Genomic DNA, 922746 nt, shown 5'->3' with positions numbered 1-922746 from the left:
AGCCATTGTCACGATTGAACTGGAAGGTGGTTTTGATCGGGTAAATGCGTTCTTTGAAGCCCTGACGATTCCGACGCTTTCCTCCAACCTAGGTGATTCCCGCACGATTGTTACCAACCCGAATACAACCACGCACGCCAAGCTGAAACCCGACGAAAAAGCTGCTCTGGGCATTACACCGGGCCTGATTCGGATTTCGGTTGGTTTGGAAGACATTGACGATTTAATCGAAGATTTTACCCAGGCAGTAGAAAAGTCAGCCGAAGTAGTTAAGGAGAAGGTATAATCAAGCCTAAACGTATCCTTTATGCTACGCATATCTGTCCTTTTTGCCCTCTTTCTGATGACCCAGTTGGTTCATGCCCAAACACCCAAAAAACCTCTTCGAGTGGGTATAGCGGGTATGGCGCATGACCATGTGCACGGCATTCTGAACAAAGCCTTTGGAAAATCAGGGCAGACCGACATTGAAATTGTCGGGATGGCTGAACCCAATCGGGAGTTAGCCGAAAAGCTCGCCAAACGACATGGGTTCAGCATGAGTCTGGTTTATCCTACGGTGGCCGAAATGCTCGACAAAACGAAGCCGGAAGCCGTGACAGACTTTGGACCAATTGTCGATCATAAAAAAACGGTTGCCATATGTGCTCCTCGTGGTATTCATGTGATGGTTGAAAAACCACTGGCGACAACCTTTGCCGATGCCAAACAGATGGAAGCACTGGCAAAAAAACATACTATTCAACTTCTGACGAATTACGAAACAACCTGGTACGGCAGCAACCACAAAGCCTATGCCCTTGCCAATACCGACAAGTCGATTGGTGATGTACGGAAAATTGTTGTTCACGATGGCCACCAGGGGCCCAAAGAGATTGGCGTCAGTAAAGAATTTCTGGATTGGCTAACCGATCCCGTTACAAACGGCGCTGGTGCACTGTTCGATTTTGGCTGTTACGGCGCTAATCTGTCAACCTGGCTCATGCATAACCAGCGGCCGTTGTCCGTTTTAGCCGTGACGCAGCAGATCAAACCGGATATCTACCCAAAAGTAGACGATGAAGGAACAATCATTCTGACGTATCCCAAAACCCAGACGATCATTCAGGGTTCATGGAACTGGCCTTTCGGACGAAAAGATATGGAAGTTTACGGCCAGACCGGCTACGTCTTCACCGTTGATGGCACCAAAATGCGCATCCGCCTGAAAGACGATAAAAGCGAACAACCCGCCGAAGCCACTCAGGCCGATGCCCCTGCTGCTGACCCCTTTGCCTACTTTGCCCACCTGCTTCATGGCGAAACTAAACCCGACGAATTAACGTCATTAGAAAATAATATGATTGTCATGGAAATTCTGGACGCTGCCCGACAATCAGCAAAAACGGGTAAAGTAGTGAAGCTAAACTAAACAAACCTATGGGTAGAACCGGGCGGTTCAACTGGTAGGTTTAGCGAATGATTATGATTGCAGAACCAACTCACACACTCGAAGGCCTGACCGAACAACTACACGGTCTGAGCAACGTTGACGCGCTGCGGACACTGGCTGAGTTATTTCCCGGCGAAGTCGTTTTTTCGACCAGCCTGGGCTACGAAGATCAGGTTATTACCGACCTGATTCTGGCGAATGACATTTCCATTAAAATTTTCACGCTCGATACGGGCCGGATGTTTGCCGAAACGTATTCGGTCTGGAAGAAAACCAATGATCGGTACGCCACCAAAATAGAAGCGTACTTTCCGGACCGAGCGGCCGAAGAAGCCCTGATGACCACGAAAGGACCCTACAGCTTCTACGATTCGGTGGAGAACCGGAAAGAGTGCTGCGGCATTCGTAAAGTGGAGCCGCTGAACCGGGCGCTGAAAGGGCAGAAAATATGGATTACCGGTATCCGCGCCGAGCAGTCGGCCAACCGCCAGAGCATGCCCCAGCTCGAATGGGACGCAGCGCATAACCTCTTCAAATTCCACCCGCTCATGGATTGGACCTTCGACGAGGTGAAGCAGTACATCAAAGAGCACAATGTACCTTACAACCCGCTTCATGATCGTGGGTTTGTCAGTATCGGCTGTCAGCCCTGCACCCGGGCTATTCAGCCAGGCGAAGATTTCCGGGCTGGTCGCTGGTGGTGGGAAGATAACTCCAAGAAAGAGTGTGGACTCCATACGCATGAGGAAGCATTTAAACCATAAAGAGTAAATGAGTGCTGGTAGCTAATTACTCTTTCGCTCATTCACTAATTCACTAAGTAAAAAATGAAGTTAGATTATCTAGATCAGCTCGAATCAGAAGCCATCCACATTATGCGGGAGGTAGCCGGTCAGTTTGAGCGGCCTGCACTCCTGTTTTCGGGCGGCAAGGATTCCATTACGCTGGTCCATCTGGCCTTAAAAGCGTTTCGACCCGGCAAGTTTCCGTTTCCGCTGGTACATATCGATACAGGCCACAATTTTCAGGAAGCCCTTGATTACCGGGACAATCTGGCAGAACGAATCGGTGAGAAACTGATTGTCCGCTATGTGGAAGATACCATTCGCGAAAAGAAATTGAAGGAACCGACAGGCCGGAATGCGACCCGCAATGGCCTGCAAACCTTTACGTTGCTGGACGCCATTGAAGAGTTCGAGTTCGATGCCTGCATTGGTGGTGCCCGGCGGGATGAAGAAAAAGCACGCGCCAAAGAGCGGGTCTTTTCGGTACGCGATGAGTTCGGCTCCTGGGACCCCAAACGCCAGCGACCCGAACTATGGAATCTCTATAACGGCCGGATTCACAAAGGAGAAAACGTGCGTGTTTTCCCCATTTCGAACTGGACCGAACTCGATGTTTGGAATTATATCCGTCGCGAGAAAATTCAGCTACCCAGTATTTACTTTGCTCACGACCGCGAATTGCTGATCCGCGACGGCAAGCTCATGGCTACCGCCGGTGGAGTTATCAAAGTGGAAGCGGACGATCAGTTGGTGACACGCCGGGTGCGTTTCCGTACGGTTGGCGACATTTCCTGCACGGCAGCCTCCGAATCGACCGCCGAAACCCTCGATGCGGTCATTGACGAAATTCAGGCCACGCGCATCTCCGAACGGGGAGAAACCCGTATGGACGATCAGCTTTCCGAAGCCGCCATGGAAGACCGGAAGAAGGGCGGGTATTTTTGAAAAATGATCAGTTATGAAGGCTGCAGCATCTCTTTGATGGCTTATTCATAATTTATCATTATTAATTCATCATTCAAAGAATGGATCTTTTACGATTTATAACGGCCGGTTCGGTTGACGACGGCAAAAGCACGCTCATCGGGCGACTTCTTTACGACTCCAAATCCATTCTGGCTGACCAGTTGGAAGCCATTGAACGCGCCAGCAAAAGCCGCGACGATGGCGAAATTGATCTGGCTCTTTTGACCGATGGGCTCCGCTCGGAACGCGAACAGGGAATCACGATTGATGTAGCTTATCGTTATTTCCAAACACCCGCCCGTAAGTTCATCATCGTCGATGCCCCGGGCCATACGCAATACACGCGCAACATGGTAACCGGCGCATCGAACTGCCAGCTAGCCATTGTGCTGGTCGATGCGCGTCATGGCGTGGCGGAGCAAACGCGCCGGCATTCGCTGATTGCGTCGCTTCTAGGCATTCCACACATTGTGGTGGCGGTCAACAAAATGGACCTTGTCGGGTATTCACAGGATGTGTTCTCGGACATTTGCATTCATTATGCCGAACTGGCCCAGAAGCTGAATGTGAAACACGTTACCTATATTCCGATGAGTGCGCTCAACGGCGACAACGTAGTTGACCGCTCTGAATCAATGCCGTGGTATGACGGGCAAACGTTGCTGGAGCATCTGGAAACGGTAGAAATTGATGATGATGCCAATCTGGAGCAGGGTCGTTTTCCAGTGCAGTACGTCATTCGGCCGCAAACGCCTGAATTACACGATTACCGGGGCTACGCGGGTAAAATCACGAGTGGTCAGTTTCGCAAAGGCGATTCCATAACGGTCTTTCCTTCGGGCGAAACCTCGACCATCGACGCAATCGAAATTGCCGAGACCCATCTGGACGAAGCCTTTACACCGATGTCGGTCGTGTTGCATCTGGCCACGGATGTGGACATAAGCCGGGGCGACCTGATCGTTCGCTCGGATAACCAGCCATTGAGTAGCCAAACCGTCAAAGCCATGCTCTGCTGGATGGATTCCAAAGAATTCAAAGTGGGCAATAAGTACGTGCTACAAGTGGGCACGTTCCGTACCCGCTGTTCAGTTCGTGAGATCGCCTATCAACTGAATGTCAATACGTACGAACAGATTGAAGGCGTTGAACAACTGCGGCTGAATGATCTGGCGAAAGTCGTTTTGCGTACGGCCCAACCCATTAGCTTTGACCCTTACACGACAAACCGGGCGTCGGGAGGTGCCATCCTGATCGACGAAACCTCGAACGTAACCGTAGGTGCGTTGATGCTGGTAGGCGAAGCGTAAGAAAGTATTAGACTTTCCCTACTAATAAAAAAAGCCACGAAGATTGCTCTCCGTGGCTTTTCTATGCCTAAATTCCTAAATCTACATCTTCTCTAAGACACGCTCCATGGACACTTCCTGACCAATCATGGCTTTTAACTCGCTGATTGGAATACGGATTTGTTCGGTCGTATCGCGGTAACGAACCGTTACGGTATTGTCTTCGAGTGTTTGATAATCGACAGCAATACAGAACGGCGTACCGATCAAATCCTGTCGGGTATACCGCTTCCCGATGGCATCGCGTTCTTCATAAATTACCCGAAACTCCGACCGCAGGCTCTTCACAATCTCTTCCGCTTTTTCGGGCAGACCGTCTTTCCGAACGAGCGGGAACACAGCCGCTTTGATCGGTGCCAGCGCCGGGTGTAACTTTAAATACGTCCGTTCTTTTTGCTGGTCGCCTTCACCAACGGTTTCTTTTGTAAATGCATTGCAGAATACCGCTAAAAATAAGCGGTCTGCCCCCACCGACGTTTCCACCACATACGGGATGTAATTACCATACGGCTTGCCCGTAGCAGGATCAACCTCATTGTCGAAGTACTGCTGCTTTTTGCGGCTCAGTTCCTGGTGCGCTTTCAGGTCGAAATCAGTACGGGAGTGAATCCCTTCCATTTCGCGAAAACCAAACGGAAATTTATATTCGATATCGACGGCTGCGTTGGCGTAGTGCGCCAGTTTTTCGTGAATATGAAATTTGAGTTTATCGGCGGGCAAGCCAACGGCCTGGTGGAACTTCATCCGCGTATCACGCCAGCTTTCATACCACTGCATTTCGGTGCCGGGACGCACGAAAAACTGCATTTCCATTTGTTCGAACTCGCGCATCCGGAAGGTAAATTGCCGGGCGACGATCTCGTTCCGAAACGCCTTCCCGATCTGAGCGATGCCAAACGGAATTTTCATCCGGCCCGTTTTCTGCACGTTCAGAAAGTTGACAAATATACCCTGCGCCGTTTCGGGGCGGAGGTAAATCAAACTGGCGTCTTCGGCCAGGGAACCGACTTGCGTCGAGAACATCAGATTGAATTGCCGGACTTCGGTCCAGTTATCGGTGCCCGACACAGGATCTTTAATACCTTCGGCGATGATGAGGTTACGAACGCCTTCAAGGTCGTTGTCGCCCAGTAAACGACCCATTTCCTGCAACAGCGCTGTGCTTTTTTCCTCATCACCAGCATTGGCGTAGGCCTCGGCTTTGAGTTCCAGCAGTTGGTCGGCGCGGTAGCGTTTTTTAGAATCGCGGTTGTCGATCATGGGGTCGTTGAACGAATCCACGTGACCCGACGCCTTCCACGTCAGCGGGTGCATGAAGATCGACGCGTCAATGCCGACAACGTTGTCGTGCAGTTGTGTCATGGCCTTCCACCACAGCGTTTTGAGGTTATTCTTTAATTCGACGCCATTCTGGCCGTAGTCATACACGGCTTGCAACCCATCATAAATTTCAGACGATGGGAACACGAAGCCATATTCTTTGGCGTGGGCGATAATGTCTTGCAGCGATGTGGCGGGTGAGCCGGCGGCTGGCGTTTGCGGAGTATTCATACGTGGGCGCAAAAATACGTTTTTATGCGCAAGTGTACACGGGCATTCCGTTAATTGGTCGTCTATCAGCCTTAATTCAACGTAAAGGCAACTTACACGCGCTCCATGAACGTTCCGCATCTCACTAAAAAGAACCGATACAAAGCGAGTGGATACAGGCCACCTTATCCTTCATTCCCCACTATCGATTTCCCGTCAAAACACAAACTGCAGCTGATTGTAAACCAGATAGCTAATTTATAGCCTAAAGTAGCACGTTTAATATACCGATAAATCCAATACATAAATATTAGCGTATCTATCCGCATATTTCATCAATAATTATCATAAAATCTTTACGTAGATAGCTGCTTAATCTAACTGGCACCACTTGCGTTCTGGTTACCATAAAAACGCGCGGAGGGGCTGATAAACATAACTTTATGGCCAACTGTATACGGTTTTTCTTCTTCTTACTTAGCATCGCATCCGTATCTGATTTGTTCGGTCAAGCCCTACCGGATACGATAACCACACGGCAACGGTTCATGACCGAGGTAGGCGGGTTCGGTTCATCAGCCTCCCAGACCCCTTTCTGGTTTCGCTCGCGTCAGTATGGTACGATTCCCTTGACCGGACCGGCCGGCCTGGTGCGTATGGGCTTCACGAGGCAGTTTGGTAATTTCCAAAACCCGCACAACGTTCACGTTAAAGTATCCGTCGAAGGCGTAGCTAATATCGGAACAACCTCGCGGGTTATTTTGCCGGTAGCTTTTGCCAGCCTGTTGTTTAAAAATTTCGAACTCTATGCCGGGCGACGCCGGGAAGTATTCGGCCTGGTCGATACGCTGCTGTCTTCCGGCTCCTATGCCTGGTCAGGCAATGCGCTTCCGCTTTACAAAGTGCAGCTCGGCACGCGCGGTTATGCGCCGATAGGCTTCACCAAAGGCGTGCTGGCCATCAACGCTTTATATGCACATGGATGGTTTTCCAATACGGATTCTGTTCAGAATTCTTTTCTTCACCAAAAGGCTTTATTTGCCCGAATTTCCATAGCCAAAGGCCGGATAAAACTTTACGGCGGATTGACTCATTTAACGCAGTGGGGCGGCCGTTCTGAGGCAATCGGTTATCTGGCTCCCCATGGCCAGATTCCCAGTTCGTTTAAGGATTACCTAAACGTTGTTTTTGTAAGACAGCCACCCGCCGATACAACGAAATATAGCCAGTTTGACTCGGACAACCAGGTGGGGAATCATTTAGGTTCAATTGATTTCGCACTGGAAATCAATACGAGTGAGTCAAACTGGTTTCTCTATTATCAACATCCTTACGAAGATAAATCCGGGGTTGCTTTTCAAAATATGCCAGATGGTTTGTATGGCATCCGTTGGAAAAATCAGCGCAATAATCAACGCTTTCAGCTTAAGCAGCTGACACTCGAGTTTTTAACCACACTGAATCAAAGTGGATTCACAAAAGAGATCGGAAACCGTCTGTATAATGGTGCAGACGATTATTTTAACAACGGTCAGTTTGTTGACGGCTGGACTCACAAACAACGTGTAATAGGTACGCCATTCATGACACGCTGGCTGGATTCCAGAGAGGATTTACACGATCTGAAAGGTGGTAATCCATGGGATGGCCGCTACATGATCAGCAACAATCGGGTTCAGGTTGGGCATCTTGGCCTACTGGGCCAATGGCCTTCCGGCACCCAGTTATGGGCCATGTTGTCCTTCAGCAAAAACTTTGGGCGGCCTATTTCGACTGATCCAAGGATGCCTCTATCCCAGTTTTCGGGGCTAGCAAGATTGCAAATACCGGTGCAATGGTTTGGGAGATCCCAGTTATGTTTGGCTATAGCCAGCGATCAGGGAGCCTGGCTGACTAATAACGTGGGCGGATGGGTAAGCCTAAAAAAAGTAATTCAACGATGATTGAAACGAAGCCTGCCTGAACGCGGGTTTAATGCAGCCGAAAACGTATACCAACAAAAAAATGTATAAATAATACGTCTGATCTACTCACTTTTTAATTGATCCGGAACCTGTGAAGCTCTAAAGAAAAATGGTTTACTGCCAGCGGGAGAAATCGTCATTTTGGGAAGAAGACTCAGTACATTCTGTTTCTGCAAAACGTTTAGAAACAATTCTTCGTATTGCTTCAGTACAAGTGGCCAATGATAAACTGTATTGATTTTTTTTCGATTAGCGTCCAAAATCGCCTGATGATCACACTTCTGCTGTGTATCCGCCACCGTTGTAATATCTGCTTCGTCGGTAAAATAAAAACCATCTGTACCTAAAATTGCCTTATTAAAAATATTGTCGTAGGCGCATATTAAGGCGTTGGAACCCATTGCCTCCAGAAGCGATGGATTTGTTCCACCTACCGTATGGCCATGGAAATACATGTTTGAAAAGTAACGTAAATTATTCAGTACCTCAATGTCAAATATGGCCCCCACAAAGCGTATGTTATCGTGATTTTTGTATTTAGCCACAAGAAAGCGGCCGTACTTCGTATTATGGTTACCAACCACGATAAAAGGCATTTTAGACTTAGCTTTCGCAATTCCCGATAAAATAACATCAATACTATTATCCGATTGAAGTCGGGCCATCAGCATGTTGTACTTGTATGGCATTAATGAAAATGAGTCGAGCACTTGGGGATCAGGCTGCTCGAAAACATACGAACCATAGGGTATATACGTTGACGACTTCTGGTACAGCTCAGTAATATGGCTTTTGATTCCTACCGAATCAGCAACCAGGTAATCGCTGGATTGAACGGCAAATCGTTCTGCGTGGCGCAAAAACCAGCGCACTAACGGAGGATACTTACTTCGCTTCCATTCAACACCATCCATGTTAGTCACAATGACTGGTTTCCGGGGAAGAAGAAATCCCCATACCGAGTTTGTCGTGTAGCCAAGCTGAACGATTATATCGAAATTCCGACTATGGGTGTTTACGATACAATTGAAATCATAGATAAATTGACCAGCCAGTCCCAAGTAAGACTCAGGGTCATAACAATGTACAATATCAACACCATGGTAATCGCTTTTTTGGTAGGTATGATAATGAGAATTATACACAACAACCTGGTGGCCTTTCTTCACCAAATCAACGGCCAGGTATTCGGCAAACTGCTCAAAGCCACCATAATTGTTAGGAATACCCCGCGTACCAATAATTGCAATTTTCATGTTGAGCTTTAAGTAAATCGTAAAAAGTCAAGCTGTTGACGTATAAAAAAAACTGTGATCACTAAATTTCTTGGACGTGACTTCTGGTTTTTACGAGCCGTGCTGGCACACCTGCAAGAATAGAATTATCGGGAAACGATTTAGTAACCACAGCACCAGCGGCAATTACGCAACCAGATCCAATGCTCACTCCATCCAGAATAGTTACGTTTGAACCAAGCCAGCAGTTATCCATTATTCGAACGCCCTTCCTAGAAACACCCTGCTTTTTTATTGGTGTAGACAGATCCGTGAACGTGTGATTTTCTGAAAATATTTTTACACCCGGGCCTATAATTACGTTATCACCAATATCAATTCCACCTTGCCCACTTAAATAAGCATTAGAATTTATACCCGTTCCATTACCAATTTTTATACCCATCCCAAGGTTTGATACAACACCCGTACAGATCAAAATAGAATTTCGCCCGATTGACACATTATCACCAATGCAAATCCCATTCAAGGAAAGTGCATTCATTAAGCTATTATCATCAATTATAAAATTCCGGCCAAGACTAATTTTTCCAGCACGAACAATCTTGACTGACTTTCCAATAAATACCAATCCTTTCGTTTCTTTAAAAAATGGTTTATGGACAAGCCCTCTTACGGCCTGCCAAAACCTACCCCACAAAATAATCAGTGCTTCGTCTGTCGATAAAGCATTAACCAGATTATAATCAGGATCCTGCTTGATGAAGCGAATTAGTTTTCCCAGGTCCATAAGCAAGCATTATAGTTAAAAGTTGATCAACAGCATTTTTCCAGGTGAAAGCGGCACTATGTTCAATAGCTTTAGCCTTCATCATCGCGTAAAATAGTTCGTTAGCCAGAAGTTTATCGATACTGTCGGCTAAACCCTGGCTATCATCCGGATCTATATAAAGAGCAGCAGTGCCACATACTTCAGGCAGAGAAGTCCGGTTTGAAACAATAACAGGAACACCGCATTTCATGGCTTCCAGTGGCGGTAACCCAAAGCCTTCAGCAAAGGAAGGAAAGCAGAAAATATAAGAGCAGGCATACAGTTTATACAGATCATTATCAGGAACAAACCCTAGGAAAATAACCCGATCATCCAAACCGTTTCGGGTAATTAACGCATTTACACGTTTATCATCGGTTCTTTTGCCACCAGCAATAATCAGTTTAACCGACTTGTCCTGCATTAAGTGGACGCTGTTGACCAGATTTAGTATGTTCTTCCTCACATTCAAGCGACCGACATACAAAATGAATTTATCAGGTAATGTATATTTGGCATAAATGTGTAAGATATCGTGAGCATTGTAACTACTTAACTCCTTGAAATTTTCGCTAATGCCATGATGAACCACGAATATATTTTTTCTGTCAAAAATATTGTGTCTAATCAATCTACCTCTCTCCGTATCAGATATGGTAATGATTGCATCGGCCCACTTAGCCAACCAGATCATTGGCTTAAAATAAATATACTCCTTTAATGAATAATATTCGGGATATTCTACAAATAGTATATCATGAATGTAAACTAATTTCTTGTAACTACCGGGTAGAAACGTAGTATAATTTTGGAACAAAACAACATCTACTTTATAATACAAAGCATAAAAATGTAGTAATAATACATTCGACAATAAAGTGATTAACTTTGGCACAAAAATTAAATGCACATACGGCATATCACCCCATACATTTACCGCTTCTTTTCTATGCTTACTCTGAACAAACAAGTAAAGCTCATAATCATTTTTTTGCACAAGCAACTGATCAACAATATTTCTTAGAACCATCCTGCCGCTTGGTGGCCCTTCAAAATACCATTTAGCATCTAACGCAAGTTTTGCCTTTTGTGTATTGTCCATCAAACAAGTTGCTTGCCAGTTAACCAATTAGTTTCTGCCTCTTCATACCAGTGATTCAGTAATTTCAGCCTGTTAGGCCAGCTGTGTTTGTGACTGCATTCAACGGTACTTTTCGAAAGCTGATTTAAAAAAGCAGGGTTGTCTAATAAAAAGTTGATTCTGGAAACTATTTCTTTCAGCATTAGAGGCTGTTTATTGACTGAAATCTTTATTGAGCAACGTTCACATAAGGTATCTCGCATACCTGAGTGATCTAATGTTAATGTAGGAACGCCATAACTTAACGCTTCAAACATTACAGATGGATTTCCCTCTGTAATGCTGGTTATAATATGCAAATGCGCATTCGCCATAATGCGCAACGCTTCCTGCCGCTCCACAAGTCCATGCCATTCGATTTGATCGTTGATCTGTAAAGCAATAGCCAAGTCGTTTAGCGATTGTAGCAATGGCCCCGCCCCAACGACATGTAATTTCCATTTTCTCCTTTTTACAAATGCTAATGCCTGTAACAGCAAAGACAAATTTTTACGATCAATGAGCGTGCCACACCAAATAATTTCCAGACAATCAAGAGTGTTTAAATATCTATTATCATCAAGTTCCAAAGTGGCTATTGGACCTTGCTCAGATAATAGATAGCTAGGTAATCCATAGTATTTTTTTATATTTTGCTGATCAGCACTGGTAGCAGCAATCAGAATATTGGCTCTGTTCATCGCTTGCCTTACACGGGAAGAATACTGTAGCTGATACCAATTAATTATATTTTTACTGTTAAATAAAAATTTACTTTTGGTAGACCTTCCAACTAATAGCCGATCATCAATTTTTACAGTACCACCAATAGGCCCCCACACAAAAGGTTTGTTCAGTTTCCAAAGGAAACCTGGTTCTCTAAATCCAATGGGGCCTAGTTGATGCACAAGTTGGATATCCTGTTCATCAACGATACGCTTAGCTGTATCAAAAGCACTCTTTTGCCATAGGTAATAAGCTAAATAAAACATCCAGCCAAAACCTATTTTATTAAGCAGATTTATCGACAAGGCTAACTTATTGGCTCTGACTTCTATAAAATCAACATTAGCAATATGATTATACTTGAGATAATTTTTTAAACTGTCGGTGTCACCCATATGCTCATCGGAGATGCCATACAATACCCACAACTTATGCTCTTTAGCTAAGTTGAGGATTGTATTCCAGGCAGCACCATATTCCGATCCCCTATAAGGAGAAATTGCATAGGCAGATACTAAAATCCTTTTCATTCTTTCACTATAGCTAATTGTCGTGTATCAATGCTGGTATTGCACTTACGCTTAACCAATAGTCTGCGTTCAGCCGTTTGCCCAAACGAGATATAATAACCAATAAAAATTGAAAATATTACCATGTTGACGTTGTAAAAAGAGGCTATGGAATAGTTCGTAACAAGTAATCCAAAAACAGACCCGGCAACGATCAAAAAAATATTTTTTGCGAATTGGTTGGTAATAGAAGAGAATCTCCAGCTGTCTCTAAACAAAGAGAGGTAAAAAAAGAGCGTCATCAGCAGACCGAAAGCACCCATCTTTACCAATGTGTAAACATAGCCATTGTGAAGTATGGGAATTTTTTTAAAATCGCTCCCGCCAAGATCTATAAATAAACCAAGGTCAATGGTTTGACCTAACCCCCTACCAATCAATAAGTTATGAAACTGTCCATTGTAGTAGGTTGCCATACCTTTATAGGATTCAAAACCACGATAACTCATGTTTACGTCTTCATCGGACTTGTAATCTTTAATGTCAATTTCTCGAAACGAATGCATGAATTTATTTACAAAACTATTATCCGATTTTGCCAAAAAATCTCCTGTCTGTATTGACGCCACAGAGACCAGCATACAAAATAGGATGGCAAAGAGAGCAGACCCTCTCATAGCATTCAATTTTCTTATATATAGAACAAGTAACACGCAGAAAAGAAAAATCCAGTAGGTTCTTGATGCGGCCATGTAAATACCGAGCAGATTAAAAAGCAGGAAAAATAGGGCGTAGCTCCGCTTAAAAACTTTAGCTGGACCTGAATTACAATATAATAGAATTAGCGAACCTAATATAGGTGCGGGTGATCCTTCTGCCCTGCCTATTATCCGTGCTGAGTAGGGATCCAGTAAAGCACCGAATCCAACTTTTGAAATAGAAATTAATACTGACATTACCGATGTAAAAAAACCCACAAGGACTATTATTTTCAAAAAATGCATGGAAGAAATTTTTGTACTTAATGCAAAGCCTAACGCAATAAATAAAATAGGCATCAAAAAGTAATAACAATCCTTGATGGACAAGTAAGCATCGTTGTTTATACCAGCAAACGACGAAAATAATATTGGTATTAATATCAAAAGGAACCGATTCGCTTTTTCTCGCTTCAAGGATACAACAGGATTTAAGATCACAATAAAAATCAATGATAGCACAAGCACTATGTTCTGCATACTGAAATATGCACTAATGACGATAAGGAGTAGCAAAAAAAGTGACATTATATACATACCTCTTCCTTATCTTTTTTTACAAATAGACTTGAGATCAAGCGGTAAACGCTATTGACTTTTCTACTAACTTTCCAATAGTCTAGAAAAGGTTTATACTCATGTTTTTTGTAGTAATAAGCAAGAGAAGATTCTAACAGTTTACTTTTTGAATTATTAAATTTTTTCCCAATAGAAGACGATATATTATGAATAACATATCTGTTCTTAATAATTACAGCATTGTCATTATTCCTCAGACGGTAATAATAATCAGTTTCTTCACAATACAGAAAAAATTCTTCATCAAACAGACCATTTTGCTTGATAACTTCATTTCCGAATATCATAAATGCCCCAACGATATACACATATTTATGATTATACCAAGTAAATTTGTTTAATAACCGATGGATCTTCAATACTTCTGTAAATAGGCTTTTATACTGGGGATATAGATCAAAAGTAACAACTCTACCACCAGGATTTTTTTGAATTATGGTACCGTACTTAGTTCGATTAAAATTTTTCCTTATCTCGCTCACTATCTCGGAGGTAAAGACAACATCTGCATTAGACAAAACAAAAATGTCGTGATCACCGAAATAGTTTATACCCCTGTTACATGCGTAAGCGTATCCGTTATTTGGTATAAAATCTACCTGAAAACTTACCCCCGACTGGATGTAATCGCCTAAATCCTTCATCCGATCATTAGTTGACGTTTCAAGGATTAGGAAGTCAATACCCAAGGGTGAATTATAGTTTATGAATGAGCTAAAAAAGGCGAGCACATCCTCGTAGCTATCATGCGATATAATTGTGATTCCTATCGTTTTCATAAATGTAGATTTAGTACATCTGAATAAGGTACTTATATTACCAATCGGCATGTATTTTCCTAACGAAACAGATACTCAACTTTAATAACCAAACCTCTTGAGTTATCAATATAGTACTAATATAAATCTATTTTCTAATAATACTAGATTCTGCAACTATTTTATTTACCATTTTCTTATAAAGCAAACAAAATGGCGCTACTGTTTTGTATTTCTGTGTAGTTTTCTACGTCGATTCGATTACTTAAGCTGATTTGATTACAACTCGCCAGATAAAATCGCGCACATCGTTTGTCGACGGTGCCAATCTTCCTTATTTGCTTTTATCGATATCCACACGCGGCTGATAATTTTCATTACGTTTAATTTTCTTAACAGCATCGAAACTTTTTCTTTACGTGTCTTCGGTTTATGAGCCAATACATTGCCTGTACTACTTAGCACAGGTTTCCGTTCAGGCTCTTTGTACCTCGAAAATTTAGTTTTATCTAAATGATCTTTATTGAATGGTGAAAAGTCAACAAATCGACAGGTCAGTTTTAAATTACTGGCTATTGTTCTTATCGATTTTTCAGAAAACCAGTAATGATGCACTGGAGGTAACTCTGTATCCCAAGAAACTTGGGGCGGGTAAGCGCTTTTATTGGGCGTTGTGATAATAATTTTACCGCCAGGGTTAAGTAGCATCGACAAAGCCTCGATAAAATCAACGGGATCAGTTACATGTTCAATTACTTCGGTTAATAATATGATGTCAAACTGTTCGTTACCTTCTTCTACCATTTTGTAAATATCCATGCACTTGTAATAATCGCCATATTTCTGTCTAGCCTTACTGATCGCTTTTTCAGAAATATCTATACCCATGATATCGAACCCATCTTCGTGTAATGCATAGGATAAATAACCCAGGCCACAGCCAACCTCGATTAATTTCATATCTTTTGTAATGATTTTTTTCTCAATACAATCGGCTATTGCCCAGTACATATCTTCCGTATCAGCCAAGTAATGCAGTGGTTTATGTTCTTCTAAAACCTTGTCAGCGTAGGTATAGTATCTATTGTAGCCAGGAACCTGATTACCATGATTGTAGATTAAATCATAAATCAATTCCGTTTCGGCAGACGCATCATTCCTAATAAAAGATGTATCACATTGGCCGCAATGCAGGATATCATAAAATGAGTTCTCTTTGTAACCCTGTATAGTTTTTAAAACTTTCGCTGGCTCGAAGCAGACGTTACACAATGGCTGCGCTTGTGTCATAAGTCGTTTTATGTTTTTGTTTGAGAAAAATAGATAAACTTGTGGCGACTAGCGCTTCGGTTATAATCACCGAAAAAACCGTACCGGTGGCTAAAAAGTAATACGTTAATACACAATTCAACAGGACGCCTGTACCAGCTGCCAGTATCAATACTTTACTTACTACCCGGCTATAACCGCAGGCCAATAGACAGATATACGGCAGCAAATTGAAAGAAACGGAGAAGGGAAGTATTGCACTAATTTTTATCAGATTCTCGACGTACGCATTATCTTCTTTTAGAAAATAATACGTGATTCTGTTTGCCTGAGAAAATATAATTAGACTGAGTACAGCATTGAGTCCAACAAATGGCTTGGCTAATGTCCAGACGAAATGCTCGATTTCATCGAACCCTTTGGTTAGTAACGAACATGCCTTTGGATAAACAACTTGCGTAAATATGGCTATCGGTTGCTTACTGATTACAATCACTTTCTCAACGATCCCGTAGTATCCCACAGTTACAGAATCGGTAAAGAAACCAACCAACAAAATAGTAACACCGCCAAAATATAAATTCACCGATATATTGGCGACAAATATATCCCAGCTATCTCTCAGTGAATACAGGATATGTCTCCAGCTAGTTCGAACAAATTTTACGGTGTACTTTTTTCGTAAAATAATTATCAATACCAATGCGCTCAGTAGTACGGACAACCCCAGTAAAAAGTTGACCGCTATATAATCCTGCTTTTCATTTACCAGGTAGAGAATCGAAAACACGTAAGCTAGTTTTGACAAGGCATTTACGCTGGAGGCTATAAACAAAATTTCCATGCCCTGAAAAACCCAGAAAGGTAACAGTGCTTGTGCCAGTACATATACTGTGCTTAAAGCGTACAGTCGCACATTAATTGTATAGCCTTTATTATACCACGCAATCAGAAAATAACCAGCCAGCAGAATGATTATACCGAAACTAAAGAGCGTTAATTTGGCCAACAATGTGTTTGTGTATATCGCTGACATTTTTTTTGGATTATTCCTATGGATTGATATTTGCCGCGTTGCAGTCAAATTGAATCCATACTCTGTTAGTACAGTGAATACTGACATGAAGCCAAACACGTATGCGATTTCGCCAAAATTATTCAGGCCTACTGTTTTTATCAGATAGGGCGTCACTACCACAGGTACTGATAAGTTCACCAGTTGAAAAAAACCAGTCAGGCAAAAGTTTTTAATCACCGACGACGCAGCAAATGCTTTGACATACGTTTTTGCCTGTTGTAGACTTTTCATGTATCTGATCCTTTCTAACAGATTATAAGCTCTGACTTACATTCGTCTGTGCTCCTATTTTACTCTTCAGGTTTTTGGCTCTTACGGGCAGAGCTGCAATGACCTGATTAAGAATTGAAGTGCTTTTTAACATCGACATTACCGTTAACCAGCACAGCATCAGGTCAAACACCAGCGACTGCCGTTTTATGTAATAGAGGTCATACCGTAGCCGATGTTTCATCTTAATCAATTTGTCCGTTTCTCCGCGCGCCCCGCGCACCTGGGCTAGCCCCGTTATACCGGGCCGCACTGTATAGCGCTGGGCGTAATCAGTCAGGCTAAACCAATACTGGCTATCATCCTGAATCGCGTGGGGCCGGGGACCAACCAGGCTCATATCGCCTAGCAGGACATTCAGAAACTGGGGCATTTCGTCCAGATTCGTCCGGCGCAGGAAACTTCCCAATGGGGTAATCCGTGGATCATTTGTTGTTGCCTGTCTGAAAACCGGATTTTCCTGGTGGTACATCGTACGGAGTTTCATACAACGAAATACGCGTCCGTTGCGGCCGGTTCGGGTCTGTAAAAACAGGGCGGGGCCCGGCGAGGTAGCCCGAATAAGCAGTGCCAGCACCGGAATCAGCCAGATCAGGATCGATACTATGACCAGCAGCGAAATGCTCACATCGAAGATGCGCTTACCATACGGCACGTACCTTGTTCTGGCAATTGTAAGATTGGCCTGTTTGGCAGGGTTAGTCTCAATCTGAGAATATAAAAAGGAATCTACTGAAAGCATAGTAATTATACGTTAGTGTGACGATTACACTATCGAGACTATCCGGGGCTTCAACGCAGGGAACGTTGATTACGCCAGAAAGCCTTACGCTGTCATATGGCAACTTCTACAGTCTGTTCTACAGTCAGCCGCTGGGTTACAGAAACCCGCTTCGTTCACGCTATTGAGTAGCGTCTCACTCTATTCAGGAAAGGAACTCTACAGCTTGTGTCAGCTTACACCGAACCCTTTTCGCTCAGTAGAAAAGGGTTGTGTTTGGCGGTTTTGGGCAGATGCCTGCCATACACTGACAATGCTTCGGGAGCGTAAATTTTGCAGCATATACATTATGTTAATACTATTTTGACGGATACGCTAATAACAATAAGATACTTATAACTGTATACTAGAACCTACTATGCTAGAACCATCTCTTATCAAGACGGCTGATTTATAGGGTATTTACGAAAGGTTATATACAACAGATGTACTAAATTTTATATTATTAAAAAAATACTTTACTTAATTGATTAACCATTTACTTATTCTTTAAAATATTCAATTTATACACATATGTATTTTACCGAAAAACAAATGGTTCATATACACAGCATACATACAAAGGACAAACCGCATACATTTATCCGCCCTCTGACCGATCCGGTTACCCTACGTAAGGCTTGTTGCCATCAGGCGTTCTGGCCCGGTCGCTATTTCTATTCACAAACTATCTTTCTTATTTGCCAATGCATTTTTTCACTTATAAAACCTGGCATCGTCTTGTGCTTCTGGGAGCCGCCGGCCTGTATATAGCGGCATCTACACCTTCTGTTGTTAGAAACGCGGTGACTATTCGAGAGGGGTTATCCCTGAGCAATCCATTTTCATCGACCAAGTACCGCTTTGGCGATCTGTACGGGTTATCGTTTTTACCTGCCTTCCGGCTCCCCTACCACATTTATCCCACTCATTCACCCATCAAAAAATCAGGTCCAGGGCACGACTTGTGCATTTTAGGCGATTCCTACACACTGGTGGCTCAGCTTCAGCCCGAATCGTTCCACGGTATCGATCAGGTGCGCCTAGTTCCTCTTGATGATGTGCTGAAGAATACAGAAACTGAATTACCCGAACCCACCAAACCGTCGGCCTCTATTCTGGTCATTGAAACAACCGAACGGTTGGTTAGAGACCGCTTTGGCGTTACCCGATCCACAAACTCATCAGTGACCGGTTCTCCACGACCTGTGACCACCACAGTGGCGCAACGAATGGGTCATCTGTGCAGCGTCTTTCTTGACAATCTCTTCTCAGGGACAGACATCTCCTTCGGGCTGGAAACATTACTGTTTGATTATACGCTGTTCAGGCCGTTGAAGGAAGCAAAGGCAGCCTTTGTTTACGCCTGCTTTGGCCGCATATCAGAACGCGTTTTGCCCGCTCCCGACGGGCACCGGCTTTACCTTAAAGAAACCGTAACAGGCACGACGACCAGCTCGTTTTCTCCAATTGATTCAGTGCAACTCAGCCAGGTCGTATTGGGACTGAACCACCTGCACCAGTGTGCCAGGCAACGAGGTTACAGCGATGTTTTCCTGTCGATTATCCCCAATCCGGTCTCGGTTATCGAAACCAGTCGCCCCAACTACAATCACCTAATCGAGCAAATCGAACACCATCCGGGCCTGAGCCTGAAAGTCATCAGCCTGTATGATCAGTTCCGCACCAGAGGGCATGTCTACTACCACCCTTCTGATACACACTGGAACCAGAATGGGGTCAATGCGTGGGTATCTGCCATGAATCAGTCATTCACCAGTAGCAGCGGTCAGGATGCTTTTTAATTCACTCCAGTTCCTGGTTTATTTTATTATTGTCACGCTGGCTTATTATTACCTGGGCTGGAGCGGGCGATGGCGGCTATTACTGCTGGCGAGCGTTTACTTTTACATGGTTTTCAAGCCCGCCTATATCCTCATTCTGGGGCTAACCATCGGTATCGACTACCTGGCAGGTCTCTGGCTGGAAAAAACACAGGGTACCGCCCGCCGTAGGGTACTTTTGCTCTCGCTGATTACCAACATCGGCATTCTCGTCTTCTTTAAATACATCGGCTTTTTTACCGATAATGCGGCCACCCTGTTCGATCTGGCCGGGCTGCATGACGTAGCCCAAACGGTTACCTCCTTTTCGAGCCAAGTATTTGTGGCTGTGCTGAACCTGTTTGGTCAGAGTGGCATCACGTCCTTCAAAGACAACCTGAGCATCCTGCCGATCGGTCTGTCATTTCACACGTTTCAGGCCATGAGCTACACCATCGAAGTGTATCGTGGCCACCAAAAAGCCGAGCGGCATTTCGGCATTTACGCACTTTATGTCATGTTTTATCCGCAACTGGTGGCTGGTCCCATTGAGCGCCCCCAGAATGTACTCTGGCAATTTCACCGTTATTTTCGTTATGATTTTGAGAACGTTAAGGCAGGACTGATGCAGATGGCCTTTGGCTTTTTCAAGAAAACGGTCATTGCCGATCGACTGGCAATGACCGTCAATCAGGCGTATACGCAGCCCGATCAGCAAAACGGGCTAACGATGCTGGTGGCCACATTTTTCTTTACCTTCCAGATCTATTGCGACTTTTCGGGCTACTCGGATATTGCCATCGGGGCAGCCAGGGTAATGGGCTTCGACCTAATGGAGAACTTCCGGGCCCCTTACCTGGCGCAGTCGGTGTCCGAATTCTGGCGACGCTGGCATATTTCACTCTCGACCTGGTTTCGGGATTATGTTTACATTCCGCTGGGCGGTAGCCGTAAAGGCGAGTCTCGTCAGTACGTCAACCTGCTGATTGTGTTTCTGATCAGTGGTCTCTGGCATGGCCCTAACTGGACTTATGTGATCTGGGGAGGATTGAACGGGTTCTATCAGGTGCTGGCGGTTCTGCGCGAGAAAGCACTGGCCCGGTTCGGTTTTCCGGCTACCAGCTTCCAACGAATTCATTTACCCATCCCGGATCGGCCAACCCATTTGCCTGCATGGCGGGCTATCCTGAATACCGTCCTGACGTTTGGGCTCATCATGCTGACCTGGGTATTTTTCCGAGCGGCCAGTGTGAGCGACGCCTTGCTCATTCTTCATCGTATTGCCACCCTCTCCCTGCTGGAGCCCATTCGTAGCCCGCTCAATGCTGCGGAGATGTGGTTTAGCCTGGTGCTGATCGGCTTACTGCTCCTTAAAGAATATCACTATCTATCGATTCCGACACGCCATACAGGCCGGTTTTACCTACTTTTTACAACACTTATTTTCGTTATTTATTTTTTCGGCGTTTTTAATGCTAATCAGTTTATTTATTTTCAATTTTAGTAACTAACATCTTTCTGTTTGCCTGCTCACTTTATTCTGCACCAGTTGATGGAGCCTATTTCTACCAAACATCCGGTCCGGGTATATACGGTTGATTTACTGCGTTTTATAGCTGCGTTCTCGGTCGTGCTTTATCATTACACATTTCGCGGTTATTATGCTGATAACCTTAACCCGGTTGTGTATCCCGCCCTCGAATCAGTATGTAAGTATGGCTATTTGGGGGTGAATTTATTTTTTATAATCAGCGGCTACGTTATTTTGATGTCAGCGTATAAGAAGAGCCTGCCGCAATTTCTCGTATCGAGAATCTCCCGCCTTTACCCAGCTTATTGGGTTGCCTGTACCCTAACATTTCTGGTTGTGTGGTTTTTTGCCCCATCGAAAAACACGGCAGCCTGGTCCTACTATTACGACCTTTCTCTACCAAAATACCTCGTTAACTTAACCATGCTCCAACGCTTTGCCGGTGTAGTCAACGTAGACGGCGTATACTGGACGTTAGGGGTCGAGCTTAGTTTTTACGCATTGATTTCGGTACTTATTTTCCATAAACTTTTCGATCAGCTCATTCCCATTCTCATCGGCTGGCTGGCTATAACGGCCATTCTGGGTCCTGACTCAACGAGCCCTTTTAGTTTGTTGCTCTTCCCCAAATACAGCCCGTTTTTTATAGCGGGTATGTTATTTTATTTGCTGCAAACCAGATTCGCGACTCCCTGGAAACTCTATACTTTATTAGGCCTTTCTTTGCTACTCGCCATGCGCTCGATTGTCCGGGAAAGCGAGGAATACAGTCAGCATTTCGGGCAGGAGTTTTCCCCGCTGGTAGGCCTGACTCTGTTATTTTCCTTCTACATTGTCTTCTGGCTGATTGTCCATGGTCGGCTTGCTCTGACCTCCTATAGCTGGCTGGCCATGGCCGGTGCCCTTACGTATCCATTATACCTGCTTCATCACAACATCGGCTTTATCCTGTTTTACCGATTGAGCACCTCGGTCAACAAATACTTGTTGCTGGTCTTTCTAATCGGGATTATGCTTTTCGGCGCGTACCTCATCCATACGCTGGTTGAGAAGAAATTTGGCCCGATGCTGGGACAAACGTTGAGCAGGCGTTTACACTCCATTGCCCGCGTAAGACATATATAAATAAAAAAGGGGCTATTAGCCCCCTTTTTTACTCAGGGTAACAACAGCACAAGAGGAAGGCTAGCTTTAAGACTCACATAGCTACGTCCTCTGAATTCACCACTTCGCCCCCACCAGGTAACGTGGTCGCCGTTGGTTTGATTTTCGTTTAACATGTTTATTTCGGCGCTAACCATTAAATACGTTGAACTGACACCAGCCCTGACAGTGACCCCGGACGATACACCTAAGTCCACGGTCTGTGGTATAGGATCAGAAATCAGGTCACCCTTCCCCCGGAAATAGTTGCCGATACCGACACCCACAAAAGGCGTATAGGTTGCCGTGCTGGGCGCAAAGTTATAGTCAAGCATCAGGGCAACCGAGTACATTGCCGACGCTTTAACCAGATTATACTGGCGCTCACTGGTCTTGTAAGTAGCCCGGTACGTGGATGGCATGATGCCTTCCAGGCGTAGACCCAGATTCAAACGGGGCGACAAGCTATATTGTGGTTCAATGAACAGGACGGGTGCCGTTTTTTGCAACCAGATACCACCGTAGGTATAGGTAGCCCCACCGCCTGCACCGATCAGGAGAGACAGTTCATTTCGCTTGCGTAGCTTTGTCGGCGAAGCGGGGGGCGATGCAGCCTTTTTCTCATTAACTGTGGAGGTTGCCCCAATCACAGACGTATTTTTACTAACAAGAATCGGAGCAACAGCGGCTTGGCCTGTCTGCTGAGCGTATCCTGCTTCTAACCCAAGCAGGCATAAAAATAGTATGCTAATAACGTAGATTTTATTTTTCATAATAGTAGAATAGTTAATGTTACCATATACGAAAAATTTATACATTATGGTTTTACCTATAGGCTGGTTTTCATCATTTTATAGGCTCTTTCTATAAACTATTTAGCCTTGGCGGTTTGGCGGTAAATTAATCTCAGGCGTTACATTTGCGCGCCCCACCGTCCAAGGGGCATGTTCAGCCGCTTTCAAGCCCTCATCCGCGATTATTTTGGCTTTTCGCACAAGGAAACTAGAGGATTTCTCGTCCTGCTTTTCCTGACGATACTCTGCCTGCTTATTCCTTTTGCTTATCGACTCCTATCCGACAGCACGCCGGTTGATACTTCGGCCGCCGATCAGCGTAAACTGGACAGTCTGGTGGCGCTGATGCAAATAGAAGAGGCTAAACAACCCAAATTCGCTGATCGCGGAGAGAAAGAAAAAACCACAGCCGAACGGTTCAGCGACCCTAAACTTGTCCATTTCGACCCGAATACGATCAGTGTGGCCGGTTGGCAGCAGTTGGGCGTACCCCGCTGGATGGCCGAACGAATTGAAAAATATCGCAGCAAAGGCGGTCAGTTTCGCCGGAAAGAAGATTTGCTAAAAATCTATGATTTCCCGCCTGACCTGTATGATCAACTCGAACCCTACATTACCCTGAAGGAAACGCCCCAGTCAACCCAATTTAAAAACGACCGGTTTACGGCGAACAAACCCTTCCCGAATCAGCCTTATAAACCGAACGACCGCCCCGCCTATTCTGAACGACCTGCAAAGCCTGTTCTTCAACCGTTCGATATCAACACCGCCGATACCGCTCAATTGATTGCCCTGAAAGGGATTGGCGCCACGCTGGCGGGTCGTATCGTTAAGTTCCGGGATGCACTCGGCGGTTTTGTTTCAACCGATCAGTTTCGCGAAATCTACGGCCTTGACTCGCTGGCGTTAACCGAATTGCAGACGTTTGGCAAGATCCGCTCGTCGGTGCGCAAGATTCCCGTGAATACCGCTTCGGCTGAGGAGCTGGACAGGCATCCTTTTTTATCCCGTCGGCAAGCGCAGATTATCGTGAATTACCGCGAACAACATGGGGCATATACATCGGCAGAATCGCTGAAACCTATCCGCGTTCTGGATGCGAAAACCATTGAGAAGATAGCGCCCTATCTGGAATTCTAATCGGTTTTTTGCGGCAGTAACGGTAAAATCAGGGCAGCAATTGCTTACTTGCTCAAGCCCTTACTGGCAAAACTCATGATACATTTCGTACGCTACGCGCCTATTCTTCTGTTTGGTCTGTTGCTTTGTTTATCGGGTCATAGCTGGGCACAGCGCCTGACATGGCCCAATGGTGCCAAAGCAGCTATTTGCCTGACCTATGATGATGCCATGAGTAGCCAGCTCGAACAGGCCATTCCCGTTCTCAATTCACTGCAGTTAAAGGGCACGTTTTTTCTTAACTCGCTAGCCGATAACAACGCAAGTGAGCAATGGCGACAGGCGGCTCAGCAAGGTCACGAACTGGCAAACCATACGCTGTTTCACCCTTGTCTGGCAGCAAAAGGCTGGAAACCCGTCTGGGCACTGGATAATTACACCTTCGACCGAGTGCTGAAAGAAGTTCAATCCATGAATACGCAATTGTACTTACTGGATGGAAAGAAAACCAAACGCACGTTTGCCTTTCCCTGTGGCGACACGACGGCGGGTGGCGTTTCATACCTGGACACCCTGCGTCGGTCAGGTTTGGTCAGTTACGGTCGTATGGTTGGCGACGCCAACGCCGTGGTCACTGATTTCGAGAACCTTGATCTTCTGCAGGTACCTTCGCTGGCTGTGCAACCAGAACATACTGCTGCCGACCTGATTGCCTATGCCGAAAAAGCTGCTCAACAGGGTGGTCTGGGCGTTTATCTGTTTCATGGCGTAGGAAGTCAATGGATAGCGGTATCGGCTGCGGAGCATAAAAAACTGGCCGAATACCTGGCGAACCACAAACAGACCTACTGGATAACGACTTTTGATAATGCAATGAACTATGTGTCGCAATGGCAGAAAAGCCATCCGTCGTCAGTGCATTCGAAATAGAACCAACTCGTGGGGAGCTGTTCTAACCTTTGCTTAGTAGCTTTTTTGCATGGCGATGAAGGAGCAATCTTTATGCGCCGAAAACATTTCCTCATCCAAAGATTGCCCCTCCGTCGCCAGGACAAACGGGGGCTTATAATAGCTAGCGGATTTAACGTCTTGTCAACACCACAACATTTTCGACATGGTGCGTGTGGGGAAACATATCGACCGGTTGCACACCGGTAACGATATACCCTTCATCCAGAATACCCAGATCGCGGGCCTGGGTAGCGGTGTTGCAGCTCACATACACAATTCGTTCGGGGGCCGCCTTCAGTAGCTGACGCGTTACCGCTTCGTCCATACCAGCCCGGGGGGGATCGGTAATCACGACATCAGGGCGGCCGTGTTGGGCAAAAAAGTCATCCGTCAGAATGTCTTTCATATCCCCTGCCACGAAGGTGGTGTTGGTAATCCCATTTACTTCGGCATTGACGCGGGCATCGGCCACCGATGCCTCGACGTACTCGACACCCACCACATGTTTTGCCAGACGGGCCACGAAAAGGGCAATCGTGCCAGTACCGGTGTAGAGGTCGTATACCCGCTCCTGCCCTGTCAGGCCAGCAAATTCACGGGCAACCTTGTAGAGGTTATAGGCCTGCTGGGCGTTGGTTTGGTAGAACGATTTCGGTCCAACCCGGAAGGTCAGGGGAACCGTTCCCCCGGCATCCATCTGCTCTTCGATATAGGGTTTGCCTGCCCAGTTAATAACCTCCTGATCCTGATAACTGTCGTTTTTCTTGGTGTTCAGAATATAATTCAGCGACGTAATTTGCGGAAACAAAGCGGCCAGATGATTCATTAACCCGTTGAGCAACTCGGGGTTGTCCTGCGCTACCTGCAACGTTACCATAAGCTGCTGCGTAGTATCGGCAGTACGGATAATGAGCGTCCGCAGATAACCGGTATGCAATTTGAGATTATACAACGTCATCCCATTTTGGTACACATAGTCAGCCACGGCCAGCCGGATAGCGTTGGACGGGTCGGGCTGGAGGTAACAGTGCTGAATCGGCAGCACTTTGTCAAACCGGCCGGGCACATGAAAGCCAACCGCCCGCTGGTCAATGGGTTCGTCAGTTCGTACTTCGGTCGAGGTCAGCCAACGGCCTTCCGCACAGGTAAATTCGAGTTTATTTCGGTAATACTGGGTTGGATGAGCGGCCATAATGGGCAGAATAGTGGGCAAAGCCACTTTGCCAATACGCGTCAGGTGATCGACCACCTGCTGGTGCTTAAAGCTCAGTTGTTCAGGATATTGAATGTGTTGCCATTTGCAACCGCCACAGGTTCCAAAATGCTCGCAGAAAGGTTCTGCCCGCAATGACGACCATTCATGCACGCGCTCGGCAACCGCTTCGCGATACTGTTTTTTGGAGTTAGTTATACGAAGATCAACCACGTCGCCGGGCGCAACACCTGGTCCACCGGTTGGGTTTTCAACGAAAATTACACCTTCATCCGTACGCACTATACACTTCCCTTCGGCGGCTACGGTATCGATTCGAACGCCAGCCAACCGTTCGGGTGTTTTATGGATCTTCCTACGCATAAGTCCTAAAAAACCGCTAATTTAAGCAGTCGTTTTCGGACAGACCCTATATTCACTATTTCTGCTTATGCCGAATTTGTACCGTTCTTTTTTAGTACCTCTTTTGTTGACCTGTTCGCTGTTGGTTATGAGCCCGTTGGCCCAGGCAACGCATATTGTTGGTGGCGAACTTGAACTTCGCTACCTCGGCACTCAGGGCGCTTACACCCATCGCATTATCCTCAATTTGTACTTCGATAATGTAAATGGCAATCCGGGAGCTGATGATGGACTCGTATCGGTGGGTGTTTTCGCGAAACGAACCAACCAGTTGATTGGGTATGTACCCCTTAACCGGATTAGCAGTGAGTTTGTCGCCTACACCAAACCCGCCTGTACAAATGCCAGCGTATTAAGTACCCGCCTGATTCGGCATAGCCTGGATCTCACGCTCGACCCGAACGTATTCAACGATGCCGGTGGCTACTACATGACCTGGGAACGGTGCTGCCGCAATGGTACAATTACGAATATTGAAGATCCAGGCGGGGCTGGCTCAACTTTTTATCTGGAGTTCCCGGCCATTGTTTCAGGCCAAACCCGCGTTGTCAACTCATCGCCAACTTTCACAATTCCGAAAGGTGACTATGCCTGCATCGGTCAGCCATTTACCCTTGATTTTAGTGCAAAAGATAGCGACAACGACAGTTTAGTTTATTCGCTGGTAACTCCTTACAATGGCTTTAGCACAAAAGACGTCCCCAATCCTGGTGCGGGTTCTACGTTGGCAAACCCTTATTTTACCCCAGGCCCTTACCCCACCATTCGCTGGCGTAATGGCATATCAGTTGCCAACGAAATTCCCGGAACGGCCCCGCTACGCGTAAATCCGCAGTCGGGTTTGCTCAGCGTAACCCCAAGCCAGGCAGGCCTGTTTGTCTTCTCCGTCGAAGTTGTTGAATACCGGGCCGGAAAAGCCATCGGACGGGTACGCCGTGATTATCAGGTGCTGGTACTTGACTGCCCGAAGAACAATGCGCCCAAACTTCTTTTCCGTCCCGATGGTCAGAAAGAGTTCTACAGACAGGGAACGGTGTTGACCATTGCCGAAAAAGACACCAACTGCCTGACGTTATTTGTCACCGATATTGACCCGAGCCAGCACATTACGGTAACGAATATGAGTGGCTCGCTACCCGGCCTTACCCTCGCCCCCGGCGAACTGACTACCCGAACCAGTCATGATACCTTACAAGTCAAGTTTTGCTTTGGTCGATGCGTTGGCGGCAATGGCACACCGGTTACCTTACTCCTTCGAGCCACGGACGACGGGTGTCCACAAGGCTTGAGCGATACGCTCAGCGTTCGCCTGAATATCATTCCGTCGGCCAACAACAAACCGCTGGCAGGAACCGATTTACCAAACAACAAAGCCAGCATTAGCGTCGGAACATCTCTGACTTTCAATGCCTTTGGCACCGATATTGACAATGATAACGTTACGATTCAGGCCGTTGGTCGTGGCTTTACCCTGGCTCAGGCAGGCATGAGTTTCGGTTCGGCCTCGGGAGTGGGTAAAGTTTCGCAACCGTTCGTCTGGAAACCCACCTGTGCCCAGGCGACTCAGACAGCCTATCTGGTCGATTTCATCGTAACCGATACCCGCTGTAACCGAAACCTGCGCGATACGGTAACGGTGAACCTGGCCGCGATTGGCTTGCCCAGTCAACCACCCAGTGTGCGGACAACGCTCGCCCAGCAAACCGTTGAGCTAGTTGTTAGCCCCAGCGACTCCGCCGGTCGGACAGCGTTCGATGTGCTGGGCAATGACCCGGACCGCGACACGCTTCGGTTAACCGCTGTTGGCCGGGGATTTGATGTTAAAGCCGCGGGTATGGCATTTACAGACAAATCTGGCCTGCCAACGCTCCAATCGCCGTTTGCCTGGAAACCCACCTGCGAACTGATGGCGGGGAAAGCCGAAGCAACCTTCGTGGTGGATTTTATGGTCGATGACCGCTCCTGCCAGCCCAACCATCTGGCCGTTACAACGGTTACGTTTACCGTTAAAAATCCGTCGTTCAATGCTGATATAAAGATACCCAATGTATTTACACCAAATGGCGATGGCATAAATGACTACTTCGCCGTCAGTAACTTACCGGAAAATACCTGCGATGAACAGTTTAAATCTATTGAGGTAACGAATCGCTGGGGGCAAACGGTTTTCAAGTCGGCGGACCCAAAATTTCGCTGGTACGGTACAGACGCCCCATCGGGCACCTACTACTATCTGCTCACAACATCAAAGCGAAACTTTAAAGGAACGGTGACAATCATACGCTAACCAGGGCTATAAAGCGTGACGTTTATAGACGCCTTATTCCGCGATCCAGCTACGCAGTCAGCAGCCAGGTATTGTCTAATTCTCTATCTTCGTGGCTGCAATTATGAAAGATAAAGTAGTACTCATTACCGGTGCTTCGTCAGGCATCGGACGCGCCATGGCCTTTGCTTTTGGGCGCGAAGGCGCCAGCCTTGTCATCTGTGCCCGCAAAGCCGAAGCCCTGAAAACTGCCAGCGACGAATTACGTCAGGCCGGCATCAATGTCTTGGCCCTGACCGCTGATGTCAGCGTCGAAACCGACGTTAAAAACCTTATTGAACAGACTGTAGCCCATTTTGGCAGGCTTGATATCCTGATCAATAACGCAGGCATGTCGCATCGTTCCATGCTGATTGACACCGAACCCGCCGTTATTCAGACATTGATGGACATCAATTTCATGGGCACCGTGTATGCTACCCGTTACGCTCTCCCCTTTATTCAGGAAGCCAAAGGGTCTATTGTCGGCATTTCGTCGATTGCGGGTTACCGTGGGTTGCCTGTACGAAGTGGCTATTCGGCCTCGAAGTTTGCCATGAATGGTTTTCTGGAAGCGGTTCGGACCGAGTTGTTACATACGGGTGTGCATGTGCTAACCGCCTGTCCAGGCTTTACGGCCTCGAATATTCGTTTTTCAGCACTGGACGCACATGGGCAGGCTAAAGGCGAAACCATGCGGGATGAGGGCAATATGATGACTGCCGAGGAGTGTGCCGACCATATTTTACGGGCCGTGAAAAGTCGTAAACGCGAGTTGGTGCTGACCACCCAGGGAAAAGTCACCGTATTCCTGAACAAGTGGTTACCCAGCCTGATGGATAAACTGGTATACAACACCCTGGCGAAGGAAAAAGACTCGCCATTAAAATGAGTGAATGAGCGCAAGAGTGAAAGGCAAAGCTACCGCTCATTCATTCTTTCGTTCTTTAAATTATCCAAACGTTGTCTCGTCGGATAAAGTAGAGGTTATTGCGCCAGAGAATACGCAGGTAAATATCTTTAGTACCCAGGATGCTTACTTTATTACCCCGGCCAATGACTTCGACAATGGGGGCCGCGGCAGACGGGTCGGTTCGGAGCAGGACCCGGTCATGACTGACAATGCCTGATTGTACACCTTCGGGCAGGTTTGTGAAGACGAGCAACAGCAGCAAGTAAATGAAGACAACCCATTTCTGCTTCGTCAAAATTGGCTGCTTCCGAAACGATTTGAGCAGCAGCACCGTAAACACGTAGCCTGCTGGAATTAGAAGAAATAACAGCACGTACAGACCATATTTCCGGTAGAAAAGGTAAAAGTAATTCAGATCGTCTGTTTCGTAGCCACTCAGATTGTTAGCCCTGGCAATGTCATTCATTCGACGCAGTACCACGTCGTCGGGGTGCCGCTCAAAATAAACGTCTAAATAATAGAGGAGCCGGGGCACATCATTCTGTCTTTCGTAAGCACTGGCCAGCTTCAATAGCATCGGATCGGTGGCCGTGTGGCCTTCGGCCAGGGCCATTTCGTAAATCCGGGCCGCGTTCACTTGGTCACCAGCCAAAAAGAGTGAATCGGCGTGCCGGAGTGAGTCGGACGAAACTATCTGTGCCTCAACGAGTCCTGACAAAAAACAAAAAAATAGGCTTATTTTAAGAGGAATGGCTTGGAATGAATGAAATAAGGCCATAATTTTGCACCACAATAAAAAACAACGACCCAGTATAAGGGAAATTGTTCACCCGATTTGGTAGCTCAGCTGGTAGAGCAATACACTTTTAATGTATGGGTCCTGGGTTCGAATCCCAGCCGGATCACGTAAAAAAAGCCGCTTTTAGCGGCTTTTTTCATGTTGACCCTATCAGAAAGGCAGATCGTTACTTTCTTCTTCGAAGGCCGAATTAAACGACATGGCTGCGGGTTGACTTTGCTGAGCCGGACGTGCCTGCTGCGCGGGTGCCGACCGGGGCGCTGGCGCTGAGCCACCTTCGCCTTCCGTGAGTTCGATGCGGAAAGCGCGTAGTTCGGTATACCAGCGGTCGTTGTATTCGCGAGACTCGGCACTGAACGTCGCCTTAAGCGTATCGCCCGTAGCAAACTGTTTGAGGTCCGCTACCTTATCGCCCCAGGCGGTCAAGCATACTTTTTTAGGGTATGATGCATCCAGTGTTTCAAGGACGAATTCCTGCTTACTCCAGGGGCCTTTTTGGCTCTGTCCCGATACTTCGGGCAGAACTTTTATGAGTTTTCCGACTAATTCCAGTGCCATACTACTTGGACTTTTAAACGTGATTTAGAAAGATAAAAGTACGAAATTTTGCCCATTTTTGGGCCATCTTGCCCGAAAAAAGCAAAACTTTTCGGCTTGCATTTGGCATAATATAATGGGATTGCTACATTTGCACCCACATTAAAGAAATGGCCATGTGGTGAAATTGGTAGACACGCCATCTTGAGGGGGTGGTGCTGCAAGGCTTGGGAGTTCGAATCTCCCCATGGTCACATAAAACATTAAAAATCAAGCACTTACACATAACCGTAAGTGCTTTTTTGTTTTTCGGTTGAATCACTGGTTGAAACAATCATTTTATCTGCGTGGAACTCAGTAACACTCGAATTCCTGTATAACTAAGTATTGCAATATTTAAGTGATGAGAGTTCGAAGGCAAGTAGTTGTTTTAGTCTTCACTTTTTCTATCGTACGCTACAAAGTATACTGCATCTTACTCGGGTCCTTTTTGGCCTGCTTATAATTTTTTCGCTCCACTAGTGTAAGCAACCCAGCGTACTGTACCGGTCAACACAACGCCAACTCGCGATGACAACATGGCGATGGAAAATCCAGCTAGAGCCAAATCGTCAGAGTCCAGCCCCAACGCTTACCTGATCACCCGACCGACCTATTCGCTTTCCTACAATCAATTCACTGGCATTGCCAATTGGTGTAGCTGGCATCTCAGTACAGCTTGGTAGGGATCAACTGCCCGCTAAACTGGCAACTTCATTCCAGATCAGACTTTGCCTTCTACCTGGGATCAGGCTCGCCATGCGGATTACACGAACACTGGCTTCGACCGTGGCCACCTCTGCCCATCAGATGATCGGAATAGCACGTCCGATGAGAACAAGACGACGTTCATCCTGACTAATATTGTGCCACAGGCATCGCAACTTAACCGCCAATCGTGGCTAAGGCTGGAAGACTACTGCCGAACGTTGGTAGCTCAGGGTAATGAACTATACATCATCGCCGGAACATACGGTAAAGGGGGTGAGGAAGACAATGGTAGGGCTAATAGTATGCCCAGTGGCAAGTTGACTGTGCCCACTGCGCTCTGGAAAGTGATCGTAGTATTGCCTGTGGGTTCAGATGATATTAACCGGATTACTGCACAGACACGAGTTATTGCAGTCTGAATGCCAAACACTAATACAGCAGGCGAAAAGCCATGGGTAGGCTATCGAGTAAGCGTTGATGAGGTGGAGAAGCAGACGGGATATAATATACTGTCAAGTATACAGGAAAGTACGCAACGGTTGATTGAGTCTCGAATTGACAATGCAACTATCTAGATCAAGTTAATCATCCTCTTCGTTCTCACTCATCTTATCTTCAAAGCCATTGTCTTTATCAAAGGTTTTTTCTGTAAGATTTTTCATCTTCTTTTTATTCTTAAATTGTGGTGCAAAAGTTCCATACTGATTAATTACAAAACCGTAGTCAACAAAGGTTCCTGAAGTTGTCATCACACTTCTACCATCATGAGAAAAAGGAAATGGGTTCAGTCTTCCAGGACTCATATTCCCCAATTGCTGACTCATCGGGCTCATGCTTCCATCTGCGGCCACGTTGAGATGGGGCCGGTTTGACACCTGTAAGTTCACCCCATTATGCGGCCCAATGTCAGGCACATTAGCATGAAAACTGTTCAGAGTATTCAAGAACTTGTCCATTGCGTTTTGTCGATCCATAAGAGTCGATGAGTTGTCTTCTACCGCTTCGATCAGTGCATCACGGTGCTCTTTCAAGTCTTCGTTGTCTTTCTTATACGCTTTTATCAATCGTTCAATACGCTCTTTCCTTTCTTTATGCTTAGGCTTGATTTTAGGTTTTACTTTAGGATTAACTTTAGCTTTTCTTTTGGCTCTAGATTTGATTTTAGCATCGATTTTGTCAAGTGACGTCCTAAAAAGGTTAATTTTTTTCTTCGATGCAGTAAGAAAACGATCTGTCCAACGTAAAAAATCTTCTTCTTCTTCCTCCCCGTTCACATACTTCATGGTATTGTCACGTAAACTTGACCAGTCCATGCGGTGAGGTACTGCTGCATTAAAATCGGTAAGATTTTGACTATGGCTCACAGAATGCCCTGTTGCATGATTAAACCCATCAATCCCGATGGATTTAACTTTTCCTTTAAAATTAGGACGTTTAGGCTTTGATACCTTTTCACGTTCACTCTCAGATTCACTCTCAGAACTACTCTCCGTACTGCTATCAGAATCACTAACTACTTTCTTTTTCTTAGCTGCAAAGCTTGCCGCAGGGCCAGTTTTCAGCTTCTTTGTTACAATGACCTCTTCGCTTTCTTCAACACTTGAGTCATCGTCTGGTACCGAACCCTTAGGTGCATTTTTTGCGCTGAATGATGCCTTCTTACCAAAGATTTTAGACTTAGGAACAACCTTTATTGGCCTTTTAACTGTATAATTCATGCCTGACCTTCTCTTAATTTACTAATAGTCCGACTATCCATACATCGGCATATGACCAATTTATGTAAGGTAGCCTGAGGTTGCAAAATTTTATGGCAAATGGTTAGTTTCATTTCTATCCACACCCGCTAAAGAACAAAAGGAGTAGGGCGATTAAGGTAAAAGAAGCCTTTATTTTACGAGATATGCAGTCGCATATAAAGTCATAAAAGAGCCTTGCCCGATTATTCAACCACCAATATATCCTCCCAACGATTGGTATACCGGGGTGACAAGTACGATGGCTTCATTGGCCACTCAGGTTTGTGCATCTGTGACGCCATTCGTAGCTTATCCTGACCAAATCGTTTATTGACCTTGTCCACTACGGCCGAGAGTCGAATCAGCCGCTCATCCGGCACCAAGTCCGTCAGCATAATGCCCACCCGTTGATAGTTATAGCCAAATTTGAAAATCGCTTTCAGTGCCGATTCAGCATATTTGATGATCTCCAGTGTGAAGCTGGTTGGATGAGGGAGCCGCACCGTAACACTGTTGCTGTACTGTTTTGCAGGCAGGTAGTTATCAGGCGTTCTCCGATGCGGATTCGTCCGTAGCCACACGGTAACCGCCCTACAGAGCGACTCCTGTTTGCGTAGCTACTCACAGATTCTCGACAGGTGTACGGTCGGGGCATCGGTAATATTATCCAAATCATGAATGACTTTACCAAAACCGGGCTCGGTGCAGATCGCTTTTCTCAGCGGTGGGCTTACCTCCAATAGTTTGCAAGGTAGCCCGCGCAATTCGTGAACCAGCCGCAGTCCATTCAAGATCATCACCTGAGGTATCCAGTCGTCATTTACGTCACGAAGCTGATAGGCCGTCCGGATACCCTGCTTCTTAAGTTTGCTCACTGATTTACCACCGACGCCCCAAACATCCTCAATGGGAAAGCCTCAAAGAGCCTCGTCAATCGCTTCGGGTGTATCCAGTATACACACTCCATTTAATTCCGGTTTATTTTTGGCCAGACGGTTAGCTACCTTGGCCAGCGTTTTAGTTGGCCCGATGCCGACTCCCACCGGTAAGCGCAGCCACTGTTTATAGATTCCCGAATGGTCTGACCCAGGCCTCGGGCTGGTGATGCACAAATCATTAAGATTACAGACCTTATCCAGATAGCTTTCGGCTGGTGAAGGAAAGCCGCCCTGAACGAGTGAAGAAAAGAAAGGAATCAGGTATTTAGTAGAGGCTGTTACCTTCACCATCGCCCTTCGTCAAGGTGGTCAATCATAGCATCAAAAATATGCACAAGCCACTATACTATACTTTTGTTATATATATTACAAATTAAACATAGTGAAATGCTTTTTAAGCGATGGCTAACCTTGCCTACAATTTATAGTTTTATAAAGGACACCCCGTGAAATATCTATTTTTTTTCTTTTGATCTTTTCCAAGCATCGTCATTTCGTCTGTCAGATAATTCTTTTTGGATAGTTTTCCTTTCAGCTTCAATGACGACTGGTTTCCTTCTCTCGCGTGGGGGCGTGTGTGGTCTCACTATATATTCTCGATCTTCTGGAAAGCCAGCCCATACCTTTATTCCCATCTGTATGTTTTTGTCCCGCATACCGCTTCCAGATAAAAGTTCGGCATCACCCAAGCGTGTCCTTCTAACAGGAAATCCTCTTTCGTCTACTTGACGTTCGTTGCAATACAAGTCATTATCAACTATACCCGCGTCAATATCACTGTTTTCGGTGATATGTCCATCTGTATGAAAATCTCTACCAGTCTTGTAACTGCGACCGGTTACTGAACTTCCTGATATGATAACTACACCGTCTCTGGCCTGCTCGGCGATAATTCTAGTTCTATCCAGAAATTCTTGATAGCTATCAAATCCATATGGATAGTCAATACCCTGCACATATTCCCTCGTCACAACCGGCTCCGGCTCTCTTGCCACGACTTGTTCTCTGGCTACATCCGGCTTCTTTACTTCTGCCTTTTTAACGGCTCCAACAACAGCAGGCATTGAAGCGACTACTGGTACTATAATGGGAGGGGTGTCATTAGGAACAACTTCACTTCCCCAAGGAACAATACCTTTAGGTACATTAGAAATAATGCCGGTTGCTTTATTTCTAACACGCATCATTACCACTGTGGGTTCTTGCGTGACCGGTGGTGCCTTGCTCACCTTTGCACTAGATGAGCTCGCATTCGTAGATTTAGAAATTCTTTCTGCCCAAGACATGGCTATAAATTTAAATGCTTATACAATTTATTGAAGAGTTGTAATTAGATTTCATCTTTTTGACAGTCGGTAGCAGAATATTGATTGTTGGCGTTATCTCTTAGCTGATTCGGGATAAATATTGCTAACTTATAAATACAAGCTACTTGCTATGTATGCCAAGAAGTCCCTTCGAATCACTTATTGTATCGCTCATGCTGGTCAATGAAGCCTTTTCTCGGCTTGAGCCTACGGATGATGTAGCTGCAGCTTTTGAGAGAAAGTAGAGGAGTTAATCCTATACAGCATCCAGTTAGAGAAGGCCAGCCAGCAGGGCCGGATTGACGAATTGAAGCAGATGGTTAAGCAGCTGTTGGAAAAGAAGTAATCAAGCCAGCTTCATAGTTTGGCTAAGCCCGGATTTGTGTAATTAGGGCTTCCTTGTTTCTAAATAGGGCTATATTCATTTTTGATTTTGATGACTTACCTTTTGTCAGCTCAAACGATACAGACTCAGCTACCGATATAGCTGAATCACTAAACCAATTAAGAGCATGGCACAATCACTCCAAGTCAATTCAATCCATAACCAGCCTGACCCCACTTCAACTCGTAGACAAAAAACCGGACAATGGATAGGGCTACTATTTGCCTACAGTAGCAGAGCTCAGTTAATCCGTCATGGGCTAGTCTTTGCAGGGCTCAGCTTTCTGTTAGCCTCCTGTTTACAGGACCACCGCATCGTCGCTGCCGGGAAAAATTATCGCTTATCCACTTATGCGAGAGTAGGTGGTGGGTACCTGGCAACTACGTTTAAGTATGATGCCAATAACCGGTTGATAAGTTACGTATATAACGACTATGGCAATCCTATTACAACTACCCTAGACTACGATGTTCAAAATCGGGTGGTAAGTGTAGAAACGCCCAGAGTGGGTGTCTATGAGAGGTATGAGTATGACAACCAGAATAATGTTAGTGTCATCAAACAGTATAGTACCCCTCCCAATCCGTTAACGGATACGCCTGTTGCCATAAGTACGCTGTCTTACTCCTCCACTAAATTTCCTGACCAAATCACCACCGTAAGCTTTAGTACGACGAATGTCGTTTCTAACACGTACGTTGAGGGCAATATTGTTCAACAACAGACCAGTACTTACCAACCTGGCGCAGTGCCTACCACCTCGTCTGCAACGTTTCACTACGACAATCGGCCAAATCCGTTTTATGGTTTAGGTGTTCCCTTTTATACCTATGACACTTTTAGTCGCAACAACGTGATTGAGATAGCCGGTACCTCGTTTAGTTATAGTCATCAGTACGACAGCAACGGTCTTTTAATAAGAAGAGACTGGGTTGGCAATGCTGATCATTATTATGAAACCTTCGGCTATGAGTCGTATTAGAGACCTGAGGAGAAAAACAAAAAGCTGCAAGCTCGACATACCTAAGTCCGGCTACCTTGGCCGGACTTAGGTATGGATATGGGTTAGATAGCATGTTGTAGGGGTGCTTCTTAGACGTAGGAGCGACCAGGAATAGCAGGGGATTGCAGAAAAAATAAAAAGATTTGTTTTCGCCTGCATATTCTACACTTCCTACACGCATTTTCTGCTCTCATTCATTTAATTAGTGCCTCGATGAATAATCAAACCGACCAACATTCTGGTTTGACTACTTAAAGAGTGCAAACTACTTAACGCAATGAAAAAGATAATCTTAAGCAGCGCTTTACTGCTAAGCCTGATCAGCTTTCGTTTACAAGCTCAATCGACCGCATCAGGCAGTAGCAACACCGGTAACGCTACGGCGGGATCAACACCCGCCCAAAACGGCTCTACCGGACCAACTATATCCAGTGGATCAACTGGCAGCAAAACACAAAACGCGGAGCCAATGAAGCAAGGTAGCTCGAAAAGTAAAACCGGTAGTAGCCGCAAGATGAAAACCGGCAAGGCTAGTTACAAGGCTTCTACTACCTCATCCGGCCGCTAAGTCTTTTCATTGTGGAAGTGTATGCCTTGTATGCAAAGAAGCCCTTTTGAATCTCCTATCGTGTCACTCATGCTGGCCAGCGAGGCCTTCTCGCGGCTTACGCCCTCTGATGATGTTGTGGCTGCCTTTGAGGCTTTCGAGAGAAAGTCTGGCAGGTGATCGAAGGGGCGAACGACCCGGCGCCTTACGCATAAGCCTGGACTTTAATTAACAAGTATGCTTAAGCCAGTTTGATAGAATTTTCACAAGGTAACTTTGGTGCATTGGATCAATTGAAAGAACGGGGCAAGACCAGTATCGAATTAATGCCCTAGCCTGATCATTGCTTATGCAAGTAAGAGCGACTGCAGCAGTCCATATCTACTCAAATCTACCGAGTTACTTGTTATTCTAGTTGGCCAGAAAATAGTGGTTAACTAGGCATGAATCTGCAAGAGTTGGCAAACCTCGGCCGCTTTATGCTTAATCTGAGCTAGTACTTCTTCTTTATCTTCTTCGGTCAGGGCTTCGGCAAATGCCACGTACTCCGTTGTCAGGGCTGAGTTGATCAGCCTGGATGCGTTAGTCAATACATCCTTTTCTTCGAAAGTGGAGCGACCAAGCTGATCAATGTGCTCTCCGATCAGCTTGAGCTTGTCCTTAACTAATCCGGGACTATCGTGCTTGAGACCTAACAAAGTTGTGTAATCAGCCAGGATTTTCGTTTTAATCTGTTCGTTTTCCATTTGTAAAGTTGGTAGGGGTTGATCGCATCGCTTCACACTTAACAATAGGCCCTGACTCATTGTTAGATAAAGCCTATGCCTGGTCAAAGGCTTTATCTATCGAATGTATCCTGATGAGTGAATTAGGGGGTTGCCCAGCGTGTGGAGCGGATCAGGTTGTCGAGATTAGTAGTAGGCCACCTATGCCCATAGAAGATATACATCTCACCTCAGAACAGGAGGATGAGGTATTGTCAGATCTATTTGACAGCGATAACCGGGACCGGCAATGCCTAGTCTGTGGCAGTAAGTGGAATGCCGAAGAACGGCTACTCCAGCAGCAAGAAGATCAAAGCCAGCTCAATGCCCTCTCGTTTGGAGAGAGAAAGGAAAAGTTTTATGCAGACTACGAGTCGGGGCGAATCGATCACGCCAGGCAAAACGTGCCGGTAGAAGCTATTGGTGTCTACAAAAGAAAAGGAGTAAAAGCGGCCTATCGATTTCTTAAACTGCTGGACATAAAGGTAGACCGATTCAAAAAAAGGACTCTGTTTGTGGTTTTAGGGGTTGCCTTGGTCCTTTTACTTGTGCTGGCTTATGCTTTTATGTAGTCCTAAATTTGAATAAATGGCAGTAGGAATCATTAATGAAAGCCCGGCCGTAACGCGCTTTTGAGTGAAGAGGATAAAGTGTTTGTTTTAGCCTGCATACCCTACACTAGGTATGGCAACAGATGAAGATAAAGTTATCCTAAATGCGAATGAATTCCCTGACCACCACCGAATAGTGGTTCACTATATCCACTGATTACTTGTTAGCTGGAATTTTTCATATTTATTAGGTGCGGTCTTTTCGTTTATTCCTACAGGACGTAGTTGAGCCTAAGAACGTTATCAAATACGAAAGTCCTCGGCCCGCAACGCTCAGTCAAGCAAATTAAGATGGTTTATGGAACGGCGGTTCGTGTAATTGTCTATAATGCGTTGGGTTTTCTAAGCCGTTGGCAAAAGAGACATTCTATGCTTCAGTCTAACCTGAAGGAAAGGGGAATACCGTTTTTCATAGTAGATGCACCTGGTTTGGTCGTTTATACGTGAACGAATCCCTGAAAAGCCTACCCTCACGATCATGAAGCTCCTTTGTCTGCTTTGTCTGTTCTGTTTTCCTTCTGTTGCGTTAGTAGCCCAGACGCCTGATACTTACCCGGCTCATCCCGATTCACAGAGCAAGCCAGGCGTTCCCAAAGGGGAGGTACTCAAATTTACGTTTAATTCCTCCACCCTCTTTCCAGGTACCTGGCGGGAGTACTGGGTGTACGTACCCGCCCAATACCAGCCGGATCAACCCGCTTGTGTGTATGTCAATCAGGATGGAATTCAGTGGCAGGCGCCCGCCGTTTTCGACAATCTGATTCACCAAAAAGAAATGCCCGTTACAATTGGCATTTTCGTCATGCATGGACGTGTTAAAACGGCTAATCCTGACGCTGGTCTTGACCGATTCAATCGCAGTTTTGAGTATGATGGAGTAGGCGACAAGTATGTCCGCTTTTTATTAAATGAACTTCTCCCAGACGTGGAGACCAAAAAAACAACGGACGGCCGAGCGATTCATCTTTCTCACAAAGGTAACGATCGGGCAATCGGCGGGTCTAGCAGCGGAGCCGTTTGTGCGTTCACGGCGGCCTGGGAGCGGCCGGATGCGTTTAGCCGGGTCTTCAGTACGATTGGTACGTACGTCGGATTACGTGGGGCCGATCAATATCCGACCCTGATCCGTAAGATTGAACCCAAACCGCTACGCATCTTTCTGCAGGATGGCACCAACGACCTCAATATCTATGCGGGCGACTGGTGGATGGCCAATCAAACCATGGAACGAGCACTTACCTTTGCGGGCTATGATCTGCAACACATCTGGGGAGAAGGTGGTCATAACGGCAAGCAGGGTACGGCGATTTTCCCCGATGCGATGCGCTATTTGTGGAAAGGCTGGCCCGAGTTAATCAAGGCCGGAACGTCAAAGAACCAGACGCTCACTGAAATCTTGCTACCCAATGAAGGCTGGCAACTGGTTGGCGAACACTTTAAATTGTCCGAAGGCTCCAGTGTAAATGACAAAGGAGAGGTATTTTTTACGGATGGTCCAGCCGGGAAAATATGGAAGGTAGGCCTGGATGGTCAACTAAGTCTGTTTACCGGAAATGCCAGCCTGATTTATCGACAGGCGTTTAGTCCTGATGGGCGACTGTATGCCACGAATAAATCAACCAGCAACCTTATGGCCTACACCGCTTTGGGGAAAGCGACCCCCATTGCCGAAGGCTTGGCGGCCCATGATATAGTGGTGGCCAACAATGGAAATACGTACTTTACCAGTACACCCCCCAATGGCCAGGGTAATTCCGCAGTATGGCTGATTCGGCCCACGGGCAAAAAACTCGTGGTCGATACCGCTCTTTTTTCAGCGAACGGGATCGCTCTTTCGCCCGATCAAACCCTGCTTTATGTATCGGATAAGCGTTCTCACTGGATCTACAGTTACTCGATCAAGTCGGATGGCACCCTGGCTAACAAACAACAATACTACTGGCTTCACTCCCCGGATACGGCTGATGATGCAGGCGCCGAAGGTCTCAGCACCGATCGAGATGGGCGGCTCTATGTGGCTACCCATATGGGAATTCAGGTGTGTGATCAGGCCGGTCGGGTCAATGGAATTCTGCCGACTCCTAATGGGAAGGTAACCACCCTTTGTTTTGGGGGAGCCAACTTCGATATGCTCTACGCAACGTGTGACGATAAAGTGTATCGACGTAAACTGAACGTTAAGGGGGCCAACGCCTGGGACAAACCCAGCAAGCCAGCCGCGCCAAAGTTATAAATACTGGCTCTCTTCTGTTTAAGTAAGACCCTCGATGCGTTTGATGTCCAATCCGCTTCCGTTTCAGACGCTGCCAACCATCGGAGGGCGTTTGAAGTTCTCTGGAGTCAGTTTCATTCGGTCCGCACGGGAGCATCGTTCCTAACCATTCTCCTGGTTATAGCCGCTTGTCTTCGTCCAGATACGCATTAAATCATGTCCAGGTCTATGACTTTGCTGGCTGGCCTCGCGTGGTCGTTGAGGTTATTCGGTACTCTCCCACAACTCAATACTATTGCCCTCAGGATCAAGAATATGAACAAACTTCCCGTAATCATAAACAGCTATTTCATCCAGTACGGTTACGCCATCGCTCTTTAGCTGCTTCACCAGTTCCTCAAGCTGCTCAACACGGTAGTTGATCATGAAGTCCTTTTTTGAGGGCTCAAAGTAGCTGGTATTCTTGTCAAAAGCGCCCCAAACGGTTGCCCCTTCTTTGCTTGGGTCATCGGCATCGCGCCATTTGAATGTGGTACCATACTCATCCATGGGTAATCCCAGATTTTGAGCGTACCAGTCTTTCATTTTTTGCGGGTCGTCACACTTAAAGAAAATCCCGCCTATTCCAGTTACTTTTTTCATATCGTCAATTTAAGTAATATAACCCTATAAATTACTCGCCAGCCAAAATCCAGTTATCAGACGGTCAATTATTCTGGCTGGCTCCGGCATCTCCAGCCCCTTCAATCGATCCCTCCAATAATTCCTCACTATTTTTTCAAAATAGTTGAATACGTCACGACACCACCATTATCTTTGCAACTAAGATACTTAGCAAACAAGCTAAATGAAAAACGACGTAGTAAGAAAACTGAGCCAGCAGTATGCCTATACCTCCATTCAGATGCATGAAGCCGTTGCTCGAAAAGCAGGGTTTTCCGGGACTGACCATAAATACTTAGGGTTTTTTATCCAGAAAGGAGCAATGACAGCCGGCGAACTGGCAACTTTAAGCGGTCTAACGACCGGTGCCGTTACTGGTTTGATCGATCGATTTGAAAAGAAAAAATTGGTAAAAAGACGATTGGCGGAAGACGACAGACGGAAGGTTATCATCGAACCCGACACGTCAGCCATAATGGCGCTATTAGCACCGCTTTACAAAGAATTCCGGAATAAGTCAGACGAACTCATTGCTTCATTTTCAAACGAGGAAGTTAAAATCATTGAAGCCTATTTTTTAAAAGCGATTGAATTAATGAGTGAAACAACCAATAAACTCAACGACAAATAATCGTAAACGTAAAAAATATGAGTTTGTACATAGTTGATTTGAAGGATGTTGACAAAACAAAACGTCAACTTGTTGGGGGTAAAGGCGCTAATCTGGGAGAACTGACCAGAATTGACGGCATCCACGTACCGGATGGCTTTTGCCTTACTACAGAAGCCTTTAAACGGATCATTGCGGAAACACCGTCGGTTAACGAATTACTGGATCAGTTATCGCAGCTGAAGGTAGAAAACCGAAGTAAAATCAATGAACTAAGCGGAGAAATCCGTAGGGTTATCGAAGGAATAACCATTCCTGAAGACATTCAATCAGCCATCATTCAACAACTTTCCAGACTTGGGGAAAACAATGCCTATGCCGTTCGATCCAGTGCCACGGCAGAGGATTTACCAACAGCCTCCTTTGCAGGCCAGCAGGATACCTATCTGAACATCATTGGAACGGAGGCCATTTTAACCCATATCAGTAAGTGCTGGGCATCGCTCTTTACCGAGCGGGCCGTTATTTACCGCCTTCAAACAGCCGCATCAGCAGACCAATTCGACCACCGTAAAGTCTACCTATCCGTGGTCGTTCAGAAAATGGTTTTTCCGGATGCAGCAGGCATTATGTTTACGGCCGATCCGGTCACGTCTAATCGAAACGTGGTATCTATTGATGCCAGCTTCGGATTAGGAGAAGCTCTGGTCTCTGGCCTGGTGAATGTCGATAACTTTAAAGTAGTAAACGGTAGGATCGTCGCCAGAAAAATATCAGCCAAAAAGTTGGGCATTTATGCAGTAAACGAGGGCGGTACTAACCAACAGGAGATTGAGCCTGACCGGCAGAACAGGCCAGCGCTGGCGGATGCCCGGATTTTACAGCTTGAACATATTGGCAGAAAGATCGAGACACATTTCGGTAGCCCGCAAGACATTGAATGGTGTTTGGTCGACGATGCCCGCCTGCCAGACGGGCAAGGGTTCTATATCGTCCAAAGTCGGCCCATCACTACGCTATATCCGATTCCCGCCCGTCAGGCAGGTGGTCCTGTAGCGAATGATCAGAGTAATGCCGAAGCAGGCTTACACATTTATATATCTGTCGGGCATCAGCAAATGATGACCGACGCCATGAAGCCGCTGGGATTGTCTTTTTGGTTGTTAACGACGCCTGCACACATGCGTATAGCTGGCGGGAGGTTGTTTGCTGATGTTACACAGATGCTGGCTTCACCCGGCAGCAGGCATACGATAATCGCCACGCTGGGAAAATTCGATCCGCTTGTAAAAGATGCATTGACAACCATCCTGGAGCGGGGAGATTTTATCAAGTCGTTACCGGATGAGAAAAAAGAATCAGGCTCTGATACAAGCAACAAACCGGTACCCCTTCCGAATTACCAAGCATTAAACGACTATGATCCAGCCATTGTTTCTGATTTGGTCAGGCGTAGTCAGACATCGATAGACGCCTTAAAGCAAAACATCCAGTCGAAGTCAGGATCAGCTCTGTTTGATTTTATTCTGGACGATATCCAGCAATTAAAAAAGAGCATTTCTGATCCACAAAACATGGGTGTAATCATGACGGCCATGAATGCGGCATCCTGGATCAATGAAAAAATAGAGTTGTGGTTAGGCGAAAAGAACGTAGCCGATACGCTTTCTCAATCTGTATCGAACAATATCACCTCGGAGATGGGGCTGGCGTTATTGGATGTTGCCGATGTAATTCGCCCTTATCCAGACGTAATTGACTATTTGCAAAAGGCAAAAGAGGATAACTTTTTGGATGAGCTGCTTCAATTTGATGGCGGACAGGAAACCAAAGACGCTTTCGATGCTTATCTGGACAAATACGGGATGCGCTGTACCGGAGAAATCGACATTACGAGATCTCGCTGGAGCGAAAAGCCAGCTACTCTTATCCCTATCATTCTCAGTCATATCAAAAACGTTGAGCCTGGCGCCAGCAAGCGAAAGTTTGAGCAAGGGCAACAGGAAGCGCAAAAAAAAGAACAGGAATTGGTAGCTCGGTTGGCCCAGCTACCGGATGGTGCCCAAAAAGTCCAAGATACAAAACGAATGAATAGCCTGGTTCGGAACCTCAGCGGTTACCGTGAATACCCGAAATACAGCATCGTTAGTCATTACTTCGTGTATAAGCAGGCATTGCTGAAAGAAGCCGAACAGCTCGTACAAGCGGGCATTCTTCAGTCAGCAGAGGACAGCTACTACCTCACATTTGACGAATTCCGCGAACTGGTGCGCACCCATCAACTGGATTACCAGCTTATCGGCCAACGAAAAGAGGAGTTCAAACGCTATGAAAAACTGATGCCACCACGCGTAATCACCTCTGACGGTGAGATCTTTACGGGTAAGTATAAACTGGCAAATCTCCCGGCAGGAGCCATGGCAGGTCTGGCTGTTTCTTCCGGCGTAATTGAGGGCCGAGCACGAGTTATTGTAAACCTGGAAGATGCCGCCATTTCCATGGCGGTTCTGGAAGAGGGTGATATCTTAGTTACCGTTTTTACAGACCCGAGCTGGACACCCGTATTTGTATCCATAAAAGGCCTGATCACCGAAGTTGGCGGCCTAATGACCCACGGCGCCGTTATCGCCCGGGAATACGGCTTGCCAGCCGTTGTCGGCGTGGAGAATGCGACCAAACGGATCAAAGATGGGCAACGGATTCGCGTGAATGGAACAGAAGGGTATGTAGAAATCCTGTAAACCGGGCAGGCAGTATTGACAAACCGCCTGCCCTACCCCGTATTCAGGATTGATAGGTTATCGTTTTCAGGTGAATTTAAGAACAGACCAGCGAACTACGTTTTATTCTTTTTCCGCTCATGAGATAGCCCGAAAAGCGGATGATTGATCGTTATTCCTCGCTCAGGATTTCGGCAGCCAGAACGTTAACTGTTTCCCAGGCAAACGGATACCACTGATCCCGGTGAGCATCGAACACTTCAGTAGCTGCTTCGCAGGCGAATAGTTTATAATTGAACTTCGTGTACTTGCTGGCTAGATAACCAGGATAGTAATAGGTTTTTTGTTGATGCCGGGCATGGTTGATTTTCAACAACATAAGGTATTTTCCCAGGCTGTGCCGGCGATAAGTGGGGTGGTAAAAATTCATAATACCGGCAATACTTTGCGCCCCATTGTCAAAAATACCAACCGCAATCAGCGTCTTTTCATCCCGAATTTCAACAGCATACGTGTCGAACACATTATAGGCCGCCCCATCCAGCAGGCAAGCCTCGACCGATTCGGGCGCATCAAAATTTATTCCCCCTTTATAGGTGGCATAGAGGGCTTCCATCTCATCCGTAATCAACAACGGTTTAATGGTTACTGAGAAATTTTCGTTGATGCGAAAGAGCCTGAGTTGTTCCTTTCCATAGCGAACATCTGCCAACACAATACGCAACCAGTGCACAGGGCAAACGGTCTCCTCAAAGAGCACGGCGTAACAGGTGAAGACTTCCTGATGCATTCTAAAATACCCTTTGCTTAGATATAAATCTAACTTGATTCCTCTCATGTTTCTGGGTCTTTTGGTAAGGCAAAATAGGCGGTGAGAGACCAACGGTTATGTAAATGATTAATAAATTCTCTTTCTCTACTACAGCCCGCTTTAGAAATCAATTCCACAATACGGATCTTTTTAAGACCACGACTGGCTATCGGTGTAAACCGTGCCCTCCTATTCCCTACTCCGGCGGGTACTGATTCCATTGTTCAAGCAGGAAATCAGCTAAGTCGGCTCCGGCCGCCCGTTCGGGTTCGGTGGCATTGTCCTCCAGATAGGTCGATACGGTTATGTTGAATCCCTGCGCCAGTAACTCCCCGGCAACCCGGTTCCAGCGGTCAAAGGCGCTGCCATCTTTCGAGAGATCGGGAAACAACTCTATTTTCCGATCCCGGACCGGAGCCAGCCGTTCCGCGTTCAGGTATGATAAGGCCCCTACGGCCAACCAGACAAACCCCGGAAAATAAGGGGTAGCCACAACCGCCGTTTTGGGGGCTTCAACAATTGCCACCGGCTTATCGGCCGGAACGGTCAGTAACTGGGGAAGCCCAAACAAACACGGTGACTTCTGTACGTCATTGCGCTCGTCCAGATAGGCCGTAAGCCAGGCAGGATACGGTATATTCTGCTCCGTACAACGCTGGGCGAACGACGAGTGAACCCACGTTGTCCGACTCCGTTTTTCCCCATCCTTGACCACATACGTGACGGTATGAAACGTTTCATCGAACAATTTAATTTGGCCACCCCGTACGCGCTGGTACTCATCAATGTACCAAAATATACACGCACCCGGCCAACGGCCTGAGGTACCAATGGCAAACCGTTCTAACAGTTCATCGGCAACGCTACGTCCAAAATGACGACGTAGTAACCAGGCAAACTGATTGCGTTCATAGTGCCCGAGCGACTGTTTAAGCACTTCGTCAGGAATGGCAAAAACTTCACCTAAGGAGCCAGTCGAAGTCCTGACAGGCTCAACACCTGGTTTATTGAACAGGAAAGCCGCTACCCATTCGGCTTGTTCGAGCGTAGCATTTTCAGTCTGTAAAAGGCCCGTAATGATTTCCTGTTTCGAGGCTCCCTTGTATTTTTGTTTGGCCGCTATGGTAAACCAGGTTCTGGGAATTGGCCCTGGATTGGTGCGGGCTTTTACTTCGTCGTGATACGATAACCCCGAGGGACCTTTCTTATATGGATTGAGGTGATAGCCACAGTTACTTTCCCGGTCACAACGCCCGTATTGTTCGGGCAATAATTCATTCGTGAACGTATCGACATAGCGGCTCAATGTCCGACGATGTTTTGGGCCACAATCGGGGCAGTCAGTTTTGATCGCTTTTTTGGGCAGCTGATATCGAAACGTTGACATGGACATATGGGTAAAAATAAGTAATTGTTTTTACCTCTCCCCTGTAATTAACCAGTATTCTTGACATCTTGCCCAATACAGATCTGGTTTCAGAATTTAACCGGTATTTATTGAATTCATCCATGACTATTAGCGACTTACCGATAACTAAAAAATTTGATTCATACTAACATTAATTATTTAGTGGGCATATCATCTTGTGACTATTCGGTATTTTCGAAAGTCAATAGGTTACTTACTTTACTGTCCACTATATGAAACGAGTGCTCTACCCCATTCCTGACTCCGTTACCTATTTATCTGGCGAAGGCAACTATACCTATTGCCATCTACTGGATGGCAAAAAGTTGCTTCTTTCCCGAACACTTTCTAACTGTCTGGAACATTACCCGGATTTCATTCGCATCCATCGGACATATGCCATCAATCCAAATTTTCTCGATGGAAGCCGCCGATTAAGTGCCGCTGCCGGAGAAGTGCATTTGGCAGGCCTGTGGCTCCCTGTTGGCCGACGGCGGCTGAGCCTGGTTTTTAAGCATGTAAAGCAACTGTCGGCCTTACCAGATAAGTAACTTGACGTATATAGTGCTTTTACTTTTTAACTTCTTTTGCTCAACGAATTTTGGTTGCCAAAGAACTATGGATTAAAAACGGCTTTTTGTGCTTTTTCACTCATGCTATGAATTCACGCCGGGCCAATATTGGCTTACTTTCCAGCATTGCCAGTGACACGGGCCATGAGTATACCGATGCATATGCGGTATGGGAGATGGTTCGTCAGCATGAGGATGCTTACCTCATTGTGGACACGGTGCTTTGGATTGCCAAGCGCCAACAAATTCATGTTCTCGACGCGCTGGAACTGTATAACGGAGTGGAAAATATTTTTGGGTAGCTCCATGACACTGCCCTATGGGCTCATACAACAGAAATCCTAAACGAAAAAAGCCCATACTACGGTCTCCGTAGACGGGCTCAATTCATCAATGGGTTAAGTCAGCTGATGATAGCTGAACTTAAGACATCAACACAATCATAGAGTAACGTGTCGATGTAACGCCAACCTAGTCAACAGGTTGCATGCAAAAGCACCCACTTTGTTTTATTCCTTTTTCTGCCGATAAAGTGCGATCTGAATGCCGACGGCTATGGCCGTCACGACGCCCTGCGTCACGGAAGAAATAAGGTGAAATTTGGCCAGTGCAAACGCCCCAATAACCAGAACGGCCGTAAAAATAGCCAGCACAACAGGACGTCGATAAAAAGGAGGCTTTGTATCCATTACACGGGCATTCTAGGAGATGCTTTATAGCGCAAAGATAGTGCCTTTAGGCGGCCGAAAAGAAAATGTATTCGGTGAGGAGAGCAGCCGAAAGCAATCTAAATTACTCTACCAATCGTATATACTTCTTTCCGCTCTCCACACCACAGGTCGCTTTATTCCAATGGGAGCGACCTGTTTTTTAATAACCGAGCAGATTATGTATGTTCACAGAGCAGTTTGGCTGATTTAGTGACGTCAGGTTCTTAAACCTGACGGACAAGGTTGCTTAAAACCTTTTGAGTAAGTACTAGATCAAACGGATCGTTCATCCCGAACAACGCCTACACTTCTCTGCTTAACTGGGCTTCGATCTGGTGCAGAACCTGGGTAAAGTCAGCTGGATTTTTGGCAAAGTCAATAGCATCCACTTCGATAATCAGCAACGGTCCTAATTGATAGGAAGCCACGAATTCTTCGTATAACCGATTCAGGTTGATCAGGTAATCGTCACTGATGGATTGTTCAAACGACCGGCCCCGCTTCTGAATTTGCTGACGGAGCTTCGGCAGACTGGCCCGAAGGTAGATCATCAGATCGGGAGGCCGAACGAGACTAGCCATGTTGGCAAACAACGCATGGTAGGTCGTAAAATCACGCTCCAGCATATCCCCGCTTTGATACAAATTCCGGGCAAAAATAGCGGCATCTTCGTAGATCGTCCGATCCTGAACGACAGTATGTGGCTGTTTCTGGCCGGTTTGGTTCGCCTGTTGGATGTCGATAATGCGTTTGACCTGCGCAAATCGACTGTTCAGAAAGTAGACCTGTAGGTTGAAGGCCCAGCGCGGCATATCACGATAAAAATCAGCCAGATACGGATTTCCTTCAACCGCTTCGTATAAAACTTCCCAACCATAATGCTCCGCTAACTGCTCGGCCAGGGTTGTTTTACCGGCCCCAATATTTCCTGTGATGGCAATGTGCATAAAACGAACGAAAGGAAACGACGACCAGAACGGATTTCTCTCTTCCAGTCGGCAACGAATGAACTTTCGCAAATTGGGTTTAATTTTGTAATAGAAAACGATTGAGTACCCTTTTTTCATGTTTGCTGCTGCGGCAGCCCGGTCTATTGCCTGTACTGTACTTATGAAACCATACCGCGTCCTTCTCTATTACATTTATTCGCCCATCGAAAACCCAGAGCAATACCGGGAAGAGCATCATTTGCTTTGCCTGCAATTAAACCTGCTGGGGCGCGTTATTGTGGCTCCCGAGGGACTGAACGGCACAGTGTCTGGCTTAACTGCCGACTGCGAAGCGTATATGGATACGCTCCGCGCCGATCCACGCTTTGCCGGTATTGCCTTCAAAGTCGATGAAAGCGATGGGCATACGTTTCAAAAATTACACGTTCGGGTAAAGGCCGAAATCGTTCACTCCGATCTGCCTGTTGATCCACGTCGGCAAACGGGAATTCACCTGGAACCGGACGAATTTAAGAAGCTCAAAAATGACCCCAATGTCGTACTGGTCGATATGCGGTCAAATTATGAGCATGAGGTCGGTAAATTCAAAGGGGCTATTACGTTCGACATGGAGAACCTTCGCGAGCTCCCCGACCATGTCCACGAACTCGATCACCTGAGAGACAAGAAAATAATTACGTACTGCACCGGCGGTATCAAGTGCGAAAAAGCATCGGCATATCTGCTGGCTCAGGGCTTCGAGAACGTTTACCAGCTTCATGGTGGCATTATCCGGTATGGTCTGGAAACGGGTGGCGAAGATTTCGACGGGGAGTGTTATGTGTTCGATAACCGCGTTACGGTGCCGGTCAATCACATAAACCCCGTTACGGTATCGGTATGTTACCGCTGCGGCACGCCTACCAGCCGCATGATCAACTGCGCCAGCCCAGTCTGCAATAACCACGTGACCCTGTGCGAAAACTGCGGTACCGAACATGGTGGCACCTGCACCGATGCCTGCAAACAGGACCCGAATCTTCGCGCTTACGACGGAACCGGCTACTATGGCAAACAAACCCAAAGCTACTCGCCTATTCAGGGCTATAAAAGCCGTCAGGGCCAGCGCACTGAGGGAATCAAATACGCCGAATGAGATGAACGTTTAACCACAGAGAACACAGAGGTGTAAAAACATTGACTTTTGGCTAGCTAACGACTGTGGCTCTGTGGTTAATAAATTGGCTCGGTTCTTTAGGTTTGGAGGAGAAAACCGCCGGTCTTAGACCGATTAACGGCGCCACTGGCCCTTCACGTTGTCCAGGTATTTCTGGCCCGAACCAGTATTGAGCAACACAATGTGTTCGGTTGACTGAAGCCAGCCCTGGTGCAGTAGTTTTTTGGTAGCTGCCCAGATGGCTCCGCCTTCGGGAGCCGCAAAAATGCCCTCATAGCGGCACAGGTCGCTGACACCCGCCAGCATGTCTTCTTCAGAAACGGCAATGGCTGTCCCACCCGACTCACGGAGGACGTTCAGCATCAGCGGCTCGCCAATCGGCCTCGGCACAGCTAATCCGTTTGCCAGAGTCGGTTTTCCGATATATTGTTTGCTGTTGGGTTGTTTGCCAAGGTATGTATCCACAACGGGCGCGCAGTTTTCGGCCTGCACAGCCACCATGCGCGGAAGCCGCTGCTCCTTCGATAACCAGCCCAGCGCCTTCAGCTCGTGAAACGCTTTCCAGATGCCAATCAAGCCCGTTCCGCCACCCGTCGGGTACATGATTACATCCGGCAACTGCCAGTTTAACTGCTCAGCGATCTCATAGCCCATCGTTTTCTTGCCTTCCAGCCGGTACGGTTCCTTTAAAGTCGACACGTCGAAGTAGCGGCCATCCTGATTTAGTTCGTGAACTTTGGCCGCACAGTCGTTGATGAGGCCGTCTATTTGAATCAGGTTGGCGTTGTAGCCAATACACTCTTCTTTAAAGGCATCGGGCGTATGACGCGGCATTACCACAACGGCTTCGAGTCCGGCTCGGGCACAGTAGGCCGCCATGGCCACCCCGGCATTGCCGGCCGTTGGAATAATACAGGCCTGTTCTCCATTTTCCTTTGCTTTTGAGATGGCCATACACAGGCCCCGAGCCTTAAACGATCCAGTTGGATTGAGACCCTCATCTTTCAAACTCAGGTGGCTGAATCCAAACGTGTCAGCCAGTCGTTTGAGCGATAACAAGGGCGTGAACCCCTCTCCTAAAGTTATCTGATTATCGGGTTGAAGAACCGGCAATAGTTCCTCGTAGCGCCAAAGTGATTTGGTTCGTGTGGCCAAATCTGCTTTTTGCAGACCGCTATTATCAAGATTAAACGCAGCCAGAAGCGGGGCCTGGCAACAACTGGACAAGGTCTGACGAACGAATGCGTTATGCGTTGATCCACACTGGGAGCAGTGTAAATCGGTGAGTAGCGATGAAGTGGTGGTAGCGATCATGGTTGCAAAATTTCCCGAAAAGTCCCGGTTAACAACGCACGAAGCAAATACCGTTTTGGCATGAGTTATTCCCTGGAGGAATAATGGTGTTTCAAGAACTGAATAAATGTACTGACCAATCGATTGCCTTCGGTTCCCTTCCGCTGAATGAAATAGAACGTTCGCTGAAGGAGTAAACCCTGAATGGGGAGCACAACCAACTCGCCTAGAGCCAGTTCCTTGATGATGGCTCGCTTGGGCAAAAAAGCCAGGCAGGTATCTGCCAGCGCAAAATTTTTGAGCGCTTCCGTTCCGCCCAGGCGAATCAGGATGCGCAACGACGACAAGGGTATGCCTTTTTTGCTTAGCTCATCGTCAATAATGGCCAGCGTACCCGACCCATTCTCCCGCAGGGCTACGGGAATAGTGGGTAAATCGGTCAGGGTTAGCGTTCTGCCCCGCAACGGACTCCGGGCTGAACAAACGGCCAGTACATCGTCTGTCATAAAGGGCGTGTAGGTTACGGTATTTACCCGGGTCAACCCCTCTACAATCCCGACATCGATTTCATGAGCCAGCAGCGCATTCTGAATGGTCTCGGAGTTGCGGTTGAGCACATCGACCCGAATGTGGTCGTGTTGCTGCAGATAAGCGGATAAAGCTGATGGCAGGACGTATAAACTGATGGTTGTGCTGGACCCGATGGCTAATTTTGTTAAGGGGAGAAACGACTCGTTGATCTGTTGGAGCTCCTGGTGTAGCTCCTCCTGTAACTGGCCCGCCTGCAGCAATTTGTTGTACAGGGCCTGCCCCGCGTTGGTGAGGCTGATGTGATTTCCGTGCCGTTCGAATAAGCCTGTTTTGTAAAAATATTCCAGCGACTTTATATGCTTACTAATCGCCGACTGGCTCAGGAATAACGTTTGGCTGGCTTTGGTAAAACTTAATAAACGAGCCACTTCCATGAAAACCAGGTGGCGGGATGAGAGCATAAATGGATTATCGTTTCGGTTGCGTCACAACGTCAAAGATAACCCATTTTTTCGGACCGAATTACCGCCCTGTCTCTCCTGGCAAACGCTTACTCCCAACTGTCCAAACCCAGTAGTTTTCGGCCCAGGGGGGAGAGTTCGGCGGTTTGCTCGCGTTCTTTTTCCCAGTTACGGGGATCGCCCGGAAACGCGTAGCCTTCGGGGGCCTGCCGCTCGCGCCAAGACATAATCCGCCATTGCCGCAAGGCTTCGTTATCTTCTTCGGCGGGCATCATGGAAATATACTGCGCGATCCGCACCTTGTCCGCCGACAGGTTAGGACGTATGCCGTGGGGCTGTGTGCTATTGAAAATCAACAGGTCGCCTGCTTCCATCTTTACTTTCACAAACTCGAATCCGGTCGTATCAGGTTTAAAGTGGTCGCGGTCGGCGGGTTGGGTTAGTTTCCAGGTGTCGTAGGTGCGGTAGAGTTCGGGCAGGCACTGAAAACCACCCATGTTCTCGTCCGTCTGATCGGCCAGCGCCAGCACACCCTGTACATTCTGCGGGCGGGTTTCGGGATCGTAATCCCAGTGAATAAATCCCTTGAACTCGTGCCCCGGCCGAACCGGGAAATTCAGATTGGCCCGGTCGATGGTTACCCATAATTTTTCGGTGCCCCATATGTCGACAAACGCATCATATACCCGCTGGTATTGCCGGTTATCCCATTCGTACTGGTGGTTGTACAGTTCGACCATACCACTATTGGTCAGCTCTTTCATTTTCATTTCCGCACGGGGCGGGGCATACCAGGTAGTCGGATCGTTGGGGTCTTTCTCTTCAAACTTCCAGATAAAACTGGCCAGCCGTTCGGCATTTTCTTTGGGCACCGCCTGTTTGATCACGATATACCCGTTTTCTTTCCAGAAGGCCCAGTCGTCTTCGGATAATACACGAAGCGGCTCGCCATTGGGGCGGTCATTCAATTTAAGTTTGCTGCTAGTGGCTGTCGACGGATTTCCGGGAATGTCCTTGTGTGCATTATCGGGAATCCTTGTGGGTTGCATCGTCTCCATAAGGCAATAGGATGTTAAAGCGTTTTTATTGGATCAAAATTAGGCATTATGCGCATCGGCCAGTTAAGACGATACTAGCCACTTTTTGCACTATATTGCTCTTAGGTTTGTCAGTAGACAATATTTTTGTCATTTAGCAGCAAAATCGTCTGATTTATGAAAGTTGCTCTGGAGCAAATCAGCCCCGATACTGACAGTTCGTTCCATCTGTTGCTTACTCCTCACTTGAGCGATGTTTTTCTGTGGCACTACCACCCGGAATACGAAATCGTATACATCGAGGGGGCTAACGGCACGCGTCATGTCGGCGATCATATTTCGCGCTACGAAGGGAGTGATCTGGTTTTCATTGGCCCTAACATTCCGCACCTTAACTTCGATTACGGTGTCAAAACCGATCACAGAAAAGTTGTCGTGCAGTTGAAGGAAAACTTTCTGGGCGAGGTGTTGTGGCAGGCACCCGAATTTGCGGCTATTACGAAGCTGTTTGCGCGCGCCCGGTCGGGTATTTCCTTTTATGGACACACCAAACAGGTCGTTGGCGAACGGTTGAATCAACTGGCCAACCTGCCTCCATTTGAGCGACTTATGCTGCTGCTATCCATTTTCCAGCTTCTGGCAACCAGCACCGAATGCACACCGCTGCAGGGAGAAGCCGTTGCCAGCGCCTACAACCTGAAAGAACAGCAGCGACTCAAACGGGTGAACCAGTTTATTGCTGAGCACTATACCCGACAGCTATCCATCGCCGAAGTAGCCGCCTTGGCGAACTTGACGGAAGCGGCTTTCTGTCGGTATTTCAAACGCATGACCCGGCTCACGTTTACGCAGTTTTTGAATCAATACCGGATCAATCAGGCCCAGAAACTGTTACTACGGGATAACACGGTTTCGGAGGCTTGTTTTGCGTGCGGCTTTGACAGCCTGTCGTACTTCAACAAGATTTTCCGGCGGGTTACGGGCGAAAATCCGCTCCAGTTTAAAAAACGGCACCAGGCCTGACAACTGTGTCGAAACGGCCCTGAAATTAAGTTTCGTCCGTCCTTATGCCGTATTTGTGTAGTTTAGCGGCAACAAAAGTCATTTGTTGATGGCCGGAACGAGGTAAACAGCCGTAAGCAGTTGACCAGTACCCGGTATCGATGATTGACACATGACAACCCAGCGTTTATGTCCGAACAAAAACCTTTGATTCTTATTACGAACGACGACGGAATTACCGCCCACGGTATTCGCACGCTCGTTGACTTAATGAAACAAATCGGTTCGGTGGTTGTGGTCGCTCCGAACAGTCCTCAATCAGGCATGGGCCACGCAATCACCATCGCGAACCCAATTCGACTTTATCCATCCGATATTTTTGGCGATGTACCCGCCTATGAGTGCTCCGGCACGCCGGCCGATTGCGTTAAGCTGGCCAAAAATCACGTCCTGAAAGACCGGGCTCCGGACCTGGTTGTCAGCGGGATCAATCACGGCAGTAACTCGTCCATCAGCGTGCTGTATTCGGGCACCATGTCGGCGGCCATTGAGGCCGCCATCGAAGGCATTCCGGCAATTGGTTTCTCTCTTGGTGACTTCACGCGACAACCCGACTTTTCGCATACGCATGAGCACATCCTCACCATTGCCCGAAACGTACTGGCGCGGGGGTGGAGCGCGGCACGGCCTTAAACGTAAACTTTCCGGCCCGCACCGCCGAGCCACTGAAAGGCATTCGGATCTGTCGGCAGGCCAACGCCAAATGGCAGGAGGTTTTCGATGAGCGACGCGACCCGCACGGCCGCCGGTACTTCTGGCTGGCCGGTGATTTCGTCAACTTCGACACCCACGCCGAAGACACCGACGAGTATGCCCTATCGCAAAATTACACGTCCATTGTACCCTGTAAATATGATCTGACAGCGTACACGATGATGGACAAGTTGAACGAATGGAAATTATAAGGATGTATGATGTATGTTATAGGATGTAGGAGCAGAAACGATAACCCGCATTGTATACCATACATCTTATGTCATACATCCTATATCATCTACAAACATGGCTTTACTAGGTAGTATGCTCAAAAACGGGATTCGATTATCGAATGTCGTCCGACTGCGGAAGTTCAACGCCCTTCGTCAGCAGCGCAAAGTCTTCCGTAAGCTTATTCGAAAAGCGCAGTTCACCGCCTTTGGTGAAGCCTATCACTTTGATGACTTACTCCGGGCGGCCGAATTTGGCACCGAACGGGAGTTTTATCAGAAATACAAGCAGAACGTGCCCATCCACGACTACAACAAAATGTTCGATTCGTGGTGGAAGAAAACGCTGGCTGGCGAACCCAATGTGACCTGGCCCGGAAAAGTGAAATACTTTGCCCTCAGCTCGGGTACGTCCGAAGCAGCCACCAAGTACATCCCGGTCACCAAGGCGATGTCGAAAGCCATCCAACGAACCAGCATTCGCCAGATTTTGACCCTCGGAAAATACCAGAACCTCCCCTCCACGCTTTACGAAAAAGGGTGCCTGATGCTGGGCGGCAGTACGGATCTGAGCGTTCGGGAGGGCCATTATGAGGGCGATCTGAGCGGCATTACGGCCAGTAAAATCCCCCTCTGGTTCGAGCGATTCTATAAACCCGGCCGCGACATTGCTCAGGAGCGCGACTGGGCGCTCAAACTGGACGAAATTACGGAACAGGCTGCAGGTTGGGACATCGGCTACGTGGTAGGCGTACCCGCCTGGATTCAGTTGCTGATGGAGAAAATCATTGCCCGGTACAATGTCAAAACCATCCACGACATATGGCCCAACCTGATGGTGTTCTGCCACGGGGGGGTTTCCTTTGAACCGTATCGGCAGGGATTTGAAAAACTGCTGGCCCACCCGATCACCTACATCGAAACGTATCTGGCTTCGGAAGGCTTCATTGCGTACCAGACCCACCCCGATGCGGAGGGCATGCAGCTGGTGCTTAACAATGGGCTCTTTTTCGAATTTATTCCGTTCAACGAGCAGAATTTCTCGGCCGATGGCGAACTGATCGAGACCCCCGAAACGCTGATGATCGATGAGGTCGAAGAGGGAAAAGAGTATGCCCTGCTGATTTCGACCTGCTCCGGGGCGTGGCGCTACCTCATCGGCGACACGATCCGGTTCGTGAATAAAACTCGGGCTGAAATAGTGATTACCGGCCGGACCAAGCACTTCCTGAGTTTGTGTGGCGAACATTTGTCGGTCGATAACATGAACAAGGCCATCGAAATGGTCTCCGATGAGCTGGGCATCTCCATCCGGGAATTCACCGTAGCGGGCGTAACCTACGATACGCTGTTTGCCCACCACTGGTACATCGGCACCAATGACGCCGTCGATGCCAACGAACTCCGCGACCGACTGGATGCCAAACTGAAAGAACTCAACGACGATTACGCCGTTGAACGTCGGCACGCGTTGAAAGACATTAGTGTAACCGTCCTGCCAACGAAAACCTTCTACGACTGGATGGCCTCCCGAGGCAAAATGGGTGGCCAGAACAAATTTCCCCGCGTTCTGAAAAAAGGAATGATTGCAGAATGGGAAGCCTTTTTAAATAAATGATGAGTGATGAATTATAAATGATTAGTCTACTCCGAGGCCTGTGTCCCCACAGGCCTCTTGAGCGTCAGCAACGTTATAACCATCCGGCGGAGAGGCTGTGAGGACACAGGCCTGCTCCCGTGGTCCGTGCGGTCGGCGTTCCGATCTTCACGGACTACTCACGCGTCAGCCAGATTTACCTGCCGGAAAGGTGGTCCGTGTCCTCACGGACCACGGAAGCAGAATTCATTATTCTCTTACCCCTACCAGTTCAGCGCTTTTGAGAGCGGTTCAAGCAGCCGGGTGTAGGCAATGTTGGCGGCTCCGATCAAGAAAACAACGCCCGTTGTCCGGTTGAAAATCAAAACGACCCGGGGCGTAAAGAGCCGCTTGAGCCGGTTTGCGTAATAAGCCAGCGCCGATTCCGTAACGAACACGCCCACCAGAGCAGCGATCATAAAGGCGTATTGCTGGCTGGTTGAATAATGCAGATGTGAACGAATATAGGCCACAATGGCCACCCACGACACGAAATTGACGGGATTGAGTGCGTTCAGAAAAAAACCGGTCGTGAAGTAATAGACAAAATTACCGAAACTTGTTTTTGGGTACGCCAGCCGGGGTGTTCCTTTCAGGATATTGACCAGGCCCATCGCCACTAGGAACAGCACCCCGACAATGGCCATGAAGTTCTCGAAACCCTGCACTTTAGGAATGAATGCGGTGCCCAGCAGAGCCGCCAGCACAAATAATGTGTCGCCGGTGATAACGCCCAAAACGATCTTCATTCCCGAGCGAAATCCATTGTCGACGCTGTTCTGGATCAATGCAAAAAATACCGTTCCAAATGTCAGACAGAGCGCTACACCGACCAGGAAACCGAAAAGAATAGGTAAAAACACAAGCAGATTTTAGTTTGTTGGTTGTTTGTCGTTTGTCGTTTACGGTTTGTCGTTACCTATTGCACCAGCCCCGATCCCGATTTGATGGGGCAGCAATTACAAATTACAAACCACAGACCACAAACTAAGTTTAAATTCCCCGCAGTCGGGCCACAATTAACAGGCCACTTACGCTGAGCGAATCAGTAATCCGGCTCGTCATGGCCATCTCAACGGCTTCGGCAAGGGGCAACTTCCAGACGCGTAAATCTTCTGTTTCTTCGGGTGCATGATCGCCCTGTACCAGCTCTTCGGCGATGTACAGGAATCCCTCTTCATCGGTCGCGGAATTGGACGTATGGATACGGGCTACTTTAGTCCATGTTTGGGCGATCAGGCCCGTTTCTTCCTTCAGCTCACGCTTGGCCGACTCCAGCGGATCAGTACCTAGCGGGGAACCGCCTTCAGGAATTTCCCATGAGTACTCATTTAACGGGTAACGGTACTGCCCAACGAGGTAGGTGTTACCCTCGGCATCAATCGGAATGACGCCAACGGCCTTATTTTTGAAACTGACAACGCCATAAATGCCAGGTGTACCAGCGGGCGTAATGACCTCCTCATGCCGGATCGCCATCCAGGGATTTTCGTAAGTTACAGCAGAATTGAGCGTTTGCCAGGGATTTTCAGTCGAGTTCATACAGGAGCTAAAACGGTTCTCGATTTGGGTTACGGCCTTTGATCTACACCCATCCAGCGTGTCAGCATCAGGACAATTCCCCGATAAAGTCGCTAAGTTATCACGTTTCGCCCATACCCTGCGACAAGGTCTGTTGCCTTTTTTGTCTCTACCGATCATCAGTCCGGTTATACTATTCTCGCAGGCAACGCTTAAATTGGCCTAAATTTGCCCGGTTCTGCCACCTACTTATCAACACGAAACGCTCAATGAAATTACCAATATTACTCCTTCTTTCCACGCTGTTTATTCGTTCGGTTAATGCCCAGACAATCCGCTACGATGTTTCCTTCCCCAACGCCATTCACCACGAAGCGCAGATTAGTCTGACGGTTTCTCAATTGCCGAAGCAAACGGCCATTTTCCGAATGAGTCGCTCATCGCCAGGGCGTTATGCTACCCATGAGTTTGGCAAGAACGTTTATAATGTCCGGGCGTATGATGAGCAGAACCAGCCATTGTCCCTTGTTCGGACTGAGGGTGATGTCTATACCGTACCGACGCATAAGGGCACAATCCGGCTCAGCTACACGTTGTTCGGCAATTATCCAGATGGCACCTACATGGGCATCGATCCGCAGAGTATTCACCTGAATATGCCCGCTACGTTTATGTGGGTCAAGGGTTTCGACAAACAGCCCATTACCGTAAAATTTAACCTGCCGACCGGCAATATGGGCGTTGTGGCTACCCAGTTAGTCCCGACAACGGATCGATATACCTTCACGGCTCCAGGTTTACAGTACTTCATGGACTCGCCGGTAAAGATCGGGAAGCTGGCCATCAACGAATGGAAACGAACCAATACCGATGGCAAGCCGATCACCTTCCGGGTTGCGCTGGAAGCCGCCGTCGCCGATTCGACGGCGAACGGATTTACCCAAAAAATTGCCCGCATTGTGGATCAGGCAAAGGCTGTTTACGGGGAGTTTCCGAGTTATGATTATGGCAATTACACCTTTCTGGCAAGTCTGAACCCATATGTTCGGGGCGATGGCATGGAACACCGCAATTCGACCATGATTGCCGTGCCGCTTGCCTTCACAGGACCAGAGAAGGTATTGGGCGTGTTTGCGCATGAGTTTTTCCATTGCTGGAATGTGGAACGCATCCGGCCCAAAACGCTGGAGCCCTTTAATTTTGAGAAGAGCAACATGAGCTACGAGCTCTGGTTTGCCGAAGGTTTTACCCAGTATTACGGGGAGCTACTCCTCGTTCGGGCCGGTTTCACGCCGATTGATGAATACACCAATACGCTGGCGGGACTTGTATACACCAAACAGCAAACGCCCGGCGCCACCCGCTATTCGCCCATCGATGCCAGTTGCCATGCCGTCTTTGTCGATGCTGGGGTATCCATCGACCGAACGAATTACGGCAACATGTTCACTTCATATTACACCTATGGTGCAGCGGTTGCCCTGGCGCTGGACCTTGAATTACGCCAGCAAAACCAGTCGCTGGACACCTACATGCAGGCGGTCTGGAAGCGGTTTGGCAAACCCGAGCAGCCCTACACCGTCGATGGCTTGCAGACCGTGCTGGCCAGCCTGGCAACCCCCGAGTTTGCGCGTTCTTTCTTCGACAAATACATCCGTGGTCACGAAGCCATCGACTATGCTTCCTTACTGGCTAAAGCGGGGCTTGCCGTCAAAAAAGCACAGGCCGGAAAAGCGTGGATGGGATCCGTTCGCTATGGCGAAACCAACAATGGCCTGACGCTGCTTTCCAATACCGTCCTGGATTCGCCATTATACAAGGCGGGTCTCGATATTGACGATGTGATTACTGCCGTTGATGGACAAGCTGTTGCTAAAACTGAAGCACTCCAGGCCATGTTGGCACAACACAAACCCGGTGATGTCATTCAGCTAGCCTATAGCCATCGGGACGACGCAAAAACGGCTCCGGTTACACTGGCCGAAAATCCGTCGACATCGGTTGAGTTATACGAAAAAGCAGATCTTACGCTCACGCCCGAGATGAAGGCATTCCGGACGAACTGGCTGGGAGCGAAGACCGTAAAATAAACGAGAATGCTCTCGCCTGACTTAGTTCGTGGTAAAAGGCACGCAAACCGATTACCACGAACACCAACTTTCCCCTGTCGAATTATTACCTTTGTCGTTTACAAATCGTTTCCGACGATCCGAATTGAACGTATCCCCTATCCCACAGCTTCATGAGTGCCAGTCAACAAACGAAATACCGATGGATGGGCATCTCGCTGGGACTGAGCATAACGCTGCTGGTACTCAAATTCACGGCTTACTTCCTGACCTACTCGACCGCCATTCTGAGTGATGCGGTCGAATCTATCGTTAACGTCATTGCCAGCGGGTTTGCGTTTTATAGCATTTACCTGGCTGGCCAACCCCGCGATTTGAATCACCCGTATGGGCACGGAAAAATTGAGTTTCTGTCCTCGGGTTTCGAAGGGGCGATGATTCTTTCGGCGGGGCTGGTTATTATCTGGCAGGCGATACTCAGCATTTTCGAACCTAAAGTACTTGCCAACCTCGACTGGGGCTTTGCGCTGATTGGGCTGACCGCCGTGGCCAACGCCTTTGTTGGCTGGATGCTCATTCGGTCAGGAAAACAAACTGACTCGGCGGCTTTGACTGCCGATGGCAAACACCTGCTTACCGATACGTTTAGCAGTGTGGTGGTGATGATTGGCGTGGCACTGGTTGCCTATACCGGAAAACACTGGATTGACAGTGCACTTTCCCTGTTACTCGCCATCGTAATTATCTACAACGGGTTTCAGATCACCCGCCAGTCGGTGGCGCGCTTGATGGACGAAGCCGACGTGCCTACACTGCACCGGGTCGTAAACCTCTTGAATGTACACAAAGACCGAAACTGGATCGATGTGCATAACCTGCGCGTTCAGAAATACGGTGCCGATCTGCACATCGACTGCCACTTGACGCTGCCGTATTACTGGAAACTGAATCAGGTCCATGAGGAAGTACATCATTTCGAAGACACGCTCAAAGACGGTTTCCGGGGCGAAGTCGAGATTTTTGTCCACACCGATCCCTGCGAAAAAGAATGTTGCCACTACTGCCGCGTCGCTAATTGTCCCGTTCGGGCGTTCGCTTTCCTCAACGACGTAGACTGGACTCCCGATAATCTGCCACTCAACCAGAAGCACTTTGTTCCCTTAACTATGCCGGGCGTATAGTTATGTCGCCTTTTTAGGGTATATTTTCGGAGATAAGCCTTTGCTTTTATATGAGAAGCTATTCTCCCGTTTTACTCGCGTTTGCCCGTCTTTCCGGAATGCTGCTTGTCTGGGTTATCCTCGTAAGCATCTGCCTGTCAGGTTGCAAACCAGCGTCCACCCTAAATGTAGCTCCGCCCGTTACGCCACCCATTGCCGCGACCGTTACAACACCGCCCTCCGCCACGATCTCAGCCCCCGTTGTTTACGCAGCCAGTTTCGATAATAACCTGTACGCCCTTGATACCACAACCGGGCAGCCCCGCTGGGTTTTCAAAGCCGACACCTCCATTCAGTCAAGCCCGGCGGTTGCGTACGGGATGGTTTATGTCGGTAGCAATGACTACAACCTGTATGCCATTGACGGTGATACCGGCAAAAAGAGATGGGCATTTAAAACCGGCGGAATCGTGTATTCCAGCCCGACCATCGCGAACGGCATCGTGTACGTCGGTAGTCAGGATGGCAAGATATACGCCATCGATGCCACCATTGGTAGCCTGCTCTGGCTGTTTACGAATTCATTTGGGTTTTACTCCAGCCCGACTGTGGCGAATGGCCTTGTCTACATTGGTGGGCAGGATAACCGCGTTTACGCGCTGGATGCGGCTACGGGCCTCCTGCGCTGGGTATCCAGTGCCGACTATTTCATTCTCTCCAGCCCGATCGTGGCGAATGGACTGGTTTATGTAGGCAGCCAGGATGGTAAACTGTACGCCCTCGATGCGACCACGGGCAAGCAACGCTGGACATTTAAAACCGGGTCGGCCGTAGACTCCAGTCCGGTTGTTGCCAATGGGGTGGTGTATGTTGGTAGTGCAGATCAGCACCTCTATGCACTCGATGCGACTACTGGTCAGCAACGCTGGTCTTTTTCAACAAACGGCGTCGTCTATTCCAGTCCGGTCATTGCCAATGGAATCGTTTACATAGGCAGCCGCGACCACAATGTATACGCCGTAAATGCCAGCACAGGCCAACAGGTGTGGTCGTTCAGCACGAGCTTCGATATCTATTCCACCCCCGTTGTGGCCAGTGGCGTCGTTTATATTGGGAGCAACGACTACAGCCTGTACGCCCTTGATGCTGTTACGGGTCGTAAACGCTGGAGTTTCAGAACGGGCGGTATCGTCGTGTCCAGCCCGGTCGTGGCCCAGAAGAATAGAATAACCGGAACATACCCAACCGTTAGCGGGGGCGGCAAGTAATGTTGCCCATCATTGTAGACCTGTTTTAGTCTTGACTGACAAGACGCCTAAGTAACACTCAATTGGTATGCACAGGACTTTTTTCTTACAAATCTTTTACTGGAGTGGGCTCGTCTCGCTGGTGGTTTTGCTCTACAGTTGCATTGACGCCTACGACCCCGGCGTTCCGTTGAATAGTAACTTGCTGGTGGTGAGTGGCATTGTCACGAACCTGGACGAGACCCAGAGCATCAGCCTGAGTCGTTCCCGCTCTACTGCCGATAGCGGTACGGTAAGTACGCCCGTCAGGCGCGCATCGGTAACGGTCCTGATCAACGGAACAACACCCATCACCCTGCTCGAAAGCCAACCCGGCATGTATAGTTTTCCTGATGATTTTCGGGGACAGGTTGGCACGACTTACCAGCTCCGTTTTCAGACCGAAGAAGGTGTTCGATACGAATCGTCCGTTGAAACGATGGCGACTATTCCACCGATTCTGAAAGCATATGATCAGTTCAACCCACAGGGGCCAAAGACAACGGCCGATGGGTTGAATGTGCCCGCCAATGACGTGTATATTGATTTTCAGGACCCGGCCAATGAGCGCAATTTCTACCTCTGGCGATGGCGGCTGTATGAGCAGCAACTCTGGTGCGCCACCTGCCAGCAGGGCCGTTACATTGTCGTGGATGTTGGCCCTGTAGGCAGCGGACCGATTGATGTACTTGGGTGCGTACGAGATACGACCTTGAGTCTGTCCATCCAGTTTGATTACCCCTGCCGGGAGTTGTGCTGGGATATTTTCTATAACACGGACATTGACGTTTCCGCAGATGCTTACACAAACGGGCAATTGCAAACGGGACATAAAGTGGCGAGTGTCCCCATTTACCAGCGCAATCCAGCCCTGATTGTGGTTCAGCAACTGTCTTTATCGCCCAGTGCGTATCGGTATTACAAACTCTTCACCGATCAGGTGCAGAATACGGGAACCCTGGCCGATTCGCCCCCCGCGCCTATTTCGGGCAATATAAAAAATCTGGCCAACTCGTCGGAGAATGTTATTGGCTATTTTTCGGCTGCGGCCGTAACGGAAATCCGTCACAAGATCAAGCGTCAGGATGTCACGACGGGCACTTTTCAGGGGTTGTTCTATGCCATAAACGGCCGCACGCCACGCCTGGAATCCTCATTGCCCGGCAGCAGCACGTACGGGGGCAGTGTTGCTTCAGCGCTGTGCGTATCCAGCCGCACTCGAACCGATCAATTCCCCCCCGGCTGGAATGACTAACGAACCTATCTACTCGCTGAACGGATGAGCCGACACCTACCTGCCCTTATCATTTTTCTGCTTTTTAGCCCGGTCCTCCAGGCCCAGATGATGGTTAACCTGAACGGCATTGTCCGCGATTCGGCCACGGGTAAACCGCTGGCTGGCGCAGCCATTGTGGTCGATTATCGCAAAGCACTCACCGGCACCAGCACCAATGAGCAAGGCCGTTTTTCTATCGACCTGCCTGCTGGCGATCACATCGTGGTAGCCCGATTGGTTGGCTTTACGCCCGTCCGGAAAAATGTTCGTCTTTCCAGCGACCCCGTAACAATCCAGCTGAACTTGATTACCGTTGAAAGCCAGTTGGAAGAAGTCGTCGTGACGACCAAAGGATTCGACAAAACGGTTCGGCAACCTATTCTGGGTGTCAACCAGATCAATATGAGTGCCTTACGGAAGCTTCCAGCCGCCCTCGGCGAAGTTGATCTGTTACGCGGCTTACAGATGCTTCCGGGTGTGTCGAGCGTTGGGGAAGCCAGCAACGGCGTAAATATTCGGGGTGGCACCACCGACCAAAACCTGATTCTGCTGGACGATACGCCCATCTTTAATCCCACCCACATGTTTGGGCTGTTTTCTATTTTCCCCTCCGAGGTGATTAGTACGGCCGATTTATACAAAGGAAACGTACCGGCGCGCTTCGGCGGACGGGCGGCTTCGGTGCTGGATGTGTCCCTGCGAAATCCAAGTCTGGACCAGTTCAGTCTGTCAGGAGGTGTCAGTCTGGTTTCGAATAAATTCACCGCCGACATTCCCATTGTGAAGGGGAAATTCGGAATTCTGGTTTCCGGACGCGGGGCCTTCAACGATTTCCTGTTGCCGATCGTGTCTGACCGGCTGGCGAACATACGAGCCAAATTCGGGGATGCCGTTCTGAAGGCATTCTGGCGTATCGACAATCGCAACACGCTGACGGTAACGGCTTATGGCAGCAAAGATTTGTTCCGGACGGATCTGCTGGCCAACCTGCCTAATGTAAACGGAACCGCCACCCGCTACGACCACCAAACGGTTAACGTCATGGCGCGCTGGTTCCGAACGTTGTCGTCCCGGCTAAACCTCCAAACGACGGGTATTTATGTGCACTATGTTCCCAAAATCCTGTCTCCTGAATTAAGTGGCAACGTGGTCAGTTTGCGGTCGTCGGTATTGCAACGGCAGATAAAATCGAACTTGAATTTCCAACTAACTGATCAAAAGCTTGAGTTGGGCGTTAGCGGCACACATTACCGCATTGAGCCGGGTACATTATATCCCGGCCGGAGCGAAAGCGTCAATTATATAACCACGCCAACCGAGAACGCCCTTGAGTTAGCTATTCATGCCGATTATGAACGGAGCTTTAGCGACAGACTGGCTGTTTCGCTGGGCATTCGTTACTCCCAGTTTCTGTCGATGGGGCCATCGCTGGTCAGGCAGTATGCACCCGGCGAAACCCGCGATGACTTTTCAGTAATCGATTCGACCCGGTATGGCGCTGGTCAGATCTCGAAGCAGTATGGCGGTCCGGAGCCCCGGATTGGCATTCGGTATACGCTGGGGCCCAATTCATCACTCAAATTTGGGTACAACATGATGCGCCAGTATTTACAGGTCGTGACGAACACCACAACGCCCCTGCCCACCTCGCGCTGGAAAACCTCGGACCCCAACATAAAACCACAGATTAGTCAGTTGCTCACGGCCGGTTATTTCCTGAGCTTCAAGGAGAACATTTACGAACTCACGCTGGAGGGCTACTGGCGCGCCACGGAGCACATTATCGACTACCGGCCGGGAGCAGATTTTTTACTTCAACCTTACCCCGAAACGCAACTATTGCAGGGGCGTAGTAAAGCGTACGGCATTGAGACCATGATTTCCAAGAAGAAAGGCGAACTGACCGGCTGGTTAAACTATACCTATGCCCGCACCCTGAATCAGGTGTACGAAGGCGCTTCCATTGAACAAAATGTAAACGCAGGCAACTGGTACAAAGCCAGTTACGACCGCCCACACACAGTCAATGCCAACATGACCATTGATGTAGACCGGCACAATAGCTTTGGGTTTACGTTTGCCTACAGCACGGGACGACCCTATTCAGCCCCCACGGGATATGTTACCATCGATGGGGCGCAGTATCCCTACTACGGTGAACGCAACAATGAGCGATTACCGGCCTACCACCGGCTGGATTTCGCCTGGAACATATACAGTCCGGGCATGAGAAAACGGCGTTGGGAAGGGCGCTGGGCATTTACCGTCTATAATTTGTATGGCCACAAGAATGTGTATTCCGTGTTTTTCAAAACCGAGAATAACAAAACCAACGCCTATAAGCTCCAGATTTTTGCGGCACCCATTGCTTCCCTCTCCTACAACTTCGTGTTTAAGTAAGCTTTTTATAATGCCACTCAGCTTGCTAGGGTGGTACGAGTGATTTTGAACATACCCGTTGCTGACGTTATGCTTTACGTGAAGCAAAGAAAAAACCATTGCCTGGAAGCCAACATTCCCGTTGGGAAGAAATCAAATCATATTCTATCAGAATAGTTGTATTTATTCTTTTTATTTACCAATTTTGTTTCACTTGTTACGGAGGTAACAGACGAAATTGCTTTTTTTCAATTCAGGTTGTATTCAAAAACCAGCAAAAAACGGCCCTTTCCAGCGAATTGGGGCCGTTTTTTCTTTTTATTCAAGATATCTTCAGTGGATTACAGGCCCATTAGTAAGTAGCTCCCATTATATATTGACTCTTACCCTTCATTCTATTCCAAGTAGACACTTACAGCGATACAAATAGGTAGTTTACTGGTTACCAATGGTTCGTCAATTTTAGATGTATGAAAATGGGCGTGATTAGCTTTGGGTCTCTGACCACCCAACCCTAATCACGCCCTATGCAAGGATCAGCTTACTGAGAAGACACGCTATCGGATAGACTATAAAGGACTCTTTTGGGAGGTCGATGAATGTCAAGGAGAAAACCAGGACCTGGTGGTCGCCCAGGTCAAGCTAACGGATGAACAGCTGATGGTATTACTTCCTGACTACTGGCTCACAAGTTGCGTTTTAACCTTAGCCTGGTCGGCCAGATCATCGGTTGCTGTTTTAAAAATCAGATCACCGGGCTTCAGGTTACCAAAAACCTGCGTCTGCCCAGCCGACTCATCGCCTTTCTGCACCGTTACCCGAACGGCTTTTCCATCCACCACTTTCAACACAAACGTGCGGTCTATGGTACTGATAATAGCGGATTTGGGTACGTATAAACTACCCTCATTCGTAGTACTGACGGGCAATCGAACCGAGGCAAACATGCCCGGCTTTAATTGGCCACCTTTATTCTGGAAATCGATTTCGACCAGCTCAGAGCGGGTTTCGGGCCGAACGCTGTTGGCGATGCGATTGATGCGTCCCGTAAATGTTTGCCGGGGAAAGCTTCGTACTGAAAATTGAACCGGATTGCCCCGCCGAATATCGCCCAGATACGCTTCCGGGACGGCAATGCGCAAACGAAGTCGGTCGAGTTGTTTGATCTTCAGCATGGGTACGCCGTTCTGGCCGCCCGGTCCCACAAATGCGCCTGGCGACAGCCGCCGGTCAGTGATGACGCCCGTGAACGGAGCGGTTATTTTCAGATAACTCACCAGTTGCTGTACTGAATTGTAGTGGGCATTGGCTGCAACAATGGCCAGACTATCGGAAATAGCTTTGGTTCGGGATGCATCCAGATCGACGGGCGAAATTGCCCCCAGTGTCCGGCTGGTCCGTAAAACGCGCAGGAAAGTGCCTTTACTGGCACCATAAACGGCTTCGGCAGCTTTCACTTTCGAGTAGGCTTCGGTCAGGTTCGCCGTTAGTTCGGGCGCTTCCAGTTCGGCCAGTACCTGCCCCTTCTTTACCTGATCGCCAATATCGACGTGCAGCGCTTTAACGTAGCTGCTCACGCGGGGATAGAGATCGGTTTCGTAGTAGCTTTCCAGCTCGCCCGGCAGATTTAGTTCCGATGCCGGACGGGAAGCCGCTACCCGAATGGTTTCGTACCGAATGTCTTCCTCAACGGGTACTTCGTCCATCTGGCTTTTTTCGGCTGACGAGTTGCCGCACTGGCTGAACAGAAAGCCCAGGCCCGCTATAAGGGCCACTTGCAAACCGGGTCGGAGGAGATTGTATACATTCATGGTGTCGATTAGCTGGTTAGTAGGTTAAACTGGATTCAGACCGTTCGGCCAGAGCTTCGGGTGATCCATCGAACACGGTGCTGGTTGGGTCGTCCGGGTCGAGTGAAGGCGAGTCAAAGGCCGTTTTACGCTGAATGGCCGCAAAAACGACGGGCAAAATCAGCAGGGCGGCAATCGTTGAAAAAAATAGCCCACCAATAACCGCCCGGCCCAGCGGGGCGGTTTGTTCGCCCGACTCACCTAGCCCACTCGCCATCGGAACCATCCCGGCAATCATTGCCAGCGCCGTCATCAGAATAGGCCGAAGGCGGGCTGCACCGGCCACCCGGGCAGCGGCACGAGCGTCGCGGTAGCGCAGCCGTAGAGATTCGGCATTGGTAACCAGCAACAGGGCATTGGCCACCGACACCCCCACCGACATGATGATGCCCATGTAGGATTGCAGGTTGAGCGTTTGCCCGGTTACGAGCAGCAGCGTGAGGGAGCCAGCCAACACGGCGGGTATGCTCACCAGCACCACACTCGCTACTTTGAACGACTGGTAGTTGGCGGCCAGCAACAGGAAGATCACCACAATGGCCAGTCCCAGCCCAAACTGAAGACTGCTCAGCGTTTCCTGAAGCAGCTTGGCCAGTCCACGCAACTCCACCACCGACCCTTGGGGAGGTTGTCCGGCCGCCGTGATAGCGGCTTGCACATCGTGCGTGGCCGTACCCAAATCAATCTGGTTGATGTTGGCCGACACCGTGATGATCCGGCGGGGGCCAATGCGGTCGTACTGGCCCGGTACGGTAGTTGGCGTAATGGTTGCCACATCGCCCAGCGTGGGCCGCAACTGTCCTTTCACGAGCGGAATCGCCTGAATATCGGCCACTGACTTCATCTGATCCTGTTCCAGTTGAATCTGCACCTGGTAGGCAAACCCTTTCGACTGGTCGAGCCACAGGTTCTTGGCCGTAAATCGGCTGGACGAGGTTGCCGCCACCAGCGACTTGGAAATCTCGTCGATGCTAAGCCCTAATTGACCCGCCCGTTCGCGATCTACCTGGATCGACACCGTGGGGTAACTAAGCGGTTGATTGATCCGCAGATCACGTAGGTAGGGAATCTCACGCAAACGGGTCAACAAGCGGTTGGCGTAGTGCTGCCCTTCTTTGATGTCTTTGCCGCCCACTAAAATCTCGATGGGTGTTTGTGCGCCCTGGCTCATGATCTTATCGGTCAGGTCGATGGGTTCGAACGAAAGCTGGACGTTGGGCATTTTTCGGTGAACCCGCTGGCGAATCTGTTCTTTTAGCGCGTCCATAGACTTGACTTCATATTCGTCGGACAGATTGACTTGCAGCACCGCTTCGTGCGGACCGGCATTGAACACGTAAAGCGCGCTGGTGCCATAGCTGGAGGGCGTCATTCCCACAAAAGCCGACGAAATGGCCATGTTATCAGGGCCAACGATGTCGCCAATCTGCTTGATTACCCGCTTGGTGAGCTCTTCAGTCCGTTCGATCCGCAGGCCCTGCGGCCCAACGATCCGCACCTGAAACTGATGGGCGTGGTTTTGCCGGGGCATCATGTCCTGACCAATCTGGGCGAAGCCAATACCAATCAGGAGCGCACAAACCAGTACATATGCACTGATGACCAGCGTTCGATGGCCCATCAGGTTGTCCAGAACCCGGAGGTAACCCAGCTTAAAGCGTTCGAAACCCGTCACTTTTTCGGGGTGCTTTTCCTCATAGCTTTCCTGCCGACCCTCCGCCGGTTGATTCAGATCGGGCAAAATGCTTACGTCATGCGGGCTGGCATGGGGATGACTTTTTAGCCACCAGTTCGCCACCACGGGTACAAACACCTGCGATAGAATATAGGAAGCAATGATCGAGAAGCCAACCGATAACGACAAGGGCAGGAACATGCCGCGCGGAACACCGTTCATCAGGAAAGCGGGCGCAAATACGGCCAGAATACACAGGGTAATGAGCAGCAGCGGGAAGGACATCTCCTGGCAGGCATCCAGAATGGCGCGGGCTTTAGGTTTGCCCATCTCAAGGTGCTGGTGAATATTTTCAATCACGACCGTTGCCTGATCGACCAGAATACCGATGGCCAGCGCCAACCCCGACAGGGTCATGATATTAATGGTTTGGCCAGTCAGGTTGAGCAGCAAAATAGCGCTCATAATGGACACCGGAATCGTCAGGATTACAATCAGCGAACTCCGCCAGTCGCCCAGGAAAAGCAATACCATCAACCCGGTCAGAATGGCGCCCAAACCGCCTTCAACAGCCAGACTATGAACCGCCTGCGTGACGTAGACCGACTGGTCGAACTCGTAGGTAAGCTGTACATCATCCGGCAACAGCGCTTTCATTTCGGGGAGTTTGGCTTTCAGCGCACTCACAACGCTCATGGTCGAAGCATCGGCACTTTTGGTAACGGGAATGTAAACCGACCGTTTTCCATTGACCAGTGCATACCCAACCATTATATCGGTAGCATCTTCTACCGTGGCTACGTCACGAAGAAACACCGTTGGCCCTACGCCCTTCCGCAGCGGAATAGTCAAAAACTCGCTGACCTTGTCGAGTACCGTGTTGCTGGGCGTCATGATGGTATAGTCACCCATTTGAACGCTACCGGCCGGTGAAATCTGGTTGTTCTTCACAACGGCCTGTACAATTTCGTCGGGGGTCAGTTCATAACTACGCATCCGTTCGGGATCGACTTTCACGACCACCGTTCGTTCGTTGCCGCCAAACGGGGGCGGAGCCGAAGCGCCCGGAATCTGGGAAAACAAGGGCCGGATGCGGGTAGAAGCCAAATCCTGCATTTCCCCCAGCGATGCCCGGCGACTGCTGAACACCAACTGACCCACGGGTAAGCTCGACGCATCGAAGCGAACGACCGTGGGAGGCACAGTGCCCGGCGGCAAATAATTCATAACCCGGCTGACCTGGTTGGCTACTTCGCCCGATACCTGCGCCATGTTGACGTCTTCATAAAACGAACATTTCACCAGACACAGGCCCTGAATATTTTTCACCTCCACCGACTTGATACCCGACACATAAAGCAGCTGATTCTGGTAACGGGTGGCAATAAAGCCTTCCATCTGAGCGGGTGTCATCCCGCCATAGGGCTGGGCAATGTAAATTGTAGGCAGATTCAGCCGGGGGAAAATGTCCACCGGAATCTGCAAAAGGGCCAGAATCGCAAATAAAATAATCCCGGCTAAGGCAACGATGACCGTAATGGGTTTGGCTAAGGCAGCTTTGATCATGAGAATTAGCGGGGAAGTTGTTGGAAGAATGAATCCAGATCGCCAATGGTAGCGGCTCGGAGCAGCAGAGCGCGCCAGACGCTGCTGGTGACCAGTGCCTGATCGACTTCCGCCCGATTCAGTAGCGCACTGGTTTGGGTGAGCGCCTGAATGTTGTCCAGCCCCGATTCGTAGCGGGCCTGCGCCTGGATGTAGGCCTGCTGGGCCGCATCCAGTTGGAGCGGAGCCTGCTGGGCACGGGCCTGAGCCAACTGGAGCTGCAATGCCGCATTCTGGCCCGCAGCCTGAAGGCCGAGTGCCTGCTGGTCATACGCCTGCTGACTGGCATTGATCCGTTCGCGCTGGGCCGACAGGGCATATTTTGTTCGCCATAAATCAGTTGGGCGCCAGATGGCCGTAACGCCCGCGATGTAGTTGAACGAACGCAGCGGCAGGCCAGCGCCCAGCGACGGATCGATACGGAACGTACCATCGGACTGGGCCTGCTCGCTGATGCCCGAGCCGCGCCCCTGTACTGATCCAAGCAACGAAACAGACGGTAAGGCCGACGCTTTCAGCAACGTTTCGCCCGCTCTGCCTACCTCGATACTTTTTTGATAAACTCGTAACTGCGGATGCAGCGCGGGATTGCTGCCGGGGGAAAGCGGTAACTGAGGCAGCTGGTTATAAAAAACCATCGTGTCGAGCCGCACAGCCGGGTTCGGTTGGCCAATCAATTCGGTCAGTCGAAGTACTTGCTGTTGAGCCAGTTGCTGGCTTTCCAGTACCTGCAATTGAGCACGGGCCACTTCCGTATTGGCTACGGCACTATCAATACCCGGCCGGAGCCCACCTTCGGTGCTGGCGCGAATGATGCGCTGGAGTTGCTGCGCTCGCAGGAGATTCGTCCGTTGCAACGCTACCGATTTTTGCGCATTGAGCGCCAGCAAATACGCATCGCACACCCGCACCTGATGAGTAAATAGCTCTCCTTCGTAGTCGGCCTGCGCCTGCTCCACGGCCAGCCGGGCCTGATCGCGTCGAGCTTGCCGACGCCCAAACGTGACGGCTTCCCAATCGACGACCATCGACGCGGCACTGGTCCAGGCAGGGTTCATATTAAACCCGTCGGTGCGTACGCCGGAAACGGGCAGCAACAAGCCCCCGTTGGAAACATAAGCACCACGTACCTGATTAGAAGTTGCATTGAGCGTCTGCGCCTGAATACCCGCCTGAGGCAACAGCGACATGTTTAGGGCCTGCACATCGGCTTCAGTGGCTCGAATGGTGGCTAGTTTTCCCCGAAGGCCTGGGTAGTTGGTCCGGGCCAGTTCCAGCGCTTTGGGTAAAGTGAGTGAGTTTGTTGGCGTCACCGGCAGGTTTCCCGGTTGCGCCCAGCTCTGGCCGATCCAGCAACTGGCCAGAAAAGACAGAAGCCAATAATATCGTTTATTTCCGCTACGCATGAGCCTGTTTCGATGAATAGGCCAAAGCTACGGGATGGATATTAGAGCCAGATTAGAGCCAAATTAGTTCCTATTAGAACGGATCAATCCGCAGCTACTGTAGTGACAACAGCCGCGCCGATGGGCAGAGCATCAGGAGGTGATTTTCTACCCCTCACAAAGGCACATGCCCAGGCTAAACATAGCCCTATTTAAACGACTCTACCTCAGACAAGTCGGTTGGATAAAAGGCGTGCCTCACCGGTTGGGACTGGCGGGGCTGGCCAGCCTGCTGATAACTCAACTGAGAAAGCGTTTCGTAAATCTGTTGCCCTGGATCGGCCCTTTCATACTTGGTTTTAAAATAAGCCTCTTCCTTGGAGATATCAGTCTGTTTGGCTTGCTCTTGTTGGCCGATCATAGCCGCCAGCGAATCCGCTTGGTGGGTTCCTTTTAGCTGATCCTGTTGGCGCAACTGGCCATAGGTTTCATGGGTTAACAGCCTCATTTGAATGCGGAAGTCCACCTGGGTATCATAAAGCCGTTTCCACCAGTTTTTAAGGGGAATCAGGCTGTAGCGGAAGGAGACGAACTGAAGGTTGGTCACGGGTTGATTCGCTTGCCGGAGCTGATCGGCTTCCAACTGGCGTACCTTTGCTTTTAACCGCTCTTCGATGGATTGTCTATTGGCGGTTAGGCTGAACAGCAAGCAGATAAAGGCTAACACGGGCTTCATGGTCTTGGTCGAAAGGGTAGTTAATGTACATCGCTAACCGATGCGGGTAGCCATCCTTTTAGGGAAAGGTAATTTTAGTCGCAAGTTGCACGAGTTGGAGAAGGTATAAACTGTTCTTGCAGAACGAATTCTACTTTATACTTGGCTAACGACAGCCCTACTGGGGATGCCCCTTAGGAGCGGCTATTACAGATGGGTAAAGTTTTCCTACTAACAGTAGGAAAAACTAAGACAAGAAAATCCTAACGGTCGTTCTTTTACCCATGTCTCACCAAAGTAGCGTCTTTGCGAGAATGTTCTTCTGATCTGCCCACCAACTACTTTACATGCTGCTCAAGCAGAATAGACATACGTTAAATTAACTTAAACCGGTTAGCCACAAGCAACCCTATCCACCGGTTGGCTACTCCCTCAATGCTCAGTAGAGTACTTCCCTATTGATCAACCGTATGCATCTGATACCAACACTCGCTCTGTTCGGCTTTACTTTGCTTGGCTGCCAACCGAGGGATAAGGCCAATAACCAGCCGCCTGCCAATTCACCCCTTCAGGTAATGTATTCAAAAACCATCCATGATTCGCTATATGTGCAGACTCAACTCCCTTTAGAATACAGCGACAGCACAACCAAACATTTCCCAGTGGTCGTGGTCCTGGATGGCAATTTTCACTTCCCTATGCTGGCCGCGAGTATCCATCAGTATGAAAAAGCGGGATTACTACCTCCACTTGTCTTAGTGGGGGTTGGCTATAAATCGTTCGACGCGATGGATTCCCTTCGGGTACGGGACTATTTATATCCTTCGGCTTTACCCGCTGATGAGTTGAAAGCGCCCGGTGGCGGTGAGCAATTTCGCCAATTTCTGGGCCAAGAGTTATTGCCTTTGATTGACGCTACTTACCGAACGCTGGCTCAAAACAGAACACTACTTGGTCATTCATTTGGGGGCTACTTTGCCTTGTATACATTACTTAGCCAAGCCAAAAGCAGGACCCACGTTTTTCAAAACTTCGTAGCCGCCAGTCCGGCTGTATGGTATCATAATTTCTATTTGAACCAGTTACCTAGCCAGCTAGGCAGGGTCAATACGTCCGACTCAGTACGACTGGTTGTAACTGTCGGCGGCCAGGAAAATCGGCAGTGGGACGTTGAGCCCACTACAGCTTTGCTGGCCTCGCTTCGGCAGACCAATAAGGTTAGCCTACTTGGTGTGGTTTATAACCAGCTTGGGCACATGGATACCGGGCAACTAAGCTTTCTCAAGGGGTTAGAGTTATTTTATGGTTCACGCTGATCAGAATTCATTAGTTCATCAACTGCCATAAAAGGCTCGTGCATGAATATTAATTCGTTTCATGCACGAGCCTATTTTGAGAGTTAGTAACCAATTTATATAATGAGCCTGTAGCGCGTACAGATAACTGAGCAGCGTCATCTGTACGCGCTACAGGCTCATTAATTTTTCGTCATCCAAAAGCGCAGGATGTTGCCATCAGGATCCTTAAAACTGGCAATAGAAGCCCCATCCCCTAAATCCATAATCGGATGAATTAATGAAATGTTGTGAGTCCGCACAAAGCGCTCAATGTCATCTACCGCAAAGGACAGGACCGTATTAACGTTCGCTTGCGTAAGCACCTTTTGTTTGAGCACCGCATAATGAATTCCCTTGTAGTCACATTCCCAATGTTCAGGCGTATTGCCATGGCGATTCAACGCTAGCGGAATACCTAATATGTCCCGATAAAATGTTGCTAACCGCTCTGGTTCAGGTGAGGACATGATCACCCCTGTCAATCCGTTAACTTGTTGTGCTTGCATAATTACATCATTTATGATTTTTATTGTGCGAATATACATCATAAATGATTATTTAACACCTGGATGATGCTTTAGTTTTACATCAAAGATGATCTATATGAATAAAGCTGTTGAACTACTCAATCTTTGGGCGAGCTATGAACAAGAAAACCCTAAAGCGGATTTAGCGCAGTTTTGCCAAACTTACTTAGCGAGTCAGCAGCCCGAAAGCAGTTTAGCTTCCTTCTGGCAATCCCCTGCCCCTCCTGATAAGGCTAGCTTGCTGATTAAATTAATTGGCCGGGTTTCCAAATTGCATACACTTCATGCCCTGGCTGCTTTTAAAGAATGCGGCCTTAACAGCTTCGATGAGTTTTTGTATCTCAGTTCGGTAGCGTACATGACCAATCCCAAGAAGACCGATGTCATCTCGGCTCACTTCAATGAGTTATCATCCGGCTTACTGATTCTTGACCGGCTCAAGAAGTCGGGGCTAATCCTGGAACAAGGTGATGTGCATGATAAGCGGACCAAACGGCTAACGATCACTAGCCAAGGGCAAAGCCAACTAGAAGCTTGCTACCAGAAATTGAACGAGGTGAACCAGCTATGTTTTGGGGGACTAGCTGAAAATCAAATTGAGTTGGGTATTCATCTGTTACAACCGGTGGAGGCCACCTTGGCTAAGCATTGGTTAGCAGCTAAAATGAAATAATAGAAGGGAGGTTTATGGCTACTTTGCTGGGTGCTTAGCGCTAAAGTAACCAGTACTATTATCAACCAGGATCGGCACGATCTGACCAAGCCCTTATTCTAAGTTAGTCCTTAATGGACTTGATTTACCCAATCAGCGATTGATAGCCATCCCCTGGTCTCAATTTTAGGCGCGTTACAGGCGGATACATCAGTTAAATACTATAGAATGAGCACGGGCTGGCCACTCCCACTCTCAAATGAATCGGCGTCTGGTGCTGAACAACTACTTGTTTTTGTGAGGAGGGCAACCGCTTAACGATGAATCATCTCGGTGCGAAAGTGCCGGCCCCAAACCCGTAGCTCGACTAACAGACTCTTCAACGACAGGCCTAAGGGCGTCAGTGAGTATTCGACCGAAACAGGCATACTATCTGCCAACAGCTTACGTGTGATAAGCTGGTTGGCTTCCAGCGCTTTCAACTCTTGAGATAACATCTTCGGCGAGATGTCCCCAATATCACGCTGAATCTCCCCAAACCGTTTTGTTCCATAGGTTAAGGAAATGACAATGGGAATGCGCCATTTGCCCTGAATCACTTCCAGCGCATCGCGGGCCGCCAGCAGTTCATACTGGCAAGCCGGTTCTGAAGATTCCATCTGATTATCTTGATTACTGGTTACGCGCAGGTAACTAGTTACTTGTAGGTAACGGCTACCTTTTCGAAAGTGAAGTTGACGAAATTTGTTCAGTTGCTAACCATCAGCTAAATAATTATGAACAAACTAGTGTTGATTCTCGCCTTCATGGCTTCTATAACTTGCTTTGCCCAAACGCATCAGCCTAGAACGTTTCTGTTGGTACACGGAGCTTGGTCGGGTGGCTGGGATTATGCCCAAGTCGAAACTATTCTACGAGCCAAGGGCGATAAGGTATACCGGCCTACCTTGACCGGTCTGGGGGAGCGCGTGCATCTAGCGAACCCAACCATCAATTTGACTACCTTCATTAGCGACATTGTCAACGTGATTAAGTTTGAAGACTTACACAACGTCATTTTAGTCGGACACAGCTTTGGGGGCATGGTCATCTCTGGCGTGGCGGAGCAACTGCCCGATCGAATCAGTAAGCTGATTTATTTGGATGCCATGGTGCCCAATGATGGGGAGAGCGCTCAGATGGTTTGCGGTGATTTATGGAATAGCCTCATGGCATCTCACGTAAAGGATGGCTTTATGGAGTATCCATTTGGGCCGGTCAGATCGATTCCACCTATGGATGTAGCTCAGTCATTGAAAACATTTACCGAGCCGTTATCCCTTCGTAATCCGTTGGTTAAGACCATCCCTACCACGTTTATTGTGATGACTAAGAATGGGCAAAGCCAAGCCGCCAACGACCAAATGGGCTTAGTCAAAGCGCGCCAACGGCACTGGCAAATCGCATCGCTGGAAGGCGGACATTATGCCATGCGGGAACAGCCTGAACAATTGGTAAAGAAATTGGAAGAGGTCCTGAAATAAATCGCCGTTTATCGATCTGCACACGAAATGTGGTTAGTAGCTTTATATATAGTTCTACCTATGTATAAAGCTACGAGCGTTTTGTGGGAATAAGGGAACAAACGATTACTCAGGTCATCCGGCAGTGGCCTACCAATAGCGAATAGGATAGCTACTGTCTGGAATTGCCCGGCGGCTTCGCTACCACTCCACCACAATGACCAATAGCCGCCCACAGCCACTACATTGATTTTGCATACTGTTTTGGCTTTTGACCCAGATGCTGCTTAAAGACACGAGTAAAATGACTCAGGTTGGCAAAGCCCAACTGATAGCCCGTTTCCGACACGGATAGTTTAGCTTCCCGCAACAGTCGGGCCGCTTCGTGCATGCGTACCGTCTGGTAGTAATCATAGAGGCTCATGCCGAAAACCTGCCGAAATAACCGACGGAGTTTGCTTTCGCTCATCCCCGCTACCGAGGCCAGATGGGGCATGCTCGGAGCCCGACTTAGATCCTGTACCAACTGGTCCCGCACGACAAAGAGTGTCTTGCCATCATCGTCCCGTAGCGGATAGACCGCTTTAGTCTCGCGCTTCAGTAAATCGCTCATGAACTGATAGACCAACTCCTGCCCTTTCACGGTTAAGTAAAAGGATAACAGCGGGTCGGTCGAGTGGTGGGCCAACATGTCGGCCGCCACCTGCTGAACGACCAGTGACCCGATTTCTTCGTAGAGGTACGATTGACGACTACTCAGCAGGGTTTGAACCAGCGGCTTTTGGGTTTGTTGCCCCATGAGTTGCCCTAGCAGGGCTGCGTTGATGCCAACGATAATCGTGCGAATGAGCGTACCGGTGGGGAAAGAGACAGCTAAGTCCATATCACTCGAACTCACTTGCACCGCCGGGAGCATTCGGATGGACGACGGGTGGGCGGACGGGGTAGCCGGGCGTACCATATTGCGAAAACTAAATATAATCATCGACTGATCGCCAGGTTCGGCCCGACGGCGCAACTCAACGTCCCGGCTGAGGGTGTAGCGGTGCAACATAACAAATAGTAGCGGGCTAAGCGTAAACCGCTGGATGGTACCCGTCCCCAAAGAAGGGGGGAACGCCATCTCTATATAGTCGGCGCTGGTTGAGTGTCCATCTTCCGACAGCACATCAATCCGTCCGACCGGTCCTGAGGAATCAATTACTAACTGCATCTGACTGAATACGACTATTTATTGGCTAAACGTAGGTATTTTCTGTATATAATGAGCAGGATCTTTGCCATGTTTAAAACAGAACCAATGTTTGGACACACTATACAACCACTTACTGCAATGACACTTAAATTCTTCGAACTCTTCAATCTGGTCCTGTCAGCCTTAGTTGGCGGTATGTACTGGGGTCCTTGGCTGGCACTGAGCCGTTCTCTAAATACATTCGAGCCAGGCGTGTTTCTGGCCATTACCCACCGGCTAAATCAGAACATGGCGGGCTTGATGACATTCCTAACGCCCCTGGGGCTGCTTTCTACCCTGCCCACGCTGTACCTGTCCTTTGATAGCCAGCCGACAACGTTCTGGCTTACGCTGGCGGGCTTCGGCTGCTTCCTGACGGCGCTGATCGTCACGGTACGAATCGAAGTGCCCATCGTAATGCAGATTGTAAGCTGGGACCCATCGGCGCTACCTACCCATTGGGCGCAACTGCGCGACCGGTGGGTGAATTTTCACCGGATTCGGGTAGCGGGGGGCCTGATCGGACTGACACTCTTAGCCGCCGGAGCCATTTTTTAGTCCACTAATGTCTCATCGGACCCAATTAAATTACGCTCAGTCGACTCCATTAAAGTCTACAACCAAGTAAAACACGATGAAAACAATCCTGACCTGGGTGGTGCTGCAAGCTCTGTGGACCACGTCTATGTTCGCACAAGGCGCGCTAACGGTCAACGTAACCGGCTTTGAAACCGACAAGGGACATTGCAAAATCTGGCTCTTCAACTCAGCAGATGGGTTCCCCTCCGATGACAAAAAGGCCTTGCGCTGCGTGGAAGTCCCCATTGAAGAGCTAACCAGCCTATTCGTATTCGACCGATTGCCCGCCGGTAATTATGCCCTGGGAGTGGTGCACGACGAGAACGGCAACCATCGTCTCGATTACAACCTGTTTCGCATACCAAGAGAGGCATACGGTATCTCGAATGACGCCCGAGGGGGCGTGAGTGGCCCGCCGACGTTTGAGCAAGCTATCCTTCGGGTTCCCCCCACGGGCCTGACGGTAACAGTCAACGTCAGGTAGACGGACTGCCAAATCAGCACTTGGTAGTCCGTCATCTACCTTTCCATTTTTTTATTCATAGGTCAACAAGCATGTGGGCATCCGGTCAAGAACGATAAAACGTTTTACTGGATTGTGCTAGCCATCGGGTTTGTCCTAACCTCGCTAGGCATATCCATAGGCATTGAGTTACCCATTATGAACCAGATGAAAACGTGGAAGTTATTAAGCGGGTTGTAAGGGTAGGGTAATGTCGGTGATCGTTCCCCCTCCCGGGCGGGGACGCAGCCGTAGCTTCCCCTGATGGATGGTTATAATCCGATGTGCCAGCGTTAAGCCAATGCCGAAACCATCGATTGCCTGCACGTTAGACCCTCGAACCAGGGGCAGCAACACCCGTTCTTCTTCGCCAGGCGTCAGGCCGATACCCCGATCTTCGATTCGAATACGCGACCGTTCTTCGGTATCCATTTCCAGACAAAGCGTAACCGGCTGTCCACCCGAATATTTGGCCGCATTGTCCAGCAGATTCAACAACGCCGTTCGAAGCAGATAAGCATTGCCCCGGATCATGACTGGTATGCTTTGTTCGAGTATCCCGTCACTGAGTTGCAACGATAGCGATTGTCCGCTATGCTGTTTACTAAATGTATCGGCCGCATCGAGTACAACTTCAACCAATTCGAGTGGCTGCCGGTCAAGCTGGGCATCTACACCATCAATACGGGCCAGTTGCAACAGCCCATTGGACAGAGCGGTAAGTTTATCCAGTTCTTTGACCGCCTGGGCCATACCCCGTTTGAGGCTCTCGGCGTCGGCGTCGTACAGCATAGACGTTTCCAGCCAGCCTTTAATAGTAGTCAGGGGCGTGCGTAATTCGTGCGACGCCTGGGCAATAAACGAGCGTTGATTTTCGACCAGCCGCTCTTGCCGAGTAAGCAGGTCATTAAAGGCCTGCGCCAGCACACCCACCTCATCCTGTGGGTTGTTGGCCCGCAGTCGGAAGGTCAGCGAACTGGCTTCGGGCGTATTGATCTGGTCGATCAGACTGTTTAGTGGCTTGAGGGCCTGACGGGCAAACAGGTACCCCATCAGAATGACCAGTCCAATGGATACCGCATTCCCAATGATAAAAAGATCGCGTAGATCTTTTTGTCGCTGATAGCCGTCCTGATCGTAGGCAGTGGCGATGGCGACGTACTCCCGGCCATCGGGCGACGGTGAGACGCCCGCGTAGGTTAGGGCGACGCCATCTTTAGGATACAAATGACCGGGACTTTCGTATTGAAACCGGACAAGTCGCTCCCGCCGAACCCGACTTCGGAAAGCGGGTTCAGCCACAAAGTCGTTGGTTTGCTGGCTATTATAAATTAAACTGTCGGACGGCGAATAGACAAGCTCGACCTGCTCGGGCATGGATGTAATCACGCTGCCTGCCACCGCTCCTCTCAGTGTGAGCAGTTGCTCCGTAACCCGGGCTTTCCGGGCCAACCGGTCTTCGATGGAACGCTGTCGGAAACTGGCGTAGGTGCTGTACACATAAACCGAGAAAATAACCAGAATACTGGCCACCAACGACGAAAACCAGAGAATGAGTTTATGTTTAATCTGCATAATCAGCCCCGTAAGACGTAGCCCATCCCAATGATCGTATGCAATAGTTTCGGGCTGTAGTCTTTATCAATTTTTTTGCGCAGGTAATTGATATACACGTCAATCACATTTGTGCTCGTATCGAAATGCAGATCCCATACTTTTTCGGCAATGTCGACCCGGCTGACAGTTCGACCCTGATTGACCATTAGGTATTCGAGCAGGGCGTACTCCCGGGCGGTCAGATCAATCCGCTGCCCGGCCCGGAAAACCGAATGAGCCTCCGTATTAAGCTCCAGATCGGCCACACGCAGTACGGTTTTCAAGCCGCTAAAGTCACTATTTCGCCGGGCCAGGGCTTTGATTCGCAACATCAACTCCCGGAATTCAAAGGGCTTAACCAGGTAATCGTCGGCACCGGCTCCAAACCCGCTTTCTTTATCGGGAAGGCTGTCCAGCGCCGTAAGCAGCATAACCGACTGGCGGGGCGTCTCCCGTTTGATATGCCGACACAGGTCAAACCCATTTATATGGGGCAGGTTGACATCGAGCACAATAACGTCGTAGGTCTTGTTGTCGGCCAGGCTTTGGCCCACCAGCCCATCATAAGCCAGATCAATTTCATACCCTTCGCTCTCCACACCTTTGCGAATGAACGAGGCCAGACTTACTTCGTCTTCAACGAGTAGAATTTTCATAATACCTATAGTTTCCTGAGCATCCTGCCAAGCGACATGGTCTCTGGCTGACATATGTGAGCCTCCCTGCGGCATTCACCAAACGTCCCAATTCTATTGAATTACTCATCTTTTGCGCCATTTTTCCGTCCAGCTAAGCCGTTAAAGAACGACTTTAGTCGCTGTAACCAGCTCGAAAGTCGAATGTCGGTCGGTTTTCGGTCTGCTGACAGGCTTCCGATAGAAAGGCCTGGCCTGATGGCAATGGCTCCTGATTTAGGGATGATTAATCGCTGGGAAGCGTATAAACTTTGGTGACCCGACATCAGGTAACTAAGCACGCAGGATACGGCTGCATAAGGTGCTATTGACGCGCCAAACAGCTCGATGGCCAAAATACTGGTAGCAATGGGCGTGTTGGTTGTTCCCGCTAACAGGCTCACAAAGCCAATAGCCGCAAAGGTCGATTGATCTGCTCCAACCAGTTGGGCGAAGGAGCCCCCCGCCGTCGCGCCAATAAAGAGTATAGGCGTAATGACACTGCCGCTCCGACTGATGCTCAATGTGATGATTGTAAAAATGGCTTTCAGCAAAAAGGCGAATCTATTTACTGAATAGCCTTTGATACAGTCTTCCATCAGATTGAGGCCCAGCCCCAAATAATCCCGTGAAAACAAAAGGGTCAAAACAACCAGAATGACCCCACCCAGAAAACCTTTTAAAGGGCGCCAGAGCGGAATGGCGTTGGTTGCCAGGGTACTTTGTTGAATGGCCCGTACTAGGGCGAAGGCACATAAACCAAAGACTATGCCGCCCACTATCAACTGAATGAAGAACCCCTGACCAAAGGCTGGAATAAATTTCAGAGGATAATAAAAAAAAGTAACGCCAAGGGCTGACGAAACCTGATAGGCTGTCACAGAAGCAATAAAAGCGGGCAATAAAACATCATAGAAAATCACGCCAACGGCCAGCACCTCAATCCCAAATAATGCACCCGCAATAGGAGCCCCAAAGACGCAGGCAAATCCAGCACAAAAGCCGCAAAGGACCATCTTCCGGCGATCAATGTCATTCACCCGGAATAAACTGGCACACACACTGCCGATACCTGCCCCAATCTGGGCGCAGGGACTTTCTTTACCAGCCGAGCCTCCCGTAGCCAGAATCAGCACCACATTGACGACTTTCGTGGGAATGAAGCTCCCCTCCAGCTTACCATAGTTTTTATTGATGGCATCGATCAGGGTATCGGTTCCCAGGTGTCTCTTGAGCACAAACTGGCTAAGCAGATTAGCCAGAAAAAAACTGAGGGGTAGTAAGTAAAAAATATGCTGGTATTGATTACTCTGTTCAATGACATAATGCAGCGAACGAATAAATCCTGAAGCAACAAAACCAACCAGACAGCCGATGAGACTGGCAATAAATAGCCATTTCAAGACTGAAAAGAACAAGATTACTTCATCATTGACCCGCATCTGACTATAAACCGGGGAAATGGCATCTCAGTTTATTCCATCTCCCGACAAGACTCATCTTCCCATTGATCCTTCCCGATAAGTGGGCAGAAATAAGCCTGTTCGATTAATGAGCACTACGTTAAACTGGTTCCTATTACAGACTTAGCCGCGTATGGACCCTATTGTCTTTTTCATAAGTTTATCAGTGGTAAACAGAATAAAATAGCTGGTCAAAAGTAATTCGGTCCAGTAAATTATCAGATTACCAAGCCTTCCTTCTTCACCAGCACTTATCTTCCGCAAATGCCCTTGTAATCGCAGAACTGACAGGTTTCTATTTGGTCGGTTTTCTTGAACGGCTCGTTTAGGTCGAGCAAGCGCTCAATGAGTTGACGCAATAAATCCTCTGAATCTTTAATGTATTGGGCCGGGCTGTCATTGTCGCCAAACCGGACCGGGTTTGATTTGAAGCCACCGTTCACATCGCGGAATGAATAGAAACCCGCTTCAACCGGCAAGCCCTCCGCCTTAAAAATGTCCTTCTTGGCTCTGTCACGGGGCAGTCCGCCATAGTCGCTGATGTTTTTGAGGGCCAGGTATCGGTATAGCCACAACTGCCGCATTTTATCTTCCTTTCCGTCATTCAGTAGCTTGTCAATCAGGCCGATAGGTGTTTTGTCGGACAGATCAACCTTACCGGTTTTATAATCGACAATGCGAATCTGATCACCAAATTGCTCGATGCGGTCAATTTTACCCGCAATACGCACCCGGATCGGCGCACGGCCCTCCACAGAAACTGTCAGGTACGTTTCCAGGGTTTGCTCGGTACCGATGACGGTAAGACCCGTGAGGGCATTTTGCTGACGCTGGAAATCGAGCATCAGTTTCTGAGCCAGGTCATAGAGCAACAGGTTCATTCCCGATTCAATGACCCGCCCTTTCATGGAACTGGCAAATTCTTCTTCCAGCAGGTTCTTGATAATCGACTCGTCGATGGGTAACCCTTTCAGGCGATAGTCCAGATCCAGGCGCTCCATCACTTTGTGCAGCCAACTTCCGAATTCGGCAGCCCCCATTTTCTCCTCAATATCTTCCTCCTCACTGATGTTCACAATCCGGCTGAAATAGAAGCGCATCGAGCAACTCACAAACTGGTTCAGGTAGGACGGATATAAGCCTTTTGTGGTGAGCAATTTAATTAGATCGTCCCGTATGCGTTCCGTTTTTTGCACCCGCAGTTGGGCCAAATCGGCACCGGCCTGCTCGGTTGACCGCCCAAAGCGAACCGTCGGGCGGCTTATGCGAACAAGGCCTTTGGAACGGGGCACGAGTTCATGTTCCAGTTGTCGGATAAACCGGCTCGGCTCCCCTTTACTGCTTCCATATGCATCAGTTGAGGTGGTATACAACAACACCACGTCACTGGCTCGCTGCAGGAGCCGGTAAAAGTGGTAGGCCATAACGGCTTCCTGCTCCCGATACGTAGGCAGGAGCAGTTCCGAAGCTATATCGAACGGAATCAGCGAGTTAAGTTTCCGCGACTGGGGTAGAATCCCTTCGTTTACGGACAGGATAATAACCCGATCGAAATCCAGCGCCCTCGTTTCGAGCATCCCCATGATTTGCAACTGGCTTTTTCCTTCGCTGGTGAACGGGATGGATGTCTGCCGAATTAATTCATACAGAAATTGCCGAAAGCTTCGCACGGTAACCTCGGCCTGGCCCGTAGCCTGACGGCCGTTGCGTGCCCCTTTCCCCACGCTTCCCTGCCGCTCCAGGGTTGCTTCGAGTTGCTTGAGCAGGGTGAAAAACAGATATAGGTACTCAATTTCGATGGCATCCTGACTAGTCCGATACACATCGCGCAGGAGTTCGATCAGCTCGTAAAATGTCTGAATAGCCTTCATTGGCTCTTCATTGGGCCAACGTGTGAACAGTACCTGCACAAGCGGATCGTTCTGTCCTAGCTCTCTTATTTCCTGTTCGGTCAGGTAGACCCGCTGGTTCTTGACAATTTCTTTGGCAATCCACTGAAAGAGGGGTTCGGGCGGTAGCACGTCGCCATTGGGCAACACCTCCCCCGGCCACATGAGTCCGCGAATACGCTCATACTGCTTCAGGAACGGGTGATTCAGCAGCTTTACTATGTGGCGGTGATGAAATTTGGGAATCTTCAGATCACGCCCATCCCGTGTCCGGAATTCATGTACCGTTCGCTGCATCTCAAACAGCGTATCGACCAGGGTGAACATCAGCGACGAGCGCAACGACAGTCCCATCGTCACGTTTAAGTCCGTCACGTTTTCGTCGAGCGCATACAGCACCGGCACAAGCAGGGTTTCATCGGCCAGCACAATGGCCGTTCTGGGCGAACGGCTCGTGTTATTCCCCTGTCCTATAGGCCCGGCCTGTTGCCACTCGCTATAAATCTTACCGGCCACTTTCGTCTGCATGCTGGCATTGGCCACGCCGACTACGCGAATGTTTTTCTCCGTTCCGAGCAGATTGTTGGATTGCTGGACCAAATCGGCGTGGTTCTGTTTCGAAAAAAACCAGCCATTTTCTTTATATCGTCGCAGGAATTCGCCTGCTTCCTGACGGCGGTCGTCCATGTAATACTGGTCGGCGTCCCAGATGAGTTCGGCCTTTTGAGCATCGACTAGCACCCGAATGATGTGTTCCTCAGCCCGGCTGAGCGCATTGAACCCGACAAAATAAACCCGCTCATAGGCCAGATTATCCCGAATCAGCGACTCGACGTTCTGCGCCAGCAACCGATAGGCCATTCCCCGGTAAGCAAGTCCTTGTTCGTTCAGGCGTTCATGCAGGGCATGGTAAGCCGTTTGCAGGTTCTCAAACAGCTTGAAGTAGCGGGCCGTACCAGGCGTTTCTGCAATGGGTTTGGCCGTCGACGGCATATCGACCTGCCAGCGTTCGAGGGTTTTGGCTGCCGTGAGGTAACTAAAGAGTTCCGTTGGGCTAACGAGGTATTGATCGATCCGGTCGAAATCAGCTAACAACACCGATGCCCAACCGATAAACTGTTCAAACTCAACCAATGGGTCGATTTCTCTAAAAACGTCGTAAAGGTCAAATAGTAAACTAACCGAATCGATCAATTGGACACCCGCAGCCTGGGTAATAAAATCGTCGACAGCGAGGGCGTGGGGAGCCAGAAAAGGCCGGTCAGAAAGAGCCGCCAGTTCATCTAAAAAAACGGACACAGCCCGGCGCGTCGGCAAAATCACCCAAACGTCGCGTAAGCTAGGACCGTGGGTATCAAAAATTCGTTTAGCCGTTTGGCGAAGAAAAGTCATTCGTGCTTCGGTGAGTACGTGTTCAGCCGAACAGTAAAGATAACCCACGCTTTACTCAGTTCGGGACAAACGAGTCGATAAATTCCTTGATCTGCTCAGTGCATTCGATCACTACGGACGCCCAATTTTGCTATAATGTCAGCTTCTACTGCCAGAAACTCCTTCCACCGCTTCCGGACACGTTCGGCGGGCAGATAGGCTTCGGCCAAATCAATGAATGTGCGGTAATGACCGGCTTCTGAAATCATCAGTTCGCGGTAAAACTTTCGCAGGCTTTCATCGGCGATTTGCTCCGACAGGAGCTTAAAGCGTTCGCAACTTCGGGCTTCAATCAGGGCATTCATCAGCAGATTGTCCATCATCTGCTCTTTGTAATCGTTAATCGACCGACGCAACCGGGTTCGTACCTGATTAACGTATTCATCTTTTCGATGCCGTCCCAGCGGGATATCCCGTTTTTGAAGCTCTTTTAATACCCGGTGAAAGTGCCCCCACTCTTCGGATACGATGGGCGTTAACGTATCAACCAGCGTTGGCTGATCGAAATACTGGACAATCAGCGAAATACACGACGATGCGGCCTTTTGTTCGCACCAGGCATGATCAACCAAAATTTCGCCGATATTCATTTCGGCAATGTTGACCCAACGCGGGTCTGTGGGCAGTTCGAGCCCTAAAGTCGTTAGTGACATACAGATATAGCCGCAATACCCTGCGGTTCATAAGCAATAGGTTACAATTGGTAGCAGTGGGCCAACGAACAAAGTTAAGGCCTAAAGGGCGTTACTTTTACGCAACCCACTACCCCGCTTTTGTGTTAATCTACGTGTAAGGCTATCTCATGAAATTACTCGTTCACCTATTTATTCTGGCTGCCTTGTTTTTAGCGGGTTGCCAACAGCACCCAGCCGAGAAAACCGCGACCGTTATTGATACGAACCCAGCCAAACTCCCTGGTCTGCAACCCGGCGAGGCTGTAGCAACCGTGGCGGGTGGCTGTTTCTGGGCCGTTCAGGAGGAAATGAAATCGCTGAAGGGAGTACGGGTGGCCGTTTCAGGCTATGCCGGTGGTGATCTGGCCTACCCCACGTACGAACAGGTTGGCACCGACCAAACGGGACACGCCGAAGCGGTACAGGTTTATTACAGCCCCGACGTTATTTCGTATGACGTACTGCTGGATGCGTTTTTTGCCGGCCACGATGCCACTCAACTCAATCGGCAAGGTCCCGATATTGGGAAGCATTACCGCTCGGTGGTGTTTTACCGAACACCTCAGGAGAAAGCCCGCATCATAGCAGCCATTCAGCGGGAAAATGCGTCCGGACATCACCAGGGGCGAGTTGTTACGCAGGTGGTTCCCTATACGGCCTTCTACCCCGCCGAAGGGTATCACCAGGATTACTACCGCCAGAATCCCTACAACATGTATATCCAACTAGTTTCTAAAGCCAAAGTAGAAACGTTTAGAGAGCGGATGGAAACGTGGGTGAGGAAATAAGACTCGGTTTACGGTTTGTGGTTGGCTGGCGCGCCAACGGACCGGCGAAAGCAACTGATGCGTCAGCCAACCACAAACCGTAAACTACAAACCGTAAACCGTCCTTCCCTGCAACACATTGTCAACCCCCGCAACCGTTCGGCCAAATCTGATATTGTGGGATTGGCCGGAACCTCGTAACATTGCTTAGTCTTTTACAGAAGGGGTAAACCCGCCAATGAGTAGCTCCGAAACGATAGACAATTATGCCAGAACCTGACAAATCAATTGGTCGTAAAATCCTGAGTTTCTTCGTTAAAGACGAAGAGCCGGGTACGGCTACCGGCACACCGCCAGTGGCTTCATCGGCACCAGTCGTACCCCGCCCTTCGGCGAGCGTACCTACGCCCGGGGTCACCAGCCCTGGTTCGGTTACACCGGTAGGTGAGTCGCCGGTAAGTACGCCTGGCACTGTCGATTCCAAATTTGCTGAACATTTGGCCAACGTACTGGCGCAGAACAATCCGCCTGGCCCCGACTACTTCGAATTTCGGGAAACGCTGCGTAGCCTCAGCAACCTGGGTTTATCCGAAGAGAAGCAGTTTCAGGCGGCCTGGGCCAGTTTCAAAGCGTTGGCTGGCTCAGTAGACGTGACGGTGTTGACCAATACGGCAAATGGATATATTGCAGCCCTGAACAAAGACCGGGATGGGTTTGCCAAAAGCGTAGAAACCGCTCTGGCCGAACGCGTTGGCGGCTTACAGAATGAACAGAAACGGCTACAAACCGATAATGAGTCGCTGGCAAAGCAACTCGTGGAGATTCAGAAACAGATTGACGCCAATACAAACCGGTTGACGGCTATTACGGGCGAAATCACGGAACAGAGTGCGAAAATCACTCAGAACCGGCAAAATTATGAAACCACGTTTGCCCATTTTACCGACCAGATTAAAGATGATATCGCCAAAATGGCGCACTACTTAAAATAGGTTTTACTACTCGATGGACAGGCCTGTTGTAACGATGACCTCAGGCTCGCGAATACCAAAACCTCAAACCATAAACCCAAACAAATGGCAACTCCTGATTTTTCTAAACTTGGTGGCGGTGCGGACGTAGAAAAGCGTTCATTCTGGAGCCGTCCCGAAGGTGTTCTGGGCATGATCGTTCTGGCCGGCATGGCGGGATTAGGCCTGGTTTACTTTAACCGGATCATCGAATTTCTGATTCGCGCCACGTCGAACATCCTCGAACTATCGCTCCTGCTTGGCGCGCTGGGCGTTCTGATTTTCCTGTTCACCAGCAAAGATGTACGCACTGCCGTCTTCTTTCTGTTCAAATCGCTGATGCGTAGTATAACCGGTACGGTTATTCAATTGAATCCGATCGCTATCATGAAAATCTATATTGATGATTTGAAAGAGAAACGCGAAAAAATGCAGGGTCAGATTAATATTCTGGCAGGACAGCTCGTAAAGCTGAACAAAAAAATCAATGAGAACAACGAAGCGATCAAGCAGAAATTTGCCGAAGCCAATAAAGCCAATTCGCTGAGCGACAGGCCCGGTATGCGCGAAACGGCCCAACTGGCAACCATCGAAGGCGCCGGGCTTCAGGAAATGAATGAAAAGCTGCTCCCGCTCCAGCGTAACATGAAAAATGTGCTGGCGTTTATGGAAAAAGTAAACCAGAGCGCCGATTACATTATCAAGGAAACAGAGATCAAAGTTCGGCTCAAAGAGACAGAATATCAAATTGTTAAGGATAGCTCGAATGCCCTCAAAACGGCGGTCAGCATCTTTAAAGGTGATCCAGACAAGAAGTTTTACTTCGACCAGTCGATGGAATACATTCAGGACGACATGAGCATGAAACTCGGTGAAATGAAACGGGCGATGGATCTCTCGATGGATTTCATCAACGGCGTCGATATTCAGAATGGCGTTCTGTCCGACAAGGGTGAGGCTCTGCTGGAGGCTTACAACAAAGGCGAGTTCAAGATGGTCCAGCTAGATGCGCCGGCCCAGCCCCTCAACCTCGGCCCAAATCCTCAGAAGGACGCTGGCTATAAAAACCTGCTGGACTAATTTCAAATGAGTGATTGAATGATAAAATAGCCGACGCTGATCTTATTCAATCACTCTGACATTCAACAATTCAATCATTCAAAATTAATTTCTTATGCAACGATTAACTGTGGCCGGCCGGCTACTCATCACAGCCCTGATTCTGGCTGCCGCTTTCTTCGCGTTCCGTTACTTTGGTGGCAATGCGGCCTTGCGTAAACTGGCGCCCAAGGACGCTAAAGAAAAAGAATATTCCGAGTCGCAGACGATGCCCCGGGCTGACGACAAAACAGCCGAAGGAGCCGTCGAAGAATCATCGGCATCTTCGTCAGAGGCATCATCTGGCTCGTCGGAAAGCGAAGCGACGGATCAGCCGCGTCAGGCGTTTAATTACACCGCTCCGGAGCCTCAGAATGGCCAGTTGAAAGGTGTCGTTGAATTAGGCGCCAGTGGCTTCAACTCATTTATTGTCAGAATTGACGACCAGAAACGCTGGAAGCTCGAAAAAGCTGAATTCGGGAATAGCCTAGTTATGGAGAACATGGCAAGCGATAATGACATTCGGACAGGCTTAAAGAGTTACATCGGCAAAATGCTTGACTTTGGTGTGGGCGGACGCAACATTCACTTTGTGGTTAGTTCAGGAGCGCTCAAAGCCGAAGGAACCCAAAAGATCATCAAGGCCCTAAAGTCGCTGAATTATTTTGTCAACACGGTTACGCCCGAGCAGGAAGGTTCCCTGGGGCTGCGGTCGGTGCTACCCGCCGACTATGCGGACAATTCGTTTGTCACAGACATCGGTTCAGGCAACACCAAGATCTCCTGGAAGCAGGGCGAGTCCATCAAGTCGCTGGAAACGTACGGAGCCAAGTATTTTGAGAATGGAACCAGTGATGAAACCGTTTCAACAGAGGTCTCGGCGAAAGCGAAACAGGTGCCCAACGATCACCGTAAAACCTGCTTTATCATCGGTGGTGTACCATTTGAACTGGCCAAGTCGGTGCGGAAAGGCAAGGAACGCTACACCGTTCTCGATGCGCCATCGGCTTACAAACTGGAAAGTGCCAAATCGAAAGCGGGCCTGAATATTTACAAAGCCATTGCCGATGCAACGGGCTGCAATCAGTTCGTTTTCGACTGGGACGCCAACTTTACGATTGGCTACTTATTGACGCTTAAATAAAATGAGTAAAAGAACGAAAGAGTGAAAACTGCCGAAACGCTCTTTCACTCTTTCGTTCTTTTACTCATTCGCTCTTTTACTCCACCACCATGACACTGCGCGATGTATTTGCGGCCTTATCCGGCCAGCCAATTATGTTATTCCTGCTCCTGTCGGCCGTACCGACAGGAGCTTTTTTAGTTAATTTATGGTCGGGTGAAACGGCGGAGGCCATCTGGAAATGGCGCTACGTCTATGCGGTTCTGGTGTATCTGGCCTGCATTCCGGGCATTTTTGCCGTTACCCTCAACATCTACCTGTTTTTGTTCGAGCGCCAGAGCATCTGGGATATGAATCTCGGTCTGCAAGTGCTGCCGGTATTGACGATGGTAGCCACGCTGATGCTTATTCGGCGCAAAATCCCGTTCAGCTATATTCCGGGCTTCGGTAAATTATCCAGTTTTCTGACCCTGATCGGGGCAGTCATGGGCATCCTCTGGTTCATTGACCGCACCCGTATTTACGCAGTTACCTACGTTCCTTTCGCCTATATAGTCGTTGGGTTTGTCGCCCTGCTGCTGATAATCCGTTTCGCCTGGAGCCGGATTTTTTGATAGTCATCTCCCTTTCGTATGCCCTATTCTTTGTCTGCAAGTTTCCGGATAGTGGTCGCTCTGGCGTTATTATCAGGTTGCCAGCCAGCCATAACCGGGCTCGCCCCAGCAGACTCTGCTTATTTTCCGCTGGAGACGGGTCAGTTTTGTATCTACACGGTACAGGAAGATCAATACCGGCTTCAGGCCGAGCCGATACAGCGAAATTACCAAATCAAGGAAGTTGTGGGAGCGCCGTACACAGACGTAGCTGGCCAAACGGCCTACCGACTCATGCGTTACCGACGCGCTACCGACAGCCAGCCCTGGCAAGCCGATTCGGTATGGTCGGCCCGGTTAGTCACGAATGAAGCCGTCCGTACAGAAAATGGTCAGGATTTTGTTAGCTTACTATTCCCAATCCGTAACGGGTTGACCTGGAACGGCAACCGGCACAATGCATTCGGACCCGACGAGTACGAGGTACGCAACGCAGGCCAGCCTTTTCGCGTATTGGAGAAGTTGTTCAATGAAACCGTCACGGTGGTGGCTCAGGACGATTCGACGCTGGTTTCGCAGGAGAAACGAATAGCGGTGTATGCCCGGCAGGTTGGGCTGATTTATAAAGAGCGGACGTCTCGTCAATTTTGTACGACTAGTCCAGGTTGTATCGGGAAGAACCAGATTGATTATGGCATTCGACAAGTGTATCGTATTCAAACGTATGGAAAGGAATAAGTCGGGCTGGTTCCTGCTGGTCCTGTTAATTTTCCAGTTGACCAGCTTTGCTCAGACAACGCGCAAGTATCTGGTACTACTGGGCGATAAGGCAAACTCGCCCTACAGCGTCAGCCGCCCCGAACAATTCCTATCGCAGCGCTCCATATTGCGTCGGCAAAAACAGGCAATTTCCATACTCGAACGTGACTTACCGGTCAACCCCACTTACGTGACGCAACTACAGCAGGCCGGAGCCAGAATCTGGTTCACCTCACGCTGGCTCAATGCGGTGCTGGTCGAAACCAACGATATCACCATAGCTACGATACAGAAACTTCCTTTTGTAAAGGGGCTGGAATTTGGCCGGTCGCTGGCGGCTGCCCGTGTGAGTGCCGAAACCCAACCTAAAACCGTTAAAAAGCTGGAGTCTTTAACCAGTGTGGCCGACGCCCCGCTGGATTATGGTACTTCGCAGGCGCAGATTACCCAGCTCGGGGTGGACAAAATGCACCAGATGGGGTATCATGGCGAGGGGATGCTCATTGGCGTGCTGGATGCAGGGTTTCTGAATGGCGACAAAGTAGGTTTTCTTAAACCGCTCCTGGATGAAAAACGGGTGCTGGCAACGTATGATTTTGTAAAGAAAGAAACGAGCGTGTATGAAGACGATGCGCACGGGCTCTCGTGTTTGTCGGCCATTGCCGCTACCGCCGACAAACAATTGTATGGAACGGCTTACAAAGCGTCGTTTATTTTACTTCGTACCGAAGATGCCGATACCGAAAAGCAAATTGAAGAAGCCAACTGGCTGATCGGTGCTGAATATGCCGACAGTGCGGGAGTCGATGTGATTAGTTCATCCCTGGGTTATACGCAGTTCGATGATCCAAACACCAGCTACACCTACCAGAATATGGACGGAAAAACAGCACTCTCCAGCCGGGCGGCCCAGATTGCGACTGAAACGGGCATGGTTGTGGTGGTAGCGGCCGGGAATGAAGGCAGTGATGCCTGGCGTTATTTATCGGCACCGTCTGATGCGGCATCTGTGCTCGCGATTGGTGCCGTTACCCAAACCGGGCAGCGGGCTTCGTTCAGTTCGTTTGGCCCCTCCGCCGACCAACGCGTGAAACCCGATTTGGCGGCTCGGGGGCAGGGAACTACTATCGGAGATCCGGGCGGAAACATCGTTTTGGGCAATGGTACTTCCTTTGCCACTCCCCTTGTGGCTGGCCTGGCAGCTGGCTTCTGGCAGGCCCACCCCCGCTTAACGGCGGCCCAGGTTACGGAAGCCCTTCGCCGGTCGGGGAGTCAGTTTGGCAATCCCGATGACCAGTTGGGCTATGGTATTCCCAATTTTGAGCGGGCATCTGTTTTGGCTGATGCCTACGGCCAATTGCTGGTCTACCCAAATCCGTTCAGCGATGCCGAGCCCCTCGGGATTCAATGGGGAGAAATTCAGGCGAATACACCGCTGGATGCGACGTTGACGAATGCCGCCGGCCGGATCGTCTGGCAGAACCGCTACACCTCGGCAGGAATAAGCGCGTTTATATTACCCAATCTGAACCTGTCTGCGGGCATGTATTTCATGACTCTTGTTTCAGGAGATAAAAAACGGACGGTGAAGTTGATAAAACTGTAACACAGGAACAGGTTTGTGGTTTGTAATATACGGTTTGTGGTTGGCTGACGCGTCAGCGGACCGGCGAAAGCAATTCGTGCGTCAGCCAACCGTGCGACGGATCGCCGTTAACCACAAACCGTAAACTGAATACCATAAACCTGTTCCTATGGCAATCATTCGGGTTATTCAAGGCGACATTACGAAGCAACAGGTTGATGCCATTGTGAATGCGGCTAACACCAGTTTGTTGGGTGGCGGGGGCGTTGATGGAGCCATTCATCGGGCAGCCGGACCCGACTTACTGGCCGAATGCCGGACGCTCAAAGGATGCGATACCGGCGATGCCAAGATTACCAAGGGATACCGGCTTCCGGCAAAACACGTCATTCATGCCGTTGGGCCAGTCTGGCGGGGTGGTAACCACCGCGAAGCTGAGTTACTGGCGAGTTGTTACCAAAGAGCGCTGGAGATTGCCACGCAGAACGGCTTAGCGAGCATTGCCTTCCCCAATATCAGTACCGGCGTTTACGGCTACCCCAAAGACAAAGCGGCCGATACGGCTGTAGCGGCCGTGAACCACTTTCTTGATCGGCCGACGTCCATTCGGGACATTTTCTTCGTTTGCTTTGATGCTGAAAACCTGTCACTTTACGAACAGCGACTTAAACAGGTGTAGGCTTAAAAAGTGAAGAGATCAGGACGACTGTAATGACCAATCACATCGAAATCAAGCTTGCTTTTCAATACCTCGTCCAGGTCCAGATCAGCGATCAGGATACCCTCCTCATTCCATAAAGGCCCTGCGATAAATTCACCCTGTGGCGAAACAATGGCACTGCCTCCCTTACTCAGGACAAGCTCATCGTCCGTCAGCATCGACTGGTACTCTTCCGGATAATCATCTCGGGTAAAATACTGATTACACCCAAGCACAAAGCAACGGCCCTCGCAGGCAATGTGCTGGAGTGTGGCAGGCCACGTTTGGCGGGCATCGGCAGTTGGAGCCAGGTAGAGTTGCGGAGCCTGCTGGTAAATCCGCATTCGGGCCAATGGCATGTAGTTCTCCCAACAAATCAGGCCACCCATTCGGCCAACGGTCGTGTCGAAGGTTTGCAGAGAATCCTTCCCCGTTCCTTCGGCCCACACCAATCGCTCAACGCCGGTTGGCTTAATTTTCTGATGCTTTCCCAGATAGCCGTCCGTTGGGGATATATACATCAGGGTACAATACAAGCTTCCGTTCAGGCTGTCGCGTTCTGTTATGCCAATGGCCAGATAAACGCCGTTGTCGCGGGCAATCTGTTCCAGCCGACTCACTTCAGGGCTGGGAACCTGTACACTGTTTTGCCAGTACGTTTTGTAGAGTTCGCGACCGGCATCCGTTCGCAACCCAATGGTCGCACCAAACGTAAATTTTCGGGGATAACCGGGAATGAACGACTCCGGGAAAAGCAAAAACTGGCAGCCTTTTTTAGCCCCGTCGGCCACTAAAGTTTCTAATTTATCAATTGTCTTCGTGCTATCGAAGAACACCGGAGTTGCCTGAACTACCCCAACTTTTACCTGCATACGTTTATTCGGTCATGTCTACCCCTTAACATAGTCCGCAAAATAGCGCATTTTATCCGCGTTAACACGATAAAATGCGCTGGAACATATCAACGATCAATGCGGGTGTGGGGACCAGCTAAGACAACAAACTAACCAGCTACGGGTTTGGGGGCAATAAAGATCGACAACCAGGTACGGCGGGCGAGCCGGAAGAAGTAAGGCGTTAAGAGGATCAGCGTTGGCACTAATCCAACCAGATAGTAATCCAGATCTACGTCCAGCCATTTGACGAAAATGAAAAATGTAAGGAGGGTATAAATGGTATAAAACGCATAACTCACAAACATCGACGCCCAGTAGAAACCAGGTTCAGGCATGAAGTTTTCGCCACAATGCGGGCAGTGATCGTGCATTTTGTCAAAATTTCGGCTGAACGCGCTCTTCGAAACAAAGAAGTCGCCCTCCTGACAACGAGGACATTTATTGTTCACTATGCTGTATAAACGACTATGGTTGACTGACATGATGTTATCGATTTTAGGTTGATGCCTTTATCGGGCGTAGGTCTGGCTCTTTTTATAAGACAAAGGTAAGCCAGAGACAGCTGGTCCGGAAAGACAGATCAAGACGTGTATGGTACAAATCAATGATGCACTACCAACAACCCCTGCATCAATAAGGAGCCAAAAAGAAACGGGTCAACTGCACGTGCAGTTGACCCGTTGTGCTCAATTCAGTTCTGTTAATTACCAATCGTTGTGCTGTCCGTCCTGCGTTTTTTAACGTAATACTCATCCATCGGAACAGTCGGTTTAGGCTCACTAACCCGTTGCACTTTATAATTCCGGTCAGCCAGGCTTGCCGATGGCGTGTGGTCGATCTGAATACCACCCGTTGGCTGCTGGTTAGGCATTTGATTTTTGTAATTAGCCAGCCGTGGATCGCTTGAAGCCGGTTGCTGCACAACAACACCAGCCTTACTTTCCTGACGTCGGGCGGCCGCAGCCATATTAGGATGCTTGTAGTTATGGGTCGAATACATCGGATTATTCAAGGGCTTTCGCGCTCCATCATCCTGCGAAAAAGCTTGCCCTGACAGCGCCAGCAGGCTGATGCCAGTAAGCAAAAATACGACTGATTTCATGGCTATTTCTATGGTTTTGTTGTCCAGCAAAGCTACTACTTCATCAGATTAAAAAACAATTAAAATATCTACTATGTTTTTAGTTTACAACTTTTTTACGCAACATTCTTAAAATAGATTCAGAATCTGTTAGACTTTTGGCCTTTTCGACAGAAAACCACTGAATATTTGTAATTTCATTAGAATTACCAAACGCTTCCATAAAGTCGGCTTCAAACAAAAAACGAATGTCATAATGAAGGTGTGCCGGTACATTTTTTCGAAGCGGGATCTCGTGAACATCGACATCGAAAATACCAGCGCCAATACGCTTAAGAGAAGTTAATCCGGTTTCTTCCTGGGCTTCGCGCAAGGCCACCGCAGCCACATCAGGATCACCATCGGCATGACCACCGGGCTGTAGCCACCGGTCAAGCTTCCGGTGGTGAATAAGCAACACCTGCTCGCGATCCGGGCTAACAATCCAGGCCGACCCCGTTACGTGCCCAATCAACAAAGACCGATCAAAACAATTGGGATAAGTCCTGACAAACGCAATGGTTGCCTGTGTCATAGCCTGCTCGGTAGCGTCGGCCGGGGTGTGTTCCTGAAGCAGGGTGATCAATGGTTCGCGGTGCATACGTTGGCTTTTTGTCTAAAAAAGTCGCAATTTGGGGGAGATTTTTTAAATAGTCTATCGACAATCATGCGCAAACTTTCGCTTACAGCAGTTGCTATTTGTTTAGCAGCGCAATTAACCACCGCACAAATTAAGTTGCCATCACCCAGCCCCGGCGCATCGGTTATGCAAACCGTGGGGACGACTGACATTACCGTAACGTACTCGCGACCAAGCCTGAAAGGACGCGATCCTTTTGTTGGTTCGTTTGTTCCAGCGGGTAAAATCTGGCGCACCGGGGCCAATGGCGCTACGATTTTTACGACTACCACCGACTTGATGGTGAATGGCAAAACGCTGCCAGCAGGGAGTTACTCGATCATGTCGATTCCAAACGCCGACGCGTTTACCCTCATTTTCAACAAAGACAAAGCCGTCACGGAAGCGTCGTACAAGCAAGCCGACGACGTACTGCGGGTTGACCTGACACCGAAGGAAAATAACGAGAAGATTGAAACTTTTACCATTGGCTTTAGCGATTTGACCGACAGCACGGCCAAAATGAATTTCATGTGGGCTAACTCGAAAGCCAGCGCCGATTTGCGCGTCGATGTGAATGCCAACTCAGCCGCCAACGTGGACAAAGCCGTAGCCGACAAGCCTGAAGATGCGGCTGTGCTACAGGCAGCCGCCAACTACAACCTCTCGAAAGGTCGTAACCTGGAGCAGGCTTTAGGCTGGATCGACAAGTCGATTTCCCTGAAAGAAACCTACCGTAACCTGTACGTAAAATCGCAGATTCTGGCCAAGATGGGCAAATACACCGAAGCGGTTCCTCTGGCTAAAAAAGCCCTGTCTATGGGTCAATCGTCCAATGATTCGGCGTTCCCGTTTTTCAAGGAAGGTATCGAAAAAAGCATCGCTGAATACACCGCCCAAATCCCTGCCATGCCGGCTATGAAACCTGGCAAGGGCAAGAAAAAGGCGTAAATAAACCTCACTCTTCTCTTAATAAAAAAGCCCGGTTCGATCATTCGAACCGGGCTTTTTTATTAAGAGAAGAGCAATCTATTTTTTAATCTGCTTGGCAATTAACTCCACTTCTTCTTTTATCTCAGCAATTTTAGCGATTTGCATATGACGCCTATCTGACCTAAGCAATAGATTCCTGACAAGACCTTTTCTAACCTTTTGTGCACGTTCCAAACCGCGTTCCAGTCCACGTTTGAATAATGGATCACGCTCTTCTTTGAAAAAATCTGATGCTCTCAGCATAACAGTATCAAGTAGTACTTCTAAAGTACGGCGATGTCCTAACACACGCAACTGGTTCAGGGGCTGGGCGTAATTGGCTTTAAATGAGCAGTCAACACGCCTTATGAATTTTGGGGCATGATTCGCTGCAGCGCCCAGGCAATGCCTACAACCAGCAGACACCCAATGACATTGAGCCATAAGAAGGCCGTCAGATCGAGGTACCAACTCACTACCACGAGTATTTCCGCCAGTATCGACGCCCAGAACGTAGCCCGACCACCAATGGATTTGGCGTAAAACGCAACGACAAATACCCCAAGAATGACGCCGTAAAACAATGACCCCAGGATATTTACAGCCTCGATCATACTGCCTAGTCGGTTGGCAAACTGGGCGACAACAATACAAAACACCCCCCACCCTACGGTAGACCAGCGCGAAACAGCCAGGTAATGCGCATCGTCGGAATCGCTCTTCATCAGCCGTTTGTATATGTCGACAACCGTTGTCGAAGCCAGTGAATTATAGGCGGAGGCTATGCTCCCCATCGATGCGCTGAAAATAACGGCAATCAGCAAGCCAATCAGGCCGTGTGGCAGGTAGTCTAGGACAAACCGCAGGAAAACATAATTAACATCGTTGACGTCTGCCGATGGATTGTTTTGCTGAATAAGTTTGGTAACATCCGTTTTAACTGCTTTCAGAGCTACATCCGTTTGGCGTAGTATGGACCCTGCCGCATCCTGCGCAGCTTCGTTGTTCGTGGTCAGTGCTACCTGCATATCCTGCACCGCCCGCTGTCGCTGAGCCGTCAGGTTTTGGTGCTTGATCTCGGCCAGTTGGTAGGCAGATGCGTACTTGCTTTGCTTTAGTCGGTCGGTTTCCTGCTTGTTGAAGAAGGTCGGCGATGGATTGTATTGATAAAAAACAAACACCAGTACACCCACCAGCAGAATCAGAAACTGCATGGGTACTTTCAATAACCCATTCATCAGCAATCCCAACCGGCTTTGTCCAATCGACTGGCCAGTGAGGTAGCGTCCCACTTGCGACTGGTCGGTGCCGAAGTAGGAAAGTTGAAGAAAAAAGCCGCCAATCAGGCCCGACCAGAGGTTGTAGCGGCTGTTTGGGTCGAACTTCAGGTCAATGAGGTTCATTCGTCCCGCTTCCCCTGCTACGTGCAGGGCATCCACGAAACCGACACTTTCGGGTAGCATCTTAACGGTCAGGTAGCCCGCCAGCCCCATGGCGAAGGTGACAATGGCCATCTGCTGAAGGTGCGTGTAGGAAATGGCTTTTGTACCGCCCGTAACCGTATATACGAGTACAATACCACCCATGAGCAGGTTGGTCCAGTAGATGTTCCAGCCCAGAATTGTGGACAGAATAATGGCTGGGGCATAAATCGACAGTCCCGTCGACAACCCCCGTTGCAACAGAAATAAGCCTGCCGTAAGTGTCCGCACCCGCGCATCGAAACGGGTTTCCAGAAATTCATAAGCGGTGTAAATCCGCAGCTTATGAAAAATCGGAACGAACGTAACCGACAGTACCACCATGGCCAGGGGCAAGCCAAAATAAAACTGCACAAAGCGCATTCCATCACTAAAGCCCTGCCCCGGCGCCGACAAAAATGTGACGGCGCTGGCTTGGGTAGCCATCACCGAAAGCCCCACATGATACCAGGGCAGCGATTGCCCGGCTAGCAGGTAATCGTCCATACTCCGGCTACCCCGACTGCGCCACAACCCATAGGCGATGATGCCTATCAACGAAAGAGCCAGTACGCTCCAGTCAAGAATACTCATGACAACCAGCGCATTAACCCGTAAAAAAACAAGATTTCGACTACCAGGCTACCAATCACAATAGCATAAAGTTGTGTCCACGAACGAGCAAACGGGGGTAAATCAGAAGGATTTTCAGGCATACAGGAATGGCTTATCTGACAATAACGGCGAAAATAGCGGAAATCGGTGTATTACAGCCGCTATTCTCATGCAATCAGCTTATTTACCAATTTTCAGGTGGTAGCTCGCGTAAGGTGCAAACGTCACCAGACTGGAAACGCCGGGGCCAATAAAAAACGGAATATAAGCGGCCAGGTCAAACGCGTGGCGCCGACGATCGAACCGAATACCCGCCGACAACATACCGCCAAAATTGACCGACCCACGTCCTAATAAGACAAAGTTCTCAGTAATGAAGGAAAGTTTGGGGCTAACTTTCCGAACCAACCCGAATGAACCGACCACCGTGCGCGACAGTTCGCCATTGGATACGCCCCAACCCAGGCCGAATGTCGTGTTGTTTTGCCGATCGCCGGTCGTTACGATTCCCTGCAGGTAGCCAGCCCCCTGGATTGATCCCCGCCCCCCGCCAATCAGGAATCCATCTGATTGAATCCCTATATATTGCCCGCTGACGCCTAACCGCACCCGATCACCAACCGGGAAAGAAACTTTCGTTGATAGGCTAAAGACCGCGATGGGGACGAAGGTAAAAAATGTAGTTCCAACGCTCCAGTTATCCGTTATACCGTATTCGAACTGACTGAAATACAGCAGGTAATTTCGATAATAAAGTCTATTTCTTTCGGCAGAAAAAGCCGTTGGGGCTAACCGCATGGTTTGCGAAAACTGGTTTGGATAGCTCGCTCCTTCGGCCTGAGCACCCTGCTGCTCTATACGGACGATCTGATCCGATCGTAGCCGGACTTCACCGAGGTTTTTGGTGCGGATAATGGCCTCTGCACTATCCTGCCGTACCAGTTCACCCCGTAGCTGGGTACCGTCTTTCAACAGAATTGTGTACGTCGGCCTTGGCGGGGCGGGCAGTTTTTTGGGTTGGTAATAGTCATCCTGGGCCATAGCCAGACTGGCCACCAACAGAAATGAGAGAAGATACAGGTGTTTCATGAAGCAAACCATCCAGGCAGAGGGGTCAACGCTTACCAATTAACGAACAAATCCCGCCAATGCAAACAGAACCCTTCACCAACTCATCGGGCACAAACGGCACTTCAGCGGGTCATTCTACCGCTTGAACACAGTGGCTCTTCATCGTGCCAGGATGACCTGCCATTTTTGCCATGTCCTTCCGGAACACAAGCGCAATACCAACTAAAAACCTCTTTCCAAAAACAACAAATTCAAATGAAACAAACCGTTCACGTCCGCTTTGCGTGGCTTATCTTATTGATGAGCACGACCCTTTTTACGGCCTGTAAAAAGGGCAACGACGATTCCATCATGCCTGCCGATGCCGCCACTCAGGCCGCTGGTACTTACACCTATTCGGAGCTGTCGTATGATGGCAAAACGCTCCCCGCCAGCCAGACTAACCTACAGGGATCGATTCGGGTCACCCGACAAACGGGATCGACGGTTTCTTTGGCGTTAGACATCCGCCAGAAATCAGACAACAGTGAATTTATGGTGGTTTCAGCCAGTGACGTTACCGTGGCCGATGCGGGCAAAGGGACGCTGACGTTCAGCTACGAAGGAGATCAGATTGGCTCATTGAGCAACAACAAACTGATTATCAACGGCGAAGATGACAAGAATGTCCGATTCACGATTGGTGCTACCAAATAAACATTCAGACCTACTTTTTCCGAACACATAAGTCAAATCTACATGAAACCGCTCAAAAAATACGCTCTGTTAGCCCTGACGCTTCTCACTGTAGGCAGTTCATTAACCAGTTGCGCTACCGTTTTTGGTGGTCGTATCACAGACGGTCAAAAACGCAGACCGATGCCAGGAGAAACACAGCGCCAGGTGCGGGCGGGGGCGCTCATTGCCGACATCCTGCTCTTTCCCCTAATTAGTATCCCCGTTGATTTTGCCACAGGTGCCATATACAAACCCAGGCAGGCTGCCCCAGTTACGTCGGTGGCGACTCAACAACCGACGAAGAAATAAGTAAAGGTTAGGTTAGTTAAGCTTGAATTCCTGGTACGAATAACGCGCCAGGAATTTTTCATAAGTGAAACCGGGTTTAAGCAGCAAAAATCACAGGTGGGTGCTGACCTGATTTGCGGGTTTTCAAAGGCTAAAGCTAAAACTCATTATCTTGTGGCAAAATGGGGCGTTCATTAAGGCCAATGCAACAACTAAATGACAAGTGGATGCGACTGGGTGGCGTTGCCCTGCTGGCACTGGTGGGGCAATGGGTTATGTTCGGCTACACCAACGTGCCTTACCCCGCTGACTGGCGTATCCCCCTGTTCTTCATGACGGGCTCGGTTGTTGTGTGGGAATGCAACCGGCGAGGCATCATTGTTTCTCGCCAGCGGTATCCCGAGCTGGCCCAAACAGGGCACCGGGTATTGTTTCAATTGATCTGGTTTGTCCTGTTTGCCAGTGCTATCCGCATTTCGCAGACCTTCATTTACCACCAGATTGGCCTTTTCCCAGCCGAAGATTACTTCCTGTTCAAGCCTTATTTTTTCAATACGCTCGTATCGGTTGTCGGTACGATCCAGGTTGCGGCCGTTTTCGAAGGGATGTACCTCTATGAACGCTGGAAGGTTGCCTACATCGAAACGGAAGAACTAAAAAAAGTGAACCTGCAAAGCCAGCTCGATTCGTTGAAGATGCAGCTTAATCCGCACTTTCTGTTCAATAATTTGAATTCGCTTTCTTCCTTAATAACAACCGACACCGATCAGGCGGATAGTTTTCTGAACGAGCTATCGTCTGTTTACCGCTACCTGCTTCAGCAGAACAAGCGCGATCTCTGCCCACTTTCCGATGAACTGACGTTTATAAATGCCTACTTCCATTTGCTCAAAGCCCGCTATAGCGACGCCATCTTTATGGAGGTCGATGTTGAAAACAAGTACCTGTCGTATCAGATTCCAACGCTCACGCTCCAGCTCCTTTTCGAAAACGCGATCAAGCATAACATTATCCTGGCCGAGCAGCCGTTAAGGATTCGAGTATACACCCGGGACGGGCGATTGATCGTCGCCAACAATCGGCAGATCAAGAAAGTAACTGTCCCCTCTCCCCGCAATGGGCTTCAGAATTTTATCACCAAGTATAAGTTACTCGGCCAGTCACCCGTCATTGTTCAGGATGATGTCGAAGCAAAAACCTTCTCGGTCAGTATGCCGTTACTGCTACCTACTTACGCGGAGTAATGGGTTTGTACCCACGGGCTTCAGTCCGTGTTTCAATTCATGCATAGAGTAAACCAAAACAGGGGCTGAATACAAACCCATTAAACGCAACGCGCCTAACTGTGCATACAGTTAGGCGCGTTGACATTACGTTAAAAGGCGGTTTATAACGGATTTTGAACGATTGCTTTATTGGCATTTATTTCCCGCCGTGGAATCAGAAACTCCCATTGAACATCGCCGGGGGCTACATCGAACAGAACAGCTACAGCCGAGCTGATGTTCGCTCCGTTCCGGTTCAGCGGCAGGTTCATCCGTTTGAGGTCAGTAAACCGAAAACCTTCGCCCCATAATTCGATACGCCGGTTGAATAAAATCTCATCGATCAGTTGTGTACCGGTGCTTGTCGACAGTTTGTAGGAAGGATCCCGCTTACTGACCAGATCGAACAGCACGCTGGCCGCAGCCGTGGCGTTGCCCAGACGCGCCTGCGCTTCGGCTTCGATCAAATACATCTCCGCAGCCCGCATGTAGGGAATATCGCCCATTGCGCTGGTGGATGGCGTGCCCGGCAGCCGGAACTTCTGGTTCATGTAGGGAGCCCGTACGCCACCCGTTGGCACAATGGAGTTGGTTGTCGTTGGCGTCTTTACCCACATTTTCGACCGGACATCCGTAGCTGGAATCCGATCGTAGAGCAGGCTGTTGATGACTTTCGGCGTTACACGAATGTTGGTCGAGTTGTAGTTGCTGGACATATACGAGTGGAACGCGCCAAAAAACTCCGACTGATCTTCAACATGGTCAAAACCCCATATCCACTCAGGATTGCCGATATCCGAAAATCCTTCCTGATACTGGGCTGTGGTCATTAAAGAATACCCCTTGCGGGCTTCGGCGGCATATTTGGCCGCATCAGCCCAGTTCTGTTGGGTCAGTGCCACCCGAGCCTGGAAGCCTTTTATCACCTCCAGGTTTATGTGCGACTTAAAGCTACGAGCCGAGGTCAGCAGTGTGGCAGCATCAGCCAAGTCCTTATTGATCTGGGTGTATATCTCCTCGACCGTTGCCCGGGGGAGGCCCGCTGTGGTGGGTGTCAAGACAAGCGGGACACCAGGCTGACTATTGGGTTTGGCAGCGGCATCGTACCGCTTTCCATACAGCTGCACCAGATTGAAATACGAGAACGCCCGGATTCCCAAAGCCTCTCCTTTAACCTGATTCCGTTCTGCCTGGGTGCCTGCAGCGTTGTCTATATTGGCAATACCAATGTTTGCATTCCCAATTAGCCGGTAATACAACTCGTAAGGCAGTTGATCACCAACCGATGTTTCCGAGCGGTGGGCCTGCCACCGCTGTTCGGGCAGGTGCCAGGTATTGGATGTGTTGCTCAACACTAAGTCTTCGCCCAGCGCATCGATGATGATCATCATGGCTGGATGCCCAAAATGACCTTGTGAGCTGAGGTACCGCACGACCATTGCCCGGTAAATTCCATTGATGGCACTGGCTGCATTTTTCGTGGTGGCATACGCAGCCCCGGCATCGATGCTAGCGGTGGGCGACGTTTCCAGATAGTCTTTTTCGCAGGCTGTTGTCAGCAGACCCAGCGCTAATACTAGAGTTATATATCTTGCTTTCATGAATTGTCTGAAACTTAAAGCGTAAATGAAACACCCAGAATAATACTCTTGGCTGGGCTGAATACGTTGCTGGTTACTCCGGTGAAGGTCTGTTGAACGTTCATCCCTTTCCGATGCGACAGAATAAGGAAGTTTTCGCCCGTGATGTACACCTGGGCGTTCTCCAGAAATGCTTTACGGGCCAGTGTAGCTGGCAGTGCGTAGGAAAGCGTTACCGAACGCAGATTCAGGTAACTGGCATCCGTGAGCCAGCGGTCTGATTGCGCATCAAAGTCGGAGGTACGGCCAGCATCCATACGGGGCACATTGGTGATATCGCCGGGATTCTGCCACCGATTCAGGATATCGACCGATTTGGCACTGCCATACCCGCCCGAACTCATCAGCGCAGCATAGGCACCGTCGTAGGTTTTACCGCCCAGTTGATACACCGTCAGCGCCGACAGCGTAAGGCCTTTGTACCGGAAGGTGTTCGTAAATCCACCCGACAGGGCTGGAATAGACGAGCCATTATAATGATATCGGGCGTTGTTAACGCTGGTGGTGAGTGTGTCGCCAGTTTCGGCAACAATGCGGGAATTAGACGCCACGTAGTTGGCGGCCCGGTATTGGGCTTCGCCCGTAGCCGGGTTCACGCCCATGTATTCGCGGAGCCAGTAGTCGTAGATGGACCGGCCAACGGCCAGTTTTTTCGTTCCGTCGATAATTTCAGGGTTTTCGTCCGGCATTTTCGTGATCCGGTTTTTCACGCGGGTAGCGTTCAGGTCAAGGCGCCAGGTGAAATCCTTCGTGCGGATGGGTTCAATACCCAACTCAACTTCCATACCCCGGTTGTACATCGTGCCGATGTTTCGGGTAACGGTCGAGATACCATCCGACAAGGGCAAGGGTACGGCGAAGATCAAGTTGGCCGATCGGCGATCAAAGTACTCAACCGTACCCGAAACACGCCCCTTGAACAGACTGAATTCCAGGGCCGCATCAAACGAATTGCTGGACTCCCAGGCCAGGTTCTGGTTGCCAAGGCTGGTTTGCAGAATACCGGCTTCCGATGCATTATTCCAGCTACCTAAGCCAAAAAGAGGTTGCCAGGCGTAGTAGCTGATGGTGTTGTCCTGGGCAAATTGTGCGGTATTGCCGCCACCGTCATTCCCCGTCTGACCATACGAAGCCCGCAATTTCATAGAGCTGATGGTTGGAATCGACCGCAGGAAAGCCTCCTGATCTAAACGCCAGGCTCCACTGACGGAGTAGAACGTGCCCCAGCGTGAATCCTTGTAGAATTTACTCGACCCATCGCGCCGAACCGAAGCGGATAAGAAGTACTTCTGGTCGTAATCGTAATTGATCCGGGAGAAGTAACCCTCTACCCGACGCGTATTATACACCGACGCCAGGTTGGTTGTCGTCGTGAAGTTACCTAACTCATAGTTGCCATCCACAATTTGCTGTGAGCGTGACCCTTCCAGGTTATTATCGTTGATGCTGAAGTTTTCGTGTCCCAGCAATACATCAAACGTGTTTTTTCCGAACGATTTGTTGTAGTTCAGCAACTGATTGAGGTTATAGCTGGAAATGTTCTGGAATTGGTGCGTCGCACGGCCCGCCGGAGCGCCATCTCCTATTTCAGGATTACCATAGGTAACGAAATTTGTGTTGGTAATATCCGTACCTACGTTTACCGAAAATTTGAAATCCTTCAAAAACGAAACCTCGGCAAAACCCCGCGCGCCAAGTACATTACGGCGTAAATAGTTCTGGTTCAGCGTCGTCTCTGCCACCGAATGGCGACCGCCGAATTGAGGCCGAGCGGGTAAGCCAAGGGATGTCAGGTTACCGTAATCCCAGCGTCGCTGGCCGTTTGGCAGCGTCAGAAACTGGCCGGGGTTTGCCGGATCGTACGCGTAGACCGGATAGATTGGACCAATGTTCCGGGAGAAGAAGAACGGGTTTACAAAGTTAGTGCTGCCATCAGCATCCGCCTGGTTAGACTTTGAAATGGTCGTCGACAGGTTGGCCCCCACCCGAAACCAGGGTTTCATCTGAGAGTTGATATTGATACGGCCCGTAAACCGGTCAAAGTCAGAGCGTATTAGGTAGCCTTTATCGTTCAGGTACGACAGGGAAACAAAATAATCGGAGTTTTTCTGTCCACCGGCAAAGCTTACATTCAGCTCGCTCCGGTTTCCCTGACGTGTAATGGGCTTCTCCCAGTTCAAATCATCGGGCGAGTACAGGAGCGTAGCGTTTGGGTTCATCTGCCCATCGGTATTGACTAATTGGTTGTCCGGTACGTTGTATACGTTATAGCCTACCAAACTAACCAGCCGGTTTGTGGCATCGGCGTTTGCGGTAGCCAGAGGTACGGGGTTAGTGGCGCGGTAGGCAATGCTATTGCGGTACATTTCCCACATCAGCGGATAATATTGCCCGGTACCAACGCGATCGTATTCGGGCAAGCCCCGTTTGCTGAAGCCCTGAGTGTACCGTACATTAATGGTATTCCGGTCTTTCTGCCCTTTTTTGGTAGTTACGACCACGACACCATTAGCAGCCCGGGCGCCATACAGAGCGGTTGACGCGGCATCCTTCAGAACAGATACACTTTCAATGTCGCCTGGGTTGATATTGGCAATGTTTCCCGAATAGGGAATACCGTCTACCACATAAAGCGGATCGTTTCCAGACGAGATTGAGCCAAAGCCCCGGATACGAATTTCGGGAGCGGAGCCCGGCTGTCCGCTGCCAGCCGTTGTCTGAACACCCGATACCGCGCCGGAAAGCGCCTGCGCCACGTTACTAACACCTCGATTCTGAATCTGTGTAGGTGAAAGTGTTCCGGCTGAACCAGTAAAAGAGGCCCGCTTGGCTGTACCAAACGTTGTGACAATGACTTCATCCAGATTAGCGGCATCGGGCACCAGGCTTATGGCAATTGCCGACTTATTGCCTATAGCCACTTCCTGCGAGGCAAAGCCAATAAAGCTAAAGACCAAACGACCATTGGCAGGTACATTTAACCGGTAATTGCCTTCGGCATCGGTCGTTGTCCCACGTGTGGTTCCTTTAAGCTGAACACTCACGCCCGGCAAACCGGTCTTGTCTTCTGCTGACGTGACACGGCCCGTCACCAAAAAGTCCTGTGCTAGCGCTGGCATACTGAACAAGACAGTTAATAGCCAGAGGACTGATAAAGTTTTTTTCATGAAGTGTGACCTGATAAATGTTTTTAACCATTTTTTAATACTGGCCACGAAATTACAATATTCTGATTAAACACAAGATATTATGTTTTAAAATTTAGAAATACATATGTTTAATATGGTAATTTTATATTTATTCACAATTTGATGAATGTATATTATTTTTCCATTTTTCCTAGTCGTACAGCTTAGTTCAGTCATTCACTGCCATCAGAAACGTATAGGGTTCTTTTCTATTAATATGAATACTATTTCTACACTACAGCACATTATTTCACAGACAAGCGAATTTATATCACTGTTTTAACTCATATAGCTACTAAAATAGTCATAGCGAGAAAAAGTCCTGAATTCCTGCTTTTAGACAAAATCTTCCTTTAGCCTTCGCTCAAAATCTCAACAAAAAAATTGGCATGAATCTACTTTCTCCAATTCATCCATAGTAGTTGGAGCCATCAGTGGGTCGTAGGTCGATGAAAACGGTTGCCAGCAGAGCCGATTCGCTGGTGGCTTCCGAACAATGTCATTTGATCCGTTGATTTTTCCGTTTCAACCAGATCGCAACTGGTCATGGGCGTCGGGCGTGTCAACTTTGCCCCACATTAAACAACAACTACTCATGATCACACCCCAACGCATTTTGTTTGCTACCATGCCAATGGATGGCCATTTTAGTCCTCTCACCGGTCTTGCCGTTCACTTAAGTAACCTTGGCCACGATGTCCGCTGGTATGTGGGCGGTGAGTACGGCGAAAAAGTACGGAAGCTTAAGTTGCACCATTATCCATTCGTGAACGCCCGAACCATCAATCAGGAAAATCTGGAGCGTGAGTTTCCGGAACGGGCCGCCCTTAAGGGTTCGATTGCCCGGCTACGGTTCGATATTAAGCAGGTGTTTCTGCTTCGTGCTCCGGAATTCGTTGAGGATATGAAAGATATCTACCAGACGTGGCCGTTCACTCTGGTAGTACATGATGTAGCCTTCATTGGGGGCTCGTTCATTAAGCAACTATTGCCCGTTAAAACCGTGGCGGTAGGCGTAGTACCCCTCACGGAGTCGGACGATTACCTGCCGCCGTCTGGTCTGGGCAGGCAACCCATGCGCGGCATAGCTGGCCGCTGGATTCAGCATCTGATGCGCTACATGGTGCAGCAGGTTATGTTCAAACCCATCAATGTCCTGCACAATCAACTTCGACAGGTCTATGGTCTGCCGCCTGAGCCGGACTCCGTGTTCGATTCGATCGTACGTTCTGCCGATGTTTATCTCCAAAGTGGCGTACCCAGCTTTGAGTACCCTCGCAAACGGATAAGTGCCAATGTTCAGTTTGTGGGGCCGCTGCTCCCCTACGCCAAAGGTCAAAAGCACCCGTTTATACAGGCAAAAAAAGCGTTGCAGTACAAAAAAGTTATTTTAGTAACTCAGGGGACGATAGAGCGGGATGTCCAAAAAATCATTGTACCAACCCTGGAAGCTTTTAAAAATGAGCCTACTACGCTGGTGATCGTCACAACTGGTGGCTCCCAAACGAGTGAGTTGCGTGCGCGTTTTCCGCAGGAAAATTTCATTATTGATGACTTTATCGATTTTAATGCGGTTATGCCCTATGCCAGTGTGTATGTAACAAACGGGGGCTATGGCGGGGTAATGCTTGCGCTGCAACACAACCTGCCGATTGTCGTCGCGGGAATTCACGAGGGTAAAAACGAGATTGCAGCCCGCATTGATTACTGTAAGGTAGGCATAGACCTGAAGACTGAGACGCCCAGCCCCACCCGCATTCGCCATGCCGTCGAAACTGTATTGACCAATGACATGTACCGGCAGAATGTCCGTCAAATGGGGCAAGAGTTCAGTCAGTATCAACCAACTGAACTGGCGGAACAATACATCAATGCGCTTTTAATACAAGAGAAAAGCTCCCGGCTGGCCGTTGTGGCCTAGATCGATTACCTGCCGGGTGACTAATTGGTTTGAAGTGATTGATCGGTTTACCACCCCCAACCCCCTCCTAAAACAGGAGGGGGCTTTCGCCCAGAGCGTTTTTTTAGCCTCTTCCTGTTTTAGGAGGGGGTTGGGGGTGGTAAACCACTGATCAATCGTCAAAACGGCGCTTATTTCGTATAAGCCAATTAACCACCCACCAACAGAGCAAAATAAGGGGCGAATGCCCCTTATTTCCCCATCCATTTCTTAAAATCGGTAGCCCGTTCCCGGCTAACCAGTACTTCGTCATCAGGACTTGGCTTCAGAGTCAGTTTGAGCTTGTTGTTGAAGTAAGGATGAATTTGCTGAACCGATGTGATATCAACAATGAATTGCCGATTGGCCCGAAAAAACTGCGCCGGATCGAGCATAGCCTCCAGTTCATCGAGGGTGTAATCCACGGAGTATTTTTGATTGGCACGGGTACGAAATAGGCTTACCCCTTCTTCCGAGTTGAAATAAGCAATATCACTTACCTCGATAGGTACCCACTGTGAAAGGTGACGAACCAGAAAACGGCGACGGTAGTCGGTAGGAACCACTTGCTGGCGAAGTTGCTGCACCAGGGCATCAATCGAGACCAGAGAAGCTGTTTCAGGATTGGATTTGGCACTTAGTTGCCGGTGCTTCTCCAGGCTGGCCTCAAGTTCGTGGCGCTTGATGGGCTTCAGCAGGTAGTCGATGCTATTCACCTTAAAGGCCCGCAACGCATACTCATCGTAGGAGGTCGTGAAGATCACCGGTACAGGAACGGTTGTTTGCTCAAAAATCTCGAAACTTTGCCCATCGGCCAGTTCAATATCCATCAGGATCAAATCAGGCGCCGAAGGCTGGCCAGGTAAGTGGGTTTGTAGCCAGTTTACAGAAGCCTGCACACTAGCCGCAGTGCCTACGATGGTTAGGGTTGGGTCTACATCCTGTAGCAGTTTTGTCAGTTTGCGAACCGCTAATTCCTCATCTTCTATAATCAGTACGTTCATGACAGGCAAAGGTCTACACTCGCTCGATAGGCCATAAAACTACTAAATCATCTGCTATTCCACCAGCGTTGCCGGCCCCCAAACGGGTAAAGCAACCTATGAAACAGCAGGAAACGAGAATGAATCGTAGTCGCGGACACGTTGACTGGCTAACTGTGGCCAATGATTAAATTGTAAGCAATATAAGGAGAAACATACGTGCGGGTGTGGGGCTGATAGTAGGAAAACGAGTATGAATAATACGATTGCACAATTCCCAAGGCGCCAATATCGAACGCATGCCGATTCCGATTCAGGCGAAGTGCGACAGATAATTCAGCGTTGGTGCCTCCCTGATACAGATTCAGGTAAAAGGTATTATCACTGAGGAAGGTCAGATTAGGCGAAATCTTGTGCATGACCCCCGCTACTATATACGTCGTCTTTCCGTTTAAGGTGTTACCGGGATAAAACTGCAGGCCGTAGCCAAGCGTGGCATTTCGCTGGCTGTTGCCAAACGACATCAGTCCCCGGAAGGCCAATTGCTGGTCTATTTTATAGAAGTACCCCTTCTGACGTGGCTGGTAAATAGCATTGACGCCAACCCGAAACTGCTCGCCAACTGGAAAAGTTAGTTTGCCATTAAACCGGATCGTAGCGCCCAGTACCGTTTCCCTGGCGCTGTTATCGGGCTTGATCGTTCCGAAGAATGGATTGACGTTTACCCCGACACTCAGGTTGCGCGAAATGCCATACTGGAATTCATTCAGAAACAGAAATGTGTTTCGGTAATATAAACGTCCTTTCTCGGCATTATAGGCCGTTTGACCCGTTAATAGCCAGGGCGAAAACCGGTTTGGAAACGAGCGCCCTCCTGACACCAATAGCGGAGTTGGTTCGGTTTGGATTTGCACAGAATCGACTCGACTAAGCAATTCAGGTTCAAAGTAGGTCAGTTGCCCGTTGCTCTTCCGCACCGTTATCATGGTGCTATCCCGTCGGACAAATTTGCCCTTAAGCTGCGTACCATCTTTCAGGACAAATACGGTGTACGGCGCCTCTCCGGATGAAGCCGGTTCGGGCGCTTCAGTCGGACGATTGGCTAGAATAGAGATAACCTGATCAGCTTCGACAAAAGACATATCTCCGTTGCTCTTTCGAACGGTAATAATTGAACTATCCTGCCGAACAACATGCCCACGCATCGTTGTTCCATCGCGCATAATCAGGTATGACTGTTTGCGTTGCGTATCCGCTGGCGTAATTTTAATCAGTTGCGCCAACAAAATTGTTGGGCTCAGTAGCAAAGCAAGCAGAACTGTTTTCATGGTCAAGGGTGTTGACTTTTATAGAAGCAATATTGATAATTCTATTATGCATACGGTGACAAACCGGCAATTATTCTTCCAGCATATAGCCCAGACCTCCGATTTCCCTTTAGGGTTGGAAATTGATCGGGCCGAAGGCATTTATCTTTACGAAAAGGATGGTCAGACGGCCTTCATGGACCTAATTTCAGGCATTGGCGTGAGCAATGTCGGGCATCGGCACCCCCATGTACTGGCGGCTATCCACAACCAGTTAGACAAGTATCTTCACCTAATGGTCTATGGTGAATATGTCCAGACGCCCCAGACGGAACTGGCTCAGGCACTTGCCGCAACCTTACCGCCAGACCTGAATACCGTTTACTTCACAAACTCAGGTACCGAGGCCGTAGAAGGGGCGATGAAACTGGCCAAGCGCTATACGGGTCGCAGCGAGATTATCAGTTGCTTCAATGCCTATCATGGATCAACACAGGGTGCGTTATCGCTCTCTGGCGATGAGAATTTTAAACGAAATTACCGGCCGCTGCTGCCCGATATTCGTCATATTCAGCACGGGAACCAGACTGATCTTGCGCAGATTACGCACCAAACGGCTGCTGTTGTGATGGAAGTTATTTGTGGCGAAGCGGGTGTACGGGTTCCTGACATAGCCTACCTGCAGGCTGTCCGCCAACGATGTACGGAGGTAGGTGCCCTGCTGATTTTTGATGAGATTCAGACGGGTTTTGGCCGGACAGGTACCTTCTGGGCATTCGAAGCCTTTGCCACCATCCCGGATATCTTGCTATGTGCCAAAGGTATGGGGGGCGGTATGCCCATTGGCGCCTTTATCAGCTCGTCTCAGATCATGAGCGTATTTCGGAATAACCCGATTCTGGGGCATATCACCACCTTTGGCGGGCACCCGGTTTCGTGCGCGGCCTCGCTGGCGACGCTTCAGGTCATTCAGAACGAAAAACTCCACGAACAGGCCGAAGCGAAGGGTCAATTAATTAAGCAATTACTGACACATCGGGCCATTCGGGAGGTACGCGGCAAAGGGCTGATGCTCGCCGTTGAATTCGACTCGTTTGAGGTGTTGAAACCCGTCATTGACCGAGCGATTGAAAAGGGCGTCATTACCGACTGGTTCCTGTTCTGTAATAATTCGATGCGAATTGCGCCCCCGTTGATCATCACGGAAGATCAAATCCGAGAAGCCTGCGCCCTGATTCTGGCCGCTATTGACGGTTAATTATTTTCAGATAGGATGAACAGGATTACGGTTTTTGTTAAATCCTGTCGATACCATAGCGGGTATTACCTGACTGACTTGTTGTTCATTAAATCCTGTTCATCCTGTCGAAAAAAGTCAAGGAAACAGGACGGTAAGCGTTCCAACGAGAAGGGCAATACCGAAAATAATCAATAAGCCGATAATCACGGTTTTAAGTAAACTACCTGATTTTTTGGGGATTTGGTCGGCCATATAGTCAAGCTTGTTGTGAGATGTAATGGTATCTTTATCAAGTAATGAGTCAAAAAATGGTTCACGTCGTCATTCCGACGAAGCGGGGCGGCCCGTGCCGAGGAATGACAAAAACATGATTCAGCGAAAGCCTCTTTTAAAGGCTTAAACAGCAACTCCTCCATATCAATTTATAACGGGATATTGCCGTGTTTTTTCTTTGGTAAGGTGGCGACTTTGTTCTCCAGCATGGTGAACGCCCGGATAAGCTTCTGGCGGGTCTGATGGGGCATGATGACCTCGTCAATATACCCCCGGTTAGCGGCCCGATACGGATTTGCAAACTTCTCGGTGTATTCCAGTACTTTCTCCTGCAATTTGGTCTGTGGATCTTCGGCTTCGGCGATTTCGCGTTTGAAAATAATCTCGGCGGCTCCACTGGCCCCCATAACGGCAATCTCGGCCGACGGCCAGGCATAGTTCATGTCAGCGCCAATGTGTTTGGAATTCATCACGTCGTAAGCACCGCCATAAGCTTTACGGGTGATGACCGTAACGCGGGGCACGGTGGCTTCGCAGAAAGCGTACAACAACTTGGCTCCATTGGTAATGATGCCGTTCCACTCCTGATCGGTGCCGGGCAGAAAACCGGGTACATCTTCGAGCACTAACAAGGGCACGTTAAAGCAGTCGCAGAAACGAACAAACCGGGCCGCTTTGGTACTGGCGTGAATATCGAGCACACCTGCCAACACGGCGGGCTGATTGCCCACAACACCAATGCTCCGGCCGCCAATCCGGGCAAACCCCACGACGATGTTCTCCGCAAAATTCCGGTGAACTTCCATAAAGCTACCGGCATCAACCAGTTCCTCAATCACCTCCCGCATGTCGTAGGGCTGATTGGGGTTGGCCGGAATGATGTCGTTGAGACCCGGCCTCGACTCGTCGGCGGGTTCATAGGCCAGCATGGGCGGCTCATCTTCGCAGTTTTGCGGAATGTAGCTCAACACCTGTTTAATGTTTTGAATGCAGGTAAGTTCGTTTTCGCAGGAGAAATGCGTTACGCCCGATTTAGTACTGTGGGTGCTGGCCCCGCCGAGCTCTTCGGCCGTAACGGTTTCGTGCGTAACGGTTTTCACTACGTTGGGGCCCGTCACGAACATATAGCTGGTATTCTCGACCATAAAGATAAAGTCGGTGATGGCCGGGCTATAGACAGCCCCACCGGCGCAGGGTCCCATCACCGCCGACAGTTGGGGAATAACCCCCGAGGCCCGCGTGTTGCGATAAAAAATGTCGGCATACCCCGCCAGCGACAAGACCCCTTCCTGAATCCGGGCGCCCCCCGAATCATTCAGACCTACTAACGGAGCCCCGTTTTGTAGGGCCAGGTCCATTAGTTTGCAGATCTTCTCCGCATGGGTTTCGGACAAAGCTCCCCCGAAGACGGTGAAATCCTGGGCAAATACGTAAACTAACCGACCATTTACCGTACCATAGCCCGTTACGACGCCGTCGCCGAGGTAATGTTCCTTGTCGAGCCCGAAATCGCGGGTGCGGTGCATGACAAACTTGCCAATTTCTTCAAACGAGCCTTCATCGACCAATAAAGCGATCCGTTCGCGGGCGGTTAATTTCCCTTTGTTGTGTTGAGCGTCAATGCGTTTCTGCCCACCGCCGAGTTCGGCTTCGGCATTTTTCTGAGACAGAATATCGGCTTTGGACAATTTAGGCAGATTAGCTTGACTGGACTCTTGAAGGGCTGAAGTAGACATGCAGTTGATCTTAGGTAAACACGTATAGACAAAGTTAATTTTTCTTACGGATTCCAACGGTTGAAACCCTTTTTGTCGCCTACATTTATTCATTATCATTCCGGCATGAGTCGACGTTGCCTACTCTTTTCGCATTTCAGGCAATAGCCAATAAAGACAGCCTTTTCACCTGGTTTGATTTATCGTCATCCAATCCCTATCCCATCATCCGCTTTTTGTGTATCCTGAGAATCGGGTACCGGCGTTGAACGTCTTTTCAGCTAGATTCCTGGAATATGGAGTTGAAAACGCCGGGCAGGCTAAAAATTGGCTTTCTTTGTGAAAACTGCGACTAACTTACGTTTGAAAGCCCTTTACGTTACATTACTTTTTGTGTTGACCTGGCCGGTTTTTACGGTTGCCCAGCCGCTCGGCGGACAGCGCATCTTCTCCTTTCTGGATTTGCCGACGCATGCGCGTGTGGCCGCTTTGGGTGGACAGGTGGCATCGGCCATCGGCCCCGATGGGGCTTATCACCTGAATAACCCCGCCCTGGCGGATTCCGTCAGCCCGAATCTGGCCTCCATCAGCCTGATGCCTTACCTGGCGGCTGCTAAATACTACACCCTTCAGTACGGACTTCCGATTCGCGCCAAAGATCCGGATCGGCACGCAGGCTGGGCCATTGGCATGCAGTATTTAAGTTACGGTCAATTTACCTATACCGACCCGGCTGGTAATACGCTGGGTACCTTTTCGGCCAACGATTACGCCCTTAGCCTGACTCATTCCCGTACAGAAGGTAATTTTACGCTAGGGGCCACCATTAAAGCAGTTGGTTCATCCATCGAAACATATTCCGCCTTTGGTATTCTGGCTGATTTGGGTGGAATATGGCGGCACCCGAATCATAATTTAACCTTCGGGCTGGTTGCCAAAAATGTTGGTTACCTGATCAAAAATTATGGCCCCACAGATGCCAGCCTGCCCTTTGATTTACAGGCCGGTGTAACCCTGAAACCCCAGCATGCGCCCATTCGCCTAACCATAACGGCTCACCACCTGCAGCGATTCGACATCAGCTACAACGATCCCAACCTCAATGTTCGGTATGACCTGAGCGGCAATCCAATTCCAAAGGCCACCAGCGTAACGGAGAAACTAGCCCGCCACATGAGCGTTGGGGCCGAATTGTTGGTCAGCAAAAACGTGCATCTGTTGGTGGGTTATAACCACCAGAAGCGAGCGGAAGGCAGCCTGACAACAGGAGGTGGTAGCGCCGGTATATCGTTCGGGGCATCGGTGCAGGCGAAAGCGTTTCAACTCACCTACGGTCGGTTTACCTCGGTGCCCACGGCAGGCACCAGTCAGTTGTCGATACGAATCGATCTGGACCGGTTAATGAAGTAACTAATTCTGACTAAACGGATATCGCTCTTTGCCGAATTATGGCATCTTCCACAACTGTGATGTATCGATTAAACCGCCAGTTATCTGCCAGCACTCGAACTAACAAATGACCTGGATAGTCAGGCGAATGTTTACCGACGTCATGAAGCCTGTCGAACGGATGGCTGAATCTGAAATACATCGTCTTTAATGGTGTCTAACATAAATCCATAAACAGCTTTTAAAGCTTCTGCTGGAAGATTAGGATAGCTATCAAAAATCATTTGCTCAGTCCAGCCGTTCGCCAGCCGATCTAATAATAACTCAACCGAGAGCCGAGTACCTTTAATAATAGGCTTCCCCCCTAAAATAGCCGGGTCAGTATGAATATACGCTCGCCAGTTCATAAATAATTGTTCCATCAATCAAGTAAAAATAGCCTATTTTTCAGAATGAAGTCCGTTTCTATTTCATTTATTCGTGATTGTCACGGCTAAATACGCTACCCGTTGGCACATTTTCCTATTTCCTTTGTTTGTAAAGCAAGGAGCGCCCAAATCGCTCCATTTTTTCAATGACCCAATCACTCAAAGACCTTACCCCACGGCAAATTGTTGCCGAATTAGATCAGTACATTATCGGCCAGCACGACGCCAAGCGCAATGTTGCCATTGCCCTGCGCAACCGCTGGCGCCGGATGAACAGCGTCGCCGACATGCAACGCGAAATCACACCGAATAACATTCTGATGATCGGTGCCACCGGCGTTGGTAAAACAGAAATTGCCCGGCGGCTGGCCAAAATCGCCGACGCGCCCTTTATTAAGGTAGAAGCCTCGAAGTTTACCGAAGTTGGCTACGTTGGCCGCGATGTGGAAAGCATGGTGCGCGACCTGGTCGAGCAATCGGTCAACATGGTGCGGGCGGCCAAAAAAGAAGCCGTTCAGGCCAGAGCCCACCAGTTGGTTGAAGATGCGATTCTGGATATTCTGATTCCGCCCGTTAAGCCCGTCAATGGCCAGATGGGTTTTGAGAATGAAAAAAAGGATTCGGACGCCGAGTTGAACGAACGTACCCGCGAACGGTTCCGCGAAAAGATCCGCTCCGGTGAAATGGACGACCGGAAGATTGAAATTGATGTCCAGCAAAGCCAAACGCCCAATATCGGCATCATGGGTGGCGCTGTCGATGATCTTTCTATGATGAATATTCAGGAGATGATTGGCGGCATGATGCCCAAACGAGGTAAAAAACGGAAGGTGACCATCGCTGAAGCCCGTAAAATCCTGCTCGAAGAAGAAGCCGCCAAGCTGATCGACATGGACGAAGTAAAAGAAGAAGCCATCCGAAAAGCCGAAGACGCGGGGATTATTTTCATCGACGAAATCGACAAGGTGGCCTCTGCCCGTTCCGGAAATGGCGGTGGCGGCCCCGACGTCAGTCGTGAGGGCGTTCAGCGGGATTTGCTACCCATTGTGGAAGGCAGTGCGGTGAATACAAAGTACGGCGTTATTCATACCGATCACATTCTGTTCATTGCGGCCGGTGCCTTCCATGTGGCTAAGCCCAGCGATCTGATTCCTGAATTACAGGGTCGTTTCCCCATTCGGGTCGAGTTGCAAAGCCTGTCGGAAGATGACTTCTACCAGATTTTGAAAGAGCCCAAAAACGCGCTGACCAAACAGTACGAAGCCATGCTTCAGGCCGAAAACGTTGACCTGTCTTTCCAGGACGATGCCCTGCGTGAGTTGGCCCGGATCGCCTTTGAGGTCAACAGCGACGTTGAAAACATTGGTGCCCGCCGGTTGCAAACGGTGCTTAGTCACCTCATGAACGACTTTATGTTCGACATTCCCGACGTTATCGGGGCCAATGCGCACGTGGTTATCACGAAAGAGCTTGTGAACGACAAACTGAACGGTCTGGTGAAAAACCGGGACCTGAGCCAGTTCATCCTGTAGCCTTAGTAAGCTGACTATAAAAAAGAGTCCCGCCTGGCGGGACTCTTTTTTATACAAACCTATCTATTCATCATCCAGATCAACGCCCGACTCCATGGCTGCGGCTTCGTCATCTGTTGTTGCCGCGTCAAACTCATTGGAATCATAATCGGTCTGATCCAGGGTTGTCTCCTGAGGGTCTTGATTTTCCATACGTCACCTTGTGTTTCGAAATTAGAATAGAACTACACACTCGTTCGCTGACCCTCTACCCTGTTTCGTTTCGGACCAACCAGACCAACCAGACCCGCCAGGCCAAAGAAGCCAACCCAGTCGAAGTTTGTCTCATGATCTTCGGTGTCTCGCTGGCTGGTCTTCACCGTATTATCCCCGTCTAATCCTTTTTCGGAGCGCGGAGTTTGGCTGATGGCCGGTGTAACACTGAGCAGTAACGCACTGGTAGCCAGCACGCCCGTAATCAGTACAACAGTTGTCATCGCTGTGTTACCTCGATTTCGGTTACGTCTCAGTCCCAGCAGACCGGCCAGGCCAGCCAGGCCGATCCAGCCATAGCTGCTAAACTGGTTCTTGCTATCCCTTTGCGTTGCCTCTTCATAAGGGCTCGAATTTTCCTTGCTGCTGGTTTGGCTAAACGCCGGTGACCCACCCACGGAGAGGAAAACCAGTGCAACGAAGGAAACAAGTATTCGTAATTTTTTCATAACACTTGAGCTGTCTAACGGTATTTGGTTAAAACCCACCATTCTATCCCTACCCTATCCATCTGGTAACCAGTGTCTATTTTAGGGCGGAAGTGGTTGTATTGTGTGTGACTATCGTTTTCTGGTCGCCAAACTCCTGTTCAGGCACCACCGTTTACAGGCACCTGAACAGGAATTTGATCAAGACGACCCTCTAGTATTCGCTTATTTCTCCGGCGGTGTACCTGAGGTCGAGGATGAGCTGCCACTCTGGCTACCGCTGTTTCGTTTCGATTTCCGACTGTTACCGCCCGTTCCCTGGGTAGTACCCTGGCTTCCTGAACCTGACTGGGTAGACACCGAACCGCTGCTGGTACCCGTTGTACCTGTACCCATTGTCGAGCCGCTGCCCGACGTACCGCTACCCGTGGTGCCGGTGCCCATTGAGCCACTGCTACCGGTTGTACCCGTACCCATCGTGCTACCACTGCCCGACGTGCCGCTTCCTGTTGTTCCGCTACCCGTCGAGCCGCCAGTCGTTGATCCACTGCTGCCTGTACCGGTAGAACCGGATGTGCCACTGCCTGTTGTGCCCGACCCTGTGGTTGAGGTGGACCCATTCGTAGAACTACCTGAGTTGGTTGTTTGCGCCTGTGCGCTGAAGGCGGCTACTGCCAGTACCATCGCCCCCATAACTACTACCTTCTTCATACGCTTAGCTTTTTTAATGAGTTATCATTTGACTCTCACAACTAACACGAATGGCTGGAAGAGGGGCCTGAAAATGAGGGCGATAAATGAGGATACGGTCGGGTTTTTAAATCTTGTCAGAAAGCCAACCAATTGCCTTCAGCTCTGACCAAACCCTCATAAAGTTTACGACGAAGCACCTTAATCAGGTCATCCGGTGGTTATCGGTGGAAAATGCCCGACTTGTTAAATAAGTTTTTCTCAGCCTTCGCAGGCGCTCAACCACCGGGTCAAGTCAACAGGGAAACCATAATCAGATGATAAAACAGATTGGCCTGATATTGGTCGGCGTACTTGCGGTGGCCATTGGTGTCTTGGGCTGGTACAGTCCTGGCAAAACGAATCCGATCCTTACCAGGGATGGGCAACCGATACCGGGCAGCTTTGCCCGACTCGAAGCGGTAACCATCAATGGAAACACCCAGTGGTTACTCATGCGGGGCGTCGACAGCACAAAACCCGTGCTTTTATTTCTTCATGGCGGCCCAGGCCTGCCCGAAGCGTCGCTGCTGGTGGGCCACGAGCTGGAAAAAAAGTTTGTTGTCGTCAACTGGGAGCAGCGTGGGGCGGGCAAATCCTATGACGCTAAAGTATTTAACGATTCCTTCAACGTCGCTACGTTTGTCGATGATGCGGTTGATGTAAGCCGATGGCTGGCGCAATGATTTCACCAGCCGCGTATCTACCTGATGGCGCATTCCTGGGGAACATTTCTGGGTGTTCTTACCGTACAAAGACAACGGGATCTGTTCACAGCCTTTTTCAGTATTAGCCAGATCGCCAGCCAGTTAGAAGCCGAAAAGATTTCGTACAATTGGGTACTGGCGCAAGCCAGGGAGCACGATAGCAAACGGCAGGTCAGTCGGTTAGTAGCGCAGGGGCCTCCGCCCTACCCGGCCGATGCATGGCTGGACTACCTGATGTGGCAACGGGGACTCGTCGCTGATTATGGCGGTGGCATGTACCAGGCCAACTTCTATCCGCTCTTTATTCGAAGTATTTTATTCTGTCGGGAGTATACCCTGTTGGATAAGATTCATTACGGGTTGGGCGCCATGAAATCTGTTCGTTGGTTATGGCCGACGGTTGTGGCAACAGACCTGTTCCGGTTAACCCCAGCCCTTCAGGTTCCTTACTATCTTTTTCAGGGTACGCATGATTACCAGACACCTTATCCGATCGCCAAACGATATTTCGACAGCGTACAAGCTCCTCGAAAACGCCTGTTTACGTTTACCAACTCAGCCCACAGTCCTATTTTTGAGGAGCCAGCGTACTTTCGGCAATGCCTGGACAGTGCGTTAGCTGATGTAGCAAACACTGAAGGCACCTTTGCCAAACCGCCTTCAGTGCCCTAACGATCCAGTTGTATTTCTTTAAATCAGGCGATTTTACTTACTGGCTGACGAACTCTCAGGAGTAAAACCAGCAACGCCAGACAGCTCCAAATAAGCAGTTGCCAGGTCACCGTCGGCCAACCACCCCAGGCCCAGCACTGAATGCCAACGAATGTACCGATGGCCCCACCCAGGAAATACGTAGTCATGTAAACCGTATTGATGCGACTATGTGCGGAGCTATCCAGGGTATAAATAAGCGCCGTATTTGTTACCTGCGTCGACTGAGCCCCCAGGTCAAGCAGCAAAACGGTCAGGACAAAGGCAGTTGCCGAAAATGGAAACACCTTGACAATCAATACACTGACAATGATGAGGGATATCGTCACCAGCCGCACCTGATTCGCATTGCCCTTGTCGGCCAGTTTACCGAAATAGGGCGCCATCAGGGCAGCACCAATGGCCAGCAGGCCAAATAAACCAATGGTTCCGGTCTGATACCGAAACGGCGGACCACTCAGGTGAAACGTTAGCGTAGTCCAGAACGAACAGAAAGCACCAAACACCAGCGCGCCCAGGAGCGCCGTTTGGCGCAGCAGCGCAAAGCGTCGGATCTGGTACACCGTCGAGGCTAATAGCTGACCATATGTGCCCGTAAATTCGGAGGCTACATTGGGCAATGACACCTGAAGCGCAATTGTTACCACAGTGACCATACCAGCCGAAATGCCATATACATACCGCCAGCCCAGCCATTCGGCAATAAAGCCGCTGAAGACACGGGCAAAGAGCACGCCCACCAGAATACCGGTGAAAATGATTCCGACAATTCGCCCCCGATTTTCACGCGCCAGGGTGGCCGCCATTGGTACGATGATCTGCACCGAAACGGCCGATAAACCAATGAGAAAACTCATGATGCTCACCAACAACAAACTGTTGGCAAACGTCATGCAGAGCAGTGCGATAATCAAGAGAACCTGTAACAGCAGCATCAACCGTTTCCGGTTTACTTTATCGCCAAGGGGAGTCAGGAAAAAGAGCCCTAATCCATAGCCCGCCTGTGCCAGTACGGCCACCCGGCCAACCTCATTTTCACTGGCATGAAACGAGCGGGCCAAATGCGGCAAAATGGGTTGGTTGTAATAAATGTTGGCGACGCAAATACCCGCCGATATAGCCATGATGGCAATCTGAGCGGCTGTTAAACCACTGCTTTTTACGTTGATCGATTGTTCCACAAATAAATGACTGGGAGATACCCGTATTGTTCAAAAAAGTACGTGACAATTTACGTATACTGCATGGGCAGACTAACCAGAAACCGGGTGCCTTTGCCGGGCTCGCTTTGCACCGTTAGCCGGGCATCAAGCAATTCGCCCAGCTGGCGCACAATGCGAAGGCCAATGCCTTCACCAGATGTTTCACTGGCTCCAGCCGCCCGAATACCTCCCCGCTGCACCTGAAAATTTTCGCCCGATACGAGTGAATAATTATTGAGGTTTGCCAATAAATTGGCTGTCAGGCCGGGGCCGGTATCCTGTACTAAAAACCACCAGCGGTTGTCTGGTTCCAGGCCCCACTCCAAATGAATTGTACCCGTGAGGGTATAGTTAATGGCATTCAAAAGTATGTTCTGGGCCATTCGGCGTACATTTAGTGCATCGCCCTTGACCGGTAGAGAGACTGGTCCATCAATTTTCAGACTTAATTCCTTTTGCTCAGCCAACGCCCGAACGCTCTGACTTAACTCCATTAACAGGCTTGCGGCATCAAACGAGGTAATCGTTCGCTTTTCCTGGCCCGCTTCCAGCCGGGCATAATCCAGTAGTTCAGTAAGCATTTGGGTAGCCTGTCGGACGTTACGCAGCAACATCTCCAGCATTTGCCGTCGCTCATCTTCCGACTGAACGACCGTTAGCATGGAAGCGGCCCCGGCAATCACACCGAAATTGCCCCGCAAATCGTGTGAGGTGGCTCTCAGAAGTTCTCCCCGTTCACGAAGGGTTTGGCGCAATTGCCGTAGTGTCTGTAAGCTTTCGTTCGACCGCGTCAACTCCTCCATCCAGTATTGTTGCTGCTGCTGGGCTTGTTTCAGGTCCGTAATGTCGAGCCCCGTGAGCACGACCCCATTGTGCTGTTTGGTTACGGACAAACTAAGCCAGCGGTCACGCGTATCGTTCAGTTGCTCTTCATAATATGGTTGGCCCGTTTCCAGAACCTTCAGCAAGTTAGGCAGTGTTTGTGCGCCCCACAGAATAGGCTCCAGATCGGCAATGGACAGGCCTACCAGCGCGCCGGGCGGGTAATGAGCGAATTCAGCAAACTTCTGATTATGAACAACTACGGCGAAGTCTGTTACCTGGCCAGCCTCGTTTCGACTGGCTTTCAGAAAAGCGATGAATGCGGGAGAGGCATCCAGCACGGCCTGTAGGTTCATCACCGTCAGCGCCAGTTGTTGCTGGGTTTGCCGTTGTCGGGTAATGTCCCAGCACACACCCAATACCCGGACAGTCTGATCGTCGGCACCAGCCATTACCCTTCCTTTTACCTGAAAGATTTTGAGTGCCTGTGGTGTCTGGATACACAGCATTTCCTCCAACTGGCCAGTGCCTGTCTGAAGAAAATCGACTATTTGCCGGGCAACGAGCTGGTCTGTTTTTACAGCATAGGCAACAAAGATGTCAGGGGCAACGAGCGAATCCGGTTCGATTCCGAACAACTTATACATGCCCGGCGACCAGGTGAATTGCCGGGTTTGCTGGTTATACTCCCAGCTTCCTGTAGCAGCCAGCTCTTCGGTTTGCTGCAAAAGCGCGAGGTGTTTAATCAACTCCTGCTCCGTCTGCTTTCGGTCGCTGATGTCTGTTGAGGCCGAAATGATGCCATCTTCAAGCCGCGTATACAGCACATCGAACCAGCGGGAACCATCTATAAAGTCGTAATACAATTCATGGCGCTGTGGCACGCCCGTGTCTATGACCTGTTTTATAATAGGCCAGGTGTCACGATTCGTCAAACCCGGCAACTGCTCGGACATGAGCTGACCACTCGATACGTCGGGAATCTGTAGCCGATGGACTGACTGCAGGTTGATCAATTCCGGGCGCAAATCCATAAGTTGCCCGTGTTCATCGCGGACAGACCGGTAAAAGCCTAACTCCAGAGGTACTGCATCAAAAAGCGTCCGGAGCCGTTCATGCGCAAGACGTAGCTCCTCCTGGGCCTGTTTGCGAACGGTAATGTCCGTAAAGAAACACAGCAGCGTATCCTGTTCCTGGGCGGTAATCAATACTTCGAACCAACGGTCATCGGCAGGAAGTTGATAGTCGACGCGCAGGTTCTGACCCGTGACGACAACCTGTTTATAGTAATTTCGGAGTTCGTTGCCCAGTGGAAAAACAATCTGACAACTTTTGTTCAGTAAGTCCTTTTCGTTGGCTTTCAGAAGGGCAGCAGCTACCGAATTTACCATCTGATACCGAAAATCAACGGGTTGATTAGCCTCATTTCGGATAACCTGATACAGAATCAGTCCATTGAGCGAGTCCTTCAGGAGCGCTCTCAGGAGAATATCTTCGGGTAACACACTTGTGCTTAACATAGGGAGTGTTGCGACAAACGGGTAACAGGATTTAACGCGAGTACTGACAAAAAAGTTAACAGCTCATGCTGAGAATACCCCGTTACTCGTGTCTGATTAGCGCTACCCGCTGGTTTCAACCAACCAGCCTAGCTGCCTTCTCTGTTAAATGAGGTTACGGCCCCGTCAAATTGATCCTTACGCATAGGCTCGAACTTCACCTTTATTCGTCGATTAGCCTGCTGCCTGAGCGGACTACCATGACCAAAGACAGCTTTATCGAAAGTCAACTCAGACACAGCCAGCAGGCTTTTTATACCCAGCGCCCGATCTTCATACACCGTACTCAGGTCGAGGCCTACCACATTGGCGCATAGATCACCGGCAATCAGTACGCCTTCGTTCATTAATAATAAGGCAATGTGACCAACGCTATGACCCGGTGTATGCAACACCTGAAGCCCGCCAGCGATGGGTAGTACCTCGCCGTGACTCAATCGCTCATCAACCTCTACGGCAGCTATTTTCCCATCCCCTCCTTTGATGAACAGGTTATACACAAGCCAGTTAACCACACCCGGCGACCGATAAATAGGTGAGCGTCCGCTGATGCCTGCCTCCAGAAGTGGAGCTTCCAGCTGATGAGCCAGTACAGGAACTCCCAATGTCTGTTTGATAGCCGCGGCACTCCCGGCATGATCCGGGTGAGCATGGGTTAAAATGACTCGTCGAATAGTTTGAGGATCTTCACCTGCCTGCTGAAGGGCCCTGAAAACCGTCGGCAGGCTATCCGGATAACCCGTATCGACCAGAGTCAGCCCATTGTCTTTGATAAAGAAAGCGTTGACAGCACCCAAACCAATCTGGTACAGGGAAGAAGTGATTTGCTGAATTTTGGCCATTCGATGAAAGCAGGCTAAAGTGGGTTTAATGGACGGAAACAGGCACCGTAAGCCTAGGTCATCGGCAGGTATATGGTGAAGGTGGCCCCTTCTCCCGGTTGGCTTTGCGCCATGATCTGCCCCCGGTGGTTCTCAACCACTTTTTTAACGACGGCCAACCCAATGCCCGTGCCGGTATACTGGCTGCGGCCGTGCAGCCGCTGAAAAAGCTCAAAAATACGCTCCTTATAAAGGGTATCGAAACCTATGCCCTCATCGGAAACCCGTAGCGCTACCCACTGCCCCTGGTCGGGCGTAAGTCTGGGCTGCGGGAGTCGATCGGCCGTTAGCAGGAACGAATCGACCGTCACCCGTGGCGGCTGCCCCGGCTTGCTGAACTTCAGGGCATTGGTCATCAGATTTTGCAGTAGTTGCCGGAGCTGGGTCGAATTGCCCTTGATAATGGGCAACGGATCGACACGCACGATAGCGCCCGTCTCCTGAATCGTTGTTTCCAGGTCGCTAATCACCTCCTCAATGAGCCATTGCAGCGATATTGGCTGGAAAGGAAGTTGCTCAGTCGAGAGTCGGGAATAATTTAGTAAATCTTTCACCAGGCTTTGCATGCGCTGGGCCGCGTGCTGCTGACGACGAAGTATATCCTGTCCCGTTGCATCCAGCGCCTTGGCGTATTGTGTCAGCAGCATATCCCCAAACGACTGAATTTTACGCAGCGGCTCCTGCAAATCATGAGAAGCCACATAAGCAAACTGCTGCAAATATTCGTTGGAGCGACTCAGGGCAATGTTGTTTGCTTCCAACTGCTGCTGATAAACGCGCAACGGCGTGCTGTCGGTTGTGATCATTAACACCCCCTGCCGGAACGGCCGGAGATCATAATCATACGTCAAACCCAGTTCAGGGTATTCTATAGACGACTGGATAGTCTCTCCCGTGTTTACGATAGTCATCAGGGCCGCATAAAGGGCGCGTTCTTTTACCTCCGGAAAAAGCGTCAGCAAGGTATAGGTCCGCGTCTTCTCCTGCGTGAAATCATGACCCAGAAAGGGAAAGAACAAGCGCCCGGTTGCCGGATTGGCCAGCGTGATCAGAAAATCCATAGGCTGACCGTTTCCTTCGATCATGGGCTCAAGCACCAGAATACTACTGGTTGAGCTGTTCAGGACGCCTTTGATCAAATCAGCCTGTTCCTCCAGATCCAACTGGGCCATTTTACTGGCCGTAATGTCCATGAAGGTAACGATAAGCCCGTCGGCAATGGCCACCGCAGACACATCGTACCAGATGGTAGCCGCTGGGTTCGATAGCTCAAAGCGTTGAGGCTCGCCCGTTCGGACCACCTCGGCATACCGCTCAAAGAGCCCATTCGTCATCTGATGGGGCATCAGTTCGGATAGCAGTTTCCCTGCCACCGCATCCGGCGATTTACCCAGTGTTTTGGCCAGGGTGGCATTGACCTGCTCCAACGTGAAATCCACAATCTGACCCACCGGGTTCTGCCTAGTCTTCAGCCGGGCAATACCCGTCAATGAGTTGTCTAGTACCGTTTGCAGCAAGTTACCCTGTCGCTGCTGAGCCAACTGGGCTTCCTTTCGGGCCGTAATGTCGAGCGAGGTTAACACAAAGCCGTTTCCATGCCGAACCGCCATGCAATCGAACCAGACCACCCGGTCCTCCAGCGTACGAGACGTTTCAAAATGATCACTTTGTCCCGACTCGACCACGGCTACGTAGCGCTCAAAAAGTCCGTTTTCTTTTAAATACGGATACAAATCCAGCAATCGCGTACCGAATGTCGACTGAGTTGCCCGGAATGGAAGGTAAGCCGCCAGTTCGTTGCCGGTGCTGGTCATAAAATCGATAAGCTGACCAGCCTCATCCCGAATCGATTCATAATAGCGAACCGCAGCCGGTGAGCTATTCATCACGCTTTCCAGAAGTGCAGTCGTCTTCTGGCCCTGGGTAATATCTTGAAAAGAAACTAATACGCCATCTCCGTATTTTACCACCGATATATCCAGCCAAATGTCCTGATTTGGCAGGTACAGCCGTTGGTGAAGCGGTTCTCCGGTAGTGACAATTGATACGTACTGGTGAAACAACTCGTATGCCTTCATATCGGCATAGCGCTGGCTGATGGGTTTGGTGAGTATATCCTGGCGACTTTGCCGACTTAGCCGGGCGCCACTCTGATTGCACAGGACGGCCTGAAAGTCAATTATTTCCTGTTTATCGTTGCGAACGGCACGAAACAGAGCCAGCCCTGCGGGCATTGCTTCCAGCACCTGTTCCAGCGAATCCATATCCTCGGGCTCCGAGGCCACCACAGAAAGCACCAGCAGATGCGAATCCGCTTTAAGGAGCCGACAGTCAAAAACCAGCATCGAATCCACCAGGGGCCGCAGGAGTGTACATTGGGTACTGACACCCTTGCTGAACACCTGCTTCAGCTGACCATGCAGCTCGGCGGAATTGAAAGGCGTAGGTAGTTGATCCAGCGTTGCCCCGATTAGGGGACCATCAACTGGATTCATTAGCTGCTCCGCGTCCGTATTGGCCTGCTTAACCCGAAAAGAAGCCTCAGGTGTCGACAGTGCTTCAACCACCAACAGGGCGTTTCTGACTAAACGGGTGGGTTTGGCCGTAGGCGTGAAAAATGGTTGAGCCGAAACGTTCACGAGGTTAATGCCAGGTAAATTGTGTTACCATCAGCAACAGGATTTTGGTTAAAGATACGTGTCCGGCCAGCCATTCGAAAGCAGCGTTTTCCAGAGCCGGGATTTCAGCAAAGTTGAGAGTAAATTCCAGTAAATGAAACAACCCGTTTGGCGGAATCAACGAAAAAGGTCCATATGTAAATTAAATTACCGGTGGCCCGGCTATATAGAACCATCGGTTGTTCTTGCCCTGTACATATATATGCCAGACTGGATAACGATCATGAAGATATCACCTGTTCTAAAGCAAGCCATTCAATCCCTGCCCCCGGCTTATTTCGCCCTGGTCATGGCAACCGGTATTGTCTCGATTGGGGCGCACTTAGTTGGATGGGAAGCGATCAGCACAACTTTGTTCTGGGTAAATAAACTAGCCTATACCGGCCTACTGACCTTATTGCTGCTGCGCCTTGTGCTGTTCTTCCCCGCTGTTCTGACCGACTTAACGTCGCACGCCAGGGGCCCCGGCTTTTTTACGGTGGTCGCCGGTTCGTGTGTGCTGGGTATTCAATATCAGTTGCTGGCCCACCATTCGGGAGTTGCCACGGTGCTGTGGTATTTCGCGCTGGGATTATGGGTCGTTCTGGTCTATGCTTTTTTTGTCGGGGTGATTATTTCGCCCGAGAAGCCTACGCTGGAAAAAGGTCTGAACGGCACCTGGTTATTGATCACGGTCTCAATCCAGTCCCTGGCTGTTTTGGGTACGCTGCTGGCGGCTCAACTTCCTTTTCCGACCAGCGTTATTCTGTTTGGTGCGGTATGTGCCTTTCTGCTCGGCTTCGTATTCTACCTCTTTCTGATTAGCCTTATTTTGTATCGGTTGCTGTTTCTGCCCGAAAAGGCCGAAGCGTTCACCCCACCCTACTGGATCGACATGGGTGCTGTGGCCATCACCACCCTGGCAGGAGCAACCCTGATCGAGCGCATTCAGGCGGCCACCCATACCGGGCTGGCGGACCTCTTACCCTTCCTAAAAGGGGTAAGTTTAGTAGCGTGGGCTACGGCTACCTGGTGGATTCCACTGATTGTACTGCTGGAAGGCTGGCGTCATGGCGCCAAAAAAGTGCCGGTGGCGTACACTCCCCAGTACTGGAGTCTTGTATTTCCAATCGGCATGTATGTGGTAGCCTCCTGGCGTTTGGCCGAAGCCCAGCGCTGGCCCTTCCTGTTCCCCATCGCCCAAGGTTTTAGTTATGCGGCCCTTGTCGCCTGGGCAGCGACCTTCTTAGCTATGTGCGTGCATTTAGTGAAGTCGATCAGACAACCCGCCAGCTGATTGATCATCCCTGCTTAATCGGCAACGATCAGCGTTTGAGGAGCGGCCTGCTTGATGCGGGTCATCAGCCAGGTCAGTTGCCGCTTGGTGGTTTTATCGAAGGTTTCGCAACGGGATTCCAGCTCCTGATCACGCAGTCCACGGGCCGCCTGCAACAGCACAACCCAGCAAAGCTCCACTTCCGTAGCCAGCAGGTACAGATCATGCAGGTCGCGCAGTAAGGCCAGACCACCCGTGCGAGGCTTGTCGAACAGTGTCTGACTCAGGCGTTCGGGCTCGTCGCTTTTGTCAGACCTGTAGCGATCGACCAGTGGTTGCAGCTCCGTTGTGTGTTGCCGCGACCAGTCACTCAGCGTCTGGCATACCTGATAGATGTCGGGTTCGTCGCCATGATGGTCGGCAACCTGGCTAAAGGCCCTTGACAGTTGTTGTTCACTCTGTTGAACAAGGCTCAGATAATTTCCGATGTGCATGGCTATTCCGTCGTTTTAGGTGTTGTGCTGCCTGCGTTTACCCGTTGCCCGGCCTGATCCAATACCAATGCATCTTTGTCGACTTCGGTTGCTTTCCGTATCCGAACGGCCGCGTATTTAAAATGAGGCTGCTTGCTCACCGGGTCCCATTCCGTTAGGGTAAGTTCATTGGCTGCCCGGCTCCGTTTGGGGTCGTCCCAATAGCCAAAATGAAAAGGAATAAACACCAGCCCCGGCTCGATATCTCCGATACGGGCGGGCTCCAGCACGCGCCCCCGGCGGGATTCAACTTCGATCAGGTCGCCGTCGGCAATGTTGTAAGCCTGTGCGTCCTGATCTGAAATCTGGACAAACGAATCCGGAGCGGCTTTGGCCAGAGCGGCCGAGCGGCCCGTTTTGGTTCGGGTATGAAAGTGATACACCAGCCGACCGGTTGTGAGCCATAATGGATAGTCCTGATCCGGTTGCTCATGCGGGGGCTCATAATCGGCGGCCCAGATGATAGCCCTCCCCTTTGGGTCATTCGCTTTATACTCTTCTGGCGTAATCGCCCCGCCCGTCGTCATGTCGTAGCCATAGGCTTCGCAATCATCGGCACCGGTGTGGAAAACGCCATCCGTATACAGATGGGATGTACCATCGGGGTGTTCTTCGTTACAGGGCCATTGAATACCACCCCGTCGCAGCTTCTCATACGTCATACCGGTATAATCGCAGGGGCGGCCCCGCGTACATTCACGCCAGGCAGCAAAGGCTTCTTCGGCGGTAGTCCACTTAATTAACGGAGCGCCGTCTTTATCCCGAAAGTCCATTCGCCGGGCATAATCTACGAAAATATCGAGGTCGGCTTTGGCTTCTCCCGGTGGCTCGATGGCCTTTTGCGTGAGGTGAACGGTCCGGTCGACGTTGGTCATACAGCCCGTTTTCTCGCCCCAAATGGCGGCTGGCAAAACCACATCGGCATAGCGGGCGGTCTCGGTCATAAAGGCATCCTGGACGATGACGAACAAGCCCTCTTTTTGCAAAATTTGCCGCACCCGTGCCAGGTCGGGCATCGACACGGCCGGGTTGGTGGCATTGATCCATAAAAACTTAATAGAGCCCTGCTCGGCATACCGCCAGATTTGCATGGCATGCGTTGGGGGCGACCAATGCGGAATATTCCGGACATCCACGTTCCAGATCCGGGCCAACTGGTTCATGTGCTCGGGATTGCCCGAATTTCGGAAAGCGGGCATGTCTCCATCCGCTCCCGTTTCGCGGGTGTTCTGGGCGGTCGGCTGCCCGTTCATCTGGTAAATACCGCAGCCCGGTCGGCCAATCAGCCCCCGAATCAGGTGCAGGTTATTTACCTGAACGGCCGCTGCCGTTGCCTGCATGGACTGGTAAACGCCCTGCAATGCACTGCTCACCAGTGTGCTGGTCGTGGCTAGCAGTTGGGCAGCCGCCCGTAATTGGCTGGCGGGAACACCTGTCAACTCCTCTACCCGTTCGGGTGTCCAGTTGGCTACCGTTTTTTTGAGTTCATCAAAGCCAACGGTATGCGCATCGATAAATGACTGATCGATCTGCCCGGACTCAATAACGAGATTGAGTAACCCGTTCATAACCGGCACGTTCGTTCCAACGCGGGGCATCAGGTGAATGTGCGCTTTCTCGGCGGTGAACGTCCGTCTTGGGTCGATTACAATAAGTTTTGGCGGATTAGGGCCCGCCAACCGGTCCAGAATCCGCATCCAGAGTACCGTGTGCTGAGACGCTATGTTGTGACCGACGTGCAGGATGGTTTCGGTCGTATCGAGGTCGATGTACGAACCGGGCTGCCCGTCGGTGCCAAACGATTGCTTGAGCGCGGCTGCGGCCGTAGCTGTGCACAGCCGCGTATTGCCATCCATGTGGGGCGTACTCAGTCCCGCTTTCCCCAAGACGGCCAGCGTATAATATTCCTCCAGAAAAAGTTGGCCGGAGGTGTAAAAGCCCATGGCCAGGCTGGTATGTTTCTGAATAATGTCCCTTGATCGCTCGACGATCAGATTCATGGCTTCCTCCCAACTGGCTTCTTCCAGTTTACCATCGCGCCGAATGAGGGGTTTGGTGAGTCGGTCGGGGCTATGATTCGCTTCCCAACCGTGCAGCCCTTTGGGGCCAAGCCGACCGTGATTGACGGGGTCGCGGTCAAGTCCCCGAACCCCCACAATACAGCCATCCTTTACGCCAATTTCCAGTCCGCACCCGTTCGAACAAAGCACGCAGGCCGATTGTACCCAATGGTCAGGCTCTGTGGTGACTCGCTGGTCTACCCGAACGGGCCAATCTCCATAGTGCGGGGTTCGGTCCCCCCAGATGTCGGCAATACTATCGCGCGTCTGTTCCATCATCCATTCGTTTAAACAACGATCAGTCTTCCATCAGCGGACGACGCCAACCCGACTGCTCATTTTGCCTATAACTGAATTGACTCCGACAGGTTTTGACTACGGGTATTTTATGTGTTTTAGTGAGTAAAGATGCTGACAAATCAGGCTCCGCGGTCCGTGTCCTCACGGACCGCTTGCCCGGTTGGCCCTGGTGGGAACGGTCTATGAGGACACAGACTTGGGAACAAGCTTTAACAGCCGTGGACGTTCGGCGACCCGGCGGACAACACAATAACAGTCAATCAACGCCTTAAATAAACAACCTCTTACGCTTCCAGAATCTGAATCACCTGTGGAATAGCCCGGTCGGTATCGGCTCGCTTTTGGTCTGGTGAGTCGAACCGGTTGAAGGGCTTTACCGCAAGCACAAACGTTTCCTCAACAACGTCTTCGTCGATGGGTGTGTAGAGTTTATAGGCCGTCAGGTTTATGGGAATCAACCCGTGACGAGCCCTGAAACGGGTTAGCACAGTAGCCAGCCATTTTTCAACCTGCTCAATGGCAATGCCATCGGCCGGCACAAACCGGACTTCGGCATGATTTCGGTCGACAAACGTCTGCTCATCGGGCCGGTAGTGCCCTTCGCAACTCGAAAACGTCCGTACCAGACCGGTCTGGTTGAGTGCGTCAACCAACGGCCGGATTTTAGGTTCCAGTTCAATCATCAGGGTTCGCCATCCAGTAACGCCACTTCATCGGCTTCGTCCAGGCGGTGTTGGTTGCCCGGCCGATTCTTTCGCCAAAACCAGCTCAGGTAAGCAACCGCAATCAGGGCCAGAAAACCAGCTACTGCAAAGGAGGCATCGACGCCCGGCTTACCCAAAATATGGTTATGCAGCGATCCTGATGCCAACGCGCCCAGACCAATACCTGCCTCAAGGGCTATGTACATGGTCGCCATGGCACGGCCTCTCGTTTTCTCATCGCTCAGGTCAGCCGTCCAGGCCGTTACGGTTGGCGAGTTCATGCCCCACGACATGCCGTAAAATACCGCCGATGCCCAGAACCAGGTCGTTGAATTGGTCAGCATAAGCATACCCATTGATAAGGCGAGCACAATCGTCGAGATGAACAGCACAGGGACACGGCCATACCGGTCAGAGGTCCGACTGAAAACCAGCCGGATAACCAGCGACGCGATGGTGTACACGGTAAAGAACAGGCCATTGTTTGTAATACCCAGCGGTGTGCTCACCTCCGAAATGACCGTTAGAATTACCCCCGACGAAAACGACTGGAGCAACAGCACAATGAACGGCGGCAAGGCCTGTTTATCAAAAATCTCCTCTTTTTTCAGGCGGAGCAAACCAAACCGAAAGGGTTGTGTATTGGGCAGCGTTTCGGTCATCTGAAGCAATATAGCGATGGAGAGCAACGCAAAAGCCGAGGAAGTCCAGAACATGACATTCATGGAAAAAGCATGCGCCAGCCAACTCCCAATGGCGGGCCCCAGCGACATACCCATCGCGGTGAACAACCCCAGCGTACCCATGGCCTCCCCCCGGCGGGTAGCGGGCACAATGTCGGCCACGTAGGCCGAGGTAGCTGTGGGCTTCGTACCGGTCGAAAAGCCGTGAATGAGCCGCAGGGTCAGGAAGCCCCCAACCGTGAGCAAATAGGGATACAGAAACCCACAAACGAAACAGACGATGGAGCCAAAGGCCATAACCGGCACCCGGCCAACTGTATCCGTAATTTTTCCGCTAAATGGCCGGGAAACACCCGCCGTAAGCGTGAAGAGGGCGATGATGAGGCCAATGTACTCTTTGCCGCCCAGCTTGGTCAGGTAGGCAGGCAACTCGGGAATCATCATCTGAAAGCTGGCCGAAAACAGAAAGTTACTGACGCAGAGCAACCAGAACGAGAACGTATAAAGCGAGGGTCCGGCAGTAGCCCGGCGGGTAGCTAATGAACGAGTGAAGAGCAAATGGATCGTTGATGGTTTGACGTTGCAAAGGTAGCCTGATCCGCGGAACCTCTCCCCACAAACCGCAAACAATAAACCGTCATTTTGGCTCGGGCGTTGCGTTGCCCCCATCCAGCACAAACCGCCACTCACCATTCCGCTGGCGTTTCCAGACCGTCATGTACACACCATAACGCACGCTCCGTTTCGCAGAACCGTCTTTTTGGGTCAGCATCCACTGGCCGAAGGTATAGCCCAACTCGCCCGACTGGGCCGCATCGGCTTTCAGTACCTGCCAGGTCAACACAGGCCCGTTGGCAGGCAGACGGCTCATTTGTGCCCGTAGCGAATCGAATCCGACCGTGGGCGCAGCCCCATCGTTCAACTTGATCACGTCGTCGGAGGCATAGGTCGTAAAGGCTTTGGCCATTCCCTGTTTTTCAGACATAATGCTGAAATTCTGGTCGGCTTCGCGGATTTCGTCAATCGCATGCTGACGGGCTGCGGCCGCCGGATTCATCGCCCGCGGGCTTTCTACACGTGTCCGACAGGAGGCTATCAGCAGCAAGCTGCACAAAAAGGGTAACAGGTACTTCATGTTCGGTAGGGTGATTCGTACAGTTTTGCCGTAAATTTGCAGAATGAATGATGAATGATACAGGGTAAATGATGAATTTTTTCATTGCCATGTATCGCTGGAATGCCAGCTCGATTCATTGTTCATCATGCATCATTCCTTTTTTATTATGTCGCGTAATCTGAAAATCGGTCTGTTTCTCACCGTATCCATTCTGTTAACCACATTCACCTTTTACTTCTGGCAGGTGTTCAGAAGCCCCAACCTGCTGGTTCAGGATGATGACAAACCGTTTGCCCTCCTGATTCCCAAAGGATCTACCTTCGACTCCGTCATGGACACCCTGAAAACGCATAAGGTGGTTAACGACGAAACCTCGTTTCGTTTCCTGGCCAAGCTGATGAAATACCCGGAGCGGGTTAAAGAAGGGCGTTATGAAATCAAACCCCGCATGGGCAACCGGGAAGCGCTGGTCAAGCTGCGCAGTGGCAGCCAGGATGCCATGCCCTTGACGTTCAATAGCATGCGCCAGAAAAGCGACCTCATTCAGCGGCTCGGCAGCAAATTCGAATTTGGTTCCGATGCGCTGGGTAAGCTGCTCAATGATCCGGCCACCTGCGAAAAATTTGGCTTCGATACCACGACTATCGTTTGCCTGTTTTTACCCAATACGTACGAGTTTTTCTGGACCATCAAGCCCGAAGCGTTTCTGGAACGGATGGGCACCGAATACAAGAAGTTCTGGACGCCCGAACGCCAGGCGAAGGCGAAAGCGCTGGGACTAAGCCAGACCCAGGCACAGGTATTGGCGTCTATCGTGGCGGCCGAAACCAACAAACGGGACGAACAACCCCGTGTAGCAGGCGTTTACTTGAATCGGTTGAAGCGGGGCATCAAACTCGAAGCCGACCCAACGGTTATTTTCGCGCTTCGTGATTTCGGCATCCGCCGGCTCCTCAACAAGCAGTTAACCATCGATTCCCCGTATAACACCTACCGGTACGCGGGCCTACCTCCCGGCCCAATCAATTTACCGGCTCCCGCTACGATCGACGCGGTTCTCAACGCTGAACAGCACGATTACCTTTATTTTGTGGTCAACGCCAGTTTCAATGGCTATCATACCTTCTCAAAAACACTAACCGAGCACCTCGCCAATGCCCGCCTGTATCAGCAGGCCCTCACCCGAATGAAGATTATGAAGTAAGGAGTGACGTGGTGAGTCACCTCACGTATAACTCCTGCACGCTCGACTATTTATTAACATGATTACGCACGACGTTACAGCGATTCGGGTTCGGTATTATGACACAGACCAAATGGGGATTGTCTATTACGGCAATTATGCCCGTTTTTATGAAATCGGCCGGGTTGAAGCCCTTCGCAACCTGGGACTGAGTTATAAAGAGATCGAACAACGTGGCATTTCGATGCCTGTTTATGACCTGACTTCCCGCTTTATTCGACCCGCCAAATACGATGACCTGCTGACCATTCGGGTTACCATACCGCAAATGCCCAAGACGCGGTTAATGTTTGATTATGAGATTTTCAACCAGGAAGGCCAACTTCTGAATACAGGGCAAACAACCCTCGTATTTGTCCGTACCGAGACGGGCCGCCCCTGTGCAGCCCCGGCTGAATTAGTCGAAGCCGCCAAACCTTTCTTTGAGCAGTAGGTTAAAAAAAGTAAACGTTCGGTCATAACCCGGTGATGCAGGTTTAGCAGCATCGGGTTATGGCTATTGTTACCCACCTCCAATTATTGAACAAGAAAGCCCGCTATGTTTGACAAACTAATGAGTGTTAAGGCGTTGCGAAATACCCGTGCCTGGCTGCACACCCATCATCCGTTCAATTCCAGAATTACCTGGTATACGTTTTTAAAAAAGATGGTTGCCCAGATTGCGGACAACAACACCAGCGAGCGGGCGGCCTCTGTATCTTACAGTCTTATTCTGGCGGTTTTCCCGACAGTTATTTTTTTCTTTACCCTCATTCCGTTCATTACCTTTATTCCCGATCTGGAAGACCAGATCATGGGGTTCTTCCAGCAAGTATTACCCGGCGACACCTTTAGCACGGTAGATACCACCATTCGGGACATCATCAACCGCCCACGCAGCGGGGTGCTGTCGTTTGGTTTCTTACTGGCCTTGTATTCGGCAACGAGTGGCCTGGTCGCCCTCATGCAGGCGTTCAACTCATCCTACCATTCTGCCGAACGGCGGGGCTTTTTCAAGCTTCGGCTTGTGGCCATCGGACTTACCTTTACGTTGGCTTTTGCGCTTATTCTGGCGGTTGTGGTCTTGATTATCGGCGGTATTATCAGCGACTTTCTGCTCCATTTCGGCTTGCTCAACAACGTCATCTTCATCAATCTGCTGGCCATTGCCCGCTACCTGGTTGTCTTCGCCGTTTTCGTCGGTGTTGTTTCCGTGATCTACCGGTATGGGCCGGATGTGCGGATGAAATGGGCCTTCATTACACCCGGTGCCGTTACGGCATCCCTGCTCATTGTGCTCACAACACTGGGGTTTTCCTATTATGTTTCAAATTTCGGCTCGTATAACAAAGTATACGGTTCAATTGGCACACTAATTGCCCTAATGATTTGGATAAACCTGATCTCGCTCCTGTTAATCCTGGGCTTTGAGATGAATGTTGCCCTGTATAATCTCGAGGGGGATCGAAACCCAAGTGTGGCAGCAAAAACAACAAACGCCACCCCGGAGATTTGAGATGACGTTTGCAAAACCTAACCCATAAATGTAAAGGCACAATTTTAGACGGACCAAACAAGTTTGGCACGCCCAAAATGTGTTCACTTTTTTATTTTACAAAAAGCACGCCAACATTGACCGGACAGCCATTATTTTATCTAATTTCTTCCGTTTGATAAATACATAAGCAAATCTGGTAACAAATAGGTTTTATTTTGAAGGTTTATTTAACCCGGCTATTTCCGTCTGGTTTCGCTTCGTAAAGACCATCTCTAAAATTTTTATGGTTTCCGTTACCGGACAAGTCAACTCATTGCCGATGGGCCTTTATCTCAATCGGATCAAGCCCTGGGTGAGTGTCATTTGTACCAGCTTTAATCAACAGGCTTACGTCGAGCAGGCATTGCAATCCGTTATTGAGCAGGATTATCCGAATGTTGAATTGATTGTAATCGACAACGGCAGTACGGATGGCTCGGCCGACCGCATTGCAGCCTTCATGCAGCACCATCCCTCCATTCAGTTTATTCGGAACCCAGTGAATGTAGGGTTGAACCGGGCCTTTAATCAGGGGTTAGCGCTGGCCGGAGGACGTTATGTCATTGACCTCTCGGCCGACGATGTGCTGCTTCCCAGCCGCATCCGAAAACAAGTGAATTTTTTTGAAGAACTGGCCGGTCCATATGCCGTTGTGTTCTCCAATGCCACTTATATTGATCCGACGGGCCGGGATTTAGGCACTCATTATGCTGTTGATGCCAATGGAAACGCGCTGTCGGCGATTCCATCCGGTAATGTTTTTCGCCCGATTCTGGAATCCTACTTCATTTGTACACCCACCATGATGATGCGTCGGGATGTACTGAATGAACTTGGCGGCTACGACGAAACATTGGCGTACGAAGATTTTGACTTTTGGGTACGTTCGGCACGCCTTTATCAGTATGCTTATCTGGACGAAGTCTTAACCCTCAAGCGCCAATGCCCTGGCTCTTTGTCAGCTCAGGTGGTTCTTCCCGATAATACGCTGCTTCAATCGACATTGGCCGTTTGCTATAAGGCCTACGACCGATGTACCACCCCCGATGAATACGGCGCACTGGCCAAGCGCATTCGCACGTTCATTCGGAAGGCATTTTATGCAGAACAATTTGACCTGGCGCTGAAATTCGGGGACCTTCTCCGCCACATCGAGCGGCCGGGTTTCAACAGTACCCTGATTCTGGGGCTGAGTCGATTTCATTTGCCGGTTAATAAAATTTATCAACAGTATCTGAAGTTCTATCCGGTAGGTCAATCGGCGAAACTGGTTTAGCCCGTTTACCGTTTATTGAGTATGCTTAGCGAACGCATCGAGTCGATGTCAGTTGCTATTCATAAACCCAAAACGTTTACCATGTCGGCCGAATTCATAAAACTTTATCCCAAAAATCCTGACCCCCGTCGTATTGACCACATCGTGCGTGCTCTTCGCGATGGAGCCGTCGTTATTTACCCAACCGATACGATTTACGGAATGGGCTGCGACATTCACAATGCCCGCGCCGTCGAACGAGTGGCGCGCATCAAAGGAATCAAACCAACGAAGAACGATTTTTCCTTTATCTGCTACGATTTGAGCCACATCGCCGATTATGCCCGGGTCAGCAACCAGGCGTTTAAGCTCATGAAGAGCCTGCTCCCCGGTCCGTTCACGTTCATTCTTCAGGCTACCGGCAACGTCCCTAAACTCCTGAATACGAACAAGAAAACGGTTGGTATCCGGGTTCCGGATAACGACATTCCACGCCAACTTGTGCATCAGTTAGGTAATCCGATTATTACCACCTCGATTCGGGACGAAGATGAAATTATTGAGTATTCGACGGACCCCGAACTAATTTTCGAGAAGTTTCAGAATCAGGTTGATATTGTGGTCGATGGTGGGTACGGCGGCAATGTACCGTCAACAATCGTTGACGCAACCGACGATGACTTTTCGGTCGTTCGTCAGGGGCTGGGTGAATTAATTCTTTGAAAAGTTAGGTTTTGGCTCTATACTTGCACGCTAGGGTTGACATTCCTTTGAACCGGATGGCAACCCTTTTTTTGTGAATTATCCAAATTTCATCTTACCTACGTATGCGCTTTTCTTTGGCCGCGCTATCTGTGTTGGCTCTCAGCCAACTAACCGGCTGTTCAACACAATCAAAACAGGACGATTCGTCTAAAACGGGGAAAATTGCGGTCGAAGCAGCCGCCAAAAGTCCGGAAGCCGCTCGCACAACAGCCGATTCATCGGAAACGCCAACGGCTGCCGCAGCGCCTACTACGCGCTCAGGGACTGCATCGACCGGAGATCCCAGCCTCGATTCGCTCACCTATGCCCCAACGGGCGCGTTGCTGCCAAAATACCGCATTTTTGCCTATTACGGCAACCCACACTCCAAGAAGATGGGTGCCCTGGGCAAATACCCTAAAGAAGAAATGTTGCGTCGACTGGATGAGGAAATCAAAAACTGGCAAAAAGCCGATCCGGCTACCCCCATTCAGCCAGCGCTACACTTGGTTGCCACTTCGGCGCAGGGTTTGGCGGGTAAAGACGGTGGCTATCGGATGCGCATGTCCGACAAAACGATCAAGAAAGTGCTGAAATGGGGTAATGAGCATAAAGCTATCGTCTTCCTGGACATTCAGCGCGGGCATGCCCCCCTTGGCCCGGAGATGGCCTACATGGAAAAATACCTCAAACTTCCGTTTGTCCATCTCGGCATTGACCCAGAATTTTCGATGGTAACGGGGGCTAAACCCGGCACAAAGATCGGTAGCTACGATGCCGCTGATGTGAACCAGGCGGTGCAGTTTCTGAGCCGCATCGTGAAAGAAAATAACCTGCCGCCTAAAGTGCTGGTGGTTCACCGGTTTACACAGGGCATGATTAAAAATTACAAGAACATTAAGCTGGATCCCAATGTCCAGATTGTGATGGACATGGACGGATGGGGCCCTCCGGTACTCAAAAAAGATTCGTACCACGACTATATTCAGAAAGAGCCCGTCCAATACACCGGCTTCAAACTGTTTTATGAGAATGACTTTCGTAAACCGGGTTCCCGCATCATGACACCGGCCGAAGTGCTGGCGCTGGACCCAAAGCCAATGTACATTCAGTATCAATAGGTTAATTTAATACCAAAACACAAATGGAGACTCCCCGAGTCTCCATTTGTGTTTTAAACAATCTGTTTGCCTATTCCCTTAGTTAATCAAGCGCCCCACCCGGCTCCAGCGAATCTTGTGGAAGATATCAGCCGGCACTGGGTCCACAGACAACCAGACAAAAACGGCTTTACCAACAATGTGGTCTTCGGGCACAAAGCCCCAGTAACGGGAATCTTCGGAGTTATGGCGGTTGTCGCCCATCATGAAGTAATAGTCCTGTTTAAAGGTATAGCTGCTGATCAGCTTGCCATCGATTTGAATACTGGACGGCGTCAAGACTACGTTTTTATTCGCTTCGTACCGCTCGATAATCGGGCCATACAAGGCAATCGTCTGCTTGTTGATGGGAATGGTAACGCCCTCTTTCGGTACGTTGAGTGGGCCAAAATTATCCTGATTCCAGGCATAAGCCGATGCGCCATAAATACGGGAATCCCGTTGTCCGGCCTGTTCGCGGAGTGGTTCAATGCCTTTTATCCAGTCAAACTGCCGGAATTTATCGATCACGGTCTGGGTTGTATTGATTTGATAACCAACGAGCGTCGATGTTTTCGTAGCCTCGTTGTATTGCTCAAGCGGTTGCCAGTTGATAAACGGCCCCTCCTCCGATTTAAAATCATTGACGATGTCGTATTTCCGGAAAAATCGCTCATCAAGCACCTCGGTTGTTTTAATAAAATAGGTGGTTTCTGATCGAACTGGCACGGCCATTTCTTTGCCATTGACAGAAACCTGTTGTTGGCGAATTTCAATCACATCGCCCGGAATGCCAATGCATCGTTTGATAAAATTCGTTTTCAGATCAGCCGGATACGCTGGTTCATTGGGTTTGGGTGGCGGGTAATTAAAAACGACGACATCTCCATTTTTTACCGTTGTAAAACCAGGTAAGCGGTATGAGGGCAGTTGGATCGCCGTACTATAGGACGGAATATTGGTTCCCCATATTTTCTGGTGCGTCAGCGGTATTTGTAAAGGCGTTTTTGGCGTACGAATGCCATAATGCAGCTTACTGACAAATAGAAAATCGCCTACCATGAGGCTGTTTTCCATCGAAGGCGTCGGAATGGCAAAAGCCTCAAAGGTTAGAAATCGGATCAGTGTGGCCGCAATCACCGCAAATAAAAGTGAATCAAGCCATTCTCTTATGGGCGATTTTTTGGGTTTAACTGGCTTGCTAGCCGCTTGCATTTTTTTTCTAAACATGGCCTGTGATACGTTTAAAGCCTGGTATCAATACAACCAAATGATTGACGGAAGGAAAGATACAGGCCTGCGTTGAATGCAAGGCGCTGTTTTACAGAAACGGTAGTATAGCTCTATAAACGCAAAAAGGCCCAGTCAACGACCGAGCCTTTTTGCCAAACGAAAATCGATTGTCTACCGATTCTCAACCAATGCCTTAAACTCATCGACGGTCACTTCCTGGGTTACAATTGTCAGTTGGGTTTTAGCGTACTCAATTACTTTATCGTCATACACCCGGTTAAACGTGTTGGTGTAATTCTGTCCATTGTTCTTTTCGTCCATCAGGTAGTTACGGGCGATACGGTCAATGGTTTTATTCATTTCTTCGTCTTCGCTACCCATGAAGCCAAACTGCTCCTGAACCATCAGTCGGGTTACAGCCAGAACTTCGTCGAACTCAACATTGATGTCCGCTTTTTCGGCGATCTTGTTTTTGATGAGCTGCAGTTTCACCGACTTTGTGAAATCGTCATATTGCTCCTCAATTTGCTCGGGTGTGAATTTGCCTTCGTTTACTTCCAGCAACCAATTTTTCAGAAACTCATCAGGCAGCAGGATGGGCGTGTTGTCGATCAATGTTTTTTCGATATCCAACCGCAGCAACTGGGCTGACTCACGGCCATAGTTTCCTTTAATGATTTCGGCCACTTTCGCACGGAACTGCTCTTCATCGGAGACAGCGCCTACCCCCAGTACTTTATCGAAAAACTCCTGATTCAATTCGGCGGGTTCATGACGGGTTACATCATCCACTTCGAACGTAAATTCGCCGGTTAGGTTCGCTACTTCTTCTTTCGGAGCGCCGGTGGCATTGGCACGTGCTTTTTCATCCGGGAAAGCCTGCTCCAGAACAAACGTGATAACATCCCCTTTTTTCTTACCCACAAACTGACCTTTGGCCTCTTCGGCCATCTGGTTGGTTGGGAAGGCCGTCTTGGCGGTGAACGGACCGTCGACCTGCTTTAATTCTCCGTAGATCGTGTCGCCATCGTTCACATCTTCGCCATGAGCGTGGGTATGAAACCGTTGTTGCAGATCAGCAATGGTCGAATCGATCTCAGCTTCACCAGCCTGAATTTCGTATTGGGTAACGCTTGGCAGATCGCTGAAGTCGATATCGAATTCTGAAGCCAGACCCAGCGTGTAGCTGAAGGCAAAATCCGATTGGTTATCCCAATCGATGGCTTCGGCCTGCTCCCGGTCAGGAACGGGATCACCGACAACCTGAAGTTTGTTTTCGCGGATATACTGACTAACCGTTTTGCTCAACATGGCATTGATCTCGTCGACCAGAATACTCTTGCCATACATTTTCTGAACGAGCGACGCGGGAACGTGACCTGGGCGGAACCCCTTCAATTGAACCTTGCGACCGTAATCTTTCAGCTTTTTATCAACTTCTGGCTTATAGTCGGCCGGGGTCAGCGTAATCTTCAGCGAGGCATTCGTGTCGCTGGCTTTTTCTAGAGTAATATCCACGTTTGTATCGTTTTAAAATGACTAAAGAGCGAGAGAACGAAAGAGTGAAAGCGCGAATGTCCGAAAACCTTGCACTCTTTCACTCATTCGTTCTTTCACTCTTTTCGTTGTTTTGTACGGGCGGAGGGACTCGAACCCCCATGCCTTGCGGCACCAGATCCTAAGTCTGGCACGTCTACCAATTTCGCCACGCCCGCAAATTAATGGCCCGAACCGGTAGATTCTGTTCGCTGAAAGCCGACTGACCAGTAGTCATTTCAGACATTTCAGGGTGCAAAAGTACAAAAAGAATTGAATGTACCAAGCATTTTTTCAGAAGGTTTTATTTTTAACGAGTAAGCTATCCTTTTTCGATTATTAATTTGTTAACTTGTAGTAAGAGTACAACCTACAGGCAATTACCGCAACGAAGCCAATATGATGAATGTCTCAGCCGAACCTGTTATTGATTTAGAACTGGAGCGGCAGGAAATCCTGAAACGCTACCGACGCTTACTGCGGGCAGCCAAACCAATGTTAAAAGGCGATGACGCCAAGCTGATCAAGAAAGCGTTCAATACATCGGCCGAAGCGCATAAAAATATGCGTCGCCGGTCGGGGGAACCCTATATTTACCATCCATTGGCCGTCGCTCAGATTGCTGTCGAGGAAATCGGCCTGGGAACGACCAGTATCGTAGCCGCTCTTCTGCACGATGTTGTGGAAGATACGGACACTACAATTGACGACATTGACCGGGCATTCGGCCCTAAAGTGGCCAAAATCATTGATGGCCTGACCAAGATCTCAGGCTATTTTGAATACGGAACCTCACAACAGGCCGAAAATTTCCGGAAGATGCTGCTGACTTTGTCAGACGATGTCCGGGTGATTCTGATCAAGCTCGCCGACCGGCTTCACAACATGCGAACGCTGGACTCGATGCCCCGCGACAAGCAGTTGAAAATTGCCTCCGAGACAATCTATATCTACGCCCCGCTGGCTCACCGGCTGGGCTTGTACAGCATTAAGTCGGAGCTGGAAGACTTGTATCTGAAACATGTAGAGCCGGAAGCCTATAAAGACATTGCCAAGAAACTACGCGAAACCCGACTGGCGCGTGATCGGTTTATTGGCCGGTTTATTGAGCCAATCGAAAAGGATCTGGCCGAAACGGGTATTAAATACGTTATTAAAGGACGGCCCAAATCCATTTATTCGATCTGGACAAAACTGAACAAATCGAAAAAGCCCTTCGAGGAAATTTACGATTTGTTTGCCGTCCGCATTATTCTGGACGTACCACAGGACGAGGAAAAAGCCGCCTGCTGGCGGGCCTATTCCATCGTAACGGATCATTATAAACCAAACCCCGATCGGTTGAAAGACTGGATCAGTACGCCACGAACCAACGGGTACGAGTCGCTCCACACAACCGTGATGAGCCGCCTGGGCCAATGGGTTGAGGTTCAGATCCGGACCGAACGGATGAACGAAATTGCCGAAAAAGGCTACGCTGCCCACTGGAAATACAAGGGCAACGACACCCAGACCGGGGCTGGCATTGAAGCCTGGATCAGCCAGGTTCGCGACATGATCGAGTCGGCCGGCAAAGGCGATAAAAAAGCGGCCATTGAGTTTGTCGATGATTTCCGAAGCAATTTGTACAGCGAAGAAGTCTTTGTATTTACGCCCAAAGGCGATCTTCAGGTACTGCAGCGTGGCGCAACAGCCCTCGACTTTGCGTTCGATATTCACACCCAGATTGGGGCACGATGCATGGCAGCAAAGGTCAATAACACGCTGGTACCGCTGAGCTATGTGCTGCAAAATGGGGACCAGGTCGAAGTTATTACTTCCAACCGCCAGAAACCCAGCGAAGACTGGCTGCGGTTTGTGGTTACGTCGAAGGCCAGAACCAAGATTAAGGACTTAATTAAGGAGGAAAATAAGCGGTTCGTGACGGATGGTCGCGAGCTGGTCAACAAAAAACTGCGGGTGCTGCGCATGGAGATGACCAACGAGGTTATCAACCAGTTACGGGCTTACTTTGGCTCGAAAACCACCGACGACTTTTTTTACCGTATTGGCAAAGGACACATCGACGTTGCCGAACTCAAAAAGTTCAAATCGGATAAAGAAGCGAAAGAAAACCGCGCCAACAAACTCAATACCGACGCCCTGCCCGACGCCAAGGCGTTTGTCAAGGAGTTAAAGAAAATTCATGGCGAACGGGCCGATGCCGACATGCTCCTCATTGGGGAGGATATGGATAAGATTGACTACACGCTCTCCAAATGCTGCAACCCAATTTCGGGCGACGACGTTTTTGGCTTTGTGACCATTAATGATGGCATAAAAATTCACCGGGTCACCTGTCCGAACGCCGTTGAGCTGATGTCCAATCACGGCAACCGGATTATTAAGGCCAAATGGACGTCCCAGAAAGAGCTGGCTTTTCTGGCCGGGCTCCGAATTACGGGCACCGACCGCGTTGGTTTGATCAATGATGTGACGCGGGTAATCAGCAATGAACTGCACATTAATATGCGTTCTGTGGCGATTGATTCGAAAGACGGTATCTTTGAGGGAAATATCCGGCTCTACGTTCACGATACGGGTCACCTCGAAACCCTGATGCAGAAACTCGAGCGCGTTCAGGGGGTGTTCGAGGTCGTACGTTTTGATTCTTAATGATGGATATGGATCATGAATGATGACCGGCTTTCGTTTCGATACGCATCATTCATGATTCATCACTACTTTTGTCTTATGCCTGCTCCGACTCAAACAAATTTAGATGCTGCTCAAATGATTTTTCGGGCCTACCTGGAACGGAAGGGCCTTCGAAAAACGCCCGAGCGGTTTGCCATACTGGAAGAGATTTACAACCGGCAAGACCACTTCGATGTGGATGAGTTGTATATCTCCATGAAAAACAAAAAGTACCGGGTTAGCCGAGCCACGGTCTATAATACGCTGGACGTACTGGTTGACTGTGACCTGGTCACCAAGCATCAGTTCGGGCGAAACCTGGCCCAGTACGAAAAATCATATGGGTTCCGGCAACACGACCACCTGATCTGTACAGACTGCCATAAGGTGATGGAGTTCTGTGACCCACGCGTCCAGAATATTCAGAACATGGTGGGTGATTTGTTAAAGTTCAACGTCATGCACCACTCCCTCATATTCTACGGCTCCTGCGCCCGTGACCGGTGTGAGAACCGACAAGATGCCGAGAAAGATACGCAGGTGATGCAGGTACCTGTTGAAGGATAGGTTATTATGTAAGATATAGGATGTACTGTTAAAGAATAAACATGCATCCTATATCTTACACCATACATTATTTATGCCGCTGGCTCAACTGAATATTTCACGGATGCTCGCGCCGGATATAAACCATCCGATTATGGCCGATTTTGTTGCCCAGCTCGATACAATTAACCAACTGGCTGAGCAAAGTGATGGGTTTATCTGGCGGCTCACCGGCGATGGGAACGATGCCACCAGTCTGCGTCCGTTCGATGATGAGCGTATTATTGTTAACATGTCCGTTTGGGCATCCGTCGAGCAGTTACAGGCATTTGTGTTCAAGAGTAACCATACCGCCGTAATGAAAGATCGACGGAAGTGGTTTGAAAAACCAGAGCAAATAATGACCGTTTTATGGTGGATTCCGACTGGTCACGTGCCAACTGTTGATGAAGCAAAAGAGCGGCTTAACCAGCTAAATACGAACGGACCGGGACCATTTGCCTTTACGTTTCGGGATGTCTGGCCCGAACCGGTCGAAACCAATTTTATGTAAGGAGAGTCTCTACGACCAATCGCCAAATAAGATGAATCCATATCTGACACTGGTTGATTTTATTCTGACACTCAGAAAAAACAGGGCATCGATGATTTTATGCATATGGGCCATACAATGCAATTAGCTAAAGCAGTATGCTCACCAATGATATACCTGTTTCCAGGAAAAGTGACTGTTGCTATTTTCCGATTTAATAACAAAGTATGGCTGCTTGATCGGGGCATTTTTTAATTATTTCAAGAATGATCGATGTTTTATTAGGCCTCCAGTGGGGCGACGAAGGAAAAGGGAAGATTGTGGACGTACTGGCTCCGCAGTATCAGGTTGTAGCCCGCTTCCAGGGTGGTCCCAACGCGGGTCACACCCTCGAATTCAACGGGTTCAAGCACGTGTTGCATCAAATTCCGTCCGGCATTTTTCGCAATGACATCCTCAACATCATCGGCAATGGCGTTGTGCTTGACCCAATCGTGTTTAAAAAAGAAATCGACGGACTAGCCAAATATAACTTGGCTCTGACGGAGAACCGCCCGGCGGCCCGGCTGCAAATTTCCCGTAAGGCTTCCATCATTTTGCCAACGCACCGACTGCTGGATGCGGCCTATGAACAAGCCAAGGGTGAATCGAAAATTGGGTCTACGCTGCGGGGAATCGGGCCTACTTATCAGGACAAAGTGGCCCGATTAGGGCTGCGGGTTGGTGATATTGAGTCGCCCAACTTCTCAGATAAGTACGAGAAACTGGTGGCCGTTCACAAAGTCATTCTGGAGCAGAACAACTTCGATTATGCGTCGGCACTGCCTCAGGCAGAAGCTGAATTCTTCGGCGCGGTTGAGTTTATGAAGCAATTTGAACTGACAGACAGCGAATACAGCATAAACGAAGCAATAACGAGTGGCAAAAAAGTGCTGGCCGAAGGGGCACAAGGCTCCCTGCTTGATATTGACTTTGGTTCTTACCCATTCGTAACGTCCTCCAGCACAATGGCGGCCGGTGCCTGCACCGGTTTAGGAATAGCTCCAAGCAAGATTGGTGAAGTATTTGGGATTTTTAAAGCCTATTGTACCCGCGTAGGTAGCGGTCCTTTCCCAACCGAACTGAACAACGAAACGGGCGAAATGATCCGTAAGGAAGGCCGTGAGTTTGGCGCGACCACGGGCCGTCCGCGCCGGTGTGGCTGGCTGGATTTACCCGCTCTGAAATACGCCATCATGATTAACGGTGTAACACAGTTAGTGATGATGAAAGTCGACGTCCTGAATATCTTCGACGAAATCAAAGTCTGCACACACTATAAACTCGCCGATGGTACGCTTTCCGAACAGATGCCATACGACCTGTGCGATACAGACGTGACGCCGGTGTATAAAACATTCAAAGGCTGGAAAACCGACCTGACCGACATCCGTTCGTTTGTCGATGTACCTGCTGAGCTGGCCACGTATGTCTACTTCCTGGAAGATACCTTAGGGCTCCCCATCAACTTTATCTCGACCAGCCCCGACCGTGAAGCCATCATTCACCGGCAGGCCGTAATTGCTTAGGCTACCTGTATTAGCACGAATTGTCTGACAGCCGCCCCCGCAATACAAGCAGGGGCGGCTTTTTTGCCTATTTTTGACGAAACGAATGAGGGGTATGTCCGTAAAGAATTTTTATCAAACTGTCTACCAGACCGACACTATCTTTAGAGTGGATGGGGAATCATGGGCGTTGCCAACGGAGGCAACTATGGTCGAATCACCAGCTATAGACAGCGCGTTGGTTATTGATCATACACCGGATTTGCTGTCTGAGCTGGATGAGTTACTGGTTAGCGCATCGGTTGTTCCGGCGGATGCGGTAGAGATTGTTATCGATACGCCACCTATTGTTGCTGTGCTGCCAACGTTGGAACCGGCTCCGGCAAAGGCCCCCCCCGAACCGTTGCCGCAACCCGCCCCACGCCCCACGACACCGTCTATCTTACCCCCAATTCAAAAACAGCCGCGAATGCCCCAGCTAAACCACAAAGTACTGCTGTTGGCCGATGAAGAATTGGACCCGAGCAATCTGCTGTTTCTCGAAAAAATCCTCAAAGCTGTTAACCTGAATGTCGATGGTGTTGACTTATTGAATCTACACGGCGTCCAGGGCATGGACTTTGCGGAGTTGCTGCGCGGGAAATACATCAATCATTTCATCACATTTGGCGTGCCCTTTGAGCGAATTAACCTCGACATTATGATGGACCGTTATTCGCCGGTTCGGTTCGAGGGCATTACGTTTCTAATGGCTGACTCACTACCGACGATTGAAGCCGATCAGAATTTAAAAAAACGGCTCTGGAGCGCTCTACAGCGCGTATTCCGGCTTTGACCAACGCACGTTTAGGCTGCTCAGGCCGTTCACTATTATGAATCCAGTACATCCATTATCTTTCGTCAGCGTTTTCTAATGACGTTTTTCCAACGACTCCGCCGTTCCCTTTCAGCTGCCCCTGCACCTCCTGCGCCAGTAGTCACACCGGCTCCATTAGCTATAGTATCAGTTTCGCAACCGCCTGTTTTGAGTACACAACCAGGAACCACCCGGTCAGCCTACACCCCGGAGCCTTTGCCAGCCTGGCTTGCCGATGAGGATTCGTTGCGGGATGAAGGAGTCCTGTTTGGCTTGTCGGAGGCTCGGCCAGACGGGAAAGTTGCGCAGATACGGGCGTTTTTTGCCCGGCAAACGGCGCCGTTCGACGAAATGGTAGATGAAAGCACCGAGCGAATTGGTGAGCTCAATCTCTTTATCGAACAGCGTGAGAACCGGATTACCACCCTTCGTGACCAAATCAACGAGTTGCTGGCTCGTGAGCCCCGCCCCAACAACCTAATTCGAACGGTGGTGAGTTTAGTCCTCTCGCTGGGCGTTTGTGTCTGCAATTTCTATCTGATCGACGAAACACTACGCCCGCTGTTCCCCAATCGGCTGATCGCTGTGGGCGTATTTTTGGCCGGTATGTTCAATTTGTTTAGCCGAACGTCGTTCTTATACGAGGATGGACCCCAGTTGTCGGTTCGGCGGATTTTAGCAGAAACAGGCTTACCCTTAGCGGCATCGGTATTTGTGCTGGTGCAGGCGCTTCAATCGCAGTCGACAGGACAGGCAATTGCCTTATTCTCGTTTGTTTTTTTCCTGTTCCTTCTGGCTGGAAACCTGTTTTTAAGCAATCTCGTTGCCTTACAAACCGCCCTTGCCAATATAGACGCGAATCGCCAGTCGATTCAAACAAAAGCACAACGTTTACCTGGCTGGCAAGCCGAAATTGACCGCTTAAATCAGGAAGTCGATACGCTTCGCATTCAGAAGTGGCCACTGGTTACAGCCCTGAATCATACGCAGGCGCAAATCACGCAATTGAACACCCGGCGTGATGAACTTGTTAACTTATTTGTGAGCGAGTTTGAACTTGCCCGCAGCCTCCGCGACCGACTCTCTGAGCAACAGCGGAATTCAATGTTAAATTATGAATGATAGATGATGTAGCCCTGATGAATGAACGTCTCCTTTCATGAGTTGTCGCTGAACCGAAATGGCCTGTTGTTGGCTAATCGGTTCTGTTTTTATCGTTTATCATTAATCATTCTTTATGGAGCCAACAAACAACCCAGACTTCCAGCACGGCTATACAAGTGGTGTAGAAGGTGTTAATCGGGAAACATACGAAGGATATCTGTCGAGCCAGATCAACACAGACTGGCTAACGGAACGAATCGAGGAAAAACGGACAGAAGTTGATACCATTAATCAGCAACTGTCGGAGGCTACTGAAGCAAACCGGGCCGCTTTTGCCAACTTACAAACGCACACCCTCCAGGTGGAGCGGCTGGCCAAACAAGTAGGCCAGCGTGAAGCGGACCGCCAAGCGGTGTTGGTGGACCGGGATACTTTACGTGAACGACGGACCAAAGCCGCTCCAGATTACTCGCTCTTTGCCGGGCTATTATTTTTGGTAGCAGGCGTTTCTTTCCTGGCGGGTGATTTGATCATTTCGCACGAAATTGTTGCCTACGCACTTAACATCCGTAACACCAACGAAGCCTGGGCCTTTGCCGTTGGTCTGGCTATGGTGTCTATCCTGCTGAAACCCGCTTACGACCGGCTTATCGAGAAGCCGTACCAAGAAGACCCGGAGAAAAACGGACGCAAATACGGGCAGTTCAAGATTGCCCTGGCGGTGTTCGCGGTCATTACGCTGGCCGTGCTGGGCTGGTTTCGGTACGAAGCCTATCGCACAGACCAGCTTAAATCGGCCATTAACAAGTCGGTTCGGCAGCTTCAGCTAAACACCGATCCATCGGCCACTACCCAGGTTCTGAGCCCGTCGACGATAAACAAAATCGAAAAGCAGTTAAGCGAATCGAGCGAGTTGAATCTGGCGCTGGTAAACAGCCCATGGGCCTTGCTTTCGTTTGTCCTGAGTGGTATTCTGTTCGCACTGGCCGGTGCCGTATGCCTAGGCATTGCCTTGCCGGTGCTGTCGGCGTTCTGGTTTCGATGGCTACAGGCTGACATCAAGCTCTGGAAATTACGCCGTCGGCTGAAACGGCTGGACAAAGAAATTGCGCCACTCGACGCTGAATTGGCCGAACAGCGCACTCAGCAAAACGTGTTGCAGCACAACCTCGATTTGCTACCCGACCTGACTGAGTTGAAAGAGCAACGCCAAACTGTAACCGCCGAACTTAACGAGTTACTAGCCGAGTTGAAGCTAGCGCAAACGGACAGCCGCATCAGCAACTTCAATGACGGCTACGGTCAGGGTGAAGCAACCCGCACTGTGTTGAGCGATGAAGAGCAGCGTCAGCTTCGCAAAGAAATGCTGGCTCTTCAAAATGGTAACCGCAACCGCCCAAACGAGGCCCGGCCTACGGGTACGCCAGCCGCCAACGGTGCGAACGGAAAAGCGCCGGGTCTGCGCCCCCATCAGACAATTCGAAAATTTCTCTCGGACGAGTTGTAACTAATCCGTTTTCTGGACTACCGTGGGGGCAGGTTCTCAAACCTCCCCCACTCAAAACGCTCTTTCAGTTTTGCATACTGAGGAGCGTTTTTTTCTATTTAACAGTTCGGTCTCTCACTTCGATTTAAAAACCAGACGCTATATGCAGGGAATCAAATTTTATATTGTCGATGTATTCGCTACCAATAAATATGAAGGGAATCAGCTCGCCGTTTTTCTGGATCTGGACAACCAGCTTTCTGATGAACACATGCAGCGGATGGCCCTCGAAATAAACTTCGCCGAAACGACATTTATCAAAGCAATTAAAGACGGCCTTCGGTTTGTTGTTCGCATATTTACCCCCGAACAAGAGGTTCCTTTTGCGGGCCACCCCTCACTGGGAACGAGTTACATCATTACCAAATTTATTCTGCCGCAAGCCCCAACCCGACTGACGCTGGAACTGGCTCACTCGGACATAGAGATTTCTATTCGGGAGCCTGAAAAGCTGGATGAAAGCATTTTCTCCATGCGCCAGGCGCAGCCTGAGTTTGGCCATACGTTTACCCGAAACGAGGTATCGGCCGAACTGAATATCAAGCCCGAAGATATCGATTTATCACTACCAATTCAGGAAGTCAGTACGGGGCTGCCTTACATAATTATTCCGTTGAAAAGCCGGGAAGCCATTGATAGATTAACGCTTACCTTCGCGTCGTTAAAAGCGTTTTTGCTGGCTCGGAACAAGTACAAAACGAATAGCCAAACGGGCCACTCGACATCGCTATTCTTCTTCACGAAAGAGGTTTATGAGCCGGGAAATTCGTACAATACGAGAATGCTGCTGACGGAAAATAACAGACTCTCCGAAGATGCAGCTACGGGCAGCGCAAATGGTTGTTTTCTGGCTTATCTGTTGACGCACCAGCACAACAGGATTCACGCCACAGTCGAACAGGGATTTCAATTAGGCCGAAAGTCGTATATATACCTCGATGGATCGCTGGAAAACGGGCATTACCAGCTCAATGTCGGTGGCCGGAATAAACTTATTTCGGAGGGTATCTGGTACGTGTAGATTAAGCGGGGGCTCTAGTACCCTTCATCGGTAACCAGATAATAATTTTCGCTTTCCGTTTGTTTATCTTCGGTCAGAATCCTGACGGTCAGCCATTCGACATGGGTATAGGCATCAAAAGGGCCGCTTTCTGTTTCGGTGAGCACTTGATTTCGCCCGGCTACCTGTTTCTCAATAAACGAAATGGCTTCTTCGCGCGAGTCAAACGTGTCGATCAGATCGCCAAAGTCGAGGGTGGGTTCCGCTTCGGGAAGTTCTCCTTTTAGATTCGAGACGGGCGATTCGGGATGTGTCAATTCGCCCGGCGTTTTGGGGCTTGCATACAATTCGATTGTCATTCGGACGTGTAGGTTTATGGTCTGGTAGCCATCAGGCCGCCATTCTTTGTAAAGAACTCCATAGGCGGAGGAGTGTTAGGAAAGTCTCAAAAAAAGGCAAACTTGCGTTGATCAACTCAGGCGATATGGTTACTAAGTTATGGATACCGATTACCTCTTTTTTAATCACATTACTATACAGTTGGCCCCCGCTAAAACTGGCCTTACCTGCAAGGCCAACCCATTCCCCAATGATCAGACAGCGCCTTTCTGAGTCGGCCGGAGCCAGTAAGAAGAAACAACGCCAAACGTTGTATCAACTGCTTGGCAAACTTCCCGACCGACACAGACCAATCAGCGTTGAGGTTGTTTCTACGCAGGAAACGGATGAACTCATCATTGAAAAGCTTCTTCTGGACATCAATGGCCTTGAGCGTGTACCAGCCTATTTTACGAAGCCTAAAAACAAACCCGGCAAGCTTCCCGTCGTCCTGTTCAACCATTCGCATTTTGGGCAATATGAAGTCGGTAAAGAAGAGTTCGTTCGTGGCAGACCCGAAATGCAGAAACCGCCTTATGCCCTGGCCTTAGCCCGGGCGGGTTATGCCGGGCTGTGTATAGACAGTTGGTGCTTCGGCGAGCGACAGGCTCGAAAGGAAACCGACACCTTTAAAGAAATGATCTGGCAGGGTCAGGTTCTTTGGGGTATGATGGTTTACGACAACCTGCGTGCACTGGATTACCTGGAAACCAGACCCGATATTGATACCCGGCGCATAGGCACGATGGGCATGTCGATGGGGAGTACCATGGCCTGGTGGCTGGCGGCCCTGGACGAGCGCATTAAGGTATGTGTCGATCTGTGCTGCCTGACCGATTATCAGGAACTTATCAAGGCCAATGGGCTGGGCTTGCATGGCATTTATTATTACGTGCCCGACTTACTAAACCATTTCACAACAGCGCAAATCAATGAGCTTATATCTCCTCGTCCGCACTTCAGTCTAGCGGGTCGATTCGACCCACTTACCCCTTTACCGGGACTAATGAAAATTGATCAGGAGCTGAAATTGGCTTACCAAAAAGACGGCGCTCCGTCTGCCTGGCAGCTGCGGATTTACGAGGTAGGCCACCAGGAAACAGCCCCTATGCGAGCGGACATTATGGCTTTTTACGCCAAATGGCTATGATTGATAAGAGACGTTCGTTCCGTTGATCCTTGATTCATAACGGCTCAAGGCCTCTTTCCTACAGTTCATACGGAAAGCCGATGGCCCACATCAGGTACTGACTAGTTTTGTGACCGGTAGACGACAGTAGCTTTACTTTCCCGTCATCACCTCAAACAACTGATGGACACATTATTACTACCTCATTTCACCACCAAGCGATCTGTGCCGGTGGCTTCTATCGAGTACCTGGAAGCCATGGGAAATTACACGACGGTTCACCTGATTGGCAACAAGCCAATGATCGTAGCCATCACCTTAAAGCGCTTCTCCGAACGGTTGCCCGGCTTTCTCCGCATCCATAAGGGAACGCTGGTTAACCCCGATCACATCGTGGCCTACAAAACCCGGTTTACGGTAACGCCTTATGTTCAGCTCTCGAAAGATAGGCAGCTGGCCATTTCCCGCCGACAAACCAAGCGTTTGAAACCACAATTAGCGTCATTCCCGTGGTGTACGGCCAAGATTTGATGCCTAAATCTCTACGGTGCCTTTCTCCATTGTACGGCGGATTGATCAGATAAAACCTTTACTTACCAATAAATCGTTATTACCTAAACGAATGCTCTAATCTAGGTTTCGATGAACGAACCAAATCTGCTGTTTGAATGCCTGACGTATCAACAACAACACTTCCCGCTCAACGACATGCTGTGCGCCAGGGAAGCGGGTCAGTGGCGTCGCTATAGTACGCAGGAAGTGATCAAGCTGGTCAATCAGCTTAGCGCAGGCTTGCTTACGCAGGGCATAACCGACGGCGATGGCACAGCCGAAGGCCGGGACAAAATTGCCATCCTGAGTACAAACCGACCCGAATGGATGCTGGTCGACCTGGCTATTCAACAGACGGGAGCCGTTTCCGTACCTATTTATCCAACGATCAACCCCGTTGAACTTCAATTCATTTTACAGGATGCGGCCGTCAAACTGGTGTTCATCGGGGATGAGACACTAGCCCGAAAAGTGGCCAGTATCCAGCCCAACCTGCCCAACGTACAAGCCATCTTTACCTTCGATCAGGTTCCCAATATACGGCATTGGCGGGAGTTAGTCGTGGACTTAACGCCGGAACTCAACACACAACTGGCCAAGCAACGACAGGCAATAACCCCGGCCGATCTGGTCACAATTTTATACACGTCTGGTACAACGGGTACCCCCAAAGGGGTTATGCTCTCGCACCACAACATCCTGAGCAATGTGTTCAGCAGTTCCATACTGCTAAACGAGGTAGGCATTCAGGGCAAAAAAGCACTTAGCTTTTTACCCCTCAATCATGCCTTCGAGCGAATGGCCACCTACTGCTATATTTACGGGGGAGCCGCTATCTACTACGCCGAAAGCATGGATACGATTGGTGAAAATCTGCGGGATGTTCGGCCTACGCTCTTTACTACCGTCCCCCGCCTGCTCGAAAAAGTCTATGAAGGCATTCTGGCCAAAGGCGCTGAACAGACCGGCATCAAACGTAGCCTGTTCAACTGGGCCTTGAAACTGGCTGAGCGATTTGAACACAATGTGCCCCAATCGCCTGGTTACCGGCTCCAATTGGCAGTGGCGAACCGGCTTGTCTTCAGCAAATGGCGCGAAGCGCTGGGTGGGCAAATCCGCGCCATCATTACCGGAGCAGCCGCCTGCCAGGTACGATTGCTTAACATCTTCGGAGCTGCCCAAATCGTGATTATGGAAGGGTATGGCCTCACGGAAGCGTCGCCGATCATCAGCGGAAACCGCCACAGCGATGCCAACCGGATGTTCGGCACTGTTGGCCCACCGCTCAGGGATGTTGAAATCGCCTTTGCCGACGATGGCGAAATCCGCTGCAAAGGCCCCAACATCATGATGGGTTATTACAAACGCCCCGACCTGACCGCCGAAACCGTCATTGATGGCTGGCTCCATACCGGCGATATCGGTACGCTGGTTGACGGTAAATTTTTGAAGATCACCGACCGAAAGAAAGAACTTTTTAAAACCAGTGGCGGCAAATACGTAGCTCCGCAACCCATTGAGAACAAACTGGTGGAGAGCCGCTGGATCGAGCAGATTATGGTTGTGGGCGAGGGGGAAAAGTTTGTTGGTGCTCTGCTTGTCCCGTCCTTCAAAGCTGTGAAAGAATGGTATGCTCAGCAGGGAAAAACGTATCCGGGCGATGAGGCTGCCGTAACGGATAAAGCGGTTCTGGCGCTATTAACGGAGGAAGTTGAGGGCTATAACCACTTTTTCAATCATGTAGAACAGGTAAAAAAGTTTACGCTCTTGCCTGCAGAATGGACGATCGAGAAAGGCGAGCTAACCCCAACGCTTAAGCTGAAACGAAAAGTAATTCGGGAAAACTACAAAGACCAGATTGCTCGTATTTATGCCAGTTAGGCAGGCTGACTAGTTAGCTACTTGTCATGAAATAGGCTAATGTATCCGATTGGTATACGGGCCTACTCTATGAAATAAAGTGTATCGATTAACTGATTGCATGACAATCCCGCCTAATTGCTAACACCAAATACCTGTTTATTCGTTGATGGACAGACTCAAAAGCTGCTGCCATTCGCGCTCCAACTGCTGAATTTTCGTTGAATAAGGTATGTCATCGCCATCAAAAGCCTGAATGGGCAATTGAATTCGCTGATCGTCATCGATCAGTTCAGCGCTGATAAGTCTGGCACCCGTCGATTGAATGGCATTCATAACGTCGAAAGCAAGTTCCAATCTGGCAAACCACCAGGAAAAACATCTTTTCTGATTATTGACATCAATGATTTCTAATAGGATAAGCATTAGGTGAGAGATTTAGGTTGTTCTCTAAAATTACTTATCCCGCCAGTAAATACATGAGTATATGTACTTATTTAATGCTTCTTTAATTTTGATAGCCACCTGAGCCTCAGGGTAAACAAGCCCAATAGGGTGGATTTGTTGTCTATTTTTCGCTTCAGGACGCCTGACTAATTGGCTACCTTTGTGCATGGATTATTTTAAACACCTGCTCGACTTACTAAAAGCAGAACGAGATGAAGACCGTAATCAGTACCGTAGACTTACCGAAACCACCTCTATAGCCGAACGCAGAGCCAATGGCCTAACCTGGTATCCCATCGCCATTAGAAGTTCAGAAATGAGCCGGGGCGATTATGTAACAGTCGAAGTAGAACGTACGACGCATCAGGATTTGTCGCATCAGTTACGAACGGGTATGCCCGCCCTCTTTTTCAGTAACCACGATCCCAAAACAGATCGGGTGGAGGGAACCATCGCGTACCAAAGCGGCAATCGACTTAAGATCACCATACTGACTGACGAATTACCTGACTGGTCGCGCGATGGTAAGCTGGGCGTCGAAATGCTCTTCGACGATAAGAGTTACGACGAGATGGAGGAGGCTCTTAAAACAGCCAACACGCTGAGTCAGGACGCCAAAAATCGCCTGGTGTCTATTCTAATTGGCCAGTCCTCCCCTACGTTCCATCCCGACGTTCCAAAACCATCCATCCCAAAACTCAATAACAGCCAGTTGAGGGCGGTTGAAAAAATACTGTCGGCTAATGAGTTGGCGATTGTTCACGGTCCTCCCGGTACGGGTAAAACGACCACCCTGGTTCAGGCCATCAAAGCCCTGAATAAACAGGATCATCAAAAAATCCTGGTCGTGGCCCCCAGCAACACGGCGGTCGATCTGTTGAGTGAAAAGTTACACGAAGAAGGCTTGAACGTACTTCGGGTGGGAAATCCGGCCCGCATATCGGATCGGTTGATGGCGCTCACACTGGATCATAAAATGGCGGAACATAGCCTGATGAAAGAGGCTAAAAAGCTCAAAAAGCAGGCCAATGAGTTCAAGAACATGGCGCATAAATACAAGCGCAGTTTTGGCAAAGCCGAGCGCGACCAGCGGAAAGCCTTATTTGATGAGGCTCACCGGATTATGAAAGACGTTGGTAATACCGAGCAGTATATTGTCGATGATCTGATTGCCAAAGCGCAGGTTATTACGGCGACGCTGGTCGGTTCAAATCAGTACATGATTCGTAATCTCAAGTTTCATACGGTTGTCATTGACGAAGCTGGCCAGGCGCTGGAACCGGCTTGCTGGATACCCATTCTGAAAGCGCAGAAACTGGTACTGGCCGGTGATCATTGTCAACTGTCACCCACCATTAAATCGAGCGAAGCTGCCCGTAAAGGGTTAAGCACGACGTTGCTGGAAAAGTGCGTGGCCTTACACCCCGAAGCCGTCACGTTGCTGGAAGAGCAATACCGCATGCACGAGCACATCATGGGGTATTCATCGCAGGTGTTTTACGGCAGTCAGTTGCGGGCGCATGCATCCGTGGCAACCCATTCATTATTCCCGGGCGATGGTGCTTTAGTGTTCATCGATACGGCAGGTTGTGGATTTGAGGAAAAGCTGGAAGGTACAAGTTCAACCAATCCGGATGAGGCTGCTTTTCTGATGAAACACCTTACGCATGTGGTAAGTGAACTGGAACCTTATTATACTCCGGAAACTTTCCCGAGCATTGCAATTATTTCGCCCTACAAGCAACAGCTGAATCTGCTGAATGAACAACTCCTGCATGCTCCTGAGCTGGAGCCATATCGCCCTAAAATAGCCGTCAATACCATCGACAGTTTTCAGGGACAGGAGCGGGATATTGTCTATATCTCCATGACCAGAAGCAACGACCAGGGCGAGATTGGCTTTCTCTCGGATATTCGCCGGATGAACGTAGCCATGACCCGCGCCCGCAAGAAACTGGTGGTCATTGGCGACAGTGCCACCTTGTCGGGGCTTCCGTTCTATGCAGATTTCATCACCTATGCTGAACACCTCCATGCCTATCAGAGTGCCTGGGAATGGATGTAACACTTTAGTTGACCTTAACGAGGTCAATCTTGAAAACCAGGATTGAATTTGCCGGAATTTCCCCCTGCTCCTGCGAACCGTAGGCCAGACTTGGCGGAAGGTAAAGTGTAATGCTACCACCAGGGGCAAGTAAAGGAATGCCTTCCTGCCAGCCAATGATGAGCTGGCTTAAGTTAAAGCTGATGCCCGAAGCACTGTCGAAGGTTTTTCCGTTTGTGAGTTTACCACTGTAGTTAACGGTCACGTTGGAGCAGGCCGTTGGTTTATTTCCCGAACCGGGTGACTCGATGGTATAATAAAACCCACGGTCATCGGCTTTGGCAGGTATGTGATTGGTTTCGATATATTGTTTCAGCGAAGCGGTCTCCTCCTGCGGTGCTTTCGTTGATACGACTGTCTCCGTGCAGGGCTGGTCGGCTTGTTGACAACCGCCAGCAACGAGCGCCCAGAAAAACAGGGCAAATGTGAATTTCTTCATAAACTGTGTTTAGCTGCCCGCGCAACAGGCATGTGTAGCTTTTCTATAGTATAACCCCGGCAACCAAGCCAATAAAGATCAGTACATAAGGCGGAATTTTGGTGTATAAGAGAACCCCAATCGTTAGGACCACCACCACCACTGATGGCCAGTAGGGAGCCATGGGTTCGAAAAGAGCGATGGCAGCCGCTGCCGTAAGGCCGGTGCTGGCCGCATTGATGCCCTCCAGCGACGCCCGCACGACGCGGTAGCGCTTTAACTGCTCCCAAAAGCGGTAAACAAAGAAGATAAGAAATGTGCCGGGCAGGAAAATGCCAGCGGTAGAAATGAAGCTTCCCCAAAACTGGCCGCTCAGACCAGCGTCACGCATGGACAAGGCACCAATGTAAGAAGCAAAGGCGAAAACGGGTCCTGGCACTGCCTGCACCAACCCAAGTCCCGACAAAAACTCCTCCCGAGTCAGGTAGTGTTTGAAAGCAACAAACTCATTATAGAGCATGGGCGTCAGCACCTGCCCCCCGCCAAAAACGAAACTACCGTTCCGGTAGAAGTTCTCGAACAACCGAACGGGTAGCAACTGCGTATAGGCCCCCAATGTGGCAGCGCCAATGAACACCCCAAACCACAGAAAAAAATTAGCCCACTGCACATGCAGGGGCTTTTTCGTCATTCGCTCCTGTTGCTGATACGTCAGGGCGGTTGTCAGCCCACCAACCAGGAGCACAATCGGTGTCATAACCGGCGACCGGAATACGTAAGCCACCACCGCAGCGACAAGGGCTAATGCCAGGCTAATTTTGTTCTTGATAACTTTTTGCCCGATTCGGTAGCCAGCGACCACCATAAACCCAACAGCCATTGGTTGAATGAAGCGGACAAACTGGAGGGACAATTTTTGCTGTTCCAGATAATAGATACCCATTCCGGCGGCCGTCATGATGCTTACGGCGGGCAAGACCCAAATCAGTAGTGTCAGATAGGCAAGGTTGGGTCCACCAATTTTGAACCCGATAGCCGTAATTGTCTGGGTAGAGGTTGGCCCCGGCAATACTTGCCCCAGCGCATTCAGCTCCAGTAGCTCCTCTTCGGTCAGGTAGCGTCGCTTGAGCACGAGCCGCTCATAGAACATGGCCAGGTGAACCTGTGGTCCGCCAAACGTCGTTAGCGCCAAAATCAGCACATCTTTCAGAAAGATGAAAATGCGGATTCGGCGAACGGGCTGAACAGTAGACAGGTAAGGCAGCATAGGTGGCGATTATCTGCGAGGATTGATTGGTCGTACACAATCTTGTGGATGAGCAGGCCCATCAATCCTCACCATGAAGATAGCTACTTTTTGAGACCAAGCTCAATTAACCGTTCATTCAAAAATTCGCCAGCCGTCATATCCACGTATATCTTCGGATGTTGGGCATCAATGCAACTGTCCAGGCTGGTTAGGTCCATCTCAGCGCGCGGATGCATAAAAAACGGAATCGAATACCGCGACTGATTCATTTTCTCCCGGGGCGGGTTCACTACCTGGTGAATCGTCGATTTTAACTTATGGTTGGTGAGCCGGTCGAGCATATCACCAACATTCACAACAACTTGGTCGGGCAGGGCCGTAATACCGATCCACTTTCCGTCGCGCCGGAGTACCTCCAGCCCATCGGCCGATGCGCCCATCAATAACGTTATCAGATTAATATCGCCATGAGGAGCGGCCCGTACGGCGCCGTCAGGCGTTGAGTCAGGGTCAAGTGGAAAGTAGTGTAAGGCCCGCAGAATACTATCGCCATTTCTTACTTTATCATCGAAATACGTCTCGGGGAGTTCCAGATAAAGGGCAATCGCCCGCAGGAGTTGCTTGCCTGCGTTTTCGAGTGTACGATAGGCAACCACGGTCGCTTCGCCGAACTCAGGAAACTCCTCAGGAAGCACGTTGGCAGGCATATCGCCTTCCGGCTCCGGCTGACCGATATGGTAAAACTCTTTCAGATCAGCTACTTTAAATCCTTTTGCCGTTTCTTTCCCCTTCCCGATATAGCCCCGCTGTCCGTTCAATTCCGGGTGTTCGTATTTCTGTTTGAGCGAATCAGGCGATGAGAAAAAGGCTTGTGCCGACTCATAAAGCCGCTTTGTCAACTCAGTGGTCAACCCATGGTTTCGGATAGCAACAAAGCCAATTTGATTAAACGCCCGGCCTAAATCCTGCACAAATTTCGCTTTCCGGTCGGGATCACCGGATGTAAAATCCGCCAAATCCAGCGATGGTATTTCGTTATATAATTCTTCTCCTGCCATGGCATCAACAATTTTCACAAAAGTACGAAAGATTGTTAAATCTGCCGGTGCGTACCTATGCAGAGACGCAACCCTTTGCGTCTCCTGTGCGTCAGCAAAACCATCCGGCACAGGAGACGCAAAGGGTTGCGTCTCTGCATAGGTCACTAAATTACGCCCCGAAATGCTTGCCGACTTTATTCCAATCGACTACATTCCAAAAGGCAGTAACGTATTCCGGGCGCCGGTTCTGGTATTTCAGGTAATAGGCGTGTTCCCAGACATCGAGGCCTAGTACAGGGGTTCCTTTCTTCTCGGCCAGTGCCATCAGTGGGTTGTCCTGGTTTGGCGTCGAAACGATTTCAACGTCATTGCCATTCTTGATCAACCACACCCAACCAGAGCCGAAGCGGCCGGTTGCTGCTTTGCCCCATTCGGTTTTGAAATTATCGAACGACGTGTATTTTTTGTTAATGGCCTCGGCCAGAGCACCCTTTGGCGCCCCACCCGCGTTCGGACCCATGATGTTCCAGAAGAAGGTGTGGTTCCAATGCCCACCCGCATTATTTCGAACGGCCGGTGGCGTCGTGCTGCTCACGCTTTTCACCAACGCGTCAATATCCATCTTCGCCATATCCGTTCCCGCAACGGCTTTGTTGAGGTTGTCAACATACGCTTTGTGGTGTTTATCGTGGTGAATTTCCATGGTCATCTTGTCGATGTGTGGTTCAAGCGCACCTGCGTCATAAGGCAACGGAGCCAGTTTGAACGGCCCTTCGGCCTGAGCTGGTGCAAATCCTAATGAGCGGAAGGCAACTAAACCGGCGGAGGCACCGAAGGCTAGTTTCAAAAACTCGGAGCGATTCATGCGAATGTTGGTTTTTGGGAAAACAAAAAAGCGTCTGAGACCATACTGGTCCTTAAACTGAACAGCCCAGATAGGCGAATGTTCAATAAACCAAAGGTCAGAGACGCAAAGAAAGGAGATTTTTGTATCCGAAATCGAACGGTCCGGCGTTTCGGGCTGGTCGCGGCCTAAAATTAATCCAGCAACCCGGTCAAAACGCCGGACCATCTACTTCATTTCATCAACCATTAATCGTAAGCAATACGGCTTACGATGCTGCGTCCGAGGGTGACTTCATCCGCATATTCGAGGTCGCCCCCAATCGGGATGCCGCGAGCAATGGTCGAGATTTTGAGATTGAATGGTTTGAGTTTTTTCTGAAGGTAAAACGCCGTCGTGTCTCCTTCCATCGTGGGACTGATGGCCAGAATGATTTCGCGGACCTGTTCGCCTTCCTCACCACGCAACCGGGCAATGAGTGAATCAATTTGCAGATCACTTGGACCAATACCTTCTACGGGCGAGATAATGCCACCCAGCACATGATAAAGGCCTTTATACTGTGCCGTATTCTCGATAGCCAGCACGTCGCGGGTGTCCTCGACAACACAAATAATGGATTGATCACGCTTGTTACTGGCGCAAATCATGCATAACTCATGGTCGGATAGGTTATGGCATTTGCGGCAATACTTAACCTTGGTACGCATGGCCGTCAGACTCTGGGCCAGCGTTTCGGTCTGTTCTTCATCCCGTTTGAGCAGGTGCAGCACCAACCGGAGAGCGGTTTTCTTCCCGATTCCTGGCAGCTTCGACACCTCGTTCACTGCGTCTTCTATAAGCTTAGATGGATACTCCATTAATAAAGAGTGAAAGAGCGAATGAGTGAAAGAGCCCAGGAGTGAATAATGAGCTTCGCACCGGCGGCCCGCGCTCTTTCACTCATTTGCTCTTTCACTCTTTAATTCAACACCTCCGCGCTGATGCCGCGTCGGCAGATTTCGTTGCGCATTGGCACAAGTTCTTCCCATGAGCCGTTCTTGACGGAGCATTTGCCTTTATAGTGAATAAGCAGCGTACACTGCTCAGCCTGTTCGGCCGTATGTCCGCAAACGTCAATCAGCGTTTCAATGACATGCTCAAACGTGTTGACTTCGTCGTTGAAGACTACGAGGTTATGGACATCGGTTTCAACAACTTCGTCGAGTACGTCCACACCGGTTTCTTCAAAAGGTTGCATAGGAGATAATATGGTATTTATTTAGCAAATTTACGGCAAAATGGGCACTTTTAAAAACCAGTGCCGTGCTTTAAAAGAACCCGATTTTGGCTTAAAAAGTTGCCTGATTCTCTATGAATACCACCCTCGCTTTAGTCATTCTGATTGCTTATTTCGGGATGCTGATTGCCGTTTCGTTCTACACCGCCCGAGGAGCTGATACCAATGCTTTTTTTACGGCCAACCGGCAGTCGCCCTGGTGGTTAGTTGCTTTTGGCATGATTGGTACGTCGTTGTCGGGCGTCACGTTTATATCCGTACCGGGTGCCGTGGGCAAAATCGGTTTCTCGTATTTTCAGGTGGTGCTGGGCTACATTGTCGGTTACTTTGTCATTGGTTCTGTATTGATGCCGCTCTACTACCGGCTGAACCTGATTTCTATTTACGGGTATCTCGAAAAACGCTTCGGATTCTGGTCGTATAAAGCCGGAGCGGGCTTTTTTTTGCTGGCCCGCACGGTGGGCTCGGCGGTGCGGCTCTATGTTGCCGCTGGCGTCCTTCAGATTGCCCTGTTTACGCCCCTGGGCGTTCCATTTGAGGTTTCTGTCCTCATCACTATCGGCTTAATCTGGATTTACACCTTCAAAGGGGGGGTTAAGACAATTATTGTGACCGACACACTACAGACCGTGTTTCTAGTTACGGCCGTCGTACTAACCATTGTCTTAATTTCGAAAGAATTAGGATTCTCATTCGGCGATCTGGTCCGAACGGTGAAGGACAATTCGATGTCGCAGGTATTTTACTGGGATGCCAACGACCCCAAAAACTTCTTTAAGCAATTTATTTCCGGGGCGTTCATTGCCATTGTCATGACGGGTCTGGATCAGGATTTAATGCAAAAAAACCTGACCTGCAAAAACATTGGCGAAGCGCAGAAAAATATGTTCTGGTTTACGGTTACCCTTGTCTTCGTCAACTTCATGTTTCTGTCGCTCGGCGTGCTTTTGTACGTATATGCCCAACGGGAAGGCATCGCGATTCCTACTCGCACGGATGACCTGTATCCAACGCTCGCCTTAAATCACCTCGGCCTGCTGGTCGGCATTACGTTTTTATTGGGAATTACAGCCGCCACCTACGCCAGTGCCGATTCTGCCCTGACGGCCCTGACGACCTCGTTTTGTGTAGACTTTATGAATGTCGAAAACAGACCGGAAGCCGAGCGCTCCCGTATCAAGCACATCGTTCACATTGGCTTTTCTATCCTGTTCTATGTCGTCATTATTATTTTCCGGCAAGTCAACAGTAAAGAAGTCATTACGGCTGTTTTTGACATCGCGGGCTACACGTATGGCCCACTCCTGGGATTGTATGCCTTTGGCATATTCAGTAAACGCCCGGTTATGGATCGGTTTGTGCCCTGGATTTGCGTGGCCTCGCCCCTGTTAACCTATTATGTCAACGAGCATTCGGCGGCCTGGTTTGGTGGCTACCAGTTTGGGTTCGAGCGGCTGTTGCTGAACGGCTTATTTACCTTTATTGGGCTGTGGGCCGTCTCCAAACCAGTTATCAAAGAAGCAGAGGCTATAGCCGTGTAAACTATTTCTTACGCAGATAAGCCCTCAGCGCCATCGGAGAAGTAACAAATACAACAAAGATTTTCGCGCTTACTTTCTTCCCCCGTATCTTCGTTTACAACCGATCAGCGGTGAACTCAACTTTTTTATGAAGACCAACTCTTTCGTTACATTCCTTCTGGTTATGCTGGCCATACCCGTTGTCAGAGCGCAATTCTGCTTCTCGCCCGAACAGCCGCAGCTTGGGCAAGTGGTATCGTTTACGTACTCGCCCCAAACGACTCCACTGGCTGCCGACAGCACGATTGAAGGGCGCTATGTGCGTTACGGTGCCCCTAATGCCATGCAGTTGAGTCAACCGACAAGTGTAGCGCTGACACGCGTTGGCAATGAGTATGTTGGTCAGTTGGTGCTGCCCAAACGGGAGGTGGCAGGCCTGATGCTTCTTTTCAGGAACAGCAAACAACCCAAACGCGCAGACCTGAACAAAGGGCAGTTGTACGTCATTCCAGTTTGCGATGCCACAGGTCGGCCGGTTCCGCACGCAACCGGCGGGCAAGCTTCTGTATTTACCCGGAGTCATTTTATTTATGAAGCAGGTGCCAAATATGACCCGAACTGGGTGGTGACGCTCTACGAACACGAAATTCTGCAAAACCCAGACCTTCGCCCGCAATACTGGTCAGACCTCCTGGCCGCTCAGGTGAAGCAACGAAAGCCCGGCTACGGTCCGAAAGTAAAAGCAGGCATCGAATCTTACCTGGCCTCCCGCCCAACGCCAACCAGTGCCGAACTGACCACAGCAGCCCAGTTGTATGAAAGCATGGGCGACTTCCCGAAAGCGAACGCCCTGCGCGAACGCCAGAAACTGATCGAGCCAACGGGCTCACTGGTGCAGAAAGACCGGTCCATGGCCATCCGCAATGAGTCGGACTGGACCCGTAAGAAAATAGCCTATCAAGCTTTTCTGACGGAATTCCCTACCTCGTCGTACCTGCCCGCCCTGACGGTGCTGATGACCGATGGTTACTTTAAAAACAACGATATTAAAGGCTTGATCACGTTTGTGGATCAACAGCCTGCATCGCATATTGACGCGCTGATGCTGAATACGATGGCTTTTCAACTGGCCGACGAAAGACGCTCCTTACCCGAAGCTGAAGTGTTGATCAAGCGGGCAATGGATGTGCTGAAAACACAGCCTAAGCCCAAAACGGCGGTGGGAAACTGGGAAACGGAAAAGCAAACCCGGCAACGGCAATTGTTGAACACCTACGCCCGAACGCTGGAACAACAGGGTAAGTACACGGAAGCTTACCCACTTTATCAGGCGTTTATCAACCCCGATGATATCGAGAATAGCGACCCACGGGTTACAGAACGTTATTTTCTTTGCGCCCTGCGGACAAACCATGTGGCCGAAGCCCAGCCGATGGCCGAGGCTGCGGTTCAAATCGGGAAAGCGACGCCTAGTCTTAAAACGGCTCTCCGCGACTGGTACGCCAAACAGCCCGGCAACACCGTTGCCAAAGCGGATGCCTATCTGACCAATCTGGAAGCCGATCTGCGAGCCGACCTACGGGACGAACTTCAGCAACTGCTCATCAACGAACCGGCCCCAGCCTTTTCGCTAACCGATTTGCAGGGCCGAACCATCTCGTCGTCGGCCTTCAAGGGCAAGGTCATTGTGCTGGACTTCTGGGCGACGTGGTGTGTTCCCTGCATAGCTTCCTTTCCGGCCATGCAACAGGCCCAAACGCGGTTTCAGAGCGACCCGAATGTTCGGTTTTTGTTTGTCAACACGCGCGAAGGCGGGCCGGTGCAGCGCGTGCACAACTTCATGAACAAGAATACCTACAATTTCGTCGTGCCGCTCGATACGCAGCAAAAAGTATCGAACGCGTACAAAGTACAGGGCATACCAACTAAAGTTGTCATTGGACCCGATGGCCGTGTTCGCTACCGAACGATCGGTTATTCCGGCAACCCCGAAACAACGGTCAATGAGCTGAGTATGGTGGTGGAGATGCTGAAAGAAGGGAAATAACTCAACGAGTTAACAGCGTCAAGTCAAATGTGAAGCCAGGAAGTACAGGTTCAGCCGTTAGAGTTTGCGTGAACGTAGCGATTGTTTCAACTGGCTGGTCAGGGCGGTACACAAACACTTGCTGGCCTTTCCGATCAATCAACCAGCCCAACTGGCAGCCGTTTTCCCGGTATTCTTCCATCTTATTCTGGAGATAGGTCAGGTCATCGCTGGCCGAACGAAGTTCGATTACAAAATCAGGACAAAGGGGGGCAAATTTTTCCTGTTGTTCTTCCGGAATTGCCTCCCAGCGGTCTTTCTGTATCCAGGCCACATCCGGGGAACGGGTTGCTCCATTAGGCAATTTAAAGCCTGTAGATGAATCGAAAACGTACCCGAATTCATGGTATTTGTTCCAGGCGTATAATTCGCCCACGAGCGTAACATTACGCAAGCCTGTTTTTGAGCCTGTTGGTGACACGATTACTATATTTCCATTTTTATCACGTTCTAATTCGAGCGAATCATTTGCCTGGCAGAATGCAAAGAATTCATCGTCCGTCATCACCTCCAGCTTCTTAAGCACTACCGGAAATTCCAGTTCCATAACGGTTTCTGTTTAGTTAACTATCGGCAAAATACCGTATTTGCGCTAAATTAACAATTCACTTCCAATGACTGTTCGCCTGGCCGCGGCTGCTGATTTACCCGCGCTGATGCACCTCATCCGCCACGTTGTTCCCCTGATGCGTCAATCCGGTAATTTCCAATGGGATGACCACTACCCTAATCATGCCGTATTCGAAGCGGACATTGCCAGGAATCAACTTTGGGTAGCCATTATCGATGGATTACTGGCGGGCGTAGCGGCCATTACAGAGGACCAGGAACCCGAATACGCACAGGTGGGCTTTGACCTGAACCAGCGCGCGATTGTCACTCATCGGCTGGCGGTCGACCCGGCTTTCCGGGGGCGGGGTGTAGCAGCCGCCCTATTGGACCAGGCTGAACAGGTGGCACTGGAACGCGGCATCGCCTATCTGCGAATAGATACGAACTCGGAGAACCAGATTACACAAAAGCTTTTCCCCAAGCTTGGCTATCGATATGCAGGCGAAATCGCCCTTAGTTTCCGGCCAGGACTACGTTTTCTGGCGTACGAAAAGAAGCTATAAAGAAACGGCCTGCCCACAACGGCCCGGAGCATGCAACATGGGGATCAATATCCTTTATTGCATTTTCCGGGCCGTTGTGTGTAGGCCGTTTCATCTTAATTACTCAAGAAGGCGAAGGTTTTTCCCTGATAGCGCGGTAAAGACAAGCTGTTTCGAATCAGGACAAACGATTGGTAGGCGCTCGAAGCCGCAGCTACGTTATCGAGCCAGGCAGGAATATCGCCCCCCGGATCAAGTCGGCAGGTGTAGGTTACCTGCATTCGTTGTTTATTTATAGGCCGAACATTCCAGATGGCCAGCCAGTCGGCGATGCGTACCGTATTGGGTTGAGCAGCCACCAGGTTAGGCACACCAACCCCTTTCACTTCCAGCACTTTGGAGGCTGGGTCCTGCGCAAATGTCAACTGGACACTCATGTCGCGATCACTCACAGGCCAGGGTACGGAGGTGACAACATAATACAATAGCTCGGTTTCGCTTACCCGCCGAATCAAGCGCGCGGATTTCGTTTTATAGATAACGTTCTTGTAATTGGCAATGTCGGATAGCAGCGCTACTAACTGACTCTGTGTACCAGCCATAGTACATTCGACCTTCAACTCGGTCGACCGGCTACCGGGTATATTGCGCGTATAAACCTGTATCTGATCTTTATCTTTTGCCAAACGCCAGCTTTCCTGCGCCTGCGCCCGAACCGCTTTCAGAGGGAAACCGAAGCTACCAATCACCAATGTCAGATAGCATCCTAACCGAAATAACTTCATAAAGCATTTGCGTCTGTTCATCAATAGTACTGACTACCTGTTCACGTTAATTAACGTTGCCGTTCCTGTTTTGTTGGATACGTCAGGCTACTTAAACACCATCGGATGCCCTTCTTTCGGCACCAGAAACTGGTTTTCTGGAATTTTTGCCGCCAGTAATGCTTTCCGTAAATCATCCGCAGGTTCGGCCAGGCCATCATCTCCCTGCTGAAAAGTGCCAAAGTGAATACCTACGGCTTGTGGTGCCCTCAAATCAACAAAAGCCTGCACAGCGCCCGCTGGCGAAACGTGAACGGGAGCCATGAACCACTCGGGTCGGTAGGACCCAATGGGCAGCAGGGCCAGTTTGATGGGGCCGGTCGTTGACCTTTGGGCCTGCTCAGCGATCTTTTTAAAATGAGGACCGTAGCCACTATCCCCGCAAAAGTAAGTGGTCCCGAAACTTGTATGAAGCAGGTAGCCACACCAGAGCGTTTCCTCCCGATCGCCAATACCCCGATTGCTGAAGTGCTGAGCCTGTGTGCAACTGATCAAAAGGTTATCATTCACTCGTAAGGTATCGTTCCAGTCAAGCTCCTGCGCAATACGTCCGTCGACCGAGCGGGGCAAATAGGACACGCCGAGCGGGGTCACGAACAGCGGATTGTGTGCCTTGACCAGTTTTTTGATCGTCGGTAGGTCAAGGTGGTCGTAGTGATTATGGCTCAGTAAGACCACGTCAATGGGAGGCAACTCCTCCAGTCGAAGCCCCGGCGGTCGTTTCCGTTTAATGCCCAACCACGATGTTGGCCCTACCCGTTTTGACCAGACAGGGTCCGTGAGAATGTTTAACCCCGCCGTTTGAATGAGGAACGTGGAGTGATTGACAAACGTCAGTACCAGACTATTCCCCTCGACACGCGTGGCAGGCCGAGCCCCCACAAAGGCATCAGGCTGCTCCGGCCAGGGTCCTTTATCGCGGTGTAGCAACCACTTCAACACACCACCCGATGTGCGTTCGGGCATACCCGGATTGAAAAATTTCTTGCCGTTAAAATGATCCGTGATCGGACCTTTATACCGGGGTGCACAGGCCGATATGGTGAAGAGCAAGCTCGACAGTGCCAGGAATGATAAGGTTGTAGGCATCAGGTACTGAATCATAATTTACGTCGAATAGATCAAAACAGCGATAATTGACCAGACCGGGCAAAGGCGCCTTCATGCTCCAGCAACCATTTCTTACGCCATAGTCCACCAGCGTAGCCCGTCAGCGACCCATCGGAACCAATTATGCGATGGCAGGGTACCACGATCCAGAGTGGATTGCGGCCATTAGCTGCTGCTACGGCCCGAATCGCTTTCTCGTCGCCGATGCGCCGACTCAGAGTCAGATAGGAAAGTGTGGTCCCAAACGGGACCTCCAGCAAGGCCTGCCAAACTGACTGCTGAAAAGCCGTACCAACCGGCTTCATCAGAAAGTCAAACGTGTGTCGCTCCCCGGCGAAATAAGCTTTTAGCTGATTAACAGCCTGTTCGACGGGTGTCGGCAACGGAATATCCAGCGTGGTTTTGTCGGCCGGGACCTCCGTGCAGGAGATAACCGAAACACCCTCTTCATCGCCCGTAACACGAACTAAACCCAGTGGTGATTCAAAAACGGTGGTCATTTAGCAAACGGGAACATTCTACTTGAAACAGCGTATCAATATACAGAAAAAGGCGCCCACAGCCTGGACTATGGATGCCTTTTCACTTGCTGTAGGTTCAATTATCCAACAGCAAATCAATTCCCAACCAGTTTCAGGATCTTTCCGGTGCCTAAATCACAAAGGTAAATCTCTTTTTTCTGGTCTTCACCAAAGGCCGAAATAGCCCCAGCTCGTGACATAAGTTCCTGCGCAGTAGCCGTTTTATTCCCGTTTGGGGTTAGCGCCCATACGCGCCCGCTGGCATAATCGGCAAAAATATACTTCCCGCGAAGCGACGGGTTGGCCGACCCTCTATAGACAACGCCACCCGTAATGGAGACGTCGCCTTTACTGTGGCTATACTGATAGACAGGAGGAATTAACTCGGCCTCATTCACGACATTATCCTTTGCGTTGAAATCGGCATTGGCCTCTTTGACTCGCCAGCCGTAGTTGCCGCCTTTCGTGATGATATCCACCTCTTCAATCTTGTCCTGACCAACATCGCCCGCCCATAAGTGGCCTTCATCATCGAAGCTAACCCGCCATGGATTGCGAAGGCCATAAGCGAATATCTCTTCCCGATAGCCTTTGCTGTTTCCTTTGAAGGGATTGTCAGCCGGAATACCATAATTCCCTTTTTCGGTGCTGTTCACATCGACACGCAGAATCTTGCCGAGCCAGCTGCTTTTGTTCTGTCCGTTGTTCTGTGGGTCGCCCCCGCTGCCGCCGTCGCCAGTAGACACATATAAGTACCCATCGGGCCCAAACAGGGTCTTGCCACCATTATGATTCGCGTAGGGTTGTGCAAATCGAAACAGAATCACCTCGGAAGCCGGGTCAACCTGCGACGCATTGGCCGACGACGCCTTGAAACGGCTTACAATTGTTTCGCGTGGGTTGTCCTTGGTGTAGTTGACGTAGAAAAAGCCATTCTTTTTGAAGTCGGGGTGGAAGGCAAGACCTAATAGCCCCATTTCGCCACCCGATGCGACCTTATTGCGAATGTCCAGATACGTACCGGCTGTGGCTGTATTGGGATCGTTATCAAATACCCGAATTTTACCTTCCTGTTCAATGACAAAGACCCGGTTTGTGCCGTCGTCGGCATGTGTATATTCAACGGGCGACGAGAACGTCAATTTTGGATACGCATTAACAACCTTGGCGGCTAAAGTACCGGCGTTTGTATTGCTACCTGTGGAGTCCGGCGTCATTGAGTTCAATTGACTCGATGACTGGCAGGCGGCCGCCACAATCCAGGCGACACCCGACGTAGCCGTCAGTGAAATCAAAAACGCAATGATAGTTTTACTGAGCATAATAAGTTGATTCATTAGTTTACCTATTTTACACTTGCAAATCAGGTTCCAGGAATGGCCGCCGAACTTTGCGGCCCGCTTTTTGTTTAAAAATCAATGAAACTGTTGTCTTAAAACGGTCTACCGTACGTTTAACACATAGCTAATCAGTGTAGTGATTCCACAAAACGGGGTAAAAATTCTACCGCATCGGACCGCCGACGCATCGGCGGCCCGGTGGTTCAACGCTATAGTACTAATGGCTCATTCTTACGATTCCGATCCAGATAATGATTAATATGACTACCGAAACCAGTTCCTTTCTCGATCATTTACAGACTCAACGAGCGCGTTATCGCTACAAGCTTCCCTCCCGACCCGATGCAGGGCGTTTTATCGACCAGTTGATGCGCTTGCTTTTCCCCGTTACGCAGGAATGCAAATCCATTTCACAGCATGTTGAGGAGACTTACCAGAATCTGAATGAGCAGCTTGTTTGTCTGTTACACCCGCTGGAAAAGAATCTGGCTGAAAGTTCAGTCGTCATTACCGAGCGTTTTTTCGAGCAGTTACCCGGCATTTACGATAACCTGCTATTCGACGCGCACGCCATTGCCGACAATGATCCGGCGGCCGTTGGTATTGAAGAAGTTGTCGCCGTTTATCCGGGGTTTTACACCATTGCGGTCTACCGGATTGCCCATGAGTTGCTGAAACTTAATGTGCCTCTCCTACCCCGCATGCTTACGGAATATGCCCACGGCCAGACGGGAATTGACATTCACCCCGGTGCCCAGATCGGCAAATCATTTTTCATTGATCATGGGACAGGCGTGGTTATTGGCGAAACAACGATCATCGGGGATAACGTCAAGATTTATCAGGGTGTAACGCTGGGTGCCACGCATGTGGCTAAATCGATGGCTCAGAAAAAGCGACATCCGACCATCGAAAACAACGTGGTGATCTACGCCAACGCGACCATTCTGGGTGGGTATACTGTAGTCGGGCACGACTCCGTCATTGGTGGTAACGTTTGGCTTACAAACAGCGTGGAAGCCCACTCGCTGGTATTCCATCAGCACCAAACCGATGTTCGGGTGAAATCGCTCGAAGCGTCGGAACCCATCAATTTTGTTATTTAATTTATCCTGATAGCCAGCCGGTTATCAAGGCACAACTCTTTTTTCCATGAAAGCTGTCTCCATTCTCGATACGATTGGCAATACCCCTCACGTTCGCATAAATCGTTTGTTTCCCGGCTTTGAAGTCTGGTCCAAGCTGGAACGGACAAACCCCGGTGCGAGTATAAAAGATCGGATTGCGCTAGCCATGATCAATGACGCCGAGGCAAAAGGATTACTGACTTCGGATAGCACGATCATTGAGCCAACATCGGGGAATACCGGCATTGGGCTGGCGCTGGTGGCCGCCGTGAAAGGCTACAAAATCATTCTGGTTATGCCCGAGTCTATGAGCATCGAACGGCGTAAAATCATGGCGGCTTACGGGGCAAAGTTTGATTTGACGCCCCGTGAGAAAGGTATGAAAGGAGCCATTGAGCGAGCGCATGAGCTGGTGGCCCAAACACCCGGCTCATGGATGCCCCAACAGTTTGAAAACCAGGCAAATATCGACATTCATATCAATACGACGGCTCAGGAAATCCTGGCTGACTTCCCCGATGGGTTCGATGTGCTGATTACGGGAGTTGGCACGGGCGGACACATAACCGCTGTCGGGCAGGTGCTCAAGCAGAAATTTCCGAATTTGAAAGTTTATGCCGTAGAGCCCGAACTCTCACCCGTCATAAGCGGTGGCTCACCTGGCCCCCATCCTATCCAGGGCATCGGTGCAGGTTTCATTCCTCAAAACTTACATACCGACGTCCTGGACGGTGTGATTCAGGTAAGCAAAGACGAAGCTTATGAAATGGCGCGCCGGTCGGCGCGGGAAGAAGGAACGTTTGTTGGTGTTTCGTCGGGTGCTTCGCTGGCCGCTATTGCCAAGAAATTGCCCGACCTGGCCCCCGGAAGCCGGATTCTAACCTTCTGCTACGACACCGGCGAACGCTACCTCTCCATAGACGGGCTGTATTAAACCAGTACGCCTGGTTATCCTTAATCAGTAGAGCGAGTAAACACACTCTTTATTCGCTCTACTGATTTTCTATTTTCTAACTACTCGACCTTATGTTTAGAAACTCACCTACTTATCGACTCATTAAAGATACTGTTTTCATTGTGGCTGGCGTACTCAGTGCCGGCATGGGCATCAAGGGCTTTCTGCTGTCCAGTCATTTTATTGATGGTGGCGTCACCGGTGTTTCGATGCTGCTCGCGTCGCTTGTTAACGTACCCTTACCGATCTGGCTTCTGGTCATCAATTTACCCTTCATAGGCCTTGGCTATCGGCAGTTTGGCAGGCAGTTTGCGCTGAAAAGTACGCTCGCGATTACCGGGCTGTCCATCAGTCTGGCGGTTATTCCGTATCCGGATGTTACACCTGATTTACTGCTAACGGCCGTTTTTGGGGGTTTCTTCATTGGGGCCGGCATTGGGCTGGCCATGCGCGGGGGAGCTGTTCTGGATGGAACGGAAATCGCAGCGTTGCTTATTAGCCGGAGCAGCCCAATTCTGAAAGTGAGTGATGTAATCCTGATTCTGAACGTACTTATTTTCGGTGCGGCTGCTTTCTTTCTGGGAATAAACCCAGCGCTCTACTCCATGATTACGTACTTCGCAGCCTCCAAAACAGTGGACTTTGTCATTCACGGTATCGAAGAATATACGGCCGTTCTGATCATCTCGAAGCAAAATGCCCTGATCCGGGAACACATCATTGAACAAGGCTGGGGTATAACGATCCTGAAAGGCGAGGGTGGCTACGGGAAACATGGGAGCCATCAGGATCTTGACAGCGTGCTCTATACCGTTGTTACCCGTCTTGAAATCAGCCGATTACGGGGCATGGTAACCGAAGTCGATCCAAAAGCGTTCATCATCCAGCACAGCGTCGATGATGTGTCGGGTGGCAAAGTCAAAAGTTTGCCCATGCACTGATCAACTCCATATAGCTACGGCCTGATTTACGTGCTGGTTTAGTTATGATGGATTTCTCTCCCACAACGCCGGGCAGGTGGTGCTTAGGCCATTCAGTCCTCAGACCTGAGCAGCAAATTGTTCCACCGTCGTTAGGGGTTTGCCCAGATCGGCCCAGGTCCGGGCGGCCTCGAAAACTTCCGGGTAGTTATTGAGTGCCTCTGTAATATGCAGGCCATAGTCGGCTTGCTGAGACATCAAGCGCCCCAGTTGCAGGAGGAAAGGAGAGGTTGTCAGCACAACCAGCTTCTCCTTTTTATAAGCCGCCACAAACCGTTTGGCAGCTTCATGCTGGGTAAGAGCTTCCGGCCCCTGAATGGTGTATTCCTGATTCTGCTCACCTTGCGCCAGCCGGAACGCCTTTGCCACCTGTTTTCCATAATCTCGGGCCGATATATACCAGGGTTTAACGGCCGGCCGACCAACCATCAGTACAAAACGGCCCAGCCGTTGGGTACCATTCAACGAATCCAGAAAGCAGGACGGATAAAAAATACTGTATGGAATTCCTGACTCCTTAATGAGTTGCACCGCTTTCTGCTTTACCTCAAATACCCACCAGTCGAACCCATTCATGCCCTGATACCGAATGATGATTGATGACAGGTAGCCAATCCGGCGAACACCCGCCAACCGGCTTGCCTGAATTAGATTGAGCAAGCCCTGGTCTTCGGTATGAAAATGGTCCTTCTTTTCGTTCTGTCGGATAGATGCGTTCAGATAAACTACCTCTACCCCACTCAATGCGTTGACCAGACTCTCAACGTTGTTCAGATCACCGGCCATAACGGTTGTATCAGAAAAAAACCGTCGTGCCTTCTCGACATCACGGGCGATGATCCGCACCGAAAAACCAGCCCAGATCAGTTCGCGCGTAACGGGTTGACCAAGCATTCCCGTTGCGCCGATCACGGCAATTTGCATGAGATATGGGGGTGGGTAGTGCAGGAGAAAGCTTGCTCTTTACAAAAGGGTCAGCGAATTTTCTTCGCGCTGGCTACCGCAAATCACGGACAAAACGACGCATGGTTTCCCGATAAATTTGTTCAGACTGATCGAGGGATTGTTCGTTCTTCAGGAGCATGGCCAGCATAATTGTCCCGTGTGATACCGACCACCACTGAAAATAAAGTCGTTTGATACTTTCTTCCGCTTTGGGAATAAAGGAGAAAATAATTTCACGGACAATCCGGCTCACAGCCTGCATGGCTTCCGATTGATACACGGGGAGTGTACAATATGCGCCATCCAGATTGTACATCACCTGATAGATCTCAGGTTGATGACGGGCAAACTCCCACTGCACGAGGGAGATTTCGTAAAGTCGCTTTTCAGGATCGCGGTAAAGTTTTAAGATGCGCTCATATTCCTGGGCTAAATGCCGGAATCCTTCATTCCGTATCTCATCTAACAGAACATCCTTGCTATCAAAATATTCGTAGACAATAGGCGCGCTATACTCAATGGCGTCGGCTATTTTTCGAATCGAAACGGCTTGCCAGCCTTCCCGACGGGCAATTGTCTTAGCCGTTTTCAAGATACCGGAACGGGCTTGCTCTCGACTACGTGGCTTGCGTTCGATAGTTTCCATACAATTTCAGGCGATCGATCTTCAGTTAACGGTGTTATATCGACTGAAAACTACGGATTTATACCGAAATAATACAACAACCCTCAAAAAAGTTAAAAACAGAATTAAATAAAATATATAACATATTGATAATCAAAAGATTAATCTAATAATTATTAATTGCCTTTAGGTAACATAATTATATACCAACTATCAATTGGTACTTATTATCGCTTGGCTAAGATCCAAACCGCTTCATCGCCAAACGCAAATGGTTCACCATCAATTGTACCGTAACAATCGAGAATTGTAAGGCCTGCGTCAACAAACAAGCCGCGAAGTTCGGCCAGGGTATACACGAAATGCTGTGCCATACGGGTCTGTGTCTGGCCAGCCCGCACGTAGGTCAGGTGTGCATCAATTCGGCTTTCCATCGGAATGTATTCATTCTCCACCAGAAATAGAATTGGCTCCTCGCCATCCTCACCAACAGGTTGCCAATTGCGGGTCTGGTAATCGGGCAGAACCGATTCGGCGAGCATTTCAGTATGCGCCAGAAAACGCCCCCCTGGCTTCAACAGTTGGGCAATGCGTGTCAGAAAAGCGCGCATGTCGGGTCTGGGAAAAAAACTGAAACTATTCCCCAGGCAGTAAGCCCCGTCAAAAGAGCCTGGCGCCCCGAGGTCGGCTTCCGGCATCGCCAGGAAATCAGCAGCTATGGGAACCAAAGGCAGCTTTTCGGCATTGACGGCGGCTTCCAGTTCGGCAATGTATTCTTCCGAAATATCGACTCCCGTCACACGAGCGCCCATGCGGGCCAGCGGCAGCGCATGCCGACCATAACCGCAGAAAACATCCAGCAATCGGTCATCGGGGCCAAAATCGAGTGTTTCCACGAGCAATTCCAGGTCAAGGTGCGTTTGCTCTTCGGTTTGGGCAGCCTTCCACGCAGCCTGCGGCAATCCATGAAAAAAAGTATGATACCAGGCCATTTTATAACGGATTAGGACTTTGACTTGGAGCTAAAGCCCTACAAGAAATGATACGTAATGACAGGACTTCCTAATAAAAATCACTAACCACAGAGGCACAAAGAACACAGAGCCGTAATTGGTTCGTAATTTCCATTTTACAACTCTGTGCACTTTATGCCTCTGTGGTTGACTATTTTCGCTTGATTAATATTAGTTGAGAGAGTTTAACGTTTGCTGAACGGCTTGAAAATTAGGTACGTCACCAGCACTTTCGAGCACTTCGGCGTATTGGATAATACCCTCCTGATCAACCACAAAGGCCGAACGTTTACTGACACCTTTCAGATTCATGACAAAGGTTTCATAATAGGTATCATACGCCTGCGAAACCTCTTTATTGAAGTCAGACAATAAATCGAACGGCAGGTTTTGTTCTTCCTTAAACTTAGCCAGTGTAAACGGCGAATCGACTGAAATACCCAATACCTCGGCGTTCAGAGCTGAGTAGATGCTGATATTATCCCGCATTTCGCAAAGCTCAGCTGTACAGACGCTCGTAAAAGCCATTGGGAAGAAAAGAATAATGACATTCTTTCCTTTAAACGTTGACAGGGTAACTTCCTTTTTATCAGCGCTATAGAGCGAAAACTCGGGAGCTTTTTGGCCAGGTGTAAGCATACTTATTTTTGATTTTAACTTAATGCATGTTGATTTGAAACAGAATCTTTCCAGTTTCCTGAAATTGGAGTTTATGTTGACGACAAAATTCAGGAAAAGCGATGGTAAAACTAGCCAATTTGTCATAAATCAGGTTATATATGAACACTGCAAGCACCAAGAGCCATCATCTTTGTCTCATTAACCCGTTGGTCGATTCTCAATAAACGAGTATAAACAACAACCTTGAGGCTATAAATCAAGTGCAGTTACCATCCTAAATTAACTTCACCTATTTTTTTAGTAAATGCAAAACTATTGGGGTATTGACCTGGGCGGCACCAAAATCGAGGGGGTTATTTTATCCGCTCCCTCGCCCGACGCTGTCATTATTCGTAAACGCATCGACACCGAAGCGCATAAAGGCTATGACCATATCATGAGTCAGATTAGTCGGCTTATCGACATGCTGAAAGCCGAAACCAGCCTTCAACCCGACCGAATCGGGTTTGGTACACCGGGCTCCTTCGATCCAGCGCGTCAGGCCATGAAAAACTGCAACACAACGGTGCTGAATGGTAAACCGATGAAGCAGGATTTGGCCCGGCTTCTGGGCGTACCTGTTTCCGTTGCCAACGATGCCAATTGCTTTGCCCTGGCCGAGTCCACCATGGGAATCGTGCCTGATGTTGTCCCCGATTTCCAGACCGTCTTCGGCGTTATCATGGGGACCGGCGTTGGCGGAGGGGTCGTTATACGGGGACGCGATGGGGTGCCGTTCGTGCTGAATGGCTTGCAGGGCATCGGTGGCGAATGGGGTCATAATATTCTGGAAGAAAACGGCTACCCCTGTTATTGTGGCAAAGCCGGTTGCAATGAGCAGGTCATTTCAGGCCCGGCGCTCCAACGTTATTATAAACAACTGAGCGGAGAGGAACGAACCATGCAGGAGATCATGGACCGGTATCAGGAGGGAAACGACCTGATGGCGAGCCAAACCGTAAACCGAATGCTCGAGTACTTTGGGCGGGCCGTTTCCGTTATTATCAATATTCTGGATCCGGATGCTATTGTTCTGGGTGGCGGGGTCGGTAATGTGGATTTGCTGTATACGGAAGGCGTTGAACGGGCCAAGAAATATGTCTTCAACAGCCGGGAGATCAACACCAAATTCCTAAAACCCAAACTGGGGGACAGTGCAGGCGTTTTCGGGGCTGCGTTGTTATAAATCATATTTTAACCTTCTAGAACCGAATTCAGATCGTGTTTTTTTGTCATTCTGATGCAGGAAGAATCTTAAGGTTTCCTGGTGTAAGCGGAGATAGTTTAAGATTCTTCCTGCGTTAGAATGACAAAAAGTTTACGTAAATGGTAAAACAGCTCCGTAAGTAACGCTAGTTGCGGGGGTGCTAAACCGAAAAACACATAATTATTTGAAATATAGGCAAGGGTAACTAGCTTTGCTCCCAATCCGCCCTCCCACCAGGGGGCGGATTACTTGTTCTAAATCAAACTATAAAGCCTATAGACTTTATAATATTGTTTTTGTTTCTAAAACAAGCCATCCAATGACAGTGATCATCAGCAACAGACGCGTCAAGGTTCGTTCCTTTTCAATAAATACGCATCCTTTAGCCGTAGTCAAGCCGACTTACTGGTACCTGGGCAAAGCATTAGAACGGTCGACTACGAATTCCCGATTTTTAAGTGATGAAACCGACGATATGCCGCTCAATCCTTATTCGAGAGCATTCTTTCTACTTTGGTTAATTGCATCACTGATCGCTGTTGGTGTACATTACACACAACATTAACTACTGCCGGCCTATATGTAGGGCCTTATGCTGGTGAGCAGCCATTGATCTGACTGCTTTGCTGGTCGCGTATTCTTCATCAATTTCTAATGCGTATAAAATCTCTTGACCTGCTACGGCAGGAAGCCGACGAAAGCGGTAAGTCAACCCTGAAGCGTTCGCTCGGTGCGTTTAATCTGGTGGCCCTGGGTATCGGGGTTATTATTGGAGCAGGTTTGTTTTCACTCACGGGCATTGCAGCCGCCAATCATGCTGGCCCGGCGGTTACTCTTTCGTTTGTCGTAGCAGCCATTGGCTGCGCGTTCAGTGCCTTGTGTTATGCTGAGTTTGCGGCTATGGTTCCCGTGGCCGGGAGTGCCTACACCTATGCCTACGCTACTTTGGGTGAGTTGTTTGCCTGGATCATCGGCTGGGACCTGGTGCTCGAATATTCTGTGGGAGCGGCTACAGTCGCCATTAGCTGGTCTCAATACCTGACGCGCTTTCTGGCCAAATACGACATCCACTTGCCGCCACAGTTGGTGCAGTCGCCGTTCGAAACGCTGACGATGCCCGATGGTTCTGTCGTCAGCGGGTTCATTAACCTGCCGGCGGTTCTGGTTGTGGTGGCCGTTTCGGTGATTATTATCCGGGGTACGCAGGGCTCGGCCGTGTTCAACGCCATTGTTGTGAGTCTGAAAGTGCTGGTTGTTCTGGTGTTCATCGCACTGGGTTGGCAGTACATCGACCCGGCCAATTATTCACCCTATATTCCGCCCAATACGGGTGTGTTTGGCGAGTTTGGCATTAGTGGCGTTTTGCGGGGTGCCGGGGTCGTTTTCTTTGTATTCATTGGCTTCGATATTGTGGCCACAATGGCGCAGGAAACCAAGAATCCACAACGCAACATGCCCATTGGCATTCTGGGTTCGCTGATTGTCTGCACTATCCTGTTCGTTCTGTTCGCGTATGTCATGACGGGTCTGGCGAATTATACCGAGTTCAAGGACAGTGCGGCTCCGGTGGCCATCGCCATTGAAAAAACACCTTATGGCTGGCTTAGTCAGGCCATTATATTGGCCATTTTGATCGGTTATACGTCTGTTATTTTAGTGGATTTGCTTGGGCAGTCGAGGGTGTTTTTTTCCATGAGCCGAGATGGACTGCTACCCCGCGCCTTCTCTGATATTCACCCCCGCTTTCAAACGCCCTGGCGATCCAATATCCTGCTCTGCGTTTTCATCAGCCTTTTTGCGGGCCTTGTGCCCATACGGGTGGTCGGCGAAATGACGAGCATTGGCACGTTACTGGCGTTCATCATGGTTTGTCTGGGTGTGCTGATTCTGCGCAAACAGCAGCCCGATGCGCCCCGCGCCTTCCGAACGCCCTGGGTACCGGTAGTACCGATTCTGGGCATTCTGACCTGCGCCCTCATGATGCTGTCACTCCCGGCCGACACCTGGATCCGGCTGGTAGTCTGGCTGGCCATTGGCCTGGTCATTTATTTTGCTTACGGCAAAAAACGGAGTAAACTGCACACGCCGGCTGCCTAACTCACTTTAGTGCTTACCAATGGCCAACAGACTGCCGGATAAATGGATTAAACGGGTTTGTCTAGTCAAAAGATGGCAGATTCGGTTAATTTCGCAGTTGAGCGTTGGGTTGGCTGACGCTGCCATCAACGAACACTGATTTTGCGTACGATGAATCGATTTATGCTTTTACCGGTAACTGTCCTGACAGTCATTACAGCATCGGCCCAGTCGACAACCGGTTTACCCGCCATCCCGGCCGAAGCCCAGAAAGTCGCCCGCAGCGTGCGCCCTGAGGCCATTGAAGCCCACATGCGCTACCTCGCCGACGACAAACTCGAAGGGCGAAAACCCGGCACAAAAGGGTTTGAACTGGCCGCCCAATATGTTGAAAAGCAATTTAAACAATTAGGCTTTCTCCCGGCAGGTCAAAAAGGCACCTACCGTCAGGCTGTACCGCTCCGCCGGGCGCAGGTGCGCGAAGAAGCCAGTTCCATGGTGTTCATTCAGGATGGCAAAGAGCAGCCCTTAACCTACGGCAAAAACTTTATTCTTACCCCTAATTTTGGGCAAGCCATTAGTGACGTGTCGGCACCGGTCGTATTTGTTGGCTTCGGGGTATCAGCGCCCGAACTGGGCTATGATGACTACAAGGGCATTGATGTGAGCGGGAAAATTGTCGCTTGTTTCAACGGTGCCCCCGCCACTTTTCCATCTAATCAGCGGGCTTATACCGGGTCAACTAAGGCTGAAGTCGCGGCTTCGCGTGGCGCCGTTGGCCTGATCACGTTCAGCCTGCCTACCGATGTGCGGGCCCGAATTGAGTCGAATTCCCCCCGAAACCGGCAACCAATTTATCGCTGGACGGATACCAAGGGACAGGCACAGCGTACGTTTCCGCAACTAAAGGTAATTGCGTCTCTGGGCGACTCCACCGCCCGATCTATCTTTACCGGAGCTAGTAAAGCGTTTGAGGAAGCCCGAAAAGCGGCCAACCAAAGCCAACCGCAGGCATTTCCATTGACCATCTCCGTTCGTGCGCATACCCACACTGATCTGAGCGACGGGCTAGTGGGCGAAAATCTGGTGGGTCTGTTACCCGGCTCCGACCCCAAGCTGAAAGACGAATACGTTGTCTATGTCTCTCACCTCGATCACCTGGGCATTACCAAGCCTGTGAAGGGCGCGTCCACGCCGGGCGTGGACGCGCCCGGCGACTCTATCAATAATGGCGCCCACGACAATGCATCGGGTGTAGCGATCAATTTGGAAACGGCCCGGCTGTTTTCCAGCCTGCCCAAAGCCCCACGCCGGTCTATTCTGTTCGTAGCCGTCACGGGTGAAGAAATGGGCCTGCTTGGCTCCGACTATTTTGCCAGTAACCCGACCGTACCCAAAGACAAAATTGTGGCCAACCTGTGCCTGGATATGCCCTTTTTCTTTCATCCCCTTCTCGACATCGTCCCCTATGGGTCCGAGCATTCGAGTATGAAAGGGGCCGTCGATGCAGCCGCACAGTTTGTGGGTGTAACGATTGCCAAAGACCCGATTCCCGAGCAGGCCGTCTTTATGCGCTCCGACCACTTTAGTTTTGTCCGGCAGGGAATCCCCGCGATTTACATTAAAAGTGGCTCAACCACCGGCGACGACCGCGACGGCACCAAACTCAACCTCGACTGGCGGGCCACGGTATACCACACCCCCAAGGACGATATGAATCAACCGTTCGATTGGACAGCGGCTGCCCGGCATGTGCAATTGCAATTCCTGATTGGCTACCTCACGGCTCAGAACACCGACCGACCCGTCTGGAATCAGAATGACTTTTTTGGCACCAAGTTCAGTGCGTCAACGGCGACCAAACTCAAATAAGGAGTTGGCTGACACAACGAGTTCATCGCCTGTTCTACTACGCGGCATTGGCCGGTATGATTTCATTGCGCTCATTATTAACATCACCATTGGCGCGGGCATTCTGGGGCTACCGACCAAATTGTACGCCCTGGCAGGAACCTGGAGCTTGCTGGCTTATGGAGTGAGCGCGGGTATTGTCACGCTGATTATTCTTTGTTTTGCCGAAGTGAGCAGCCGTTTTAGCGGAACTGGTGGCCCGTATCTATACACGCGTATCGCTTTCGGGCCACTGGTGGGCTTTGAAGTTGGCTGGTTGTTCTGGCTATCGCGCATCGCAGCCTTTGCCTCCATCTGTAATTTGTTTGTCAGTTACGCAGCTCTTTTTCGCCCCCAGCTTGCCACTGGCTGGGAACGTACCGGCCTCATGGCGGCACTTGTTACCAGCCTGGCCATACTGAATTACATTGGTGTACAACGGTCGGCTCGGGTAAATACACTGTTTACCATTACCAAACTACTGGCCGTAGCGCTATTTGCCGCTGTGGGGCTGTTTTTCGTCAAGTCAACTGCCTTCGCATGGCCACCGTTTCCGAGCTATGCATCTTTCTCGCAAACCGTTTTGCTGCTTATTTTCACCTTTTCCGGTTTTGACGTCGCAACGATACCCTCGGGCGAGGTTCAGCAACCGCAACGAACGGTTCCGCTTTCGTTGCTGGTAGCGATTGGCACAGTGGCCGTGTTGTTCATGGCCGTTCAGATTGTTTGCATTGGTACGCTACCCAACCTGGGCAGTTCCGAGCGTCCGCTGGCCGATGCGGCCCGGCAATTTATTGGCCCGGCGGGTGGGTGGTTCATTACTATTGTAGCCCTCCTGACAGCTCTTGGAACCCTGCATGCGCTCATGTTAACGGGGCCACGATTGCTGTTCGCTATGGCCGAACAGGGTCAGTTACCCAACTGGCTGGCCGCGACGCATCCCCGCTTCCGAACGCCATATAGTGCCATTTTAATTACAGCCATCCTGCAACTGCTGCTCGCCGTAACGGGCACGTTTCTCTACGCGCTCACTCTCAGCACTCTTATCCGGATTGCGTATTTCGCCTTGACCTGTGCCGCCTTGCCTGTATTTCGTCGGCGTGCCAATGTGCCGCCAGCGCAATTCCGGGTAGCAGGGGGCTGGCTGATTTCCGCACTGGCCGTGGTACTTTGTTTATGGCTGCTAAGCAATAGTTCGGGACGGGAAGCGCGGGATGTAGCGATAGCCATGGCCGCAGGTTTGGTTATTTTTGGCCTGATGAACCGTCGCCAAAGACGCGATAATTAAGTTATCTTTTTGAGAAAAGCTGTTTTGTTCCTTTCATGCTTCAGCAACCTATTCAGCCGGTATCTATTCGAACTCCCCAGCGCGTGTGTGAGCTATCCTGGTTTTCCGACCTTTGTGGGGAAGATACTGAGTTTTTGAGCCTTCGCGATCCGGCCCGCAGCACCTTTGCCCATTGCCGTAACATCGCCTTGAAAGCCGATCAACTGGGATTCAGCAACTTACTCCTCCCGACATCGTATATGCCGGGTCAGGAGGTAGTTCCCTTTGCGGGGGGCGTGGCTCCTGATCTACAGCAAATCAGCTTGCTTACGGCCATCCGTTGTGGTGAAATGCACCCGCCCATGCTGGCCCGCACGCTGGCCTCCCTCGATCACATGCTACAGGGACGGCTGACAATCAACATCATCAATTCTGACCTGCCCGGCTACCGGGAAGATGCCGACTTTCGCTACCAGCGTTGCGCCGAAACGATTCAAATTCTGCGCCAGGCCTGGACCCAGGACCGGATTGAACACGATGGCCCCGTTTATGGAAAAATCAGCCTGGATACGAGTCCAATTAAGCCCTACCAGCAAAATGGCGGCCCATTGCTGTATTTCGGTGGGACATCGCCCGGTGCCAGAGACGTCTGCGCCCGCTATTGTGACGTGTTCTTGATGTGGCCGGAGAACGAAGAAATGCTCTACGCCAACATGCAGGACGTAGCCGAACGAGCCGCCCAATATGGCCGCACCATTGACTTTGGGTTACGGATACACGTCATCGTGCGCGAAACAGAGGCCGAAGCCCGCGCCTGGTCGAAGCACATCATGTCGAAGTTCGATCCGGTGCGCGGGGCTGCGCTGAAAAATGCGTCCCAAAGCTCCTGGTCACTGGGCGTAAAGCGTCAAAACGAACTGCGCGAAGGAGCGGACTCCGACGGGTTTGTCGAACCCCTGTTGTGGACCGATATCGGGAAAGCTCGTTCTGGAGCGGGTGGTGCCTTAGTGGGCAGTGCTGATCAGATCGTTGAAAAAATAAACCGCTACATGGACATGGGCATGCGGGCCTTTATTTTCTCCGGCTACCCGCTTCTGGAGGAATCCGAGTATTTTGCCCGACTGGTACTCCCCCGCTTACCCAACGTGTCGATGCCCGTGGTTCAGAGACGTATCTAAAAGTTACAAAAGAAATATCGCTTCGGGGTGTCAGAAGCTGACTAGTAACAGCTATAAAACTTTATTGACTGATCTGATTTTAGAATATGCTTTTTCTGAAAGCCAAAATCAGATCAATCAATAAAATAAATCCCGGTTCTTTTTTGCGCCATTTAACTATATTTATCGTTATTTACCTAAAAAACACGTTCCGATATGAAAAAGGTAATCCTGCTCGCATTTTTTGGGTTGCTGGCGCTACACGCGTGGCCGCAGGTTGTTATTGCACCAATGAATAGTGTGGTGGATGTCAAAGCATTAAACCGGAGTTATCCCATGGCCGTTAGTGAGAGCGAACGAGCCACAGTGCGCGACTTAACCTTCCAGAAACTAATTAGTGATTACTGGCTCGACTTCAGACGTTTTCTTAAAAAGAATAACTTCCGCCCGGATAGCTCGTTCCTTTTAAGCACAGAACTGTATGTCCGGGCCGACGGATTCGCGGATCGGCTACATTACCAATATACGATCGCCAACGTCCGGCCATCGCTTAAGACAGAGCAAACCCTACTAGCCCTGCTATCAACCTACCTGACGAAGCATCCATTACCCGTTACATCCTCGCTCGTCTGGACAACGTTCCGCATCGGTAGCCAATTGAGCATTATGGGCCCTTCTGCCCGGAAAACACCGAAAGGACCCGGCGTTATCGGCGACCTTGCCTCCGCAGCTCAAACCACACGCCCCGATACAGTGAAAAAGATTCTTTTCGCTAACCTGGAACTCGAACAGGTTCCGCCAATCATTTACCGTTTCGTCAATGTAGAAGAAATTAGTCTGGGCTCCAACTACCTGACTTCGTTGCCCGCCCAACTAACGGCGCTTCCCAGATTGACCAGGCTTGACCTGATGTCAAACCGTCTACGTGAGGATAGCGTTTTCTTTACACGCAATACAGTCGTGAAGGCGATTAATTTGCAGAAGAACAATCTAACCCAAATCCCAGCGTCTATCCAGGAAAATCGTCGTCTCGAAAGCCTTTGGCTGGGCAACAATGACCTAAAAGAACTTAACATCAGAGCCATAAGCCGATTGCGTCGGCTCAACGACTTGAACCTTTATAATGTGGGATTGACGCAACTGCCCAAAACCATCGGACGACTCAAGCATGTCAAAGTGCTGGATCTGTACTACAACAACCTGACCACACTACCTGGCCAGATCGGTCGGATGAAGCGGCTGGAGCAATTGGCCATTGCCCACAATAAAGTGCGCGACTTACCTGCTTCCCTGGGAAAACTACGCCGGTTGACCGTCTTGTTCGCCCATCATAACCGAATTAGCCAGCTTCCCGACAAACTACAGCGATTGCGTACGCTACACGTTCTCGACCTAGGCTATAACTCGATTTCGGTAGCTCCTCCCGTCTTGAAATCGTTTTCTACGCTGGAAGAACTGGCATTAAATAACAATGAATTACGCGAGTTTCCGAGTATGCTCACAAGCTTAAAAAGCTTGAAGAAAGTTTATTTAAGCAGCAATCCCCTCTTTGGTCGGGAGGCTATGGACAGCCCATACGCACCCCAGATTAAAGCGCTGGAAGCCAATAACACTCAGGTTTTGTACTAATCCTAGTAAAACCCTAGAGAGAATTTTTATAATCAATTTCAAAAAGTCCGAAAAAACGGTTCATAAACGGAGAAAAATACAATATTTTGGTGTTACTTCAGCATCCTTCAGTCTGTTGTATGCAAGCCATTACCTCTCCTGTTTCGACCAAACCAAACCGTGTTACACTCTGGGCAAACCTGATTTCCGTCTATATACTTTGGGGATCGACCTACCTGTTCATTCATTTTATGACCGAACAGATGCCTCCTTTATACATGGTTTCTGTTCGGTATTTGATTGCAGGCGTCATTCTCTACAGCTATGCCCGCGTCAGCGGTACGCCTAACCCAACCCTGGCCGAATGGAAATCGTCGGGCATTATCGGGATCTTGTTGCTGGCCGTTGCCAATGGGTGCCTGTCCTTGGGCATTCAATACATTCCCAGTGGCATGGCTGCGTTGATGGGAGGTTTGTTGCCAGTTTACCTTCTTTCGCTCAACTGGATTTCATTTGGCAAAAAACGGCCCAGTAACCTGGCACTCGCGGGGCTAGCCATCGGCCTACTTGGTATTTATCTGCTGGTAAAACCCGACAAACTTCAGGGTACGGGTGGAGTCGATGCCAAGTTGATTGGCGTCGGACTGGTGGCGGCTGGTAACTTCGCCTGGGCCATTGGTACGCTGCTGACTCCCCGCCTTTCCCTCCCATCGGGCACAATTTCGAGTGGTATTCAGATGATTATCGGGGGATTGGTTCTTATGCCAATTAGTTTAGCCCTAGAACCTGTTAGCCTGTTCAGCATTTTCGATGCCCCTGGCAAGGCCATTGGCTCCATGATTTACCTGGTTATTTTTGGCAGCATCATTGGTTTTTCATCCTACTCCTGGCTAGCCCGCAATGCCACTCCGCAACTCTTGTCTACCTACGCTTTCGTCAATCCAGTTGTGGCTATGCTGTTAGGAACAACCTTTGCCGGAGAAGTTTTTTCAAGCCAGTCTTTTGTTGGCGCTGTTGTTGCGCTGGTTGGCGTCGTGCTCATTACATTAGGGCGGAAATGAATAATTTTGAATGATAGAATGACTGGATAGAGGGCGAGAGAGCACAGTTTTCATTCAGTCATTCTATCATTCGCTCATTCAAAATTATCTAAACTGGCGGGGGGCTTACACTCGTCCAGCCACCATCGACAACCAGGCTCTGGCCGGTGATGTGTCGGGATGCGGGCGAAACCAGGAATAAAGCCGCATTAGCAATGTCGTCAACGGTCGCTGGGCGTCCCATTGGGGTAATACGCGACCAGATGGGTATATAGGTCGGATCATCCAGTGTCCGTTCGGTTAGGGTAGCACCCGGCGCAATCGCGTTTACGGTGATGCCAAGAGGTGAAAAATCGATCACCAACTGCTTAGCCAGCATCTCCAGCCCGGCTTTGGTCATGCTGTAGACCGGCAATCCGGGATGCGCCTGATGCCCCACCACCGACGACATAAACAACATGCTCCCCCCCTTCCCCTGTCTGCGCATCTGAAGCGAAGCCGCCTGAGCCAGAAAAAAGCTGCCCCGTAAATTCAGGTTTACGATTTTCTCAAACGAGTCGGGCGTGGTCGTGAAAATATCGCCAAAAATGGTGATTCCTGCATTTGCAATGGCAATGTCCAATGAGCCGAACAGACGAACGGCCGTATCAACCATTGTCTGAATGAACGACACGTCCGATGCGTCGCCGGGAAGAGCGTGACAGACACCACCCGCCTGCCGAATGTCGTCGGCGGCTTTTTGCGCCAGTCCTTCATCATAGTCATTAAGCAACACATTGGCACCCTGTAGGGCTAACGCTCTGGCAATAGCAAAGCCAATACCGACTCCGGCACCCGTAATGAGTACGGTCTGGTTTTCAAATGTCGTTGGCATCGTCAGTGGCTATCCCGCTTTACTTCGCTGCCGGAACCGCCCCGCAGAAAATCAAAATCGGCTCCTTCATGCGCCTGGGTTACGTGCCGAATGTAAAGATTTACGTAGCCCCGACTATAGCCTAGATCGAGCGGTTTGAAATGAACGAGCCGACCGGCCAGTTCCTGATCCGATACGTGTAAATGCAGGCTCCGATTCTCAACGTCGAGCGTAATCAGGTCGCCGTTTTGCACCAGTGCCAGGTTGCCCCCCACGGCCGATTCAGGCGACACATGCAGCACAACCGTTCCGAAGCCCGTACCGCTCATACGACCATCCGAAATACGGACCATGTCGTGCACACCCTGCTCCAGAATTTTGGCCGGTAGTTGCATGTTTCCCACTTCGGGCATACCGGGATATCCCTTGGGTCCCACGTTTTTCAGCACCAGCACGCAGGTTGGATCAACATCCAGATCAGGATCGTCGATTCGGGCTTTGTAATCATCGATGTTTTCAAATACGACCGCCCTGCCGGTATGCTGCATCAGGTGGGGCGATGCCGCCGACGGCTTCAAGACGGCTCCATTCGGACAGAGATTTCCCCGCAGGACCGCAACGCCCGACTCCGGCTTAAACGGTTGGCCGACAGACGCAATGACAGCGGGATCATAGCACTGAGCATCGGCACAATTCTCGCCTATCGAGTGGCCATTTACGGTTATTGCGTCGTTGTTCAGCACATCCCGCAGTTCGCGGATAACAGCGGGAAGGCCACCAGCATAAAATAAATCTTCCACAAAATGCTCACCGGACGGTTGCAGGTTAGCCAGCAAAGGGATTTTAGCCGACAGCGTATCGAAATCATCCAGCGATAAATCGACACCCACTCGCCCGGCAATGGCCGTCAGGTGCAATATAAAATTGGTGGACCCACCCAGAGCCGCATTGACCATGATTGCGTTTTCGAACGCCTGCCGGGTCAGGATTTGCGACGGCTTGACCCCCTCCTTCACCAACTCCACCATTCGAACGCCTGTCATGTGCGCCAGTACTTTCCGGCGCGAATCGGCGGCCGGAATCGTCGCATTATCGGGCAGAGACAATCCTAATGACTCCACCATAGCCGCCATGGTGCTGGCTGTGCCCATCACGGCACAGTGCCCCTGACTACGGGCCATACTGGCTTCAGCCGCTATGAATTCGGCCTGGCTCATCTCGCCCATTTTGAACGATTCAGCAAAGCGCCAGAGGTCGCTGGTGCCAATTTTACGGCCCTGAAAGCGACCGGCCAGCATCGGTCCGCCCGACACGACCATCGTTGGAATATCCACACTGCACGCCCCCATCACCAGCGAAGGGGTTGTTTTGTCGCAGCCGCACATGAGAATGACCCCATCGATGGAGTTGCCCCGAATGCTTTCTTCAACATCCATGCTGGCCAGGTTGCGAAAGAGCATGGCGGTCGGCTTAATCTGGCACTCGCCCAGCGACATAACCGGAAATTCCAGTGGGAAACCGCCTGCTTCCCACACACCGCGTTTAATGGCTTCGGCCAGTTCTCGAAAGTGGGCGTTGCAGGGAGTGAGCTCCGACCATGTATTACAAATACCAATCACAGGCTTTCCTTCAAATTCATGATGCGGAAAGCCCTGATTTTTCATCCAGGCACGATAAATAAAGCCGTCTTTTCCGGTGCGGCCAAACCAATCTCGGGAGCGTAAAGGCATTTGAATGGACTGTTAACTATAGGTGGTAAAGTGTGCGACTACTCTTTTTTTACTGTTAAAAACGAACGAGGTCAGCAGATAAATCTATTTTTAACGGGCGAATTTTAATCAGTAAAGCCCGCCAGAAGACGTATACGCTTCCTTGCTGGCTAATGCACTGAAACTCAGTTTGGTTTAGGCAGGAACGCAAAAAGCGCAAGCCGATATATGACAAAAAGCTATATAATTTATTGATTATCAAGGCACTGAACCAGCTATCCTGTCGTTATAAACCAAGTACCATCCTGAATTGAGTTTTGTTGAAACGAGTTGGATTTCCATTTTTGATGGCCTTTATTCGCCCGGCCGTCACGGTTGCTGCCAAATTAATTGCCCCGAGCCTTGGCTCATCGGCGATTCCGAATCTCCACCCCTCAAGAACCGGTGCAGTAACCCAGTCTGATGCGACTGCTTTGTTAGACCGCCGATCGGATGTATCGGCCATTATTCAACCTATTTTGGCGACTGCGCCCGAACTACCGCTGCTTGATGTTGATTTTTGTGGTGAGTGTCTGCCGCTCGACCAAACCGATGTTGTTGACCGCTGGAAACACGTTTTTACGCTTTTCCGTACCCACGCCAGCGACTTGGGTAACCTTCGGCAACGGGCCGAGACATTCTTCCCGATCATTGATCCGATTCTGGAGAAATACGACATTCCCGATGATTTCCGCTATGTTCCACTGGCCGAAAGTGCGTTGCAGCCAAAAGCCGTTTCGCGGGCCGGAGCGGCTGGATACTGGCAATTAATGCCCGGCACAGCCCGTGCGCTGGGGCTCAAAGTGGGAGGCCGGATTGATGAACGATTCAATGTGTTGAAAGCGACCGAAGCGGCCTGCAAGTACCTTCGCACGCTCTACACGCAACTGGGTTCCTGGTCGTTGGTAGCGGCTGCCTATAACGCCGGGCCGGGCTACATGAAAAACCAGCTTAAGCGGGATGACCAGCGCGATTATTACCGCATGAAACTTCCCCGCGAAACTCGCTACTATTTGTACCGGGTGTTGCTCTACAAAGAGGTAATGTCGCGTCCCGACGATTATTCGTCCTTTCTATCGCCAGTTCTTCAAACGGCCTATCGGCCTTTTGGACGCTCGGGTGCATCTATAGGTTAGTTCTATTTTTCGTACTTTCCCGGTTTATGCGTTGTCCACGGACTGTGGACAAGTCCAATAGCTAAATAAGTCTTTGAAAGGATTAACCACAGCGGCACAAAGGCCACGGAGGAATTTTTATCTCCGCGGCCTTTGTGCCGCTGTGGTTAATCCTTTTTTTGTTGACCTGTTACACCAGTCGGATTCCTTTGTCTTCAATGAGAATTTTTCGTTCCCGATACAGTGTACCGATCGCCTTTTTAAACGTCTTTTTGCTCATTTCCAGCGCGGCATAAATTGCCTCGGGGGATGTATTGTCCGTTAAGGGCAGAAATCCATTCTCTGCCTTAAGCATAGCCAGAATCCGACGGGCATTGGGCTCCACGTTTTCGAAACCAGCCCGCTGCAAGCTTACATCCACCCGACCATCGTCGCGAATGTTTTTTATGTAGCCAATCAGGGGATCACCAGGACGGACCGTTCGGAAAATTTCATTCGCGTACACTAACCCCCGGTATCGGTTATTGATAATAACATTGACGCCCAGATCCGTAAGCTCATAGGCCAGTAGTTGCACCTCTTCTCCCACAAACAAATCACTCACGTCAGGGTCCAGAAAGCGGTTTACTTTGCTCGATGCCACCAGCCGATTTGTTGTTTCGTCGAGGTACATAAATACGACGTACCACGTACCTACTTCCATGGGCCAGGCCTGTTCGCGGTGTGGAACCAGCAGATCTTTCTCCAGTCCCCAATCCAGGAAAGCCCCGGCTGAAGTAACCGACACTACCTGCAAGGCGGCAAACTCATTGCGCTGAATGGCAGGCGTTAAGGTCGTGGCAATGGGACGGTCTTCCGAATCAGTGTACACGAACACGTCGATGTCATCGTCAACGGCGAGTGTGTCAGGTACGTATTTATTTGGCAGCAATATATCGTTACTAAAATCCTGCGATTTCCGGTCCGTCAGGTCGCCCAAAAAGAAGCCGACGCTGGTTTGGCGCAGGGCAGTCAGGGTATTTATTCGTCCAATGTCGATCATAATCTGGTAGCGTACCCGGGCCAGGATTATTCAGGCGGGTTGTTACGGCACAAAGGTCGTTTTTTTATACTGACCTTGCGTTCATTTTGACCGACAGATTCTGCGGGACTTATTCTGTTTTTTCGCGTATGGTTGCGGTTCAGCTATTTTTTTTACTTTTAGCCGATCTTCGGTCTCAAAAAAATGAGCCTAAATTCATAATCTCTCGCTCAAAATAAACCCTAATCGCCAAAATCAGTTATTAACGTATAGCCGACAGGGCATGTCCGGTCGGCCTTTCCTCCAGTGTTTGAATGCAGTCTGATACTACTAAGTCTACTGATCGGCCCGTTGTCACCCGGCGGCTCGATAGCTTTTTTCTGAATCTGGCAGACGTGGCCTCGTTTGTAGGTCGTTTCTTTCGGGAAGCGGCCATGCCACCCTACGAATTCAAAGAGATTATCCGGCAATGCTATGAGGTCGGGTTTCGCTCGTTGCTGCTGATCTCAACAACGGGCTTTATTACGGGTATCGTTTTCACGAACCAATCGCGCCCCTCTCTATCCGAATTTGGGGCTACCTCCTGGCTGCCCTCCCTCATTGCCATTGCCATTGTCCGGGCGTTAGGACCGCTCGTAACGGCTCTGATTGCGGCTGGTAAAGTCGGCTCAAGTATTGGCGCCGAACTAGGCTCGATGAACGTAACGGAACAGATCGACGCCATGGAGGTATCGGGCACCGACCCATTTAAATTCCTGGTTGTCAGCCGGGTGCTGGCTACTTCGTTCACGATTCCCCTCCTGACGATGTACACCATTCTCGTCGGGCTACTGGGCGCCTACATAAACGTCAATCAGAACGAACAAACCAGTTTTACGTCGTTCATGCAGGAAGTGTTTGGTGCCATTACCTACCTCGACATTTTTGCCTCCATCACGAAATCGATTGCTTTTGGGTTCACGATCGGAATGGTGGGCTGTTATAAAGGCTATCATTCATCAAAAGGCACCGAGGGCGTTGGCAAAGCGGCCAACTCCGCCGTTGTTACGTCCATGTTTTTAGTATTCATCGAAGAACTCCTGTCTCTACAGATTATAGGCGCTCTGCGGGGAAGTTGACATGAAGAGTGACTACGTAAACAAGCGGATCTGGGGACACCTGGCGCTCGTTTACCATTCGCTCTTTCGCTTTTTACACTATGACACCAGCTACAAAACCAGTTATTCAGATCAAAGGACTACGCAAATCCTTTGGTGATTTGCACGTCTTGAGGGGAGTCGATCTGGAAGTGAACCAGGGCGAAAATGTCGCCGTACTCGGCCGGTCCGGTACGGGCAAATCCGTGTTGATCAAACTGATTATCGGGATGCTTAAACCCGATGCCGGGAGCGTAATTGTGCTGGGGCAGGATGTGGAAACACTACGGGGCCGGGCGTTAGATGAGTTTCGGCAAAAAGTGGGGTTTTCGTTTCAGAGCAGCGCCCTGTACGACAGCATGAGCATCCGGGAAAATCTGGAATTTCCACTCGTCCGTAACGTTCGCAACCTGAGCCGGGCCGACATTGACAAAGCAGTAGAAAAAGCACTCGACGATGTAGGCTTGTCCCAAACGATCAACCAGATGCCATCCGAACTCTCTGGCGGTCAGCGGAAACGCATTGGCATTGCCCGCACCTTGATACTCCAGCCGGAGATTATGTTATACGATGAACCGACCTCAGGGCTCGACCCGATAACGAGTATCGAAATTAACAACCTGATCAATGAAGTGCGGGAGCGGTTTAAGGCGACCTCCATTATCATCACCCACGACCTGACCTGTGCGAAAACGACCGGCGACCGGGTGGCGATGCTGCTGGACGGCAAATTTGAACGGGTTGGATCTTTTGAGGAAGTCTTTGCCGATCCCGATGAGCGAATCAAGCAGTTTTATAACTACAAATTTGTGGATTAAACAGAATAACTCGTTTACAGTTTTCAGTATATGGTTTGCGATCTACCTGATACAATAAGCCTACACTTGCCGTAAACGTAACCGAAGTTAGCTACCGAAAACCAAGAATTATAAACCATTACTATGAGTACTGAATCGAACAAACGCTCCATTGTTGTCGGCATTTTTGTCCTGGTGGGCATTGCCATATTCGTTGCCGGGGTGTTTGTACTGGGCGGACAACAGAAACGCTTTACAAAAAGCATAAAACTTATGGCCGTTTTCAAAGACGTAGGCGGTCTGAAAGTCGGTAACAATGTTTGGTTTTCGGGTGTCAAAATCGGAACGGTCAAGCGGATCAGTTTTTATGGAAACGCCCAGGTCGAAGTTGACATGAGCATCGAACAAAGTTCCCAGCAGTATATTCGCAAGGATGCCGATGCCACCATTAGTTCCGACGGGCTCATTGGCAACAAAATCGTTGTGATCACGGGCGGAACAACCAAACATCCCGAAGTGGAAGATGGGGACCGGATCAAAACGTCGGCAGCGCTCAGCTCCGATCAAATCATGGCGACCTTGCAGGAAAATAACAACAACCTGCTCAAAGTTACCAATGACTTTAAAGAATTGGTCGGGAATCTGAGACGCGGCAAAGGCACCGTAGGCGCGGTATTGACTGATTCGCTTGTCGCCGAAAATTTCAAGAAAGCCATGCGCAATCTGGAACGGGCTTCTGACAACACGGTGAAAGTAACAGGCTCTGTTTCGCAATTTGCGGCTAAACTAAACACGAAAGGCACCCTTGCCAATGAGTTAGTGACGGACACGACCGTGTTTCGCCGATTGAGCCGGTCGGCAGCACAGCTTGAGAAAGCCGCTGGGTCAGCCAATCAAACGGTGGGTACGCTCAGCCAGACCTCGACGAACCTCAACCGGGCTTCCGAAAAACTGAATAATACCAACAGTCCCCTGGGCGTATTGCTCACCGATCAGGAAACGGCGACCAACCTTCGGACTACACTTCGTAACCTGAGCCAGGGAACCGTGTTGCTCAATCAGGATTTGAAAGCTGCTCAAAGCAATTTTCTGCTTCGTGGTTTTTTCAAAAAACAGGCGAAGGAAGCCGCAAAGAAAAAAGCAGACAGCACTGCTGTCGTTCAGCCCTAGCCGAGTGGGAAAGACTATGTGAAGAGTGGCTGATTATATTTTGTCATCCCGAATTTTCAATCGGACCTACCGATGGGGTTAGCTACCTAAATGACTGGTGATGCTCGGCATAGTCTTTGCCTATGGCCAACACGTATCCCATGCTTCGTTTTGTTTGGTACCACGGGCTCTAGACCATTTAGCTGAAAAATTCGGGACGACTCATGTTTGATGCGCCTGACCTGTAAATGGCAACTACTCTTTCTGTACCGAACTGGCCCCACTTACCTGCTGCTTTATGGTAGGTGTACCCTGATAACGAATGGTACTGGCACCACTCGCATTCACGACCAGTGAAGCCCGTACATTGATATTTGCCTTACTCGCTCCGGATGCCTCTACACCCGCATTATCAACAGGATACCCAAAAGCCTGGAGTAATGAGGCTCCCGACAAATCACTCGTCAGAGCGTTCCCCTGCCCATTTAGCCGCAGTACGGAAGCACCGGAAAGAACTAGATTCACCCGACTTGACTGGGTCGTGATCTGACTCTCGGACGCTCCGGAGAGGGTGACGTCAAGATCATTCAGATTCGTAAAACCGGATAGCGTCGACTGACTTGCTCCTGAGAAATTAACACGCCTTACGGTTGGCATGGTGATCGTAAACGACGATGGGTACTCCCGGCGACGTGCGATGCGGTATTGCGCATGTAGTGTACCGTTACGCGTAAACACGTCCAGATCATTCAGATTTCGGCGGTCGCCCTCTACCGTTACACCAAAGGTCGATCCCTGTTGAACAGTAATGTGAAAGGCACTTCCCATGTCAACCTGGTCAAAGCCGGTGAAGGGGTATGTTCGGGTGTCGCCCTGGTAGGGGCCAGCATCTTCTCTGATTAATGAACAGCTCGTTAAGTTGAATAATAAGGCAAGTAAACAAAGGTTGAGCAATTGACGGCATATAGTATTCATGGCAACTGGTTGTATTGGTTGGTGGTAGATAAGAGCAGTTGCGGATTTGCGAACTCCGTCATACTGCACCATTTTCACCTGCATGACAGTCGTGCCAGCATATACCCCTACGACCAGGCTGATTTTTTCGCAATTAACTAGCCAATCTTCAGGAGTTACCGAACCGAAGCCCAACCTGGAAGCCCACCCAACCCCAGTGCCGGGCATTGCTGAAGGCATCGGTTCGCTCGGAGAAAAGGGGAATAGATGGCTGAAGCGTTGGTCGAGTCGTATTGTCATTACCGAAATACCAGTTCAGCGAGGGCCCGTACGCCAGCGATAGGTGGTTACTGAGCTTTGTCTCAAACAGCGTACTCAGGCGAATCTGATTATTCCAGCCGCCGTTACTGCTCTGGTCAAAATAAAAGAGGTGATGGTGGGTTCCCTCCAGGGTGAGCAGGGTCGATCCCGACAGCACAAAGCCCGTACCCAGTCCATATCCCGCACTCAGGTCGGGGCTTCCCGCCCGCGCAAAACTATAACCAGCTGAAATGATATTGTAAAATCGCCTGACACCCGTTCGGTAGGTCAGATTGAGCAGGTTGACCTCATTAGCCGCCACTTCAACACGCCGGAATCCGCCCTTTTGGACATGACTGAACAAGCCGAACGGCACATTGCCCGACGAATCCGCCAGGTTGATAAGCCCAATCTGATGCCCGCTACTAACCGTTCTGGCCCGGTTTACGAGGCCACTTATCTGCCAGCCCCGTACATCGCCCATCGCCACGTTGGCCAATCCAGCCAGTTGAACACCCCCGACCGATTTACCCGCCACATTAACCAATCCACCTACCTGAACGATCTTTGTCAGTTCCCCAATAGATGTATTGAACAGGCCAGCCAACTGAACACCCTGCGCCTGCTTCCGGTTGATGTTGAATAAACCACCGGCCTGCACGCCCTGCAGCGCACCGCCGTTGAGGTTATATAACCCGGCCAATTGAACGCCACGAACATGGCCACCAACGAGATTGCCAAGCCCAGCAGCCTGGAAGCCAGTCACATCGGCTCGAACAAGGTTAAACAAGCCCCCAACTTCAAACGCTCGCACGCCAAAGGAATAGCCAATCAGGGCGTTGACCGAGATGCGGTTACTGATGCGTCCGCTCAACCGATGGTTCGTGCCGATAAAGGGCAGAAACGACACCTGCCAATCGCGGTAGAGGGTATCCCGGCTCAGGTTTACATCGTGGATGGATTGCTGGGCGGATACGAAAAGCCGGGTGATGCGCTCGCGGCTCTGCTCCAAGACAGATTTGGGCCGTTGCTGCGTCGTGGTATCCACTACCGGGCTGGTCACGTCAACCGGCAGCGTTGCCAGCGTACTCATCAACCGGGTCGTGTCTTCCGTGATCCGGATGGGTAACGTTTCCAGCGACAAACGAGGAGGGACGGGCGTCATTCGGATACTTACCGAGTGCGAAAGGCGGGAACGAATAAGCACCGTTTCGCCCACGTAAGCCTGCTTGCGAACGTCCAGACGAACCGCGGGGAGATCGGTCGGTAGTCGAAGCCGGTAATAGCCAAAGGGATTGCTGACGGTTGAGGCCAGGGTCGTTTTCTCAAAAATACTGGCCTGGGCAATTCGCTCACCGGTTTGCTCGTCCAGGATATAGCCATCCAGCAGAAAGTTTTTAGGGCCTGGTTCAGGAAACTCGCGCCGGACTAGAATGACGTGATTCCCGCGTGATTTGACCGTAACCTGGTTCTGAAAAACACGGTTCAGCACCTCCCGAACGGGCGTGTTCATAAGTCGAACGGTTACTACGGCCTTTCCGTCGATTCGGGCGGGATTGTAAGAAAACTCAAAGTGGCCTAGCCGACTTATCTCACGAAGGGCACTTTCCGTGGTTGCGTTACGAATATCGACGGTAATCAGGCGTTCGAGTGGCGGTACGTCCTGAGCAAATACCTGCATTTGAACAAGAAGACAAAGCAAAAGGAGGCAAAATCGAAGAGAATTCATCAGAAGGTTATTTTTCACCTCATGACAGCTATACGCCTGCTTACCCCTATTCACTGGCATCCGTTCCCGTCCAGAATGACCTGTTTGCCTACGTGACGTACCTGTAAACCAAGGGTTTCGGCGGTTACGCTCAGCACCGTCTCCAGCGGTGTTTTGTCGAAACGAGTGGTCAGCAGGCAATTACCCAGCCGGGCGTTGGCCAGTTGAACATCGGTATTGTAGTATTGATTGATGGCCTGCACAACCTCCCGCAGCGGCTCTTTCTCGAATACCAACACGCCGGTTTTATAGGCAAAAGCGTTCGGCGAAGCCCGTAACCTCCGAATCGTATCGCCCGACGCGTCGAACGTAGCCTGTTGGTTTTTGGTCAGTAATACCGCTTTTCTGCCCCTCGAGAACCGCACTTTTCCCGTCCGAACAGCTACGCTGACATTGGCATCGTACGCCCGAATGGTAAAGGACGTACCCAGAACCTGCACGACACTGTTTCGAGCGTCAATGTGAAATGGGCGCGTCGCATCGGGCGTCACATCGAAGAAAGCCTCACCGGTCAGGGCAACGTCCCGGCGTTCCTCCGCAAAAGCCGTCGGGTAACGCAGGGTCGAGTGACGGTTCAGTACAATACGGGTGCCGTCGGGCAGTGTTTTACTGATTTGCTGCTCATTGGCCGTCAACACAACCATTTCTGCCGCCGGATGGTGATGCCCGAAGAACTTGAGGGTATAGGTGAGCCAGCCCATACCCGCCACCAGCGTCAGCATGGCGGCAATCCGCCACAGGGGTGCCGTACCAGGCACGCGCCGTTCCGGCCGTAGAACGAGCAACGGTTTGATAACGGGTTCCTGTCGTTTAATGGCCGTACGGTCTGATACGCGCATCTTTTTCTGAACAGAACGCCAGGCAGCATCGGTATCGACCTCGGTCGAATCTGGCTTTGCGGCATTCCAGATGTGCTCAAACCGGTCGAAATCGTCCGGGCTGGGTCCCGCCGTGCCGGGCTCTCGGGAAGAAAGCCACTGCCGCACCCGCGCCGATTCGGCTGGATCGGTTTCACCCGCCAGAAACTTTCCCAGCAGGGCGTCATCTATGGGTTGTTGATCGGCCATTGCTCAGGGTGACTTAACAGCCACAGGATTAAAGCGGGTAAATACTCACTCAGTTCGACACGTAAAATGCGCAGGGCTTTACCGATCTGATTCTCAACGGTTTTGATGGAAATCCCCAGTTGACCGGCAATTTCTCCATAAGTCAACTCCTCAAACCTACTCAGCGTAAACGCCAGCCGGCATTGTTCAGGAAGTTTCTGGACGGCACGGTGCAGCCGGTCCGACAACTCGTCGCCCAGAAGCGTTTGCATCGGTGATTCAACGAGTGTTTCGCCCAGGTAGCGCGTATGTTCCTGGTGTTCATTCCGAACAGAAACGTGTTTGATTCGATTCAGACACCGGTTATGAACCGCCCGGTACAAATAGGCCTTCAGCGACACCGTAATGGCTAAATTTTCTCTTTTTTCCCAAACGGTCAGGAACATGGCCTGTACTTCCTCTTCGGCCTCATCGGGGTCAGCTACCAACTGCCGGGCGTAGCGGCACAAGGGTGCGTAGTACTGTCGAAAAACAGACTCGAACGCACGCTCATTGCCGTCACGGATGGCCGAAAGTATATCCTGCTCGTTCGGGGGCACAGCTACCTGTTTGTGGATGATAGGAGGCTGCAAAGCTATCATTTTTCGCGGAACACACAGTTGGTCTGCTCTGTGACAGTTAGCAGACGGTCTACCCCTACGGGTGTTGACATTATTTTTGTGTAGTCCCGACCGTGTATGCAGACAGCCAATCGTTCACCGAACAGCTACCGGATTACTTCCGGCCCGATATTCGCATCAGCTGGAAGAAAAAGGTAATGTTTTGAGTGGTTATAACGCCAGATGTTCCGATTGCACCGGCTCGCCGTAGAAGACGGTTGCCTGCCGGTCAAAATCCTCGGTTGAGTCGGTGGTCAGGAAGGTGCGCAGGCCGTGCTTGCTGCACTGTGCTTCTATTTCCGGGTGTCGAATCAGGTAGTCGACCAGGCTTTTGGAAACAATTCCTCCCTGACTCAAAATGGTGGTTTCTGGCGGAGCGAACTGCTGAATTTTAGCAAGCAACAAGGGGTAATGCGTACAGGCCAGCAGGATGGTATCAATATCGGGCGACTGCTGGAGTAGTCGATCAATGTGTTGCTGAACAAAGTAATCGGCTCCGGGGCTGGCGTACTCGCCATTTTCGACCAACGGCACCCACATGGGACAAGCCTCCTGAAAGACGTTCACGTTGGGAAAGAACTTCTCGATTTCGACCCGGTACGACTCTGATGTGACGGTTCCGCGGGTAGCCAGTATGCCCACGTTGCCGGTTTTGGAATAGTTACCAATGACTTCTGTCGTGGGTCGTATTACGCCCAACACCCGCCGACCGGGTCCATCCAGACCGGGTCCATCCAGACCGGGTCCATCCAGACCGGGTCCATCCAGACCGGGTCCATCCAGACCGGTAGCCAGCGTAGGCAAATCAAGCTGCTGAATGTTCCGTAACGCTTTGGCCGACGCGGTGTTACACGCCAGAACCACCAGCCGACACCCCCGGTCGAACAGGTGCTGAACGCATTCGAGGGTATAGTGGTAGACCGTCTCGAAAGAACGGGTACCGTAGGGTGTTCGGGCGTTGTCGCCGAGGTATATGTAGTCGTATTGGGGCAGTGTCTGAACAATATCCCGCAAAATAGTCAGGCCACCGTAGCCAGAGTCAAATACGCCAATCGGTTGAGAGGGTGTGGGCATTTCAGAGAGTCAATAAAACCTTATACACAGAAAACAGAAACGCACAGAGAATAGAGAGAGACGTCTCTCTCTATTCTCTGTGTGCAACAATGTATGCTTTTTATCAAATCGGTTTAACATGCTTGCCAAGCCAGTCAGTAAACTGTTCACGACTTAACATGCCATCAGCAACCTGCAAAATAACTTGTTCCTGCTCCTCAATAGAAGCGTCAATTTCAAATCCATTCAGAACTAGATGTGCTTCCATCACAGCATGGCCTATTCGCTTATTCCCATCCACAAATGGATGGTTGCAAATCAACAGATACCCTGCCAGGGCCGCCTTTTCAATCAACGATGGATAAAGTTCATCTCCATCAAAGGTCGCGAATGGCTGTACCAACGCGGAATTAACTGCTTCCCGGCTTCTAACCCCAAACTACCACCCGATTGCTGAATTATTCGTTCATGCAAAAGGAACACGTCGGCTAGCGATAGGCTTGTCATTAAGCTAGCCGTTCATATAATTCTTTGTTTTTATTCAGAACGTAAGCCATTGCCTGCTCTTGGGCAGAGGATGGCTCTACCAGCGATTCAATAGTTTGCTTTAATAACTCATCGACTGAAAGATTTACCGATTCAGCTTTGGCCTTTAAAGCAGATAATTGTTGATCGGGTAGCGTCAATTGAATGGTTGCCATAGCTCTCCAATTGTTTTAACCCAGTAATTCTTTCCCTTGTGCCAGAGCCGCGTCCAGACCCGATAAATCGGTGCCACCCGCGGTGGCAAAAAATGGCTGGCCACCACCACCGCCTTTGATGTTTTTAGCCAACTCTTTCACCACTTGACCGGCATTCAATTTCTTCTCCTGAATGAGCGAATCAGGCAGCATGACCGCCAGTTGTGGTTTGCCATTGATATCGGCACCCAGCACAACGGCCAGATTGTCCACTTTGGCTTTCAGATCATACGCCAGTTGCTTGAGGGCATCGGCATTGGGAACCTCCACACGCTCTACCAGTCGGGAATGGCCGTTGACAGCTTCGACTTTCTCCAAAAGTTGATTTTTCAATTGCTGAACTTTCTCGTTCTGCAACGCTTCGACTTGTTTTTGCAATGCACTCCGCTCCTCCAGTAAGGTCTGAACGGCTTTCACCACGTCTTTCGGTGCTTTCAGCAATTCCTTCAACTCAGATATTACCGCCATCTGCTCATTTACCAACGCTTCGGCACCAGCCGAGGTTTTAGCTTCGACCCGCCGGATTCCGGTCGATACCGAACCTTCGCCCGTGAACTTAAATAGCCCGATATGGCCCGTTGCCGGAACGTGGGTACCGCCACAAAGTTCAACCGAGTAGTTGGGATCAAAGGTGATGACCCGAACAAAATCGCCGTATTTCTCGCCAAACAAAGCCGTTGCGCCTAATTCTTTGGCTTGCGCGATGGGCACATTCCGCTTCTCATCGAGCTTAATGTCCTCGCGAATTTTCTCATTCACAATCCGCTCCACTTCCGCCAGTTGTTCGTCCGTCACTTTGCTAAAGTGCGAGAAGTCGAAGCGCAGGGCATCGGGACCTACATACGAACCCTTTTGGGCAACGTGCGTACCCAACACATCGCGCAGGGCTGCGTGGAGCAGATGGGTGGCACTGTGGTTGCTGCTGGTCAGGCCACGGCGGGTGGTGTTAATAATAGCATAGACTGAATCCGCTTCGGTCAATAGCTCATCAAGACCAGCCACGTCCTGCACGATAAGTATGCTTAAGTCATTTTCCTTCTTCGTGTCCAGTACGGTGAGCGTCCCAATCTGATCCGAACCGGCAAATAGCTCAAGAACACCGGTATCCCCGATTTGACCGCCAGATTCCGCGTAAAAAGGTGTTTTGTCGAGTACAACCTGAACCTGCGTCCCCTGCTTGTTCTGAATCTTGCGATACTTCACAATGTGGGCGTATGCTTCTGGCTGGTCGTAGCCGACAAATTCAACACGATCCGTTTCGTTGACGTCGATCCAATCCCCGGCCGATGAGGTCGCATCTTTCCGGGAGCGGGTTTTCTGCTCCAGAAGGGCTTTCTGAAAACCGGCTTCGTCTATCGACAGACCCTTTTCGCGGGCAATTAGCGCCGTTAAGTCAGCCGGGAAACCGAACGTATCGTTTAGCTCGAATACGGTTTCGCCGGGAATTTCTTTCGTTCCTTTCCCATTAAGATCACCGATGATCTGATCCAGTCGGCCCAGGCCCGTTCCCAGCGTCCGCAAAAATGAAATCTCCTCCTCCCGAATAACCGTAGCTACGAAATCCCGCTGGGCATTTAGTTCGGGAAAGACATCGGCAAACTGCTCGGCCAGCGTGGGCACGAGTTTGGTCATAAACGGCTCAGTCAGGTTCAGGTACGAATAACCGTACCGAATGGCCCGACGCAAAATCCGCCGGATGACGTAGCCCGCCTTGGCGTTGGACGGTACCAACCCATCGGCAATGGCAAACGAAACCGCCCGGATGTGGTCGGCAATAACGCGCATCGCCACATCCGATTTTTCCATTGTGCCGCCGTACGGTTTACCCGACAACTCCTCGATAACGTTGATCGTACCCGAAAAGACATCGGTATCATAATTGGATCGTTTTCCCTGAATGGCCATGCACAACCGTTCGAAGCCCATTCCTGTATCCACGTGGCGGGCAGGCAGCGGCTCCAGCGAACCATCAGCCTTGCGATTGAACTGCATGAACACAAGGTTCCATATTTCGACAACCTGCGGGTGGTCGGCATTGACAAGTTCCTTCCCCGACTTCTGCGCAATTTCTTCGGGCGACCGCAAATCGACGTGAATTTCGGAACAGGGACCACAGGGACCGGTATCGCCCATTTCCCAGAAGTTGTCTTTTTTGTTGCCGTAAATAATCCGGTCTTCGCCCACAATGGGTTTCCAAAGGTCGAACGCTTCCTGATCAAAGGGGACATTGTCTTTCTGGTCACCTTCAAAGACCGATACATAGAGCCGATCTTTGGGCAATTTATACACCTCCGTCAGCAGTTCCCACGCCCAGGTAATGGCTTCTTTCTTGAAGTAATCGCCAAACGACCAGTTGCCGAGCATCTCGAACATGGTGTGGTGATAGGTGTCGAAGCCAACATCTTCCAGGTCATTGTGTTTCCCCGACACACGCAGGCATTTTTGTGTATCGGCCACCCGCTTGGACGGGGGCGTGCCGTTGCCCAGGAAAAAGTCTTTGAACTGCGCCATTCCTGAGTTGTTGAACATCAGCGTCGGGTCGTTTTTCGCGACAAGTGGTGCTGAAGCCACAATCAGGTGTTGTTTGGACTGGAAGAAGTCGAGAAAATGCCGGCGTATTTCGTGGGAGGTCATAGTAAAATCGTAATTGGGGGCAAATTTACGCCAAAACTTGCGTTTATTCAGTCAGCTTTCCAAGTTTGCAGTATGGAAAACGGGGGGAAGCTGTACTACGGTATCAAAGAAGTAGCGGAGATGTTTGCGATCAATGCCTCCAAACTACGGTATTATGAAAAAGAATTTCCGACCCTCCAGCCCAAGAAAAACCGCTCCGGCGACCGCGTTTATACCCAGGCCGACATCGACCACCTGAAAGAGATTCTGGTGTTGACCAACGATAAAGGGTATACGCTACCAGGGGCCCGCGAATACCTTAAAACCCGCGACGCCAACCGGCGCGAACACGCCGTTTATATCAACAAGTTGAAGAGAATAAAGGCCGGTCTGGAGAAAATGCGGGCGGCTCTGGATAAGCCAGTTACACCCGAAGTTGAGCCAGCCACAGAACCGGAACCCGAAGACGAGTCAGACAACGCCCTTGTTTAATGAACACCCGAGTTATTGAAACTCTAAAGAGTTAGTTCGTCATAATTCACGTTTGTTTTTTGTCATTCCGACGAAGGAGGAATCTTAAAGCATCCTGATTAATCCGTTTGGATGTTTTAAGATTCCTCCTTCGTCGGAATGACAAATTCAGCGCTGTAAAAAGAGTTCAAACGGCTTAATCTTCACTGGCGCTTCTCTCCTCGCCTACAGTACCTTCATAAACGCAACCAGTGCCTTTTTCTCCGGTTGCGCCAAATTCAGCTTATCAAATGGTAACGTTTGGTTGGGGAGATTGAAGCCCAGTCCGTTGCCTCCCCCTTGATTGTAAAAATCGACGACCTCATCGAGGGTACGGAACACACCATTGTGCATGTAAGGCGCCGTACGGTCCACATGGCGAACGGTGGGTGTTTTGAAGGCGTACCGATGCGGGTCCCGGTTTGTTAGTATAAACTTACCGACGTCCGCATCAACTTGTTTACCAGCAATAGTGGCAGGTGTTCCCAGTACTTCGCTTTCCGTTTCCTGAAAGGCCGGAGGAACGGTGCCGTTGAACAAAGGAAAGAAATGGCAGGTTGCGCATTTGGCTTTACCCATAAACAAATTAAAGCCGTACTTCTCTTCGGCGGTTAACGCGGTTGTCTGCCCCCGAAAATACCGGTCTAAGCGGGAGTCCAGACTGGTAAGCGAACGAATATAGCTGGCGATCGCATTTTTGAGCGTTTGTTCCGTTATGCCTTCTTTATATGATTTGGCAAACAGAGTCCGGTACTCCGCATTTTGGCGCAGCGACTTAACCGTTTCAGGCAGTGACCCATGCATTTCCTGCTCGTTCTGAATTACATCACTTGCCTGATCTTCCAGAAAAACCACCCGCGAATCGGCAAATTGAACCGCCTGGAAAGCCACATTCAGCAGCGTGGGGGCATTGCGTTGGGTGCGATGCGCTGTCTGTTGACGACCATTCACGCCGATGGCAAGGCTTTTTGGTTCTCCATCCGTAAACGCCTTGTCGGGTTGATGGCAACTGGCACAGCTTCGGTTCCCATTTCCCGACAGAATTGGGTTAACGAACAACTTTTCACCCAGTGCCACGCGAGCTGGGGTTGGGCGTTGCTCATCGAGGTTGACAAAGTAGGTTGGGTTAAATACTCCCGAGTCGGTCAGGGTTCGGGCTGATGTGGACAATAGTCTGTTTTCCGTAAAGACAGGAATAGCAAGGGCTTTCTGGGCATCCAGCAACAAACTACTCAATACATTAGCCTGCTGACGGATGAAGCCAAGCCGATCAAATGTATCGAAGTCATGAGCTGACCGTAAAGTATTTATGGCGCTACCAAACGCCTGATCGAGTCGGGCGGAGAGATTGGCGTCCGTCTTGACCAGCTTGTAATACCCTACTTGCTGGTGCATCCGTTCGAGCGCGCTGGCGGCTTCGGGGAGCGAGTAGAACGCAATGGGCGAGTCGAAGCCGGTAATTCCGAGCGAGACAATCCGGAACACCTCAAGCCGCATGGCATCGAATATGTGGCTATCTGTCAGTTCATTATTCTCGGAAATTTTGCGCAGCCGATTGACATTCGAGCGAACGACGGCCGCCTGCTGAACCGCTTCGGTCTGGTTCGTGGAATCGAGCGCCGGGAATAAAAGCTCCTCCAATACCTGAAATCCCTCAGGTGCATTGATGCGCAGGTCGTCATCGACATCCGGAATATTCGGCCCGTTCAGGGAACGGGTTGTCTCCGGATTGTAATAGGCCGTCAGGAATTCAGTTCGTTTATACGCCAGTCGCGCCCGCCGGAAGGCCGTTTGAATAACCTGGTCTGATCGGTTGGCACTAATCACTTGCTGCAACTGGCTCACCGCGCTGTCGAGGTCATTGACATCCTCCATAAACACCTGCTTTATGGCCTGAGCGGGCATGGGTTTTGGCCCAATCAGGAACCCGTACATGGCGCATAAAAACAGCAGGCCCGCAATCAGCACAATGAGCCACCAAAGATTGAATCGTGTAGCTTCTGGAGTGGCCACAGGAAAAGATCGTTCTAAACGCATCACGCTTTTACCAGAAAAACAACATATAACAAAAACGCCTGACCGAAACAGAATTCCGGTCAGGCAAGTGTACGGTGGAATGTTTATCGGGGCAATCCTTCAATCAGAATGAGTTGGCTGGCCTGGTTTTCATCTTTACGTTTCGACCCACCATCAACACCTTTATATTTATCAGCCCGCCAAGTATGCCCCTGAATACCCAGCATAAATGTATTCGGGCGTCCTGTCACATCCGAGACATCGATCATGCCGCTACTTTCCCAGGAACCAAATTTCGACGTGCCACCCACGTTGTATTTGGCGGCATCGGCCTCGGTCCGGCGATGATCCAGTTCAATGATCGGTGTCAACTGTTTGGTGTTCAAGTTATATTGATACACATAGGCATCGTGTTTCTCATCACCATATTCGTTCGGATCTTCCATGATGTAGATGTAGTTGGACGTCACACAAACGTTATCAGGGTCCTGGAATGTCTTTGCAATGCCATTCCGATCATCGCCATTCAGGATTACCTCCAGTTTACCCTTGGTAGGGTCATTGGCATCCATAGTCAGTCGATAAATACGACCATACTTGGAGCGCGAATAATCGGCATTGACGCCCGTATTGTTCTGACCAGTAACGGCGAAGAACACTTCACGCCCGTTGGCTCCGCCCCCTTTCCGATAGTCCACATCTTCAACGCGGCCAAATTTAATGCCTTTCAACTCGTTTACTTTGGCATTGATCTGCGCCCCGGTCAGGGTTTTCTGATTTTCAATTTTGGTAAATTCGACGTCGTAGACGGTTCCCGGATTCATATCCATTTCCCGCTGATTGCCGTCGGGCCGACGCAACATATACAATGATCCATTCTCCAGATCGCCAACTGTGTTGGACATATACATAGCCAGTTGCCCGCCGTTCACATCCGAATCGTCGTCGCCAATCACAATGATCGTTTTGCCCGGATAAGCCGTCTTGGGTAATGGCAGTGCGTTCTCGGCACTCCAGCGGCCAAGCCCGGCCACTTCACGGGAGATACCCGCCTGCTGCGCATCGGCATCAACCCGAAGCGCGTGTGTGCGCGACTCCTGACCGCTCTCCCCGCAGGTGAGAAAGACGGGGCCAAAACCATGCTCTAATGGAGTAGCAAGGGTGGCTGAACATAACCGCCAGGTTCCACCGTCGGAGTTTAATACGTATTCGCCTTTGACCGGCTTGAACGATTTATCGAGCGTAATGCGCGATACGGCGAAGTTATCTTCATTGTTTACCAGGATCGTATAGTTCCCGTCTGGATTTTGAAAAATTCCGGCGCCATCGGCCGAGCCACCAAAAATATAGTTGGGCGACTGCTCCAATTGATCGTCACTGCTGAGCAGCGAATACAGTTTAACCGTCTCAGCGCTAACTCGTCCGCCCGAAGCACCCGGTAGTAATTTAGCCAATACCGGCGTTACAGATCGGTTTTGAACCGCAATGGCGGGGCTGTCCGTAAGGCGGTGATCGTTGCAGCCAGCCAACGCAACTAAGCTGAGTAAAGCAGTGGAGGAGAGTAAACGTTTGTGGGGAAACATAAGTAGACGGTTATAGGCAACTTTTACTTTTGCAAAGAAACCGCGTGTGCTTTACCTCAATATGAAGGCAGTATTAACAGATTAAAAATATTAAATTGGATTAATAACGCTTTCATTTTATCACCTGCCTATTCCTTGCCCACTGCCGGAATTCAATGAAAACTGGTTTTTCCCGACAGAAATCTGTAAGCTTGCGGGAGTCGACATAATTCATCCGATTGCTTACAAATTCCATCTGTTCGTTTCGTGCCTACTGATACCCAGCATCAAATTGCCCTTACACTCGTTCCGGGCGTGGGGAGTATTCTTATCCGACAACTGATCAGTTATTGCGGTTCAGCGACGGAAGTTTTCCGGTCACCGTTGGCTCGCTTACTGAAAGTACCCGGTATTGGCGAAGTGACAGCCCGTGCCGTTTTGAAACCCGGCGTCCTGTCGGATGCCGAACAGGTCATGCTCCGTCTGGAGAAACTGGGGGCTTCGGCACTGTTTTACACCGACAAAGCGTATCCAGGCCGACTTAAAAGTCTCTATGACGCCCCCGCCCTCCTCTATTTCCAGGGAACAGGTAACCTCAACGCGCCACGGACAATTGGCCTGGTGGGTACCCGGCAAGCGACCGAATATGGTCGGCGAATTACCCATGAAATCATTGAAGCGATCACGCCTTATGGAGTCAGTGTCATCAGTGGACTGGCGTATGGTATTGATATTGCAGCGCACCGTTCCAGTTTGGCCAATGGGTTACCAACCCTTGGGGTAATGGCCAGTGGTCTGGATATTATTTACCCCAACGTGCATCAGAAAACAGCCACGGATATGCTTATGCAAGGCGGCTTACTCACTGAAAGCAAACCCGGTACCAAACCCGACGCGCACCTGTTTCCAGCGCGCAACCGGATCATTGCCGGTTTGAGTGACGTGGTCGTTGTGGTCGAGGCTGCAGCCAAGGGCGGTGCGCTCATTACGGCCGAATACGCCAACAACTACCATCGGGAGGTGTTTGCCGTTCCGGGACAGTTGAATCAGGCCTTTTCGGCGGGCTGCAACAAACTGATTCGGGAGAACAAAGCACAGATTTATACGAGCCCAAAAGATATTATTGAAGCCCTCAACTGGGACAGAGCCCATGAGCCGGTTTCACCGAAGAATATACCGTCCGCGTTACCCGTCGATATAACGGAAGAAGAAAGCCAAATCCTGGCCCTACTTCGCCAATCGGCCGATCTGCATGTTGATGAGTTGAGCTGGAAAAGTCAAATTCCGATGGGACGACTGGCCTCTTTGCTCCTCACACTCGAATTTCAAGGATTTATCCGCTCCTTACCAGGCAAGAAATACGCCGTCGTTTATGTTTGACAAGGCTGATCTCGTTCCTCCACGGGCCATGAGGACACAGCCCACTCGCGCGTCAGCTAATCTATGTGGTCAAATGGGCCGTGGCCTCACGGCTGAGGGGCCGTTGACGCAAAAGCGGAATAATGCCTACTTTTGGCCTTTTAAAACCAACTCAACTCTTATTCACTACGTAATCCTATGCCCAATTTCAGACGATCTATCCTTAGTTTTTCTCTTAGTTTCTTTGCCCTATGCAGTTTTGCCCAAACCAATACTGGGCCAGCCAAGAGCGGTAATCCCATTTTTCCCGGCTGGTACGCTGATCCAGAAGGCGTTCTGTTCGGGAATCAATATTGGGTTTATCCGACCTACTCGGCTCCTTATGAACAGCAGGTATTTCTGGATGCGTTTTCTTCACCTGATCTGGTTACCTGGACAAAGCACAGCCGAATTGTTGACTCGACAGCCGTCAAATGGGCGAAGAAGGCCATGTGGGCACCGTCTATCGTTGAAAAAGGTGGACAATATTTTCTGTTTTTTGGAGCCAATGACATTCATGATTCGAAAAAAGAAGTTGGCGGCATTGGGGTAGCCGTTGCCAATAACCCGGCTGGCCCATTCCGCGACTATCTGGGCAAGCCATTGGTGGGCGAAATCCATAATGGGGCGCAACCCATTGATCAATACGTTTTTAAGGATCAGGACGGTCAGTATTATTTGGTATACGGCGGCTGGGGCCACTGCAATATTGCCCGACTGAAAGACGACTTTACAGGTTTTCTTCCATTTCCTGACGGCACCACTTTTCGAGAGATAACGCCCAAAGGATATGTTGAAGGGCCGACCATGTTCATTCGACAGGGTAAATATTACTTCATGTGGTCGGAGGGCGGCTGGACAGGTCCTAACTACTCCGTTGCTTATGCTGTAGCCAAGTCCCCTTTCGGTCCGTTTGAGCGAGTGGGCAAGATTTTGCAACAGGACCCCAACGTGGCTAGGGGAGCGGGGCATCACTCGGTTATTCAGGTGCCCGGCACCGATGACTGGTACATTGTTTATCACCGACGCCCCTTAACCGAAACCGACGGCAACCATCGGGAAACCTGTATCGATCACATGTATTTCGACGCTGACGGCGCCATCAAACCGGTTAAAATTACTGTCGATGGTGTAGAAGCCCGTTCACTGAAGTGATTTCCAATAGCCTAATTAAACCAGCCAATTGACCACTTCGCTAAACAATATAGGTTGCTTCCTTGTCATCAGACTTGAACAAAACTGATGTCAATTATGGGAAGAGGTGATAAGAAGTCGAAAAGAGGAAAAATATCACAGGGTTCCTATGGCAAATCTCGCCTTGGAAAAGCAAAGAAATCAGCCATTCCCAAGCCTGTTGACAAGCCACAGGAGTAAGCAGACAAAAAGCGCCGTTATCTTAGTTGATAACGGCGCTTTTTGTCTGCTTACGAACCTGTCGATCACGCATGCTTAGTCTGCTGGTTCGTTGTTCGTCACCGTAAGCGTTACAGGAATGTTGCCCCGTGTAGCATTTGAGTACGGACACACCTGGTGGGCTTTAGCGACCAGCTCTTCTGCGACGGCCTGATCGACGCCCGGTACGTTAACATCCAGCGTGACAGACAGCCCAAAACCACCCGTATCCAGCTTCCCAATGCTAACATCGGCCGTTACCGTTGTTGTGCCCGTTTTTACTTTTCCCATGCGGGCTACCAGATTGAGGGCGCTATCAAAACAAGCCGCATAGCCAGCGGCAAATAGCTGCTCAGGATTGGAGTAGGCACCACCCGACCCACCCAGCTCACGGGGTGTGCGAACGTCGAGGTCCAGAACCTGGTCGGATGATGTTACGTGGCCATCGCGGCCGCCGGTTGCCGTAGCATGAGCTGTATATAAGGCTTGAAACATGGTTGTGTTGATTAATTATACTGTTTTGGTAAGTTGTTGTAAAATGGTTTGTAGTTGGTCTCGCAGATTGACAATCTGCTGATTGTCCAGCTTCAGGCTCTCCTGCAATTGGGTTGGAATGTCCATCGCTTGTGCCTGCATGCCCCGCCCGCTTTCAGTGAGTTGAATGGTCACCTGACGTTCGTCGGCTGGGTTGCGCTGTCGGGTTAGTAGCCCCTTCTGCTCCATCCGCTTGAGCAACGGCGTCAGTGTTCCGGAGTCCAGTAACAACCGTTCGCCAATTTCACCAACGGTTCGATTGTCTGACTCCCATAGTAAGAGTAGTACTAAATATTGAGGATACGTTAAATCAAGCTTTTCGAGTAAAGGCCGATACTGCGCCGTCACCTGTCGCGAAAGCGCGTACAACGGAAAACAAAGCTGGCTGTCCAACAAAAGCTTATTCATCGCCCAAAATTATATTGTGCACAATTTATTAACCACGCTACTACGTTAAAAGTTTAGTTTTTGGTTCATTTTACACTACTCATTGCCAAAACTTACACATAACTCGCTGTAAGAAAATCGCTTATATACCTTTACCAACAACTAAACGCACGGCATTCTGCCTGTTAAAGGGAATGTTTTATAAGCGCAAATCGTCCATTGAGGGCTGCATTCAGCGGGCAACGCTAGGAATAATATATGCTGCCAACGCTTCAAAGGGAAGCTTTGCTTTCCATGAATTATAGTTTCCACCCGTAAAGACTACGACCAATTTTAAATCGTCGATCAGCATTATATACTGACCGCCGTTCCCCGAAGCAAACAGGACATCGTGTTTGAAGGAATTCGTGACCAGTTGTTCCCGGTACCAGTAATAGCCATAGTACGTTGGTTGAGGCTGAGCTCGTTTGGTTCGGGAAGAGCCAACAAACGAAAAGTTAGAGATGGCGGTAACGGCTCTTGTCGATTTATCGATCCACGCTTTTGACACGATCTGTTTGCCCTGCCAATTCCCCTGATTCGCGACCAGTTGACCTATTTTCAGCATATCAGCGGGACGAATGAAAAATGAACCGGCCGTCATACCATGTTGAGCCGAATCCATTGTCCATCGATACCTACTAATGCCTAATGGCTTGAACAGGTATTTTTCAGCAAAGGCTACAATCGTCATCTTTGAGGCATTGGCAATGACACCACTCAAAATCATGGGCGCAGCGGACGTATAAGCCCAATGCGTTCCCGGCCGATTCGCCAGCGGTAGATCCAACGAAAACTTAACCCAGTCTTTGCTCTGCGACATAGCTTCTTCACAATCCCTGGTACCGTTGAATTCCTCACAATCGAAGCCTGTTTTCATGGTCAGCAAATCGTCGAGTGTCATTTGGTCTTTTCGGCTGTCCCAGTGCTGATAGCTCGTGTATTCAGGAAAAAAGCTATAGACCCGCTGAGCGGTGTTCCTGATAAACCCTTTATCAATGGCAATACCCGTTAACAGGCTGGCAATCGATTTGAACGATGATCGGGAATCGTGTAAACTATCCGAGGTGTAGCCGTTGGTGTAATGCTGGTAAACGGTGACACCATTTTGACTAATGAGCACCGCATGCATATTCGGATAGCTATTCTGCTCAATTTTGTGCGTCAGGCTATCGAGTAAGGGTAACTTCCTAGGAATCGGTTGCGCGTAGGAAAATGGACTTACTAAAATAAAAATCAGGAGGACCTTTTTGGCATTTTCCATTAGACTAAACAGCTGCGCTAGAAGATGGTATGTAAACCTCGCCGGTAAATATACGGCGCACACATGAGCGCTCTGCGAACCTACCCTTATGGTAAACCCTGGTATTGGGCGTATCAGGCCACTACTGTCACGAAAAAACAGTTACAGACTCGTTCAATATTAAAACTCTTTCTCACCAAACTCATTGGTGGGTAGTTTGACGGGCTTACTCCGCTGACGGAACGAGTAGCTGATGTTCAGCAGCAAAATATCCCGCTCCTGAATATAATTGGTAGTGGTGTAAAAATCGACACCCCGCGTCGTAATCCGCTGCTCGTTGCTGGCCAGCCAGCCCAGCCCTATGTTTTGCCATTGAAACATGACCGAGAGCCGGTTCTGAACAAAACTTTTCTTAATGGATAAATTTGGCACAAAGAAGCGGGAATCTTCTCCCTGCGCGGTGATTCGTTGGGAGAGGTAGTTCAGATTGGCCTGTAGTACCCAACTCGTGGCGGGTTGTAGGGTAGTATTGGCATTTAGCGAGTAAGCCCACGCCTGATTGCTGAATACCACTGCGTTTTGAAACAGCTGACCCGAAAGCAGCGACCGGTAGACCGTACCGCCTACATATAATTTCCAGCGTTTGGTGAGGGTCAGGTCCGAGGTTAATTCTATACCGAGCCGTTGGGCCCGTCCGGCATTGGTATAGAGCCGGTTCAGGATTGTATCCGCATAAACACTGTTGACCCGGTTGACGATGTTCTGCACATTTTGATGATAGAGCGTAGCCTGCCATGTACTCCGGCCAAGGGTTCGGGTTACGCTCAGTTCGCTAAGGTCAACAAATTCGGGCTGCAATGCCGGATCACCCTGTTCGAGGGTTTCGGAGTGTTCGCGTTCGGGCAGCGGGTTAAGGGCCAGATTGCTCGTACGCTGCACCCGACGACTGTAGCCCAATCGTACCAACCAATCGTCTTTGGGCCGATAGACCAGATTGAGGGAGGGAAACAGATTGTTCAGGGTCAGTGGGTAAGTTTGCCCCTGTGGACGGATGTCTACCTCCCGCTGAGCCGACTCGAAACGCAGTCCCGCCGTATACTCCCAACCCTTCGTTTTGTGATAGTACTGGCTGTACAGACTATGGATCTGATTAGTAATGTCGGCTTTTCCGGTAAAAGCATTGATGACCAGCAGCGGTGCACCCCGACCATCCTGGTTTAGGTACCGATAATCGCCGTTGTCGTTCTGAAGCCGGTACTGGTAGCCCGCTTCGAGCCGCCCACCGGCCAGTGGCCAGGTCACATCGACATTGGCCCGAAGATTACCAATCGGCCGGGCGGTGGTTGTATACGTGTATTGTAGCGTATCACGGCTGTCGGTTCGCCGAACATTCAGGTTGCGCGTAAACCCGTCCAGATAGTCGTATTCGTAGAGCACACCCGTACTCAACGTGGCTTTGTTGGCGAAGGTATGCGTGTAGTCGAGGTTGGCGGTAAAAAACTGCCCCCGCTTCCGGACCAGGTTGGCGTTAAAATAGTTGATCTGACTAATGAGTAAGCCCGTCTGCCGGTCCGTTGTCCGGTTGTTGTAGACCAGATCCGCAATACGGTCTTCTGTCCGATGCCCATAATACAAACCCGCCGACCACACATTGGTTTTGTTGGGTGTAAAGCTTACGGCCAGCCGGTTCGTAAATGTATAACGATCAAAACTCCGTTCACCTATACTCGGAAAACGCGTGAAGCGGTTGCTCAGGATTGTGTAAACGTCGCCCTCCCGCCGACCGGCCAGGTCATTCCGCAGATAGGCCGTACTAAGGGTCCAGTCCCAGCGGGCTGTTCGATAACTGATCGATGCATCTGAGCTATACCGAACTGGATTTCGGGCATTATCAAAGGCATTCAGACTTGGCAGTCCGCCCTGAAGATTGACCAGTACAGACAACCCCAAATCAGCCCCGGACTTGGTGGTAATGGCAATTATACCCGCCTTGCCATCCGGGTCATAACGGGCCGAGGGTGTGGTAATGACCTCAATGGTTTCCATTGTATTAGCGGGCAGTTGGTTGAGCAAAGTGCCCAGATTGGCCTGTACGGGCTTTCCATTCAACAGCACCAGAAAACCGTTGGCTCCCCGCTGCGTGACTTCCCCTTCTGCGTTGATACTAATCCCCGGCAAGTTTCGTAATAGATCCGTTGCTGTTCCGCCCACTGCTGAGCCAAACTGCGCGGCCCGGTAGGTTTGCCGGTCGGCTTTTACGGTCAAATCAGCCCGCTGTCCCGTTACCACGACTTCGTTTAACTGGTTCTTTGACGGTTCGAGCAGCAACGTCCCCACATTGAGCACGTCTCCACGTCTAAGGGTAACGAAGGTCGTCTGGGGTTTATAGCCAATAAAAAACGTTTTAAGCCGGTATTGTCCGGGGGTAACCTGCGTGATGTGAAAGACGCCCACCGAGTCCGAAAGAGCGCCCGTTACGGCCACGGAATCCGCCGGTCGATAAAGCGCGACACTTGCAAAAGGGATAGGTTTGGTGGTTGATCCATCCACCAGGAGTCCCCGGAGTTCAGCCTGTCCAACAACGAATTGGCTGTAGCAGGCAAGAACGAACAGGAGCAGCAATCGTCGTTTCATTCCTATGCACCAGTCGAATACGGATGATAGGGCTTGTTCCTCTTCGTGTTCTTCCCGCTATTTTTCATGTCGTTACTCCGGTAAACCTTCATCTGCCACAAAGGTATTTGAGCGCTATCAGACCTGAATGGTCAACTCTTAGCTGATTTTGGTATTTTTGAAACAACATTGGCACAAACGTGAATTTTTTACGACTCCATGACCAAACCAGAGCCCATTGCCTTTCAGACAAAGAACAAGCTGGAAAATGAGCGGTTATTTAAATTATCTCGTTTTAAGGAGGTTATTAAACGAACACAACCGCACAAGCATGATGGTTATTTTGAATTGATCGTCTTACTGGAAGGAGCTGGGTTTCATTGGGTGGATACGAAGCTTATGCCGATTGCACCGCCCATGACCTTTTTCCTTTCTCCAGGGCAACTGCATTGCTGGCAGCTCACGGCCATACCCAAAGGGTTCGTAGTCATGTTTCGAGCCGATTTTATCGATCCCAAACACAGTGCCGATCTGTACCCGCTGGTGCAACAACTCGAACAAAAACGGGAGATTACCTTACTCGATCCTACTCCCATAGTCGACTTGCTGATTACCATCGAAAACGAGTACACGTCTCCGTCGGCACACCATTTTGTCATTTTACGGGCACTCACACAGATTCTGCTGGCCCGACTACTAAATATGGATCAGCAGGAGACGGAAGCTCCTAAAACAGGAGACCTTACGTTTCGTCGGTTTACTGAGCTATTGCGGCAGCCCGGACCCGTAGAACACCGGGTTTTTTATTATGCGGAGGTCCTGGGCGTCTCTCCCCAGCATTTAAATACCATTTGTCGCCGGGTGCATGGCAAATCTGCCAGTGACCTGATTAACGAACACATTGTACTGGATGCCAAACGTTATCTTTTACATACGGATCAAAGCATTTCTGAACTGGCAGAACAGCTCGGGTTTGCCGACCCGTCACATTTTGTGAAGTATTTCAAAAAAATGACGGCTCATACACCAGCCTCCTTTCGGAAACTCTATGGGTTCTAAAGAACCGCCACCTTCAAGGTGGCGGCTGAGTCCACAAAAAAGAAGCCCAACAAAGTCAAGCTTCTTTAACCAACCTAATCTTATAATGGCCAAATATAGACCGCGTACAGCGTGCTTAATCGATTAATCGACCAATCAGGTCAACTCATAGACGGATTAGTAATTTCAGTCTACGAATGAAAGCTTATTCAGCCCGTAAGAATTTCACTGAATTCATGAGCCCCGTTTTAACTTTCTGAAACGGGATGGTGACAAAGGCTATTAAGACCGGCAAAAGCCCAGCCACGACAAATACCCACCACGGAATATCAATTTTATACTGAAAATCCTGTAACCAGCGGTTCATGGCAAACCAGGCCAGGGATGAGGCAATGACGATGGCAATCAGAACCAGCTTCAGAAAATCTTTCGATAGCAGCAAAACGATACTCCCTACCGACGCACCGAGTACTTTGCGGACGCCGATTTCCTTGATCCGTTGTTGAGCCGCAAACGAGGCCAGCCCAAACAAGCCTAAATAGGAAATCAGCATGGAAATGATCGTACACGTCCGGACAATCCATGCCGTGCGGGCTTCGGCCCGGTATTTTTTCTGAAGATCTTCGTTTAGAAAGGTGTTCTAAAACGGTTTCATGGCTATTTTCAGATAGTACTGGATAAACATGGCTGGACTACTGGCTACGGCTTAACTAGCGCCTACCTTACTGAATCAGTGAAGTAGGCGCTAGTTGAACGAGTGACGAAATGCCAGGGGGGTAAATTTGGTTTTGCTCTTGAATAACTTACTAAACGACTGGGGGTGTTCGAAACCCAGCATGTAAGCAATTTCACTGACCGACGAATCGGTCGTCGATAATTTTTCTTTGGCCTTATCGACGACTTTATTGTGAATATGTTGTTGGGCATTTTGCCCAGTCAGCATCTTCAGCAAACTACTCAGGTAGGTAGGTGACAGATTGAGTTGATCGGCCATGTATCCGACCGTTGGCAAACCGTTTTTTTGCAGCGTATCGCCAACAAAATAAGCCTCCAGTACAGCTTCAAACCGGTCAAGAACTTTATGGTTGGTAATCTTCCGTGTAATGAACTGACGCTGGTAGAACCGGTCGGCATAATTGAGCAACATGTCGAGCTGAGCGATGATGATATTTTGACTGAACTTGTCGATGGGTGTCTGGTATTCCTGCTGAATTTGCTGGATGATACCGACGATCATGGCTTCCTCTTTCTCCGACAGAAATAGCGCTTCGTGAATGGAGTAATCAAAGTAGTCATACTGTCGGATCAGTGTAGCCAGGGGTGTATGCCACAGAAAATCAGGATGTATCATTAGGAGCCAGCCCGTATGCTCGTGCGACTCATTGGCAGCGACGGTAAGTACCTGACCGGGGGCCAGAAAGACCATGACACCCTCGTCAAAATCGTATGCCTGCTGGCCATACTTCATCCGGCCATTGAAATTCCATTTCAGAGCAATCGAATAAAAGTTGTTGACGATGCTTTTCGGCTTGTCAGTCCGTTGTGGTTTGACGTCCTCAAACCGGACTACACTAATCAGCGGGTGGGCTGGTTTGGGCAGGCCCGCCAACTGATGATAAGCGGCTATTGTATCAAGTTGGTGCAGTGATTCGGTCGGCATAATTCAACGGGTTGATTACCTGGTTCCAGTTTAGGTAAAACCAGGCAACGCGTGTTAGACATTATACAATACGGAAAAACCATCTTTGAGTGCAGTCGGCTTTCGGCCAAGTAGCTTTTCCAGGTCAGGGCTGATTGCGTCTTCCTGTCCGTTGGCAATGTCGGTTATAAATCCGACTATTCTCCGAGCCACCACATCCGATAATCCGCGTCCGATTAGCTGGGTTTCGAAAGTGACGGGGTCGGCCGGTGTATAGGTCACTGACTTGCCCGATAGATCGGTTAGGGCAGCGGCTACGTCATAAAAGGAGTACGACTCACTGCCCGTGAGCCGGTATATCAGGTTACCTTCGTGCTCGTTGGTCAGAGCATTCGCTATCGCTTCGCCCATCTCGCTGCGCAGCGCAAGCGCGACTCTTCCCTGCTCGGCTGGTACGTAGATTCCGCGTGCAAACACAGCGTCTCCGCCCACAAACTGCGGGATAGCGTCCAGGTACAAACTGTTCTGAAACAGCGTATAGGGCAGTCCACTTTCTTTAATATAATCTTCGGTTTGAAAATGCCCATCCATCAACTGGTTGACCAATGTGGCACGGTCTTTCAATGCCCGGCTCGTATAAGCCATTCGTTGAACATGTGCTTTTTTAGCCGCATCGACCACATTCTGGTGTTGGCGAACCCGATTCTCTTCATCCGTACCGGCAATCAGCAAGACAGTTTCGACCCCCTGCATGGCGTTGTCGAGAGCGTCGGTATCGTCGTAGGTACCCACGCGTACGGTCACCCCCTGTTCAAGGAGATTAATACCTTTGTTCTTGTCCCGTACGAAGGCGACAATCTGGCTGGCTGGCAATTTTTGCAGTAACTGGTGAATGACTGCGTTACCCAAGTGGCCTGTAGCCCCGGTTACTAAGATCATAACGTTGTTTTGTTTTGGTCCCAACAAAGGTCCGTCAGACTTACTACCTAGACGTAGCCTGATTCATGCTTGTTGTAGCTAGATTAACTGTTTTCCGGCGAATCGAGGGCAACGAATTTACCGACAACAGAACCAGGGAAATCTGGTAGCGGATTTGGCAATGGGCACCGGCAGCCGATTAGGTTGGTTCTACTTCCAGGTAGCTGCGCCTTCTGTAACCAATGCCAGTACGGGAGCAAGGCCCATCTTTTTCGGTTTAGTAACCTTTAGGCATCCTTTGCCCTTTAGAATAGGCATTGACTGTTGACTATACCAAGCCGTTGTATCACGAACTGGCCCTAAATAGACCATGAGGTAAGTATCCGTAAGCCGTAGCCCAACAAAATTTTTTCCTTTTAGCATAACCTGTTCAATACCGCCTTTGGGCCCGCTTCCGGCTTTGGTGTGATACGGTTGGCTGGTCATACCCCCAATTGATAATAGCTGTTCTTTAAGAGTCGCGTAGCATTGTTCCAACATGGCTGATAAGGGGTCTAAACAGGTATATAATGATATGGCTATTGTAAAAGACAATCTATACTTATGAGGCCTCTCTTTCAAACGGGTGTCTTTGACCCATCCGTCCCCGCTGTGATTAATGGGATTTCTCAGAAACGAAATGGATTCTGCTATTAGCTTTTTTACCGTTTACCAATTACCGATGTTAACTGTTTATCGATAGCTACTTTATAGGGTCCACTCCATGTACAAAGACTGGTTTCAAAAAAGCGATTTTCGTTTATCAGTTTTTTGTCCCTTAAAATAGTAGTAGCGAAGGCTATTATTTTACTATTGACTTTAAACTGAATACCACATCTGGCTTCGCTGAAGTTGGTAAAAACAACTACTGTATCGGCTCGCACAGTTCCCTTATAGATTTTTTTGACCTTAATCGTATAAGCTCTCATTTCGCCCATTTCCAGGTCAGCACTAGCTTCGGCCAATACAGTCCCCATAAAAATAGCCGGTGCCCCGTCTACACTCTCTTTAATTGTTCGAGCCATATTACAACTGCATCCATAACCGCTTCCGACAGCCATCATGACGATCAGGAACCAGGTAAATTTTAGCCAATAGAACTTCATAAAAACAAGGTACATCTATACAAAAATACCTCCTTTCTAGCTTTGATGGATGCACAAAGCAAAGAAAGGAGGTTCTTGTTTAGGCTGCCTCTCTTAGCTCTTGTTCAGGCAGTTAAAGAGCTACAGCAGTCCGTTTTCCACTTAGTCATGCGCCGGTCATCGCGTTTTCGCTTTCGTTGGCTTGCCGACTGGCGTTGGTTCAATAGGCGCAACGGGCGGCAGTACAGGTTCTGGCTCATTCACTGGTTGGCGGTTTCTGCTGCGCCCCTCATGAAAGATTACGAAACCGATAAGCGCAATCAGTAACACGTTGCAAATCAGGTCGATTGTATCCCCTGTATGCGCTAGCGGAGGATCAAACCGAAACTCAACCGTGTGCTTACCAGCCGGAATACGCAAGGCTCGCAAGACATAGTTTGCCCGAAGATGGGGCGCTGGCTTGCCGTCGATAAAGGCCTGCCAGTCGGACTCACCCCGGTAATAGATCTCCGAGAAAACGGCCAGTCCATCACGAGCCGCATTGACTTCGTACAACAACTTATCCGGGCGATAACTCGTCAGTTGAATCGTACTACCCGTATGATCCAGCGTAGCGGGCAAATTCCCTAATTGTGCCGCAAACCGTTTATCGACAACCGCCGAATCGCGTGGATTCAGGGTTTTCATAGCCGCCATCTCTTCGTCGGCATTATTAACCTGTTGCACCGTGCCCACAAACCAGGCAGCGCCCATCACTTCAGGATTTGGCAGCGCAATGGGTCCAGCCGGAGTTTGCTGCGGATCATTTGGATTGGGTTGCCCATTTTGAATGACGTATTTCGCATTCAGCATATTCAGAATATGGAGTGTGTTGTTCTGAAAAGCGAAATTGATCAGTTCGTTATACCGCCGTAATCGGGTTGTGTTGTAGCCTCCAATAGATCGGTGAAAATAGGACGTCCGGTTGGTTTCCATGAAGGAACCCGTCTGGTCGAAAACCCGATATCCCAGCGATTTGTCCTGCAAGATCTGCTGATCGGCCGAGGTGGGTTCAAACAAAACGCTGGCCTGCGTTTTCGACACAAAATCTTCATTATTCAGGAAACGCTTGTCGACAGCGAACAAATCGAATACGACGATGGCCAGTATCAGCGGATAGAACAGGGTCGCTTTAACTTTATTGGTCAAAAACAGCCAGACTGCTGCTGCCGTCAGTAAAATCAGGATAACAGACCGAATGGCATCGGCCCGAAACAAACTCTGTCTATCGCTAATGAGGGCGGTCTGGAACTCCCGGGCAGCTTCACCAAAATAGCGGGATAAGATTGGGATATCGTTTGGTGCCTGGAAGCTAAAAAACGAGCCACCTACCAGGGCCAGTACAGCTGCTAAACCAGCGGTTAGCCCTAAACTGATCAGTAGTGGTTGCTTTAACTCGGCCAGCGTTAGTTTCTGGCTCACAATTCGCTGAATGCCTAACGCTGCCCCTGCCGCTATGAATAACTGCGCCAGGCAAAAGGCCATCGTCATGGCCCTGAACTTGTTCAGATATGGCAGGTTATCGAACAGAAACTCATTGAAGAAGAGTAAGTTTTTTCCCCAGGCCAACATGATCATCAGGGCCGTTGCGCTCAACAGCCACCACTTAATGGACCCCCGGATTACAAACATACCCAGCACAAACAGAAACAATAAAGCAGCGCCTGCGTAGGCCGGTCCACCCACCATCGGCTGATCGCCCCAGTAGGTAGGTGCCCCAAGTTCAGCCATTTGCTTAGCGGCTGCCGGATCGACCCCCCGGTTTGTCATGGCTTTATAAAACTCGGATCCGGTGGTTAGTCCTCCACCCGAAGCGCCCCCGAAAGCATTGGGAATAAGCAGGGTGAGCGTCTCCGCTTTCCCGTAACTGTAGGTAAAGGCATAATCCTTATCCAATCCTCCTTTAGACTCACTGCTGGGCGATTTTCCATCGGGGTTAGTTGTTTTAGCGGTTAGCTCCGATTTACCCCGAATCGTTTCTTTAGTGTATTGGTTAAGCACGAGTAACCGCTTTCCGAAACTACCGGCAGCCACGGCACTCACAACGGCCAGGGTAGCCAAGCCAAGTAGTAACTGCCGCGTTTTGCCTGAGCGGATAAGCGCAATACCTTCGATTACCACGTACAAAGCAGCCGCCATAAACAGGTAATAAGTAATCTGAATATGATTAGCGCCCAATTCCATACACATAAAGAAGCCCATCAGGGCCGCTCCAACCCAGTAACGCCCCCGCAGCGCGAGTATGATTCCGGCATACATACCAGCACCATACGCCATGGCAAATAACTTGGAAACGTGGCCTGCTTCGAGGCTCACAATACCGAAGGTCCCGAGCCCGTAGGCCGCTGCTCCCAGCGCAGAAAGCCAGGCGTTACAGCCCAGCACGATGAGCAGAATATACATGCTCAACATGACCATAAAGACAATACTGGCCGTGTTGGGTAATACATTGACAACGGCCATGACGCCCTTATACACCAGAATATAGGGGTAATTGAAGTCAATCATGTAGCCGGGCATGCCACTAAAGACGGCATCGGTCCAGAGCGGCTTTATGCCGGTTTCCTTGGCAATTTCACGGATTTCCCGGGCAGATGCTGAGGCCTCCTGCACATCATGCATCGATAGGGTTTTGCCCGACATGACGGGCGAAAAATAAATGATAGCCAGCACAAGTAGACCCAGCACGGCGATCAGATGTGGGAGCAGGCTGGTCCGCCGATGCGGTTGAGAAAAGGGTGGTTGGTTCATAAAATCAACGGATACGTAGCCCAAAGATACGGCTTTGTAGCAAAACGGATAAATAGCAGGGCTGATTGTTGGAACAGCACTGTTGCAGACTATGGCATTATTATTGATAGCAGAGTAATAATAAGTCGCTGTGTTAGTATTTTTTTAAAAAGCATCTATTTTGCCCTGACACACCCATATCCTCTCATGTTACCAATTCGAGCATTTTTGGCCTTTTTAATTTAATTTAATTTTGTTTGATATATAAAATAAACAAGAAGCCCAGGAACGTTAAACTATAAAATGGACCTTGAAATCTCGTTAAAGCCTATTTTCGGCATAAAATATACATACCGTTTAATCAATTTTTGAGCATAGTAGTATACTAAATTTCAACATTCTAATAAGCAACTAATCACGGCCTCCAGCAACCCGAACAGATGAGTATATATCTCACTATCAGTCCAATAGACTCTATATACCCAAATTAGGCAAAAATAAAACAGTAGCCTGCTCGTATTCATCTGGCAGACAGTACCCCTTGGGGTGCTTTTTTTTTGTAGTGCCTAAAGTAACCGTCTTCATGCTACCGTAGTCTAAAATTTCAAATCTAACCCATAGATTCTACTACTATCAATACTTTAATGAAGACGAAACGCCATATCCTCATCGCAGACGAAAATCAGTACGTTGTTGATATACTGGTCCAAACGCTGTCAAAAGATTTTAAGATTACAGTGGCGAATACAGGACAGGAAGCAGCTCGGCTATTAATCCAGGGAAACCGTTTCGACACCGTGCTGACCGAGTTGGAATTACCTTTCTTTAATGGCCTGGAGTTAACAAAGCTGATTCGCATGAGCCACTTGACATCGCAAACGCCGGTAATCATTCTCTCCAATGTGTCGGACAGTACGACCCGAATAGAATGTCTGGAACAAGGTGTCGATGCGTTCTTATCCAAACCATTCAACCCATTAGAGGTAAAAGCTAAACTCCATGCCCTTCTCCGGCGTGCTGATTTATCAAATCAGGAGACTCAGGATAACCATTCCCCTCAGCTCAAGTCTGAGAACAAAACCTCATGGCCCCACCGCTCACGCATCGTCTCCATGCTTCTGGGTGATCTGGCGGTATCGTAAGTTCACGATACACGATACCGCAATGACTGCTTCCAACCGTCAAATACGTTGAATCGACAAACGTGATGCCATTAAGCATTCGGAAACCGCTCCGGATTCAGGATAAGCAGGGCAGTTTTTCACTACACCACTCCTCTACTCAATTCATTATTCCTTATTTCTATCATTCGTTACCCTTCATGCCAGCGTATCTGGTCAATCCCTTTGCAGGCATAAATTCCTGCTTATAAAGACAAAAAAATGCCTATAATCTATGTCTTATTGGTAATAGAAGACGATCTGATCGCTAACCGGATTGCCAGTCTGGTTGGTTCAGGTCATTCGATAGTACGCTTTAAGGAGATAAACGAATCGGAACGATGGCTGACAGATAACCAACAGGTCGATCTGATCATTACGGATAGAACGAACGGGGATGTGATGGTAAGCTTGGTTCGAAACAAACGAGATTACCGATTGGTCCCTTTTCTCATCGTGTCGCGTTTGGGCGAAAGTCCTTTAGAACAAGCTACCCTGGCTACTGGAGTTACTGACCTACTGGCCATCAACGAAGATAACTACCGAATTCAGACCAAAATCAGTTACTATCTTTCCCTAAGCGATCAGATTCGGACATTCGATAACGCACGCCCAATAACTACCCCAACTCAGTTCAGATTACCCTGGTGGAAACGCTTTCTCGACATTAGTGTTTCGTTCACCATTCTGCTGTTGTTGTCACCTATGCTGCTGGTCGTTGCGATCGTTATCGTTCTCGACTCGAAAGGGCCGGTCATTTATCGGTCAAAACGGGCTGGCGCCAATTTTCATGTGTTCAACATGTATAAGTTCCGAACCATGAAAGTAGAAGCGGATCAACTACTGGGGCAACTGGCCTCGAACAATATCTACGACAAAACAGACCATAAAAGCGATGTGTCAATTAATGGCTCAATAACGTGTAGTGCTTGCGAAGCCAATGGTGTACCCTGCCAGAAGTTGCTGTTTGATCATGATCGCCACATTTGCGAAAAACATTATTTACAGGAAACGCAGGGCAAAGCGAAATTTATGAAGTTCCGCAACGATCCCCGCATCACCCGAATTGGCACGTTCCTACGCAACAGTAGCATTGATGAACTCCCCCAACTGGTCAATATTCTGGTGGGTGATATGTCATTAGTCGGGAACCGCCCCCTGCCCCTTTATGAGGCCGAGAAACTTACCTCCGATGAATTTGCCAAACGATTTGCCGGGCCAGCTGGCTTGACCGGCCTGTGGCAGGTAAAGAAACGGGGTAAAGGCCAGGGACCTATGTCCGATAAGGAACGGACGTTACTGGACATTGAATACTCTACTACATTTTCGTTTAAAACAGATGCATTGATCATCTGGCAGACAATATTCAGTTTATGGCAAAAAGAGAACGTGTAGGCGGCACCGACGAGTCGACGCTCGTCTCGATTATCACCATCAACTACAACCAGGCTGAAGTGACCCGCCAGTTCCTGGAATCGGCAAAAAACCTAACCTACCCAGCCTACGAAATTATTGTGGTTGATAATGGCTCCGTAGAACCGTTTGCGAATACGGTGGATGTGAACCAGTATCCTCATCTGCGATACATCCGATCTGAGGTCAATTTAGGTTTTACGGGTGGTAACAACCTGGGTATGCAGGAAGCGCAGGGCAATTACTTTTTCATCGTCAACAACGATACTGAGCTATCGCCGACCATTCTGGAAGACCTGCTCAAACCCTTTGCCGGACGCCCTGACATTGGTGTCGTTTGCCCAAAGATCAAGTTCTACGAGTCTCCTCAATTGCTGCAATATGCGGGGTACAGCCCCATCAATATGTATACTGGCACGGCAACGGCTATCGGTAGCAACCAAACAGACAATGGTCAGTTCGACGAGCCTCATGCCACCAACTTTGCGCATGGCTGCGCCATGATGATTCGCCGAACGGTTGTGGAACAGGTTGGGCGATTTGCGGAGCGCTTCTTCCTGTACTACGAAGAGCTGGACTGGTCGCAACGGATACGAAACGCAGGCTATCTGATTTATTATCAACCCGCTGCATCTATTCTGCATAAAGAGTCCATGTCGGTTGGGCAGCACAGTCCGCTAAAAACCTATTACCTGACACGCAACCGGATTTTGTTCATGCGACGTCATTGCTCTGTTTTTCAGCGTATGGTTTTTTACTCGTTTTTTACATTTTGCATTTTACCAAAGCACATGGCTTCCTACCTGCTTACCGGCCAGTTGACACATGCCAAAGCGTTTATGAGGGGTACGTTCTGGAATTTAAGGTCGGCCAGCGTATCGCCGGTCTAGTTCATAATAGTTGTATGACACTCGTTTATTATATACTTGGCTGGACGTTCTGCCTGCTCACCTTCCTGGTTTTTTATACCTACCTGGGCTACGGCCTGGTGGCCTGGGTATTGGTTAACCTACGGGCAGGCCAGTCGAAGCAAGCCCAGGGAGTTGTCGTATCCAATCAGTGGCCAGATGTGACGATGGTTGTTCCGGCCTATAATGAGTTAGCTTACCTGCCGGATAAACTACAGAACTGCTTACGCCAGGACTATCCGGTTCAGCATCTGCACTTTCTGTTTGTCGTGGAAGGATCTACAGACGGATCGGTCGAGTATCTGGAAAAGCGAAAGCTGAACGTGCCCAACCTGACCATCCTCTCGGGCGCCCAGCGGCTGGGTAAGATTGCCGCCATGAACAAGGCAATGCGCCTGGTAAACACGCCCATCACTATTTTCACCGATGCCAATACCGAACTGAATCCGGAAGCGGTGAGCCGGTTGACCAAACGCTTCGACGATGAAACGGTAGGCGCCGTAACCGGCGAAAAACGCATCCGTTTGCAGGGCGAGGAAGCGGCTGCCGGGAGTGGCGAAGGTCTTTACTGGCGGTATGAGTCATTCCTGAAAAAGCTCGATGCCCAGTTGCATACCATCGTGGGGGCGGCCGGTGAGTTGTTTGCCATTCGTACAGGACTTTACGAGCCCGTCGAAGCCGATACGCTGCTGGATGATTTTATCATTTCGCTGCGGATTGCCAGCCGGGGTTACCGGGTCGATTATGTGCCAGACGCCTACGCCCTCGAACGGCCATCGCATTCGGTCGCCGAAGAAATGAAACGGAAAGTCAGAATTGCAACGGGCGGTTTTCAGGCCATCAGGCGGCTGGCGGCTCTGCTTAATATCTTTACCTATGGCTGGCTAAGTTTTCAGTATGTATCGCATCGGGTGCTGCGCTGGGCCGTTACGCCGTTTTGCCTGCCCCTGCTTTTGCTGCTTAACGGGCTTTTGCTCACACAGCCTGAAGGACCGGATAACGGTCTGTTCAGCAGATCATTCTGGTTAATTCTATTTAGTTGCCAAGTGGCCTTTTACCTGATTGCAACGGTTGGGTACGCGCTGGAAAATCGCCAGACTCGTTTCAAGCTGACGTTTGTGCCTTTCTATTTTGTGTTCATGAACTGGTGTGTACTGGCCGGATTTGCCCGCTTTTGCAATGGTAACCTGTCCGGTGTCTGGGAAAAATCAAGGCGAGCTATCTAATTTTTTGTAAAGACAGACATTTGTAACTGATGGATCTCACCGATCGGCCTCTTCTGATAACTGAGCAATGGCGCGAAAGCCCCTGGCTTATCTACGTGCTTGGCATACTGGCTGCTTTGCTGGCCGGTTGGCTGGTAGGCACCTACGGCATGCTCGGTGGCGCCATGCTGGTGGGGTTACCAGTCGCTATAGCCTTACTGCTGGGTGTTCTGATTGAGCCCAAAATTGGTCTGTTCCTGTATGTACATGTCAGCTTCTTAATCGGTTTTACTCGTTTTCTTCCACCCGCTATTCCGCTCGGCACTGCCCTGGATGGCATTCTGGTTCTCAGCCTGTTAGGCACATTTTTAAATGGAAAACGAATGGATTGGAAACAATTGAAACAGCCTTTTTTTTGGCTGCTTATTGTTTGGCTCTCCTACACCATACTAGAGTATTTCAATCCGGAAGCCCCCTACCGTCCGGCCTGGTTTTACAACGTTCGTTCGTTTTCCCTTAGCTGGTTTTTCATTGCGATCGTCGTGATGGTGAATCCCATTAGCCGGAAAGACATTCGCCTATTCCTTATAGCCTGGTTGGCCTGGTCCGTCTTTGCCGCTTTGTGGGGCTTTAAACAGCAGTACATCGGCCTGGCAGGCGCCGAAATCCGGTGGCTGGCCGAAGGTGGAGCCCGAACCCATATTCTGTGGGGTCAATTACGAAGTTTCTCCTTTTATTCTGACGCTGGTCAATTTGGCTCTGAGATGGCTGGCGTAACCCTGATCTGCCTGATCCTCTTCTTCGAAGGCAAATCCTGGATTCTTCGCATCACCTACCTGGTCTTAGCCTTTATCCTGTTCTGGGGATTTGCCGTTTCAGGTACCCGGGGTGCCCTGTTTGTTTTACTGGCCGGCTTTCCAGCTTATCTTTTCCTGAGCCGGAATCCACTGAATATTATCCGGGGATTTCTGGTTGCGGCACCCATACTGGGTATCCTGATGTTCACATCAATTGGTGATTCAAATTACCAGGTCTATCGTATACGCACAGCGCTTCGCCCCACTGAAGATGCCTCTTTTCTGGTTCGGCTGGAAAACCAGCAGAAACTTAAGAATTTCTTAAAAGACAGACCATTTGGAGCGGGCATTGGTACTTCTTCGGGTGCGGGTAACCGTTTTTCTCCTAACCATTTTGCGGCCCAGATTCCAACCGATAGCTGGTATGTTCAGCTTTGGATCGAAACGGGTGTTGTTGGCCTTACGCTTTATCTGATGATGCTGACAGGCATCATCCTACTCGGTATTTATAAAATCTGGCAGTTGAACGATCGTACGCTTAGCACCCTGATGATTGCCCTGCTGGCCGAATTTATCGGGATAGCTGTCGTGAGCTACACCAACCCCATTCTGGGCCAGTTCCCAACTAGTACAATCATATTTATTAACTCAGTCCTATTCACCACCTGTACCCGTTGGGATACCCCAAAGACCTCACATTATGCGAATCGGAATTGAAGCGCAACGGCTCCTAAGGCCCCACAAGCACGGTATGGACATCGTGGCTCTGGAGACAATCCGGGCTCTATCAGCCGCCCACGAACATGAGTTTGTCATTTTTGTAAAGCCCGACAGCGACCGCGTAGGGCTTCCTGATTCGCCCAATGTCGAGTTGGTTGAATTAGACGGCGGACCGTATCCCATTTGGGAGCAGTATGCCTTACCGAAAGCGGTTAAGCAGTATGGCATTGATTTGCTGCACTGTACAGCCAATACGGCCCCCCTGCACTCGCCAGTGCCTTTGGTACTCACGCTTCACGATATTATTTTCCTGGAAAACCAGCCGTTGCTACGAGGAAGCTGGTACCAGCGATTTGGGAATCAATACCGCCGATGGAATGTACCCCAGATTGTCAATAAATGTGACCGGATTGTCACCGTGTCTGATTTTGAACGGCAACGAATCATTGATCATTTGAAGCTGGACCCCGATCAGGTTATCACCGTCTGGAATGGCGTTAGTGACAAGTTTCAGCTGATCAATGATCCCAATCAACTGGCAACTATTCGAACCCAGTTCAATCTGCCGAACGAGTTCATATTTTTCCTGGGTAACACAGACCCAAAGAAGAACGTACGGGGTGTATTGAAATCGTTACTCCTCTTAAAAAAACAGGGTAAGCTTACGCTGCCCGTTGTTATATCGAATCTTACAGCGGCTTCGTTAAACGTTATCCTGACAGATATTGACGGGCAAATTCTCACCGAGAACATACGCTTGTGTGGCTATATACCTAATGCCGTTTTGCCTTTGGTATATAATGCCGCTACAATTTTCCTTTGTCCATCGCTTCGGGAAAGTTTTGGCTTACCCATTCTGGAAGCCATGGCTTGTGGCACTCCCGTTTTGACATCGTCCACGTCGTCCATGCCTGAAGTGGCCGGTGATGCCGCTTTATTGGTTAACCCTACTTCAATCGAGGAAATGGCCCTGCAGCTTGGTTGTCTCATTCAACAGCCTGCCCTCCGCGCTACTTTACGGAAGAAAGGCCTAGAGAGAGCCGCCTTATTTTCATGGCAGTCTGCGGCAAATAAGTTACTTGGTGTATATGAAGAGACAATAAATATTCACTCTATACCCGTCGTTTGTTAAATTATTTTGTTAGTTTGCTCCTTACCAATTTTTATCAGTAAATGGAAAATTTCGACAGCATCATTTGTGTTGGACAGACTCCCTGGAAAGGTGATTTTCAGAAAGCAGTCGTTCAATTGATGACTGAGCTATCGGTACGGCATCGAATTCTTTACGTCGATTACCAGTACACGGTGAAAGATTTTGCCATGGGCGTTATTGGTCGTCAGGATGTTCCGATTCGGGAACTGATGCGGCTGAAAAACCCGCTGATCAAAAAAACCGTTGACAATGGCAGTGAGGTTTACATCTGGACTCCCCCATTGATGCTTCCTATCAACTGGTTATCGGACAAACCGTATGATGTGCTGATCAAGCAGAACGTTGGTCGAATGGTTAAAGGGCTCCGGCGTGTCATGGGCCAGCTAAACATGAAGAGGCCACTGGTTATCAATGCATTCAATCCTGTTTTTGGCCTACCTATGCTGCACCAGTTGGACGAATGGGCCACGATTTACTATTGCTTTGATGAAATAACGGCAGCCACCTGGATAAGCCGCCACGGGAATCGGTACGAATCCAGGTACCTGGAGCAGGTCGACGCGATCATTACGACATCGGAAGCCCTGCGCCGATCCAAGTCCGTGCAGCAATCCAACGCCTACTGCGTCAAAAACGGGGTTAACTTCGATTTATTCAATCAGGCCCGTCAATTAGCAGAAGAGCGCCCGCCCCAGAAACCAGTAGTCGGCTACCTGGGCACGGCCGACAACCGAATTGATCTTACGTTGGTCGAACACTGTGTTCGAACCATGCCGGATGTCCTGTTCCAGTTTGTGGGCGAAGTAAACGAACCCAGCATTAGGCAACGGCTCTCTTCGTATACGAACGTCGAGTTTATTCCTCCTCACCAACCGGCGGAATTACCCGCTTTGCTGGCCAACATGCAGGCCGCGATGATTCCGTTTGTGTGCAATGAACACACATACACAATCTATCCGCTAAAAATTAATGAATACCTGGCGGCTGGCTTACCTGTCGTGTCGACTCCCTTTTCGATTCTCGACGATTTTGACGGGGTTGTTGAAATGGCCGGAAGCCCCGTAGCCTTTGAACAGGCCCTCCGGCGGGCCCTGGCCGACGATAGTGCCCCTCGTATTAACGAACGGGTGGGAATGGCCAGAGCCAACTCATGGAAGAGACGGGCCGAAGAATTTGAGGCCGTTATTGAGCAGCTTTAAGCCGCTGGAACCAGGGTGGGAGCCGTTCCGGCTCCTTTTAGCCACTGATCGGTTTCCTTGTCGTAGTGCTTCAGAACCCGGGCCGGATTACCGCCCACAACCGTATACGCCGGTACATCGCGCGTGACAACACTACCACCCGCCACAACGGAATGCCGCCCAACGGTGACACCAGCCGTGATGGTTACATTCGCTCCAATCCAGCATTCGTCTTCAATCACAATAGGCCGCATCGTCACCCGCTGGTCCCGAATCGGCAATTGAACATTCTCGTACGAATGATTCAGCCCCGAAAGCACAACGTGCTGAGCCATAATGACTTTAGAGCCAATTTTGACCGGACCAATCACGACGGCTCCAATACCAATCAGAGTATTCTCACCTATCTGGACCGGGCCAACACCATTGTTTATTACACCGAAATCGTCGATGATGCTGTGTGCCCCCAACGAGAAAGCATTGAAGGGTAAGACATCCATCCGAACGCTGGACCGAATAATGGACGAACGATGCTGCTTGTGGACGAATGGATTGACAAACCAGCTTACCCACCGACGTGGCCGGGCCTGATTGTGGGGAATGAGCAGCCAGTGGACAAACTGCTTGAGCGCTGGCCGCTCATCGATATAGCTCTTAAACGACATAGTATTGGTCTAAATACTGAAACACTTCGTCCGTATTTTTCGCGTGCAGAATTTTAGCACCCGACAATGCCGGAAAAATGGTATCGTATTCGTTGAAGTGATGCTCCATGCCCCCGCCAGGGTGCGACAAAATGATGTTGATACCCTCAAAATAACTGGCCAGTGCAGCCGTACCACCGTGCATCGAAATGAACCGGTCGCAGTTGGCATAGACGAGCAACTGAAGGTGATTGAAATTAGCCACCTGATCGCGGTGCCGTTCGTGCAGGTCGTTCATCAACAGAACCTCCGGGTGGTTTTCCCGAAGCCAGGCGTGCTCGTTCAAGTCCATAATTTCGCTGTTATCGACTACGATCTGGGATGAAAGCGGGCGATTATAAATAATCTGGTAATGCGCCTTGTATGTGGATACAATCCGATCCAAAGCAGGTATATCCAGAAAATTGATGGGTGGTTTATCCCATTCAATGTTGTATTTGTTAGCGATCACCAGAAGCGGTTTGTCAAATACGAACTGGTCATTTTTGTAGTGATTTTTCAGCGGAACCCGCGCCCATTTGGTGAAGCTAAACGACGGGCTATGGGTCATATTGGGCACTTCGTAGTAGCCATAACCAGCCTGCCACACCCTTTTTTCGTACTTCTCCGTATGATTTTCACTAAAGAAATAGAACGGTTTGGTATTGCTGCTGGAAATGGTTTGCTGCAGGGTCCCGTTCAGATGGTGCCAGTACGCAAAAGGCAACACATAGCGCAACTCCTGATCGAATTCGCCGTGAAAATCAACGACTTTATAGGTCTTCTTCGCCATGTAATCGTTGGCAATAAACCGAAGCTGATTTAACCGGGCAAAGTAGTTATCGCGAATAAAGTACCGCAGATCCGGTCGGATTCCAGCGTATTTCAGCGTGGCTACTACGTATAAAAACTTCAGCATTAATCGCTGCATAGAGGCACAAGCATTGATTGGATGGATACGGGGCAATCCGGTAAACAAATCCGCTAACCCGTCTTAGGTTATGACTCTGAATCAACGAATAAGCCACTTCTAAGGGCGTAAAATTTAGGTGTTTCTAAAGTGGCCCGGTGCGAAATGGCCCTCAGATAAACGGCTGAGATCGCGAAACCCGTCACCTGTCAGTCCCCAGTACCACCAATAATCCGGCGCTCTGCCTCCTGAAGTTCATCCAGGGCGGGAACCTGGAAAAGTAATCATTTATGCCTTTACCAAAGCCTGTTTCCGGGTCTATGCCTGATAAAAACACCGCCGACAATCCGCGCCAACCCGGCCATACGCCTGCTCGGCCGGGCCGAATATCAACAAGTAAAAATCGGCGCATGAAACGTGGTAGAAAGCCATAAAGCCACAGCGTTAACTTCCCAATATTGATCAAGGGGTTGCCTTTATCCATTGTCTGTAATCAATTGACAATAAGGCAATTCGTTTGCACAAATGGTGACCAAATTAAGGGGGTGAGGTCTAAATTACTAACCATGCTTCTTGATTCCCATAAACCAACTAGAATTAGCCGTCTATGGCTCAAGGTGTTACCTGGCAAAATTGGCTTGATCACCTTTTTCATATACGCCTGTTGCCAACCCGTTTTTGCTCAATTCTGCGCGAATCCGTCAGGTCAGTTGGTCATTAATCAGTCGTTTGGTACGGCTAGTCAGCCCACATCCATGGCCGGACTGACGCCTTACCAGTATGTACCGCCAACCTGCCCTGCCGATGGACAATATACCGTTACAGAGACGATTGACGGAGGCTGTTTTAATTATACCTGGTACGCTGTCCCTGCGGATCATACGCCTGACGATGTAGACGGGAATATGCTGATTATCAATGGGGCCAACACAGCCGGTGCTTTTTATGAACAAACCGTGTCTGGGCTATGCCCCGGCACAACGTATGAATTTTCCTTATGGGCGCTTAATCTGCTAAAAACGGGTATATGCCCCACCCCACTCGTGCCAAATCTGATGCTTACCCTCGAAACAAAAAGTGGTAACATACTTACGTCCGTGCCACTGGGCTCTATTGATCTGGCCGACCAGCCTGTCTGGCGGCAGCATACAGCGTTGTTCGAGGCTCCTAAAACAACCGAAGCGGTCATTCTGAAATTGGTGAACACGAAGGGCGACTATGGCTGTGGCAACGATATGGTGATCGACGATATTCAGGTGAGGCAGTGTGAGGAGTGCGTATCGGATCAGGTTTATGTGCCGGATGTATTCACCCCGAACAACGATGGCCTGAACGACAACCTGGCATTTTTTTTACCTAAAGTCTCCTCCTACGACCTGAAAGTATACGACCGCTGGGGAAGCGTCATTTTTGCCAGCACCAGTGTAAGCCAGCGGTGGGATGGCACCTATGCCGGTAGCCCCTGCGCTTCAGGCGATTACACCTGGGTAATTGCCTACCGAACGGCAGCCGCAACCCAGGAACAAAACGAGCATGTGCAAACAGGCCACGTTTTACTGGTTCGCTAAGGTTCTTTATTCACGCAACACGTACCCACCCGCTTGACAGACTCTGATACTACTCGTCCAATGCTCAAAGCCCTACTCATTTTAACCATTGCTTCGGTAACGCTCGCCGTTGCGGATCAGCCCCAACAGGCCCGAGCGTTGAAGGCAACCGGTCTGACCAGCCAGGCGGCCACGAAAATAGTACTGGATAACAAACGCTGGTATCAGGTAAACAACACGTCAAATGGCCTTGACGCCTTGTTTGACGGCGATATCGGCGAAACAGTTAATACCGGCTGGGGTAAAATACTGACCAATTTCGACGCGTACTATCCTCTCCTGCCGGGCGAACACATATCAATTGACAGCATTCGGATGTACGACGGAGCCGGTACAAATACCGACACGCCAATGACCCTGTCGATTATTACGGACAAGTGGGAGCGCATTCCGATTGCCCGTTTTACAGGCGACAAGTACCAGGCCTGGGTGGGTCCTGATCCGGAGCATCCTGCTGATCTGGCCCTGAAAACAGCGACGGCCAATGCCCGGTACCTGGTCCTGAATTCGTCAGGATTCTACCCGACCGAGATGGAACTGTATGGAACCTACCAGCTAGGTAAGGAACCCGCGCTTTTGCCCCTGGCGTCGTATCCGTTCCGGCATACGTTAGGCATCAATGGATTCGAGTGGGACGCCGAAGATCCTACGACCGGTGCAGCCCTACGGGAGGTTGAAACGACCCGGATCAATGCCCTGAAAAGTTTTTCGTCGATGCGACACTACATCGACTGGGATAAGCTGGAATCCCAGCAAGGCAGTTACACGTTCAATCCAACGTTTAGCGGAAGCTGGACCTACGATGGCATGTATGAACGATTGGGGGCCGAAGGGGTCGAGATGCTGGCCTGCCTGCAAACCCTGCCGAAGTGGATGGAAAACACCTACCCGGAAGATGGCCGTGATTATAGTAACTCGCCCGCTCGCTACGGCAGTGACCGCTCCCAGCCAACGTCGTACATCGAGCACGCGCGGGTAGCATTTCAGTACATGGCGCGGTATGGCTTTAACAAAAACATCAATCCGGCTCTGGTTAGTGTCAGCCCCGAAGTCACCTGGGCGGGTGTCAACACCGTTAAAATTGGGCTGGGCCTGATTCGCTATATCGAGTGTAATAACGAGCCCGATAAAACCTGGAAAGGCCGGAATGGCTACCAGTCAGCCCGCGAATACGCAGCGAACTTATCAGCGTTTTACGACGGGCACAAAAATACCATGGGGCCGGGCGTTGGCGTCAAGAATGCCGACCCATCCGTTGTGGTCGTGATGGGCGGCATGTCGACACCCACCACCGATTATTTACGGGCGATGATCGACTGGTGTAAAGAATTCCGGGGATACCGCCCCGATGGGTCCGTCAACCTCTGCTGGGATGTTATCAATCAGCATTTATACGCCAATGATGTCATGTCGGCGCAAAATGGTGGGGCTACCCGGGGTGTCGCACCCGAGCTGGCAGGTGTTGGTGAACAGGCAGCCGCCTTTGTGAAACTCTCCCGCCAATATGCGCAGGGAATGCCGGTCTGGATAACGGAAGCCGGATACGACATAAACCAGGATAGTCCATTTCGGGCCATTCCCATCGGTCGGAAAACTGTCCTGGAAACGCAGGCCGACTGGATTCTGCGAACGTCTTTACTGTATAGCCGGGTAGGCATTGACCGGGTCTTTTATTTTCAGGCCTATGATTTTGACATTCAAAACCCGACCCAGTTTGCCTCGATGGGCCTGTTGAATGAAATTGGCAAAACCCGTAAACCAGCCGCTGATTTTCTTTACCAGGCCAAAAACCTACTGGGCGACTATCACTACAAAGAAACCATCAGCAAGGACCCTCTGGTAGACCGGTACGAACTGGATGGCCAGTCGGCCTATGTCCTGCTCATTCCCGATGAAAAAGGAAGAACGGGAACCTACAACCTACCAATAACCCAGGGAGACACGGTGCAGATTTGCACACCCGCCATTGGTCGGGACGACATGAATCGAACGGTGCAAGTTAGCCAGACGGGTACAATTGCAATAAACGTGAGTGAAACCCCGGTCTTTGTGATGCCAACACGGGCCGCCACGCCAGACGCCAAAAATAGCCTGAGCAGCTTACAGATTTACCCAAATCCAGCCGCCGACTACGTTAAGTTAACGCTTGAAAACGGGGATGTTCGGCCACTTGACGTGACCATCTACGACAATGCGGGTCGAAAATGTAAGCAACTAAGTCTTCTCAAATCAGGGCGAGTGCTCAATGAGCAACTTGATTTAAGTACGCTGGCCCACGGATTGTATCTATTGGAAGTGCGCCAGGGACCGGCCAAATTGATTAAAAAAATCATCATAAATCAGTAAGGGACGAAGCTTATGCGCCCCCAAACACCCATACTAGCCCATCGCATACCTAAATGAGTAACACACAAAAGGCAATGAACGGAGGGAAATGGATTACCGTTTCCACGGCCATTTCCACGCTGTTTCAATTCCTGCAGGTAGCTGTTCTAGCCCGTCTGCTCGACCCTGCTGATTTTGGACTGGTCAGCGTTAGCAATCTAATCATTGCCTTCTTTCAGATTTTCTCGAATCTGGGTTTTTCCAATTCCATCATCTACAAACAGGAAAGCGACCGCAACGTATTATCGACACTGTATTTTCTGAATCTGCTGGTTGGCTTTTTCATCTTTGTCGTCATTCATATTAGCTCTCCGTTCATTATCTCATTCTACCATGAGCCGAAGCTGGATAGGGTGTTAAATCTTTCCTCTTATTACTTCATGATTGCCTATTTCGGGCAGCTCTACATGTTTTTGCTGGAGAAAGAGCTCCGGTTCAAATCAGTAGCCATGCTCGACATTGCCGGAACGGTTATTGGCTCGGCAGTGACGGTAACGCTGGCCTACAGCGGATACCGCGAGCTATCTCTCATTATTGGGTCGTTGGTGACGCAGACCGTTAAGTCTGCCTTGCAAATCATCTTTGGCCGCTCACTCTTCCGGCCTACCTGGTCCTTTAATATCAAGGAGGTTAAAGACCACCTTCGCTTTGGCCTGTACAACATGGGCGATGGGTTTCTGGGCTTTATTCAGTTTAACTCCGACAACATCTTCATTGGGGGTATGCTGGGCGTCAAGATGCTTGGTTATTACACCATTGCCTACCAACTGGCAATTTTCCCAATTGCCAAACTCAACCCGATTATTTTGCAGGTCGCTTATCCCATTCTGGCCAAGATGAAGGACAATATGGCGGATTTGAAGAAGTCGTACCTAAAAATCCTGGACTTTATTAGTTATTGCAACTTACCGCTCCTGGCCGGGTTGTTCATCACGGCCGATAGTGTTGTTCCCCTGATTTATGGGCCAGGCTGGGAGAAGACCATCGACCTAATTCATATTTTCGTTTTTGTGGGCATTTTCACTTGCCTCAGCCATCCCCTCTACACGCTGGTATTTACCAAAGGGAAGCCAAATCTTCTGTTCTACCTCAACCTGGGTACACTTATCGTTAAGATTCCCCTGGTTTACGTCATGGGAAATTACTGGGGCGTAACGGGTATAGCGCTGGCTTTTTTACTGACGACGGCGATGAATATGATTGCCAATTTCGCCATAGCTCACTCTATTATCGGCGATTTCGTGGGCGATTTTATGCGTGATGTGGCTAAACCCATTATCTTCTGCCTCATTATGATCGGTGTCATTTATACCTACAAGCTATTCGTAGGCGAAACTGGTCTGGTAAACACACTAGTAGAAGTCGGACTTGGCGGAGCTACCTATGGCTTATTGACCTTGGCTTACAAGCTTTCGTTTACGGAAATTAAAGCCTACCGACAGGCGCTGCTTTAGCGTACATTTTTAACTACTCAGTTGTCAACAGAAAAGCCCTTAGCTGTGTGTATGCAGCTAAGGGCTTTTTGCCATTTAACGTGCTAAATGGCCAGAGCTTATTGACAGTCAGCCCATTAGGCGCCATCGTGCTGTCAGTTTCTTAAAACCTATTGGATAGCTGTTAACTAAAGGAGGTTTCTCAAAACCTCTCTTATCAGTTTTAAGAAACTGACAGCACACAAACACCCGAATGTATAAGTCAATCAATACAGAAGATCACGTTTTCTGTTAACCTCAACTATTATCCAGGGCACGCTGTAAGGTCTGGGCAAACACCATGTCGTTGGGAGGCAACAGCATTTTTTCGTGATCGCCTGGCACATTGTGTACCCGAACGCCTTTCAGCGCGTATTTCTTCCAGCCTAAATACTTGTTGTCATCGACAAAATAGATCCGGAATTTCGCTTTAAACAGATCGATCACCCCATCATACGGTTTCATGGTATATGAATGAAATGCGATCTCATGTTTCTCCATGATCAGCGCCAAATGGTCGAGTTGCGTCTCGGTTTGCACAGGAGCAGGCTTTTGAAAACCAGCCGCTTGCAGGAACCGATTAACGTTGCGCTTTACGTGCTGCTGCTGGTACTGAAGCGCCATAACGGGATGCCGGATCAACGAGTTCGTGAACCAGACTAACTTGGGAAGCTGCCGGTATAATTTACGAACTAATCGGGGAAGCCCCGTTTGGGATGAGTCCCGCTCCTGCGCATTGGTATCGAACATGGCCACTAACTTCACCTCTTTGCCCATCGCCTTAAGCTGACGGGCCATTTCCAGCGCTACATAACCACCAAAGGAATAACCGGCAATGGCATAAGGCCCCGTCGGATTTTGATCGATTACTTCGGTCAGATAATGAGCAGCAATTGCTTCCATATTGTCCAGCGGCTCATCGACGCCGTCCAGACCCAATGCCTGCAGGCCATAAATAGGTTGCTCAGCATCCATATAACTCACCAGCCCGCTGAAATTCAGCAGGTTGAGACCGATACCGTGAATAATATAAATAGGTGTTTTACTCCCTTCTGGCTTAATGGGCACCAACGACTTCCAGGTCATCGGCCGCTCTTCCGTCTGGAGTAATCTGGCCAATTTCCGGACTGTCGGATAAACGAGTAGAGTGGACAGGGGAAGTCGCCGGCCGGTTTCCTTTTCAAGCCGGGTCATCATCTGAACGGCGATCATGGAATGCCCGCCTAATTCGAAAAAATCATGATCGACGCTGATTTTCTCTACGCCCAGCACATCCGTCCAGATCGTGTAGATGAGCTTCTCCATCGCCGAAGCGGGCTCGCCACCCGTTTCATGGGCGACCGGCACCGCTTCTGGCCGCGGCAATGCTTTCCGGTCAATTTTCCCGTTGGGCGTAATCGGCAACTGCTGCAGGCCAACAAAGTCGGCAGGAATCATATAATCGGGCAACACATCCCGGAGCATGGTTCGCCAGGCGGGAATCTGTTCCAGAAATGCGCCGTTCACCAACGCCCTGTTCGTGACGACGTAGGCAACTAATCGCTGATCGCCCGGGCGATCTTCCCGAGCCATCACCACGGCATCTTTGATGGCGCTGTGGCTGACCAGAGCGTGTTCGATTTCACCAAGTTCAATCCGGTATCCTCTGATTTTTACCTGATGATCAATACGACCCAGACAATGGATTTCGCCATCGGGCATAAACTTACCGAGGTCGCCGGTGCGGTACATCATCCGATTGGGAGATGACGCAAACGGGTCGGGTACGAATTTCTCCTTGGTCAGTTCGGGTCGGTTCAGATACCCACGGGCTACACCATCGCCAGCCAGGTAAATTTCCCCGATAGCACCCACCGGCAACGGCTTCCGTTGTTCATCCAGAATATAAACCTGGGTATTCTGAATCGGACGGCCAATGGTGATAATCTCATCGCTGGCTAAAATCTGTTTCCCCGTGGAATAAATAGTCGTTTCGGTCGGACCGTACATATTCCAGAGGGAAGCGCAACGAGCCGTTAGCTTTTGGGCGAGATCTTTTGACATTGGCTCACCACAGCAGAGAATTTTGAGGGTAAACCGCTGTTCCCATCCGGCCAGCAACATCAGTTTATACGTTGCCGGAGTTGCCTGAATGATCGTTATGTTATGCTGCGGAATGGCTTTTAATAAAGCCCAGCCATCTTTTGTAGTTTCGGTGTCGGCCAGTACCAGCGTGGCTCCAACCAACTGCGGTAGAAACAATTCGAGACCAGCAATATCGAAGGAAATGGTGGTTACAGCCAGCAACGCATCGTCTTTGGTAATGCCAGGCATGGTAATCATGCTATACAGCAGATTGACCAGGTTATGGTGTTCAATCAACACCCCTTTGGGTTGCCCGGTTGAGCCGGACGTATACAGAATGTAGGCCAGATCATCGCCCGTTACGACGGTTGTAGGCGCTTCTTTGGCATAACGATCCAGTTCACCCAGCACGGTTTCAATAGCCAGCACTTTCGTCTGAACAGTCGATTGCCCATCCAGTTGATACGTTGATCCGGCACCCAGGTACTTCTTCGACGTAAGGAGCAGGTTAGCCGACGAATCGGTCAGCATGAAGGCAATCCGGTCATGCGGATAGTCTGGATCAATGGGAACATAAGCGGCTCCAGCTTTCAGAATCGCCAGCAACGTAATGATCAGCTCCGGTGACCGGTCCATCACGACGCCAATAACGTCCTTCAAACCCACACCAGCTTGCTGTATGGCATGCGCTACCTGATTGGCCGTTTCATCCAGTTCCCGAAACGTCAGGGAACGTCCATTCGAAATCAGGGCAATTTTATCAGGATATTGAGCGGCTGTTTGCGCCAGTAACTGGTGCAACGACGCCTGCCTGGGGTATGCCGCCTTTGTGTCATTCCACTGCGCAAGCTGTTTATTCGGCTCCTGAACACTCGTTAACTGGATATCGCCCAACCGAACCAATGGATTGGCAACGACCTCTTCCAACAGGCGCTCAAACTCAGCCATCATCCGATCGATGCTTTCTTCTTTGAACAGGTGGGTGTTGTAAGCCCATTCAAAGATTAACGAAGCATCCTGTGCGGAAGAAGAGCCACTGATGTTTAAAAACAAATCCACCGCGGCATATTTCCGCGGATTGCTGATTAACTGATAATCAAGACCGTAGAAATTAACACCATCATCCAACCCCATGTCGACGTTGAAAATAATGGGAACCATCGGCACCCGGGATGGATCGCGGGGGATCGGCAATTTTTTGAGCAGGCTACTAAAGGTCAGTTGCTGGTGCTCGTAGGCATCGAGGATTTGCTCTTTTCGGATGTGTAAAAACTCCCGGAAGCGCTGATTCGTCTGTGGGAAACTCCGTAAGGGCAACAAGTTCACGCAATGCCCGATAAGGCCAACTTGCCCCGTTACTGATTGCCCGGCGGTGGGCAACCCCACAACCAGATCATCCTGCCCCGTCAGTCGATGCAGGAAAACTTCAAAGGCTGTTATCAGCGTCGTTACGAAACTGGCTCCCTCCTTCTGGCCTAACTGTTTAACGGCGAGTGCCAGGGAAGATTTCAGTGGGTAATCGCGCCGGGCGCTTTCGTATTGGCGGAGGGCTGGCCGGGGGAAATCCGTTGGCAAGTCGACCACCGGTACGGTGCCTTTGTATTGATCGAGCCAGAAGGACTCGATGGCCCGGTGTTCCGCACTTGCCACAAACTGGAGCTGTTCGGACGCGTATTGACTGTATTGAGGAGCTTCGGCCAGTGCAGGCGATTTATGTTGCGCATAAGCTGAATAGAGCGCTCCTAACTCCTGCAATAAGATACCCAGCGACCAGCCATCACAAATGATGTGATGCGCGGTTAGGGTGAAATGATAGGCCGTGTTGGATAACTTAAGTAAGCCGGCTTTAATTAACGGGCCGTTGATCAGATCGAATACATACAACGCATCCTGCTCGGCATAGGCATCGATAGCCCGCTTCTGGTCGGCCGCCGTCCTGTTCGAATAATCCTGGTAAGCCAGTTCAACTGAATAATCATCGAACACGCACATCTGCTTTCCGTCAGCGCTGAACGCAGCATGCAGTGAGTCGTGGCGGGCGATCAGACGCTGCCAGGCTTTTTCAAAGGCAGGTGTATCGACTATACCCGTGAACAGCAGTGATACCGACTCGTTGAACCCCCGACTTGCGTCGTCGCCACCGAACTGACAGGCAGCCCATATTTCCATCTGGGGCGCTGTGGCGGGTGCAAGCCACCCAATGCTGGGCCCATCGAACGGATCAAAGTCAACGTCAAGTAGTTGTGTGGTTATAGTGCTCTCGGTCATCCCTACTCAATTTAGTTCAACCTGCAAGTATTTACCGGGTTGCTCTGGATTGGGCACAAACCAGGCTGGATTGCCGTCTCGGTCCCGACCTAGCCGAGCCCCAAGCGCAGGTGGCGTGTTGCCCGCAAAAGTTGAGCCATTCGGCTCTACAGCCGCTTTACTGCCGCCCCAAAACCCGGCCGCCAGCAGGCTTCGCACGCTTTCGGTGAAGTGGTGGATCAGGGTATCTATTTCAGCATCGGTATGGGCTTCGGTTAAAAAACAGGGAAAGCCATCCCAGATATGAATGCCTTTTTCCCGCATGAGCGTAAACAGCAGTTCGGAATACGCCAATTCCTCTTTAAACTTTATCTTCCATAACGAACCGAAACTGGCCACAACGAGTGGCAGCTGCCACTGGGCAATTACGTCGTTCATCGCCCTGGCCAGCCGGTCAGTTTTTCTGGTTAGACCTGCCTGTAGCTGCGGGCCCGCTTTTTTCATGTAAACGAGAGCCGCTTTTGCCGCAGCCAGCGCCAGCGGATGGCGAACGAACGTACCGGCAAAATAGGTAACGCCAACTTCAGGAACGGACGCATCTCCGTATTGCCAGAAACCGCCATCCAGGGCATCCATATACTCCCGCTTGCCCGCAATGACGCCAATAGGGAGGCCCGCACTTACTACTTTTCCGTACGACGCCAGGTCTGCCTTAATGCCGAACAACGCCTGCGTACCGCCCGGATGGGTGCGAAAGCCCGTAATGACTTCGTCGAAAATCAGAACCGTTCCTGACTGAGCCGTAATGGCTCGTACTTCTTTCAGAAACTCAATCGGTACGAATTCCGGACGACGGCTCTGTACGGGTTCGACCAACACAGCCGCTAGTTCATGGGCGCGTTCGCGGATGAGTTTAAGACTCTCCTCGGTGCCATAATCCAGAATCAGCATGTTCTGCACCGACTCGGGCATGATGCCAGGGGCCGCCGGGAAGGACTTTAATTTTTTGGTTCCTCTGACAAGCACCTCATCGACAATGCCGTGGTATGAACCCGAGAAGGCCACAATCAGGGAGCGGCCGGTTACTGTACGCGCAATACGCATGGCACCCAGAACGGCTTCGGAGCCCGTGTTGCAAAGGGCCACACGGTCCATGCCAGTTAATTCGGAAATAAGCTGGCTGACTTCGCCCGCCAGGGTATGCTGGGGACCCACTTCGTAGCCGCTTTCAATTTGTTCGTGTAAGACGTCCTTGATGAAATCGGGCTGGTAGCCAAACAGATTGGAGCCAAACCCGTTCAGCGCGTCGATGTATTCGTTTCCGTCAATATCCCATAAATGGCTACCTTTAGATTTGTTCACCACCAGCGGATAAACGACTTCTTTGGTGAGCGGACGAAACCCCGATACGACCCGTGGGTCGGCCATGTGGCTGCGATGCTCTTGCGCATACGCTTTGCTGGCCTTCGTTTTCTGATTGTATCGTTGCGTAAGCTGGGCTAAAAAATCCTGTTGTTTCTGCGTTAAGGCAGACGCCTGGCGTTCGATGCGGGCCGTAGCCCCGAACGGTTTTTTCAACTCAACTTTTTCTTCCGGCGTTAAGGTACTATCCGCAGCAACGGGGTCTTTCGTTACGTTCACCGCTGGTACCGGGGCCTGCACCGGCGCGGGTACCTGATGAACGGGCATTGGCTGTGGAGCACCGCCCTGCAGCAGCGCTACTTGCTTCGCCATGAGCTGCAATTGCTGGGCAATCAATCCTAAGGCCGTGTCATTTTGCGCGAAGGCTATGGCTGGCTGGCTACTCATGTCGCTAAACGTAACCGGCGCTGGTGCTGGCGCAGCTATTGGAGCTGACACAGGCACCGGCGCGGGTTGTGGAGTCGGTTGTTGCACCTCGGCGGGCATCAGTTGATCCAGATAATCAGCCAATTGTGCCGGTGTCGTATAGGTCGATGTTAGTTGCCGGAAGGTGATTGGCAGGCTAAATTCCTTCTTCAGGTTCAGCGCTACTTGCGTTAACAACAGCGAGTCGAAACCGATTTCCAGAAAACTGGTCGTAGGGGCCACCCCGACCATGTCGATACCGGAAGCATCTTCTAACAGTTGATTTACTTTCAAAAGTAAGGCGTCTTTTCTCATAATGGTGTGTTTATAGTCAATCGCAGGGTATGGCAATGGATTCACGTCGGCAACAACCGTCCGATCAATAAATGGTACGGGTTGATCAGACGCCACAACCGGTGCTGGCTCAACCCGTACAGAGTCGAGCCAGCACCGTTTTTTAGAAAAAGCATACGTTGGCAACCTTAATTTCGTTCGTTTCTGTCCGGCATAAAAAGCCTTCCAGTTGGGCTCCATACCATTTAGAAAGAATTGGCCGATTGTGGTCACAATCGACTGGCTGGCTTTTGTCCAGTCAGGCTGATTGGGTAATCCAGCCAGAATGGTCATTGGCTTTTTACCGGCCTGCTGCCGGGCGAGCGTTGCCGTCACATGCCCGGGACCAACTTCCAGCAAGAGTGGTTTCTCAACCGTAAAAATCGTATCGAGGGCTTCGGAAAAACGTACTGTCGAGCGCAGGTGCTTTGCCCAGTATTGCGGGTCGGTAGCCTCAGCATCGGTCAGCCAGTTTCCTGTGCATGTAGAGACGATGGGCATTTTAGGACGATGCAACCGAACACCCGCCACCACTTGCGCAAACGCATCGACAATGGGGTCCATCATCATGGAATGAAACGCATGACTCGTTGCCAGCGGCTGATTCGGTATTTCGCGGTCGTCCAGCAGTCGGGAGAAATCAGCGATGTGCTCGTCAGGTCCGGCTACAACGCAAAGGGTATAGCTGTTGATGGCCGCCATGGACAGCGTATCGGGCAGCATGGCGTGCACCTGGTCCGCTTCCTTCCGAACCGAAAGCATACCTCCCCGTGGCAACTGGCTCACCATTTTTCCACGGGCGGCAATTAGGGTCAATGCATCCGGCAGGGAGAAAACACCCGCCAGGTGAGCCCCCACAAATTCACCCACACTGTGTCCACAAAAGACGGACGGCTCGATACCCCAACTCATCCACAACTTTGCGAGTGCATATTCAGTGACGAACAGCGCTGGCTGGGTGTATCGAGTATTTTTCAGCCGCTGTTCGGCCTCCAAACTGAGCGTTTCGGGGTACATCACTTCCCGAATGTCCAGGTCCAGCTGATCTGCCAACAGGTCAGCGCATTGATCGACAGCCTCTCTATAAACGACTTCCTGCTCGTATAGCATCCGGCCCATGTTGAGGTACTGCGACCCCTGGCCCGGAAACAGGAAAACGACCTCTTCGGGGCTTCCGTCGGCTTTTTGTGTCGTAGGGTCAGCCAGTAACTTCTCGATTAGCTCCTCTTTCGACGTAGCCACGACAAAGGAGCGGTGGCTGAAAGCAGGACGGGTTGTCTGAAGCGTAAAGGCAACATCCGCCAGTTCGATCGACTCATCCCGCTGCAGCTTTTCGGCCAGTTGACGGGCATACGCTTTCTGGCTTTCCGCTGTCTTCGCCGACCACGTAATCAGCTGTGCCGCACGTGGAGTCGCCCCGCGTGGATGCGCTGTTTGGCCAACTGCATTCTCGGGTTGCTCATCACTGGAAACGCGAATTTCCGGCTCGAATTCTTCCAGCACAACATGCACATTCGTACCACCCACGCCAAACGAACTTACACCAGCCCGTCGTGGATACGACCGTCGTGGATACGAATTACCTTCCGACGATTCATCATCCGTCAACGCCCACTCGCGGAGGGTTGTGTTGACAAAAAACGGGCTGTTGGCAAAATCAATAACCGGGTTGGGAGTCGAAAAATTTAGCGACGGGGGTATCTGCCGATGGTATAAGGCCAGCGTCGTTTTAATAAAGCCAGCGACACCAGCCGCCTGGGTCAGGTGCCCCATGTTGCTCTTGATGGAGCCAATAGCGCAATACTGCTTCCGGGCCTGTTCGCCAAAGGCCTGCGTAAGGCCTTCTATTTCAATGGGATCGCCTAACGGCGTTGCTGTTCCGTGGGCTTCGACATATGTAATGGTGGCCGGATCAATAGCCGCATCGGTGATCGCCATGGCGATGGCCCCGGCCTGGCCATCGGCGTTGGGAGCCGAAAAGCTCCCCTTGCCTCCACCATCGTTGTTTACCCCTATGCCCTTGATAACCGAATAAATCGTGTCGCCATCCCGACGGGCAGCCTCCAGACTTTTCAAGAGAACAACCCCGGCCCCATCGCTGAAAACGGTTCCCTGAGCGTCGGCGTCAAACGATCGGCAGTGCCCATCCCGGCTCAACATCACCCCTTCCTGATACAAATGACCACTGTTGATCGGAGTCGTGATGCTGGCTCCCCCTGCCAGCGCGACATCGCACTGGCCATTCCGAATGCTTTGAACGGCCTGCGTGATGGCTAGAAGCGACGTCGAACAGGCGGAGTAAACACTCACGGCGGGTCCTTTCAAATTAAGCTGATAGGCCGTGCGCGAGGCTATGTAATCTTTTTCGTTGAGGGTCATTACCTGAAAGGCCCCCGCCTGATCGATCAGTTCTTTATGACCCAGAATATTGTTCAGGTAATAGGTATTATTCCCGCTTCCGGCAAACACGCCAACCCGACCACCGTATTGCTGAGGCAAATAGCCGGTTTGTTCGAGCGCTTCCCAGGCGATTTCCAGGAAAACCCGCTGCTGCGGGTCCATCAGTTGGGCCGTGATGGGCGTTAAGCCGAAAAACTGGGCATCAAATTGCTCGGCTCCGTCAATCGTTCCGCGTGCTTTAACGTACAACGGATCATTTCGTAGCGCGTTGGGCACCGACGAATCGAGTTCGGCATCCGTAAAGAAACGGGTTGTTTCTTTACCCAGTGTCAACACATCCCAGAGTTCATCAAGGGTGTTTGCGCCGGGGAAGCGACCGGCCATGCCAATTACCGCAATATCTGCCGATTGATTTTTCTCACTAAATTCTGGCGAGGAAATGGCTTCAGATTGCCGCTTTGTCTGCTCTGCTGACTTGGGTTGTAAATAGAGCGCTATACCCGCTATGGTCGGGTATTGGTACAGTTTAGTGACGGGCAGCGCATACTGCTCCTGATTCAGGGCAGCCACGGTTTTCTGCGCCAGGAGCGAATTTCCACCTAACTCGAAGAAATTATCGTCCAGACCAATTTTATCAACCCGTAGCAGGTTGCTCCATATGCTGGCAAGGAGCTGCTCCAGTTTTGTTTTGGGTTTCCGATAGGCCGCTGTTTGTTCAGGCCGGTTCCGACTCGGCTCCGGGAGTTGCTTTTTATCAACTTTCCCGCTGCTGGTTTTAGGAAATTCGTCCATCCAGACAAAAGCCGATGGCATCATGTACTCGGGCAATCGCTGCTCAAGCGCCCGGCGAATGGTGGCCGTGTCCGTCTGTCCTGGACTGGCGATCAGATAGGCAACCAGTTGTTTCTGAGCATCGGCCATCTCCCGTGCCATCACCACGGCCTGTTTAATGCCCGTGGTATGGTTCAGAATGACTTCAATCTCGCCCAGTTCGACGCGGTGCCCGCGAATTTTGACCTGATCATCCCGACGGCCCAGGAACTCAATGCTCCCATCGGGCAGGAAACGGCCTAGATCACCGGTGCGATAAACCCGCACTGGCGGTGTTGTTGCGGGCAACGAAATGAATTTCTCATCCGTTAGGCCCGGTTGATTTAAGTACCCTTCGGCCAGACAGGCCCCGCTAAAACACAACTCGCCAACGTCGCCATCGGGCAGACGAGCCAGTTGTTCGTCGACGACGAATAGGTTTACGTTGTCAATGACACGGCCAATTGTCGGGAGGTGGGGCCAGTTCGCAGGATTTCCATCCAGTTTAAGCTGCGTAACGACGTGGCACTCCGTAGGACCGTACTGGTTGTAAAGTACGCAGGCGGGTAATTCCGAAAAAAAATGGACGATCTGCGGAGTAACTTTCAACTGCTCACCAGCCGTCATGACCTCCTGGAGGTTTTTCGGAAACTGACGAAGGTTCACCCCAGCTTCGGCTAGGTACTGCAACGCAACGAACGGCAGAAATAATCTATTGATAGCCTGTTTATCAATGAATTGCAGAAGCGCATTCAGATCGAGCCGCAATGCTTCATTCACGAGCACCAGGGTTCCGCCGGTCGTAAGTGTTGCAAAAATTTCCTGAAACGAAACGTCAAAGCTAAGCGGGGCCAATTGCAACGTTCGCGTGCCGAGGCCAGCAGCGGAGTTTTTCTGCTGCCACTGCAAGAGGTTTATGAGGGGACCATGCCCCATGCATACCCCCTTCGGGTTTCCGGTCGAGCCGGATGTATAAAGCACATAGGCTGTGCTGCCCTGGTGAGGAATAGGTTGAGAAGAATTAACGTACTCGATATCGGACGCAACGGTCGTCAGGCCCAGTTGGGCAAACAAGTCTTTATTCTCAGCGGTCGTCACACTTGTACGCAGGCCCGAGTCGGCAACAATTTTCTGTAAACGTTGCTCAGGGTAAGCCGGATCAAGGGGCAAATACGCTTTACCAGCCTTCAAAATAGCCAGCACCCCAATTACCATCTCCAGATTGCGTGCTGTACTTACTCCAATCAACTTAGCCCCCGCATCCGCTTGTAGAATCGCCTGGCAGAGATCGGTAGCCCGACTATTCAGTTGCGCATACGTTAGCGCCTGATCCCCAAAAACCACGGCAAGGTGATCTGGATGGTCAAGCGCAACCTGATCGACAAGCTGATGAACAAACTGCGGGTGGAAACTTTCCCGGCTTACGCCTTTATCAACAAAGACACGCATACCGTTGACTAATTAAGAATGAGTACTATTCAATCATCCTACTCATCTACCGATTGGCAAATGAGTAGGAGGCTCTATTCACTAACCGTAACCTGGCTGGTATTAATCCACTTATAAAAACGTACGCTGGGTTTGAGCGGTATACTCTTTGCCCATTGGCAGTTGCATCGCATCGGCCTGGCGTGGCACATCGACGTAGTTCCCTTCCACCCGGTTCAAGATCGTTAAAATGGGCTGATTGGTCACACGTACATACATACTCAGCAGTTGTTTTTCGGCTCTCGCCCAGGGGCTGTTGGCATCAATGACCAGAAGCGACAACGCACTGTCTTTCAAGAGATAAGACGGAATCTGGTTGTTGATTAAAGCGGGGACTTCAAGAATAATGCGATCGTACTGGGTGATGTCGAAACCCTGCGTGTAATCAATCAGGTATTCGATGCCCGTCACGTTCATAAAATCAGGGCGAACGGTGTAGGGGAAAAACGTAATGTTTTTCTGTTGTTCGCGTTGCTCTCTGGCGTTAGCCCGTGGGTAGCAATACGCTACTTTCTGATCGGCCACATCATAGAGCTGAGTCAACCCATTGGCTACCCAGCTTTTTCCCTGCTTTGAGCGGATGCTAAACAGAGTAATAATGGGCGGATAAGATTTGGCCGTATTTTGAGATACCTCAATATTAATGGCGTTGAAAAGCTGCTCAAACATACTTCGCGACGCGCGGGTCGTTCTGGAATAAACCAATGGCTTTTTGACCGTTGGGAACAGGGCTGTAACGGGCATACCCACCAGCGCTTCGGCTTGCTCGGGCGACTGAATCCGTTTATCCAGCCAGAAGCGCAGTGCCGTTAATAAAAGAGCGATGAAAATACCCACACCCAACCCAATCATGATCAGTTGCGACCGTTTAGAAGCCAATGGCTGAAGCGGGAAATCCGGTGCATCGATGATTTCCAGCGTTCCACCGATGGATACGTCCTGCCGTTTTGTTTTAGACTGATCGACGTTTTGCAACAGGTCCAGGTAGGCTTTTTCAGAAACGGCTAAGTCCCGGTTCAACTCACGCAGTTGCGAACCTAATGGGCCATACTCATTGGTTTTGGCCTGAAATTCAGACATCCGCTTTTGGTACAATTCCAGACGAGCGGATGATTCTTCATACTCCAGCGATTTGGCCAGCCGATCATTTGCCATCGTCTGGGTTGGAATCGCATCGGACGAATTAGCGGCAGCATCGTATTTCTGGGCACTGATTTTCAGTTCCTCCTGCGCCTGTGCCAGGCTTGCCTGCAACTGATTAATTACATTTTTGGGCTGTCCGTAGGCGCGTGCGTTGGCTAGTTTATTCTCGACCTCGGTCAGCTTCTTTTGCTTATCGGACAGGTCATTATTGGCCGAACGAATGTTGCCCTGTTGTCCCATACGCCGGTTAAGCGCATCCAAAGACGCTTTAGCGGCATTCTTCCGCATTAATTCCTGGTTGTACTCGTTTTTCAGTGCCTCGCGGGACGACGCCACGTTGCGGGCTTCTTCATCATAATCCAGCACCTGGTGTTTCGCACTGAACGCACGAAGATTGGCTTCAGCCTGAGAAAGCTTCTCCTTGGCTTTTTGCAACTTGTCTTCGTAATACCCAACCACAGAATTCGTTTCGGAGGTTTTGAGCGTCGAGTATCGGTTATTCAGAATCGTAATGGCATGGGTGAGGGTGCGCTGGGACACGGCCGGATCATCAGACTCATATTCCATCAACATCACGTCGTTGGTACTCTTCCGGGCCGTTGCTTTAATATTTTCGCCCAACCGATTGATGGAATAATAGGAATCGGACTTCAGCAACAGAGTTTTGATCGGGTTGTCGGTCGTTGACTTAGCCAGGCTATCGATGGTGTGATGCAGTAAAACAGAATCACCCGCGATGAAATACAGATTCTGCCAATCGGGGGTCAAGGCCTGATGCAGTTTTTGAAAACCTGCATTGCCCAGCACAAGCGTATCCGGCTGACGAAGGCGCAGGTGATCACTCAGTAAGCCGATCCCGATCTGGAGCAGGGTTTCGCGCGAATTAAGCGTCGTCAGAATATTGTCAAACGCACTGGCTGACCGGTCCGTGAAGGCGTTTTGCTTATCCGACAGCAGCGAATAACGCGACACCAGACCCGTGTATAGGGTTGCCTGCGACTTATACACTTTGGGTTCATCCCGCGTGACAAAGAACGCTACACCCGCCGTTATACAGGGGATGAGAATAAACCAGATAATGTGCTGTTTCAATAAGCGCAAAAAGACGTCGATCGACATACTATTCGTTTAATTACGTTTCAACCGTTGAATAGGCATGCCTACCAACGCTTCAAAATAATGGACATTTTTCAGAAAGTTACCCTTAACCTGTTCTGACGCTGTTTTCGCCTGCACATAGCGGCTCGTAATTAGGGCCAGTGCATCGGCGGTTGTGCGCCCTTTCTGAATTTCAACTTCGGCCACCCGCAACGCCGTTAACGAAGCCTGCTCATCGATCAGATTGATTTTTAACAGTTGCTGGGTCGTGATCATGTCCTGATAAATGCCGATCAGGCTTTGCTTTAATTGCAGTTCGACAACATCTCGCTGAATAACCGATGCTTTGTAGTTTGAATATGCCTGCTTTACCTGGTGCTTTCGGCCAAACAGGTCATAGAGGGGTAGTCTGACATCAACGCCCACCCGGTATCCGTTCGAAATCTGCCCAAGGGCATCCCGGCCCGGAATGGAGGCCGACCCAGAGGATACAATCGACTGGTCACCCGTTGAGTAATTGACAAATCCAGCGACATTCTGCAAGATCTGGCGTTTGGCTACCTCGTACGATGAACTCAGTGAGTTAGACACCTCATTCTGATATTTGATGAGGGGTGAATGCGACACGGCCACTTTCATGATGTCATCGAATGGCATCAGTTGAACAGCAATATCCTGATTAATATCCAGATACAGGGTGTCATCAGCTAAACCCGATGACGGACCAAACGATACCAACCCACGACCTCCCCGGCTCTGGCCGGAACAAAATGAAAATGTGAACAGACCAACAAGTAAAAAAAGGCTGGCCTTACTGGTTACGGTAAAAAAACTAAAGTTTATCCTGAACATAATTTACAGTGCCACGTGTCTATACATCTCACGTTGATGGCGGTTATACAAAGTAGGGAGACTAGACGGTAAATAGGCAATTGTTTATTAAATGGTGCGTTAAATAGACCTGATCGATCCCCTATTTTACTAACCTATTTACCCAAGTTTCTTAACTATTCTGACTGTTTTATATTCGGATTGTCACAAAATGAAAACAACTAAGACACGGGAGTGCCCGTTGTGCTTGTATGTGGTGTATGCATGAATCGTTTGAACGCTTTACGCATGTTGAGAACCGCCCGCACAAAACTCAGTAACAGCAGCGGAACAAGCAGTAACTCACGGAATGTTATTCGCTTCCATAAATGAGTCGGTACGGATATAATTAAACTACCGCATAGCGTAAGCAATAGAATAAGAGGTGCTTCCCACAGACTTGGATTACCACTCAGGAAGCCTGCAACAATACAGCCGAATAATACCCCCAGCAGGAGAATCTTGGGCAGGAAGACAGCTTGAAGTACCTTAAAGCCACTGGCAAACCGGCCGTGGATAATTTCAGCGATGCCCCGTGAGAAATAAACGGTAATAAACTGCCACTGAGCAGCAATCCAGCGGGTACGTTGATTTTCAAACACCGCCCGATTGGCTACTTTTTCGTCATAAATGAAGGCGTCTTCGAGGTAACCTATCTTATGGCCGCTCAACACGATGTTCGTTTCTAGTTCTTTATCGTAACCGCCCATCGTGTGTTGTGTAGCCATGGCAGCTTTCATCAGGCCCGGTTCAAAGGCCATACCCGAGCCGATGGTTGCCGACGAAAGGCCTAATACGCGGCTTGCTTTCCGGAAGATATGGTTGTTAATCTCCTCACTAATGGCGTCCAGAATGGCGACGCTCGTATTGATATTTTTAGCTACGCGGTGGCCCTGAACAGCTCTCCACCCCTGAGCAAATGCCTGATTGATGCGACTCAGAAAATCGGGTGCCATGTGGTTGTCCGCATCCGACACCACCAGGATATCATATTGCTCCAGTGGTAACCGGGATAGGGCCGAATTGATAGCTTTCGCTACCGTTGAGACCTCAAACGAAACCTCCAGTACGTGAATGGGTAATGCAGCCAGTTTTGCCAGCGTCTGGGGCTGAAACGAGTCAGCAATGACAATCAGCTCATAGCGATCAGCGGGATATGTCTGTCTCAGGTTTTGGGTAACGGATTCGACAATCACAGCGTCTTCTTTATACGCTGGAATCAACACCCCTATTTTCCTATAAACTGACGTTGCCGGATCAGCATTCGTATCGTCAGCACGACCAAGTCGGCCAGCGATAGAGAATACAAGCCAGTAAAGTACATTAAGGGCAACAATTCCTAGTAAAATCAGGTAGGTAAAATAGACGATGATCATAATAAACCCTGAGTGCTGTCGGGTATTTTCTTTCTATTTTTGACCACTAATTTTATATCCGGTCACAAAAGCGACGCAACCGAACGCATCATTCCTACGTATAGAGTAGTATGCGCTACATCGTTGTTTTTGCTCAACAGGAAATTGGATACGCTGTGGGGTTCGATAACCTCGCCGATGCCATCGATTTCTTATTTTGGGGGTACGAGGAGTATGAACTGCTCCCCTACGGTACGTTCGACCTACTTACGGGGGACGTGTGGCCTTACGAACACCGGGGAGAGCGTATCGTAAACATTGATAATGAGATCATTAGCCGTACCGCTCAGCATTACATCAAATCGGCTATTCGGCATATGAACTGATCATGGTATTTACAAACGGGAAAGCCTCCCGAACGTATGTTCAGGAGGCTTTCCCGTTTGTAATAAGCTGTAAATAAACCCCTTACACCACCATAATATCTTTTTCCTTGGCGACAAAGGTTTCATCGATTCGGGCGATAAACGCATCGGTTAATTTCTGAACGCGCTCTTCCCCTACTTTAACGGCATCCTCCGACACACCCTCTTTGGTCAGCTTTCGAATATCGTCGTTCGTATCTTTCCGGATATTTCGCACATTGACTTTGGCGGTTTCTACCTCCTGCTTTACCTTTTTTACGAGGTCACGCCGACGTTCTTCGGTCAGGGGTGGAATGCTTAGTCGGATTTGCTCGCCGTCGTTATTCGGGTTAAGACCGAGGTTAGAATTACGGATAGCCTTCTCTACTTCACCAATGAGTTTTTTTTCAAAGGGCTTAATAACGAGGGTCCGGGCGTCGGGCGTATTCACGGAGGCAACCGTATGCAGGGGAGACATCATCCCGTAGTATTCGATCTGAATACCATCCAGCATACCGACATTTGCCTTACCAGCCCGGATTTTAGTCAACTCGATGGCCAGGTGCTTGAGCGCCTTTTCCATCGTATCTTTTGCATCGTCGAGAAATAACTCGATTTCTTCCATGAGTATAATGTACGATTTACGATGTACAAAATCCGATTCAAGCAACGCATCTGTCGCCAATCGTAAATCGCACATCAACTGGTTTTATTCTGGCAATTTCATGGTGATGAGCGTTCCCTGGTCATCATCTCCCTGCATCAAACGGAGCAGACTACCCTTCGTGTTCATGTTAAAAACAATGATGGGCAGGTTGTTTTCCTGGCAGAGCGTAAAGGCGGTCAAGTCCATAACGCTCAGTTTCTTTTCGTAAACGTCATCGAAGGTGATGGTGGTATACCGGGTGGCGCTTTTGTCTTTCATCGGATCGGCCGTGTAAACGCCATCGACTTTGGTACCCTTCAGGACCACATCGGCTTCAATTTCGATAGCCCGTAAACTGGCCGTTGTGTCGGTGGTGAAGTAAGGGCTTCCGGTACCGGCAGCAAAAATAACGACACGACCTTTTTCGAGGTGCCGCACTGCCCGCCGACGAACGTAGGGTTCGCAAACCTGCTCCATTTTGATGGCCGACATTACACGGGTATACATGCCATGTTTCTCAAATGAACTTTGGAGTGCCATTGCATTGATGACCGTTGCCAGCATGCCCATGTAATCGCCCTGTACACGATCGATGCCGGAACGCTCGCCAGAGACACCCCGGAAGATGTTGCCCCCGCCAATGACAATAGCCACCTCTACACCCAGGTCCACTACTTGTTTAATTTCCTGACTGTATTGTTCCAGTACAGCCGGGTCAATATTGTAACCGTTCGGCCCAGCAAGAGCCTCCCCACTCAGCTTGAGCAGGATGCGTTTATACTTTGTTTGCGATGTCATGAGGGAAAATTTGCGGGCAAAGATAAGAAAAACGAGCAAAGAGACGCGCGAAAATAGGATCAGGCCGACGTCCAAAGTTCCTGAAGTCGGTTTAGATCCCGTTTCATGGCGGCAAATACTTCCTTTTGTGGAATGGTCAGTTTCGTTGCGCCGTGCTCTGCACCACCCGTTGGATGTTCAATATGAAGCGATATAGGTACCTGAATACCATACTGTTTCAACAACTTGAAATAGGTTTTAAAGTCGACCATACCCTCGCCCAACGGCACGTCTTCAACGGTCGCTACGCCATTTTTGGTCGACCACCGAAAATCTTTAAGCGCGACGGATTTTATCTGTGGTTGAAGCAACCGAAGTCCATTGGGCCACGATTGCCCCCCTTCTACTGTCGCGTGACGAATATCATATTGAATACCGGTATGAACAGGATCGGCCAGTTTCAATATTTCCCAGAGCTCCCAGACCGATGAACCGACGAGCAAGCCCGCATGATTCTGATAACAACCAATCAGATTAAGGGTCTTATTTGCCTCGCCCAACGCCCGCAGTTGTTGCTGATACGTCAGAATAGAGTCAGGAATCGATTTTTTCTGGTCATACTGGTACCACTTCATCCGGTATAATTGAAACCCGGCTTTCGACGCAGCCTTAAGCACCCGCATATCGATTGCATTGGTTGCATCACCAACGGTGGTGGTCATCAATTTGGGCGTCAACCCAGCCTTTCTAATCGATTCGACGGCTTTGGGCAACTCATCCTCAACGCGTTCCGGACGGACATGCCCATCAGGACGAACGGTTAAATCGACGCCCTTGAACCCCATCTCAGCCGCAGCATCAGCCATATCGGCGTAATTCAGGAACTGTAAATGCTTGGAAAAAATATGGATGTCGGTCAGCGGTGATCCACCGGCGCTGGTCCATGCCGGGGAGTTCGTGGCTAGCAGTGGCAGAACGCCAGCCGCCAGGGCCGTCTGTTTCAGAAAATGACGTCGGGGGTAAAGTTGATCCATACCCTTAAAAGACATCTTACACAAATTCTACCAGTACCTGCCCTTTTTCAACGCGATCACCCTTGGCAATTCGAATTGTTTTTACGGTTCCGTCGCCGGGCGCTTTCAGGTTATTTTCCATTTTCATGGCTTCCAGAATCAGCAGGCTATCGCCTTTGCGGATCACATCGCCCGGCTGCACACTAATGCCCACAATCAGGCCCGGCATGGGTGCCTTCAACTCATTGACTTTCGTACCGGATGCACTGCTCATACCCATTTTTTCGAGCAACAAGTCAAAGCGGTCCTTAAGTTGAACGTGGTGAATGTGGCCGTTTATTTTCAAGCTCACCCGTTTTTCAGCCGCATTTATCTCCATAACTTCAGCCGTAAACGACCGATTCTGGTGGAGTATATGAAACGAGCGGTCGCTGATTTTTACCAGATCCCAGGCGAACGGTTCGTTATTGAGAAGTGGACCGTCGGCCGTAAAGTCAACGGAGAGAGGCTGGTCGTTCAGGGTTGTCTGGTACATAGTTATTAGAATAATGTTTCGCCTGGTTAAAACCCGGCGCAGGGCAATGTTATAAAAACCTACGATTTATTCACGAGCCAGATGCCCAGCAAACATACACCCATACCCGCAAATTGTACCGCATAAATTGTTTCTCCGTCCAGCACCCCCCACATCAGCGCGACAATTGGGATGAGGTAGGTTACAGATGCCGCAAACAAAGGAGAAGCGAGTTGCATGACCCGATTGAAGAAAATGGACATCAGGCCCGATCCGAATACACCCAGGGTAACGAGTGCCCACAGCGACCAGTTCGCGTGGGCGTCAACGACACGGGCGAAGAAATCTGTTGGTGCCAGGGTGAGCAGCGCTATAGGGCCGGCAAAGGCAAAGAGCCAGGCCGTAGAAACCAACGCAGGTAAGTGGCTCAAATACCGACCAATCAGATTCGTATTCAGACCATAACAAACCGTTGCGATCACAACCAGAATGGCGTATCCGTTTATCTGAAAGGACCCCGTTGCACTAAAAAATACCAGTAGTAATGACCCGCCCAGCCCGAGCAGAATTCCGGCTACCTGCCTGATTTTTAGCGACTGCCCAAAAAATACCGCGCCCAGAATAAGGGTAAACAAGGGACTAAGGGAATTGAGCGCACCAGCCAGCGAGCTGTTCAGGTGGGCACCGGCTTGGGCAAACAGGAAAGCCGGAATAACAAACCCAATGATTGCCGAAGCCAACAGAGCCACCCATCGGTGCCGAACGGCTAGCCGAATGTCAGCCTGCTGGCTTTGTCGGGCCAGGAAAGGCATAAAAAACAAGAGTGCAAATACCAGGCGCCCCGCCCCTACCTGCTCCGGCGGAAATACGCCCAGGCTGCGCTTGATGAGAATAAATGAACTCCCCCAGACTAATGCCAGCGCGCACAGCAATACCCACGCCAGCACCGGGCGTTTTTGAGGCAAAACAACAGGTTCTTCAACAGTCATGGGCTGGAATTGATGGCAACGAGACCCGTCAAACGTACCGATTAAACAAGCTCAACCAGGTAGGTTTCCTGTATCTCGTCAAGAATAGCGCTTACGCCACTGTACGAATCCATGGTGACCAAACGCATCCGGTAGGGTTTAAAATCAGGCAATCCTTTGAAATAATTGGCATAGTGCCGACGCATTTCAAACAGCCCAACGACTTCTCCTTTCCAGCGAATGGAAAAATCGAGATGCTGCCGACAAACGGCCACCCGATCGGCTACGGTTGGTGGGGACAAATGCTGACCCGTTTTGACAAAGTGCTTGATTTCGTTAAATATCCAGGGATGGCCAATGCTGGCCCGGCCAATCATGACCCCATCGACGCCGTAGCGGTTCTTATATTCCAGCGCTTTTTCTGGCGAGTCAATATCGCCGTTTCCAAAAATTGGGATCTGGATACGGGGATTGTCTTTTATGCGCCCGATAAGCGTCCAGTCAGCCTCGCCTTTATACATCTGCACACGCGTGCGACCATGAATGGTCAGCGCTTTAATGCCAATATCCTGTAAGCGTTCGGCCACTTCGCCCACGTTTTTTGTGCTCTCATCCCAGCCAAGCCGTGTTTTTACGGTTACAGGCAAATGCGTCGCTTTAACGACAGCTTCGGTCATACGAACCATTTTGGGAATATCCTGCAGCAAAGCCGCTCCGGCTCCCCGGCAGGCAACCTGTTTCACCGGGCAGCCGTAGTTAATGTCAATCAAATCAGGATTGGCCCGCGTAGCAATGCGCGAACACTCACCCATTGTTTCAACATCCGAACCGAAAAGCTGAATGCCGATAGGGCGCTCGTATTCGAAGATGTCCAGCTTTTGAACACTCTTGGCCGCGTCGCGAATGAGCCCTTCAGACGAAACGAATTCAGTGTACATTAAGTCGGCTCCGTTTGCTTTGCAAACCGCCCGAAAAGGCGGGTCACTCACATCCTCCATGGGAGCGAGCAATAACGGAAAATCCGGGAGCTGTATAGTACCAATATTGACCATTCAGTAGTATCGGGGCCTCAAACCCGAAATTAATGACGTACCAGATGTTTATCTTCTTAGGAACACAGCCCTGAGTCAGTCTTATTCCTCAGGCTTTTGTGTCTGTTTTAGCACAATCCAAAGGGCGAATTGGTTCCCTTGCACGAATTCTGCGAACTAGTCTGTAAATTTACAGGAAATTATGCAACCAAGTTATACGCCCCAAAGCGCTTCTTCACGACCACCCACCATTGGCGGACTGACCATGCTGGTCGGTTTCGTGCTGGTCGGCGGTGTTGTTAGTACGCTGCTGCTTTTCGGAATCATGGCCGTCAGCAAAGGCATGGGCTTTACCGAAGCGCAGAATTACCTCACCCGGCTAGCCGCTAATCCGTCGGCAGCGCCCGGTAGCTGGTACGAGCTGATGATTCTTCAGGCGGTCAATCACCTCGGCACGTTTTTCCTGCCTGCTCTTGTTTACTGGTACTTTATCGAACGCAGAACCTGGGACCAGTTCAACGTCCGTCCCATTTCGGCGGTAGCAGGCTTTGGTCTGATTGGCCTGATTGTTATCGCCTTCATGCCCTTCGACAGTTTTATTATCGACTGGAACCGGAACCTGCATCTGCCCGAAACCCTGGCCCCTGTTGAGCAATGGATTCGGGATAAAGAAAAGGGACTCGAAGGCATTACTAAATACCTGACAACGTTCGATACAACTAGCCAGTTGCTGGTGGCGATCCTCGTTATTGCCGTCATTCCGGCCATTGGCGAAGAAACACTCTTCCGGGGCATTTTGCAGCGGAACCTGACTGTCTGGACCAAAAACCCGCATGTCGGTATCTGGCTGGCAGCAGCTTTGTTCAGCGCGATTCACGTTCAGTTTCTGGGCTTTTTTCCCCGCATGTTGCTCGGAGCCTTATTTGGCTATCTGTACCTGTGGTCAGGTAATTTATGGGTACCCATACTGGCCCACTTTGTCAACAATGGGTTTACGGTATTTATGGTTTATATGCACCAGAAGAAACTGGTTTCCGTGGACATTGAAAGCACCGAGTCGATTCCCCTGGTGGGCGTGTTGGTTTCGGGAGCCATCACACTGGGTTTGTTAATCTATTTTCAGAAACGTAATCAGGAACGAGCCTTGTCGAGTGGCGAACGATAAGTAGTTGAATAACTGGCTTTACCCGGTTGCCTTCACACTCTTCATACTCAATGGCTTATTCCTATAAAACACCATGACAGAAACCTGGGAAGTAATTTACTCAACACCGCTGCCTCACCGAGCCGAACTAGCCAAAGCGTTATTGCTTGAACATGATATATCGGCCGTGGTTATCAATAAACAAAGCAGCAGTTATCCAACCATTGGCTGGGGAAAAAGCGAGGTTCATGTACTGGCCCAGGACGCTATCTTAGCTAAAGTAATTCTCGAGAATGAAGCAACGTTTAGCTAAACTTTCGAACCTCCAGCAGCGGGTCATTGCCGCCGTGGCCGGGGTTCCGTTTATTCTGTTCATGATCTGGTATGACGCCTGGACATTTGCGCTGTTGTTCTGCCTTGTCAGCGCCCTCACCCAGCGCGAGTTTTACCGGCTGCTTGGTCTCGATGGGTTTGAGCCCCTGACGGCTTATGGAACGGTGGTTGGCACCATGATTTGCGTACTAGCCTACTTTGTTGAGACCGATCAGATTGGCACCGGCAACTACTTCCTTATTTGCCCGGCCTCGTCCATGATTTTCCTGATCAAGCTGTACAAGAAACGGGACATGAAACCTTTTACCAACATCAGTTTCACGTTTCTGGGTATCATCTACGTAGCCATGCCGTTTGCGCTGCTGATTATTCTGGCGCTTCAGGGGGGCAGGTTTCACCCCATGATTATTACAGGATGCCTGTTGTTGCTTTGGGCGAGTGACATCGGGGCTTACTTCGCCGGCACCAAATTTGGTCGCCGAAAACTTTTCGAACGGGTTTCGCCCAAAAAATCGTGGGAAGGGAGTATTGGGGGCGCAGCCGCTGCGGCTATCGTGGCGCTGGGCCTTACGTTCTGGGCTCCCGAACTGCGCCCCTGGCAATGGTATTGCGTAGGCGGCATTATTGTCGTGACCGGCACATACGGCGATCTGGTCGAATCGTTATTTAAGCGAAGCATTGCCATTAAAGACTCTGGCAGCAGCATTCCGGGTCATGGCGGTTTTCTGGACCGTTTCGATGGTTTGTTGCTGGCCGCTCCGTTTATTATTACCTTTTTGAAACTGTTCGCGTGATGGGTAGATTTTACTGTGGCTAAGGTATTAGATTTTTATGGTGTACACATTTATATAACCAGTTCAACTGAAGGATTTTTAACCACAGAGGCACAAAGCGCACAGAGGTTCGAAAAGGCTACAGATTACCCTTTCGAACCTCTGTGCGCTTTGTGCCTCTGTGGTTAAAAAAATCTTCATAGAATACGAAATGGTTTCATCGTATTCCTATTTGTATACCGACGACATAAGACAACTTAACACTATAAACCAACTAAATGTCATACCGAAATCAGCTTAAATCTTGTTAAATAAAACTGATACACGGGCGGTTTGGTGCGGAATCCGTAGATTTGTATAGAGGTGTAAAGTAAACTTTCTTAAAATTCGGGTAATACAAATCATTCCTTGCCTTTTACTCGTTTACTTTGTAGTATGGTAACTTTGTCTATGAAAAAGTCGCTAACGTTGTTTGTCTTTATTCTGGTGTTGTCTGCGCTTGCGGGACTCTTTACGACTGCGCGGGCACAAGGGCAGGAACGGCAGATTACGTTCACGGGCTTCATCACCGGTGGTAAATCAAATGATGCCTTACCTGGCGCTTACATTTATATCCCGAAGGCAGGAAAAGGTGTTCTTTCGGCCCCGAATGGCTATTTTGCCTTGCCCGTTTTTCCGGGTGACAGTATCATTTTCAGCTATGTAGGTTTCAGGACTCAATACCACATTATCCCACGCCGGATAACCGACCTTACGTATTCGGCGGTTGTAGCGTTGCAGGAAGACGTTAAAACACTGGCTGAAGTAAAGGTTTACCCCTACGCAACGGAAGAACTGTTTAAAGAAGCCTTCGTTAACCTAAAACTTCCCGACGAAAAAGAACGCGAAAACCTGGCCCGGAACACCAGCCCGGAAGCCATTATGCGACAGGCGGCTACCATGCCCATGGGCGCACTTGCCAACCACCAGAACTTTGTGAATCAGCAGTTCTTTGGGCGCGAATCGCTCATTGGCCGCAGTGCCACGCCAACGTTTGCCTTTACAAACCCCTTTGCCTGGGCTAACTTCATCCGGTCTGTCAAACGAGGGGATCTGAAAACGAAGGAGTGGCGTAGCGAACTCAATAAAGCACCTCGGGAAAACCTAACCCGAAAGGATATTTTACAGGACGGAAACTGAGTATCTATCCATTAGTAACACAAATTTCACAGAACCCCTATCTGAATACGCCTATCTTTATGGATTGATCTAATCCATAAAGGATGTGTCACGTATCTCTCCATCAGCCCAAACACCCGGTAAGACTGCTGTCTGAATCCTGGCTACAACGGCTTTTTCTACTTCTGTTTTTCATTGTCTGCCACCTGATTACAGGTCGTGCCCAGTCGCTGATTATTGCAGAGCAGGTAAATCACCAATATCCAGATTCGGCCTTTCGACTCATCAAGCTTAAATTAGATAAAGCCGTTAGTCAGCACAACGAGTTAGCGCAGGGCGACTACCTGCAACAGATCGGTTCCCTCCTATACCATCAGGGCAGCTACGTTCAGGCCATCGATTACCTGCTTCAAGCCCAGAAAATATTTCGCAATGCGAATGATGAGCATCGGCTGGCCAACAATCACAACGAACTGGGTACGGTTTACTACTACAACGAACAGCCTGATCGGGCACTGACACAATTTACAGATGCACTGGCTTATTACCAGCGAAGTCGGAATGCAAAAGGGCTGGCCCAGACCTACGCCAACATTGGCCATATCTACGAGAAACGGCGGGACGCTAAAAAAGCCTATCAGTATCAGAAACAGGCGCTTGTTCATAGCCGAATAGCCAACGATACGGGTAGCCTGACGAAAATCTACGAGAACCTGGGGAGTATTTTTGAGGATGAAGCCCGATATGACTCAGCTCATAGTTACTACCAGCAGGCACTCGTATTAACCCAAAAAACCCATGATGGAATCGGCCAGATTGAAATCATCAACAACCTGGGGGATGTGTTCCGAAAAACGGGGCGCTACAAACAGGGCATGGCGTTATCGCAACAGGCGCTGCAACTCTCACAGCAAAAAAACGAACGGTATCAACTGAGTGCGGCACTCCGCGATATTGCCAAAACATTTCGACTTTTAAACCAGCCCGATAGTGCCTACAAATACATTGAACTGAGTCGGGACTTAACCGATGAAATCTACGCAATCGAAAACAATCGCCAGATTACGTTGCTTCAAACCTTGTTCGATGTCGAACGCAAAGACAGTGAAATAGCCCAATTGAATGCCCAAAAACAAGTCGACCTGATTATTATTACGGCCACCTGCGTTGTGTTGTTACTAATCGGGGTTCTGGCTTTCGTTATTATAAGCCGCCAGCGGTTAAAGATTCGGAATGAACAAGCCCTTAATCAGCAGAACCAGCAGATTTTCAGCACGCAAAACGAGTTGATGCGGGCCGAGCTGAAGAATAAACAACTGGAGGAGGAAAACTTAAAAGGCCAGCTGGAGCTGAAAAGTAAAGAGCTAACCTCACATACGCTGCAAATTATTCAGAAAAATCAGGTGCTCGAAGCGATAAAAGATGACCTGGCCGTTATTCTGAAAGACGACAAACGGGATCAGAAAAAGCAGCTTCGTCAATTGCTCGAGAAGATTGGGCAGAGCTTCGACCGGGATAAATACTGGGATGATTTCCGTCGCATTTTTGACCAGATTCACCCGCATTTCTTTGAGCAGCTGGCCCATCAATTTCCCGATTTGACGCCTACCGACCTGCGCCTGATTGCGCTCCTCAAAATGAATATCAATTCGGCCGACGTGGCTACGTTGCTCGGCATATCTTCCGATAGCCTGCGGGTGTCCCGCTATCGCTTGCGTAAAAAAATTGGATTAGCCGAGGGCGAATCACTCTCAGCCTACATTCACAGCGTTTCGGTTCAGCGGCTCCCCGCTCCCGAAAATAGCCCTGTTTAATTGAGCATAATGCTGACTAAACAGATAACATAAAGTCGGCTCAAGCTTGTATCTATCCATGGACTGTGGAAACAGCGCGCCCCATGGAAAAGTATAAACATCTTCATGTTCGTGGTCCGTGTCCTCCTAGACCACCGAAAAAATATCTCCATTCGTCTGCCTTCATTACTCCAAATAGCCCTTAACAATTAGGAAACAGCTTGTTAACAATAACATAATGGAGATCAGTCTGACCAACAAATCTCTATCAATCAATGACTTATACATATATGTTGCCTGCCTGTTAACGCCTTAAACGTCCTTGTTGCCTTCCTGTTAACGGGTCAGATTTGTCCCGCTCCCCTTCTTCCTCACACCTTTGCGTCATCAATCCCACACGACGCTGGGTGAGCACATAACGAAGAATATCAATCTTGCTACACTGGATGAATCGACTACTACTGACTAGTATCTGCCTGCTTTCCGTACTTGATGTTTTGGCGGGTACGATCCGGGGCAGAGCAGTGGATGCCACAACGGGTCAGCCTATCATTGGCGCAACGTTGATCATTGAAAATACTAAATTCTTTAATGTATCGGGTTTGGATGGTTCGTTTAGTATTAAGAACGTCCCCAGCGGCTCGTATAAGATTCGCATTAGTTACGTATCCTACCGAACCATGACCCGCGATGTCGTTATTACTAGCGACGACCATACGCTGACGCTGGATTTACCCCTTGAAACCGAATCGGACCGGGAAATAGCGGAGGTGACGGTCAAAGGAAAGCGGGACGGATCGAGCGACCGAACGGCCCGCGACCTCGAGCGCAATGCCTTGCAGGTTACCAACATCGTATCCGGGCGAACCATTGAACTATCGCCTGACCTGACCGTAGCCAATGTCATTCAGCGGGTGTCGGGTATTTCTATTGAGCGCAACAGCAACGGCGATGGTCAATATGCCATTTTGCGGGGCATGGACAAACGCTACAATTACACCCTCGTTAACGGCGTCAAGATTCCCAGCCCCGATAACCGGTATCGCTACGTACCCCTCGACATTTTTCCGTCGGAACTACTGGATCGCCTGGAGGTATACAAAGCCCTGACACCCAGCATGGAAGGTGACGCTGTGGGGGGAGCCATCAACATGGTGATGAAAGACGCTCCGGAACGGCTAACCGTACTGGCAAATTTGGCGACGGGGTACAGCGAATTATTTCTGAATCGCCCCTTCGTGAGTTTCGACGCGAAGAATGTCAATAGCCAATCGCCATACGAGCAATACGGCAATCAGTATAGTGCCAAGTTTGCTGATTTCAACAAGGCATCGACCACCTACACCAGCCATAATCCGTCCCCAAACCTGATTGGCAGTTTTGCCATTGGCAATCGCTTTCTCAACCAACGATTCGGAATCATGCTGGCCGGAAGTTTGCAAAACACCTTCCGAGGTAGCAACAGCCTGTTTTTCAATGGCGATGTCGTTGATACGCTACGGGGCATAACCCTGACCAAACAAAGCGAACGGCAGTATTCCGAACACCAGACCCGTTCCGGTCTTCATGCCAAGATGGACTTTCGCGTCAACGAGAACAACAAAATCCAATGGTTCAACGCCCTCATCAGCCTCAGGAATGAACAGATCCGCGAAACGAAATCGACAGAATTGGGCATTGGCGGATTCGATCCGGTACTCGGTAACGCTACGCTTGGCTATGAAACGCGTTCCCGACTGACCAAACAGAAGATCTACAATAGTACCCTGCAAGGCACTCATCAGCTGACGTCTGCGCTCGGTTTGACCTGGTCGGCGGTTTACTCACTGGCGGCCAACGACGTGCCCGACCAAACCTATGTTTCACTGCTGGGCATTCGCAAAAACTTCGTTGACAGCCGCACAACCGTGCAGGATGGCACCCGGCGCTGGGAACACAACACGGACAATGACCTGGCGGGCTACCTGAACCTCACCCTCAAAACCAATCTGGCGGGCATGGCTGTCGAGTGGATGGCAGGTGGCCTCTACCGCGACAAGCAACGGACCAATTTTTACAACAATTACACCCTACGGCCAACCAATCCATTTGCCCAGTACGGCGTTGATTTTACCGACTACAATCAAATTTCGTATAACATACAGAACCCGCTTGGTTCAGTAGCGTCGGCCCTCAGCTATGATGCCAGCGAGACGACGACTTCGGGTTACCTGCAATTTCGCACCACCGACCAGCCGCTGGAAGTAACGGGTGGCGTTCGCGTCGAGCACACCGATCAAGGCTATGCGATGAAGTTCCCGATTGGCGAAGACCAGCCCGTGGGGAGCCAGATTTATACGGACGTGTTGCCGAGCCTGCATTTTCGCTACCGCCCTACCGAGACAACGAACTGGCGGCTCTCCTATTTCCGGTCGCTCAACCGGCCGGGCTTTTTCGAGATCGTTCCGTATCGGATCGTAAACGAAGAATACCAGGAACGCGGCAACCCGAACCTGAAACGGGTCATTGCGGATAACGTTGATCTGCGGTACGAGTTTTTCCCCCGCCCCCTGGAGCAGTTTATGATCGGCCTGTTCTACAAACACCTCAAGGACCCCATCGAATACACGCTTCAGAAAGATGCCATCCGGGGACAGGATTTGTACTACGGACCCGGCAACTTCGGCAACGCAACCAACTTTGGTTTGGAACTCGACGCCATCAAATACTTTCGGCAGTGGGGTCTCAAAGCCAACTATACTTACACCAACTCCAGCATCACGACCCCCAAATCCAAGCGTATCCGCAACGCCCAAGGCGACCTGCAAACGATCACCGTCAACCAGACCCGTGCCTTGTACGGCCAGTCGGCTCACGTCGCAAATCTCTCTCTGCTCTACAAAAGCAGCGAACATGGCTGGGATGGCCAACTGGCCGCCAGCTATACCGGCGGACGCATCAATACGGTATCGCAGTTTGTGGATAACGACCTGTATCAGAAAGGATTCGTGCAAATGGACGCGTCCCTCGAAAAACGCATAAAAGGTGGCTTCCTGCTATTTGCCAAGGCGAATAACCTGCTGAATACGCCCACCGAGATTTTCATCAAGAATACCAGTCCGAAAAATTCGGATGTGCCGAATCAGGATGTGTCCGGCAAAACGCTCATCCGGCGCGATTACTTCCAGCGCTCCTACGTGCTGGGCATACGCTACAAACTTTAATAGTCATTACTAACCAATCAATTACCATGAAACAAGCATTTATTCTGGCCGCGCTCTCCGCTGCGGTGTTAGTGGGTTGTTCAAAAACCAATGATACGGGCTCGACCGTTACGCCTGCACCAGCTCCCGTTGTTAAAGAAGCCGTTTCGGGCGATGTATCGGGTGTTTGGGAAAAAGGCAGCACCTACAAGATTACGGGGCATTTGCAGGTGCCCGCCAGCCAGTCGCTGGTGATTCAGGAAGGCGTCACGGTCGTTTTCAGCGATTCGACCGTGAAACCGGAGTTTATCGTCAAAGGCAATCTGTACATCATGGGCACATCAGCCAACCCGGTGAAACTGACGGTGCCCGACGCCTGGAAAACAACGGCGAACCAGTGGGGTAGCCTGTGGGGTGGTATCATTGCCGCGCCTACCTGCGCCGAACTCCTGATCGACAACGCGATTCTCGAATATGGTGGTGCCGTAACAACCGAGAGCTCTCCCTCCGTGAAAGCCGGTTTGTATAAGGCAGCTGCCGGAAACCACGTGCCCGCCGTAAACTACTCGAACGTGAATGGGAAGCTGGTCATTGTCAACAGCCGGTTGAACAACCAGAACGAAGATGGTTTTTACATCGAAGGGGGCAAAGTAATTATTGCCAACAACAAAATCTACACGCTGGGCGTATCGGGGGGCGACGCCATCAACATCAAGTCGGGTGTGCAGGCCGACGTGGCTTTCAATCTTGTGTATAGCCCAAACACAAACGCCTTAAAACTTTCGAATACCGGCGACCGGACGCCACAGGCGTATGTTATTGCGTATAACAACACGATTGTGAACGCAGGCTGGCGTCGGCCAACCATTAAAGGCGGATCAATTTGGGTAGAAGTTGCGGTTCGTGCTGAGTTGTACAATAACCTGCTGGCCAACGACCGGTTCGGTATCAAGCGCGATCCTAAAAACCCCGAAGATGCACGGTCAAAAGTGAGCAACAACCTGTACTATAACTACACGGCCGAAGGTGTTACGAACTTCCAGCCGACGGCCGAAATCCTGACAGGGACGAACGACGTGATCAGTAAAACGGCGGGTGACAATGATCCGAAGTTTGTGAATTACCCGCTCAACACGGATCAGAAAAATGCCGCATTCAATACAGCCTGGGATTTCCGGCTGCAAAGCGGCTCGCCTGCCATTGGTAAAGGCACAACCAGCTTCACGCGTTTATATGCCGATGGCCTTTCGTTGTCGAATGGCACGAACTACAAATCGCCCGCCCCTTCGACAACCATTGGTGCGTTCGGAACTAATTAATACGTAGCCTTAAAGCTGGTACACGAAGAGATGCTGGCCAATTCAGCCATCTGCTACTCCTGGCAAATCTGGGTGTACCAGCCTATGTTCATGAAAAATCACCTGCCGCTTCTACTAACCTTCCTCACAATAGCCTGCCAATCGTCGGCGCAAAACGTTGTCAAGCCGGTTATCATAACCGATACAGTACGGCATGATACCGACGATCCGGCCATCTGGATCAATCCCAAAGACCCGGCGCAAAGTCTGGTTATTGGCACCGATAAAGATCAGGACGGCGGCTTGTATGTCTTTGATTTGAAGGGAAAAATTGTTCGTGAAGTGCACAATCTCAAACGCCCCGACAACGTAGACGTAGCGTATGGCCTGACGCTCGCGGGTAAACCAACTGATATTGCCGTGACCACCGAACGGTTTACCCATAAGCTCCGTATTTTCTCGTTGCCCGATATGAAGCCCGTTGATAACGGTGGGCTAGAGATGTTCGTTGGCGATACAAGCAATGGGTTTCGGGATTTGATGGGCATTGCCCTCTATAAAAATCCAGCAGGCGTTCTGTACGCCATGGTTGGCCGCAAATCAGGGCCAACAGATGGCTCCTACATTGGCCAGTACCGACTCGAAGATGATGGCAAAGGCCAGGTTCGGGCCACCCTGGTCCGGAAGTTCGGGTCATATAGCGGCAAGAAAGAAATTGAATCCATTGCCGTCGACAATGAACTTGGCTATGTGTATTATTCCGATGAAGGGGTTGGTGTTCGGAAGTACTATGCCGACCCCGAAAAAGGCAGCCAGGAGTTAGCGTTATTTGCCAAAACTGGGTTTGCAGAAGATCACGAAGGCATTTCCATTTACAAAACGGGTCCGAAAACAGGCTATATCCTGGTATCCGATCAGGGGGCGAATCAGTTTCACATCTTCAAACGGGAAGGCGAAGCGAATAATCCGAATGAGTACAAACTGGTCAAAATTGTAAAAGTGGCGGCCCAGGTAAGCGACGGCTCCGACGTGACCAACGTAGCATTGGGCAAGCAGTTTCCCCACGGTCTGTTCGTTGTCATGTCCGACGATAAAACGTTCCACTACTACCGCTGGGAAGACGTGATGAAATGACGTAGGATGTATGATATAGGACGTATGGTGTATGAAAAAAAATACATCCTATATCATACATCCTACATCATTTCTTCCAGTTTGTCAGTGTCAAGTCAGTGCCATCGAATACGGCGTAGGTTTTGGCGGATACCCATTCGCCGAGATTTATGTAGCGGCTGGTGGATGAGACGGCCAGATCGAGCGGCAGGTGGCGATGACCAAAGATGTAATAATCGTGGTGCATACGGGTTTCAACCTCCCGGCAATATTGCATCAGCCACTCGCGGTCTTCGCCCAGGAAGTGCTCCTCTCCTTTTTCCTGGTTGCTGGCGCGGCTCCTGCGTGACCAGGCCTGGGCCAGCCCAATGCCTAAATCGGGGTGTACCCAACGGAATAGCCCTCGGGCAAGGCCACTTTCGAAGACTGTCTTGAGTCGTTTATAGACAAAATCGCCGGGCCCAAGTCCATCGCCATGTCCAATCAGGAAGTGCTTATTTCCGATTTTATACCGGCGCGGGTTACGATAGACCGGAATCCCCAGCTCCTTCGTGAAGTAGTCGTTCATCCACATGTCGTGGTTGCCCGTAAAGAGAATAATGCGAATACCGGCATCAGTAAGTTCGGCCAGTTTGCCCTGTAAGCGAATAAATCCTTTGGGAATGCTGTGCTTGTATTCGAACCAGAAGTCAAATACATCGCCCACCAGAAAGATAACCTCGGCATGAGGCCGGATGGCATCTAGCCAGGCAACAATGATTTTCTCCCGTTGGTGGCTCTGCTCGATGGAAGGCGTGCCAAGGTGAAAGTCAGAAGCGAAATAAACGTTACGGCCGGGGGCAAGTGGAATTGTTTCGAGATCAGACATGCATACGGTAATTCTGCCGTAAAGGTACGCAAGCAGATTCATTCACGTATTCCTTCATTCTACTCAGTCTGTACTCACGCAGTTAGTATCGAGCTTTGACTTCGACCGTACACGGGCTAAAAGTCAGATAAACAACCGGCGTATTGCGTTTGTCGGGTCAGGATAGGCCACAAAAACAGCTCAATAACTGATATGGTATGTAAGAAAACGCTAATTTTGGCTTTTCTCAAATCATCTCATGAAAATCAAATCACTGATACTGGCTTTTCCTGTTTTGTGTTTAGCCTGCAGCAGCCCAAGCTCCACCACCGATCCTGCCAGCAATGTTGACGCCAGCCCCATTGTGGCGAAACAGGTTGTTGGTGTGAATGCACTCTCCGTTGATCGGAATTATGATGAGCCCTGCAACATTTTGGGTGAAGAGTATGTCCGCTCCACCTTCAATTTAGGAGAAGGTACGAAGCTGGAAGAAGTTCACGAGCACAACGGTTGTGAATTCGAATGGGCAGGCAACAAGGTCCTGGTTACGTTCGCAGGCACCCGGCCTTTCGAATCTATGTACGTTGCCGAATATACATTCGACAAAATGTACCAGGGCAAACCAGCCCTCGCGATGACGAAATCGGTTGAGGTTGCCAATGACTCAACCGAAAGTGGTCCTCAGCCAGAAGGAACCAATGCCGAAACGCCTGCTACTGCCGAAAACGAAAAAGTAGCGCATCATACGACCGACGATAATCAGCCTCAACACGGCGGCATAACGGCAGCTACGCCTGCTCTTACAAAACACGCAGTTAGCAGCGGCAACTTCGAAGCGGTGAAAAATGTGGGTGATAAAGCGGTTTGGGATGCCTCAACCGGGGCCATGCACGTTCTCTACAACAACCACATCATTAGCGTAACGGTTGAAACCAAAGAAAAGCCCGAGTTAAAGAAAGAACATGCGCAAAGCCTGGCCGAAGTTCTAATAGAAAAAATATCAGCGAACGAGTACACCACCGCGCTGTAAGAAACATACCTTGTTCATACCAAAAAGGCGTGACACTGTGCTCAACAGTGTCACGCCTTTTTAATTAGGAGAATACCCTTATTTAACGGGAATAATGGGTTAAATTAACCAACGTTTAGGCTGTTCCCGACCCTATTTACGTCAATTAGCTAGTCGATAAAAAAAGTTCAACTACAGAGGCACCAAGGGCACAGAGGTTTATTGGGAAGAAAAGTACCCTAATAAACCTCTGTGCCCTTGGTGCCTCTGTAGTTAAACTTAGACTATTCCGCTCGTGCAGGGTCTTGAACTGATCTAATTTAGACTACAACAACCGTAGATTCGACTACGTCTGTCTTTGACGTGCTACTGAACTTTGCCGAAACAAAAACCAGAAAAAATGAAAGTTGTAGTCACAGGTTCGTTAGGACACATTGGCAAGCCGCTGACCGAAACATTGGTGCAAAAGGGCCATTCAGTCACGGTGATCAGCAGTGATCCCGAAAAACAATCAGCCATTGAAGCATTAGGCGCCATGGCTGCTATAGGCTCGGTAGAGGACGTTGATTTTTTAGTCGCTACGTTTACCGGTGCTGATGTCGTGCATGCCATGATACCGCCGAACAATTCTGTACCCGACCCAATGGCCCGGAACATAAAACTTGGCGACTGTCTGGTACGAGCTATAGGCCAATCGGGGGTAAAGCGTGTATTATATGTAAGCAGTTACGGGGCACAGTTAGAAAAAGGTACCGGGCTGATCGTTGGGCATCACCATACCGAAAATGCGTTGGACGCTTTACCTTTAGAAGCGCTTACGCACCTCCGCGCTACCTATATTTACTACAATCTGTTTGCTTACCTGAACATGATAAAAACAATGGGCTTTATCGGAGCAAACTATGGCGACGATGATCGGGTGGTGCTGGTGTCCCCAAAAGATATTGCGGCAGCAGCCGTTGAAGAAATAGAAGCCCAAAGTACCGGCCGGACAGTGCGGTATGTGGCGAGTGACGAGCGAACCTGCAACGAAATAGCGCAGATTTTGGGGGCGGCTATTGGTAAACCTGACTTGAAATGGGTCACTATTACCGACGAACAGATGCAAAGCGGTATGGAAGCAAATGGCGTACCGGCCCCGGTTGCGGCTCAACTGGTTGAAATGTTTGGTGCCTGTCACTCGGGCTTATTAAACGTAGATTATGACCTGCATAAGCCAAAAACAATGGGCGGTGTGAAGATGGAAGATTTTGCCATCGAATTTGCCGATGTATTTAAACAAGCGTAATTGATTTACTGTATGGCAGGTATGCAACCTTTCCGGATTAAAACAATCAGCGATTATCATCAGGTTAATGGGCTCCCCAAACCGGAGCACCCGCTAATCTCCGTGATCAATTTAGATGAGATTAAACAGTGGCCAAGCGAAAAGCCGGCCAGTCTGGTGTTTGATTTCTATTCGATTGCCCTGAAACGGAATTTCAATGCCATCGTGAAATACAAGTATGGTCAGCAGGCCTATGATTTTGATGAAGGTGTCATGTTCTTTATAGCGCCCGGGCAGGTTTTTTCAGTGATGGCCGATAGAGATTACCAACTCTCGGGATGGATGGTACTCGTTCATCCCGATTTTCTCTGGAATACGCCGTTAGCCAAAAAAATAAAGCAGTATGAGTATTTCAGCTACTCCGTGCACGAAGCCCTGCACCTTTCCGAGAAAGAGGAAGTCATGGTAACAGGCATTATGCAGTACATGGCACACGAGTATCATGCGAACATGGACAAATTCAGCCAGGACATTATGATTGCCCAGCTTGACCTGGTGCTGACCTATGCTGACCGGTTTTACCAGCGCCAGTTCATTACGCGTAAAATAACCAATCATCAAACGCTGGATCGGCTGGAAGCTATTTTGGCCCGTTTTTTCAATGGCGATGCGTTGGCGGAGAGAGGGTTGCCCAGCGTGCAGGAAATTGCTGACGCCTTGAACGTATCGCCTACGTATTTAAGCGGCTTGCTGAAAGTGCTGACAGGCCGCAGCACCCAGCAACACATACACGACAAATTGATCGACAAGGCAAAAGAACAGTTATCCACGACAGACCTGTCCGTCAGCGAAATTGCCTACGCTTTGGGGTTTGAACATCCGCAGTCGTTCAGCAAGCTGTTCAAGACAAAAACCATGCTTTCTCCGCTGGAATTCAGGCAGTCATTTAATTGATAAACCATTGACTCACTCCTGTTTCCGTGGGGTCAGATTCTTAAATCTGACCGCGTGAGGTTTCTTAAAACCGAACGGTTCATATGGTTCGGTTTTAGGAAACCTCACGCGGCAGGTTTGAGAACCTGCCTTCACGAATCGGTTATTGACTCCTGTTTAGAGGGCCTATACAGTATTTTTGTTCTACGCTACGCTTCCTATCTTAGTCAGGAAAACCCGGTGTATAAACATGGAGGAACTATCTGGAAGAAGAGAATTTGTTGGTACCATCACCAAAGCCGTTGGGGCTTCGTTATTGATGCCTGCCCTTGGAGGCATTCAAAACGTACAGGCCAGCCAGCAATCGTACACGGTTGGGCAAATCATGGACATGATTCTAAAAACAATACCCAACGCCCCTTTCCCCAAGACAGTTGACACCCTGAAATCGGGCAACGCGTCTCAGAAAGTAACCGGCATTGTTTCCACCATGTTTGCTACGGTTGATGTCATTGAAAAAACGATTGCATCGGGCGCGAACTTCATCATTGCTCACGAACCAACCTTTTACAATCACCTGGACGAGACGGACTGGCTCAAGAGCGACGACGTTTTTCGTTATAAGCAGGACTTGCTGACGAAGCATAACATTGCGCTCTGGCGTTTTCATGATTACATCCATTCGCACCGCCCCGATGGGGTACAGGCGGGGGTGCTAGCGGCTTTGGGGTGGACAAACTATGCCAGCGCCGATAATGCGCATGTGCTTACGCTGCCGGCTACTCCGCTTAGCCAACTCGTAACCCACGCGAAAAGCAAACTGGGCATCAAGATGGTGCGGGTCGTTGGTGATCCTGCCCAATCGTGTCAGCGAATCCTGCTCATGCCCGGCGCATCGGGCGGACGCAGCCAGATAAGCGCCATCGAGAAGGAGAAACCTGATGTCATCTTTTGTGGCGAAGCCAGCGAGTGGGAAACGCCCGAGTATGTGCGGGATGCCCGCCAGCAGGGCAAAAAACTATCTCTGGTTATTCTCGGCCACATTATGAGTGAAGCGGCTGGTATGGAATGGACGGTATCTTGGCTGAAGCCTCAGCTGCCCGGCCTCAACATCGCCTACATTCCGTCGGGCAACGCCTTTACCTATTTGTAAGTAAGATGTGTCTGTAATGGGATGAATAAACAAAAGAGCTGGCTAATGTTTTCTACATTAGCCAGCTCTTTTGTTTATTGATTTTATTACAATACTCTACCCGTTTGGCTCAAAGTGGAATCTGTTCAAACACAACGGCAGGTTGAGCCGCGTCTTTAAACGCTTTGCGCGGACGAATATTAAGCGTCTGAAATAACTGTAAATCAGCATCTTCGTTCGGGTTTGGCGTGGTCAGTAGTTTGTCTCCGGCAAAAATAGAGTTGGCCCCCGCCAGAAAACACAACGCCTGCTCTTCGGTATTCATCCGCACCCGTCCGGCCGATAAACGGACCATTGCTTTCGGCATGATGATACGAGCCGTCGCAATCATCCGAATCATTTCCCATACCGACACGCGCGGCTGATCTTCCAGCGGAGTTCCTTCTACGGGAACCAGCGCATTGACCGGCACGGATTCGGGGTGCTGCGGTAAGGTAGCCAGCGTGTGCAACATACCAATTCGATCCTGATCGGATTCGCCCATCCCGATAATTCCACCTGAACAGACCGAAATACCCGCTTTCCGGGCGTGCCCCAGTGTATCCAGTCGGTCATCGTATGTTCGTGTGCTGATGATGTCGCCATAGAATTCTTCGCTCGTGTCGAGGTTGTGGTTGTAGGCATACAAGCCAGCATCCTTGAGCTTCTGCGCCTGATTTTCGGTCAGCATACCGAGGGTGCAGCAAACTTCCAGCCCCATTTCGTTAACGCCTTGTACCATATCGAGGACTTTGTCGAAATCGCTGTTATCACGCACTTCGCGCCAGGCCGCGCCCATACAAAAACGCGTACTGCCCGTATCTTTCGCGCGCTGGGCAGCGGTCAATACCTCGTCCACCTCCATGAGCTTGTGCACTTTTACGGCAGTATGGTAGCGGGCCGCCTGCGGGCAGTAAGCGCAGTCTTCGGGACAGCCGCCGGTCTTGACCGATAACAGCGTACAGACCTGCACTTCCTGCGGGTCGTGGTGCTGACGATGAACAGTGGCTGCCCGGTACATCAGGTCCAGAACGGGCGAATTATAGATTTCGGCAATTTCAGCACGAGTCCAATCAGTGCGAAGCATAGCAGTACGATTTTTAATTGACGAGACAGGCCAGACATGGCCCGCTCTATTTTCCGAATGATGCGTTCAGATCATCAAAAATCGTAAACCAGCACGCGTAAATCAATAGCACGCCCGTTTATTTCAGCCCGAAGAGTAACCGTGTTACTTTGAACGGTTTAATGAGCAGCAGGTAGGTAGCGACGCAAACGACTAATGTTGACAGGCTTACCACCAGAAATCCGTCGTAAACGCCCAGATTCGTTCTTTTTAAAACGGCATAGCCAATGAGAACAATTACCGTCTGGTGCAGAATATAAAACGGATAAACAGCTTCGTTCAGACGGGGTAAGATTGGTTTACTGACGTTTAGATACCGATACCCATACGCTACTGTCGCCAGCACCGAAGCCACCATCAGGCATTGCCGGTTCGTGAAATACGTGAAGTCGAGCCAGAAAACCGTATCGATCTCATCGAACGTAAACCAGTAATTCATCCCATACATAACGACGGTAAAAACAAGTGTTGCAAGCAGGAAGATACGCCGTTGATCCGTAAGGATTGACCAGAACGCCTGCCGGCTCACCAGCAAATACCCAAACCAGAACAGCAACAGGTTTTCGGCAAAATAAGCCCAGTCATTAACCAAAGCATGGGTTTCGTCCGGGAAATACGGACGGAGCGCATATTGGCTGGCCAGGATACTGACAATGATGATGCCCAATGCACCACCAGGCAGAGCGATCAGGCGGCCGAAACCCGTCGTGAACCGCTGCCCGCTGGCCGTTTTCAACCAGGCGAATACAGGAATACTCAGCAACGAGAAGAGAAACAAATACGTAACGAACCAGAGATGATGCCAGCTAAAGGCCCCGCCCGTTCCCCCATCTCGGTAGGGCTGGAAGTTGAACACCTCCGGGTAAAACTCGCTGTAACTCCCCGAAAACCGGCCACGAAACAACCACTCGATGTAAATCTGGGGCGGCACAATAACGAACATCCCAAAAACAAGCGGGATGAAAAGTCGCCGAACACGCTCGCCAGCGTATACACCAAGTGACCGTTTCTGTAAGGCAAAAAATGTTCCGGCTCCGGAAATTAAGAACAGCAGAGGCATCCGCCATTGGTGAAGCCACCGCATCACCAGTTCCATCGGCCGACTATGTTCTTCACTTTTGATATGCCAGCCCCAGGATACGTAGATCATACCGGTATGGTAAAAAAGCAACGTAACAATGGCAATGATGCGAAGCCAGTCGAGATCATACCGGCGCGAAGTAATGGATACCGGAGAATCTTGACCTACTTTTGAAACCGGGGGCGTTTGTTGTTGGGCGGGTGCCATGAGTTGCGTAAGATTTTGTTTGATGACCCAAAAATGGGCCTCAGCCGCGCTCATTGGCCTATGTCCCGGCCTTTACGAAGTTCATGCCGACCGGGACGAAGTCGGAAATGGCTGTCTGGAAGGTGGCCCGGTCTGGACTGACCTCGTCACCAGTTGCCGGTATTGGGCCGGGGTTTGGTTAGTTAGCCGCTTGAAGGCCGTATGAAAGGCGGAAGGTGAGTTATACCCTACCCGCTCGGCAATCTCATCAATTTTCAGGTTTGCTGTAGCGGCTTCATTCAGCAACCGTTGTGCTTCGGCAATCCGGTAGGTAGCCAGCCAATCGAAGAAGGTTTGCCCCAGCCGGTCATTTAACAACTGTGACAAATTATGCGGGCTAGTGTCGAGCCGAGCCGCTAGTTTGGGCAGCGACATGTCACTGTCCAGGTACGGTTTCTCGGCTTCCAGTAATCGGTTGAGTTTGCCCAGAACAGCATCTTCTACTTCTTCTGATAAAGCCGACTTCTCGTATTTCTTTTTTGTTTCCGTCGGCAATTCCAGCATGGGTGGACTTACCTCAGGTTCATCAATAAAGTAGTTCGAGCCAGCCATAACCCGTATACTCGTACTGTAGATAATCAACGTAAGGTAGCACGCCAGCAGATAATCGCCCAGGTCTTCATAAAACTGCGGTTTGATAATGACGATCAGAGCAGGCAGAATCAGAAACAGCATGCATTGGTTTCGTAATTGCGCCAACCGAATGGGTGAGTTCTGCCAGAAGGGTTTATCAGCCTGTCGATAAGCCTGGTGAATGAGTATAAGAGCCAGTATATTATAGATTAGACAGCTCAGCAGCGTCATTTCGTCGATATAGTCCCGAAGGTTAAAGAAATCTTCCGGTATGTAATAGGCTGGTTCGGCAGCAAATGGGAGCTCGGGATGATAGGCGTTCAGGTAGTTGTTGTATTTGACCTCTACCGGCTGGTAAAGCCACGAAACCGCATTAATGGCCCACAGCGCAGCCGGTACGAAATGCCATAGCCAGCGTTTGGGTAATCGTCCTCGAATCCGGGCAAACACGAAGAGAAAAAACAGCGGCCCCATCGCAAAGTTGAGCGGTTCCGAGAAATCTACGAAGGCCAGCAGCCGAAACATGTAGTTGCTATAGCAGAGAAACATCTCGCCAATAACCGCCGACAGGGACAGCATGAGATAGCCCAGACACCGATTCGCCACGCTCCCCCTACGCTCGCCGGTCAGAAAAAAAATGCCCAAAAATAGTCCCTGCGCTACGCCCAGAAAAATGATCAGGGCGAACAGGTCAAGTTGGAGAGGGGGAGTCTGCATTTGATGAGCGTTGCTTAATGCAAGGTAAAAAAAAGACCTATGCGATCTTAAAAATCACATAGGTCTTCACCGAGTAAACCAGATTAATTAACGAATGTCCATCTCGAACGGCATACGCATCTGCGTACCTTCCATCAATTTGAGCTTCTTCATATACTTTACATACGGAGCCAATTCGCCCAGTTGTGCCTGAATTTTAGCTTCTTCATCGTTACCAAACGACAACATGAGCTGCTCCAGGAATTCTTTCTTACGAGGCTGATACCGGAGCTGGTAATCATTTTCTTTCAGCTTGGCCGATTGGGCCGCCAGTTTAATGGCGTCGTCCAGGCCGCCGAGTTGGTCAACCAGTCCAATGGCTTTACCCTGTGTTCCTGTCCAGACACGTCCACCCGCAATAGCCCGCAGGCTATCGATAGGCAGTTTACGGCCCGAAGCGGCTTTACCCGTAAATTCAGCATAGATCCGTTCGGTAGCCCGCTGCAGGGTCTGCTTCTGAAATGGGGTCATTTCGTGCGTAGCCGTCGGAAAATCGGCATTGGTGTTGGTCTTCACCCGGTCGTAGGTGACGCCGAGTTTGTCTTTGAAGAAGTTTTCGGTATTGAACATCAACGAGAAGACGCCGATCGAACCCGTAATGGTGTTGGGCTGGGCCACTATCTTGTCGCATCCCATCAGCATATAATAGCCGCCCGAAGCTGCATAGTCGGACATAGAACCGATAACGGGCTTAACCTTGCGCGCTAACTGAACTTCCCGGTACATCACATCCGACGCCAGGGCACTGCCGCCACCTGAGTTGACACGCAACACAATGGCTTTTACTTTATCGTCCATCCGCGCTTTGCGAATCTCCTCAACAATCGTTTCTGAACCGATGCTGTTGTCGCCACTCTTGCCCGACTGAATATCGCCAGAAGCGATAATAACAGCGATACGGTTTTTACTGCTCCCATCTGTATCGTTGCTGGTCTTTTCGGACTCTTTGTATCGACTCAGCGAAACATAATTGATTTTCTTTTTTTCCTCCACGCCCAGTTGCTTCTTCATCAGGCTTTCCAGTTCATCCTGATAGCCAATATTCGTAACGAGTTTGGTACGAAGGGCATCTTCGGGTTTCTGGATCGTCAGGTTGTTGGCGTAGCTTTTCAGAGAGTCAACCCGGAGATTCCGGCTTTGCGCCACCCGCACCAGCATGTGGTCGTTTACCGAGTTCAGGAAGGAATTCACCTGCAGGCGGTTGGGGTCGCTCATATTCTCCCGAATAAACGGTTCTACGGCGCTCTTAAAATCACCCACCTTGAAAATCTCGGGTTTAATATTCAGTTTATCGAGCGTCCCTTTAAAGAACGAAAGTTCGGCATTCAGCCCATTCCATTCCAGATCACCCGCCGGGTTGAGGTAAATTTTATCGGCTACCGACGCGATGTAGTACCCTTTTTCGGTCATCGTCTCGGCGTAGGCATAGACAAATTTTTTCGATTGTTTAAAGTCGATCAACGCATTGCGAACTTCTTCCAGCGAGGCCCAGCCAGCTGACGGGCTTTCGGTTTGCAGGTAAATTCCTTCGATATTCGCGTCGTCTTTGGCCTCTTTCAGGGCGCGCTTCAACTCGATCAGGCCAATGGCATCACCCGAGCTACTTATGGGGCCAAACCCGTTAAAGGGATTGTCGACGCTCCGCTCTTCGATGGGTTTATCTAAATCCAACTTCAAAACCGTATTTTCTTTCACAGCTGGCTTCGAATCCGATGCGGAAGACAACGCTGCTCCCAGCCCAACTAAGAGCAGAAAACCGATAAACGAAAACAATAGTAGACCAACAATTGTGGCTAGTACATATTTGAGAAACTGTAGCATGAATTAAATGGCCTTGTTTAACAGGCTGTATACAAATATAGCCCGGAAGAAAGTTTCCGGGCTATAAAAGTGTTAAGTGAACGAAAAGAATGGACGAAAGGCGTAATCCTTACATCAGCTTATAATCGTTGACCGACGTTTGAATGACCTCCCAGGCTTCCTCCTGCCCGTAGATGTTAGCCAGTTCCATGACGGCAGGCTCTTCGGGCAGATTTTTGTAGGTCAGGAAATAGTGACGCAGGCGTTTCACCACGGCTTCAGGTAGTTGGCCAAGCTCGGTATACTGCCCGTACATGGCATCACCTTTGAGCACAGCGATGATTTTATCATCGGCCTCTCCTTTGTCGATCAGGCGGAAGCCACCGATGGGAATAGCCTGTAAGATCAGGTCACCGTGTGTGATTTCGCGTTCGGTCAATACACAAATATCGAGCGGGTCACCGTCGCCCATCTCTACCGTTTTGCCCGATTTTTCGCTGGCTAGCCGCGCGATCTGATCACCGCAATAGGTTTGGGGAATAAAGCCGTAAAGGGCCGGTAATACATTGGAGTACTGCTGGGGCCGGTCAATTTTGAGGTAACCGGTTGCCTTATCGATTTCATATTTAACGGTATCGGTTGGAACGATCTCGATGAAGCAAGTTACTTGCTGGGGAGCTTGTTCGCCGATGGGGATGCCATGCCATGGATGGGCTTTAAAATTACTCTTCATTGGTTGGTTGTATTACTAAAAATTGACAATCTATTAATAAAAATAAGGGAGCTAAATAGATACGTTCCGTTCGTTAAATCCTATTTTTTCGGCCACCAATTGCTCGGCCGAACGGTTGAGAGTTTGGCGAACGAGCATTTCGCCCAAAAAGCCCGCCAGAAACAATTGCACGCCTAAAATGATGGCAACTAAGCCGAAGAAAAACAGGGGATTATCCGTCACATTCCGAAACTTGACCCCTTGGGCAATGTTAATAAGTTTCTCAACAATGAGCCAGATGGCCAGCACCGACCCCACAAAAAAAGACAGTGTCCCGAAGGTACCGAAAAAGTGCATGGGCCGCTTACTGAACCGGTGCACAAACGCAATCACGAGCACATCCAAAAAGCCGTTCACAAAACGCTCCAGGCCAAACTTAGTGGTTCCGTACTTACGGGCGCGGTGCTGCACGACTTTCTCTCCAATCCGACTAAATCCGTCCCAGTTTGCCACGATGGGCAGATTTCGGTGCATATCGCCGTATAGCGAGGGAGCAATCGTTTTAACAACCTTCTGCTTATAGGCTTTCAGACCACAGTTGAAATCGTGCAGTTGGACACCCGAAATCCAGCGCGAAACAGAATTGAAAAGCTTCGTTGGGAGTGTTTTGGTGATGGGGTCATAGCGTTTCTGCTTCCAGCCCGACACCAGGTCATACTTATCCTGTACAATCATGCGGTACAGCTCTGGAATCTCGTCGGGGCTATCCTGCAAATCGGCATCCATCGTAATGACAACCTGCCCGCGGACAGCCTGGAAACCCGTTTGCAGCGCGGCTGTTTTGCCGTAGTTCCGGTTAAACCGAATGCCTCGCACATTGGGGTTTCGGTTTGCCAATTGCTCAATAACCGACCATGAATCATCCGTACTGCCGTCGTCAACGAACAGGATTTCGTAAGAAAAATGATGTTCCGTCACAACCCGCACAATCCAGTCGTGCAACTCGGGCAGCGACTCATCTTCGTTATAAAGCGGAATTAAAACGGTAAGTTGAAGCAATTCGGGCATATACTTTTAAAACGCAGAACAAAACCGCTTGAACGGCCCCACCCTAACGCAGGCACAGATATTATCACAAAGTTCGCAGAGTTTTCAGAATATTAGGTAAAATTCACGGAGTAATGTCCGAAATTCTGACGTATAGGTCTCGACAGATCGATTTTCGGAAAAACCGTCCGGTTTTCCAGGCTCGTATAGCATTAAAGACGCTTCGTGAAGATCACGTTCCTCGAATGAAAAGCCGGTTATGACCCGAAATACCGGCTTTTGCCCATTGTGCCGGACCAGGAGTTGTTTAAAAGCATGCAGGCCCGCCTGATTAGCCAGCAGAGCCAATTTTTCAGCTTCGAAAGGAGGGAGTAAAACCCACCACTGTCCGTCGGGTTCCATTAGTCGCACCACAGCCTCGATCAATTCCGGAAAGGACAGCTCGTCCGTATGCAGCGCCCGGTTGACCGCCGAATCAGGCGAACGCAGGTGGTTGGTATAAAAAGGAGGATTGGTCAGAATCCGATCATATCGATTCGTCGGTCTAAAATCCTGGATACGCCCATGCCACATGTGCACGCGCTCAGCGAACGGGCTGGCGACTACGTTTTCCTGAGCCTGCCCAACCGCAGCCTCGTCTACCTCGACCGCATCGATCTGCGCGGTTTGGTTCCGCTGGGCGGCCATTAAGGCTAGCAGGCCGGTACCGGTTCCAATATCGAGGATTCGCTTCACTTGCCCCGCCGGTTGAGAGCCCGTTACATCCGCATACGCCCCCAATACACAGGCATCTGTACACACCTTCATGGCGGTACGGTCCTGCTGGATAATAAATTGCTTGAAACGAAACATTTGAACCGGGATTTTTATGATTGACCTGATTACATGAATAAATAATCATGTCACGTACTGGCATTCATAGTCTTTCCATAAATCATAAAAATTCCGGTTCAGATTATTTGCGGCCAAAATCAGCCGGATTTTCACCCCAAACGGTCGTTTCCCATTTCAGAACAGGATTCGCGAATCGGTGTGTCTGAAGCCAGGTTTCGGCCCGGTCAAGGAGTTCGAATAGCTCAGCATTGCGGGCGGTTTCTTCCAGTTTGGTATTCGCTTTTTTCTTCTTAACCCAGCCGATAGCCGTTCTAGAATCGGAATAAACCGGGATATTGCTGTTTTTCTGATGCAGCAACGCCAAAGCGTGAACAATAGCCAGAAACTCGCCAATATTATTGGTGCCGTCCTGATAGGGCCCTTTTAAAAACAGCTTTTGTTTCGTGGCCAGGTAAATGCCCTGGTATTCCATATCGCCGGAAGCGGTGTTCCAGGCAGCATCGACAACCAGACTATCCTGAATAGGCAAACCGACCAATTCGGTTAATTTACCCTGTTTACCTGCTGGCTTGATCGCCTGGCCAATGTGTGCGTGCGGTTTATCTTTGAAGGCCTGAATAGCAGCCGGTTTACTATCGAAGGCCTTGAATAGCGGCTTGGCAAAACCATCGGTTTGGGCTTTAGCTTCATCCCAACTATCATAAACGCCAGGCTTTCTACCGTGCCAGACAACGTAAAATTTGGGCTTTTTCTGCGCCATATAGAAGACGTTCCTTTTTGCAAAAGTAAGGACACATCCAGGTTTGTTCGACGTGTAGGACCGCAATTGTCCTACATAAACAGAAAAGCCCTGCTGATACAGGGCTTTTCTGTTTATGTAGTCAATGTCTATTTATCACTTTTCAATGCGGACCAGAGCATGTACATCGTCAGCCCGGCCAGTGTACTCAGCGCCAGCACTCGAGCCACATGAAACGATGTGGGTGTAGGCATATCAACAATCCCGTTTTCATCGGTAACAGCCGGTTGTTTTACGTATCGCCCTTCCGACGGAATGGAGCGGGATTCAAATTCGTGCGCCAGTTTATTTAACCCCAGTTGAAGATCAAGGCCGTGGACAGACACACCATGCCCCGTTCCGGCCGCCAACGGATTAAGGTTATTTAAGGCCAAAACCGACTTTTTGGCGGCTTGCCAGTCGCAGGTAAAGTAAGCTGGCGGGCCATGAAATTCTTCACGCTGGGTAGCCACCGCCGTAATGGCGTTCTGGTTAGTTGTCACAAAGGCATCGCCCGCAATCAACGTACGGTCTTTATCGCGAAACAGCGAAATATGGCCCGGCGCATGGCCTGGTGTATGAATAGCCCGCCAATCAGGTAGTTCGGGAATTTTTCCATTGTCGGCAATGGGCTTTATGCGGTCGCCAAAGTCAGATGGCCCAATGGGAAATACCCACGACATATACGACATGCCTCCTCCACCAATGGCCGGATCGGGTGGCGGGTAGCTTGATTTGCCCTGTAAATAAGGCAGTTCCAGTTTGTGCGCATAAACCGGCACGTCCCACTCGCTCAGCAGTTTATCCAGCGATCCCGTATGGTCGGCATGACCATGCGTGAGAATAATCGCGTCGGGTTTGGTACCGGGGCCGAATAATTGTTCAGCGCGCTTTTTTATCTGACTGGCATAGCCCATCAAACCGGCATCGACCAGTACCCAATGATTCCCGGGGCCGGGTGTTCCAATATAGAATACATTGACAAATAACGTCTTGATACCCGCTACATCGGCGGTTACGTCATAAGGGGTTTTTGTGTCAGTTTCAATTGACGATTCAACATCGACTTGCGTTTCCATAGGCGTTGAGCTTAGTTAGCCTTTCAACCCATAGACGCAATAGATTGTTTGGTGATCTACACGAACGGACCACGGGTCTAACTTCGCTCCTCCCACACCTGTGCCACGTTGACAATGACGGCAACGGCCTTTTGCATGTCCTGCACCGACACCCACTCCTGCCGGGAATGAAAAGCATGTTCACCGGCAAATATATTCGGGCAAGGCAGTCCCATAAACGACAACCGTGAGCCATCGGTCCCACCCCGAATGCTGCGTCGCCGGGCGGATAGGCCGGCTCGACGGATGGCCTCAAGCGCGTTGTCGACGACGGCCGGGTGCTGATCCAGGACGTCTTTCATGTTGCGGTACTGTTCCTTCACCACGAGTTGCGCCGTTGAGCCGCGGTATTCCGTCATGATGTCATTTAGTTGATTTTGCAGGTAGGTTTCCTTTTCCTGCAAGCCTGTTTCGGTAAAGTCGCGGATAATGAATTCCAGCACGGCCTTGTCCTGATTGCCCTCCATGCGGGTTGGGTGCACAAAACCTTCTTTGGCTTCGGTCGTTTCGGGCGAAAGTGCATTTTTAGGTAAGGCTGCCAGTAAATCGGCGGCAATTTTCAGGGCGTTTTCCAGTTTTCCCTTAGCAAAGCCGGGATGCGTGCTTACGCCCTGAATCGTAATTTTGACGGCATCGGCCGAGAACGTCTCGTCTTCGAGCGTACCCAACGCTTCGCCATCAATAGTATAGCCAAAATCGGCCCCTAGTTTCTGGATATCAACTTTTTCGGTTCCGCGCCCTACTTCTTCATCGGGCGTAAAGAGCAACCGAATCCGGCCGTGTTTTACGTCGGGATGAGTTAATAAGTAGTGCGTGGCATCCATAATTTCGGCCAGTCCGGCCTTATTATCAGCGCCTAGCAAGGTAGTGCCACTGGCCGTAATAATATCATTGCCGATCTGATTCTGTAGATCGGGGTGATCGGCTACCCGAATTTGCTGGGACGGATCATCCGGCAAGATAATATCGGTCCCGTTCCAATTTTCGTGAATGATCGGCTTCACCCCGGCACCGGTCACATCGGGTGAGGTATCTACGTGCGAACAGAAGCAAATCGTTGGCACGTTCGGCTTGTCCGTATTGGCCGGAATGGTGGCGTACACATATCCCCATTCATCTATTTCGGCATCGGAAATGCCCATCTCCAGCAACTCATGCACCAGCAACCGACTCAGGTCTTTTTGCTTTTCGGTACTTGGATTTGTCGTCGATTGCGGGTCCGACTGCGTATCGATCTGCACGTAGCGCAGGAAACGGTCAATGGCTGTATACGGATAGTTCTCCATCAAATTTCTCACTAAATCTCCGGCACGCTGGTGCGTTATTCGTTTTGTATCTACCTATTTATCAACCTCCTGCATTACAAGGCTGGAACCAGAATGCCCTCCAGATCAGCCGGTGAATAGTTCACACTCTTTAGGGTTTTGTGGTCGGCGTCGCGATAAACGAGGAATTTTCCATCTGATTCGATAAAATGGCAGGGAACGCCTTTGGCCTGATACTGGGCCACAGTGGCTTCAGCTTCGGCCACCGTCAGGCAGGCTTTGCTCATGTTGGAGCGCTGCACTTCATCAAATAATTCTTTGAATTTATCACCCAGGCCAAACTCAAGCACCGCCCCCGACAGCACATACTGTAAATCGCAGAGTGCATCGGCCACGGCCACAATATCACCCTCGGCAATGGCCTCGCGCAGTTCGTCCAGTTCTTCGGCCAGTAGCGATACCCGAAGCTGCCCACGGGCTTCGGATGGAATCTGGGGGGTTTCTAAAATAGGGGCATGAAAGGTGCGGTGAAATTCCGCGACCTGGTTCAGCGAGTCCGGTTGTTGCATAGTTTGTGAATGAAGAATGAATAGCTATGAGTGAAACATTCAGGCATTGACACGTATTCTTCACGCATAACTATTCATTCTTAACTGAATTAAGTTAGTCTTCCTCCTCGTCACTGCTGAAGGAATAGAGCGTTGTGTCTAGTGAGAGGGTGTTTGCTTTGAAATGCGCAATAAAATCTTCGATCACTTCATCGGTGATTTCGTCGACGTTCAGACAAACATCCAGGGCAATGCCATAATCGGATTCCAGATCGACTTCAACGTGTTCCTGCACCTTAACCGTTTCGGTTTCTTCAATTTCTTCAATAATTTCGGTCAGGGCTGTTTCGGCCTCCTCTTCTAAATCGGGTGCGATTTTGTAATTTGGCTTGCGCTCTTCGGGCGGCACGTAGGTGGGAAACGTCTTTTGAACCTCTTCTACGGCCATTTCATACACCAGGCTGCTGTGGTGCAACCGTAGCGTATACACCAGTGTGTCGAAAATAACTTCCTGCCCCTGATACTGTCCCGGAAACTGAATATGCCGACATTCGCCTTCTTCCAATACGTCCAAGTCTTCGTCTTCGACGTAAATGAACGATTTACCTTCCTGGCTACACTCGTCTTTCAGTGCGCTGATCTCTTCTGGGTCATACCCATCATTCTTGTAATTTGCCATGTGGCAAAGCTAGTATTTCTTAGTCAGAAACCATATCCGACCCAAAACAGTCGGACACTTTCTGAGCCTGTAGTACATCGTTTCAGGAATTCAGGCCAACCGCAACACATTTTACATTCTTTGCGTAATCTGTTTACTACTCCGTCTTTAGTTGATTAAACGCACAGCATGAAACACATCTTCCTTCTTACTTTTCTGATTGGCGTATCCCTGTCGGGGCAGGCTCAGGAGGTCATCATTGATACCAATTATTACGCTCCGCCCCCCGTGGTCCGCCGACGGGTGCTAACGGAAGATCCGGACAACAACCCGAATCATCAATCAAACGGTAGTGGGCAGGCCAGCCGGAAACGGAAGTTGCTTGAAAAACTCAACGAAGTACACACATGGTATGTGAGCGCCGAAACCGGCCTCCGAAGTGACGGCAGCGTACTAAGCAATTCCTTCGACCGACTGGTCAGTAATCCGGCACCCACAAAAGCGTCCTGGAGTGCCTTGCTGGGGTACACCTACCGTAATGCCTGGACAATTGAAGCTGGCTACATCCGTGCACCTATTCACCTGAACATCAGCATTGCCAACGGAAGCAATCCCCTCGTTTTCAACTACCTGAACAGTGGTTACGGCATTCCATTGCGCATAAAACGGCGTGTTGGGTCCGGCAAACGGGCCGCGAACGGAACCGGCTTCTGGGTTACCGGCGGTGCCTGGCTGATTCCAAATGGCAGTGGACAAACGGGTGATTTCCAGTTGATTGGCTACAATCGCTCCGGTCGGAACCGAGTCGATACGATCAGGCTGAATAACTCGACAACTATACTCAAACAGGTTACGGGTATTGCCGAATTAGGAGTTGACTATACGACCCGACTGGCATCGCGTGTTGAGATGGACTTTTATGTCCGCAAATACTGGGGGCTAAGTAACGCGCTGCAGTCTGATCTGGTCTATACGGTCAATAATGGGTCGAAAACACAGGCTACCGTTACAGCTGATGGTACAGGATGGGGCTTCGGCCTTTCTCTACGGTACCTGTATGGGCGGCAGTATGAAGTAAAAAACCCATAGAGTTGTGAACAACTGACCTGGCAAGAAAAGTTTGTAAAATGTAAAAGTGAAGTCAGATTCTTAAATCTGACTTGTGAGGTTTCTCAAAACCTAACAATGCGAGGTTTTGAGAAACCTCACAAGTCGGTTATTAGTAACCGACTCCACACATAGTACGTAACGCACGGCACCGCAAATTAACCTAACTGACTGATTCTTTATTAGGGGTTAACCAGGCGTAGACGACTGCTTCGGCCAGGTCAATAGCGGTATCAAGGGGCGTTATATCCAGTTGATTGAGGGTGTCGGTTCTTTGGTGGATACGTGGCATTTGCCCATTGGCATCCAATGCACACAAAGCCAGCACCGGAATTTTGTTGCGCACAAACCAGACGCTATCAAAGTCGGCGGTGTGCCAGCTCCCAACCTGTACCCTGTTTTGAAATGCCTCGGTTGTAGCCAGTTGACGCGCCAGACGGGTAGGCTCATTGTCATACCGAATCTGCTCAGCCGTTCCCGTTTTCTCCACGATGGTGAGCTTGCCCGCGCCAAGAGTGTCGAAATTAATGGCCAGGGTTTGCGCTGGCTTCCATTCCTTCCGGTGCGCCTTCACGTAATAATAGGCACCGACCATACCAACCTCTTCGGCGCTGGTCAGGACGACCTCGATTTCTACATCCGGCAAACTGGCTTCGTGGAGCCGACTTGCCGTCGTTAGGGCAGCGGCCACTCCTGTTGCATTATCGCTGGCTCCATTGCTATACCCCTTGAACCAGTAACCCGCGGTACCGACAACCGCCTGCAACAGAAAGTAGACCATCAGGCCATAGCGTAAATAAGTTAGATACGGCAAGCCAACCCGGAACACTTCGTAGGTAGCCGCCACACCGGCCAGCAGCATCAGGAAGAGGGAAACCAGAAGTGAGCCCCTAAATGAAGCCTGCCGTTTAGGACTATAGAGGAGCGAAATGGGCGCGGTATCATAATGAGCCATTAGGATAATTTTTCGCAAGGGTTGTTCCCCCGTTCGGCGAGCTGGCCACCGACCAATCACATTTTGATCCGTATGCTGAACCGGAAACCTGATAATGAACGAATAACGCCAGTTGAAATACAACATGGCCATCCAGATAAAATACCAGACCAGGCCAACAGCTACGCCACTGACGGGCACTAGGGCCAAGCCCGTCAGCAATCCACCAATCAGCCAGTAGACAATGGTCGCGTATGTTCTGGGCGTTTCAAATGATTCCATCTGCACCCTCGCTCCCAGTGCACCAAGGTAGTTTTTCAACAGTCCGGCAGCTTTGGCTCCATGGGTAGTGGCTGCCCCGCGATGAGGCAAAGAAGCGAGTTCGTCAAGAATTGTCTGGACCGATATATTCACGATGTAACAAATTTACTTTACAGCCTGACTGTGTTAGCTATCTCTGATTCAACGACTTAGCGATAGACCCTACTCTGCTCACGGCTCGGGCTTTTTAAAGACGACGGCGGGATCAATGCCAGCTTCGCGCATGAGATCCATCCCATAGTGTCGGATGCGCTCAATAACCGGAATGGCTCGTTTCCCTTTTTCAGTAAGCGTATATTCGACTTTGGGCGGCACGACCGCATACACCGTTCGCGTCACGAACCCATGGGCTTCGAGTTCGCGCAGTTGGGTCGAAAGCATCTTGTGCGAAATGTGCGGCAGGTATTTCTTCAGCTCACCATAGCGCATAACCTGCTTATTAAGACGCCATAGAATGGGCATCTTCCAGGTGCCGCCAATCTGGTACATGGCATATTCTACCGGGTTATAAAACACCCTACCCTGATCGTTAAAGTCTGGCATGACGTATAACCATTTGATTATCAAATACTCTCTAAATTACTAGTATCACACTAAAAAGTGTATTTATTGGCAGAACTACTATCAGGGGTCACCTTTGTCGTATGCTTTTTACAAATCAACAAAGCACAACCGATCATGAGCTTAAAAGACCCAAATGTGGTGAATCCCAGCCAATCCAAACGCATTGCCATCATTTTGTCAAATCCGGCTGTGTCAACCACTACCGGCTGGCCAGTAGGTTTCTGGTGGAGTGAATTGACCCACCCCTACTATGCCTTTACAGAGAGAGGGTATACCGTCGATATTTTCAGCCTAAGCGGTGGGCTGTGTGAAGCCGATGCCATGAGCGATCCAAATGATGCGAGCGGGTATTCATCGACAGACCTGATTACCCAGGGCTTCATCCATACTGAATCCCTGCGGGCGCTGGTTGACAACACCAAACCCATTGCCGAACTAAACGTTGCCGATTTCGATGCCATCGTGGTGGCAGGTGGTCAGGCTCCCATGTTCTCTTTCGAGAATGCCACGGATTTGCACGCCAAGTTCATCGAGTTTTATGAAAGCGGGAAAGTAACGGCGGCTCTCTGTCATGGTACGGCAGTATTGCGGTATGCCAAACGTAGCAATGGCGAGTATTTGGTAAAAGGCAAAACCGTAACGGGTTTTGCCAATGTAGAAGAAGATTTTGCGGACAACGCCGTCTGGGCGTACGGGCTGCTCTCCCGCGATAAGCACGTGATGCCCTGGCGAATCGAAGATGAGCTAAAGGCATTGGGAGCTAATTTCATCCAGGCCGGCCTGTGGCGGGGTTTTGCTATTCGCGATGGCAATCTGATTACGGGTCAGCAGAACTTTTCTGGTGCCGAAACGGCCAAAGCTATCATTGACGCACTCGGCGAGTAATTTTTAACACACAGTCTGTAACATCCCTGCTTGTCAATCGTCTCAACCAGGTTCCTTGCGGGGCCTACACTACATTTTACCTAAAACCATTTACGCACATGACCATTGATGAACTAGCTGATCGACTAGTAACACTTTGCCGGGAGGGCAACTACGAGCAGGCGCAGCGCGAACTCTACAGCAATGATGCTAAAAGCATTGAACCCACATCTGCTCAGGGAATGCCCAGCGTACAGGGGCTGGATGCCATTATTGCCAAGGGAAACCAGTTTCAGCGTATGATTCAGGAAATACATGGCGGGCATGTGGGCGGGCCGTTAATAGCGGGCAATACCATTGCCATTACCATAAGCCTCGACGCTACGTTCACCGATGGCACTCGCCAGACAATAAATGAGCTGGCGGTCTATACCGTGCAGAATGGCAAAATCATAGAGGAACAGTTTTTTTATTAAATAGGGCTAAGCAGACGTATATGAATTTACTAGGGACAAACCCATATACGTCTGCTTAGGCTGACCAGCGCCCTTAGGCCCATCACTACCTTACGTTCATTTGCTATTTATGTACATAGGCAAAGACTTTAAATTTAACTTACTCTGGCATTTTGCCCGTAAGAACTTGTTTCGGACAATGCTGGTCAGCCTGACGGCTTGTGTCTTATATAAAATTTTGGGTTGGGATTTTGTCGCCATTTCCTTTCTGCCAATTGCTACGATTGGTACAGCCGTTGCCTTTTATGTGGGCTTTAAAAATAATCAGGCCTACGACCGACTGTGGGAAGCCCGTCGCCTTTGGGGCAACATTACCAATACCAGCCGCACAGTAGCCGCTATGGTCATTGCCACAATACCGGACAAAAGCATCCAGCGCGAATTTATGTATCGCCACATCGCCTGGCTAAACATCCTGCGTCTCCAGTTGCGGAAAACCATTCCCTGGGCCACCAGCAAAGAGAGTCTTCACCAGGATTATTTATCAGAAAACAATGAGCTGGAAAAATTCGATGAAGGCTTGAAAAAGCTTTTCATGGACATGAACCGCATGGAATATTATGAAGCTATGGCCGGCCGAAGCAACGCGGCAATCCATATCCTGAAAAAGCAAATTCATGAATTCGGCAGACTAAAAAAGCAAGGTGTCATTGACGAGTACGAGCATTCTGATCTTGTTAAACAAATTGGGGACCTTTTCAATAGCCAGGGCGGCTGCGAACGAATTAAAACCACGCCCCTGTTCCGCCAATACAGCATATTCAGCCGAATATTTGTGATTCTGTTTATTGTTCTCCTGCCCTTTGGGCTGCTCCGGGAGATGGATAAAGTAGGAGTTTACGGCGTTTGGCTAACCATCCCGTTTTCGATGCTGATCAGTTGGGTATTTTTTACGATGGAGCAGATTGGTGAGTTCAGTGAGAATCCGTTCGATAACTCAGTGAACGACATTCCCATCTCAACCATTTGCCGCAACATTGAAATCGAAGTCCGCGAGTTTCTAGGCGATGAGCACATTCCCACGAAGCTTGACCCAATCGAAGATATTATGTTCTAATGAAGGAATAAGTGGCTGACACGATGGAACGACCAATGTGTCAGCCACTTATCCGTAGTTCACGTTAACTGTTTATTTCACAAACAGCAATTCCCGGTATTTCACCAGCGGCCAGTCTTCATCGTCCACGACTTCTTCGAGCTTATCGACTTCATAACGAATGATATCGAAATGGTCTTTCACTTCCGTTGAGTAGAGTTTGGCCCGTTCGGTGGTGTCGGTTACATTATTCGCTTTCTTGCGGGCATCGACCATCGACTCGACACTTCTTTTGATGGCAATGACGCGGGTCGATATTTCGCGAAGAATATCCTTAATGGGCCCGGCTTCAGCGTTCATACCCAGATCGACCAAATTGCGCGCTGTTTCAGCCAGTTTGTTCTGGTATTTCAACGCTGTCGAGACAACATGGTTCATGGCTAGATCGCCCATCACGCGCGACTCGATCTGCACATTTTTGATGTATTTCTCCAGCTCAATCTCATAGCGCGACTCCACTTCGGCATGGTTCATAACACCCGTCCGCTCAAACAGTGCCAGCGATTCGGGTTGGACAAATACGCCCAGTGCCTCGGGCGACGATTTAATGTTTGATAAACCACGTCGAGCCGCTTCCTCCACCCACTCGTCGGAATAGCCGTTGCCTTCGAACAGAATTCGCTTTGTGTTGGCATAGTACTCTTTCAGGATATCGACAATGGCCAGTTCTTTCTTTTCGCCCTTTGCCAGTCGCGCATCGAGATCGCTTTTGAAAGCGTTTAACTGATCGGCCACAATGGCGTTCAACACGGTCATGGTGGAAGCCGAATTGGCAGCACTACCCACCGCCCGAAACTCGAATTTGTTTCCGGTAAAGGCAAACGGTGATGTCCGGTTGCGGTCGGTATTGTCGCGCATCAGGCTTGGTATCCGGTTCAATCCGAGCTTATAATACACGTTATCGCCTTTGTTGACCGTCACTTCCGATTTCGTTTCCAGGTCATTCAGCGCCTGGGTCAATGACTCACCCAGGAACACCGACACGATAGCGGGCGGGGCCTCGTTGGCGCCAAGCCGGTGCTCATTGCCCGCTGAGGCAATGGTGGCCCGGAGCAGATCGGCATTGTCATGAACGGCCTTGACCACATTGACCAGAAACGTCAGAAACCGCAAACTTTCCTTGGGCTTCGTGCTGGGTGCCAGCAAATTAACGCCGGTATTGGTGCCCATCGACCAGTTATTGTGCTTTCCGCTCCCATTGACCCCGGCAAATGGTTTTTCGTGGAAAAGCACTTTCAGGTTATGCTTCTCCGAAACTTTTTCCATCAGGTCCATCAATAGCGCATTGTGATCGACGGCCAGGTTTACTTCTTCGAATGTCGGCGCTACCTCAAACTGACCAGGTGCCACTTCGTTATGGCGGGTTCGAACGGGCATTCCCAATTTCATGGACTCGAATTCAAAATCGACCATAAAGGCATTGATCCGGGGCGGAATGGAGCCGAAATAGTGGTCTTCCAGCTGTTGCCCGCGCGCGGGCGAATGCCCAAACACGGTGCGGCCTGCCAGCACCAGATCCGGACGGGCATAAAACAACGCCCGGTCGACTACGAAGTACTCCTGCTCCGGGCCCAGGGTTGGCGTTACTTTGGTAATGTTCCGGTCGAAATACTGGCAAACAGCCGTGGCGGCTTTATCCAGCGCATTGAGTGCCTTTAGCAGGGGCGTTTTGTAATCCAAAGCCTCGCCTGTATACGAGATGAACACCGACGGGATGCAGAGCGTTTTGCCGCCCGCCCCGTTGTCCATCAGAAAAGCCGGGGAAGACGGGTCCCAGCCGGTATAGCCACGGGCCTCAAATGTATTTCGCAGTCCCCCATTTGGAAACGACGAGGCATCGGGTTCCTGCTGAACCAGCGCACTACCCTTAAACTTTTCCACCGCTTTTCCCTCCATTGTAATGTCGAAAAAGGCATCGTGTTTTTCGGCCGTTTCGCCCGTCAGCGGCTGAAACCAGTGGGTATAGTGGGTAGCACCCTTGGAGGTTGCCCACGACTTCATGGCACCCGCCACTTCGTCGGCAATGGTTCGATCGATCTGGCCGTTGGTGCTAATGGCCTCGGTTACTTTCAGATATGCTTCGGGCGACAGAAGCGTCCGCATCACTTCACTATTAAAGGTATTGCTCCCAAAAAAATCACCCACGCGCTCAGTCGGCGCAGCGACAGCCAACGCCTGACGACTTTGGGCGATTTCAAGGGCTTTAAAACGGAAATTAGACATTGATGTAGCTAACGGTTTAGGTTCAAATTTTAACCAAACATACATGCCTTCCGCACAGATTACAATGGGCAGCACAAAAAAGCCCGACCACTTGCGTAGTCGGGCTTTTTTGTGTATGCAGTCAAGTACAAGCGTTTCACAGATTTTTTACCCTGTTCGCCAATTTCGCGCTAAATCAGCGAATACAATGGCTACACTAGCAAAAAATTGTCTGTTTTAGCTTATGCCGTTTGCATGTTACTGCTTTACCAGCTTATGAATGACCCGCTGGCCCTCGAAGGTAACCTCCAGCGCATACAAGCCTGTTGACAATGCGCCAACTGCCAAGGTCCGCTCGTTTTTTCCAGCCACACCCTTTTCATTATGCTGTTGTTGAACACGACCCTGCAAATCCAGGATACGCATCTGAACAGGACCCGCTTCTTTGAGGATAAAGGTTACGGTTACTTCTTCCTGCACCGGATTAGGCCGAACCTGTACTAGAGTTACCTCTTCCTGTATTGGTTCCAGGGCCGCTATTCGTAAGCCATTGGTCGAGAAGTAGACCGCTCCATCAGGAGATGTCCCCTGCTGATAACCCGATGGTGGCGCAATTCCACCGGGAAACGCCATACCCCACCAGTCAGTATCCCCGGCGTTTAGACAGGCCCGGTATTGATCTACACCGCCATCTTTGGTAAAATTGTCCCAGAAGTTGTCGCCCCGTACGTAGTATTTATCATTGGAGGAGCCAGCAACGGCTGTTACTAAGGCGTGCTTGCCATTGGCAAACGTCCGGATCTCGACGTTAAGCCCATTCCAGGTACCGACATGGCGAGGGCTGGCATCGCAGGGATTAGGTGGATTCGTACCATTTTGGGCGAAGAAAACAGCCCCGTCCGATTCGGCTCCCTGGTAGTAGCCCGAAGGCGGGGTGAGCCCACCCGGATTGGTCAGGCCATACCAGGCGGTAGTACCTGCATTCAGGCAACTCTGCAAACCAGCCGCACCGGGATCAAGACTAAAATTACCCCAGAAATTATCGCCCCGTGGATAGTACTTATCCGTCGACGAATTGGAGACTTTCTATAAGAGTCAAGAGTATCTTTTCGGCACCCCGCACTTACACATAGCCATAGTACGCCCACAGCGACCAGACCAGGAAGTTATTTAATTTTCATGATGTTGATTGATTTACGTGTATTCGACTGAAACATATTAATGCTGGTAGTGAGCCATAGCCCTGAACTCCTGTTCAGCTTTGCTTAATGAACTTTTTCAGCCTTATCAAGCCGAAAAACATAAACGGGAGCACTGGTCAGCTTAGGAATGTCAGTGAGTTCATAGAGCGTACCCCAGACTTGATACGGATAGGCACGAGTGGAATCAACCAGATGAAAATTGCCGTCACCATCATACTCCACATTATCTTTCATATTATCGTCTAGCTTCATAGCATTAATCTGATCGGCTTGAACTGGACACATCAAACAACTCTGGACAGGACCATATTGACTGGAACTCAACTGATCTTGAAAGATAAAACCTGACCCTAATACCCCAGCTCGGCTTCCTTCTAAACGCCTGACAAATCGGTTAGTCTCCTTTGGCCAGCAGCAGTCTCCATTCTTACAGTCAGTTAATGTCGGATCTTGTTGGCATCCTGCTCCTACATGTAGCCATAGCACACCCATAGCGACCAGATTTAAAAGTTGATTAATCCTCATGATGCTTATTTACTTATATGTGCTCGTCTGCAACATAAGTATTCTTTAGAAAATCTAAAATATATTACTTATAAACTTATTTGTTCAAACTCATATACATGGACTTCTAGTTCTAAAACCCAAACTGAAGAGGTTAACTATCACTAACTAAAGTATGTAAACCAAAAGCCCGACTACTCGCGCAGTCGGGCTTTGATAAGCTATTTATTCTGATAACCTAGGCTGTTTGCAGCACGTCGGAAGCCGATTTAACGGTTTTGATGATCACAGCCGCTACTTTGTAAGGATCGGCTGCCGAGTTGGGACGACGATCTTCGAGCCAGCCTTTCCAGCCGCGCTCTACCGTAGCGATGGGGATACGGATCGAAGCACCCCGGTCGGAAATACCGTACGAGAACTGATCGATCGATTGGGTTTCGTGTTTACCGGTCAAGCGCATTTCGTTGTCCGCACCATATACGGCGATGTGTGCTTTGATCACATCGGCAGGTGAAAACGACTGACAAATTTTGTCATATACTTCTTTGCTTCCCGATGTACGCAGGGCCGTGTTCGAGAAGTTGGCGTGCATACCCGAACCGTTCCAGTCGGTAGCACCCAGTGGCTTACAATGCCAGTTGATAGCCACATCGTATGTTTCACCGATCCGCTCCAACAGATAACGAGCTACCCAGATCTGGTCACCAGCGTCTTTGGCACCTTTGGCAAAAATCTGGAATTCCCACTGGCCCGTGGCTACTTCTGCATTAATCCCTTCTACGTTCAGACCAGCGTCCAGGCAAACGTCCAGATGTTCTTCAACGATGTTACGGCCGAAGGCGTTCTGCGCACCTACCGAACAGTAATACGGTCCTTGTGGACGCGTTGGGAAGCCTTCTTCGGGGAAGCCCAGTGGTTTGTCAATTGACGTATCCCACAGGAAATACTCCTGCTCGAAGCCAAACCAGAAATCGTTATCATCATCCTCAATCGTGGCACGGCCGTTCGTTACGTGCGGAGTACCATCAGCGTTGAGGACTTCACACATAACCAGGTAACCATTCTTACGCTGTGGATCAGGGCAGATAAAAACTGGTTTCAGCAAACAGTCCGATGAACCACCTTCAGCCTGTTCTGTAGAAGAGCCGTCGAATGACCAGAGTGGGCAATCTTCGAGCTTACCCGAGAAATCAGCTTCAATTTTAGTTTTAGAACGTAAGCTTTGGGTGGGCTTATAACCATCGAGCCAAATGTATTCTAACTTCGCCTTTGCCATGATGTACAAGTGGATTAATTGAATTGGGGTTTTGTCACAATACTTTCAGCAAATATAGTACGGCTTTGCAATAAAAAATAAATGCTTCCGGGGCATTTAACCGTATTTCTTATTGATTTTACGGAAATATTATAATTTTAATTCGTTTGGTACAGTAAATTACAACATTTAGCCACATTTTTTATCAGTTTATAATCTTAACGGGTCTATCAAGAAAAGCCCCTTTATTTCCGATTAACGCTCAGAAATAAAGGGGCCAGGCCAAAAAAATACGAATATTTCGGGAAATACGTCCTGCTCTGGTGGTTCCATAAAGAACCCAACCGATGATTAGAAATCGGCAATCAAATTGGTTTTAAACAGTTTAATGGCAATAGCCAGCAGAATAATACCAAATATCTTGCGCAGCACTTCCAACCCACCGGCTCCTAGCTGCTTTTCCAGCCAGCCGGATGATTTCAGGACGACATAAATCAAAACCAGGTTGAGAATAATGCCAATGACAATATTGAGCGTCTGGTATTCAGCACGAAGCGAAATAATAGTTGTTAATGTACCGGCCCCAGCAATCAGCGGAAACGCAATCGGCACAATGTGCGACGCCCCGCCAGTCGATACCTCCGATTTAAAAATTGTTCGGCCCAAGATCATCTCCAGCCCGATCAGAAAAATAATCAGGGCGCCCGCTACCGCAAACGAAGCAACATCGACGCCAAATAATTTTAGAATCCGCTCGCCAACGAACAGAAAGGAGATCATTAAAACCCCGGAAGCAAACGTTGCCCGTTCAGATTCGATTTTACCGGCTTTCTTGCGCAGATCAATAATAACGGGAAGTGAGCCGACAACGTCGATCACGGAAAAAAGGATGAGTGTAACGGAAACCGTTTCTTTGAAACTAAACATGATGGTGGCATAACCGGGACGGCCACGTCCAGGGAAGACTAATAAGTTGATAATTAATCTCGTACGTGGCTATTTAAGCTGCACACGAGATTAATATGACCGAAGAAATGCCATTAAGGTTCCAATCTCCTCATCCGTAATGGCGGGAAAGTTAGCGATTCGGAAGGTTGTGTTCTTCCAATCGCCATAGCCATTGCCAAGAATGATACCGGCCTGATAAGCAGCCTGTTTGATGTCTTTTATAGTCTTTTCAGAACCTTCTACGGCGATCACCGTGTCGGACCGAAGAGCTGGATCGTTAATCAGGAGATTGACCGCAGCCTCTGCCCTGTCCGATAAACCAGTGCGCAGGCCCAAATCTGACCCAGATCCAGCGAAAAAAGAATACCAGTCGCTGGCCCGTTTTTTTGTGATTTTTTCAACTATGGCAATGGGTGGCACCTGTTGCAGTACCCGCATCAGCATATAAATACCCAGACCGTTCGGGGTGTAAGGGGTCTGGAACTTCGCGAAATTCTCGTGAATAAACAGCAGACTATTGTAATGGGCATTCTCGCCAATTTCCTCAGCCCGTTTGAGTGCATCAGGCGAATAGATGAGCACGGCCAAACCCGCCGGAAGGCCGAAACATTTCTGCACTGACGCAAACCAGACATCGGCCAGCGACCAGTCAAACTGAATGCCCGCCATCGACGATACAGCATCCACGGCAATTAAGGCCGAGAAATCCTGCCGGAACTGAGCCAGCGTTTCCATGCTGACCTGTGTTCCATTGGATGTTTCGTTCTGAACGAGGCACAGCACATCCGCTTCGTTGAGGCTAACGGGTGGCTTTATTTTGTAGGCATACTCGGCCCATTTCTTCCCAAACGCCCCGCTGTAGGGATGCAGGCTGGATGTTTTGGTCAGTGACTGCGCCACAATTTCCCAGCATTCCGTGGCTGATGATACCAGCGCAATATGATAATTGGCCGGAATAGCCAGTTTTTCATGCAGCAGCCGAACGGTTTCCTTGACAACATCCATAAAACCCGCACTTCGGTGATTCAGGCTCACGATTCCCTGCTGCACCGCTTCGGCCGCGTAATCAGCCACTTGCGGGTATACTTTCGACGGGCCGGGGTAGAAGGTGATCATGTGGTATTCGGTTTGTGGTTTACCGTGTCCGTGGTCCGTGTCCTCCGTGGTCCGTGTCTTCACGGACCACAAAGGCGTCAGCAAAACCATCCGGATGAGCGGTCCGAGAGGACACGGACCACGGACTACAGACTAACTGACTTCATTCATCATTTCTCATACATCATTAAATACCGTACCGCCATCTCATAGCCCATCAATCCTAAGCCAACAACGACACCTTTACATTTTGCTGACAGATAGCTATGGTGCCGAAACGACTCACGGGCGTGCACGTTGGATATGTGTACCTCCACAGCCGGGGCCGTAACCGCCGATAGGGCGTCGGCAATAGCGATGGAGGTGTGCGTGTAAGCACCGGCATTAATAACGATGCCATCGACCTCAAAGCCAAGCTCATGAATTTTATCGATCAATTCACCTTCGTGATTCGACTGAAAATACCGAAGTTGCACCTCGGGAAACATCGCTTCGATAGTTTTCAGATAATCGACGAACGAGCGGTTGCCATAGATTGTTGGCTCCCGCTTGCCTAGCAGATTCAGATTTGGGCCGTTAATAATTAAGATTGACTTCATTGTGGTTTGTGCTTTGTGGTTTGTAGTTCACGGTTGGCTGACGCGAAGGAGCCCAACGAGACTACAAACCGTAAACCACAAACCACAAACCGTAAACCAACTGTGTGGCAAAGTTATATAAACGCCTTTAAGAACTATCTAAAACTGGAACGGTCGCTGGCCGAAAATTCGGTGGAAGCTTATCTGCACGACGCAGAGAAACTTTATGAATACATACTCCTGACGGACCCCAGCCGAACGCCCATGCAGGTAACGGAAAAGGAATTGGTCAATTTTCTGATGTATCTGGGTGAATTGGGTTTATCGGCGCACAGCCAGGCCCGAATGTTGTCGGGGATAAAGTCGTTTTTTAAGTACCTGATACTCGAAAATCTACTTCAGCACGACCCGACTCAGTTACTGGAAGCCCCAAAACTTGGCCGTAAACTGCCCGACACACTCAGCTTTCCCGAAATCGAAGCGATGCTGGCGGCTATTGACCTCTCCACACCCGGCGGCACGCGGGACCGCGCTATGCTCGAAGTCCTGTACAGCTCAGGCTTGCGGGTGTCCGAATTACTCAACCTGCGCCTAACTAACTGCTATTTTCAGGACGGCTTCGTGCGGGTGCTGGGCAAAGGCGATAAGGTCAGGCTAGTGCCGATTGGTCAGGATGCGATTCATTATACACTGGTTTATGTTGAGCATGTCCGTCGGAAACTGGATGTTCAGAAAGGCGACGAAGACACTATTTTTCTGAATCTTCGGGGGAAACAGTTATCCCGCATTTCGGTATTCACAACCATTAAGAAGCTGGCCACCGAGGCAGGCATCGACAAAACGATCAGTCCGCACACATTCCGGCATTCGTTCGCCACGCACCTGATCGAAGGGGGCGCTGACCTGCGGGCGGTGCAGCAAATGCTTGGTCACGAATCCATTACGACCACCGAAATTTATACCCACCTGGATCGGGATTATTTACAGCAGACCCTGCGCGAATATCACCCACGAAGCCGGAACCGCCCCACCACCCGACCAGACTCGAACTAATTTATGGGTTCCTAAAAGCAGCCTTTAAACGAGACGTTTAGCTTCGATCATGGCGAGCGCCAGCAAATCAATAAACCAAAGAAATCCCGGTCAAAAAAAGTCCCCGCCATCAAAGCCGATGGCGGGGAACCCCAATCTAACTAACCCAAAACTTAATAAAAACTTCACTCCCTTTGCTTTTCAGACTATGCGTCTGCATTGACTTTTTCACCGACAAACTGCTGGTTCTGGTGTTTGAACAATAGATTGAACGAAGTCAGACTACCGTAAATCCGGGTGATATATTGTTGAATATTGACTTTTTCCTCATCATCAATCGAGCTGGCATTCACGCGCTGCTCAAGTACCCGAAGGCGATCCCGCACCATCACGATTTTATGAAAGAAGGCATCGATCGGCATTTCTTTTTGCGACAGGTCGGCCCGACCGGGTTTTAGAATTAACTTACCACCCTTCCACTTATCGCCCAGCGGAACCACTTCCGTCTGATCGACCCAGCGTTGCAGCACCCGCGTAATGGACTGCTCGACATCAAACAAACTGACCATATCGCTGTCGGGCTCAATGGCTTCAATGATCGTCAGGGGCGCGTCGAATTTGAGTATCTTCACGCCATGATCATGAAACGTTACGATATAGCCAGTTGCTTTTAAGTTGATAACGACACCGTTACCAAACTCATCGTGTCGTATGCGGGAACCAATGCCCAACAGGGTATTCATAAACCACTCATGTTAAAGAATTCATAATACCATAAACAAACGTCGTGCCAGAATAAATTAACCTTTTCGCTTTTTCATCGTATGCCGAGTCCACTTCCGACACTTCTCACCCAAAAAGATACGTTTACCCTTCCCGCAGACATTCACTACCTCAACTGCGCCACCCGATCACCCTTAAGCCAGCGTGTTGAACAGGCCGGTCTGGACGCCATTCGTCGCGACACCAATCCGTTTGGCCTTCACCCCGACGATTTTTTTAGTGGGGCCATGCGTGTCCGGGCGTTGTTTTCCCAGCTCGTCAACAACCCCGATGCTGAGCGAATTGCCATTGTTCCGTCGGTATCATACGGCATGGCTGTGGTGGCACGAAATCTGCACAACAAGCCGGGAATTCGGGCCGGACAGCGCATTGTACTGGTTGGCAGTGAATTTCCCAGCGATGTATATGCCTGGGATCGTGTCCGCACCGAACTGGGTCTGACGGTGACCACAGTGGGTATCCCTGATGAATTTCCCAAAGGTGCGATCTGGAATGAGCGTCTGCTCGATGCCATTGGTCCCGATACGGCCCTGGTTGTGGCTCCGCCGGTTCACTGGATGTACGGCACCCGCTTCGACCTGGAAGCGGTAGGCAAACGAGCCCGTGACGTGGGGGCATGGCTGGCCGTCGATGGTACGCAGGCCATTGGTGCCCTGCCGTTCGACCTGGCAGCCATCCAACCCGACGCCGTCATTTGTGCAGGCTATAAATGGTTGATGGGACCTTATTCGATTGGCCTGGCTTATTACGGACCGGCTTTCGATGAAGGCACACCGCTGGAAGAAGGCTGGATGAATCGGCTCGACAGCAACCAATTCCACCGCCTGATGGATTACCAGCCCATTTACCGCCCAAAGGCCTATCGGTATAACGTGGGTGAACATTCGCATTTCCTGCAAATGCCTATGCTTGAAGCCGCGCTGTCCCAACTGAATGAGTGGCAACCCGAACGAATTCAGGCCTACGCGGAAGCACTCATGCGTGATGTCTGGCCCGCGTTAGAGGCACTAGGCTGTCGAATTGAACCGGTAGATGAACATCAGGGGCGAGCCCATCACCTGGTTGGGGTATGGCTACCCGACCACGCAGATCCGATGGCGATTCAGCAAGCCCTACAAGCCGAAAAAGTGTCGGTCTCTGCCCGAGCGCAGGCGTTACGCATTGCCCCTCACCTATACAACACGCCCGAAGATGCCGCAGCACTGGTCCGCGTGTTAACGCAGGTAATCATGTAGAGCCCGCATACCTGCGGCTCAGGTACCGAACGGCTTTTTAAATTTCGTAGGCGCAACCCTATTGCTGATGCCTGTGAGCCGCAAAGGGTTGCGGCTCTACGCTTGCTCGTAAAATTCCAGCGGCAGGTCGTCGGGGTCGGCGAAGAAGGTAAAGCGCCGACCCGTGTGCTGATCGACCCGAACGGGCTCCGTTGGTACGCCATGTTCAGTCAGGTGCGCGATGGCTGCGTCCAGGTCGGGGACGGCAAAGGCCAGATGACGAAGACCCAGCGCTTCGGGGCGGGATGGTCGTTTGGGAGGATCCGGAAACGAAAAGAGTTCGATGATGTACTGGCCGTTGAGCGCCAGATCCAGTTTATACGAATTCCGTTCGGCCCGAAAATACTCCCCCAGAATGGACAGTCCCAGTATCTCTGTATAAAACCGCTTTGAGGTTTCGTAGTCCGAGCAGATGAGGGCAATGTGGTGAACAGCAGATAGATTAAGCATATGTTTTTAGGGAGCAAGCAGTGTGTCGGTTGCCATCGTATCGATAGCCACACCATCTTTTGACATCGGTAACGCTCGTTCAACCTCCCGGCGTTTGTTCCAGGGAGCCGTTGTCCGGCGGCCCATGTCGACGGCGATTAGAATTACGAGGGATGTAAAAACGATAAAGACAATGATGAAGATTCGACGGTTTCGGTTCATAAGCGTGGTCTTGATTTAACCGGCGATGCTGGTTTTACAGATAACATCAATTACTCGGCAGGTAGTTGCTTTGGTCCAATTTCAAACGAAACATGCCCCGTACGCCCCGACATTTCGGCCCAGCTCACATCGTCGAACCGGACGGCGACTACAGCCCCCTTGCTCATCGACCCGATGAGTTGGTGCGTCAGGTATTCGGCCAGGTACGACACATCCGGGTTATGCCCCACAATCATAGCCGACTGAACCGTATCGGGTAAGGCGTTCAGGGCGGCAAGATACGCTTTTGGTCCGCCATCGAACAAAGCCCCGTCCAATCGAATTTGTGCCGGATCATACCCGATTTGTTCAGCCATGACCATAGCCGTGTCTTTGGCCCGAGGGGCCGTACTGCTGATGATCACATCGGGCAGAATCGTCTTGTCGTGTAAATAACGACCCATTCGGGCAGCGGCAATAATACCATCAGATGTTAGCTGGCGGTCGTGATCCGGCATGAAACTAGCCCGGTCTTCAGCTTTGGCGTGACGAACGATATAAAGTGTAATGGGCATGTCTGGAAAGAATTAGACGCAAAATTAAGCGGGTAATTGGCACCTACCTTATTAAATCAATGGTAAAACTCGGCCTTGCCACAAATGTGTTTCTTTCACTTATGGGCGTTTCGGACGACAATCCGTACTTTTACGCCCACAACCATTATACTGGTCGCCGTTTTCGTATGAGTTATTTACCTATTCAGCAATTATTAAAAACTGCCCCCATCGGAACTACTGTAACCGTAAAGGGGTGGGTCCGCACCAAGCGCGAGAGCAAAAACGCCGTTTTCATTGCCCTTAATGATGGATCGACCATCAATAACATTCAGGTGGTATCCGAAGCAGGCCAACTTCCCGAAGAGACATTAAAGCTCATTACCACCGGATCCTGTCTGGCGATTACGGGCCAGTTGGTTGAATCGCAGGGGGCCGGGCAAGCCGTTGAAGTAAAAATTTCATCTGTTACCATTTACGGTACTGCCGACCCGGAAAAATACCCGCTGCAACCGAAACGGCATTCGCTGGAGTTTCTGCGCGAGATCGCTCACCTGCGTCCCCGAACCAATACCTTTAGCGCCATTCTGCGCATCCGGCACGCGCTGGCGTTTGCTGTTCATCAGTATTTTAACGACAACGGATTCTATTACCTCAACACGCCCATCATCACGGCGTCTGATGCCGAAGGAGCAGGCGAAATGTTTCGCGTTACAACCCTAAATGCGACCAAACCACCCTTAACCGAAGACGGCAAGGTTGATTATAGCCAGGATTTCTTCGGTCGCGAAACCAACCTCACCGTATCGGGTCAGTTGGAAGGTGAGCTGGGCGCTATGGCACTGGGCAAAATTTATACTTTCGGACCAACGTTCCGGGCCGAGAATTCCAATACGACTCGCCACCTCGCTGAGTTCTGGATGATTGAGCCCGAAATGGCTTTCTTCGAACTGGAGGACAACATGAACCTGGCCGAAGACTTCCTGAAAACCATTATTCGGTATGCACTGCAACACTGCGCCGACGATCTGGCCTTTCTGGATAATCGCCTGAAAGAGGAAGAAAAGACCAAAAAGAAAGAAGAACAGAGCGAGCTGGGTCTGCTGGAAAAACTCCAGTTTGTGATCAGCAATGATTTTGTCCGGCTCACGTATACAGAAGCCATCGACATTCTAATCAACTCAAAACCCGCAAAAAAAGGGCAGTTCCAGTACGAAGTTGGCTGGGGCGTCGATTTACAATCGGAACACGAGCGGTACCTGGTGGAGAAGCACTTCAAAAAACCGGTGATTCTGACCAACTACCCCCGCGAAATCAAGGCGTTCTACATGAAGCAGGACACCGAGTCGGCGGTTGGCGCCCGTGGCGAAGTATTTGGCCCAACCGTTCGCGCCATGGACGTGTTGTTTCCCGGCATCGGCGAAATTATTGGTGGTTCGCAGCGGGAAGATGACCTGGACAAACTCACCGCCCGGATGCACGAGGTCGGCATTGAACCCGAAGCGCTGTGGTGGTATCTGGATACGCGTCGGTTTGGCTCGGCACCCCACGCTGGTTTCGGCCTCGGCTTTGAGCGACTGGTGCTGTTCGTCACGGGTATGGGCAACATCCGCGATGTCATTCCGTTCCCCCGCGCCCCCAAAACTGCCGAATTTTAAAACTGGTATTCGGTATTCGGTTTGTGGTTGGCATGAATTGCGTTCGCCGGTCCGCCAGCGGTCAACAAATCGTAAACCACAAACCGTAAACCGAATACCACATACCGAATACCACAAACCGTAAACCGAATTATGCTGGCACTCCCCATTTTTCTTGCTCTGGCATCCGGCTTTGTCGTCGTTGGTGTGTATACGGAACGCAAGGTTTCTGCCTTCATGCAGGACCGGCTTGGACCGATGGAGACGGGCAAATGGGGCCTGCTTCAGCTTTTTGCTGACCTGCTCAAACTTCTTCAGAAAGAAGACATTGTCCCCACCGCAGCCGACCGACGGCTGTTTCTGCTGGCACCGGCCATCATTTTCGCGTCGGTGTTTGCGGGCTTTGCCGTACTGCCCCTCACGCCCGATTTACAGGGGTCGGGAGCAGCCGTTGGTGTGTTTTACCTGATGGCCATCGTCTCGTTCGATGTCGTCGGTATTTTAATGGCAGGCTGGGGTTCCAACAACAAATACTCGCTGTTTGGAGCCATGCGATCGGTGGCACAAATCATTTCCTATGAGATTCCGCTAGGGCTGACGATCCTGTGTGTCGTTATGATTTGCCAAACGCTCGATTTACAGGAAATCAGTTTCCAGCAGGGCATTTTTGCTTCAGGGACGAATTACCTGCTCGGGTTGAAAGGACTGGGCATCGACGTGACGCACTGGGGCGGCTTTTTCTCCTGGAACATCGTCCGAAATCCTTTCCTGCTCGTTGCCTACATCATCTTCTTCATTTGTACCCTGGCCGAAAGCAATCGGGCTCCCTTCGACTTACCGGAAGGCGAGTCGGAGATAGTGGCGGGTTTTCATACCGAGTATTCAGGGATGCGGTTTGCCCTGCTCTATTTGTCTGAGTACGCCATGATGCTACTGGTTTCCTTTCTGGGTGCGGTGTTGTTTCTGGGTAGCTGGAACACACCCTTCCCTAATCTTGGCCCCCTTCGGCTGGCCGATTGGACGAGTGGCGCCCCCGGTACGATTTGGGGAAACCTGACGGGTGGCTTCTGGCTTTTGTCGAAAGTATTTTTCGCCGTTTTATTACAAATGTGGGTTCGCTGGACGTTTCCCCGCGTTCGGGTCGATCAAATGATGTTTCTGTGCTGGAAAGTACTGACCCCGGTCGGCTTGATTTTAGTATTACTATCGGGAATTTGGCGGTTGTTAATGGTTTAAGCGATAAACAGGCTTGCCTCATTTAAAAGCCACGTTGTACCTTTGCGGCCTTTTACAATTTTACATGTCCATTCTCACACCCAATCCGACCAGCGACCTGATTTGGCAAGCAGCCTGGCAATCAAACACGTTTCGCTGGAAATTTAGCCTGGGGGTTCTTGCCACCACCGCCTTACTTTTTACATTTCCGGGCTTCTTTCAAACCATTGAGAGTCATTCAGGACCCGTTTTGAACGACTGGGTGCTTAACCAGCTTCCACCCACCGACGTATCGCTGGGTATTTTTCTGACCATCTGGGCAACGGCCCTGCTGCTGATTATTCGGGCCCGGTTCAGCCCGGCGGTGTTCATGATGTTTATTTATGGGTATATCATCGTCAGCCTGTCGCGGATGCTCAGCATCAACCTCGTCCCGCTCGATCCGCCCGTTGGCCTGATTCCGCTTATCGACCCGATCAGTAATGCCTTTTACGGGAAGACCTACATCACCAAAGATTTATTTTATTCGGGGCACACATCCTCTATTTTTCTGATGTTTTTGTGTCTGCGCCGGTGGTGGGACCGACTTTTTGCGCTCATTGGCTCTATAGTCGTCGGCTGTTTATTGCTAGTCCAGCATGTTCATTACACCATCGACGTACTGGGTGCGTTTGCGTTTACGTATCCACTTTACTGGCTGGGCAAGCAGTTTGCGCTTTCGGGCTGGGATAATGTGGAGAAACAGGAGAATTAAAACGCTTCGCCTAACTGAAAATACAGGCCATTCGACAGCCCCTGCCCTACACCCCAGCCGTAGTCGATTCGCAGGTTCAATCGTTCCTTACGGTTGAGGGCAAGCCGCACGCCCCCGCCATACGAATACTTAAGCTCTTCGAAATTAAGGTTGCGAAGCCGATTGCCTACGTTGCCGACCCCCACAAACCCAACCGCCCCAATTCGCCAGAATAATGGAATGCGGTATTCTGCCTGGACCACCACCTGATTTTTACTGCGGTAACGTCCATCATAAAAACCCCGCATACTGTTGGAACCACCAAAGCTGGCCAGACTGCGTAAGGGCACCTCGCCCGAGTTAAAAAAACCATATGCCTGGATAGCCAGGACCTGTTGCTGGTAAATTCGGAGAAAACGCCGGAAGTCGATAACGTAATTGGTATATCGGAAGTTGGAACCAAAGACGGGCGAAAAGTGGTTAAAAAATACCTGCAAAAAGCCACCCTTATCGGGGGCAAACGCATTGTTTCGTGAATCGTATGTTAGGCTTAACCCTGCTCCCGAAATATGATACGGATCGCGACCGGTTACCTGTAACTGGTCGAACAAACCGCCGGGCTGGTAGTCGACCGCCAGCAATCGCTGATATTCGTAGACTACACCCAGAAAAACACGGTCCCGAAGCTTTCGCTGAAAATGCAGGTAAACGTAGTATTGCCGGAACGCGTAAGCTTCTTCCTGGCTATTGGGGGCATATTTGCCGAGGCCCCAGAATTTATCCGGAAAGTTGCTATACGATAATTGATAATTCAGGATAATGCGTTCGCCAGGGAAATACGTAGTGCCATTGATAGCGGCAATGAACTGTTTTCGCAACGAGTATAACGCCAGGGCCTGTGTATTCGATGTGCGCGTGAGGGAGTCATGTCGGTTAAACCGGAATGTAAACGAACCCGCCAGCCCCAACGACCAGTCTGTTTCGATAGAGCGGGCCACTAAGGGTAGAATTAGGGTATTTCTGGTTTTTAACAGCTGATTGGGTATAGGTTCCTGAGGCACCGGAATACTATCCGACTGAGCGAGCAGAGTAGTAAAAACACCCATTAATAAGCTGATTAACAGCAAAAACGACCTTTTATCACGTAAATTATGCACAACAACCGGAATGACCGTTAATTAAAGTCACATTAATTAAATTGCGCCAAAGTAATCCTAAAATTGTAAATTTCGTAGATTTGAGCCTTTAATAAACAGTGAAACTTGCGCCCGTCGGTTAGCGTGCGGTCGCCGGTAGGCATCAACGACGGAACCTCCGAATTGTAAACCACCGATATGAGCAAATTAAACTTGCCGCCCTTTACGCTGGGCGAAACCATTACCCCTGAACAACGCCAGTTTTTCAACAAAAATGGCGTTATCGTATTTCGCAATTTTATCCATCCGGAAACAGTCAAATTATTCATCAGTGAAGTTGAACGCATTGAAAAGGAGTGGCTGGCCGAAGGTCGTGACAAAGTCAACGGCGTACCGTTGAAATTTGGTCAGGATGAAGCTGGGAACCCCATGATTCAGCGGATGTGTTTCCTGTCACAGTACAGCACGGCACTTCACGAATTTTTGCAGGATCCACGCCTTCAGGCTGTCGTTGACCTGCTTCAGCCTTACGAAGGACGTATTGCCGAAATCGAAAAAGACGGACTTATTCTCAACCACTACATTCGTACCCCAAATAGCAAGTTTTCGCAAATGGGCTGGCATACGGATAGCCCGCGCGATATTTTCCTCGGGCAACGCATCATGCCGATGCTCAACGTGGGCATTCACCTTAACCCAACTCCTTACGAGAACGGCGGTCTGCGTGTTATTCCAGGTACCCACAAGCAGGGCATTTTCAAGATGTTATTCCGCAAGAAATACTTCGTGGATAATGATCCTGACAAACACGAAATTGGCTTCGATATGAATGCCGGTGATTTATCGGTACACGATGGACGGCTTTGGCACCGGGCGCAGCAATCTCCCTTCGTGGGCGAAGCCAGCCGTCGACGGGTTATGTATGTACCCGTTGTAACGGGTAAATACATGCCGAAAAATGCCAACAGCAAGACCCCATTCTACCACCGGTTTATCTCGAAAGTAAATATTTAAACCCGTCGTACGTGAACAAGTCGTAAGGAGAAAGTGGCTGACGCAGAAACAAACCTCGCGCATCAGCCACTTTCTCCTTACGACTTAATCATTTACCACCTTTACGACTGACTTAGTATGGCCTACGCCTTAATCACCGGAGCCAGCAAGGGCATTGGCCTGGCCATTGCCAAAGAGCTGTCCCGTCGAAAGTTCGATTTAATACTGGTTGCCCGTTCAGAATCATTGCTGGCGCAGGTGGCCCGTGAATTAGCCAACGAACACGGCATTAAAACGGACTTCCTGGCGGTTGATCTGGCCCAGACGGGTGCTGCTCAACAAGTTGTCGACTGGTGCAGCCAGAAGCAATATTCCATTCGGATGCTGGTCAATAATGCGGGATATGGCTTGAGCGGTCCATTCGAGAAACACTCACTGAGTGAGCATACCAACATGATGGCCGTAAATATGACGGCCCTGGTTGAGTTGACGTACCTCTTCCTGCCCCAGCTTCGGCAGCAGACCAAGGCATACGTTCTGAACATAGGCAGTTCGGCGGCTTATCAGGCGGTGCCAGGGCTAAGCCTATACGCAGCCTCCAAATCGTTTGTCCTTCAATTCAGTCGTGGGTTGCACCAGGAGTTAAGACGCTCAACGGTTTCTGTTACCTGCGTGTGCCCTGGCTCAACCGATACCGACTTTGTTGACCGGGCACAAATCGGAGATAAAGGTCGAAAAGCGGCCGAAAAAGTAAATATGACCCCTACTGAAGTAGCCCGACAAGCGGTGGAAGCCACGCTGGCCGGTAAGACGGAACTGGTAACGGGACTGCTTAACAAAGCCGGAAAATTAATGGCCTGGCTACTACCGAAAGGATTGGTCGAACAAACGGCTGGTAGTATTTACGACTAATTTATCTGGCTAGCAAACAGTCAGCGGGACGGCCTTGCAAATGCGTTGGGGCCGTCTTTCTTTTGCCGGCAAATTGTATTCCGCCAATAAATGGCACTTTATTTGTACTATGGCCGTTGTACACATATAACTTTACAAAGACGTTGGATGCTGGACCCCATTTAGTACCCTATTCCATTGCCTACCGACGTCCAACCAACACATGCAATTTTCCGATTTATCATTAATTGATCCCATCCTGAAGGCCCTTGCTGAAGAAGGATATACCAACCCTACACCCATTCAGGAAAAAGCCATACCGATTTTGTTAAGCCGCCGGGATTTACTGGGCTGCGCGCAAACCGGAACGGGCAAAACAGCCGCCTTTGCCATCCCAATTCTGCAATTGCTAAGCGAAGAACGCAGCAAAAGCACGGGTGGCCCACGACGCATAAAGACGCTCATCCTGACGCCAACCCGCGAATTAGCCATTCAGATTGCCGAAAGTTTTACAGCCTATGGTCGTTATCTAAACCTGCGGAGTACGGTTATTTTCGGGGGTGTTTCGCAACACGCGCAGGTAAATACCTTGAAAGCGGGCGTGGATGTGCTTATCGCTACGCCCGGCCGTTTGCTCGACCTGATGAATCAGGGATTTATCTCGCTCCGCGATGTGCAGTTTTTTGTCCTGGATGAAGCCGACCGGATGCTCGACATGGGTTTTATTCATGACGTCAAAAAGGTCATTACAAAACTGCCCGAGCGCCGGCAATCGCTGTTTTTCTCAGCAACCATGCCGGTCGACGTAGCTAAACTGGCCGATACCATTTTACATAATCCGGCTAAAGTTGAAGTGACACCCGTTTCTTCGACCGCCGACACGATTGAACAAGCCATGTATTTTGTCGGCAAAGATGACAAGCGTAAACTGCTCGTCCATATCCTTGACGACAAAGCAATTAAATCGGCCCTTGTTTTCGCCCGCACCAAACATGGCGCGGATAAAGTTGTGAAAGACCTGTTGAAAGCGGGCATTGGTGCCGAAGCCATTCACGGCAACAAGTCGCAGAATGCCCGTCAGCGTGCACTTTCTAACTTCAAAAGTCGGGAAACGCGCGTACTGGTGGCCACGGATATTGCCGCTCGTGGTATCGACGTCGATGAATTGTCGCACGTGATCAATTACGAGTTACCAAACATTCCCGAAACCTACGTTCACCGCATTGGACGGACAGGCCGGGCGGGTCATGATGGCATTGCCCTGTCGTTCTGCGATGCCGAAGAAACCGCATACCTGCGCGACATTCATAAACTGATTGGCAAACGTGTTCCGGTTATCGACAATCACCCGTACGTACTGAATATATCCGAGTCAACTGTTTCACCGGCTCCTGCCCGCCAGGGCCAAGGTGGTCGCAACGACAATCGCCGGGGCGGTGGCCGGCCAGGCAGCCATAACGAACGCTCAGCCGGATCATCGAACAACGGTGGCGGGCAGTCCCGTAACCAAAGTCCGCGCCCCCGCTCTGAAAGCCAGGGTAGCAGCTCGTCGGCCCCGCGTGAAAGAGAAAGCAACCGCCCAGCCCGCAGCAACAGTCGCCCACAGACCCAAAGTCGGGGCACTGGCAACAGCCGGTTCAGTAATTCAAGTTCCGATAAGAATTATTAGGGCGATTGAGTAAACGATTTTGAAATGGCTAATGAACAAGGCTTATCCTTGTTCATTAGCCATTTTTTTGTGGCGTCATGTTCTTAAACATGACGCTGCGAGGTTTCTTAAAACCTTGTGTATTCGTGTTGGCTTGGTTTTGAGAATCGCAACCGGTATGCCGGGGCGGGCGAACCGTCCTCACTGTGTTGGATGTAAGCATCTGACACCACATTAATAAAGTAACAACACCCATCCTTTTTGCTTTTGGTGTAGATTTGTCAGACTACTCCCTAAGCTCCATGACGCGCTTATTTTTTGCCCTTTTTGTTTTCGCCATACTGGCCGTTAGCTGGTCGAGGGTTAGCCAAAATACCACCGATACAAAACCCAACGATTATACCAACTGGGGCGAATACCTGGGCGGCCCAGACCGAAGCCACTACTCTGCCCTGACGCAGATTACCCCCGAAAACGTCAAGAATCTGACTGTAGCCTGGACGTATGCGGCCCCTGACAGCGGGCAGATTCAGGCCAATCCAATTATCATTGATGGTGTTCTGTACGGGGTAACGCCCACCGTACAAGCCTTTGCCCTGAATGCGGCTACGGGCAAAGAAATCTGGAAATTCGGAACACCAGACAAGCAATCGCTCAGCACCAGCCGGGGAGTTACCTACTGGCAGTCAGCCAAACAAGCGGGTAAGGACGAACCAGAAGCCCGAATTCTGTACACCGTTGGCTCTTTCCTCTACGCACTGGATGCCAAAACCGGAAAACCCATACCGAGCTTTGGACAGAACGGCCACATCGATCTGCACGAGGGGCTGGGCGAGCAGGCGAAGGATAAATTCGTTATTTCCAATACGCCCGGCACCATCTTCGAAGATCTTATTATTATGCCCGTCCGCCTGTCAGAAGGAGCCGATGCGGCACCGGGGCATGTACGGGCCTTTAATGTCCGTACGGGCAAGCTGGTCTGGACGTTCCATACCATTCCGCAACCCGGTGAATATGGGTACGATACCTGGCCGAAGGAAACCTACAAGAATACGGACGTTGGTGGCGCTAATAACTGGTCGGGTATGGCCGTTGACCGGCCAAGGGGTATTCTTTACGTACCGACTGGCTCGGCGGCTTTTGACTTCTACGGTGGCAATCGTAAAGGGCAAAACCTGTTTGCCAACTGTTTACTCGCGCTGGATGCCCGCACCGGCAAACGGCTCTGGCACTTTCAGGCCGTCCACCACGACATTTGGGACCGTGATTTCCCGGCACCGCCCAATCTCCTGACCGTTACCAGCAACGGCCCCGACGGACGGCCCAGGCGGGTCGATGCAGTCGCCCAGGTCACTAAATCGGGCTTTGTTCTGGTATTTGATCGGGTTACGGGCAAGCCGCTCTTTCCCATCAAGGAAACGCCCATGCCCAAATCTGATGTACCAGGTGAGGAAACCTGGCCAACTCAACCCATACCAACCCGGCCGGCTCCGTTTGCCCGTCAGAATTTTGGCGAAGCGGACCTAAACCCCTACTCGACCGAACGCGACTCACTCCTGGCCCAGTTTCGACGCAGTCGCCGGGGAACTTTTCAACCACTCAGCCGGCAGGGTTCCTTTATTTACCCCGGTCTCGATGGTGGGGCCGAATGGGGTGGTGCCGCCACCGATCCCGACGGCATTATGTATGTCAACGCCAACGAAGCCGCCTGGCTGATCGCGCTGAACCTGGCCCCTAAACAGGATGAACTGGCTCATCTTACGCTGGGCAATCGGCTGTATACCACGACCTGCTCCAGTTGCCACGGCGCAGAACGCAAGGGCAATGCCACGAGCGGCTACCCATCGTTAGTTAACATCGGGCAACGGCGGGATCGGGCGTATGTAACGCAGATTATCGGGCATGGTAAAGGCATGATGCCTGGTTTTACGCAATTATCAGCTGCGGAAAAGCAGGCCCTGGTTGGCTTTCTCTTCGATGATGAAAAGATTGAAGCGGTGGGTAAGGTGACCAAGGGCAGCAAGACGCCTTATGTTCCTTACAAAATTTCGGGCTACACGAAGTTTCTGGATAGTAAAGGATTATCTGGTATTGCGCCCCCCTGGGGCACGCTCAACGCCATCGACCTGAATACCGGCGAATATCGCTGGAAAATTCCGTTGGGCGAAGAGCCCGAACTGGCGGCAAAAGGCATCCATAACACAGGCGTTGAAAACTACGGTGGCCCGGTTATAACAGCTAGTGGTTTGCTGTTTATTGGGGCCACCAAAGACGGGAAGTTCCGGGCGTTTGATAAACAAACCGGCAAGCTGCTTTGGGAGACGACTTTGCCAGCCGCCGGGTTTGCCACGCCAGCCACGTATCAGGCGGGCAATAAACAGTATGTTGTCATTGCCTGTGGCGGAGGCAAGTTGGGCCAAAAGAAAGGAAATAAATACGTGGCTTTTGCGCTACCATAAACACGTTAGTGCATTGATCAGGTAGCCTTACATCGATACCTGATTTTTAGGTAACGTGCAGAATGATTAACTAATCGCTTAAGTTAGTTATGAGGATTTTTCTCCCGACGGAGGAGGTATCTTAAAGCTTCCTGGCAATCAAGTAAGGACACGTTAAGATCCTTCCACCGTCGGGAGGACAAAAAAAGGCTATCCATCATTCACATTAGTTAAGAAAACTTGAAACAGCGGTCTCGTTGAACGCGCCACTTTAGTAGAATGAAAAATCTTTTTTACATCGGTATCGTTGGGTTGCTCCTGTTCGAAATAGCCAACGTCTATTTTATCATGCCCATGCCGGGTAGCCAGCGAATGAACAGCCTTGATTTGGCTTACTTCCTGTACTCATGGCGGTGGGCATTCAGGGCTGTTTTCGGTTTGCTGATCCTGGCCGGTGCTGCATCGGCAATCAGGCAGTCGAGATGGGTGGCTTTGGTTGCGTTGGTACTTGTGGCTGGTGTTGGCTACGCGTTCAACTTCCGAATGGCGGCCGACCATATGTTTTATCAACCCAGCTCGGTACAACTCCAGCCAGCCAGTCGCAATGCCGTTAAACCCGATCGGGAGATTTTGGGCATCAAGGTGAACGGGCAGGCAAAAGCGTATCCCATTCAATTTATCGGTTATCACCACCAGGTGCTGGATACGATTGGCGGTCAGCCCATTATGGTTACCTACTGCACCGTTTGCCGTACCGGACGCGTGTTTCGTCCGGTCATAAACGGAAAACCAGCGACCTTCCGGCTCGTTGGTATGGACCATTTCAATGCGATGTTCGAAGATGCTGGTACGGGAAGCTGGTGGCGCCAGGCCAATGGCGAATCCATTGCCGGTTCGCTTAAAGGCGATACGCTACCCGAAGTATTCAGCGAACAGATGACCCTGAAACAATGGATGGCCCTGCATCCTCATAGCCTCGTTATGCAGCCTGATACCACCTTTTCGGAGCGATACGCAAAAATGGATACCTACGAGCGCGGCAAAGGCAGTAGCGACCTTACCCGCATGGATAGTCTGTCATGGCATGATAAATCGTGGGTAGTGGGCCTGAGTGTTGGCAAGCGCAGCAAAGCCTACGACTGGAACCGCCTGAAACGGGAACGCCTGATTCAGGACACACTCGCCAATCGCCCGGTGCTCCTTGTACTGGCGAACGATAATCGCTCTTTTTTCGCCTATGAACGTCCTGCCTCGCCCACCCGCTTCGTGCTGCGCCATGATACCCTGAGCAGCGGCACGCAATCCTATGCCTTGAGTGGCCGTTCGCTGGGTGCTGGTCCTGGACTCGTCCGGCTGCCTGCCCATCAGGAGTTCTGGCATAGCTGGCAAACCTTCCATCCAGCTACCGGACGATATTAATTTCAAACCTACGGGGGCAAAAAGCGCTTGTACACCTATCATGTACGCTCGTTGACCCGATGGCCCTTCGTTACGTTCTTTTCTTTCTGCTTCTTTCAGCTACCAGTTTTGGCCAGCAGTACCGAGTCATTGACCGCAACGCCATTGGCTGGTATGTCTATAACGGCGATCATAAACTGAGTAAACGCTGGGAATTACATACTGAATACCAATGGCGACGGGTGGCGTTGATTCAGTCATGGCAGCAGTCGCTGGCACGGCTTGGCTTGGGCTACAAGCTAACCGATCAGGTAAAGCTGGCGGGCGGCTTCACCTTTTTCACTACCTACCCGTATGGCGATTACCCTGTTGCGGATGCGGGCGTTCCAACCATCGAAAACCGAACGCACGAAGACATTCAACTCAGCGCGAAAATGGGCATTGTCAGCCTCCGCCATCGCTTCCGGCTCGAACAACGGTGGCTTGGAATTGGGGCCGAGGATAATCCGCGGCATATCGAAAGTTGGGAGTACCAGAATCGGGCCCGCTACCAGATTTCGGGCACGATTCCGCTTCAGGGAGCTACGATCGAGGATGGCGAATGGTATGCTAATTTCTTCGATGAATTGTTTATTGGCTTTGGCCGAAATGTCGAGCAAAATATCTTTAACCAGAATCGAATTTCAGCGGGCTTGGGGTACCAGTTTCGAGAAACCTTTGCGATTGAACTGAATTACCTCAACCAGATCTCGCAGCACCCGGAACTGGAACCCATTAGCCAGAAACCCGTCTTCGAAATTAACCATGGCTTCCGGCTGAACGTGAAATACGATCTGGATTTTAGCAAAAAGTAAGAAAATAAGTATCTCAATTAAAGGGCATTACTGTACTTTTTGTCATGCTGACTCCTTGAGCAATTGTACCAGATATCTTACCGCTGAACGTCTTGTAAAAAACACTAAATAACTAAGTTAGCAACTCCTTCAGCCACTTCCCAGACGTTTTACGATTAGTATCTCAAAAGATTCAGGAAAGAATTCATTAAACCAAGTGTAGTATTCCGGCCTGGCCATATGCCAGCGTTACCTTTCTAAAAGCTACAGCTTTTCATTGGAAATAGCGTAGAAATTAAAATTTTTCCAGCGATTCATATCCTGCTCGGAAAGCTTGACAACTTCTGTATTCTCTTCAAAATCAGCGAAATAATAAAGACTGTAGTTGTGATCAGCTACAATCCGATAGAGTTCTACCCGCTCATCAAGAGTAGCTTCTGAAAAGCACTCAGCGACTAAGGCAGGTTTGTATTGATCAATTAAAGTCGATATTGAGCGTATAACATCAATATCGTGACCTTCAACGTCAACTTTGATAAACGATAATTTCGGTAGATACTGGTTGTAATATTGATTTAAGTACGTCAATAGATTGATACCCTGTACCTTCTCCTGAAGTTTAAACTTACCATGTTGATCAGCTTCTTGCTGCGTACTTGAAACACCCCCATTACCAAACGAGGCTTCGGAAGACGAATAGATAAATTCACCTTCTTCTTCCGTAACCGCATAGCGTAAGGGTACGATGTTTGTCTTGGCCTTATTAAGCCGTGAATTAGCTTCCAGGACTTCATAGGTCATTGGATTAGGCTCAAAACCCAATGTCAATCCTTCTTTACCAACCGCCAGTGCCATCGGTACAGTTGTATCCCCAATATTAGCGCCTACATCAATGCAAAAGCTACCCAAAGGAGCCAACTGACGGAAGAAATTAATTTCTCCCTGAGTAATCGATTTGGCTGGTATAAGTGGGTTTTTCCAGTTAGCAAACTCGACGACTCCTTCCGTAGCCAATTGAAACGAATTGACCTCATGCGGGTATTTACTGGTGACACGTCTTGCCTTCTTTCGAGCAAATGATTCCTTTAGGTAGTTGAACATATTATTAATTCGTGTGAACCACAAAGGACAGGATTTTTAACCCTTGAACCAAACTACTCTACTAAGTATATCGTCTGTATCAGCCCGATTATATGATGTTTCCTCAAATGAATTAGTTTATTCTTTCATTTAGCTTCGCGTTTGGCCCGCTGGCATGTACCAGCCGTCGTCCTTGTTGGCAGGACAATAGTTAGGCCTGAATAGCGTACCGATGACGAAAAAAACTTATTTTCACCCGCTCTACTCCGTTGAAAACAGTTCATTCCACTCTTGCCATGATTCGCCTGTTCACACTCATCAGCTTAACCCTTTTGCTTTTCACCAGGACCAACGCCCAGTCGCCCATTGAGGTTTTTTATGAAAAAGACAACACGGGGGCGTATGCCTTTTTCTGTCGTAATATGGGCTTCTGCCCCTACACGGTTACCGTTACATTCACCGAATTGACCGGGCTTCGGGCCTCGGTGACGCTACCCTATCAGGCAGATGTCAGGCCGGGGCAGTATTCGCTTTTTAAGCTACAGCCTCAACCCAATCAATCCAATTCGTTTCGGTATAAAGTCAGTTTCATAAAAGGCTGTAAACAACCTAAAGTCGATACGGCAGTGGTGTATCTGCTGCCAGCGAGTCCGGGCAAACGAGTTAGTGCCACCGAATTAGCGTATATTGGCAAACTCTATGCCGGCCAGGCAGACCCCAAAGACTGGTATTCGCTGGCCATTAAAATGAACAGCGGAGACACCGTGTTTGCGGCCCGCCGGGGAACGGTATCGGCGGTGCGCAGTGATGCCGCGCTCATCGGGACTCATCTGGGATTTAACCGCGACGACAACATGGTCGAGATCAATCATCCCGACTGTAGCTTTGCCACCTACACCGTTTTCCGGCCCAAAAGTATTTTCGTCGAGCCGGGTCAGTTTGTCGAAGCGGGAACCCCACTCGGTATCGTTGGAGGTGAAAACTACGATTTTGGGCCACACGTTCGGTTTGCCGTGCATTATAATTACGAAGCGCCTGTCATCAAAAACGGCCAGCCAACCGATGAGAAGCACTATTGGGCCTATGTACCGGTTCGATTCTGGCTCAAGGACGAGCAGCAAGCCGGCCGGTTAGTGCCCCGAACGCTGTACCTGTCCGACCATCCTGCATCGATTATTGAACAGGAAATGAGCAAACGGGAACTGAAGAAGTGGCAGAAGAGCCACCTGAAATGAGGTGTTTTCTCCAATCCGTTACCTGGCAACTCACTGCTTGCCTAATCTGAATAAAAAACTCGCGCAGCCCATCAGCGGTCTTGACAATCCGAATGGGTTGGCGTTAGCTCTGGCGTTTTCGGAAGGCCTCGCGTAAACATGAGTCATCCCAAATTTCTGAAATTCGGAATGACTCATGTTTCAATGACGTCAACGATGGGAGAAAGATGTAGCGGAGTGGCTGTACCATACACGACCAGCTACTTCACGGCAATAACCTCAACCTCAATCAACACATCTTCACGAGCAAGCTGGGATACATTTTTCATCTCGACAATATTGGGCACCTGCGTAAAATAAGCCGTACCCAGATTGCTGAGCACCCGAGCATTGGTCGTATCGACAGTAACTGAAGTACCTCTGATGGAGTAGGTCACCTGGGTTACATTACGAAGCGTCATATCGACACTCTGGAGCGAGGTTTTCAGGTTTTCAAAGACCTGCTGGGCCTGTGCCCTTAAATTTCCTGGTCCCACTAATTCACCCGTTACTGTGAAGGGCCGTTGATTACACACATACACCTGCTTACCCGGAATACCCGGTTCAACTTTATATAAATAACCCGTCGGAACGTGGGGCGGTTCGATGGGTTGAGCCCGACCACAGGAGACCAGCACCAGACCAATAACTAAACTAAACAAGAGCTTTATCATAACTTATATTCGTTTTTGCATAGACATGTTTTACTATCTATCCGATTTGACACGTTATTTAAGAAATATGTTTACTCTACAACGAAAGTTAACTACCTAAAACCTGTTTACCTACATTCATACGAGAAAACCTAACTAATTGATTAACTGGATGTGCGTAGCGTAACGCTACACTGGTCGTCTTCCCCATTCGTATACCCATTTCCAGGCCTCGAGTCCGGGTCCGATTGAGTAACACTCATGATCTGCGCTTGATTTGTATAGAAACCACTGCTGGCTAACCGGACCGTAAATACTAGACTCACCGACTGTCCGGCGGGAATGGAGCGAATGGAACCGCTGAGCACTGACCCACTCAGCGTCAGGCCTGAGGCAGAGGAAATAAAAACGACACCCGAGGGCAGCACATTGTTCACGACCACGTTTGTCGCTGTTAAGCCTCCCTGATTGGTTACAATCAGGCTAATATCCACCAGTTGGCCCGTCAAGGCCGCTGGCCGACTGACTTGCATCCGTAAACTTAAGTCGGCTTTGGTCGAATCGGCCAGGGGTTGATTCCCCCGAACGATTGGAAGAAGGACCTGGCCAGGGTTGGCCGACTCATACCGATTGGGGGAATACGTAAATGTCCGTACATACGTTTGCGCTTCGTCGTCTTCTCCATTAGCCGTACCATTGTTCTGTGTCGAATTTATGTCGGGGTTAACCGTCGACGTAATTTCAGCGGTGGTGCGGTAAGTCCCTGCGGTGGTTACCCGGGCGATATATTGCTGACTGACTGTTGTGCCAGCAGATAAACCCGAAATCGTACCACTAACTATGTTGTTCGAAAGCCTGAGCGGGTTGGCGGCTGAAACGAACGTCAAATTGGGTGGTAAGCGACTTTGGATGGATACACTGCCCGCATCGCAACCACTTTTGTTATTAACCAGCAACCGAAAGCCAACGGTATCGTTGAGGGCCACAGCCAGTCGCGACGTCTGCAGGGTAATGCTTAAGTCAACAGGGGCTACTGTAACGGTCCGGCTAACGGCCGCTGACAAACAACCGTATACGGGTTCTACGGCCTGAACGCTATACACGCCTGGTGTAGTAACAACAATCGATGAGGAGGTAGCGCTCGTACTCCATAGGTTCGGCCCCGAATAAGAGGAGTTGAGCCGCAGCCCGGTACGGCGACAAATACTCAATGTGCCATTGTCTGTGGTTAAAACGGGGGAAGCAGGCTGCACAACGGCTGGCACCACTGTAGCGGGTGGGAAATAGGTCTTTTTCTGACTATTCATGATCCGGGCCGAATAGGTACCTGCGCCCACCGTTAATCGCTGGAGCAAACTGCCCGTACTCCACCGATAGGCGTATCCGGCGGGCTGGGCGATAACCACTCGATTGGAGTCAGCGCAACTCAGGCTTGTCATTGGTTGTGCCTCTGCCGTGTACGGCGCAGCAGACGCCCAAACCGTGCTGATTGCTGCCGCCCACAAATCACCGGCTTTTACCTGGCCGGTTGGTGAGAAATGAATGCCATCAGGCCGGTCGTCGATGGAGCTGATCTGGTCAAGATCAGGCCCCTGGAAGGCTTTGTAATTGGTTCGGTTTATGATCTGCGTTTGGGCCGATCGCACGTTATCAAAACGACCGCCCACAAACGAAGACAAAGCCACAATGCAGCCTAAATCTGGCTTGTTAAACTCTGTCCTCATTTTGTCGATCACTTTGCTGTAGTATTTATAGGTCGAATCGGTCGGATTTCCCCGGTCATTTTCACCATGTTGAATCAGGACGGCCCGAATGCCGGTTGTGGGCACGTAGAGATTCATCAGATTACGCAGGTTAGCATACGGCATACGCAGATCATACCGCACAAACGAATGCTGAAAGGGAATGTCGTAAGCGGCCCAGTAATTAAACTGCATGGTGGTTCCTCCAAATCCGGCATTGTACAGCAAGACGGGCACATTCAGGCGTCTGACCAATTCATCGCCCATATGCCCCCATAACCAGGCGTACTCCCCGAAAGGCGAGCTACCGTTATGGGTCATCAACTGATCGAAGTTCAGGCCGGGTATATATTGTGTATCGGCGGTATTTAGGTATTGTTGAAACGTACTGGTATTGGGGTCTACGGCTATTACCGTCACCCGGTCATCACTGGCCCCGTTTATAGAAGGACAACGGTTTACTCCGTCCACGATACAACTTGATCCCTGGGCATTGGAGTGACCGATGATCGCAAAGACCTCCCCCACGCCAAACCGCTCCACCGAATCGACTGCCACCAGATTGCCACCTTTTGATCCCCTTACCTGAATTTTATACCAGCCTCCCGTTACGTCCAGATTACCGCTGAACTGACCATTCGTTGGATTGACTTGTAAGGTAGACCAGGCTGTCGTCGTGCCTTGCCCAGTGGTCCGTACCACTGCCCGGGCTTCGACCATATCCAACTGCCGACTATAGCTACCGGCGATCTGGACCCTGGCCCGGTTGTTGGCATCTCGCTGGAGAACCATTCGATTCACCGGAAAAGTGACTTTCAGCTGTGCCAATACCGTTTCGGGTGTTACCAGGCAACCTAGTACCGCCCAACAAATTAAAATCGTCCTATACGTTACGCTCATTGGCTTCCCTTCTTTTAACATGTTAACATATTACCCGATATAGCTAACATTCGAGCAATTATGATACCGTTTTTATAAAAAAGAGAATATATTATTACTATTAAGTTCTATAATTTAACTAATAATATAATAATCAATGAGTTCTATATGATTTTCATCCGTTGAATGGCTCGGCTTCTTATATATACTAAACAGGACTGTCTATTATACGGAGTAGCGTACGACATAACCTAACTGGTGATTTTATAGGTTTCGGGGTAATTTAGGGCCGGAATACACCCTACTCATGAAAAAACCGCTTCATCTGCTACTTTGCCTGCTTGCCACATCGGTCTTCGCTCAGCCCAAACCCTCCTTCATGACACCCTACGAGCGTAGCCAGGGGAAAGAAACGGCTACCTACGCCGAAATCATTGACTATTACCAACGGCTGGATAAGCAATTTGATCAGGCGAAACTGATCGACGTGGGAAAAACAGACGTGGGTAAACCGCTGCACCTACTGCTTCTTTCGGCAGATAAAGTGTTTACGGCCCGACCCGACCGGGTCACTCTGCTGATCAATAACGGCATCCACCCCGGTGAGCCGGAGGGTATCGATGCCTGTATGATGATGGCCCGCGATCTGCTGCTGGCGAACAAGTTGCCGAAAAATGTACTGCTGGCGATCATACCCGTATTCAACGTGGGCGGCTCACTGAACCGGGGTGTATCCCGGGTGAACCAGAACGGACCGACAACGTATGGTTTCCGGGGTAATGCCCGTAACCTGAACCTCAACCGTGATTTTATTAAAGCGGAGGCAGAGAATACGCGTTCGTTTCAGACAATCTTTCAGCAGCTGAAGCCGCAGGTCTTCATCGACAACCACACCAGCGACGGGGCCGATTACCAACACGTCGTTACGTATTTTGCCACCCAGAAAGACAAACTTCACCCGGCCGTGTCGGGCTACATGACACAAACCTTTCAACCGGAACTGGATAAGCGGCTTACCGATAAAGGATTTCCTCCAGCACCCTATGTGAACCATCCAAAAGATACGCCCGAAAGCGGCCTGCTGGGTTACAACGATTCTCCCCGCTATTCGACAGGCTATGCCGCTATGTTCAACTGCTTTGGCTTTACACTCGAAACACACATGTGGAAAGATTATCCGGCGAGGGTAAAGGGCAGTTATGCCTTCGATGAAGCCGTGTTGCGCTTGTGCGAGCGCGATGCCCGCACAATTCTGGCCAACAAGCAACGCGCCGATGCGGCCGTCAGCCAGCAAACGACTTTTGCGCTCAACTACCGGCTCGACCGCACCCGGACAGATTCGGTTACATTCCTGGGCTACGAAGCGGTTTACAAACCCAGTGAGGTATCGGGTCTGAAGCGACTTTATTACGACCGGAGCAAACCCTTTACGAAACGCATTCCGTATCAGAACACGTTTGTGGCCGACCTTCAACTGACCAAACCCAATGCATACCTGATTCCGCAGGGATGGCGGGAAGCCATTGCCCTGCTGAAACGAAATGGTGTTGCCTTGCAGGCGCTCGCCAAAGACAGCCTGATCACTGTATCGGCGTATTATCTGGAGGACTATAAAACAGGATCTCGTCCGTATGAGGGCCATTATGTTCACACGGGCGTGAAGGTCAGGACGGAGACCCAACGCATACAGTTTTACAAGGGCGATTATGTTATTCCAACCAATCACCCCACAAACCGCTACCTGATGGAAACGCTGGAACCACAAGCAGCCGACTCATTTTTTGCCTGGAATTTCTTCGACAGTGTGCTGGATCAGAAGGAATATTTCGCCGATTACATTTTTGAGGACACGGCGGCTGACCTGCTTCGCAAAGACCCGGCCCTGCGCCAGCAACTAGCCGACAAGCGGGCCGCCGACAAAGCGTTCGCCGAAAATGCCGATGCCCAGTTAAACTTCATCTATAAGCAGACGCCCTATTTCGAAAAGACGTTTAACCGGTATCCGGTGTATCGATTGGAGAACAGGCCTTGACTACCCTACTTGTCGCTACTCGCTCACTACCTGAATTAGGCACCCGCCGTAGCAGACTACCCTCATGATTGACCACGAATTCACCCCCTTCAGGGGATCTAGGGATAAAATCAGTCCTGAATAACTTCAACGATCAAACAAGCTGGCGAATGAAGATGCCCGAAAAAGAAATCGACACATTTTGCCCGACAGACCGGCAACACTGGCGGGAATGGCTGCAGGAGCACCACGATAAAAAACAATCTATTTGGCTGGTGTACCATAAAAAGAAGTCGACCAGTGACCGACTAGCGTATAGCGACGCAGTCGATGAAGCCCTTTGCTTTGGGTGGATCGATAGCGTGGCAAAACCGGTGGACGACTACACCTACAGACAGTTTTTCAGCCGGAGAAAACCGAAAAGCGTCTGGTCGAAAATCAATAAAGAAAAAGTTCAGCGACTCATTGACAGCGGATTAATGACCGAGGTCGGGATGAGGGCTATTGATATAGCCAAACAGAATGGCTCCTGGACAATTCTGGACGATGCCGAAGCGCTGGTTATCCCTCCAGATCTGGAAGAGGCTTTTCAAAAAAGGCCGAACGCAGGACGTTATTTCCAAACGCTAAGCCGGTCAGACAAACGAAACCTTCTACAGTGGCTCGTGCTGGCCAAACGGCCAGAAACCCGACAAAATCGAATCCTTGAACTGATCGACCAGGCCGACCAAAATCGGAAGCCAAAACAAATTCAGGGGGGGCTAAATAAACAACCACCCGAGACTCCTGTGTAACAATGGGTTAGAACAACACCGGAAAACTGAGTTGCAGCGATGTACCCTGCCCCGGCACAGAGGTGATGGCCAACTCGCCGTGCAGGTTTTTAGCCCGCATCTGCATATTTCGAACGCCATTCCGTTCCGTTTCTGCGTTCGGATCGAAGCCGATCCCGTTGTCACGTACCTCCAGATAAAGGCGCTGGTGTTCCAGACTGATTTTCAGAGACGCCTGGGTCGCCTGGGCGTGTTTAACCAGGTTATTGACGGCTTCTTTCGAGATCAAATAGAGATCCTGGCGCTTTTCCATGGGCAAGGTCAGGTGCTGAATCGTATCCGGCACGCTGATCTGATAGATAATCCCCGATGCTTCGAATAACTCCGCGGCATAGCGGTTGATACGAGCAATCAAATTGCTGAGCTCATCATTATTGGGGTTGATGCTCCAGACAATATCATCCAGGGAATTACTCACATGCCGGGCTTCCGAAACGATCCGCTCAACCATCGACCCCGATGGGTGCTCGGCCGGGAGGTTTTGCTTGATCATGGTTCCTAAGATACCAATGCCACTCAGGGATGACCCAATCTCGTCGTGCAAGTCGGCTGAAATTCGGTTACGAATGTGCAGAACACGCATCAGTTGATTGATACGGTATCGATACAGGCCATATAAAAACCCAGCCACCAGCAGCACGATCAACCCCCTGAACCACCAGGTTTCGTAATAGGCGGGCAGAATCTCAATCGACAATAGAAGCGGTTTCTGGCTCCAGTTGCCAAACGAGTCGGCGGCTTTCAAATGCAATGTATACTGGCCAGGATCCAGGTTTGTATAATAAGCCCGGTGCGACGCCCCACTGTAATTCCATCGTTCATCCAGCCCTTCCAGAAAATAGGCGTACTGCGTGTTGGCTAACCGGCTATACCGCAAGGTTGTAAAATCAACACTAAACGCATTATCCGTTCGGGACAGCTGGATTGGGCGTGTGGGCTCGATGGGTCGCTCCTGCTCGTGGACGTGAAAAGACGTCACGACAACCGGCGGTAGGCTGGTCCGACGATGCAGTTGGGTTACATCGACATGATCGATCCCGTTTTGCTGACCAATGAATAACTCGGTACCCTGATGCATATAGAGCGCAGCCGTCACGGTATTCTGGCTCAAGCCATCATTGGCCGTTAAGCGCAGAAATCGCTTGTTGATTGGATTATAACTGTGGAGCCCGTCGAAGTTACCAATCCAGATCGTGCCTTCCTGATCTTCGGCCAATCGCCGGTTTTCGCGGTCATACAATCCGTCTCGGGCCGTCAACATAGTGACTAATCGCCCATTTGGCAGGCTTTCTGTCACACTTCCCCAACGGGCCGCCCACACATGGCCGTTTCTGGCAGCCAGAACGGCATTTGTGGCGAGGTCATCGGGCAATTTAGTGGTGGGCTGAGCGCCGTCGGCCCACACAAAGCGATGACCGGGCTCGGCTACATAATACAGGCCCCGGTACGTCGACAACCAAATGCGGTCGGTGGCGTCGATGGCCAGCCCCGTCAGGAAATTATTGTTTCGGTGCAGGGCTGCGCGAATGGAGTCAGACCAATACGGCAAGGGCTTACCGGTACGCATATCGAGTACCTGAAGGCCTTCGTCGTTGTTACCCACCCACAGTCGTTGCTGCCTGTCGATGAGTCCATGATCGACGAAAGGCACCGAAAACAGCGTTCCGGCCCGTTTCCCTGCTGGTGTGTCCACAAACCGATGTAGCCGCGTGTCGTAAACGATCACTCCATCGCCTTTATACCCCCAATTACGGAGCCCTATCCATAATTGAGTAGCCGTCTGTTGAAACCACATGGCTTCCGACTCGCCACGCGGAAACGGAATAAGGCTAAACCGGTTCGTTGGACGATGCCAACGAAGAATACCGGTATGTGATAAGCCCAGCCAAAAAGTCTGTCCCGTTGTATCCTGCGGATCGGCGGCTATTACTTTGACGACCACGGGCTGGCGAACTAAAGAAGTCGGCAGGGTAATGGTTCGGATAAGGTTGTCCTGAGGATTGTAGCTGAAAACGCCCGTCGAGGTACCCACCCATAAAACCCCATTACTCGAATCCCGATACAAGACATTGGTTTGAAACGGAGCCGCCTGCATGTTCGTCAGCCGAAAAAACTGACGTTGCTCCGGCCGGAATACCAACAGCCCGTTTTCATCGCCAACCCAAAGGACCCGCTTCTTATTCTCATCCTGCCCTTCTTCAACGCAGGTAATCCGGTTGGGTTCATTGGGCAATTTGAAAAACGAAAACTGCTCTGTGTCGGGATCAAGGCGCAGGAGGCCATGCCCGTAGGCGCCAATCCAGAGAATCCCGCTGGCATCGACGCAGCCCCGGCTGAGGTACAGTTGTTGACTGCGTTTTGGGTCCGGACAATCGATGCCCAGTACGCAGATAAAGCGATTGGCCCGGCGGTCGAAGCGAAAGACGCCATTATCACTGCCAATTACCCACAACCGGTGTTGTTTGTCTTCCAGAAATCCTTTTGCCTTCAGGCCCTGGTATGTTGTTTGCCGAAACGAGTAATAGTCAACATGGTGGGTGCGGAGATTCAGGCGCCCAACGCCGTTGACCGTACTGAACCAGCCTTCTCCGGTTGAACTTTCGTAGAAATAACCGGTCGTCTTGGGGGCCTTCAGGATGGGGGTCAGACGGAGCGTATGCGGATCGATGCGGCAGATCCCGCGCCTGTCGCTGGCAACCCACATCCGATTGGCCGAATCGGCAGCCATGCCTGTTATCAAATAGGTTTCGGGAAAGAGGAAACTCCGGACTGACTGCCCATCGTACCGAACCGGGCAACGGCGTGTACCGAACCAGATAAATCCCTGCCTGTCTCGGGCTATGCTATACACAGTCTGGCTGGGAAACTCGCCTTTATCCAGCAGGCGGTTAAACACGACGTTCGGCGGCTGGGCATGAAGTAGAGTTAACGATCGGCCACTCAGCAGTAGTTGAAGTAATGCTGTGACCAATAGTTTTCTGAGCATAGTAAAGGCCTGGTTAGGAAGCTTTAGGGAAATGCCCTGACCATAAAAAGAGGTTAATGCGTACGAAGCCGACGAGTCTTATTGCCTAGCAAGTTACAAACTCAATAGTGAAAACAAGCACAATGCCCGTTAAATCAATGGGTGTAAAGGGTTATTGCATATTCGGGGTGGTCGAATGACTTTTGTAGACATTCACGTTAGCGCGAACAGCCATGAAAACAAGCATGAGTACGTTGTTTTTTCTAACGGGCCTTTTACTACAGCACTGCACCAGTGCCACAGATGATTCGACTACTACGATGCCAACCTCTACAACAACTGGCCATTCAGGATTTTATGTAAACGATCGGTTCTTATACGATCCCTGCGGGAATAAAATCACGCTGCGCGGTATAAACAAGATGAACTTCTGGACGGACCGGTCGGGGGAATCCTTTCCTGAAATTGCCAAAACGGGCGCTAACTGCGCACGTATCGTCTGGAAAACACAGGAAGATAACGGTCAACCGACTAAGGCCACCGACCTCGATAAGCTGATTACAGCCTGCGTAGCCCAGAAGATGATTCCAATCGTGGAAGTTCACGATGCCACCGGCGACTGGAGTATGCTGGGGCAAATGGTCAATTTCTGGAAGCGCGCCGATATTCTGGCCGTCGTTCAGAAACACCAGAAATACCTGCTGGTCAACATTGCCAATGAGTGTGGCGACGACCAGGTTACCGACACTCAATTTACCCAGGGGTATACCAGTGCGGTTCAGCAGCTTCGGCAGGCGGGCATTCACACACCCTTACTCATCGATGGAACAGATTTCGGCAAAAATCTGGAACAGTTGGTTCGTCTGGGACCGGGCCTGATTCAGGCCGACCCCGATAAGAACCTACTCTTTTCAGTGCATATCTACTGGCCGATGGCCCAGGGGGCTACCCCTGAATTTATCAAAAACCAGTTTCAGGCCGCCGTGAACGTTGGTTTGCCGTTCATCGTAGGCGAATTCTCCGCGTACGGAGCCTATGTTGAAAAAGGAAAAGGAGACAGCTGCGGACCCGAAGGTCGGGTCGATTACAAAACAGTACTAACAGAAACCCAGCGACTTGACATTGGCTGGTTGGTATGGGAATGGGGACCCGGAAACGATGGCGGAGGTAACCCCCTTTGTGTCATCATGGATATGACGACCGACAGCAAGTTTGCTACCTTAAAAGGCTGGGGAAAGGAGGTAGCGCTTACCCATGCCGCCGGTATCCAGAAAACATCGATCCTTTCGCCCTTTCTGGCTAATAATCAGGTCTGCAAATAAAGACCATCACCGGCGTATCGCCTGCCTGATTCTTTAAAACCAACGTGTCTGGATTCCCTCCAGACCCTGACTATATCAGGGTACAGGAGCCCTGTTGCCTGTAATTCCCCGAACAACAATGAGAACCAGCCCGAAACCCCTGAACCAACTCACTCACGGTCAAGAACTTATTCATAAGGAAACATTTTTTTACCGTTCGCTCAGTGGGTGTAAAGGGTTATGGACAAGGCTTTCACGATTGAAGACCTTTGAGGCAACCAATCAGGACTCAATCCCTTTAGGTAACATGAAAAATCAACCGCTACAGCTACTTGTACTCATTGGTCTGCTCGTCCGCGTTTCGGCAACTCAGGCCCAACCGGCGGTGAACGCAACTAGCGTAAACCGTACGGACGAATCGGCTATTACAGAAACCGCTCCGCGCCAAGCAAAAGCCACGGAGTCTTCGGTGTACATAAAAGCGTATGGATTCTATAGCCTGTTAACGCCTGGGACGCAGATCAACTACAATTACTCGCAAAGCCAGTCAAGTTTACCGAACTCTTACCAGCCAGTCAAAACACGGCTGGGGCAAGGTCCACGCGCAGGTATTGGCCTTGGCCTGATCGCCAGTGACTTTATCAACGTTGGCATTGATGCCGACCTCCTTTTTGGCACCGCGTTGACAACCAACTATGATGTTTTCGTAGGCAGCGACAGTAATTTAAGTCGGTATGTTATTTCGAACACGACGACCCTGAAGGTACTGTCGGTTATTCCTAGCGTCACATTTAAAGCCCTTTCGCGGCCGAGCTATTATATCTACAACCGGCTTGGTCTGGTTGGGGGTATCGTGCTGGAGTACAAGACAATAGACAATAGGCTGGAAACCCCTACTAAAGGCGCAAGCACGACATCGATAGGCACTGCCAACTACACAAAAAACTCACTGGCAATCGGGTATCAGGCGGCCTTGGGGATTCAGTTCCGGCTAAGCCAGGCCATTCGGGGGTTTGTTGAGGTGGTGGCTTACAATCAGTCCTTTAAGCCAAAAGAAATTCAGAGTACCACGGTCAGCACCAAAAGTGGAATCAGTACGACCCAAAGTTCTACCACGGAATATAAAAGCCAGGGCGACTTCAATAAGTCGGACCCATCTGAGCAACCCAATTTCAACGTTGCGATCAACAGTGTCGGTGCCGGAGCAGGTCTGGTAGTCCGATTTTAAGCACGACCGGATCAGTCAGGCTGAGGCAGTCCACAACTTGACCGTAGTCCTATGTTTCTATTCATCTTAAATCAGATAGCCATGAATCGATTCTTCGTCCTACTCCTTGGCCTGCTTGTGCGGGTTACGATAGGGCAAGCCCAGTCTACTCTTGCCATAAACACAGTAAACCCTTCAGGTCAATCAGCTACGACAGTGGCAGTTCCTCACAAAGCAAAGGCCACCGAAGCGCCTTTTTATGTAAAGGTTTACGGGCTTTATGGCCTGATTACACCGGGTGTACAGATTAGCCACAGTGAGTTACAAAGTTCCGATGGGTCAGTATTTACGTTTAAGACGGCCACTAAAGGATTAGGGGCTGGTCCACGGGCCGGTATCGGGCTTGGCGTTATCGTCAGTGACTTCATCAACCTGGGCATTGATGCCGACATCCTCTTCGGATCAGACCTAAAGATTGTCAATAGCTACACTGACGGTAAAGCTACCTATGGTAATACGGAGACCTCTACGCTAAAAGTTGTGTCGGTGATACCAAACATTACGTTTAAAGCCTTGTCGCGCCCGGCCTACTACATCTACAACCGGCTGGGATTGGTGGGCGGAGTCGTGCTGGACTATAAGACGGTTAGCAACTCCCTTGAGGCCCCTACGGTCGGGGTCAGTACTACGTATGGGTCTACCAGTAATTATACAAAAAACTCATTGGCGCTAGGGTATCAGGCGGCCCTGGGAATTCAGTTTCGGCTAAGCCAGGCCATTCGGGGGTTTGTCGAGCTCGTTGCTTATAATCAGACATTTAAGCCGGAACGACTCGAATTTACGAGCAAAACTCCGACCAGCACACAGGTTACAGTTACCGAATACAAAGATCAGGGCGTCGAGATACCGACCACGAATCCGACAACCCGCAAACCGCAAACGGGTCAGTTGGCAAGCTTTACGGTTCCCATGAATAGTATCAGTGTAGGTGCCGGGCTCGCATTCCGGTTTTAATCGCGACCAGCTATGCCACAACCCTACTACGCCTTACCCTTGCGCCTAGATGAAGTGATACAACGCCGGCCGCACCCGACCTGCTCGCTGCCGCAGTCGATCGCCCAGAATCTGTACCTGATGCTGACGACGCACTTCGCCGAGTCTCGGTTCGACGAAACGTTTGGGTGTAGTCTGTGGGACGAAGACTTTTCGAATCAGGCCAACAGCCGCTGGAAAGAGGCTATCCGGCAGTCCATCGAATTGTCCGTGGCGGAACACGAAAAACGACTCACACAGGTGCACGTGCGTGTGGATATGACCGACCAGGAAATACAATTCAATCGAACCAATCGGCGGATAAAACGGCGATTGACGGTCTGGATCGATGGGCTGCTGACCCGGACAAACGAATCATTTTCTTTTCACCGGAGCCTGTTTCTGGCTCCGCTTTCAACCGAATAAACGATGGCTCCTATTGATCTGGTTTCGGAAGGATTCGCTCGCGAGCGGGTGAAAACCCGTATGCTTCGCCGGGCCGCCGACCTGTGGGGCTACGCCGAGGCCGACCTGGACAGCTTCGACCCGCTCGTGGCTCTGCTGATCGAAGCCTGTGCGATGGAATTCGAACGGATGGCGGTGGACGTAGGGAATACGCAGACCCGGCTACTCGACCGGCTGGCCAAGGTACTGCACCCTGAGCCTGATGTAGCACGGCCTGCTTTTGGCGTCGCCCAGGTGCGGTCGGTTGAGCCGCAGGCAACAGTGTCGCCCACAACGCAACTGGGCTACAAACGGACCCCAACAACCCGCACCGACCCGGCCAGCACCACCGAAACCTACCTTTCGCCCGTGGGCACCTACCCGATTGTCGATGGGGCGATCCGGTATATCGCCACCACCGAAGCCCTGTATCGAATCGACGAAGCGACCCAGAAAACGCCCGTCGCTCAGCGGCAGGGAGTTCCGGTTGTGCTGCCTTACCAATTCCTTTGGTTGGGATTGGAACTAGCCGATAACCTGCCCTCGCTGGAAGGCCTATCGTTCTTTTTCGACTGGCCTGCGGATGAGAGCCAGGTCGATTATTGGGCACTGCCGGCACAAAGTTCATGGCGGCTAGCCGGGCAGGAGTTATTGGTTCAACCGGGTTTGTTCCACACGGCTACGGCTGCACCTGCCGGTTCGTTGTTAGCCAATGTGTTCGATGGCATGGGCAATGTGGAGAAACAGGCCGTTCTGGCCTATGATCGTCATTTTGTTACAATCACCGGTGCGCCTACGTTTAAATCGTCCGGTCTGCAGCGACAGCTTTATCCGGCTTCCGTGGGTCAATGGTTCGCCGACCGGGATTTGCGTGTGCTTAAAGAGCCGCTCTGGTGGATCGAAATTCAATTGCCCCACACGGTTAGTCCACAGGTGCTGACAGGCATGAGCGTCGGGATGAACTGTTTCCCGGTGATGAATCGGCGGCTTCATCGAATCACCTACCGGCTTCAGCAAAACCTCAACATCATCCCCCTCGAAACAGACCGATGTTTTTTAGCCATGCGGGACGTTCGGACCAGCCAAAACCGCCAGCTAACGGCCATTCCACTCGGAAACCTGTCGGATATGGCCCCCGATTCCTATACCGTTCAATACGGTGTCAGCCGCTTCGATGAACGCGACGCCCGCCAGACCCTGATTAACCTTCAGGATTTACTGCACGACGAAAGTGCCTCATTTGCTGCCCTGGGCGAAGATTTTCTGACGTCAGTTATTCGGGAACTCAACCAGGCGCTGGCCCGGCTCGAGGCCAAAGTAGATCAGAAAACCCGTAAACGGGACACCATTCCCTACCTGATCATTAAGCCAAAACAGCCCGGCGATACCGTTTTTATCGAGTACTGGACGAGCGAGGGCGATGCGGCCAATCGACTGCCCATTGGGAGCCGGCTTAGTCCCTACGCCGATAATTCGCTTCGTAAAGACGGCGGTTTTCTGATGACGACAACCACCGGTGGTCGTGAACGGCCCAATGAGTCGGAGAAAATTATCCAGTACAAACGGGCTTTGCTGACCCGAAACCGAATCGTTACGCTCGAGGACGCCCGCGCCGTTTGCCAGGCCGAACTGGGCGTGCACCTCCAGTCGTCACGGGTGGAGCGGACCTTTCGGGTTGACACCCAGCCGGGCAACGGATTTCAGCGGTGCATTCGAGTAAGCCTGAAACCGTCGGCCATGAGTCCCTATTCACCCACCGACTGGCAGCAACAGGCGCGGTTGCTGCAAATAAGTCTCGAACAGCAATCGGTGGCCGCGCTCCCTTATGAGGTTATTGTTGTACCCAGTTGACCCCGAAGACCGCATGGAACCAATAGAAGCTTATGCCGAACGCCTGAATCACCTCCCCGTCGACCTGCGGGCCGAAGTGGTGCTGGCCGATATGCTCGAAGAGGGTATCTCACCCGACGACTTGATCATCAATCCGGTGGGCTTGTTCAAACGGGCCTTTGCGCGCGACATCGACCAGGTTCACTGGGTAGAATCGCAGCAGACCACGCAACGGTGGTTGCAGATCGATCTGAATCGCAGCGGCCTGTATGACCTCTTACCCGAGGGCGTCTTTCACCAGCCAACGAGCCCGGACGCGTCGGCATCGACGGAAGCTACCCTCCGCGAAATGACCATTCAGCAGGAGCGCGAGAAGGCCGCCCGGCGGTTTTTCCTACCCATCGAGCAGGAGTTTTTCCGGCAGCGCATTCGGATCGAACAGGAGCAACGGGCGTTTCTGCTGGGCACCGATACCCTTCTACCCGACGACGTGCTGGGCTGGTTTTGGGCGTTGCCGGATTTCCTGACACCCACGCAACGAAGACGCCTGTTGTATCTGCTGCCCGTCATCCACCAGATGGCGGGTGACCTGGTGGCGATGGAAACGTGCTTTGGCCAACTGATCGAAGAGCGCGTATCGGTACAGCTGGATGCGCCGGGGAAGGCGTTTGTTCACCACGACCTGTCGACACTGGGCCAGTGGCAGTTAGGTGCCGACTCGGTGTTCGATGGCTGGCTATATGACGGAGAACCTTTGCTGCGGATCACCGTGTCCATCGACCGCCCGGAACGACTGACCCACTACCTGCCGGACGGCAACGGACAGCGGCTGATCGACTGGCTTGCGGGTTACCTGGTGCCACTGGATGTTGGCATCAGCGTAGAGCTGGATACCTCGGCCCTTACCGATACTTTTTTATTCACGGAGGAGGACGCCTTCGGACGACTGGATTTTGCGACGACTCTATGATCGACACGCCTACTGCTATGACCGTACCACAACTCAACTATCCGCCCGTCAACTGGATTGACGGCATGAAGATAGCCCGCCGACACTTTACCGAGTGGGAAAACTTTATGCATGATCAGCTCCGCGATAGCAATGCGCTGGGCCTTTCCCGCTTTCGTTATGGTATTTTGCCCGCCGACGATGCCCTCGACCTGCAGATTCAGTGCGATTTTAACCAGCAGATTCGGGTGCAGTTGCGGAGTTGCCGGGCCATCAGCCCGCATGGTGCCCGAATCGACTATTTTAACGCCACGGATTCGCTGACCTGTACAACCTCGTTTTCGGCCCTGGCCGAAGCCTACGGACTGCAAACCGGCAAGCCTCAAACGTTCGATGTGGTGCTGACGATCGACCCGTTTACCCGCATTCCGACGGGCGAACCCATCCTGACCGAAACCCCACCCCGCCATCCGCACACCCGTCCCGAATATCGGCTCGACATAGTGCCGTCGGTGCAGATACGTCCCGCCGAACTCAGCTATCAGCTAATCGTTGGGCGCGTTCGCTATGGCAATGGCGAAGTGCAGGCCGATACCAGTTACGTGCCTGCCTGTACCTCGACCTATAGCCTGCCCCGGCTTCAGCAATGGCATCAGCAATTCGGCAGGCACCTAGAGTCCCTGGAAACCAATGCGTATAAGATTACCCAGCGCACGAAAGAACGGGACACCAAGAATGCCCTGCAAAGCAGCACGCTACTGATGGCCGAACGGATGGCCTTTGTTCTGGGAGACATCAGTACCCGGTTTAGCTGGATCATTCCCTACGAGCCACCCATTCAGATGGCCGAAATTCTGCTACGACCCATTCAGGCCGTGCGGGTGGTGATGACCATGCTGAGTGGCCGCGAACGGGAAGAATTCATTGGCTACATCAGCGAGTGGGCCGACCTGACACCCGGCGCCTTCGAGGCCCAGTTGAATGCCACGCTGCAACTACCCTACCAGCATACCGAAGTAGCAACCCTGCTGACGGAAGTCGATACGTTTTACCAGACCCTGTCGAACGTGTTCTACAAACTGGCACAGCTGGACTTCATTGGCAAGCGGAAAGGGCAAAACGTGTTCATCATCGAGCATGAAGTAAAAGACACGCCACCCGAAAAACCCCGATCGCGCTGGAGTCCGCTGGGGTAACATGGCCCGGCCATCCGGTGGGTACCGACCTAAACAAAATAGCCAACTCTACTTAAGACCCCCTTTCTAACTCAAGAAAACATACTGATGGAACCGCTTAACAAACCCGAACGGCAACAGGCATTGGGCCGATTTATGGGGGTTTATTGCCTGTCACTGAGCCTGCCCCTGCTGGCGGTCTATCTGCTGTTCAGTGCTCCCAACTACGTGCTCAAGCAGGAAAATGCCCGGCTCAACGAAACCTTGACCGAGCAAACCCAGAAACTCCGAAAACCAATGAGTGGGGTAACGACCGACCTCCGAACGCTTCAAACCACCGATCAGGCCTATCTGAAGGCGACCGACATTGAGAAGGGGAGTCTGAAAGCGCAGCTCTCTGGTCTGGAAAATGGTCTGCAACATCAGGTCAATAATCTAAAAGCGGATACAGCAACCCTGCAACCCCTTAACAAACAACTGTCACACGACATTATTGGGGCCTACGATGCCGTGTTAACCTACCGCAACAGCATCAGTTACCTGCGTGAGCTACTGGAAAAAGAAGGCATCGATGCCAGTCAGGTCGATAAGTTAACAGCAGCGCTCACCCAGGCCCGGCAGGAAAATGAAATGCTAAAAATCCTGGCGGCCAAATCGGGAGCCCCGGCTCCGGTTGCGGCTCCGGCGGCTGGTGGGGGCGGCCCTAATTACCTGCCCCAGTTTCAGGAGTGTTCGAACAAGCTTAGCGCAGCCCAAACCCGCATCAATCAGCTTCAGGACCAACTAAAAGCAGCCGGTAGCGCTCCGGTGGCTGCGCCCCCCACCACGGCTGGCGTTTCCCGGGCCGACGTTGAAATGGAAATCGTTGATCGGTGCGAGAAAAAAGCCGACGCCACTAATAAACCTCCGCTCTGGCGACGGCCTCTGTATGAATTCGCCATGGAAACGCTCGAACGAAACACCCGCCCCGATGCCCGGCAACGCATCACTACGATCAATGATAAACTGCGCCGGTTAGGTTCCGACTGATTTTATAAACTCCTGATTCTGATGGCATACACCGAAGACGTTAAGCGGGCTATCCAGATTGCTCAGTCGCTCTCCAAAGAGTATCAGAACGAGCTGTTCACCCCGGCGCATTTACTGATGGGCCTGCTCCACAACGAGGTTGGCATGGCCTCCTGGCTGGCCGTGATTGGCCAGGACGTACCGTACCTGCGCGAGTGGGCCGAAGTCCGTATGGAAGCGAGCCCCAAAGCAAGCCGCCTGTCGCCCAACCCGCCGGGCGATGAGCAGGTGAAAACTGCGATGGAGCTGGCCGACCTGGTGGCCATGCAGTTGGGCAAGGCCCAGACCGATCCGGTTTGTGTACTGATCGCGTTGCTCAAATCCGGCGTGGCGTTCAGTGCCGAGCAACTCCGGAGTTTGCCCTTAACCCAGGCCGACCTGATGCAGGCGGCTCTGGCCGATACCGATGTTGAAAGGGCGGTGACCGCAGATACAAAGACGAACGAATCGAAGCCTGCCAGCGCACCGGGCACCTTGGGGCAGGCCCTGCTTCGCTTCTGTGTCGATAAAACAGCCATGGCCGCTGAGGGCCGGTTAGACCCCATTATGGGCCGCGACCGCGAGGTGCGCATGATGACCGAAACACTGGGCCGACGAACCAAACCCAACGTTATTCTGGTGGGTGAGCCGGGTGTTGGCAAAACGGCGCTGGCGGATGGTTTTGCCCTGAACATCGTGGCGGGTCAGGTGCCCGATTACCTGCAAAATGCCCGACTGCTCGAACTGGACCTGGGGGCGCTGGTTGCCGGAGCATCGTACAAAGGCGAGGTTGAAGATCGCCTGAAGAGCATTTTGAATGAGGTAAAGAAAGACGAGAAAATCATCCTGTTCATCGATGAAATTCATCAGTTGCTGGACAGCCGCGGGCCACTCGGTACGGGCGTTGCCAATCTGCTCAAACCCGAACTGGCAAAGGGGAACCTGGTAGTCATTGGGGCCACGACGCTGGACGAATACCGCAAATACATCGAAACGGATGAGGCATTCAGTCGGCGGTTCGATGTGCTGCGCGTAGACGAGCCGACGGTAGATACTGCCATTCGGATGATTCAGCGTCTGGTTCCTTTTTACGAAAACCATCACAAGCTCAGCGTTGGCACCGATGCCGTATCCGAAGCCGTTGAACTGGCCAAACGCTACAGCCGAAATCGTCGGCTACCCGACTCGGCCGTCGATTTGCTCGACCGGACGCTGTCAGCCGTGCGGATGATCAGCGAACGAACCCCTGCCGAAGTCATCCAGCTGTCCGAACAGCTCGATCAGTTGACCGTGAACACCCACAGGAGTGATACGCTGAACGAGTTACGGCATCTGTATCAGGAGCTGGAAAATAAGATCAGCCCCATTCTGCTGGCGAATCTGATGAGCGATACCCCTGCCGGCGAAGAGCCGGAAGCTGATCCTTTTGCCTCGGCTCCGACGCTGGCCGATCATATCCGGCAAACGCTGAGCCGGCTGACGAATATGACGGCTGTAGCCAGAACAAATGTGGATCGGCATGATGTGGCTGCGGTGATTTCGCATAAAACGGGAATTCCACTAGGGAAAATCCAGAGTCAGGAGCGCGATAAGTTGCTGGCGATGGATGAAGTACTCAAAAAGCGGGTGATTGGTCAGGATCATGCCGTAAAGGCCGTCGCCGACGCCATCCTGGAGGCCCGATCCGGCCTGACGAAAGCGGGTCAGCCCATTGGTTCCTTCTTTCTGCTTGGACCAACGGGAACCGGCAAAACTGAGCTGGCCAAGTCATTAGCCGATTTCCTGTTCAATGACGAGTCGTTTTTGATCCGGTTCGACATGTCGGAATTCAAGGAAGAACACTCGGCGGCTTTGCTCTATGGGGCACCTCCCGGCTATGTAGGATATGAGGAAGGCGGCCTGCTGGTGAATAAAATCCGCGAGAAACCGTATTCCGTCGTGCTGTTCGATGAGATTGAAAAAGCGCACCCGTCGGTATTCGATATCTTCCTGCAAATTCTCGATGAGGGGCGGCTGCATGACCGGCTGGGTAAAGAGGGCGATTTCTCAGATGCCGTGGTCCTCTTCACCTCCAACATCGGCAGCCAGCTGGTCATCGACCGATTCGAGGCCGGACAGATTCCGGCAACGGCTGAGCTAATGGACTCCATGAGCCGCCACTTCCGGCCGGAATTTCTGGCCCGGCTGACAGAGATTGTGCCTTTTGCGCCTATTTCGGAGGAGAACGCCGTGCGCATTTTCGACCTGCACCTGCGTGGTCTGACCGATCAGCTAGTGAAGCAAGGCATTACCCTTACGCTCAGTCCGGAAGCCCGTAAGCACATGGCGTTATCTGGCTTTACGCCCCAATACGGTGCCCGGCAACTCAAGGGTGTGATTCGGAACCAGCTCCGGCGTCCCATATCGCGGATGATCGTAGCCGGTGAAGCCGCCAAGGGGTCGCTGATCAGGGTTGACCTAGCCGACAATCAGACGATGGCCTGGCGTTGTGAGCCTCAGAAGGAATTACAGCCACAACCGGCGTAGTAATACAAGCTACTTACGAATAGACAAATAACTCAGTAACCAATATGGGAGCTTGTAGTGGGTTAGGGGTTTGCAAAGGGTTGCAAACATTCGAAGGGAATAAGCCCTGTCCGGCCGTCAGAACACTGGCGCAGGTGCTGCTGGACAACGTGCCGTTGCTAACCGAAACATACGTGGAGGTGAACGGCAGACCACTGCCACGGCTACAGTGGAAAAAAGATGGTACGCTGAACCGGCATGATGCGGGTCTGGCTCTGGACCTGATTCTGTTTGCCGACCGGGCAAGCGAGCAACAACTGGCCAATGAGTTAATCGAAGCTTTTCTGGAGTGCCGTCCGGAGATGCAATGGTATAGTCTCATCTATATGAATTTCCAGTATGACCGCAACGGCAATCGAAGCCCATATACGGAAAGCAACCTGCATATGACTCATATTCATATCGACTGGCTGAATTACAGCTTGTACGAGCAGACCGGCAAAACCAGTATTCCCTGGCCCCCGGAAGCCTACAGAACAGGCTTTGCCGACATAGTGAAGGAGCGTCTTGCCCAAACCTATAGCAGTTGGTAAGTAAACGAAAGCGCCTGGTTAAACATCGTTTTGGGGGTGTAATACCTGGCTAAACCATGTCGCCAAAGATCCGGCCCTTCGCGAACGGGTAAGAAGCTGGGCACATAAGGCCATTGTAACAGCGCTGACATAAGTCAGTGTCATAACAGTGGCCCTTAGGAATGCACTGGACAGATTAAAGACAAATAATAAACGAACGATGAACCTACCCATTCAAAAATCAAAATGGAGCCTTTCCACCGCTAATGCCGTCACGGGCAGTATTTTATTAGGAACGTTGGGCGGTGGCGAATTTCTCATGGAACCTGACGATCAAAAAGGAACAATTTACCGGTTCCCATACATCGTGGGTGGGCTGGGGGTCAGTCCAATGCCCGTTGGTCTGGACTTTAGCCATGAAAGTATGCCCGGCACTGGCACACGTATCCTACAATGGACGGATAAACTCGTGAAACCATCCGACTTTTTAGGGCTCTTCAGAATCGTGACCATAGAAGTAAACTACGGCCCCGGTGTATCGTCCAGCGTGTTGATTTTTGGTCCGGGAATGTTTTGGGACAAAGGGTATTGCGCGTTGATTGGCGGGCAGGCGGGCATTCCGACCATCGGCATAAGCGGATGCTTTGGATACGTTATCGACTGGTATTGAGCAGCTATCCACTGATCTGAATGAGGCCAATAAGCACAAACAGCTTGTACATAACACGTTCTAAAGCCCAGAAAGTATGACGATCCATTTTTCGCAGCGTGGCAACCGGTGGGACTCCCTACTGTTCCCGATTGAGGACAATCGGTTCGAACTGACGCTGCAGTTCCGAATCCGGCTGGTCCGTATCGAGCCAACCACTCAGTATAACGATACGAACACCTATGCGAAGGGCGATGGCAATTTACAGTACGCGGATGGTCATCGTACCATTAAGCTGGAACCCTGGAATGACCTGGAATGGGAGATGTACAAGCGTGAATTCAAAAACGTGCTTGAGCGAAATTGGGGAGAGCGATTTGTGCTTACGGCCAACAAAGCCTGGTATACCCCCCGGCCTGGCAGTGCACCGGTCAACCCTATTATTAAATGTAGCCTGGCGATCCAGGTGGTTGATTTTGTCGATCAGCAACCTCATTTCATGTTCCGCTGTATTCATTTTCATCCGGCTAGCTACCCCGACCATTTTCGGTCTTATGCCAGTACCTATTATGGGCTGGGGTTGATCACGCACGAAGATGTGAAGATCGTCTGGGGCCCGCAACGAACGGTGAATCCGAATGGCATCATATTCGGGCAGATACCCGTCATTCATGAGTTTGGGCACATTCTGGGATTTGATCATATCAATGGCGATGGAAATGATGAAAGTGCCTACGGCGTAACGATCGACCAGCAGAATAACGTGATGGGCATGGGCTATTCATTTGCGGATAAACAGGCCGAGCCCTGGGAACGGGCCATGAACAGGCATCTGGTTCGTGAAAACCGGTACGACCAGTCTGTGAAGTTCACGGGTCATGTCGATGGCCCACAAATTACAGCCTATTGGGATGATAACTGGGTATCGGCGTCCGATCCAGCACCGGCGAGCGTCCCCATTGATGATGCGGTTCAGGGGCTGGCAGGTGTGACCTGGAAACACATGACCAACCTGCCAAACCGATAGCCGCTCAGAGAATAACCCGACTTTTCCATGATACTCAATAACAAAAGCTGGTCATGAACATTCATTTTTCACAAACCAATTCCCGGTGGGATTCGGTTCTCTCGCCCATTGGAGGCAACCGATTTGAGTTGACCCTGCAATTTCGGATCCGTCTGGTTCGCATTGAGCCAACCACTCAATTTTACGAGGGCGACACGTGGGCAAGTGGAAACGGGGTTATGCACAGCCCCTATCACCCCTTCACGCATAAGCTAAATACCTGGAATGACCTTGAATGGACGAACTACCGGCAGGAGTTTTGCCGTGTTATTGAGCACAACTGGAGCGATAAGTTTATGCTTATTCCCAACAAAGCCTGGTATATTCCGCCCCCGGCAGGAAGTGATAAAGTAAGTGCTCCCGTCCAGTGCAGCCTGAAAATCCAGTTAGTAGACTCTGCGTCGCAACATCCCCATTTTACCATTCGATGTATTCATCCAGATAAAGGGTTTCGATCCTTTATGTCCCCTGAATTACGGACGGGCATTATTACCCATGATGATCTGAAGTTTGAATGGCGGGTGTTACCCACAAAAATAGGCAAGCAACAGCATCAAATCGAATACGGGCAGATAACCGTTCTCCACGAATTTGGGCACGTCCTGGGATTCGAGCATGTCAATGGGTCTTCCGCCGAGCGCTGGGCCTATGGCATCACGCTCGAACAACGGGCCAATCTGATGGGCTTAGGCATTCATTTCTCCGATAAGCAGGCCAGACCTTGGGAAGCTACGATTCGACGACACCTTATTCCTGAAAACAAATACGATCGCACGGTCAAGTTTGCCGGCCACCTGAGCAGCCCGCAGATCATTGCCTACTGGGACAATGACTTCGACATGAAAGATCCGCCCCCAAAAGCTAAATCCACCAAGCCTGCAAAAGGAGCGTCGGGAGCCCATCATTCCAGTAGCACTATTCATGGGCCGGCGGGCGTAATCTGGGAACACATGGCTAACATACCACCAGCCGACTGACCGGACTTAACGAATAAACAAACCCATAAGACCATGCCACAACCAGCCGCCCGACTCCTCGATATGCACGTTTGCCCCATGCAAACACCCGCCATTGTGCCCATTCCGCACGTGGGCGGCCCCATTGTCGGGCCGGGTAATCCTACGGTACTGATTGGTGGGCAGCCAGCCGCTACAGTAGGCGACACGTGTACCTGCGTTGGCCCGCCCGACATCATCGTTCAGGGGTCAGCTACGGTGCTGGCCGGCGGTAAGCCGGTAGCCCGAATGGGCGATATGACCGCTCACGGCGGCAGTATTGTGGTCGGTTGCCCTACCGTGCTGGTCGGCGGCTAAAGAAGGCACTACATTGATTTTAACCACTTAACTATTTACGTAAACTATGTTTGACTACGGAATTGGCGGCCAGGAGCGGAAGCTCAACGTCAGCGAAAGTATCGTTGACATTGCCCAGAACAAAACCCTTTTAATTGAGAAACTAACGGCCGATCCTCCCCTCCGCCCGGAGGTGGTTGAAGGGCTGAAAACCGTGGGCGAAGTCTTCGCTCATTTCAAGCCTGAGCAGGAGGTAGAATTTGACACGGAAGAAGGCAGCACTGTCAGCGAAACCCTACGATTTAGCTCACTGGCCGATTTTAGCCGGAAGGGCATCATTGCCCAGAGCAACTACCTCCAGGAGTTAAATATGACATTCGAGGACTTCCAGCGGTATGTAAAGCAGCTAAAGTCGAACAAAATCCTGAAAACCATGCTCGACAACCCGGATGGCAAAGCAGCTTATATCGCGGCCATCCAGGCCATGATCCGTGAACTGGAAGAGGCTCAATAACCCCCAAACCTGCTCAAAACATGATGGAAGCACAAAATCAAAACAAACCCCTGAAAACGGCTGAACAAACTGCGGTTACGTCAGCGCCTTCACTCGAAGAAAGCTGTACCAAACTGGCCAAATACGGCGGCTTTGGTATTCTGGAAACTACCCTGGAGGGCGTTCAGAACCTGAACCCGGAGAAGAAAGCCCGTAAAAAGATCTTTCTGACCGAAGAGGCTAAAGCCGCCGAACGCGCCGAACTAAGCAAGCGCCTGCACCTGATGCTCGACCTGCTGAACGGTGCCGACAGCGTGGCCAGCTTAATCGAAACGGCTCAGGCCAAGGCCGAAGCCGCTCAGACGCTCCTGAGTACCAACCTACTGCGGGCGTTTGACGCCAATCGAAGCCTGGAACAGGCTTATCGGTCGGTGGCCAGCTTCTACGCCAACACCGATCAGGATAAGGTAAAAAACGTCAACATCATGAACGCCGAGCCAGACCAGATTACGGATCTCGACAATACAACGTTCATCGATGCCGTGGCCGAAGAATTCTCCCGCACGTTTGACCGGCTCGACCTGCGCGACAGCTACTCGTTGCTGGTACTGCCGGGTTATCTGGGCTCGAAAAAGGTCATTGATAAATGGGCACAGATCGCCTATAAGAATAAGGTGATGATGGTAACTGATTTCCGGCACCTGGACGCGCCCAACGATGTCGTCGACCTGTTTGAATCAGCCGATCTGACGGGGGGCGATGCCTATCTCTCCAACGTAATGATGACCTGCAACTGGCTTACGGGCCGTGGCCGGCACCAGGATGTGGGCGAAGAAGACGATCTCTATGTACCCGGCTCCGCTGCGCTGGCGGGCAAAGTTTATGCCACCGTGATGTCGCAGGTGACCGCCGGGCGCAAACATGGGGCACTCAATGAGGCCGACGGCGTGCGGTTTCCGCTGAAGAAAAGTGAAATATCCACGCTTGAGAAGATGGGCCTTATTCCTATGGTTAATGAGTATGGCAAGGTAATGCCCTTTTCGGCCAAAACACTGTTCAACGGCGACAATATCGGCTTGCAGACCTACTCCGTGGTACGCGTATTCGATTACATCACCAAGGTACTCATCGACTTTCTGAACCGGCGGGCGTTTGAGAACTTCAATACGAATACGCGCATGGATATTCAGAAACAGATTGTGAAATTTCTGGATAACATCACCGGACCCGGTAAACTCATTGAGAAATTCAAGCTGATTCGTTTTGGCCAGGATCCCAAACAGAAAGACCGGATCTTTCTCGACATCCACATGGTGCCTTACTTCCCGGCCAAGACGTTCCTCATAAAGCTCGATGGCCAGAAAGGCGATGATCCCGATTCGGTAGACTGGAAAGCCGACTATGATCAGGAGTAACGAGCCGGGCTATCAGTACCGGTAGTCAATGTCACCTGCTACATCGGTAAGCAGTAGCCTTCCCGAATACGCTCGGTTATCAACCGGAGCGCTGGTTACCTATCAAGTTTACTATCACTCTTTAAACACAAACTACGACTATGTCTTCCTTCAGTGCAAAATTTCAAGTTGATGATCAGGAGTACGATATCATGAGTTGCAACTACTCCTTCGGACAATCTACCGACGATAAAGGCCGGCCGGCCTCGGATGTTCAGGGAGGTAATATCTTTGTTCAAATTGCCGCCCACGATCAGGATGACCTAATGGGCTGGATGGTGGACCCCTACAAAAAAACCAACGGCAGCATCACTTTCAAGCGTATTGATCAGGATTCGACCTTCAAAGAAATCCAGTTTGAAGATGCGTACTGCGTGGGTTATTCGGAAAGTTTTAACTCGACCAACAGCAGCGCCATGACGGTGAGCCTGAATATATCCGCCCGAAAAATTACGGTAGGCGGCACAACGCACGAGAGTACCTGGTAGGCCATTTGGCCGGTAGCTGGGTTGATCGATTTGCCAGTCAATCCAGCTACTCCGGCGGCCCGCTTAACGCACACCCCAGTCATAAACTCTTTTCAATCAAACGTTTATCCACTCTGCCATGGCGTTTAACGCAACCCTAACTGTCGATGGGACGGATTACCTTATCAACTGGATGCTCCTGCGGGTAATGCGAAATGAAGACCAGCGCGGCAAACCGGCTTCACGTCCCGACTGGGGTGTGATCATTAGCTTACCCACCTCGGACGACAGTACAATTAAACACTGGATGATTGATCCGCACATGCAGAAAGATGGCAAGATTACACTGAGCCGGATCGACGAAGCGGCTACGTTTAAAGAAATAGAATTCAAAAAGGCATTCTGTGTGTGGTATCAGGATAAATTTTATGCGGATGTCGACTACCTCACCACGGTGATTAACATCATCGGTGGGGAGGTCACCTTCAATAAGGCCACCTTAACCGTATAGCCACATGTCATTCCAGGCCACCCTAACCATAGATGGTAAATCGTTCGAGGTGTTGCAGTGCAGCCATACGTTGTCGCAGAAATACGACCGGGGGAAAACCACGACGGGAGTACGCGGTGGGGTAATTGCCCTGATTCTGGGTGGTAGCGACGAAGACCTACTGGGTGATTGGGCAACCAGCCCAACGGTTAAGAAAGACGGCGAAATCACATTTGACCGCATCGACCAGCAGTCGACACTCCAAAAACTCGAATTTCAGGAAGCCTATGCCACACTGTATTTCGAATTTATGTCATCAGGTACTATCGATGCGGATGCGGTCTTTGAAGCCATTCCCGACACCCTGAATCTGGACCTGACGAACGAAAGTGATTTCGACGCCAGAGTGATCAACAATACAAAAGCCATCGTGCGTTTTGTCGAGCGTACCCATACCAGCAACTGTATTCTGTTGCGGTTATCAGCAGCAAAAATTAAACTCGACGGGATAGCGCAACAAAATACCTAACCAATGGCCAAGCAGGTCGTTCCCCATATTGAGCTTGAAGGCGGTAAAGAACTAAAAAACGTTTCGTCGCTCACCATCGAGCAGGACCTGTTCGGTCATCACCAGTTCGAGCTCTCGGTGCCTTTCGAAGACCTCGAAGATGCCAACGAGTTATTTTTTCACGAGTCGCACCGAAACGTGGTTGGGAAGACCATTCAGTTTTCGTTCGACCCCCTACTCGAAAAAGGCTCGTTCAAGTTTAAGTTCAAAGGCCTTGTTACCGAACTGGCCCTGAAAAATACCAGCGACACGTCGAACATTTTCGTACTGAAAGGCACTAGCCTGACCGTTTTGCTGGAAGACAGCCGATTACGCCGGACGTTTCTCCAGTGCAGCCTGAGCGATATTGTCAACCAGGTGCTGACTCCATATCCCAGCAATCTGCTGAAGCGATCGGTAAACCCTAAATTGTCGGAAACCCTGCGCTATGTCGTTCAGTATGACGAAACCAACTTCGAGTTTCTGGCCCGTCTGGCAGCCGAATATGGCGAGTGGTGTTTTTACGACGGCCAGCAACTGGTATTTGGTAAGCCTGATAACCAAAAAGTTGACTTTAAGGTCGATGGCATGCAGACCTTCGCCATGAGTCTGCGGCTGCTGCCCGCCAAGTTTCTCTATACACGATACGATTATGTAGCCGATGAGACGTACCAGAGTCATTCCAGCGATCAGTCGGTCAGTGGGTTAGGCCAATGGGGTGATTTCACCCTGAACGAATCCGAGAAAACCTTCAGCCAGGAATCGCAGCTTCCCCTGCCCAAACTCGTGTATGGCCAGCGTGAGTTGAATGAAGTAGCCAAAACGCAGAAAGCCATGGAAGCGAGCCGGTTGGTGGAATTTCAGGGTTTCGGCGAAAATCCGGACATTTCGGTCGGAACGGTGATTTCCGTCAAAGGTACACGCCTGACCGAACGGGGCTCGTCGGAGGAAAACTTCGGTAGCTACCGGGTGACGCATGTGTCGCACGTACTGGATGGCAGCGGAAACTATGCTAACACCTTCCGGGCCGTGCCCGATTCGGTCACCTATCCACCCCCCAACCCGTCGTTCCGACTACCGATTGGGCAGCCAGAACTGGCCAAAGTGATTGATAATGAAGACCCTGACAAGCTGGGTCGCGTAAAAGTAGAATTTATGTGGCCCGGCACCAGTAAAGAGTCAGATTGGCTGCGGGTGGCTACGGCCTATACCGCCAGTGGCGAAGGCATGCTGTTTGTTCCCGAGATCGATGCACAGGTTATGATTGCCTATGAGTCAAACCTGGCCGAATATCCATTTGTGCTGACTAGCCTGTATCCGAAAAAAAGCGGGGTGACCTACACCCAGCGCGACAACGTGCAAAAGACCATCCAGACCAAAGGAGGCAACCAGATCAGCCTGTACGATAAAGACAGCGAACAGAAAATTGAGTTGACCAACATCAACAAAACCGATACCCGCGTGCTGCTATCCTTTGCCGACGATGGAAAAATTACGATTGAGACACAGGGAGGCATCGTGATTTCAGGAAAAGATATTCAGGTGAAAGCGTCGAATGATTTAACGCTGGAAGCGCAAAACAATATCGAACTCAAAGCGACCAACGCCGTGAAGATCGAAGGTACGGCCAGCGTGGAGATCAAAGCCGCCGAGGTCAAAGCCGAAGCGGACGCCACCGCCAGCATCAAGGCCAATGCGCAGCTCTCGCTCGAAGGTACCCAAACCTCGCTCAAAGGCGATGCTATGGTAGAGGTGAAAGGTGGTGTAATTACGCTGAATTAATAGGGCAGGTTAGCTCACCCGCCGGGCGATAATCGTTGCGTTATCGCTCAGTTTGTTCTGGCTAAAATCAAGGTCCGGGTCCAGGTAAACTGGGCGCTGCCACCAGGCCCTTTTCTTTGTAAATACCCAACCCGACGGTCGCCCGGCTTCATCCGTAAACTGAATGGGACTCGCGGGGGTGCGCTCATTGTAATCGTTGATAAAGATTAAAAACAGATCACCCAGCGTCATTGTTACGGGTGCTTTCGCCTTGAAATTTGTCAAATTTGTATCGGCGGTTGTTTTGAGAAACTCAAACTGGATGACAAAGATTTTCGACAGATCAAGCAAATCCAGGTCAGGCATAGTCCCGTTGATTGGGTAATACCATTTCCGGTATTCGGCCGGTGGTATGTTCAGGTAAAACTGGTAGGCCTGCCCAACAAAAAAGGGGATCACAAACGGGATCAGGCTCGTTACGAATGGCCAGCGGTCGGCCAGATGCCCCATTTGCCAGTAGATTACCAGCGCCAGTACCATGGCCAGCAGGAGGATGCCGGCCGTAGCCAATCCCCCCCGGCCAAACGGTGTGAAGAGTGCCGGCGCAACCTGCCGGCTCAGAAACAGGTGTACACAACCCAGCCCCAGCGCCAGCACTTGAATCAACATATAATACCGCTGAAAATGGATACTGTCCAACGTGCCGGCATAACTAAAAGCACTCAGCACCAGGACAATGATAAGCCCATAAAGAAAACTTGAAGATCGTTTTGCGATGGCTAAAGAAGGCATTAGACTAAACGTTATTGATCGTTGCACGACGAGTTTGTTCGTTATGCAATATGGGCTAAAAATAAAAAGAACACACGACAAAAAGTAGCTTGTCTTAGGGCTGTAAGCCTGATAGCGCTCATTTTATGCCAATCAAGTTCATACAGGCCGTGTCAACGGTAAATTAATTGGCCGTCAGCGCTTTCCTGCGGTATGAACTACCTGTCGGCATCAACTCAATCTCGTAGCAGGCCAATCGTTTTTGGGTTTTCCTGCGAATAATGTAAATCGACTCAATCACGAATACTTCCTTGGTTTTGCCGGTTGAATGGGGTTTCTTTGTGCCAACGTTCTTTGTTTTCCGTCAAACAAGCTAATGGTTTTCCTGAGAGGTTCAGGAAATGAAAAAGGAATCGTGTGAGAATCACGAGCAGACGTTGCTACTGTCAGTGACCAATAAAAAGGGTTTGCCCTCGATGTCCATTGTCCCGCCAGCGGGATGAGAAGGACGGCAAATACCGTCACAAGCCAGGAGACTTGCCTTTAGCTTTGCTGATTACGCCCACACGCGATTGGGTTTCATCACGATTGACTGCTTCGTTCCTGCTTCTCCAAGAGGCTGGGGGTTGTCTGTCGTATTGTGTATAATCTGGATCATGTGGTAGGCGTATGGAGTTCGGCATCGAACGCGATCAACCATTTATCCATTAACAACATGATCGCACACAACCTCGGCTATCCACGAATCGGTAGCCACCGCGAACTCAAGCGTGCCCTTGATCAATTCTGGGCAAAAAAAATCACCCCACAACAGCTACAGGATGTAGCCCGTCAGATTCGACAGGCCAACTGGCTGACCCAGCAGCAGGCGGGTATTACGCTGGTTCCCTGCAATGATTTCTCTCTCTATGATCAGGTACTGGATATGTCCCTGACGGTAGGGGCAATTCCGAAGCGGTTCCAGCCCCTGCTCGACACGCCGGAGCCAGACCTGCTGGGCCTGTATTTTGCGATGGCCCGCGGCCAACAGCAAGGTGACCTGGACCTGAAAGCGATGGAGATGACCAAGTGGTTCGATACGAACTACCACTACATCGTTCCTGAATTTTCGGCGGATCAGACTTTTTCGTTGCTTTCCGAAAAGGTTTTTACCGAATTTGAGGAAGCGAAACAAACGCTGGATACATTACCCAAACCCGTTCTGCTTGGCCCCGTGTCCTACCTGCTGCTCGGAAAAACAAAAGATACGGGCTTTGACCGTCTGACGTTGCTGGACCGACTGTTGCCGGTGTATGAACAGGTACTCAGCCGCTTACAGGAGCAGGGTGCCGACTGGATTCAATTCGATGAACCCTGTCTGGCCCTAGATTTGACTATTAACCAGCGAGACATGCTGGCCTCGGTTTACCGGCGGTTGCATGATCGATTTCCAACCCTCAAGCTGTTGCTGGCCTCCTACTTTGAGTGTTACGGAGACAATTTGACGCTGGTTCTCCAGTTGCCTGTCGAAGCAATCCACCTGGACCTGGTGCGTTGCCCCAATCAGCTGACTGATATCCTGAGTACTGATTTTGTTCACCAGAAAACCTGCCTGTCACTGGGGTTAGTAGATGGCCGAAACATCTGGATCAATGACCTGGAGAAATCACTCGCAACCCTGCGGCAAGCTACAAAAGCGATTGGCCCCGAGCGGGTTATGGTCGCGCCATCCTGTTCGCTACTGCACGTCCCCTGCGACTTGTCGACCGAAACCGCCGGGTTGACGACCCAACTCAATCAATGGCTGGCGTTTGCCCGGCAGAAGCTGGACGAGGTCGCTACTCTGACAATCCTTAGCCAGGAACCCGGCCATCCGCAGGCCGCTGCTCGGTTGGCGGCTAATCAGGCAGCACTACAGGCCCGCCGGGAATCGAGCCATATCAACCGACCGGCGGTTCAGCAACGCTTACGGCAATTGACGGAACAGCAAGCCCGGCGAGGGCGTGAATTTGCTCAGCGTCAGACCGTACAGCATGACCGGCACAAGTTGCCGCTCTTCCCCACGACGACGATTGGCTCATTTCCTCAAACCGATGCGGTGCGGGCCAATCGGGCAAAGTTTAAAAAAGGCGTAAAAACGCTGACCGAATACGAAGCCTTCATTGCGTCGGAAACCGAGCAGGCTATCCGTTGGCAGGAAGAAGTAGGCCTCGATGTACTGGTACACGGCGAGTTTGAGCGGAACGACATGGTGGAGTATTTCGGAGAGTTGCTCGATGGGATTGCCTTCAGCGAAAATGGCTGGGTTCAGAGTTACGGGTCGAGGTGCGTCAAACCACCCATCATCTTTGGAGATGTTTACCGGCCCGCTGCCATGACCGTTCGTTGGGCACAATTTGCCCAGTCACTGACGAGTAAACCCGTGAAAGGAATGCTCACCGGTCCGGTCACCATTCTGCAATGGTCGTTCGTCCGGGATGATCAGCCACGGCGAGACACCTGTCTGCAACTTGCGCTGGCCATTCGTGATGAAGTCGTGGACCTGGAAGCGGCTGGTATCGGCATTATTCAGATTGACGAGCCTGCCCTTCGGGAAGGATTACCGTTGCGCCGGGAGAACTGGGATGCTTACCTCGATTGGGCGGTGATGGCGTTCCGGGTAGCCGCATCTGGCGTGCAGGATCAGACTCAGATTCATACCCATATGTGTTATGCGGAGTTTAACGACATCATTGGTGCGATTGCCGATCTGGATGCCGATGTCATAACCATCGAAACCTCCCGCTCGCAAATGGAGCTTCTGGATGCGTTCGCCCGGTTTGCCTATCCGAACGAAATCGGGCCAGGCGTGTATGACATTCACAGCCCGCGTGTGCCCTCGGTGGCCGAAATGGTCGACCTTCTGCAGAAGGCAACGACGGTGCTACCGGCCCGAAACTTGTGGGTCAATCCGGATTGCGGGTTGAAAACGCGTCGCTGGCCGGAGACGACTGAAGCGCTGAAAAACATGGTACAGGCCGCCCAAACCGTCCGTGAGGCCGTGATGGAATCGGTCTGAGTTGTTGCAGGTCTTCTGCTCAAAACTGAGCAGAAGACCTGTTTTCTTCGCCATCCAGGCAACACCAGCACAATGAATTATAAAGCGATAACTACCCTAAAAAAAGCGGATGCCGACGGACGAATACCGCAACACACACTGGATCAGTACGTGCGCAGTGATTTAGCCTTTCAGCTCATGAAGGCGCTGACCCCTACTCTTTCCATTGATCGCGTTGACCAGGGGACATCATCCGCAAACCCGGCAACTTCATTAATGGTTGACTTCACGACCGAGCTGTTTATCCTCAATCCATGCCAATGGCAACACCTGAAAGACTCCCTGAGCGCAGCCGTTGACGCCCTGCCCATGGATCAGCAACGTTTTATTCAGCGACTGATCGACGAAGTTGAAACGACTCAATTGAGTTTGCCGTGAACGCCCAAAATCAAACTAAAAAGGAGGCCACCCAATTTGGGAGGCCTCCTTTTTAGTACTCAGCTAGGAGCAGAAACCCCTTTTTGGATACTAGAATCCGTAGCGGGCACCGACCTGGAATTGGTAAGGACTGCCGCTTAAGCCAGACACACCCGCGTTGGTATTGACTACGTACTTGTAGTTGTTTGTGGTGGTATCGAAGCCCGATCTCGACAGCAGGGATGTTGCCCCCAGCGCATGGTTAACACCCCATGATTTGTTGATCAGGTTGGCCGTGTTGAACAGATCGCCCGACAGTTCGATGTACTGTTTATGGAGCGTTTTAACTTTGTAGGTCAACCGTAAATCAAGCGTGCCATAAAAGGGATTAACACCACCATTCCGTTCTGCAACCTTCCCGAAGCTACTCCGTATGTAATCTTTCGCGCTCTTTTCCACGTTCGGGTTATTCAGGATCGCGTTGATGCCATCTCTTAAATATTGTGGTGTTTCGGCACTGTTGGGGTCGTATACAAAGGCCAGATCGTTTGTTTCCACAAAATCACCATTGATGTTGCCATTTACAATCATGGAATAGCGCGTGCCGCTCAAACCTGAAAAGCGGAAACCTAAGTTAAAACCGTGAAAACTGGGGGTATTCCCGTAAACGACGATCTTACTCCGAAAATGGTTGTCGGAATAGCCCATCTGGTTCAGGATACGAGGATCACCGGCGGTATACTGTACCAGTGTTGCGGTATTGGCTACGTTTCCGTTGTAAGAGGTGTTATCCTTCGTCTGGTTCCAGGTATACGAAAAGGCGATCTCGCCATCCTTAAAATACCTATAATCGCCATCGATCACGACGGCAGCCTGATTGACTTTACCCAGACTTTCCAGTTCCAGTACCCGGCCTACCTGATTCGTCTTACGTCCCAAGGTCCAGTCCTGCGAGCCATTGCTCACATTGATGGTCGAAGCCGGAACGTAGACGGGTCTGTTTGCTTCCTTCGACAGCGTGAAGTAGGGCTGATCGACCATGTTCTTGTCGATGTACGTATAGTTGTTGCGGGCAAAAGACATATAACCCGCGATACTCATTCTGAAATTGCTCGTAAAGAAGTGGCTATACGACCCATTGATTTTATACACTGTAGGTACTTTTGCATCCTTGCCATTCATGTTGATGGTGTAGAGTTTGGGAACGTTGGGGTTGTTCACCAGATCTACGCCGGGAGCAGAAGCTGGGTTGTTACGATAAGCAGGGAAATTCGGGGTAGGCACCAGATTACCAGTCACATCGATACTAGCAATATGGCTGCCATCGAACAACATGTTGTTAATCATCGAGTACGGATTCAGGGCAGAGCCCAAAATACCACCGCCTATCCGAACGATGTCTTTCCCATCCTGGCGAATATCCCAGGTCGCCTGCGCACGAGGCTGCACCTGCAGGGTCGCCAGTTTATTGTCGGTCCGTAGCCCAAGCGTGTTGTATACCGTCTGGTTAAAATTGGCGGTACTTAGGTAATCGGTATAGTCAACCCGGATACCACCCGTGACGTTCAGGCCCGGAGCGACGGTCGTCTGTGCCTGTGCATACAGGTTTGGCACAAGAATATTGAATTTAATATTGGGGTTATTACTCAGATAAACATCCCGCGTGAAACGATAGGGAGCCAGATTCTCGAAAGCAGTTAAGCCCGTATACCAGAAACGGCCATTCGTTTCACTACCATAAATGGAATTCTGATTGGTGAAGGTCAAACCAGCGCCAAACGTAAAATTGAATTTATTGGTATTAACATACAGGTTATCAACCAACTGAACCAGGTTATTATTGAAATAATCGCCACCGTAGCGCTGTCCGCCCAGCTGAATACTCGTGTACAACGTCTTGGTTGAATCCAGCGGACTAACTGAGGGCACGTTGGCCACAGTTGCCCTTGGAATGTTGGCGGCCGGCAGTTGCGGATTGGCGTATAGTGTATTGTACTCCCAGAAGTGTTGCAGCTTTAATTCATTTGTCACCTTTGGGCTAATTGTTGTCCGCAACGAGGCCAACAAACTGTTATTAGCACTTTTACGGGTGCTGTACACTTCATACATATTGATCGTCGTATTATCGCCGTCCGACTGGTTATCCAAATCGTAGATATAATTGTCACGGATCGTCAACAGGTTTTTGGCGTTGATTTGCCAGTCAATACGAGCGAACAGGGCCTGCGTATTTTTGAACCGGGTGAACTGGCCAAACTGAGGAGCGTTTCCAACGCCGTATTTGCTGCGGGCAATACTCAGAAACTTGTCTTCGGTGGCCTGCGTAACGTTATACCGCAACACATCGGCCGTCGATTGAATGGGCGCAATCAGCAACGGTTGCGTGCTGGCCTGACGATCCCAGGCGACAAAAAAATGCAGCTTGTCCTTAATGATGGGTCCGCCCAGGGAGAAACCATACTGAGCCGTATTGAAGGGCAGGTCTCTCTTTTGTTCATTCAGTCCGTAGGGACTCGACAGCCAGTTGGTTCTCAGGAACGTGAAGGCACTGCCGCTCAGTTTATTGGTTCCAGATTTGGTTACGGTACTGATCGTACCACCACCGGCATTCCCGTAGGTGACGTCGTATTGGTTGGTAACCACCTGAAACTCCCGAACGGCTTCCATCGTAATTGAGTAGGCGCCACTCGGCTGGCCGCCGGAGATGGTGCCCCTGGCGGCCATACCGTCGATGGTAAAATTAGTGGCTGACCCCAGTTGTCCGCCCAGGCTGGTACCTGTGCTTAATGGTGAGAGATCGGCCAGGGTCGTGAAATTACGGCCATTCACGGGCAGGCGGTTAATATCCTTCGCCGTAATGGCCGTTGAGGTTCCGATGTTTTCAATCTTGTTGCTCAGCGACGTGGAGGTTACTACAACGGCCTCCAGATTCTGCGTTGATTCGACCAGCTTGAAGGCGACCTGCAACAGGTCGCCCTGGTTAAGCGCAAAGCCGGTTTGTGCCTGCGTCGCCATCCCGATAAACTGGACTGTAATGGAATACGGGGAACCAAGGGGTAATTCTTTTAACCGAAATTCGCCTTTCTCGTTAGATACGGTGCTGGCTTTAAAACCGGTGGATTCATTTTTGACCTGGATCGTGGCCATTTCGAGCGGTTTGCCCGCCTGATCCGTTACTCTGCCCGAAATGCCCGCCAAATTGGTTTGGGCATTGGAAACATGGACGATAAAAAGAAGAAATAAAACAAAAAGCTTTGAGAAGTTGACCATTATTTGAGGGGTTAAAAAATCCCGCAAATATCCTCAGCCAATATTGCCTGTCTGTGATCTGTCTGTTACCATAGATTGAACAAAACAGGTGTAATATGTACAAATTGAGTAGAATTCTGCGCCTGCCCGGTAGCCAGCTTACGTGATACACACGGTTAGCAGGTAACCGTCACGCGCAAGAAAGTGGCCGCTATTGATGTGCGGTTTGGGTCGCTACTGTTATTTTGTTGTTCAAATAACTCAACTAGCTCTTGTTGTAGCGCCATCGCTTTCCCCTCCTTTTCGGCAGCATCAAAGGCATTCATCGTAGGACCGTAATAGTGTTTAAACAGGTCGACCAGTTCGGAAGGGGGCAAATCAGTGATGAAGGCAAACGTATCGGGTACGCAGCTGATGTTTTCTCTGGGCACACCGGCTTTTTCAAACCGGTCGACAACATGGCTCTCAATCCCCCATAACATGGGACTGATGAAACCCTCGGGCGGAGGTGGGGTGTAGGCGGCACTGATCTTCAGGATTTGCGCAACCAGCGTCGGATCGCCGGGAATCCAGTTACCCATCACGATTCGGCCGCCGGGCCGGGTAACCCGAACCATTTCTCTGGCCACATCGAATGGCTTCGGGGCAAACATGGCCCCAAATATACTAACGACCAGATCAAAACTTTGGTCGTTTAATGCCTGTAAATCGGTGGCATCTCCCTGCTGGAAGGTGCAATTGGCAAGGCCTTCTTCTTTGGCCCGGCGGTTACCAGCGTCAACCAGGTTCCGGGCGATGTCGACCCCTAAAACCGTAGCTCCAAGTTTAGCTTCCGGTATGGCCGTGGTGCCATCTCCCGACCCAAGGTCAAGTACATGCATGTCCGGCGTGATACTTAGTTTCGCAACCAGCATCTCACCGCTTTTCCGCATAACCTGAGCGATTTTTGTGAAGTCTCCCTTTTCCCACAGGGCTTGATTTGGATTCATAAGTCAACATGTCTTAGTTAGTGAACATATAATAAAGGCTTGCAAACGGTCGGCTTTCGGCTGGCCATGAATCGTAACAGACTGAAGGTAATTCGCTTAGCTGTAGCTGGAACGAATTATTGAGCCAGCGGCAGCATCCTGCCGGAAGATGGTCACCAGCTTACCATGGCCAGATCGCCCAAGCGGTGCGATCCGGCCCTTATGAAGAAAGGCTCCTGTGTGTTTTTTACCGAAAATTAGCCAATGACTTCGTCAGTCATTGAGCCAAATCACTATTAGCAGGAATTCAGCGTAGCTTGTTTGGTAGATGATGTAAATAAAAACGGCCGGAACACATTAAAACCAGCCATCCGGTAAGCTTTTACCACAAGGCTAAATGATTTAGCTGGTACGACACCCAATTGAACATGTTTAAAATTTCCATCAGCTTTCTTTCTCTCCTTCTGTTAACCTACGGGACCAACAACACCGGGTCGTTACTTAAAAAAAAACCTGAGGTGTCGACTCGGGTTAAAGCGCCCGATTACCCTCCTGAATTAAAAGTCACCAACTTCTCCGGACCAGAGTTAACACCCAGTCCGGCCTGTTTGGCGGTAGCACCAACGGGCGAAGTATTCGTTGGTGTCGACAAGCAGGGATCGCTGGGCAAAAAGCCGAATATGGGCAGCATTGTCCGGCTGGTCGATGCCGACAACGATGGCAAGGTGGACCAGCATACGACCTATGCCCAGGTAGATAATCCACGGGGCATCTTCGCGCTGGGCGATCAATTATTCGTCCTACATGCCGCCTTCTCGCCCGAAACCGGCCAAGCGACCGGAATGAATCTGGTGGTATTTGCCGACAAAAACGGGGATGGCGTGGCGGATGGCCCATCCAAACCACTGATCGAGAATATCAGCAACACCATGTTCATTCAGCAGCGGGGCGTCGATCATGCCACAAACGGAATCCGGATGGGCATTGATGGCTGGATTTACATTGCGGTCGGTGATTTTGGCTTCCATAATGCAGTAGACCGCTCGGGCAAAAAACTAACCATGCTGGGTGGCGGCATTGTGCGCGTCAGGCCCGACGGCACCGAAATGGAGATTTATTCGCACGGCATGCGCAACATTTACGATGTAGCCATTGACCCGTACATGAACATCTTCACCCGAGACAATACCAACGATGGCGGTGGCTGGAACATCCGATTCAGTCATCAGCTTCAATCCGCCGAATATGGCTACCCGGTGCTGTTCAAGCACTTCACCGACGAGATTATTCCGGCCCTGGTGGATGTCGGGGGTGGCTCAGGGACTGGTTCTCTGTATATGGATGAGCCGACCTGGCCCCAGGCCTATAACCAGGTTCCCATGATGGCCGACTGGGGTAGAAACCAACTTTATATTCACCGGGTCACGCCGGTTAAGGGCTCGTTCACCCAAAAAGAAGAGGAATTCATCAAGCTACCCCAGATCACGGATGTAGACGTAGATGGCTCGGGCCGAATGTATCTGGCGGCCTGGAACGGAGCCAGTTACGTGGGCAGTAACAGCAAAGGCTACGTGGAGCGGGTGGTTCCACAAAATTGGACGTATACCGCCTTTCCCAATCTTAAGAAAGCTTCCGTAAAGAAACTAGCCGCCATGCTTACGTCCAAAAGTGCGGTTCTACGCTTACACGCTTCGCAGGAGTTGCTGAGCCGACCAGCCAAACAGACCGCCAAAAGCACCTGGAAATTAGCGACTGATCAAAGCCTGCCGCTGGCAAGCCGGGTCGCAGCAATCTACACGTATTCGCAGGCTACTCAGGCAGCGGGAATCGAGGATCTGGCCAAGCTCACGCAGGATGCATCGGTGCGGGAATTTGCGCTCCGGGCATTGGCTGACCGCAAACCTATTGGGGATAAAGTCCCACTGGCTCCCTTCCTGGACGGGGTCAAAGACCCTTCGGATCGGGTACAGGTAGCGGCTCTGATTGGCCTGGGTCGTCTGGAGAAAAAAGAAGCAGTCCCGACTTTATTGCAGGTGGCCGTACCTACTTCGTTTGTTGCCCCGGCCAAGGATGTTGAAGGGCCCCACGCCACTCCGAATGCCGACATCGTGCCCGCTCACCTGGCCGTTCGCTCGCTGGTGAAGCTCAATGCCGTAGACGCCTGCCTACAGGCGATAAATACCCCCAATACCACGCTGGCCCTCTGGGCATTGCGCTATATGCATACCCCCGAAGCGGTCGATGGGTTGACCAAAGCCTACCAGCAGGCGAAAGACGAAACGCTAAAAAAACAAATCCTGATTACGCTGGCACGGCTCTATAAAAAAGAAGCTCCTTACGATGCGTCCTGGTGGTGGAGCACCCGCCCCGACACGCACGGCCCTTATTATAAAGCGATTGACTGGGAGTCATCGCCAGCCATCAGAAAGCTACTGGTCAGCGAATGGCAGCAGGCCCAGGATAAGCTATTTTATACCGATTTGAACAGCAGGCTTCGGCTGGAAATTTCGGAATTCGGCGTAGAAACGCCGGTAGTCGTTCAGGAAGACAACAAGGTTGATCTGGAAAAAATCAGAAGTAAGAAAGGACAGGTTGGCGCTACATCGATTGAAGATGTCATGCTGGCCATTGCGAAGATACCGGGCGAAGCAGCTTTGGGCAAAACCCTGTTTACTCAACAGGGCTGCGTGGCCTGTCATAGCCTGAGCAAGAACGATCCGATGAAGGGGCCTTTCATGGGCCAGATTGGCTCGATTATGAATCGGGAACAAATTGCCGAGTCGATCCTGAAGCCCAATGCATCCATATCGCAGGGCTTTTCTACAGTGTCGATTACGGCCAAAGGAAATAAGAGCTATACCGGGTTTATAACCGAAGAATCTTCCGCTCAGGTTGTGATGCGGGATATTACCGGACAGGTATACACCATTAAAAAGTCGGCCATTATCAGCCGCAAAGAAATGGAAACCTCCATGATGCCGACAGGTTTGGCCAACGCCTTGTCATACGACGAGTTTGCGTCGCTGATTACGTTTCTCTCCCAACAAAAATAAGGGCGTGAAGTAGGCGAGGTAGATTGATTTGCTCAAATCAATCTACCTCGCCTACTTCGTTTCTATTGTTGCCTTCCTATTTTCTCTCCGCGTCGATTCTCTGGGTCTATAGGTTTTCCCGATACAACCATTGAAAAAGCAGACGAAAAGGTAAAGCTGATCCAAAAGGTTAAATACGTTCTAGTTTGCGGATGTGACACGCTGTAATCTTGGCCTTTAACCAATACAGCATCAATGCAAACCTATTTCTACCGGATGTATAAAAGGGGTTCAGTCGCCACCTTGGGCCTTTTTATGCTTTTAGCAGGAGGCACATCCTTACCAGCATCAGCCCAAACCACGACACTCCCCACCCCTGCCACCACCACGCCTACTGCCCCCCCTCCTACCTATCCGCGTATGGTTGGTTATCTGGGGCTACTCCATCCGCTCATCACGGTGGATGCCAATGGTACCGAAGGCAATTTTAATAAATATTATGCCGTAGGATTTCCCATCGGGCTGAACGTATGGAAAACCCAGCAACTCGGCTTTTCCCTGGAAATTGTGCCCAGCATTCGGGCCGAAAACGGGACCAGCCGCGTAGCAAACGTACTGTTTCATCCCGGCGTGCTGGTCAATCTGGGGCATAATTACACATTTGCCGGACGAATGGCCTTTGAAACGTCAGGCCGTTATGGACTGACGCCTGTTTTTAATAAAATAGTCAGGAAGGGCGCTACCAATAGTTACTTCGTAGCCGTACCCCTCCCCCTGCGCTTCGGCAACGACCGCCCCACGTCGCTAACCGTTGGTCTGCAGGTAGGTATTGTTTTTTAAAAGGCTACTTAAGTCGAACGGGTAAACAAATTTGATAAACAGCACTTATTAAAATAATATTAAAATTGTTGTATCAACAATAACCCCGTTCGTTATGAAACTATCCTTTATTCCCTGTTCACTCGCTGTTCTATCCGCTACCTGGCTAATAACCGCCTGCGAAGATCACCGTGCCAGTCCCAACGCCCCGTTTCCAGAGCGCATTAATTTTGCTGCCGAACGCCAATATCCGGAAGGGATTGCTTACTCGTCGCAATTGGGGAAGTTTTTGGTTACCTCGATTCCGCAGGGTAAAATTGGCACGGTTGATACCGATGGCCGTTATGAAGACTTATTGACGGATCCCGGATTTATTGCCGGCATTGGCATGAAAGTCGCCGATGGGCGCGTGTTTGTCTGCAATAGTGATCAGGGCCGGTCGGACAGGAGTACATCCGCTACAACGCGTCAAACGGCTGAACTTCTGGTCTTTAATCTAACCACACGCCAGTTGGAGCGACGAACCAATTTGGCGGCTCTGATTCCGGCGGCCGATCCGAACTTTGCAAACGACGTAACGATTGCGCCAGACGGAACAGCCTACGTAACGGACTCCTTTTCGCCTGTGATCTATAAAGTCACGGCAGCCGGTGTAGCCAGCGTTCTGGTGCGGGACGATGTCCGGTTCGCTAGCCCAACCTTTGGCCTGAATGGCATTGCTTACCACCCGAACGGCTACCTCATCGTCGCTAATACCGGACAGGGAAAGCTCTACAAGGTAGATTTACAGAACGGCAATGCCGTCTCTGAAATAGGTGGTACGGGGGCTCTACCCGGTGATGGATTGACATTTCTGAATAATGATCTGTATGTGGTGACGGGAGGAAACCGGGTAGCTCAGGTGCGAAGTTCGGATAATTGGCAAACAGCTTCTATTATAAAATACGATGCCAATGGGTATACGGGTGCTACTACAAGTGTAGCTGTGAACAACCAGATTTATACCCTCAACGCCCGCATTGGAGAAGTTGGCAATGCGCGCGACTTCAGCATTCAGCGGTTCCGGTAAACGGGCAAAATAGAAACAGGGAAGCCCGTAAACGCCGTTTTGCGGGCTTCTCTGTTTCTATATAACCACGTTGGTTAAACCGACCTTTAACAAATCAACCAATTACTTCCCGGCCATCACATCTACCTCAGCCTGGGTGTATTAGTTATTTAGTTTATCCATCGACGAATTTACAAAGACCAAAACTAAACTGGGCTAATGCCTTTGTCTTTGGTATTGGGAACGATCCTACGCAACGGCTTCGGGTATAAACTATATACCCGATTACCTCCATCCGCCGAAGCCAATCGACATCAGCCCTCGTTGCCACTGATTGAATCAACACTGAGCTTATACCTGAAATCCTGGCAGAATTCAGTAATTCGCATCGTTTATCTATACCAAATGCTTTAATTCGTATAGCTAAACGAATTTTATATTTTTATTTTGCTACATATAATACAACTACAACAGTCAGGTAGTATTTTTAGGCCGTAAACAACTGCTGAGCAGTGTCAACAGACTAAATGAACATTTGCCTATCCTATTTATTTGCTATGGCCACCAGAAGAAAACAATTAATCCGGGTCGTATTTGACGTATTGGATGAAATGAAGCATAATATTCGTCTTGATGAAGATTTATCCGTTGCTGCTGCTGATCCAGACGAAGCGATTGACTGGGTATTTACGGAAATGCAACGCCAGCTGAACAGGTCAGACATCCGCCTGTCTCGGGTTCGCATTTGTGCCTGAAATTCTTTTAGCTACCAATAACATGTAAACGGATCAATAAGAATGGTTTTCCATGTCATTTAACAGGTATACTGACACGGTCATTCAGAATTCATCAGACGGCATTGGCCTCAAGTAAGCTTTTGAACACCAAAGCATCTTGCCGCATGTGAACGTTGTTGAAGAAAACATACGAAGGTTGATCCGTTGGCAACAGTTCGATCAGATCAGCTAACTCCTGCTGCTCGTATTTATATCGCCAGCCTTGCCGCCCATGCAAGCGAAAATAACACTGCTCAGGCGTCATGGTCGCCCTGGCAAAGGGATCAACCACATGCCATAAGTCAAGTTCCTGGCAAAGGTCTCCGACTACCTCCTGGTCCCATTGGCCACGAGGTTCCCAACATAGCCGTAAACCGGTTCGCTCTATATTCGTAAAGAAGTCAACCAGATGGTTTATGTGCTCGGGTGTCTGGGTAAAGCTGGCGGGGCATTGAAACAGGATGGTTGTGGCCTTTAAGGCTTTCGCACTTTCGAGAGTAAGCTGCCAGGCCTGGTTGACAATAGCCGTGGGTTTGAAAAAGCCAGCCTCCGCCCGCTCCTGCTCAGACAAGCTGATTCGCAAGCGCTTATAGGTAGGACTTTTGGCCTGGTGCGTAATTAGTTGCCAGGCTTTAAGGGTAAATTCAAACTGGGTCGGCACCTGGGCACGCCATCGCGCCAAAGTTGCCAGAAGTGGGGGCTGATAAAAGGTCTGCTGGACCTCAACGCAGGCGAATTGCTGGGCGTAATCGTTTTTTGCGCCATTAAAGCCGCACGTACCAACTTTTATATGCTTATTCATGCAGGCTTACTTACGGCTAACCGGTGTCCACAAGAGCAACGAAGCTCCTTCAGTTAACGATTCATCAAGGGTCACGTGTGGCCGTAAACCAAAGACTCAGGCATCATAACTGGCACACTGATGCTAACGATGCGCGATCTCCGCTTATTGGGTATCCTGCTCTTTGCTTGAGGGGAATTAGCGGCTATAACTGGAGCGGGGTACCAACAGCTGTTGGTACCCCGCTCCAGTTATAGCCGCTACTTTATAACGCATTGAGGACACGAACGTAGATATTATTGGATGGATTACTGTCATATCCATTCGTGGCATCGTCGTTGACATTGACCGTCAGGTTGGCCGAACCCATACTGGCCCCCGTCCGACTTAAAGCCACCCCAATCACAGATACCCCATTGGCGCTGATTCGCAGACCGGCTTTGCTGACCAGCGTCAGTTGCCGGAGATTGCTTGACTGCACTTCCCAGTTGGCATTGTCGACAGAAACTGGATTGGAGGTGCCTCCCGTCACATTGATGCTGGTTAGAGCCGGATCAAAGCTGGGGCTGTAGCCCAGCGGAGCAGTCAGCGTCAACACGATCACCCCACTAGTGGCCTTACCTGCCTGCTCGGAAATAATCATGATCAGATTACGGGTTGATGAAGGCCCCGAGCTCGTGAAGTTAGCCTGAGGCAAGCTCAGGGTGGGGCTCAGGTCGGCGCCACCAATAATCTCGGGTTGGTAGGTAAAGGTATTAGTGGTCGAGTTGGCACTGCTGGCCTGTCCACTAAGTTGAGCGGTGGCATAGACGGTGTGGCTACCCTGACTGAGGGCAGTCGGCTGAACCAAGCTGAAGTTGCCCCCATTGGCAATGGTAGTGCCGATGGATGTATTATCCACATAAACAGTAACAGTACTGCCAGCCGGGGCGGTGCCGGTATAGGTCGGTTGGGCCGAGGCAGTCGTTGTTCCGTTGGAGGGTGTGGCCAGGACCGGCGTAGCAGTGATACTCAGGGTAGTAAAGAGCTGTACATTTCCGTAACTAGTGCCGACGCTGTTGATGGCATAGGCTCTTACCGAGTAAGTGGTAGCGGGGGTCAGGGAGGTCAGGGTAGTTGAGAAAGAACTGATACCGGAGCCGATGCTGAGTTTGGTATTGGCCGTGGTGGGCACACCGTTTCCGCTCAAATAAACGATACCCCGTTCCGTGACGCTGGCTCCGCCGTCGGTGGTGACGTTACCACCCAGGTTGACCGTGGTGGCGGAAATGCCCGAGGGTGTGTCGGTGGTAACGGTGGCGAGGGCTACAGGTTTCGCAGAGATCGTCACACGGATAGACGCCCGCTCGCTCTCACAGCCGTTAGGGTCTTTCTGGCTCACGTAGTAGGTAAAAGTCCCATCCATCGTTGTTGGGGGCGTTGGCGCGACGGTCGAGGCCGTACCTCCTGTAGCATTGGTACCGTACCAGCTAAGTGAATAGTTCGCCGACGCGGTAGCACTTAAGGGAGCAGCAGCGCTGAATTGGTCATAGGTAACAGCCGTAGTAACCATTGGCACGCCGGGCTTGGGAATCACAACGACATCCAGCGTAGCTTTCGGTCCTTCACAACCGTCAACGATCTGACTAACGAAATATGTGGTTGGGCCAATCACATTCGTCGAGGGCGTGATCGATGCATAACTCTGGCCGTTAACATCGTACCATTTTAACGTTCCCGTCGCGGTGGCCGTCAGCGGGGTGGGCACCGAACTCTGACAGAGATTCTGGGTATTCAGACTTAATGTCGGCGCCACAGGCAGTGGTTTCACCATTACCACAATCGCACTGCGGTCACTCTCGCAACCGTCGGCACTCGTCTGGCTTACATAATACGTGGTTGACCCTACGGCCGCCGTCGACAGGGTCGGCGCTACGGCCGAGCCGGTGCCGCCGTTTTGAACAGTGTACCACTTCAAATTAGTGCCCGAGGTCACCGCCGTCGCTAGAGCAACCGTGGGTGCATTCTGACACAGGGTAACCGAGTTCACCGTTGGTGCGGTCGGTTTGGGGTTCACAATGACGGTAATCGATGCCCGGCTGCTGCTTTCGCACCCATTCCCATCCGTCTGGCTGACGTAATAGGGCTTAGTGCCCGCGGGGTCCGTCGCTGGCACCGTCGCCGTGGCCGACGCCGTACCACCCGTAGCAGCGGGGCCATACCAGTTGAGCGTGTTGCCCGTAATGGGCGTCGCCGATAACGGAGCAGTCGTCGCAAACTGGCAATACGTTATGGGCAAGGTACTCACCGTTGGCGCAGCGGGTCTCGACACGGTCGTCACCGTAACGCTGGCCCGGGCGCTTTCGCAGCCGTTGGCATCGGTCTGGCTCACGTAGTAGGTGATCGAACTCGCTAGTGATGTGGACGGCGTAACGGAACTGCCCAGCAGCGTACCTCCACTGGCCGCCGAGTACCATTTCAGATTCTGGCCCGTCGCCGTTAGGGGCTGGGCCGTTGCATTCTGACAATAGATGAGAGCCGTGGGCGTCGGCACAGGAGTCGTCGGCAGCGGGTTCACCGTGAAGGTAATCGCTGCCCGGTCGCTTTCGCAGCCGTTAGCGTTCGTCTGGCTGACGTAGTAGGTAGTGGCACCCACAGCCGTCGTCGAGAGTGTCGGGGCCACCGTCGAAGCGGTGCCTCCAGTCGAGGTTGTATACCATTTCAGGGTACCGCTAGCCGTGACGAATTGGGTCAGTGGAGCAGGTACGCTATTCAGACAGGCGCTGGCGGGGGCGATGCTGGGCGCTGCGGGTTTCGGATAGATCGTCACGCTGATGGGTGCCCGCCCACTCTCACAACCCAGGGGATCTTTCTGGCTCACATAGTAGGTAAAGGCTCCGTCCGTCGTCGTTGAGGGTGTTGGCGCGACGGTCGAGGCTGTTCCGCCCGTGGCATTGGTGCCGTACCAACTGAGTGAATAGTTCGTCGATGCCGTGGCGCTTAAGGGAGCAGCCACCGCAAACTGACAATAAGTCAAAGGCGTGGTAACAGAAGGTTGGGCTGGCAGGGCATTAATGACGACGCCAATAGCAGCTCGTGGCCCTTCGCAGCCATTAAGTGTCTGACTAACATAATAATAGTTGCTGGCTGTGGTCGAGGGAGTCAGCGACGCATATGCCGTTCCGCCACTGGCAACGGTATAATAAGTCAGCGTGGCGCTGGCCACGGGGGTGGCCGTCAAGGGCACCGCTGCCGAATTCTGGCAATACGTCAGTGGACTGGCACTCACCGTTGGAGCCGCCGGATAGGTATTCACTGTATAGGTAACCACCGCCCGGTCACTCTCACAGCCGTTGTTATCAACCTGACTCACGTAGTAGGTCGTGGAGCCGACAGTAGTGGTTGGAGGGGTCGGGGCAACCGTTGAGGCCACTCCCCCACTAGCCGTGGTGTACCAGCGCAGGTTCGTTCCTGAGGTGACACTCGTGGCCAGCGAGATTGGCGTCGTGTTTTGACAGACACCCACTGGATTCGTGGTGGGTGCCGCCGGTTTGGCATTGACCACTACTGTAATGGTCGAAACCGGACTGCTACAGCCACCAAACGTCTGGCTCACCGAATAAAAAGTCGTACCGGGAGAGCTCGTTGGGGGCGTGGGGGCCGTGCTGCCCAGGGCGTTGCCCGAGGGACCAAACCAGTTCAAAGTAGCTCCGTTGACGGGCGTCGCTGACAGCGGAGTTGCCGGCTGCCCTTGGCAATAGGTCACCGGCGTGGTGACGGTGGGAGCCGTCGGGTTGGCTTTGATGGTGACGGTGATGTCAGCCCGGGCGCTTTCACAACCATTGCCATCGGTCTGACTCACGTAGTAAGTCGTCGTACCGACAACCGTGGTTTGGGGCGTGGGCGCGATGCTCGTGCCGCTACCGCCAGTCGCAGAGGTATACCATTTCGGATTACTACCGGACGTGACCGCCCCGGCTAACGAAGGGGCCGATGTGTTCTGGCAGTAGGACAGCGAGGAAACAACCGTGGGCTTGGCCGGTAAGGGATTGGTGGTCACGGCCAGCGTAGCCCGACTACTTTCACAGCCATTGACCGTCTGGCTCACGTAATAATTGGTCGTGCCCGCCGTGGAGGTGGGGGGTGTGGGGGCCGTACTGCTGCCGGTCCCTCCTGTATTAACGGTGTACCATTGCAGATTCTGCCCGCTGGCTGTTAAAGGCGGAACGCCCGTTGATCCCAGGCAGTAAGCCAGATTCGTTACGCCGGGAGGGGCAGGCTTTGCATTAACGGTGAAGGCACTGCTGTTGGGACTATCGACTGGACCAAAAATGGATGATACCCGGCGAATGAACACGGTGTAGGAGCCGCCGATGCGATCAGCGGGGATGGTTCCCGTTACCACTCCATTTCCGCCATTGGTTGTTGCTACACCAATGAGGACATTGGTCGTATTAGGTCCATTCAGGTAGAGGTAGACAGTGCCTGGCTCAGGCTGTCCGTAGGCGTAGCTAACCGTGATGGAACCACCGGCACAGACGGGGTTGGGGGCAACGGAAGTAATGCTGACGGTTTGTGCGAGTGTGGCGCTACCGCACAGAAGGGATACAACTAAGGCACACAGGAATACGCGTAAAGATAAAATCATAGAGTATTGAGTTAGTTTTAGCGTATATGACGCTGTGCACGAGGTGCTTTCGTTGGAGGATTCCTGCATAATTATCCCCATAGACCTAAAAAACCAAGCAGTTTCAAACAGTCGGTAGGCAGAATTCAACGGATGAACATCCATTAGTATACCTGACCCTATCATCGCCTGGGCTTTTACCATAAATCATAGCAAGTAGACCGCCGGTTGGTTACTCTGGATTCGACCATCTCCAGCTACATGGATTTGAAACCTTAACGACCAAACATCAACAACGAACGGCCCTTGATCAAAAGTAAACCTCCTGACTATCAGACCACTTCTACAACCTCAACCTATAGTTATTATGGCCTTTCGACGCCTATCCACTCATAATTTTCGCTAAAGAAAAGTGACCCGCGTCTATTCGCGGGTCATCATTATATGATGACGGCATATTCGTATCGACCACTATTCCTGATAAGGTGGTTTCTGACCGTAGGGCTCTGGAGCCTGTGCAGTTGCCAGAACACACAGCAGAAACAGATTTCATCGACCAATCTGGCGGCACCAACGGCGATCCGCTTTGATGGTTCCTCGTACCAGTTGCTTCGACATGGCAAGCCTTACTTCATTAAAGGAGCGGGCGGAGTGAGTCATTTTGACGAACTCAAAGCGTGCGGAGGTAACTCGATCCGGGTTTGGGACGATATTGATGCAGGGCGTATCCTGGACGAGGCCCAGGCATTGGGCCTAACGGTTATGTTCGGGCTGTGGGTTGAGCGGGAGATCGAGGGCTTTGATTACGATGACCACGACGCCGTGGAACGACAGTACGAGCGCATCCGCAAAACCATTCTGAAATACCGTAACCACCCGGCCTTATTGCTGTGGTGTGTGGGCAATGAATGGGCGCAGGAAGCCAAAAACTTTAAAGTTTATGACGAGGTCAACCGTCTATCAAAACTTGTCCACCAGCTCGATCCGAACCATCCGGTTTGCACGGTCATCTCGCCCGATAGTAAGCGGGCTATCTGGCTGGTTAGCAAGCGGTGTACCGATGTAGACATCCTGGGCGTGAATTCCTACGCCCTGACGGAAAAACTGGGTGAGTTCTTTCAGAAAGGCGGCTGGACTAAACCTTATCTGATCTCAGAATATGGCGCACAGGCCTACTGGGAAACAACCGTATCCGCCTGGGGCGCCCCCGACGAACCCGACAGCCGCCAGAAAGCAGCGTTTGTACGGCCTTTTTATCAAAAGTACATTGGCTCCCAGCCGCCTAACTGCTTCGGCGCTTATATTTTCTACTGGGGTCAAAAACAGGAGGAAACACACACCTGGTTCAGCCTGTTCGATGAGCAGGGACGCCAGACACCGCTTGTGGGGTTGATGCAGGAGCTTTGGTCGGGCAAAAAACCAGCCAATCTGGCTCCCGTTGTTGAAGGCCTGTTCATCGACGGGCAACCGATGCGCAATCGTTCCTACACAGCATCAGCACTGCACCAAGCCGAAATCCGGGTGCATGATCCGGAAGGGGATCCGCTCACGTTTTCCTGGGAGATCAAGCCGCACGCGCAACCCGGCGCTGATTTCGTGGGCGTTCCCCGGCCTGCTTTACAGGGGCTGCTGGAACGCACCAATACGCGAACGGTACGCTTTCACCTACCCGAGAAGCCGGGTGCCTATCGGTTGTTTGTGAATGTGTACGATACCCATCGGCATGTAGCCACCGCTACCTTTTCGTTTGAAGTAGCGGGGCTCTCACAAACCACTCCGCTCCCAACCGACGACTAAGGGCTGGTTGGCTGGTGTACAGCCAGCCAGGTAGCCGGAACTACCTGTAAATCGCTGGGATTCGAGAAAACGACTCCCCGAATGGTTGGGTAGCGCTCCTTCATCAGTTCCAGTGCGTCGGTTGTCCATTGCCGGTCTGGTGTGTTGTCCGTCACTGATTCCAGACGAGTAATCAGGATCGGTTTCTGCCGAATACTATAGGCCATGTGCGACCGTACCGTGGTGTGGGGAAGCTGAAACAGAGCAGCAAATGAATGCTCTTTATGATCCGCGGCCATAGCCGGATTATTCACGACGGCAAAACCCAGCCAATCGACATACGCCGTGCCCGGATAGTAGGTCACCACGGTGGACGGCTGTGTGGGACACCAGACCCAGGTAATGTTTTTCGCCTGCTGCTGCCGACACAACCGGACGATGTATTGCCACGCCTGTCGGTACAATAGCAGGCTGGCCTCCTGCTGCAACCCGTAGACTTGAGCGGAATCATCAAACTCTGGCAGGAAACTGATTAGCACCGGACGCTGCATCTGCCGGACGTTTTGAGCCCATGTCCGCAGCGCTGCGTCGCGCTCCCCGCGCACGATGCTTCTCAAAAACGCCTGCACCTGACCCTCTGTCGTATCCGTCTGTCCGCTCGCTTTGATGTAGAGCAGCGGCAACTGACCCGCTACGGCTTTGGGCGAAAAATAGATAGACGAGTTAGGAGCCATCGGCCAGTCCACGGAATGGGGTGTAATGGGTGTGATGGACGCGGGAAGAGTAAGTTGGCCGGCCGACGGCTTAGTGAGTCCCACATAAAACGGCTGCGTGTTGGCAAAACGCAGATCAACAGGCAATTCGTTGGTTTTAATACGATAGGTAAAGAACAACAGGCTCAGTGCCAGCAGCACCATCCCGGCAAACAAGGGAATCGCCCGGCGCTGAAGCCAGTCGTATAGTCCGTACCGAACTATCCAGGCCACTCGGCGCAACCGCCCGATCTGCTCCGAATGACCCGACGGCCGAGTGAGCCAACTGGCCAGTTGAAACAGCATTTTCTCCTGGCCCGCCACAATGTTCAGCATCAGAATCAGCATGTTCAGCAGCCCGAATCCCAGCATCATCTGAAAGTAGATGTTGTAGAGCGCAAAGCGGCCGTACCAGTAGATGCTATAGCCGATGGCACCGAGTGTTGCCAGCACAAAAAGAAGATTGGGCAGAATGAGCCAAAAATTATTGCGGGGCCGGTCGTCTTTTGGCGTGGGGATGTACGGCACCTTTACCCGGAAGAGCGTGTAGACAAGACCCAGCAAATACACCCACCATGTACCACTGGCAAGCATGCCGCCAACAAGGTGAAACCCGGCTTCGTGACGCTCAATGAGCCACCGCTGCGCATATTGTCGGATCAGAAAGCCCGTTAACAGCAGGGGTACGTAAACCGTAGCAAATCGGAGCAGGTCCAGTTGCAACGGCAGCAGCATGGTCAGCAGCGACAGAATCGGAATGAGCAGGTCGAAAAGCTGCACCATGCCCAGCAGGTAGTACAAAGGCAAGGTCGTGTAGTGTAGCTTCTGCCGCCAGGTCAAGCGCTTAAACACCCTGGGCAAAGTCGTCACCAGGAGTTCGAATGTACCTCGCGACCATTTGAGTTGTTGTTTATAATAGGCCGACAGCGTGGCGGGGACTAACCCATAGGACAGCGTCAGCGGCACATATACCGACTGCCAGCCTTTTGCGTGCAGCTTCATGGCCGTGTGCATATCTTCGGACAGCCCGTTGGCGTGGCCGCCAATAGAGTCCAGTGCTTGCCGCCGAAACGTGCAGTTTGCGCCAATCGCCTGCGCCGTTCCGAAGCTGCCCATGCAGGTCATCATCGGGCCGTAGAAACTGTAGGTCTGTTCGGCAGCGCCAAACGCAACAACGCTTGTTTTCTGGTTGTAATAACCCTGTACGCACTGAACAAATCCCAGATCTGGATTGTCAAAGTAAGGCAACACGTGGTCTAAAAAATCCGGCACCGGCACGTGGTCGGGGTCAATGATCAGGCATATCTCGCCGGTTGCCTGCTGTAAAGCATTGTTGATGTTCCCCGCTTTCGCATCGGTCTTATCGGTACGGGTAACATGAATGACGCCCAGTTGGCGGCAAACCTGCCTGAGGTAAGGGTCATTGGCCTCATCACAGAGGTACGTCGTATGCGGGTAGGTAATCCGTCCGATGGCTTCCAGCGTGTTGATCACCATCTCGTGCGGCTCGCCAGCGCAATAAGTCGTCAGCACATCCACCGACCAGCTTCGGGTCATAACCGGCGGAACAGGTGGCACCACATTCCAGTAATGGTACCACTCGTGCAGGAGCCGCAGAATGCGAAACACCACGGACACCGTTAACAGCCCGAACAACCAGGGATAGCCCCGGTTCTGCGGCTGAAAAAACACCCATAGGAACGCCAAAACGAACAATAAACCAACGCCGATTAATGCGCGTACCAGCCGCACATCGCCCGCTTTATAGGAGAAGTTATAGTATTCATTCGGTGAGGATTGGGTAAACTTGGGCCATTTCATACTATGTTGACTCAGTCTGCCGAAAACGGTTACGTCAGCGTCAACCAATCCCCAAAATTTATGATTGAAGTATGAATGTGGGTTTTAGATTTCCTCTTTCACCGATCCGCACGTCAGCATTTTGTTGCCGTAGTAGGGATTCCGGACTTCACGCTTGTCGCTGAGCCACGACGCGCCTTTGCCATCGGCCGCCATCGGACAGAACTGCACGTAGGTTTTGGCAGGTTTGGTGGCTTTTGCCAGCGCAATCATGCTGGAAGAAAGCCCATTAAACTGTTCACGCTGCGCGTCCACACTGGTACTTTTGCTGATAGAGGCCGCTTTGGTTTTAGCCGTTGCCAGTGCCTTTTTATCAGCCGCTGTAAATTTGGCCGCATCCACTTTACCCAGAGCCGCGACTAAAGCCGTTGCGCCTAGTTTGGCTTTAGCTGCATCCGTTGCCACTAAGGCATCTTTAACCTGATAATAAGCCGTGAGGGCCGGGGCCGTTGTCTGCGCTGAAGTGACCAGCGAGACAAGCGTCAGGCCCAGGGCAGCTATGGTTACTTGAATCGTTTTCATTGGCTAAGTCTGTAGTATAAAGTTAAACATCAAGTGAGCGCATATCGTAAAGCAGCATGGCATCGGCAACCCGAAAGCGAATAAATAGCCGCAGATGGCCATTTAATACAAAAATATAACAGATATGGACGTACTTCGGTCATTTTTCCAACGGTGCACTCCTGTCTGTAGCCTTCATTTTTAGTATGAGCATAGATTTTGACACATTAGACTATCTGAAAGCGGGAAACGACCGGCAAAAACAAGCGTATTCAGTACTGACGAACCATAAAGTTATGGAAAAACTGAACCGGTTTACTCCTATTCTGGTCGGTACTATTCCTATCAATATTGCTATTGAGACCAGTGACCTCGACATCATCTGTTACTGGACTGACAAACAAACGTTTTACACGGCCATCCTCGATTCATTTCAGCACCAGACCGGATTCCGCATTCGCGACTATGCCCTATACGGCACTGATTGTGTGGTGGCTACCTTCAGGATTGATACCGTTGAAATCGAAATTTTTGGGCAACCTATTCCTACCCGACAACAGATGGCTTACCGCCATATGCTCATCGAACATAAGTTGTTAACGGAGCGGGGAGAGATTTTCCGGCAACAGATCATTGACCTTAAACGGCAGGGCTATAAAACGGAACCTGCCTTTGGCAAATTACTTGGTTTTCAGATGGATCCCTATGAAGAATTGCTCACCTATGAAAGCCCGTAGCACGCTTCTAAGTTGATTATTGAACTAAATTTTGTCTGGGCCAAGTCGCAACGGCGCACCGTTCTGGCTTGGCCCAGACAATCCATTGGCGCAAGGCATACACCAGCAACCATGTCAGACCAGCTGATTCAGCATATCAGAAAAAATGTAAACATCCAGGTAGGTGATGAACCCGCTATTCTAAGCTATTTCCGACCGCTGCATGTCGGCAAGAAGCAAAATTTACTGGAAGCCGGCCAGCCGTGTACAGCCCATTATTTTGTTCTGAAAGGCTGCTTACGGCTGTTCTTCCTGAACGAAAAAGGAACCGAACAAACTACCCAATTTGCCATCGAAAACTGGTGGTTAACAGACTACATGGCTTTTCAAAACCAGCAACGCACAGACTTCACAATTCAGGCAGTCGAACAAACCGATGTCTTAGCCATTGATTTCCAGCGGCAGGAGCAACTGCTGGCCCAGTTTCCCCAAATGGAACGCTATTTTCGACTACTCTATCAGCGAGCGTACGCGGCTTCTCAACTACGAACAAAGTATTTGTACGATTTCTCGCGGGAGGATCTCTATCTCCACTTTGTGAAAAACTTCCCCGAGTTTACGCAGCGCGTTCCTCAATACCTGCTGGCCTCGTTTCTGGGCTTCACCCCCGAATATTTAAGTGAGATCAGAAAAAAGCGTTCTTAAACTGGTTTAAGTTTTTCTACGTCTGCGCGTTCGACCTTTGTCCTATCAATTTTTGATACCAGACAACCTAGTTTTTCACAGTCAACGATGGACAAAATGGAAACGCGGATTCAAATTCAAACGATTCAGCCACAGGCCTATAAAGCTATGTATGCTTTAGAAGGTTATTTGCAGACCAGCCAATTAACAAAGACGCATAAGGAACTCATCAAGATCAGGGCGTCGCAGATAAACGGTTGCGCATTCTGTCTGGCTATGCATACCAAAGATGCCCTGAAAGCCGGGGAGACCGCTGAGCGCATTTTTCTGCTGAGCGCCTGGAAAGAAACTCGCCTGTTTACGGAAGAAGAGAAAGTAGTTCTGGCCCTAACGGAAGAGATTACGCTCATTCAGAATCATGGCGTAGCTGATACTACTTACCAACGGGCCCTGGAGACCTTTGATGAGACCTACCTCGCCCAACTCATTATGGCCATTGTGACGATAAACGCCTGGAACCGGATTGCAATAAGCACTCGACTGGAGCCGTATCCGGCAGCTTGAGTTGGCTCGTCAAAGAAAAAGTGATAAATAACGCTGATGCTGTTTCAACGTACACAATAAAGTTGTTCCGGCTGCGTTTACTATTCGTTATGCTTTTCAAAAGCTCCGTGGGTAATTCCAGCGGAGCTTTTTTTATGCCTTAAAATCAATATAGGTAGGCTTGGTTCTCACCCCTTGACGTAAGCCGTCGGGGTCTGTTTGTAAAACTCCCGAAAGACCTTGGTGAAGTAGGATGGCGTTTCAAAGCCCACCAGATAAGCCGTTTCGGCCGCACTATGCCCCAACCGCAACAGATCGATGGCTTTGCGTAATCGATACTGACGGATCAACTCAACGGGCGACAGATGGGTCAGGTTGTGTACTTTCAGGTACAATGCTTTGCGGCTCATGGCCAGCTCGTCGGCCAGCCATTCGACGCTCAAGGTCGAGTCGTCCAGATGCTCGTCGATGAGTGTATACAACTTACGCAGAAACTGATCGCTCACCGTCTGCAACGGCGTAGTGCTATCGGGTTGGGCCAGTTGCTGGCGGTAATGTTCCTGTAGCCGCTGCTGCCGACTCAACAAGTTTCGTAACCGCAACCGGAGCTCGTCCAGATGAAAGGGTTTTGTTAAATAATCGTCGGCGCCCAGCGCCAGACCCTTTAGCCGGTGGGAGTCGCCCGCGCTGGCCGATAAGAGCACTAGCGGAATGTGGTCGGTTACGGGGTCGGCCTTCAGGCGCTCAATCAGGGCGTAGCCGTCCAGACGAGGCATCATTAGATCCGTAATGATGATCGAAGGCAGTTCCTCTTTGGCCAGTACCCAGCCGTCGTAGCCGTTGGCCGCTGATCGAACCCGGTAGGTAGTGGCCAGCTCCGCCACCATAAATTCCCGCAGTTCGGGGTTGTCTTCGATCACCAAAACCAACGGTGGTGCCTCGGCCGTGCCCGATGGGTTGGCAGACGCGGGTGTTGCGGGGAGCGTCGGCAAATCGACGAGCAACGAGGGCGATGCAACCGCCGGAGCCGTCTCATTCTCATTCGTCCGCTGGAGGGGCAGTTCCAGCACAAACTCCGTCCCAGACGTACCTGGTGGGCCATCGACCTGACTCTGGACGGTTATCTGGCCACCCAGCCGTAAGGTAAGTTCACGCACCAGCGAGAGGCTAATGCCCGTGCTATCGTTGGCCCGAATACGTTGGTTATCCCCCTCGTAATAGCGGTCAAAGACATGGGGAAGTTTATGGGCCGTAATCCCAATACCTGTATCGCGCACAGATAAGCGGGCCCCGGCAGACGTCTGGTAAAGCGAAACAGTAATGGTACCGGTGGGCGTAAACTGGATCGCATTCGTGAGCAAATTAGCGAGAATTGTTTCCCACTTGCCCGCATCGAACCGGTAGTATCCTGTAGGCATATCCGTTTGGTAGACCAGCGCCAGTTGCTTGATATCGGCTGAAGGCTTAAACAAGTCGACCACCTGCCCGACAAAACCGGGCAAGTCGCCCACTTGCTCGACGAGCTCCACCTGCCGGGCTTCAAGTTGGTTAATGGCCAGCAACTGGTTGAGCAGACGCAGTATTTGCCGGGCATTGCGCCGAACCGTAAGCAACTGCTGCTGCAGGGGAACCGATAAATCGGGAGCTTCCAGAAGCTTGTCGACCGGGGAAATGATAAGCGACAACGGCGACCGTAGTTCGTGCGTGATGTTGGTAAAAAAACGCGTCTTCATCGCATCGACAGCCTTCAGTTCCTGCGTTTCACGCAGTTGGTGAACGTAGCGGCTGGTCTTCTGGATAGTGGCTTCGAGGTCTTCGAAATTAATGGGCTTGGTAATGAAGTCGAACGCGCCACGGTTCATGGCGGTCCGAATGGTCGTCATATCGCCATAGGCCGTAATCATCACGGTACGCACCATCGGATTGATGTGCTGCAGCCGGTCCAGCAAGGTAAGGCCATCCATGCCGGGCATATTGATATCGCTCAATAAAAGATCAATATCGGGTTGCTCTTCCAGCAAACGCAGCGCCTGCCGGCCATCCTGCGCAAAAACAAACTCGTAGGTGCCGTTCTGAATGGATTGGCGGAAACGTTGTCGAAAGAGAACTTCCAGATCGACTTCGTCATCTACCAGGAGTATTTTGGTCTTCATGCGTTGGTCGTATACGAGTCGCTAAGGTACGAAAGGAAAGCCATCCGGATCGATTTATGGACGGCCTCCTTTGGTAAACCATTTCCGAACAGCGATCAACGAAAATACGGCAGGAAACGCTAACCTTGCCTAGTTCAGGGCGATTTGTCGGGCTGCCAGGCTAGGCTGCTGGGTGGCGAGTGTAATATTGTTAACGGTCGTATCGACGCCATTGCTGATGGACACCTGATAGACGCCATCGGGCAACGCACTTACATCCAGCCGCAGGCGGGCAATTTTCTGGCGTTTTCCCACCCGTTGGGCAAAGAGTTCTTTTCCGGCGCTGTTGGTCATACGAATCTCGACAGTTCCGCTGGTCTGTTTTTCGATAGCGATGTTGAGTTTACCTTCGGTGGTGGTGTACATCCCGCTTTTATAAGCCGCAGCTACCGTTGAATCAGCTTTCGATGGGCTAACGGCAGCGTTCGCAAACGAAGAGGAAAGACTAACCAGCGTTAAGGAAAAGGCAACGAGCAGGGGTTTGATGAGGGCTTTCATGGTAGTCGATGTTTGATTGGTTATCCGTTTTGGATAGGTCAAAGGTCGGCTACCGGGCGGGGAGCGGCTATCACAATTGAGTCAATCACTGGCACTTTTGTGACAGTCCCGCATCTGGGGTTATCGTTGCTTTATCTGCGCCATGAGAAGCCACTCATCGAGCGCCCAGCCAACTATTTTCTGGCCGATATGGAAAAACTGCCCGTATTATCCGAATACGCTAACGTAAAAGTAGTGCCGTCAATTGACCCGAAACGAACACCACTCTCCACAATGTCATAACCTGACCCACTGGACTTGCTGATACTTACCGATCCGAGATCACCACTCGAGGTTTGTCCATTGGTGGTCGTTGAAAGTGATATCGAAATCTGCGTATCACTATCTTTTACGACGTTCACGCTGCCAGTAACGCCCTGCTTGGGAATTACCGTAGCACCGTTATAAATAAAACTAGTCATTTGATAGGTGCCCGCTAATTCGGGCTCAGGGTCTTTCTTGTCTACTTTGCTGGGCAAACACGACGTCACGGCCAGCAATAAAAGAATAGCAATTCCTATATTTTTCATACGTCGACGGGGCTAGTGGTGCATCAACCAGGGATTAAAACAATACGTACAGCAGAATGACGGCGGCCGAAACCAGCCCGGCGATCATACCACCCAGGGCGAGTCCTTTGCCCTTAAAGCGCCCTGGTTCTTTGCGAATGCGGGTCAGGCTCAACGCGCCAAATACAATGGCAGCAGCCCCCAACAAGAAAGCCCCATAGCCGGTCAGTATAGCGAGTCCGCCGGTAGCAATGGAAACGATGGCGAAGGGATCCGTGCGCGGGCCGTCATCCTGCGAATTGGTCGGGCTGTTATACGATGTTCCGCCACCCGATGAACGGCTGGTCGATGGATTGGCCGCCGAAGTAAAGCGCTCTACATCGCCAGTCGAATATTTGATACTGAGTACATCCCGCTTGGAAATGGTGTAGTCTGGACCGTCGGGCCGCTCACATTTTTTATACTTGATCTCATTGACGCCCACTTCCTTTATTTTGGCCTCAATGACATCGCCATTACGAAGCACGATCTGATCGCATTGGGGCGGAACGGGTTTTGCCAAACGCGCCCGCTTCGAGGCATGCCGAACCGCAGGCTGGCTAATGGCCGATTCAACAGTGGACGCGAGAACGGGCTCTGTCGATGCTGCCCAAGCGGGTTTCGTTGACAGAGGCACCTCATCTTGTAGGGAGGCCGTCAGCAACGAGTCAGCCAATGGCTTTGGGGCAGGCGGATTGACCGCCAGCCGTTGGGCAGCCGGGTGGTAGGTAGGTGCCAGGTAAGCGGTGGAAGCCCGTTGGCAGGACATTGTGCCAACAAACGTCAGTAGAGCAACGAAGAAAACAGCAATCGAACGGGGAGTCAGCGTTTGCATAACGTAGGTACCAGGTGGCAGTTTGGATGGTGATTACCGTCAATCACCGAGGCAAAACTACCGGCTGGGTCCAGGGTGGACAATACCGCATTTGCATGATTTTGGCGAACGAACGGGTGAGTGCATGACCTATCGAATGGACCTGTAAGCCCTGTTGCCGGCTAGTTGACGCAGTCTCCTGTTGCTTTACTTTCGACCCAAATACTTATTTACGGCCTCGATTTTCGAATGGACCTGCAACTTCTCATAGATATTGAAGATGTGTTTGCGCACGGTCGTCGGGCTAATAAACAGTTCGCTGGCTACTTCTTTATGGCTATGCCCTTTTGCCAGCCGGTCCAGAATTTCGCGCTCGCGGGAGGTCAACACATCCAATTCGTTAGACGCCGATGGGCTCGTGTAAAACGAGCTGGCAATTTTTCGGGCAATGGTACTGCTCATGGGCGCGCCCCCTTCATGCAGTTCGGTAATGGCCTCCAGGAGTTTGTGGGGCGGGCTTCGTTTGAGGATATACGCGTTAGCACCGGCCTTGAGCGCATCAAAAACGGTTTCATCTTCGTCGTACATGGTACACATCATGAATTGCATATCAGGACAAAGGGGTTTTAACTGCCGAACGCAGTCGATGCCGTTCATACCGGGCAAATCAATATCCATGAGGACAACATCGACGCAATGGCTGGGTAAATACGCGAGCGCCGACTCGGCATTCTCAAACGTGGCCTGACAACTAAAGCCCTCGGCCCCATCGACCAGAATGGCCAGCGATTGCCGGATAGGCTCTTTATCTTCAACGATAGCGACCGTAATGGAGGTTTTCATCCGGCAATATTGACTTTTTTTCCCCGTCGATGCTATACTACGTTTGTAGTATTTTAGGGTCAGAAACGAGTGGGTACGGATACATAATTTTCACCTGCGTGCCAGTCGATGAGGGAAGAATGGTAAAGGTTCCGCCCGCTTCGGCCATCCGGTTCTGCATATTAGCCAGCCCATTTCGCAACCGGGTTTGTTCCGTTGGCGTAAAGCCGCGCCCGTTGTCACTCACTTCAATCAGCAGGCGGTCCGTTTCGGGCCGGATCCGGAGCGCTACCTGGGTGGCCTGGGCGTGTTTGACCACATTATTAAGTGCTTCCTTTACGGTCAGAAACACATTCCGGCGGTCGGCGCCCCGTATGGTGATCTCTTTAGGCGACTCGTTTACCTCCGTCTTTAAGGATAAGCTTGTGTTGTCGATAAACTCGCTGGCGTAAGCTCTGGTGTAGGCAATCAGCCCGTTGAGGCTATCATTTTTTGAATTCAACGACCAGATGATCTCATTCATGCTGGCCACCATGTCGGCCGAAATCGTCGAAATCTTCTCCACTTCGGGGATGATGGCCGTTCCCATACGTGTTTTCGCCACTTCGCTCAACAAACCAATGGCGGTCAGGGAAGCCCCCAGATCATCGTGCATTTCTTTAGCAATGCGCAGTCGTTCTTTCTGCTGCCCCTGTAGTTCCGATTGCACCACCGCCAGCGCATGTTCGTGTTCGGCAGCCAGCAACGCATTATCGGCCGTTCGCTGGCGCTGACGTGTATACAAATAAGCGAACACCAGCCCGCTCACGATCACGACTCCAACTAAAGACGCAATCAACAGCCATAAGTTCTGCCGCTGACGCGCCTGCTCCAATCGGCTGATCTGACGCTGTTTCTCGGCCAGTTTCTGGCCTGCCTCGGCCTGCCGGAGCTTCAGTTCGTAGTCTTCCAGGAGCGTTTTTGCTTCTAGCGTCGAGAGTGAATCTTTCGTCTGCATGTACTGATCATACCACGGAATCGCATCTTTATACCGGCCCAGTCCGAGGTTCGCATTGGCATATTCGCGGTAAATATTCCGAAACTCGGACAACCCTACTTTGTGCTGTTTTGCCAGGGCATAGGCTTTGTCGAGCAACGATTTGGCCTGTTTATATTGCTTCAGTTCGTTATAGGTTTCGGCCAGTCCGGCCAGCAAATGCAGTTCCTGAAGCGGATTGTTCAACTGCCGGTTCATCCGCAGGGCCTCCTGGTAATAATAGAGCGATGAATCGAAGTGCACCAGTTCTTTGTGCAGGTTCGCCAGATTTCCATACAGGCTAGCCACTATGTGCCGGTCCCGGCCTGGGTCGAGCAGGGCTTTTGCTTTCTGGTAATAGGCCAGCCCTCGTTTCAACTGGTTCTGTTTGACGTAAATGGCGGCCATACTCTGATAATCCAGCGAGATATCCTGATCGGAACTTTTGGCCAGCCGATCATTGGTGAGTGCCCGATCAAAATAAAGCAGCGCCTGCGGATAAAGCTTCTCCGATTCATACATCAGGCCCAGGTTCTGGTAAAGAACCGCGGCTTTTCGGCGATTCTTATGCCCCAGCATAAACGGGGCCGCCTGCTTGAAATGCAGAATGGCCTCTTTGTTTTTGCCCTGCCATTTAACCGACTGCGCGATGGCAAAGTGGCAAAGACTCCGGTACTGTTCCGACGTATCCCGCATGGCTTTCTGTAATCCTTCCGTAGCCAGCTTGTACGATTCATCATGGTGACCCAGTATATCGAGCAGATACGTGATCAACCGAATACTCTCGAAGTAGCCTTTTGTATACCCGATTTTGCTGGAGAATGACAAAGCTTTTCGATAATTGCGGAGGGCTGTTTCGGGTTGTTGCATTTCGATGGCTTCTGCCTTTTTCAGCAGCGTCATCACATAGCTGGTATCGGTGGGATTGGGAACCCCCTGACTGAAGCTACGACCGGTATAAATAAGTAGAAAACAAACAAACAGCAGGCCTTGTCTGACTAGCATTCGTGTGATCATTACGGAGAACGTTGATGCACAAAGATACAGGGCAACCTGCTTATTAACGAACCGGATCAACCGGTTGCCGCACGCTCATCTTGTACGTTGCCAACGCCAGCATTTACTACCTTTAACTCAAGTTGCGCGATACGTTTATATATTAGCCTATTCTCAGCTCCTGTACAACCACTTCTGCAACTTACCCGGCACGTTAATGACCGATTAAATGTTGCCAGCAGATTAGCGAATGTTAAACAATTAGAAATCAACTGAAGTCTATTTCTTATGGAAACGAACAACGTAAAGCAAATCCACGACTTCGACCAAAGCATCTGGCTCGATTTCATTGACCGGAAGATCATGAACACCGGCGAACTGCAAAAACTCATCGACGAAGACGGCGTTCGGGGCATCACCTCCAACCCGGCCATTTTCGAAAAAGCGATCAGCAGCAGCAGTGACTACGATGCCGACATTGCTCAGCTCGCGCAGGGCAATCTGAGCAATGAAGACCTGTTTTACACCCTGGCGGTGAGCGATATCAAACGGGCAGCCGATATTTTCCGGCCTACGTACGATGAGGAAGTGGTAGGCGCTGACGGTTACGTGAGCCTGGAAGTGTCGCCTTTTCTGGCCCGGGATACCGAAGGAACCATTGCCCAGGCGCTTAAGCTCTGGAAAACGGTGGAGCGCGACAACGTAATGATTAAAATTCCAGGAACGGCCGAAGGCTTGCCCGCCATTCAACACTGTATCTCGGAAGGTCTGAATATCAACGTTACGCTGCTGTTCAGCCTGGAGCGCTACGAAGCCGTGACCAACGCCTACATTACAGGCCTGGAAATGCGGGATCAGGCGGGATTGCCTATCAATAAAATCGCATCGGTTGCCAGCTTTTTCCTGAGCCGGATCGATACGCTGATCGATCCGATGCTCCCCGAAAAAGGGCTGGCCGATCTGAAAGGAGAAGTGGCCATTGCCTCGGCCAAGAAAGCTTATGAGATCTACAAACGGGTGTTCAACAGCGACCGTTTCCTCAAATTAGCGGCCAAAGGTGCTACACCCCAACGGTTGTTATGGGCCAGCACGGGCAGCAAAGATCCATCGTTCTCCGATGTCAAATACCTGGAGGCACTCATTGGCCCCAAAACCGTCAACACGGTTCCGATGGATGCGCTGGTGGCGTTCCGTGATCATGGCGTAGCGGCCAATCGACTGGAAGATGACCTCGACAAAGCAACCCAAACGCTGCAACGGCTGGCCGACGCGGGGATCGACCTTGCGGCACTCACCCAACAGCTGGAGGATGAGGGTATCGAGAAATTTAATGCGCCTTACCAGAAACTGCTGGATGCCATCGAAACCCAACGCACCAAAGCCCTGGCGTAGCTCCGTTGTTCATGAAAACGCCTGAATTGAAAATTTTGCTCTTCGACATCGGCGGTGTTCTGCTCAACAATGCCTGGGGGCATGAGTCGCGCCGGAAAGCCGCCGATTTGTTTACACTCGACTACGAGGAGATGAACGTGCTGCATAACTTCATTTTCTCGACCTACGAGACAGGAAAAATTACCCTGGATGAATATCTGGACACGGTCGTGTTCAACCATGCGCGCGATTTTAGTCGGGAAGAATTCAAGGATTTCATGTTTGCTCAATCGGTTGAGTTGCCCAATATGCTGGCCTGGCTTACGGCCTGGAAACAAAACCACTGCGGATTTCGTATTTTTGCCGTGAACAACGAAGGTCGCGAGCTAAACCAGTACCGGATCAACACGTTCAATTTACATCAGGTCTTCGACGCGTTTATTTCATCGAGTGAAGTCGGTATGGTTAAACCAGACCCAAATATCTGGCGGCTGGCCATGGGGATTGCCCAGGCCCAGCCAGAGCAATGTGTCTATTTCGACGACCGGCTGATGCTGGCACGGGCGGCTCGTAAGCTGGGGATCCGGGCTTATCACCACCAATCATTTGATGAAACCAGACAAATTCTCGAAGCTCTCTCCCATTCACCCCTTTCTGATTATGAATACCAATTCAACCAGTGATCAATTAACGTTTGGCATGATTGGCCTCGGTACGATGGGCCGCAATTTATTGCTGAACATGGCCGACCACGGATTTTCTGTGGCAGGTTATGACAAAAATCCGGCTCAGTCGGAACTGCTCGAAAAGGCCTGGGCCAATGATGCCGGCGAATCCAAGACAGTAGTAAAAGGATTTACGGACATCAGCGCCTTTGTGGGTAGTCTCAAAAGTCCCCGTGCCATTATGATGCTGGTTCCGGCCGGTCCGATTGTCGACAGCGTCGTTGCTGAATTGCTGCCTTTGCTCGATAAGGGCGATATTATCATCGACGGTGGGAACTCGCACTTTACCGATACAATGCGTCGCGATAAGGCACTCGAAGCTGAGGGATACCACTTTTTCGGGATGGGGATTTCGGGGGGAGAAGAAGGGGCGCGTCGTGGACCAAGCATGATGCCCGGTGGTGACAAAACGGCTTATGAGTTCGTTAAGCCGGTCTTAAATGCCGTAGCGGCCAAGGTGAACGGCGATCCCTGCGTGACTTACATTGGCCCCGGTGCAGCCGGCCACTTCGTTAAAATGGTTCACAATGGCATCGAGTACGCCGTTATGCAACTCATTGCCGAAACCTATGAGGTATTGCGCAAGGGACTAAAAATGGACAATGCGGCCATTGGGCAGGTATTCACCGATTGGAACGCGGGCCGTCTGCAATCGTTTCTGCTCGAAGTGACCAGCGATATTTTCAAGTACCACGAACCCGGCGAAACGCAATTGCTCCTCGACAGCATCAAAGACGAGGCCCGCGCGAAGGGAACCGGCAAATGGACGTCGCAGGTGGCGATGGATCTGGTAACGCCAATTCCAGCCATCGATAGTGCGGTATCCATGCGTGACTTATCGAAATACAAGGCGTGGCGCGTGCAGGCCGCCGGTATGTACGGCGACGAAATTGCCCCGCTGGCTGTCGATAAAGACGCGTTTCTGGCCAGTCTGGAGCAAGCCTTCTTCTTCTCGATGATCACGACCTACGCGCAGGGTATGCACCTGCTGGCGTCGGCATCGGAGCAATATTCCTACGATCTGAACCTGGCCGAGATCACGAAAATATGGCGTGGCGGCTGCATCATCCGGGCTGCGTTCCTGGAAACGATGCTGAGCGCCTACCAGGCCGATTCGTCGCTCAAACACCTGCTGCTGGCACCTGCCGTACAGGCCATTATTCAGGAAACAGTTCCTGGCATTCGTACGGTTGTCGGTACGGCAGTGGCGGCTGGTATTGCGGTACCAACCTATGCGACGTCGGTCAGTTATTTCGATGCGTTCCGGTCGGCCAACATGCCCTCGAACCTGATTCAGGCCCAGCGCGATTATTTTGGTGCACACACGTTCGAGCTCATCGGTAAGGAAGGCGTTTTCCACGCCCAATGGCAGGGTAAAGAAGCAACGAACCCTTAAGGGTAACTGCTTAAGCTAAGTAGTTTATTACCAGATCATTGTTAAGTATTTTGTCATCCTGACGAAGGAGGAATCTTAGCCTCTCCCAATTCTGAAGTAGAGACACATTAAGATCCCTCCTTCGTCGGAATGACAAAAAATGGCATTAAGAAACTATCCCATTAAATTGAGCTATCATCCACAATAGGCGTGTTGAAACGAGGCCCCAATACGCCTATAAAATCAGGTCACTCGACGGCTGTTGCGTCTAGCGCCTGTTCCTTCAACCAATCATAAATGGCGCGTTGAGCGCGTACCTGCGGTGCCTCGGGATCACGAATGGGCTGGTTATGACCCTGCTCATCAATCAGGCAGGCTTTAGTGTTGTCGGCCAGTTGATACGCAATAACTTGCCGAAGCTCGTTTTGTACCTGTGGGTCATAGACGGGAAAACCCACTTCTACCCGGTGATACAGGTTTCGCTGCATCCAGTCGGCGGAGGCCAGATACATTTCTTCTTCACCGTTGTTGTAAAAAATGGCGACCCGGGCATGTTCGAGGTACCCGTCGACCAACCGGATCACTCGAATCGTTTCGCTCATACCGACCACGCCCGGCACCAGGCAGCAAATTCCCCGAATCAATAGATTTATGGTTACCCCGGCGCGGCTGGCTTCATACAGCTTGTCGATCATGGTTTGATCTTCGAGCCCATTTAGTTTGAGCGTCATGTGGGCCCGTCTGCCCTTATGCGCATGGTGAATTTCCCGCTCGATCATATCCAGATACCGTTTCTGAAGGGTAAAGGGCGATACCAGCAGATGGTGCAACTTCCCAACGTCTTTTTGCTTGGCCAGAAAGTCAAATACCTGCCCCAGTTCACGTACGATGGGTTTATACCTCGTCATTAGGCCATGATCGCCGTAAATTTCGGCAGTTGTTTCGTTGAAATTACCCGTAGCCAGATACGCATACTGTATCCGTTTGGCTTTGGCTGATGGCTTTCGGCGTTTGATCAGGGCAATTTTAGCGTGCACCTTCACGCCCGGCAAACTATAAATAATGCGGACACCAGCGGCCTCCATCGCTTCGGCCCAACGCAGGTTGTTTGCCTCATCGAACCGGGCTTTTACCTCAACGAATACACTCACCTGCTTGCCGTTATGCGCGGCACTCATCAGCGCATTGGCGATCAGCGAGTCGGAAGCGATGCGGTAGAGGGCCACGTCGATCTGGTAGACCAGCGGATCGATGGCGGCCTCGTTGAAAAAGCGCAGGACGTACTCATACGACTGGTACGGGAAGTGCAGAATACGATCCCGTTCGTCGATGGCGGCAAAGATGGAGTCATGCGCATCCAGTTCGGGCTTTAACAGCGGTAGCAGCACGGGCGAGGCTATATTCGGCCCTTTAGGCATGGGCAGCTTGAGTAGCGCACTCAGACTATGGTAGCGGCCACCCGCCTGTAATTCTTCGGGTTTGAGATCGAACAGGCTGATAAACAAGGCAATCAAATCAGCGGGTGCGTTGCCGTCGTAGAGAAAACGAACCGGCGGTGCGGTCTTTCGTTTTTTAAGCTGTCGCTTGATCTTCCGCACCAGATTGCCGTGATACTCATCTTTGATATCAATGTCTTCGGAGCGATTGAGCTTAAAACTAAAGCAACCCGTTACCTCATAGCCTGGAAAGACAATCGCCAGGTTAGCCCGGATCACATCGTCCAGAAAAGCGAAATACTGCTTGTCGGCAATGGAACTGAGCGGAACAAAACGGGGTAACTTATCGGCCGGGATATTGAGGTACGCGTACAACGTGTCATTAGGCATCGGTTCGGCCTGGTCAGGTTGGCTGGCGTCCCGTTGGTTACCGGTTTTAGGCCGTAAGGTCAGGGCAAAATAGAGCTGCTGACTATCCAGAAAAGGAAGCCGGTTCTTGCGCTTGGCCTTCCGAAGGGAGCCAATAAATACCGGTTGCAGATACGACAGCACCGTACTCCGAAAAAAGCGTTCCTGCTCGTGTCGGTGTACTTCGGGCAGTGCTTCCTGCTGGTACAAAACAAGCCCATGCTCCTGCAGCCGGGGTAGCAGCTCATCATGGAAAACCGCTCGGTATTGTTCCTGCTGCTGGGCCACCATGCCGAGCACCTGCGTGAGTGTTTGCTGGGGATCGGTGAGCAACCGCCGGGTTATCTTTTTCTCCCGAAATCGGATCAAACTACGAAGAGCGCTCACCCGAACGCGGAAAAACTCATCGAGATTAGCTGAGTAAATAGCGAGAAATTTGACCCGATCTGCCAAGGGCACCTGCTCATCAGCCGCTTCCATCAACACCCGGCCATTAAACGCCAGCCAGCTTATATCCCGGTCTATATATCGATTCTTGGGTTCCATAGATAATCAGAGGTCATTCACGAGAATACTATCAGTACAACTGCCTGCAACGGGTTTGGCCCATTGGATACGTCAACAAATTGTTATGTTTCTTAACGAGCGAGTGATTGGGTGTGTTAACCGATCATTCATACCCAGGAAATAAGCCAATGAAAAATGATCGATTGGCGGCAGTTGTTTGCCTGCACCAGCCTGTAGTTATCGAGGATTGTCTGGGCCTAGTCCCAACCGCGCACCGTTCTGACTTAGCCATAAAAATTACAATCATCCGGAACTACGTGGTCAGGGTTTGTAAGCGTAAGGTCCGGTGAATTATCAGTCAGAAGCCGATGATGGGGAGATCAGAGGCTGATTTTCCTTTTGGTATCAGTAGCGTTCATCTTCTTTTAACGGCACACGTAGTGATTTAATGCTCCCTTAACACGCCTGGCCGTATCTTAGTACGTGAATCAACGCTTACTCTTTACCCATGAAAGTTTCCCTTGCTCTGGTTGGTTTCTGGCTCTTTACGGCGCTGATACCAGCGAATTTTGACAGCTTAAAACTCAATCAGATTCAGTGTATTGGCTCGCATAACAGCTACAAACAAGCCATTGACCCAGCCTTGTTCAGCCTGCTGAAACGAACCGACTCCCTGCGGTTCAAGGCCATCGAGTACAGCCACATTGGCCTGACCGACCAATTGAACCTTGGCTTACAAAATCTTGAAATTGATGTGTACGCCGACGCAAAAGGGGGCAAATACGCGCACCCCCTAGGTCTTGTGCTCGCCAAAGGTCAGCAGCCGTACGATGTAGACGGGGTCATGACTGAACCAGGGTTTAAAGTATTTCACATTCAGGACATTGATTTTAGAAGCAACTGCCCAACCTTCAAAGGATGTCTGGCCGAGTTGAAACGCTGGTCGGATGCTCACCCGAATCATTATCCGGTTTTTATTACGATGAACGCGAAAGACGACACCATCAAAAAACCCGGATTCGCCATCCCCGAGCCATTCACAGCGCCCGTTTATAACCAACTGGATAGCGTTATACTGGCGGGTTTGGGCCGTTCGAAATTAATTACGCCCGATAATGTGCGGGGAACGATGCCAACTCTGGAGGCTGCAGTGCTGGCCGGAAACTGGCCGACCATGCAATCGGCAAAAGGCAAGTTCCTGTTTGTTCTTGATGAAACGGGCTCAAAACGGGCGGCTTACATTGCCGGCCACCCGTCGCTGAAAAATCGGGTTCTCTTCACGAACTCCGAACCCGCTACCCCCGAAGCAGCTTTTGTTATTTTGAATAACTCAATTGAGGACCAGAGCCAGATTCAGGCCCTGGTGAAGAAAGGCTATCTTGTTCGGACCCGTGCCGATTCGGATACGAAACAGGCCCGGCTGAATGACAAACGTGCTTTTGAGGCCGCCTGCCGTTCAGGGGCGCAGATCATAACCACCGATTATTACGCCAGGAGTAAGTTCTTTCCATCCGACTATACCGTCCAGTTTGCCGATGGCACTTACCTGCGCCCGAATCCAGCAAGTCACTGACGGATCTGTCTGCTCGTTTTTATCCGTACGATTTCCAGAAAAACGTGAGGGGTCGGTTTTTGAAAACCGACCCCTCACCATAAGATTACCTGCTACCTTATACCTGACGATGAAGGGCATTAGGAGCCGACTGGGCCAACTCGCGCTCAACGGCAAGGGCGAAGGCATTTTTATCCGACTTTCTGTACTGGTCCAGAGAGGTAGCGCCTGATGGCGGCACAAACCCAATGTGAGCCCGCAAACAGGCGTCCCATAAAACAGGGTTCGATTGTATTTTATATTGACGAAGGGGTGTATCGGCCCCGAACCAAAGGCCAATAATGTTGCTTGCTGTTACTTTTAATTGATGGGCCATTCCCTGATCTGTTTAGTGGTTATGGATAGATGTCCTAACACTTATTCAATAAATACAACGTTGCATTCCTGATTTTAGTCAACATTACCCGGCGGAATCAACCCACTGAACCGGTAAGAAGTTTTCAAATAAGCTTTGGCAATTGACCGAATGGAATCCAGACTGCTGCCGGTTACGGGTTTACCAGCATGGTCATAGGGGATGGATTCATCGGTTAGCGCATCGTAAATTCCCTGCGGAGTCAGGTCATCATCTTCATAGCCCCAGAATAGAAAATCGAGCGCATCAATCAAACTGTCGAATCCGACGCCGGTTGCAGTTTGAAGCTGATTATAAACGGCGATAAAGCGCATAGGTAGTTAATTACGTTGAGCCACAAAAGTAACGGGTTCCCGGGCAGAGGGTGTTACGGATTCGTTATGAAACGGGGGGTCTGATTTCCAATTCGCTAACGGTAGGATAATGATCGGGCAAATTCCTTTTTACCTGTACAAGAAGTCGTTTATACGGTAACCTCTCTCCTTCTTGAGTTGCGAAATAGCCTCTTCATTCTAAAATTTAATATTCGCATAACGAACCACTGTCATCGGTTACATATGGATAATGTAAGGTCCTTTAGCTTTGCTGGTACTATTAGACCATATAGCCGACTATGAGATTTTCACATTTACCTCTTTCGTTCGTCATCGCTGCCGGGATTGCTGTTACGGCTTGTGAAGACCACCGTCTGCCTGCCATTATTTCTTACCCCGCCTTTGCCGAAGCCTCCGATCCAAAGGTATTAGCGACCTCCCCCAACGGCACGGTCATTTATAACGGCGGCTTTGGCTCAGCTATCGCGGGCGACCCGCTCGATCCAGCCGTTTTTTACTTATTAACTGATCGCGGGCCGAACGCTGCCGGGTCAGTCGCCAACTCGATCATTTTTGGGAAAGCCGATTTCACGCCCCAGGTTGGGAAATTCCGGGTCGTGGGCAACCAGTTAGTGCTTGAGCAAACCATTTTACTCAAAAACGCAGCCGGTCAATTACTCACAGGCCTGCCAAATCCTGTTGGGCAGGGAAATACGGGCGAAATCGCCCTCGACCTGAATGGCAAAACCATTGCACCCAATGCTGATGGAATCGACTCCGAAGGACTGGCGCTGTCGTCGGATGGAACGTTTTGGGTGAGCGATGAATATGGGCCTCACATTGTACACTTCGACGCCAGTGGCAATACCATCGAGCGGATTAATCCCTTCGGATCGGGTACGGGTGGCCGTACGCTCCCTAAAGTTCTGGCCCGTCGTCGACCCAATCGGGGCATGGAAGGGCTGACGATTACACCCGACGGCAAAACGCTGGTCGGCCTGATGCAGTCGCCCATGTACAATCCATCATCGGCGGCCGTTTCGGGCTCAACAGTCATCCGAGTTGTTACTTTTGACATCGCCAGCGGAGCCACGAAGCAGTATGTGTACCTGATGGAGAATGCCAGCCTGACGGGTTGCAGCGAAATTGCGGCAATTACGGCCACGACGTTCCTGGCCATTGAGCGGGATGGCGATTATGGCGGAAATCCGGTGAAGCCATCGACGTTTAAGCGGGTGTATAAATTCGATCTGGCGGGCGCAACCGATATATCGGACCCAACCAATAGCGACAGTGGTAAATTGTACAATGGCTTAACCGTTGAGCAACTCAAAGACAAGGCAGGCCTTCAGAACGCCGGGATTATCCCCGTTACCAAAACGCTGGTCTTTGATTTATTAACTAATATTTCGCCCGTTTATCCGCACGATAAGGCCGAAGGAATTTCGCTGATTGGCTCGAATCGACTGGCCATTTCGAATGATGACGATTTCGGCGTTGTCGATAATGGGCAGAATGGGTTTACTACAAAGATTTTACCGGCTACCGGTCAGGTGGACCGTAATCGCATTTACTTTGTCACCTTACCTACACCGCTCAAATAAGCGATTCCTGTACTCACTGAAAATTAACAATAGAGGCATGGCCTTCGCTAATCAGCGAAGGCCATGCCTCTATTGTTAATCAAAACTATTCGGGCTGCCTAAAAGTAAGGTTATCAGCCTAGCTTTCTTTCTCTTCTGCTTTAACAACGTTCAGGTCTACGGTTGGCGCAGCATGGTGTTTCTTTTCTTTTTTTATCTGTTTCACCAGTCGCTTAGCCAGTTTCTTCGTCGATTTCTCAATCGTTTTCTTGAACTTTTTCGACTGCTCAGTTGACTCGCTTAACTTTGCTTCAACAGCGGTTGCCAATTGATGGGCGAGCGCTTTAGTAGATGATTTCATATGTACGTTTTGTGGGCCCTGAGACCCAGGAAAAAAATTTACAAAGAAATACGAATAAAAAGTCAGAAACGAAAGGTCTATATTAAATATTTGTTATCATTTTACTCACTTTTTGTAGCTATTCATTCAACCGAACAACCGACCTTTATATTGATTATCAACTAGTTATTAACTAATAAACCTTCAAATTTGTTAATTTAGTGAGTACAGGTTCTCAAGCCTGCCCGGTGCGGTTTCTTAATCAGACCCCACGGCAAAGACGCTGACTTAGGTAATGCTCTGGTTGGTAAAAACCAGCTATAAACTCCTTTATTTGGACGCTACCGAGAGCTGGATTTTACGAAGCCATGGCTTCTTCTGCCGCTTTTTTCACAATGGCCAGGTCATTCACGCCCTTAAAGCCACTGAAGCCACATGAGATCCGGGTTTCGGCATCCAATTGTATCGGCTGACCACCCTCCCAGCCCATCAAATCGGGAAGTTCGATGCCGAAATCTTTATAATTGAGCTGGTCCGAAAACACCAACCGTTCATACTCCCCGGTTTTGTAGCCGGTTATCCAGACCTGTGATGCCTTGCGGTAGGCCACGTCATAAAAGCTTCGTCCTCTTACTTTATCGTCACCCCAGATCTTTCCGTAAATCCTCCCGGCGTCGTCGATCAGACAAACCGCCACGTTGCCATCTGAAATGCGCCAGTCGACGTCACTGCTTCTATAGGCGGGTATTTGAGCCGATATACTGTCAAACAATTTATTGATTACCTCCTGTAGCTTCTCGTTACTCATGGACACCATTGTTTACAAGTCTTGCTTATACTACCAGATTCAGGGCCAGCACACCCAGTAAGCCAACAATGGACACAATCGTTTCCATCAGCGACCATGTTCGGATCGTCTGCCCGATCGTCAGGTTGAAATACTCCTTGAATAACCAGAATCCTCCATCGTTGATGTGCGAAAACATCAGGCTTCCCGAGCCAATGGCCAGCACCATCAACTCCGGTTTTATGGCCTGCGATTGCAGCAATGGTAACACAATGCCCACCGTTGTGAGGCCCGCCACCGTGGCTGAACCGACGCATACACGAATGAACGCAGCAATGCCCCAACCCAGTAATAACGGCGGAATGGCCGCATCAGCCAGCAAGCTCCCGATGTATTTGCTGGTGCCACTATCCCCAAAAACCTGCTTTAACGCCCCTGCCCCCGCAATGACCAGCAGAATCGGAGCAATGGCTTTAACGGCTTCTTCCATGTCTTTGGTAATGGCCTTCACGCTCTGGCCCTGCCGGATACCCAGCGCATACATAGCCGTTAGCACCGATATGAGCATCCCGATATAAGGCTCGGCCAGCAGTGTTACCACGGTTTTGAGGGGCGACTCGCCGGGCATTGCGTTTTTCAGCGGACCAAAAGTAGTGAGTAGCAACACGGGTAGCAGAGCGACGAAAAAACTGATGGCTGCACCCGGTAACTGATGGTCAGGAATGTCGCGATTGTTGAACAACTCCCGGTTGGGTGTCGCTTTAATATTGACGAGTGTTTTTCCAAACAACGGACCGGCAATGATGATGGCCGGAATGGCAACGATGATCCCGTAAAGCAGTGTCTGCCCAATATTAGCGTTCAACTGGCCCGCCACGGCCGATGGCGATGGATGCGGTGGCAAATAGCCATGCGCTACGGAAAGCGCCGACAGCATAGGAACCGCCACCGACATCAGCGGCAGACGTGATGAAGCCGCAATGGTGAAAATCAAGGGGACAACAATAATAAACCCGGCATTATAAAACAGCGGAATACCGATCACAAAGCCCGCCAACGCGAGTCCCCAGCGAATGTTCCTGATCCCAAACCAGCCAATCAGCACATCGGTGATTCGGCGGGCAGCCCCACTCTCAGCCACTAATCGCCCCAGCATAGCCCCGAAGCCAATAATCAGTACCAGTTCGCCCAGTGTACCGCCAATACCCGTCTGGATGGATTTCCCGACGGCCACTACATCCATGCCGGATGCCAGACCGATTCCCAGCGAGACGATAACAAACGAAATGAAGGTATCTAAACGGACAAAGGCAACTAAAAAGACAAGGGTTATAATACCGACCAAGGTTAAAATAAGGGGCATAGGTTGCGGTGGGTTTACTTTTCGTTGAAAGACAAAGCGTATTGAGCCAATTTATCTACTTCATTGGCCAGCGAATTGGTCAGATCAAAAGGTACTACGTGCAAACGCGTATCGGCATCGTACTCAAATACAGGAAGCGGCTTAGCGAAGGTTTCATTGACCGGATAGATCAAAAATAGGTCGTCGGCAGCATACTTTTTACCATAGGCGTACAATTGATACATATCCGCCTGCTCAATGCCATAATTTCCCGCGCTCATTTGGCCGCCCGGCACCTGCCCATTCACCCGCTTCCACTTCGTATCCAGCACAAATGTCCGGTCGCTATGGTGAATAATAATGTCTGGACGTAGTTTGAATTTAGGCGACCCGACATGCTCATCCACTAAATGCACAGACGACTCCTGCACCCTAACCTTATCGGCGCCGGGCCAGTGGGTCCGAATGCCGTGGGCGACGTAATCTTCAAATACCTGTTCCATTGGAAAGAGCAGAGACAGGCTCGGCGTTTTACCCGTTTTCACACCCAGGCCCTGTCTCAGCAACAGGGTTTTCGCCCAAAGCAAAGCTGCTTCGTAACGAGCGAACAGGCGGCTGCTTCGCTGGATGGCAGTCAGATCGTCCGGAACGGAATCCGAAACGGGCACATCGTCCAGTACCCATAGCAGTTGTTGAATACGGCGCTGATTGGCCCCATACCTCGTTCGGTTTGCCAGGTAAAGCAGGGTCGATTTCAGGATACGGTTTGGCGGTACGTTAGCGGTTAGCTCGTCGTACACAACCGCCAGCCGTTCAGCATGGTAGCTGTTTTCGCGTAGCTGCCGGGTAGCCTGAAAACGGCCCTTCCAGAAACGCTCATTGCTTTCGACGGAAACGTAAGCTTGCTGGATACCCTGCTGCGCCAACGGTTCTACCGTATCAAGAAAGGCCGTGATGAATATTTCCCATAAAGGCAAGTGAACAGCCTTCGACTGCCCCCTGCGCAACGTCCGAAACGGGCTGTGGCGCAGGTATCGAAGCATGTTAAGCAACAGCGGCCGGGACTGGGATTGCTGCTCGATTTTTGGTAAAATCTCAAGCATGTTTCCATCGGGTAGGAGAAGTAGCCCGACGTAATGACGGACCCGAATAAACTCCGCTCCTTTCAGCACCGTAAAGGTGAATAGCCCATCGGCGTTTTCGTTTTCAAACACGAATTGGCGAAGGGCGTTAAACGCCGTTTCAGGCACGCCTACGCTGCCCAACATCGGCTCCGTCACGGAATTTAAAGTTCCAATCAGGCTGTTTTCGGTAACCGAAAGAATTGTAGCCATATTTTTTAATATGGAGCTTTATGTATGCGTATCAGTTACTTACTCTCGGTAGGTTGGTAAGCCCGGATGCCCTGTTGATTGAGGCCAAATAGTAGTGTTTTACCTATTGGTAATACGCTTCGTACATCGCCCGACAGCCGGAAACCAGCCTGCTGTTGCGGCACAGCAGAGAAACCTCCCCGGCCATCCCCCCGCAGCAATAGCCCAGCGTTTGCATCGGCCCGGCCAAAGCGCAGGCGAGTCTGGGCGGTATTGCCGCAAAGTAACAGGTCTTTGTGGCCATCCTGATCGAAGTCCAGCGTCGTCAGGGTAAAGACGGGCGACTCCTGAACAGACAAGGGCAACGGTTTCTCGACCAGCTTACCGGTGGGTGTACTGGCAAAATAGGTTGTTGTCAGTTGATTCGCCGTCAGCTTGTTCGTTCCGCTCAGCTCGGCATCGGTAAAGACATCAGCCAGTGTGGCGTTCGAATAGCTATCGTAGTTGGTGAATCGGTGACGCAACATGCCGAGCTGATCCAACAGTTCGTCGCGGGTGGCATGCGGGTACGATTTGCCCTGTACATACAGGCACAGAATCGGATCTACTTTGCCGTTGTTATCGAAGTCTTTGTAGATCAACTCGGCGGGTTCTTTGTCACTGGCTCGGCCTTGGGTGTTAAGCCCCTGATTCCCAACAACCAGATCGGGGCGACCGTCGCCATTGAAATCATCGACCAGCAGTTTGTTCCACCATCCCCGATATTCCTTCTCAAAATATGTTTTTGTTTGATCGGTTAGCTGACCAGTACCGTTTGTTAGTCCAAGTACCGTAATTGGCATCCACTCGCCAACAATTGCTAACTCAGGTTTGCGGTCGTTGTTCAGGTCAATCCAGGCGGCATCCGTCACCATACCCAGGCTCGAAAGTATAGGGGCCAATGTCGCCGTTTGATTAGCAAAACTGGGCTGGCCACCTCGCGTTTTCGTCGCGTTGATCAATAGGTAGCTGGGGGGCGTTTCGGGGTAGCGGCCGGGAACAACGCGCCCACCCACGAACAGGTCCGGCCGACCGTCGCCATTTACGTCGGCTACCCGGACACAGCTTTTACTGCTGCGCATAACAGGCAATGCGCCGGGGCTTTTAGTAAACTTACCTTTGCCATCATTGAGGTAGAGCCGATCCTGTAAGTTCGGATCATCGGGCTGAAAATTATCATAGCCGCCACTGCAAACATAGAGATCAGGAAACCCATCGGCATTGGCGTCGAAGAAAACAGCATCGGCATCGTTGCTCTGTTTATCGGCGTCAAAAGCGGGTTGCGCCAGCCGACTAAACTGCCCCGACGCCTGTTGAATAAACAGTGCCCCCGCCTGCCCGTTGCCTCCTCCGGCATACAGATCCTCCCGACCATCGCCATTGACATCGGCCTTGACCAGACACGGGCCATTGAACGATTGCGCATTGACGAGCAGGGGTTGTCGCTTAAAATCGTTGATCTGCTTGACGGGGTCGGCAAATGCAACCGGAGAACTTACCTCTTTAAAAAGCGCCGGTACCGGTCGAGGAGTTTTATACGTTGACCGAGCCTCTTTTTCGTCCAGTTTCAGTAGCTGATCCGAATGTACGTTTGTTAGTACCTGCTGCTTCCCCGTTGGCCATACAATGCGCAGCGAGTCAATAACGGGATCAGCGCCCAGGCCAAAATGCAACCGGGGTGACACACTCGATTGATAGCCCTGCGTTGGCATCTGCTCCACATATTGCTGACGTCCTTTTCGGTAGAGCATTAGTTTGGCACCTACGCCCTGTGTGTTGGCTCCACTCCCAACGAGTTGTATGGCCAGATAATGGTGCTTGCGCTCCTTGTTGGCTTCGTTCTGAAAAACAAAGGCGGGCTGGTTTGTATTGTTGACGACGAGGTCCAGATCACCGTCGTTGTCCAGATCGGCATAGGCTGCGCCGGTACTGTTCGAATGCTGCGTTAACCCCCAGGCCACCCCGACATTGGAAAAAGTTACCTCATCCGTCTGACTACCGCGATTCTGAAACATGTAGTTCACTACATTTGACGAAGGTATGCGGTGAACCAGTTCCAGAACATCTTCGCGTCGAAAATTCGCCGGGCGATTTTTCATGTAGTCAGTCATATATTTCAGGAAATCCTGATTGGTATAGTCCCGTACGTAACCATTGGTTACGTACAAGTCTTTCCATCCATCGTTATCATAATCGGCCAGCAAGGGCGACCAGCTCCAGTCGGTGTTTGAGATGCCCGCTAGCTGGCCTATTTCACTAAAGTAAGGCGTGGATGATGCGGCATTTTTTTTGGCAGAAACCAGCTCCGTGCCCTGATTAAGCTGCAGCATGTTCCGCATGTTCTGATGATGAAACCCCGAGGCTACACTAAGCGCATACTTGTCGTAATTATCCGGCGCCATCAACAGTTTTTGGCGTCTGTTATCTTCGGGCAGCATGTCCAGTGTCAGAATGTCGGGGCGTGTATCGTTGTTGACATCGGCAATGGCATTACCCATTGAGAAATTGGACGTGTGCCCGATACTGCTTTTCAGTTGATTCGTAAACTTACCCTTTTGGTCATTGATGTAGAGATAATCAGGAACTCCATAATCATTGGAGATATACAGGTCAGGCCATCCATCGCTATTCAGGTCCGACACCCCGATTCCCAGGCCATAACTCAGGGCGGAACTACTCAAGCCGCTCTGCTCGGTAACATCCTCAAACCGTTTCCCGCTATTTTTCAGTAACCGAACGCCAATTTCCGGATTAGGTTGTTTCATGATAGCGGCAGTTGCCTGCGGGTCAAGAATGGGCAACAGCCGCGGATTGTGATTGAGCAGAAACAGGTCAAGGTCACCATCCAGATCATAATCAAAAAAGACGCCCTGCGTGCTTTGCTCCGGCCGGTCCAGTCCATACTGGGCTGTTTGGTCTGAAAAGTGAGGCACTCCCTGAGCATCCGTTCCTTCGTTGATAAATAACTGGGGAATCCGTTTCTGAGGGGGCAGACTTCCTGAATAACAGACAAATAGATCAAGCCGCCCATCGGCATTAACATCGGCCATCGAAACACCGGTTCGCCAGGGTCCTTCCCGCCCGGCTACGCCAGCGGCTGCGGTTATGTCAGTAAACTGCATGGGGGCAGCCTTTCCTTTGTTAAGATACAACTGATTGGGTACCATATTCCCACTGAAGTAAATGTCATCGAAGCCGTCGCCATTCAGGTCGCCGATAGCGACTCCGCCACCATTGTAGAAATATTCGTACATCAACACGTTCGTATTCAGCCCCTCTGTAAGATTGTTAGCGAATGTGATACCGGTTTGGTCGGGTGTCAGGGACGTAAACAAGGGGGGGCCATCCACCTGAGCCGTTTTCTCAGTCGAGGTGGACTCTTTACATCCAATCAGGTAAGTAGCAGTAATTAGCAGAACGAAGGGAATAAACGGTTTCACAGACGGCAGGCTTTTATAAATAAATTCTCTAAAAATAAATCAAAAATGCCAGTACCCGTGAGTACTGGCATTTTTAAGAAATAAAATAACGCAGTCGCTACGCTTAATAACCGGGATTTTGTATCAGTTTATTGTTCCGGTTGATTTCGTCGCGGCTAATGGGCAGGAAGTAAATCTTGTCGGCCCATTTCCGGTTTTCTTTACCCGTTCCCAAGTCCTGTACCTGGTAAGTATATGTATAGTTGTCTTTGCTATACTTGTAGGTCGTGACGGTCTTACCTGGTTTGAGTTTGCCCGTAATCGCAATAATGCGGGCCTGTTGGCCAAGTACGGTTGGCGCGATCATCCACCGGCGAACGTCGTAAAAACGCTGATCTTCCAGGAACATTTCAACGTTTCGCTCATTCTGGTAACGCGCAATCAGAGCGGCCCCAGTTTCGGTAACGGCAGGCATACCCACCCGGAAGCGAACGGCGTTGATCCACTTTTTAGCTTCCGCTTCCTGACCCAGCATCAAACAGGCTTCAGCGTAGTTCAGCACGACTTCCGTGTAACGAATCTGAATGGATGGGATTTCCTGACGAATGTTCTGATCGACAATCGAAACATCCGTATTGAAAAACTTACGGATGGCATAGCCCGTCCAGGTACCATTCCAGTTTTCGATGGTGCTATTGCGCGTGTCCAGACCCGAAAACTTGGTTGGAGCAGCTGATGAGCCCACTTCGTATTCGCCCATCTGAATCTGTCCGGCGGGGTCAATACCAGCGCCATCGGGCGTACGGGGTTTCCACTGCGCACCGTCATACAGAATTGAGGCATAGAAACGGGGATCGCGGTTTTCGTAAGGAGCTGCGGCATGGGCTGGGTTTTTCCAATCGAACTTGGTTCCATCCATCATCTCGTAGTTATCTACCATCTGCTGGGTCGGTTCGCTGGACGTCCAGCCGTGGTATCCGTTAGGCTGGTTGTTACGTGGGAACCAGGAGCCCCAGTCATCATTAGATGCCCGGATGTAGTATTTCAGGAAAATACCATCGGTTTCACCCCCGTTTTGCGACAGCGACAGGTTGATGTAATTCTGTTGCCCTTCGGCAGGTGTAACAGGCGCAGCCAGATTCAATTTGTACCCGTACTGATTCAGGTCCATAACGGCTTTCGCTGCGTCCTGGGCTTTTTTCCAACGGGCCGTCCGGTCACCACTCACGTAACCCAATAGCTCAGGGTTAGCAAAGCTGGCGATGACACTCGACTTAGCTTTGGCTGTCGGGATGTCGTGCAAATCACTGGCAGCATACAAAAGAACCCGTGCTTTAAGGGCCATAGCGGCTCCCATAGTGGCCCGGCCAGATTCCATACTACGTCCTTTTAACAACGCAGAAGCGGAGTCCAGATCGGTAACGATAGCATTGACGCACTCTTCATACGTATTACGAGCGACCGTAAAATCTCCCTCATCCAGCGTATACGGCGTTTTGATGATGGGGACAGCCCCATAATAACGCAACAGCTGGTTGTAGAAATAAGCACGCATAAAGTACATCTCTCCGCGCATCCGTCCAGCCAGGTTACCCGTATTGTCAAATGTAGGCTTGGCTAGTTTCGACAGGGCAATGTTAGCGGACCGAATCCGGGCGTACATTTCCTGCCACTCCATCGTACTTTTAACTGTACCCGTGTTCGATGGACTAACGTTGGCTTCGTTTACGTCCTGTTTGCCAAAGCTATAGAGGGCGTTATCGGTCTGGCAGTCTAAACTCATCTGATCCAGCAGACCATCCCGAATACCGTTGTACACATCCGTTACAAAGGCTTCGGAGAGGGAACGGTCGGCCCAGACTGCATCGCCCGATACCTTATCGAGCGGTTTGGTGTCCAGGAAGTCGGTGTTACAGGCGATCATCGTTGTGCCCAACAGCAGGCTGAACGATAGACACTTTGCTATATAATTCATACTAATCTGATTAATCTTTTAGAAACTAAGTGTTAAACCCGCATTGATCACCCGTGCCTGTGGGTAATACTGTCCCCCACTATTCGTCGATTCTGGATCAAATATGCCTTTCATGGCTGGTGCGTATGTGGCCAGATTCAAACCGTTTACGTACACCCGTAAGTTGTTCAGGCCAATCTTGTTGCCAAGAGCACTTGGCAGAGTATAGCCCAGCTCCAGGTTTTTCAGACGAACATAGTTCGTGCTGCGAATCCAGTAGGTAGTACCGTTGGAGAAGTACTGGTTGCTACGGTCCACAATGCGTGGGTCAACGGTGCTTGGGTTATCCACTGTCCAGCGGTGATCGTAGCTGTATTGCAGGAAGTTACCAATAGTACCCGACTCCGTTTGCAGGAAGATTTGTCCACCAGTCGAGCCCTGGAACAGGATGCTCAGGTCGAAGTTTTTGTAGCGGACACTGGCATTCAGACCACCCTGGAAACGGGGCTGGTTGTTGCGGTCGGCTCGTACACGGTCGTTTGCATCAATCTTGCCATTGCCATCGATGTCTTTCAGCTTCATATCGCCAGGACGCAGCAAGCTAGCGCCTACACCACTGTAATCCAGCTTGTTGGCGTCAATATCGGCCTGTGTAGCGAAAATACCATCATACTGATACATCAAAGTACCGTTGGCATTGTTCGGGTTGTTCACGTCGGTTGGGATTGGCTTACCCGTTGACCGCTGCCACTCAGGCGCTCCCGGTGTTTCGTCCCAGAACGTAATGGTGTTCTTCGCATAGCCACCGTTTACACTAACGCTATACTTGAAGTCGCCAGCCTGTCCGTTGTAACCCACCCGGAATTCATACCCTTTGTTAGTAACCTTACCGATGTTGGTAGCGGGCAAGGTAGCTCCCGTTGTTTGCGGGATGGATGCACTCTTGCGCCATAGGATGTTCGACCGCTTGTTCTGGAACACGTCGAACTCGAAGAATACTTTCCCATTGAGCAAAGAGCCTTCCAGACCGATGTCTGCATTGTTGGCTACTTCCCAGGTCAGTGACGTATTTGGAACGCCATTCTCATAGAGCGTCTGCGATACCTGATTGTTTATCACATAGCCCCAGTTTGAGTTGGCACGGTCGCCGTAGGCATACGTTGGCAGGTAATCGTACTCTCGTAAAGCCCCGTTGAAATACACCTGATCATTACCCAGCTGACCCCAGGATGCCCGTAGTTTCAGAGAGCTAACTATTGGCGCAGCTTTCTTAAAGAAGTTCTCTTCCGAAATGCGCCAGCCCGCCGTCACGCCGGGGAAGAAACCCCAACGGCTCGAACGAGGAAACATATACGAACCATCATACCGACCCAGGAACTCAACCAGATAGCGCTCTTTATAATTATAGGCAGCCCGGCCAAAGTAGCTCATACGAGCCCGCTGCCAGATTGGCGTTTGGGTAGGATCATTGGTAGCCACCTGCTGGGAGCTTCCGCCGGCAAACAACTGATCGATGGCCGTCGAGTTAAAGTACTGGCGGAAACCCCGGAAACCGTTCGAATTGGACTGTTCTTTCGTAATACCTGCCAGCAAGGTGACGGCATGGCTTGCGCCAAACGTATGGTCGTAGGATAAAATACCAGACAGCAGTGAGTTGAACTGATCGTTCGTGTACTGATTAAGGGTCGATTGAGCGGGTCCTTTTTGTACGCGCTGAAGAAGCGGTTCTTTCGTTGTCGGATCGTAGGAGGTATAATCCCAGCTATACACGAACCAGGGCGTCTGCCACTTTTTGCCTTGCTGAATGTATTTGTCCAACGCAACGCTGGCGGTCAGTTTCAAGCCCGGTACCCATGGATTGGTAATGTTTAAGCTGGCATTGCTTTGCAGATAATACCGGGTATCTCTATCGTACCCTGTCGCGCTGGTCGAAACCAGTACGGGCTGCTGCCCGTTCTCAATATCAGGAGCGGGTAAGCCATTGGGCCAGAAAGCTGGTTTGTTTGGATAGCCCCGTGCCAGCATCCGGAAAATGTCACCAGCACCAACGGTTGGGAAGAAACGATTTTCCTGACGACCCACGACGCCTGTCACTAAGTTGATATACTTACTGATTTTGGCATCTAGATTCAGACGAAAGTCATACTGTTTGTACCCCGTAGCCGAGTTTTTGTAATAAGCATCCTGGTTTTGGTAGTTGACGGAGGTCAGGTACTTGATGTTTTCCGAACCACCCACCAGCTGCAACGTATGGCGCGACTGTGGAGACCAGGTTTTCAGCGCTGCGCCGAACCAATCGGTATTCGGGTGTCCCCAGGGATCAGAACCATCCTGAAACTTCTTGATATCGTCGGGCGAGTAGGCCGCTTTAACGACTAGTCCATTGTCAGGACGAGTGTAGCTTCCAGTGGCGTTGAAAGCCGCATTGGCATCTTTCCAATACCCAGCAGGCAGGTTATTGTACAGGTTGATTTCGTTGTTCAACTGAGCATATTCAGCCGCCGTGGCCATTTTAGGAACAACAGTCGGTTGGCCAAAGCCTTGGTTGAAGCTGTATGACAACTCCGGCTTACCACTCTTACCCCGTTTGGTCGTTACCAGAATTACCCCGTTGGCAGCCCGTGAGCCGTAGATAGCTGCCGAGGCATCTTTCAGGACTGACATGCTTTCAATATCCGCCGGGTTCAGGCGGTCGATACCCCCAGCCCGCGCGGGCACACCATCGATAACGATCAGCGCATCGTTGTTCCCCAGCGTATTAGAGCCCCGGATACGAATGGCAGCGCCATCATAGCCCGGCTCACCACTATTATTGGTGGCAATAACGCCTGGCATCCGGCCAGCAATGGAGTTACTCAGGTTCATCGCTGGCGACTTAACCAGATCGGTGCCTTTTACAGTAGCAACGGCACCCGTTACGGTTTCTTTCTTCTGCTCACCGTATCCGACAACAACGACTTCGTTCAACATCTTATCGTCCGAAGCGAGCGTAATGTTGATGGTGCTGCGATTGTTAACGGGTATTTCCTGGCTCAGGAAGCCAATGTAGGAAAAGACCAGTGTCTCATTGCCCCGAGCCAGATTTAGCGAGTAATCTCCCTGAGCAGCTGACACCGTACCTGTTGTGGTTCCTTTAACCACAATGCTGACACCAGGCAGGGCCAGGCCCTGGGCATCAACGACTTTACCGGACACCTTGGTTTGGGCGAAAGCCCCCACCGAGCCGAGCAGACCGAGCAGGAACAACGAGCAGAACACTACTTGCCGTAGCCAGATCGCGTTTGATAGAAAGGCTCCTTCGTGTTGAACGAAGACCTTTCTCTGGGTAAATATTTTTTGCATGGACAACCTGTTTTTAATAGAGATTATTAACAGGTTAAAGTCAGGTTAGTGAGGGTTTTTACTCACTGTTTCTTATCCTATCCATATCTTTTTTTAACATTTTTTAGCGGTATTTCACAATTATTAAGATAAAATCAACCTAGCCAGTCAGTTATGATCTCATTAGCTTATGAAATTCGTCCCCAATTATTTTCGGTTTGCTTGAGTCCGTCAACGTGATTGCGGATGGGCGCGTGTTGAGGAAGGAGGAGTTCAGGGTCTTCGGCCAGAATGGCTTGTGCCGACTCGCGGGCAGCTGTCAGAATCGCACCATCTTTGGCCAGATCGGCAATCATTAAATCCATCACGCCACTCTGCTGGGTACCCGTTAAATCGCCGGGCCCCCGCAGTTGCAGATCCACATCGGCAATTTCGAAACCGTTATTGGTACGCACCATCGTTTCGAGCCGGGTGCGGGTATCGCTGCTGAGTTTGTAGCCGGTCATCATGATGCAATAAGACTGGTCAGAGCCCCGCCCTACCCGCCCGCGCAACTGATGCAGTTGCGATAGACCAAATCGCTCGGCGCTTTCAATAACCATTACGCTGGCATTGGGCACGTTAACCCCTACTTCTATGACTGTCGTAGCGACCAGAATATGGGTTTCGTGTTTCAGAAACCGCTTCATCTCATCATCTTTTTCGTAGGCCAGCATCTTCCCGTGCAGCATGCCAATCTCGTATTTTGGCCGGGGGAAGGCCCGCTGCATGCTTTCGAACCCATCCATCAGATCTTTGTAATCCAGCTTCTCCGATTCTTCGATCAGCGGATATACGACATACACCTGCCGACCAAGTTCAATTTGCTGCCGCATAAACCCAAACACTTCAGACCGGTGCTTATCGTACTTATGCACCGTTTTAATGGGCTTTCTGCCTTTGGGTAGTTCATCAATAGTCGATACATCGAGGTTGCCATACAGGGTCATGGCCAGCGTACGCGGAATGGGCGTAGCGGTCATAACCAGAATATGGGGCGGTACCGTTTCGTTTTTACGCCACAGTTTGGCCCGCTGGGCTACTCCAAACCGGTGCTGTTCGTCGATGATGCACAAGCCCAGGTTTTTGTACTGAACGGCATCTTCCAGAAGCGCATGCGTACCTACCAGAATGTGCATCTTACCCGACTGAAGTTCGTCGTGCAGCACAACCCGGCGTTTTTTATTAGTCGATCCCGTCAGAATACCCAAATTGAGGCCCATAGCCTCGGCAAAGGGCTTTAGTCCATTGTAGTGCTGATCGGCCAGGATTTCGGTTGGTGCCATGAGGCAGGCCTGCGCACCGTTGCCAATGGCCATCAGACACGCAATGAAGGCGACAATGGTTTTGCCACTGCCCACATCGCCCTGCAGGAGCCGGTTCATCTGCTTACCCGTCAGAAAATCGGCGTAAATTTCTTTAATTACCCGCTGCTGGGCCCCCGTCAATTCAAACGGTAGAAGTTCTTTGTAGAAGTGCTTCATCAGCGACGTGTCCCGGAAAATCTGCCCCGGAAACTCTTCCTTCTGAATCAGCTTATTTTTAATTAGCCGTAGCTGGTTGTAGAATAACTCCTCAAATTTTAGTCGACGCTGCGCCTGTTTCAGCCAAGCCTGGTTTTGCGGCAAGTGGATGTTCCACATGGCTTCCCGCTTGCCAATCAGCCGATATTGCTGAATAAGAGAGTCCGGCAGCGTTTCGCGAATGTGCGTCCAGGATTGCTCCAGCAACAGGCGCATGACCTTACCCAGAACTTTGCTGTCGAGGTGGCGCTTGCGAAGCTTTTCGGTGAGGTTGTAAACAGGAAAGAAACCGGGCTCATTTTCAGAGGGCGTATTCGCATTTTCCAGCTCTGGATGAACAATACTGAACTGGCCGTTAAATGACTGCGGCTTGCCATATACGATGTATTCACCATCGCGCCGGAGCGATTTCTCCAGATAGGTTATGCTCTGAAACCAAACCAGGCTCATCGAGCCCGTACCATCGGTAAAGGTAGCGACAAGACGCTTCTTAGGGCCTTCACCTTCCAGATACCAGTCCCGGAGCCGGCCGCGAATCTGGGCCGATGGCATGGAATCCATCAATTCGCTGATGGTGTAGTAGCGCGTTCGGTCGTCGTAGCGAAAAGGGTAGTATTGAATCAGGTCGCCATAGGTAAACAGGTTCAGCTCTTTGTTGAGCAGTTCCGTGCGCTGTGGCCCCAACCCCTTCAGGTAAAGTAGCGGTGTGTCGAAAAAAGTAGCTCGTTCGGTCATAACAGACCTTTCTATGCAATTTTGTACGGTATAAAAGTAGTTAGTCAGCCGCTGAAAATAGAATATGCCAAAGGGCCTTATCCCCGGTTAACGTACTACCTTGTCGAGGGCTGCCAACAACGAAAAAGCAGCCCCTGATCAAATTTACGCAAAAAGAGCATTAAATTATCAACGATCGTATCGTTCGTCATTGGCTCGGCCAATGCCAAAAGCTATCCCAAGGTAGAGATCCAGACCGCGTGGCTTGATGCTATTGGAGCTGCTTCCCAGTAATCCCAGCAGGTTATCGCTTCCAAGCCAGCCCGGCCCCACCCGCACCGAAGCGCCGGCTGTCAGGCCACCATTGAGATAAGCAATCGGAGCGGCTAAGCTTAACCAGCGCGCATCATAGCGGGGCGTAACAGCAAACAGCGACGGCTGGTGAATAGCCGTTGCCTGCATCGACCGTAGGTCTTGCAGATATGTCACGTTGATACCCAATCCACCCGGCAGTTGATAATCAGCCGAGAGGTTTAACGAAGTCGGTAAGCCAGCATTGAACCGTTGACTGTCTGGAGTACGACCTGTATTCAATCTATTCTGGATAACCTGGGCAATACCCTGTGGACCACTGATCTGATTGAAATCACTTCCTCTGAACTGTGCTGGACTGGCTCCCAAATCGTTATAGTTGTACTTAGGTCCGGTGTAGGTAAGTCCACCAATATCCGTCACGGCGACCCCGATTTGCAACGCAGGACTATCTTCGTCGTATTGGTCGACATAAGTTAGCCCAACATCCAGTCCCAGCCCCTTGCCAGGTGCCGCCGTATTGAACAGCGTCTGCGGATTCAGGCTGCGGTTTTCCAGAAAAGTTGTATAAGCCAGGGTCGCATCCAGTTTATTCACTTCCAATAGGGCACTGCTGGAATTGTTCGGATCTGTGACAATGCGGTAATTCAACCCTCTGTTAATAAGCTGCTGCGCATTATAACCGAGCAGAAATTTAGCGGTTGCACCAAGCAGAAGTTTCCGGCCGTCACCTTCCAGGATCGCCCCGGCATAGGTTAGCCCCAACTCGGCATACGTGTTCGTGTTGGCGCTGAATTTGTTATCGTTGCTGGGAACGCTGTAAAAAGCCCCATCGCTCAAACTCGCCCGAAGCGCTGACAGTAACGATTCGGAGGCACCAACGACCTGCCCCACAGCCCGGAAGCGTGTTGTGACCGCAAACGCACTGCTCTGGCCCGTCTTTATCAGGAAAGCGGGGCCCCGCACTTCGCCCCAGATTGTGCCGTTTTTAGCCCGCCCGTTCAACATTTCCCGTGTGTAATCAGACGAAAACTTGATGGACCCGTCAGCACTTTTATATTGGGGGGGTACAGTGCCCGTAATCAAACGCAGTAATGAAAAAGGAGCCTGATACCGAACGTAGTTATTGTCTACGTGACCATTGCCCGTAAAAACATTCAGGTAAAATTTTGACGGGGAATCGGCTGCCAGGGCCGGGTTTATATAAAGTCGATTAGTTCCTCCATACCGACTGGTAGAGATACCGAGTAAGTTTTGCGAAAAACTAGTTATGGATATGAGTAGAGTTGACAGTAAAGCAAACGAATACCTCATGCAGTTACGATTTGAATGGCAAGTGAACTGCAAAGTAAACGGCAATCGGCAAGCCTGAGTTACTAAAAATAGAATTATTTTGATTTATCGGTTCGGACTGAAGCAATAAGTAGTCTAATTTTCAATAACTTACCTACTTTGGTTATTTTTCATCATAGCAGAAAACGTACATCAACCCAAGGCTTGAACTACTGGAACATGCTTAAAACAATAGCTGTGGTTTCGATGACCTTAAATAGATCATCGAAACCACAGCTCAGTACACATGCGCCGGTCATCCGGCGAAGGATTGGCTTTAAACGCCCTCTGCTTCTACCAGTTTAACCTCGGGTACCAGACGGGTCAACAGGTTTTCGATACCTGATTTAAGGGTCAGGGTGGATGATGGGCAACCGCTGCAGGAACCTTGTAACAATACCTTTACGGTTCCACTCGGCTCATCGAATGAATAAAAGCTGATGGCCCCTCCATCCGACTCGACGGCCGGTTTGATGTATTGATCCAGCACCGCTTTTATCTTCTGGACTGTTTCAGAATCCATGTCCAACTTGGTCGTGTTGGTCTCTACGGTTCGTTGCGAGAAGATAGGTTTCTGCTCGCCAAAGTAGTCTTTAAGAAAGAGTTTGACTTCCAGCAACACATCATCCCAATCGGTTTCGTCGTCCTTTGTGACGGTTACAAAGTTGCCCGATATGAACACCCGGCGCACAAAGTCAAACCCGAACAGAGCAACCGTTAATGGAGAGGCTTTTCCATCAAGCAAGGCATCACCTGGGGTAGCATAATCGAACGACAGTCCCTCGGGAACCAGTTCAAAATTAACGACGAACTTCATGGAGTTCGGATTGGGGCTTCCTTCCGTAAAAATGGATACGGGACGGCTTAGCGTAGGATTCATCGGCAAAAATGTTTTCTGTTTACGGATACGTCAAGCGGTATTCGCACAGACGTAACAGTGGCTGCGTTTTTTTAGTTTTTACGCACAAAAAAACCGCTCAACATTCATTGAGCGGTTTTCAAAAAGCCGTAATGGATCGGCTTATAGCTTTTTTAAGCAGCTACTTCAACCGCAGCGGTTTCTGCTGGGATGATATCCACGTACGAGCGGCTATCGCGGCCCGGACGGAATTTCACCGTACCCGCTACCAGCGCGAATAGCGTATAGTCTTTACCTAAACCGACATTTTTGCCGGGGTGGTGTTTCGTACCGCGCTGACGGACGATGATGTTACCTGGAATAGCCGACTGGCCACCGAACAACTTAACACCCAGCCGCTTGCTTTGCGAATCACGGCCGTTTCTGGAACTACCTACACCTTTCTTGTGTGCCATTTTCTGAAAAAGTTTGTTGTTTGTGGTTTGTAGCTTGAGGTTACAGAAACCTAGTTTACAAAGTACAAACTTCTAAAAACTAGAGGGTTATGTCTTCGATCATGACCTTCGTCAAGTACTGACGGTGGCCGTTTTTCTTTTTGTATCCTTTCCGGCGTTTTTTCTTGAAGATGATAACCTTCTCGCCCTTAAGGTGTTCGACTATTTTAGCCGATACTGTCGCTCCTGCGACAGTTGGAGCACCAACGGTAATGCTCCCTTCGTTGTCAACAAGGAGAATTTTCACCTTGTCGGAGGCAAGTGCAGCGTCCACGTCACCTTCTAACCGGTGGGTATAGATATGGCGACCCTTCTGGATCTTGAATTGCTGCCCTGCGATCTCTACGATTGCGTACATGTGTTTGTATGAAATTGGAAATGAGGCTGCAAAGGTAGAAAAAAAAGTGAAGAGTTAAGAATGAAAAGAGAAGAATAATTCACGGAAACACTAATTATTCCTCACTTTTCATTCTTAACTCTTCACTGCTCACTCCCTTACCCTCTCCCTTTCATAAAATCCGTCGAGGCTGTTTTTAACAAACCAGCGAATGAGTTCAGGCAGAACAGGACACCCCGATCAATCAAGGCTCTGGCCTGATCGCCAGTGGCAGCTGTGGTACCGGCAATGCGCCCAGCCTTTCTGATTTTTTCGACTACACCGGCAATAGTTCGTTTTACCTCGTCATGGCCGGGTCCATCATAGTAGCCCATGCTCATGGCCAGATCGCGGGGACCAATGACAAATCCATCGATTCCTTCCACGGTTAGTAAATCGTCGAGATTGTCAATGGCTTCCTTGTCTTCAATTTGAGCCAGTACCAGCACCTGCTCGTTAGCAAACGCAACGAACTCGCCCTGGTTCATGCTGCCCAGCAGGTAATCATTGGCGCGCACGGGCGCAAAACCACGGGCACCCACGGGCGGATAATAGACAGCCTGCACCAGCGCTTCGGCTTCGGCAACCGTGCTAATGGCAGGCATCATGATGCCCATTACGCCCGCATCTAAGAACTGAAGGATCAGTTTGGGGTCGTTACTCCGAACGCGGGCCAGTGCCGTGATGCCACTTAATTCGCAGGCTCGTACAATGTTCTGTACCTCAGATGTAGTGACGGAACTGTGTTCTCCATCGATCATGTAAAAATCCAGTCCCGAATAACCACACAATTCGGCCACGGTCGGATCATTACTATTAGACAGCACACCCAAAACGGGCTGATTATTTTTAAGTCTGGTTTTAACGATATTTTGCTTCATGTCCTATGTAAAACGAACGCAATGCCCCGTTTTACTACGTTTCAGTAGACGAATTTTTAAGCGAGCAAGATACAACCGAATTAACGCGAAATAAACGGTAGGTAGTCAAGCAGTATCTTGGCTCAGTTAATTAAGACTGCTTTTCCATCAAAAAAACAGATCGGCAGCTACGCGGAACGTATTACAATGGGCTTCGACAATATCGGTCAGGCGGGGCGAGTAACCGCCACCCATTGAGACAGCAATCGGCAAGCCATGTTTGATTGCCTGTTCGAATACGAAAATATCCCGCTGTTTGCACCCATCCCGACTTACGCTCAATTTACCCAGCCGGTCAGAAGCCAGAATATCGACGCCCGATACATAAAACAAAAAATCGGGTTGCACTTGCCGAATCAGGCCGGGCAAAAGGTCATATAGCGTGTTTAGGTAGACGTCGTCGGTTGTACCGGTCGGCAGATTAATGTCCAGATCGGATTGCTCTTTTTTGAGCGGATAATTGTCTTGCCCTTGCATGCTGAATGTAAAAACCCGGGGTTCGTGCTGAAACATGCAGGCGGTTCCGTTTCCCTGATGCACATCCAGGTCGATCACCAGAATCTGCCGGGACTGTCCGGCTTCAAGCAGGTAATGGGCTGCCACACCGACATCGTTGAGCATACAGAATCCCTCGCCCCGATCCGGGAACGCATGATGCGTGCCGCCCGCAATATTCATGGCCACGCCATCCCGACGGGCAAGCTGCGTACAGTCAATTGTCCCCTGGGTAATAATCCATTCACGCTCAATCAATTCGGGCGTTAACGGAAACCCAATCCGACGCATCATTTTGGCGTCGACTGTGCCCGTTTTCAGCGCCTGTACATAATCCGGCGTATGAACACCCAGCACCCATCGGTCGTCGACGGGCGTAGGACCGAAGAAATTAGCCTGCGTGCAGGTTCCCTCATAAAGCAGTTGTTCGTGGATCAATTCGTACTTGAGCATGGGAAACCGGTGCCCTTCAGGCAACCGGAGCCGGTACACCGGCGAAAACGCAATCTGAAGCATAGCAGCAAAAATAGCCCGGCCCGTTCGATAAAGTTACGCTTAAGTTAACCGGCGGGGGTAGTGTTGTGTTACCAAAACCGCGTAGTTTGGCCATTCGATGCGTTTATCCAACTTGTATGAAAACAGCGATCATTACGGGCGGAGGTCAGGGTATTGGCCGTGTGACCGCGCAGTATTTACTGACGCACGGCTATCGGGTAGCCATCTGGGAGGCTGATACAGATGCCCTTGCCGAACTTCGCGAAGCATTCAAAGCCTCGTCGGCGCAAATTCTATTTGTCTCCTGCGATGTCTCTAGTGAAATCAACGTAAAGAAAGCTACGGAACAGACGGTTGCTCATTTTGGTCAGATTGACACCCTCATTAACAATGCCGCCATCATGGTTGAAAAGTCGCTTGACAAACTAACCCTGGATGAGTGGAACCGCGTGATTGGCACCAATTTAACCGGACCCTTTCTCTGCGCGAAACATACCGCTCCGTTTCTGGCCGCCCAAAAAGGCTGCATTATTAACATTGGTTCTACCCGAGCGTTTCAATCCGAGCCGGATACGTTTGCTTACTCAGCCAGTAAAGGTGGCATTGTGGCGCTGACCCATTCATTAGCGATTAGCCTGGGCCCCGATGTGCGGGTTAACGCAATCAGTCCCGGATGGATCGATGTATCGGTACTTAAGAAAAAAGCGAAAGCAAAAATGGATGAACTCAGTCCGGAAGATAATGCACAGCACCCGGCTGGTCGGGTAGGTCAGGCCGATGATATAGCCCGAATGATTCTGTTCCTGATAGCGCCTGAAAACAGCTTTATCACCGGCCAGAACTTTGTGGTCGACGGCGGGATGACCCGAAAAATGATCTACGTATAGAAACATAGTATACCAGATTAAAACATACCTGCTCCTACGGGGTTTATCTACGATGATGTGGTTTGGCCATACTTCGGTTATCACCATCCGCAAAATTCAGTGAATACAATACGTTGTCATAACCATATACCTGTTTTGTCCTTCATCAGCTATGAATATAGAACTCTCTACTGCCTCCCAAACGGCTCCCCTCGAAGTAATCGACTTGCAGGTATCCTCCCGCCGAACGGCTGGCAGATCAATACTCTCGCTCCGGTTCCTTTGCCGTAACGACCGCCACTTCGATCACTTGCACATGCCGGAATTGTCGTGGTTTGATGCCAACCAGCTCCAGCGGTTTTCACAGGATTTGTCGATGGCGCAGCACCCTGAGACCTGCCAGACGGATTTGCTGGATGCAGGTCTACGACTGACGGGCTCTGTTCGACGATTGGCGGGCACCTGGACCACAGGGAGGACCGTCCGCATCGAGCCGTTACCTTCGTCGGCCAACCAGTTTACGCCTTTTACCATCCATGCATCGCACCTCGATGTAAAAACCTATGCGGGTAAGTTACACAGTCGTCTGTGGGAATTATTTACAAAAGGTTAAACGAAGTGCCTGATGGCTCATTCGCTACCAGGCCCCCCTTTGATAGTCAACACTTATGGAAAACATGAATCAGGATTCAACGATTGGGTCGACAACTGGCGGAACCGCCCAAACGCCGGACGACAGCATTTTGATCAATCAGGATTACAACCCGGCCGATCTGGCGGGGGATGTGAACGCTCCCCCAACCACACCGACCGATGAGGAGGAAGCCGCCACGGGAAATGATGGAACAGGAGCGGCATCAGGTAGTCCAAACATGGAAGTCGATCGCTCCAATTATGGCAATGGCGATACCTTAGGCAACAATGACGGTACAGAGCCCGATCCTGAATGGACCGACCCTGCCATCAATAGTTAGTTCACGCTTGACAAAGAGCATTTAGTAACTCCAAGGTCTGTGTCCTCACAGACCTTGGCTGTTATAGGAACATGATTTGATCGAATAGAACACAGAAAAGCGGCATACCACGTTCTGGTATGCCGCTTTTCTGTGTTCTATTCGATCTTACAGCGAACGGGAACCGCCTAGCAGACTATCGTCTGACGAGGTATATCCTGTTCCTGATGTTGTTGAACCATATCCCGCAGATGTCGTATTATCACTATAGCGGGTACCGTCAGCATTGACGGATGTGTTGTACTGATCAGCGTACTGTGTTGAGCCGGAGTTAGACGAATTGTCATCTTCCGAAGCAGCCCGCTGGTTAATAAACGACTCAGCCAACTGCGTTAGCTTGCGGTCAGTATTCTTCTCTTCTTCGAGCGTTTGCTGCAACAGGCGAGCAGCATCCGAATAGCCTAATACTTTAGCCAGCGTTACGGCCGATCCGTAAGCAGCAATTTCGTGGTGCTCGATTTTCTGTCCGGCTATGATCAAACCTGCATCACGCGTCAGTGAACCCGACTCAGTGTTCGCCACTACCGTTTGCGCGTCATCGACCAGGCCATCTATTGCCGCACATGTCTTGTCATCGACGTCAGCACCGACACTCCGGAACACATCTTCCAGACGGGCAACCTGACCTCGGGTTTCTTCCTGATGCTGAAGAAACGCATTTCTTACTTCATCTGTAGTTGATGCGTCAGCTTGCTCACCAAGCGCGTCGACAGCTTGTTTTTCGGCGTAATAAATGCCGCGCAGTTCATTGATAAAAAGACCATTCAGACCTTCCCGTGTGTCATTATCACTACCACTAAAAAAATTGGCGATTTGAGTTCCTAAAGAAGCCATGTTATCTGTTAGTTAAAGATTTAAACGTTGAATTCGATCACCAAGTGAACCAAAACCATGCCATGTGCTGATAGTGTGGAGGTTAGCTATCTTGTATGAATAATAGTGGATATGTTTTTCCACAGATTTTGTAGAGTATTAGTCCAAATTCCCGTTTTCGCAACTCAATCTCGTCTGAGACAGTGCTTTGGTTTTCAGATGAAGGCTTGAACATGAACAGCCTTTTCCTGTTCTGAAGATATTAATTGCTTTTTAATGAAGACGGGCTCATCCGTATTTCTTGAAAACCAATACAAAATTCAACGTTAATGAAAACCAACGTCAACATGAAAAACGTAGTCAAACCACTGATTCTGTCGGGGCTAGTCGCTACCACACTACTAATTTCCTGCAGTAAAGATGAGGTGTACGATGCTCAGATTCCGGAAACGAATCAACAACCTACCACCGCCCAGGTACAGGGTAATGTTTTTGAACCGGCTCTGGTGCAGGCCACTGATGCACGCATCGCGCAACTCAAGCTACCGGCTGGTTTCAGTATCGCTAAGTTTGCCGACCAGCTTGGCAAACCCCGAATGTTAACCGTCAGTGAAACCGGAAATGTGTATGTAACAAGCCGCGAAGCGGGGACCGTTACCTTACTTCGTGACACCAATAACGATGGACAGGCAGACCAGAAACAAGTGGTGGCAACCATCAAAGATGTGCATGGTCTGACCATTTATTCCGGCAAAATGTACTTGGTGGCCATTCACGAAGTGTACTCGGCCACTATCAATGCCGATGGTACGCTGGGAACCCCTCAACAACTAATTGGCAATTTACCAGACGCCGGTCAACACCCGAATCGCACAATTGCTTTTGGACCAGATGGCTTTATGTACATTACGGTAGGAAGTACCTGCAATGCCTGCGCCGACTCGAATCCAGAAAATGCGACCATCTTACGGGCTAATCCAGATGGAACCGGCCGCCGGATTTTCGCTAAGGGGTTACGCAATACCATTGGCTTCGGTTGGCACCCAGAAACGAAAGAGCTCTATGGTTTCGATCACGGCATTGACTGGCTGGGCGACGAGCAGCAGAAAGAAGAACTAAATATTATCAAGGACGGCGCATTCTATGGCTGGCCTTACATATATGGCGATGGAAACTACAATCCTCATCCCAGACCGATGGGCGATACAACCTACGCGCAAATCCTGGCAAAAACTACGCTCCCTGTGTTGCAGTACGATGCGCATGCGGCCCCTCTGGGTATGGTCTTTTACACAGCAAGCGCCAGTGCTGCCAGCGGTTTCCCGGCTGAGTACCAGAACGACGCCTTCGCTACGATGCGCGGCTCCTGGAATCGCAGCCAGCCCTCCGGGTATAACGTCGTGCGGGTACATTTTGAGGGAGGGAAACCCGTTCGAATCGACAATCTGGTAACCGGTTTTGTGGTCGACAATAATCAGGCTCAGTTTGGCCGCCCAGTGGGCATCACCACCATGCCGGATGGGTCCCTCCTATTCTCCGACGACAATAACGGTATTGTGTACCGTGTGAGTTATAAAAAATAAATTTCAGGCATAAAAAAAGCCCACCTTTTCAGGTGGGCTTTTTAGTCATTGGACAGTGACCGATACGGGAACAAAAAACAATCGTTAATTCCTGATTATCAAAGCCCCTTTTTACTAACATTCGGGGTGTGCGCGAAAGTGTGTGCAAAACCCCCTATTTTCTTCCACGAATCAGGCCAATTGCCTAATCTGACCGTTAACGCTTAGGGCTGACGTCGCATTGGATAAGGCCAGGTGCGGCTCATCGGCCGAACGCTGGTAAAGGGAATTTTTATCATCGAATTTTCGACTTTTTTGATTCCCCAGTTTAATCCAATAGCTAACTGCTTGCCCCGAGTGGGATCGTTAACGGACTCACTTTTTGACCCCTCCATATCCTTTTTGAGTTGGTCGCCTACCATGCTTCGCAATATCTCGACCGTCTGACGGAGCAATTCGTTTTCCCTCTTTAGCCCGGCATTCTCAACCTCTAATAACTTGGTTTCGCTAGTCGATACCGGCGACTCCGTATGAGCTGGGTAATCGGGGGCACGCTCCTCGCCAGCCGTAACGGCCACTGGCCTCGATTTCGCCCGGCGAACGCCAGACATCACCCAATCCATATCATAGTCAGGATAAGCAGCCGACATTTTGCGATGTATCTCAGCGGTGACGGATGAATTTCGCCCTCCCTTGGTCAGATAATACAGTGTCTGCCGGAGAATGCCCGTCCGTTCTGCTATTTCGGTCAGATCGGGTTTTATGCCAAGAAACTCAACAAACCGTTGCCGTTGCCGCTCTTTTTCTTCATTTGGCTTTTTTTCCATATACGTATGATTTTATATAACATTTCCCTTGCATTTTGATAACATTTGTTATATTTGCATCATTAATACTATTAACATAGGCAAAACAAACATTAAACAAATATAACGGAAATATGAAAAAGCCCGCAACAATTAAGTACGCAGAAGGCGATATAAAGCTATTAAGCGGCAAAATTCGTGCTTCTACGTATATGAAGGAAGTTCAGGCGGTGTTAAATCGGCGTGGAATTGTTAAATCTGATAACTATGTATCGCAAGTTGTAACGGGACAATTTTACTATGAGCCGGTCTGGGATGCCGTGGTCGAGGTACTCAATGCGCGAAAAATCGAGAAACAGGTCCGATCAGCGCTGGTTGCTCAAGCAGTAGTCGATTGATGCTAAAAATTTTTGCCTTTTTTTATAACATTTGTTATGTATTTGAATAACATTTGTTACATTTGAATCGTTAAACAAAACAGGCCCCGCTGCCGGGAAGCAAGAACGGGGCCTATCAAAATTCAACCACGTAAAATTATGCAAGTTTTAACGACTCCCCAAGCCCCTACGCTCTTCGAAATGGATCTGGAGCGGGATTTCTCACCCCTCGACGAAGCCCTCGAAGCGGCCCGGCCCTACGGCTGCAAAAGCATCGAGTTTATCGACGATAACCGCAAGCGCGGCTACCGGGCGCTGGAGTACAAAGTCCAGGTCGTTGCCGGCCATGAACACGACGAGGACGGATGGAGCCCCAAGTATGAGCCTCACACGATTAGTGTCGGCGTTCGGTCGAGAATGTCAATCGACTCCATCGTATTCCTGCTCCTCGGCGAAATCAATCACCTCATCGCGTCCTAATCCTCACCGCCCGGCGATGAGCCGGGCTAACTCCTTTTCGTCATGGTAATGCTGAAATTTTGGGCTGCTGTCTCTCTGCTTTTAATTCTCCTCAACATCATTCGGTACCGCTATCAACTGGGCGTCTTTTTTCGCGAGCAGTTCCCCCGTCCGCTCGACTGGCCGGTCTGGGTGTACCGTTTACGGCGCTGGATTCGTATCGAGTGGCAAGCGATCCGTAATCGGAGGGCTGAGGTTGCCGGTATTCTTTTTGTCATCACGGTCCTCGTGCTGCTTGCCTTCGGCCTTATCGCGACCAGCCCAGCATGAAGACGCTCCACGCCCTGGCCAGACGCGAGGCTCACCAGTTTATCGAACTTTTCTGGCACGAATTACCCAAAGGCTGGCTCGACAATCTCGAACACAATCAATTCGACTTAGAACTACGCTTGGCCGGATTTGATGTCAGGATGTTCGAGCGCAAACTAACCGGCCTTGCCCTGTACAACGAAGCCCGCAAACGCGCCGAAACGATCTACCAGGATGATTTCAAGCAGTCGACGCATAACCGGCGCGACTGGGCTTTTTACCGCTTTCGGCTCGAACTGGCGCTCCTGCGGACGACGAACGCGGACAATCAGACGCTACTGCACTGCTACGCCTATCACGACGCTATGGCCTCGCTGGCGGCTCGGCTCGATCTGGACAGAGAACGGCCCGACTGGAGTTTTGACGGACCCAGCCGTGAAACACCCTTTTAACCCCTACCCCTATGCACATTCCTAAACACGAACCCGGCCCAGAAGTGGGTGTCATACTCACGCTCGGCCTGTTCTGCGTCGCTGGCGTCGCTCTACTGCTCATCGCGGCCGCGATGCTCTAACGATTACTGAAGCCTACTACTTGATTTATGGATTCTCTTTGGATTAGTCCCGACATCATGGAACTCAAGCGGACACCCGTTGAGAAGATGCTATTTGCCCGCATCTGTTACCGGGCCGGTATCGCTGCGGATGGTGTATGTCGTGACTCCAATCCTGAACTCGCCAGCGCGGTTTGTATTCATCCGCAAAGCGTCACGGATCTGGTTAAGGCGCTGGCTAAAAGTGGCCTTTTGACCTCTGACCCAAACCAGAAAAAAGGCAACAAACGGGAGATTACCCCTATAAGGAAATTCCTTACACCCTATAAGGAAAGGGCGGATAGGTATAAGGAAAAAACGGATAGTAAACGGTCCAAATCTGCGCCTGCTGACGACTATAAGGAAATTCCTGATAGCCCCTCTAAGGAATTTCCTTATAGTCCCGGTGAGCTACAAGGAAATTCCTTAGAGGGTATAAGTCAAATCCTTGGAGGGTATAAGGAAATTCCTGATAGTCTATATAAGGATACAAAACCTTATAAAACTTTAGAAAACTTAAACGCGGAAAACGACGTGGCCGCGAATGACTGTTTTGTCGAATTAGAAGAAAAAAAAGGGCAGGCCCTAACCCCCAGTTCCGCCCGCCCCCCTTCCCCAAAACCGATACCCATACCAGCCGGGAAAGTCTACGGCGACGGCGTGTTGCAGGCCGATGTGGTCACCTACTACACCCAGTTCCCCGATCAGTTCCCGCTGCACATCTACCTGCCTTTCCTGCGGTACTGGACGAGCAAAAACCAGAAAGGCGACCCGGTTCAGATCGGCGTCGAAAAATGGCGAACCCAAAATCAGTGGGACATCGAAATACGACTCAATTCCTGGAATGAACGTGACATCAAAAAAGCCTTAGAAAATCAACCTCAACATGGAAACCAACCTGCAACCAACCCAAACGGCTATACCGGTTCAGCCCACGCCAACCGCTACGGAAGTGCAGACTACGAAACAGCCTTCAATCTCGTTGATGCCCTTGCTAAAGCGGGTGGTCTCAACGGACGATAAGATCGGGACGGCCCTCGCGCAACGTCAGCCCGACGAGGTTGCCCATCTCCAGCAGGTTCGGGCCGGTCACATTATGGCCGTTGGTATTGGCCTGGCTGGCATTACAGCCAACGGACTACCTCATGTCCTCAAACATGGTACTCAGCTTTCAGTCATTTGCAAAACGGAAGAGGTTGTTTTGCTCAAAGCGCTGATCGTGCTGATCGGCCTAACCAACGACGCATTGAATGTGCCCCGGATGAGTGCGGGCCAAATGCTCGATGCCGCCCGGCACATTACTAAGTCCTTCTGGTATTTCAAACCCGAGGAAATCGCCTATGCGTTCGACCAGGGCCGCTCCGGCCGCTATGGGAAAGTGTACAACCGGCTTGATCTGGAAATTCTGGAAGGCTGGCTACTGGCTTACGATACGACCGAGCGACTTGCCCTTTGTGAACGTGGACGGAGCGAGGAGCAGCATCAGAACGAAAACGACAACCGGCTCTCGGTCGAAGCGGTTCGGCAAAGCTATCAGCGTTTCGCGGACGGCGAACCCACACTCCAGCAGAAAAGAGAGACTCAGAAACGACTGGAGGACCAACAGGAGCGACGGGAGCGGCATAACTACCACAATTTCAAGGAGCAGTATTTCGCCAGCAAAACAAGTAGTGAACCTCAAGACGAAACCGACCAATGAGCTACCAAATGCCTATAAACCGCAAAAAGCGTCGCTACGTGATCGGCATAGATCCCGACAAAAACGATTCGGGTTACGCTGTTTATGACCGCCAACTCGGCCGGTTCGTCATGCACGTCGCGTTCGACTTCACTTCGTTACAGGAAGCCTGCTTTGAGCTAGATAAGGAAGATAGCGAATTCTTCGTTGAGGCTGGCTGGCTCAATAAGGGCATGCACAAGCGCAAAAAAGAAAGCCTGCCCAAAGACTTCGAGAAATGGAGTGCAGCGGCTCGCGAGGGCTATATGTTTCAACGAGGTGTCGACGTGGGCACCAACTTCGGCGCGGGCTTCGCCATTATCCACGTCCTGAGAGCCAACGGCTATACCGTCAATCTGTATCACCCCAAAGTCGATAAATGGGACGCTCAAATGTGCCAACTCTATACCGGCGTCAGTGCCCGGATTAATCAGGACGTTCGCGACGCGATACGGGCCGCTTTTCTGAATCTGTAACCCCAATTTTCAACTGTAAACCCCTGTCAATTATGCTTACCTGGTACCAATCGAAAGTCAAATACGAAATCGAGGCCAACGAAAAGCGGAAGATGATTTCGGAACTCTATTTATATGAAGCCGTCAACTTTGGCGACGTTGAATTGCAATGTTACGAACACCTGAAAAGTCGCATTAAAGACCCTGACGTCGACGCAATCAACAAGGCCCCCTTCTCGGCTGTCGTTTTCTATTCAGGAACAACGGACGAATGGCTAACTGACCCATTTTACCGAATCGGTATCAAGTGGGGTGACGATAAGGATTTGTATTTGATACCGGCAAGAGATCCGGAGCAGGCTATCGAACGGGCATTAAAGTATCACGGAAGCGCTGAAAAAATACACGTTAACGAAATCAAAAAAACCGAGATACTGGCCGTCTGGCATCCGCACAATGAATTGTGGCAAGGCGATTGGCATAACCGGATGGAACGGCTCAAACTTGCCCATAAACACAGTCCTGACTACAATCAGACCGAAATGTTCGATACGGACGGTAAGGCCAATCAGGAGGGATCGACCGCCAAAACTGATGCCCGTCGAACAAAAAAGAGCGTCACGATCACTTTCCGAAAACACAACGGCGACCCGGTCGACGCCTAACGATACTAATGTGAATGCACTGATTCAGCACTGACCAGGTGTTTTTCGCCTGGTCAGTCTCTACCCACTGCCCGCTATGACCAAGCCACACCACAGCGTACCGCTCGCCGATAAAGAAAACCTCAAAGCCTTTCTGTCGAGCTTTTACAGCATCGGTCAGCTACACATTATCTACTGCACACTGACCGATAAAAGCCCGTATCCGGATATGACCGAACATGAACGGAGCATCAGAACCGAGGCCGTGCGCGAACTACTGGGCATCAAACCACCAATCGAAATCGAAGCGAAACCCGATAAATCCAAAAAACGGAAATAATGGCCGAATCATCTATTGAATGGACTCAGCAGACCTGGAACCCAACCGTAGGCTGTACCAAAATATCACAGGGCTGTAAGTTTTGCTATGCCGAAATTATGCACAAACGTTTACAGGGGATGGGTAAGGTTACCGGCTTTGAGAAGTATAAAGCCGACTTTAAAACGGTACTCCCCTACCGCGACCATCTGGATTTGCCGCTCAAGCGAAAAACGCCAACGACCTATTTTGTCAACTCCATGAGCGATCTGTTTCACGAAGATTTGCCGCTGGCTTACATCGTGGATGTGTTTCGGGTAATGACGTTCGCCCGTTGGCATACGTTTCAGGTACTAACCAAGCGGGCTGACCGGCTCAAAACGGATGGCCAACTACTTTTTTGGCCGGATAACGTGTGGATGGGCGTATCGGTCGAAAGTGACAAGCACCTTGACCGCATTGATGCTTTACGGACTACCGGCGCAAAGATTAAGTTTCTCTCACTGGAGCCGCTTTTAGGGCCACTGCCAAACCTCAATCTTGCGGGCATTGACTGGGTCATCGTCGGTGGTGAAAGTGGCCTAAAGCCGCGCCCTATCCGGCCGGAGTGGGTAGACGATATTCGTCAGCAATGCGAAGCGGCCGGCGTGGCTTTTTTCTTTAAACAGTGGGGCGGTACGAATAAGAAAGCCGCTGGTCGGCTACTCAATGGACGTACCTATGATGAAATGCCTGTAAACACCGTACCAGCATGACCGACCTGTTTAACCATCCCATTGCTCCGCTCGTCGAGAGAAAACCCAAACCTACCCGGCCCGGTCAGCAGCTACAGATTGCGCCCGAAATCAAGTCCATCGCTTTCGATCAGGACGAGATTCTACAGTCGATTCTGACGCTATATGTTGCCGGCAACACATTCGACTGCGACGCGACCTACGGCTACGGCGAGTTTTATAAGGCCATTGCCCGCCCTCGCTACTGCTTTGACATCGCGCCCAAAAAACCCGAAGCCGTGATCGGAGATTCTCGGGCCTTGCCGCTGGGTGATCGGAGTATCAAATCGTTGATGTTTGATCCGCCCTTTGTGGTGTCCAATCACAAGGAGTCTGAAGAGTACGTAATGAGCCAGAAGTACGGCGGCTACCGGACTATTACCGAGCTGAGGGAGCATTACAGAAAGTCTCTCGTCGAGTTTGCCCGCGTGGTTAAACCACGCGGAATCGTGGTCTTCAAATGTCAGGACTTCGTACACGGCCGGAGTAATTACTTTATCCACGACGAGGTATTGTCTCTGGCCAAGGATGCAGGCTTTAAAGCGGTCGATCTGTTCATCCTGTTTGCCCGTAACCGCTTTCGTGGCCAGGTGCATAAGCAAAACCACGCCCGCAAGTTTCATTCCTATTTCTGGGTATTTCGTCGCAATCAAAAACAACGCTCCTGATCAGGAGCCTAACCCGCCAGGTCCAGCGAATGGATCAACAACGCATATGCCAAAAAACCCAAAATTTAACCTCGATTATCAGTACGCGCTGTACCTGAAGCGCATTAAACTCGACGAGGCTACGATGCACGAAGAACAGAAACGACAACTCAAGCAGGCGTTTTACGGCGCTTGTGGTCAGTTGCTCGTCCTGTTTCGCGACGACGTGGCCGCGCTATCGGAACGCGAAGCGGTCGGCATTTTAGAGAGCCTGCATAAGCAGACGGTAGCCTTTTGGGAGAACGAACTCAGAAACCTTAAATAGCCCAACGCATGATACTTGGATTCAGAACGACCCATAAGGGCAGACCGACCGGCTTCGTTGAGAAGATCAACAGCGGACAGAAAATCCACACGCTGCGGGAAGACAAAAACCAGCGCTGGAGAGCCGGTCGACACATTGAATTTGCAACCGGTGTCCGGACGAAGCAGTATAGCCAGTTTAAAAACGACACATGCAAAAGCACTCAGCGAGTTTTTATGAGCATGGGTCAAGTCCGCCTAGAAATCTCTATCGACGATACATATCTATATCCACCTGACATAAAAGAGCTTGCCATAAATGACGGATTTGATACGGTGGAAGACTTTTACAACTGGTTTGTTCCCTTAGTTCAAGAGGCCGAGAAAGACGGCAAACACGGATTACCCCTTCGCCTAATCCACTGGACCGATAAACGCTACTAACATGGCCAAACACGCAAATTTTCAGGAAGTCAATACAACCTTGTTTGATCAGCACGGCGTCGAATACCCCGTCTGGATTCGTGAAACCAAGCTCGGCCAGCAAGACACGATTGAGGTTATTTCGGGCTGGCAGTTGAGCGAAAAAGAACTGGAGTTTTTCAACGAAACCGGCATCGTCTTTTTTCGGGCCGTTGGCGGTCAGCCGCCTTGTGAGATACTCTGGGCCGATCCAGTCGAATTCGAGGGCCAAAATGCTGTCTACACGCACGAAGCCTGTTACGATCTACCCACGCACAGAGCTGAGACAGTGATCAACGGTAGGTCAACGTTTACCGTTACGTCGGCCTGGCAACTTAATAGAGAGGGTCGCGAGGAGGTACGCAAAAACGGCGGTATAATCTTTTTGCGCGTCGTCGGCGGACAGCCGGTTGTCGAGGTGTTTGGGATTAATCCGATTGAAGGTTAAGTCAAGGCCGAATAAAAATGAGCCCAGTCATTGTGGCTGGGCTCATTTTACTTAACTAACCTCGTTTGGTATTTCCTGCAATTATTTCAAGCAATTCCGTCTGCCTTGTCAATTGCTCTAAAATTGAGCCAAGTAGCTCTTTATTCTCACTGGTCAATTCTCTTAATTCTGAAAGATAGCTGCGACTATACCAGAGACGCTCTTCAGTTTCATCAAGCTTGCGGAATATATTCTTCAAATTTTCATTTACTTCTGTAAAGTCTGCCATCCTAATTCGTGTTTACGTTTTGTGTTAGACCTATAAAACGAGACCTGCAGGATTATAATTCAAAATTTCACAGAAACGCCCAGCCTCATCAAAGGCTGGGCGTTTTGCTATTGCAATAAGCCTATAAATCAATCAACTGGCCGAACTGGTTGGGGTCAATCCGATTGAGTCTATCTGATTAATCCCTGCGCCTGAAGTTGGGGTAAATAGGTTTCGCGCTGCTTTTCGTGTAGTATATCCCATTGCCTGATAGCCTCGTCGGCCTGTTGCTCGGTTATGATTGCCCAGCCAACGCCCGTTGTACGACGAAAAAAGGTCTTACCCACCCTCAGGTAAATGAAACTATTGGAGTTGTTATACCAGTCATGCATAGGGCAAAGGTACTTGTGCGACTCTCAACGTGTGGAATAAATGTGCATTAATTGTGGCATAATTGTGCTACAATTGTGCTACAATTGTGATGTATTTTTGATTGAAGGAAGTACTTTTGTAAAAGTTTATAGGGTGAGGCCATAAAAAAGCCCCGTATTTACGAGAAACACAGGGCTTAGTACACCGTATTTCTTATTCCTTATCGCTGTGATTCAGCCAATAATCGAATAAGATCAAAAAAAACCTAATCGCATAATCCTTAAACTTACCAGGGTCGCGGGGATTTGCATTAGTTGTCGGGGGCGTTCCAAAAGATCGTCTTCTGGAGGGGCGAAGCACATAGCTTCGCCTTCTTCGTTTTGATTCCATCAAATTAGAGAACGATATGTCCTGAGTAATATCAAGACTGTCAAAAATACCCATTCCTGTAGACTCTGCAATGTCATGTTATCAAATAAAACCCCTAATCATTTTAGAGCAAAATATAATTTGCTGATTGTTAGCTTATTAACTTGGGGTTTACTTGGCCAAATATTGGGGAACGGTACATATTGCTTTGCTGGATAAAATAAAAAGTCCGGCCTCATCAAAGGGCCGGACTTTTCGTCTTCCAGTAAACCCAATAAAACAACTTATGCCGCCATGACGACTCTTGAGAGCCAGGCATAAAAGAATACCTCCTGGGACTCGTCCTCATCTGCAATTTTTTCGTAATGCTTAAACTGATACCCGTTAAGCGTCTTCAGTAACGCTTTGGGTTGCGGATGCCCGTTGGTGAGCGCAAGCGTTTGAGGCCCGACAATCCCATCGACGGCAATGTTTGGATATAGCCGCCCGACCTTATTTAGTTTGTTGAGACTCTTTTGTAACATGATAGCAGCCGTATTCTCTCCACAGTTGACGGCCGTATCGAATAGCTCCGTTGCAATCGCCTGATCGTTGAACTGGTCGAGCTTATTGACGTCCCAGTAGTTTAGTTTGTAGAACTTTTTAACGTTGTCCTGCAAGGCTACGTCGGCGGCTAGAATTCGATTTATAACGTCCGTATCGCCAGACTGACGCATCGCATTTCTAACCTGTATCCATCCGGGCCAATTTGGCCAATCGCGGCTCGTAATACCCTTGTAGGTCAATCCGCCCTTATCTGACGGATGATTGGCTAAACCGCCCTCGTTGCCCATCGTATAGGCAAACGCAATCAAAAAATTAGCCATTAGAGGATAATGTTTAGGGTGATATAGGCGGCTGCAACGGCTCCAAGGACGGCCAGACCATCTCGGGCCTTACGGAGTTGCCTGCCCGCCCACGTTTTAGGCTGTTTGCCATCAACGGCCGCTACTTTGGCCTCGGCTTTATCGGCCCGCGCCGTCGCCGTATTGCGCTGCTCGGTGAGTGACACAATCGTTTTGTTCGCCTGGGTGCGGATGGCCTCACTCGACGAGTCGGCCAGCGACACACGTACTTTCAGCGTTTTGATTGTCTCGCTACGGGCCGCGAGCAGGGCATCCTGCTCATTGACCAGCCGGTTTAAAATCACGTTGTCGTGGGCGAGCGTATCGCAATAGGTTTGCGCTCTGGCCATCGAATGAAGCAGGCTACCGGCTACGAACAACAGGCCCGAGACGATCCATAATAGGAGTTTGGCTTGCTTGCTCATGGGGCTTTCTGTTTCTGTTTTTGCAGGTTCGTATTCATCCGGTGTTGCTGGAGACTCAGCGTCGACAGCCCGTCGCGGATCTCGCTCGCCCCCTGGTCGCTTTTTTGCCAGAGTTCCGATTTGGTTGCCTCGACCGTTTTGGCGAGCATCGTATCGCTTTTGGCCAGGGTATCGAGCTTAGTTTCGATCTTGCTGATTTTGGCCTTGTTCTGCTTCTGACCAACGGCGATGGTATCCATCTTAGTCGATACTTTCTCGATGACCTTTTCGGCCTTTTGGCTCCGGTAGTTATCAAACGACCAGATGATGAGTGTAAATAGCAGAATCGCGCCGAATAGGTAGGCGAGCCGGGTGCCGGTCTTGACCCGGTTGGTTTCGGGTTTTACGAAATCGGCATAAGCCTCAAAGCCGCCCGATATGGACAGCAGAATAAACGTCAGGCCGAGGCTATTGGTCTGCCATTGAACATACGGCACATAGCGGACGCAAACTAGGCTTAGAAACGTCGAAAAGGTGAGGGCATACAGAATGCCGTTATACGCCTTGCTCGCGGCGTGAGTTGTAAAACAAGTGGCTAAAAACGAGCCCGTCGCGACGAGTAATCCGAGTTGAAGAATTGCGGTATTTTCCATTTGATTTTAGGCGTTTGGTTTTGATTTGAAATAGGTAGCAATCTTATCGTACTTGCTGAGGGCTTCGTCCGCGATGATGCCCAGCCACGACACAATGGTCTGGACGGGCTTGTCGCGGATCTGCTCGCCCACCGTGTCCATGCCGCCGAGCCAGTAGTTGGCTCCGTAGGCAATGGGAAAGCCAAACATCCACACGTCGTCAAGGACAAAGAAGGCGGGAAAGAGGGCACCCAGTATTTTAAATCCGAAGAACCCCGACGTAAACGAGACGATGGCCCCGGTCAGCCCCTCGGCGACCGGTATTTGTTTTTGCCGAATCGCGTGAATGGTCGCTCCGGCAAACAGAGCAAGCACTAGAAATGCCTCACCAGGTACGGCTTTTAGTTTATTGAGGGCTTCGAGCATTGAAAGAGTGAGTTGAGTGGTAACTTGACTTTTTAATTCAGCGGTATCCAGTCGGCCGAGGAACTAGTTCCAGCGGCCTCGTACACTTTTTTATTGACTGTGTCAATGAAGCGTTGCCCAAAAAAGCCGGGTACGATTGCCGGAGCGCCTGTTCCGGAAACGATCTCCAGCTCCTTCAAATAATTGACATCGGTCACGTCGTCAAACTTGTTCTTATAAGCCCGACTCGCTGTTCCACTGATCGAATAGGAGGCTGTGCCATTGGCTTTAAACTTGTTGTTGGAGATGGTAACACTGCTCGAATTGTTGACATTGACACCATATCGGTGATTCCAGGTTGTAAAGCTCGCAACACGGCCAATGATGCAGTTGTCGACCGTCACACCGCCCGTACTGGCATCAATGTATATGCCGTCACTTGTACCTAGTATGCGGTTATTATCGGTTATCGCCATGCCCTGAATGTGGACTGACGAAGGGGAATTGACACCCGAGATAAGGATGCCCTGGTAATCGCACTCGCTGGCTCTCCCGCCAACGATATTGACGTTTGCGCCATTGGTGATGATAAACCCAGGACCATAGCGAACCTGTGAGGCTACGCATCCGGTCATTGTCGTATATTTATTTATACTACCATTAATGATATAGAAGCCCGCTCCTGTCGTATTGTAGGCCGTACAGCCGACTAAACTGGCCTGACGGTTCCGAATCTGAAAGCCAAACGAAACCTTTGATTTGCCACCCGTAGCCGTACACCCTATATACAATATCTCCTCGCCAAGCTGGTGACTGTCGAAGTGGGTGAGTGAAGATTCCGAACTGTGGCAATTGGAAAACGTCATGTTTCGGGGAACTCCGTACACGCCCGAACTGCCGAGCGTTGTCGTCGCGTGACGCACATTTCTAAACGTGCAATTCGTTGTAATTACATTATAACAGGCTCCCGAAAAGCCTATTCCGTAACCGTAGCGGCCATTATTCGGGTCGTCGATAAAGTCGGTACATCGAACCCGGTCAATCTCAGATTCCCAGGTGTTTTGTATATCGAACCCGGCCTCGTCGCTGCCCTCTGCGGACACGTTGACGATGCGTAATTCACTACAAAAATTCCACGTCGTTAGCGCCACTAAACGCGTATTGGGAATGTTTTTTAGCTTGAGATTGGATAGCGTAAAGTTGCTGATTGGGATAACCTTTTCAACTTTGGCCGTAGCTAACGTATAGTTTTCGGGGAGCGGATTCATTAAGATCGTGCTGTCTCCGTTAACCCGCGCTACTCTGACGATAAACGCCTGTTTGTTGCCGTCGCTGTTGCTTAACCAAATATCCTCGGACCGTACTCGTATCCAGTCACCCGCTACGAACGGGCTTGTTACTGTCGTGCGAATGAACTGCTGGCTACGTAGCGGCTGAATAACCATACTGTAGGAGGTCGGCGAGACGGTACCCTGTGCATTGATTACCCCCGCATTACTATTTTGCAGTAAAACAGTGCCGTCACCCTGTCCGGTGAGTTCTACTTTACTTCGGGGAAGTAGAGCCGCATTCAAAAGAAACGTGCCGTTCGGAAGTTCGACCGAACCCCCACCGCGAGCCGACTGAGCGTCGATTGCCTTCTGAATGCTTATGTTATCGTAGGTTACCCCGTTGCCATTCAGGACGTACCAAGCTGCCTGTATTTTATTGTCAAACAGCCGAACCCAAACGCCCCCACCTGGCTCCGAAAATGTAATTCCGTTATCAACCGTCCCGCTGGCGGCATACACAAACGTTCCGCCCCGAATTTTATCACGGACCACGACCGACGTACTGGCGTTGCCCGGCGTATTGTTTAGTGCATTGATGTCGGCCACATGAACCACGCGGGCGGCGAGGGCCGAGGAGGTAGTTGATTTGTCGAAGTTATAAACGTTTTTCCCAACCCATTTGCCGGTAGTATCGTTGATATTAAACTTTGACGCCAATTCAATCCGGTTTGCTTTCTTAGAAATTGTGTCAGCACTTAGGTAAGACGGAACACCTTTCAAACCCGTAAATGAATCGGTCCCCGCTACGACGGCGTTAACGATTGTCATGTTGTCGGGTGCCGTCTTAACCGTATTGCTTTCACTTACATCATACCGCCAAACCTGCTTATAGGCATTGTCGATCTTGAGTTTTATTCTGGCCTGAGCTGGAATTAAGCTGACATTGGGAAACCGAACTGTAATTATTCTACCCGAACGAGTTACGGTAGGCTGGTAGGGCGTCGCGGCCTGTCCGCCCGTTACGTAATACGTTTGAACCGTAACGGCTTTGGCGGAATCGGACGGGTCGAGCGTGACGGCGAACTCGTCGGGATTGCCTGGGAATACAGGTCGGATTGACTCGTACACAGTGCCGATTTTAGTTGTCGTCTGGGCGAAGCTGGTCAGGCATGACAGCCCGGCCAGCATGGAAAACAGAATCTTTCTCATTTTGTACATTGTAGGTTGGTAAGATTAGTTGCTACTCGGTCCGGAAGGGCTACCCGAAAACCAGTCGACTTCGAGGCTTTCGCCAACGGCTGAAGCTCCATCACACGTAAACCGGACCTGAGTGATGATTTGCCGCCACTGCGGCCGGTCGGAAAAATCAAGCTCTTTGACGTGCCACTGTCCATCAGCGATGAGCGAGAAAGTTTTGGCATAATCGTCGCCCACGGCTGCGCCTTCTGGGAATCGCTGATCCCATAGGGGCGTCCCGTTGGTATATCCGGCCGCTTGTCGTGCCCGCGTCCACCGGGCGACCATGTTTACGTTTAGCCGCGTCGACGAGGTGTACCGGTAACGCATGTACGTTTTCTTGATAGAGCCATCCAAGGCGACGGCGGGCGTTACGATCTCACCCTCGTTCGAAGTCCAAACTATAGGCCCCCAAGTTGACCGTGTTTCCTTGTAGCCGCCGTCGTTAAACCAGCGACCGCCCCACCCCTGACGGCCCGATTTGTTAAACTTGTATTCCAGTGTGCGTTTCCAACTGGTGTACTGGTAGGCTTTGGCGCGAATCTCGGCGAGCGTACCCACAACGAAAATCAGCGAATGTCGCCACTTGATATTGGCATCCAGCATCTGAAACGGGTAATACGCGATGTACGTACTTGACAGTAAACTACCCTCGGCGTTGTAAGAACCCTTGCTTTGAAATTGGCCCATTTGCCCGGCTGGTGTTTCCAGTATGATGCCCTGACAACGGCCCGTCGCTGGATCACAGCCTGCCATCCAATTTTCGGTCATAAATGTTGCGCCGGGCGTCATACCCGAATTGTCATCTAATTGGAAAGACCGAGGGCTTGCATTCTGGTAGGGCGTATCACCATCGTAGAAGTAAATCGTGCTATAATTGCCATTTAAATAATCGCACGGCGCTTCCTGGAACCGGCTCTCCTGTCGTTCATTCTGTCCGCTCGATGGTCCGCGATTGAATTTGGATTCGTACCAGACCCGCATTTCATTGCCGTTGACGCGAATCCATTTTTTAAACACGTCGCCGGTTCGTAGCCCGTTGCCGTCCCATTGGTTGGGTTCGATAGCCGTAAATAGCGTTGTACCATCGTTGCCGTAGCTGATCAACCGACTTGGCGTTTCGTATACATCACCCGTTTCATTAACGTTGTCACCAATGCCAAGCGACACGCCGTTATAAGTCCACGGAGCCGGGTAACGGTACAAACATTCGTTAATTGAGCGCCCGTCATTGACTGTGCCGAGTGGGTGTCCGTAATCATTCCCCGAACCGGCCTGAAATATGGGCACGTTCAGGGTGTTATTACCCGTTGTTTTATCCGTGAAAAAACGGATGCCACCGGCCAGCCCCTTATCGGGTTCGTGCCCCTCTTTTAAGTCGAGCGTGACTTTGATCTTATCCGTTTCGAGTGACGCCCGGTAGTCCGAAGGAATTGAGGCCGAGGGTAAGTCGGCAAAATTGAACGCCCCCGCAACGAAATCGCCATCGCTGACGCCCGTACCCGAACCGGGCGACGTCGTCGTACTACTCGGCGGGCCGGTCGTCGTGCCAATGAGTGAAATAAAATTCGCGCCTGTTGTGGCCGAAAAGACTTTCGAGTACGTCGCCCCCGAACTGTTTTTCGTGGTGATGCTAAACGAGGTCGGCGCTTTGTTGATCTGCCACTGCCGGTTGTAGATGCCGTTCGAGATCGTCGCGTACCCTTTGAAGTCGCCCGATGCAATGGTCACCCCGTCCGGGTTGGTCGTGACGAACGTTGTCTTGGGTGAGGTATCGAAGGCCATTTGCGAAACATCGCCCGCCGTCTGGACAGTCAGTGTCGTACCGTCGTGGCGGTACTGTAACCCCGTCAGCCAGCTAGGAGCCGAAACCGAAAAACTACACGTCGGCGCGATAAGGGGCGGAATTGTTCCAGCCGGAATGATGCAACCCGACGAAACGACCGTGAGCGTTAGTTTGCCCAGGGCTACGTCGTTTTTTAGTGCCGACAGGCCCGCGTCGTTGAGCGGATATTTGGTTTTGTCGCGGGTAAACTTGATCTGGTAGGGTGTACCGGCAAATCCCGTCGCGGGCGCGATGGTAAATACCTGTGTGCCCTGGCCGAGCGCCAGAACCGACCAGAGTGAAAGCAGAAAAAGGAGGACTGTTTTTGTCTTTTTCATGGAGATGGGATTAATCAGTCAGTGCGGGCGGAGTTGGGTTTGAGGTAATTTTTGCTTCGCGGTAGTCGCCCCGCCAGGTAACTAGCTCGGCTCGAAGGGTCTGGAACTGGAAGTAGACGTGCTTACTCTCGAAGGCAGGAAAGTCAACGGGCAGTTGCCAGTAGTCGAGGAAGGTTTTGCGACCATCGAGCCGGATCAGGTATGAGGGCGAAACGGCCGAGCCATTGTCGACCCAGACCAGTACATCGGTCGTGTGATCGACGTCCTGACAGGGCCACTCGCCCCGCATCCAGATCGTACGCCGGCCGTCTTTAACACAGTGACCACCCCGCAAAATGGGTTTGCGGTAAAACTCCTCGTCGTCGCTGCGGGCCGAGACAAGGCCCTGATTTTTGAGCCACAGTTTGGGTTCGATGAGCTGATACGGTGTGTCGAAAATCCAGTTGAGGTTCGCGGCCCGCTGGAATCCCTTCGCGTAGATTTCGACCGACGCTCGGGCCTTCGATTGTTTGTTGTTGTCCGCGCCGAGGTCCGTTCTAGGCTGGCTGTCCATCCAACCACGCATGTAGTCAGCGTTCAGGTACATGCGAATCGCGTTACCTTCCGTCCATTCAGGATCGAGGGGCCGCGAATTGAGCATGTCGAATTCGGCTTGGTTGAGGCCCGTCGAGTCGAGCGTCGAGCCCGATTGTGCCTCGGTATCGAGCCGGAATTGCTCGATAAACCGAACGCTTTCGTAGCCAGCGCCCCGAAGGTTTGACATGGGCAAATGCACACTACCGGCGCGAAAAAACCAGTTCGCGTAATTGGCGGCTTCGTAGCCATAGCGTTTGATCATCGCCAATTCGTTGTCGTCCTTGTAGATGACGGTTGCCTGACCACAGATCGTCGCGGCCCGTTTGTCAGTCCGGTACACGAGCCCACCATTGGATACGATCAGCGCCCCATCGCCGTCCTTTTCGAACAGACTTTGTCCATCGCTGGTGTGCTGCATGTAGTGACCGACGCCCGCAAAGGCTTTTCCGGCGAGTACCAACGCGCCGAGGTCAGAGGGAGCGCCCAGCGGGTTATTTTGTAAATTGCCCCGGTACGGCTCGTTAATTGTGCCGTACGACAGGTATTTGGGGTAGCCCGTCGCCGAGTCGTTGTCGTCAAAAAAGTACGGTCCCGTCGCGCACAGATTGCCGAAATCCGACATACCCGACTTCATGGGCTTACCGTCAACCTCGCTCAGTCGGATAATCTCTTTGGTGATCCAGCCCACTTGCCGGTACCACTGGGCGACATAATCGTACGGGCTACCCTCCCGAATCTTCCAAATTTCATGGTTGACGGAAAAGTACTCCACACCCCCACCCTGTTTGTCAGGTTGCAGAAAGTCGATATACCATTGAGCGGCATACAGTTTACAGGTGTCCTCGTCGTCAATAAAGAGGTGATCGCCCTCAAAGGCGGGATTTAGTGTTGACCAGTCGTAGAGTTTTTGTTTAGACGGATGGCCATCGGGCAACTGATCAGCGGCTCGTTTGGCGGCTGCATAGTTGGCGTACTCCAGCGCCCGTTTAAATTGAGCCGGATACGCCTGCCCGTTGGGCCACTGGGCCGACTCGGAGGTATGGGTCCAGCCGCGACCGATGAACGCGTTATCCGTATCAAGGGTATACAGACCGCCCGGATAGATCAGAATTTTGCTGCTGTGGGGAGCAAACTGAGGTATCCGTTTGGCCAGCGCCGTATTCAGGGCCGTCTGGGCCGCAAAGGCGTAATGGTTACCCGTTGGGCGAGGTTTGGCCTGAGCGACCGGCGTCAGGATCGGCGCGGGTGTACTCACAAAACTATGTCCGGCAAAGTCACTCCCGACCCGCTCAAACGTGTAGGAGGTATCGAAGCCATCCCCGGAGGGCAGCGACTCGCCATCCTCGGTATAGTTCGAGTTATCGCCCTGCACGACGATCTGACTCAAGACACACCCTTTGGATGCGAGGTGAAAATCGGTCGGAACGAATCCCTCCTGCAGCATCGTACCGAGGGCCGCTTGCGCCTGGGCAATCGTGGGGCGCTGGCCGCACGTCGTGCCAAGGGCTACGGGTAAGTAGCGTTTGGTGCCATCTGAGAGGGTCACCTGACAGTAGTCGTTGTCTGTTAGTGCCATGCTTAGTTTGCGATAAGGGGAATGGTTTCCCGGCTTGTGACGATGCCACAAGGGGAGGTTTGTACGAGTACGTAGGAGCCGTTATTGCCGTCCTGTGGTAAGGCCAGATTGAAGCCCCAGAAACCACCTTCGGCGGGCCATCGGTAAAAGGTGCCGTCTGTGATATGCTCGGCTCTATCGTCGCCGTACAGCGTGTCGCCGATGTTCAGGGCGTTGGTTGTACCCCGGCACACATCAAATTTTGATTTGGAGCCAGTGATACCAATGTTTGCCACGGCTTCGGCCCGTGTGGCAAATGGCCGAACGGTATAGGGAACCGTACCCATAGCGACCGTTTCGTCATAATATTCGTAGATGACGACAATAGGCAGGGCGTTGATCTGATCCTCGGTTAAGGCGAAATAGTTGGTACAGGGATTGACTGGGCGATTGACGGTCAGTAGCCAATCGTCATTCGTTGCCAGACCAAAGGAATTGACACCCTTGTTTCGCACGACAAAGGCCGCATTTGCAAACGAGCCCCCGATTTTGAGTCCGCGCGTCGCCGGGTCGTAGGTAAGGCCCAGCGGTAAGGGTAATTCGGCGTTGGTTCCCCCATCGTACTTTTTGGGGATGACCGTAACCGTATCATTCGGGTTATCGGTCGCGAATTCACCCGCGACGAGAATAATCGTCTGGTCGCCCGGCGCGGTGATCAATACATCCGGCTGGGCGTTAACAACCCTGGGTGCCGTATTGGCGACGGCCCCACAGGTGATGGTGTTTAGCGCGCCCGTATCGCTGGTCGCTTCTGTCGAAGACGTACCCCCGAATACCCGCCAGGTATGCGGCTTGCCGTCGTTGAACTGAGCGGGTTTCGGGAAGGTAAAGCCAAACGTCGCGGCCGTCGTCGGATGGCCCTGGCTGACGAGGTAATCCCGAACGTCAGTCCGGGCAATGTTAGCTGTGATGGTGCCGACGATCTGGCCGTCCACCTCAATTCGAACCGACGCGGGCGTCGATAGGTCGGTCAGGTTGGCGACCCAGCCTCGCAATTCGCCATAGGAGCCGTTTACTCCGCATACATTGGCGTCGAGTCGAAGTAGGTATACCGGAAGTGTATCGACCGTATTGGCAACGAGCGAATACAAATCATCGACCGAAACGACCGTCAGGCTCGGCTGGATCGCGCAACTAAGCGCCATTTCGCAAAACTTGGCTTTGGTTGCGGCCGAGGACGAATTATAGAGAGCAAACAGAAATGCGTCTTTTTCGGCGGTACTCGAATTGGCTAAAAGACTCGCCAGGGTGACGCTGGCACTACCGGGCTTGATGGTCAATTCACTATCGACAACCTCGATGATCAGCGACTGACCATTAACGGCATCCTCCAAATTAAAACGCGGAATACCCAGCGACAGAATCAGCTGGAGCGTTTTTAGGGCCGTCATCGCCTTACTGTCATCTTCGCCTTTGATGGCCTCCGGATTGGTCACAATCTGAATACGCCCCGACTGTTCCTCACTGGCCAGGGGTACGTCGGTGGAGTTTAAAAACTCCTCACGAGTAACAAAATTTTCGGTCAGATCGACCGGGATCTCGTCGCCCCCTTCAGTGGTGAGCGCGAATCCGGTGTCGGTCGCGGCTCCGGACACAATGAGCAGGTCGGCGTTGGCGTTAACCACCTCCTTGACCGTCCGGATGATGTTTTGATCGGGGATTTTTTGCGGGCTTTGGGCCATTGGCTATAGCGGGTCAACGTCGATAAATCGACATAATTCAATCCGTCGCCTGGTGCGCTCGTCGGCCGCTTGTGCCTGTTCGAGTGTCCATCCGGCGAATTGTCCGCAATCCAGCCCTGAAGTCGTGTCTCCTAAATCTAACGCCGTTTGGCGGAGTTCAAAAATGGCCTTCTCGTCATCGCGGCTATACTCGACGCTATTGAGAAACCCCGCCACCCGAATGCCGCTTTCGTTTAACAGGCTTATATAGCCGTAGTTGGGATTGACCGGATCGCCATTGTCGTCAGTCTCGCTCGGCAACTGCCCGGTGTGGCCAAGGCGGAGACGCTGCGTTTGCTGGTGAGAGAGTCTGACCGAAAACTTAATGAGTCTGGGCAGGTAGAGTAAGTCGTCGATCAGCTCATCGACCGCGACCGGCGCTGACTCGGAGACCCGGCCCGCTTTACCGCAACTATCCCCGGTCGGCAAAACCGTAACGACCGATTTGTTATTGGGAATCTTGGTTTTGTTGACGGCTGCGTACAGATCGTCGGTCGAAATACTGCCAAACGAGATATTGACGTTATCCGACACGCCCGGCGACGGGATGACCTCTTTGACAAAAAAGCTCCACGGCTGGTTATCGGGAGGTGATACGGCCAGAACGGTGTAGGTGCCCGCGTTGGGCGTGTTGCCGGAGATGTCCACCGTCATACCAGCCGCCAGCCAGTCGAGGTAAATGCCCGTCGTGACAACCTCAAAAAATAAAACCTGACTAAAGCCGACGCGGATCAATCCCGATTCGGTGATGGGCTTTTTGTTGATGGCATTAAACTTGTCTTTGTTGATCAGACACCCGGCCCAAACCGGCGCGTTCTGCAGGAGCATCCGGCCCGGTGACAGTCTCAGATTGAGCGTATCGTCAGGCGATACCAGACCCGTAACGGTATCGAAGTCGGCCCCCGTTTCGGGCTGAAGCGACAGACTACCCGCTGCGGGCGCAATCCCGGCGACGGGAACAATCTCATCGACGATGTCCTCGGCCACATAAAACGACCAGGGGCGCTTGGACGCGTCCGAAATGAACGTCACCCGGTAGGTACCTGCATTCTGCACGGAGCCGCTAATCGTTATACTCTGGCCAACCGTCAGCCACGAAATGACCGTGGGTACCTGCACAATCGAATTGAACGCCCCTCGCAAAAACGTAACGATACCCGAATAGGCGGGTATGGGCTTACACTGCACGATGAAGACTTTCTCGTCGAACGACGTGCTGTCTTTGGGCGTGTCGGCAAACTGCTCCCTGCGCGTCTGCTCGATGGCCAGCGACGAGGCAATGAGTTTACTGGTGAGTGGCTTTTTGGCTGATTCGTGCCGGATGGGCGTTGTTACCTGGTGGGTCGTAAACAGTTCCTCCAGCGAGCCCGCCCCATCTTCGGCCCATTGCTGGTAGCCGACCTCGACGGTGCTGTAGATTTCACTCGTAATCGTCTCCTCTTTGTAATCCGACACCTCGTCGAGCCGAAGCAGTTCGACGGGCCGGTAAAACTCCTGTACGGGCTCCATACGGACGATCTCGACCGGGTTGCCGTCGTTGTCCAGTTCATTACCAAACGCGACGCCCATGCAGTCAATGACCGACAGGCTTTCGACCGTGTCCTGCATGGAAATAGTCAAGGGGCGCTCTAGTGGCTTGAATTGCCGGACGGCAAACCCGTTGAGCAGCACTCTTCGCGCTCCGCATCCGTCGACGGGGTAGCGGTCCGACGCCAGTCCGTAGTAAGCCGAGCGAAACCGATCGGTTTTGCCGGTAATGACCGTGAGGGCCTGATTCAGTGCGTCACCCACCGGCAAGCACCTCGCCGACGTGGCCGAGTTGGTCGATTTGCCCGAAACGGTAATGCGCGTCGTTGTTACCTGAAGCCGAACGGCCGTCTGCTGAAGCTCGTTTTTGTTATGGGTAAACGAGAGCAGGCCGTACAGGAACAGCTTGTCGCCGGGCCGTGTGTCGATCTCGACGTCGAGTTTGCCTGCTGAAATGATCAGCACGTCCGCTTCGCGATAGTCACTACGCGGTGGACGTTTGCCGAGCCCCTCAGCATGGGGCGTCGTAACATCCCAGTCCTGACGAGTACCATCGGCCCGAACGAGCGTTAGTCGCGACGTTTGCTGGTAGCCCGTCACTTTGGCCGCGCCAATGCTGACGGTGCGTTTTTTGACGCTAAAATTGAGTTTGTAGCCCAGTTCGACGGATACTTTCCTTACTCCGCTCGATTTGAACTTGAACAGCCATTCGTCGTTAGGGACCGGCCCCTCGGTTTCCGACAGGCCCATCGGACGACCGCCCGCAAACTCCTCGATTTCGGATACCTGGGGCTGGCTGGTGTCGAACTGTACCCACAGATGGCCGTTGGTATCGCCCTGAAACGACTGCTCGACGGATTTGCCGCCAACGACATTGCAGGTAAACCGCTCGTCGAGTGACTGAGCGGTCAGCGGAATACTCTGGAATGTGGGCGGTGTGATTTGCGCCCCGTCGAGGGTGCGGCTCGTCGAGAGCTTAACGGCCGTTTCCCACCTGGCCAGTACCCGGCTTTGCAGGGTGTTTCTCTCTAACGCCCCCGTCACCCGTCGCTGGCTGGTTTTACGCGTCGACAGGTTAAGTCGGCCCTCGTACTCGATTACCTCGAAGGCGTCCACGCCGACGCCAGCCGGACCGGGTATGTCGGGTACGACGATACCCGCCTGAAACAGTAAATCAGCGTCCTCGCCCTCTGCGCGAAAAATCGACTCTACGAAGTCGCGACCCGAAAAGTTGTTGAATTCGAGGGCAGTTTCGGAGGTCGTATATTCGTGATTGACCCCGTGCATGTCGCCCCGCTTGAGGGTAAATTTTGCCGACGACCAGCCGACCGGCTCCTCTTCCAGATCAAACGGCGTCCGGGTGCCATCGGTCGCAATGTGGACGAGTCGGCAAAACGGCGCGAAGTCGGAATACACCCCGGGCAACACAAACGAGCGGCCCCAGTTGTCGAAAATTGTCTCAGTCATAACTTACAGGCGGGTTTGCTTGTCGCGGTATTCAGTGTAGGAGTTTTTCTGCCGCATGCCGCGTCGGATGCTTTCCCAGTCGGTCCGCTCCTCGTAGACCGGCCGCTCGTCGAGGGCTTTGCCAAACGCATCGTACACGTCCTTTTTGGAGAGCGACGAGCCCGAACTACCGGCAAGCTGGTGAATGATCACCTGTTCGTTTAATCGGCCCTGTTGCAGACGGGTCGATGTCTGCTGAGTTTGATTAATGCCGTGAAGAACCTGAGCGACGGCCGAATCTTTGCCCATGCCCGAAAGGATGGCTGCTGTTTCAGAAGCTGTATAGACCGTATCGCCCCGTTTGGTATTGAATAGGGTCGGCTTATCGAAGAGTTGAGCGTTACCTTCTCTGTCGACAAACAACTCGGCTCCAGCCTCCCCGGCAAGTGCCCGGCCTTCGTAGGCGTCAGTAGATCGCTTACCAGTTTTGTAGGCAGGCATTGGCGTTCCAAGGACAATTCCGGCCTGAACGGCTCCCAGTACGCCTATCGCTATAGCCAACGGAATGCCCAGCGGTCCACCTTCGGCGAGAGTTTTGACAACCGCAACGGCTGTTGATATTCCAATATTGAAAAGTGCCTGTGCGCGATTTTGCCTATCCTGCTTACGCTTTAACTCTGCGCTTTCCCGGTCGAACTTTTTCTCAATGGCGGCTTTAGCGTCGGCGTTATCGCCAGCGAGTTGTAGTTCATAATCCTTTCTTTTTTCGAGTTCGGATAGTTGATTCTGGGTTTTTTGCTGCTCAATCGAAAAGATGCCATTAACCGAAGTAGTTGCAATCTCAATGGCCAGATCAGCTAGTTTCTGTTGTTGCTCCCTGAGTAGAGCACCGTTCTTTTTCTTAGTCTCCGTCTCCTCGTTTGACTTATCAATTGCATTTTTTGCGACCGCATCATCCAGTTTCTTTTTGTCGTCGGCCGCATCCTTATCGCGCTGTTTTTCGAGTTCTCGAATCTTGTTGTTTGCCTCCTCTATTTCGGTTGGCGTCAGTGTGGCATGTGCCTTATAATCCTCCAGTTGTTGAATTTTATCATTAATCAAAGCGTCGCTTTCCTGACGATCTTTCGCGTATGCGTCCTGAGTCGCCTGTAAAACTTCCTGTAGTTGAGCGATCTTGAGGTCGTGGAGCTTTTTTTGCCCGTCGTATTGCGATAGCTTACCGCTAGCCATATCTACCTCTACCGAGCCGGACTTTTTGGCGTAGCTCTCATTTATGGCGTTTACCTGATCTTCGTGAGCCTTCGCGGTCGCCAGATCAATTTCTTTAAGCGCATCGGTCGTTTCTTTGATCTGTTTTTTCCAGGCTTTATCGGCTATATCGGCCCGCTCTTTGTAATAGACCCGGTCAACATTGAGCAAATCGGCATCAATCTCCTTAACCAGTTTACTATTAGCCTGTCCGGCATCAATCAGTATTTGCTTTTGCTCATTCAGGGAGGCCATCATAATGCCTCGCCGACGCTCATTAAAGTCAGTATCTGAGATTGTACCATCCTCCTTGTCGCGCGACAGCCCGGCGATTGCCTTGTCGGCGTCGGTCTTGCTGCTTTCGAGATTGAGCTTAAGAAGATCCCGCTTGTAGTCCCGTTCAGCATCTATGCGCTGACGGTTTAATTTGATTCGTTCGGTAAGTGCCTCCTTACCCGTACCCTTGACTAGCTTCAACTCAGCGTCAATTCCCTCTTTAATCAGGGCTAACTTTTGAGATAGGTACGCCTGCTCTGAAACCAGGCCGTCTTCGTGCTGCTGATTGAGGGCTGCTAACTTTTCGTCACGGAGCACCTTTTGATAGGCTATTTCCTGTTGGCGGGCCTTTTCGCGCTCCTGTTCCTCTTTTTTGAGATCGGACTCGCTTTTGGGTAATGGTTTGCCCGGCACGGCATCCGGTATTTTGCCCGGCTTAGATGCGGGCGCGGTTGATGGCCCCATCCATAGGGTTTGCAGTCGGTCGGCGGCTCTTTTGACATCTCTTTCCAGGTTGGCGAATGTGGCACTAGCGTCAATCTTAAATTTGGCCCCGAAGAAATTAGCAACCTCTTTGGCTTTGTTCAGTAAAATATTAAGCCCGCCAACCGTTAGTTGTATAGCCGTTACACATCCAATGACCACAGAAGCGGCCCCCTTGAATGCAACACCGATTACTAACCCAAAGGCTTTTATAAGGCCAACGGTTTCGTATAAATCGTATACACTTTTGACTAAGCCCCATATTTCCTTGACGGCATCGACAACAGCATCGGACACTAACCCAAAGGCTTCACGAACAGGTAAAAGCCCGTTCCATACCGCAATGGCAACATCAATGAACGTACTCAACAGGGCGATAATGACAGCAAACCCTTCCTTAAGTCCAGTTCCGACCGTCACTTTCAATTTGTCGAGATTGTCGCCCAAATTGGACATCTGACCGCTCAGCGTTTGCGATATTTTCTCGGTCATACCCATGACGTTGGGTAATTTCCCAAAGGCTTCGACGGCGCTCAGCACACCGGCTTCGGTGCGATCAACGACCTTCGTGACGCCATTGAACGTAAGTGACACCTTATTACCCGCCGTCTGGGCCTTAATGCCGATCTCATTCCAGCGATCTGTACTGTTGATGTCATTGATAGCCTCAACCAACTGACCAAACGGTTTGCCGGTTGCGTTGGCTACATCGGCGATTCGCTTGAGCGATTCTTCGCCTGGCCGTAGTCCACGACTGGCTAATTTGATATAGGCATCAGTTAGCTCATCTACGGAAAAGTTGGTTTTTGCCGCAAAGTCCTGGATCAGCTTAAAGGCCGCTCCTCCCGCTTCCATACTACCTAATGATTGATCAAGGATTGTGCGGTATTTTTCAAACTTGGCCGTTACGTCAAGTATCTCTTTGCCTAGCCCTATAGCCGCTCCGCCCGCTGCGGCCGCAACGACACCCCAAACCCCCAAGCCAGATACCGCCCCCTCAATGCCGCCCGTTGCCAGATTCCGGAAGGCTTCGGTATAATTTCCCACATTTCGGGTGTGTACACCCATGTCGGCGTCCATCGCTTTTAATGCCTTGTCGTTCTTTTGAATTGTGGCTAACAGGGCGACGGCTGCAGCATTGTTTTTGTTGATTGAATTTGTATTGGCATCAAAAGCGTCTGGCATCGCTTTTAGCGTTGCTCGTAAGGTTATGGTTTCTTTGGAGAGTTTGTTGTAGGAGCCTTCGGCCAGATCAAGCACCTTTTTAGCATCCTGGAGAGACTTGCTTTGTGCGTCAATTGCCCGCGTTACTGTCTTTATTTCGTTTGTGACAGCTTTTTGCTGCTTCGCATAGTCCTTCGACTTGTCGTCGAGGCTACCGAGTTTTTGATAAAGCGATGCCAGCTTCCCTGTTAGCTCATTGACGATTTGAGCATTCAGGCGCTGGGCCTCAGTAAGATTTTGCTGGTTTTGACGAGCGGCTTGCAGTTCCTTACCTGACTGAGCAATAAGACTAATATGCTCAGTCAGTTTCTTGTCGGCATTATCGGCCGTCACCGTAATGGCTCCTAAACCCGTCTTGTAATCGGCTAGCGCTTTTAGGTTTGACTCAATGGACGCTTCGGCCCGGCCAAGCCAAGAAATCATGCCTTGCGCGAGCGACGCGACGTCGCCTTCAATTGCCTTTGTCGTTGCCCCTACACGTGCCTGCCAGCCGTCGAAGTCGAAAATATCCCTGTCCGAAAGGATTGCCATAACTCTACATCATTTGTGGTGATGCAGTCAAGCCGTGCCATAGGTGTCGGGTATGAAGATACAAAAAGCCCGGCTATAAGGGCCGGGCTGTATTTTAATGAGCTATTTTAACATTTGCCATTCGATGATATGACCGTCATCGCCACTTATTGTAGCATCTGCCCTTTGTGGCACGACACCGCCAAACGAGTTCGTTCCTCGAAAAGTTGTTATAACATATATGGTAGACCCATCATCACGGAATCGCGTTTCAACATGCTCGTAGCTGTCTGGGTTTTTCATTGCCGACTTTACCGCTTTTTCTAATTGTGGATGTGAACCGTCATACGCCGAAAACAAACTCTCTACGTGTTCTCTGCGGGCTTCCTTTGGATCTTTCGGCTTATCCGGCGTTTTTGTACCAAATAGACTCTGTAAGCCAATAGCTAAAAAACCGATAGCCGCAAAAACGGCGATGAAGGACAGACAGCCACTCATTTTCGATTTGGGTGCGTTTTGCTTTACAGGACGAGGCTGCTGTGATTGATTTGCACTATGAAGAATGATATATTTTTGAGCATCAAACTCTGATTGGCTTATTGCGCCCTGTGCAAGTAAATTGGATAATCTTTCAAGCTTGGAAAGTTGATCTTCGTTCATGGTGCGAGTTTTTCCACCAAAGAAAAGTAAACCTAATGTCTACTTAATATTTGTTTACTAAACGCGCAGGGGCTTACTAAGCCAACAAAAAGAGGCCGAGCATCATGCTCGGCCTCTTTATATTCGTTGAAATAAAATAAGCCCCACCGTTGTTGTGGGGCTTATTTTATTCATCTACTATCTCCGCTTCGTTACTGTCTGAGCGGCTTTGTGTTGACTTTTTATTGTTATTCCGACCCAGATAGTAACTGAGTACGCTTGTTCCAACCCATCCAATGCCTTTTAAGACACTTGTTACCAAATCTTTTTCGCCAATATGCAAGCAGTACAATACAAACCCCATAAGGAGAATCACAAAAAAAGCGGCAATTCCAGAAATTAGTAGAAGGTCTTTTCTATCCTGTGCAGGCTTCGTTTTAAGGTATTCAGCCTGATGCTTTAAGGAAGCGTGTGCATAGGATGAATTTGCTTCTATCTCCTTTTCTCTAATTCTTGTTTGACTGGCTTCATTTTGTACTTCCAGCTTGCGTGTCTCCAACCATTGTTGAACCATCGCTGGGTCAACTTGCTGAGGAGGTTGTGCTGCCTGAGGCTGAGGGCGATTTGGCTGATTGTAGTTGTTTCCCATTCAATCAAAGTCTACTTAAATTCTACCTTGATCGAGCCATAACCAGAAGAGCCTAATTTGGGGGGGATAATTTTTGAACTTTTTATGGAAGATGGGTTTGTCCTAGCGAGCTTAACAAACTGCCCCGCAGACATATTCTTGCTCATTTTAGGTGTGATCGTTTTCATCTCCTTGTTGTTTAAATTGCTTGGCTTACTCCTTAACTACGCGTTGTAATATTGTATAGTCAAAATTTTGACTGTATAGCATTACAACGCTACAAAGAAACATAAAAGTACCGTTTACTGTTCTCTCTAAACTAAATATTTTGGACTATACCGTTAATTTGGCGGGCTTTAGATTTATGATTTTTTGAATTATTTCAATATTTACAGAGGGCTGCATATAATATGTACGTGCGCGCGCTCGAATGCTATTTCAAATATCTAGAAATGTATTATTGAGCAAATTAGGACCGGTGTAGTGTCGCGTAATTTTCGTCGGAGACTGCAAACTCGCCTGTCGTCAATACATCACCCTCGTTACTGTTAGCTTTATACGCCTGGGCAAAAGCGTAAGGCTGGCCATTGATCAGCAGTGTATCATGTTCCATCATGGAGACAATGGCCCGGTGTCCGTTGCGATCATATTCGGGCGTCTGAAACGTGACAATCTGCCGAGGCTCGCTGTACAAATGCCGGGTTTTACCCGTCGTCGCGCTCCGATACGTCTGTTTATTGATTTCGGGCTCCTCATTCTTGACAGCCAGGCGAATACGGAACTGCTGGTAAAAATCGTCGGGAAGGTATTTATACCGAAGATTCTGGAGCCGGTCGCCGTTTCGAAACTTCACGACAGCAGTCAGGCCCGAGGCTTTATCGACGCTCGTTAACCAGCAATACTGACTCGTTAATGTGCCGAGCTTGAGCCGGACAAATCCCTCAACGACTGCCGGCACCGTAAACGAGCCGTACACATGCGAGCCACCCGGAAAGACAATCGTTGAGAGACTTTGCGCGACGACGTGCGAGCCGCCCTTTTCATCGAGCAGGGCAATCGCTCCGGCCGGAGCCGAGTTATCGGTTGCATTCAGATAAAACGAGATCGTTTCGCCCGGTACCAGCCACACGACGGGCGACATAACTTCCGGCTCCCTCACAAACGGACGAGGCAGAGCCGGCACAAACTGGCTTTCTCCGGCTGGGTACCAGATCAGAAAATTACTGTCGTTTAGGGGCATGGGGCGTTGGGGTTGGTTTTTGTGCTTCGTGACGCTTCTGAAGTACGTCAATCCATCCGTAGTATTCGAACAAGGTTATCGATTTCGGGTCGGCTACTCCGCATTCGGTCAATATTGCATACATGGCAAACTGAGCCGTTTTTAGCTGCGATAAGACATCGTTTTCGCCCCCAAAATCAAGTACCTCCTGCGTTGACAGTATATCAATGATAGCTTTGTCAAGTTTTCGCTTAGTTTCCTCATTTGGGTCAATAAAATGGTCTACCATTGCCTCGCCATACGCTTTGTAGCGCGTCAGGTTGTTCCACTTTTTACCCTTCTCTATCCGACCAGGGTAGAGCCGCTTAACTTCGGCCTCCATCTCGGCTTTTAACTGATTAAGCGATTCGGCAATTTGGTTGGACGTCAATCCATTTTCTTTAAGATGGTCCAGTCGCTCAATCAATGCATTCTCCCTATGACCAACAACCCGGCCACCATTGATGGCGTAAACGTAGCAGCACCACTCTAATTCAAGTGGCATGAAGTTAATACTAAGCAGGTGTTCAGCAATTCGATAGTTGGATTGCTCTTTATAGAGATCGCCTTTTCGGTCGTAGCGCTCTAAGAGATCAATCCGCTCCTTCTTTTCTTCCAATTCTTCTTGACTGGTCGCTAGCCCGCTCTGCATAGTAGCATATTGGCGGGCCTCCAGTTCGATGTGGACGGGAAACTCTTCGATTGAATCGTAAAGGGTAACTTCAAGGTTGGGCGAAATTGTTAGAGTCTGCATTGTTTTGGTTATCGTCTTTGCTTTTAATTGGATAGTTGTCCAACCAATAGTTTACAACCCATTCTAACTCATCCTCAGTTATCTTTTGGGATTCATAATCTTCCCTGTATTTTGTGAGGTATCCGTTCATAGTATCCACTGGATCGCTAAGGGAATACAATCGCTTGAACTTATTTCTCACAGAGATGGCGCTTCTAAGCTCAAGAATAACGCTTCTTATAAATTCCTCTCGTATAAATATGTTAGACTCATTTAAACGGGACGAAATTTCATTGATTAAATCTTGAATTCTGTTTGGTGGCTCTTCCATGTTTTACATTATAGGTTAACATAGCTGGTTAGAAATCAGAGTAACCCGTCTCCGGGAAACGGGCAGAGTACGACCGCCGGAGAGGAAAATACTGGCATCGCGATACTTACCAAGGGAAACGCCTGTAATGTGTCTCGGATTGACGAGCGTCGCTTTGTGGATTCGAACAAAGTCGGTTAACTGGCCTTCCATTACCTTCAGACAATACGAAACCAGAACCGGGCCACGGTCGACAAAGTGAATCCGGGAGTAATTACCCTCGCCGGCCAGATATTCGATCCGCGATACGGCAATCTGCCGACGTACCCCGTTTTCGACAAATGCGATGGTCATGGTAGAGGGTTGGTTTCGATGGTCATTACTGTCAGCTGGAGCGAAAAACAGGCGTAGGGCCAGCGGTCGTACTTTCGATCCATATCACTTACGACAAACGGCTTGAATACGTCGCTGATCGACCCGTCGTTGTAGTCGCCAATTGCTATGACACAGCGTACTGTTTCGAGTACCCGCTTCAGTTCGATCTTGATCGGCTCGGGAAAACCGCTGTTATCGTCATAACCGGGCAGTTTAGCCAGATTGACCCAGCCGTACAGGGTGACAGCACGTCTCGCCCGGTTGATGTGGTTTTGCGAGTGGCCGAAGGGAGCCGCCTGATTGTACTCGTTTTTCTCGGCGTCTTTCGAGGCAAAGAAAATAACCGATTTGTAAAGATCACTCGGCCGACAGTCCAGATACTCGCCGTTGCCGACGTGGACCATCGGTTTAGGCTGTGGTCGATCCTGACCGGCGAGCTTTTCAGCATGCAGGGCGACCCGGCCCTGTACGATGTCGGTCCAGGTGAGGGTAACCAGCTTATCGCGTACGCGGTTGAGGGCTTCAGTCAGGGTGCGCGGTTCGTTCACGTAAGTACCTACTTTAAGTGTGAGTCTTCTGGAATTAGGGAGTCGCTTTCTGGATCGTACCGATAGACAAAGGTTTGCGAGTTGCCTCCTTTGAGAACCTGCACCTCGACAGTCTTTATTTCCTTTGTTTCTTCGTAGACTCTCCGGGCATCGTTTAGCCCGATTATCTTTTGCGTTGCATGGTCGGCGATCATAAAAGTGCTTGTTTAAACTTGTCCTGCAAGGTTGGCCGCATGCGGTTTTCTAACTCCCCCCGATTGGCGACCGTTAGTCCGAATATACCCTCACCCGAACGCTTAATCAAAAACGGAGCCTTTGGGTCAGTACTCGAAATCTCGGTACCGCCCGTCGTCCGCTTGGCAAACGTACCGGCGTAGAAGCCGCCTTTTCGTTTAAAATCAACATGGTCAGTCTGCAAACCCTCTTTCTTTCGGGCTTTGACCGTGCCGGGCTTATAAAACGGTTTGATGTCGTTACCCTCCGAGGTCTTGCCTGCTTCGAGCTGCGACAGGTTCAATTCGACGATGTCGTCGTCGTGTTCGTCGATGGTCTCGGCGACAACCTGCTCAATGTTGACCCGGTAGAACGGAGCCATGAAGAATTCGACTATTTCAGCGACCATTGATTTTTCTTAGTACGGTATGAAAATTAAATACTACCCCACGTTATGTCATCGGATTCGTTGACATCAATCGCGGCCGAGGCTTCGGCCTGCATACCCTTGACCAGCGACGCGATGGCCCGATCTAACAGGATAGGCACCCGGTTGGCATTCTCTTTGTCAACCATAGCGAATAAGGCCCCTTCCCTAGCATCCTCAGTTTCTGGATTCTTTCTTGTCGTGTAGGCGATCTTTTCCAGAAACGACATAGCCATCTGCTGACGAAGGGCAGGCAGTAACCGGGCTGGATTGTCGACCAATCGTCCCGATACATCCCCCTCGGCCGATACGACGAGATTTAGTCCGTAGTTGGTGTCGCTGGTGATCGTGGTCACGCCATTACTGACTACCACGGAGCTAACCGAAACGTAGCTGCTGAGGCAACCGTTTTGACAACTCTGACAGTTTGATTTAGGCTTTGGCCAACTCGTCAGCGTGTTTTTGGCCGAGTTACCCACGCCCAGACTCGTTTCGCTGTAGGTCAGCAAATAGCTGTAGCCGGTCCGTAGCTGTAAGCCCAGATCCTGCCACTGACCAGGTGTCGTTACTACGATGGTTTTGGCCTCGCCCGTCTCGATGCAGGTCAGCGACAGACTAAAGCCCTGGGCAAAGGAGCCGGTAAACTGCAACCGGTCGAGCGAGACGGTCACGTCCGTACGCAACGGCTCCAGCAGGAGCCCCACAACCCGGCCCAGTGGCACGATCATTGGCGGAGCCGATACAATACCCTTAAACAAGACCGAAGGGCTCAACAGGCGGGCGTTGAGGCCGACTTCAGCGAACCGGGTGTCGAGCGTGGTGAGCAGCGTCCGGATAGCGTCGTCGCGGGTCTGGGTCAGGTAGTCGTCGAAACTAGCTAGGCGTTGGGGCGCCGTCGCAAACAACGTCGGTAGCTGCAGGAGTTCGTGACACTGATCGACGGTGATGCCGGTCGAGGTAGCTTTCAGGGGTTCACCGATGTCGTTGCCCTCCTCACCGGGCTCTAATTCATTGGCCCGAAAGCCGATCATCGGCCGGAGTTTTTCGAGTAATTGGGTTGTCAGCATGGGGCTTTGTGTTAAGAAAAAAGCCTGCCAGCGTCGGCACGGTACGCCGCTGCGGGGCAGGCTTTTTAAAGCAACAGTATGAAACAGTAAAACAGTAGCTAGGTTAGTACGGCGTCGACTTTAGCGATAGGATCTTGAGCGAATCACTATTGACGACGCCGACAATTCGGATGCCGGCGACCGGCCCTCGCCACACGGCCCGCTGCGAATGGCCGTCGATGATTGCGGCCGTGCCTCCGGTATACCCCTTCGTGCTGATAAAGACCGTGCCTTTTTTGTACACGTAGGCTACTTTGTTGATCGAGTCCTGAACCTCGATGGCGTTGGTTGAATAAATGATCTTGTTGGCCGTGGGCAACAGCGTTTGTGCGTTCGCGTCGCTTGTGGCTGCAAAGGAAATCGCAAAGAAAAATACAAAGAGAATTGCAAAGGCTTTTACTGCTTTCATGGTCAATGTTTGAGAGTTTGAGAGTTGTAAGAACCTGCCGAGGTAAATCAGCAGGTCCTTACGCCTAAAGAGTGAAAGAATGAGACTAAACCGCGTCGGCCAGAATCTTAACGATTGGCGACTTGCCAGCCTCCGACGAGTAGGCTTTCACTGGAGCCACGTCAACAGCCAACTGCCACGAATCCGTGTAAGCGCGTTCCAGGCCGGGCAGGATCGCCGATTTGTCCTGACCACCGCCGAGGTAGCGGAAACCGAACGTCAGGCTGAACTGCTCACCGCCGAGCGCCGTAAATTCGAGCGTCATGGTGTCGTAAAACTCGCCACCGTCGTACGAGCCGCGACCGCCTGGTTTGCGGCAATCGTATTCGACCCAGTCCACCATCGCCACCGAGCCGGTCGGAATGGCGTAGTAAGCCTCTTTCGAGCCGCCTGGGTTGATGTTAGGCGAGTAGCCGAACTCATAGTTGTTGATGAGTTTTTGCAGGTTCTGCTGGTTAGCCTGACCGTAGGTTGACACGTTCGTCAGGTTGGCCAGAGCCTCCACGTTCGACAGCATGTGGTAAGGCCCCTGTAACATCAATTTCCGCATAACAGCGGGCAAGTTGATCCACAAATCCTTCTGGGTCGTCTGGTAGGCACCGCCCGAAATGCCCATCAGGGAGGAGGCAGGCAGGGCCGAGTATTTACCAAGCTCGGTAAAGGTGGTAAAGTCAGCATCCATCGCCAGCAACACGTCGCGAATACCCTGCTCCAACTGATTAGCCAGATCGGCCGAGGCCGAGATGTAGTTATCGGCGTTGATAGCCTCCGTTACCCCAACGTCAAAGCGGTACGTTTTCCAGTTTAGACCCACTTTGGCCGAGGTGCTGCCCATCGGCGCGTGCGTCAGCGAGCGGGTATCGTAGATCGTCGTCTGCTGACGGTTCAGCACGGCGATGTTTTGCGTCCGGCGCGCGGAGGCCCGGTTTTTCTTGATCGTCGCGGCATCGATCAGATTCTCGCCGTACTTGGTAAATGCGCCGACAACCCCTAAATCGGGGCGACGCTTCTCAAACTGTTGAAATCTGTCCGTTGCCATTAAAACGGCATTTTCGAGGACGGTTCCGGCTATTGCGGCCATAATGGTAATTCAGTGAAAATTGTGAGAGGATGTGCCTTGCTGTGCGTCTCTCTGTTTCACTATAGCCCGCTGATCGTCTTTAACCAGCGGGCAAATTCTTTTACTACTGTTTGACGTACCCGTCGTCAGTTTTTACGTAGCCAGCGGCTATATGCGCCTTTTCGTAGGCTTCTTTCCACCTGGCGGTACCGACGCCCAGCCCTTTTTCGGCTAGCTTCGTGCGGATCTCTTCGGTCGTTGCGCCAAGGTAGTCGGCACCGCCACCACCTTGACCGCCATCGTCGTTACCCGAACCGGCACCACCTGCCGAGCGACCGGCTGGCACTAACTTAGCGGCAAAGTCGCGGGCGAAAATGGCTTCAGCCGTCATTGGCTCGCCCCCTTCGGTCTGCGCTTCGCCTTTTTTGTTTGTAAACACGAACCGGCCTTTGTCGTCAATCGTCGTCGTGTAGCGGGCGTTAAAGATGTCGGTCGCGTCCTCAATCTCCCGTTTCTGGTAAGCTGATTTCTCGTTGTCCTTCTTAACGTGGCTCGGAACAGCAAACTTCAACTTGTTGACGGCTCCTTTGATCTCGCCGTCGATTTTAACTCTGGCCAGTTCCTGCTTTTCATTCTGACGCTCCGTCTTTAGAGCCTCCAACTCTTTTTGTAAACCCTTGTACAGCGCCGACTCGGTATCGTCGGTTTTTTCCAGGTACTTGAGTTTAGCTGATAATCGGTCTAAATACGCGTGACCCGATTCGCCGTCTAACTTTTTGACGCCTGAGATTTTCTCAAGTTTCGCCTCGTACCCCTCATGCGTTTGACGCGTTGCTAATTTGATGGCTGGTTCCGAAAGTTTGGCGTACTCTTTCAACTGTTCTTCCGGCGTCGTCACAATCATTTTTTTGCCCTCGGTCAGATGCTTGGTAAAGCCGGGTTCATATTTCTCGAATACCTTTGCCTGTAATCCGGCGTTGGCCTCAATTGCGGCCAAAATTTCGTCCTCGTCCATTGCCTTGTCTAGTGCGTTAGTTTACCGGAAACTACAAACCCGATTGCTATTCAGCAACCGAGTCGGTCTGGCCGGGCTTGTGCCACACCTCAACCGAGATACCTTCGCGGGCAAATCCGGGCTTCTTTGGGTCGCCATGATTGAGCCGGTCAAAGTCCTCCTGACTGTAGATCGCGATCTCATTCAGGTTACGGGCAGGCACTGTAATTTTGTCGCCCTCCTCGGTTTCCCTTTTGTAAGTCTGCCGAACGACGATGCCGTTCAGGGCTTCCTTTTCCAGCGGAAACTGACGGTCCTTGTCCTTTTTGAGATAGATTTTCTCCTTAAACGGACTAGGCGTCGTGTCGATGATTGTCGAGGCTTCTTTGGCAACTTTGGCCTCGACCGTCTCGGTCTTTTTAAAGACACCGGCAACGAGCTTGATCACGTCGTCAATCGACATGTCGGGATTATCCTTCCGGATGGCCGCGACGGCGCGGGCGATGCGCGTTTCTTCCGACTCACCATTGGCCGTGGCTTCGGCTTTAGCGGCCTCTTCGGGCGACTTAGTCGTCTCCGTGCCTGCATTGGCGTCGGCATTCTGACCGGCAATCTCTTTGGCTTTATCGGCCGAAATTTCCTTTGCCGCCGTCTGGGCTTGGGACTTCTGGGACTTCTCTCCTTGATTTTCCATCTTGAACGTATTGGTATAAAACTTCGGTGATACTCTGAATTCGGGCTGGCAGGCTGAGGGCCTTACCAAATGTTTCAAGACCGATGTTCTCGGCCTCAAAGCGGGCAATGTACTGGCTGAAGTTTGCTTTTAACTCCCAGGCATCGGACCCAGCGGGAACGACCATGAGCGGCTGATCCGGATAGGGCTCCAGCATTGACAGCAGTTCGAGCCGCGTGGCCATCGCTTCGTTAGAGCCAGCGAGCAGTTTGTCGATCCGCTGCCGGCGCAATGCTATCTGATACATGGGCAGGTTTGCTTTGCGGGCCGCGTCGTAATCGGTAATGGCCTGACCAGGCGACAAAAGATGAAACTCAGTCCCGTAATCGACAGCCAGCGACAGAAACGAGGGGCCGTACCGAAGGGATAAAACCACATACAGACTTTCGTAGTGCGTCCGCTGGATCTGACCCGCCCAGAAACCGACAATCGACTTACGAACCTCCTGACGAGCGGCTACCTGGTCAGTATTGACAGCCTCCGTGCCTTTATCAACCTCGTTGATGTCACCGGTCAGGTACTCTGTAACGCGGGTTTCGATGTCTTCCAGCTTCTCCGTGTTGTAATCGAGTAGCTCACGTTCGGGGTTAATAAAACTGGCTGGGTTGCTCAGATCGGCCGACATATTGTCGACCGGCGCGGGCGTTTCGATGTGTGAACCGGGTCCGATGGGCTTTTTCTTCTCACAAACCGGGCAACGGCCGAGTTTATACGTGTAATTGCCCTCCTCGTCGGGCTCTTTACTGCGAATCGTTACGTACCCATTGTTACACTGCTCGCCGGTTCCCGGTACTTCGTAATTGCAACGGGTTTTGTAGGATCGGAAAATCGGCCAGGATGCGTACAGGTCGGCGTGTTGCTTGAAGACGGTTCCGACGACCAGATCGTCTAACTCGCTGAAAATTGCATGCAGGGGCGACTGAATGCGAATCGGCTGGTTTTCGTCTAAGCGATCATGCCACACCCAGCCAGCCGGGCACCGCTGTAAATCGTGGTAGTTGGTGAACTGAATGGCGGGCTGTGTCTCTCCGTCGCGGGTAATGGCTACCCGGTAGGATTCGTCGTCGATGACCGCCCAGCGTTTGGCGACTATCTTGCCCGATTCATCCTTTAGGGGCGTCATCGGGTAGATAACCGCTGTAATGTCGCCCCGACGATCCGTAAACAGGTCGTGTAATTTACCCACTTCGCGAAGCAGCAAAACCGGCTCGGCAAACCCTTCAGCGTTGACCTCGGCGGGCAGATCGACAATCCAGATAGCCGCTGAGGCACGCAAACACTGATTAAACAGGTTTTTGGTCAGCCAATCGTCGAATTTGATGCGGTCAAGAAACTCGGCGGCATCGGCTTTGAGGTTGTCGGAACTGAACTCGAAATCGACGTATTTATCCTCGGCGCCAAAGGCTTTCTGATACTCGTCGGCTCCCTTGTCAATGATGCGTGAGGAGGGCAGTGGGTAGTTGAGCAGCGCACAGAACTTGTCGAACTTCTCCTTGTTGTTGAGAATCTTTTCAACCCTGGCCTTTAAAACAGCCGCATACGGCCCGGCATCCTCTTCGGAGGTCGCCGGGCCGGTATGGAACCGTTGCCGATCATTATCGTCACTTGCCCTTTTTAACGCCTTCTGGTTTCGGGGCGTTAGTATCGATTGAATCGCTTGGCTGTCCGTGATCGGCATTGGTAGTGGGTTGGGATTCGGCTTCTGGCTCAGTTTCTACCAGATCGTCCGGGTCCGAGTAGTCGGTAAATCCGGTTACTTTCTGGTGAGCTAACATCCGCTCGGCCTGCTTTTGAGGAAATTCAACTTCTTTGCCCCGTAGTAAAAGGGTCTTTGCTGCTTCGTTGGCATCCATACTCGCTTACGGCGCGGGGTTGGTTAGTGTCGCGCCGACGAAAGCAAGTTCGAGGGTTTTCTTTGTAAATGACCAGCCGCCCTCCATCTCGAATTTGAACGAGTAGTCATCCGACGCACCCAGTCCGCCCATTTTGGGATCGAACAACCGAACGTTGAAAACTGGCATTGGCTTGGCACCCGTCAGAATCGTCAGGCCGTTACCTTCGTGCAGAAACAACACACCCACGCGCGCACCCTGTTGGAAATTACCCGATTTAGCTGTCAGCGAGCGGATAGCAGCCGCTTCAGCGTTGGAAATACCCGATATTTTGCCCGTTGCCACGGCGTGGGTAATGGAACGAAGACGGGGAACACCGTTGTAGGTCGTGTTATCGTTGCCGCCTTCCATGATGCCCTCAGTTTCAGCGACGTCGAACGCGTCAATGAAGCCTGTCACAACGTGGGTTTTATCGACCGTGGCTAGAAAAGCCGTCCAGAACGCGGAGGTGATGACCGTCGTTTCGGTAATGGCGGGCGTGTAGGCGTTCCACTGGGCTAGTTCAACAAACACTAACTTTATGATTGTGCCGGGTACCTGGTCGACGCCGGTATTGGGAATACCCTGCACACTGGCAGTCTGTTTCGAGGCTTCATACAAACGATTTGGCATTGCTATAAATAGAATATGGTGACGTGCTTGAGAGCAGTCGGCCCGAATCGCGGAGAGCGATTTTATAGCTATGTGTGTGCAGTTGGGCGAGTTTGAGGCTTGTCAGGTGAGAAAATCGGCGGGCGATGACTGGCCGTCGTTAACCAGTAATCGGGCCACCGTTGACACACACTAGCAAGGCAAACTGCGTATTGAAGATAGGGAGCCGCTACGTATGGTCAATAGCGCCACCGCCCCAGGGGTCCGTCAGTTCGGTATAGCGGAGGCCATCGAGCAGGTGATCATGTTTGCCGATGGGCTCGGTTGTCGTCTCCTTGTTGGCGTCAAGCTGCCAGCGGTACTCCTGATACTCGTAAGCCAGGTTCTTGCTGTCCTGCGTGTAATACCACTCACACCCCTGCATGGCCTTGATGCCAAAGCGAATACTGTCCGCCCCTTTACGGGCCGCAATGACGTTGAACCCCTTGCTGCGGAGAAACGAAATCGACTTTGGTTCGGCCGAATCGGCGACGATTGGCCGCGAACCCACTTTGAAAGCCCTGAGCCTGCGGACCAATTCCTCGTCGCTGATCCCCGTTTCGTAGATTAACTCTCTGGCATAACGCTTTCTATTGTGCCTCTTGACCTCCGATAAGCCCAGCGGATCGACACCAAAGCCGAAATCGAGCGCGTAGTACGAGCCGTAGGGCAGGCTGGCAAACTCGTCGTTGGTGATGGCTTTCCAGCCCCGGTAAATCCGCCCTTTGGCTCCCTCGCTAATCAGCCCACGGACCACTGTCCAGTACCAATCGGGGTCAGATACGCGGTAGCCCTCGAATTTCTCGACGGTGGATTTGGCTACATATTTGATATTGTCGTGATACGTCGAGAAAATGGAAAGGAAATTGTCCTTTACGTTCGCGTGAGCGATGTAGTAACCGGGTATTCGTGACTCGCGAAGGGTGTAATAGTCCTCAATGATCCAGTGATTTTTCTTCGGCGGGTTAAAAATCAGGAAGACGCGAAGGTCGGTTTTAACGGTCCGTAGTGAGTCATCAAGCTGGTTAAAGTCGTCGCGGGTCACCTCCTCGGCCTCCTCTAAAAAGATGTGCGTCGCACCCGCGATGGATTTCATCTTAGCGGTCTGAGCGCCCGATGACTTTTTAAACCCGCGACTCTGGAGCGTGTTGCCGGTGGGCAGGTGAACGATGGACATCTCGTTCGTATTGATCTTATAGTCCTTTCGGTTCAGCAGACCCAGCTCCTCTTTCTCGTCGATGCGGTCCATCATATCCCGCCACAGCGAGACGCGGATGTCGCCTTGTATATACCGCATCAGGTAGCCCCGGAAGTAGTCGGGCTGTGACAGGTAGAACAGCGCGTAGTCGGTCGCGGCAAACGAGCCGCCCCGCGAGCGGCCACCCCACAGGTGGATGTAGCGGACGGCCGGAGGCAGCGAGTAGAGCGGTTTATAAATCGGAGAGCAGCGGACCACTCTTTAATTTACGGCCAATAAGAGACTAGCCCGCCTACCCTACTAGATTCGGAATAAACGGACCATTCGTTAAATAGCTATTCGTAGATTATTTAAGCTCTGAGACTTTTCTAATCATGTCCACCATGATTAGTTGATACTCGTATCCATTCATTTTGCCAATTTCCTTCTCGCTCAACTCTTCCATTAACTCCGCTTGATATGCCTGTTCATATAGATTAAGCACTTTTTTGAGCGTTCCAGTCTGATTCATGGCAATAATAGACAGGTGCTCTCCGTCTTGGGCGTTCGTTAATCGATTATACAACGACGCAAATTCGCCTGGGTATTCTTTGTTGACATAGCGAATAATCTCCTTTGCTGGTACCGCCAGCGAGTTGTATAAGCTCGCATTCTCATAAAACTCAAGAGGTTGAGAGTTGACAAGTTTCTTAAACTGGACAAGTTGTTTAGGCGTGATAGTAAACGGCATGCTGATTTAGTTTTTAGTTTACTTGGTAAACGATGCCATCGATTAATTCTACCCAGTTGCGAATAACTCAAAAGGGTAAGTCTTCATCCAGCAACGAGATGTAATGCGTTCGCCTGGGCGGTTGCACCTTGGCCGCGTTGGGCCAGATGTCAATACGGGTAGACAGCGCGTGAGCCGTCAGGTTGAGGGCGACAGCTACCAGTGTGCTAGTCAGCGTGACGAGTAATAGTCTCATTTCCTCGATTGAGAATAACGAGCCTTTCGCGACTCGTCGGGTTTGATGTTACGGCCACGACGAGAGCCGGGCTGCTGATAGTTGCGAAATGGTACTAAGTCTTCAGCCTTGACGCGGCCGACGCTCATCGCCTGGTCGAGTTGCTGCCGAATCCGCTCCATGTCATCGGCTTTGATAGTGCCGATCTCCTCAAGGAAAGCGGTTGCCTTTTCTATAGGCATCGCGGCTAACTGACGAGCGAGCATTCTACCAATAGGACGAAACCCGGCGATTACCATAACGGCGCACTTTCGGTCTAACTCCTGACCCATTCGCTTAAGCAGGTGCATTCGTGCCTCGACAAGTGGATCATACGGCAATACGCCTACTTTAGCGCGTAGCTCCGCTTTTAACGCCCTGATCTTTTCGATACTTAATTCTGAGTCGTCTATCATTGTGCGTCCGGGTTTGAATAGTCATCATCGGGTGCAGGTACTTTGTGGCCCTCGGTCGTGTCGACGATGTACACCGTACTTTGCTGTTTGCTGTCGGTCTTGATCGGCCCGCCATTGGCTCCAGTATGCTCGTGTTTGCTGACGACCTTACCGCGTAGCTGCATAATCTTGAAAATGGCGTCTTTGGGGTCGTGTAACTCGAATGACATACCGTCCTTGCCATTGGTGATCTTTTTAATCAGGTGCATGTTGGCTTTGGCCTCCTCGGTATTGAAGTCGAATTTCAAGCCGCGACCGTACGGCTCGACAAAGGGAGCAATCGACCCGCGACCCATTGAGGTAAGTCGATAGATAGCCTCGGCGCTGGTCATCGACAGCGAATCCAGGTAATCGTCGATGGCTTTGCGAACCATAACATTTGATAACAATCGACTACCCTGCTCCTGTGCAGTCTTATCGGAGTAGCCGGCTGTTTTGGCCGCGCGCGTCGCGTTGAAATCAATACAGTACTCCTCGACAAAACGTCGCTGTTTGTCCGTCAGTCCATCGTACCAGGCTGGTACGGTTGTCTCTTCCTGCCCGTCAGTAGACGCTGTCTGATCTTCCATAGATATAAGGTAAGCCCGGTCTTACGCCCTCAGCGATTTTTGGTCCGTGACAATCCGGTAAAACGGTACGGTATAGACGTCCGGGTCTAAGCCAAGCTCGGTCGCCGTCGTGCTGAACGGCGCTACCGGAAAACTAATAATCTCACCCGGCCCGTTGCCGACGCTCCGCATGGCTTCGCGGACAAACTGTTTGGCGCAAATCGTACCCGAACAGATGCCGGACTTGAACCGGGTCGACGTATTGACCCAGTAACGACCCTGACCCGGTACGATATAGATGTAAATGGCCCGCTTGATGGTCACAAAGCCCACAAAGCAATTTGCCTGAATGCCCAATAGGTTTAACAGCCCTTTCGATAGGCCAATCGTGCCCCTGTCAAATCGGTACGTCAGCGTGGGCAATGATTCCCGGATAGGATTGGCTTGAACGCCAAAGAAATAGGGTTGATCGTCAGCGATCTCGTCAAAGAGGGCAGGTACGCTTGTTTTCATGGATTTATAGACGTGGGGGAATAAGTATGAAACAAAAATAACAAATGTTATTAAAATCTCATCCATAAATACCTGAATGATAAGCAATAGTGAACTAAGTCAGATAACAACAAAATTTTTATATAATATTTGTTATTGATTTTAATAACATTTGTTATATCTTTGTTGAGTCAATAAAGCAAATCAAAATGGAGACGAATCGTGCTAATAAGCCTCGCCCACTAATTACAGGCATCAAGCCTATTCGGTTGCCCCTTCCGATTCACTTAGACCTCTATAAGCTATGGTCGAGACGAATCGTGGCTAAAGGCATGGCCAACATTGGCTGCGGCCTGTACTATCTATTTAATGAGTCAGGGGAGCTGCAATACGTCGGACAAAGCGCTCACATCAAAGGCAGAATTATGACGCACCTCAAGCGCGCGGACATGGATTTTACCTACGTGACTATTTTAAAAGTCCGTGATGAGTCTCTCTGGGACAAGATAGAGCGCGAAGCAATTGAGCATTTTCTACCCCCTTTTAACAAGCGCTATAACGGCGGCTATCATTCGCGTCCGTCTGGACTCAAGTAATCAACAAAATCAGTCAATCGCTTAACAACTGCATTCACATGAAACGTCAATTAATGATCCTCGCCAATGCCCTCCGCAAACAGGGTTTTTCGCTCTCTCAGGCGCTCAAACGCGCGTGGGCAGTTATCCGGCTCAAAGCTGAAATGCTCGTCAAGCCCGTCTCCTTCTTTTACCGCAAAGACGACGGCTCCGAGCGGTTCGCGGTCGGCTACTACGGTTTGGCTCCGGCCGTAACGACAACAGACAGCAAACCCGGCTCCGTGCTGGCTATTCGCTATTACGATACGCTGGCAATGGGCTGGCGCTCGTTTCGGGCTGACCGACTAATCCTTGCTTAATCAATCCTAACCGGCCCGGCTCACACCGGGCCATAAATCAACCTTTCACAATGGACAACAATGGAGAACAGTCGGCTTTCCCGCTCGACATCAATGAAGGTATGCCACAATGGGGGCTCAGTAAGCGGGAATACTTCGCGGCTCAAGCACTTATGAAATTGTCAGATAAGTACGAATCGCCCTCGACAGTAGCAAAGCAAGCTGTAGAAATTGCCGATGCCCTAATCGAAGTCCTTAACAAGTAATCGTCTTTTCACCCTTTTATTTTTTCTCTCATGTCTACCACTAAAGCAGTACAAACCGCCGTCGCTGAAGGCAATCTCAAGTCGTACCAGAAAGTCCACGAACTGACGGGCGAAGTCGTCGATAAGTTCAAGTACCTCGAAGGGCACCCGCGCCAATACCGATTCGATGCCAAAGAGGGCGTTTTTAACATCAACGGCACGGAGAAGCTGGGCCGGACGCTCACCTTTCAGCCCATCGCGGGCCGGATTTTTACGGATAATATCCTCAACATGGGTACCAAGAACTGGGCGGAGTTATTCTTTATCGACGAGAAGAACTGTGTGTCGGCGGTACTCTTCCACGGCTACAGCGTGGATAACATCTTTCGGTTGATCGAGCCCCTGTATTATGATGACCTGACGCTCGCCGACGTGGTCATTACGGTTGTGGCTGAGAAGAAAGAGAATAACAACATTCAGCCCAAAGGCGTCTATTACATCGCTTCATTTACCTACAAGCTGGCTGACGTCGAGCGGAGCAAGGAATTGGGCGAATACGCACAGGATCGCCGGATTTACCGGATCGAGACACTAACCGACATCGCCAACAACAAATCGACCTTCAACTATTTCAATCCGTTTACCCCTCCTGCGGAAGAACCGGACCTGTTGCCCGCTGCTCAATAATCTCTCTCACCCGGCCGCTACTTCTCATCAGTAGCGGCCTAAACTCTTTTTGTATGCATTTCTCAGATCATTTTCGCGCCCTGGCTTCGTATATCCGGCTCAACTCGCCCGAAGGTACTCAGCTTATTACGCGTACTATCCAGACGCCCGAGTCCCTCGATTACAAAGCCATCAAAGCGTTACTGCTCAATTGCTGGTCGGCTGAATACGCTTTGCGTATAACACCCGTCGTTAACGACGAGCAGTATTTGCAATCGTCTCTGCACTGGACATTCCCACAGGCTTATTACTCTGTGCTGTTTTCGTCGAGAGCGTTTCTGGCTGCAATGGGCAACAACATCTCAAATGAGAATAACATAGGTCGCGCTGTTGGTAATCTGATAGCAACCGAGTATTACCCTCACTCGCTAAGTTTCTACGCCTACGGTCAAAATCGAATCACCGTGACCCGGACGAGCAATCATGGCTTGGTTCGCATTATGCGTATTACGCGCCAACGGGAGTTAAAAAAGAACATGTGCAGCCCTCATAATGGACCAATCGGCCGAACGACGTTTTTCAACCTAATGAGTCGGCTCCGAATCTCGTCGACCGACCGCGACATCGAAAAGATGGTAAACCTCGACGAGTTCAACGTCCGCGAATTTCACGCTGACCTAATGGACATCGTTGCCCACATCAACAGCGTACATGAGTGTTACGTCGCTCAGGTGCTGGGTATTGATATGTACAGGGAGTTAATGGATAAACTGCCCAGCTACCTGCGGGAGAGCTTTGTTAGTGAGCGACTTAATACCGTCGTCGTGCCTAACGTCTGGGATCTACAGGCATCACAAACCGAGCCTTTCTGATGAACGCTGAAATCATACCACAATCCCGCGTCCGTGTGGCCGTCCACCGACGCGGGTTCCACGTCCGCAATTTTACCGGTACCGTGATTGGCTGGACATCGAGCGGCCTGATCAAAGTCATGGAGGATAAAAAGGATAAGGCCCGGTGCTACAGTAGTGAACACGTTAAACTGATACGACAATGACCGATTTACTGAACACGGTACGAATCGAATACGACGAAGAAAGCGCGCGCCTGACAGCCATCGTGCATTGCACAAACGAGAAAGAGTTTCGGGAAGACATCCACCTTAAACTCATGTATACCCACTATACCGGTAACGCAACTCTTTTCTGTCACGGCGTCGAAGGGAACTACCTGCTTTTAGGCACCTATGAAATCAACGAGGCTGATTATGCAAAACAAATTGAGGCCGACATCATCTCCGGCACATACCCCTATCTAACCCTGCTCCCCAATGACTGACCATCAATACAGAACCTATCCAGCCTACTCCAATAGTGACCTCAGCGAGCTATTTGCAATGCGTACGGGCGGACAAATCAAGCCCATCGACCCCAAAGCCGCCCTGTTCGGTACGGTCTTTCACAGCTTGATTCTGGAGCCCAATACGTCTAACCTATGGGATAAGCTGCACGTCAAAGACCAGGCGCATTTACTCAAGATGAAAGCCAGCATCAAGAAGACCGTACCAAACTGGGTCGAACACTGGCAGACGCCGGGCTGTCACGAAATAGAGAAGTACTGGACCTGTCCACGGACGGGCCTGTCCCTCAAAGCCAAGATTGACGCCCAGTGGCTTAACCCGCCCGCCGTACTTTTTGATTTAAAAACTACTTCAGCCCGTAGCGGACAGGAATTCTTTGATTGTTTTGTTAGGTATGGCTACGACCGACAAGCGGCCTTTTACTTAGATGCTTTTGGTTTTGAGTACAGTTTTATTTTCGTCGGTGTCCAGAAGCGGAGTCCGTACGAGGTATTCACGGTCAACATGAATATGAGCCACGACCGGCGAGCGATGATCGATATGGCCAGACGCAAAAACGCCCGGTTGCTGGGTGATGCGTTCAAAGAGAGTCAGAAACCGGACGGCTGGCGCCCCTCCAGCTGGAGCCGAAAGGAGGAGGCTGACGCATGAATCAGCTAGCCCTTTTTCCTCAATCAGCTACGTTAGCCATCCCTGACGTTATTCGTAAAGCCTTATCAGATGGTGCAACATTAGCCATCAGTATCAGCGGTGGTAAGGATTCTCATGCTCTTTTAATTGAGCTTTCACGATGGTTTCGTCAGCAACATTTTAATGGTCAGTTGTTTGCCATTCATGCGGATTTAGGCCGCGCCGAATGGCCACAAACACCCGACTTTGTAAAACGCATTTGCGAAGAGAATGACGTACCCTTGATTGTTGTACAACGTGCCAAAGGTGACTTGGTAGCCCGCTTAGAAGAGCGGCTAGAAGCTACCAGTGGAACTGGTAAGCCGTTTTGGCCCGATGCTCAGAACCGGTATTGCACCTCACACAACAAGTCAGGCCCTATCGATATAGAGTTACGAAAACCTTTTTGGCCATCGGCTGCCAATCGGTATTGCACATCTGATTCGAAGCGAGGTCCGATTGACACTGCTTTACGGGCTGAAAATCCGGTTATTATTTCCGCTGAAGGCGTTCGGGGTGATGAGAGTTCAGCAAGGGCCAAAAAGGCAGTGGTTGAAGTTCGTACGGGAATAACAGCTAGTAGTACTGATCCAATCCGTAACCTGTCGGCTATGACGCCTGCTCAGTCTCTTTTCTGTCAACAAAAAGGTCAACGCGTGGCATTCAACTGGCGACCACTGCTATACTGGAATGAAGAGATGATTTGGGATAGCATCGGCACCAGTTTGGCCGAGCTACGCGAACGGCAGGCTATGTACAAAGCAGGCTTATACGATCCCGCTCTGCGAGGGTGGTTAGCGCATCCAGCCTATGTATTTGGTAATACACGCCTATCCTGCGCCCTATGTGTACTAGGTTCTAAATCTGATTTGACGAACGGGGCAAATCATAACCCAGACCTATATCGACATTATTTGGAGCTTGAACGAGCGGGTAATAGTACGTTTAAAAACGGCTGGTCGCTGTCGGAACTACCTGTAACTGGCAGGGCAAAAGAATTGAGAGATGAGTATTTAAGTGGTAGATAAATCACTGATTTAAACGAAAAACCCCTGCACGAAGCCTCGGAAACTTGACGTGCAGGGGAATATGAACACAGACGCTTATTTCAATGCTCACGGTGCAAAGGTATGACAGCCGGGCCGTGAGCGCAACACTCCATGCCCAAATGAGACCACTCAACCAACTGACAAACGGTACTTTACTCGCCTTAAAAACCGCGCTCGACGGCTACCAGCGGTTTGAGCATAGCGAACCGATGATCGCCGATTATTTCGGCCGTATTCTTGACTCGCTGATCGGCCCGCTGACCGATATTAACATCTGGGCGATTCGCAATCTGATTAACGAGGAGGACCGTCGTCGTAGCAATCAAGTAGCGATCAAGCCGGTCAATCCAAAAGTTTACGAGAATGTGCTTAAGCTGAGTCCGCCCGAACTCCGGGTTTTAAAGCTCATCGGCGACGGCTACCGGATGGAGATCATTGCCGACCTGTTAAATGTCTCCTATCGTACTGTCGTCAATCACAAAGTGAATATTTCGGCTAAACTGGGTTTGGGCAGTAGCCGCGACCTGATCAAATTTGCCATCGACAATCTGACAATTTTATAACCACCTCACAACGTGAAAAAAGCAATCATACTCTTTGTAATCGCGGCTTTAGCCGTTCAGTTTGTGCAGGCCAAGCGGGCCGTTAAAACGCGGGTCGTTGTTACCGTTGTAAGAGGTTGGTAAATTATTATCTTGCATTCTCATCAAACCACACAGTTATGTTTATCGAATTCGTAACCACATTTGGCGGTAAGGAGATACCCCTTCTTGTTAATACAAACCTAATTACCTTTATAAGTCCTGCTACTGACGGAAGAGCCGTTTTGAAATTCACTAACGGAGACATTAGAACCCTTAGTGAATCATACGTAAATGTTCGAAATACAATTAATGATGCCCAAAGAGGATAGACTTTGAAATAGAGAATCAGCTAAAAAAAGCCCGGCCATTACGACCGGGCTTTTTTTATGATCTGATCCATAGCCTCCATCAGCAGTTGGTGAGACAGATCGGCGATCTCGTCCAGGTACTCGACTACATACAAATTATAGACTCTAATCACCTCGGCGACGCTAAAATCAGTTTTCTCTACTTGGAGTACGCTTCTAGCTTCAGGCAATACCTCGGCTAGTTTGGGTGATAACTTAATAAAAACTGTTGGAGCCTGTAACGGCACATTGACATTATCGACAAAAGGCAATTGATTTACGGCCAACACTGCTAAGGCAAGATCTTTTTCACTCATGAATTCGTAATTAGACTAAAGCTTATTAACTAGAAATCATGGTGTTAGTTTGTCACTAGTCGTATATTACAGTCCGCTATCCAATCTGTTTATGAATTTATTCACCCGTTGGTACTTTGAACACGACCGTTATCCCTGGCTTATTTGCTCGATCTACGAATTACAGGGGCCACAATACAGTAAGCACTTTACCATTCCCCTGAATTAATTCAACCCTACCCTTCTGTGGTGCGTATAAGTTGGACCGTCAGCCTCGTAGATGCTGATAAAAACAAACGGCAGACCTGGTACGGCAGTAAATATCCATCGGCTATATCTGGTCATATCAGAGAGCTTTTTTTGACCCGGCTCCGGGCGCGGTCGACGGCGCTACCAATGATGCGGGCGTAATGACGCTCGGTCGTACTTATCCGTTTGTGCCCCAGCATCCGGCTCACCTCCCCGATGTAGTACCCATTAATAAGCATCAGACAGCCAAATGTTTTACGGGCAGTCTTATTGGTAATGCGCCAGGTGATACCCAGCACACCCTCGATCTGATCGGTATAGCGGTTGACGGCGGCTCCGGATATATCTTCCGGCCCTTCCGGATGAACCGCGAATAACCACTCAACCTCGTCCAGTAGCGGCACGTCGTATTCTTCATGGGGCGGCTTTAGACGTTTGCCCAGAATTTTACGCCCCGATGGACCGACGCGCTCAAAGCCGTGACGTGACCGGGCATACGCTACCGCGTCGGGATAATCCAGTCCGGTGCAGCACATCAAGAGAAACCACCAAAGCGCGGTACCTTTCGTTCGCTTCCAATTCAGGGTAAACAGCTTGGCGACGTGTTCGGGCTCTAAAAACAGGATCTCCTTATCGTCGTAACGGGGCCAGGACTGTTTCTCTACGTTGTTGCGCTCGATCAGCTCCGCGTCAACCATGTACTGCAACACCTGCCCAATTTTGCCGATGTAGCGGGAGGCCATTGCCGCCGAAATGGGCTTCGACTGCTTTTTGCTTTTCTGGGTCTGAAGCCACTTATGATAGTCCTTCAGCCAGGACAGGGTTATTTTCTGGCAGGCCGGTACGGGCGTATTGTGCGCTTTGGCCCAGGCGCGGAGTAGGTCGAGTCCTCTCTTCCACCGGCCTACATCAATGGTTTGGGTTTTGGTAGGCGTCGGGCCGTAGTGCCGCTCAAGTGCAGCCACTCGGGAACTGTACACATCGACCAGCGATGTGTCGCCGGACAAAAGAGGAATCGTAGGCTTTTGTTTGCCAAGCTGCCAGCCGTTTTCTGGATTCCAGTCGGGCAATTTTCCTTCCTGGATCTGGTAGCAAACCGATTTGACGGTTGGCGGAAAATCGGGGTTCACCTGGGCAATGGCGCATTGCCGGTCGAATACCTCCAGTATATACGCTTTAAGTTTGGGCAGGTGTTTGTTGACTGTATCATCCCGGCGCGATGATGCCTGATCCTCGACCTGCCATTCCTTGGGGTTGACCAGTAGCTTACTACCGGTCACAGGCGGATAAACGGCCCCAAAGTGGTCCCGCTGACCATTGACCGTAATCCAGACTTGCAGGGGGTGCGGATTAGCATAGACCTGCCCCTTTTTGGGAGAGCGCAATGCAAAGCGTATACTGATCGGCATTCGTTTCGTACTCACCGTATGTTTTAGTTGTGTGGTATATTCGAGTTGAAATATACTATGCAACGACGGCGATTGTTAAGGAACTATTAAGTATTTTAATTGGCAAAACGTGTGTGCAAGGTGTGTGCAAATTCGTGTGTGCAAAAAAATATGCACCTATGCACACCTGAAACGGGGTATCGCTGGGAGCAGAAGGGCCTAAAATGACAAAACCCGCTTTCGGCGGGTCTGTCGTGGGAAGAAAATAATGTTAGTGACCGATACGGGAATCGAACCCGTGTTACCGCCGTGAAAGGGCGATGTCCTAACCGCTAGACGAATCGGCCGTCTTGTTTAAAAGACCCAACCTTTTGGCTTGTTGCCGCTGTGTTGGCGAATCGTGGTGCAAAGGTAAGGCGATGTTTTTAAAATGCAATAGGAGCTACTAAAATTTTTTCAAAAAAAGGGTTTCTGAGTGTTTTAGTGCTATTTTTGAGGTGATTAGCTATTAATTTTTTTCATCACCTACATGAAACACTTCTTGCTGCTTGCAGGTCTGACAGTCGCATCACTGACTATTCAGTCCGAGTCGGCATCTGCACAGTCAACTTCCTCTACATCGGCCGTTGCATCTTCCGCTCCGATCGATTCACCCGCTAAATTCCTTGGCTATCAGATTGGAGAACGGTTCACGCCACATTACCGCGTTCTGGCTTATGCTGAACAAGTGGCCCGCCAACTTCCTAAACGCATTAAACTTATCCCCTATGGCACAACCTACGAAGGTCGCCAGTTGATGGTCGTTGCGATTGGTTCGGAAGAAAACATGAACCGGTTGGAAGAAATCCGAACAAATAATTTGAAGCGCATTGGCCTGATGGATGGGACGCCGACGGCCGCAGCTCAACCGCCTATTGCCTGGCTGAGCTACAACGTTCACGGCAATGAAGCCGTCAGTTCTGAAACGTTCATGGATGTGCTGTATCGGTTGCTCAGTTCGTCGGATGCCGTATCGCAGAAAATCATGAACACAACGGTGGTTATTCTCGATCCGGGCTTGAACCCCGATGGGCATGATCGGTATGTGAACTGGTACAACCAAATGGTGGGTCGCACACCCGACCCGACCCCCTCTGCCCGCGAGCACAACGAACCCTGGCCAGGTGGTCGTTATACCCACTACCTGTTCGATCCTAACCGCGACTGGGCCTGGCAAACGCAGGAGATTACCCAGCAACGCATGGCGCTCTACCAGCAGTGGATGCCCCATCTTCACGGCGATTTCCACGAAATGGGCGTTGAGAGCCCTTATTATTTTGCTCCCTCCGCCAAACCCTACCATGAAGACATAACGCCTTTTCAGCGGAAGTTCCAGCAAACCATTGGCGACTATTGCAGCCGCTACTTCGACAAAAATGGCTGGCTTTACTACACACGCGAGCGTTTTGATCTGTTTTACCCCAGCTATGGCGACACATACCCAACCTACAACGGGGCTATTGGAATGACCTTTGAGCAGGGCGGCAGTGGCCGGGCGGGGCTCGCTATTGAAAAAGCGGACGGTGATACCCTTACCCTGCGCCAGCGGATCGACCACCACGTGGCATCCAGTATAGCCACGCTCGAATCCGTAGCCGACCGGCCCGCCGAGATTGTGAAGGAATTCGGACAATTTTTCGATAAATCGCGCAATACACCGATTGGGGTCTATAAAAGTTATGTCATTAAGTCCAATGGCGATGCAGGCCGGTTGAAAGCGTTGCAGAAGCTCCTGGAACGCAACAAAATCAGTTATGGCTACTCGGGTAAAGCCCAAACTGTGGCGAGTGGATTTAACTACATCACGCAGAAGAACGATAAGAACGTATCGGTTGCTGCCGACGACATTGTGATCAGCGCCTACCAGCCTAAATCAACGCTGCTGAAAATTCTGTTTGAACAAAACTCCGCGCTGGAAGACTCCGCGACGTATGACATTACGGCCTGGTCATTGCCGTATGCGTTCGGTTTGCAAACCTATGGGCTGACAGCGCGAATCAATCCGGGGAGCACTCAACCACCCGCCGTTAGCAGTTCAACCTCAACAACCGGCTCCACCGCGGCATCCCGGCCGTATGCTTACCTTGTGCGCTGGCAGTCATTGCCGGCGGTACAGATGCTGGCAGGATTGCTTAAACAAAAAATCAGGGTCCGGGCGGCCGAAAAGCCATTTGATGTCGAAAACAAAACGTACCCTTCAGGCACGCTCATCGTCACCCGCGCTGGCAACGAGCGCTTCGGTGAACGCTTCGACGCGCTCGTTCGGGCGGAAGCAACGAAAACAGGAGCTGACCTGACGCCGGTTCAAACGGGCTTCGTGAGCAAGGGGTCGGATTTTGGGTCAGATTTCGTCACCGGGTTGAAGGCTCCCCGGGTTGGCGTCGTTATTGGTGAAGGAACTCCTCCGCCATCAGCGGGTGAAGTATGGCATTTCTTCGATCAGGAATTGAACTACCCTCTTGCTCTTATTGACGGCAACACGCTCGGCAACGTACAGTGGAACAAGCTGGATGTGCTGATTCTGCCGACAAACTACAACTACGGTCGCTACCTGACCGAGAAAAATTTAGCCTCCATCCGGGAATGGATACGGGCGGGCGGCAAACTGATTGCCCTGGAGCGGGCCGCATCGTTTCTGGCCGGAAAGGAAGGGTTTGATTTGAAAGAGAAGGACGATAAAGGGAAGGACAAGAGCAAAGATAAAAGCAGCGTACTCGACTCCCTCAAGCTTTACATTGACCGCGAACGGACGGCCATAGCGGATGATATTCCGGGTAGTATCTACCGGGTCGACGTCGATACGTCTCACCCACTCGGCTTCGGCCTGTCGGGGGGCTATTACTCGCTGGTGCAGAATGCCTACAACTTTGATTTCCTGAAAGATGGCTGGAATGTAGGGTACCTCAAAACGACGAACTACGTAGCGGGTTTCTCCGGCAGAAACGCCAAAGAGAAGCTAAAAAACACGCTGGTTATGGGCGTTCAGGAGCTTGGCCGGGGTAGTGTCGTTTACCTGGCCGACGACCCCTTGTTCCGGGGTTTCTGGTACAATGGCAAACTCCTGTTTGGCAACGCCGTGTTCATGGTTGGCAATTAAGTTGACTTTTTTCGTAACGCTTAGAGACGCAACGATTCATTTATCGTTGCGTCTCTATTTATGCAATCAGGTGGGGTAAATTCAACCCTTATTTCCCTTTTATCATTGACTTATAACGTATTTGTTTGGTGAGACGTTTACTTCTTTTTTCACTTCTTCTGTGTGCTGCTGGTTTCACTCCACTGCTGGCTCAGAAGAAAAATGAACAGTATCAGCTTCATATCAGCCGGGCAACATCGCCCATTGTTGTCGATGGAACCGTTGACGAACCTGCCTGGCAAGCGGCCGAAGTAGCGTCTGATTTCTGGATGGTATTGCCCATGGATACCAGCCGGGCTAAGGTTCGTACCGACGTTCGGATGGCGTATGACGATCACCACATTTATCTGAGCGCCGTTTGTTATCATGGAAACGTGGAAGGCCCGTATATTGTCGAATCGCTGCGTCGTGACTGGAGTTTCACCAAAAATGACAACTTCATTTTCTTCATGGACACCTTCGATGACCAGACAAACGGGTTTACGTTTGGCACCAATGCGGCTGGCGCCCAGTGGGATGGTTTGTTATATGAAGGCGGCAAAGCAAATTTAAGCTGGGATAATAAATGGACCTCTTCGGTTAAGAACTACGCTGACCGCTATGTTCTCGAACTGGCGATTCCCTTTAAAACAATCCGCTATAAACGAGGCATTTCCCGCTGGGGAATCAACTTCAGCCGACAGGATCTGAAAACAACCGAAAAGTCATCCTGGACGCCCATCCAGCGCCAGTTTCCGACGGCTTCGCTGGCCCTGACGGGTGTTCTGGTCTGGGATCAGCCACCACCACAGCCTGGCCCCAATATTTCCCTGATTCCGTATGCCCTAAGCGGCATGACCCGCGATTACCAGAACGGCGTACCAACCCAGAATCGGTTCGATGCCGGTCTGGATGCTAAAGTCGCCATTACGTCGTCCTTAAATCTTGACCTGACCGTTAACCCGGATTTTTCGCAGGTTGATGTCGATCAGCAGGTGACCAACCTGGACCGCTACGAACTGTTTTTTCCCGAAAAGAGACAGTTCTTCCTCGAAAACGGTGACCAGTTTACCAACTTCGGTTATGCGACCATTCGCCCTTTTTTCAGTCGCCGGATTGGCCTCGGCGGGGTTCCTATTCGCTTCGGTGCCCGGCTGAGTGGCAAGCTAAACAAAGACTGGCGCATTGGCATTATGGACATGCAGACGGGGGGCGTCGATTATTCAGGGTCTGGCGTAGAGTCGCTTCCAGCTCAGAATTTCGCGGTTGTCGCCCTGCAACGGCGTATATTCGCCCGGTCGAATATTGGCCTGATGTTTGTCAATAAAGAATCGCTCGGTTATACACCAACCACAGATAAGCCTGCTTACACCCGATACAACCGAAATTTCGGTTTGGAATACAATCTGGCTTCAGCCAATAACGTCTGGTCAGGAAAAGCGCTGTATGTTAAGTCGTTCAGTCCGGACGTTAGTGGTACAGACCAATCCGGCAGCGACGCCGTTTATGCCGCTAACCTGCAGTACAACACACGCCAATGGCTTATTGGTGGGCAAGTCGAATCGGTTGGCAAGAATTATACGGCCGAAGCCGGTTATGTGCCACGCCGGGCGTATGAACGGGTGATGGGCACCCTGGGCTATACCTTTCTGCCAACGGCCAGCGGTGTGCTGAGTCATGGCCCGACCGTGGTATCGACCTATTTTTTCGATCCGGCTGGCCGGCAAAGCGACAACGAAACGATGCTCAGTTACATCGTTACATTCCGGAGCAAAAGTGTATTTACGGGCTGGGTTGCTACTGACTATGTGCGGTTATTACAACCCTTCGACCCAACCAATACAGGTCGGCAAACGCTGGCAACGGGCACGCAGCACAACTGGACTGCCTGGGGAACGGACTTCGACTCGAAACCGCAGAGTGTATTCACCTATGGTTTTTCAACCCGTTATGGTGGGTATTACGACAACGGTACCCGGCTGAACCTGACCGCCGATTTGGGTTACCGGTTCCAGCCTTACGTAAGTTTAGCAGCCAGTGCCAGTTATAACGACATTCGTTTGCCCCAGCCCTGGGGTCAAACGACGTTCTGGCTGGTTGGGCCCCGCTTCGATGTAACGCTCACGAACACGCTCTACCTAACCACCTTTGTTCAGTACAATGAACAGCAAAAAAACATGAATGTCAATGCTCGGATTCAGTGGCGTTACAAGCCTGCTTCCGACTTTTTCCTGGTCTATACGGACAACTATTTACCCAACTCAGCCCAGATCGGTCAGGATGTTCCGGGCTTCTTTTCGGTGAAGAACCGGGCGCTGGTGCTGAAGTGGACATACTGGTGGAATCTGTGAGGCTTCGTGTTTTAAACAAACTGAGTTTGTGCCTGTTTTATTGACAATTCGCCGATTGGCGAGTGGATATTAACTACACGATAACCAGTCAACGTTTTATGAAAACTCTTCTGCGTTTTTTTCCATCTGCTCTCGTAGCGGTCTTCATGACCCTGTTTCTGACCAGTTGTGCAGCTATTGGCGATATATTCAAAGCCGGTGCCTATACAGGTATCATTGGGGTAATTGTAGTTCTTGCCATTGTTATCTGGCTTGTATCGAAGCTTTTTGGTGGTGGCGGCCGAAATTCGTAACAAACCCTTTATTCATAAAGCAAAATGGCGATTCCGGTCTGGAATCGCCATTTTGTTTTATAGAACATAATTTTAACAGAAGTTTAATAGCGACCTAAAATCTTCAGGCCACCAGTTCCAGCAGGTTATCGCGCTGAAGTACGGCCCGCTGACGTTCACTCAAATCGTCGGATGCTTTCATCAATGGCAAGCGAACCTCTGCTGACATAAGGCCCATGATCTCAAGAATATTTTTTACACCCACCGGGTTTCCTTCTTCATACAGAAGCGGATCGATGCGCAGGAAATGACCCAGCTCTTTTCGGGCAAAGGCAAAATCGCCCTGCAACGCGGCCTCGATCAAGCCCGTGAATTTGGCAGGAAATGCATTGGCAATCACCGACATCACACCTACGCCACCGATGCTGATGATGGGTACGGCCTGCACATCGTCGCCGGAGATAAGCAGAAAATCATCGGGTTTATCGCGGGCTATTTCCATGCACTGCTCGATCACGCACGAAGCCTCTTTAACCCCGATAATATTCGGGTGCTGCGCCAGTTCGCAAATCGTTTCGGCGCTCATGTTGATGCCCGTTCGAAACGGAATATTGTAGAGAATAACCGGTACCGGACTGGCATCGGCCACGCGCGTAAAATGCTCAATGACCCCCCGTTTACCAGGTTTATTGTAGTATGGGCAAACCGACAGAATGGCATCGACGCCCTCAAAATCAATGTCCTTCATACCCGACACGACATCGGCCGTTACATTACCGCCCACCCCAAAAACGATGGGTAGATTTTTCGGGTTGTTTTCCTTAAGGTATTGCAACAACTGAGCTTTTTCCTGTTTAGTCACCGTCGGCGATTCGCCGGTTGTGCCCTGCAGGACGATGTAACGAACGCCCCCATCAGCGATGTGCCGGACGATGCGGCCAAAGCCGTCGAAATCAATTGAATAATCGGCATTGAAGGGCGTCACGATGGCGACGCCTACGCCGTGAAATTTACCGTATTGGCTACGAGTATCCATTAGTTAACTGGAAACAGGAATTTATTATCACAAAGTTACGTGAATTTAGGCGGGAGTCGTGCGTTTAGGCCGTCATTGTCAGCGAGAAATCTCTGGGCACAAAATAAGCGGGTGTTTTTAACTCAAAGACCTCGTCGTGGATGGACGCTACATACAAACCCGCAGCCATTGCCTTATCCCGAACCTCTCTGGCCCCTTGCACGCAGGCCAGTATGCCGAACAGTTTTTTATGGGCGTATTCGGGATGGAACCGCCGGAACCGATCCAGACTTTTCAGCAACTGATCAATATCAAGCTCTTTAAGATGACTTTTCACTTCCACCAAAACAACTGTATTTACGTCGCCATTCGCCAGGCCCAGCACGTCGATTTCCAGGGTATCGGGGCCGTATTCCGTTTTGTAGTTTGTGGTGATCGTTGTCATGCCGAACTGCTTACGCAGTACTTTTTCCATGGAAGGAAACGCCATGCCTTCGGTAAAGCTACCGAACTTGTTACCAATGTCGCCGACAATCTTGGTAACCCGGCCAATCTCCCGTTCATTGTTTCGTTGTTGTTCCGCAATCTCCTTAAGAATAACGCGGATGTCGTCAAAGTTGGTTGTCGCTTCCATAGTTCGGTGGGTTTATCTACCACAAAGGTAACGAATTCAGTATCAATCGCGTTTACACGTTCAGCATGGCCATAAACTCATCTTCACCGATCATGGCTACGTTTAATTTGCGGGCTTTCTCAACTTTAGATGGGCCCGCATTTTCACCGACAATCAGGTAGTTCAGCTTCTTGGAAATTCCGCTGAGCAATCTGCCGCCGTTAGCTTCGATGCGGGATTCGAGTTCCTCGCGGCTAAAATTCTCGAAGGTACCCGTATACAGAAAGGTTTTCCCTGTTAGTGAATCGCCCTCCTGCTCCACCACTTTTTTCTCACCAGCAAATTGTAGACCGGCTGCCCGGAGCGCTTCTACATATTCCCGATTTTCGGGGTCGGCAAACCAGGCGACAACGCTCTCGGCAATGCGTGGCCCTGTGTCGGGTACGGCCAGCAGGGCTTCCGGACTGGCGTTCATGATGGCATCCATCGACCCAAAATAATCTGTCAGTTTCTCGGCGGTGGTGTTACCCACATACCGGATGCCCAGCGCAAACAGCACGTTGGGCAGCGGCTGCGCTTTCGAGCGGTCGATAGCCGTCAGGATATTTTCGACCGTCTTTTCCCGGAAACTGACGATTCGCTTTTTGCCCGTTTCTTCATCAAGGAAAACCTTCTCGATTCCCAGTAAGTCGTTTGTCGTCAGTTTATACAGGTCGGCTGGTGTTTGCACCAGTCCCCGGTCGATGAGTAGTTCAATTTTTCCTTCACCCAGGCTCTCGATATTCATGGCTCTACGCTGGATGAAGTGCTCGAACCGGGCCTGCCGCTGGGGCGGACAGCCGCGCTCATTGGGACAATAAAAATGAGCTTCGCCTTCTTTTCGAATCAGGGGCGTTCCACAAGCGGGGCAGGTTGTTGGGTAAATAATGGGCTCACTTTTTTCGGTCCGGCGGTTCAGATCGACACCCGTTATTTTCGGAATGATTTCACCGCCTTTTTCCACAAAAACGGTATCGTGAAGCTGAATGCCCAGCCGTTCGATCTCATTTGAATTATGAAGTGAAGCCCGTTTGACAATGGTTCCGGCCAATAATACGGGCGTTAGTAAGGCAACGGGCGTCACGGCACCTGTCCGGCCAACCTGGTACTGGATTCCATTCAACGTCGTGCTGGCGGCCAGTGCTTTGTATTTAAAAGCAATGGCCCAGCGCGGACTTTTGGCCGTGTAGCCCAGATCCCGCTGCTGATCGTAGCGATTTACTTTTATAACGATGCCGTCCGTATTGAGCGGAAGCTCGAATCGCTTCGTATCCCACTCATTTATATATAGCATCACCTCCCGAATATCGGTGCATTTTCGCCAGGTTTGCGAGACGTTGAAACCCCATTCCTTCAGCGCAATCAGGCTTTCTTCGTGTGTGTGAAAGACCTCAACGTCTGACAGAAATGAGTATAAATAGCAGTCCAGACGTCGTTTGGCCACTGCGGCCGAATCCTGCTGTTTAAACGTTCCGGATGCGGCATTACGCGGATTAGCCAGTAAGGCCTCGCCAATATCTTCCCGCTCCTTGTTAATCCGTTCAAACTCGGCCAATGGCATGAACCCTTCGCCCCGAACCTCAAACAAGGCAGGCACATCGGTTTTATGAATGCGCAACGGCACCGTGCGAATAGTCCGAATGTTGTTGGTAATATCATCGCCCCGAACGCCATCGCCCCGCGTGGCGCCCTGCACCAATACACCATTCTCGTAGGTCATGCTCAGCGCAACCCCATCGAATTTCAATTCACAGATATACTCGTACGATTGACCGTTCAATCCTTTCTGAACCCGTTTATCGAACTCAACAAGGTCTTCTTCGGAGTAGGTGTTGCCCAGCGAAAGCATCGGAAACCGGTGGTACACAGTCTTGAACTCCTTACTGATGGTGCCGCCCACACGGGCTGTTGGCGAATCAGGCTGACGAAACTCGGGATGCTGCGTCTCGAGCGACGTTAGTTCGGCTAATAGTTTATCGAATGTGAAATCATCTACTTCCGAAACACTATTCTGGTAGTATTGATGGTTGTAATAGTTTAGGCGATTTGTCAGTTCGGCAATGCGTTCCTGGGGATTCATAGGCTTAATATGTGATAAATGAGGCAGTCCTGCACTGTAAGTGGCTGCTATAAAAGCGACACCCGTGTCGGTTCGTCGCACTCGACTTACCTCACGTATTACTTACTACCTATCGACTACTCATAATTCTAAACGGGCAACATTGGTTTTGTTTCTTCGTTCATCCAAAAAAAGGTACTTTTACGGGATAAAAAAAGTAGTGTGCCCCTGGTACTCCTTTTGTCGTGAATCGTTTTTACCATTGATCGGACACACAACGTTTGCCTAACCCCTGACGGTGATTTCCTTATAGTCTATGACACAGCCTCTCATTGCGCCTTCGTTGCTTGCGGCCGACTTTGCCAATCTTCAACGCGATCTGGAACTGGTTAACCAAAGTGAGGCTGACTATCTTCATTTTGATGTCATGGACGGTGTGTTTGTTCCGAATATCTCCTTCGGTTTTCCGCTCCTGGAGGCTGTTCGCAAACACTGTACGAAACCCGTCGATGTGCATCTGATGATTACGGACCCGGACCGTTACCTCGATGCCTTTGCGAATGGCGGGGCCTCAGTTATCCACGTTCACTATGAAGCCTGCCCGCACCTGCACCGAACCCTGACCCGGATTCGGGAACTGGGTTGCAAGGCAGGCGTTGCCCTGAATCCGCATACGCCCATCAGTGGCCTGGTCGATGTGCTCGAACAAATCGATGTCATTCTGATCATGTCTGTTAATCCAGGCTTTGGCGGACAATCGTTTATACCGCACACCCTCCGGAAAATTGCGGACCTAAAACAAGTATTAGTAGCTAACCAATGCCCCGCCCTTATTGAAGTTGATGGCGGTGTGAGTCTGGCCAATGCAGATGCGTTGCTTCGTGCTGGTACGGATATGCTGGTAGCGGGTAATTCCGTTTTTGGCGCTAAAGACCCACTGAACGCCATTTACCAACTGAAGAATAGCCGCCAGCCACTGGTGGCCTGATCATTTCCCGTAACGCTTAATCTAATTGACTGGAATCAATTCCATGAAGAAATCGTACCTGACCGTCTTGCTAAGTGCGTTGTTGCTGACAACCGCCTGCCGCAATACTCAATCAAGCCAAGAAGAGAATTCAGATACCGATACAACCACGATGGGGGCACCACCCGCCCCCGAATGGGCCAAAAATGCGACGATTTACGAAGTCAACACGCGCCAGTTTTCCCGTGAAGGAAACTTCAAAGCCATAGAAACACAATTACCCCGCCTGAAAGAATTGGGCGTGGATATTCTCTGGCTAATGCCAATTTATCCCATCAGCCAGAAAAATAAGAAAGGTACGCTGGGCAGTCCCTACGCCATTGCCGACTATAAAAACGTGAATCCGGACTATGGTACCCTGGACGACTTCAAGTCGCTGGTCAACCGGGCGCACGCGCTTGGGTTACGGATTGTGCTGGACTGGGTGCCTAACCACACAGGCTGGGACCACGTCTGGGTAACCCAGCATCCGGATTGGTACACGAAGATACACGGTAAGATGACAACCCCCGTGGACCCAAAAACCGGTAAGCCAACCGATTGGACCGATGTTGTGGATTTGAATTATAACAATCCGGATATGCGCAAAGGGATGATCGATGCCATGCAATACTGGGTGAAAGAATGCGGCATTGATGGTTACCGCTGCGATGTCGCAGGCTTTGTCCCGAATGACTTCTGGGCCGAACTGCGTCCACAGTTAGACAAAATAAAGACGGTGTTTATGCTGGCCGAGTGGGAAGACGAGCCCGATCAGTTTAAGAGCTGCTTCAACATGAATTACGGCTGGAGCATGCACACCATGATGAAAGCCGTTGCCAAAGGCGCTCGTACAGCGGATAAAATCGACTCCCTGCGCGAAGCCAACCAGAAACGCTTTCCGAAGTGGTATTATCAGATGCTGTTTACCCAAAACCATGACGAAAACACGCACAATGGCACGCTGGCCGAATCATTTGGCTCATCAGCCGATGCCTTTTTTGTACTGAGCAGTACGCTGGAAGGCATGCCGCTGGTTTATAATGGTATGGAAGCGAACCTGAACAAGCGATTGGCCTTTTTTGAGAAAGACACCATCGTTTGGGGTAGCTACGCCAAAAGTGACTTTTTCAAGACCTTACTGACGCTAAAGCACCGTAACCGCGCGCTCTGGAATGGACTGGCGGGCGGCAAACTGATGAAAATTCCGACCGATCATGATGATAAAGTGTATGCCTTTTATCGGCAGCGCGATAATGACCGTGTTACGGTTGTGCTGAACCTGAGCGACAAAACGCAAACCATACGATTGGGGGGCGATGGTTATGCAGGCACCTACACCGACGTCTTCAGCCACCAACCCGTTGAGTTGAAGCCGGACATGACGGTGACGATGAAACCTTGGGAATACCGGGTAATGACCAATTAGCCAGTAGCAACGGCCAAAGACGCGGTCAATCGCCCGGTTTCAATTGGTACATCCGCTTATCAAGTATGTTTTTTTTCAATAGAATTTGCTGCTTATATTGGAGCTTATGAGCGCTTTTTTTATGCATTCGCAACGTAACCTTTTCTTTAGCAGTCTTTTATTTATTTCCTTTACGGGGCTTGCGCAACAAAGCGGCCTGCGCCCGGCTGCGCTCAGCCCGGCTGAATCAAAACCCACAGCGGAGGTTAAAGCAGAACCTCAACGACAAGCAGTCAGTTCTGTCCAATGGGCCAGCAGGGTCGTTGGTGTATCTTCGGAGAAGAAAGGAGAAAATTATGGCGAACAATATAAAGCCATTCAGGCGCTGGGACGCCCGAACAAATTACCCGACGTGGGCGAAAGCCCCTGCGCCTGGGCACCGTTTTATGCCGATGGAACTGCTGATGAATGGATTCAGGTCGGCTTTGCCAAACCCATGCGCGCCCGGCAGATTGTGGTGGCCGAAAATGTGAACCCAGGATCCATCGTAAAAGTAATTGCCATTGACGAAAAGGGGGCCGAGCATGTTGTCTACGAAGCCACCAGCATCCAGCCACGGACCAATCCGCTCCTGCATATTTTCCCTAAAGATTCCGCTTTAGTGTGCCAGCAGGTGAAGGTGGTGATCAATGGGGCTGCCCTGAAAGGCCTGAATCAGATCGACGGAATTGGGTTGTCAGAAGAGGTCAAACCCATTACCGTCAACATCGTTGTCTCCAAAGACATACCGAAAGAGATCAAGAAAGAAAACCTCGGCAAAACGGTCAACTCGGTTGGGCAGGAAGTGGCCCCGGTTATCTCGCCCGATGGTCGAACGCTCTATTTCACCCGGAACTTTAACAAGGCGAACATTGGGGCGTCTGACCGGCAGGACGTCTGGTTTTCAACGCTTGAGTCGGGCGTGGGCGGAAACTCATCGGGCTGGAGCGAAGCTGTGAATATTGGTTCGCCGATCAATAACGCAGGCGACAATGCCATCAGCGGTATGTCGGCCGATGGCCGAACGGCCTACCTCATTAACGTGTACCGCCCTGATGGCGGGATGATCTTTGGCATCTCTAAATCGACACGTACGAAAGCGGGCTGGTCGCAACCCGTTGAGTGCCGGATTGCCAACAACTACAACCTGCACGAAAAAAATCAACTTGAGTTTTGTGTTTCGCCCGATGGCCGGGCCATTATTCTGGCCGTTCAGCGAAAAGATACCCGTGGCGACCGCGACCTCTATATTTCATTACAAAAATCGGATAACACCTGGTCAGAACCTGTATCGCTGGGAGGTGTTATCAATTCGGCCGACTTTGAAAGTTCGCCCTTTCTGGCGGCTGATGGCCGAACGCTGTACTTCACATCGGGCGGTCATCCTGGTTTGGGCAATGGCGACATCTTTGTCTCCCGTCGGCTCGATGATTCCTGGGGAAACTGGAGTGAGCCCGAAAACCTCGGACCAGGCATCAACACCGTTGAATGGGATGGGTATTTTACCATTCCAGCCTCCGGCGACTATGCTTATCTAAGCTCCAGAGGTGGTTCGCTGGGTGAAGATGATATTTTTCGACTGAAACTATATCCGGCCATCAAACCCGACCCGGTCGCTATTATCACCGGAACAGTACTGGATTCGAAAAGCAAAAAACCCGTGGCGTCCCAGGTTGTGTCGAGCGTAGTTGGTGATCAGAAAGGGCTGGAAAAAGTAGATTACAATCCAGAATCGGGCGAGTTCAAACTCATTCTACCTACCCAGAAAACCTACCTCCTCACCGCCAGCCGGGAGGGTTACTTTCCGACCACCGAAACCGTTGACTTAAGCAAAGACAAACGGTTCCGCGATATTAGAAAGAGTATTTTACTGGTTAAGATAGAACCCGGCCAAAAAATAACGATGCGGGAAGTTCTCTTTCAGCAGAGCCAGTTTGCGTTGTTGCCCGGTGCCGATACGGAACTGGACCGAGTGGTAGAGATGCTGGGGAAATACCCGGAAATGGAGTTGCTCATTGAAGGGCATACCGATAATCAGGGCGATTGGGAGCCGAACATGAAGCTTGCCGAAGATCGGGTGCGGGTCGTGAAGGAGTATTTGCTGAACAAAGGAATTGCACCCACTCGTATCCAGACAAAAGCCTGGGGACCCAGCAAACCCATCGCCAGTAATGAAACCGAAGAGAAGCGCAAACTGAACCGACGAGTAGAATTCACGATCCTGAAATTGTAAAACCAGCAGGTAGTGACTTACCTTTGCGCCCAAATGCCGCATTCACTCACTACTGACCGCATGATGAACGATAGTCGTTCTGGTTTATTTGCCCAGTTAAGTTCTCCACGCTTACTGCTTGTTCTGATTCTGGTTCTTGCCCTGGGGCTTCGGCTTTATAAGTCCAGCGTTCATGGCCTTTATCTGGACGAGAAGTTTACTCTGATCAATATCGCCGGGGTATCGCTGGAAGGGTTCAATCAGCACGATGTGTTTTTCACCCCTGGCAAGACCTACTTTACCCCAAAGGAGTTCTGGAAAGAGAAACACCTCAACGATTACATCCGAGCCATCATTCAGAATGATATCGGTAACAGTGCCTCGCACTATGCCCTGCTTTGGGCCTGGGTTCAACTCTTCGGCATGAGTGACCTGTCCATCCGAATGCCCTCCATTATTTTCAGCACCCTCATTGTTGGCCTGACCTATTTACTGACGAAACGCTACTTTCGATCAGAGTCGCTGGCGCTTCTCTGCGCCTTTCTGTCGGCCATCGAGCCGTTTTTCATTGCCTATAGCCACATGGCCCGCAATTATTGCATGACCATCTTTATCACGATGGTGGGCACCTACCTCTTTCTGCGCATCCTCGACCGACGCGCCGAAGGGAAAACCCCCGTTGGGTTGTATGTCGGGTATGGCTTGTCTTTTGCCCTGGCGGTGCTGGGTCATTACCTGGCCGTTACGGTATTTATGTGCCATGGCATTTACCTGCTTCTGTTTAATAGGGATCTGAAGACGTATATCGGTCTGAGCTTGAGTTTTATTGGCGGTACGGTAAGTCTGGTCCTCCCCTGGTTCATTTTTGGTGGCGGAAAATATACGCTGCAGACACTGGCTTATCAGGCCCAACTCTACCGCGGACTGGCCTATACGAACCCCTACAACAACGGTTTTAATATTATTTTGCCCGCTACGATTCCCAATGTTGTCAAGAAGTCGATTCCGCTCTGGGCCGATTTGATGCTGTTTTCCAACGGGCTCTCTTCCGAAACGCTGGCCTTTCGAAACCTAATTATTGCCGTTGCACTCGGCTGTGTGGTGGTGTTTATTATTCATCGCTTCGGCCGGGGACGCACGGTGCCCACTTGGGTAAGCATCGCTGTTCCGGTATTGCTTGTCGCTGGTTTTGCCCTTTATACCATTCCATCGCCCCGGCTGCTGGCCGCAGCGGCCGTACCTGTATTCTACTACCTTCTGTATCAGGCAGCGGTTGACTATACAAATCGGTCAGATCGGCGACTGATCTTTTTCCTCGTTTTACTGAGCACTTTCCCAACGCTATTTATCATTGGCATTGCCTTTCGAAACGACCACACCTATGGCCTCATGCAGCGGTATTCCGGTTTTTCGTTCCCCTATAGCGTTATTCTGGTTGGGCTGATCATCCGCCAGGTATTTCGGCAGCCGACTTACCTACGCCTAACGCTGGTGGCCGTTTTACTGCTTCAGAGTTACTACATCGTCGAGTTGTTGTATCGGATTTATGAAGACCAGGCTCCTAAATACACGTATTATGGGCGTTATCGAATTGCCAATCCGTACAACACAGCGGCTGATCGGATAAAGGAGTTGTATGCTCCGGGCGATACCGTTCTGTATCCCTCGGCCCGGACGGCTCCCCGCGATGAAATCGAAAATACTTACACCAGCCACTCGATTATCGACGCGCAATACACGAACTTGTACCTGCCCAAGGATGCGACCTATTATCAGCGCATGGATACGACCCAGACCGACCGCATTATTCTGGTGAAGGGCAAGTCAGGGAAGCGCATAACGATTTTTGACTTTGAAGGCACCAAATACCGGTATTAATTGTGACCATAGAACAGCCAACAACGAACAATACACATCGCTCCGGTAAACCGTCGGTAACCCAACGGTGGCTGCCTGGGTTGGGGTGGGCGTTGCTTATGCTACCCATTCTCGTTTTTGGACTGATCTGGCAACAGTATGCTGTAAATATCCCCAAATGGGATGATCATGCCTTACGGCACTTCCTGTTCAATGTTGACCAGGAGCCAACGGTTACGGGTAAATTTTACCAGCTTTTCAAGCAGCACAATGAACACCGAATCGTTTTCGACCGCCTTGCCTCACTGCTTGATTATCAGCTGTTTGGCCAATTAAACTATGTCCACCTGATGCTGGTGGGAAATTTGAGCTTGGTTGGTCTACTATGGATCTTTGTGGCCGCCCTACGTCGCTCCCGCCCTGCCGTATCTGGCCAATCGGCGCTTTATGCGGTGCCTATTGGCTGGCTTCTCTTCAACCTGTCGCAGTGGGAAAACATGTTTTGGGGCATGGCGGCCCTGCAAAATTTCTCGGTTGTGCTATGGGTGATCGCGGCTTTTTACTTCCTGAGTTATACAACCCACTGGCGACTTGCGTTTGTGGCGGGGGTGCTGGCCACTATAACGAGCGGCAACGGCCTGATGGTCTGGCCCTTGGGTTTTCTGATCCTTTTGTTGAGACTCCCGGCTTTTTCAGGGAAAGACAACCGTACATCATTGGGTCCCATCATTGGCTGGTTGGCGGGTGCCGCCTTTGTGGTAGCGCTTTACTTTACTGGCTTCGAAAAACCGGATGGCGTCAAGTATGTACGGCCGGGGATACTGGAACTAAGTAAAGGCTGGTTTGCCGTTATTGGCGCGGCTGCGGAGGCACTTCCTTTTAATTCCCCCCTGCGGACCTCTATTGTGCTCGGTGGCCTGCTGACACTAGTTATCGTGGGTATTGTGGGTTGGGGCCTCTTGACAAACCGACTGGTTCTGGTTAATCTGTTTCGTCGTTTACTGTCGCCCAAGACAGCTACAGGAAAGCCAGCCACTGGGCTTTCCTCAATGACTGTGTTTTTCTGGAGTTGTGCGGCTTTTATTTTGGGCACCTCGGCCGTTGTTGCCTGGGCTCGCACGGGAGCGGGAATCGACTTGCTCATCACAAGTCGGTATAAAATGTATTCGCTCACCGGTCTGGCGCTTGTCTATCTGTACGGCGCAGCACTGCTGCCCAAACCAGCCGCTCGCTGGTGGCTGATAGGAGGCATAGCCAGTAGTGTGTTCTTTGCGGCACTTTCTTATTTCGCCTTTCTCAACGAAACGATCTGGTGGCGGCACTGGCTAACCACAAACCAATTCAACTGGACGCATTCATCCAGCAACGCTACGTTTTCGTTAGACTCCGTTTCGCGACGGTACACCCCACCCACCCCGGCGTTTTACGATGAGGCCCTCCCTGTTATCTACGGACCAGTCCAACAGACACCCGTTGCCGTAGGTATAACCAAGATACCAGGCGGCTATACCATCAAAAATACAACAGTACCTACTCAGGGGCTCGGTGATGCGGGTGCTTATTTAATGGCCCGTTCGGCCAAACGAACGTATTTATTTCCTGTCTGGCAACAGCAGCAGTCGATGGTAAAAGCTCATTTCAGCCCCGATCATTTATTTACGAATGGCTTTGAGAGCACCATTCTATCGGCGGAGACGGACGCAGGCACCTATCAGTTGTTCGTGCTGATTGTTTCCAACGCGAACACGTACGAACTTCGCCCGACAAACCAAACTATAGTGTCATCAGGGCCACCTACGACAGTAGAAGCCAAAAACTGGTAAGTCCTGAACGTCAAATTCGTTATCCGTTAATCAAATTGTCCGTTGGTTCCTAATCAAAGTCATTCGCCCGATTCGTCCAGTCAATCCTCCATGCCCAGCATGACAACCGCCCGCCCAACGCTGAATCACTTTCGGCAATTAGACGGCATCCGGTTTCTGGCCGTTGGTATGGTTTTATTCGATCACTGGATGGTGGGTCGGGTCGACGGGTTGCCACTCGGTGCATTAGGGGTTACTATTTTTTTTGTTCTGAGCGGTTTCCTTATCACCCGCATTCTGCTGTCGAGTAAGGATAAATTGAGCAATCAACCCCAGGGAGGTTTGGGTAAATACCTGAAAACGTTCTACATCCGCCGAACGCTTCGCATTTTTCCGATCTATTACATTACCCTATTTGTTCTTTATTTAATCAATGAGCCGCCCGTTCGCCGGACCATCGGCTGGCTGGCCCTGTATGGCACCAATATTTACATCGCCAGCCACCAAACCTGGATGGGTACGGTCGATCATTTATGGTCGCTGGCTGTCGAAGAGCAGGTCTATCTCATTTTTCCACTCCTGCTCTTCTTCATTCCCCGCCGGTTCATTCCCATAACCGCCATGCTGATGATCGTGGGGAGCGTTGCGCTGCGGTATGTGCTGTACCGGCTTCGGCTGCCCTGGTTCATCGAATACGTATCGACACCAACCTGTCTGGACTCTTTTGGCTTAGGCGCTCTTATGGCCTATGGATGGTTGTACAGGCGCGACTGGCTCGTTCGGATTTTCACGCCATCGATTGGTGTCTGGCTCAGTGTACTCGTATTTGCCGCTGTCGTTTACCTCAACAATTGGATCTCCATCGACTCGCCCCGGGGTTATCACAACGTTGTGTCGGAGGTATGGGAACGGCTCTTTGCCTCGCTGATTGGTTTCTTCCTGATCGGCCACGCCATCATCGGCTTTAAAGGCCCTATGAAATGGCTGCTCGAACACCCCATTAGCCAATACATGGGCCGCATCAGCTACGGTTTGTATTTATTCCACAACTTTGTGTTCAACGCATTTCACACTCAGCCAACGCATTTTACATTACGTGCCTGGCGTCGGCTGTCAGACCTGATGCCTTTTCTAAATAGTTCGTATTTCTTCTCGTTTTCTTTTTATCTGTCCCTTACGATTATCCTGGCCACGCTCTCCTGGTATTTAATTGAAAAACCCATAAATGATCTGAAAGATCGGTACGCCTACTGATACGACCGTAAACCAGACCCGACAAATACCCATTTTTGGCTTGACCACTCCCTAAGGTACTGCCCGGACAGGTCAATTAGCCATCAACAATTTCATATATTTGCAGATATTAGTAAATGTATAATCCAGAAACCGGGCAACTTCGACGGTAAACGAAGCGAGTCATTTACTCCTTTCTGGTTTACCTACTGCCCGTAGTATTGTACATTAATCCGTTTTCACTATTCAAGTATGAGTCTCCTGCTGTCAATTGTAATGCCGGCTTACAACGAAGAAGAAGTTATCGAAACTGTTGTCAAGCAGTGGACTGATTTGTTGATCCGCCAATTCCCTACCGAAAATACCCGTTTGATTGTCGTCAATGATGGTTCACGCGATAAAACAGGGGCTATCCTGGATCAAATAAAAGACCGTTACCCAAAGCTGATGGTTGTGCATCAACCAAACGGCGGGCATGGCAATGCGGTCGTCAATGGCTACCGGCAGGCGGTTGCACTGGATTCGGAATACGTTTTCCAGACAGATAGCGACGACCAGTTCATTACCGACGATTTCGGAAAGTTGTGGGCCAAACGAGACGAGTCGCCGTTCATCCTGGGCTACCGTGAAGAACGGTATGATGCCCCGGCCCGGTTGATCATTACGCGTATTCTTCGGCTCAGCATTGCGTTTATTTATGGGACGTACATCATGGATAGCAATATTCCATTCCGACTAATTCGGGGTACTTTTCTTCGCAAATTGCTGGCACAGCTCCCCAATCCAACGCCTTTCGCGCCCAATATTTTCCTAGCGGTTATGGCGAAAAAAGCAGGTTTTAACACCTTCGATATTCCCATTACGCACAAGGAACGGCTAACAGGCACGGTGTCGATTCTGAAATGGAAGCTGCTTAAAGTGTGTATCCAGAGTTTTAAAGAACTGGCCCAGTTCCGGCTTGACCTGAGCAGCAAAGTAAAAGCTTTGAAAAAACCAGAGCCTGTAACGGCCTGAAATGATGGCGTATAGCATAAGCTGCGTAGCCATGTGCTTTCACCGGTCCGCCGATCCGGCCAATTGGTGACTAATCGGCAACTTACAATACCTCTTGATTAGTCAATGAAACGAAGTCTCTGGATTACTGTTGGTGCCCTTCTGCTGCTGATTGGTGGCTGGCTGGGGTATCGACAGGTATTCCCGGCAAGTCGGACTGTTGGCTCCCTGGTGCCCCCCGGCGCTTTGCTGGTACTTGCCAGCGACCGGCTTCAGGACACGGTTTCTGCCCGCGTGTTGCGTACCCAGCTTTCGCTCCGGCAATTACCTGTCTTTGATGAAGCCCGCCAGAAACTCGACCGGTTCCTGTATGCAACGGCCGATACCGCTACGGTACTCAAGTTCGTTTCCGGACGAAACATCCGCTACTCGCTGCATTCTATTTCCAAGACGACGCTCGATTTCATTTTCTACGTACCCATAACCGCTCAGGACCAGCCGTTCCTGAACCGGCTTACCAACCCTGACCCCCGGCAGTATCGTGTCCTCAACCATACCTTTGCCGGCGAAAAAATCCTTGATTTAGTAGCCAGGGGCAATGAGCCCGTTGGTTCATTTATCCTGACAGATGGCTTCTTGGTAGGCAGTGTATCGGGTATTCTGATCGAGAATGTGGCCAAACGGATGCATCAGTCGCTCAAATTGACGGCTGCCGAACCCGATTTTCGGGTCGATGCTGACCACCTGGCGGGGTTATCCGTACGGCCCGAAGTCCTCCAGTCATTGTTTAGCAACGTTGGTTCGCTGGTGCGGCTTTTTCTACCGGAGGAACTGAATCTTCAGTTTCGGCAATCGGCTTCCCGTTCGCACCTGATTGGTTATGCCGTTGATCAGATTGGTAACCGGCGGGACGTGGCCGCTTTGTTTGCGAATCAAACGCCCCGACGCATTCAATACGCCAATCTGATCCCCCAAACAACGGCGACTTTGTATCATATTGGCATTAGCGACGCCCCTCAGTTCGGCAAATCGCTCAGCAACCTGCTCGGCTCGGCCTCCAGTGATTTTTTGCGGGACCGGTTCAAGCAGATTGCCCCCGAAACCAAACCGTTGTATCAGTCATTAGGGCCCGACATCATGCTGTGTCGTCTGGAATCGCCAACGGGTGCCTTGCGGCAAATTTTGATCCTAACCGCCCAGGATGGCAAAAAACTGGCGAATGCCTATCAACAAATAGGCATTCGGTCAGGCGCTAAAATAACTGCAGATCCAAAAAGCTATCTGGGCCATAAGATTCTGTTACTCAACGTTCCGGAATTACCCGCGTCGCTTTTTAGTAGTTTATTTTCGGGCTTCTCCCAAAGCTGGATTACTCAGCACGGTACCTCGCTAATCGTGGCTAACAGCGAAGATGCCTTGCAGGACTACCTGCAACAGGTGCAGCGTGGAGCCGTTTGGACTGCCGACGCCCGTCAGGCCGAGTTACTGAACTCTACCCTGCGACCAGCTAATTTTACCGCTTTCGCCCGACTGAACCGGGGTCAAACGAGTGTGATTGCCAGTTGGCCACTGGGTTGGCAAAACCTGCTCGATAAGGTAGATCCGGCAACCGGTACGCCCGCGCTGGCTAACCTGGAAAACATGGCGTACCAGGCCAGTTACGGAAATGAGAATATTCAGTCTACAGTCGTGCTGGGCCGCAACACCCGACCCGCAAGCCGGGCTGTGCTCAACAAAGTTTTACTTCAGAAGAAGACCGAGTTCAACGCACCACTTATTTCGGCACCCATCGTAACGGGTAACTTGAGCGATAGTTCGGCCCAGTTTTACGCCCAGAACAGCGCTGGTCAGTTTGTGCTGGTTACGCCGGATGGCGATAAACTTGTACAAAACAATACCGATGGCCCCATCCGCAGCAATGCCCTGGGCGTCGACTTTCTGAACAACGGCCGACTGCAGTACCTGTTTATGACCGACCGTACGCTGTACATAGCCGATCCGGTTCGTATCAGCAAAGAAGTTGCCCTGCAGGCCATACCTCTACCCAAGGGCATTGATCCCACTTTTCTGGCCCGGCCAAGGGGTAGCCAGCAACGAAATATGGTCGCATTGGCCGCTCACAAAGATGGCCACATTTACGCCCTTGACCGCCAGCGCCGAACCTTCGTACGGCTGATGACGGCTCCGCATAAAGACACGTTGCAGCTTCCGTTCCAGGTGATGGTTACGCCCTCAGGCATGGCCATTTTGGGTATGCAGTCGGATGGCACCCTGAATCACTGGCGGGAAAATGGGACGCAGTATCCGCACTTCCCAACCAAAATTGAGCGAACAAACGAAGAAGAGCCCGAAATTCGGTTTGTCGGCCCGGCCCTTCTGCCACCTGGACAAACGCAGATTCGGTCCATTACCGACGAAGGGCAGTTACTAACGATTAATGCGAACGGTCTCATTGCCAACCGAATTCAATTGTATCGGCCTATTCGGCGGGGTTATTTTCGGCTGTTCCCGGATGAAGACCAGACGAACTGGTTAATTCTCCGCACTACTGATACTGAAATCGCCGTGCTGGATCAGCAGGGACAGCGTCGGTTTGATGTGCGCGCCCTGCAATCAGGTCGAAACAACATTCGTTACCATCGGCTTGGGGCCGGTGTGGAATTGGTCAGTGTTAAATCGGGCGGGTTTACGATGCTTTACGATTTGAACGGACGCATTTTAAACGACCGCCCAATCCCAAGCGATTTTCCCGTTGCGCTGCAGTTCGATGAACGCACCAATGAATTGTATATTCTAAGTGGGGCGCACCAGGCGGTGCAATTATTCAGTATTCGATTACGGTAAATTAATTCGGGGATCAGCGTTCGTTTTACGCCGTATTACGGTCCACCTCTTTAGAGTCATGCGCGTTTTACGCTACACCATTTTAGTGATTGCCCTCCTTCTTTGGGCGGGCGGCCTGTCGAGTACCGTCTTGCACGGCCTCTACAAAGCAGGCATTGTCGTGGACGATTATCGATTTGGCGACCTCTACCGGCTCTCGGCGCTGCCGCAGTTTAAAGAGGACAAACCCGTTTGTGCTTCCTCGAACCGGTCGAGCGACACCGCTTCCACGCACCTCTACATTATTGGCGATAGCTTCTCCGAGCCGCAACGACTTACACAATCCGACTTCCAGGTTAGTCACTTCCAACGCGTCGCGTGGGATTTTCAGCAACGGATTCAACTCGACCCGGCCAAACGGAACGTGCTGTTGATGGAATCTGTAGAACGGCACATGCGCGATCATTTTTTTCGACCCATCCATGAGTTTGTCGTCCAGACCGATACCAGCAAGACACCTGCCCCGAAACTTCCGCTACGGCAACAACTCAGCAATGAGTTCCACCGAAGCGATATGGAAGAACGGCTCGAATCGGCCTTATTTAGTCGGGATTGGGCCTTTTGGTTTAAGGAGTTAAAAGCCAGCCTGACCCTGAACTGGTTCAACCGGGAAAGCGCCAGCGTCAGCTTATCGGAAGATCACAAAAATCTGTTTTTACGGAGCGATATAGATACTACCAAAACAAAGATTTCGTCGTTTACCCATATACCGGATAAGGAAATTACGGTGCTGGTCGACAGCATCAATGCCGTTGCGGAACGGTACAAACGGCTTGGTTTCGATGCAGTGTACCTGTCGATGATTCCGAACAAAGCCAGTATTCTGGAAGCGAATCGGGGAGATTACAACCACCTGATCGAACGGGTTCAACAGCACCCTAACCTGCGGGTACCTACGATCAATACGTATGAAGCCTTCAAGGCAAGTCCCCAATCGCCCTATTTAAAGAGCGACACGCACTGGACGTGTGAAGCTCGTCAGCAATGGCTCGATCTGGTCCGCCGGAAGGCCCGGATTTAAAGGGATAAATAGGGAAGATAGGGCTCCAACTTTCCCATATCCTGAAACGCCGTCACCTGATGCAGGTTGTTGTTGTAGGCGTCGTAGCGCAGTTCGACGTAGAAGTCGCGCAGGTTATAAAGCAGAAATATATGCTCGCCTTCGTAACGATTGGCGAGAATGTCGCCCGTAAAATAAAGAGTATCGAGTTGCTGGTCGGCAGAAAGGCTGGTAAAATCGGCAGGTTGCATAGGCATACGGGGTTGACAAGCGAAATAAACAAAAAGCGGGCGGCTCACCAAATGAGCCGCCCGACTTTATATATCACAACAAAAACACCAATAGAATACAACTAAAATACTATACCCGATAACACCTTACAAAACAGCGTACTTGTCCAATCGGGCGATTTGAGTTTAATCATAAAATTTATCAACTAATCTTTACTTGCTTGCCTGTTCGGGCAGCTTCGTAGATAGCCTCTACGATTTTTATATCACGTAGCCCTTCTTCTCCCGGTACCAGCATCGGTTTCTTATTCATGATGGCTTCGGCATCGTCGTCCATTTGTTTAGTCTGCTGCCAGGGCACTTCGTAGGGATGCTCAATTTTGCCCCCATTTCCACTCCAGACACCTTTCTGACCGTTGTAGGCGGAGTAAGGCTCCATCCGCAATGTGCCTTTACTACCCGTTACGTCCAGAAAGTTCATGTTCATCCCGTAACTGGATTGAACGGCCGCGCGGGCACCACTTGGGAAAACGAGCTGGGCCATTGACGTTTCATCGAGTCCATTTTTATAAATGTCGGGGCGGGTTGTGTATTGCTGGGCCGTTACGGCAATGGGCTCTTCACCTGTTGCCAGCCGGGCGCCCTGCAACACATACACACCCATGTCGTACATGACACCGCCCCCCATTTCTTTCTTCTGCTTCCAGTGATCAGTCCGGTTGTCGAGATAACCCGCCGAGCAACTGACCATCTGGATTTTGCCAATTTTGCCATCCCGCAGGCTTTTCACGTACTCCTGCGTATTGGGCTCGTGGTGGAGCCGATAACCAACAGCCAGCGATACTTTGTTCTTGTTACAGGCGTCAATCATATTCTGACACTCCTTGGCCGTAACCGCCATTGGCTTCTCCACCCAGACGTGTTTTCCCGCCTTAGCCGCCCGGACGACATACTCCTCGTGCATAGAAGGTGGCAAAACAACATAGATGACGTCGATGTCGGGGTTGTTGGCGATCTGGTCGAAGGTCTGGTACGAGTAGATGTTTTTATCCGGAATGTTATACTGCTTTTTCCATTTTTCGGCCTTGGCAGGTGTACCTGTCACAATGCCAGCGAGGTAGCAGTTTTTGGTTTTTTGTAATGCCGGAGCCAGCAGGTCGGTACTGTAATAACCCAGACCAACCAGTGCCACGCCAAGTTTATCCTTGGCGGGTCTGGTGCCCGCCCAAAGTGCGTTGGGCGCCATGGCTGCGGCAACGCCGGTAAGCGCCGTCGTATGCAGGAAGGTTCTGCGAGAAGTCATAACTGTGTTGTTTGTGGTTTCGAAATTGCCGTTCAACCTGTATGTCGTTGGAACGAGGTTTAGTTACTGCAAACTACGAACCCTGAGCCACAAACGTCAACTCCTGCCCGCAAAAACTTTCTTCCCGAACCCGTCCAATAACCTTTTTGTTAAAAGTTGGGGCCATCCATGTAGAACCCCCTACTTTTGTACCATGTCTAAGAACGTTTCTATTGGTTTAGTACAGATGAGTTGCTCGGCAGATGTCGAGACCAATATTCAAAAAGCCATCAGCGGCATTCGCGAAGCGGCTCAGAAAGGTGCCCAGATCGTTTGCCTGCAGGAGTTGTTTACGTCGCTGTATTTCTGCGACGTAGAAGACCACCATAACTTTGGCCTGGCCGAAGCCATTCCCGGCCCCACAACCGACCGACTGGCTCAGTTGGCCGGTGAGTTAGGCGTCGTTATCATTGCGTCGCTCTTCGAGAAACGGGCGCAGGGCTTATACCACAACACAACCGCTGTTCTGGATGCCGATGGTACTTACCTGGGCAAATATCGGAAGATGCACATCCCGGATGATCCCGGCTACTACGAAAAATTCTACTTTACGCCCGGCGACCTGGGGTATAAAGTGTTCGATACAAAATTTGCCCGGATTGGCGTCCTGATCTGCTGGGACCAGTGGTATCCTGAAGCCGCCCGCATTACGGCGTTGATGGGTGCCGAAATTCTTTTTTACCCCACGGCTATTGGCTGGGATACCAACGAACCCGATCCAGCCCAGAACACCGAGCAATACAACGCCTGGCAAACCATTCAGCGGAGCCACGCCATTGCGAACGGGGTGCACGTTGTAGCTGTGAACCGCGTAGGTCGTGAGGCCGATCAGCAGTTCTGGGGCGGTTCATTCGTAGCCAATCCCTTTGGTTCGTTGCTTTACCTCGCTCCCCATGATCAGGAACTGGTTCATGTTCAACCGGTTGATCTGGCTCTTTCCGAAAAATACCGCACTACCTGGCCCTACTTCCGCGACCGCCGGATCGATTCGTATCAACCCATAACGAAACGGTACATCGACCAGGAATAACTGGATGCACGATAGCTGAGTCCCAATGGGGCAACGTTGGATGCCCCTCGTTTTACGGGTATGATGTAATTTAGCGGCCGTCCATCAGAACCCCAACCACCTTGAAGCCACTTATGAAAGTACTTGCCCTGGGTTTAGTGATCAGTTTAGCGGGTACGGGCTACTGGTACTGGCAATCGAACGAGAATGAGTCAGATATGGTAAAGGCCGTTCAGTTACAGGGACCGCTCCCTGCGCAAACAGCCCTTTCTCCTACTCCACGATCCCGCTTCACGCCCACGCCCAGCACCCGCAAAGGATATTATAACCTCGACATTGTCAGCGACTTTACGTTACCCGCCACTAAAACAATTACCTTTTGCGGGGCTGGTCGTAACCTCCACGTCCAGCAGGACCGCACCAAGATTTTCCGGCGGGGCTTCTCCGCCGTCGACCAGACCCGAATGGTGCCCGGCGTTGAACTTTGGAAAGATGGCTTTCCGGCAAAAGGCTGGAAAAGTGCGCTCCAGCTCAGCCAGCGTGCCTGGATCGTTTACCGCGGCTATTTCAGAGATGCCTTTGGGTTGTCGTGGGCCGAAAACAGCGAAAAAGCGGGCGAAACCTTATACCGAACGCCACCCGCTACCCCAGGTGCCCGGCCAGCACCCCTCAACCGAAACACCTTGTTTCAGGCATCCACCGAACTAAGCGGAGCCTGCTTTGGCTTTGGCGACTGCCCCCCCGGTGGGACAAAAAATACCTATGGATTCATTTTTCTAGATATCGAGAACGACAATACCAGTGTGGGCAATCGGCAGGAACAGGCCAACTTGTATACCTACATGATTAAAACGATCAAGGAGAACATCAGCCCGCAAACGCAGGTAGGTTCTATTGCGCCAGTTCTGCATAACAGCGTAGGTTATTCGAGAGCCGACGATTACAAAGCCACGCCCGAGTGGCTCTGGACGATGCCGGCCCGGCACACTAACAACAGCCGCCAGCGCGGAATGCCCGATGATATTATCGGCAAATCGTTTGGTGACTACGCCGATTTTCAAATGCCGGGCACCTATTACGTGTATCCGGATTTCGACTATTCGATCCGGCATACCGGCGATGGCGACCGGCATTGGCTGGCCGCTTTGCTAGGTGAGCAGGAGGTTAACATGAAATTATCGCCCAAAAAGCGGATTGCCTGGCAATGGCTGTTCAATACCCAAAGTGAACTGCCCAATAGCAGCAAAGCCGAACATGCGGCTCCGCCTGCCGTAGCCGAAGGAATGGGCATTTTTTACTGGTTTACAGGGGCTTATGGCGCTTTGTTCTGGGATGATCATACGGATCTGATCCCAGACCAACCCTCACCGAGCGATCCAAACCAGAAAGGTCTTGGCAACGACCGAAATTATACCTGTTACGAACATTATGTTCATGGCCTGTGGCGCCTTTTCAAGCACCATAGCGATTTGTTCAACGGACGGGAAACTTATCTTAACGAAGCAACCGAGTGTTCGTACGATGGCGGTCAAACATGGTACAAATACAACGCGAATCAGATCAAAACCCACGACGTACCCTTTGTTCGGGCCATCGTGAATGGCGACCAGATCTTGATAGCCGCTACCAAAGCTTATGCTCAACCGAATCAAACCAATAAGGTCATGATGCGCTATGTCCAGAATGGATATTCGTTTTACACAACCATCACACTGAAAGGCGATGAAATTTACCTCGGCCGGGCCACGATGAATCAGGGCCGTAAATAGGCGTTGAACGAGCGAAATAGTTATTTACCGATTTCCCTAATCAGTCAAAAATCACCCACCTTTCTATGAATCTCGGTATTGAAATTGGCGGAACAAAATTGCAGATAGTAACCGGTGACAGCAACGGGAAGATTGCTGAGCGATTTCGTTACGCCGTTGACCCGGAGCAAGGTGCCGATGGTATACGGACGCAGATAGCCACAACTATTCGTCAGTTGCCCGAACCACCCCAGGCTGTTGGCGTCGGGTTTGGTGGTCCGGTCGATTGGCAAACCGGGCGAATTGCAACCTCTCACCAGATTGGCGGCTGGGCGGATGTTGATCTGACTGCCTGGCTTAACGAACTTTTGCCGGACGCTTCGGTATACGTCGAGAATGATGCGAACGTGGCTGCTCTGGGCGAAGCCCGACATGGTGTAGCCACGGGTTTCAACCGCGTGTTTTATGTCACGCTCGGTAGTGGGGTTGGCGGTGGCATGGTCATCAACAAAACCTTATACCACGGAGCCATGCCAGGCGAAGCCGAGATTGGTCATTTATGGCTGGTGCCACCCAGCGAAAGCGCCGATGGGAACCCATTGCCGGGACAAACCATCGAGCAGACCGTATCGGGCTGGGCAGTCGATCAGCAGATAAGAGACCTTATCCCACAACTGCCCGATGATTCGGCGTTGAAGATAGCCGTTCAGCAAGCCCACGCGTCGGGCATAGTCGGAAAGGAAGCCCGCTTCTTACATCCAGCCTACGAAGCCAGTGATCCCGTTGCCCGCATGTTGATCGAACAGATTGGTTCCGTTCTGGCCCTGGGCCTTTCGCACGTGACGCATCTGTTTCATCCAGACGCGATCGTGCTGGGTGGCGGTTTGTCGCTCATCGGTGAGCCGCTCCGGGCGGCTGTTCGGCAGACGCTTCCCCGTTTTGTCATGAAATCATTTCAGCCCCCGCCGGTCGTGTTATTAGCCAAATTAGGCGAAGACGCCGTACCAGTCGGTGCCTTGTCATTAACGATGGGCCAACCCTGACAAATGGCGTGAACGGCGAGTGATCGCCGTTTAGACCCATATTTTTTCCTTATTTACTGATTGTCAACCCCTACCCTGATTCCCCATGAACCAGACCTACTTCAGACATTATCTTGACCGGCAGAAACGAGCCTACGATGCCATACCCATCGATAAAGTTGAGCATCTCATTGATCTTATCAAAAAATGCTGGGAACAGGATCGGCAGTTGTTTGCCTTTGGCAACGGAGGCAGTGCATCGAATGTATCGCACTTTATTACCGACCTTGGCAAAAGCGCGTCGGATAAGATGGGGCGCCGTTTCCGATGCCTGTCGCTCAATGAGAATGTATCCTGGATTACGGCCCTCGGCAACGACTACGCTTACGAAGATGTCTACCTCCGGCAGCTTCAGAATTACGCCCGCCCCGGCGACCTGGTGCTAACGCTGAGCGTAAGCGGTAACTCGCCCAATGTAGTAAAGGCCGTGCAATGGGCAAATGACAATGGCCTGACAACCATTGCACTTGTCGGAGGAAAAGGCGGACGGTTAGCCGACATTGCCCACGAATCCATCATTATTCAGGATGAACATTATGGCCGTGTAGAAGACGCCCAAATGACCATTTGCCACATGCTGTGCTACGGATTTATTGAATCGTAATAGTGTGATGATCAGCGACCGCTGGTGCGGTCTACTTGTGTCTCCCCTGCCGTAATGGCTGATGCATTAGAGAAACAAGTAGGCCGCACCGGCGGACCGGTCTCTACATTATCAACTGTATCGGTCATTCCGCCAGGGATAGGCAGTGTTGGAATAGCCCCGTTCTTCCCAGAAGCCAAGTTGATTTTTATCGAGAAACTCGATACGCTTGATCCATTTAGACCCTTTCCAGGCATATAACTGGGGCGTAATCATGCGGAGCGGCCCGCCATGCTCCTGCGTCAACGGTTTCCCATCGGCCGTATGCACCAGGAGTACGTCGGGTTTGAGAGCTTCTTCGAGCGCAACGTTTGTTGAATAGCCATCGTAGCCATAACACATCACGTGCGTCGCGGTGCCTTTGGGGTCAACCAGCGCGGCCAAATCCATGAAGCGAACCCCTACCCAGGGAACATTCAGCCGCGACCAGGTCGTCACGCAGTGAAAATCGCTAATGTCTTCAACTTGCGGCAACGCCATCAGATCATCCCATTTGAGCCTGACCGGATGATTTACTTCCCCATCAATATTCAGTTGCCATTTATCGAGTGGTATACTTGGCTGGTATCCTAAATCGAGCACAGGCCACTTGGTCGTCACCGTTTGTCCAACGGGTACAGTAGGCATACCGTGCCGATTAAGTGGACCGGAGCCACGTGCTTTTTCGTGGCCCGCTCCGGCGTCCCGGTCCATGCGGTCGGCTACGGAGGGCGTCTGGGCCATCTTCTCCTCAAACCGACGTTTGAGTTTCATCCGGGCTTCGATAATTCGGTCGAGCTTTTCGGGGTTTTCAGATGATGTGTTGGCTTCCATGCGTGTAGTGTTTTTTATACAACCGGTAAAAACTAGCCCTGTTTAACTCACCCGTACGTAGCTACCCAATAGCTTTACTTCAGCGGAGTGATGGTTCAGAATTTCGTGCAAATCAGGATCACTGGCGTGTCCTTCACATTCGAGCAAAAACCAGTACCGGAACGTTGCGCCATCCCGCAAGGGGCGACTTTCAATTTTAGTCAGGTTGATGCTGCGGGCGTTGAACTCCTGTAGAAAATCAGCCAGTACACCAGGCGACTGGGTATTGGGCAGACGAGCAATCAAGGTCGTTTTATCATGCCCACTTGGCTGATTCACAAAGTCTTTGGCCAGAATTAGAAAGCGCGTCCGGTTGAGGTCGCTATCTTCAATATTATCGAACAACACCGGCACATCGAACAGCTTAGCCGCAATGTGCGAGCAGATAGCTGCTGTATTTGGCTGTTGCATGGCCAGTTTGGCCGCCTTGGAGGTCGATTCTACGGGCACCAACTCAGCCTTCAAATCATCGAAATAGTCATTCAGGAAACGGCTGCACTGACGGAATGCAATGTCTTTGGAATAAATATGCGTGATATCGGCTAAATTCTCCGCTTTGGTCGCGAAGGTAAAATGCACCGGAATTTGAACTTCCGCAGCAATGCGCAGGTCTTTTTCGAGCAGCAAATCAATCGCTTCCTCGACCACACCTTCCTGGTTGTTTTCGATGGGTACCACGCCAAACCGAACCCGCCCCGTTTCCACACTTTCAAACACGGAGCGTATGGTGGGCAGGGCCATGTAAGCACTCATTGCCCCAAAGCGACTTTCGGCGGCTTGGTGCGTAAAGCTGCCTTCCGGACCCAGATAAGCCACCCGTTCCGGTAGTTCCAAATTACGGGATACGGCAAAGATTTCCAGGAAAATAGCCTCAATGGCCGGTCGGTTGAGGAGGCCATTATTTTGTTCATCCAGCCGATCTAAAATCTGCTTTTCCCGTTCAGGCCGGTAGATAACTGTATTGGTTGAGCGTTTGAGCTCGCCCACTTTACGCACCAGTTCCATGCGCTTGTTCAGCAGCGTCAGGAGTTGATCGTCGAGGGCGTCAATGTCATTACGGAGGGACTCTAAAGTCATAAAAAAAAAGCGTAAGTCGTAGGTCTTGCCGGGATAAGTAGTGGTTCACTACCGCCAATTGACAAACTTACGACTTACGCTTTATGACTGCTACGTCTGACCGCTAAAACTTATACTAAAGCGACTTCATCGACATCTTTTTCGATACGCAAATTGTCGATAATGAAGCGTTGACGGTCGGGGGTGTTTTTACCCATATAATAGCTCAGCAGCTTGGGAACGGAGGTTTCCTTCTCCATGATGACAGGTTCAAGACGCATGTTTTCGCCAATGAACAGGCCAAACTCGTCCGGCGAAATCTCGCCTAATCCTTTAAAGCGTGTTATCTCTACTTTTTTCCCGCCTTTGGTCAGCTTATCAATACTCACCTGTTTTTCTTCTTCCGAATAACAGTAGGTCGTCTCCTTATGATTTTTCGGATTTCGCACCCGGAACAAGGGTGTTTCGAGAATGTACAAATGGCCGTTCCGTACCAGATCCGGGAAAAACTGAAGAAAAAACGTCAGCATCAATAACCGAATGTGCATGCCGTCTACGTCGGCATCGGTGGCAATCACGATCCGATTGTAGCGCAATCCTTCCAGGCCTTCTTCAATATCCAGCGCGTGCTGCAGCAAGTTGAATTCTTCATTTTCATAAACCACTTTCTTAGTCAGGCCAAAACAATTGAGAGGCTTACCGCGCAGGCTAAATACGGCCTGCGACTGCACATTCCGCGATTTTGTGATCGATCCACTGGCTGAGTCCCCTTCGGTGATAAACAGGGTGGACTGATAGCGATCTTCGGCTTTCAAATCGGGCAGGTGGTTTCGGCAGTCGCGTAATTTTTTGTTATGCAAACTTGCCTTTTTGGCACGATCATTGGCTAATTTCTTAATACCGGCGAGTTCTTTGCGTTCCCGCTCCGACTGTTCGATACGCTTTTTGAGCGCTTCCCGAACAGCGGGGTTCATGTGCAGAAAATCGTCCAGGCGTTCTTTAACAAAATCTTTAACGAATGAACTGACCGATTGAGCGTTTGGCTCAGGCGACATGTTCTGCGACCCAAGCTTTGTTTTCGTCTGCGATTCAAACACGGGCTCCTGAACCCGAATGCTGATGGCCGCAATGATGGATGAACGGATATCCGATACCTCGTAATTCTTATCGAAGTGACGCCGAACCGTTTCGACAACCGCTTCTTTGAGCGCATTGAGGTGGGTTCCGCCCTGGGTTGTGTACTGACCATTGACAAACGAATAATACTCTTCGCCATACTGGTTGCCGTGGGTCATGGCAATCTCCAGATCATTTCCTTTCAGGTGGATGATCGGGTAGCGCAGGGATTCTTCATCTTTCTTGGTCTTGTCGCGCAGCAGATCGAGCAACCCGTTTTGGGATATGTATTTCTGTTTGTTAAACGAAATGGTGAGGCCTGCATTCAGGTAGCAATAATTCCAGATCATGTTTTCCAGAAACTGGGGAATGAAATGAAAATGCTTAAACACAGTATCGTCCGGTTCAAAGCAGATGAGCGTTCCATTGCGCTCATTCGTCACGTCTTCGCCCTGTTGCTTCAGTTCGCCCCGCTCAAATTCGGCCCAGACCGTGCGTCCGTCCCGAAACGCCTGAACGCGGAAATAAGTCGACAGCGCATTGACGGCTTTCGTACCGACTCCATTGAGACCAACCGACTTTTGGAAAGCCCCGGAGTCGTATTTACCACCCGTATTGATTTTGGAGACGACCTCAACCACTTTACCGAGTGGAATACCCCGGCCATAGTCGCGCACCTCTACCCGATGGTCTGTTACACGCACATCAATGACCTTACCGAAGCCCATCACATGCTCATCAATGCAGTTGTCGATGGTTTCTTTTATAAGAACATAGATCCCGTCATCGGCCGCCGATCCATCGCCGAGTTTACCGATATACATGCCGGGCCGCAGGCGGATGTGTTCGCGCCAATCCAGCGAGCGGATACTATCTTCATTGTACTGAACAGACTGATTAAGCAATTCTGCCATATGAACTAATTAACTAAAAGACGAAAAGGGGCCGTACGGCGTGGAAACCTTAGTAAGCAAACATTGGAAAAATTATACCCTGTCTCACGGAAGGATAAAAAATCACCGCACACTATGAAACTGTTTACAATCCCACAAAAGTTCGCTTACTTTGCCGACTGAACTGCACTATGTACTACTTAAGCTGATTATTCGTTAGATAATGGCTTCATCTTTATCGTAGCCGAGCCGTTCGACATCTTAAAAATATGCAAAATCTAAGAATTTTCCACGTCTTATCGCCAAAATTTTTTCTTTTTGTTGTCGCTTTTACTCAGCGGTGGTTTAGTGGTCGTCTAGCGATTCTGTTCCTATCAGTAGTTGGAATAACGGCTCAGGCACAAGTGGCCCTTCCGTCGGGAGCGGGCACAACAGCATCGCCTGGTTTAGCTCGTCCCGGAGCGCAATCGGGCTTACCAGCGGGTACTGCCCTGCCGCAGGGCGTCAATGCAAATAACCTGCCAGCCAATGTTCAGCAGCAAATAAAAGGACGTTCGGGGCAGACTCAGGCTCAACCGGGCGTTAAAGGACGTACATCACCAACATCACAATCACGTACGGACAGAAAGCAGGTTACCAATCCAGCAAATGGTCAGCAGGTGTCATTAACGGATACAACCGACCCAGGGCCGCAAACCGACGAGGAATTAGTTAAGGCAGGTGCTGAACGGGCTCAACGTCGTGAACAGGAAGAAAAACGCCGGAAAACGTTCGGCTATTCGCTCTTCAACGATCCAGCTATGGAGAGAACGTTTGAGCCTAATTTAAACATAGCCACACCCCGTAATTATGTCGTTGGTCCTGGAGATCAGCTAAATATTCAAATGTATGGGTATTCGGAAGCCGATTTCACCCAGGCCGTTTCGCCCGATGGGAATGTCTATTTCGCGCAGGCTACAGGGATTGGGCCGGTTTTTGTGTCAGGTCTGACCGTCGAGCAAACGAAAGCGCGAATTATATCCCGGCTATCGAAACGATTTGTCGGTTTACGCAACTCGTCGTATGGTCCCCAAAATACGTTTCTGGAAGTTTCTCTGGGCGGAACGATCCGCAGTATACGCGTAACGGTTACCGGCGATGCGGTGCGGCCCGGCACCTATACCCTCTCGTCTTTATCAACTGTGATGAATGCCATTTATCAGGCAGGCGGCCCAAACGATATAGGCTCATACCGTAAGGTTCAACTCATCCGGAATAATAAGATAGCCGCAACACTCGACCTCTATGATTACCTGCTGAATGGTATTCAGCGCAACGACCTTCGGCTGCAGGACAACGACAATATCCGGTTTACGACCTTTCTAGAAAAAGTAGAAATCACCGGTACGGTGAAGCGCGCCAATATCTTTGAAATGATTCCAGGGGAAACACTCGAGCGTCTGCTGTTTTATGCCGGCGATTTTGCGGCCCAAGCCTACAAAAACCGCCTGAAGGTGACCCGGCTTACCGACCGTGAGATAAAAGTCATTGATGTAACGACGCCCGAATTCAAAACCTTCGTCATGCAGGATGGAGACCTTGTCAACGTAGAGCGGCTTCTCGACCGTTTCGAAAATCAGGTTACGATTGAAGGCGCTGTTTACCGAACGGGCCAGTATTCACTCGACAATAACCGTACACTCAAACAACTCATCAATACAGCTGAGGGCCTCAAAGGCGATGCGTTTACAGGACGTATTACAATTGTTCGGACGCGGGAAGATCTGGCCATTGAAAACCTGTCGATCAACCTGGCCAATGTACTGGCTGGTACCGATCCCGATATTCCTTTGCAACGCGAAGACCAGGTCATTATTCCCTCTCGCTTCGATCTGGTGCAGCAGGCAACGGTTTCGATACTTGGTGAAGTAAATTTGCCCGACCCAGGCATGCCTTACATGGCCAATATGACCCTGAACGACATCCTGCTGCGGGCAGGTGGTCTGAAAGAATCAGCAGCCGCTTCGATGGTGGAAGTTATCCGTCGGAAAAAGGATGCCGATCCGCGCTCACCGTCGGCCCAGATTGCGGAGACATTTCGCTTTAACGTAAATCGTGATCTGTCGATCAGTACTGATGCCAACCGAGATTTCATTCTGGAGCCCTTCGATCAGATCATTGTGCGCCGGTCGCCAAACTACGCGGTCCAAACCTATGCTTATGTGGCGGGTGAAGTAATCATTCCCGGATCGTATCCCATTCGGAGCAAGGATCAGAAAATTTCGGATCTCGTTGTTCAGGCAGGTGGCCTGACGCCACAAGCCTATGTAGAAGGCGCAACGCTTATCCGCCCCGTTAAGCTGAGCAATGAGGAATTAAAGAGAAGACAAAAGGCGATTGAAGAAGTGGCCGACAATGCGAACAAAACGGCCGTAGAGACCGAAGTTATTGAGCCTAACACCTCGGAGGCCATTGGTATCAACCTGAAGAAAATTCTGGCTAAACCCGGCTCCTCCGAAGATATTCTGCTTCAGGAAGGGGATACACTACGTATTCCTAAATTACTCGAAACGGTACGGATACAAGGTGAAGTGCAATTGCCCAATACGGTTAAATTCAGAACCGGGCAGACGTTCCAGGATTATATTTCACAAACGGGTGGTTTCACCTCTAAATCGCAGCGCAAACGGGCCTTTGTCATTTATGCCAATGGCTCCGTTGACCGGACTCGTAAGTTCATGTTCTTTAATGTGTATCCACGGGTGGAACCAGGTTCTGAAATAGTTATTCCAAAACGGACGGCGGTTCCGCTTACGGCTCAACAGATACTGGGGTCGACCGTTGGCATCGCCGGTTCCTTGCTGACCCTTGTCACGACGCTTCTCCTGATTACCCGAGTTCAATAAACAGGCATTTCCCGAGTATGGCTTCTATAAACGAAAACGATACCATCAATACGAATCAACTGGCAGCCTCCCGACCGTTGCCTCCTGACCAGATTTCCCCAAAATCTGTTGTATTGCGTATTGCTCAACTAAAGTACGTATTCCACCGCAACTGGAGATTACTGCTCATTCTGGTTGCCATTGGAGGGGTTATTGGTTTTATCTATGACCTGGTCCACAAGACCCGAATTACTTACACGGGCACCATTATGTTTAACCTGGGCGGTGGTTCATCAAGCGGTGGATTTGGCGAACTTGGCCAGTTGGCGGGTGCTTTTGGCCTGACTTCGGGAGCACCGGATGCCAATATATTTGCGGGTGACAACTTCCTGATTTATGCCAAATCCCGACCAGTCGTTGAGAAAACACTCATGCAGACGGATACCATCAATGGCAAAGACACGCTGTTGGTTAATTACTACATCCGGCATAGCGGCATACGGGATAAAGAATGGGAAGATAACGATTCCCTTCGGGCCTTTTATTTTAAGCGGGCCAAACTACCAAACGAATACACAAAACTGGAGCAGATTGCCATGTCGGATATTTATACCCGCATTGGCACGGAGATGGCCGTTAAACAGCCGGAACGGAAATCGTCCTTTATGGAGCTAAGCTGTTTCATGGAAGATGAAAGGCTGGCCGCTACATTCCTGACCAAGCACTTGAAAACGATTGAGGCTGATTATCAGAAAAAGCAGACGAAAAAAACCCGTGAGATGTATGATCTGCTTACCTCACGAGCCGATTCTCTGGCCAAACGCATTTCGGGTACCGAGAATTCGCTGGCGGAGTATATGGATCAGAATCAGCAGGTTATCGTCGCCCAGGCCCGTATCCGAGAAAGTAAACTGACGCGAAACTCCAGCTTCCTGACAACACTCTATTATCAGGCGCTGACACAAGCCGACAACATGCGCTTATCGCTTATTCGGGAAACACCGCTGTTCACCATTGTCAAGCCTGTTTATTTTCCATTGTACCGGGAGGTAATCAAAACAGCTGGTATGCAGATCGGTATTGTTTTAGGTCTTATTTTGTCCCTTATCGTTATTTTCTTTCGGGAGACTTATCGCTCCGTTATGAAAGAGTAAACGAACTTGTTTTGTTCCCTGATTTTCTCATTACCAATAATTTTGAAAACCCACGAAGTTATCATTCAACCTGGTCGCTCTGAGCGGCATTACTGGCGCGATCTGTGGAGAAACCGCGAGTTGATGCTTATCCTGTCGATGCGGGATGTATCTGTCCGGTACAAGCAAACAGCCCTTGGTACTGCCTGGGGACTCATTCGTCCGCTGATAACCATGATGATTATGGTGCTTGTTTTCAGCAAAATTGCGAAACTTCCTGCCGATCCGGGTATTCCGTATCCACTCATGGTGCTGGGCGGTATTACGGTCTGGACATTTTTCGCCACCGCTTTTACGCAGATCAGCAACAGCGTAACCATGAATGCCAACCTGGTCACCAAGGTGTATTTCCCCCGGCTGATCATGCCCATAAGCTCCATCGCGGTTAGTTTCATCGACTTTCTGGTGTCTTTGGGTTTGTTTATTGTGCTGGCCATGTGGTACCGATTCGTGCCCGACTGGCACCTGCTTCTGTTGCCTGCGTTCATCGTACTGGCACTCCTGGCTTCGTTTGCGTTCGGGCTTTTCTTTGCGGCCGTTAACGTAAAATTCAGAGACATTGGTCAACTTATCCCCTTTATTGTTCAGGTTGGCTTCTATGTTTGTCCAATTGCCTACAGCAGCCGTCTTGTCGAGGGGAAATCGGACGAGTTCTGGTATCCATTTTACTGGATGAACCCAATGGTGGGTATAATTGATGGCTTTCGCTGGTCTTTGCTTGGCGAAAAAGCGTATTTTAACCCGCAAAGTCTGCTCCTATCGGTTGGCATCGTGGGCGTCTGCTTATTTTTGTCGCTTTACTTCTTTCGTAAACGCGAGAACACTTTTGTTGATGATATTTAACATATTACGTCTTACCTCGTGCAAACGCACCCTGTAACACGTAAATGAGACCAACTTATGTCTGTTATTACTGTCGAAAATATAAGCAAGCAATACATCATTGACCACCAAAAGGGCAAAGGTGCCAATACGCTGCGCGATGTTATTACGGAAAACTTCCGGGCAATGTTCGGCAGTAAAAAAGATCAGAATACCGTCACGCATGAAGAGTTTTGGGCTCTGCGTGATGTCAATTTCGCCATTGAGCAGGGCGATCGGGTTGGTATCGTGGGGCACAATGGTGCGGGAAAATCCACCATACTTAAAATTCTGAGCAAAATCATCGAGCCGACGACCGGCACGGTACGCATCAAGGGGCGGGTTGCCAGTTTGCTTGAGGTCGGCACGGGTTTTCACCCAGAGCTAACCGGGCGGGAGAACATTTACCTGAACGGATCGTTGCTTGGCATGAGCCGCAGTGAAATTCGGAAGCAGTTCGATGAAATTGTGGCCTTTGCTGGCGTTGAGAAGTTTCTGGATACGCCCGTTAAACGATACTCATCCGGTATGTATGTCCGGCTGGGTTTTGCCATTTCGGCCCACCTCGACCCTGAAATCATGATTGTCGATGAGGTTCTGGCCGTAGGTGATGCTGAATTCCAGAAAAAAAGCCTCGGCAAAATGCGGGATAATTCGGCGAGCGGCCGGACAATTATTTTTGTGAGCCATAACCTCACGGCTGTACAGGCACTTTGTAATAAGACGCTCTACTTCGAAAAAGGACGGCTTATTGAACAGGGCGAAACCAACCAGGTCATTGCCTCGTACTTGAGCAAAGTATCAAAAACACGGCTTGCCCGCGAATGGGCTACCCCCGAAGAAGCACCCGGCAATGACCTGGTACGTGTTCGCCGGGTAGAACTCACTCCCGACTATCTCGATGAACTCACCCATATTGATGTCCGGACGTCGATGAAGTTCCGGTTTGAGTTCTGGAACCTGATGGACCACGCCAATCTGAACTTAAGCTTGCATCTCAACTCGATGACGGGTGAGTGCATCTTCAATATCGGGACGCTCTCGCAGCCGTATGGCAAAGGCCTGATTGTGGGTGAGTGTACGATTCCAGGGTATTTCCTTAATGACGGCTCCTATACCATCTCGATGATGATTGTTAAGGATACCGTCACTCCGCTCTACGTTATGGAAGAAGCTATTACCTTTGATGTGGAAGATTACCGGGAAGGAATTGCCTGGTATGGCAAATGGCCGGGTTATGTGCGCCCCCAAATTCCCTTCCACACAAAAATGCTGGAACCTGTCACGAGTGAACAGTAAATAGAGTTGTGTTAACAGTTTATCAGGAATTGTTACCGCCCTTTCTTTCGTGTTGACTCTTATCCTATTATTGATTGATGATTAACGTCACTAAATCATATCTGCCAGACCTCGACGAGTACAATGCTTACTTGAAAGGGATTTGGGAGCGTGTTCATTTAACCAACGACGGTCCACTTGTTCGAAAACTGGAAGATCAGTTGAAGGAATTTCTGGATGTAAAATACCTGAAATTCTGTACCAATGGAACCATTGTTCTACAGTTGGCCCTAAAAGCGCTGGATATTAAGAAAGAGGTCATCACGACCCCGTTTTCGTACGTTGCTACGACCAATGCCCTGCTGTGGGAAGGTTGTACACCCATTTTTGCCGATATCAGTCCGGACGATTATAATATCGATCCCGATAAAATTGAGTCGCTCATTACGGAAAATACACAGGCGATCATGGCTACCCACGTGTATGGTAATGCTTGTCGGATTGAGCAGATTCAGGCTATTGCGACCAAGTATAACCTGAAAGTCATCTACGATGCGGCCCATACGTTTGGGGCTCGCTATAAAGGGAAGTCTATTTTAAGTTATGGTGATCTGAGCACCTGTAGTTTCCACGCTACCAAGGTTTTTCACACGGGTGAAGGCGGTTGTATTGTGACCAACGACGGTGAGATGGCCGAAAAGCTGCATCATTTTCGCTCCTTTGGCCACCAGAATGACACGTACTTCGGGGTGGGCATCAATGCTAAAAACTCGGAGTTACATGCCGCCATGGGATTGTGTGTTCTGCCAAAGGTTCCAGAATTGATTACGGCTCGCAAGGAACGGTTTGGCTTTTATGACAGTCGACTGGACTTTAGTAAAATTACCCGACCGTCGTTATTGCCCGGCATGGACTACAATTATGCCTATTACCCGGTTGTTTTTGAGTCGGAAGAGATCTTGCTGCGGGTGATGGATGCCTTGAAAGCCGATGAAATAATGCCCCGTCGATATTTTTACCCGTCGCTAAACACACTGGATTTTACATTTGCTCCGGGTTCCGATACCGCTCAGCCCTGCCCCGTGTCGGAAGATGTGGCGCTTCGGGTATTGTGTCTGCCACTTTATCCGGATTTGGCCGAAGCGGACATCGATCGAATTGCTTCCATTGTTAACCTGGTCGTGGCTACCGTACCCGAAAGCGTTTAATGCTAACCAGTTGCTCCCTGTTTACTGACCGGCTCGTTGCCAGGTGCGTTTTCAGGGATATTTTTCTGTTAGGGCTACCCTAACAGAAACATCAGTCATTATGAGTATTCTTTATTTTCTTTCGCTCGTTCTGTTTGTCATTTATGTCGGTTGGTTATCGTCGCGTGTGTGCCGACGATCGCTAACCGAATGGTGGTTAACGACCTTTTTGCTGGGTGCCGGGAGCGTTATTCTGACGGGCTTCCTGTTGTCGGCACTTTATCAAACAGCTAACTCAGTTGTCTGGGCCGGTTCGGTATTTGTTACGGCATCGGTGTTAGGCGCCATATTAACCTTCCTGATTCCTCGTCAGGAACGGTTCTCGGTCAGGCATCTTGTTCAGGAACGCTGGCAGACCGGCCGGGCCTGGTTCGGAGAATTATCGTCCTATCCCCGGTTTCTCTTTTCTATTTTATTCATAACCCTGGCGATCATTGCCGTCACCAATTTGTTGCTGGTGCTATTTACCGTACCGAACGAATGGGATAGCATGACCGGTCACCTGAACCGGGTTATGCAATACATACAGCGGGGTACGATGCGGCACTTTGGCGGCACCAACTGGAACATTGACACGTACCCAAAAAGTGTTTGTACGCTTCAGATCTACACCTTTTTGATGACCGGCCATTTTGAAAACGGCTTCAAATTTATTCATCACCTGAGTTACTGGACGGCCATTGTGGCCGTCTTCGGAATTGTGCAGCGCATTGGTCAAAATCGGTTGTCTGCCAGTTTTTTCTGCGCGTTGGCCTACGCCCTGCTGCCCGATTTTCTGATGCAGGCCATCACCACCGAAACTGATATTGTCCTGACTGCTTACCTAAGCGTTTTGCTGTACATGCTGTTCACCTACCGGAATACGGGAACGCAACAGGCAGCCGACAATCGCTATCTGTATCTGGCAGGTATGGCCTTTGGCATTGCGTTTGGGCACAAAATTACTTTCGCTCTGCTCCTGCCTTCCGTATTCGTCATCATGATCTATACGGTTTTTCTGTCGCGTTCGCTGGCCATCACCTTTGGCCGAACCTGGCGACTGGCGGGAGCCATTGTTGTTGGCGTATGTTTATGGACGTTGCCAACGGGATATCTAAAGAACATCGAAGTATTTGGCCACCCAATCGGCCCGCCAACAGCGCTTAAACACCAGTCCGTAGAGCGGGCCGGGTCATTAGGCAATTTGCTGGAACAGGGAAGCCGCAACATGGTTCGTTATGGGTTCGATCATATCAATCTGGATGGCATCCGAAATGTGAAAGCAGGCGCCACCGTCAACCATGCCATGCGCCAGCCCCTGGTCTTGGTCGAAGATAAGCTGCACATGCGGCTGGACGAAGAGACCGACTTTTCCATCCAACCCTTTGCCTTCGACCGTAAGTTCGTCTTTTATAATGCCAATCCGTACTGGGGTATTTTTGGCTTTGGCCTGGTGTTCCCCTTACTGATTCTGGTACTGGTTGGCTTCATTCGGTCGACGCCCCACCTCTACCTGGGGGTAGCCTTACTGCTTCATTTTGCGGCCCTCTCCTACTCGGCTCCTTACGATCCGTTCAAAGGGCGTTACTTCATTGAAACCGGCTTGTTCGGCATTACATTTCTGGCTCTGATTTTCCTGCATCCACGTACATCCGTCGATGTGCCGGAGCGAACCCTTTGGAAAACCTATGTGGGCCTTGTTACCGGACTGGGCTGTATGTCGGCCCTGATGTGCGTCTTCCTGAATACGCGCGCCTTGCCCTTCGCCTGGACAGCTCCCGATGGAAACACCTTCCCGTCGGCTTTTCAGGCCGACCGAATTCGGCAGATAACGATTGGCCGTCCGGATACCTATATTCCGTACAAACGCTTCGATGAGTTGGTACCGGCCAATGCAACCGTGGCGCTTGCTACCATCAACGATGATTATGAATATCCGCTTTACGGCCCCGAACTGTCTCGTCGGCTTATTGCTATTCATCCCTTCGAACAGGGGCTCAAGCCAATTCCAAAAAATGCAGATTATCTTTTCTTCGATAAAAGCGTCATAACTCCGCGGCCCGGCGATATTCGTTTGGGGACCGATACCACCCTGCGTGCCCTGATGATTGTGCCGGGTGAAGATTATTATTTACGAAAACTGCACTAATTGATAAGTCAATGACCCTTGCCATCATGCAGCCTTATTTCCTGCCCTACATCGGCTACATGCAACTGATGGATGCTGTCGATACGTTTATTCTGTACGACGACGTATCGTTTATTAACCGGGGCTGGATAAACCGCAATCGATTATTGATCAACGGGCAGGAACACTTGTTCACCATTCCGCTCAAAGATGCCAGCCAGAATAAACGCATCAACGAGGTACACCTGGCCGACGATCCGAAGTGGCGCAGTAAATTGCTGAGAACCATTGAGCAGGGGTATCGGAAAGCGCCCTGTTATCAACAGGTTATGCCGATAACCGAAAAAATAATCAATTTTGCAACCGATTCAATTGCCGACTTAGTCTACTTTAGTCTTATCGAACTGAATCAATATCTGGGCATTACCACCCGGCTGGTTGCCTCTTCGTCAATTTACTCGAATGCAGATTTGAAGGCCCAGGAGCGTATCCTGGATATTTGTCGGCAGGAAAGCGCCACCCGGTATATCAACCCAATTGGCGGCATCGAATTATACGATAAGCCAACCTTTGAAGAAAGCGGCATCAAACTAAATTTTATCAAGGCCAAACCGGTACAATATCCGCAATTCGGCCGCAGTGCGTTTGTTCCCTGGCTCTCAATTCTGGACGTCCTGATGTTTAACGACATCGATACTGTTCGGGTACTGCTGGGTGAGTATGAATTAGTGTAAACAAAAGGTGAAAGAGCGAACGAATGAAAGAGCAGCAAGACATAACAACAGGCTCCGATCATTCACTAACTCGCTCTTTCGCTCTTTCACTCTTTAAACTATGGCGAAAGTTATCATTTTTGGGGTAATGGACACGGCTGAACTGGCCCACTTTTACCTTACGCACGACTCGGAACATGACGTAGCGGCCTTTACCGTCAGTCGGGAATACATGACCGGTACCGAATTCCAAGGATTACCGCTGGTCGCGTTTGAGGAGGTCGAAACACTGTTTTCTCCCCAGGAATATAAGTTTTTCGCCCCGATGACCGGGCGGAATATGAACCGAAACCGTGAGCGAATCTACCTCGAAGCCAAAGCGAAAGGGTATGAGTTCATTTCGTACATCAGTTCAAAAGCGACGTTGTTTGGCAACCAGATTGGCGAAAACTGCTTTATTCTGGAAGACAATACCATTCAGCCCTTTACGACCATTGGCAACAATGTTGTACTTTGGAGCGGCAACCACATCGGGCATCATGGTCAGATAAAAGACCATGTTTTCTTTACGTCGCATGTGGTCATGTCCGGGCATTGCGTGATTGAACCGTACTGCTTTTTTGGGGTAAACAGCACCATCCGCGATTTTCTTCATATCGGTACAGGCACGCTCGTTGGTATGGCGTCGGCTATTTATAAAGACACCGACGAGTGGGGCTTGTACCTGGGCAACCCCGCCAAAAAACTCCCCAAACCAAGTTACGAAGCGTATTAAGTTTACGGTATTCGGTTTGTGGTTTGTTGACTGCGCTGGCGAACCGGCGAAAGCATTACACATGCGCCAGCCAACCGTAGACTACAAACTGAATACCATAAACCGTAAACCCACCCCAATACCCTGAAAACGCTTCTCATCGGCCACGATGCCAACCGCGCTGGCGCGCAACTTGTCTTACTGAACCTGATGCGTTTGCTGAAGGCAGAGGGTCTGTCGATGCATCTGCTGTTAGGTGAAGGCGGCCCGCTTTTGGACGAGTACAAGGCTATTTGCCCCGTCACGCTCTGGCCTGCCCCCGACCGCTTTGTCGTCAACGACCTGGCGGATAAAGTATTGGGAAAGCTCGGTCTTTGGGAGCGGTTTTATGCCCGCAAACAAAGAGCCCGCCAACAGGCCATCAGGGAAGAACTGGCACTCGATACATTTGATCTGGTCTTGGTCAACACCGTTACCAGCAGCCGTTGGTTTGGTCAGTTGGCCATTCCGGAAAAGACGCCGATCGTTACCTTCGTGCACGAGTTGGATATGTCGGTGCGGATATATACCCGCCCCGATGAACTGGCCTATCTGCTGCGTCGAACTACTCAATTACTGTCCGTATCGAAAGCAACAGCCGCTTATTATGCGGAAGAACACGGCTTCGACCCCGCCCGCATTACGCTTTATACACTGATCGATACCCCTTCGCTGGAGCGTAACGTCCAGAAAGCGCTTGAGCAACCCAGTATTTATCCGTCGTTGGGCCTGCCAGACAATGCGCTCATTGTGGGTGGCTGCGGAAATGCCGAGTGGCGCAAAGGTAATGACCTGTTCGTTACCCTGGCCCGCCAGGTGATTGGCCGCGAAACAGCCACCGGCCGCCCCATTCATTTTGTCTGGGTGGGTGTACCGGCGGGTACCTTGCGCGATGATTTGCTGGTCGATATTCGAAAGGCGGGCCTGGCTGATCGGGTGCATCTGATTCCGCCAACGCCCGATGTGTTGCGGTACATGAGCCGATTCGACGTTTTTGTGCTTTGCTCGCGCGAAGATCCCTATCCACTTGTTGTCTTTGAGGCTGGCTTATGTCATGTTCCTGTGGTTTGTTTCGACAAAGCCGGTGGCTCGCCCGAACTGATCGAAGACGACGGCGGATTCGTTGTGCCTTATCTGGATCTCGATGCCATGAGCAACCGAACGCTTGAGTTGCTCCACACACCCGAACTGCGCCAAACCATGGGCAGACGACTGGGTCAGAAAATTCTGGAACGACATCCAGCACAACAAAGCATCGAAACTCTCGTAACTTTGTTTACTAAACTGACCCGGCATTAAGCAACGGCCTATCTAATCTATTTGCTTTGCCGTGCCTAATCTATGACCATTGCATTTACAATCTGCTCCATAAATTATTTAGCTCAGGCTCGAACCCTGGGCGATTCACTGCGAGAAACCAATCCAGATTACACCTATCTGATTGGCCTGGTCGATAAGCTAAGTGAAGCCAATTTACCCGATACGCTGCTGCCCGATTATCCAATGATCGAAGTGCATACCATCGGGATTCCTGATTTTGCGGCTATGTGCGACCGCTATGACATAACGGAATTGAACACAGCCGTAAAGCCTTTTTACATCGATTACCTCTATAAGACTTACCCGGAGGCCAGCCAGGTCATTTATTTCGACCCGGATATTATTGTGTTTCAGCCGCTGCATGAATTAAACGACGCACTGACAACCCATAGCCTGGTATTAACGCCCCACACCCTGTCGCCGATTCCCGACTGGGAGCTGCCAAACGAGCAGCACCACCTCAATACAGGCATCTATAACCTTGGCTTTATTGGCCTCAGCAACAATGCCACCGCCCGTCAATTCGTTGATTGGTGGAAAGACCGTTTGGTGTATGAATGCCGAATCGACCTCTGTGCCGGTCTTTTTGTTGATCAACATTGGGTCAACTTCGCCCCGATTTATCACGAAAATGTCCTTATCGACCATCATTTAGGCTACAATATGGCTTACTGGAATCTGCACGAACGATACATTACTCAAAACGATCAAGGCGAGTGGCTGGTGAGTAACAGCAGAGAATCCGCTTCAACCAAACCAATGGAGCTCTTGCAGTTTTTTCATTTCAGTGGCTATAACCCCAGTAAGCCAGACGATATTTCTAAACATCAAACGCGCTTTGGCTTCGCCAGCGCTGGCTCAAAAACAACTGCCGTACCGGCTCGCTATCTTGACCGGCCCGAACAGCAGCGGCCTGATGTAAGACCCTTGTTTGATTTGTATCGTACCCGATTACTGGCCAATCACAATGAATTGTATCGGGCCTATTCCTGCGTCTACATCAAACCACCCAAAGCGGTGCGGTACGTACGGGTCCGTAAACTGTTAAAAAAGCCATTTAATAAAGTCATTGCGCTTTTAGAATCTCGCTAAATATGACGGAAGGACCGCGCTTTCAGGACCTTTGGATACATCGCTACCATAAGTTTACCCACATCATTGGGAAGTTCTGGACGTTTGCCCTAAAATACATCCAGTTGCGTCTACTCAAAAACAGGCTGGGCGACCGCCCGCTGGTGGCGATTATTCTGTCGGAACAAATGGGCGATATCATTGCCTGTGAGCCGGTGGCCAGAGAAGTACGTCGGCTTCACCCCAACGGATACATCATTTGGGTCGTCCGCGAGCCGTTTGTTGACCTGGTTAAATACAATCCGAACCTCGACGGTTTTTTGCTGGAGAAATGTCCGGGAGAACGGGTGCAGCTCCTGCGGTCGGGCATCTACGACAAGGTCTACAACATGCATATTTCGCACCGGAAATGCAAATACTGTCCGGAAGACCCGGTTAATTCAACCGCCGACAAGATTGGGTTAACCTTCGATAACTACCTGGATCGGGGTGATCTGTTGTATACGTTTTCGCAAGCCGCTGGTCTGCCTGGCTTGACGGGTGAACCGAAAATGTATATCCCAGACTCTGTACGACAAGGCGTTAAGGCTCTGAATTTGCCCGATCACGCCATTGTCATTCACTGTCAGTCGAGCCACGTGCTGAAGGACTGGCCCGCTGCGAATTGGAACAAACTGGTCGAATGGCTCCTGGATACCTACCCCTATCCGATTCTTGAAGTAGGCCAGACAACAACCATTAGTCTGAACAATCCGCGTAGCATAAGCCTTTGCGGAAAGCTTAGTTTGCTCGAAACCGCTGAAGTCATTCGTGGGGCCGACCTGTTTATTGGCATCGATAGTGGTCCTGCTCATATGGCGAATGCGATGACTATCGAAGCCATTATTTTGCTGGGCCAGTTGTTCGACTTTGTTGATTACCTGCCTTATTCCGGCCGTTACAAACGAGGGGAAGGCATCACTATTTTGAATGATTTTGGCCACCCGTGTGCCGACTTACCCTTTGCCTGGGTGCAGGAGGCAACACAAAGGCAACTGGGCCAGTCCAAACTTGTATGAAGCAGCCGACCTCTGCGCGCGTAAATGTAGTTTTACCCGTATATAAACCCCAACTCACTACGTATGAGCAAATTGCCCTGACGCAATGTGCAAGGGTACTGGGAAACTACCCGATTCTGCTGGCGGCTCCCCATTCGCTGGACGTTTCTGCCTACTCTCAGATTGCCCCTTCCCTACAGGTCCGTACCTTCGATGACGGTTATTTTAACAGCATTGACGGTTACAATCGCCTGATGCTTTCCGAAGAATTTTACAAAGCGTTTTCCGACCAGGAATACCTGCTGATTCATCAACTGGATGCCTTTGTTTTTCAGGATGATCTGACTTACTGGTGCCAGCAGAACTATGACTACATTGGCGCTCCCTGGCTGCGTGACCGGGATTTTACGGGTTGGTTCGATCAACTCGATTTCACCCTTCGGCAGCGGGTAGCCACCTGGCTCAACCTAAAAAAAGCCGACGGTATAACACCCCGCGAAATTATTAACCTGAATGGTGTTGGCAATGGCGGTCTGACACTCCGGCGCGTACCGAACATGCTGAAACAGCTGAAGCGATTTGAGCGAAAGATTGCCGAGTATAACCAGATTGCCATGCACCAATACCACGAAGATGTTTTTTGGAGCATTGAAGTAAATCGATACTGGCCTCGTCTGCGTATACCCCCTTATCGGAAGGCCCTCCATTTTTCCGTTGAATTTTATCCAGAATGGGCAATTGAACACTATAATCATGGTAAATTGCCGTTTGGTTGTCACGCCTGGGACATTCATGGAACCGATTTCTGGCGTCCTATTTTCGCCAGGTATGGCTATCAAATTTGATCGTTGGCATGACTCAATCTCTCCGTCCCTCTATTTCCATTGCACTTTGTACCTACAATGGTACGGCATATTTGCCAGCCCAATGGCAAAGCTTACTCGAGCAGGAGTTGTTGCCCGACGAAGTGGTCATTTGCGACGATTTATCGACTGACGGTACAATTGACCTGCTTACCGAACTGGCTGCCAAGGCTCCTTTTGCCGTACGTATTCTCGAAAACCCGGTACGGCTAGGGTCAAATAAAAACTTCGAACGAGCCCTGGGAGCGTGCACCGGTGATCTGATCTACATCTGCGATCAGGACGATTTCTGGTTACCGGAAAAAATTGCGACTATGACCCAGTACATGTCCCATCACTCCGATACGCAGGTGGCTTTCTGTGATGCCTGGGTGACCGATGAGTACCTGAAAAACCACCAGAGCCGAGTGTGGGAAGCGGTTCGATTCAACGCAATTGCCCAGGCCCGCTGGCACTCGGGTGAATCCATGGAAGTACTACTCGACGGAAATCGAATGATGGGCTGTGCATCGGTAATTAGGCGGTCATTCCTTAAATATGTATTACCCATACCGGCTGATTTACCTGGTGATTACATCTACGACGGCTGGATTGCGTTGGTTGCTGCGGCCTGCAATGCCGTTTCGTACATTAACAAACCCCTGCAATTGTATCGAACGCACGTTCAGCAGCAAGTAGGTGTGCGCCCTGTCGAAGCGCAGCAGGCTATTCTGTTGCGGGATCGGTTTACCCGACATCGGGCTCGTAAGCTGGCTCCCCTTCAGCAAAAACAAGGGCAACTCACCAAACTAAATCAATTATTAGCCGAACGACTGCCGGCTGATGTACCTGGTTTTCAGATGCTTCACCGGCGGCTGGCCCATTTTATCATGCGCAGTAGTTTACCGCCTAATCGCCTGAAACGGCTGGGGCCTGTTTTGGGTAGTTTGCAGCGCGGCAACTACCAACGATACGCCGACGAATCGGCCAACTGGTACGCTCCTTACCTGGCTGTTTTGGGCGATATACTCGAATGATGTAGTTTTGCACCCACTGTGCTACTAACCATCTGTACTATTCGTCAACTGCCCCAGGCGCTCGCGCTGGGAGACAGTTTCAGTCATCATACAACCCGGGCAATCGACAAACCACTGGTTTTGATCGGCCTGGCCGACGACCCGGCTCACTTGCCCGCTGGTTTTGTCTCGCCTTACCCGTTGCTGCCTGTACGGGAGGTGCTGACACCTACCGCCCTGCAATCCCTGTCTGCCAAGTATACGCCTACTGAGTTTGCCGCTGCGTGCAAGCCGCTGTTCATTGCGGAAGCGTTCAGGCGCTTTCCTCAGGAGGATAAGCTGCTGTATGCCGATCCGTCTATTCAATTTTTGGCCCCCCTGTCTTCCATTTGGGAACAACTCGTGACATCAACCGCGCTAATCACGCCCTTCATCACGAAAAGTCCGGGCGATTCCTGCTGGCCGGATGAAATGTTTTTTCAGAACGTTGGCCTGTATAGCGCCGATTTTCTAGCCTTTCGCCGATCAGCCGAGACCGACCGCTTGTTGGCCTGGTGGGATGATCGGGTACGCGAGCGAGCTTTTATCGACTTCTGCGCCGGTCTCTGTCTGGATCAGTTATGGCTGATGCATGTCCCCGTCTTCTTCCGGGATGTACACGTTATCCGAAATCCGGGGTGGCATGTTGCGCTCTGGAATCTCCCCGAACGAACCATTCAACAAGCCGATAGCATCTGGAAGGTATCTGGTCCCGCAGGCTCGCATCAACCCCTGCAGTTTATTAATTTTAAAGGTCTGGAAAACCCTGACGAGGGATTTTTCCCTTATCAGAACCGGCTTCAGCTTACACAACAGCCTGCGATTGATTCCTTAGTGACCAGTTACCGTCAACAGCTCAAGGCCCATCAGGCACTGGCTATTGATACGATAAAGCCTGCCTATGGCAACCAACCGGAACCAGTCGTGTTGCGCGGCTGGCGACATACCGCCCGAGAATCCCTGCAACGCCTGACCCGTTTTATTGACCGGGTTCATATTCCTGTCATAAACTGAGGCCGCTCACCGAATAATAACCGGCTGGCAAGGTTTTATCAATCAATAAGTCTATTTTTGCAGGTAAATCATCTCAGAAAAATACAACCCGGCTGGGCTGTAGATTTCCCTTCATGAAAGTACTCTACGACCATCAATCGTTCACGGGCGTATCCTACGGGGGCGTTTCACGTTATTTTTTCGAATTGATGCGTTCTTTTGCTAAACGATCCGATATCGAATTTGAACTGTCGCTTCGGTTATCCAATAACGAATACCTCGATCAAACGTCGTTCAGTCGCCACCTGCGCTACCGGAGTCTGGCACAGGTACGGAACGCCCACCGAATTGCCTCCGTACTGAACCGGCTCTATAGCCTCCAACGGGTAAAGGCGGGCAAATTCGACATTTTTCATCCTACATACTACCATCGGTATTTTCTGAATGCCATTGGTAGCAAGCCTTTTGTGCTCACCTTTCACGACGCCACCAGCGAACGCTATGGCAAGCAGTATCCGGAAGTAGGCGAAGGCTTGTACGACCTGAAAAAGCAGTTAATGCGTCGGGCCGACTGCATTATTTCGGTTTCGGAATTCTCGAAGCAGGAAATTCTGCGCTTTTTCCCCGTTGAGCCGGAAAAGATAAAAGTGATTCATCTGGGCACCACGCTGGGTGAGTCGTTGCCCGCTTCTGAAACGCTTGCCGCGCCTTTAGAAGCGCCTTATCTGCTGTATGTTGGCAAACGTGGGTTGTACAAAAATTTCGATGGCTTTTTTCGGGCTATCCAGCCTGTATTATATCGCCACCCCGATTTGCACCTTATTTGTGCAGGAGGTGGTGTCTTTAGTCAGGATGAACAAGCCTTGTTTCACGCGGCTGGGCTCGTCAATCGTGTTCACTATCGACCGGCCAATGATACCAGTCTGATCGCCCTCTATCGGCATGCCCGCGCGTTTGTCTTTCCATCGCTCAACGAAGGCTTCGGTATTCCGGTGCTGGAGGCTTACAGCAGTGGTTGTCCGGTGGTGTTAAGCAATCGAAGTTCACTACCCGAAGTGGGTGGCGATGCGGCTTTGTACTTCGATCCTGAAGATGATGACTCCATTGCCGGGGCCGTTGAACGTGTGTTGACAGATGATGCTCTTCAGGCAGACTTACGCCGGAAAGGCACGGAGCGATTGCGCAACTTTTCGTGCGATCAAACAGCCCGACAGACATTAGAGGTCTACCAATCTCTCCACTAATTGACTGCATGAGCCAGGCATCCCAATCCCTTCGTTCCTTTGTAACGCAATCCTACCGTCCGTTGGCGAAATCAGCGAACGCACAAGCCTACCCGAAATTAACGGTCGTTACGCCTTCCTATAACCAGGCGCAGTATCTGGAGCGTACTATCTTGAGCGTGCTCAACCAGCATTACCCAAATCTGGAGTATTTCATAATGGATGGCGGATCTACCGATGGTAGCCTGGAGATCATAAAAAAGTACGAGCCCTATCTCGCCGGTTGGGTCAGTGAGAAAGACAAAGGACAGACGGATGCCATCAATAAGGGCTTCAGACGGGCAACGGGCGATTATGTTGCCTTTCAGAATTCGGATGATGTGTTTGCCCCAAACGCTCTGCTGTGCGTAGCCGACGCCTGGCGTAAAGCACCGGATACCGACGTTTTTTTCGGCGACATGTACATTACGGATGAAGAAGACGTTATTCTGGAAGAGATGCGAGCACCCGATTTCTCCGTTGAATGTCATATTTACGAAGGCATGCAGGTGTTTAATCAATCCCTGTTTATCCGACGTGAGCGGCTGATCCAGTTTGGTATGCTGGATGAAAGCCTTCGGTTTGTGATTGATTACGAAATTGTGGCTCGTCTGGGTGTACAGCCCGGCATGCGATTCCGACACGTAAACGGCTTTTGGGGCGGATTTCGGGTGCAGCCCGATGCCAAATCATCAACCATAGCGGCTACAGTAGGGCTTCAGGAACATCAGATGGTACGAGACCGGTATCAACCGATGCTGACCTCAGCACTGGGCGCTGCCTTTTGGCAACGGTATAGCCGGTTGCGTAAATTATTGACGTTTATTCTCAAAGGTGAATTTGGCTACGTTCAGCATCGGCTCCGACTGAACCGATCCAGGCAGTAGTTTAGCCAGTTGATCCGTTATCGTGATCAGCTCAAAAGACATAGTACAAACTATAAACCAGTAGGCTTACATGAACAATTTCATTCGCTTTGTGCAGACACTCAACTATATGCGAATGGTTGTCGGTATCTGTATTATTGTGGATGGTTACCCGCTTATTTTCTTTTTTCGGGAAACCATGAAACTGGCTCCAGCGAGCACAACCTTTACGGCGGCAGCGCTGGCGGGTGGTCTATTGCTGATGATTCCATTCACGATATTTCGTCGGTTATATCGGCCTAATACGACCACATTCTGGATAGGCATCAGCTTTTTGCTACTCATTATCTTCTACATGTTCTTTTTCAATGGCGTGCCCGGCTTTGACGAATATGACAAGGATATGATCTATTTCGCCTATATCCTGATTTTTCTGTTTCTGCTGATCAATATTCCCAACGATATCATTCCGGTATTTATCCCCATTGTGGTGCTCTTTACGCTGGTATCGAACCTGGGACTTATTTATGCCCTGATAACCGACCCTACCTGGGCCATTGGGCAACGGGCAACCATTACCCTAAATAATGGGGATGAAGGCTCGGGGAACCCGCACGTGTTTTCCCGGAACGCCTTCATTGGTATTATTGCCTGTGCTATTGGCTTGTTCCGACCGCAATCCAACGTCATCTTTAAACTGCTCTGTTTCTTTGCGGGAGCCGTCAACCTGGCCGTGCTGGTGCTGACGCAAACACGGTCGGCTATAGTAGCGCTCATTCTTGCCGTCAGTTTATTTATGTATTTCAACGTTCGGCCCGCTCAGATTCGCACGGCCGTCCGTAGTCTTGTCAAACCCATTCCCATTCTAATCATGGTGGTTGGTTTTATGGGTATTATCTACTTTTTTCAGCGGTATTACACCATCTATCTCGTTCTGTATGATTACGTGTCGGGCTTCTTAGCAAAAAACCTGGACAACGTGTATGCTCTGTTAGGAATGAAAGCGCAGGGCGCTGATTACCAGGCGGTTCTGGACGATTCGGCAGCCAACCGATCGGTCAGTGGTGTCTTCCTTCGCAATTCCCTGTCGGGCGAGCACATCCATAAGTTAATTCTTGGCTACGGCTACAAGTATACGTACCTGGATGTTCCCATTGTTGAAGCCTTTACTAATCATGGCATCCCGGGCCTGCTTCTGTTCGGGGGCATCAATGGCTTGGTTTTCTATGATGCCATACGAATCATGCGGAAGAACCCGAATGATTTAAGCACTTTTCTGGCGTACTTCTACCTCCTTGTTTTCGTTCAATTATTTACAAATGGGCGCCCCAATGAAATCTCTTTTTGGTTTCCGCTGTCCCTGATGATTCGGTTTGTCGGCGTTGAGCACTTATTTCCAGCCTATTTATCGAACAAAGCGCCTGTCAATAAACACGAAGAGTTCGTTGTTGTCCCAACGGCTCAATCCATTTGATGCGTAGCCTACTGTTTGTCGTGGTTCGTAAAATCAAGAATTAATCGGTTATTTCGCGGTATATATGCGAATTTTAAATATCTGCGCTTACACCTGGCAGGCAGGTGGCCCTCCCAAGATTATTTTCGATCATACAGAAGTCGTACTCCGGTATGGGCATCAGGTAGATATTCTTAGTCCAATTTCTCCGGGCGAAAAGCCTTATCCGCTACCCGAGGGGGCGCGGCTCATTCTGTGCCAGCGAACGCCGGTTATCAGTCGCTTTTTTCGTGAATTTTCCGGCGAACTCTATCAATTTCTCAAGCAGCATGCGCACGAATATGATCTGATTCATTGCCATGGACTGTGGCATTTTGGGGTGCTGGCACCCTTCATGATCGACAAATCCGTTGCCAAAGTGATCACCATTCATGGGGTGCTGGATCGGTGGGTGTATGCGCACAATAACTGGAAAAAGCAACTTATGGATAGGCTGGCCCAGAAAGCCTATTTAGAGCGGGCGGACTTGGTTCAGATAAACAATGTCGATGAGCAGGCCGATGTATTACGGTATCTCGGGCATGCTCACCCCAACATCGTCATTATTCCCAATGGGGTGAAGATGAGCGATTTCACGACGCTCCCGCCAAAAGGTAGCTTTCGTCAGAAGTTTGGCCTGCCCATGGACAGGAAATTAGTCTTGTTCATGAGCCGCTTAAACGCCAAGAAAGGACTTGATTTACTGTTGCCGGGCTTCCGGGACTATGTTCGGCAACATCCGGACACCGTGCTGGCCCTGGCAGGCTCCGATGATGGGTACGAAGCCACGGCTCGTCAATTCATTGCCCAGCATGATCTTAGCGACTCCATCCGGATGGTTGGTATGCTCACAGGTGATGACAAAAAAGCAGCGCTGGCTGATGCCGACCTGTTTACCCTACCCTCCTACTCGGAAGGCTTTTCGATGGCTGTTCTCGAAGCGATGGCTGCCGGAACCCCCACACTGGTATCCGACCGGGTAGGCTTTGGCGAGGTTATTCGCGCCCACGAAGCGGCCGGGCTCCTAACTAGCTTAACACCGGAAGCCGTTCGGGACGGATTGGAAAAACTCCTTGGCAACGATCAACTGCGCCAGCAAGTCAGCAAAAACGCAACAGCTTTACTGAAGGCAAAGTATGATATCGATATTGTGGCCAAGCAGCTTCTGGATGAATACACAAAGGTGGTCAGGAAAAAATAACTACCGTTTCACATCCCGCCGAACCACATTTGCCCAGTCAACCTGTTTGTCGGCTTCTGACAAATCGACGAAGGGAAACTCCAGCAGCAGCTTCTTCAGCTTGGGCAGGCAGTTTTCCAGCCCATAATACGACTTGAATCGTCTGGCGCGGCTCAACCCTGGAATCATGGGTTGTTCGGCATCGAAGTCGCGGGGATGGAAATAGGTCATTACATAATCGGAGCGTCGCATAAAGCCTTTGATGACCCGATACGGGAACAATCGAAAATACCCGCCCCCCGAAAAGATCAAATCCTGCCCCAGCACGGCGGCCGTGTTGATCGGAAATTCTTTTAACAACGTACCCTCCACGTTCAGATAACCGGGCGAAAACATATTCAGCGATGCGTCGCCCCCATGCGAACGCCGGGCCGAAAATACGGAGCAATCGATGTCAATACCTTGCTCCAGCAGAATCGGAAATACCCAGCGGTTAAATTCCTTGATCGAAAAGCCTGGTGCCCGATAGGACCGGACTTTTTTGCCCGTCAAATCCTGCAAATGCTTGATAGACCGCTCCAGATCGGCCTGAAACTCAGCCGGTGTCTGTTCGTAGGCCAATTGATGCGCATACGAATGGGTCGCGATTTCGTAGCCAGCCGCGTCGATTCGCCGAATGATATCGGGGTGTTTATCGGCTACCCATCCCAGGCAAAAGAACGTTGCCCGGCTGTTGGTTTCGTCCAGAAGCTGAAAAATGCGATCCATATTCTGGTAAATCCGCGTCTCGTACTGGCTCCACTCAGCCTCCGTACGGGTCGATGCATTATCGAGGATATGAAACCACTCTTCAATATCAAACGTCAGTATATTCATGAATTTACGGTCAGTACGTGAGTAAGCTGCTTACACATAACAGCAGCCAACCATCGGCCCATGACCTAAAACAGGTTCCTGGCTAACTTATCTACTCCTTAATAAAACCGCTTTCCGGCTGCCAGAAAGGCCTTCACATCCTCGCGGGTGGGGAACGTGAAGTAAGTCATCTGAGACGCGTCGTTCTCGATCAACTCATAGTTCCCCGTGTGCACTTTGTCGATGGATTCAAGGATAGCATCCATGCCCATCTTCTTTGTCACATCGATCAGTTCGGCCTGGCTCATGTTCCCAATGGCAAGTTTATTTTGCACCAGAATCGGACCATTATCAATCCCTTCATCGACGAAAAATACCGAAACGCCCGTGTGCGTTTCCCCATTTTTGAGCACCCAGAAGGAAGGCATCAAGCCTCGGTATTTAGGCAGTAAGGCCGTGTGTAAATTGATACAGCCATGCGTGGCCACATCCAGCAGTTTACGTTTGAAAATCTGATTCCCCGCAATCGAGACAAACAGATCGGGCTTGTATTCTCTGAGCTTATCCAGGTTTTCGTCCTTATTGATATTTCCTTCAATGTGAATCAGCGGAATATTCCGGTCAGACAGCACTTTGCGGACATTGTTGCGACTGTCAAGTTTGGAGGTGACGAATTTGAATCCATACCGCAGAAAAAAGGGTAAGCCAAAAATATCGTACGTCTTCTTTATTTTTTCACTGAAGCTTTCCCGCTTGCCAAATGGCGATACATCGAACACAACCGTGGCGACAACTTCGGCATAAGGCGGTAACTTTTTGAGCAGATAATCAATGTTACGGGCGAGGTAGAACGGGTCATCCTGCGTAAGAATCACAAGGCGCATAAACGGTCAGCTAGTGTTAGAGACACAAAACTACATATTCCGACCAGAAAGCCAGTATTCGTTTATCAACGAACCACTACTTTCCGGCGGAGTAACTGCCCCTCGACGGTTTGAAGCTCGGCCAGGTATACTCCCGCTTCCAGATCGTTCAGGACAATTGACAGCGTTTTTCGGGCAGATCCATGCCAGTACTTTACCGTCTGCCCAAGTACGTTACGCACGGTTACGTCCGTAATGGTGACCAGATCCGTTTGCACATAAAGCGTACGGTCAGCCGCTATCGGGTTCGGATACAGTTGCACCGCGGGCTCCGTTGGTTCAACGCCGAGCACCAGCGGTCGTGCACTGATCATGTTGCTGTAGGTCGATTCAGAGACCGTACTCAATGCCCGCAGTCGGTAATAATAGGTGCCAAACATATTGGGCAGGTTGGTATCGGTAAAGGTGTTTGCCGTTCCGTTCAAGGTGGCAATCAGTTTGAACGTCGTGGGTGTGTCATCGGCCCGTTCCAGAAACTGGGTTTGTGAACCAGCAGATGCCGTCCAGTTCAACTGAATCTGTTTTTCAGAAATAGGGCGTGCCGCCAGAGTCGTTACGGGGGCTATCGCATCGGCAATGGGCACGGCATCGAATGAGAACGCCCGCATACCCCGCGTATTCCGGAGGGTGGGACCGTCATAAAATGGTGAGGCCGCGTCGGAAAAATAAGCAGGTAGATACCGAAGTTTCTTAGCCGTCGACGGCTGTTTCAGGCTAAGGATCACCCGGTTATTCTTGGCCAATCCATCCGTTACCAGCCCGGATTGTCCATCCAGGTAAAAGAAATCTTTCTGCTGGCGATAAGCAATCTGCGCCCCCGTGGCAAAATTATAGAAGGTGGTGTCTTTCTTCCAGACCATTTGCATCTGATCATCAAACACCAGCGTAATCGAATCTTTCCGGTTGTTATAGAATGTTTTCTTAATGTCAGGCGAATTAATTTGTGCGGTGTCCTTCGATCCGTAAATGTCACGGGCGATCAGCCGAAATTGCTCGAAAGCCAGCCGCTGGTGCGCTAACCCGCTGTAGTGAACCCCATCATAACCCGGCGTGCCAACGGTAGCCACGGTTTCTACGTTCATGAAGAGGTATTTTGTGCGTCGCTGAAAATCGCGCAGCGCAGCTGCACTATCTGAAGGGTTCGCCAGAATATTGATCTGCCCAACATAGATACGGGCATTGCCATAGTCTTCCCGAAACTGACTGTAAAGCTTGGCAAACTTCGCCGGATAACCAGGTAGCGCGCTTCCGGCATCTTCCTCACCCTGTTTCCAGATAATGGCTTTTGTCTGTGTCGCAACGCCCGCCCATTTTGCCCGGTTCAGCAAATCACCATAAAACGTAATTGGGTTCGCATGGTTGATCGGATCACGAATGGTTAAGGCCTCAATGGACGTACCGCCCTGCCCACCATTCATCACGCAGGTTGGAATCCCAAAGTTTTCAAGAATCAGCCGTTGCAGAGTAAGACCGAAGCCCCCGACGGTGCCAAAAGGCTGCTTGGCTGGATACCAGCTCATCTGGGTCGGTGACCCCATATACGGATACGTGACGTTGCGCAAGTACTTATCATTGAAGTTGAAAGAGTACAAAACGTCAAGATCTGTCAGGGCCAGCGCATTCGACTGCCCATCCAGAATGTACACATCGCCACAAACCACCCGCCTGGAGTTGGCGACAAGGGTCGAATCGAGATTTTTATAGATAAACACGCGAAACGAATATTCCGCAGGTTCGGCTTTGATAACGGGTGCCAACGTAAAGGCAGCAGCGCTGTCGGTAGCCACGAGGGTCTGGCTGATCACGTTTGTCAGGGAATCCTCCCGGAACACCTGTACGCCGATTTTAGTGTATCCAGGGGCGTTCATACGCCCACTGATTGTGACAACAGCCTGGTTGTTGGCATCACGTGGGTAGAGTTGAAGTTCGTGGGGTAGTTGTTGAAAAATAAGCTGGCCTGAAGCTGGAAAATAGTACAAAAACAATATAACACCTATGTAAAGTCTATTCATTAGCTTTGTGGAGTATAAAAAAAGTTATAATATTGCATGATTTCTCGATCGCTGAAAAGACGAGTAAAAATAAAGCCTTTACACCAAAACTGTATCAGAAAAAGCCACTTTTTCGCTTCGATGGTAACCTAGCGTATGACCGACGTATCCGTCATCATCCTGACTCATAACGAGGAAAAACACATTACTCGCTGTTTACAGAGCCTGCTTCCGTTTACAAATAAAATATTTATAGTTGATTCATTTTCAACCGACAGAACGGTTGAGATTGCCCGCTCACTGGGCGCTACGGTCGTTCAGAATGCCTGGGTAAACTACGCGACTCAATTCAACTACGGAATTGAACACACGCCCTTTGAAACAACCTGGCTGATGCGAATGGACGCCGACGAGTATGTGATGCCCGAATTAGCCGGGGAGATCAATCAGCGACTCACTGGTTTGCCAGCTAATGTAGGGGGAGTTTACGTGAAAAGACGTGTATTTTTCCTGAATCGCTGGATGCGCCACGGTGGGTTTTATCCTATTTGGCTGCTTCGGCTGTGGCGACGGGGCGACGGCTTCTGTGAACAGGTGTGGCACGATGAGCACATTAAACTCACCAAAGGCGAGTCGATTCAGTTCGCGCATGACATTGTTGACCACAACCTTAACAATTTGACCTGGTGGACCCAGAAGCATAATCATTACACCATTCTGGAAATGATCAATCTGCTCAACTACCGGTATCAATTCGATCAGGCAGAGACCGTTGAGGCTAATTTGTTTGGGACACAGGATCAGCGCATGCGTTTCCTGAAAGAAAAATATGCGTCTCTTCCTTTATTTACGCGCCCAATCCTGTACTTCATCTACCGGTATTTTATTCGGATGGGGTTTCTGGATGGGCGGCCAGGCTTCGTCTGGTGTTCGCTTCAGGCGCTTTGGTACCGTTTTCTGGTCGACGCCAAACTGTTGGAAGTGAGCATTCGGGTTGGTACCGATAAAGACGCAATCATCAACTATTTCCTGACGGAATATGGCAAAGACCTTCGACCAAACCGACCCGAGCGGGTTGGCCAGTCATAAATCAGACCAACAAAATGGCAAAACGGATCTGTCCCGGTTCAACATCAGTTGGTATAATCCCGGCCCACGCTGGAAGATAATCCTCTGGTTTATAACGAATTCAGTTTTTATAAATACCTATCTGCCACTACCCATTTCGCTCAAACTAGCGATTCTTCGCCTGTTTGGGGCCAAAATCGGAAATAAGGTCGTGGTGAAGCCCGGCGTAAATATTAAATATCCCTGGTTACTTCACGTTGGAAATGAAGTCTGGATTGGGGAGCAGGTTTGGATTGATAACCTGAGCGAAGTACACATTGGCGACAACGTTTGCCTGTCGCAGGGCGCTATGTTACTGACCGGCAACCACGATTATAGCCGGTCAACATTTGATCTGACAACCCGGCCAATTACCCTGGCTGATGGCGTCTGGATTGGAGCCAAATCGGTCGTTTGTGCCGGTGTTCGCTGCGAATCGCATGCGGTGCTGGCCGTTAACTCGGTCGCGACCCGCTCGCTGGAAGCATATGGTATTTATCAGGGAAATCCGGCCGTTTGGGTCCGGCAACGAAACATCAAGGCGTGAAAGTATCGATCATAACGGTTGTGTATAATGGGGCTGAATTTGTTCGGGATTGTATCGAATCGATTCTAAACCAAACTTACTCCAACATCGAATATATTATAGTAGACGGGAAATCGACCGATGGCACGGTGGACATCGTAAAGTCATACGGCACGAAAGTTGCCCGATTTATATCGGAACCAGACAAAGGCCTGTATGATGCGATGAACAAAGGAATCCGGCTAGCAACCGGCGACATCATCGGCCTGTTAAATGCCGACGATTTCTACCGACATAACCGGGTCATCGAGAACATGGTCGCCACGTTTGAGCAAACGGACAGCGATGCCGTTTATGGCGATATGCTCTACGTAGACCGGAACGATACTAAAAAGCTGAAACGGTACTGGCGATCAGGCTGGTATAGCGAAAATGCCTTTTTATGGGGCTGGATGCCAGGGCACTTATCGTTTTTTGCCAAGCGGTGGTTGTATGAAAAACACGGCCTCTTTCGGCTCGATATGAAAAGCGCTGCGGACTACGAGTTGATGTTACGCTTCATTCACAAAAATAAAGCCAAACTTGCGTACATGAATGAAGTGACCATTGTTATGCGGGCAGGCGGCATCAGCAACAGCAGTTTACAGAATCGGCTTCGGGCCAACCGCGAAGATCAATTAGCCTGGCAACTGAATGACTTGAAACCTTACTTTTTCACCTTTTGGCTTAAGCCCTTACGCAAGCTCAAACAATATGTGAGCAAGCCGCCCGAAACGTTAGATAAATAAAGAACGCCGTTCAATCAGATTTTACCAGTTTAACTAAATAATCCAAAAAACTTTACGCTCCTTAGGCCCCAAATTGGGTATCCCGTTTTGTGTTGGGTAGCGTTCCTCGCCTAATTACCGTAAAATTTAGCGAGCATTCAAGTTTCTAAACGTCCCGCCTTATGAATATTGATTTGTTGATTGCGTTCCTGCAAAATAAATTTGGTGACGAGCACTTTACGTTCGGCCTGTACCAATGCGTGCTCTCTTTTCTGGTAGCCTGCTTTGTTGCCGTTGTGGCCATTCCGGTTATCATTAAGATTTCTGAGTTAAAATCACTGATGGAAAACCCCGGCGCCCGCCGGTCGCACTCAACACCAACGCCAACCTTTGGAGGCATAGCCATCTTTGCAGCCATTCTTATTGCCTATTTCCTCTGGCCCAGCATCGACCAGACTGACATCTACACCACGAATTTGTCCATTGCCGGGATGACAATACTGTTCTTCATCGGTATTAAAGACGATCTGGTCGGCATCGATCCGGCCAAGAAACTTATGTTTCAAGTGCTGGCAGCCATGATTTTGATTCTGTTCGGTGATCTTCGGGTCGACTACATGTACGGTATTATGGGGTTTCACCATATCCAGCCCGTTATTAGTATTTTCTTAACCTGCTTCATTTTCATTACGCTGATCAATGCCATCAACCTCATTGATGGCATTGATGGCCTGGCGGGTGGTATTTCAACCATTGCCAGTGGCACGTTTGGTGCGTGGTTTTTGCTGACGAATCATTTTACAATGGCCTGCATGGCGTTTACGCTGGCCGGTGGATTGCTGGGGTTCCTACGGTTCAATTTTTCAAAAACCAGCAAAATCTTCATGGGGAATACCGGCTCACTGATCATTGGATTCATGCTGGCTTTCTTTGCGGTCCGGTTCGTTAACCTAAACGCAGCCTATCGGTACGAGCCAACTGCCTTTTTCAATGCACCCATCATTGCCATCGTCATTCTGATTGTGCCCATTTTTGATACCTTACGGGTGTTCCTGGTCCGGATTTTGGCGGGGCGGTCGCCGTTTTCGGCCGATCGGAATCACATGCACCATATTCTGCTGGACAACGGCCTGTCGCACGTGGCGGCAACGGCTGTTCTGTGCGGAATCTCCCTGTTCAATACGGTTATGTTCCTGCTTTTGCACCGTAACATTTCAAACACGCTGTCCTTAATCATTCTGGGCTGTTTGTTCGGGTTGTACATGCTCATCAGTTTTACGCTCAAAATGCGGGTTATGTACGTGTCGACCCATCCGCGCCGTCGGAAAGCGGTGTTGCGCAGAGAGTTACAAAATGGCATTGTTGGCCGTCGTATTATCGACTACCTATAAGAAAAATCATACGCATAAAAAAAGCGCTTCAGGGATCTGGAGCGCTTTTTTTACGTCACGCGGACTTAAGATAAGACCTCTTTTTTTTCCATGCCTTCGGGTCGTCCTTCCAGAACGGCTTTGGCTACGTTCACCACGTTCTCCGTCGTAAAGCCGAAGTAGGCCATTACTTCTTCGCCGGGTCCCGACAGGCCAAACCGATTCATACTGATCGTTGTGCCTTCATCGGTTACGTATTTGTGCCACCCAATTGGCGAACCCATTTCTACCGCCAGCCGCTTCCGAATCGAAGGTGGCAATACCTCGTGCTGATACGCCTGATCCTGCTGTTCAAACAACTCCCAGGATGGCATGCTCACAACGCGTGCCTCAATGCCCTGTTTTTTAAGTTCGGCCTGTGCGTTCATAACCAGGGATACTTCCGAGCCGGTAGCAATCAGAATCAGTTGCGGTGTTCCTTCGGCTTCGCTCACGATGTAAGCGCCCTTTTCTAGCCCCCGCGCTGAACCGTACTTGTCCTGATCGATGACGGGCAACTTCTGCCGGGAAAGAATCAGCACAACCGGGCTTTTGGGTTGCTGCATGGCCACACGCCAGGCTTCAACGGTTTCGTTGGCGTCGGCCGGGCGGATCACGACGATATTAGGAATCGTCCGTAACGAAACGAACTGCTCAACGGGCTGGTGAGTAGGTCCATCTTCTCCCAAACCGATGCTGTCGTGCGTAAACACAAATGTAACCGACGATTCGGCCAGGGCAGTCAGTCGGATGGCACCGCGCATATAGTCGGAGAAATTCAGGAATGTGCCGCCATACGGGTGTACGCCCCCATGTTGCGCCATGCCGTTGAGGGCCGCTCCCATGGCATGCTCCCGCACACCAAACCAGATATTTGAATTTTCGTAATGGCCAGGCTGAAAACTAACATCGCCTTTCGTGGGCATATCGTTCGAGGAAGCCAGATCAGCCGAGCCACCAAACAGATAAGGGACTCGTTTTTTCAGTGCTTCGAGCGCTTTGCCGGATGCCTGGCGTGTTGCCAGCGGGCCATCGGCAGGAGCGAACAAAGGTAAATCGGCCTCCCAACCCTGAGGAAATTGACCCGCAAAGGAAATGGTAAACGTCTCGGCCTCTTTCGGAAACTGGCTTTGGTAAGCCTCAAACCGCTTTTGCCAATCGGCCTGTAGGTCGGCGCCCCGCTTGCCGGCTTTCATCAAATAAGATTTTACTTCGTCCGGCACAACAAACGTTTCGTCGGGGTCCCATCCGTAAAATTCTTTCGTTTTGCGAACATTCTCCTCGCCTAGTGGACTACCGTGCACTTTGCTGGTTCCCTCCTGCGGACTTCCAAAGCCGATGATGGTCCGCACCGCGATAATGGAAGGGCGCTCTGTTTCAGCCTGCGCAGCCCGGATCGCCTGGTCAATGGCCTCTATGTCATTTCCATCGGCTACGTGCTGCACATGCCAGTCATAAGCTTCAAAACGAGCCATCCGATCTTCCGTAAATGCCAAGTTAGTAGGCCCATCCAGCGAAATCAGGTTATCGTCGTATAGATAAATCAACTTACCCAATTTGAGATGACCAGCCAGCGAAGCCGCTTCGGAAGCGATCCCTTCCATCAGATCGCCATCGCTAACAATAGAATAAGTGTAATGATCCATAACCGAGTGTCCTTCCCGGTTGTAGTTCGCAGCCAGAAAGGCTTCGGCCATGGCCATGCCTACTCCATTGGCAAACCCCTGACCAAGCGGGCCAGTCGTTACTTCGACGCCGGGCGTCAGATTCGATTCGGGATGCCCTGGTGTTCGCGAGTGAAGCTGCCGAAAATTTTTCAGGTCATCCAGCGAGAGGTCATACCCATAGAGGTGCAGCAAACTATACAGCAAGGCCGAACCGTGCCCTGCCGACAGGACAAACCGGTCACGATCAGGCCAATGAGGGTCTTGAGGGTTAAACCGCAAAAAGCGCGACCAGAGCACATACGCCATAGGAGCCGCGCCAAGAGGCAGACCAGGGTGGCCTGAATTCGCTTTCTGAACCGCATCAATCGACAGGAGTCGGATGGTATCAATACTGAGTTGGTCGAGATCAACCGATTTGTTAGCCATAATGAAAGAAGAAGCAAACGTTGAAAAATAACTTTTGTCAGCCGACTTACGCTCGTGTAAGTAGCAGCGTCTATAGACTAACCATCAAAGTCGGAAGAAGATTGAAAAAATTTAGTTTGTTGGCCTAATAACAGTGATTATCAATGGCCGGGCAACAAACTGATCGGAAGGATACTGATTGACAACAAGTAAAAAAACGAGTATCTCTTCCAGTTAATCTGATCTACTGAAAGAAATACCCGTTTCTCACTAATTCAACTCGCCGGGAATCACATAGAGGCTAATTTGGCGGTTTTCGCGCAAGACCGATACCGGAATGCGTTTACCGATTGTCTGGTCTGTAAGAAGCCGGTGCAGATCGTCCATCGTGGCAATGGGTTGTCCATCAAAGCCAACAATAATATCACCCTGCCGCAACTGGCTGTTTCCGGCCACACCATCCACCTCAACACTGGCCACAATGACGCCCGTTTTTGTGGTTAGCTGATTGTAGAGTTTGATGCGCTCGGTCAGGTTGATAAGCTGTCCGGCAATGCCCAGATACCCCCGGCGAACCCGTCCATGCATAATGAGTTTGCCCGCTACAAACGCAGCCAGATTCGACGAAACGGCGAAGCAAAGACCCTGAGCAGGCAATATAACGGCGGTATTGACGCCAATAACATCGCCATTGGCATCGACCAAAGGTCCGCCGGAATTTCCCGGATTAAGCGCGGCATCCGTCTGAATAACATCATCGATGAGCCGCCCTGATTCGGAGCGTAGCGTCCGGCCAAGGGCACTCACCACACCAGCCGTCAGCGAATACTGAAACCCATACGGATTGCCGATGGCAATGGCGATCTGGCCAACCTGCACCTGTTTCGAATCCGCGAAGCGAATCGCTTTCAGACCATCCGCATAAATCTTGATGACGGCAATATCGGTGGCGGGGTCGCGCCCGATAAGCGTGGCTTCATAATCGCGGCTGGGTTCATCGGCGCGAGCAGCAACGGCAACTTCGATCTTACCCGCTCCGGCGACGACGTGATTATTGGTGATGATGTAGCCATCGGTCGAAATAATAAAGCCCGATCCGGTGCCTCCATCAGAATTACCCCGATCTGACCGGCCTCGTTTGAGGTCAATTTCGGTTTGGTTGGTGGCCCGGCCACTGACTTTTATCTGGACAACGGATGGGCTAACTTTTTTGGCTACCGTGACTACGGTGTTTGAATAGGAGTCAAGCAGAACGGAATCCTGATCGGCCCTTCCACCAGGCTGCGAGGCCTGCTCGGCAAAGGTTACAAAGTTCGTTTCCATTATGTAGTTGGTTTACATGTAAATCACTGGCTGATCATGAACTGTTCCAACCACCTATTTACTCGGTCGTGGCTCAGACAACCCGCCAATCTGTCATTTAAACCTTACACAACAAACTGTTTATTCAACCTTTACCTCAATAACGGTTAAAATGGCAGCATCTTCTCATACCTCACTTGGTTCGGCTATGTCTAACGGCGCAGCAGGTGATTTTTCTAACTAGCGGTAGGATAGCGTTACTTTCCGGCTAAAGCCTTACTCCCTGAATCAGAATAGATGTTTCAACAGACTGCTCTTTGAGGGGCAAAAACTGTTTACGGCTTTCATCATGACTGAACGCAATGAAGTCCTGCTCGGTGTCAAACTCAACAAGGTGCACTTCATAAGGTTTTTCAATTGGCTGCCCAATGTATGAGTCCTCAGTGGGCCGTATTCGGAACAAAAGTCGCCCATTGTACGTCTCAATTAGCGGAATAACGACATCCTCAAATTGGTGAAAAACTTCTTCCTGTCCTTCCCGAACATAAATTAATTGAGTCCAATAGATCATATTTCTGAAAAAGTGTCAACGTATTTCGTGTATCACTCATGCGTCAACACTAAACAACGATTGACTATCCTTTTACTTGCCGACCGACAGGCAGCCTCGTCTATAATCACAATAGGGGTCCCTTTACACTCCAGGATAATGGTGCGTAAAGAGACCCCTATTGTGGTCATCCCAGCTTAATTTACCAGCGGCACAACGTTGCTGCGCTCCCGGCTCGACGGTACAGGATTCGGTTTGAGTGATAAAGCAAAAAATTAATCAGACACGAGCTTTGCTTCATTACCAGGGGCTAATTCCTGTTTCAGGCACATTGTCATCACTAAAGAACTGACCTGTCGGGCCATCTGGACCTAACACGGCTGCTTTGACCACCCTGGCAGCGGCATCGGGTACGGTTCCAGGTCCGCTGTGATGATTGAAATCAGTGGCTGTATAGCCTGGGTCAACGGCATTTACCTTGAACGAGCTATCACGCAGGTCGTGAGCCAGCATAATGGTATACGCGTTGAGCGCTGCTTTCGACGCAACATAACTGGCTGGCTTAACCGCATAATATTTCCAGGTAGGGTCACTATGCAAGGTGAGTGAGCCCAGGCCTGAAGTAACGTTAACAATTCGGGGTTCCGGCGATTGCTTCAGCAGGTCGATAAACGCCTGCGTCACTTCAATGACACCAAAAAAATTCGTTTCGAGGACCTGCCTGAATACGCTGATATCTGCTTCCAATGCTGTCTGTGGCATACTTCCGGAGATACCGGCATTATTGATCAGTACATCCAGCGCTTGGGTTTTCCGGCCAAGCACTTCGCGGGCCGCCTTTATCGATTCAATGTTATCGACATCAATTTCGATTGGCTCTACATTCGTTAAGCCCTCTGCCTGTAGCTGGCTAACGGCCTGCTGACCTTTCTGCTCATCCCGGCTACCCAGATAAACAAAATACCCTTCTTGTAGTAATTGCCGGGCTGTTTCAAAGCCAATACTCTTATTTGCGCCTGTGATCAGTACTGTTTTCATGTTTCATCTGTTTATTGGGCAAAACTACGGCGGTCCCGCTTAGCCGCTGAAACACATTCGTCGGTATTACTGGTACATTTCACGGATCGTAGACCGATATTCAGCCGGTGTTACGTCGGTTTCGCGCTTAAAGAAGCGGTTGAAGTAGGAAGCATCCGAAAAACCAAGATCGAAGGCAATTTCCTTTAGCGAATGCTGCGTATGGAACAGCAGGCGCCGGGCTTCCAGCACCAGACGCTCATGAATATGCATGATGGCGGGTTTGCCACTCTGGGCTTTTACCACCTCGCTTAAATACCCGGCCGACACATTGAGCAGGGAGGCATAGTCACTCACCTGGTGCAACTCACGGTAGTGTTCGTCAATCTGAGCCTGGTATTTTTTCAGTAGAAGCTTATCTGTCGAAAACTGATTGCTCTCAAACTGCTCTGCATACAGGCGACTCAAATACGTGAGTAGCACCGTCAGGTAAGCCGTCAGCATGCGGTGCTGCCATTCATTAGGACGTTGATACTCAGCATTGATCTTGGCCAGCATATCCTCCACAAAATCTACATCAGCCTCCGTAAGCCGTAACTCATGGACGCCCTGCGGATTCTGAATAAGGGGCAGCTTACTTAGGGCAGCATTTTCCTGAAATGACAGGAACTCCTTTGTAAACGCAATACCGGTACTCCACAACTGATTAAACCCTTCTTTTACGATAATCTGATTCGGGCCTGTAAAGTAAACGGTGTTGTCTTTAAGGACATAGGGCGTCATGTCTATCCATTGACGGCTGTTGGCTCGCCTGATGAAAACAAGCAGGTAGTGATCCTTACGGTGCGGAACAAGCAGATCTGACTGATTGGGTAGACTGCCTTCATAATTATACACTCGAAACTGTTTATTGGCCGCTACATCATCTGGCTCTAACGAATAAACCGGTACTTGCTGATGGTACTTGAGTGTATGCATTCTCTAAGACAATCATATTTTTGAGTTACCCGAATTTCTCAGATCAGTTGCTCAGCTTGGGTGGAGCCAGGTACGAGTTGGCCATAGCCACAGACTATGGCCAGGTGTTCTCTGGTCTCTGCCTGGTATCATGAAAACCGGCCAGAGACCGGAGAACGCACCGATATAGTCACAGACTATGTCGAGCATCACAGCTACGTCTCTCGACGAAGGCTGTCATCAATTCAGGAAAGCGTCTTGACTATATACCTAAACTGCAGCTTTGGTATTGTTAAACCGATAAATTTCCAGGTTTGGCCCCAGATCGTCGAGCGAAACGTCCATATCCTTGAGTTGTCCGTTGGCAAGATCATACACCCAGCCGTGTACCTTGATGTCCTGATTCCCAAACAGTCGCTTTTGCACAAACGACAGCTTCATCACATTCAGACACTGCTCCCGTACGTTCAACTCAACCAGCCGACGATGTTTGGCTTCAGGGTCGCTAAGGCTGTCAAGTTCATCGCGATGCATGCGGTACACATCCTGTATGTTACGCAGCCAGGTATTCATATACCCAAAATCTTCGTGGGTAGTGGATGCTTTTATACCACCACATCCGTAATGTCCGCAGACAATGACGTGCTTAACCTGCAAACTCTCGACGGCATACTGCAACACGGCCAGGGAGCTAATGTCGTTGTTTGGTACCAGATTGGCGATGTTACGATGAATGAATACGTCTCCGGGCTTGGTACCCATAAAGGCGTCAGGCGACACCCGGCTATCCGAACAGCCAATGTACAGAAAGTCGGGGGTTTGGTTTTTAGCCATTTCTGAGAAATAGGCAGGATCTAGTTGCAGTTGTTTCTGCACCCATATTTTGTTGTGGCTGAACACCTGTTCGTATAAACTCATAATTTCTCTTGCTTTAAGCTCAAAAGTAATAGGCGTCAAAGGACTTTCCTCATGGCCTTGTCAGTAAACGATTAAAAACAGCATCCAGTTTACCGTGCTACGGATTGGGTTCGACGGTTTACGTACTAACCGATCAGGTAGGAATCGTTGCCAGGAATGGATTTGATCCGTTTTTTCTGGACTGCGTATGGGTAATGTAGCCCGTCAATTAGTATGGAAATGATGCCGAAGCACTGGGTTCCGGATCGCAAAATAAGTAATAAATCCCCAATTGCTTACCTTCTACAGGCTGTTCCTATATACGTGTAGAAGCCCGTTAGCTTCAAAAACCTGACTGGCAAAATGGGCAGCATAAGTCGTGGTGCACGTTTACGATTTGCCCCATCGTAAGTAGAATTTTCCTGAAATGAAGCGATGAAAACAACACCTTCATACAGACTCGTAGCGCTACTCCTTTTATGGTTACTACCCTCTTGCCGGGAACCCGAAGTCCACGTTCCCCGGTATCGATTAAAGAAGGTGTCGACCAGCGTGCTTCACAAAATACAGCAGCACAACCGCAACTGACTTCCTACGAAAATCGCCAAATGATTCTCTGATTCCGCACTACAAGTAGATATGGGGAACCGCATTTTGCGAACTCTCTATAAGCTACTGCCTGTTTGTCTTCCAGCTAGCCCACTGCTGCGCCACTTTTTTTAACGTTACCTGCGCTTCGTTCGCAGCGGCTACGACTTGCGTGGTCGGGGCGCTGTCGGCATCTTGCAGGATGGAGAAAATCGAGCTAAAGGCTCTGTTCAATTTATCCAGACTGGTTTGAAGAGTAGCCAGCACCTTTTTCTGTTCATCAGTTGTTGCCCGACTCGTCAAGGTCTGCGCTTCGGTCAGCCAGCCAATCACCTGTTTACGACTTTCGTAGGCGACTACCGACAGATCGTGTTGTTGCTTTAGGATTGAAACAGGTGTTTTTACCCTTGGGTCCATCGTAACAATGAGCGGCTGCGTGTAGATTTTCCCGTTGACGGTCAGCTTAACCGTGTAGGTTCCGGGCATAACCCAGGGTGAGGTGGGCTCTGGGGCCGTTTGCCCGAAGGTAGCCGCGATAGGATACGAGGGCGGAATGGGCAATGGCGTATAATGCATGTTCCACATAAACCGATGCGCCCCGGCGCTGGCTGACAAAATCTGTTGAGGGCGAATCCAGTACGCAGGCAAATTCACATCGGGAACCGTATAGGGTTTATCATCGCTACGAAACTGATGGACCAGCTTACCCGTTGCATCCGTAATCGTCAGAGTGACGATGGAATTGGCCGCTTCGTTCAGGTAATAATCAATTATAGCCCCATCGGGTGGGTTTTGCCCCGCGGGTTCTTCCTGTGGCAAGGGCGTGTCGGGGTTCATGTTCCACCGAACGCGATACGCCCGCTGCGGTTTATAGAGAATCGTCTCGGTTTTGGCCAGTTCGGGGGTTAGCTGGCGAAGGGCGGTCATGTTATCCAGAATCCAGAACGACCGGCCATGTGTGCCAACGACCAGATCGTCGTCTTTAATGACCAGATCCCGAATTGAGGTGGCGGGCATATTGAGCCGCAGCGATTGCCAGTGCGCCCCATCATCGAAAGAAACAGACACGGCGGTTTCGGACCCGGCAAATAACAGACCTTTCCGAATGGGATCTTCGCGCACAACGTTGATAGGGTCGTTGGGCAATCCCGAGACAATTTCCTGCCAGGTTTTTCCACCATCGTGCGTGCGGTAAATGTGCGGCCGCATGTCATCACACCGGATGCGGTTGACGGCTGCGTAAGCTGTATTGGCATCGAAATGTCCGGCATCCATCAGGGAGACTTTGCTCCAGGAGCCAACACCCGGTGGGGTAACATTTTTCCAGGTTTTACCCCCGTCGCGGGTCACCTGAATCAGGCCGTCGTCGGTACCGGCCCAGATGGTATTGATGTCTTTATGTGAGGGCGCAATGGTGTAAATAACCCCACGGGCAGGCATGGTTTTCATAGCTTCCGTTCGATAAACGCCCACGCTTTCGGGAATATCAGGATACGAGGTTCGCGTTAAATCGGGACTAATTACCTGCCAGGAATGACCGCCATTCTGTGTTTTAAAAAGCACATTTCCGGCGAAATAGAGCGTTTTAGGATCAATCGGGGAGAACAACACCGGAGCCGTTCGTACAAACCGGTACTTCCCGCTCCGAACAGCTTCGGGGGCGATGTTCTGGACCTGCCCGGTTCGTTTGTCGTAGCGGGTAATTTTACCGCCATAAATAATAGTGGGGTCGAGCGGGTCCGCAGCTGCGTAGCCGTATTCTTCGACGCCAATCGGATGCCACTCCCGGAAGGTGATTTCGCCATCGTTGCCCCGACTGGCAATGCCTACCGAACCACTCTCCTGCTGCCCACCCAACACGTTGTAAGGGAAGCTATTATCGGTACTCACGTGGTAGAACTGGGCCGTTGGCTGGTTGTACCAGGAACTGAACGTTTGCCCACCGTTGACCGTGACAATTGCGCCCTGATCGCCCGCCAGCAGCAAGACATCGGGGTTATTCGGATTGATCCAGAGCCGGTGATAATCATCGCCACCGGGCGCGCCCCGAAAGTCGTTCCAGGTTTTTCCGCCATCCGTTGACTTCCACGCAGCCACATCCGCAATGAAAACGATGTCGGGATTGGTAGGATGCGCTTTCACTTCGGCGAAGTCACTCCCCCGGCCCCAAAGTCGTTCGTCGCCACTGACGCGTGTCCATGTCTGTCCGGCATTGTCGGAGCGATAGACTCCGCCCGTCTCGGTGGCATCGACCGTCGCGTATAACCGATTGGGGTCACTGGGAGCAATGCAAAAGCCGATCCGGCCCAGTCCCTGCTGAATGGTAGGCAGGCCGTTTGTCAGTTTTTGCCAGGTTGCCCCGCCATCCGTCGATTTATACAGACCGCTTTCGGGGCCCTGCCACTGGCCATTTTCCCAGGGCCCCTGACGAGCCGCCCAGAGATCGGCGTAAACGATATTCGGATTTTTCGGGTCGATGGTTACTTGCACGGCTCCCGTATTTTCATCTTTGTACAACACCCGATCCCAGCTTTTGCCGCCATCCGTCGTGCGATACACACCTCGTTCGGTGTTGGGTCCGTACGGATGCCCCAGAACAGCCGCGAAGACCCGGTTTTCGTTCGTTGGATCAATGCAAATACCGCCAATTTGCTGCCCGTCCTTAAGACCAAGGAAGGACCAGGTTTTCCCGGCATCCGTCGATTTATACATTCCATTGCCTACCGATAAATCGGGGCGCTGAAGTCCCTCACCGCTGGCCACGTAAACGACGTTGGGATTTGAGGGAGCAACGGCCACATCACCAATGGAACCTGTTGGCTGGTCGTCGAAAATAGGATTCCAGGTGCGCCCGTAATCTGTCGTTTTCCAGACCCCACCGTTATTAACGCCCATGTAAAAGACGTTGGGCTGTTGCGGGACACCCACAGCACCCACCGTTCGGCCTCCCCGATGCGGCCCAATCATTCGCCACTTCATGGCATCGAATAACTTGGGCGAGAACAGTTGCGCCTGAAGGGTGAACGTAAGGAGAAGGGCACAGGGCAGCAGGAGCCGCTTTACGGTGGAATGGAAATGCATAGAATTTACTACCTTTTTAAAAGCCAGAGAAATAGACCCGTCAGGGTGACAACGGCCGTCGACAAAGCCAGGAGAATATAGATTATCTGCGAAATCCAGCCACCGTAATGGCCAAAATGAAGTTCCTCGAAAATGTGTTCGGCTATGTATTCCAGATCCGCATCGCGCGCATCGAATCCACTTAGGTAGTGCCCGTTGCGGGCATCGATCGTGGCGGCCACATTGTATTTACCCAGCATTCGAATACTCTCTGGCTTATTGCCCCGAATGACCAGGGTACTATCACCCGGTTTGGGGAAGTCGATAAGCTGCGGATGAAAATCAGCGATGGACGCCCTGGCAGCGGCAATGGCGGCATCGACCGGAATGCTGGTGAGTGAAATTGGAGCGACCTGCGCTGGTTCAACTTTTTTTCCCTCCCCAAACGCCCGTTCGATCTGTTCCCAGTGGAAGAAAATGCCCGTGGCACTCATCATCAGCATGAAGAGTAAAGCCACCACGCCCAGCCACTTATGAATGTCGGCATACACAATGCGGGGTGATTTATTCCACCGTACCCCAATTTTAAAGACGCTCAGCAATGCCCGCCGGTAATACCACGTCCCGGTTAGTACGGACACAAGTAAACAAATACCAGCCAGCCCCATTATGTAGCCCCCGATGGGTTTCACCAGCAGGTTTTCGTGCAGTTCACGCGTTCGCCGGATCAGCGTCGCATCCGCCTGTCGGGCGCCGATGATGGCCCCGGTGTATGGGTTCATGGCGACCCACGTCCGTATGCCCTTGTCGGACAGATCAACGCGGACAGCTTCTTTCTTTGTACTGTCCCATAAGGTCAGGCTCCTGACTTTAGCCTCAGGGTATTGACGATTCACCGTAGCCAGAAGCTGGCCGACGGATTGAAGTTGTCCAACGGATTCAATATGCGTTTGATTCGGGGTCAGCAGGTTGTCGACCTGTTGGTCAACGACTAGAATCGAGCCCGTAACGGTAAGAATCAGGATAAACAGGCCACCCACCAGACCCGAAATTCGGTGCAGGCTATAAACGATTTTATCGGAGAACATGGACTATGCTTAAAACCCGATTAGGTCCCGGAGACCTGATCGGGTTAGTTGTTAATTGATAATAATTGCCGGAATCTGCTGTTCCGTTACCACCCGGTTAAAAGTCGGAATTTGTGTATTGACAACCTCTTTCAGTTTAGATATGGCTGTATCGATTTGCTTGGACAGATCATCATACGCGGTATACGACGATTTGGTTGGCTTGCTGTCGGACGAAGAAACGGCCGAAGCGACCCCGGCTATTTTATCATTCAGGCGAATCGGGTAGGCTAGCGCATCCTGTGGCGCTTTCGACTTTGGCTGCATCAGGGTGGATTCAATCTTGTCGAGTTCCTCCAGAATGGGCTTGGCGGCATTTTTGAATTTTTCGGCAGCCTTTGGTTCCTTCACATTATTGGTATACCCATTGATTTGTGTTCGGATCTGACGAAGCTGATTGATGGCTTTGTGCGTTTCCGATAGTTTGCCATTAATTTTCTGCAGCAAATCAAACTGCTCCTGGTATTCGGCCGCCGTGATGGCGAGCCGGGGGTCCTTGCGAATTTCGATGGGCTGCTCAGCAATCAGTGAGTCGCCCAGAAGTAGGCGAACTTTGTAGTTGCCGGGTATCACTTTTGCCCCCGTCCCGCGTCCTGTCCACATAACGTTCGTTCCCTCAACAGCGGTAGCGTCCGGGTAGCGCATATCCCAGACAAAGACATTCATGCCGGGTTGTGCTGTCATTTTTCCAGGCTGCGGAGTCATTTCATCCTGATAGAACTCAGGTAACACCTTGAAGGGCTGCCCTTTTTTGTCTTTCAGGTTCGAGTAAGTGATGATCGTGTCCCCTGCGGTCGTCATATACACCAGCTTTAGCTCTTTTTTTGGCTTGGTTTTCAGGTAATAGCGCGTAATGACACCGTTGGGGGCATTTTCGCCCTCGTCGGTGGCTACGGCCCGCCCCCGGCGAGGGTTCCCGGCTCCGCCTTCCATGCGGTAGGCATGCCGAGGTTTATAGAGGTGCATAGTCGCCATTGCCTTGCCCCCTTGCTTCATATCCATGAGTTCGTGGAGTGGCGTAATGTCGTCCATGATCCAGAAAGCCAGCCCGTGGGTGGCAATGACCAGATCCTTTTCGCGCTTATGAATCTGCAAATCCCGAACAGGCGTAACCGGCAAATTCAAACTCAGCTTTTCCCACGAACCGCCGTCGTTGAAGGACACATAAACGCCCCGTTCTGTACCGGCATACAGTAACCCAGGCTTGTTTGGATCTTCACGCACCACATGGCAGTGTTCATCCGCCGGAATACCCGCAGTGATGCTTGTCCAGGTTTTGCCGTAATCAGTCGTTTTAAATAGATACGGCTTCCGATCGCCCGACATATACCGCTTGGCTGCCAGATAGGCTTTCCCGGCGGTGTGGTCAGATGGGTGCACGAGGCTCATAATAGCCAGCTCAGGTAACATCGACGCAGGCGGAGTGATATTTTGCCATGTTTTAGCACCATCGCGGCTGATGTGCATCAGCCCATCATCGGAACCCGCCCAGAATACATTCTTTTCGACGGGCGATTCGGCAAAGGTGAAGATCGTCGGGAAGGTTTCGGCCCCGGTATTGTCTTTGGTAATGGGTCCGCCGGTATCGCCCTGCGTTTTAGGGTCGTTGCGGGTTAAATCCGGGCTAATATCCTGCCACGAATGACCAAAATCTGTACTTCGATGCAGGTATTGCGAGGTGATATACAGCGTTTTGGGATCGTGTGGTGAGAAAACGATCGGATAAGTCCACTGAAAGCGGTATTTCCGGGCCGAGGATGGCGAGCCCATGAAATATTCGGGATAGACATTGATAACCTGGTTCTGGTCCGTTTTTTTATCGTAACGGGTAATCAGCCCGTCATAACTGCCCCCATACGTGACGTCGGGATTGTTTGGTTCGGGTGTAATGTAGCCCGATTCGCCCCCCGATACCGGATACCAGGCCGATTTACCAATGGAATACTCTGTGGTGCGACTGGCAATACGAATGGAGGTATTATCCTGCTGAGCGCCGTACAGGTTATATGGGAAATCGTTGTCGACTGCCACATGGTAAAACTGCGAGGTAGGTATGTCGACATCGGAAAAGGTAGCCCCGCCGTTGTAGGTCACTTCAGCCCCGCCATCATCGGCAATGATGTAGTTCATCGGATTCTTCGGGTTCCACCAGATGTCGTGCGTGTCGCCATGATGAACATTAATCGTCTGGAATGTTTTGCCGCCGTCGTATGACTTCATCGCGTTGACATTCAACACGATCAGGCCATTTTCGTCCTGTGGGTCAGCGCCCATCATCATGTAATACCAGGGGCGCTGCCACAGGTTTTTGTCTTCGTTGATGAGCTGCCATGAATCTCCGGCGTCGTCGGAGCGGTAGAGGCCCCCTTTGGCATTTTCGACCATCGCATACAGCCGGTTCGAGTTAGCGGGCGATACAACGATGCCAATTTTTCCCAACAGCCCTTTTGGCATGCCGGGTTTGTTGCTTAGACTCGTCCAGGTATCACCCCCGTCCGTCGATTTATACAAGCCACTACCGGGGCCGCCACTGCTCATTTTGTAACTATTGCGGTACGCCTGCCACATCGACGCGTATATAATCGATGGGTTGTTCGGGTCAATTTTCACCGTAGCGGCCCCTGTGCTATCATTTTTTGTCAGGATGGCCTTCCAGGTTTTGCCGCCGTCGGTGGTCCGAAACACACCCCGCTCTTTATTGGGCGCAAACGGATTGCCCAAAGCGGCCACATACACGATATCCGAATTTTGCGGATGCACCTCAACGTTGCCAATGGCATCGGCCATCTTCAGGCCCATGTGCTTCCAGGTTTTGCCTGCATCCGTCGATTTATAGACACCATCACCGTTCGCGATGTTGCTGCGGATATCGGACTCTCCCATGCCAACATACACAACGTTTGGATCAGACGGTGCAACCGCCACCGCGCCAACGGAGCTGGATTTAAAGGTGGTATCCGAGACCATTACCCAGTTGCCCCCCCCATCGATTGTTTTCCAGACCCCTCCGCCGGTTGCCCCGAAGTAGTAGGTCAGTGGTTGGCTCGGATGCCCCGAAACACCCAGGGCCCGCCCCGCCCGAAATGGGCCAATGTTGCGCCACCGCATAGCATTGAACAGGCTGTCGGAAGCCAATACCGACGTTGACTTTGTAGTTGCTTTTGCCTTTCGTTGGGCCAATGTGAGTTCAGGAAGCAGGCATATAACCAGCGAAAAAATTATACAAGTAGTAAATTGTCTATTTACCATGAAGTATTCGGTTAGTTTGAGATTATGCAAAATAATGCATGGAATTGCAGAAAAAGGCATTAAATCGTTCGGACACTAATATTTTATAAGGTTCCTCACAGGCTAAGGACTGCATTTTAGTGGGGCTCGCTAATCCTTTATTTCGCCAGATGGCTTACAAGAAAAATAAATAAGCAACAATTAAGAATTAGTCTGGCTTAAAATCTGACTTAGCTTTAGAATACAGAATATATTCTTGCCAGCTTACTGTGAATTAGAATAGGACTTTCCTAAGTTTGTCTGTTCTACGGCTATGCGATCCAGGCTCGTCCGGTACGTATGGGTCAATTCTCTTTTGTGTACCAATGAATCACCGTATTGCCATAAAATTCTACCCGATGAAGTCTTTTGTCCTTCTCCTCTTTATTGTCACTTGCAACACAATCGTTAACACTCAACTTTGGGCCCAGGCCGACACGGCTGTCAATCCTGTTTTTAAAGGGATGGCCTGGCGAAATATCGGGCCAACGCGGGGTGGACGGTCGCTGGGGTCAGCCGGATCGCCCGGTCGCAAACAGGAATATTATTTTGGTGCCGTGGGCGGAGGACTCTGGAAAACCACCGACGGCGGTCAGAGCTGGAACCCCGTTACCGATGGCCAATTGAACAGTTCGTCGGTGGGGGCGGTGGCCGTGGCGGAGACAAACCCGGACATTGTCTACATCGGAACGGGCGAAACCCAGCTTCGGGGCAACATCATGCAGGGCGATGGTGTCTACAAAACAACGAACGCAGGGAAAACCTGGACAAACATCGGCCTGAAAAATACCCAGGCGATTGCCCGCGTTCGTGTTCACCCGACGAACCCGGATATTGTTTACGTAGCCGCCCTGGGACACCCCTACGGCCCGAATGAAGAACGCGGCATTTTCCGCACGACCGACGGTGGGAAAAGCTGGAAAAAAGTCCTCTACAAAGGCGATAAGGCCGGTGCAGTCGACATCATCATTGACCGAAAAAACCCGAACGTACTGTATGCATCCATCTGGCAGGTCTACCGGACGCCCTGGAAAATGTGGGGTGGCGGGGGCGCTTCCGGCCTGTTTAAATCAACGGATGGGGGCGACACCTGGACTGAACTGACCCGCAAACCAGGCATGCCGAAGGGAACCGTTGGCAAGATCGGCGTGACGGTTTCGCCCGTGGATAACAACCGGGTATGGGCCATTGTCGAAGCCGAAGATGGGGGCGTTTACCGCTCCGATGATGCGGGCATGACCTGGAAGCACGTCAACGACGAACGGAAGCTGCGGCAGCGGGCCTTTTATTATTCCCGTATTTATGCCGATCCACTCGATAAAAACGGCGTTTACTGCCTGAACGTCGGCTTTTATAAATCGTCGGATGGTGGCGTCAAATTCAATAAAACGATTACCGTTCCGCATGGCGACAATCACGATCTGTGGATCGACCCGGCCGATTCAACCCGCATGATCACCTCCAACGATGGTGGTGGGGCCGTATCCGTCAACGGCGGCAAAACCTGGACCGATGAAAATTTCCCGACCGCGCAACTATACCACATTACCGCAACCAACGATTTTCCCTACCACATTGCGGGCGCGCAGCAGGACAACACGACCGTGGCCGTGGCCAGCGAGGGCTGGACAAATCAGTTGGTCAAAAATAACAGCATCAAGAAAGGAGAATGGGGGTATGAAGTGGGTGGTGGCGAAAGCGGCTACATTGCGCAGGACCCCAAAAACCCTGATATTTTTTACGCCGGGAGTCAGGGGGCGCTCCTGACCCGTTACGACCGGTCGACGGGGCAAACCCGCGATGTGCAGATTTACCCTCGTTTCTTCTCCGGCGAACCCGCCAGCGCCCTTCCCGAACGCTGGCAGTGGACGTACCCGATTGTGTTCTCTCCCAAAGATCCAAACCGATTGTATGCTTGTTCGCAACACGTTTGGGTATCCACGAATGAAGGGCAAAGCTGGGAAAAAATTAGTCCGGACCTGACCTACGCCGACACAACCACACTCGGCAAAAGCGGGGGTGTTATCACGATGGATATGAACGGCCCCGAAATCTACGCGACCGTTTTTGCCCTGGCCCCCTCCTACCATGACGTCAATACGATCTGGGCTGGTTCTGACGATGGCCTGATTCACATCACCCGCGACCATGGCAAAAGCTGGCAGAAAATCACCCCACCCGATATGCCTAAAAATACCCGTGTGAGCATTATTGAGGCTTCGCGGCACAAACCGGGCACAGCTTATGTAGCCGCGAAACGCTACCAGATGGATGACCGCGCGCCCTATCTCTGGAAAACCGACGATTACGGAAAAACCTGGAAAAAGATCATTACCGGCCTGCGACCCACTGACTTTGCCCACTCCATTCGGGAAGATATTACGCGCCCCGGTCTGCTTTATGCCGGTATGGAACACGGTATCTGGGTGTCGTTCAACGATGGAGAAGTCTGGCAGCCGCTCCAGTTAAAACTACCCGATACACAGATTTCGGACATTCAGGTTACGGAGAAAGATGTTGTGATCGGTACCCATGGCCGGTCGATTTACGTGCTGGACGATATTTCTCCCGTTCGGGAATTCACCCCCGATCTGGCCAAGAAACCGGTGCATTTGTTCAAGCCGTACTATGCCGTTCGACGCGTACAGCCTGCTGTTTTTCAGTACTACCTGGCGAAACAGGCAGATAGCGTTAAAGTCGACATTCTGGACGCAGCCGGAACGGTCATTCAGTCATTCACGGGCACAAAACCAACAAATCCAAAAACGGGGGGTGATGATGACGACGATGATGAACCCGGAAAACCCAAAATCAAGCTACCCACAACGGCGGCCGGGCTGAATCGCTACGAATGGGATCTGCGTTATCCGGGGGCTACTTATTTCAAAGGCATGATCATGTGGGGCGCCCGCCCAACGGCGGGGCCGATGGCCCTACCCGGTCAGTATCAGGTACGGCTGACGGTGGGCACCCAATCGTTTACGCAACACTTCGAAATCCGGCTCGATCCACGCCTGAAAGGCGTAACAACAGCCGATGTGCAAGAGCAGTTCAAGATGGCGATGAAGCTGCGCGATGAGACCAGCAAAGCCAACGACGCCGTGGTCCAGATTCGGGCGTTGAAGGAGAAACTGGCCAAACAACCCGAAAATCCAACCAATCAGAAGTTGAAAGAGCAACTTGGCATCATTGAAGAAAATCTGTACCAGATTCGCAATCAGAGTGGTCAGGACCCGTTGAATTTCCCCATCAAACTCAACAATCGGCTGGCAGCCCTTTGGCGTAGTATCGAAAGTGGCGATGCCAAACCGACCGATGGGTCGTATAAAGTATACGAAGAGTTATCGGGTGATCTGACGAAGCAGCTTGCGGACCTGGACAAGCTGATAAAATCCAGCAAGATCGGCATGTAATTCCATCGCTATCCCACTTCATCAATTTACGGCATGTTCAAACTAATCAACGCCAATTACCAGCCAGCCAAGCGCCTATTGTTTGGAGCAGGCTCTCCACATAAGACCCTAATCACCAGCGGGTTAATTATCCTCCTAAGTTACTGGCAGGTAATCGCCCAGTCTACGGCCACTCAAACGGCGCAGGCCCCCAAACCCGTCAACGTCTCAGTCATGAACGCCATGCAATGGCGCCTGATCGGTCCCTTCAGGGGAGGCCGTTCGGTGTGTGTGGCGGGTCACCCTACCGAGCGGCTGGTCTTTTACATGGGAACAACTGGTGGGGGCGTCTGGAAAACGGAAAACGGCGGCATCACCTGGCAGAATATCTCCGATGGCTTTTTCAAAATGGGCTCCGTTGGGGCCATCGCCATCGCGCAGTCGAACCCCAACATCATCTACGTGGGGATGGGTGAACATACCCTGCGGGGCAATCTGTCGCCCGGCGATGGCGTCTATAAATCCATCGATGCGGGCAAGACCTGGACGCACATCGGCCTGACGGATACACAGCATATTGGCTCGGTCATTATTGATCCCGCCAATCCGGATGTTGTTTATGTAGCCGCCCTCGGTCATGCGTTTGGCCCGAATGAAGAACGGGGCGTATTCCGGACGACCGACGGCGGAAAAAGCTGGAAAAAAGTCCTCTACAAAAACCCAAACGTGGGCGCTATCGACCTGACCATTGACCCGGCTCATCCAAAAACGATCTATGCCTCCACCTTTGAATTTCGCCGGTTTCCCTGGGGTGTACGCAGTGCCGGACCGGGCGCGGGAATTTTCAAAACCGAAGACGGTGGCGATATCTGGACCGACATTACCCGCAACAAGGGATTACCGACAGGCACGAACCGGGGACGGATTGGGCTGGCTTTATCACCGGCAAAACCCAATCGAATCTGGGCAATTATCGAAGCCGAAAATGAACAGACGGGTGTTTACCGAACCGACGATGCCGGGGCTACCTGGCAGGTGGTGAGCCAGTTTGCCGATCTGTTTCAACGGCCCTGGTATTATCATCACCTGAAAGCGGATCCTAAGGACAGCGAAACGCTCTGGGTACTCAACATCGACATGTGGAAATCGGGCGATGGCGGGAAAACGTACAAAAAAGTGGACCCTCCGCACGGCGATAATCACCAGCTTTGGATTGATCCCAACGATACCAACCGAATGGTGCAGGCCAATGATGGCGGTGGCACGGTGACGTTTGATGGCGGCAAAACGTGGTCAAGCATCTACAATCAGCCAACGGCCCAGATGTACCATGTCATTACGGATAACAAATTCCCGTATCGGGCCTATGGTGCCCAGCAGGACAATTCAACGATTTCTGTTCCCAGCCGTTCCGACTACGGGGCCATTTATCCGAACGAAAATTACGACATTGGTGGGGGCGAATCGGGTTATATTGCCTTCAACAAAAATGACCCGTCCCTGATTTTTGCGGCCAATCACCACTGGCTTACCCGCCTGAATCTTAAGACGAATCAGCTTAAGGATGTGTCGGTCATTCCCGATGACATGTATGGCTACGGCTCTGCCGATCTGGCGTACCGGTTTCAATGGACCTATCCCGTGATGGTTTCGCCCCACAACCCGAAGGTTTTGTATGCTACGTCGCAGTACGTTCACCGGTCGACGGATCAGGGCATGAGCTGGCAGGTGGTCAGCCCTAATTTATCCCGCTCCGATCCATCAACCCTCGAAAAAACGCCTACCCTGGATGATCAGTCGATTGGGAAAGACTGGGGACCGATCAAACGCGACAACACCGGCGTGGAATGGTACGGAACCATTTTCGCGCTGGCCGAATCGCCCGTAAAGGCGGGCGTTCTGTGGTCTGGGTCGGATGATGGCTACGTGCAGGTATCGGTAGATAATGGCAAAACCTGGAAAAATGTGACGCCGAAGGATATGCCGGCCTTTGCCCGGATCAGCATCATTGATCCATCTCCCCACAATCCGGCCACGGCCTACGTAGCAGCCTTGAAATACAAGCAGGATGACTTCCATCCTTACGTCTATAAAACCAGCGATTACGGCAAAACATGGACGAAAATAACGCAGGGCTTTCCCGAAAATGATTTTGTTAGGGTCGTCCGGGAAGATCCGAAACGGAAGGGGTTGCTTTATGCCGGTACCGAACGGGGCATGTATGTTTCCTTTACGGATGGGGCCTTTTGGCAACCGCTTCAATTAAATTTGCCCGTGGTGCCTATTCACGACCTGGCCATTCAGGATAACGATCTGGTGGCGGCTACGCATGGCCGCTCGTTCTGGATTCTGGATGACCTGACTGTTTTGCACCAACTGACCGACGATGTGCAGACATCGGCTGTTCACTTATTCAAACCCCGGCCAACCGTCCGGTTTAAAGCAGGGCTGGACCCGGCGATAAAACCAGTGCCAAATGGCGCGGGCGACCTGGGCAAAAATCCGCCGAACGGCGTGAAGATCGTCTACTACCTGCCGGAGAAGCCCAAAAGCCCGATCTCACTGGATTTCTTCGACGCCCGTGGCCTGCTGATCAAATCATATAAGAGTAGCACGCTCGTTCCTGCGTCGCCCAAATCTGTCTCTGCCACGGCACCAAAAGATTCAGCGGGGCTAGCCGAGATGCGGCAACCAAAACCGCCCGCCCGGAAAGAAATTATGTTGCCCGCCGAAGCTGGAGGCAATGCGTTTGTGTGGGAAGACATGCGCTACCCGGACCCCATCACGCTGCCGAATTCAGTTACCCACGGCCGCGCCAGGGGTCCGCTGGCCATGCCCGGCACATATAAAGCCCAGCTAACGGTAGACGGGAAAACGTACAGCCAAACCTTCGAGATCATCAAAGATCCCCGCATCGAAACGACCCAGGAGGAGTTCAAACAGCAATTCGATATGCTCATCAAGATTCGGGAGCGGCTGAATGAATTACGGAAAGGGGTGCTGACGATCCGGCAGATGCGCCAGCAGCTGGACAGCACCGGGCGCTCAGCCAATGATCAGTCAATCAAAGAATTAAAAGATAAACTACTCCGCATTGAAGACGCGTTGTACCAGTTTCGGGCGAAAGCAAATCAGGATTTGACCAACCATCCGGTTCGGCTGAATACTAAATTTACTGCCCTGAGCGGCTTTGTTGAGTCGGATGATTCGAAGCCGACCCAACAGCAGGTCGATCAGTACAACAGCTTGTCGAAAAGCCTGGCCGAACAATTAAAAGCACTGGAAACCCTTAAACCGGCGGTTCAAAGCAAGAGTCGGCCGAATTAACAACCAGCGGCCCTGATAGGGTCGGGATACTAAGCAAAAACGGATGTCGATTGGGCGTATTTCGGTGGTACGTACACTGGTGGTGACGGCTATTCTGGCCCTGACAGGTCTTTACGGCTATTACTATGCCCGGGCATTCCTTGCCAAATGGGCCTTCGCTCATCAGTCATACGTTGCGTCCGACAAGCTGGTTCGTATCGTCATGCCCAAGGCCGAACTGTCGCATACGACCGATTTTCTGGTTACTGAAAATGAATTTGAATGGATGGGGCAGATGGTCGACGTGCTCTACCGGGAGGTCCGTTCGGATACGGTTTATGTGTACGGCTTTCGGGACGAAGAAGAAACCGAGTTGAAGCGCCAGGCCCCCTGGCTGTATGAGGAAACAGCGCATGTCGGCCAGACGCCTGGCGCCCGATCAGGCAGCCAACGAAAATACATAAAGTGGCGACCTTTTTTCGATCTGCCGGCCCCAACGACCTTCTGCCAGCTTGTGTTGCCCGCGATACGCGATCTACGCCCGATTTTTCAGTACTGTTCGCGCCGGGCCGCACGTCCTTACTTAGACGTGCTGTCTCCTCCCCCTAATGTATAGAATCTTACTGTTTGTAGCTAGCTGACCGCTAGATCAGCCTTCAGGATAGGTATGCCCTTTCCGCTGGGATTCTATTTTCATTTTATCAAACGACTCATGAAATTTCTATATACAAAATTTACGCTTACACTGCTTCTGCTCACAGCCTTCTGCCCGGCGGTGTTCGCTCAACTGGCGCTGACAGGACGTATCGTCGACCCTACGAATGCGCAACCCATTGCTGGCGCATCAGTCTTAATCACTGGCACTCAGCGAGGTACAACCGCCGATGACAAAGGCGAATTCAGCCTGTCGGCCAATGAAGGAGATCAACTGCAGTTCTCAGCCATTGGGTACCAAACGCTAACGGTCGGCGTTAAAGCGACTACGCGCAGCCTGACCATCGAGCTGGACCCATCCAATACCGATCTGAACGAAGTGATCGTATCGGGCTACTCAGCGCCCCAAACGATTCAGCGTACAGCGGGTGCCGTCGGTCTGATTACCAGCCGGGATATTCAGCGAACGAACGGACTTCACCTCCAGAATTACGTAAACCTGATTCCCGGTGTGAAGGTCGAGATGCGGACCATAGCCGCCGGAAACCGGATCGTTATTCGCGGGTATGGCAACCAGACGAACTTCAACGGCGTTGGCTACAAAGCCTATCTGAACGATATTCCCCTGACCGACGCCGATGGAACGACCTTTCTGGATGACATTGATTTCACTACCCTCAGCCGGGTCGAGGTATTAAAAGGCCCCGCATCCAGTGCCTATGGTAACGCGATTGGCGGAGTCGTCAACCTATATACCGAACGGGCGCCTATTGGCAAAACGAGCATCAGCCAGCAGGTTTTGGCCGGGTCCTATGGCTTGTTCCGCACAAATACATCCCTTAAGACTGGTTCAGACAACACTAGCCTGAACATCAACTACGGCCACCAGAAATACGATGGTTTTCGGGTACATGGTGGCTCAACGAAAGACTTCCTGAGTATCACCAGCGACACCTACATGAGCGCCAAACGGTCGATGTCGGTCTTTGTGGGATACACCAATTCGTATGACCTGCTGGCGGGTGAAATAGACAGTGTGGCGATTCTGGAGCAACCCGAAAGCTCCGATCCGGCTTATGTCAGCAACAATGCCAGCATCAAAACGGAGAGCGCTCGGGCTGGCATCAGCCATAACTATCAGTTTACCGATCGGTTCGCCAACAAAACAACGATTTTTGTGGGTGGCCAGGTAATAGACCAGCCCTTTGCAGCCGGGGTCAACAAGACGAACAAGTTCAAATTTGGCGGCCGTTCAGTATTCACTTACAGCAACGACGCCAGCCCACTCCGCCCAACGGTTAGTATCGGTGGCGAGTTTCTGAAGAACTTCAACTACGCCAAAGGGTACGGCTTGTCGAATGGTATCCTTGGCGCCCTCCGCTCCGATCTGGAAATACAGGCGATGCAGTACAGCGTCTTTGCGCAGGCCGCGTTGCAAATAGCGCCAAAATTAACCCTGTCGGCGGGTGCCGGACTGAACTATGTCGAGTATGGCATTACCGACATGCGTGCTGCCACAACCACGCCCGCATACGTTAACGTATCGGGGTATAAACGCTTCAAACCCATACTAGCGCCCCGGGCCGCACTGGCCTATCAGGCCACGAATAACGTATCGTTCTACGCCAGCGCCAGCCAGGGATATTCTGCACCGGGTACCAATCAGGTCGTTGTCGCGCAGACGGGCGTCGTGAATTACGATCTTCGGCCGGAGTTGGGGACGAGTTATGAGATTGGTAGCAAAGGGAGTTTCCTGAACAAGACGCTTACCTACGAAATCGCCTATTTTACCATGATGGTGAGCGACAAACTGGTTCCGCAGGGCTTCGCGGCTACTTCGACGGTACCAGCCTATTCGATAACGACCAACGCCGGAAAAGTACAGCACAATGGCCTGGAACTGGCCGTTCAATACGCCTATCGTCCAGCAGCCGGAGCCGTATCGTTGATCCGCCCGTTTGTGTCCTACACGTACAATGATTTCTATTACAAGGACTACAAAAGTGACAACAACAGCGACGCCAAAACGGTCGATTATACGGGCAAGAAAGAATCCGGTATTGCGCCAAATCTTCTGAATGCTGGTGTGGACATCGAAGTCCGGCCCGGTTTCTACCTGAACGGGACGATGATGTATGTCGATAAGATGCCCATTAACCTGCCGAACAACCATTTTGCGCCCGCCTACACGCTCGTCAATGGAAAGCTGGGGTACCGCAGCGCGCTGGGCACTCATTTAAACCTGGATGTATACGTCGGTTCAGATAATATGCTGAGTAGTACGTATTCCTCGCTGGTTTTCCTTAACCTTGCCAACCCGGCGAATAACCGTCCCTTAGCGTACAACCCATCCCCAAAGATTACCTTTTATTCAGGGGCAATGCTAAAGTATATTTTTTAGTGTAGAGACGCCAATAGGCGTCTCCTCCATTTGCGTCAGCAATACCATCCCATCCATCCGGAATACCATCCGGCAAATCGAGACGCAGATAGGCGTCTCTACTAATCAATGAAAATCTACAAAATATCCTTATCAATAACCCTCGTTTTGCTTGCTCTCACAGCCTGTACGTCTACCCAGAAAGACCAGGCAGCCTCAACCGGTAAGCAACGAATTGTTTGCGTGGCAAAACAGCTGACCGAACTGATTTATGCCCTCGGCGCCGGTAACCAACTGGTAGGCGTTGACCTGTCGAGTACCTATCCGCCAGCCGCCCAGAAATTGACCAAAGTGGGCTACCACCGTATGCTCAATGCCGAAGGGATTATTGCTCTAAAACCAACGGTGGTTTACCACGATGGAAACGTGGCCCCGGAAGCCGTCATGCAGCAACTGGAAAAAGTGGGGGTACCGATGAAAGTCTTTAAGGATGCGCACACCATCCCCGAGGTCAAGGCGCTGTTTGATACCCTGGCCGCTCAGTTTGGCGCCCAGAAACAAGCCGACAGTCTGAAAACGAAGCTGGACGCCGATCTGGCCAAAGCAGCCGAGAGCGTAAAACAGTACAAAACCACGCCCAAAGTTGCCATTATCCATTTTGGCCGGGTCATTAATAATTACCTGGTGATCGGCAAAGCCGGAACGGCCTCTTATATGCTGGAAATGGCAGGCGGCAAAAACGTAATGGACACCCTGAAAGGCATGAAACCCCTCAGCCCCGAAATCATCAGCAAAGCCCAGCCCGACATCATTCTGGTAACGGATTTCGGCTACGACCGGCTGGGGAATGCCGATAAGTTAGCCACGCTCCCCGGCATCGCGTTGACGCCTGCGGGTAAAAACAAAAAGATTTACCGCATCGAAGAACACGACCTGATCTACCTCGGTCCCCGAACGGGCGAAAACGTTCTGATGCTCATGAAGTTGATTCACCAATAATGAAATTAGCCTCCTTATCGCCCGGCACCTGGTACAGTCTTTTAGCTACCCTCCTGCTGCTCACCCTCATAGCCGCCCTGCGGATTGGGGCCGTCGACTTAACGTTCGACGACATCAACCACATTTTGCGGCACGGACTGGGTTTGTCATCGGCCACCGTCGATCCGGTTTCGGAGGGGCTTTTCCTGCAAATACGGCTTCCGCGCGTGCTGCTTTGTGCTACGGTCGGGGCTGGATTATCCGTGTCGGGGGTGCTGATGCAGGCGTTGTTTCGCAACCCAATCGTTGAGCCGGGACTGGTGGGTACCAGTTCCGGCGCAGCATTGGGAGCAGCTCTGGTCTTCGTGCTCGGCAAGAATATCAACTGGGCTTTTACCGACGCTCTGGGGCTGTTTCTGCTCCCCTGCGTCGCCTTTACCTTTGCCTTTGCCGCTACGTTGCTCGTGTACCGAATTGCGTCGATAAGCGGCAAAGTGAATGTGGCTACGATGATTCTGGGGGGTATTGCCATCAACGCGCTGGCGGCTGGCGGCACAGGGTTTCTCTCCTACATCGCCCGCGACCCGCAAGCCCGCTCCATCACCTTCTGGAATCTGGGCACTTTTTCCGGCGCCGACTGGACGCAGTTCGCCCTTGTTTTCCCTGTTACGGTGATCGGCATTCTGCTGGCCCTGCGCTTCACCAAAGCGTTGAACATCCTGATTTTAGGGGAAGATGAAGTGCGGCATCTGGGCTACAACATCGACCGGCTCAAGATTCAGGTGCTTCTATTGAATACGTTGCTAGTGGCTATCGGCACGGCGATGGTTGGGGTAATTTCGTTCGTCGGGCTGGTGGTGCCACACCTGTTGCGGTTGCTAAAAACATCGGATAATCGGTTCCTGGTTATTGCTTCCGCCCTGCTGGGTGGTGCCTTACTGACGATGGCCGACACCATTGCCCGGCGGCTGGTGGCGCCGGCCGAATTTCCGATTGGTGTGATCACCGCTTTTGTCGGAGCGCCGGTGTTTATCTGGCTGCTGGTTCGCAATGCGCGATCGTTTCAGAAAGGAGGTTTTTATGCTTAGGGCGGAAAACCTATCATTTCAAATTGGCGGGAATCGCCTGATTGACAACGTGTCGCTGAACCTGTTACCGGGCGAGTTCACGATGGTATTAGGCCCAAATGGGGCCGGAAAAAGTACACTGCTCAAATTGCTGACCGGCACCGAAACGCCCCAGCAGGGGCAGGTCTGGTATGGCGATCAACTTCTTACCTCCATTCCACTGGCAACACAGGCGCGGCAGAAAGCGGTGCTCTCCCAATTGCTGTCGCTGCCGTTCGATCTGAGCGTAGCGGAGGTTGTCATGATGGGGCGCTACCCTTATTTCGATCTGAACCCGACCCATCTGGATAAACAGATTGCCGACGATTGCCTGGAAGCCGTAGGCATGTTTTCGTTCAGAACCCGTGCGTTTGCTTCCCTTTCGGGTGGCGAAAAACAGAAGGTGCATTTAGCGCGGGTGCTGGCCCAACTCCATCGTCAACCGAACGATACGTCGGTCAAATACCTTTTCCTGGATGAACCCATTTCAGCACTGGATATTCACTACCAGCATCAGATTCTGAGTCTGGTGCGCGAGCTGGCCGCTGAGAATATGGTCGTGTTCGTTATTGTACACGACATCAATCTGGCTTTTCAGTACGCCCAGAAAGTTATCCTGATGGATCAGGCGCGCATCTACGGCATTGGCTCTGCCGACGAGGTACTTACCGAAGCAGCTATCGAAGCCGTCTTCAAGTTGAAACCTTATTTTTTGACGCATCCGGAGACCGGCAGGCGCGTGATGATTTGCTAATTTCACCCTATCTTGCTTGACGATTATTCTGCTAATCAGCTGTCATGCAAAAGATTCTATTCTTCCTCTTTTCATTCCTATTTGCCAGCCCCTTGCTGGCGCAGAAGCCAAAACAAGCCAAAAAAGCGACGGCGGTCGCGGATTCGGCTCTTACTAATGACCCGTATTTCAAGCCCGTTAAGTGGCGAAATATCGGCCCTTTCCGGGGAGGTCGTTCGGTAGCGGGGGCTGGCGTAACCAGCGACCCACAGCTTTACTACATGGGTACGGTGGGCGGGGGCGTCTGGAAAACAGACGATGCGGGTATGACCTGGAAGAACATCACCGATGGTCAGCTGAAGACCTCGTCGGTGGGCGCGATTGGCGTTTGCGAGGCTGACCCAGCCGTGGTGTATGTCGGTATGGGCGAACACGCTCCCCGTGGGGTCATGACCTCCTACGGCGATGGCGTCTATAAATCGACCGATGCCGGTAAAACCTGGCAACACCTCGGTCTGGACCTTACCCGGCACATTGCTGCCGTTCGCGTGCATCCGCAAAACCCCGATGTGGTGTTTGTGGCCGCGCAGGGGGCGTTGCACGGCTCGTCGGCTGAGCGCGGAATCTACAAAACCATCGACGGGGGTAAAACCTGGAAAAAAGTCTTGTTCGTCGATGAAAATACGGGCTGTAACGACCTGAGTATGGACATGACCAACCCGCGCATTCTGTACGCGTCGATGTGGGATTACCGGCGGTTGCCCTGGCAGGTGCAGAGTGGCGGCAAAGGCAGCGGCCTTTACAAATCGACCGATGCGGGCGAAACCTGGACGAAGCTGGACAAGGGGCTACCCAAAGAACTGGGTAAAATGGGCATTTCTGTTTCCAAGGCTAACCCGAATCGGGTGTACGCCGTGATCGAATCCGACACAAAAACCGAAAAAGGGGGCGTTTTCCTGTCCGACGATGCGGGCAAAAGTTGGAATCGGGTCAGTAAAGACCACCGGACCGTACAACGGGCCTGGTATTACATCGAAATCTTTGCCGATCCGGTCGACGAAAATACGGTGTATGTCCTCAACACATCGGTGCTGAAATCCATCGATGGAGGCAAGACGTTCAGCCCGGTAGCGGGTTCTCATGGCGACCATCACCACCTGTGGATCAGCCCGAAGAACAACAAAAACCTGTTCTTGAGTAACGACGGCGGGGGCGCCATTTCGTTCAATGGCGGCAAATCGTGGTCGTCGGAGAACAACCAGCCCACGGCGCAATTCTACCGGATCAATGCCGATAATCGTTTCCCGTACAATGTCTATGGCGGTCAGCAGGACAACACCTCGGTGATGATCGCCAGCCGAACAACGGCGGGCAATGGCATAACCGACAAAGACTGGTTCCCATCCGCCGGTGGCGAAAGTGCGTTTCTGGCCTTCAACCCCGATGATCCACGGTATGTAATGGGCGGCAGTTATCAGGGCACCATCGAAGTGCTCGACCAGCAAACCCACGAGGGCAAACCCATTATGGTGTCGCCGATTCAGTATCAGGCGTTGCAGGCCAAAACAATGAAGTACCGCTTCAACTGGAACGCACCCATCATCTGGTCGAAACACGAGCCCAACGCCTTTTATCATGCGGGGAATAAGCTCTTTAAAACGACTGATCTGGGAAAAAGCTGGACAACCGTTTCGCCCGATCTGACACGTCATGACTCGACCAAACTCGGCTGGGGTGGTGCGCCCTACACCAATGAAGGAGCCGGTGGCGAAAATTACGCCACCATTACCTACGTACTGGAGTCACCAACCGAAAAAGGCACGCTCTGGACTGGCAGCGACGATGGCCTGGTTCAGCTCACCCGCGACGGGGGCAAGACCTGGACCAACGTAACCCCGGCGGGTCTGGAGGAGACGTTAATCAACTGCATCGAAGTGTCGCCCCACGACAAAGCAACGGCCTACATTGCCACCACCCGGTACAAGGTCAACGACTTTACCCCGGCCATGTATAAAACGACCGACTACGGCAAAACCTGGACAAAAATAGTCAAGGGAATCCCCTACGGCGCTTTTACCCGAACGGTTCGGGAAGACCCCGAGCGCAAAGGCCTGCTCTATGCCGGTACGGAAACGGGTCTGTATATATCCTACAACAGCGGGGCCAGCTGGCGGCCCTGGCAACTCAATCTGCCGGTTAGCCCCGTTACCGACCTGAAAGTTCACCAAGGCGACCTGATTGCGGCAACAGCGGGTCGGTCATTCTGGATTCTGGACGATCTGGGGCCGATTCGGCAATACAACGAGAAACTGAGCAAGGACAGCCTGTTTGTGTACAAACCTGAAGATACCTATCGCGTATCGGGTGGAAGTGCGCTGGATAAAGTGGTTGAGGAAGAGGATGATGAAGATGCGGGCAGTAGTCCCGGCCGCAGTGGATTTGCGGGTACGAACCCCTCTACGGGTGTCGTCCTGTATTACCAGCTCCCGGCCAAAGTGGATACCAGCGCGACGATGACGATGGAAATCAGGTCGGATCAGGGCACTACCCTGCGCACATTCAGCAGTAAGAAAAACAAGAAATTTGTTCAGTTTCCGGGCGGGCCATCCCCCGAGCCAACGCTGACCATGCGGCCTGGCCTGAATCGGTTTGTGTGGGATATGCGTGCCGAGACATTGCCTGCCATCGAAAACGTATTTATCGAGGGCAACTACAGTGGTCGTAAACTGGCACCCGGCCGCTACCAGGCCAGGCTAAAATTAGGAAAACAGGAAAAACAGGTAACGTTTACCATTCTGCCCGACCCCCGAATTAGCGCACCAGCGACTGATTATGAGCAACAACAGAAAACGCTCATGGGTATTGAAGAGGGCGTTAAAGAGATTCATTTGGGTGTTAACCGGATGCGCAAAGCCCAGAAGCAAATCAACGATCTGGTCGAGCTTATCGACGATAAACCGAACCTCAAAGCAGTCGCGGACTCGGGTCGGGCCTTGGCCAAAAAGATCAAGCTGTGGGAAGAGAAAGTGATTCAGCCAAAGTCGAAATCAAACGACGATGTCATTAATTTCGAAAACAAGCTGAGTGCCGACTACATCTTCCTGAAAGGCGAACTGGATGTAAACACGCCCACCGTTACCGCCGGTCAGCAGGAGCGACTATCCGAATTGAACGCCATCTGGCAACCGCTGAAAACAGACATGAACAAGCTGATTCAGGATGACATTAGCCGATTCAACACCCAATGTCGCCAAGCACAGCTTGATAAAGTTACCATTCCCGATGTCGTGCTGTCAGCGCCGAGACAGTAGTGATCTTCTGTATTTTGTGCAAACTACTGATTAACTGACATATGCCGTTAAAGCGCTCAAACATGGAGCGCTTTAACGGCATAGTCGGCGGCACGGGCGATTACCCGTCCGTAACGCTGTTGTGCTGCCCCATCGACCGGCACGATGCGTGGGCATCGTGCGTAAAAAATCCATAAAACGTATCGAGCATTTGAATGGAACTGCCGCCCGGAAAGCCGTACCGTTCGACCAGCATCATCGAGAGTCCCCTCCTTCTCCAGCCGCAGCCAGAGCCGCTACGCAGCCCGCCGGCCCTACCCCAACGACCAGTATATCGGTTTCGGGCAGGAGTGGAATAGCGAGATGATTGACAATCGTAGCCATCTTATACACCAATATATAAAAAGTCGCGCCGATTCATCATACGTTTGGCGAGATCGGTAACGTACGTTGCTCGCTGACATACGACGGAATACCGACGTGCTGGTAGAGTTTGGCCAGCCGATGGGCGTGTTCGTCGTAGGCCCCTTCAAACAGCGTGACGGCCCGTTCGGCACCCACCACATTGGCCGCCGACAAGACTCTGGGTGGCTGCCCCGCTTCGGTCAACAATCTCGCGACCTCCGCTTTGATGCAGTTTACCAGCACAACACCGCCAAGCGTCGAGCCGGGGGCCACGAGCGTATCCAGTCCCGGAATAGTAAGCATCGCATCGCCCACGGGGGCACCTGTGTCTAAAATCAGGTCGGCAAAATCAGTGAGCTTTTTACCATCCGCCCGTTTGCTGATGCTCTTTTCGGCATGCTGCCTGGTCACCAAGGCGACAACTTTCACCCCCGCCTGCTGAAACAGTTCCGCCATTTCGATAGGCACGACATTGCTGCCGCTGGACGAAATAACCAGCGCCGAATCCTGCGCCGAAAGAGCGTAGTTACGCAGAATCCGGCTGGCCAGTCCCGGCACGTTTTCCAGAAACATCGCCTGGCGCTGCCCATTGGCACCCACCACCAAGTTGTGAAACGAGAGGGAGAGTTCAACAATGGGGTTGAAGCCTGGAAATGAGCCATAGCGGGGCCACATCTCTTCGACCATAATGCGGCTGTGGCCACTGCCAAAAAGGTGCACCATCCGGCCCGCCAGAATAGTCTGACTAAACCATTGGGCTGCTTGTTGAATGGCCTCGGTTTGAGCGTCAATGGTATCCAGCAAGGCCCGGCTCCGCTGAAGGTACTGCGTGGTTAAGTTCATGGAATGCGTTGTCAATTAATCCAGTAGAAAAGAGGCTGCGCCGATGGCGCCTGCCCAGTCTTCGAAATACGCTTTACGAATGATGGTTTTTTTACCCGCCGGTCGCCACTCAAACAGGTCGAGAAACGTTTGGAGTGGCTCCAGCAAATCCCGGTCGGCCTGCATAATGCCCCCGCCCAGTACGACCACCTCCGGCGAGAAAGCACTGGCCAGTGACGCAATCGAAACCGCCAGTTGCCGGATGGAGGTCAGCCAGACTTGGGTAGCCAGCGGTTCTCGTTGCCGATAACCATCGACCAGTTCATGCGTGGTCTGATAGCGTCCAAACGAGCGTCGGCCCACCGTTGCATTGCCAATGGCATCTTCCAGGCTTCCGGGCATGTTGGTAATGTCAGGCTGCACACTATCGGCATTTACTGTCATGTGGCCGAGGTGACCCGCCATCTGAAAGAAGCCCTGATACAAATGACCATTCAGCAAAAGACCGCCCCCAACCCCCGTCCCCAAGGTAAGTATCAGGCCATGAGATACGCCTTTCAGCGCCCCAAACCGGGCTTCGGCCATCAGGGCTGCGTGGGCATCGTTCAGCACCCGAACGGGTTTGCCCAGGTAAGCCGACCAGTCGAAACCTTCCAGCCCCTGCAACCGACCCGGCATACAGACGATCGTTTTATTATCGGGCGCGGGTAATCCCGGTGCCGACAAACCAATGCCCAGAATCGATTCGGTGGCCTGCTTGGTTAAGGCTTCTGCGGTATCCAATACCGCTCGCTGCCAGTTGCTGCTTTCACCGTCGCCGGTTGGGGTAATTAGCTGGTAAAGCACGGCGCCCGTGCGCGTGTCGATCAACGCCCCTTTGATGCGTGTTCCGCCTACATCAATGCCTATTGCCTGACTCAATTTGGTTATTTGGTTAATTCAAGGTGCGCGCTATATCAACCAATTTTCTTTTACAGGGCCGATTCTAGTGAATTTTAGTCAAAAAACCACAGTTGGGTAAAGTACCCCAGCACCATCTCTACACCCCGGAACACGTCCCGTTGTCCCAGACGTTATGTACCAGGGTTCGCAAGGCAAGGGGCAATAGCGATCGTTAAGAATGACTTTAGGCGCGCTGTCATGACGCTGGAACAATCTGCAGGTCATTGCCTTTTGCCTTCACAAAGATTAGTTTTTACAATCGGGCAACGATCCTTACATTGGATACTATGGCCTACTCTCGGGTAGCTATTTGTAAACTTACAAAAAAACAACGCCCACTGGGTGAGCGTTGTTAAAGCTATAATTTCGTTTTTCCATTAAAAAATCAGGGCCACTTTGCCTTGCGTCCGGCGGAATTCCATATCCTGGTGTGCCTTTTGTACGTCAGCAATTGGATACGTCTCTACAGGAAGCTTTAATTTGCCCGCCTGGTACGCACCGAACAATTCACCGGCATACTCCCCAAATTTGGCAACATCGGCAAAGAGCGTATAGCCCCGAACAGACTGCCCCTTCCCGATGAGTTGCTGGCCAGCCAGCATCGTTGGTTCACCGCTGGCGGACCCGAAGATGACACCCGTTCCGCCCACGCCCAGCGTTTTCAGGGCATCGGCGCCTATTTGTCCGCCAACGGCGTCGAAGACAACTGATACGCCCTCACCATTCGTAGCATCGAGCACCTGTTGTACCCAATCCGCATCGGCATAGCTTACGGCCGCATCGGCACCCAATTCCTGTACCTGTGCCTTTTTAGCCTCACTACCGACAGCCCCAATAACCCGCTTGCCCTGGTGTTTTACCAACTGCACCATGACCGAGCCTACCCCACCGGCAGCAGCCAGCATCAGTACCGATTCATAGCGGCCTGTATCGAGTAGCCCTACCGCTGTCATTCCCTGTACCAGCAAGGCTGTGGCCTCGGCATCGCCTAGCCCATCGGGCAACGGAATGGCCTGAGCGGCAACAGCAATGGCATACTCGGCATAGCCCCCATTCGGAATCATGGCCATTACCCGCTGACCAGGCTGTAATGTTGTTACGCCCTCGCCAACCGAATCCACAACACCCGCGACTTCATAGCCCGTTATAAACGGCAGCGTAACCGGGTACGGGTAAGTGCCTTTTCGTTGAAGCACATCGGCATAATTGACCCCGGCTGCGGCCACTTTAATCCGAATCTCACCCGCTTTTGGTTCGGGAGTTGGTAATTCAACAAACTGCAGAACATCGGCTTCGCCATGTTCGGAAAACTGTACTGCTAGCATGATTTGACCTGACTTTAATTGAAACTATTTTTATTACATTAAGAGACAAAAGCTTATGGTTAATGGCCGACTGCCAGACGAGCCATTGAGGTATTCAGCACCTCGGCAATGGAATATTGACCTAAATCCTGTTTAAGGGCGGAGAGTGATTGGGCAAAAATGGGATACAACGTTTGTTGAATGCTATTGGCAATAGGAATACAATCGGCTTTGTTATCGCGGTGGGCCAGCGCAAAAAAGTCGACCCGATCCCCTTCTACCGCCAGAAATACATCGAGCAATGAAATGTCGGCGGCTGCTTTACCGAGCTGGTAACCACCGGTTTTACCCCGGAGTGAGATAACTAAGCCAGCACTGCGCAACTGTCCCAGCAGCCGTCGGATAATGACCGGGTTTGTTTTCAGCACACCCGCGATTTCGTCGGAGGTGACACGCATTACGCCATTTTCGGCATAATTCACAAAGGAGATTATATGAGCCGTGGGTGCGCCCGCATTAGCCGGATAGGCCAGATAGGTCATAATGTGAATAGCCGTCAGGAAGTTGCCACTCATAATTCAGTGCTTATTGCCTAAGAAACTTATTGTAACAAAAAAAGTTTCAATTACTAAGCTTTATTAAGTCTTATTGTCACACTGAAGACCGCAAACACGTTCTTCCTATTCTCGTTATCCAATGCCCGAAAAGGCTGATGGTTTAAGTTTAATTTATCTGAACGCCGGTCGTTTGCACCTTTACACCCTTTCCCTTGTTGAGCTGCCAACTTTCCTTCGGGGCGTGCTTCCTGTCGACGGAGACTTGCCCACGCGGAGCGTTTTAGTTTTGTTTAGCTTTTAGCTGCTCTTGAGAAAGCATCCAAAACACGAACGATACACCTATACTTACCACAATTGAGCTTGTCAAGATGACCGAAACCTCGACAACGAACAGAGATAATCTTACTCCGCCTAAGCCTTTCAAAATAATGGGCGGATGATTAAAGGCATCAACCAATGTTTGCCAAGTACTGGATAGAATAAAACTGGCAAATACCACCGCAAATATGGATGTCATTTTGACTGTATATCTCAGGAATGTTGACTGTCTCATAGCCCATTACAGATTGTTAACATATGTCTTGCAAGGATATTACTTATGTCGCTCGTAGCCTGCCTTTTAAACCTAACTTGCTCAACTCAAGCGTTTCCACTGTCAGCCAGAACCCGGAAATTCGACACTAAATTTGCCTAATGAGACGTGCGGTCTGTCGCTGGTAACCCGCCCTTGACGCTCATTTTGGATAGGCCACCAACACCCATGAGGGTTGATGGGTGAAGAAGTAAGATAACTAAACACGAGCCGCTTCCAACCTTTACACCCTCATTTGGTTGGGCTGCTCGGCTTCACTGCGGGACGGGCTCCCTGTCGCCCGAAACCTTGGTTTTTAGTTTGGCGCAAAGTTGTTGGGGTCAATATAATTGAAAGCATCTTGAACTTCAACTACGTAGCGATACCTTCCTTTAACGGTTCTCTCTTTGGAATAGCCGGAGACATTTTTAAGCGACATTACTTTGCCATCATTAACTTTTCCATATTGTTCAGTTGAATCGACACGGTAAAACTTATGGCTCACATATAAATAGTTCTTATAATCAGTTACATGTGTTGTTAAGGTTACCGAGCTATCACGGCATACTGTTAAATAAACACTCTTATTCACTCGCGAAGCTATACTGTCACAAATTATCAATATCTTATTCGGCAGAGTTCTGTCTTGGGTAGAACGAAGCCCCAATGGGAAATTAAAGCACTGAGCGGTGTCTTTTACTCTAGAAGATTCGATAACGTCTTTTTTATGATTATTCACTTTTTCAAGCAATTCAATATACGTCGGAATAGCTGTCTGATTATTAGATTCTTGATTCAGTATTTCTAACATCTTCTCAGAAGTTGCTGGCTCATCAGAGAACACTGTAAATGATAATACCCAAATAAATAGTGGAACAGAGATTACCACTATTATTACAATCAAACACCCTTTTGCCATTCAATTTGAATCTTTATGCTGCCTAGTAAGCCGAATCATTTGTCTTCAGGATTCAGAAAGTACTCATTATGTTCCTATGTGGAGCGTTTGCACTGTCAGCCGCAACCCGGAAATGGAAACCTAAAGCCTGTTTGTCAAGACGTGCGGCTTGTCATATGGAGCTGGAAATGAAAGCCTAAAGTCTACCCTCTAGGGTGTTTCCAGTGTCGCCTACAACCCGAAAATGGAAGCTCATTTTGGACCCGCCACGCAACGCCAACAGGGGCTGATGGATGATGGTAAAACTACCCTGAACACAAGTCACTTCCACCTTTACACCCCTGTTTGGTTGGGCTGTCCCGCTTCCCTCGGGACGTGCTCCCTGTCGCCGGAACGGTGACAGCGCGGAGCGGACAACTACGCACCTAACCGCTTAAAGCCAAAGCGCGAAGCCCTCTACTACGTATCCTTTTTTTTCAGCCTAGCCTGTTGAGACGGTTGGTCTGTCGAAGGCGACCCGCCTAACTCGTTTTTAGCCTCTTTCTCGGGGCGCTTCCCCTGTCGCAGGTGACTCAAAAAGCGGCCTCATTTCGGCGTTTATGGTGTCGACCGCAACCCGCCCAACGAGCCAAACAGCCTGACTTTGGGACGTGCAGCCTGTCGCAATTAACCCGCCTTTGACTCCCATTTTGGTCGGTTCACCCAACGACCATGAGGGTTGATGGATGAGGAAACCACTCAAGACAACGAACAGAGTCTCAACTTTTACACCCTCATTTGGTTGGGCTGCAAAGCGTACCTCGGGACGAGCGTCCTGTCGAGGGGAAGCTACCCCACGCGGAGCGAAAGATTATTAAAACTTAAAGTGAGGCAATTTTTGCTACTTCCTCCTCTATAAATGAATTGTATTCATTAAAGAACTCCGTTTCTAATTGAGTCAAAATTTGTTGGCATATATATTCATCGGCGCTTTTATTCAACGTTTCATTATCGATCTGCCCCTGAACTCGAGTTTGGAACAACTTATGCTTTTTGATATGTTTCGTATTCTGTTCTACTGTTAACACAGCGTCCATCTTTATGAGATATAGGGCTTCTCCTTTGTAAAGTGAATGCGCTAATTTTTCGTAACTTCTTTCTCCAAATAACGATTCGTCCTTCCATTTCTCAAGTTTTTCCTCAATTTTCATGGTGCTTGTCTTTTTCAATTGTAAGATGAATATATTTCCGATCCTTGGTTGACGATTGTCCTGTCGCGAGGACGCTGACCTCGAAACCCAGACCTAACTAATTAATGCAATTCTGGTGTCGACCGAAACAGCCTAACGAGCAAAGAAGCCTGCCTGTCGAGCCGTGCGACTTGTCGCCCGAAAGCCGGACTTTGAAGCACATCTTGGCTGGTTCACCCAACGCCCGCGAGGGCTGATGGTGCAGCACACAAATCCACTGAACACGAACCACTCCCAACCTTTACTCCCTCGTTTGGTTGGGCTGCAAACCTTCCCTGGGCACGTGCTCCCTGTCCCCCGAAAGCCTGCCCACGAGGAGCGCACACAACAGATTAAAGCCCAGCATGAAGCCTTTCGCTACATTGCTGTTGAAACAATTGACCTTCAGCTCGCTACAGGCTTTAGGCCCTTTAGGTTGTTGCTAAAAGGTTTTCAACACCATAGAGTTCATATAACACTTCGTTGGAGTCCTCTGCCTCTAAGAATCTCCGTTTTTCGGCAGTGGAAAACTGATATATACCGAAATTTTTAAGATAATTTCTGCTAAGCGAAATGTATCCGGAAGCGTAGTCTTTAGTAGTGCTGCGAATGTATTTGAAAAATATTTCTGATTCCAATATTTTTTTAATCAAGATTAAATCTTCTAAATTTTCTGATACTATTGCTAAGCCATTGTAAAATAACATGTTCTGATCTTCACAAAGCACAAAAGATGGTTTTTCACAGATATGTGGGAAGAATAATTTGAATGCACGAACATTCATGGATTGCCTTCTGCCATAAGCATACCATGTCTCATACTCACGTTGTCCTTTATCTCTTTTTTGCAGTATTTCCCGTTTAGACAATAAATGATTGTATGCGAACGGATAGTCGGATCTCATTACTGCCTCAGGTATGATTGTTATGTGTTCATCATAGGGGAAAATAATTTTTTCTGTATTAATAGCAAGATCCTCTGGTGTCTTGACTTTGTTCGAATTTATAATATCACGACAAATAGATATTTCAACCTTTTTTTCCTGATCATTATCTATAAAATAGTGATATATAATATCTGACTTAATGGGTGTAAACTTATAAACATCATTCTTAAGAGTTGCTATACCATTTTTAGTCGTATAAAGTTCTTTGAATGGCCTGCCAGTCTGTTCAACTACGTCAATAAAACTTGCAATATCATCGTCATTTACAAGATTCCACCCATCATGATTATCAAGATTTTCATATTGATAAATGTGTAAATCCTGCAAAAAATTTATTTCATCGAGCTGAGAGCTATGAGTACGATTATACTGTATGTTACCAGGTAATTTGTCAAAGAAACAAATACATGTGTAGGTATTTCTGTCCTTGAAAACTTGTTCTCCACCGAAATTTAATAAAGTAAGATTAACCCGGTTCAAAGCGAAATACTCTCTTAATGCTCTTCCGTTAATACTTTTTGTAAAAGTATTAACTGTGATGAACCCCAATAGTCCAGCAGCATTGAGACACTCATAACCTATTTGAAAAAATGGTATGTATAGATCAGGATGGCCAGTGCGTGATACTTCCCATCGAGACATAAGCTCCATTGTTTCACGGTCCATGTTTCGTGAGCATACATATGGTGGATTTCCTACTATCAAATCGAACCCACCTTTTTCGGCTACTGTAGGGCAGGCTTCACGCCAATCAAATGCAAGTGTATTTGCAACAAATAAATTAAAGTTAAAGACTTCGGCATCTTCACCATTAATAAGAGCATAGATACTTAATAGTATTTTAGTACGCTCAATGCTATAGTCAGCGATATCAATACCGAAAATATTCTCTTCGAAAATCTGACTGAAACTTTTATTACAATGCCTCCTAAATTGTTGAGTAAGTGTTAACAAAAACCCACCACAGCCACACGAAAGATCAGTTGCAAGCAAATGCTCAGCACCCTCCGGAGTTCTCTGCCAAACATTTTCAACAATGTATTCTCTAATATTTCTTGGCGTATAAACAGCGCCATTAACAATTTTTTCAGATGGAGAAATAACGAATTCAAAAAGTTGAACTAGGTTTTCAAGATCAAATTTCTCAGTTTCAGCAAGTATAATTGTTAAAAAATTGATCATTTGCTCATGTCCTTCTTCTGCATCGGAGATAAGAAGATCTTTAAGAAACATATTGTGACGAACCTGCAAACAGTTGGCTTTAACAAATGCGGACACAATAAGTTTGTTTACTTCACGAGTATCCTTAAGATTACTATTCTGCAAAAACTTGAATACATTCTTCATTATCCCACGATTCACTGATGTGCACTCAAATACTTTAAATATGAACGAAGCTCTACGCCCAATTCACTGTGAATACCCTGTAGGTCTGCCTTTAATTGTGCGTTTTTGGGATCATTTATTGCAGCTTCAAGTTTCTCCATGCGATCATTTATATTGTCAAGCATCCAAACGATCTGGTAACGTTGTAAATACAGTTTCAGTTGTTTATACATATATTGAGCAGAAGAGGAATTTTTATTAGCGACAATATTACCAGTTGCATCTCTTGAGAAGTGCAGATTGAAGTCAACATTGCAAGGGTCTATATAGTCCGTTTCGTCATTAGATTTAAGTATATTGACATAGGAGCAACAATATACCAAGTTAGAGTAATCTGTTTTTAGATTTGGTTTCGCAGGATATTTTTTCCACGGAATAAAATGATCAATATGAAAATTACCAGCTCCTCCAAACCAGCAATCAGAAGAATCTGTATAGCCACATCTGTTTTGAAAATCTTTTGCCAAATCGAGTTTAAACAACCGGTAACTTTTGTAAGTTTTTGTGCAAGTTCGTTTAGGGTGGTGATTTCTAAAATTATTTGCCATCTCCACTATTAATTTTATTTAACATTTCATCCATCTTCGATAAAACTTGACTTAAGCGCTGAGTATTTGACAATTGTTTAAACTCTGAAGGGACTATACTTTTCTTATCGATACTTTTTTCTAGAAAATCATCTAATTCGATTAATTCTTTTTCGTCTATGATATCTGCACCCCCTTCTTCACGCAATTTAATTAACTCCGTCAAACGTGACTCTTTTTCTTCAATGCGCGTCCGATAGTGATTAATCTGTTTTTTTACACGTTCCAAAAATGAAGCCCTAGCTTTCGTCTGCTTTTCAGAGTCAGCATGAAGAATATTTTTAATATAAACAATATTAACGTCATCGCTTTGATTAATAGCTTGATCGTCGAACGAGGTTAGAATAAAGCATGGAAAATCTTGTCTTAACTCTGTGAACGCTTGAACAAGCGCCGATCCGTTGTAAGGAACATTGTACTTAATGTCGACTTTAGCTTCATTAAGCATAAAATCGGTGATTAGTGCATCAGGAGAGTGTTTGACCACTAAGTCGAGCATTTCATCCAATTCTGGAAGCGGGAGTTCCGTGATAACTTCAAATTCCGCATTGAGAGGTGATGCTTCCACATAATCAAGAAAATGTTCGAACACATCCTCTTCCTCATCAACAAATAGTATCTTATACATCTACTTCTTCTTGAATTTTAGTGGGAATGATATCCTAATACCAAACCCTTCTTGCGGAAATAACAAACGAACGCCACCATCATTTTCTTCAACTATCGATTTGACCAACCACATCCCAAGGCCAGTACCTGTTTCCTCGCCTGTGTGTTCGTCTCGCTTCGTTGTATACATTTCTTCGAATATCCGTTCTGGTTGGGTAATATCTGGAGATAGCCCCGGCCCGTTGTCGTAATATTCAACAATAACTTCTTTTGAAGTTTCAAAGGCTTTTAATGTAATCAAACGAGCCCTATTAGCTGTTGCAATATTGAACGCATCGATCGAATTGATTAACAGATTATTGAAAATGCTATCAAAATCTATTTCAAAAACTCGCATCTCCAGATTATCGATCGCAGTAGTATCCATCTGGATACCCCGGTAATTGAACACCGTCGACCAATCATTCTTTAGATCATTGAAGTATGTTACAAAAAACAGTTGTTTTCGCTTTCGTTTATCTTTTCGTGCTACGCCAAGAGAGAAGTTCAACCAGTTTTGCATTTTTGCATCCTGTTTTTTGAACTTTTCTAACTGAGCAAACGGATTTTTGCGATCAGAAACACCTTCAAAATCCTGTTCTGGCAATCGCTCTAATAAAAGATTTCGGAGTTTATCGACACGGGAACTTAAAACATCATTTAGTTTACTCAAATCGTGGCTGAATGAGGCTAAGACAATCCCACTACTTGCTAGACCACGTAGCAGCTTTTGTTCTTCCTTGAGTTTTTCGATCTCCTCTTCTTTACGCTCAATCTCTCCTGCTAATATTTCTTTTTCCGCATCAACAGCGACAGGCTCTTGTTGTTGAGGACCACCCGCAGGCGTAGGCTGTTTATTTGCTCCAGAATTTGCAGCACGTTCTTTTTTTGCTCTGCTGGCTGCTAGTATTCGCTTGGCCAGTTCCTCTGCTTTCTTTCTGTCACGCTCAGGACCGAACTTCACATTGTCATAGGCTGCCATTTCTCGGGCAATATTTGCCCGGTCAATTTCAAAAACATTAATGACTGCTGCCAGTAATTGTTTGAATATCTGGAATGTTTTGTTTTCCTGTAGACCTTCGCGGCTAGACTTATCTTCAAAGTTAACATTGGTAAGTCGGGAGATTTTTACAGCACCCGCTACGTTTTCAGGCTCGACTCGATAACCGCCCTCCTCCTTTGCTATACCAGCAGGGCTGGCAGATTTTCGGTTGCCGAGGCCAAGCCAATCAAAGGCAACATCCTTGGTCTCACCGTAAGGGCGAACTCTGAAATTATCTCGAAATAGTTTTATACCACCGAATTTGTCCAGCCAATCACGACGCTGATTTGATTGAAAGCGACGATAGAAAAAACGATTTGCATCCGGCGAAGAGGTAGTTCTTTTCAAGAAATAAAAACTGAAATCAAATAAGCCAATGTCAGCAAAAACATTATCTTGGTCTTTTGCAGAAAAACCCGGTATTAACTTAGAGAAAGTGGTATCACGTACCCATTCGCCTTTAACAAAATCCTCTTTTCGATATGGAAACACCTTCATTGCCTCCCTGTTAAATAGTTCGGGATCAATAAGGTCTACATCGTACTCCCTACGAAAGACTGTAATCTTCACATTTTGCTTGTCATCAGCGGTGGCTTGTACCTTGTAATCATAATCATCGCAAATTGAACCTAAAACTTCCCCATACTTATTCGGGTCAGCTGCGCTAAATACATAAATTTCAAATCCACCACTTTCTTTTGGAGGAACTAAAACTTCCAAATCCGAATAGACTTGTTGCACAAAATAATCTTCCCAGTTTTCACGGAGGTCAGATATTTTTAAGATCGTCCCAAAATCAAAACTTTTATCACCGTTGATTTTAGAAAAGTCAATAGGGGGACGGATATCATTGAGTTCTTCTTTCAAAGAAGTTGAATACAAACCTGTTAGTTCTGCGTTAACCGTATCTATAGTTTTGAATGCACCTTCGAAATCTTCCCAATTAACCACCCATTGATATCCACTAAAGCCAGTAAGGTTATCTTCTTCATCAACATCCGGTAAATGATTGTCCGGATTAAAGATGGTCGTCATTTCACATTTATTACCAAGTTTATCTAAAGCAAATCGTCCAATACCTTTAGCACCTGCTTTAACACGCCCATTTTTGGTAAAAACATTATTTGCTTTATTATCAGTACCTATCGTCATCCAATGATCTCTGATGATCTTCTGGGTCATGCCTTCGCCACAATCAATGATATATAAAGTGGCTAGTTTAGCGAGGTGCTTTCTCAATTCGGAACGTACCTCATCATTCAGCTCTAATTTGATATAATAATCCTCCTCCCGTTTTTCATATACCTGCAAGAGTAGGGCTTCGGGCACTTCCATTAAAACCAACTCATCATAACGGGCTTGGTTTATTTCCTGTAAAAGACTGGAATACCTGTTATCAAAATATACAATACTTACTGCACTATCGGCATCGTAACCGTTTTTGACCAACTCAATGATCGCTCCTTTTGAAGTCGCAATATTTTCGCGCCCAATAAGCCTCGCAGTTCTCGCAGAGACTTTAAAAGGCACTTTATTACGTACAGGTTGAAGGACTTCCATCTGTTATTCTTGGTTTGAGCGACACTTCCACACAAATGTATTGAATCTACACATTTATTCACTTGTTACCATGGTCCTGTTGAGGAATTGAAAAAGGATGATAGTCGGCCAGTTTCGTATTGACCAAGAAACAAAGTGATGGCTACGTAGTGGCAACCCCTAATCTACTGATAGTGGGCAACAGTATCGCTTAGCGTGAAGCCTTTTGCGCGTTGTTGTGGGGCATTCGCCCTATCGCACGCTACTTTGTCAACCCGTTTTTGGCTTGCCCAACTCGGCGATTCTTGTGTCAACTGAAACCTGACTAACGAACCCAAAAGCTGCCCTGTCGGCACGCGCACCTTGTCACATGCGATCCGGCATATGAACTTTTTATATCTGTCTAGCGCACCCAACGACCCCGAAGGCTGATGGTGAACGAGCAAATAGACTAAGCAAACGCCGTTTCCACCTTTACACCCTCGTTTGGCTAGGCTGCCCCAACTCTACTTCGGGACGAGCGTCCTGTCGACGGGAAAGTAACCCGCGCGGAGATGACTATTTTTTAACTACGGTCTATTTTACCTGTCGTAATGCAGCAAATTCCTATTCTTTCGATATTCTCCAATCTGTTCGGCCCAACTACCTGAAATGTCGAGTAACTGAAAAGACAGTTGTCTTAAAGATACAGGGGTGAAAAAGGAGTTTTCCTTACCCAAATCTCTGTTCACAAACTCTAAAATATTACCATGACATATATTGTTTCTTTGCCGAACTAGCTCAACATCAATTCTATTAGGTTTTTGACTCTCTAGTTTTTGATCGAATTCTTCTTCTTCAGGGAAGGCCAAACAATTAGTTGGCATACCAATGTCTCTTGCTCCCTTTATTAGATTGTTACTTAACACTTTATATGGTGATAATTCAATAAGCTCGCCAGTGGGATTGTTGACTTGGTCAACTGTGATTCTTAGGCTTGCCTCAATACCATTTAATAAGGATGAGACGGCAGGTACGTATAAACCATTCATTAAAGCATCAATTCCTTGGACAAAAAACCAATGAAATTCGGCCGCGCATAACCTCTCGAAGAAAAAATTTCTCAGTGGTGCCCACTCAGTTGCAATTGAAAAATGTCGTTCGATATGTTCCGCATGATTAGACGTAAATTCTTGGTAATTGGGCTTCGTAAGGTAAAAATGATTCCTGACAATTTCCCATCTGCTGGTAGGTGATAAATTTTTAAAGCTATCTGTAGCCATAATTCAATGTTTACGAAACTTATTACTGACTAGCGCGAAACCCCACGCGTTAGCTTTCCACCTTTTCGAGCCATCCCACCGCAAAAGTACCTTGTGTCGACCGAACCGATACGCGCCTGTCAACGCCCGAGTGTCTCGTGTCGCCCGCAACCTAGCCCTCCAGAAAACGCTGACCTGTCCTTAAGCTTGGCCTATCGACCGACGCTTGAGTAGAAGCCTCAAAAGCCCGTCTGTTGAGCCGTGACCCCTGTCGCACGCAAGCCCACCACTACGTTGTTTTTCTGCTTGTTGCATCACCCAACGACCATGAGGGTTGATGGATGATGAAATAACTCAAGATAACAAACGTAACGTCAACCTTTACACCCTCATTGGGTTGGGCTGCCAAGCATCTTCACAGGCGAGCATCCTGTCGCCAGAAACCGCCCCAATGAGCTAAACCTTCTCTAATTGTGTGTAAAACCAATAAAAGCGCCAGTAATCCCCATTCTCAACTTCAACATGATAAACCAAATCATCAATTTTTGAGTGAGAGTGAGTGTTGATTTGCAACACTTTTCTAAGTTTGTCCGGCTTCTTCTTTAATCGAACATATTCGCCAAAGTCAAAAAGAGGCTGTTCCCCTATCGGGTGGAACGCTTCATTGAGCACTCTGAACTCGCCAAAATAATCTTTAATGGTGAGATATTTACTGGCTACGTTGTAGTTCTCGCATAGAAAGACCGCACGCCAAAACCTATGAGGATGACGCTTTTTGTTTTCCTCCACTTCTGTTAAGTCTTCCGGGTGAATACTTTGAGTGTCGTAGTTTAATCCTACTCCCAAGACTCCCCAAACCCTTTTTTCATTCATTTTTTTTCTAAAAGCGACCTTCAACAGGCGTTTCCTTTGTCACACGCTACGTGGCAAATGTACTTTTTGACTTGTCCAATTGGAGCAATTCTCGTGTCGACCGAAGCTGACCTATGAGCCAAAGCGTCCTGTCTCAGACCGTATCGCCTGTCGCACACAAGCCGACCACTATGCTATTGGCTGTTGTGATCACCCAACGCCCCCGAGGGCTGATGGTGCTCAAATTAGCTCACTTCAGCACGTTACTTGCACCTTTACACCCTCGTTTGGTTGGGCTGCAACGCTCCTTCGGGACGTGCTCCCTGTCGACCGAAAGCGACCCCACGCGGAGCGGGCAAAACGCACAATCCGCTTTCCAGGCCCGAGCGAAACCTTTCCGCTACGTTGTTTCACACGTCCTAGTCAAGATGCTTGGCCTGTCGAACGCTACGTCCTATTCGCTTTTAGTTTGCCAACCGGGACGTTGCTCGTGTCAGACCCAACCCAGGCTCCGTTTCACTTCGGGGCGGTTGCCCTATCGACGCTACGTAGCAAACGAGTTCAAAAGATGGCCTGTCGGGGCGCTTCTCGTGTCGACCAAAACCGAATAACGGGCCGAAGCCTACCCAGCCGGGGCGTTCCCTCTGTCGCCGGAGAGACCGAAATCGAGACCTAAAGTCGGCATGTCACTACGTATCTCGTGTCGACCGAGCCCGGCAAACACGCCTTTTCTGCTTGGCCGGAACACCCAACGACCACAGGGGTTGATGGGGATTAGACGACTTGCCTCAACAAAAGCCACTTGAACCTTTACACCCCTGTTTGGTTGGGTTGCAAACCCTCCTGCGGGACGTGCATCTTGTCGCCGGAAGCCCGCCCACGCGGAGCGGACAACAACGCACAATCCGATTTCTATACCGACGGGCGAAGCTGATCAACGCACCTCATCCGCTTTGCCCAACCACCCTTGTGGGCGGTTGGCTTGTCGACCGTAACCCGACCACGCCGGTCAAAGTAAACCACTGGGGCGGCTGGCCTGTCGACCGGAAGCTACCCAACGAGCCCAAAAGCTGTCTGTCGGGGCGGCTCCCCTGTCGCAGGTAACCCGCCTTACACGCCCATTATGTTCCCGCCACCCGCCACCCACAGGGGTTGATGGTGAGGGCGGAAGTTTACTGAACACAAACCACTTGCACCTTTACACCCCTGTTTGGTTGGGCTGCCAAGCCTCCTTCGGGACGCGCTTCCTGTCACAAGTAGCCTACCCACGCGGAGCGAGCAACACACACAACCGCTTGTACACCAAGTGCGAAGCCCAACAAACGCACCGAATCCGCTTTGGCCGAGCCGAAAAACGAGCGCGTTTCCGCTGTCGCAAGGTAGCTGCCCAACCTGTCAAAGCCCAAATTGGGGGTGGTTGGCCTGTCAACGGGAGCCGACCAACGAGTAAAAAACCGCCCTGTTTCGGGACGTGTGGCCTGTCGCCGAGACGCTGGCACACGAACACTTTATGCCTCTGTTCACCCAACGCCAACAGGGGTTGATGGAGAGCGAGTTACGCCACTGAACACGAACCGCCTAAACCTTTACACCCCTGTTTGGTTGGGCTGTCGGCCCGCCGACGGGACGCGAGTCCTGTCGCAGGAAGCCTACCTACGCCGAGCGAACCACAACGCACAAATCCGATTTGTTATCTGAACTTATACTGTTTGTTCAGCATATCCTTCAAGACCAGTGTAAAAGTCCAGTTCAACTCCTCCTTGCCCAAAAACCGTAGGTTACCATGCCGTTTAATTGCGTTTCGGAGTGCCTTGAAATTGTAAAAATTATTTTCGACAATTGGATACACATCGCCGTTAGCACAATATAAAACAACTTGTTCGAGGGTATCAAATCGTCTTTTAAGGGTTCCTGTGCTGAATCCCTTTAATGAATGAGCAGGAATAATCTTCCTTCGCCTAGTGAGTAAGTCGATGACTTCAATGCCATGCTCTAATAAAGTAAAATTAAACCGCTCAGTTATCAAGGAGCGCGCCAATAAACTACTAACCAAAATTGTCAGTAAATAGGCAAATCCTATATATAGTGCTGCGCCTAAAGAAAAATCGAGCGTAGGAAAGTACGTTAATAATTTACAGAAAAGACATATAAAAAAGATGAGCATAGTCATTCTAAACAGTAGCATGTAATATCTATACCGTCCTTCCATAAACTGATTATACTATCCCAATTAAGTCGTTGTTGCTGTGTCGCAGGCTAGGTAAAAACTTACTTTTTTGACTACTTACGGGGCGCTTCTTGTGTCGACGGAAGCTGCCCAGTGAGCCGAAACCGCCCTGTCACGGGACAAGCTTACTGTCGCACGCAAACCCATAAACGAGCACTGCTTTTGGCGGTTCACCCAACGACCACAGGTGTTGATGGTGATTAGACTACTTACCTGAACACGAGTCACTTGCACCTTTACACACCTGTTTGGTTGGGCTGCTCCGCTTTCCTTTGGGACTTGCTTCCTGTCACCGAGACGGGGGAATTTAAGGAGCTACTCGCTTCCGAGTTGGTAGCTTGGCTGTTTTCAGCATTTCATTGGCTTTGGCCAATTTCTCTGGAAAGAGCACTTTGTCGCGATACTGCTCCAGCGAGGGGTCAATTCGCACAATAGGGGCTTTGCTGTTATTGAGTTCCTGAACTGTTCTCATAATGGTTAAAGTTAAACAAATTTTCGTTGAGCTAAAAAACCCGTGTATTCCTTACCAACCTCAAATACGTAGAATTCGTCTCCAATCTGACCATAAAGTTCAAAGTCCTGCATCATTTCCTCATAGAACCGAGTGATGCCCATTCGGTATAATCTGGTTCGCGCTTTCGTGCTACCGGTAGCATAGACGAATGCAGCAGGGTGCTTGTCGAAGAAAGCATATAAAGCAGCAACGACGGTAGCCAATACTTTATCGGTATCACCATTGTTGGAAATGGCGAAATCATCAATTTCTCCCGTACCTGCATTCTTATCGCCAAAGGCAAGGTTATATACGTCGGGCTGATTCGTTTCTTGGAACAGAATAAGTTTACGGATAAGGCCATTTGGACCTTCGCTCACGAACTCGAAGACGGTCAGGCTACTTTCCGCTTTGAGCGCATATTTTTCAATCTTCATACTGGATAAAGGTAGGAAAGAAGCGTTGTTCTCGCATACCTAACTCTGGAATTTGTCAAAGTGTACCTTATGGAGGCAGATGGCTTGTCGGCGGAAAGGTGGAAATTAGCTTTTTCAATTAAACTAACCGGGGCGCATCTTGTGTCGACCGGAGCTGACTAACGAGCCCAAAAGCTACCCTGTTAAGACGAGCGGCCTGTCGCCGGAACGATAGCACACGAACACTTTATGCCTCTGTTCACCCAACGCCAACGGGTGTTGATGGTGGGCTCAAAACTTTACTGAACAAACGTACTTTCGACCTTTACACACCCGTTTGGTTGGGCTGAAAACCTTCCTCACCGGCGAGCATCCTGTCGACGGAAAACTACCCCACGCGAAGCGCAAAAGCTGGCTTTATACCGACGCCCAATTTGGGTAATCAAAATGGTGCCATTCATGTCTACATCCAGCCTTGCAATAAACAACACGACGATAACTATCAGCTTGCCCAAACACAAACAAAACAACTGTAAACGACTTGAATAACTCGCTGTCGGGCAATTGCTTTAGTTTAGTCGCTGCGTTAGCTAGACTGTTTTTAAGCATAATCACCACAGGTGTCATGGTCGGTTAATGGGCGCGTTGGTTACAGCCTGTTGAATTAATTCTGAGCTGGGATGTGCCTGAATTAACAAGAAAATGGCTTTTCGTAATGCTTGCCGTTGCTCATCGAGGTTCAGTTTGGTGAACCAAGTCTGGCATGTCTCCAAACTGCTAACTCCTTGCGCGTAGCTATTGAAAAGTATTTCCTGAAAATCCATCCCTAAATCTATTTGGCTTATTTGTCGGTCACAACCCGGAAATGTAAACCCAAACCTGTCCAACCGGGGCGTTTGACCTGTCAACCGAAACCCGCTGAACGAACAAAAACTTAACCTCTGCGGCCTGCTTCCTGTCGCCCGTGACCCGGAAATGGGAGCACTTTATGGACTTGCACCCAACGACCCAGAGGGCTGATGGTGGGCGAGTTATTCGACTGAAGGAACGTACCTGAACCTTTACACACTCATTTGGTTGGGTTGCTAACCCTCCTTCGGGACGTGCTTCCTGTCGCCGGAGCGGTGACTGCGATGATTAAAACTATACCTTTATTGGAACATGCAAACACCCATAAAAGAGCGCACAGCAAGTGCCAAAAATTAAACCTGTTGCCATTAGAATGACAATTACTTTGACCACAATGTGTTCTTTTTGAAACTGAGTCCGGTAATAATCTGACCTGCGAAAGGCAATGAAACTTGTCAGCCCTACACCAACTACGAGTAGTAAAAACATTGCCATCATAAATTCAATGGCTCCAGTGGGTGGCCCTCCTGTCAGAAATATCATTCCAATTTTACTAGACTTTGATTCGTATAGTTGACTAATTCAGGCGTTCATTGTGTCAACCGAAAGCCCGAAATGCAAGCTCAAACTTGACTGACCGGAACGTTTCTCGTGTCGCATGGAAGCTGGCAAACGAGATAAAGCTACCTTGTCAGGAGACGTTCGCCTTGTCGCACGAGGCTCACAAATACGCCCAGTTTTGGCTGGCGCACCCAACGCCAACGGGTGTTGATGGGCAAAAAGCTTGACTGAACGCATGTACCTGAACCTTTACACACCCGTTTGGTTGGGCTGAAAAGCTTCCTTGGGGACGTGCTGCCTGTCGCCGAGAAGCTACCTACGCGGAGCGAAACGCTACGTTATCAAATTATAAGTACAACTTACAAGCGACCAAATAAAGACAATTAACAAGCCTGCATTCCTAAAGCTCGATGACAGCTTTTGCAGTTTGGGATAGCGAGGCCTGGTATAGAAATCTATTCTTCGCCAAGTAAGTATGTTTTTTAAGCCCGCAACAATCATGCTGAATCCTAAACAACTTACGCCTACTCCGATACTGATCGCATCTACTCCGTGTAAGTGAAAAGCCCGACCACCAGGTCGAAATAATACGATAAGATCATCTTTTAAAACTCCAAAAATTGGATAAATCAAAAAGAGCAATCCGAAGAATAGGTAAAGGCCACTACTAAAATAATTGCTGCGTTCAGGTACTTCTGGTATCATAAAGCCGGTTTTAATTTTAACAAGTTAACCTATTCAGGCGGTTAGTCTGTCGCCGAGACTCTAGCCCGCAAACCAAAACCTGACCTGTCGGGGCGTCTCTCGTGTCACAAGCAACCCGCCGAACGAGCAAAAAGCTTGACCTATGAGCCGCGCTCTCTGTCGCACGGAACCCGCCCTGCAAGCACTTTATGGCTATGCACCCAACATAATATTGTACGCAACATCGCGGAACTAAAACAGGCTGATAGTCAATGAGTATTAGTTCCGCGCTCTGGGAAATTATGTGGTTAAACAAACACGCTGTTAGGCAATGCAAAAAAGCGAATAGTTTACTTACCTCCAAACTATTTGATGTATTATTGTTTGATGAAGGCGACTCCAGTTAACCCAGCTCAGATAATTCGTAAATGGGATATCGATGGCTTTCCCACTTATTTTTTTGGGGCCGACAAGAACCTCTATCGGATTGATACACGCGGACAATATGTCATTAATCGACGTCAGATGAAACGATATACCTTTGGCTATACGCTTAAAAGCCGTTTTTACAGTCTCTCTCAACTCCGTCCACTGCTCCGGCGACATATCCTTACAAATCATCCAACGGACTTTTGATGGCGCTGATCTTGTTGGATGTTACGTGCGTGTAGCGCATGGTAGTCAGGATGCTGGTATGGCCCAATAACGCCTGAATGTACCGAATGTCGGTGCCTGCTTCGAGCAAGTGCGTGGCGAAACTGTGCCGGAGTGTATGAATACCCCCACGCTTGCGGATGCCCGCAAATCGGACGGTTTCACTATAAACCTGTTGGATGGTGCGATTGGCAAGAGGCTCGCTGGTCTCAGCATTTTCAAACAGATACGTTTTAGGTTGATACACTCGCAAATAATCATAGAGATAGTGCTGAAGCTTCTCCGAGAGCATCACCACGCGGTCTTTTCTTCCTTTTCCAGCTTTCACGGTAATGATGGCACGCTCTCGGTCAATGTCGCGGAGCCGCAACCGGGCTATTTCGCTAAGACGAAGACCCGTGGCATACACTACCTGAAACAGGGTTCGATACTTTAAGCTGGTCGTGGCGCTGAAGATGGCTTTTACTTCTGACAAGCTGTATACGGATGGTGTAGTTTCGGGGTTTCGGGGCAGGTCAATGGCAAAAAACTCCTTGTCGCGTTGTAAAACTTTTTCCTGATAGAACTTAAAGGCGTTGATGTGAACGTTGAGTGTGGCGCTACTGAGTCGTTTCTTGTTAACCAGAAAAAGCAGGTATTTTTGATAAGCAGCCCTGGTTAGCTCATCGAGCGACTGGGGATGGCTATGGCGTATGAGGGCAATCAGCGCCTGCCTGTAATTTTTGAATGTCTTTTGGCTATAATTCTGAATACGCATTACCTCGTACAAAGCGAGTATGACCGTATGCTGGTCATACTCGCTGGCGGGCGGGACGTAGCGAAACGCTTTCCGGATCAACCCTTTGCCGGCGGGTGGCCAGGCGGGATTAGTGGCCTGTTCGACCTCGGTTGCCCGGATGGATGGTTTGTAGAGCCGCACCACCGCTTCGTCGAACCGACAATACGCTTTCCCAAATAACTGACCGATTTGTACGATGGCCTGGCGGGTATTGGGCACGAGCCAGCACCGACGGAAATAACTCCAGCGCCGACCCGGAATCTGTCGAACAAGATCGTTGCCGATGGGATCTTCGGCAAAGGAAATGGTCAACAAACTGGCGTCTTTCTCATCGATGCGAATGGTGATCATCAGGACTAAATTTATTGCTTTGTATAAAGCTGTATCTGTTTGGTTCGGGTGCTGATGCCTACCGCCAGATAGGTCGGCTTGGCCTGTAGCACATGCCTGCCCGACAACACCAACCGGTTGAATCGCCGAACCCAGGCATCCACATCCTCAGGTCTGTAATACTTTACATTCCCAAACGAACTGGTCGCTTTTAGCCCAAACGATTCCCGGAGCCGTTCGAAGGCAATGGGGGTAATGTTATACTTCAGGCAAATCAATTGCTTGCTTAGACTACCCAACGTCGATTTGGTTTTCTGTGGTTTGTTCAGCGGGGGGTTGAGCCGGGCAATAGCGCCCTGTTGCAGCCGATCCAGGTCACATTCGTCACATTGGAAGAACCGAAACCGGACGAAATCTAGACCCGTCACCTTGTGTTCCCGTAGCCGGGCCTGAAGGTTTGTCGTCTGTCCTATATACACAACTTCATTCCTGGCATCGATCAAATAATAGATGCATGGCTGGGGCAGAACTAGCGTCGAGCTATCCATAATTTGCCCTAAATCGAGGTGATTTTCTGGTCTTTTTTCGGCGTTTTTCATGTATTAAATATACAACAAACAATACTTATATACAACAAAAAATACATATATTTTTTACCTTTGTTTTATGGCTGGACGACGAGAAAAAAAGACCAATATTCAGGGAAAATGGCTCAAGGAAGCGCTGGCCGCACAGGAGGTGTCGGTCTATCGATTGGCGAAAGAAATGGGGTATAGCCGGGAAAAATTCTACCGGCACATTGGCAATAAAACCTATCTCAGCAGCGAGTCGCTTGCCGAGATAGCCACTAAATTTCCAACCATGAATATGCGCTATGTGCTCACGGGCGAAGGCACGCCAACGATGCCTAAATGAAGGTATCCAGCACTTTTTAGGTGACTGCGTGCTGTCGGTTACTTATAACCGACTCGTGAGGTTTCTCAAAACCTCGTTTCATGAATTCGGTTTTGAGAAACCTTACGTGTCAGATTCTTAAATCTGACAGCACGGCACATAGGCACACAAATTAGGTGTGCTGGAAAGTCAGGAGCAGTCCATCTTAACTACAATTCAAACGTTATTCCCTGGGCCAGCGGCATCGTGGTCCCGTAGTTGATGGTGTTGGTTTGTCGGCGCATGTAGGCTTTCCAGGCATCGGAGCCCGATTCACGACCGCCCCCCGTTTCTTTTTCACCCCCGAAAGCCCCACCAATTTCGGCACCCGATGTACCAATGTTCACGTTGGCAATGCCGCAATCCGACCCGGTCGCGGACAGAAACCGTTCCGCTTCGCGCATGTTTAGGGTAAAAATGGCGGATGATAACCCCTGCGGCACGTCATTTTGCTGCCTGATGGCGTCTTCTAAGGTTGTGTATTTCAATAAATAAAGAATGGGCGCGAAGGTTTCCCGTTGCACAACCGGCCATTGATTTTCAGCTTCGGCAATGCATGGGCGCACATAACAGCCTGATTCAAAGCCTAAACCTTCAACCAAACCTGGCTCTACAACGAACTTCCCGCCCGACTCCAGAATTTCCTTAACCGCCATCTGATACGCATGTACGGCAGCCTGGTCGATAACCGGGCCCACATGAAACGATTCATCTAACGGGCTGCCTATACGCAACTGCGCATACGCATTCTTGAGTCGGCTTTTTACATCGTCGTAAATGCGCTCCTGCACAATGACCCGGCGGGTGCTTGTACACCGTTGTCCGGCCGTACCAACGGCACCAAACACAATGGCCGGAATCGCTAGATCAAGATCAGCATGTTCCGAAACGATGATCGCATTATTACCTCCCAATTCAAGCAGGCTTTTGCCCAGCCGTCCGGCTACGGCTTCGGCGACAGCCTTCCCCATGCGGGTGCTGCCCGTTGCCGACACCAGCGCTACCCTCGGATCACGGGCCAGCCACTCGCCAGCGTCGCGTCCACCGGTTATCAGGCAGGATACGCCCTCGGGGACATCATTGTTTCGGAGCACGTCGCCAATAATCTGCTGACAGGCCAGAGCCGTGAGTGGTGTTTTTTCCGATGGCTTCCAGATGCAGACGTCGCCACAAACCCAGGCCAGCATGGCGTTCCAGGACCAGACAGCGACTGGAAAATTAAAGGCCGAGATAATGCCGACGACACCTAACGGATGCCACTGTTCCAGCATTCGGTGAGCGGGGCGTTCGGAATGCATCGAGAGGCCATACAGCTGCCGCGACTGCCCAACGGCAAAATCGCAGATGTCAATGATTTCCTGGACTTCCCCCAAGCCCTCCTGCAGGGACTTACCCATTTCGTAGCTGACCAGGGTGCCGAGTTCCCGTTTATAGCGCCGAAACTGCTCAGCCATCTGCCGGACGATTTCGCCCCGTCGGGGTGCCGGAACCAATCGCCACTCCGCAAAAGCGACCTGGGCAGTTTCAACCACCTGATCATAATCGGCCCGGGTCGATGTGGTCACGCGGGCGATCAGTTGGCCATCGGCCGGAGAATACGAGTCAATTGTTTTTCTGGGTTGCTCCGTTGAGGCATCAGTCGTATGCCAGAAGTGTTGCCCGGTGCTGGTACCGGGCTTAATGGGCTGGGTGGGTGCTGGAAGAATGGACTGCATAGATCAGGTCTTGTGGTTTGTTGAGACGATGGCAAATCTACCCGCCTTTACCCAAACAATAGACACTAGTGAACAAACTTTTTGCCTATAACTCCGTTGCAATAGGATGAATCCTGTATTCACTTTGACCAGACAACGTTATGAAAATCAACCATCCTTTAAGCCTCTTAGCGTTAGGAACAACGCTGCTGGCAACGCCCAGCTGGAGCCAGACGACACCCACCGGAACAGCTACGTCGACAACGTATCCGCAGGGAGCTATTACGACCGATTCAACGTCGGCTAAGTCATCGCGTGAACAAAAACGAGCCATGAAACGCAACCGGAAGATGACCAATCAGGCGTCGAACAACGTAGGCACCACCACAAACACGTCGCCACAAGACGCCAACTATCGGAAAAGTTCAGCCAGCGTGGGCACTGCCGTTAATAACAGCAACACGACAAACTACAATAGCAACAACGTTACAAACGCCCCAACCGGCGCCGGGAGCAACCCAAACGCCATGACAGCACCCACCCCCGCTGATCAGGTGAGTAATGGACAAAGTAATAGTGCCGCCCGTAGCTCATCGAGTAGTGCCGGGAGCGCTTATTCTCCTAACACCGGGGCGACCGATTCAAATGCCGGAGCAGCAGAAGCGGTATCAGGCATGAAAAACAGCAAAGAACCAGCCGTAAAAGCGGGGAGCACCGTTCGCAATACGAGCATCGGCGATTTTGTTTCCTCGTCACCGAATTACGTAACCCTGCAAAATGCCTTGCAAACGGCCGATATGTGGGAAACCTTGAAAGGCGGTGGCCCCTATACGCTTTTTGCCCCAACCAATGCAGCGTTCAAAAAACTGTCGTCAGCCGCTCAGGGGGCTTTGCTAGATGGCAGCAATCGGGCGGCCCTGAAACAATTGCTGGCCTATCATGTGGTGAGTGGCATGTTGAGCACAGATGAGCTCAGTAAGCAAGTTAAAGCGGGCAACGGCAAAGCGCAGTTAAAAACCTTATCAGGTGCTACATTGACCATTCAGGAATCGAACGGTCACCTGACACTCACCGACGAGCAGGGCAATACAGCAACCGTCGACGGCATGGATAATCGTCAGTCGAATGGTGTTGTTTACGGCATTACTAGTGTGCTGATGCCCAAGTCAGGGGTAGATGCTTTTCGGTAAGCCGGGAAGGAAGTCTATAAGATAAAGTAAATTTAAGGGCGTAATGCATTTTATTAGTGCGTTACGCCCTACCCTTTTCTAGAGTGAAGGCGTATAGACAATAGCGAAGCTAGGTTACTTTTTCGTAAGCCTTTCACATTATCAGGTTCGAAACAGTTCATTTTTTGAAATTCTCTATATATTTGGCTCCTTTAACACCCACCTCGTGAAACGCCAGTCTTCTTTAGTTTCAGAAAGTGTCCTGATTGACAAGCTTGCCCAGCGTGATCAGCAGGCATTTCAATGGCTCTACGACCAATATTCGCCTGCTCTGTATGGTGTTGTGCTACGCATTGTGCGCGACGACGAGCAGGCAGCTGACCTCCTACAGGATATCTTCGTTAAAATCTGGAAAAACCTGGATGCGTACGACGCCAGCAAGGGCCGTTTATTCACCTGGATGCTCAATGTTGCCCGGAATACGGCGATCGATTCGCTGCGTTCCCGCAAAACACAACCAATTGCCGCAATCCGAACCGACGAGGAGAACGTACATATTGTTGACCGGCAACACAATACGGAACAACCCAACCCTGACCACATTGGTATTCAAGAAGTTGTGAACCAGTTGAGGCCCGACCGGAAACAGTTGATCGATCTGGTTTATTTCGGGGGGTACACCCACGAAGAAGCCGCCGAAGAACTGAATCTGCCCCTCGGAACAGTAAAAACCCGGGTTAGGGCTGCGTTGCAGGAATTAAAGCAATTATTCAAATCATGAACGTCACGGAATACATAGCATCGGGTATCTTAGAGTCTTACGTCATGGGTGCGGTGAGCGACCAGGAGCGACGCGAGGTCGAGTGCCTATCGTCTATTTATCCTGACATACGCCAAGAACTTGATCAGCTTTCGGAAGTTCTTGAGAGTTATGCGCTCATGCACAGTGTCGAACCACCCGAATCGGTTAAAGCGAAACTGCTGGCTCAACTTGATTTTGAGAAGCCTGTACGTGAGACAATTGTTCGGCCCATGCCGATAGATATGACGACGGCCAACTCATCGCCCACATTCCGGGTCACCTGGATTGTAGCAGCATCGATGGGTTTATTATTACTCCTGTTCTCCTTCTTTTTGCTGTCGCAGCTACGGACAAACCAGAAAACACTGGCCGAAGCCCGTTTGGATAATAGCAAGATACAGGCAGAAGTTCGTCAGTTACGCGATCAGAAAACGCAGGCCGACCAGGCGCTGGCCGTTCTGCGCCAGCCGGGCACCCGAACGCTGGAATTGAAAGGAAATGACAAAGCTCCGCAAGGATCGATGCTTGTTTTCTGGAACAGCCAAACCCACCAGGTAGCTGTACAGGTTCAGTCGTTACCGCCATTACCAGCCGATAAGCAGTATCAGCTCTGGTATATGGTCGGTGGCAAACCCGTTGATGCGGGTGTGTTCGATGTGCTACCGTCTGCCGATCTGGTTCAGCGCCTGAACCGTTCTGTTTCCCAGGCCGAGGCCTTTGCAGTAACGGTTGAGAAACGCGGAGGCAGTCCCACACCTACCCTCTCGACGCTGCTTGCGATGGCCCCGGTGAAGGCCTGAACGGAACCCATACCGTTCTTGTTCTATACACATAGAGCATGGCTTGATTCCTTTATTGTTGAACAGGATAGCTCAAAAGAAATCCGGTTCAACGCGTGTGTTTTGCACAGCGAATCCCAACCGATTAATACCAAAACAACAAAGACAACATGAAGCTCCTCCTGTCACTCGTTCTGTCAGCCTGCCTGTTTTCGGCGCTGGCGTTCACAACCGATGATACTCCTCCCCGCCGTGTCGTGAAAACCGACGCCGAATGGAAGAAATTATTGACCCCGAATCAGTTTGCGGTCCTGCGTGAACATGGTACCGAACGAGCGTTTACCAGTCCGCTCAACGACATTCACGACCATGGTATATTCTATTGCGCTGGTTGCCATAGCCCGCTTTTCTCGTCTGATACCAAGTTTGATTCTGGTACAGGTTGGCCAAGTTTTTACATGCCAATCAGCAAAACAGCGGTTAAAGAAACGACGGACAAGACATATGGCATGGTGCGTACAGAAGTTCTCTGTACCGTTTGTGGAGGGCATTTGGGACACGTTTTCAATGATGGACCCAAACCCACAGGCCTTCGCTACTGCATGAATGGCGTTGCCATGACTTTCGAAAAGAAATAACTCTATTGACTCCGGAAACTCACCAATCTTTCTTTTCCAATATTATTTTTCTGGTTTCGCCTAAAAATAACCGGGTCAAAATCAGCCGGGTCGTGTAAGCGGCCCGGCTTTCGTATATCACATCGCTCGAAAATACGTTATATTTGAGGCCTGGTCTGGATGGGCACGGTCTGGGTAGGCAGGTCCGTGTAGACCCGGAACGTATTTTCGCAGGTCGCTGATTTAGTGCAACCGGGACATTGGCATCGTTACACCTAACCAACACTGAATTAATTAGGTTATTCTTCGACTATTAACGCATGAGTCAATACAGGGAGCGATTCCGCGCTGTTCGGCACGCTTTTGGCGAATTTAGGAAACGTCAAAAATTAGCAGGCAACGTCAGGCGTAGAGTTGGCCATCACCTAGTGCGCGTCGCAGGTGAAGAGCGCGTCAATGCATGGGTTAGTACTTACCGTGGCTACCGCAATCAGTTTCGTTCGTTTGTTCACCGGTACATTGATCCCGATTCCTGGTATTATCCTGTTCTCAAAAACGGCACCAAAGGCATTCTCTGGATTTCGCTGGCCTTAGGGCTGTATGTGTTTGTCCTCAATTATAACTTCCTGTATTTAACGGGCGCGATGCCGAGCGTTGAAGAGCTCAGGAACCCAAAGCTCAATCAGTCATCCGAAATTTATTCGCAGGATGGGGTGATGATTGGCAAGTTTTACGCCGAAAACCGAACCCCCATCAAGTATGAAAACATTCCCAAGCAACTAATCAATGCATTGATTGCCACCGAAGATGTTCGTTTTTACGACCATAGTGGCGTTGATCCTCGTGCCATTGGCCGGGCGGTGGTTAGTTTTGGTCGCGATGGCGGTGGATCGACCATTACGCAACAGTTGGCGAAAAACCTCTTTAAGACCCGCCGGAAGACCAGTACGGGCTTATTGACCCGGATTCCTTTTATTCGAAAAGTTATTTATAAGTCGAAAGAATGGCTGATGGCCCTCAAGCTGGAGCGGAATTTTTCGAAAGACGAAATCATTACCTATTATTTTAATACGGTCGATTTTGGCAGCAACGCTTTTGGCCTGAAAACAGCGGCCCGTACCTTTTTCAACAAAGCGCCCGATAGCCTGAATGTGCAGGAAGGAGCCGTACTCGTCGGTCTCCAAAAAGCCACGACGAATTACAATCCACTTAAAAACCCACAGCGCTCCCGCGAACGCCGGAACATCGTGCTGGGGCAAATGGCAAAGTATAAATTTCTGACCAAAGCCCAGGCCGACTCCATCGCTGCCTTGCCGCTCGTCACCGAGTTTACGCCCGAAAACCCATACTCTGGCCCGGCCAGTTACCTGAAAAACGTGGTTCAGGACTATGTAAAAAAGTGGGGTGAAGAAAACGGTTACGACCTCTATACCGATGGACTGCGCATCATAACAACCATCGACTCGCGGATGCAGACCTACGCCGAAGAAGCGACCAGCGAGAAAATGAAACAACTTCAGCGTTCGTTCGATAACCACTGGCGGGATCGAAAACCCTGGACGAACGAAGATGGGGATGAAATTCCGGGCTTTATCGATTCCGTTGCCCGCCGAACCGAGCGGTACAAATCCCTTAGCCGACGGTTCATGCCACTGTACCCCGATTCGATCATGTACTATATGAAAAATGTAAAGTACAAGATGCGGGTGTTTAGCTGGAACAACAAACGAGGGTACGACTCGGTCGAAATGACCCCGTATGATTCCATTGCGTACTACAAACGTTTTTTGCAATCGGGCATGGTGGCCATGGACCCACACACGGGCTACATCCGGGCCTGGGTTGGCGGGCTGGATTACGATTATTTCAAGTATGACCACGTCAAGCAGGGCAAACGACAACCCGGCTCGACCTTCAAACCATTTGTTTACACCACCGCCATCGATGACACCCTTATCAACTTAAGCCCCTGCGACCGGATTCAGGATCGGCCATTCCGAAAAGAATACCGCGAAAATGGCGAGGATAAAGTGTGGGAACCAAAGAATTCGACAGGCTATTACTCGTACTCGAATATGACCCTGCGCCGGGCTATGGCGCGCTCCGTGAACTCCATTACGGCCCAGTTGACCGACCGGGTCACGCCTGAACGTGTCGCTCAGTATGCACATCGCATGGGAATCAAGAGTCGGCTGGAAGCCGTGCCGTCTATTGGACTCGGCTCGTCCGATGTGTCTCTTTATGAGCTGGTTGCCGCTTATTGTACATTCGTCAACGATGGGGAGTCGACCGAGCCGATCATTGTGCAGCGGATCGAAGACCGGGATGGTAATGTTATCGAAACCTTCACCAGCCAGCACAAGCGGGCCATCAGTTCGGAGACAGCTTTCCTTATGCGCTACATGCTACAGGGAGGCCTGCAGGAGCCGGGTGGTACATCGCAGAATTTGTGGTCGTTCGACCTGTTCAAAAACCACAATGAAATGGGAGGTAAAACCGGAACAACCTCCAACAACTCCGACGGCTGGTTTGTCGGTGTCTCCAACAACCTGATCGTGGGTGCCTGGGTGGGGGGCGATGACCGAAGTATTCACTTCCGCTCCACAGACTTAGGCGAAGGGGCCAAAACAGCCCTGCCGCTCGTTGGCAGTTTTTTAGAAAAGGTGTACCATGACCCCAAGTTCAAAAGTTTGCAGGGGCCATTTCCAAAGGCGGATGGTATCACGAAAGAGTACCTGAATTGTGGCTATTCCGACGAAGAAGAAACAACGTCAGAATCGGATTCCACCGATACATCGGGCGAAGTGGGTGACTCAACATTCGTACCTGTTCCGCCTGCGCCCGACCCAACTACCCCACCCGATACGACACGAAACCAGTAAGGGGCGCATTTTTTCGTCATTTTAAACGTCAGCCGGTTTTATGGGTAAGGGCACCGCCCTTCGCCCATAAAACCGGCTGACGTTTAGCCAGTTACTGTCCTCATAAGGTAACACACTTACCATTTTAGAAGGCTCCGGCCAACGCTTCAACTGGCGCGATCATTGTATTTTCAGGAAAAATGTATGTACCAGTAGATAATCTCAAACGAGATGAGCTATAATTCCCTAAACTTTTAGCCGGGTGTTGATAGTTATAATCGTACACTATGAAGTTATGAAACTATTCACACGGATTTTGCGCTGGGCCATACTCACGGTACTCCTTCTGGCTGTTGGTGTACTCGTTGTCGCCTGGTTCGTCGACTCCCGGCAGACAGATCAGGAATTGGCAGAAGAATTTAAAGGACAAGCCATTCGTCCTGTGGTCCATTATTACCAGGTTACGGAACGCGGCTTACAGACGCCCCGAACGATCCGGTTTATGGAAACGCCTGCTTCAGCGGCCAATTCTACTCTGCCCGTCGTGCTCTTTGTGCACGGCGCTCCTAGTTCATTGTCTTTTTTCAACGAGTTTTTCAAAGATACGACACTCCTGAGCCGCGCCCGCTTAGTAGCTGTTGACCGGCCAGGGTATGGTTATTCTGATTTCGGGCGGGTTGAAACGTCCATTATCCGGCAGGCTGAATTTCTGCAACCGCTCATTGATCGTTACAAAAATGCGCCTTATTTAATGATTGTTGGCTCATCGTATGGTGGTTCGGTAACAGCCCGACTAGCCATGAATAATCCGGATCGGGTCGATCACGTGGTGTTCGTTTCGTCGGCCCTGGGGCCAGGCCTGGAACGAACGTATCCAATCAGCTATTTTGCCGATAGTCCGCTGATTCACTGGGGCGTTCCACCCCTGCTTCGGCTGGCCAATGATGAGAAACTGGCTCACCGGCGTGCCCTGGAAGCCATTTTACCCGACTGGCCGAAAATTCGGGCGCGCATTACAATGCTGCACGGCCAGCGCGATGAGTTGGTGTACCCAACCAATGTTTCGTTTGCTCAGAATCATTTGGTCAATGCCGAAGTGAAGCAGTTTCTGCTTCCCGAAAATCGCCACGACATTGTATTCAATAAACGGGAATATATGACCAGCATCATTCTTGACATACTGACGCAGCGCGATGTAAAAGAAACGGTGAAGGCCAAACCCATTGCGGCAAAAGCTGGGGTAAACGAAACCACCAGTCTTTAAGCAGTAATCTCGATTCGGTTTTCTTCCGGGTCAAGAATAACACTTTCGTAATAGCCATCGCCCGTATGCCGGGGCTCTCCAACGATGGTGTATCCATCCGTTCTAAGCCGTTGGGTCAGGGCATCGACGGCGTCCTTGCTACCTACAGAAATGGCAATATGAATGAGGCCCATAAATTGCGACAGGGCCTCATTTTTTGTGTCCGGTATACCCGGCATCTGCATGATTTCCAACCGAGAGCCGCCATCCGGAAAGGTCAGAAAGTAGGACGAAAATCCTTTGCTTACATTACTATATTTCTCATTTGCGGTAGCCCCGAAATACGTTTCGTAGAAGGCCCGCACCTGGTCAAGATCGCGAACCCAGAGAGCAATGTGGTCGATGTGCATTCAATAAAGGGTAATCTGATTCAGCAGCAAAACTAGGGAAGACAGACGCTACATCAAGTGGCTCGGTTAACCAACGTCGGTTTTGTATTACCCCATTCCAGTCAATAGTCTGGCAGGATACTCACTTGCTAAACTAATTGTTTCTTTAGATTTACGGATACATACCGTAAATCTTTCGCTGTTATTCCTTTTCATTCGGACTTAACACCTGCTCCTGTGGAAACCCTGCTGCACAATCGAAGAACATTTTTAAAAAATATGGCGCTGGGAAGCGTAACAATCAGCTTGCCCGCAACGATCTGGTCAGGCGGTCAGGTAGTTGAGAAAGGAAAACGGGTCGGCATCATCGGGCTGGACACCTCCCACAGCACAGCGTTTACCAAAGTGCTCAATGCTCCGGAGGCCAATCCGGCTTATGCCGGGTACAAGGTTGTGGCGGCTTATCCATACGGCAGTAAAGACATAGCAAGCAGCACAACGCGCATTTCGGCTTATACGGACGAGGTCAAAAAACTGAATGTCGAGATTGTCGATTCAATCGGTGCTCTCCTACAGAAAGTCGATGTGGTTCTGCTGGAAACGAATGACGGACGGTTGCACCGTGACCAGGCCATTCAGGTGCTTAAGGCTGGCAAGCGCATGTTCATCGACAAACCCATTGCGGCCTCGCTCTCCGATGTAGTAGCTATTTTTGCGGCCTCTCAGACCTATAAAATACCCATCTTCTCGGCCTCTTCCCTTCGTTACATTACAGGTATCGAGGGCATTAACAAAAGCCAGGTGTTGGGAGCCGACACGTTTAGCCCAGCGGTTTTGGAAAAAACGCATCCTGATTTTTTCTGGTACGGTGTGCATGGCGTCGAAACACTGTATACGGCGATGGGCACTGGTTGCCGGGAAGTGATCCGCGTGCATACCAACGATACCGACATCGTTGTGGGTACCTGGGCTGATGGGCGCATTGGCACGTTTCGGGGTACGCGGACAGGGAAGCACGATTACGGTGGCATGGTTTATACACAAACCGGAAACGTCCGGCTTGGCCCCTATGGAGGCTACGAACCGTTGCTCAAAGAAATCATCACCTATTTCGAAACGGGTAAGGTCCCGGTTTCTCCCGAGGAAACCACCGAAATTTTTGCTTTTATGGAAGCCGCTGATGAAAGCAAACGCCGGGGTGGAACGCCCGTGACACTGGCCAGTGTAATGGCAAACCTGAAGCCGTAGCCCTTTTAACCTAACTTGACCCCTTCTTCCAATACCACGATGAAAACGACGGAAAGCATCACCCCTACCGATTCGCGTAGAGACTTTATCCGCAAAACTATAACGAGTACCGCCCTACTATCAGTTGGGGGAATTTTACCCGGTTTCAGCCCCAAAAGCTACGCCCGTATTCTGGGGGCTAACGAAAAAGTGCGGGTGGGCATGATGGGTGTCAATAGCCGTGGGCTGGCACTGGCAGAAAATTTCGCGCTTCAACCGAACTGTGAGGTCATCTCCATCTCGGATGTCGATACGCGGGCGGCCGATAAATGCATTACGCTTGTTGAAGGCGCACAAAAATCGAAGCCGAAAAATCAGCCCGACTTCCGAAAGGCGCTGGAAGATAAAGACCTCGATGCGCTGGCCGTAGCGGCCCCCGATCACTGGCATGCGCCCGCAGCAATTTTGGCCTCCAAAGCTGGGAAACACGTTTACCTGGAAAAACCATGCAGTCACAATCCGCACGAAGGTGAACTGCTGCTGGCAGCCGCGAAGAAATACAAGAACGTCATTCAGATGGGCAACCAGCGTCGGTCGTGGCCCAACGTAGCGCAGGCCATCCAGGCGGTGCAGAGTGGTGCCATTGGCCGCCCTTATTTTGCTAAAGGCTGGTATACCAACAACCGGGCGTCGATTGGCGTTGGCAAAGCGGTGGCCGTGCCGACCTGGCTGGACTACGATCTATGGCAGGGGCCCGCCCCCCGGCGTGCTTACAAAGACAACCTCATTCACTACAACTGGCACTGGCTGTGGCACTGGGGTACGGGGGAAGCCCTGAATAATGGGACGCACATGGTCGACCTGATGCGCTGGGGCATGGGCGTCACCTTTCCAACAAAAGTAACCTCTTCCGGTGGTCGTTACCGGTACAAAGATGACTGGGAAGCGCCCGATACACAGGTCATTACGCTGGAATTCCCCAACAATACCGCTATCACCTGGGAGGGCCGAAGCTGCAATGGGCGCACCGTCGAAGGCAACAGCGTAGGGGTTATGTTCTACGGGGACACCGGTTCGCTACTGATTGAATCGGGCAACTCGTACAAGATTTTCGATCTGGAAAATAAACTGGTGAAAGAAGTAAAAAACGATCTTCCCATTGATCCCCGCAACAAGATGAACCCATCCCAAACACTGGATGCCATTCATCTTCAGAACTTCTTCGACAGCATTAAAAAGGGAACGGCGCTGGCCTCGGATATTGTCGGTGGTCACCAGAGCACGTTGCTTTGTCAGTTGGGAAACATAGCGTTACGATCGGGTGGGATGCTCACCACCGACCCCACCAACGGGCACATCATCAATAATAAAGAAGCCGAAAAATTGTGGAGACGAGAGTACCAGAAAGGTTGGGAACCGACCGTCTGATGAATGCTTATCAATTACTCGTTAATCCATAGCCGACATGAATTCTCTGGCCATTGACGACCGTAGTCTTACCAAACGCGGAACGACGATTTCGCTCCTGCTGATCGGGCTGATGTTTTTTATCTTTGGATTTGTCTCCTGGGTAAACTCCATCCTGATTCCGTACTTCAAAATTGCCTGTGAGCTAACGAGCTTCCAGGCCTATCTGGTGGCGTTTGCCTTTTATATTGCCTATTTCATCATGTCGATCCCGGCGTCTTACCTGCTCAAAGCAGTTGGCTTCAAAAAAGGCATGATGATTGGGTTCTGGGCCATGGCATTGGGGGCGTTTATCTTCATTCCTGCTGCCCAGACCCGTACGTATGGAATTTTCCTGATGGGCCTGTTCACGCTTGGTATCGGCCTGGCCATCCTGCAAACGGCCGCCAATCCTTACGTGACGATGCTTGGCCCAAAGGAACGGGCGGCCCAACGCATCAGCCTGATGGGCATTTGCAACAAGGCCGCCGGTATTTTATCGCCCCTCGTTTTTGCGGCCGTCATCCTGCGTCCTACCGACACAGACCTCTTTGCTCAGTTGAACACAATGGGCGTCGCCGAACGCGGAGCGGCTCTGGATGAACTTGTCCGGCGGGTGATTCCGCCCTACACGGTTCTGGGTATCTTCCTGTTTGTGCTCGGCTACCTGGTGTACCGATCTCCCCTGCCCGAACTGAATACCGAGCAGGAAAGCCCGGAGGTAGCGACCGCCAACGCGGGGAAAACCAGTATTGTACAGTTTCCTCACCTGATCCTGGGCGCATTGGCTATTTTCCTGCACGTAGGTTCCCAGGTCATTGCCATCGATACAATTATTGGCTATGCCGGCTCAATGGGCATCAGCCTGCTGGAAGCCAAGGCATTTCCCTCCTATACTCTCTTCTGTACCATCTGCGGCTACATCATCGGGATTATTACCATTCCCCGATTTATTAGTCAGGTAACCGCCCTGCGGATATGCACCTTGCTGGGCACCGGCTTCACGTTACTCATCATTTTTACCCGCGGGGCCTTCACCTTCCTGGGGCACGAAACGGATCTATCGATCTGGTTTGTGGTGCTGCTGGGCCTGTCTAATTCGCTGATCTGGGCGGGTATCTGGCCACTGGCGCTGGACGGTCTGGGGCGGTTCACGAAACTGGGTGCGTCCATCCTGATTATGGGCCTGTGTGGCAATGCCATTCTGCCCCTCTTCTACGGCTACTTTGCGGATCGATTCGACCTGCGTACTGCCTATTGGGTACTTTTGCCCTGTTACCTCTACCTGGTTTTTTACGCCCAAAAAGGGCATCAGCTACGCAAATGGGGCTTCTGAAAATTAGCAACGGAACACTGATTACCCCCCATCGGTATATCCGGGGAGGCACCATCGTTATCGAAGATGGGCTCATTCGGGGCGTTCATGAGCGCGATGTGGAGGTGCCCGGCGCAGCCGAACTGGACGCTCGCGGCCAGTATGTAGCGCCCGGCTTTATCGACATTCATGTGCATGGCGGGGGCGGCTATGATTTCATGGATGGTACAGAAGAAGCGTTTCTCAACATCGCGAAACTCCACGCCCGGTATGGCACGACGTCGCTGGTGCCGACTACGCTGACGGCCGAAAAAGAAGACCTTCTGCAAACGCTGGATGTGTATGAGCGCGCTCATCGGGCCAATCAGGAGGGAGCGGCTTTTCTGGGTATTCATCTGGAAGGCCCCTACTTCGCGCTGAGTCAGCGGGGCGCGCAGGACCCGCGCTACATCCGTAACCCTGACCCACGGGAATACGAAGAAATTCTGGCGTATTCTTCCTCCATTGTTCGCTGGAGTGCTGCCCCGGAGCTACAGGGTGCCATCCCATTTGGCCGCCGACTGCGTGAAAAAGGCATTATTGCCGCCGTGGCGCATACCGACGCCATATATGAGGACGTACTGGAAGCCTACGAGAACGGCTATACGCTGGCTACCCACCTGTATTCGGCGATGTCGGGCGTCACGCGCCGGAATGCCTTTCGGTATGCCGGTGTTATTGAGAGCGCCTACCTACTGGATATGGACGTCGAGATCATTACGGATGGCGTTCATCTGCCCCCGCCGTTACTCAAACTGGTGTATAAAATCAAGGGAGCCGACCGAACGGCGTTGATTACCGATGCGATGCGGGCCGCTGGTATGCCCGAGGGCGAAAGCGTGTTGGGCTCCCTAAAAAACGGTCTGAACGTCATTGTCGAAGATGGCGTAGCCAAACTACCCGACCGCAGTTCGTTTGCTGGAAGTGTAGCCACCACCAATCAACTCGTCCGGAATATGGTTCGACTAGCTGACGTATCGCTTCTGGATGCCGTTCGGATGGCCAGTACCACGCCCGCACGCATCATGGGCGTCGATGCTCGTAAAGGATCGCTGACGGCGGGCAAAGACGCTGATCTGGTCATTTTTGACGAAGATATGGTCGTCGCAGCGACGCTTGTCAATGGAAAACGCATCTATTCAACTAACTCATTATCAATCGCATGACACCCCTGTTAAATGAAGATAGCCGTACGTTCACCGTTGATCTGCTTCGGGTCAACTTATTCATGAACCGGCAGCAACTTGGCCAGCAGGCAGCTCAGGCTGTTGCCAGCCAAATCAGAACGTTACATCGATCACAGGATTTCATTCACATCATTTTTGCATCTGCTCCTTCACAGAATGAGTTTTTGAACGCCTTGACGCAGGAGATCGACATTGACTGGAGCCGAATCCGGGCGTTTCATATGGATGAGTACATCGGTTTGCCAGTGGATGCTCCGCAACGCTTTGGCCAATACCTGAAAGAGCGCCTGTTTGATAAAGTGCCTATCAACGAGGTATATTACCTGGATGGCAACGCTGCCGATCCTCAGCAGGAATGCCTGCGCTACGGCGCGCTGCTCGAACAGTACCCGACAGATATTGTCTGCATGGGCATTGGGGAAAATTGCCATATCGCGTTCAACGACCCGCACGTGGCGGATTTTAACGACCCAGATCTGGTCAAAAAAGTCCAGCTCGATCTGACGAGTCGGCAGCAACAGGTCCATGATGCCTGCTTTCCTACGCTGGAGCAGGTCCCCGAATATGCGCTTACGTTAACGATTCCAGCGTTGGTGCGTGCCCACTATCTGTTTTGTATGGTACCGGCCAGTCATAAAGCCGAAGCTATCAACCACACGCTGACCGATACGATTTCGGAGACATATCCGGCAACCATTTTACGGTCGCATGCGAACGCTACCTTGTTTATTGATCAGGATAGTGCCGCAAAATATTTGAAAGAAACAGCACTTGTTAAATGAGAAACTCCTGGCCGATCTGGCTATTACAGCACCAGCATGGGCATCCAGAATACCCCATCGCCCAGCCAGCGATACCGCTCATTTTTGAGGAAGTAGTCAGGATACCGCTGGATGCCGTACAAGGTTACGCTCATTAACGAAAGCATCAGTCCTGACCGCTGGGCAAATCGGTCGGCGGTCAGGAAACAGAGGGCAAAACCCGCCAGCACGATACTAAACGCCAGCCAGCGCAGGATCAAATCGCAGCGCTCCAGTCCCCAGGCCGTTGCCAGCGAAAATGTTGGTTGTCCTGGCATTTCGAGCTGCTCCATAACGGCAAATAACAACAGATTCTGAAACGCAATGCCGGCAAACATAACGCCCTGCACAACCTCGGTGGTGCTCACCGAAGGCCGTTGAACCCATACACTTCCCCAAACGCCAGCGGCATACAACAAGGCAACCAGGGGTTCTTTCAGTAAAAGAGCCGGGTGACGGGCCGGAAGCCGAAAAACCATACCCACATAAGCCGCACAAATGCCACCCAGCACAAGTCCGAATTTAATCACACTGACGGGCAGGAAGAACAGCAGGACAAACGCCACAACAGCCGCGCCAATGACAGCCCGCCAAAGCGCGGCAGCATGCGTGCGATGAAACCGATGACGAGCCGTGAGGGGCTGGCTTGCCGGATCAGCACTGTGTTTCCGAACGTCGAGCAGCCGATCAACCGTGTAGATAATGAACACCACCAAGGCCAGCACGATGGGGGTAGCCCAATGCACCGGATCAACGTCGGACAGACGCGTAGCCATGCGATTGGACAATACAGCTCCCATAACGACGGGAAAACTCAGGTAGTAAACGGTACGTAAATAGTTGAGCAAAGGATGTAAGTCGTCATAAAGCGGAGCCGATAGAAATGGCGACGCTACGTTTTTATAAATGCCACAGACAGGATTATGAACTTAATCGCTGCCTGTGAGTAAGTAACCCGGCGGAATCAAAACGGTTCAGGTGGAGTTAGCCAGGGTTCCTGCCGGTTGAGCACCTCGATAGGCTGGCCCACCCGCAACGTTCCTAAGGTAAGCTCGCCGGTTGGCTTAGCCAGCACGTTTTGCCCAAACAAAATTTTGTGCTTCCATTGCCGATACGTTGCCAGTGTCCGCAACGGTTCTCTGCCCTTCTGACCCGTTTCCGGGTCTATGGTCGTCAGCACACAGCGGGCGCAGGGTTTGACACCCCAAAAATCCACGTCTCCAATTCGGAACTGTTGCCAGGCATCTTCTTCGTTCGGTAAACTTCCGGCAACCACAATATTCGGGCGGAAACGAATCATTGTGATCGGCTCGTCAAGCTGCCGATTCAGGTAATCGAGTGATGCCTGACCAATGAGCAGATAAGGATACCCATCGGCAAAACTCACCGCATCATTGGCGCGGGCATAAGCCGGGTCAACATCGCGGTGGGTCGTTTCGGGCATGTAGACGAGTCGGCAGGGCTTGTCAAGAACGCGGCTAAACCACTGATCGGCCTCCGCGCTAACCACCAGAGCAGGCACATTACGACTATCCCAGATAGTAACCGCTACAGTTTCGCGGGGCGTTGTTTCTGCTTCAGTTTGGCTCGGAATGGTTAACGGAAGTGTCAGTACATCGGTTGGGCGATGGCGGTGCCAGACACGCAATCCAGCGTCTCCATCCATAGCGACATCCAGCAGGGCCATTTGGTGATTGGTGCGCTGGGTCATAAAATCGCCGTTAGGATCAACCAGCATAAACCGCCGGTCGTAGCGTAATCCTTTCCCCTCAACGACCGTCTCGGTCACCGAAATAGCACCCAGCGACTTGATCGGATAGATTAGTAGTTCAGCGATGGTCATTGTAGTTAGGTGTTCTGTGGTATTCGGTTTGTGGTTTACAGTTGCGTGTCTATGGCCCGTGTCCTCACGGGCCTCTTTTAAAAAAGAAACAGTTACTGACGCCAAAGTGGTCCGTGAGGACACGGACCATGGATAAAGTTACTTTCGCTGGTCCGCTGGTGCGTCAGCCAACCACAAACTGTACACATCAAACCGTAAACCGAATTCCACAAACTAAAAACTCATTCGTGGCATTGGGCTAACAGTTTGAGCTGTGAAATCACCCTGCTCATATTTAAACTGAGCGGCCATGGCGATCATAGCGGCATTGTCCGTACAGTACTCAAAACGAGGAATATACACAGTCCAGCCCTGCTCCTGACCGAGTTGCGTAAGCGCCGTCCGAAGGCCGCTGTTAGCCGATACACCTCCAGCAATGGCGATTTCCCGAATGCCCGTTTCCCGAGCGGCCCGCTTTAATTTCGTGAGTAACATCTGTACCAGCGTGTGCTGAATGCTGGCGCAAATATCAGCCAGATTCCCGGCAATAAACTCAGGGTTGGCTTTTATATTATCCCGCAAAAAATACATGATCGCGGTTTTTATCCCGCTGAACGAAAAGTCGAGATTAGCCATTTCGCTCATGGGAAACTTGAACGCAAGCGGGTTACCGACTTGGGCGTATTTATCAATCAAGGGGCCACCGGGATAAGGCAGCCCCAGCAACTTGGCCGATTTGTCAAAGGCTTCACCCACGGCATCATCCAGGGTTTGGCCCAGAACAGTCATGTCAAGTGGCCCGTCCACACGCACGATCTGGGTATGTCCTCCGCTAACGGTCAAGCATAGAAACGGGAAGGCTGGCCGGGGGGCTTCGATGAAGTGCGCCAGGACATGCGCCTGCATGTGGTTGACTTCAATAAGCGGGATATTTAGTCCCAGTGCCATGGCTTTGGCAAAAGACGTTCCCACCAGCAACGATCCCAGCAAACCGGGTCCACGCGTAAAAGCAATGGCCGATAGCTCATTTTTAGGTAGATTTGCGTCGGCTAAGGCCCGCTCAACCACGGGCAGAATATGCTGTTGGTGGGCTCTTGAAGCCAGTTCAGGCACAACGCCACCGTATTGTTCATGAATTAACTGCGTGGCAATTACGTTTGACAAAAGGTGGCCGTTGGCTAAAACTGCCGCCGACGTTTCGTCGCAGGAAGACTCAATGGCTAAAATGTTCACCGTACAAAACTAATGGATAATGATTTCTGTACTACAACAATGGAAGTTGTGATTAAACCGTTCCCTCGTTTATACAGTCAAAGGTGTACTCATTTCTCGTTATTTATTGTAGCTTAGGCATTTCCACCCCGGATGCGTCAGTTTTTCGCCATATTTCTTAAAACACTGCTTTACCTGGTCCTCACGGTGATAGGTTTGGCATTGGGCATTCTACTGAGTCTTCAGCTTCCGGCCGTACAAACACGTCTCGCTCAGGAAGGCGCCAAGTGGCTGTCCACAAAACTCCTCTTCCCGGTTGATATTGAGGGAGTTTCCATCAAGTGGTTTGATTCGTTAACCCTCGAAGGCGTCCGAATCAAAGACCGTCAGGGGCGGCCCATGATTACAGTGAAGCGGCTCGATGCCGATTACAACCTTAAAAATTTACTGGATTCCTCGGCCCACAATATTCATCTGGATGAAGTGGTGTTGTACAAACCCGATGTCAGGATGATCAAAAATCCAGCAAACGGCGACACCAATCTCGATGACTTCATTGCCCGGATTGAAGAACTGACGTCTGACCCAACCAAACCCAGCATACCCAACCAGAACGTTCCGTTTACCATTGGCCACATTCACCTGGTTGAAGGTTCCTACACCCTGGAAGACCCGCGCGAACCGTTCATGCACAACCGGGCCAACTTCGATTACAACCACTTTACGCTTCAGCACCTCACGGCTGAAGTGAGCGATTTTTTGGTATTGGGCGATACTATTGCGTTCGGCGCCAAGGGGTTATCGGGCGTTGACCGCGACTCCCGGATAAAAATACGGCAGTTGGATACGCGCTTCCTGTACTGCAACACCAAAATGGAACTGGGCCGGTTGTATGCCCACATTGGTAACTCGATTATCCGGAATGAACTGACCTTTTTTTACGACAAGCCTTCCGCCTTCAGCGATTTCAACAGCCGGGTAGTTCTGAAAGCTAATTTCCGCAACAGTAAAGTAGAGTCGAAAGATTTAGGGTTCTTTTCCGAGTATCTGCGCGGCCTGAACGAGACCTGGTTGCTCAGCGGCATCTTTATCGGTACCGTCAACGACTTTCAGCTTCGACGTACCGATCTTCGATTCGGCCCCAATGGCCGCAGCCAGTTGACAGGCGATCTGGCCTGGAAAGGCTTGCCCGACATGGATAAAACGACGGTTAATTTCGCGTTTACGCCATCCACGGTTAACATGGCCGATATTCGACAATATTACCCCGACTCGTCCTTCAACCGGACCATTCAGAAGCTTGGCGTGGTTACGTTCAATGCTACGTTTGCGGGTGCCTTCGATGATTTTAAAACCAAAGGAACCGTTAAAACGAGTATTGGCAATGTAACCGGTGACCTGGCCTTGAAGCTTGCCGATAAGCCCGACCTGACGACCTATACAGCCAACCTGAAAGGCGAAAATGTAGACCTTGGCCAGTTACTGAATCAGCCCGACGAGTTTGGTAAACTCGATGGCGAAGGCCGGATTACTGGCCACGGGACCGATTTGAAACGAGCCAGTATTGATTTTAACGGGCAGCTTGGTCAGTTTGGCTGGCAGGGCTACGGCTATCGCAATGTGGTTACGCATGGCAACTTGCAGAATGGCCTTTTCCAGGGAAACCTGACGATCAATGACCCGAATCTGGGCTTTAACCTGGATGGCGAGTTCAATCTGAGTGGCGCCAAAAACCATTACGATCTGCGTGGTATGGTTGACCATGCCGACCTGCGCGAACTAGGCTATCTGCGCGATTCACTGGTAGTAAAAACAAAGTTGGATGTTCAGTTGGAAGGTAGTAAGCTCGACGACATTGTGGGGAGCGCGGTATTCACCAACGCGATCCTGACGCTGAACCGACCCGAGCGGAACCTGACCGTTGATAAACTTACCCTTACCTCCACCATCGAGCGTCAGGTCGGCACGACTCCCGATTCGAGTGGCACCCAACGCTATTTTGACCTTGATTCCGATTTCCTGACGACTCGTCTGCAAGGCACTTTTCAGCCCCAGCGGACAATCGACGATCTGACTCAACTAGCCAAAGAGTACCAGCTTTACTTTGCGGGCGATGCGGCTGGTATGAAGGCGTATTATGAACAGAAACAACGCCAGGCAGCCCGTGTTGCCAGCCGGAAGACAGCTGGTACGTCTCAGCGTTACGGCGTCGATTACCAGTTGATCACCAAGAATAGCGCTCCCTTACTCGATTTTTTAAAGTCGGCGGTTTACGTGGCACCAGCGACCAGGCTTGAGGGCCGCTTCACGGTCGATAACACGTCGTTTCTGACGGCGACGGTGAAAACGGATTCGGTACGATTCGGGAAAATTGGCTTTGGCCAGAGTGATCTCGATCTGACAACATCGAAGTTTACGTATGGGCAGGAGGTGCTGGCCTCGGCCATTATCTCCTCAAAACGGCAGTTGTTTAGTTCGCTCCTCCCGACACGTAACCTTCAGGCAGAGGCTTCCTGGGCCGTTGATCACATCGACTTTACAAGTCGCATTGAGCAGGCCGACAGCGTGGGCCGGTACGTAAACCGGGCTGACCTGAACGGCGAACTACGATTCAAGGGCGACGCCATTGACCTGACTTTCCGCCAGTCGAAACTCCGGGTGCTGGATGGCGACTGGACGTTAAATCCGCAAAGTCTGATCAGGAAAGTGGGTAATGAATACACCATTCGGGACCTCTCGCTGCTGAACGAAAATCAATTGGTTCAGGCATCGGGTAAGATCTCGGCCGATACTGCCGACCATCTGGCCATAGAAGCTCAGAACTTTCTGCTGGCTTCGCTTAACTCCGTCCTGAATACAACGCTCGGCGGCACATTGAATGGCTCCATGGCGGTTCGCAATGTGTATGGCACGCCCATTCTGGAAAGTGCCCTGTCGGTTCGGGAGCTTTCGTACGGAAACGCGCTCATTGGCGACATACGCGCACAAGGCGAGTGGGACCAGCAGGCACAACGTCTGAATGTAGACGCCCGTGTCAATCGCAATGGGGCTGATGTGGTCACCCTGACGGGGAATTACACGCCCCAGCAAAAAGCGAATCCCCTGGCCTTAAACGCGCGGGTCAATAACGCGAATTTGTCCCTTCTGGAACCATTCACGAAAGGATTATTTTCCAATCTGGGCGGCATTGCCAGTGGTGTGGTGGCGGTGAGTGGTAAACCTGCGGTGCCGGTGCTGAAAGGCGAAGTAGCCATCCAGGGCGGTCGCGGTCGCTTCGATTACCTCAAAGCCGACTTCACTTTTGACGATAAGATTTATTTTGGCGAAAATGAAATTATTACCCGCCAGCTCACCCTACGCGATCCTCAGGGGAATACGGCTTTGCTAAGGGGTGGTGTTTACCACGATGGATTCCGGTATTTTACACTTGGCTTCGATGCGGACCTCAAGAACTTCAAGATCATGAATACGCTGGCCGCCGACAATGATGCCTTTTACGGACAGGCCGTTGTGACGGGGCGCGCGGAATTGTTTGGGCCAATAAACAATCTGACCGTCCGCGCCAACGTAGCCAGTAACAAAGGCACCCGGATTTACATCCCGCTTGATGGCGCCACATCCGTAGCGGCCGATGATCAGATCCGGTTTGTGAGCCGCATACCCAGCGGAACACCCGGAAAGCCCGACAGCCAAACCGCTACTAAGTCTGATGGCGAAATTGATCTGTCACGGATTCAGATGGATTTCAACTTCGACATCACCCCTGATGCCTACTGCGAAATTCAGCTGGATCGCCAGACGGGCGACATTATCAGTGCCTACGGACAAGGCCGGGTGGCCATGAAAGTCGATACAAAAGGCGACTTCACGATGACGGGCAATTATGAAATTCAGAAAGGCGATTACACCTTCACCTTCCAGAATATCATCAACAAGCGGTTTCAGATCCGTCCGAACAGCCGCATCACCTGGACGGGTGATCCCTACGGGGCTTTATTGGACGTAACCGCAGCTTATACGCAGTACACCTCCCTGGCTCCGCTCCTGGCCACGAATGGCTCGACAACGAATACTCGAGCCGATCAAACCCGCCGGTATCCGGTCGATCTTGTCATTAAATTAAATGGCGAACTGGGCGCTCCGGCCATCAGCTACGACCTGGACATTAAAGAGTACCCATCTTCGTCCGATTTCCGGCAGGCGGTCACCGCTTTTGAGTCACGGCTTCAGAGCAACGATCAGGAACTGACGCGTCAGGTGAGCAGCGTTCTGCTCTTCAACCAGCTACTTTCTGAAGGAACCAACCTGTTTGATCAGGGACAGGTAAACTCGGGTGTGGCCAACAGCGTCAGTGAATTGCTGTCCAACCAGATTAGTCGGCTGGCCTCAAATCTGAATGAGAAACTGGATGTGGGCGTGTCGTTTGGGGGCTTTACGAGTGGTACGCAGACAGACAACCTGCTCAATAACCTACAGCTCCGTTTCTCGTATCGGCTCCTCAATGACCGGCTGCGCATCAGCCGTGATGGTGGGTTTACCTATGGCCAAAGTCAATACAATGCGGCCAGCTTACTCGGCGAATGGACACTCGAATACTTCGTAACGCCCGATGGTCACCTGCGGGCGAAGGTGTATAACCGAAACCAGCAAAGTATTCTTAGCCAGACCAGTTTTAACAGTACTATCACTACCGGGGGCGGTATCAGTCTGCTCTACACCCGCTCTTTTAACCGTCTCTTTGGCAGTAAGCGCCCTACGCCCGGACTGGCCCCTGCCAAGCCAGCCGATGAGCCAGCGTCTACCCCCAGCCCTGCAACTACACTCTCCATAATGGGTCGGGAGGTTTTCCGATAGTTGCTTTTAATCCCGTCTAGAGCAACTTAGCGATAAATATATTGGGGAGCATAGGGTTAAAAAAGATACTTTTTTCCTTTATCTTTTGTCTTATTCCCCCACTTCATGAAATTTAGTAAACGGTTATTGCTTGTTGTTTCGCTTGTTATAATGGGTCACACGCTCCTGGCTCAGCGCACCTTCACCAACCCTATTAAAGATTCCGGGCCAGATCCCTGGGTATTACAGAAAGATGGCTGGTATTATTATATGAATACCACGGGCAGTAATTTAACTCTTTGGAAAACCAGGAATGTAGCGGATCTGGCTTCGGCAGAAAGTAAGGTTATTTATACTCCACCCAAAGGGCAACCGTATTCGCGGGATTTGTGGGCGCCCGAAATTCATTCTTTCCCGGATGAACAGGGCAAAGACCGCTGGTACATTTACGTATCGGCCGACTCCATCAACAACCTCTCACACCGGGTTTGGGTACTGGAAAATCCGTCACGTGATCCTATGCAGGGCGAATGGACAATGAAAGGTAAACTGGGGGACGAAGACAACCATTGGGAAATCGACATGTCCGTTATCAACTATAAAGGGAAACTGTATGCGGCCTGGTCAGGTTGGGAAGGTACCACCAATGGTCGGCAGGACATATACATTGCCCGACTCAAAAACCCCTGGACCATTGACGGTAAACGGGTGAAAATCTCACAGCCCGATCAACCCTGGGAGCGCCATGGCGATGTGCCGCAGGCCTGGCAAAAAAATGGCGAAGTGCCCAAAGTATACGTAAACGAAGGGCCAGAGTTCCTACCTCACAATGACCGGTTATTCATTGTGTACTCGGCCAATGCCTGCTGGCTCGATTACTGCCTTGGCCTCCTCACGCACGACGGGAAAGGCGATTTATTGGACCCAAAAAGCTGGACAAAGAGCGCGGGACCCGTTTTTGCCCAGGCACCCGAAAATGGCGTTTGGGCACCGGGTCATGGCGGTTTCTTCCGTTCTGCCGATGGCAAACAGGATTGGATGATTTACCACGCGAATGCGTCGGCAGACGATGGCTGTGGCAACAAACGCGCACCCTATATTCAGCCCTTCACCTGGAACCCCGATGGCTCGCCTAACTTTGGAAAACCCGCCCCCAAAACACCCATGCCCGTACCGGCGGAGAACTAATAATTCCATTGATTTAAGTTCAGCCAAGCCACTTCCGAATAATCTTAATTATCTATTTATGAATCGTTTAACCACATTCCTCCTTCTTTTCATCTCTACCTTTTCGCTGGCGCAGCAAACCGCCGAAATGGGCCGATGGTCGCCAGCAAAAGCAAATGCCTGGTATACCAAAGAACCATTTCTGGTCGGGGCAAACTATGCGCCGGCCAACGCCATAAACGAACTGGAAATGTTTCAGGCAGAAACGTTTGACCCGGCGACTATCGACAAAGAACTGGGCATGGCCGAACAGATTGGCATGAATACCATGCGCGTCTTTTTACATGATTTACTTTGGGAAGACCCTGCCGGTTTCACCAAACGGCTCGACCAGTTCTTGGGAATTTGTGCCAAGCACAAGATTCGGCCAATGCTGGTGTTATTCGATTCTTGCTGGGACCCCTACCCAAAGCTGGGCAAGCAGCACGAACCAACGCCTGGTATCCACAATTCGGGTTGGGTACAAAGCCCGGGTGCCGATGCGCTCAGCGATGTTTCGCAGTACCCTCGTCTGGAAGCGTATGTAAAGGGCGTGGTGGGCGCGTTCAAAAAAGACAAGCGTATTCTGGCCTGGGATGTCTGGAATGAGCCAGACAACACCAACGACAACAGTTATGGCCAGAACCACACGATCAAAACGGAGCTATCGAAACCTCGTAAGATAGCGATTGTTACGAGACTGTTACCGCATGTATTCCAATGGGCCCGGGCCGCCGGCGCCACGCAACCCCTGACCTCAGGGGTGTGGGTGTTCCGAACCCCTGAAGAATGGCAAAATCCAGCCAAATGGACGCCCATGGAAAAGGCGCAACTGGAGAACTCAGATATTATCACGTTTCACCAGTACATGAGCCCCGAAACGCTGGAGGAGACCATAAAGGCAATGCTTACTTTTGGCCGCCCGGTTATCTGCACGGAATACATGGCGCGGGGCGTCAACAGCAAGTTCCAGTCCCACCTGCCCATTGCTAAGCGAGCGAAAGTTGGCATGATCAACTGGGGGTTTGTGGCGGGTAAAACTCAAACATTTATCCCGTGGGACAGCTGGCAGAAACCCTATGTGAACGGTCGCGAGCCATCCATCTGGTTTCATGAGGTCTTTAAACAGGATGGAACCCCTTACGATCCGGCCGAAGTAGCGGCCATTAAACAGGCTACGGGTAAGTGAGCGTTCTCTTTTCTGTTTAAACGCAAAAAAAATAAGCGCACGAACCGACTGATTCCCAACGTATAGGCTAAACCTAATGAATTTTATCCCATTTTTTTTGGACGAGTCCTTGCACTGAATAGTCTAAACGCCTACTTTTGTGCCACGATAAAGGAAGACAGCTACACGGTTCGCCGGTGCAATTGACCAGACGTCGAAAAGTTGGTTCGGTAGTTCAGTTGGTTAGAATACCTGCCTGTCACGCAGGGGGTCGCGGGTTCGAGCCCCGTCCGGACCGCCACTGAAAATCAAGCACTTATCATTTCTGATAAGTGCTTTTTTCGTTTCTATACATCTCCTTTCTAAAAGAAACGCTGGCCTCAGAGAAGCCAGCGTTTGGTTATTTCCACATGATGTTCAACATTACCTATTGTCCATATAAAGATAGACCTGTAACAAAACGGTTATGTTAAGATGAGATTATAATAAGCAAATTGTAGTAACTGCCTGCTTCATTCGGGAAGCATTGCTTTATCGACTGTTTCACCGGCTATAGGATCAAAGAAAGGCCATAAGGCAACAGTTGTCAGATAAATAAGTCGTATAGGTATGACTTGACCTTCCTTTTCCGGATGCGGCATCTGGCGAATGTAAGGTGGCATAGCGACAATGTATTGACCAGGCTCGTCGTCGATTTCGCTGAAAAGTAGCTTGTGCTTAGTTCCATAATCATACGTATCGTCGAATATTCTTGTCCGGTTGACCCAAGTATCCTGCCCAACCTGTGTGGCCCGTCGTCGATTAACGTCAGTATAGAGCATATAGCGAATTATAGCCTTTGGCTCGATAGCGTCTACTTCACTTTCTATATTTGACATTTGCTAGTTATATATTTCATTTATAACATAAAGATAACTGAATAAACGTTGTTTTCTACTGAATTTAAGAATTAAATAAATACAAATTAACAGGCTAAGTCATTTGCCCATCAAGTGTTTAGAATAAGTTTTAAGGAGAACTTAAAAGAATCGGCTGGAGCTATAACTGAACTGGAAGGACTCACTTACAACTTTTCCGTAAAAAAAATGATTTTTCTAAATCCGTCTCACTCGATAGCCCGTATGTATATTCGGATAAAAAGAGGAAGGTTTTCACCGGTCTGCGCTTAGCAGGCCGGCTGATTTTTATCCCTGCCGACCAGACGATCTCCCATCTAGTCATTTACCCTCCAGGTTCGACGAATAGCCTCTAATAGTTTCCGGCTACGGCATCTGATCAGCGCTCTAAGCCGCTGTCTATTTATTTGTTGAGACCAGGTCAAACGTAAGTTCTCCAGTACAAGCTGTGCATAAAGCATAATAAGTCTATAACTCATAAAAAACCCTGGCTATGCCAGGGCTAAATGAGCGAATTAAGCTAAAATGCTAGTGCCTTATGCTAAAAACACAGCTCATTAATAATTTAGACGTCTTTTTGAACATCCTATCTGTTGATACACCAGGGGCCATTTACGACGTGAGATTGGACATTTCATACCAGTTGTCAGATAGACAGCTACCCCATCCAGGTCATTATGCACGCGATCTATAAATCGACGATTGACCAGATACCGGCGATGCAAGCGCACAAACCAGCTTGATGGTAATTTAGCCTCAAATGACTTCAGGGTGTAAGGTACCAACAGTCGACGCCCATCGGCCCAATGTAACCATGTGTAGCTTGTTTCTCCTTCTAGAAAGACCAAATCAGCAATGGGTATCCACTGAGTTCCAGCGTTGGCAGTGTATACCCGTAAGGGGGGCCAGGAGAGCAAATCAGACGCAATCACTGGTTCATGATCAGCATAAAAAGCCATAAAAAGTAGTTGTTATACCATGTGTAGAGAAGTCTATTCTAGTAATACGTAATTAACCGTTTGTTAGATTTATCGGATTTTATTCATTTACAGTAAACTTAAATCAGGAATCATAAACATAAATTAATCGCCTGATTCTCAAGCTTCCAAAACAGCCGTTTATGTGAAAGAAATAAAGCAAACCACTAACTAGGCTATTCAATTAGCTCCTACCTGAAACGTAGGATGGCAAAGCCATACTGGTTCATTACCGTTATCTGGACAAGCGAATTTTTCTGGGCGAACTGTGAAGCGTACGTACTGGCCAACAACCTGTAGCCAGTTCATCTAAAAGCGGTTTTATCCGGCGGTGGACGGGCTGTATGGATTCCATTCGACCTGTATAGTCAATGTGAGGCTGAAAAGAGTAGCTTGTTAATTCAGCAAAATCAACCTCGTCCAGGTAAAAAATTTCCCATCTACTGGGTGTCTTATAATCCGGAACGACATCCCGGCAATAACCGTACAGGACTGGACTCCGCGTAACGCGGTGAAGACCTACCAGATAGGGCTCTACCGTTCGCCAGGTATTTTTTAGCTTGATCTGAACAACTTGCTGCTTCCCTATGGCCGCATCAATGGTTCTGAGAACAATGTCTTTTTGTAGAATATCCATCATTAGAAATGGTTGAGTCGTAATTGAGGAAGAAAAGCAATCTATTTGGTGCACAATTTGTGCCAATGATATTCATCTTTTTTAAATGCGAACCCCTTGATCCTTCCCTGGCAGGTACGCGGAAAAATAGTCTTGGGTACTTAAACACAACAGGCCGTCCCACAGTAGCAGTGACGGCCTGACAAGTAAAAAGAAGGTATAACGTTTTTCAATCCAGAAAGTACACTCCTATACGTAAGAATTAACTAGTTGGATTGTTATCAACACCAATTTCCTACTATTCTATTGCCTGTGCTACCGATTACCCAATGTGGTAAACCTAAAAGTATACTCGCATATACGAGTAAGACGCTTGCCAGGATTGACCGATTACTCAATAAGTGAGGAAATTTTGGTCAAGATAAATAAGCGATCTGGCTTTCCTCCACTGCTCTTGTCAGGCGTTTGCTATTCGCCTAGTACCACCACAGAAACGACACCAGTAGGCCTTACCGACAAAACCGGACTCTTTTCTCCCGCCACAGAATTTCACATTTTCTGGAAAGAATAGCACCCCTCCTTCTTTGTCAAGAATAATTCTAAATAATACTTGCTTTCTTTAGTGCGCCCTGTAGCTTTGCGCTTAATTATAATTAATCTAAATAAATGAAACTACATCTCCCCATATACCTTTGCTTATTGGCGCTATTGATTTTGTCTGGCTCTCCCTCCTTGGCTCAGCATCACGGATCTATTAGAGGAATGGTTAAAACAAGCGATGGCACGGCCGCTTCGTTCGTTACTATTGGCTTTAAAGAGATCCGAAAAGGTACCACCACAGCCGAAGACGGGTCTTTTCAACTGACCGGTATCAACAAGGGCACTTATACCCTGCGTGTTAGCTTTGTAGGTCTGCAAACGCAGGAAAAGACGATTTCGGTGCAGGCAGGTGAGGTAACGACTGTCGATTTCACGCTGCTTGAAAACACAGCCCAACTAAACGAAGTGGACGTTATAGCCACCAACAAAGTCGTGACCATGGGTAAAGCGAATCTGGCACCGCTGGATATGCCCCAGATGACAGGCGTTGTCAGCAGCGTCGTTATTGAAGATCAACAGATTTCACGCCTTGGCGATGCGCTCAAAAATGTGAGTGGGGTTTCGTTGACCCAACAGCGGGGCGGTGTAGCCGAAACTTTTTCGGCCCGTGGATACAGTATCGGGATTGCGGGAGCAGGCGGTAACATTTTCAAAAACGGTGTCATCACAAATACAATGGGTTTCCCGGAGGCCAGCACGCTGGAGTCTGTCGAGGTACTGAAAGGTAGTTCGTCACTTTTGTACGGAAACGTGTCGGGTGGCCTGATCGTGAACATGGTTACCAAAAAACCCAAGTTTAATTTCGGGGGCGAGGTGTCCATGCGGGCAGGTAGCTACAATCTGTACAAGCCGGTTGTCGATGTATATGGCCCGCTGGCAAAAAATCTGGCATTTCGGGTGGTTGGTACCTATGAAGATGCTAAAAGCTACCGGGATGTGGTGAAAACCAACCGCGTTTATGTGAATCCATCTTTGCTATATAAACTTGGTCAGAAAACAACGATTCTGCTTCAGGGCGATTACCTGAAATCAAATTTAACCCCCGATAATGGCATTGGCTCCCTGAACCTAAACCAGGACGCCATTATTCCGGATGTTCCCCGGTCGCGGTTTATCAATACGACCTGGGCCTATAACAACCTGGACCAAACTACGGGCTCGCTTAACCTGGACCATGCATTTAACAACAACTGGAAGCTGACCGTCATCGCATCTGCTCAGGGCACGAAGGTAACGGCATATGGAGCAGCCGTACCGAACAACAATGTAGCGGCCAATGGTGACTGGAGTCGTTCGCTAAGCCGGACACAAACGGCAGAGAACGATTACACAGGCCAGGTTAACCTCAACGGTCGATTTATGACGGGCTCACTTGGTCACCAGCTTTTGGTTGGGAGTGACCTGGTCGGGATTGTGAGCCAGACCAATACGTTTACCATTACCAGTAATGGCGTTACCGTAACGACCTACGATAAGATCAACATTCTGGACCTGAACAAATACGAAACCCGTTCCGATATTCCGGATGCACGGGCTATTTCCCGGACGACGTCACCGTCAACCCGACTGGGTTTTTACGCCCAGGATCTGGTTAGTCTGACTGACAAAGTCAAGGTGCTGGTTGGTTTACGCTGGTCACAGCAAAAGACGATTCAGACGACCATTCTCAACCTGATCAATCAGGCTGAAACGAGAGGGACTGCCGAAACCAAGACGGATGCTGCCTTGTCGCCGAAGGTGGCCCTGATCTATCAACCCACCAGAACAACGTCGTTCTTCGGTAGCTATGCCAACAATTTCACCATCAATACGGGTGTCGACATCAGTGGCCAATTGCTGAAACCATCAATTGTTGATCAGTATGAAGTGGGCATAAAAAATGAGTTGTTAGGCGGACGGCTTACGGCCAATGTTGGTGTATACCACATCGTCAACAGCAATTTAGCGCAGATGGCGCTGGTTAAAGCGGATGGTTCGCCCAATACCGATGCTAACGTGAAAGAATTTACGGGCCAGACAACCAGCGACGGTCTGGAAGTTGACCTGACTGGCAACCTGTCAAAAAACCTGTATTTCATTACCGGATACGGGTACAACTACATGCGTTACACGAAAACATCGCAGGCCAAAGGCTCATTCATTGAAGGCGAACGCCTGACCAATAACCCGGCGCATACGGGCAATTTCACGCTCTTCTACACCGTTGACCGGTCGTTGTTTCGGGGTCTTAAACTAGGCGCATCGGCTTTCTACACGGGTGCCCGTTATGGCGGGAACAACAACACCTATGGGCAAACGCCGGAGTTTAGCCGCCTGATTCCATTAACTGGCTTTGCCACGTTCGACCTCTCGGCGGGGTACACGTATCAGAAGGTTTCACTGCTGGCTAAAGTCTCGAACATTACCAACGAATTAAATTACCTGATTCACGACCGCTACAGCATCATGCCGATTCCACCCCGGCAATTCGTTACAACCCTTTCCTATCGTTTCTAACCAGGTTTCCCTACGCACATATAACAAATATTGACCATGCACAAAGTAATAAAATCCATTTTCTGCTTCAGCGCCCTGCTTACCCTGGGATTGACTGGCTTCGCGACTGACACGGGTAAATTCAGTGACACGACGCGGGCGTACGCCGTGCCAACGCTCACCAAAACACCTAAAGGGTCTGTCGCCTTATCGTGGACGGAGAAAGATCAGGATGGCATCATCCATTTCTATTGGGCCGAATCGACCGATAAAGGCAAGACGTTTGGCGACAAAAAGCTCATTTTCTCGTCGGCAGGCATTGGTAGCTCCCGGTTGATGCGGCCCAAGTTACTGTTCAAAAAAGATGGCACACCCGTTACGGTATTTGCCTTGCGCGGCACCGGCACTTCTCAGGCAAACCAGCCAACGCGCCCGGAAGCATCCCATGCCAATCATGAAGCCGCTCCGGCTGGCCACGACCACGGCATGGCGCATGGCGACGGCCCACCAAAAGGGGCAACAAAGGGCGGTGGTGGCCGACCAAGCGATTTGCAGATCGTCTACAGCTACTCCAACGATCAGGGCACTACCTGGACGAAGCCAACGCCAGTGCATACCGACAAAACACCCAATATTGTTCGGGGCTTTTTTGATGCTACGGTATTGGCCAATGGCGAAATTGGCGTAGCGTATCTGAACGACATTGAAGGCCAAGCGCACCAACGTGATATGCGGTTCGTCAGCTCGAAAGGGAATCAGTTCGGTACCGAACACATCATTGACCCCTTCGTGTGCGATTGCTGTAACATCAGCCTGCTGGTCGACAATACAGGTACATTGAATTTATACTACCGTGAGAATCAGGACAACATTCGTGATATTGCAAAGATAAGTTCGAAAGATAACGGCGCTACATTCACAAAAGCCGATATTCTTTTCAAGGATAACTGGCAGATCAACGGTTGCCCTCACTCGGGTCCAACATCGAGCGTTGGGGCGGGGACCAATCTCATTGCCTGGTTTTCCGGTACGCAGGAATCACCGGGTATTCGGGTGGTCAATCAGCAGGGCAAACGGTTGTTCGTCTTAGAGGATCCAACGGCGAAAAACGCCTATCTGGTAGCGGCCCCAAAATCATCAGTATTGCTTTGGGAGCAAAACCAGACATCTGAAGCGGGCATCAATTCAATTATTGCTTACAAAAACATCAAAGCGGACCAGAATCCAGCCACGCAGTTTGTGAAAGGAGCACTGAATGGCACTAACGCCAGCGGACTGGTAGTCGCCAATCAATTACTGATTGCTTACGAGATAAAGCATGCCAATAATAAAAATTCGATGGCGGTCACTCAAATCGACTTGTAACCGCAAACCATACTGGATAGTTTTGTCGAATGGTCCGCCACAGGATGCCCTGATAATTGGTCGTTTACCTAAAGCACTCTAACCAGTCGTCGTACGAAATGGAGCGTTTATTTGAGAATTGTCTTTAAAAGAGTGAATCTTGGAAAGGCTCGTTCGACCAACCTATCAAAACACACCGATTGACCCATGACGCTTAACCGGGTAAGTAAACGCTGAACGTGGCTCCCTGACCGGACTGGCTAGCGGCCGTTATAGCCCCCCCGTGATTGGTCACCACCTTCTCACAAATCGCCAGTCCGATACCCGTACCGGCAAACTCGTTTTTGCCGTGCAAGCGCTGAAAGACCTGGAAAATGCGATCCAGATATTTCTCCTCAAAACCAATCCCGTTATCCACTACGTCAATCCGATGATAGCCGCTGACCGCACGGTGGGGCGTAAAGACCTTCGGTAAATCACGGGCCACCACCCGACACGACAGGATCTGAATCTGGGGAGCAACACCTGGCTTACGAAACTTAAGGGCATTACTCAACAGGTTCTGGAACAACTGCCCTAGCTGGGAGGCATCACCTGATAGCGTAGGCAGCGGCCCCACCTGAATCTGAGCCCCAGTTTGCTGAATTGTCCAGTCCAACGTATTGAGTACGGTGGCGACAATGGTCTGGAGCGAGACGGGAGTACTCTCGTCTCGCCGGGTGGAAATACGGGAATAATCCAGCAAGTCCCGAATTAAGGTCGACATCCGGGAGGCCGCCATCTGCATCCGCTCCAGATACACCAGTGCCTCGCCGGTCGAGTCCATGTAACGCGTTTTCAAGAGATCCCCAAACTGCTGAATCTTGCGTAGAGGCTCCTGCAAATCGTGGCTGGCAATGTAGGCAAAGGTTTGTAGGTTGGCGTTCGAGCGAACAAGCAAGCCATTGGCTTCGGCTAGGGCCTGGTTATTGACAGCCAGTTCGTGGTTAGCAGCCGCCAACTCCTCCGTGCGTTGTTGCACCTGGCTTTCCAAACTCGATGACAACTGCCGAAGCTGCTCCTGGCTTTGGTTCAGGGCGTTCTCGGAGCGGGCCCGTTCCAGGGCTGCCCAGGTGCGGACGGCCGCTTCCTGAACCAGTTCAACCTCAGACGAAGTCCAGGAGCGTGCCTGGCTACTATGTACCCTCAGGGTGGCAACCCACTGCTGTTGCTTTACCAGAGGAACGGTTATATAGGCGCCAATCTGAGCGGCTTGCAATTCTGCTCGTTCGGTCAGTGTATGGACGGCATCCATTGCCACATCGGTAACTACCTGCACCTGACCCGCTCGGTAGGAAACAGGCGATTTTATGCCCAGGGTTACCAAGCGGAATTGATCGACCCTGAGTGGCTGATGGCTACCGTAGACCTGATGAATGATCACCTCTTGCCCGCTCATTTGGCTAAACTGAACCTGGGTATCGCCCAGGTAGTCCTCCAGCAGCCGGACGGCCGTCGTTTCAATCTGGATGGGATCCGCTAAGGCGTTTAGGGCATCACTCAGGGCAAGTAAAAAGGCCTGTTTCTCCTGGCTTTGGCGTAGCGCTGTTGTCAGTTCATATTCAGCCGTTGTGTCCAGGTTTGTCCCCATCAGTTCCACGGGACGTCCCGTCGGGTCGGTTACCACATGGAAGCGGGAGCGAATATGGTGGACGCTCTGATCCGGATGGATGACCCGATAGTTGAGACCGAAGGGTACTCCCTGGGCAATACCTGCCATTACGTCGGCTTCCGTGCGGGCCAGATCGTCGGGGTGAATGCTGGCCATCTGGGCATGGGCTACGTTGGCTAGATAACCGGGGGCCAGCCCGATTAGCTCCGCTCCCCGGGCATCCAGGTAACCCTCATTGGTGAGCAGGTTCCAACTCCAGGTGCCTAGTTGGGCTACATCCAGGGCCATTTGTAGACTGGCCTGACTTTGTTGCTGAGATTCCTGGGCCTGTCGGCGGGCGGTGATTTCGTCGTAATGAACCACAAACTGGTCATTGCCATAAAAAAAGGCCGTCATCTCTAACCAACGGTCCCATCCAGGGATAAACCGCACAAAGCGAATAGTTTGCCCGCTATTGATGAGTTGCTGGTAGGGGTCGAACCAGGCCGGCCCAAGAATGGGGAATACGTCCCGGGCCGCTTTGCCAACGGCTTCTTGACGATTGACACCGGTGAATTTCTCAAACGCTGTGTTCAGTTCAAGGAATCGGCAATCGATTATTTTTCCGGTTTGATCCCGAATGGCCTGGCAAAGGGCAACCCCAGTGTTCATCGTCTCCCGGTCCGGGCCTTGCATGTTCTCTATAAGCTGGTGGTTGAGAGAAGAATCACTAGACTCAGCTAGATGCTGTTTGCTCATGTTACTAAGAAAAGGGCATCTAAAAGCCACCCTTAAGCCAAAGTTAACTTTATTTTCTGTTTACCTGAACAAGCTAACTCTTGGTCGTTGAGAGTAAGTGACTTTATTTGGCTAATTCACCGTAGTATCAAACGCCCCTTTTGTATTACCTAAATTAAGCAGAAGTGTAATAGTACTTTTTAATGAAAGCGTTTCGGCCGAGAAAACGGCTTGCAAATCTGACAGCCAGGTTTATTCGGCAAAAAACGCAATCTCGCTTGTTAAACAAAACTGAGCTTTGTTTAACAAGCGAGATTGCCACCATAATATTGGTGGCTGTTGCAAAAGTCGGAATCGGCTTGATATGGCTTCGTAGACTGTAACGTTTAGCCTTTTAATCGCCTGAAAATGGCTACCTACACAAGCTCGTTGACCACTTTAAAGACTTTTGCAACAGCCACTGGCTTTATGTTAATTCAAACCCTAAATTTAAGCTCACTAAGACTTGATTCTCAACACTATAACTTTTCGTCTTATGAAACCGCTACTACTCGTTTTGCTCGTTGCTAGTCTTCTCAACTGTCGGCCAGGGCCCAATTCACCTATAGCCCCAGTACAACCTTTTCAACCATCAGTAAAACCAACAGCACCAATCCAATCCTCGCAAACGACAACTAGCCTAGCGGGACGTTACCTGGTGACTGCCTACATTGTAGCTGGAGATACGCTACATACGGCTAAACAAGGGTTCCCAGTAAAGAGTAAATTGGATATTGATAATTTCGCTATTGTCATTGCAACGGGAGATAACAATCAATATACTATTACGTATTCGTATTACCACAACCCAACAGGTGAGGTACCTACTTTTACAAAGAAGGTTACCGGGAGCGTTCTAAATGATTATTACTTTCGGTTTGCCGATAACAGTGTACAGCCCGGCGCTGTTTTTGACTCCAAGATTCAACGGTTCACGAAGCAGTTTTACCAGCGTACCGTCGGTGAAGGTATCTTAATACCTCTAAAAGGGTTATCTGGACCTCTGGATCAAACAACCGATAAAGAAGTTATTATCGTGGCCGTTCCACAAGATCACTGACCCTAAAGGTCTATCGATGGATGAAATTTAAATAGAAATTCTGCCGCATCTTGTTTTGGCCGAAAGAAGGCGCCCTATCAAACCTACTTAGCGAGCTTACGTTTAGCCTTCCAAACTTTTGCAACAACCGCCGGAATTATGTTAAGTCCAACATAACGTAAGACAAAAACAAGCGCTGTCTTACAGTTGTAAGACAGAAGGCGTTGTCAATAAATCGGCGTTTTTCTAAGCAATCCACCAGATAAGCACTGTTTCAAAAAATGCCCTATTTGAGGAGCAGACGCATGAAAGCTTCTGCGTCTCATTTAGGAGCGTTAAATGAGATTATGCAACTCATAGTCATGGAGCTAAGATTCATTAGCAAGAGAAAGCATCTTCTTTTCTTTCAGACCATCCCTATGCAACGGAGCTTGGCTAGCTACCGCAGCGGCACCGTCAAATCCTGCAATTTTACTGACCCTCAAATGTATAGGCTAGAGTAATCAGGTCTGAGAGCTACAACTTTGCCGGGCCGCTGATATAGTCAGCGCACTCTAAAAGATAGGCTGATTCCACTATTTATGTGATTTGACATGTAGAAATAGTTTCAACCAGAGCGTTTAATCCTGTCTTGAACTCAATAAGCCAACACCGTTTCTCCAAGCTTTTATAGAAGTCAATAAAGGGCAAAGGCTATTGCCAAAGTCGGTGAGTGTATACTCTACCCGAGGTGGACACTCCTTGTACTCTTTCCTACTGATTAAGCCATCCCCTTCAAGCTCTCTCAATTGTTGAGTTAACACCTTTCTTGAAATAGAGGGTATCCGAACAATGATTTCTCCAAAACGCCTAGTATGCCCGTATAGCACGTGCAAAATGATCAATTTCCACCGTCCCCCAATCATCGCGATCGTCTCGGTAACAGGACAGTCAGTATAGTCTACTTTATTTTCCATTAGTCACTTCTAGGTTACCACTTTTTGTTACACTACCAAAGAGTAATAGCCACTTTTAATAGGCTGTAATAGTTCTACCCATGATAGATAAGTTCTAGCTAATCTTAAACAAAAATCATGATTTTAGTAACGGGTGCAACAGGCAATTTAGGCAAAACGACCATTAATTCCCTGTTAGACAGGGGTATAGCTACAACTGACATTACGGCATTAGTAAGAGATGAAACCAAAGCAACAGAATTAAAAGCAAAAGGAGTTCAGGTGAGGATTGGCGATTACCAAAATTTTGAATCGTTAAAAAGTGCGTTCCAAGGCGTGAACAAACTGTTGCTTGTCTCTTCTTCAGCAGACATCGACCGTAGATTTGAGCAGCACAAAAACGCCATTGATGCAGCCCAAGAAACCGGGGTCAGCCACATTATTTACACGAGCTTTGAGATGAACGATTTACGACAAAGCTCGATGACCGAAGATGTTCAATATCATGCGTATACAGCTGATTATCTAAAGCAAATAGGGGTTCCTTATACGTTAATGAACAACACGCTCTATGCGGACATGATTCCTATATTTGTTGGAAAGGATATCCTGGACAAGGGTGTTTCAATCCCTGCCGGAAACGGTAGAACCCCCTTTTTACCAATAGCAGAAATGGCTGAGGCATTAGCCGTTGTACTGACTACCCCAGGGCATGAAAATAAAGAGTACATCATCGCTGCAGAAACCGCTTTTTCTTTTGCAGAGATTGCTGACATACTATCAGCTATTACTGGAAAAACGATCGCTTATTACCAACCTGAAGCAAGTTCATATGTTGCACAGCTTGTGCAAACGGGTGTTTCCGAAGATGATGCAGCGTATGTTGCGAGGTTCAGTAGAGCAATTGCGAATGGGGAATTCAATACCAATAAAAGTGATGTGAAACACTTACTGGGTAGAAGCCCGATCAGGATAGAAGATTTTTTGAGAAACACATATAATAAATAAATTTTCAAGAAGGATATGTTACAGCTAATAGTCAATAGTTACGAAACATGCCGTCCAAATTAATGGCCCATTATTATAGCAGTTGCCTGAAGATCATCTATCTCAAGAGGGAGTGTATTTTGAGTATGTAATAGATAAGCTGTTTAAAAAGCAATCTAGACCAATACTCAATCAAGGGTATCTCGCTTATGATAATGCTTTCCCATCTCAAGGCGAATCAATAATGTGAGTACAACAACCCATACCACAGCAGAAAAAAGGGACCACCGAGTTTGAGGGGCTAAAAGGCCGTAATAAAATAGAGGGGCACTACCATACAGACCAAATATGATGGAAACGGTTAGTGCTGTGTAATACAGCTTGGAGCCTATACTTTTAATCGCCATTGCCTGGTAGATGATGGGCAAATCCTTTGTCAGAAGCTCAACCAATTGCCAGCCAATCAGGGGAGTGCCCATAATAAAGCCGATCCAAGCTGACATACCTAGCCCTATTTCAACATGGCCCACGTCCCCACCGGATGAAAAGGCTCTCAGGGGCATATAGCTATAAAGTTCAGCCAAGTTAAAAACGGCAAACCAAAAGCAAGCTTGTGTTAAGAACGGCTGTCGCCTACTAGCCGATTGGCGTAGCCCTTTCCGAGATGCCAGCAATAAGAGGACATTGGTAAGTAAGGCAGCCCCTGCAATGAAAGAAGCTTTCCAAGGTGAAGAAGATTGAAAGATTGGCTCGTAGTCAATGTTCTCATCGGCGTGAATTAATGTCCAATCACCATAATGAATAGCAAAAGGGTGTGCTTTGTAGCCAAATAGCCAACCGATGACGCTATGCGACCATTCATGGAAAAGAACCATGAGGTGATGAGCGAGAATTACCGTCAGGATAGTTATAAAGAGAAGTCGGATGCCTCTGATCATGAAGTCTGGTTCATTTTGAGATTGCAACGCTGTTTGATAGGTGTTTAAACGTAAGACTTAGTAAAATAGCAGACCAACTACTTGGGTAGTAGGTATCACCTAAAACGCTCCTATGTTGCAGCCGATGCCTGATCGTTCGATCGGCTACATAGGAGCGTACATAAGAATAGGAAACTAAAAGCCAATGACAAATCAATGTTTACGGTTTATCAAGCCAACCAGCCTGGAAACGAGTCGACATGATAAAGCTTGTAAGCGGTCAGAGAAATCGTTTAATAGCCTCCTCAAGAGCGGCCTCTGTTGGGGGTAACAACCAATTCAGACCCCGCTCAATGCGCGCCTGAACACTCACCACAAACGGCTGAAAGGTTTGATAATAGCTCGCAAAGGCGGCAGGATAACTCTCTTTAAACGTATCGAGTTCGAAGGCTAAACGAGCCGCTCCCTGCATAGCCAAACTGGTACCCATGCCGGTGGGAAAGCCGGTGGTGTGAGCCGCGTCGCCCACCAGGGCCACCCGCCCTTTTGTCCAGGTGGGCATTTGAATTTGCACAACTTCATCGAAGTATAACTCATTGGAAGCCAGCATTGCCGCTAAAATTTGAGGAATCTTCCACAAGCCATTATCGAAATGGTCCCTCAGAATTTGTTTATGTTGATCCCGGTTGCGATAGTCATAGTCTAGCCTCGACGAGCGGAAAAGAAGGCCCGCATGAACCGCGTTTTTAAATGAATACAGCATGGCTGTTTTGCCTACTTCCTGGTAGAGGGTAGCCGAATTTAGGCTGTTGGCTTTAATCGCTGGGGCTTCAGCCAGAGCAAAGTAAGCCCCAAAAAAGCGGGCAAATTGGGCTTCGGGCCCGAACACGAGTTTCCGCACCGTTGAATGCGTACCATCCGCCCCAAATACGAAGGCAAACTCTCGACGCTCGCCGGTTTGAAACCTGACGGCAACGCTATCGTCGGTTTGGATCAGCGTCTCAATTCGATTCTTAAATAGAAACTCGACCGCTTTGGCCGGGATTGCCTGATAGAGTATATTGACTAAATCGTCCCGGTGGATCTCAATATCACCTGTATACTCGGCCTGGGCATTGATGGAAAACTGCACAATGGGTTTATCATTGGCATTAACGATCTCATCGGTATGCACAAATTCGTAGGCCTTAATTTGATCCAGAATACCCATTTCCCTGGCCACCGTCAGGGCATCGCCCCGAACATCAATGGGCGAGCCGCCCCGTCGAAGCCCGTTGGCGATTTCAACCAGGGTTACCTGGTACCCCTGTCGGTTTAGCCAATAGGCCAGCGTTAATCCCGCGATACTAGCCCCGACTATCAAAACTTGCTTCTCCATAGCACTTATCGGTTGCGTTAGACCACAAAACTAGTTGCATCTTTAAGGGCAAAATAGCCCGAAAGGCAGTAAAAACAGTCGTAGCGCTAATGATTCAACATGACCATCCGCAACAGTTCCTCCAGTTTGTCGATAAAATAGGCTACGATATCGGGCCAGACACGGCCGAGAACCTGACCATGTACGCCCAAAAAAGTTTCGACTTCTTTCCTGAACTAGCCATGTTCACGGCTTCGTACTTGGTGAAGAAAACGTTCACTCGCCAAACGACGGCCCCCAAATTCATCAACAGGAGCATTTGCTTCTTTTTCAAAAATATGATCTCCGATGATGACGCTGGGATTGGCGAACGAAGTCGGCTATCACCGGATGACAAACCCTTTATCCGCGTCTTTCCATCAACGCATACCTACACCAGTCTTTTTAAAGAGAATTCCCGGGTGGTGATCGTGGCGGTCCTGGTTCAGGCGGATTATTTGAAATCCTTCCTGGGTGACGATGCCGACCAGTTTCAATTTTTGCTTGATACCCCCACTGATTTTCTCCTTGAGGAGGTGATGACCGACGATATGATTAGCACACTGAATAGTATTGCGAGGAAGGAGCCACCCGGTTTACTACCGGCTTATTACTACCGACTGAAGGCGATGGAATTACTTTTTTATTTGTTTCAGCGTCTTAGCAAACGAGAAAAAACAGTCCAGCAGACATTCAGTGAGCAGGATATCGTATCGATCTATAAGGTACGCGATCAACTAGTTAGCTGCCTGGCTAAACCCAGTTCGATCAGCGAATTGACACGAGTGGCGGGCATGAATGCGCTAAAAATGCGCACCTTGTTTAAGCAAGTTTTCGGCCAGGGTATTTATGATTACTATCAGCATGTACGCATGCAGGAAGCGGCCCGGTTGCTGCGCATTCCAAATCACTCGGTAGCCGAGGTGGGCTCTCAGTTGGGTTATGAAAATCTGAGTCATTTCAGCCGCGTTTTTGAAAAGCATATCGGCCAGAAGCCCAAGAAATTTTCAACCTCAGCCAGGTAAAGCTTTCTTGTCAATCGCCCGATTTATGAAGCAAATGCACGAAAGTTGCTTCGAATCGTTTGAGGACATTCTCTGGCATGGTCCATGAGGGGAACCGGTCCCATGGCTCAATTGGTAGCATACAGCTAGTCCGCTAAAGCGCCCAACCTAGTAAACGGCAAACACTTATTAAGGATTACGAGTACTTATCTTATAAGCAAATAAGTCAACTAGATATGATCAAAAATTGGTTTATAACCGGCGTCAGTACGGGGTTTGGCAAACACCTGGCCGAACTAGCCTTACAAAAGGGGGATAAAGTAGCCGGCACGTTTCGAGAACAAGGCCAGGCCGATGAGTTTAGCCAGAAATGGGGCCCAAACGGTACTGGTCTCGTCGCAGATGTGACCAATGAGTCGCAGATTAACGAAGCAATAGCAGCGGCTATCGACCAGTTAGGACATCTGGATGTCGTGGTAAACAATGCAGGCTACGGCTCACTGGGCGCCATCGAGGAGATTAACGAGGCCGAGGTGCAGCGGCAATTCGACAGTAATGTATTTGGCCCCCTGCGCGTAATTAGGGCGGTACTGCCTCATTTGCGAGCGCGTAAGAGTGGGCACATTATCAATGTAACTAGCATTGGTGGGCTGACGACGTTTCCCAGCGCGGGCATCTATCACGGCTCTAAATTTGCACTGGAGGGCATTGGCGAGAGCCTCGCTAAGCAAGTGGGGCCGCTGGGCATTCGGGTGACGAATGTAGAGCCGAGCGGGTTTCGAACCGATTGGGCTGGGCGTTCGGCGACCTACACTAAAGTGACCATTGCCGATTACGAGCCGACGGTTGGGAAGGCGCTCGAGTTATCTCAGCAAAACAGCGGTAAACAAGCGGGCGATCCGCAACGGGCGGCCCAGGCCATGTACGATCTGGTGCGCATGGACAATCCACCGCTGCATCTGCCACTGGGTAAAATGGCCGTGCGGGAAGCGCTGACTAAATTCACGGATCTCAAGACGGAAATTGAAAGTTATGCTCACATTGGCAATGCCGCTGATTTTCCCGAAGCGGGCTAGCTCCCGTCTGTTAAGCTACTAACCCATGACCACCCGTTAGTTGTTGGTTTGTAGCGTAGCTAACGTCCTTTTTGCCAAGGTCGGTGCTATTGATAGTACCGACCTTTTGTTTAGGGGCTCATAGATTGATTTTTAGGTGTTCTCTTGGGCGGATTTACTATTCCGCAGCAACTGACCACTTAGGTGCGGACCTGCATAAAATCTGTCATTTAGTTTAACAAATCTCCGTCTCAATTATGAGCGTTTGATGAGAATAAATAAGAGGAGTAACCTGATTCAGTCTACTTCTTTCATTTTCTTGTGAGCTGTATTTCTCTAAGCCAAGTTGAGTAGTCACTCCTGTTATAAGAGAATGTCCTTTATCAGCAGCCAAATTAGCCTTACAACGGATTAATTTGGCTGCTGATAAAGGACATAAAATTGGCGTATAATCTCAAGCGAATAGGCGGATAGGTACCCTATCCGTTTCGATCGAGCTTGTGTCGATTTACCAATTACCCACTTACCTTTTCTTAGTTGGTCCTATATAGCCTAAAAACATCAGATGAATAAACTATGCTATTGTTGGGCTTGGCTGAGCAGCCTGCTGCTCATTCTGCTTGGCTGTGAACAGCAAGCACCGGTTAGCTCCCCCATCAACCAATTCCGCCTAATAAAGCGCATCGACTCCTCTGCCACTAGCCTGGCCACCACCCGTTACTTCTATAACTCGGACAATCGGCTGATCCAGACCCAAACCCAAACCCTCAGTTATACCGGTAGTAATCTGATCCAAACCACAGCTTACCGCTACGATGAGCAGAATCGACTCATTGTGATTGAATCCCAGCAAGGGCTGGCCCTGAATAAACGGGTGTTTACTTATAATGAGCAGGGCGATATGGTTTTAAGTACAGATTCTTCCGGCTTTAGCAACGCCATTCCCATCTACACCGCGCAACAACAACACGCTTATCGCTATGATAGCCATCATCTCCCCTATCAAGAGACACTTACCCCGTTGGGGACCAATCCCCTGCAAACCTACCAATACCAGTACACCTATCAACAGGGCAATGTGAGCCAGGTATCTATCACCTTACCCAATGGCAGTACGAGTCAAACCACTTATCAGTATGATGACAAACCAAATCTTTGGTATGGTCAGTGGGGGAGCGGAGTTATGCCGGCTGTGTTTAGCCACAACAACGTGATTTTTGATCACGAACAGCTATCCTATACCCCGCAGGGATTAATCAGTCAACGCGAAACGATCTATCCAACCAATAGGAAACTAGGCAGCAAAATCAGCTTTATTTATGAGACCTATTAAGGGGGGCGGGATGTCTAAATCCACTCTCCACTGTTTTACACAAACCTTTTTATGTTAAGTAGACAAGCTAGTATTCACCAGTCTGGTTCAGGAGCTCATAAAAGGCCATAGGTTTACGTAACACAGGTGGCAGTTGTAAAAGTCTGGAAGGCCATTGGGAAGCTTGATAAATGAATCAAATTTGACTCCTACCTTCGGCCGAAACGAATGATCAACTGGATGTTTTTGACCCACTGATTACTTTTGCAATTGCCACATTGATTATATAACATTAAATCGCATGGCAAACTGTATGAAATCTGTTTTAAGCCTTTTAGTCCTTAGCCTTTTGACGATAAAGGCTCATTGTCAAAGCCAGCAGGCAATGGCGTTTCTTCATGATTTCTTTGGTCAATCATCCGAGATCGTCTACATGGACAAGGTGTGGCAACATGAAATTAAGTGGATGCGAAAAACGCTGAACCAGGATACTTTGCAGGATATGTTCAACACGAAACCGCCTAAACCCGATGTTCGTTTAGTGCTAACTTTAAAGAAGCGTAGTTACATTCAAAGTGAATTAGATCGACAAGCTGAAGTAACTTGGCCAAGCCAGTTATTTAAAAATGGAAAGGTGCTAACTAGCAGTACGGTGGATAGTATATATAAAGATCCAACTCGTGGCGAGACGTATTTTAGAGATCACTATGGCTCAAGACTATACAGCTTTTCAAACCCAATCTTCATTCGAGATTATTCAATCTGTATATTCTATTCTGGCTATACCTGTGGTTCTCGATGCGGAGAAGGAAAATTAATAATATTCAAGAAGAAAGATGCTGCCTGGCTACCTTGGATCAAACTTTACAGTTGGGTAAGTTGAGTCATATATGGCAGATATAGCTGGACCAATTACTTAACATATTGCCAGTGGCTGTTGCAAAAGTCTAGATAGATACCGTAACGCCTGGCCTAACCGTCGAATACCTGCCATAAGATGGCTAAAAAGTACGGATCAACCGAGCTTAGAGAGTGGTAAAATGGCTTTTGCAACAGCCACATCACTTATACAATAGAAAAGTTTTCACAGACATTATGGGTCGTATAGTTGATTCAAGAATACTTTCAGTAAGCCCTGAAAAGGAAATAAAGCTCCTTGGATTTAATTACGATACTGGTCCAGAGCTAGAAATAGACGAACGTTTAGGCCCCTTTTCTAGTGATGTTACTTTTAAGTATAGTAAAGTTAGAGATCCTTTAGAGGAGTTCTGGAACAAGACGGAAACCACGTGTGTAGCGGGCTGCTGTGGAATTGATGCTTTTCACATTGGACCAGAGCAGATAGTTGATGCAGTAAAGGATCTTGATGTTAAGACGCTGGTTAATCAGTTAGAACGAGTTAAAGAGCAAGTACTAGCTAGCGACGCCCAAGTAATTAGTTATCATCGACTCAATTATAATTTTGCACGGATCTCTTTTTTGGAACTCATTGATTATTTAATAGCCGAAGTTAAACAGTGGATCTAAAATTGAATAATTTCAATATTGGTAGAATCTCAATTTAAACTTCGTTAACAGAATAATTTCATCACATAACGTGAGTGGCTGTTGCAAAAGTCTAGAATGAGTGTAGCGGCCTTAGCTTAGTTGCCAATTTCTCACTATTTACAAGGCAAAAATGGCTTACCTGGCAGCTGAAGTTTCAGGCCTGTTGACTTTTGCAACAGCCACTATCTACGCTTCGTTGATCCGGACTCTTTGCCCATCTTGTGGCAGGTGTTTGACGGGTAAGCCTGGCTCTACGGCATCCACCCAGACTTTTGCAACAGCCACTGGCATTATGATAAGCTAAAGTTCTAGTGATCTCCTACCATTAATACTTGAAAACTAAATAAGGAATGCTTCCCGCGTTGGGATAGAAGCCATCTGAAATTCGATAAGCTCCATTAGCGCCTAACTCTTGACATTTCAGCTTTAACCTTTCTTTTACCATCTTATCGGTGGTAGCCGTACCTACCGAAATGGTAACTACACCTAGCCGTTTGATAGCTGTAGGAATATCTCTCTCTAACAGAAAAATTGTAAGGTTGGTATCGCCATCTACTTGGCCGTTGCTAAAGGTACTATTATCAGCAGAGGTAACTTGAGTGGTGACACACCCTGTAAGCGTCCAACTCAAAAACAGCAAAGCGACCATTAGTTTCATATAAAAGCTGTTGTATAATCTTTTATATGTTAAGTACTACATTCTGTCAAACAAAAACAAGTACTGTCTTACAACTGTAAGACAGAGGGTAAAGACACTAGTAGTTCAATGAAACGGTGCTTCATTAAAGGCCCCATTTAAGAAGCAGATGCATGAATACGTTGTCGTTTCTGGCAGGAGCCTATTCAAGAACGATTGCTCGTCTCAAGGAGGAGCGTTACTTGAGACTAAGTTTAACAGGCAGGCGTAGAGGAGATACACTAGAAAACCCTTTCACTGGCCTTATCGTGTCTCTTAGGGTCAAAAATTCTCGTTAGTATTTACACTCAACTGCATAAAATATTATCTGTTTTAAATTGTACTTTTAGGGGTTAGTTATCATGATGGCACTTATACAAGAAATGGAATCCACTCTTCCAACCTTTTTAGAAAAGATGGAATCAATACCATACAATCCTTTTACTTTCCTGATCAGATGAAAAGATCTACTCTACTGATAGCCATCTTAGCTAGTTTTCTGTCCACTGCTCAAATGTGTGGCTCCAAGGATGATGTTAGTCCGGAAGGTGTCAGTTCATCTTGTTTTTCAGACAAGTCACTGGCAGACGTTTCTTGGCAAAAAGACCAATTGCAATTCTTTCAGAAACCTAAAAGTGGGCCGTTAAAAGTGATAGTATACACTTATAAAGACGAGTCTTTTTTGGCTTTCGAAAACGGGTTTATTAGTTCTCCTATGAGTTATGTCTTCGATTGCTCAGGAGCTACCATTGCTAAGCGTAGTATCAATTACAATGCTTTCTACAGTGAAGCAAAACAACTTAAAGTGCTATTAGAAGGAAGCTATTAGAATTGTGTTTTCCCCTAACCACGAAACAGGTTACCTTTCTCAATTATTGTTTAAATCGACTAACATAACGTTAGTGGCTGTTGCAAAAGTCTACGTCAGCCGATCTGAAATCTTCCAATAGATGATTTCCAGGCCTTAAAACACCTCTGGCCAAAGGTTAAACCTGATCTTCAAGACCCATTTCAGACTTTTGCAACAGCCACGTGAATTATACAACTGACCTAGGAATACTACATTTTCTAGTAACCTTATACTTTCAAAGCTTATCATTATAAATCGGTCCACCTAATAAGGCAAAGGCTTCTTCTTCTTTTGTATTCAAATTATAGCCGATTGAGATTCTTAAACTGTTGGGTTCTGAGCGGTAACTATCGGACTTAGTTAGAACAATAAAGGCACCATCCCTAGTGTGGCAAACGTAGGTAGGCTTTAAACCACTGAAGTTCCCATGCGATTTAGTAAAAACTAAGGGTTCCATTATTTGCCCGTAGTGTTGTTGTAAAATGCTTTTAACAGAATCAAACTTAGCCTCCTTACCTCGTAAGAATATTACTACACCATAAGGTTCATTCCTTAATTCTTGATTTCCGGTATTGCCCCATACGTTGAACCACCATTCTATTCTCACTGTCTGTCTCGAGTCAACAAATCTATCATCAGATAATAATTGACCGGTTGGGTATTGCTTTTGCAACTGACTTAATGTGGTCGGGAACTGAATTATATAACCAGCTAAATTAGTCTGAAACGGTCTAGGTTTACAGCCATACAACAAGCCAACTAACACTCCAGTATAAAGTAATACTCTTATTTGCATGCTTAACGAGAAAGTCAACATAATTGTCTTTTTACTAGGTCAGTTGTATAACTATCGTGGCTGATACAAAAGTCTCTGTACTGCTTGTTTTGGTAGTTAGTCGGATGAAAGGCGAGTAACTATTGGCCATAAACTAGCTGGCAGGAGGGTTCAGTTAAACGACTGACCGACTTTTGCAACAGCCACTAAGAATATGTTATGTGAGAAGACTTAGAACGCTAGTTAACTGACTAATTCTTAGATTTGGAAGGGTTATTTGTAAATTCATTTTTTATGAAAAATACGCTCAATTTATCTATACTGGTTTTGGTACTATTTAGCCGAATAGCCATTGCTCAGATTGCCTCGGCCGCTTTGGATCAAGACCCTGTTTTCACTCAAGTAGTTACCCATCGCATTCATTATCCGGTTAAACCGGCTTCTCATGCCATATATGGACGTTTTTACGCTGGTTTTGATATTGATTCAGCCGGACATATTCGTAACATTTCGGTGCTCTATCCAAAAATGAGCACCCGCATGAATAAACTGTATGGATTCGAGTATGAGATACATAGTGGCTTAAAGCATATGCCCCCCTTAAAACCTAATTTGGCAGGAAGCTATATACTTCCTATTGCTTTTTGTTATACGCACTACCGGGAAGGGGCATCCCCAATAGTACCTACTAATGTCTTACCCAAAGGGTATCAAATGAGTGATCGTGTTCTTTTAAGTGAAGTAAAAGTATTTGCCTCAAGCCCAAGTAGCACCTTACAACTCAATGGTTTCCCTGCCAGTAAACAGATTGGACAATGACCATTTTTCTGTTATTTAAGTGGCGTGGTTGTTAAAAGCCTGGAATTCCCTATTCCTTAGCCGTTTTGCTTCTGTAAGGGTCAGAAAATAGCTCACAAACTCGTTTTAGTAATCCACTTTTGGGCTTTTGCAACAGCCACTGGCCTTATGATAACCTGATAATGATTTACAGTATCAACTAATCTCTAGTGTCGTTGCTGCTCAGGAGTGAGGGTAGCATTGGAGGCTAAGGGCTGATCTGCTTTTTGGGAGGTTGTCGCCACTTACTGATTCGTCCCAGGTCGACCCCAACTGGCGGGCAGCTTCTTGGATCGATCCTTTTGCATAGGACAGGTCAACAGCCATTTCCCTGAACGCTTCGTCAAACACACGTCGTTTAACCATGCTACAAATCGACTCGTCTGGTTAACAATGTGCCCCATAGCGGTAAGGTGCCCTGTTGAACAAAAGCGGTTGTTGATCGAAGCGATCCAGAGAGATATACAGCTATGCTGAGCGGTTACAGACGATTTTACTATAATTGCTGATTGGCTCAACATATGTATGTATTTTTGCTTTCTCAGGTGATCTGTTAGTGGTCTTCCCGGACTATCTACTGTTGACTAATCGATTGTCTTGTTGATTTGAAAACCCGCTTTTAGCGTGCCTTTACTCGTAATGGGTAAGCTCAATGACTCGATCATTTACCGTTTCGGTTTCTCCTGTGAAGTCCAGACTTCATGAGGACAACGGCTAAAACCTATGCTAACCATGTCTGTATAAGTGATGATAAAATATGTTACCACTCATGCTCCGCACTTGTTTTGAAACTGTAAACGACTAATGGCCTAGGACAGATGAAAAAAATCACTGTCTCATAATTCGCTCCTCAATAACGCATTGTATAGGAAAGAACGGCTACAGCGCCGTAGCCGGTGTGTCGTTCTTAGAAGGTGAACTTTGGCCACTGTGGATATTGACTTAGCAGGTAGGACTTCGCCAACCAGCTAGTCACTCGACTAGAGAGTCGCGGGTTGACCAAGCGAGCCAACGGTGTAACTTGCACTGAACACCGCCCACGGGTTGGGGTTAAAGAAACTGTCACCTCTTGATTGTCCATGAACAATAATGAACTCAACCGCTTCCGCCCAAATAGCCTGCCTGAAGAAGATCATTTAGCCCTTTTCGTTGACGAGTGGGTACGACTGGCCATGCAAACCTCGGACACCTATTGGTGGCAGCTTGACCTGCTCACCAATCAAGCCAGCTACTCGCCTAACGCCGAGCGCATCTTGGGCCACCCACCCGCCCCAATTCTACAAGCTAATTTGGGTTATGTGCATCCCGACGACCGCCTAATGCCAACCCAGGCGGTCGAGCAGGCCATTCGAACGGGGACCGACCAATTTACTTATCAGGTGCGCTCCATCGCCCAGTCCGCCCAATGGCGCTGGTTTCAGGTGTCCGGAACGATACTGCGCGACCAGCAGGGCCAGCCCACCAAGATGATCGGCCAAGCCCAGAATATCACTGACCGCAAACAAGCCGAAGAAGCCTTGCGCGAGGCCGACCGGCGGAAGGATGAGTTTTTAGCCATGCTGGCTCATGAACTGCGCAATCCCCTGGTGACTTTGCGCTCGGGGCTGGACATCCTGAAGATGACTACTACCCAGGATGAGCAAAGTTCGGCCACGGTATCGATGATGAGCCGTCAGACCAACCATCTGGTGCGGATGGTAGATGAGCTGTTGGACGTAAACCGCATCAATCAAGGCAAAATCGAACTCCAAAAACAGCCCCTCAATCTGGTTGAGCTCGTCCAGCAAGCGGCTCAATCCATGCAGGGGCTGTTTAATCAACAAGGGCGCACCTTGCGGGTTGAGCTACCTCAAGTGCCCATTTACCTGCAAGGCGATGCGACCCGGCTGAGCCAGGTGGTGACCAATCTGTTAACCAATGGGGTCCGTTACACCGGAGAGGGGGGGCAGGTCTGGCTAAGGCTAGAACAGGCCTCCCACGAAGCCCAGCTTCAGGTGGGCGATGATGGGATTGGCTTGAGCGTCGATCAGCTAGAAGCGGTTTTTGAGTCGTTTGTGCAGGTAGACAACTCGCCCGCCCGTTCGAAAGGGGGCTTGGGCTTGGGGCTGACGCTGGTCAAACGGTTGGTGGAGCTGCACGGTGGGCGGGTGGAAGCCCAGAGTGAAGGCATCGGCCAGGGCAGCACCTTCCGCGTTCACTTACCTACCCTGGAAACGGCTCCGGACGTTTCACCCAAGTCACTTGAAGAGACGACCTCTCCAGCGAGCAGTGAGCGAATTTTGGTCATTGACGACAATACCGATGCGGCCCTGACGCTCAGTCTGCTGCTGACACTAAAGGGGTATGAGGCTCATACGCGGACGAGTGGTCGAGCGGGTATTGCTGCGGCCCAACAACTCCAGCCAGCCGCCATTTTGTTAGATATTGGCATGCCTGAGCTGGACGGCTATGAAACATGCCGGTTACTTCGTGAGCAGCCTTGGGGAGAGTTTATACCCGTGATTGCGATAAGTGGTTATGGCCAGGAAGCGGATCGGGAGCGAAGCCAAGAAGCGGGTTTCGACGGCCATCTAGTCAAGCCGGTGGATGTAGCGATGCTGACTGAACGGCTCAGGGAGTTGATCGGTCAGGGAAAACTAAAGCAGCGTTGGGCGGAATGACCAATCGTTGTCTTTATCTCAAATAACACTTCCCCGTGGAACGGCGGAGTTTTCACATATCTGCTTCTTAAACTGGGCGTTCATTTAGAGTTTACGAGAATTCGTTAGGCTAGCTACCGATATTATTTCTGATTCACGGTATGTATCGACGAGTGGTTGGTTTTAGGCAGCGGTCGAATAGGGTTAACTGCGTTGCTTTTTTTCAGTACCCCAGTTTCGATTGCTGATTGGCAGGACGGGTTAGCCGTTGACCAACTGGATTCGAAGGGCTGAAGAGGCTGTGTCTGGTGCATTCATCATCTTCATAGAGAGATTAAGCCGGTAGAAGTGGTAAGTGAATAGTAAATTCACTGCCTTTTTCCTGCCCCTCACTTTGGACCCCTACCCGCCCCCCGTGCTGTTCTACCAGTTGCTGCACCAGCGAGAGGCCGACCCCCAACCCGCCCTGCGAGCGGGCCAGCGATGTATCCACCTGCCGGAATAACTCGAAGATGACTCCCAATTGATCGGCGGCCAGGCCGATGCCGTTATCCCGAACCCGCAGGACCGCTTGCTCACCGACTCGCTCCAGGCTAAGCCAGACCTGCCCTTCCGGATAGGTATAGCGTAGGCCGTTGGTGAGCAAATTAGTCACCACCTGGGTTAATCGCGTCGCGTCGCCATTCATATAAAAGCAGTGGCTTGGTAGTTGCACATGCAACTGCCGAGCCGAGACCCTAAATAGAGGCTGCATAGTGTCAACGGTCTGAGCAACCACTTGTACCAGATCAATCCGTTGAGTGCGTAACTCAATCTTGCCCCGGCTAATCCGGCTCACATCCAGCAGATCATCCACCAGCCGCAGTAAATGATCCATCTGCCGGTTCATACTGGGCAGTATAGCCCCCAGCATAGGATCGTCCTGGTGGGTCTGTGCCAGTAACTGGAGGCCATTATGTACTGGCGCCAACGGGTTACGTAATTCGTGGGCCAGCATGGCCAGAAACTCATCCTTGCGATGACTGGCTTGCTGAAGGTCTTGCTCAGCTCGTTTGGCGTCGTCAATGTCAATGCTCAGCCCGTACCAGGCCTCGATCTGCCCTGTGGCCGAGCGACGGGGCAGGCTTCGGAAGATGTGCCAGCGGTACATCCCATCATGCCGCCGGTAGCGAACCTCCCCTTCATAGGCTTCACCCGTCTGTTGGCAAGCTTGCCAGTAAGGCAGAATCCGATTGACGTCGTCGGGATGCATCCTCACCGCCCACCCCAATCCACGGGCCTGCTCAACTGTCTGCCCGGTGTAGTCATACCAACGCGGGTTGAAATAGATGTTTTCGCCTAAGGCTGAACAGATCCAGACCAAAGCGGGAGCGGCTTCAGCCATGGTCCGAAACTCCGCTTCGCTTTTGAGTAAGGCTTGCTCGGCGCGCGCCCGCTCAACGGCGGCCCAAATGCGTTCGGCGGTTTCTTCAATTAATCCGATCTCTAAGGCGGAGAAGGAGTGGTCGCGCTGGAAGTGAACAAAGAGAATGGCCACCAAACGACCCTGTTTGACGAGCGGTACATTCACCGTTGCCCCCAGTTGTAGCTGGGCGTGGGCTTGTTTCTCGGCCTGGGTGAGCCGGGAGTCATTGGCGACATCATCGCGCACGACGGTTTGCCCCCGCAGCATCTGTTCAAGTAACTCCGGGCCATAATCCACGTATCGGTAAACGCCCTCAATGCCAGCAACGCCCCGGGTAAAATGGCGAGTCACCGCTACTAATTGTTCATCCTCCTGCGTTTCGGCATACCCCACCCGGTTTGCCTGCAAAAACTCACCCAGCACGCGAGCCGCCTGATATTGAATACTAACGGCGTTCGATAAGGGACGTAGCTCATCACTTAACCGCAACAAAAACGATTGTCGTCGTTCGAGCGCCAGCAACGATTCTTCCTGACGCTTCCGTTGGGTAATATCACTGTAGCTGAGGGCCACCAGCGAACTGTTGGGGCCTCCTACCGAGCAGGCATCGACTTCATACCATCGTTGGCTGGTTTCTGACCAGTCTTCAAAATGAGCCGCTTCTCTCGTCAAAGCCACCTGGACATACCGCTCGATCCAGTTGGGATCAAGGCCAGGCAAGAACTCGTCCCCGGACTCGCCACGTAGGGGTAGCCCTTCGTCAATCCGGTTCTGGGCCGGACTGGCATCCCGGATAATCATATCCTTAGCTAGGCCTTGCTCATCAAATCGGACATCCAACAAACAAAAGCCCCGATTCATCGCCCGAAAGGCGTTCTGATAAATCCGATCGGGTAACGGGTCATTATCCATAGTACCGCTGATTGCCTGAAGCATAAATGCAAGAACCAATTCTACTCAACTGATTTGAGAAAGGGTTGGACTGGCTTGTCCGTCGAGCCATTTTCACTTAACGCCCTAGTTGAGCAGGAGCTGCTGAAACACTTCTTCTCAACCACGAGCTTTCTGGTGGACGGCAAGCAGGGATTCTCTAGCTAAACTGTCCCCATAAAAAATCCTGAAAATAGCTCAACAAAGATAAGGCGACGAGCTGCTCACGCCCAAACCTGATTAGCGACCGGCTCGTCTGCACAGCACCGGTACGCGTTGTATAAACTTATCAGTAGCTATACGTCAGTCCTTTATTGGGCGGGCCGGTTCAGCTATAGAATAAGGCCAACCGCTACGGCAGTGACCAGCGCAACCTGACGCACAAAACCTTTCGGTTGTGCTTTTATTCAGTGCGCCAGCCCCTTTCAATCCAAGGCTTGGAAGAATGCCGCTTTTAGACATCTGGCAACTTCATCCGGTAAATGGCATACGGGGTGGTTCGTTTGTTTTCGCCTTCATTGTAATCGGGTTGCTTATTGATCTGGGAGCAACTGATGTATAAATAATCATCCGTCGAAATCGAATAACTATCCGGCCAGATCAGCCGTTCATCGGATACGACATCTTCCAGCTTGTGCGCAGGCGTTATTCTGACCAGTTTATAATTCTGGTAATCGCCCAGGTACAAATTGCCGTTTTTGTCAACGATCATCCCGTCCGTCACCGCAAACCTGCCCAAATCTTCGACCGCAGCTTCCCGTTGATCTTCTGGCAAGGCTTCGTTTCGCAAGAATTCCGTTCGGATGCGGTAGAGTTTATTGTCGGTGAGTGGTTTGTAATACAGCCATTCGCCATCTGGTGTTAAGGCAATGCCATCGGATTGAAGGTGTACCGGTTGACCTTGCTTTTTGAATTCCTTCCCGTCCACGATCAGGGTAAAGGAAGGGTCGTGTTTCACCGAAGGATGATGGCGCAATACCTCCCGGATGGTTCCCGTTTCCAGATTAATGACTACAATTCCCCCTTCATTGGAGTTGGTTAAATACGCTACCTGTCGACGGGTATCGACCCGCACATCGTTGATATAGCTTTTGTTGGTTAGTACGCCATCAAACCGGTATACGTCTTCGATGCGATCGGTAGCCAGGTTGAACTTGACCAGCTTAAAACTAGCGTCATAAACCTGTTCCATATTCGGGCAGGCCGGGTCCACTACCCACAAGTTGTTCTCGGCGTCAACATACACGGCCTGCACACATACCCATTTGTTTGTTCCATCGTCCCCTTCCTGCCAGCTGTTCCATGGCTCGTCTGGATACGGTTTCACCCGGTTATTGGGTAAAATTTCGACAACACTGTACTGGTGTGGTCCGGGCCACAACGGATAACAGCTAAACAAACGACCGTCTTTCGCTATAGCTACACCGGTTAATTGGTATGTATCGTCTGAAAAGATTTGTTCCAGTTGATGACTGCTCGTACTCATAATTGGATCGGTTTAATTGATAGGGCATTCGTAAACAGGTACCTGATAACTAGCAGAGTCAATATTGGTATCAACCCAAACGTGTTCAGCTTGTGGTTTCTTTGGGTCGATACCAATAATCCTATCCGCTTACTAAAACCTACTTACGCTTGTTTTTCCGTTTCAGTAGCATGAAGCCGGCCGTGATCAGCAAGGCCGTCGTCGCTGTCTTTCGGATAAAAGCAGGGCGGTTGTGCTTCCATTCCGCTCGCCAGCCCCGCTCGATCCAGGGATTGGGAAGAATGCCGTGGGCCAAGTCCGTTAGCTTTCCCTCTATAGCGTTTATCCGGTCGGCCAATATCAGCGTCATCCAGTGCGTAGCGGTTGCTTCGCTATACTGATAGGCATAGCGACGGAGAGCCCCACTGAGGCCCAACGGCGGTGATGACGTACCAAAGACACGCGTAACGCCCGGTCGTTCCACCGAATGCAAGACCTCGATGTCGACGGGCTGCTGGGGGGCTTTTTCGTAATTGAGCCGTTCGTGGTCCGCACCGTTCCAATGCTTCATCGGGTAGGTAGGGTCATTTTCCGGATCGGCATCCATGCCCCAGCCGGGGATGTCTTTCGTGCGGCTTTTCAGGTTTCGGTCCGCAATCTTGCGGTCCTGAAATTCATCTATTTTCTCTTCTAATACGGGTTGCATACGATAAGGGGTTAAGCCGCATTGGCGCGTGGGGGAATTAATAAGGGTTTGACGATGTGGTCCATCTTACCGGAAAACATGCGGTAAGCATCTGACACTTCTTCCAGGGGCAGCCGGTGCGTGATTATTTCCTTGGGATTGATGCGACCGCTCATGATGTGATCAATCAGTTTGGGCAGCAGCCGTTTCACCGAGGCCTGGTTGGCCCGTAGGGTAATCCCTTTGTTCATCAGACTGCCAACGGGTACCAGGTTCCAGGGCGGACCGTATACGCCAATGATGGACACAATCCCGCCTTTTTTGACCGAGTTGATAGCCCAGTGCAGGGCCGTGGCATCGCCGGCCTGCAACAGCAGTCCTTTACCGGTGATGGTTTGCAGGGCACTGCCGGTGCCATCGCAGCCCACTGCATCGATACATACGTCAGCGCCAAAGTAGTCGGTGGCTTTTTTCAGGAACAACACCGGGTCTTTCATTTCCCGGAAGTTGTAAGCCTCGGCATAGGCAAACTTGCGGGCAAACTCCAGGCGGTAGTCGACGTGATCGATCACAATGACGCGGGTAGCCCCGAAAAACCAGGCAAAGCGGGCCGCCATCAGCCCCACCGGACCGGCGCCAAACACCACCACGGTATCGCCCTTCTGGATACCGCCCTGCTCAGCCGCCTGATAGCCCGTCGGCACTACGTCCGTCAGCAGTACGGCGTTTTCCAGGTCCATGCCGTCGGGGATTTTGGTGGGGCTCACATCGGCGTAGGGTACCCGAACGTATTCGGCCTGTCCGCCATCATAGCCACCGCCCGTGTGCGCATAGCCAAAAAATCCGCCGACGGCGGTGGCTTCCGGATTGGACTCATTGCAGTTGCCATAGAGTTCCTGCTTGCAATGGGGGCAGGTGCCGCAGGCAACGTTGAACGGCACCAGCACATGGTCACCTACTTTTAATTTTTGTACGCCCGAGCCTACCGCTTCGACAACGCCGGTAAATTCATGGCCAAAGGTCATACCCACCCGGGTATCGGGCACACGACCGTGATAGAGGTGCAGGTCTGAGCCGCAAATCAGGGATCGGGTGACCCGGACAATCGCATCATAGGGATGCTTGATCTCCGGCTCGGGCTTGTTACGGTCCAGCCTGATTTGACGGACCCCGCGAAAATTCATTGCTAACATAGCTACCTGTCGTTAAAGGTGATTGAGCTGGTTTGCTCTGGAAAGGTGATTGAGCTGGTTTACTCTGGCCCAATTCGTTGTCATGCCGCATGGAGGCTACCTTAAGCACTGGCGCCAGTGCTTAAACAGGTCTATCGAAATGCCATGCTGGCTACCTACCACATAGGTCGGTCAAAGAGGAGCAGCATCATTTAACTGGTATTTCCACTACAAGTCCCCACTTACGAATTGACGCTTCCGGGTTATCAGAAGGGCGTGTTTGCGGTATGGGGCAAGCCCCTCAACACGATCTGTATGGTTTGTCCCTTCCAACTGAGAAATAACTGCCCATCCTGTACCTGATTCACAGATACCTGCTGTCTCCTAAGACAAGCACCTTCGCTTTCTTGCCCCGCAGCCGACGGGTTACTCTTCTGTCGGCTGCCCGTTATGGCTCTGATAACGGCCGCTATCAGCATCGTCTGGTCCGTACTGGCGACTCCTTTACGCAATTTACGTAGTATGAGATCCATCCCTGTCAAGCCGCCGACTCGTCAGAACACTACTTTTGTTTGATAAGAAAGTTTAGAATGAACTAAAAAAGTGAGAATATGGACGAATCTAAAAGATGGACCGTGCCACTGTTCGCCCGGCTTATTAGTAGACACCCCAATAGAGTTGACCAGCGGATTTCGGATTCAGTTGACTGGTGATTTTGCCCTAAATTGACTGTACCCCAGCCGCTATCCGCAGCCGGGGAACTGCACGATGTCCTATATAAATAGCTGATTATCTAGTCATTAAGCTTGGCGGATTGCTACAGAGCCGGTGACCAGCGTGGTGAAGTCAGTTTGTTACGAAATCGACCATTGTGGTGGTCCGCTGGTCAAGAGCCTCAAGACTTTCAGTTTAAAGTATTTGTTTAGAAAAAGCGGTTTTATTATCGTAAGGTATTGGTATGTTCAGACTATAGGCGACCAGCCAAGCGTCCAGACGAATCAACTTTCTCCAGCGCTGGTATAGCCACGTCAATTGAGAGCCCTTTATGGGCTCTCAATTGACGTGGCTATACCAGTCTACTCGTTTGCTCACGGATAAATTCAGGGTCTGGTTGATGAGGGAGCCGATGGTTGGGAGAAACTATACCGCCCCTATTCTCTGCCGCTCTTGGCGTCTCAACTTGGTATAGGCTAGAGCAGAACCGCATCTCATATTGATGGTTGTCTATAAGTCTGTAAGCCAATACAATGATTATCTAACCTATTAATCAGGACAGTATTGACAATGAAATAGTTTTTGATGGTAGAGGAAATGTACAATTTCAAACGACCAGCTTTTCTTGAAAATAATGTTAGCTTAATCACTTAAGATATGTCTTTGCTTTCGTCCACGAAAACGCTTCAATAAATGAATGCTGGCTTTTAATGACTGTTAGAGGCAGTCAGCTACATACGCATCTGAGTTATCAAAAGGCCTTCTTGACCAACATCACAAGTTGGTCAAGGACAAACCCTATAATAAGTCCGGCCACTCCGCAGACCAGCGCTTTAGCAAACCAGGAAACTATCGGCATAGAAGACAAACCCTGCTCTAATTCATGTAGTAAATGAGCGGTAAATGGTAGGCCATGCGCAATGATTTCGGCACCTACCCAAAGCATGGCAGCTGTACCTACATAGCCCAGCCAACTCAAGAAATGCGGCATAAACTTTACTATGCTACGGCCTACTTTCTGGGTAGCAGGAGGGTATTCATGGCCAGCCAAATGTAGCCCTATATCATCCGCTTTAACAATTAGGCCAACAAACCCATAGACGGCCACTGTGATAAAAACGGCCACCGCCACCATGACAACAATCTGGTTCACCATCGCCTGGCCGGTTACCTGGCTATAAGCAATGGCCATAATTTCGGCCGACAGAATAATATCCGTGCGAACCGCACTACCCACTCGTTGCTGCTCCAGTTCTTCGGGGGTGATCTCTTTTAGTGATTTTTGCTTCATGTTCCCATCGTGGGGGCTAAACAGGGAATGAACCTTTTCGTAGCCCTCAAAACATAAATAAGCACCACCTACCATTAAAATTGGGGTAATCGCCCAAGGGGCAAAGTAGCCAAGCAATAAGGCAGCCGGACTTAATAGGAGGAGTTTATTGATCAGCGATTTTTTGGCAATCTGGTAGATAATAGCCAGCTCCCGCGATGGGTCGAGCCCAACAACATATTTGGGTGTAACGGCCGTATCATCAATGACAATGCCTGACACTTTCCCGGTTGTTTTGGCTATTTGAGAAGGTACATCATCTAATGTGGCGGCACTACTTTTTACTAGCGCCGAGATATCATCTAATAAAGCAAAGAGTCCTGAGGGCATCGTCAAAAAAGTTTGCTACTAGTACAATCCCTGGAGACGGTCCATTGACAGAAAACTTGTTCTGCCTACTCCTTTCTAGCAGCCTTTACGTTAGTTTAACCGGCTTGCCGGGTGAAAGTTGGAATAAGTTGCTAATTCATCCCGATTTCTCAGCACTCGTATGCTACGGATCGTTGTTGACAGTTATTAAAAATGGTCGTCCAATTAATCGTCCAACTGTCTTAAACGGAAGCGTTTTTACGAAAATTCGTTATAGATTAATCTCGCCAACCTTGGGGTTTATTCGGGGTGCGGCTATCACTAGCCACACACACCGCCGTTGGCGGACGTCCAGCCAGATTCGATGCCGGTTCATCGACCGGACCTCGGCCGTTGAGTGCCTCAAATAAGCCAGGAGCTATACTGCTCGCATCGCTTCGGCTTAACCAATACCGAACCGAGGAGACGCTGGACACGGTGAAATAACCCACCACCACCTCATTGGGCTTCGCCACATTCCTCACATTGCCCACTAACAGTGCAGGCTGACCAGCCGCCACTCCGCCTGAGTGCTGGGTCTGCTGATCCAACTGATTGACGTATTCGTAGGCCTGTTTGGTTAGCGAACTTTGTCGAATCTCCACTAAGCAGGGATCGGTTGAATACAGAGGTACCCGGCCCACCAGCAGGCTTTTAACCGACTGGCCATTGGTATAGGCATCCTGGAATAGCATTAAGTCATGACTATAGAGAATCTCCCAACAGAGCGTTCGACACGGGTAATCAAAGGTAGCGGTGAAAAAATTGGAATTTGCCGGCACACAGTCTTCCAGTAGGGCCCCTTGCGCATCCCGGACCTGGTAGAGTCCCTGGCTGCAGGTGCGGCACCAGGGCTGACTTTCCCAATCAATCCAGTCCCAGCGGTAATAATTGGCTTGATGGGCCGGATCGGTAAAGTCCACGTAGAAATCATGAGCAGCCGAATAAGTATTATTCAATCGTTCGGTGGAAGTTAAACTAGCAGGATTAAACTGGGCACGTAGCTGACCGATTGGAGCCACTGGCAGTAATGGTTCCGGGGTTGATTGATAGTGGGTACCATCTGAGAGGGTGAACTGAAGTTGATACACATGATCGACGTTGGCCCTGAAGTCAGCCGGCAGCTGATAGCGACCATCAGTGGTTTCTTCGGCCCTGACAACCTGTGCCGAATCCACAAGTATCTGCACGGTGGCTTTGGTAATGGGCACAGTGCCGAATCGGCCCGTGAGCCGGTCAGCTTGGGAGCGCGTAAGTCGAATAAGTTGGGGCTCGGCTTTATCAGTCAGAGTGGCCTCCACAATTAAGACATTGAGCGAACTATCGATAGGGGCATCGATAGGATCCACACAGGTAAGCAAGCTTAGACTGATGCTTAATCCAATCCAGATCTTCAGGGCCAAAGAGCGCATATGTAGCGATAACCGATCTGTTAGAAAAGAAGCGTCGTAGGTTAACCTACTTACAAATCCTCTTGTCTGGGACCGCATTTCTAGTAAAGCCCAGACAGAGGCCAACTCCTGGCATGCCTACCTGTCCTGCATTGGAGGATTTAAAGAGACATTGATTTTCACTATCTGTCCAACGCCATCCGTCGCATACAGTATTCAATAGTGCTTACCGGGCTGCGTAATACAGATGGGTTGCTCGGCCAATTGCTTGACAAAGTCGGTCGGACTGAGACCCAGGTAGCGCTGAAAATCCCGAATGAGGTGGGGCTGATCGTGGTAGCCATGCAGGACCACCAGATCGGCCCAATCAGGTAGTGTAGGGTGCTCCTTTACCAGTTGAGCGATCACGTTTTTGAACCGAATAAATCGGGCCATCTCTTTAGCGGAAAAGCCCACAATAGTTTGTAGCCGGAGTTGGACCGACCGGGGTGATAGGTGACGATTTTTGGCAATGGTCTTGACCGGATCAATCGCCAGATTAGCGAATAGCGAAACCTCATTGAGCAACGCAGCCGTGTCCTCAGGGGCCACATGCACCTGGATATAAGTCATTAGTAACTCGGCCCGGTCGGCAATGGATGGTAGTTGAGCCAGATTTTCCCACAAGTCCAGGTACGTTGGTTCGGTTAGTGGAACGGCCACCTGGTTTTCCGTTTCGGTTCGTAGCGTGTGAATTGGTTTGCCCAGCAGCCGGTAAAACCCGTTCAGGGTAAATACGACGACCATAACCTCCGCGTCTGGCAACAATTCGTAAGTTAATACACGGTCTAATGGCCCCAGTACGGCCACCCGCTCCACCAGCGAGGTATCATCGGCGACGGAAACCGATAGGGACGGCCCAAAATTAAACACCAGCATCATCTCGTAATGGGGAAACAACTGAAGTTGCTGCCGGGCAGCTTCACTAGGATGCTTCATGTAATAGATATGCCTGAATACCTCCGTCAGCCGTTCAGGCGCCACAAAGGTTTGCGCTATTGTCTGAGTGTTTTCCTTCATATACAATCTATGTATTTCGTTTTCGTACAAGCCTGCCCGTAGCCAGCAACCGAACTTTGGCCCATCAATCAAACAAATTTTACAGATGGCCTTACATACACTTATCGGTGCCAATGGCACCATCGCCAATGCCCTGATCCCCGTTCTGCAAGCTAATCAGCAGACCATCCGACTGGTTTCCCGCAAACCCAAAGCTGTTGCCGGGGCCGAAACCGCAGCGGCCAGTGCGCTCAACCGCGACGAACTGATCCAAGCCGTTGCCGGTTCAGACGTCGTGTATCTGCTTATTGGCATCGAATACAACGCCGATGTCTGGCAGCGTGATTGGCCCGTCATTATGCAGAACACCATAGCCGCCTGCCAGGCCACGAACGCTAAACTCATTTTTTTTGACGACGTATATATGTATGGCCGGGTGAATGGGCCAATTACGGAAGAAACGCCCTATCGCCCAAGCAGTCGAAAAGGTAAAGTACGCGCTGAGGTGGCAACGATGCTTCAGCAGGCGATGCAGGCGGGTAGGGTTCAGGCCCTTATTGCGCGCGCGGTGGACTTTTACGGGCCGGGCGTGACCGACAACAGCGCCCCCGGCATCTACGTTTTCAGCAACCTGAAAAAAGGCAACCGAGCGCAGTGGCCTATCAACGCCAACGTACCCCGCTCGTTCAATTACACGCCCGACGCGGCAGAGGCTTTATACTTGCTGGCCACCCGTGGCGAGGCCGTTGGTCAGATTTGGCACTTACCTACTCCTCAACCCGCCCTGACCGGCCGTGAGTTTGTCCAGCTGTCGGCTCGTGCCATGAACACATCCAACAAGCTGTTTGTGTTGCCCAAATGGGTGCTGAAGGTCATTGGTTGGTTCAATCCGTTTATGAAGGAAGCCTACGAGATGAATTATCAGGACGAGTTTGCTTTTCAGTTTGATTCCTCCAAATTCGAACGGGCGTTTAATTATACCCCGACTTCCTATGAAGAGGGTATTAGGGCTACAGCTGCGTGGTTTCAACAACGGTGAGTTATGCCTTAAGTAAGCTGTCCAGCGCGTGTTATGATTGTCGAATTGTCTCAAAATCATGACACACGCTGGACAGCTTGCCGGTTACTGTAATTTTAGCTAAGTATACGTCGTCAAATTAAAGTGGCCAGAACCAACGTGGTTTGCGTGAGCCACTCGAGTTGCCGACGGCTGGCGGTTGCCGTGCGATTATTGAATTGTCACGTTCTCTTTTTTCCGCCATAGCAATAAGGTCTGGTCAATGCGAGAGACGAAATTCGCCTGTAATTCCTCTTTAGAAATGACAAATTGTCGTTGACTGGTAGTGACACAGGTCGGCCAGTCAAATACTCCATTACAGTGCTTGTTCATAGCCACTTCTCTGTCTCAATCGGGAGGGTTTGTTAAGAATTACTTATTTATATGGTATATGCCAAATTAAAGCCCGGGAACCAGACGCTTTATTTTGGCATAAGTCCGACTCGAAACATACTTTCTGCACAGGATAACACCGCTTCTCTACTGTCAATGGGTTGCCAATTGAGCAACTGCCTGGCTTTGGTGCTGTCTCCCTGGCGTACCTTGTCCAGATCAACAATGACTGCCGCTAACGATGGATCAAACCGGCCTAAAAGCCGTAGTAGCCAGTTGGGAACAGTACCGGTAGGAATTTTTCGGTCTGGGTAGTTTTCTTTTAATAGTGCTGCGATTTGTCGAAACGAAAGGTAACCAGCTGTGCCCAGAAATCGTTGGCCAGCGGCCTGGGGGAACTCCATTGCTCGAAGAAGCAAATCGGCTACTGAACGCACATCAGCTAAATCAAACCCCACCCCGGGAATGGCAGGTACACTACCTTTCAGCAAGTTCAAGATGATTTCAGGGGTATGGCCATAATCTTTCTCCAACACGGGTCCTAGCAGCGCGCCAGGTAACACCGTCGTTAGTTCCAACCCACTGGTATCCTGCTCCATAAACGCCCAGGCGGCTTTTTCCGCGATGGTTTTACTCCGGTAATACGCTGTCGTATCCGCCCGGTTCGTTTCATCGGTCCAAACCATTTCATCGAATACACCGCTCTGTTGGCCCTTTGGCTTACCGTAGAATGATGCACCAATAGCCGATGTCAGCACGACCCGTTTTAGCTGATGCTTCGAAGCGGCTTTGAGAATGGCTAGCGTACCTTCTTTCGCGGGCATGATGACATCCGCTTCATGAGCTGGTTCACCATGCGGGAAGGGGGAGGCAATATGCTGCACAAAGTCAGCTCCCTCTACCAGCTCATCCCATACCGCCGGATCGGTCAGATCCGCTTCTGCAAACGTCAGCTGATTGATGTTTTTCGTGTGTTGGCCAATGATGGCCCGTATGTCGTTGGCGCGCCTTATGTCCCGTAGGGTACCTACCACCTGATACCCTTTTTCCAGTAGTTGGATGGTCGTATGCGAACCCAGAAAACCGGATACACCTGTTACTAATACGTTCATGGCAATCGAATGATTGGAACCAACAAAATGGCTGGTCGATTAGACGGTTTAGCCCATGCTGGCTAGGTCAATGGGAAGCTGACGAAGCCGTTTGCCCGTCAAGGCAAATAAGGCATTGCCCAGCGCTGGCGCCAGTGGGGGTAAACCGGGCTCCCCTACGCCTTTCATGGGACCGCCATCCGCCAGGATATGCACCTCGATGCGAGGCATCTCGTTCATCCGCAGGACGGGACTATCATGAAAATTGCTTTGCACTACCTTCCCGCCCACGAAGGTAATCCCGGGTTTGGTAGCCGCCGTCAGGGCCATGACAATCGCGCCTTCCACCTGATTTTTTACGTTGTCGGGATGAACAACTGTACCCAGATCAATGACAGCCACCACCTTGTCAACCTTTATCTGGCCATCCGGCTGACGGGATACCTCGACGACTTGCCCGCACAGACCCGCAAAAAATGCCCACTGAGCCACACCCCGGGCTCTTCCGGCTGGAAGCGGCTTGCTCCAGTCCGAAACGTCTTGAAGTTTGAGCAGCATCCGTTTGGTATCCGAGGCTTTGGTCAGCATGGCCAGGCGAAATGCCAGCGGGTCTTTCCCAGCCTGATGCGCCAGCTCATCGATAAAACACTCGTGAGCAAAAGCAGTGGTCGAGGAGGTCACCGATCGCCACGAACCCAGTGGAATATGCGTATCCGCCCGCACGTAGGTATTCTTCATGGCCCCTATCTCATAGGCCTGATCACTGACGCCCTCACTCATGCGGCCGTCCAGTTTTGTGGGATCAAAGGCACTACTCAGCGATTCGGCAATGGAAGGAGCAATAATCGTGTGCTGAAAAGCCAGGACCTTCCCCTCGGTTGATAGCCCCGCTTTCATCGCTGAAAACGTCATGGGCCGATAAGGTCCCTGCTGGGTCGTGTCTTCCCTGGTCCAGACGGATTTGACGGCTTTCCCCGTCAGCTTGGCTAGCTCAATGGCTTCCACGATAAAATCCAGGTATAACCGGCGGCCAAAGCCCCCGCCACAAAACTGGGTATGCAGGGTGATGTTTTCGGCCGGGATACCCAGGGTTTTGGGCAAATCGACCATAAACGAAGGACCACTGCCGGTCAGTGCACCCGGTACCTGGGTTGACACCCAGATTTCGACCTGCTCACCTGACCAGCGGGCCACGCAGTTCATGGGCTCCATGGGTGAATGGGCAACCATGGGCGTTTCATAAAACGCTTCCAGCTGCCGGGGAGCCTGGGCGTAAGTTGTTTCGAAATCGCCCACGGGGTTGATCGCCAGACCGGGTTGAGTTTTCAGGGCGCGCAGGGTGTTCTCAAACTCTGTGCTGGTAAAGGTGTTCAATCCCTGAATATCCCAGTCGATCATTAGCGCTTTGCGAGCCTGTAAGGCGGCCCAATACGATCGGGCAACAACGCCGACGCCCATATAGTCATACCGGCCCAGACTGCGTTTGACGGGAAAAACGCCTTCTACACCCGGCATCTCCAGGGCTTTGCTCGCGTCAACGTTCATCAATTTACCGCCGATTACCGGACAACGTTCAATGGATGCATAAAGCATCCCAGGTAAGTCGATATCGATGCCAAATACGGTCTCTCCCCTCGTTTTGGCTGGCACATCGGGTCTGGGTACGGATTTGCCGATTAGCGTAAATGTACCGGGATCTTTTAGGGGGGGCGTTTGAGGAACAGCCAACCGGGAAGCTTCCCCAGCCAGCTCACCGTAGGTGAGCTGCCGACCCGTTGGCCGATGAACGACCCTTCCGTGCTGCGCGTAACAGGTTTCAATCGAAACGGCCCACCGCTGGCTGGCCGCTGTCAGCAGCATCTGGCTGGCCGCAGCGCCAACGGTTCGCAGAACGGTATACAAGGATTTTACCGACATGCTGCCCGCCGAAAATTGACTATCGCCAAAGATTTTCTCGCCGTTGGCATGGACAATGTTGACCTGATCCAATGGCACCTCCAGTTCCTCACAAATTAATGCGGGTAAGGACTGAAACGTGCCCTGCCCCAGTTCAGGTTTGGGATTAAACAGGGTAATCATGCCCGCGGAGTCGATCTGAAGATAGGGGCTAAAGTTTACGGGTGAGAAGGGTACTGCATTCGTCTGGGCGATAAGTACCGACGGCCCTTCTGTTGATAGACCAAGCCATAAGGCGGCTCCCGATACCGTCGTACGACGAATAAACGCTCGCCGGGAAAGATGTTGGGAAGTCATATGGGCTAAGATTAGTGTAATGAACCTTGCTTTTTGGCGGGAGCTGGTGTAGCGGCCTTCTTCGCCTGGTGCACGGCCGAAGCAGCCGCGTGAATAGCCTGCCGGATGCGCCCGTAGGTGCCACATCGGCAGATATTGCCACCCATAGCCGCGTCAATGTTGGCATCGGTTGGCGCGGGATTTTCTTTCAACAAGGCCACCGCGGACATAATCTGCCCGGATTGACAATAGCCACATTGGGGTACCTGATGTTCCACCCAGGCTTTTTGCACAGGGTGATCGCCCGTTTTGCTCAGGCCTTCAATGGTCGTAATTTTTTGCCCCTCGTGGATCAGGTTGACCGGCATCTGGCAGGAACGGATGGGCTGGTCGTTCAGGTGGACCGTACAGGCGCCACAGAGTCCCAGGCCACAGCCAAACTTGGTGCCTTTCAGGCCCACCACATCCCGAATGACCCATAGTAAGGGCGTCTGCTCGTCGACTGAAACGGAGTAGGCTTTACCGTTGATGGTTAGGGTAAGGTCTGCCATAGCGTAAACAAATGAGGGAATCGGTTAGTTGAGCGAGGCCCGGAAGGCCAGCGGTGTCTGCTGGGTTTTGGCCTTAAACAGCTTATGAAAGCCTTGCGGATTTTCGTACCCGAGTCGAAAGGCGATTTCGCCCACCGACAGGGAGGTCGTGGCCAGGAGTTCTTTGCCCCGCTCGATGATGTGATCGGTGAGGTGCTGCTGGGCACTCTGGCCGGTTAACACCCGGAGCATATCGCTCAGGTAGGAGGCTGACACGGTCAAGTGATCGGCAAGCTGCTGGACCGTGGGTACCCCCCGCAAGGACGCTTGGTCCGTGGTAAAGTACTCGTCCAGCAGCGCATCCAGTCGGCTCAGCAGATCATGATTGACCTTTTTGCGGGTGAGAAACTGCCGATGGTAAAACCGGTTGCAATAGTTGAGTAACACCTCTAACTGGCTGATGAGAATGTCCTGACTGAAGCGATCAATACCCGACCTGTATTCGTGACGAATCGTGCCCAGAATGGTTTCCAGGAGCTGGATCTCTTCGTCGGAGGGGTGCAGGGCCTCGCTGAGCGTATAGGCGAAAAAACCAGTCTGCTTCCACTTGGCAAATAGTGGATAGGGATGGATAAAGTCCGGGTGAATTAACAGGCTCCATCCGCTAAGCGCCATGTCATCGGTCAGCTCGGAAGTAATCACCTGCCGGGGGCCGTGAAAGACCATCGCGCCTTCATCGAAGTCATAGTAGGTCTGGCCGTATTTCATTTTACCGGCATACCCCTTCTTCATACTGATGGTGTAAAAGGCGTAGGTTTTGACCCGCAGTCGTTCATCCGAATACTGCTTGACGTCCTGATGATCGATCACCGAAAACAGGGGGTGCTTGGGCTTAGGTAGCCCAAGCAGCTGATGATATTCCGTAATGGAGCGGATGGCGTACGGCACGGGCTCTTTCATCGAAAAGCAACTGGATTAACCCTAATGTGTTTGGTGGTCAGGTAATACCTGCTCGAGGTTGGTCGACATTGTTGTTTCCTTGTAAGCCTCAAACTCGGCCATATCCTTGTCCCGTTTATCCATAATCATGCGGTAACTGTCCGGGCCCAGAATCAGGTGGACGGGTGGGGCCGGGTAGTCGGCTAACTTAACGAGTTCAGCGACTAACTTATCCGGGTCACCGGGCTGGCTACCCGCCCGTTTGCTCATACCATCTAAGGTTTGGTCACTGCCATATTCGGCAATGGGCGTCTTGACGTAAGTTAATGAGCCATCTTCTAAAAAGCGGGTTCGAAACGAACCGGGCAAGACCACGGTGGCATAGACACCAAACGGTTTTATTTCAGCGGCCAGGGATTCGGTTAATCCGACCATGGCAAATTTGGAAGCGGCATAACTGCCCAGATTGGCCACGGCTACGTAGCCACCGGCCGAAGCAATGTTGATAATATGCCCGCTGCGTTGCTGGCGCAGGTAGGGCATAGCCGCTCGAATGACATTGACGGTACCAAACAGGTTTACATCCAGGGCATAGCGAAACTCCTCATCGGTCATCTCTTCCAGGCTGCCCACGTAGGCAAAGCCGGCATTGTTGACCACCACATCGAGCCGACCAAATGTTTTTACTGTCTGTTGAATGGCGTTTCGGACGCTGTCATCGGCGGTCAGGTCCATCTCCAGGGGCAAAAAGGTGGCGTCATAGCCGTCAATTTGCCGCTTTAGTGCCTGGGCATTCCGGGAGGTGGCGGCTACGGCATGTCCCTTGGCTAGCAGTAACTTGACCAGGGCCAAGCCCATTCCCTTGGAGGCACCCGTGATGAACCAGACGTTTACTTTTTTCTCGCTTTCCATACGTTTGTTAGCTACAGATTTACAGAGCCAAAGATGGCGGGCGTGGGGGATAAAAAAGTATCCGAGTTGGGGTAAATCGTATCCGAGATCGAAAGACAGCCTCCCTTGGCTGTTTAAAAACCAGTAACCTACTGTTCCTTGATCTCAAAAAAGGTGGGTTTTATGTGACACATAAATGTATTAACTCTCTACTATCATCCATATGCCTATAAAATCAGTATTGAACATTACACTTTAATACTATTTAAGGAAGCAAGAGGGCCTTTAGCTTGTTGCAGGTGGCCACCCACCGACAGAGGACCTAAATTGACGGCTGCAAAACCAAACCCCTCAATTAAACTAGCTACTACTGCATTCGCGTCCGGATCATTTCCTGACAGAAAAAGCACGCGTCTGCCCCCATTTTGTTGTGGTGGTTGTGCTAAAACCTTAAAGTAAAGCGTATTGAATGCTTTGACCACTCTGGCCCCGGGAAGATAATCCGAGACCACGTCGGTGGAAGTTCGCCCGTTTAAGTCGGCGACCTGAAAATCAGGACTGATAAAATGATTGGTCGCATCCACAACGATCCGATTGTCCCATGAATCGATGCGATTAGCCAGCTCGGGTACACTCAACCAGGGAAGGGCTAAAAAGACGATATCAGCAGCGGCCGCTTCGGTTACCGAACCTGCTTTTGCCCCCGTGCCCAGGGAACGGACAACCTCCGAAAGCTTTTCGGCGTTGGTATTGCTCAAGGTAACCTCATGGCCAGAGCGAATTAGATACGTAGCGATTGTCTGGGCGATGTTGCCCGCTCCTAGAATGCCAACTGTTTTTTTCATCGTAGTAACATTTTGTTGCGGCAAAGTTGGTGGATGGAGCAGCCAGGAGCCGTTGACATTTGTCAAGTAATTTTTTGACCCATGTCAAGCAAAAGTGCAAGCCTTCACCCGCGGTCGTCTTGAGCTAGCAAAGGCCATTAATGGGTTCTGGGATTGCCCCTCTCCTTTCCGGAACGGGTTTATTTCGTGTATCTTTACTAAGTTTATTAGTAAGTGTCATTCGATGAATACAGAGGCTTTTGACGAATTAGCCAGCTATATAAAAAGCAGAATCGCCATCCGGGAGGAAGAACTGGAGCACATTCGGTTATACAGCGAGATCAAAAAGCTTAAAAAGAAACAATTTCTGTTGCAGGAAGGAGACGTCTGGCAACTGAATGTCTTTGTGGTCAGTGGCTGTTTACGCATTTATTCCGTCGATGATAAAGGCACGGAACATATCCTCAATTTTGCCGTAGAGAACGGGTGGACAGGGGACCGGCAAAGCCTCGTGTCGGGCAAGCCATCTCAATTTAACATCGACGCGGTAGAAGATTCCGTCTTAGTCATCATCAAAGAAGAACATTTTGAGCGACTTCGGGGGAAAATACCCTTGTTTGACCATATGGTCAACGAGATCCTACACCGGGGGTTTATAGCCGCTCAGCAACGTATTCATGCCACTATCAGTTACAGTGCTGAAGAAAAATACCTTCACTTTTTAAAAAATCACCCCAGCCTCAATACCCGCCTACCGCAAAGTATGATTGCGTCTTATCTCGGCATCAGTGCCGAAACTCTAAGTCGAATGCGGAACAAAGTTGCCAAAAAGCGATAAGTACCGGTACTGCGATCAGCAGAATCGCTTTCTACCTACTTTTTACCCCCATGTTGCGGTTCCTTTCTTTTTTGACAAATGTCAAGGGTGCGCTCACCCAATAGCCGCAACTTTGCGGTCAAACACACGGAGTAAGCACAACGTTTACTCGATTAACCGGCATGGAAGAAGACGAAATCAACACGTTAATTGCGGAGCACTTTACCGTATGGAGCGACCGCAACCCGTTAACCCGAAGAGCGGCCATGGAGAAGCTGTACAGCGATGATGTCTTGGTCATTGCTCATTACCGGTTCAATGGCCTGCCAAACATCGATGCTTATATTGACGATCTGCTCGCTAAACGACCCGAATACCGCTTTGCGCAACGAACACCCGTCGAATCGCATCATAACATAGCCCGAGTGAACTGGCAATTCGGTCCACCCGATGATCCGGCACGGGTTACAGGCCAGGACATTTTTACCTTCGAAGCGGGAAAGATTCAGTCCCTGTTGGTTTTTCTGGATACAAAGAAAAACCAGTAAAGCACTAGAGCGGGTAACATTCGTCGCTTGTCCTTGCTTTCGCCAAACGGTTTCTCATTTCTCAACCGGTTCTTGCCCTGCTCCAAAAAGTACCTTGTCATAAAACCGCACGATCAGTAATCGGTACTTAGTTGGCTGCACCGAAATGGGAAATGCCCCCACTGGATAAGTCGATCCAATCGTATTACGTTAAGCTCCGCGCTCTAGAAACGAGTGCGTGCGCACGTGGGTACAACTAAGCCATTACTCCATTTATCAATACAACCATAAACAAAACAAGACCATGAATTCAACAAAAACCGCAAAAGAACTGCTGCTCGGCTACCTTCATTCGATTAACGATGCTGACCAGGCAATTGAGCTCTTCGCGGAGGATGCCACCATTGAGTTGCCTTATTTAGCTACTCTAGGGATGCCCTGGCAATGGCACGGCAAAGACGTCCTCTACCAATTCCTGAAAAATCTGCCCAAAACATTTCCTGGTTTTGAGTTTGAGAATATTCAGATTCATATCGATACGCCCAATCAGGCTTTCGGGGAATACGATGTCAGGTGTCATGTAGCGGCAACCGGTCGACCCTACCATCAAACGTATATGGGCCGGTTAGTGGCTGAAAATGGTAAGATTAAGTTACTGCGTGAGGCACTGGATATGGCGCAGGTGGCCAAAGCCATGTTTCCGAACGGAGTTGCCGACCTGGCCGGGAAATAGTGGGAAATGACTCATCATTTCCCTAATTGAACCGATTGATGCCATAGGACCAGTATTGGAAAGCGTACTTCTGAACCCTGATGCAGTGTTAGGAAAACACTCGAATCCTAAACAGTACATTTACATGGACGCATACGCTTATTTTAATGGTGAGCTCCTACCCCTGGCAGAGACCCGCCTTCATGTCACGGACCTGGCTTTTCGGATGCCGCCTTTGGTTTAACTTTAATGTCCTACGAGTATCATCGGGAGATTCCGGCGGTCAAAACGCTCAGTTACTTGCCACTCATCCAGAGGCTGCCTCACTTAAAGCGTCAGGCCGCGGATGACTATTTATACTATTCCAACGGGCTAATCTCCGAGTCGTCGCGAAGCAACGTCTTTATCGTTAAAAACAAAACGGTTAGTACGGCTCATAGCGGTATCTTACCCGGCATCACCTAAAAACATGTCTTATCGGTATGTCAGGGTATTTTTCCGTCGAAGTGCGAGACATTCCGCTGGCAGAAGTTTTTGAAGCAGACAAAGTGTTTATTACCTCGAGCAACCAACGGATTATGCCGGTTTGCCAAATTGATCAGTACGTGTTACCCCGACCCGGGCAGGGTCGGGAATAAGACAGTTGGTGACCTATTTGAGTTAAATCTGTATTAAATGATCAACTCGCTTAGCCTATTCCATGTTATTAGGGGCAACTGGAAGCTTACCCCATGCAGAAAGAATTAGCGACTCCAATTGATCACCCCTTTACTTGGCTGGATCTGAATGATCCATCTCCGGAGGAGCTTGACCAAGTGGCCCAGAAATATGATCTCTATTATACAGTCATTAAAGACTGCCTGGAGCCCGACCATCTCCCTAAGTTTGAATCGATTGGGCCAGTCAGCTTTATAATCACCCGCATTTATAACCCCGATAAAGAGACAGACGCCGATACGATTCAGGAGCTCAGTAATAAAATCGCCATCTTTTACAGCAACGACTTTATCATTACCGTTCACCGGAGTGCTCAGCCGGTGCTGGACGAAATTAAAAAGCGCTTTGTAACCCCTGGCCATTGTCAGTCAACGGCTGAATTAAGCATCCGCATTGTTCGCTGGGTACTCAATAGTTACATTGATCCAGGTTTGGCTTTAGCGAATGAGTTAGATGGTCACGAATCGGCTTTATTCTTGGGAAAGCCGACCAAGCAGGTTCTCCAACAGCTCTATTATTTGAAGCGCAAAGCTTCATCTGCTAAACGCATCTTAACCCTGACGGAAGACATTCTCCATTGCTTGCAGCGTAGTGAGGGCGCTTCTCCGGTGTTACAAGATACGTTGGATTTACATGTGAAAGCACGCACTATTTACGAACAGCTGGAAGAGGCTGCCACGCACCTGCTGAACATCTATTTGTCTATGGCTTCCCAGCGGACCAATGAGGTGATGCGGGTACTAACAGTCTTTTCGGCCTTCTTTCTGCCCTTGACCTTTATTGTGGGCATCTACGGGATGAACTTCGAGCACATGCCCGAATTAGGCTGGCGTTATGGCTATCCGGCCGTGCTGGTGAGTATGGGTGTTGTCGCCTTGGGTATTTATGGCTGGTTCAAGCGGAAAGGCTGGCTGTAAGGGCAGAAGTTTTAATCGGGTTGGGTATGTTAAGTCTAGTAGCGCCCAGAGGTAGTCGGTGACTAGCTGATTGGGTCTATTTAGTGATGCACCAAGCCATCATCACATAGCTTCGACTTAAATAGGAGCTTATAGGGAGACGATTATTTTTAATAACTGTCAATGCCAGGTAGAATCATCCCTCAACACCTGTTTATGTTTATCTTGCGGGTAGGAATAAGGCCCTGACTGGCTTTACTCCGTCAGCACCCTTTTCCTGTACCTCACCCCATGCTTTCACGTCGAGACTTCCTGGTGGCAATCGGAGCACTAGCCACCGCACTACCTGCTTACTCTGGCCAATCAAAGGACAACTACCCCATTGGCATTCAGCTCTACACCGTTCGGGACTGGATGAACCAGGATCCGGTGGGCACCCTCAAGCAATTGGCTGCCATTGGCTTTACACAACTTGAATCCTATCAGGGTGAAAAAGGAATCTATTTTGGGTTGAAACCCGCCGAGTTTACCAAAATAGCCCGCGACCTGGGAATGACCCTGTTTGCCTCTCATTTCAATCTGGGCAAAACAGCGGAGCGCTCAATTACCGAGGCCGCTGCCGTGGGGCTCCAGTATATGATCGTTCCGTATAACGAGCTAACGAATCTGGAAACGACTAAGCGGGCAGTGGAGGAGTATACCCGGTTAGGAGAGTTATGTCAAAAACACGGGGTTCAGTTCGGCTATCACAATCACGGGTATGATTTCGAGACCTTTGAGGGCGTAGTGCCCTATGAGTTGTTTCTCAAACAGATTGATCCCAAACTGATGATTATGGAGATGGAACTCTACTGGTTTGCCCGGATGAATGTGGATCCGTTGACGTATATCCAGCAGTACCCAGGTCGTTTTCCTATCTGGCACGTGAAGGATATGGATAAGCAGGATCGAACGGCTAATACAGAGGTGGGGCAAGGTAGTATTGACTACAAACGGCTTTTTGCCCACGCCAAACAAGCCGGTTTACGGTATTCCATCGTGGAGCAGGATGGTCACTTCCACCCCACCGTTTGGCCTAGTTTGACAGCCAGTTTGGGGGCGACAAGACTTCTGGGCCGATAAGCTTAAACACCCCTATGGATTTGGCCTTTCTGTTAACGCGAAGCACTGAAAGGATAAACGTATAGTAGAAATAGAGCGATTCAGAAATAAGGGCAGACTGTTTCTTCATATATCCCTTTTGGAACAGATGCATGAACGCTTCTTCATCTCATGCCGGAGGGTATAACGTGTTTCTATAAAAAAGAAGCTTAGGATGTTGGTTAAAGGCGCCAATGGTGGCATTTTGTAAAAGTTCACAAGAAAATTACGTAAGTAGTTCTACCATAACCACCTACAGGAACCATAAGGAATATTCACCTCGTTTTAATTTTGTAATAGCTTGACTAATAATTAACTTTGATTATTAGCTCTCCCAACTGCTTTTTGAATGAACGGTCATGACGGTCAGCTTTTGCGAATTAGCTGCCGTACATGTTCGTATATCTTACAAGTATTACTACTCAAGGGGAGCTGCGTAGCTTCTCCTTTCGTAGCCCGTCTTTAGAATTAGCCTTCATGGTATTGAACGCTATCAAAAAAGAGGGCGATGAGTTGCTATCGATCCAGGTAGTGGATGGCCCGCGCGCAATTCTTCTGCCCCCAGAAGCCTTTGATGGGCAGGATTTTAGTCAGCCTCTGACGGAGCTGGAAGGTCAATGGAAGCAGCTTCTGAGTAGTCAGTCTTCTGATTGATGGGACGAACGAGTGTATCAAAAACGAGAACGGGTTGAGCTACGATTTTACCTGCTTGCTTCTGGTGGGATCAATACTAAAACGCCCCTGTTTAAGAAACATATTCATAAATACGCCATCGTCTCAAGTTGGAGCATTTTGCGAGACGGTTATGTTTAACAACTGTCAACCTTAACCCTTAGCATACGAGCCAGGCAAGCAGAATATCATAATAAAGTGAATGAAAACGGCAAGCTAGTTTGCACGTTTACGGGTTTTCCATTTAGCTGGCCAGGTAGCCAGTTTGGCATAGCTTTCACGATACGAATTGCTTCTTCATCGCAACCCCCGCCTACACTTTGTCTAATCTCTGGATTGGCAATCCGACCCCTATCCGTAACCACGAAGCCAACGATTACTTTGCCTTTAATTTTGGCCCGTTGTGCTTCGGCGGGATAGCGTAGATTCCTCATTAAAAAGTTATTTAGCTCGGCTTGCCCTCCTGGGAAGGTGGGAGCTTGATCTACTGTGGTGTAAACGTGGCCGATAATCGTTGAATTTTCAGGGTCAACCCCTTTTTTACACATGCTGAAAAAAGGAACGAAGAGCAACAGCAGGAAGCGAGCAGAAGAAATAAACTGAGCAAAATGATTAGGATTCATAATACCGATGGAAATAAAGAAACCTACGATGTAATCTCCTGTGAGCTGGTTAAAGTGCGAAACTTGAAGCTAATTAGCTATGAATCAACCATCTCGTTGATCGCTCCCTTCTAAGGCATAAGAACATTCTTCTTGAAAGAAAAACAAGCCATGCGTATATAGTCTCAAGTAGGAACAAAAAAAGAAGTGAGTAGCTTGAACGCAATTCCAAATGAAGTTTATTACAAACAGGGACTTTGTTTGAAAATCGTTTGCCGGGTGTTAAATCAAGACCAGCCTACTCAACTATAGGGGCCAGTGTTTACCGGTGAGATACCTCCCACCGGCAAAACGGATGGCGCAGCAGGTTGGCGTTGTAATACCTGGGCTCATCCGTTACTTCTTTGTCTACCCAATCCGGAAGATTGATCTGCTGCTGCTCATCGCTTAGTTCAACTTCGGCCACGATCAGCCCCAGGTTCTCTCCATGAAATTCATCGACTTCCCAAATCAGCCCTTCATACGGAATCCGGTAGCGCATCTTCTCAATGATGGGCCGCTCGCACAGCTGATCGAGCATAGCCTGCGCATCGGCGTAGGGAATGGGATACTCATATTCCGATCGGCTGGCCCCCACAGTTTTGCCTTTGATGGTTAGATAACCCCGATCATTCACCGTTCGAATTCGAACGGTGCGTTCTGGATGAGGACTCAGGTAACCTTGACGGTACAGTTGACCCTCCCCCAACTTTTTCCACTCGTCGCCTTTAACCAGATATTTCCGTTCGATTTCGACGCTCATTCTGTTTTCGTTAAGCCGTTTGACGTTGATTGATTGTTTCGGATCGAGCTTCCGACTGCCAAATCTTCCAGTGCCGTTGGAACCGTTTCACAAACTCGTTCGCTTTTTCGGCTAACAACCGATTGGCCAACGGATAGATTTGGGTCTGCAATTGGGTTCGCTGGGCCTGTAGCCCCTGCAATATAGCTTCCTTGGTTTGCCGCCTAGGGACTAATAGCTGGTCTGACTCAATTTTTTGGGCCAACACGCCAAAATCATGATCATCTCCCAACAGTTCCCCCAAGCGATCAAACTCGTGTTCATAGGCCTTTACCAGATCAGGCCAGATCGGCTGCAACAATCGGGTATGATACCAAATCGTTTTTACTTCTTTGCGTAATTCATGAAAATGATCAATACTAGGTTTATGCCTAACAACCTTCAACGCTTGACGAGCCCTGCGGTATGTTTTTTTGAGGTTAGGGGCCATGACTCGAAAGCCATTATAACATTTAGAAAAACCTGTCACATGCGGAGAAGCGTTTCGAAACGCGTTGGCCAGATGGCCAATCTGAGTAGGGCCGTTGAAAAAGGCGTTGGCTGCTTGCTTTTGCTCAACAAGCAGCGCTTCATGGAGCGTAGTGAACAGCTTGGGTGACACATTGGTTGGCTTAGCCTCCCTAAGTTTGTCCAGCGTTTTAATCATCACGGTAGCATCCCTGAGTGAGGATAGCTGCTGGCCAAGGGATCGATAAAAGGCATTGGTCCGTTTAAACTCTTTTTCCTTTAGTTCACTGCGGACTAATCGAAAGAGGGCTCTAATCTTTTTAATTCGTTTGCGGACACTGTGAATCCCCTCTCCCGTAATTTCTCCTGGCTTTTCCAACGCCACCAGAGCCCCGGTGACTTCTTCGGCAAGAATTCGATTCATATTCTCCGCAATGGATTCCTGCGGTTTAAAGATGTAACCCATCGGAAAGGCTTGTTTTAGTCAGTACTAAAGGATAACCGACTAATGGGCCAGTTGGGTTTGTATTTTTGAATTAACCTACTTAGCTAATTACATTACTCGGTAATCGCAGTCGCTGGCTCAGCCCGATCCGGTAGCCCGTGTTCCAGCCGCTTGGCCAAGAAAGGAACAAACCCAGCAACCGCCGGCACGCTCAGCACATTGAACAAAACAGGCGCGTTGGCCAGCTGTCGTTCAGGAGTAGCCCCTGCTGAGACCCACAGGATCAGTTGGGTGAACGGTGCAATCAGTAACAGGCCCATCAGAATCGACAGCCGGTTAAACGACAGATGAAACAGACCCGTTCGCAGCGCGGCCCGGCTCCGGCCCAGAGTATAGTTCGCCATCCTACTTCACCAAAGTTTATCAGGACCATTTTGGCCATTTGCCTACGCAGGCAAAGGCATAATAATCAGGAGGTAGCTTACAATAGGCAACTCCCTTCCTGGCTAGATGTGATTAAGGCGTTCGGTTTCTAACTGGCCCGATCTACTTTTAGCCGATCGTTACAAGAGGGGTGTGCTTATCTGCCGAAGTCTCGGGTACCGTTATACTTTCTCTGCTTGAATTACACAATGCCCCTTTAAGGTGTTGACCAATGATAGTATTATCGTCTCAAGGAAGAGCGATTTGTGAGACAAAGGTTTTAATATCTGTCAACCCTAGTCAGTAGCCTATGCTTCACTGTTAAAGCGATATAAGTAAATTAACCAATCAAGCCTTATAATCAAACTATCTGTTTTTCATCGCATGAATTCCCCAGTCCTGCATGACGTAAATGACGGGCATCAGCGACTCGCCGTAATCAGTTAGTTTGTACTCAACACGGGGTGGTATTTCCGGATAGATAATCCGCTTGATAATGCTGTCTTCTTCCAGCTCACGGAGTTGATTGACGAGCATCTGTTTGCTGATGGCAGGAATAGCGCGTTGCAGCTTACTGAACCGATTACAGTTTTTACTGATGCCATACAGGATCAGTACTTTCCACTGACCACCGATTCGATTCAGGCAGTGGGCAACCGGGCAGTTGTGCGGATTGAAATCCTTGTTTTTGCGCAAATTAGCCATTAGTCTAAAAAAATGTACTAAGTAATATAAAGTAACCTACTTGCCTCTTTTAGACGAAGATAACAGCTTTGTGTCTTCAATTACAGAAACAATGACAATCAAACAAATCAAAGAAGTGATAGCGGGCGGTGAATGGGTAAGTATTGCCCCTGAAGTGCGTCCAAGTCTTTCGCGAAACGAGGATGGAAGCGCCAAGCCCTTTTATTTATCCCGACGATTTACGTACCAGACTGACGACACCTTCACGCTGGAGATTGTAAATTTTGCCGACGCCTACGGGAACCTGCCCTTAGCCAAACTGTTCATCAAAGGCCATATACAGTGGCAGGGTGAGCATCCGATTGCCGCTGGTGCGCAGAAGGTCGATTTCAGCGCCGATGAAGTGTATGAAGTAACGCCATTGCATCCGGGTTTTGTGAGTATACTGAATCAGTTTGCCAGGACTAATTTCAATACCTGGGAGGTAAACGGTACGCAAAGTATTCAGGGAAAAGCGTTTGCGCCATTTGGGTTAGCGGAAGGGCAAATCTTTAAAGAATACGATCTACTATACGTCTTGAATAATATGCTATTTTGGGGGGCGCGGCACGTCGATGGACGTGGCTTCGACACCGAAGGGAACCGTCCCACCAATTTGCAGATTCCATTAATCCGGCAGCCATAATGTACGAACCCTTTAAAGATAACCCACTTGATAATCCGATTTGGCCTGCCTGGATTGGCAATCACCAACGCGTTGGTTTCGGAAATGAGCAGGCAAAATACTAGCACCTTAAAATCGCTCCATTTGCTACCATAGCCGAATCGACCAGAGTAATTTTTAAAGCGTTGGGGCCGTTACTTCCTAATGATCAACCCATTGCTCTATTCTCGAACGATGATCAGATTGACCCATCGCCCTGGGTAATCAGGAACCGGATCGATACTCTGATAATTCCGTGAAGAGTGTATGGAGTGAATAAGGACAAATAGTATCGTTCAAGCATCAAAGCCATTAATTTGGAGTAGTTTTTTGATGACTTACAAACGTATACATGATCCATGAAACGCCCTATTTACAGACAAGTAAATCCACGCCGTCTCCTAAAGGGGGTATGAAACTGAACTAAGAACAAAAATCAACGATCGTATTGGTTAGTAATTTTCTTGCTAACCAATACGCACATCCCAACAAGCTAGTTATCGATTGTTTAATGACTTGGCTAGCCCAAAAAATCGCGGATGAAACGACTCGTTTCAAGGGGCTTCTCTTCCTGCACAAAATGGCCTGATCCTACTACTTCCTTTAATTCCAACTGATCAATGTAAGAAGGTAGCACATAAGAAAGCAGCTGATAGCCAGCTGGACCAGCTATGCCAATGGTGGGTGCCTCAATACGCTTGTCTTTAATATCGGCAATGTCTTCCGGAAAGGTTTGATACCAGCCATTGGAAGCACGGATAGCGTCCTGACTGTTATATGCCTGGGCATACACTTGCCGGTCAAACGAGTTTATAGCCGTTTTGTCCTCCAGCAGTTGGTCAAAAAGCCAATCCTGTACCAGATTGAAGCGGCCCTCCAACACCTGTTCCGGCAAATGCTGGACTTGGTTAAATGCGACCCACCACGGATGAACGCCCGCTCCAATCGGAAGCATGGGAAGCTTATACAGATTCTCGTCAGGATGAGGGGTATCCAATACAATCAGCTTTTCAGTCTTTTCCGGAAAATGAGCCGCAAAGCTGAAGGCGACGGCAGCTCCAATGTCATGACCGGCGATGTAAGTCCGCTCAAGGCCCAATTGGTCGAGTAAAGCCGACACATCACTAGCCATGCCTTTTTTCGAATAGCCCGTCGTTGGTTTATCCGAGCTTCCCATACCGCGCAGCTCAACCACAATGACCTGATAGCTCTCCGCCAGCAAGGGCATGATTTTGTGGTAGCTCCACCAGGTTTGCGGCCAGCCGGGTAAGAGGACTAGCGGCTTACCCTGGCCACCTGATACATAGTGCAGTTGAACGTCATTGACTAATACGTGGTGGCTGGTGAAACCGGGAAGCTGTTTGACTAATTCGTTATCGACATAGTTGTCGGCTGTGTTGGTTGATTGCATACGTTGGATGGCTGGTTATTGAAGGCCAATACTTCCTTTGAATGAGGTCCACGAAAATGTTTTAATGTCGTTGCGAGCCACGTCGCCTGCTTGCTGAGCGTCGATAGCGATGTCGACCATACCGCCAAACAAATTGTAGATCCAGGGAATGGATAGCTTTTTATCAATGGCTCCCTGTTGCTGAAGGCGCTCGACTAACTTAAACCAGTTGGCTTTCACATCATCATAGGCCAGTTCATGTTTGTCAACCAGATCCGTGTACTGATTGCGCTTGAAGAGTTTTTTGACAAACGAATATTGAATTCCTACTTCCAAAGCGGCATAGAACATGTTTTCAAGCTGAAGGGCGGGTTGCTGACTACTTTGGTAGGCCTCCGTCATTTTGAGATTGCAAACTCGGAGCATCGTTTGTTTACATTCATGCACCAATGTACTCCGGTCGTTGAAATAGCGATGTACCGTTCGTCGGGTCACTCCGGCCACGGCAGCGATCTGTTCAATGGTGGCCGATTCATCTCGGTTGAGGGCAACAACTGCCGCTTCAATCAATTTTTCCTTCGTCCCTTTCATGTCACAAATATAGTACAAATGACTCACGTTTGTGACATTTATTGGTAATCTCGCTAAAATAAAGGCGTTTTAAAAACGCCCCTTTTTGCAGCATATACATGACCAGGCCGCTGTTACAGTCATCGGGGCTAACCAGATAGCCAGTGAGGGTGGCTTTAACCTCTTGAGGCACTAGCGGATTCTTGTGACAGCCGAATAAACTGAACAAGAACAAAATGATAGTGAAAGCTTTCATAGGCGGTAAGATTAGTTAGTAAAATACCTTGTCGGCTACGAATCAATCGTTCCCTTATCATCAAGGGGTCCGTCGATATACTAATTGAGTCGAATAGCTGATTGTGCCAACCGAACCGTCCAAAAACCCTTGACTTATGGTTTTAGGAAGGACATCGGTTTCCAATTCATCTGTCGCGTAGTGGTAAGTAAGCTTATTGGGATAGCCCGTACGTTTTCGTTGGCATAAGTAGTATTGAGCCATGTTGGTACAAAGGCGTTCCCCAAACATAATCAACACCGTAATGAGATGGCTATCCTTGTTTCTTGAAGATAATTCCGGGCCTGTAGGTAAGCTTCAAGTTGATGCTCCGGAACCCGAGGACCAGCCCCACCTTGGAAATGGATGATTTGGGCCGCTATTTCACTCGGTATTGCTTGCCAAAAAGTTTGCTTGCTTTGGGTGTTTGCCCAGTGGCCCTCGCTGAGGGTCGTTAAGGTTTTCTTAAACTGGGCGACCTGAGTCACACCTATGGGTCAGCTATCGGGTGAAGACGAAACCGGATTGTACCAATCTGATCTGGTGGGGTGGTTGACTGAATAAACCCCTTTCGGAACTCGGACAATCTCAACCGCTGGCTGCTTAATCTCCAGCTTCTTCTGCTACAGGGCAAGTTGATGGCCTACAGCTTTGCCATGGGCTGAGTCATCTTCGAGCAGGTGACCAGAAGGCCTAACTCGTAGTTTTCTACCGCTTTCATAGCTTCTTGACTTAGCCAACAAGTGTGATTACAGTAGATAAGAGACTTTTCAAGCGTGTGGAATTACACGTATATTATCTACAAACGGTTTTTTTCGTAGTAACGGGACAAAAAGTACGCTAGGCGTTTTGAATCTGTATCTAGTACCCGTTTGACGTAAAAATCAGGCACATTGATTTTTGATATAAGTTTCGTAAATAAGGCGTAGCTCAAATTCCATTAGTTTAACAGCCTTTCTTATACTAGAAAACCTCTGTTAAGAATAACATCTAAACTTAAAAGGACGAGTTGACCCGAGTGTTAAGGGTAGTGGTTGACAGTTATTATAACAAGCCATCCGGTTAAACAACCCAGTAGAGCGGGTCAGCTGACAGGAGCCGCAGGCTCGCCGGTAGCTTGCTGAAGATACGTGTGTCGAACCACTTTCGCCGTTTTGTGATCGCCGGTATGGCTCCAACCAGGTGGCATAATGATGTATAAGAACTTATTTACCAGGCCAGGAGCCCGCTTTATATCGATGAACAGCGCATAGAACTCCCCGAAATAAGCATCTCCAAAATGACCCCGCCTGATCTGACGGGATATGCCATATTCAATTTTTAACTCCTTTTCTTCCTGTTGTAATGTTCCAAAAGCTTTGTCCCAGATAGGCAATAAATTACAAAAGTTAGTGTCCATGTAAAGCGGATTCTTGGCATGGTGCACGCGGTGGTGTGAGGGAGTAAGCAAGATTTTATTGAGAAAACCCAACCGACCGTCTTTCAGGAGGTTCTCGCCTACGTGGATAAAAGCACCCCAGGTCCCATCAATGAACATGATGAGAAACAAAAGTGGGGGTGTCACCCCGAGTAACAGACAAATGGTAGTCCGGATGATATCAGCGTAAGGAGCCTCCAGAAAAAAGTGAGCATACGTAACCGAAAGGTTCATGTCTTCCGGTGCATGATGAGTAGAGTGCAGGCACCAAAATAGCCGCACTTTATGGCCCAGATAATGGTAGACAAAGTGAGCGAGTTCCCAAACGATATACCCGTAGATGAACCAGTACCAGGTAAGGTCAGCCTTCAACAAACCGTGGCCTTCAAATAAGCCGATGCAATAAGCCACTGCGCCAATGGAGAGATACCGGGAAATAAAGCGGTTGACAATGTAGATCAAAAAGGGCATCTTATAATTTTCCACCTTAAAGGTGCGGTACAAACCTCCCCGAACCAGTTCGATCAGTAACAGGATCGGAATCAGTGGAGAAAGAGCCGACTGGAGGCCCTTCCAGGTAAGCAACGACTGGTAATCGCCCGAACGGAACATCTCCATCCAATGGCGAATACCAAAAAAACCGGTAAACTCGTCGACGAGAAGTTGCACGATATCTGTCATGATGAGTTGCTTTTTAGTTGACCCAATAACGTTTCTTAATGTATGAGAAGCTAAAAAAGGAGAAAGCCTACTACTGGCAACAGATTCAGGGGAAGTCATTTCTATTAAATCATCAGTGGTGCGCTCGTTACTGAACATACCCCTGACGATTTAGCAGAAATGATTTCCCTGAAGGTTACCTAATAACCGGTATTATTAGGCAACAGGTTCGGGTTTACGTTCAACTCCTGAAGAGGCACAGGAAAGAGCAGATTCTTTTCGGTAAATGTAGCGTCGAACACCGTTCTGTGCCCCACAAAATCGTCCCAGTTACCCGTCACGTCATTGTGTACTTTACGGGTACGAATCATGTCGAACCACATCTTGTTTTCGAAGCACAACTCAAAATAGCGCTGCAACCACACCTCCTGTTCAAAAGCGGTTTGGCTCAATGCACCGATTGGCGCCAGTTTGGCGCGGGCACGAATTTTATTGACGTAATCAACTGCTTTCGCATTAGGTGAGCCCTCGGCCCGGTTAGATGCTTCGGCATACATCAGATACACATCGGCCAGCCGGTACAGTGTATAATTGAGGTCGGACTTGGCCGTATTCGTTACCGCGTTCACATCGAACCACTTATAAATGTACGTGTTTCTGAACGTTACGGTCTCGCCCGTTTTCAGACTGGGATAGGACCGGTATACAAACTGCCGGTCCTGCGCCCGCTTGTCGCCCGCCGGGAACGACTTCATAAACTGATCCGTCGGGTACACAGACCCGTATTCATCAGCATATTTCGAGATGCCCGAATAGTTGGGAATCGTGAGGGGCGTCAGCGGGTTAATGGATGGAACGCTGGCGGCATACTGTACCTGCAGAATAAATTCGCCCAGGTTCTTATTGGCCGGGTTTATCATATCTGTGTATTCTGGGAATAAGGTATAGCCACCGTTTTGAATCACATTCAGCGATCGTTTTGCCGATTCGGCGTAAAACTGCGCGCCACCGTTGATAGCCGCACCCGCATAGGTCAGATATACATCAGCTAACAGCGATTCGACAGCGCCCATCGACACCTTCCCCGTATTATCCTGCCAGGGTAGCGTCGATTTTTCGGCCAGAAGCAAATCGGGAATAATGATCTTATCATAGATGTCCTTCGCCGGTGTGCGGGGAACATTCAGATTCAAATCGGTAGGTGTGCTGGTTACACTCGGTACCGCCCCGTACATGCGCACCAACTGAAAATAATACAGGGCTCTGAGGGTATGCACCTCTGCCAGCATATTCGTTTTCTGCTCGTCCGTTAGTCCACTGGCATTGATCGAGGGAATGCTCTGAATGGCCAGATTACAGTTCCCGATCCCTAGGTACATTTGCTGCCACCAGGTATCAAAATAAAAGGACGAGTTGTTGTAGGCCAGCTTCTGAAACGTAGCAAACCCGGTCTGCCCTAAATCGCTATTGACTTTGCCGGTCACAAACTCCAGCAGGTTCCAGGTATTACCACCATAGGACGCGGGCTGGCCAGACAGAAAACCCTGCAGGCTAGCATAGCCCGCATTGGCGTAGGCACGGGCAACTTTTACGCTCGAAACATTGGAAGAGGGTGAAATAAACCCGGTTGGATTTTCCTGTAAGAACTCTTTGCAGCCCCCCATTGTCAGCAGGGCAAGGACGACTAAACTATATCTGACTATTTTCATGACGTTTCGTAAAGAAAGTTAAAAAGTGAGGTTTACGCCCAGATTCCAGACGCGGGGCCGGGGATAGGAAAAGAAATCGAGGTTTTGCGAAAAGGCGCTGTTTGATCCGTACCCCGCATTGAACGTATCCACCTCCGGATCGTAACCGCTGTACTTGGTGATGATGAACAGGTTCTGTACACTCGCATAGACCCGCAGCCGATTCACTTTCAACCGCTGTAAGGCAGAATTGGCAAAGTTGTAACCCAGTACAAAGTTTTGCCCACGAATAAACGAGCCATCTTCTACCCACCACGTATCGAAGTGCGAATCCTGCGCAAATTTGTAGTTACGCACCTGCGAAATCATGGTATTCTGGTGGTCAGGTGTCCAGGCATCCAGCACGGTGGCCAGGCTGTTTGCCAGCGTCTGCCGATCTTCGGTAGAATGCTTGAACGTGGCCGCCGTGTTGATACCCTGCACAAAGCGGATATCGGCGGTGAGATCCCAGTTGCCGTACTTGAAGGTGTTGCTCAGTACGCCCGTCCATTTGGGCGTTGTGCGGCCAATGATGCTGTAGTAGTTGCTGCCATCGGCATTATAGATATACTTCCGGTCGCCGGGCTTGAGGTTGTGCTTGGCGGCTTCATCAGCCTCATTGGAACCGTACGTACCCAGCCGGGTCATGCCCCACAGAGATCCAATGGGCTCGCCCACCCGCAGAATGTTTGTCTGACCTAGAAAATTAGGACCGGGAAAAATATCTGCATTGCCATTATTGAGCTTTAAAATCCGGTTCCTGTTCGACGCAAAAACGACACTGCTCGTCCAGGTAAAGTTGTTTTTCCGGATGTTCGTACTGTTCAAGCTTACTTCTATACCCGAGTTTCGGACCGAGCCGATATTCTGGTAGACATTGGCATTCTGCTCACCCGCCGACCACGGGATGGGCGCCTGCAACAACAGGTCTTTGGTAACCCGGTTGTAATAATCAACGGTCAGGTTGATGGCCTCGCCGATACCCAGTTCCACCCCCGCGTCGAATTGCTGCGATTTTTCCCATTTCAGATTGGGGTTACCCAGGTAGCTAGGCAACAGGGCCGATTGCTGGGTGCCTCCTAATATGGTGTTGGTCGGCTGAATCTGCGCAATGGAGCGGTACTGACCAATTTCCTGATTACCCGATAAGCCGTAGCTTGCCCGTACTTTTAAATTGGTAATGGTTTTGTTGCCTTTCAGGAAATCCTCTTCCGATACGCGCCAGGCGGCTCCGGCAGATGGGAAAAAGGCATATTTATTATTGGCCCCGAATTTCGATGATCCATCGTAGCGGCCAGTGGCCGTAAATAAGTACTTCTCATTGAGGTTATAGCTCAACCGGGCGTAGTAGGAGTTCATGGCCCATTGGTAATCCGAGGAGGTCGATGAACTTTTTACCGAACCCGAGCCGAGGTTGTGCCACTGAAAAATGTCGTCGATAAAGTTCTGGGTTTCAACATAGTTGGTTTCCTGGTTATACTGCTGCCAGGAGGCTCCCAGCAAGGCGGTCAGGTGTTGATGCTCATTAATGGTTTTGTTCCAGGTCAGGTAATTTTCCGACTGCCAATACTGGGTCGAGTTGTTGGTGATACCAGCAATCCCACCCTGATCCGCCGAGATGTGCGGCAGGTTCTGAGAAGAGAAGAAGTTGTTTTTCTGGTAATTTACGTTGTAGCCCAAATCCGTTCTGAAGTCCAGGTCTTTAGTGATGTGGAACAGCATATATACGTTGCCCAACGCCTGCAGCGTGTTATTGAGCGTGTACCGATTCGTGGCCGTATTGACCGGGTTAGGGGCTCCTTCCAGACCAGCAATGTCATTATTACCCGCCCAGGTACCATCCGGGTATTTTACCGGTACAATCGGCACTTCTTCCGTAACAGCGCGGGGAACGTTCAAGCCACCGTTTCCATCCGAAACTACCTTTTGCCGGCTGTTGATAACGGAAACAGTACCACCTATTTTCAACCATTTGTTAACGTTGTTATCGAGCGTTAACCGAACCGAGTACCGCTTAAAACCGGAGTTGATCATCAGGCCATTCTGATCCAGATATCCCAGTGATAGGCTGTATACGGTTTTATCGTTCCCCCCCTGAATGTTCAGATTCTGATTCTGGGAGAAAGCAGGCTTGTAGACTTCTTTTTCCCAATTGGTGTTATACAGAGGCTTGTTGTTCGTGTCGAACAGCAGTGGAAAATGAGCGTGGTCGAGCGGAGCCAGGGGTGTCCAGGTCGCGCCGTTGGGGTCGAACTTGCTGCCATTGGCGAACGCCTGATTATAGACCTGGACAAACTCATCCGAATTCAGCGTTTTGACATGACGGTACAGTTCGCTCACGTTTACATCGCCGGAATACGTAACACGGGCAGCGCCTGACCGGCCCCGTTTGGTAGTAATCAGAATAACCCCGTTGGCACCCCGCGCCCCATAAATTGCCGTTGACGAGGCATCTTTCAGTACTTCCAGTGATGCAATGTCATTTGGATTAATGGAGTTGCCATCCACCCCAATCACGCCGTCGACAACGTAGAGCGGGTCGATGTTCGAGTTGATCGACCCTAAACCACGAACCCGTACTTTGGCGGCTGCTCCGGGTGCGTTGCTGTTTACGCTGACCTCAACCCCAGCTATTTTTCCCTGCAATGCCTGCGAGACGTTGGGTACGGGTTTGTCCATCAGCTCCTCTCCTTTGATCGTCGCTACCGCCCCAGTCAAGTCAGATTTCTTTACTGTGCCGTAACCAATAACCACGACTTCACCGAGGGCTTTTGCGTCGGATACCAGCGTAATGTTGACCGTGCTCCGGTTTCCAACTTTTACTTCCTGACTGACATAACCGACAAAGCTGAATACTAAAGTTGCCAAAGTATTTGGCACAGAAATTTTATAATTTCCCTCTGTATCTGTTGTTGTTCCGGTCCCGGTTCCTTTAATAATAATGTTCACCCCCGGCACTGCTGTTTGAGTTTCCGAATCGATAACTTTTCCGGAAATAAGTATATCTGCTGTCGTTCTTTGAGTAGGAACACCAGCGTTCACAATGAGTAGTTTTGACAATAAAACATTTAACAGAATAAACTGCGTAAACCTGCCAATTCTACAGATGCATTTCTGTATAGTCATTTTCATACGTTTTGTGAGTTAAGATGTAAAAAAGTAAAATTGTATAGCAAACTATGTAGAACTAAGTCGCGATTTTCTGTGCCCAGACAAAGTCCAGATTTATTGCAGAAAATACTCATAGACAACTAGTTATACCGCTCATCATTCCATTATTTCACGACATCCTAAAGAATTAATTAAAAAATCCTTTAAAATTTTAATGCTTTTTAAAACAGGCTCTATAAGCCATTCTGGTATAAACGGCTGAGAATTAAATACGAAGAGTTTATTTAATTTCTAAAGTTTTTCTCTTATTAAAGATGATTACTTTAAATAAATTAATAAAGAATAATACTAAAACCTATACTCTCGTAAAAGATTAAAATACCATTAAGTACAGGCTAAGCTCTAACCTGTAATGAAATCATGGGTGAACAAAAAACGATTATCTATCTTGTAGACACGACATTATATGCCTTCGGCTTAATATTCATTATATCATTTTTCAAGCTTACTTTTCTGTTGTAGTTACTTTCCATAATTCACGAGCGTAATCTTCCCTACTGCTTCGACAGCCAGCGTGGCGGCAGGCTCCACAGATTTGCCTTGACATAATGAGTTAGATTGTCAAAAGGCTCGGCTTCCTGTGTATCTAAGCCTCCAGGTGGATTGGTATTAGACTCAGTACAGTTACACGGCCCCTAGAGATGAGGATTACCAATAAAATAGCAAACAGGAAATTCCAAGTCGTAGTAAATACTAATTAAGAAAGTGGCTGAACCTGTCAAAAGAGCGGCTAGATTTAACTGAACATTGAGGTTAGCATACTTTAACTCAGTGGACTACTAAAACAGGGCTTGCTACTTTTCACTGAACACGTCACAGGGTTGAAAGGGCATGTAATTGATGATAGCTTGATCTTTTTATACGCCCAAATTTTTATACTAGACACATGAACGTTCCTTTGTTTTATAAATGAGCGTTTAAGGAGACGTAGAGGAAAGGTAGTTTTGGCGACTTGGTTTACATATGGTTGATTATCAATTGATCGGCACATTGTGAAGAGTTGGCCAGTCGGAGTTAAGTTTATTTTAATAATAACCAAACGCCAAGTAGCCCTATTCCGGCACCCAGCAGCTGTATGTACCGGCGGCCATGCTTGTCTTCCAGGAGCAACAAAGCGCCCACGGCCCCGATCAGGTGAAGGCCCAGCGTGGTAATCAAAAAACCAATCATATAAGTTATCGGTGTCACCGTCTGATTCATTTCCAGGCCATGTGCTAAGCCATGACTAAAACCAAACGATCCTACTCCTACACTGGTAATCCAGCCAGATATACGTCTATCCAATAGAATGGCTCCCCCTACTACAAGCACGGATAAGGCAATCATCAACTCACTCGATTGCTCCACAAGCTGACAAAGACCTACTAATCCCCCTACCACCATCATGCCCAAGAAACAGCCGGGCACCATGTACAGAGCTAGGCCCCCTACCTGAGCACTCCAGATGCCAACGGCCAGCATAGCCAGCACATGGTCTGGTCCCGTCAGTGGGTGAAGCAGGCCATTGCCCCCAAAGCCATGACCCCAACAGGGGGCACTGACCATGACAAATAGCAGGAAACTCTGTATTATAGCTTGATCAAGCCTGTTTCTCATAGATATCAGATGATTGTTTCTTGGTCTCACTTACAATTCTGAAGAGCGCGAGAATAGCCGGTATCATGGGGAATAACGCTGTATACATGCCTGAGAAGTAGGTGTACCCCCCGCCCTGCCGAAGCAGACGAACCACCGGGAAAACTACAATATGGGTAGGTTCACCCAGAATCATACCCACGATCATAAACCAGAGAATGAAGTGGCCAAAGGCTTGGCCACGCCAAAGGCTATAGGCCGCTAGTACCCAAATAGCTGGACCGACCAGAGTGATGAGGTAGTTAAACTCCTCATCCGGCCAGGCATGTCCGGAAAGAGCCGTAATTTGCTGATTAAAGTGGGTCAGTACTTCTTCTCCCACATGGATATAAAACAGCGCTTGTAGCAGTAAATACAAGGGTACCAACTGATAGGGATCTACCCAGTAGCGGGCGGTCGTTTTACGCCAACCAATCAGTCCACCCATCATCGAGCCCATAATGACTCCGACGGGTAAAAGTCCCGCCTGAACATACAAGGTGACAGCATAAACTGCCATAAAGCTGATGAATAGCATTGACCATAGATTGATTTGACGAGTCGTTAAAGGATTTGCCTGTTCGATACTGGGTCTATTGCCCACTTTTGGTTTACTCAATCGAAGCAGTCCACAAGCGCTGACGTAAAACAGGCCCATCGCCGTCAGTGTCCCCACGATATAAAGAGGCAGGTAGCTGGCTGGATGAGTCAAGTCGATGATAAACTGAAGCAGCGATTCGGCTACACCAAATAAAAAGCCCCACCAGGCGAAGAAAAGGCCGATTCGTTGTCGCTTACTGAGCAAGTAACCACCAATCAGCAATCCGGAGACAGGTAGACACACTTGGGGCAAAAACCAGTTGGCATACCCGCTGGCGCCTGACGAATGGCCCCCAAAGGGATAAATAAGCTGGATAAATTCATGGGCGTGAGTGGCATATCGGATCGTATTTAAGATCAATAGACACACGATGGAACCGATATAATACGGCACAAGGTCTACTTGGTAACGCACCGATTTAGTTGACCAACGGCACCAGCCTAAGAAGGCAACTCCACTAATTAGCCCATACTCTATCCCCAGCCCTTTACTAAACTGGATGCAGCCAATAAGTGCAACGGTAATGGCGCCAAAAATAATCCATAAGCGGGTAGCCAGTGTAGAGGGCTGCATAAGTAGCTGGAAGGTCAAAATAAGAATGGATGAACAGACTGAAAAATGTAGTCGTGTTATTAGGTTATAGTATTAGAATTAACTAACCAGTTGGTTAATGACATGACAAAAAAAATTAAAGTTGTTGCATTAACTGACTCTTGATCAATTCTTTACGCTGAAGTAGAAATTGATCATACGCCTGGGGGGACATACCGAACAATTTTTCCATCATGGGTCTGGCTACAAAGGGATATATGCAAAGAGAGACCATGTTGGCAAAAAACTGGTTAGCCTGCTGAGTAGACGAAAAGTGCTGCGTAAATCGGGTTAAATTAAGTCGATTGTCTCCGGCAAAGTAGGTTACCAGGCGCAGCGGATCCCGATTCAGTTCGTGTAAAACAAACGACGGAATGCTTGGATTGGCTGACAAAGCAGACGTTGTATAATCAACGTACTGACTTACTTTCTCGACTAGTGTCCTCTCACTGGCCAGAATCTGCTGGATGTTAACGACAAATAAAGTAAGTGCCTGTTGGAAGACCTGGCTGAACAATTCTTCCTTGGTTTTAAAATAATAGTGCAGCATCGCTTTATTGATGCCTGCTTTATCGGCAATCTCCTGCATACGGGCTCCAAGAAGCCCTTTTTGTTGGAAGACTGTAATCGCTTCGGTTAAGATCCGATTTTTTGTAGATTCTTGATCAGCTGTCATTAACTAACTAGTTGGTTAACGGCAAATATATATGGTTTTATTGAAACAACCTTATAAGTAAGTTAAGCCTTGAGTAACTGGTACTAGCTTACTCTAATGACCAGGATTTCGTCAGATACTTGCTTCTGGCTTGAATAATGTCTTATTTAAACGCCCCATTTTTTAGAAGGCTCTTTTGTCTCGCTTTTAGAGGGTAAAGGCCAATAAGTCAGACTAAAGCAGTCTGACTTATTGGCCTAAAAAGTACGGATATAGCGGACCTTTACGGCCGCAGCAATTTAACAAGCTGGCGCTGGGTAGCTGTACGCACCTGTAGCAGGAGCAGGCCGGTGCTGCCCCCCAAAGGCAGTTGGAGCCGGTTCTGATCGTCGGCTTGATTGATGCTGTGTTGATAAATACGTTTGCCTTGCAGATCAACTAGCTCTAACTCCACGGCCTGCCCTTCCACCCCCTGAATAGTTACTTCCACCAAGGGGCCAGTTACAGGGTTACTAAACACCTGCACCTGCAGGCCAACACCTGCTTCACTCGCTCCTAGCCTACTCGAATAGGCATTGAACTCACTAGCTGTCGATTTGAGAAAACTCATGCAGTTGAGCAGTATGGCCAGGCTGTGGCTAGAAAAATACGGTTGGGTTGCCACTAAGTCAAGCTTGCCATCCCCATTCAAGTCGCTGGCTACTACCCCACCCGGAGAGTTACCCAGGTTAATGGCGGTACCGATGCTAAAGCTACCACTCCCATTGCCCAGTAATAACGTTACCTTACCGGAATAACTATCCGTCACCGCCAGATCAACTTTGCCATCGCCATTCCAGTCGCCCGCTGCCATCGACGAAGGACTATTAACCGTCGGGGAGTTAATGGCGGGCCCAAAACTCCCATTACCCATACCGGGAAACACTGAAACGTTGTTCGATGAATAGATAGACGTCACCAGGTCCAGCTTACCATCCCCATTGACATCCTTTACCCTAATTGACTGGGGTACCCCTCCTATCTCGTGGGTAATGCCTGTCCCGAAGCCTCCGTTGCCATTACCCGGTAGCACCAGCATTTTAGTCGAATTATAGCCGCTGACCAACAGATCAAGTCTGCCATCGGCATTGAAATCTCTCCCCACCATGGAATAAGGATCGATCGTAGTAGTCAAACTGGTCGGTGCCCCAAAATTTCCAGTGCCGCTACCCCGAAACACCATAATTTTCGTGCCATTACTCACCGCCAGGTCAGGCTTGCCATCCGTCGTAAAGTCCCCAATCACCACCGAAGTAGGATACGTCCCGGCGGTGTAGTTGGTTGCCACACCAAAACCACCACTCCCGTTGCCCAGCAGCACCGAGATATTGTTATCAGCGCTTTCGTTTGCCGTCACCAAGTCCGGCTTGCCATCCAGGTTCAGATCACCCACGACAACCAGACGAGGATAACGACCCGTGGTAAAGCTGGTCGCTACGCCAAAGCCTCCCGCTCCGTTTCCTGCCAGTACTGATACTTTGTTGGATGCCCCATTGGCCGTCGCCAGATCGGGTTTGCCATCCCCATTAAAATCGCTGACCGCCATTGACAGCGGTACATCGGCCGTTGTGTTAAAGCTCCCGTTGCCCATGCCCAGCAGCACCGAGACGTTGTTGGAGGTATAGTTGGCCGTCACCAAGTCGACATAACTATCACCGCTGACTTTGCCTACCGTGACCACAAAGGGTCCACTGCCAACGGGGAAAGTGACTGGTGACCCGAAGCCCCCCGTCCCGTTGCCCAGTCGCACCGTGACGTTGTTCGATGCATAGTTGGCTGTCACCAAGTCCAGCTTATTATCGCTATTGAAATCCTCTGTGGCCACCGAATAGGCACCACTTCCAGCAGCGAAACTGGTGGGTACGCTAAAGCCCCCGTTGCCGTTACCGAGCAGTACCGACGTGGTGTTGGCATCGTAGTTGGCCGTCGCCAGGTCAGCCTTGCCATCCTTGTTAAAATCGCCCACGGTCACCGAAACAGGACCTCCGCCGACCGTGAAATTAGTCGCGGTGCCAAAGCTTCCACTGCCATTGCCCAACAGCACCGAGACGTTGTATCCATTGTAGTTGGCCGTCACCAGGTCAGCCTTGCCATCCTTGTTAAAATCGCCTATCGCTAGCGAAAAAGGGCTATCCCCGACACTAAACTGAGTGGGGGCTCCGAAGCTCCCGTTGCCTTTGCCCAGCAGTACCGAGACGGTACTTGACCCACTATTGGCCGTAGCCAGGTCGGCTTTGCCGTCCCCGTTAAAGTCCTTCACCACCACCGAACTAGGATAAGCGCCGGCAGGGAAGTTGGTAGCGGTCCCAAAATTCCCGCTGCTGTTACCTAACAGGACCGATACGCTGCTGGAGTTTTGGTTGGCCGTTACCAGGTCGGGTCGGTAGTCGCCGTCGAAATCGCCCACCGCCACAGAAACAGGCCCCTTGCCGACGGCCAAGTTGGTTGCCACACCAAAACCACCACTGCCGTTGCCCAGCAGCACCGAGACGCTATTCGAACTATAATTCACCACAGCTAGATCGGCATAGTCGTCGAAAAGGTTCAATCTGGCCACCGCCACTGAATGAGGATTTGTCCCTACCTGGAAATTATTGGGGGTAGCGATCTGAATGGTAGTCGGATTGAAGCATTGTGCCCAACTCGAGCTGCTGACATTGAGGAGTACAACAACCAGCAGCCAATGGGTTGGCTTGGGTGGGCAGTAACCATACCGTATGGTAGCCGGGAGACTACCGGCGGCAGACAAGTCAGCAATTAATTGCCGTAGAATAGCTTTCATAGATCAATGGAAAGAATGTTAGTTTATCTTTCAGAGGACAAATCAATGGATCAAGTAAGCCCAAAGTCGGTGCCTCTCCTTTGTTGCTGGTGGCGTCAAACTGACTGCTAAAGTAGTGGTTGGCACCACCCTGCACCATCGGATAAATGTATGAGGAGGTAGGGCGCCCATTTGGCCGGGCCGCCGAAGTGATACCTCTGCCAGGTACAGCATTCTTTTCTATGTACCGAGAGAGGAGAGTAGGAGCTGGCTCGCAGACCGGTGTCAACGGTAGCCAAAGGGACTAGAAACTGGTGATTTACCGGCTGAGATGCCTGACTAACATCAAGTGCTTATTTTTGCCCATCGTTCTTGTTTTACCTCATCGGCCTATCAGATACGGATCAACAGGTTACTCTGTTTGATCAATAATACCCTTATTGAGCACAGAATAACTGAAGGATAGATAGCGTAGTATCAAACGTTCCTATCTGAGACGCAAATTGAGAAGGGCCAGTGTTCGTCTCAGATGGGAGCGTTTTGCAAGGTCAATTGACTAGTATTACCTGCAAACATGCAGCCACTTAAGCGGGGGATTTTCGGCATGAAGGGAACTGTTTTTGGGCAATTTACTGAATGACCGAGGCAGCACACCGAAAAAGACCGTCTTGATTACCGGCAGCTCTTCCGGCTTTGGCAAGCGAACCGCCAGCTTATTGCCACGAAAGGGCTAGAATGTACCTGGCTCCATTGAAGTCTTTGATGCAAATTAGGTTGCATTAACTACATTATTTACTTACCCCTAGAAACCCTTCCGTTGAAAGCTGACCGTCATCGATGAATTTCTACCAAGAAAAACCATGCGTCAATAACCGACTTAAGAAACGAGAAAATAACAGCGAATACTACCCAATAAAGGCCTGACTGACTACCATTGAGTAGGGAAACGCCACTAATGATGTAGGGTACCACAGCTAGTTGATCAAAAAGTATGTTCCAGGCCTGAGGGCCTTTAAATTCGTTGGCAATATGGTTTAAAATAGAGCGGTCCATCTGCGTAGTAACCGACCAGGTGATCACTCCGAAAATAGTGAGTTCAATACCCACGCTTTTAAGCGCTTGGCCTGGTACTAAAAGAAGTACGGAACAAATTAAGATAGCCAGCAGAAGCACCAGAGAAACTAAAGCCCGAGTGGGGAGCGTAGTAAAGGCAAGAATTTCTCTCAGGTTGATCGAAACACCGACAAAAATGAGTCCGGTCAACGCAGCAGCGGCTCCAGCTGTTGCTACAAAAAAGTCGCTCCATTCGCTCATAGTATCCTAATCGTTGCTTCGTCACAGCTTAAAACTCCTCAAGAAATTTACTCTCCAGGTGGTCAAATAGGTGGTCTTTTCGTGCCATTTACTCTTGCATGTATTCACGTTTGCCATGAGCAAACCCTGCTTCTTCACTTAGTCAGTGTTCATAAAGAATAAACGACTGAGGAGTATGAGGGTCTTGATAAACTGTAAACAAGCCGGTTGAGCACGAATAGGACTGGTGATTTAAGGCTTTCCTAGCCTGCTCAATTCGGTCTGGCCGAGACTCGCCAAGAACAAGGATACGCCCCGATTTGTCAGCTAACTTATCCGCATGAACACCAATGAAGTTTATCTTACTTACCCTAATTTTTAGGGTGTAATTTTCCATTCTTTCTGGCAGGATTCACAAACCACCTGGCACCGAATCAATACACAAATCGCGCAGCAGGCCACAGTCAATCCCCGGTCAGATTTCTTCACCGGTTAAAAGCCTGTTTTAAACAGGGTGAATCCTTACCGAATCAGAAACCTACTACTCTGGAAGCCAACTAGCCGAAAAGGGAGTCACGGCAATACGGACTGGTGGCTCGACAAGCAGGTCTATTATTTCATCGCGTAGCTTATCTGAAAGCTCACTTTCCTCGTAGCGCGCTTTGGCTTCTGGGTTTTCAAAAAATTCAAACGTCCACAACGTATCGGGTTCATTTTCGACCCGGCAGTGAACCCAGGTGCCACCCTGGTTGGCTATTCTCATCCCGTCGGTAGCAAGTTTGCGTAGCGTATCGCCATAACCGGGCTTTGCGATCATTTTCATTACATAACCGAGTTGTCTATTCATCATTGGCTCGTTTTTTACGTTGTTTACGGTTGTGTGTGCTGTGCGGTGTTTGGTACATGTCGCAAACAGCTTGGTAGCGCTTGGAGCAATTCCTTGTCTGGCCGTTCGTAGCTGGTTGTCGCCACGTTTAATCATACAACTAGGCTCTCAATCCGTTGCCCTTGAGGGCGGACTGGTCTGGGTCACTTTGGTAAACGGTTACGTTGATCCCTTTGACGCAATCGGGTTGAGCCCACCGGGACGGCCACTCGCGTTGTGACTTTATTAGTTTGTACGACTATACGGCTTACTTAAGCGGCAAAATTAGCCGAACACGAAGCCTTAGAATAGTAAAATTCGGTCATTTTCAGGTCGGCTGATTTCGTAAAGCCGTGAGGTAATAGAACCTGTCATCTTTATTTTTCCGTAATATTTTGGGCGTAACTCCCGCGTACCGCTTAATTGTTTTGATGAAATGGTTTTGGTCGGTAAATGCGTGCTCTGGGAAAAGGTTACCTTCACTAATGGGCTTGAGCGCGGCTTTGAACCGAAGTATACTGCAATAGGCTTTCAGCGAAAGACCGTATTGCTGATTGAAATAACGATTGATCTGACGGCTGCTCCAGCCAACTTTTTCGGATAGTTTTTTGACCGTTAATGAGCCATTTGATGAGTAGACTAAGTCAAACAGTCTCTGTTTTCGTCTCTCAATCACTTTTGGTAAAAACGATTGGATTTTCTCAGTAATCAGTTGACAAAACACATCAAAGTCATACAGGTCGTCGGGGCTAACTTGCCAGAAACCGGGGGGTAAACTCTTGGCTTGGTTCAACAAGTTGGCAACGGTATTGGGAAAAATATAGTCGGTCGCCAGCAGTTTAAAGCTAACAGCGAATAGCTCTGTGTTAGCGGCTACGATCCGGGGAGCATACTGAGTTTCGAGCCCTAAAAGCACAATGCGTAAGGGCTCTGTTTTCGACCGGTAAAACAGCAAGTCAATCCGTCCGTCAGGCAAAACAACAAATTGCTTATCGCTGGGGGAATGGTTAAAAAACAGCCAAAAGCTGTCTACAAAATCCGCAAGTGGCGGATCGGGTTTTGTCATTTTGTAAACTATATCTTGATCCACGGCTAGTTGCGCTTTTGTCATCTGTCGTTTTAGTAAGGCCTTTAACTTACGTAGTTTTTTAAGAGTACTGGCAGAGTACTCCTAGAACCTGAACTGTACATGATTTTGAATCGCTAACTTTTATACTGCTATAAGTTAGCTACCAAAAATTCTATTACTATTCATTTTAATGGCCGAAACACGGTTTTGCCTTCAAGATGATTTTCTTTAACAAACGAACCCTGTTCATTCGCTTCGTGGGCACCCATGCCCAATATGACAAACTACCAGACTGCTCAACCATTTAATCACGTTCACCCATGCAACAGCCAACCACCTACACCGCCTATCAGAAACTGATGGCTCAGATTGAAACCCTGCTTCAAAAAGCGACAACAGGCGGGGGCTTTGCTGTGTTGAGCCCCGATGAAGCCACCGAGCTGGCTTAGCTCTCGGCGTGGGCCGAAGCGTATGAAGATAGCATTCCCCTGATGCCCATTAAAGTGCCGCAGTTGATTCCGGAAATGATCGAGTTCAAGATGTACGAGAAGAAGATGAAGCAACGCGAGATGGCTCAACTCTTGGAAGTGCCCGAAACCCGTTTATCAGAAATCCTTCGGGGCAAGCGCCGGGTCAACCTGGCTATGGCCAAGACTTTACGCAACAAATTGAAGATCGATGCTGATTTCATTTTGGAACATGCCTATAATCACAACCATCTCATTTTTTGAGCGTTAGAAGAGACAGACAGTTCACCAGTAGTTAGAGGCAAGCTTTCGGCTTTAGCGGAGATAAAATGAGGGGTGGAAGGTGATCGAAGATGCGGCCTTGATGAGTAAACCTTCGGCTTTTCGACAGGCTACCTGCCGCTTCAATCCGAGTACGAAATGAGTAGCAATATACTAACCGATATTCAGTCAATTCAGGGAAATAATACGTTGTGGCAAGATACCCATTTCGCCAGTCGAATGCAGGCGCTTGACCACTTGGCATTCATTATTGATCACCTGGACGATTTACTTCGACTCCGCAATCCACCCGCCGAATTGCTCTCGGTCAAGCAGTGGGCCTTGACGATAAGCCAGCAGTTAGAAGCCATCGATTGGGCATTGTTTGAGCGGCTGCGAGCCGCTATTCGAAACGGGCATTGTCAAGGAAGAGCGCTTCTAGACCTAATTAACTCCTATGCTGGCCAGGGCTTATCGAATAACCAGCTAACTAATCCGGGTGTTGGTTATGATGAGCTGGATGTATTCACCAATGGTCTGCTTTCCTCTCAAGCTCTCCCTTCAGAGACCCAAAAAAGACAAGCAGAGATGATTTTTTATCAGAAAACACCAACTCGAATTATTCTCGAGTTGGTAGCGAAAGCGAATCTGACGAAGCAGGATGTTTTTTATGACTTGGGGTCGGGCTTAGGCCAGGTTTGTCTGTTAGTTAATTTACTGACTGGCACTCCTACCAAAGGTATAGAAGTGGAGCCTGCTTATTGCCGGTATGCTCAGATCAGTGCCCAGGATCTGAACCTACCCAATGTAGTCTTCCAGTGTGAAGATGCCCGAACAGCCCACTTTGATGATGGGAGTGTTTTCTTTCTGTATACTCCCTTCGAAGGGCGGATATTGCAGGATGTCTTAGAGAAATTACAGATGATAGCCCAGCATCGACCCATTAAACTTTTCAGCTATGGCCCCTGCACGGCTCATATAGCTGGTCAGCCTTGGCTGAGGGGTGGAGGGCAACTTACTGATTATGTCGACCAACTGGGTGAATTTAGGAGTTGTCAACCGGATTAAGGGCTTCAAGTTTGAGCAGTTATCCTACTACTGTTCTTCATAGTAACAGCCACTTCGTAGTATGTTAGCCAAGTAGGAAGCCTTCACCTACAACTGGTTCAACAAACGCCCTAAAATTAAGGCATCATCGCTATACACTTTCGTATCACTTTAGGGAACGTTTGCTGAGAATTAGACAAAGGAATACTTTCGCACTTTTCTTCGTGTAATTGAATAAGTGTTTTTATGTTAAGCGATTATTTTAAGATCAACTACTCCATACAAGCCGTAAGATTGTGCCGGACTGTAACTTAGAAAGGGGGACAAGAAAGACCAATATTATGTTAATGGAATTTCTGTAGATTGAACCCAAAAACTACGAGTAAAGGACCGCTATAAACAGCTTCGGGGTTAACAAAACGGTTGGTTATAAAACATATGATTCTGGAAAAATTGAAGCGGCTGATTGCTGTTCAAGTCTTCACTATTTACCTACGCTATCTACTGGGAGCAGCTTTTGTTTTTGCCAGTATTGTCAAAATACAAGGGCAACGTTTTACGACAAATTCGGGCAGCGATGCACCTATTAATGAGAGTTGGCACCTATTTGAGACGCTATACCAGTCGGGCCTCTATTGGCACTTCATTGGCTGGGGACAGTGTCTAGCAGGTTTCCTGTTGATGACGCAGCTCTTCTCTACCTTAGGCGCTGTTGTGTTTCTGCCTATCATGCTCAATATCTTTGTCATTACGATTTCTTACTACTTTGCGGCAACGCCCATCATCACATTTTTGATGTTGTTAGCCAATGTCTATTTACTGATCTGGGATTGGCCCCGCCTTAGTATGGTAGTATGGCCTTTTCAATCGACTTTTGTGCAGGTTGACTATCCGTTATTAAAAATGTCAAGTTGGGTTTACATAGGCTTGTTCTACTTTGGCTTAACGATATACGTTAAATTAGCTGTAAATTCCTTTCCTGTATTTTTGGCCGTTTTTTTGGGGGCTTGTGTAGTTGGCCTTTCAGCGCTGATTTATAATTTGAAAGCCTATAAACAGATGAATACTGGTTCAAGATCTATTCTAGGTTAACATAAAGTAGGTGGCTGTTGCAAAAGTCGAAAACCATTGTGGACTGACTCGCTAAATGGACCATTTCTTGTCACTCAGTGGGTCGTTATCAGTTTAGAATGTAAGCCTATCCGAGTTATTCAGGACTTTTGAAACAGCCACGATGATTCTACAACCGATTGACGTTTGAAAACTAAGGCGTTTTAGATGATGAAGATATACCGGGCAATTCTCCTAACAGCAGCGGTCCTGTTGTTCTTAGCTACTCTAGCTACGTTGTCTTTACCTTATGGCTTTTATACCTTTTTGCGGATCGTAGTTTGTGGCCTAGCTTTCTATGTCGCTATACAGACCAGGGACTCAATTGTAGCGTTGATTAGTCTGCTGGTGGTAGCTATCCTCTTTAACCCATTAGTGCCTATTCATCTGCCTCAACCGACTTGGCGTATTATTGATTTGGCCACAGCAGCTGCCTTTATTCGATTAGCGTTCAAGCCTGCGAGAACGCAAAATCAGTGACAGTTTAAAGCGTTTACTTATCATAAAGGCACTTATAGACCAAACTAGAATGGGAAAACATTTTTACATCTTAGTGGGCATATTATTGCTGTTAGTTTTCCCAATATTTATGGTAAATTTTCGTGTTTACATGCCATTCATTGCGGTATCTAATAAGGTTTTCAGTACGATCCTGATAATCTTTGGCTTTTTGTTATCTGGTCCATTACTGATCTTATATAGTTTACTTGTTCATTTGTTTGTTAATATAAGAGGGAGCAAGTTACTTTCACTAATCGCGCTCTTTATAGGGTTGTCTTGGGTTTTATTTTTAGTCTATTCTCGTATTACTCATCCTGGCATTGACTAATTCTAATTATTTTTTATGGTTTTAGAACAGTGATAACGCGAGAGAAATCTCATAACATGATCATAGTGGCTGTTGTAAAAGTCTCATCATTGCCTGTTCCGATAGCTACTCGGCTGAAAGGCGAGTAATTTTTAGCCCTAAAATAACCGTCAGAACGGTTCGCTTAAGCGACTGACCGACTTTTGCAACAGCCACCCTGGTTATACAACAGGCTTAGAAATAAAGATATTTTTAACGAGTCTCTACTAAAAAGGCCTTTTCTCTTTTTTTAAGAGTGTGGTAAATAAACATACAGGAATCCCTGCTTTCGTCTAATGTCAATAGTCCATGCTTCCTCAATCGCCACACCATCCATGGTAGCGGGCTGCCAGTTGAAATGGTTCGGCTTCCAACGTGGCATAGCTTGCACAGCTTCCAAAACAGAACTTATCAACTCAGAGTTGGCAGGATTTGAGTAAGATTTTACATCCGTTTTGGCTATTTGCCCCAGTTCATTGATGGTCAACGTTATGGTGATATCCCGTACTTGTTCCCGTTGAGCCAGTGCTTGTAATCGCTGTGTTAGATAGCGTTTTAGCTGATTGGGTTTGCCCATAAACTGGGGTGCCCGATACAGTAAGTCACACGTTTGTAGGTCGCCTTGAAGTGTGTAGCACTGGCTCGTCAGCAGGTCGCCGGATTTGTAGCGCTCTCGTCTTTTGATTGAGCCATCAGCGTAATAGATTACTAGTGGCCCATGCAGGACATTGTGACTATACTCACATGTCAAATAAACTTGGCCAGTGGGATAGAATATTTTAGTTTGTCCCTGATGAGTAGCTACTTTAGTGATCGTGGCTGGACTGGTATAAGGATTTACTCTGTCAATTAGCCTGTATGTATCTACCCGATAAAGTGTGCTGTCAGTCAAAAATGTACTGACAGTGTAATAGTCTTGGTTAGCGCCAAGATAAGTCAGCTTCTCAAAATAACCGTCGTGTTGAGTTATAGCCGGGATAGAAGAAGCTAAACTATTTTGAGCCTTAAGGCTCTTGTTTGTGAAGACACTCAGGAATATGAGTAGCAAGCAAGTTTTCATCTCGCCCTAGTTGTTACGAGTAATTAAATTTTCTTTATTAACAAACCTACCATCCTTTAAAGATTAAATTAGTTATTAAATAAGCAATAAATTCTAGTAACGGTTTGTATTAAAATAGTATTATTCTCAAGTCTGTTGTATAAGTGGCGTGGTTGTGCAAAAGTCTGGATGGATGCCGGAGTGCCGGGCCAACCAGACTTTTGCCACAGCCACTGCCGTTATGTAAAGAGATTATTAAGAGATCGAGTCAATGTATATCCTCAACTCAAGATTCAAAAATTAGACTATTTCACTATAGGTCATTTCAGGTGAGTTATTCCATAGCCGATAGCAACAGACTAATTTTTAGAAAAGAATACCTTTATTGAAGTAGCCAGCTTGTGGCTTCTGCGATTACCTTTTCAGCAACCACTACTTCATCGACCTCAATGGAAGAGCCGTAAGCTTGTTTAGATCGGTTGGCCATTGTAGACTAAGTTAAATTTAAGAGGGCACCATCACTCAACTTATTGGTTACATTAGCGGTTGATAAACCACACGTGGCTTTACCAAAACTACGGGTATTCGGCCGTCCTTTGAAGGCAATCGCTACGGCCTCACCTGAACTGGCGGTAGCTTGATTGGTTAACACAGCCACTTTAGCCGTTGCTTTTCGAACGGTGTAGGCCGATTCCACTTTAGTGAGCTCAGCTTGATTCAGTAAGGCACTGCCTTTTTGATAGGACCAGGCCGACGCATTTCCATCAGGATCCAGGAAATAGCCACATACGCCCTCCCCTAACAGAGGCCCTACACCCGCAATCATAGGCCACATGTTGCCCCCTAAATTATCTCTCAGATCAACAATCCAGCCGATAATGGAGTCACTGTCAGCGGCTTTTATGGCATCTTGAATTGATTGAGCGAACTTTGTCGCATCGCTCCCCCCTCCGTTAAAAGCAGTTACTTTAACATAGCCGATCCCCTTATATATTGTTCCGGTTATGGGATTAAGATCTGTACAGGATACGGTCCTGTTTCCATAAAAAGTCGTCCCAGTAGTGGCATAGTACATGCTGTGATTGTCACCCAGTAACGTTAAGCCAAGCTGAATAGCCGGATAGGTATCCGCTATAGTCTGTGCTCCTCGAGCCTGGGCATCTACTTTTGCTTTAAACACCGTCCAGTCAATCGTTTTTCGATTGATTGAATTGGCCTTCACTAAACCAACCACTTCATCCAAATAAGTCTGAGCAGCAACTGAAGTTACGGCAGGTTCTTTCTCTTTATTGCAACTGGTTAAAGTAATAAAGCTGAGCAGACAAAGGGACAGAAGCTTGAAAGAAACTGGCGATTTAAAATGAGTCATCGATTAACAAATAGATTCGGGGACAAAATTAGTGATGCGCTAAACTATGACTATAATTAGATAAAATGTAGTTAAAATTGGCAGATGCCCGTTATATAAATGCAGTGGCTGTTGCAAAAGTCTTGACTAGCTCAGATACGCTTGCCTTTTAAACCGATTACGCCCCAATGAACGATAAGAAATGCCCCATATAAAAAGCCGGTCCACGGTAATTTCGACTTTTGCAAAAGTCACTGTCTTAATGTTAAGCTGACCTGGTTATTTAGTTAAGCAATAGCCAATAGAGAATTGAGCCGTAAATGAGCCGTGCAAGCCTCTATTTGGTTGATAAGTATTGACTTGAAGACCTGCCGAAAAGTCGTAGTAAAAGCGTTTAGGAGGCAACTGTCGTTGAATACCCCACAGGAGCCGGACATTGACGTTATTGCCTAATCCCGAAGGATAGGTACTCTGGTAAAGGCTTTCTTCGCCCCAGTGGGCAACAACAGGGGAAGTATAGTAAGCCCCTACGCTCAAGTAGTTACCACTGTTGTATTGTACATTCTTGCCCGCTCTCAGACGATGGTCTAGATTATAGTAATACCGGGTGCTTAAGCTAGCTTGAACCCTGAGTGATCGATACCAAGTGGTAGGCTTACTTTGTTCATTATGGCTAATGTAATCAGTACGCAAGTTGGCCACTGAACTAAGCGATATTTTCCGTGTAATTCGCAACTCGTGGCTGAGTCCAGGTCTGACAAAGTTGTAAAGACCAGCTCGCCACAGTGATTTTCTCAATATCGGGGCAGTTGAATCAGATTGTGCGCTACTGGCTAAGGGATGAAAAAGGTAGCCAATCATGAGAACAGACGTGAAAAGTAGAAGCCGCATAATTTTGATATTTATAGAATACGTTATCGCTATACAGTTAGTCGAAGACCTCTTACTTATTGTTGTATTATTACCAGTTACGTTAACCCCGAAGCTGTTTTTAGTGGTCCTTTACTTGTAGTTGGCGAGTTCAATCTACAGATATTTCATTAACATAACATCAGTCTTCCTTCTCCCTTTTTCAAAGGACGATTCGGGCTGCTTTCAGGGCTTATATAGGGCATGTAATCTTAGAATAATCGCTTAACATAAAAACACTTATTCAATTACACGAAGAAAAGTGCAAAAGTATTCCTCTGTCTAATTCTCAGCAAACGTTCCTTCTTGATACGATAGCAACTTCGAATTTCTGTGCCAAAACCTGGGCGTTTATTCGATACTCGAATTTTCGCGTTGTGACGGTTTATGTACTTTTTTTTAACGCACCCCTAGTGTTTACACAGAATCATTAAAAATGGACAGTTGCTGTCCGCTTACGATACAAAACAGATAAGTTTATATTAGTTAAGTAGCTGTCGTCGAGAACAATTTGGCTAACTCGGAGAAATCAAAGGTTAACGAGATACACGATCACTCAATCTCACAAATCGCTCGTGATTGTTAAACCAAATCCATCGGTGACAACAAACCGGTAGAGGGCAATACTGAAAAACAACGGCTTGAATTTGTGATATTCTAAGCTGATTTCTGTCTGATTTTCACAATCTCGTTCTACGTAAACTTACCTCGACCAGTCTACTTTTCACAGAATAGACCGGTCGAGGCAAGGCTTCTTCCCGAAGTCATTTTTCTGATTGGTATCGCAGTAAATCGTTCTAATCTGATTAATAATCAGCAGTAACCTAAATTGGCTAGTTTTAACTAAAATGATTGAAACACCAGCTTGCCTGTTGCTTGCAACTGGATGTTTTTAACGGAGCCCGTTCCCCGAAAAGCAAACAGAATACCCACAATTTCCACCTTCGATGTTGGTAGCGTTGCGGAGTAAGCCACTTTATCATTGATGGTATAATAGAGTTTTCGGCCGTCGGTATGGCAGGATACGTGAACCCAATCCGAAAAGTCGACGCCCAGCCCGGACAGATCCCTATTTTTGCCGGAAACCGTACCGGACCCGTCCATTAGCATCAATTCAGAAACGCAGCCTTTGGTACAGAGCGGTATCGAGATGGGTATATCATTCGTTATCAATACAATCCACGATTGCTGACAGGTAGCTGCCCCTTCGCTATACTCATTTTTTACGTCGCAGCTAAAGGCAACATCGTTTACGGGAACAGGGTCAAAATTACCAACGTTGACATACTTCACTACTGGCGCAACGGGTTGTAAGGCTATGTTTTTCTGCTGGATTGTCGCAACGGGCAGTTGCAACTGCTCCTTCGTCCTAAATTCGGTCGGCTTCAGATAGACCGGAACAGGCTTCGCGGCAATAGTGCCCAGCCACCCATCGCTGGGAATCAACAGGGAATGCTCCTGTACGATCTGATGACCGACAATCAGTTTGGCGCGGTAAAAGCCCGATTCGTAGTAAATAGACGTATGCGTTTGCCCATTTTTAGCCACGGCCTCCCGCCGGGTCTTATCCCAGGATTGCTGAATATAGACCGAATCAGTCGGGGAAGCTGTGGCATCGTAGGTAAAGATAACCGAGTTAGGAAGCGTACGGGTCAGCAATTTGCTGCTAAAACTATACTGAGTAGCATCGATCTGGGTAGGCTTCTGGTCAAAAGCTACGATTCCCAATAAGAGGAGCACTATGGTCACGCCCGCAATCCAGCCCAGCCGTCGCCAGTTAATGGATGACTTTGTCGCCCTGGCGGGTATCAATTCGATTGGGGCAGGCGACTCGGTTGGTATTTCCTGCGACCGAACGAACTGCCGCCAGTCGGGGAAACCGGCAAACTGAGCCAGCGTATTCAAGGTAGTGCCGCTGGGCAAATGCTGGTAATCGACCCGTCCCCAGATTCGGCGCAGGGTACTGGCACTTAATGAAACCCCTGTTTCGTCCAGAATCCGTTGCTGGAGATTTTCAAAGTCGTTGCTGGTCCAGGTGCCACCCGCTCCCCAATCGAGTTTTTGTTCAATCAATTGTTTGCAGCGGAGCAAATCAACAGAATCAGAAACCATTGTTAGTCAATGTGATACAACTTGAAAAAAACTTGAATTCGAAATGATTTTAACCCGATAAACTTCTTCCATACGTTTACTGGCAGATCCTTAGTAAGGGCACGAGTTTTCACGATCAATTTCAATGCAGCCTATTGGCTTTCAACCGATCAGTAATCCGGTTTTCGTCAATCTTAATTTCTTACGCCAAATCCGCATGTACCGACTCTATTTTCTTCTTTTTATGCTACCGCTGGCGTGGCCTGCGTATGCCCAGAAAACGTCCGTCCGCAAATCACAGGAATTACGCATCCCTATGACAGCCGGGAAATGGACGTATGCACCCGGTCAGGTCGACTTTATAGCTGGCAAAGAAGCTGGCGTTATGAAGATACTAAAAGGTCCCAAAAGTATTGTCCTGAACGATGTTGTGTTTAGCAATGGCACCATTGAATACGATGTCGAACTAACAGGTCCTGGTTTTCCGGGCATTAATTTTCGAATGGATGCTGATCAGCAGAATGGAGAAAATTTTTACCTCCGGTCGTTCGGCAAAGTTACGCCCGACGTACGAACCACGGTGCAATATGCCCCTATTGTGAAGGGGATGAGCATGTGGGATCTGACGGATGAATACCAGACAGGCGCTTCGATTGCCGAAGCAGGCTGGAATCACGTAAAACTGGTGATTTCGGGCCGGCAAATGAAAGCCTATGTCAACGATATGAGCAAGCCCGTGCTGGTTGTTCCGGAACTGGAAAGTCCCGAAACAGGCGGATCGATATCATTGAGCGGTTCGGTCAATTATGCCAATCTGGTCATCAAACCCGACGTTACTGAAGGCCTTAACCCAGAGCCTGGATATAATATTGTTGCGCACGACACCCGCTACCTCCGAAACTGGCTGGTGAGTGCTCCTGCCGTGTTGCCATTTGGCAAAGAGCCAGTCATTGGACTACAAAGCACCTACGGAAAAACAGATCCCGCTGAACTGCCTGACAGCAGTACACGCTGGTCGCCCATTAAAGCTGAAAGCCGGGGTATTGTCAACCTGAGCCGACAGTATGCCCATAAACCGGGTGAAGTGCGTTTGCTGGCCTGGCTTAAAACCAGTATTCAGTCCAATAAAGCACAGGAGCGTCTGCTAAGCCTGGGTTTCAGCGATGAAGTCTGGGTGTTTGTGAATGGACAATTTCTGTACGCCGACAAAAACTACTTTGGAACTCCTCAACAAAAATACCCGGCTGGCCGGTGTACGATTGAGAATGCAAGTATCCGCCTACCGCTAAAAGAAGGGAACAATGAAATTCTGATCGGTCTGGCTAATTATTTCTATGGATGGGGGATCGTGGCCCGCCTGGACGATACAGTCGGGATTCAGATCATGAAATAAACACCAAACTTCTTGTATAAGGAACCATATGAAAAAGACGATTCTTTTGGCAATTCTTTCGGTCACTATTGGAAAACTGATCGCCCAAACGACCAATTCGGCGAATTGGACCAGTGCGAATGCGTATTTTGGGCAAACTCCGCCTACTGAAATTCCCCAGGTATTTGCACCTAAAATGCCTGTTGACTCGGGGATCGTGATGGGTTCAGTGGCGTTTTCTACAGATGGCACAGCGTTCTATTACGGGTATGCACAAAGTTGGACCAGCCGGGTGAACTCGGGTATTACGAAACGTGCGGTTGACGGCCAACGCTGGAGTCAGCCGATTCCAATAGCTGAAGCACTCAACAATCCGACCCTTTCGTCCGACGCTTCAGTAAACGCTCAACAGGCAGCACCTGAGATTCCGGATATGAAGGATTCTCTGGCCGTCACTACCTGGTTGAAAAGTAAAGGAGTACCCTGCTTGGCAATCGGTTACCTTGAAGAGGGAAAACGGGCGGAGATTAAGGTTTTTGGTGAGCTAAAGCAGGGGGTCCCCGCCCCTATCAACACGCTTTTCAACGTGGCCTCAGTCACCAAGACCATCACGGCCATGGTGACCCTAAGTCTGGCCAATGCTGGTAGTTGGGAGATAGATGCACCGATAGCGGCTTACTTCATCGATCCGGATGTAGCCCAAGACCCCAGAAGTAAACACCTGACGACCCGCCATATTCTCACCCATCAGACGGGGTTTCCTAACTGGCGCACGGAGCTTTCCGGTGGAAAACTCGCATTTCAATTTGAACCCGGCACACATTACCAGTACTCAGGTGAAGGATTTGAGTACCTGAGGCATGCTCTAGAGAGCAAGTTCAGGCGCTCCCTTTACCAATTAGCTGACTCGATTGTCTTTAAACCACTCGGTATGAACTCGACGAGTTTTACATGGAATCCAGGGGACGAGAACCGCCTGGCCTTTCCGTTTGATGAGTCAGGAATGCCATTGGCTGTCGTCAAAAATACAGAATCCAATGCCGCGGATCTACTGAAAACGACCGCCAGCGACTATTGTAAATTCATGGCTTGGCTGCTTTCAGGCGCTGGGTTAAGGCAGGAACTGTTTGAGGAAATGGCCAGCCATCAGGTCGAACGAAAAGCGAATTCCTATATGGGTTTAGGCTGGGTAATCTACGAACCGGTGGGTGGTGATCAGTACGCTCTTTCCCACGGCGGCCACGATCCGGGTGTGCATACGATTGTGCTACTGCTGCCCAAAGCGAAGCAGGCGCTTCTGATCTTTACCAATTCAGATAAGGGCATTCAACTCTACCCGGAGCTTCTACGTTATTACCTCGGCGTTGCTGGTCAAGATATCGTGACTATTGAGACAGGAAGGAAAAACTGACTCGTATTTGTATTGGACAGAGATTAAAAAGTGAGAGTCTCCCAAAAACGCTCCAAATTGAGCCGAGGGAGTGGCTATAATTCGGGCGCTTAGGTAGACGGTTTGTTTTAATAACTGTCAACTACAATCCGTAGTATACAGTGCAACGTTCTCCGTTTTTCCTGGTCATTATTCCCAGAATGCTCACCTTTCCCAATCAACATGCAGCCTACCAGTACGCGAGCCGTCTGGCTTGACTATCTTCGGTCGTTCGTCACCCTGCTGGTTGTGGCCCATCATGTAGCGCTAGCCTACCCAACCTTTGCGTATTTTGATGCCGCTCAATATATCCACTCTACCGCCCCGATTGTTGATCCCCAACGGTGGAGCGGGATGGATACATTCATCGGTTTCAATGATTTGTTCTTTATGCCACTGATGTTTTTGATCAGTGGCTTGTTCGTCTATAAAGGGTTAAACAAAAAAGGAAGTAGGGCCTACTTAGGAGACCGCTTTGTTCGATTAGGTATTCCTTTTCTGGTAGCAGAAGCCGTTCTGATTCCACTGGCTTACTGGCCTTCCTTCTATGTGGCGACTCACTCTACCAATCTGATGACCTTCTTGAAGGACTATATCATCATGCAGGGTTGGCCCGTTGGTCCCCCTTGGTTCATTTGGCTGCTGTTCGCCTTTGATGGCGTGGCCGTGCTTATTTTTAGGAGCAAGCCTACGTTCTTTGTCAGGGCTGGTCATCGGTTAGATCGGCTAAGCCAACACCCAACCCGATTTGGAGCGGCTCTCTACGGATTTATTGCCCTGAGTTTGATTCCGCTGAGTTTGTGGGTCGGTCAATATACATGGGTAGGCCGGTGGGGACCCTTCGATTTTCAATTAAATAGGGTCTTGTTTTACCTGTCGTTTTTTCTAGTGGGAAGTTGTTTGGGCGCCACCGATTGGCAGACTTATTTATTTGTAGACGGTAAACTAGTCGGTAAACCCTGGTGGCAATGGCTACTAGCTAGTCTAGTCTGCTACGGGTTGGTCGTACTAGTGGCTCGGGTGACTACTAGCCAAGTCAAGCAAGGGCACTTGTCACCCTTACAGGGCTATTTTTTGTATGATCTGGCGTTCGTCCTGAGTTGTTTAGTGAGCATGAGTGCCTGTCTAAGTTTTTTTAAGCAAGGGGTAGTTAAACCGAGCCGTGGCTGGGATAATTTGTCAGCAAATGCGTATGGTATTTACGTGGTGCATTACGGCTTCGTGACCTGGCTACAATTTGGCTTGTTGGCCATCCATCTTCCTGTGCTGCTTAAATTTAGTTTTATTTTCGTCGTCGCTCTAAGCCTGAGTTGGCTAACGAGCCAGTTGTTGCGGCAGCATGCCGTCTTTAAACAAGTCTTATAATGATGGTCCGCCGTCGCTGGCTGCCCAGTCAGTATCAAATTATAATTGCCTTACAAAACACTCTATTTGGTATATTTAGTCATACAAAGTCACGCGTTGACGACTGAATAAAATAAGTGTGAAAGATCAACTGGAAAGACTATTATCATCCGACTAGAATAAACGAAAGTGGACAGCAATCCGTTTAACGGTCGTTATTGCCGGTCTGTTGACAGGTTGAGGTATCTATGGCATAGGTCAGTATGGTATCGCCCTGTTTATTTTAACTTCCCTTTTTACCGGAGCTGGCTCAACGATTCTGTACGGGCTGAATCGGAACATTATCAAAGGAACCGGCGTAGGCTCCGGTGAACTTCTTCTCCAGGCGTTCCAACATACTCAGGTCCAGCAAGAACAGATTTTCTTCTCTACATTTGCCTCATCAAGGTAGATCGACTCGTTTGTCTATGAAAGTTTTAGTAAGCACTTTGCTTCTTTTCGTGCTTGGGCCATTTGCTTTTGCTCAGCCTGTAAAAACAAACAGTTCCCTGTTGTTCGGCGTCGCCTATTACGACGAATACATGCCTTACGAGCGACTGGAAAAAGATATCGCTATGATGAAGGAGGCCGGAATCAATGTCGTGCGCATTGCCGAATCGACCTGGAGCACAATGGAACCCCAGGAGGGCGTCTTTGACTTTTCGCACATCGACCGGGTGTTGAATGCCATGCACAAAGCGGGCATCAAGGTCATTGTGGGCACCCCAACCTACGCCGTACCGACCTGGCTCGTTCGTAAATACCCCGACGTGCTGGCTATCACCGCGCAAGGCCCTAACCGCTATGGTGCCCGCCAGAACATGGATATCGCCAACACTCACTTCCGGCAGCACGCCGAGCAGGCCATCCGTAAGCTGCTTGTGCACGTGAAAGACCACCCGGCCATCATCGGCTACCAGGTCGATAACGAAACGAAAGCCTATAATACGGCGGGGCCAGAGGTGCAAAAGCAGTTTGTGGCGTACATGAAAACCAAGTTTGGTACGCTGGAAGCCATTAATAAAGCGTTCGGTCTGGATTACTGGAGTAACCGGATTAATAGTTGGGAAGACTTTCCGTCGATGGTCGGTTCCATTAATGCGAGTCAGATCGCCGAATTTGCCAAGTTTCAGCGCAAACTGGTAACTGATTATTTAGCCTGGCAAACAAAAATCGTTAACGAATACAAACGGCCCGGGCAATTCGTTACGCAGAACTTTGACCTGGAGTGGCGGGGCTACTCCTACGGCATTCAGCCGGATGTCGACCATTTTGCGGCTGCCAAAGCCCTGGACGTAGCCGGTATCGATATTTACCATCCCACTCAGGATGCCCTGACGGGTACAGAAATAGCCTTTGGTGGGGACATTGCCCGGTCAATGAAAGTCGATGCGTCTAGCGGAAAAAATTACCTGGTTATTGAAACCGAGGCTCAGGGGTTTCCCGAATGGTTGCCCTATCCCGGCCAACTGCGCCTACAGGCCTTTAGCCACTTGGCTTCGGGCGCCAATATGCTCGAATACTGGCACTGGCATTCAACTCATAACGCGATAGAAACCTATTGGAAGGGTCTGCTAAGCCATGATTTCGAACCGAACCCGACCTATGACGAAGCCAAAACCATCGGCAAGGACTTTGCCCGATTAAGCCCTCAACTGGTCAATCTGAAGAAAACCAATCAGGTCGCTATTCTTTTCAGCAACGAAGCCCAGACGGCCTTCAATGCCTTTAAGTTTGGGTGGTATAGTCAGAATAATTACAACGACATCCTGCGGCCGATGTATGACGCGCTGTACCGCATGAATGTAGGAGTTGACTTTATCGACCCCAGCAGCCAGAACATCGAGCAGTATAAACTACTCGTCGTGCCAGCCCTCTATGCCGCCCCGGACAGCCTGTTACAACGGCTGAACCGGTTTGTTAAAAATGGCGGACACATTGTCTATACATTCAAAAGCGGCTTTTCGGACCAAAACGTCAAAGTGCGTACCACCCCGCAGCCCGGCCTCATCAGCGAAGCGCTAGGCATCACCTACACGCAGTTTACCATCCCCCAGAATGTATCGCTGAAAGGAGATCCCTTTGGTGTAGGCAGCGACAACAATAAGGTTAAAGGCTGGATGGAACTGGTAACCCCCACAACGGCAAAAGTGCTGGCCTATTACGACCATCCGGTTTGGGGTAAGTATGCCGCCGTTACGGAGAACACCTTCGGCAAAGGCCTGGCCACCTACATCGGCTGTTGGACAGATGGTGCCGTTACGGAGAAAATCCTGGCTGATGCGGTCAGGAAAGCGAATTTGTGGGGAGCTGCCCAGTTGCTACACTTCCCCCTGATTACCCGGCAAGGCACCAACGAACAGGGTAAAACGGTACACTACCTGTTCAACTATTCAGCTAAACCCGGCCAGCTGACTTATCCCTTTGCCAATGGCCGAGAGTTAATAAAGGGTGAAACCGTTCCGAAAAACAGTGTGTTGGACCTAGCCCCCTGGGGCGTAAAAATCATTGAGGAACAATAAACAAGCTATCGCCAGTAGCACACGAAGCTTAGAAACAACCAAATAGAGTAAGGATAAAAGGAATGAGTTTCCTTACGGTACTACTTTTCCTAATTCTCACGAAAGGCTCCCGATTGAGACGGCGTTGTACACTTCTGGCGCGGACGGTCGCAGCCGCAAACGGTCGCAACGGTAGCCCGGCGTAAGTCGAACGCGTCGGATGGCGGATGCTACTCCGATACAAACCGCTCAGCCGACACTGCGTGATTTTTCCGGGCAGCCGGGGTCTTACCGTTTCGTAGCAAACGCTCTATCAATGCCCTTAGCTCCAGTTCGTCAGTACTGTAGGATTCGCTAACTAACTCCCCTTTTCGAGCCAGTCTTTAAACGCGGCCACTTTCAAACGGCTGACGATGGCTGTTTCTGCCAGGGGAACGACTAGTTTAACCACGATTTTTCGGTTGAAATACGGTTCAATTGACCGGATGGCGTTGCGGTTGATGAGCATTTGCCGGTTGATGCGGTAAAACTGATGCGGATTACAAACCGACTCGATGTATTCCAGATTTTTCAGGAGCGGGTGCCGCTCTCCACTGAACGTATACAACTGAACGAGTTCATACTCAATCGTGATGGCCGCAATGTCTTTGGTGTAAATGACGATGGATTTTTCGCGGTGTTGGGTTAGGAAACTTTCCTGATAACTTTTCTCTCGGGGAGGGACCAATAAAGCGGGATTGATGACCTTCTGGCTAAAGCTGGCTATCAGGTTTTTATACCGCGTCAGGGCCGCGTGTATTTCTTCCTCCCGGAACGGTTTCAGGATGTAGTTGATGCCGTTGTTCTGAATAGCCGCCAGCGTATAATCGTCAAAAGCGGTGCAGAAAATGATTGGAATGGCTACGTCGATGTACTGAAAAATCGCGAAACTGTGCCCATCGGCGAGCTGAATATCCAGAAAGATCAGGTCGATTTTGCTGTGGTGCCTGGTCAGAAAAGCAACAGTTTCCGCGATGGATTCGAGCGTAGCCGTGACCAGAAAGTCGTCGTCCTGCTCAATGATTTCTTTCAGGAGCTGGGCCGTGTGCTTTTCATCTTCCACAATCAATACGTTCATCAATCAGATCAGTTTCAGTTTTACGGCAAAATGGGTGTCGGTTTCGTGGACGAGAAGGCCATTCGTTACGTTCAGCAAGGTATAGCGTTGCCGGATATTATCCAGCCCGTAACCCGACTTTTCCGATTGAGACAGCTTCGGTAGTTTCAGATTGCTGACCACTATGTAAAAATCGTCGCTGGTGGAGACGCTGATATGCAATGGATTGGCCGAGATCATAGCGTTGTGTTTGAAGCAGTTTTCGGCGACGATCTGTAAGGAAAGGGTGGGAATCAGGTAATTCAGTAAGTGCCCATCGATCTGAAACGATACGTCCAGGTTGCCTTCATTACGAGTCTGCATTAGAAACAGATACGATTTAAGAACACTCAGTTCCTCCCGCAACGGAACCGTGGATGCTTCGTTGTATTTGAGCGTTTGCCGATAAAAATCCGATAGACTGATCACAAACTGCTCGGTCGATGGGTGTTGCTTCCGGGCCATCATCCGCAGCGTATTCAGGGAATTGAACAGAAAGTGCGGATCGACCTTACTTCGCAATTGCTGGAGTTGTACCCGGTAGTTTTCGCTCTGCATCTGCTCTTTTTCTAACTCCAGTTGGGCAATGCTGGAACTGGCTCGCAGGGCGTACTGAATGATGAGAAAAAGAAGACTGGCAAAAAAGAATTTGACCAGCAGATTCCAGCGTATATACTCGGGATGGCTAAAAACAAAAAGTGAGAAAAGACTGTAAACCAGTACGATATACGCCAGAATAATAACCGCCGTGAGTTCCCATCGGTATCGGCGGCTCTGGTTTGTGGTATACAGCAGCAGGTACCAGAGCACAAACAACACGACCGACGCGGAGAACCACCGGCCGTAAAAATCCAGTTTACCGTCGATCAACGCGTTGGCGTTGGAGAAAAAATTAAGCCCCGGCAAAATGGCCGCCAGGGCCAGCGGAAGCAGCCAGTTTATGTTGAGTTTCATTGGTACAATAGGCTCATTCATTTCGGTTTAACACCAGGTGATAACTGACTTGCATCCGTAGGCCACGGGCATTGAAATCGGCTATCGGTTGGGTAGGTTTTCCGATGGGAAACGTAATGATCGACCAGTAAGGCTGACTGTCATTGTCGTATAACTGAACCTGATTCCGAAAATCGTAGCCCAACCCGGCCGAAAACTTATGCCGCTTTTTTACCATCACGGCCAGCGAACTTAGTCCATACCATTGCGTCACCTTAACGTACTGGCTGTGGCGGCTCTGGTGCGACAGTCGGTAGCTGGTTAAGTTACCGGAGATTTCGTTTACCCAGCTTATCGACTCGCTCAACTGATAGTCCAGACGAGGCCGTATCGGTAGCAGACCCGACAGATGCAGGCGGTCGCTGATGTCGTAATGGATGGCAATAAACGGGTTTATCTGATAACCGAAAAATTGCCGGGCATACTGAACCCCCGAACCACTCGTCAGCCTGGGGCCGTGCCGAATCGTGTAACTACCACCGATGGCATACCGCATATCTTCTCCGCTGATGTCGACAAAATCAGAGTATAACCCGCCCTGTACAAAAAACTGAAGTTTGGTGGTTTCGCTGTAATTCCGTTGCCAGAACAGATTGAGATCGAGTCGGGTGACCGAAAACGCGCCTTTGTCGGGCAGGTCGAGCTGGCTATTATTGGCTTGAAAACGCCCCCCAATCATCCGTTTTTCGGTTTTCAGAATCGGAAAATTCAGAAAGGCGGCCACGCTGTTTACGTGGCCTTTCAGCGAATCGTTGCTTAGGCGGCTATGCCGGTATTCCAGACCTGCAACCTCCAGATTGGGCCGCTGGGCCTGTGCTATGAACGCACTCAGAAAAGCCACCAAGAACCAGAGTAGTCGGACGGCTGAGGGAAGTAGGGCGAGTCGCATGGTTTACTCCCCAACAATTTTACCATCCACCATTTCGATCACCCGGTTGCAATTGGCCGCAAACTCATCGTCGTGCGTGACGGCAATGATGGTTTGGCCGCGTTCTCTGGCTAATTCCCGGAAAATATCGAACACCACTTTGGTATTTTTGGAGTCTAGATTGCCCGTTGGTTCGTCGCCCATGATAATCGCCGGATCGTTGATTAGGGCCCGGGCAATGGCAACTCGTTGCTGCTGCCCACCCGAAATACGGGATGCTTTTTTGTCTTCGTGCCCTTTGATGTCCAGCATGTACAGGAGTTCCAGGGCTTTTTTCCGAATCTGTTCCGGGGGCTGTTTACCTAGTTTCAGGGCGGGCAACATGACGTTATCCAGCACCGAAAACTCCGGCAACAAATAATGAAACTGGAACACAAAGCCGATGTGTTCGTTCCGAAACCGGGCCAGTTCGTTCTGTTTACGCCCCGTGAGCCGGGTGCCGTTGATTTGAATCGTACCTTCATAATCCGTATCCATCGTGGATAGCAAATACAGAAGCGTCGATTTCCCGGAGCCCGATTTCCCGATCAGGGCCAGAAATTCGCCCGGCTGCACGTCGAACGAAATTCCTTTCAGCACCTGAATGGTTTCGGGGTCATGAAAATATTTGATGATGTTGTTGACCGAAAGAGCAGGTTGCATGATTAGCCTCTTAAGATTTCTACGGGATCGATTTTAGATGCTTTACGGGCGGGCAGATAACCCGCGACGAACGTCGTCAGGAGCCCAAACACCAGCGCCATAACGTAGTCGGTGGGGATGTAGGCAATGGGCAACGTCGTGAGCGACGCGATTTTGAAGGGAATCCGGTCAACGCCCGCCGAGATGAGAAAGCCCAGCAATAGCCCCACCAATCCACCCATAAACCCGATGGCAATAGACTCAACCAGAAAGATTTGAACAATATCTTTTCCGTCGAAACCCATCGCCTTGAGGATCGCGATTTCCCGCATTTTTTCATTCACCGTCATGTTCATGATGTTGTAAATGCCGAATCCGGCCACAATCAGGATTGTCAGGGAGACGGTTATGGCCAGAATGTCGCGGAGGACGTTGGCCGATTCCAGTTGCGAGTTGCCTTCCTGCCAGGCTTCGGTTTTGTACGAAACCGAGGCACCAACGCGTTTGGCGGTGGTGCGGGCATCGTTGTAATGCCGCACATTCGCCAGTACGTCCGTGGCATAACTCTGGTTTTTCGACAACAACTGACGGGCCGCCTGAATCGAAATAATGGCTCTGGATTTATCGACGCTGGCAGACCCGGTTTCGATCAGACCAACCACCTTGTATGTTTTCAGAATACCGTCGGACGTACTGAGCGAGATGATGTCGCCCATCTGAGCACTGATTTTGTAGGCCAGACCCGTTCCCAGAATCACGCCGTCGCTCCGTCGTTCCAGTTCATACAAATCGCCCTCCGTCATGTATTGAGCAGTATGGAACAACTGATTTTCGTTTTCAATATCGACCCCCGACAGGTTGCCGCTTACCTTGCTGACGCCGTTGTGAAAAAACACGTTTTCGTTGAGCTGCTCTGTAACCGCCACTACGTCGGGAATCGATTCCAGCAGGTCCCGAATTGGTTCGGCGTTTTTGATGCCTTCCGTATACTGAATTCGTTTGGGGTTGCTGATGAACTGAACCGTATCCGACCCATTCGGAACGGGCAGGAGCTGACGAGCTTCTTTGGGCAGATCGTTGTATACCCGGATGTGGGCCATCGTATTGAAAACTAGTTCCGCTTGGGCGTCATTGACCCCGCTGGTGAAGCTGTTCATGAAAATGTACATCGAGATCCCGAACGTAACGCTCAGTACGGCCACGATCAACTGGCGTATTTTGGACGTCAGATGGACCCAGGCAATTTTGTTGTTGACACTCATGGCCTTACTCATTGGTGCGAAGAATGACGTCTTTGTCCGAAATGCCCGAGCGAACTTCCACCCAGTCTTTGCTTTTGTAGCCTGTAACGATGGCTTTCTCATCGCCCGATTCAAGGGTGACGTATTTGCCTTTGCTCAGGTAAGGGGCCGGAATAACCAGTACGTTGTTGCGGGTGCCGGTGACGACATTGGCCTGTAACTGAGTGCCCGAAAACAGCACCGCAGGCGGCTGAAGTAACTGGGCTTCGACGACGTAGGATTGCTGACTTTCATCAAAAGCCGGGTATATTTTCGACAGACGAGCCTTGAAAACCGTATCGGGGTATGTGTTCAGCTGCACGCTGGCCGACTGGCCGAGTTTGATTTTCGCGATGTCTTCTTCCGCCACAAACAGTTTCAGTACGCGGGTTCCGCTACCAATCCGGGCAATGACTTCCCCCTTACGAACCAGCTCGCCTTCTTTCTTGTAAACGGTCAGCACCTGTCCGGGCCGGGTGGCTTTTAGTTGATAATCAGCCAGTAGCGACTGTTGCGAGTTGACCTGCGTGCGGCTGGTGGCGGCCTGGAGTTTGAGCGAACGTTCCAGTTCCTGATAGTTTTTTTTCAGTACGTCCAACGCACTGGCCGACGCTTTATACTGCAACTCGGCCTTTTCCATATCCAGTTGCGACACCGAATTGCTGGCGCGCAGGGTCTTATATCGCTGCCAGTTCGTCCGATCCTGCTCAAGCTGGGCGTTGGCCTGATCGATCTGCACACGGAGCTGGCTAAGTTGTGGGGATTGGGTCGAGGCATTGCGAGCAGCATCCGTATAAATGAGTTTGGCTTCGGTGAGCTGGTTGGTCGGAACGTCGCTTTTGAGGTGGGCCAGCACCGCTTCCGCCAGAACCGGATCGCCTTCGCTAATCGAAAGCTGCTGGAGCGTACCATCCACGTTGGCCGCCACGACGTATTCGTTTTCCTGTTCCATATGTCCACTGGCAAAGACCGCTTCTTCGATTGTTTTTCGCTGGGGTGATGTTTTCTCCGGGGTATGGCAGGAAGCCAGCACCCAAAGGCACATAGCCAGGCTGGCATATTGGCGGAATGAATGATTACTGACCATGCTGAAAGTCGAGTTGACGGATGAAGATTTTGTATTGAGATACACTGTAATTGCTCAGACTCTGGACGTAATCGTTCTGGGCTTTGAAGAGGTCATTGAGCTTATCGAGCCGCTCGTCCAGACTGATAATGCCTCCGTCGTAGCGGTTCTGTACGTGGCGGTCGTTCTGTTCCTGCAAGGTCAGAATCTGCCGGGCTTTTTGTAGTTGCCCCCTGTTCTGGCCGTACTGGAGCAGTAGTGTTTGGTCTTCCTGAAGAACCTGATTCCGGGCCTGGGTCAGTTGCAGTTGCTGGGCTTTGATACTCAGTTCCGACTGGCTGATTTTCTCTCGCGTGGCAAAACCCGTGAAGATCGGTACGTTCAGCCGCACACTCAGGAATTGCTGGGGTAGCTGGTTGGCGTTGGCGAAATCCATAAACCCGCCGGTGGCCCAAGAATAATTGTACTGATACCCCACCGACAGGGACGGATACAGCAGCGATTTACTTTGAGATAACTGAGCTGTTGCCAGTTGAAGCATCGATTGCTGAAGCAGAATGGCCGGATGCGTAGGGGCAAACGACACGGGCGACGCCGATTCGGCAGGTTGCTGCCAGGTCTCGGTCAGGGTAAGGCTATCTGTAGTATTCAGTTGATTCTGAAGATCGTAGGCCAACTGTCGATACTGGGTTCGGATGTCGGCGAGGGTACGTTCAGCCTGTAGCTGCTGGATCATAGCGCGGTTCCGCTGTTCTTCGCTTACCAATCCCTGGGCATATTTGTCGGCTACGTGCTGGGCAATGGCCGATGTGGTTGCCAGATTTCGGGCATAAATGGTGTCGATTTCCTGACTCAGCAACAGGGCGTAGTACGTACTGGCCAGCTGATTGTACATCGCGTAGCGGGTTTGGGCCGTCTGTACGGCGGCTACGTGGGTCTGTACGCTGGCCGTTTTATAGGCAAACCATTTCTGAAAATTCAGCATGTCCCATTGGGCCTGAATGCCCGTCGTATAGATAAACGGCTTGCCAAACGTCAGTTCACGATAGCGGTTATCAGGAGCGGAAGGATTCGTCAGTTTCTCGGGAACCAGCGTGGGTTGAAGCGTGAGGTTGTCGGTAAACGCACCGCTGCCGCTGATGGTCGGCAGGCGATACGCTTTCGCCTGCTTTTCTGCTGAACGGCTGATCTGCTCCTGAAGCCGCGACGTTTGCAGGGGCAGGGCGTGCTGATCGGCATATCGGAACACCTCCTGCAAAGAACCGAACTGCTTCTGGGCCACCGCCATCGACGGGACCAGTAGCCAGAGCAAAGCCAGTAGGAGATTGCCGGTGAATGAGTGATCTGAACGCATGGCTTACAACTTGGTCCAGGTTTGTGACTTCGAGAGGAGGCCCACCGAGCCGGTAATTTCAAGCGTATGCCCATCCAGGAGCCGGGCCGAGCATTTGGCCGATTTGCCTTTCTTGATCAGGAACAACGTGCCATTTTTAAACGACTTGCCATCCTTGGTGATCAGCCCGGCGATTTGTTTCTGTCCGACCAGCGTTTTATCATCGGCTTCCCGAATCAGGGCGTCGTAGGCGTTGCCATTTTTGACAAATTCGATCACCCGGCTTTTGTCGTCGCTAGTCCATTTACCCGTAAGTGGATCGCTGCCCGATTGGGTCAGCAGGTGCAGGCTCAGGAGAAATCCTGCCAGAAGGGAACTGATTGTTTGCATGATACGATTGGTTTCGATGGATGCAAACATGACCCATGCCGGCCCGGCGAATGGGAGATTTTGGAGTGAATTGAACAGATTGGCGGGCGAACTGAACAGAGGGGAATGCCAGTTGATTTGGTTTTCTTGACAGGATTTACAGGATTTTCAACTACATACAACAAACCCTGTCAATCCTGTCGAAAGAAAATTTATCTACATCAAGATTCCAGCGTGCTGACTCTTATTACGGACAGAACGCGCTGCGCGGATTCGCCGACGCCGTGCAGGGGAACTCATAACGACTCTGTGAATATTGTGAAACTGGATTATCCGTAACTTCCAGCGGCTTTAGCACCTGACCGTTGTAACTGGGCATGGTCACCTGCTCGGCCGAACCGTTCCCCAGGGCGGTATTTTTCGCGGCTGCGTTGCCGTTGAAGCTGTAATCCATCAGGGCATCCAGCAACCGATACACACCATAGTAGTCATATGCATCGTAGGCCGACCGCGTATTGGGCAAAACGTGGTTGGCAACGTAGGTGTATGTCGGCAGCTCGCTCGTTCGGATCAGCACAAAATCCTTCTCGGCATTGGGAATGTTGATCGTTTTGAAGACGTCGATGGCCATTCGATGATCGTTGGTGTCGTCGTCGTCATAAACCTGCGTGATCAGCTTCGTGTTTGCCGGAAACGACTGCAAATCGGCCGGACTGAGCTGATACGCGTACCATTGCGCCATGGCAAAAATCAACCGGCCTTTTTCGCCCCATCCTTTCTCCAAAAAAGCCCGATGAGCCAGCGCAAAACTTGCGGCCCCACCAAACGAATGCCCCACAAAACCCACCTTCGTGGTGTCGATGAGCTGGGGATAGTTACTCACCGCTTTGGTAAAACTCTGCCACAGTGTGCTATACCGTTCATCGATGGTAACGCCCAGGGTCGGATAGGGTGCAAATACAACGACATAGCCTTTACTGGCGATGAACCGATACAGGCCCAGGTTGTAATCCACCGATTCGCCCCCGTAGGGATGGGAATAAAAAAGCGTAGGCCGAGGCCCCGAAACCTCCTTCGGATAAAAGACGGTTACGCTTTTCCCAGCGTAGGTCGGACTGACAAACGAATACTGAGCCACTGTAAAGGAGCCATCTTTACCGTAGCCACTCGTCGGGCGTTGAATAGGGCCCGCGAGTGGTTCCACAGGCTGAGGCTCTGTTTGGGGTGTGGCAGTGGTGTCCTGCCGACAGGCGATTCCCGCCAACGTCATGGCGAGCAAACTAATCGGCAACAGGTAGTTAGCGAATGGTTTCATGGAATTTTATCCGGTTTGGGTTATCATCGATGGCTCGAAGGTCGGGGAGGTTAGCCCGATCCCGAAAAAAACTCAACCAGATGGGGCAATTAGCCGCCCAAGTCGTCATCCTGACCCACGAAGGCCGTTCAGCCGACAAAACCTGCCACTGAGCGGAGCCAGCCAGGCATCGGTGGGATATATTTGGCAGATAGCTCTCTTTTGCGTACTCTCGCTCCCCAATCAATGTACCATCTGCCTTGTGACAGACCGTTCTCCCTTGCTACTCCCAACGGTGATTTCCAGCCTTTTCTGGATGGCTTACTGGCTACTTTTTGCCTGGCTCCTGTCGAATTTTATGCCTTATCAGGCTGCGGTGGCCATTGCTGCGGTAACGGTGGCCGCTCAGGCTGGGGTGGCCTTCCTGAACGTACGCTATCTGATCCCGACCTATCTGGAAAAAGGCCACTATGGACGCTACGGCCTGCTGGTGCTGGTCATCCTGATCGTTGTTCCGCTGCTGGCGATCTCGGTCAACCGTTACGCCATCGCGACGCCCAACCTCCTCGCCGGTAATTCACCCCGGCTTTACCAGTTTGCCCGCTGGCCTTCCTGTTTCTGCTGGTCATTTTGTTCAGTACAACCTATGCGCTGACCATCCATCACCTGCGACAGCGACAGCGACAGACGGAGCGGGAGAAAGAGCAGTTGAGCAGCGAACTGGCCGGACTGAAAAGTCAGGTCAATCCCCATTTTCTGTTCAATACGCTGAACAACCTGTACACCCTGGCTTACCTCAACGAACCCAGCACGGCGCCGATGATTCTGAAGCTTTCGGAGCTGATGCGGTACATGCTCTACGAATGCCGCGACGATAAAACCCCGCTGGAAAACGAAGTCCGTTTCCTCAACAACCTGGTGGCAATGCAACAGCTTAAATCCGATACGTTTGCGCAGAATCTTCGACTGACCGTCGAAGGCGTGGCACCCCACCACCGCATTGCTCCCCTGTTGCTGCTGGTTTTTCTGGAAAATAGTTTTAAACACAGCGACCTCAACCAGAACCCATCGGGGTACATCCACATCGCGGTTCAGGCCGGGGCCGATGACCAGTTGCAATTCCATTGCGTCAATACGAAACGAAGCCTGACTGGCCAATCCACAGAACCAGGCGGCATTGGTCTGGTCAACGTCAGGAAACGGCTGGCCCTGATTTATCCCGACCGACACACGCTGCTGCTTGATGACCAACCAGATCGATTTGCGGTACACTTAATGCTACCTCTAACATGACTGCCACTTGCCTGATTGTGGATGACGAATCCCTGGCCCGACGTCTGCTCACGGACTACGTACGAAAAATCCCCGCCCTGGAACTGGCCGGTATCTGCGCGAGTGCGCTGGAAGCCCAGGCGTTCATGCAGCAGAAGCCCGTCGATATACTCCTGCTCGATATTCAGATGCCCGACCTGACCGGCATTGGCCTGCTTCAGTCGCTCAGTCAGACCCGCCAGCCTGGTCCGGTGACGATTCTGACGACGGCTTACGCCGACTACGCCTTACAGGGCTATGAACTGTCGGTCACGGATTATCTGCTGAAACCCATTTCGTTCGAGCGGTTTTTTCAGGCGATTACCAAAGCACTGGACTTTCTGGCCTACCGAAAAATGGGAAACCCACCACTGAATACCCAGGCCGTTGCCGACGAAGTACCACCGAAAACGGGTGCGGATTATTTGTTTGTGAAAGTGGATTACCGCATCCAGAAAGTCCGCTATGTCGACATCCTGTTTGTCGAAGCGTACGGCGAATACGTTCGGATTCATACCGAAACCGAAACCCTGTTGACCTTGCTTTCGCTAAGCCGTCTGACCGAGTCGTTACCCCCGGATACGTTTGTGCGCGTCCATCGGTCTTACCTCATCAACCTGACTCATCTCGACAGCCTGCAAGGCAACACTCTCTATATTGGTCATCAGCAGATCCCCCTTAGCAAAAGCTACCGGGAGCCGTTGATGGAGTTGATCAACCGACGGCAACTGTTTTGAAAAAACCAGTTACGTCAACCTAAGCATTATCTGGTGTTAGGCATCTGATTCCGACGACACAAATACCTACGATTTGCCACGGGTATCGGTTAGAATGATAGCCGTACATTTAGCTCCGTACCCGGCTCCTGAGCCGCCAGTCGGGCGTTGGCCGTAGAGGGCTCCAAACCATACACCCGAATCCCAGCCGACTACTTTCCGGTCCGCTAAATTCAGAACTGTCGTTAAGTACAGCCAGCCCTCACCGGTAGGAACATACCTAAAGGCCGATGCCTACTTTATATTAATTGAATAAAACAATCACGGTTTCCATCTCAAAAATGGGGCATTTTCTGAGACACCGCTTACCTGGTGGATTGCTTAGAAAAACGTCAATTGCTTGACCTCGCCTTCTGTATAGGCGCACTTAGAACGCAGCCTTGAGTAAAGTCACCGAAAAAAGAGAAGTCAAGCTACACAATGTAGCTTGACTTCTCTTTTTTCGGTGACTTTACTCAAGGATCTAGCGCTAATTTAATAAGGTCTTTCTGCAAGGTAAACGGGCATATCGTGAGAACAGCTCTGCCACTATAATCTAAATTGATACACGGATCATCAGTGCGATTCGGCATTATCGAATCGCACTTGTCTTAGAGCGGTTAATTGGGGACAAGCTTGTTTAGTCTCCATCATGAAAGCTGATGGCAGCATCGCTCATAAGGCCACCCATTAGCTTTTGGTGTAAACTTGATTAAGAAACTGCCCGACTGTAGTGGGCTTTCGGCCCAAAAAATTCGCCAAAGTAGGGTCGACTACATCCAGTGTGCTTTGTGATAAGGCCAAAGCCCACATCGTAAACATACCGATGTATGAATCAGGTATATCCATGCTTTTCAACGTCGATTCAAATTCACTAACCGAGGGCGATTGGTAGGAGACGTCTTTTCCCAAAACATTAGCTAATTCACCAGCGATGTCATAAAAGGAAGCCGAGGTTGTATTGGTTAGTGGGTATACCTGGTTGAGATGACCAGCTGTCGTTAACACGTGAGCGGCCGCTTCGGCCAGTTCTTCACGCAGGACATAGCTGGTTTTGCCATCACCGGCTGGAAAGAAAATGATACCTTTCTCAGCAACCTGTGTGCCAGAAAAAACAGGTATCATTTCCAGATACATCCCGTTTTGAAGAATGGTATAAGCCATCCCGCTGTTCTTAAGAAAGGTCTCCGAATCAACATGTGATTGTTGAAAGGTAGCGATAGCGGACTGCTTAAAGCCCGGTTTTCTGACGAACGAGGTATAAATAAGATGCTTAACTTTAGCCTCTTTTGCCGCTTTGATCACATTGATGTGATGAGCGGTTCTGTTTTCGACAGCCTGACGGTCATTACTCGACACCAGTAATAACTTGTCTACGTGCTTAAAGGCTTGCACGAGTGAGTGGTGATCGGCGTAATCGCCCAGTCGAATACCAATGCCTTTCTCTTGAAGCCCTTTGGCTTTGGCTGCGTCTCGAACTAGTGCGGCAATATCTGAAGGATTGACTCCTTTTTGTAGTAAATGGTCAATGGCCTTAGCCCCAAATTGACCGGTTGCGCCTGTAACTAAAATCATGTTTCATTTATTTATTGCCGTGCAAAAGTAGAGGGGGCACTATACTAAATATAGTTTATACGTATAAATTAGCAGTATACTTTTGTATATCGAGGTAGTTAAGTCATTAATTATGAGCAAGTTTAAGGAGTATATAGGAGTGGAGAATGGTCAGAAGTGCCCTAAAAGCTACATCCTGGCTTTGACCGACACGATAAACGTTATTCATGGGAAGTGGAAGCTACCCATCATTGCTTCGTTGCTGCGGGGAGTGAATCGGTTTACCGATTTGCTGGCGAGTACCGAAAAAATAACCCCCCGAATGTTATCAAAGGAGCTGAAAGAGTTAGAAGTTAACGGGATTGTAGATCGGATCGTGTATAATCAGACGCCTGTTTTGATTGAGTACCGGTTAACCGAATCGGGCCGAGACATTGCCACGGTGATCGATTCAATGATAGACTGGGGACTGCTTCACCGATCACAGGTTATCCCTATAAATTCGTAATAAGAAAAACAAGCTTGTTCGTCGAAACAGCAACCAACAATAAAGTTACCAAATGACTCACTGGAGTTTTTTATCTCAAATAATGCTGATTTACCTGTCCATTCTGGTAAGGTATGAGGGTTAGTAACAAGCTGCTTGTCAGCACTACCTGAACCTTGCCCAAGACTAGACAGTACGTCGTAATCAGCAAAACTATGGCGAATCCAAACGCCACAAGTGGATGCCATCTAATTTTACGGCACGTATAGAGTGAATAATCCAGGAATACCTCCCTTAACTTACAATCATACATGTAATGATCCCTAAAGTACAAATTAAGGACGAGCAAAGAAGGGTGGTAACATGTGTGTTACCACCCTTCTTTTAACTAGCTAATACCTTCATTCGTTGACGTGGCCAACGAGCTATTAAGCCATAAGTTGTTGGCTTAACTCATACCTAGTCAAATCCGTTGGTAACCATTGGCCTGACCCCAATTTAATGCAACGTTTATCCGAATCCTGGGTAAAAAACTTGGTTAAGAAGGTCATCAACTGGGGCTGACCTTCCAGTTGGCATAACATCACAGATTGAAACCAGTCAATGGAAATTAATGACGCTGCTTTACGAGCTTGGTTATGGGGATAGCTAACAAACGCCTGTTGGCCATCGGGGGTCAAAAAATGCACGCAGATGTATTGAGGCTCGTCAACAAAGGTTGGATAAGTGTACTGATAGAAGCCAGGGCTGATAGCTGTAGGGGATGTGATCATTGAAGGTTGGTGAACAAGTTAGTGAATATTTACTTAATCCAAATATGGTAAAATTACTTAACATATTTACCTATTTAAATAAAATAATTGTTACTCTTATTGCTTATTAAAGAATAACAGTAGCGTATGTATTAGATTGAGATAGATACATGTTAAAATTAATGGCTCACAATTCACTCATTAATGAGACAAAAGACATTCATGTTTGTATATCTCAAACCGGGCGTTTGGCGAAACGGCTATTTCACAAATAACTAGTTCAACAAGGGCTTAGACTACAGACTTGGTCTGTTCATGCGACGTGGGTGGATGAGTAGGCCACTGTCCATCCAATAAATCCGTTTATAATCAAGTCGAGCTATATTGAGGGCTTAGGGGACTATATTAAAATTTATCGTTCCTCGGTGAGTAAACCCGTGCTGACTCGTCTGTCCACCACAGCGATGGGAGAAAAGTTGCCTGCGTCGGCTTTTATGCGAACCCATAAATCCTTTCCGGTCGCTGTACGAAAAATTACGGCCATCAAACGGGATTTGGTCTGTATTGGGGACAAAGAAATCCCTGTGGGCAACTTCTACAAAGAGAATATTACCCGAATCCTGAATGGTTCAGCTGGCCATTAAGAGTAGGCGGGGTCACTAGCGAAGCAAAGCGAAATCGAGCTACTTTAGGGTGAATACGACAGGAAACTACAGTGATCTGGCCCCTACCTATCAACAACTGAGTCGCCACTGCGATAGAGAATGACTTCATTAACCTGCTCAAGAAGAGTCTTTTTCCACCTGATGCTAGCCGTAATATACCTTCTCAAAAAAACGTTCCTAACTGAGACGAGAGTATATCTATAATTAGGGCGTTTCACAAGACTGATCGATATTCGTTTTACAGTAGTTTAAAAAAGTCCCGAGCTTACAAAAGATTATCTCAATAGTTGCAAAACCGTTTTCAAATCTTTCTATTGGTGATCCGTCAGTCTTCAATATCACGTAATCTGGGTAGTTTGATTAGAACTTGATGTTGACGCTATCAGTGCGTTTAACCAATTAATCTAATGGTGATGTTACTATTTAAATAATTTCACTTTAGGGCTAGCTCAACCTAAACTCTTTTCAGCAATGATGAAAATAATCATTGTAAATATTACCGGATTCATTGTGTTTTCTGGTCTGGTAGCTTGCCAAGGTATAAAAGAACATAACAATTCGTCAGCTAAAAAAGAGTCATCGGTTACGGTTTTCAGCCAGCCGACCTCTACGTTGCCTTTTATTATTTGCGATTTCAACATCGGCAAAACGTATCAACGCGACACGTTAATGCCAACCAATGGCCGATTTCAGAAGACCTGGCGACTATCGCGCCCAGCGGTAGTACGTTTACACATTCCAAACCAATATGTACGTTTGTGGGTGGCACCGGGGTATCGTTCCGAGATCAAATTGCCAGCCGACCCAGATAAACCATATGAATTTTCCGGCGATGGACAACTCGAAAAAACATATGCCAATGACATTCAAACTATCAACATAACTGACTTTCCCAGAGTCGCCAAAGACAGTGTTGTCATGCCGCCAGACATGTTCTTCAAAAAAGCGACGCGCATTTCGCAGCGGAGAGATTCCGTTTTTCAGGCTTATTTAAAGAGCTACGGCAAAACCATTTCTGAGCATCCAGATTTGATGGGATTTTTTGACATGGAGAAAGAAGATAATCGCTTTTTCTTGCCACGGGTTTTGATGAACTACGTCGAGTCGGAACAAGTTTCTGGCCGGGAAAAGCAGCTTTTTTTTGACCAATACATCAAGACTATGAGCCAGTTGAATGAGCCAGTCGACTCGCTTTCCAGTGAAAATAAGCGTTTCTTTTTCCCCAGATTGAATACTTATTATGTCCAGAAACAGCGAATGGATGGGGATAGCATGCGGAGTATTGAAGCCGGAATTTATGCCTACATGATGGAAACCGCCGACAAGAAATTCACTGGTTCGACACGCGATTATTTACTAGACTACTACCTTTCAGCATTGACTCATTTTGCTAGAACATATAACCCGGAATATCCCTCCATCACGTCTCTGATCGAGCGTTACAAAAGTTCTCTAACTGAATCAGGCAGAAAAGCTATGCTCGCTAGGCTTGCCGCAGCCACTTCGGTGAGTTTAAAACGACCTTATCAAATGGCATTAGAGTCTGGCCAGAAAGTCATGTTAGCTGAAAAGCTGGCACCCGTGACCGTGCTGGACATTTGGGCAAGCTGGTGCGGCCCCTGTCTAGCATCCTTTCCCGCGATGATGACATTGAAAGAAAAGTATCGCGCCAATAAATCCGTCAAAGTCATCTGGATCTCCGTCGACCAGGACAAAAGCAAATGGGACAAGGCGATTAAAAAATTAAAACTTGATCCCGAAAACTCGCTCTGGGTGCTGGAGGGGATAAATTCTGCATTCGCCAATGACCTAGCTATTAATAGCATACCACGCTACCTAATCTTGAATGCCAAAGGCGAAATCCTCCAAATGAATGCTCCGGGGGGAAAGAATAATGAGCAGAAGCTAGCAGCTCTGATCGATAAGTATAGCCGGGATGCAGGTCGATAGTTGGCCTTTTAGGAGAGTGACCAATTGCAGCCGTAGTTTTCTGTACATGCTATTAATGGAGTTGACAGCCAGTAAAAAACAACTGTCTCCTGAAACGCTCTTTGAATAAGTTCTATAAAAAATACGGACAATTAACCCTGGGCGACATAGCATGGACAAACCACCCTTCGAACCATTATTTTCCTGCTTCATTTAAGTATGGCTATTACCTTTTCTTTATTTGAAGTTGCGCTTCTAATTGGCATTACCCAAGGCTTTGTAATGAGCGGCTTATTAGGACTATACAAGAGACAATTTCTGAATAAAAGACTCTTGCTGGCCATACTGCTCGTGTTTAATTTGCTTTGTATCAAGTTACTGATCCACACCACCGGACTCTGGAAAACCCCCTACCTTCGCTACTTTCCCCTTGGCTTTGAATTAGCCATTCAGCCACTAATCTGGTTCTATGTCAACTCCTTGGTATACCCCGCTTTTCGATTAACACTAAGGCATTGGTTTCATTTTCTGCCCTTTGCGCTTTCACTCGGTTATGCGTTCACGATTTACCTAGCTACCCTTTCAACAACGGTGCTTCATCAGAAGGATGCGATTGCCAACGGCTTCGCTTTCAATTCAGTCAAACAGGTCGAAGAGGCACTGGCCATTCTATCGGCCGTCACCTACTGGCTAGCAGGCGCTAAGCTAATTAGGCAATATCGCCGGTGGTTATTTGACAAGACAACCAATACGGATTACCCTACATATACTTGGCTTATCCAGTTAGCCTGGCTGTTTTGTCTCCTCATTGGCCTGTGGGTAGCCGCTTTTCTACCTGATACCCGCTGGCATACTCCAGGCTGGACGTTTGCGCACTGGCAAGTATTCTTTCTTTACCTGGCGGCTCTGGTATACTATCTCGGCTTCAGGGGGTATGGCGTACCGGATGATCGGGTAATTCGTCAACAAATAGATCACCAGCAAAGTAAGTCATGGTCTGAGCCCAGAAATTGGGCCGGCTCGCCTACTGCCATCCATTCCGCCCAAACAGATACGCACCCACTTCGCTGGGAAGAGGATGCCAAACAGGACCTTATCAAAAACCGGATTCTTTGGGCACTCCAGGAAAAGAAATTGTATCTTGATCCCGAGCTCAGTATTCAAAAACTGGCCGATGAGCTGGGATATAGTGCGTCGGTACTCTCGAAAGTAATCAACCGGACGTTTGGCAAGAGTTTCCGAACCTTGATCAATGAATACCGAGTCGAAGCGGTTAAAGACCTGCTCAGTGGACCACCTTCTTCCCAGTTTTCATTGGCCGGAATTGGTTTTGAGTGTGGCTTTAATTCGGAGGCTAGTTTTTACCGAATTTTCAAATCGTTTACCGGCGTTTCCCCCAAAGTATTCGCCGAACAGAAACAGGAACTTACTTAGTAAGCCAACCAGCCTCTCGACCGCTTTACCGGAGAAATGAGCTTAATTACTCTCAATACCTGTTTTGGGAGTCTTTCCTGGTTTTTATCGGGTTGATTTGATCCAAAAGTCAACTAACCATGAGAGTATTGCTCAAGAATATCCTGAACATCCTACTGCCGATCTTACTGCTGGGATCTACCTATGCCTGTTTACCACGCGTATGGTATAGACCTAGTCCCTACGCATCGCCCTTGCCAACAGCCGATCGGTTAACAGCCATCCAGCGAGAACAGCTTACCCAATATATACGTGATACAGCTCAGAATGCACAGGCCGTGGTGGCCTTCTATGAGGGGAAAGCGATTCTGGACGTGGGCGATACCAAGCGGCTCATTAATTGCCATTCCGCCCGTAAAAGCATCATGAACCTGCTTATTGGTATTGCCCAGGAGAAGGGCTTCTTGCGGTTAGATGAAACACTGGCGCAATTAGGCATTGACGAACGCAAAACCCCGCTCACGTCGCAAGAAAAAACGGCTACGATTCATGACTTGTTAATGGCTAAATCAGGCGTTTACCTACCTGCTGAAGCGGAAACTGATTTTGCCAAAGCGCATCGCCCCCGACGGGGCCAATATAAGCCCGGCGAGTTTTTTTTCTATAACAATTTCGACTTCAATGTATTAGGCGCCATCCTTGAAAAAAAGACTGGCCAATCGATCGGCAAATTCATGGAAGACTACCTGGCTAAGCCCTTGGGTATGCAGGATTTTGCGCCCTCGAATATCGTTTATGGGAATCCCTGGCCCCTTCGCAACGATCACTCAGACTATCGGGTATACTGGATCTTTCTAAGTGCCCGCGACTTGGCCCGAATCGGGGCAATGGTATCCCAGAAAGGGGTCTGGAAAACTACACAGGTGGTTCCGGCAAACTGGATCGAGGAAAGTTTCCAGCCCCATACCTCGACGGTTGATAAAAGCATGTGGCCGTTCGACGCATACGGGTATTTATGGTGGATTGATCATGACACCCAGACCTACTGGGCGGATGGATTTGGCGGCCAGTTCCTGCTTATTGACCCAGCCAGGCGGTTAGCCATTGCGCAACGTAATTTTACGGGTAATTCCTTTCTCACCTCAGGCCTATTTATGCTGAAGAAAAAAAGGGACGGCAGCCGAAGGCAATTATTGCATGTGTATGAGTCCATTAAGCAAGGGGTAAATTAAGGCGACGCTCCTGCTTAGTAATTGGGTCTAGTCTATTTTTCCAAAAAAGTTACCACTATGTACGCACGTATCGTTCGCGCTTCGCTGACAGCCGAAACGGCCGAGAATGCCGTTATCTATTTTCAGAACACCGTACTGCCTGCCCTCCAGCAACATGCGGGGTTTGCCTTTGGCCATTGCTTCTACTCACCGGCGGATCATCACGCGCTGATGGTGTCGGTTTGGGAGTCCCAGGAAGCCCGACTTAGTGCCGAAACCAGTGGCTTACTCCACCAGGCGGTCAGTCACCTGGGCCCTTACTTCGACGGCAAACCCACCGTGGACTACTACCAGGTTGCGGTTTAGACCGGCGGAGCCGACCCCACCGCTTTTAGACGCCGATTGCGGTTAAAGGCAGGGCTCAGCCTTACTCAGGGCTCAGCCTTATCGGGCACCAAAGTCATCCCGGGTAAGTACCAAGCGTTTGTTTAAGAGCTGGCAGCATCAGAAGTCAACCTGGCAATTTCAGGGCATTTGACCAGGGCTCCGGCTTGGGTACAGTAGGGTCATAGAAGCGCAAAGGCGGACGGTGTCATAACGGGCCGTTGCGGGGCGAGTCAACTTGTCCGGGCTTCAAGGTAATGGCTGAAGCGGGTTTGGCCGGCAAGCCAGATGGGAAGCCCATTCATCAAGTGCCTTGCACTTACAAAGTGTACAAAGGGGGTAGCCATTGGAAAACAGCAAACCCCGCCCATCTTTTCAAGCCAAACTTAGGGAGAAACGCAGATCTTCACCGGCGCCGACAAAGTCCTGCAATTCATACCGAATAACGCCCCGCAGTTGATACGCCTTTGTCTGGGCTGGATCAAGAGCCAGGACCTCGTTACAGTGGACCATGGCCGTTTGATAATCGGCAAGCTTAAACAAATTGTGGGCCTGAGTTAAATGAAACTCGACTAAAGGGGACAACGGAGCAGCTACCCCTTGAGTAACTGGTTTAGTCCGGCTGAACAGAATAGAGAATAGGCTCATACGGCAGGCTGATGATTTATGCTACCAATATATGATGAGTATAATTACTCAACTAATAAATATATTATAAGGTGTATCTTAATTTCAAAAAGTCTATTCGTTTCGCCTATTTGTCAATACCTAAATAAGTAAATTTACCCTGAGTCATTGTAATAAACGTAGCGGTTTCTAACTATTTAGCTAGAAAGGCAGTTGGCCCTTTGTAAAATTTGATCCCAACTACCCATCCACTCAAGGCCCTTGCCTACGTATTTATTGTGCTCAGAACGGCCGGGAATGGATTCCCCTAACTAACATTCTCTTGCTGGAAGGTAAAAAAGGCTGTACCTGACTTCACTGGGCCAGTGGGCGTCAGATCGTACTCCGTACCCCTTAAAACAATGTCAGGCCTTGCTGCCAGACTATCGCTTTCTTAGAGTACACCGGCATTACTTACTAAACCGCCAGTTTAATGAGCAGATCAGTTACGAAGCAGGCGTTGGCCTCATCCGAAGGCTCTTGGTTAGGCTAGTGCTACTTCATAAAGCTCCGCCGATTGACGACTGAACAGTTAAGCGAGGGGTGCCTCACGACATGAGCAGTCCGCAATAGACCAAGCTGGTCAAGACAGGGTTGATTAACTTGGTTGTTTTCGGCTTGAGCTCATTCACCTTGTGTTGCTCAACTGGGTATAGACCGGGCCTTGCCGTTTCGTGAAAAACAGGTGACATTTTCTCATCTCGTCGTGTGGGTTGTCTTAGAGTATCGAAACGAGCAAATAGATCCTATTTAGTTTGGGCCTTGACCAACTTATGAATTAAGGCGTCTGGCTCTCGTCATCCCAAGGTATATCGTCCTCCCCCGGCCAGGTACTTTCCCGATCGGCGGTGGGGGGCAGCGTAAAAAACCGTTTTAACCGTTTTAAATGAACTAGTAAATAGGCCAGTGTCGGGACTGGTTGGCCGAAGACGAACCAGGCGCTGGCTAGCAAGGCGAAGCATCCAACCCATTTCCAGAGCAGGGGGTGTACCACTAAAAACATGCAATTGACTAATAAAGACCAGGTTGTGTTAAGGCTGAATCAATTAACTGGCGCGAGGGTGTGGTTGACTGCAAGCCGTTCTTAAGGCTACACATTTGTTATTACTGATAGACAATTATAGTACATAAAATGTTTACAATATTTATTTATTATAAAACAGTTTAATGTGCATTTACTAGCCTTCAATTAAATGACTGTCAGACTGACCACCTGCACCCGTTAAAAGCTATAGTGACAATAGCTAGATATTCAGTAATGTAGGCTGATTAATTTAGAGCAAAATGACGTGTCAGCCGATACCGAAATTAACTGGTCAATAACTCTGAAACTTCCAGTCTAACCAACAAACGCCACAGAATACGTAGAGCCATTCCCTAAAACCGAGCAAAACCTTTAGCAAGGCCTACTCAGGGATGTAGTCAGCCAGAAACAGCTAGATGTTATATTATTTACTGACAAAGCTGAATAATAGAGAATGATCGTATACACTGATTTCAATGTGTAGTTTACCCAGCAATCAAGCCAACTTGGCCATTCAACGCTACAATACGCTGGGGCTGGCTCATAATCTACTCCATTATAACAAGACGGGAAGCGACGGATCAGCCTTGGCCGAACGCAATCTACTGAAAGCCCGCCAGGTAGCTTTAAGCTATGGTGATTCATTGTCGGGGGCATTATTTCCACCAGCCTGGCCCATGAGTACGCCTATCAAAAGAAATGGCCTGATGCACTGCCGCTATACCGAGTGGGCTATGACCTGATTCGCCGGTTCGGTCAGGTGCGCGAATTACCGGACGAAGCAGCCTTGCGGATTGGTAATGTGTTTTTTTCACCTCGGCAACTTAGACAGCTGCCTTTATTATTTAGAGCGAACTAATCAGTTTCGTCAACAAAACGAACCCGCCAGTAAGCCTCGAACTTACAGGATGAATATGGTACAGCAAACTACTATGCCCTATCCCGCCTTTATTACAAAGCGGTTGGCAACTTGCCGCTGGCTTACCGATACCTGGCTAGCTTGACGGTTCTCAAGGAGCGCATCAACAAACGCTATAACTCCGCACGCCTGTCGCTGGTCAATCAACGACTCATGATGCAACAGCACCAGGCAGCAGTAGCCGCCATTGAGGTCGAAAAAAGCCAGCGAACGCTGTTCTGGCTGGTAATCGCCGGACTGACAATGCTGGCTGGACTCTTCCTACGACTCTATTACCTCAGCTCGCTCCGTCGCCGACAGGAGCGGGTGATTGAAGCAGACAATGAAAAATCGCTGCGCCTAGAAAAGCAATTAATTGAAGAAGAACTCGACCGGGCAAAGGGCGGTTTGGCGGAGTTCATGGATAACCTGAGCCAGAAGCAGTCCCTCATTGATACCGTTACCGCCCAACTGGCCGAGCGCTCCCCACCGAGCCTGCTACTCCTGCCGCCCAATCAAACCCCGAGACCCGCCAGAATTTGATCAACTCCAGCCTGCTGAGTGAGCGCCAGGGGACGCCAAACTTCGTTGACTGACAGTGGCTTACGGCCTTGTCCACGCGTTTGTCCACGCTCCCTATTTGGCCTTGGCCAGCAACGACACTACATTGGACCCTTGCTGGCGGTTCAGGCCTTAAGGTGGTCGGAAAATTTACTAAATCAACCGGTTCTCTCCAGCACAGCTCGTTTACTCTCAACAATGAACCAGCCCCATGAAAGCCTTCGCCATTCCTGACTACTACCGCAGCTCAATCATCACCCCCGTTAAGGCATTTCGGCAGAAACAAGACAACCTTAAACGGGACTTCAAGCCCACATTGCTCGATTTTGGTCCTGTCCGATTCTGGCTGGCCCGGCATTTCGGCTTTTGCTACGGGGTGGAAAATGCCGTTGAGATTGCCTACCGGGCCATCGAAGAAAACCCTCATAAGCGGTTGTTTCTGTTGAGTCAGATGATTCACAATCCCGACGTGAACGCAGACTTGCAAAGCCGGGGGGTCCGCTTCATTCTAGACACCGAGGGCAAGCAACTCATTCCCTGGAGCCAGTTAACCGCCGACGACGTGGTCATTATATCCGCCTATGGTACTACCCTCGAAACCGAGCGACAACTGGCTTCTATTGGGGTTGATCTTAAACGCTACGATACAACCTGCCCCTTTGTGGTCAAGGTTTGGAACAAGTCCGCTCAGCTTGGTCAGAAAAGCTATACGGTGGTTGTGCACGGCAAGCCCTTGCATGAAGAAACACGGGCCATTGTCTCTCACAGCCAGGAAAGGGCACCCACCGTTATCATCAAAGACATGGCCCAGGCCAAGCGACTGGCGCTTTACATAACCGGAGCGGGTTCTGCCTCCCAGTTTTTGGTTGAGTTTGATGGCCAGTATTCGGTTGGCTTTGATCCAGAGCGTGACTTACAACGGATTGGGGTTGTCAATCAAACAACCATGCTGGCATCTGAAACTCAAGGCATTGCCGACTATCTAAAGCAGGTGTTGATCGATCACTACGGCTTAGAGCACCCCAGCCAGTTTGAGCAGCACTTCGCTAACACCCGCGATACACTCTGCTATGCCACCAATGATAACCAGGATGCGGTTCACACGCTCCTGACCTACCAGGCGGATCTGGCGATTGTGACGGGCGGTTATAATAGCATGAATACGGCTCATTTAGTGGAGCTATGTCAGCAAAAGCTACCCACCTACTATATTAATTCGGCCCAGCAAATTTTGTCTGATTCTCTGATTCAGCATTTTGATCTGCACACAAGGGAGGAAAAAATCACGCCAGACTTTCTGCCTGCTCACCAGCAACCCATCACCGTTTTGCTGACTTGTGGCTCGTCGTGTCCCGACTCGGTGGTGGAAGGGGCGCTGCTAAAAATCATCTCATTTTTCCCTCATGCTCATCGAGTCGATCAGGTTATGAAGACGTTTTACGGAGGTGTCCTAGTGGATGATTCTGGCTCTTAAGTAAACTCAAGAGCAAATCTATACCTGGTACAAGTAGCCATCACCAGACGGCGAATGTGCGTAAAGCTAACCAAGCGATGAATAAATCCATCCTCTCCGATGCATCAAAGTCGTGAAGCTGACATACCCTTTAGCTTCCTAACCCGTACGCTGAATTAGTTTATCAGATTGCGGCTTTACACCTACTAATTCCCAGTTAACTAGTCTATTTTTTCCAAAAAAAGTTATCACTATGTACGCACGTATCGTTCGCGCTTCGCTGACAGCCGAAACGGCCGAGAATGCCGTTATCTATTTTCAGAACACCGTACTGCCTGCCCTCCAGCAACATGCGGGGTTTGCCTTTGGCCATTGCTTCTACTCACCGGCGGATCATCATGCGCTGATGGTGTCGGTTTGGGAGTCCCAGGAAGCCCGACTTAGTGCCGAAACCAGTGGCTTACTCCACCAGGCGGTCAGTCACCTGGGCCATTACTTCGACGGCAAACCCACCGTGGACTATTACCAGGTTGCGGTTTAGACCAGCGGAGCCGACCCCACCGCTTTTAGACGCCGATTGCGGTTAAAGGCAGGGCTCAGCCCTACTCAGGGCTCAGCCTTATCGGGCACCAAAGTCATCCCGGGTAAGTACCAAGCGTTTGTTTAAGAGCTGGCAGCATCAAAAGTCAACCTGGCAATTTCAGGGCATTTGACCAGGGGTCCGGCTTGGGTACAGTAGGGGCATAGAAGCGCAAAGGCGGACGGTGTCATAACGGGCCGTTGCGGGGCGAGTCAACTTGTCCGGGCTTCAAGGTAATGGCTGAAGCGGGTTTGGCCGGCAAGCCAGATGGGAAGCCCATTCATCAAGTGCCTTGCACTTACAAAGTGTACGAAGGGGGTAGCCGTTGGAAAACAGCAAACCCCGCCCATCTTTTCAAGCCAAACTTAGGGAGAAACGCAGATCTTCACCGGCGCCGACAAAGTCCTGCAATTCATACCGAATAACGCCCCGCAGTTGATACGCCTTTGTCTGGGCTGAATCAAGAGCCAGGACCTCGTTACAGTGGACCATGGCCGTTTGATAATCGGCAAGCTTAAACAAATTGTGGGCCTGCGTCAAATTAGTCCACATTAATCCAATCAAGCATAAGAACGCTTCGGGCAGTATGCACCGCGTCACTCAACAACAACCGGCGGGTAAGTCACCCCGCCTACCGTAACCCGTTTCGTCAACATAACGTATATCGTCTCTCCTATGAAACCCACTTTCCAGCTTCTGGCTAGCCACGCCCGGTTTGGCGCCCAGTGTATGGCTTTTTCCCTGGTACTACTTACCTTGTTGATGACGGGAGGATGTCAGGCCTTCCTCGATCATCGGCTACCGCCCCAGACCACTGCCTTTGCCAGCGGGCTCATTGCTCCATTAGGCCTCGAAACCGATGCTAAGGGACAAGTTTGGGTGACCCAGGCCGGTAGTGGCACAGCTAATGATGGCCAACTATCAATGATAACGCCCCAGGGGGAGGTCTGGCCGGTGGTGACGGGGTTTATCTCTCAGGTTACTCCCGAAGGGGCCGTTTTTGGCCTGAACCATCTGCTGCTGCAGGGTACAACGCTCTATCTGGTACACGGCGTCGAAGGGCGGCTCTATACATTCGATATCAATTCGTTTCAGCCGGGTAACCCGCCTGTGTCGGCCCAATCGCTGGCCTATGAGGCCGTGGGCGAATTTGTTAAAGCGTATTCCTTCGTGGACGACACGAACCAGACGGATCTGTTCAATCTGACGATCGGGCCCCAGGGCGACCTGTTCATTGTGGATGCGGCCGCCAATGCCATTATTCGCCGGAACGCGACGACCCATGCCCTGAGCGTCTTTGCGACTATTCCGCCCCTGATTAATCCTGGCGTCGATACGCTGGAAGCGGTACCCACAGGCATTGTCTTTGATGGGGAGCGTTTCCTGGTCAGCAATTTTACGGGTTATCCGTATCCGGGTGGGCGTGCCGTTATCTATCAGTATGATCTTCAGGGAAATGAATCGACCTATCAACAGGGTTTGACTACCCTAACCGATATTGAGCTGGATGAAAACCGGCAACCGGTTGTACTGGAATATGGGACCTGGAATGGCCAGGGTTTTACGGACAACTCTGGGGCCATCGTACGGTCCACCGGGCAAGGCAACACCCGCCTGCTAGATGGCCTAAATTATCCCAACGCCATCAAACGAAGCAGCGCCAACACCTACTACATTGCCCAGACCTTCGACGGCACCATTCAGAAAGTGACCCTTTGACTGACTCCTTCTTCACCCCTATTACTGCTAAAGCCATAGCCAGTTATGCGGGCCATCGGAAGTTTATTTAAGATTGATTGCTTTGGGAAGGCTAGGCTGTACTGAAGGGATTACCCTCACTATACATTAATTATGTAATTTCAATGCTGGCTTTATGATCGAAAAAGCCGTAACACTCAATTGTGGCTATATTATAAAATAACCATTTACCTATGAAAGCACCCCACTACTCATCACAACGGGTGGTGGGGTGCTCTTTTAATAAAGGGCGTCAGCGGTAAAGACATGAAATAAGAGCCGGCAAAATAACGCCCGAATCAAGGAGCAAATGTGTTAACGCTTTGCCGTCTCACAGGGGAGCCATTCAAAAGACAATGATTTTTAATAACTGTGTAATGCCATTTGTAGCATACGTTCCCAAAGCTTGATAAAGCCGTTTTATCCTAGGCTTTTATGGTAACCTACAGTCAGTCATCCCCGTGGAATGGCTTCATATTAAGTGGGGAGTTGCGCCATGTAGTCAATCAGAAATTATCGACCTGTAACGCGACCAACGAGTGATACGATTGATCCAATTAAAACACTTAAAAAGCCAAGTCCTATAAGGAAATCACTTTTGGCTCCCAAACCCAGGAGGAGTATGACTATTCCACCAATAAATAACAATGAACCTACTCCTGACGTACCCATACCGGTCGGATAGTGCTTCCCCTTTCGGCTATTACCAGTTGATAACGACTGCTCTTGTGGATGTAGCTGGCGTGCTATACTAGCAGGTTGTTGTTTAGCTTCCATCAGGAGCTTTTGTATTTGGAACGTCCGCTTATGAACTAGCACAGATTGTTCTGGTTGGTTGGTGTTATGGGCAGCGGCTAGTTCCGGGTCATTGGCAATTTGGGCGTGATTGGTTGTTGATGCTACTAAACCATACACGTTTTCTGCTGGGGCTTTCGCTGCCTGTTGTTCATGAACAACAGGCAGCGAGGGCTGAAAATAGGTCGGTTGGCGATGGCATGCCGGTAGAAGGGCTAGACTTATTAGCAAAATCAGGCCGGTCGCTACTTGACGGGTCATAGTGACGTACGGAGTTAGAACGAATAGAAAAAGGCTCATCTATAACTACCACTTGTGGATAACCAGTTTATTGCCAGTAGCTTGTTACCGGCTCTTTAGGCGTTTTCACACGAAACTCATAAGGCGAAGCCGGCAGGAGGAATATGTTTTTGCACGAAGCCTGAACTTCATCAGGCGGCATTGGAAATCTAGAATTGCGAACTTTAATCAATAATGACTTCTTAATCTTCGTATCGAAATAAAAATTTAGTCCCAAGGCTGGGTTGGGTAGTAGGCGTATACGCTGACACAACTGCGGAGGTAATACGTTTTTTAGCATCGTATTCATAAATGCATTCGATGGTGGATTCCATATTTGTAGCATAAGGATGGGTAACCTTAGCTAAATTTCGGATTGGTATGAAGTAGGCATTTATATGAGGATAAGTGTAAGCGACCGGTAAAGAAAGAGTAGAATAAGGGTTAAAGGTGTTCTCGTAAAAAAAACTCACCCAAAGTTCCTCCACTCCCCCGTCACTGCTTTGTTTGTAAATCTTAGAGACGGTTTTGTCAGAGTTAAATTCTGCCGTGTAGTAAGTTGGTCCTCCGGGTCGGGGGCTGGCTGGATTTTCAATATGATACTCAAATTTGGTTGGTAATCCAGCTGAGCTATACGAGTAAGAGTATACGCCAGCTACACTCTCGGCGTTTGGATTTATTTTTTCGTTTACTAACCGGTTTTCGGCATCATATTCTGCCGTGTAATCAAGTAAAGTTCTGTCAGGCATCTGTCGTACTATTGATGTGACCTTGCCCTTTGGCGAATAATATAGTAGCTGTGTAAAAATTACGGCTCCGGTCTTGTCATCTTTTCGTACTATACTTTTCACCTGTTGGTTTTCATAGATATAATAATCCGTCCGGTTGTAATACAGATCAGTCTTAGATACTAACCTACCGCCGGGATTTACGGGAGTGGGGTCTTGTACAGATTGTCTGGAGCAGCCTATAACTAGTATAAAAACGAGCAATGGCAAAAAAAAGAGTGAGGCTTGTTGTACCGCTTTCATTGTGTGGTGATCATAAATGGATAAAAGAGAAAAATTTCGTATTTGTCTGGTATTGATCAAGGTTAGATGAAACATCGGCGCTTTAACCGTAATCGAGTTGAATAAAACAACCGGATCTATATCCGAGGTTGATCTGTCCTTACCCCGATCGGTGAGCCAGTTTTGACTGGAGTTTAAGCTGTTTGTCGAGAGTCAACCGGCGTGATGAACGGCAAGGCCTGATGCGGACGTTCCGTGTTGTATTCTACCAACCATGCATCTACTGGTTATCGTACTTGTCTGATACTTGTAAAAATGTGAAGAGCAGGTAAAAAACAGAATTTCTCATCCGGTGAACAGTGAGCTACCGCGTCAAAGCCTCCATTTTTTGAGGCTATTTTCGGAGGCAAAACAACAATAAATAAACTAGGCTTCGGGGCTTTTCACATTTAGAACAGGTGCTTTGAGAAATCGGCCAAGCTTAGTATTGGTGTAAATTATGCTGAGCTTGGCCAGGTGAGTCGTACTTGGCGGCCTACAACGGGCAGTCGTACATGGAATAAAAGCTACGCTGGCTGCTTATTGAAAAGCTTGCTTCAAACATAAACAACCATGCCTGCTGGAACCATAAAAAGAACCCGGACAAAAAGGCGGACAATAGTTAAGTGACTGATAGTCAATAGGCTATTTTTAATTTTCCCCATTGTTGAGAAAGCAAAAAAATTACTTTAAGTTTTTCTTAATGTATCCAGATAAATCTTGCATATTATTTAATGAATTAAAGAGTATACAACACAACCTTGTTTCCCACCCATGTTCCCTCGCTGGTCTATCATTGCCCTGTTATTGTCAATTCCGTATACACTTTGTGCCCAGATTAACCGCGTGCGGTTTCAGCGCATGACGCCTGAAGAGCGGTTTTCGTTTGTTGATGAGTATCTGACCAAACATTGGGAGGGATTTTATGACGCAGTAGGGCTGCCAGACCCCCAATCGGCCCGCCTGCCAGACTATCGGTTCATGGTGTCAGCAACCAAAGACCCCAAACAAAATTGCTTGTTTCGGGTATTCTGGTGCCGTAATCAGCAGCATGACAAAATGTATTATTCCGGCCCATATGGGCAACAGGTTGTTGATACCCTATCCAGCATCAGGGAGTATGCCCATGCGCATCATCTTCAGGCGGAAGAGGGCATCTGCTGGCTGGCCTGGTGCAAGGCACTGTTGGAGCAGCGGGGTTCAATGTCGGTGAAGCAACGCCGGACGTTAGCCTATGCCGGAGCCATTCGGGGCATCACCCTACTGGAGCATCTACCGATAGCCACGATACATCAGTACCACGGTGCCACTTATGATATTATTTATCACCTCTGGTGGATGAGTATGTACCTTTTCCGGGTTGAGGACTACAGATTAGCCTGGCGATTCGCGGCATTGGGTGATAAGCTTGCTCATCCCCAATTGGACACGAAGGATGGGCAACCGAACGGGTACAGGTTTTACAAATGGGAGTTGCTGAATCTGTTAGCCTCATGCCAGCTCCGTTTGGGTAATTGGCAGCAGGCACAGGACGGGTTTCAACAAGCCTATACGTTTTCTCGATCGCAGCCTGACCGGCTCTTGCAGGATGTTAGCTACAGCAATATCGGGGTTGCGTTGCAACAACAGGGTAAAACAGCGGCTGCCCAACCGTATATAAAACGTGCTATGGCACTGGTCCAGACCGCTGACGCTCAACAGGTTAATGCGGGCCACCTTTCAGAAGATTATTTTCAGTTTAGATGGTACGCTAAAACCAGGCCCTTAAACCGGGAGTGGTTCCGACGATTGCTGCCTGATGAACGCTTTGCTGCGATGGATGACTATTTCACCAACCATTGGCGGAGGTTTTATTTCGCCACCCGGAACGCGGCTACTCAGTCATCGTTATTTGCTGATTATCAGTTCATGCGAAGTATGGCAACAGACCCCAGATCGGCCGTGTTTCTTCGGGTTTTCCGGGTCCGGAGTCAGCAGTATCGCTCGGTGGATGAGGAGGTAGGATACGAGCGTGCTTTAGACTCCTTGGTGGCTATCCGGGACTATGCGCATCAACACAATTTATGGGCCGAAGAGGGTGTTTGCTGGCTGGTGTGGTGCAAACTGATTCTCCAATACCCTAACAAGATGGACCATCGAAACCGCCGGATACGGGTTTATGAGGGGGCCGTTAAGGGACTTAACCTCCTGGAAAATCTGCCGGTATCGGTGCTTCGCCAATACAACGGGGCTACATACGATCTCACGCGGCATCTGTGGTGGATGAGCATGTATTTTTATCAGATTAACGAGCTTGAACTACTACGACGCGTGGCCACGCTGGGCAACCGATGCGCGCAGCCTGCTTTGCTTATCAATCCCGAAGAAATCCTTGATATAGGCGACACGCGTGGCCATATATTCTATAAATGGCACTTTATAAATGACTTAGGGACCTATCATTTTCAGATGGGGCAGTTGACGCAGGCCACCACGTTTTATCGGCAAGCCTATACGTTTGTCAAAACCACGAACAGCCCCGTTGAAGCGGGAGTAAGCTATGGTAACATGGGCGCGGTGTTGAGCAAACAGAGAAAGTCGGCTGCTGCCATCCCGTATCTAGAGCAGGCACTTCAGGTTGCTCAGCAAGCCGACAACCGCGTGTTGGCCTTCAAAGCCATCGTGCCATTGGCCCAGAGTTACCTACAACTGAAACAATACGACAACGCTTTTCCGGTCTTGCAGCGGGCCGTTGCGCTTTATAACCCCGCCGATATGCTTGTTCCGGAGGTCGATAGTCTTGCCCTGATTCCGTTGCTGGCTGGTTTGGGCGAGGTGTACCAGCATCGGAACGATCTGAAACGGGCGCTGTATTACACCCAGTTCGCCAATCATCTGGCGGAGAAACAACGTCAAAGCAGGGAAGCCAGCATCTTCCGTGGGAAAGAGGAAAAAATCGAAGCCGAAGCTTATCGGGTAAAACTAAACCAGCTCGATACCGATCGGCAATGGGCGGTCTGGTTGCGAAATGGGTCAATTGGGGGGCTGGGGCTGGTTGCACTTGTTTCTATCCTCTACTTACGCGCTCAACGCAAACGCCGACAGGCGGCTGAACAACAATTGGTACGGATGGCGCAGGAAGCCCGTGTCCGAACCGAGCAGATTACTCAATTTCAGCAGGTGCAGACGTCGGCTTTGAGCGTCGAAACAGACAAAGCCTTACCCCAACCTCAGGTCACTCAGCTACTGGAACTGGCTATTCTGACCGAGGCAGATTGGCAGCAATTTCGAAAACTTTTTGATCAGGTCTACCCCAACTACCTGCTGCGACTCCGTCAAAAATACCCTACTCTAACCCCCGCCGAAACCCGTATTATTTGCCTGAGCCGCTTATCCCTTTCGACCAAAGAAATGGCGAATATGCTGGGCGTATCCGCCGACACTATTATCAAAACCCGCTACCGCATCCGTAAAAAGGCAAACCTGTTGGTAGGCGCCGACGTCGGCGAAACGTTTGCCCAAATTTAGTTGCACTCCAAAGAAACCTTAATCGATGAAGCTCGGATGCGTTGTATTATTATCAATTGCCCATGAAATCGTTCAGGAAAACAAGCCTGCATTTTCAAATAAAAGTGAAAAGCCAGAAATAGCTAATGAACGCTCATTAGTCTCCCTTAGGAGCGAATTGTGAGACAGTGGTTTTATCTAATTAGTCGCATACGGACGGGAAAGTGAATCAATGGACTTATGCCCAAGTCTGAAAGCCAATCAGGCCCCAAACCCCCAGGTAGCCCACAACCAGCATGGCTGAGCTGGTGGCCACACTCATAATAAGCAGGTCAAGGCGTCCTGAAATTTGCCTGTAGCGGCTAAGCAGGCCAATTAGAGCCCCTAAGGCGGCCAGCGGACCCAGTACTGAGGTGACAAAGACCGTGATCGACTGGGGTGAAACCACACCCAGCTGATTTCCCTCCCCGTTTAGGAGCATGAGCATCACTACATAGCTGAGTCCATACACGAACAAACTGATGCGAACCGGCAGGGCACTCAGCCGACGGCCTTTTCGATGCAGCCAGACCCCGCGGCCAAGCCAGCCAAGACCCAGCAGCACGCAAAGGCCAATAAGGAGTAAGCATACATGGCCCAGTACGACGGGCAACCAGGCACCGAACGCCGAGGTTTTGGTAGCCGTGTTCGCCTGGATACCCGCCCCAAAGGCGCGAACTAACACGGCTTGGTGGCCATCATCCTCCACCAGCGTCAGCTCCGGGGTGTAGCCCTGGTTTTCCAGCCGGAGTACCTGATGGGGGCTAATGGGACGCAGACGCACCGGCCTACTCCCCAGCCCATCATAAAACACCAGCTTGCCGGCTTCCTCCGTAATATGCACCAGCTCGGTCAAACCCAGAAACCAGCCCGTTTTAGCGATCCGAAAGTGACTTGGCCGGTAATAGCCCAGCCAGGCTTGTTTTTGAGCCGCTGACAAGGGGTATTCCGCGGGGAGTTGCGGGGGTATGTCTTGCATGACCAGCTTGAGAATAGCGTCTCGAAGCTTGAAGAAGGCTGGACCGTCGGTGTTGATCAGAAAGATAATGCCCCGGTTGAGCGCTGACTGGTACAGATAGTGGGCTCGTTGACCAATCCCCGCTCCATCATGTCCATGCAGCAGATGGCCCTGGTAAGCCGTAACGAAGTTATGGAGGCCATAGCCCTGTTGACTACCCGCCCGGTTGGCTAAGGACGTGGTTGGTGTTTCCATCCGATCCACCAAGGCCGGTGATAGCAGTTGCTGCCCCCGGAAAGAGCCCCGCCCCATCAGCATCTGGACAAAGGGCATCAGTTCCAGGGCCGAGATGTTGAGACCACCCGACGGTCTGGCCAGCAGGGACCAGTAGGGCGCTTCCTGCTGGTCCTGGCCTACGTAACCCGTAGCCAGATCGGTCAGGGCTGCCCCGTCCCGGTGAAACGTGGCTCGCTTGATGCCCAGGGGGGTAAAGATGCGCTGGCGCACGAAGGACTCGAATTCCTGCCCCGTTTTGGTTTCGATGATGCGGGCGGCCACGGGCGGGCCCGCGTTACTGTAGGCCATAAACGTCCCGGGTCGCCACCGGGAGCGCCGGGATTGAGCATCAATGGTGAAGCTTTCCTGGAGGGAAATGGTGGGGTTGGAATAGGCGTAGGCGTTCATCGACCAGTCATCAAAGCCCGCCGTGTGTTCCAGCACGTGAGCGATGCGGACGGGATCCGTGGTTTGCCAGGGATTGTCGATCGGAATGTCGGGAACCAGTTTTTTTACCTCATCAGTGAGGGCCAGTTTTCCCTGCTGAACCAGCATCAGGGTGGCCACGGCGACCAGGCTCTTGGTAATGGAGGCCACCGGGAAGAGCGTCTGGTGGGTAACCGGGGTTTTAGCGTTGACATCTCTCAGCCCGGCATTTCGTTGATAAAGCAGGGAGTCTTTGGTAAAGATCACAACCTGAAGCCCCGGTATATGATGGGCTTTCTGAAGGCTGTCAATCTGAAACGTCAATTTGTCAACCGGAAGCGCCGAGGCCGAGTGTTGGGCAGAAGCGTCTAGCCAGGCCGTCAGCAGCCATACAGGGGCCAGGACCAAAGTGAGCCGTTTTCGCATATGGATAGGATAGGTTATTGTTGTCCACGCCGGGAGGTAAGCCAACCAGGATGTGGCTACAAGTTAATGGACGCTGCAGTAACGCTGCTACTTGCTCAATAAAAAATAATGGGTCAGGCGCTGAATTCGTAGGGCTAAGCTGGCAACGAGGAGTCAAACCAAATGGAGTTTTGCTCACCAGGAACGGTAGGCACACGTTTTCAACGCTACTTGCTCATAGCCATTTGCTTACTCACATTAATAGCCTAGTTTGAGGGTTTTTGTAAGACAGTTGTACAGGCAACATTTTTGTATAGTATATCCAATTACTCAGCGGCCAAAATCCATAGCAGTCCGTAAAACCGGACTGCACAGGGCGCCCTGTGCCGAAGCGGCAACATTTACATTTCGTTAGCCTTCTTTAACAAGTCATTAACAGACGACAGGATTGAAGCTTTTAGCTTTGTGGTGGTGCGTGTCTCCACGCACCGAAATTTTCGAAGCCTAGTGTATAGTGGTTCGTGAAGATACCAACCAGGCGAAGTTTCCATTTACACTCCAAATTCCTCAAGCTGAAAAATATCAAAGTAGATTCGCTGCATCAATTCATATAGGATATGAAAAATAAAAGAAATATCTATGAACGGGAGGTTCCGGAAAAGCTGGCAAAAAATCCGGTGCTGAAATACATTTTAATAGCAGTTCTGCTTATAATGTCTGTAGGTACTTGGGGGTGGCAAGGCAACTCGAAGAGATCAGAAAACGCAACCGCGGTTGGAACTATCAATGAGCCGGATATGGTAACGGTGCAGGGCGGCAGGTTTGCTATGGGGGGCCATGAGAATGCGAATGAAAAGCCAATCCATAATATTACCCTAAGCAGTTTTAAAATAGCTAAGTATGAAACTACGCTAGCGCAATGGCAACAGGTTATGGGCAGCAATCCTTCCGGTCGTACCGATTGTATGAATTGCCCGGTAACAGCGGTAAGCTTGGATGATATACAGACATTTATAAAAAAGTTAAATACCCTATCCGGTAAGACCTATCGCCTGCCCACAGAAGCAGAATGGGAGTATGCTGCAAGGGGCGGGACGAAGAGTAAGAGATTTGACTATGCAGGTAGTAATGATGTCAATGCGGTAGCCTGGACTTTTGCCAACAGCGGATCAAATACACATCCTGTTGGACAAAAAGAGGCCAATGAATTAGGATTATATGATATGTCGGGCAATGTATTTGAATGGTGCAACGATTGGTATGATGAAAACTATTATGCTAAAAGTCCGGAAAATAATCCGAAGGGCCCTGCCACAGGCCCGCATCGTGTTTTTCGCGGTGGTAACCGGGCCAGCGAACCCGCTAAAAGCCGTGTAGCCTATCGCAACCCCTTCCAGTTAGGCTACGGCACACTGGGGTTCCGACTCGCTTCTTCCCTTTAGTATTCCGAATACCTTTGAGCTAACATAAGAAGTCTGCATATCCGAGGCTTCCTGGAAGACAGTAAAGGAAACCTTTGGCATGTCTTGTCTTACATCGATGATATAACAAGCTTTAGAATGTAAGCGATTCAATCGTATTCTTCTAATTAGTCCCATTGCTTACTAATCAACTAACAGATTCTATATGAAAACGATAGCTAGATTGACCCACAGACTTATACTGGTGGGCACACTCGTTGGCCTAGTTATTAGTAACCTTCGTTGCACAACGACCAAGCCTATAGCCTATGCGCAACTTGACCTAGTTACCCCATTTAAAAACTGTCCTGGAAGTGGCAGTACGACTATATACGATAACAATCGTCAACTGTGGATTTATAGTGATTCACTGGACGCCCAAAAAGCGACCTTGCCCGCTTCAACCTTCAAAGTCATCAACTTACTGATTGCCTTAGAAACAAACGTCATTCGGGATGAGAATGAGGTAGTACAATGGGTTGGCAAAGTGGATACAGTACTCTATGGGAATCGCCCTGAAATCTATCATGACATGACCATCAAAGAAGCCTTCGAGTTGTCAGCAGGTTGGGTGTTCATTGAATTAGCCAAGCGGGTCGGCCGGGATCGATACCGCCATTACTTAACCCAGTGTCACTATGGTAATGGGTATTTAAGGGAGGCCGGTACCGACTTTTGGAATATTGGCTCATTTGGCATAAGCCCAATCAACCAGGTTAATTTTTTGAGGAATGTTTATTCGGGTGAGGTGCCCTTTTCAAGGCGTAATCTAGCTATTCTCAAACGAGTGATGGTAACAGAGAAAGGAGGGGACTATACGATACGGTCAAAAACGGGCTGGACGCGCTATGGGGGTAATGATACAGGCTGGTGGGTAGGTTATGTCGAAAAGAAAGGGAACATCTACTTTTTCGCGACCCGCTTGATCAAGAGCTTACAGGTATCGAACCCAAACTTCGGCCCCTGTCGGAAAGAAATAACGCGAACCATCCTCCATGAATTAGATGCCATCTAAAACCATTTCATAAAATGTGACAATATCTGTTCCTTAAGATGCCCGTTTTGCGAGTCGTATGCCAGACTTCTACCGATTGACTTAAGTCTAGCTGCTCTCAATCTCAAATTGTCATATCACGAATCAACGTATCATTTTCAGTGATTCGGCTGATTTTGTGAGAATGATTTTTCTTTCAAACGACGAATTATCGAAGCGCCCCTGTCGCACCGTTTCGACAAAATTAACCCATACTAACCTTCTGAAAGCCGTGATTCCTGTTCAAGAATCACGGCTTTTTATAGTTGTCGGATACAGCTTTAATCAGGCGATTTACGTACACTAATTTACAGCCGCCTAAAAGCAGCAGATTCCGTAATTTGCGGGCAACGTTAGCTGTATTGTCTCTATCATTCTTTGTACTTATGTTCCAAATTCGCCACCTGGCTGCTCACATCGAAGCATTGGCCCCCCTCGCCTATCAGGAATCCTACGATAACGTTGGTTTGCTGGTGGGTGACCCAGCCACGATTATTACGGGTGTTCTGGTCACGCTGGATGTCACCGAAGCCGTTGTCGACGAAGCCATTGCCAAAGGTTGTAACGTCATTGTTGCCCATCACCCGATTGTGTTTAAAGGCCTGAAAAAACTGAACGGCAAAACTTATGTAGAGCGGACAGTTATCAAAGCTATAAAACACGACATCGCGCTTTACGCGGCTCACACTAACCTGGATAACGTAGCAGGGGGCGTCAATTTTAAAATTGCCGAGAAGTTAAGCCTGAAGAATGTCCGGATACTATCGCCCAAAAACCAGGTCCTGACTAAGCTGGTTACGTTTGTTCCGGTAGCCGCGACCCAAACGGTTTTGGATGCACTATATGAAGCGGGAGCCGGACAAATAGGCGATTATAAAAACTGTAGTTTTCGCGTTTCGGGAACCGGCACGTTTCAACCCTCGGCCAATGCTCAGCCCACCATTGGTGCCGTAGGCGAGTACCACGAAGAAGTCGAGAACCGCCTTGAGGTTATTCTGCCAACGCACCAGCAAGGGCAATTACTGACGGCCTTACGCCAGGCGCACCCCTATGAAGAAGTAGCTTATTACCTCACAGGCCTCGACAACCAGCACCAGGAAGTAGGTTCGGGAGCGGTAGGTGAGCTGCCCGAGCCGCTAGCGGGACAAGCGTGGCTTTCTTACTTGAAAGAACATATGCGTCTGAATCTGATTCGATACACGTCCCTCCCCGACCGGCCCATCAGCCGCATCGCCGTCTGTGGCGGGGTGGGTAGTTTCCTCTTACCCGACGCCATACGGGCTGGAGCCGACGTATTTGTGACGGCCGATTATAAATACCACGAGTTTTTTGATGCCGAAAACCGCATCAGCATATGCGATATTGGCCATTACGAAAGTGAAGTCTTTACTAAAGACTTAATTCGAGGGCATTTAGCAAAAAAATTCACTACTTTTGCGGTAATTTTATCGGAAACGGACACGAATCCGGTTCGATACTTCATATAGCACTAACTACATTCCGAATGGAACTGACGATTGCGCAAAAATTAGACGCTCTTCTGAAACTGCAATCCCTTGATTCTCAATTAGACGAACTCATCAAAATTCGTGGTGGCCTGCCCGAAGAAGTCCGTGATCTTGAAGACGATATCGCTGGCTTTGAAACCCGGATTGGCAAGTTTCAGAGTGAAATCAAGACCCTGGAAGAAGAAATTGAACGCAATCGCGTGGCAAAAAAAGACGCTGAAAAGCTGATCACCAAGTACAAAGATCAGCAGATGAACGTCCGGAACAACCGCGAATTCGACGCCATTTCTAAAGAAATCGAGCTGCAATCGCTTGAGATCGAATTGGTTGAAAAACGCGCCAACGAAGCTCAATTTCGGGTTCGGGGCAAAGAAGAAGAAATTAAAACAACCCAGGCGGCCCTCAACGAACGGAAGGAAGATCTGAAAGCCAAAAGGCAGGAGCTCGACCAGATTACGTCGGAAAGCCAGGAAGAAGAAAAGGAAATCATCAGACAACGAGACGAGCAGGCTACGACCATCGAAGCCCGTCTGTTAAATTCCTACAAAAAAATTCGTGGTAACGCCCTGAACGGCTTAGCCGTGGTTATGGTGAAACGCGGTGCTTGTGGCGGTTGCTTCAACGTAGTGCCTCCCCAACGCCAGGCGGATATTAAAGACAAAAAGAAAATCATCGTCTGCGAACATTGCGGCCGGATTTTCGCTGATGTCGAAGGTGTTCCCGAGCCAGCGCCAACGGGCCGTGGTCGATAGAGAACCAAACGCACTGAGCCAACCCTCAGTGTAGGCTTATGAAACATTTTTTTGCAACTGCACCGGGTCTTTACCCGGTGTTTTTGTTTTTGTTCTTACCGCTACTGGCGGGCGCTCAGGGATTTGCCTGGACACCCGGCTTGCAGCGTGCGTATGCTGATCTACAAAAACTCGATGCTCAGTCTGCCTGGACACTAGTCGCTCAGGAATCACCGGATAACGGCGTTCGTATTTTCCTTGACGATTATGCGGACATGCTCCGGCTGGTCACATCCGACGATGAGCAGTTGTTTTCGGCCATCAGCGATCGGGAAGACGACCGGCTCGACGCGCTGAAGAAACTAGACGGCAGTTCGCCCTGGCAGCGGGTATTACTGGCGGAGGTTCGGCTCCACTGGGCATTCGTCAAGTTAAAGTTCGGCAAAGAAGTCAGTGCCAGTTGGGATGTGATTCGGGCCTATAAGCTTCTGGCCGACAATCAGAAGCGCTTTCCGACGTTCCTGCCTACTTATAAATCGCTCGGAACGCTGCATGTCATGATTGGCTCCGTGCCAGACAATTATGCCTGGGTGGCCAGCCTGTTGGGGCTTCATGGTAACGTTCAGCAGGGGCAGCAGGAATTAATACGGGCTCAGCAAGACGCAATCTTTGGCCTCGAGGCCCGCTTGATTGATCTGATGGTGCGCGCTTATGTGCTGAAATTCAGCACAGCCGACGGCCAAACGTTGAAGCAGTTGGTCAACGATCATCCCGACAACCTGTTGCTTCACTTTTTTGGGGCTACCATCGAGCAGAAGAATGGCCACAGTGAACAGGCACTGGCGTATCTGTCAACCCGCCCAATCGGTAAAAATTACTTAACACTACCGGTCATCGAAAATATTCTGGGTGATATTTTTCTTCAAAAAGGGCAGTATTCAACTGCAACGGCGCATTTTCAGCAGTTTCTGGCAACCTACAAAGGGCATAATTTCCTAAAAGACTCGTACTACAAACTCTTCCTTTGCCAATGGCTAGCCAACAAAGCAGACGCAAACAGCCTTGTTTATCTAAAGAAAGTGACGACCGTTGGCCACACAACGGTTGAGTCGGACAAAGCCGCGCAGAAGTTCGCCGAATCGTATTTGCAGAAAGGAGCTTCCTTAAATCAGAAAGTACTGATGCGTGCCCGGCTGGCCTCAGATGGAGGCTTTACGGACAGTGCCCTGGCCTATTTACGCCCCTATACGGAAGCTACTTTTGACTTGACGGTTGACAAAGCAGAGTACACCTATCGTATGGGCCGCATTTTTCAACGCCGGAATGACAACGATGCGGCTATTCCCTATTTAAGCCGGGCGCTTACCCTGAGCGAACCGGATCAACTGTCGTTCGGGGCAACAGCGGCCCTGCAACTGGGTTATATCTACCAACAAAAGAACGACCGCCCCCGCGCACGGGTATTCTTTAAGAAAGCCCTTAGTTTCAAACGCCATGAGTATAAAAACAGTATAGATAACAAAGCGAGGGCGGCCCTGAGTCAATTGTGATACGGTTAACCCTTCTCCACACGAACAAGCCATTGATCATGGTCAAGGGTGATACGGCTATTTCCGGGCAAGGGGTTTTACCGAAACCTCCTTAAAATACACGATGTCGTCCTTGCCATGATTCTGTAAGCCAATATAGCCGGCATTCGGGCGCAGACCGCGGTAAGGCTCAAAGTCAAACTTACGGGTAGGAACTGGATCTCCTTCCCGGTAGTCGGTCACTTTTACACCATTTACGAAAACCATAGTCCGTGGCCCATCCAGCGTAATATCCATCGTGTTCCATTGAGGACCACGCTTGCCGGGTTTGGCCAGTGGTTTAGTCAACGAATACAGCGTTCCCGTGATGTGATACTCATCCTCATTGGAGGTCTCGGGTCGATTGTCGATTTGCACTTCGTAACCGTAATGCACTGGCATCCATTCTTCGCGAGGCTCAACCGGTATGCGTATGTATACGCCCGAATTGCTGTTCTCCTTCTGCATCCGATAAACCACGCGAAGCGTACAATTACTGAACATCTCTTTCGACCAGTATAATAGCCCCATGCCGCCATTACCGCGAATCATGCCATTTTCGATCGACATGTTCCCTTTGCCTACGTGCTTCCACCCGGCCAGATTTGATCCATTAAATAGCGGTCGCCAACCGGCATTGAGGCTGGAAACCTGCTGTAAAGCTACAGGCATGTCGCCCGGTTTAACCAGGTTTGATTCCAGGTTAAAGCCAAGGGCGACAAATAAGCTAAAGCTGATCAGCAGTTTTTTGGCAATCATAGGATAAACTAGTCTAAAGCAGTGGTTTAAAATAACGCATTGGAGCGACTTTCTATAAAAAGAGCTAGTTAGTGAAAACACTACTAGTCTAAAAAGAGCGAAACCTTTTTTACCCTAAACTAGTTGATATAACAACGTAGTTTACTCAACCAACATGACGGTCGTTAAAGAAAAAGAACTTCAGGCCAGATTTACTGAGCGGATGGGAACACAGGCAATTTTTATGGTCAGCCATGTAAGCCATTTACTGGCCCGCAAAGCGAATCGTGAACTGGCTCGTTTAGGCTTTACTTTACAGATTGAGCAGTTCCCGGTTTTATTTATTGCCTATTTCTCGGGAGATGATTTACTGTCCCAACAGGATATCGCTAATTTTTTGCAAAAAGATAAGTCGGGCATACAACGTTCGATACGCACATTAGAGCGGGATGGCTACTTACGAATAGTCCCTGACAGCGATGACCGCCGGAAAAATCTGGTCCGCTTGACGCCCGCTGGAAAAATGATTATTGAACAAGCCCTTAAGACGACGGAGACCATTGATCAGGAAGTAATGAGCCAATTGACCACTGATGAACGCGAGACGTTTTCAAGGATAACCCGGAAGATTGCCAGTTTACTCGAAAAGTAATTTTTTTAATTTATTAGTTGATATATCTACTGTAGACAGATCAACGATTGGATTTATGAAACGATTAATTGCACTTGGTTTAGTTTTCACGCTGACATCGACCGGTTTGGGATGGGCACAGGCTCAACCCCAGGTGCCCGCCCCAGCAAACTTTCGGCTAAAAGACTGTATCGACTATGGTCTTAAGAATTTTGGTAGCATCCGCATTGCTCAATACCAGATCGAAACCGCCAATCAACAGGCTCGACAGGCCCTGGGTCAATATTTACCGCAGGTGAGCGCGACGGGGACATCGATCAATAACATTAAACTTCAGCAGAGTGTTGTCCCGGCCGGGGTATTTGGTCCCGAACCGCGCGTGTTCATTATCGGCCAAAAATTCCAGACGAACCTAACCGCTCAGGCTACGCAGACAATCTTCGACCGGTCTCTATTGATTGGCATCAAAGCGAACAAACCGAACCAGCAACTAGCCGCCCTGAATACGCGCCAAACGCAGGAGGACGTTATTTATAACATTGCCACCAACTATTACCAGGTCTTTGTTTCCCAGCAGCAGATCAGTTTACTGCGCGACAACCTCGAACGGACTCAACAGGTTTTGAACATCCTGAAACTACAACGCGACAATGGGGTTATTCAGCCCGTCGATTACACACGTACGGAAGTCAGTTATAACAGTACCCAGTCGCAGTTAACCCTGGCCGAGAATGACCTGAATCTGGCGCTGAACCGGTTGAAATACCAAATGGGTATGCCGCAGGAACAGACGCTGGTCCTGTCGGACTCGACGCTACTGACGCAATTACCCTCACTGGAACAGGGTGAATTTTCGGCCGCTAACCTGGTGTCTTTTCAGCAGGCAGAAACGAATATTCAATTACAGGATCTGCAATTACAGCGGATTCGGGCGGGGTATCTGCCTACGCTAAGTCTGACTGCCAACTACGGTACCGTCAACCTGGGCGCGCAAACGATCGACAAACTCTTCACCAACTTTGTAGGTTTTGGCAGCTTCGGTATCCGGCTGAATGTGCCCATTTTCGATGGATTTCAGCGGGACGCTCAGATAAAACAACAACGATTGACGCTGCTCACCCAGCAGGAACAGCAGAAATTGAACGTGTCGGCCTACCGGCTTCAGTTCAACAATGCCCAGTCGCAGATTCAGCGGGCACAGACCAGCGTCCAGAACGATGATCGAAACGTGAAGCTGGCGCAGGAGGTCTACAACATCACCACCTTACAGTACAAGCAGGGAACCAAGCTGTTATCAGATGTAATCAACGCGGACAACTCGTATCGGGAAGCCCGAACAAATTATATCAACTCTCTCATTAACCTGTATCAGGCTCGGCTGGATCTCGAACAATCGCAGGGCAAACTGCTTACTTTTTATAACCAACTCTGATCAATACAACCGACTAATAGATCATGAAAAAGACAACGCTAATCGTCGTCGTAGCCATACTAGCCATTACCGGTTTGATTGGCTTCCGGCTGTCGTCTAACAAAAAGAAGATCGACGCGCAGAAAAAGCCCGTTGTTCAAACCAACGTGGCGATTCCGGTAACCGTTGCCCCTGTTGCAGAAGGCACCGTGAGTCAGCAGCTCGTCAAGACGGGAAACCTGATTCCGTATAAAGAGGCCGACATTATTGCGACGACGGCTGGTAAGGTAACGAAAGTCAACTTTAATCTGGGTTCGTCGATCCGACAGGGGTCTACACTGGTTGAGCTGGACAACCGGCTCAAGGAACTGTCGCTGGAATCTACCCAACTTTCCATCGATCGACTCAAGAAGGATGTGACGCGGTATAACACGCTTCTGGCGGGTAACGCCACAACGGAAATTCAGGTCAACGAAACAAAGTACAATTACGAAAACGCTGTTAATCAGGCCGAACAGATCAAAAAGCAAATAGCCGATGCAAATGTGAAAGCCCCTATTGGTGGCCGGATCGTACAGAAAGACATTGAGCCTGGCGAGTACATCACCGTTGGTAAAGTGCTGGGCCGGGTCCTGGACGTCGATCGATTGAAGGTGCAGGTTCCTGTAAACGAAAGTGACGTTTACCAACTGCGCGAAGGCCAGACGGTGAAGGTGTCGGCGGATGTATTTCCGGGCCGGACGTTCAATGGACGGGTCTCTTACATTGCGCCCCAGGGCAGCGATGAACATAACTATCCGGTCGAAATCACCATCGACAACGCCAATGGGTTGAAAGCAGGGACGTTCGTAAACGTCGATTTCTCGCAGAAATCCAATCAGAAAGCCCTCCAGATTCCCCGCTCAGCGCTGGTCGAAAGCGTCAAGAATCCGTATGTGTTTGTTGTCAATAACAACGTTGCCACCCGACGGTCGATAACGATAGGCCGGGACTTTGGCGACTCGATTGAAGTGCTTAGCGGCCTGAAGGCTGGCGATCAGGTGGTGACCACCGGTCAATTGAACCTGAGTGACGGAAAGCCGGTACAAATCACAAAATAATTACCCGAAACCATGTCTATATCTGAAATAGCGGTTAAGCGGCCCTTGCTGGTAACAACCATTTTTACCGTCCTGATTCTGTTCGGGGCGCTCAGTTACCAGCAACTCTCCTATAACCTGTTACCGAAATTCGAGGCCAACGTCATCAGCGTGGTGACGACCTACCGGGGCGCTTCGGCCGATGAGGTCGAAACAAACGTGACCAAGCGCATTGAAGAGGCCCTCTCGTCGCTGGAAGGACTGGACCGAATGACGTCTACGTCGCAGGAAGGCGCATCGAGCGTGGTTATCCAGTTGAAAAATGGGGTAAATACCACACTGGCGCAACAGGACGCTCAGCGTAAAATCGAGCAGATCATCAACCTGCTGCCCGACGAAGCCGACCGCCCTATTCTGAACAAATTCTCGACGGACGAGATTCCGGTCCTGCGGATGGGTGTGACGGCCAATATGTCGCCAACGGCTCTGTATGACCTGATCGATAACGACATCAAGCCCCAACTGTCAAACGTGTCTGGGGTTGGACAGGTGAACATCATCGGCGGCAACGAGCGGGAGATCCAGGTAAACGTCAACACCGAAAAACTACGGGGGTATGGCATCTCGATTGGCCAGGTATCGCAGGCGATCAACGCGGCCAATGCCAGTTACCCAGCGGGTCAGTTGGAGACGCGGCAGGCGCAATACTCAATCCGGTTCGATGCCTCCGTGCAAACGGTGAATCGGCTGCGGGACTTGATCGTAGCCCGTCGTACGGATGGAAGCCAGGTGCTGTTGAAAGATGTGGCCGAAGTTGTCGACGCGTCAACCAAGCCGACCGCCATCAACCACATCAACGCGCAGCCATCCATTGGTTTGCAGATTCAAAAGCAGTCTGATGCCAATGCTGTATCGGTCAGCCAGGGTGCGCAGGTTAAAATCAAACAACTCGAGAAGCAGTACAGCAAGATAGGACTGAAATTCAACATTGCTTCCGACCAGTCGATTTACACCCTGGCCTCGGCTCATGCGGTAGTCGAAGATATGGGCCTGGCCGTACTGATCGTGTCGCTGGTGATGCTGCTGTTTTTGCACAGCTTCCGGTCGGCGCTGTTCGTGCTGGTGGCCTTGCCATCGTCCATGATTCCAACCTTTGCCCTGATGTATTTGATGGGCTTCTCGTTGAACCTGATGACGCTGATGGCTCTTTCCTTAGTTGTGGGTATTCTGGTCGATGACTCAATTGTGGTCCTGGAAAATATCAACCGACATCTGGAAATGGGCAAAGACCGACGGCAGGCAGCCCTGGATGGACGGAGCGAAATTGGGTTTACAGCGCTAGCCATTACGCTGGTCGACGTGGTGGTATTCGTACCGCTGGCCATGACGGGCGGTTTGATCGGAAATATCCTGCGGGAATTTGCGCTAGTCGTCGTTTTCTCGACGTTGATGAGCTTGCTCGTATCCTTCACGCTGACTCCTCTGCTGGCTTCGCGTTTCGGCAAAATCGAAGTGCTGAATCCTAAATCGCTATGGGGCGGCCTGAACCTCGGGTTCGAGCGTTTTCTGGACCGACTGACGAATGCCTACGGCCGTATTCTGGTCTGGGTGCTGGGTCATAAACGCTACATTTTCCTGGCCGTCATTGCCTTGCTGGTTGGCTCTATCGCCCTAGTACCGGCTGGTTTTATTGGCGGTGCCTTTATGCCGCAGAGTGATCAGGGCGAGATGAGCATTCAGGTCGAACTGGCCCCAACAGCGTCTATCTATCAGACCAATACCATTGCACAACGGGCGGAGCAAATCATTATGAAGCACCCCGAAGTAACGAATGTCTTTTCAAATGTTGGGTACAGCAGTAATGGATTGGCAACCTCATCAAATAGTAATCTGGCCGATATTAACGTAAAGCTGATCGACAAAAAGGAACGGAAGCTATCGACGGAAGAGTTTGGCCAGGTCCTCAAGCAGGAGGTTGGACAGATTCCCGGCGTGAAAGTGACCGTTAGCCCAGTGGGTATCGTTGGAGCCTCACAGGCCCCCATCATGATTGCGGTAAAAGGCACAAACCTGGCCGACATTCGGAAGGCAGCCGCCATTGTTAAACAAGTGACGGAATCAGTGCCGGGTACACAGGACGTAAAATATTCGGTGAAAGATCCAAAGCCCGAGGTAACGGTAAACCTGAATCGGGAGCGTATGGCCCAATTGGGTATCAGTGCCTCTGATGTGGGGATAGCCCTGCAAAACGCCTTCCGGGGCAACGACCAGTCGAAGTTCAAACAAAACGGGAATGAATACGATATTCTGGTTAGTCTGGATCAGTTTGACCGTACGCAACCGGAGGATGTTAGCCGACTGACCTTCGTCAATAACCAGGGAAAAACGTTTGAGCTTTCTCAGTTTGCTACCGTGCAGGAGCAAGTTGGCGAAAGTGTGCTGGAGCGGATCGACCGGCTCTCGTCGATCACGATCAACGCGCAGGTAGTAGGCCGCCCGGTCGGTACGGTGGGTACGGATATTCAGACCAAAATGGCGCAGCAAAAGTTGCCGGAAGGGGTCAATATCCAATATTTGGGTCAGTTGCAACAACAGTCCGACGCCTTTGGTAGCCTGGGGCTGGCGCTGATGATTGCCATTTTGCTGGTGTATTTCATCATGGTGGCCCTGTACGAAAGTGTGGTGTATCCGTTCGTGGTCCTGTTCTCGATCCCGGTGGCCCTGATTGGTGCCCTGCTGGCGCTGGCCCTCACCATGGAAAGCCTGACGGTATTCTCGATTGTGGGTATGATCATGCTGCTCGGTCTGGTGGCCAAAAACGCCATCCTGATCGTGGACTTTACCAACCAGCTTAAAGCCGAAGGGCACGACGTTGTCGATGCGCTGATCGAAGCGGGTAAAGAGCGATTACGGCCTATTCTGATGACGACACTGGCTATGATTTTAGGTATGCTGCCCATTGCGCTGGCGAGTGGTGCCGGTGCCGAAACCAAGAACGGCATGGCCTGGGTGATCATCGGTGGTCTGACCTCGTCGCTGCTGCTAACGTTGCTGGTCGTTCCCTCCATGTATCTGGTTGTCGACCGGATCATTGCCCGGTTCACCAAGAAGAAAGTCGTTCCGAAGAAGCCACAGGAACTGGAAGTCGCCAAGGCGATGGAGTAAGCGAGTATAGATTGTATTAAATAGCCTCTGGCTGTTTGAGTTGAAGACTGACCAGAACTGTCAGGGCCTTTACCTCAAACAGCCAGAGGCTGTTTCGTACTTTATCGTTACTAAGCTTCCAGTGCCGCAACACCCGGTAAGGTTTTTCCCTCCATGTATTCCAGCAAGGCACCGCCACCGGTTGACACATAGCTTACGCGATCGCCAAAGCCAGCCTGATTGATGGCCGAAGCTGAATCTCCCCCGCCGATAAGCGAGAAAGCACCATTTTCTTCCGTTGCCTTTACGACGGCTTCGGCAATGGCGTTGGTGCCATGCGCGAAGTTTTCAAACTCAAATACGCCCATTGGGCCATTCCAGAGAATCGTCTTTGATTTCAGAACGACTTCCTTAAACTGCTCAATCGTTTTGGGGCCAATATCGAGACCCTCCCAGCCATCCGGAATCTGCCCAGTTGCAACAATCTGCCGATTAGCGTCATTGGAAAAATCATCGGCGCAAAGGTTGTCAACAGGCATGTAAATGTTTACCCCTTTCGCCTTGGCTTTTTCGAGCAGTTCAAGCGCCAGGTCCTGCTTATCGGCTTCAAGCAGCGATTTACCAATGTTACCACCCTGCGCTTTAGTGAACGTATAGGTCATGCCACCACCAATGATCAGGTTATCAACCTTATCCAGCAGCTTTTCGATAATCAGGATCTTATCAGAGATTTTAGCCCCGCCCATAATGGCCGTGAAGGGCCGTTCGGCTTCTTCCAGAATCTTTTTGGCATTGACCAGCTCAGCTTCCATGACATAGCCCGCCACGCGATCCGTAAAGAATTGTCCCATTACAGCCGTCGATGCGTGGGCGCGGTGTGCCGTTCCGAATGCATCGTTGACCCAAACATCGCCGAGCTTCGATAATTTTTCAGCAAAGCCTACATCACCCTTCTCTTCTTCTTTATAGAAACGCAGGTTTTCGAGCAGCAGGATTTCACCTGGTTGCAAACCAGCGGCCAGATCGGTAGCCGATTGACCAATGCAATCGTCGGCAAATTTCACCTCGCGGCCAAAGGCTTCTTTGAGAGCAGGTAACAAATGTTTGAGGGAGTATTTCTCTTCAGGACCTCCTTTCGGACGACCCAGATGCGACATCAAAATAGCCGAACCGCCATCGTTCACGATTTTCAGGACGGTTGGAATCGTCGCCTTGATGCGCGTATCGTCAGTGATGTTAAACGCTTTGTCGAGCGGCACGTTGAAGTCGACCCGAACGAGGGCTTTCTTTCCGGCAAAATTGTAGGAATCTAAAGTTTTCATGCGACTGCGTATGGTCGTTTGTTTTCGAGGCCAAACTTAGCAGTTTTTAGGCAGACGCAAGCGGGAACTTTAGTAGAGCGGCCATTAAACAACGAGTCGAAGGGCTGTATGGCGGGCAATTTGATCAAAGTCTACGTCGTTGTGCAGAATTGGAATATCGTATAAGAGTGCATAATGGACGATAAGACAGTCATTTGGCTTACGGATCGTTACTCCTTTTCGGTGCAGTGACCGATACAGATCAGCCGCCCCAATGGCCGCTTCAACGGGGTCGAGTTTTAACACAGATAGAGCGAGTATACCTTCTTTTTCAATAAGGTACCGATCATCTCGCACACCTTGTCGTACTTCCTGTATTATTGTCGGCGTCACATAAATCGGATGATCAGTTGCCAGATACGTGGCGACTAATGCTGTTTGTTTACCATTGACTCCCCAAAAAGCATCCACCCAACCCAGACCGATGTGTCAACAATCATTGATCCTAATCGTTCGGTGTAGCATCCGTGCGCATTTACGATAAGTCGCCATCCCAATGAACTTTACCAAAGAGAGAAAGCAAGTTTTGACGAGCCTGACGATCAATGTATTGTTCAGAGCTAATTCAACAACAGCATTTTTTGTCTTTAAATGGCTTATTTCTAACGCCTTCTAAATCAATTGGTCATTAATATCAATATTCGTCCGCATGACGTCCTGTTTACATACACAACTATAAACGTTTTTATACACATCAATACTTGCCTTCGCTACCCGCCCCGCCAAAGTCGCCCCCACCATAGCGAAGGTTATCTTTGGGCGCGTGTGGTATACTGCTGGTTGCCTGAACGGCCGCCATACTGGCCGCATTAAGGAAGAGTTCGTTTGGCGAATCATCGTCTGGCGCATCGGTAAAGCCATGTTTTGGGCTCGCCAGATACCGGATACCAAATACAGCTATCGCGATCAGAGCCAGGCCGCCCAGCGTTAGGGCAACATTGAGCGGAACAAATCCCATATACTCATGAAACGTCATGAATGCAGCAATGAGCCCAAGCGCACCCAGAATAGTCAGCATGCGATTTCGCTTCGTCAGCCCCTGCCACAAGTAAATGGCCGGAATTAGAAAGGTTAATACCCAAAACAAGCCACGTAAGCCAATTTCAGGCGCTTCAACGGGGTTGGTAATGCCTGGACCGGCCTCAAGCAGGAGGCCGTTCAACTCCCGGACAACAAAATAATTACCGCTGGCGGCCAGCACAATAAGCGACAACCATTGAGCCAGATTCAATGGATCAGCGTAATAAACCTGCTTTATATCCCGATTGATAAATTGCCTGACGACTATATAAATTGTAAGCGAAACCGCCATCATCACAAACGGCAACGCATCTTTTCCCCAGCTTACTTTTAAGAGGCTATTAAAAATAGCGGTGTAAAATGTGGCCAGCGTAAAGAAGGCAATCAGCGTATCGCCATAGTACCAGAGCACCAGCAGCAGAAGCGGCAAGGTAAACAAGCAATGGGTGGCTAAAGACAGCCCATTGGGCAGAAACTGATTGAAGCCAAACGCCAAAAAACCCGTCAGGGTGACAACAAACGCATTATCAATCCCATTGCGGTACAGGAGCCGACTGTTGATGAGAAACCCGCCGATTATCCCTATGCCGATGCCGAACGCTATATTAAAGATGCCATACGCCTTCGGGTTATCCAGCATGGTGGAAAAGATGCTGGCAGGCAGTAGATAACAGGCCAGAATGGCTACGGTCGTAAACAGAAACAACCCAATTTCAATGAAGCCGTTTGTCTGCCGAAACTCGACCGGATAAGCTTTACGGGCGGCATTAATCTGCTCATCGGACACAAGTCCCTGCCGATGCCAGCGCTCGGTCTGGGCCAGTATTTCACGGTTATAAATCCATTGTTCGTTATACGCTCTCATTGGTGCGGTTGCCTTTTGGCAGTTGAGTCATCAGGTAATACACTAAGGCGATGCCGGTCAGGATGAAATACCAGTAATAGGCGTCGTCGCCCCGAGGACGCACATAGTGAAAAAACAGGTAGGTAACCCCAATGTAACCATATATGGTACTCATCAGCAGAAACAGAAACGATCCGTCGGCAAGCCCTGCCGACTGCAACCGACGGCCGCGTCTGGAGTACTGGTCAAAGACGATACAGGCCACCGCCAGTCCCAGTGCAAACCACAGGCGGACACCTTCGAAGTTGAACATCCCTCCCAACAATGCCACCATCAGCAGGTTTCCAGAAATGGTTAAGTAGGTATACGTAAAATGAGGCTTAATCTTTCTTCGCTCCAAGCCAATGGCTACCGCAATCAGGACTAAAGCCAAGCCTATGGCCGAGAAGACTGTTTTCTGATCAAAAAAATTGGTTTTGAAGTAGAGTTCCAGCGGACGAACGGTCACGCCCACCCACGAGATCAGGGCCGTCAGGGCCATGCTCAAAACGCCCCTATGGTCAAATCGGTAAGCTAGTGGTAAAAACAGCAAAGCAGGCAGCAAGGTGACCAATCCATAGCGCGACCCAAACACGTTGTAAGCATATTGCGCGTACCCTTCAAGCGTTAGAAAAAGGAGGCAGGCCAGAATCAGGGCATAATCGCCAAAGGTTGACCGGCTCCGGGTCTGGTCTGGTGTCCACTCGGGACGAAATCGGAATGCGAAATAAAAACAACCCACACAGGCAGCCGCGATTCCCGTCAATAAGGCTCCCTGGCCAATCTGATCGAAGTTATCGTAGATCAACAGACCCAGTCCGGAACTAAGCAGTAAGATACCAATGTAAAGCATGGAGCGAAATTCCCAATGGAGCGAGAAGGGCCGCTGGCGCTCCATTTCGGCAATTTCTGTCTGTTGCTTCGGCGGCAAAATGCCTTGTTTACTCAGTTCATTCAGAACGTCGGCTGGGGACATAAACGCTTGTTTTTTTGTTCTTATTATACCTTCTTGTATCTACAGGTTTGGCTCGACAGCAAGCTTTTTGCGAACCAGAGTCCGTAGGTGCATTCCAGTATTTTATGATCGGACGACAGAAAATTATCCTAACACCCCGGTACTATCTCGACAATTTCCGCTACGTGCTGGACTTTGTCAAACGACTCTACGGCAATTTGTTAAACGATGCCGAGTGGGACTTCATACACCGCTTCGAAGCCTTGAGCCTCGATGCCCAGTGTCTGTATGTTCGGCTCAGCAATCGCAAAGGACTATTTTTTCGCATCAACAAACTACAATATAACGAAATAACTGACCTCCCGGCGGCCGTTGGCGAACTGCTCATGGCGGGATTTGTCGAGCGGCTTTCAGCGCATCACGAGTCTATGGGCGAGATAGCTCTTAGCGTTTTTACGAAGCCTGAGTTAGTAAACCTGCTTCCTTTGGAACCGGAAGAGAGCCGACCCTTAGCCAAAGAGAAAAAGGAACAGGTTGTTCGGTACGCCCTTCATGAACTTGATTTTGCGGAAGTTGTTACGAGCCTCACTACCCATGAGACCGTAATCCGAATGAACTTCGAAGCCGAAGGCATGATGGTTAAATACCTGTTTTTCGGCAACCGGGGAAGCAATATGACCGAATTTGTGGTGCGCGACCTCGGCATGGTTAACTTCGAACGCTACGACGAAAGTAAACTAACGGCCCGTTTCCGAAACCGAAAGGAAGTTGAAGACAAGCTGCTGATCTCGCTGACGAACGAAGAATTTTACGATCTTAAAGAAGCCGAAACTCCAGCCGACGATATTTACAACTGGTTCCTGAACTGGAACGAAACCCGCCCCGAACTGACCGAAATTGCGATTCCGGGTTATCAGAAACTGGTGTGCCGGGTTGGCGCTTACCTGGAAAGACAAAAACTGCCTGATCAGGCACTCGCTGTTTACGAATTATCGGATCGGGTACCCGCCCGCGAACGACGCGTTCGTCTCCTGTTCAAGAATGGATCGGTCGAGGAAGCCCTTGCGCTCTGCGATGAAATTGCTGTCAATCCGTTGAACGCCGAAGAACGCTATTTTGCTACCGACTTTCGCGAAAAGATACTGAGTGCCGGAGCTAAGAAACGGAGCCGCAAAGCCACGACGCGTTTTTTATCCGATGCCGAGAGCGTTAATATCCCGGCGGCCTACCGTCACCATGTCGAAGCCGGGGTCATGAATTACTATCTGGAAAATGATTTCGACGCTGCGTTTACGGAAAATTATCCCTGGCGCGGTTTGTTTGGCCTGGTTTTCTGGGATATAATCTACGACGCCAATGTGTCGGCGATCCACCACCCGCTTCAACGGGCTCCGTCCGATTTTTACCTTCCCGATTTTTACACAAAGCGGGAAGATTTATTAAAAAACCGCCTGCTCGAACTAGCAACTAAAGACGACTGGCGTCGGCATACGGGTCGCATGTTCAATGCAAAATATGGAATCACCAACGTACTGGTCGATTGGTCGGATGAGTTACTCACGCTGGTTCAACGCATGATTGAGTTGCTGGATGTTGCCCAATTGCGCCTGATTTTACTGGAAATGGCCCGTAATGTTCGCGAACATACACGCGGTTTCCCTGATTTGCTTGTCTGGAATGAAAAAGGCGAATATGACTTTGTGGAAGTCAAATCCCCCACTGACCATCTCGGCCCTCAGCAACTGCATTGGCTGGAATTTTTCCAGACAATCGGTGTACGCGGGAAAGTGGTTCGGGTCATTTGGGAATTATAAAACCCGGCCAACTCGCAGAAAAACAGGAAACTGTATATCACGCTCTCCATCGCCCCAGAGCGGCTTCAGCTCCTCCCCCAGCCCGATTACAGGATCTTCCTCATTTTCGAGGATGTATTGCCGCACGGCCGACCACGTGCGCAGGTAATTGAGGAAACGCTCCAGCGACCAGGTCCGACGGGCCGTAAAATTGGCCCTCTGCACATCAGCAAAGGGAAAGGGCAACGAAGCATAGGCATTGTCGATGTACTTCCGTTGGGGATCCCAGTAGGGACCAACTCGGTTCCGGTAAAAATCAAGCAGGATCGCGTCAAAGCCAGCGCCAAGCTGCACCAGTCCGTATCCCCACTCGGCAATGACCGCACCGGGCTTACTCACCCGCCGAACCTCGGCATGGAAGGCGTTCACATCAAACCAGTGTAACGCCTGCGCCACCGTAATCAGATCGAACGTCTGGTCAGCGAAAGGCGTTTGTTCGGCCTGGCTGATTTGATAATGAATGTTATCTTTTTTGATAGCAAGTAACAATTGTGTTTCGCTGATGTCGGTAGCCTCAACCCGCTCGAACCGGTCGACCAGAGCCCCGGCAACCTGTCCATTTCCTGTGGCACAATCCCAGGCCGTCTGTTGGCTATTCGTGAATGATAAAATAAATGTATACAATTCATCAGGGTAGTCAATTCTGTATTGAGCGTACAGGTTGGCGTGGCCCGAAAAGCGGTCGAGAGGCTCCATATTTTTTTATTTTTCAACAATTATTAAACGTTTTTCGGGAACAAGTGTCTAATCTTTGGTTTAATAGGAAATACCGAAGTCAAAGTTGGGTTATCATCCCAAAGCATCTATTTTTGCGCGGTTAACTTATTGAGCCCAATCAATCTGTTCGTTCATTTATCGTTTACCCGATTCTCATGAAAAAATTTGTCGGCATTCTCATCGCTTCGGCTTCGCTGGCCCTAGCCGCTATCGACGCTAACGCTCAGGCTCCATCCGATATTCCAGAGGAGATGAATACCCTGATGACGAAATACACCTGTATCGCCTGTCACCGCCCAAATCAACGGTTGGTGGGTCCGGCTTATTCAGACGTAGCGAAAAAGAAATACTCAAACGAGGAAATCGTTAACCTTATTTATAATCCAATTCCAGCGCACTGGCCTGGTTACCCTCCGATGGCTGCCATGAAGCAAGTACCAAAGGAAGACGCCATGAAACTAGCCGTCTGGATCAATTCGCTCGACGGCAGCCCAGCTAAAAAAGGTGGCGCTACCAAAGCAAAATCGAAAGGCAAAAAAGCGTAACGAAAAAGCACCGGTTCTATCGCCGGTGCTTTTTTTATGTGGTGGTGCGGTGGTGCCGGTTTCTCAAAACTGACCTCACACTGCGCATCCTCATCACAGTGATAACTAACTTTCCTTCTCCGCAGTACCCATTAAGCTCCGCTGCCGCACGGCTTCGTAAAGAACCACGCCCGTGGCCACCGATACGTTCAACGAACCAACAGCACCCAATAGTGGAATCTTAACGTGCGTATCGACCATGCGGAGCAATTCGGGCGATATGCCGTCTTCCTCCGATCCCATAATGATCGCGATGGGACCCGTCAAATCCGTGCTGCGTTCATACAGGTCACGGCTTGATTTTTCGGTACAGGCAACAACGGTTACGCCCGACTCCTGCAAATATTTGACGGTTTCGGTCAGATCGGGTTCGCGACAGACCGAGATATGATTGAGCGCTCCCGACGATGTTTTCATAGCATCGGAGTTGATGGCGGCTGCCCCACGGCCCGGAATGACAATGCACTGGATACCCGTGCACTCAGCCGTGCGGGCAATAGCTCCAAAGTTTCGCACGTCAGTAATGCGATCCAAAAGCAGGAAAAAAGGTGTTTCACCCCGCTCAAATACGTCGGCGATGACGTTGGAGAGCTTGACATACTGTACCTGCGCCACCAGACACACCACGCCCTGGTGATTTTTGCGCGTTAGCCGATCCAACTTCTCGACCGGTACGCGCTGGATGGTGACGCGGTTCTGAAACGCCAAATTCTGGATATCGGGATTACTCATTCCCTTCTCCATGTATAATTTATCGATCTGCTGCTCTGACTTGAGCGTTTCAATGACCGACTGAATACCAAACACCATCTCGTCGGGCTGTGGACGAAACTGGGGTCTTGACCCACCGGGCCGATGCCCTCCAGGACGGGAATTAGTTGGGCGATTTACTCGCGAATTGTGCCGGTTCTCCATGCTTCGACAATCGGGTACCAGACCGGCTGATACTCAATAAAGCGCACCAGTTCGTAATGATCCTCGACAAATTGATTCGGTTTTTTTGTAAAGGTAAAGTTTACCTCCGAGACATTGGCCCGGCGATTATAAACCCACACTTCGCGTTCGCGGTTCCGTTGTACCCGATCGGGAGCCCCAAGAACAATGTAAATCATGCCTTTATCGGTTTTCCAACCCTCTTTATAACTTGTAAACAACCGGTTGGCTTCTTCGACCCGGTCGAAATACGCCTTCAGGGTTTTGCGGGCTACTTCTTCATTACCCGACATTAAGCTCAGCCAATACCGGTCAAAAGCCTTCTTGGTATCCTGCGCCTGATTCAATTCCCCGATTTCCGAGCTGGTGCTCATGTATAAAACGGGTTTGATCAATTTTTCGGGGCGGGTGAGCTTCGGAAACCGTTTGTCGGCAACCACCAGACCAATACCGGCAGCATCGGTGGTATCCTCCAAAAAATAATAGAGTCCTTCGCGCGGAATGACAAATGGCTTGTTGGTCGTAATGGTCAGGGTCGAATCCTCAGTTAATGATTTGGCTGCCGGGCGGGGCGACGTATTCATGGGCGACGAGGCCGCTTCGAAATCGTGTCGGTAACGAAATCCGTACAACGGCTTGCTGGTGCCGTTCACATCACGAATGATGACGGTGTCGCCTACATTGACATAATTACGCAGTTGCGGTTGTTTGCCTGCCTTATCAAAAAGCGTAAAGCGGTCGCTCAATTTAGTGGCTTTAAAGCGAAGCGACAGATCATTACGGGCTTTCGTTCCATTCGTCGTCTCGGTAATTTCGGTAAGCAAAACGGCATTGGCAGCATCCTTAGGCCGTTTTACATCGAACATCAGGGTTAGGTGATCCCCCTGCGCACTGATGTTCTGAGTCGTTAAGGGTACGGTACCGTAGCCCAGGCGTTCCCGGTTATTGTAATCGGGATACATCACATAGGCGATCAGGAAATGTTCCGTAAAATCGGTTGGATTGAGCACCGGCTCACCCGTTGGCGACTTCGCCGTTATGTCCATATACACCCGAACGCTGGTGGTGTCGGTGGCCAGAAACTTCCCCTTGATAGATGTAACCATCCATTCACCGGCGGCTTTACCCGATACGGTAGGCGTTGTGCCTAAGGCAGGGCCATCGGTCATTACTTTAACGGGTGCCGGATTTTGACCCACCGTTACGGTCGGGCGCGAATCACCTGGGCGCCGGGAATCGTCGCGCGGTGTACCGGTGTTACTGCGCTGAGCCTCTTCCGGACGAGAAGCCGCCGGGCGATTGCCCTGGTTCCGTTGCGCTTCGGTACGGGCGTCATAAGCCGCATTGGCACGAGCCTGCTGCGTTTTTTTGCTGGACGAACAGGCCGCGGATAGAAAACAAATAACGAGTAAAGCAGATAGAATACGCATAAAACAATGTTGTAATCTCTAAAGCTTTTAGACCCATAAGGTTATAAAACCGCAACGGCGGTCCGGCTCATGGGTTCAATGGAGGAATGTCCAGTAATAACGAAAAAAGCGGCCGTTTTGGGTTACCGAAGCGGTTCATTTTTCTTTACTTACTACAAAAGAGTAATTTTGCCCACTGAATTGCAAACGCATGTACAAGACAACTGAAATTACCTCCGCCGAAATCGCATCGGACAACCCTGTTCACCAACGACTATTGTTTCCCTACGTCGAAGCAGCCGCTATTGTGCGTGGGAAGGTGCTCGAAATTGGGTGCGGCTGGGGCCGGGGACTGGAACTGCTGACGAAAGCGGCCGATCACTATACAGGCATCGACAAAAATGAAGAATTGATTGCCGGGCTTAGTGCTGAATACCCTAACTCGACATTTATTGCCGCCAACATACCCCCGCTGAGTACCTTACCCGACAATACATTCGATTATATTGTGACCTTTCAGGTGATTGAACATATCGAAAACGACGATTTATTCATCAAGGAAGCGCACCGCGTGCTGAAACCGGGCGGGAAATTATTGCTGACCACGGTTAACAAAACGTTTTCGCTCACCCGCAATCCCTGGCACGTTCGGGAGTATTACGCGGATGGCTTAAAGGCGCTGATGGCAAAGTACTTCCCGACGGTAGAAACGCGCGGCATTCATGGTAATGAGAAAGTCATGACCTATTATGAGCAGAACAAAGAATCGGTCAAAAAACTGACGCGCTTCGATATTTTCAATCTGCAATACCGTTTGCCCCGTCGACTGCTGCAAGTACCTTACGACCTGATGAATCGCCTGAACCGAAACCGGCTTCTGCAGGCCGACGGGCTGGCGGCTGAGATCAATTACACCGATTACGTGGTGAGCAAAGACCCGGCGGGGAGTCTGGATTTCTTTTACATGGCAACGAAATAAGGCGTTGGTGCGACGTGATGGGGCCAGGCAAGAGCTAAACGGGCTGTTGCATCAGCATTCGAACACGCACCAATGTACCCCGTCCGGCTACACTTTCAATCTCAACGCTGGCCCCCACCGACTCACAAAGTCGTTTTACAATTTGTAAGCCTACGCCTTCGCCGTGTTTTCCGTACGCATTAGCCCGCTCTCCCCGCAAGGGATCAGCAGGCAAATCCTGCCTGGAGTTGGGCATTGGCTCAATGGGTTGGGCTTCTTCCGGAGAGAGTACACTTGTTGGCTCAACAGTTGGCCTTAACTGCTTATGGAACAAATCCATTACGCCAGCAGGCAAACCCGGCCCTGAGTCCTGCACGCTAAATACCCATCGCCAGTCGTTCTCGGCCGACCAGGATACCGATACCATACCGGGGCGGCTTGAACTGGAAGGGGTATATATCAGGGCGTTTACCAGAAGATTCTGCGCAATACGGTGTATTTTAAGCCGGTCCGTTTTAACCAGCAAGGCTTCCAGCCCATCCGCCCGTAAAATAATCCCGTTTTCCTGGGCCATTGGCTGAGCACTATCAACCAGTTCCGTTAACAGGCTAGCGACGTCGAACTCCTCTATATCAAGCGGTTCCCGGCCGGCCTCCAGACGGGCTAAATCCATAAGGCCCGTCAGTAGTGATTGAACGCGGGCCAGATTTCGGTTCAGCATGTCAATATACTGTTGCCGTTCTTCCGAGCTTAAATCGTCCATCTGTAAAATAGAAGCTGCGCCTATGCTCAGGCCAAGTCCACTCCGCAGATCATGGGAGGACGTTCGCAACATATCGCCCCGCTGGCGAGCCAGATCCTCCATTCCCTGTAAGGCTGCTTCGAGGCTGGCGGCCCGGTTAGCCGCTTCCAGGCGTTGAAGTTCATCGTGTTTGACAACACTTCCGCCCAGTGTCTGGGTCATCAACAGCATAATATGCTGTTGAGCCTGAAGAACAATATCTGGGTCAGATTGCGGAAAGACCTGACGGAAGAGCTTTAACTCATTGAACAGAGCCATCAGCAAATGGTTGTATTCACTCAACAGATTAACCAGACTAAGCGACTTCTGCCAGCGTTGCAGGCCATGCGATTTAGCCGCTAACACGGGATCTGTTTGAACAGGCTGCCCCATCAACTGCTGTTCCAGCGACTCCAGAATACTCGGAATCAGGTTATTGAATTCTTCGCGAGTCAGTGTAGAGATCTTTTTCAGGGATGCATCTGCTTCACAGGCCGTTCGCCAATTGTTCAATAAGGTTTCCCGACGATTAAATAAGAACGTAACCAGATCGGTTACGGATTGCGGATGGTTTGATGAAAAAGCAGCCATACTGGAGCGGAGAGTAAGAGGTTAGATGCATCAACGAGTTACGATCGGGGTAATGACGCCAGCGTTTCGAAATCCCCCACTTTTTGCAGATACAATAAATGACTCAAGATCCCGTGCATATTGCTCACTAGTCTATGCGCTTCGGGAAACGTAGCAACCTGTAATTGCGTGTGCTCGTTTTCCTCCTCCTCGCCGGTAGCTTTGCTATCTATTGCTTTAATTTCTGCCAAAGGCAGGCGCCGTTCGAGGTAAAAAAAGTGCAGCGCTTCGTCGCTGGTGGCCGTTGCCGAATACAGCGGCTTATTAAACAAAGGCGTTAACTCCGCCGGATCAACAGTCAGGTTTGCTTCTTCACCCAGTTCGCGGGCGGCAACCTCAACCGGCGATGGGTCGTCTTCGTCGATCATGCCTGCCGGGTGTTCATAGGTGAACGCTCCATTGCAAATGCGCCGTTGTTTCACCAAAAGAACGTATTTGTCGTTTGTCTCTTCCGCAATCAGCACAACCAGCATAGAAACCGCATCGCCCTTCAGAAAGCAGATTGGGTTTAGCGTCGTACCCTCCGGTGTATCGGCCTCTACCTTCAGAAGCGCGTATAAAACGCTGCCATCTTTCCGGGCCTGATGCACATACAACGGGTGTATCTGATTGACATTAATTTGATTCTGCGCTAACTGATCGCGCCAGTTTTTATACTTGGGGGCCTCATCCAGTTGTTCTGATTCCATATGCGTTATGTTGTTTACTAGCCGATTGGGTCAGGGTTGCTGGGTCAGAAAGATCTTGGCTGAATCAGACTTGAGCATAAATCCTTGGTTTTCAGGCTTTACCGAATAAGGTTTATTATCAATCAACAGGCTATCGCCCTTCACTTTCCAAGTGAAGGGCGTATCTCTTGACAGCATGCCCATCTGAATATGATTCGTTCCTTTTCCATCTTCTCTGAAGCTATAAATTGCTTTGGAGCCACTCAGCGTAGCTAAGTTCGTACTGTCAATTCCCTTTGTGGAGTCGACGTTGAAGGTGGCCGCAAACTGCTTATTCATAAAATCAAAGTCACGAACACCGGTTTGACAACCGACCAGCAAACCGAGCGAAAGCCCACAGATGCTCTTTGCCCAATACGTCATAAAAAAAGTTGTTTATAAGTTGTTGAGTAAAAACTGGTTTCTGGTTTTGTCGGGCAAAAACGGCAGGTATGCAAACCGTAGCGGAGAGCGCCTTTCGCTAGGCATGCACAGAAGCAGGTTTGAGCAAATCGGGCAACACGTTCTCCCCGAAATCATCAATAAAGCGCTCGTGTTCCAGATTGACATTGTGCAGAAAGAGCTGCTCGAACCCCAAGGCGATATCTTCCTGCAACCAGGCGAGATGCTGGCTGGTATCGGCGGAAATACGAACCATCTGGTCGACCTGCTTCAGGTCGACCAGGTCGCCAGCCATATCAAACTGCTCCGGCCGACGCAAGTCGGTTAGCATACCGTTAGGAAAAATATTACCCCGCCATTGATCGTAAGCGCCCTGCTGGGCAGCCTCTTCAGTATTGGCATAAGAGAGCTGTACTTTCAGGTGCATCGGTTTGCCTTCACCACCTCCCCGTCGGAACGCATCGACTACTTCCCGCAATTGCTCGGAAGGCTGCGATATGGTGAGCAGTCCATCAGCCCAACTACCAACCCATTCCGCAGTTTTGCTGGTGACGGCCGCTCCAAAAAGTAACGGTTTCACGGCAGGGCGGGTATATAACGTTGCTTCTTCAACCGTCACCAGGCCCTTATGGGTAACGGTCTGTCCATCCCACAACGCTCGAATAATGTCGACACATTCTTTCAGACGGGCATTTCGGTCGGCTTTGGCGGGCCATTTGCCCCCTGTAATGGCTTCGTTTAGGGCCTGGCCGGTACCAACAGCCATCCAGAACCGTTCGGGAAACATATCGGCCAGCGTAGCGGCTGCCTGAGCAATAATAGCCGGATGGTATCGCTGTCCGGGTGCATTGACGACACCAAACGAAAGAGAAGTAGCCTGTAAAGCCGCGCCTAACCAAGACCAGGCAAAGCCGCTCTCGCCCTGGCGGTTGCTCCAGGGATGGAAATGATCGGATGAGGAGCAGGCCGTGAAGCCTGCCTGTTGCGCCCGTTGCACATACTGCAACAGCGTACTGGGTTTAAATTGCTCGTGGGATGCGTGATAGCCTATTTTTAGCATAAGGTTGGTTGTCTACTGTTCAAGGGTTTGTGGTTTGTCGTTTGTGCTTACGTCTACAAGTAGTTACCTCTGGGCATATCCACAAACGACAAACCACAAACATCATCGGTCATACACCGTCGTCAATTCGCGAAGGTGCTGTTCAATAGCAGGGGTTATTTGTTCAGGAAGCAATCGCCATGTCCAGTTGCTGGCCGTGGAGGCTGGCGTGTTCAGGCGGGCCGATTCGTCGAGGCCCAACACGTCAGCCAGGGGCAAAATGGCAAGGTTCGCCACCGACGCATATGCCAACCGGGATAGCACAAGATGCACATCATCCTCCGATACCGGATGACCAACGTATCGCTCCAGCTGGCTGCGGTTTTCATCGTTCGCATTCTGCCGGTACCAGCCTACACTGGTGTTGTTGTCGTGCGTACCCGTATAAGCAATGGAGTTCGGCGTATGATGGTGCATACTATTGACTGTTTCGGGCATATCCTCACCAAAAGCAAACTGAATGACCTTCATGCCCGGCAACCCAAATTCATCCCGCAGTTCGTATACGTCCGCGTCGATCTTGCCCAGATCTTCGGCCACGAAGGGAAGATCGCCCAATTCCTGCTGCAACACCTTAAAAAAGTCGGCGCCGGGTCCGGGTTTCCATTCGCCGTGGATGGCCGTTGGTTCATCGGCGGGCACCTCCCAATAGCTGGCAAACGCCCGAAAATGGTCTAAACGAAGTAAATCATAGCGTTCCATATTTTTGCGGAGCCGATCGACCCACCACCTGTAATTTTGCTTTTTCAGCACATCCCAGCGGAAGATAGGCATGCCCCAACGCTGCCCGTTGGCATTGAAATAATCGGGAGGCACGCCGGCCACACTAATCATATTTCCTTCTTTATCGAGGCAAAACAAGTCCGGATTAGCCCATACATCCGCCGAATCATAACTCACATAGAAAGGCAGGTCGCCAAACAATTGAATACCAATCGTGTTGCAATAGCTTTTCAGCGCCGTCCACTGATTGGCAAAAACAAATTGGAGCCATTTTGCCTGTTTGATGGCCTCCGTCTGTTCGTCGCGGAACGCTGCCAAAGCCTGTTGCTCCCGAAATTTGTAGGCTTTCGGCCACTCATGCCAGGCTTTATCAGCATGCTGCTCTTTCAGGACCGCATAGAGGGCAAAATCGTCCAGCCAGTAGGCTTCCTGCTCGCAAAACTGGCAAAACTCAAAGTCCTGACTCGTCGACTGATTGCGTTGAGCCGTTTGGTAAGCGTTCACCAGTAACTCTTTTTTGCGCTGGCTGGCCGTGGCATAATCGATCTGATCCGTGATGGGCTGATAATAGTCCGGCAAATTCGCTTCGTCCAGATACCCCTCCTGCGCCAGCAAAACCGGGCTTAGTAATAATGGATTTCCGGCCATGCTCGATACAGCGCTGTACGGCGAATACCCGCAGTCGGCACCCACCGGGTTCAGGGGCAGTACCTGCCAGTACGTCTGCTGGCTCCGGCTGAGGAAGTCGGCGAAAGCGGTTGCCTCCGGCCCGAAATCGCCAATCCCGAAGGGTGACGGAAGCGAAGGGATGGGCATCAGAATACCCGCCTTGCGCTCGCTGGGCCGTTTCTCCAATGTCAGCACAGCCAGCGGCAAACCGGCAAATAAATCTGCAACGAGGAGACCATCGTTGGCTTTGCCCGCACTACCCAGTAAACAATGTGTCCATTTGTCGGGGGCTTCAACGGGTAAGATAATCCGGGTATCCTGCCAGTCTAAGCCAACAACACTATCCTGTTTACCACATAACTGAGCCAGGCCCAGAGGCACGGCAATCACATACCAGGTCTGTTCATAGCGCCGGGCAAAGGCCAGCACATGCTTTTTGTAGCGGCCCTCCACCTGCAGCGGGATGTAATGCCCACTGGCAAACAAATCCGGGTGCTGGTTCCGCTCGCCAAGCAGGGTATGCACCAGCCAGAGCTTGATGCGGGAGTCGTACCGATTTTCCCATAAATCCATCCAGGTCATTTCTGAATCAACCGCAGTCAAATCGTCCAGCCACTGCTGACGGGAGGCAAAGTCGACGGGACGGCGGTTGTCGGGATCAACCATGCTCAAATCCCAGCCTTCGCAACCCTGGTAAATGTCAGGTACGCCTGGGCACATACATTTCAGGACAACCTGGGCCAGTGAGTTGATAATACCAAAATCGCTTATTCGACGATGAAACGCCTGAAAGTTGCCCCAGAAAGGCCGTTTCTGATCCAGTAGCTGTAGGGCAAAGGCTTTGGTCGCTTCTTCGTAAGCTTCGTTTGGCTCATTATAACTTGAATTGCGTTTGGCTTCCCGCATCGCCTTTTGCAGATACTCCGTCAGGCGATTAGGGAAGTCATCTTCATGCTGGTCAGGCATTGGGTAAGCGCCCACCAGCGTCTGATAAATAAAGTATTCGCCATTTGGGTCGGGAGCCCCTTCAGCGGGTATGGCCGGGTTATCGGGGGCCTGTAGTTTGATGTCCTGGTTGAGTTGCTGCCATTCCTGAACCGTGGCAATCCACTCGTCGGTCAGGTCGGTAAGCACGTTCAGGCGACTCCGTACATCCTCGCCCCGTTTGGTATCGTGGGTCGAGGTGGCACTGAGCCCCAGTGGCCAGTGCGTCTGCCGACCGATCATTTTCTGATGAAAATCCGCAACGGTCAGACCAAAATATTCGGGCGAATCCCCGACTTCATCGTGGCCGATAAACCGGTTGTAGGTATACATCAGGGTATCCTCTACGCCCTTGGCCGTCAGCGGACCCGTAAACTGCATACACCGCTGATAAAACCGCAGCGCCCGCTCGTTGTAGTCATCCCCTTCCGTCTGTGGCTTTTGCAGCAGGGCTTCTTCCAGCACATCGACGGCGGGTCCTAGTTCCGGGTTGCGCTTCCTGACCCGGTTAAAGATGGCCTGTACGGCATCGCTCTCATCGGGGTTCAGCGGCATCTCATTACCATAATACCGATAGACGGGGCACTGAATCAAAAACTCGCCAATGGCGGCTTTTAACTGCTCGGGAGCTATGTTCGCCAATACATCCTGATCGACCAGGTTCAGTAAGCGAAAAAGGCCATCCAGGTTGTCCAGTTCCCCGTTCATGTTTTCGTGGAGGATGTACGATTTTTTGTCGTACAGCTCCTGACGAACAGCCATTTTCTCACCTAAAAGGGCGTGATAAAACCGGGTAAAACTGGCCTCGCTGTTGGTGCGGGTGAACAGGTTATTCACCATCGACAGATAAGCGTAACCCGTTGCCCCCTGAATAGGCCAGTGTAACGGGAGCTCCTCATCGTTTTGCAGAATTTTTTCAACAACGATATAGGCATCCGGCCGCGCCATGGCCCGAAGTCGCTCCAGGTAACGGCTGGGGTCCTGAAGCCCATCGATGTGGTCGACGCGCAGTCCGTGAAAAATCCCGGCTTCGAGAAATAGTTTGGGCAGTTCGTGAACGGCCTCAAAAACAATGGGGTCCTGAATGTTCAGGCAGATCAAGGAATTGACCGTAAAAAACCGGCGATAGTTGATTTGCCGATCCGTTTCGGCATGGTAACAGAGTCGATACGGCTGTTCGTCGGTAATCTGCGTCACAAGCTCTGACGACTCATTCACCTGGGTTAAGCACTGCCTGACATACGCCTTGCTGGCCGCATCGCCCATCAGGGCGGCCAGCGATTCCTGACAGTCAGCGCTTTGCTGCGCGTAGTTGTCCGGGTCACTGATCGTCAGAAGCTGATCGAGTTTGGTAAGTAAGGCCGCAACAGATTTGGTTGGTTTTTCTTTACCTGCCCGCAAAATGGTTCCGTAAGAGCGGGCGTGTAATGGGTACGTCGTGTCGTAATAGGCGATCCAAAACTTGCCACCTTTGTGCTTAATTTTCAACTCGCTCTGCTCAATAACCTCATCCAGCGGGCTCCCCAGAAAAGGGACCATCAGGCGGCCTTTATGGACGGGGCTTTGCCAGTCTATATCGAAAAAGCGGGCATAGGTGGACAGTTGACCTTTCTCCAGCACATCCATCAGCCAAGTATTGTTCGGATGGAAAGCCATGTGATTGGGGACAATGTCCTGTATCCAGCGCATGCCCCGTTTGGTAAGCTCTTTGCTAATGGCTTTCAGTTGCGCTTCGGTTCCAATTTCGGGGTTTATCCGATGTGGATTTACGGAATCATAGCCATGCATGCTACCGGGCACAGCCTCAAATATGGGTGACGCATAGACCGTATGGACGCCCAGCTTGTCCAGGTACGGGATGACACGCTCAAAATCACGAAAGGTAAAGCCGCGGTGAAATTGGATCCGGTACGTGGAAACGGGATTTTTCATGATGTTGTGCATATATAATAATCGACTCGGGATTGGCCTGAATTGTTTCAGAAGCGGATACAGCTTCGGGAGCCGGGCCGGTCTCCGATTGGGGTTGTGGTTGCCAGGTGGAGTCGGCCGAGTCGAGCAACTTGCGCCAGGGTACGCCAGCCTCTCCGGCTTCTGGCAGGGATATGGATTGGGGTTGATCAGAAAAATTCATCAGGCAAAGCACATGCTGATCTTCGTGCCAGCGGTGCAGTATCAGGGTTTCATTGGCTTCGTCGGCCCTAACGTCGAGCTGCCTGCGTTCCAGATGCGCCAGCGCCGGTAGTTGCTGGCGCAGGGCAATCAGGGTTTGGTAGTAGCGCAACAAAATCTGGTGTGACTCCTGCTCCAGCAAATCCCACTGCAGTTTGGCTCGTTCGTAAGTTTCATCACTTTCTGGGTCAGGCACTTCCTCATCCGAATGAAAAGCCGCAAACTCTTCTTTGCGGCCTTTTCGGACGGCCTCTACCAGTTCAGGCTCGGAATGACTCACGAAGTAATAGAATGGGTCCGTCTCGCCCCATTCTTCACCCATAAACAGCAGTGGAATGTACGGACTGACAAATACGGCACCAGCCATTAACTTAACAGCCTCATAGCTATACAGTTGGCTCGACCGCTCGCCCAGTTTCCGGTTACCGATCTGGTCGTGATTCTGTGAAAAGACAATAAACTGCTGCCCCGGATTCGTCTCGGCACGATAGCCAAAGAGTTTATGGCGAACCTCGGAGAACTGTCCATCATATACATAGGCGTTCTGATAAGCTTTAGCCAGATCGCCAATGCCCTCAAAATCGGCATAGTACCCCAGTGGCTCTTCCCCAATGGAAACCCGAAGGGCATGGTGAAATTCATCCATCCACTGCGCATCCATGCCATACCCATTCTCAGACAGTGGATTGATGAAGCGCGGGTCGTTCAGATCGCTTTCAACAATCAGGTAATGCCGACGGCCGGTTTCTGCCATGAGCTTATCGACTTCTTCGCGCAGTTCCTGAAGAATGTGCTTCGGGCTAAAATCCTTAATGGCATGAACGGCATCCAGCCGCAAGGCGTCTATGTGGAAATCGCGAAACCACATCAGGGCATTTTCAATCACATACCGACGGACACCATCACACCAGGCGTCATCAAAATTAACGGCCTTGCCCCAGGGCGTGCAATATTTGTCGGTCAGGTAAGGGCCAAACTCGCCTACGTAATTACCCTCGGGTCCGAAGTGATTGTAAACAACGTCCAGCACGACCGCAATGCCTTTGTAATGGCAGGCGTTGATAAGGTGTTGCAACCCGGCGGCTCCGCCATAAGAACTCTGGACGGCATAGGTGTATACTCCATCATAGCCCCAGTTTCGGGAATCCGAGAACTGGGCCACGGGCATAATTTCAATGGCATTTACCCCCAGCGCTTTCAAATAATCCAGTTTGCTCTCCAGTGCCTGAAAGGTGCCTTCCTGGGTAAAGGTGCCCGTATGAAGTTCGTAGAGCAGGTAACTATCTAAGGCAGGGTTTACCCAACACTGATCTTCCCACTGAAAAGTACCCGTATCGACTGCCTGCGAGGGACCGTGTACGCCCTGCGGCTGACTAAGGGAAGTGGGATCGGGGTATTCCTGATGACCATCAAGGATATAAGTATACAAGTCACCGGGTTTGAGCTGGCTGGTTGTTAAACACCAGTAACCCAGGTCTTCTTTTTTTAACGGGATAGCCGCCTGATTCCCGTAAACTTTAATAGCAACGTGTTTGGCAAGCGGTGCCCACAACACGATATTTGCCTGATTTTCGGTCGGGAAGGTTACCCCAAGCGAGCGTTGGCTGCTATTGACGAGGTGTGTCATATTCGCAAAAAATTAGATATATAGCGTTTCAGGCAGCTTTTAGGCTAGTAGCCTGATGGGTCTTACCCACTACGGGTTGAGCACCTTCGATAGCTGCTGCCTGACCCTGATTCTAACTGTCCGTTGAGAAAAGCCGTTTTGAGAAGGCGCTAAGAAATGAGGAAACGGTTCAGGAAGGAGCCTATAAAGCCAGCCAGCTAGACCGTAGCCTAATAGAATTGACCATTGCATAGATCATTAGGCTATATTGTGAGTTATATACGTAACTGAAGAAAAATACATCGTCTAAAGCCTTGTAGTTATGTATGGGCAATGGCCTGCATTGTCTTGTATTTGTAGGCCTATTTTTCATCAGAGTAGCGTGCAGCATGAGCCCGATTTTGCTTATGTTGTAGAATAGATAAATCAGTTACTAATCCAATTCCGTTTTATGCATTACGATTATGCCATTGTTGGCGCCGGGTTTGCCGGTAGTGTGTTGGCCGAACGCTTAGCCAGTCAGGCCGGAAAAACAGTTCTACTTATCGACAAACGCCATCATATTGGCGGCAACGCCTATGACTGTCCCAACGAAGACGGCATTCTGATTCACCTTTACGGCCCGCACATCTTCCACACAAACTCGCCCGACGTATTTTCGTACCTGTCGCAGTTTACCGAATGGCGTCCTTACGAACACCGGGTGCTGGCATCGGTCGATGGGAAACTGCTGCCCATTCCCATTAACCTCGATACCGTTAATAAATTATACGGTTATAACTTCACGTCGGAAGAACTGGCCGAGTACTTTAAAACCGTTGGCGAACAGGTCGATGAGATTCGAACATCCGAAGATGTTGTTGTCAGCCAGGTCGGTCGTGATCTATACGAGAAATTTTTCCGGGGCTATACGCGCAAGCAGTGGGGCGTTGATCCGTCGGAACTCGACAAGATGGTAACCTCCCGGATCCCGACTCGGACTAACCAGGATGACCGCTATTTTACGGATGAGTTTCAGTACATGCCGCTCCACGGATACACCAAGATGTTCGAAAAGATGGTCGATCATCCAAATATCCACCAGATGCTGAGCACCGACTTTAAGGAGGTAAAAGATCAATTGTCGTTCGATGAGCTGATTTATACCGGGCCGGTTGATGAGTATTTCGACTTCTGCTTTGGTAAGCTTCCGTACCGGTCACTCCGGTTCGACCACCAGACGCTCGACACCCCTGATTATCAGCCCGTTTCGGTAGTCAACTATCCAAATGACCATGCCTATACCCGCATCACCGAGTATAAGAAATTAACCGGGCAGGAACACCCGAAAACCAGCCTTACGTTTGAGTATCCACAAGACGAAGGTGATCCGTATTATCCGGTCCCCCGCCCCGAAAATGCTGCCTTGTATCGTCAGTATAAGGAGCTGGCCGACGAGCAAACCGGTGTTCACTTTGTAGGCCGACTGGGTACGTACCGGTATTACAATATGGACCAGGTAGTCGCTCAGGCCCTGACTCTTTATAAAAAATTAGTAGGTGCCGAGTCGCTCCACGAAGTAGCTAAAGGGTAACGGATTACCACCGGTTTTCTTCAGTTGTTTATCAGTAACGAAGCCCCGAACACTCGGGGCTTCGTTGTAGAAGCAGGTTTAAAAAAACCGAGCCATTGCCTGAAAACCGGGTAAAAACAAAGGGGAAGGGATTCAGTTAAGCTGATTGGTCGACGTAATTTCTCGACAGCACGACACCCGTATCCATTCATACCCTTTATACGCATGAAAAAGTTTCTGTATGAAAATGGCCTTTCCATACTTCTGCTCGTTATTACCCTTTTGACCTTGTCGGGCCAACTCGTTGTGGGCTGGCACGAGTTTAACAATGAACTGAGTGATTACGGGCGAGCTCCCCTTACGTTCGGTGCTTACCTGTCCAGCGGCCACTGCATTGAAGCTGTTTTCGAAAACTGGGAGAGTGAGTTTCTACAAATGGGATTATATGTGCTTCTGACCGTTTCTCTTCGTCAAAAGGGCTCGTCTGAGTCCAAAAGCCTGGATAAAGATGAAGAGGTTGATCGGGAGCCTTCGCCCACACGGAAAGGCGCTCCGTGGCCCGTTCGGAAGGGCGGCTGGGTACTGACTCTGTACAAGAATTCGCTCAGCCTTGCCTTTTTTCTTCTCTTTGGCCTGTCTTTTTTCCTGCATGCCATTGGTGGCGTCAAGCAGTACAATGCAGAACAGGTACTGATGGGCAAACCCGAGCACCTGTCGCTCTGGCAGTTTCTGGGTACCAGTGAATTCTGGTTTCAGTCGCTGCAAAACTGGCAAAGCGAATTCTTATCGGTACTGTCTATTGTCGTGCTGTCTATTTTTCTGCGGCAAAAAGGTTCGCCCGAATCCAAACCTGTCGACGCCCCGAATTCAGAAACGGGTGAATAGTAACATGTCCATTTTTATCTCAACATGAAAAAACTTTTTCTTCTATGGGTATGCGTAAGCTGGACTCTGACGGTCCTCGCGCAACAAACCATCTTCAGCGTACCTTCATCAGACATCACGCCAATCCGCAAAATCCTGGCCCAGCAGCAACTCGACATCAACGGAGAGCAGATCCGGTCGTCGACAACGGTCGATTATGGCCTGGGGCACAATTGGGAAGTCGGGCTGAATATTTATAACCTCGACTATTCGCCCCAACAGCGTAGCTGGCAGCGCAATGATACGACGCTGGAGATGCCCTACGGACCTTTATTACTGATCAACGCCCAACGAACAATTGATCTGACCGAAACCCTGCACTTGGGCCTCGGTGGGCAAACGGGTCTCAATTTATTTCCGACAATGAATAGCAGCGCCTGGGTGGGCTGGGGCTACGCGAATCTGGGCGCCAGCCTCGACGATGAGCACTACCAGGCCGTTATTGGGGCCTATGCCGGGAATAAACGCTACCTGGCTGAAGGCTCAACGGTTGGGATGCACCTGGGCATTGATGCCGGTGTCTGGTACGAGAAAGTTCACCTCCTGGGTGACTGGGCCACCGGCACCCATGAATACGGCCAGTTGGTGCTCGGCGTGGAGGTCTATCTACAGAAGCACCTCCCCCTTGCTCTGGGCTGGCGCCGATCTAACCAGGACGGTAGTCAGGGCGTCGTCGTTCAGCTTACCTATACGCCCAAATAGGCCAGTTGAGTTACCAGTTAAGCAAAGACCGTTACCTTACTTCTGTCTTCCTTTACTATACCCTGACCTGAACCGAATGGTTTTAAGAAAACGTGGCTTTCACGTTCTTAAACCAACAGATGGTATGAAAAAGGTAGGCATTGTATTCACCATGGCACTACTGGTAGGGCCACTGAGCGTATGGGCTCAGGCAGGTGGAAACACAGGCAGTAATAACAAAGGAAGTAATAAAGGAACCCAGAATTCATCCCTCCAGAACAACGCCCGTCAGGCCAACACGAGCCAGACAATGGGCCGGGGCGTTCCGTATAACAAAGACGCCGAACAAAAGGCAAGCTCCAAAGGCACAGGCTCTGCATCAGCTAGTGTATCAGCAAACTCGGGGTCATCTCCTTCGCCCAAGGGAAAGAGCATGACAGGCAGTAAATCAGGTGGCAAAAACGCGGGCCAGAGCAGCACCAAACAAGGCAGTAAAACGGGCGGCACATCATCAGGAGGCTCCGGAAACCAATAGGTATAAGAGTCATTCAACATAAAAAACTTGCTATATGCTAGCCATGAACTATAGAGGTCCGTTTCGAGTACGGGCCGCTCAAAAACCCATTCCTGAAATTTTACACCCCAGCGATGCCATTGTTCGAGTAACCCGCTCGTGTATTTGCGGGTCAGATTTACACCTCTATCACGGCCTGGTTCCGGACACTCGGGTAGGCATGACCTTCGGCCACGAATTTATTGGGGTCGTTGAAGAGATCGGTTCAGATGTCCAGAACCTGAAAATCGGCGACAACGTCATCGTGCCCTTCAACGTCGCCTGCGGAAAATGTGCCTTCTGTAAGCAAGGGCTCTTTGGCAATTGCCATGAATCGAACCCAGAAGCGACGGCCGTAGGGGGCATATTTGGTTACTCACACACGGCCGGTGGCTATGACGGCGGACAAGCTGAATTTGTTCGGGTGCCGTATGCCGATGTAGGGCCAACGGTTATTCCCGACTGGATGGACCATGATGATGCGGTTCTGTTAACCGACGTGGTACCAACGGGCTATCAGGCGGCCGAAATGGGCGGAATCAAACAAGGCGATACGGTAGTCGTTTTCGGCGCTGGTCCTGTGGGCATTCTGGCGGCCAAATGCGCCTGGCTATTTGGCGCGGGACGTGTCATCGTTATCGACCACCTCGAATACCGGCTTGACTTCGTTCGCAAGTACGCTCAGTGCGAAGCATATAACTTTCGGTCGATGAAAGATCCGGTTCTGTTTATCAAACAAACCACCGACTGGTTTGGAGCTGATGTATGCATCGACGCCGTTGGGGGTGATGCATCTGGCAGCGCGCTTCAAACCATTACCGGCAAGAAATTATTGCTTCAGGCGGGGTCGGCTACGGCGCTCCACTGGGCCATCAATTCCGTCAAAAAAGGCGGTATTGTCTCCATTGTAGGTGTCTATGGACCTACGGATAACCTGGTGCCTATTGGCAATGTCGTTAACAAAGGCATCACGATTCGGGCCAACCAGGCTTCGGTAAAACGCCTGTTACCCAGGCTCATCGACCATATTCAGGCAGGGCGTTTAAATCCGAAAGAAATCATTACGCATCGGGTCCCTCTGGAAGAAGTAGCTGACGCGTACCACATTTTTTCGGCCAAACTGGACAACTGCATCAAACCGATTCTGATTCCCCCCTCCGCCAGACAATAAGAAACGCATTATGGAACCAACTCCGATAGTTGAACAAACAACAGGCGATTATTCGCACATAAATGGCTGGGGAATCGATGCCGACCCGAACAACGAGCCGACCTACCCCATGAAACACTATACCGGCGATGACCACGAGCGGTTGAACTGGGAACGACCACCGCTACAGCCAGCGACGGTAGAAGTGCTTCACTCCAACGAACGCCCCACGTTAACGGCTGTTTTTGGTACATCCTCGCCCCCTTCTGGGCTGAGCGGGGCACTGCGCCGGTACGCGTTTACCTTCAGTGAGTCTGAATACGGCCACTGGCTCCCGTTGCTCCTCGCCGACCGAATCAACGTGGTGGAGGGAATCGTGGATGACCTGAAGCAAGGGCATATTCCTAACATTTTTGCCGAAAAGGGCTGGAAAGCGGACTGGAAATACAACCGTAAAGGCCTCGTACAGAATGTGCTGGTTGGTGTGGCTGTTACCACAGCCGTGATAGCCTTACTGAGTCGCAAAAAGAAGCCGACTGTGGGGTATACACATAAACGGCAACGGGGTTAGTCTAATTTGTTCCTACAGCCAGGCATAAATCCATACCTCATGAAAATAGGCGAACGGCTGCTCAAGCATCTGAACAAAAAGTACGAACCATCCCGGATGATCGCCTTCAGGTTTGGCCGATACGACGTAGCGACAAAGACCGATGAAGAAGGCAACCCAATCCTTCTGTTTATCGGCAACGCCGACGAGCGAGGCATTATAAAAGGGGATCAGTTCTCCCGCCGACTACTTAAAGACGCTAATGGAGTTGTCGTTAAAGATCATTGGGATTATAAAGGAAAGGTATAACTATTAGTCGCTTATCAATCGCATGAATGTCACGCTAAAAATCTGGCGGCAGAAGAATGCCAGCACACCCGGTAAATTAGTAGAATACAAAATGGCCGACATTGACCCGGATATGTCTTTTCTGGAAATGTTCGATATCCTCAACGGCCAGTTGACGCACAAAGGGGAACAGATAATTGCCTTCGATCACGACTGCCGCGAGGGCATCTGTGGCTCCTGCGCTATGTACGTTAATGGGCGGCCACACGGTCCCCAAACGGGAGCGGCTGTCTGTCAATTGTACATGCGAAGCTTCAATGATGGCGACACCATTGTGGTTGAACCCTGGCGGGCGCGGGGATTTCCTATTGTCAAGGACTTATCGACCGACCGATCGGCCTTTGACCGGATCGTGCAGGCCGGGGGCTATATCTCGGTCAATACGGGATCGGCACCTGAAGCCAATGAAATTCTGGTTTCCCGCGACATTCAGGAGACGACCATGGATGCAGCCGCATGTATTGCCTGTGGAGCCTGCGTAGCTTCCTGCAAGAATGCATCGGCTATGTTGTTTGTAGGCGCTCAGGTATCGCGTTTTGCGTTGCTTCCGCAGGGTCAGGCCGAACGTCGGCAGCGGGCTGAACGCATGGTTGCTCAAATGGATTCCGAAGGATTTGGCGCTTGTTCGTTTACAGGTGCCTGCGCTGTCGAGTGCCCCGCTTCGGTATCACTGGAAAATATAACCCGACTGAACCGGGAGTATCTGGGCGCGAAGATCAAGTAAAGGCTTGAGAATATCGGGGTGGAGCTCAGTGTTCCTGTGTTCTCCATAAAGCAGAAAAGACCAGCGCGAACGCTGGTCTTTTCTGCTTTATGGAGAAGTTCATTAACCCGATTATATGGACCGTTGTACCGGCTGATTGAATTGATAATGAAAGAGTTGAATGACTGTAAATGACTATCGGAACTGGTTTACTATTCTGTCAACCAGGCCGCATAGAAAAACAACACCAGTCGGACCAGTTTCACTACTTATCTTTGGGCATGCCCCCTTCTCCGCGCCTGCATGGCCAATTACTGGTTATTATCTTTGCTCAATTTGCCGGTACATCACTCTGGTTTGCCGGTAATGCCGTTTTACCTGAACTTCAACCCTGGCTGAAGACAACCGGACTTACTAGCTGGATTACCTCATCCGTTCAAATTGGCTTTATCACTGGCACGCTGGTTTATGCACTCCTGGCTATCCCGGACCGCCTTCGTTCTACCTCTGTTTTTCTAACGTCTGTGATTCTTGCCGCGCTAGTTAACTTAGTCTGGCTGTTTTTCCCGATAAAAGCGGAAACGATCCTGATTAGCCGATTCCTGACGGGTTTCTTTCTGGCGGGTGTTTATCCCGTTGGGATGAAGATTGCTGCCGAGCGATTTAAAGCCGGGTTGGGACAGGCGATGGGCTTTCTGGTTGGCGCATTGGTGCTTGGAACTGCCTTTCCTTATTTGCTACAGGAATTAGGCACGCATTTACCGTATCGTGCAGTAACGCTGTCGGTAAGTTTATTAGCCATAAGTGGTGGCATTTTGATGGGGTTAACAGTACCTGCCAGTCCCGTGCGTAGTGGTGGAATTTTTTTTCGATTTCAAACACTGCTCGTACTGGGACAACCTTCCTCCTTCCGACCAGCTATGCTGGGGTATTTTGGGCACATGTGGGAGCTATACACGCTGTGGGCTTATTTGCCAGCTCTAATTAGTTACTACCGACAGCAACATCCTGAAGTAGAGCTAACGAATTCGTTATGGGCATTTGGCGCTATAGCTGCGGGTGCTGTAGGATGCGGAGCTGGCGGGTTTCTGGCGTCACGCATTGGCAGTGCGCGGGTAGCCCGGTATTTATTACTTACGTCGGGCGTTTGCATTGTTCTGACGCCGTGGGCGTTGTCATTAACCCCCTCGGCGCTTGGCTTATTCTTGCTGGTATGGGGAGCGGCTGCGGCTGGTGACTCTCCTCAGTTTTCAACGCTGGTTGCCAGCCATACCACAGTCGAGAATCGAGGAAGCATTCTAACCCTTGTTACCTGTGTTGGCTTTCTGCTAACCGTGATCTCAATTCAACTCATGTCTTGGTTAGTGACCCATGCCGGTATGTCTGGCTGGCTGTTTTATATGTTGCTTCCGGGTCCGCTTCTGGGACTTTGGGCCATTCGAAAAATGGTCTAGCTAACCACTCAGATAGCAGACACAGGCTGTAGTTGATTCTTTTTGTGGTAGAACCTATACGAGCCAGCCCCAATCAGTAATAAAACTAACATCGGTATCCAGTCGGTGAGTGGTTTGCCGATACTATAAACGGAATAGGCAGCACCCAGCAAATCGAAAAACAGACCAGCATACGCCCATTCCTTAACGCGCGGAAAACCCGGAACGAGTAAGGCAATGACGCCCAGAAGCTTAGCAACGCCCAGAAATGGAACCAAATAAGCCGGATAGCCAATTTCTTTAAATCCCTGCACAGCCATTGGAGCCACCATAATATCGGGAATGGCTGAACCTAACATGGCAAAGGCAAAAAGACCCGTAAGTACCCAATAGACAATTTTTGTTTTTTTCATGGCCTTTGATGGTAGTTTGATCGCCAACTGTCGAGGTGCAATAACTCCTTAACATGCCTCGCTTTCCAACCGTGATCGTGCCCACAAAGACAGGTAGGTCAGGATCGGACGGCGTATGGCTTTACAAATTTACTACGGTCTGTAGACGTTGCAGGGGGCTGATACAGGCAATTAAAGGGGGAATTTGCGACATATTTCGCTATACGTCTGTCAATAACTAACCCCGTGCCGGATTCCATTGGATAGCCGAAGCCAATATGCCAAATCACGCTGATTTAGCACCATTAATCCTCCAGGCTGAGTTCGAACTCAGCCTGGAAAGTACAGTCAATACAAATACAGAATGAAGTAGCTTACTCAAGGCCTTATATTCTCCAGATTGATATGATCTACATAAGGCAACAATTGGCCCGAGCAACCCGTCCTGTCGGCAAAGCTATTTACCCGAAAGGGTTCCCAGTTGGCTCCTTTACGTCGTGAAGCCGGCCACCGGTAGTAAATTTCCAGAAAGATATTACCCCAATGATACAGTTTAACTAGTTGATTTTTGAATTGCCGTTCAGCAACAAAGCGGCCTTTGAGGGGAATAAGAACTACCTGTTCGGAGATGGTTAACCGATTGAACTGATCCACATTCATAGACAGTAGAATTTACTAGTGAAACACTAATCAAGCTATGGATAAAGAAATAGATTTGGGCAAAAGTGCTCTGGCACTTGCTGATAATTGTTTTTTCTACGTTTACACATTCGATGGAGTACCCGCAGAGTAAAGTCAAGAACTTAAGTAACAAAACTAAAACCGGCGAACTACTTCATGTATGCGAACTTATATATAACTCCAATTTACTATGTAATAATATAAGAAAACATATTATATACAACAAAAGCTTATTATATACTATGGATAAGTATTGAAGGATACGATGATTTACCAGTTGAATATACACATATTACAAACAAATACATCATATGTCATATATTTTACAAAAGACGCAGTATACCTGCAAGCAGTTGTTGCATTAACACTATACTTGTAAGCTTGACTTTATGACTACCAGGGCACGTATGTAATTAATACGTTAACGGTCTATAAGACCAATTTTGAGGGAATGTTGCCGGGCGTCGGCACTATGAGCAAAGTAACACGAAGCTACTCCCTTTGCCTCGATACGGGCCATCAACGCTATCGTTCGGCCTTTGTGCTTCGCATGAATCTGACGGATATAAACACAGCGTATTTGCTGCGTATAACGCTGAACAACAGACTCATAAATAATCGGATCCTGCTGCGAATCGTCGCCAAGTAATACAAACTGTTGGTCGGGATAGGTTTCCAGAATCTGCGCAATTCGATCAAACTTTGTATGGTGCTTTCCCTTCCCTGTTTTTAGTACCTGCGACAATCGTTTGAGCGGACTCAGGCGATAGACACCTTCGGGCAGACCATTTTTCTGTGAAAACTCCAGAATGTAGTCGTATAAATTCCATTCGCTGCTCGACACATAAAAAAACGGGTTCGACGCATGCAAACCATTATTCGCTCCGGCAAGCAGTTGATAATGAGCCACCACGCCTTCGAACGGCATTCGACTATGAGCATTTTCGGTCAATAGTACCAGCAACCGTTTCGCTATTGTGGCCGAATGCGAAACCAGGAAGGTATCATCAATGTCAGAAATGCACATGAATTGGGATGGATGCGGTAATAAAACCTGCCCCTCACCCTCGGCGAGTACGGTTTCGGGCGTCAACGTTTGGGAAATGAGTTGCGCCCGAACGGAATGCCAGCCAGGGGGCAGTGGCACTGGCAGTGGTATGTCGGCTTGAAAACACCCGTCGGCGTCCGATATAACCTGTACGGTCTGGTCTTCTACGTATAGCCGAACTAAGGTATTCGGATAAGGACGCACCAAAAACAACCGCAATACAGCCAAAAGATTAATGAAGTCAATGTCCCGGTATTTTTGGCGCGGCATTGCGCTTCGCCGGAAGACATGGCCGTAGACGGTGAGGTGTTTATCGTTCCCGAAACCTCTGTACACTTTAACGACCGGTTGGTCTGTGACCCGGAGCAATGTTAATAAATAGTGTTTTAATCTACCCTTTAGGCTTATTTTTTGTTTATACCCAAAAGGGAATTGCACAGTGTCCATAACGTTCAAGCAATAGCCGCCCTTTTATAACCTTAAATTAACCTAGAAGTTGACATTTTTATTTGCCATTAACCCGGTATCGGGAGGAACGGACAAAACAGTCTGGGAAGAGGGCATCACGGATTTCTTTGCCGACTTACCCCACACCTGCCACCAGTTTCATCTCGACGGGAAAACAGACGAGACTACCATTCGCCAGCAGATTGATCAGCATAAACCCGACTGTGTAGTAGCCGTTGGGGGAGACGGCACCCTAAAAATCGTAGCGACTGTTCTGCTGGGCAGCGATATACCGCTGGGCGTATTACCGGCAGGATCGGCCAATGGAATGGCCCGCGAATTAGGCATTCCACCCGATATCAAGGGCAGCCTCAGCCTGCTAATCGACGGTATGCCTAAGGCCACCGACATTATTACGGTCAACGAAAACGACATCTGCCTGCACTTGAGCGATATTGGTCTGAATGCCCAACTCGTTCGCTATTACGAAAAAAACAACCTGCGTGGTAAGCTGGGTTACCTCCGGGGGGTTATCAGAGTGCTACAAAAACGGCGATTGCTTCGGGTATCCATCACGGTTGGCGAGGAGTGTGTTCAGCGGGCGGCCTTTATGGTGGTGCTGGCCAACGCGCGGATGTATGGCACCGGAGCCGTTATCAACCCCGATGGTGATCCTTTCGACGGGCGCTTTGAGGTAGTTATTTTCCGCCAATTATCATTTTGGGAAATTATCAAACTTTTCTGGCGGTATCGACCCTTCGATCCTAAAAAAATAGAGATCTATCCAGCGACTTCGGTGGAGATCGAAACCCACAGACGGGCCTACTTTCAGGTCGATGGCGAATATAGGGGGCGTATTACTAATCTGAAAGCCGTTATCCGGCCTGGAGCATTGCAGGTAATTGTGCCCAAAGCGGAGGAACAACAGCCTGCCGATTAACCAACATAATTGCCCTAAAAAAAGATAAGGTTCCCCGATCGAAGCGGAGAACCTTATACTGACTATTCCTAAACCCTTAACCTTTTCTACATGAAAAACTAACTTTTACTCTTTTCTGTTCCAAATCCCCGAGAAATCAAGGGTTGGTTTATCTTACTGAATGTCAATGGCTTCAACAGCAGATTGATTGGCATTCCAAAGGAAATTAATCATGCGTGTTGTGTGATCGGCCTGGTGCATCCACAGACTGGCGTTCGCATCTTTTTGCTTGGCCAGTGTATTCGTTACTTGAGCGGCTGCTTCGTTGAACTTAGCGCGGTCGGCAGGACTGATGTTCAGAACGGCCGCTGGGCTTTGGTTGTACAAAGTGACAACGCTCATAAAGTTTGTCCAATTGGTAGTTTGCGCAAACTTGCCAACGTTTTGTCCAATGTATGCAGCAAACTGCACTTGTGAACCATTGACAAGCATAGCACTTGCCGGCTTGGTGGCTGCCGGGCTATCATCAGTGTTGGTGGTGGTAGCCGCGTTTGCCTGAGTAATCACTAATCCTAATCCAAGAACTACTGATGCAAAGATAACACGCGATTTCATTGTTTTGTTCTATTTTGTTTTCGATTAGATAACGCACAAAGGTCTATAGAAAGTTTGAAAGTGCAAACGCCCGTTATGTCCTCTACAAAATTTTCTTCCGAACTTTATGCCGCATTATTGACTTTAATCGTCAACTGCTAAAACAAAATCAAAACAAACCAAATAAAATTTTAATATTAAGATAAAAGAGTATGAGTTTATACTATTTAAGAAAAATGCAATTTTCTTTAAATAGTTATATCATTGGTTGTAATTATTCATGGCCATTTGTATTCCCATAGTACAAAAAGCGAGTGCAGCACTCCCAGCGCGGTCCAAATAATCGGGTAATTGGATCAATTCATCTTCCGGAAACGCTCCTAACACAAAATCAACCTGCCGTCCTTTCGAGAAATTATTGCCAATTCCTACCCGAAGTCGGGCGTATTCCTGCGTACCCAGTAACTCGTCAATGTTCCGCAGGCCATTGTGTCCGCCCGGCGATCCTTTAGGCTTTAGCCGCAGTTTGCCAAACGGCAAATCTTTATCGTCCGTGATAATCAGCACATTCTCAACCGGAATATTCTCCTGCTTCATATAATACAGCACGGCCTTTCCGCTGAGGTTCATAAACGTGGTGGGTTTGACGAAAAATAATTGCTTGCCTTTGTGTTGCCACTTGGCCGTGTAAGCCAGCCGGGTCATCGTGAAGCTAAAATCGTGCTGTGCCGCCAGCCGGTCGAGCACCATAAAACCAGCGTTGTGCCGGGTAAGGGCGTATTCAGGGCCAATGTTGCCCAGACCAACAATCAGAAATTTCATAAACAATCAGTATAAAAGGGCTACCGACTGGCGATATGTCATGGGGGTTCCATCCGGAAACTGGCAATCGAGCCGGTACGCATACATACCGGCCGGCACTGCCTGCCCATTTAGTTGACCATCCCAGAGCGGCTCTCCACTGGAGATTGCAAAATTAGCACGATTATACAGGACTGTACCCCAACGGTCATAAACAATGAAGGTGGTGACGGTAATGGATGGAAACGAAAAATAAACGGTCAGGGCATCGTTCATTGAGTCATGATTGGGCGAAAAAGCCGTTGGCAGGTGAAGGACACTGGCACAATCGAGCACAATCTGGATAGATCGGCTAATCACACAACTGTTGTCGTCCCTTACAATAAGCGAATACGTGCCTGCTTTTAGTCCGTTAAAATCGCTGTTTTTCTGGAATGGTTGCCCATCAAGGGAAAACATCAGGTTTGCGGTTGATGCACCCGGCGCTATCCGGATAGCGCCATTCTGCTCTCCACAGGTTGAAGCGGTCGTTTGAATAGCACCGGGTTGGGGGCCTGTGCTGGCGGCTACGGTTACAGACTGGCTCACGGTGCAGCCCACACTGTCTTTAGCCAACAGGGAATAAGTACCTGCTGGCAGATTTGTGAATAGCGCAGTAGCCTGAAATGGACGATTGTCTATACTATATAGTACAGGCTTTCGGCCGCCCGACGTTGTTATGGACACTTGCCCATTGGCCTGCCCACAGGTGGTAGGCACACTAATCAGGCTGTTTACGTCTAATGTATTGCCTATTGGTAGGGTGACGGCCTTATCCACTTCACACCCATTCGCATCGCGCACTCGCACTGTATAGCCTCCCCCGGCTAGTTTGGAAAAAACCGGGCTGGACTGAAAAGTACCGCCGTTATCGATCGAATATGTTAACGGACCGCTGCCACCCACGGCCACAACGCTTACTTCACCCGTGGCGCTGGCGCAGCCCGGTGGTGTTGTTTGGACACCACGAATGGTGGGGGCTGCATCAGCCGTAGCCGTAATGATCGCCGTGTGAGCCGCCTGGCAACCGGCGGTATCTTTGGCAACAACGGTATATGAGCCGGGCGAAAGGCTTGTAAACGAAGCACTCGATTGAAAAGCTCCCGCATTCACGCTGTACTGCCAGTTGATAGCATTGGAAGCAATTACCTGAATGGCCCCGTTGTTTTTGTTGCAACCGGCATTGGTGATCGCAAATTTAAAAATGGGCTCCGTAATGGTAACCGTGATCGGCACTGCCGGGCTTTCAGCTTGATTCAGCGTTTGCGTGATGTATAATGTTGTCGTCTCGTTGAGTCTCGGGGTGTATGTATTGCCCGTTGCCAGCAGGTTGGTTTTGGCCTCAGATGAATACCAGCGAATATTTTTGCCCGTGACGGTCAAACGGGCGGGCGTGTTTCTGCAAAAAGTTGTACCACTTTTCAGCGCAATTCGGTACAACTCGACGTTACCATTCGCAGCCGTTGAACAATAGTTACCATTGACAATGTTTTCAAACGTACCAATAAGGCTTTCGTCTACCGGATTATAGGTCATTGTTCCGCGCCAGTAACAATTGCCGTTCAAACTGCCATCCTGATTCGACTCAGTAAACGCCACCGTCGATCCGTTTAGCTGACCCGACAAAATGGCCGTGGCCTGCCGGCTAAATGGCCCGGCGGAACTGGCTGTTTGCGTATTGCCCGTTAGCCGGTTACCCGTTTGCGTAAGCATCATGGTGTAATCGTAAAGAAGCTTACCCGTGGTCGATGAGTAGGTAGCGCCCAGCCAAAGACCCGCTACGTTCTGCGCGCTGCTAAGCGAGTAGCTAAAAAAAAGAAGGCAAAGTAAACCAGTACAATTTCGAATCCCCATACTTGATGGATTTCATATGCTTCGATCAAAGCTACGAAGAAACTTCTGAGGTCTATGCGCCTGCATTTGCATGATTTTGGGAGTTTTAAACCGCACCTGACCGACTTACGACTATTTTTACCCCATGAATCAACAGCGCCTAATTTTATCCAGTCCGTTGCTGGAAATTGTTGTGAGCAGACTCGCCCAACAACTCATCGAAAATTATCAGAATTTCGACGACACCGTCATTCTGGGGTTGCAGCCGCGAGGAATCTATTTTGCCGAACGCGTTGCCCGTGAACTGAACCGCGCGCTGGGACATGAGGTGCCCCTTGGCTACCTGGACGCGACCTTCTATCGGGACGATTTCCGCCGGCGCGATACGCCCCTGCGACCCAATACAACGCATGTTCCGTTCATCATTGAAAACAAGCGCGTCATTCTTGTAGATGATGTGCTGGCTACGGGTCGAATGGTGCGGGCAGCCCTCGATGCCATGACCGCGTTCGGACGTCCCAGAAAAGTGGAGTTGCTCGTACTGATCGACCGACGTTATAACCGCGACCTACCCATCAAACCAGATTATACCGGCAAACGTGTTAATACGCTGGAGTCGCAACAAGTACTGGTGGAGTGGACCGAACAGGGAGCCGAAGCGGATCGTATCTGGTTAGTTGGTTAGTACTAACCACTGGCTTACAACGAACAACACTAGTAAAAACTACTTATTTGCTTCAAAAAACAAAGAAACGGTTATCTCGACACCATTCATAGAGTAGTTTTAACAGTTCATCGTTTTTTAATGTCGATTCATCTTATGTAACCGCTGATAACTACCCCTATTTGGTTATCTTCGCCATGCGAATCAGAACGACAAGACGACAGAACGCTTGAAGACACCGTTACTTTCTTTATTAATCTTACTGTGGTTAGTACTTAGTGTAGCGGTAACTGCTACCCAGGCGCAAACCGTGTATACGGTCACCGGGCTGGTTACGGATGCACACACAGGTGACCCTATCCCATTTGCCAGTGTATCGCTGGTAGGTCGACGCAGCGGGGCGCTAACGGACGAAAAAGGCCGTTATACGCTCGTAGCCAAAATCCTGACAGATTCGATAGCCGTGAGCTCGATGGGCTATAAAGTGAGCCGTCGGGCGATTGATCCCGAGCGCACTAGCCAGGCCGTTGACATCAAGCTCGAATCTGGTGGCAACTCCTTACAGGAAGTAACCGTTAAAGCCGGTGAAAATCCAGCCTGGCGCGTGCTACGACAGCTGCGCAAAAATCGCTCGATCAACGACCGGAAACGGCTCTCCGCCTACGAATACGACAGCTACGTAAAAACGGAAATCGCGCTCAGCCACGTTTCGGATCGCATGCGCAAGAATCCGCTTATCAAGCGGATTAACGAGGCCATGAGTAAACATGACTCAATCATTGACAAAGATGGCCATCGGGTCTTGCCCTTATTAGCCTCCGAGTCCGTGTCGCGCTATTATTTTAAAGCTAACCCCCAACACAAACGGGAAGACATCCTGAAAACCCGCATTAAAGGTGTTGCCGTCGATGATGCCGGTTTAAGCTCACAGTTGTTGGGCGGAACCAATCTTGTCAATCAGAATTTTTACGACAACTACATTCCAATTTTAGGAAAAGATTTTGCCTCGCCCATCGGCGACAACTGGAAAAACTGGTATGAGTTTTTTCTGGCCGATACAACCCAGATAGGCGACCACATTTGTTACGAAATTCAGTTCGATCCCAAGCGTCCCGAAGACCTGGCCTTTGTTGGAAAAGCCTGGATTGATACCACTTCCTTTGCCCTGTGTCAGATTGAAACCCGTATTGGTTCGGGCGCCAACCTGAATTACGTGCGGGAGATCACCATCGAGCAGGAACTCGAAACAACGACTGATTCGGCAGGTTCTTCGACTACGGCGGGCTGGTTGCCCGTCAGCATTCGTCTAAAAGCCGATCTGACCGGCGTTGGCAAACAGTCACTGGGGCTGCGGGCCCACGTTACCCTGCGGAACAGTAATATTATCGTGAATCATCCGCACCCGGCGGCCTTCTACGAACAACCGATTGAGCCAAGCGATACCGTTTCAACCACAAATGAGGCTTACTGGCATACCGTCCAGCGTACATTGGCGGGAACCGATTCATTAAATAAAGAGGACCAGAAAACCCGTCAGGTTATCGAAAAACTACGGGCTGTTCCAGCCGTAAAAATGGCCGAAGCGGTGGGGCAGGTGGCCGTAACGGGTTTTTATAAAGTGGGCGGGTTCGACATTGGCCCCTACCCTTATTTATTTGCCGTGAACAGTGTAGAAGGCCTGCGAACCCGCGTTGGGTTTCGGACCAATGAGCAATTCAGCCGCAATTGGGTGCTTCGGGGTTATCTGGCTTATGGCACGCTGGATAAACAATTTAAGTATGGGGGCGAAATAAATTACCTGTTCTCCCGCCAGCACTGGACCATTCTGGGCGTGCGGGTAGCCAATGATCTTGAACGGCTCGGCCTGACTCCCGAGTTGATTGGTGGCAACCGAATCTTCTACGCTCTGAGCCGCTTTGGTCGTTTCCGGGGTGGATACCAAAGCTACCAGAAAGAAGTTTTCTTTAAAACGGAGCCCGTTAGAGGCATACTTCTGACGGCCACCCTGGGCAGCCGCACCTTTGACCCGCTCTTTCCCTTTCATTACCGAACTGAACCCGAATTGGGCGATCAGTCGGCGCTACGATCCGATATTTTTGATGCTTACTGGTCGGTTGAGGCTCGGCTGGCCCGCAAGGAAAAATACCTGATGGATGGCAACGACCGAATCACGCTGGGCACCAAACGAGCGCCCGTCCTGACCATCCGGTATACGCACGGCGCCAAATCGTTGGGTGGCGAATATAATTACGACCGTCTGACGCTACGCGCCCAGCAATCCTTGCGGCTTGGTGCACTTGGCCGGATGACCTACCTCCTTTCGGCCGGATACACGCCTTCTACGCTGCCCGCGCCCCTGCTGTTCCCACATATTGGCAACCCAACTCCGCTACTGACAACCAACACATTCAACCGAATGCAGTTCTACGAATTTGTCAGCGATCGTTTTGTAGCTGTTCATATTCAACACCGGTTTGAAGGGCTGCTATTTAATCGGATTCCGGGCATTCGAAAACTGAACTGGCGTCTGGTCGCTAACATCGACGCCCTATGGGGATCGCAAACCAAAGCCAACCAGGATGTGGAGTCTTTTAAACCGCTACCCGGTGGAACGAGACCCGTTTATTTTGGTACACTCGACGGCCACAAGCCGTACATGGAAGTCGGTTACGGCATCGATAATATCTTCAAGATCATTCGCCTTCAGGCCATTCACCGGTTAAATTATCTGGAGGACGGCCCAAATGGTATTCCGCTCAACTCATTTGCCCTGAAAGCATCGGCCTCGTTTAGTTTTTAAGTTCATTCCGCAATCATTTAGCAGCGTATAGGGTTACTGTAAAACCTACGTTTACAGTAACCCTATACGCTGCCCATGTCTCTTGTTGCCCCGGTTATCGTTCATAAAATCTCTGGAGAAGGTCTCATCGAGTCGCCCGACTTGTTGGCGGTCGAAGAGCCTCTGGAAATCAGGCTGGGTTTTGGGCCGGTAGCGGACCGGCAGCAGCGCCCCGTCTCGGTGACCATGCGCACGCCCGGCCACGATGAAGAACTGGCCATGGGTTTTTTGTTTACAGAAGGGATTATTCAAAAGCCTACTGACATCGTTTCGTGCCGACACTGTGTGCAGGACGCCCACAAAGAAGGCAATGTATTACGTGTTGAATTACATCCCGACGTGGTGATAGACTGGTCACGACTGGAGCGAAATACATTTACATCATCGAGTTGTGGCCTCTGCGGAAAAGCCACCATCGACGCCGTGATGGCGCTCACCCCTGGCCCGATTGCTGGCAATTTCTCGGTCGATCCAGCTATTCTACACGCCCTGCCCGAGCGGGTTCGCCAGACACAACGGGCGTTTGCCTATACGGGCGGTATCCACGCGGCTGCCTTGTTCGATGCCAGCGGAACGTTGCTTATCGTTCGGGAAGACATCGGGCGTCATAACGCGCTGGATAAACTTATTGGCGCGGCTTTCTGGCAAAACTGGCTCCCAATGAGCGAATTTGGTATTTTCCTGAGCGGTCGCATCGGCGTTGAACTCGTTCAGAAAAGCTGGCGGGCGGGTGTGCCCATGCTGGCGGCTGTCGGTGCCCCATCGAGTTTGGCAGTCCAGATGGCGAAGGAAGCGCACATGACCTTAGCTGGCTTCGTCCGCGATAGTCGGTTTAACCTCTACTGCGAACCCGTACGGATTCTGAGCCAGATTTCTCACGAGTAAGCTCATTCATAATGGCGACTCACCGTCGGCGTTGCTCCATCGGTTCATGTCTACGTACGGCCAACAGCTTCGCTAACGACAATTTACCTATTTTTATTCCTCGACAATTCGATTGCAATCATGAAACCATTTGTGCACCTACTGTTCTTTTTCGCGGCCCTGGGCGTGTACGCTGTCAAGGCTCAATCCATGCAACGCACTGCCAGCGATAAAGCTACCTTTTCCAACCCTTTACCTGTTCAGTTCGGCGACCCATACGTTTTGTTTACCAAAGGCAAGTACTACATGTATGGCACTGGGGGCGCCGACAAGGGATTTGCCGCGTATTCGTCCACAGACATGGTCAACTGGAAAAAAGAGGGCCAGGTGTTTTTTCATGACAACAAAAATGGCTGGAGCGACCCCAACACCAGCTGGGATGGAGCCTATTGGGCACCCGAAGTATACGAAGTGCGGGGCAAATATTACCTGTTCTATAGTGCCCAGTGGAAAGTAAACCCGACGCACGAAAAGGAAAATTTCCGCATTGGCGTGGCCGTTGCCGACAAACCAACCGGTCCCTTCGTTGACCTGACCAACCAGCCTGTCTTTGACCCTGGCTACCCGATCATTGATGCCAATGTGTTTTTTGATACCAATGGCAAAGCTTATTTATACTATTCGCGTTGCTGCTACAAACATCCCGTTAAAAGCGACGTATCCGATCTGGCGCTCAAAAACGGTTGGTACAAGGAAATTGAAGAAAGCTGGGTGTATGGCGTCGAGCTTAAAGCTGATTTTTCCGGTGTCATCGGCCAACCCGTTTTACTGTTGCGGCCACCGGTCAAGCTCAGTGACAAACAGGCCCAATGGGAAAGCCAATCCGTGATGGCCCGTGAAGCAAACCGCCGTTGGACAGAGGGTTCCGTTACCTTCAGGAAAGACAATGTGTATTACATCATGTACTCAGCCAATAATTTTGGGGGTCGTCATTATGCCATTGGTTACGCTACTTCTTCCTCTCCTCTGGGTCCATTTAAAAAGTCGGCCGACAATCCGATTCTGGAGAAGAACGTCGATAAAGGAGGTATCGTAACAGGAACCGGACACAACAGCATCGCTTACTCACCGGATGGCAAAGAGATGTTCTGCGTTTACCACGGCCGGACGGCCAAAACGGGCGATGAGCGGGTCGTATTTATTGACCGTATGCAAGTGAAAGACGGCAAAATAACCATTTCTGGTCCAACGACTACGCCACAAAAACTCCCTTCGGGCATACCAACGTCAGGCAGTGAATAAGCCCGAACAGGCAAGGTAATGTTCCTGAAAGGACCATTACCTTTCTTTGTGCGGCAGTCAGGTCGATTGTTATCCTTCCTTTTGTCTTCCCAAGGCCTTTCATTGGCGACAACGGTTAACTTACTTAACCAGTGCCATGAAATGCCTGATTCAAGACTCTATGAAGAACAATCGCCTTGTCATTATCTCGTATCGTTTGCCCTTTTCAATAAAAACCAAGAATAGAACAACAACGGTTACGTCGTCGTCGGGAGGCCTGGTAACGGCCATTAAATCGCTGGAGTTAGGCACGGCTTCGCAAAAACCGCTCTGGATTGGCTGCGCTGATTTTACCCAACGGACATGGGATAATCACAAACACGAGGTCAATGACGATTTCGAATATGTGCCGGTATTTCTGGACAAAGCCACGAATAAAGGCTTTTACAACGGCTTCTCGAACTCGGTGCTCTGGCCGCTTTTCCACTACTTCCCGTCGTACGTGGATTACCACGATGAAGCCTTCAAAGCGTATCAGGCGGCCAATCAAACCGTTTGCGAGAAAGTCGTCGAGCTGCTGCAGCCCAACGACATGGTCTGGGTACACGATTACCATTTTTTAGCACTGCCCCAACTGATTCGCGAACAGGCCCCCGAGGCAACCATTGGTTTTTTCCTGCATATTCCGTTTCCATCCAACGAGTTGCTACGGCTGTTGACCAGGCAATGCCGAACGTATTTATTGAAGGGTCTTCTGGGCGCTGACCTGATCGGTTTCCATACCAACGATTACCTGGTTCATTTTCTGGAGTCGATACAGCTCAACCTCGGCCTGTCGCACAGCCTGGCAAAAATCCCGTATCAGGACCGGTTTGTGCAGGGGCAGGCCTTTCCCATTGGTATCAATTACGACCTTTACCACAATGCTTTCGACCAGCCTGATGTAGCAACCGAACGCGATGAACTGAAAGCCACCTATGCGGGCAAGATTATTTTTTCGGTCGATAGGCTGGATTATACCAAAGGTGTTATGCAACGCCTGGATGCCCTGGAAGCTTTTCTGGAAGCGCATCCCGACTGGAAAGGAAACCTGGTGTTTATTCTGGTCGTGATTCCGTCACGGGATGAGATTCAGACCTACGGCGAGCGGAAACAGATGATCGAACAGGCCGTCGGGCGCATCAACGGAAAGTTTGCCACCCTGACCTGGGTACCTATCGTGTACCGGTATGCGTCGCTCCGTTTTTCGCAATTGCTCGCGCTCTATACCGCCTGCGACGTGGCCATGATCACGCCCTTGCGGGACGGCATGAACCTGGTGGCAAAAGAGTTTATTGCATCGCGTCAGGATGAGCAGGGCGTGCTGTTGCTTAGCGAACTGACAGGCGCAGCCAATGAACTGGGAGAATCTCTGCTGGTGAATCCGCTGGATGAATACGAAGTGGCAGAACAGATGCTGGTGGCGCTGACCATGCCGCCCGACGAACAACAGCGCCGGATGCGGGTCATGCAGCAACGCGTTCGGGAATACGATGTTAAGCAGTGGGCCAATGACTTTTTCGATCGGTTGCTCGCCACCCGGCAAGGCAAGCGGTTGGGTCATAGCCGGAGCCTGCGGGGCGCTGGAAAACACAAACTGCTGGAGGTCTATGAAAAAGCCCAGTCACGGCTACTCCTGCTGGATTATGACGGTACACTCGCCGACTTCACCAATACGCCCGAACAGGCAGCGCCCTCGGCAGCCCTTCTCGACCTGCTAAGCGAGTTAGCAGCCCTTCCCAACAACAAGGTCGTGGTGATCAGCGGACGCGATCATGACACCCTCGACCGCTGGCTGGATGGCCTGCCTATTGATATTGTGGCCGAACACGGCACCTACCTCCGGCAGGAAGGTGTCTGGCGAAGCTCGGTACTGGACGATGATACCTGGAAAGAGACGGTACGGCCCTTTATGGCTGATTTCTGTAGCCGCTGTGCTGGTTCATTCGTCGAAGAAAAGAGCCACTCGCTGGTCTGGCATTACCGAAATGTTGGCGAAGAAATTGCGTTCGACCGGTCACGGGAAATGATCACTACGCTCGAAGTACTTCTGCCCTATCAACTCCGCGTCCTCGATGGCAATAAAGTTGTCGAAGTTAAAAATGCGGATACGGACAAAGGCCGCATGGCCAGGCAGTTGGCCCTGGCTTACCCCTATGAATTTGTCCTGGCTATTGGCGACGACCGTACCGACGAAGACATGTTCTCGGCGCTGGCAGGTCCCGAACACCACACCATCAAGGTGGGCCAGGGCGCAACCGCGGCCCGATACCGACTCGAATCCGTGCCACAGGTGCTGGCGTTGTTGCGGGAGTTTGTCAACCCTCACCAGCCTCTAAAGGCGGCTGAACTGCCGTAGTTTCCCTTCGTCATTCGTGTAAGGAATAGCAACCCTTTATGAAAACGCAACTTCAATCCGTCCTTTACCCAATTATATTTATTGCCGATGACCAGCTCGACGACCAATACCTGTATCGGCAGGCATTCGGTGAGGCCTGCCCAACGGCGGTTCTCTATTTCTTTACGCAAAAAGCGCAGTTACTGGACGCCCTGCGTGGGGGCGTTTACCCGGAGCCATCATTGCTGATTATGGATTGGCATATGGCCCTCCGAAAAGGCTACGCTGCCTTGACCATATTGGCTCAGACACCCGTCTGGCAGACCATTCCGGTGGTCATTATGGCCACAAAACAAAGGCCCGTCGATGAAACCAAGTGCCAGCAATTAGGCTATGAACTGGTTCTTTCCAAGGAAACACAATACGACAGACTGGTCAAGCAACTGTCAGGTCTGATGCACGCCCTTGTCTAATGGGTACAACAGTATCCATGCGGTTAATTCGTAAAAGCCAGCGTTCATCCGGGACCAAATCCTAATTTTTGCGATTACCGCCTTTGCCCTTAATCCGGGAATCGGTTATCGACTGATAACGTAAAGGCAGAAAGAACATGAATCGATATAGTAAACTCTACTTTCCGGACGATGCTCATGGTATACATGGCGCAGGAACTGGCAGTGCGATCAACGCAACGGGCACCAAACAAGTGAACAATGACCCGGATGCCGTTGACGATGGTAACGAGACCGGCAATGGAGATGATTGGAAAGAAGGAGACGACTGGGACAACTTCGGCGATGAAGAAGTGAGCGATAACATTAGCGAGACCGGAAATGCGTGATGAGCGCATGCCGTTCTCTGCTTCATACGACGCATTGGGTACGTAAGCGTTTTATCTACCCGCTTCCGCTTTTTTAATCGGGATTAGCAGCAACAGGCCTATGACAACAAGAAAAAAGGAAGTAAGTATCGTCCTGGAGTCCGTTCGTCAGCAGGGTGTCGTGAATGGTGTAGAAGACCTGGTTTTACAAACCAACGTCGGTAACATAAAAGCCCGTTATCACGAGGCTAAAGGAGCCAAAGCCGCGGTGGTTTGGGTAGGCGGGGCCAGCGGTGGATTAGATGGACCGGCTGGCGGCTTATACCCACGACTGGCCGCCCAACTGACCGAGTACCCCATTGCGTCGCTGCGGCTTCATTATCGATTTCCGAGTAATCTGGAAAACTGCGTGATGGATACACTGGTTGGGCTTACCTACCTGCGGCTCCAGCGGGGCCACGAACGGGTGGCGCTGGTTGGCCACTCGTTTGGCGGGGCAGTAGTCATTAATGCCGGTGTGCTGACGACAAACGTAGTGGCTGTGGCTGCCCTCAGCAGCCAGACGTATGGTACGGGTCTGGTTGACGAATTGAGCCCCCGGCCGTTGCTGTTGATGCACGGCACCGCCGACGAAATTCTGCCCGACCGCTGTTCGCAGCAGATTTACGAACGAGCCAACGAACCCAAAGAAATTCGTCTTTACGAAGGCTGCCGTCACGGGCTTGATGAATGTCGCCAGCAAATAGATAATGACCTACTGAACTGGTTATCGGATAAATTACAGTAATTCATTTCATCCCTTGGTTTATGCACCAAATGGATGCATCTGTCCTACAACCCGACGCTTCGTTCAGAAAGACCCTATCTGTAATAGCTCCGCACACATCATAGGCCAGGTATTCGAGGTCTATTTTCATCATAGCTAATTTGGGGTGCTTAATTGATCAGTAGTTCGGCCCATTCAAGCATCGTATGTCGATAATGGACATGATTATCCTGTGATAGCCCTATCGTGTGTTACCAACTATGCCGACCCTAAGAGTGGGCTACCGGCTCTGTCATGAAGGAAGAAATGGTCTGTAAAAACCGGAGCAGATACAAACGACGGAATGAGTCGATGGAACCGTTTCCTCACTCATCACTTTTTGCCAAAGCCTTTTTACCGTCTCGACCGGTTGAGGGAAATGAGTGTCTGAACACATGCACTTATAAACTAATTCAACGTATGAAAACAGTAATCATGACGGTTGCCCTGCTGACAGCAGTAGCCGTGGGTGCACAAGCTCAGTCGTCCACAAACACAAAAGGTGGAAGTTCATCATCACAAGGCAGTACCGGATCGGGTACCCAGTCGGGATCAGGAAGTGGCTCCGGTAGCCGGTCAGGCACCTCAGGGCGCAGTGGCTCAACGGTTGGTTCAGGATCGGGCAGTTCATCGAGCGGCTCAGGAAGCGTTGGCAGCCAGTCGAGCGGAAGCACATCGGGCCAGGGTACGATGGGTAGCAAGTCGGGTGGCAAGCATAAAAATAGCAAAGCCAGTGGAGGCACCACGGGCAGCGGTTCAGGAAGTGGTGGATCGGGCGGCAGTGGCACATCCGGCTCATCGGGTAGCGGAGGAGGCCGTCCTTAAGTCGTACATGCTTCTTTTATCAGGTTTCTACGCTAACGAATGGGCTACCCAAGACTCACTCGTTAGCGTACGTTATTTATCAGAGCTTACTTCCTGAGCTATATCCTTCCCTTCATGGGCGGGCAAGAGTCTAACCATCGTGATGAGCGGTTCGTGTCCTCACGAACCGAGGATATGGATCTCCCTGGAGTGTACTCAATCCGTGGGGACACAGCCTGCTTACCCGGATGGCTTTAGCGAGAACGGCCTGTGAGGACATGGACCAGGAGCAGTCCTCGAAGAAAATCTGATTACACCCTATATTTAACAGTTAGCTTTATGCGGGAGGAGCGGGTTACAACCTGGAGCCAGTTGATGGATTGTCTGTACCAAGACGCCTGGTCGCCAACCATCCAGCGTTTCCGGCCACCTTTTGCCTTTCGGGGAATGGCCGATGCAGATTTTACACTCAATACATCGTTGATGCGGTTAGGAGAAGGTTATGCGCATAGCGAGCGGCATTTGCTACGGAATTTCAAGAAATACGCACTCCGTAACATCGCGGAGCATAACTCGTTCTGGTACTGGCTTTCGGTAGCGCAACACCACGGGTTACCTACCCGCCTGCTGGACTGGACATTTTCACCCTATGTTGCCCTGCATTTTGTGACTGCTTCTCTGGAGTTATACGACCGGGACGGGGTCATCTGGTGCCTCGACTACAAGAAAGTACACCAGCAATTGCCTGATTCGCTGCGCCAGCTACTTAATGAGGAGGGTGCCGATATTTTTACGGTCGATATGTTGAGTCACCTTCAGTCACTGGATGCGTTTGACAGGCTGGCCGACGACCATTTTGTGCTGCTTTTTGAGCCGCCCTCCATTGATGAACGCATTGTCAATCAGTATGCTTTGTTTTCGGTCGTATCCAGCCCTTGTGTGTCGCTGAGTGAGTGGCTCGAAGAACGGCCGGACATGTACCGTAAGCTCATCATCGACCGTTCCCTCAAATGGGAAATACGGGATAAACTGGATCAGGCCAATGTGAATGAACGAGTGCTTTTTCCTGGTTTAGACGGCCTGAGCCGGTGGTTACGCCGGCAGTACGTGCAGCCCACGGCCCACCCGGTGGCCAACCGCTATAAAGAGTTTCCGGACGAACTACTCTCGTTCCGCCAGAACGACTAAATCTAAAACCCCCTTTTACCTGACCAATTTGGAAGGATATCGTAAACAGGAAGTAGATCAGCAATGGAAGATATTACAATTGTTATTGTTACGCGAAACCGAATCGACACTTTGTTGTGGACACTGGATAAACTAACCAATCTCCCGCAAAAGCCACCCATTATTGTTGTCGACAACGCTTCTACCGATGGCACTCCCGATCGGGTGAAAGCCGTTTACCCACAGGTAACGGTGCTGGCACTCGATCAGAATAAGTGGTGTGCAGCTCGTAATGACGGCGTTGAGCTGGCCAAAACTTCGCTGGTTTCATTCTGCGACGATGACTCGTTCTGGGAGCCGGACGCCCTGACAAAAGCCGCTACTTATTTTCGCAAATACCCGCATCTGGGCGTGCTGGCAAGTAAAATATTGATTGGGGAGTCGCAGGAAGTAGATGGTGTTTGCGACGCGATGAAGAATAGCCCCTTAACCGATCCCCGTCCGCTACCTGGCCCAGCCGTACTGGGGTTTGTGTGCTGCGCTGTTGTTGTTCGGCGGGAAGCCTACCTGAGCGTTGGCGGATTCGACAGCCGGTTTGCTATCGCGGGCGAAGAACGGATGTTTTCGGTCGACATGCGCACTAAAGGCTGGAGTTTAGCCTATGCTGATGATATGGTGGCTCATCATTACCCTTCTCCGCTGCGAAACATCGCCCAACGGACACGACATATTACACGCGATACGCTCTGGTATTACTGGCTGCGTCGACCGGCGTACTATGCCTTTCGACATACAACGCTTATTTTCAAGCAGATGGCTGCGGATATCAATGTTCGCAAAGGTTTCTGGGATGCCTTAAAGTCGGCCCCTTCCATCCTGGTTGACCGGGAGGTTGTTCCGCAGCCCATCGAAGAGCAAATCCTGAAGATTGAAAGTTTTTATTAGCCAACTCAGACAAGTGATTTTTTGCCATCCCGACTAAAGAGGGATATTGAGGTGTCCTTTTTTGAGCGACAGGACACGTCAGGAGCCCTCCTTCGTCGGGGTACTATTTTTCACAATATGCTTTCAATGAGCCGATTAGACCTTCAATTGCCCACCCTTCACGTTATCTATTGGTTTCCCAAAACGGCCCGAGACCAAATCCTTACTTTTTGCAGAAGTTCCGTACGCTCATTGGTCGATCGAGTTATACCGCTAACAAAACCAACAGAGAATTTATGAAGACGATGCAGGAATTTATGGAGCACACGATCCAGGATCTGTACTCCGCAGAAATGCAGGCGCTCGAAACCATGCCTCAACTGATGGAGCGTGCCCAGAACGATCAATTGCGCCAGGCGTTCCAAACGCACCAGCGTGAAACCGAGCAGCAGGTGAAGCGGCTCGAACAAATTGCGCAGCAAATGGGTATCGATCCCGATGGCGAAACGTGTATGGCCATGCAGGGCCTGATCGATGAAGCCCAGGACCTGTTGAGCCAACTTGAAGACGACCAACTGGCTGACGCAGCCATCATCGGAGCCGCTCAGAAAATGGAGCACTACGAAATTGCCGCTTATGGTACTGCCCGGACGCTGGCCCAACAGGCTGGTCAAACCGAGATAGCCGATCTACTGGCACAAACTCTACAGGAAGAAAAGTCGACAGACGAGAAACTGACAACCATTGCGACCCGTACTGTAAATCAGCAGGCTGCCCAGTCATAAATATGCGTGTCATGCGGGCAGGTAATGAATGACTGTCATGCACCATCTGCCCGCATAAACTCAATCACCGGCTATGCGCTGACCTTAGCTGGGTGCTCCGCTGACCGGTCGTTTACGGCCAGCCATTTCCTGGCCGACCCAACCCTTGATTTATGGAAAGTAAAGCAAAACTGGCGCGTCACCCGGCGCACCCTATTCTTATCGTATTCCCGCTTGGCCTGCTGGCCACATCGGTAATTTTCAACGTCGTCTATCTGTTAAACGACAACCCGGCCATGTCGGTTGTTTCTTACTGGATGACCGTTGCGGGCCTCATCGGTGGCCTTGCTGCCGCGGTGCCAGGCCTGATCGACTGGATGGCCATACCCGCCGGAACCCGTGCCCGACAAGTGGGCGCCTTTCATGGAATCGGCAATGTGATTGTGCTGCTACTCTTCGGGCTAAGCTGGTTTGTCCGGCGCGATGAACCCGCCTACGCACCGTCGATGGTGGCTCTCACCGCTTCTTTTCTTGGCTTCGCGGTCTCCGGGGTTACCGGCTGGCTGGGGGGCGAATTAATCGACCGGCTGGGTGTCGGCGTCGATGACGGGGCCCACCTGAATTCACCCAATTCATTATCAGGACGTCCGGCATCAGACAGCAACATTCGCTAGGTTGATCGCCCGATTGCCTTTGCTTCTAAAACGACCAACAACTATGGAAAACAAGAAAAAACCCCTGTCCAGTGTACTCGGCATTGGCGAACTTGAACCAGACAACACCGGCTCGAGCCAGGTAAATGTTGGCGCAGGCGAACGGATCCTGTCGGTGGCGGGTGGGGTCCTGTTACTCTCATCCGGCCTCCGCCGTCAATCGTTGGGAGGATTTCTAACGGTGGCTATAGGCGGCTACCTGTTTTACCGGGGAGCGTCCGGCAATTGCCTGGTCAACAGCGCCATTGGCCGAAACACTACCGATTCAACCGATACAACGAAGGCGTTGATTGAAATCACCAAAAGCCTGACAGTCAACAAACCGCGCGAAGAAGTGTATGCCTACTGGCGAAAACTGGAAAACCTGCCTCGCTTCATGTACCACCTGAAGGAGGTTCAGCAACTAGACGACAAACGCTCGCACTGGGTAGCGCAGTTGGCCGATAATAAGCTGGCCGGTGCACTGGGAACCGTTGAGTGGGATGCCCAGATCATTACGGAAGTCGAAAACGAGCAGTTGGTCTGGAAGTCAGTAGACGATGCCAAGATCGACAACGCGGGTGAAGTTCGCTTTATGGATGCGCCCAATGGACAGGGAACCGAAGTCCATGCGGTTATTCAATACCGGCCACCAGCGGGCCAACTGGGCGGAGCCATCATGAAACTGTTTAATCCGGCTTTCGAGCAAATGATTAAACAGGATCTGCGCCGGTTCAAGCAGTTGATGGAAACCGGGGAGATAGCCACCATCAAAGGGCAGCCATCGGGCCGCGAGAGCGAACAGGAAATCAGTCAGAAGCCCTCACTTAAATACGCAGACGCGGACCAGCAACATGAAAGCGGTATGTTATAACGGCATTGGCGACCTGCGCACCGAGCGGGTTCCTGATCCATCCATTATCAACCCCAAAGATGCCATCATCCGGGTTATTCTATCGTCGGTTTGTGGCTCAGACCTGCACCTGCTCAATGGCTACGTGCCAACCATGCGCGAAGGCGACATTATTGGGCATGAATTTATGGGCGAGGTGGTCGAAATCGGCTCCGAGGTAAAGCAGTTGCGCAAAGGCGATCGGGTGGTTGTCTGCTCTATTCTGGGCTGTGGCGAATGCCAGTATTGCAAAGATACCAACTGGTCGTTGTGCGATAACTCGAACCCCCACGCCTGGATTCCGGAAAAAGCTTATGGCGATTCGCCAGCGGGCATCCTGGGCTATTCACACGCTTTTGGTGGCTACGCCGGTTCGCATGCCGACTACATTCGGGTTCCGTTTGCCGATCGGGGTTGTTTTGTTATTCCCGAAGGGCTATCCGATGAGGCCGCCGTTTTTGCATCCGATGCAATGCCAACGGGGTTTATGGCAGCTGATCTGGCCGATATTCAACCGGGCAATATTGTTGCCATATGGGGTTGCGGAGGAGTTGGCCAGATGGCTATTCAGAGTGCTTTTCTGTTGGGCGCTTCCCGCGTGATTGCCATTGACCGCGAGCCCGAACGGCTCCGGATGGCGAAAGAAATCAGTGGAGCCGAAATTCTCGACTTCTCAAAAGTAGATATCCACGAGGCCCTGCGCGAACTAACAGGCGGGCGCGGCCCCGACCGCTGTATCGACTGTGTGGGCATGGAGGCCGTGAGCGAAGGGCTGGACTATTACTACGACAAAGCCAAGCAGTATGTCCGGCTGGAATCCGACCGGCCCATTGTGCTCCGCGAAGCCATTATGGCCTGCCGGAAAGGCGGCACGATCTCCATTGTTGGTGTTTACGGTGGCTTGATTGACAGCGTGCCTATGGGCGCTGCCATGAATAAAGCCCTGACCTTCAGGATGGGACAGCAGCACGGCCAGCGCTACATTCCCCGTTTGCTGGAGCATCTGCAAAAAGGTGAACTCAACTCGTCCTTCCTGCTAACGCACAAAATGTCGCTCGATGCAGGGATGAAAGGGTACGATTTGTTCAACAAAAAAGAAACGATGCGGGTCGTTTTTGCTCCAGGATTGTAGCTCAACCATGTTGCCGCAAACCAACTCGGCAAGTACATACGACTAACATTACAAAGGCTGATAACTGAAAACAGGCTAGCAAAGCCATTCTGACAGACTAGACAATGAGAAAAGTAAATCTTCTATTTATTGGTTTGTGCCTGATTGCCTGCTCGACTCAGGAACGGGACAACATCGATAACGGTAGCGCAGCCGGTACGGGCGATGATGAAGTCGCCAAACGCGTCAGTGGAACTTGGCTACTCAGCACCGATTACCATTATCAGGAGCGCTGCAATTACCTGCCTGAGGAATTCGTCCGGAATCTGTTTCAATTGGGCGAAAACGTAGAACTGGCCAAATACAGCGAGCTTAACAGTTGTGAATTGCGGTGGGGTCCCAACAAAGTTGGTTTTTACCTGGAAAGCAATAAACCTTTCGAGTCTACATTCCAGTCGGAATATTTCTTCGATAAGCTTTTTCAGCCAGAGGCAAAAAAAGCAGCAGATGAAAACACGCCAGCCAAACCGACTATTTACGGACCGCAACCTCAGGGGACAAACGCCGAATTGCCGGCCAGTACCACAACGACTAGTGCCAAACAGGACTCTGCCCGCGGCAATGATCCATCGGGGCCCATCGATGGCATAACCGATCCGACTCCGCCCATTGCCAGTCCAGCGAAGAATACGGCTACGGGTGTGGCGGTTGAGAATGTAGGCGATAAAGCGATCTGGGAGCCCGGCAAAAAAGCGCTTCACGTTCTATATAATAACCACGTATTCAGCGTTGTCGCCCAAACGCCGGGGGGCGATGCAAAAGCGAAACAGGGAGCGATCGGTCTGGCTAAGCTGGTGACGCATAGCCTGGATGATGATACCGATTAAGAACTCCCGTACTACCTCCTATTGAACCAACCTACACGAGCCATGAACGAGGAGCTAAAAATAATGTATGGGCTATTAGCTTTATTACTAGCCTCGGGATTGTTGACTTACCTAACAAGAAATTTAAACCCGACTCCTGTGAATGAGGCCATCGGCAAGAAAAAACACAACAAAAAACGCCGGCCTAAGTCCGAACTTCAACTACTCCGCGACCAGGATACTCCGCTTTTTCGGCAGGAAGGCCCCAGCCCCCTACGCCCGAACGCTACAAAGAGCATCCTATAACCTAATACTTGTGTGGACTAAGCCAGAGCCTGGCCCACACAAGTCCCAACTTCCCCATATCCTCATTTATCGAAAGAGCAGCGCCCCACTGCTCGCGTAAAGATGTTTCGCCAAGTAAACTAGCTTACCGCCACCTATCTCTTAGAAACCAGAATAACAACTCAGTATTCAATCCTTAAAAGTCTCATTGTATGCTACTTACAGGAGTACTTGTGATCTCAGCCATTTTTTTCGGCTGGTTATTCGCCGGGTCGGCCAGTATGCGTCTGGGCTTAACAACCCCGCGAGCCGATGCGCTTTCAATGGGGACAGAGGCCCATCATGCGGCTCATGCCGAACACGAACCGCAAAGCCGGTGGCGGAAATACCTGTTCTCCGAGGACCATAAAACCATTGCCCGGCAATACCTGATTACGGGGATTTTCTGGGCGGTTATTGGTCTGAGCTTATCCGTTTTTTTCCGACTTCAACTGGGGTTTTCGTCCATGAAGCTGGACTTCCTGCGTCCGATTCTGGGCAACTGGATCAATGAGGCCGGTAAACTGGATCAGGATTTTTACCTCTCGCTGGTTACCATGCACGGCACCATCATGGTGTTCTTTGTTCTGACAGCCGGATTGAGCGGTACGTTTTCGAACTTTCTTATTCCGTTGCAGATCGGTGCCCGCGACATGGCGTCGGGCTTTCTCAACATGCTCTCCTACTGGTTTTTCTTCCTGGCCAGCCTGATCATGTTCTCGTCCCTATTTGTTCGAACGGGGCCAGCAGCTGGCGGCTGGGTCATTTACCCGCCCCTGAGTGCCATACCGGAGGCCCATCCGGGTTCAGGAGTTGGCATGACGCTATGGCTCATTAGCATGGCATTCTTTATCATCTCTCAGCTACTGGGCGGCATCAACTACATCACCACCGTTATCAATTTGCGCACGCGGGGTATGTCGTTCAGCAAACTACCCTTAACGATCTGGTCCTTTTTTCTAACGGCGGTACTGGGCTTGATTTCCTTCCCCGTTCTACTTTCTGCCGTACTGCTGCTCATTTTCGACCGGCACTTTGGCACCAGCTTTTATCTATCCGAAATTTATATCAAAGGTGAAGCCCTGCCTAATGTAGGTGGAAGCCCCATCTTGTTTCAGCATTTATTCTGGTTCCTGGGTCACCCGGAGGTATATATTGTGATTATGCCCGCACTGGGTATCACGTCCGAAATTATTGCGACGAACGCCCGCAAGCCGATTTTTGGCTACCGAGCCATGATTGCCTCGTTGATGGGCATTGCGTTCCTGTCGTTTATCGTGTGGGGTCACCACATGTTTGTGTCGGGTATGAATCCTTTTTTAGGTTCTGTGTTCATGTTCCTGACGCTAATCATTGCCGTTCCGTCGGCGGTTAAAGCGTTCAATTACATCACCACGCTCTGGAAAGGCAACATCCGGTTTACAACGGCCATGATGTTTTCTATCGGGCTGGTTTCTTTCTTCATTTCAGGCGGTCTAACGGGTATTATTCTAGGCAATTCGACGCTGGACATTCCGCTGCACGACACCTATTTTGTGGTGGCTCACTTTCACCTGGTTATGGGCGCTGCTGCGGCATTCGGGCTTTTGGCCGGGGTCTATCATTGGTTCCCCAAGATGTTTGGCCGGGTGATGAACGAGCGGTTGGGCAACATCCATTTCTGGTTAACCTTCATTGGCGTCTATCTCACATTTTTTCCGATGCACTACCTGGGCATTGCGGGTTTCCCAAGGCGGTATTATGCCTTTACGAGCTATGACTTCATGAAGGGTAACTTCTCGGGCATGAACACCTTCATTACCATTGCGGCCATTATGACGTTCGCGGGCCAGTGGATTTTCCTGTGGAATTTCTTCTATAGCATGTTTAAAGGTAAAAAGGCAACGCAAAACCCGTGGCGGTCGAACACGCTGGAATGGACGACGCCTATCCACCCCGGACACGGCAATTGGCCCGGCGAGCTGCCCGCCGTTTATCGGTGGCCGTATGACTACAGCAAACCGAACGCCGTGGAAGATTTTATCCCGCAAAACGTACCCTTCTCCCAAACGCCAGAGTCCAATTTACCGCACGAAACGGAACAGGTTGAACTGGAAAAAGTCATTGAAGCCCAGAACCTCAACGATCAGTTTAAGCAACCGCATTAAGGTAGCAATCAGGCTACCAGACATAGCTGGTGGCCTGATTGATTCATCAACTTAATTTAAAAAATCATGACAACGCAGGACGCCGAGTACACCAACAACAAGCCAGACGCCAAAAATGGCCCTACCCCTGGCGACCCCAGAGAAGCGGACATGGCTGAAGAAAGCGAGTCGTATGTGGGAAGCCATGCCGACAATTACGACCCGGAAAACACATCTGACCCTGACGGCCCGCGCGATAAGCCCAGCGGAGAAAATACCAAAAACAACGGGGCCAATGGCGGTGGTTTATGGACAAGTGGTGGTCAGGTAACAACCGGATCAGGTCTTAATGATCCGGGCGAACCAAGACCGCAGGGCGGTGATCCGGGCTGAGGGCGCTTCGGGTTAATCACTCCGTGGGCCGTGAGGAAACGGCCCACCTACCCAGAAGGTTATTGCGGAGGCATGTGAGGACTATGGAGGCACAGCCCCTGGAGTAGGGTATTTCGTTAATTACTTCGTGGGCCGTGTCCTCACGGTCCACTCATCCGGATGGTTAGCCCGCTTGTGACGCTTGTGAGGACACAGTTCTCGAAGTAGACCTTATTTATTATACGCTAAATTGTAGAGGAGGCAAGCTGACCGTTTCCCACCAGTATGTACGTACTTCCTGAAAATAGGCAATCCATTCTTCATAACTGCCGGGCTTAGTCAGGTACGAGGAGACCCCTAGTTTATAAGCGTGCATAATATCATAACTGCTCGTGGATGAGCTAAGCATGACAATCGGGATTTGATTCAACGGAGCAGGCATCTCTTTTATAGCCCGGAGCAACGCCCATCCATTCTCCCGCTTCGGTACATACAAATCCTGTATAATTAGTTTGGGTAGCTCCCACTCCTGAGTTTGCCACTCTTTCAGCCAATCAAGTGCTTCGTCCGTAGTGGCAGCCCGTACGGCCGTCACTTCAGAAAGGCACGCTTGCATGGCTTTCTTTATGAGGAGCCAATGGTCATCACTATCGTCGATGACCAGTACTTTGGCCTGGCTAAAGTTTGCCTTAATTCGGGCTTGATCGCTTTTACTTTTCATATGTTTGAAGGGAGATATTCACCGGGTATAGACAGAACTAATCTACTTATTCAATGGATTATAAAATTACCTTATTCTAGTCAAAAAATTTGACCTGCCCGCTCTTTTTCTATTGATTTAACGCTTGTCGTTGAGACAAATAAGTATATCTTTTCTTACCAAAGCGATAACCAACCGCATTCTCATTCAATTTTTACCCATGACATCTGGTAGAAGGCCCATCCTGGCAGTTATATCGGTATTGTTATGCAACGGGCCCAGCGCTGGATGCCCGTCAAAACCTATTAAGGGACTGCCCCCTGTAAAATTACCTGAATTAGGTAACGGCCTCTAGGCCTATCGTAAAACAAACACAATTAGACACTATACCCAGATTTACACAGTAAAGGCGTTTCCAATTGGAAACGCCTTTACTGTGTGCCGAAACTTCAGCCAAGACCTCTTTCTTAGCTATAAGGAGGCTTGCCGATGTCGACTTTCCCATCACGATTGCGGTTCGGATGAGTCGTTGTGGCCTCATCGTCATCCAGTTCATCGTCAGATGGTGCCGTGTCCATACCGCTGAGCGGAGTATCTTCGGGTAAGCTGTTGCCGGGTAAGGTCGTTGATTTATCGGAGCGGTCGCCTAAACCCGCAGGCGAAACGGCCTGTTTGGCCCGAATGATCGCTTCTTTATCTTCGTCTTCCATACTGATACGTGTTGAGTAATTAACTGTATGTTTTCATCCGTTTAACGAATAGGCTCGCAGAAGGTTTAGTAGTCTTTCTGACTAAATAAGGCGCATGGAAATGTTTACTGATAATTGAATGTGAATACTATCAGGGGATCACTGAAACAATTTCTAACTTTTTAACAACATCTGATAATTTCTATAAATACTTGAGAAACATAATTATATACATCTGTATGTAATTTAAACAAGCCTCTATATAATGTATCAGCCTGTTGCCAAAGTGGATACGAAGCGAAAAGCGTTTATCCTGGTCATTAAGGATAATCCCGATCAATGGTTTATTAGTCAATGGGCGCTTTTACAGCGTTTTCCAGAAGTGTAGGCCGTCTGGATGCCCGATGCAACCCAGGCAATTTATTACTTAGAGAACTGCCTACAGGAACACAAGACATTACCCCGGCTGATTCTGCCGGACCTGTATCTGCCTTACCGCACAACGGGCTGGAACTTACCTCTAACTTTTAAAACCCATCATTTACCCAGAGATATCCGTTGTTATGTTAAGCTACTCCAGCGATCCTGCTGACATTCGGGACTCATATCTATATCGTAGTGACTCTTACATTGTCAAGCTCAACACCTACGAGGAATGGCTGGACTGTTTCGATGGGTTTTGCCATTATTAATGAGGTGCCGTCACCTTACCCAAACCCTCCTGAAAGCAACGGAGCCAACCAGGGAAAAGCCCGCAGCCAGGCCCGTTCCCTTACTCTTTCCAGCGACAGAGAACAGTAGCCATGAGCAGGCCGTTGCTCTTGAGAAACAGCAATTATTTCAAAATCAATACTCAAACAAACGTTATGAAAACCAAGTCAATGGCTTTCGGCCTGTTCGTATCTCTGTCTCTCGCAACGGCATCGCTGGCGCAGCAGACCAATTCAACGATGACCGCGGGCTCGACCACTACGGTGGGTAAGGAAAGTACCTCGTCGTTCGACAGTCAAAACAAGAAAGGGGCGGCCGCTGTAGCCGCCGTGAAGGCCAGCCCCGAGAAACTCTCCGGTGCCGATCAGGACCTGATGTTACAGGTGGCCAAAGGGGGCGTTATGCAGTTAGAAGCCAGCAAGCTGGCCGTACAACAAGCCACTAACCCCGAAATCAAGCTTCTGGCACAGGCCGAAGTAGACGAACAAACTGGCTTGTCGGCTAAACTCCAGGAAATTGCCAGTGCGAAAGGCATGACGCTGCCCACAGGACCGGATGCCGAAACGCAGACGATGCTGAGTAAGTTACAGAGTGCGACGGGGATGTCTTTCGACCGCCTGTACCTGACCGAGAGTGGTGTTAAAGGCCACGAGAAACTCGACATCGTTATGTCAACTGTTCAGTCGAGCGCATCGGACGCCAGCCTGAAAGCCGTTGCCAAAGCGGCTCATCCTCTGATAAAAACCCACCTGAAAGTGGCTCGGCAAATTGTCGACAAATTATAATCTGTACTAATGCCGAAAGCTGGTTCGACTCTTATAAGAGTCGAACCAGCTTTCGTCGTTTTAAGCAGTAAATGTAGTTGCGTTCAGGCCATTAGGCAGACAAATAGCGTTAACAGCCCAACGCACTTAATTACCATCTAGCGTATAAATCAACATTGGGAATCGGTTGAACGGTTATGAGTAGCAGAGGTTAGTTTTCCGTATGTTCCTCCCCTGTCTGGTGGTCTATTAGCAGAGTTGTATCGCATTGGCGAATGACGACCTCAGAGCGGAGAATTGATGTTCTACCTGCCACCAGCCCAGGCCCGGCGGCACCAATGACTCAACGGGTTTGCCAGCCGCCAGCCCCTGAAGCATAGACACCAGCGCCGTTGGTTCGGGATGACCACTGCTCACATTAAATACGCCGGGCTCGTGCTTGTTTTCCCGGCGGGTAAGCAGGCAGTGCCAATCATACAAGCCCATTAAAGCCCAGCACGTTACCGCCCGAACATCAACACCAAGTGCTTTTGCCTGCTGCGCCTGTTGCCAGATTTCGCCCAGCCACCGCATCTGCTCCTCTTCTCTGTCGCCCAGGTGAGCCTCCGTAACGACCATCGGAATACCATAGCGTTGCCAGGCTTCCAGCAGCAATCCGCCAAGGCCAGTGCGCTGGTTTGGTGCGCCCCGTACCACCTCCGTATCAATGTAGCGATGACGACCGTTGCCTCCACATATATGAGGAGGATATTTATGCACCCGATGGTCGAGGTAGCGCTCACTGGTTACGTAGTGATTAACCCCAATCAACGAGGGGGGACAGGCGTGTTCGACCAGAAACCACAGGTCACGTTCGCTTGCACCGGACCGGCACAGATAGTCCCACAAAGGGTGCTCTGGCGTTACCCGGCCACAGAGCAAATCCCAACTCAGCCATCGGCGTTCATTTTCCAGTTCAGCCTGGTAGTTTAGTAGAGGTGTGCTGTGTGTCTTCCCTAAGTCGTCGGTTTGAATGAGTTGAGCATCGGGCCTGACCTTTCTGATCTCAGCCATAGCCAGAACTGTAGCCCGGCACTCGTTAAGTAATAAATCGACAAACACCCGGCTGGAATAGCCATGCGGATACCAATGACCATAAAGTCCCCCAAAGCGAGCGGTGGTAAGTGGTTCGTTGACGGGCGTATAGGCATCTATCCAGGGGTATCGCTCCGCAACACGCCCTGCGTAGCGGGCTAGTTCGCTGGCAAAAGCGGGGTTGTCGTACGTAGCATATCGAGGGCCGCAACCGTGATGCACCAGACCAACAATGGGCTGAATACCTACCTGCTGCAACCGGTTCAATCGCTCGTCAGGCCAGCTCCAGTCCAGCTCATCAGGGTGGTTGGGAGCCGTTCGTTCCCACAAAACGGGGTAACGCAGGGCACTAATGCCCAGGCTGGCAATTAAGTCTATATCCTGCGGTCGCTGATGATGGCCGCTTCGAATTACCTGGTCCTGATAGTCATCACCGACCCGGTTTACGGTACACTCCAGGCCGCCCCACAACGCCAATTTGGTTTGTTGAACCTTGTTTTTCGGCCATCGACTTATAGTACGATTACTCATTGTAATGATTGCCCGGCTGAAGCCCATTCAGGCTAGGAGTCCGTTCATTGATTAGATATGTTCAACACGGGTCTGCTTCGCTACGTCTTACCCGTTCGTATCCTTGTGAGGCAATGGCCCTTGTCCCGGATCACCAATAAATGTTTAAGGAATAAAGCAGGGTTGGCAAGCCGAAACGTGCAGTGCATTCTGCCGGTAGTAGCCTGCTTCCTCAGAAAGACAACAGACTAACTATCATAACATTACACCACAAAAGAAGCCTATAAGCTGTCCCGTTCGTGGCGTTCCATAGTATCCAGCACGTTTTCAGGCCGTACATCCTTGGCTAGTTCAGCTATTTCCGGGTCGTGGGCAGCCGGAATATCCATCTTCTTGGCTATCTCGGTTACCAGCGTTACCAGCCGTGTGATTTCATGTTCGGCCAGCAAACTTACCTGCAAGTCCAGATCAGCACGTTTGTCGGCCAGCGCGGCCATTCGGTTTTGACTAATGAGGACAAATGTGGAGAGAAAAATTGCTTCTACCGAGGCCGCCATAGCCAGCACGACCAACGACGGATCGAACGGCTTCAGCCCCAGCCAGCCTAGGTTCCAGGCAATCCAGCCGCCAAACAGCAGGATATGAATCCAGACAAAGCGTAAACTGCCCGCAAAATCCGTGACCGTATCGGCCAGTTTATCAGATAAGATCTTCCTTGCCTTCTCCTGCTGTCGGCGTGCCAACAGGGCCTTGATGTTACGCTCGACAATACCGGCCATGTGCGAACTTACTTGCCGATTAGGGTGATCACGGTCCGTTTCCATCGATCAGATCGATTTAATGATTTATCACCACCGGGTTTCAACTCAGTGGTGATAAAGTCTGGTAAGCAATACATTTCCAGACTACTCAACCGTGAGTAGACCAGTCCAGTACCCGGCAAATAAGGGAATGGGCCAATAGTCGGCCGTTACCTTATTTGAACACCGCTTTATGGCACAGACCAGCCAGCGGCTGGTTATGACAAGTACGCGCATTGAAAAACTATCTCTGAGCGATAAAACAGATAGCCTTATGAAACCGATTCCAACCAAAGTCCATGGTTTGCTGGACTATACGACAGGGGCCCTCTTTATGGCATCACCCTGGCTGTTTGACTTTGCCGACAACGATAAGGCTCGCCAGGTAGCACTCGGTACGGGCGTTGCCGTATTGGGCTTATCGGCCTTTACCGATTACGAAGCTGGGGTAGTTAAAAAAGTACCCATGACGACACACCTAACCGTCGATACGCTAAGTGGCCTTCTGGTGGCGGCTTCGCCTTGGCTCCTGGGTTTCGCTAAACGCATCGTCTGGCCACATCTTGCCTTTGGCATTCTTGAGGTAGGGGCAGGTTTGCTAACTCAGCCCAAGCCTACATCCCAAAAATTAATCTAGGCTTACCAGAAGGTGACCGCTACCTCATTTCTATCCCAATTTACCAGCCCGGAAAGTACGGTTGCTGTTCATCGGCTAGCGGTTCCATACAAACAGCCGCGTCCCTAATCAACGTAATAACCAATAGACCCCTTACTCAAACATTATGTTCTATCACGACAAGAAACTACAGTATAATGTACGGGTTGACAAACCAAACCCGCAGTTTGCACGCGCCCTTCAGCAAGCCATTGGCGGCATTGAAGGAGAGATTCGGGTATGTTTACAGTATCTTTTTCAGGCATGGAACTCGCGTGGTCCCGTGCGCTACCGCGATATGCTGTTAGACACAGGCACCGAAGAGATTGCCCACATTGAGATGCTGGCTACCGCTGTGTCCCTCAATCTGGAAGGCGCGTCGAGTAGCGTGATTGACACGATTGTTGGGAACGACCCGATCATGGAGAAAATCGTTGGTGGTGGCGACCCACGGCATTTTTTGTCGGGTGGTCTGGGTGCCCTGGCGTCGGATGCCAACGGTGTCCCCTTCAATGGCTCCTGGGTAGTGAGTTCGGGAAATATTGCCGCTGACATGTATGCCAACGTTATGGCCGAAGCAACGGGCCGTACCCTGGCAACACGCCTGTATGAATTGACGGATGACGCTGGGATGAAAGACATGCTGTCTTTCCTGATTGCCCGCGACACCATGCACCAGCAACAATGGCTAGCCGTTTTGGAAGAGTTGGGCAACGGCGATGCTCGTAATGTGCTGCCAATTCCAAACAGCTTCCCCCAAAACCTGGAAAATCAGGAGTTCAACTATGCCTTTGTAAACACGAATATTGATCCCGCAGAGCCAACCGTTGGCGTTAATCGCCGGTGGACCCATGGCCCATCGCTGGATGGCCGGAGCGAGTTTCGGGAGGTGAAAGCGCAGCCGATGGGTGGCGAACCAATGTTAGGTCCACCAACACCCGCGGGCCATGCGCAGACAGAACAAATGGAAGGAGCAGGCCAAAAAAGCTAAGCGGTTCTTTTTAAAATAAGACAAGGTCCACTCGTTTGCCTTACAGCGAACGGGTGGACCTTGTCTTATTTTTATGGCTAACTGTAACCGACATTACGCAAACGTGCCGAAGCCATCGGTAGCTGAACCACTCTTGAGCGTTAGTTTTTTAACGCTTCCAAGCCACTTAACGGCGGGCGTTTTATATGACTTTTTGGGCAATGAATTTACGGAGGGTGTTGTTTTCCTAGCCATTTTTGGCACAATTAAAAGTTGTTAACTATGTTTGAAGTCATCATTTTCACTCCATTGCGTTCATTGAACGACTACTTTCAGCGACTTTTGCTGCTGGCTATCTGCACTGGAAAGTTTAAGGAGGTAAATCCCTTTGGCTAAGGGTGATTGAGCAACGACCGAAACCAAATTCGGATCTCCTGTTTTCGTGACCGTTACGGGCAGTTCAACCCCGGCCTGGGTAAACAGGCGAACGGTTGCCGACTGGGCCTTCAGCATCGAGAGCATAAAGCTATCTCCTGTGGTTGCATTCGGATACACTTTGGCTTGTATGTCCTGATCTGCGGTATACCGAACGGCCACAATTTGGGAATACGTAAACGATCCATCTACATCGTTCTGTTTCAGGCGATAGTAATACAGCTGCCCTGGCTGAACATCCTGATCAGTAAACTCATAGGTAGACGCCTGGTTGGTGGTGGCATTCCCTTTTATAGTACCAATTACCTCGAATGATTTAGCGTTGGTGCTTTTCTGAACGTCGAACCCGGCATTGATAGACTCCCATTCGGTTACCCAATTCAGTTTTACTCCATTCGGTTTAGCGGCTCCGGAGAACGAAACGAGTTTAACGGGCAGAGGCCCGCTATACACCTGTTGGGTGGTACACGTGCTAGCGCCCTGTGCAGACGTGCTTCCAGTCATTACCAGACTACCACTACTGCAGGGCAAGACAACGGTGGCAGTCGGGAATACCTGATTCGCTCCACTGGGCATGGCGTTAAAGGAACCATTGCAGTTTGCGATAACAACCGGGCTGTCGGAGTAACAGACGTTTACGGTCGTATTACCGACGGTGAACGTGTATCGTACCAACTTAACAGAAGCCCCTGACTGATTGATGGTCACGGTGGGCTTAAATAGAAAGGTACAATTGCCAGCGCCATCCGTTGACTGATAGGTGAGTGTATAACTCGTTGTAACGGCGCATTGAGCCTGCTGGGCTAAACTTTCTTTACATACGAATAAGGCAAAAAATAGTAACAGTTTTCTCATTATAGCTTGGGGTTGAATAAAAATTAAAGGATTCTGTCGAGGCTCCTGCGTTACGCCTGTCGATTAGTTCTGGTACGTGCCATTCAGTATACCTGGACCAGTCTGCTACTTACACCCACAAATCAGAAAAATTGCGAGTATATCTCCAGAATTTTATCCCTTAAAATATATACAATTATTTTGAAAGTGTAAATATAAATGAATCCATTAGAACTTATCAACATGTTATGTGATTAAAAGGACGCATCTGACTGCACATGGCGGATCCATTAGCCGTGTCGGCGTGCATTTATTGAACTGAAAAACAGGGAGTTGATTAATTAAACGAGTGAAAAAGTGTGTTCCATCGTTTCTAAGTAACCACAGGAAAGATGTACTGAAATTGGTGCTTAGGTCACTAGGACACTGATCCAGAGCAATTCAGTTCGCCCGGAAAATCAGGTTGGCAAATGTCCGTTAATTCAGTTTGGTGAAAGCCAGCAGTAGCTGATCCCCCTTTGCGGTTGCCGAAACCCGGTACGGCTGCTGACTCAGTTGCAGGTCAAACGCCTGCGTACTGCCTTCCTCAATGCCTTCCCGGCAATGACGAAGCAGCGTTTCGGCGTCAGGAAACGCATGGGTTAAGGACTGGCCAACTAGCTGCGATGCGGGCTGGCCAATGACCTGTTCTAAGGCCGAATTAGCCTGCACGATCTGAAAGTCAACAATCCGGACGGGGGCTCCCCTATCTGACCAAAGGGGCTCGACAACAGCTACTCCTGTCGGAATATAGTCCAGAACGGCATCCAGTAGCCGAGCCTGCTGATTAACTTTTTCCTGGGCTTTTTTGATCGCTGTCGTATCATTATAGGTAACCATAATACCTTCTGGTATGGGGACAATCTTCCCTTCCCGCCAGATGTCATACTCAGGATAATAGTGTTCTACCTGAATGATCTGGTTTGTTTCGCAAGCCCGCACATATTGCTTGAAAAGACCATTGATGCTCGTTGCCGGATACATTTCCCAGATGGTACGGCCCACCACATCGTCGCGTTGATAGCCCGTCATTCGCAGGCCGGCTTCATTTACCATCATCAATCGGAAATCGCTGATCTGGCCATGTTCGTCGCGGATAGCGTTAAAAATGGATATTCCATTGACTGATTCATCGAAGACCAGTTGCATTGTATCGGTCATTGCTGCCTCACCAACCTCCATTTTCGTTTCCGTAATGTCCGCGAACGTAATCAGGAGATTTTTTTCCAACCGCACAACGGATACGGCTAACCAGATAAGCTTCGCCTGAGGAGGACGAAAATAATGAACCTCAAACTGAGCCGATTGTCCTGTATCCAATACCTGCCGGTAGGTTTCCAGTAAGTTTTTTTCGGCCAGATGAGGAAAGGCATCAGCGAACGACTGACCTAATGCTTCAACCGCGGGACAATCCAGTTCCTGCTCGGCCACAGCGTTTATCATCGTCATGTACAGATCGATTATCTGGCCATTAGACCCTCGGATCGCCTGAAGAATCAGCACCCCGTTAGGCGACGCCATCATTACGCTTTGCAATAACTCTGTTGAATGCAGATTCGTCCGGTTCATTTTGTTAGGTCAAGGGTTCATTTTGTTTAAGCAAATATAAACATTATCAAAGATTTTCTATAGCGCCAAACAAAACACCAAACTACTGTATGTCAGTATCTTAAACAGGCTATATAACCTGCTCTGTGTCATTAAAACAACAGGCCTTGGCTTCTATTTGCGTATATAAACGATAGTATAACGCTTAGCAAGTGAGCTATATCAACGGCACGCTCAACCGAGAAGCAAATTAGTAAATTTGTCTATCATCATATAATAGCTCGTTAACGGGTAATTTCTGATCGGTTTACGCTACTTTTAGGCAGTCATCTAACCGCACAGCTTCCTCGACTCCTATGCCTTATACGTTTATCGTTGTTTTTCTTCTCTACCTGACCATACCCGCTACTGGACAACCCGTTCAGCCCGATACCTCCTTCCGGCAGGTAGCCCGAAATCAAGCCATAACGACTTACGAGCAAACGCTTTACGAGCAGGCTCATATTTACGAAGGCAACGAATATATTGCACACGACCACCGCATAAAAATTCATCCCTTTTATCGAATCGATAGCCTTCAGGTGGGCACTATTTTTTACAACGGGGTACATTACAATCGAGTCCAGATGCTGTATGACATCGTTCGCGACGAACTGGCCGTCCAGCCCCCAGGCGGTGGGTATCGGCTTCGGGTGCGAAACGACTACGTGACGGCCTTTTCGCTGGGGGGCTATCAGTTTTCACGCATCGTTGGCGATAGCGCAGCAGGTGTGCCAACGGGCTTTTATGAAGTGCTGTACAATGGTCGGACCAAAGCGCTGTCACATCGGGTAAAAACCATTCACGAGGATATTTCGAGTGGCTCCTATCGGGCAGATTATGTACAAAAAGACCGCTTTTACATCCTAAAGGAAGGCCTGTATCATGAAGTAAAAAGTAAGCGTTCGTTGCTCAACCTGTTCCCTGACCAGGCTAAAAACCTGCGTAAATACATTCGGGCCAACAAGTTGAAGTTTACCGACGATCAGCGTGAAGTAGCCGTTACGCAGGTGACAAAACGTTATGAAGAACTAACCAAGTAATTATGGCTCAACATTACCGCACCTATCTCTTCTTTCTCGGCCTGCTTTGTTGCCTGACAACCGTATCAGGACAGGCCTTACCCGAAAAACCCATCAGTGGCGATTTTTCAAACCTGCGCTTTAGCCAATTTGTTGAGCGAATTGAAGCCCAGACTGCCTATCGTTTTTTCTACAACCCGGCTGATACCGACAGCCTTTCGGTCGATATGCGGATTGAGAAGCAAACCGTCCGGTCCGTCCTTCAGCAGCTTTTCAATGGCACGAAATATTCGTTTGCCATTGATAACCAACAACGCGTTTACATCACAACAACCCGGCCCATTCGCACCGAGTTGCCCATTGGCTTCTTTGTGCGGGGGCGCTCGGATGCGGGCGTCGATTCAACGTACCTGATGGAGAGCCAGGTAAAACGAGTAGAGCCCGAAGCGAAAGTATACGAAATCGGCAAGCGCACCAATCCGATCAGGCCGGGGCGATCGACGCTCTCGGGCTATGTGCGTAATGTATCTTCCGGCGAGCCAATTGTGGGGGCAGCCGTCTATCTGGACAATCCACGGATTGGCACCGTTTCCGACCAGTTTGGCTTTTATTCCATCACGCTACCACGCGGACGGCACGAGCTGAAACTGCGTAGCATCGGCCTTAAGGACACCCGGCGCCGGATTATCCTGTATGCCGATGGCAAGTTTGATATGGATATGGAAGACGATGTGATTGCCCTGAAAGAAGTGGTGATTGAGGCCGAAAAAGACAAAAACATCTCGGGCCTTCAAATGGGTCAGGAACGGGTCGACATCAAAAGCATCAAACAAGTCCCAACGGCGCTGGGCGAGGCCGATCTGCTCCGGGTTATTCAGACGCTGCCGGGCGTCAAAACGGTGGGCGAAAGCTCGACCGGGCTTAACGTGCGCGGGGGTGCTACGGATCAGAACCTGATTTTATACAACGATGCAACGATCTATAACTCGTCGCACTTGTTCGGCTTTTTCTCGGCCTTCAACCCCGACATGATCAAGAGCGCCGAGCTCTACAAAAGCGCCATTCCATCGCGGTTTGGGGGTCGGTTGTCGTCGGTGCTGGATGTGCAGACGCGGGATGGCAACAAAAAGAAGTTTGTCGGATCGGGGGGAATTGGCCTGCTCACGGGCCGACTGACGCTGGAAGGGCCCCTGCTTAAAGACAAAACATCGTTCATTGCGGGGGTTCGGTCCTCCTACTCCGACTGGTTGCTCAAACAACTGCAAAACGCGTCTTTTCAGAAAAGCCAGGCGCAGTTTTATGACGTCAATCTGCACATTACACACGATTTTAATGAGAAAAATACGATCTACCTGACCGGCTACTTAAGTCAGGATCGGTTTAAACTCAATAGCGATACCGCCTATCGGTATCAGAACCAGACCGCAACCCTGAAATGGAAACACATTATCACGAACAAACTCTATAGTGTCTTTACGGGAAGCTACAGCGGCTATAAATACGATGTATCGAGTGATAAGAATCCGGTCAATGCTTATAAGCTGGCTTTTTCCATTAAGCAGTCGCAGGCAAAAGCAGACTTTAACTATTACCCAACCAACCAGCATGCCGTTGATTTTGGGGTCAGTGCTACCCATTATAAAATTTCCCCCGGCACGTTCGGTCCCAATGGGGGTGAATCGTTGATTTTGCCCGATGTAGTACCCACGGAGCAGGGACTGGAAAGTGCAATATACCTTGGCGACCGTTTCGATATTAACCCAAAGCTATCGATCAGCGCCGGACTGCGCTATTCGCTGTATTCGTATTTAGGACCGGGGTCGGTATACCAATACGCGTCGGGTTTTCCAAAATCGGTGAATACCATCGTCGACACCCTTTCGTATGGCAACAACAAAGCCATTTCAACGTACCACGGGCCGGAGTATCGGCTGGCCATCCGGTATTCACTATCAAACACGGCTTCTGTGAAAGCGAGCTTCAACCGGACCCGGCAGTACATTCAGATGCTATCGAACACAACGGTTATTTCGCCGACGGACATCTGGAAACTGAGCGACCCAAATATCAAGCCGCAGGTAGGCGATCAATATGCGGTGGGTATCTATAAAAACAACCGCAATAACACCATTGAACTGTCAGTCGAAGCGTACTACAAAACCCTTCAGAATCTACTCGATTACCGGAGTGGTGCCACACTGATCCTGAACCACCACATCGAAACGGATGTCGTGCAGGCCGAAGGCAAAGCCTACGGTATCGAGTTTCTGGTCAAGAAAATGACCGGCAAACTGAACGGCTGGTTGAGCTACACCTACGCCCGAACACTCCTGCGTACCAATGGGCTCAATAACAGCGAGAACATTAATCAGGGCAATTTTTACCCCAGCAGCTACGACAAGCCGCACGACTTCACGATGATCAGCAATTACAAGATAAACCGTCGGTTTAGCCTGTCGCTGAATTTCACCTACAGCACCGGGCGACCCATTACCCTTCCGGTTGGCAAGTACATACTCGACAATTCGGCCCGGCTGCTTTATTCAGAACGCAATCAGTATCGAATTCCGGACTATTACCGCGCCGATATCGCCATGAATATTGAGGGCAATCATAAAGTAAAAAAGCTGGCCCACAGTTCCTGGACTGTTTCGGTCTATAATCTGCTGGGTCGGCACAATGCGTATTCGGTGTATTTTAAAGCCGAAAATGGCCGCATCAACGGCTATCAGCTATCCATTTTTGGCAACCCTATCCCATCCATCACGTATAACTTCAGATTTTGAGAAGATTATTCTTTTTTAGTGGGGTTGGGTTCTTAAACCCGGCTCAGCGAGGTTTCTTAAAACCTCGTTTATTCCCTATTAATAGGTTTCTCAAAACCTAACGGGGTCAGGTTTAAGAACCTGACCTCACCGAAAAAGAATGACACAATGATTAACGCTTTACACGTATGAAAAACGCAGCTATAAAAATCTTTACCTGGTGGCTCATCCTGCTCGTTGGCGGGTGCGTAGATCCCTACCGTCCACCCGAAATTACATCGCCGGGTAGTTATCTGGTGATGAACGGATTCTTCAACAGTGCAGCGGGCGCTACATCGACGATTCAGTTATCCCGCTCCCAGAACCTGACGGATACCAAAGCCCCGACCGTGGAAACGAAGGCCACCGTGACAATCGAAAGCCAGAGTAAAGCTACCTTTCCCCTGACAGAAGGTACGGCGGGTACCTATACCCTGTCGGGGGTAACGCCCCAAGCGGGGGAGACGTACCGCCTGCACGTGCGAACGGCCAAAGGGGTGGAGTACTACTCGGACTATGTACCGGTGATTCAGACGCCCCCCATCGACAGTGTGAGCTGGCGGATAGAAAACAACGGCGTACAGATCAATGTGAATACCCATGATCCAACCAACAATACACATTATTACCGCTGGGAGTACGACGAAACCTGGGAGTACTTTACGCCTTACTATTCAACGCTGGAGTTGAAGAATAACCAAATTGTTGACCGCCCGTTCAGCGTCAATCAATGCTGGCGCAGCGGCAGTTCCACCAACATCATGACCACCTCCACAACGCGGCTTAGCCAGGATGTTGTGAGCCAGTTCCCATTGGTCTTTGTCTCGAGTAATTCGAACAAGCTGAGCGTCAAATACAGCATTCTTGTCAGGCAGTTTGCCCTGAGCCAGCCGGGATTCGACTATTATGATCAACTGGCTAAGATAACGCAGAACATCGGCTCTATTTTCGACCCTCAGCCCTCGCAGATTACGGGAAACCTACACTGCACCACCAACCCAAACGAACTGGCGCTGGGCTTCTTCCGGGTAGGAACGGTGGAAACCAAACGAATTTTTATTACTTATACTGACGTGCCATTCCGTACGGTCACGGGCTACGACGGCTGTGTGATCGATACCTTTACGCAGGCTGATATCATAAAATTTCAGTCTACTCCAATCAAAAAATATGGTGAGACTAGTAGATACCTGGTCTCCTCTGAGTTTTGCGTGGATTGTCGCTTACTGGGCGGTGTACTGACAAGACCTGATTTCTGGAAATAATTACCCATTGCCGAACAAGCCTTCTTATGCCGACGTCTCTACTGCGCATCTTCTTTTACCTGCTCCTGGTCAGCAGTTTGCGAACCTTTGGTCAGGCACCGCCATCGGTCAGTACACTCACGCAGCCATTTGACACCTACCGGCGGCAGGCGCTTCAGGAAAAGCTGTTTGTGCATACCGACCAGGCCTTTTACCTTACGGGTGAGACGATGTGGTTTAAGGTGTATTATGTCGATGGTACACGCCACCAGCCCCTCGATGTCAGCAAAGTGACTTATGTCGAAGTGCTCGACAAGGAGCACAAGGCCGTGCTGCAAACGAAAGTAGCGCTCAGTACGGGGGGAGGAAATGGCACCTTGTTTCTGCCCTCCTCGCTCAGTTCCGGGACCTACCTCCTGCGTGCCTACACGAGCTGGATGAAGAATTTCAGCCCCGGCTTTTTCTTCGAAAAGACCCTTACGCTCGTCAATCCGTTTAAGCCGCTGGGACTGCCCCTACTCCGGGAAACGCCCGACTACGACATTCAGTTTTTCCCCGAAGGGGGCCATCTGGTACAGGACCTTCCCGGTAATGTGGCGTTTAAGGTTGCCGATGCATCGGGCCATGGAGTGGCCGTTCGGGGGTGGCTGCTGAACGAGCGAAATGATACCCTGGCGAAGTTCTCACCTCACAAGTTTGGTATTGGAAAATTTGCCTTTACGCCACTGGCCAACACCCGTTATCGGGTCATGATGACCGACGAAAAAGGGCGAATGATGACCCGACCGCTCCCTATAGTAGACACCCAGGGCTACACTATGCGACTCGAGGAAACGGCAAACGATCAGGTAAAAATAACGGTCAATACCAATCTGGATGGAGCCTCCTCTGTGTATCTGTTTGCGCATACCCGAAACGAAATTAAAGCCGCCGAACAACGGCCAATCCAACGCGAAACCACATTCCTGGTCGATAAAAAGGCGTTGGGAGAAGGCGTCTCCCACCTGACTATTTTCGACGCCGACCGCAAGCCCGTTTGTGAGCGTTTGTATTTCAAACGCCCCACTACGTCTCTGACGATTGGCCTCAAACCTGACCAGAAACAGTATGCCTCCCGCACCAAAGTAACCCTGGATGCTCTTGTCGAAGCGTCGGCCGCTCAGTCGAAACAGGCTGCGTTGTCGGTATCCGTTTATCGGCTCGACTCCCTGGCGGGTATGGATTCGGGTAATATCCTGAGTTATTTATGGATGACCTCTGATTTGCAGGGACAAATTGAATCGGCCGACTATTATCTACAGACCGAAACGGCCGAGGTTGCTCAGGCAACCGATAATCTGATGCTCACCCACGGGTGGCGCCGGTTCCGGTGGAACGACATTCTCGGCAGCCAAACCACAACGGCATCCAAACGATCATTTATTCCCGAACATAATGGATTACTCATTCAGGGAACTGTAACAGACCCCGCATCGGGCAGGCCCATGCCAAACGTGATAACCTATCTGTCAGCGCCCGGTAAACCACTTCGGCTGTATGTATCCAGAAGTAATGCCGACGGGCAAATCCGTTTTGAGATGCAGGATTTCTACGGACCAAAAAACGTTCTGGTACAAACTAATCCAAAGGATAGCCTTCTGAAACTAACGATAGCGAATCCGTTCTCGGCCTCCGTATCGACCACGCATTTGCCGGAACTGTCCGTCATGGAGTCGCAAGCCGATCAGCTCCTGAACCGCAGTGTGGCCATGCAGGTACAGGCTACGTACGGGGGCGACCAGGCCATCCGGTACCGATACCCAATAGTAGACAGTTCCGCGTTTTATGGAAAACCCGTAGAATCCTATGCCCTGGATGCGTATACGCGTTTTCCCAGAATGGAAGAGGTCTTGCGGGAGTATGTGCTGGGCGTAATGCCCCGAAAAAAACAGGGCCATTTCCGGCTCTATGTTCCCAATGAACCGTATCGGACTTTTTTCGAAGACCCATCGCTGGTGCTGCTGGATGGCGTTCCTCAATTTGACATGGATAAAATTATTGATTTCAGCCCCCTGAAAATCAAGCAGATCGATGTTATCACGAATCACTATTTTATTGGCCCGGCTTTGTTTCCGGGGGTTATCAGTTTCATGTCCTACAAAGGTGATCTGGCGGGTTTCCCGATAAGCCCCAGTGTACTCAGGCTGGATTACGACGGCTTGCAGCTCCAACGGGAGTTTTATTCGCCCCGCTACGAGACAGACAAACAAATCAGCAGCCGACTACCCGACGCCCGGACGTTGTTGTACTGGAACCCTGACTTTAAAACCGATGCGCAGGGTAAAGGCCGTATTCAGTTTTACACCTCCGATCAGGCGGGGACCTATGTAGTGGAGGTAAATGGCCTGACTACCGATGGCCAGGCTGGTAGCCAGCGTGTGCTGTTCGATGTAAAAAATAGCCCGAAGTAAGTGAGTATAGGCCGTCGCTTGGCACTCTTTCACCACATACGACGGACCGTTCATTTGCTCTTTTGCTATTTCATGAGATCCATTTTCTTCGCTGGCCTGCTACTGGCTCTGGGACTGAATACGCTGACGATTTCCTCCGCCCAGCCTCGATCAGCGTTGACTGGGCAGCAACCCGCGCCCAGCACCGCCCGGCCCTGGACGTACTGGTGGTGGATGGGCAATGCCGTGAACGAAGCCGATATTACGCACCAGCTCGAACAGTTTGCGCAGGCCGGCATCGGGGGCGTTCACATCATCCCGATTTATGGGGTAAAAGGATACGAGAACCAGTTTATCCCGTTTCTGACGGATCGCTGGCTGGCCGTGTTTGCGCATACTGTCCGCGAAGGAAAACGGCTGAATATGGGTGTTGACCTGACGACTGGAACCGGCTGGCCTTTTGGCGGGCCTGGTGTCTCAACCGATATGGCCGCTAAACAGTGGGTGCTGGAAAAGGGCAAATTGACCGCGACACTAACCAAGCAGCAGGTAAAACGACCCGCACCGGGCGGACAGGGCCTGGTCATTGATTACTTCAGCAAACAGGCCCTGGAACAGTACCTCCGCCGGTTCGATTCGACTCTGGCTCATTTGCCCGAAAAACCCCGATCCGTTTATAATGACTCCTACGAAGTATACGGGGCCAACTGGACGGATAATTTTCTGACCGAATTCAGGACCCGGCGCGGCTACGACCTCAACAGCCAGCTGGCCGCTTTTTTAGATACCACACAAACGGCAATCAGTCAACTCGTTCACCAGGACTACCACCAGACGCTGGCCGAATTACTGCTCGACGGCTTTGCCAAACCTTGGGCCAACTGGGCGCACAAAGCAGGCTACAAAACCCGGAATCAGGCGCATGGCTCGCCCGGCAACCTGATCGACCTGTACGCAGCCGCCGATATCCCCGAAACGGAATCGTTTGGCTCCAGCCGATTTCCAATTCCTGGACTGCGCGTGGATGCCAACTACGAGGTCGACCGGTTTGGTACACCCAACCCGCTGGCCATGAAATTTGCTTCGTCGGCGGCTCACCTACTGGGCAAACCGCTGGTCAGTTCAGAAACCGGCACTTGGCTGGCCAACCATTTTCAGGTGTCGCTGTCGCAGGTAAAGCCACAGGTAGACGAGTTGTTCGCGTCCGGTGTCAACCACGTTTTTTATCACGGCATACCCTATTCGCCCCCCGCCGAAACCTGGCCCGGCTGGCTATTTTATGCATCGACCAACTACGGTCCTACGTCGCATTTTTGGCCACACCTCCCTTTGCTGAATCAATACATCGAACGCTGTCAGACGCGGCTGCAAATAAGCAAACCCGACAACGACGTACTGGTTTATTTTCCCATCCACGATTTATGGGCCACACCCGCCAAATCGGCGGGCGGGATCCATCAACTGGAAGTTCACCATGTGGAACGCTGGTTATTACCTCAGCCCTTTGGCCGGTTGTGCGAGCAACTGGGAGAGCAGGGCTACGCCTTTGATTATGTTTCCGACGCCTTACTCAATAGCCTGACGGCCAGCCAGCATGGCGTTCGTAGTCCCAGTGGGGCAACGTATCAGATTATTCTGGTGCCTCGAGTTACATACATCCCCGAAACTTCACTACGGCAACTGGCAAAACTGGCTCAACAGGGTGTACGCATTGTTTTCGATGGGCAATTACCCCAGCAGGCAGCCGGTTTCCATAATCATCTGGCGCGGTCGGCAAAGGTGCATCAATTGGGCAAAATGCTTCAAAAGCTACATTCGGTAGTGGTTAGTCCAAATGTCTTCGAAACGATGAAACGCCTGAACATTCGGGTTGAAAGTTGGGCAGCCGAGGGGTTATCATTTATTCGTAAACGACAAAGCAACGGTCACTCGACAGACACGACCCAATATTTTATTACGAATCTAAGTGATCGCTTCCATCAAAACTGGCTTACGCTCTCGGCGACGGGTCAGGTAATTCGGTATAATCCGCTAACGAATCAGCAGGAACCCATGCCTATTCGGAAAGGTGAAAATGGGCAAAATGAAGTGTTTTTACAGCTTGAGCCAGGTGAGTCCTGCTTTATCAATGTACATTCGGGCACACCCGTTTATATTGATGTGGCTGGACAACAACGGCTCGTTTCGCAGTCAACGACACCGGCTATTCCGTTGCAGAATCCTTGGCAAGTACAATTCGAGAGGGCGCGCCCAGCATTGGCGCGTCCTGCTAAAGAGCAACCGGATTTAGGCCTAGCAGCCCCGATGTCGAACCTGGTTTCCTGGACGACGCGTTCAGATTCAGCAGGTTATTTTTCAGGGACGGCCCGTTATACGACCACCTTCGATTTGCCCAATGGGGTCACCGCATCGAGGTATGTGCTCGATCTGGGTGATGTGCGCGAAGTCGCCGACGTTCGGCTAAACGGCCAACCGGTAGGAACAGCCTGGTGCCTTCCTTTTCGGCTGTCTATCCCCGCGAATCGACTGAAAGCAAGCGGCAATCAATTGGATGTTGCCGTTACAAATCTGTCAGCCAATTATATGCGACTTTACGACCGGCAGCATCCTGATTGGAAAAAGTTTTATGATATCAACATTGTCGACATTCGGTATAAGCCATTCGATGCCACAACGTGGGATGCGCTGCCTTCAGGTCTGCTTGGCCCGGTAACCTTGACGCCAGAAGTAAGATAAGTAGTTAACGAAAAAATGGCTAGCAGGCTATAGTCATTAGCCCTTCATAAAACGCACAAGTACGACTTCGAGTAGCATGAACGCCAGAGCGGCTAACAGAAAATATTTCCACAGGCTTTTACCCAGGTTCTCCTGCTCCAACACCTGCACGAAATCGCCGTCCTGAATGCTGTCAAACACTTCAACATTCGGTTGATTGGCGAATACTTTGCGCAATTCGTCAGCCGAATAAAAATTCATTGCGGACTCCTGGTTGCCGTGGTTAAAGGCCAGTAAACGTTCGGTCTTGTCATTTAGGCGTAACTCGTAATAACCGGCTTCTACTTCCTGCCCGGCGGCTAGTTCATTACTTTTTGGCATTTCAAGCTGGAGCTGATTGCCAACAATTCGCTGTATAGGGATAATTTCCAGTTTATCATGCTTCAATTTATAAACAGCGCGCTCCGACGGATTGATAACGGGAATGGTGATCAGGTTATCATCGAACGAATAGGCCGTTCGTTGTGCCCGTACACTGAGCGCAGCCATTTTGTACATGATTGGTACAAACAAAGCGTGCTCAGCCAGATTACCGTACGCCGATGCAAGTGGACTAGCCAGTAAGTACACATTTCCCTGCGCCGTACCACCAATCACTTTTGACTGAGTCAATAACGGATTTCCGTCACGCAGGCTCAGCAGGCGTTCGCCAGCATTCCACCGCCAAACGGGTGCGGCTGACGGCATGTTCAGCGGCTCTGACTGATAGCTCTGCTGGAATACATCGCGGAAGAACGGATTTCGTCGGTCGGGGTCAGCTACGGGTAAGGTGGTCGGTGCAGCGCCCGCTGTGGCCGTTCCCTGCACACTGCCTACGCCCAGTGTTTGTAAGAAAGGGCCGTATGAATTGACATTCGGGTTTGTGGGGGGGATAATGGCCAAACTTCCACCCTGCCGAACAAATCGCTCCAGTTCCGTACGAAGTGTACCCGCCACGTCGGCAACCCCTTCCATGACAACCAGATCCGTTTCCTTAAGCTGGCCCACATCGAAGTTTTGTACACTGAAATTCCGCCGGACAAACAGGCTATCGTTGGAATAAACCGCATCGACATAATCGGCCGTACGGTCTGACGGACCCGACTTTTGTTCATATAAATGCAGCACCCGAACCGCCGGAGACGCTTCAATGACAAAGAAATACTGGTTATCGAAGGTGATGGGATAGTCTTCAAAAACGATACGTCCCCGGTGGTATCCTTTTGATGTTACGTTGAAATTAAGCGAGACCGTAGCCGTACCATCGGGGTCGATTGTGGCCGAAGCCGTTGATGTTTGTGTATCGTCCAGATACAACCGTACGGCCAAATTCTTCACATTCTCCCGGCCTGCATTATTTAACTTCACATTGAGGCTGTTATTCTGCATCTCGCGAATGAAGGGCGTCGATAACCATACGGAATCAACATAGACGTTCTTTGTGGGTTGTGCATCGAGGGGCACAATGAACAGCCGGTCTGTTGTATCGATCTTGAGCCTTGACAAATCGCCTGCGGTGCTTTTCTGAAAATCAGAGAACCAGAAAAGTTGATTACGCCCACTGGGGTTCAGCGAACTCAGCAAATTCCGCTGCCGACGATAGACTGTTTCGAGGGTGCGGGGCGTGTGAGCAAACCGGATGGATGTTACACGGTCACGAACCGATTCGGCCGTTCCGGCCTGCTGCTCGGCCGCCGAAAAGTCGTTGGTTAATAACTGAAGCGAAGTCGCATTCCGAAAGAGCGTCAGCAGTTCATCCAGTTTACTGGTAGCAATATCGAGGTAGCGTTTTGTGTTCCGCTCATTCTGCATGCTGAACGAATTATCTACATATAGACTCGTTACTCCCTGTCGGGACAGGCCAAGTTTATTTTTGCTGGGAATAAATGGCTGAGCAAATGCCAATACCAAAAACGCCAGGAACAAACACCGACAGGCCAGAATGAGCCAGTGTTTTAGCCGGCGAAACGATTTGGTTTCGGTTTGTACCGTCCGAAGCAAAGCTACATTGGTAAAAAATACCCGCCGGGTTCGCCGAAAATTAAACAGGTGAATGGCAATCGGAACCGATACCGCCAGCAGACCAAACAGGAAAGAAGGATAGAGAAAATTCATTCAGGGTATTTTCGGCAAACAGGGTTTTTATACTAACGACTGGTTATGAGCCTTTCGTTTCTTTAGTGCCTAAGTTAATCAGGGATTATGACTTCGTAAAATGCCGTTTTGGTTTGTAACACATCCGTATAAGTAATAGAACCCGCTTCGTTACCTGTTGTTGTGAAGTCGCTTACGGGCGTATGACCAACAACCTGTTGAAAGCCAGTCAGAAAATCAACTATTGTTTCGGAACGGTCAGCCCATACAGGTCCACTGAACGCATTCGATCCACCTCGCACCAGCCCAACTTCGAATAACCTGTTCCGGTCACTCCCCGCTTGTTGATTAGCTTCATTCAATAATCCGGCCAGATTGATGTCGGGTGTAAACTCACCTGCGTTATAGCCCGTTTCCGCCAGAAAATGAGTCAGCCATTTATGGGTCGCTCCAGCATGCGTAAAGAGGAAATTGCCCTGTTGATGAGCGATCTGAAACAGGTCTTTGTGTTCAGTCAGTAAGGCGCTCAATTCAGGCTGCGCCCGTTCGCGAAATCCCGAACAGCGATAGTAGGGGAAATGCAGGTACTGCGCATCGTGATTGCCAATGAGCAGCACAAATTTATCTGGCTGACGAAGTTTACACTGGATAACCTCGTTCAGATTGCCATAAATCGTCTCGTCATCAAAAACATGACTATCGGTGTAATCACCCAAAAAAATAACGCGATCATACGCATCGGTATTAGCTTTTTTCCAAACGGTTCGCCCGTGCAGATCGCTGATGGTTAGGACATTCATAAAGTTAAGATCAACTGGTAAGTTACAAAAAAGCCCCAGCAGGTTATCCTGCTGGGGCTGATATTTGAACCGATCCGGCGGATCGGTTCAGCTTAAAGTGTCCGTTTCACTTCTTTCAGTTCGAAGCTTTCGATCACGTCACCAACTTCAATGTCATTGAAGTTACGAACGCTCAGGCCACATTCGTAGCCGAACTTCACTTCGCTGACATCTTCCTTGAAGCGTTTGAGGGCGCTGATTTCACCCGTATGCACCACAATGAAGTCCCGAATGATCCGGATTTTATTATTTCGTTTGATCGTACCATCTGTTACATAACAACCAGCTACTGTACCGATCTTGCTGATCTTGAAGACATCACGTACCTCAATGTTACCAACAATGACTTCTTCCACAGTCGGAGCTAGCAGCCCTTCCATAGCATCTTTCACTTCGTTGATCGCATCGTAGATGATGGAGTAGAGCCGTATTTCGATTTGCTCCTGCTCGGATAGTTTCCGGGCGCTGGCCGATGGCCGCACCTGGAAGCCAACGATAACCGCATCTGAAGCCGACGCCAGCAATACATCCGACTCGGAGATTTGGCCAACCGCTTTGTGGATGATGTTTACTTGAACTTCTTCCGTAGACAGTTGCAAGAGTGAATCTGAAAGTGCTTCGACTGAGCCATCCACGTCACCTTTCACAATCACATTTAACTCTTTGAAGGTACCGATTGCCTTCCGGCGACCAATTTCTTCCAGTGTAATGTGCTTGCGGGTACGCAATGTTTGCTCACGCAGTAACTGCTCCCGTTTGTTGGCGATTTCACGAGCTTCACGATCTGTTTCCATCACGTTAAACTTGTCACCCGCTTGCGGGGCACCCGGCAAACCGAGAATTTGTACGGGCTGCGAGGGACCTGCTTCCTTGATCCGCTCACCCCGGTCGTTTGTCATAGCCCGAATGCGGCCATAATGGGCGCCAACCAGCATGATATCTCCCTGGTGAAGCGTACCGTTCTCAACCAGAACGGTCGAAACGTATCCGCGACCTTTGTCGAGCGAGGCTTCAATAACTGTTCCTAGTGCCCGGCGTGACGGATTTGCCTTCAGTTCGAGCAGTTCAGCTTCAAGTAATACTTTTTCAAGCAGGTCATCAACACCCAGACCGGATTTCGAGGAGATTTCCTGCGCCTGGTATTTACCGCCCCACTCTTCCACAAGCATATTCATCGCGGCCAGCTCAGTCCGGATTTTTTCGGTATCAGCCCCCGGTTTGTCTACTTTCGAGAAAGCAAACACAATCGGAACACCAGCGACCTGCGCGTGGTTAATGGCTTCGCGTGTCTGAGGCATGATACTATCGTCGGCCGCAATCACGATGATAACAACGTCCGTTACTTTAGCACCCCGTGCACGCATGGCCGTAAAGGCTTCGTGACCAGGTGTATCGAGGAAAGTTATCATCCGGTCGCCATTGTGTTTTACGCTGTATGCACCAATGTGCTGCGTAATACCACCAGCTTCACCAGCGGCAACTTTGGCCCGACGAATGTAATCAAGCAACGATGTTTTACCATGGTCAACGTGACCCATGATGGTTACGATTGGAGCCCTTGGTTGTAATTCATCAGGCTCATCGGCTTCAACGTCGATACCAGCTTCCGTTTCGTCTTCAGCCGAGATAAATTGTACGTCGTATCCAAATTCATCCGCAATAACCGTTATCGCTTCGGCATCTAGCCGCTGGTTGATCGACACGAACATACCCAGGTTCAAACAAACCGAGATAACTTCGTTGATCGACACGTCCATCAGCGATGCCAGATCGTTGGCTGATACGAACTCAGTAACCTTCAGGGTTTTTGCTTCCAGTTCCTCCTGTTCGTTCATCAAACGACGGTCCTCTTCCCGCTGGCTCCGTCGATCACGGCGACGGTCAGCTCCACGGTTTGGCGTGTTGCCACGCATCCGGGCGTTCGTCTGCTGAATAGACTTTTGAACATCTGCCTGTGTTGGTGCTTCCCGCCGACCGGTTCCTCCTCGGTTGGCGTTGTTGCCCGTTCCACCCCGATTGGCATTGTTGCCTCCCCGGTTAGCATTGTTACCTGTTCCACCGCCTGAGCGGTTAGTATTATTTGTGTTGGCGTTATTACCCGTTCCACCCCGGTTGGCATTGTTGCCTCCCTGTCCCTGGTTCTGACCTGTCCCGTTGCCCCCAGCACGATTAACGGGTGCAGCAGTACGATCACCCTGGCCTTGCGGACGGTTGCCTTCCCGTGGTGCAGCTTCCCGTTGTCCGGTCGCCGGAGCGCGGTCGCCTTGTGGACGATCACCCTGTGTCCGGTTAGCTGGGCCACGATCGCCTTCACGAGGAGGCCGATTGCCGCCCTGTCCTTGTGGCTGACCGCCACCCTGGTTTGGCTGGTTGGGGTTGCTACCACCTTCGCGGCCACCGCGAATGCGTTTACGCTTTCCTTTCTTATCGATGTTATTGCCGCCACCACCCTGACGCGGGTTGTTGACGGGTAACTCAATTTTACCAAGAATTTTCAGGCCTCCTAACTGGTGACTACCGGCTGCCCGAATCGTTTCCGTTGCCGCATCCGGCTCTTCAGCGGGAGCCGGTTTAGCGGCTGGCTGAGGATCTGGTTTTGGCTGGTTATTGGCTGGTCGGTTTTCTTTTGGTCTTTCCAGTGCGGCTGGTTTTGGCTCTTCCTGCCGGACTGGAACTGGAGTAGCCGGCTGTTCGACCACTGCTTTTGGCGGAACCGCAGCGGGTGTAGGTTCAGCAACTACCGGCTTGGGCGTCTCCACAGGCGTGCTGTCCGCTTTAGCGACATTAGCTTGTGGTTCAGCAACAACTGGCCTAGAAACGGGTGGTGTCGAAACAGGTTTTGCTTCAGCAGGCGGTGTTGGTGCTGGCTTCGGTGTTTCTACAGCAACCGGTGCTACTGGAACAGGCGGTGCTGGTGTCACTGGCGGGGCAACCGGTTTGGGCGTTTCCACGGCAACCGGTGCTACTGGAACAGGCGATGCTGGGGACGCAACAGCGGGAGTTACCACCGCCGGTTTCACTTCCTGTGGTGCAGGAGCTTTCGCTTGCGGAGCCGGTTGTGAATAAGCAGGCTTTGCGTTCAGATCAATTTTACCCAACACTTTCAACCCTGGCAAACCGGTCTGAGCAGTCTGTGGAGTTGATTTCTGCTCTTCTGCAGTTGGTTTGGGTAAATCAGCCGGGGCTGAGTCTGGTTTGTTTTCAACATTTGGACGTCTCGCGTCATCACGACGGTACAAAACGACATCCTCCTCCTGACGACGCGGTGGCTCGGCGGCTGCAACCGGCGGTTCAGCCCGGCGAGTTCCGTTCAGGAGTTCCGTAGATTTATACTCCTTCGCTAACACCTCCAACTGTTCTGTGTTGATTTTGGTGTTAGGATTAATTTCAACCTTAAACCCTTTGGCAGACAGACTACTCGCAACAGAGGATAATCCTTTGTTGAGAATTTTTGCCACTTGGCTCAGGCGCATTGACTTTTCTTCTGCCATACTTCGGTCTATATTCGGCAAATTTAATAGTTGTTGGTAAGGTATGAACACCAGTTCCAACAATAAAAATCCCTTCGCTTCAATATTGAAGCGTTTAGGGTGCAAAAAGAGGAATAATTTAACAAAGGCGTATTCCTCTTTTTACGGTCACTGCATTTATTCGAATTCCTGTTTGAGGATATTCAAAATTTCTTCAACGGTGTCTTCTTCCAGATCGGTTCGCCGAACGAGTTCTTCTTTGTTCAGGGCCAGCACACTCTTGGCCGTATCAAGACCAACTTTGCGAAGTTCCTGAATCATCCACTCGTCGATCTCATCGGAGAATTCCATCAGGTCAACGTCTTCATCATCCTCCTGGCCTTCGTTGTCGCGGAATACATCAATTTCCATGTCAACCAACCGGCCGGCCAGTTTAATATTCTGTCCACCTTTACCAATAGCCAGCGATACCTGGTCGGGTTTCAGAAAAACGGATACGCGCTTCGTTTCCCGGTCGATTTGCATCGAACTAATTTTAGCCGGACTCAGTGCCCGACTAATCAACAGTTCGAGATTTTCGGTGTAGTTGATCACGTCGATGTTCTCATTACCGAGTTCACGAACGATACCGTGTATCCGCGATCCTTTCATACCAACACAGGCCCCAACGGGATCAATGCGGTCGTCGTACGATTCAACCGCGACTTTGGCCCGCTCGCCCGGCTCTCGAACAATCTTGCGAATTGAAATCAGGCCGTCGTAAATTTCCGGCACTTCGATCTCGAATAGGCGCTCCAAAAATACCGGCGAGGTACGTGACAGGATAATTTTAGGTGTACCGTTCAGCATATCTACCCGGCTGATTACCGCTTTGACAGCCTCCCCTTTCCGATAACGATCTTTAGGAATCTGTTCTGTACGGGGCAGGCTCAACTCGTTATTCTCGCTGTCGACCAGAATAATTTCGTGCTTCAGCAATTGGTATACTTCGGCGCCAACCAGATCACCAACCTGATCTTTATATTTTTGATAAAGGAGTTCTTTCTCCATGTCCTTTATCTTCTGAATGAGCGTCTGACGGGCTGTTTGCACAACCCGACGGCCAAAATCATCCAGCTTTACTTCTTCGGCAACTTGTTCGCCGACTTCAAAGTCATCCTGAATTTTACGCGCTTCGGCGAGGGGAATTTTATCATAATCCCAAATATCTTCCGAATCGTCGTCAACAATTTCGCGGGTCCGCCACATTTCCAGATCGCCACTTTCTGCGTTAATAATAACGTCGAAGTTTTCGTCTGTACCGTATTTTTTACGAATCATCGTCCGGAAGACATCTTCCAGAATAGTGATCATGGTAGGCCGGTCAATGTTCTTCGACCGGGCAAAATCAGCAAACGATTCTATTAATAGTCCACTGGTCATGGTAGTAAAACAGTCTGTAAGTCGTAAGTCTGTAAATCAAGGGTAGTAAGCAGTGCAGCAGCGCTGGTTTAAAACGAATCGACTTACTCCTTACTACTCTATTTAAATGATACTTCTACTTGTGCTTTTTTTATCTGCTCGAATGGAATCGGCGTAAGGCCGACTGGTGGAATTTCCGCAGCTAAATCAGCTTCTTTTTTCTTTTTACTCTTCGATACTTTTTCAGCTTCTATATCCAGCACGATGTGATCATCGGCTACAGAATCCAGCCATCCTTTTCTCGTTTTTCCATCCGTCAGAGTAACTGTTAGCTGTCGACCCACGTTTCGCGTAAACTGACGAGGGAACGTTAACGGATAATCAACTCCGGGTGATGAAATTTCGAGCGTAAATGCCGAATCTCCAAAAAAATTCATCTCATCCATCTGCCCACCCAGCCTACGGCTAATATCGGCGCAGTCATCAATTTTGATGCCTGCATCACTATCCAATAAAATAGTGACCTTCAAACGGCCACCCTGCCTTCCAGCAACCTGAATATCAACAATGTAAAACTCATCGCCATTCAGGTAAGGTTGCAGTAGTTCGGTAATTTTTGCTTTGTCGTCCATAAGGTAAGGCTAACAAAAAAGGGAGTGCGACTCCCTTTTTTAATCAATGCCATATGGTTTTTGTGCCACAAAGGTAATACGTTTATACGTGCATCGCAAGCCCCATTACGGGACCAATTGCAGGCATTCCGGGCATTATGCCTTATTTTTGGCTTTCTCAAGGTATTAGTCTCGCTCAATAACGACGATATGACGCTCAGAATGCGAGTTGGACAGTTCATCGCCTATTTTTTTCGGTCGTTGCTGTGGTCAATTAATTTACTACTGGTTTTATACACTTGTCTGGCCTATTGGCTGCTGTATAGTTTACAGACAGAGCACTGGTCGGCCAGCATGATTATGATTACGTTACCAGTAGCCTGGGTACTCAACTTCGTTGTCGTTTGCTTGTGGTTAACAGCCAGACCCTGGCGCAGTTGGCTCTCCGGGCTGGTATTGATAATCGGGCTGATTTTATTCGGTTCCCGAACATTTGTATGGCATACCCCAACTGAATTTGAGGGCAAGGGGCAACCCGTCAACGTGTTCAGTTACAATGTCCAGTCATTTGACCTGACTGCCTCCTACGACCTATATCAGAGTTCACCACGAGTTCGCCGTACGATGAACTACGTGTTGCACTATGACGCGCCCATCAAATGTTTTCAGGAATTTTATAATTCAACGACTATACCTGATTATAATCTTGTCAAACGATTTCAGGAGGCAGGCTACACGCATACAGCGTTTCTATTTCCGGAAATGGCACAGGCAACAGATGGTGATGTTGGGGTCGCTATCTTTTCTAAATATCCAATACTACAATCTGGACGTGAGCCGTTTGGCCCACAGAATGGCATTGTTTGGGCCAATGTCAAAATAGGTAATGATACGATTCGGATCATTAATGTCCATCTTCATTCAATGGGCATCCGGGTCGGTAAAGTATTAAAGCAAAAAGAAATCAAAGGCGTTCAGCGTGAAACACGTGGTGTATTAAGCGCCTTACACAACGGCTTTACCGACCGCCGGGAAGAAGTTATAAAGGTGGAACGTTACATTCATGAGAGCCCTTACCCGGTTATTGTTACCGGCGATCATAACGATACCCCCTATAGTGTGGTCTATGAACGGCTACGCCGAACCTTACCAAACAGTTTTGAGGACGCTGGTCGGGGTTTTGGGTTTACGTATAACCATTTACCGGGTTTCATTCGTATTGATCACCAGTTCCACGATCCGAAGTTGACGGTGCTGAACTTTGAAACCATCAACTACATCAAGTATTCGGACCACTACCCTATTGTAGGCACGTATGCGTTGAAATGATATAGGATATATGTGTTTCATGATACATCCTGTATCATACACCATACATCTTTCACGGGTGTGCGTTCACCCATGATTCACCATCGGTAAATACTTCTTTTTTCCAGATGGGCACCGTTTGTTTGATAGTGTCTATGATGTATCGGCAGGCTTCGAAAGCAGCAGCCCGGTGGGCAGTGGCTACACCAATCAACACCGCAATTTCACCAATTTGTAGCGTCCCTTTTCGGTGGATGATCGTGTACCGGAGAATAGGCCATCGTTGTTGCGCATCATCCGCAATTTTTTGCATTTCGGAGATGGCCATACGGTCATAAGCTTCGTATTCGAGCCGGTCTACGGGCCGTTCTTGGGTGTTATCGCGAACAACGCCAAGAAAAAAATCAATAGCCCCTGCCTGTTCCGACTGTAGATACGTTAAGGCAGCGGTAACATCAATGGGGTCGGAAGTAAGAGCAACCATAGAAAATAGAAACAAAATCAGCCTCCGCTGACAGGTGGAATAAGGGCTATTTCGTCGTGGTGAGCAAGTAGTTGTTCAGATTCGGCGTATTCGCCATTAACAGCCACCAACAGAGAACGAATGCCCGCCAAAGCAGGGTAATCCTGGTGCAGTCGGCTAAGCAGGTCGCCAACGCTGGCCCCTTCGTTAAGGGGCACAGCCACCGCCGACTGACCGGTTAAATCGCGGGTGATTCCAAATAAAAGCACCGAAACAGATTGGGTCATGAGTATAAGAAAGGCCGTTTGATAAAGCAGTACATTGCCATCAGAACGCAGCAAAGCGTCGTTGAAGTTCGCCAGGTACCAACAAAAAACTGTGCCACTGCTTTGAGGTAGTGGCACAGTTCCGAATAGTAAGAGTAGACTACTTATTTCGAGTTATCCATTTTCCGCTCAGCTTTCTTCATCTTGCGATCAGCTTTGTTGAGGGTTTTATTGGTCCCATCTTTAATATCCTCTTTTGTGTTTTTAGCCGCATCAGACATTTTGTCACCTGCCTTGTCAGCCTCACGGCCTATTTTTCTACCGGCGGCTTTTGTCGTTTCTTTTGCCTGATGTGCTGTCTCTTTAGCATTTTGCTTTGTATCCTGAGCAGATACCAGGGCAACTGAGAAGAAAAGCGCAGCTGCCAGCATTGTTAACTTTTTCATGAGAGTTGAGTTGATTCGTACTCAAAATAACTCAACAAACGAACAATTGTTTAGTCAAGATTTAGCTTTTCTTAACTTTCCCGACAAACAGCAAACACCGTAATTGTTAGTCTTTGTGCTTGAATACTTTAACCTGATACACGTAATCCTGCATGCGCTTGATCTGCTGCTTACGGGATAAGTGCGACAGTTGGCTCTTTTTATTCAGGCGGAGCGGCTGGCCTTTGAGTGAGTCAGCCGGAATATTGTTAAGTGCTTCAAGCATGTAATTCGTTTTCACGGCGAAACTGACCCCTTCGGACGTCGTTTGTTTCCCACTGATGATACCAATCACATTCCCTTTCTCGTCTAATAATGGACCGCCCGAGTTACCTGGGTTCACACCAATGGCGACCTGGTAAGCTGTGGAATCGCCCCGATAGCCAGTTCCTGAACTGAGGTAACCTTCGCCATAAACGATTTCTTCACGCGGGTAGCCGAGTGTATATACACGCTCACCCAGGTCCGACGGGCGGGCGTCGAAACTGTACGGAACGGGCGGCATTGACCGAAACGCACTATCGTCGCAAAGTTGCAGAAACGCCAAATCGTGGGCTTTATCGGCATAGACGACGCGGGCTTTGTATACTTCACCTTTCGCACTTTGAACATATACTGAATCAGCATCCCGAACGATGTGGTTGTTGGTAACAAAATAGCCGTCTCCGGTAATTAGGAAACCTGATCCCGCTACTTGTGCCGGATTAGTACTCAGGCCTCGTCCACGGCCATTATAATCATTCAACAACTTACGCTGCGACGATTTAACCGCCTGAATTTCTTTGCTTAACAGGCTATACTGCTGCTCCTGCTTGTGGCTCTGCTGATAAGACCGATAAAGAAAAATAGAGCTAAACGTAGTGATGATAGCCACCGAAGCAGCCACCGCCAATGTGGTCCGATAGGTAGTCCAAAGAGAGCGTATCTGCACGGCCGGTTCAGACCGGTAATCAGCAGCATCCTGACGGATAACGTTCATATCCGTACGCGCCTGAACAGCATTCAGCTTTTGCCTGAACCGAACTCGCTCACCATACATCCGCAGCGCATTCTCAATATCTTTTTCTTCTTCCATCTTTAAAAAGAGTTATTGAGTTGTTAGATCGAAAGACAAATAGCTGGTTTAACGGATCACTGAACCACTTTATACCCTTATGACCTGACAACGTTTACTGTTTATATTCCGAAAAGAACAACCGCTTCAACCGCATCAGACATTTATATTTCTGCGTTTTGGCATTGTCGGCATTGGTATAGCCAAACTTTTCGGTAATCTCCTGCATACTCAGGTGCTGGATATAAAAATCATCCAGCAACGTTCGACATGGTTCACCAAGCCGGGAAAGTGAGTCTGCCATCAGATCGAACTGGCGATCCCGTTCTTCATGTTCCGTTAGATCGTCGTCAATCTGCCCGGAAACAAATTCATCCGTAGCGGGCCTTTCCACATCACGTACCATATACCGGCTTCGCTGGGCTAACTGCTTCAGCCACAAGCGCCGGCCAACTGAGTAGAGGTAGGTTTTTAACTGGCAATGCAATTCCAGCGAACCACTCCTCACCTTCTCATACAGTACAATCAATGCTTCCTGATAAATATCCTTGGCATCATCTTCATTTCCGCTGTTGCTGGTGACGAAGTGGAGAACCATCGGAAAATATCGTCGGTACAATTGCGTCAATGCGTCGTCGGAGCCATCGGCCAACCCCATCAGCAACTCCTCATCGGTGAATATGGGCGACCTACTTTCCTTCATTGAGTTGAGTCATTACTTAATACAGAAACGATTGAGACGTAACCCATAAAAAAAATAAAAAAAAAGTTGGGTTACCTTTCTCCCTATAGGGTATTAACACTGACATTAATTAGTAATCACTAAACAAAAACATCCCCAAAAATATGAAAGCAATCACGAAATCCGCCTTCTTTTTCATGGCTATGATCGCCCTGGCTACGTCTTGCAGCTCGAAGAAGACCGAAAGCACCGAAACGACCACCACGACGACTGCAGATTCTGCTTCGACGATGGCTACCGATTCGACGATGGCTACGGATTCTGCTTCGACGATGTCTGCTGATAGCGCGAAGTAATTTTTGCTAAGGCACAACTGCCGGTACATCTTACCGACATCGCTATAAACGGTTAAAAGCCCTCTGACGAGTCAGGGGGCTTTTTATTTTTTGACCGTATTACATTAACACACCTGTCAACAAATTCATTTCAGTTGTGGGGGCGGCCCGTTCGTAAAGAATGGCATAAACAGCATTCGTGATGGGCATACTGACGCCAAACTGCTGATTTACCTCATAGATACTTTTTACGGCGTAGTATCCTTCTGCAATCATATTCATCTCCGCCTGTGCTGATTGTATGGTATAGCCCCGACCAATCAGCGTACCGAACGTTCGGTTTCGGCTGAAAGGGGAATAAGCCGTTACCAGTAAATCGCCCAGGTAAGCAGAGCCGCTCAAATCGCGGTGTTTGGGGTAAACGGCATCCACAAACCGCCTGATCTCCTGCATGGCATTAGACACCAGAACGGCCTGGAAATTATCGCCGTAGCCCAGTCCGCGCGTAATGCCACACGCTAAGGCAATGATGTTTTTCATAACGGCACTGTACTCGATGCCGTAAATATCATCGACGGGTGTTGTTTGTACGAAGCGACACCGGAGTAAGTCGGCGACGGCTGCGGCACAAGTTGGATTTTGAGAAGCGATGGTGAGGTAAGACTTTTTTTCAAGGGCAACTTCTTCGGCGTGGCATGGCCCGGCAATAACCGACATGCGCTCTACCGGCACATCGTATTGCTCGCTGACCCAATCCGTCACCAGTTGATTCGCGTCTGGAATCATCCCTTTGATGGCCGACACAACCGATTTGCCAACAAAGTCTGTGGGTTTCAAGCCCGTCAGGGCATCACCAATGAAGGCTGCAGGAACGGCCAGAATAATGTACTCACTATCCTTAACGGAATCTCTAATTTTTGTGCAGACCTTCACTTTACGGGTATTGATCTGTACGTCACTCAGGTAGCTTGGATTGTGTCCGAATTTTTTGATATGATCGGCGTCGGATTTTTTACGAAGCCACCATTTAACACTGACATTGTTTTCGGAGAGGATTTTAACGAGTGCCGTTGCCCAGCTTCCTCCACCTACCATTGTCAGCCGAACCGGTTGATTTACTTTCATGGGGTAAAGAAAAGAAGAAAGCAGTTGTAGGCCAAATTTGGCCCATTTAGCCCTGCCGGAATTAGTACTCTATAAAGCAAATGGGTAAGGCATCATAGCCTTACCCATTTGCTTTTACCTAAGTGCGAGCGATATTACTCGTCTTTCTCGTCTTCTTTTTTCTTGTTCTTTGTTGGATCGCGCTTAACCACCAGCTCGCCATTTTTGAGCTTCTTCGACACGGCGATGAACGGGCCTGATATGATTTGCTCGCCCGGTTTGAGGCCCGACAAGATCTCGATATTTTCGAAGTCACTAATGCCCGTTTTCACCTCCCGCTGCGTGGCTTTGCCGCCTACATTGACAAAGACAATCTCTTTAGGCTTATCTTTCTTTTCGACCACATCGGCGGGTTTTTCATCAACGGTCCCATTCGATCTATCTTTTGTTTCAGCCGTGTCGATAGCGGATGAATCGGCAGCACGGGTTGTTACGGCCGCAATTGGAACAGCCAGCACACCCGACTTACGATCCGTAATGATCTCGACAGAAGCCGTCATTCCGGGTTTGAAGGGATAGCCTTTTTTATCTTTTAGGGCCAGCAGATCAGCGTATGAGGTATTTAGGATTTTAACTTTTATCTCAAACTCCGTAACAGCATCGGCCGATAGAGATGCAGCCGCTCCCGATGAACTCGTTAATCCGTTGGCCGTGTTGGCAATCTCATATACAACACCCTTAAATTTGCGGCCAGCAGTCGTGTATGAATCCACTTCAATATCCGCCGTGTCGCCGAGGTTAACTCGTACAATGTCGTTCTCGTTGACATTGACCCGCACTTCCATGTTCTGCAAATTGGCGATCCGCATAATTTCGGTACCTGCCATTTGTGATGTTCCTACTACACGTTCACCCAGCTCAATATTAAGCTTGGAAACCGTGCCATTGACCGGACAATAGATGGATGTTTTGCGCAGGTTTTCGTTGGCATCGCGCAGGCTGGCTTCGGCGCTCTGAATGTTAAATTGAGACGCTCTTACGTTGGCGTTGGCTGCTTCAACCTCCTGTTTGGCAACGTTGTAATTGGCCTCGCTAGTTTCCAGATCGGCAGACGAAATTACCTTATCCGCGAACAGTTTACGATTCCGATCATAATCTGCTTTAGCCCGAATCAGACGAGCGCTCGATTGAGCTACGGATGCTTTTGATTGTTCTAGCTGCGCCCGGCTTTGGTTGACGGCCGCCCGCGCCCGCGCCAGGAGTGATTCGTAGTTGTCGGGGCGGATACGGCACAGCAGTTGACCGGCCTTAACGGGGTCGCCTTCATTGACATAAAGACCGATGATTTCGCCTGATACGTCAGGGCTAATTTTCACTTCAACCTGAGGCTGAACCCGCCCCGAGGCACTAACATGTTCGGTAATATCGAGACGCTTGACCAACGCGAAGTCAACCTCCGTTGATTTCGGTTTGCCCAGCATACCCGCCTGTTTTGCGGCTACTAATCCTCCAACGAGTAGGACTAGCAGTCCACCCAATATCCACCAAATGCGACTTGACTTCTTTTTCATGATCAGGGAATTAGTGAAGGAGTAACAGAATGAACATACGATATCTGTTCACTCAATCACTAATTCACTAACTTAATTAAAACTAAGCGGTTTGTTCTGATAATAATCTAAAATTTTTGTCCGGAAAACGTAGTCGTACTTAGCCTGTACCAGGCTATTCCGGGCACGATCCAGATTCGTTTTAGCAATGCTATAATCAGTGGCGTTGATAGCGCCAGCGTTCAGTCGACTTTCGGCTACCTGAAACGCCTTTTCCAGCGATGCTACCTGCACTTGAGTAGCTTTAAATTTATTGGCGGCCGCACGCATGCTTGTATAAGCCGTCTCAATTTGCTGACGCAGTGTCAACCGGGTATTTTGAGCCGTTAATTCAGCGTTTTGTTGCTGAATTTTGGCGGTTGTAATCCGGTTACGGGACAAATTACCCTGAAAAATAGGAACTCGTAAAAATAAAGAAGCAGACCGATTGAAGTTATTCTGTATCTGATTAAAATAGCTCACGTTTACTACATCTGACCCATTTATGGTTGTATATACGGGCACTTGAGAACCATTCGCATCTGTAAAAAACCCGGTGATTTGTTGACGTGTCGTTCCGTTGGGTATCTGTTGCTGATTGGCCGCACTTGAATACAGACTGCTTAAGTTGCCATTCAATGTCAACACCGGATAAAGAGCCCCTTTAGCCACCTGAACGCCCAAAGCAGCCCCTTTTACGCGCAAATCGGCCCCTTTCACTTCGGGCAAATTTCCGACGGCCACATCGAAAAGTTGCTGTACAGATGCCTCGTAAGGCGTTAAACCTGGATCTGGAACATTGATCTGTTCAACCTCAAATTCCTGATTTATGGGCACATTCATGGCCTGAAGTAACGAAACCTTGGCCAAGTCCAGCGTATTTTGTGCCGTCACAATATCCACTTCATTGCTGGCCAGCGTTGCCCGAAGTTCGTATAAGTTTGCTTCAGGAGCCGATCCGGCATTCACCAAACGCTGTGTTCGATCTAGTTGTGCCCGGGTTACATCGGCCTGCCGCTGCGCAACGGCCAATTGTTCAGAACCGACTAAAACGTTCAGGTAATTTTGCGCAACCGTAAGCGATACATTGTTTTTTGTCGCATTTAGCTCTTGTTGGCTCGCCTGTAGAATCAAGTCATTTTGCTTAATGGTATTTCTCAAAACCATACCATTATATAACGTTGCCGAGGCATTCAGCTGATAATTTCCCGAAGAAATGGATTGCTGAATGAAACCATTGGACTGCGGGTTGATGCTCCGACCACCGTTTAAGCCCTGATTGGCCTGGAAGTTAGTTGTCGGTAAGAGATTTAATCGTGACTGATGTAATTGTAAATCACTGTTGGCAACCGTTAGTTGCCCCTGCCGAATCTGAATGTTATTCTGTTGAGCAATTTCGATACACTGCTGTAAATTTAGCCGATTCGAGGCACTCGTTCCACTACCGGGCGATACAGCCGAAACTGTATTCTGTGCGTATGTTGCCGACAAACCTGTCGTTAGCAATAGGGTCATTACAACCCGCACCTGTTTCCACGCCACTTGCATACTCATAGTATTTGATGGTTCAATGATACAAACTTACCTTCGGCGCGGCTATCGTTTTGGGATAAACGGCGCAAACAAAGCATGTTTCTGGTTTATAATTCGGATATACTCTCTGAAGGCGACTTTCGCCTGGCAATCAATGACCGCGCTTTTCAGTATGGCGACGGCCTCTTCGAAACAATTCGGTACGAAACTAGCCGGGTGTGGTTCTGGCCCGACCACTTTGCCCGCCTGTCGGGAGGTATGTCGGCTCTCCATCTTATCCGACCGACGAACTTTACCGCTGAGATCATTCACGAGACTATTCTTCATCTGCTTAGCGCCAACGGACTTACCCATCAACCCGCCCGAATCAAGATTCAGGTTTGGCGGCAAACTGGTGGTTTATACACCCCTGCCACGAATGAAGTCAATATACTCATCACGGTGCGGCCCGGAGTGCCCTTTTCAATCACAGAAAAAGCCCAAACAGGAATTTATGACGCCTTTCGGTTATCACCTTCCCCCGTTTCGGCTTTTAAAACCCTGAATGCCCTTCCTTATGTGCTGGCAGGCGTGCATAAAGAACAACATAAATTCGACGATGTCATTTTGCTCGATACCGGCGGTCACCTTGCCGAATGCCTGGCCTCTGCCCTGTTTTGGTACGCTAACGAAACGCTCTACACGCCTTCATTACAAACCGGCTGCATCAACGGTATTGTCCGCCAGCAACTTTTACGTACAGGTTCAGGTTTGGAAATTTCCCTGCAGGAAGGACTATATAAACCTGAAGTCCTTCGTGAAGCCCAGGCCGTATTTTGCGCCAATGTCATGGGTATTCAGTGGTTGAATCGAATCAATAACGACAACATAACTCCGTCGGATGAGATAAAAGAGCAACTTAGTGCACTATGGCGTCACATCCAGAGTTGAGGGTTCCAGCCAGCCGTCTTTTAGCCGTATAATCCGCGATCCATATTCGGCATTTGCTTCCGAGTGCGTTACCTGCACAATGGTCACCCCATCTTTTTGATTCAGTTCCCGGAATATGTCCATAATGTCGCGGGCCTGATCGGAATGAAGGTTCCCCGTTGGTTCGTCCGCAAAAATAACGGACGGGTATGCCGCCAGCGCCCGGGCGATGCCCACCAATTGCTGCTGCCCACCCGATAATTGGGCCGGAAACAAATCTTTCCGGGCTACGATATTGAACCGGTCAAGCAATTCGGCCACGCGGCTTTTGCGCTCGGAGCCACTCAATCCCTTGTAGAGTAAGGGCGTTTCAATGTTTTCATATACCGTCAACTCATCGATTAGGTGATAAGCCTGAAACACGAAGCCGATTTGTGTCCGGTGGAGTTCAGTACGTCTCTTTTCGGATAGTTTCTGCACCGGATGATCGTCGAGCAGGTATTCACCTTCAGATGGTTCTTCCAGCAGGCCCAAAATGTGCAGTAAGGTAGACTTGCCCGACCCCGACGGTCCCATGATCGACACAAACTCGCCCTTGGCGATGTCGAGGGTAATGTTACGCAGCACATAGACCCGTCCAAAGCCAGCCGGGTAGTATTTAGAGACGTTGTGGAGTTGAATCATAATTAGTTACTTTTGAAAAGGTTTTTACGTAGGTTAAGACAACGTGAATTTCTGGTGATTATAGCATTCTGGATGAGTTCGTTCAGGATTACAACACCCGAGTTTGGTTTAGGTATCCGAAAGCAAACGGTGGGTTGACCAAACACTCATCTTTTCCGATGGTTTTACAGCTGGATTTAAATTCTTTTCTTTAGCGGTTCAAGCGTCGTGCCAGATTTACAAAAGGCTAACTGACAGAAGTTTAGAGACTTCTCAAGTACCAGCAACGTCCGCTTACGGACAAATATACCGTTGAAATCGGACACCTTTTCAGTTCGTCATGCAACGCAACCGACTTTTTCGTCATCTATTGATAAATGTAAAAACACCTACACAATGAAAGCAATTGCTCTAACACTTTTCATGCTGATAGCGGGTTTACAAACCGCTATCAGCCAGGGAAAAATAGACCGGACGGTTTCGGGTTTCACGGGTCTGAGTGTAACCAGTGGTATAGACGTTTACCTGACGCAGGGCAATTCGGAAAAATTGACCCTCGACGTAAAAGGTATGGATGAAGACCAGATCGTTTCGCGGGTGAAAAACGGCGTTCTCGAACTTTACATCGACCGGAAGGGAATGAACTGGAATTTCAATCGAAACAACTCTGTGAAGGCCTATATCACCTTCAAACAGTTAACTAACTTACAAGCCGGGGGCGGCTCCGATGTGTTTGGTCAGGGAACACTGTCGTTCAACGATTTGAACGTAGACGCATCGGGCGGCTCCGACGTTAAACTAGACCTCAAAGCGGATCGGTTAAATGTGTCGGCATCGGGTGGAGCTGATGCGGTTTTACAAGGATCGGCCCGGACATTGAATGCAAATGGCTCGGGCGGCTCCGATCTTGATGCGCGCAAACTCATCGTTGAGACCTGCAATGCCAACTCATCCGGGGGCTCCGACGTGTATGTCAACGCCAGTAAAGAAATGAGTTTGAAAGCGTCAGGAGGTTCCGATATCTATTATTATGGCCCAGGCAGAGTGCTGGCAAGTAGTAAATCAGGCGGCTCCGATATTAAGCGGAAAGATTAGAAAAAGAGCGAAAGAGTGAAAGAGTGAAAGAGCGAATAACTAATTTCGCTCTTTCACTCTTTCACTCTTTCACCATTTTGACACCTACTATCGGAATTCTCGGCGGGGGCCAGCTGGGCCTGATGCTCTTGCAGGCCTCCATTGACTGGAACCTTCGCGTTCATGTACTCGACGCCGACGCCGAAGCTCCCTGTCGGCATCTTTGCACTCAATTTACCCAGGGCTCACTAACCGATTATGATACGGTTTATCAGTTTGGTCAGGCCGTTGACGTATTGACCATTGAAATTGAGCGCGTCAATGTGGAAGCCCTCGAAGCGCTCGAACGCGAGGGAAAGCGGGTATTTCCACAACCTTCTGTCATCCGTATTATTCAGGATAAGCGATTACAGAAACAATTTTATCGCGACCATAACCTACCGACAGCCGATTTCATTTTAACCGATACGCGTGCCGATGTCGCTTTAGTTGAGATTCAACAACCCGACTTTTTGCCTGCTTTTCATAAGCTCGGCCGCGATGGCTATGACGGCCGGGGCGTTCAGCGGATTGCGTCGGTTGCCGATGTCGGGAAAGCGTTCGATGCCCCCGGTGTCCTCGAAAAAGCAGTTGATTTTGAAAAAGAATTAGCTGTCATCGTGGCCCGGAATGAGCGGGGCGAGATCCAAACTTTTCCAACGGTCGAGATGGTATTTCACCCCGACTTGAATTTGGTAGAATACCTGTTTGCTCCGGCAGAAATTTCGGAAGCAATTGACCTGCAAGCACAGGACATTGCCCGGCGTACTACCGAAGCCTTTGGCATTGTGGGACTACTGGCCGTTGAGTTGTTTCTGGATAAACAAGGCAACGTGTTGATCAATGAAGTCGCTCCGCGCCCGCACAACAGCGGCCATCACACCATGCGCGCCAATGTTACATCACAGTTTGAGCAGCATTGGCGCGCTATTTTAAACTATCCCCTCGGCGACACGACAGCCTACCAACCGGCTGCTATGGTCAACCTGCTTGGCGAAGAAAATCAAACTGGCCCTGCCGTTTACGAAGGCCTGGAAAATTTACTAGCTATGCCGGGTGTATTCCCGTTTTTCTACGGAAAAGCCATCACCAAACCGTTCCGCAAAATGGGCCACGTCACCGTCATGGATCAATCGCTGGATACCCTTCGCGAAAAAGTAAGCGATGTACGGCAAGGCATCCGGGTGATCTCAACGTAGAGACCGGCGGACCGGTCTCTACGTTGACTAGGCGACAGTATTCTCCAAGGTACCAATCCCGTCGATGGTGATCCTGATTACATCGCCCGACCGAAGGGTAAAATCATCGGGTGGCACAATACCGGTGCCCGTCATCAGGAAGCACCCATACGAAAAGGAACACTCGCGGTATAGGAACGAGACAAGTTCGGTATGCTGCCGTTTCATCTGATTAATGGCGATGTTATTGGTAAAAGCCGCCTGCTCATCACGAATAATTTCCAGGCGGATTTGTGTATCAGAAGCAATGGGCACTTCCGGAACATACAGGCACGGGCCAAGAGCTGCGCTGCCGTCATAACTTTTGGCCTGAGGTAGATACAACGGATTTTCTCCCTCGATACTCCGCGAACTCATGTCGTTTCCGCAGGTATAACCCACAATTTTGCCCGACGATGTAATGAACAACGTCAGTTCCGGCTCTGGCACATTCCAGGTCGAATCAGCCCGAATACGAACCGCTGCACCCGGCCCCACTACCCGTTCGGGGGTCGACTTGAAGAATAATTCCGGCCGCTCGGCGTCATAAACCCGGTCGTAAAAATTGTCTCCTCCCGATTTTTTCGACTCCTCCATACGGGCGTCGCGACTCCGTAGATAGGTTACTCCCGACGCCCACACTTCCTGTCGGCCAATGGGTGCGAGCAAGCCCGTTTTGAGCCAGTCCTGATAGGCATCCGATGGAGTCGCCACCGCAGTCAGCGTAATGAGAAATTCATGTAAATCATCCCGGTTAATTAATTCGTCCCAATCATCGGCTGGAACAGAATAAAACTGATCTTGGAAGTGGACGACAATGCCGGAGCGGGTTTTGTAGAGGTTCATATAAGACAAACTAAGCGGTAATTGGCCAACAAACAGGCCCATTTCTCAGTAAAAGGTGTTATATTAGATAGTTTACTGTCAACCCAAGATGCTGCAAAAAACACGGGGTATTGCCCTCAGCTATATTCGTTACCGCGAAACCTCCATCATTGCCCGCGTATACACCGAAGAGTTTGGCCTGCAAAGCTATATCGTCAACAGCGTGCGAACGGCCAAGAGCAAAAATAACCGTATTGCTCTTTTTCAGCCATTAACGTTGCTGGAAATGGTGGTTTATTACAAAAGTGACCGCGATCTGACCCGGCTTTCGGAAGTGAAAACTAATTTTCCGTTCCAGAGCTTGCCCTTCGAAGTGGGCAAATCTACCATTGCCATGTTTGTGACGGAAATGCTGAATAAAGTGCTGAAAGAAGAAACGGGTAGTCCAACACTTTTCCGATTTCTGGTTGAGTCAGTGGTTTTTCTGGAAGAAGCAAAGGTAAATTACGAGAATTTCCACCTGATTTTTCTGTTAAAGCTTTCGTTCTTCCTGGGTTTCGGGCCGGAGAGTGCGCGTGAGTTCGAGAGCCAGCTCCGCGAAAACTCCTATCCGTTCTTACCCGACGAGGAGATGGATGCAGCACTCAACACGATGCTGCGTCAGCCGTTCGGCACGCCAATCAAATTAGACCGCTCCGCCCGGAATGAACTGGCCGATGCCCTGGTAACTTATTACCACATTCACATTGATTCGCTGGGTGAAGTAAAATCGCTGCCAGTGCTACGCGAAGTTTTGGGATAGTCATCAGCTTTTATGCAGGAAATTACGTTTGAGCACTTTACTGATTTCATTCGACAGCATGCAGGAGTTTCCAGCAAGAGGCTAATTACTCCATCTACACAATTTGAGAAAGATTTGGGTATTACCGGTGATGATGGTATAGAATTTCTCGAAGCGATAGAGAGACACTATGGTGTTGCCTTCTGTAAGGATGAACAAGGGTTTCGCGAAATGTTCAAACTAGGCCCGAATGAATATTTATTTCACAGTGAAGGGTTTGGTATCCCATTTTGGTGGTTTGGCCAAAAGCCTGTTGTCCGCGCTTTTACAGTTGGTGAGTTCTATACAATCCTTCAAGCATTGTTTAGCAATTAGACCTTGCGTTTGAGTTCGAAATGTTGCCCGAGATACACCCGGCGTACCTGTTCGTCGTTGGCTAATTCTTCGGCGGTTCCCTGCTTTAGAATTTTCCCTTCGAACAACAGATAGGCCCGGTCGGTGATGGAGAGCGTTTCGTTCACGTTATGGTCGGTGATCAGGATGCCAATGTTCCGGTGTTTCAGTTTAGCGACGATACTTTGAATGTCCTCAACGGCAATCGGATCGACACCAGCAAACGGTTCATCGAGCAAGATGAATTTGGGGTCCACGGCCAGCGCCCGGGCAATCTCCGTCCGTCGGCGCTCCCCCCCGGAAAGTACCTTTCCTTTGCTTTTCCGAACGTGCGTCAGACTAAATTCTTCGAGCAGCTCTTCTACCTTTTCCTTTTGCTTAGCTTTCGGCAAATCGGTCATTTCCAGAACGGCGAGCACATTTTCTTCAACCGACAGGTCGCGGAATACGGAGGCTTCCTGCGCCAGATAGCCCAGACCAAGACGGGCCCGTTTGTACATGGGCAGATCGGTCACATCCATATCGTCGATAAAAACTTTCCCGCTATTGGGCTTCACCAGCCCAACGGCCATATAAAACGAAGTTGTTTTACCGGCTCCGTTTGGGCCCAGGAGCCCCACAATTTCGCCGGTTTCAACCTGGTAGGATACATTGTTGTTGACCAACCGTGATCCGTATTTTTTAATCAAATTTTCAGTTCTGAGAATCATTCTTCTGCGTTCTTGCTACACGCTGCTGCGCTATCGACCGGTAGCACAAAGTTCGGGGTATTGAAACCCACTGCCAACTATTTCCATGAACAGCAAGGCCCAATACCAATTTATTAACAAATTTTACGGGTAAATGGAGCAACGAAGTGGTCGGACGCCGGATCTTCTACACCTTTACATCTTTCAGCATCAACTGGAGGGTGGTGTTTCCATTGTAGTGGTTTTGCTCAACCTGATAACAGATTGAAAACGGCTGGCCCGGTCGGAGTTGATCCGCGACATGGGCAAACCCAAACCCAATGGCTGTTAAGGTCTGCCCCCCCCTACCCTGACGAACGTTTATTTTGAGGTGCTTCTCTTTCATAATGATTGGCTCACTCACCAGATAAACATCCTCCGTCATAAATGTGGGCTGTAAGTTGTGTGGTCCAAACGGGCCCATTTGCCGAACGATTCGGTACAGCTTATCGCTGATCTCACTAAAATCCAGCGGCAGATCAATGTCAATCAGTGGGGTCAGGTGCTCCTCTTTGATGGTCCGGGAAACCACTTCTTCAAATTTTTTCCGGAAAGCATCGATATTATTGACCGACATAGTCATACCAGCAGCGAAGGTGTGGCCGCCAAACTGCTCCAGCAAATCAGAACATTCTTCAATGGCTTCGTACACGTCGAAACCCGGTACCGACCGCGCCGACCCGGCCGCCTTGTCGTTCGATTGGGTGAGAATGATGGTTGGACGGTGAAAGTGCTCGATGCAGCGGGACGCCACAATTCCAATCACTCCTTTGTGCCAGCTGGCATCAAAAAGCACCGTGCTTTTGGCCTGCGATAATAATTCATTTTCACGAATCATGGCCAGCGCCTGTTCCGTAATACTGCTGTCAAATTCGCGTCGGCTGTTGTTATGTTTGTTAATCGCCATCGCAAACTCATCCGCTTCCTCTTCCGATTCGGCCAACAGAAGCTGCACAGCTGCCTTCGCGTGCTGGATTCGGCCAGCGGCATTGATCCGCGGCCCAAGCCCGAATACCAGGTTCGTGATGTCTAATTCCCGCGAAAAACCAGCTATTTTGATCAATGCCTTGAGGCCTGTGCGAGGATCCGAATTTATTTGTTTGAGCCCGTAATAGGCCAACACCCGGTTTTCGCCCGTAACCGGCACAATGTCCGACGCAATGCTGACCGCCACCAGATCGAGGCACGGGTAGAGCTGGCTCAGGTCAATTTCTTTATGCAAACAGAATGCGTGGAGCAGTTTAAAACCTACGCCACAGCCACTTAATTCTTTATAGGGATAGGCGCAATCGTCCCGTTTGGGATCAAGTACGGCGGCTGCATCAGGCAGTTCATCACCTGGCCGGTGGTGGTCACAAATAATGAAATCGACGCCGAGTTCTTTTGCTTCAGCGACCCGCTCAACCGACTTGATACCACAGTCTAACGCAATAATTAAGGAAAACCCATTGTCGGCGGCCCATTGAATTCCCTGCTGCGAAATACCATACCCTTCCTTATAGCGGTCCGGAATATAATAATCGATGGCCGTGTGATAGTTTTTCAGAAAGCCATACACGAGCGCTACCGATGTGGTTCCATCTACATCATAATCGCCATAAATCAGGATTTTCTCCTGCCGCTCGGGAAGCATCGCCATTTGCAGACGTGTAATAGCCCGGTCCATGTCCTTCATTTCGAACGGGTTATGCAAATGGCCTATTTCCGGGCGAAAGAACATCCGCGCTTCTTCGTAGGTTTGTACACCTCGTTGTATCAATAAGGCCGCCAGAAATGGACTAACGCCAAGCGAATTGGTTAATGTCTGTATGGCGCCCTGCTGCTCCACCGAATCCGGGAAGGGTTTGGTGATCCAGCGTTTTACAGGAGGTGACGATTGGGCTATCATAATTGCAAGATAAATCCGTTTTTAGAAAAATACTGTATCTATGCTCATTTTGCTTTCGGCGTTAAGCCTTTTTGTATCCGGTGAGGAGCCAGTCAAACCACCTAAAAAGGCGAACTTACAAATTGAAATTCAGAACGTTCGTACCATGAACGGAGACGTTTATATTGCGTTATTCAACGTAAAAAATGCGTTTCCTGAAGGGAAACCGATGGAAGGAAAAAAGCTGGAAGCAACGGATAAAAGTGTTCAGGCAACTTTTTCCGTTGAGCCGGGCGATTATGCCGTTGCTGTTTACCACGACGAAAATGGAAACGGGAAAATGGACAAACGGATGTTTGGCATTCCTAAAGAACCGTACGGGTTCAGCAACAATTTCCGGCCAACCATGTCGGCGCCAAAATTCAGCGACTGTCGATTTAGTGTTGGCGACAGTGGCAAATTAATTAGTATAAAGCTGAATTAGAAATCATCAGAACTTCGCTTGACGTCTACGAACAGGCCTGGTTTACACCTGAGATTATCGCCAAAGTTGTGGACTCTAAGGCGAATCTTAGGTGTAAATTATAGAATTGGCACGAATCCTACAGGAAAGGCTGGGCAGTTCAGATTTTTTTTGTAATTTTATCCGGCAAATAACATCACTTGTCTATTTGCTATGAGCTTAGATACCAGTAAGTTTCTTTACGAGGCTCTCACCTACGACGACGTACTGCTCCTGCCTGCCTATTCGGAGGTACTCCCACGCGATACGCAAACCGTCACCCAACTCACGCGCAACATCCAGCTAAACGTTCCCCTGATCTCGGCGGCTATGGATACCGTTACCGAATCAGCGCTGGCCATTGCTATGGCGCAGGAAGGCGGCATCGGTATTATCCACAAAAACATGAGCATCGAGGCTCAGGCCGATCAGGTCCGGAAAGTAAAACGCTCCGAGAGCGGGATGATCATTGATCCCATTACCCTCCTTGAAACAGCCACGCTTGCCGACGCGCTCAAGATCATGCGTGAGTTCAAGATCGGTGGCATTCCCGTTGTCGATGAGAACAACAAACTGGTTGGCATCCTGACCAACCGCGACCTACGCTTCCAGAGTGACCTTTCGCAACCCGTCACGGGTATTATGACGCGCGAGAATCTGATTACGGCTCGGGAAGGCCTGACGCTCGAAGAAGCGGAGAGTATTTTGCAACAGTACCGGATTGAAAAACTTCCTATCGTCAACAACGACTATCATTTGGTTGGGCTGATTACCTACAAAGATATTCTCAAGAAAAAGAGCCACCCCAACGCCTGTAAAGACGAACTGGGGCGCCTACGTGTCGGAGCGGCTGTGGGCGTTACGCCCGATTTGACCCGGCGCATCGAAGCTCTTGTTAAAGCAGGTGTCGATGTGATCAGTGTCGATACGGCCCACGGTCACTCCAAAGGAGTTCTGGATGCCGTTCGGAGCATTAAACAGCAGTTCCCAAAATTACAGGTAATGGCTGGTAACGTAGCAACGGGGGAAGGCGCGAAAGCCTTGGCCGATGCTGGTGCCGACGCTGTGAAAGTTGGGGTAGGGCCAGGTAGTATCTGTACCACCCGTATTATTGCCGGCATTGGTATGCCCCAGTTAACGGCTGTGTATGAGGCTGCTAAAGCACTACAGGGTACGGGCATTCCTGTTATTGCCGATGGAGGGATTCGTTTCTCGGGCGATATTACGAAGGCGCTGGCCGGTGGTGCCAGTACGGTTATGATTGGATCGGTTCTGGCCGGTACCGAAGAGGCTCCCGGGGAGATCGTTCTGTATGAAGGTCGTCGGTTTAAGACTTACCGGGGTATGGGTTCGGTCGAAGCGATGGAAGATGGTTCTAAAGACCGTTATTTCCAGGACGCCGAAGATGATATCAAGAAACTGGTTCCTGAAGGTATCGTTGGCCGGGTTCCATTCAAAGGCAAGGTTTCGGAAATTGTGTATCAGATGGTGGGTGGTCTGAAAGCCGGGATGGGCTACTGCGGTGCTATCGACATTCCAACGCTTCAGCAAGCCAAATTCGTGAAGATCACAACGGCAGGTGCCCGCGAAAGTCATCCGCACGACATCTCGATCCAGAAAGAAGCTCCGAATTACTCAGTGAGGTAGCGAACGATGTAGGATATAGGGTGTATGATGTATGTACTAGCTCGTACACTCTATATCAACTATTAACTCCTGGAGGTGTTGAACCACCCGATACCATAAGAAGGCCTCTCGATTAGCACTTCTTCTTTATTTCCTGAATCCTAGGAATCCGCTAAAACGGCGGCCACCATACGCTGAATTCCAGAGGCAATGCGATTTTCAAGTTTATCAGTGAGTTTGAGCAACGGTAACAGGGCCTGAAAATTAGTGCTTTTACTTTCTTTTAAGGTTCTCATGTTGAGAAGTATGCCTGTAGGTGAAAACTTGCACAAAATTCGGCTTTTAACTGAAATGGATTTACCGAATAAGTACGGCATTTAATCCCCGTAAAAACGCTGATTTTCCAAACAAGTAGTCCTACGGTATAACCCAGGCATAAACCGTACAAATACGTATAAACGTCATCAGGGGACCTAACTCTACGGTTATGAAGGCTGTTGAAGTGGATCAATGTAAAATACAGCACTAGTGGTTCCATGCGTTGTCAGGTTCACCTCCCGGATGCCAATTCGGTAACTGTCAACGGCAAATTCGGACGCATCCTGTTTCATCTGGTAGAAGGTAGACGGCGTCAGTAATACAAGCAGATTTCCCCGTTGAACGACCTTCTCAACATGGTAATGCCCACAAACCACCGTTACGTGGCACGGCAGCTCACGTACTAACTCAAGAAATTCATCGCTTTGCTGAAACGCGTATTTCCGATCCATAAAGGCTACATCGGCGGGCAAAGGCGGGTGATGCATAAAAATCACAACATTGTTATCGCGTAAAGCCAGCATATACTCCCGAAGCCAGTCCCACTGATTATCCGAGAAGAAGCCCTTCGATGAATCCAGAAACAAAGCCGGACGCCCTTCAAGCGGCAACGCGTAATACAATTCGCCCGTGTGCAAATCGTGCCGTTTATTAAACACACTGGCCAGCAGTACCGGATCGTCGTGGTTACCCGAGATAATGTAATTTGGAAACGGGAGCTTGTCGATCTGCGTCCTCACCCACTCATACGTGACCTGATTCCCCCTCGTATCGCAAATATCTCCGCCCAGCACCAGGCAATTCGGTTTCAATTCGGCTACATAGTCCAGCGACCTCAAAAAATTTTGCCGGACATCTACGTTTTGTACGAGGTCACCCTCAGCACCCAGGTGCAAATCAGTCAGGAAAGCAATGCGCATGATTCAGGAGGAATGATAGTAGATGTATGCAGTATGATGTAGGTATATGGTGTGTATGACGTTGCTAATGTAAATATATACTGGATCATACACCCTACATCTTTCTTCATCAAGCCTCTTTCTTAGCTTCGTTCCAGTACACGTCCATTTCGGCCAGTGTCATATCGCTCAGGGATTTCCCACGGGCGCGGGCCTGCTGTTCAATGTATTGAAAACGCTTAATGAATTTTTTGTTTGTCCGTTCGAGGGCGGTTTCAGGATTAATATCGATGAACCGGGCGTAGTTGACCAGTGAAAAAAGCAGATCACCAAATTCGCCTTCAGCTCGCTGCTGGTCAATAACGGCCTGCGTATCGGCATTGAATTCGGCTTTAAACTCCTGCATTTCTTCCTCTACCTTCTGCCAGACCTGTTCTTTCTCGTCCCAGTCAAAGCCAGCCCCACGCGCCTTTTCCTGAATCCGCATGGCCTTCACCAGAGCGGGCAAGGACCCCGGTACCCCGCCAAGCACCGATTTATTTCCTTCTTTGAGTTTAAGTTGCTCCCAGTTCGCTTTTACCTGCTCCTCTGTTTCGGCAACGACCCTGCTTCCATTCGCATCCCCATAAATGTGCGGGTGCCGACGTATGAGCTTATCGCAGATGCCATTCAAAACATCGGCCATATCGAACTGACCGGTTTCGGACGCGATTTTGGCATAAAAAACCAGGTGCAACTGAATATCGCCCAGTTCTTTCCGGATCTCGGGCAAATCATTTTCCAGAATAGCGTCGGAGAGTTCGTAGGTTTCCTCAATGGTGAGGTGGCGCAGGCTATCCAGCGTCTGTTTGCGATCCCAGGGACACTGCTCACGCAACTCATCCATGATGGTCAGGAGCCGGTCAAACGCCATCATCTGTTCCTGACGGCGGGGAGTCATTTCGGTAAACGTCATACGGTAAAGATAACGGAAAAACGAGGAAAGACTGTACAGACAATGACATGACGAACCCCTATGAGTACAAATGGGCGGTCGAGATCTACAGAAAATTGTAACGGGAAATTAGCAGCTTTGAGATGAAGGACGCCTTCCACAAAGCGCATTTGGCTCAGTTAAATCTGGCTAAAAGAAGCCTCGTCCAGACCAGCTGGTTCCGTAATCAAATTGACTCGATCTTAAGCCGCTGAAAATATTTATGCCTGTCTACTTGACATAGGTTTAATTAATGCACTTACTTTGCAAAACAAAGTACTTTATAGGATGCATATCTCAGCAACGTCTCCTTATTCCTCCGGCATGATCTCCCCTCGCGACGCCCGCTCTGGCAAAGGCACACGGGCGCTGGCGCTACTGACGCTTATCGGGCTTGGTTTGGTAACAACACGGGGTTTACTGACGGGCAACTGGTGGTTCTTCATCATGCTAACCTGGAACCTGTTCCTGGCCTGGTTTCCGCTGGGTGTTGTGCTGGTGTTGCGCGACTTACGGCAATCCGGTTTCAACAATAAATGGCTGTTGGTGGGTGGATTAGCGGGTTGGCTGGCCTTTTTGCCCAATGCTCCCTACATCATTACCGACCTGTTCCACATCAAGCATGTCGACCAGCCCCTACTCTGGTTTGACACTATGGCGCTGTTCGTCTTTGCGTTGACCGGCTTGCTGATCGGTTTGTACTCCATCCTCATCGTTCATCGGATGCTTCGGCCCTTGTCAGGCAATTTATCAACCTGGGCCTTGATCTTCAGCAGCCAGATTCTGTCAGGATTCGGTATCTACCTGGGCCGTATTGGCCGTTGGAATAGTTGGGATGTTCTGACCAGCCCGACAGCCCTGACAATGGCCATTGCCCGCGCCTACCACGACCACCTGAGCATAAAACTGACCATTGCGTACGGGTTTGTCCTGTTCCTGATGTACGTCGCTTTCTACTGGTACATCGACCATGAAAAGGAATCAGAGCGTAGCCAGTAAGCAGAGAAAATTTGTGACGCTGGTGGAGATAAATCAGGTCATACCGAGCGTCTGCCAACTGGCCAATAGAAAGCCTGTTCTTTTCGCCTTAGCTTTGCCAAATGATTGATTTTCCTAAAGTACTGCGGAGCTTTCGGTTTGCGGGGCAGGGCATTCTGGATTTGTTTCGGTTTGAGAACAATGCCAAAGTGCACTTACTGGTGGCGATTCTGGTTATCGGGGCTGGGGTTGTCTTAAGCCTCAACCCGGTAGAATGGGCCATTATCCTAACTCAGATCGGGCTTGTCTGGGCGGCCGAAGCGTTCAACACCGCCATCGAGAAACTATGCGATTTCGTCTCTCCAGGTTTACACCCGCAGATTAAAGCTATTAAAGACCTCTCGTCCGGTGCGGTCCTGATTTTAACCATTGTGGCCGTGCTGGTGGGACTTATTATTTTTGGCGGCCATCTATTGATGCTATTTTTCCCGTAAAAACAGAAATCTTTCAGTCTTTCGCATTTTCACCCTTTACTCATGCACGAATCGCGCGAACATCTACAAACCCTGACGGAAATTCGTAGCCTGATGGAACGCTCTTCTAAATTTCTGTCGCTAAGCGGCTTGTCGGGCGTTTCGGCGGGCGTAATCGCGCTTATTGGGGCTATTGTCGTCTCGGCACGCTTACAAACAGGGCTATTCACGGCGCTCCGCCACGATTATTCGGATGCGAATTATACCCACATGAACCATCAGGAAGTCAGGCAGTTTCTGGTAACGGTTGCCCTGGCTGTCCTGGTACTGGCGTTATTATCAGGAAGTTATTTTACGGTTCGAAAAGCCAGACGTCAGGGACAGACCGTTTGGAACACATCATCGCAGCGATTAGTCTGGGCTATGCTTGTTCCATTGGCTACGGGTGGCGTATTTTGTCTGGCGCTGTTACAGTACAACTTAATCTGGCTGGCCTTTCCGGTAACGCTTATTTTCTACGGACTGGCGCTGCTGAATGGCAGTAAATACACTCTCCGCGATGTCGAGTCGCTGGCCTACTGCGAAATTGGACTAGGTTTACTATCCTTGTTTTGGCCGGGCTACAACCTACTAACCTGGGCCGTTGGCTTTGGCGTTTTGCATATTGTGTATGGCCTGGCCATGTATTTCAAATACGAACGAACCACTGAATGAAGAACGACCTGCTGGCTCAATTCAATAAAGCCTTTGAAAGCAAAGCGCGGCTAAGCATCATGTCGGTATTGATGGTCAATGAGTTCATGAGTTTCAACGCGCTTAAAGAGTTACTTGGCCTGACCGACGGCAACCTTGCCACTCATCTGCGTGCTTTGGAAGAAGCCGGTTATGTGGCTGTGCAGAAGCAATTTATTGGGCGCAAACCAAATACGACTTACTCCGCCACCGATGCCGGTCAGCAAGCCTTCTCGGATCACCTGATGGCACTGGAAGAATTCATCAAAAATTTGTAAAACCAGCCGAGTATTCTTTTTCAGCCGCTTATTTAACTCACTACCAGCTACTTGTCGTGGCGGATAGCTACCGCATGCTCATTTTTATTTACCCTTTCACTTTGTAAAACAAAGTACTTTCAGGAAGACACTATTTAATGAATCGCTGGCTCAGCCCTTGGGCTAACATAGAGATTAATTGCCCCTGTAAATCCCGACAACGATCGACAATCCCGGGGGAAAGCGCTTTCTCTCTTTTTAATAAACTGGTAATAAAAACGTAGTTTGAACGCATGCTTTGAACCTCCACCTGCCAATGGCCTGCATTTGCCGTTCGATTCTTAATGATTGCGCCAACAAGTTTCTTGTTAAACTTCATGCTCACGATGGTTAAAAACGCGCTCCCAGGGTCTCATTAAGTAGTTCAGAGACGGTGTACTCGTTCTCGCAAAACTATAAAGCCTTTTTTTTAGGGTCATGTCGTTTTTTTTAAATTTCTATCTGTCATTAGTCAGCTTTAGTTTTCATTTTACATGTTTGATAAATCTATAATATACCGTTTAGGTAATATATTACAGTCTAATTGGTTAATGTATGTATGGGCACCCTACTAGTACAATACAGCATACGGCTGATCATCAATAGTTTTTTACAAAACAACCATTCAGACTGTAAGAAAAATATGTGGAAACAAGGCCGTCTTTGCATAGGTTGCTTTGGTTTCTGCCTGACAGCGACATGACAACATCAACACCTGAAAAAGAATCGGTACGGCTACACGCTCTGACCAGTTATAACATTCTGGATACACTTCCTGAACAGGAATACGACGCAATTACTCAAATTGCGTCGCATATCTGCCAGACGCCTATTTCGCTGATTTCCTTGCTGGACGACCATAGGCAATGGTTTAAATCAGCGCATGGACTGGCAATGTCGCAAACCCCACGCCAGGATGCCTTCTGTAGTCACGCTATCAATGAACCCGATCAGCTGATGGTTGTTACAGACGCCCGGATCGACAAGCGGTTTATAACCAATCCGCTCGTTACAGGCGAACCAAATATTGTTTTCTACGCGGGTATGCCGCTGGTCGATGGAGAAGGTCAGGCACTAGGCACCTTATGCGTATTTGACCGGAAACCCCGACAACTGGACGCCCAGCAACAGGCCTCCCTGGAAGCCCTGGCCCGCCAGGTAGTCTCGCTGCTTCAACTGCGCCGAAGCCAGTCGCAACTGGCCGAAGTAAGCCAGACGCTACAAACCCTAAACCAGGAATTACATCGGAGTAATCAGACGCTACAAACCATTGTCGATAATTGTCCGGCGGGGCTGGTGCTCTGGAAAGCTGTCTGGAAAAAGGATCGTATTATCGACTTTCAGTACGTTTTCACCAACTCAAAGAATGCTACTTTCACGGGTTTACCGATTGAGCAGATGACCGGAAATTCGTTAAAATCATTATTCCCGGAAGTGGCAAAAGATGGTCTTTTCAAACGGCTATTGACCGTTATCGAAACACGGCAACAACAGCAATACCAACAGTCTTACGATTTTAATCAACGAACCGCCTGGGGCGAATTTACCCTAACGCCCTGTGGGGATGGTATTTTATTTTCCTTTCAGGATATTACGCAACTTAAAAAGACAGAACAGGAGTTAAAAATTCATACGGATAATCTGACGCAGTTGGTTTCGGAACGAACAACCGAAATCTACCAACTATCGGCCTTACAGAAAGCAATCCTCGAACATGCGGGTGTTGCCATTATTTCAACCGACACCGAGGGTCTCATTCAGACAGTTAATCCAGCGGCCGAAAAATTGGTGGGCTACCGGGCCGACGAGCTCATTGGGCAACACACCCCCATCATGTTTTATGATCCGATTGATTTGGACAATAAGGCCAAAAAATTAACCGAGCAACTTGGCCAACCGGTAAAGCCGACGTTTGAGCTATTCAAACTACTAGCTGATAGTCAGGCAGATAACTATACCATCTGCAGCCGTGATGGCCGTCGTACGCCAGTGGTACTCACCCGAACGGCGTTGCGTGATGAATCCGGAACCATAACCGGTTACGTAGGTATGGCTACAGATATAACCACTCAGAAACAAATTGAGTTGTTATTGCAGCAGTCGCTGGAAAGAGAACAGGAGTTAAATAAGTTGAAATCGAAATTTGTAACGACGGCCTCCCACGAGTTTCGCACGCCACTTGCCACCATCCAGTCCAGTGTCGAGTTGGTGAAGCTATATCTGGAGCAACCTCGGGAAGCGGCACAGCCTGTTATTCAACGGCATTTAGCGAGTATTGAAAACCAGATTCTCAATGTGAGCGATATGTTGTCTGATATGTTGAACGTGGCCAAGATCGAAGCCGGTAAAATTGATTATAACCCGCAGCTAATTGAAATTGATCAACTGATTCACGACGTGATCCGTACGCACTTTACCGAACGACAGGACAAACGCACGGTGCTTGTAACGGTGAACGGCCAGCCGCAGTTGACATACCTGGATAAGAAGTTGATGACTCACGTGCTGGGCAACCTGCTTTCCAATGCGTTTAAGTTCTCAACCGAGAATCCTGAATTACACGTTGATTTTGAACAGAAGCAACTCGTCTTAACTGTTGTTGATAAAGGTATCGGTATTCCAGCCAGCGAACTGCCTCAATTGTTCAATACTTTTTTTCGAGCCAGTAATGCCGTTACTATCCAGGGCTCAGGGCTGGGCTTAGTCATTGCCCGTCAGTTTGTTGAACTACATGGGGGAAGCCTAACTATTGGCAGCGAAGAAAACCAGGGCACGCATTGTACGATCAAAATCCCCTATCAGTCCTATTCCTGTTGATTCCTGAATTAACTTACCAAAAAGCGCTATCCTCGCCATGCAAAAACTGTTACTAATTGAAGATGAAACACTTATTCGTGAGAATCTAGCCGAATTATTAACACTGAATGGGTTTACTGTCTATACAGCCTCCAATGGAAATGAAGGCATTAAACAGGCTACGCAGCAGCAACCGGACCTAATCCTGTGCGATATAATGATGTCCGAAATGGATGGCTTTCAAACGCTGGAAGTCATTCGCGCCAATCCATTGTTGAGCAATACACCATTTTTGTTCCTGACCGCCAAAGCCGATATGACGGACACGCGCAAAGGCATGGCGCTGGGAGCCGACGATTACCTGACGAAGCCGTTCACCATGGACACCCTGCTCACGGCTATTCGGACGAGGCTCCAGCGTGAAGCGCAACGAAAAGCGCATACCCATACACTCCTTCAGGAGCAGCTCAGGGCTATGACAAATCTCTCTACCCACGAATACAATACGCCCCTCACCGGGATACTGGGCTTTACTTCCTTACTAATCGATTATTACGGAGAATTTAGCCGGGCCGAGAATTTGTCGATGCTGGACATGATCAAAGTTAATTGCCTGCGCCTAAAACGATCTCTGGACAATAACCGACTGATTACCCGACTGCAGACCATTGATCCTGCGGATACAGCCTACAGTTTTTTCAGTACTGGTCGTTCCGAAATTACTGCCGATGTATTTAACAAACATTTGCTTTCGGCAGGCTATCGTCAAAATCGACAAATCCCGTGTCAGCTTAATGTAGAGAGTGCACAACTGGTAATTTCGGATGAAAACCTGGCTATCATTCTGGAAGAACTAACGGATAATGCCATTAAGTTTTCGGCTGATGATCAGTCGATTCACATAACGGGTCGATTAAAACCAGACTATTATGAATTGACCTTCCTGAATCATGGGCAGCCTTTTCATCAGGACGATATTAAACAAACAGCGCCCTACCGGCAATTCGACCGTTCCCGGTATGAGCAGCAGGGCTTCGGATTAGGCATCGCCATTACCAACAAGCTGTTAGAATTCAATAAAGGCTCTCTTCATATCGAGAGCCTGGACCTAAGCACAACGCAGGTTGTTGTCCAACTCCCGATACCAGCCTGATACAATTTAAACGGTTCAGCCAATGAAAAGCCGATGGGTGAACTCCATCGGCTTTTCATTGGCCGGACATAGATTGAGTTGAACGTTAACAATGCGGGTAACTCAGAGAATCAAGCAACTATGGGTCTCGGCTTTGTCAAAGATTTTCGCTTGATCCCATAATTACTTTACCGTAAAATCTGAATCTTTCAGGCCTTTATTGATCTTCACGTTGTCGATGGTCATGGTCATAGGACCACGGGGCGACTGCTGCTGGATCGTCATCGGAAATTTGATACCGTTTACGTCTTTATAATCAGAGTAGACCATTGTCGACATCATCGCTTCGCCTTTCTGCGATTTGCCCGTCATCACAGATTGTACTTTGAGCCCCGTCGTCGCATCGAAGTTATCGGTCCAGGTAGCCGATCCATCAGAGGTCGTGTGGCTAAGTTTGTAGGTGTCTTTATTATCTACTTTTTCAGGTCCGACCAGCGTCGTTTTCACGCCATTTTCGGCGTAATGCAACTCAGGAAAGATGGTATTAGTGGCTGTCATCTGTTGAGCAGCTGGTCCCTCAAGGGTACGACTTCCCTGCATGCCACCCATAGCCACCTTCGAGCCATCGCCCGTCTGCCGCATTACTTCCATACCGTTGGCGTTAATGACCATCGAGAACTTGTTCGGTAGTTTCTGTTTCCGCGTGATCAAAATGGCGCCCATCTGCCCTTCACTGGACATGCTGGTGGTCATGTCAGTCACTTTCATTAAGGCATCTTTACCGCCAATGGCTGCAATGTATTTGTCGATTACCTCTTCGGCCGTTGGGGTTGTTTGGGCCAGAGCCGATTGCCAGCACACGGCTACCACTCCAACAAATAATACTAGCTTTTTCATATTATTTCAGCGAATGTGTCTATCAAAGATACAACATAGCACCAGGAACAGCAATAGGCTCCGTCGACGCTTCATCAATCAGGACAAGAGCGCAAACTGAGCAAGAAAGATCAAGGCTCCGGCTACATAGCCAATCAGGGCGAGCCAGCTTACCTTGCGCAGATACCAGCCAAACGACAGCTTTTCCATGCCCATAACCGCTACACCAGCCGCCGAGCCAATCAGCAGCAGACTGCCGCCCGTGCCGGCACAATAGGCCAGAAACATCCATAGTTTATTATCGACGGCATAGGTTTGCATATCATACATTCCCATAGCTGCAGCTACGATGGGCACATTATCGACCACGGCCGAGGCAACGCCAATGAGCAGAACAATACTGTCCAGATTACCAACGGCCTGGCTCAAGGAGTCGGCCAGCGACCGCAGTACACCCGTCGACTCCAGCGCCCCAACAGCGAGCAGTATGCCGAGAAAGAAGAGAATACTGGGCGTGTCGATCCGGCTTAGTGCATAAGAGGCCGTAAACTTTTTCCGCTCCGCTTCGTCTTTGTCACTATGTATAATCTCCGAGGCCACCCAAATGCAACCAAGCACCAGCATCATGCCCATGTAGGGTGGCAAGTGGGTAATTGTCTTAAAAATAGGCACGAACAGCATACCGCCCAACCCAATAGCCAGCATGATTCGCCGGTCACGCCGAGACATAGGCGTGACGTAGGGACGACTAATTCCCGACTTCGCCGTTATTGGTTTTTCTTCAGACCTGGATTTATAGAATCGCGTCAGTATTACCAACGGCACCAGTAAAGAAACCAGGCTGGGCAGCAACACCGTACTGATAATATGAGTCGTCGTAATTTGGCCGCCAATCCAGAGCATGGTTGTCGTAACGTCGCCAATGGGCGACCAGGCGCCCCCCGCATTGGCCGCCAGGATAATCATACCCGCCATCATGTGCCGATCTTCCGTATCCCGAATCAGTTTACGGGCAACCGACACCATAACAATGGAGGTCGTGAGGTTATCTAACAAAGCCGACAAGAAAAAGGCGAGCAGACTCACAATCCAGAATAAGGTGCGAATATTTCGGCTGGCAATACGATCCGTAATGAGCGTAAATCCGTCGTGTACATCGATCAGTTCGACAACCGTCATGGCTCCCATCAGAAAAAACAGAATCTCAGCTGTATCTGTCAGGTGATGCTCCAGTTGATGCCCAACAGCTTCGGCTTCGGTTGCCATGAGCGCATAAGTGGCCCAGCATAAGATACCGGTAATGAGCGCCGTGGCCGTCTTGTTAATCTTAATGGAATGTTCAAGGGTAATCAACAGGTAACCGATTACAAAGAGAATAGTGAGTATACTTGCCATAATGAGCCATTTTGTCTTAATTCTTGTTAGCCGCTTATGAACCTACCCGCGTCTATGTTCGTCATTCGCCTTGCGTCACTGGGTCCGGATGGAATGGCCTTGTTTCCATTTATTTTAGTGAAACAGGCAAATCCAGGGCCTGTTCTCCTTAATCACGAACGAATTCATTTGCGCCAGCAGGCCGAACTGGGTGTTGTCTTGTTCTACATCTGGTATGTCCTTGAATACCTCATTCGTCGGTTGCAATATGGTCAGCATTATCAGGCTTATCGAAACATCAGCTTTGAGCGGGAAGCATTCGCCAACGAAGAGAATTTAGCCTATTTAAAATCGCGCCGATGGTGGGCTTTCTGGCAATACATGAGGGAATGATGAACGGTGAGTGATGATAAAATAAATATTTTTTATTCATCATTCCCTTACCTTTCTGCTTCCCATTATGCCCGCCATAACAACCAGGTAGAGCAACACAACGACCAGAAGTGGTATGCCTTCCCGGAAACCCTGCAATCGTAAATCTTCGGGAATGTTCAAATAAAGTAAAAGCGTGATCAGGCCACGAGGGGCCACCCACAACAAGGCGCCTGAGGTTCCCCAGTAGGTCAGCCGAAGCGTTACCCAGCGCCAGCCAATAATGATGAGCACGAATAATGCACTCACAATCAGCGCGTCGACATCAACTAATTCATGGGGAATAGCTGCGTAACCTAAAATCAGATAAAAGAACGTGCGTACAACGAACGAACCTTCAGCCGTCAGGTTTTTGAGTTGGTCTAGCTCTTTCTCAAACAGATCATTCTTAAGAATCAGGCTCAGCCGCCCCCGGATGAATAACTCCGTATTGTTGAGGAACAAGCCAAAAATAAGAATGAGCAACAGAGACGACAGGTGGTTGATTTCGGCCAGGGCATAGACCAGGAAAAGAACCGATATGATCGGCAGGAATTTAATTCGGTGGTTAATTCGGCCAATCAGATAAAGCAGCAGAAAGCAGCAAATCAGCGAAATAAACGCCATAAAAAACGTATCGCGGGCAAAGAGCCATACCGCACTCATGACTGAATCCCGGCTCAGCAACAGGAAGTTATAGGCCATAATACCCAGGATACTGGCAAAGGCCGATTCATAAACCGCATATTCGCGCTGCCCCCCCGACAATTGGTCTACCCGCTGAACCGTGACGGTACTGCTGATGATCGAGAACGGCAGCGCTGCAATCAGGCAATGATAGAAGGAATCGTTCAGAAGCAGGTAGAGCATACCCGCCATGAGCAGCGTTCCACCAGCAATGGCGAGCAACGAAGCGAGCAGCGTTCGTCGTAACACACTCAGCCGATCTGTGTGAAGCTCCAGATCGAGCCCTCCTTCCAGCACAATCAGAATGAGCCCCAGCGTACCCAGCGTTGGCAAAATGGCATTGACGTACGGGACCTGAACATCGAAATACTGCGTCGCCTGTCTGGTCAGCATCCCCAGCAGGAGCAGCAACAAAACAGAAGGTGTTTTGAACCGACTACTGAATAAGTCGAAGCCATAGGAAATCAATACCGACAAACTCAGGACTATAATCAGAATTGATGAATCCATTCGGCAAAATAAATCACATATACATAGCTGACGAAAAGACCAATTCCTGCATCCATTCCCTTATACTGGCGGGGTAAACCCTTACTTTCGGGCGTAGTAATACAGATTTACGGACGAAGCACTCGCCCGCTCACTAATGGTAAAAAAGCCCTTTGCGTCTTTGTCAAAGCAGACCGCTTCTCCCTGTGGCTCCAGTCGGGTGACCAACGAGCGCCGGGTGCCATACTGCAGGGCGTCGGGAATGCTCTGGCCACCATCGCGCTTCCAGTAATACACGGTGGTGTATGTCCGGACCAGAATTTCTTTTCCATCGGGTGAGATGGCTGCTCCTGTTACATAGTTGGCCAGGCCGCCCCCAAACGAGGGTAATTCGCCGTAATCAGTGGCGGTAATCAGGTCACTGGTGCTTTGCGGATAGGCTAGCCCATAGAGGTGTACTTTTTCCTCCCGTTTCGAGATCACATAAATATCTTTCGTTTGGGGATCCACGAACATGGCTTCGGCATCACGAGGCCCCTGGGGATACCGAAAATTGATGCGATCAATCGACGTGATCGAGGCCTGTAGCGAAGCGGGTTCAGGCAATCGATAAATCTGGACGGTTTGATATTGGGCGTTGTTATCACCTATATCGCCAATGTACAGATAATTTACGCCGTCCTTAGGGCCTGGCCCCGAGGCCAGTTCTTCCCAGTCGCGATTGGCAAGGGTTGGTATGGTTATTTTACCTTTTACGGTTCCGTTATAGTCCAGCAGCGCCAGTTCGGCGGGGCTGCCACTGTCCTGCTCAATCCAGAGCGAACCGGGCTGGCTACGGCTATCCACCATACCCGACGCTTCGTCGATTTGACCGGGTGTCACGGGGGCAACCGTTGGATCAGATGCAAAATTAGCATCGTAAACACTGGGTACGCTGAGTTTGCACGCAGCCGCGGCCATCCCTAAAAACAGCAAAATGAAATTACGCATGAAGACTTCCGGTTGATTCAAGTCCCAAAGTAACGAATTGAAAGGGTAAAATGATGAACGCAACAACCAGTTTCGTGTAACTGGTATACTAGCTGGGTCCTTAAACAGGCAACAGGATTCGAAATGTAGAGCCCTGGCCCGGCCTTCCTTCGGCCACAATATGCCCCTGGTGGTTCTCGACAACTTTCTGAACGATAGCCAGTCCAATGCCGGTCCCCTGGTATTCGCTCCGGCCATGAAGCCGCTGAAACACCTGAAAAATGCGCTCAGCCTGATGCGGGTCAAACCCGATACCATTGTCGTCAATTTCAATCAGGTGAAACAGCCGGTCAGCATCCGTAGCGATTACCGTGCCTCCCGTCAGATCACGCCCACGGATTCGGCGGCTGGTGATCAGGATGGTAGGCCGGTCAGCGTTTTTATCTGTTTTGGTAAACTTGAGTGCATTACTAATGAGGTTTTGAAAAAGCTGCCGCAATTGGGCCGAATCGCCCCGAACAGTGGGCATCGACTCAACTTTTATCACGGCGTTCTTCTCATTAACAGCCGTTTCTATATCAACCAGTACATCGGCGACTACTTGATTGAGGTTTACCGGTCCAATGGATTCCCGCTTGGTTGCAATGCGCGAATAGGCCAACACGTCTTTAATGAGTATCTGCATTCGGGCTGCGGCCGACTGCATACGGGCAATCATATCGGCACCCGAATCGCCAATGACCGGCGCAAACTGCGACTGGATAATATCGCCAAATGCCTGAATCTTACGCAAGGGTTCCTGCAAATCGTGGGAGGCTATGTAGGCAAACTGCTCCAGGTTCTTGTTTGACCGCTGTAGGTCAATAACCGAGTTTTCCAGCTGTTGCTGAAGTTGTTTCAGGGGCGTGTAGTCTCCAAATGTAACCAGCACATCGTCTCCCGATTTGGTAGTCATAATATCGAGCCAGACATCAATACCGCTGCCATCGTAGTGAAAATCGAACCGTTGCGATTCACCTGTCATGTACGTTTTATGATACCGCTCGAACAGGCCATTGGTTTTGTAATCCGGAAACCACGTACTGCCCAGAGCCCCTACTACGACCTCTGGCTCCTGCCCGACATACGAGGCTAGCTGCCGGTTGGCCAGTCGGAACCGGAAATCAATCACCTCTCCAAGCTGATTCCGGACGGGACTAAACAGAAAAATACCAGTCTGGCACGTATCGATAACCGTTTGTAACTCCGTAGCCGATGCTTCCAGGCGTTGCTGAAGTTTCTTAAGTTCCGTAAAATCAGAGAACGTCACCAATATATCCGCCCCAACCTTAACAACTGTATAACTTTCCCAGGCATCAAGGCTATTTGTTTCAGAATGAAAGTTGAAGTGCTGCGTTCGACCTGTTTCAAAAATGGCAACGTATCGCTGAAATAATCCATTGGTCAAATACTCCGGAAACCATCGGCTCACCAACTCGCCCATCAAGGCGTCGGGCTCCTGGCCAACATAACTGGCAATCATCTGGTTAGCTGTTCGGAACCGAAAATCAGCAATTTTCCCCGATGCATTGTAGACTGGATTGATCAGAAAAATAGCGACCTGGGCCGAATCAATCACGGTGCGCAGTTCGTCAGCCGATTGCTCAATGGTCAGGGCCGACCGTTTAGTAGCCGATATATCGGTAAAGGTAACGACTAAGCCATCGCTCAGCTTTTGACTGAATATGTCGAGCCAGAAATCAAGCCCATCATGATTATAATAGACTTCCGTACGGCCGGGCTCGCCCGTTTCGGTGGTTCGTACATATAAGTCGAACAAGCCCGTTTGTACATTACCCGGAAAAATGGTCAGCAAGGTGCTGCCGATCATCTCATCGAGTTTTTTGTTAATCATTTGTGTGGAGCTACGGTTGGCCGCCAAAAAGCTAAAATCGATAATGCGGTTCGTTTCATCCCGAATGGCTTCAAACGCAATAACCCCACTACTGGAGCCATTCAATACACTATTCAACAATTCGGCCTGCCGTTCGGCCTGGTTTGCGGTTTGTTCCAGCGCGTGCTGAACCCGTTTAAGCTCAGTATAATTCGTAAACGTAACTAATACATCACCATTGAATCGTACAGCCTTCACATCGAACCACTCGTCAAGACCATCGACGGCGTAATTTATCTCGAAGTGCCGGTCTTCACGCGTGTCAAGAACCTGTTTATAATGCTCAAAAACAGGTGTATCACGATAGCTGGTAAACCAATCGGAAAAGAGCGTCCCCTGTAAACGAGCGGGCGTCTGATCAACCAGAGCGGCCAGCGTGCGGTTGACAATCTCGAACCGAAAATCAACATGCCGGTTTTCGCCATCATAAACAGGACTGATGACGAAGATACCCGTTTGGGCAATATCAATAACGGCCTGCAAATCGGTCGCCGATTTTATGATAGCCTTCTCGGCTATTTGGGTCTTCGTTATGTCAGTAATAGATAGCGTAACTCCATCACCCAGTTTAACGGCAGAAACACGATACCACTTAGTCTGGCCATTTCGCGTATAAGCCAACTCTTCCTGATAAGGCAGGCCCGTTTCCGTAACGGATCGATATTGGTTAAACAATGTCGTCTCCTGAGGTCCAGAATAGAGCGTCCGAAACGTGTGTTGGAGGACTGTATCGATGGAATAACTCAGCAAGTGCGTCACCATCGAATTGGCGTGCGTAAAGCGAAAATCCGTTAGTTTACCCTGCTCATCCCGAATGGCTTCCAGCACCAGAATTGCGTCCTGCGATGCGTTTAGAACCCCATCCAGTAGCGTACGTTGTCGCTCGGTTTCGAGGGCAATCTGCTTTTGTTCTGTAATGTCGTTCCCCATCACCACAACGCCATCGTTCAGTTTGGTGATCGAGGTGTTGTACCAGGCTTTAGGACCCGAATAAAATTGTTCGACCTGGATGGGCTGTCCCGATTCGATTACCTGGCAAAACAGATTGAACTGACCCGCCTGCCGTGAATCAGGATTGACGTCAAGCAGGGTTTTACCGTCAATATCAATTCCCAAACGAGCCAGTACACTGGCCCGCGCCCGCTCATTGACCAGCCGCACACTAAAATCCAGAATTTGTCCCTGTTCGTCGCGGATAGCCTCGTAAACGAATACCGTCATCAGCGAGGTGTTGAGGACATTATCCAGGAGTGTACGCTGGCGTTCGGCTTCCAGGGTAAGCTCTTTTGCTTTCGTAATTACACGGGTTATACTCAACACCCCGTCGCCCGCTTTAGAACGGGTCACTAAAAGCCATTGCCTGAGAATATCATCGAAATATTCGAACTCCGTAGCAACTGCATTGTCGACTATGTCACGTAACTGATGGAAAGCCAGTTCCGCTAAAGCTTGATAGGCAGGATTGCCGTGGCGAATGGACGTACCGACTTCAATCAAATACTGACTTGATATAGTTTGCTGCGCCTTCGGGTTGGCATAGTCAATAACGAAATCAACGATCTGGTTTTTACTGAATTCGTTGCCGCCATCAGTGGATTCATCCGGTTGATCAGCGGCTTGGCGTACAGCGCGCATCCACACCACATTGTCGGGCAGTTGATCGAAAAGTTGGGATAAAGAAAGTTGATTTGATAAAGCAGAAAGCATCAGATTGGCGACATAGGCGGTTATAAAGCCTGGTCAAAAAGCGTAGCAAGTTACTCAAATTTATGGTATGACCTCTGTAAGCCTGTCCACATTGGGGGCCAGCTTCTTACACAATCACGTCATTTTATTAAATTTTACTAGGACATGACACCGGCCAAACCGGAATTCATGCAAGTCGGTTGCCAGTGGACGATTAGTTACAGACCCATTTTTGCTTTACCTCCTAAAGATCTATTTATGCATACTACCTCAATCCGTTTTTTAGCCGTCCTACTGGCAATTGGCCTGTGTGTCGGTTTTATTAGCCGGCCAACTGCCGGTGGCTGGGTCAGCATTTTCGACGGCAAGACGCTCAATGGCTGGAAAGTTACTGAAGAGAGCCCGGAAACATTCAGCGTTCAGGATGGTGCTATTGTGGTGGCCGGACCACGCGCTCATTTGTTCTACGAAGGGCCTGTTAACAATCACAATTTCAAAAACTTCGAATGGAAGGCGCAGGTAAAAACCATGCCTGGTTCAAACTCTGGAATGTTTATTCACACTGCTTATCAGCCATCGGGCTGGCCATCTAAAGGGTATGAAATTCAGGTCAATCAATCCCACACCGACTGGCGCAAGACGGGCAGTGTGTATGGTCTTCAGGATGTAAAAGAAGTATTCGTGAAAGATGGCGAGTGGTATACCGAACACATCATCGTGCAGGGTAAGAAGGTAATCATCAAGGTGAATGACAAAGTAATCAACGATTATACCGAAGCCGATAGCGTTAGTAATGGCAGCTCCGGCAAAAAGCTCAGTAGCGGAACCATTGCCTTACAAGGGCATGATCCCAAAAGCAAAGTCTTCTATAAAGACATCCAGATTAAGGTATTACCCGATTAACAAATGAGAAATAAGCGCAAAGTAGAGAGCCCTAAACTGCCTCTGCTTTGCGCTTATTCGGTTTTACTAGCGCTTATTTAAACTGCTGAATACTGTACGTATTTTCCTGTAGCTGAGCCGGATTTTTGGCGGCTACGGCGGCACTCACCTCATCAATCCGGGCGTTGATCGTATAAAGTTTATCGTTCACCAGTACGTTGGTTGTGGCCTGATTGTAGCCAACCGAATCGGTTTTGACAACCGAAGCCGTTTTCCATCCGTCCGTCGAGCGCACCTGCGACACTTTATTGCGGCCATTTACAACGTATAAGTCGTTGTTGTAAAGCACCATCCCATCGCCATTCAACAGTGTTACACCTGTTATTTCCGAGACGTTGTTGGCATTGGCCAAATCGACTTTAAAAAGTTTCCCCTCATTTGACTTCACCACAATGAGAAATTTATCCGGATGGTAAACGATACCGTTCAGGTTGATGCCCTGTTCGCCAATGAAGAGGGGCGAATTGAGTAGGATACTCGCGCGGGATGTGTCGGTGGGTACTTTATAAATGACCGAGTCGAACGAATCCGTTACGTACGCATTTCCCTGATCATCGAACGCTATATCATTGGCATAATGATTGACTCCTGGCCGGAGTGCTGCCAGATCGACCCGCCGTACATTCTGTTTGGAGGCCAGATCATACACAAACAACCCAGCCGTCTTAAGCGCCGTTTGCGGTGTACTTTTATCGGAAACACCCTGATCTCCATTACACACATAAAGCAGGTTGTTCCGCACTTTCATACCAACGCTGCTAATCAACTGTTTATCGTCGGTGATAAGGTCCATGTATAGTCCCTTTTCATCGACCGTCCCTACTTTTCCCTGGGTAATAGAACTGATCAGAAATCGGCTCAGCGAAGGCGCATAGGTTATTCCTTCCGGGTATTGTCGGGTTGCCGAAAACGGAATACGCTCGGGAATGACGGGGGCGTCGAATACGGGGTCGCTTGTATTACAGGCCGTAACCAAGGCCATCAGAGCAAGCAGTGTGTAGGCTGGACGAACCATTAATCTGTATCGTTTTAGTTGGATTGTTGATTATAAATCACCCATGATTGATAAATGTTTAACACCCCTCTGTTCTTCTTTTCGGTATGGATGGCTAAATCAGATTAAAACCATCCAGCCCTGTTTTCCGTTTTACCTACTACAACATCCCTCAACGATTATGAAACACTTCACCACCCTGACCGAAGCCATGGAAGACCTTCGGAGCCGCGGATACACGCACGAGTTTGGTCCTAAGAAAGATTTTCTGGAAGAGAAAAGCACCGAAACGAAGCTGAAAGGAGAAGATTTCAACGTGGACGAATTTCACCGTTTTGAAGGCACATCGGACCCTGGCGATGAAATGACCTTGTATGCAATTACGGCTTCGAATGGCATGAAAGGGGTATTTGTGTCGCCACAAGGCACTTATTCCAATGAAGTTTCGCCCGAATTGATGGCAAAATTCCATGTAGAAGACCGCGCTCACGTCAACACTGACGGGGCTGTGAAGCCAATTGACCCCATTTCTGCGGGCTAATAAGTCATTTACACGATATTTGCAAGAAAAAAGTCCGGAACATGTAAAATTTTCCGGACTTTTTCACTATATTTGCGGCCTTTACAAAAAACACGCCGTCTTTTTTTGGTGCTAATACATTATGAAGTTATCCGAATTCAAATTTGATTTACCCGAAAGTCTTATAGCCAAATACCCGGTTGAGCGGGGTGAATCGCGGCTAATGGTTGTAGACCGAAAAGCCAAAACTATTGAGCACAAGCAGTTTTCGGATATGCTGGGTTACTTCAGCGATGGCGACGTGATGGTGATCAATAACACCAAAGTTTTTCCGGCAAGATTATACGGTAATAAAGAAAAAACAGGGGCTAAAATAGAAGTTTTCCTGTTGCGGGAACTGAACCGCGAAATGAAACTCTGGGATGTTCTGGTCGATCCCGCCCGTAAAATTCGGGTAGGCAATAAATTATATTTCGGCGACAGTGACCTGGTAGCGGAGGTCATTGACAACACAACATCACGCGGCCGTACAATTCGTTTTCTATTCGACGGGAACCACGAAGAGTTTATGAAAGCGGTGGATGAACTGGGCGAAACGCCTATTCCACGCGAAATGAACCGGGAAGCTGAAGAAGCCGACCGCGATGCCTACCAAACAGTTTTTGCCCAACACGTAGGGGCTGTAGCAGCACCGACCGCTGGTCTGCACTTTACCCGCGCCATGATGAAGCGGATGGAAATTAAAGGCATTCACTTTGCCCCCGTTACGCTGCACGTTGGTCTGGGAACGTTCCGTCAGGTGGATGTAGAAGATTTGACTAAGCACAAAACAGATTCAGAAAACTACCGGATTCCGGAAGATTCAGCCAAGGTTGTCAATACCGCCCTTGACGCTGGCAAACGGGTGTGCGCCGTTGGCACAACATCCCTCAAAGCCATTGAGTCGTCGGTGTCGGCCAACAGCCGATTGAAACCCGTTGAAGGCTGGACAGATAAATTTATTTTTCCTCCATACGACTTTAAGATTGCCAACTCGTTGCTCACAAGCCTGCACCTGCCAGAGTCGATTCTGATCATGATGACGAGCGCCTTTGGTGGCCACGAACTCATTAAAGAAGCGTATCAGGTGGCGATCAAGGAGAAATACCGTTTCTTCAGCTATGGCGATGCGATGCTGATTATTTAATCGGCTGACCTGAATAGTCACCAGTCATTTAGTATTTTTGGGGCCTTGTGCCCCTTTTTTTATGACGGATACAAATCGCCCTTCGGACACCTTCTCAACGACCAACTTTGCCATTATTGTAGCGGGGGGGAATGGCAGCCGAATGAAGTCGGACATACCCAAGCAATTTTTACTTCTGAAGGGCAAACCCATTCTTCAGCACACCATCGAGCAGTTTCTGGCCGTTGACCTTCCGCTATTTACTGACTCCCAGATCGTAGATCCTGTATCCGAAAAAATCGGCATTATCCTTGTCCTGCCCGAACGCGAACGGGCTATATGGGATAAACTCTGCAATGAGAATAACTTTCATCCGGCTATTCAAATCGTTGCGGGTGGCACTACCCGGTTTCAGTCGGTGCGTAACGGCCTGAATGCCATTGCGGCTCCTGCCGGTATAGTCGCTGTTCACGATGGTGTCCGGCCGTTTGTGTTGCCGGAAATTATTCGAAACAGTTTCGAAACGGCCGCCCGAACAGGCTCGGCCGTCACCTGTGTGCCAGTCAAGGATTCGGTCCGGGTCGTTGGGGCCGACGGGGTTAGCCAAGCCGTCGACCGAAGTCAGTATCGGTTGGTGCAAACACCCCAGACCTTTCGGCTGGACTTGTTTCGGCAGGCTTTTCAAACCCAGGAGCAGGCATTTTTTACGGACTGCGCCAGCGTGATGGAATACGCCGGTTTTCCGATTACCCTGATTGACGGAGCATACGAGAACATAAAAATTACAACGCCGGAAGACCTACGCTGATGCGCCACCGACTCGCTCCTGATCACTATGCCACGGGCATACTCGCTGGCGACCGGCTGGTTCTGAGTCAGGCGATTACGCTCATCGAGAGCAAAAGACCCGATGATCAGGTGTTGGCTCAGCAGGTTCTGGAGCGTATTTTACCAAATTCAGGCAAATCTATTCGGGTCGGGATAACGGGGGTTCCGGGCGTTGGCAAGAGTACATTTATCGAAGCCTTCGGCACCTATTTGACCGGCCTTGGCCATCGGCTGGCTGTCCTCACCGTCGACCCAACCAGCCAGCGTTCGGGCGGCAGTTTACTGGGCGATAAAACACGCATGGAAACCCTCTCGATGAATCCGAACGCTTATATTCGTCCTTCTCCGGCCGGGGATTCTCTGGGCGGTGTCGGTCACCGCACCCGCGAAACAATGCTCCTCTGCGAAGCGGCCGGTTTCGATCTGATTCTGGTTGAGACCGTGGGCGTCGGTCAGTCGGAAACCGTTGTTCATGGCATGGTCGATTTTTTTCTGTTGCTCATGCTGGCCGGTGCCGGGGATGAACTGCAGGGAATGAAGCGCGGTATAATGGAACTGGCCGATGCGCTGGCCATTACCAAAGCCGACGGCGACAACCAACAGTTGGCCAACCGCGCCCGGGTGGAGTATGAAAATGCGCTTCACCTGTTTCCGCCCACGGGCAACGGGTGGTTCCCACCGGTACTGACCTGCTCAGCCCTAACGGGTGTGGGCATCGACGCGCTTTGGGCAACCATTCAGGGACAACAGCAGCTCACCAGCGAAAACGGCCACCGCACCCACCGACGGCAGGAACAACAGCTTACCTGGTTTCGGTCCTTGTTACGGCAACGGCTGGAAAGCAGCTTTTATGACCAGCCTGATATGCGCAACCGCCTGGCGATTATTGAAGACCAAGTTCGCGTCGGTACGCTCCTCCCCGTTCCAGCCATTGAAACCTTATTGAGCCAATCGCCCACCGGGCATTAGAATTCACGTATTCATCACCAGTTATAGGCGCCTAAGGGCAAAATAAATTGATGAACCGATTAGCCCACAAACAAAGAAGCCGCTTTGTCATTTGCTTTCGGGCATTGACAAAGCGGCTTCTTATCTATTGGTCAGTACGTCAGCTACCAACCTGGTCAGCTTTTACGAATTTCCCAGTGTCCGATCGGGTTCGTTAGCCCGGGTAGCCGGCATGGAGGCATCGCTGGTGCTGGTATTCCAGTCAGCATTGTCTGTATTAGTAGACTCCTCGGATAATGGAGGCTGTCCCCATGAAGCTCGTTTGGACTCCTCGATTTCGTCTCCGGAAATACCAGGATTTCGATCAGGTTCAGCCGCCGTAGCCTGGGTTTCGATGTAATCTTCCGGCACATCGGCATCACTGCTACCAGCTACGCGCGATGGCAGATCGTTATCAAGATTCTTGTCATTCAACTGGGCTAACTCCGGTGGTATACCCATCGTGTTGCTCATGCGTTGAGCCGCATAGGACTCAGTGCTTTCTTTGCGGGAATTGCTACTTACGCTCATAACGTTGATTAGTTAAGTGTTGAGAATTTAAGAAGAGTCGTTACCTATTGATTCATCAATAGGTCGGTTTATTATTAAGATCCGTACCCGTTTCGGCTACCTCGTCTTCGTGTTCTTTCTGGTCCTTATCAGACTCCTCGTTTGTGTCCTGTTCTTTGGCTGCTTTCTGTGCATTAGGAACCGGAACCTGATTGGCAGATGCGTAATCATCAGGGCCTTCTGTTGTTACGTCGACCATGGCCGTGTTGGTTTTGGCATCATCGGCGATAGCGGCATTGGCGCCCTCTTCGGTCACTTCCATCGTGCTATTTGTGATGTCACCCATTCGGATTACACCATTCTTGCTATCCATGTCTATGCTACCCATGCCCCGAATATTGCGCCCATCCTGCCCACCACGAACCTGCTCGCTATCGAGCCCATTCGCTGAGTTCTCCTGTTCGAAGGTATTTACATTATCGCCCATCTGGCGGTCTACATCGCTATCATCAGAACCGAATGGTCCTTCCGTCCGACCGGTGATTTGGGCATCTTTGCGTTCTACATCCTTTTCCTCTTTCATGGCGCTGAGTCGTCTTATTTCCTAGATTAACTTCTATTTAGTCAAAAAGTTTATCTTCCATTAAGAGTGAATTATGTTTAATGATGTAACAAAAAATGAACAGTAAATATAGATTAGGTCACCTACCGCTCAATCAATAAACATGCCGTATAATATACATAAAGCCTCCTAAAACAAGTTAAAACTGGTTTAACTGCTATATTTCCCCTCTAATTACGACTGCTTATTGTGCTCTTCCGTGTTGCCAAACATTGGGTATACGTAGAGAGTTTCCCAACCTCTTTTGAAGAGAAGTAAACCATATAAGCACCTTCGGAAACTCGAATTTTAATAGTTGGATAAAGCGTAATGCAAAAAGCGGATTGACATTGTCGATCCGCTTTTTTTACGCTAATTGACTGATTATATATCTTGGCATACTTTGCTAATGGGTATGAATGGTCGATAGTGCATAACTAAGTGCCGTGAGCACGACATAACTCTACAAACATCCAATCACTACGTGATTGGATGAAGCCGTTCTCCACGTTCATATAAAAAAGGGAGGCCATTTATTTAATGACCTCCCTTTTTGAAACTACCCAACTTAATTAGTCAACATCCCAGAACAGTTTGGTCGTGAACACATCGATAGTACCCTGTGCCGTTACGTTTGCTGAATTTGAGCCACCTTCCGTGTTGGGATAGAAAAGACGCACAGGCCGTTTGTTGTCTGGCACCTGGATGCTTTGTGGCGTAACCGGCAGATTCGTCCGGCGGTATTCAGCCCAGGCTTCCAGACCGCTGAAGTTGGTCAAGGCAATCCATTTCTGAATGGCAATGGCGGCTAGTTTATCGGTCGATGCATCCCAGTCGTAGTTCTGAATTTTGCTGCCTTTAAACGCAGCGGCACCGGCAACGTTAGCTCCCAATACACGGAAGGACTGCACAATACCTTCTTCAAAATAAGCCTGAGCCGAACTTGGCAAGGTAACATCAGAGTACCGTTGTTTGGCTTCTGCCAGCAGGAACTGTATTTCAGACGCGGTCATAATAATGTATGCCCGGTTATATTCACCCTTTACGATCAGGCTGGGTCCCAAAGAAACTGTGTTCGTGGGCAAATAGCCTGAACTGGCGCCAAACGGTGTTCCTGAATAGTTTGCCATGATTTCAGCTTTCGTGCTCACACCCGGTGTGTTGCTATTCTCACCACCATTGGCATACGCAATACGCTTCAATCGAAGGGTATCACCAGCTGCTTTGAGGCTGTTCACCAGAAACTGCGTTGGCCGTGGGTAGTTATTCAACGCCCGTTTGGCGCCCGTTTCGTTGTAGCCCCAGCGATCATAGACGGGGTTTAACTGACCAGCCGCTGGCTGAAAGAACGATGGACCACCAATGCCAACATCCGTTCCCGTGATAAAGCCTGAACCTTCGGTTACAATTTTGTTGACCTCAGTCTTAATGTACGCTTCCCGGCCAGCCACTTTGGATTGACGAATCAGAATGCGCATTTTAAGCGAATTGGCGAATTGAATCCATTTGGTTACGTTGCCACCGAAAACGATATCTGATGTACCGAAACTACCTGTGAACGGGTTCGCTTTCAGATCGACGATAGCTTCATCCAGCAGGGTAATCAACGACTCATAAACGGTCTTCTGGTCGTCGAATTTTGGCGCGAGTGCAGCAGCTGCTTTCAACGCATCCGTATAAGGGATGTTGCCATACAGATCAACTAACTGCTAATACAGCATTGCTTTCATCACTTTGGATGGGCCTTTCAGAAACTTCTGGCTATTGGCATCAGCGTTGTTAATCACAAACTGATAATCTTCCAGATTATCGTAGTAGGTATCCCAGTAGTTAAAATCGCCATTGGTAAATTGGTAAGCAAACTGGGTAGTCGTAATAATGTACCCATTTCCCTGCGACCACTGGCCTGCCCAGTAGAAACCGAGTTCGTTTGAACCTTGTCCGTTCGTATTTCCGGCTATGTTCGTGGCTGTCGTATTCAGCGCATTCGTAAATACATAGTTCGGTGATGCCGTTGGCAATTGGTTCGGGTTCGTATTAATATCCAGAAATGATTTGGTATTGCAACTACTACCCAATGCCACTAAAGCAGCTATAATTAGTGTTTTGAATTTCATATCAAGTTCTATCTTGCTTTTACTAGAATGTCAGATTGATGTTTACACCATATTGGCGTACAGGTGGGGTCTGCCCGGTCGTATTGATCCCAATACCCAGAGCTGATGTTGTTGTAGGCGAGGTTGTTGCCTGGCTTCCTGGGGATGGATTGCCCACACTGCTAAATTCAGGATCTGTGTAGTAATTCAACTTATCGACAATCGTAAGCAGATTACGACCATACAAAGCAATACTGGCGCCGGTGAAAATCTTCGTCTTGCTCAGGAAGCCTTGTGGCAGGCGATATGACAGGTTAATATCCCTGAGTTTGATGAACCAGGCTGGTGTAACGAAATTCTCCGAGATTAACCGGTAGTTATCTACCCAAAGGGAATACTCGGCTTCCCGTACGTTTACACTCGTGTTAGGCACGACCGTTGTTCCATCTGGCCCTAAGTAAGCCGAGTTCGGGAAGATGTGGGGCGCACGGTCTTCAGTCCATTTACCCGTTCCGGTGAAGGTCATCTGGCGACCCAGATCGCTAAACATTACGTTGCCACCCCGATACTCGAAGTTGAATGTAAAGCCGAAGTTACCATACTCCATTTTGGAGCCCAGACCAGCAATATGCCTGGGCAATACACCGCCCCGAGGCAACAAGGAGGTATTACGTATTGGATAGCCTGTTGTTGCATTAACCAATACACGACCTGAGCCATCCGGCGCATATTGATAGCCATCTGTTTTCAGAATAGGGAAACGGGAATCTTTGATTACGTTAAGATTAGCGTATGAAAGAGGGGAAACTCCATTTCCGCTACCATACTGAAACTCGTTGATACCAGGATACAGGTCCACTACTTTGTTGTCATTGTACGAGTAGCGAACGCTGGCATCCCAGGAAAACTTACCCCCTCGGGCAATCAGGTATTTCAGCTCGGCTTCATAACCCCAGTTTTTGGTTTCGCCCACGTTGATCAGTAAGTTTTGAAAACCAGTTGAGTTGGGCACCCGAACCGTAATTACCTGACCTTTCGAACTCTGCGTATATGCCGATACGTCAATATTGATACGGTTGTTCAAAAGTTGGAATTCAGCACCGATTTCAGACGAATAAACCGTTTCAGGTTTTAAGTTAGGATCAGGCAGGGTGTTCCCGACGGTCAGACCAACCGTGCTACCGTATGGGAAGCTGGTACCATTCGGATAGGTCAGATCCAGCCCGTACAACGGGATATTGTCGTTGGCGTTTTTGTTGTAATTAGCCCGTAGCTTAAAGTAGTTCATGAACTCACTCTTAATGCTTGGGAAAGCGTCGCTGGCAATAAACGAGGCTGCTACACCATAGTATGGGTATGACCAGAAACTAGCCGCCCGGTTGGGCTTGTAGAACTTGGAGGTCTGATCGAAGCGGAACGATCCGTTCAAAATCAGGTAGTTCTTATAGTTCATCGTCAAGTCGGCATAATAACCCAGCCGACGTTCCTGCGTTAGAATCTGTCCACCCGTCAGGATGCCCTGGCGGTTCGATACGTTATATACGTCAGGTACAACAATCGAGCTTGATCCAACAGCCATATTGTTCGTTGTGCGCTGGTATAGGCTGTTACCCAATATTAATCGATTCGACAACGGGCCCAGATCTTTCGATAATTGAATCTGAAATTCGTTATTAATGACATTTTCCGTACCCGAATAGTCGTTTACAGAACCAGGAACATCGGTAATAGCCCGGTAAATGCCGGTGCCATCACCATCCCGGAAGAAAGGAGCTGGAATATACGATTTGGTTTTGGCCCAGTCCGAATACGTGAACTTACCTGTCGTATTTTTGCCTGTCCGGGAGTTGTTCATCACACCCAGGCGGTTCGTGACCGATAGCCAGTTGGTTGCTTTTAGAGTCAAACTCAGGTTACCGTTTATGTTCGCATCCTTGTAGTTCAGGCGGTTGTTGTCGGCATTGAAATATGGGTTGTTATAATAGTCATTATAAAAACCGTTCGGGTTTGCCAGCGGATTATTCCGCCAATCGCGCAGGTCACTAAGTGGTAAGTTGGCTGGCTGATTAAGTACATCGTTATAAAAATCAGATGATGTACGGTTGTAAACGCCCTGTACATAACCCGCATTAAAGCTGGCCGTCAGTTTACCATATTCCTTCGTAGCCGACAGACGCGTACCCGTCCGAACACTCTTGTCGTTTGGTACGATGCCGTTTACAGACTGATTTTCAATGGACATATAGAACGAACTCGTTTCGTCTCCACCCTGAAAATTTACCTGATTATTTACCGAAACACCCGTATTGAAGGCTTTCCGACGTCCATCCTTAACGGCCGAGTATGGAATAATAAGCTGGCTACCGTCTTCGGCAGTCCGTCCCTGAATCCGCATCGAACCATCGAACGCATCGCCATACTGCTGGTTTTCGTACGAACGCCAGTTATCGGCCATACGAGCCAGGTAATCTGTCTTATAACCTGCCGTTCCGAATGCGGTAGCATAGTGCGAACCCGAGCCGTATTTATCCTGAATCTTAGGCAGGAAACTGATCTGTTCGAAGTTCGTACTATTCGAATAATTCACTTTCAGTTTGCCTTTTGCCCCCCGCTTCGTTGTGATAATAATGGCCCCATTGATCCCCGATGATCCATATAATGTAGCCGCCTGTCCACCTTTCAGAATGGATACACTCTCAATGTCATTGGGATTGATCGTCGACAGGATGGTTGAGGTTGTCTGCATGCCATCCAGTACAACCAGGGCTTCATTGTTACCCGTCAGTGAGCGATAACCGCGCAAAACGATTTTCACAGCTGGGTCAACGCTGTTGTTGACGTTGTAAACGGCCAGACCGGTTACTTTTCCGGAGAGCGCCTGTGCCAGTTGAGGAGACCGGCCAACGGTCACATCTTCCGTAGCTACCTTGGAAATAGCGTACCCAATTTCCCGCTGATTTTTCCGAATACCCTGAGCCGTTACGACGATCTCCTGAAGCTGGGAAGCATCTGGTTTCAGGGCCAGGTTAACGGTCGTCTGATTGTCCAGTTTTACACTTTCGGTAGCGAAACCAATGAAACTTATTTGTAGGACGGCGCCTTTGTCGGCATTAATCTGGAAGGTACCGTCTGAATTGGTGGTGGTTCCCTGGCTTGTTCCTTTAATAAGGATGGTAACGCCTGGTAATGGAGAGCCGTCTTCTGATGAAGTAACCTTTCCAGTGATAGCCCTGTTTTGGGCAAACAATGGAATAGCAAGTAAACACAGGCAGAGCTGTGTTAGTAGAAATTTACGCATGCGACAATGTTTAAGTTAAGAAGTGGTACTTAAGTATAAAACTTAAAGCAAAAATATTAAAAAAGTATTAAAAGCAGCGATTAAACTGATACAAAAAAGAGCCAGCCTTTATTTGCGTATGCGACAATTACTAAAATAATGTTCTAGTTGAATACTTGTATGCCTAATATCCTTTTTACAAATAGACTTATATAAATACTTTATCTTCTTAATATAGTTTTAATATCAGACGGTTATTGGCTATTCATTCTCCTACAGGGCGCTCTCCAGACGATCAACTCGTCGATAAACTGGTAGATTTGTCCGTCAGACTATTTTTCAGGTATAAAGCTAATTTTTAGATTAAACCTGTTTTTTAAATAAATTATACAAAAAACCGAACATTCAAGATTTTATATGGTTTAATGTAAAAAACGTAAAATTAATATACTATTTATACTTTATAAATACCTACTAGACGATCAGCATTACTTAAGTATATTCTACTAAAAATGCAATTTTCACCGTCAACTTGTTTAACAGGTTTCGCCACCCCACCGCAGGCCATTCTCTAAAAAAAATCAGTCACATTACCTGTATATTACCATTTCATTCGATAAAAAAGGATTAATTTTGTTTTTTCTTAACTCAGCAATCTAAACAATACCCGTTACGTTTTATGAGAAAAATTATAATTGGAAGCTGGTTACTTTCGCTCCTTTTCTGCTTGCCCTTGCTGGCTCAGGATGCGGCAGTAACAGGTCGTGTGACTTCATCAGATGACGGTTCAGGACTACCCGGTGTAAGCGTTGTTGTAAAAGGCACCACGCGCGGCACAACAACCGATGCAAACGGTAACTACCGAATCAATGCCGAACCTACTGTTACATTAACGTTCTCGTTTGTTGGTTTTAAATCACAGGATGTAGCCGTAGGAAATCGTAGTGCGGTCAATGTTGTCTTAACCCCCGACGCATCGACCTTAAATGAGGTGGTTGTAACAGGATTTGGTATCCAGCGCACAGAGCGTGAAATTGGGACGTCTATTGCCCGCATCAACAACGCCCAGATTACGCAGGCGGCCCCGATCAACGTTGCTAATGGCTTAACGGGTAAGGTATCGGGTTTACAGGTTAGCACGACCAACAATGGCGTAGGCGCTGGTGCCCGGCTAACTCTGCGTGGTAACCGGTCGTTTTTGGGAAATAACCAAGCTCTGCTTGTGGTGGATGGTGTCATTTCCGACATCAGCTTCCTATCGTCGATCAACCCCAACGACATTGACCAGACCACCGTGCTGAAGGGACCGAGTGCGGCCGCTCTGTATGGCTCTGATGCATCGAATGGTGCCCTTATCGTTACTACGAAACGCGGTACGCAGAACAACAAGCCACAGATCACCTATACAAACAATACACAGTTTGAGAGCATTTCGTACATGCCGGGATTACAAACCCAGTTTGGTGCCAATGGTGGCGAAGCACAACCATTTTATGACCGTAACTATGCCCGTCTGTATGTACCTTACGAAAACCAGCAATTTGGTACACCGTTCGACGGGTCTATTCAACCACTTGGCTATGGGGTTCAAATTCGGGACGCCAACGGAAACGTTCGGCTCGATACGCTGAAAATTCCCTATTCGGCACCGAGTAAAGATCCTCGCAAGGCTTTCTTCAATACGGGGGTTACTCAGCAACACGACATTTCGTACCGCATTGGCGATAACCTGAATTATTTTGGTCTGAGCCTGCAGCGTGTCGATCAGAAAGGGGTTGTGCCTAATGACAAATATCAACGAACAAACATCAGCATTAAAGGCGGTCGGGCAGTCGATAAGTTTACGGCCAACGCCGGTGTACAATTCTCCTATCAGAGCACAAATACGGAAAATGGTGATTTCAACCAAAACCGCCCAGTTTACTGGAACGTGCTCAACCAACAGCCACAAGCTCCGCTCAACAGCTATCCGCTGAACGATATTACGTCGCCTTTTGGGGATGTAAACGGGTATTACAATGCGTATTATCCAAACCCCTACTGGCAGATCACCGGCGACAATTCGCGGAAAGTTACCGGCTTATATACCATGCAGGGTTCGGCCGACGTATCGTACAAGTTCACGAACTGGTTGAATGTACTGTATCGGGTAGGTGGTCAGTTGTATAACTCGCAGTTGAAAGCCCACATCGCCGACGTTACGTTCTCCGACTACGCTACCGGCGATCCCTGGGAAGCGGGTAACATTGCCTCTTCGGCAGGTGGCCATACAAATGCCACCGTACAGGATGCGACCCAGCTAAAAACGCGTTTTACCGGTGACCTGCTCGTTACGGTAAATCCTAAGTTCGGCGATTTTACAACCCGCCTGATTCTTGGTCAGCAAACCCGCCAGGAGTATGCGCGCAGCACCTACGACTACGCAGGCGCTCTGGTGGTGCCGGGTACCTACAACGTTGCCAACCGACTGGGCAATGCTACGCTGGCTGAATACAGCAGCCAAAGCCGCCTGTTGGGTGCCTTCGGCGATCTGACACTGGGATATAAGGATGCTATCTTCGTTCACGCATCGGGTCGTAATGACTGGACCTCCCTACTGGCTCCCAGCAACCGGTCTTTCTTTTATCCAGCCGTCGATGCGTCGGTTGTCCTTAGCGAACTGGTGCCGAGCTTAAAGAACAATCACGTATTGAGCTATGCTAAAATCCGGGGTAGTTTGTCGAAAGTAGGTCAGGTAAACGTAGCTCCCTATCAGTTGCAGAACGTGTTTAACCCAGGCACAGGCTTCCCATTCGGTAGTCAGGCGGGTTTTGAGCAAAGCAACCAGCAAAATGACCCGAACCTGAAACCTGAATTTACGAATAGTAAAGAAGTGGGTCTGGAAGTAGGGTTGTTTGACCGGTTCAACCTCGAAGCGGTTTATTACAATACCGTCACGACAAACCAGACGGTGCCCATTCAAATTTCACAGGCAACCGGCTATACGACAGCGTTGATCAACACGGGCAGCATGCAAAACCAGGGCGTTGAACTGGACTTGCGGACAATCAGCCCGCTGGTAAAAGCAGGCGGTTTCACCTGGGATATTAACGCGAACTTCACGTATCTGACCAGTAAAGTAACGGATCTCTATCAGGATCTTCCCCGGATCAATATCCCTTACGGAACGGACCCCTACCGGCCAACCCTAGCGGGTGGTGCATCGAACGTGTACGCAGCCAAAGGATATGCTTATCCTGCTCTGTTTGTCAGCGACATTCAGCGTATTCAAACGACGGATCCGAAAGCGCCTAACTACGATGCAAGCGGGCAGTATGCCGGCCGCCCTGTAGTCGATGCAACCGGTTACCCTATCCTCGATCCAAACCTCAAATATGCGGGTACAACACAGCCTAAATATCGGTTCGGTTTCACGAACACGTTTAAGTTCAAAGGCCTGACGCTGGCCGCTGTTGTCGAATACCGCGGTGGTGCCGTTATCTATAATGCCCTGGGTAATGCGCTGGAATTTACAGGAGCGGGTATCCGCTCGGTTTACGCTGGCCGGCAGAATTTCGTGTTCCCGAACTCTGTGCTGGTTTCCAGTAATCCAGATGGTACAACGACCAATATTACCCCAAACACGAACGTAACCACCAAAGATGGTAACCTGGTTTTCTGGACCAACTCGGGCTATCACAATGCGGCTTCCAGCTACGTAACAAGCGCCGATTTCTGGAAACTTCGTGAGGTTGTGCTGAGCTACAACATTCCAGCGTCCGTTTTGGGCTATACTAAATTCATCAAGTCGCTGAATGTTGCCCTGACGGGTCGTAACCTGATCATGCTTCGTCCAAAAACGAACGTGTTCACTGATCCTGAATTCTCGGGCGGTACCAACGCCAACGACACCAGTAACGCTGTCGGTACGACAACCGAATACCAGACGCCCCCAACGCGGCTTTATGGCTTCCGGCTCAGCTTTGGTTTTTAATCTTTAATTCAGCAAACAACAATGATTCATATAAAACGACTAACAGCTGGCATACTTGCCGGGCTGTTGATGGTAATGACGGGTTGCAAGGACTACCTGGAAGTTAATAATAACCCAAACCAGGTAACGGCAGCCACTCCTCAGTTGGTGCTGCCCGATGCGCTGGCCACTACAGGCTGGTACCTCACGGGGAACACCCCGAGTGGTGTCGCTGGTAACTTTTATTTTCTGAACCTGTGGATGGGCTACTGGAACTGGAGCGGCAACTATTCGATCGCTACGTCGGATAAAAACTACCAGTTTACGCAGGGCTTCAACAATAGTATCTGGTCGAGCGCATACCTCAACCTGAAAAACTATAACTACGTCGATACGCAGGCTGCCACATTGGGCCAGCCGCTGTTGCAGGGTATGGCCAAAATTATGAAAGCCCTGCATTTCCAGCTTCTGGTCGATACCTACGGAGATGTTCCTTACACATCGGCCTTACAGGGCACAACCACTATTCTGCCTACTTACGACAAAGCACAGGCTATTTATGAGGACCTCTTCAAGCAAATTGATGCAGGTATGGCGTTGCTCGCCAAAGGCGATGGTACCCTGAATCCTGGGCCCAACGACATTATGTTCCAGGGCGATATCTCTAAATGGCTCAAGTTCGGCAATACCCTGAAGTTGCGCATGCTGCTCCGCCAGTCAGAGAAGGCGGATCGGGCTTCGTTTATTCAGACGCAGTTAGCGACCATTAAAGCATCAGGCTATGGCTTCCTAGGCGCGGGCGAAAATGCAGCGGTCAATCCGGGTTATTCAAATTCACAAAACCTGCAAAACCCACTGTTTGGTGCCTTCTACGCTATCAATGGCAACCCGACAACGCTTAACAACCAGTATAAGGGAAATCTGTACGGGATTACGTTCTATAAAAGCACGAATGATCCTCGTTTAGGCGCTTATTACCGGCCTGTAGCGGGTTCAACCAATAACTTCAATGGTACTCTTTTTGGCACTACCGATGTGTTGGTAAATAGTCAGGTATCTGACATTGGCCCAGGTGTATTGAAGAACGTTTCGCAAAACTCCCCTATCCTGCAATCGCACGAAAGCCTGTTCATGCAGGCCGAAGCCGCACAACGAGGCTGGATTACGGGTGATCCGAAAACATTGTATCAGGCGGCCATCTCGGAGTCGTTCATTAATGTTGGGCGTACGGCGGCCGAAGCAACGGCTTATTATTCGCAGGCTGGCGTAGCAAACGTAAACTGGGAAGCGTCGACCAATAAGATCGAAGCGATCATTACCCAGAAATGGGCATCGGAAAACGGAACAGCCCCCTTCGAAGCCTGGTCAGATTACCGGCGTTTAGGGTTGCCAACTAACATTCCGATTTCGCAGGACCCCAGTACGACGGTGCGGCAAATTCCGTTTCGCCTATTGTATCCAACATCAGAATACAGCACGAACGCTGCCAATGTTGGCGCTCAGGGTACGATCAATCAGTTTACGAGCAAAATCTTCTGGGAGAAGTAATGCCTAACCAAAACAAGCAAATAACCATGAAAAAAATTTTTAATATTATCGTGGCCGCGAGTTTGGCAGTTGGTCTGACTTCGTGCCTCAAAGACGATGAACATTTTGTCGATTTTGCCAGTGCTGGCTACGTAGCTGAAATTCCTTATGTGGCTAACCGGAGCATACTGAAAACGGTAACCGTGTCTGCAGCCAGTTCGTCACTCGTAGCGCCCGTTGATATCAACATCGCGTCGCCGAACCCGCCAACACAGGATGTTCCGGTCACGGTTGCGATTGACCAGGCCGCTCTGACAGCTTACAATACAGCCAACAAAACCAGTTATACGCTTTTGCCAGCCGCGGCTTTCCAGCTAACCAACCCTATGGTGACGGTTGCCGCAGGCCAGCGGATTGCAACGGTTAATGTGAACTTTATCGGTACGCAGATTCCCGCTACGGGCGGTCCCTACGCCGTCCCACTGAGCATCACAACGGTACCCAGCAATGTTGTGATCAGTGCGAATTACCATACACAAATTCTGGTCGTTTCACGCGCGAAATAAGCGGTGAGTCATAGTACAAAAAAGCCCCGTTACGATCGTAACGGGGCTTTTTTGTACTATAAGATTTGTGTTTATGGACTGAAGCTTGTGGGTACAGTTATACCTGAACTTCGGCCGCTATCGTTTCTGTTTTGCTTTGCCCAGTCAGTTCGGCCAGCAATTCGGCTACATTCACCGTCGCAAAGCTACTGGCGTAGTCGGCCATGGCATATGGAATAATGAGTTCGCCATTATTGATGAGGCCTCCGCAACTGTAAACAACATTGGGCACATAGCCTTCCCGCTCGTTTTCGTCGGGGCTCAAAATGGGTTCGCTGGTGCGGCCAATCACCTTGCAGGGATCGTTGAGGTCGAGCAGGAACGCACCAATAGCGTATTTACGCATAGGCCCAACACCGTGACTCAGGACCAACCAACCCGCTTCGGTTTCAATGGGCGACCCGCAGTTGCCCAGTTGCACATATTCCCAGTTGTAGGTAGGTTTTAGAATGAGTTCTTTCGTCTGCCAGAAGTAAAGATCATCGGAATACATCAGGTAAATATTCTCACCATCCTGGCGCGAGATCATGGCATATTTGCCACCGATCTTACGGGGAAACAACGCCATCCCTTTGTTGGATACTTCGGCTCCATTCAGCGTGCTTACGCTGAAGTGGGTGAAGTCTTTCGTCTCCAGCAATTGCGGAAATGTGACCCGGCCATTGTAAGCGGTATAGGTGGCATAAAAAGTTACCTCGCCATTGTCGTCGGTAAACTGCACAAAACGTGCATCTTCAATTCCATTCGTCTCATTTGGCGAGGTGGGGAAAATACACCGCTCGTCGAGGCTTTGGTCATCGTCGAAGTGAATTTCGTAATTCGACTTGGCCAGCGCCAGTAAGCCACTGGCAATGGTGTCGTACTCGGCATTGTAGCGGTACTGCGCTGATACGCGCTTAATCTGCGCTTCCAGTTCCGACAGGCTGAATTCGTCACCCAGCCCCACCATCATTTTCTCCTGAATGCTGTTTTCCAGCCGTAGCTCATAAAGTTTACGCTCAAACAGCGTCCGGTTGAACCGATGATTCGGTACAATTTCGGGCGATGTCACATACCGGGACGGTTGCCGTAAGACAATTTTTCCGGTCTCATCGATGTACCCCATCCGAAACGAGATCGATGAAACGTGGCCCTCTCCTGTTGCCCGCAGACTCAGGATAAAGCGTTTATAACCGGGGGGAACATTGGTCTGGTCGGGGTGCCAGATCATGGATGGGTTGAACAATGCAGCCGATTCGAGCGAGTATTCCATGGTGAAATACGCACCCAGCAGCAGCTTTCGGTCTTCGGTGAGTGGCTCATCGGTCAGCAAATGGGGCTTTATCTGCTCGAACCGATTCAGTAGAAAGCGTTCGAGTTTGTAGTGCCGACCACCGAATTCACGAATGACCTCATCCAGCTTTTGTTCGGCCTCTTCATCGGTCATACTACCCACACGAGCCACAATCTTCAGGGTCCGGGTCGTACTGCCTAAATCAAAAGGACGAAAGAGAACGCGGGTTGGATCTGGCCGGAGAACAATGCCCGTTCGGGTGGCTTTTATACTCATTAATATCAATACGTTAGTGAATGACTAATTGCCTGTTAGTAAGTTATTCCTGCACAAAGGGTAAACACTGCTTCACACATCACTTACTCCTTACAACTTAATCACTCACTAACTTATTATCTTTCTTCTTTACTTACCCATTTAGCATAGCGGGCATTGCTACATTAACCGGCTTTACATCAGACCGTTGCCTCTGGCTGGTATATAAATCGGCCAACGCTAATAAATAAGACAGCGTAGATTCAGCACCTTGGTTCTGGTTAACCCGGTCGATGTGCAGGCCATCCCGGCAGCCGCCTGTTTGCTGGTCGTAAAGAGGCAAACCCAGGTCATTGTAGCCCGTAAACCATTTAAAGATTCGGATAGCGGTTCGATGCCATTCATCCTCACCCGTAGCGGCAAAAGCGGCCAGACAAGCAGAGATTGTACTTTGCGCTTCCAGCGGTTGCTGATCGAAATAAGCGCGGTTTTGCCCTTTCGTATAGAAACCATTCGAGCCAATAGGCTGGAACTGGCCATGTGGCGATGTTTGTAGACCCACCAGCCAGCGTAAGGAGTTCAACCCAATATCGACCAAATGTTTATCGTTCGACCGAATCAGCACATGCGCCAGAACGGCATTGTCATACGAGAGCGTATTCTCGAACCAGGGCCAGTCTTCCGTAGCGGTTTCTGTGTAGCGGAAGGTAAGCTTATCGAGCAACTGACGTTCAATTGTTTTAGCCAGCCGGTCGTCGTTGAATTTCTTCTGGTACTCGTAAATACCCAGCAGTGCAAACGCCCACGAACGGGGAGACGACATAGAAACAACCGTTGGCAACACCTTTTCGAACAAGCTCATGGCCCACGTAACCGTGTTCCGGTCGGCCGACCGGCCAATGCAGGTACCCAACGCCCAGATGGTACGGCCGGTACTGTCATCAGAACCAAATTCCTCAAGCCAGCGACGGTCGTAACTCATAAAGTTTCGGAAACGCCGGTGATCGTCCGTATACGCATGGTTGATAAACGCACAATAATTATCTGCCGCTTTAGCTAGCTTTTGGTCACCCAGACCAGCACTTTGAAGTGTCAGTGCCAAAATCAGCGCCCGAGCATTGTCGTCGGTGCAGTACCCTTCGTCATAAAAGGGCAGATGGTGACGGGCGTGCTGGATGATGCCGGTCGAATCTGTCAGGCGAAACAGGTGATCGAGCCGGACAACGGGCAACTTAAAGACCAGACTACTGTGTGCCCCAACTGCGTAGACGGCCTGGTTATTGACCGTACTCATGCGCTCCTGCCGGGCATGAGCAAACGAGTTGGCATAGGCCTGTATGGCGCGTTCCCAAATCATTTCGCGGCCCATCAGATACGCTTTTTTCCGAATCTGATGCCGTCGCGACTCATCGCTGAGCAGGTCGATGATTTCGGTAGCAATCGCGTCTGAATCCCCAAAGGGAACCAAAACGCCCCGACCATCGGCCAGCAATTCTTCAGCGTGCCAATAAGGCGTTGATACAACGGCCTTGCCACAACCAAACGCGTAGGATAGGGTTCCGGAGGTGATCTGAGCCGGGTTCAAGTATGGCGTAATATAAATATCAGCCGCACCCAGGTATTCCAGCAGCCCGTCCAATTCTACAAACTGATTGTAGAACCGGACATTATCGCGAACGCCACAATCCTGGGCTAGTTTTTTCAGGCTATCCCGGTAGACTTCCCCTTCGTGTTTTATCAAATTAGGATGGGTGGCGCCCAACACCATATAAACGACATTCGGGTTTTGTTCAACGATTCGGGGCAGCGCCCGAATTACGTTTTCAATTCCCTTATTGGGCGACAGCAGACCAAACGTCAATAACGTTTGCTTGCCCTCCATACCGAACTTATCCTTAAAGAAATGCGGATCAACGAACGGCATGTCTGGAATACCGTGCGGAATAAGGTCGATTTTCTCTTCGGGTATTTCGTAGATGTTTATCAAAAAATCGCGTCCTTTCTCCGACATACAAACCACCCGGGACGACAAATCGGCGATGCTTTTGAGCACCAGCAACTGGTCTTCGTTGGGGTCTTTCAGAATGGTATGAAAGGTGGTTACAATGGGCATCGTCAGGTTGCGAAGCAACGTCAGAACATAATTACCGGCCGGGCCACCATAGATGCCATACTCGTGCTGCAGGCAAACGACATCAACGTCTTTTGAATTCAGGAATTCAGCTGCTTTTTTGTACGCGTTATGATCGTGCTGGTAGAAATCATACCGCACTTCAGAAGGGTAGTCGTAACCGTCGGGTGTATCGTTAACGGATACAACCAATGCCCTGGAATCAGGTATAAATGAATCGTAAGACAGGTAGAGATCTGATGTAAACGTAGCGATTCCGCATTGACGTGGGAGATAATCGCCAATAAACGCTACATTTTTAGGATTATGACCCCACATGGATGCCTCCGTTTCTGTTTGATCATCGTGTTTATAATTGATCATGCTGGGTCGGTTCGTGTGAGTTGCCATACGGTTGATAGTGGGAATAATTTGTTACTACAAAGTCTATCCGTATAATCGCGTTGTAAGCCCTTTTGTTTGGCTTAACCGCTGATTTTAATCGTCTTAATCAGCTCTGATGGATGAGAAACAAATTTTATTTCTATCAATCTATATTATAGCCTATTTTCTATTGAAAATACCCTATATATTATCCCATCCAATGCCACCTCATTTACATACTTACCCCCAATTTTAGTTACACGATCGGTTAGTCATTTTATGACTAAGGCGCCCAGTTTGTTCAATCCACTTAGTCTGCTAAACGGCAACGGTATTCCTGTTAGGCCACTGTTTTTATGTACCTTGCGGACTTATTTCGCGTTAATCAGGTATGATTTGGCATAGTATCTCTTCTTTTATTCTAAAAAATAGGATTCTACTTGTCCTGGCGGTGTTGCTCGGCACTGTCTTTATGGGTTATAAGGCCAGTAAGGTCAAGCTCTCCTACGAACTGGCCAAGATCTTGCCGGTTACTGACCCCGATTATCAATACTACGAAGCCTTCAAATCACGGTTTGGACAGGATGGTAATGTGATGGTGCTGGCCATTGAAACTGATAGTATGTACCAGCTCGGGTTCTTCAACGACTGGTATGCGCTAAGCCAGAAAATCAAGCGCATTGACGGGATCAAAGACGTCGTATCGAACGCGAACCTGTATACCATTATCCGCGACGATTCGGCTCGCACGTTTCGTATTCGGCTGCTGGTCCCGAAACCGCTCACGACCCAGCTTGGCTTAGACAGCCTGAAAACGCATATTGCCGCCTTGCCCTTTTACCGCAACCTGGTAACCGACAGCAGTGGCAAGGCGCACCTGATGGCTATTAGCTTCGACCAAAAGGTTGTTAACACCAAAAATCGCATTTCACTGGTTCGGCAGGTCGAAGCCGTAGCCGACTCCTTCGGCAGAAACCATACGCTTAAGACTAGTTCCGTTGCTTCTGCCACATCCGACGGCACGGTTCACATGTCGGGAATGCCATATATCCGCACCGAGTTTACGGCCAAAGTCAGCAAAGAGATGTTTTTGTTTCTGGGGCTGGCCTTTCTGGTGACAGCCCTGATTTTATTCTATTTCTTCCGCTCAGTAACGGTCGTTCTGTCGGCACTTGCCGTCGTAGGCGTCGGCGTAATCTGGGCAACGGGTTATATTGTTCTGCTTGGCTACGATATTACATTGCTGACCGGGCTGATCCCACCGTTGATTATCGTGATTGGGGTGCCCAATGTCATTTTCCTGCTCAACCGATACCACGAGGAACTGAACCGGAATCGTAGCAAAGAGGACGCCCTGATGATTGCCAGTGAGAAAGTTGGGGAAACGACTTTTTTTGCCAACATCACGACCAGTATCGGCTTCTTCGTCTTCTATTTCACGGGCAGTCCCCTGCTGGTGCAATTTGGCCTGGTAGCCGCGTTGGGCATTATGACGACCTACGCAGTATCGCTCATCCTGGTACCCATCATCTTCAGCTACCTAACCACACCCACACCCAGGCAGCGCGGCCATCTGGAACGTCGGCAGGTCAGTGGTTTCCTGAGCTGGGTCGATACCTTAGTACACACCCGCCGAACGGCCATTTATACCTTCATTGCGATCATAACGGCGATTTCCATTGTTGGTGCCCTGCAGATCAACCCAATTGGGTTTGTAGTAGACGACCTGCCTAAAAACGACCCGATTTATACCGATTTAAAGTTTATCGAAAGCCGGTTCAAGGGCGTTATGCCTTTTGAGGTGAGTATCGACGCCAAGCGGGCCGGTCGGGTATTAACGCCCCAAACACTGACAAAGATCAAGTTGCTCGAACGGGAATTTGGTAAGTATCCTGAGTTTACACGGCCCCTGTCTCTGGTCGAAGCCGTCAAGTTTTTTTATCAAGCCTATCGCGGTGGCGATCCCAAATATTACGCATTGCCCGGTGCACTCGAACTAAGCCAGTTGGCCAATTATGCTCCGCAGTTGAAGGGAGCCAAGAACGCAGGCGGAGGACTGGCCTTTAAAGCCTATCTGGACAGCACGTTCCGGTATACCCGGATTAGTTTCCAGATGCCCGACGTAGGTACAGTTCGGACAACGCAGCTCCTGAACGAACTCCAGCCCAAAGCCGATTCTATTTTCAATATAGACCGGACAACGGGCAAGCGTGTAGCAGCCGCCGATCAATATGATGTCCACATCACTGGCAATAGCGTAGTGTTCACACGGGGCAACGATTACCTGCTTACCAACCTGGCCGAGAGCACGATTATGGCCATTTTGCTGGTTTCGGTTATCCTGATCATTCTACTGCGTGATGTTCGGCTAAGTCTGATCGCTATCCTGCCTAGTGTAGTGCCCCTGCTTGTCACGGCGGGTATTATGGGCTTTTGCGGCATTCACCTGAAACCATCGACTATTTTAATTTTTAGTATCGCTTTCGGCATATCGTCGGATGGCACGATTTATTTTATCACAAAATACCGCGATGAACTGAGGAATCAGAAGTTGAGCCTAGACCGGGCCGTATCGGAAACGATTCGGTATACGGGTATCAGCATGTTTTATACAGCTATGATTCTGTTTGCGGGGTTCGCCATTTTTGCGGCTTCAACCTTTCAGGGAACTGTTGCGCTGGGTATTCTGGTATCCATCACTCTTCTTATGGGCATGGCTTCCAACCTGATTCTGCTACCAGCGTTCCTGCTAACTGTCGATAAACGCAGGAAGAAGGCAGTGTTGATGACGGATGAATGATTCCTTTAAGCTTCTTCCAGCAGCGTATCGAATGAAATAAACTGGTTGCCAAAGCGATGCTGAATACGTTCACGCAGGGCATCGGCATGATATTGCTGGTAGGCCGCATAGTCGGCCATGGTAGTAAAGTCGAGTTGAACGGAGTATGTTGTGCCGCCATTATCGAGTTCGGTCAACAGGCGCAGGATTTTGTGGCTTACGGGCAATTCGGTCGCCATTACCGCTGGCAAAAAGAAGCGCTTCATCCAGCGAAGCCAGTCAGCCGCTACCTCGTCGGCAACGCTGTACGTCGTATTATAAAGAATCATAGTCGGTAAACACCCGATTTGGGGTGTAAGTTGGCCATTTGGTTGTTTCTTTGCCAAAGAACTAAATTTGCTCGATAAATCACTCTACTCATGTATTCTGGATTAGTACACGCCCACTCGGGGCTTCGCTGGATAGCCCTTGTTCTGCTGGTGGCAGCCGTCGTTGTCGCTATTGGTAAATGGCAGGGACGCAGCGGTTATACGGACGGCAACCGTAAATTATATCTGTTCACCCTGATTGCAGTGCACACACAACTTTTGCTGGGGCTGGTTCTGTTCTTCATCAGCCCCAAAGTTAATTTTTCCCTTATCAGCGAAAAGCTTTATCGGTTCTACACAGTAGAGCACACAACGGGTATGCTGATTGCCATCATCCTCGTTACTATTGGCTATTCACGCTCAAAACGGGCTACCGATGCCGTTACGAAACAACGGCTGATAGGCATTTTTTACGGAATTGGCCTTCTACTCATTCTGGCTTCTATTCCCTGGCCGTTCCGTATCGTTGGCGCAAACTGGTTTTAGGGCTGGACTGACTGTGTAGCTATGGGGAATGGCTACTTGATTGATCAAAACTAGTTAACCACAGAGCCACAAAGAGCACAGAGCTATAACAGGTTGATTTAATCTGTTATAGCTCTGTGCTCTTTGTGGCTCTGTGGTTAATAATGAAATGTCATTTTACTCAATTGCTTTTCAACAAACGACCTTCAATTCATTAAAACAGAAATGCTTAATGGCCGTTTAAGCACGCAGCTCAATTTTTTTCAAAATTTTTTACCTTCCAATTAGTTTACGGTCAGCTGTTTACAAAATTGGCACGAAAAAATTCTGGTCCACTGGGGAAATTTTTCCTCAAAGGGTAGGTAGATCGCAGTCAATTCAGTACTTTTATAATACGTAACGTGGATTTGACCTCAATTCTATGATGAGAAAAATGCTCCTGACAGTATTTTGTACTGTCTCGTTTGGCATCGTTCAAGCACAAACCGTACCTACCGTAACTAATGATCTGACCGACGTACCCACCGTAACGTCAAATGAAGTAAGTTTTTACGATCAAATTCCGCTCGTAAAAAACGTCATTAACTACGCTAAAGAACACCTTTCCGTTCGTTACCGCTCCGGTGGCACAACGACCCGAGGATTCGACTGCTCTGGCTTCACCCGCTTTTGCTTCAACAAATTTGGGATCTCGCTCCCCCACTCCAGTGCTGCTCAAGGCAATGTAGGTGCCGCTGTCGACAAAGAATCGGCTCAACCCGGCGACCTGATTCTGTTCAAAGGCCACAGTTCGGGTGGCAATCGAATTGGACATGTTGGACTGATTACGGAAGTAATCGGTGATCGAATCAAATTCATTCACTCAGCCTGGAACGGGGGCGTTCGGTATGATTACCTAAGTGCGAGCTATTACCAACATCGCTATATGGGTATCCGACGCGTTGTTCATTTACTGGCTGAAAAATAAACCGGTTGAAAGCCTCCCTTTTATCTACACATAGCAAAGCGGCTTTCTGGCCGCTTTACTTTTTTAAGGTCGTTCCGGCTCCCTGCTGCACAGCCATTGCTAGTTCGTCGGCATGGCAAATAATCACTTTCGATACACCACTGTCCAGGGCTTTGAAAGCATTATCCAGCTTCGGGATCATTCCTTTATTGATGGTTCCGGCGGCTTTATTTTCGGCGTACTGTTCAGGCGTCAGCACGTTGATGACACTGTTCTCGTCTGACGGATCGCTTAATACGCCTTTTTTCTCAAAACAGTAAATCAGGGTTACTGTATTATGGCGGCACATATCAACAGCAATAGCCGACGCCATTGTATCCGCATTGGTATTGAGCAGATCACCGGCAAGCGAATAGGTTATGGGCGCAAAGACCGGGGTTAAAGCCTGGCGGAGGAAAAACTGAATTTGTCCCGAGTCCACTTCCTCTATATCGCCGACCATGCCATAGTCAATATCTTTCACCGGTCGTTTTCTGGCAAGTACCGTTCCGGCATCAGCTCCTGTCATACCGATCGCATTCACCTCAAGCGCCTGAAGCTTCGCCACGATCTGCTTATTAACCAGGCCACCGTAGACCATAGTCACCACATCGAGCATGGGCTGATCGGTAATGCGACGCCCCTCCACCATCGTAGTTTGAATGCCCAGCTTTTCAGCCATTTGGGTAGCCACTTTACCACCACCGTGAATCAGCAGTTTGGCACCCGGCAAACCAGCAAAAGCTGCTAAAAATCGTTTTAAAGCCGCCGGATCATCGATGACATTCCCGCCAATTTTTACTACCGTCAGGTTATCCATTTTTTAGAATTTCTTTTAATACGGCCTGAGCCGACCATTCGCGGTTTGCTGCCTGCTCAATAACCAGCGACTGAGGACTGTCGAGCACGGCATCGGATACTTTTAAGTTACGGCGAACGGGTAGGCAATGCATGAATTTACCATTGTTCGTTAGGTTCATGTCATCCATGGTAACGGCCCAGGAGGGGTCCTGCGTTAATACCTGCCCATAATGCGTGTAGGAGGACCAGTTTTTTCCATAGATAAAATCGGCACCGGCGAAGGCTTCGCTCTGGTTGTGTGTTACATGGGCATTCCCAACAAACTCCGGCGCTAGCTCATAACCCGCCGGATGCGTTACCACAAACTCAATCTTTCCGGCCTGAGCGCGGGCATTCATCCATTCACAAAATGAATTGGCAACAGCCTGCGGTAACGGTTTGAAATGCGGTAGCCAGGTTAGCACCACTTTTGGGCGGTCGGTACGCTTGGCTTCCTCAATCGTAATGCAGTCGGCCAGCGATTGCAGCGGGTGGCGGGTGGCAGATTCAAGATTAACAATGGGAACACCGGCGTAGGTAGCAAACTGATGCATCACCTGCTCCCGATAATCTTTGTCCCTGTCTTTGAGTTCGGCAAACGCCCGGATGCCAATGATGTCGCAATACCGCCCCATAACCGCAGCCGCTTCGCGCACATGTTCGGCTTTATCGCCGTTCATGAGCACACCCTCTTCCATTTCCAACCCCCAGCTGTCCTGCCCAACATTCATGGTCATGACATTCATCCCAAGATTTTGAGCAGCTTTCTGCGTGCTCAACCGGGTACGGAGACTGGAGTTAAAGAAGATCAGGCCAATGGTTTTGTTTTTACCGAGCACTTGATCGGCAAAAGGGTTGGCTTTGGCAGCAAGGCCGGACTGAATCAGGGCGTCGATGCTGGTAACGTCGGCGAGGGAGAGAAAATTGGTCATTTAGTTTTAAACGCAAAGGCGCAAAGGATTAGCGCAAAGGCCGCAAAGTGATTACAGATTATTAACTAAACGTTTAACACCATCTTTCAATAGAGCAACGTTGAAATTGATCAATAAACCAAGCTTACAATTGGACAGCTTCAGATACGTTATTAATTGAGCGACATAAACATCGGTCAACCGTTCAACTGCCTTTAGCTCAAGAATGACCTTGTATTCGACTAATAAATCGAGACGATATCCTACATCTAGTTTTATCTCGTCGTAAATAAGCGGTAATCCTTTCTAACGTTCGACATATAGTCCAGCTTTAACCAGTTCATAAGCCAACCATTCCTCGTAAGCTGATTCCAGCAGACCGGGCCCTAACCGTCGGTGTACAGTTAAAGCACATTGATAAACGACACGAGCGATGTCATTTTCATTCATATCTTGGCGACCTTCGCGTCAACCATTGCGTCTTTGCGTTTAAGGCAATTGGCAAGGGCTTCCAGAAACTGATCGGCTTCATCGACGCCAATGGTCAACGACGGCAGCAAACGAATGATCGTTTTACCCGCCACACCCGTAAACTGCTTGTGTTCGAACAACAGCGTTTTACGGAGTGAATCGACCGGAAAATCATACTCGATACCAATCATCAAACCCCGACCCCGCAACTCTTTATAGCCGCCAATCTGACGAATACCGTCCATGAAATAGGTTCCCATGCGCGCTGCATTTTCCATCAGTCCCTCGTCTTTCATGATGTCCAGTACGGCGACAGCCGCTGTACACGCCAGGTGATTTCCACCGAACGTTGTTCCCAGGAGGCCGTAGCTGGCGCTGAACTTGGGCGAGATGAGAATACCGCCGATAGGGAAGCCATTACCCATGCCTTTGGCCATCGAGATAATATCGGCTTCGATGCCGCTAAACTGGTGCGAGAAAAACTTACCCGATCGGCCATACCCACACTGAACACCATCCAGAATAAGGACGGCACCCGTTTCATCGCAGCGCTTACGGAGCGTCTGTAGGAAATCGTCGGTGGCGACCTGTATGCCTCCTACCCCCTGAATGCCTTCAATAATGACGGCGCAGGTATCGGTTGTAATACCGGCCAGAGCCGCTTCCGAATCGTTGAAGGGAAGAAAAGTAACGTGCTGATTGTAATTTATGGGGGCAACAATGGCAGGATTGTCAGTAGCCGCAACGGCACCGGCCGTACGGCCATGAAACGACTTCTTGAAAGCTACAACTTTAGTCCGGCCATTATGAAACGAGGCCAGCTTCAGTGCATTTTCATTGGCTTCGGCGCCGGAGTTACATAGAAACAGCGCATAATCGGGATGATCCGAGAGAGCTCCCAGTTTATCCGCCAATTCCTGCTGTTGCGGAATCCGGACGGAGTTCGAGTAAAACGAAATTTTGTTCAGTTGATCCGTCAGGGCCTTTACGTAGCGCGGATGTGTATGCCCAACCGAGATTACCGCATGCCCACCGTACAGATCCAGGTAACGCGTACCATCGGCATCCCAGAGATAGCTCCCCTTGGCGGTAGTGGGTTCAATATCGTATAGCGGATAAACATTAAAAAGCTCTGCCATTTTCTTGTTAATCTAAGCGTACGGGAAAAGCACCTCTTTCGGGTACTTTCCTATAAATGAGGTGCAAGTTTACGGATAATCAGGGTAAAAAAGGGGCTAAAACACAAAAAGGAAGCCGAATCAGCCTCCCTTCCATTCATTTTAGCTACTGCTATTTACAACCCGTCAACAAACGACCGAATGACCTGCGTGGCGGCTTCGGGTTGTTCGACCATACTTAGGTGTCCGGCCTGCTCAATGACGGCTACACGAATTTGGGTAGATAAATCAGCCAGTTGCGCCGTTTTATCGTACGGAATCAGTTGGTCTTCGCGGCCTAATACCAATAAAACAGGAAAATCCGCATTCCGTAACACAGCTGTTCGGTCGGGGCGGCCCGCGATAGCTGTTACACCAGCCGCAAGCGCTTCGGCAGGTAATGTGAGGAAACGGGTTATCAGTTCCTCCGTTTTTTCGGGTGAATAGGCAGGAGCCACCATTTTTGGCATTTGTTTCTGTATAAATGGAGTCGTTCCTTCCGTTTGTAGCGTCTTGATTACCTGCTGCCGGGCCTCTCGTTTGGCCTCATCGTCGGCTGTGGCCGTAGAATGATAGAGCACCAGTCCCTGTACCAATTCTGGGTGGTGCTCGGCCAGGGCAAGGGCCATGTAGCCGCCCATTGAATGGCCTATCAATACAGCCTTTTCTACCTCGGCGGCCTGCAACACGTCATATAGTTCTTCAGCATAGCCCTCAATTGTAGTTTGAACTGAAAGGCGGGCGAAATCAGGCGTCAATACGGAATGGCCCAAAGCCAAATCGGCGTAGATGCTCTCCCAAATGGAAGCATCTACGCCGTGGCCATGAATGAGACAAATAATTGGTAATTGGCTCATCAGGAATTTTTTTCTCTATGCATTATTGATAACACCCAGCAGAATCAGTACCAGGCCAACAACCAAACCAATGCCACCGATAACACCTAATACACTACCACCGCCCAACAAGAGCAACAGCAAGCCGATAATACCGATAATTACACCCAGACGGACATTTGAGCTCATGGCTTTTGTCTGCTCTGGTGCTACATGATTTTTGATTTTCTTATCGATTTTTTTGAGCATTGCCCGCTCCATCAGCGACATTTTCTTCGTCGAAGCAACGTTAGCAGACACCTCAGCTTTCGCACTTGTTGTTGCCAGCATTTCGTTCAGCCGTGTCATGCGCTTAGCCAGTTTTTTGTTCGAGGCCAGCTTGCTATCGTTCCGCACATAGGCTTCAACCTGATTGACGGCCTGCTTGGTTTGGGCAAGTTGTTGTTCAACAGGCGCTGCCAGAGCGACTTCTGCAGGTTGTGTAGCGGCTGACTCTTCGTTGGCAACAGGTGTGGTGATGGCTACCGACTGGGGTTGAGCTGATTTAAAATTTTCGCGGGCTGTCGGTTGAAAATAAGCGACCGGACGGCTGCAGGATGAAAGAATTGCGGCACCCATAAGTGCGGTGAAAAGGTTTTTGGAGAACGTGCTCATAGTGTACTGGTTTAAAAATTAACGGTTGAAATATAATCCTCAACAACTACAACTTCTCTTATTTGTTGAGGAGTCCTGATAAAAGAGAAAACAAATTAGATTATATGACCCAAAAGCTCGGTAAAATCCCCGTCAGTCCGAAGTTACCAATGGCTGGCGGGGATTTTTCTTATTACCTAATCGAAGATTATAACAAGCCAATCAGCAGGATAACTGCCCCTACCAGAACAGCAACCAGACCAACAGTGGCAGCTGTACCTGACGTCAAAATCAATAGAAGCAAACCGACGATCACCAACACCGCACCGCCGGCCAGTGTACCCGAATTGACCATCGTTTTTTCTGGATTGGCAGGAGCCAGTTGTTTGCTGATTTTTTTATTTATTTTTTTCAGCATCATTCGCTCCATCAAATTCATTTTTTTAGGAGCATTCACTTCAGTTGGCGTCAGAGTGGCTTTAGCCGAATTGGCAGCCAATAATGTACGCACTTTGTTCAGGCGTTTCTGTACCGTTTTATCAGCACTTAATTTGCTATCGTTGCGCACCATAGCATCCACTTGATCCAGTGCTGCAGTCGTTTGAGCAACCTGTGCTGAAGGTGTGGCTACAGCTTCGGTAACGGGTGTTTGAGCAACAACTGGAGCGGCACTTTCTGTTGGCGTTATAGACACAACTTTGGCTGGCGTTGTTGCGAAATGCTCACGGGCACTGGGTTGAAAATAAGCGACCGGACGGCTACAGGATGAAAAGACCGCAGCACCTAAAAGTGCAGCAACGATGTGTTTGGAAAACATACGCATAGTATATCGTTTAATTAGTGAACGTTTGAGTTACCATCCTGATGAACTATTACTTTATTCATTTGTTGGCCCATTGTTCAAAAAAAATAGTCAGCTCCCGTTAAATCAGAAAATTCATAAAACTAACAAGTGGTCCAATACATCAATTCGACTACGTGTAATTACTTGCTATATACGTTTTAAAAGCATAGCCACAGACGAATTTCAGATACTATTAGCAGATAAGCCATCAAATAATTACCTGATTAACAACAATCTACCAGATTATCTATATCGGTTTGACGACACTGATGCAGCGCCCTTAACAGCATTCTACCAATAAAATAGACTATTCTTTGACTAATTTTCGCGGGCTAAAAATTTTTAAATAAATTTTTTAGCCGAACCGCTCCATTGCAAAGGCTCCCCATACGAAAGGGCACTTGTTTACAATCCAATTAAAAAAAAACAAGCCCGGTTTCTACATAGAAACCGGGCTTGTTTTTTCAAAACTCCTCAGCAAGTCAGGCAACTGAGCGAAGTTGATGGGTGCCGGATTTACCAAATTTTTCGCGGGCATATTCCAGGCTAACGGTTAATTCGGTAACTCCTGTCTGAGAAGGCATTTCGAACATAGCGTCGGTGATAATGGATTCGCAGATTGAGCGTAACCCACGGGCACCAAGCCCATATTGCAAGGCCTGATCGACAATATAATTCAAGGCGCTGGGGTCCCAGTGAAGGGTAATTCCCTCCATCTTAAACAGCTTGTCGTACTGCTTTGTAATGGCGTTTTTAGGTTCTGTCAATATCTGCATCAACGCATTCCGATCGAGTGGCTCAAGGTGCGTCAATACGGGCAAACGGCCAATAAGCTCGGGAATTAGCCCGAACGATTTCAGATCAAGGGCCGAAATATAACGCATCAGGTGCCCCCGTTCGAAGGTGTCGTTCAGGCGCCGGTCGCCCGAGAAACCAATTGGTCGGGTATTGATCCGCTTGGTAATGTGCCGTTCAATACCATCAAAAGCACCACCGCATATGAACAGGATATGTTCGGTATTGAGCGCAATCAGGCGCTGGTCGGGGTGTTTACGGCCACCTTGGGGCGGCACATTTACCACCGATCCTTCCAGCAATTTCAGCAGCGCCTGCTGAACGCCTTCCCCGCTGACATCCCGGGTAATACTCGGATTATCGGACTTGCGGGCAATTTTATCGATTTCATCAATATAAACGATACCGCGTTCGGCCGCTTCCACATTATAATCGGCCGCCTGCAACAAGCGGGTCAGAATTGTTTCCACATCTTCGCCAACATAACCTGCCTCCGTGATAACGGTGGCATCGGCGATGCAGAAAGGTACTTCAAGAATTTTGGCGATTGAGCGGGCCAGATAGGTTTTGCCCGTACCTGTTTCGCCGACCATGATGATATTTGATTTTTCAATCGTTACATCATCATTGGTTTTTGGCTGCATCAACCGCTTATAGTGATTATAAACCGCAACGGTAATGGCTTTTTTGGCGTCATCCTGACCAACAACGAATTGATCCAGATGCCGCTTCATATCAACGGGCTTGATCAGTTTGATATTGACCTCGGCGGGCTCGCTCTTTTTAGGGCGCATTTCTTCCAGCACCACCTGATGTCCCTGTTCAATACAGTAATTGCAGATGTGTGCGTCGATGCCTGACAGGAGCATCATTACTTCGTTTTTGCGTCGTCCACAGAACGAGCAACTAATTTGTGGCATGAACGGTTGCAGAGTAAATAGGCTGGGGGTTATCAGACGCAGCGTACAGAATTGTATCCGCAATCTTGGTTAGGTTAACAGTTCGTTTAAATGCTTTGTTGGACCAATAGCTAATTTCGATAAAAAAACGACTCAGGCAAACCTGAGTCGTTGGGTCTTAACAAAGTTATTAATTGCTTGTCAAAAAAAGTAGTAAGAAGTCAGTTAATACATACCGGGTGCGAATGCAATCCGCTCATCTATCACTGACCACCTGTTACTTTTCTATGGTCCGCTCCCGGCGTAATACCTCGTCAATCAAGCCATATTCTTTGGCTTCTTCAGCCCGGAACCATTTGTCACGGTCAGACGCCTTTTCTATCTCTTCGTACGTCCGGCCTGAGTGACTGGCTAAAATGCGATACAGATCTTTTTCTAACTCGAGCATTTCTTTCATGGTCACCTGCATGTCTTTCGAGGTACCCTGCGCACCACCCGATGGCTGGTGAATCATGACACGGGCGTGCGGAAGCGCAGAGCGCTTGCCCGCAGCACCACCGGCCAGCAGCACAGCGCCCATAGACGCAGCCAGACTTGTACAAACCGTAGCCACATCAGGACGCACATACTGCATGGTGTCATAAATACCCAACCCAGCGTAGACCGAACCACCTGGGCTGTTAAGGTACATCAGGATGTCCTTTTTAGGATCTGCCGACTCCAGGAAAAGCAGTTGCGCCACAATGATGTTGGCGATATTGTCATCTACGGGCAAGCCCATAAAAATAATACGGTCAGCCATAAGCCGTGAGAACACGTCTACTTCACGGAAATTCATGGGCCGCTCTTCAATGACCGAGCGAGTCATGTTTTCAACCGAATTATTTTCGATGGCGTGTTTCACATAACCGTCTACAGACAGGCCATTGAGACCCATGTGATGTACGGCGAAATTGCGGAATTCTTTTTCGTAATTCATAATTGGGTTTACTTCTTGATTTGAAAACCAAGAACGGTTGGTGTAAGTTCGAGAATTGTTTCGTTACAAAATTGCGTTATCATCACGAAAAACCCTGTCAGTTTAGGTTTAGATTTTATCGTTGTTACTTGATATGAGCACTTTCACCAATCGAGGTCCGGCAGAAAAAATACGCTTACAACGGCTACAACGCGGTTTATCCCAGGAAAATATGGCAGATCTGCTCGGCCTGTCGACCACTGCGTATGGCGACATTGAACGCGGCAAAACCGACCTGACCCTCTCGCGGCTAACCCAAATTGCGAACGTTTTGGCCATATCGCCCTTAACGCTGCTCACCGACGATGCCCTGCCCGCACAGGTTATTGAGGTAAAAACTGACGAACTGGCCAGCCACGAACTCGAAACCCTTCGCCTGACGGTGGAGAAACAACAACTCGAACTGGACAAACTTCGCCTGGAAGCCGACTACTGGAAACGCAAATACGACGACCGCATTGCCATGGAAGTCCTGCGTTCGATGGGCGTAGAGCAAAAACGGGAACGGATTGGGTTTTAATTTTTCTTCTTATTTTACCTTCTGATAAACGAATGTAGCGGATTTTACAGCTAGAAATCCGTTATTAACGGCTTCATTTGTTGCCTTCGTGATTGCAAAAAATTGATTACACAATGAACGAACACAGTAAGAATTTCCTGTATCAATACCTTAATAATGCCTCGCCGACTGGCTTTGAATCCTCAGGGCAGCAGATTTGGCTGGATTATCTCAAACCCTATACCGACGAATACATTGTCGATACCTACGGCACCGCCGTTGGGGTGATTGGGCCGGGTAAAGACTATAAAGTCGTTATTGAAGCCCACTCCGATGAGATTTCGTGGTTTGTCAATTATATCTCCGACGATGGCTACCTGTTTGTCCGGCGTAACGGTGGGTCCGATGCGCTCATTGCTCCGTCGATGCGGGTGAACCTGCACACGAAGAAAGGCGTGGTAGAGGGCGTTTTTGGCTGGCCTGCCATTCACGTTCGTGACCTGGCCAAAGATACGGCCCCTAAAGTAACGGACCTGTTCATCGACGTAGGAGCCGCCACCAAGCAGGAAGTCCTGGATATGGGCATCCATGTAGGCACGGTCTGTACATTTACCGATGGCCTGATGGAGTTGAACGAACGGTTCTACGTCGGCCGGGCACTCGACAACCGCATGGGTGGTTTTATGATCGCGGAAGTGGCCCGACTCCTGAAAGAGAACAACATCACCCTGCCCTTTACGCTGTACATTGTCAATGCCGTACAGGAAGAAATTGGTCTGCGCGGGGCCGAAATGATTGCCCGCCGACTCAAGCCTGACCTCGCCATTTGCACCGATGTAACGCACGATACACAATCGCCGAAATACGACAAAAAAGAGCAGGGCGATCTGAAATGCGGAGATGGACCTGTGCTTTGCTACGGACCAGCCGTACAGAACAATGTCCTCGACTTTTTAATTGGTGTGGCTGAACAGCAGAATATAGCGTTCCAGCGCCAGGCCGTTAGCCGATCAACCGGTACCGATACCGATGCATTTGCCTACGCTACCGAAGGCATTGCGTCAGCGTTGATTTCGCTTCCGCTCAAATACATGCACACAACGGTGGAAACGGTTCACATGAATGACGTACAGAACGTCATCAAACTTATGTATGAAACACTGCTTGCGCTGAAGGGTGGCGAGGATTTCCGATACATCAAGTAGTTTTCAACATGTCATTTTAACTACGGCTGCGAATAGTCTGTTCAAGCGCTTAAATTAAAAAAAAAGGGTACCTATTTTCTAAAAATAGGTACCCTTTTTTTTTAGTATTTATTCCCTACAGTTACCTCCGTATCAACAAATAGTCGGCCGGTACATTTACTCAGTATGCCTACAACTTTTATAATTTTAGCTGACTCACCTACAGCCAATTAAACTAAAGCTAATAATTTACAAGTAGATAATAGGCTCGATTATTACTTGTTTTTTGCATAGAATTTATCCTTACGCCTACTAAGTACTCGCAACTACCTTTTAATCATAAATGTAAGATTATCAAATAGTTACGCTATAAAATTTTAAATGTTTTTTAATCTTATATACTATAAACCGCTAGTACTTTAGCGCATTAAGCCTAACATGAGCAATCCTCTTTTGTAAAGCTTGATCAAATTCTGATACACCTATTTGGTTTTTAAACCTATCCTCTAAAGTTTCTACGCAACGTTTACTATGACTTTAATAAGCTACCTATCCGGGCTGTTGTTGCTGCTCTCTTTAAGCTCCTGTAGCACAAACCATATTACTCAAAATAATCAGAAGCAATCGTTAACTGATGGGGCTAAAGTTGATTTACCTTTATCTGCAGGAATAAATAATAACTACAGGGATTTTAATAAAATTGGCTATCAAAAAGGTGATAAAATAAAGAATGTTACGCTGCTTTCTATCGACGGCGAAACCGTTAATTTCGCCAAAGTGATGGCCAATAACAAGCCGTTACTATTGATATCGGGTAGCTACACATGCGACATAAGCCGCCGTAATATTCCCGACATCAATGCATTGACTGTACGTTATAAAGACAGAGCCAATGTATATCTTGTTTACACCATCGATGCGCACCCATCGGATGTTGTTAGCCCTTACTCAAAAAATAACCGCATAGAGATTGCTCCAGCTAACACCCGGGACCAGGTGGAAGCGAGTCAGCCCAAAACGTATAGTGAGCGCAAGTTGCTGGCCAGAAAGTGGCAGCAGCGGAATAATCTCCTTGCTCCCGTGCTGGTCGATAACCCAACGAATGATTTTTGGTTAGCTTTTGGCCAGGCGCCTAATATGGCCTTTCTGATCAATCCAGACGGAACGGTTTACTACAAACAGGTATGGTTCAAGTTTGTCGATCTTAATGAGTCGCTTAAAGGTTGGTTTAGCAATCAATCTAAAAACACCACCAGTCCCTAGCATCTCTTCATTAGCCGTTTCGCCGGAAGCCACCCTGCCCCCGCTGCCCGCCCCCGTTTCGCTCCTGAAACGGGTCTCTTGGTGGCGTAACGCCCGCACTGAAGCTGCGCAGGTTATAGACAAAACTGAGCATGAAATACCGGTTCAGCACCCGGCTCCGCACCTCCTCCGTATAGGTGTCGGTTACGTTTCGCACAATGCTCTGATTCTGGTTCAGCAAATCGAATACCTGAAAGCGCAACTCCCCCTGCTTTTGCTTAAACAACTGCCGGGACAGAGTTGCGTTCCAGAGCGTATACGACTGGTCATAGTTGGCCGAACTACCGCCATAATGATTAAAGTAAACGTTGGTGGAGAAGGTAAAGTTGAGTGGAAGCTGATAATAGACATCGAGCGTAACCGTCTGATTCAGAAAGGTCGTATTCTGCTGCGGTTGCAGCGAGTATTTCGCCGACTGCCAGTTGATATTCCCTGACAGATTCAGATCCAGCTTCTCCGTAAAATTAGAACTCAGCCCAACTCCCTGACCAATCAGCCAGTTTTTTGCCTGGTTCGACTGGTTATTGATGAAGCTTGTTCCCTGGTTGAACGTCAGGTTCGTCGATAAATTCAGGTTCGTTTTCTGTGCCCCCAACTTGAGCGGCCGACCGAATACCAACGAGCCGTTCACCGTGTAATAGCCATTGGTATTGATGGGCCTGGTTGTCTGCGCACCCGATCGGTCGAATACCGTTGAATTGACAATTTTGTTATCCGTTCGGCTAGCGTTCAGAAAGACGAACATGTTCCGGAAGGTGGCCGCATCGAACTGGTTATAATTCAGGGATAGCGTATGGCTGTATTCCGGTTGCAGATCGGCATTACCAACCTGAATGTTCAGCGGGTTGGTGTTGTTAAGTACAGGCTGCAACTGATTTACCGACGGCGCGTTGATCCGTGTTCGGTAGTTGAATCGAAGCCTACGGCTTTTGGCAAAATTATACGTCAGCAATGCATTGGGCAACAGATTCGAAAACGTTCGGCTGAGGTTCGTTTCCCGAGTGAGGTTATCGGAGTTAAGGCTTGCCTGTTGGGCATCAAGCCCAAATGCGTACGTATATTTCAGCCGCTTTGTTTGCCAGGTCAATCCACCCCGGTTCGTCACGTAGTCGTTCACAAAGTTGTTGCTCAACTGGCCATTCAGCAGGTCATACTGGTTCGTCAGTCCATTAAAATCGTTAACGGCACGGTTTGATGTGTTATGATTGTTAGACAGATTATAGTGAAATTCAAGCGTTTGACGCATGGAAAGCGGTTCCGTATAACTCACGTTGATTGTGTTGGTCATGGCGTTCGTTTGCTGATTATTACGCTGATTGATGGTCTGCGTGACAACGCCCGTTACGGTGTCTTTTGTAATGACGCCCGACGTCAGGCTGGTCGATGAGCCGTTAAACTGGTTAACCGACTTGTTGATCCCTTCATTGTCCTGATCATTGACCGCGATGTTCCAGTTAACCGAAAAGCTCCGCCCTTTTTTCTGAAATTTACGAAAGAGCAGCAGGGAATTATTGCCGGTGAAGCCACTCCCGTTTGAGTTATAGTTCGTCAGGCTCGAATTGGCCAGCACACCCTCGTTCGTCGTGGTTCTGGCTTGGCTCTGATTGGTATACGTTGACGTTAACCATGACAAACTAGGAATGACCCGAATCGTCGTCATTGAATCGAGTCGGTAATCGAGCCGTAGATTCACCCGCTGATTTGTATTCGTATTGTCGGAACCATTGGTTTGGTCACGGATAAATCCAGCATCCGGTCGTGTAATGACTGTGCCTGCTGTACCACTGGGAATCACGTTTTCCCGATGGCTGTTTTGTTGCGTAATTGTATTGGTATTACTCGCATTGTAACTGCCCGCTACATCCACCTTCTTGCCCCAGCCATCGCGATAGTTGATACCAGCCGCCCATGATTGCGTAATGGCGTTGCTTCCCACCTGACCAGCGCCATTGCCACTGCCGCCACCGGCTCCGCCACGAACCACGTTGCTGCCACCACCGCCCCCCTGCCCCTGCCCGGCTCCGCCAAAGTTATTGCCAAGACCTAAATCCGATGCCGTGAAACCCTGCTGATTGACGTTGTTCGCCATACCAAGTACTGAAATCTGCTGGCCATTATTGAACCTGTTCAAGCTAACGCGCCCCGAATACCTGGCGTTATCGCCCGGTTTGGGGCCTGCCCCAATGGTCTGCTGCCCGAAAGAGCCTTTGCGTTTGTCTTTCTTGGTGGTGATGTTTATCGTTTTCTCCCGGTCACCATCGTCCACTCCAGAAAACGCCGATTGTTCCGATGCCTGATCGAAGAGTTGTACTTTGTCGATAATATCGGCGGGCAGGTTTCGGGTCGCCATTTTAGGGTCATTGCCAAAAAAGGGTTTTCCATCCACCAGTACTTTTGTGACAGCTTGCCCCTGGGCTTTTACGGTTCCATCGCGGTCCACCTCCACACCCGGTAGTTTCTTGAGCAGGTCTTCAACCTGCGCGTTGGGACGGGTTTTGAACGAACCGGCATTGAATTCCAGCGTATCTCCTTTCACCGCAATGGGCGCACGTTCACCCTGAACCGACACTTCCGTGAGTGTTTGTGATTGCGCTACCAAATCGATGCTGCCCATATCGGTCGTTGGGGTTGCGCTCGTCACCGAAACACGTTTGGCACGACTACGGTAACCTACATACGACACAAGCACCCGGTATTGCCCCTCGCTGACTTTGGGAAATGAGAAGCGCCCCTCGCCATCGGTAATGCCAAACGAAACCAGCGACGAATCGCGGGCCAGCAGCAAGGATACTGACGCTTCGAGCAATGGCTTTCGGGTGAGCGAATCCACCACCTGCCCCCGAATCATCCCCGGCGACTGGGCTAATGACCTGTTTATAAACACGGTACAATGCAACAGGCATACTATACTCCAGAACAGCCACTTCGATGTAGCGTGTCCTTTCCTAGTGAATGGAGGGCAATACGGACCATTTTTCATTGTACGTTATCTATTAAGGCTGAGGCACTATTGATTTTTAATCTGTGTCAGTCTCCCGTGATCCGTGTCCGCACGGACCACGGGAGACTACCGATTCGTTTAATTCCGCATCGGCATGTTCTGCATCATTTTCTGGCGAAAATCAGCCATTCCTTTCCGGCGTATCTGTTCCATTTCTTCGGCCGATATACTTCTGGCCGCTTTAGGGGGCTGTACACTGGCTTCGGCTACGGCCTCCATCGACACACCAGTCGCTTTATACGATTCGTTGTCCGATTCAATTTGCATCACAACGCCTTTGGGCGGTGTCAGGTCGGCAATGGGTGAATAGGTAAAGGGCAGGTCCGTGGTGTACCAGACGGTGTAAGTCTGTTTCCGACGGGTAGCGGTTCCTTTATGACAGACATAGCCTGCTATTTTCTTGGTTTTATCGCTCGGCGTCCAATCGACTGCGGTGGGCATAGGCTTTTCGGAACGATACATATCCGTCACCGTCGAATCTTTTTTGACAATCAGCACGTCGATACGCTGGCGATTGGCCAAGTCCAGATACGTCTGCTGATCAAACGGGGGCGCCATCCGGGTCGTTTGCGGCCTCCCTTCCCGGGAACCGCCCCCAGCTCCGCCGTCGCCCATGGTCCGGCGCATCATCATATTTTGTGGGCGATCCCGTTCTTCTTTAGCCATTGTGCCCGAGAACACCAGTTTTTGCGTAAAAGAGATCACTTCCGGCATTCCTTCCGGAGCATCGGGCGCGCCGGGGCTACCCGGCTGTACCTCCTGTCCATTAATGACCATCCGCATCTGTGAGCGGTCGATCTGGCGCATCCCTTCGTAGGTGATCTTACCCGATGCTGGCGTCTGCCCATACAGCGTTGTGACACAGAGTCCAGCTGCGAGCAAAGTGATGATGTGTTGTTTCATGTTTGTAGAGAATCAGTAACCGGTGGCTTGTTTTCGTTGGATACCTTTTGTATTCATTTCGAATGAAGGATTCCCGTAGTAAACGTTGCATTAAATTAAGAACTATCCACCTAAAGTTTCTTAAAGGTTGTTAAATAGGCGCTGAGTCGCCTTTTTTGCTGACTGAATGTCTGTCTATGCATCCCAACCGTATCATTTCACTGGTTCCCTCGCAAACCGAATTACTCTTCGATCTAGGGCTGGATCAGGCGATTGTGGGCATCACAAAATTCTGTGTTCACCCAGCCGAACGAGTTAAGCAGAAGGCACTTATCGGCGGCACCAAGACACTCAACCTGGACCGGATTCGGGAGCTTGACCCCGATCTGATCATCGCCAATAAGGAAGAAAATACCCGCGATCAGATCGAAGAACTGCAGCGTCAGTACCCTGTTCATGTGACGGACATGACGACCCTACCCGATGCATTACGTATGATTCGGGAAGTGGGCACGCTGGTAGCGCGGGCTACCGAGGCCGACCAACTGGCTAAACGAATTGAGCTTAGTTTACTCCCGCCCTTTCCGCCACTGGGATTGTCGGTGGCGTACCTGATCTGGCGAAAACCATACATGGCCGCAGCCAGCAGCACGTTTATTCAGGCGATGCTGGAGGTTGCCGGTTTTTCAAACGCATTCGCTGACCAGACCCGTTATCCAGAAATTACACCAGCTGATCTGCAAAAAGCGCAACCCCATCTTATCTTTTTATCATCGGAGCCCTACCCGTTCACCGAGAAACACATCGAGGAGCTACAGCAGATTTGTCCGTCGGCGCAGGTATTATTGGTGGATGGCGAAGTGTTTTCGTGGTACGGTAGCCGGTTGTTGCAGGCTTCCGACTATTTTAGGAACTTGCGTAGTCAAATCACCCGGCAGACTGTATGATCACCGACATCTCGCAACTCGACCCCAAGGGCACCTATACCTATGCCGATTACCTGAAATGGCAGTTTGACGAACGTATCGAACTGATAAAAGGAAAACCGCACCGGATATCACCCGCACCAAAGCGAAAGCATCAGGATACGTCCGTAAATTTAGAATTTGCCTTGCTTAAATACTTCGAAGATAAATCATGCAAAGTATATGATGCTCCTTTCGATGTGCGGTTGCCTGTGCGCAATGAACGAAAGCCGGACCAATTGCATACCGTTGTTCAGCCTGATATATGTGTGATATGCAATCTCGATAAATTAGATGATGGTTGTTTAGGGGCACCTGACTGGGTTATTGAAATTACATCGCCCCGAACAGCAAAGAATGACTTTAACGAAAAATTTAATCTATACGAAGAATCGGGCGTTCGTGAGTACTGGATTATTCAGCCTAAGGAAAAGGCCGTTAACGTCTATGTGCTGGAAGAGGGGTCTTATGTCCTGGTCGATGTTTATGAATCTGGTGAAATTCCCAGTTGTATTTTTCCCAACCTAATCGTTTCGCACGACCGTATTTTCCAATAAATGACCCGACAGCTAACTACCAACGATACACTTTCCATTGCCTCCATCAATCTGATCTTGTTTGCGGCCCAACAACGGGGTGCTGACGCGGATTCACTGGCGCGTGCCATTGGTGTCAGCAAAGAACAACTCCGTGACCCCGACGGGCGCGTGCCAATCCGGCTGGTGCAGGCACTCTGGCGTGAAGTAATCGCGGCTACCGGCGATCCGAACATTTCGTTACGGCTTGGTGAACTCATAAATCCGGTCGCGATTGGTGTACTGGCTTATGTAATGATGCACTGCCCTACGCTGGGACAGGCATTCGACAAACTCTGTCGATACCAGGATATTGTGTGTGAGGGTATCCGGACAACGGGCAGGCTGGTGCAGTCGGCTACAGCGGAAAAGCAATTTATGTTAGTGCTCCAGATAACGAGTGCCGATATTATTTACCCTCAACACGCCCTCAATTCCGAATTTTCGATTTATCTGGCGGTCATGCGCGCCTTAACCGGGCATCAGGTTGAAGCCACTGAAATTCACTTCGCCTACCCAAGACCCATCGATACAACCGAACACGAACGCGTCTTTGCGCCCGCCCGCCTGACGTTCGACGCGCCCGAAACGGCCATGATTCTGAATGCGGATCTGATCGACTTACCGATTCTGAACGCCAGCCCATCGCTGTCAGTTGTGGTCGAAAAGCACGCCAATGACATTCTTGACAAACTCAGGACACCGTCGCTGAGCAGCCGCGTAAAATCAGAAATTATTGCGCTTATGAAAGGCGAGGAACCCACCCTGGCGGCCGTTGCCGAGCGTCTGGCAATGGGGGTCCGAACGCTCCAGCTTCATTTGAAAGAGGCAGGTACTTCCTACCAGCAATTGCTCGATGATACCCGTAAAGAACTCGCCATCGGGCACTTGCGCGAGCCGAAGATGAGCACAACCGACATCGCGTTTCTGCTGGGATTTGCTGAGCCAAGTGTTTTTTTCCGGTCGTTTAAAAAATGGACAGGTCTGACACCGGGTGCCTATCGACAGGCGCAAGCCTAGTAACACAGACTTCCAGTCCGCCAGTCTGTGCATCGGAGATTAACCTGTGTTTGCTTTACTACTTAGCGTTCATTTTTGCGGGCTGGAAGTCCGTCCAGGTTACGTTGCCTAGCAAACCAGGTCAGCGTTTCAGCTAAGGCCTGCTTCATGGGCGTTGGCTGGAAATCGGGAAATAAGGCCAGCACCTTCTGATCATCGAGCAAAACCGTATTTTCATAGAGGTAGAGCATTTCTTTAACCTCCCGCATCACAGGCATAAACAGCCCCAGAACACTAATTAGAAAGCGACTATATACCCGCGTTTTCGGAGACGTTCCTGCTACTGAGCCAATCTGCCCGAACCACGCCCGCATGGATGATACGGTGGTTCCACCATAATTCCACACTTCGTATGAACCAGTTGGCGTTTGTGGCTGCCCGGCCCACGCCCTCAAGAGAAGCCGGACCGTGATTTCAGCGGCATCTTTTGTGTAAACCGATTGATGCGGAATGTCGGCATTCACAATCCAGGGCAATGCTTTGCCTTCGAGAGCGTTTTCAAAAATGGGCTTTACGCCTTCATTCAGTACGTTTGGCCCCCAGAAATCCGGCAATCTAACGTTCAGAATACGGCATTTCCCGGCCCTGGCCGCTTGTTCCAGCATAGCTTCAATCTCGACGCGCAGCTGCCCTTTTCGGGTACATGGGTTTGGCAGGCTATCTTCCCGAATCGGTTCCGTGGCCAGGCCAAAATTGTAGACATTACCCGGAAAAATAATTGTCGAATGAGTCTGTTGAGCCGCGTCAATCACCTTACGCGTCGCTTCGTCCATGTTCCCGAACCACTTGTCGTACGGGTAATTAATGCCGTGAAAAATAAAATCCTTACCGATAGCGATACGGTTCAGCAGCCCCGCATCCTGTACATCGCCCTCGATGATGGTCAGCGTGCCCTGGTCCCCGAACAGGGCTTCCGCTTTGGCCCGGTTGCGAACCAGGATCGTGATGGGCAGATGGCGGGCGAGCAGATTTTCCGTTACGGCATAACCGATGCTTCCGGTTGCGCCCAGAACAAGTGTAGTTGGTGCAGTATTCATATTTTTCGTGCGTCAGTTTGTATAGAACAAAGGTCCGGCTAACCCGACAGGCAGTCGCTGACGAACTACGCAAATCGAATGACCAATCACGAAAATCTGAGCATAACCGATAGGGCTTATTTGTCGTGCTTTGCCAAACTGAGCATTTTTTCGTTCCTTCAGGAAATGGACTGGCCACACCCCCGGTACGTTCAACTGGCGCCAGCCTAACTGTATACAAATCAACCGATCAATGAAAAATCAGTTTACTTACCTGGTCTTCACGCTATTCATCGCCACTTCGGTACCAGCACTGGCTCAGCAGCATTCGGAACAGAAACACGATAAATACATCTGGCCCAAGGATGCGCAGGTTAAACAGAAGCTGGAGAACTGGCAGGATATAAAGTTTGGTTTGCTGATGCACTGGGGCACCTATAGCGAATGGGGTGTTGTTGAATCGTGGTCACTCTGCCCGGAAGATGAAGGCTGGTGCGAACGAAAAGGGCCTCATTCGGCCAATTGGTACGACTACAAAAAAGCGTATGAAAACCTTCAGACAACGTTCAACCCGGTTAAATTCAATCCCGAACGCTGGGCCAATGCGGCCAAAGGGGCTGGTATGAAATACATGGTCTTCACGACCAAACACCACGACGGGTTCTGTATGTTCGACACCAAACAGACCGACTACAAGATTACCGATACGAAAACGCCCTTTTCCTCCAACCCACGCAGTAACGTAACCAAAGAAATTCTGGGCGCCTTTCGGCAGCAGGGTTTCATGGTTGGAACATACTTTTCCAAGCCCGACTGGCATACCGAAAACTACTGGTGGCCTTACTTCCCTCCGAAAGACCGGAACGTGAGCTATGACCCCAAAAAACGACCTGACCTTTGGAAAAAATTCAGTGATTTCACCTACAACCAGATCGAAGAGCTGATGAGCGATTATGGAAAGGTCGACATCCTGTGGCTCGATGGCGGCTGGGTTCGTCCGTTCAGCAGCATCGACTCGACCATTAGCTGGCAGCGTACGATTCCTTATAATCAGGATATCGACATGGCCCGCATTGCCGGAATGGCGCGCCAGCATCAACCGGGCCTACTGGTTGTTGACCGTACGGTACCGGGCGAATTTGAGAACTACGTAACCCCCGAACAGTCAATTCCCGACCACTACATGCCTATTCCCTGGGAAAGTTGCATGACCATGGGCAATAGCTGGTCGTATGTTCCTGAAGAAAACTTCAAATCGGCCCGGAAGCTGGTCCAGACGCTGGTGGACATCGTCGCTAAAAACGGGAATCTATTGCTCAACATTGCCCCCGGCCCCGATGGCGAGTGGCATGAAGAAGCCTATCAGCGCCTGCAGGAAATCGGCAAATGGATAGCCGTAAATGGCGAATCCATTTACGGGACCAAACCATTGGCACCCTACCGGCAGGGACAGTGGGCCTTCACCTCAACTGGCAAAGCTATCTACGCATCGTATTTGCCAACCGATTCGGAAAAGCAACTGCCACCCAGCGTCGCACTGCCCGCTCTTACGGTTGCGCCAACGGCCAAGGTAACGGTTCTGGGGGCTAGCCATTTGCTGAAGATGACCAAAACAAAGGATGGACTTAGCGTTGTTATCCCCGACAAAGTTCGGCAGCAATTAGCCGGGCAACCCGTCTGGGTACTTAAAATTGGGTAACTGGTCCACGCGCTCGTGGCTTATAAGGCTCCCAGGCTCGTGTGCTTGAAGCTATCGGAGTACTTCAGTCCGTAGCCCATCATCCGGTCCATGCTCGAATGGGCAAAAAGGATGATGCCCGCCAGCATCAGGGTTTGGTTACCCATCATCAAGCCCAGTAACCCGATGATGATACCCAGGCCTTTATGATGGGCAATATTGTATAAGACAGCTCCAATGGCTGGATTGACCAGGTAGCCAATCATGCTGATGTCGGGAGTCAGGATCAGGGCGGGAAACCACCACCAGGCAAAATTCAGGCGGGAGAACAGATAAATAGCGGCCAGAAACTGGATAAATTCTTCGGACTTCAAGAGCGTTTTCATGTGCTTGTTCGTGATTTAGTACATGACAAAGGTCCGGCCTAATGGCCACCTGGCTGCTGACGAAGAATGCAAATCGAGTGACCAATTGCGAAAATCTAAACAAAAACGACCGCCAATCAGACGATTAGCGGTCGTTTTTGTTTAGATTTTCACTCCACCGGATTGAAACCCGTTACAATGCATTGTACGTGAAGTCAGCTCCCTAAAGCTGACTTCACGTAACGGAACTACTCTTACGGCAACGAGATCATTTACTCCTTCAGGCTTTTCAGATACGCAATGCTTTTGGGCATTTGTTCGTACTCTTTATTACTCTCATCCTCGATATAATAATGCTTAACGCCCGCTTTTTTGGCCAAGCGTATAATCTCGGGAATGTTTACCTGGCCATCACCCAGCGTAACATCGTTTTCGGGAGGTGTACCGCCGGTAAGATCGCCTTTCACTCCTTTCTTAAGGTCTTTCAGGTGCATGAGTTTGTAGCGATTGCCGTATTTTTTCAGTAACGCTACAGGATCCGCCCCGCCGTGTTGCGCCCACAGAATGTCCATTTCGAAGGAGACATAAGCAGGGTTAGTATTTTTGACGATGTAATCATACAACGTACCATCTTCATAGGGATGGAACTCGTACCCGTGGTTGTGGTAGCAAAACGTCAGGCCATTTTCTTTCAGCACCTTGCCCACCCGGTTGAAATCCTCGACGGCTTTTTTGGCATTGTCGAGGCTAAAATTGCCCTTCTGGTGAGGAATCCAGGCAACCATGACAAACGAAGCACCTAACTCCTTCGCTTTGTTAACGGCATCCATCGGGTCTTTCACAATCTGCTCGTAACCCGAGCCCGTGGCCGAAATTTTGATGCCTCGCTCATCACACAGTTTTTTAAACTCCGCACCGGTCATTCCTTTTGGCGCACCACCTTCCATGTCGGTAATGCCCAGCGCTTTAATGGTATCCAGGGTAGCAACGACGCTTTTGGGGAAACTAGCCCGGTAAGTATATGACTCAACGCCAATTGGGAAGGTATACAACGGCTTGCCTTTCTGCGCAAAGCTATCGGTCATAGCTAAAGCTATTGTCGTTGCAAAACACAACGAGAAAACGGTTTTTTTCATGGTTATCAACGTTTCATTTTTAACTCCCGGTCTCTTCCTGGGTGTACCAAAAATGCTGGACTCATCCTATAAGACGGCGGCACCCTGAATTTTACTTACTAGGCTCAACTATCTCATTGCTCGTCTGGAAACGCTCACTCCAGTAGCCCGCTTACTGGAATCAGGTTATTTCCTTTACGGTTGGGCACTCCATTTATAAGTAGATTGCTCCATTGACAGGCTCTTTTTGTCATGCAACGAAGGACGTTTATTCAGAACACAGGTGTGCTTACGGCGGCCCTAACCACAGCCGGACCGGGGCTATTGGCTTCGTCGCCCCAGCAAACAGCGGCCAAAAACAAACTACCCAAATGGAAAGGCTTCAACCTGTTGGACTTCTTTTCGCCTGATCCGTCTAAGAGTCGGCGGGCGACGCAGGAAGATCACCTGAAGTGGATGCAGGACTGGGGCTTCGACTTCGTTCGGCTCCCAATGGCGTATCCCTATTACCTCAAGTTTGACCGGAGCCGGAACATCACCCCCGACGAGGTTTATCAGATTGACCAGCAAGCCGTTGATCAGATCGACCAGTTGGTTTCGCTGGCCCATAAGCACAACCTGCATATCAGTCTGAATCTTCACCGGGCACCCGGCTACTGCGTGAATGCGGGCTTTAATGAGCCCTACAACCTCTGGACCGATAAGGCTGCCCTCGATGCGTTCTGCTTCCACTGGAACATGTGGGCCAAACGATACAAAAATGTATCGTCGAAAAAAATCAGCTTCGATCTGCTGAACGAGCCCAGCATGCGGGCCGACATGAACGATCAGCATTCCAAACGCAGCAGCGTTCCCGGTGAGGTATACCGACAAGTCGCACTAGCCGCTTCCGAAGCCATTTGGAAAGAAAACAAAAGCCACCTCATCATTGCGGATGGCAACGATACGGGTTCGTCCGTAATTCCCTCCATTACCGACCTCAACATTGCCCAAAGCTGCCGGGGCTATAATCCGGGCATTATTTCTCACTACAAAGCGCCTTGGGCCAACAAAGACCCCGATCACTTGCCCGAACCCAAATGGCCGGGACAAGTGGGCGATAAATACCTGAGCCGGGCCATGCTGGAAACCTTCTACCAGCCCTGGATCGAGTTGGTCAACAAAGGCGTAGGCGTTCATTGTGGCGAATGCGGTTGCTGGAACAAAACGCCCCACGATGTTTTTCTGGCCTGGTTTGGCGATGTACTAAACATCCTGTCGACCAACGGCATTGGCTTTGCCTTATGGGAGTTCATCGGTGACTTCGGCATTCTAAACTCGGGCCGCTCCGACGTATCCTATGAGGATTGGCATGGGTATAAGTTAGACAGGAAACTGCTGGATTTGATCAAAAAAATGTGAATCCAGGCACGTTGCTACGGAAAGTAGTCATTCATTACCGAAACTCCTCTATTGACTTAATCCCGGCTAAACCCGCTTTTTGTTGGTATTAAATACGCATCCCTAAAAAGGCGTCTTCTGGCCAGAAGACGCCTTTTTAGGGATGCGTATTTAATGATATGTAACATAAAAACAGCCTATAAAATACATTTTGATATATATTATTAGTCCTTATAGGTACATTGCTATACGTAACTGACTTTAATTACTACTATGAGAAGGTACACAAACCAACTGCTGAGTGCACTGATTCTACTTTTGGCCCTAACCGGCTGTATTCATCCAGTTTACACAACATCAAGTCACACTGTTTTTATTAGTTCTGATAATGGCACCTTACAGGCGCTGAATGCCAAAACAGGCAAAGCAAAGTGGCAATGTAAATTAGGGAAGGTACAGGTCAACGCGGCACCGATCGTATCGGACGGACTCGTTATCATGACCACTTCCGAAGAAGCAGCCATTCTGGCCTTCGACGCAACTACAGGAAGCCTAAAATGGAAGAAAGCGCTTCCCGACGGACTTATTTTCTCGGCCAGGATAACCGATAAAACCATTTATGCTTTAGCCACCAACAAAGCTTTCTGGGACTACTCGGACAAGAACTTCACGACATTATATGCTTTGGATATGAGCACGGGTAATCTGAAATGGTCTTTCCAGACAGGGAGCCAGCCAACCTGGGCCGCATTGTCGAACACCGACGAAAATTGTCCTTTAGTGTGCAAAGGCACCGTTTATTTTGGCGGAAGCGATGGCTTATTTTACGCAATCAATGCTGAGAAGGGCACGATAAAATGGACTTATTCAGCCGGGGTTTCGTTTT

Annotated in this window: 798 protein-coding genes, 5 tRNA genes, 4 pseudogenes and 1 riboswitch (2 of these 808 running past the window's edge); of the genes and pseudogenes, 400 read left to right on the top strand and 407 right to left on the bottom strand. The window is 49.9% G+C overall.

Annotation, left to right across the window (positions count from 1 at the left end):
- The 5 genes from SD10_RS11015 to SD10_RS10995 form a co-directional block, all read left to right on the top strand.
- Window positions 1-286, top strand: partial view of a trans-sulfuration enzyme family protein gene (locus SD10_RS11015; RefSeq protein ID WP_046573840.1) — the end only. Its footprint begins 920 nt before the window's first position; only the last 286 of its 1206 coding nucleotides appear in the window; the start codon falls outside the window, past its left edge; the stop codon is at window positions 284-286.
- A gap of 21 nt (window positions 287-307) precedes the next feature.
- Window positions 308-1411 (top strand): Gfo/Idh/MocA family protein, encoded by a 1104-nt coding sequence (locus SD10_RS11010; RefSeq protein ID WP_046573839.1) that lies wholly within the window; start codon window positions 308-310, stop codon window positions 1409-1411.
- A 53-nt stretch (window positions 1412-1464) separates the two neighbouring features.
- Window positions 1465-2196, top strand: coding sequence for a phosphoadenylyl-sulfate reductase (locus tag SD10_RS11005; protein WP_046579366.1), 732 nt, complete (start codon window positions 1465-1467; stop codon window positions 2194-2196).
- A gap of 63 nt (window positions 2197-2259) precedes the next feature.
- The gene (cysD, locus tag SD10_RS11000; RefSeq protein WP_046573838.1) at window positions 2260-3162 is read left to right on the top strand and encodes a sulfate adenylyltransferase subunit CysD; all 903 of its coding nucleotides are present in this window, start codon (window positions 2260-2262) and stop codon (window positions 3160-3162) included.
- 80 nt (window positions 3163-3242) lie between these two features.
- Window positions 3243-4493, top strand: a complete 1251-nt coding sequence (locus SD10_RS10995) for a sulfate adenylyltransferase subunit 1 (RefSeq protein ID WP_046573837.1) — start codon at window positions 3243-3245, stop codon at window positions 4491-4493.
- A gap of 81 nt (window positions 4494-4574) precedes the next feature.
- On the opposite strand, the gene SD10_RS10990 is transcribed toward SD10_RS10995, so the two are convergent.
- Window positions 4575-6083 carry a glycine--tRNA ligase gene (locus tag SD10_RS10990; RefSeq protein WP_046573836.1) on the bottom strand — a complete coding sequence of 503 codons (1509 nt, stop codon included), beginning with the start codon at window positions 6081-6083 and terminating at the stop codon, window positions 4575-4577.
- Between the two features lie 422 nt (window positions 6084-6505).
- Here SD10_RS10990 and SD10_RS10985 point away from each other — a divergent pair, with 422 nt between their 5' ends.
- Complete coding sequence (locus tag SD10_RS10985) at window positions 6506-8005, top strand: capsule assembly Wzi family protein (protein ID WP_046573835.1); 1500 nt, start codon at window positions 6506-6508, stop codon at window positions 8003-8005.
- Window positions 8006-8088: 83 nt separating this feature from the next.
- Here SD10_RS10985 and SD10_RS10980 read toward each other — a convergent pair whose 3' ends face one another.
- The 9 genes from SD10_RS10980 to SD10_RS10940 form a co-directional block, all read right to left on the bottom strand.
- Entirely contained in the window at window positions 8089-9282 is a 1194-nt protein-coding gene (locus SD10_RS10980; protein WP_082111572.1) for a DUF1972 domain-containing protein, read from the bottom strand.
- A 61-nt stretch (window positions 9283-9343) separates the two neighbouring features.
- Window positions 9344-10051: an acyltransferase gene (locus SD10_RS10975; RefSeq protein WP_046573834.1), complete on the bottom strand. Its 708-nt coding sequence runs from the start codon at window positions 10049-10051 to the stop codon at window positions 9344-9346.
- The gene (locus SD10_RS28735) at window positions 10008-11174 is read right to left on the bottom strand and encodes a glycosyltransferase family 4 protein (protein WP_052731157.1); all 1167 of its coding nucleotides are present in this window, start codon (window positions 11172-11174) and stop codon (window positions 10008-10010) included. The genes SD10_RS10975 and SD10_RS28735 overlap by 44 nt, the downstream gene beginning before the upstream one ends.
- Window positions 11174-12448 (bottom strand): glycosyltransferase family 4 protein, encoded by a 1275-nt coding sequence (locus SD10_RS10965; protein ID WP_046573833.1) that lies wholly within the window; start codon window positions 12446-12448, stop codon window positions 11174-11176. The genes SD10_RS28735 and SD10_RS10965 overlap by 1 nt, the downstream gene beginning before the upstream one ends.
- The gene (locus tag SD10_RS10960) at window positions 12445-13485 is read right to left on the bottom strand and encodes an O-antigen ligase family protein (RefSeq protein WP_158500560.1); all 1041 of its coding nucleotides are present in this window, start codon (window positions 13483-13485) and stop codon (window positions 12445-12447) included. Before SD10_RS10960 ends, SD10_RS10965 begins: the two co-directional genes overlap by 4 nt.
- 227 nt (window positions 13486-13712) lie before the next feature.
- Window positions 13713-14543, bottom strand: coding sequence for a glycosyltransferase family 2 protein (locus tag SD10_RS10955; protein ID WP_046573831.1), 831 nt, complete (start codon window positions 14541-14543; stop codon window positions 13713-13715).
- Between the two features lie 258 nt (window positions 14544-14801).
- Window positions 14802-15812: a class I SAM-dependent methyltransferase gene (locus SD10_RS10950; protein ID WP_046573830.1), complete on the bottom strand. Its 1011-nt coding sequence runs from the start codon at window positions 15810-15812 to the stop codon at window positions 14802-14804.
- Complete coding sequence (locus SD10_RS10945) at window positions 15787-17100, bottom strand: oligosaccharide flippase family protein (RefSeq protein WP_046573829.1); 1314 nt, start codon at window positions 17098-17100, stop codon at window positions 15787-15789. Before SD10_RS10945 ends, SD10_RS10950 begins: the two co-directional genes overlap by 26 nt.
- Window positions 17101-17122: 22 nt before the next feature.
- Window positions 17123-17881, bottom strand: coding sequence for a sugar transferase (locus tag SD10_RS10940; RefSeq protein WP_082111571.1), 759 nt, complete (start codon window positions 17879-17881; stop codon window positions 17123-17125).
- A gap of 725 nt (window positions 17882-18606) precedes the next feature.
- On the opposite strand from SD10_RS10940, the gene SD10_RS10935 reads away from it, so the two are divergent.
- From SD10_RS10935 to SD10_RS10925, 3 genes are read left to right on the top strand one after another with little or no spacing between them, the layout of a single operon-like run.
- Window positions 18607-19704, top strand: a complete 1098-nt coding sequence (locus tag SD10_RS10935) for a hypothetical protein (protein WP_046573828.1) — start codon at window positions 18607-18609, stop codon at window positions 19702-19704.
- The gene (locus SD10_RS10930; protein ID WP_046573827.1) at window positions 19694-21226 is read left to right on the top strand and encodes an MBOAT family O-acyltransferase; all 1533 of its coding nucleotides are present in this window, start codon (window positions 19694-19696) and stop codon (window positions 21224-21226) included. The genes SD10_RS10935 and SD10_RS10930 overlap by 11 nt, the downstream gene beginning before the upstream one ends.
- A gap of 18 nt (window positions 21227-21244) precedes the next feature.
- The gene (locus tag SD10_RS10925; protein WP_046573826.1) at window positions 21245-22378 is read left to right on the top strand and encodes an acyltransferase family protein; all 1134 of its coding nucleotides are present in this window, start codon (window positions 21245-21247) and stop codon (window positions 22376-22378) included.
- A 32-nt stretch (window positions 22379-22410) separates the two neighbouring features.
- On the opposite strand, the gene SD10_RS10920 is transcribed toward SD10_RS10925, so the two are convergent.
- Window positions 22411-23169, bottom strand: coding sequence for a hypothetical protein (locus SD10_RS10920; RefSeq protein ID WP_148562428.1), 759 nt, complete (start codon window positions 23167-23169; stop codon window positions 22411-22413).
- Between the two features lie 171 nt (window positions 23170-23340).
- On the opposite strand from SD10_RS10920, the gene SD10_RS10915 reads away from it, so the two are divergent.
- Together SD10_RS10915 and SD10_RS10910 are read left to right on the top strand one after the other, a co-directional pair.
- Window positions 23341-24330: a helix-hairpin-helix domain-containing protein gene (locus tag SD10_RS10915; RefSeq protein ID WP_046573824.1), complete on the top strand. Its 990-nt coding sequence runs from the start codon at window positions 23341-23343 to the stop codon at window positions 24328-24330.
- Between the two features lie 75 nt (window positions 24331-24405).
- On the top strand, window positions 24406-25239 hold the full coding sequence (locus SD10_RS10910) for a polysaccharide deacetylase family protein (RefSeq protein ID WP_046579357.1): 834 nt from the start codon (window positions 24406-24408) through the stop codon (window positions 25237-25239).
- 151 nt (window positions 25240-25390) lie between these two features.
- Here the strand turns inward: SD10_RS10910 and rlmD are convergent, their stop codons facing one another.
- Window positions 25391-26836 carry a 23S rRNA (uracil(1939)-C(5))-methyltransferase RlmD gene (gene rlmD / locus SD10_RS10905; protein WP_046573823.1) on the bottom strand — a complete coding sequence of 482 codons (1446 nt, stop codon included), beginning with the start codon at window positions 26834-26836 and terminating at the stop codon, window positions 25391-25393.
- A gap of 67 nt (window positions 26837-26903) precedes the next feature.
- Here rlmD and SD10_RS10900 point away from each other — a divergent pair, with 67 nt between their 5' ends.
- Window positions 26904-29162 carry a gliding motility-associated C-terminal domain-containing protein gene (locus SD10_RS10900; RefSeq protein ID WP_046573822.1) on the top strand — a complete coding sequence of 753 codons (2259 nt, stop codon included), beginning with the start codon at window positions 26904-26906 and terminating at the stop codon, window positions 29160-29162.
- A 103-nt stretch (window positions 29163-29265) separates the two neighbouring features.
- On the top strand, window positions 29266-30072 hold the full coding sequence (locus SD10_RS10895; RefSeq protein ID WP_046579355.1) for an SDR family oxidoreductase: 807 nt from the start codon (window positions 29266-29268) through the stop codon (window positions 30070-30072).
- Between the two features lie 55 nt (window positions 30073-30127).
- Here SD10_RS10895 and SD10_RS10890 read toward each other — a convergent pair whose 3' ends face one another.
- Window positions 30128-30871, bottom strand: a complete 744-nt coding sequence (locus SD10_RS10890) for a hypothetical protein (RefSeq protein WP_046573821.1) — start codon at window positions 30869-30871, stop codon at window positions 30128-30130.
- Window positions 30872-30925: 54 nt separating this feature from the next.
- Between SD10_RS10890 and SD10_RS10885 the strand changes: the two genes are divergently transcribed.
- Window positions 30926-30998, top strand: a tRNA-Lys gene (locus tag SD10_RS10885).
- Window positions 30999-31042: 44 nt separating this feature from the next.
- On the opposite strand, the gene SD10_RS10880 is transcribed toward SD10_RS10885, so the two are convergent.
- Window positions 31043-31450: a DUF3127 domain-containing protein gene (locus SD10_RS10880; protein WP_046573820.1), complete on the bottom strand. Its 408-nt coding sequence runs from the start codon at window positions 31448-31450 to the stop codon at window positions 31043-31045.
- 151 nt (window positions 31451-31601) lie between these two features.
- Here SD10_RS10880 and SD10_RS10875 point away from each other — a divergent pair.
- Together SD10_RS10875 and SD10_RS30045 are read left to right on the top strand one after the other, a co-directional pair.
- A tRNA-Leu gene (locus SD10_RS10875) sits at window positions 31602-31683 on the top strand.
- 516 nt (window positions 31684-32199) lie between these two features.
- Window positions 32200-32598: a DNA/RNA non-specific endonuclease gene (locus tag SD10_RS30045; protein WP_262507410.1), complete on the top strand. Its 399-nt coding sequence runs from the start codon at window positions 32200-32202 to the stop codon at window positions 32596-32598.
- Window positions 32599-32760: 162 nt separating this feature from the next.
- Here the strand turns inward: SD10_RS30045 and SD10_RS10865 are convergent, their stop codons facing one another.
- The 5 genes from SD10_RS10865 to SD10_RS10855 all read right to left on the bottom strand — a co-directional run bounded on the left by SD10_RS10865 (window position 32761) and on the right by SD10_RS10855 (window position 36142).
- Window positions 32761-33897: a hypothetical protein gene (locus tag SD10_RS10865; RefSeq protein WP_046573819.1), complete on the bottom strand. Its 1137-nt coding sequence runs from the start codon at window positions 33895-33897 to the stop codon at window positions 32761-32763.
- Between the two features lie 224 nt (window positions 33898-34121).
- Window positions 34122-34499 carry a DUF4113 domain-containing protein gene (locus SD10_RS30040; protein WP_052731155.1) on the bottom strand — a complete coding sequence of 126 codons (378 nt, stop codon included), beginning with the start codon at window positions 34497-34499 and terminating at the stop codon, window positions 34122-34124.
- 36 nt (window positions 34500-34535) lie between these two features.
- Entirely contained in the window at window positions 34536-34793 is a 258-nt protein-coding gene (locus SD10_RS30035; protein WP_052731154.1) for a DNA polymerase Y subunit UmuC family protein, read from the bottom strand.
- A gap of 42 nt (window positions 34794-34835) precedes the next feature.
- Entirely contained in the window at window positions 34836-35147 is a 312-nt protein-coding gene (locus SD10_RS30030; RefSeq protein ID WP_052731153.1) for a S24/S26 family peptidase, read from the bottom strand.
- A gap of 164 nt (window positions 35148-35311) precedes the next feature.
- Window positions 35312-36142 (bottom strand): hypothetical protein, encoded by an 831-nt coding sequence (locus tag SD10_RS10855; RefSeq protein WP_148562427.1) that lies wholly within the window; start codon window positions 36140-36142, stop codon window positions 35312-35314.
- Between the two features lie 533 nt (window positions 36143-36675).
- Here SD10_RS10855 and SD10_RS10850 point away from each other — a divergent pair.
- Both SD10_RS10850 and SD10_RS10845 read left to right on the top strand, forming a co-directional pair.
- Window positions 36676-37530, top strand: coding sequence for a hypothetical protein (locus SD10_RS10850; RefSeq protein ID WP_148562426.1), 855 nt, complete (start codon window positions 36676-36678; stop codon window positions 37528-37530).
- A 298-nt stretch (window positions 37531-37828) separates the two neighbouring features.
- On the top strand, window positions 37829-38119 hold the full coding sequence (locus tag SD10_RS10845; RefSeq protein ID WP_046573816.1) for a hypothetical protein: 291 nt from the start codon (window positions 37829-37831) through the stop codon (window positions 38117-38119).
- 416 nt (window positions 38120-38535) lie between these two features.
- Here SD10_RS10845 and SD10_RS10840 read toward each other — a convergent pair whose 3' ends face one another.
- Window positions 38536-38844, bottom strand: coding sequence for a hypothetical protein (locus SD10_RS10840; RefSeq protein WP_148562425.1), 309 nt, complete (start codon window positions 38842-38844; stop codon window positions 38536-38538).
- 182 nt (window positions 38845-39026) lie between these two features.
- Here SD10_RS10840 and SD10_RS10835 point away from each other — a divergent pair, with 182 nt between their 5' ends.
- Window positions 39027-39434: a hypothetical protein gene (locus SD10_RS10835; protein ID WP_148562424.1), complete on the top strand. Its 408-nt coding sequence runs from the start codon at window positions 39027-39029 to the stop codon at window positions 39432-39434.
- 517 nt (window positions 39435-39951) lie between these two features.
- The gene (locus SD10_RS10830; RefSeq protein WP_046579354.1) at window positions 39952-41706 is read left to right on the top strand and encodes an SMP-30/gluconolactonase/LRE family protein; all 1755 of its coding nucleotides are present in this window, start codon (window positions 39952-39954) and stop codon (window positions 41704-41706) included.
- Window positions 41707-41949: 243 nt separating this feature from the next.
- Here the strand turns inward: SD10_RS10830 and SD10_RS10825 are convergent, their stop codons facing one another.
- Window positions 41950-42327: a VOC family protein gene (locus tag SD10_RS10825; RefSeq protein ID WP_046573813.1), complete on the bottom strand. Its 378-nt coding sequence runs from the start codon at window positions 42325-42327 to the stop codon at window positions 41950-41952.
- A 205-nt stretch (window positions 42328-42532) separates the two neighbouring features.
- On the opposite strand from SD10_RS10825, the gene SD10_RS10820 reads away from it, so the two are divergent.
- Together SD10_RS10820 and ppsA are read left to right on the top strand one after the other, a co-directional pair.
- Window positions 42533-42979 carry a MarR family winged helix-turn-helix transcriptional regulator gene (locus SD10_RS10820; RefSeq protein WP_046573812.1) on the top strand — a complete coding sequence of 149 codons (447 nt, stop codon included), beginning with the start codon at window positions 42533-42535 and terminating at the stop codon, window positions 42977-42979.
- 17 nt (window positions 42980-42996) lie between these two features.
- Window positions 42997-45699: a phosphoenolpyruvate synthase gene (gene ppsA, locus SD10_RS10815; protein ID WP_046573811.1), complete on the top strand. Its 2703-nt coding sequence runs from the start codon at window positions 42997-42999 to the stop codon at window positions 45697-45699.
- A 151-nt stretch (window positions 45700-45850) separates the two neighbouring features.
- Here the strand turns inward: ppsA and SD10_RS10810 are convergent, their stop codons facing one another.
- The gene (locus tag SD10_RS10810) at window positions 45851-46516 is read right to left on the bottom strand and encodes a GNAT family protein (RefSeq protein ID WP_046573810.1); all 666 of its coding nucleotides are present in this window, start codon (window positions 46514-46516) and stop codon (window positions 45851-45853) included.
- A gap of 169 nt (window positions 46517-46685) precedes the next feature.
- Window positions 46686-47876 (bottom strand): DUF6371 domain-containing protein, encoded by a 1191-nt coding sequence (locus SD10_RS10805; RefSeq protein ID WP_227699199.1) that lies wholly within the window; start codon window positions 47874-47876, stop codon window positions 46686-46688.
- Window positions 47877-48130: 254 nt separating this feature from the next.
- Here SD10_RS10805 and SD10_RS10800 point away from each other — a divergent pair, with 254 nt between their 5' ends.
- Entirely contained in the window at window positions 48131-48448 is a 318-nt protein-coding gene (locus tag SD10_RS10800) for a LytTR family DNA-binding domain-containing protein (RefSeq protein WP_046573808.1), read from the top strand.
- Between the two features lie 107 nt (window positions 48449-48555).
- Entirely contained in the window at window positions 48556-48771 is a 216-nt protein-coding gene (locus tag SD10_RS10795) for a hypothetical protein (protein ID WP_046573807.1), read from the top strand.
- Window positions 48772-48978: 207 nt separating this feature from the next.
- Here the strand turns inward: SD10_RS10795 and SD10_RS10790 are convergent, their stop codons facing one another.
- Both SD10_RS10790 and SD10_RS10785 read right to left on the bottom strand, forming a co-directional pair.
- Window positions 48979-49158: a hypothetical protein gene (locus tag SD10_RS10790; RefSeq protein ID WP_046573806.1), complete on the bottom strand. Its 180-nt coding sequence runs from the start codon at window positions 49156-49158 to the stop codon at window positions 48979-48981.
- A gap of 323 nt (window positions 49159-49481) precedes the next feature.
- Window positions 49482-50126, bottom strand: a complete 645-nt coding sequence (locus tag SD10_RS10785; RefSeq protein ID WP_046579353.1) for a deoxynucleoside kinase — start codon at window positions 50124-50126, stop codon at window positions 49482-49484.
- 163 nt (window positions 50127-50289) lie between these two features.
- Here SD10_RS10785 and trhO point away from each other — a divergent pair, with 163 nt between their 5' ends.
- Window positions 50290-51264, top strand: a complete 975-nt coding sequence (trhO, locus tag SD10_RS10780) for an oxygen-dependent tRNA uridine(34) hydroxylase TrhO (RefSeq protein WP_046579351.1) — start codon at window positions 50290-50292, stop codon at window positions 51262-51264.
- 135 nt (window positions 51265-51399) lie between these two features.
- On the opposite strand, the gene SD10_RS10775 is transcribed toward trhO, so the two are convergent.
- The 3 genes from SD10_RS10775 to SD10_RS10765 all read right to left on the bottom strand — a co-directional run bounded on the left by SD10_RS10775 (window position 51400) and on the right by SD10_RS10765 (window position 54628).
- A complete protein-coding gene (locus tag SD10_RS10775) occupies window positions 51400-52599 on the bottom strand; it encodes a threonine synthase (RefSeq protein ID WP_046573805.1) in 1200 nt (399 codons plus the stop codon).
- Between the two features lie 65 nt (window positions 52600-52664).
- The gene (locus SD10_RS10770) at window positions 52665-53570 is read right to left on the bottom strand and encodes a LysR family transcriptional regulator (RefSeq protein ID WP_046573804.1); all 906 of its coding nucleotides are present in this window, start codon (window positions 53568-53570) and stop codon (window positions 52665-52667) included.
- 89 nt (window positions 53571-53659) lie between these two features.
- Window positions 53660-54628, bottom strand: a complete 969-nt coding sequence (locus tag SD10_RS10765; protein WP_046573803.1) for a phytanoyl-CoA dioxygenase family protein — start codon at window positions 54626-54628, stop codon at window positions 53660-53662.
- A gap of 156 nt (window positions 54629-54784) precedes the next feature.
- Between SD10_RS10765 and SD10_RS10760 the strand changes: the two genes are divergently transcribed.
- The 3 genes and pseudogenes from SD10_RS10760 (at window position 54785) to SD10_RS10750 (ending at window position 58213) form a co-directional block, all read left to right on the top strand.
- On the top strand, window positions 54785-55630 hold the full coding sequence (locus SD10_RS10760) for a helix-turn-helix domain-containing protein (RefSeq protein ID WP_046573802.1): 846 nt from the start codon (window positions 54785-54787) through the stop codon (window positions 55628-55630).
- Window positions 55631-55798: 168 nt separating this feature from the next.
- A pseudogene (gene surE, locus SD10_RS10755) lies at window positions 55799-56574 on the top strand (5'/3'-nucleotidase SurE).
- 97 nt (window positions 56575-56671) lie between these two features.
- Window positions 56672-58213 (top strand): GH3 family domain-containing protein, encoded by a 1542-nt coding sequence (locus tag SD10_RS10750; RefSeq protein WP_046573801.1) that lies wholly within the window; start codon window positions 56672-56674, stop codon window positions 58211-58213.
- A gap of 242 nt (window positions 58214-58455) precedes the next feature.
- On the opposite strand, the gene SD10_RS10745 is transcribed toward SD10_RS10750, so the two are convergent.
- A complete protein-coding gene (locus SD10_RS10745; protein ID WP_046573800.1) occupies window positions 58456-59094 on the bottom strand; it encodes a LysE family translocator in 639 nt (212 codons plus the stop codon).
- Between the two features lie 130 nt (window positions 59095-59224).
- A complete protein-coding gene (locus SD10_RS10740; RefSeq protein WP_046573799.1) occupies window positions 59225-59773 on the bottom strand; it encodes an NUDIX domain-containing protein in 549 nt (182 codons plus the stop codon).
- 248 nt (window positions 59774-60021) lie between these two features.
- On the opposite strand from SD10_RS10740, the gene SD10_RS10735 reads away from it, so the two are divergent.
- The 5 genes from SD10_RS10735 to SD10_RS10715 all read left to right on the top strand — a co-directional run bounded on the left by SD10_RS10735 (window position 60022) and on the right by SD10_RS10715 (window position 67943).
- Window positions 60022-61842: a M61 family metallopeptidase gene (locus tag SD10_RS10735; RefSeq protein ID WP_046573798.1), complete on the top strand. Its 1821-nt coding sequence runs from the start codon at window positions 60022-60024 to the stop codon at window positions 61840-61842.
- Between the two features lie 152 nt (window positions 61843-61994).
- Window positions 61995-63002 (top strand): cation diffusion facilitator family transporter, encoded by a 1008-nt coding sequence (locus tag SD10_RS10730; RefSeq protein ID WP_046573797.1) that lies wholly within the window; start codon window positions 61995-61997, stop codon window positions 63000-63002.
- 50 nt (window positions 63003-63052) lie between these two features.
- Window positions 63053-64249, top strand: a complete 1197-nt coding sequence (locus SD10_RS10725) for a PQQ-binding-like beta-propeller repeat protein (RefSeq protein ID WP_082111570.1) — start codon at window positions 63053-63055, stop codon at window positions 64247-64249.
- Window positions 64250-64316: 67 nt separating this feature from the next.
- The gene (locus SD10_RS10720; protein WP_046573796.1) at window positions 64317-65522 is read left to right on the top strand and encodes a DUF4249 domain-containing protein; all 1206 of its coding nucleotides are present in this window, start codon (window positions 64317-64319) and stop codon (window positions 65520-65522) included.
- Window positions 65523-65546: 24 nt separating this feature from the next.
- Window positions 65547-67943, top strand: a complete 2397-nt coding sequence (locus SD10_RS10715) for a TonB-dependent receptor (RefSeq protein ID WP_046573795.1) — start codon at window positions 65547-65549, stop codon at window positions 67941-67943.
- A 656-nt stretch (window positions 67944-68599) separates the two neighbouring features.
- Here the strand turns inward: SD10_RS10715 and SD10_RS10705 are convergent.
- The 4 genes from SD10_RS10705 to SD10_RS10690 form a co-directional block, all read right to left on the bottom strand.
- Entirely contained in the window at window positions 68600-69733 is a 1134-nt protein-coding gene (locus SD10_RS10705) for an efflux RND transporter periplasmic adaptor subunit (RefSeq protein ID WP_046573793.1), read from the bottom strand.
- 16 nt (window positions 69734-69749) lie between these two features.
- The gene (locus tag SD10_RS10700) at window positions 69750-73013 is read right to left on the bottom strand and encodes an efflux RND transporter permease subunit (protein ID WP_046573792.1); all 3264 of its coding nucleotides are present in this window, start codon (window positions 73011-73013) and stop codon (window positions 69750-69752) included.
- A gap of 5 nt (window positions 73014-73018) precedes the next feature.
- A complete protein-coding gene (locus SD10_RS10695) occupies window positions 73019-74458 on the bottom strand; it encodes a TolC family protein (protein WP_046573791.1) in 1440 nt (479 codons plus the stop codon).
- Window positions 74459-74645: 187 nt separating this feature from the next.
- Window positions 74646-75173: a hypothetical protein gene (locus SD10_RS10690; protein WP_046573790.1), complete on the bottom strand. Its 528-nt coding sequence runs from the start codon at window positions 75171-75173 to the stop codon at window positions 74646-74648.
- Between the two features lie 449 nt (window positions 75174-75622).
- On the opposite strand from SD10_RS10690, the gene SD10_RS28715 reads away from it, so the two are divergent.
- Entirely contained in the window at window positions 75623-76468 is an 846-nt protein-coding gene (locus tag SD10_RS28715) for an alpha/beta hydrolase (RefSeq protein ID WP_052731151.1), read from the top strand.
- 161 nt (window positions 76469-76629) lie between these two features.
- On the opposite strand, the gene SD10_RS10680 is transcribed toward SD10_RS28715, so the two are convergent.
- The gene (locus SD10_RS10680; protein WP_148562423.1) at window positions 76630-76995 is read right to left on the bottom strand and encodes a VOC family protein; all 366 of its coding nucleotides are present in this window, start codon (window positions 76993-76995) and stop codon (window positions 76630-76632) included.
- 97 nt (window positions 76996-77092) lie between these two features.
- On the opposite strand from SD10_RS10680, the gene SD10_RS10675 reads away from it, so the two are divergent.
- Complete coding sequence (locus SD10_RS10675; protein ID WP_046573788.1) at window positions 77093-77689, top strand: MarR family winged helix-turn-helix transcriptional regulator; 597 nt, start codon at window positions 77093-77095, stop codon at window positions 77687-77689.
- 293 nt (window positions 77690-77982) lie between these two features.
- On the opposite strand, the gene SD10_RS10670 is transcribed toward SD10_RS10675, so the two are convergent.
- A complete protein-coding gene (locus tag SD10_RS10670) occupies window positions 77983-78327 on the bottom strand; it encodes a winged helix-turn-helix transcriptional regulator (protein ID WP_046573787.1) in 345 nt (114 codons plus the stop codon).
- Window positions 78328-78444: 117 nt separating this feature from the next.
- Here SD10_RS10670 and SD10_RS10665 point away from each other — a divergent pair, with 117 nt between their 5' ends.
- Window positions 78445-79191 (top strand): alpha/beta fold hydrolase, encoded by a 747-nt coding sequence (locus tag SD10_RS10665; protein WP_082111568.1) that lies wholly within the window; start codon window positions 78445-78447, stop codon window positions 79189-79191.
- 220 nt (window positions 79192-79411) lie between these two features.
- Here the strand turns inward: SD10_RS10665 and SD10_RS10660 are convergent, their stop codons facing one another.
- Window positions 79412-80383, bottom strand: coding sequence for a helix-turn-helix transcriptional regulator (locus tag SD10_RS10660; RefSeq protein WP_052731150.1), 972 nt, complete (start codon window positions 80381-80383; stop codon window positions 79412-79414).
- A gap of 120 nt (window positions 80384-80503) precedes the next feature.
- Between SD10_RS10660 and SD10_RS10655 the strand changes: the two genes are divergently transcribed.
- Both SD10_RS10655 and SD10_RS10650 read left to right on the top strand, forming a co-directional pair.
- On the top strand, window positions 80504-80962 hold the full coding sequence (locus tag SD10_RS10655; RefSeq protein WP_046573786.1) for an anthrone oxygenase family protein: 459 nt from the start codon (window positions 80504-80506) through the stop codon (window positions 80960-80962).
- Between the two features lie 76 nt (window positions 80963-81038).
- Window positions 81039-81467, top strand: coding sequence for a DUF2141 domain-containing protein (locus SD10_RS10650; RefSeq protein ID WP_052731149.1), 429 nt, complete (start codon window positions 81039-81041; stop codon window positions 81465-81467).
- A gap of 204 nt (window positions 81468-81671) precedes the next feature.
- Here SD10_RS10650 and SD10_RS10645 read toward each other — a convergent pair whose 3' ends face one another.
- From SD10_RS10645 to miaE, 5 genes are all read right to left on the bottom strand, one after another.
- Complete coding sequence (locus SD10_RS10645; protein ID WP_046573785.1) at window positions 81672-83060, bottom strand: HAMP domain-containing sensor histidine kinase; 1389 nt, start codon at window positions 83058-83060, stop codon at window positions 81672-81674.
- A 2-nt stretch (window positions 83061-83062) separates the two neighbouring features.
- A complete protein-coding gene (locus SD10_RS10640) occupies window positions 83063-83737 on the bottom strand; it encodes a response regulator transcription factor (RefSeq protein ID WP_046573784.1) in 675 nt (224 codons plus the stop codon).
- Between the two features lie 101 nt (window positions 83738-83838).
- Window positions 83839-85158: a chloride channel protein gene (locus SD10_RS10635; protein WP_227699198.1), complete on the bottom strand. Its 1320-nt coding sequence runs from the start codon at window positions 85156-85158 to the stop codon at window positions 83839-83841.
- A gap of 311 nt (window positions 85159-85469) precedes the next feature.
- On the bottom strand, window positions 85470-88499 hold the full coding sequence (locus SD10_RS10630; RefSeq protein ID WP_046573782.1) for a PD-(D/E)XK nuclease family protein: 3030 nt from the start codon (window positions 88497-88499) through the stop codon (window positions 85470-85472).
- Between the two features lie 95 nt (window positions 88500-88594).
- Complete coding sequence (gene miaE / locus SD10_RS10625) at window positions 88595-89191, bottom strand: tRNA-(ms[2]io[6]A)-hydroxylase (RefSeq protein WP_046573781.1); 597 nt, start codon at window positions 89189-89191, stop codon at window positions 88595-88597.
- 149 nt (window positions 89192-89340) lie between these two features.
- On the opposite strand from miaE, the gene msrA reads away from it, so the two are divergent.
- The 9 genes from msrA (at window position 89341) to SD10_RS10585 (ending at window position 96826) form a co-directional block, all read left to right on the top strand.
- On the top strand, window positions 89341-90000 hold the full coding sequence (gene msrA / locus SD10_RS10620) for a peptide-methionine (S)-S-oxide reductase MsrA (RefSeq protein ID WP_046573780.1): 660 nt from the start codon (window positions 89341-89343) through the stop codon (window positions 89998-90000).
- Between the two features lie 15 nt (window positions 90001-90015).
- Window positions 90016-90180: a hypothetical protein gene (locus SD10_RS29650; protein WP_158500559.1), complete on the top strand. Its 165-nt coding sequence runs from the start codon at window positions 90016-90018 to the stop codon at window positions 90178-90180.
- Between the two features lie 65 nt (window positions 90181-90245).
- On the top strand, window positions 90246-90971 hold the full coding sequence (locus SD10_RS10615; RefSeq protein WP_046573779.1) for a hypothetical protein: 726 nt from the start codon (window positions 90246-90248) through the stop codon (window positions 90969-90971).
- 84 nt (window positions 90972-91055) lie between these two features.
- A complete protein-coding gene (locus tag SD10_RS10610; protein WP_046573778.1) occupies window positions 91056-92069 on the top strand; it encodes a hypothetical protein in 1014 nt (337 codons plus the stop codon).
- Between the two features lie 94 nt (window positions 92070-92163).
- Window positions 92164-93231, top strand: coding sequence for a hypothetical protein (locus tag SD10_RS10605; RefSeq protein WP_046573777.1), 1068 nt, complete (start codon window positions 92164-92166; stop codon window positions 93229-93231).
- 89 nt (window positions 93232-93320) lie between these two features.
- Window positions 93321-93824 (top strand): hypothetical protein, encoded by a 504-nt coding sequence (locus tag SD10_RS10600; RefSeq protein WP_046573776.1) that lies wholly within the window; start codon window positions 93321-93323, stop codon window positions 93822-93824.
- 18 nt (window positions 93825-93842) lie between these two features.
- On the top strand, window positions 93843-94541 hold the full coding sequence (locus SD10_RS10595) for a hypothetical protein (protein WP_046573775.1): 699 nt from the start codon (window positions 93843-93845) through the stop codon (window positions 94539-94541).
- Entirely contained in the window at window positions 94528-96168 is a 1641-nt protein-coding gene (locus SD10_RS10590; RefSeq protein ID WP_046573774.1) for a S8 family serine peptidase, read from the top strand. The genes SD10_RS10595 and SD10_RS10590 overlap by 14 nt, the downstream gene beginning before the upstream one ends.
- A gap of 148 nt (window positions 96169-96316) precedes the next feature.
- The gene (locus tag SD10_RS10585) at window positions 96317-96826 is read left to right on the top strand and encodes an O-acetyl-ADP-ribose deacetylase (protein ID WP_046573773.1); all 510 of its coding nucleotides are present in this window, start codon (window positions 96317-96319) and stop codon (window positions 96824-96826) included.
- A 2-nt stretch (window positions 96827-96828) separates the two neighbouring features.
- Here the strand turns inward: SD10_RS10585 and SD10_RS10580 are convergent, their stop codons facing one another.
- The 4 genes from SD10_RS10580 to SD10_RS10565 all read right to left on the bottom strand — a co-directional run bounded on the left by SD10_RS10580 (window position 96829) and on the right by SD10_RS10565 (window position 99464).
- Entirely contained in the window at window positions 96829-97719 is an 891-nt protein-coding gene (locus SD10_RS10580; RefSeq protein ID WP_046573772.1) for a carbon-nitrogen hydrolase family protein, read from the bottom strand.
- Window positions 97720-97850: 131 nt separating this feature from the next.
- Entirely contained in the window at window positions 97851-98114 is a 264-nt protein-coding gene (locus SD10_RS10575) for a DUF983 domain-containing protein (protein WP_316933137.1), read from the bottom strand.
- Between the two features lie 329 nt (window positions 98115-98443).
- On the bottom strand, window positions 98444-98845 hold the full coding sequence (locus tag SD10_RS10570) for a hypothetical protein (RefSeq protein ID WP_046573770.1): 402 nt from the start codon (window positions 98843-98845) through the stop codon (window positions 98444-98446).
- Window positions 98846-98924: 79 nt separating this feature from the next.
- The gene (locus SD10_RS10565; RefSeq protein WP_046573769.1) at window positions 98925-99464 is read right to left on the bottom strand and encodes an NUDIX hydrolase; all 540 of its coding nucleotides are present in this window, start codon (window positions 99462-99464) and stop codon (window positions 98925-98927) included.
- Window positions 99465-99530: 66 nt separating this feature from the next.
- On the opposite strand from SD10_RS10565, the gene SD10_RS10560 reads away from it, so the two are divergent.
- Complete coding sequence (locus tag SD10_RS10560; protein ID WP_046573768.1) at window positions 99531-100433, top strand: DUF2911 domain-containing protein; 903 nt, start codon at window positions 99531-99533, stop codon at window positions 100431-100433.
- A gap of 78 nt (window positions 100434-100511) precedes the next feature.
- Here the strand turns inward: SD10_RS10560 and SD10_RS10555 are convergent, their stop codons facing one another.
- From SD10_RS10555 to SD10_RS10545, 3 genes are all read right to left on the bottom strand, one after another.
- Complete coding sequence (locus SD10_RS10555; RefSeq protein WP_148562421.1) at window positions 100512-100763, bottom strand: hypothetical protein; 252 nt, start codon at window positions 100761-100763, stop codon at window positions 100512-100514.
- Window positions 100764-100819: 56 nt separating this feature from the next.
- Window positions 100820-102508, bottom strand: coding sequence for a sodium:solute symporter (locus SD10_RS10550; RefSeq protein WP_046573766.1), 1689 nt, complete (start codon window positions 102506-102508; stop codon window positions 100820-100822).
- Window positions 102509-102709: 201 nt separating this feature from the next.
- Window positions 102710-103618, bottom strand: a complete 909-nt coding sequence (locus tag SD10_RS10545; RefSeq protein WP_148562420.1) for a hypothetical protein — start codon at window positions 103616-103618, stop codon at window positions 102710-102712.
- A gap of 237 nt (window positions 103619-103855) precedes the next feature.
- On the opposite strand from SD10_RS10545, the gene SD10_RS10540 reads away from it, so the two are divergent.
- The 3 genes from SD10_RS10540 (at window position 103856) to SD10_RS10530 (ending at window position 105849) form a co-directional block, all read left to right on the top strand.
- The gene (locus SD10_RS10540; protein WP_046573764.1) at window positions 103856-104296 is read left to right on the top strand and encodes a hypothetical protein; all 441 of its coding nucleotides are present in this window, start codon (window positions 103856-103858) and stop codon (window positions 104294-104296) included.
- Window positions 104297-104338: 42 nt separating this feature from the next.
- Window positions 104339-104626, top strand: a complete 288-nt coding sequence (locus tag SD10_RS10535; RefSeq protein WP_046573763.1) for a hypothetical protein — start codon at window positions 104339-104341, stop codon at window positions 104624-104626.
- A 182-nt stretch (window positions 104627-104808) separates the two neighbouring features.
- Window positions 104809-105849 carry a sensor histidine kinase gene (locus SD10_RS10530; RefSeq protein WP_046573762.1) on the top strand — a complete coding sequence of 347 codons (1041 nt, stop codon included), beginning with the start codon at window positions 104809-104811 and terminating at the stop codon, window positions 105847-105849.
- A gap of 143 nt (window positions 105850-105992) precedes the next feature.
- On the opposite strand, the gene SD10_RS10525 is transcribed toward SD10_RS10530, so the two are convergent.
- Together SD10_RS10525 and SD10_RS10520 are read right to left on the bottom strand one after the other, a co-directional pair.
- Window positions 105993-107471, bottom strand: coding sequence for a RagB/SusD family nutrient uptake outer membrane protein (locus SD10_RS10525; protein ID WP_046573761.1), 1479 nt, complete (start codon window positions 107469-107471; stop codon window positions 105993-105995).
- Between the two features lie 14 nt (window positions 107472-107485).
- Window positions 107486-110629, bottom strand: a complete 3144-nt coding sequence (locus SD10_RS10520) for a SusC/RagA family TonB-linked outer membrane protein (protein WP_227699197.1) — start codon at window positions 110627-110629, stop codon at window positions 107486-107488.
- A 664-nt stretch (window positions 110630-111293) separates the two neighbouring features.
- On the opposite strand from SD10_RS10520, the gene SD10_RS10515 reads away from it, so the two are divergent.
- Window positions 111294-112619: a glycosyltransferase gene (locus SD10_RS10515; RefSeq protein ID WP_046573760.1), complete on the top strand. Its 1326-nt coding sequence runs from the start codon at window positions 111294-111296 to the stop codon at window positions 112617-112619.
- A 230-nt stretch (window positions 112620-112849) separates the two neighbouring features.
- On the opposite strand, the gene SD10_RS10510 is transcribed toward SD10_RS10515, so the two are convergent.
- A complete protein-coding gene (locus tag SD10_RS10510) occupies window positions 112850-113641 on the bottom strand; it encodes a LytR/AlgR family response regulator transcription factor (RefSeq protein WP_046573759.1) in 792 nt (263 codons plus the stop codon).
- 149 nt (window positions 113642-113790) lie between these two features.
- A complete protein-coding gene (locus SD10_RS10505; protein ID WP_046573758.1) occupies window positions 113791-114948 on the bottom strand; it encodes a hypothetical protein in 1158 nt (385 codons plus the stop codon).
- A 46-nt stretch (window positions 114949-114994) separates the two neighbouring features.
- Here SD10_RS10505 and SD10_RS10500 point away from each other — a divergent pair, with 46 nt between their 5' ends.
- Window positions 114995-116185, top strand: a complete 1191-nt coding sequence (locus SD10_RS10500; protein ID WP_046579339.1) for an aspartate aminotransferase family protein — start codon at window positions 114995-114997, stop codon at window positions 116183-116185.
- Between the two features lie 404 nt (window positions 116186-116589).
- Here the strand turns inward: SD10_RS10500 and SD10_RS10495 are convergent, their stop codons facing one another.
- Complete coding sequence (locus SD10_RS10495; protein WP_046573757.1) at window positions 116590-118176, bottom strand: acyl-CoA carboxylase subunit beta; 1587 nt, start codon at window positions 118174-118176, stop codon at window positions 116590-116592.
- A 342-nt stretch (window positions 118177-118518) separates the two neighbouring features.
- On the opposite strand from SD10_RS10495, the gene porQ reads away from it, so the two are divergent.
- A complete protein-coding gene (gene porQ / locus SD10_RS10490; RefSeq protein ID WP_046579337.1) occupies window positions 118519-119565 on the top strand; it encodes a type IX secretion system protein PorQ in 1047 nt (348 codons plus the stop codon).
- 140 nt (window positions 119566-119705) lie between these two features.
- Here porQ and SD10_RS10485 read toward each other — a convergent pair whose 3' ends face one another.
- The gene (locus SD10_RS10485) at window positions 119706-119966 is read right to left on the bottom strand and encodes a DUF433 domain-containing protein (RefSeq protein ID WP_227699196.1); all 261 of its coding nucleotides are present in this window, start codon (window positions 119964-119966) and stop codon (window positions 119706-119708) included.
- 152 nt (window positions 119967-120118) lie between these two features.
- On the opposite strand from SD10_RS10485, the gene hslU reads away from it, so the two are divergent.
- Window positions 120119-121504, top strand: coding sequence for an ATP-dependent protease ATPase subunit HslU (hslU, locus tag SD10_RS10480; RefSeq protein ID WP_046573756.1), 1386 nt, complete (start codon window positions 120119-120121; stop codon window positions 121502-121504).
- Between the two features lie 63 nt (window positions 121505-121567).
- On the opposite strand, the gene SD10_RS30240 is transcribed toward hslU, so the two are convergent.
- The 3 genes from SD10_RS30240 to SD10_RS29400 form a co-directional block, all read right to left on the bottom strand.
- A complete protein-coding gene (locus SD10_RS30240; RefSeq protein ID WP_262507408.1) occupies window positions 121568-121696 on the bottom strand; it encodes a hypothetical protein in 129 nt (42 codons plus the stop codon).
- A 32-nt stretch (window positions 121697-121728) separates the two neighbouring features.
- Complete coding sequence (locus SD10_RS10475) at window positions 121729-122205, bottom strand: WGxxGxxG family protein (protein WP_046573755.1); 477 nt, start codon at window positions 122203-122205, stop codon at window positions 121729-121731.
- Window positions 122206-122409: 204 nt separating this feature from the next.
- Complete coding sequence (locus tag SD10_RS29400; RefSeq protein WP_148562419.1) at window positions 122410-122895, bottom strand: hypothetical protein; 486 nt, start codon at window positions 122893-122895, stop codon at window positions 122410-122412.
- Window positions 122896-123191: 296 nt separating this feature from the next.
- On the opposite strand from SD10_RS29400, the gene SD10_RS30025 reads away from it, so the two are divergent.
- Window positions 123192-123599 (top strand): alpha/beta hydrolase family protein, encoded by a 408-nt coding sequence (locus tag SD10_RS30025; protein ID WP_227699195.1) that lies wholly within the window; start codon window positions 123192-123194, stop codon window positions 123597-123599.
- Between the two features lie 24 nt (window positions 123600-123623).
- Window positions 123624-124292: an alpha/beta fold hydrolase gene (locus SD10_RS30020; protein ID WP_227699194.1), complete on the top strand. Its 669-nt coding sequence runs from the start codon at window positions 123624-123626 to the stop codon at window positions 124290-124292.
- Window positions 124293-124315: 23 nt separating this feature from the next.
- Here SD10_RS30020 and SD10_RS10460 read toward each other — a convergent pair whose 3' ends face one another.
- From SD10_RS10460 to SD10_RS10445, 4 genes are all read right to left on the bottom strand, one after another.
- Complete coding sequence (locus tag SD10_RS10460; protein ID WP_227699193.1) at window positions 124316-125512, bottom strand: MFS transporter; 1197 nt, start codon at window positions 125510-125512, stop codon at window positions 124316-124318.
- Window positions 125513-125562: 50 nt separating this feature from the next.
- Complete coding sequence (locus SD10_RS28705; protein WP_052731146.1) at window positions 125563-127875, bottom strand: PAS domain-containing sensor histidine kinase; 2313 nt, start codon at window positions 127873-127875, stop codon at window positions 125563-125565.
- A 128-nt stretch (window positions 127876-128003) separates the two neighbouring features.
- Window positions 128004-128756, bottom strand: coding sequence for an MBL fold metallo-hydrolase (locus tag SD10_RS10450; protein WP_046573754.1), 753 nt, complete (start codon window positions 128754-128756; stop codon window positions 128004-128006).
- 53 nt (window positions 128757-128809) lie between these two features.
- Window positions 128810-131434, bottom strand: coding sequence for an ATP-binding protein (locus SD10_RS10445; RefSeq protein WP_227699192.1), 2625 nt, complete (start codon window positions 131432-131434; stop codon window positions 128810-128812).
- A gap of 262 nt (window positions 131435-131696) precedes the next feature.
- Here SD10_RS10445 and SD10_RS10440 point away from each other — a divergent pair, with 262 nt between their 5' ends.
- The gene (locus SD10_RS10440; RefSeq protein ID WP_046579330.1) at window positions 131697-132749 is read left to right on the top strand and encodes a tellurite resistance/C4-dicarboxylate transporter family protein; all 1053 of its coding nucleotides are present in this window, start codon (window positions 131697-131699) and stop codon (window positions 132747-132749) included.
- A gap of 14 nt (window positions 132750-132763) precedes the next feature.
- Here SD10_RS10440 and SD10_RS10435 read toward each other — a convergent pair whose 3' ends face one another.
- The 5 genes from SD10_RS10435 to SD10_RS10415 all read right to left on the bottom strand — a co-directional run bounded on the left by SD10_RS10435 (window position 132764) and on the right by SD10_RS10415 (window position 138143).
- Complete coding sequence (locus SD10_RS10435; RefSeq protein ID WP_046573753.1) at window positions 132764-133222, bottom strand: hypothetical protein; 459 nt, start codon at window positions 133220-133222, stop codon at window positions 132764-132766.
- 2 nt (window positions 133223-133224) lie between these two features.
- Complete coding sequence (locus tag SD10_RS10430) at window positions 133225-135600, bottom strand: molybdopterin oxidoreductase family protein (RefSeq protein ID WP_227699191.1); 2376 nt, start codon at window positions 135598-135600, stop codon at window positions 133225-133227.
- A gap of 305 nt (window positions 135601-135905) precedes the next feature.
- A complete protein-coding gene (locus SD10_RS10425) occupies window positions 135906-136304 on the bottom strand; it encodes a hypothetical protein (RefSeq protein ID WP_046573751.1) in 399 nt (132 codons plus the stop codon).
- Complete coding sequence (locus SD10_RS10420; RefSeq protein ID WP_046573750.1) at window positions 136304-137566, bottom strand: MFS transporter; 1263 nt, start codon at window positions 137564-137566, stop codon at window positions 136304-136306. Before SD10_RS10420 ends, SD10_RS10425 begins: the two co-directional genes overlap by 1 nt.
- A 79-nt stretch (window positions 137567-137645) precedes the next feature.
- Window positions 137646-138143 (bottom strand): YybH family protein, encoded by a 498-nt coding sequence (locus SD10_RS10415; protein WP_227699190.1) that lies wholly within the window; start codon window positions 138141-138143, stop codon window positions 137646-137648.
- Between the two features lie 148 nt (window positions 138144-138291).
- Between SD10_RS10415 and mltG the strand changes: the two genes are divergently transcribed.
- From mltG to SD10_RS10385, 6 genes are all read left to right on the top strand, one after another.
- Window positions 138292-139329 carry an endolytic transglycosylase MltG gene (mltG, locus tag SD10_RS10410; protein WP_046573749.1) on the top strand — a complete coding sequence of 346 codons (1038 nt, stop codon included), beginning with the start codon at window positions 138292-138294 and terminating at the stop codon, window positions 139327-139329.
- A 58-nt stretch (window positions 139330-139387) separates the two neighbouring features.
- The gene (locus tag SD10_RS10405) at window positions 139388-139801 is read left to right on the top strand and encodes an acyl-CoA thioesterase (RefSeq protein WP_046573748.1); all 414 of its coding nucleotides are present in this window, start codon (window positions 139388-139390) and stop codon (window positions 139799-139801) included.
- 105 nt (window positions 139802-139906) lie between these two features.
- Entirely contained in the window at window positions 139907-140863 is a 957-nt protein-coding gene (locus tag SD10_RS10400; RefSeq protein WP_046573747.1) for a YihY/virulence factor BrkB family protein, read from the top strand.
- A gap of 265 nt (window positions 140864-141128) precedes the next feature.
- Window positions 141129-142160, top strand: a complete 1032-nt coding sequence (locus SD10_RS10395) for a glycosyltransferase (RefSeq protein WP_227699189.1) — start codon at window positions 141129-141131, stop codon at window positions 142158-142160.
- 81 nt (window positions 142161-142241) lie between these two features.
- Window positions 142242-142862, top strand: coding sequence for an L-threonylcarbamoyladenylate synthase (locus tag SD10_RS10390; RefSeq protein ID WP_046579328.1), 621 nt, complete (start codon window positions 142242-142244; stop codon window positions 142860-142862).
- Between the two features lie 104 nt (window positions 142863-142966).
- Window positions 142967-144004, top strand: a complete 1038-nt coding sequence (locus tag SD10_RS10385) for a hypothetical protein (protein WP_046573745.1) — start codon at window positions 142967-142969, stop codon at window positions 144002-144004.
- Between the two features lie 78 nt (window positions 144005-144082).
- Here the strand turns inward: SD10_RS10385 and lepB are convergent, their stop codons facing one another.
- The 3 genes from lepB to SD10_RS10370 form a co-directional block, all read right to left on the bottom strand.
- Window positions 144083-145252: a signal peptidase I gene (gene lepB, locus SD10_RS10380; RefSeq protein ID WP_046573744.1), complete on the bottom strand. Its 1170-nt coding sequence runs from the start codon at window positions 145250-145252 to the stop codon at window positions 144083-144085.
- Between the two features lie 174 nt (window positions 145253-145426).
- Complete coding sequence (gene tig, locus SD10_RS10375) at window positions 145427-146773, bottom strand: trigger factor (protein WP_046573743.1); 1347 nt, start codon at window positions 146771-146773, stop codon at window positions 145427-145429.
- A gap of 115 nt (window positions 146774-146888) precedes the next feature.
- Window positions 146889-146970: transfer RNA gene (locus tag SD10_RS10370), tRNA-Leu, on the bottom strand.
- Window positions 146971-147193: 223 nt separating this feature from the next.
- Between SD10_RS10370 and SD10_RS10365 the strand changes: the two genes are divergently transcribed.
- The 8 genes from SD10_RS10365 (at window position 147194) to SD10_RS10330 (ending at window position 156619) form a co-directional block, all read left to right on the top strand.
- Window positions 147194-149446: a RelA/SpoT family protein gene (locus SD10_RS10365; protein WP_394330470.1), complete on the top strand. Its 2253-nt coding sequence runs from the start codon at window positions 147194-147196 to the stop codon at window positions 149444-149446.
- 78 nt (window positions 149447-149524) lie between these two features.
- Window positions 149525-150034 carry a Fur family transcriptional regulator gene (locus tag SD10_RS10360; RefSeq protein ID WP_046573741.1) on the top strand — a complete coding sequence of 170 codons (510 nt, stop codon included), beginning with the start codon at window positions 149525-149527 and terminating at the stop codon, window positions 150032-150034.
- Window positions 150035-150107: 73 nt separating this feature from the next.
- A complete protein-coding gene (locus SD10_RS10355; RefSeq protein WP_046573740.1) occupies window positions 150108-150566 on the top strand; it encodes a DUF3291 domain-containing protein in 459 nt (152 codons plus the stop codon).
- Window positions 150567-150811: 245 nt separating this feature from the next.
- Entirely contained in the window at window positions 150812-152113 is a 1302-nt protein-coding gene (locus tag SD10_RS10350) for an adenylosuccinate synthase (RefSeq protein ID WP_046573739.1), read from the top strand.
- 94 nt (window positions 152114-152207) lie between these two features.
- A complete protein-coding gene (locus SD10_RS10345; RefSeq protein ID WP_046573738.1) occupies window positions 152208-152927 on the top strand; it encodes a hypothetical protein in 720 nt (239 codons plus the stop codon).
- Window positions 152928-153116: 189 nt separating this feature from the next.
- On the top strand, window positions 153117-154070 hold the full coding sequence (locus tag SD10_RS10340; protein ID WP_046573737.1) for a hypothetical protein: 954 nt from the start codon (window positions 153117-153119) through the stop codon (window positions 154068-154070).
- 115 nt (window positions 154071-154185) lie between these two features.
- Window positions 154186-155559, top strand: coding sequence for a LapA family protein (locus tag SD10_RS10335; RefSeq protein WP_046573736.1), 1374 nt, complete (start codon window positions 154186-154188; stop codon window positions 155557-155559).
- 142 nt (window positions 155560-155701) lie between these two features.
- Window positions 155702-156619 (top strand): PhzF family phenazine biosynthesis protein, encoded by a 918-nt coding sequence (locus SD10_RS10330; protein ID WP_046573735.1) that lies wholly within the window; start codon window positions 155702-155704, stop codon window positions 156617-156619.
- A gap of 14 nt (window positions 156620-156633) precedes the next feature.
- On the opposite strand, the gene SD10_RS10325 is transcribed toward SD10_RS10330, so the two are convergent.
- Window positions 156634-156957 (bottom strand): hypothetical protein, encoded by a 324-nt coding sequence (locus tag SD10_RS10325; protein ID WP_046573734.1) that lies wholly within the window; start codon window positions 156955-156957, stop codon window positions 156634-156636.
- Between the two features lie 230 nt (window positions 156958-157187).
- Between SD10_RS10325 and SD10_RS10320 the strand changes: the two genes are divergently transcribed.
- From SD10_RS10320 to SD10_RS10310, 3 genes are all read left to right on the top strand, one after another.
- Window positions 157188-158126 (top strand): dienelactone hydrolase family protein, encoded by a 939-nt coding sequence (locus SD10_RS10320; protein WP_046573733.1) that lies wholly within the window; start codon window positions 157188-157190, stop codon window positions 158124-158126.
- Window positions 158127-158288: 162 nt separating this feature from the next.
- Window positions 158289-158636, top strand: a complete 348-nt coding sequence (locus tag SD10_RS10315) for a LytR/AlgR family response regulator transcription factor (RefSeq protein WP_046573732.1) — start codon at window positions 158289-158291, stop codon at window positions 158634-158636.
- A gap of 111 nt (window positions 158637-158747) precedes the next feature.
- A complete protein-coding gene (locus tag SD10_RS10310) occupies window positions 158748-160538 on the top strand; it encodes an AMP-dependent synthetase/ligase (RefSeq protein ID WP_046573731.1) in 1791 nt (596 codons plus the stop codon).
- A gap of 138 nt (window positions 160539-160676) precedes the next feature.
- Here the strand turns inward: SD10_RS10310 and SD10_RS10305 are convergent, their stop codons facing one another.
- Window positions 160677-160943: a hypothetical protein gene (locus SD10_RS10305; RefSeq protein WP_046573730.1), complete on the bottom strand. Its 267-nt coding sequence runs from the start codon at window positions 160941-160943 to the stop codon at window positions 160677-160679.
- Window positions 160944-161130: 187 nt separating this feature from the next.
- Between SD10_RS10305 and SD10_RS10300 the strand changes: the two genes are divergently transcribed.
- On the top strand, window positions 161131-163029 hold the full coding sequence (locus SD10_RS10300) for an AAA domain-containing protein (RefSeq protein WP_046573729.1): 1899 nt from the start codon (window positions 161131-161133) through the stop codon (window positions 163027-163029).
- 4 nt (window positions 163030-163033) lie between these two features.
- Here SD10_RS10300 and SD10_RS10295 read toward each other — a convergent pair whose 3' ends face one another.
- The 6 genes from SD10_RS10295 to SD10_RS10270 all read right to left on the bottom strand — a co-directional run bounded on the left by SD10_RS10295 (window position 163034) and on the right by SD10_RS10270 (window position 167859).
- On the bottom strand, window positions 163034-163507 hold the full coding sequence (locus tag SD10_RS10295) for an FKBP-type peptidyl-prolyl cis-trans isomerase (protein WP_046573728.1): 474 nt from the start codon (window positions 163505-163507) through the stop codon (window positions 163034-163036).
- Window positions 163508-163550: 43 nt separating this feature from the next.
- Window positions 163551-164753: a chromate efflux transporter gene (gene chrA, locus SD10_RS10290; protein ID WP_046573727.1), complete on the bottom strand. Its 1203-nt coding sequence runs from the start codon at window positions 164751-164753 to the stop codon at window positions 163551-163553.
- Between the two features lie 83 nt (window positions 164754-164836).
- On the bottom strand, window positions 164837-165793 hold the full coding sequence (locus SD10_RS10285; protein ID WP_046579327.1) for an isopenicillin N synthase family dioxygenase: 957 nt from the start codon (window positions 165791-165793) through the stop codon (window positions 164837-164839).
- Between the two features lie 151 nt (window positions 165794-165944).
- Entirely contained in the window at window positions 165945-166640 is a 696-nt protein-coding gene (locus SD10_RS10280; protein ID WP_046579326.1) for a superoxide dismutase, read from the bottom strand.
- Between the two features lie 227 nt (window positions 166641-166867).
- Window positions 166868-167479: a recombination mediator RecR gene (recR, locus tag SD10_RS10275; protein ID WP_046573726.1), complete on the bottom strand. Its 612-nt coding sequence runs from the start codon at window positions 167477-167479 to the stop codon at window positions 166868-166870.
- Window positions 167480-167580: 101 nt separating this feature from the next.
- Window positions 167581-167859: an ATP-dependent Clp protease adaptor ClpS gene (locus SD10_RS10270; RefSeq protein ID WP_046573725.1), complete on the bottom strand. Its 279-nt coding sequence runs from the start codon at window positions 167857-167859 to the stop codon at window positions 167581-167583.
- Window positions 167860-167972: 113 nt separating this feature from the next.
- On the opposite strand from SD10_RS10270, the gene SD10_RS10265 reads away from it, so the two are divergent.
- Both SD10_RS10265 and SD10_RS10260 read left to right on the top strand, forming a co-directional pair.
- Entirely contained in the window at window positions 167973-169439 is a 1467-nt protein-coding gene (locus SD10_RS10265; protein WP_046573724.1) for a sodium:solute symporter, read from the top strand.
- A 127-nt stretch (window positions 169440-169566) separates the two neighbouring features.
- Entirely contained in the window at window positions 169567-171465 is a 1899-nt protein-coding gene (locus tag SD10_RS10260; protein ID WP_046573723.1) for a TlpA disulfide reductase family protein, read from the top strand.
- Window position 171466: 1 nt separating this feature from the next.
- Here SD10_RS10260 and SD10_RS10255 read toward each other — a convergent pair whose 3' ends face one another.
- Complete coding sequence (locus SD10_RS10255; protein WP_046573722.1) at window positions 171467-172051, bottom strand: Uma2 family endonuclease; 585 nt, start codon at window positions 172049-172051, stop codon at window positions 171467-171469.
- A gap of 67 nt (window positions 172052-172118) precedes the next feature.
- Between SD10_RS10255 and SD10_RS10250 the strand changes: the two genes are divergently transcribed.
- Window positions 172119-172619, top strand: a complete 501-nt coding sequence (locus SD10_RS10250; RefSeq protein WP_046573721.1) for a GNAT family N-acetyltransferase — start codon at window positions 172119-172121, stop codon at window positions 172617-172619.
- A 95-nt stretch (window positions 172620-172714) separates the two neighbouring features.
- Here SD10_RS10250 and SD10_RS10245 read toward each other — a convergent pair whose 3' ends face one another.
- The 4 genes from SD10_RS10245 to SD10_RS10230 all read right to left on the bottom strand — a co-directional run bounded on the left by SD10_RS10245 (window position 172715) and on the right by SD10_RS10230 (window position 176390).
- Window positions 172715-173383 carry an SRPBCC family protein gene (locus SD10_RS10245; protein ID WP_046573720.1) on the bottom strand — a complete coding sequence of 223 codons (669 nt, stop codon included), beginning with the start codon at window positions 173381-173383 and terminating at the stop codon, window positions 172715-172717.
- 87 nt (window positions 173384-173470) lie between these two features.
- A complete protein-coding gene (locus SD10_RS10240; protein WP_227699188.1) occupies window positions 173471-174526 on the bottom strand; it encodes an MBL fold metallo-hydrolase in 1056 nt (351 codons plus the stop codon).
- A 17-nt stretch (window positions 174527-174543) separates the two neighbouring features.
- Window positions 174544-175032: a methylated-DNA--[protein]-cysteine S-methyltransferase gene (locus SD10_RS10235; RefSeq protein WP_046573719.1), complete on the bottom strand. Its 489-nt coding sequence runs from the start codon at window positions 175030-175032 to the stop codon at window positions 174544-174546.
- A 116-nt stretch (window positions 175033-175148) separates the two neighbouring features.
- Window positions 175149-176390 (bottom strand): PQQ-dependent sugar dehydrogenase, encoded by a 1242-nt coding sequence (locus SD10_RS10230; protein WP_046573718.1) that lies wholly within the window; start codon window positions 176388-176390, stop codon window positions 175149-175151.
- 263 nt (window positions 176391-176653) lie between these two features.
- Between SD10_RS10230 and SD10_RS10225 the strand changes: the two genes are divergently transcribed.
- The 3 genes from SD10_RS10225 to SD10_RS10215 all read left to right on the top strand — a co-directional run bounded on the left by SD10_RS10225 (window position 176654) and on the right by SD10_RS10215 (window position 179416).
- Entirely contained in the window at window positions 176654-177499 is an 846-nt protein-coding gene (locus tag SD10_RS10225; RefSeq protein ID WP_046579322.1) for a serine O-acetyltransferase, read from the top strand.
- A 46-nt stretch (window positions 177500-177545) separates the two neighbouring features.
- Entirely contained in the window at window positions 177546-178454 is a 909-nt protein-coding gene (gene cysK / locus SD10_RS10220; protein ID WP_046573717.1) for a cysteine synthase A, read from the top strand.
- 92 nt (window positions 178455-178546) lie between these two features.
- A complete protein-coding gene (locus SD10_RS10215; RefSeq protein WP_046573716.1) occupies window positions 178547-179416 on the top strand; it encodes a YitT family protein in 870 nt (289 codons plus the stop codon).
- A gap of 99 nt (window positions 179417-179515) precedes the next feature.
- Here the strand turns inward: SD10_RS10215 and SD10_RS10210 are convergent, their stop codons facing one another.
- From SD10_RS10210 to SD10_RS10195, 4 genes are all read right to left on the bottom strand, one after another.
- A complete protein-coding gene (locus SD10_RS10210; RefSeq protein WP_046573715.1) occupies window positions 179516-180379 on the bottom strand; it encodes an SDR family oxidoreductase in 864 nt (287 codons plus the stop codon).
- Window positions 180380-180452: 73 nt separating this feature from the next.
- Window positions 180453-181046, bottom strand: a complete 594-nt coding sequence (locus SD10_RS10205) for a TetR/AcrR family transcriptional regulator (protein ID WP_046573714.1) — start codon at window positions 181044-181046, stop codon at window positions 180453-180455.
- A gap of 206 nt (window positions 181047-181252) precedes the next feature.
- A complete protein-coding gene (locus tag SD10_RS10200) occupies window positions 181253-182017 on the bottom strand; it encodes an SAM-dependent methyltransferase (protein ID WP_046573713.1) in 765 nt (254 codons plus the stop codon).
- A gap of 192 nt (window positions 182018-182209) precedes the next feature.
- Window positions 182210-182677, bottom strand: a complete 468-nt coding sequence (locus tag SD10_RS10195; RefSeq protein ID WP_046573712.1) for a redoxin domain-containing protein — start codon at window positions 182675-182677, stop codon at window positions 182210-182212.
- A 286-nt stretch (window positions 182678-182963) separates the two neighbouring features.
- On the opposite strand from SD10_RS10195, the gene SD10_RS10190 reads away from it, so the two are divergent.
- From SD10_RS10190 to SD10_RS10160, 7 genes are all read left to right on the top strand, one after another.
- Window positions 182964-183884 carry an ROK family protein gene (locus tag SD10_RS10190; RefSeq protein ID WP_046573711.1) on the top strand — a complete coding sequence of 307 codons (921 nt, stop codon included), beginning with the start codon at window positions 182964-182966 and terminating at the stop codon, window positions 183882-183884.
- 675 nt (window positions 183885-184559) lie between these two features.
- Window positions 184560-186002, top strand: a complete 1443-nt coding sequence (locus SD10_RS10185) for an amino acid permease (protein ID WP_046573710.1) — start codon at window positions 184560-184562, stop codon at window positions 186000-186002.
- Between the two features lie 150 nt (window positions 186003-186152).
- On the top strand, window positions 186153-187853 hold the full coding sequence (locus SD10_RS10180) for a M28 family metallopeptidase (RefSeq protein WP_046573709.1): 1701 nt from the start codon (window positions 186153-186155) through the stop codon (window positions 187851-187853).
- A 4-nt stretch (window positions 187854-187857) separates the two neighbouring features.
- Window positions 187858-189159: an APC family permease gene (locus tag SD10_RS10175; RefSeq protein WP_046573708.1), complete on the top strand. Its 1302-nt coding sequence runs from the start codon at window positions 187858-187860 to the stop codon at window positions 189157-189159.
- Window positions 189160-189194: 35 nt separating this feature from the next.
- Window positions 189195-190316, top strand: coding sequence for an LLM class flavin-dependent oxidoreductase (locus SD10_RS10170; RefSeq protein WP_046573707.1), 1122 nt, complete (start codon window positions 189195-189197; stop codon window positions 190314-190316).
- A gap of 195 nt (window positions 190317-190511) precedes the next feature.
- Window positions 190512-191924, top strand: a complete 1413-nt coding sequence (locus SD10_RS10165) for a leucine-rich repeat domain-containing protein (protein WP_046573706.1) — start codon at window positions 190512-190514, stop codon at window positions 191922-191924.
- 119 nt (window positions 191925-192043) lie between these two features.
- Window positions 192044-192964: an EamA family transporter gene (locus tag SD10_RS10160; protein WP_046573705.1), complete on the top strand. Its 921-nt coding sequence runs from the start codon at window positions 192044-192046 to the stop codon at window positions 192962-192964.
- 88 nt (window positions 192965-193052) lie between these two features.
- Here SD10_RS10160 and SD10_RS10155 read toward each other — a convergent pair whose 3' ends face one another.
- Both SD10_RS10155 and SD10_RS10150 read right to left on the bottom strand, forming a co-directional pair.
- Window positions 193053-193817, bottom strand: coding sequence for an SDR family NAD(P)-dependent oxidoreductase (locus tag SD10_RS10155; protein ID WP_046573704.1), 765 nt, complete (start codon window positions 193815-193817; stop codon window positions 193053-193055).
- 2 nt (window positions 193818-193819) lie between these two features.
- Window positions 193820-195526, bottom strand: coding sequence for an IlvD/Edd family dehydratase (locus SD10_RS10150; RefSeq protein ID WP_046573703.1), 1707 nt, complete (start codon window positions 195524-195526; stop codon window positions 193820-193822).
- Between the two features lie 326 nt (window positions 195527-195852).
- On the opposite strand from SD10_RS10150, the gene SD10_RS10145 reads away from it, so the two are divergent.
- Window positions 195853-196680, top strand: a complete 828-nt coding sequence (locus SD10_RS10145) for a lytic transglycosylase domain-containing protein (RefSeq protein WP_046579319.1) — start codon at window positions 195853-195855, stop codon at window positions 196678-196680.
- A 169-nt stretch (window positions 196681-196849) separates the two neighbouring features.
- On the opposite strand, the gene SD10_RS10140 is transcribed toward SD10_RS10145, so the two are convergent.
- The gene (locus SD10_RS10140) at window positions 196850-197701 is read right to left on the bottom strand and encodes a CvfB family protein (RefSeq protein WP_046573702.1); all 852 of its coding nucleotides are present in this window, start codon (window positions 197699-197701) and stop codon (window positions 196850-196852) included.
- Between the two features lie 293 nt (window positions 197702-197994).
- Between SD10_RS10140 and SD10_RS10135 the strand changes: the two genes are divergently transcribed.
- The 3 genes from SD10_RS10135 to SD10_RS10125 all read left to right on the top strand — a co-directional run bounded on the left by SD10_RS10135 (window position 197995) and on the right by SD10_RS10125 (window position 200783).
- Window positions 197995-198798, top strand: coding sequence for an MlaE family ABC transporter permease (locus SD10_RS10135; protein ID WP_046573701.1), 804 nt, complete (start codon window positions 197995-197997; stop codon window positions 198796-198798).
- An 80-nt stretch (window positions 198799-198878) separates the two neighbouring features.
- The gene (locus SD10_RS10130; RefSeq protein ID WP_046573700.1) at window positions 198879-199634 is read left to right on the top strand and encodes an ABC transporter ATP-binding protein; all 756 of its coding nucleotides are present in this window, start codon (window positions 198879-198881) and stop codon (window positions 199632-199634) included.
- Between the two features lie 123 nt (window positions 199635-199757).
- Window positions 199758-200783, top strand: coding sequence for an MlaD family protein (locus SD10_RS10125; RefSeq protein ID WP_046573699.1), 1026 nt, complete (start codon window positions 199758-199760; stop codon window positions 200781-200783).
- A gap of 234 nt (window positions 200784-201017) precedes the next feature.
- Here SD10_RS10125 and SD10_RS10120 read toward each other — a convergent pair whose 3' ends face one another.
- The 8 genes from SD10_RS10120 to alaS form a co-directional block, all read right to left on the bottom strand.
- The gene (locus tag SD10_RS10120; RefSeq protein ID WP_046573698.1) at window positions 201018-201737 is read right to left on the bottom strand and encodes a head GIN domain-containing protein; all 720 of its coding nucleotides are present in this window, start codon (window positions 201735-201737) and stop codon (window positions 201018-201020) included.
- Window positions 201738-201885: 148 nt separating this feature from the next.
- A complete protein-coding gene (locus SD10_RS10115) occupies window positions 201886-203697 on the bottom strand; it encodes an STN and carboxypeptidase regulatory-like domain-containing protein (protein WP_227699187.1) in 1812 nt (603 codons plus the stop codon).
- A gap of 98 nt (window positions 203698-203795) precedes the next feature.
- Complete coding sequence (locus SD10_RS10110; protein ID WP_046573697.1) at window positions 203796-204851, bottom strand: FecR family protein; 1056 nt, start codon at window positions 204849-204851, stop codon at window positions 203796-203798.
- On the bottom strand, window positions 204830-205471 hold the full coding sequence (locus SD10_RS10105) for an RNA polymerase sigma-70 factor (RefSeq protein ID WP_046573696.1): 642 nt from the start codon (window positions 205469-205471) through the stop codon (window positions 204830-204832). Before SD10_RS10105 ends, SD10_RS10110 begins: the two co-directional genes overlap by 22 nt.
- A 189-nt stretch (window positions 205472-205660) precedes the next feature.
- Window positions 205661-206563, bottom strand: a complete 903-nt coding sequence (locus SD10_RS10100; RefSeq protein WP_046573695.1) for a glutamate racemase — start codon at window positions 206561-206563, stop codon at window positions 205661-205663.
- A 103-nt stretch (window positions 206564-206666) separates the two neighbouring features.
- Window positions 206667-206945, bottom strand: coding sequence for a type II toxin-antitoxin system death-on-curing family toxin (locus tag SD10_RS10095; protein ID WP_227699186.1), 279 nt, complete (start codon window positions 206943-206945; stop codon window positions 206667-206669).
- A gap of 103 nt (window positions 206946-207048) precedes the next feature.
- Window positions 207049-207243, bottom strand: a complete 195-nt coding sequence (locus SD10_RS10090; protein ID WP_046573694.1) for a hypothetical protein — start codon at window positions 207241-207243, stop codon at window positions 207049-207051.
- A 15-nt stretch (window positions 207244-207258) separates the two neighbouring features.
- The gene (alaS, locus tag SD10_RS10085; protein WP_046573693.1) at window positions 207259-209916 is read right to left on the bottom strand and encodes an alanine--tRNA ligase; all 2658 of its coding nucleotides are present in this window, start codon (window positions 209914-209916) and stop codon (window positions 207259-207261) included.
- A 72-nt stretch (window positions 209917-209988) separates the two neighbouring features.
- On the opposite strand from alaS, the gene SD10_RS10080 reads away from it, so the two are divergent.
- Window positions 209989-210387 carry a MerR family transcriptional regulator gene (locus SD10_RS10080; RefSeq protein ID WP_046573692.1) on the top strand — a complete coding sequence of 133 codons (399 nt, stop codon included), beginning with the start codon at window positions 209989-209991 and terminating at the stop codon, window positions 210385-210387.
- Between the two features lie 204 nt (window positions 210388-210591).
- Here the strand turns inward: SD10_RS10080 and SD10_RS10075 are convergent, their stop codons facing one another.
- Entirely contained in the window at window positions 210592-212418 is a 1827-nt protein-coding gene (locus SD10_RS10075) for a cytochrome c peroxidase (RefSeq protein ID WP_316933136.1), read from the bottom strand.
- Between the two features lie 107 nt (window positions 212419-212525).
- On the bottom strand, window positions 212526-214004 hold the full coding sequence (locus SD10_RS10070) for an alkaline phosphatase PhoX (protein ID WP_046573690.1): 1479 nt from the start codon (window positions 214002-214004) through the stop codon (window positions 212526-212528).
- Between the two features lie 246 nt (window positions 214005-214250).
- Between SD10_RS10070 and dprA the strand changes: the two genes are divergently transcribed.
- The 3 genes from dprA (at window position 214251) to SD10_RS30470 (ending at window position 216755) form a co-directional block, all read left to right on the top strand.
- Entirely contained in the window at window positions 214251-215363 is a 1113-nt protein-coding gene (gene dprA, locus SD10_RS10065) for a DNA-processing protein DprA (protein ID WP_046573689.1), read from the top strand.
- Window positions 215364-215540: 177 nt separating this feature from the next.
- Window positions 215541-216536, top strand: a complete 996-nt coding sequence (locus SD10_RS10060; RefSeq protein ID WP_046573688.1) for a glycoside hydrolase family 43 protein — start codon at window positions 215541-215543, stop codon at window positions 216534-216536.
- Between the two features lie 87 nt (window positions 216537-216623).
- Entirely contained in the window at window positions 216624-216755 is a 132-nt protein-coding gene (locus SD10_RS30470) for a 30S ribosomal protein THX (protein ID WP_082111564.1), read from the top strand.
- A gap of 75 nt (window positions 216756-216830) precedes the next feature.
- Here SD10_RS30470 and SD10_RS10055 read toward each other — a convergent pair whose 3' ends face one another.
- The 4 genes from SD10_RS10055 to SD10_RS10040 form a co-directional block, all read right to left on the bottom strand.
- Window positions 216831-217268 (bottom strand): organic hydroperoxide resistance protein, encoded by a 438-nt coding sequence (locus SD10_RS10055; protein ID WP_046573687.1) that lies wholly within the window; start codon window positions 217266-217268, stop codon window positions 216831-216833.
- 15 nt (window positions 217269-217283) lie between these two features.
- Entirely contained in the window at window positions 217284-217715 is a 432-nt protein-coding gene (locus SD10_RS10050) for a MarR family winged helix-turn-helix transcriptional regulator (RefSeq protein WP_046573686.1), read from the bottom strand.
- Between the two features lie 211 nt (window positions 217716-217926).
- Complete coding sequence (locus SD10_RS10045; protein ID WP_046573685.1) at window positions 217927-218997, bottom strand: serine hydrolase domain-containing protein; 1071 nt, start codon at window positions 218995-218997, stop codon at window positions 217927-217929.
- Between the two features lie 159 nt (window positions 218998-219156).
- The gene (locus SD10_RS10040) at window positions 219157-221610 is read right to left on the bottom strand and encodes an outer membrane beta-barrel family protein (protein ID WP_046573684.1); all 2454 of its coding nucleotides are present in this window, start codon (window positions 221608-221610) and stop codon (window positions 219157-219159) included.
- A gap of 198 nt (window positions 221611-221808) precedes the next feature.
- On the opposite strand from SD10_RS10040, the gene SD10_RS10035 reads away from it, so the two are divergent.
- On the top strand, window positions 221809-222648 hold the full coding sequence (locus SD10_RS10035) for an AraC family transcriptional regulator (protein WP_046573683.1): 840 nt from the start codon (window positions 221809-221811) through the stop codon (window positions 222646-222648).
- Window positions 222649-222832: 184 nt separating this feature from the next.
- On the opposite strand, the pseudogene SD10_RS10030 reads toward SD10_RS10035, so the two are convergent.
- The 6 genes and pseudogenes from SD10_RS10030 to SD10_RS10005 form a co-directional block, all read right to left on the bottom strand.
- Window positions 222833-223264: pseudogene (locus tag SD10_RS10030) on the bottom strand (ABC transporter permease); the annotation flags it as partial.
- 108 nt (window positions 223265-223372) lie between these two features.
- Window positions 223373-224287 (bottom strand): helix-turn-helix domain-containing protein, encoded by a 915-nt coding sequence (locus SD10_RS10025; RefSeq protein WP_046573681.1) that lies wholly within the window; start codon window positions 224285-224287, stop codon window positions 223373-223375.
- A 54-nt stretch (window positions 224288-224341) separates the two neighbouring features.
- On the bottom strand, window positions 224342-225205 hold the full coding sequence (locus SD10_RS10020) for an SDR family oxidoreductase (RefSeq protein ID WP_046573680.1): 864 nt from the start codon (window positions 225203-225205) through the stop codon (window positions 224342-224344).
- 189 nt (window positions 225206-225394) lie between these two features.
- The gene (locus SD10_RS10015; RefSeq protein ID WP_148562417.1) at window positions 225395-225724 is read right to left on the bottom strand and encodes a hypothetical protein; all 330 of its coding nucleotides are present in this window, start codon (window positions 225722-225724) and stop codon (window positions 225395-225397) included.
- 161 nt (window positions 225725-225885) lie between these two features.
- Window positions 225886-226329 (bottom strand): hypothetical protein, encoded by a 444-nt coding sequence (locus SD10_RS10010; protein WP_158500558.1) that lies wholly within the window; start codon window positions 226327-226329, stop codon window positions 225886-225888.
- A gap of 156 nt (window positions 226330-226485) precedes the next feature.
- On the bottom strand, window positions 226486-229098 hold the full coding sequence (locus tag SD10_RS10005; protein ID WP_046573677.1) for a glycosyltransferase family protein: 2613 nt from the start codon (window positions 229096-229098) through the stop codon (window positions 226486-226488).
- A gap of 623 nt (window positions 229099-229721) precedes the next feature.
- Between SD10_RS10005 and SD10_RS10000 the strand changes: the two genes are divergently transcribed.
- The 8 genes from SD10_RS10000 to SD10_RS09970 all read left to right on the top strand — a co-directional run bounded on the left by SD10_RS10000 (window position 229722) and on the right by SD10_RS09970 (window position 237632).
- Entirely contained in the window at window positions 229722-230219 is a 498-nt protein-coding gene (locus tag SD10_RS10000; protein WP_046573676.1) for a response regulator, read from the top strand.
- A 62-nt stretch (window positions 230220-230281) separates the two neighbouring features.
- Window positions 230282-230449, top strand: a complete 168-nt coding sequence (locus SD10_RS29645) for a hypothetical protein (RefSeq protein WP_227699185.1) — start codon at window positions 230282-230284, stop codon at window positions 230447-230449.
- A 10-nt stretch (window positions 230450-230459) separates the two neighbouring features.
- A complete protein-coding gene (locus SD10_RS30365) occupies window positions 230460-231632 on the top strand; it encodes a sugar transferase (protein WP_046573675.1) in 1173 nt (390 codons plus the stop codon).
- Entirely contained in the window at window positions 231611-232540 is a 930-nt protein-coding gene (locus tag SD10_RS09990) for a glycosyltransferase family 2 protein (RefSeq protein ID WP_046573674.1), read from the top strand. The genes SD10_RS30365 and SD10_RS09990 overlap by 22 nt, the downstream gene beginning before the upstream one ends.
- A gap of 14 nt (window positions 232541-232554) precedes the next feature.
- On the top strand, window positions 232555-233784 hold the full coding sequence (locus SD10_RS09985) for a glycosyltransferase family 2 protein (RefSeq protein WP_046573673.1): 1230 nt from the start codon (window positions 232555-232557) through the stop codon (window positions 233782-233784).
- A gap of 29 nt (window positions 233785-233813) precedes the next feature.
- On the top strand, window positions 233814-235277 hold the full coding sequence (locus tag SD10_RS09980) for an O-antigen ligase family protein (protein WP_046573672.1): 1464 nt from the start codon (window positions 233814-233816) through the stop codon (window positions 235275-235277).
- Entirely contained in the window at window positions 235261-236412 is a 1152-nt protein-coding gene (locus SD10_RS09975) for a glycosyltransferase family 4 protein (RefSeq protein ID WP_046573671.1), read from the top strand. The genes SD10_RS09980 and SD10_RS09975 overlap by 17 nt, the downstream gene beginning before the upstream one ends.
- Window positions 236413-236453: 41 nt before the next feature.
- A complete protein-coding gene (locus tag SD10_RS09970; protein WP_046573670.1) occupies window positions 236454-237632 on the top strand; it encodes a glycosyltransferase in 1179 nt (392 codons plus the stop codon).
- Here SD10_RS09970 and SD10_RS09965 read toward each other — a convergent pair.
- From SD10_RS09965 to SD10_RS09955, 3 genes are all read right to left on the bottom strand, one after another.
- Window positions 237629-238276 carry an acyltransferase gene (locus SD10_RS09965; RefSeq protein ID WP_046573669.1) on the bottom strand — a complete coding sequence of 216 codons (648 nt, stop codon included), beginning with the start codon at window positions 238274-238276 and terminating at the stop codon, window positions 237629-237631. The genes SD10_RS09970 and SD10_RS09965 overlap by 4 nt on opposite strands.
- Window positions 238266-239225: a hypothetical protein gene (locus SD10_RS09960; protein WP_046573668.1), complete on the bottom strand. Its 960-nt coding sequence runs from the start codon at window positions 239223-239225 to the stop codon at window positions 238266-238268. Before SD10_RS09960 ends, SD10_RS09965 begins: the two co-directional genes overlap by 11 nt.
- Window positions 239226-239406: 181 nt before the next feature.
- Complete coding sequence (locus SD10_RS09955) at window positions 239407-239688, bottom strand: hypothetical protein (RefSeq protein WP_046573667.1); 282 nt, start codon at window positions 239686-239688, stop codon at window positions 239407-239409.
- Between the two features lie 82 nt (window positions 239689-239770).
- Between SD10_RS09955 and SD10_RS09950 the strand changes: the two genes are divergently transcribed.
- From SD10_RS09950 to SD10_RS09940, 3 genes are read left to right on the top strand one after another with little or no spacing between them, the layout of a single operon-like run.
- Window positions 239771-240772, top strand: a complete 1002-nt coding sequence (locus SD10_RS09950) for a T9SS C-terminal target domain-containing protein (protein ID WP_046573666.1) — start codon at window positions 239771-239773, stop codon at window positions 240770-240772.
- Between the two features lie 60 nt (window positions 240773-240832).
- Window positions 240833-243157, top strand: coding sequence for a T9SS type A sorting domain-containing protein (locus tag SD10_RS09945; RefSeq protein WP_046573665.1), 2325 nt, complete (start codon window positions 240833-240835; stop codon window positions 243155-243157).
- Between the two features lie 53 nt (window positions 243158-243210).
- Window positions 243211-244650: an MOP flippase family protein gene (locus SD10_RS09940; RefSeq protein ID WP_046573664.1), complete on the top strand. Its 1440-nt coding sequence runs from the start codon at window positions 243211-243213 to the stop codon at window positions 244648-244650.
- A gap of 276 nt (window positions 244651-244926) precedes the next feature.
- Here the strand turns inward: SD10_RS09940 and SD10_RS09935 are convergent, their stop codons facing one another.
- The 5 genes from SD10_RS09935 to SD10_RS09915 form a co-directional block, all read right to left on the bottom strand.
- Entirely contained in the window at window positions 244927-249000 is a 4074-nt protein-coding gene (locus SD10_RS09935; protein ID WP_046573663.1) for a non-ribosomal peptide synthetase, read from the bottom strand.
- A gap of 6 nt (window positions 249001-249006) precedes the next feature.
- Complete coding sequence (locus tag SD10_RS09930; protein ID WP_046573662.1) at window positions 249007-255798, bottom strand: type I polyketide synthase; 6792 nt, start codon at window positions 255796-255798, stop codon at window positions 249007-249009.
- Window positions 255799-255909: 111 nt separating this feature from the next.
- Window positions 255910-258099 (bottom strand): GumC family protein, encoded by a 2190-nt coding sequence (locus SD10_RS09925; RefSeq protein ID WP_046573661.1) that lies wholly within the window; start codon window positions 258097-258099, stop codon window positions 255910-255912.
- Window positions 258100-258108: 9 nt separating this feature from the next.
- Window positions 258109-258930 carry a TolC family protein gene (locus SD10_RS09920; RefSeq protein WP_046573660.1) on the bottom strand — a complete coding sequence of 274 codons (822 nt, stop codon included), beginning with the start codon at window positions 258928-258930 and terminating at the stop codon, window positions 258109-258111.
- A 200-nt stretch (window positions 258931-259130) separates the two neighbouring features.
- On the bottom strand, window positions 259131-260324 hold the full coding sequence (locus SD10_RS09915) for a glycosyltransferase (RefSeq protein WP_179945493.1): 1194 nt from the start codon (window positions 260322-260324) through the stop codon (window positions 259131-259133).
- 110 nt (window positions 260325-260434) lie between these two features.
- Between SD10_RS09915 and SD10_RS09910 the strand changes: the two genes are divergently transcribed.
- Window positions 260435-260689, top strand: a complete 255-nt coding sequence (locus tag SD10_RS09910) for a hypothetical protein (protein WP_046573658.1) — start codon at window positions 260435-260437, stop codon at window positions 260687-260689.
- An 82-nt stretch (window positions 260690-260771) separates the two neighbouring features.
- Here the strand turns inward: SD10_RS09910 and frr are convergent, their stop codons facing one another.
- The 6 genes from frr to dusB all read right to left on the bottom strand — a co-directional run bounded on the left by frr (window position 260772) and on the right by dusB (window position 265677).
- Window positions 260772-261332: a ribosome recycling factor gene (gene frr / locus SD10_RS09905; RefSeq protein WP_046579314.1), complete on the bottom strand. Its 561-nt coding sequence runs from the start codon at window positions 261330-261332 to the stop codon at window positions 260772-260774.
- An 84-nt stretch (window positions 261333-261416) separates the two neighbouring features.
- Entirely contained in the window at window positions 261417-262151 is a 735-nt protein-coding gene (gene pyrH, locus SD10_RS09900) for a UMP kinase (RefSeq protein WP_046579312.1), read from the bottom strand.
- A 59-nt stretch (window positions 262152-262210) separates the two neighbouring features.
- Window positions 262211-263164 (bottom strand): sugar phosphate isomerase/epimerase family protein, encoded by a 954-nt coding sequence (locus tag SD10_RS09895; RefSeq protein WP_046579311.1) that lies wholly within the window; start codon window positions 263162-263164, stop codon window positions 262211-262213.
- A gap of 16 nt (window positions 263165-263180) precedes the next feature.
- Window positions 263181-263678 carry an acetyl-CoA carboxylase biotin carboxyl carrier protein subunit gene (locus SD10_RS09890; RefSeq protein WP_046573657.1) on the bottom strand — a complete coding sequence of 166 codons (498 nt, stop codon included), beginning with the start codon at window positions 263676-263678 and terminating at the stop codon, window positions 263181-263183.
- Between the two features lie 59 nt (window positions 263679-263737).
- Complete coding sequence (locus SD10_RS09885; RefSeq protein ID WP_046573656.1) at window positions 263738-264646, bottom strand: DMT family transporter; 909 nt, start codon at window positions 264644-264646, stop codon at window positions 263738-263740.
- A gap of 41 nt (window positions 264647-264687) precedes the next feature.
- Window positions 264688-265677: a tRNA dihydrouridine synthase DusB gene (gene dusB / locus SD10_RS09880; protein WP_046573655.1), complete on the bottom strand. Its 990-nt coding sequence runs from the start codon at window positions 265675-265677 to the stop codon at window positions 264688-264690.
- Window positions 265678-265921: 244 nt separating this feature from the next.
- On the opposite strand from dusB, the gene SD10_RS09875 reads away from it, so the two are divergent.
- The 8 genes from SD10_RS09875 to SD10_RS09840 all read left to right on the top strand — a co-directional run bounded on the left by SD10_RS09875 (window position 265922) and on the right by SD10_RS09840 (window position 276471).
- Entirely contained in the window at window positions 265922-266821 is a 900-nt protein-coding gene (locus SD10_RS09875; protein ID WP_046573654.1) for a CPBP family intramembrane glutamic endopeptidase, read from the top strand.
- A gap of 73 nt (window positions 266822-266894) precedes the next feature.
- Window positions 266895-267113, top strand: coding sequence for a putative signal transducing protein (locus tag SD10_RS09870; RefSeq protein ID WP_046573653.1), 219 nt, complete (start codon window positions 266895-266897; stop codon window positions 267111-267113).
- On the top strand, window positions 267094-267927 hold the full coding sequence (locus tag SD10_RS09865) for a phosphatidate cytidylyltransferase (RefSeq protein ID WP_046573652.1): 834 nt from the start codon (window positions 267094-267096) through the stop codon (window positions 267925-267927). The genes SD10_RS09870 and SD10_RS09865 overlap by 20 nt, the downstream gene beginning before the upstream one ends.
- 429 nt (window positions 267928-268356) lie before the next feature.
- The gene (locus tag SD10_RS09860) at window positions 268357-269085 is read left to right on the top strand and encodes a carboxypeptidase-like regulatory domain-containing protein (protein ID WP_046579308.1); all 729 of its coding nucleotides are present in this window, start codon (window positions 268357-268359) and stop codon (window positions 269083-269085) included.
- Window positions 269086-269168: 83 nt separating this feature from the next.
- Window positions 269169-270878, top strand: coding sequence for a tetratricopeptide repeat protein (locus SD10_RS09855; RefSeq protein ID WP_046573651.1), 1710 nt, complete (start codon window positions 269169-269171; stop codon window positions 270876-270878).
- A gap of 425 nt (window positions 270879-271303) precedes the next feature.
- Complete coding sequence (locus tag SD10_RS09850; RefSeq protein ID WP_046573650.1) at window positions 271304-274060, top strand: TonB-dependent receptor; 2757 nt, start codon at window positions 271304-271306, stop codon at window positions 274058-274060.
- A 26-nt stretch (window positions 274061-274086) separates the two neighbouring features.
- Entirely contained in the window at window positions 274087-275358 is a 1272-nt protein-coding gene (locus SD10_RS09845) for a hypothetical protein (RefSeq protein WP_046573649.1), read from the top strand.
- Between the two features lie 90 nt (window positions 275359-275448).
- A complete protein-coding gene (locus SD10_RS09840; protein WP_046579307.1) occupies window positions 275449-276471 on the top strand; it encodes a phytase in 1023 nt (340 codons plus the stop codon).
- A 67-nt stretch (window positions 276472-276538) separates the two neighbouring features.
- Here SD10_RS09840 and SD10_RS09835 read toward each other — a convergent pair whose 3' ends face one another.
- Window positions 276539-277318 (bottom strand): UDP-2,3-diacylglucosamine diphosphatase, encoded by a 780-nt coding sequence (locus tag SD10_RS09835; protein ID WP_046579306.1) that lies wholly within the window; start codon window positions 277316-277318, stop codon window positions 276539-276541.
- A gap of 238 nt (window positions 277319-277556) precedes the next feature.
- Between SD10_RS09835 and SD10_RS09830 the strand changes: the two genes are divergently transcribed.
- From SD10_RS09830 to SD10_RS09815, 4 genes are all read left to right on the top strand, one after another.
- A complete protein-coding gene (locus SD10_RS09830) occupies window positions 277557-278327 on the top strand; it encodes a hypothetical protein (protein WP_046573648.1) in 771 nt (256 codons plus the stop codon).
- A 379-nt stretch (window positions 278328-278706) separates the two neighbouring features.
- On the top strand, window positions 278707-279594 hold the full coding sequence (locus tag SD10_RS09825; RefSeq protein ID WP_046573647.1) for an NmrA family NAD(P)-binding protein: 888 nt from the start codon (window positions 278707-278709) through the stop codon (window positions 279592-279594).
- A gap of 12 nt (window positions 279595-279606) precedes the next feature.
- Entirely contained in the window at window positions 279607-280527 is a 921-nt protein-coding gene (locus SD10_RS09820) for a helix-turn-helix domain-containing protein (RefSeq protein WP_046573646.1), read from the top strand.
- Between the two features lie 229 nt (window positions 280528-280756).
- Entirely contained in the window at window positions 280757-281659 is a 903-nt protein-coding gene (locus SD10_RS09815) for a Nif3-like dinuclear metal center hexameric protein (protein ID WP_046573645.1), read from the top strand.
- A 109-nt stretch (window positions 281660-281768) separates the two neighbouring features.
- Here SD10_RS09815 and bioB read toward each other — a convergent pair whose 3' ends face one another.
- The 12 genes from bioB to SD10_RS09755 form a co-directional block, all read right to left on the bottom strand.
- Entirely contained in the window at window positions 281769-282764 is a 996-nt protein-coding gene (gene bioB / locus SD10_RS09810; protein WP_046573644.1) for a biotin synthase BioB, read from the bottom strand.
- A 118-nt stretch (window positions 282765-282882) separates the two neighbouring features.
- Entirely contained in the window at window positions 282883-284091 is a 1209-nt protein-coding gene (locus SD10_RS09805) for an acyltransferase family protein (protein WP_046579305.1), read from the bottom strand.
- An 81-nt stretch (window positions 284092-284172) separates the two neighbouring features.
- Window positions 284173-285420, bottom strand: coding sequence for a helix-turn-helix transcriptional regulator (locus SD10_RS09800; protein WP_046573643.1), 1248 nt, complete (start codon window positions 285418-285420; stop codon window positions 284173-284175).
- A gap of 87 nt (window positions 285421-285507) precedes the next feature.
- Complete coding sequence (gene sppA, locus SD10_RS09795; protein WP_046573642.1) at window positions 285508-287280, bottom strand: signal peptide peptidase SppA; 1773 nt, start codon at window positions 287278-287280, stop codon at window positions 285508-285510.
- Between the two features lie 109 nt (window positions 287281-287389).
- Window positions 287390-287992, bottom strand: coding sequence for an inorganic pyrophosphatase (locus SD10_RS09790; RefSeq protein WP_046573641.1), 603 nt, complete (start codon window positions 287990-287992; stop codon window positions 287390-287392).
- Between the two features lie 51 nt (window positions 287993-288043).
- Window positions 288044-289039, bottom strand: a complete 996-nt coding sequence (locus tag SD10_RS09785) for a glycosyltransferase family 2 protein (protein WP_046573640.1) — start codon at window positions 289037-289039, stop codon at window positions 288044-288046.
- Window positions 289040-289123: 84 nt separating this feature from the next.
- Window positions 289124-289870, bottom strand: a complete 747-nt coding sequence (locus tag SD10_RS09780; protein WP_046573639.1) for a tRNA1(Val) (adenine(37)-N6)-methyltransferase — start codon at window positions 289868-289870, stop codon at window positions 289124-289126.
- 103 nt (window positions 289871-289973) lie between these two features.
- Window positions 289974-290612, bottom strand: coding sequence for a ribonuclease H1 domain-containing protein (locus SD10_RS09775; protein WP_046573638.1), 639 nt, complete (start codon window positions 290610-290612; stop codon window positions 289974-289976).
- Between the two features lie 128 nt (window positions 290613-290740).
- Complete coding sequence (locus tag SD10_RS09770; protein WP_046573637.1) at window positions 290741-291709, bottom strand: MBL fold metallo-hydrolase; 969 nt, start codon at window positions 291707-291709, stop codon at window positions 290741-290743.
- Window positions 291710-291786: 77 nt separating this feature from the next.
- Window positions 291787-293034: a peptidase T gene (pepT, locus tag SD10_RS09765; protein WP_046573636.1), complete on the bottom strand. Its 1248-nt coding sequence runs from the start codon at window positions 293032-293034 to the stop codon at window positions 291787-291789.
- A gap of 74 nt (window positions 293035-293108) precedes the next feature.
- Window positions 293109-293582 carry a pyrophosphohydrolase domain-containing protein gene (locus SD10_RS09760; RefSeq protein ID WP_046573635.1) on the bottom strand — a complete coding sequence of 158 codons (474 nt, stop codon included), beginning with the start codon at window positions 293580-293582 and terminating at the stop codon, window positions 293109-293111.
- Window positions 293583-293676: 94 nt separating this feature from the next.
- On the bottom strand, window positions 293677-294240 hold the full coding sequence (locus SD10_RS09755; RefSeq protein WP_046573634.1) for a hypothetical protein: 564 nt from the start codon (window positions 294238-294240) through the stop codon (window positions 293677-293679).
- Between the two features lie 168 nt (window positions 294241-294408).
- Between SD10_RS09755 and SD10_RS09750 the strand changes: the two genes are divergently transcribed.
- Complete coding sequence (locus SD10_RS09750; RefSeq protein WP_046573633.1) at window positions 294409-295308, top strand: hypothetical protein; 900 nt, start codon at window positions 294409-294411, stop codon at window positions 295306-295308.
- Window positions 295309-295489: 181 nt separating this feature from the next.
- Here the strand turns inward: SD10_RS09750 and SD10_RS09745 are convergent, their stop codons facing one another.
- Both SD10_RS09745 and SD10_RS09740 read right to left on the bottom strand, forming a co-directional pair.
- Entirely contained in the window at window positions 295490-296674 is a 1185-nt protein-coding gene (locus tag SD10_RS09745; RefSeq protein WP_148562415.1) for a M28 family metallopeptidase, read from the bottom strand.
- Between the two features lie 78 nt (window positions 296675-296752).
- Window positions 296753-297124 (bottom strand): winged helix-turn-helix transcriptional regulator, encoded by a 372-nt coding sequence (locus SD10_RS09740; protein WP_046573631.1) that lies wholly within the window; start codon window positions 297122-297124, stop codon window positions 296753-296755.
- Window positions 297125-297259: 135 nt separating this feature from the next.
- Between SD10_RS09740 and SD10_RS09735 the strand changes: the two genes are divergently transcribed.
- The 3 genes from SD10_RS09735 (at window position 297260) to SD10_RS09725 (ending at window position 299581) form a co-directional block, all read left to right on the top strand.
- Window positions 297260-298030 (top strand): type 1 glutamine amidotransferase domain-containing protein, encoded by a 771-nt coding sequence (locus tag SD10_RS09735; RefSeq protein WP_046573630.1) that lies wholly within the window; start codon window positions 297260-297262, stop codon window positions 298028-298030.
- Between the two features lie 98 nt (window positions 298031-298128).
- Complete coding sequence (locus tag SD10_RS09730; RefSeq protein WP_046573629.1) at window positions 298129-298485, top strand: nuclear transport factor 2 family protein; 357 nt, start codon at window positions 298129-298131, stop codon at window positions 298483-298485.
- 109 nt (window positions 298486-298594) lie between these two features.
- Entirely contained in the window at window positions 298595-299581 is a 987-nt protein-coding gene (locus SD10_RS09725) for a bestrophin family protein (protein ID WP_046573628.1), read from the top strand.
- A gap of 72 nt (window positions 299582-299653) precedes the next feature.
- Here SD10_RS09725 and SD10_RS09720 read toward each other — a convergent pair whose 3' ends face one another.
- The 7 genes from SD10_RS09720 to aroQ all read right to left on the bottom strand — a co-directional run bounded on the left by SD10_RS09720 (window position 299654) and on the right by aroQ (window position 307425).
- On the bottom strand, window positions 299654-301843 hold the full coding sequence (locus SD10_RS09720; protein ID WP_046573627.1) for a glutamine synthetase III family protein: 2190 nt from the start codon (window positions 301841-301843) through the stop codon (window positions 299654-299656).
- Window positions 301844-302080: 237 nt separating this feature from the next.
- Window positions 302081-302821 (bottom strand): T9SS type A sorting domain-containing protein, encoded by a 741-nt coding sequence (locus SD10_RS09715; RefSeq protein WP_046573626.1) that lies wholly within the window; start codon window positions 302819-302821, stop codon window positions 302081-302083.
- Between the two features lie 266 nt (window positions 302822-303087).
- On the bottom strand, window positions 303088-303549 hold the full coding sequence (locus tag SD10_RS29395) for a hypothetical protein (protein WP_148562414.1): 462 nt from the start codon (window positions 303547-303549) through the stop codon (window positions 303088-303090).
- A gap of 217 nt (window positions 303550-303766) precedes the next feature.
- Window positions 303767-304804 (bottom strand): glutamine synthetase beta-grasp domain-containing protein, encoded by a 1038-nt coding sequence (locus tag SD10_RS09705; protein WP_046573624.1) that lies wholly within the window; start codon window positions 304802-304804, stop codon window positions 303767-303769.
- A 330-nt stretch (window positions 304805-305134) separates the two neighbouring features.
- On the bottom strand, window positions 305135-305710 hold the full coding sequence (locus tag SD10_RS09700) for a MarC family protein (protein ID WP_046573623.1): 576 nt from the start codon (window positions 305708-305710) through the stop codon (window positions 305135-305137).
- A gap of 90 nt (window positions 305711-305800) precedes the next feature.
- Entirely contained in the window at window positions 305801-306847 is a 1047-nt protein-coding gene (locus SD10_RS09695; protein WP_046573622.1) for an aminotransferase class V-fold PLP-dependent enzyme, read from the bottom strand.
- Window positions 306848-306996: 149 nt separating this feature from the next.
- Window positions 306997-307425 (bottom strand): type II 3-dehydroquinate dehydratase, encoded by a 429-nt coding sequence (gene aroQ, locus SD10_RS09690; RefSeq protein WP_046573621.1) that lies wholly within the window; start codon window positions 307423-307425, stop codon window positions 306997-306999.
- A 102-nt stretch (window positions 307426-307527) separates the two neighbouring features.
- Here aroQ and xerD point away from each other — a divergent pair, with 102 nt between their 5' ends.
- Entirely contained in the window at window positions 307528-308457 is a 930-nt protein-coding gene (xerD, locus tag SD10_RS09685) for a site-specific tyrosine recombinase XerD (protein ID WP_046573620.1), read from the top strand.
- Window positions 308458-308642: 185 nt separating this feature from the next.
- Here the strand turns inward: xerD and SD10_RS09680 are convergent, their stop codons facing one another.
- On the bottom strand, window positions 308643-309179 hold the full coding sequence (locus SD10_RS09680; protein ID WP_046573619.1) for a hypothetical protein: 537 nt from the start codon (window positions 309177-309179) through the stop codon (window positions 308643-308645).
- Between the two features lie 81 nt (window positions 309180-309260).
- Between SD10_RS09680 and SD10_RS09675 the strand changes: the two genes are divergently transcribed.
- Window positions 309261-310454, top strand: a complete 1194-nt coding sequence (locus SD10_RS09675; protein ID WP_046573618.1) for an aminotransferase class V-fold PLP-dependent enzyme — start codon at window positions 309261-309263, stop codon at window positions 310452-310454.
- Window positions 310455-310550: 96 nt separating this feature from the next.
- Here the strand turns inward: SD10_RS09675 and SD10_RS09670 are convergent, their stop codons facing one another.
- From SD10_RS09670 to SD10_RS09660, 3 genes are read right to left on the bottom strand one after another with little or no spacing between them, the layout of a single operon-like run.
- Window positions 310551-310943 (bottom strand): VOC family protein, encoded by a 393-nt coding sequence (locus SD10_RS09670; RefSeq protein ID WP_046573617.1) that lies wholly within the window; start codon window positions 310941-310943, stop codon window positions 310551-310553.
- Between the two features lie 6 nt (window positions 310944-310949).
- Window positions 310950-311144, bottom strand: coding sequence for a hypothetical protein (locus SD10_RS09665; protein WP_046573616.1), 195 nt, complete (start codon window positions 311142-311144; stop codon window positions 310950-310952).
- 50 nt (window positions 311145-311194) lie between these two features.
- Entirely contained in the window at window positions 311195-311698 is a 504-nt protein-coding gene (locus tag SD10_RS09660) for a SixA phosphatase family protein (RefSeq protein ID WP_046573615.1), read from the bottom strand.
- Window positions 311699-311865: 167 nt separating this feature from the next.
- On the opposite strand from SD10_RS09660, the gene asnS reads away from it, so the two are divergent.
- The 3 genes from asnS to SD10_RS09645 all read left to right on the top strand — a co-directional run bounded on the left by asnS (window position 311866) and on the right by SD10_RS09645 (window position 315283).
- A complete protein-coding gene (gene asnS, locus SD10_RS09655; RefSeq protein WP_046579304.1) occupies window positions 311866-313335 on the top strand; it encodes an asparagine--tRNA ligase in 1470 nt (489 codons plus the stop codon).
- 132 nt (window positions 313336-313467) lie between these two features.
- Window positions 313468-314550 carry a complex I subunit 1/NuoH family protein gene (locus SD10_RS09650; protein WP_046573614.1) on the top strand — a complete coding sequence of 361 codons (1083 nt, stop codon included), beginning with the start codon at window positions 313468-313470 and terminating at the stop codon, window positions 314548-314550.
- Between the two features lie 64 nt (window positions 314551-314614).
- Window positions 314615-315283, top strand: a complete 669-nt coding sequence (locus SD10_RS09645) for a phosphatase PAP2-related protein (RefSeq protein WP_046573613.1) — start codon at window positions 314615-314617, stop codon at window positions 315281-315283.
- On the opposite strand, the gene SD10_RS09640 is transcribed toward SD10_RS09645, so the two are convergent.
- A complete protein-coding gene (locus SD10_RS09640; RefSeq protein ID WP_046573612.1) occupies window positions 315280-316368 on the bottom strand; it encodes a BamA/TamA family outer membrane protein in 1089 nt (362 codons plus the stop codon). The two genes, SD10_RS09645 and SD10_RS09640, sit on opposite strands and share 4 nt — an antisense overlap.
- A 228-nt stretch (window positions 316369-316596) precedes the next feature.
- Between SD10_RS09640 and SD10_RS09635 the strand changes: the two genes are divergently transcribed.
- From SD10_RS09635 to SD10_RS09610, 6 genes are all read left to right on the top strand, one after another.
- Window positions 316597-317412, top strand: coding sequence for a phytanoyl-CoA dioxygenase family protein (locus SD10_RS09635; RefSeq protein ID WP_046573611.1), 816 nt, complete (start codon window positions 316597-316599; stop codon window positions 317410-317412).
- A 117-nt stretch (window positions 317413-317529) separates the two neighbouring features.
- Window positions 317530-318303 (top strand): SDR family NAD(P)-dependent oxidoreductase, encoded by a 774-nt coding sequence (locus tag SD10_RS09630; protein ID WP_046573610.1) that lies wholly within the window; start codon window positions 317530-317532, stop codon window positions 318301-318303.
- A 202-nt stretch (window positions 318304-318505) separates the two neighbouring features.
- The gene (locus tag SD10_RS09625; protein WP_046573609.1) at window positions 318506-319951 is read left to right on the top strand and encodes a DEAD/DEAH box helicase; all 1446 of its coding nucleotides are present in this window, start codon (window positions 318506-318508) and stop codon (window positions 319949-319951) included.
- Between the two features lie 281 nt (window positions 319952-320232).
- The gene (locus SD10_RS09620; protein WP_046573608.1) at window positions 320233-322389 is read left to right on the top strand and encodes an outer membrane protein assembly factor BamB family protein; all 2157 of its coding nucleotides are present in this window, start codon (window positions 320233-320235) and stop codon (window positions 322387-322389) included.
- A gap of 258 nt (window positions 322390-322647) precedes the next feature.
- Entirely contained in the window at window positions 322648-323787 is a 1140-nt protein-coding gene (locus SD10_RS09615) for a DUF3179 domain-containing (seleno)protein (protein WP_046573607.1), read from the top strand.
- 59 nt (window positions 323788-323846) lie between these two features.
- Window positions 323847-324620 (top strand): DUF2490 domain-containing protein, encoded by a 774-nt coding sequence (locus tag SD10_RS09610; protein ID WP_046573606.1) that lies wholly within the window; start codon window positions 323847-323849, stop codon window positions 324618-324620.
- A gap of 243 nt (window positions 324621-324863) precedes the next feature.
- Here SD10_RS09610 and SD10_RS09605 read toward each other — a convergent pair whose 3' ends face one another.
- The gene (locus SD10_RS09605) at window positions 324864-325700 is read right to left on the bottom strand and encodes an FkbM family methyltransferase (RefSeq protein WP_046573605.1); all 837 of its coding nucleotides are present in this window, start codon (window positions 325698-325700) and stop codon (window positions 324864-324866) included.
- A gap of 275 nt (window positions 325701-325975) precedes the next feature.
- On the opposite strand from SD10_RS09605, the gene SD10_RS09600 reads away from it, so the two are divergent.
- Window positions 325976-326914: a M23 family metallopeptidase gene (locus SD10_RS09600; protein WP_046573604.1), complete on the top strand. Its 939-nt coding sequence runs from the start codon at window positions 325976-325978 to the stop codon at window positions 326912-326914.
- Window positions 326915-327153: 239 nt separating this feature from the next.
- Here SD10_RS09600 and SD10_RS09595 read toward each other — a convergent pair whose 3' ends face one another.
- Together SD10_RS09595 and SD10_RS09590 are read right to left on the bottom strand one after the other, a co-directional pair.
- Window positions 327154-327606, bottom strand: coding sequence for a RidA family protein (locus tag SD10_RS09595; protein ID WP_052731144.1), 453 nt, complete (start codon window positions 327604-327606; stop codon window positions 327154-327156).
- Window positions 327607-327749: 143 nt separating this feature from the next.
- Window positions 327750-330119 (bottom strand): sialate O-acetylesterase, encoded by a 2370-nt coding sequence (locus tag SD10_RS09590; protein WP_148562413.1) that lies wholly within the window; start codon window positions 330117-330119, stop codon window positions 327750-327752.
- A gap of 394 nt (window positions 330120-330513) precedes the next feature.
- Between SD10_RS09590 and SD10_RS09585 the strand changes: the two genes are divergently transcribed.
- Both SD10_RS09585 and SD10_RS09580 read left to right on the top strand, forming a co-directional pair.
- The gene (locus tag SD10_RS09585) at window positions 330514-332238 is read left to right on the top strand and encodes a M14 family metallopeptidase (RefSeq protein WP_046573602.1); all 1725 of its coding nucleotides are present in this window, start codon (window positions 330514-330516) and stop codon (window positions 332236-332238) included.
- A 149-nt stretch (window positions 332239-332387) separates the two neighbouring features.
- Window positions 332388-333011, top strand: a complete 624-nt coding sequence (locus tag SD10_RS09580) for a YdeI/OmpD-associated family protein (RefSeq protein ID WP_316933135.1) — start codon at window positions 332388-332390, stop codon at window positions 333009-333011.
- A 7-nt stretch (window positions 333012-333018) separates the two neighbouring features.
- On the opposite strand, the gene SD10_RS09575 is transcribed toward SD10_RS09580, so the two are convergent.
- Window positions 333019-336036, bottom strand: coding sequence for a sensor histidine kinase (locus SD10_RS09575; RefSeq protein ID WP_046573601.1), 3018 nt, complete (start codon window positions 336034-336036; stop codon window positions 333019-333021).
- A gap of 212 nt (window positions 336037-336248) precedes the next feature.
- Between SD10_RS09575 and SD10_RS09570 the strand changes: the two genes are divergently transcribed.
- The 20 genes from SD10_RS09570 (at window position 336249) to SD10_RS09475 (ending at window position 356317) form a co-directional block, all read left to right on the top strand.
- Complete coding sequence (locus SD10_RS09570; RefSeq protein ID WP_082111563.1) at window positions 336249-337337, top strand: cellulase family glycosylhydrolase; 1089 nt, start codon at window positions 336249-336251, stop codon at window positions 337335-337337.
- A gap of 286 nt (window positions 337338-337623) precedes the next feature.
- On the top strand, window positions 337624-338544 hold the full coding sequence (locus tag SD10_RS09565) for a hypothetical protein (protein WP_046573599.1): 921 nt from the start codon (window positions 337624-337626) through the stop codon (window positions 338542-338544).
- An 81-nt stretch (window positions 338545-338625) separates the two neighbouring features.
- Window positions 338626-339537 carry a Clp protease/crotonase-like domain-containing protein gene (locus tag SD10_RS09560; RefSeq protein ID WP_046573598.1) on the top strand — a complete coding sequence of 304 codons (912 nt, stop codon included), beginning with the start codon at window positions 338626-338628 and terminating at the stop codon, window positions 339535-339537.
- Between the two features lie 12 nt (window positions 339538-339549).
- A complete protein-coding gene (locus SD10_RS09555; RefSeq protein ID WP_046573597.1) occupies window positions 339550-339981 on the top strand; it encodes a GPW/gp25 family protein in 432 nt (143 codons plus the stop codon).
- 3 nt (window positions 339982-339984) lie between these two features.
- Complete coding sequence (locus SD10_RS09550) at window positions 339985-341850, top strand: type VI secretion system baseplate subunit TssF (RefSeq protein ID WP_046573596.1); 1866 nt, start codon at window positions 339985-339987, stop codon at window positions 341848-341850.
- A gap of 13 nt (window positions 341851-341863) precedes the next feature.
- Window positions 341864-342799 (top strand): hypothetical protein, encoded by a 936-nt coding sequence (locus tag SD10_RS09545; protein ID WP_046573595.1) that lies wholly within the window; start codon window positions 341864-341866, stop codon window positions 342797-342799.
- 17 nt (window positions 342800-342816) lie between these two features.
- Entirely contained in the window at window positions 342817-343974 is a 1158-nt protein-coding gene (locus SD10_RS09540; protein ID WP_046579300.1) for a hypothetical protein, read from the top strand.
- Between the two features lie 87 nt (window positions 343975-344061).
- Window positions 344062-344982: a hypothetical protein gene (locus SD10_RS09535; protein WP_046573594.1), complete on the top strand. Its 921-nt coding sequence runs from the start codon at window positions 344062-344064 to the stop codon at window positions 344980-344982.
- Between the two features lie 21 nt (window positions 344983-345003).
- Window positions 345004-347526, top strand: coding sequence for an ATP-dependent Clp protease ATP-binding subunit (locus SD10_RS09530; protein ID WP_046573593.1), 2523 nt, complete (start codon window positions 345004-345006; stop codon window positions 347524-347526).
- Between the two features lie 44 nt (window positions 347527-347570).
- Complete coding sequence (locus tag SD10_RS09525) at window positions 347571-348098, top strand: hypothetical protein (protein WP_046573592.1); 528 nt, start codon at window positions 347571-347573, stop codon at window positions 348096-348098.
- Between the two features lie 199 nt (window positions 348099-348297).
- Window positions 348298-348747: a hypothetical protein gene (locus SD10_RS09520; protein WP_046573591.1), complete on the top strand. Its 450-nt coding sequence runs from the start codon at window positions 348298-348300 to the stop codon at window positions 348745-348747.
- A 76-nt stretch (window positions 348748-348823) separates the two neighbouring features.
- Window positions 348824-349753, top strand: coding sequence for a hypothetical protein (locus tag SD10_RS09515; protein WP_052731143.1), 930 nt, complete (start codon window positions 348824-348826; stop codon window positions 349751-349753).
- 53 nt (window positions 349754-349806) lie between these two features.
- Entirely contained in the window at window positions 349807-350769 is a 963-nt protein-coding gene (locus SD10_RS09510) for a zinc metalloprotease (protein WP_052731142.1), read from the top strand.
- Window positions 350770-350802: 33 nt separating this feature from the next.
- Complete coding sequence (locus SD10_RS09505; protein ID WP_046573590.1) at window positions 350803-351105, top strand: PAAR domain-containing protein; 303 nt, start codon at window positions 350803-350805, stop codon at window positions 351103-351105.
- A 46-nt stretch (window positions 351106-351151) separates the two neighbouring features.
- Window positions 351152-351598, top strand: coding sequence for a hypothetical protein (locus SD10_RS09500; RefSeq protein WP_046573589.1), 447 nt, complete (start codon window positions 351152-351154; stop codon window positions 351596-351598).
- A gap of 20 nt (window positions 351599-351618) precedes the next feature.
- Entirely contained in the window at window positions 351619-352992 is a 1374-nt protein-coding gene (locus SD10_RS09495) for a DUF5458 family protein (protein WP_227699184.1), read from the top strand.
- Between the two features lie 140 nt (window positions 352993-353132).
- Complete coding sequence (gene tssD, locus SD10_RS09490; RefSeq protein WP_046573587.1) at window positions 353133-353519, top strand: type VI secretion system tube protein TssD; 387 nt, start codon at window positions 353133-353135, stop codon at window positions 353517-353519.
- A 118-nt stretch (window positions 353520-353637) separates the two neighbouring features.
- Window positions 353638-354009: a type VI secretion system tube protein TssD gene (gene tssD / locus SD10_RS09485; protein ID WP_046573586.1), complete on the top strand. Its 372-nt coding sequence runs from the start codon at window positions 353638-353640 to the stop codon at window positions 354007-354009.
- A 4-nt stretch (window positions 354010-354013) separates the two neighbouring features.
- On the top strand, window positions 354014-354517 hold the full coding sequence (gene tssD, locus SD10_RS09480) for a type VI secretion system tube protein TssD (protein ID WP_046573585.1): 504 nt from the start codon (window positions 354014-354016) through the stop codon (window positions 354515-354517).
- A 3-nt stretch (window positions 354518-354520) separates the two neighbouring features.
- Window positions 354521-356317 carry a type VI secretion system Vgr family protein gene (locus tag SD10_RS09475; protein ID WP_046573584.1) on the top strand — a complete coding sequence of 599 codons (1797 nt, stop codon included), beginning with the start codon at window positions 354521-354523 and terminating at the stop codon, window positions 356315-356317.
- A 9-nt stretch (window positions 356318-356326) separates the two neighbouring features.
- Here SD10_RS09475 and SD10_RS09470 read toward each other — a convergent pair whose 3' ends face one another.
- Entirely contained in the window at window positions 356327-357088 is a 762-nt protein-coding gene (locus SD10_RS09470; RefSeq protein ID WP_046573583.1) for a TssN family type VI secretion system protein, read from the bottom strand.
- Between the two features lie 339 nt (window positions 357089-357427).
- Window positions 357428-357626: riboswitch (cobalamin riboswitch) on the top strand.
- A 156-nt stretch (window positions 357627-357782) separates the two neighbouring features.
- Between SD10_RS09470 and metE the strand changes: the two genes are divergently transcribed.
- Both metE and SD10_RS09460 read left to right on the top strand, forming a co-directional pair.
- Complete coding sequence (metE, locus tag SD10_RS09465) at window positions 357783-360104, top strand: 5-methyltetrahydropteroyltriglutamate--homocysteine S-methyltransferase (protein WP_046573582.1); 2322 nt, start codon at window positions 357783-357785, stop codon at window positions 360102-360104.
- 72 nt (window positions 360105-360176) lie between these two features.
- The gene (locus tag SD10_RS09460) at window positions 360177-360521 is read left to right on the top strand and encodes a hypothetical protein (RefSeq protein WP_046573581.1); all 345 of its coding nucleotides are present in this window, start codon (window positions 360177-360179) and stop codon (window positions 360519-360521) included.
- Window positions 360522-360611: 90 nt separating this feature from the next.
- Here the strand turns inward: SD10_RS09460 and SD10_RS09455 are convergent, their stop codons facing one another.
- On the bottom strand, window positions 360612-363770 hold the full coding sequence (locus SD10_RS09455; protein ID WP_046573580.1) for a TonB-dependent receptor: 3159 nt from the start codon (window positions 363768-363770) through the stop codon (window positions 360612-360614).
- A gap of 155 nt (window positions 363771-363925) precedes the next feature.
- The gene (locus SD10_RS09450; RefSeq protein WP_046573579.1) at window positions 363926-364738 is read right to left on the bottom strand and encodes a class I SAM-dependent methyltransferase; all 813 of its coding nucleotides are present in this window, start codon (window positions 364736-364738) and stop codon (window positions 363926-363928) included.
- Window positions 364739-365145: 407 nt separating this feature from the next.
- Between SD10_RS09450 and SD10_RS09445 the strand changes: the two genes are divergently transcribed.
- The 4 genes from SD10_RS09445 to SD10_RS09430 all read left to right on the top strand — a co-directional run bounded on the left by SD10_RS09445 (window position 365146) and on the right by SD10_RS09430 (window position 370371).
- The gene (locus SD10_RS09445; RefSeq protein ID WP_046573578.1) at window positions 365146-367770 is read left to right on the top strand and encodes a DUF7133 domain-containing protein; all 2625 of its coding nucleotides are present in this window, start codon (window positions 365146-365148) and stop codon (window positions 367768-367770) included.
- 294 nt (window positions 367771-368064) lie between these two features.
- On the top strand, window positions 368065-368589 hold the full coding sequence (locus SD10_RS09440) for a hypothetical protein (RefSeq protein WP_227699183.1): 525 nt from the start codon (window positions 368065-368067) through the stop codon (window positions 368587-368589).
- A 94-nt stretch (window positions 368590-368683) separates the two neighbouring features.
- Entirely contained in the window at window positions 368684-369637 is a 954-nt protein-coding gene (locus tag SD10_RS09435; RefSeq protein WP_046573577.1) for an SMP-30/gluconolactonase/LRE family protein, read from the top strand.
- Between the two features lie 536 nt (window positions 369638-370173).
- The gene (locus SD10_RS09430) at window positions 370174-370371 is read left to right on the top strand and encodes a hypothetical protein (protein WP_046579292.1); all 198 of its coding nucleotides are present in this window, start codon (window positions 370174-370176) and stop codon (window positions 370369-370371) included.
- Between the two features lie 94 nt (window positions 370372-370465).
- Here SD10_RS09430 and SD10_RS09425 read toward each other — a convergent pair whose 3' ends face one another.
- Together SD10_RS09425 and SD10_RS09420 are read right to left on the bottom strand one after the other, a co-directional pair.
- Window positions 370466-371194 (bottom strand): DUF72 domain-containing protein, encoded by a 729-nt coding sequence (locus SD10_RS09425; protein WP_046573576.1) that lies wholly within the window; start codon window positions 371192-371194, stop codon window positions 370466-370468.
- 244 nt (window positions 371195-371438) lie between these two features.
- Window positions 371439-375800, bottom strand: a complete 4362-nt coding sequence (locus SD10_RS09420) for an Ig-like domain-containing protein (RefSeq protein WP_052731141.1) — start codon at window positions 375798-375800, stop codon at window positions 371439-371441.
- Window positions 375801-376223: 423 nt separating this feature from the next.
- Between SD10_RS09420 and SD10_RS09415 the strand changes: the two genes are divergently transcribed.
- A complete protein-coding gene (locus SD10_RS09415) occupies window positions 376224-377576 on the top strand; it encodes a glycoside hydrolase family 2 TIM barrel-domain containing protein (protein ID WP_082111562.1) in 1353 nt (450 codons plus the stop codon).
- On the opposite strand, the gene SD10_RS09410 is transcribed toward SD10_RS09415, so the two are convergent.
- Together SD10_RS09410 and SD10_RS09405 are read right to left on the bottom strand one after the other, a co-directional pair.
- Window positions 377573-380128, bottom strand: a complete 2556-nt coding sequence (locus tag SD10_RS09410) for a glycosyltransferase (RefSeq protein ID WP_046573575.1) — start codon at window positions 380126-380128, stop codon at window positions 377573-377575. The two genes, SD10_RS09415 and SD10_RS09410, sit on opposite strands and share 4 nt — an antisense overlap.
- Window positions 380129-380212: 84 nt before the next feature.
- A complete protein-coding gene (locus tag SD10_RS09405; RefSeq protein ID WP_046573574.1) occupies window positions 380213-380689 on the bottom strand; it encodes a DUF3347 domain-containing protein in 477 nt (158 codons plus the stop codon).
- 185 nt (window positions 380690-380874) lie between these two features.
- Between SD10_RS09405 and SD10_RS09400 the strand changes: the two genes are divergently transcribed.
- From SD10_RS09400 to SD10_RS09390, 3 genes are all read left to right on the top strand, one after another.
- The gene (locus SD10_RS09400; protein WP_046573573.1) at window positions 380875-381405 is read left to right on the top strand and encodes a DUF4269 domain-containing protein; all 531 of its coding nucleotides are present in this window, start codon (window positions 380875-380877) and stop codon (window positions 381403-381405) included.
- A gap of 111 nt (window positions 381406-381516) precedes the next feature.
- Complete coding sequence (locus SD10_RS09395) at window positions 381517-382089, top strand: Crp/Fnr family transcriptional regulator (RefSeq protein ID WP_046573572.1); 573 nt, start codon at window positions 381517-381519, stop codon at window positions 382087-382089.
- A 96-nt stretch (window positions 382090-382185) separates the two neighbouring features.
- Window positions 382186-382632 (top strand): carboxymuconolactone decarboxylase family protein, encoded by a 447-nt coding sequence (locus SD10_RS09390; RefSeq protein WP_046579286.1) that lies wholly within the window; start codon window positions 382186-382188, stop codon window positions 382630-382632.
- A 167-nt stretch (window positions 382633-382799) separates the two neighbouring features.
- Here SD10_RS09390 and SD10_RS09385 read toward each other — a convergent pair whose 3' ends face one another.
- From SD10_RS09385 to SD10_RS28700, 6 genes are all read right to left on the bottom strand, one after another.
- Window positions 382800-384764, bottom strand: a complete 1965-nt coding sequence (locus SD10_RS09385; protein WP_046573571.1) for a response regulator — start codon at window positions 384762-384764, stop codon at window positions 382800-382802.
- 129 nt (window positions 384765-384893) lie between these two features.
- Window positions 384894-385301, bottom strand: coding sequence for a T9SS type A sorting domain-containing protein (locus SD10_RS09380; protein WP_046573570.1), 408 nt, complete (start codon window positions 385299-385301; stop codon window positions 384894-384896).
- 173 nt (window positions 385302-385474) lie between these two features.
- Window positions 385475-385870, bottom strand: a complete 396-nt coding sequence (locus SD10_RS09375; protein WP_046573569.1) for a hypothetical protein — start codon at window positions 385868-385870, stop codon at window positions 385475-385477.
- A 34-nt stretch (window positions 385871-385904) separates the two neighbouring features.
- Window positions 385905-386723 carry a DUF4190 domain-containing protein gene (locus SD10_RS09370; protein ID WP_046573568.1) on the bottom strand — a complete coding sequence of 273 codons (819 nt, stop codon included), beginning with the start codon at window positions 386721-386723 and terminating at the stop codon, window positions 385905-385907.
- Window positions 386724-386909: 186 nt separating this feature from the next.
- The gene (locus SD10_RS09365) at window positions 386910-387545 is read right to left on the bottom strand and encodes a response regulator (RefSeq protein ID WP_046573567.1); all 636 of its coding nucleotides are present in this window, start codon (window positions 387543-387545) and stop codon (window positions 386910-386912) included.
- A gap of 37 nt (window positions 387546-387582) precedes the next feature.
- Window positions 387583-389544, bottom strand: coding sequence for a tetratricopeptide repeat-containing sensor histidine kinase (locus SD10_RS28700; RefSeq protein ID WP_052731140.1), 1962 nt, complete (start codon window positions 389542-389544; stop codon window positions 387583-387585).
- Window positions 389545-389823: 279 nt separating this feature from the next.
- Here SD10_RS28700 and tal point away from each other — a divergent pair, with 279 nt between their 5' ends.
- Genes tal through gndA form a run of 3 tightly spaced genes read left to right on the top strand, consistent with a single transcriptional unit; the run spans window position 389824 to window position 393027 of the window.
- A complete protein-coding gene (gene tal, locus SD10_RS09355) occupies window positions 389824-390927 on the top strand; it encodes a transaldolase (RefSeq protein ID WP_046573566.1) in 1104 nt (367 codons plus the stop codon).
- A gap of 11 nt (window positions 390928-390938) precedes the next feature.
- Complete coding sequence (locus tag SD10_RS09350) at window positions 390939-391589, top strand: HAD family hydrolase (RefSeq protein ID WP_046573565.1); 651 nt, start codon at window positions 390939-390941, stop codon at window positions 391587-391589.
- Window positions 391516-393027 carry an NADP-dependent phosphogluconate dehydrogenase gene (gene gndA, locus SD10_RS09345; protein WP_227699182.1) on the top strand — a complete coding sequence of 504 codons (1512 nt, stop codon included), beginning with the start codon at window positions 391516-391518 and terminating at the stop codon, window positions 393025-393027. The genes SD10_RS09350 and gndA overlap by 74 nt, the downstream gene beginning before the upstream one ends.
- A gap of 227 nt (window positions 393028-393254) precedes the next feature.
- Here gndA and ppk1 read toward each other — a convergent pair whose 3' ends face one another.
- Window positions 393255-395396: a polyphosphate kinase 1 gene (ppk1, locus tag SD10_RS09340; RefSeq protein ID WP_046573564.1), complete on the bottom strand. Its 2142-nt coding sequence runs from the start codon at window positions 395394-395396 to the stop codon at window positions 393255-393257.
- Window positions 395397-395865: 469 nt separating this feature from the next.
- On the opposite strand from ppk1, the gene SD10_RS09335 reads away from it, so the two are divergent.
- Window positions 395866-396930, top strand: a complete 1065-nt coding sequence (locus SD10_RS09335; protein ID WP_046573563.1) for a phosphatidylinositol-specific phospholipase C1-like protein — start codon at window positions 395866-395868, stop codon at window positions 396928-396930.
- 97 nt (window positions 396931-397027) lie between these two features.
- Here SD10_RS09335 and SD10_RS09330 read toward each other — a convergent pair whose 3' ends face one another.
- Together SD10_RS09330 and SD10_RS09325 are read right to left on the bottom strand one after the other, a co-directional pair.
- The gene (locus SD10_RS09330; RefSeq protein WP_046573562.1) at window positions 397028-397285 is read right to left on the bottom strand and encodes a hypothetical protein; all 258 of its coding nucleotides are present in this window, start codon (window positions 397283-397285) and stop codon (window positions 397028-397030) included.
- A gap of 74 nt (window positions 397286-397359) precedes the next feature.
- Window positions 397360-397638 carry a hypothetical protein gene (locus SD10_RS09325; RefSeq protein WP_046573561.1) on the bottom strand — a complete coding sequence of 93 codons (279 nt, stop codon included), beginning with the start codon at window positions 397636-397638 and terminating at the stop codon, window positions 397360-397362.
- A gap of 299 nt (window positions 397639-397937) precedes the next feature.
- Between SD10_RS09325 and SD10_RS09320 the strand changes: the two genes are divergently transcribed.
- Window positions 397938-399242 (top strand): esterase-like activity of phytase family protein, encoded by a 1305-nt coding sequence (locus SD10_RS09320; protein ID WP_046573560.1) that lies wholly within the window; start codon window positions 397938-397940, stop codon window positions 399240-399242.
- Between the two features lie 118 nt (window positions 399243-399360).
- On the opposite strand, the gene SD10_RS09315 is transcribed toward SD10_RS09320, so the two are convergent.
- The 14 genes from SD10_RS09315 to SD10_RS09250 all read right to left on the bottom strand — a co-directional run bounded on the left by SD10_RS09315 (window position 399361) and on the right by SD10_RS09250 (window position 419316).
- Window positions 399361-399582 (bottom strand): hypothetical protein, encoded by a 222-nt coding sequence (locus SD10_RS09315; RefSeq protein ID WP_046573559.1) that lies wholly within the window; start codon window positions 399580-399582, stop codon window positions 399361-399363.
- A 337-nt stretch (window positions 399583-399919) separates the two neighbouring features.
- Complete coding sequence (locus tag SD10_RS09310) at window positions 399920-400369, bottom strand: hypothetical protein (protein WP_046573558.1); 450 nt, start codon at window positions 400367-400369, stop codon at window positions 399920-399922.
- Window positions 400370-400394: 25 nt separating this feature from the next.
- Window positions 400395-401711 (bottom strand): gluconate:H+ symporter, encoded by a 1317-nt coding sequence (locus SD10_RS09305; protein ID WP_046573557.1) that lies wholly within the window; start codon window positions 401709-401711, stop codon window positions 400395-400397.
- Window positions 401712-401725: 14 nt separating this feature from the next.
- Window positions 401726-403024 carry an McrC family protein gene (locus SD10_RS09300; RefSeq protein ID WP_046573556.1) on the bottom strand — a complete coding sequence of 433 codons (1299 nt, stop codon included), beginning with the start codon at window positions 403022-403024 and terminating at the stop codon, window positions 401726-401728.
- Window positions 403025-403059: 35 nt separating this feature from the next.
- Window positions 403060-406482, bottom strand: a complete 3423-nt coding sequence (locus SD10_RS09295) for a VCBS repeat-containing protein (protein WP_046573555.1) — start codon at window positions 406480-406482, stop codon at window positions 403060-403062.
- A 103-nt stretch (window positions 406483-406585) separates the two neighbouring features.
- Window positions 406586-408436 carry a RagB/SusD family nutrient uptake outer membrane protein gene (locus SD10_RS09290; protein ID WP_046573554.1) on the bottom strand — a complete coding sequence of 617 codons (1851 nt, stop codon included), beginning with the start codon at window positions 408434-408436 and terminating at the stop codon, window positions 406586-406588.
- An 18-nt stretch (window positions 408437-408454) separates the two neighbouring features.
- Window positions 408455-411757 (bottom strand): SusC/RagA family TonB-linked outer membrane protein, encoded by a 3303-nt coding sequence (locus tag SD10_RS09285; protein ID WP_046573553.1) that lies wholly within the window; start codon window positions 411755-411757, stop codon window positions 408455-408457.
- A gap of 167 nt (window positions 411758-411924) precedes the next feature.
- A complete protein-coding gene (recG, locus tag SD10_RS09280; RefSeq protein ID WP_046573552.1) occupies window positions 411925-414033 on the bottom strand; it encodes an ATP-dependent DNA helicase RecG in 2109 nt (702 codons plus the stop codon).
- A gap of 168 nt (window positions 414034-414201) precedes the next feature.
- Window positions 414202-415638 carry a DUF5723 family protein gene (locus SD10_RS09275; RefSeq protein WP_046573551.1) on the bottom strand — a complete coding sequence of 479 codons (1437 nt, stop codon included), beginning with the start codon at window positions 415636-415638 and terminating at the stop codon, window positions 414202-414204.
- A gap of 295 nt (window positions 415639-415933) precedes the next feature.
- Window positions 415934-416536, bottom strand: a complete 603-nt coding sequence (locus SD10_RS09270; RefSeq protein ID WP_046573550.1) for a NifU family protein — start codon at window positions 416534-416536, stop codon at window positions 415934-415936.
- A gap of 152 nt (window positions 416537-416688) precedes the next feature.
- Complete coding sequence (gene rpmA, locus SD10_RS09265; RefSeq protein WP_046573549.1) at window positions 416689-416970, bottom strand: 50S ribosomal protein L27; 282 nt, start codon at window positions 416968-416970, stop codon at window positions 416689-416691.
- A gap of 79 nt (window positions 416971-417049) precedes the next feature.
- The gene (gene rplU / locus SD10_RS09260) at window positions 417050-417367 is read right to left on the bottom strand and encodes a 50S ribosomal protein L21 (RefSeq protein WP_046573548.1); all 318 of its coding nucleotides are present in this window, start codon (window positions 417365-417367) and stop codon (window positions 417050-417052) included.
- 137 nt (window positions 417368-417504) lie between these two features.
- Window positions 417505-418266: an HpcH/HpaI aldolase family protein gene (locus SD10_RS09255; RefSeq protein ID WP_046573547.1), complete on the bottom strand. Its 762-nt coding sequence runs from the start codon at window positions 418264-418266 to the stop codon at window positions 417505-417507.
- Between the two features lie 147 nt (window positions 418267-418413).
- The gene (locus tag SD10_RS09250; protein ID WP_046573546.1) at window positions 418414-419316 is read right to left on the bottom strand and encodes a histone deacetylase family protein; all 903 of its coding nucleotides are present in this window, start codon (window positions 419314-419316) and stop codon (window positions 418414-418416) included.
- Between the two features lie 116 nt (window positions 419317-419432).
- Here SD10_RS09250 and SD10_RS09245 point away from each other — a divergent pair, with 116 nt between their 5' ends.
- The 3 genes from SD10_RS09245 (at window position 419433) to SD10_RS09235 (ending at window position 421135) form a co-directional block, all read left to right on the top strand.
- The gene (locus SD10_RS09245) at window positions 419433-420182 is read left to right on the top strand and encodes an SDR family oxidoreductase (RefSeq protein WP_046573545.1); all 750 of its coding nucleotides are present in this window, start codon (window positions 419433-419435) and stop codon (window positions 420180-420182) included.
- Window positions 420183-420333: 151 nt separating this feature from the next.
- Window positions 420334-420774 (top strand): hypothetical protein, encoded by a 441-nt coding sequence (locus tag SD10_RS09240; protein WP_046573544.1) that lies wholly within the window; start codon window positions 420334-420336, stop codon window positions 420772-420774.
- Window positions 420775-420829: 55 nt separating this feature from the next.
- Window positions 420830-421135, top strand: coding sequence for a hypothetical protein (locus SD10_RS09235; RefSeq protein ID WP_046573543.1), 306 nt, complete (start codon window positions 420830-420832; stop codon window positions 421133-421135).
- A gap of 147 nt (window positions 421136-421282) precedes the next feature.
- Here SD10_RS09235 and SD10_RS09230 read toward each other — a convergent pair whose 3' ends face one another.
- Entirely contained in the window at window positions 421283-422008 is a 726-nt protein-coding gene (locus SD10_RS09230) for a YciE/YciF ferroxidase family protein (protein WP_046573542.1), read from the bottom strand.
- Between the two features lie 326 nt (window positions 422009-422334).
- Between SD10_RS09230 and SD10_RS09225 the strand changes: the two genes are divergently transcribed.
- Complete coding sequence (locus tag SD10_RS09225) at window positions 422335-423570, top strand: PQQ-dependent sugar dehydrogenase (RefSeq protein ID WP_046579279.1); 1236 nt, start codon at window positions 422335-422337, stop codon at window positions 423568-423570.
- A 203-nt stretch (window positions 423571-423773) separates the two neighbouring features.
- Here the strand turns inward: SD10_RS09225 and SD10_RS09220 are convergent, their stop codons facing one another.
- Window positions 423774-424376, bottom strand: coding sequence for a hypothetical protein (locus SD10_RS09220; protein WP_046573541.1), 603 nt, complete (start codon window positions 424374-424376; stop codon window positions 423774-423776).
- 113 nt (window positions 424377-424489) lie between these two features.
- On the opposite strand from SD10_RS09220, the gene SD10_RS09215 reads away from it, so the two are divergent.
- From SD10_RS09215 to SD10_RS09150, 14 genes are all read left to right on the top strand, one after another.
- Complete coding sequence (locus SD10_RS09215; RefSeq protein ID WP_046573540.1) at window positions 424490-424753, top strand: hypothetical protein; 264 nt, start codon at window positions 424490-424492, stop codon at window positions 424751-424753.
- A gap of 138 nt (window positions 424754-424891) precedes the next feature.
- The gene (locus SD10_RS09210; protein ID WP_046573539.1) at window positions 424892-425212 is read left to right on the top strand and encodes a hypothetical protein; all 321 of its coding nucleotides are present in this window, start codon (window positions 424892-424894) and stop codon (window positions 425210-425212) included.
- A 42-nt stretch (window positions 425213-425254) separates the two neighbouring features.
- A complete protein-coding gene (locus tag SD10_RS09205) occupies window positions 425255-425521 on the top strand; it encodes a hypothetical protein (RefSeq protein WP_046573538.1) in 267 nt (88 codons plus the stop codon).
- The gene (locus SD10_RS09200; protein WP_046573537.1) at window positions 425518-425952 is read left to right on the top strand and encodes a hypothetical protein; all 435 of its coding nucleotides are present in this window, start codon (window positions 425518-425520) and stop codon (window positions 425950-425952) included. The genes SD10_RS09205 and SD10_RS09200 overlap by 4 nt, the downstream gene beginning before the upstream one ends.
- A gap of 149 nt (window positions 425953-426101) precedes the next feature.
- Complete coding sequence (locus tag SD10_RS09195; protein ID WP_046573536.1) at window positions 426102-427115, top strand: helix-turn-helix domain-containing protein; 1014 nt, start codon at window positions 426102-426104, stop codon at window positions 427113-427115.
- Window positions 427078-427791 (top strand): hypothetical protein, encoded by a 714-nt coding sequence (locus SD10_RS29640; protein WP_046573535.1) that lies wholly within the window; start codon window positions 427078-427080, stop codon window positions 427789-427791. The genes SD10_RS09195 and SD10_RS29640 overlap by 38 nt, the downstream gene beginning before the upstream one ends.
- A gap of 8 nt (window positions 427792-427799) precedes the next feature.
- Window positions 427800-428285 (top strand): hypothetical protein, encoded by a 486-nt coding sequence (locus tag SD10_RS09185; protein ID WP_148562412.1) that lies wholly within the window; start codon window positions 427800-427802, stop codon window positions 428283-428285.
- 32 nt (window positions 428286-428317) lie between these two features.
- The gene (locus tag SD10_RS09180; protein ID WP_046573533.1) at window positions 428318-428929 is read left to right on the top strand and encodes a DUF4494 family protein; all 612 of its coding nucleotides are present in this window, start codon (window positions 428318-428320) and stop codon (window positions 428927-428929) included.
- A 76-nt stretch (window positions 428930-429005) separates the two neighbouring features.
- Window positions 429006-429248 (top strand): hypothetical protein, encoded by a 243-nt coding sequence (locus tag SD10_RS09175; RefSeq protein ID WP_046573532.1) that lies wholly within the window; start codon window positions 429006-429008, stop codon window positions 429246-429248.
- A complete protein-coding gene (locus tag SD10_RS09170) occupies window positions 429248-429982 on the top strand; it encodes a DUF5131 family protein (RefSeq protein WP_046573531.1) in 735 nt (244 codons plus the stop codon). The genes SD10_RS09175 and SD10_RS09170 overlap by 1 nt, the downstream gene beginning before the upstream one ends.
- Window positions 429979-430668 carry a class I SAM-dependent methyltransferase gene (locus SD10_RS09165; RefSeq protein ID WP_046573530.1) on the top strand — a complete coding sequence of 230 codons (690 nt, stop codon included), beginning with the start codon at window positions 429979-429981 and terminating at the stop codon, window positions 430666-430668. Before SD10_RS09170 ends, SD10_RS09165 begins: the two co-directional genes overlap by 4 nt.
- Before the next feature lie 46 nt (window positions 430669-430714).
- Window positions 430715-430972, top strand: a complete 258-nt coding sequence (locus SD10_RS09160; protein ID WP_046573529.1) for a hypothetical protein — start codon at window positions 430715-430717, stop codon at window positions 430970-430972.
- Window positions 430973-430980: 8 nt separating this feature from the next.
- The gene (locus tag SD10_RS09155) at window positions 430981-431394 is read left to right on the top strand and encodes a hypothetical protein (RefSeq protein WP_046573528.1); all 414 of its coding nucleotides are present in this window, start codon (window positions 430981-430983) and stop codon (window positions 431392-431394) included.
- Between the two features lies 1 nt (window position 431395).
- Entirely contained in the window at window positions 431396-431860 is a 465-nt protein-coding gene (locus SD10_RS09150) for a hypothetical protein (RefSeq protein WP_046573527.1), read from the top strand.
- A 55-nt stretch (window positions 431861-431915) separates the two neighbouring features.
- Here the strand turns inward: SD10_RS09150 and SD10_RS09145 are convergent, their stop codons facing one another.
- The 35 genes from SD10_RS09145 to SD10_RS08985 all read right to left on the bottom strand — a co-directional run bounded on the left by SD10_RS09145 (window position 431916) and on the right by SD10_RS08985 (window position 466160).
- Window positions 431916-432128 carry a hypothetical protein gene (locus SD10_RS09145; protein ID WP_046573526.1) on the bottom strand — a complete coding sequence of 71 codons (213 nt, stop codon included), beginning with the start codon at window positions 432126-432128 and terminating at the stop codon, window positions 431916-431918.
- Between the two features lie 170 nt (window positions 432129-432298).
- Entirely contained in the window at window positions 432299-432499 is a 201-nt protein-coding gene (locus SD10_RS09140) for a hypothetical protein (protein WP_046573525.1), read from the bottom strand.
- A gap of 633 nt (window positions 432500-433132) precedes the next feature.
- Window positions 433133-433714 (bottom strand): glycoside hydrolase family 108 protein, encoded by a 582-nt coding sequence (locus SD10_RS09135; RefSeq protein WP_046573524.1) that lies wholly within the window; start codon window positions 433712-433714, stop codon window positions 433133-433135.
- Complete coding sequence (locus tag SD10_RS09130; RefSeq protein ID WP_046573523.1) at window positions 433714-434157, bottom strand: hypothetical protein; 444 nt, start codon at window positions 434155-434157, stop codon at window positions 433714-433716. Before SD10_RS09130 ends, SD10_RS09135 begins: the two co-directional genes overlap by 1 nt.
- Window positions 434154-434789: a hypothetical protein gene (locus SD10_RS09125; protein ID WP_046573522.1), complete on the bottom strand. Its 636-nt coding sequence runs from the start codon at window positions 434787-434789 to the stop codon at window positions 434154-434156. The genes SD10_RS09130 and SD10_RS09125 overlap by 4 nt, the downstream gene beginning before the upstream one ends.
- Window positions 434790-434795: 6 nt before the next feature.
- Entirely contained in the window at window positions 434796-435194 is a 399-nt protein-coding gene (locus tag SD10_RS09120) for a hypothetical protein (RefSeq protein ID WP_046573521.1), read from the bottom strand.
- Window positions 435195-435226: 32 nt separating this feature from the next.
- Window positions 435227-437653: a right-handed parallel beta-helix repeat-containing protein gene (locus tag SD10_RS09115; protein WP_158500556.1), complete on the bottom strand. Its 2427-nt coding sequence runs from the start codon at window positions 437651-437653 to the stop codon at window positions 435227-435229.
- A 24-nt stretch (window positions 437654-437677) separates the two neighbouring features.
- Window positions 437678-439843, bottom strand: a complete 2166-nt coding sequence (locus SD10_RS09110) for a hypothetical protein (protein WP_046573519.1) — start codon at window positions 439841-439843, stop codon at window positions 437678-437680.
- Window positions 439844-439853: 10 nt separating this feature from the next.
- Window positions 439854-441995 (bottom strand): hypothetical protein, encoded by a 2142-nt coding sequence (locus tag SD10_RS09105; protein WP_046573518.1) that lies wholly within the window; start codon window positions 441993-441995, stop codon window positions 439854-439856.
- Between the two features lie 2 nt (window positions 441996-441997).
- Complete coding sequence (locus SD10_RS09100) at window positions 441998-443716, bottom strand: hypothetical protein (RefSeq protein WP_046573517.1); 1719 nt, start codon at window positions 443714-443716, stop codon at window positions 441998-442000.
- A gap of 3 nt (window positions 443717-443719) precedes the next feature.
- Window positions 443720-446749, bottom strand: coding sequence for a hypothetical protein (locus tag SD10_RS09095; RefSeq protein ID WP_046573516.1), 3030 nt, complete (start codon window positions 446747-446749; stop codon window positions 443720-443722).
- Between the two features lie 3 nt (window positions 446750-446752).
- Window positions 446753-450490, bottom strand: a complete 3738-nt coding sequence (locus SD10_RS09090) for a hypothetical protein (protein ID WP_046573515.1) — start codon at window positions 450488-450490, stop codon at window positions 446753-446755.
- A gap of 102 nt (window positions 450491-450592) precedes the next feature.
- Complete coding sequence (locus SD10_RS28695) at window positions 450593-451129, bottom strand: SHOCT domain-containing protein (protein WP_052731139.1); 537 nt, start codon at window positions 451127-451129, stop codon at window positions 450593-450595.
- 166 nt (window positions 451130-451295) lie between these two features.
- Window positions 451296-451757, bottom strand: coding sequence for a hypothetical protein (locus SD10_RS09080; RefSeq protein WP_046573514.1), 462 nt, complete (start codon window positions 451755-451757; stop codon window positions 451296-451298).
- A gap of 448 nt (window positions 451758-452205) precedes the next feature.
- A complete protein-coding gene (locus SD10_RS09075) occupies window positions 452206-452976 on the bottom strand; it encodes a hypothetical protein (RefSeq protein WP_046573513.1) in 771 nt (256 codons plus the stop codon).
- Window positions 452957-453748: a type I phosphoribosyltransferase gene (locus SD10_RS09070; RefSeq protein WP_046573512.1), complete on the bottom strand. Its 792-nt coding sequence runs from the start codon at window positions 453746-453748 to the stop codon at window positions 452957-452959. Before SD10_RS09070 ends, SD10_RS09075 begins: the two co-directional genes overlap by 20 nt.
- Complete coding sequence (locus SD10_RS09065) at window positions 453717-454058, bottom strand: hypothetical protein (protein ID WP_046573511.1); 342 nt, start codon at window positions 454056-454058, stop codon at window positions 453717-453719. The genes SD10_RS09070 and SD10_RS09065 overlap by 32 nt, the downstream gene beginning before the upstream one ends.
- 15 nt (window positions 454059-454073) lie before the next feature.
- Window positions 454074-454391 carry a LytR/AlgR family response regulator transcription factor gene (locus SD10_RS09060; RefSeq protein WP_052731138.1) on the bottom strand — a complete coding sequence of 106 codons (318 nt, stop codon included), beginning with the start codon at window positions 454389-454391 and terminating at the stop codon, window positions 454074-454076.
- Window positions 454388-454960, bottom strand: coding sequence for a hypothetical protein (locus SD10_RS09055; RefSeq protein WP_046573510.1), 573 nt, complete (start codon window positions 454958-454960; stop codon window positions 454388-454390). Before SD10_RS09055 ends, SD10_RS09060 begins: the two co-directional genes overlap by 4 nt.
- Window positions 454961-454968: 8 nt before the next feature.
- Complete coding sequence (locus tag SD10_RS09050; protein ID WP_046573509.1) at window positions 454969-455154, bottom strand: hypothetical protein; 186 nt, start codon at window positions 455152-455154, stop codon at window positions 454969-454971.
- Window positions 455151-455582, bottom strand: a complete 432-nt coding sequence (locus tag SD10_RS09045; protein WP_046573508.1) for a hypothetical protein — start codon at window positions 455580-455582, stop codon at window positions 455151-455153. Before SD10_RS09045 ends, SD10_RS09050 begins: the two co-directional genes overlap by 4 nt.
- A gap of 26 nt (window positions 455583-455608) precedes the next feature.
- A complete protein-coding gene (locus SD10_RS09040) occupies window positions 455609-456667 on the bottom strand; it encodes a hypothetical protein (RefSeq protein WP_046573507.1) in 1059 nt (352 codons plus the stop codon).
- Window positions 456668-456770: 103 nt separating this feature from the next.
- Complete coding sequence (locus SD10_RS09035) at window positions 456771-457115, bottom strand: hypothetical protein (protein WP_046573506.1); 345 nt, start codon at window positions 457113-457115, stop codon at window positions 456771-456773.
- Between the two features lie 85 nt (window positions 457116-457200).
- On the bottom strand, window positions 457201-458235 hold the full coding sequence (locus SD10_RS09030; protein ID WP_046573505.1) for a hypothetical protein: 1035 nt from the start codon (window positions 458233-458235) through the stop codon (window positions 457201-457203).
- A 103-nt stretch (window positions 458236-458338) separates the two neighbouring features.
- Window positions 458339-459229, bottom strand: coding sequence for a hypothetical protein (locus tag SD10_RS09025; RefSeq protein WP_046573504.1), 891 nt, complete (start codon window positions 459227-459229; stop codon window positions 458339-458341).
- A gap of 46 nt (window positions 459230-459275) precedes the next feature.
- Window positions 459276-459902: a hypothetical protein gene (locus tag SD10_RS28690; protein ID WP_052731137.1), complete on the bottom strand. Its 627-nt coding sequence runs from the start codon at window positions 459900-459902 to the stop codon at window positions 459276-459278.
- Window positions 459832-461619 (bottom strand): hypothetical protein, encoded by a 1788-nt coding sequence (locus SD10_RS09020; protein ID WP_046573503.1) that lies wholly within the window; start codon window positions 461617-461619, stop codon window positions 459832-459834. Before SD10_RS09020 ends, SD10_RS28690 begins: the two co-directional genes overlap by 71 nt.
- Complete coding sequence (locus SD10_RS09015) at window positions 461543-461794, bottom strand: hypothetical protein (protein ID WP_046573502.1); 252 nt, start codon at window positions 461792-461794, stop codon at window positions 461543-461545. Before SD10_RS09015 ends, SD10_RS09020 begins: the two co-directional genes overlap by 77 nt.
- A 6-nt stretch (window positions 461795-461800) precedes the next feature.
- Window positions 461801-462445: a hypothetical protein gene (locus SD10_RS09010; RefSeq protein ID WP_148562411.1), complete on the bottom strand. Its 645-nt coding sequence runs from the start codon at window positions 462443-462445 to the stop codon at window positions 461801-461803.
- A gap of 208 nt (window positions 462446-462653) precedes the next feature.
- Window positions 462654-463919 carry a PBSX family phage terminase large subunit gene (locus SD10_RS09005; RefSeq protein ID WP_046573500.1) on the bottom strand — a complete coding sequence of 422 codons (1266 nt, stop codon included), beginning with the start codon at window positions 463917-463919 and terminating at the stop codon, window positions 462654-462656.
- A gap of 88 nt (window positions 463920-464007) precedes the next feature.
- A complete protein-coding gene (locus SD10_RS09000) occupies window positions 464008-464391 on the bottom strand; it encodes a hypothetical protein (protein ID WP_046573499.1) in 384 nt (127 codons plus the stop codon).
- Between the two features lie 67 nt (window positions 464392-464458).
- The gene (locus SD10_RS29635) at window positions 464459-464626 is read right to left on the bottom strand and encodes a hypothetical protein (RefSeq protein ID WP_158500555.1); all 168 of its coding nucleotides are present in this window, start codon (window positions 464624-464626) and stop codon (window positions 464459-464461) included.
- The gene (locus SD10_RS08995) at window positions 464623-465060 is read right to left on the bottom strand and encodes a hypothetical protein (RefSeq protein WP_046573498.1); all 438 of its coding nucleotides are present in this window, start codon (window positions 465058-465060) and stop codon (window positions 464623-464625) included. Before SD10_RS08995 ends, SD10_RS29635 begins: the two co-directional genes overlap by 4 nt.
- Window positions 465057-465668 (bottom strand): terminase small subunit, encoded by a 612-nt coding sequence (locus SD10_RS28685; RefSeq protein ID WP_052731136.1) that lies wholly within the window; start codon window positions 465666-465668, stop codon window positions 465057-465059. Before SD10_RS28685 ends, SD10_RS08995 begins: the two co-directional genes overlap by 4 nt.
- Window positions 465669-465689: 21 nt before the next feature.
- Window positions 465690-466160: a hypothetical protein gene (locus SD10_RS08985; RefSeq protein ID WP_148562410.1), complete on the bottom strand. Its 471-nt coding sequence runs from the start codon at window positions 466158-466160 to the stop codon at window positions 465690-465692.
- A 188-nt stretch (window positions 466161-466348) separates the two neighbouring features.
- Between SD10_RS08985 and SD10_RS08980 the strand changes: the two genes are divergently transcribed.
- From SD10_RS08980 to SD10_RS08935, 10 genes are all read left to right on the top strand, one after another.
- Entirely contained in the window at window positions 466349-466735 is a 387-nt protein-coding gene (locus tag SD10_RS08980) for a GIY-YIG nuclease family protein (RefSeq protein WP_046573496.1), read from the top strand.
- 38 nt (window positions 466736-466773) lie between these two features.
- The gene (locus SD10_RS08975) at window positions 466774-467073 is read left to right on the top strand and encodes an SH3 beta-barrel fold-containing protein (protein ID WP_046573495.1); all 300 of its coding nucleotides are present in this window, start codon (window positions 466774-466776) and stop codon (window positions 467071-467073) included.
- A 50-nt stretch (window positions 467074-467123) separates the two neighbouring features.
- Window positions 467124-467318: a hypothetical protein gene (locus SD10_RS08970; RefSeq protein ID WP_046573494.1), complete on the top strand. Its 195-nt coding sequence runs from the start codon at window positions 467124-467126 to the stop codon at window positions 467316-467318.
- A 30-nt stretch (window positions 467319-467348) separates the two neighbouring features.
- On the top strand, window positions 467349-467984 hold the full coding sequence (locus SD10_RS08965; RefSeq protein WP_046573493.1) for a hypothetical protein: 636 nt from the start codon (window positions 467349-467351) through the stop codon (window positions 467982-467984).
- Between the two features lie 53 nt (window positions 467985-468037).
- Window positions 468038-468835 carry a hypothetical protein gene (locus SD10_RS30015; RefSeq protein WP_052731135.1) on the top strand — a complete coding sequence of 266 codons (798 nt, stop codon included), beginning with the start codon at window positions 468038-468040 and terminating at the stop codon, window positions 468833-468835.
- Window positions 468835-469020, top strand: a complete 186-nt coding sequence (locus SD10_RS08955) for a hypothetical protein (RefSeq protein ID WP_046573492.1) — start codon at window positions 468835-468837, stop codon at window positions 469018-469020. The genes SD10_RS30015 and SD10_RS08955 overlap by 1 nt, the downstream gene beginning before the upstream one ends.
- The gene (locus SD10_RS08950) at window positions 469017-469301 is read left to right on the top strand and encodes a hypothetical protein (RefSeq protein WP_046573491.1); all 285 of its coding nucleotides are present in this window, start codon (window positions 469017-469019) and stop codon (window positions 469299-469301) included. Before SD10_RS08955 ends, SD10_RS08950 begins: the two co-directional genes overlap by 4 nt.
- Entirely contained in the window at window positions 469294-469974 is a 681-nt protein-coding gene (locus tag SD10_RS28680; protein ID WP_052731134.1) for a PD-(D/E)XK nuclease-like domain-containing protein, read from the top strand. The genes SD10_RS08950 and SD10_RS28680 overlap by 8 nt, the downstream gene beginning before the upstream one ends.
- Window positions 469971-471020: a phosphoadenosine phosphosulfate reductase domain-containing protein gene (locus SD10_RS08940; RefSeq protein ID WP_046573490.1), complete on the top strand. Its 1050-nt coding sequence runs from the start codon at window positions 469971-469973 to the stop codon at window positions 471018-471020. The genes SD10_RS28680 and SD10_RS08940 overlap by 4 nt, the downstream gene beginning before the upstream one ends.
- Window positions 471021-471160: 140 nt before the next feature.
- Window positions 471161-471604: a helix-turn-helix domain-containing protein gene (locus SD10_RS08935; RefSeq protein WP_158500554.1), complete on the top strand. Its 444-nt coding sequence runs from the start codon at window positions 471161-471163 to the stop codon at window positions 471602-471604.
- 388 nt (window positions 471605-471992) lie between these two features.
- On the opposite strand, the gene SD10_RS08925 is transcribed toward SD10_RS08935, so the two are convergent.
- The 3 genes from SD10_RS08925 to SD10_RS08915 all read right to left on the bottom strand — a co-directional run bounded on the left by SD10_RS08925 (window position 471993) and on the right by SD10_RS08915 (window position 474252).
- Entirely contained in the window at window positions 471993-472289 is a 297-nt protein-coding gene (locus SD10_RS08925) for a hypothetical protein (protein WP_046573487.1), read from the bottom strand.
- Window positions 472290-472609: 320 nt separating this feature from the next.
- Window positions 472610-473941, bottom strand: coding sequence for a phage integrase SAM-like domain-containing protein (locus tag SD10_RS08920; protein WP_148562409.1), 1332 nt, complete (start codon window positions 473939-473941; stop codon window positions 472610-472612).
- 239 nt (window positions 473942-474180) lie between these two features.
- Window positions 474181-474252: transfer RNA gene (locus tag SD10_RS08915), tRNA-Glu, on the bottom strand.
- Window positions 474253-474434: 182 nt separating this feature from the next.
- Here SD10_RS08915 and SD10_RS08910 point away from each other — a divergent pair.
- From SD10_RS08910 to SD10_RS08900, 3 genes are all read left to right on the top strand, one after another.
- On the top strand, window positions 474435-477041 hold the full coding sequence (locus SD10_RS08910; protein ID WP_046573485.1) for a M14 metallopeptidase family protein: 2607 nt from the start codon (window positions 474435-474437) through the stop codon (window positions 477039-477041).
- A gap of 128 nt (window positions 477042-477169) precedes the next feature.
- Window positions 477170-479410 carry a carbohydrate binding family 9 domain-containing protein gene (locus tag SD10_RS08905; protein ID WP_046579268.1) on the top strand — a complete coding sequence of 747 codons (2241 nt, stop codon included), beginning with the start codon at window positions 477170-477172 and terminating at the stop codon, window positions 479408-479410.
- A 98-nt stretch (window positions 479411-479508) separates the two neighbouring features.
- Window positions 479509-479703 carry a hypothetical protein gene (locus SD10_RS08900; RefSeq protein ID WP_046573484.1) on the top strand — a complete coding sequence of 65 codons (195 nt, stop codon included), beginning with the start codon at window positions 479509-479511 and terminating at the stop codon, window positions 479701-479703.
- A gap of 103 nt (window positions 479704-479806) precedes the next feature.
- Here the strand turns inward: SD10_RS08900 and dapA are convergent, their stop codons facing one another.
- From dapA to ligA, 3 genes are all read right to left on the bottom strand, one after another.
- The gene (dapA, locus tag SD10_RS08895) at window positions 479807-480718 is read right to left on the bottom strand and encodes a 4-hydroxy-tetrahydrodipicolinate synthase (RefSeq protein ID WP_046573483.1); all 912 of its coding nucleotides are present in this window, start codon (window positions 480716-480718) and stop codon (window positions 479807-479809) included.
- A 64-nt stretch (window positions 480719-480782) separates the two neighbouring features.
- Window positions 480783-481331: a hypothetical protein gene (locus tag SD10_RS08890; protein WP_046573482.1), complete on the bottom strand. Its 549-nt coding sequence runs from the start codon at window positions 481329-481331 to the stop codon at window positions 480783-480785.
- 52 nt (window positions 481332-481383) lie between these two features.
- A complete protein-coding gene (gene ligA / locus SD10_RS08885) occupies window positions 481384-483429 on the bottom strand; it encodes an NAD-dependent DNA ligase LigA (protein ID WP_046573481.1) in 2046 nt (681 codons plus the stop codon).
- 295 nt (window positions 483430-483724) lie between these two features.
- On the opposite strand from ligA, the gene rpe reads away from it, so the two are divergent.
- From rpe to SD10_RS08840, 9 genes are all read left to right on the top strand, one after another.
- Window positions 483725-484396: a ribulose-phosphate 3-epimerase gene (rpe, locus tag SD10_RS08880; RefSeq protein WP_046573480.1), complete on the top strand. Its 672-nt coding sequence runs from the start codon at window positions 483725-483727 to the stop codon at window positions 484394-484396.
- A 43-nt stretch (window positions 484397-484439) separates the two neighbouring features.
- Window positions 484440-485843, top strand: coding sequence for an alpha-amylase family glycosyl hydrolase (locus tag SD10_RS08875; protein ID WP_046573479.1), 1404 nt, complete (start codon window positions 484440-484442; stop codon window positions 485841-485843).
- Window positions 485844-485964: 121 nt separating this feature from the next.
- Window positions 485965-488094: an OmpA family protein gene (locus SD10_RS08870; protein ID WP_046579267.1), complete on the top strand. Its 2130-nt coding sequence runs from the start codon at window positions 485965-485967 to the stop codon at window positions 488092-488094.
- A 33-nt stretch (window positions 488095-488127) separates the two neighbouring features.
- On the top strand, window positions 488128-489951 hold the full coding sequence (locus SD10_RS08865; protein ID WP_082111561.1) for a glycosyltransferase family 39 protein: 1824 nt from the start codon (window positions 488128-488130) through the stop codon (window positions 489949-489951).
- Window positions 489952-489953: 2 nt separating this feature from the next.
- A complete protein-coding gene (locus SD10_RS08860; RefSeq protein WP_052731133.1) occupies window positions 489954-491753 on the top strand; it encodes a hypothetical protein in 1800 nt (599 codons plus the stop codon).
- A gap of 90 nt (window positions 491754-491843) precedes the next feature.
- Window positions 491844-492986 carry an acyltransferase family protein gene (locus tag SD10_RS08855; protein ID WP_082111560.1) on the top strand — a complete coding sequence of 381 codons (1143 nt, stop codon included), beginning with the start codon at window positions 491844-491846 and terminating at the stop codon, window positions 492984-492986.
- 231 nt (window positions 492987-493217) lie between these two features.
- Window positions 493218-493979, top strand: a complete 762-nt coding sequence (locus SD10_RS08850; protein WP_046573478.1) for a glycosyltransferase family 2 protein — start codon at window positions 493218-493220, stop codon at window positions 493977-493979.
- A 105-nt stretch (window positions 493980-494084) separates the two neighbouring features.
- Complete coding sequence (locus tag SD10_RS08845) at window positions 494085-496802, top strand: hypothetical protein (RefSeq protein WP_046573477.1); 2718 nt, start codon at window positions 494085-494087, stop codon at window positions 496800-496802.
- Between the two features lie 58 nt (window positions 496803-496860).
- Entirely contained in the window at window positions 496861-497862 is a 1002-nt protein-coding gene (locus SD10_RS08840) for a hypothetical protein (protein WP_046573476.1), read from the top strand.
- Here SD10_RS08840 and SD10_RS08835 read toward each other — a convergent pair.
- Both SD10_RS08835 and SD10_RS08830 read right to left on the bottom strand, forming a co-directional pair.
- Entirely contained in the window at window positions 497859-498092 is a 234-nt protein-coding gene (locus SD10_RS08835; RefSeq protein ID WP_046573475.1) for a hypothetical protein, read from the bottom strand. The genes SD10_RS08840 and SD10_RS08835 overlap by 4 nt on opposite strands.
- A 181-nt stretch (window positions 498093-498273) precedes the next feature.
- Window positions 498274-499374, bottom strand: coding sequence for a Gfo/Idh/MocA family protein (locus tag SD10_RS08830; RefSeq protein WP_046573474.1), 1101 nt, complete (start codon window positions 499372-499374; stop codon window positions 498274-498276).
- Between the two features lie 193 nt (window positions 499375-499567).
- On the opposite strand from SD10_RS08830, the gene SD10_RS08825 reads away from it, so the two are divergent.
- From SD10_RS08825 to SD10_RS08810, 4 genes are all read left to right on the top strand, one after another.
- Entirely contained in the window at window positions 499568-500443 is an 876-nt protein-coding gene (locus SD10_RS08825) for a carbon-nitrogen hydrolase (RefSeq protein ID WP_046573473.1), read from the top strand.
- A gap of 113 nt (window positions 500444-500556) precedes the next feature.
- The gene (locus tag SD10_RS08820; protein WP_046573472.1) at window positions 500557-502191 is read left to right on the top strand and encodes a hypothetical protein; all 1635 of its coding nucleotides are present in this window, start codon (window positions 500557-500559) and stop codon (window positions 502189-502191) included.
- A gap of 65 nt (window positions 502192-502256) precedes the next feature.
- Window positions 502257-503213, top strand: coding sequence for an ROK family protein (locus tag SD10_RS08815; protein ID WP_046573471.1), 957 nt, complete (start codon window positions 502257-502259; stop codon window positions 503211-503213).
- Window positions 503214-503298: 85 nt separating this feature from the next.
- Window positions 503299-503856, top strand: a complete 558-nt coding sequence (locus SD10_RS08810; protein ID WP_046573470.1) for a D-sedoheptulose-7-phosphate isomerase — start codon at window positions 503299-503301, stop codon at window positions 503854-503856.
- Between the two features lie 111 nt (window positions 503857-503967).
- Here the strand turns inward: SD10_RS08810 and SD10_RS08805 are convergent, their stop codons facing one another.
- From SD10_RS08805 to SD10_RS08795, 3 genes are all read right to left on the bottom strand, one after another.
- Window positions 503968-504708: a sulfite oxidase-like oxidoreductase gene (locus SD10_RS08805; RefSeq protein WP_046573469.1), complete on the bottom strand. Its 741-nt coding sequence runs from the start codon at window positions 504706-504708 to the stop codon at window positions 503968-503970.
- A 42-nt stretch (window positions 504709-504750) separates the two neighbouring features.
- Window positions 504751-505824 carry a prephenate dehydratase gene (pheA, locus tag SD10_RS08800; RefSeq protein WP_046573468.1) on the bottom strand — a complete coding sequence of 358 codons (1074 nt, stop codon included), beginning with the start codon at window positions 505822-505824 and terminating at the stop codon, window positions 504751-504753.
- 110 nt (window positions 505825-505934) lie between these two features.
- On the bottom strand, window positions 505935-507833 hold the full coding sequence (locus tag SD10_RS08795; RefSeq protein ID WP_179945492.1) for a DNA topoisomerase IV subunit B: 1899 nt from the start codon (window positions 507831-507833) through the stop codon (window positions 505935-505937).
- Window positions 507834-508081: 248 nt separating this feature from the next.
- Here SD10_RS08795 and SD10_RS08790 point away from each other — a divergent pair, with 248 nt between their 5' ends.
- The 18 genes from SD10_RS08790 to SD10_RS08705 all read left to right on the top strand — a co-directional run bounded on the left by SD10_RS08790 (window position 508082) and on the right by SD10_RS08705 (window position 530007).
- Window positions 508082-510697: a polysaccharide biosynthesis/export family protein gene (locus SD10_RS08790; RefSeq protein ID WP_046573467.1), complete on the top strand. Its 2616-nt coding sequence runs from the start codon at window positions 508082-508084 to the stop codon at window positions 510695-510697.
- Between the two features lie 17 nt (window positions 510698-510714).
- Window positions 510715-511830 (top strand): GumC domain-containing protein, encoded by a 1116-nt coding sequence (locus SD10_RS08785; RefSeq protein WP_046573466.1) that lies wholly within the window; start codon window positions 510715-510717, stop codon window positions 511828-511830.
- A 42-nt stretch (window positions 511831-511872) separates the two neighbouring features.
- Window positions 511873-512712, top strand: coding sequence for an ABC transporter permease (locus tag SD10_RS08780; RefSeq protein ID WP_046573465.1), 840 nt, complete (start codon window positions 511873-511875; stop codon window positions 512710-512712).
- Between the two features lie 57 nt (window positions 512713-512769).
- The gene (locus SD10_RS08775; RefSeq protein ID WP_046573464.1) at window positions 512770-514029 is read left to right on the top strand and encodes an ABC transporter ATP-binding protein; all 1260 of its coding nucleotides are present in this window, start codon (window positions 512770-512772) and stop codon (window positions 514027-514029) included.
- Between the two features lie 77 nt (window positions 514030-514106).
- Window positions 514107-515216, top strand: a complete 1110-nt coding sequence (locus SD10_RS08770; RefSeq protein WP_046573463.1) for a DegT/DnrJ/EryC1/StrS family aminotransferase — start codon at window positions 514107-514109, stop codon at window positions 515214-515216.
- Between the two features lie 100 nt (window positions 515217-515316).
- The gene (locus SD10_RS08765) at window positions 515317-517383 is read left to right on the top strand and encodes an ArnT family glycosyltransferase (RefSeq protein ID WP_046573462.1); all 2067 of its coding nucleotides are present in this window, start codon (window positions 515317-515319) and stop codon (window positions 517381-517383) included.
- Window positions 517384-517394: 11 nt separating this feature from the next.
- Window positions 517395-518096, top strand: a complete 702-nt coding sequence (locus tag SD10_RS08760; protein WP_046573461.1) for a WbqC family protein — start codon at window positions 517395-517397, stop codon at window positions 518094-518096.
- 100 nt (window positions 518097-518196) lie between these two features.
- Window positions 518197-518850 carry an acetyltransferase gene (locus SD10_RS08755; protein ID WP_046573460.1) on the top strand — a complete coding sequence of 218 codons (654 nt, stop codon included), beginning with the start codon at window positions 518197-518199 and terminating at the stop codon, window positions 518848-518850.
- A gap of 189 nt (window positions 518851-519039) precedes the next feature.
- Window positions 519040-520167, top strand: a complete 1128-nt coding sequence (locus SD10_RS08750) for a glycosyltransferase family 4 protein (RefSeq protein WP_262507407.1) — start codon at window positions 519040-519042, stop codon at window positions 520165-520167.
- 42 nt (window positions 520168-520209) lie between these two features.
- A complete protein-coding gene (locus tag SD10_RS08745; protein ID WP_046573458.1) occupies window positions 520210-521280 on the top strand; it encodes a glycosyltransferase family protein in 1071 nt (356 codons plus the stop codon).
- A gap of 530 nt (window positions 521281-521810) precedes the next feature.
- A complete protein-coding gene (locus SD10_RS30465) occupies window positions 521811-522317 on the top strand; it encodes a glycosyltransferase family 9 protein (RefSeq protein ID WP_394330469.1) in 507 nt (168 codons plus the stop codon).
- Entirely contained in the window at window positions 522314-523141 is an 828-nt protein-coding gene (locus SD10_RS08735) for a DUF5672 family protein (protein ID WP_046573456.1), read from the top strand. The genes SD10_RS30465 and SD10_RS08735 overlap by 4 nt, the downstream gene beginning before the upstream one ends.
- An 8-nt stretch (window positions 523142-523149) precedes the next feature.
- Complete coding sequence (locus SD10_RS08730; protein ID WP_082111728.1) at window positions 523150-524175, top strand: glycosyltransferase; 1026 nt, start codon at window positions 523150-523152, stop codon at window positions 524173-524175.
- An 18-nt stretch (window positions 524176-524193) separates the two neighbouring features.
- Window positions 524194-525207, top strand: a complete 1014-nt coding sequence (locus tag SD10_RS08725; RefSeq protein ID WP_046573455.1) for a hypothetical protein — start codon at window positions 524194-524196, stop codon at window positions 525205-525207.
- A gap of 113 nt (window positions 525208-525320) precedes the next feature.
- The gene (locus tag SD10_RS08720) at window positions 525321-526430 is read left to right on the top strand and encodes a glycosyltransferase family 4 protein (protein WP_046573454.1); all 1110 of its coding nucleotides are present in this window, start codon (window positions 525321-525323) and stop codon (window positions 526428-526430) included.
- Between the two features lie 8 nt (window positions 526431-526438).
- A complete protein-coding gene (locus SD10_RS08715) occupies window positions 526439-527335 on the top strand; it encodes a glycosyltransferase family 2 protein (RefSeq protein ID WP_046573453.1) in 897 nt (298 codons plus the stop codon).
- Window positions 527336-527405: 70 nt separating this feature from the next.
- Window positions 527406-528788: a hypothetical protein gene (locus SD10_RS08710; protein ID WP_046573452.1), complete on the top strand. Its 1383-nt coding sequence runs from the start codon at window positions 527406-527408 to the stop codon at window positions 528786-528788.
- A gap of 64 nt (window positions 528789-528852) precedes the next feature.
- Entirely contained in the window at window positions 528853-530007 is a 1155-nt protein-coding gene (locus SD10_RS08705; RefSeq protein ID WP_046573451.1) for a glycosyltransferase, read from the top strand.
- On the opposite strand, the gene SD10_RS08700 is transcribed toward SD10_RS08705, so the two are convergent.
- From SD10_RS08700 to SD10_RS08690, 3 genes are all read right to left on the bottom strand, one after another.
- The gene (locus tag SD10_RS08700) at window positions 530008-530862 is read right to left on the bottom strand and encodes a polysaccharide deacetylase family protein (protein WP_046573450.1); all 855 of its coding nucleotides are present in this window, start codon (window positions 530860-530862) and stop codon (window positions 530008-530010) included.
- A 98-nt stretch (window positions 530863-530960) separates the two neighbouring features.
- The gene (locus tag SD10_RS08695) at window positions 530961-531725 is read right to left on the bottom strand and encodes a methionyl-tRNA formyltransferase (protein WP_046573449.1); all 765 of its coding nucleotides are present in this window, start codon (window positions 531723-531725) and stop codon (window positions 530961-530963) included.
- A gap of 65 nt (window positions 531726-531790) precedes the next feature.
- The gene (locus SD10_RS08690) at window positions 531791-533776 is read right to left on the bottom strand and encodes a sialate O-acetylesterase (protein WP_046573448.1); all 1986 of its coding nucleotides are present in this window, start codon (window positions 533774-533776) and stop codon (window positions 531791-531793) included.
- A 135-nt stretch (window positions 533777-533911) separates the two neighbouring features.
- On the opposite strand from SD10_RS08690, the gene SD10_RS08685 reads away from it, so the two are divergent.
- The 4 genes from SD10_RS08685 to SD10_RS08670 all read left to right on the top strand — a co-directional run bounded on the left by SD10_RS08685 (window position 533912) and on the right by SD10_RS08670 (window position 537546).
- Window positions 533912-534844: a glycosyltransferase family 2 protein gene (locus SD10_RS08685; protein ID WP_046573447.1), complete on the top strand. Its 933-nt coding sequence runs from the start codon at window positions 533912-533914 to the stop codon at window positions 534842-534844.
- Window positions 534795-535409, top strand: coding sequence for a WcaF family extracellular polysaccharide biosynthesis acetyltransferase (locus tag SD10_RS08680; protein WP_082111559.1), 615 nt, complete (start codon window positions 534795-534797; stop codon window positions 535407-535409). Before SD10_RS08685 ends, SD10_RS08680 begins: the two co-directional genes overlap by 50 nt.
- Window positions 535406-536176, top strand: a complete 771-nt coding sequence (locus tag SD10_RS08675) for a glycosyltransferase family 2 protein (RefSeq protein WP_046573445.1) — start codon at window positions 535406-535408, stop codon at window positions 536174-536176. Before SD10_RS08680 ends, SD10_RS08675 begins: the two co-directional genes overlap by 4 nt.
- A gap of 161 nt (window positions 536177-536337) precedes the next feature.
- Window positions 536338-537546, top strand: a complete 1209-nt coding sequence (locus SD10_RS08670) for a glycosyltransferase family 4 protein (protein ID WP_046573444.1) — start codon at window positions 536338-536340, stop codon at window positions 537544-537546.
- Window positions 537547-537611: 65 nt separating this feature from the next.
- Here the strand turns inward: SD10_RS08670 and tkt are convergent, their stop codons facing one another.
- The 9 genes from tkt to SD10_RS08625 all read right to left on the bottom strand — a co-directional run bounded on the left by tkt (window position 537612) and on the right by SD10_RS08625 (window position 552383).
- Window positions 537612-539657, bottom strand: coding sequence for a transketolase (gene tkt / locus SD10_RS08665; RefSeq protein WP_046573443.1), 2046 nt, complete (start codon window positions 539655-539657; stop codon window positions 537612-537614).
- A 249-nt stretch (window positions 539658-539906) separates the two neighbouring features.
- Complete coding sequence (locus tag SD10_RS08660) at window positions 539907-540959, bottom strand: S1C family serine protease (protein WP_046573442.1); 1053 nt, start codon at window positions 540957-540959, stop codon at window positions 539907-539909.
- A gap of 247 nt (window positions 540960-541206) precedes the next feature.
- Window positions 541207-541509, bottom strand: coding sequence for a hypothetical protein (locus SD10_RS08655; RefSeq protein ID WP_046573441.1), 303 nt, complete (start codon window positions 541507-541509; stop codon window positions 541207-541209).
- Window positions 541510-541788: 279 nt separating this feature from the next.
- Window positions 541789-542526, bottom strand: coding sequence for an SDR family oxidoreductase (locus SD10_RS08650; RefSeq protein ID WP_046573440.1), 738 nt, complete (start codon window positions 542524-542526; stop codon window positions 541789-541791).
- Window positions 542527-542592: 66 nt separating this feature from the next.
- Entirely contained in the window at window positions 542593-543483 is an 891-nt protein-coding gene (locus tag SD10_RS08645; protein WP_046573439.1) for an AraC family transcriptional regulator, read from the bottom strand.
- A 249-nt stretch (window positions 543484-543732) separates the two neighbouring features.
- Window positions 543733-544380 (bottom strand): carbonic anhydrase, encoded by a 648-nt coding sequence (locus SD10_RS08640; RefSeq protein ID WP_046573438.1) that lies wholly within the window; start codon window positions 544378-544380, stop codon window positions 543733-543735.
- A gap of 651 nt (window positions 544381-545031) precedes the next feature.
- Window positions 545032-548028: a WD40/YVTN/BNR-like repeat-containing protein gene (locus SD10_RS08635; RefSeq protein WP_046573437.1), complete on the bottom strand. Its 2997-nt coding sequence runs from the start codon at window positions 548026-548028 to the stop codon at window positions 545032-545034.
- An 8-nt stretch (window positions 548029-548036) separates the two neighbouring features.
- Entirely contained in the window at window positions 548037-549095 is a 1059-nt protein-coding gene (locus SD10_RS08630) for a PepSY-associated TM helix domain-containing protein (protein WP_046573436.1), read from the bottom strand.
- Between the two features lie 51 nt (window positions 549096-549146).
- Window positions 549147-552383 carry a WD40/YVTN/BNR-like repeat-containing protein gene (locus SD10_RS08625; protein ID WP_046573435.1) on the bottom strand — a complete coding sequence of 1079 codons (3237 nt, stop codon included), beginning with the start codon at window positions 552381-552383 and terminating at the stop codon, window positions 549147-549149.
- A 377-nt stretch (window positions 552384-552760) separates the two neighbouring features.
- On the opposite strand from SD10_RS08625, the gene SD10_RS08620 reads away from it, so the two are divergent.
- From SD10_RS08620 to SD10_RS08585, 8 genes are all read left to right on the top strand, one after another.
- Entirely contained in the window at window positions 552761-555814 is a 3054-nt protein-coding gene (locus tag SD10_RS08620) for a VPS10 domain-containing protein (protein ID WP_046573434.1), read from the top strand.
- Between the two features lie 33 nt (window positions 555815-555847).
- Window positions 555848-559120 (top strand): WD40/YVTN/BNR-like repeat-containing protein, encoded by a 3273-nt coding sequence (locus SD10_RS08615; RefSeq protein ID WP_148562408.1) that lies wholly within the window; start codon window positions 555848-555850, stop codon window positions 559118-559120.
- Between the two features lie 43 nt (window positions 559121-559163).
- A complete protein-coding gene (locus SD10_RS08610) occupies window positions 559164-559715 on the top strand; it encodes a hypothetical protein (RefSeq protein WP_046573433.1) in 552 nt (183 codons plus the stop codon).
- 96 nt (window positions 559716-559811) lie between these two features.
- Window positions 559812-562154, top strand: coding sequence for a TonB-dependent receptor (locus tag SD10_RS08605; RefSeq protein WP_046579251.1), 2343 nt, complete (start codon window positions 559812-559814; stop codon window positions 562152-562154).
- 147 nt (window positions 562155-562301) lie between these two features.
- Window positions 562302-563132, top strand: coding sequence for a heme/hemin ABC transporter substrate-binding protein (locus SD10_RS08600; RefSeq protein WP_227699180.1), 831 nt, complete (start codon window positions 562302-562304; stop codon window positions 563130-563132).
- Window positions 563132-564199: a FecCD family ABC transporter permease gene (locus tag SD10_RS08595; protein WP_046573431.1), complete on the top strand. Its 1068-nt coding sequence runs from the start codon at window positions 563132-563134 to the stop codon at window positions 564197-564199. Before SD10_RS08600 ends, SD10_RS08595 begins: the two co-directional genes overlap by 1 nt.
- Window positions 564192-564971: a heme ABC transporter ATP-binding protein gene (locus tag SD10_RS08590; protein ID WP_046573430.1), complete on the top strand. Its 780-nt coding sequence runs from the start codon at window positions 564192-564194 to the stop codon at window positions 564969-564971. Before SD10_RS08595 ends, SD10_RS08590 begins: the two co-directional genes overlap by 8 nt.
- Before the next feature lie 44 nt (window positions 564972-565015).
- Entirely contained in the window at window positions 565016-568261 is a 3246-nt protein-coding gene (locus SD10_RS08585; protein ID WP_046573429.1) for a WD40/YVTN/BNR-like repeat-containing protein, read from the top strand.
- A 100-nt stretch (window positions 568262-568361) separates the two neighbouring features.
- On the opposite strand, the gene SD10_RS30010 is transcribed toward SD10_RS08585, so the two are convergent.
- From SD10_RS30010 to SD10_RS08555, 7 genes are all read right to left on the bottom strand, one after another.
- Window positions 568362-568499, bottom strand: coding sequence for a hypothetical protein (locus tag SD10_RS30010; protein ID WP_227699178.1), 138 nt, complete (start codon window positions 568497-568499; stop codon window positions 568362-568364).
- On the bottom strand, window positions 568496-568624 hold the full coding sequence (locus SD10_RS30235; RefSeq protein ID WP_262507406.1) for a hypothetical protein: 129 nt from the start codon (window positions 568622-568624) through the stop codon (window positions 568496-568498). The genes SD10_RS30010 and SD10_RS30235 overlap by 4 nt, the downstream gene beginning before the upstream one ends.
- A gap of 36 nt (window positions 568625-568660) precedes the next feature.
- On the bottom strand, window positions 568661-569488 hold the full coding sequence (locus SD10_RS08580; protein ID WP_046573428.1) for a sugar isomerase domain-containing protein: 828 nt from the start codon (window positions 569486-569488) through the stop codon (window positions 568661-568663).
- Window positions 569489-569503: 15 nt separating this feature from the next.
- Window positions 569504-570388: an ROK family protein gene (locus SD10_RS08575; protein WP_046573427.1), complete on the bottom strand. Its 885-nt coding sequence runs from the start codon at window positions 570386-570388 to the stop codon at window positions 569504-569506.
- Between the two features lie 398 nt (window positions 570389-570786).
- The gene (locus SD10_RS08570; protein ID WP_046573426.1) at window positions 570787-571734 is read right to left on the bottom strand and encodes a quinone oxidoreductase family protein; all 948 of its coding nucleotides are present in this window, start codon (window positions 571732-571734) and stop codon (window positions 570787-570789) included.
- 59 nt (window positions 571735-571793) lie between these two features.
- Window positions 571794-572288 carry an Rrf2 family transcriptional regulator gene (locus tag SD10_RS08565; RefSeq protein WP_052731132.1) on the bottom strand — a complete coding sequence of 165 codons (495 nt, stop codon included), beginning with the start codon at window positions 572286-572288 and terminating at the stop codon, window positions 571794-571796.
- Between the two features lie 869 nt (window positions 572289-573157).
- Window positions 573158-573760 carry a hypothetical protein gene (locus SD10_RS08555; RefSeq protein WP_046573424.1) on the bottom strand — a complete coding sequence of 201 codons (603 nt, stop codon included), beginning with the start codon at window positions 573758-573760 and terminating at the stop codon, window positions 573158-573160.
- A gap of 223 nt (window positions 573761-573983) precedes the next feature.
- Here SD10_RS08555 and SD10_RS29630 point away from each other — a divergent pair, with 223 nt between their 5' ends.
- A complete protein-coding gene (locus SD10_RS29630; RefSeq protein WP_158500553.1) occupies window positions 573984-574139 on the top strand; it encodes a hypothetical protein in 156 nt (51 codons plus the stop codon).
- A 460-nt stretch (window positions 574140-574599) separates the two neighbouring features.
- Here the strand turns inward: SD10_RS29630 and SD10_RS08550 are convergent, their stop codons facing one another.
- The 7 genes from SD10_RS08550 to SD10_RS08520 all read right to left on the bottom strand — a co-directional run bounded on the left by SD10_RS08550 (window position 574600) and on the right by SD10_RS08520 (window position 583234).
- On the bottom strand, window positions 574600-574929 hold the full coding sequence (locus tag SD10_RS08550; RefSeq protein WP_148562407.1) for a hypothetical protein: 330 nt from the start codon (window positions 574927-574929) through the stop codon (window positions 574600-574602).
- A 449-nt stretch (window positions 574930-575378) separates the two neighbouring features.
- A complete protein-coding gene (locus SD10_RS08545; protein WP_158500552.1) occupies window positions 575379-577172 on the bottom strand; it encodes an HsdM family class I SAM-dependent methyltransferase in 1794 nt (597 codons plus the stop codon).
- Between the two features lie 80 nt (window positions 577173-577252).
- The gene (locus SD10_RS28675) at window positions 577253-577828 is read right to left on the bottom strand and encodes an HNH endonuclease signature motif containing protein (protein ID WP_052731131.1); all 576 of its coding nucleotides are present in this window, start codon (window positions 577826-577828) and stop codon (window positions 577253-577255) included.
- Window positions 577818-578495, bottom strand: a complete 678-nt coding sequence (locus SD10_RS08535; RefSeq protein ID WP_046573421.1) for a response regulator transcription factor — start codon at window positions 578493-578495, stop codon at window positions 577818-577820. Before SD10_RS08535 ends, SD10_RS28675 begins: the two co-directional genes overlap by 11 nt.
- Window positions 578496-581117, bottom strand: coding sequence for an ATP-binding protein (locus SD10_RS08530; protein ID WP_046573420.1), 2622 nt, complete (start codon window positions 581115-581117; stop codon window positions 578496-578498).
- Window positions 581118-581677: 560 nt separating this feature from the next.
- The gene (locus tag SD10_RS08525) at window positions 581678-582358 is read right to left on the bottom strand and encodes a hypothetical protein (RefSeq protein WP_227699177.1); all 681 of its coding nucleotides are present in this window, start codon (window positions 582356-582358) and stop codon (window positions 581678-581680) included.
- Between the two features lie 435 nt (window positions 582359-582793).
- Window positions 582794-583234, bottom strand: a complete 441-nt coding sequence (locus tag SD10_RS08520) for a hypothetical protein (protein ID WP_148562406.1) — start codon at window positions 583232-583234, stop codon at window positions 582794-582796.
- A gap of 445 nt (window positions 583235-583679) precedes the next feature.
- Between SD10_RS08520 and SD10_RS29385 the strand changes: the two genes are divergently transcribed.
- Complete coding sequence (locus tag SD10_RS29385) at window positions 583680-583865, top strand: hypothetical protein (protein WP_148562405.1); 186 nt, start codon at window positions 583680-583682, stop codon at window positions 583863-583865.
- A 155-nt stretch (window positions 583866-584020) separates the two neighbouring features.
- A complete protein-coding gene (locus SD10_RS29380; protein WP_148562404.1) occupies window positions 584021-584293 on the top strand; it encodes a hypothetical protein in 273 nt (90 codons plus the stop codon).
- Window positions 584294-584879: 586 nt separating this feature from the next.
- Here SD10_RS29380 and SD10_RS08515 read toward each other — a convergent pair.
- The 4 genes and pseudogenes from SD10_RS08515 to SD10_RS30460 all read right to left on the bottom strand — a co-directional run bounded on the left by SD10_RS08515 (window position 584880) and on the right by SD10_RS30460 (window position 587149).
- Window positions 584880-585353, bottom strand: a complete 474-nt coding sequence (locus tag SD10_RS08515) for a hypothetical protein (protein ID WP_148562403.1) — start codon at window positions 585351-585353, stop codon at window positions 584880-584882.
- A gap of 370 nt (window positions 585354-585723) precedes the next feature.
- Window positions 585724-585888 carry a hypothetical protein gene (locus SD10_RS29815; protein WP_169750811.1) on the bottom strand — a complete coding sequence of 55 codons (165 nt, stop codon included), beginning with the start codon at window positions 585886-585888 and terminating at the stop codon, window positions 585724-585726.
- Window positions 585889-585899: 11 nt separating this feature from the next.
- Window positions 585900-586346 (bottom strand): DUF6934 family protein, encoded by a 447-nt coding sequence (locus tag SD10_RS08510; protein WP_046573417.1) that lies wholly within the window; start codon window positions 586344-586346, stop codon window positions 585900-585902.
- Window positions 586347-586742: 396 nt separating this feature from the next.
- Window positions 586743-587149, bottom strand: a pseudogene (locus SD10_RS30460) (DUF5958 family protein).
- 1657 nt (window positions 587150-588806) lie between these two features.
- On the opposite strand from SD10_RS30460, the gene SD10_RS30000 reads away from it, so the two are divergent.
- Complete coding sequence (locus tag SD10_RS30000; RefSeq protein ID WP_082111558.1) at window positions 588807-589055, top strand: hypothetical protein; 249 nt, start codon at window positions 588807-588809, stop codon at window positions 589053-589055.
- On the opposite strand, the gene SD10_RS08485 is transcribed toward SD10_RS30000, so the two are convergent.
- Both SD10_RS08485 and SD10_RS08480 read right to left on the bottom strand, forming a co-directional pair.
- Window positions 589030-590202, bottom strand: coding sequence for a tyrosine-type recombinase/integrase (locus SD10_RS08485; RefSeq protein ID WP_046573412.1), 1173 nt, complete (start codon window positions 590200-590202; stop codon window positions 589030-589032). The genes SD10_RS30000 and SD10_RS08485 overlap by 26 nt on opposite strands.
- An 11-nt stretch (window positions 590203-590213) precedes the next feature.
- On the bottom strand, window positions 590214-590780 hold the full coding sequence (locus tag SD10_RS08480) for a GIY-YIG nuclease family protein (protein WP_082111557.1): 567 nt from the start codon (window positions 590778-590780) through the stop codon (window positions 590214-590216).
- Between the two features lie 67 nt (window positions 590781-590847).
- On the opposite strand from SD10_RS08480, the gene SD10_RS08475 reads away from it, so the two are divergent.
- The gene (locus SD10_RS08475) at window positions 590848-591096 is read left to right on the top strand and encodes a helix-turn-helix domain-containing protein (protein ID WP_046573410.1); all 249 of its coding nucleotides are present in this window, start codon (window positions 590848-590850) and stop codon (window positions 591094-591096) included.
- A gap of 188 nt (window positions 591097-591284) precedes the next feature.
- Here the strand turns inward: SD10_RS08475 and amaB are convergent, their stop codons facing one another.
- Window positions 591285-592829: an L-piperidine-6-carboxylate dehydrogenase gene (gene amaB / locus SD10_RS08470; protein ID WP_046573409.1), complete on the bottom strand. Its 1545-nt coding sequence runs from the start codon at window positions 592827-592829 to the stop codon at window positions 591285-591287.
- Between the two features lie 140 nt (window positions 592830-592969).
- On the opposite strand from amaB, the gene SD10_RS08465 reads away from it, so the two are divergent.
- The 6 genes from SD10_RS08465 (at window position 592970) to SD10_RS08440 (ending at window position 600300) form a co-directional block, all read left to right on the top strand.
- A complete protein-coding gene (locus SD10_RS08465) occupies window positions 592970-593998 on the top strand; it encodes a fasciclin domain-containing protein (RefSeq protein WP_046573408.1) in 1029 nt (342 codons plus the stop codon).
- 205 nt (window positions 593999-594203) lie between these two features.
- The gene (locus SD10_RS08460; protein WP_046573407.1) at window positions 594204-594758 is read left to right on the top strand and encodes an RNA polymerase sigma factor; all 555 of its coding nucleotides are present in this window, start codon (window positions 594204-594206) and stop codon (window positions 594756-594758) included.
- Window positions 594755-595579, top strand: a complete 825-nt coding sequence (locus tag SD10_RS08455; RefSeq protein WP_046573406.1) for an anti-sigma factor — start codon at window positions 594755-594757, stop codon at window positions 595577-595579. The genes SD10_RS08460 and SD10_RS08455 overlap by 4 nt, the downstream gene beginning before the upstream one ends.
- Window positions 595580-595728: 149 nt before the next feature.
- A complete protein-coding gene (gene msrB / locus SD10_RS08450) occupies window positions 595729-596196 on the top strand; it encodes a peptide-methionine (R)-S-oxide reductase MsrB (RefSeq protein ID WP_046573405.1) in 468 nt (155 codons plus the stop codon).
- 299 nt (window positions 596197-596495) lie between these two features.
- A complete protein-coding gene (locus tag SD10_RS08445) occupies window positions 596496-599057 on the top strand; it encodes a penicillin-binding protein 1A (RefSeq protein ID WP_046573404.1) in 2562 nt (853 codons plus the stop codon).
- A 274-nt stretch (window positions 599058-599331) separates the two neighbouring features.
- Window positions 599332-600300, top strand: coding sequence for an alpha/beta fold hydrolase (locus SD10_RS08440; protein WP_046573403.1), 969 nt, complete (start codon window positions 599332-599334; stop codon window positions 600298-600300).
- On the opposite strand, the gene SD10_RS08435 is transcribed toward SD10_RS08440, so the two are convergent.
- Complete coding sequence (locus SD10_RS08435; RefSeq protein ID WP_046573402.1) at window positions 600297-600689, bottom strand: VOC family protein; 393 nt, start codon at window positions 600687-600689, stop codon at window positions 600297-600299. The two genes, SD10_RS08440 and SD10_RS08435, sit on opposite strands and share 4 nt — an antisense overlap.
- Before the next feature lie 258 nt (window positions 600690-600947).
- On the opposite strand from SD10_RS08435, the gene SD10_RS08430 reads away from it, so the two are divergent.
- From SD10_RS08430 to SD10_RS08410, 5 genes are read left to right on the top strand one after another with little or no spacing between them, the layout of a single operon-like run.
- Entirely contained in the window at window positions 600948-601916 is a 969-nt protein-coding gene (locus tag SD10_RS08430) for a Gfo/Idh/MocA family protein (protein WP_046573401.1), read from the top strand.
- 39 nt (window positions 601917-601955) lie between these two features.
- Window positions 601956-603323, top strand: a complete 1368-nt coding sequence (locus tag SD10_RS08425; protein WP_046573400.1) for a Gfo/Idh/MocA family protein — start codon at window positions 601956-601958, stop codon at window positions 603321-603323.
- Window positions 603324-603360: 37 nt separating this feature from the next.
- A complete protein-coding gene (locus tag SD10_RS08420; RefSeq protein ID WP_046573399.1) occupies window positions 603361-604677 on the top strand; it encodes a sugar MFS transporter in 1317 nt (438 codons plus the stop codon).
- Entirely contained in the window at window positions 604665-605861 is a 1197-nt protein-coding gene (gene nagA / locus SD10_RS08415; protein WP_046573398.1) for an N-acetylglucosamine-6-phosphate deacetylase, read from the top strand. Before SD10_RS08420 ends, nagA begins: the two co-directional genes overlap by 13 nt.
- On the top strand, window positions 605858-606664 hold the full coding sequence (locus SD10_RS08410) for a glucosamine-6-phosphate deaminase (RefSeq protein WP_046573397.1): 807 nt from the start codon (window positions 605858-605860) through the stop codon (window positions 606662-606664). Before nagA ends, SD10_RS08410 begins: the two co-directional genes overlap by 4 nt.
- A gap of 23 nt (window positions 606665-606687) precedes the next feature.
- On the opposite strand, the gene SD10_RS08405 is transcribed toward SD10_RS08410, so the two are convergent.
- The 3 genes from SD10_RS08405 to tsaD all read right to left on the bottom strand — a co-directional run bounded on the left by SD10_RS08405 (window position 606688) and on the right by tsaD (window position 609737).
- Window positions 606688-607482: a hypothetical protein gene (locus SD10_RS08405; RefSeq protein ID WP_227699176.1), complete on the bottom strand. Its 795-nt coding sequence runs from the start codon at window positions 607480-607482 to the stop codon at window positions 606688-606690.
- Between the two features lie 164 nt (window positions 607483-607646).
- A complete protein-coding gene (locus tag SD10_RS08400; protein WP_046573395.1) occupies window positions 607647-608525 on the bottom strand; it encodes an MOSC domain-containing protein in 879 nt (292 codons plus the stop codon).
- A gap of 213 nt (window positions 608526-608738) precedes the next feature.
- A complete protein-coding gene (gene tsaD, locus SD10_RS08395; protein ID WP_046573394.1) occupies window positions 608739-609737 on the bottom strand; it encodes a tRNA (adenosine(37)-N6)-threonylcarbamoyltransferase complex transferase subunit TsaD in 999 nt (332 codons plus the stop codon).
- 132 nt (window positions 609738-609869) lie between these two features.
- On the opposite strand from tsaD, the gene SD10_RS08390 reads away from it, so the two are divergent.
- The 4 genes from SD10_RS08390 to SD10_RS08375 all read left to right on the top strand — a co-directional run bounded on the left by SD10_RS08390 (window position 609870) and on the right by SD10_RS08375 (window position 617224).
- Entirely contained in the window at window positions 609870-614570 is a 4701-nt protein-coding gene (locus tag SD10_RS08390) for a translocation/assembly module TamB domain-containing protein (protein ID WP_046573393.1), read from the top strand.
- Window positions 614571-614675: 105 nt separating this feature from the next.
- Window positions 614676-615737, top strand: a complete 1062-nt coding sequence (locus tag SD10_RS08385; protein WP_046573392.1) for a glycoside hydrolase family 43 protein — start codon at window positions 614676-614678, stop codon at window positions 615735-615737.
- A 58-nt stretch (window positions 615738-615795) separates the two neighbouring features.
- Window positions 615796-616944 carry a cellulase family glycosylhydrolase gene (locus SD10_RS08380; protein WP_046573391.1) on the top strand — a complete coding sequence of 383 codons (1149 nt, stop codon included), beginning with the start codon at window positions 615796-615798 and terminating at the stop codon, window positions 616942-616944.
- Window positions 616945-617147: 203 nt separating this feature from the next.
- Window positions 617148-617224: transfer RNA gene (locus SD10_RS08375), tRNA-Asp, on the top strand.
- 211 nt (window positions 617225-617435) lie between these two features.
- On the opposite strand, the gene SD10_RS08370 is transcribed toward SD10_RS08375, so the two are convergent.
- The 3 genes from SD10_RS08370 to SD10_RS08365 form a co-directional block, all read right to left on the bottom strand.
- Window positions 617436-617801, bottom strand: a complete 366-nt coding sequence (locus tag SD10_RS08370) for a hypothetical protein (RefSeq protein ID WP_046573390.1) — start codon at window positions 617799-617801, stop codon at window positions 617436-617438.
- Between the two features lie 575 nt (window positions 617802-618376).
- Window positions 618377-618778, bottom strand: coding sequence for a LytR/AlgR family response regulator transcription factor (locus SD10_RS29065; protein ID WP_082111556.1), 402 nt, complete (start codon window positions 618776-618778; stop codon window positions 618377-618379).
- A gap of 253 nt (window positions 618779-619031) precedes the next feature.
- On the bottom strand, window positions 619032-619436 hold the full coding sequence (locus SD10_RS08365) for a hypothetical protein (RefSeq protein WP_148562402.1): 405 nt from the start codon (window positions 619434-619436) through the stop codon (window positions 619032-619034).
- Between the two features lie 738 nt (window positions 619437-620174).
- On the opposite strand from SD10_RS08365, the gene SD10_RS08360 reads away from it, so the two are divergent.
- Together SD10_RS08360 and SD10_RS08355 are read left to right on the top strand one after the other, a co-directional pair.
- Window positions 620175-622508, top strand: coding sequence for a TonB-dependent receptor (locus SD10_RS08360; RefSeq protein ID WP_262507405.1), 2334 nt, complete (start codon window positions 620175-620177; stop codon window positions 622506-622508).
- 36 nt (window positions 622509-622544) lie between these two features.
- The gene (locus tag SD10_RS08355; RefSeq protein WP_046573387.1) at window positions 622545-623852 is read left to right on the top strand and encodes a sialidase family protein; all 1308 of its coding nucleotides are present in this window, start codon (window positions 622545-622547) and stop codon (window positions 623850-623852) included.
- 193 nt (window positions 623853-624045) lie between these two features.
- Here SD10_RS08355 and SD10_RS28670 read toward each other — a convergent pair whose 3' ends face one another.
- On the bottom strand, window positions 624046-626157 hold the full coding sequence (locus SD10_RS28670; protein ID WP_052731130.1) for an ATP-binding protein: 2112 nt from the start codon (window positions 626155-626157) through the stop codon (window positions 624046-624048).
- Between the two features lie 577 nt (window positions 626158-626734).
- On the opposite strand from SD10_RS28670, the gene SD10_RS08345 reads away from it, so the two are divergent.
- Window positions 626735-627298: a hypothetical protein gene (locus SD10_RS08345; RefSeq protein WP_148562401.1), complete on the top strand. Its 564-nt coding sequence runs from the start codon at window positions 626735-626737 to the stop codon at window positions 627296-627298.
- 599 nt (window positions 627299-627897) lie between these two features.
- Here SD10_RS08345 and SD10_RS08335 read toward each other — a convergent pair.
- The gene (locus SD10_RS08335) at window positions 627898-628182 is read right to left on the bottom strand and encodes a winged helix-turn-helix transcriptional regulator (RefSeq protein ID WP_227699230.1); all 285 of its coding nucleotides are present in this window, start codon (window positions 628180-628182) and stop codon (window positions 627898-627900) included.
- Window positions 628183-628350: 168 nt separating this feature from the next.
- On the opposite strand from SD10_RS08335, the gene SD10_RS08330 reads away from it, so the two are divergent.
- Window positions 628351-629220, top strand: coding sequence for an SDR family oxidoreductase (locus tag SD10_RS08330; RefSeq protein ID WP_046573383.1), 870 nt, complete (start codon window positions 628351-628353; stop codon window positions 629218-629220).
- A gap of 167 nt (window positions 629221-629387) precedes the next feature.
- Here the strand turns inward: SD10_RS08330 and SD10_RS08325 are convergent, their stop codons facing one another.
- Both SD10_RS08325 and SD10_RS08320 read right to left on the bottom strand, forming a co-directional pair.
- A complete protein-coding gene (locus SD10_RS08325) occupies window positions 629388-630074 on the bottom strand; it encodes a hypothetical protein (RefSeq protein ID WP_148562400.1) in 687 nt (228 codons plus the stop codon).
- Window positions 630075-630396: 322 nt separating this feature from the next.
- Entirely contained in the window at window positions 630397-631494 is a 1098-nt protein-coding gene (locus SD10_RS08320; protein WP_046573381.1) for an FAD-dependent monooxygenase, read from the bottom strand.
- Window positions 631495-631583: 89 nt separating this feature from the next.
- Between SD10_RS08320 and SD10_RS08315 the strand changes: the two genes are divergently transcribed.
- The 5 genes from SD10_RS08315 to SD10_RS08295 all read left to right on the top strand — a co-directional run bounded on the left by SD10_RS08315 (window position 631584) and on the right by SD10_RS08295 (window position 636410).
- Window positions 631584-632537 (top strand): helix-turn-helix transcriptional regulator, encoded by a 954-nt coding sequence (locus tag SD10_RS08315; protein WP_046573380.1) that lies wholly within the window; start codon window positions 631584-631586, stop codon window positions 632535-632537.
- A gap of 215 nt (window positions 632538-632752) precedes the next feature.
- Entirely contained in the window at window positions 632753-633592 is an 840-nt protein-coding gene (locus SD10_RS08310; protein WP_046573379.1) for an oxidoreductase, read from the top strand.
- A 544-nt stretch (window positions 633593-634136) separates the two neighbouring features.
- The gene (locus tag SD10_RS08305; RefSeq protein WP_046573378.1) at window positions 634137-634904 is read left to right on the top strand and encodes a hypothetical protein; all 768 of its coding nucleotides are present in this window, start codon (window positions 634137-634139) and stop codon (window positions 634902-634904) included.
- A 292-nt stretch (window positions 634905-635196) separates the two neighbouring features.
- Window positions 635197-635766, top strand: coding sequence for a hypothetical protein (locus SD10_RS08300; protein WP_046573377.1), 570 nt, complete (start codon window positions 635197-635199; stop codon window positions 635764-635766).
- A gap of 212 nt (window positions 635767-635978) precedes the next feature.
- Entirely contained in the window at window positions 635979-636410 is a 432-nt protein-coding gene (locus SD10_RS08295) for a DUF6331 family protein (RefSeq protein WP_148562399.1), read from the top strand.
- A gap of 346 nt (window positions 636411-636756) precedes the next feature.
- Here the strand turns inward: SD10_RS08295 and SD10_RS28665 are convergent, their stop codons facing one another.
- On the bottom strand, window positions 636757-637089 hold the full coding sequence (locus SD10_RS28665; RefSeq protein ID WP_052731129.1) for a hypothetical protein: 333 nt from the start codon (window positions 637087-637089) through the stop codon (window positions 636757-636759).
- Between the two features lie 475 nt (window positions 637090-637564).
- Here SD10_RS28665 and SD10_RS08285 point away from each other — a divergent pair, with 475 nt between their 5' ends.
- The gene (locus tag SD10_RS08285) at window positions 637565-637936 is read left to right on the top strand and encodes a hypothetical protein (protein ID WP_046573375.1); all 372 of its coding nucleotides are present in this window, start codon (window positions 637565-637567) and stop codon (window positions 637934-637936) included.
- A 256-nt stretch (window positions 637937-638192) separates the two neighbouring features.
- Here SD10_RS08285 and SD10_RS08280 read toward each other — a convergent pair whose 3' ends face one another.
- Window positions 638193-638753 (bottom strand): hypothetical protein, encoded by a 561-nt coding sequence (locus SD10_RS08280; protein ID WP_046573374.1) that lies wholly within the window; start codon window positions 638751-638753, stop codon window positions 638193-638195.
- Window positions 638754-639026: 273 nt separating this feature from the next.
- Here SD10_RS08280 and SD10_RS08275 point away from each other — a divergent pair, with 273 nt between their 5' ends.
- On the top strand, window positions 639027-639551 hold the full coding sequence (locus tag SD10_RS08275) for a hypothetical protein (protein WP_046573373.1): 525 nt from the start codon (window positions 639027-639029) through the stop codon (window positions 639549-639551).
- 1097 nt (window positions 639552-640648) lie between these two features.
- The gene (locus SD10_RS08265) at window positions 640649-642229 is read left to right on the top strand and encodes a PAS domain-containing hybrid sensor histidine kinase/response regulator (protein WP_052731128.1); all 1581 of its coding nucleotides are present in this window, start codon (window positions 640649-640651) and stop codon (window positions 642227-642229) included.
- Between the two features lie 313 nt (window positions 642230-642542).
- On the opposite strand, the gene SD10_RS28660 is transcribed toward SD10_RS08265, so the two are convergent.
- The 8 genes from SD10_RS28660 to SD10_RS08225 form a co-directional block, all read right to left on the bottom strand.
- The gene (locus tag SD10_RS28660) at window positions 642543-644549 is read right to left on the bottom strand and encodes a sensor histidine kinase (RefSeq protein WP_052731127.1); all 2007 of its coding nucleotides are present in this window, start codon (window positions 644547-644549) and stop codon (window positions 642543-642545) included.
- Between the two features lie 448 nt (window positions 644550-644997).
- The gene (locus SD10_RS08255; RefSeq protein ID WP_046573371.1) at window positions 644998-646029 is read right to left on the bottom strand and encodes an L-dopachrome tautomerase-related protein; all 1032 of its coding nucleotides are present in this window, start codon (window positions 646027-646029) and stop codon (window positions 644998-645000) included.
- A 139-nt stretch (window positions 646030-646168) separates the two neighbouring features.
- Window positions 646169-646714, bottom strand: coding sequence for a hypothetical protein (locus tag SD10_RS08250; protein ID WP_046573370.1), 546 nt, complete (start codon window positions 646712-646714; stop codon window positions 646169-646171).
- Window positions 646715-646725: 11 nt separating this feature from the next.
- Complete coding sequence (locus SD10_RS08245; protein WP_046573369.1) at window positions 646726-647886, bottom strand: zinc-dependent alcohol dehydrogenase; 1161 nt, start codon at window positions 647884-647886, stop codon at window positions 646726-646728.
- A 245-nt stretch (window positions 647887-648131) separates the two neighbouring features.
- Window positions 648132-648398: a hypothetical protein gene (locus tag SD10_RS08240; protein ID WP_046573368.1), complete on the bottom strand. Its 267-nt coding sequence runs from the start codon at window positions 648396-648398 to the stop codon at window positions 648132-648134.
- Window positions 648399-649330: 932 nt separating this feature from the next.
- Complete coding sequence (locus SD10_RS08235; protein WP_046573367.1) at window positions 649331-650239, bottom strand: DUF808 domain-containing protein; 909 nt, start codon at window positions 650237-650239, stop codon at window positions 649331-649333.
- Between the two features lie 257 nt (window positions 650240-650496).
- Window positions 650497-651606 carry a DUF4249 domain-containing protein gene (locus SD10_RS08230; protein WP_227699175.1) on the bottom strand — a complete coding sequence of 370 codons (1110 nt, stop codon included), beginning with the start codon at window positions 651604-651606 and terminating at the stop codon, window positions 650497-650499.
- A gap of 258 nt (window positions 651607-651864) precedes the next feature.
- A complete protein-coding gene (locus SD10_RS08225) occupies window positions 651865-652707 on the bottom strand; it encodes a helix-turn-helix domain-containing protein (protein ID WP_046573365.1) in 843 nt (280 codons plus the stop codon).
- A gap of 85 nt (window positions 652708-652792) precedes the next feature.
- Here SD10_RS08225 and SD10_RS08220 point away from each other — a divergent pair, with 85 nt between their 5' ends.
- Window positions 652793-653725: an NAD-dependent epimerase/dehydratase family protein gene (locus SD10_RS08220; protein ID WP_046573364.1), complete on the top strand. Its 933-nt coding sequence runs from the start codon at window positions 652793-652795 to the stop codon at window positions 653723-653725.
- Between the two features lie 440 nt (window positions 653726-654165).
- On the opposite strand, the gene SD10_RS08215 is transcribed toward SD10_RS08220, so the two are convergent.
- The 6 genes from SD10_RS08215 to SD10_RS08190 form a co-directional block, all read right to left on the bottom strand.
- Window positions 654166-655188: an SDR family oxidoreductase gene (locus SD10_RS08215; protein ID WP_046573363.1), complete on the bottom strand. Its 1023-nt coding sequence runs from the start codon at window positions 655186-655188 to the stop codon at window positions 654166-654168.
- A 48-nt stretch (window positions 655189-655236) separates the two neighbouring features.
- Entirely contained in the window at window positions 655237-657420 is a 2184-nt protein-coding gene (locus SD10_RS08210) for a xanthine dehydrogenase family protein molybdopterin-binding subunit (protein WP_046573362.1), read from the bottom strand.
- Between the two features lie 11 nt (window positions 657421-657431).
- The gene (locus SD10_RS08205) at window positions 657432-657950 is read right to left on the bottom strand and encodes a (2Fe-2S)-binding protein (protein ID WP_046573361.1); all 519 of its coding nucleotides are present in this window, start codon (window positions 657948-657950) and stop codon (window positions 657432-657434) included.
- Between the two features lie 24 nt (window positions 657951-657974).
- Window positions 657975-658889, bottom strand: coding sequence for a helix-turn-helix domain-containing protein (locus SD10_RS08200; protein ID WP_046573360.1), 915 nt, complete (start codon window positions 658887-658889; stop codon window positions 657975-657977).
- 21 nt (window positions 658890-658910) lie between these two features.
- Window positions 658911-659780, bottom strand: coding sequence for an SDR family NAD(P)-dependent oxidoreductase (locus tag SD10_RS08195; RefSeq protein ID WP_046573359.1), 870 nt, complete (start codon window positions 659778-659780; stop codon window positions 658911-658913).
- 227 nt (window positions 659781-660007) lie between these two features.
- Window positions 660008-660604, bottom strand: coding sequence for an NADPH-dependent F420 reductase (locus tag SD10_RS08190; RefSeq protein WP_046573358.1), 597 nt, complete (start codon window positions 660602-660604; stop codon window positions 660008-660010).
- Between the two features lie 223 nt (window positions 660605-660827).
- Between SD10_RS08190 and SD10_RS08185 the strand changes: the two genes are divergently transcribed.
- The 7 genes from SD10_RS08185 (at window position 660828) to SD10_RS29625 (ending at window position 666046) form a co-directional block, all read left to right on the top strand.
- Window positions 660828-661421: a Crp/Fnr family transcriptional regulator gene (locus tag SD10_RS08185; RefSeq protein ID WP_046573357.1), complete on the top strand. Its 594-nt coding sequence runs from the start codon at window positions 660828-660830 to the stop codon at window positions 661419-661421.
- Window positions 661422-661582: 161 nt separating this feature from the next.
- Window positions 661583-661948 carry a nuclear transport factor 2 family protein gene (locus tag SD10_RS08180; protein ID WP_046573356.1) on the top strand — a complete coding sequence of 122 codons (366 nt, stop codon included), beginning with the start codon at window positions 661583-661585 and terminating at the stop codon, window positions 661946-661948.
- Between the two features lie 283 nt (window positions 661949-662231).
- Window positions 662232-662660 (top strand): nuclear transport factor 2 family protein, encoded by a 429-nt coding sequence (locus tag SD10_RS08175; RefSeq protein ID WP_046573355.1) that lies wholly within the window; start codon window positions 662232-662234, stop codon window positions 662658-662660.
- 228 nt (window positions 662661-662888) lie between these two features.
- Complete coding sequence (locus SD10_RS28655) at window positions 662889-663104, top strand: aminotransferase class IV (protein WP_052731126.1); 216 nt, start codon at window positions 662889-662891, stop codon at window positions 663102-663104.
- A 266-nt stretch (window positions 663105-663370) separates the two neighbouring features.
- Window positions 663371-664273 carry a magnesium transporter CorA family protein gene (locus SD10_RS08165; RefSeq protein WP_046573354.1) on the top strand — a complete coding sequence of 301 codons (903 nt, stop codon included), beginning with the start codon at window positions 663371-663373 and terminating at the stop codon, window positions 664271-664273.
- A 270-nt stretch (window positions 664274-664543) separates the two neighbouring features.
- Complete coding sequence (locus SD10_RS08160) at window positions 664544-665374, top strand: sugar phosphate isomerase/epimerase family protein (protein WP_046573353.1); 831 nt, start codon at window positions 664544-664546, stop codon at window positions 665372-665374.
- Between the two features lie 501 nt (window positions 665375-665875).
- The gene (locus tag SD10_RS29625) at window positions 665876-666046 is read left to right on the top strand and encodes a hypothetical protein (protein ID WP_227699174.1); all 171 of its coding nucleotides are present in this window, start codon (window positions 665876-665878) and stop codon (window positions 666044-666046) included.
- 206 nt (window positions 666047-666252) lie between these two features.
- Here SD10_RS29625 and SD10_RS08150 read toward each other — a convergent pair whose 3' ends face one another.
- The 5 genes from SD10_RS08150 to SD10_RS08130 all read right to left on the bottom strand — a co-directional run bounded on the left by SD10_RS08150 (window position 666253) and on the right by SD10_RS08130 (window position 669527).
- The gene (locus SD10_RS08150) at window positions 666253-666687 is read right to left on the bottom strand and encodes an energy transducer TonB (RefSeq protein WP_052731125.1); all 435 of its coding nucleotides are present in this window, start codon (window positions 666685-666687) and stop codon (window positions 666253-666255) included.
- Between the two features lie 301 nt (window positions 666688-666988).
- Entirely contained in the window at window positions 666989-667468 is a 480-nt protein-coding gene (locus SD10_RS08145) for a CYTH domain-containing protein (protein ID WP_046573351.1), read from the bottom strand.
- Window positions 667469-667478: 10 nt separating this feature from the next.
- Window positions 667479-668420: a CHAD domain-containing protein gene (locus SD10_RS08140; RefSeq protein ID WP_046573350.1), complete on the bottom strand. Its 942-nt coding sequence runs from the start codon at window positions 668418-668420 to the stop codon at window positions 667479-667481.
- Window positions 668421-668512: 92 nt separating this feature from the next.
- A complete protein-coding gene (locus SD10_RS08135; RefSeq protein WP_046573349.1) occupies window positions 668513-668803 on the bottom strand; it encodes a hypothetical protein in 291 nt (96 codons plus the stop codon).
- A 385-nt stretch (window positions 668804-669188) separates the two neighbouring features.
- Window positions 669189-669527, bottom strand: a complete 339-nt coding sequence (locus SD10_RS08130; RefSeq protein ID WP_046573348.1) for a winged helix-turn-helix transcriptional regulator — start codon at window positions 669525-669527, stop codon at window positions 669189-669191.
- Window positions 669528-669618: 91 nt separating this feature from the next.
- Here SD10_RS08130 and SD10_RS08125 point away from each other — a divergent pair, with 91 nt between their 5' ends.
- Window positions 669619-670191, top strand: coding sequence for a hypothetical protein (locus SD10_RS08125; protein ID WP_046573347.1), 573 nt, complete (start codon window positions 669619-669621; stop codon window positions 670189-670191).
- 538 nt (window positions 670192-670729) lie between these two features.
- Here SD10_RS08125 and SD10_RS08120 read toward each other — a convergent pair.
- The 12 genes from SD10_RS08120 to SD10_RS08050 all read right to left on the bottom strand — a co-directional run bounded on the left by SD10_RS08120 (window position 670730) and on the right by SD10_RS08050 (window position 688903).
- Window positions 670730-671620, bottom strand: coding sequence for an alpha/beta fold hydrolase (locus SD10_RS08120; RefSeq protein WP_046573346.1), 891 nt, complete (start codon window positions 671618-671620; stop codon window positions 670730-670732).
- A gap of 15 nt (window positions 671621-671635) precedes the next feature.
- Window positions 671636-672190, bottom strand: coding sequence for a TetR/AcrR family transcriptional regulator (locus tag SD10_RS08115; protein ID WP_046573345.1), 555 nt, complete (start codon window positions 672188-672190; stop codon window positions 671636-671638).
- Window positions 672191-673527: 1337 nt separating this feature from the next.
- Complete coding sequence (locus SD10_RS08100) at window positions 673528-674541, bottom strand: sterol desaturase family protein (RefSeq protein ID WP_046573342.1); 1014 nt, start codon at window positions 674539-674541, stop codon at window positions 673528-673530.
- 179 nt (window positions 674542-674720) lie between these two features.
- The gene (locus SD10_RS08095) at window positions 674721-676229 is read right to left on the bottom strand and encodes a RagB/SusD family nutrient uptake outer membrane protein (RefSeq protein ID WP_046573341.1); all 1509 of its coding nucleotides are present in this window, start codon (window positions 676227-676229) and stop codon (window positions 674721-674723) included.
- A gap of 18 nt (window positions 676230-676247) precedes the next feature.
- Window positions 676248-679373, bottom strand: a complete 3126-nt coding sequence (locus SD10_RS08090; RefSeq protein WP_082111725.1) for a SusC/RagA family TonB-linked outer membrane protein — start codon at window positions 679371-679373, stop codon at window positions 676248-676250.
- A gap of 1065 nt (window positions 679374-680438) precedes the next feature.
- Window positions 680439-681014, bottom strand: coding sequence for a HupE/UreJ family protein (locus tag SD10_RS08085; RefSeq protein ID WP_052731124.1), 576 nt, complete (start codon window positions 681012-681014; stop codon window positions 680439-680441).
- Window positions 680998-682206: a hypothetical protein gene (locus tag SD10_RS08080; protein WP_046573340.1), complete on the bottom strand. Its 1209-nt coding sequence runs from the start codon at window positions 682204-682206 to the stop codon at window positions 680998-681000. The genes SD10_RS08085 and SD10_RS08080 overlap by 17 nt, the downstream gene beginning before the upstream one ends.
- Before the next feature lie 115 nt (window positions 682207-682321).
- A complete protein-coding gene (locus SD10_RS08075; RefSeq protein WP_052731123.1) occupies window positions 682322-682900 on the bottom strand; it encodes a TetR/AcrR family transcriptional regulator in 579 nt (192 codons plus the stop codon).
- 262 nt (window positions 682901-683162) lie between these two features.
- Entirely contained in the window at window positions 683163-685700 is a 2538-nt protein-coding gene (locus SD10_RS28650) for an FG-GAP repeat domain-containing protein (protein WP_052731122.1), read from the bottom strand.
- Window positions 685701-686510: 810 nt separating this feature from the next.
- Window positions 686511-686993 carry a hypothetical protein gene (locus tag SD10_RS08060; RefSeq protein WP_046573339.1) on the bottom strand — a complete coding sequence of 161 codons (483 nt, stop codon included), beginning with the start codon at window positions 686991-686993 and terminating at the stop codon, window positions 686511-686513.
- Between the two features lie 520 nt (window positions 686994-687513).
- A complete protein-coding gene (locus SD10_RS29860; RefSeq protein WP_046573338.1) occupies window positions 687514-687954 on the bottom strand; it encodes a putative quinol monooxygenase in 441 nt (146 codons plus the stop codon).
- A 211-nt stretch (window positions 687955-688165) separates the two neighbouring features.
- Window positions 688166-688903: a helix-turn-helix domain-containing protein gene (locus SD10_RS08050; RefSeq protein WP_227699173.1), complete on the bottom strand. Its 738-nt coding sequence runs from the start codon at window positions 688901-688903 to the stop codon at window positions 688166-688168.
- Between the two features lie 221 nt (window positions 688904-689124).
- On the opposite strand from SD10_RS08050, the gene SD10_RS29060 reads away from it, so the two are divergent.
- The 6 genes from SD10_RS29060 (at window position 689125) to SD10_RS30455 (ending at window position 692271) form a co-directional block, all read left to right on the top strand.
- On the top strand, window positions 689125-689214 hold the full coding sequence (locus SD10_RS29060) for a type II toxin-antitoxin system HigB family toxin (RefSeq protein WP_227699172.1): 90 nt from the start codon (window positions 689125-689127) through the stop codon (window positions 689212-689214).
- 12 nt (window positions 689215-689226) lie between these two features.
- Window positions 689227-689355: a hypothetical protein gene (locus SD10_RS30230; RefSeq protein WP_262507404.1), complete on the top strand. Its 129-nt coding sequence runs from the start codon at window positions 689227-689229 to the stop codon at window positions 689353-689355.
- Window positions 689356-689397: 42 nt separating this feature from the next.
- Window positions 689398-689637, top strand: a complete 240-nt coding sequence (locus SD10_RS28645) for a helix-turn-helix domain-containing protein (protein WP_052731121.1) — start codon at window positions 689398-689400, stop codon at window positions 689635-689637.
- 156 nt (window positions 689638-689793) lie between these two features.
- Window positions 689794-690702: a class I SAM-dependent methyltransferase gene (locus SD10_RS08040; RefSeq protein ID WP_052731120.1), complete on the top strand. Its 909-nt coding sequence runs from the start codon at window positions 689794-689796 to the stop codon at window positions 690700-690702.
- A gap of 417 nt (window positions 690703-691119) precedes the next feature.
- Window positions 691120-691773: a hypothetical protein gene (locus SD10_RS08035; protein WP_046573337.1), complete on the top strand. Its 654-nt coding sequence runs from the start codon at window positions 691120-691122 to the stop codon at window positions 691771-691773.
- A gap of 186 nt (window positions 691774-691959) precedes the next feature.
- Entirely contained in the window at window positions 691960-692271 is a 312-nt protein-coding gene (locus tag SD10_RS30455) for a DUF6804 family protein (RefSeq protein ID WP_046573336.1), read from the top strand.
- A gap of 617 nt (window positions 692272-692888) precedes the next feature.
- Here SD10_RS30455 and SD10_RS08025 read toward each other — a convergent pair.
- From SD10_RS08025 to SD10_RS08015, 4 genes are all read right to left on the bottom strand, one after another.
- The gene (locus SD10_RS08025) at window positions 692889-693698 is read right to left on the bottom strand and encodes a toxin-antitoxin system YwqK family antitoxin (protein ID WP_046573335.1); all 810 of its coding nucleotides are present in this window, start codon (window positions 693696-693698) and stop codon (window positions 692889-692891) included.
- Window positions 693699-694170: 472 nt separating this feature from the next.
- Complete coding sequence (locus SD10_RS08020) at window positions 694171-695046, bottom strand: S41 family peptidase (protein ID WP_052731119.1); 876 nt, start codon at window positions 695044-695046, stop codon at window positions 694171-694173.
- A gap of 258 nt (window positions 695047-695304) precedes the next feature.
- The gene (locus tag SD10_RS29995) at window positions 695305-695562 is read right to left on the bottom strand and encodes a hypothetical protein (RefSeq protein WP_148562397.1); all 258 of its coding nucleotides are present in this window, start codon (window positions 695560-695562) and stop codon (window positions 695305-695307) included.
- Between the two features lie 1215 nt (window positions 695563-696777).
- Window positions 696778-698046: a hypothetical protein gene (locus SD10_RS08015; RefSeq protein WP_046573334.1), complete on the bottom strand. Its 1269-nt coding sequence runs from the start codon at window positions 698044-698046 to the stop codon at window positions 696778-696780.
- A 124-nt stretch (window positions 698047-698170) separates the two neighbouring features.
- Between SD10_RS08015 and SD10_RS08010 the strand changes: the two genes are divergently transcribed.
- The 4 genes from SD10_RS08010 to SD10_RS07995 all read left to right on the top strand — a co-directional run bounded on the left by SD10_RS08010 (window position 698171) and on the right by SD10_RS07995 (window position 704731).
- Complete coding sequence (locus SD10_RS08010; RefSeq protein ID WP_227699171.1) at window positions 698171-699418, top strand: hypothetical protein; 1248 nt, start codon at window positions 698171-698173, stop codon at window positions 699416-699418.
- A 28-nt stretch (window positions 699419-699446) separates the two neighbouring features.
- A complete protein-coding gene (locus tag SD10_RS08005) occupies window positions 699447-700808 on the top strand; it encodes a serine hydrolase domain-containing protein (protein WP_052731118.1) in 1362 nt (453 codons plus the stop codon).
- Between the two features lie 201 nt (window positions 700809-701009).
- The gene (locus tag SD10_RS08000) at window positions 701010-702191 is read left to right on the top strand and encodes an acyltransferase family protein (protein WP_046573333.1); all 1182 of its coding nucleotides are present in this window, start codon (window positions 701010-701012) and stop codon (window positions 702189-702191) included.
- A gap of 446 nt (window positions 702192-702637) precedes the next feature.
- Entirely contained in the window at window positions 702638-704731 is a 2094-nt protein-coding gene (locus SD10_RS07995) for a beta-galactosidase (protein ID WP_082111553.1), read from the top strand.
- A gap of 337 nt (window positions 704732-705068) precedes the next feature.
- Here SD10_RS07995 and SD10_RS07990 read toward each other — a convergent pair whose 3' ends face one another.
- The 9 genes from SD10_RS07990 to SD10_RS07950 all read right to left on the bottom strand — a co-directional run bounded on the left by SD10_RS07990 (window position 705069) and on the right by SD10_RS07950 (window position 713750).
- Complete coding sequence (locus SD10_RS07990) at window positions 705069-705827, bottom strand: LytR/AlgR family response regulator transcription factor (RefSeq protein WP_046573332.1); 759 nt, start codon at window positions 705825-705827, stop codon at window positions 705069-705071.
- 3 nt (window positions 705828-705830) lie between these two features.
- Window positions 705831-706799: a sensor histidine kinase gene (locus SD10_RS07985; RefSeq protein ID WP_158500550.1), complete on the bottom strand. Its 969-nt coding sequence runs from the start codon at window positions 706797-706799 to the stop codon at window positions 705831-705833.
- A gap of 13 nt (window positions 706800-706812) precedes the next feature.
- The gene (locus SD10_RS07980; RefSeq protein ID WP_046376454.1) at window positions 706813-707727 is read right to left on the bottom strand and encodes a DUF6268 family outer membrane beta-barrel protein; all 915 of its coding nucleotides are present in this window, start codon (window positions 707725-707727) and stop codon (window positions 706813-706815) included.
- Window positions 707728-707730: 3 nt separating this feature from the next.
- Window positions 707731-708408, bottom strand: a complete 678-nt coding sequence (locus tag SD10_RS07975) for an ABC transporter ATP-binding protein (protein ID WP_046376453.1) — start codon at window positions 708406-708408, stop codon at window positions 707731-707733.
- Window positions 708409-708410: 2 nt separating this feature from the next.
- Window positions 708411-709661, bottom strand: a complete 1251-nt coding sequence (locus SD10_RS07970) for an ABC transporter permease (RefSeq protein WP_227699170.1) — start codon at window positions 709659-709661, stop codon at window positions 708411-708413.
- Complete coding sequence (locus tag SD10_RS07965; protein WP_046376452.1) at window positions 709654-710754, bottom strand: efflux RND transporter periplasmic adaptor subunit; 1101 nt, start codon at window positions 710752-710754, stop codon at window positions 709654-709656. Before SD10_RS07965 ends, SD10_RS07970 begins: the two co-directional genes overlap by 8 nt.
- The gene (locus SD10_RS07960) at window positions 710744-712087 is read right to left on the bottom strand and encodes a TolC family protein (RefSeq protein ID WP_046376451.1); all 1344 of its coding nucleotides are present in this window, start codon (window positions 712085-712087) and stop codon (window positions 710744-710746) included. The genes SD10_RS07965 and SD10_RS07960 overlap by 11 nt, the downstream gene beginning before the upstream one ends.
- Window positions 712088-712090: 3 nt before the next feature.
- Window positions 712091-712456, bottom strand: a complete 366-nt coding sequence (locus SD10_RS28640; RefSeq protein WP_158500549.1) for a DUF2147 domain-containing protein — start codon at window positions 712454-712456, stop codon at window positions 712091-712093.
- Between the two features lie 226 nt (window positions 712457-712682).
- A complete protein-coding gene (locus SD10_RS07950; RefSeq protein ID WP_046376450.1) occupies window positions 712683-713750 on the bottom strand; it encodes an alpha/beta hydrolase in 1068 nt (355 codons plus the stop codon).
- On the opposite strand from SD10_RS07950, the gene SD10_RS07945 reads away from it, so the two are divergent.
- Genes SD10_RS07945 through SD10_RS07935 form a run of 3 tightly spaced genes read left to right on the top strand, consistent with a single transcriptional unit; the run spans window position 713749 to window position 715777 of the window.
- Window positions 713749-714384, top strand: coding sequence for a hypothetical protein (locus tag SD10_RS07945; protein ID WP_046376449.1), 636 nt, complete (start codon window positions 713749-713751; stop codon window positions 714382-714384). The genes SD10_RS07950 and SD10_RS07945 overlap by 2 nt on opposite strands.
- Window positions 714360-715022, top strand: coding sequence for a sensor histidine kinase (locus tag SD10_RS07940; RefSeq protein WP_052731116.1), 663 nt, complete (start codon window positions 714360-714362; stop codon window positions 715020-715022). The genes SD10_RS07945 and SD10_RS07940 overlap by 25 nt, the downstream gene beginning before the upstream one ends.
- Complete coding sequence (locus tag SD10_RS07935) at window positions 715019-715777, top strand: LytR/AlgR family response regulator transcription factor (protein WP_046376448.1); 759 nt, start codon at window positions 715019-715021, stop codon at window positions 715775-715777. Before SD10_RS07940 ends, SD10_RS07935 begins: the two co-directional genes overlap by 4 nt.
- A gap of 708 nt (window positions 715778-716485) precedes the next feature.
- Here the strand turns inward: SD10_RS07935 and SD10_RS07930 are convergent.
- Entirely contained in the window at window positions 716486-717370 is an 885-nt protein-coding gene (locus tag SD10_RS07930; protein WP_046376447.1) for an SDR family oxidoreductase, read from the bottom strand.
- Window positions 717371-717482: 112 nt separating this feature from the next.
- On the opposite strand from SD10_RS07930, the gene SD10_RS07925 reads away from it, so the two are divergent.
- From SD10_RS07925 to SD10_RS07895, 6 genes are all read left to right on the top strand, one after another.
- Window positions 717483-717857, top strand: a complete 375-nt coding sequence (locus tag SD10_RS07925) for a winged helix-turn-helix transcriptional regulator (RefSeq protein WP_046376446.1) — start codon at window positions 717483-717485, stop codon at window positions 717855-717857.
- A 1156-nt stretch (window positions 717858-719013) separates the two neighbouring features.
- The gene (locus tag SD10_RS29055; RefSeq protein WP_262507403.1) at window positions 719014-719232 is read left to right on the top strand and encodes a LytTR family transcriptional regulator DNA-binding domain-containing protein; all 219 of its coding nucleotides are present in this window, start codon (window positions 719014-719016) and stop codon (window positions 719230-719232) included.
- 492 nt (window positions 719233-719724) lie between these two features.
- Window positions 719725-721203 (top strand): TlpA family protein disulfide reductase, encoded by a 1479-nt coding sequence (locus SD10_RS07910; RefSeq protein WP_046376443.1) that lies wholly within the window; start codon window positions 719725-719727, stop codon window positions 721201-721203.
- 198 nt (window positions 721204-721401) lie between these two features.
- Window positions 721402-722616 (top strand): helix-turn-helix domain-containing protein, encoded by a 1215-nt coding sequence (locus SD10_RS07905; RefSeq protein ID WP_046376442.1) that lies wholly within the window; start codon window positions 721402-721404, stop codon window positions 722614-722616.
- Window positions 722617-722735: 119 nt separating this feature from the next.
- A complete protein-coding gene (locus SD10_RS28635) occupies window positions 722736-723827 on the top strand; it encodes a serine hydrolase domain-containing protein (RefSeq protein WP_082111550.1) in 1092 nt (363 codons plus the stop codon).
- A 57-nt stretch (window positions 723828-723884) separates the two neighbouring features.
- Entirely contained in the window at window positions 723885-724172 is a 288-nt protein-coding gene (locus SD10_RS07895; protein ID WP_046376441.1) for an antibiotic biosynthesis monooxygenase family protein, read from the top strand.
- Between the two features lie 393 nt (window positions 724173-724565).
- Here the strand turns inward: SD10_RS07895 and SD10_RS07890 are convergent, their stop codons facing one another.
- Together SD10_RS07890 and SD10_RS07885 are read right to left on the bottom strand one after the other, a co-directional pair.
- Entirely contained in the window at window positions 724566-724838 is a 273-nt protein-coding gene (locus SD10_RS07890; RefSeq protein WP_046376440.1) for a tetratricopeptide repeat protein, read from the bottom strand.
- A 796-nt stretch (window positions 724839-725634) separates the two neighbouring features.
- Window positions 725635-725859, bottom strand: coding sequence for a hypothetical protein (locus SD10_RS07885; protein ID WP_046376439.1), 225 nt, complete (start codon window positions 725857-725859; stop codon window positions 725635-725637).
- A gap of 497 nt (window positions 725860-726356) precedes the next feature.
- On the opposite strand from SD10_RS07885, the gene SD10_RS07880 reads away from it, so the two are divergent.
- The 4 genes from SD10_RS07880 (at window position 726357) to SD10_RS07865 (ending at window position 729333) form a co-directional block, all read left to right on the top strand.
- Window positions 726357-726623 (top strand): hypothetical protein, encoded by a 267-nt coding sequence (locus tag SD10_RS07880; protein ID WP_046376438.1) that lies wholly within the window; start codon window positions 726357-726359, stop codon window positions 726621-726623.
- A 257-nt stretch (window positions 726624-726880) separates the two neighbouring features.
- The gene (locus tag SD10_RS07875; protein ID WP_148562396.1) at window positions 726881-727321 is read left to right on the top strand and encodes a hypothetical protein; all 441 of its coding nucleotides are present in this window, start codon (window positions 726881-726883) and stop codon (window positions 727319-727321) included.
- A gap of 229 nt (window positions 727322-727550) precedes the next feature.
- Window positions 727551-728813, top strand: coding sequence for a 4-hydroxy-3-methylbut-2-enyl diphosphate reductase (locus SD10_RS07870; RefSeq protein ID WP_046376436.1), 1263 nt, complete (start codon window positions 727551-727553; stop codon window positions 728811-728813).
- 232 nt (window positions 728814-729045) lie between these two features.
- Complete coding sequence (locus SD10_RS07865) at window positions 729046-729333, top strand: hypothetical protein (RefSeq protein WP_046376435.1); 288 nt, start codon at window positions 729046-729048, stop codon at window positions 729331-729333.
- Between the two features lie 393 nt (window positions 729334-729726).
- Here the strand turns inward: SD10_RS07865 and SD10_RS07860 are convergent, their stop codons facing one another.
- Window positions 729727-729924: a hypothetical protein gene (locus SD10_RS07860; RefSeq protein ID WP_046376434.1), complete on the bottom strand. Its 198-nt coding sequence runs from the start codon at window positions 729922-729924 to the stop codon at window positions 729727-729729.
- A 123-nt stretch (window positions 729925-730047) separates the two neighbouring features.
- Between SD10_RS07860 and SD10_RS07855 the strand changes: the two genes are divergently transcribed.
- Window positions 730048-731091 (top strand): ScyD/ScyE family protein, encoded by a 1044-nt coding sequence (locus SD10_RS07855; protein WP_052731114.1) that lies wholly within the window; start codon window positions 730048-730050, stop codon window positions 731089-731091.
- Between the two features lie 531 nt (window positions 731092-731622).
- Here the strand turns inward: SD10_RS07855 and SD10_RS07850 are convergent.
- The 3 genes from SD10_RS07850 to SD10_RS30450 form a co-directional block, all read right to left on the bottom strand.
- The gene (locus SD10_RS07850) at window positions 731623-732165 is read right to left on the bottom strand and encodes an SdpI family protein (RefSeq protein ID WP_148562395.1); all 543 of its coding nucleotides are present in this window, start codon (window positions 732163-732165) and stop codon (window positions 731623-731625) included.
- A gap of 221 nt (window positions 732166-732386) precedes the next feature.
- Window positions 732387-733214: a hypothetical protein gene (locus SD10_RS07845; protein ID WP_046376432.1), complete on the bottom strand. Its 828-nt coding sequence runs from the start codon at window positions 733212-733214 to the stop codon at window positions 732387-732389.
- 173 nt (window positions 733215-733387) lie between these two features.
- A complete protein-coding gene (locus tag SD10_RS30450) occupies window positions 733388-733465 on the bottom strand; it encodes a transposase (RefSeq protein WP_148562541.1) in 78 nt (25 codons plus the stop codon).
- Window positions 733466-734006: 541 nt separating this feature from the next.
- Here SD10_RS30450 and SD10_RS07840 point away from each other — a divergent pair.
- Window positions 734007-736739 (top strand): tetratricopeptide repeat protein, encoded by a 2733-nt coding sequence (locus tag SD10_RS07840; protein WP_046376431.1) that lies wholly within the window; start codon window positions 734007-734009, stop codon window positions 736737-736739.
- A gap of 217 nt (window positions 736740-736956) precedes the next feature.
- Here the strand turns inward: SD10_RS07840 and SD10_RS07835 are convergent, their stop codons facing one another.
- The gene (locus tag SD10_RS07835; RefSeq protein WP_046376430.1) at window positions 736957-738843 is read right to left on the bottom strand and encodes a serine hydrolase domain-containing protein; all 1887 of its coding nucleotides are present in this window, start codon (window positions 738841-738843) and stop codon (window positions 736957-736959) included.
- Between the two features lie 596 nt (window positions 738844-739439).
- Between SD10_RS07835 and SD10_RS07830 the strand changes: the two genes are divergently transcribed.
- The 5 genes from SD10_RS07830 (at window position 739440) to SD10_RS07810 (ending at window position 745104) form a co-directional block, all read left to right on the top strand.
- Complete coding sequence (locus SD10_RS07830; RefSeq protein ID WP_052731113.1) at window positions 739440-740264, top strand: formylglycine-generating enzyme family protein; 825 nt, start codon at window positions 739440-739442, stop codon at window positions 740262-740264.
- A 184-nt stretch (window positions 740265-740448) separates the two neighbouring features.
- On the top strand, window positions 740449-741297 hold the full coding sequence (locus SD10_RS07825) for a penicillin-binding transpeptidase domain-containing protein (RefSeq protein WP_082111549.1): 849 nt from the start codon (window positions 740449-740451) through the stop codon (window positions 741295-741297).
- Between the two features lie 404 nt (window positions 741298-741701).
- Window positions 741702-742802: a Nif3-like dinuclear metal center hexameric protein gene (locus SD10_RS07820; protein WP_046376429.1), complete on the top strand. Its 1101-nt coding sequence runs from the start codon at window positions 741702-741704 to the stop codon at window positions 742800-742802.
- A gap of 17 nt (window positions 742803-742819) precedes the next feature.
- Window positions 742820-743575, top strand: a complete 756-nt coding sequence (locus SD10_RS07815; protein ID WP_046376428.1) for a zinc ribbon domain-containing protein — start codon at window positions 742820-742822, stop codon at window positions 743573-743575.
- A 38-nt stretch (window positions 743576-743613) separates the two neighbouring features.
- A complete protein-coding gene (locus SD10_RS07810) occupies window positions 743614-745104 on the top strand; it encodes a tetratricopeptide repeat protein (RefSeq protein WP_046376427.1) in 1491 nt (496 codons plus the stop codon).
- 57 nt (window positions 745105-745161) lie between these two features.
- Here the strand turns inward: SD10_RS07810 and SD10_RS07805 are convergent, their stop codons facing one another.
- Window positions 745162-745881: a 3-keto-disaccharide hydrolase gene (locus SD10_RS07805; protein WP_082111548.1), complete on the bottom strand. Its 720-nt coding sequence runs from the start codon at window positions 745879-745881 to the stop codon at window positions 745162-745164.
- A gap of 154 nt (window positions 745882-746035) precedes the next feature.
- On the opposite strand from SD10_RS07805, the gene SD10_RS07800 reads away from it, so the two are divergent.
- Genes SD10_RS07800 through SD10_RS07785 form a run of 4 tightly spaced genes read left to right on the top strand, consistent with a single transcriptional unit; the run spans window position 746036 to window position 752146 of the window.
- On the top strand, window positions 746036-746512 hold the full coding sequence (locus tag SD10_RS07800; RefSeq protein WP_052731112.1) for a MarR family winged helix-turn-helix transcriptional regulator: 477 nt from the start codon (window positions 746036-746038) through the stop codon (window positions 746510-746512).
- A gap of 55 nt (window positions 746513-746567) precedes the next feature.
- Window positions 746568-747923 carry a TolC family protein gene (locus SD10_RS07795; protein ID WP_046376426.1) on the top strand — a complete coding sequence of 452 codons (1356 nt, stop codon included), beginning with the start codon at window positions 746568-746570 and terminating at the stop codon, window positions 747921-747923.
- Between the two features lie 23 nt (window positions 747924-747946).
- Window positions 747947-749002, top strand: a complete 1056-nt coding sequence (locus SD10_RS07790) for an efflux RND transporter periplasmic adaptor subunit (protein WP_046376425.1) — start codon at window positions 747947-747949, stop codon at window positions 749000-749002.
- A gap of 12 nt (window positions 749003-749014) precedes the next feature.
- Window positions 749015-752146 carry an efflux RND transporter permease subunit gene (locus SD10_RS07785; protein ID WP_046376424.1) on the top strand — a complete coding sequence of 1044 codons (3132 nt, stop codon included), beginning with the start codon at window positions 749015-749017 and terminating at the stop codon, window positions 752144-752146.
- A 110-nt stretch (window positions 752147-752256) separates the two neighbouring features.
- On the opposite strand, the gene SD10_RS07780 is transcribed toward SD10_RS07785, so the two are convergent.
- The 4 genes from SD10_RS07780 to SD10_RS07765 all read right to left on the bottom strand — a co-directional run bounded on the left by SD10_RS07780 (window position 752257) and on the right by SD10_RS07765 (window position 756365).
- Window positions 752257-753447: a phosphoglycerate kinase gene (locus SD10_RS07780; RefSeq protein WP_046376423.1), complete on the bottom strand. Its 1191-nt coding sequence runs from the start codon at window positions 753445-753447 to the stop codon at window positions 752257-752259.
- 84 nt (window positions 753448-753531) lie between these two features.
- On the bottom strand, window positions 753532-753897 hold the full coding sequence (gene vapC, locus SD10_RS07775; RefSeq protein ID WP_227699169.1) for a type II toxin-antitoxin system VapC family toxin: 366 nt from the start codon (window positions 753895-753897) through the stop codon (window positions 753532-753534).
- A gap of 283 nt (window positions 753898-754180) precedes the next feature.
- The gene (locus SD10_RS07770) at window positions 754181-755371 is read right to left on the bottom strand and encodes a hypothetical protein (protein ID WP_046376422.1); all 1191 of its coding nucleotides are present in this window, start codon (window positions 755369-755371) and stop codon (window positions 754181-754183) included.
- Window positions 755358-756365, bottom strand: coding sequence for a DUF2157 domain-containing protein (locus SD10_RS07765; protein WP_046376421.1), 1008 nt, complete (start codon window positions 756363-756365; stop codon window positions 755358-755360). The genes SD10_RS07770 and SD10_RS07765 overlap by 14 nt, the downstream gene beginning before the upstream one ends.
- Window positions 756366-756469: 104 nt before the next feature.
- On the opposite strand from SD10_RS07765, the gene SD10_RS07760 reads away from it, so the two are divergent.
- Window positions 756470-758158: a VRR-NUC domain-containing protein gene (locus SD10_RS07760; RefSeq protein ID WP_046376420.1), complete on the top strand. Its 1689-nt coding sequence runs from the start codon at window positions 756470-756472 to the stop codon at window positions 758156-758158.
- Here the strand turns inward: SD10_RS07760 and SD10_RS07755 are convergent.
- A complete protein-coding gene (locus SD10_RS07755; protein WP_046376419.1) occupies window positions 758153-758893 on the bottom strand; it encodes a class I SAM-dependent methyltransferase in 741 nt (246 codons plus the stop codon). The genes SD10_RS07760 and SD10_RS07755 overlap by 6 nt on opposite strands.
- Before the next feature lie 176 nt (window positions 758894-759069).
- Here SD10_RS07755 and SD10_RS07750 point away from each other — a divergent pair, with 176 nt between their 5' ends.
- Complete coding sequence (locus SD10_RS07750; RefSeq protein ID WP_046376418.1) at window positions 759070-759459, top strand: c-type cytochrome; 390 nt, start codon at window positions 759070-759072, stop codon at window positions 759457-759459.
- A gap of 105 nt (window positions 759460-759564) precedes the next feature.
- On the opposite strand, the gene rlmB is transcribed toward SD10_RS07750, so the two are convergent.
- Together rlmB and SD10_RS07740 are read right to left on the bottom strand one after the other, a co-directional pair.
- A complete protein-coding gene (gene rlmB / locus SD10_RS07745) occupies window positions 759565-760413 on the bottom strand; it encodes a 23S rRNA (guanosine(2251)-2'-O)-methyltransferase RlmB (RefSeq protein ID WP_082111547.1) in 849 nt (282 codons plus the stop codon).
- On the bottom strand, window positions 760386-761861 hold the full coding sequence (locus SD10_RS07740; protein WP_046376416.1) for a GWxTD domain-containing protein: 1476 nt from the start codon (window positions 761859-761861) through the stop codon (window positions 760386-760388). Before SD10_RS07740 ends, rlmB begins: the two co-directional genes overlap by 28 nt.
- 190 nt (window positions 761862-762051) lie before the next feature.
- Here SD10_RS07740 and SD10_RS07735 point away from each other — a divergent pair, with 190 nt between their 5' ends.
- Complete coding sequence (locus tag SD10_RS07735) at window positions 762052-762819, top strand: class I SAM-dependent methyltransferase (protein WP_046376415.1); 768 nt, start codon at window positions 762052-762054, stop codon at window positions 762817-762819.
- A gap of 34 nt (window positions 762820-762853) precedes the next feature.
- On the opposite strand, the gene SD10_RS07730 is transcribed toward SD10_RS07735, so the two are convergent.
- The 6 genes from SD10_RS07730 to treZ form a co-directional block, all read right to left on the bottom strand.
- Window positions 762854-764170, bottom strand: a complete 1317-nt coding sequence (locus SD10_RS07730; RefSeq protein ID WP_046376414.1) for a sensor histidine kinase — start codon at window positions 764168-764170, stop codon at window positions 762854-762856.
- Between the two features lie 38 nt (window positions 764171-764208).
- Window positions 764209-764898, bottom strand: a complete 690-nt coding sequence (locus SD10_RS07725; protein ID WP_046376413.1) for an NUDIX hydrolase — start codon at window positions 764896-764898, stop codon at window positions 764209-764211.
- A 30-nt stretch (window positions 764899-764928) separates the two neighbouring features.
- A complete protein-coding gene (locus SD10_RS07720) occupies window positions 764929-765300 on the bottom strand; it encodes a hypothetical protein (protein ID WP_046376412.1) in 372 nt (123 codons plus the stop codon).
- Between the two features lie 97 nt (window positions 765301-765397).
- Window positions 765398-766378, bottom strand: coding sequence for a TIGR03885 family FMN-dependent LLM class oxidoreductase (locus tag SD10_RS07715; RefSeq protein ID WP_046376411.1), 981 nt, complete (start codon window positions 766376-766378; stop codon window positions 765398-765400).
- Between the two features lie 102 nt (window positions 766379-766480).
- Entirely contained in the window at window positions 766481-770725 is a 4245-nt protein-coding gene (gene treY / locus SD10_RS07710; protein ID WP_046579197.1) for a malto-oligosyltrehalose synthase, read from the bottom strand.
- The gene (treZ, locus tag SD10_RS07705) at window positions 770667-772592 is read right to left on the bottom strand and encodes a malto-oligosyltrehalose trehalohydrolase (protein WP_046376410.1); all 1926 of its coding nucleotides are present in this window, start codon (window positions 772590-772592) and stop codon (window positions 770667-770669) included. Before treZ ends, treY begins: the two co-directional genes overlap by 59 nt.
- Window positions 772593-773022: 430 nt before the next feature.
- Between treZ and glf the strand changes: the two genes are divergently transcribed.
- From glf to SD10_RS07660, 9 genes are all read left to right on the top strand, one after another.
- Complete coding sequence (glf, locus tag SD10_RS07700) at window positions 773023-774144, top strand: UDP-galactopyranose mutase (RefSeq protein WP_046376409.1); 1122 nt, start codon at window positions 773023-773025, stop codon at window positions 774142-774144.
- 204 nt (window positions 774145-774348) lie between these two features.
- Complete coding sequence (locus SD10_RS07695) at window positions 774349-775008, top strand: DUF6766 family protein (protein WP_046376408.1); 660 nt, start codon at window positions 774349-774351, stop codon at window positions 775006-775008.
- A gap of 24 nt (window positions 775009-775032) precedes the next feature.
- Window positions 775033-775749 carry a hypothetical protein gene (locus SD10_RS07690; RefSeq protein WP_046376407.1) on the top strand — a complete coding sequence of 239 codons (717 nt, stop codon included), beginning with the start codon at window positions 775033-775035 and terminating at the stop codon, window positions 775747-775749.
- A gap of 124 nt (window positions 775750-775873) precedes the next feature.
- Window positions 775874-776263 carry a hypothetical protein gene (locus SD10_RS07685; RefSeq protein ID WP_046376406.1) on the top strand — a complete coding sequence of 130 codons (390 nt, stop codon included), beginning with the start codon at window positions 775874-775876 and terminating at the stop codon, window positions 776261-776263.
- A 34-nt stretch (window positions 776264-776297) separates the two neighbouring features.
- Window positions 776298-777452: a zinc-dependent alcohol dehydrogenase gene (locus SD10_RS07680; RefSeq protein ID WP_046376405.1), complete on the top strand. Its 1155-nt coding sequence runs from the start codon at window positions 776298-776300 to the stop codon at window positions 777450-777452.
- A gap of 10 nt (window positions 777453-777462) precedes the next feature.
- Entirely contained in the window at window positions 777463-778002 is a 540-nt protein-coding gene (locus SD10_RS07675; protein ID WP_046376404.1) for a hypothetical protein, read from the top strand.
- Between the two features lie 39 nt (window positions 778003-778041).
- A complete protein-coding gene (locus SD10_RS07670) occupies window positions 778042-778290 on the top strand; it encodes a hypothetical protein (RefSeq protein ID WP_046376403.1) in 249 nt (82 codons plus the stop codon).
- A gap of 22 nt (window positions 778291-778312) precedes the next feature.
- Window positions 778313-779053 carry a succinate dehydrogenase/fumarate reductase iron-sulfur subunit gene (locus SD10_RS07665; protein ID WP_046376402.1) on the top strand — a complete coding sequence of 247 codons (741 nt, stop codon included), beginning with the start codon at window positions 778313-778315 and terminating at the stop codon, window positions 779051-779053.
- Between the two features lie 260 nt (window positions 779054-779313).
- The gene (locus SD10_RS07660; RefSeq protein ID WP_046579196.1) at window positions 779314-780486 is read left to right on the top strand and encodes an MFS transporter; all 1173 of its coding nucleotides are present in this window, start codon (window positions 779314-779316) and stop codon (window positions 780484-780486) included.
- Between the two features lie 8 nt (window positions 780487-780494).
- On the opposite strand, the gene SD10_RS07655 is transcribed toward SD10_RS07660, so the two are convergent.
- The 3 genes from SD10_RS07655 to SD10_RS07645 all read right to left on the bottom strand — a co-directional run bounded on the left by SD10_RS07655 (window position 780495) and on the right by SD10_RS07645 (window position 782955).
- Entirely contained in the window at window positions 780495-780878 is a 384-nt protein-coding gene (locus SD10_RS07655) for a DoxX family protein (RefSeq protein WP_046376401.1), read from the bottom strand.
- A gap of 357 nt (window positions 780879-781235) precedes the next feature.
- A complete protein-coding gene (locus SD10_RS07650; protein ID WP_046376400.1) occupies window positions 781236-781517 on the bottom strand; it encodes a hypothetical protein in 282 nt (93 codons plus the stop codon).
- A 442-nt stretch (window positions 781518-781959) separates the two neighbouring features.
- The gene (locus tag SD10_RS07645) at window positions 781960-782955 is read right to left on the bottom strand and encodes an App1 family protein (protein WP_227699168.1); all 996 of its coding nucleotides are present in this window, start codon (window positions 782953-782955) and stop codon (window positions 781960-781962) included.
- Between the two features lie 127 nt (window positions 782956-783082).
- On the opposite strand from SD10_RS07645, the gene SD10_RS07640 reads away from it, so the two are divergent.
- Window positions 783083-783973 (top strand): diacylglycerol/lipid kinase family protein, encoded by an 891-nt coding sequence (locus SD10_RS07640; RefSeq protein WP_046376398.1) that lies wholly within the window; start codon window positions 783083-783085, stop codon window positions 783971-783973.
- Window positions 783974-784126: 153 nt separating this feature from the next.
- Here the strand turns inward: SD10_RS07640 and SD10_RS07635 are convergent, their stop codons facing one another.
- The 3 genes from SD10_RS07635 to SD10_RS07625 all read right to left on the bottom strand — a co-directional run bounded on the left by SD10_RS07635 (window position 784127) and on the right by SD10_RS07625 (window position 787240).
- Window positions 784127-784567 (bottom strand): hypothetical protein, encoded by a 441-nt coding sequence (locus tag SD10_RS07635; protein WP_046376397.1) that lies wholly within the window; start codon window positions 784565-784567, stop codon window positions 784127-784129.
- Between the two features lie 240 nt (window positions 784568-784807).
- Window positions 784808-785368 (bottom strand): aminoacyl-tRNA hydrolase, encoded by a 561-nt coding sequence (pth, locus tag SD10_RS07630; protein WP_046376396.1) that lies wholly within the window; start codon window positions 785366-785368, stop codon window positions 784808-784810.
- Between the two features lie 6 nt (window positions 785369-785374).
- A complete protein-coding gene (locus SD10_RS07625) occupies window positions 785375-787240 on the bottom strand; it encodes a T9SS type B sorting domain-containing protein (RefSeq protein WP_046376395.1) in 1866 nt (621 codons plus the stop codon).
- 124 nt (window positions 787241-787364) lie between these two features.
- Between SD10_RS07625 and pyrR the strand changes: the two genes are divergently transcribed.
- The 18 genes from pyrR to SD10_RS07530 all read left to right on the top strand — a co-directional run bounded on the left by pyrR (window position 787365) and on the right by SD10_RS07530 (window position 806932).
- Window positions 787365-787904 carry a bifunctional pyr operon transcriptional regulator/uracil phosphoribosyltransferase PyrR gene (gene pyrR / locus SD10_RS07620; protein WP_046376394.1) on the top strand — a complete coding sequence of 180 codons (540 nt, stop codon included), beginning with the start codon at window positions 787365-787367 and terminating at the stop codon, window positions 787902-787904.
- A gap of 208 nt (window positions 787905-788112) precedes the next feature.
- Window positions 788113-790683, top strand: a complete 2571-nt coding sequence (locus tag SD10_RS07615; RefSeq protein ID WP_046376393.1) for a DUF5686 and carboxypeptidase-like regulatory domain-containing protein — start codon at window positions 788113-788115, stop codon at window positions 790681-790683.
- A gap of 75 nt (window positions 790684-790758) precedes the next feature.
- Window positions 790759-791607, top strand: a complete 849-nt coding sequence (fdhD, locus tag SD10_RS07610; protein WP_046376392.1) for a formate dehydrogenase accessory sulfurtransferase FdhD — start codon at window positions 790759-790761, stop codon at window positions 791605-791607.
- Window positions 791608-791727: 120 nt separating this feature from the next.
- A complete protein-coding gene (locus SD10_RS07605) occupies window positions 791728-792888 on the top strand; it encodes a glycoside hydrolase family 43 protein (RefSeq protein ID WP_046376391.1) in 1161 nt (386 codons plus the stop codon).
- Window positions 792889-793048: 160 nt separating this feature from the next.
- Entirely contained in the window at window positions 793049-795265 is a 2217-nt protein-coding gene (locus SD10_RS07600; protein ID WP_046376390.1) for a bifunctional alpha,alpha-trehalose-phosphate synthase (UDP-forming)/trehalose-phosphatase, read from the top strand.
- 38 nt (window positions 795266-795303) lie between these two features.
- Window positions 795304-795717: a response regulator gene (locus tag SD10_RS07595; protein ID WP_046376389.1), complete on the top strand. Its 414-nt coding sequence runs from the start codon at window positions 795304-795306 to the stop codon at window positions 795715-795717.
- A 137-nt stretch (window positions 795718-795854) separates the two neighbouring features.
- Entirely contained in the window at window positions 795855-796085 is a 231-nt protein-coding gene (locus SD10_RS07590) for a hypothetical protein (RefSeq protein ID WP_046376388.1), read from the top strand.
- 100 nt (window positions 796086-796185) lie between these two features.
- Complete coding sequence (locus SD10_RS07585) at window positions 796186-796851, top strand: alpha/beta hydrolase (protein WP_052731111.1); 666 nt, start codon at window positions 796186-796188, stop codon at window positions 796849-796851.
- Between the two features lie 438 nt (window positions 796852-797289).
- The gene (locus SD10_RS29350; RefSeq protein ID WP_148562394.1) at window positions 797290-797694 is read left to right on the top strand and encodes a hypothetical protein; all 405 of its coding nucleotides are present in this window, start codon (window positions 797290-797292) and stop codon (window positions 797692-797694) included.
- Window positions 797695-798012: 318 nt separating this feature from the next.
- A complete protein-coding gene (locus SD10_RS07575; RefSeq protein ID WP_046376386.1) occupies window positions 798013-798861 on the top strand; it encodes an FRG domain-containing protein in 849 nt (282 codons plus the stop codon).
- 63 nt (window positions 798862-798924) lie between these two features.
- Entirely contained in the window at window positions 798925-799785 is an 861-nt protein-coding gene (locus tag SD10_RS07570) for a glycosyltransferase family 2 protein (RefSeq protein WP_046376385.1), read from the top strand.
- Between the two features lie 275 nt (window positions 799786-800060).
- Window positions 800061-800549 carry a ferritin-like domain-containing protein gene (locus SD10_RS07565; RefSeq protein ID WP_046376384.1) on the top strand — a complete coding sequence of 163 codons (489 nt, stop codon included), beginning with the start codon at window positions 800061-800063 and terminating at the stop codon, window positions 800547-800549.
- A gap of 152 nt (window positions 800550-800701) precedes the next feature.
- Window positions 800702-801202, top strand: a complete 501-nt coding sequence (locus SD10_RS07560) for a DUF2231 domain-containing protein (protein ID WP_046376383.1) — start codon at window positions 800702-800704, stop codon at window positions 801200-801202.
- A 43-nt stretch (window positions 801203-801245) separates the two neighbouring features.
- Window positions 801246-802094, top strand: coding sequence for an SRPBCC family protein (locus SD10_RS07555; RefSeq protein WP_046376382.1), 849 nt, complete (start codon window positions 801246-801248; stop codon window positions 802092-802094).
- Window positions 802075-803244 carry a zinc-dependent alcohol dehydrogenase gene (locus tag SD10_RS07550; RefSeq protein ID WP_046376381.1) on the top strand — a complete coding sequence of 390 codons (1170 nt, stop codon included), beginning with the start codon at window positions 802075-802077 and terminating at the stop codon, window positions 803242-803244. Before SD10_RS07555 ends, SD10_RS07550 begins: the two co-directional genes overlap by 20 nt.
- Window positions 803245-803348: 104 nt before the next feature.
- A complete protein-coding gene (locus SD10_RS07545; RefSeq protein ID WP_046376380.1) occupies window positions 803349-804110 on the top strand; it encodes a hypothetical protein in 762 nt (253 codons plus the stop codon).
- 587 nt (window positions 804111-804697) lie between these two features.
- Window positions 804698-806560 carry a cytochrome c oxidase subunit I gene (locus tag SD10_RS07535; RefSeq protein WP_046579192.1) on the top strand — a complete coding sequence of 621 codons (1863 nt, stop codon included), beginning with the start codon at window positions 804698-804700 and terminating at the stop codon, window positions 806558-806560.
- 66 nt (window positions 806561-806626) lie between these two features.
- Window positions 806627-806932: a hypothetical protein gene (locus SD10_RS07530; protein ID WP_052731110.1), complete on the top strand. Its 306-nt coding sequence runs from the start codon at window positions 806627-806629 to the stop codon at window positions 806930-806932.
- A gap of 217 nt (window positions 806933-807149) precedes the next feature.
- Here the strand turns inward: SD10_RS07530 and SD10_RS07525 are convergent, their stop codons facing one another.
- Window positions 807150-807632, bottom strand: coding sequence for a response regulator (locus SD10_RS07525; RefSeq protein ID WP_046376378.1), 483 nt, complete (start codon window positions 807630-807632; stop codon window positions 807150-807152).
- A gap of 446 nt (window positions 807633-808078) precedes the next feature.
- Complete coding sequence (locus SD10_RS07520; protein WP_046376377.1) at window positions 808079-808321, bottom strand: hypothetical protein; 243 nt, start codon at window positions 808319-808321, stop codon at window positions 808079-808081.
- Window positions 808322-808565: 244 nt separating this feature from the next.
- Here SD10_RS07520 and SD10_RS30225 point away from each other — a divergent pair, with 244 nt between their 5' ends.
- A complete protein-coding gene (locus SD10_RS30225) occupies window positions 808566-808688 on the top strand; it encodes a hypothetical protein (protein ID WP_262507401.1) in 123 nt (40 codons plus the stop codon).
- Between the two features lie 478 nt (window positions 808689-809166).
- On the top strand, window positions 809167-809796 hold the full coding sequence (locus SD10_RS07515) for a DUF4142 domain-containing protein (protein WP_046376376.1): 630 nt from the start codon (window positions 809167-809169) through the stop codon (window positions 809794-809796).
- A 228-nt stretch (window positions 809797-810024) separates the two neighbouring features.
- Here the strand turns inward: SD10_RS07515 and SD10_RS07510 are convergent, their stop codons facing one another.
- Window positions 810025-811380, bottom strand: a complete 1356-nt coding sequence (locus tag SD10_RS07510) for a family 1 glycosylhydrolase (RefSeq protein WP_046579188.1) — start codon at window positions 811378-811380, stop codon at window positions 810025-810027.
- 260 nt (window positions 811381-811640) lie between these two features.
- Window positions 811641-812183 carry a DUF1003 domain-containing protein gene (locus tag SD10_RS07505; protein ID WP_046376375.1) on the bottom strand — a complete coding sequence of 181 codons (543 nt, stop codon included), beginning with the start codon at window positions 812181-812183 and terminating at the stop codon, window positions 811641-811643.
- 169 nt (window positions 812184-812352) lie between these two features.
- Between SD10_RS07505 and SD10_RS07500 the strand changes: the two genes are divergently transcribed.
- A complete protein-coding gene (locus SD10_RS07500) occupies window positions 812353-812796 on the top strand; it encodes an SPW repeat domain-containing protein (protein WP_227699167.1) in 444 nt (147 codons plus the stop codon).
- Window positions 812797-812941: 145 nt separating this feature from the next.
- A complete protein-coding gene (locus tag SD10_RS07495) occupies window positions 812942-813805 on the top strand; it encodes a manganese catalase family protein (protein WP_046376374.1) in 864 nt (287 codons plus the stop codon).
- 93 nt (window positions 813806-813898) lie between these two features.
- Here SD10_RS07495 and SD10_RS29810 read toward each other — a convergent pair whose 3' ends face one another.
- The 3 genes from SD10_RS29810 to SD10_RS07485 form a co-directional block, all read right to left on the bottom strand.
- Entirely contained in the window at window positions 813899-814039 is a 141-nt protein-coding gene (locus tag SD10_RS29810; protein WP_169750810.1) for a hypothetical protein, read from the bottom strand.
- 60 nt (window positions 814040-814099) lie between these two features.
- Complete coding sequence (locus tag SD10_RS28630) at window positions 814100-815074, bottom strand: T9SS type A sorting domain-containing protein (protein ID WP_052731109.1); 975 nt, start codon at window positions 815072-815074, stop codon at window positions 814100-814102.
- Window positions 815075-815530: 456 nt separating this feature from the next.
- Window positions 815531-816661, bottom strand: coding sequence for a PAS domain-containing protein (locus SD10_RS07485; RefSeq protein WP_046376373.1), 1131 nt, complete (start codon window positions 816659-816661; stop codon window positions 815531-815533).
- Window positions 816662-816996: 335 nt separating this feature from the next.
- On the opposite strand from SD10_RS07485, the gene SD10_RS07480 reads away from it, so the two are divergent.
- From SD10_RS07480 to SD10_RS07460, 5 genes are all read left to right on the top strand, one after another.
- Window positions 816997-817722, top strand: coding sequence for a hypothetical protein (locus SD10_RS07480; RefSeq protein ID WP_046376372.1), 726 nt, complete (start codon window positions 816997-816999; stop codon window positions 817720-817722).
- A 2-nt stretch (window positions 817723-817724) separates the two neighbouring features.
- The gene (locus SD10_RS07475) at window positions 817725-820487 is read left to right on the top strand and encodes a TonB-dependent receptor (protein ID WP_046376371.1); all 2763 of its coding nucleotides are present in this window, start codon (window positions 817725-817727) and stop codon (window positions 820485-820487) included.
- Window positions 820488-820654: 167 nt separating this feature from the next.
- Window positions 820655-821770, top strand: a complete 1116-nt coding sequence (locus tag SD10_RS07470; RefSeq protein WP_046376370.1) for a DUF4249 domain-containing protein — start codon at window positions 820655-820657, stop codon at window positions 821768-821770.
- 26 nt (window positions 821771-821796) lie between these two features.
- The gene (locus SD10_RS07465) at window positions 821797-824199 is read left to right on the top strand and encodes a hypothetical protein (protein WP_046376369.1); all 2403 of its coding nucleotides are present in this window, start codon (window positions 821797-821799) and stop codon (window positions 824197-824199) included.
- Window positions 824200-824271: 72 nt separating this feature from the next.
- Window positions 824272-826914, top strand: coding sequence for a glycosyl hydrolase (locus SD10_RS07460; RefSeq protein ID WP_046376368.1), 2643 nt, complete (start codon window positions 824272-824274; stop codon window positions 826912-826914).
- 36 nt (window positions 826915-826950) lie between these two features.
- On the opposite strand, the gene SD10_RS07455 is transcribed toward SD10_RS07460, so the two are convergent.
- From SD10_RS07455 to SD10_RS07435, 5 genes are all read right to left on the bottom strand, one after another.
- Entirely contained in the window at window positions 826951-829047 is a 2097-nt protein-coding gene (locus SD10_RS07455; RefSeq protein WP_046376367.1) for a BatA domain-containing protein, read from the bottom strand.
- A gap of 74 nt (window positions 829048-829121) precedes the next feature.
- On the bottom strand, window positions 829122-829826 hold the full coding sequence (locus SD10_RS07450; RefSeq protein ID WP_046376366.1) for a metallophosphoesterase: 705 nt from the start codon (window positions 829824-829826) through the stop codon (window positions 829122-829124).
- A 92-nt stretch (window positions 829827-829918) separates the two neighbouring features.
- Complete coding sequence (gene infB, locus SD10_RS07445; RefSeq protein ID WP_046376365.1) at window positions 829919-833356, bottom strand: translation initiation factor IF-2; 3438 nt, start codon at window positions 833354-833356, stop codon at window positions 829919-829921.
- 156 nt (window positions 833357-833512) lie between these two features.
- Window positions 833513-834757 (bottom strand): transcription termination factor NusA, encoded by a 1245-nt coding sequence (nusA, locus tag SD10_RS07440; RefSeq protein WP_046376364.1) that lies wholly within the window; start codon window positions 834755-834757, stop codon window positions 833513-833515.
- Window positions 834758-834855: 98 nt separating this feature from the next.
- Window positions 834856-835368 (bottom strand): ribosome maturation factor RimP, encoded by a 513-nt coding sequence (locus tag SD10_RS07435; protein ID WP_046376363.1) that lies wholly within the window; start codon window positions 835366-835368, stop codon window positions 834856-834858.
- A gap of 189 nt (window positions 835369-835557) precedes the next feature.
- Between SD10_RS07435 and SD10_RS07430 the strand changes: the two genes are divergently transcribed.
- Window positions 835558-836676, top strand: coding sequence for an endonuclease/exonuclease/phosphatase family protein (locus tag SD10_RS07430; RefSeq protein ID WP_046579184.1), 1119 nt, complete (start codon window positions 835558-835560; stop codon window positions 836674-836676).
- A 52-nt stretch (window positions 836677-836728) separates the two neighbouring features.
- Here the strand turns inward: SD10_RS07430 and SD10_RS07425 are convergent, their stop codons facing one another.
- The 9 genes from SD10_RS07425 to SD10_RS07385 all read right to left on the bottom strand — a co-directional run bounded on the left by SD10_RS07425 (window position 836729) and on the right by SD10_RS07385 (window position 844187).
- A complete protein-coding gene (locus SD10_RS07425) occupies window positions 836729-837139 on the bottom strand; it encodes a molybdenum cofactor biosynthesis protein MoaE (protein ID WP_046376362.1) in 411 nt (136 codons plus the stop codon).
- Between the two features lie 17 nt (window positions 837140-837156).
- Window positions 837157-837405 carry a MoaD/ThiS family protein gene (locus SD10_RS07420; protein WP_046579183.1) on the bottom strand — a complete coding sequence of 83 codons (249 nt, stop codon included), beginning with the start codon at window positions 837403-837405 and terminating at the stop codon, window positions 837157-837159.
- Between the two features lie 143 nt (window positions 837406-837548).
- Window positions 837549-837830, bottom strand: a complete 282-nt coding sequence (locus SD10_RS07415) for a hypothetical protein (protein ID WP_046376361.1) — start codon at window positions 837828-837830, stop codon at window positions 837549-837551.
- Window positions 837831-837936: 106 nt separating this feature from the next.
- Window positions 837937-838944 (bottom strand): S1C family serine protease, encoded by a 1008-nt coding sequence (locus SD10_RS07410; protein ID WP_046376360.1) that lies wholly within the window; start codon window positions 838942-838944, stop codon window positions 837937-837939.
- 94 nt (window positions 838945-839038) lie between these two features.
- Entirely contained in the window at window positions 839039-839626 is a 588-nt protein-coding gene (locus tag SD10_RS07405; protein WP_046376359.1) for an RNA polymerase sigma factor, read from the bottom strand.
- A gap of 109 nt (window positions 839627-839735) precedes the next feature.
- Window positions 839736-839990 carry a hypothetical protein gene (locus SD10_RS07400; RefSeq protein WP_227699166.1) on the bottom strand — a complete coding sequence of 85 codons (255 nt, stop codon included), beginning with the start codon at window positions 839988-839990 and terminating at the stop codon, window positions 839736-839738.
- Between the two features lie 70 nt (window positions 839991-840060).
- Window positions 840061-841065: an NAD(P)H-dependent glycerol-3-phosphate dehydrogenase gene (locus SD10_RS07395; protein ID WP_046376358.1), complete on the bottom strand. Its 1005-nt coding sequence runs from the start codon at window positions 841063-841065 to the stop codon at window positions 840061-840063.
- Between the two features lie 134 nt (window positions 841066-841199).
- Window positions 841200-842615 carry an efflux RND transporter periplasmic adaptor subunit gene (locus tag SD10_RS07390; protein ID WP_046376357.1) on the bottom strand — a complete coding sequence of 472 codons (1416 nt, stop codon included), beginning with the start codon at window positions 842613-842615 and terminating at the stop codon, window positions 841200-841202.
- Between the two features lie 72 nt (window positions 842616-842687).
- Window positions 842688-844187 (bottom strand): TolC family protein, encoded by a 1500-nt coding sequence (locus SD10_RS07385; RefSeq protein ID WP_316933133.1) that lies wholly within the window; start codon window positions 844185-844187, stop codon window positions 842688-842690.
- Window positions 844188-844262: 75 nt separating this feature from the next.
- On the opposite strand from SD10_RS07385, the gene SD10_RS07380 reads away from it, so the two are divergent.
- A complete protein-coding gene (locus SD10_RS07380; protein ID WP_046376356.1) occupies window positions 844263-845096 on the top strand; it encodes an aminotransferase class IV in 834 nt (277 codons plus the stop codon).
- Here SD10_RS07380 and SD10_RS07375 read toward each other — a convergent pair.
- Window positions 845073-845759 carry an ABC transporter ATP-binding protein gene (locus tag SD10_RS07375; protein ID WP_046376355.1) on the bottom strand — a complete coding sequence of 229 codons (687 nt, stop codon included), beginning with the start codon at window positions 845757-845759 and terminating at the stop codon, window positions 845073-845075. The genes SD10_RS07380 and SD10_RS07375 overlap by 24 nt on opposite strands.
- A gap of 375 nt (window positions 845760-846134) precedes the next feature.
- On the opposite strand from SD10_RS07375, the gene SD10_RS07370 reads away from it, so the two are divergent.
- Complete coding sequence (locus tag SD10_RS07370; protein ID WP_046376354.1) at window positions 846135-846833, top strand: head GIN domain-containing protein; 699 nt, start codon at window positions 846135-846137, stop codon at window positions 846831-846833.
- Window positions 846834-846955: 122 nt separating this feature from the next.
- Complete coding sequence (locus SD10_RS07365) at window positions 846956-848050, top strand: 5-(carboxyamino)imidazole ribonucleotide synthase (protein ID WP_046579176.1); 1095 nt, start codon at window positions 846956-846958, stop codon at window positions 848048-848050.
- A gap of 27 nt (window positions 848051-848077) precedes the next feature.
- On the opposite strand, the gene SD10_RS07360 is transcribed toward SD10_RS07365, so the two are convergent.
- Window positions 848078-848914 (bottom strand): fumarylacetoacetate hydrolase family protein, encoded by an 837-nt coding sequence (locus SD10_RS07360; protein ID WP_046579173.1) that lies wholly within the window; start codon window positions 848912-848914, stop codon window positions 848078-848080.
- Window positions 848915-849002: 88 nt separating this feature from the next.
- Here SD10_RS07360 and recO point away from each other — a divergent pair, with 88 nt between their 5' ends.
- Both recO and SD10_RS07350 read left to right on the top strand, forming a co-directional pair.
- Entirely contained in the window at window positions 849003-849695 is a 693-nt protein-coding gene (recO, locus tag SD10_RS07355) for a DNA repair protein RecO (RefSeq protein ID WP_046376353.1), read from the top strand.
- Window positions 849696-849707: 12 nt separating this feature from the next.
- Window positions 849708-850049 carry a hypothetical protein gene (locus SD10_RS07350; RefSeq protein WP_046376352.1) on the top strand — a complete coding sequence of 114 codons (342 nt, stop codon included), beginning with the start codon at window positions 849708-849710 and terminating at the stop codon, window positions 850047-850049.
- On the opposite strand, the gene lptB is transcribed toward SD10_RS07350, so the two are convergent.
- Both lptB and recJ read right to left on the bottom strand, forming a co-directional pair.
- Complete coding sequence (lptB, locus tag SD10_RS07345; protein WP_046376351.1) at window positions 850046-850777, bottom strand: LPS export ABC transporter ATP-binding protein; 732 nt, start codon at window positions 850775-850777, stop codon at window positions 850046-850048. The two genes, SD10_RS07350 and lptB, sit on opposite strands and share 4 nt — an antisense overlap.
- A 166-nt stretch (window positions 850778-850943) precedes the next feature.
- Window positions 850944-852683 carry a single-stranded-DNA-specific exonuclease RecJ gene (gene recJ / locus SD10_RS07340; RefSeq protein ID WP_046376350.1) on the bottom strand — a complete coding sequence of 580 codons (1740 nt, stop codon included), beginning with the start codon at window positions 852681-852683 and terminating at the stop codon, window positions 850944-850946.
- A gap of 40 nt (window positions 852684-852723) precedes the next feature.
- Between recJ and SD10_RS07335 the strand changes: the two genes are divergently transcribed.
- Window positions 852724-853146 (top strand): DUF2141 domain-containing protein, encoded by a 423-nt coding sequence (locus SD10_RS07335; RefSeq protein ID WP_046376349.1) that lies wholly within the window; start codon window positions 852724-852726, stop codon window positions 853144-853146.
- A gap of 192 nt (window positions 853147-853338) precedes the next feature.
- Window positions 853339-854811: an IMP dehydrogenase gene (gene guaB / locus SD10_RS07330; RefSeq protein WP_046376348.1), complete on the top strand. Its 1473-nt coding sequence runs from the start codon at window positions 853339-853341 to the stop codon at window positions 854809-854811.
- 464 nt (window positions 854812-855275) lie between these two features.
- Here the strand turns inward: guaB and SD10_RS07320 are convergent, their stop codons facing one another.
- Together SD10_RS07320 and mazG are read right to left on the bottom strand one after the other, a co-directional pair.
- The gene (locus tag SD10_RS07320; RefSeq protein ID WP_046376346.1) at window positions 855276-856028 is read right to left on the bottom strand and encodes a metallophosphoesterase; all 753 of its coding nucleotides are present in this window, start codon (window positions 856026-856028) and stop codon (window positions 855276-855278) included.
- Window positions 856029-856137: 109 nt separating this feature from the next.
- Entirely contained in the window at window positions 856138-856962 is an 825-nt protein-coding gene (mazG, locus tag SD10_RS07315) for a nucleoside triphosphate pyrophosphohydrolase (protein WP_046376345.1), read from the bottom strand.
- Between the two features lie 306 nt (window positions 856963-857268).
- Between mazG and SD10_RS07310 the strand changes: the two genes are divergently transcribed.
- The 4 genes from SD10_RS07310 to SD10_RS07295 all read left to right on the top strand — a co-directional run bounded on the left by SD10_RS07310 (window position 857269) and on the right by SD10_RS07295 (window position 859441).
- Window positions 857269-857979, top strand: a complete 711-nt coding sequence (locus SD10_RS07310) for a DUF1361 domain-containing protein (RefSeq protein WP_052731108.1) — start codon at window positions 857269-857271, stop codon at window positions 857977-857979.
- Between the two features lie 101 nt (window positions 857980-858080).
- Window positions 858081-858452: a diacylglycerol kinase family protein gene (locus SD10_RS07305; protein ID WP_046376344.1), complete on the top strand. Its 372-nt coding sequence runs from the start codon at window positions 858081-858083 to the stop codon at window positions 858450-858452.
- Between the two features lie 42 nt (window positions 858453-858494).
- Entirely contained in the window at window positions 858495-859145 is a 651-nt protein-coding gene (locus SD10_RS07300; protein ID WP_046376343.1) for a hypothetical protein, read from the top strand.
- Window positions 859142-859441: a winged helix-turn-helix domain-containing protein gene (locus SD10_RS07295; RefSeq protein ID WP_046376342.1), complete on the top strand. Its 300-nt coding sequence runs from the start codon at window positions 859142-859144 to the stop codon at window positions 859439-859441. Before SD10_RS07300 ends, SD10_RS07295 begins: the two co-directional genes overlap by 4 nt.
- A 130-nt stretch (window positions 859442-859571) precedes the next feature.
- On the opposite strand, the gene SD10_RS07290 is transcribed toward SD10_RS07295, so the two are convergent.
- Window positions 859572-859799, bottom strand: coding sequence for a hypothetical protein (locus SD10_RS07290; protein ID WP_046376341.1), 228 nt, complete (start codon window positions 859797-859799; stop codon window positions 859572-859574).
- Window positions 859800-860158: 359 nt separating this feature from the next.
- On the opposite strand from SD10_RS07290, the gene SD10_RS07285 reads away from it, so the two are divergent.
- Together SD10_RS07285 and SD10_RS07280 are read left to right on the top strand one after the other, a co-directional pair.
- Window positions 860159-862276 carry a sensor histidine kinase gene (locus tag SD10_RS07285; RefSeq protein ID WP_148562393.1) on the top strand — a complete coding sequence of 706 codons (2118 nt, stop codon included), beginning with the start codon at window positions 860159-860161 and terminating at the stop codon, window positions 862274-862276.
- Between the two features lie 37 nt (window positions 862277-862313).
- On the top strand, window positions 862314-863408 hold the full coding sequence (locus SD10_RS07280) for a hybrid sensor histidine kinase/response regulator (RefSeq protein WP_046376339.1): 1095 nt from the start codon (window positions 862314-862316) through the stop codon (window positions 863406-863408).
- Between the two features lie 162 nt (window positions 863409-863570).
- Here the strand turns inward: SD10_RS07280 and SD10_RS07275 are convergent, their stop codons facing one another.
- Together SD10_RS07275 and nhaD are read right to left on the bottom strand one after the other, a co-directional pair.
- Window positions 863571-864284 carry a hypothetical protein gene (locus SD10_RS07275; protein WP_046376338.1) on the bottom strand — a complete coding sequence of 238 codons (714 nt, stop codon included), beginning with the start codon at window positions 864282-864284 and terminating at the stop codon, window positions 863571-863573.
- Window positions 864285-864362: 78 nt separating this feature from the next.
- Window positions 864363-865658 carry a sodium:proton antiporter NhaD gene (nhaD, locus tag SD10_RS07270; RefSeq protein ID WP_046376337.1) on the bottom strand — a complete coding sequence of 432 codons (1296 nt, stop codon included), beginning with the start codon at window positions 865656-865658 and terminating at the stop codon, window positions 864363-864365.
- A gap of 36 nt (window positions 865659-865694) precedes the next feature.
- On the opposite strand from nhaD, the gene SD10_RS07265 reads away from it, so the two are divergent.
- Window positions 865695-866030: a hypothetical protein gene (locus SD10_RS07265; RefSeq protein ID WP_227699165.1), complete on the top strand. Its 336-nt coding sequence runs from the start codon at window positions 865695-865697 to the stop codon at window positions 866028-866030.
- Between the two features lie 39 nt (window positions 866031-866069).
- On the opposite strand, the gene SD10_RS07260 is transcribed toward SD10_RS07265, so the two are convergent.
- The 3 genes from SD10_RS07260 to SD10_RS28625 form a co-directional block, all read right to left on the bottom strand.
- Window positions 866070-867245, bottom strand: coding sequence for a cation:proton antiporter (locus SD10_RS07260; protein ID WP_046376335.1), 1176 nt, complete (start codon window positions 867243-867245; stop codon window positions 866070-866072).
- 81 nt (window positions 867246-867326) lie between these two features.
- Window positions 867327-868214, bottom strand: coding sequence for a hypothetical protein (locus tag SD10_RS07255; protein ID WP_052731107.1), 888 nt, complete (start codon window positions 868212-868214; stop codon window positions 867327-867329).
- 100 nt (window positions 868215-868314) lie between these two features.
- Window positions 868315-871833 (bottom strand): PAS domain-containing protein, encoded by a 3519-nt coding sequence (locus SD10_RS28625; protein WP_052731106.1) that lies wholly within the window; start codon window positions 871831-871833, stop codon window positions 868315-868317.
- 237 nt (window positions 871834-872070) lie between these two features.
- Between SD10_RS28625 and SD10_RS07245 the strand changes: the two genes are divergently transcribed.
- Window positions 872071-872715, top strand: a complete 645-nt coding sequence (locus SD10_RS07245) for a 3-keto-disaccharide hydrolase (RefSeq protein ID WP_046579165.1) — start codon at window positions 872071-872073, stop codon at window positions 872713-872715.
- 73 nt (window positions 872716-872788) lie between these two features.
- On the opposite strand, the gene SD10_RS07240 is transcribed toward SD10_RS07245, so the two are convergent.
- Window positions 872789-873769, bottom strand: a complete 981-nt coding sequence (locus tag SD10_RS07240) for a gluconolaconase (RefSeq protein WP_052731105.1) — start codon at window positions 873767-873769, stop codon at window positions 872789-872791.
- Window positions 873770-873929: 160 nt separating this feature from the next.
- Here SD10_RS07240 and SD10_RS07235 point away from each other — a divergent pair, with 160 nt between their 5' ends.
- The 4 genes from SD10_RS07235 (at window position 873930) to meaB (ending at window position 877230) form a co-directional block, all read left to right on the top strand.
- Complete coding sequence (locus tag SD10_RS07235; protein WP_046579161.1) at window positions 873930-874289, top strand: hypothetical protein; 360 nt, start codon at window positions 873930-873932, stop codon at window positions 874287-874289.
- Window positions 874290-874410: 121 nt separating this feature from the next.
- Window positions 874411-875454, top strand: a complete 1044-nt coding sequence (gene queA / locus SD10_RS07230) for a tRNA preQ1(34) S-adenosylmethionine ribosyltransferase-isomerase QueA (RefSeq protein WP_046376334.1) — start codon at window positions 874411-874413, stop codon at window positions 875452-875454.
- Window positions 875455-875515: 61 nt separating this feature from the next.
- Entirely contained in the window at window positions 875516-876241 is a 726-nt protein-coding gene (locus tag SD10_RS07225) for a 2-C-methyl-D-erythritol 4-phosphate cytidylyltransferase (RefSeq protein ID WP_046376333.1), read from the top strand.
- Entirely contained in the window at window positions 876241-877230 is a 990-nt protein-coding gene (gene meaB / locus SD10_RS07220; protein ID WP_046376332.1) for a methylmalonyl Co-A mutase-associated GTPase MeaB, read from the top strand. Before SD10_RS07225 ends, meaB begins: the two co-directional genes overlap by 1 nt.
- Before the next feature lie 162 nt (window positions 877231-877392).
- Here meaB and SD10_RS07215 read toward each other — a convergent pair whose 3' ends face one another.
- From SD10_RS07215 to SD10_RS07200, 5 genes are all read right to left on the bottom strand, one after another.
- Entirely contained in the window at window positions 877393-877779 is a 387-nt protein-coding gene (locus SD10_RS07215; RefSeq protein ID WP_046376331.1) for a hypothetical protein, read from the bottom strand.
- A gap of 55 nt (window positions 877780-877834) precedes the next feature.
- Complete coding sequence (locus SD10_RS07210) at window positions 877835-878341, bottom strand: hypothetical protein (RefSeq protein WP_046376330.1); 507 nt, start codon at window positions 878339-878341, stop codon at window positions 877835-877837.
- A 590-nt stretch (window positions 878342-878931) separates the two neighbouring features.
- Window positions 878932-880026 (bottom strand): SusD/RagB family nutrient-binding outer membrane lipoprotein, encoded by a 1095-nt coding sequence (locus tag SD10_RS07205; protein WP_262507398.1) that lies wholly within the window; start codon window positions 880024-880026, stop codon window positions 878932-878934.
- Window positions 880027-880068: 42 nt separating this feature from the next.
- Window positions 880069-880476, bottom strand: coding sequence for a hypothetical protein (locus SD10_RS29990; RefSeq protein WP_227699164.1), 408 nt, complete (start codon window positions 880474-880476; stop codon window positions 880069-880071).
- A gap of 22 nt (window positions 880477-880498) precedes the next feature.
- A complete protein-coding gene (locus SD10_RS07200) occupies window positions 880499-883753 on the bottom strand; it encodes a SusC/RagA family TonB-linked outer membrane protein (RefSeq protein ID WP_046376329.1) in 3255 nt (1084 codons plus the stop codon).
- Between the two features lie 658 nt (window positions 883754-884411).
- On the opposite strand from SD10_RS07200, the gene SD10_RS07195 reads away from it, so the two are divergent.
- From SD10_RS07195 to SD10_RS07185, 3 genes are read left to right on the top strand one after another with little or no spacing between them, the layout of a single operon-like run.
- Window positions 884412-887705: a SusC/RagA family TonB-linked outer membrane protein gene (locus SD10_RS07195; protein WP_046376328.1), complete on the top strand. Its 3294-nt coding sequence runs from the start codon at window positions 884412-884414 to the stop codon at window positions 887703-887705.
- A 21-nt stretch (window positions 887706-887726) separates the two neighbouring features.
- On the top strand, window positions 887727-889232 hold the full coding sequence (locus SD10_RS07190; RefSeq protein WP_227699163.1) for a SusD/RagB family nutrient-binding outer membrane lipoprotein: 1506 nt from the start codon (window positions 887727-887729) through the stop codon (window positions 889230-889232).
- A 26-nt stretch (window positions 889233-889258) separates the two neighbouring features.
- Window positions 889259-889777, top strand: coding sequence for a DUF1735 domain-containing protein (locus SD10_RS07185; protein WP_158500547.1), 519 nt, complete (start codon window positions 889259-889261; stop codon window positions 889775-889777).
- A gap of 97 nt (window positions 889778-889874) precedes the next feature.
- Here SD10_RS07185 and SD10_RS07180 read toward each other — a convergent pair whose 3' ends face one another.
- Window positions 889875-891365 carry a glycoside hydrolase family 130 protein gene (locus SD10_RS07180; protein WP_046376327.1) on the bottom strand — a complete coding sequence of 497 codons (1491 nt, stop codon included), beginning with the start codon at window positions 891363-891365 and terminating at the stop codon, window positions 889875-889877.
- A gap of 133 nt (window positions 891366-891498) precedes the next feature.
- Window positions 891499-893865 carry a glycosyltransferase family 4 protein gene (locus SD10_RS07175; protein ID WP_082111545.1) on the bottom strand — a complete coding sequence of 789 codons (2367 nt, stop codon included), beginning with the start codon at window positions 893863-893865 and terminating at the stop codon, window positions 891499-891501.
- 364 nt (window positions 893866-894229) lie between these two features.
- On the opposite strand from SD10_RS07175, the gene SD10_RS07170 reads away from it, so the two are divergent.
- Window positions 894230-896638, top strand: coding sequence for an efflux RND transporter permease subunit (locus SD10_RS07170; RefSeq protein ID WP_046376326.1), 2409 nt, complete (start codon window positions 894230-894232; stop codon window positions 896636-896638).
- A gap of 5 nt (window positions 896639-896643) precedes the next feature.
- Here the strand turns inward: SD10_RS07170 and SD10_RS07165 are convergent, their stop codons facing one another.
- A complete protein-coding gene (locus SD10_RS07165; RefSeq protein ID WP_046376325.1) occupies window positions 896644-896946 on the bottom strand; it encodes a DUF4286 family protein in 303 nt (100 codons plus the stop codon).
- Window positions 896947-897036: 90 nt separating this feature from the next.
- On the opposite strand from SD10_RS07165, the gene SD10_RS07160 reads away from it, so the two are divergent.
- Both SD10_RS07160 and SD10_RS07155 read left to right on the top strand, forming a co-directional pair.
- Window positions 897037-897471, top strand: a complete 435-nt coding sequence (locus SD10_RS07160; protein ID WP_046376324.1) for a hypothetical protein — start codon at window positions 897037-897039, stop codon at window positions 897469-897471.
- Between the two features lie 403 nt (window positions 897472-897874).
- Window positions 897875-898417, top strand: coding sequence for a C40 family peptidase (locus SD10_RS07155; protein ID WP_227699226.1), 543 nt, complete (start codon window positions 897875-897877; stop codon window positions 898415-898417).
- A 55-nt stretch (window positions 898418-898472) separates the two neighbouring features.
- Here SD10_RS07155 and argB read toward each other — a convergent pair whose 3' ends face one another.
- The 9 genes and pseudogenes from argB to SD10_RS07110 form a co-directional block, all read right to left on the bottom strand.
- On the bottom strand, window positions 898473-899255 hold the full coding sequence (argB, locus tag SD10_RS07150) for an acetylglutamate kinase (protein ID WP_046376322.1): 783 nt from the start codon (window positions 899253-899255) through the stop codon (window positions 898473-898475).
- Entirely contained in the window at window positions 899248-900207 is a 960-nt protein-coding gene (locus SD10_RS07145; RefSeq protein ID WP_046376321.1) for an N-acetylornithine carbamoyltransferase, read from the bottom strand. The genes argB and SD10_RS07145 overlap by 8 nt, the downstream gene beginning before the upstream one ends.
- 51 nt (window positions 900208-900258) lie before the next feature.
- Window positions 900259-900636, bottom strand: a pseudogene (locus tag SD10_RS07140) (GxxExxY protein).
- The gene (locus SD10_RS07135) at window positions 900633-901796 is read right to left on the bottom strand and encodes an aspartate aminotransferase family protein (RefSeq protein WP_046376320.1); all 1164 of its coding nucleotides are present in this window, start codon (window positions 901794-901796) and stop codon (window positions 900633-900635) included. The pseudogene SD10_RS07140 and the gene SD10_RS07135 overlap by 4 nt, the downstream one beginning before the upstream one ends.
- Before the next feature lie 155 nt (window positions 901797-901951).
- A complete protein-coding gene (locus SD10_RS07130; protein WP_046376319.1) occupies window positions 901952-902671 on the bottom strand; it encodes an alpha/beta fold hydrolase in 720 nt (239 codons plus the stop codon).
- A gap of 15 nt (window positions 902672-902686) precedes the next feature.
- Complete coding sequence (locus tag SD10_RS07125) at window positions 902687-903304, bottom strand: hypothetical protein (protein ID WP_046376318.1); 618 nt, start codon at window positions 903302-903304, stop codon at window positions 902687-902689.
- Between the two features lie 187 nt (window positions 903305-903491).
- A complete protein-coding gene (locus tag SD10_RS07120) occupies window positions 903492-904106 on the bottom strand; it encodes a hypothetical protein (RefSeq protein ID WP_046376317.1) in 615 nt (204 codons plus the stop codon).
- A 503-nt stretch (window positions 904107-904609) separates the two neighbouring features.
- On the bottom strand, window positions 904610-905842 hold the full coding sequence (gene clpX, locus SD10_RS07115; protein WP_046376316.1) for an ATP-dependent Clp protease ATP-binding subunit ClpX: 1233 nt from the start codon (window positions 905840-905842) through the stop codon (window positions 904610-904612).
- A gap of 256 nt (window positions 905843-906098) precedes the next feature.
- Complete coding sequence (locus SD10_RS07110; RefSeq protein ID WP_046376315.1) at window positions 906099-906800, bottom strand: ClpP family protease; 702 nt, start codon at window positions 906798-906800, stop codon at window positions 906099-906101.
- A 133-nt stretch (window positions 906801-906933) separates the two neighbouring features.
- Here SD10_RS07110 and SD10_RS07105 point away from each other — a divergent pair, with 133 nt between their 5' ends.
- From SD10_RS07105 to SD10_RS07095, 3 genes are all read left to right on the top strand, one after another.
- Window positions 906934-907359, top strand: coding sequence for a helix-turn-helix domain-containing protein (locus SD10_RS07105; protein WP_046579154.1), 426 nt, complete (start codon window positions 906934-906936; stop codon window positions 907357-907359).
- A gap of 113 nt (window positions 907360-907472) precedes the next feature.
- Entirely contained in the window at window positions 907473-908543 is a 1071-nt protein-coding gene (locus SD10_RS07100; protein ID WP_046376314.1) for a M42 family metallopeptidase, read from the top strand.
- Between the two features lie 510 nt (window positions 908544-909053).
- On the top strand, window positions 909054-909785 hold the full coding sequence (locus tag SD10_RS07095) for a deiodinase-like protein (RefSeq protein WP_046376313.1): 732 nt from the start codon (window positions 909054-909056) through the stop codon (window positions 909783-909785).
- 10 nt (window positions 909786-909795) lie between these two features.
- Here SD10_RS07095 and SD10_RS07090 read toward each other — a convergent pair whose 3' ends face one another.
- Together SD10_RS07090 and SD10_RS07085 are read right to left on the bottom strand one after the other, a co-directional pair.
- Window positions 909796-912672: an outer membrane beta-barrel protein gene (locus SD10_RS07090; protein ID WP_227699225.1), complete on the bottom strand. Its 2877-nt coding sequence runs from the start codon at window positions 912670-912672 to the stop codon at window positions 909796-909798.
- Window positions 912673-912903: 231 nt separating this feature from the next.
- Window positions 912904-913728, bottom strand: coding sequence for a GLPGLI family protein (locus SD10_RS07085; RefSeq protein ID WP_046376312.1), 825 nt, complete (start codon window positions 913726-913728; stop codon window positions 912904-912906).
- Between the two features lie 176 nt (window positions 913729-913904).
- On the opposite strand from SD10_RS07085, the gene SD10_RS07080 reads away from it, so the two are divergent.
- From SD10_RS07080 to SD10_RS07070, 3 genes are read left to right on the top strand one after another with little or no spacing between them, the layout of a single operon-like run.
- Complete coding sequence (locus SD10_RS07080) at window positions 913905-914654, top strand: helical backbone metal receptor (RefSeq protein ID WP_046376311.1); 750 nt, start codon at window positions 913905-913907, stop codon at window positions 914652-914654.
- Entirely contained in the window at window positions 914651-915229 is a 579-nt protein-coding gene (locus tag SD10_RS07075) for a Uma2 family endonuclease (RefSeq protein WP_046376310.1), read from the top strand. The genes SD10_RS07080 and SD10_RS07075 overlap by 4 nt, the downstream gene beginning before the upstream one ends.
- On the top strand, window positions 915230-916267 hold the full coding sequence (locus SD10_RS07070; protein WP_046376309.1) for an AraC family transcriptional regulator: 1038 nt from the start codon (window positions 915230-915232) through the stop codon (window positions 916265-916267).
- A 62-nt stretch (window positions 916268-916329) separates the two neighbouring features.
- On the opposite strand, the gene SD10_RS07065 is transcribed toward SD10_RS07070, so the two are convergent.
- Window positions 916330-917343, bottom strand: a complete 1014-nt coding sequence (locus tag SD10_RS07065; RefSeq protein ID WP_046376308.1) for an NAD(P)H-binding protein — start codon at window positions 917341-917343, stop codon at window positions 916330-916332.
- A 78-nt stretch (window positions 917344-917421) separates the two neighbouring features.
- On the opposite strand from SD10_RS07065, the gene SD10_RS30220 reads away from it, so the two are divergent.
- A complete protein-coding gene (locus SD10_RS30220; protein WP_262507397.1) occupies window positions 917422-917553 on the top strand; it encodes a hypothetical protein in 132 nt (43 codons plus the stop codon).
- 22 nt (window positions 917554-917575) lie between these two features.
- Window positions 917576-919021 carry an alpha-L-fucosidase gene (locus SD10_RS07060; RefSeq protein WP_046376307.1) on the top strand — a complete coding sequence of 482 codons (1446 nt, stop codon included), beginning with the start codon at window positions 917576-917578 and terminating at the stop codon, window positions 919019-919021.
- A gap of 20 nt (window positions 919022-919041) precedes the next feature.
- Here SD10_RS07060 and SD10_RS07055 read toward each other — a convergent pair whose 3' ends face one another.
- Window positions 919042-919386, bottom strand: coding sequence for a DUF4260 domain-containing protein (locus SD10_RS07055; RefSeq protein WP_046376306.1), 345 nt, complete (start codon window positions 919384-919386; stop codon window positions 919042-919044).
- Between the two features lie 251 nt (window positions 919387-919637).
- Window positions 919638-920501 (bottom strand): sugar phosphate isomerase/epimerase family protein, encoded by an 864-nt coding sequence (locus tag SD10_RS07050; protein WP_046376305.1) that lies wholly within the window; start codon window positions 920499-920501, stop codon window positions 919638-919640.
- A gap of 231 nt (window positions 920502-920732) precedes the next feature.
- Between SD10_RS07050 and SD10_RS07045 the strand changes: the two genes are divergently transcribed.
- Window positions 920733-921881: a glycoside hydrolase family 5 protein gene (locus SD10_RS07045; RefSeq protein WP_046376304.1), complete on the top strand. Its 1149-nt coding sequence runs from the start codon at window positions 920733-920735 to the stop codon at window positions 921879-921881.
- Between the two features lie 252 nt (window positions 921882-922133).
- Window positions 922134-922746, top strand: the 5' portion of a protein-coding gene (locus tag SD10_RS07040; protein ID WP_082111543.1) for an outer membrane protein assembly factor BamB family protein. 551 nt of this gene lie beyond the right edge of the window; 613 of the gene's 1164 nt are visible here — the first part of the coding sequence; its start codon is at window positions 922134-922136; its stop codon lies off the right edge, out of view.

The organism is Spirosoma radiotolerans (genome assembly GCF_000974425.1).
Taxonomy (GTDB): Bacteria; Bacteroidota; Bacteroidia; order Cytophagales; family Spirosomataceae; genus Spirosoma; species Spirosoma radiotolerans.
Note: the sequence above shows the minus strand (reverse complement) of the source record. Positions and strands in the feature narration are given on the sequence as shown.

What these genes read in the sequence shown, in the direction of transcription:
- SD10_RS07225 (WP_046376333.1), top strand. Translation starts at nt 875,516, where the DNA reads ATGACGGATACAAATCGCCCTTCGGACACCTTCTCAACGACCAACTTT.
- SD10_RS07425 (WP_046376362.1), bottom strand. Translation starts at nt 837,139, where the DNA reads ATGGTTGCTCTTACTTCCGACCCCATTGATGTTACCGCTGCCTTAACG.
- SD10_RS10640 (WP_046573784.1), bottom strand. Translation starts at nt 83,737, where the DNA reads ATGAAAATTCTACTCGTTGAAGACGAAGTAAGTCTGGCCTCGTTCATT.
- tssD (WP_046573586.1), top strand. Translation starts at nt 353,638, where the DNA reads ATGGCGTTTAACGCAACCCTAACTGTCGATGGGACGGATTACCTTATC.
- SD10_RS07595 (WP_046376389.1), top strand. Translation starts at nt 795,304, where the DNA reads ATGAAAACGCAACTTCAATCCGTCCTTTACCCAATTATATTTATTGCC.
- SD10_RS08840 (WP_046573476.1), top strand. Translation starts at nt 496,861, where the DNA reads ATGCGCGTTTTACGCTACACCATTTTAGTGATTGCCCTCCTTCTTTGG.
- SD10_RS09910 (WP_046573658.1), top strand. Translation starts at nt 260,435, where the DNA reads ATGCGCTACATCGTTGTTTTTGCTCAACAGGAAATTGGATACGCTGTG.
- SD10_RS08785 (WP_046573466.1), top strand. Translation starts at nt 510,715, where the DNA reads ATGGCTTCTATAAACGAAAACGATACCATCAATACGAATCAACTGGCA.
- SD10_RS09960 (WP_046573668.1), bottom strand. Translation starts at nt 239,225, where the DNA reads ATGCAGCGATTAATGCTGAAGTTTTTATACGTAGTAGCCACGCTGAAA.
- SD10_RS07125 (WP_046376318.1), bottom strand. Translation starts at nt 903,304, where the DNA reads ATGAGCACGTTCTCCAAAAACCTTTTCACCGCACTTATGGGTGCCGCA.
- SD10_RS07570 (WP_046376385.1), top strand. Translation starts at nt 798,925, where the DNA reads ATGGAAGATATTACAATTGTTATTGTTACGCGAAACCGAATCGACACT.
- SD10_RS29400 (WP_148562419.1), bottom strand. Translation starts at nt 122,895, where the DNA reads ATGAAGAAGGTAGTAGTTATGGGGGCGATGGTACTGGCAGTAGCCGCC.
- SD10_RS10600 (WP_046573776.1), top strand. Translation starts at nt 93,321, where the DNA reads ATGACACTGCGCGATGTATTTGCGGCCTTATCCGGCCAGCCAATTATG.
- SD10_RS07795 (WP_046376426.1), top strand. Translation starts at nt 746,568, where the DNA reads ATGAAACGATTAATTGCACTTGGTTTAGTTTTCACGCTGACATCGACC.
- SD10_RS07655 (WP_046376401.1), bottom strand. Translation starts at nt 780,878, where the DNA reads ATGAAAAAAACAAAAATTGTCTATTGGGTACTTACGGGTCTTTTTGCC.
- SD10_RS07350 (WP_046376352.1), top strand. Translation starts at nt 849,708, where the DNA reads ATGCAGGAAATTACGTTTGAGCACTTTACTGATTTCATTCGACAGCAT.
- SD10_RS10400 (WP_046573747.1), top strand. Translation starts at nt 139,907, where the DNA reads ATGTTTGACAAACTAATGAGTGTTAAGGCGTTGCGAAATACCCGTGCC.
- SD10_RS07585 (WP_052731111.1), top strand. Translation starts at nt 796,186, where the DNA reads ATGACAACAAGAAAAAAGGAAGTAAGTATCGTCCTGGAGTCCGTTCGT.
- SD10_RS10725 (WP_082111570.1), top strand. Translation starts at nt 63,053, where the DNA reads ATGAGAAGCTATTCTCCCGTTTTACTCGCGTTTGCCCGTCTTTCCGGA.
- SD10_RS08890 (WP_046573482.1), bottom strand. Translation starts at nt 481,331, where the DNA reads ATGGAAGCGACAACCAACTTTGACGACATCCGCGTTATTCTTAAGGAG.
- SD10_RS08240 (WP_046573368.1), bottom strand. Translation starts at nt 648,398, where the DNA reads ATGGATCTCATACTACGTAAATTGCGTAAAGGAGTCGCCAGTACGGAC.
- SD10_RS08525 (WP_227699177.1), bottom strand. Translation starts at nt 582,358, where the DNA reads ATGGCTACAGATAGCTTTAAAAATTTATCACCTACCAGCAGATGGGAA.
- SD10_RS10130 (WP_046573700.1), top strand. Translation starts at nt 198,879, where the DNA reads ATGACACCAGCTACAAAACCAGTTATTCAGATCAAAGGACTACGCAAA.
- SD10_RS09875 (WP_046573654.1), top strand. Translation starts at nt 265,922, where the DNA reads ATGCTGGTCGGTTTCGTGCTGGTCGGCGGTGTTGTTAGTACGCTGCTG.
- SD10_RS10280 (WP_046579326.1), bottom strand. Translation starts at nt 166,640, where the DNA reads ATGAATCGCTCCGAGTTTTTGAAACTAGCCTTCGGTGCCTCCGCCGGT.
- gndA (WP_227699182.1), top strand. Translation starts at nt 391,516, where the DNA reads ATGAAACCAGACAAATTCTCGAAGCTCTCTCCCATTCACCCCTTTCTG.
- SD10_RS09610 (WP_046573606.1), top strand. Translation starts at nt 323,847, where the DNA reads ATGGCCCTTCGTTACGTTCTTTTCTTTCTGCTTCTTTCAGCTACCAGT.
- SD10_RS29860 (WP_046573338.1), bottom strand. Translation starts at nt 687,954, where the DNA reads ATGATTAAACGTGGCGACAACCAGCTACGAACGGCCAGACAAGGAATT.
- SD10_RS29065 (WP_082111556.1), bottom strand. Translation starts at nt 618,778, where the DNA reads ATGGCTTTTTATGCTGATCATGAACCAGTGATTGCGTCTGATTTGCTC.
- SD10_RS07560 (WP_046376383.1), top strand. Translation starts at nt 800,702, where the DNA reads ATGGAAAGTAAAGCAAAACTGGCGCGTCACCCGGCGCACCCTATTCTT.
- SD10_RS09735 (WP_046573630.1), top strand. Translation starts at nt 297,260, where the DNA reads ATGAGCTTAAAAGACCCAAATGTGGTGAATCCCAGCCAATCCAAACGC.
- SD10_RS09365 (WP_046573567.1), bottom strand. Translation starts at nt 387,545, where the DNA reads ATGAAAACCTCCATTACGGTCGCTATCGTTGAAGATAAAGAGCCTATC.
- SD10_RS07215 (WP_046376331.1), bottom strand. Translation starts at nt 877,779, where the DNA reads ATGAGCGTAAGTAGCAATTCCCGCAAAGAAAGCACTGAGTCCTATGCG.
- SD10_RS28635 (WP_082111550.1), top strand. Translation starts at nt 722,736, where the DNA reads ATGAGAGTATTGCTCAAGAATATCCTGAACATCCTACTGCCGATCTTA.
- SD10_RS08710 (WP_046573452.1), top strand. Translation starts at nt 527,406, where the DNA reads ATGAACAATTTCATTCGCTTTGTGCAGACACTCAACTATATGCGAATG.
- SD10_RS10165 (WP_046573706.1), top strand. Translation starts at nt 190,512, where the DNA reads ATGAAAAAGGTAATCCTGCTCGCATTTTTTGGGTTGCTGGCGCTACAC.
- SD10_RS09435 (WP_046573577.1), top strand. Translation starts at nt 368,684, where the DNA reads ATGAAACTATCCTTTATTCCCTGTTCACTCGCTGTTCTATCCGCTACC.
- SD10_RS10945 (WP_046573829.1), bottom strand. Translation starts at nt 17,100, where the DNA reads ATGAAAAGTCTACAACAGGCAAAAACGTATGTCAAAGCATTTGCTGCG.
- pheA (WP_046573468.1), bottom strand. Translation starts at nt 505,824, where the DNA reads ATGACTTTAGAGTCCCTCCGTAATGACATTGACGCCCTCGACGATCAA.
- SD10_RS09555 (WP_046573597.1), top strand. Translation starts at nt 339,550, where the DNA reads ATGCCACAACCCTACTACGCCTTACCCTTGCGCCTAGATGAAGTGATA.
- SD10_RS10535 (WP_046573763.1), top strand. Translation starts at nt 104,339, where the DNA reads ATGAAACCGCTCAAAAAATACGCTCTGTTAGCCCTGACGCTTCTCACT.
- SD10_RS10055 (WP_046573687.1), bottom strand. Translation starts at nt 217,268, where the DNA reads ATGTTTCAAGCCTTATATACAGCTCATGCTACGGCAACCGGCGGCCGC.
- SD10_RS10495 (WP_046573757.1), bottom strand. Translation starts at nt 118,176, where the DNA reads ATGTCTACTTCAGCCCTTCAAGAGTCCAGTCAAGCTAATCTGCCTAAA.
- SD10_RS09955 (WP_046573667.1), bottom strand. Translation starts at nt 239,688, where the DNA reads ATGGATAAAGGCAACCCCTTGATCAATATTGGGAAGTTAACGCTGTGG.
- SD10_RS08570 (WP_046573426.1), bottom strand. Translation starts at nt 571,734, where the DNA reads ATGCTAGCAGTACAGTTTTCCGAACATGGCGAAGCCGATGTTCTGCAG.
- SD10_RS09050 (WP_046573509.1), bottom strand. Translation starts at nt 455,154, where the DNA reads ATGATCGCCGACCATGCAACGCAAAAGATAATCGGGCTAAACGATGCC.
- treZ (WP_046376410.1), bottom strand. Translation starts at nt 772,592, where the DNA reads ATGACACACCTCGTCAATAGCAGCCAACGCTCGCTTGGGGTAACCTTC.
- SD10_RS07845 (WP_046376432.1), bottom strand. Translation starts at nt 733,214, where the DNA reads ATGAAAGCGGTACAACAAGCCTCACTCTTTTTTTTGCCATTGCTCGTT.
- tkt (WP_046573443.1), bottom strand. Translation starts at nt 539,657, where the DNA reads ATGGCTAACAAATCGGTTGATCTCGACCAACTCAGTATTGATACCATC.
- SD10_RS08925 (WP_046573487.1), bottom strand. Translation starts at nt 472,289, where the DNA reads ATGAGTGAAAAAGATCTTGCCTTAGCAGTGTTGGCCGTAAATCAATTG.
- SD10_RS08745 (WP_046573458.1), top strand. Translation starts at nt 520,210, where the DNA reads ATGACCATTGCATTTACAATCTGCTCCATAAATTATTTAGCTCAGGCT.
- SD10_RS10450 (WP_046573754.1), bottom strand. Translation starts at nt 128,756, where the DNA reads ATGGCCAAAATTCAGCAAATCACTTCTTCCCTGTACCAGATTGGTTTG.
- SD10_RS10040 (WP_046573684.1), bottom strand. Translation starts at nt 221,610, where the DNA reads ATGAAACGACGATTGCTGCTCCTGTTCGTTCTTGCCTGCTACAGCCAA.
- SD10_RS29350 (WP_148562394.1), top strand. Translation starts at nt 797,290, where the DNA reads ATGAAAACAGTAATCATGACGGTTGCCCTGCTGACAGCAGTAGCCGTG.
- SD10_RS08565 (WP_052731132.1), bottom strand. Translation starts at nt 572,288, where the DNA reads ATGAGTGGCAACTTCCTGACGGCTATTCACATTATGACCTATCTGGCC.
- SD10_RS09615 (WP_046573607.1), top strand. Translation starts at nt 322,648, where the DNA reads ATGAAAAATCTTTTTTACATCGGTATCGTTGGGTTGCTCCTGTTCGAA.
- SD10_RS07760 (WP_046376420.1), top strand. Translation starts at nt 756,470, where the DNA reads ATGATCGGACGACAGAAAATTATCCTAACACCCCGGTACTATCTCGAC.
- meaB (WP_046376332.1), top strand. Translation starts at nt 876,241, where the DNA reads ATGCGCCACCGACTCGCTCCTGATCACTATGCCACGGGCATACTCGCT.
- SD10_RS07935 (WP_046376448.1), top strand. Translation starts at nt 715,019, where the DNA reads ATGACTGCCACTTGCCTGATTGTGGATGACGAATCCCTGGCCCGACGT.
- SD10_RS10390 (WP_046579328.1), top strand. Translation starts at nt 142,242, where the DNA reads ATGTCGGCCGAATTCATAAAACTTTATCCCAAAAATCCTGACCCCCGT.
- SD10_RS28715 (WP_052731151.1), top strand. Translation starts at nt 75,623, where the DNA reads ATGCATCTGATACCAACACTCGCTCTGTTCGGCTTTACTTTGCTTGGC.
- SD10_RS07295 (WP_046376342.1), top strand. Translation starts at nt 859,142, where the DNA reads ATGAAGAACGACCTGCTGGCTCAATTCAATAAAGCCTTTGAAAGCAAA.
- SD10_RS07275 (WP_046376338.1), bottom strand. Translation starts at nt 864,284, where the DNA reads ATGAAAAAGCTAGTATTATTTGTTGGAGTGGTAGCCGTGTGCTGGCAA.
- rpe (WP_046573480.1), top strand. Translation starts at nt 483,725, where the DNA reads ATGACACAGCCTCTCATTGCGCCTTCGTTGCTTGCGGCCGACTTTGCC.
- SD10_RS07195 (WP_046376328.1), top strand. Translation starts at nt 884,412, where the DNA reads ATGAGAAAAATTATAATTGGAAGCTGGTTACTTTCGCTCCTTTTCTGC.
- treY (WP_046579197.1), bottom strand. Translation starts at nt 770,725, where the DNA reads ATGAAAAATCCCGTTTCCACGTACCGGATCCAATTTCACCGCGGCTTT.
- SD10_RS10790 (WP_046573806.1), bottom strand. Translation starts at nt 49,158, where the DNA reads ATGGATACAAAGCCTCCTTTTTATCGACGTCCTGTTGTGCTGGCTATT.
- SD10_RS07590 (WP_046376388.1), top strand. Translation starts at nt 795,855, where the DNA reads ATGAATCGATATAGTAAACTCTACTTTCCGGACGATGCTCATGGTATA.
- SD10_RS07495 (WP_046376374.1), top strand. Translation starts at nt 812,942, where the DNA reads ATGTTCTATCACGACAAGAAACTACAGTATAATGTACGGGTTGACAAA.
- SD10_RS10670 (WP_046573787.1), bottom strand. Translation starts at nt 78,327, where the DNA reads ATGGAATCTTCAGAACCGGCTTGCCAGTATGAACTGCTGGCGGCCCGC.
- SD10_RS08220 (WP_046573364.1), top strand. Translation starts at nt 652,793, where the DNA reads ATGGCCTTACATACACTTATCGGTGCCAATGGCACCATCGCCAATGCC.
- asnS (WP_046579304.1), top strand. Translation starts at nt 311,866, where the DNA reads ATGAGTTATTTACCTATTCAGCAATTATTAAAAACTGCCCCCATCGGA.
- SD10_RS10840 (WP_148562425.1), bottom strand. Translation starts at nt 38,844, where the DNA reads ATGGAAAACGAACAGATTAAAACGAAAATCCTGGCTGATTACACAACT.
- SD10_RS10045 (WP_046573685.1), bottom strand. Translation starts at nt 218,997, where the DNA reads ATGGAAAATGCCAAAAAGGTCCTCCTGATTTTTATTTTAGTAAGTCCA.
- SD10_RS07825 (WP_082111549.1), top strand. Translation starts at nt 740,449, where the DNA reads ATGAAAACGATAGCTAGATTGACCCACAGACTTATACTGGTGGGCACA.
- SD10_RS10900 (WP_046573822.1), top strand. Translation starts at nt 26,904, where the DNA reads ATGCCGAATTTGTACCGTTCTTTTTTAGTACCTCTTTTGTTGACCTGT.
- SD10_RS07545 (WP_046376380.1), top strand. Translation starts at nt 803,349, where the DNA reads ATGAGAAAAGTAAATCTTCTATTTATTGGTTTGTGCCTGATTGCCTGC.
- SD10_RS09405 (WP_046573574.1), bottom strand. Translation starts at nt 380,689, where the DNA reads ATGAAAACGATTCAAGTAACCATAGCTGCCCTGGGCCTGACGCTTGTC.
- SD10_RS08485 (WP_046573412.1), bottom strand. Translation starts at nt 590,202, where the DNA reads ATGATCACCATTCGCATCGATGAGAAAGACGCCAGTTTGTTGACCATT.
- SD10_RS07810 (WP_046376427.1), top strand. Translation starts at nt 743,614, where the DNA reads ATGAAACATTTTTTTGCAACTGCACCGGGTCTTTACCCGGTGTTTTTG.
- SD10_RS08465 (WP_046573408.1), top strand. Translation starts at nt 592,970, where the DNA reads ATGAAAATCAACCATCCTTTAAGCCTCTTAGCGTTAGGAACAACGCTG.
- SD10_RS09820 (WP_046573646.1), top strand. Translation starts at nt 279,607, where the DNA reads ATGGCAGGTATGCAACCTTTCCGGATTAAAACAATCAGCGATTATCAT.
- SD10_RS10210 (WP_046573715.1), bottom strand. Translation starts at nt 180,379, where the DNA reads ATGCAAATTGCCGTGATCGGCGCAACGGGAATGCTTGGTCAACCCGTT.
- SD10_RS29815 (WP_169750811.1), bottom strand. Translation starts at nt 585,888, where the DNA reads ATGAGAACAGTTCAGGAACTCAATAACAGCAAAGCCCCTATTGTGCGA.
- SD10_RS30000 (WP_082111558.1), top strand. Translation starts at nt 588,807, where the DNA reads ATGAAGGCGACTCCAGTTAACCCAGCTCAGATAATTCGTAAATGGGAT.
- SD10_RS10150 (WP_046573703.1), bottom strand. Translation starts at nt 195,526, where the DNA reads ATGCCTTTACGCTCCCGAGATTGGTTTGGCCGCACCGGAAAAGACGGC.
- SD10_RS07390 (WP_046376357.1), bottom strand. Translation starts at nt 842,615, where the DNA reads ATGAAAAAGAAGTCAAGTCGCATTTGGTGGATATTGGGTGGACTGCTA.
- SD10_RS10985 (WP_046573835.1), top strand. Translation starts at nt 6,506, where the DNA reads ATGGCCAACTGTATACGGTTTTTCTTCTTCTTACTTAGCATCGCATCC.
- SD10_RS30470 (WP_082111564.1), top strand. Translation starts at nt 216,624, where the DNA reads ATGTCAATTATGGGAAGAGGTGATAAGAAGTCGAAAAGAGGAAAAATA.
- SD10_RS07185 (WP_158500547.1), top strand. Translation starts at nt 889,259, where the DNA reads ATGAAAAAAATTTTTAATATTATCGTGGCCGCGAGTTTGGCAGTTGGT.
- SD10_RS09950 (WP_046573666.1), top strand. Translation starts at nt 239,771, where the DNA reads ATGCTTCTTGATTCCCATAAACCAACTAGAATTAGCCGTCTATGGCTC.
- SD10_RS10545 (WP_148562420.1), bottom strand. Translation starts at nt 103,618, where the DNA reads ATGAAACACCTGTATCTTCTCTCATTTCTGTTGGTGGCCAGTCTGGCT.
- SD10_RS10955 (WP_046573831.1), bottom strand. Translation starts at nt 14,543, where the DNA reads ATGAAAACGATAGGAATCACAATTATATCGCATGATAGCTACGAGGAT.
- SD10_RS10700 (WP_046573792.1), bottom strand. Translation starts at nt 73,013, where the DNA reads ATGATCAAAGCTGCCTTAGCCAAACCCATTACGGTCATCGTTGCCTTA.
- SD10_RS09935 (WP_046573663.1), bottom strand. Translation starts at nt 249,000, where the DNA reads ATGACCGAGAGCACTATAACCACACAACTACTTGACGTTGACTTTGAT.
- SD10_RS07765 (WP_046376421.1), bottom strand. Translation starts at nt 756,365, where the DNA reads ATGTCCCCAGCCGACGTTCTGAATGAACTGAGTAAACAAGGCATTTTG.
- SD10_RS07520 (WP_046376377.1), bottom strand. Translation starts at nt 808,321, where the DNA reads ATGGAAGACGAAGATAAAGAAGCGATCATTCGGGCCAAACAGGCCGTT.
- SD10_RS10910 (WP_046579357.1), top strand. Translation starts at nt 24,406, where the DNA reads ATGATACATTTCGTACGCTACGCGCCTATTCTTCTGTTTGGTCTGTTG.
- SD10_RS08355 (WP_046573387.1), top strand. Translation starts at nt 622,545, where the DNA reads ATGCACAAAGTAATAAAATCCATTTTCTGCTTCAGCGCCCTGCTTACC.
- SD10_RS09460 (WP_046573581.1), top strand. Translation starts at nt 360,177, where the DNA reads ATGAATTATAAAGCGATAACTACCCTAAAAAAAGCGGATGCCGACGGA.
- SD10_RS08805 (WP_046573469.1), bottom strand. Translation starts at nt 504,708, where the DNA reads ATGGAAGCCAACACATCATCTGAAAACCCCGAAAAGCTCGACCGAATT.
- SD10_RS09660 (WP_046573615.1), bottom strand. Translation starts at nt 311,698, where the DNA reads ATGCCCATTACACTTTATATCGTTCGTCACGCCAAAGCTGAAGACCGG.
- SD10_RS08400 (WP_046573395.1), bottom strand. Translation starts at nt 608,525, where the DNA reads ATGACCATCGCTGAACTACTAATCTATCCGATCAAGTCGCTGGGTGCT.
- SD10_RS10385 (WP_046573745.1), top strand. Translation starts at nt 142,967, where the DNA reads ATGCGCTTTTCTTTGGCCGCGCTATCTGTGTTGGCTCTCAGCCAACTA.
- SD10_RS10580 (WP_046573772.1), bottom strand. Translation starts at nt 97,719, where the DNA reads ATGCAGGTAAAAGTTGGGGTAGTTCAGGCAACTCCGGTGTTCTTCGAT.
- SD10_RS07790 (WP_046376425.1), top strand. Translation starts at nt 747,947, where the DNA reads ATGAAAAAGACAACGCTAATCGTCGTCGTAGCCATACTAGCCATTACC.
- SD10_RS07045 (WP_046376304.1), top strand. Translation starts at nt 920,733, where the DNA reads ATGCAACGAAGGACGTTTATTCAGAACACAGGTGTGCTTACGGCGGCC.
- SD10_RS10895 (WP_046579355.1), top strand. Translation starts at nt 29,266, where the DNA reads ATGAAAGATAAAGTAGTACTCATTACCGGTGCTTCGTCAGGCATCGGA.
- SD10_RS08515 (WP_148562403.1), bottom strand. Translation starts at nt 585,353, where the DNA reads ATGCTCATCTTTTTTATATGTCTTTTCTGTAAATTATTAACGTACTTT.
- SD10_RS10730 (WP_046573797.1), top strand. Translation starts at nt 61,995, where the DNA reads ATGAGTGCCAGTCAACAAACGAAATACCGATGGATGGGCATCTCGCTG.
- SD10_RS10215 (WP_046573716.1), top strand. Translation starts at nt 178,547, where the DNA reads ATGTTTAGAAACTCACCTACTTATCGACTCATTAAAGATACTGTTTTC.
- SD10_RS07665 (WP_046376402.1), top strand. Translation starts at nt 778,313, where the DNA reads ATGAATGTCACGCTAAAAATCTGGCGGCAGAAGAATGCCAGCACACCC.
- SD10_RS09430 (WP_046579292.1), top strand. Translation starts at nt 370,174, where the DNA reads ATGGCCACCAGAAGAAAACAATTAATCCGGGTCGTATTTGACGTATTG.
- SD10_RS07175 (WP_082111545.1), bottom strand. Translation starts at nt 893,865, where the DNA reads ATGGCAACTCACACGAACCGACCCAGCATGATCAATTATAAACACGAT.
- SD10_RS07245 (WP_046579165.1), top strand. Translation starts at nt 872,071, where the DNA reads ATGCATACTACCTCAATCCGTTTTTTAGCCGTCCTACTGGCAATTGGC.
- SD10_RS09255 (WP_046573547.1), bottom strand. Translation starts at nt 418,266, where the DNA reads ATGAAGCAAAATATCGTTAAAACCAGACTTAAAAATAATCAGCCCGTT.
- SD10_RS10110 (WP_046573697.1), bottom strand. Translation starts at nt 204,851, where the DNA reads ATGGCCGATCAACAACCCATAGATGACGCCCTGCTGGGAAAGTTTCTG.
- SD10_RS09580 (WP_316933135.1), top strand. Translation starts at nt 332,388, where the DNA reads ATGAAGATGCCCGAAAAAGAAATCGACACATTTTGCCCGACAGACCGG.
- SD10_RS09070 (WP_046573512.1), bottom strand. Translation starts at nt 453,748, where the DNA reads ATGCAGACTCTAACAATTTCGCCCAACCTTGAAGTTACCCTTTACGAT.
- SD10_RS10530 (WP_046573762.1), top strand. Translation starts at nt 104,809, where the DNA reads ATGCAACAACTAAATGACAAGTGGATGCGACTGGGTGGCGTTGCCCTG.
- SD10_RS10805 (WP_227699199.1), bottom strand. Translation starts at nt 47,876, where the DNA reads ATGTCAACGTTTCGATATCAGCTGCCCAAAAAAGCGATCAAAACTGAC.
- SD10_RS08125 (WP_046573347.1), top strand. Translation starts at nt 669,619, where the DNA reads ATGACAATCAAACAAATCAAAGAAGTGATAGCGGGCGGTGAATGGGTA.
- SD10_RS09775 (WP_046573638.1), bottom strand. Translation starts at nt 290,612, where the DNA reads ATGGCGCAGAAAAAGCCCAAATTTTACGTTGTCTGGCACGGTAGAAAG.
- SD10_RS08360 (WP_262507405.1), top strand. Translation starts at nt 620,175, where the DNA reads ATGGTTAAAACAAGCGATGGCACGGCCGCTTCGTTCGTTACTATTGGC.
- SD10_RS09320 (WP_046573560.1), top strand. Translation starts at nt 397,938, where the DNA reads ATGAGATTTTCACATTTACCTCTTTCGTTCGTCATCGCTGCCGGGATT.
- cysK (WP_046573717.1), top strand. Translation starts at nt 177,546, where the DNA reads ATGAAAGCTGTCTCCATTCTCGATACGATTGGCAATACCCCTCACGTT.
- rplU (WP_046573548.1), bottom strand. Translation starts at nt 417,367, where the DNA reads ATGTACGCAATCGTAGAGATCGCAGGGCAGCAATTCAAGATCCAGAAG.
- SD10_RS09865 (WP_046573652.1), top strand. Translation starts at nt 267,094, where the DNA reads ATGAAGCAACGTTTAGCTAAACTTTCGAACCTCCAGCAGCGGGTCATT.
- pepT (WP_046573636.1), bottom strand. Translation starts at nt 293,034, where the DNA reads ATGGAGAACTATCCGTATACAGCCATTGACCGTTTCCTGCGCTACGTG.
- SD10_RS28675 (WP_052731131.1), bottom strand. Translation starts at nt 577,828, where the DNA reads ATGGCAAATAATTTTAGAAATCACCACCCTAAACGAACTTGCACAAAA.
- SD10_RS09535 (WP_046573594.1), top strand. Translation starts at nt 344,062, where the DNA reads ATGGAACCGCTTAACAAACCCGAACGGCAACAGGCATTGGGCCGATTT.
- SD10_RS09645 (WP_046573613.1), top strand. Translation starts at nt 314,615, where the DNA reads ATGTCCATTCTCACACCCAATCCGACCAGCGACCTGATTTGGCAAGCA.
- SD10_RS09785 (WP_046573640.1), bottom strand. Translation starts at nt 289,039, where the DNA reads ATGCCCGAATTGCTTCAACTTACCGTTTTAATTCCGCTTTATAACGAA.
- SD10_RS07625 (WP_046376395.1), bottom strand. Translation starts at nt 787,240, where the DNA reads ATGGGGATTCGAAATTGTACTGGTTTACTTTGCCTTCTTTTTTTTAGC.
- SD10_RS07280 (WP_046376339.1), top strand. Translation starts at nt 862,314, where the DNA reads ATGCAAAAACTGTTACTAATTGAAGATGAAACACTTATTCGTGAGAAT.
- SD10_RS07300 (WP_046376343.1), top strand. Translation starts at nt 858,495, where the DNA reads ATGCACGAATCGCGCGAACATCTACAAACCCTGACGGAAATTCGTAGC.
- SD10_RS07905 (WP_046376442.1), top strand. Translation starts at nt 721,402, where the DNA reads ATGGCTATTACCTTTTCTTTATTTGAAGTTGCGCTTCTAATTGGCATT.
- SD10_RS07085 (WP_046376312.1), bottom strand. Translation starts at nt 913,728, where the DNA reads ATGAAACAACACATCATCACTTTGCTCGCAGCTGGACTCTGTGTCACA.
- lepB (WP_046573744.1), bottom strand. Translation starts at nt 145,252, where the DNA reads ATGTTTAGAAAAAAAATGCAAGCGGCTAGCAAGCCAGTTAAACCCAAA.
- SD10_RS08115 (WP_046573345.1), bottom strand. Translation starts at nt 672,190, where the DNA reads ATGAAAGGGACGAAGGAAAAATTGATTGAAGCGGCAGTTGTTGCCCTC.
- SD10_RS08130 (WP_046573348.1), bottom strand. Translation starts at nt 669,527, where the DNA reads ATGGCTAATTTGCGCAAAAACAAGGATTTCAATCCGCACAACTGCCCG.
- SD10_RS10585 (WP_046573773.1), top strand. Translation starts at nt 96,317, where the DNA reads ATGGCAATCATTCGGGTTATTCAAGGCGACATTACGAAGCAACAGGTT.
- SD10_RS08300 (WP_046573377.1), top strand. Translation starts at nt 635,197, where the DNA reads ATGAAATCTGTTTTAAGCCTTTTAGTCCTTAGCCTTTTGACGATAAAG.
- frr (WP_046579314.1), bottom strand. Translation starts at nt 261,332, where the DNA reads ATGGAAGAAATCGAGTTATTTCTCGACGATGCAAAAGATACGATGGAA.
- SD10_RS09040 (WP_046573507.1), bottom strand. Translation starts at nt 456,667, where the DNA reads ATGCTGACAACCCAATTACTCGAAAAACTCCGGCCGATGATCGGCTTT.
- SD10_RS10125 (WP_046573699.1), top strand. Translation starts at nt 199,758, where the DNA reads ATGAGTACTGAATCGAACAAACGCTCCATTGTTGTCGGCATTTTTGTC.
- SD10_RS08985 (WP_148562410.1), bottom strand. Translation starts at nt 466,160, where the DNA reads ATGAAAACAAGCGTACCTGCCCTCTTTGACGAGATCGCTGACGATCAA.
- SD10_RS09250 (WP_046573546.1), bottom strand. Translation starts at nt 419,316, where the DNA reads ATGCTTCAGATTGCGTTTTCGCCGGTGTACCGGCTCCGGTTGCCTGAA.
- SD10_RS09720 (WP_046573627.1), bottom strand. Translation starts at nt 301,843, where the DNA reads ATGTCTAATTTCCGTTTTAAAGCCCTTGAAATCGCCCAAAGTCGTCAG.
- SD10_RS07550 (WP_046376381.1), top strand. Translation starts at nt 802,075, where the DNA reads ATGAAAGCGGTATGTTATAACGGCATTGGCGACCTGCGCACCGAGCGG.
- SD10_RS08475 (WP_046573410.1), top strand. Translation starts at nt 590,848, where the DNA reads ATGGCTGGACGACGAGAAAAAAAGACCAATATTCAGGGAAAATGGCTC.
- SD10_RS09505 (WP_046573590.1), top strand. Translation starts at nt 350,803, where the DNA reads ATGCCACAACCAGCCGCCCGACTCCTCGATATGCACGTTTGCCCCATG.
- mazG (WP_046376345.1), bottom strand. Translation starts at nt 856,962, where the DNA reads ATGACGTTTACCGAAATGACTCCCCGCCGTCAGGAACAGATGATGGCG.
- SD10_RS08845 (WP_046573477.1), top strand. Translation starts at nt 494,085, where the DNA reads ATGAAACGAAGTCTCTGGATTACTGTTGGTGCCCTTCTGCTGCTGATT.
- SD10_RS07500 (WP_227699167.1), top strand. Translation starts at nt 812,353, where the DNA reads ATGGCACAGACCAGCCAGCGGCTGGTTATGACAAGTACGCGCATTGAA.
- SD10_RS07880 (WP_046376438.1), top strand. Translation starts at nt 726,357, where the DNA reads ATGTGTAGTTTACCCAGCAATCAAGCCAACTTGGCCATTCAACGCTAC.
- SD10_RS07995 (WP_082111553.1), top strand. Translation starts at nt 702,638, where the DNA reads ATGAAAGTTTTAGTAAGCACTTTGCTTCTTTTCGTGCTTGGGCCATTT.
- SD10_RS10680 (WP_148562423.1), bottom strand. Translation starts at nt 76,995, where the DNA reads ATGCAAGCACAACAAGTTAACGGATTGACAGGGGTGATCATGTCCTCA.
- SD10_RS10185 (WP_046573710.1), top strand. Translation starts at nt 184,560, where the DNA reads ATGCGTATAAAATCTCTTGACCTGCTACGGCAGGAAGCCGACGAAAGC.
- SD10_RS08280 (WP_046573374.1), bottom strand. Translation starts at nt 638,753, where the DNA reads ATGCAAATAAGAGTATTACTTTATACTGGAGTGTTAGTTGGCTTGTTG.
- SD10_RS07485 (WP_046376373.1), bottom strand. Translation starts at nt 816,661, where the DNA reads ATGAACCGGACGAATCTGCATTCAACAGAGTTATTGCAAAGCGTAATG.
- SD10_RS07415 (WP_046376361.1), bottom strand. Translation starts at nt 837,830, where the DNA reads ATGAAAAAGTTAACAATGCTGGCAGCTGCGCTTTTCTTCTCAGTTGCC.
- SD10_RS10315 (WP_046573732.1), top strand. Translation starts at nt 158,289, where the DNA reads ATGGACACATTATTACTACCTCATTTCACCACCAAGCGATCTGTGCCG.
- SD10_RS10605 (WP_046573777.1), top strand. Translation starts at nt 92,164, where the DNA reads ATGCAACGATTAACTGTGGCCGGCCGGCTACTCATCACAGCCCTGATT.
- recR (WP_046573726.1), bottom strand. Translation starts at nt 167,479, where the DNA reads ATGGAGTATCCATCTAAGCTTATAGAAGACGCAGTGAACGAGGTGTCG.
- SD10_RS07565 (WP_046376384.1), top strand. Translation starts at nt 800,061, where the DNA reads ATGAAGACGATGCAGGAATTTATGGAGCACACGATCCAGGATCTGTAC.
- SD10_RS10160 (WP_046573705.1), top strand. Translation starts at nt 192,044, where the DNA reads ATGCAAGCCATTACCTCTCCTGTTTCGACCAAACCAAACCGTGTTACA.
- SD10_RS28650 (WP_052731122.1), bottom strand. Translation starts at nt 685,700, where the DNA reads ATGAAAGCTATTCTACGGCAATTAATTGCTGACTTGTCTGCCGCCGGT.
- SD10_RS09895 (WP_046579311.1), bottom strand. Translation starts at nt 263,164, where the DNA reads ATGGATCAACTTTACCCCCGACGTCATTTTCTGAAACAGACGGCCCTG.
- SD10_RS08815 (WP_046573471.1), top strand. Translation starts at nt 502,257, where the DNA reads ATGAATCTCGGTATTGAAATTGGCGGAACAAAATTGCAGATAGTAACC.
- SD10_RS07575 (WP_046376386.1), top strand. Translation starts at nt 798,013, where the DNA reads ATGCGGGAGGAGCGGGTTACAACCTGGAGCCAGTTGATGGATTGTCTG.
- SD10_RS10335 (WP_046573736.1), top strand. Translation starts at nt 154,186, where the DNA reads ATGGAGCCAACAAACAACCCAGACTTCCAGCACGGCTATACAAGTGGT.
- SD10_RS10630 (WP_046573782.1), bottom strand. Translation starts at nt 88,499, where the DNA reads ATGACTTTTCTTCGCCAAACGGCTAAACGAATTTTTGATACCCACGGT.
- SD10_RS10025 (WP_046573681.1), bottom strand. Translation starts at nt 224,287, where the DNA reads ATGCCGACCGAATCACTGCACCAACTTGATACAATAGCCGCTTATCAT.
- SD10_RS09515 (WP_052731143.1), top strand. Translation starts at nt 348,824, where the DNA reads ATGACGATCCATTTTTCGCAGCGTGGCAACCGGTGGGACTCCCTACTG.
- SD10_RS09510 (WP_052731142.1), top strand. Translation starts at nt 349,807, where the DNA reads ATGAACATTCATTTTTCACAAACCAATTCCCGGTGGGATTCGGTTCTC.
- SD10_RS08870 (WP_046579267.1), top strand. Translation starts at nt 485,965, where the DNA reads ATGCATTCGCAACGTAACCTTTTCTTTAGCAGTCTTTTATTTATTTCC.
- SD10_RS09100 (WP_046573517.1), bottom strand. Translation starts at nt 443,716, where the DNA reads ATGGCCCAAAGCCCGCAAAAAATCCCCGATCAAAACATCATCCGGACG.
- SD10_RS07165 (WP_046376325.1), bottom strand. Translation starts at nt 896,946, where the DNA reads ATGATTCTTTATAATACGACGTACAGCGTTGCCGACGAGGTAGCGGCT.
- SD10_RS10610 (WP_046573778.1), top strand. Translation starts at nt 91,056, where the DNA reads ATGGCAACTCCTGATTTTTCTAAACTTGGTGGCGGTGCGGACGTAGAA.
- SD10_RS09525 (WP_046573592.1), top strand. Translation starts at nt 347,571, where the DNA reads ATGGGAGCTTGTAGTGGGTTAGGGGTTTGCAAAGGGTTGCAAACATTC.
- SD10_RS10310 (WP_046573731.1), top strand. Translation starts at nt 158,748, where the DNA reads ATGAACGAACCAAATCTGCTGTTTGAATGCCTGACGTATCAACAACAA.
- SD10_RS08900 (WP_046573484.1), top strand. Translation starts at nt 479,509, where the DNA reads ATGAAAACTCTTCTGCGTTTTTTTCCATCTGCTCTCGTAGCGGTCTTC.
- SD10_RS08795 (WP_179945492.1), bottom strand. Translation starts at nt 507,833, where the DNA reads ATGGCAGAATTGCTTAATCAGTCTGTTCAGTACAATGAAGATAGTATC.
- SD10_RS09305 (WP_046573557.1), bottom strand. Translation starts at nt 401,711, where the DNA reads ATGCCCCTTATTTTAACCTTGGTCGGTATTATAACCCTTGTCTTTTTA.
- SD10_RS09375 (WP_046573569.1), bottom strand. Translation starts at nt 385,870, where the DNA reads ATGAAAAATATAGGAATTGCTATTCTTTTATTGCTGGCCGTGACGTCG.
- SD10_RS08965 (WP_046573493.1), top strand. Translation starts at nt 467,349, where the DNA reads ATGTCTACCACTAAAGCAGTACAAACCGCCGTCGCTGAAGGCAATCTC.
- SD10_RS09120 (WP_046573521.1), bottom strand. Translation starts at nt 435,194, where the DNA reads ATGCTCGAAGCCCTCAATAAACTAAAAGCCGTACCTGGTGAGGCATTT.
- SD10_RS08555 (WP_046573424.1), bottom strand. Translation starts at nt 573,760, where the DNA reads ATGGCAAAAGGGTGTTTGATTGTAATAATAGTGGTAATCTCTGTTCCA.
- SD10_RS08825 (WP_046573473.1), top strand. Translation starts at nt 499,568, where the DNA reads ATGTCTAAGAACGTTTCTATTGGTTTAGTACAGATGAGTTGCTCGGCA.
- SD10_RS07050 (WP_046376305.1), bottom strand. Translation starts at nt 920,501, where the DNA reads ATGAAAAAAACCGTTTTCTCGTTGTGTTTTGCAACGACAATAGCTTTA.
- SD10_RS08680 (WP_082111559.1), top strand. Translation starts at nt 534,795, where the DNA reads ATGGCAAAGACCTTCGACCAAACCGACCCGAGCGGGTTGGCCAGTCAT.
- miaE (WP_046573781.1), bottom strand. Translation starts at nt 89,191, where the DNA reads ATGTCACTAACGACTTTAGGGCTCGAACTGCCCACAGACCCGCGTTGG.
- aroQ (WP_046573621.1), bottom strand. Translation starts at nt 307,425, where the DNA reads ATGAAGTCAATCTTAATTATTAACGGCCCAAATCTGAATCTGCTAGGC.
- tal (WP_046573566.1), top strand. Translation starts at nt 389,824, where the DNA reads ATGGAAACGAACAACGTAAAGCAAATCCACGACTTCGACCAAAGCATC.
- SD10_RS08390 (WP_046573393.1), top strand. Translation starts at nt 609,870, where the DNA reads ATGCGTCAGTTTTTCGCCATATTTCTTAAAACACTGCTTTACCTGGTC.
- SD10_RS08010 (WP_227699171.1), top strand. Translation starts at nt 698,171, where the DNA reads ATGCAGCCTATTGGCTTTCAACCGATCAGTAATCCGGTTTTCGTCAAT.
- SD10_RS07055 (WP_046376306.1), bottom strand. Translation starts at nt 919,386, where the DNA reads ATGAAAACGCTCTTGAAGTCCGAAGAATTTATCCAGTTTCTGGCCGCT.
- SD10_RS08625 (WP_046573435.1), bottom strand. Translation starts at nt 552,383, where the DNA reads ATGGTAAATAGACAATTTACTACTTGTATAATTTTTTCGCTGGTTATA.
- SD10_RS07925 (WP_046376446.1), top strand. Translation starts at nt 717,483, where the DNA reads ATGAGCAAGTTTAAGGAGTATATAGGAGTGGAGAATGGTCAGAAGTGC.
- SD10_RS09235 (WP_046573543.1), top strand. Translation starts at nt 420,830, where the DNA reads ATGGAAAACATGAATCAGGATTCAACGATTGGGTCGACAACTGGCGGA.
- SD10_RS09325 (WP_046573561.1), bottom strand. Translation starts at nt 397,638, where the DNA reads ATGCGCTTTATCGCCGTTTATAATCAGCTTCAAACTGCAACCGGCGTC.
- SD10_RS08285 (WP_046573375.1), top strand. Translation starts at nt 637,565, where the DNA reads ATGAAAAGATCTACTCTACTGATAGCCATCTTAGCTAGTTTTCTGTCC.
- SD10_RS10260 (WP_046573723.1), top strand. Translation starts at nt 169,567, where the DNA reads ATGAAGACCAACTCTTTCGTTACATTCCTTCTGGTTATGCTGGCCATA.
- SD10_RS30240 (WP_262507408.1), bottom strand. Translation starts at nt 121,696, where the DNA reads ATGGAAAATCAAGACCCTCAGGAGACAACCCTGGATCAGACCGATTAT.
- tssD (WP_046573587.1), top strand. Translation starts at nt 353,133, where the DNA reads ATGTCTTCCTTCAGTGCAAAATTTCAAGTTGATGATCAGGAGTACGAT.
- SD10_RS09150 (WP_046573527.1), top strand. Translation starts at nt 431,396, where the DNA reads ATGGCCAAACACGCAAATTTTCAGGAAGTCAATACAACCTTGTTTGAT.
- hslU (WP_046573756.1), top strand. Translation starts at nt 120,119, where the DNA reads ATGACCCAATCACTCAAAGACCTTACCCCACGGCAAATTGTTGCCGAA.
- SD10_RS09155 (WP_046573528.1), top strand. Translation starts at nt 430,981, where the DNA reads ATGATACTTGGATTCAGAACGACCCATAAGGGCAGACCGACCGGCTTC.
- SD10_RS09140 (WP_046573525.1), bottom strand. Translation starts at nt 432,499, where the DNA reads ATGCATGACTGGTATAACAACTCCAATAGTTTCATTTACCTGAGGGTG.
- SD10_RS07975 (WP_046376453.1), bottom strand. Translation starts at nt 708,408, where the DNA reads ATGCAACCTGCTCTTTCGGTCAACAACATCATCAAATATTTTCATGAC.
- SD10_RS10800 (WP_046573808.1), top strand. Translation starts at nt 48,131, where the DNA reads ATGAAACGAGTGCTCTACCCCATTCCTGACTCCGTTACCTATTTATCT.
- SD10_RS28690 (WP_052731137.1), bottom strand. Translation starts at nt 459,902, where the DNA reads ATGGAAAATCAAGGAGAGAAGTCCCAGAAGTCCCAAGCCCAGACGGCG.
- SD10_RS07670 (WP_046376403.1), top strand. Translation starts at nt 778,042, where the DNA reads ATGAAAATAGGCGAACGGCTGCTCAAGCATCTGAACAAAAAGTACGAA.
- SD10_RS10180 (WP_046573709.1), top strand. Translation starts at nt 186,153, where the DNA reads ATGAATCGATTTATGCTTTTACCGGTAACTGTCCTGACAGTCATTACA.
- SD10_RS07420 (WP_046579183.1), bottom strand. Translation starts at nt 837,405, where the DNA reads ATGACCCAATCTGTTTCGGTGCTTTTATTTGGAATCACCCGCGATTTA.
- SD10_RS07375 (WP_046376355.1), bottom strand. Translation starts at nt 845,759, where the DNA reads ATGATTCAACTCCACAACGTCTCTAAATACTACCCGGCTGGCTTTGGA.
- SD10_RS10950 (WP_046573830.1), bottom strand. Translation starts at nt 15,812, where the DNA reads ATGACACAAGCGCAGCCATTGTGTAACGTCTGCTTCGAGCCAGCGAAA.
- SD10_RS10070 (WP_046573690.1), bottom strand. Translation starts at nt 214,004, where the DNA reads ATGTTTCCCCACAAACGTTTACTCTCCTCCACTGCTTTACTCAGCTTA.
- SD10_RS09670 (WP_046573617.1), bottom strand. Translation starts at nt 310,943, where the DNA reads ATGCTTAATCTATCTGCTGTTCACCACATTGCCCTCATCTGCTCGGAC.
- SD10_RS08235 (WP_046573367.1), bottom strand. Translation starts at nt 650,239, where the DNA reads ATGCCCTCAGGACTCTTTGCTTTATTAGATGATATCTCGGCGCTAGTA.
- SD10_RS07190 (WP_227699163.1), top strand. Translation starts at nt 887,727, where the DNA reads ATGATTCATATAAAACGACTAACAGCTGGCATACTTGCCGGGCTGTTG.
- SD10_RS10880 (WP_046573820.1), bottom strand. Translation starts at nt 31,450, where the DNA reads ATGGCACTGGAATTAGTCGGAAAACTCATAAAAGTTCTGCCCGAAGTA.
- SD10_RS07715 (WP_046376411.1), bottom strand. Translation starts at nt 766,378, where the DNA reads ATGCTAAAAATAGGCTATCACGCATCCCACGAGCAATTTAAACCCAGT.
- SD10_RS10540 (WP_046573764.1), top strand. Translation starts at nt 103,856, where the DNA reads ATGAAACAAACCGTTCACGTCCGCTTTGCGTGGCTTATCTTATTGATG.
- SD10_RS08140 (WP_046573350.1), bottom strand. Translation starts at nt 668,420, where the DNA reads ATGGGTTACATCTTTAAACCGCAGGAATCCATTGCGGAGAATATGAAT.
- SD10_RS10715 (WP_046573795.1), top strand. Translation starts at nt 65,547, where the DNA reads ATGAGCCGACACCTACCTGCCCTTATCATTTTTCTGCTTTTTAGCCCG.
- SD10_RS09790 (WP_046573641.1), bottom strand. Translation starts at nt 287,992, where the DNA reads ATGAAGAGTAATTTTAAAGCCCATCCATGGCATGGCATCCCCATCGGC.
- SD10_RS10135 (WP_046573701.1), top strand. Translation starts at nt 197,995, where the DNA reads ATGCAGTCTGATACTACTAAGTCTACTGATCGGCCCGTTGTCACCCGG.
- SD10_RS10615 (WP_046573779.1), top strand. Translation starts at nt 90,246, where the DNA reads ATGCCAGAACCTGACAAATCAATTGGTCGTAAAATCCTGAGTTTCTTC.
- SD10_RS09475 (WP_046573584.1), top strand. Translation starts at nt 354,521, where the DNA reads ATGGCCAAGCAGGTCGTTCCCCATATTGAGCTTGAAGGCGGTAAAGAA.
- pth (WP_046376396.1), bottom strand. Translation starts at nt 785,368, where the DNA reads ATGAAATTTCTGATTGTTGGTCTGGGCAACATTGGCCCTGAATACGCC.
- SD10_RS10560 (WP_046573768.1), top strand. Translation starts at nt 99,531, where the DNA reads ATGCGCAAACTTTCGCTTACAGCAGTTGCTATTTGTTTAGCAGCGCAA.
- alaS (WP_046573693.1), bottom strand. Translation starts at nt 209,916, where the DNA reads ATGACCTCCCACGAAATACGCCGGCATTTTCTCGACTTCTTCCAGTCC.
- SD10_RS10655 (WP_046573786.1), top strand. Translation starts at nt 80,504, where the DNA reads ATGACACTTAAATTCTTCGAACTCTTCAATCTGGTCCTGTCAGCCTTA.
- SD10_RS09470 (WP_046573583.1), bottom strand. Translation starts at nt 357,088, where the DNA reads ATGCCTTCTTTAGCCATCGCAAAACGATCTTCAAGTTTTCTTTATGGG.
- SD10_RS09200 (WP_046573537.1), top strand. Translation starts at nt 425,518, where the DNA reads ATGAAGACGCTCCACGCCCTGGCCAGACGCGAGGCTCACCAGTTTATC.
- SD10_RS09560 (WP_046573598.1), top strand. Translation starts at nt 338,626, where the DNA reads ATGAATCGATTCTTCGTCCTACTCCTTGGCCTGCTTGTGCGGGTTACG.
- SD10_RS10430 (WP_227699191.1), bottom strand. Translation starts at nt 135,600, where the DNA reads ATGATGGAACAGACGCGCGATAGTATTGCCGACATCTGGGGGGACCGA.
- SD10_RS09975 (WP_046573671.1), top strand. Translation starts at nt 235,261, where the DNA reads ATGCGAATCGGAATTGAAGCGCAACGGCTCCTAAGGCCCCACAAGCAC.
- SD10_RS10015 (WP_148562417.1), bottom strand. Translation starts at nt 225,724, where the DNA reads ATGTTGGAACAATGCTACGCGACTCTTAAAGAACAGCTATTATCAATT.
- SD10_RS08615 (WP_148562408.1), top strand. Translation starts at nt 555,848, where the DNA reads ATGTTCAAACTAATCAACGCCAATTACCAGCCAGCCAAGCGCCTATTG.
- SD10_RS30365 (WP_046573675.1), top strand. Translation starts at nt 230,460, where the DNA reads ATGCCTATAATCTATGTCTTATTGGTAATAGAAGACGATCTGATCGCT.
- SD10_RS07505 (WP_046376375.1), bottom strand. Translation starts at nt 812,183, where the DNA reads ATGGAAACGGACCGTGATCACCCTAATCGGCAAGTAAGTTCGCACATG.
- SD10_RS08365 (WP_148562402.1), bottom strand. Translation starts at nt 619,436, where the DNA reads ATGATGGATATTCTACAAAAAGACATTGTTCTCAGAACCATTGATGCG.
- SD10_RS09205 (WP_046573538.1), top strand. Translation starts at nt 425,255, where the DNA reads ATGGTAATGCTGAAATTTTGGGCTGCTGTCTCTCTGCTTTTAATTCTC.
- SD10_RS10735 (WP_046573798.1), top strand. Translation starts at nt 60,022, where the DNA reads ATGAAATTACCAATATTACTCCTTCTTTCCACGCTGTTTATTCGTTCG.
- SD10_RS28630 (WP_052731109.1), bottom strand. Translation starts at nt 815,074, where the DNA reads ATGAGAAAACTGTTACTATTTTTTGCCTTATTCGTATGTAAAGAAAGT.
- SD10_RS08250 (WP_046573370.1), bottom strand. Translation starts at nt 646,714, where the DNA reads ATGCAACCCGTATTAGAAGAGAAAATAGATGAATTTCAGGACCGCAAG.
- SD10_RS08720 (WP_046573454.1), top strand. Translation starts at nt 525,321, where the DNA reads ATGAAAGTACTCTACGACCATCAATCGTTCACGGGCGTATCCTACGGG.
- SD10_RS10240 (WP_227699188.1), bottom strand. Translation starts at nt 174,526, where the DNA reads ATGATTCAGTACCTGATGCCTACAACCTTATCATTCCTGGCACTGTCG.
- SD10_RS10155 (WP_046573704.1), bottom strand. Translation starts at nt 193,817, where the DNA reads ATGCCAACGACATTTGAAAACCAGACCGTACTCATTACGGGTGCCGGA.
- SD10_RS07170 (WP_046376326.1), top strand. Translation starts at nt 894,230, where the DNA reads ATGATTTGGCATAGTATCTCTTCTTTTATTCTAAAAAATAGGATTCTA.
- SD10_RS07105 (WP_046579154.1), top strand. Translation starts at nt 906,934, where the DNA reads ATGAGCACTTTCACCAATCGAGGTCCGGCAGAAAAAATACGCTTACAA.
- SD10_RS07780 (WP_046376423.1), bottom strand. Translation starts at nt 753,447, where the DNA reads ATGAAAACTTTAGATTCCTACAATTTTGCCGGAAAGAAAGCCCTCGTT.
- SD10_RS08430 (WP_046573401.1), top strand. Translation starts at nt 600,948, where the DNA reads ATGGCGCTGGGAAGCGTAACAATCAGCTTGCCCGCAACGATCTGGTCA.
- SD10_RS09930 (WP_046573662.1), bottom strand. Translation starts at nt 255,798, where the DNA reads ATGCGTGTCTTTGTTGATAAAGGCGTAAGCCGGGAAAGTTTCCACCCG.
- SD10_RS08655 (WP_046573441.1), bottom strand. Translation starts at nt 541,509, where the DNA reads ATGATCTATTGGACTCAATTAATTTATGTTCGGGAAGGACAGGAAGAA.
- SD10_RS10990 (WP_046573836.1), bottom strand. Translation starts at nt 6,083, where the DNA reads ATGAATACTCCGCAAACGCCAGCCGCCGGCTCACCCGCCACATCGCTG.
- SD10_RS08305 (WP_046573378.1), top strand. Translation starts at nt 634,137, where the DNA reads ATGAATAAACTATGCTATTGTTGGGCTTGGCTGAGCAGCCTGCTGCTC.
- SD10_RS08530 (WP_046573420.1), bottom strand. Translation starts at nt 581,117, where the DNA reads ATGGAAGTCCTTCAACCTGTACGTAATAAAGTGCCTTTTAAAGTCTCT.
- SD10_RS28705 (WP_052731146.1), bottom strand. Translation starts at nt 127,875, where the DNA reads ATGTTAAGCACAAGTGTGTTACCCGAAGATATTCTCCTGAGAGCGCTC.
- SD10_RS07990 (WP_046573332.1), bottom strand. Translation starts at nt 705,827, where the DNA reads ATGAACGTATTGATTGTGGAAGATGAAAAGCACACGGCCCAGCTCCTG.
- SD10_RS09520 (WP_046573591.1), top strand. Translation starts at nt 348,298, where the DNA reads ATGAACCTACCCATTCAAAAATCAAAATGGAGCCTTTCCACCGCTAAT.
- SD10_RS09570 (WP_082111563.1), top strand. Translation starts at nt 336,249, where the DNA reads ATGAAAACAAGCATGAGTACGTTGTTTTTTCTAACGGGCCTTTTACTA.
- SD10_RS09180 (WP_046573533.1), top strand. Translation starts at nt 428,318, where the DNA reads ATGCTTACCTGGTACCAATCGAAAGTCAAATACGAAATCGAGGCCAAC.
- SD10_RS10980 (WP_082111572.1), bottom strand. Translation starts at nt 9,282, where the DNA reads ATGAAAATTGCAATTATTGGTACGCGGGGTATTCCTAACAATTATGGT.
- SD10_RS08200 (WP_046573360.1), bottom strand. Translation starts at nt 658,889, where the DNA reads ATGAAAGAGCCCGTGCCGTACGCCATCCGCTCCATTACGGAATATCAT.
- SD10_RS07530 (WP_052731110.1), top strand. Translation starts at nt 806,627, where the DNA reads ATGACAACGCAGGACGCCGAGTACACCAACAACAAGCCAGACGCCAAA.
- SD10_RS11005 (WP_046579366.1), top strand. Translation starts at nt 1,465, where the DNA reads ATGATTGCAGAACCAACTCACACACTCGAAGGCCTGACCGAACAACTA.
- SD10_RS07310 (WP_052731108.1), top strand. Translation starts at nt 857,269, where the DNA reads ATGCATATCTCAGCAACGTCTCCTTATTCCTCCGGCATGATCTCCCCT.
- SD10_RS10270 (WP_046573725.1), bottom strand. Translation starts at nt 167,859, where the DNA reads ATGCAACCTTTTGAAGAAACCGGTGTGGACGTACTCGACGAAGTTGTT.
- SD10_RS10515 (WP_046573760.1), top strand. Translation starts at nt 111,294, where the DNA reads ATGATCACACCCCAACGCATTTTGTTTGCTACCATGCCAATGGATGGC.
- SD10_RS10775 (WP_046573805.1), bottom strand. Translation starts at nt 52,599, where the DNA reads ATGATCGCTACCACCACTTCATCGCTACTCACCGATTTACACTGCTCC.
- SD10_RS07305 (WP_046376344.1), top strand. Translation starts at nt 858,081, where the DNA reads ATGATTGATTTTCCTAAAGTACTGCGGAGCTTTCGGTTTGCGGGGCAG.
- tssD (WP_046573585.1), top strand. Translation starts at nt 354,014, where the DNA reads ATGTCATTCCAGGCCACCCTAACCATAGATGGTAAATCGTTCGAGGTG.
- SD10_RS07400 (WP_227699166.1), bottom strand. Translation starts at nt 839,990, where the DNA reads ATGTACCGGCAGTTGTGCCTTAGCAAAAATTACTTCGCGCTATCAGCA.
- argB (WP_046376322.1), bottom strand. Translation starts at nt 899,255, where the DNA reads ATGGATAACCTGACGGTAGTAAAAATTGGCGGGAATGTCATCGATGAT.
- SD10_RS08510 (WP_046573417.1), bottom strand. Translation starts at nt 586,346, where the DNA reads ATGAAGATTGAAAAATATGCGCTCAAAGCGGAAAGTAGCCTGACCGTC.
- SD10_RS10855 (WP_148562427.1), bottom strand. Translation starts at nt 36,142, where the DNA reads ATGTCTTGGGCAGAAAGAATTTCTAAATCTACGAATGCGAGCTCATCT.
- SD10_RS09245 (WP_046573545.1), top strand. Translation starts at nt 419,433, where the DNA reads ATGAAAACAGCGATCATTACGGGCGGAGGTCAGGGTATTGGCCGTGTG.
- SD10_RS09300 (WP_046573556.1), bottom strand. Translation starts at nt 403,024, where the DNA reads ATGGCTACAATTCTTTCGGTTACCGAAAACAGCCTGATTGGAACTTTA.
- SD10_RS10325 (WP_046573734.1), bottom strand. Translation starts at nt 156,957, where the DNA reads ATGACAATCGAATTGTATGCAAGCCCCAAAACGCCGGGCGAATTGACA.
- SD10_RS08380 (WP_046573391.1), top strand. Translation starts at nt 615,796, where the DNA reads ATGAATCGTTTAACCACATTCCTCCTTCTTTTCATCTCTACCTTTTCG.
- SD10_RS29640 (WP_046573535.1), top strand. Translation starts at nt 427,078, where the DNA reads ATGCCCTTGCTAAAGCGGGTGGTCTCAACGGACGATAAGATCGGGACG.
- recG (WP_046573552.1), bottom strand. Translation starts at nt 414,033, where the DNA reads ATGACCGAACGAGCTACTTTTTTCGACACACCGCTACTTTACCTGAAG.
- SD10_RS09440 (WP_227699183.1), top strand. Translation starts at nt 368,065, where the DNA reads ATGCTTTTAGCAGGAGGCACATCCTTACCAGCATCAGCCCAAACCACG.
- SD10_RS07750 (WP_046376418.1), top strand. Translation starts at nt 759,070, where the DNA reads ATGAAAAAATTTGTCGGCATTCTCATCGCTTCGGCTTCGCTGGCCCTA.
- SD10_RS08195 (WP_046573359.1), bottom strand. Translation starts at nt 659,780, where the DNA reads ATGGAAAGCGAGAAAAAAGTAAACGTCTGGTTCATCACGGGTGCCTCC.
- SD10_RS08830 (WP_046573474.1), bottom strand. Translation starts at nt 499,374, where the DNA reads ATGACTTCTCGCAGAACCTTCCTGCATACGACGGCGCTTACCGGCGTT.
- SD10_RS08095 (WP_046573341.1), bottom strand. Translation starts at nt 676,229, where the DNA reads ATGAAAATAGTCAGATATAGTTTAGTCGTCCTTGCCCTGCTGACAATG.
- SD10_RS10940 (WP_082111571.1), bottom strand. Translation starts at nt 17,881, where the DNA reads ATGCTTTCAGTAGATTCCTTTTTATATTCTCAGATTGAGACTAACCCT.
- SD10_RS09060 (WP_052731138.1), bottom strand. Translation starts at nt 454,391, where the DNA reads ATGACCATCGCATTTGTCGAAAACGGGGTACGTCGGCAGATTGCCGTA.
- SD10_RS09680 (WP_046573619.1), bottom strand. Translation starts at nt 309,179, where the DNA reads ATGAATACCCTGTTGGGCATTGGTTCCCGCATACGACACGATGAGTTT.
- queA (WP_046376334.1), top strand. Translation starts at nt 874,411, where the DNA reads ATGAAGTTATCCGAATTCAAATTTGATTTACCCGAAAGTCTTATAGCC.
- SD10_RS28645 (WP_052731121.1), top strand. Translation starts at nt 689,398, where the DNA reads ATGCCCATTAAAGTGCCGCAGTTGATTCCGGAAATGATCGAGTTCAAG.
- SD10_RS07815 (WP_046376428.1), top strand. Translation starts at nt 742,820, where the DNA reads ATGGAACTGACGATTGCGCAAAAATTAGACGCTCTTCTGAAACTGCAA.
- SD10_RS08670 (WP_046573444.1), top strand. Translation starts at nt 536,338, where the DNA reads ATGAATATTGATTTGTTGATTGCGTTCCTGCAAAATAAATTTGGTGAC.
- SD10_RS08440 (WP_046573403.1), top strand. Translation starts at nt 599,332, where the DNA reads ATGAAACTATTCACACGGATTTTGCGCTGGGCCATACTCACGGTACTC.
- SD10_RS08550 (WP_148562407.1), bottom strand. Translation starts at nt 574,929, where the DNA reads ATGAAAATTGAGGAAAAACTTGAGAAATGGAAGGACGAATCGTTATTT.
- SD10_RS28665 (WP_052731129.1), bottom strand. Translation starts at nt 637,089, where the DNA reads ATGAAACTAATGGTCGCTTTGCTGTTTTTGAGTTGGACGCTTACAGGG.
- SD10_RS09565 (WP_046573599.1), top strand. Translation starts at nt 337,624, where the DNA reads ATGAAAAATCAACCGCTACAGCTACTTGTACTCATTGGTCTGCTCGTC.
- SD10_RS07160 (WP_046376324.1), top strand. Translation starts at nt 897,037, where the DNA reads ATGTATTCTGGATTAGTACACGCCCACTCGGGGCTTCGCTGGATAGCC.
- SD10_RS07470 (WP_046376370.1), top strand. Translation starts at nt 820,655, where the DNA reads ATGAAAAACGCAGCTATAAAAATCTTTACCTGGTGGCTCATCCTGCTC.
- SD10_RS07985 (WP_158500550.1), bottom strand. Translation starts at nt 706,799, where the DNA reads ATGAAACTCAACATAAACTGGCTGCTTCCGCTGGCCCTGGCGGCCATT.
- SD10_RS09315 (WP_046573559.1), bottom strand. Translation starts at nt 399,582, where the DNA reads ATGAAATCATCTACTAAAGCGCTCGCCCATCAATTGGCAACCGCTGTT.
- SD10_RS09095 (WP_046573516.1), bottom strand. Translation starts at nt 446,749, where the DNA reads ATGACTGAGACAATTTTCGACAACTGGGGCCGCTCGTTTGTGTTGCCC.
- SD10_RS07110 (WP_046376315.1), bottom strand. Translation starts at nt 906,800, where the DNA reads ATGAATTACGAAAAAGAATTCCGCAATTTCGCCGTACATCACATGGGT.
- SD10_RS07460 (WP_046376368.1), top strand. Translation starts at nt 824,272, where the DNA reads ATGAGATCCATTTTCTTCGCTGGCCTGCTACTGGCTCTGGGACTGAAT.
- SD10_RS07740 (WP_046376416.1), bottom strand. Translation starts at nt 761,861, where the DNA reads ATGCGTATTCTATCTGCTTTACTCGTTATTTGTTTTCTATCCGCGGCC.
- SD10_RS08025 (WP_046573335.1), bottom strand. Translation starts at nt 693,698, where the DNA reads ATGAAAACTTGCTTGCTACTCATATTCCTGAGTGTCTTCACAAACAAG.
- SD10_RS09225 (WP_046579279.1), top strand. Translation starts at nt 422,335, where the DNA reads ATGAAAAACGTAGTCAAACCACTGATTCTGTCGGGGCTAGTCGCTACC.
- SD10_RS07950 (WP_046376450.1), bottom strand. Translation starts at nt 713,750, where the DNA reads ATGAAACCATTCGCTAACTACCTGTTGCCGATTAGTTTGCTCGCCATG.
- SD10_RS08370 (WP_046573390.1), bottom strand. Translation starts at nt 617,801, where the DNA reads ATGTCAAATATAGAAAGTGAAGTAGACGCTATCGAGCCAAAGGCTATA.
- SD10_RS09270 (WP_046573550.1), bottom strand. Translation starts at nt 416,536, where the DNA reads ATGAATCCTACGCTAAGCCGTCCCGTATCCATTTTTACGGAAGGAAGC.
- SD10_RS09925 (WP_046573661.1), bottom strand. Translation starts at nt 258,099, where the DNA reads ATGTCGATCGACGTCTTTTTGCGCTTATTGAAACAGCACATTATCTGG.
- SD10_RS09550 (WP_046573596.1), top strand. Translation starts at nt 339,985, where the DNA reads ATGGCTCCTATTGATCTGGTTTCGGAAGGATTCGCTCGCGAGCGGGTG.
- nagA (WP_046573398.1), top strand. Translation starts at nt 604,665, where the DNA reads ATGGGGCTTCTGAAAATTAGCAACGGAACACTGATTACCCCCCATCGG.
- SD10_RS07180 (WP_046376327.1), bottom strand. Translation starts at nt 891,365, where the DNA reads ATGAGTATAAAAGCCACCCGAACGGGCATTGTTCTCCGGCCAGATCCA.
- SD10_RS07930 (WP_046376447.1), bottom strand. Translation starts at nt 717,370, where the DNA reads ATGATTTTAGTTACAGGCGCAACCGGTCAATTTGGGGCTAAGGCCATT.
- SD10_RS08980 (WP_046573496.1), top strand. Translation starts at nt 466,349, where the DNA reads ATGGAGACGAATCGTGCTAATAAGCCTCGCCCACTAATTACAGGCATC.
- SD10_RS09530 (WP_046573593.1), top strand. Translation starts at nt 345,004, where the DNA reads ATGGCATACACCGAAGACGTTAAGCGGGCTATCCAGATTGCTCAGTCG.
- SD10_RS08180 (WP_046573356.1), top strand. Translation starts at nt 661,583, where the DNA reads ATGGAAGAAGACGAAATCAACACGTTAATTGCGGAGCACTTTACCGTA.
- SD10_RS10915 (WP_046573824.1), top strand. Translation starts at nt 23,341, where the DNA reads ATGTTCAGCCGCTTTCAAGCCCTCATCCGCGATTATTTTGGCTTTTCG.
- SD10_RS07235 (WP_046579161.1), top strand. Translation starts at nt 873,930, where the DNA reads ATGAAACACTTCACCACCCTGACCGAAGCCATGGAAGACCTTCGGAGC.
- SD10_RS10965 (WP_046573833.1), bottom strand. Translation starts at nt 12,448, where the DNA reads ATGAAAAGGATTTTAGTATCTGCCTATGCAATTTCTCCTTATAGGGGA.
- SD10_RS07820 (WP_046376429.1), top strand. Translation starts at nt 741,702, where the DNA reads ATGTTCCAAATTCGCCACCTGGCTGCTCACATCGAAGCATTGGCCCCC.
- SD10_RS10510 (WP_046573759.1), bottom strand. Translation starts at nt 113,641, where the DNA reads ATGAACGTACTGATTATAGAAGATGAGGAATTAGCGGTTCGCAAACTG.
- SD10_RS10255 (WP_046573722.1), bottom strand. Translation starts at nt 172,051, where the DNA reads ATGGAACTGGAATTTCCGGTAGTGCTTAAGAAGCTGGAGGTGATGACG.
- SD10_RS10265 (WP_046573724.1), top strand. Translation starts at nt 167,973, where the DNA reads ATGAATACCACCCTCGCTTTAGTCATTCTGATTGCTTATTTCGGGATG.
- SD10_RS10795 (WP_046573807.1), top strand. Translation starts at nt 48,556, where the DNA reads ATGAATTCACGCCGGGCCAATATTGGCTTACTTTCCAGCATTGCCAGT.
- SD10_RS09020 (WP_046573503.1), bottom strand. Translation starts at nt 461,619, where the DNA reads ATGCCGATCACGGACAGCCAAGCGATTCAATCGATACTAACGCCCCGA.
- SD10_RS07265 (WP_227699165.1), top strand. Translation starts at nt 865,695, where the DNA reads ATGAACCTACCCGCGTCTATGTTCGTCATTCGCCTTGCGTCACTGGGT.
- SD10_RS10225 (WP_046579322.1), top strand. Translation starts at nt 176,654, where the DNA reads ATGACTACCGAAACCAGTTCCTTTCTCGATCATTTACAGACTCAACGA.
- SD10_RS10935 (WP_046573828.1), top strand. Translation starts at nt 18,607, where the DNA reads ATGCATTTTTTCACTTATAAAACCTGGCATCGTCTTGTGCTTCTGGGA.
- SD10_RS07450 (WP_046376366.1), bottom strand. Translation starts at nt 829,826, where the DNA reads ATGAATGTCCTAACCATCAGCGATCTGCACGGGCGAACCGTTTGGAAA.
- SD10_RS07510 (WP_046579188.1), bottom strand. Translation starts at nt 811,380, where the DNA reads ATGAGTAATCGTACTATAAGTCGATGGCCGAAAAACAAGGTTCAACAA.
- SD10_RS10415 (WP_227699190.1), bottom strand. Translation starts at nt 138,143, where the DNA reads ATGAAGTACCTGTTACCCTTTTTGTGCAGCTTGCTGCTGATAGCCTCC.
- SD10_RS09870 (WP_046573653.1), top strand. Translation starts at nt 266,895, where the DNA reads ATGACAGAAACCTGGGAAGTAATTTACTCAACACCGCTGCCTCACCGA.
- SD10_RS09450 (WP_046573579.1), bottom strand. Translation starts at nt 364,738, where the DNA reads ATGAATCCAAATCAAGCCCTGTGGGAAAAGGGAGACTTCACAAAAATC.
- SD10_RS10435 (WP_046573753.1), bottom strand. Translation starts at nt 133,222, where the DNA reads ATGCACATCGGAAATTATCTGAGCCTTGTTCAACAGAGTGAACAACAA.
- SD10_RS10365 (WP_394330470.1), top strand. Translation starts at nt 147,194, where the DNA reads ATGAATGTCTCAGCCGAACCTGTTATTGATTTAGAACTGGAGCGGCAG.
- SD10_RS08735 (WP_046573456.1), top strand. Translation starts at nt 522,314, where the DNA reads ATGAAGCAGCCGACCTCTGCGCGCGTAAATGTAGTTTTACCCGTATAT.
- SD10_RS29060 (WP_227699172.1), top strand. Translation starts at nt 689,125, where the DNA reads ATGATTTTCTTTAACAAACGAACCCTGTTCATTCGCTTCGTGGGCACC.
- SD10_RS07130 (WP_046376319.1), bottom strand. Translation starts at nt 902,671, where the DNA reads ATGAGCCAATTACCAATTATTTGTCTCATTCATGGCCACGGCGTAGAT.
- SD10_RS29630 (WP_158500553.1), top strand. Translation starts at nt 573,984, where the DNA reads ATGGAAGCTCATTTTGGACCCGCCACGCAACGCCAACAGGGGCTGATG.
- SD10_RS10050 (WP_046573686.1), bottom strand. Translation starts at nt 217,715, where the DNA reads ATGAATAAGCTTTTGTTGGACAGCCAGCTTTGTTTTCCGTTGTACGCG.
- SD10_RS07830 (WP_052731113.1), top strand. Translation starts at nt 739,440, where the DNA reads ATGAAAAATAAAAGAAATATCTATGAACGGGAGGTTCCGGAAAAGCTG.
- SD10_RS10590 (WP_046573774.1), top strand. Translation starts at nt 94,528, where the DNA reads ATGGAAAGGAATAAGTCGGGCTGGTTCCTGCTGGTCCTGTTAATTTTC.
- ppsA (WP_046573811.1), top strand. Translation starts at nt 42,997, where the DNA reads ATGAGTTTGTACATAGTTGATTTGAAGGATGTTGACAAAACAAAACGT.
- SD10_RS07360 (WP_046579173.1), bottom strand. Translation starts at nt 848,914, where the DNA reads ATGAACCTCTACAAAACCCGCTCCGGCATTGTCGTCCACTTCCAAGAT.
- SD10_RS07660 (WP_046579196.1), top strand. Translation starts at nt 779,314, where the DNA reads ATGCCCCCTTCTCCGCGCCTGCATGGCCAATTACTGGTTATTATCTTT.
- SD10_RS30010 (WP_227699178.1), bottom strand. Translation starts at nt 568,499, where the DNA reads ATGATGCTGGTCGAACGGTACGGCTTTCCGGGCGGCAGTTCCATTCAA.
- SD10_RS10200 (WP_046573713.1), bottom strand. Translation starts at nt 182,017, where the DNA reads ATGGCCTGGTATCATACTTTTTTTCATGGATTGCCGCAGGCTGCGTGG.
- SD10_RS07120 (WP_046376317.1), bottom strand. Translation starts at nt 904,106, where the DNA reads ATGCGTATGTTTTCCAAACACATCGTTGCTGCACTTTTAGGTGCTGCG.
- SD10_RS07370 (WP_046376354.1), top strand. Translation starts at nt 846,135, where the DNA reads ATGAAAGCAATTGCTCTAACACTTTTCATGCTGATAGCGGGTTTACAA.
- SD10_RS10675 (WP_046573788.1), top strand. Translation starts at nt 77,093, where the DNA reads ATGAATAAAGCTGTTGAACTACTCAATCTTTGGGCGAGCTATGAACAA.
- SD10_RS08315 (WP_046573380.1), top strand. Translation starts at nt 631,584, where the DNA reads ATGATTCAACATGACCATCCGCAACAGTTCCTCCAGTTTGTCGATAAA.
- SD10_RS28670 (WP_052731130.1), bottom strand. Translation starts at nt 626,157, where the DNA reads ATGCAAGGCCCGGACCGGGAGACGATGAACACTGGGGTTGCCCTTTGC.
- SD10_RS08630 (WP_046573436.1), bottom strand. Translation starts at nt 549,095, where the DNA reads ATGTTCTCCGATAAAATCGTTTATAGCCTGCACCGAATTTCGGGTCTG.
- SD10_RS07860 (WP_046376434.1), bottom strand. Translation starts at nt 729,924, where the DNA reads ATGTGGACTAATTTGACGCAGGCCCACAATTTGTTTAAGCTTGCCGAT.
- SD10_RS10010 (WP_158500558.1), bottom strand. Translation starts at nt 226,329, where the DNA reads ATGAAGTTCTATTGGCTAAAATTTACCTGGTTCCTGATCGTCATGATG.
- SD10_RS07385 (WP_316933133.1), bottom strand. Translation starts at nt 844,187, where the DNA reads ATGAGTATGCAAGTGGCGTGGAAACAGGTGCGGGTTGTAATGACCCTA.
- SD10_RS07600 (WP_046376390.1), top strand. Translation starts at nt 793,049, where the DNA reads ATGAAGAACAATCGCCTTGTCATTATCTCGTATCGTTTGCCCTTTTCA.
- SD10_RS09230 (WP_046573542.1), bottom strand. Translation starts at nt 422,008, where the DNA reads ATGGCTTCTTTAGGAACTCAAATCGCCAATTTTTTTAGTGGTAGTGAT.
- SD10_RS10485 (WP_227699196.1), bottom strand. Translation starts at nt 119,966, where the DNA reads ATGGAACAATTATTTATGAACTGGCGAGCGTATATTCATACTGACCCG.
- SD10_RS11010 (WP_046573839.1), top strand. Translation starts at nt 308, where the DNA reads ATGCTACGCATATCTGTCCTTTTTGCCCTCTTTCTGATGACCCAGTTG.
- SD10_RS09780 (WP_046573639.1), bottom strand. Translation starts at nt 289,870, where the DNA reads ATGTTTCGTTTCAAGCAATTTATTATCCAGCAGGACCGTACCGCCATG.
- SD10_RS09620 (WP_046573608.1), top strand. Translation starts at nt 320,233, where the DNA reads ATGACGCGCTTATTTTTTGCCCTTTTTGTTTTCGCCATACTGGCCGTT.
- SD10_RS09985 (WP_046573673.1), top strand. Translation starts at nt 232,555, where the DNA reads ATGACACTCGTTTATTATATACTTGGCTGGACGTTCTGCCTGCTCACC.
- SD10_RS08435 (WP_046573402.1), bottom strand. Translation starts at nt 600,689, where the DNA reads ATGCACATCGACCACATTGCTCTCTGGGTTCGCGATCTTGACCAGGTG.
- SD10_RS09030 (WP_046573505.1), bottom strand. Translation starts at nt 458,235, where the DNA reads ATGGCCGCAATAGCCGGAACCGTCCTCGAAAATGCCGTTTTAATGGCA.
- SD10_RS09455 (WP_046573580.1), bottom strand. Translation starts at nt 363,770, where the DNA reads ATGGTCAACTTCTCAAAGCTTTTTGTTTTATTTCTTCTTTTTATCGTC.
- SD10_RS08975 (WP_046573495.1), top strand. Translation starts at nt 466,774, where the DNA reads ATGAAACGTCAATTAATGATCCTCGCCAATGCCCTCCGCAAACAGGGT.
- rlmB (WP_082111547.1), bottom strand. Translation starts at nt 760,413, where the DNA reads ATGGAGAACCGGCACAATTCGCGAGTAAATCGCCCAACTAATTCCCGT.
- SD10_RS08410 (WP_046573397.1), top strand. Translation starts at nt 605,858, where the DNA reads ATGACACCCCTGTTAAATGAAGATAGCCGTACGTTCACCGTTGATCTG.
- SD10_RS07960 (WP_046376451.1), bottom strand. Translation starts at nt 712,087, where the DNA reads ATGCGTTCAGATCACTCATTCACCGGCAATCTCCTACTGGCTTTGCTC.
- SD10_RS08420 (WP_046573399.1), top strand. Translation starts at nt 603,361, where the DNA reads ATGAATTCTCTGGCCATTGACGACCGTAGTCTTACCAAACGCGGAACG.
- SD10_RS09540 (WP_046579300.1), top strand. Translation starts at nt 342,817, where the DNA reads ATGACCGTACCACAACTCAACTATCCGCCCGTCAACTGGATTGACGGC.
- ligA (WP_046573481.1), bottom strand. Translation starts at nt 483,429, where the DNA reads ATGAATCCCCAGGAACGCATTGCCGAACTGACAAATCGCCTAAACTAT.
- SD10_RS07145 (WP_046376321.1), bottom strand. Translation starts at nt 900,207, where the DNA reads ATGACCAATTTTCTCTCCCTCGCCGACGTTACCAGCATCGACGCCCTG.
- SD10_RS10505 (WP_046573758.1), bottom strand. Translation starts at nt 114,948, where the DNA reads ATGAAAACAGTTCTGCTTGCTTTGCTACTGAGCCCAACAATTTTGTTG.
- SD10_RS07980 (WP_046376454.1), bottom strand. Translation starts at nt 707,727, where the DNA reads ATGCGACTCGCCCTACTTCCCTCAGCCGTCCGACTACTCTGGTTCTTG.
- SD10_RS10720 (WP_046573796.1), top strand. Translation starts at nt 64,317, where the DNA reads ATGCACAGGACTTTTTTCTTACAAATCTTTTACTGGAGTGGGCTCGTC.
- SD10_RS08405 (WP_227699176.1), bottom strand. Translation starts at nt 607,482, where the DNA reads ATGGGAGCTGTATTGTCCAATCGCATGGCTACGCGTCTGTCCGACGTT.
- SD10_RS07255 (WP_052731107.1), bottom strand. Translation starts at nt 868,214, where the DNA reads ATGCGTAATTTCATTTTGCTGTTTTTAGGGATGGCCGCGGCTGCGTGC.
- SD10_RS28695 (WP_052731139.1), bottom strand. Translation starts at nt 451,129, where the DNA reads ATGAACGAAGATCAACTTTCCAAGCTTGAAAGATTATCCAATTTACTT.
- SD10_RS10170 (WP_046573707.1), top strand. Translation starts at nt 189,195, where the DNA reads ATGCTTCAGCAACCTATTCAGCCGGTATCTATTCGAACTCCCCAGCGC.
- SD10_RS07335 (WP_046376349.1), top strand. Translation starts at nt 852,724, where the DNA reads ATGCTCATTTTGCTTTCGGCGTTAAGCCTTTTTGTATCCGGTGAGGAG.
- SD10_RS08995 (WP_046573498.1), bottom strand. Translation starts at nt 465,060, where the DNA reads ATGATAGACGACTCAGAATTAAGTATCGAAAAGATCAGGGCGTTAAAA.
- SD10_RS08835 (WP_046573475.1), bottom strand. Translation starts at nt 498,092, where the DNA reads ATGCAACCTGCCGATTTTACCAGCCTTTCTGCCGACCAGCAACTCGAT.
- SD10_RS09970 (WP_046573670.1), top strand. Translation starts at nt 236,454, where the DNA reads ATGGAAAATTTCGACAGCATCATTTGTGTTGGACAGACTCCCTGGAAA.
- SD10_RS29635 (WP_158500555.1), bottom strand. Translation starts at nt 464,626, where the DNA reads ATGAGACTATTACTCGTCACGCTGACTAGCACACTGGTAGCTGTCGCC.
- SD10_RS09390 (WP_046579286.1), top strand. Translation starts at nt 382,186, where the DNA reads ATGGAAACGCGGATTCAAATTCAAACGATTCAGCCACAGGCCTATAAA.
- SD10_RS07730 (WP_046376414.1), bottom strand. Translation starts at nt 764,170, where the DNA reads ATGGCTGCTTTTTCATCAAACCATCCGCAATCCGTAACCGATCTGGTT.
- SD10_RS09170 (WP_046573531.1), top strand. Translation starts at nt 429,248, where the DNA reads ATGGCCGAATCATCTATTGAATGGACTCAGCAGACCTGGAACCCAACC.
- SD10_RS09800 (WP_046573643.1), bottom strand. Translation starts at nt 285,420, where the DNA reads ATGCAGACTCCCCCTCTCCAACTTGACCTGTTCGCCCTGATCATTTTT.
- SD10_RS10975 (WP_046573834.1), bottom strand. Translation starts at nt 10,051, where the DNA reads ATGGACCTGGGAAAACTAATTCGCTTCATCAAGCAGGATCCTGATTAT.
- SD10_RS10145 (WP_046579319.1), top strand. Translation starts at nt 195,853, where the DNA reads ATGGCCTTTATTCGCCCGGCCGTCACGGTTGCTGCCAAATTAATTGCC.
- SD10_RS09420 (WP_052731141.1), bottom strand. Translation starts at nt 375,800, where the DNA reads ATGATTTTATCTTTACGCGTATTCCTGTGTGCCTTAGTTGTATCCCTT.
- SD10_RS09415 (WP_082111562.1), top strand. Translation starts at nt 376,224, where the DNA reads ATGATGACGGCATATTCGTATCGACCACTATTCCTGATAAGGTGGTTT.
- SD10_RS08295 (WP_148562399.1), top strand. Translation starts at nt 635,979, where the DNA reads ATGGGTCGTATAGTTGATTCAAGAATACTTTCAGTAAGCCCTGAAAAG.
- SD10_RS08685 (WP_046573447.1), top strand. Translation starts at nt 533,912, where the DNA reads ATGACCGACGTATCCGTCATCATCCTGACTCATAACGAGGAAAAACAC.
- SD10_RS08855 (WP_082111560.1), top strand. Translation starts at nt 491,844, where the DNA reads ATGCCCAGCATGACAACCGCCCGCCCAACGCTGAATCACTTTCGGCAA.
- chrA (WP_046573727.1), bottom strand. Translation starts at nt 164,753, where the DNA reads ATGCTGCCTTACCTGTCTACTGTTCAGCCCGTTCGCCGAATCCGCATT.
- SD10_RS09115 (WP_158500556.1), bottom strand. Translation starts at nt 437,653, where the DNA reads ATGAGAAAGATTCTGTTTTCCATGCTGGCCGGGCTGTCATGCCTGACC.
- SD10_RS09285 (WP_046573553.1), bottom strand. Translation starts at nt 411,757, where the DNA reads ATGCAAAAAATATTTACCCAGAGAAAGGTCTTCGTTCAACACGAAGGA.
- SD10_RS08255 (WP_046573371.1), bottom strand. Translation starts at nt 646,029, where the DNA reads ATGAGTACGAGCAGTCATCAACTGGAACAAATCTTTTCAGACGATACA.
- SD10_RS08810 (WP_046573470.1), top strand. Translation starts at nt 503,299, where the DNA reads ATGAACCAGACCTACTTCAGACATTATCTTGACCGGCAGAAACGAGCC.
- SD10_RS28640 (WP_158500549.1), bottom strand. Translation starts at nt 712,456, where the DNA reads ATGCAAACAATCAGTTCCCTTCTGGCAGGATTTCTCCTGAGCCTGCAC.
- SD10_RS08620 (WP_046573434.1), top strand. Translation starts at nt 552,761, where the DNA reads ATGAAGTCTTTTGTCCTTCTCCTCTTTATTGTCACTTGCAACACAATC.
- SD10_RS08770 (WP_046573463.1), top strand. Translation starts at nt 514,107, where the DNA reads ATGATTAACGTCACTAAATCATATCTGCCAGACCTCGACGAGTACAAT.
- SD10_RS07320 (WP_046376346.1), bottom strand. Translation starts at nt 856,028, where the DNA reads ATGCGCATTGCTTTCCTGACTGATTTGCACCTGGGTGCTGAGGGTGAC.
- sppA (WP_046573642.1), bottom strand. Translation starts at nt 287,280, where the DNA reads ATGCTACAGTTTCTCAAATATGTACTAGCCACAATTGTTGGTCTACTA.
- fdhD (WP_046376392.1), top strand. Translation starts at nt 790,759, where the DNA reads ATGTCTCTTGTTGCCCCGGTTATCGTTCATAAAATCTCTGGAGAAGGT.
- SD10_RS30020 (WP_227699194.1), top strand. Translation starts at nt 123,624, where the DNA reads ATGGCGCATTCCTGGGGAACATTTCTGGGTGTTCTTACCGTACAAAGA.
- SD10_RS09855 (WP_046573651.1), top strand. Translation starts at nt 269,169, where the DNA reads ATGTGTCACGTATCTCTCCATCAGCCCAAACACCCGGTAAGACTGCTG.
- SD10_RS09400 (WP_046573573.1), top strand. Translation starts at nt 380,875, where the DNA reads ATGAGCATAGATTTTGACACATTAGACTATCTGAAAGCGGGAAACGAC.
- SD10_RS09850 (WP_046573650.1), top strand. Translation starts at nt 271,304, where the DNA reads ATGAATCGACTACTACTGACTAGTATCTGCCTGCTTTCCGTACTTGAT.
- SD10_RS07090 (WP_227699225.1), bottom strand. Translation starts at nt 912,672, where the DNA reads ATGATTCGGGGGCAGGTGGTGGATTCGCTCACCCGAAAGCCATTGCTC.
- nhaD (WP_046376337.1), bottom strand. Translation starts at nt 865,658, where the DNA reads ATGGCAAGTATACTCACTATTCTCTTTGTAATCGGTTACCTGTTGATT.
- SD10_RS28700 (WP_052731140.1), bottom strand. Translation starts at nt 389,544, where the DNA reads ATGCTAGTCAGACAAGGCCTGCTGTTTGTTTGTTTTCTACTTATTTAT.
- SD10_RS09630 (WP_046573610.1), top strand. Translation starts at nt 317,530, where the DNA reads ATGGCCTACGCCTTAATCACCGGAGCCAGCAAGGGCATTGGCCTGGCC.
- SD10_RS07605 (WP_046376391.1), top strand. Translation starts at nt 791,728, where the DNA reads ATGAAACCATTTGTGCACCTACTGTTCTTTTTCGCGGCCCTGGGCGTG.
- SD10_RS10250 (WP_046573721.1), top strand. Translation starts at nt 172,119, where the DNA reads ATGACTGTTCGCCTGGCCGCGGCTGCTGATTTACCCGCGCTGATGCAC.
- SD10_RS10060 (WP_046573688.1), top strand. Translation starts at nt 215,541, where the DNA reads ATGCCCAATTTCAGACGATCTATCCTTAGTTTTTCTCTTAGTTTCTTT.
- SD10_RS07210 (WP_046376330.1), bottom strand. Translation starts at nt 878,341, where the DNA reads ATGAAAGAGGAAAAGGATGTAGAACGCAAAGATGCCCAAATCACCGGT.
- SD10_RS10405 (WP_046573748.1), top strand. Translation starts at nt 139,388, where the DNA reads ATGATTACGCACGACGTTACAGCGATTCGGGTTCGGTATTATGACACA.
- SD10_RS09010 (WP_148562411.1), bottom strand. Translation starts at nt 462,445, where the DNA reads ATGCCAAATCGTTTGTATGAAGCCTCGAAACAGACTGCCAGTGTGCAG.
- SD10_RS08695 (WP_046573449.1), bottom strand. Translation starts at nt 531,725, where the DNA reads ATGCGCCTTGTGATTCTTACGCAGGATGACCCGTTCTACCTCGCCCGT.
- SD10_RS08765 (WP_046573462.1), top strand. Translation starts at nt 515,317, where the DNA reads ATGAGTATTCTTTATTTTCTTTCGCTCGTTCTGTTTGTCATTTATGTC.
- SD10_RS10760 (WP_046573802.1), top strand. Translation starts at nt 54,785, where the DNA reads ATGAAAGTTGCTCTGGAGCAAATCAGCCCCGATACTGACAGTTCGTTC.
- SD10_RS08585 (WP_046573429.1), top strand. Translation starts at nt 565,016, where the DNA reads ATGCAAAAGATTCTATTCTTCCTCTTTTCATTCCTATTTGCCAGCCCC.
- SD10_RS09700 (WP_046573623.1), bottom strand. Translation starts at nt 305,710, where the DNA reads ATGTTTAGTTTCAAAGAAACGGTTTCCGTTACACTCATCCTTTTTTCC.
- SD10_RS09210 (WP_046573539.1), top strand. Translation starts at nt 424,892, where the DNA reads ATGCAAGTTTTAACGACTCCCCAAGCCCCTACGCTCTTCGAAATGGAT.
- SD10_RS08135 (WP_046573349.1), bottom strand. Translation starts at nt 668,803, where the DNA reads ATGGCGAACTATACTCTGGGCCGGAGCCGGGCCGCGCTGCGAACGGGT.
- SD10_RS30030 (WP_052731153.1), bottom strand. Translation starts at nt 35,147, where the DNA reads ATGGTGAAGGTAACAGCCTCTACTAAATACCTGATTCCTTTCTTTTCT.
- dusB (WP_046573655.1), bottom strand. Translation starts at nt 265,677, where the DNA reads ATGGTCAATATTGGTACTATACAGCTCCCGGATTTTCCGTTATTGCTC.
- SD10_RS10930 (WP_046573827.1), top strand. Translation starts at nt 19,694, where the DNA reads ATGCTTTTTAATTCACTCCAGTTCCTGGTTTATTTTATTATTGTCACG.
- SD10_RS09075 (WP_046573513.1), bottom strand. Translation starts at nt 452,976, where the DNA reads ATGCCCCTAAACGACAGTAATTTTCTGATCTGGTACCCAGCCGGAGAA.
- SD10_RS07260 (WP_046376335.1), bottom strand. Translation starts at nt 867,245, where the DNA reads ATGGATTCATCAATTCTGATTATAGTCCTGAGTTTGTCGGTATTGATT.
- SD10_RS09665 (WP_046573616.1), bottom strand. Translation starts at nt 311,144, where the DNA reads ATGAACCGAAACCGTCGAATCTTCATCATTGTCTTTATCGTTTTTACA.
- SD10_RS09215 (WP_046573540.1), top strand. Translation starts at nt 424,490, where the DNA reads ATGAAAAAGCCCGCAACAATTAAGTACGCAGAAGGCGATATAAAGCTA.
- SD10_RS08715 (WP_046573453.1), top strand. Translation starts at nt 526,439, where the DNA reads ATGAGCCAGGCATCCCAATCCCTTCGTTCCTTTGTAACGCAATCCTAC.
- SD10_RS10570 (WP_046573770.1), bottom strand. Translation starts at nt 98,845, where the DNA reads ATGAAATCAGTCGTATTTTTGCTTACTGGCATCAGCCTGCTGGCGCTG.
- SD10_RS07365 (WP_046579176.1), top strand. Translation starts at nt 846,956, where the DNA reads ATGCTCTTGCAGGCCTCCATTGACTGGAACCTTCGCGTTCATGTACTC.
- SD10_RS10520 (WP_227699197.1), bottom strand. Translation starts at nt 110,629, where the DNA reads ATGCCAGCGCTAGCACAGGACTTTTTGGTGACGGGCCGTGTCACGTCA.
- SD10_RS07720 (WP_046376412.1), bottom strand. Translation starts at nt 765,300, where the DNA reads ATGACGTATTGGGCAAAGAGCATCTGTGGGCTTTCGCTCGGTTTGCTG.
- SD10_RS09165 (WP_046573530.1), top strand. Translation starts at nt 429,979, where the DNA reads ATGACCGACCTGTTTAACCATCCCATTGCTCCGCTCGTCGAGAGAAAA.
- SD10_RS10550 (WP_046573766.1), bottom strand. Translation starts at nt 102,508, where the DNA reads ATGAGTATTCTTGACTGGAGCGTACTGGCTCTTTCGTTGATAGGCATC.
- rlmD (WP_046573823.1), bottom strand. Translation starts at nt 26,836, where the DNA reads ATGCGTAGGAAGATCCATAAAACACCCGAACGGTTGGCTGGCGTTCGA.
- SD10_RS09845 (WP_046573649.1), top strand. Translation starts at nt 274,087, where the DNA reads ATGAAACAAGCATTTATTCTGGCCGCGCTCTCCGCTGCGGTGTTAGTG.
- SD10_RS08275 (WP_046573373.1), top strand. Translation starts at nt 639,027, where the DNA reads ATGAAAAATACGCTCAATTTATCTATACTGGTTTTGGTACTATTTAGC.
- SD10_RS08210 (WP_046573362.1), bottom strand. Translation starts at nt 657,420, where the DNA reads ATGACTTCCCAACATCTTTCCCGGCGAGCGTTTATTCGTCGTACGACG.
- SD10_RS09650 (WP_046573614.1), top strand. Translation starts at nt 313,468, where the DNA reads ATGCTGGCACTCCCCATTTTTCTTGCTCTGGCATCCGGCTTTGTCGTC.
- SD10_RS10740 (WP_046573799.1), bottom strand. Translation starts at nt 59,773, where the DNA reads ATGAACTCGACTGAAAATCCCTGGCAAACGCTCAATTCTGCTGTAACT.
- SD10_RS07100 (WP_046376314.1), top strand. Translation starts at nt 907,473, where the DNA reads ATGAACGAACACAGTAAGAATTTCCTGTATCAATACCTTAATAATGCC.
- SD10_RS08455 (WP_046573406.1), top strand. Translation starts at nt 594,755, where the DNA reads ATGAACGTCACGGAATACATAGCATCGGGTATCTTAGAGTCTTACGTC.
- SD10_RS07850 (WP_148562395.1), bottom strand. Translation starts at nt 732,165, where the DNA reads ATGACCCGTCAAGTAGCGACCGGCCTGATTTTGCTAATAAGTCTAGCC.
- SD10_RS10035 (WP_046573683.1), top strand. Translation starts at nt 221,809, where the DNA reads ATGACCAAACCAGAGCCCATTGCCTTTCAGACAAAGAACAAGCTGGAA.
- SD10_RS08245 (WP_046573369.1), bottom strand. Translation starts at nt 647,886, where the DNA reads ATGTTAGCAATGAATTTTCGCGGGGTCCGTCAAATCAGGCTGGACCGT.
- SD10_RS09605 (WP_046573605.1), bottom strand. Translation starts at nt 325,700, where the DNA reads ATGTTCAACTACCTAAAGGAATCATTTGCTCGAAAGAAGGCAAGACGT.
- SD10_RS10665 (WP_082111568.1), top strand. Translation starts at nt 78,445, where the DNA reads ATGAACAAACTAGTGTTGATTCTCGCCTTCATGGCTTCTATAACTTGC.
- SD10_RS08385 (WP_046573392.1), top strand. Translation starts at nt 614,676, where the DNA reads ATGAAATTTAGTAAACGGTTATTGCTTGTTGTTTCGCTTGTTATAATG.
- SD10_RS09940 (WP_046573664.1), top strand. Translation starts at nt 243,211, where the DNA reads ATGAGTAACACACAAAAGGCAATGAACGGAGGGAAATGGATTACCGTT.
- SD10_RS09130 (WP_046573523.1), bottom strand. Translation starts at nt 434,157, where the DNA reads ATGAGCAAGCAAGCCAAACTCCTATTATGGATCGTCTCGGGCCTGTTG.
- SD10_RS10205 (WP_046573714.1), bottom strand. Translation starts at nt 181,046, where the DNA reads ATGGAAACTATCGAACGCAAGCCACGTAGTCGAGAGCAAGCCCGTTCC.
- SD10_RS09990 (WP_046573674.1), top strand. Translation starts at nt 231,611, where the DNA reads ATGGCAAAAAGAGAACGTGTAGGCGGCACCGACGAGTCGACGCTCGTC.
- SD10_RS08535 (WP_046573421.1), bottom strand. Translation starts at nt 578,495, where the DNA reads ATGTATAAGATACTATTTGTTGATGAGGAAGAGGATGTGTTCGAACAT.
- SD10_RS09840 (WP_046579307.1), top strand. Translation starts at nt 275,449, where the DNA reads ATGAAAAATCACCTGCCGCTTCTACTAACCTTCCTCACAATAGCCTGC.
- SD10_RS10865 (WP_046573819.1), bottom strand. Translation starts at nt 33,897, where the DNA reads ATGAATTATACAGTTAAAAGGCCAATAAAGGTTGTTCCTAAGTCTAAA.
- infB (WP_046376365.1), bottom strand. Translation starts at nt 833,356, where the DNA reads ATGGCAGAAGAAAAGTCAATGCGCCTGAGCCAAGTGGCAAAAATTCTC.
- SD10_RS09815 (WP_046573645.1), top strand. Translation starts at nt 280,757, where the DNA reads ATGGAGGAACTATCTGGAAGAAGAGAATTTGTTGGTACCATCACCAAA.
- SD10_RS09635 (WP_046573611.1), top strand. Translation starts at nt 316,597, where the DNA reads ATGAGCAAATTAAACTTGCCGCCCTTTACGCTGGGCGAAACCATTACC.
- SD10_RS09965 (WP_046573669.1), bottom strand. Translation starts at nt 238,276, where the DNA reads ATGTCGTTTAAGAGCTATATCGATGAGCGGCCAGCGCTCAAGCAGTTT.
- SD10_RS09110 (WP_046573519.1), bottom strand. Translation starts at nt 439,843, where the DNA reads ATGAAAAAGACAAAAACAGTCCTCCTTTTTCTGCTTTCACTCTGGTCG.
- SD10_RS08755 (WP_046573460.1), top strand. Translation starts at nt 518,197, where the DNA reads ATGGCGAAAGTTATCATTTTTGGGGTAATGGACACGGCTGAACTGGCC.
- SD10_RS08425 (WP_046573400.1), top strand. Translation starts at nt 601,956, where the DNA reads ATGAAAACGACGGAAAGCATCACCCCTACCGATTCGCGTAGAGACTTT.
- SD10_RS10890 (WP_046573821.1), bottom strand. Translation starts at nt 30,871, where the DNA reads ATGGCCTTATTTCATTCATTCCAAGCCATTCCTCTTAAAATAAGCCTA.
- SD10_RS07695 (WP_046376408.1), top strand. Translation starts at nt 774,349, where the DNA reads ATGAAAAAGTTTCTGTATGAAAATGGCCTTTCCATACTTCTGCTCGTT.
- SD10_RS09750 (WP_046573633.1), top strand. Translation starts at nt 294,409, where the DNA reads ATGAAACACATCTTCCTTCTTACTTTTCTGATTGGCGTATCCCTGTCG.
- SD10_RS09195 (WP_046573536.1), top strand. Translation starts at nt 426,102, where the DNA reads ATGGATTCTCTTTGGATTAGTCCCGACATCATGGAACTCAAGCGGACA.
- SD10_RS10440 (WP_046579330.1), top strand. Translation starts at nt 131,697, where the DNA reads ATGAAGATATCACCTGTTCTAAAGCAAGCCATTCAATCCCTGCCCCCG.
- SD10_RS07680 (WP_046376405.1), top strand. Translation starts at nt 776,298, where the DNA reads ATGCTAGCCATGAACTATAGAGGTCCGTTTCGAGTACGGGCCGCTCAA.
- SD10_RS07080 (WP_046376311.1), top strand. Translation starts at nt 913,905, where the DNA reads ATGCATCCCAACCGTATCATTTCACTGGTTCCCTCGCAAACCGAATTA.
- SD10_RS28685 (WP_052731136.1), bottom strand. Translation starts at nt 465,668, where the DNA reads ATGGAAGATCAGACAGCGTCTACTGACGGGCAGGAAGAGACAACCGTA.
- SD10_RS28680 (WP_052731134.1), top strand. Translation starts at nt 469,294, where the DNA reads ATGACTGACCATCAATACAGAACCTATCCAGCCTACTCCAATAGTGAC.
- SD10_RS08940 (WP_046573490.1), top strand. Translation starts at nt 469,971, where the DNA reads ATGAATCAGCTAGCCCTTTTTCCTCAATCAGCTACGTTAGCCATCCCT.
- SD10_RS10705 (WP_046573793.1), bottom strand. Translation starts at nt 69,733, where the DNA reads ATGAATGTATACAATCTCCTCCGACCCGGTTTGCAAGTGGCCCTTATA.
- SD10_RS08750 (WP_262507407.1), top strand. Translation starts at nt 519,040, where the DNA reads ATGCGTTTGCTGAAGGCAGAGGGTCTGTCGATGCATCTGCTGTTAGGT.
- SD10_RS09145 (WP_046573526.1), bottom strand. Translation starts at nt 432,128, where the DNA reads ATGGCAGACTTTACAGAAGTAAATGAAAATTTGAAGAATATATTCCGC.
- SD10_RS07555 (WP_046376382.1), top strand. Translation starts at nt 801,246, where the DNA reads ATGGAAAACAAGAAAAAACCCCTGTCCAGTGTACTCGGCATTGGCGAA.
- SD10_RS08690 (WP_046573448.1), bottom strand. Translation starts at nt 533,776, where the DNA reads ATGAATAGACTTTACATAGGTGTTATATTGTTTTTGTACTATTTTCCA.
- SD10_RS09915 (WP_179945493.1), bottom strand. Translation starts at nt 260,324, where the DNA reads ATGATCATCGTCTATTTTACCTACCTGATTTTACTAGGAATTGTTGCC.
- SD10_RS10690 (WP_046573790.1), bottom strand. Translation starts at nt 75,173, where the DNA reads ATGAAGCCCGTGTTAGCCTTTATCTGCTTGCTGTTCAGCCTAACCGCC.
- SD10_RS09275 (WP_046573551.1), bottom strand. Translation starts at nt 415,638, where the DNA reads ATGAGGTATTCGTTTGCTTTACTGTCAACTCTACTCATATCCATAACT.
- SD10_RS07525 (WP_046376378.1), bottom strand. Translation starts at nt 807,632, where the DNA reads ATGAAAAGTAAAAGCGATCAAGCCCGAATTAAGGCAAACTTTAGCCAG.
- SD10_RS09980 (WP_046573672.1), top strand. Translation starts at nt 233,814, where the DNA reads ATGGATCTCACCGATCGGCCTCTTCTGATAACTGAGCAATGGCGCGAA.
- SD10_RS08215 (WP_046573363.1), bottom strand. Translation starts at nt 655,188, where the DNA reads ATGAACGTATTAGTAACAGGTGTATCCGGTTTTCTGGGTTCGCATACG.
- SD10_RS30465 (WP_394330469.1), top strand. Translation starts at nt 521,811, where the DNA reads ATGTATATCCCAGACTCTGTACGACAAGGCGTTAAGGCTCTGAATTTG.
- SD10_RS09640 (WP_046573612.1), bottom strand. Translation starts at nt 316,368, where the DNA reads ATGGGTGTTTTTACTACTCTGCTCGCTCAGTCGGATAGTATTCCGGTG.
- rpmA (WP_046573549.1), bottom strand. Translation starts at nt 416,970, where the DNA reads ATGGCACACAAGAAAGGTGTAGGTAGTTCCAGAAACGGCCGTGATTCG.
- SD10_RS10575 (WP_316933137.1), bottom strand. Translation starts at nt 98,114, where the DNA reads ATGCACGATCACTGCCCGCATTGTGGCGAAAACTTCATGCCTGAACCT.
- SD10_RS08320 (WP_046573381.1), bottom strand. Translation starts at nt 631,494, where the DNA reads ATGGAGAAGCAAGTTTTGATAGTCGGGGCTAGTATCGCGGGATTAACG.
- SD10_RS07065 (WP_046376308.1), bottom strand. Translation starts at nt 917,343, where the DNA reads ATGAATACTGCACCAACTACACTTGTTCTGGGCGCAACCGGAAGCATC.
- SD10_RS09105 (WP_046573518.1), bottom strand. Translation starts at nt 441,995, where the DNA reads ATGGCACTAACAGACAACGACTACTGTCAGGTGACCCTCTCAGATGGC.
- SD10_RS07855 (WP_052731114.1), top strand. Translation starts at nt 730,048, where the DNA reads ATGAAACCCACTTTCCAGCTTCTGGCTAGCCACGCCCGGTTTGGCGCC.
- SD10_RS10850 (WP_148562426.1), top strand. Translation starts at nt 36,676, where the DNA reads ATGGCACAATCACTCCAAGTCAATTCAATCCATAACCAGCCTGACCCC.
- SD10_RS09805 (WP_046579305.1), bottom strand. Translation starts at nt 284,091, where the DNA reads ATGGCACCCGCCCAACAACAAACGCCCCCGGTTTCAAAAGTAGGTCAA.
- mltG (WP_046573749.1), top strand. Translation starts at nt 138,292, where the DNA reads ATGTCGCGTAATCTGAAAATCGGTCTGTTTCTCACCGTATCCATTCTG.
- SD10_RS10115 (WP_227699187.1), bottom strand. Translation starts at nt 203,697, where the DNA reads ATGCAGGTATTTGCTCAGGACGTACCGCCACTCGAACGCCTGATTACC.
- SD10_RS09860 (WP_046579308.1), top strand. Translation starts at nt 268,357, where the DNA reads ATGAAAAAGTCGCTAACGTTGTTTGTCTTTATTCTGGTGTTGTCTGCG.
- SD10_RS08595 (WP_046573431.1), top strand. Translation starts at nt 563,132, where the DNA reads ATGAAATTAGCCTCCTTATCGCCCGGCACCTGGTACAGTCTTTTAGCT.
- SD10_RS07475 (WP_046376371.1), top strand. Translation starts at nt 817,725, where the DNA reads ATGGCTCAACATTACCGCACCTATCTCTTCTTTCTCGGCCTGCTTTGT.
- SD10_RS07435 (WP_046376363.1), bottom strand. Translation starts at nt 835,368, where the DNA reads ATGGACGACAAAGCAAAAATTACCGAACTACTGCAACCTTACCTGAAT.
- SD10_RS10565 (WP_046573769.1), bottom strand. Translation starts at nt 99,464, where the DNA reads ATGCACCGCGAACCATTGATCACCCTGCTTCAGGAACACACCCCGGCC.
- SD10_RS08265 (WP_052731128.1), top strand. Translation starts at nt 640,649, where the DNA reads ATGAACAATAATGAACTCAACCGCTTCCGCCCAAATAGCCTGCCTGAA.
- SD10_RS09575 (WP_046573601.1), bottom strand. Translation starts at nt 336,036, where the DNA reads ATGCTCAGAAAACTATTGGTCACAGCATTACTTCAACTACTGCTGAGT.
- SD10_RS28735 (WP_052731157.1), bottom strand. Translation starts at nt 11,174, where the DNA reads ATGGACAATACACAAAAGGCAAAACTTGCGTTAGATGCTAAATGGTAT.
- SD10_RS07785 (WP_046376424.1), top strand. Translation starts at nt 749,015, where the DNA reads ATGTCTATATCTGAAATAGCGGTTAAGCGGCCCTTGCTGGTAACAACC.
- SD10_RS07910 (WP_046376443.1), top strand. Translation starts at nt 719,725, where the DNA reads ATGATGAAAATAATCATTGTAAATATTACCGGATTCATTGTGTTTTCT.
- SD10_RS10090 (WP_046573694.1), bottom strand. Translation starts at nt 207,243, where the DNA reads ATGGCAACCATTCAATTGACGCTACCCGATCAACAATTATCTGCTTTA.
- SD10_RS08145 (WP_046573351.1), bottom strand. Translation starts at nt 667,468, where the DNA reads ATGAGCGTCGAAATCGAACGGAAATATCTGGTTAAAGGCGACGAGTGG.
- SD10_RS08640 (WP_046573438.1), bottom strand. Translation starts at nt 544,380, where the DNA reads ATGAGTTTATACGAACAGGTGTTCAGCCACAACAAAATATGGGTGCAG.
- metE (WP_046573582.1), top strand. Translation starts at nt 357,783, where the DNA reads ATGATCGCACACAACCTCGGCTATCCACGAATCGGTAGCCACCGCGAA.
- SD10_RS09410 (WP_046573575.1), bottom strand. Translation starts at nt 380,128, where the DNA reads ATGAAATGGCCCAAGTTTACCCAATCCTCACCGAATGAATACTATAAC.
- SD10_RS10300 (WP_046573729.1), top strand. Translation starts at nt 161,131, where the DNA reads ATGGATTATTTTAAACACCTGCTCGACTTACTAAAAGCAGAACGAGAT.
- SD10_RS10750 (WP_046573801.1), top strand. Translation starts at nt 56,672, where the DNA reads ATGGCTTTACTAGGTAGTATGCTCAAAAACGGGATTCGATTATCGAAT.
- SD10_RS09290 (WP_046573554.1), bottom strand. Translation starts at nt 408,436, where the DNA reads ATGAATTATATAGCAAAGTGTCTATCGTTCAGCCTGCTGTTGGGCACA.
- SD10_RS09175 (WP_046573532.1), top strand. Translation starts at nt 429,006, where the DNA reads ATGACCAAGCCACACCACAGCGTACCGCTCGCCGATAAAGAAAACCTC.
- SD10_RS07060 (WP_046376307.1), top strand. Translation starts at nt 917,576, where the DNA reads ATGAAAAATCAGTTTACTTACCTGGTCTTCACGCTATTCATCGCCACT.
- SD10_RS08310 (WP_046573379.1), top strand. Translation starts at nt 632,753, where the DNA reads ATGATCAAAAATTGGTTTATAACCGGCGTCAGTACGGGGTTTGGCAAA.
- SD10_RS09825 (WP_046573647.1), top strand. Translation starts at nt 278,707, where the DNA reads ATGAAAGTTGTAGTCACAGGTTCGTTAGGACACATTGGCAAGCCGCTG.
- SD10_RS08015 (WP_046573334.1), bottom strand. Translation starts at nt 698,046, where the DNA reads ATGGTTTCTGATTCTGTTGATTTGCTCCGCTGCAAACAATTGATTGAA.
- SD10_RS08730 (WP_082111728.1), top strand. Translation starts at nt 523,150, where the DNA reads ATGACTCAATCTCTCCGTCCCTCTATTTCCATTGCACTTTGTACCTAC.
- SD10_RS07685 (WP_046376406.1), top strand. Translation starts at nt 775,874, where the DNA reads ATGAAAAAGGTAGGCATTGTATTCACCATGGCACTACTGGTAGGGCCA.
- SD10_RS10105 (WP_046573696.1), bottom strand. Translation starts at nt 205,471, where the DNA reads ATGATAGCTTTGCAGCCTCCTATCATCCACAAACAGGTAGCTGTGCCC.
- SD10_RS09590 (WP_148562413.1), bottom strand. Translation starts at nt 330,119, where the DNA reads ATGGTTCTCCAGCGAGATGCCAACAACCGGGCCAGGGTCCAGATCGCC.
- SD10_RS09945 (WP_046573665.1), top strand. Translation starts at nt 240,833, where the DNA reads ATGCTCAAAGCCCTACTCATTTTAACCATTGCTTCGGTAACGCTCGCC.
- SD10_RS07240 (WP_052731105.1), bottom strand. Translation starts at nt 873,769, where the DNA reads ATGGTTCGTCCAGCCTACACACTGCTTGCTCTGATGGCCTTGGTTACG.
- SD10_RS08760 (WP_046573461.1), top strand. Translation starts at nt 517,395, where the DNA reads ATGACCCTTGCCATCATGCAGCCTTATTTCCTGCCCTACATCGGCTAC.
- SD10_RS10005 (WP_046573677.1), bottom strand. Translation starts at nt 229,098, where the DNA reads ATGAACCAACCACCCTTTTCTCAACCGCATCGGCGGACCAGCCTGCTC.
- SD10_RS08080 (WP_046573340.1), bottom strand. Translation starts at nt 682,206, where the DNA reads ATGCAGCCCTCTACACTGGCTACCCGCTTATGGATTATTTTTGGCGCC.
- SD10_RS08790 (WP_046573467.1), top strand. Translation starts at nt 508,082, where the DNA reads ATGCAAAATCTAAGAATTTTCCACGTCTTATCGCCAAAATTTTTTCTT.
- SD10_RS10195 (WP_046573712.1), bottom strand. Translation starts at nt 182,677, where the DNA reads ATGCTTACACCTGGCCAAAAAGCTCCCGAGTTTTCGCTCTATAGCGCT.
- SD10_RS09600 (WP_046573604.1), top strand. Translation starts at nt 325,976, where the DNA reads ATGATTCGCCTGTTCACACTCATCAGCTTAACCCTTTTGCTTTTCACC.
- recO (WP_046376353.1), top strand. Translation starts at nt 849,003, where the DNA reads ATGCTGCAAAAAACACGGGGTATTGCCCTCAGCTATATTCGTTACCGC.
- SD10_RS07885 (WP_046376439.1), bottom strand. Translation starts at nt 725,859, where the DNA reads ATGTTTTTAGTGGTACACCCCCTGCTCTGGAAATGGGTTGGATGCTTC.
- SD10_RS07970 (WP_227699170.1), bottom strand. Translation starts at nt 709,661, where the DNA reads ATGAGTAAGGCCATGAGTGTCAACAACAAAATTGCCTGGGTCCATCTG.
- SD10_RS10830 (WP_046579354.1), top strand. Translation starts at nt 39,952, where the DNA reads ATGAAGCTCCTTTGTCTGCTTTGTCTGTTCTGTTTTCCTTCTGTTGCG.
- msrA (WP_046573780.1), top strand. Translation starts at nt 89,341, where the DNA reads ATGAAATTACTCGTTCACCTATTTATTCTGGCTGCCTTGTTTTTAGCG.
- SD10_RS09835 (WP_046579306.1), bottom strand. Translation starts at nt 277,318, where the DNA reads ATGTCTGATCTCGAAACAATTCCACTTGCCCCCGGCCGTAACGTTTAT.
- SD10_RS08875 (WP_046573479.1), top strand. Translation starts at nt 484,440, where the DNA reads ATGAAGAAATCGTACCTGACCGTCTTGCTAAGTGCGTTGTTGCTGACA.
- SD10_RS07635 (WP_046376397.1), bottom strand. Translation starts at nt 784,567, where the DNA reads ATGAAATCGCGTGTTATCTTTGCATCAGTAGTTCTTGGATTAGGATTA.
- SD10_RS10230 (WP_046573718.1), bottom strand. Translation starts at nt 176,390, where the DNA reads ATGAATCAACTTATTATGCTCAGTAAAACTATCATTGCGTTTTTGATT.
- SD10_RS09385 (WP_046573571.1), bottom strand. Translation starts at nt 384,764, where the DNA reads ATGAAGACCAAAATACTCCTGGTAGATGACGAAGTCGATCTGGAAGTT.
- SD10_RS10140 (WP_046573702.1), bottom strand. Translation starts at nt 197,701, where the DNA reads ATGATCGACATTGGACGAATAAATACCCTGACTGCCCTGCGCCAAACC.
- SD10_RS09920 (WP_046573660.1), bottom strand. Translation starts at nt 258,930, where the DNA reads ATGTTCAGGATAAACTTTAGTTTTTTTACCGTAACCAGTAAGGCCAGC.
- SD10_RS08185 (WP_046573357.1), top strand. Translation starts at nt 660,828, where the DNA reads ATGAATACAGAGGCTTTTGACGAATTAGCCAGCTATATAAAAAGCAGA.
- SD10_RS10330 (WP_046573735.1), top strand. Translation starts at nt 155,702, where the DNA reads ATGCAGGGAATCAAATTTTATATTGTCGATGTATTCGCTACCAATAAA.
- SD10_RS09380 (WP_046573570.1), bottom strand. Translation starts at nt 385,301, where the DNA reads ATGAAAGCCCTCATCAAACCCCTGCTCGTTGCCTTTTCCTTAACGCTG.
- SD10_RS08335 (WP_227699230.1), bottom strand. Translation starts at nt 628,182, where the DNA reads ATGATTGGGGGACGGTGGAAATTGATCATTTTGCACGTGCTATACGGG.
- SD10_RS30225 (WP_262507401.1), top strand. Translation starts at nt 808,566, where the DNA reads ATGTATCAGCCTGTTGCCAAAGTGGATACGAAGCGAAAAGCGTTTATC.
- SD10_RS10120 (WP_046573698.1), bottom strand. Translation starts at nt 201,737, where the DNA reads ATGAATACTATATGCCGTCAATTGCTCAACCTTTGTTTACTTGCCTTA.
- SD10_RS07410 (WP_046376360.1), bottom strand. Translation starts at nt 838,944, where the DNA reads ATGGAAGAAGAAAAAGATATTGAGAATGCGCTGCGGATGTATGGTGAG.
- SD10_RS10000 (WP_046573676.1), top strand. Translation starts at nt 229,722, where the DNA reads ATGAAGACGAAACGCCATATCCTCATCGCAGACGAAAATCAGTACGTT.
- SD10_RS07770 (WP_046376422.1), bottom strand. Translation starts at nt 755,371, where the DNA reads ATGAGAGCGTATAACGAACAATGGATTTATAACCGTGAAATACTGGCC.
- SD10_RS08345 (WP_148562401.1), top strand. Translation starts at nt 626,735, where the DNA reads ATGAAACCGCTACTACTCGTTTTGCTCGTTGCTAGTCTTCTCAACTGT.
- SD10_RS10425 (WP_046573751.1), bottom strand. Translation starts at nt 136,304, where the DNA reads ATGATTGAACTGGAACCTAAAATCCGGCCGTTGGTTGACGCACTCAAC.
- SD10_RS08650 (WP_046573440.1), bottom strand. Translation starts at nt 542,526, where the DNA reads ATGAAAACAGTACTGATCACAGGCGCAAATAAGAGTATTGGCTTTGAA.
- SD10_RS10295 (WP_046573728.1), bottom strand. Translation starts at nt 163,507, where the DNA reads ATGAAGAAATTCACATTTGCCCTGTTTTTCTGGGCGCTCGTTGCTGGC.
- SD10_RS08950 (WP_046573491.1), top strand. Translation starts at nt 469,017, where the DNA reads ATGACCGATTTACTGAACACGGTACGAATCGAATACGACGAAGAAAGC.
- SD10_RS08330 (WP_046573383.1), top strand. Translation starts at nt 628,351, where the DNA reads ATGATTTTAGTAACGGGTGCAACAGGCAATTTAGGCAAAACGACCATT.
- SD10_RS10810 (WP_046573810.1), bottom strand. Translation starts at nt 46,516, where the DNA reads ATGAGAGGAATCAAGTTAGATTTATATCTAAGCAAAGGGTATTTTAGA.
- SD10_RS08660 (WP_046573442.1), bottom strand. Translation starts at nt 540,959, where the DNA reads ATGGAAACGAACTTTGTAACCTTTGCCGAGCAGGCCTCGCAGCCTGGT.
- SD10_RS09045 (WP_046573508.1), bottom strand. Translation starts at nt 455,582, where the DNA reads ATGGTCGCTGAAATAGTCGAATTCTTCATGGCTCCGTTCTACCGGGTC.
- SD10_RS10475 (WP_046573755.1), bottom strand. Translation starts at nt 122,205, where the DNA reads ATGAAAAAATTACGAATACTTGTTTCCTTCGTTGCACTGGTTTTCCTC.
- SD10_RS08050 (WP_227699173.1), bottom strand. Translation starts at nt 688,903, where the DNA reads ATGACAAAACCCGATCCGCCACTTGCGGATTTTGTAGACAGCTTTTGG.
- SD10_RS08865 (WP_082111561.1), top strand. Translation starts at nt 488,128, where the DNA reads ATGCCGCATTCACTCACTACTGACCGCATGATGAACGATAGTCGTTCT.
- SD10_RS30230 (WP_262507404.1), top strand. Translation starts at nt 689,227, where the DNA reads ATGCAACAGCCAACCACCTACACCGCCTATCAGAAACTGATGGCTCAG.
- SD10_RS07285 (WP_148562393.1), top strand. Translation starts at nt 860,159, where the DNA reads ATGACAACATCAACACCTGAAAAAGAATCGGTACGGCTACACGCTCTG.
- SD10_RS08120 (WP_046573346.1), bottom strand. Translation starts at nt 671,620, where the DNA reads ATGCAATCAACCAACACAGCCGACAACTATGTCGATAACGAATTAGTC.
- SD10_RS10835 (WP_148562424.1), top strand. Translation starts at nt 39,027, where the DNA reads ATGCCCATAGAAGATATACATCTCACCTCAGAACAGGAGGATGAGGTA.
- SD10_RS09220 (WP_046573541.1), bottom strand. Translation starts at nt 424,376, where the DNA reads ATGGAAAAAAAGCCAAATGAAGAAAAAGAGCGGCAACGGCAACGGTTT.
- SD10_RS08850 (WP_046573478.1), top strand. Translation starts at nt 493,218, where the DNA reads ATGAGTCTCCTGCTGTCAATTGTAATGCCGGCTTACAACGAAGAAGAA.
- SD10_RS10355 (WP_046573740.1), top strand. Translation starts at nt 150,108, where the DNA reads ATGCCGCTGGCTCAACTGAATATTTCACGGATGCTCGCGCCGGATATA.
- SD10_RS09830 (WP_046573648.1), top strand. Translation starts at nt 277,557, where the DNA reads ATGAAAATCAAATCACTGATACTGGCTTTTCCTGTTTTGTGTTTAGCC.
- SD10_RS10190 (WP_046573711.1), top strand. Translation starts at nt 182,964, where the DNA reads ATGCAAAACTATTGGGGTATTGACCTGGGCGGCACCAAAATCGAGGGG.
- SD10_RS07075 (WP_046376310.1), top strand. Translation starts at nt 914,651, where the DNA reads ATGATCACCGACATCTCGCAACTCGACCCCAAGGGCACCTATACCTAT.
- SD10_RS09425 (WP_046573576.1), bottom strand. Translation starts at nt 371,194, where the DNA reads ATGAATAAGCATATAAAAGTTGGTACGTGCGGCTTTAATGGCGCAAAA.
- SD10_RS09135 (WP_046573524.1), bottom strand. Translation starts at nt 433,714, where the DNA reads ATGGCTAATTTTTTGATTGCGTTTGCCTATACGATGGGCAACGAGGGC.
- SD10_RS28625 (WP_052731106.1), bottom strand. Translation starts at nt 871,833, where the DNA reads ATGCTTTCTGCTTTATCAAATCAACTTTCTTTATCCCAACTTTTCGAT.
- SD10_RS09025 (WP_046573504.1), bottom strand. Translation starts at nt 459,229, where the DNA reads ATGGACGAGGACGAAATTTTGGCCGCAATTGAGGCCAACGCCGGATTA.
- SD10_RS30025 (WP_227699195.1), top strand. Translation starts at nt 123,192, where the DNA reads ATGATAAAACAGATTGGCCTGATATTGGTCGGCGTACTTGCGGTGGCC.
- SD10_RS10650 (WP_052731149.1), top strand. Translation starts at nt 81,039, where the DNA reads ATGAAAACAATCCTGACCTGGGTGGTGCTGCAAGCTCTGTGGACCACG.
- SD10_RS08935 (WP_158500554.1), top strand. Translation starts at nt 471,161, where the DNA reads ATGAGACCACTCAACCAACTGACAAACGGTACTTTACTCGCCTTAAAA.
- SD10_RS08590 (WP_046573430.1), top strand. Translation starts at nt 564,192, where the DNA reads ATGCTTAGGGCGGAAAACCTATCATTTCAAATTGGCGGGAATCGCCTG.
- amaB (WP_046573409.1), bottom strand. Translation starts at nt 592,829, where the DNA reads ATGCAGTCCATTCTTCCAGCACCCACCCAGCCCATTAAGCCCGGTACC.
- cysD (WP_046573838.1), top strand. Translation starts at nt 2,260, where the DNA reads ATGAAGTTAGATTATCTAGATCAGCTCGAATCAGAAGCCATCCACATT.
- SD10_RS07155 (WP_227699226.1), top strand. Translation starts at nt 897,875, where the DNA reads ATGAGAAAAATGCTCCTGACAGTATTTTGTACTGTCTCGTTTGGCATC.
- SD10_RS07535 (WP_046579192.1), top strand. Translation starts at nt 804,698, where the DNA reads ATGGGGACAGAGGCCCATCATGCGGCTCATGCCGAACACGAACCGCAA.
- SD10_RS09310 (WP_046573558.1), bottom strand. Translation starts at nt 400,369, where the DNA reads ATGAGTAACGAGAAGCTACAGGAGGTAATCAATAAATTGTTTGACAGT.
- SD10_RS09770 (WP_046573637.1), bottom strand. Translation starts at nt 291,709, where the DNA reads ATGGAAACGCAAGTCGATGTTGAATCGTCAATTGAAACTGACACAAAA.
- SD10_RS08700 (WP_046573450.1), bottom strand. Translation starts at nt 530,862, where the DNA reads ATGAATATACTGACGTTTGATATTGAAGAGTGGTTTCATATCCTCGAT.
- SD10_RS09000 (WP_046573499.1), bottom strand. Translation starts at nt 464,391, where the DNA reads ATGCCGTTTACTATCACGCCTAAACAACTTGTCCAGTTTAAGAAACTT.
- SD10_RS07455 (WP_046376367.1), bottom strand. Translation starts at nt 829,047, where the DNA reads ATGAATTTTCTCTATCCTTCTTTCCTGTTTGGTCTGCTGGCGGTATCG.
- SD10_RS10960 (WP_158500560.1), bottom strand. Translation starts at nt 13,485, where the DNA reads ATGCCTATTTTATTTATTGCGTTAGGCTTTGCATTAAGTACAAAAATT.
- SD10_RS08060 (WP_046573339.1), bottom strand. Translation starts at nt 686,993, where the DNA reads ATGAGCGAATGGAGCGACTTTTTTGTAGCAACAGCTGGAGCCGCTGCT.
- SD10_RS10285 (WP_046579327.1), bottom strand. Translation starts at nt 165,793, where the DNA reads ATGGCAGGAGAAGAATTATATAACGAAATACCATCGCTGGATTTGGCG.
- SD10_RS09370 (WP_046573568.1), bottom strand. Translation starts at nt 386,723, where the DNA reads ATGCAAACGCTGACTCCCCGTTCGATTGCTGTTTTCTTCGTTGCTCTA.
- SD10_RS10660 (WP_052731150.1), bottom strand. Translation starts at nt 80,383, where the DNA reads ATGCAGTTAGTAATTGATTCCTCAGGACCGGTCGGACGGATTGATGTG.
- SD10_RS07735 (WP_046376415.1), top strand. Translation starts at nt 762,052, where the DNA reads ATGTACAAGACAACTGAAATTACCTCCGCCGAAATCGCATCGGACAAC.
- SD10_RS07480 (WP_046376372.1), top strand. Translation starts at nt 816,997, where the DNA reads ATGCCTTATACGTTTATCGTTGTTTTTCTTCTCTACCTGACCATACCC.
- SD10_RS08970 (WP_046573494.1), top strand. Translation starts at nt 467,124, where the DNA reads ATGGACAACAATGGAGAACAGTCGGCTTTCCCGCTCGACATCAATGAA.
- SD10_RS09625 (WP_046573609.1), top strand. Translation starts at nt 318,506, where the DNA reads ATGCAATTTTCCGATTTATCATTAATTGATCCCATCCTGAAGGCCCTT.
- SD10_RS08000 (WP_046573333.1), top strand. Translation starts at nt 701,010, where the DNA reads ATGCAGCCTACCAGTACGCGAGCCGTCTGGCTTGACTATCTTCGGTCG.
- SD10_RS09495 (WP_227699184.1), top strand. Translation starts at nt 351,619, where the DNA reads ATGATGGAAGCACAAAATCAAAACAAACCCCTGAAAACGGCTGAACAA.
- SD10_RS07690 (WP_046376407.1), top strand. Translation starts at nt 775,033, where the DNA reads ATGAAAAAACTTTTTCTTCTATGGGTATGCGTAAGCTGGACTCTGACG.
- SD10_RS08480 (WP_082111557.1), bottom strand. Translation starts at nt 590,780, where the DNA reads ATGAAAAACGCCGAAAAAAGACCAGAAAATCACCTCGATTTAGGGCAA.
- SD10_RS09585 (WP_046573602.1), top strand. Translation starts at nt 330,514, where the DNA reads ATGAAAAAACCGCTTCATCTGCTACTTTGCCTGCTTGCCACATCGGTC.
- SD10_RS08020 (WP_052731119.1), bottom strand. Translation starts at nt 695,046, where the DNA reads ATGACTCATTTTAAATCGCCAGTTTCTTTCAAGCTTCTGTCCCTTTGT.
- SD10_RS07515 (WP_046376376.1), top strand. Translation starts at nt 809,167, where the DNA reads ATGAAAACCAAGTCAATGGCTTTCGGCCTGTTCGTATCTCTGTCTCTC.
- SD10_RS30455 (WP_046573336.1), top strand. Translation starts at nt 691,960, where the DNA reads ATGATGAAGATATACCGGGCAATTCTCCTAACAGCAGCGGTCCTGTTG.
- SD10_RS07755 (WP_046376419.1), bottom strand. Translation starts at nt 758,893, where the DNA reads ATGGAGCCTCTCGACCGCTTTTCGGGCCACGCCAACCTGTACGCTCAA.
- SD10_RS10235 (WP_046573719.1), bottom strand. Translation starts at nt 175,032, where the DNA reads ATGACCACCGTTTTTGAATCACCACTGGGTTTAGTTCGTGTTACGGGC.
- SD10_RS10995 (WP_046573837.1), top strand. Translation starts at nt 3,243, where the DNA reads ATGGATCTTTTACGATTTATAACGGCCGGTTCGGTTGACGACGGCAAA.
- SD10_RS10360 (WP_046573741.1), top strand. Translation starts at nt 149,525, where the DNA reads ATGCCTGCTCCGACTCAAACAAATTTAGATGCTGCTCAAATGATTTTT.
- clpX (WP_046376316.1), bottom strand. Translation starts at nt 905,842, where the DNA reads ATGCCACAAATTAGTTGCTCGTTCTGTGGACGACGCAAAAACGAAGTA.
- SD10_RS08090 (WP_082111725.1), bottom strand. Translation starts at nt 679,373, where the DNA reads ATGACTATACAGAAATGCATCTGTAGAATTGGCAGGTTTACGCAGTTT.
- guaB (WP_046376348.1), top strand. Translation starts at nt 853,339, where the DNA reads ATGAGCTTAGATACCAGTAAGTTTCTTTACGAGGCTCTCACCTACGAC.
- SD10_RS10500 (WP_046579339.1), top strand. Translation starts at nt 114,995, where the DNA reads ATGCATACGGTGACAAACCGGCAATTATTCTTCCAGCATATAGCCCAG.
- msrB (WP_046573405.1), top strand. Translation starts at nt 595,729, where the DNA reads ATGAAGCTCCTCCTGTCACTCGTTCTGTCAGCCTGCCTGTTTTCGGCG.
- SD10_RS10695 (WP_046573791.1), bottom strand. Translation starts at nt 74,458, where the DNA reads ATGCGTAGCGGAAATAAACGATATTATTGGCTTCTGTCTTTTCTGGCC.
- SD10_RS09730 (WP_046573629.1), top strand. Translation starts at nt 298,129, where the DNA reads ATGACCATTGATGAACTAGCTGATCGACTAGTAACACTTTGCCGGGAG.
- SD10_RS09705 (WP_046573624.1), bottom strand. Translation starts at nt 304,804, where the DNA reads ATGGCAAAGGCGAAGTTAGAATACATTTGGCTCGATGGTTATAAGCCC.
- pyrR (WP_046376394.1), top strand. Translation starts at nt 787,365, where the DNA reads ATGAATCAACAGCGCCTAATTTTATCCAGTCCGTTGCTGGAAATTGTT.
- SD10_RS08820 (WP_046573472.1), top strand. Translation starts at nt 500,557, where the DNA reads ATGAAAGTACTTGCCCTGGGTTTAGTGATCAGTTTAGCGGGTACGGGC.
- SD10_RS09350 (WP_046573565.1), top strand. Translation starts at nt 390,939, where the DNA reads ATGAAAACGCCTGAATTGAAAATTTTGCTCTTCGACATCGGCGGTGTT.
- SD10_RS08175 (WP_046573355.1), top strand. Translation starts at nt 662,232, where the DNA reads ATGAATTCAACAAAAACCGCAAAAGAACTGCTGCTCGGCTACCTTCAT.
- SD10_RS09090 (WP_046573515.1), bottom strand. Translation starts at nt 450,490, where the DNA reads ATGGCAATCCTTTCGGACAGGGATATTTTCGACTTCGACGGCTGGCAG.
- SD10_RS07945 (WP_046376449.1), top strand. Translation starts at nt 713,749, where the DNA reads ATGGAATTTTATCCGGTTTGGGTTATCATCGATGGCTCGAAGGTCGGG.
- lptB (WP_046376351.1), bottom strand. Translation starts at nt 850,777, where the DNA reads ATGATTCTCAGAACTGAAAATTTGATTAAAAAATACGGATCACGGTTG.
- SD10_RS10525 (WP_046573761.1), bottom strand. Translation starts at nt 107,471, where the DNA reads ATGAAAGCAAGATATATAACTCTAGTATTAGCGCTGGGTCTGCTGACA.
- SD10_RS08610 (WP_046573433.1), top strand. Translation starts at nt 559,164, where the DNA reads ATGTCGATTGGGCGTATTTCGGTGGTACGTACACTGGTGGTGACGGCT.
- SD10_RS09330 (WP_046573562.1), bottom strand. Translation starts at nt 397,285, where the DNA reads ATGGCCCATCAATTAAAAGTAACAGCAAGCAACATTATTGGCCTTTGG.
- SD10_RS10845 (WP_046573816.1), top strand. Translation starts at nt 37,829, where the DNA reads ATGAAAAAGATAATCTTAAGCAGCGCTTTACTGCTAAGCCTGATCAGC.
- SD10_RS08085 (WP_052731124.1), bottom strand. Translation starts at nt 681,014, where the DNA reads ATGAGAAACAGGCTTGATCAAGCTATAATACAGAGTTTCCTGCTATTT.
- SD10_RS09160 (WP_046573529.1), top strand. Translation starts at nt 430,715, where the DNA reads ATGCCAAAAAACCCAAAATTTAACCTCGATTATCAGTACGCGCTGTAC.
- SD10_RS07095 (WP_046376313.1), top strand. Translation starts at nt 909,054, where the DNA reads ATGACTTTAATAAGCTACCTATCCGGGCTGTTGTTGCTGCTCTCTTTA.
- SD10_RS09065 (WP_046573511.1), bottom strand. Translation starts at nt 454,058, where the DNA reads ATGGAAGAGCCACCAAACAGAATTCAAGATTTAATCAATGAAATTTCG.
- SD10_RS08705 (WP_046573451.1), top strand. Translation starts at nt 528,853, where the DNA reads ATGCGAATTTTAAATATCTGCGCTTACACCTGGCAGGCAGGTGGCCCT.
- SD10_RS07835 (WP_046376430.1), bottom strand. Translation starts at nt 738,843, where the DNA reads ATGCGAAAACGGCTCACTTTGGTCCTGGCCCCTGTATGGCTGCTGACG.
- SD10_RS09760 (WP_046573635.1), bottom strand. Translation starts at nt 293,582, where the DNA reads ATGCAACAACCGGACTCGCTGAACCAGGTCGCGGAATTTCACCGCACC.
- SD10_RS07840 (WP_046376431.1), top strand. Translation starts at nt 734,007, where the DNA reads ATGTTCCCTCGCTGGTCTATCATTGCCCTGTTATTGTCAATTCCGTAT.
- SD10_RS09755 (WP_046573634.1), bottom strand. Translation starts at nt 294,240, where the DNA reads ATGGCAAATTACAAGAATGATGGGTATGACCCAGAAGAGATCAGCGCA.
- SD10_RS29395 (WP_148562414.1), bottom strand. Translation starts at nt 303,549, where the DNA reads ATGAGGATTAATCAACTTTTAAATCTGGTCGCTATGGGTGTGCTATGG.
- SD10_RS07200 (WP_046376329.1), bottom strand. Translation starts at nt 883,753, where the DNA reads ATGCGTAAATTTCTACTAACACAGCTCTGCCTGTGTTTACTTGCTATT.
- SD10_RS07070 (WP_046376309.1), top strand. Translation starts at nt 915,230, where the DNA reads ATGACCCGACAGCTAACTACCAACGATACACTTTCCATTGCCTCCATC.
- glf (WP_046376409.1), top strand. Translation starts at nt 773,023, where the DNA reads ATGCATTACGATTATGCCATTGTTGGCGCCGGGTTTGCCGGTAGTGTG.
- SD10_RS09395 (WP_046573572.1), top strand. Translation starts at nt 381,517, where the DNA reads ATGTCAGACCAGCTGATTCAGCATATCAGAAAAAATGTAAACATCCAG.
- SD10_RS08190 (WP_046573358.1), bottom strand. Translation starts at nt 660,604, where the DNA reads ATGAAAAAAACAGTTGGCATTCTAGGAGCGGGCAACATCGCCCAGACA.
- SD10_RS08580 (WP_046573428.1), bottom strand. Translation starts at nt 569,488, where the DNA reads ATGAACTTAACCACGCAGTACCTTCAGCGGAGCCGGGCCTTGCTGGAT.
- SD10_RS28655 (WP_052731126.1), top strand. Translation starts at nt 662,889, where the DNA reads ATGTCCTACGAGTATCATCGGGAGATTCCGGCGGTCAAAACGCTCAGT.
- SD10_RS07135 (WP_046376320.1), bottom strand. Translation starts at nt 901,796, where the DNA reads ATGGCAGAGCTTTTTAATGTTTATCCGCTATACGATATTGAACCCACT.
- SD10_RS07650 (WP_046376400.1), bottom strand. Translation starts at nt 781,517, where the DNA reads ATGAATGTGGATCAGTTCAATCGGTTAACCATCTCCGAACAGGTAGTT.
- SD10_RS08910 (WP_046573485.1), top strand. Translation starts at nt 474,435, where the DNA reads ATGAAACACTTCTTGCTGCTTGCAGGTCTGACAGTCGCATCACTGACT.
- SD10_RS30015 (WP_052731135.1), top strand. Translation starts at nt 468,038, where the DNA reads ATGCATTTCTCAGATCATTTTCGCGCCCTGGCTTCGTATATCCGGCTC.
- SD10_RS09240 (WP_046573544.1), top strand. Translation starts at nt 420,334, where the DNA reads ATGAATATAGAACTCTCTACTGCCTCCCAAACGGCTCCCCTCGAAGTA.
- SD10_RS10020 (WP_046573680.1), bottom strand. Translation starts at nt 225,205, where the DNA reads ATGATCTTAGTAACCGGGGCTACAGGCCACTTGGGTAACGCAGTCATT.
- SD10_RS10825 (WP_046573813.1), bottom strand. Translation starts at nt 42,327, where the DNA reads ATGAAAAAAGTAACTGGAATAGGCGGGATTTTCTTTAAGTGTGACGAC.
- SD10_RS07725 (WP_046376413.1), bottom strand. Translation starts at nt 764,898, where the DNA reads ATGGAATCAGAACAACTGGATGAGGCCCCCAAGTATAAAAACTGGCGC.
- SD10_RS08205 (WP_046573361.1), bottom strand. Translation starts at nt 657,950, where the DNA reads ATGGCAGACCTTACCCTAACCATCAACGGTAAAGCCTACTCCGTTTCA.
- SD10_RS08165 (WP_046573354.1), top strand. Translation starts at nt 663,371, where the DNA reads ATGCAGAAAGAATTAGCGACTCCAATTGATCACCCCTTTACTTGGCTG.
- SD10_RS09695 (WP_046573622.1), bottom strand. Translation starts at nt 306,847, where the DNA reads ATGATCACCTTCTACCCCGGCCCGTCGAAAGTATACCCGCAAGTGGCT.
- nusA (WP_046376364.1), bottom strand. Translation starts at nt 834,757, where the DNA reads ATGACCAGTGGACTATTAATAGAATCGTTTGCTGATTTTGCCCGGTCG.
- SD10_RS07405 (WP_046376359.1), bottom strand. Translation starts at nt 839,626, where the DNA reads ATGAAGGAAAGTAGGTCGCCCATATTCACCGATGAGGAGTTGCTGATG.
- SD10_RS29990 (WP_227699164.1), bottom strand. Translation starts at nt 880,476, where the DNA reads ATGAAATTCAAAACACTAATTATAGCTGCTTTAGTGGCATTGGGTAGT.
- SD10_RS07800 (WP_052731112.1), top strand. Translation starts at nt 746,036, where the DNA reads ATGACGGTCGTTAAAGAAAAAGAACTTCAGGCCAGATTTACTGAGCGG.
- SD10_RS09185 (WP_148562412.1), top strand. Translation starts at nt 427,800, where the DNA reads ATGCCTATAAACCGCAAAAAGCGTCGCTACGTGATCGGCATAGATCCC.
- SD10_RS08100 (WP_046573342.1), bottom strand. Translation starts at nt 674,541, where the DNA reads ATGACAGATATCGTGCAACTTCTCGTCGACGAGTTTACCGGTTTTTTT.
- SD10_RS07870 (WP_046376436.1), top strand. Translation starts at nt 727,551, where the DNA reads ATGAAAGCCTTCGCCATTCCTGACTACTACCGCAGCTCAATCATCACC.
- SD10_RS08775 (WP_046573464.1), top strand. Translation starts at nt 512,770, where the DNA reads ATGTCTGTTATTACTGTCGAAAATATAAGCAAGCAATACATCATTGAC.
- SD10_RS10345 (WP_046573738.1), top strand. Translation starts at nt 152,208, where the DNA reads ATGTCCGTAAAGAATTTTTATCAAACTGTCTACCAGACCGACACTATC.
- SD10_RS07675 (WP_046376404.1), top strand. Translation starts at nt 777,463, where the DNA reads ATGGAACCAACTCCGATAGTTGAACAAACAACAGGCGATTATTCGCAC.
- SD10_RS08955 (WP_046573492.1), top strand. Translation starts at nt 468,835, where the DNA reads ATGAACGCTGAAATCATACCACAATCCCGCGTCCGTGTGGCCGTCCAC.
- SD10_RS10080 (WP_046573692.1), top strand. Translation starts at nt 209,989, where the DNA reads ATGGAAAACGGGGGGAAGCTGTACTACGGTATCAAAGAAGTAGCGGAG.
- SD10_RS10320 (WP_046573733.1), top strand. Translation starts at nt 157,188, where the DNA reads ATGATCAGACAGCGCCTTTCTGAGTCGGCCGGAGCCAGTAAGAAGAAA.
- SD10_RS10395 (WP_227699189.1), top strand. Translation starts at nt 141,129, where the DNA reads ATGGTTTCCGTTACCGGACAAGTCAACTCATTGCCGATGGGCCTTTAT.
- SD10_RS08075 (WP_052731123.1), bottom strand. Translation starts at nt 682,900, where the DNA reads ATGACAGCTGATCAAGAATCTACAAAAAATCGGATCTTAACCGAAGCG.
- SD10_RS07395 (WP_046376358.1), bottom strand. Translation starts at nt 841,065, where the DNA reads ATGAAAGTAAATCAACCGGTTCGGCTGACAATGGTAGGTGGAGGAAGC.
- SD10_RS09545 (WP_046573595.1), top strand. Translation starts at nt 341,864, where the DNA reads ATGGAACCAATAGAAGCTTATGCCGAACGCCTGAATCACCTCCCCGTC.
- SD10_RS08225 (WP_046573365.1), bottom strand. Translation starts at nt 652,707, where the DNA reads ATGAAGGAAAACACTCAGACAATAGCGCAAACCTTTGTGGCGCCTGAA.
- SD10_RS10785 (WP_046579353.1), bottom strand. Translation starts at nt 50,126, where the DNA reads ATGCACATTGCCATCACAGGAAATATTGGGGCCGGTAAAACAACCCTG.
- SD10_RS07890 (WP_046376440.1), bottom strand. Translation starts at nt 724,838, where the DNA reads ATGAGCCTATTCTCTATTCTGTTCAGCCGGACTAAACCAGTTACTCAA.
- SD10_RS29810 (WP_169750810.1), bottom strand. Translation starts at nt 814,039, where the DNA reads ATGGCTAGGAAAACAACACCCTCCGTAAATTCATTGCCCAAAAAGTCA.
- ppk1 (WP_046573564.1), bottom strand. Translation starts at nt 395,396, where the DNA reads ATGGAACCCAAGAATCGATATATAGACCGGGATATAAGCTGGCTGGCG.
- pyrH (WP_046579312.1), bottom strand. Translation starts at nt 262,151, where the DNA reads ATGACATCGCAAACAAAGTATAAACGCATCCTGCTCAAGCTGAGTGGG.
- SD10_RS07430 (WP_046579184.1), top strand. Translation starts at nt 835,558, where the DNA reads ATGACGCTCAGAATGCGAGTTGGACAGTTCATCGCCTATTTTTTTCGG.
- SD10_RS08635 (WP_046573437.1), bottom strand. Translation starts at nt 548,028, where the DNA reads ATGCATTTCCATTCCACCGTAAAGCGGCTCCTGCTGCCCTGTGCCCTT.
- SD10_RS08325 (WP_148562400.1), bottom strand. Translation starts at nt 630,074, where the DNA reads ATGGTTCTTTTCCATGAATGGTCGCATAGCGTCATCGGTTGGCTATTT.
- SD10_RS30220 (WP_262507397.1), top strand. Translation starts at nt 917,422, where the DNA reads ATGACCAATCACGAAAATCTGAGCATAACCGATAGGGCTTATTTGTCG.
- SD10_RS08645 (WP_046573439.1), bottom strand. Translation starts at nt 543,483, where the DNA reads ATGCATACACTCAAGTACCATCAGCAAGTACCGGTTTATTCGTTAGAG.
- SD10_RS08035 (WP_046573337.1), top strand. Translation starts at nt 691,120, where the DNA reads ATGATTCTGGAAAAATTGAAGCGGCTGATTGCTGTTCAAGTCTTCACT.
- SD10_RS09445 (WP_046573578.1), top strand. Translation starts at nt 365,146, where the DNA reads ATGTTTAAAATTTCCATCAGCTTTCTTTCTCTCCTTCTGTTAACCTAC.
- dapA (WP_046573483.1), bottom strand. Translation starts at nt 480,718, where the DNA reads ATGGATACTCGTAGCCAATACGGTAAATTTCACGGCGTAGGCGTCGCC.
- SD10_RS28660 (WP_052731127.1), bottom strand. Translation starts at nt 644,549, where the DNA reads ATGCTTCAGGCAATCAGCGGTACTATGGATAATGACCCGTTACCCGAT.
- SD10_RS07380 (WP_046376356.1), top strand. Translation starts at nt 844,263, where the DNA reads ATGTTTCTGGTTTATAATTCGGATATACTCTCTGAAGGCGACTTTCGC.
- SD10_RS10645 (WP_046573785.1), bottom strand. Translation starts at nt 83,060, where the DNA reads ATGCAGATTAAACATAAACTCATTCTCTGGTTTTCGTCGTTGGTGGCC.
- SD10_RS09675 (WP_046573618.1), top strand. Translation starts at nt 309,261, where the DNA reads ATGCCGAGTCCACTTCCGACACTTCTCACCCAAAAAGATACGTTTACC.
- SD10_RS08445 (WP_046573404.1), top strand. Translation starts at nt 596,496, where the DNA reads ATGAGTCAATACAGGGAGCGATTCCGCGCTGTTCGGCACGCTTTTGGC.
- SD10_RS09080 (WP_046573514.1), bottom strand. Translation starts at nt 451,757, where the DNA reads ATGGGAAACAACTACAATCAGCCAAATCGCCCTCAGCCTCAGGCAGCA.
- SD10_RS09015 (WP_046573502.1), bottom strand. Translation starts at nt 461,794, where the DNA reads ATGGATGCCAACGAAGCAGCAAAGACCCTTTTACTACGGGGCAAAGAA.
- trhO (WP_046579351.1), top strand. Translation starts at nt 50,290, where the DNA reads ATGAAACCATACCGCGTCCTTCTCTATTACATTTATTCGCCCATCGAA.
- SD10_RS09500 (WP_046573589.1), top strand. Translation starts at nt 351,152, where the DNA reads ATGTTTGACTACGGAATTGGCGGCCAGGAGCGGAAGCTCAACGTCAGC.
- recJ (WP_046376350.1), bottom strand. Translation starts at nt 852,683, where the DNA reads ATGATAGCCCAATCGTCACCTCCTGTAAAACGCTGGATCACCAAACCC.
- SD10_RS30235 (WP_262507406.1), bottom strand. Translation starts at nt 568,624, where the DNA reads ATGGCTACGATTGTCAATCATCTCGCTATTCCACTCCTGCCCGAAACC.
- SD10_RS10820 (WP_046573812.1), top strand. Translation starts at nt 42,533, where the DNA reads ATGAAAAACGACGTAGTAAGAAAACTGAGCCAGCAGTATGCCTATACC.
- SD10_RS09740 (WP_046573631.1), bottom strand. Translation starts at nt 297,124, where the DNA reads ATGCCAGACTTTAACGATCAGGGTAGGGTGTTTTATAACCCGGTAGAA.
- SD10_RS09335 (WP_046573563.1), top strand. Translation starts at nt 395,866, where the DNA reads ATGAAAGTTTCCCTTGCTCTGGTTGGTTTCTGGCTCTTTACGGCGCTG.
- SD10_RS09725 (WP_046573628.1), top strand. Translation starts at nt 298,595, where the DNA reads ATGTACATAGGCAAAGACTTTAAATTTAACTTACTCTGGCATTTTGCC.
- SD10_RS08160 (WP_046573353.1), top strand. Translation starts at nt 664,544, where the DNA reads ATGCTTTCACGTCGAGACTTCCTGGTGGCAATCGGAGCACTAGCCACC.
- SD10_RS09885 (WP_046573656.1), bottom strand. Translation starts at nt 264,646, where the DNA reads ATGACTGTTGAAGAACCTGTTGTTTTGCCTCAAAAACGCCCGGTGCTG.
- SD10_RS08040 (WP_052731120.1), top strand. Translation starts at nt 689,794, where the DNA reads ATGAGTAGCAATATACTAACCGATATTCAGTCAATTCAGGGAAATAAT.
- SD10_RS07965 (WP_046376452.1), bottom strand. Translation starts at nt 710,754, where the DNA reads ATGGTCAGTAATCATTCATTCCGCCAATATGCCAGCCTGGCTATGTGC.
- SD10_RS09035 (WP_046573506.1), bottom strand. Translation starts at nt 457,115, where the DNA reads ATGAAAGCAGTAAAAGCCTTTGCAATTCTCTTTGTATTTTTCTTTGCG.
- SD10_RS09890 (WP_046573657.1), bottom strand. Translation starts at nt 263,678, where the DNA reads ATGTACCAGACAACCCTGAACGACCAGCCTCTCTCCGTTGACTTTACG.
- SD10_RS08005 (WP_052731118.1), top strand. Translation starts at nt 699,447, where the DNA reads ATGAAAAAGACGATTCTTTTGGCAATTCTTTCGGTCACTATTGGAAAA.
- SD10_RS07805 (WP_082111548.1), bottom strand. Translation starts at nt 745,881, where the DNA reads ATGATTGCCAAAAAACTGCTGATCAGCTTTAGCTTATTTGTCGCCCTT.
- SD10_RS10920 (WP_148562428.1), bottom strand. Translation starts at nt 23,169, where the DNA reads ATGAAAAATAAAATCTACGTTATTAGCATACTATTTTTATGCCTGCTT.
- SD10_RS10245 (WP_046573720.1), bottom strand. Translation starts at nt 173,383, where the DNA reads ATGAAGTTATTTCGGTTAGGATGCTATCTGACATTGGTGATTGGTAGC.
- SD10_RS10765 (WP_046573803.1), bottom strand. Translation starts at nt 54,628, where the DNA reads ATGGAGACGATGCAACCCACAAGGATTCCCGATAATGCACACAAGGAC.
- SD10_RS09125 (WP_046573522.1), bottom strand. Translation starts at nt 434,789, where the DNA reads ATGGAAAATACCGCAATTCTTCAACTCGGATTACTCGTCGCGACGGGC.
- bioB (WP_046573644.1), bottom strand. Translation starts at nt 282,764, where the DNA reads ATGCTTCGCACTGATTGGACTCGTGCTGAAATTGCCGAAATCTATAAT.
- SD10_RS08605 (WP_046579251.1), top strand. Translation starts at nt 559,812, where the DNA reads ATGAAATTTCTATATACAAAATTTACGCTTACACTGCTTCTGCTCACA.
- SD10_RS07465 (WP_046376369.1), top strand. Translation starts at nt 821,797, where the DNA reads ATGCCGACGTCTCTACTGCGCATCTTCTTTTACCTGCTCCTGGTCAGC.
- SD10_RS10305 (WP_046573730.1), bottom strand. Translation starts at nt 160,943, where the DNA reads ATGCTTATCCTATTAGAAATCATTGATGTCAATAATCAGAAAAGATGT.
- SD10_RS10350 (WP_046573739.1), top strand. Translation starts at nt 150,812, where the DNA reads ATGATCGATGTTTTATTAGGCCTCCAGTGGGGCGACGAAGGAAAAGGG.
- SD10_RS10100 (WP_046573695.1), bottom strand. Translation starts at nt 206,563, where the DNA reads ATGCCCACACCCTCTCAACCGATTGGCGTATTTGACTCTGGCTACGGT.
- SD10_RS07290 (WP_046376341.1), bottom strand. Translation starts at nt 859,799, where the DNA reads ATGAAGTTTAACAAGAAACTTGTTGGCGCAATCATTAAGAATCGAACG.
- SD10_RS07895 (WP_046376441.1), top strand. Translation starts at nt 723,885, where the DNA reads ATGTACGCACGTATCGTTCGCGCTTCGCTGACAGCCGAAACGGCCGAG.
- SD10_RS10770 (WP_046573804.1), bottom strand. Translation starts at nt 53,570, where the DNA reads ATGCTCTCATCCCGCCACCTGGTTTTCATGGAAGTGGCTCGTTTATTA.
- SD10_RS09595 (WP_052731144.1), bottom strand. Translation starts at nt 327,606, where the DNA reads ATGATAAAGCTCTTGTTTAGTTTAGTTATTGGTCTGGTGCTGGTCTCC.
- SD10_RS10595 (WP_046573775.1), top strand. Translation starts at nt 93,843, where the DNA reads ATGCCCTATTCTTTGTCTGCAAGTTTCCGGATAGTGGTCGCTCTGGCG.
- SD10_RS07865 (WP_046376435.1), top strand. Translation starts at nt 729,046, where the DNA reads ATGTACGCACGTATCGTTCGCGCTTCGCTGACAGCCGAAACGGCCGAG.
- SD10_RS08150 (WP_052731125.1), bottom strand. Translation starts at nt 666,687, where the DNA reads ATGAATCCTAATCATTTTGCTCAGTTTATTTCTTCTGCTCGCTTCCTG.